Origin of the sequence: Bacillus sp. FSL K6-1000 (assembly GCF_038630785.1) — a bacterium.
In the GTDB taxonomy this organism is placed as follows: Bacteria; Bacillota; Bacilli; order Bacillales; family Bacillaceae; genus Bacillus; species Bacillus safensis.
On record NZ_CP152042.1, the window covers coordinates 1,612,803 to 2,535,548 of the forward strand.

Annotated in this window: 979 protein-coding genes, 2 tRNA genes, 3 other RNA genes, 10 pseudogenes, 5 riboswitches and 6 other annotated features (2 of these 1005 running past the window's edge); of the genes and pseudogenes, 288 read left to right on the plus strand and 706 right to left on the minus strand. The window is 41.2% G+C overall.

Translation table 11 applies throughout. The features are described 5' to 3' along the window. The 5 genes from MHI46_RS08175 to MHI46_RS08195 all read left to right on the plus strand — a co-directional run. Positions 1-342: the 3' portion of a hypothetical protein gene (locus MHI46_RS08175; protein ID WP_059374830.1), read on the plus strand. 252 nt of this gene lie to the left of the window's left edge; the window shows 342 of its 594 coding nt (coding positions 253-594); the start codon falls outside the window, past its left edge; its stop codon occupies positions 340-342. Next, on the plus strand, positions 335-628 hold the full coding sequence (locus MHI46_RS08180; RefSeq protein ID WP_039178612.1) for a transcriptional regulator: 294 nt from the start codon (positions 335-337) through the stop codon (positions 626-628). Before MHI46_RS08175 ends, MHI46_RS08180 begins: the two co-directional genes overlap by 8 nt. A gap of 21 nt (positions 629-649) precedes the next feature. Then, positions 650-1,543 (plus strand): ABC transporter ATP-binding protein, encoded by an 894-nt coding sequence (locus MHI46_RS08185; RefSeq protein WP_260775938.1) that lies wholly within the window; start codon positions 650-652, stop codon positions 1,541-1,543. Positions 1,544-1,757: 214 nt separating this feature from the next. Next, complete coding sequence (locus MHI46_RS08190; RefSeq protein ID WP_251180750.1) at positions 1,758-2,543, plus strand: ABC transporter permease; 786 nt, start codon at positions 1,758-1,760, stop codon at positions 2,541-2,543. A gap of 105 nt (positions 2,544-2,648) precedes the next feature. Next, positions 2,649-3,368, plus strand: a complete 720-nt coding sequence (locus tag MHI46_RS08195; RefSeq protein ID WP_260775939.1) for a pentapeptide repeat-containing protein — start codon at positions 2,649-2,651, stop codon at positions 3,366-3,368. Between the two features lie 231 nt (positions 3,369-3,599). Here MHI46_RS08195 and MHI46_RS08200 read toward each other — a convergent pair whose 3' ends face one another. Further along, the gene (locus MHI46_RS08200; RefSeq protein WP_080701195.1) at positions 3,600-3,725 is read right to left on the minus strand and encodes a plantazolicin family TOMM peptide; all 126 of its coding nucleotides are present in this window, start codon (positions 3,723-3,725) and stop codon (positions 3,600-3,602) included. A 430-nt stretch (positions 3,726-4,155) separates the two neighbouring features. On the opposite strand from MHI46_RS08200, the gene MHI46_RS08205 reads away from it, so the two are divergent. The 56 genes from MHI46_RS08205 to mutL all read left to right on the plus strand — a co-directional run bounded on the left by MHI46_RS08205 (position 4,156) and on the right by mutL (position 69,654). Further along, positions 4,156-4,863 carry a protein involved in maturation gene (locus tag MHI46_RS08205; RefSeq protein ID WP_039178624.1) on the plus strand — a complete coding sequence of 236 codons (708 nt, stop codon included), beginning with the start codon at positions 4,156-4,158 and terminating at the stop codon, positions 4,861-4,863. A gap of 13 nt (positions 4,864-4,876) precedes the next feature. Next, the gene (locus tag MHI46_RS08210; protein WP_260775940.1) at positions 4,877-5,857 is read left to right on the plus strand and encodes a TOMM precursor leader peptide-binding protein; all 981 of its coding nucleotides are present in this window, start codon (positions 4,877-4,879) and stop codon (positions 5,855-5,857) included. Between the two features lie 2 nt (positions 5,858-5,859). Further along, a complete protein-coding gene (locus MHI46_RS08215) occupies positions 5,860-7,206 on the plus strand; it encodes a YcaO-like family protein (RefSeq protein ID WP_260775941.1) in 1,347 nt (448 codons plus the stop codon). 24 nt (positions 7,207-7,230) lie between these two features. Next, positions 7,231-8,040 (plus strand): SagB/ThcOx family dehydrogenase, encoded by an 810-nt coding sequence (locus MHI46_RS08220; protein WP_047202187.1) that lies wholly within the window; start codon positions 7,231-7,233, stop codon positions 8,038-8,040. Positions 8,041-8,044: 4 nt separating this feature from the next. Beyond that, entirely contained in the window at positions 8,045-8,719 is a 675-nt protein-coding gene (locus MHI46_RS08225; RefSeq protein ID WP_260775942.1) for a CPBP family intramembrane glutamic endopeptidase, read from the plus strand. Between the two features lie 25 nt (positions 8,720-8,744). Further along, positions 8,745-9,551, plus strand: a complete 807-nt coding sequence (locus tag MHI46_RS08230) for a class I SAM-dependent methyltransferase (RefSeq protein WP_126681821.1) — start codon at positions 8,745-8,747, stop codon at positions 9,549-9,551. 522 nt (positions 9,552-10,073) lie between these two features. Continuing rightward, positions 10,074-10,547 carry a ribosome maturation factor RimP gene (rimP, locus tag MHI46_RS08235; protein ID WP_003211398.1) on the plus strand — a complete coding sequence of 158 codons (474 nt, stop codon included), beginning with the start codon at positions 10,074-10,076 and terminating at the stop codon, positions 10,545-10,547. Between the two features lie 32 nt (positions 10,548-10,579). Further along, positions 10,580-11,695: a transcription termination factor NusA gene (gene nusA / locus MHI46_RS08240; protein WP_024424140.1), complete on the plus strand. Its 1,116-nt coding sequence runs from the start codon at positions 10,580-10,582 to the stop codon at positions 11,693-11,695. A gap of 15 nt (positions 11,696-11,710) precedes the next feature. Next, the gene (locus MHI46_RS08245) at positions 11,711-11,995 is read left to right on the plus strand and encodes a YlxR family protein (protein WP_024424139.1); all 285 of its coding nucleotides are present in this window, start codon (positions 11,711-11,713) and stop codon (positions 11,993-11,995) included. Beyond that, on the plus strand, positions 11,988-12,290 hold the full coding sequence (locus tag MHI46_RS08250; protein WP_039178647.1) for a YlxQ family RNA-binding protein: 303 nt from the start codon (positions 11,988-11,990) through the stop codon (positions 12,288-12,290). Before MHI46_RS08245 ends, MHI46_RS08250 begins: the two co-directional genes overlap by 8 nt. A 19-nt stretch (positions 12,291-12,309) precedes the next feature. Further along, entirely contained in the window at positions 12,310-14,430 is a 2,121-nt protein-coding gene (gene infB / locus MHI46_RS08255; protein WP_039178650.1) for a translation initiation factor IF-2, read from the plus strand. Beyond that, positions 14,427-14,705 (plus strand): DUF503 domain-containing protein, encoded by a 279-nt coding sequence (locus MHI46_RS08260; RefSeq protein ID WP_024424137.1) that lies wholly within the window; start codon positions 14,427-14,429, stop codon positions 14,703-14,705. Before infB ends, MHI46_RS08260 begins: the two co-directional genes overlap by 4 nt. A gap of 17 nt (positions 14,706-14,722) precedes the next feature. Beyond that, positions 14,723-15,073 (plus strand): 30S ribosome-binding factor RbfA, encoded by a 351-nt coding sequence (gene rbfA / locus MHI46_RS08265; protein ID WP_073979499.1) that lies wholly within the window; start codon positions 14,723-14,725, stop codon positions 15,071-15,073. Positions 15,074-15,141: 68 nt separating this feature from the next. Then, the gene (truB, locus tag MHI46_RS08270) at positions 15,142-16,071 is read left to right on the plus strand and encodes a tRNA pseudouridine(55) synthase TruB (RefSeq protein ID WP_039178656.1); all 930 of its coding nucleotides are present in this window, start codon (positions 15,142-15,144) and stop codon (positions 16,069-16,071) included. Positions 16,072-16,088: 17 nt separating this feature from the next. After that, positions 16,089-17,054: a bifunctional riboflavin kinase/FAD synthetase gene (gene ribF, locus MHI46_RS08275; protein ID WP_144491215.1), complete on the plus strand. Its 966-nt coding sequence runs from the start codon at positions 16,089-16,091 to the stop codon at positions 17,052-17,054. Between the two features lie 140 nt (positions 17,055-17,194). Next, a complete protein-coding gene (rpsO, locus tag MHI46_RS08280; protein WP_008354438.1) occupies positions 17,195-17,464 on the plus strand; it encodes a 30S ribosomal protein S15 in 270 nt (89 codons plus the stop codon). A 181-nt stretch (positions 17,465-17,645) separates the two neighbouring features. Then, complete coding sequence (pnp, locus tag MHI46_RS08285; protein ID WP_024424134.1) at positions 17,646-19,763, plus strand: polyribonucleotide nucleotidyltransferase; 2,118 nt, start codon at positions 17,646-17,648, stop codon at positions 19,761-19,763. Between the two features lie 124 nt (positions 19,764-19,887). Continuing rightward, positions 19,888-20,841, plus strand: coding sequence for a polysaccharide deacetylase family protein (locus MHI46_RS08290; protein WP_039178663.1), 954 nt, complete (start codon positions 19,888-19,890; stop codon positions 20,839-20,841). A gap of 33 nt (positions 20,842-20,874) precedes the next feature. Then, on the plus strand, positions 20,875-22,104 hold the full coding sequence (locus tag MHI46_RS08295) for a pitrilysin family protein (protein WP_099663261.1): 1,230 nt from the start codon (positions 20,875-20,877) through the stop codon (positions 22,102-22,104). Positions 22,105-22,178: 74 nt separating this feature from the next. After that, the gene (locus tag MHI46_RS08300; RefSeq protein WP_342503218.1) at positions 22,179-23,105 is read left to right on the plus strand and encodes an aminoglycoside phosphotransferase family protein; all 927 of its coding nucleotides are present in this window, start codon (positions 22,179-22,181) and stop codon (positions 23,103-23,105) included. 66 nt (positions 23,106-23,171) lie between these two features. Further along, complete coding sequence (locus tag MHI46_RS08305) at positions 23,172-23,444, plus strand: YlmC/YmxH family sporulation protein (protein WP_008344726.1); 273 nt, start codon at positions 23,172-23,174, stop codon at positions 23,442-23,444. Positions 23,445-23,567: 123 nt separating this feature from the next. After that, entirely contained in the window at positions 23,568-24,470 is a 903-nt protein-coding gene (dpaA, locus tag MHI46_RS08310; protein ID WP_039178673.1) for a dipicolinic acid synthetase subunit A, read from the plus strand. Next, a complete protein-coding gene (dpaB, locus tag MHI46_RS08315) occupies positions 24,467-25,060 on the plus strand; it encodes a dipicolinate synthase subunit B (RefSeq protein ID WP_212042645.1) in 594 nt (197 codons plus the stop codon). The genes dpaA and dpaB overlap by 4 nt, the downstream gene beginning before the upstream one ends. 139 nt (positions 25,061-25,199) lie before the next feature. Continuing rightward, positions 25,200-26,219, plus strand: a complete 1,020-nt coding sequence (asd, locus tag MHI46_RS08320; RefSeq protein ID WP_024427010.1) for an aspartate-semialdehyde dehydrogenase — start codon at positions 25,200-25,202, stop codon at positions 26,217-26,219. 92 nt (positions 26,220-26,311) lie between these two features. Then, entirely contained in the window at positions 26,312-27,526 is a 1,215-nt protein-coding gene (gene dapG, locus MHI46_RS08325) for an aspartate kinase (RefSeq protein WP_268474340.1), read from the plus strand. A 30-nt stretch (positions 27,527-27,556) separates the two neighbouring features. Beyond that, positions 27,557-28,423 carry a 4-hydroxy-tetrahydrodipicolinate synthase gene (dapA, locus tag MHI46_RS08330; RefSeq protein WP_039178685.1) on the plus strand — a complete coding sequence of 289 codons (867 nt, stop codon included), beginning with the start codon at positions 27,557-27,559 and terminating at the stop codon, positions 28,421-28,423. A 171-nt stretch (positions 28,424-28,594) separates the two neighbouring features. Continuing rightward, the gene (gene rnjB / locus MHI46_RS08335; protein WP_012010007.1) at positions 28,595-30,262 is read left to right on the plus strand and encodes a ribonuclease J2; all 1,668 of its coding nucleotides are present in this window, start codon (positions 28,595-28,597) and stop codon (positions 30,260-30,262) included. Between the two features lie 120 nt (positions 30,263-30,382). Next, complete coding sequence (locus MHI46_RS08340; protein ID WP_024424124.1) at positions 30,383-31,111, plus strand: ClpP family protease; 729 nt, start codon at positions 30,383-30,385, stop codon at positions 31,109-31,111. Next, complete coding sequence (locus tag MHI46_RS08345) at positions 31,108-31,344, plus strand: YlzJ-like family protein (RefSeq protein WP_008344712.1); 237 nt, start codon at positions 31,108-31,110, stop codon at positions 31,342-31,344. Before MHI46_RS08340 ends, MHI46_RS08345 begins: the two co-directional genes overlap by 4 nt. 110 nt (positions 31,345-31,454) lie before the next feature. Continuing rightward, positions 31,455-33,827: a DNA translocase FtsK gene (locus tag MHI46_RS08350; protein WP_260775944.1), complete on the plus strand. Its 2,373-nt coding sequence runs from the start codon at positions 31,455-31,457 to the stop codon at positions 33,825-33,827. Positions 33,828-33,991: 164 nt separating this feature from the next. Beyond that, positions 33,992-34,717: a GntR family transcriptional regulator gene (locus tag MHI46_RS08355; RefSeq protein WP_039178693.1), complete on the plus strand. Its 726-nt coding sequence runs from the start codon at positions 33,992-33,994 to the stop codon at positions 34,715-34,717. Positions 34,718-34,815: 98 nt separating this feature from the next. Further along, positions 34,816-36,048, plus strand: coding sequence for an MFS transporter (locus MHI46_RS08360; RefSeq protein WP_186366072.1), 1,233 nt, complete (start codon positions 34,816-34,818; stop codon positions 36,046-36,048). A gap of 311 nt (positions 36,049-36,359) precedes the next feature. After that, the gene (locus tag MHI46_RS08365; protein ID WP_260775945.1) at positions 36,360-39,476 is read left to right on the plus strand and encodes an MMPL family transporter; all 3,117 of its coding nucleotides are present in this window, start codon (positions 36,360-36,362) and stop codon (positions 39,474-39,476) included. 145 nt (positions 39,477-39,621) lie between these two features. Next, a complete protein-coding gene (locus tag MHI46_RS08370; protein ID WP_144491237.1) occupies positions 39,622-40,902 on the plus strand; it encodes a pitrilysin family protein in 1,281 nt (426 codons plus the stop codon). Then, positions 40,899-42,191 carry a pitrilysin family protein gene (locus tag MHI46_RS08375; RefSeq protein WP_099663267.1) on the plus strand — a complete coding sequence of 431 codons (1,293 nt, stop codon included), beginning with the start codon at positions 40,899-40,901 and terminating at the stop codon, positions 42,189-42,191. Before MHI46_RS08370 ends, MHI46_RS08375 begins: the two co-directional genes overlap by 4 nt. A gap of 152 nt (positions 42,192-42,343) precedes the next feature. Continuing rightward, a complete protein-coding gene (locus MHI46_RS08380; protein WP_126681843.1) occupies positions 42,344-42,820 on the plus strand; it encodes a MarR family transcriptional regulator in 477 nt (158 codons plus the stop codon). Beyond that, positions 42,798-45,917 carry an MMPL family transporter gene (locus MHI46_RS08385; protein ID WP_260775946.1) on the plus strand — a complete coding sequence of 1,040 codons (3,120 nt, stop codon included), beginning with the start codon at positions 42,798-42,800 and terminating at the stop codon, positions 45,915-45,917. The genes MHI46_RS08380 and MHI46_RS08385 overlap by 23 nt, the downstream gene beginning before the upstream one ends. 31 nt (positions 45,918-45,948) lie before the next feature. After that, entirely contained in the window at positions 45,949-46,677 is a 729-nt protein-coding gene (locus MHI46_RS08390) for an SDR family oxidoreductase (RefSeq protein WP_039178709.1), read from the plus strand. Between the two features lie 73 nt (positions 46,678-46,750). Beyond that, complete coding sequence (locus MHI46_RS08395; RefSeq protein ID WP_024424114.1) at positions 46,751-47,008, plus strand: DUF3243 domain-containing protein; 258 nt, start codon at positions 46,751-46,753, stop codon at positions 47,006-47,008. A gap of 131 nt (positions 47,009-47,139) precedes the next feature. Continuing rightward, entirely contained in the window at positions 47,140-47,931 is a 792-nt protein-coding gene (locus MHI46_RS08400; protein ID WP_003211480.1) for a DUF3388 domain-containing protein, read from the plus strand. A 23-nt stretch (positions 47,932-47,954) separates the two neighbouring features. Next, on the plus strand, positions 47,955-48,854 hold the full coding sequence (locus MHI46_RS08405; protein WP_059376236.1) for a helix-turn-helix domain-containing protein: 900 nt from the start codon (positions 47,955-47,957) through the stop codon (positions 48,852-48,854). 75 nt (positions 48,855-48,929) lie between these two features. After that, on the plus strand, positions 48,930-49,511 hold the full coding sequence (gene pgsA / locus MHI46_RS08410) for a CDP-diacylglycerol--glycerol-3-phosphate 3-phosphatidyltransferase (RefSeq protein ID WP_047202208.1): 582 nt from the start codon (positions 48,930-48,932) through the stop codon (positions 49,509-49,511). Positions 49,512-49,527: 16 nt separating this feature from the next. Continuing rightward, a complete protein-coding gene (locus MHI46_RS08415) occupies positions 49,528-50,778 on the plus strand; it encodes a competence/damage-inducible protein A (RefSeq protein ID WP_064498481.1) in 1,251 nt (416 codons plus the stop codon). Between the two features lie 179 nt (positions 50,779-50,957). Continuing rightward, positions 50,958-52,001: a recombinase RecA gene (gene recA, locus MHI46_RS08420; protein ID WP_039178719.1), complete on the plus strand. Its 1,044-nt coding sequence runs from the start codon at positions 50,958-50,960 to the stop codon at positions 51,999-52,001. 142 nt (positions 52,002-52,143) lie between these two features. Further along, a complete protein-coding gene (locus MHI46_RS08425; protein ID WP_260775947.1) occupies positions 52,144-53,319 on the plus strand; it encodes a serine hydrolase domain-containing protein in 1,176 nt (391 codons plus the stop codon). Positions 53,320-53,552: 233 nt separating this feature from the next. Continuing rightward, on the plus strand, positions 53,553-55,115 hold the full coding sequence (rny, locus tag MHI46_RS08430) for a ribonuclease Y (RefSeq protein WP_003211958.1): 1,563 nt from the start codon (positions 53,553-53,555) through the stop codon (positions 55,113-55,115). Positions 55,116-55,205: 90 nt separating this feature from the next. Then, positions 55,206-56,000, plus strand: a complete 795-nt coding sequence (locus tag MHI46_RS08435; RefSeq protein ID WP_047202212.1) for a TIGR00282 family metallophosphoesterase — start codon at positions 55,206-55,208, stop codon at positions 55,998-56,000. A gap of 202 nt (positions 56,001-56,202) precedes the next feature. Beyond that, positions 56,203-56,463: a stage V sporulation protein SpoVS gene (gene spoVS / locus MHI46_RS08440; protein ID WP_003211281.1), complete on the plus strand. Its 261-nt coding sequence runs from the start codon at positions 56,203-56,205 to the stop codon at positions 56,461-56,463. A 202-nt stretch (positions 56,464-56,665) separates the two neighbouring features. Next, on the plus strand, positions 56,666-59,710 hold the full coding sequence (locus tag MHI46_RS08445) for an efflux RND transporter permease subunit (protein WP_342503219.1): 3,045 nt from the start codon (positions 56,666-56,668) through the stop codon (positions 59,708-59,710). Between the two features lie 175 nt (positions 59,711-59,885). Then, the gene (gene tdh / locus MHI46_RS08450; protein WP_251180760.1) at positions 59,886-60,950 is read left to right on the plus strand and encodes an L-threonine 3-dehydrogenase; all 1,065 of its coding nucleotides are present in this window, start codon (positions 59,886-59,888) and stop codon (positions 60,948-60,950) included. Continuing rightward, on the plus strand, positions 60,947-62,128 hold the full coding sequence (locus MHI46_RS08455; RefSeq protein ID WP_107163707.1) for a glycine C-acetyltransferase: 1,182 nt from the start codon (positions 60,947-60,949) through the stop codon (positions 62,126-62,128). Before tdh ends, MHI46_RS08455 begins: the two co-directional genes overlap by 4 nt. Positions 62,129-62,277: 149 nt before the next feature. Beyond that, complete coding sequence (miaB, locus tag MHI46_RS08460; protein ID WP_034281907.1) at positions 62,278-63,804, plus strand: tRNA (N6-isopentenyl adenosine(37)-C2)-methylthiotransferase MiaB; 1,527 nt, start codon at positions 62,278-62,280, stop codon at positions 63,802-63,804. Position 63,805: 1 nt separating this feature from the next. After that, complete coding sequence (locus MHI46_RS08465; protein WP_008358013.1) at positions 63,806-64,240, plus strand: RicAFT regulatory complex protein RicA family protein; 435 nt, start codon at positions 63,806-63,808, stop codon at positions 64,238-64,240. A gap of 244 nt (positions 64,241-64,484) precedes the next feature. Then, a complete protein-coding gene (gene cotE, locus MHI46_RS08470) occupies positions 64,485-65,030 on the plus strand; it encodes an outer spore coat protein CotE (protein ID WP_039178732.1) in 546 nt (181 codons plus the stop codon). Positions 65,031-65,154: 124 nt separating this feature from the next. Next, positions 65,155-67,731, plus strand: a complete 2,577-nt coding sequence (gene mutS / locus MHI46_RS08475) for a DNA mismatch repair protein MutS (protein WP_342503220.1) — start codon at positions 65,155-65,157, stop codon at positions 67,729-67,731. 21 nt (positions 67,732-67,752) lie between these two features. Then, entirely contained in the window at positions 67,753-69,654 is a 1,902-nt protein-coding gene (mutL, locus tag MHI46_RS08480) for a DNA mismatch repair endonuclease MutL (RefSeq protein WP_260775951.1), read from the plus strand. 232 nt (positions 69,655-69,886) lie between these two features. Here mutL and bslA read toward each other — a convergent pair whose 3' ends face one another. Together bslA and MHI46_RS08490 are read right to left on the minus strand one after the other, a co-directional pair. Then, entirely contained in the window at positions 69,887-70,414 is a 528-nt protein-coding gene (gene bslA, locus MHI46_RS08485; protein WP_342503221.1) for a biofilm surface layer hydrophobin BslA, read from the minus strand. A gap of 123 nt (positions 70,415-70,537) precedes the next feature. After that, positions 70,538-70,942, minus strand: a complete 405-nt coding sequence (locus tag MHI46_RS08490; RefSeq protein ID WP_260775953.1) for a hypothetical protein — start codon at positions 70,940-70,942, stop codon at positions 70,538-70,540. A 68-nt stretch (positions 70,943-71,010) separates the two neighbouring features. On the opposite strand from MHI46_RS08490, the gene MHI46_RS08495 reads away from it, so the two are divergent. From MHI46_RS08495 to MHI46_RS08510, 4 genes are all read left to right on the plus strand, one after another. Further along, positions 71,011-71,268: a hypothetical protein gene (locus tag MHI46_RS08495; RefSeq protein WP_058837650.1), complete on the plus strand. Its 258-nt coding sequence runs from the start codon at positions 71,011-71,013 to the stop codon at positions 71,266-71,268. Between the two features lie 244 nt (positions 71,269-71,512). Next, positions 71,513-71,986: a CarD family transcriptional regulator gene (locus MHI46_RS08500; RefSeq protein WP_039178750.1), complete on the plus strand. Its 474-nt coding sequence runs from the start codon at positions 71,513-71,515 to the stop codon at positions 71,984-71,986. A gap of 309 nt (positions 71,987-72,295) precedes the next feature. After that, on the plus strand, positions 72,296-73,045 hold the full coding sequence (locus tag MHI46_RS08505) for a poly-gamma-glutamate hydrolase family protein (protein ID WP_039178752.1): 750 nt from the start codon (positions 72,296-72,298) through the stop codon (positions 73,043-73,045). Positions 73,046-73,208: 163 nt separating this feature from the next. Continuing rightward, positions 73,209-74,357 (plus strand): Rap family tetratricopeptide repeat protein, encoded by a 1,149-nt coding sequence (locus MHI46_RS08510; RefSeq protein ID WP_034281920.1) that lies wholly within the window; start codon positions 73,209-73,211, stop codon positions 74,355-74,357. A gap of 90 nt (positions 74,358-74,447) precedes the next feature. On the opposite strand, the gene MHI46_RS08515 is transcribed toward MHI46_RS08510, so the two are convergent. Continuing rightward, positions 74,448-75,773: a S8 family peptidase gene (locus MHI46_RS08515; RefSeq protein ID WP_260775954.1), complete on the minus strand. Its 1,326-nt coding sequence runs from the start codon at positions 75,771-75,773 to the stop codon at positions 74,448-74,450. Positions 75,774-76,357: 584 nt separating this feature from the next. Here MHI46_RS08515 and MHI46_RS08520 point away from each other — a divergent pair. Then, positions 76,358-77,092 carry a poly-gamma-glutamate hydrolase family protein gene (locus MHI46_RS08520; RefSeq protein ID WP_039178760.1) on the plus strand — a complete coding sequence of 245 codons (735 nt, stop codon included), beginning with the start codon at positions 76,358-76,360 and terminating at the stop codon, positions 77,090-77,092. Positions 77,093-77,168: 76 nt separating this feature from the next. After that, complete coding sequence (locus MHI46_RS08525) at positions 77,169-77,618, plus strand: OsmC family protein (RefSeq protein WP_059375467.1); 450 nt, start codon at positions 77,169-77,171, stop codon at positions 77,616-77,618. A gap of 46 nt (positions 77,619-77,664) precedes the next feature. On the opposite strand, the gene MHI46_RS08530 is transcribed toward MHI46_RS08525, so the two are convergent. The 3 genes from MHI46_RS08530 to MHI46_RS08540 form a co-directional block, all read right to left on the minus strand. Next, a complete protein-coding gene (locus MHI46_RS08530; protein ID WP_039178767.1) occupies positions 77,665-78,033 on the minus strand; it encodes a multidrug efflux SMR transporter in 369 nt (122 codons plus the stop codon). A 15-nt stretch (positions 78,034-78,048) separates the two neighbouring features. Next, positions 78,049-78,366, minus strand: coding sequence for a multidrug efflux SMR transporter (locus tag MHI46_RS08535; RefSeq protein WP_342503249.1), 318 nt, complete (start codon positions 78,364-78,366; stop codon positions 78,049-78,051). Positions 78,367-78,662: 296 nt separating this feature from the next. Then, the gene (locus MHI46_RS08540) at positions 78,663-78,914 is read right to left on the minus strand and encodes a hypothetical protein (protein WP_041084775.1); all 252 of its coding nucleotides are present in this window, start codon (positions 78,912-78,914) and stop codon (positions 78,663-78,665) included. A gap of 104 nt (positions 78,915-79,018) precedes the next feature. Here MHI46_RS08540 and MHI46_RS08545 point away from each other — a divergent pair, with 104 nt between their 5' ends. The 9 genes from MHI46_RS08545 to MHI46_RS08585 all read left to right on the plus strand — a co-directional run bounded on the left by MHI46_RS08545 (position 79,019) and on the right by MHI46_RS08585 (position 85,883). Further along, positions 79,019-79,420 (plus strand): YmaF family protein, encoded by a 402-nt coding sequence (locus MHI46_RS08545; protein ID WP_034623557.1) that lies wholly within the window; start codon positions 79,019-79,021, stop codon positions 79,418-79,420. 70 nt (positions 79,421-79,490) lie between these two features. Then, the gene (gene miaA / locus MHI46_RS08550; protein ID WP_058837643.1) at positions 79,491-80,447 is read left to right on the plus strand and encodes a tRNA (adenosine(37)-N6)-dimethylallyltransferase MiaA; all 957 of its coding nucleotides are present in this window, start codon (positions 79,491-79,493) and stop codon (positions 80,445-80,447) included. A 25-nt stretch (positions 80,448-80,472) separates the two neighbouring features. Next, positions 80,473-80,694 carry an RNA chaperone Hfq gene (gene hfq / locus MHI46_RS08555; protein ID WP_024424088.1) on the plus strand — a complete coding sequence of 74 codons (222 nt, stop codon included), beginning with the start codon at positions 80,473-80,475 and terminating at the stop codon, positions 80,692-80,694. Positions 80,695-80,853: 159 nt separating this feature from the next. Further along, positions 80,854-81,171 (plus strand): YmzC family protein, encoded by a 318-nt coding sequence (locus MHI46_RS08560; RefSeq protein WP_260775955.1) that lies wholly within the window; start codon positions 80,854-80,856, stop codon positions 81,169-81,171. Positions 81,172-81,250: 79 nt separating this feature from the next. Next, positions 81,251-81,463 (plus strand): hypothetical protein, encoded by a 213-nt coding sequence (locus MHI46_RS08565; protein ID WP_003212415.1) that lies wholly within the window; start codon positions 81,251-81,253, stop codon positions 81,461-81,463. A gap of 265 nt (positions 81,464-81,728) precedes the next feature. Next, on the plus strand, positions 81,729-82,121 hold the full coding sequence (nrdI, locus tag MHI46_RS08570) for a class Ib ribonucleoside-diphosphate reductase assembly flavoprotein NrdI (protein ID WP_008360380.1): 393 nt from the start codon (positions 81,729-81,731) through the stop codon (positions 82,119-82,121). After that, on the plus strand, positions 82,081-84,183 hold the full coding sequence (gene nrdE, locus MHI46_RS08575) for a class 1b ribonucleoside-diphosphate reductase subunit alpha (protein ID WP_058837641.1): 2,103 nt from the start codon (positions 82,081-82,083) through the stop codon (positions 84,181-84,183). The genes nrdI and nrdE overlap by 41 nt, the downstream gene beginning before the upstream one ends. A gap of 17 nt (positions 84,184-84,200) precedes the next feature. Beyond that, positions 84,201-85,181 (plus strand): class 1b ribonucleoside-diphosphate reductase subunit beta, encoded by a 981-nt coding sequence (gene nrdF / locus MHI46_RS08580; protein WP_024424085.1) that lies wholly within the window; start codon positions 84,201-84,203, stop codon positions 85,179-85,181. A gap of 84 nt (positions 85,182-85,265) precedes the next feature. Beyond that, positions 85,266-85,883, plus strand: a complete 618-nt coding sequence (locus tag MHI46_RS08585; protein WP_058837640.1) for a hypothetical protein — start codon at positions 85,266-85,268, stop codon at positions 85,881-85,883. Between the two features lie 67 nt (positions 85,884-85,950). On the opposite strand, the gene MHI46_RS08590 is transcribed toward MHI46_RS08585, so the two are convergent. Beyond that, the gene (locus tag MHI46_RS08590; RefSeq protein WP_039178790.1) at positions 85,951-86,709 is read right to left on the minus strand and encodes an N-acetylmuramoyl-L-alanine amidase; all 759 of its coding nucleotides are present in this window, start codon (positions 86,707-86,709) and stop codon (positions 85,951-85,953) included. 320 nt (positions 86,710-87,029) lie between these two features. Here MHI46_RS08590 and spoVK point away from each other — a divergent pair, with 320 nt between their 5' ends. The 6 genes from spoVK (at position 87,030) to MHI46_RS08620 (ending at position 93,056) form a co-directional block, all read left to right on the plus strand. Beyond that, the gene (gene spoVK, locus MHI46_RS08595; RefSeq protein ID WP_024424083.1) at positions 87,030-87,989 is read left to right on the plus strand and encodes a stage V sporulation protein K; all 960 of its coding nucleotides are present in this window, start codon (positions 87,030-87,032) and stop codon (positions 87,987-87,989) included. A 121-nt stretch (positions 87,990-88,110) separates the two neighbouring features. Then, positions 88,111-89,382, plus strand: a complete 1,272-nt coding sequence (gene hflX / locus MHI46_RS08600) for a GTPase HflX (RefSeq protein ID WP_342503222.1) — start codon at positions 88,111-88,113, stop codon at positions 89,380-89,382. Between the two features lie 6 nt (positions 89,383-89,388). Further along, positions 89,389-90,669 (plus strand): aminotransferase class I/II-fold pyridoxal phosphate-dependent enzyme, encoded by a 1,281-nt coding sequence (locus MHI46_RS08605; RefSeq protein WP_039178796.1) that lies wholly within the window; start codon positions 89,389-89,391, stop codon positions 90,667-90,669. A gap of 89 nt (positions 90,670-90,758) precedes the next feature. After that, a complete protein-coding gene (locus MHI46_RS08610; protein WP_039178801.1) occupies positions 90,759-91,169 on the plus strand; it encodes a MerR family transcriptional regulator in 411 nt (136 codons plus the stop codon). Between the two features lie 60 nt (positions 91,170-91,229). Next, positions 91,230-92,564 carry a type I glutamate--ammonia ligase gene (gene glnA, locus MHI46_RS08615; RefSeq protein ID WP_024427046.1) on the plus strand — a complete coding sequence of 445 codons (1,335 nt, stop codon included), beginning with the start codon at positions 91,230-91,232 and terminating at the stop codon, positions 92,562-92,564. 288 nt (positions 92,565-92,852) lie between these two features. Next, complete coding sequence (locus tag MHI46_RS08620) at positions 92,853-93,056, plus strand: XtrA/YqaO family protein (protein WP_251180768.1); 204 nt, start codon at positions 92,853-92,855, stop codon at positions 93,054-93,056. Positions 93,057-93,231: 175 nt separating this feature from the next. Here MHI46_RS08620 and MHI46_RS08625 read toward each other — a convergent pair whose 3' ends face one another. Continuing rightward, positions 93,232-93,447 (minus strand): hypothetical protein, encoded by a 216-nt coding sequence (locus tag MHI46_RS08625; RefSeq protein WP_242056701.1) that lies wholly within the window; start codon positions 93,445-93,447, stop codon positions 93,232-93,234. Between the two features lie 477 nt (positions 93,448-93,924). Between MHI46_RS08625 and MHI46_RS08630 the strand changes: the two genes are divergently transcribed. From MHI46_RS08630 to MHI46_RS08680, 11 genes and pseudogenes are all read left to right on the plus strand, one after another. Further along, positions 93,925-94,410, plus strand: coding sequence for an SMI1/KNR4 family protein (locus MHI46_RS08630; protein ID WP_251180769.1), 486 nt, complete (start codon positions 93,925-93,927; stop codon positions 94,408-94,410). A 381-nt stretch (positions 94,411-94,791) separates the two neighbouring features. Then, entirely contained in the window at positions 94,792-94,974 is a 183-nt protein-coding gene (locus MHI46_RS08635; RefSeq protein ID WP_251180770.1) for a hypothetical protein, read from the plus strand. Positions 94,975-95,056: 82 nt separating this feature from the next. Then, complete coding sequence (locus MHI46_RS08640) at positions 95,057-95,410, plus strand: structural protein (protein ID WP_260775962.1); 354 nt, start codon at positions 95,057-95,059, stop codon at positions 95,408-95,410. Between the two features lie 751 nt (positions 95,411-96,161). Continuing rightward, positions 96,162-96,530 (plus strand): nuclear transport factor 2 family protein, encoded by a 369-nt coding sequence (locus tag MHI46_RS08645; RefSeq protein ID WP_075611426.1) that lies wholly within the window; start codon positions 96,162-96,164, stop codon positions 96,528-96,530. Between the two features lie 234 nt (positions 96,531-96,764). Further along, positions 96,765-97,502 (plus strand): annotated as a pseudogene (locus MHI46_RS08650) (XkdF-like putative serine protease domain-containing protein); the annotation flags it as partial. Positions 97,503-97,848: 346 nt separating this feature from the next. Next, positions 97,849-98,466, plus strand: coding sequence for a hypothetical protein (locus MHI46_RS08655; RefSeq protein ID WP_142352181.1), 618 nt, complete (start codon positions 97,849-97,851; stop codon positions 98,464-98,466). A 372-nt stretch (positions 98,467-98,838) separates the two neighbouring features. Further along, positions 98,839-99,420 (plus strand): YiiX/YebB-like N1pC/P60 family cysteine hydrolase, encoded by a 582-nt coding sequence (locus MHI46_RS08660; protein ID WP_099663282.1) that lies wholly within the window; start codon positions 98,839-98,841, stop codon positions 99,418-99,420. 305 nt (positions 99,421-99,725) lie between these two features. Further along, positions 99,726-100,835 carry a hypothetical protein gene (locus tag MHI46_RS08665; protein ID WP_260775963.1) on the plus strand — a complete coding sequence of 370 codons (1,110 nt, stop codon included), beginning with the start codon at positions 99,726-99,728 and terminating at the stop codon, positions 100,833-100,835. Continuing rightward, complete coding sequence (locus MHI46_RS08670; protein WP_254966822.1) at positions 100,836-100,970, plus strand: hypothetical protein; 135 nt, start codon at positions 100,836-100,838, stop codon at positions 100,968-100,970. Positions 100,971-101,059: 89 nt separating this feature from the next. After that, on the plus strand, positions 101,060-102,985 hold the full coding sequence (locus tag MHI46_RS08675; RefSeq protein WP_260775964.1) for a T7SS effector LXG polymorphic toxin: 1,926 nt from the start codon (positions 101,060-101,062) through the stop codon (positions 102,983-102,985). Positions 102,986-102,991: 6 nt separating this feature from the next. Beyond that, on the plus strand, positions 102,992-103,468 hold the full coding sequence (locus tag MHI46_RS08680; protein ID WP_260775965.1) for an antitoxin YezG family protein: 477 nt from the start codon (positions 102,992-102,994) through the stop codon (positions 103,466-103,468). A gap of 65 nt (positions 103,469-103,533) precedes the next feature. Here MHI46_RS08680 and MHI46_RS08685 read toward each other — a convergent pair whose 3' ends face one another. After that, positions 103,534-103,995 carry a macro domain-containing protein gene (locus MHI46_RS08685; protein WP_260775966.1) on the minus strand — a complete coding sequence of 154 codons (462 nt, stop codon included), beginning with the start codon at positions 103,993-103,995 and terminating at the stop codon, positions 103,534-103,536. A gap of 228 nt (positions 103,996-104,223) precedes the next feature. Here MHI46_RS08685 and MHI46_RS08690 point away from each other — a divergent pair, with 228 nt between their 5' ends. Next, entirely contained in the window at positions 104,224-104,805 is a 582-nt protein-coding gene (locus tag MHI46_RS08690) for an undecaprenyl-diphosphatase (RefSeq protein WP_260775967.1), read from the plus strand. Between the two features lie 52 nt (positions 104,806-104,857). Here the strand turns inward: MHI46_RS08690 and MHI46_RS08695 are convergent, their stop codons facing one another. Then, positions 104,858-105,229 carry an iron chaperone gene (locus tag MHI46_RS08695; RefSeq protein ID WP_260775968.1) on the minus strand — a complete coding sequence of 124 codons (372 nt, stop codon included), beginning with the start codon at positions 105,227-105,229 and terminating at the stop codon, positions 104,858-104,860. A gap of 406 nt (positions 105,230-105,635) precedes the next feature. On the opposite strand from MHI46_RS08695, the gene MHI46_RS08700 reads away from it, so the two are divergent. The 4 genes from MHI46_RS08700 to MHI46_RS08715 all read left to right on the plus strand — a co-directional run bounded on the left by MHI46_RS08700 (position 105,636) and on the right by MHI46_RS08715 (position 109,162). Continuing rightward, positions 105,636-106,289, plus strand: coding sequence for a CotZ-related putative spore coat protein (locus MHI46_RS08700; protein WP_260775969.1), 654 nt, complete (start codon positions 105,636-105,638; stop codon positions 106,287-106,289). Between the two features lie 74 nt (positions 106,290-106,363). Then, on the plus strand, positions 106,364-106,708 hold the full coding sequence (locus MHI46_RS08705; RefSeq protein WP_047203956.1) for an S-Ena type endospore appendage: 345 nt from the start codon (positions 106,364-106,366) through the stop codon (positions 106,706-106,708). Positions 106,709-106,752: 44 nt separating this feature from the next. Then, a complete protein-coding gene (locus MHI46_RS08710; RefSeq protein WP_313902623.1) occupies positions 106,753-107,808 on the plus strand; it encodes a collagen-like protein in 1,056 nt (351 codons plus the stop codon). Between the two features lie 241 nt (positions 107,809-108,049). Continuing rightward, positions 108,050-109,162 (plus strand): tetratricopeptide repeat protein, encoded by a 1,113-nt coding sequence (locus tag MHI46_RS08715; protein ID WP_039178848.1) that lies wholly within the window; start codon positions 108,050-108,052, stop codon positions 109,160-109,162. Between the two features lie 729 nt (positions 109,163-109,891). On the opposite strand, the gene MHI46_RS08720 is transcribed toward MHI46_RS08715, so the two are convergent. Continuing rightward, positions 109,892-110,587 carry a YoaK family protein gene (locus MHI46_RS08720; protein WP_126681889.1) on the minus strand — a complete coding sequence of 232 codons (696 nt, stop codon included), beginning with the start codon at positions 110,585-110,587 and terminating at the stop codon, positions 109,892-109,894. A gap of 67 nt (positions 110,588-110,654) precedes the next feature. Further along, positions 110,655-112,487, minus strand: a complete 1,833-nt coding sequence (locus tag MHI46_RS08725) for a DNA ligase D (protein WP_260775970.1) — start codon at positions 112,485-112,487, stop codon at positions 110,655-110,657. Positions 112,488-112,602: 115 nt separating this feature from the next. Here MHI46_RS08725 and MHI46_RS08730 point away from each other — a divergent pair, with 115 nt between their 5' ends. Further along, positions 112,603-113,451, plus strand: coding sequence for a Ku protein (locus tag MHI46_RS08730; protein WP_048240214.1), 849 nt, complete (start codon positions 112,603-112,605; stop codon positions 113,449-113,451). Between the two features lie 218 nt (positions 113,452-113,669). Here MHI46_RS08730 and MHI46_RS08735 read toward each other — a convergent pair whose 3' ends face one another. Continuing rightward, on the minus strand, positions 113,670-114,113 hold the full coding sequence (locus MHI46_RS08735; RefSeq protein ID WP_058838212.1) for a DUF2188 domain-containing protein: 444 nt from the start codon (positions 114,111-114,113) through the stop codon (positions 113,670-113,672). Positions 114,114-114,278: 165 nt separating this feature from the next. On the opposite strand from MHI46_RS08735, the gene MHI46_RS08740 reads away from it, so the two are divergent. The 7 genes from MHI46_RS08740 (at position 114,279) to MHI46_RS08770 (ending at position 120,293) form a co-directional block, all read left to right on the plus strand. Next, positions 114,279-114,752, plus strand: coding sequence for a VOC family protein (locus MHI46_RS08740; RefSeq protein WP_052196523.1), 474 nt, complete (start codon positions 114,279-114,281; stop codon positions 114,750-114,752). Between the two features lie 48 nt (positions 114,753-114,800). Then, a complete protein-coding gene (locus MHI46_RS08745) occupies positions 114,801-115,214 on the plus strand; it encodes an Rrf2 family transcriptional regulator (protein WP_342503223.1) in 414 nt (137 codons plus the stop codon). Positions 115,215-115,315: 101 nt separating this feature from the next. After that, positions 115,316-116,167 (plus strand): SDR family oxidoreductase, encoded by an 852-nt coding sequence (locus tag MHI46_RS08750; RefSeq protein ID WP_269773042.1) that lies wholly within the window; start codon positions 115,316-115,318, stop codon positions 116,165-116,167. Between the two features lie 190 nt (positions 116,168-116,357). Continuing rightward, positions 116,358-117,080 (plus strand): (Fe-S)-binding protein, encoded by a 723-nt coding sequence (locus MHI46_RS08755; protein ID WP_058838693.1) that lies wholly within the window; start codon positions 116,358-116,360, stop codon positions 117,078-117,080. Positions 117,081-117,095: 15 nt separating this feature from the next. Next, positions 117,096-118,520 (plus strand): LutB/LldF family L-lactate oxidation iron-sulfur protein, encoded by a 1,425-nt coding sequence (locus MHI46_RS08760; RefSeq protein WP_342503224.1) that lies wholly within the window; start codon positions 117,096-117,098, stop codon positions 118,518-118,520. Next, complete coding sequence (locus tag MHI46_RS08765) at positions 118,517-119,239, plus strand: lactate utilization protein C (protein ID WP_342503225.1); 723 nt, start codon at positions 118,517-118,519, stop codon at positions 119,237-119,239. Before MHI46_RS08760 ends, MHI46_RS08765 begins: the two co-directional genes overlap by 4 nt. 145 nt (positions 119,240-119,384) lie before the next feature. Next, entirely contained in the window at positions 119,385-120,293 is a 909-nt protein-coding gene (locus MHI46_RS08770; protein WP_039178879.1) for a DMT family transporter, read from the plus strand. A gap of 12 nt (positions 120,294-120,305) precedes the next feature. Here MHI46_RS08770 and MHI46_RS08775 read toward each other — a convergent pair whose 3' ends face one another. Continuing rightward, positions 120,306-120,497 (minus strand): TIGR00366 family protein, encoded by a 192-nt coding sequence (locus MHI46_RS08775; protein ID WP_039178883.1) that lies wholly within the window; start codon positions 120,495-120,497, stop codon positions 120,306-120,308. Between the two features lie 110 nt (positions 120,498-120,607). Here MHI46_RS08775 and MHI46_RS08780 point away from each other — a divergent pair, with 110 nt between their 5' ends. From MHI46_RS08780 to MHI46_RS08810, 7 genes are all read left to right on the plus strand, one after another. Further along, positions 120,608-122,824: an RNA ligase gene (locus MHI46_RS08780; RefSeq protein WP_251180781.1), complete on the plus strand. Its 2,217-nt coding sequence runs from the start codon at positions 120,608-120,610 to the stop codon at positions 122,822-122,824. A gap of 64 nt (positions 122,825-122,888) precedes the next feature. Next, positions 122,889-123,599, plus strand: coding sequence for a DUF421 domain-containing protein (locus MHI46_RS08785; protein ID WP_039178889.1), 711 nt, complete (start codon positions 122,889-122,891; stop codon positions 123,597-123,599). 227 nt (positions 123,600-123,826) lie between these two features. After that, on the plus strand, positions 123,827-124,405 hold the full coding sequence (locus tag MHI46_RS08790) for a TetR/AcrR family transcriptional regulator (protein WP_039178892.1): 579 nt from the start codon (positions 123,827-123,829) through the stop codon (positions 124,403-124,405). Positions 124,406-124,426: 21 nt separating this feature from the next. After that, positions 124,427-127,570 (plus strand): bifunctional cytochrome P450/NADPH--P450 reductase, encoded by a 3,144-nt coding sequence (locus MHI46_RS08795; RefSeq protein ID WP_260775973.1) that lies wholly within the window; start codon positions 124,427-124,429, stop codon positions 127,568-127,570. Positions 127,571-127,764: 194 nt separating this feature from the next. Then, positions 127,765-128,673: a trypsin-like serine protease gene (locus tag MHI46_RS08800; RefSeq protein WP_144491261.1), complete on the plus strand. Its 909-nt coding sequence runs from the start codon at positions 127,765-127,767 to the stop codon at positions 128,671-128,673. A 259-nt stretch (positions 128,674-128,932) separates the two neighbouring features. After that, complete coding sequence (locus MHI46_RS08805; RefSeq protein WP_228280000.1) at positions 128,933-129,313, plus strand: NucA/NucB deoxyribonuclease domain-containing protein; 381 nt, start codon at positions 128,933-128,935, stop codon at positions 129,311-129,313. A 147-nt stretch (positions 129,314-129,460) separates the two neighbouring features. Continuing rightward, on the plus strand, positions 129,461-130,309 hold the full coding sequence (locus MHI46_RS08810; RefSeq protein ID WP_039178899.1) for an STAS domain-containing protein: 849 nt from the start codon (positions 129,461-129,463) through the stop codon (positions 130,307-130,309). A 32-nt stretch (positions 130,310-130,341) separates the two neighbouring features. Here MHI46_RS08810 and MHI46_RS08815 read toward each other — a convergent pair whose 3' ends face one another. Beyond that, a complete protein-coding gene (locus MHI46_RS08815; protein WP_039178902.1) occupies positions 130,342-130,884 on the minus strand; it encodes an IseA DL-endopeptidase inhibitor family protein in 543 nt (180 codons plus the stop codon). A gap of 297 nt (positions 130,885-131,181) precedes the next feature. On the opposite strand from MHI46_RS08815, the gene MHI46_RS08820 reads away from it, so the two are divergent. Then, positions 131,182-131,628 carry a hypothetical protein gene (locus tag MHI46_RS08820; RefSeq protein WP_039178904.1) on the plus strand — a complete coding sequence of 149 codons (447 nt, stop codon included), beginning with the start codon at positions 131,182-131,184 and terminating at the stop codon, positions 131,626-131,628. A 45-nt stretch (positions 131,629-131,673) separates the two neighbouring features. On the opposite strand, the gene lexA is transcribed toward MHI46_RS08820, so the two are convergent. Next, positions 131,674-132,294 (minus strand): transcriptional repressor LexA, encoded by a 621-nt coding sequence (lexA, locus tag MHI46_RS08825; protein ID WP_024425129.1) that lies wholly within the window; start codon positions 132,292-132,294, stop codon positions 131,674-131,676. Between the two features lie 158 nt (positions 132,295-132,452). Here lexA and yneA point away from each other — a divergent pair, with 158 nt between their 5' ends. From yneA to MHI46_RS08855, 6 genes are all read left to right on the plus strand, one after another. Continuing rightward, complete coding sequence (yneA, locus tag MHI46_RS08830) at positions 132,453-132,764, plus strand: cell division suppressor protein YneA (RefSeq protein WP_034283425.1); 312 nt, start codon at positions 132,453-132,455, stop codon at positions 132,762-132,764. Between the two features lie 17 nt (positions 132,765-132,781). Then, positions 132,782-133,429, plus strand: a complete 648-nt coding sequence (locus tag MHI46_RS08835; protein ID WP_342503226.1) for a recombinase family protein — start codon at positions 132,782-132,784, stop codon at positions 133,427-133,429. A 69-nt stretch (positions 133,430-133,498) separates the two neighbouring features. Further along, positions 133,499-133,729, plus strand: a complete 231-nt coding sequence (locus tag MHI46_RS08840) for a DUF896 domain-containing protein (protein WP_024425132.1) — start codon at positions 133,499-133,501, stop codon at positions 133,727-133,729. A gap of 186 nt (positions 133,730-133,915) precedes the next feature. Then, a complete protein-coding gene (tkt, locus tag MHI46_RS08845) occupies positions 133,916-135,919 on the plus strand; it encodes a transketolase (protein WP_039178912.1) in 2,004 nt (667 codons plus the stop codon). A 198-nt stretch (positions 135,920-136,117) separates the two neighbouring features. Continuing rightward, positions 136,118-136,564 (plus strand): sporulation inhibitor of replication protein SirA, encoded by a 447-nt coding sequence (sirA, locus tag MHI46_RS08850; protein ID WP_024425134.1) that lies wholly within the window; start codon positions 136,118-136,120, stop codon positions 136,562-136,564. Positions 136,565-136,648: 84 nt separating this feature from the next. Continuing rightward, a complete protein-coding gene (locus MHI46_RS08855; protein ID WP_003212379.1) occupies positions 136,649-136,867 on the plus strand; it encodes a YneF family protein in 219 nt (72 codons plus the stop codon). Positions 136,868-137,129: 262 nt separating this feature from the next. Here the strand turns inward: MHI46_RS08855 and MHI46_RS08860 are convergent, their stop codons facing one another. Then, on the minus strand, positions 137,130-137,297 hold the full coding sequence (locus MHI46_RS08860) for an aspartyl-phosphate phosphatase Spo0E family protein (protein ID WP_008343814.1): 168 nt from the start codon (positions 137,295-137,297) through the stop codon (positions 137,130-137,132). Between the two features lie 215 nt (positions 137,298-137,512). Here MHI46_RS08860 and MHI46_RS08865 point away from each other — a divergent pair, with 215 nt between their 5' ends. Next, positions 137,513-138,220, plus strand: a complete 708-nt coding sequence (locus tag MHI46_RS08865) for a cytochrome c biogenesis protein CcdA (RefSeq protein WP_044335365.1) — start codon at positions 137,513-137,515, stop codon at positions 138,218-138,220. A 94-nt stretch (positions 138,221-138,314) separates the two neighbouring features. After that, positions 138,315-138,797 carry a CcdC protein domain-containing protein gene (locus tag MHI46_RS08870; RefSeq protein WP_024425136.1) on the plus strand — a complete coding sequence of 161 codons (483 nt, stop codon included), beginning with the start codon at positions 138,315-138,317 and terminating at the stop codon, positions 138,795-138,797. Between the two features lie 21 nt (positions 138,798-138,818). On the opposite strand, the gene MHI46_RS08875 is transcribed toward MHI46_RS08870, so the two are convergent. The 4 genes from MHI46_RS08875 to sspO form a co-directional block, all read right to left on the minus strand. After that, positions 138,819-139,247 (minus strand): DUF2621 domain-containing protein, encoded by a 429-nt coding sequence (locus MHI46_RS08875; RefSeq protein ID WP_024427086.1) that lies wholly within the window; start codon positions 139,245-139,247, stop codon positions 138,819-138,821. Positions 139,248-139,509: 262 nt separating this feature from the next. Continuing rightward, the gene (locus MHI46_RS08880; RefSeq protein WP_059375391.1) at positions 139,510-139,911 is read right to left on the minus strand and encodes an Hsp20/alpha crystallin family protein; all 402 of its coding nucleotides are present in this window, start codon (positions 139,909-139,911) and stop codon (positions 139,510-139,512) included. 102 nt (positions 139,912-140,013) lie between these two features. Beyond that, a complete protein-coding gene (locus MHI46_RS08885; protein WP_012010105.1) occupies positions 140,014-140,160 on the minus strand; it encodes a small acid-soluble spore protein P in 147 nt (48 codons plus the stop codon). 16 nt (positions 140,161-140,176) lie between these two features. Further along, the gene (gene sspO / locus MHI46_RS08890; RefSeq protein WP_039178922.1) at positions 140,177-140,323 is read right to left on the minus strand and encodes a small acid-soluble spore protein O; all 147 of its coding nucleotides are present in this window, start codon (positions 140,321-140,323) and stop codon (positions 140,177-140,179) included. A gap of 220 nt (positions 140,324-140,543) precedes the next feature. Between sspO and acnA the strand changes: the two genes are divergently transcribed. The 7 genes from acnA to MHI46_RS08925 all read left to right on the plus strand — a co-directional run bounded on the left by acnA (position 140,544) and on the right by MHI46_RS08925 (position 145,340). Then, the gene (gene acnA / locus MHI46_RS08895; protein ID WP_039178925.1) at positions 140,544-143,273 is read left to right on the plus strand and encodes an aconitate hydratase AcnA; all 2,730 of its coding nucleotides are present in this window, start codon (positions 140,544-140,546) and stop codon (positions 143,271-143,273) included. A gap of 66 nt (positions 143,274-143,339) precedes the next feature. Then, positions 143,340-143,843, plus strand: a complete 504-nt coding sequence (locus tag MHI46_RS08900) for a TlpA disulfide reductase family protein (RefSeq protein ID WP_047203113.1) — start codon at positions 143,340-143,342, stop codon at positions 143,841-143,843. A gap of 74 nt (positions 143,844-143,917) precedes the next feature. Continuing rightward, on the plus strand, positions 143,918-144,043 hold the full coding sequence (locus MHI46_RS08905) for an FbpB family small basic protein (RefSeq protein WP_003211002.1): 126 nt from the start codon (positions 143,918-143,920) through the stop codon (positions 144,041-144,043). A 51-nt stretch (positions 144,044-144,094) separates the two neighbouring features. Further along, on the plus strand, positions 144,095-144,238 hold the full coding sequence (locus MHI46_RS08910) for an acid-soluble spore protein N (protein ID WP_008357830.1): 144 nt from the start codon (positions 144,095-144,097) through the stop codon (positions 144,236-144,238). A 14-nt stretch (positions 144,239-144,252) separates the two neighbouring features. After that, positions 144,253-144,495, plus strand: a complete 243-nt coding sequence (gene tlp / locus MHI46_RS08915) for a small acid-soluble spore protein Tlp (protein ID WP_024427090.1) — start codon at positions 144,253-144,255, stop codon at positions 144,493-144,495. A 107-nt stretch (positions 144,496-144,602) separates the two neighbouring features. Beyond that, positions 144,603-145,025, plus strand: a complete 423-nt coding sequence (locus tag MHI46_RS08920; protein WP_024425143.1) for a thioesterase family protein — start codon at positions 144,603-144,605, stop codon at positions 145,023-145,025. Between the two features lie 3 nt (positions 145,026-145,028). Next, the gene (locus MHI46_RS08925; RefSeq protein ID WP_039178934.1) at positions 145,029-145,340 is read left to right on the plus strand and encodes a hypothetical protein; all 312 of its coding nucleotides are present in this window, start codon (positions 145,029-145,031) and stop codon (positions 145,338-145,340) included. Positions 145,341-145,379: 39 nt separating this feature from the next. On the opposite strand, the gene MHI46_RS08930 is transcribed toward MHI46_RS08925, so the two are convergent. Both MHI46_RS08930 and plsY read right to left on the minus strand, forming a co-directional pair. Next, positions 145,380-145,667: a HesB/YadR/YfhF family protein gene (locus MHI46_RS08930; protein WP_024425145.1), complete on the minus strand. Its 288-nt coding sequence runs from the start codon at positions 145,665-145,667 to the stop codon at positions 145,380-145,382. A 97-nt stretch (positions 145,668-145,764) separates the two neighbouring features. After that, the gene (gene plsY / locus MHI46_RS08935) at positions 145,765-146,346 is read right to left on the minus strand and encodes a glycerol-3-phosphate 1-O-acyltransferase PlsY (RefSeq protein WP_024425146.1); all 582 of its coding nucleotides are present in this window, start codon (positions 146,344-146,346) and stop codon (positions 145,765-145,767) included. Positions 146,347-146,421: 75 nt separating this feature from the next. Here plsY and MHI46_RS08940 point away from each other — a divergent pair, with 75 nt between their 5' ends. The 4 genes from MHI46_RS08940 (at position 146,422) to parC (ending at position 151,740) form a co-directional block, all read left to right on the plus strand. After that, entirely contained in the window at positions 146,422-146,550 is a 129-nt protein-coding gene (locus MHI46_RS08940) for a hypothetical protein (protein ID WP_258954596.1), read from the plus strand. Continuing rightward, positions 146,501-146,914: a CoA-binding protein gene (locus MHI46_RS08945; protein ID WP_260775978.1), complete on the plus strand. Its 414-nt coding sequence runs from the start codon at positions 146,501-146,503 to the stop codon at positions 146,912-146,914. The genes MHI46_RS08940 and MHI46_RS08945 overlap by 50 nt, the downstream gene beginning before the upstream one ends. 417 nt (positions 146,915-147,331) lie before the next feature. After that, positions 147,332-149,299 carry a DNA topoisomerase IV subunit B gene (gene parE / locus MHI46_RS08950; RefSeq protein WP_039178939.1) on the plus strand — a complete coding sequence of 656 codons (1,968 nt, stop codon included), beginning with the start codon at positions 147,332-147,334 and terminating at the stop codon, positions 149,297-149,299. A 2-nt stretch (positions 149,300-149,301) separates the two neighbouring features. Then, positions 149,302-151,740 carry a DNA topoisomerase IV subunit A gene (gene parC / locus MHI46_RS08955; RefSeq protein ID WP_126681904.1) on the plus strand — a complete coding sequence of 813 codons (2,439 nt, stop codon included), beginning with the start codon at positions 149,302-149,304 and terminating at the stop codon, positions 151,738-151,740. A gap of 54 nt (positions 151,741-151,794) precedes the next feature. Here parC and MHI46_RS08960 read toward each other — a convergent pair whose 3' ends face one another. The 4 genes from MHI46_RS08960 to MHI46_RS08975 all read right to left on the minus strand — a co-directional run bounded on the left by MHI46_RS08960 (position 151,795) and on the right by MHI46_RS08975 (position 154,849). Beyond that, entirely contained in the window at positions 151,795-151,920 is a 126-nt protein-coding gene (locus MHI46_RS08960; protein ID WP_254966705.1) for a hypothetical protein, read from the minus strand. Positions 151,921-151,963: 43 nt separating this feature from the next. Further along, positions 151,964-152,299 carry a hypothetical protein gene (locus MHI46_RS08965; protein WP_039178946.1) on the minus strand — a complete coding sequence of 112 codons (336 nt, stop codon included), beginning with the start codon at positions 152,297-152,299 and terminating at the stop codon, positions 151,964-151,966. A gap of 194 nt (positions 152,300-152,493) precedes the next feature. Beyond that, a complete protein-coding gene (locus MHI46_RS08970; protein WP_126681905.1) occupies positions 152,494-153,666 on the minus strand; it encodes an MFS transporter in 1,173 nt (390 codons plus the stop codon). A gap of 601 nt (positions 153,667-154,267) precedes the next feature. Then, the gene (locus tag MHI46_RS08975; RefSeq protein ID WP_039178952.1) at positions 154,268-154,849 is read right to left on the minus strand and encodes an NAD(P)H-dependent oxidoreductase; all 582 of its coding nucleotides are present in this window, start codon (positions 154,847-154,849) and stop codon (positions 154,268-154,270) included. 122 nt (positions 154,850-154,971) lie between these two features. On the opposite strand from MHI46_RS08975, the gene MHI46_RS08980 reads away from it, so the two are divergent. Then, positions 154,972-155,313, plus strand: a complete 342-nt coding sequence (locus MHI46_RS08980; protein ID WP_251180786.1) for a helix-turn-helix domain-containing protein — start codon at positions 154,972-154,974, stop codon at positions 155,311-155,313. Between the two features lie 257 nt (positions 155,314-155,570). Here the strand turns inward: MHI46_RS08980 and MHI46_RS08985 are convergent, their stop codons facing one another. From MHI46_RS08985 to MHI46_RS09005, 5 genes are all read right to left on the minus strand, one after another. Further along, positions 155,571-156,674, minus strand: a complete 1,104-nt coding sequence (locus MHI46_RS08985; protein WP_260775980.1) for a threonine synthase — start codon at positions 156,672-156,674, stop codon at positions 155,571-155,573. A gap of 72 nt (positions 156,675-156,746) precedes the next feature. Continuing rightward, positions 156,747-157,121, minus strand: a complete 375-nt coding sequence (locus MHI46_RS08990; RefSeq protein WP_039178961.1) for a RidA family protein — start codon at positions 157,119-157,121, stop codon at positions 156,747-156,749. Beyond that, the gene (locus MHI46_RS08995) at positions 157,118-157,783 is read right to left on the minus strand and encodes a PAS domain-containing protein (protein ID WP_099663305.1); all 666 of its coding nucleotides are present in this window, start codon (positions 157,781-157,783) and stop codon (positions 157,118-157,120) included. Before MHI46_RS08995 ends, MHI46_RS08990 begins: the two co-directional genes overlap by 4 nt. Positions 157,784-157,922: 139 nt before the next feature. Next, the gene (locus tag MHI46_RS09000) at positions 157,923-158,603 is read right to left on the minus strand and encodes a TetR/AcrR family transcriptional regulator (protein ID WP_059376801.1); all 681 of its coding nucleotides are present in this window, start codon (positions 158,601-158,603) and stop codon (positions 157,923-157,925) included. Positions 158,604-158,645: 42 nt separating this feature from the next. Next, on the minus strand, positions 158,646-159,815 hold the full coding sequence (locus MHI46_RS09005; RefSeq protein ID WP_260775982.1) for an NAD(P)/FAD-dependent oxidoreductase: 1,170 nt from the start codon (positions 159,813-159,815) through the stop codon (positions 158,646-158,648). Positions 159,816-160,024: 209 nt separating this feature from the next. Between MHI46_RS09005 and MHI46_RS09010 the strand changes: the two genes are divergently transcribed. Then, on the plus strand, positions 160,025-160,213 hold the full coding sequence (locus MHI46_RS09010; protein ID WP_039178972.1) for a hypothetical protein: 189 nt from the start codon (positions 160,025-160,027) through the stop codon (positions 160,211-160,213). Positions 160,214-160,285: 72 nt separating this feature from the next. Here MHI46_RS09010 and MHI46_RS09015 read toward each other — a convergent pair whose 3' ends face one another. The 3 genes from MHI46_RS09015 to MHI46_RS09025 form a co-directional block, all read right to left on the minus strand. Next, positions 160,286-160,633 carry a DoxX family protein gene (locus tag MHI46_RS09015; RefSeq protein ID WP_342503227.1) on the minus strand — a complete coding sequence of 116 codons (348 nt, stop codon included), beginning with the start codon at positions 160,631-160,633 and terminating at the stop codon, positions 160,286-160,288. 117 nt (positions 160,634-160,750) lie between these two features. After that, positions 160,751-161,176 (minus strand): MarR family transcriptional regulator, encoded by a 426-nt coding sequence (locus MHI46_RS09020; RefSeq protein WP_041085171.1) that lies wholly within the window; start codon positions 161,174-161,176, stop codon positions 160,751-160,753. Positions 161,177-161,244: 68 nt separating this feature from the next. Beyond that, positions 161,245-161,817 (minus strand): TetR/AcrR family transcriptional regulator, encoded by a 573-nt coding sequence (locus tag MHI46_RS09025; RefSeq protein ID WP_212039907.1) that lies wholly within the window; start codon positions 161,815-161,817, stop codon positions 161,245-161,247. A 182-nt stretch (positions 161,818-161,999) separates the two neighbouring features. On the opposite strand from MHI46_RS09025, the gene MHI46_RS09030 reads away from it, so the two are divergent. Further along, entirely contained in the window at positions 162,000-162,926 is a 927-nt protein-coding gene (locus MHI46_RS09030) for a DsbA family protein (protein ID WP_260775984.1), read from the plus strand. Positions 162,927-162,937: 11 nt separating this feature from the next. Further along, on the plus strand, positions 162,938-163,255 hold the full coding sequence (locus MHI46_RS09035; RefSeq protein ID WP_099663307.1) for a monooxygenase: 318 nt from the start codon (positions 162,938-162,940) through the stop codon (positions 163,253-163,255). Positions 163,256-163,303: 48 nt separating this feature from the next. On the opposite strand, the gene MHI46_RS09040 is transcribed toward MHI46_RS09035, so the two are convergent. Further along, positions 163,304-164,251 (minus strand): carbon-nitrogen hydrolase family protein, encoded by a 948-nt coding sequence (locus tag MHI46_RS09040; protein ID WP_260775986.1) that lies wholly within the window; start codon positions 164,249-164,251, stop codon positions 163,304-163,306. A gap of 99 nt (positions 164,252-164,350) precedes the next feature. Here MHI46_RS09040 and MHI46_RS09045 point away from each other — a divergent pair, with 99 nt between their 5' ends. Continuing rightward, the gene (locus tag MHI46_RS09045; protein ID WP_260775987.1) at positions 164,351-165,247 is read left to right on the plus strand and encodes a LysR family transcriptional regulator; all 897 of its coding nucleotides are present in this window, start codon (positions 164,351-164,353) and stop codon (positions 165,245-165,247) included. Positions 165,248-165,272: 25 nt separating this feature from the next. Here the strand turns inward: MHI46_RS09045 and MHI46_RS09050 are convergent, their stop codons facing one another. Beyond that, complete coding sequence (locus MHI46_RS09050) at positions 165,273-166,418, minus strand: choline esterase (RefSeq protein WP_260775988.1); 1,146 nt, start codon at positions 166,416-166,418, stop codon at positions 165,273-165,275. Between the two features lie 196 nt (positions 166,419-166,614). Here MHI46_RS09050 and MHI46_RS09055 point away from each other — a divergent pair, with 196 nt between their 5' ends. Next, positions 166,615-167,382 (plus strand): pentapeptide repeat-containing protein, encoded by a 768-nt coding sequence (locus MHI46_RS09055; RefSeq protein WP_260775989.1) that lies wholly within the window; start codon positions 166,615-166,617, stop codon positions 167,380-167,382. Positions 167,383-167,523: 141 nt separating this feature from the next. Here the strand turns inward: MHI46_RS09055 and MHI46_RS09060 are convergent, their stop codons facing one another. The 6 genes from MHI46_RS09060 to MHI46_RS09085 form a co-directional block, all read right to left on the minus strand. Beyond that, entirely contained in the window at positions 167,524-167,799 is a 276-nt protein-coding gene (locus MHI46_RS09060) for a YbeF family protein (RefSeq protein ID WP_260775991.1), read from the minus strand. A 216-nt stretch (positions 167,800-168,015) separates the two neighbouring features. Then, positions 168,016-168,936, minus strand: coding sequence for an alpha/beta hydrolase (locus MHI46_RS09065; protein ID WP_260775993.1), 921 nt, complete (start codon positions 168,934-168,936; stop codon positions 168,016-168,018). 28 nt (positions 168,937-168,964) lie between these two features. After that, complete coding sequence (locus MHI46_RS09070; RefSeq protein WP_047203156.1) at positions 168,965-169,366, minus strand: MerR family transcriptional regulator; 402 nt, start codon at positions 169,364-169,366, stop codon at positions 168,965-168,967. A gap of 157 nt (positions 169,367-169,523) precedes the next feature. Beyond that, positions 169,524-170,987 carry a family 1 glycosylhydrolase gene (locus MHI46_RS09075; RefSeq protein ID WP_200885525.1) on the minus strand — a complete coding sequence of 488 codons (1,464 nt, stop codon included), beginning with the start codon at positions 170,985-170,987 and terminating at the stop codon, positions 169,524-169,526. 24 nt (positions 170,988-171,011) lie between these two features. Then, positions 171,012-172,913, minus strand: coding sequence for a beta-glucoside-specific PTS transporter subunit IIABC (locus MHI46_RS09080; protein WP_260775996.1), 1,902 nt, complete (start codon positions 172,911-172,913; stop codon positions 171,012-171,014). 118 nt (positions 172,914-173,031) lie between these two features. Beyond that, a complete protein-coding gene (locus MHI46_RS09085; protein ID WP_099663313.1) occupies positions 173,032-173,874 on the minus strand; it encodes a PRD domain-containing protein in 843 nt (280 codons plus the stop codon). 342 nt (positions 173,875-174,216) lie between these two features. Here MHI46_RS09085 and MHI46_RS09090 point away from each other — a divergent pair, with 342 nt between their 5' ends. Then, complete coding sequence (locus MHI46_RS09090) at positions 174,217-174,525, plus strand: DUF4870 domain-containing protein (RefSeq protein WP_039179010.1); 309 nt, start codon at positions 174,217-174,219, stop codon at positions 174,523-174,525. A 56-nt stretch (positions 174,526-174,581) separates the two neighbouring features. Here MHI46_RS09090 and MHI46_RS09095 read toward each other — a convergent pair whose 3' ends face one another. The 17 genes and pseudogenes from MHI46_RS09095 to MHI46_RS09175 form a co-directional block, all read right to left on the minus strand. Continuing rightward, the gene (locus tag MHI46_RS09095) at positions 174,582-175,985 is read right to left on the minus strand and encodes a HAMP domain-containing sensor histidine kinase (RefSeq protein WP_260775998.1); all 1,404 of its coding nucleotides are present in this window, start codon (positions 175,983-175,985) and stop codon (positions 174,582-174,584) included. 2 nt (positions 175,986-175,987) lie between these two features. Next, entirely contained in the window at positions 175,988-176,695 is a 708-nt protein-coding gene (locus MHI46_RS09100; protein ID WP_047203160.1) for a response regulator transcription factor, read from the minus strand. 140 nt (positions 176,696-176,835) lie between these two features. Continuing rightward, positions 176,836-178,101 carry a glucuronoxylanase gene (locus tag MHI46_RS09105; RefSeq protein ID WP_260776000.1) on the minus strand — a complete coding sequence of 422 codons (1,266 nt, stop codon included), beginning with the start codon at positions 178,099-178,101 and terminating at the stop codon, positions 176,836-176,838. 35 nt (positions 178,102-178,136) lie between these two features. Further along, positions 178,137-179,678, minus strand: a complete 1,542-nt coding sequence (locus MHI46_RS09110; RefSeq protein ID WP_342503228.1) for a glycoside hydrolase family 43 protein — start codon at positions 179,676-179,678, stop codon at positions 178,137-178,139. A 226-nt stretch (positions 179,679-179,904) separates the two neighbouring features. Beyond that, positions 179,905-181,365, minus strand: a complete 1,461-nt coding sequence (locus tag MHI46_RS09115; protein WP_106025097.1) for a CoA-acylating methylmalonate-semialdehyde dehydrogenase — start codon at positions 181,363-181,365, stop codon at positions 179,905-179,907. Positions 181,366-181,679: 314 nt separating this feature from the next. After that, positions 181,680-183,011 carry an alpha-glucosidase/alpha-galactosidase gene (locus tag MHI46_RS09120; protein ID WP_260776003.1) on the minus strand — a complete coding sequence of 444 codons (1,332 nt, stop codon included), beginning with the start codon at positions 183,009-183,011 and terminating at the stop codon, positions 181,680-181,682. A gap of 31 nt (positions 183,012-183,042) precedes the next feature. Continuing rightward, a complete protein-coding gene (locus tag MHI46_RS09125) occupies positions 183,043-183,873 on the minus strand; it encodes a carbohydrate ABC transporter permease (protein WP_039179030.1) in 831 nt (276 codons plus the stop codon). Continuing rightward, a complete protein-coding gene (locus MHI46_RS09130; RefSeq protein ID WP_039183131.1) occupies positions 183,873-184,805 on the minus strand; it encodes a sugar ABC transporter permease in 933 nt (310 codons plus the stop codon). The genes MHI46_RS09125 and MHI46_RS09130 overlap by 1 nt, the downstream gene beginning before the upstream one ends. A gap of 30 nt (positions 184,806-184,835) precedes the next feature. After that, entirely contained in the window at positions 184,836-186,092 is a 1,257-nt protein-coding gene (locus tag MHI46_RS09135; protein ID WP_342503229.1) for an ABC transporter substrate-binding protein, read from the minus strand. A gap of 218 nt (positions 186,093-186,310) precedes the next feature. Further along, a complete protein-coding gene (locus MHI46_RS09140; RefSeq protein ID WP_099663318.1) occupies positions 186,311-187,351 on the minus strand; it encodes a LacI family DNA-binding transcriptional regulator in 1,041 nt (346 codons plus the stop codon). Positions 187,352-187,536: 185 nt separating this feature from the next. Beyond that, the gene (gene alsE, locus MHI46_RS09145) at positions 187,537-188,229 is read right to left on the minus strand and encodes a D-allulose 6-phosphate 3-epimerase (protein ID WP_039179037.1); all 693 of its coding nucleotides are present in this window, start codon (positions 188,227-188,229) and stop codon (positions 187,537-187,539) included. A 17-nt stretch (positions 188,230-188,246) separates the two neighbouring features. Further along, positions 188,247-189,509 (minus strand): PTS ascorbate transporter subunit IIC, encoded by a 1,263-nt coding sequence (locus MHI46_RS09150; RefSeq protein ID WP_144490452.1) that lies wholly within the window; start codon positions 189,507-189,509, stop codon positions 188,247-188,249. Between the two features lie 25 nt (positions 189,510-189,534). Beyond that, the gene (locus tag MHI46_RS09155) at positions 189,535-189,801 is read right to left on the minus strand and encodes a PTS sugar transporter subunit IIB (protein ID WP_047203175.1); all 267 of its coding nucleotides are present in this window, start codon (positions 189,799-189,801) and stop codon (positions 189,535-189,537) included. Between the two features lie 15 nt (positions 189,802-189,816). Then, positions 189,817-191,889, minus strand: a complete 2,073-nt coding sequence (locus tag MHI46_RS09160; protein ID WP_342503250.1) for a BglG family transcription antiterminator — start codon at positions 191,887-191,889, stop codon at positions 189,817-189,819. A gap of 274 nt (positions 191,890-192,163) precedes the next feature. Next, the gene (locus MHI46_RS09165) at positions 192,164-192,604 is read right to left on the minus strand and encodes a hypothetical protein (protein ID WP_064498538.1); all 441 of its coding nucleotides are present in this window, start codon (positions 192,602-192,604) and stop codon (positions 192,164-192,166) included. Positions 192,605-192,632: 28 nt separating this feature from the next. Continuing rightward, positions 192,633-192,794 (minus strand): annotated as a pseudogene (locus MHI46_RS09170) (T7SS effector LXG polymorphic toxin); the annotation flags it as partial. A gap of 111 nt (positions 192,795-192,905) precedes the next feature. Further along, the gene (locus MHI46_RS09175; RefSeq protein WP_059375278.1) at positions 192,906-193,868 is read right to left on the minus strand and encodes an HTH domain-containing protein; all 963 of its coding nucleotides are present in this window, start codon (positions 193,866-193,868) and stop codon (positions 192,906-192,908) included. Positions 193,869-193,972: 104 nt separating this feature from the next. On the opposite strand from MHI46_RS09175, the gene MHI46_RS09180 reads away from it, so the two are divergent. Both MHI46_RS09180 and MHI46_RS09185 read left to right on the plus strand, forming a co-directional pair. Next, positions 193,973-194,452 carry a GyrI-like domain-containing protein gene (locus tag MHI46_RS09180; protein WP_059375282.1) on the plus strand — a complete coding sequence of 160 codons (480 nt, stop codon included), beginning with the start codon at positions 193,973-193,975 and terminating at the stop codon, positions 194,450-194,452. Between the two features lie 21 nt (positions 194,453-194,473). Further along, on the plus strand, positions 194,474-194,938 hold the full coding sequence (locus MHI46_RS09185) for a phage tail protein (protein WP_342503230.1): 465 nt from the start codon (positions 194,474-194,476) through the stop codon (positions 194,936-194,938). A 503-nt stretch (positions 194,939-195,441) separates the two neighbouring features. Here MHI46_RS09185 and MHI46_RS09190 read toward each other — a convergent pair. The 3 genes from MHI46_RS09190 to MHI46_RS09200 all read right to left on the minus strand — a co-directional run bounded on the left by MHI46_RS09190 (position 195,442) and on the right by MHI46_RS09200 (position 198,130). Then, complete coding sequence (locus MHI46_RS09190; protein ID WP_342503231.1) at positions 195,442-195,759, minus strand: hypothetical protein; 318 nt, start codon at positions 195,757-195,759, stop codon at positions 195,442-195,444. Positions 195,760-195,780: 21 nt separating this feature from the next. Further along, a complete protein-coding gene (locus tag MHI46_RS09195) occupies positions 195,781-197,373 on the minus strand; it encodes a T7SS effector LXG polymorphic toxin (protein ID WP_342503251.1) in 1,593 nt (530 codons plus the stop codon). A 337-nt stretch (positions 197,374-197,710) separates the two neighbouring features. Then, positions 197,711-198,130 carry a MarR family transcriptional regulator gene (locus MHI46_RS09200; protein WP_059377412.1) on the minus strand — a complete coding sequence of 140 codons (420 nt, stop codon included), beginning with the start codon at positions 198,128-198,130 and terminating at the stop codon, positions 197,711-197,713. A gap of 170 nt (positions 198,131-198,300) precedes the next feature. Here MHI46_RS09200 and MHI46_RS09205 point away from each other — a divergent pair, with 170 nt between their 5' ends. Then, positions 198,301-199,821, plus strand: coding sequence for an MDR family MFS transporter (locus MHI46_RS09205; protein WP_059377354.1), 1,521 nt, complete (start codon positions 198,301-198,303; stop codon positions 199,819-199,821). A 38-nt stretch (positions 199,822-199,859) separates the two neighbouring features. On the opposite strand, the gene MHI46_RS09210 is transcribed toward MHI46_RS09205, so the two are convergent. From MHI46_RS09210 to MHI46_RS09230, 5 genes are all read right to left on the minus strand, one after another. Then, positions 199,860-200,729, minus strand: coding sequence for a class II fructose-bisphosphate aldolase (locus tag MHI46_RS09210; protein ID WP_047203423.1), 870 nt, complete (start codon positions 200,727-200,729; stop codon positions 199,860-199,862). A gap of 2 nt (positions 200,730-200,731) precedes the next feature. After that, the gene (locus tag MHI46_RS09215) at positions 200,732-201,190 is read right to left on the minus strand and encodes a fructose PTS transporter subunit IIA (RefSeq protein ID WP_039179076.1); all 459 of its coding nucleotides are present in this window, start codon (positions 201,188-201,190) and stop codon (positions 200,732-200,734) included. Positions 201,191-201,205: 15 nt separating this feature from the next. Continuing rightward, the gene (locus MHI46_RS09220) at positions 201,206-202,621 is read right to left on the minus strand and encodes a PTS fructose transporter subunit IIBC (protein WP_039179080.1); all 1,416 of its coding nucleotides are present in this window, start codon (positions 202,619-202,621) and stop codon (positions 201,206-201,208) included. Between the two features lie 12 nt (positions 202,622-202,633). Then, a complete protein-coding gene (gene pfkB, locus MHI46_RS09225; protein ID WP_144464620.1) occupies positions 202,634-203,548 on the minus strand; it encodes a 1-phosphofructokinase in 915 nt (304 codons plus the stop codon). 130 nt (positions 203,549-203,678) lie between these two features. After that, positions 203,679-204,455 (minus strand): MurR/RpiR family transcriptional regulator, encoded by a 777-nt coding sequence (locus MHI46_RS09230; RefSeq protein ID WP_059377363.1) that lies wholly within the window; start codon positions 204,453-204,455, stop codon positions 203,679-203,681. A 159-nt stretch (positions 204,456-204,614) separates the two neighbouring features. Between MHI46_RS09230 and MHI46_RS09235 the strand changes: the two genes are divergently transcribed. Continuing rightward, complete coding sequence (locus MHI46_RS09235; RefSeq protein WP_041085410.1) at positions 204,615-206,021, plus strand: phospholipase D family protein; 1,407 nt, start codon at positions 204,615-204,617, stop codon at positions 206,019-206,021. Between the two features lie 7 nt (positions 206,022-206,028). Here MHI46_RS09235 and MHI46_RS09240 read toward each other — a convergent pair whose 3' ends face one another. From MHI46_RS09240 to MHI46_RS09250, 3 genes are read right to left on the minus strand one after another with little or no spacing between them, the layout of a single operon-like run. Further along, positions 206,029-206,514, minus strand: coding sequence for a DMT family transporter (locus tag MHI46_RS09240; protein WP_041085408.1), 486 nt, complete (start codon positions 206,512-206,514; stop codon positions 206,029-206,031). A 21-nt stretch (positions 206,515-206,535) separates the two neighbouring features. Beyond that, positions 206,536-207,216 (minus strand): cyclic nucleotide-binding domain-containing protein, encoded by a 681-nt coding sequence (locus MHI46_RS09245; RefSeq protein ID WP_041085406.1) that lies wholly within the window; start codon positions 207,214-207,216, stop codon positions 206,536-206,538. A gap of 13 nt (positions 207,217-207,229) precedes the next feature. Continuing rightward, positions 207,230-207,655, minus strand: a complete 426-nt coding sequence (locus MHI46_RS09250) for a DMT family transporter (RefSeq protein WP_041085404.1) — start codon at positions 207,653-207,655, stop codon at positions 207,230-207,232. Positions 207,656-207,867: 212 nt separating this feature from the next. On the opposite strand from MHI46_RS09250, the gene MHI46_RS09255 reads away from it, so the two are divergent. Continuing rightward, positions 207,868-209,295: an aldehyde dehydrogenase family protein gene (locus MHI46_RS09255; protein WP_039179097.1), complete on the plus strand. Its 1,428-nt coding sequence runs from the start codon at positions 207,868-207,870 to the stop codon at positions 209,293-209,295. A 69-nt stretch (positions 209,296-209,364) separates the two neighbouring features. Here MHI46_RS09255 and MHI46_RS09260 read toward each other — a convergent pair whose 3' ends face one another. Further along, positions 209,365-209,763, minus strand: a complete 399-nt coding sequence (locus tag MHI46_RS09260) for a YobA family protein (protein ID WP_260982312.1) — start codon at positions 209,761-209,763, stop codon at positions 209,365-209,367. A 261-nt stretch (positions 209,764-210,024) separates the two neighbouring features. On the opposite strand from MHI46_RS09260, the gene MHI46_RS09265 reads away from it, so the two are divergent. After that, entirely contained in the window at positions 210,025-211,845 is a 1,821-nt protein-coding gene (locus MHI46_RS09265; protein WP_047203414.1) for an assimilatory sulfite reductase (NADPH) flavoprotein subunit, read from the plus strand. Between the two features lie 33 nt (positions 211,846-211,878). Continuing rightward, positions 211,879-213,597 (plus strand): assimilatory sulfite reductase (NADPH) hemoprotein subunit, encoded by a 1,719-nt coding sequence (cysI, locus tag MHI46_RS09270; RefSeq protein WP_059377376.1) that lies wholly within the window; start codon positions 211,879-211,881, stop codon positions 213,595-213,597. Between the two features lie 28 nt (positions 213,598-213,625). On the opposite strand, the gene MHI46_RS09275 is transcribed toward cysI, so the two are convergent. The 10 genes from MHI46_RS09275 to MHI46_RS09320 form a co-directional block, all read right to left on the minus strand. After that, entirely contained in the window at positions 213,626-215,560 is a 1,935-nt protein-coding gene (locus MHI46_RS09275; RefSeq protein ID WP_342503232.1) for an AMP-binding protein, read from the minus strand. Between the two features lie 14 nt (positions 215,561-215,574). Continuing rightward, positions 215,575-217,098: an acyl-CoA carboxylase subunit beta gene (locus MHI46_RS09280; RefSeq protein ID WP_251180819.1), complete on the minus strand. Its 1,524-nt coding sequence runs from the start codon at positions 217,096-217,098 to the stop codon at positions 215,575-215,577. An 18-nt stretch (positions 217,099-217,116) separates the two neighbouring features. Further along, complete coding sequence (locus MHI46_RS09285; protein ID WP_251180820.1) at positions 217,117-217,899, minus strand: enoyl-CoA hydratase; 783 nt, start codon at positions 217,897-217,899, stop codon at positions 217,117-217,119. A 12-nt stretch (positions 217,900-217,911) separates the two neighbouring features. After that, positions 217,912-218,820 (minus strand): hydroxymethylglutaryl-CoA lyase, encoded by a 909-nt coding sequence (locus tag MHI46_RS09290; protein WP_251180821.1) that lies wholly within the window; start codon positions 218,818-218,820, stop codon positions 217,912-217,914. A gap of 11 nt (positions 218,821-218,831) precedes the next feature. Further along, on the minus strand, positions 218,832-219,047 hold the full coding sequence (locus MHI46_RS09295; RefSeq protein WP_039179120.1) for an acetyl-CoA carboxylase biotin carboxyl carrier protein subunit: 216 nt from the start codon (positions 219,045-219,047) through the stop codon (positions 218,832-218,834). After that, on the minus strand, positions 219,044-220,393 hold the full coding sequence (locus MHI46_RS09300; RefSeq protein ID WP_251180822.1) for an acetyl-CoA carboxylase biotin carboxylase subunit: 1,350 nt from the start codon (positions 220,391-220,393) through the stop codon (positions 219,044-219,046). Before MHI46_RS09300 ends, MHI46_RS09295 begins: the two co-directional genes overlap by 4 nt. 8 nt (positions 220,394-220,401) lie before the next feature. Then, positions 220,402-222,036, minus strand: a complete 1,635-nt coding sequence (locus MHI46_RS09305) for an AMP-binding protein (protein ID WP_342503233.1) — start codon at positions 222,034-222,036, stop codon at positions 220,402-220,404. A 45-nt stretch (positions 222,037-222,081) separates the two neighbouring features. Next, the gene (locus MHI46_RS09310; protein ID WP_064498554.1) at positions 222,082-223,224 is read right to left on the minus strand and encodes an acyl-CoA dehydrogenase family protein; all 1,143 of its coding nucleotides are present in this window, start codon (positions 223,222-223,224) and stop codon (positions 222,082-222,084) included. A 144-nt stretch (positions 223,225-223,368) separates the two neighbouring features. Next, complete coding sequence (locus MHI46_RS09315) at positions 223,369-224,910, minus strand: family 10 glycosylhydrolase (RefSeq protein ID WP_039179134.1); 1,542 nt, start codon at positions 224,908-224,910, stop codon at positions 223,369-223,371. Between the two features lie 24 nt (positions 224,911-224,934). Next, positions 224,935-225,741, minus strand: coding sequence for a tyrosine-protein phosphatase (locus MHI46_RS09320; protein ID WP_039179137.1), 807 nt, complete (start codon positions 225,739-225,741; stop codon positions 224,935-224,937). Positions 225,742-225,890: 149 nt separating this feature from the next. Here MHI46_RS09320 and MHI46_RS09325 point away from each other — a divergent pair, with 149 nt between their 5' ends. Further along, a complete protein-coding gene (locus MHI46_RS09325; protein ID WP_039179138.1) occupies positions 225,891-226,655 on the plus strand; it encodes a DeoR/GlpR family DNA-binding transcription regulator in 765 nt (254 codons plus the stop codon). A 15-nt stretch (positions 226,656-226,670) separates the two neighbouring features. On the opposite strand, the gene MHI46_RS09330 is transcribed toward MHI46_RS09325, so the two are convergent. Next, positions 226,671-227,249 (minus strand): hypothetical protein, encoded by a 579-nt coding sequence (locus tag MHI46_RS09330; RefSeq protein WP_039179141.1) that lies wholly within the window; start codon positions 227,247-227,249, stop codon positions 226,671-226,673. Positions 227,250-227,374: 125 nt separating this feature from the next. Here MHI46_RS09330 and MHI46_RS09335 point away from each other — a divergent pair, with 125 nt between their 5' ends. From MHI46_RS09335 to MHI46_RS09360, 6 genes are all read left to right on the plus strand, one after another. After that, on the plus strand, positions 227,375-228,508 hold the full coding sequence (locus MHI46_RS09335; protein WP_039179144.1) for a sugar diacid recognition domain-containing protein: 1,134 nt from the start codon (positions 227,375-227,377) through the stop codon (positions 228,506-228,508). Positions 228,509-228,586: 78 nt separating this feature from the next. After that, positions 228,587-229,996 carry a glycolate oxidase subunit GlcD gene (gene glcD, locus MHI46_RS09340; protein ID WP_039179147.1) on the plus strand — a complete coding sequence of 470 codons (1,410 nt, stop codon included), beginning with the start codon at positions 228,587-228,589 and terminating at the stop codon, positions 229,994-229,996. Beyond that, positions 229,993-231,336: a (Fe-S)-binding protein gene (locus MHI46_RS09345; RefSeq protein WP_039179150.1), complete on the plus strand. Its 1,344-nt coding sequence runs from the start codon at positions 229,993-229,995 to the stop codon at positions 231,334-231,336. Before glcD ends, MHI46_RS09345 begins: the two co-directional genes overlap by 4 nt. A gap of 72 nt (positions 231,337-231,408) precedes the next feature. Then, complete coding sequence (locus tag MHI46_RS09350; protein ID WP_058838611.1) at positions 231,409-232,893, plus strand: spore germination protein; 1,485 nt, start codon at positions 231,409-231,411, stop codon at positions 232,891-232,893. Between the two features lie 12 nt (positions 232,894-232,905). Beyond that, on the plus strand, positions 232,906-234,006 hold the full coding sequence (locus MHI46_RS09355; RefSeq protein ID WP_342503234.1) for a GerAB/ArcD/ProY family transporter: 1,101 nt from the start codon (positions 232,906-232,908) through the stop codon (positions 234,004-234,006). Next, positions 234,003-235,103, plus strand: coding sequence for a Ger(x)C family spore germination protein (locus tag MHI46_RS09360; protein WP_342503235.1), 1,101 nt, complete (start codon positions 234,003-234,005; stop codon positions 235,101-235,103). The genes MHI46_RS09355 and MHI46_RS09360 overlap by 4 nt, the downstream gene beginning before the upstream one ends. Positions 235,104-235,109: 6 nt before the next feature. Here MHI46_RS09360 and MHI46_RS09365 read toward each other — a convergent pair whose 3' ends face one another. Beyond that, entirely contained in the window at positions 235,110-235,745 is a 636-nt protein-coding gene (locus tag MHI46_RS09365) for a hypothetical protein (protein WP_342503236.1), read from the minus strand. 488 nt (positions 235,746-236,233) lie between these two features. After that, positions 236,234-236,464, minus strand: coding sequence for an excisionase family DNA-binding protein (locus MHI46_RS09370; RefSeq protein ID WP_039179160.1), 231 nt, complete (start codon positions 236,462-236,464; stop codon positions 236,234-236,236). Positions 236,465-236,788: 324 nt separating this feature from the next. Here MHI46_RS09370 and MHI46_RS09375 point away from each other — a divergent pair, with 324 nt between their 5' ends. Continuing rightward, on the plus strand, positions 236,789-237,391 hold the full coding sequence (locus MHI46_RS09375) for a DedA family protein (RefSeq protein ID WP_039179163.1): 603 nt from the start codon (positions 236,789-236,791) through the stop codon (positions 237,389-237,391). Positions 237,392-237,429: 38 nt separating this feature from the next. On the opposite strand, the gene MHI46_RS09380 is transcribed toward MHI46_RS09375, so the two are convergent. Then, positions 237,430-238,251 (minus strand): uroporphyrinogen-III synthase, encoded by an 822-nt coding sequence (locus MHI46_RS09380; RefSeq protein ID WP_039179165.1) that lies wholly within the window; start codon positions 238,249-238,251, stop codon positions 237,430-237,432. A 142-nt stretch (positions 238,252-238,393) separates the two neighbouring features. On the opposite strand from MHI46_RS09380, the gene MHI46_RS09385 reads away from it, so the two are divergent. Next, the gene (locus MHI46_RS09385) at positions 238,394-239,014 is read left to right on the plus strand and encodes a GPR1/FUN34/YaaH family transporter (RefSeq protein WP_024425703.1); all 621 of its coding nucleotides are present in this window, start codon (positions 238,394-238,396) and stop codon (positions 239,012-239,014) included. Positions 239,015-239,052: 38 nt separating this feature from the next. On the opposite strand, the gene MHI46_RS09390 is transcribed toward MHI46_RS09385, so the two are convergent. Further along, positions 239,053-240,072, minus strand: a complete 1,020-nt coding sequence (locus tag MHI46_RS09390; RefSeq protein ID WP_047203393.1) for an LLM class flavin-dependent oxidoreductase — start codon at positions 240,070-240,072, stop codon at positions 239,053-239,055. 798 nt (positions 240,073-240,870) lie between these two features. Between MHI46_RS09390 and MHI46_RS09395 the strand changes: the two genes are divergently transcribed. From MHI46_RS09395 to MHI46_RS09425, 7 genes and pseudogenes are all read left to right on the plus strand, one after another. Next, positions 240,871-241,074, plus strand: coding sequence for a hypothetical protein (locus MHI46_RS09395; protein ID WP_342503265.1), 204 nt, complete (start codon positions 240,871-240,873; stop codon positions 241,072-241,074). A gap of 111 nt (positions 241,075-241,185) precedes the next feature. Next, on the plus strand, positions 241,186-241,596 hold the full coding sequence (locus MHI46_RS09400; protein ID WP_342503266.1) for a hypothetical protein: 411 nt from the start codon (positions 241,186-241,188) through the stop codon (positions 241,594-241,596). A 140-nt stretch (positions 241,597-241,736) separates the two neighbouring features. Beyond that, positions 241,737-245,039, plus strand: a pseudogene (locus tag MHI46_RS09405) (hypothetical protein); the annotation flags it as partial. A 33-nt stretch (positions 245,040-245,072) separates the two neighbouring features. Beyond that, positions 245,073-245,546: a hypothetical protein gene (locus MHI46_RS09410; protein ID WP_342503267.1), complete on the plus strand. Its 474-nt coding sequence runs from the start codon at positions 245,073-245,075 to the stop codon at positions 245,544-245,546. A gap of 909 nt (positions 245,547-246,455) precedes the next feature. Beyond that, on the plus strand, positions 246,456-246,929 hold the full coding sequence (locus MHI46_RS09415; RefSeq protein WP_342503267.1) for a hypothetical protein: 474 nt from the start codon (positions 246,456-246,458) through the stop codon (positions 246,927-246,929). A gap of 912 nt (positions 246,930-247,841) precedes the next feature. After that, a complete protein-coding gene (locus tag MHI46_RS09420; RefSeq protein ID WP_342503268.1) occupies positions 247,842-248,306 on the plus strand; it encodes a hypothetical protein in 465 nt (154 codons plus the stop codon). A gap of 761 nt (positions 248,307-249,067) precedes the next feature. Continuing rightward, entirely contained in the window at positions 249,068-249,526 is a 459-nt protein-coding gene (locus tag MHI46_RS09425) for a collagen-like triple helix repeat-containing protein (protein WP_189292450.1), read from the plus strand. A gap of 20 nt (positions 249,527-249,546) precedes the next feature. Here MHI46_RS09425 and MHI46_RS09430 read toward each other — a convergent pair whose 3' ends face one another. The 7 genes from MHI46_RS09430 to gltB form a co-directional block, all read right to left on the minus strand. Continuing rightward, positions 249,547-250,107 (minus strand): CatB-related O-acetyltransferase, encoded by a 561-nt coding sequence (locus MHI46_RS09430; protein WP_251180368.1) that lies wholly within the window; start codon positions 250,105-250,107, stop codon positions 249,547-249,549. A gap of 64 nt (positions 250,108-250,171) precedes the next feature. Further along, positions 250,172-251,539 carry an MATE family efflux transporter gene (locus MHI46_RS09435; RefSeq protein ID WP_342503237.1) on the minus strand — a complete coding sequence of 456 codons (1,368 nt, stop codon included), beginning with the start codon at positions 251,537-251,539 and terminating at the stop codon, positions 250,172-250,174. A 25-nt stretch (positions 251,540-251,564) separates the two neighbouring features. Next, positions 251,565-253,049: a D-alanyl-D-alanine carboxypeptidase/D-alanyl-D-alanine-endopeptidase gene (gene dacB / locus MHI46_RS09440; protein ID WP_342503238.1), complete on the minus strand. Its 1,485-nt coding sequence runs from the start codon at positions 253,047-253,049 to the stop codon at positions 251,565-251,567. 126 nt (positions 253,050-253,175) lie between these two features. Further along, on the minus strand, positions 253,176-254,150 hold the full coding sequence (locus MHI46_RS09445; RefSeq protein ID WP_342503239.1) for a pectinesterase family protein: 975 nt from the start codon (positions 254,148-254,150) through the stop codon (positions 253,176-253,178). A gap of 88 nt (positions 254,151-254,238) precedes the next feature. Next, positions 254,239-254,940 carry a DUF421 domain-containing protein gene (locus tag MHI46_RS09450; RefSeq protein WP_039179181.1) on the minus strand — a complete coding sequence of 234 codons (702 nt, stop codon included), beginning with the start codon at positions 254,938-254,940 and terminating at the stop codon, positions 254,239-254,241. A gap of 176 nt (positions 254,941-255,116) precedes the next feature. Continuing rightward, positions 255,117-256,601 carry a glutamate synthase small subunit gene (gene gltD, locus MHI46_RS09455; RefSeq protein WP_039179183.1) on the minus strand — a complete coding sequence of 495 codons (1,485 nt, stop codon included), beginning with the start codon at positions 256,599-256,601 and terminating at the stop codon, positions 255,117-255,119. Positions 256,602-256,617: 16 nt separating this feature from the next. After that, complete coding sequence (gene gltB / locus MHI46_RS09460; protein WP_260773773.1) at positions 256,618-261,189, minus strand: glutamate synthase large subunit; 4,572 nt, start codon at positions 261,187-261,189, stop codon at positions 256,618-256,620. 152 nt (positions 261,190-261,341) lie between these two features. On the opposite strand from gltB, the gene MHI46_RS09465 reads away from it, so the two are divergent. The 3 genes from MHI46_RS09465 (at position 261,342) to MHI46_RS09475 (ending at position 265,897) form a co-directional block, all read left to right on the plus strand. Further along, positions 261,342-262,244, plus strand: coding sequence for a LysR family transcriptional regulator (locus MHI46_RS09465; RefSeq protein ID WP_034280677.1), 903 nt, complete (start codon positions 261,342-261,344; stop codon positions 262,242-262,244). 94 nt (positions 262,245-262,338) lie between these two features. Further along, complete coding sequence (locus MHI46_RS09470) at positions 262,339-264,075, plus strand: ABC transporter ATP-binding protein (protein WP_058837894.1); 1,737 nt, start codon at positions 262,339-262,341, stop codon at positions 264,073-264,075. Continuing rightward, a complete protein-coding gene (locus tag MHI46_RS09475) occupies positions 264,068-265,897 on the plus strand; it encodes an ABC transporter ATP-binding protein (RefSeq protein WP_260773780.1) in 1,830 nt (609 codons plus the stop codon). Before MHI46_RS09470 ends, MHI46_RS09475 begins: the two co-directional genes overlap by 8 nt. Before the next feature lie 48 nt (positions 265,898-265,945). Here the strand turns inward: MHI46_RS09475 and MHI46_RS09480 are convergent, their stop codons facing one another. Next, positions 265,946-266,773 carry a MerR family transcriptional regulator gene (locus MHI46_RS09480; protein WP_260773782.1) on the minus strand — a complete coding sequence of 276 codons (828 nt, stop codon included), beginning with the start codon at positions 266,771-266,773 and terminating at the stop codon, positions 265,946-265,948. An 87-nt stretch (positions 266,774-266,860) separates the two neighbouring features. On the opposite strand from MHI46_RS09480, the gene MHI46_RS09485 reads away from it, so the two are divergent. Continuing rightward, on the plus strand, positions 266,861-267,424 hold the full coding sequence (locus MHI46_RS09485; RefSeq protein ID WP_260773783.1) for a GNAT family N-acetyltransferase: 564 nt from the start codon (positions 266,861-266,863) through the stop codon (positions 267,422-267,424). 65 nt (positions 267,425-267,489) lie between these two features. Here the strand turns inward: MHI46_RS09485 and MHI46_RS09490 are convergent, their stop codons facing one another. From MHI46_RS09490 to proC (MHI46_RS09505), 4 genes are all read right to left on the minus strand, one after another. Further along, positions 267,490-268,266, minus strand: coding sequence for an MBL fold metallo-hydrolase (locus MHI46_RS09490; protein ID WP_260773785.1), 777 nt, complete (start codon positions 268,264-268,266; stop codon positions 267,490-267,492). A 208-nt stretch (positions 268,267-268,474) separates the two neighbouring features. Then, entirely contained in the window at positions 268,475-269,743 is a 1,269-nt protein-coding gene (locus MHI46_RS09495; protein WP_144464580.1) for a glutamate-5-semialdehyde dehydrogenase, read from the minus strand. Between the two features lie 18 nt (positions 269,744-269,761). After that, positions 269,762-270,880: a glutamate 5-kinase gene (proB, locus tag MHI46_RS09500; protein ID WP_260773788.1), complete on the minus strand. Its 1,119-nt coding sequence runs from the start codon at positions 270,878-270,880 to the stop codon at positions 269,762-269,764. Positions 270,881-270,907: 27 nt separating this feature from the next. After that, complete coding sequence (gene proC / locus MHI46_RS09505) at positions 270,908-271,753, minus strand: pyrroline-5-carboxylate reductase (protein WP_260776092.1); 846 nt, start codon at positions 271,751-271,753, stop codon at positions 270,908-270,910. 422 nt (positions 271,754-272,175) lie between these two features. Here proC (MHI46_RS09505) and MHI46_RS09510 point away from each other — a divergent pair, with 422 nt between their 5' ends. Together MHI46_RS09510 and MHI46_RS09515 are read left to right on the plus strand one after the other, a co-directional pair. After that, on the plus strand, positions 272,176-273,372 hold the full coding sequence (locus MHI46_RS09510) for a cytochrome P450 (RefSeq protein ID WP_342502804.1): 1,197 nt from the start codon (positions 272,176-272,178) through the stop codon (positions 273,370-273,372). Between the two features lie 131 nt (positions 273,373-273,503). After that, positions 273,504-275,546: a molybdopterin oxidoreductase family protein gene (locus tag MHI46_RS09515; protein WP_260773792.1), complete on the plus strand. Its 2,043-nt coding sequence runs from the start codon at positions 273,504-273,506 to the stop codon at positions 275,544-275,546. A 245-nt stretch (positions 275,547-275,791) separates the two neighbouring features. Here the strand turns inward: MHI46_RS09515 and MHI46_RS09520 are convergent, their stop codons facing one another. The 3 genes from MHI46_RS09520 to xylA form a co-directional block, all read right to left on the minus strand. Next, positions 275,792-276,478 carry a glycoside hydrolase family 11 protein gene (locus MHI46_RS09520; RefSeq protein ID WP_025093139.1) on the minus strand — a complete coding sequence of 229 codons (687 nt, stop codon included), beginning with the start codon at positions 276,476-276,478 and terminating at the stop codon, positions 275,792-275,794. An 87-nt stretch (positions 276,479-276,565) separates the two neighbouring features. Continuing rightward, positions 276,566-278,065, minus strand: coding sequence for a xylulokinase (gene xylB, locus MHI46_RS09525; RefSeq protein WP_039179215.1), 1,500 nt, complete (start codon positions 278,063-278,065; stop codon positions 276,566-276,568). 35 nt (positions 278,066-278,100) lie between these two features. Beyond that, positions 278,101-279,438: a xylose isomerase gene (xylA, locus tag MHI46_RS09530; RefSeq protein ID WP_058837903.1), complete on the minus strand. Its 1,338-nt coding sequence runs from the start codon at positions 279,436-279,438 to the stop codon at positions 278,101-278,103. A 210-nt stretch (positions 279,439-279,648) separates the two neighbouring features. On the opposite strand from xylA, the gene MHI46_RS09535 reads away from it, so the two are divergent. After that, on the plus strand, positions 279,649-280,809 hold the full coding sequence (locus MHI46_RS09535) for an ROK family transcriptional regulator (protein ID WP_126681693.1): 1,161 nt from the start codon (positions 279,649-279,651) through the stop codon (positions 280,807-280,809). A 47-nt stretch (positions 280,810-280,856) separates the two neighbouring features. Here MHI46_RS09535 and MHI46_RS09540 read toward each other — a convergent pair whose 3' ends face one another. From MHI46_RS09540 to csaA, 3 genes are all read right to left on the minus strand, one after another. Next, the gene (locus tag MHI46_RS09540) at positions 280,857-282,464 is read right to left on the minus strand and encodes a glycoside hydrolase family 43 protein (RefSeq protein ID WP_064497465.1); all 1,608 of its coding nucleotides are present in this window, start codon (positions 282,462-282,464) and stop codon (positions 280,857-280,859) included. 24 nt (positions 282,465-282,488) lie between these two features. Further along, positions 282,489-283,880, minus strand: a complete 1,392-nt coding sequence (locus MHI46_RS09545; protein ID WP_039179225.1) for an MFS transporter — start codon at positions 283,878-283,880, stop codon at positions 282,489-282,491. Between the two features lie 513 nt (positions 283,881-284,393). Further along, a complete protein-coding gene (gene csaA / locus MHI46_RS09550; RefSeq protein WP_039179228.1) occupies positions 284,394-284,726 on the minus strand; it encodes a chaperone CsaA in 333 nt (110 codons plus the stop codon). Between the two features lie 245 nt (positions 284,727-284,971). On the opposite strand from csaA, the gene MHI46_RS09555 reads away from it, so the two are divergent. Continuing rightward, entirely contained in the window at positions 284,972-285,451 is a 480-nt protein-coding gene (locus MHI46_RS09555) for a hypothetical protein (RefSeq protein WP_039179231.1), read from the plus strand. Here the strand turns inward: MHI46_RS09555 and MHI46_RS09560 are convergent. From MHI46_RS09560 to MHI46_RS09590, 7 genes are all read right to left on the minus strand, one after another. Then, the gene (locus tag MHI46_RS09560) at positions 285,448-287,076 is read right to left on the minus strand and encodes a YndJ family protein (RefSeq protein WP_342502805.1); all 1,629 of its coding nucleotides are present in this window, start codon (positions 287,074-287,076) and stop codon (positions 285,448-285,450) included. The genes MHI46_RS09555 and MHI46_RS09560 overlap by 4 nt on opposite strands. Continuing rightward, on the minus strand, positions 287,066-287,674 hold the full coding sequence (locus MHI46_RS09565; RefSeq protein ID WP_260773803.1) for a DUF4166 domain-containing protein: 609 nt from the start codon (positions 287,672-287,674) through the stop codon (positions 287,066-287,068). The genes MHI46_RS09560 and MHI46_RS09565 overlap by 11 nt, the downstream gene beginning before the upstream one ends. Beyond that, positions 287,637-288,518, minus strand: a complete 882-nt coding sequence (locus tag MHI46_RS09570) for a hypothetical protein (RefSeq protein WP_260773805.1) — start codon at positions 288,516-288,518, stop codon at positions 287,637-287,639. The genes MHI46_RS09565 and MHI46_RS09570 overlap by 38 nt, the downstream gene beginning before the upstream one ends. Positions 288,519-288,652: 134 nt before the next feature. After that, a complete protein-coding gene (locus MHI46_RS09575; RefSeq protein ID WP_251180383.1) occupies positions 288,653-289,225 on the minus strand; it encodes a TetR/AcrR family transcriptional regulator in 573 nt (190 codons plus the stop codon). A gap of 3 nt (positions 289,226-289,228) precedes the next feature. Further along, the gene (locus MHI46_RS09580) at positions 289,229-289,948 is read right to left on the minus strand and encodes an MBL fold metallo-hydrolase (RefSeq protein WP_260773809.1); all 720 of its coding nucleotides are present in this window, start codon (positions 289,946-289,948) and stop codon (positions 289,229-289,231) included. Between the two features lie 36 nt (positions 289,949-289,984). Next, positions 289,985-290,458: a GyrI-like domain-containing protein gene (locus MHI46_RS09585; protein WP_144491448.1), complete on the minus strand. Its 474-nt coding sequence runs from the start codon at positions 290,456-290,458 to the stop codon at positions 289,985-289,987. Positions 290,459-290,512: 54 nt separating this feature from the next. Further along, on the minus strand, positions 290,513-291,445 hold the full coding sequence (locus MHI46_RS09590; protein ID WP_342502806.1) for a YafY family protein: 933 nt from the start codon (positions 291,443-291,445) through the stop codon (positions 290,513-290,515). A 118-nt stretch (positions 291,446-291,563) separates the two neighbouring features. Between MHI46_RS09590 and MHI46_RS09595 the strand changes: the two genes are divergently transcribed. After that, the gene (locus MHI46_RS09595) at positions 291,564-292,088 is read left to right on the plus strand and encodes a mother cell-specific membrane sporulation protein (protein WP_342502807.1); all 525 of its coding nucleotides are present in this window, start codon (positions 291,564-291,566) and stop codon (positions 292,086-292,088) included. 31 nt (positions 292,089-292,119) lie between these two features. On the opposite strand, the gene czrA is transcribed toward MHI46_RS09595, so the two are convergent. Further along, positions 292,120-292,449 (minus strand): Zn(II)-responsive metalloregulatory transcriptional repressor CzrA, encoded by a 330-nt coding sequence (czrA, locus tag MHI46_RS09600; protein ID WP_024422670.1) that lies wholly within the window; start codon positions 292,447-292,449, stop codon positions 292,120-292,122. A 186-nt stretch (positions 292,450-292,635) separates the two neighbouring features. Between czrA and MHI46_RS09605 the strand changes: the two genes are divergently transcribed. Then, positions 292,636-293,961: an APC family permease gene (locus MHI46_RS09605; RefSeq protein ID WP_064497471.1), complete on the plus strand. Its 1,326-nt coding sequence runs from the start codon at positions 292,636-292,638 to the stop codon at positions 293,959-293,961. A 97-nt stretch (positions 293,962-294,058) separates the two neighbouring features. Continuing rightward, positions 294,059-294,721: a lysozyme family protein gene (locus tag MHI46_RS09610; protein WP_039179260.1), complete on the plus strand. Its 663-nt coding sequence runs from the start codon at positions 294,059-294,061 to the stop codon at positions 294,719-294,721. 236 nt (positions 294,722-294,957) lie between these two features. Here MHI46_RS09610 and prpB read toward each other — a convergent pair whose 3' ends face one another. The 4 genes from prpB to MHI46_RS09630 form a co-directional block, all read right to left on the minus strand. Further along, positions 294,958-295,875: a methylisocitrate lyase gene (prpB, locus tag MHI46_RS09615; protein ID WP_039179262.1), complete on the minus strand. Its 918-nt coding sequence runs from the start codon at positions 295,873-295,875 to the stop codon at positions 294,958-294,960. A gap of 12 nt (positions 295,876-295,887) precedes the next feature. Next, positions 295,888-297,324: a bifunctional 2-methylcitrate dehydratase/aconitate hydratase gene (locus tag MHI46_RS09620; RefSeq protein WP_058837916.1), complete on the minus strand. Its 1,437-nt coding sequence runs from the start codon at positions 297,322-297,324 to the stop codon at positions 295,888-295,890. A 2-nt stretch (positions 297,325-297,326) separates the two neighbouring features. Continuing rightward, positions 297,327-298,469, minus strand: coding sequence for a citrate synthase (mmgD, locus tag MHI46_RS09625; protein ID WP_260776093.1), 1,143 nt, complete (start codon positions 298,467-298,469; stop codon positions 297,327-297,329). Positions 298,470-298,637: 168 nt separating this feature from the next. Then, positions 298,638-299,177 (minus strand): DUF420 domain-containing protein, encoded by a 540-nt coding sequence (locus tag MHI46_RS09630; RefSeq protein WP_024422676.1) that lies wholly within the window; start codon positions 299,175-299,177, stop codon positions 298,638-298,640. Positions 299,178-299,375: 198 nt separating this feature from the next. Here MHI46_RS09630 and MHI46_RS09635 point away from each other — a divergent pair, with 198 nt between their 5' ends. Next, the gene (locus tag MHI46_RS09635) at positions 299,376-299,888 is read left to right on the plus strand and encodes a GNAT family N-acetyltransferase (protein ID WP_039183160.1); all 513 of its coding nucleotides are present in this window, start codon (positions 299,376-299,378) and stop codon (positions 299,886-299,888) included. 153 nt (positions 299,889-300,041) lie between these two features. On the opposite strand, the gene MHI46_RS09640 is transcribed toward MHI46_RS09635, so the two are convergent. The 8 genes from MHI46_RS09640 to MHI46_RS09675 all read right to left on the minus strand — a co-directional run bounded on the left by MHI46_RS09640 (position 300,042) and on the right by MHI46_RS09675 (position 305,753). Further along, positions 300,042-300,833, minus strand: a complete 792-nt coding sequence (locus tag MHI46_RS09640; RefSeq protein WP_039179273.1) for a 3D domain-containing protein — start codon at positions 300,831-300,833, stop codon at positions 300,042-300,044. Positions 300,834-301,067: 234 nt separating this feature from the next. Further along, the gene (gene recQ / locus MHI46_RS09645; protein WP_039179275.1) at positions 301,068-302,870 is read right to left on the minus strand and encodes a DNA helicase RecQ; all 1,803 of its coding nucleotides are present in this window, start codon (positions 302,868-302,870) and stop codon (positions 301,068-301,070) included. Positions 302,871-303,003: 133 nt separating this feature from the next. After that, positions 303,004-303,188: non-coding RNA, 6S RNA (gene ssrS, locus MHI46_RS09650), on the minus strand. 132 nt (positions 303,189-303,320) lie between these two features. Continuing rightward, a complete protein-coding gene (locus tag MHI46_RS09655; RefSeq protein WP_047203851.1) occupies positions 303,321-303,821 on the minus strand; it encodes a TraR/DksA C4-type zinc finger protein in 501 nt (166 codons plus the stop codon). Between the two features lie 91 nt (positions 303,822-303,912). Then, positions 303,913-304,560 (minus strand): SDR family oxidoreductase, encoded by a 648-nt coding sequence (locus MHI46_RS09660; RefSeq protein WP_144490250.1) that lies wholly within the window; start codon positions 304,558-304,560, stop codon positions 303,913-303,915. A 175-nt stretch (positions 304,561-304,735) separates the two neighbouring features. Beyond that, positions 304,736-305,074 carry a PH domain-containing protein gene (locus tag MHI46_RS09665; protein WP_024422682.1) on the minus strand — a complete coding sequence of 113 codons (339 nt, stop codon included), beginning with the start codon at positions 305,072-305,074 and terminating at the stop codon, positions 304,736-304,738. A 279-nt stretch (positions 305,075-305,353) separates the two neighbouring features. Beyond that, positions 305,354-305,491, minus strand: coding sequence for a YozQ family protein (locus tag MHI46_RS09670; RefSeq protein ID WP_080967843.1), 138 nt, complete (start codon positions 305,489-305,491; stop codon positions 305,354-305,356). 49 nt (positions 305,492-305,540) lie between these two features. Next, entirely contained in the window at positions 305,541-305,753 is a 213-nt protein-coding gene (locus MHI46_RS09675; protein ID WP_024422683.1) for a DUF6501 family protein, read from the minus strand. A 212-nt stretch (positions 305,754-305,965) separates the two neighbouring features. Here MHI46_RS09675 and MHI46_RS09680 point away from each other — a divergent pair, with 212 nt between their 5' ends. The 4 genes from MHI46_RS09680 to MHI46_RS09695 all read left to right on the plus strand — a co-directional run bounded on the left by MHI46_RS09680 (position 305,966) and on the right by MHI46_RS09695 (position 311,342). Further along, positions 305,966-307,450: an aldehyde dehydrogenase family protein gene (locus MHI46_RS09680; protein WP_039179283.1), complete on the plus strand. Its 1,485-nt coding sequence runs from the start codon at positions 305,966-305,968 to the stop codon at positions 307,448-307,450. Between the two features lie 103 nt (positions 307,451-307,553). Beyond that, positions 307,554-309,428, plus strand: a complete 1,875-nt coding sequence (locus MHI46_RS09685) for a prenyltransferase/squalene oxidase repeat-containing protein (RefSeq protein ID WP_342502808.1) — start codon at positions 307,554-307,556, stop codon at positions 309,426-309,428. Next, complete coding sequence (locus MHI46_RS09690; protein ID WP_126681687.1) at positions 309,421-310,242, plus strand: superoxide dismutase; 822 nt, start codon at positions 309,421-309,423, stop codon at positions 310,240-310,242. Before MHI46_RS09685 ends, MHI46_RS09690 begins: the two co-directional genes overlap by 8 nt. Before the next feature lie 149 nt (positions 310,243-310,391). Next, the gene (locus MHI46_RS09695) at positions 310,392-311,342 is read left to right on the plus strand and encodes a bile acid:sodium symporter family protein (protein WP_251180390.1); all 951 of its coding nucleotides are present in this window, start codon (positions 310,392-310,394) and stop codon (positions 311,340-311,342) included. Positions 311,343-311,376: 34 nt separating this feature from the next. On the opposite strand, the gene odhB is transcribed toward MHI46_RS09695, so the two are convergent. From odhB to cdaS, 7 genes are all read right to left on the minus strand, one after another. Continuing rightward, a complete protein-coding gene (gene odhB / locus MHI46_RS09700; protein ID WP_039179294.1) occupies positions 311,377-312,633 on the minus strand; it encodes a 2-oxoglutarate dehydrogenase complex dihydrolipoyllysine-residue succinyltransferase in 1,257 nt (418 codons plus the stop codon). Between the two features lie 14 nt (positions 312,634-312,647). Beyond that, on the minus strand, positions 312,648-315,482 hold the full coding sequence (sucA, locus tag MHI46_RS09705; RefSeq protein ID WP_039179296.1) for a 2-oxoglutarate dehydrogenase E1 component: 2,835 nt from the start codon (positions 315,480-315,482) through the stop codon (positions 312,648-312,650). 224 nt (positions 315,483-315,706) lie between these two features. After that, positions 315,707-317,623 carry a VWA domain-containing protein gene (locus tag MHI46_RS09710; RefSeq protein ID WP_059375531.1) on the minus strand — a complete coding sequence of 639 codons (1,917 nt, stop codon included), beginning with the start codon at positions 317,621-317,623 and terminating at the stop codon, positions 315,707-315,709. Between the two features lie 11 nt (positions 317,624-317,634). Beyond that, positions 317,635-318,513, minus strand: a complete 879-nt coding sequence (locus tag MHI46_RS09715) for a MoxR family ATPase (RefSeq protein ID WP_024428332.1) — start codon at positions 318,511-318,513, stop codon at positions 317,635-317,637. 89 nt (positions 318,514-318,602) lie between these two features. Beyond that, positions 318,603-319,181, minus strand: a complete 579-nt coding sequence (locus tag MHI46_RS09720; protein WP_260773845.1) for a superoxide dismutase family protein — start codon at positions 319,179-319,181, stop codon at positions 318,603-318,605. A gap of 78 nt (positions 319,182-319,259) precedes the next feature. Next, positions 319,260-320,585, minus strand: coding sequence for a peptidoglycan endopeptidase (locus MHI46_RS09725; protein WP_260773847.1), 1,326 nt, complete (start codon positions 320,583-320,585; stop codon positions 319,260-319,262). A 404-nt stretch (positions 320,586-320,989) separates the two neighbouring features. Continuing rightward, a complete protein-coding gene (cdaS, locus tag MHI46_RS09730; RefSeq protein WP_058838914.1) occupies positions 320,990-321,616 on the minus strand; it encodes a sporulation-specific diadenylate cyclase CdaS in 627 nt (208 codons plus the stop codon). An 82-nt stretch (positions 321,617-321,698) separates the two neighbouring features. Here cdaS and MHI46_RS09735 point away from each other — a divergent pair, with 82 nt between their 5' ends. Together MHI46_RS09735 and MHI46_RS09740 are read left to right on the plus strand one after the other, a co-directional pair. Continuing rightward, positions 321,699-321,824 (plus strand): hypothetical protein, encoded by a 126-nt coding sequence (locus MHI46_RS09735; RefSeq protein ID WP_008359993.1) that lies wholly within the window; start codon positions 321,699-321,701, stop codon positions 321,822-321,824. Between the two features lie 59 nt (positions 321,825-321,883). After that, complete coding sequence (locus MHI46_RS09740; RefSeq protein WP_260776094.1) at positions 321,884-323,245, plus strand: MATE family efflux transporter; 1,362 nt, start codon at positions 321,884-321,886, stop codon at positions 323,243-323,245. Between the two features lie 43 nt (positions 323,246-323,288). Here the strand turns inward: MHI46_RS09740 and bshB2 are convergent, their stop codons facing one another. The 4 genes from bshB2 to rarD form a co-directional block, all read right to left on the minus strand. Next, on the minus strand, positions 323,289-323,954 hold the full coding sequence (bshB2, locus tag MHI46_RS09745) for a bacillithiol biosynthesis deacetylase BshB2 (RefSeq protein WP_260773851.1): 666 nt from the start codon (positions 323,952-323,954) through the stop codon (positions 323,289-323,291). Positions 323,955-323,972: 18 nt separating this feature from the next. After that, positions 323,973-324,323 carry a YojF family protein gene (locus tag MHI46_RS09750; RefSeq protein WP_008359999.1) on the minus strand — a complete coding sequence of 117 codons (351 nt, stop codon included), beginning with the start codon at positions 324,321-324,323 and terminating at the stop codon, positions 323,973-323,975. Then, a complete protein-coding gene (locus MHI46_RS09755) occupies positions 324,320-324,601 on the minus strand; it encodes a hypothetical protein (protein ID WP_024428326.1) in 282 nt (93 codons plus the stop codon). Before MHI46_RS09755 ends, MHI46_RS09750 begins: the two co-directional genes overlap by 4 nt. A 78-nt stretch (positions 324,602-324,679) precedes the next feature. Then, positions 324,680-325,591, minus strand: a complete 912-nt coding sequence (gene rarD / locus MHI46_RS09760; RefSeq protein WP_039179314.1) for an EamA family transporter RarD — start codon at positions 325,589-325,591, stop codon at positions 324,680-324,682. A gap of 86 nt (positions 325,592-325,677) precedes the next feature. On the opposite strand from rarD, the gene MHI46_RS09765 reads away from it, so the two are divergent. Continuing rightward, positions 325,678-326,151, plus strand: a complete 474-nt coding sequence (locus MHI46_RS09765; RefSeq protein WP_039179316.1) for a spore gernimation protein GerT — start codon at positions 325,678-325,680, stop codon at positions 326,149-326,151. A gap of 40 nt (positions 326,152-326,191) precedes the next feature. Here MHI46_RS09765 and MHI46_RS09770 read toward each other — a convergent pair whose 3' ends face one another. Together MHI46_RS09770 and MHI46_RS09775 are read right to left on the minus strand one after the other, a co-directional pair. Further along, a complete protein-coding gene (locus MHI46_RS09770) occupies positions 326,192-326,410 on the minus strand; it encodes a hypothetical protein (protein ID WP_024422697.1) in 219 nt (72 codons plus the stop codon). 75 nt (positions 326,411-326,485) lie between these two features. Then, positions 326,486-326,818 (minus strand): winged helix-turn-helix transcriptional regulator, encoded by a 333-nt coding sequence (locus MHI46_RS09775; RefSeq protein ID WP_024428324.1) that lies wholly within the window; start codon positions 326,816-326,818, stop codon positions 326,486-326,488. Positions 326,819-326,956: 138 nt separating this feature from the next. Here MHI46_RS09775 and MHI46_RS09780 point away from each other — a divergent pair, with 138 nt between their 5' ends. The 3 genes from MHI46_RS09780 to MHI46_RS09790 all read left to right on the plus strand — a co-directional run bounded on the left by MHI46_RS09780 (position 326,957) and on the right by MHI46_RS09790 (position 329,502). Continuing rightward, complete coding sequence (locus MHI46_RS09780) at positions 326,957-327,574, plus strand: nitroreductase family protein (protein ID WP_058838910.1); 618 nt, start codon at positions 326,957-326,959, stop codon at positions 327,572-327,574. Between the two features lie 237 nt (positions 327,575-327,811). After that, the gene (locus MHI46_RS09785) at positions 327,812-328,015 is read left to right on the plus strand and encodes a DUF3311 domain-containing protein (RefSeq protein ID WP_024422700.1); all 204 of its coding nucleotides are present in this window, start codon (positions 327,812-327,814) and stop codon (positions 328,013-328,015) included. After that, positions 328,015-329,502, plus strand: coding sequence for a sodium:solute symporter (locus MHI46_RS09790; RefSeq protein WP_059375541.1), 1,488 nt, complete (start codon positions 328,015-328,017; stop codon positions 329,500-329,502). Before MHI46_RS09785 ends, MHI46_RS09790 begins: the two co-directional genes overlap by 1 nt. A gap of 95 nt (positions 329,503-329,597) precedes the next feature. Here MHI46_RS09790 and MHI46_RS09795 read toward each other — a convergent pair whose 3' ends face one another. Next, positions 329,598-330,512: a class I SAM-dependent methyltransferase gene (locus MHI46_RS09795; protein WP_059375543.1), complete on the minus strand. Its 915-nt coding sequence runs from the start codon at positions 330,510-330,512 to the stop codon at positions 329,598-329,600. Between the two features lie 355 nt (positions 330,513-330,867). Then, a complete protein-coding gene (locus MHI46_RS09800; RefSeq protein WP_260773860.1) occupies positions 330,868-332,253 on the minus strand; it encodes a S41 family peptidase in 1,386 nt (461 codons plus the stop codon). 150 nt (positions 332,254-332,403) lie between these two features. Between MHI46_RS09800 and MHI46_RS09805 the strand changes: the two genes are divergently transcribed. Beyond that, positions 332,404-333,102 carry a class I SAM-dependent methyltransferase gene (locus tag MHI46_RS09805; RefSeq protein WP_039179329.1) on the plus strand — a complete coding sequence of 233 codons (699 nt, stop codon included), beginning with the start codon at positions 332,404-332,406 and terminating at the stop codon, positions 333,100-333,102. Between the two features lie 92 nt (positions 333,103-333,194). Further along, the gene (locus MHI46_RS09810) at positions 333,195-333,446 is read left to right on the plus strand and encodes a hypothetical protein (protein ID WP_024422704.1); all 252 of its coding nucleotides are present in this window, start codon (positions 333,195-333,197) and stop codon (positions 333,444-333,446) included. A gap of 50 nt (positions 333,447-333,496) precedes the next feature. Here MHI46_RS09810 and MHI46_RS09815 read toward each other — a convergent pair whose 3' ends face one another. From MHI46_RS09815 to MHI46_RS09835, 5 genes are all read right to left on the minus strand, one after another. Continuing rightward, positions 333,497-334,327: a M15 family metallopeptidase gene (locus MHI46_RS09815; protein WP_260773864.1), complete on the minus strand. Its 831-nt coding sequence runs from the start codon at positions 334,325-334,327 to the stop codon at positions 333,497-333,499. A 68-nt stretch (positions 334,328-334,395) separates the two neighbouring features. Next, positions 334,396-335,091, minus strand: coding sequence for a purine-nucleoside phosphorylase (gene deoD, locus MHI46_RS09820; RefSeq protein ID WP_012010274.1), 696 nt, complete (start codon positions 335,089-335,091; stop codon positions 334,396-334,398). A gap of 112 nt (positions 335,092-335,203) precedes the next feature. Further along, positions 335,204-335,521: a hypothetical protein gene (locus MHI46_RS09825; RefSeq protein WP_039179333.1), complete on the minus strand. Its 318-nt coding sequence runs from the start codon at positions 335,519-335,521 to the stop codon at positions 335,204-335,206. Positions 335,522-335,575: 54 nt separating this feature from the next. After that, complete coding sequence (locus tag MHI46_RS09830) at positions 335,576-336,184, minus strand: phosphatase PAP2 family protein (protein WP_058838907.1); 609 nt, start codon at positions 336,182-336,184, stop codon at positions 335,576-335,578. A gap of 50 nt (positions 336,185-336,234) precedes the next feature. After that, on the minus strand, positions 336,235-336,405 hold the full coding sequence (locus MHI46_RS09835; RefSeq protein ID WP_064497481.1) for a YozD family protein: 171 nt from the start codon (positions 336,403-336,405) through the stop codon (positions 336,235-336,237). Between the two features lie 119 nt (positions 336,406-336,524). Between MHI46_RS09835 and MHI46_RS09840 the strand changes: the two genes are divergently transcribed. Then, on the plus strand, positions 336,525-336,659 hold the full coding sequence (locus MHI46_RS09840; protein ID WP_255290989.1) for a hypothetical protein: 135 nt from the start codon (positions 336,525-336,527) through the stop codon (positions 336,657-336,659). On the opposite strand, the gene MHI46_RS09845 is transcribed toward MHI46_RS09840, so the two are convergent. The 8 genes from MHI46_RS09845 to cgeC all read right to left on the minus strand — a co-directional run bounded on the left by MHI46_RS09845 (position 336,656) and on the right by cgeC (position 342,741). Then, complete coding sequence (locus MHI46_RS09845; RefSeq protein ID WP_039179337.1) at positions 336,656-337,336, minus strand: hypothetical protein; 681 nt, start codon at positions 337,334-337,336, stop codon at positions 336,656-336,658. The genes MHI46_RS09840 and MHI46_RS09845 overlap by 4 nt on opposite strands. A gap of 144 nt (positions 337,337-337,480) precedes the next feature. Next, positions 337,481-337,705 (minus strand): YozE family protein, encoded by a 225-nt coding sequence (locus MHI46_RS09850; protein ID WP_024422709.1) that lies wholly within the window; start codon positions 337,703-337,705, stop codon positions 337,481-337,483. A gap of 78 nt (positions 337,706-337,783) precedes the next feature. Then, on the minus strand, positions 337,784-338,065 hold the full coding sequence (locus tag MHI46_RS09855; RefSeq protein ID WP_041085745.1) for a YokU family protein: 282 nt from the start codon (positions 338,063-338,065) through the stop codon (positions 337,784-337,786). A 2-nt stretch (positions 338,066-338,067) separates the two neighbouring features. Further along, complete coding sequence (gene ablA, locus MHI46_RS09860) at positions 338,068-339,468, minus strand: lysine 2,3-aminomutase (RefSeq protein WP_047203279.1); 1,401 nt, start codon at positions 339,466-339,468, stop codon at positions 338,068-338,070. Between the two features lie 117 nt (positions 339,469-339,585). Beyond that, complete coding sequence (locus MHI46_RS09865; RefSeq protein ID WP_144464558.1) at positions 339,586-340,962, minus strand: sigma 54-interacting transcriptional regulator; 1,377 nt, start codon at positions 340,960-340,962, stop codon at positions 339,586-339,588. Further along, positions 340,923-341,102 carry a hypothetical protein gene (locus MHI46_RS09870; protein ID WP_039179346.1) on the minus strand — a complete coding sequence of 60 codons (180 nt, stop codon included), beginning with the start codon at positions 341,100-341,102 and terminating at the stop codon, positions 340,923-340,925. Before MHI46_RS09870 ends, MHI46_RS09865 begins: the two co-directional genes overlap by 40 nt. A 5-nt stretch (positions 341,103-341,107) precedes the next feature. Then, complete coding sequence (locus MHI46_RS09875) at positions 341,108-342,403, minus strand: glycosyltransferase family 2 protein (protein WP_144464556.1); 1,296 nt, start codon at positions 342,401-342,403, stop codon at positions 341,108-341,110. A gap of 17 nt (positions 342,404-342,420) precedes the next feature. Beyond that, positions 342,421-342,741, minus strand: coding sequence for a spore maturation protein CgeC (gene cgeC, locus MHI46_RS09880; RefSeq protein ID WP_041085753.1), 321 nt, complete (start codon positions 342,739-342,741; stop codon positions 342,421-342,423). A 207-nt stretch (positions 342,742-342,948) separates the two neighbouring features. Here cgeC and MHI46_RS09885 point away from each other — a divergent pair, with 207 nt between their 5' ends. Both MHI46_RS09885 and MHI46_RS09890 read left to right on the plus strand, forming a co-directional pair. Continuing rightward, positions 342,949-343,350, plus strand: a complete 402-nt coding sequence (locus tag MHI46_RS09885) for a hypothetical protein (RefSeq protein ID WP_039179354.1) — start codon at positions 342,949-342,951, stop codon at positions 343,348-343,350. A gap of 15 nt (positions 343,351-343,365) precedes the next feature. Then, complete coding sequence (locus MHI46_RS09890; RefSeq protein WP_058838904.1) at positions 343,366-344,328, plus strand: DUF3880 domain-containing protein; 963 nt, start codon at positions 343,366-343,368, stop codon at positions 344,326-344,328. Between the two features lie 29 nt (positions 344,329-344,357). Here MHI46_RS09890 and MHI46_RS09895 read toward each other — a convergent pair whose 3' ends face one another. Then, positions 344,358-345,080: an acylneuraminate cytidylyltransferase gene (locus tag MHI46_RS09895; RefSeq protein WP_064497486.1), complete on the minus strand. Its 723-nt coding sequence runs from the start codon at positions 345,078-345,080 to the stop codon at positions 344,358-344,360. A 251-nt stretch (positions 345,081-345,331) separates the two neighbouring features. On the opposite strand from MHI46_RS09895, the gene MHI46_RS09900 reads away from it, so the two are divergent. Beyond that, positions 345,332-346,360, plus strand: a complete 1,029-nt coding sequence (locus tag MHI46_RS09900; RefSeq protein ID WP_260773879.1) for an SDR family NAD(P)-dependent oxidoreductase — start codon at positions 345,332-345,334, stop codon at positions 346,358-346,360. A gap of 51 nt (positions 346,361-346,411) precedes the next feature. Here MHI46_RS09900 and msrB read toward each other — a convergent pair whose 3' ends face one another. Beyond that, positions 346,412-346,843: a peptide-methionine (R)-S-oxide reductase MsrB gene (gene msrB, locus MHI46_RS09905; protein ID WP_024422719.1), complete on the minus strand. Its 432-nt coding sequence runs from the start codon at positions 346,841-346,843 to the stop codon at positions 346,412-346,414. After that, positions 346,843-347,376, minus strand: a complete 534-nt coding sequence (gene msrA, locus MHI46_RS09910) for a peptide-methionine (S)-S-oxide reductase MsrA (RefSeq protein ID WP_024422720.1) — start codon at positions 347,374-347,376, stop codon at positions 346,843-346,845. The genes msrB and msrA overlap by 1 nt, the downstream gene beginning before the upstream one ends. Before the next feature lie 138 nt (positions 347,377-347,514). Here msrA and MHI46_RS09915 point away from each other — a divergent pair, with 138 nt between their 5' ends. The 3 genes from MHI46_RS09915 to MHI46_RS09925 all read left to right on the plus strand — a co-directional run bounded on the left by MHI46_RS09915 (position 347,515) and on the right by MHI46_RS09925 (position 349,046). Then, entirely contained in the window at positions 347,515-347,946 is a 432-nt protein-coding gene (locus MHI46_RS09915) for a MarR family transcriptional regulator (protein ID WP_007500780.1), read from the plus strand. A gap of 54 nt (positions 347,947-348,000) precedes the next feature. After that, the gene (locus MHI46_RS09920) at positions 348,001-348,261 is read left to right on the plus strand and encodes a hypothetical protein (RefSeq protein ID WP_024422721.1); all 261 of its coding nucleotides are present in this window, start codon (positions 348,001-348,003) and stop codon (positions 348,259-348,261) included. A 68-nt stretch (positions 348,262-348,329) separates the two neighbouring features. Next, positions 348,330-349,046: a DUF4397 domain-containing protein gene (locus MHI46_RS09925; RefSeq protein WP_260773887.1), complete on the plus strand. Its 717-nt coding sequence runs from the start codon at positions 348,330-348,332 to the stop codon at positions 349,044-349,046. Positions 349,047-349,078: 32 nt separating this feature from the next. Here MHI46_RS09925 and ypmT read toward each other — a convergent pair whose 3' ends face one another. The 7 genes from ypmT to ilvA form a co-directional block, all read right to left on the minus strand. Beyond that, a complete protein-coding gene (gene ypmT / locus MHI46_RS09930; RefSeq protein ID WP_024422723.1) occupies positions 349,079-349,276 on the minus strand; it encodes a protein YpmT in 198 nt (65 codons plus the stop codon). Between the two features lie 24 nt (positions 349,277-349,300). Continuing rightward, the gene (locus tag MHI46_RS09935; protein ID WP_041085768.1) at positions 349,301-349,867 is read right to left on the minus strand and encodes a YpmS family protein; all 567 of its coding nucleotides are present in this window, start codon (positions 349,865-349,867) and stop codon (positions 349,301-349,303) included. A gap of 10 nt (positions 349,868-349,877) precedes the next feature. Next, the gene (locus MHI46_RS09940) at positions 349,878-350,639 is read right to left on the minus strand and encodes an SGNH/GDSL hydrolase family protein (RefSeq protein WP_058838922.1); all 762 of its coding nucleotides are present in this window, start codon (positions 350,637-350,639) and stop codon (positions 349,878-349,880) included. A 69-nt stretch (positions 350,640-350,708) separates the two neighbouring features. Next, on the minus strand, positions 350,709-351,263 hold the full coding sequence (locus MHI46_RS09945; protein WP_235354817.1) for an SCO family protein: 555 nt from the start codon (positions 351,261-351,263) through the stop codon (positions 350,709-350,711). A gap of 59 nt (positions 351,264-351,322) precedes the next feature. After that, positions 351,323-352,165, minus strand: a complete 843-nt coding sequence (locus MHI46_RS09950; protein WP_024428148.1) for a DegV family protein — start codon at positions 352,163-352,165, stop codon at positions 351,323-351,325. A gap of 187 nt (positions 352,166-352,352) precedes the next feature. Beyond that, a complete protein-coding gene (locus MHI46_RS09955) occupies positions 352,353-352,604 on the minus strand; it encodes a YpmP family protein (RefSeq protein ID WP_024422728.1) in 252 nt (83 codons plus the stop codon). Between the two features lie 36 nt (positions 352,605-352,640). Then, positions 352,641-353,909 carry a threonine ammonia-lyase IlvA gene (ilvA, locus tag MHI46_RS09960; protein WP_025093104.1) on the minus strand — a complete coding sequence of 423 codons (1,269 nt, stop codon included), beginning with the start codon at positions 353,907-353,909 and terminating at the stop codon, positions 352,641-352,643. Positions 353,910-354,090: 181 nt separating this feature from the next. On the opposite strand from ilvA, the gene MHI46_RS09965 reads away from it, so the two are divergent. Both MHI46_RS09965 and MHI46_RS09970 read left to right on the plus strand, forming a co-directional pair. Continuing rightward, positions 354,091-355,059, plus strand: coding sequence for a sigma 54-interacting transcriptional regulator (locus tag MHI46_RS09965; protein WP_260773891.1), 969 nt, complete (start codon positions 354,091-354,093; stop codon positions 355,057-355,059). Positions 355,060-355,073: 14 nt separating this feature from the next. Continuing rightward, positions 355,074-355,712 (plus strand): hemolysin III family protein, encoded by a 639-nt coding sequence (locus tag MHI46_RS09970; RefSeq protein WP_024428144.1) that lies wholly within the window; start codon positions 355,074-355,076, stop codon positions 355,710-355,712. Positions 355,713-355,748: 36 nt separating this feature from the next. Here MHI46_RS09970 and MHI46_RS09975 read toward each other — a convergent pair whose 3' ends face one another. The 12 genes from MHI46_RS09975 to MHI46_RS10030 all read right to left on the minus strand — a co-directional run bounded on the left by MHI46_RS09975 (position 355,749) and on the right by MHI46_RS10030 (position 366,605). Then, the gene (locus MHI46_RS09975) at positions 355,749-356,372 is read right to left on the minus strand and encodes a hypothetical protein (RefSeq protein WP_059377780.1); all 624 of its coding nucleotides are present in this window, start codon (positions 356,370-356,372) and stop codon (positions 355,749-355,751) included. A 19-nt stretch (positions 356,373-356,391) separates the two neighbouring features. After that, positions 356,392-356,877, minus strand: coding sequence for a type 3 dihydrofolate reductase (gene folA / locus MHI46_RS09980; RefSeq protein WP_059377778.1), 486 nt, complete (start codon positions 356,875-356,877; stop codon positions 356,392-356,394). After that, the gene (locus MHI46_RS09985) at positions 356,874-357,668 is read right to left on the minus strand and encodes a thymidylate synthase (RefSeq protein ID WP_041085780.1); all 795 of its coding nucleotides are present in this window, start codon (positions 357,666-357,668) and stop codon (positions 356,874-356,876) included. Before MHI46_RS09985 ends, folA begins: the two co-directional genes overlap by 4 nt. A gap of 103 nt (positions 357,669-357,771) precedes the next feature. Next, on the minus strand, positions 357,772-358,299 hold the full coding sequence (locus tag MHI46_RS09990; RefSeq protein WP_047203262.1) for a phosphatidylglycerophosphatase A: 528 nt from the start codon (positions 358,297-358,299) through the stop codon (positions 357,772-357,774). An 18-nt stretch (positions 358,300-358,317) separates the two neighbouring features. Continuing rightward, positions 358,318-358,935, minus strand: a complete 618-nt coding sequence (locus tag MHI46_RS09995) for a YpjP family protein (protein WP_059377775.1) — start codon at positions 358,933-358,935, stop codon at positions 358,318-358,320. 284 nt (positions 358,936-359,219) lie between these two features. After that, a complete protein-coding gene (locus MHI46_RS10000) occupies positions 359,220-360,008 on the minus strand; it encodes a class I SAM-dependent methyltransferase (RefSeq protein ID WP_260773897.1) in 789 nt (262 codons plus the stop codon). Between the two features lie 66 nt (positions 360,009-360,074). Beyond that, positions 360,075-360,509, minus strand: a complete 435-nt coding sequence (locus MHI46_RS10005; protein WP_039179382.1) for a BrxA/BrxB family bacilliredoxin — start codon at positions 360,507-360,509, stop codon at positions 360,075-360,077. A gap of 81 nt (positions 360,510-360,590) precedes the next feature. Then, positions 360,591-362,267, minus strand: a complete 1,677-nt coding sequence (ilvD, locus tag MHI46_RS10010) for a dihydroxy-acid dehydratase (protein WP_024422739.1) — start codon at positions 362,265-362,267, stop codon at positions 360,591-360,593. 306 nt (positions 362,268-362,573) lie between these two features. After that, positions 362,574-363,710, minus strand: a complete 1,137-nt coding sequence (locus MHI46_RS10015; protein ID WP_047203259.1) for a conserved virulence factor C family protein — start codon at positions 363,708-363,710, stop codon at positions 362,574-362,576. 30 nt (positions 363,711-363,740) lie between these two features. Continuing rightward, a complete protein-coding gene (locus tag MHI46_RS10020) occupies positions 363,741-364,352 on the minus strand; it encodes an HD domain-containing protein (RefSeq protein ID WP_330545232.1) in 612 nt (203 codons plus the stop codon). Positions 364,353-364,365: 13 nt separating this feature from the next. Then, complete coding sequence (locus MHI46_RS10025) at positions 364,366-364,848, minus strand: glutathione peroxidase (protein WP_041085791.1); 483 nt, start codon at positions 364,846-364,848, stop codon at positions 364,366-364,368. Positions 364,849-364,922: 74 nt separating this feature from the next. Then, positions 364,923-366,605, minus strand: a complete 1,683-nt coding sequence (locus tag MHI46_RS10030) for a formate--tetrahydrofolate ligase (protein WP_342502809.1) — start codon at positions 366,603-366,605, stop codon at positions 364,923-364,925. 139 nt (positions 366,606-366,744) lie between these two features. Between MHI46_RS10030 and metA the strand changes: the two genes are divergently transcribed. Together metA and MHI46_RS10040 are read left to right on the plus strand one after the other, a co-directional pair. After that, a complete protein-coding gene (gene metA / locus MHI46_RS10035) occupies positions 366,745-367,653 on the plus strand; it encodes a homoserine O-succinyltransferase (protein ID WP_039179396.1) in 909 nt (302 codons plus the stop codon). Positions 367,654-367,880: 227 nt separating this feature from the next. Beyond that, positions 367,881-369,032: a diglucosyl diacylglycerol synthase gene (locus MHI46_RS10040; RefSeq protein ID WP_024422744.1), complete on the plus strand. Its 1,152-nt coding sequence runs from the start codon at positions 367,881-367,883 to the stop codon at positions 369,030-369,032. A gap of 33 nt (positions 369,033-369,065) precedes the next feature. Here MHI46_RS10040 and MHI46_RS10045 read toward each other — a convergent pair whose 3' ends face one another. Beyond that, on the minus strand, positions 369,066-369,767 hold the full coding sequence (locus tag MHI46_RS10045; protein WP_039179399.1) for an AIM24 family protein: 702 nt from the start codon (positions 369,765-369,767) through the stop codon (positions 369,066-369,068). Positions 369,768-370,030: 263 nt separating this feature from the next. On the opposite strand from MHI46_RS10045, the gene cspD reads away from it, so the two are divergent. Next, positions 370,031-370,231: a cold-shock protein CspD gene (cspD, locus tag MHI46_RS10050; protein WP_024422747.1), complete on the plus strand. Its 201-nt coding sequence runs from the start codon at positions 370,031-370,033 to the stop codon at positions 370,229-370,231. Between the two features lie 51 nt (positions 370,232-370,282). On the opposite strand, the gene MHI46_RS10055 is transcribed toward cspD, so the two are convergent. From MHI46_RS10055 to MHI46_RS10065, 3 genes are all read right to left on the minus strand, one after another. Then, positions 370,283-370,465 carry a hypothetical protein gene (locus MHI46_RS10055; protein ID WP_039179402.1) on the minus strand — a complete coding sequence of 61 codons (183 nt, stop codon included), beginning with the start codon at positions 370,463-370,465 and terminating at the stop codon, positions 370,283-370,285. A gap of 169 nt (positions 370,466-370,634) precedes the next feature. After that, entirely contained in the window at positions 370,635-370,817 is a 183-nt protein-coding gene (locus MHI46_RS10060) for a zinc-finger domain-containing protein (RefSeq protein ID WP_024422748.1), read from the minus strand. A gap of 1 nt (position 370,818) precedes the next feature. Continuing rightward, entirely contained in the window at positions 370,819-371,490 is a 672-nt protein-coding gene (locus MHI46_RS10065) for a ribonuclease H family protein (protein WP_041085800.1), read from the minus strand. A gap of 94 nt (positions 371,491-371,584) precedes the next feature. Here MHI46_RS10065 and MHI46_RS10070 point away from each other — a divergent pair, with 94 nt between their 5' ends. Genes MHI46_RS10070 through MHI46_RS10080 form a run of 3 tightly spaced genes read left to right on the plus strand, consistent with a single transcriptional unit; the run spans position 371,585 to position 372,839 of the window. Next, positions 371,585-372,274 (plus strand): queuosine precursor transporter, encoded by a 690-nt coding sequence (locus tag MHI46_RS10070; RefSeq protein ID WP_041085802.1) that lies wholly within the window; start codon positions 371,585-371,587, stop codon positions 372,272-372,274. A gap of 1 nt (position 372,275) precedes the next feature. After that, positions 372,276-372,671: a reverse transcriptase-like protein gene (locus MHI46_RS10075; RefSeq protein WP_039179411.1), complete on the plus strand. Its 396-nt coding sequence runs from the start codon at positions 372,276-372,278 to the stop codon at positions 372,669-372,671. Positions 372,672-372,713: 42 nt separating this feature from the next. Further along, positions 372,714-372,839: a hypothetical protein gene (locus MHI46_RS10080; RefSeq protein ID WP_003215584.1), complete on the plus strand. Its 126-nt coding sequence runs from the start codon at positions 372,714-372,716 to the stop codon at positions 372,837-372,839. Positions 372,840-373,043: 204 nt separating this feature from the next. Here the strand turns inward: MHI46_RS10080 and MHI46_RS10085 are convergent, their stop codons facing one another. The 8 genes and pseudogenes from MHI46_RS10085 to MHI46_RS10120 form a co-directional block, all read right to left on the minus strand. After that, positions 373,044-373,931, minus strand: a complete 888-nt coding sequence (locus MHI46_RS10085; RefSeq protein ID WP_342502810.1) for a 5'-3' exonuclease — start codon at positions 373,929-373,931, stop codon at positions 373,044-373,046. A 277-nt stretch (positions 373,932-374,208) separates the two neighbouring features. Continuing rightward, complete coding sequence (locus MHI46_RS10090; protein ID WP_126681665.1) at positions 374,209-374,472, minus strand: YpbS family protein; 264 nt, start codon at positions 374,470-374,472, stop codon at positions 374,209-374,211. Between the two features lie 41 nt (positions 374,473-374,513). Then, positions 374,514-378,110, minus strand: coding sequence for a dynamin family protein (locus tag MHI46_RS10095; protein ID WP_342502811.1), 3,597 nt, complete (start codon positions 378,108-378,110; stop codon positions 374,514-374,516). Positions 378,111-378,241: 131 nt separating this feature from the next. After that, complete coding sequence (gene fbpC, locus MHI46_RS10100) at positions 378,242-378,349, minus strand: Fur-regulated basic protein FbpC (protein WP_306299200.1); 108 nt, start codon at positions 378,347-378,349, stop codon at positions 378,242-378,244. 64 nt (positions 378,350-378,413) lie between these two features. Continuing rightward, complete coding sequence (locus tag MHI46_RS10105; RefSeq protein ID WP_034623498.1) at positions 378,414-378,923, minus strand: isoprenylcysteine carboxylmethyltransferase family protein; 510 nt, start codon at positions 378,921-378,923, stop codon at positions 378,414-378,416. After that, positions 378,920-380,020, minus strand: a complete 1,101-nt coding sequence (locus MHI46_RS10110) for a 3-oxoacyl-[acyl-carrier-protein] synthase III C-terminal domain-containing protein (RefSeq protein ID WP_342502812.1) — start codon at positions 380,018-380,020, stop codon at positions 378,920-378,922. Before MHI46_RS10110 ends, MHI46_RS10105 begins: the two co-directional genes overlap by 4 nt. A 327-nt stretch (positions 380,021-380,347) precedes the next feature. Continuing rightward, positions 380,348-380,661, minus strand: a pseudogene (locus tag MHI46_RS10115) (transposase); the annotation flags it as partial. After that, the gene (locus MHI46_RS10120) at positions 380,651-380,812 is read right to left on the minus strand and encodes a hypothetical protein (protein ID WP_186366067.1); all 162 of its coding nucleotides are present in this window, start codon (positions 380,810-380,812) and stop codon (positions 380,651-380,653) included. The pseudogene MHI46_RS10115 and the gene MHI46_RS10120, both read right to left, overlap by 11 nt. Before the next feature lie 295 nt (positions 380,813-381,107). On the opposite strand from MHI46_RS10120, the gene MHI46_RS10125 reads away from it, so the two are divergent. Continuing rightward, the gene (locus tag MHI46_RS10125) at positions 381,108-381,962 is read left to right on the plus strand and encodes a polysaccharide deacetylase family protein (RefSeq protein WP_342502813.1); all 855 of its coding nucleotides are present in this window, start codon (positions 381,108-381,110) and stop codon (positions 381,960-381,962) included. A gap of 180 nt (positions 381,963-382,142) precedes the next feature. Here the strand turns inward: MHI46_RS10125 and pbuX are convergent, their stop codons facing one another. The 12 genes from pbuX to MHI46_RS10185 all read right to left on the minus strand — a co-directional run bounded on the left by pbuX (position 382,143) and on the right by MHI46_RS10185 (position 395,097). Continuing rightward, positions 382,143-383,462, minus strand: a complete 1,320-nt coding sequence (gene pbuX / locus MHI46_RS10130; protein ID WP_059377752.1) for a xanthine permease PbuX — start codon at positions 383,460-383,462, stop codon at positions 382,143-382,145. After that, positions 383,459-384,043 carry a xanthine phosphoribosyltransferase gene (gene xpt, locus MHI46_RS10135; RefSeq protein ID WP_024422759.1) on the minus strand — a complete coding sequence of 195 codons (585 nt, stop codon included), beginning with the start codon at positions 384,041-384,043 and terminating at the stop codon, positions 383,459-383,461. The genes pbuX and xpt overlap by 4 nt, the downstream gene beginning before the upstream one ends. Positions 384,044-384,159: 116 nt before the next feature. Continuing rightward, positions 384,160-384,259, minus strand: a riboswitch (purine riboswitch). Between the two features lie 136 nt (positions 384,260-384,395). Next, positions 384,396-385,901, minus strand: a complete 1,506-nt coding sequence (locus tag MHI46_RS10140) for a carboxypeptidase M32 (protein WP_039179434.1) — start codon at positions 385,899-385,901, stop codon at positions 384,396-384,398. Positions 385,902-386,024: 123 nt separating this feature from the next. Beyond that, positions 386,025-387,962 (minus strand): ATP-dependent DNA helicase, encoded by a 1,938-nt coding sequence (locus MHI46_RS10145; protein WP_341083942.1) that lies wholly within the window; start codon positions 387,960-387,962, stop codon positions 386,025-386,027. 75 nt (positions 387,963-388,037) lie between these two features. Next, entirely contained in the window at positions 388,038-388,235 is a 198-nt protein-coding gene (locus MHI46_RS10150; protein WP_024422762.1) for a hypothetical protein, read from the minus strand. Between the two features lie 105 nt (positions 388,236-388,340). Continuing rightward, complete coding sequence (locus MHI46_RS10155; protein WP_342502814.1) at positions 388,341-389,495, minus strand: class I SAM-dependent RNA methyltransferase; 1,155 nt, start codon at positions 389,493-389,495, stop codon at positions 388,341-388,343. A 108-nt stretch (positions 389,496-389,603) separates the two neighbouring features. Then, positions 389,604-389,990: RNase P RNA component class B (rnpB, locus tag MHI46_RS10160), an RNA gene on the minus strand. Positions 389,991-390,050: 60 nt separating this feature from the next. After that, complete coding sequence (gene gpsB / locus MHI46_RS10165; RefSeq protein WP_012010336.1) at positions 390,051-390,356, minus strand: cell division regulator GpsB; 306 nt, start codon at positions 390,354-390,356, stop codon at positions 390,051-390,053. 75 nt (positions 390,357-390,431) lie between these two features. Then, entirely contained in the window at positions 390,432-390,974 is a 543-nt protein-coding gene (locus MHI46_RS10170; protein ID WP_029706022.1) for a DUF1273 domain-containing protein, read from the minus strand. A gap of 48 nt (positions 390,975-391,022) precedes the next feature. Continuing rightward, entirely contained in the window at positions 391,023-391,262 is a 240-nt protein-coding gene (locus MHI46_RS10175) for a CotD family spore coat protein (RefSeq protein WP_073206049.1), read from the minus strand. A gap of 316 nt (positions 391,263-391,578) precedes the next feature. Continuing rightward, complete coding sequence (locus tag MHI46_RS10180) at positions 391,579-392,826, minus strand: ribonuclease H-like domain-containing protein (protein WP_039179451.1); 1,248 nt, start codon at positions 392,824-392,826, stop codon at positions 391,579-391,581. Between the two features lie 24 nt (positions 392,827-392,850). After that, complete coding sequence (locus tag MHI46_RS10185) at positions 392,851-395,097, minus strand: DEAD/DEAH box helicase (protein WP_039179453.1); 2,247 nt, start codon at positions 395,095-395,097, stop codon at positions 392,851-392,853. Between the two features lie 160 nt (positions 395,098-395,257). Here MHI46_RS10185 and MHI46_RS10190 point away from each other — a divergent pair, with 160 nt between their 5' ends. Further along, a complete protein-coding gene (locus tag MHI46_RS10190) occupies positions 395,258-396,376 on the plus strand; it encodes an NADH-dependent flavin oxidoreductase (protein WP_235354763.1) in 1,119 nt (372 codons plus the stop codon). A 52-nt stretch (positions 396,377-396,428) separates the two neighbouring features. Here the strand turns inward: MHI46_RS10190 and MHI46_RS10195 are convergent, their stop codons facing one another. After that, positions 396,429-396,935, minus strand: coding sequence for a PTS glucose transporter subunit IIA (locus tag MHI46_RS10195; protein ID WP_039183169.1), 507 nt, complete (start codon positions 396,933-396,935; stop codon positions 396,429-396,431). A 169-nt stretch (positions 396,936-397,104) separates the two neighbouring features. On the opposite strand from MHI46_RS10195, the gene MHI46_RS10200 reads away from it, so the two are divergent. Then, the gene (locus tag MHI46_RS10200; protein WP_106025047.1) at positions 397,105-397,524 is read left to right on the plus strand and encodes an Hsp20/alpha crystallin family protein; all 420 of its coding nucleotides are present in this window, start codon (positions 397,105-397,107) and stop codon (positions 397,522-397,524) included. 20 nt (positions 397,525-397,544) lie between these two features. Here the strand turns inward: MHI46_RS10200 and MHI46_RS10205 are convergent, their stop codons facing one another. From MHI46_RS10205 to MHI46_RS10215, 3 genes are all read right to left on the minus strand, one after another. Beyond that, complete coding sequence (locus MHI46_RS10205; protein ID WP_039179462.1) at positions 397,545-397,997, minus strand: YppG family protein; 453 nt, start codon at positions 397,995-397,997, stop codon at positions 397,545-397,547. Positions 397,998-398,105: 108 nt separating this feature from the next. Then, entirely contained in the window at positions 398,106-398,486 is a 381-nt protein-coding gene (locus tag MHI46_RS10210) for a YppE family protein (protein WP_342502815.1), read from the minus strand. A 49-nt stretch (positions 398,487-398,535) separates the two neighbouring features. Beyond that, entirely contained in the window at positions 398,536-398,772 is a 237-nt protein-coding gene (locus MHI46_RS10215; protein WP_039179468.1) for a DUF5446 family protein, read from the minus strand. 194 nt (positions 398,773-398,966) lie between these two features. On the opposite strand from MHI46_RS10215, the gene sspM reads away from it, so the two are divergent. Beyond that, positions 398,967-399,071, plus strand: a complete 105-nt coding sequence (gene sspM, locus MHI46_RS10220) for an acid-soluble spore protein SspM (protein ID WP_039179471.1) — start codon at positions 398,967-398,969, stop codon at positions 399,069-399,071. Between the two features lie 24 nt (positions 399,072-399,095). Here the strand turns inward: sspM and MHI46_RS10225 are convergent, their stop codons facing one another. Continuing rightward, on the minus strand, positions 399,096-400,052 hold the full coding sequence (locus MHI46_RS10225) for a DUF2515 domain-containing protein (protein ID WP_039179474.1): 957 nt from the start codon (positions 400,050-400,052) through the stop codon (positions 399,096-399,098). 46 nt (positions 400,053-400,098) lie between these two features. On the opposite strand from MHI46_RS10225, the gene recU reads away from it, so the two are divergent. Both recU and MHI46_RS10235 read left to right on the plus strand, forming a co-directional pair. Next, complete coding sequence (gene recU, locus MHI46_RS10230; protein ID WP_058837936.1) at positions 400,099-400,734, plus strand: Holliday junction resolvase RecU; 636 nt, start codon at positions 400,099-400,101, stop codon at positions 400,732-400,734. A 19-nt stretch (positions 400,735-400,753) separates the two neighbouring features. Then, positions 400,754-403,471: a PBP1A family penicillin-binding protein gene (locus MHI46_RS10235; protein WP_268465574.1), complete on the plus strand. Its 2,718-nt coding sequence runs from the start codon at positions 400,754-400,756 to the stop codon at positions 403,469-403,471. Between the two features lie 240 nt (positions 403,472-403,711). On the opposite strand, the gene MHI46_RS10240 is transcribed toward MHI46_RS10235, so the two are convergent. From MHI46_RS10240 to MHI46_RS10320, 17 genes are all read right to left on the minus strand, one after another. After that, positions 403,712-404,221, minus strand: coding sequence for a YpoC family protein (locus MHI46_RS10240; RefSeq protein WP_144490268.1), 510 nt, complete (start codon positions 404,219-404,221; stop codon positions 403,712-403,714). Continuing rightward, a complete protein-coding gene (gene nth / locus MHI46_RS10245; protein ID WP_024422776.1) occupies positions 404,218-404,880 on the minus strand; it encodes an endonuclease III in 663 nt (220 codons plus the stop codon). Before nth ends, MHI46_RS10240 begins: the two co-directional genes overlap by 4 nt. A 17-nt stretch (positions 404,881-404,897) precedes the next feature. Further along, positions 404,898-405,602 (minus strand): DnaD domain-containing protein, encoded by a 705-nt coding sequence (locus MHI46_RS10250; protein WP_041085852.1) that lies wholly within the window; start codon positions 405,600-405,602, stop codon positions 404,898-404,900. Positions 405,603-405,701: 99 nt separating this feature from the next. After that, positions 405,702-406,994 carry an asparagine--tRNA ligase gene (gene asnS, locus MHI46_RS10255; RefSeq protein ID WP_126681651.1) on the minus strand — a complete coding sequence of 431 codons (1,293 nt, stop codon included), beginning with the start codon at positions 406,992-406,994 and terminating at the stop codon, positions 405,702-405,704. Between the two features lie 115 nt (positions 406,995-407,109). Next, entirely contained in the window at positions 407,110-407,595 is a 486-nt protein-coding gene (gene tseB / locus MHI46_RS10260; RefSeq protein ID WP_039179489.1) for a cell wall elongation/penicillin-binding protein regulator TseB, read from the minus strand. A 12-nt stretch (positions 407,596-407,607) separates the two neighbouring features. After that, complete coding sequence (locus MHI46_RS10265; RefSeq protein ID WP_064497519.1) at positions 407,608-407,778, minus strand: YpmA family protein; 171 nt, start codon at positions 407,776-407,778, stop codon at positions 407,608-407,610. A gap of 132 nt (positions 407,779-407,910) precedes the next feature. Next, positions 407,911-410,703 (minus strand): ATP-dependent DNA helicase DinG, encoded by a 2,793-nt coding sequence (gene dinG / locus MHI46_RS10270; RefSeq protein WP_260773941.1) that lies wholly within the window; start codon positions 410,701-410,703, stop codon positions 407,911-407,913. 114 nt (positions 410,704-410,817) lie between these two features. Beyond that, complete coding sequence (panD, locus tag MHI46_RS10275; RefSeq protein WP_342502816.1) at positions 410,818-411,201, minus strand: aspartate 1-decarboxylase; 384 nt, start codon at positions 411,199-411,201, stop codon at positions 410,818-410,820. Beyond that, positions 411,194-412,060 carry a pantoate--beta-alanine ligase gene (gene panC / locus MHI46_RS10280; protein WP_039179497.1) on the minus strand — a complete coding sequence of 289 codons (867 nt, stop codon included), beginning with the start codon at positions 412,058-412,060 and terminating at the stop codon, positions 411,194-411,196. Before panC ends, panD begins: the two co-directional genes overlap by 8 nt. After that, positions 412,057-412,896 carry a 3-methyl-2-oxobutanoate hydroxymethyltransferase gene (panB, locus tag MHI46_RS10285; RefSeq protein ID WP_024422781.1) on the minus strand — a complete coding sequence of 280 codons (840 nt, stop codon included), beginning with the start codon at positions 412,894-412,896 and terminating at the stop codon, positions 412,057-412,059. The genes panC and panB overlap by 4 nt, the downstream gene beginning before the upstream one ends. A gap of 197 nt (positions 412,897-413,093) precedes the next feature. Next, positions 413,094-414,077 carry a biotin--[acetyl-CoA-carboxylase] ligase gene (locus MHI46_RS10290; protein WP_342502817.1) on the minus strand — a complete coding sequence of 328 codons (984 nt, stop codon included), beginning with the start codon at positions 414,075-414,077 and terminating at the stop codon, positions 413,094-413,096. Then, positions 414,050-415,252 (minus strand): CCA tRNA nucleotidyltransferase, encoded by a 1,203-nt coding sequence (locus tag MHI46_RS10295; RefSeq protein ID WP_342502818.1) that lies wholly within the window; start codon positions 415,250-415,252, stop codon positions 414,050-414,052. The genes MHI46_RS10290 and MHI46_RS10295 overlap by 28 nt, the downstream gene beginning before the upstream one ends. Next, complete coding sequence (gene bshA, locus MHI46_RS10300; protein ID WP_039179506.1) at positions 415,245-416,390, minus strand: N-acetyl-alpha-D-glucosaminyl L-malate synthase BshA; 1,146 nt, start codon at positions 416,388-416,390, stop codon at positions 415,245-415,247. The genes MHI46_RS10295 and bshA overlap by 8 nt, the downstream gene beginning before the upstream one ends. 2 nt (positions 416,391-416,392) lie before the next feature. Beyond that, positions 416,393-417,097 carry a bacillithiol biosynthesis deacetylase BshB1 gene (gene bshB1 / locus MHI46_RS10305; RefSeq protein ID WP_064497524.1) on the minus strand — a complete coding sequence of 235 codons (705 nt, stop codon included), beginning with the start codon at positions 417,095-417,097 and terminating at the stop codon, positions 416,393-416,395. Next, positions 417,084-417,503 (minus strand): methylglyoxal synthase, encoded by a 420-nt coding sequence (mgsA, locus tag MHI46_RS10310; protein WP_034280445.1) that lies wholly within the window; start codon positions 417,501-417,503, stop codon positions 417,084-417,086. The genes bshB1 and mgsA overlap by 14 nt, the downstream gene beginning before the upstream one ends. Before the next feature lie 17 nt (positions 417,504-417,520). After that, positions 417,521-418,324: a 4-hydroxy-tetrahydrodipicolinate reductase gene (gene dapB, locus MHI46_RS10315; RefSeq protein WP_039179514.1), complete on the minus strand. Its 804-nt coding sequence runs from the start codon at positions 418,322-418,324 to the stop codon at positions 417,521-417,523. Positions 418,325-418,329: 5 nt separating this feature from the next. Next, on the minus strand, positions 418,330-418,665 hold the full coding sequence (locus tag MHI46_RS10320; protein ID WP_024422788.1) for a nucleotide pyrophosphohydrolase: 336 nt from the start codon (positions 418,663-418,665) through the stop codon (positions 418,330-418,332). A gap of 137 nt (positions 418,666-418,802) precedes the next feature. Here MHI46_RS10320 and MHI46_RS10325 point away from each other — a divergent pair, with 137 nt between their 5' ends. Continuing rightward, positions 418,803-419,675: a YitT family protein gene (locus tag MHI46_RS10325; RefSeq protein ID WP_024422789.1), complete on the plus strand. Its 873-nt coding sequence runs from the start codon at positions 418,803-418,805 to the stop codon at positions 419,673-419,675. 30 nt (positions 419,676-419,705) lie between these two features. Here MHI46_RS10325 and ypjB read toward each other — a convergent pair whose 3' ends face one another. The 36 genes from ypjB to MHI46_RS10505 all read right to left on the minus strand — a co-directional run bounded on the left by ypjB (position 419,706) and on the right by MHI46_RS10505 (position 451,388). Then, a complete protein-coding gene (gene ypjB, locus MHI46_RS10330; protein ID WP_034280441.1) occupies positions 419,706-420,509 on the minus strand; it encodes a sporulation protein YpjB in 804 nt (267 codons plus the stop codon). Positions 420,510-420,574: 65 nt separating this feature from the next. Beyond that, positions 420,575-421,168: a DUF1405 domain-containing protein gene (locus MHI46_RS10335; protein ID WP_342502819.1), complete on the minus strand. Its 594-nt coding sequence runs from the start codon at positions 421,166-421,168 to the stop codon at positions 420,575-420,577. Positions 421,169-421,268: 100 nt separating this feature from the next. Continuing rightward, entirely contained in the window at positions 421,269-422,036 is a 768-nt protein-coding gene (locus MHI46_RS10340) for a menaquinol-cytochrome c reductase cytochrome b/c subunit (RefSeq protein WP_039179522.1), read from the minus strand. A gap of 41 nt (positions 422,037-422,077) precedes the next feature. After that, the gene (gene qcrB / locus MHI46_RS10345; RefSeq protein ID WP_003215804.1) at positions 422,078-422,752 is read right to left on the minus strand and encodes a menaquinol-cytochrome c reductase cytochrome b subunit; all 675 of its coding nucleotides are present in this window, start codon (positions 422,750-422,752) and stop codon (positions 422,078-422,080) included. A gap of 2 nt (positions 422,753-422,754) precedes the next feature. Beyond that, positions 422,755-423,261, minus strand: a complete 507-nt coding sequence (locus tag MHI46_RS10350) for a ubiquinol-cytochrome c reductase iron-sulfur subunit (protein WP_007500911.1) — start codon at positions 423,259-423,261, stop codon at positions 422,755-422,757. A 144-nt stretch (positions 423,262-423,405) separates the two neighbouring features. After that, complete coding sequence (locus MHI46_RS10355; RefSeq protein ID WP_058837949.1) at positions 423,406-423,852, minus strand: YpiF family protein; 447 nt, start codon at positions 423,850-423,852, stop codon at positions 423,406-423,408. Between the two features lie 61 nt (positions 423,853-423,913). Next, complete coding sequence (locus MHI46_RS10360) at positions 423,914-424,453, minus strand: ReoY family proteolytic degradation factor (RefSeq protein ID WP_008344562.1); 540 nt, start codon at positions 424,451-424,453, stop codon at positions 423,914-423,916. Positions 424,454-424,528: 75 nt separating this feature from the next. Next, on the minus strand, positions 424,529-425,800 hold the full coding sequence (locus MHI46_RS10365) for a tetratricopeptide repeat protein (RefSeq protein ID WP_039179527.1): 1,272 nt from the start codon (positions 425,798-425,800) through the stop codon (positions 424,529-424,531). Between the two features lie 280 nt (positions 425,801-426,080). Beyond that, the gene (aroA, locus tag MHI46_RS10370) at positions 426,081-427,367 is read right to left on the minus strand and encodes a 3-phosphoshikimate 1-carboxyvinyltransferase (protein WP_251180423.1); all 1,287 of its coding nucleotides are present in this window, start codon (positions 427,365-427,367) and stop codon (positions 426,081-426,083) included. Positions 427,368-427,377: 10 nt separating this feature from the next. Next, positions 427,378-428,493: a prephenate dehydrogenase gene (locus MHI46_RS10375; protein WP_039179536.1), complete on the minus strand. Its 1,116-nt coding sequence runs from the start codon at positions 428,491-428,493 to the stop codon at positions 427,378-427,380. Positions 428,494-428,608: 115 nt separating this feature from the next. After that, on the minus strand, positions 428,609-429,706 hold the full coding sequence (hisC, locus tag MHI46_RS10380; RefSeq protein WP_144490275.1) for a histidinol-phosphate transaminase: 1,098 nt from the start codon (positions 429,704-429,706) through the stop codon (positions 428,609-428,611). An 11-nt stretch (positions 429,707-429,717) separates the two neighbouring features. Continuing rightward, positions 429,718-430,521: a tryptophan synthase subunit alpha gene (trpA, locus tag MHI46_RS10385; RefSeq protein WP_247544545.1), complete on the minus strand. Its 804-nt coding sequence runs from the start codon at positions 430,519-430,521 to the stop codon at positions 429,718-429,720. Beyond that, positions 430,514-431,716, minus strand: coding sequence for a tryptophan synthase subunit beta (gene trpB, locus MHI46_RS10390; RefSeq protein ID WP_251180424.1), 1,203 nt, complete (start codon positions 431,714-431,716; stop codon positions 430,514-430,516). The genes trpA and trpB overlap by 8 nt, the downstream gene beginning before the upstream one ends. Continuing rightward, the gene (locus tag MHI46_RS10395; protein WP_064497531.1) at positions 431,697-432,356 is read right to left on the minus strand and encodes a phosphoribosylanthranilate isomerase; all 660 of its coding nucleotides are present in this window, start codon (positions 432,354-432,356) and stop codon (positions 431,697-431,699) included. The genes trpB and MHI46_RS10395 overlap by 20 nt, the downstream gene beginning before the upstream one ends. A gap of 5 nt (positions 432,357-432,361) precedes the next feature. Then, the gene (trpC, locus tag MHI46_RS10400) at positions 432,362-433,114 is read right to left on the minus strand and encodes an indole-3-glycerol phosphate synthase TrpC (RefSeq protein WP_064497532.1); all 753 of its coding nucleotides are present in this window, start codon (positions 433,112-433,114) and stop codon (positions 432,362-432,364) included. Next, positions 433,107-434,129 carry an anthranilate phosphoribosyltransferase gene (gene trpD, locus MHI46_RS10405; protein ID WP_064497533.1) on the minus strand — a complete coding sequence of 341 codons (1,023 nt, stop codon included), beginning with the start codon at positions 434,127-434,129 and terminating at the stop codon, positions 433,107-433,109. Before trpD ends, trpC begins: the two co-directional genes overlap by 8 nt. Further along, on the minus strand, positions 434,101-435,648 hold the full coding sequence (gene trpE, locus MHI46_RS10410; RefSeq protein ID WP_064497534.1) for an anthranilate synthase component I: 1,548 nt from the start codon (positions 435,646-435,648) through the stop codon (positions 434,101-434,103). Before trpE ends, trpD begins: the two co-directional genes overlap by 29 nt. A gap of 231 nt (positions 435,649-435,879) precedes the next feature. Then, positions 435,880-436,263: a chorismate mutase gene (aroH, locus tag MHI46_RS10415; RefSeq protein WP_024422804.1), complete on the minus strand. Its 384-nt coding sequence runs from the start codon at positions 436,261-436,263 to the stop codon at positions 435,880-435,882. Next, positions 436,260-437,351, minus strand: a complete 1,092-nt coding sequence (gene aroB / locus MHI46_RS10420) for a 3-dehydroquinate synthase (RefSeq protein ID WP_338591472.1) — start codon at positions 437,349-437,351, stop codon at positions 436,260-436,262. Before aroB ends, aroH begins: the two co-directional genes overlap by 4 nt. After that, positions 437,351-438,523 (minus strand): chorismate synthase, encoded by a 1,173-nt coding sequence (gene aroC, locus MHI46_RS10425; protein WP_039179560.1) that lies wholly within the window; start codon positions 438,521-438,523, stop codon positions 437,351-437,353. Before aroC ends, aroB begins: the two co-directional genes overlap by 1 nt. A 74-nt stretch (positions 438,524-438,597) precedes the next feature. Continuing rightward, the gene (locus MHI46_RS10430; protein WP_039179563.1) at positions 438,598-439,377 is read right to left on the minus strand and encodes a protein-glutamate O-methyltransferase CheR; all 780 of its coding nucleotides are present in this window, start codon (positions 439,375-439,377) and stop codon (positions 438,598-438,600) included. A 145-nt stretch (positions 439,378-439,522) separates the two neighbouring features. Further along, complete coding sequence (ndk, locus tag MHI46_RS10435) at positions 439,523-439,969, minus strand: nucleoside-diphosphate kinase (protein ID WP_024422808.1); 447 nt, start codon at positions 439,967-439,969, stop codon at positions 439,523-439,525. 129 nt (positions 439,970-440,098) lie between these two features. Beyond that, positions 440,099-441,061 carry a heptaprenyl diphosphate synthase component II gene (gene hepT, locus MHI46_RS10440; RefSeq protein ID WP_041085904.1) on the minus strand — a complete coding sequence of 321 codons (963 nt, stop codon included), beginning with the start codon at positions 441,059-441,061 and terminating at the stop codon, positions 440,099-440,101. Between the two features lie 24 nt (positions 441,062-441,085). After that, positions 441,086-441,790, minus strand: coding sequence for a demethylmenaquinone methyltransferase (locus MHI46_RS10445; protein ID WP_251180429.1), 705 nt, complete (start codon positions 441,788-441,790; stop codon positions 441,086-441,088). Between the two features lie 3 nt (positions 441,791-441,793). Next, positions 441,794-442,561 carry a heptaprenyl diphosphate synthase component 1 gene (locus MHI46_RS10450; RefSeq protein ID WP_041085908.1) on the minus strand — a complete coding sequence of 256 codons (768 nt, stop codon included), beginning with the start codon at positions 442,559-442,561 and terminating at the stop codon, positions 441,794-441,796. Positions 442,562-442,676: 115 nt separating this feature from the next. After that, the gene (mtrB, locus tag MHI46_RS10455) at positions 442,677-442,907 is read right to left on the minus strand and encodes a trp RNA-binding attenuation protein MtrB (protein ID WP_008344541.1); all 231 of its coding nucleotides are present in this window, start codon (positions 442,905-442,907) and stop codon (positions 442,677-442,679) included. Positions 442,908-442,931: 24 nt separating this feature from the next. Further along, a complete protein-coding gene (gene folE / locus MHI46_RS10460; protein ID WP_003215789.1) occupies positions 442,932-443,501 on the minus strand; it encodes a GTP cyclohydrolase I FolE in 570 nt (189 codons plus the stop codon). Positions 443,502-443,691: 190 nt separating this feature from the next. After that, positions 443,692-443,970 carry a non-specific DNA-binding protein Hbs gene (gene hbs, locus MHI46_RS10465; protein ID WP_003215863.1) on the minus strand — a complete coding sequence of 93 codons (279 nt, stop codon included), beginning with the start codon at positions 443,968-443,970 and terminating at the stop codon, positions 443,692-443,694. 375 nt (positions 443,971-444,345) lie between these two features. Next, complete coding sequence (gene spoIVA / locus MHI46_RS10470; RefSeq protein WP_008344534.1) at positions 444,346-445,824, minus strand: stage IV sporulation protein A; 1,479 nt, start codon at positions 445,822-445,824, stop codon at positions 444,346-444,348. 204 nt (positions 445,825-446,028) lie between these two features. After that, on the minus strand, positions 446,029-446,754 hold the full coding sequence (locus MHI46_RS10475; protein ID WP_106025039.1) for a hypothetical protein: 726 nt from the start codon (positions 446,752-446,754) through the stop codon (positions 446,029-446,031). Between the two features lie 17 nt (positions 446,755-446,771). Beyond that, positions 446,772-446,975 carry a DUF2768 domain-containing protein gene (locus MHI46_RS10480; RefSeq protein ID WP_034280421.1) on the minus strand — a complete coding sequence of 68 codons (204 nt, stop codon included), beginning with the start codon at positions 446,973-446,975 and terminating at the stop codon, positions 446,772-446,774. Positions 446,976-447,241: 266 nt separating this feature from the next. Then, positions 447,242-448,279 carry an NAD(P)H-dependent glycerol-3-phosphate dehydrogenase gene (locus MHI46_RS10485; RefSeq protein WP_251180430.1) on the minus strand — a complete coding sequence of 346 codons (1,038 nt, stop codon included), beginning with the start codon at positions 448,277-448,279 and terminating at the stop codon, positions 447,242-447,244. A gap of 14 nt (positions 448,280-448,293) precedes the next feature. Continuing rightward, the gene (gene der, locus MHI46_RS10490) at positions 448,294-449,604 is read right to left on the minus strand and encodes a ribosome biogenesis GTPase Der (protein ID WP_041085918.1); all 1,311 of its coding nucleotides are present in this window, start codon (positions 449,602-449,604) and stop codon (positions 448,294-448,296) included. 159 nt (positions 449,605-449,763) lie between these two features. Then, positions 449,764-449,958, minus strand: coding sequence for a hypothetical protein (locus tag MHI46_RS10495; RefSeq protein WP_008344527.1), 195 nt, complete (start codon positions 449,956-449,958; stop codon positions 449,764-449,766). 6 nt (positions 449,959-449,964) lie between these two features. Then, complete coding sequence (locus MHI46_RS10500; protein WP_039179575.1) at positions 449,965-450,849, minus strand: YIEGIA family protein; 885 nt, start codon at positions 450,847-450,849, stop codon at positions 449,965-449,967. Beyond that, positions 450,846-451,388, minus strand: coding sequence for a hypothetical protein (locus MHI46_RS10505; RefSeq protein ID WP_172881396.1), 543 nt, complete (start codon positions 451,386-451,388; stop codon positions 450,846-450,848). The genes MHI46_RS10500 and MHI46_RS10505 overlap by 4 nt, the downstream gene beginning before the upstream one ends. A gap of 179 nt (positions 451,389-451,567) precedes the next feature. Here MHI46_RS10505 and MHI46_RS10510 point away from each other — a divergent pair, with 179 nt between their 5' ends. Beyond that, positions 451,568-451,699 (plus strand): YpzI family protein, encoded by a 132-nt coding sequence (locus MHI46_RS10510; RefSeq protein ID WP_064497540.1) that lies wholly within the window; start codon positions 451,568-451,570, stop codon positions 451,697-451,699. 16 nt (positions 451,700-451,715) lie between these two features. Here MHI46_RS10510 and fni read toward each other — a convergent pair whose 3' ends face one another. The 17 genes from fni to MHI46_RS10595 form a co-directional block, all read right to left on the minus strand. Beyond that, positions 451,716-452,771 carry a type 2 isopentenyl-diphosphate Delta-isomerase gene (gene fni, locus MHI46_RS10515; protein ID WP_251180431.1) on the minus strand — a complete coding sequence of 352 codons (1,056 nt, stop codon included), beginning with the start codon at positions 452,769-452,771 and terminating at the stop codon, positions 451,716-451,718. Between the two features lie 14 nt (positions 452,772-452,785). Continuing rightward, entirely contained in the window at positions 452,786-453,937 is a 1,152-nt protein-coding gene (gene rpsA / locus MHI46_RS10520; RefSeq protein ID WP_041085926.1) for a 30S ribosomal protein S1, read from the minus strand. Between the two features lie 223 nt (positions 453,938-454,160). Continuing rightward, positions 454,161-454,838, minus strand: coding sequence for a (d)CMP kinase (gene cmk / locus MHI46_RS10525; protein ID WP_039179588.1), 678 nt, complete (start codon positions 454,836-454,838; stop codon positions 454,161-454,163). A gap of 71 nt (positions 454,839-454,909) precedes the next feature. Continuing rightward, positions 454,910-455,092, minus strand: coding sequence for a DUF5359 family protein (locus tag MHI46_RS10530; protein WP_251180432.1), 183 nt, complete (start codon positions 455,090-455,092; stop codon positions 454,910-454,912). A gap of 63 nt (positions 455,093-455,155) precedes the next feature. After that, positions 455,156-455,803, minus strand: a complete 648-nt coding sequence (locus tag MHI46_RS10535; RefSeq protein ID WP_342502820.1) for a flagellar brake domain-containing protein — start codon at positions 455,801-455,803, stop codon at positions 455,156-455,158. 102 nt (positions 455,804-455,905) lie between these two features. Then, positions 455,906-457,255, minus strand: coding sequence for a germination protein YpeB (gene ypeB / locus MHI46_RS10540; RefSeq protein ID WP_039179595.1), 1,350 nt, complete (start codon positions 457,253-457,255; stop codon positions 455,906-455,908). Positions 457,256-457,271: 16 nt separating this feature from the next. Further along, positions 457,272-458,180 (minus strand): spore cortex-lytic enzyme, encoded by a 909-nt coding sequence (gene sleB / locus MHI46_RS10545; RefSeq protein ID WP_342502821.1) that lies wholly within the window; start codon positions 458,178-458,180, stop codon positions 457,272-457,274. Positions 458,181-458,314: 134 nt separating this feature from the next. Next, the gene (gene prsW / locus MHI46_RS10550; RefSeq protein WP_024422824.1) at positions 458,315-458,971 is read right to left on the minus strand and encodes a glutamic-type intramembrane protease PrsW; all 657 of its coding nucleotides are present in this window, start codon (positions 458,969-458,971) and stop codon (positions 458,315-458,317) included. A gap of 154 nt (positions 458,972-459,125) precedes the next feature. Next, positions 459,126-460,097, minus strand: a complete 972-nt coding sequence (locus MHI46_RS10555; protein ID WP_126681711.1) for a YpdA family putative bacillithiol disulfide reductase — start codon at positions 460,095-460,097, stop codon at positions 459,126-459,128. Between the two features lie 124 nt (positions 460,098-460,221). After that, positions 460,222-461,496 (minus strand): Glu/Leu/Phe/Val dehydrogenase, encoded by a 1,275-nt coding sequence (locus MHI46_RS10560; protein WP_007500982.1) that lies wholly within the window; start codon positions 461,494-461,496, stop codon positions 460,222-460,224. A gap of 196 nt (positions 461,497-461,692) precedes the next feature. Beyond that, complete coding sequence (locus tag MHI46_RS10565; RefSeq protein ID WP_024428080.1) at positions 461,693-462,271, minus strand: genetic competence negative regulator; 579 nt, start codon at positions 462,269-462,271, stop codon at positions 461,693-461,695. Between the two features lie 165 nt (positions 462,272-462,436). Further along, positions 462,437-463,225: a metallophosphoesterase gene (locus tag MHI46_RS10570; RefSeq protein ID WP_151284388.1), complete on the minus strand. Its 789-nt coding sequence runs from the start codon at positions 463,223-463,225 to the stop codon at positions 462,437-462,439. 89 nt (positions 463,226-463,314) lie between these two features. Beyond that, entirely contained in the window at positions 463,315-463,770 is a 456-nt protein-coding gene (locus MHI46_RS10575) for a DUF2663 family protein (protein WP_151284389.1), read from the minus strand. Between the two features lie 64 nt (positions 463,771-463,834). Next, positions 463,835-464,620: a LysM peptidoglycan-binding domain-containing protein gene (locus MHI46_RS10580; protein ID WP_247544539.1), complete on the minus strand. Its 786-nt coding sequence runs from the start codon at positions 464,618-464,620 to the stop codon at positions 463,835-463,837. After that, on the minus strand, positions 464,565-465,206 hold the full coding sequence (locus MHI46_RS10585; protein WP_039179606.1) for a CPBP family intramembrane glutamic endopeptidase: 642 nt from the start codon (positions 465,204-465,206) through the stop codon (positions 464,565-464,567). The genes MHI46_RS10580 and MHI46_RS10585 overlap by 56 nt, the downstream gene beginning before the upstream one ends. Next, entirely contained in the window at positions 465,203-466,711 is a 1,509-nt protein-coding gene (locus tag MHI46_RS10590; protein ID WP_058837968.1) for an ATP-dependent DNA helicase RecQ, read from the minus strand. The genes MHI46_RS10585 and MHI46_RS10590 overlap by 4 nt, the downstream gene beginning before the upstream one ends. Next, positions 466,704-467,756, minus strand: a complete 1,053-nt coding sequence (locus MHI46_RS10595; RefSeq protein WP_064497550.1) for a helix-turn-helix domain-containing protein — start codon at positions 467,754-467,756, stop codon at positions 466,704-466,706. Before MHI46_RS10595 ends, MHI46_RS10590 begins: the two co-directional genes overlap by 8 nt. A gap of 267 nt (positions 467,757-468,023) precedes the next feature. Between MHI46_RS10595 and MHI46_RS10600 the strand changes: the two genes are divergently transcribed. Further along, positions 468,024-468,272: a ferredoxin gene (locus MHI46_RS10600; RefSeq protein ID WP_003215700.1), complete on the plus strand. Its 249-nt coding sequence runs from the start codon at positions 468,024-468,026 to the stop codon at positions 468,270-468,272. Positions 468,273-468,306: 34 nt separating this feature from the next. On the opposite strand, the gene MHI46_RS10605 is transcribed toward MHI46_RS10600, so the two are convergent. Then, positions 468,307-468,888, minus strand: coding sequence for an ECF transporter S component (locus tag MHI46_RS10605; protein ID WP_081258390.1), 582 nt, complete (start codon positions 468,886-468,888; stop codon positions 468,307-468,309). A 144-nt stretch (positions 468,889-469,032) separates the two neighbouring features. Further along, a riboswitch (FMN riboswitch) is annotated at positions 469,033-469,163 on the minus strand. 287 nt (positions 469,164-469,450) lie between these two features. Between MHI46_RS10605 and serA the strand changes: the two genes are divergently transcribed. Further along, positions 469,451-471,025: a phosphoglycerate dehydrogenase gene (serA, locus tag MHI46_RS10610; RefSeq protein WP_064497551.1), complete on the plus strand. Its 1,575-nt coding sequence runs from the start codon at positions 469,451-469,453 to the stop codon at positions 471,023-471,025. Between the two features lie 35 nt (positions 471,026-471,060). Here the strand turns inward: serA and MHI46_RS10615 are convergent, their stop codons facing one another. The 15 genes from MHI46_RS10615 to MHI46_RS10685 form a co-directional block, all read right to left on the minus strand. After that, the gene (locus MHI46_RS10615) at positions 471,061-471,708 is read right to left on the minus strand and encodes a M23 family metallopeptidase (RefSeq protein WP_064497552.1); all 648 of its coding nucleotides are present in this window, start codon (positions 471,706-471,708) and stop codon (positions 471,061-471,063) included. A gap of 104 nt (positions 471,709-471,812) precedes the next feature. Then, positions 471,813-472,922, minus strand: coding sequence for a hypothetical protein (locus MHI46_RS10620; protein ID WP_064497553.1), 1,110 nt, complete (start codon positions 472,920-472,922; stop codon positions 471,813-471,815). Beyond that, on the minus strand, positions 472,834-473,442 hold the full coding sequence (sigX, locus tag MHI46_RS10625; RefSeq protein ID WP_039179611.1) for an RNA polymerase sigma factor SigX: 609 nt from the start codon (positions 473,440-473,442) through the stop codon (positions 472,834-472,836). The genes MHI46_RS10620 and sigX overlap by 89 nt, the downstream gene beginning before the upstream one ends. Before the next feature lie 202 nt (positions 473,443-473,644). Next, positions 473,645-475,426 carry an ATP-binding protein gene (locus MHI46_RS10630; RefSeq protein WP_058837972.1) on the minus strand — a complete coding sequence of 594 codons (1,782 nt, stop codon included), beginning with the start codon at positions 475,424-475,426 and terminating at the stop codon, positions 473,645-473,647. Continuing rightward, positions 475,423-476,145, minus strand: a complete 723-nt coding sequence (locus tag MHI46_RS10635; protein ID WP_003215596.1) for a response regulator transcription factor — start codon at positions 476,143-476,145, stop codon at positions 475,423-475,425. Before MHI46_RS10635 ends, MHI46_RS10630 begins: the two co-directional genes overlap by 4 nt. Positions 476,146-476,231: 86 nt before the next feature. Then, positions 476,232-477,410 carry a c-type cytochrome biogenesis protein CcsB gene (gene ccsB / locus MHI46_RS10640; protein WP_039179613.1) on the minus strand — a complete coding sequence of 393 codons (1,179 nt, stop codon included), beginning with the start codon at positions 477,408-477,410 and terminating at the stop codon, positions 476,232-476,234. Next, the gene (locus tag MHI46_RS10645; protein ID WP_058837973.1) at positions 477,394-479,073 is read right to left on the minus strand and encodes a cytochrome c biogenesis protein ResB; all 1,680 of its coding nucleotides are present in this window, start codon (positions 479,071-479,073) and stop codon (positions 477,394-477,396) included. The genes ccsB and MHI46_RS10645 overlap by 17 nt, the downstream gene beginning before the upstream one ends. Position 479,074: 1 nt before the next feature. Next, on the minus strand, positions 479,075-479,605 hold the full coding sequence (locus tag MHI46_RS10650) for a thiol-disulfide oxidoreductase ResA (RefSeq protein WP_342502822.1): 531 nt from the start codon (positions 479,603-479,605) through the stop codon (positions 479,075-479,077). A 90-nt stretch (positions 479,606-479,695) separates the two neighbouring features. Continuing rightward, a complete protein-coding gene (gene rluB / locus MHI46_RS10655; protein WP_024422842.1) occupies positions 479,696-480,430 on the minus strand; it encodes a 23S rRNA pseudouridine(2605) synthase RluB in 735 nt (244 codons plus the stop codon). Positions 480,431-480,565: 135 nt separating this feature from the next. Further along, on the minus strand, positions 480,566-481,102 hold the full coding sequence (locus MHI46_RS10660) for a spore maturation protein (RefSeq protein ID WP_024422843.1): 537 nt from the start codon (positions 481,100-481,102) through the stop codon (positions 480,566-480,568). 4 nt (positions 481,103-481,106) lie between these two features. Continuing rightward, positions 481,107-481,694: a nucleoside recognition domain-containing protein gene (locus MHI46_RS10665; protein WP_039179626.1), complete on the minus strand. Its 588-nt coding sequence runs from the start codon at positions 481,692-481,694 to the stop codon at positions 481,107-481,109. Further along, positions 481,682-482,833, minus strand: coding sequence for a D-alanyl-D-alanine carboxypeptidase family protein (locus MHI46_RS10670; RefSeq protein ID WP_064497554.1), 1,152 nt, complete (start codon positions 482,831-482,833; stop codon positions 481,682-481,684). Before MHI46_RS10670 ends, MHI46_RS10665 begins: the two co-directional genes overlap by 13 nt. A 113-nt stretch (positions 482,834-482,946) precedes the next feature. After that, positions 482,947-483,426 carry a YpuI family protein gene (locus MHI46_RS10675; protein ID WP_041085975.1) on the minus strand — a complete coding sequence of 160 codons (480 nt, stop codon included), beginning with the start codon at positions 483,424-483,426 and terminating at the stop codon, positions 482,947-482,949. Positions 483,427-483,539: 113 nt separating this feature from the next. Next, entirely contained in the window at positions 483,540-484,133 is a 594-nt protein-coding gene (scpB, locus tag MHI46_RS10680; RefSeq protein WP_024422847.1) for an SMC-Scp complex subunit ScpB, read from the minus strand. Next, on the minus strand, positions 484,123-484,881 hold the full coding sequence (locus MHI46_RS10685) for a segregation/condensation protein A (RefSeq protein WP_024422848.1): 759 nt from the start codon (positions 484,879-484,881) through the stop codon (positions 484,123-484,125). The genes scpB and MHI46_RS10685 overlap by 11 nt, the downstream gene beginning before the upstream one ends. 209 nt (positions 484,882-485,090) lie before the next feature. On the opposite strand from MHI46_RS10685, the gene MHI46_RS10690 reads away from it, so the two are divergent. Next, the gene (locus tag MHI46_RS10690; RefSeq protein ID WP_012010430.1) at positions 485,091-485,183 is read left to right on the plus strand and encodes a YjcZ family sporulation protein; all 93 of its coding nucleotides are present in this window, start codon (positions 485,091-485,093) and stop codon (positions 485,181-485,183) included. 90 nt (positions 485,184-485,273) lie between these two features. Continuing rightward, positions 485,274-485,798 (plus strand): DUF309 domain-containing protein, encoded by a 525-nt coding sequence (locus MHI46_RS10695; protein WP_047204116.1) that lies wholly within the window; start codon positions 485,274-485,276, stop codon positions 485,796-485,798. A gap of 24 nt (positions 485,799-485,822) precedes the next feature. Here the strand turns inward: MHI46_RS10695 and MHI46_RS10700 are convergent, their stop codons facing one another. The 7 genes and pseudogenes from MHI46_RS10700 to MHI46_RS10730 all read right to left on the minus strand — a co-directional run bounded on the left by MHI46_RS10700 (position 485,823) and on the right by MHI46_RS10730 (position 490,153). Then, the gene (locus MHI46_RS10700; RefSeq protein WP_039179637.1) at positions 485,823-486,176 is read right to left on the minus strand and encodes a GNAT family N-acetyltransferase; all 354 of its coding nucleotides are present in this window, start codon (positions 486,174-486,176) and stop codon (positions 485,823-485,825) included. A gap of 113 nt (positions 486,177-486,289) precedes the next feature. Then, entirely contained in the window at positions 486,290-486,754 is a 465-nt protein-coding gene (gene ribE / locus MHI46_RS10705) for a 6,7-dimethyl-8-ribityllumazine synthase (RefSeq protein ID WP_029706184.1), read from the minus strand. A gap of 74 nt (positions 486,755-486,828) precedes the next feature. Further along, positions 486,829-487,407: pseudogene (gene ribB / locus MHI46_RS10710) on the minus strand (3,4-dihydroxy-2-butanone-4-phosphate synthase); the annotation flags it as partial. A gap of 11 nt (positions 487,408-487,418) precedes the next feature. Beyond that, a complete protein-coding gene (ribE, locus tag MHI46_RS10715) occupies positions 487,419-488,069 on the minus strand; it encodes a riboflavin synthase (protein WP_039179642.1) in 651 nt (216 codons plus the stop codon). 252 nt (positions 488,070-488,321) lie between these two features. Then, positions 488,322-488,463, minus strand: a riboswitch (FMN riboswitch). A gap of 106 nt (positions 488,464-488,569) precedes the next feature. Continuing rightward, on the minus strand, positions 488,570-488,914 hold the full coding sequence (locus tag MHI46_RS10720; RefSeq protein ID WP_034623431.1) for a hypothetical protein: 345 nt from the start codon (positions 488,912-488,914) through the stop codon (positions 488,570-488,572). A 230-nt stretch (positions 488,915-489,144) separates the two neighbouring features. Next, positions 489,145-489,381 (minus strand): DUF2164 domain-containing protein, encoded by a 237-nt coding sequence (locus tag MHI46_RS10725; RefSeq protein ID WP_039179646.1) that lies wholly within the window; start codon positions 489,379-489,381, stop codon positions 489,145-489,147. Positions 489,382-489,571: 190 nt separating this feature from the next. Then, a complete protein-coding gene (locus MHI46_RS10730) occupies positions 489,572-490,153 on the minus strand; it encodes a TetR/AcrR family transcriptional regulator (RefSeq protein ID WP_106025038.1) in 582 nt (193 codons plus the stop codon). A gap of 271 nt (positions 490,154-490,424) precedes the next feature. Here MHI46_RS10730 and MHI46_RS10735 point away from each other — a divergent pair, with 271 nt between their 5' ends. Further along, positions 490,425-491,624: an MFS transporter gene (locus MHI46_RS10735; RefSeq protein WP_106025037.1), complete on the plus strand. Its 1,200-nt coding sequence runs from the start codon at positions 490,425-490,427 to the stop codon at positions 491,622-491,624. 28 nt (positions 491,625-491,652) lie between these two features. On the opposite strand, the gene MHI46_RS10740 is transcribed toward MHI46_RS10735, so the two are convergent. Continuing rightward, positions 491,653-492,090, minus strand: a complete 438-nt coding sequence (locus MHI46_RS10740; protein ID WP_008359679.1) for a peptidylprolyl isomerase — start codon at positions 492,088-492,090, stop codon at positions 491,653-491,655. Positions 492,091-492,411: 321 nt separating this feature from the next. On the opposite strand from MHI46_RS10740, the gene MHI46_RS10745 reads away from it, so the two are divergent. Continuing rightward, positions 492,412-493,296 carry a DUF1002 domain-containing protein gene (locus MHI46_RS10745; protein ID WP_024422856.1) on the plus strand — a complete coding sequence of 295 codons (885 nt, stop codon included), beginning with the start codon at positions 492,412-492,414 and terminating at the stop codon, positions 493,294-493,296. 38 nt (positions 493,297-493,334) lie between these two features. Here MHI46_RS10745 and lysA read toward each other — a convergent pair whose 3' ends face one another. The 23 genes from lysA to MHI46_RS10860 form a co-directional block, all read right to left on the minus strand. Then, positions 493,335-494,660, minus strand: coding sequence for a diaminopimelate decarboxylase (gene lysA, locus MHI46_RS10750; protein ID WP_047204119.1), 1,326 nt, complete (start codon positions 494,658-494,660; stop codon positions 493,335-493,337). A gap of 115 nt (positions 494,661-494,775) precedes the next feature. Next, positions 494,776-496,257 (minus strand): spore germination protein, encoded by a 1,482-nt coding sequence (locus MHI46_RS10755; protein WP_099663355.1) that lies wholly within the window; start codon positions 496,255-496,257, stop codon positions 494,776-494,778. Beyond that, the gene (locus MHI46_RS10760; RefSeq protein WP_024422859.1) at positions 496,202-496,810 is read right to left on the minus strand and encodes a stage V sporulation protein AE; all 609 of its coding nucleotides are present in this window, start codon (positions 496,808-496,810) and stop codon (positions 496,202-496,204) included. The genes MHI46_RS10755 and MHI46_RS10760 overlap by 56 nt, the downstream gene beginning before the upstream one ends. Before the next feature lie 6 nt (positions 496,811-496,816). Next, positions 496,817-497,167, minus strand: coding sequence for a stage V sporulation protein AE (gene spoVAE, locus MHI46_RS10765; protein WP_007501045.1), 351 nt, complete (start codon positions 497,165-497,167; stop codon positions 496,817-496,819). Then, a complete protein-coding gene (gene spoVAD / locus MHI46_RS10770; protein WP_228280236.1) occupies positions 497,167-498,183 on the minus strand; it encodes a stage V sporulation protein AD in 1,017 nt (338 codons plus the stop codon). The genes spoVAE and spoVAD overlap by 1 nt, the downstream gene beginning before the upstream one ends. Before the next feature lie 12 nt (positions 498,184-498,195). Further along, positions 498,196-498,648, minus strand: a complete 453-nt coding sequence (gene spoVAC, locus MHI46_RS10775; RefSeq protein WP_039179667.1) for a stage V sporulation protein AC — start codon at positions 498,646-498,648, stop codon at positions 498,196-498,198. Between the two features lie 20 nt (positions 498,649-498,668). Further along, a complete protein-coding gene (locus MHI46_RS10780) occupies positions 498,669-499,085 on the minus strand; it encodes a stage V sporulation protein AB (protein ID WP_039179670.1) in 417 nt (138 codons plus the stop codon). Next, positions 499,075-499,695 (minus strand): stage V sporulation protein AA, encoded by a 621-nt coding sequence (locus MHI46_RS10785; RefSeq protein WP_144464521.1) that lies wholly within the window; start codon positions 499,693-499,695, stop codon positions 499,075-499,077. The genes MHI46_RS10780 and MHI46_RS10785 overlap by 11 nt, the downstream gene beginning before the upstream one ends. A gap of 114 nt (positions 499,696-499,809) precedes the next feature. Further along, complete coding sequence (gene sigF, locus MHI46_RS10790; RefSeq protein ID WP_144464519.1) at positions 499,810-500,577, minus strand: RNA polymerase sporulation sigma factor SigF; 768 nt, start codon at positions 500,575-500,577, stop codon at positions 499,810-499,812. 13 nt (positions 500,578-500,590) lie between these two features. Further along, complete coding sequence (gene spoIIAB / locus MHI46_RS10795) at positions 500,591-501,031, minus strand: anti-sigma F factor (RefSeq protein WP_024422865.1); 441 nt, start codon at positions 501,029-501,031, stop codon at positions 500,591-500,593. Next, on the minus strand, positions 501,028-501,381 hold the full coding sequence (gene spoIIAA, locus MHI46_RS10800; protein ID WP_024422866.1) for an anti-sigma F factor antagonist: 354 nt from the start codon (positions 501,379-501,381) through the stop codon (positions 501,028-501,030). Before spoIIAA ends, spoIIAB begins: the two co-directional genes overlap by 4 nt. A gap of 161 nt (positions 501,382-501,542) precedes the next feature. Beyond that, the gene (locus MHI46_RS10805) at positions 501,543-502,730 is read right to left on the minus strand and encodes a D-alanyl-D-alanine carboxypeptidase family protein (RefSeq protein ID WP_064497558.1); all 1,188 of its coding nucleotides are present in this window, start codon (positions 502,728-502,730) and stop codon (positions 501,543-501,545) included. A 126-nt stretch (positions 502,731-502,856) separates the two neighbouring features. Further along, on the minus strand, positions 502,857-503,669 hold the full coding sequence (locus tag MHI46_RS10810) for a purine-nucleoside phosphorylase (RefSeq protein ID WP_047204125.1): 813 nt from the start codon (positions 503,667-503,669) through the stop codon (positions 502,857-502,859). A gap of 11 nt (positions 503,670-503,680) precedes the next feature. After that, positions 503,681-504,865: a phosphopentomutase gene (gene deoB / locus MHI46_RS10815; RefSeq protein ID WP_064497560.1), complete on the minus strand. Its 1,185-nt coding sequence runs from the start codon at positions 504,863-504,865 to the stop codon at positions 503,681-503,683. A 153-nt stretch (positions 504,866-505,018) separates the two neighbouring features. After that, positions 505,019-505,909: a site-specific tyrosine recombinase XerD gene (gene xerD / locus MHI46_RS10820; RefSeq protein ID WP_039179686.1), complete on the minus strand. Its 891-nt coding sequence runs from the start codon at positions 505,907-505,909 to the stop codon at positions 505,019-505,021. Between the two features lie 6 nt (positions 505,910-505,915). Next, positions 505,916-506,143 carry a YqzK family protein gene (locus tag MHI46_RS10825; RefSeq protein WP_024428058.1) on the minus strand — a complete coding sequence of 76 codons (228 nt, stop codon included), beginning with the start codon at positions 506,141-506,143 and terminating at the stop codon, positions 505,916-505,918. 117 nt (positions 506,144-506,260) lie between these two features. Beyond that, positions 506,261-506,713 (minus strand): ferric iron uptake transcriptional regulator, encoded by a 453-nt coding sequence (gene fur, locus MHI46_RS10830; RefSeq protein ID WP_003215577.1) that lies wholly within the window; start codon positions 506,711-506,713, stop codon positions 506,261-506,263. A 110-nt stretch (positions 506,714-506,823) separates the two neighbouring features. Next, the gene (gene spoIIM / locus MHI46_RS10835; RefSeq protein WP_039179689.1) at positions 506,824-507,468 is read right to left on the minus strand and encodes a stage II sporulation protein M; all 645 of its coding nucleotides are present in this window, start codon (positions 507,466-507,468) and stop codon (positions 506,824-506,826) included. 116 nt (positions 507,469-507,584) lie between these two features. Continuing rightward, a complete protein-coding gene (locus MHI46_RS10840) occupies positions 507,585-508,715 on the minus strand; it encodes a S8 family peptidase (RefSeq protein WP_081258392.1) in 1,131 nt (376 codons plus the stop codon). A gap of 111 nt (positions 508,716-508,826) precedes the next feature. After that, positions 508,827-509,048, minus strand: a complete 222-nt coding sequence (locus tag MHI46_RS10845; RefSeq protein ID WP_039179694.1) for a hypothetical protein — start codon at positions 509,046-509,048, stop codon at positions 508,827-508,829. A 68-nt stretch (positions 509,049-509,116) separates the two neighbouring features. Beyond that, positions 509,117-509,569 (minus strand): GNAT family N-acetyltransferase, encoded by a 453-nt coding sequence (locus MHI46_RS10850; protein ID WP_064497561.1) that lies wholly within the window; start codon positions 509,567-509,569, stop codon positions 509,117-509,119. Further along, a complete protein-coding gene (locus MHI46_RS10855) occupies positions 509,556-510,737 on the minus strand; it encodes a TIGR00375 family protein (protein WP_039179701.1) in 1,182 nt (393 codons plus the stop codon). The genes MHI46_RS10850 and MHI46_RS10855 overlap by 14 nt, the downstream gene beginning before the upstream one ends. Next, entirely contained in the window at positions 510,734-511,291 is a 558-nt protein-coding gene (locus MHI46_RS10860; protein ID WP_039179704.1) for an NUDIX hydrolase, read from the minus strand. Before MHI46_RS10860 ends, MHI46_RS10855 begins: the two co-directional genes overlap by 4 nt. Positions 511,292-511,459: 168 nt before the next feature. Between MHI46_RS10860 and MHI46_RS10865 the strand changes: the two genes are divergently transcribed. Beyond that, positions 511,460-512,380 (plus strand): aldo/keto reductase, encoded by a 921-nt coding sequence (locus tag MHI46_RS10865; protein ID WP_039183182.1) that lies wholly within the window; start codon positions 511,460-511,462, stop codon positions 512,378-512,380. Positions 512,381-512,492: 112 nt separating this feature from the next. On the opposite strand, the gene MHI46_RS10870 is transcribed toward MHI46_RS10865, so the two are convergent. Beyond that, a complete protein-coding gene (locus MHI46_RS10870) occupies positions 512,493-512,897 on the minus strand; it encodes an LCI fold-containing protein (protein ID WP_228280234.1) in 405 nt (134 codons plus the stop codon). A 184-nt stretch (positions 512,898-513,081) separates the two neighbouring features. Then, positions 513,082-513,306: a YqkE family protein gene (locus MHI46_RS10875; protein ID WP_047202235.1), complete on the minus strand. Its 225-nt coding sequence runs from the start codon at positions 513,304-513,306 to the stop codon at positions 513,082-513,084. A gap of 123 nt (positions 513,307-513,429) precedes the next feature. On the opposite strand from MHI46_RS10875, the gene MHI46_RS10880 reads away from it, so the two are divergent. Next, on the plus strand, positions 513,430-514,356 hold the full coding sequence (locus MHI46_RS10880) for an alpha/beta hydrolase (protein WP_106025035.1): 927 nt from the start codon (positions 513,430-513,432) through the stop codon (positions 514,354-514,356). A 26-nt stretch (positions 514,357-514,382) separates the two neighbouring features. On the opposite strand, the gene MHI46_RS10885 is transcribed toward MHI46_RS10880, so the two are convergent. The 5 genes from MHI46_RS10885 to MHI46_RS10905 all read right to left on the minus strand — a co-directional run bounded on the left by MHI46_RS10885 (position 514,383) and on the right by MHI46_RS10905 (position 518,056). Beyond that, positions 514,383-515,645: a tetratricopeptide repeat protein gene (locus MHI46_RS10885; protein ID WP_024428051.1), complete on the minus strand. Its 1,263-nt coding sequence runs from the start codon at positions 515,643-515,645 to the stop codon at positions 514,383-514,385. Positions 515,646-515,947: 302 nt separating this feature from the next. Next, positions 515,948-516,187 carry a YqkC family protein gene (locus MHI46_RS10890; RefSeq protein ID WP_024422884.1) on the minus strand — a complete coding sequence of 80 codons (240 nt, stop codon included), beginning with the start codon at positions 516,185-516,187 and terminating at the stop codon, positions 515,948-515,950. 12 nt (positions 516,188-516,199) lie between these two features. Next, entirely contained in the window at positions 516,200-516,526 is a 327-nt protein-coding gene (locus MHI46_RS10895) for an iron-sulfur cluster biosynthesis family protein (RefSeq protein ID WP_047202238.1), read from the minus strand. Positions 516,527-516,605: 79 nt separating this feature from the next. Then, on the minus strand, positions 516,606-517,580 hold the full coding sequence (locus MHI46_RS10900) for a GNAT family N-acetyltransferase (protein ID WP_106025034.1): 975 nt from the start codon (positions 517,578-517,580) through the stop codon (positions 516,606-516,608). Continuing rightward, a complete protein-coding gene (locus MHI46_RS10905) occupies positions 517,577-518,056 on the minus strand; it encodes a GNAT family N-acetyltransferase (protein ID WP_024428048.1) in 480 nt (159 codons plus the stop codon). Before MHI46_RS10905 ends, MHI46_RS10900 begins: the two co-directional genes overlap by 4 nt. 272 nt (positions 518,057-518,328) lie before the next feature. On the opposite strand from MHI46_RS10905, the gene MHI46_RS10910 reads away from it, so the two are divergent. From MHI46_RS10910 to MHI46_RS10925, 4 genes are all read left to right on the plus strand, one after another. After that, complete coding sequence (locus MHI46_RS10910) at positions 518,329-518,778, plus strand: YfmQ family protein (RefSeq protein WP_047202240.1); 450 nt, start codon at positions 518,329-518,331, stop codon at positions 518,776-518,778. Between the two features lie 152 nt (positions 518,779-518,930). Continuing rightward, positions 518,931-520,163: a DNA polymerase IV gene (locus MHI46_RS10915; RefSeq protein WP_342503252.1), complete on the plus strand. Its 1,233-nt coding sequence runs from the start codon at positions 518,931-518,933 to the stop codon at positions 520,161-520,163. A gap of 15 nt (positions 520,164-520,178) precedes the next feature. After that, on the plus strand, positions 520,179-520,523 hold the full coding sequence (locus MHI46_RS10920) for a YolD-like family protein (protein WP_047202242.1): 345 nt from the start codon (positions 520,179-520,181) through the stop codon (positions 520,521-520,523). Between the two features lie 199 nt (positions 520,524-520,722). Continuing rightward, entirely contained in the window at positions 520,723-521,958 is a 1,236-nt protein-coding gene (locus tag MHI46_RS10925; protein ID WP_039179728.1) for an MFS transporter, read from the plus strand. A 33-nt stretch (positions 521,959-521,991) separates the two neighbouring features. Here MHI46_RS10925 and coaA read toward each other — a convergent pair whose 3' ends face one another. Continuing rightward, positions 521,992-522,951, minus strand: a complete 960-nt coding sequence (gene coaA / locus MHI46_RS10930) for a type I pantothenate kinase (RefSeq protein WP_039179731.1) — start codon at positions 522,949-522,951, stop codon at positions 521,992-521,994. A gap of 188 nt (positions 522,952-523,139) precedes the next feature. On the opposite strand from coaA, the gene MHI46_RS10935 reads away from it, so the two are divergent. After that, complete coding sequence (locus tag MHI46_RS10935; protein ID WP_260774045.1) at positions 523,140-524,468, plus strand: CoA-disulfide reductase; 1,329 nt, start codon at positions 523,140-523,142, stop codon at positions 524,466-524,468. A 61-nt stretch (positions 524,469-524,529) separates the two neighbouring features. On the opposite strand, the gene MHI46_RS10940 is transcribed toward MHI46_RS10935, so the two are convergent. Together MHI46_RS10940 and MHI46_RS10945 are read right to left on the minus strand one after the other, a co-directional pair. Then, positions 524,530-525,306, minus strand: coding sequence for an SDR family oxidoreductase (locus MHI46_RS10940; RefSeq protein ID WP_260774047.1), 777 nt, complete (start codon positions 525,304-525,306; stop codon positions 524,530-524,532). Between the two features lie 12 nt (positions 525,307-525,318). Beyond that, positions 525,319-526,269 (minus strand): MBL fold metallo-hydrolase, encoded by a 951-nt coding sequence (locus tag MHI46_RS10945; protein ID WP_260774049.1) that lies wholly within the window; start codon positions 526,267-526,269, stop codon positions 525,319-525,321. 167 nt (positions 526,270-526,436) lie between these two features. Then, positions 526,437-526,648 (plus strand) — a binding site (T-box leader). 41 nt (positions 526,649-526,689) lie between these two features. Between MHI46_RS10945 and proC (MHI46_RS10950) the strand changes: the two genes are divergently transcribed. Beyond that, positions 526,690-527,517, plus strand: a complete 828-nt coding sequence (proC, locus tag MHI46_RS10950) for a pyrroline-5-carboxylate reductase (RefSeq protein WP_260774051.1) — start codon at positions 526,690-526,692, stop codon at positions 527,515-527,517. A gap of 34 nt (positions 527,518-527,551) precedes the next feature. On the opposite strand, the gene MHI46_RS10955 is transcribed toward proC (MHI46_RS10950), so the two are convergent. Further along, positions 527,552-528,031 carry a DinB family protein gene (locus tag MHI46_RS10955; RefSeq protein ID WP_212043134.1) on the minus strand — a complete coding sequence of 160 codons (480 nt, stop codon included), beginning with the start codon at positions 528,029-528,031 and terminating at the stop codon, positions 527,552-527,554. 129 nt (positions 528,032-528,160) lie between these two features. Then, positions 528,161-529,774, minus strand: coding sequence for a M20/M25/M40 family metallo-hydrolase (locus tag MHI46_RS10960; protein WP_260774055.1), 1,614 nt, complete (start codon positions 529,772-529,774; stop codon positions 528,161-528,163). 140 nt (positions 529,775-529,914) lie between these two features. Here MHI46_RS10960 and namA point away from each other — a divergent pair, with 140 nt between their 5' ends. Together namA and MHI46_RS10970 are read left to right on the plus strand one after the other, a co-directional pair. Next, positions 529,915-530,931, plus strand: coding sequence for an NADPH dehydrogenase NamA (gene namA / locus MHI46_RS10965; protein ID WP_144491432.1), 1,017 nt, complete (start codon positions 529,915-529,917; stop codon positions 530,929-530,931). A gap of 120 nt (positions 530,932-531,051) precedes the next feature. Continuing rightward, positions 531,052-531,816 (plus strand): alpha/beta hydrolase, encoded by a 765-nt coding sequence (locus MHI46_RS10970; RefSeq protein WP_024422899.1) that lies wholly within the window; start codon positions 531,052-531,054, stop codon positions 531,814-531,816. Between the two features lie 46 nt (positions 531,817-531,862). On the opposite strand, the gene MHI46_RS10975 is transcribed toward MHI46_RS10970, so the two are convergent. Together MHI46_RS10975 and rnz are read right to left on the minus strand one after the other, a co-directional pair. Next, entirely contained in the window at positions 531,863-533,170 is a 1,308-nt protein-coding gene (locus MHI46_RS10975; protein ID WP_039179751.1) for an aminotransferase class I/II-fold pyridoxal phosphate-dependent enzyme, read from the minus strand. A gap of 139 nt (positions 533,171-533,309) precedes the next feature. After that, complete coding sequence (gene rnz / locus MHI46_RS10980) at positions 533,310-534,239, minus strand: ribonuclease Z (protein ID WP_260774059.1); 930 nt, start codon at positions 534,237-534,239, stop codon at positions 533,310-533,312. Between the two features lie 221 nt (positions 534,240-534,460). Between rnz and zwf the strand changes: the two genes are divergently transcribed. After that, positions 534,461-535,936: a glucose-6-phosphate dehydrogenase gene (gene zwf, locus MHI46_RS10985; protein ID WP_058838005.1), complete on the plus strand. Its 1,476-nt coding sequence runs from the start codon at positions 534,461-534,463 to the stop codon at positions 535,934-535,936. A 47-nt stretch (positions 535,937-535,983) separates the two neighbouring features. On the opposite strand, the gene MHI46_RS10990 is transcribed toward zwf, so the two are convergent. The 10 genes from MHI46_RS10990 to MHI46_RS11035 form a co-directional block, all read right to left on the minus strand. Then, positions 535,984-536,706, minus strand: a complete 723-nt coding sequence (locus MHI46_RS10990) for a GntR family transcriptional regulator (protein WP_047202254.1) — start codon at positions 536,704-536,706, stop codon at positions 535,984-535,986. A gap of 189 nt (positions 536,707-536,895) precedes the next feature. After that, a complete protein-coding gene (locus tag MHI46_RS10995) occupies positions 536,896-538,302 on the minus strand; it encodes a glycoside hydrolase family 1 protein (RefSeq protein WP_260774063.1) in 1,407 nt (468 codons plus the stop codon). Then, entirely contained in the window at positions 538,286-539,632 is a 1,347-nt protein-coding gene (celB, locus tag MHI46_RS11000) for a PTS cellobiose transporter subunit IIC (RefSeq protein ID WP_041086060.1), read from the minus strand. The genes MHI46_RS10995 and celB overlap by 17 nt, the downstream gene beginning before the upstream one ends. 25 nt (positions 539,633-539,657) lie before the next feature. Then, on the minus strand, positions 539,658-539,990 hold the full coding sequence (locus tag MHI46_RS11005; RefSeq protein ID WP_039179767.1) for a PTS lactose/cellobiose transporter subunit IIA: 333 nt from the start codon (positions 539,988-539,990) through the stop codon (positions 539,658-539,660). A gap of 3 nt (positions 539,991-539,993) precedes the next feature. After that, positions 539,994-540,305, minus strand: coding sequence for a PTS sugar transporter subunit IIB (locus MHI46_RS11010; protein ID WP_041086064.1), 312 nt, complete (start codon positions 540,303-540,305; stop codon positions 539,994-539,996). Positions 540,306-540,441: 136 nt separating this feature from the next. Continuing rightward, positions 540,442-541,227, minus strand: a complete 786-nt coding sequence (locus MHI46_RS11015; protein WP_126681618.1) for an SDR family oxidoreductase — start codon at positions 541,225-541,227, stop codon at positions 540,442-540,444. Between the two features lie 12 nt (positions 541,228-541,239). Continuing rightward, positions 541,240-542,088, minus strand: coding sequence for a GRP family sugar transporter (locus tag MHI46_RS11020; protein ID WP_059374856.1), 849 nt, complete (start codon positions 542,086-542,088; stop codon positions 541,240-541,242). Positions 542,089-542,202: 114 nt separating this feature from the next. Beyond that, entirely contained in the window at positions 542,203-543,612 is a 1,410-nt protein-coding gene (gndA, locus tag MHI46_RS11025; RefSeq protein ID WP_041086071.1) for an NADP-dependent phosphogluconate dehydrogenase, read from the minus strand. Positions 543,613-543,710: 98 nt separating this feature from the next. Then, on the minus strand, positions 543,711-544,955 hold the full coding sequence (locus tag MHI46_RS11030; RefSeq protein WP_260774069.1) for a DNA polymerase IV: 1,245 nt from the start codon (positions 544,953-544,955) through the stop codon (positions 543,711-543,713). 114 nt (positions 544,956-545,069) lie between these two features. Continuing rightward, the gene (locus MHI46_RS11035; protein ID WP_260774071.1) at positions 545,070-546,062 is read right to left on the minus strand and encodes a carbon-nitrogen hydrolase family protein; all 993 of its coding nucleotides are present in this window, start codon (positions 546,060-546,062) and stop codon (positions 545,070-545,072) included. 180 nt (positions 546,063-546,242) lie between these two features. Here MHI46_RS11035 and MHI46_RS11040 point away from each other — a divergent pair, with 180 nt between their 5' ends. Both MHI46_RS11040 and MHI46_RS11045 read left to right on the plus strand, forming a co-directional pair. Next, positions 546,243-546,524: a hypothetical protein gene (locus MHI46_RS11040; protein ID WP_039179781.1), complete on the plus strand. Its 282-nt coding sequence runs from the start codon at positions 546,243-546,245 to the stop codon at positions 546,522-546,524. Positions 546,525-546,552: 28 nt separating this feature from the next. Then, on the plus strand, positions 546,553-547,371 hold the full coding sequence (locus tag MHI46_RS11045; RefSeq protein WP_260774073.1) for a membrane protein insertase YidC: 819 nt from the start codon (positions 546,553-546,555) through the stop codon (positions 547,369-547,371). A 36-nt stretch (positions 547,372-547,407) separates the two neighbouring features. Here the strand turns inward: MHI46_RS11045 and MHI46_RS11050 are convergent, their stop codons facing one another. From MHI46_RS11050 to mce, 4 genes are read right to left on the minus strand one after another with little or no spacing between them, the layout of a single operon-like run. Then, entirely contained in the window at positions 547,408-547,872 is a 465-nt protein-coding gene (locus tag MHI46_RS11050; RefSeq protein WP_039179788.1) for a chemotaxis protein CheW, read from the minus strand. Positions 547,873-547,886: 14 nt separating this feature from the next. Beyond that, on the minus strand, positions 547,887-549,008 hold the full coding sequence (locus tag MHI46_RS11055; RefSeq protein ID WP_111292258.1) for a tripeptidase T: 1,122 nt from the start codon (positions 549,006-549,008) through the stop codon (positions 547,887-547,889). Between the two features lie 16 nt (positions 549,009-549,024). Next, the gene (locus MHI46_RS11060) at positions 549,025-550,488 is read right to left on the minus strand and encodes an acyl-CoA carboxylase subunit beta (RefSeq protein WP_342503253.1); all 1,464 of its coding nucleotides are present in this window, start codon (positions 550,486-550,488) and stop codon (positions 549,025-549,027) included. Beyond that, entirely contained in the window at positions 550,481-550,903 is a 423-nt protein-coding gene (mce, locus tag MHI46_RS11065; protein ID WP_058838013.1) for a methylmalonyl-CoA epimerase, read from the minus strand. The genes MHI46_RS11060 and mce overlap by 8 nt, the downstream gene beginning before the upstream one ends. A 101-nt stretch (positions 550,904-551,004) precedes the next feature. On the opposite strand from mce, the gene prli42 reads away from it, so the two are divergent. Beyond that, positions 551,005-551,097: a stressosome-associated protein Prli42 gene (gene prli42, locus MHI46_RS11070; protein WP_149126490.1), complete on the plus strand. Its 93-nt coding sequence runs from the start codon at positions 551,005-551,007 to the stop codon at positions 551,095-551,097. Positions 551,098-551,135: 38 nt separating this feature from the next. Here the strand turns inward: prli42 and MHI46_RS11075 are convergent, their stop codons facing one another. The 6 genes from MHI46_RS11075 to MHI46_RS11100 all read right to left on the minus strand — a co-directional run bounded on the left by MHI46_RS11075 (position 551,136) and on the right by MHI46_RS11100 (position 555,655). Continuing rightward, positions 551,136-551,645: a L,D-transpeptidase gene (locus tag MHI46_RS11075; RefSeq protein ID WP_041106809.1), complete on the minus strand. Its 510-nt coding sequence runs from the start codon at positions 551,643-551,645 to the stop codon at positions 551,136-551,138. 52 nt (positions 551,646-551,697) lie between these two features. Then, a complete protein-coding gene (locus MHI46_RS11080) occupies positions 551,698-552,651 on the minus strand; it encodes an aromatic acid exporter family protein (RefSeq protein WP_024422917.1) in 954 nt (317 codons plus the stop codon). A 120-nt stretch (positions 552,652-552,771) separates the two neighbouring features. Next, positions 552,772-553,494, minus strand: a complete 723-nt coding sequence (locus tag MHI46_RS11085; RefSeq protein ID WP_034280282.1) for an amino acid ABC transporter ATP-binding protein — start codon at positions 553,492-553,494, stop codon at positions 552,772-552,774. Further along, positions 553,487-554,143 (minus strand): amino acid ABC transporter permease, encoded by a 657-nt coding sequence (locus MHI46_RS11090; protein WP_039179807.1) that lies wholly within the window; start codon positions 554,141-554,143, stop codon positions 553,487-553,489. The genes MHI46_RS11085 and MHI46_RS11090 overlap by 8 nt, the downstream gene beginning before the upstream one ends. Positions 554,144-554,257: 114 nt before the next feature. Further along, positions 554,258-555,022 carry a transporter substrate-binding domain-containing protein gene (locus MHI46_RS11095; RefSeq protein WP_107163384.1) on the minus strand — a complete coding sequence of 255 codons (765 nt, stop codon included), beginning with the start codon at positions 555,020-555,022 and terminating at the stop codon, positions 554,258-554,260. 195 nt (positions 555,023-555,217) lie between these two features. Further along, positions 555,218-555,655, minus strand: a complete 438-nt coding sequence (locus tag MHI46_RS11100; RefSeq protein ID WP_024428021.1) for a BrxA/BrxB family bacilliredoxin — start codon at positions 555,653-555,655, stop codon at positions 555,218-555,220. A gap of 169 nt (positions 555,656-555,824) precedes the next feature. Here MHI46_RS11100 and MHI46_RS11105 point away from each other — a divergent pair, with 169 nt between their 5' ends. Then, on the plus strand, positions 555,825-556,718 hold the full coding sequence (locus MHI46_RS11105; RefSeq protein ID WP_058838015.1) for a YegS/Rv2252/BmrU family lipid kinase: 894 nt from the start codon (positions 555,825-555,827) through the stop codon (positions 556,716-556,718). Between the two features lie 14 nt (positions 556,719-556,732). Here MHI46_RS11105 and MHI46_RS11110 read toward each other — a convergent pair whose 3' ends face one another. The 9 genes from MHI46_RS11110 to MHI46_RS11150 form a co-directional block, all read right to left on the minus strand. Next, positions 556,733-557,026 (minus strand): YesK-like family protein, encoded by a 294-nt coding sequence (locus MHI46_RS11110; protein WP_039179818.1) that lies wholly within the window; start codon positions 557,024-557,026, stop codon positions 556,733-556,735. A 66-nt stretch (positions 557,027-557,092) separates the two neighbouring features. Continuing rightward, entirely contained in the window at positions 557,093-558,349 is a 1,257-nt protein-coding gene (locus tag MHI46_RS11115) for a dihydrolipoamide acetyltransferase family protein (RefSeq protein WP_342502823.1), read from the minus strand. 19 nt (positions 558,350-558,368) lie between these two features. Continuing rightward, a complete protein-coding gene (locus tag MHI46_RS11120; RefSeq protein WP_024422925.1) occupies positions 558,369-559,352 on the minus strand; it encodes an alpha-ketoacid dehydrogenase subunit beta in 984 nt (327 codons plus the stop codon). A 12-nt stretch (positions 559,353-559,364) separates the two neighbouring features. After that, on the minus strand, positions 559,365-560,357 hold the full coding sequence (locus MHI46_RS11125; RefSeq protein WP_039179824.1) for a thiamine pyrophosphate-dependent dehydrogenase E1 component subunit alpha: 993 nt from the start codon (positions 560,355-560,357) through the stop codon (positions 559,365-559,367). A gap of 17 nt (positions 560,358-560,374) precedes the next feature. Then, entirely contained in the window at positions 560,375-561,799 is a 1,425-nt protein-coding gene (gene lpdA, locus MHI46_RS11130) for a dihydrolipoyl dehydrogenase (RefSeq protein ID WP_064497582.1), read from the minus strand. Further along, on the minus strand, positions 561,789-562,916 hold the full coding sequence (gene buk / locus MHI46_RS11135; RefSeq protein WP_099663342.1) for a butyrate kinase: 1,128 nt from the start codon (positions 562,914-562,916) through the stop codon (positions 561,789-561,791). Before buk ends, lpdA begins: the two co-directional genes overlap by 11 nt. A 27-nt stretch (positions 562,917-562,943) precedes the next feature. Beyond that, a complete protein-coding gene (gene bcd, locus MHI46_RS11140) occupies positions 562,944-564,038 on the minus strand; it encodes a branched-chain amino acid dehydrogenase (protein ID WP_003215658.1) in 1,095 nt (364 codons plus the stop codon). 26 nt (positions 564,039-564,064) lie between these two features. Then, on the minus strand, positions 564,065-564,958 hold the full coding sequence (yqiS, locus tag MHI46_RS11145) for a phosphate butyryltransferase (RefSeq protein ID WP_047202267.1): 894 nt from the start codon (positions 564,956-564,958) through the stop codon (positions 564,065-564,067). Between the two features lie 123 nt (positions 564,959-565,081). Next, on the minus strand, positions 565,082-567,154 hold the full coding sequence (locus tag MHI46_RS11150) for a sigma-54-dependent Fis family transcriptional regulator (protein WP_047202268.1): 2,073 nt from the start codon (positions 567,152-567,154) through the stop codon (positions 565,082-565,084). Positions 567,155-567,303: 149 nt separating this feature from the next. Here MHI46_RS11150 and MHI46_RS11155 point away from each other — a divergent pair, with 149 nt between their 5' ends. Then, positions 567,304-567,540: a DUF2627 domain-containing protein gene (locus tag MHI46_RS11155; RefSeq protein ID WP_039179838.1), complete on the plus strand. Its 237-nt coding sequence runs from the start codon at positions 567,304-567,306 to the stop codon at positions 567,538-567,540. Between the two features lie 35 nt (positions 567,541-567,575). On the opposite strand, the gene MHI46_RS11160 is transcribed toward MHI46_RS11155, so the two are convergent. The 29 genes from MHI46_RS11160 to MHI46_RS11300 form a co-directional block, all read right to left on the minus strand. Beyond that, complete coding sequence (locus MHI46_RS11160; RefSeq protein WP_064497583.1) at positions 567,576-568,313, minus strand: glycerophosphodiester phosphodiesterase; 738 nt, start codon at positions 568,311-568,313, stop codon at positions 567,576-567,578. 228 nt (positions 568,314-568,541) lie between these two features. Then, positions 568,542-569,642 (minus strand): Rap family tetratricopeptide repeat protein, encoded by a 1,101-nt coding sequence (locus MHI46_RS11165; protein WP_064497584.1) that lies wholly within the window; start codon positions 569,640-569,642, stop codon positions 568,542-568,544. Between the two features lie 456 nt (positions 569,643-570,098). After that, positions 570,099-570,902: a sporulation transcription factor Spo0A gene (gene spo0A / locus MHI46_RS11170; protein ID WP_024422935.1), complete on the minus strand. Its 804-nt coding sequence runs from the start codon at positions 570,900-570,902 to the stop codon at positions 570,099-570,101. A 285-nt stretch (positions 570,903-571,187) separates the two neighbouring features. Next, the gene (spoIVB, locus tag MHI46_RS11175; RefSeq protein ID WP_039179850.1) at positions 571,188-572,465 is read right to left on the minus strand and encodes a SpoIVB peptidase; all 1,278 of its coding nucleotides are present in this window, start codon (positions 572,463-572,465) and stop codon (positions 571,188-571,190) included. Between the two features lie 198 nt (positions 572,466-572,663). Next, entirely contained in the window at positions 572,664-574,397 is a 1,734-nt protein-coding gene (recN, locus tag MHI46_RS11180) for a DNA repair protein RecN (protein WP_064497585.1), read from the minus strand. A gap of 33 nt (positions 574,398-574,430) precedes the next feature. After that, positions 574,431-574,880, minus strand: coding sequence for a transcriptional regulator ArgR (gene argR, locus MHI46_RS11185; protein WP_024422938.1), 450 nt, complete (start codon positions 574,878-574,880; stop codon positions 574,431-574,433). 369 nt (positions 574,881-575,249) lie between these two features. After that, positions 575,250-576,104 carry a TlyA family RNA methyltransferase gene (locus MHI46_RS11190; RefSeq protein WP_064497586.1) on the minus strand — a complete coding sequence of 285 codons (855 nt, stop codon included), beginning with the start codon at positions 576,102-576,104 and terminating at the stop codon, positions 575,250-575,252. After that, positions 576,101-578,002 carry a 1-deoxy-D-xylulose-5-phosphate synthase gene (dxs, locus tag MHI46_RS11195; RefSeq protein WP_064497587.1) on the minus strand — a complete coding sequence of 634 codons (1,902 nt, stop codon included), beginning with the start codon at positions 578,000-578,002 and terminating at the stop codon, positions 576,101-576,103. Before dxs ends, MHI46_RS11190 begins: the two co-directional genes overlap by 4 nt. Positions 578,003-578,152: 150 nt before the next feature. After that, positions 578,153-579,043: a polyprenyl synthetase family protein gene (locus MHI46_RS11200; protein WP_064497588.1), complete on the minus strand. Its 891-nt coding sequence runs from the start codon at positions 579,041-579,043 to the stop codon at positions 578,153-578,155. Beyond that, on the minus strand, positions 579,033-579,293 hold the full coding sequence (locus MHI46_RS11205) for an exodeoxyribonuclease VII small subunit (RefSeq protein ID WP_003215880.1): 261 nt from the start codon (positions 579,291-579,293) through the stop codon (positions 579,033-579,035). Before MHI46_RS11205 ends, MHI46_RS11200 begins: the two co-directional genes overlap by 11 nt. Beyond that, on the minus strand, positions 579,290-580,636 hold the full coding sequence (xseA, locus tag MHI46_RS11210) for an exodeoxyribonuclease VII large subunit (protein WP_064497589.1): 1,347 nt from the start codon (positions 580,634-580,636) through the stop codon (positions 579,290-579,292). Before xseA ends, MHI46_RS11205 begins: the two co-directional genes overlap by 4 nt. A 70-nt stretch (positions 580,637-580,706) precedes the next feature. Further along, positions 580,707-581,558 (minus strand): bifunctional methylenetetrahydrofolate dehydrogenase/methenyltetrahydrofolate cyclohydrolase FolD, encoded by an 852-nt coding sequence (gene folD, locus MHI46_RS11215; RefSeq protein WP_039179869.1) that lies wholly within the window; start codon positions 581,556-581,558, stop codon positions 580,707-580,709. 11 nt (positions 581,559-581,569) lie between these two features. Next, positions 581,570-581,965 carry a transcription antitermination factor NusB gene (gene nusB, locus MHI46_RS11220; RefSeq protein WP_012010530.1) on the minus strand — a complete coding sequence of 132 codons (396 nt, stop codon included), beginning with the start codon at positions 581,963-581,965 and terminating at the stop codon, positions 581,570-581,572. A gap of 210 nt (positions 581,966-582,175) precedes the next feature. Further along, positions 582,176-582,583 (minus strand): Asp23/Gls24 family envelope stress response protein, encoded by a 408-nt coding sequence (locus MHI46_RS11225; RefSeq protein WP_034280262.1) that lies wholly within the window; start codon positions 582,581-582,583, stop codon positions 582,176-582,178. Positions 582,584-582,608: 25 nt separating this feature from the next. Next, positions 582,609-583,958 (minus strand): acetyl-CoA carboxylase biotin carboxylase subunit, encoded by a 1,350-nt coding sequence (gene accC / locus MHI46_RS11230; RefSeq protein ID WP_039179872.1) that lies wholly within the window; start codon positions 583,956-583,958, stop codon positions 582,609-582,611. An 11-nt stretch (positions 583,959-583,969) separates the two neighbouring features. Further along, the gene (gene accB, locus MHI46_RS11235; RefSeq protein ID WP_039179875.1) at positions 583,970-584,452 is read right to left on the minus strand and encodes an acetyl-CoA carboxylase biotin carboxyl carrier protein; all 483 of its coding nucleotides are present in this window, start codon (positions 584,450-584,452) and stop codon (positions 583,970-583,972) included. 195 nt (positions 584,453-584,647) lie between these two features. After that, entirely contained in the window at positions 584,648-585,280 is a 633-nt protein-coding gene (locus MHI46_RS11240; RefSeq protein ID WP_260776097.1) for a SpoIIIAH-like family protein, read from the minus strand. Continuing rightward, positions 585,280-585,951 (minus strand): stage III sporulation protein AG, encoded by a 672-nt coding sequence (gene spoIIIAG, locus MHI46_RS11245; protein WP_039179881.1) that lies wholly within the window; start codon positions 585,949-585,951, stop codon positions 585,280-585,282. Before spoIIIAG ends, MHI46_RS11240 begins: the two co-directional genes overlap by 1 nt. After that, the gene (gene spoIIIAF / locus MHI46_RS11250; protein WP_041086144.1) at positions 585,944-586,576 is read right to left on the minus strand and encodes a stage III sporulation protein AF; all 633 of its coding nucleotides are present in this window, start codon (positions 586,574-586,576) and stop codon (positions 585,944-585,946) included. Before spoIIIAF ends, spoIIIAG begins: the two co-directional genes overlap by 8 nt. A gap of 14 nt (positions 586,577-586,590) precedes the next feature. Beyond that, entirely contained in the window at positions 586,591-587,784 is a 1,194-nt protein-coding gene (spoIIIAE, locus tag MHI46_RS11255; RefSeq protein WP_260774099.1) for a stage III sporulation protein AE, read from the minus strand. Positions 587,785-587,803: 19 nt separating this feature from the next. Next, positions 587,804-588,217 (minus strand): stage III sporulation protein AD, encoded by a 414-nt coding sequence (gene spoIIIAD / locus MHI46_RS11260; protein ID WP_087978339.1) that lies wholly within the window; start codon positions 588,215-588,217, stop codon positions 587,804-587,806. Continuing rightward, entirely contained in the window at positions 588,214-588,420 is a 207-nt protein-coding gene (gene spoIIIAC, locus MHI46_RS11265; RefSeq protein ID WP_003153142.1) for a stage III sporulation protein AC, read from the minus strand. The genes spoIIIAD and spoIIIAC overlap by 4 nt, the downstream gene beginning before the upstream one ends. Before the next feature lie 19 nt (positions 588,421-588,439). Then, the gene (spoIIIAB, locus tag MHI46_RS11270) at positions 588,440-588,955 is read right to left on the minus strand and encodes a stage III sporulation protein SpoIIIAB (RefSeq protein ID WP_041086146.1); all 516 of its coding nucleotides are present in this window, start codon (positions 588,953-588,955) and stop codon (positions 588,440-588,442) included. Then, complete coding sequence (gene spoIIIAA, locus MHI46_RS11275; protein WP_126681605.1) at positions 588,949-589,872, minus strand: stage III sporulation protein AA; 924 nt, start codon at positions 589,870-589,872, stop codon at positions 588,949-588,951. Before spoIIIAA ends, spoIIIAB begins: the two co-directional genes overlap by 7 nt. Before the next feature lie 67 nt (positions 589,873-589,939). Next, positions 589,940-590,221, minus strand: a complete 282-nt coding sequence (locus MHI46_RS11280) for a YqhV family protein (protein ID WP_024422953.1) — start codon at positions 590,219-590,221, stop codon at positions 589,940-589,942. A gap of 169 nt (positions 590,222-590,390) precedes the next feature. Continuing rightward, positions 590,391-590,948, minus strand: a complete 558-nt coding sequence (gene efp, locus MHI46_RS11285) for an elongation factor P (protein WP_024422954.1) — start codon at positions 590,946-590,948, stop codon at positions 590,391-590,393. 25 nt (positions 590,949-590,973) lie between these two features. Next, positions 590,974-592,038 (minus strand): Xaa-Pro peptidase family protein, encoded by a 1,065-nt coding sequence (locus MHI46_RS11290; protein ID WP_342503254.1) that lies wholly within the window; start codon positions 592,036-592,038, stop codon positions 590,974-590,976. After that, positions 592,032-592,475 carry a type II 3-dehydroquinate dehydratase gene (aroQ, locus tag MHI46_RS11295; protein WP_034280247.1) on the minus strand — a complete coding sequence of 148 codons (444 nt, stop codon included), beginning with the start codon at positions 592,473-592,475 and terminating at the stop codon, positions 592,032-592,034. The genes MHI46_RS11290 and aroQ overlap by 7 nt, the downstream gene beginning before the upstream one ends. A 108-nt stretch (positions 592,476-592,583) precedes the next feature. Then, on the minus strand, positions 592,584-593,111 hold the full coding sequence (locus tag MHI46_RS11300) for a YqhR family membrane protein (protein ID WP_126681603.1): 528 nt from the start codon (positions 593,109-593,111) through the stop codon (positions 592,584-592,586). Between the two features lie 223 nt (positions 593,112-593,334). Between MHI46_RS11300 and MHI46_RS11305 the strand changes: the two genes are divergently transcribed. Together MHI46_RS11305 and MHI46_RS11310 are read left to right on the plus strand one after the other, a co-directional pair. Then, entirely contained in the window at positions 593,335-594,291 is a 957-nt protein-coding gene (locus tag MHI46_RS11305) for a DUF1385 domain-containing protein (RefSeq protein WP_039179902.1), read from the plus strand. Between the two features lie 38 nt (positions 594,292-594,329). Further along, entirely contained in the window at positions 594,330-594,725 is a 396-nt protein-coding gene (locus MHI46_RS11310) for an SA1362 family protein (RefSeq protein WP_039179905.1), read from the plus strand. Here MHI46_RS11310 and MHI46_RS11315 read toward each other — a convergent pair. The 3 genes from MHI46_RS11315 to MHI46_RS11325 all read right to left on the minus strand — a co-directional run bounded on the left by MHI46_RS11315 (position 594,722) and on the right by MHI46_RS11325 (position 597,058). Then, on the minus strand, positions 594,722-595,597 hold the full coding sequence (locus tag MHI46_RS11315; RefSeq protein WP_047202281.1) for a patatin-like phospholipase family protein: 876 nt from the start codon (positions 595,595-595,597) through the stop codon (positions 594,722-594,724). The two genes, MHI46_RS11310 and MHI46_RS11315, sit on opposite strands and share 4 nt — an antisense overlap. A gap of 104 nt (positions 595,598-595,701) precedes the next feature. Next, entirely contained in the window at positions 595,702-596,136 is a 435-nt protein-coding gene (gene mntR, locus MHI46_RS11320; RefSeq protein WP_003215946.1) for a transcriptional regulator MntR, read from the minus strand. 85 nt (positions 596,137-596,221) lie between these two features. Then, positions 596,222-597,058 carry a biotin/lipoate A/B protein ligase family protein gene (locus tag MHI46_RS11325; RefSeq protein ID WP_039179911.1) on the minus strand — a complete coding sequence of 279 codons (837 nt, stop codon included), beginning with the start codon at positions 597,056-597,058 and terminating at the stop codon, positions 596,222-596,224. Positions 597,059-597,277: 219 nt separating this feature from the next. Between MHI46_RS11325 and MHI46_RS11330 the strand changes: the two genes are divergently transcribed. After that, positions 597,278-597,658: a rhodanese-like domain-containing protein gene (locus MHI46_RS11330; RefSeq protein WP_039183198.1), complete on the plus strand. Its 381-nt coding sequence runs from the start codon at positions 597,278-597,280 to the stop codon at positions 597,656-597,658. A gap of 44 nt (positions 597,659-597,702) precedes the next feature. On the opposite strand, the gene gcvPB is transcribed toward MHI46_RS11330, so the two are convergent. From gcvPB to gcvT, 3 genes are read right to left on the minus strand one after another with little or no spacing between them, the layout of a single operon-like run. Beyond that, positions 597,703-599,163, minus strand: coding sequence for an aminomethyl-transferring glycine dehydrogenase subunit GcvPB (gene gcvPB, locus MHI46_RS11335; RefSeq protein WP_039179914.1), 1,461 nt, complete (start codon positions 599,161-599,163; stop codon positions 597,703-597,705). Beyond that, positions 599,156-600,502: an aminomethyl-transferring glycine dehydrogenase subunit GcvPA gene (gene gcvPA, locus MHI46_RS11340; protein WP_064497593.1), complete on the minus strand. Its 1,347-nt coding sequence runs from the start codon at positions 600,500-600,502 to the stop codon at positions 599,156-599,158. The genes gcvPB and gcvPA overlap by 8 nt, the downstream gene beginning before the upstream one ends. A gap of 16 nt (positions 600,503-600,518) precedes the next feature. Then, positions 600,519-601,616, minus strand: coding sequence for a glycine cleavage system aminomethyltransferase GcvT (gcvT, locus tag MHI46_RS11345; protein ID WP_260774197.1), 1,098 nt, complete (start codon positions 601,614-601,616; stop codon positions 600,519-600,521). 197 nt (positions 601,617-601,813) lie between these two features. Next, a riboswitch (glycine riboswitch) is annotated at positions 601,814-601,920 on the minus strand. 248 nt (positions 601,921-602,168) lie between these two features. Between gcvT and MHI46_RS11350 the strand changes: the two genes are divergently transcribed. From MHI46_RS11350 to sinR, 4 genes are all read left to right on the plus strand, one after another. Then, positions 602,169-603,839, plus strand: coding sequence for a DEAD/DEAH box helicase (locus tag MHI46_RS11350; RefSeq protein ID WP_260774199.1), 1,671 nt, complete (start codon positions 602,169-602,171; stop codon positions 603,837-603,839). Between the two features lie 14 nt (positions 603,840-603,853). Beyond that, the gene (locus MHI46_RS11355; RefSeq protein ID WP_260774201.1) at positions 603,854-604,651 is read left to right on the plus strand and encodes a YqhG family protein; all 798 of its coding nucleotides are present in this window, start codon (positions 603,854-603,856) and stop codon (positions 604,649-604,651) included. 182 nt (positions 604,652-604,833) lie between these two features. Continuing rightward, complete coding sequence (locus MHI46_RS11360) at positions 604,834-604,998, plus strand: anti-repressor SinI family protein (RefSeq protein ID WP_073206269.1); 165 nt, start codon at positions 604,834-604,836, stop codon at positions 604,996-604,998. Between the two features lie 33 nt (positions 604,999-605,031). Further along, positions 605,032-605,367 carry a transcriptional regulator SinR gene (sinR, locus tag MHI46_RS11365; RefSeq protein WP_024422969.1) on the plus strand — a complete coding sequence of 112 codons (336 nt, stop codon included), beginning with the start codon at positions 605,032-605,034 and terminating at the stop codon, positions 605,365-605,367. 67 nt (positions 605,368-605,434) lie between these two features. On the opposite strand, the gene MHI46_RS11370 is transcribed toward sinR, so the two are convergent. From MHI46_RS11370 to tapA, 3 genes are read right to left on the minus strand one after another with little or no spacing between them, the layout of a single operon-like run. Further along, positions 605,435-606,235 (minus strand): TasA family protein, encoded by an 801-nt coding sequence (locus MHI46_RS11370; protein WP_039179929.1) that lies wholly within the window; start codon positions 606,233-606,235, stop codon positions 605,435-605,437. A 57-nt stretch (positions 606,236-606,292) separates the two neighbouring features. Beyond that, on the minus strand, positions 606,293-606,865 hold the full coding sequence (locus tag MHI46_RS11375) for a signal peptidase I (RefSeq protein WP_047202287.1): 573 nt from the start codon (positions 606,863-606,865) through the stop codon (positions 606,293-606,295). Positions 606,866-606,916: 51 nt separating this feature from the next. Next, positions 606,917-607,444: an amyloid fiber anchoring/assembly protein TapA gene (gene tapA, locus MHI46_RS11380; RefSeq protein WP_059374880.1), complete on the minus strand. Its 528-nt coding sequence runs from the start codon at positions 607,442-607,444 to the stop codon at positions 606,917-606,919. A gap of 299 nt (positions 607,445-607,743) precedes the next feature. Here tapA and MHI46_RS11385 point away from each other — a divergent pair, with 299 nt between their 5' ends. Beyond that, positions 607,744-608,022 carry a DUF3889 domain-containing protein gene (locus MHI46_RS11385; protein ID WP_231120214.1) on the plus strand — a complete coding sequence of 93 codons (279 nt, stop codon included), beginning with the start codon at positions 607,744-607,746 and terminating at the stop codon, positions 608,020-608,022. A 33-nt stretch (positions 608,023-608,055) separates the two neighbouring features. Here the strand turns inward: MHI46_RS11385 and MHI46_RS11390 are convergent, their stop codons facing one another. From MHI46_RS11390 to MHI46_RS11430, 9 genes are all read right to left on the minus strand, one after another. After that, on the minus strand, positions 608,056-608,250 hold the full coding sequence (locus MHI46_RS11390; protein ID WP_024718846.1) for a YqzE family protein: 195 nt from the start codon (positions 608,248-608,250) through the stop codon (positions 608,056-608,058). A 59-nt stretch (positions 608,251-608,309) separates the two neighbouring features. After that, positions 608,310-608,693: a competence type IV pilus minor pilin ComGG gene (comGG, locus tag MHI46_RS11395; protein ID WP_260774208.1), complete on the minus strand. Its 384-nt coding sequence runs from the start codon at positions 608,691-608,693 to the stop codon at positions 608,310-608,312. Then, complete coding sequence (gene comGF, locus MHI46_RS11400) at positions 608,690-609,220, minus strand: competence type IV pilus minor pilin ComGF (RefSeq protein ID WP_260774210.1); 531 nt, start codon at positions 609,218-609,220, stop codon at positions 608,690-608,692. The genes comGG and comGF overlap by 4 nt, the downstream gene beginning before the upstream one ends. Beyond that, positions 609,129-609,446 (minus strand): competence type IV pilus minor pilin ComGE, encoded by a 318-nt coding sequence (gene comGE / locus MHI46_RS11405; RefSeq protein WP_260774211.1) that lies wholly within the window; start codon positions 609,444-609,446, stop codon positions 609,129-609,131. Before comGE ends, comGF begins: the two co-directional genes overlap by 92 nt. After that, on the minus strand, positions 609,430-609,876 hold the full coding sequence (comGD, locus tag MHI46_RS11410; RefSeq protein ID WP_260774213.1) for a competence type IV pilus minor pilin ComGD: 447 nt from the start codon (positions 609,874-609,876) through the stop codon (positions 609,430-609,432). Before comGD ends, comGE begins: the two co-directional genes overlap by 17 nt. Then, complete coding sequence (gene comGC, locus MHI46_RS11415; RefSeq protein ID WP_024422977.1) at positions 609,869-610,162, minus strand: competence type IV pilus major pilin ComGC; 294 nt, start codon at positions 610,160-610,162, stop codon at positions 609,869-609,871. The genes comGD and comGC overlap by 8 nt, the downstream gene beginning before the upstream one ends. 16 nt (positions 610,163-610,178) lie before the next feature. Then, the gene (gene comGB / locus MHI46_RS11420; RefSeq protein WP_260774217.1) at positions 610,179-611,219 is read right to left on the minus strand and encodes a competence type IV pilus assembly protein ComGB; all 1,041 of its coding nucleotides are present in this window, start codon (positions 611,217-611,219) and stop codon (positions 610,179-610,181) included. Then, a complete protein-coding gene (comGA, locus tag MHI46_RS11425) occupies positions 611,200-612,270 on the minus strand; it encodes a competence type IV pilus ATPase ComGA (RefSeq protein ID WP_260774219.1) in 1,071 nt (356 codons plus the stop codon). The genes comGB and comGA overlap by 20 nt, the downstream gene beginning before the upstream one ends. A 177-nt stretch (positions 612,271-612,447) precedes the next feature. Next, positions 612,448-613,323, minus strand: a complete 876-nt coding sequence (locus tag MHI46_RS11430) for an STAS domain-containing protein (protein WP_047202296.1) — start codon at positions 613,321-613,323, stop codon at positions 612,448-612,450. Positions 613,324-613,421: 98 nt separating this feature from the next. Between MHI46_RS11430 and MHI46_RS11435 the strand changes: the two genes are divergently transcribed. Then, positions 613,422-613,492, plus strand: a tRNA-Gln gene (locus MHI46_RS11435). Positions 613,493-613,547: 55 nt separating this feature from the next. Here MHI46_RS11435 and MHI46_RS11440 read toward each other — a convergent pair. Further along, on the minus strand, positions 613,548-613,928 hold the full coding sequence (locus MHI46_RS11440; RefSeq protein WP_007501232.1) for a Spx/MgsR family RNA polymerase-binding regulatory protein: 381 nt from the start codon (positions 613,926-613,928) through the stop codon (positions 613,548-613,550). Between the two features lie 213 nt (positions 613,929-614,141). On the opposite strand from MHI46_RS11440, the gene MHI46_RS11445 reads away from it, so the two are divergent. Beyond that, positions 614,142-614,384, plus strand: coding sequence for a DUF2626 domain-containing protein (locus MHI46_RS11445; RefSeq protein WP_003217440.1), 243 nt, complete (start codon positions 614,142-614,144; stop codon positions 614,382-614,384). A 38-nt stretch (positions 614,385-614,422) separates the two neighbouring features. On the opposite strand, the gene MHI46_RS11450 is transcribed toward MHI46_RS11445, so the two are convergent. Continuing rightward, the gene (locus tag MHI46_RS11450; RefSeq protein ID WP_064497601.1) at positions 614,423-615,061 is read right to left on the minus strand and encodes an MBL fold metallo-hydrolase; all 639 of its coding nucleotides are present in this window, start codon (positions 615,059-615,061) and stop codon (positions 614,423-614,425) included. A 157-nt stretch (positions 615,062-615,218) separates the two neighbouring features. Between MHI46_RS11450 and MHI46_RS11455 the strand changes: the two genes are divergently transcribed. Further along, positions 615,219-615,392 carry a DUF2759 domain-containing protein gene (locus tag MHI46_RS11455; protein ID WP_003217333.1) on the plus strand — a complete coding sequence of 58 codons (174 nt, stop codon included), beginning with the start codon at positions 615,219-615,221 and terminating at the stop codon, positions 615,390-615,392. 24 nt (positions 615,393-615,416) lie between these two features. On the opposite strand, the gene MHI46_RS11460 is transcribed toward MHI46_RS11455, so the two are convergent. The 11 genes from MHI46_RS11460 to rpmG all read right to left on the minus strand — a co-directional run bounded on the left by MHI46_RS11460 (position 615,417) and on the right by rpmG (position 625,040). Further along, positions 615,417-615,731 carry an MTH1187 family thiamine-binding protein gene (locus MHI46_RS11460; RefSeq protein ID WP_034319597.1) on the minus strand — a complete coding sequence of 105 codons (315 nt, stop codon included), beginning with the start codon at positions 615,729-615,731 and terminating at the stop codon, positions 615,417-615,419. Positions 615,732-615,807: 76 nt separating this feature from the next. Further along, entirely contained in the window at positions 615,808-617,061 is a 1,254-nt protein-coding gene (locus MHI46_RS11465; RefSeq protein WP_260774229.1) for an MFS transporter, read from the minus strand. A gap of 155 nt (positions 617,062-617,216) precedes the next feature. Next, positions 617,217-618,341, minus strand: a complete 1,125-nt coding sequence (locus tag MHI46_RS11470) for a M14 family metallocarboxypeptidase (protein ID WP_064497602.1) — start codon at positions 618,339-618,341, stop codon at positions 617,217-617,219. An 86-nt stretch (positions 618,342-618,427) separates the two neighbouring features. Beyond that, a complete protein-coding gene (locus tag MHI46_RS11475) occupies positions 618,428-620,347 on the minus strand; it encodes an LTA synthase family protein (protein ID WP_064497603.1) in 1,920 nt (639 codons plus the stop codon). A 213-nt stretch (positions 620,348-620,560) separates the two neighbouring features. Beyond that, complete coding sequence (locus MHI46_RS11480; protein WP_064497604.1) at positions 620,561-621,514, minus strand: ROK family glucokinase; 954 nt, start codon at positions 621,512-621,514, stop codon at positions 620,561-620,563. A 13-nt stretch (positions 621,515-621,527) separates the two neighbouring features. Further along, positions 621,528-621,731, minus strand: a complete 204-nt coding sequence (locus MHI46_RS11485) for a YqgQ family protein (protein ID WP_008342322.1) — start codon at positions 621,729-621,731, stop codon at positions 621,528-621,530. Positions 621,732-621,801: 70 nt separating this feature from the next. Then, a complete protein-coding gene (locus MHI46_RS11490) occupies positions 621,802-623,340 on the minus strand; it encodes a rhomboid family intramembrane serine protease (RefSeq protein ID WP_059374625.1) in 1,539 nt (512 codons plus the stop codon). 86 nt (positions 623,341-623,426) lie between these two features. Further along, on the minus strand, positions 623,427-623,600 hold the full coding sequence (locus MHI46_RS11495; protein ID WP_162473402.1) for a hypothetical protein: 174 nt from the start codon (positions 623,598-623,600) through the stop codon (positions 623,427-623,429). Positions 623,601-623,685: 85 nt separating this feature from the next. Then, positions 623,686-624,150: a hypothetical protein gene (locus tag MHI46_RS11500; RefSeq protein WP_099663441.1), complete on the minus strand. Its 465-nt coding sequence runs from the start codon at positions 624,148-624,150 to the stop codon at positions 623,686-623,688. Between the two features lie 131 nt (positions 624,151-624,281). After that, on the minus strand, positions 624,282-624,842 hold the full coding sequence (locus MHI46_RS11505; protein ID WP_260774237.1) for a 5-formyltetrahydrofolate cyclo-ligase: 561 nt from the start codon (positions 624,840-624,842) through the stop codon (positions 624,282-624,284). Between the two features lie 48 nt (positions 624,843-624,890). After that, positions 624,891-625,040, minus strand: coding sequence for a 50S ribosomal protein L33 (gene rpmG / locus MHI46_RS11510; RefSeq protein ID WP_008360061.1), 150 nt, complete (start codon positions 625,038-625,040; stop codon positions 624,891-624,893). Between the two features lie 413 nt (positions 625,041-625,453). Here rpmG and MHI46_RS11515 point away from each other — a divergent pair, with 413 nt between their 5' ends. Both MHI46_RS11515 and MHI46_RS11520 read left to right on the plus strand, forming a co-directional pair. Continuing rightward, on the plus strand, positions 625,454-625,801 hold the full coding sequence (locus MHI46_RS11515) for a hypothetical protein (protein WP_024422989.1): 348 nt from the start codon (positions 625,454-625,456) through the stop codon (positions 625,799-625,801). Continuing rightward, complete coding sequence (locus MHI46_RS11520) at positions 625,798-626,298, plus strand: endolytic transglycosylase MltG (RefSeq protein ID WP_039179985.1); 501 nt, start codon at positions 625,798-625,800, stop codon at positions 626,296-626,298. The genes MHI46_RS11515 and MHI46_RS11520 overlap by 4 nt, the downstream gene beginning before the upstream one ends. A 41-nt stretch (positions 626,299-626,339) precedes the next feature. Here the strand turns inward: MHI46_RS11520 and pstB (MHI46_RS11525) are convergent, their stop codons facing one another. The 9 genes from pstB (MHI46_RS11525) to MHI46_RS11565 all read right to left on the minus strand — a co-directional run bounded on the left by pstB (MHI46_RS11525) (position 626,340) and on the right by MHI46_RS11565 (position 635,938). Next, positions 626,340-627,122, minus strand: coding sequence for a phosphate ABC transporter ATP-binding protein PstB (gene pstB, locus MHI46_RS11525; protein WP_039179987.1), 783 nt, complete (start codon positions 627,120-627,122; stop codon positions 626,340-626,342). Between the two features lie 15 nt (positions 627,123-627,137). Next, positions 627,138-627,941, minus strand: coding sequence for a phosphate ABC transporter ATP-binding protein PstB (pstB, locus tag MHI46_RS11530; protein WP_170825867.1), 804 nt, complete (start codon positions 627,939-627,941; stop codon positions 627,138-627,140). Between the two features lie 32 nt (positions 627,942-627,973). Continuing rightward, positions 627,974-628,858, minus strand: a complete 885-nt coding sequence (pstA, locus tag MHI46_RS11535; protein ID WP_039179988.1) for a phosphate ABC transporter permease PstA — start codon at positions 628,856-628,858, stop codon at positions 627,974-627,976. Then, positions 628,858-629,784 (minus strand): phosphate ABC transporter permease subunit PstC, encoded by a 927-nt coding sequence (pstC, locus tag MHI46_RS11540; RefSeq protein WP_047202305.1) that lies wholly within the window; start codon positions 629,782-629,784, stop codon positions 628,858-628,860. Before pstC ends, pstA begins: the two co-directional genes overlap by 1 nt. A gap of 79 nt (positions 629,785-629,863) precedes the next feature. Further along, positions 629,864-630,781 (minus strand): phosphate ABC transporter substrate-binding protein, encoded by a 918-nt coding sequence (locus MHI46_RS11545; RefSeq protein ID WP_039179996.1) that lies wholly within the window; start codon positions 630,779-630,781, stop codon positions 629,864-629,866. A 214-nt stretch (positions 630,782-630,995) separates the two neighbouring features. Further along, positions 630,996-633,131, minus strand: coding sequence for a penicillin-binding protein 2 (locus MHI46_RS11550; RefSeq protein ID WP_313902599.1), 2,136 nt, complete (start codon positions 633,129-633,131; stop codon positions 630,996-630,998). A 122-nt stretch (positions 633,132-633,253) separates the two neighbouring features. After that, positions 633,254-634,540, minus strand: a complete 1,287-nt coding sequence (locus tag MHI46_RS11555) for an MFS transporter (RefSeq protein ID WP_039179998.1) — start codon at positions 634,538-634,540, stop codon at positions 633,254-633,256. A gap of 121 nt (positions 634,541-634,661) precedes the next feature. Next, positions 634,662-635,270, minus strand: a complete 609-nt coding sequence (sodA, locus tag MHI46_RS11560; RefSeq protein WP_007501264.1) for a superoxide dismutase SodA — start codon at positions 635,268-635,270, stop codon at positions 634,662-634,664. A 182-nt stretch (positions 635,271-635,452) separates the two neighbouring features. Continuing rightward, on the minus strand, positions 635,453-635,938 hold the full coding sequence (locus tag MHI46_RS11565; RefSeq protein WP_039180001.1) for a DUF456 domain-containing protein: 486 nt from the start codon (positions 635,936-635,938) through the stop codon (positions 635,453-635,455). Between the two features lie 145 nt (positions 635,939-636,083). Between MHI46_RS11565 and MHI46_RS11570 the strand changes: the two genes are divergently transcribed. Continuing rightward, complete coding sequence (locus tag MHI46_RS11570; RefSeq protein ID WP_041117993.1) at positions 636,084-636,842, plus strand: DUF1189 domain-containing protein; 759 nt, start codon at positions 636,084-636,086, stop codon at positions 636,840-636,842. Positions 636,843-636,916: 74 nt separating this feature from the next. Here MHI46_RS11570 and MHI46_RS11575 read toward each other — a convergent pair whose 3' ends face one another. After that, positions 636,917-637,462 carry a GNAT family protein gene (locus tag MHI46_RS11575; RefSeq protein WP_260774254.1) on the minus strand — a complete coding sequence of 182 codons (546 nt, stop codon included), beginning with the start codon at positions 637,460-637,462 and terminating at the stop codon, positions 636,917-636,919. A gap of 197 nt (positions 637,463-637,659) precedes the next feature. On the opposite strand from MHI46_RS11575, the gene MHI46_RS11580 reads away from it, so the two are divergent. Together MHI46_RS11580 and ispG are read left to right on the plus strand one after the other, a co-directional pair. After that, positions 637,660-637,962: a hypothetical protein gene (locus tag MHI46_RS11580; RefSeq protein WP_039180007.1), complete on the plus strand. Its 303-nt coding sequence runs from the start codon at positions 637,660-637,662 to the stop codon at positions 637,960-637,962. A gap of 105 nt (positions 637,963-638,067) precedes the next feature. Continuing rightward, entirely contained in the window at positions 638,068-639,183 is a 1,116-nt protein-coding gene (ispG, locus tag MHI46_RS11585; RefSeq protein WP_024423001.1) for a flavodoxin-dependent (E)-4-hydroxy-3-methylbut-2-enyl-diphosphate synthase, read from the plus strand. Positions 639,184-639,226: 43 nt separating this feature from the next. On the opposite strand, the gene MHI46_RS11590 is transcribed toward ispG, so the two are convergent. After that, entirely contained in the window at positions 639,227-639,589 is a 363-nt protein-coding gene (locus MHI46_RS11590) for a cell division protein CrgA (protein ID WP_144491407.1), read from the minus strand. A gap of 139 nt (positions 639,590-639,728) precedes the next feature. On the opposite strand from MHI46_RS11590, the gene MHI46_RS11595 reads away from it, so the two are divergent. Next, complete coding sequence (locus MHI46_RS11595; protein ID WP_247544517.1) at positions 639,729-640,307, plus strand: hypothetical protein; 579 nt, start codon at positions 639,729-639,731, stop codon at positions 640,305-640,307. 19 nt (positions 640,308-640,326) lie between these two features. Here the strand turns inward: MHI46_RS11595 and MHI46_RS11600 are convergent, their stop codons facing one another. From MHI46_RS11600 to MHI46_RS11620, 5 genes are all read right to left on the minus strand, one after another. Then, the gene (locus tag MHI46_RS11600; RefSeq protein ID WP_260774261.1) at positions 640,327-641,244 is read right to left on the minus strand and encodes an ROK family protein; all 918 of its coding nucleotides are present in this window, start codon (positions 641,242-641,244) and stop codon (positions 640,327-640,329) included. A gap of 136 nt (positions 641,245-641,380) precedes the next feature. Next, positions 641,381-641,809 carry a Fur family transcriptional regulator gene (locus MHI46_RS11605; protein ID WP_003217433.1) on the minus strand — a complete coding sequence of 143 codons (429 nt, stop codon included), beginning with the start codon at positions 641,807-641,809 and terminating at the stop codon, positions 641,381-641,383. Next, entirely contained in the window at positions 641,787-642,647 is an 861-nt protein-coding gene (locus MHI46_RS11610; RefSeq protein ID WP_024423005.1) for a metal ABC transporter permease, read from the minus strand. Before MHI46_RS11610 ends, MHI46_RS11605 begins: the two co-directional genes overlap by 23 nt. Beyond that, entirely contained in the window at positions 642,647-643,423 is a 777-nt protein-coding gene (locus MHI46_RS11615) for a metal ABC transporter ATP-binding protein (protein ID WP_260774267.1), read from the minus strand. The genes MHI46_RS11610 and MHI46_RS11615 overlap by 1 nt, the downstream gene beginning before the upstream one ends. 135 nt (positions 643,424-643,558) lie before the next feature. Then, positions 643,559-644,440, minus strand: a complete 882-nt coding sequence (locus MHI46_RS11620) for a YitT family protein (RefSeq protein ID WP_047202313.1) — start codon at positions 644,438-644,440, stop codon at positions 643,559-643,561. Between the two features lie 140 nt (positions 644,441-644,580). On the opposite strand from MHI46_RS11620, the gene MHI46_RS11625 reads away from it, so the two are divergent. After that, positions 644,581-644,835 carry a DUF2624 domain-containing protein gene (locus tag MHI46_RS11625; protein ID WP_024423008.1) on the plus strand — a complete coding sequence of 85 codons (255 nt, stop codon included), beginning with the start codon at positions 644,581-644,583 and terminating at the stop codon, positions 644,833-644,835. A 49-nt stretch (positions 644,836-644,884) separates the two neighbouring features. Here the strand turns inward: MHI46_RS11625 and MHI46_RS11630 are convergent, their stop codons facing one another. Together MHI46_RS11630 and MHI46_RS11635 are read right to left on the minus strand one after the other, a co-directional pair. Next, entirely contained in the window at positions 644,885-645,778 is an 894-nt protein-coding gene (locus MHI46_RS11630) for a deoxyribonuclease IV (protein WP_039180018.1), read from the minus strand. 9 nt (positions 645,779-645,787) lie between these two features. After that, positions 645,788-647,107, minus strand: a complete 1,320-nt coding sequence (locus MHI46_RS11635) for a DEAD/DEAH box helicase (protein ID WP_024423009.1) — start codon at positions 647,105-647,107, stop codon at positions 645,788-645,790. Between the two features lie 155 nt (positions 647,108-647,262). Between MHI46_RS11635 and MHI46_RS11640 the strand changes: the two genes are divergently transcribed. Both MHI46_RS11640 and MHI46_RS11645 read left to right on the plus strand, forming a co-directional pair. Next, complete coding sequence (locus tag MHI46_RS11640; RefSeq protein ID WP_224928895.1) at positions 647,263-647,967, plus strand: YqfQ family protein; 705 nt, start codon at positions 647,263-647,265, stop codon at positions 647,965-647,967. A gap of 157 nt (positions 647,968-648,124) precedes the next feature. Continuing rightward, positions 648,125-649,069 (plus strand): 4-hydroxy-3-methylbut-2-enyl diphosphate reductase, encoded by a 945-nt coding sequence (locus MHI46_RS11645; protein ID WP_024423011.1) that lies wholly within the window; start codon positions 648,125-648,127, stop codon positions 649,067-649,069. Positions 649,070-649,106: 37 nt separating this feature from the next. Here MHI46_RS11645 and MHI46_RS11650 read toward each other — a convergent pair whose 3' ends face one another. The 25 genes from MHI46_RS11650 to rpsU form a co-directional block, all read right to left on the minus strand. Beyond that, positions 649,107-650,228 (minus strand): Nif3-like dinuclear metal center hexameric protein, encoded by a 1,122-nt coding sequence (locus tag MHI46_RS11650; RefSeq protein ID WP_260774275.1) that lies wholly within the window; start codon positions 650,226-650,228, stop codon positions 649,107-649,109. Beyond that, entirely contained in the window at positions 650,221-650,937 is a 717-nt protein-coding gene (locus tag MHI46_RS11655; RefSeq protein WP_073979119.1) for a tRNA (adenine(22)-N(1))-methyltransferase TrmK, read from the minus strand. The genes MHI46_RS11650 and MHI46_RS11655 overlap by 8 nt, the downstream gene beginning before the upstream one ends. 120 nt (positions 650,938-651,057) lie before the next feature. After that, positions 651,058-651,417 carry a cytochrome c550 gene (cccA, locus tag MHI46_RS11660; protein WP_034280134.1) on the minus strand — a complete coding sequence of 120 codons (360 nt, stop codon included), beginning with the start codon at positions 651,415-651,417 and terminating at the stop codon, positions 651,058-651,060. A gap of 301 nt (positions 651,418-651,718) precedes the next feature. Further along, a complete protein-coding gene (rpoD, locus tag MHI46_RS11665) occupies positions 651,719-652,840 on the minus strand; it encodes an RNA polymerase sigma factor RpoD (RefSeq protein WP_008342392.1) in 1,122 nt (373 codons plus the stop codon). A gap of 205 nt (positions 652,841-653,045) precedes the next feature. Beyond that, positions 653,046-654,875 carry a DNA primase gene (gene dnaG, locus MHI46_RS11670; RefSeq protein WP_260774283.1) on the minus strand — a complete coding sequence of 610 codons (1,830 nt, stop codon included), beginning with the start codon at positions 654,873-654,875 and terminating at the stop codon, positions 653,046-653,048. Between the two features lie 33 nt (positions 654,876-654,908). Beyond that, the gene (locus tag MHI46_RS11675) at positions 654,909-655,409 is read right to left on the minus strand and encodes a YaiI/YqxD family protein (RefSeq protein ID WP_260774285.1); all 501 of its coding nucleotides are present in this window, start codon (positions 655,407-655,409) and stop codon (positions 654,909-654,911) included. Between the two features lie 261 nt (positions 655,410-655,670). Beyond that, complete coding sequence (locus MHI46_RS11680; RefSeq protein ID WP_008342399.1) at positions 655,671-656,492, minus strand: pyruvate, water dikinase regulatory protein; 822 nt, start codon at positions 656,490-656,492, stop codon at positions 655,671-655,673. 25 nt (positions 656,493-656,517) lie between these two features. After that, positions 656,518-657,156: a helix-turn-helix transcriptional regulator gene (locus tag MHI46_RS11685; protein ID WP_039180035.1), complete on the minus strand. Its 639-nt coding sequence runs from the start codon at positions 657,154-657,156 to the stop codon at positions 656,518-656,520. 167 nt (positions 657,157-657,323) lie between these two features. Next, the gene (gene glyS / locus MHI46_RS11690) at positions 657,324-659,369 is read right to left on the minus strand and encodes a glycine--tRNA ligase subunit beta (protein WP_260774288.1); all 2,046 of its coding nucleotides are present in this window, start codon (positions 659,367-659,369) and stop codon (positions 657,324-657,326) included. Next, positions 659,362-660,249 carry a glycine--tRNA ligase subunit alpha gene (glyQ, locus tag MHI46_RS11695; protein ID WP_012010611.1) on the minus strand — a complete coding sequence of 296 codons (888 nt, stop codon included), beginning with the start codon at positions 660,247-660,249 and terminating at the stop codon, positions 659,362-659,364. The genes glyS and glyQ overlap by 8 nt, the downstream gene beginning before the upstream one ends. A 329-nt stretch (positions 660,250-660,578) precedes the next feature. Then, complete coding sequence (recO, locus tag MHI46_RS11700) at positions 660,579-661,349, minus strand: DNA repair protein RecO (RefSeq protein ID WP_059374606.1); 771 nt, start codon at positions 661,347-661,349, stop codon at positions 660,579-660,581. 35 nt (positions 661,350-661,384) lie between these two features. After that, the gene (locus MHI46_RS11705) at positions 661,385-661,528 is read right to left on the minus strand and encodes a YqzL family protein (RefSeq protein WP_003217288.1); all 144 of its coding nucleotides are present in this window, start codon (positions 661,526-661,528) and stop codon (positions 661,385-661,387) included. Positions 661,529-661,676: 148 nt separating this feature from the next. Then, complete coding sequence (era, locus tag MHI46_RS11710) at positions 661,677-662,582, minus strand: GTPase Era (protein ID WP_007501305.1); 906 nt, start codon at positions 662,580-662,582, stop codon at positions 661,677-661,679. Continuing rightward, positions 662,575-662,973 carry a cytidine deaminase gene (locus MHI46_RS11715; protein WP_008356263.1) on the minus strand — a complete coding sequence of 133 codons (399 nt, stop codon included), beginning with the start codon at positions 662,971-662,973 and terminating at the stop codon, positions 662,575-662,577. The genes era and MHI46_RS11715 overlap by 8 nt, the downstream gene beginning before the upstream one ends. Positions 662,974-663,086: 113 nt before the next feature. Then, positions 663,087-663,473 (minus strand): diacylglycerol kinase family protein, encoded by a 387-nt coding sequence (locus MHI46_RS11720; RefSeq protein WP_048238914.1) that lies wholly within the window; start codon positions 663,471-663,473, stop codon positions 663,087-663,089. Continuing rightward, entirely contained in the window at positions 663,451-663,930 is a 480-nt protein-coding gene (ybeY, locus tag MHI46_RS11725; RefSeq protein WP_059374604.1) for an rRNA maturation RNase YbeY, read from the minus strand. The genes MHI46_RS11720 and ybeY overlap by 23 nt, the downstream gene beginning before the upstream one ends. Further along, positions 663,931-666,018: an HD family phosphohydrolase gene (locus tag MHI46_RS11730; protein ID WP_186304651.1), complete on the minus strand. Its 2,088-nt coding sequence runs from the start codon at positions 666,016-666,018 to the stop codon at positions 663,931-663,933. It lies immediately after the preceding gene. 138 nt (positions 666,019-666,156) lie between these two features. Then, positions 666,157-667,116 (minus strand): PhoH family protein, encoded by a 960-nt coding sequence (locus tag MHI46_RS11735; protein ID WP_024423023.1) that lies wholly within the window; start codon positions 667,114-667,116, stop codon positions 666,157-666,159. Between the two features lie 3 nt (positions 667,117-667,119). Then, entirely contained in the window at positions 667,120-668,310 is a 1,191-nt protein-coding gene (yqfD, locus tag MHI46_RS11740) for a sporulation protein YqfD (protein ID WP_064497618.1), read from the minus strand. A gap of 18 nt (positions 668,311-668,328) precedes the next feature. After that, the gene (gene yqfC, locus MHI46_RS11745) at positions 668,329-668,610 is read right to left on the minus strand and encodes a sporulation protein YqfC (RefSeq protein ID WP_012010618.1); all 282 of its coding nucleotides are present in this window, start codon (positions 668,608-668,610) and stop codon (positions 668,329-668,331) included. Positions 668,611-668,813: 203 nt separating this feature from the next. After that, positions 668,814-669,311 carry a hypothetical protein gene (locus MHI46_RS11750; protein WP_064497619.1) on the minus strand — a complete coding sequence of 166 codons (498 nt, stop codon included), beginning with the start codon at positions 669,309-669,311 and terminating at the stop codon, positions 668,814-668,816. Positions 669,312-669,342: 31 nt separating this feature from the next. Beyond that, positions 669,343-670,335, minus strand: a complete 993-nt coding sequence (floA, locus tag MHI46_RS11755; protein WP_106025016.1) for a flotillin-like protein FloA — start codon at positions 670,333-670,335, stop codon at positions 669,343-669,345. Positions 670,336-670,362: 27 nt separating this feature from the next. Next, positions 670,363-671,676 (minus strand): nodulation protein NfeD, encoded by a 1,314-nt coding sequence (locus MHI46_RS11760; protein ID WP_058839062.1) that lies wholly within the window; start codon positions 671,674-671,676, stop codon positions 670,363-670,365. Between the two features lie 141 nt (positions 671,677-671,817). Continuing rightward, complete coding sequence (locus MHI46_RS11765; RefSeq protein WP_041086254.1) at positions 671,818-672,267, minus strand: GatB/YqeY domain-containing protein; 450 nt, start codon at positions 672,265-672,267, stop codon at positions 671,818-671,820. 14 nt (positions 672,268-672,281) lie between these two features. Next, entirely contained in the window at positions 672,282-672,455 is a 174-nt protein-coding gene (gene rpsU, locus MHI46_RS11770; RefSeq protein ID WP_003152957.1) for a 30S ribosomal protein S21, read from the minus strand. Positions 672,456-672,637: 182 nt separating this feature from the next. Between rpsU and MHI46_RS11775 the strand changes: the two genes are divergently transcribed. Continuing rightward, a complete protein-coding gene (locus MHI46_RS11775; RefSeq protein WP_041106927.1) occupies positions 672,638-673,567 on the plus strand; it encodes a Na/Pi symporter in 930 nt (309 codons plus the stop codon). A 41-nt stretch (positions 673,568-673,608) separates the two neighbouring features. Here MHI46_RS11775 and mtaB read toward each other — a convergent pair whose 3' ends face one another. From mtaB to gpr, 12 genes are all read right to left on the minus strand, one after another. Then, a complete protein-coding gene (gene mtaB / locus MHI46_RS11780) occupies positions 673,609-674,967 on the minus strand; it encodes a tRNA (N(6)-L-threonylcarbamoyladenosine(37)-C(2))-methylthiotransferase MtaB (RefSeq protein WP_059374596.1) in 1,359 nt (452 codons plus the stop codon). Continuing rightward, the gene (locus MHI46_RS11785; RefSeq protein WP_024427953.1) at positions 674,967-675,737 is read right to left on the minus strand and encodes a 16S rRNA (uracil(1498)-N(3))-methyltransferase; all 771 of its coding nucleotides are present in this window, start codon (positions 675,735-675,737) and stop codon (positions 674,967-674,969) included. Before MHI46_RS11785 ends, mtaB begins: the two co-directional genes overlap by 1 nt. A 23-nt stretch (positions 675,738-675,760) precedes the next feature. Beyond that, a complete protein-coding gene (gene prmA / locus MHI46_RS11790; protein ID WP_024423032.1) occupies positions 675,761-676,696 on the minus strand; it encodes a 50S ribosomal protein L11 methyltransferase in 936 nt (311 codons plus the stop codon). Between the two features lie 22 nt (positions 676,697-676,718). Further along, on the minus strand, positions 676,719-677,852 hold the full coding sequence (gene dnaJ, locus MHI46_RS11795) for a molecular chaperone DnaJ (protein ID WP_024427952.1): 1,134 nt from the start codon (positions 677,850-677,852) through the stop codon (positions 676,719-676,721). Between the two features lie 165 nt (positions 677,853-678,017). Further along, a complete protein-coding gene (gene dnaK, locus MHI46_RS11800) occupies positions 678,018-679,856 on the minus strand; it encodes a molecular chaperone DnaK (protein WP_048238923.1) in 1,839 nt (612 codons plus the stop codon). A gap of 24 nt (positions 679,857-679,880) precedes the next feature. Further along, positions 679,881-680,438: a nucleotide exchange factor GrpE gene (grpE, locus tag MHI46_RS11805; protein ID WP_058839059.1), complete on the minus strand. Its 558-nt coding sequence runs from the start codon at positions 680,436-680,438 to the stop codon at positions 679,881-679,883. Between the two features lie 63 nt (positions 680,439-680,501). After that, complete coding sequence (gene hrcA / locus MHI46_RS11810) at positions 680,502-681,533, minus strand: heat-inducible transcriptional repressor HrcA (protein WP_003217350.1); 1,032 nt, start codon at positions 681,531-681,533, stop codon at positions 680,502-680,504. 81 nt (positions 681,534-681,614) lie between these two features. Then, positions 681,615-682,754 carry a radical SAM family heme chaperone HemW gene (gene hemW, locus MHI46_RS11815; RefSeq protein ID WP_059374594.1) on the minus strand — a complete coding sequence of 380 codons (1,140 nt, stop codon included), beginning with the start codon at positions 682,752-682,754 and terminating at the stop codon, positions 681,615-681,617. A gap of 114 nt (positions 682,755-682,868) precedes the next feature. Beyond that, complete coding sequence (lepA, locus tag MHI46_RS11820; RefSeq protein WP_024423038.1) at positions 682,869-684,707, minus strand: translation elongation factor 4; 1,839 nt, start codon at positions 684,705-684,707, stop codon at positions 682,869-682,871. 141 nt (positions 684,708-684,848) lie between these two features. Next, a complete protein-coding gene (locus tag MHI46_RS11825; RefSeq protein WP_342502824.1) occupies positions 684,849-685,181 on the minus strand; it encodes a YqxA family protein in 333 nt (110 codons plus the stop codon). Between the two features lie 13 nt (positions 685,182-685,194). Further along, positions 685,195-686,403, minus strand: a complete 1,209-nt coding sequence (locus MHI46_RS11830) for a stage II sporulation protein P (protein WP_342502825.1) — start codon at positions 686,401-686,403, stop codon at positions 685,195-685,197. 66 nt (positions 686,404-686,469) lie between these two features. Further along, positions 686,470-687,585: a GPR endopeptidase gene (gene gpr / locus MHI46_RS11835; protein WP_047201920.1), complete on the minus strand. Its 1,116-nt coding sequence runs from the start codon at positions 687,583-687,585 to the stop codon at positions 686,470-686,472. Between the two features lie 198 nt (positions 687,586-687,783). On the opposite strand from gpr, the gene rpsT reads away from it, so the two are divergent. Continuing rightward, the gene (rpsT, locus tag MHI46_RS11840; protein WP_024423042.1) at positions 687,784-688,050 is read left to right on the plus strand and encodes a 30S ribosomal protein S20; all 267 of its coding nucleotides are present in this window, start codon (positions 687,784-687,786) and stop codon (positions 688,048-688,050) included. 134 nt (positions 688,051-688,184) lie between these two features. Here the strand turns inward: rpsT and holA are convergent, their stop codons facing one another. Further along, a complete protein-coding gene (gene holA, locus MHI46_RS11845; protein ID WP_212040033.1) occupies positions 688,185-689,204 on the minus strand; it encodes a DNA polymerase III subunit delta in 1,020 nt (339 codons plus the stop codon). Between the two features lie 237 nt (positions 689,205-689,441). Between holA and MHI46_RS11850 the strand changes: the two genes are divergently transcribed. After that, a complete protein-coding gene (locus MHI46_RS11850) occupies positions 689,442-689,576 on the plus strand; it encodes a YqzM family protein (RefSeq protein WP_012010638.1) in 135 nt (44 codons plus the stop codon). A gap of 39 nt (positions 689,577-689,615) precedes the next feature. Here the strand turns inward: MHI46_RS11850 and MHI46_RS11855 are convergent, their stop codons facing one another. The 3 genes from MHI46_RS11855 to MHI46_RS11865 all read right to left on the minus strand — a co-directional run bounded on the left by MHI46_RS11855 (position 689,616) and on the right by MHI46_RS11865 (position 693,197). After that, positions 689,616-691,940, minus strand: a complete 2,325-nt coding sequence (locus tag MHI46_RS11855; RefSeq protein ID WP_342503255.1) for a DNA internalization-related competence protein ComEC/Rec2 — start codon at positions 691,938-691,940, stop codon at positions 689,616-689,618. After that, positions 691,933-692,502: a ComE operon protein 2 gene (locus tag MHI46_RS11860; protein WP_039180075.1), complete on the minus strand. Its 570-nt coding sequence runs from the start codon at positions 692,500-692,502 to the stop codon at positions 691,933-691,935. Before MHI46_RS11860 ends, MHI46_RS11855 begins: the two co-directional genes overlap by 8 nt. Positions 692,503-692,567: 65 nt before the next feature. After that, positions 692,568-693,197: a helix-hairpin-helix domain-containing protein gene (locus MHI46_RS11865; protein WP_251180494.1), complete on the minus strand. Its 630-nt coding sequence runs from the start codon at positions 693,195-693,197 to the stop codon at positions 692,568-692,570. Positions 693,198-693,287: 90 nt separating this feature from the next. On the opposite strand from MHI46_RS11865, the gene comER reads away from it, so the two are divergent. Beyond that, entirely contained in the window at positions 693,288-694,136 is an 849-nt protein-coding gene (gene comER, locus MHI46_RS11870) for a late competence protein ComER (RefSeq protein ID WP_251180495.1), read from the plus strand. 48 nt (positions 694,137-694,184) lie between these two features. On the opposite strand, the gene MHI46_RS11875 is transcribed toward comER, so the two are convergent. Genes MHI46_RS11875 through MHI46_RS11910 form a run of 8 tightly spaced genes read right to left on the minus strand, consistent with a single transcriptional unit; the run spans position 694,185 to position 699,203 of the window. Beyond that, complete coding sequence (locus MHI46_RS11875) at positions 694,185-694,928, minus strand: class I SAM-dependent methyltransferase (protein ID WP_126681566.1); 744 nt, start codon at positions 694,926-694,928, stop codon at positions 694,185-694,187. Then, positions 694,925-695,281: a ribosome silencing factor gene (gene rsfS, locus MHI46_RS11880; protein WP_003217467.1), complete on the minus strand. Its 357-nt coding sequence runs from the start codon at positions 695,279-695,281 to the stop codon at positions 694,925-694,927. Before rsfS ends, MHI46_RS11875 begins: the two co-directional genes overlap by 4 nt. Positions 695,282-695,294: 13 nt before the next feature. Beyond that, positions 695,295-695,858, minus strand: a complete 564-nt coding sequence (gene yqeK / locus MHI46_RS11885) for a bis(5'-nucleosyl)-tetraphosphatase (symmetrical) YqeK (protein WP_048238932.1) — start codon at positions 695,856-695,858, stop codon at positions 695,295-695,297. Beyond that, positions 695,848-696,417: a nicotinate-nucleotide adenylyltransferase gene (locus tag MHI46_RS11890; protein ID WP_342502826.1), complete on the minus strand. Its 570-nt coding sequence runs from the start codon at positions 696,415-696,417 to the stop codon at positions 695,848-695,850. Before MHI46_RS11890 ends, yqeK begins: the two co-directional genes overlap by 11 nt. A 13-nt stretch (positions 696,418-696,430) precedes the next feature. Next, entirely contained in the window at positions 696,431-696,721 is a 291-nt protein-coding gene (yhbY, locus tag MHI46_RS11895; RefSeq protein WP_342502827.1) for a ribosome assembly RNA-binding protein YhbY, read from the minus strand. Then, complete coding sequence (gene aroE / locus MHI46_RS11900; protein WP_342502828.1) at positions 696,715-697,557, minus strand: shikimate dehydrogenase; 843 nt, start codon at positions 697,555-697,557, stop codon at positions 696,715-696,717. Before aroE ends, yhbY begins: the two co-directional genes overlap by 7 nt. Positions 697,558-697,578: 21 nt before the next feature. Next, the gene (gene yqeH / locus MHI46_RS11905) at positions 697,579-698,679 is read right to left on the minus strand and encodes a ribosome biogenesis GTPase YqeH (protein WP_047201929.1); all 1,101 of its coding nucleotides are present in this window, start codon (positions 698,677-698,679) and stop codon (positions 697,579-697,581) included. 2 nt (positions 698,680-698,681) lie between these two features. After that, positions 698,682-699,203, minus strand: coding sequence for a YqeG family HAD IIIA-type phosphatase (locus MHI46_RS11910; RefSeq protein WP_008356191.1), 522 nt, complete (start codon positions 699,201-699,203; stop codon positions 698,682-698,684). 361 nt (positions 699,204-699,564) lie between these two features. Here MHI46_RS11910 and MHI46_RS11915 point away from each other — a divergent pair, with 361 nt between their 5' ends. Next, a complete protein-coding gene (locus MHI46_RS11915; protein ID WP_003217327.1) occupies positions 699,565-699,705 on the plus strand; it encodes a sporulation histidine kinase inhibitor Sda in 141 nt (46 codons plus the stop codon). A gap of 135 nt (positions 699,706-699,840) precedes the next feature. Here MHI46_RS11915 and MHI46_RS11920 read toward each other — a convergent pair whose 3' ends face one another. From MHI46_RS11920 to MHI46_RS11935, 4 genes are all read right to left on the minus strand, one after another. Next, on the minus strand, positions 699,841-699,990 hold the full coding sequence (locus MHI46_RS11920) for a hypothetical protein (RefSeq protein ID WP_181286113.1): 150 nt from the start codon (positions 699,988-699,990) through the stop codon (positions 699,841-699,843). A gap of 78 nt (positions 699,991-700,068) precedes the next feature. Further along, entirely contained in the window at positions 700,069-700,797 is a 729-nt protein-coding gene (locus MHI46_RS11925) for a GDSL-type esterase/lipase family protein (RefSeq protein WP_342502829.1), read from the minus strand. An 84-nt stretch (positions 700,798-700,881) separates the two neighbouring features. Continuing rightward, entirely contained in the window at positions 700,882-701,622 is a 741-nt protein-coding gene (locus tag MHI46_RS11930; RefSeq protein WP_251180498.1) for a polysaccharide deacetylase family protein, read from the minus strand. A 171-nt stretch (positions 701,623-701,793) separates the two neighbouring features. Next, on the minus strand, positions 701,794-702,915 hold the full coding sequence (locus tag MHI46_RS11935; RefSeq protein WP_342502830.1) for a Rap family tetratricopeptide repeat protein: 1,122 nt from the start codon (positions 702,913-702,915) through the stop codon (positions 701,794-701,796). A 218-nt stretch (positions 702,916-703,133) separates the two neighbouring features. Between MHI46_RS11935 and sigK the strand changes: the two genes are divergently transcribed. Further along, a complete protein-coding gene (gene sigK, locus MHI46_RS11940; protein ID WP_034738387.1) occupies positions 703,134-703,862 on the plus strand; it encodes an RNA polymerase sporulation sigma factor SigK in 729 nt (242 codons plus the stop codon). A 133-nt stretch (positions 703,863-703,995) separates the two neighbouring features. Here sigK and MHI46_RS11945 read toward each other — a convergent pair whose 3' ends face one another. From MHI46_RS11945 to MHI46_RS11980, 8 genes are all read right to left on the minus strand, one after another. After that, positions 703,996-704,511 (minus strand): Imm6 family immunity protein, encoded by a 516-nt coding sequence (locus tag MHI46_RS11945; RefSeq protein WP_106065617.1) that lies wholly within the window; start codon positions 704,509-704,511, stop codon positions 703,996-703,998. Positions 704,512-704,526: 15 nt separating this feature from the next. Beyond that, entirely contained in the window at positions 704,527-706,338 is a 1,812-nt protein-coding gene (locus MHI46_RS11950) for a T7SS effector LXG polymorphic toxin (protein ID WP_342503256.1), read from the minus strand. Between the two features lie 351 nt (positions 706,339-706,689). Further along, complete coding sequence (locus MHI46_RS11955) at positions 706,690-707,106, minus strand: hypothetical protein (protein WP_260774387.1); 417 nt, start codon at positions 707,104-707,106, stop codon at positions 706,690-706,692. Positions 707,107-707,141: 35 nt separating this feature from the next. Further along, positions 707,142-707,567 (minus strand): NUDIX hydrolase, encoded by a 426-nt coding sequence (locus MHI46_RS11960; protein ID WP_260774389.1) that lies wholly within the window; start codon positions 707,565-707,567, stop codon positions 707,142-707,144. Between the two features lie 580 nt (positions 707,568-708,147). Next, a complete protein-coding gene (locus tag MHI46_RS11965) occupies positions 708,148-709,551 on the minus strand; it encodes a polysaccharide deacetylase family protein (RefSeq protein WP_260774390.1) in 1,404 nt (467 codons plus the stop codon). 157 nt (positions 709,552-709,708) lie between these two features. Next, the gene (locus MHI46_RS11970) at positions 709,709-710,263 is read right to left on the minus strand and encodes a hypothetical protein (protein WP_041086306.1); all 555 of its coding nucleotides are present in this window, start codon (positions 710,261-710,263) and stop codon (positions 709,709-709,711) included. Positions 710,264-710,279: 16 nt separating this feature from the next. Next, entirely contained in the window at positions 710,280-710,846 is a 567-nt protein-coding gene (locus tag MHI46_RS11975; RefSeq protein ID WP_260774392.1) for a GNAT family N-acetyltransferase, read from the minus strand. 50 nt (positions 710,847-710,896) lie between these two features. Next, a complete protein-coding gene (locus tag MHI46_RS11980; protein WP_047201941.1) occupies positions 710,897-711,175 on the minus strand; it encodes a CotD family spore coat protein in 279 nt (92 codons plus the stop codon). Positions 711,176-711,425: 250 nt separating this feature from the next. Here MHI46_RS11980 and MHI46_RS11985 point away from each other — a divergent pair, with 250 nt between their 5' ends. Then, on the plus strand, positions 711,426-711,638 hold the full coding sequence (locus MHI46_RS11985; protein ID WP_024427922.1) for a hypothetical protein: 213 nt from the start codon (positions 711,426-711,428) through the stop codon (positions 711,636-711,638). Between the two features lie 41 nt (positions 711,639-711,679). On the opposite strand, the gene MHI46_RS11990 is transcribed toward MHI46_RS11985, so the two are convergent. The 4 genes from MHI46_RS11990 to MHI46_RS12005 form a co-directional block, all read right to left on the minus strand. Continuing rightward, entirely contained in the window at positions 711,680-713,020 is a 1,341-nt protein-coding gene (locus MHI46_RS11990) for a sugar porter family MFS transporter (RefSeq protein ID WP_034280034.1), read from the minus strand. Between the two features lie 84 nt (positions 713,021-713,104). After that, on the minus strand, positions 713,105-714,526 hold the full coding sequence (araA, locus tag MHI46_RS11995) for an L-arabinose isomerase (protein WP_260774395.1): 1,422 nt from the start codon (positions 714,524-714,526) through the stop codon (positions 713,105-713,107). A gap of 17 nt (positions 714,527-714,543) precedes the next feature. Continuing rightward, positions 714,544-715,248: an L-ribulose-5-phosphate 4-epimerase gene (locus tag MHI46_RS12000; protein ID WP_039180113.1), complete on the minus strand. Its 705-nt coding sequence runs from the start codon at positions 715,246-715,248 to the stop codon at positions 714,544-714,546. Next, positions 715,242-716,867: an FGGY-family carbohydrate kinase gene (locus tag MHI46_RS12005; protein ID WP_251180507.1), complete on the minus strand. Its 1,626-nt coding sequence runs from the start codon at positions 716,865-716,867 to the stop codon at positions 715,242-715,244. The genes MHI46_RS12000 and MHI46_RS12005 overlap by 7 nt, the downstream gene beginning before the upstream one ends. A 272-nt stretch (positions 716,868-717,139) precedes the next feature. Here MHI46_RS12005 and MHI46_RS12010 point away from each other — a divergent pair, with 272 nt between their 5' ends. Continuing rightward, positions 717,140-718,228 carry a GntR family transcriptional regulator gene (locus MHI46_RS12010; protein ID WP_144464489.1) on the plus strand — a complete coding sequence of 363 codons (1,089 nt, stop codon included), beginning with the start codon at positions 717,140-717,142 and terminating at the stop codon, positions 718,226-718,228. An 18-nt stretch (positions 718,229-718,246) separates the two neighbouring features. Here MHI46_RS12010 and MHI46_RS12015 read toward each other — a convergent pair whose 3' ends face one another. The 36 genes and pseudogenes from MHI46_RS12015 to MHI46_RS12190 all read right to left on the minus strand — a co-directional run bounded on the left by MHI46_RS12015 (position 718,247) and on the right by MHI46_RS12190 (position 746,207). After that, positions 718,247-719,257: a serine hydrolase gene (locus MHI46_RS12015; protein ID WP_251180508.1), complete on the minus strand. Its 1,011-nt coding sequence runs from the start codon at positions 719,255-719,257 to the stop codon at positions 718,247-718,249. A gap of 6 nt (positions 719,258-719,263) precedes the next feature. Next, a complete protein-coding gene (locus MHI46_RS12020; RefSeq protein ID WP_251180637.1) occupies positions 719,264-719,722 on the minus strand; it encodes a MarR family transcriptional regulator in 459 nt (152 codons plus the stop codon). A gap of 91 nt (positions 719,723-719,813) precedes the next feature. Then, positions 719,814-720,539: a DsbA family oxidoreductase gene (locus tag MHI46_RS12025; protein WP_251180509.1), complete on the minus strand. Its 726-nt coding sequence runs from the start codon at positions 720,537-720,539 to the stop codon at positions 719,814-719,816. 140 nt (positions 720,540-720,679) lie between these two features. Further along, positions 720,680-721,237 carry a 6-phospho-3-hexuloisomerase gene (hxlB, locus tag MHI46_RS12030; RefSeq protein ID WP_058839029.1) on the minus strand — a complete coding sequence of 186 codons (558 nt, stop codon included), beginning with the start codon at positions 721,235-721,237 and terminating at the stop codon, positions 720,680-720,682. Beyond that, the gene (gene hxlA / locus MHI46_RS12035; protein WP_251180510.1) at positions 721,234-721,866 is read right to left on the minus strand and encodes a 3-hexulose-6-phosphate synthase; all 633 of its coding nucleotides are present in this window, start codon (positions 721,864-721,866) and stop codon (positions 721,234-721,236) included. The genes hxlB and hxlA overlap by 4 nt, the downstream gene beginning before the upstream one ends. A gap of 234 nt (positions 721,867-722,100) precedes the next feature. Continuing rightward, positions 722,101-722,439, minus strand: coding sequence for a winged helix-turn-helix transcriptional regulator (locus tag MHI46_RS12040; protein WP_034646559.1), 339 nt, complete (start codon positions 722,437-722,439; stop codon positions 722,101-722,103). 93 nt (positions 722,440-722,532) lie between these two features. After that, the gene (locus tag MHI46_RS12045; RefSeq protein WP_251180511.1) at positions 722,533-723,402 is read right to left on the minus strand and encodes an alpha/beta hydrolase; all 870 of its coding nucleotides are present in this window, start codon (positions 723,400-723,402) and stop codon (positions 722,533-722,535) included. A gap of 55 nt (positions 723,403-723,457) precedes the next feature. After that, the gene (locus MHI46_RS12050) at positions 723,458-723,832 is read right to left on the minus strand and encodes a hypothetical protein (protein WP_251180512.1); all 375 of its coding nucleotides are present in this window, start codon (positions 723,830-723,832) and stop codon (positions 723,458-723,460) included. An 18-nt stretch (positions 723,833-723,850) separates the two neighbouring features. Further along, positions 723,851-724,198: a YxiJ-like family protein gene (locus tag MHI46_RS12055; protein ID WP_251180513.1), complete on the minus strand. Its 348-nt coding sequence runs from the start codon at positions 724,196-724,198 to the stop codon at positions 723,851-723,853. Positions 724,199-724,355: 157 nt separating this feature from the next. Next, positions 724,356-724,805: a phage tail protein gene (locus tag MHI46_RS12060; protein WP_251180514.1), complete on the minus strand. Its 450-nt coding sequence runs from the start codon at positions 724,803-724,805 to the stop codon at positions 724,356-724,358. Between the two features lie 160 nt (positions 724,806-724,965). Beyond that, positions 724,966-725,574: a hypothetical protein gene (locus MHI46_RS12065; protein WP_251180515.1), complete on the minus strand. Its 609-nt coding sequence runs from the start codon at positions 725,572-725,574 to the stop codon at positions 724,966-724,968. Between the two features lie 217 nt (positions 725,575-725,791). Further along, the gene (locus MHI46_RS12070) at positions 725,792-726,247 is read right to left on the minus strand and encodes a hypothetical protein (RefSeq protein WP_260774405.1); all 456 of its coding nucleotides are present in this window, start codon (positions 726,245-726,247) and stop codon (positions 725,792-725,794) included. Between the two features lie 24 nt (positions 726,248-726,271). Next, positions 726,272-726,424, minus strand: coding sequence for a DUF2750 domain-containing protein (locus MHI46_RS12075; protein ID WP_235354819.1), 153 nt, complete (start codon positions 726,422-726,424; stop codon positions 726,272-726,274). Further along, positions 726,417-726,656 carry a DUF2750 domain-containing protein gene (locus MHI46_RS12080; RefSeq protein WP_235354769.1) on the minus strand — a complete coding sequence of 80 codons (240 nt, stop codon included), beginning with the start codon at positions 726,654-726,656 and terminating at the stop codon, positions 726,417-726,419. The genes MHI46_RS12075 and MHI46_RS12080 overlap by 8 nt, the downstream gene beginning before the upstream one ends. A gap of 53 nt (positions 726,657-726,709) precedes the next feature. After that, positions 726,710-727,321 carry a hypothetical protein gene (locus tag MHI46_RS12085; protein WP_251180517.1) on the minus strand — a complete coding sequence of 204 codons (612 nt, stop codon included), beginning with the start codon at positions 727,319-727,321 and terminating at the stop codon, positions 726,710-726,712. A gap of 129 nt (positions 727,322-727,450) precedes the next feature. Further along, positions 727,451-727,648, minus strand: a complete 198-nt coding sequence (locus MHI46_RS12090) for a DNA-binding protein (RefSeq protein WP_313902629.1) — start codon at positions 727,646-727,648, stop codon at positions 727,451-727,453. Between the two features lie 221 nt (positions 727,649-727,869). Then, positions 727,870-728,280, minus strand: coding sequence for a hypothetical protein (locus tag MHI46_RS12095; protein ID WP_039180146.1), 411 nt, complete (start codon positions 728,278-728,280; stop codon positions 727,870-727,872). Between the two features lie 9 nt (positions 728,281-728,289). After that, the gene (locus MHI46_RS12100) at positions 728,290-728,688 is read right to left on the minus strand and encodes a hypothetical protein (protein WP_224928979.1); all 399 of its coding nucleotides are present in this window, start codon (positions 728,686-728,688) and stop codon (positions 728,290-728,292) included. A 31-nt stretch (positions 728,689-728,719) separates the two neighbouring features. Beyond that, positions 728,720-735,757: a DNRLRE domain-containing protein gene (locus MHI46_RS12105; protein WP_342502831.1), complete on the minus strand. Its 7,038-nt coding sequence runs from the start codon at positions 735,755-735,757 to the stop codon at positions 728,720-728,722. 166 nt (positions 735,758-735,923) lie between these two features. Beyond that, positions 735,924-736,241: pseudogene (locus MHI46_RS12110) on the minus strand (penicillin-binding transpeptidase domain-containing protein); the annotation flags it as partial. Beyond that, complete coding sequence (locus tag MHI46_RS12115) at positions 736,232-736,414, minus strand: hypothetical protein (protein WP_039180154.1); 183 nt, start codon at positions 736,412-736,414, stop codon at positions 736,232-736,234. The gene MHI46_RS12115 and the pseudogene MHI46_RS12110, both read right to left, overlap by 10 nt. Before the next feature lie 18 nt (positions 736,415-736,432). After that, entirely contained in the window at positions 736,433-736,780 is a 348-nt protein-coding gene (locus MHI46_RS12120; RefSeq protein WP_039180157.1) for a YxiJ family protein, read from the minus strand. A 57-nt stretch (positions 736,781-736,837) separates the two neighbouring features. Further along, complete coding sequence (locus MHI46_RS12125; protein ID WP_039180160.1) at positions 736,838-737,236, minus strand: hypothetical protein; 399 nt, start codon at positions 737,234-737,236, stop codon at positions 736,838-736,840. Between the two features lie 47 nt (positions 737,237-737,283). Then, complete coding sequence (locus MHI46_RS12130) at positions 737,284-737,760, minus strand: hypothetical protein (RefSeq protein WP_260774416.1); 477 nt, start codon at positions 737,758-737,760, stop codon at positions 737,284-737,286. Between the two features lie 39 nt (positions 737,761-737,799). Beyond that, positions 737,800-738,483: a hypothetical protein gene (locus MHI46_RS12135; RefSeq protein ID WP_039180166.1), complete on the minus strand. Its 684-nt coding sequence runs from the start codon at positions 738,481-738,483 to the stop codon at positions 737,800-737,802. A 23-nt stretch (positions 738,484-738,506) separates the two neighbouring features. Continuing rightward, complete coding sequence (locus MHI46_RS12140; protein ID WP_251180521.1) at positions 738,507-739,115, minus strand: hypothetical protein; 609 nt, start codon at positions 739,113-739,115, stop codon at positions 738,507-738,509. A gap of 56 nt (positions 739,116-739,171) precedes the next feature. Beyond that, a complete protein-coding gene (locus MHI46_RS12145; RefSeq protein WP_039180171.1) occupies positions 739,172-739,801 on the minus strand; it encodes a hypothetical protein in 630 nt (209 codons plus the stop codon). 24 nt (positions 739,802-739,825) lie between these two features. Continuing rightward, positions 739,826-740,209, minus strand: coding sequence for a DUF2750 domain-containing protein (locus MHI46_RS12150; RefSeq protein ID WP_084096414.1), 384 nt, complete (start codon positions 740,207-740,209; stop codon positions 739,826-739,828). Positions 740,210-740,258: 49 nt separating this feature from the next. Continuing rightward, complete coding sequence (locus tag MHI46_RS12155; RefSeq protein WP_039180174.1) at positions 740,259-740,939, minus strand: hypothetical protein; 681 nt, start codon at positions 740,937-740,939, stop codon at positions 740,259-740,261. Positions 740,940-741,005: 66 nt separating this feature from the next. Next, on the minus strand, positions 741,006-741,248 hold the full coding sequence (locus MHI46_RS12160; RefSeq protein WP_251180522.1) for a DNA-binding protein: 243 nt from the start codon (positions 741,246-741,248) through the stop codon (positions 741,006-741,008). A gap of 55 nt (positions 741,249-741,303) precedes the next feature. Further along, positions 741,304-742,062, minus strand: a complete 759-nt coding sequence (locus tag MHI46_RS12165) for a hypothetical protein (RefSeq protein ID WP_039180180.1) — start codon at positions 742,060-742,062, stop codon at positions 741,304-741,306. 66 nt (positions 742,063-742,128) lie between these two features. Then, positions 742,129-742,785, minus strand: a complete 657-nt coding sequence (locus MHI46_RS12170) for a hypothetical protein (protein WP_251180523.1) — start codon at positions 742,783-742,785, stop codon at positions 742,129-742,131. A 156-nt stretch (positions 742,786-742,941) separates the two neighbouring features. Then, positions 742,942-743,400 (minus strand): hypothetical protein, encoded by a 459-nt coding sequence (locus MHI46_RS12175; protein ID WP_251180524.1) that lies wholly within the window; start codon positions 743,398-743,400, stop codon positions 742,942-742,944. An 84-nt stretch (positions 743,401-743,484) separates the two neighbouring features. Beyond that, complete coding sequence (locus MHI46_RS12180) at positions 743,485-744,333, minus strand: hypothetical protein (RefSeq protein ID WP_251180525.1); 849 nt, start codon at positions 744,331-744,333, stop codon at positions 743,485-743,487. 196 nt (positions 744,334-744,529) lie between these two features. Further along, on the minus strand, positions 744,530-744,898 hold the full coding sequence (locus MHI46_RS12185) for a hypothetical protein (RefSeq protein ID WP_251180526.1): 369 nt from the start codon (positions 744,896-744,898) through the stop codon (positions 744,530-744,532). 706 nt (positions 744,899-745,604) lie between these two features. Beyond that, complete coding sequence (locus tag MHI46_RS12190) at positions 745,605-746,207, minus strand: TetR/AcrR family transcriptional regulator (RefSeq protein WP_260774424.1); 603 nt, start codon at positions 746,205-746,207, stop codon at positions 745,605-745,607. Between the two features lie 129 nt (positions 746,208-746,336). Here MHI46_RS12190 and cyoE point away from each other — a divergent pair, with 129 nt between their 5' ends. After that, complete coding sequence (cyoE, locus tag MHI46_RS12195) at positions 746,337-747,242, plus strand: heme o synthase (protein WP_099663475.1); 906 nt, start codon at positions 746,337-746,339, stop codon at positions 747,240-747,242. Between the two features lie 56 nt (positions 747,243-747,298). On the opposite strand, the gene blaBPU is transcribed toward cyoE, so the two are convergent. Continuing rightward, entirely contained in the window at positions 747,299-748,087 is a 789-nt protein-coding gene (gene blaBPU / locus MHI46_RS12200) for a BPU family class D beta-lactamase (protein WP_059374711.1), read from the minus strand. 125 nt (positions 748,088-748,212) lie between these two features. Continuing rightward, entirely contained in the window at positions 748,213-749,376 is a 1,164-nt protein-coding gene (locus MHI46_RS12205; RefSeq protein ID WP_260774427.1) for an acyl-CoA dehydrogenase family protein, read from the minus strand. A gap of 144 nt (positions 749,377-749,520) precedes the next feature. Between MHI46_RS12205 and MHI46_RS12210 the strand changes: the two genes are divergently transcribed. The 4 genes from MHI46_RS12210 to MHI46_RS12225 are packed head-to-tail and all read left to right on the plus strand — an operon-like array spanning position 749,521 to position 752,564. After that, positions 749,521-750,285 (plus strand): amino acid ABC transporter ATP-binding protein, encoded by a 765-nt coding sequence (locus MHI46_RS12210; protein ID WP_059374701.1) that lies wholly within the window; start codon positions 749,521-749,523, stop codon positions 750,283-750,285. Continuing rightward, on the plus strand, positions 750,282-751,142 hold the full coding sequence (locus MHI46_RS12215) for an amino acid ABC transporter substrate-binding protein (protein ID WP_039180202.1): 861 nt from the start codon (positions 750,282-750,284) through the stop codon (positions 751,140-751,142). Before MHI46_RS12210 ends, MHI46_RS12215 begins: the two co-directional genes overlap by 4 nt. Beyond that, positions 751,139-751,837 carry an amino acid ABC transporter permease gene (locus MHI46_RS12220; protein WP_039180205.1) on the plus strand — a complete coding sequence of 233 codons (699 nt, stop codon included), beginning with the start codon at positions 751,139-751,141 and terminating at the stop codon, positions 751,835-751,837. Before MHI46_RS12215 ends, MHI46_RS12220 begins: the two co-directional genes overlap by 4 nt. Before the next feature lie 13 nt (positions 751,838-751,850). Further along, on the plus strand, positions 751,851-752,564 hold the full coding sequence (locus MHI46_RS12225; protein WP_260774430.1) for an amino acid ABC transporter permease: 714 nt from the start codon (positions 751,851-751,853) through the stop codon (positions 752,562-752,564). 35 nt (positions 752,565-752,599) lie between these two features. Here MHI46_RS12225 and MHI46_RS12230 read toward each other — a convergent pair whose 3' ends face one another. From MHI46_RS12230 to MHI46_RS12260, 7 genes are all read right to left on the minus strand, one after another. Then, positions 752,600-753,430, minus strand: a complete 831-nt coding sequence (locus MHI46_RS12230; RefSeq protein WP_099663477.1) for a manganese catalase family protein — start codon at positions 753,428-753,430, stop codon at positions 752,600-752,602. Between the two features lie 126 nt (positions 753,431-753,556). Further along, a complete protein-coding gene (locus MHI46_RS12235) occupies positions 753,557-754,597 on the minus strand; it encodes a 2,3-butanediol dehydrogenase (protein WP_017358082.1) in 1,041 nt (346 codons plus the stop codon). A gap of 70 nt (positions 754,598-754,667) precedes the next feature. Continuing rightward, positions 754,668-755,888 (minus strand): MFS transporter, encoded by a 1,221-nt coding sequence (locus MHI46_RS12240; RefSeq protein ID WP_144494473.1) that lies wholly within the window; start codon positions 755,886-755,888, stop codon positions 754,668-754,670. Between the two features lie 372 nt (positions 755,889-756,260). Next, positions 756,261-757,010, minus strand: coding sequence for an SDR family oxidoreductase (locus MHI46_RS12245; RefSeq protein WP_260776099.1), 750 nt, complete (start codon positions 757,008-757,010; stop codon positions 756,261-756,263). 44 nt (positions 757,011-757,054) lie between these two features. After that, entirely contained in the window at positions 757,055-757,828 is a 774-nt protein-coding gene (locus MHI46_RS12250; protein ID WP_058839018.1) for a class I SAM-dependent methyltransferase, read from the minus strand. Between the two features lie 85 nt (positions 757,829-757,913). Further along, the gene (fdhA, locus tag MHI46_RS12255) at positions 757,914-759,128 is read right to left on the minus strand and encodes a formaldehyde dehydrogenase, glutathione-independent (protein ID WP_024423097.1); all 1,215 of its coding nucleotides are present in this window, start codon (positions 759,126-759,128) and stop codon (positions 757,914-757,916) included. A gap of 413 nt (positions 759,129-759,541) precedes the next feature. Beyond that, complete coding sequence (locus tag MHI46_RS12260) at positions 759,542-760,144, minus strand: class I SAM-dependent methyltransferase (RefSeq protein ID WP_151284473.1); 603 nt, start codon at positions 760,142-760,144, stop codon at positions 759,542-759,544. A gap of 318 nt (positions 760,145-760,462) precedes the next feature. On the opposite strand from MHI46_RS12260, the pseudogene MHI46_RS12265 reads away from it, so the two are divergent. Beyond that, positions 760,463-760,537 (plus strand): annotated as a pseudogene (locus tag MHI46_RS12265) (YjcZ family sporulation protein); the annotation flags it as partial. Positions 760,538-760,580: 43 nt separating this feature from the next. On the opposite strand, the gene MHI46_RS12270 reads toward MHI46_RS12265, so the two are convergent. The 7 genes from MHI46_RS12270 to MHI46_RS12300 all read right to left on the minus strand — a co-directional run bounded on the left by MHI46_RS12270 (position 760,581) and on the right by MHI46_RS12300 (position 765,264). Next, a complete protein-coding gene (locus MHI46_RS12270; protein ID WP_223251019.1) occupies positions 760,581-760,736 on the minus strand; it encodes a hypothetical protein in 156 nt (51 codons plus the stop codon). 166 nt (positions 760,737-760,902) lie between these two features. Continuing rightward, entirely contained in the window at positions 760,903-761,037 is a 135-nt protein-coding gene (locus MHI46_RS12275; RefSeq protein ID WP_064497892.1) for a YrzI family small protein, read from the minus strand. 451 nt (positions 761,038-761,488) lie between these two features. Then, on the minus strand, positions 761,489-761,719 hold the full coding sequence (locus tag MHI46_RS12280) for a YrhC family protein (RefSeq protein WP_034624035.1): 231 nt from the start codon (positions 761,717-761,719) through the stop codon (positions 761,489-761,491). A gap of 72 nt (positions 761,720-761,791) precedes the next feature. Continuing rightward, positions 761,792-762,940 carry a bifunctional cystathionine gamma-lyase/homocysteine desulfhydrase gene (locus tag MHI46_RS12285; protein ID WP_039180222.1) on the minus strand — a complete coding sequence of 383 codons (1,149 nt, stop codon included), beginning with the start codon at positions 762,938-762,940 and terminating at the stop codon, positions 761,792-761,794. A 1-nt stretch (position 762,941) separates the two neighbouring features. After that, on the minus strand, positions 762,942-763,865 hold the full coding sequence (locus MHI46_RS12290) for a cysteine synthase family protein (protein ID WP_106025821.1): 924 nt from the start codon (positions 763,863-763,865) through the stop codon (positions 762,942-762,944). Between the two features lie 46 nt (positions 763,866-763,911). Then, on the minus strand, positions 763,912-764,607 hold the full coding sequence (gene mtnN / locus MHI46_RS12295) for a 5'-methylthioadenosine/S-adenosylhomocysteine nucleosidase (RefSeq protein WP_024423101.1): 696 nt from the start codon (positions 764,605-764,607) through the stop codon (positions 763,912-763,914). Between the two features lie 15 nt (positions 764,608-764,622). After that, a complete protein-coding gene (locus tag MHI46_RS12300; RefSeq protein WP_251180534.1) occupies positions 764,623-765,264 on the minus strand; it encodes a class I SAM-dependent methyltransferase in 642 nt (213 codons plus the stop codon). Between the two features lie 186 nt (positions 765,265-765,450). Here MHI46_RS12300 and MHI46_RS12305 point away from each other — a divergent pair, with 186 nt between their 5' ends. After that, complete coding sequence (locus tag MHI46_RS12305) at positions 765,451-765,654, plus strand: YrzA family protein (RefSeq protein WP_024423103.1); 204 nt, start codon at positions 765,451-765,453, stop codon at positions 765,652-765,654. Between the two features lie 38 nt (positions 765,655-765,692). Here MHI46_RS12305 and MHI46_RS12310 read toward each other — a convergent pair whose 3' ends face one another. From MHI46_RS12310 to greA, 3 genes are all read right to left on the minus strand, one after another. After that, positions 765,693-766,358 carry a YrrS family protein gene (locus tag MHI46_RS12310; RefSeq protein ID WP_058839014.1) on the minus strand — a complete coding sequence of 222 codons (666 nt, stop codon included), beginning with the start codon at positions 766,356-766,358 and terminating at the stop codon, positions 765,693-765,695. Positions 766,359-766,425: 67 nt separating this feature from the next. Then, positions 766,426-768,168 (minus strand): penicillin-binding protein 2, encoded by a 1,743-nt coding sequence (locus MHI46_RS12315; RefSeq protein ID WP_260774449.1) that lies wholly within the window; start codon positions 768,166-768,168, stop codon positions 766,426-766,428. A gap of 50 nt (positions 768,169-768,218) precedes the next feature. After that, complete coding sequence (greA, locus tag MHI46_RS12320; protein ID WP_039180237.1) at positions 768,219-768,692, minus strand: transcription elongation factor GreA; 474 nt, start codon at positions 768,690-768,692, stop codon at positions 768,219-768,221. 624 nt (positions 768,693-769,316) lie between these two features. Between greA and MHI46_RS12325 the strand changes: the two genes are divergently transcribed. Beyond that, positions 769,317-769,664, plus strand: a complete 348-nt coding sequence (locus tag MHI46_RS12325; protein WP_059374687.1) for an Ig-like domain-containing protein — start codon at positions 769,317-769,319, stop codon at positions 769,662-769,664. A 52-nt stretch (positions 769,665-769,716) separates the two neighbouring features. Here MHI46_RS12325 and udk read toward each other — a convergent pair whose 3' ends face one another. From udk to MHI46_RS12390, 13 genes are all read right to left on the minus strand, one after another. Then, complete coding sequence (gene udk, locus MHI46_RS12330; RefSeq protein ID WP_024423106.1) at positions 769,717-770,349, minus strand: uridine kinase; 633 nt, start codon at positions 770,347-770,349, stop codon at positions 769,717-769,719. A gap of 7 nt (positions 770,350-770,356) precedes the next feature. Further along, a complete protein-coding gene (locus MHI46_RS12335) occupies positions 770,357-771,625 on the minus strand; it encodes a U32 family peptidase (RefSeq protein ID WP_024423107.1) in 1,269 nt (422 codons plus the stop codon). A 20-nt stretch (positions 771,626-771,645) separates the two neighbouring features. Beyond that, positions 771,646-772,575: a peptidase U32 family protein gene (locus MHI46_RS12340; RefSeq protein ID WP_260774456.1), complete on the minus strand. Its 930-nt coding sequence runs from the start codon at positions 772,573-772,575 to the stop codon at positions 771,646-771,648. After that, entirely contained in the window at positions 772,572-773,237 is a 666-nt protein-coding gene (locus tag MHI46_RS12345) for an O-methyltransferase (protein WP_039180249.1), read from the minus strand. Before MHI46_RS12345 ends, MHI46_RS12340 begins: the two co-directional genes overlap by 4 nt. 211 nt (positions 773,238-773,448) lie before the next feature. Then, positions 773,449-774,531 carry an endolytic transglycosylase MltG gene (mltG, locus tag MHI46_RS12350; protein WP_039180252.1) on the minus strand — a complete coding sequence of 361 codons (1,083 nt, stop codon included), beginning with the start codon at positions 774,529-774,531 and terminating at the stop codon, positions 773,449-773,451. Between the two features lie 73 nt (positions 774,532-774,604). After that, complete coding sequence (locus MHI46_RS12355) at positions 774,605-775,693, minus strand: acetyl-CoA C-acyltransferase (RefSeq protein ID WP_260774460.1); 1,089 nt, start codon at positions 775,691-775,693, stop codon at positions 774,605-774,607. Further along, positions 775,681-777,147: an acyl-CoA synthetase gene (locus MHI46_RS12360; RefSeq protein WP_342502832.1), complete on the minus strand. Its 1,467-nt coding sequence runs from the start codon at positions 777,145-777,147 to the stop codon at positions 775,681-775,683. The genes MHI46_RS12355 and MHI46_RS12360 overlap by 13 nt, the downstream gene beginning before the upstream one ends. After that, positions 777,144-777,710, minus strand: a complete 567-nt coding sequence (locus MHI46_RS12365; RefSeq protein ID WP_260774465.1) for a biotin transporter BioY — start codon at positions 777,708-777,710, stop codon at positions 777,144-777,146. Before MHI46_RS12365 ends, MHI46_RS12360 begins: the two co-directional genes overlap by 4 nt. A 154-nt stretch (positions 777,711-777,864) precedes the next feature. Continuing rightward, positions 777,865-778,146, minus strand: a complete 282-nt coding sequence (locus MHI46_RS12370; protein WP_024423112.1) for a DUF1292 domain-containing protein — start codon at positions 778,144-778,146, stop codon at positions 777,865-777,867. Between the two features lie 15 nt (positions 778,147-778,161). Beyond that, the gene (gene ruvX / locus MHI46_RS12375; RefSeq protein ID WP_034279935.1) at positions 778,162-778,578 is read right to left on the minus strand and encodes a Holliday junction resolvase RuvX; all 417 of its coding nucleotides are present in this window, start codon (positions 778,576-778,578) and stop codon (positions 778,162-778,164) included. Between the two features lie 3 nt (positions 778,579-778,581). Further along, positions 778,582-778,848, minus strand: coding sequence for an IreB family regulatory phosphoprotein (locus tag MHI46_RS12380; RefSeq protein WP_008358522.1), 267 nt, complete (start codon positions 778,846-778,848; stop codon positions 778,582-778,584). Positions 778,849-778,937: 89 nt separating this feature from the next. Then, positions 778,938-781,574 (minus strand): alanine--tRNA ligase, encoded by a 2,637-nt coding sequence (alaS, locus tag MHI46_RS12385; protein WP_342502833.1) that lies wholly within the window; start codon positions 781,572-781,574, stop codon positions 778,938-778,940. 80 nt (positions 781,575-781,654) lie between these two features. Next, positions 781,655-781,862, minus strand: a binding site (T-box leader). A gap of 44 nt (positions 781,863-781,906) precedes the next feature. Further along, entirely contained in the window at positions 781,907-782,971 is a 1,065-nt protein-coding gene (locus MHI46_RS12390) for an AI-2E family transporter (RefSeq protein WP_058839007.1), read from the minus strand. Positions 782,972-783,201: 230 nt separating this feature from the next. On the opposite strand from MHI46_RS12390, the gene MHI46_RS12395 reads away from it, so the two are divergent. The 4 genes from MHI46_RS12395 (at position 783,202) to MHI46_RS12410 (ending at position 786,150) form a co-directional block, all read left to right on the plus strand. After that, entirely contained in the window at positions 783,202-783,930 is a 729-nt protein-coding gene (locus MHI46_RS12395) for an amino acid ABC transporter ATP-binding protein (protein ID WP_024423116.1), read from the plus strand. A 13-nt stretch (positions 783,931-783,943) separates the two neighbouring features. After that, the gene (locus MHI46_RS12400; protein ID WP_058839006.1) at positions 783,944-784,753 is read left to right on the plus strand and encodes a transporter substrate-binding domain-containing protein; all 810 of its coding nucleotides are present in this window, start codon (positions 783,944-783,946) and stop codon (positions 784,751-784,753) included. Positions 784,754-784,830: 77 nt separating this feature from the next. Then, positions 784,831-785,484, plus strand: a complete 654-nt coding sequence (locus MHI46_RS12405) for an amino acid ABC transporter permease (protein WP_039180271.1) — start codon at positions 784,831-784,833, stop codon at positions 785,482-785,484. A gap of 15 nt (positions 785,485-785,499) precedes the next feature. Next, entirely contained in the window at positions 785,500-786,150 is a 651-nt protein-coding gene (locus MHI46_RS12410; protein WP_039180274.1) for an amino acid ABC transporter permease, read from the plus strand. Positions 786,151-786,230: 80 nt separating this feature from the next. Here MHI46_RS12410 and MHI46_RS12415 read toward each other — a convergent pair whose 3' ends face one another. The 8 genes from MHI46_RS12415 to MHI46_RS12450 all read right to left on the minus strand — a co-directional run bounded on the left by MHI46_RS12415 (position 786,231) and on the right by MHI46_RS12450 (position 793,286). Next, on the minus strand, positions 786,231-786,362 hold the full coding sequence (locus tag MHI46_RS12415) for a YrzQ family protein (RefSeq protein WP_064497881.1): 132 nt from the start codon (positions 786,360-786,362) through the stop codon (positions 786,231-786,233). Positions 786,363-786,382: 20 nt separating this feature from the next. Then, positions 786,383-786,574 (minus strand): hypothetical protein, encoded by a 192-nt coding sequence (locus tag MHI46_RS12420; RefSeq protein ID WP_003216308.1) that lies wholly within the window; start codon positions 786,572-786,574, stop codon positions 786,383-786,385. 13 nt (positions 786,575-786,587) lie between these two features. Then, complete coding sequence (locus tag MHI46_RS12425) at positions 786,588-787,106, minus strand: PRC-barrel domain-containing protein (protein WP_052196552.1); 519 nt, start codon at positions 787,104-787,106, stop codon at positions 786,588-786,590. A gap of 268 nt (positions 787,107-787,374) precedes the next feature. After that, positions 787,375-789,759, minus strand: a complete 2,385-nt coding sequence (locus MHI46_RS12430) for an ATP-dependent RecD-like DNA helicase (RefSeq protein ID WP_024423121.1) — start codon at positions 789,757-789,759, stop codon at positions 787,375-787,377. A gap of 19 nt (positions 789,760-789,778) precedes the next feature. Next, entirely contained in the window at positions 789,779-790,432 is a 654-nt protein-coding gene (locus tag MHI46_RS12435) for a tetratricopeptide repeat protein (protein WP_025092425.1), read from the minus strand. Positions 790,433-790,492: 60 nt separating this feature from the next. After that, positions 790,493-791,611, minus strand: a complete 1,119-nt coding sequence (gene mnmA, locus MHI46_RS12440) for a tRNA 2-thiouridine(34) synthase MnmA (protein WP_039180282.1) — start codon at positions 791,609-791,611, stop codon at positions 790,493-790,495. A 94-nt stretch (positions 791,612-791,705) separates the two neighbouring features. After that, complete coding sequence (locus tag MHI46_RS12445; protein WP_144491367.1) at positions 791,706-792,848, minus strand: cysteine desulfurase family protein; 1,143 nt, start codon at positions 792,846-792,848, stop codon at positions 791,706-791,708. An 18-nt stretch (positions 792,849-792,866) separates the two neighbouring features. Continuing rightward, positions 792,867-793,286: an Rrf2 family transcriptional regulator gene (locus MHI46_RS12450; RefSeq protein ID WP_024423125.1), complete on the minus strand. Its 420-nt coding sequence runs from the start codon at positions 793,284-793,286 to the stop codon at positions 792,867-792,869. Between the two features lie 208 nt (positions 793,287-793,494). On the opposite strand from MHI46_RS12450, the gene MHI46_RS12455 reads away from it, so the two are divergent. After that, positions 793,495-794,760, plus strand: a complete 1,266-nt coding sequence (locus tag MHI46_RS12455) for a replication-associated recombination protein A (protein ID WP_342502834.1) — start codon at positions 793,495-793,497, stop codon at positions 794,758-794,760. A gap of 33 nt (positions 794,761-794,793) precedes the next feature. Here the strand turns inward: MHI46_RS12455 and MHI46_RS12460 are convergent, their stop codons facing one another. The 5 genes from MHI46_RS12460 to MHI46_RS12480 all read right to left on the minus strand — a co-directional run bounded on the left by MHI46_RS12460 (position 794,794) and on the right by MHI46_RS12480 (position 799,521). Beyond that, positions 794,794-795,558, minus strand: coding sequence for a tRNA threonylcarbamoyladenosine dehydratase (locus MHI46_RS12460; RefSeq protein ID WP_039180291.1), 765 nt, complete (start codon positions 795,556-795,558; stop codon positions 794,794-794,796). A 92-nt stretch (positions 795,559-795,650) separates the two neighbouring features. After that, positions 795,651-795,831: non-coding RNA, 6S RNA (gene ssrS / locus MHI46_RS12465), on the minus strand. A gap of 77 nt (positions 795,832-795,908) precedes the next feature. Then, positions 795,909-797,687 (minus strand): aspartate--tRNA ligase, encoded by a 1,779-nt coding sequence (gene aspS, locus MHI46_RS12470; RefSeq protein WP_099663571.1) that lies wholly within the window; start codon positions 797,685-797,687, stop codon positions 795,909-795,911. Positions 797,688-797,705: 18 nt separating this feature from the next. Further along, positions 797,706-798,980 (minus strand): histidine--tRNA ligase, encoded by a 1,275-nt coding sequence (hisS, locus tag MHI46_RS12475; RefSeq protein WP_024423129.1) that lies wholly within the window; start codon positions 798,978-798,980, stop codon positions 797,706-797,708. Positions 798,981-799,053: 73 nt separating this feature from the next. Further along, positions 799,054-799,292: a binding site (T-box leader), on the minus strand. A 58-nt stretch (positions 799,293-799,350) separates the two neighbouring features. Then, a complete protein-coding gene (locus MHI46_RS12480) occupies positions 799,351-799,521 on the minus strand; it encodes a YrzK family protein (protein ID WP_003216250.1) in 171 nt (56 codons plus the stop codon). Between the two features lie 137 nt (positions 799,522-799,658). Between MHI46_RS12480 and MHI46_RS12485 the strand changes: the two genes are divergently transcribed. Next, positions 799,659-801,239: an SH3 domain-containing protein gene (locus MHI46_RS12485; protein ID WP_342502835.1), complete on the plus strand. Its 1,581-nt coding sequence runs from the start codon at positions 799,659-799,661 to the stop codon at positions 801,237-801,239. 98 nt (positions 801,240-801,337) lie between these two features. Here the strand turns inward: MHI46_RS12485 and dtd are convergent, their stop codons facing one another. The 8 genes from dtd to MHI46_RS12525 all read right to left on the minus strand — a co-directional run bounded on the left by dtd (position 801,338) and on the right by MHI46_RS12525 (position 810,762). Then, positions 801,338-801,781, minus strand: coding sequence for a D-aminoacyl-tRNA deacylase (gene dtd, locus MHI46_RS12490; protein WP_059374662.1), 444 nt, complete (start codon positions 801,779-801,781; stop codon positions 801,338-801,340). An 18-nt stretch (positions 801,782-801,799) separates the two neighbouring features. After that, positions 801,800-804,010: a bifunctional (p)ppGpp synthetase/guanosine-3',5'-bis(diphosphate) 3'-pyrophosphohydrolase gene (locus tag MHI46_RS12495; protein WP_024427858.1), complete on the minus strand. Its 2,211-nt coding sequence runs from the start codon at positions 804,008-804,010 to the stop codon at positions 801,800-801,802. A 141-nt stretch (positions 804,011-804,151) separates the two neighbouring features. Next, complete coding sequence (locus tag MHI46_RS12500) at positions 804,152-804,664, minus strand: adenine phosphoribosyltransferase (protein ID WP_024423133.1); 513 nt, start codon at positions 804,662-804,664, stop codon at positions 804,152-804,154. Between the two features lie 23 nt (positions 804,665-804,687). After that, positions 804,688-807,012, minus strand: a complete 2,325-nt coding sequence (gene recJ / locus MHI46_RS12505) for a single-stranded-DNA-specific exonuclease RecJ (RefSeq protein WP_342502836.1) — start codon at positions 807,010-807,012, stop codon at positions 804,688-804,690. A gap of 81 nt (positions 807,013-807,093) precedes the next feature. Next, positions 807,094-807,444: a lipopolysaccharide assembly protein LapA domain-containing protein gene (locus MHI46_RS12510; protein WP_039180309.1), complete on the minus strand. Its 351-nt coding sequence runs from the start codon at positions 807,442-807,444 to the stop codon at positions 807,094-807,096. 101 nt (positions 807,445-807,545) lie between these two features. Further along, the gene (locus MHI46_RS12515) at positions 807,546-808,034 is read right to left on the minus strand and encodes a cation:proton antiporter regulatory subunit (protein WP_058838998.1); all 489 of its coding nucleotides are present in this window, start codon (positions 808,032-808,034) and stop codon (positions 807,546-807,548) included. Between the two features lie 161 nt (positions 808,035-808,195). After that, the gene (gene secDF / locus MHI46_RS12520; RefSeq protein ID WP_039180313.1) at positions 808,196-810,424 is read right to left on the minus strand and encodes a protein translocase subunit SecDF; all 2,229 of its coding nucleotides are present in this window, start codon (positions 810,422-810,424) and stop codon (positions 808,196-808,198) included. Between the two features lie 41 nt (positions 810,425-810,465). Next, entirely contained in the window at positions 810,466-810,762 is a 297-nt protein-coding gene (locus MHI46_RS12525) for a post-transcriptional regulator (protein WP_003216788.1), read from the minus strand. Positions 810,763-810,878: 116 nt separating this feature from the next. On the opposite strand from MHI46_RS12525, the gene spoVB reads away from it, so the two are divergent. Further along, the gene (gene spoVB / locus MHI46_RS12530) at positions 810,879-812,429 is read left to right on the plus strand and encodes a stage V sporulation protein B (RefSeq protein ID WP_047203350.1); all 1,551 of its coding nucleotides are present in this window, start codon (positions 810,879-810,881) and stop codon (positions 812,427-812,429) included. A 1-nt stretch (position 812,430) separates the two neighbouring features. Here the strand turns inward: spoVB and MHI46_RS12535 are convergent, their stop codons facing one another. Next, positions 812,431-813,093 (minus strand): DUF421 domain-containing protein, encoded by a 663-nt coding sequence (locus MHI46_RS12535; protein ID WP_342502837.1) that lies wholly within the window; start codon positions 813,091-813,093, stop codon positions 812,431-812,433. A gap of 151 nt (positions 813,094-813,244) precedes the next feature. On the opposite strand from MHI46_RS12535, the gene MHI46_RS12540 reads away from it, so the two are divergent. Continuing rightward, complete coding sequence (locus MHI46_RS12540) at positions 813,245-813,622, plus strand: TIGR04086 family membrane protein (RefSeq protein ID WP_039180321.1); 378 nt, start codon at positions 813,245-813,247, stop codon at positions 813,620-813,622. 49 nt (positions 813,623-813,671) lie between these two features. On the opposite strand, the gene yajC is transcribed toward MHI46_RS12540, so the two are convergent. The 7 genes from yajC to MHI46_RS12575 form a co-directional block, all read right to left on the minus strand. Beyond that, on the minus strand, positions 813,672-813,938 hold the full coding sequence (gene yajC / locus MHI46_RS12545) for a preprotein translocase subunit YajC (protein ID WP_008360993.1): 267 nt from the start codon (positions 813,936-813,938) through the stop codon (positions 813,672-813,674). Between the two features lie 47 nt (positions 813,939-813,985). Next, the gene (gene tgt, locus MHI46_RS12550) at positions 813,986-815,131 is read right to left on the minus strand and encodes a tRNA guanosine(34) transglycosylase Tgt (RefSeq protein WP_034321314.1); all 1,146 of its coding nucleotides are present in this window, start codon (positions 815,129-815,131) and stop codon (positions 813,986-813,988) included. Between the two features lie 31 nt (positions 815,132-815,162). Beyond that, a complete protein-coding gene (gene queA / locus MHI46_RS12555) occupies positions 815,163-816,191 on the minus strand; it encodes a tRNA preQ1(34) S-adenosylmethionine ribosyltransferase-isomerase QueA (RefSeq protein ID WP_064497874.1) in 1,029 nt (342 codons plus the stop codon). Positions 816,192-816,225: 34 nt separating this feature from the next. Further along, the gene (locus MHI46_RS12560) at positions 816,226-816,426 is read right to left on the minus strand and encodes a DUF2905 domain-containing protein (RefSeq protein WP_012010741.1); all 201 of its coding nucleotides are present in this window, start codon (positions 816,424-816,426) and stop codon (positions 816,226-816,228) included. Further along, the gene (gene ruvB, locus MHI46_RS12565) at positions 816,419-817,423 is read right to left on the minus strand and encodes a Holliday junction branch migration DNA helicase RuvB (protein WP_144464188.1); all 1,005 of its coding nucleotides are present in this window, start codon (positions 817,421-817,423) and stop codon (positions 816,419-816,421) included. The genes MHI46_RS12560 and ruvB overlap by 8 nt, the downstream gene beginning before the upstream one ends. An 11-nt stretch (positions 817,424-817,434) precedes the next feature. Next, positions 817,435-818,040: a Holliday junction branch migration protein RuvA gene (gene ruvA / locus MHI46_RS12570; protein ID WP_144464190.1), complete on the minus strand. Its 606-nt coding sequence runs from the start codon at positions 818,038-818,040 to the stop codon at positions 817,435-817,437. Between the two features lie 148 nt (positions 818,041-818,188). Beyond that, entirely contained in the window at positions 818,189-818,689 is a 501-nt protein-coding gene (locus MHI46_RS12575) for an intercompartmental signaling factor BofC (protein ID WP_073979823.1), read from the minus strand. Between the two features lie 238 nt (positions 818,690-818,927). Here MHI46_RS12575 and MHI46_RS12580 point away from each other — a divergent pair, with 238 nt between their 5' ends. Beyond that, entirely contained in the window at positions 818,928-819,572 is a 645-nt protein-coding gene (locus MHI46_RS12580) for a serine/threonine protein kinase (RefSeq protein ID WP_059375678.1), read from the plus strand. A gap of 34 nt (positions 819,573-819,606) precedes the next feature. On the opposite strand, the gene MHI46_RS12585 is transcribed toward MHI46_RS12580, so the two are convergent. Next, complete coding sequence (locus MHI46_RS12585; protein ID WP_008342761.1) at positions 819,607-819,789, minus strand: hypothetical protein; 183 nt, start codon at positions 819,787-819,789, stop codon at positions 819,607-819,609. Between the two features lie 191 nt (positions 819,790-819,980). Here MHI46_RS12585 and MHI46_RS12590 point away from each other — a divergent pair, with 191 nt between their 5' ends. Continuing rightward, positions 819,981-820,127 (plus strand): hypothetical protein, encoded by a 147-nt coding sequence (locus MHI46_RS12590; RefSeq protein WP_180272418.1) that lies wholly within the window; start codon positions 819,981-819,983, stop codon positions 820,125-820,127. A 34-nt stretch (positions 820,128-820,161) separates the two neighbouring features. Here the strand turns inward: MHI46_RS12590 and thiC are convergent, their stop codons facing one another. Further along, positions 820,162-821,922: a phosphomethylpyrimidine synthase ThiC gene (gene thiC / locus MHI46_RS12595; protein ID WP_260774529.1), complete on the minus strand. Its 1,761-nt coding sequence runs from the start codon at positions 821,920-821,922 to the stop codon at positions 820,162-820,164. A gap of 126 nt (positions 821,923-822,048) precedes the next feature. Continuing rightward, a riboswitch (TPP riboswitch) is annotated at positions 822,049-822,157 on the minus strand. 235 nt (positions 822,158-822,392) lie between these two features. On the opposite strand from thiC, the gene MHI46_RS12600 reads away from it, so the two are divergent. Beyond that, positions 822,393-823,025: a LysE family transporter gene (locus MHI46_RS12600; protein WP_024423148.1), complete on the plus strand. Its 633-nt coding sequence runs from the start codon at positions 822,393-822,395 to the stop codon at positions 823,023-823,025. Between the two features lie 45 nt (positions 823,026-823,070). Here MHI46_RS12600 and MHI46_RS12605 read toward each other — a convergent pair whose 3' ends face one another. From MHI46_RS12605 to nadB, 5 genes are all read right to left on the minus strand, one after another. After that, positions 823,071-823,688, minus strand: coding sequence for a YhcN/YlaJ family sporulation lipoprotein (locus MHI46_RS12605; RefSeq protein ID WP_260774532.1), 618 nt, complete (start codon positions 823,686-823,688; stop codon positions 823,071-823,073). 133 nt (positions 823,689-823,821) lie between these two features. Continuing rightward, positions 823,822-825,072, minus strand: coding sequence for a SafA/ExsA family spore coat assembly protein (gene safA, locus MHI46_RS12610; RefSeq protein ID WP_260774535.1), 1,251 nt, complete (start codon positions 825,070-825,072; stop codon positions 823,822-823,824). Positions 825,073-825,202: 130 nt separating this feature from the next. After that, positions 825,203-826,312, minus strand: a complete 1,110-nt coding sequence (gene nadA, locus MHI46_RS12615) for a quinolinate synthase NadA (RefSeq protein ID WP_039180349.1) — start codon at positions 826,310-826,312, stop codon at positions 825,203-825,205. Continuing rightward, positions 826,299-827,162 carry a carboxylating nicotinate-nucleotide diphosphorylase gene (nadC, locus tag MHI46_RS12620; RefSeq protein WP_212044081.1) on the minus strand — a complete coding sequence of 288 codons (864 nt, stop codon included), beginning with the start codon at positions 827,160-827,162 and terminating at the stop codon, positions 826,299-826,301. The genes nadA and nadC overlap by 14 nt, the downstream gene beginning before the upstream one ends. Next, the gene (nadB, locus tag MHI46_RS12625; protein ID WP_260774539.1) at positions 827,144-828,718 is read right to left on the minus strand and encodes an L-aspartate oxidase; all 1,575 of its coding nucleotides are present in this window, start codon (positions 828,716-828,718) and stop codon (positions 827,144-827,146) included. Before nadB ends, nadC begins: the two co-directional genes overlap by 19 nt. Positions 828,719-828,803: 85 nt before the next feature. On the opposite strand from nadB, the gene MHI46_RS12630 reads away from it, so the two are divergent. Both MHI46_RS12630 and MHI46_RS12635 read left to right on the plus strand, forming a co-directional pair. Continuing rightward, complete coding sequence (locus MHI46_RS12630; protein ID WP_313902601.1) at positions 828,804-829,955, plus strand: IscS subfamily cysteine desulfurase; 1,152 nt, start codon at positions 828,804-828,806, stop codon at positions 829,953-829,955. 3 nt (positions 829,956-829,958) lie between these two features. After that, positions 829,959-830,501 carry a transcription repressor NadR gene (locus MHI46_RS12635; RefSeq protein ID WP_041086449.1) on the plus strand — a complete coding sequence of 181 codons (543 nt, stop codon included), beginning with the start codon at positions 829,959-829,961 and terminating at the stop codon, positions 830,499-830,501. Between the two features lie 24 nt (positions 830,502-830,525). Here the strand turns inward: MHI46_RS12635 and pheA are convergent, their stop codons facing one another. The 20 genes from pheA to MHI46_RS12735 form a co-directional block, all read right to left on the minus strand. Continuing rightward, positions 830,526-831,404 (minus strand): prephenate dehydratase, encoded by an 879-nt coding sequence (gene pheA, locus MHI46_RS12640; protein WP_024423155.1) that lies wholly within the window; start codon positions 831,402-831,404, stop codon positions 830,526-830,528. Between the two features lie 18 nt (positions 831,405-831,422). Then, positions 831,423-831,866 carry an ACT domain-containing protein gene (locus MHI46_RS12645; protein WP_008342790.1) on the minus strand — a complete coding sequence of 148 codons (444 nt, stop codon included), beginning with the start codon at positions 831,864-831,866 and terminating at the stop codon, positions 831,423-831,425. Between the two features lie 55 nt (positions 831,867-831,921). Then, complete coding sequence (obgE, locus tag MHI46_RS12650; protein WP_039180364.1) at positions 831,922-833,208, minus strand: GTPase ObgE; 1,287 nt, start codon at positions 833,206-833,208, stop codon at positions 831,922-831,924. Positions 833,209-833,229: 21 nt separating this feature from the next. After that, positions 833,230-833,727 (minus strand): Spo0B C-terminal domain-containing protein, encoded by a 498-nt coding sequence (locus tag MHI46_RS12655; protein WP_342502838.1) that lies wholly within the window; start codon positions 833,725-833,727, stop codon positions 833,230-833,232. Between the two features lie 354 nt (positions 833,728-834,081). After that, on the minus strand, positions 834,082-834,366 hold the full coding sequence (gene rpmA, locus MHI46_RS12660; protein ID WP_003216586.1) for a 50S ribosomal protein L27: 285 nt from the start codon (positions 834,364-834,366) through the stop codon (positions 834,082-834,084). A 5-nt stretch (positions 834,367-834,371) separates the two neighbouring features. After that, positions 834,372-834,716, minus strand: a complete 345-nt coding sequence (locus tag MHI46_RS12665; protein WP_260774545.1) for a ribosomal-processing cysteine protease Prp — start codon at positions 834,714-834,716, stop codon at positions 834,372-834,374. Positions 834,717-834,730: 14 nt separating this feature from the next. Then, entirely contained in the window at positions 834,731-835,039 is a 309-nt protein-coding gene (rplU, locus tag MHI46_RS12670) for a 50S ribosomal protein L21 (RefSeq protein WP_003216781.1), read from the minus strand. Positions 835,040-835,051: 12 nt separating this feature from the next. Next, positions 835,052-835,124 (minus strand) — a sequence feature (ribosomal protein L21 leader region). Positions 835,125-835,190: 66 nt separating this feature from the next. Continuing rightward, positions 835,191-836,060 (minus strand): M50 family metallopeptidase, encoded by an 870-nt coding sequence (locus tag MHI46_RS12675; RefSeq protein WP_059375696.1) that lies wholly within the window; start codon positions 836,058-836,060, stop codon positions 835,191-835,193. Continuing rightward, entirely contained in the window at positions 836,053-836,844 is a 792-nt protein-coding gene (locus tag MHI46_RS12680) for a M23 family metallopeptidase (RefSeq protein ID WP_039180373.1), read from the minus strand. Before MHI46_RS12680 ends, MHI46_RS12675 begins: the two co-directional genes overlap by 8 nt. Positions 836,845-837,024: 180 nt before the next feature. Next, positions 837,025-837,828: a septum site-determining protein MinD gene (gene minD, locus MHI46_RS12685; RefSeq protein WP_017358134.1), complete on the minus strand. Its 804-nt coding sequence runs from the start codon at positions 837,826-837,828 to the stop codon at positions 837,025-837,027. A 2-nt stretch (positions 837,829-837,830) separates the two neighbouring features. After that, positions 837,831-838,514 (minus strand): septum site-determining protein MinC, encoded by a 684-nt coding sequence (gene minC, locus MHI46_RS12690; protein WP_039180377.1) that lies wholly within the window; start codon positions 838,512-838,514, stop codon positions 837,831-837,833. A gap of 54 nt (positions 838,515-838,568) precedes the next feature. Then, positions 838,569-839,087 (minus strand): rod shape-determining protein MreD, encoded by a 519-nt coding sequence (gene mreD, locus MHI46_RS12695; protein ID WP_039180381.1) that lies wholly within the window; start codon positions 839,085-839,087, stop codon positions 838,569-838,571. Further along, positions 839,084-839,983, minus strand: coding sequence for a rod shape-determining protein MreC (mreC, locus tag MHI46_RS12700; RefSeq protein WP_039180383.1), 900 nt, complete (start codon positions 839,981-839,983; stop codon positions 839,084-839,086). The genes mreD and mreC overlap by 4 nt, the downstream gene beginning before the upstream one ends. Before the next feature lie 27 nt (positions 839,984-840,010). Next, positions 840,011-841,030 carry a rod shape-determining protein gene (locus tag MHI46_RS12705; protein WP_007501538.1) on the minus strand — a complete coding sequence of 340 codons (1,020 nt, stop codon included), beginning with the start codon at positions 841,028-841,030 and terminating at the stop codon, positions 840,011-840,013. A gap of 89 nt (positions 841,031-841,119) precedes the next feature. After that, the gene (radC, locus tag MHI46_RS12710) at positions 841,120-841,794 is read right to left on the minus strand and encodes a DNA repair protein RadC (RefSeq protein ID WP_251180641.1); all 675 of its coding nucleotides are present in this window, start codon (positions 841,792-841,794) and stop codon (positions 841,120-841,122) included. A 47-nt stretch (positions 841,795-841,841) separates the two neighbouring features. Further along, positions 841,842-842,411 carry a Maf family protein gene (locus tag MHI46_RS12715; RefSeq protein ID WP_047203336.1) on the minus strand — a complete coding sequence of 190 codons (570 nt, stop codon included), beginning with the start codon at positions 842,409-842,411 and terminating at the stop codon, positions 841,842-841,844. A 177-nt stretch (positions 842,412-842,588) separates the two neighbouring features. After that, complete coding sequence (locus MHI46_RS12720; RefSeq protein WP_039183241.1) at positions 842,589-843,605, minus strand: SPOR domain-containing protein; 1,017 nt, start codon at positions 843,603-843,605, stop codon at positions 842,589-842,591. A gap of 156 nt (positions 843,606-843,761) precedes the next feature. After that, positions 843,762-844,493 carry a prepilin peptidase gene (locus MHI46_RS12725; RefSeq protein ID WP_342502839.1) on the minus strand — a complete coding sequence of 244 codons (732 nt, stop codon included), beginning with the start codon at positions 844,491-844,493 and terminating at the stop codon, positions 843,762-843,764. Between the two features lie 147 nt (positions 844,494-844,640). Then, positions 844,641-845,945 (minus strand): folylpolyglutamate synthase/dihydrofolate synthase family protein, encoded by a 1,305-nt coding sequence (locus MHI46_RS12730; RefSeq protein ID WP_313902602.1) that lies wholly within the window; start codon positions 845,943-845,945, stop codon positions 844,641-844,643. A 65-nt stretch (positions 845,946-846,010) separates the two neighbouring features. Next, a complete protein-coding gene (locus tag MHI46_RS12735) occupies positions 846,011-848,653 on the minus strand; it encodes a valine--tRNA ligase (protein ID WP_059375704.1) in 2,643 nt (880 codons plus the stop codon). 59 nt (positions 848,654-848,712) lie between these two features. Then, positions 848,713-848,942: a binding site (T-box leader), on the minus strand. 168 nt (positions 848,943-849,110) lie between these two features. Here MHI46_RS12735 and MHI46_RS12740 point away from each other — a divergent pair. After that, complete coding sequence (locus tag MHI46_RS12740; RefSeq protein WP_003216497.1) at positions 849,111-849,299, plus strand: hypothetical protein; 189 nt, start codon at positions 849,111-849,113, stop codon at positions 849,297-849,299. A 51-nt stretch (positions 849,300-849,350) separates the two neighbouring features. Here the strand turns inward: MHI46_RS12740 and ysxE are convergent, their stop codons facing one another. From ysxE to hemA, 8 genes are all read right to left on the minus strand, one after another. Next, positions 849,351-850,382 carry a spore coat protein YsxE gene (gene ysxE, locus MHI46_RS12745; protein ID WP_260774554.1) on the minus strand — a complete coding sequence of 344 codons (1,032 nt, stop codon included), beginning with the start codon at positions 850,380-850,382 and terminating at the stop codon, positions 849,351-849,353. A gap of 37 nt (positions 850,383-850,419) precedes the next feature. Next, on the minus strand, positions 850,420-851,724 hold the full coding sequence (locus MHI46_RS12750) for a LysM peptidoglycan-binding domain-containing protein (RefSeq protein ID WP_260774556.1): 1,305 nt from the start codon (positions 851,722-851,724) through the stop codon (positions 850,420-850,422). Positions 851,725-852,056: 332 nt separating this feature from the next. Continuing rightward, the gene (gene hemL, locus MHI46_RS12755; RefSeq protein WP_059375710.1) at positions 852,057-853,349 is read right to left on the minus strand and encodes a glutamate-1-semialdehyde 2,1-aminomutase; all 1,293 of its coding nucleotides are present in this window, start codon (positions 853,347-853,349) and stop codon (positions 852,057-852,059) included. 27 nt (positions 853,350-853,376) lie between these two features. Continuing rightward, entirely contained in the window at positions 853,377-854,345 is a 969-nt protein-coding gene (gene hemB / locus MHI46_RS12760) for a porphobilinogen synthase (RefSeq protein ID WP_260776101.1), read from the minus strand. Next, entirely contained in the window at positions 854,345-855,136 is a 792-nt protein-coding gene (locus MHI46_RS12765) for a uroporphyrinogen-III synthase (RefSeq protein ID WP_260774559.1), read from the minus strand. The genes hemB and MHI46_RS12765 overlap by 1 nt, the downstream gene beginning before the upstream one ends. Continuing rightward, positions 855,133-856,065: a hydroxymethylbilane synthase gene (hemC, locus tag MHI46_RS12770; protein WP_151284496.1), complete on the minus strand. Its 933-nt coding sequence runs from the start codon at positions 856,063-856,065 to the stop codon at positions 855,133-855,135. The genes MHI46_RS12765 and hemC overlap by 4 nt, the downstream gene beginning before the upstream one ends. 37 nt (positions 856,066-856,102) lie before the next feature. Continuing rightward, entirely contained in the window at positions 856,103-856,933 is an 831-nt protein-coding gene (locus MHI46_RS12775) for a cytochrome c biogenesis protein (protein ID WP_039180413.1), read from the minus strand. 7 nt (positions 856,934-856,940) lie between these two features. Then, positions 856,941-858,308, minus strand: a complete 1,368-nt coding sequence (hemA, locus tag MHI46_RS12780; protein WP_039180415.1) for a glutamyl-tRNA reductase — start codon at positions 858,306-858,308, stop codon at positions 856,941-856,943. Positions 858,309-858,550: 242 nt separating this feature from the next. Between hemA and MHI46_RS12785 the strand changes: the two genes are divergently transcribed. After that, positions 858,551-859,036, plus strand: a complete 486-nt coding sequence (locus tag MHI46_RS12785) for a hypothetical protein (RefSeq protein WP_034279808.1) — start codon at positions 858,551-858,553, stop codon at positions 859,034-859,036. Between the two features lie 209 nt (positions 859,037-859,245). Here MHI46_RS12785 and yihA read toward each other — a convergent pair whose 3' ends face one another. The 14 genes from yihA to ilvE form a co-directional block, all read right to left on the minus strand. Next, complete coding sequence (yihA, locus tag MHI46_RS12790; RefSeq protein WP_024423177.1) at positions 859,246-859,833, minus strand: ribosome biogenesis GTP-binding protein YihA/YsxC; 588 nt, start codon at positions 859,831-859,833, stop codon at positions 859,246-859,248. Next, positions 859,830-862,154, minus strand: coding sequence for an endopeptidase La (gene lon / locus MHI46_RS12795; protein ID WP_060596896.1), 2,325 nt, complete (start codon positions 862,152-862,154; stop codon positions 859,830-859,832). The genes yihA and lon overlap by 4 nt, the downstream gene beginning before the upstream one ends. Positions 862,155-862,325: 171 nt before the next feature. Continuing rightward, positions 862,326-863,987, minus strand: coding sequence for an ATP-dependent protease LonB (gene lonB, locus MHI46_RS12800; protein WP_041086484.1), 1,662 nt, complete (start codon positions 863,985-863,987; stop codon positions 862,326-862,328). A gap of 137 nt (positions 863,988-864,124) precedes the next feature. Then, positions 864,125-865,390, minus strand: coding sequence for an ATP-dependent protease ATP-binding subunit ClpX (gene clpX, locus MHI46_RS12805; RefSeq protein WP_024423180.1), 1,266 nt, complete (start codon positions 865,388-865,390; stop codon positions 864,125-864,127). Between the two features lie 251 nt (positions 865,391-865,641). Further along, positions 865,642-866,916 (minus strand): trigger factor, encoded by a 1,275-nt coding sequence (gene tig, locus MHI46_RS12810; RefSeq protein ID WP_034279803.1) that lies wholly within the window; start codon positions 866,914-866,916, stop codon positions 865,642-865,644. 240 nt (positions 866,917-867,156) lie between these two features. Further along, the gene (gene ddcA / locus MHI46_RS12815) at positions 867,157-868,164 is read right to left on the minus strand and encodes a DNA damage checkpoint antagonist DdcA (protein ID WP_251180557.1); all 1,008 of its coding nucleotides are present in this window, start codon (positions 868,162-868,164) and stop codon (positions 867,157-867,159) included. Positions 868,165-868,289: 125 nt separating this feature from the next. Further along, positions 868,290-868,889, minus strand: coding sequence for a 3-isopropylmalate dehydratase small subunit (gene leuD / locus MHI46_RS12820; RefSeq protein ID WP_047202464.1), 600 nt, complete (start codon positions 868,887-868,889; stop codon positions 868,290-868,292). Between the two features lie 13 nt (positions 868,890-868,902). Further along, complete coding sequence (leuC, locus tag MHI46_RS12825) at positions 868,903-870,318, minus strand: 3-isopropylmalate dehydratase large subunit (RefSeq protein ID WP_039180431.1); 1,416 nt, start codon at positions 870,316-870,318, stop codon at positions 868,903-868,905. A gap of 40 nt (positions 870,319-870,358) precedes the next feature. Then, positions 870,359-871,456 carry a 3-isopropylmalate dehydrogenase gene (leuB, locus tag MHI46_RS12830; protein ID WP_064497856.1) on the minus strand — a complete coding sequence of 366 codons (1,098 nt, stop codon included), beginning with the start codon at positions 871,454-871,456 and terminating at the stop codon, positions 870,359-870,361. A gap of 18 nt (positions 871,457-871,474) precedes the next feature. Then, on the minus strand, positions 871,475-873,028 hold the full coding sequence (locus tag MHI46_RS12835; RefSeq protein ID WP_039180437.1) for a 2-isopropylmalate synthase: 1,554 nt from the start codon (positions 873,026-873,028) through the stop codon (positions 871,475-871,477). Next, on the minus strand, positions 873,015-874,043 hold the full coding sequence (gene ilvC / locus MHI46_RS12840) for a ketol-acid reductoisomerase (RefSeq protein ID WP_024423187.1): 1,029 nt from the start codon (positions 874,041-874,043) through the stop codon (positions 873,015-873,017). The genes MHI46_RS12835 and ilvC overlap by 14 nt, the downstream gene beginning before the upstream one ends. Positions 874,044-874,061: 18 nt before the next feature. Then, complete coding sequence (gene ilvN / locus MHI46_RS12845; RefSeq protein WP_007501584.1) at positions 874,062-874,580, minus strand: acetolactate synthase small subunit; 519 nt, start codon at positions 874,578-874,580, stop codon at positions 874,062-874,064. Further along, positions 874,577-876,301, minus strand: coding sequence for an acetolactate synthase large subunit (gene ilvB / locus MHI46_RS12850; RefSeq protein WP_025092480.1), 1,725 nt, complete (start codon positions 876,299-876,301; stop codon positions 874,577-874,579). Before ilvB ends, ilvN begins: the two co-directional genes overlap by 4 nt. A gap of 122 nt (positions 876,302-876,423) precedes the next feature. Further along, positions 876,424-876,670: a binding site (T-box leader), on the minus strand. A gap of 8 nt (positions 876,671-876,678) precedes the next feature. Beyond that, positions 876,679-877,593 (minus strand): branched-chain-amino-acid transaminase, encoded by a 915-nt coding sequence (gene ilvE / locus MHI46_RS12855; protein WP_039180440.1) that lies wholly within the window; start codon positions 877,591-877,593, stop codon positions 876,679-876,681. 433 nt (positions 877,594-878,026) lie between these two features. On the opposite strand from ilvE, the gene MHI46_RS12860 reads away from it, so the two are divergent. After that, positions 878,027-879,070 (plus strand): lactonase family protein, encoded by a 1,044-nt coding sequence (locus tag MHI46_RS12860; RefSeq protein ID WP_034279790.1) that lies wholly within the window; start codon positions 878,027-878,029, stop codon positions 879,068-879,070. Between the two features lie 33 nt (positions 879,071-879,103). On the opposite strand, the gene MHI46_RS12865 is transcribed toward MHI46_RS12860, so the two are convergent. The 16 genes and pseudogenes from MHI46_RS12865 to MHI46_RS12940 all read right to left on the minus strand — a co-directional run bounded on the left by MHI46_RS12865 (position 879,104) and on the right by MHI46_RS12940 (position 892,023). Next, positions 879,104-879,523: a YkvA family protein gene (locus tag MHI46_RS12865; RefSeq protein ID WP_058838320.1), complete on the minus strand. Its 420-nt coding sequence runs from the start codon at positions 879,521-879,523 to the stop codon at positions 879,104-879,106. Positions 879,524-879,617: 94 nt separating this feature from the next. After that, entirely contained in the window at positions 879,618-880,784 is a 1,167-nt protein-coding gene (dltD, locus tag MHI46_RS12870) for a D-alanyl-lipoteichoic acid biosynthesis protein DltD (RefSeq protein ID WP_039180447.1), read from the minus strand. Further along, positions 880,784-881,020: a D-alanine--poly(phosphoribitol) ligase subunit 2 gene (gene dltC, locus MHI46_RS12875; protein ID WP_024423191.1), complete on the minus strand. Its 237-nt coding sequence runs from the start codon at positions 881,018-881,020 to the stop codon at positions 880,784-880,786. The genes dltD and dltC overlap by 1 nt, the downstream gene beginning before the upstream one ends. A gap of 21 nt (positions 881,021-881,041) precedes the next feature. Beyond that, entirely contained in the window at positions 881,042-882,226 is a 1,185-nt protein-coding gene (dltB, locus tag MHI46_RS12880; protein WP_039180449.1) for a D-alanyl-lipoteichoic acid biosynthesis protein DltB, read from the minus strand. Further along, positions 882,223-883,728, minus strand: coding sequence for a D-alanine--poly(phosphoribitol) ligase subunit DltA (dltA, locus tag MHI46_RS12885; protein ID WP_039180452.1), 1,506 nt, complete (start codon positions 883,726-883,728; stop codon positions 882,223-882,225). The genes dltB and dltA overlap by 4 nt, the downstream gene beginning before the upstream one ends. Before the next feature lie 14 nt (positions 883,729-883,742). Continuing rightward, entirely contained in the window at positions 883,743-883,892 is a 150-nt protein-coding gene (locus MHI46_RS12890) for a teichoic acid D-Ala incorporation-associated protein DltX (RefSeq protein WP_024427820.1), read from the minus strand. Positions 883,893-884,144: 252 nt separating this feature from the next. Continuing rightward, positions 884,145-885,374 carry a kelch repeat-containing protein gene (locus MHI46_RS12895; RefSeq protein ID WP_260774567.1) on the minus strand — a complete coding sequence of 410 codons (1,230 nt, stop codon included), beginning with the start codon at positions 885,372-885,374 and terminating at the stop codon, positions 884,145-884,147. A gap of 213 nt (positions 885,375-885,587) precedes the next feature. Next, positions 885,588-886,133 (minus strand): annotated as a pseudogene (locus MHI46_RS12900) (DUF4241 domain-containing protein). Positions 886,134-886,459: 326 nt separating this feature from the next. Next, the gene (locus MHI46_RS12905) at positions 886,460-886,861 is read right to left on the minus strand and encodes a DUF1878 family protein (RefSeq protein WP_144494540.1); all 402 of its coding nucleotides are present in this window, start codon (positions 886,859-886,861) and stop codon (positions 886,460-886,462) included. A gap of 19 nt (positions 886,862-886,880) precedes the next feature. Continuing rightward, positions 886,881-887,342 carry a hypothetical protein gene (locus tag MHI46_RS12910; RefSeq protein ID WP_075611730.1) on the minus strand — a complete coding sequence of 154 codons (462 nt, stop codon included), beginning with the start codon at positions 887,340-887,342 and terminating at the stop codon, positions 886,881-886,883. A 433-nt stretch (positions 887,343-887,775) separates the two neighbouring features. Next, positions 887,776-888,079: pseudogene (locus tag MHI46_RS12915) on the minus strand (HNH endonuclease). A gap of 354 nt (positions 888,080-888,433) precedes the next feature. Further along, the gene (locus MHI46_RS12920; RefSeq protein ID WP_260774568.1) at positions 888,434-889,042 is read right to left on the minus strand and encodes a hypothetical protein; all 609 of its coding nucleotides are present in this window, start codon (positions 889,040-889,042) and stop codon (positions 888,434-888,436) included. Between the two features lie 41 nt (positions 889,043-889,083). Continuing rightward, positions 889,084-890,253 carry a hypothetical protein gene (locus MHI46_RS12925; protein WP_342502840.1) on the minus strand — a complete coding sequence of 390 codons (1,170 nt, stop codon included), beginning with the start codon at positions 890,251-890,253 and terminating at the stop codon, positions 889,084-889,086. Between the two features lie 211 nt (positions 890,254-890,464). Then, positions 890,465-890,665, minus strand: coding sequence for a hypothetical protein (locus MHI46_RS12930; protein ID WP_251180563.1), 201 nt, complete (start codon positions 890,663-890,665; stop codon positions 890,465-890,467). A gap of 138 nt (positions 890,666-890,803) precedes the next feature. Beyond that, on the minus strand, positions 890,804-891,262 hold the full coding sequence (locus MHI46_RS12935; protein ID WP_251180564.1) for a hypothetical protein: 459 nt from the start codon (positions 891,260-891,262) through the stop codon (positions 890,804-890,806). A gap of 221 nt (positions 891,263-891,483) precedes the next feature. Beyond that, complete coding sequence (locus tag MHI46_RS12940; RefSeq protein WP_251180565.1) at positions 891,484-892,023, minus strand: site-specific integrase; 540 nt, start codon at positions 892,021-892,023, stop codon at positions 891,484-891,486. 179 nt (positions 892,024-892,202) lie between these two features. Between MHI46_RS12940 and MHI46_RS12945 the strand changes: the two genes are divergently transcribed. Beyond that, the gene (locus tag MHI46_RS12945; protein ID WP_260774569.1) at positions 892,203-893,183 is read left to right on the plus strand and encodes an SDR family oxidoreductase; all 981 of its coding nucleotides are present in this window, start codon (positions 892,203-892,205) and stop codon (positions 893,181-893,183) included. 447 nt (positions 893,184-893,630) lie between these two features. Here MHI46_RS12945 and MHI46_RS12950 read toward each other — a convergent pair. The 9 genes and pseudogenes from MHI46_RS12950 to MHI46_RS12990 all read right to left on the minus strand — a co-directional run bounded on the left by MHI46_RS12950 (position 893,631) and on the right by MHI46_RS12990 (position 900,080). After that, a tRNA-Arg gene (locus tag MHI46_RS12950) sits at positions 893,631-893,704 on the minus strand. Positions 893,705-893,824: 120 nt separating this feature from the next. Further along, positions 893,825-894,349 carry a metallophosphoesterase gene (locus tag MHI46_RS12955; protein WP_039180464.1) on the minus strand — a complete coding sequence of 175 codons (525 nt, stop codon included), beginning with the start codon at positions 894,347-894,349 and terminating at the stop codon, positions 893,825-893,827. Positions 894,350-894,364: 15 nt separating this feature from the next. After that, the gene (locus MHI46_RS12960; RefSeq protein WP_162860205.1) at positions 894,365-894,967 is read right to left on the minus strand and encodes an XTP/dITP diphosphatase; all 603 of its coding nucleotides are present in this window, start codon (positions 894,965-894,967) and stop codon (positions 894,365-894,367) included. A 10-nt stretch (positions 894,968-894,977) separates the two neighbouring features. Further along, entirely contained in the window at positions 894,978-895,706 is a 729-nt protein-coding gene (gene rph / locus MHI46_RS12965) for a ribonuclease PH (protein WP_024427165.1), read from the minus strand. Positions 895,707-895,857: 151 nt separating this feature from the next. Beyond that, the gene (locus tag MHI46_RS12970; protein WP_342502841.1) at positions 895,858-896,919 is read right to left on the minus strand and encodes a GerMN domain-containing protein; all 1,062 of its coding nucleotides are present in this window, start codon (positions 896,917-896,919) and stop codon (positions 895,858-895,860) included. Positions 896,920-897,019: 100 nt separating this feature from the next. Next, positions 897,020-897,838 (minus strand): glutamate racemase, encoded by an 819-nt coding sequence (gene racE / locus MHI46_RS12975; protein ID WP_099663515.1) that lies wholly within the window; start codon positions 897,836-897,838, stop codon positions 897,020-897,022. A gap of 7 nt (positions 897,839-897,845) precedes the next feature. Next, entirely contained in the window at positions 897,846-898,286 is a 441-nt protein-coding gene (locus MHI46_RS12980) for a MarR family transcriptional regulator (protein ID WP_024423206.1), read from the minus strand. A 149-nt stretch (positions 898,287-898,435) separates the two neighbouring features. Next, positions 898,436-898,522 (minus strand): annotated as a pseudogene (gene gerE / locus MHI46_RS12985) (spore germination transcription factor GerE); the annotation flags it as partial. A 34-nt stretch (positions 898,523-898,556) separates the two neighbouring features. Then, positions 898,557-900,080, minus strand: a complete 1,524-nt coding sequence (locus tag MHI46_RS12990; RefSeq protein ID WP_342502842.1) for a recombinase family protein — start codon at positions 900,078-900,080, stop codon at positions 898,557-898,559. A 158-nt stretch (positions 900,081-900,238) separates the two neighbouring features. Between MHI46_RS12990 and MHI46_RS12995 the strand changes: the two genes are divergently transcribed. Beyond that, positions 900,239-901,213, plus strand: a complete 975-nt coding sequence (locus MHI46_RS12995) for a hypothetical protein (RefSeq protein WP_342502843.1) — start codon at positions 900,239-900,241, stop codon at positions 901,211-901,213. Positions 901,214-901,284: 71 nt separating this feature from the next. Then, a complete protein-coding gene (locus MHI46_RS13000) occupies positions 901,285-901,476 on the plus strand; it encodes a helix-turn-helix domain-containing protein (protein WP_342502844.1) in 192 nt (63 codons plus the stop codon). 41 nt (positions 901,477-901,517) lie between these two features. Here the strand turns inward: MHI46_RS13000 and MHI46_RS13005 are convergent, their stop codons facing one another. Continuing rightward, positions 901,518-901,823, minus strand: coding sequence for a hypothetical protein (locus MHI46_RS13005; protein WP_342502845.1), 306 nt, complete (start codon positions 901,821-901,823; stop codon positions 901,518-901,520). A gap of 12 nt (positions 901,824-901,835) precedes the next feature. Further along, positions 901,836-903,251 (minus strand): lipase, encoded by a 1,416-nt coding sequence (locus MHI46_RS13010; protein WP_342502846.1) that lies wholly within the window; start codon positions 903,249-903,251, stop codon positions 901,836-901,838. Between the two features lie 49 nt (positions 903,252-903,300). On the opposite strand from MHI46_RS13010, the gene MHI46_RS13015 reads away from it, so the two are divergent. Further along, a complete protein-coding gene (locus MHI46_RS13015; protein WP_342502847.1) occupies positions 903,301-903,666 on the plus strand; it encodes a DUF1433 domain-containing protein in 366 nt (121 codons plus the stop codon). Between the two features lie 56 nt (positions 903,667-903,722). Here the strand turns inward: MHI46_RS13015 and MHI46_RS13020 are convergent, their stop codons facing one another. The 25 genes in view from MHI46_RS13020 to MHI46_RS13140 are tightly spaced (at most 45 nt apart) and all read right to left on the minus strand, a layout consistent with a single transcriptional unit that may run on beyond the window. Further along, positions 903,723-904,532, minus strand: a complete 810-nt coding sequence (locus MHI46_RS13020) for an N-acetylmuramoyl-L-alanine amidase (protein WP_342502848.1) — start codon at positions 904,530-904,532, stop codon at positions 903,723-903,725. A 45-nt stretch (positions 904,533-904,577) separates the two neighbouring features. Next, positions 904,578-904,997, minus strand: a complete 420-nt coding sequence (locus tag MHI46_RS13025) for a phage holin family protein (protein WP_342502849.1) — start codon at positions 904,995-904,997, stop codon at positions 904,578-904,580. A 44-nt stretch (positions 904,998-905,041) separates the two neighbouring features. Beyond that, positions 905,042-905,221: an XkdX family protein gene (locus MHI46_RS13030; RefSeq protein ID WP_342502850.1), complete on the minus strand. Its 180-nt coding sequence runs from the start codon at positions 905,219-905,221 to the stop codon at positions 905,042-905,044. Beyond that, a complete protein-coding gene (locus MHI46_RS13035; protein ID WP_342502851.1) occupies positions 905,218-905,526 on the minus strand; it encodes a hypothetical protein in 309 nt (102 codons plus the stop codon). Before MHI46_RS13035 ends, MHI46_RS13030 begins: the two co-directional genes overlap by 4 nt. Further along, positions 905,523-906,638, minus strand: coding sequence for a BppU family phage baseplate upper protein (locus MHI46_RS13040; protein ID WP_342502852.1), 1,116 nt, complete (start codon positions 906,636-906,638; stop codon positions 905,523-905,525). The genes MHI46_RS13035 and MHI46_RS13040 overlap by 4 nt, the downstream gene beginning before the upstream one ends. Next, positions 906,619-906,807 (minus strand): hypothetical protein, encoded by a 189-nt coding sequence (locus MHI46_RS13045; protein WP_342502853.1) that lies wholly within the window; start codon positions 906,805-906,807, stop codon positions 906,619-906,621. The genes MHI46_RS13040 and MHI46_RS13045 overlap by 20 nt, the downstream gene beginning before the upstream one ends. Positions 906,808-906,813: 6 nt before the next feature. Beyond that, positions 906,814-907,113: a hypothetical protein gene (locus tag MHI46_RS13050; protein ID WP_342502854.1), complete on the minus strand. Its 300-nt coding sequence runs from the start codon at positions 907,111-907,113 to the stop codon at positions 906,814-906,816. A gap of 17 nt (positions 907,114-907,130) precedes the next feature. Then, positions 907,131-909,020: a teichoic acid biosynthesis protein gene (locus MHI46_RS13055; RefSeq protein WP_342502855.1), complete on the minus strand. Its 1,890-nt coding sequence runs from the start codon at positions 909,018-909,020 to the stop codon at positions 907,131-907,133. Positions 909,021-909,058: 38 nt separating this feature from the next. After that, positions 909,059-910,807: a phage tail protein gene (locus MHI46_RS13060; protein WP_342502856.1), complete on the minus strand. Its 1,749-nt coding sequence runs from the start codon at positions 910,805-910,807 to the stop codon at positions 909,059-909,061. A gap of 12 nt (positions 910,808-910,819) precedes the next feature. Then, positions 910,820-911,653 (minus strand): phage tail domain-containing protein, encoded by an 834-nt coding sequence (locus MHI46_RS13065; RefSeq protein ID WP_342502857.1) that lies wholly within the window; start codon positions 911,651-911,653, stop codon positions 910,820-910,822. Beyond that, positions 911,653-915,669, minus strand: coding sequence for a phage tail tape measure protein (locus MHI46_RS13070; protein WP_342502858.1), 4,017 nt, complete (start codon positions 915,667-915,669; stop codon positions 911,653-911,655). Before MHI46_RS13070 ends, MHI46_RS13065 begins: the two co-directional genes overlap by 1 nt. Positions 915,670-915,684: 15 nt before the next feature. After that, positions 915,685-915,879: a hypothetical protein gene (locus MHI46_RS13075; protein ID WP_335356416.1), complete on the minus strand. Its 195-nt coding sequence runs from the start codon at positions 915,877-915,879 to the stop codon at positions 915,685-915,687. 2 nt (positions 915,880-915,881) lie between these two features. Further along, positions 915,882-916,217 carry a hypothetical protein gene (locus MHI46_RS13080; RefSeq protein ID WP_059375584.1) on the minus strand — a complete coding sequence of 112 codons (336 nt, stop codon included), beginning with the start codon at positions 916,215-916,217 and terminating at the stop codon, positions 915,882-915,884. A gap of 38 nt (positions 916,218-916,255) precedes the next feature. After that, positions 916,256-916,882, minus strand: a complete 627-nt coding sequence (locus MHI46_RS13085; protein ID WP_342502859.1) for a major tail protein — start codon at positions 916,880-916,882, stop codon at positions 916,256-916,258. Between the two features lie 11 nt (positions 916,883-916,893). Next, entirely contained in the window at positions 916,894-917,262 is a 369-nt protein-coding gene (locus tag MHI46_RS13090) for a DUF3168 domain-containing protein (RefSeq protein WP_342502860.1), read from the minus strand. Beyond that, positions 917,259-917,642 carry an HK97-gp10 family putative phage morphogenesis protein gene (locus tag MHI46_RS13095; RefSeq protein WP_342502861.1) on the minus strand — a complete coding sequence of 128 codons (384 nt, stop codon included), beginning with the start codon at positions 917,640-917,642 and terminating at the stop codon, positions 917,259-917,261. The genes MHI46_RS13090 and MHI46_RS13095 overlap by 4 nt, the downstream gene beginning before the upstream one ends. Then, positions 917,635-917,982: a phage head closure protein gene (locus MHI46_RS13100; RefSeq protein WP_342502862.1), complete on the minus strand. Its 348-nt coding sequence runs from the start codon at positions 917,980-917,982 to the stop codon at positions 917,635-917,637. The genes MHI46_RS13095 and MHI46_RS13100 overlap by 8 nt, the downstream gene beginning before the upstream one ends. Next, a complete protein-coding gene (locus MHI46_RS13105; protein WP_342502863.1) occupies positions 917,936-918,277 on the minus strand; it encodes a head-tail connector protein in 342 nt (113 codons plus the stop codon). The genes MHI46_RS13100 and MHI46_RS13105 overlap by 47 nt, the downstream gene beginning before the upstream one ends. 14 nt (positions 918,278-918,291) lie before the next feature. Further along, positions 918,292-918,666: a collagen-like protein gene (locus MHI46_RS13110; RefSeq protein ID WP_342502864.1), complete on the minus strand. Its 375-nt coding sequence runs from the start codon at positions 918,664-918,666 to the stop codon at positions 918,292-918,294. 24 nt (positions 918,667-918,690) lie between these two features. Further along, positions 918,691-918,981, minus strand: coding sequence for a hypothetical protein (locus MHI46_RS13115; RefSeq protein WP_342503257.1), 291 nt, complete (start codon positions 918,979-918,981; stop codon positions 918,691-918,693). 2 nt (positions 918,982-918,983) lie between these two features. Then, positions 918,984-920,189, minus strand: coding sequence for a phage major capsid protein (locus MHI46_RS13120; protein ID WP_342502865.1), 1,206 nt, complete (start codon positions 920,187-920,189; stop codon positions 918,984-918,986). Positions 920,190-920,227: 38 nt separating this feature from the next. After that, the gene (locus MHI46_RS13125) at positions 920,228-920,860 is read right to left on the minus strand and encodes an HK97 family phage prohead protease (protein WP_342502866.1); all 633 of its coding nucleotides are present in this window, start codon (positions 920,858-920,860) and stop codon (positions 920,228-920,230) included. Next, a complete protein-coding gene (locus MHI46_RS13130; RefSeq protein WP_342502867.1) occupies positions 920,853-922,094 on the minus strand; it encodes a phage portal protein in 1,242 nt (413 codons plus the stop codon). Before MHI46_RS13130 ends, MHI46_RS13125 begins: the two co-directional genes overlap by 8 nt. A gap of 5 nt (positions 922,095-922,099) precedes the next feature. Continuing rightward, complete coding sequence (locus tag MHI46_RS13135) at positions 922,100-922,282, minus strand: hypothetical protein (protein ID WP_095409137.1); 183 nt, start codon at positions 922,280-922,282, stop codon at positions 922,100-922,102. Positions 922,283-922,293: 11 nt separating this feature from the next. Then, positions 922,294-922,746, minus strand: partial view of a terminase TerL endonuclease subunit gene (locus tag MHI46_RS13140; protein ID WP_342502868.1) — the final stretch only. Its footprint extends 1,260 nt past the window's final position; 453 of the gene's 1,713 nt are visible here — the last part of the coding sequence; its start codon lies off the right edge, out of view; it ends in the stop codon at positions 922,294-922,296.

Consider the following 922,746-nt stretch of genomic DNA (forward strand, 5'->3'; position numbering starts at 1 on the left):
ATACCGATGCCCTTGTTTTTAAGAACTCAATTGCAATACACATGGCTTGGTCTTGGAATTATTTTAGGTATCTTTATTTTTTTAATATGTGTTGGTTTATTACCATATACATTAAATAATTTACCCTTTTATATTGTTTTATTGGTTTCTATCATGTATTTACTCTTAGGTATTGTTTTGGCTAAAGAGATCTTTATTATGGGGTTCTGGTTAAGTGTTTTAGGTGTAACTACATTTTTATTATTTCCTAGTTTAATGAACATTATCTTCGCTTTTATTGGTGGAGGAAGTTTGTTATTAACTGGTGTGATTTTAAAAAGAAAAGGACAAGGAAATGAGTAATGTCAATAGTTTAAATGATTTAATCCATCCAAAAGTTCGGTTAGGTATTATGAGTTTATTAATGATTTATGAAAAATGTGATTTTAGCTTCTTAAAAAGTTCTTTATCTGTAACAGACGGTAATTTGGGCTCGCATTTAAAAAAATTAGAGGAAGCAGGCTACGTGCTAATTACAAAAACCTTTGTGGATAAAAAACCAAAAACAATAGTCAGTATAACGAATTTGGGAGAGCACGCCTACAAAGAATACTTGAGTGTTATTGAAGCCATTTTAAAAAATAAATGAGATGGAAGGAAAGGGTGCCGAATGTTGAAAATAGAAAACGTTAGTAAAAAATACGGAACTTCCCAAGCATTAAATAGTGTTACATTAACGATTCCAGAAGGAGTTTGTTATGGATTAATAGGTCCAAACGGGTCTGGTAAATCAACCTTGATGAAAATTATATCTCATATCATTAAATCATATGAAGGCAAAGTTGAGCATGTTGGTGAGTCTAAAAGTGCGCTCGGCTACATCCCGCAAGACATCAGCTTAGAGGAAAAATTAACAGCTAAAGTAAATATGGAGTTTTTTGGACAAATTTATGGTTTAAAGGGGAAAACATTAGATGAAAGAGTAGAACAAACACTAAAAGATGTAGGATTGTGGGAAAGAGCAAATGATATAGTTGAAAGCTTTTCAGGAGGAATGAAACGTCGTTTGAATATTGGCTGCGCTTTAATGCACGCTCCTCAGTTAATTCTTTTAGATGAACCGACAGTGGGGGTAGATCCTCAATCAAGACGTTATATTTTCGACATCATTAACAAATTGAAGGAAGAGGGAAGAACTATTATCTATGTTAGTCATTATATGGAGGAAATAGAGAGTTTATGTGATTATGTGGCTTTCATTGATAAAGGGAAAATTGTTGAAGAAGGAAAAATAGGTGAGCTTTTGAATCGTTACGCAGAAACATCTGTCTTTTTTGAATCTAAGATTCCTAGTAAAACATTAACTAGTCTCGGGTATGATTTTGTAACCTATCAAGGTGGAGTGTTGGTTAAAACAGCAAAACCATTAGATACATTAGAAGAATTGGCTAAACTAAGTAAAAAGGAATCGCTGGTTCCCCAACAATTATCTTTGTACAGACCGAGACTTGAAGATGTTTTTTTTCAATTAACAGGAACAGATTTACGTGATCAATTACAATAAAAATGTCTTTATGAATGAAAACCACTCTCGTATTCAATTACTTATAAGAGTGACTGATGTAGAAAGAGCATCAAAATCTAAAGAACAGAATTAATTTGTGTGTACCGTAAATTTAAAATCATAAGTAATTAGTCGAAATTTTTTGGCTAATTATAATTCATCACATCTGCAAATGGTAAAATTAATAAAAAATGTGATTATTTAAGAGTGATAGATGAAAGGGAATCAAATTAATATAACGGGAGTGATTTTTATGTGGCCACTAGTCCGCATCGAATCTATAAAACAGGTGAAAGACCGATCATTGTTGTTCTGGACCATTTTATTACCAGTTGCTTCAATTATTCTTTTAATAGAATTATTCACAACAGGTAGTTCTCAAGCGCAAAAAACATTGGTTGCTTCTCAATCAGTGACGGGGATGAGCGTGTTTTTCTCCACATTTGTCATTATTTCAATTGTCATTAGTTTTGTAAAAGATCGTGAGAAAGGGATTGTGGCAAGGCTAGCAAGTACTCCTTTACAGCCGCATGATTTTTTTCTTGGAAAGTGCGTTCCGTTTTTTATCATCATTTTATTTCAAGTTTTGCTGTTAACCATTTTAGGGGTTTATTTATATGGTATTGAAATAACACAATACAGCTCGTATTTCTTAGTAGTGGTTCTATTATCAATGCAAGTGACTTCATGGGGAGTTGCCATCGCCGCATTTGCTAAAACTGAGAATACAGGCTTAGTAATGACAAACATGATTGCTTTAGGGACAGCAGTTGCTTGTGGTTTATGGACTCCATTTGATCAATTACCTAGTTATCTCAAAATAATTGGTATGCTCTTCCCGCAGTATTGGGCACATCAAGGCTTAGTGCAATCTGTATCAACACTACCCGGGGGGGAGAATTTAATCTTAGTAACAGTAGTTCTTATAGGCTATACACTGTTAGGGTTTATTCTTTCGTTGGTTGGCTATAAAAAATATATAAAAAGAGCCAGAGGCTAGGCTCTAAAAATTTCAGTTAAATGTTTTATACCTAAACTTTAAATGTTGATTTTAAGGATTTAGCTAAATTTCAAGTATGCCGGCTGTAAAAAAAGGAGTGAGGCAATGTTAAGTGAAGAGTTAAAACTGTATGTTGAAAGTTGTTTTCGGCCATATAAAAAAGACAAAACATATGAAGAAAAGAAAAAAGAATTATTAGAGCTGCTTGGCAACATTAAATTAAAACTCGAAAATGATGGATTAAAAAAGGAAGAAGTTCAAGATATTCTTATTAAAAAGCTGAAATCAGGCGAAATAAGCATTGATGATCATACATTAGTAATTGATGATCATAACCGCGTTGAGCATGTGAAAAAAATATTTGTTAATGATGATTTAGATTGGTTAACATTTATAAATGTTAAATATAAGTTGTGTGATTTTAAGGGGCTATCGATTGTACAAAAAGTGATGAGTCATTCAGAGTTTAATGGGTGCTATCTGAAAAAAGTGAATTTTAGCGATTCTAAAATTTCCTCAGCAACCTTTGAAAAGAGTGATTTGACTCAATCTCATTTTGAACATTGTGAGATAACGAATTCCTCTTTATATGGCTGTCATTTACCCAACGTTAGTATTGATGAATCATCTTTAATAAATGTTTCATTTGAAAATTGTTATTTTAAAAATATTTCTTTTGAGAATTCTAAATTAATAAATGTGAATTTTAAATCATGTACGATTAAAAAATTAAATTTTATTGGAGTGACAATGGATAAAATGACTTATCATATTTTAGAAGGAGAAGGGGCAAATTTAAGTGGTGTGGAAGTAATCGATATGTAATACAGCAGGGGCTATTGAGAAAATCTCAATAGCCTTTTATTTTTGTTTTATTCACTATCTCTTGCTGCTCCATTAACATGATGTGAGAGTTTAAATGCAGGTTTTCGTTAAGCATAATAAATGTGGAAAATTTCTATTTTCAAATAAAAGATGCCCACACACCTAGCTAAGTCTGCTTCGCTAGGTGGCGAGCGATTTTTTCAATGATATGTCGAAAAAAACTAAAGTTGATTAGAAAGTTGAAGAACTTGAGATGATTGTTGTGCAAGTGCAGCGCGCAGCCATTGGTTCGAATAAATGTTGACCTTCCCCATGTACCTTAGCAGCCAAAGCAGTTGGGATTGTAATTTTAGTCATCTTTAGACCTCCTTATTTAAAATTTATCAACATAGATATGTAGTTGATATATTACATATGATGGTTCATAAGTCTTTATTTGTCAATGGATAAGTTTGAAAGTTTTATGTTTTCTGAAAAGTACGTTGATAAGACCAGGAGAGTGTGGTTTAATATGACTATGGAAAATAATACTATATTTAAAATTTTATGTATTTAAAGGATTTATATGGTCTCAATGTTGTTTTTTGTTTGAAGGGTGGCGTTTATTTGGGATAAATATTTTGGATATTTAGATATTAAGTTAAGTAAATGTGTGGAAATATTGAGATTACTAGTTATAAAGAACTCTAATTGAAGAATGAAATTTCTTTTATAAGTTGATTACCTTAGATTTCAACCTTTTTATTCCATTGGTGAGTCAAGAAAGAGAAAAGAGGGGGGGCTGTTTATGAGTATTCATTATGTCGGGATTAGAGAACCAATAAAAGCCTATTTAGAGAAGATGAAAGTTGAGTATGAAGACTATCCTGTTCAAATAATTGATTTGGGTGGAGCTGTTAGTTATGACAAAGAATACTTTATAAATAATACTGATTTTCAAACGGAAACGATTATTTTATCTAATAGAAGGCATACTGTCGAGGATGAACTAGGTTCTCTTGAAAGTGAATTATTGAAAATCTATCAGAATAGCATACTTTATAGGACATCACCGCTTGATATTAATATAGAACTTTATAGAGGATGGGCAGGTGCTACTGGTAAATTAATAACTGCATTTTCTCCCGAGGGAGTTAATTGGATCAATACAAAAGATGTTGTAAAGGCATGTTTGATCCCTAAACAGGATGTTAGGAATCGCGCTGGAAAGGCATATGATTTAACAGGACCAGAGTTAGTAAGTATGAGTAGGCTGAAGGATATTTTTGAAGAGGATTTAAACATGAAAATTGAATTGTATTGTAAAAGTAAAGAAGAGGTCATATCAATTTTGTCCCAGAACAATATGCCTTTAGACGTATTAGAATGGTTAGCCGAATTTCAAGAAGCTTCTTCTTCAAAACATTTACAGCCATTTACGAACACGCTGGAACAAATAATTGGTCACCCCCCAAATCGGGCACAATTATCTAAAATACAAATTAATTACTCTTAAGGAGGAATAATATATGTTTGTCAAAGACCAAGAAATGACGAGGTATAAATTAGCACCACACATTACGCTAGGTAAACTAGAAGACAGTTTGATTGGTTTAAAAGCGCAAACTATCACCAAAATTGAAGGTGACGGAATTATTGAATTTATTCAAGAAATTTCTGATTATCTTACGGAAGATAATGGGGTTTCAATTAAAGAGCTTAAGGAGAATTTCGAAGTAGAGAGTGATCAATTAAAACATGTCCTCGAATTTTTAGTTGCGAACGGAATGTGTGTTAAGACGGATATGACCTTTGATTTAACTGCGCTTTTGTCTTATGAAAGAGCCGGTGGACAAGTATTGGTTGAAGATATACTAGATCGTTTAAAAACAGGGATTGTTGAAGTTATTACGCGAGATCATAACCCAGTTGCTGCTGAATTCATTCGTTATTTGCAAGAGGCGGGGCTACAAGTAGTGCTTAAAGGAGAATTAAATAAGCAGCCAGATATCAGGGTTGCTATTGGCAACTCTCATTTAGACCCGATTTTTGAAGAAATAAATGATCTGGCATTAGAAGACCACATCCCTTGGTTAAGCATTGTACCATATGATGGACAGACATCTTGGGTAGGTCCATTTTTCTTGCCACATCAATCAGCTTGTTTACATTGCTATAACCTTCGAAAATCAGCAAACTTTTCTGACGAAGTATTACGATCAGACTTAATGAAAATAAAACCTATAAATCCTGAAAAGAAACCGGTTTATCATATGCCGATTAATTTAGTTCAAGTCGGAATTGCAAGTAATTTAATTTTAGAATGGCTCACACTAAAAGATTACGCACCAAGTGCAACACCAGGTGGATTTACAACAATTAATTTAGATGATAAAGGTGTTTCATGTAATCATCATCGTGTTTATCGAGTTCCTAGATGCCCAAAGTGTTCCCCAGCTGCAGATACAGGTTTTCCTCAAGTTTGGTTTCATGGTGAGGTGAATAATTAATTATGGCTAATCAATGGACAACGTTAGAAGAGTCATGGGAAATACTCGACCAATTGGCAGATCCTTATGTTGGGATAGTCCGTAGAGAGTATAGAAAACTCAGAGACGTTGATGATATATGGGGTCATTCATATGGAGCGCATGGTACAGACAGTAATATTTTATTCGGGGTCCCATCGAATTCTTATAATGGGGGAGGATCTGCTAATCCAGCTGCAGCCAGATTAGCAGCAATAGGTGAAACGGTGGAAAGATATAGTGCCGCTTATTTACCTTTAAACTCTGATGTTGTATGTTTTGGTACCCAAAAGGACTTAATCAAAGAAGGCAAATCAGTAATTGGTTTTGATAAGTGGGAGATGTATGCTGTCACTCAATATGAAGATCCGAATTTTCCTCATGATAGATGGAATGAAGATACAAAATTATGGTGGAGAAAAGGTCATATTGCTGAAAATAATGAAGAAGTTTGGACGCCTGCTCAATTAATTCATATTGCAAACTATACTGAGTGGCCAGGAGACCCTAATATTGGTCATGCAACTAGTAATGGACTAGCTTGCGGTATTACATATCAAGAAGCGGCAATCTCAGGTTTATTTGAAACAATTGAAAGAGATGCATTTATGCTTACTTGGTACAATAAGTTAAGTTTACCCAAGATTGATATTAATACTTCCCCTAGATTAAAACATTTCTATGAAAGATATATTAAACCTACTTCTCTTGATTTGCATTTAGTAGACATGAGCATTTTTTCTGGTGTTCCTACTATTTTGGCAGTAATAAGAAATCCTCATACAGATTTAGCTCCATTTGCTATTGGCGCTGCCTCGGCTCATTCAATTGAAAGAGCATGTGAGAAAGCTGCAATAGAGGGAATGTATACAAGAACTTGGGTGAAAACAGAACAACGATTAGGGAACGCCTTAGTGGATGTAGATTATCATCGTGATATTAACAGTTTTGAAGATCATATTAAACTCTATGCGGGAACAGCTATTGTGAAAGAAGCTGATTTTTTAACAGCGAGTGAGAAATTAGTGGACGTTAAAAACTATGCACCGTTTGATGATCGTTCTCCAGACATTTTATGGACTAACCTTGTCAGTCATTTATCAAACCAAGGATATCATGTGGTAACTTTTGATTTAACCAGCCCTGACATAAAAGATGCTGGTGCCTATGTCGTAAAATCAATTATTCCTGGATATAAACCGATTGACGTTCTTTATAGAGGTAGAATGTTGGGCGGAGAACGAATTTTAAAACATTCTTATCATTTAGGTTTAGTAGATAAACCTTTTAAGTTAGAAGAACTGAATCCAATTCCGCATCCATTTCCTTAATATCGTAGAAAGGTGATTAAATATATGAATAGTATTGAAAGACATGCTACTAATTTGGCTGATGTTGTGTATGGAAACGAAGCATTACGGTTTGATGATCCTTCTGAAAATTGGTTTGAGGCAACAAAAATCTATAGAGGCTCAATGGCATGGGACGCACCTGGTGTTGCAGGGCTGCTTCGATCTCAAACTTTGCAAAAGATTGCGACACATGCAAGTAAAAGGTTTGATGATCTACCTTTAATTTCACTACCTAAACCATTAAATACAAATATTTCTTTAGACGATGTCATTAAGGGACGAAGAAGTGCAGATTATTTTAGCGGGGGGAGTGTTTCATTAGAACAACTCTCAACAGTGTTACAGAAAAGTTATGGATTGGTAGAGCGTAAAGAAGGACCTAGACGCCCCATACCATCTGGCGGGGCACTCTATCCTCTAGATCTATTTATTGTAGCCAACAAAGTGGATTCTTTAGACAAAGGTGTTTATCATTTCGATCCGTATAGAAAAGGATTGACTAAAATGGGTGATTACTCTGAAAAAGAATTTGAAAAAATAATGCTACAAGAAGAATCCGTTCAAGATTTTGCATTTGCTGTAGTCATATCAGCTAATTTTTGGCGTTCTCGATTTAAGTATGGACATCGTTCTTATCGCTTCGTTTTTATGGAGGCAGGACATGTCATGCAAAATATGATTTTGCTATCTACTGCACAGAAGATTAATAGTCGACCATTCGGAGGGTTTATCGATGATGAGTTAATGGAACTGATTGGTGGATTTAATGGAGTAGATGATGCCCCAATTTATACATTGATTGCGGGTACTTAAATAGATGATTTCAATGGTAGCAGCTTTAGGGATCCTCATTCACTTTTTGGGTCCCTTAAGCTCAAAAATGGTTATCAAAATCAAGAGAGATAAACCAATATCCGAACGAAAGTTAGTAACATATATCACTCCTCAGAGAAGCTATGATGGATTCACGATTATTGGAGCTTCTATATGCTGTGGAGCATTTTCTCACGAGCTCTTAGCTGAAATTTCTCATAAACAAAATGTGTATGGTATTTTATTCTTCTTTTTATTAGGTATCCTATTACCGTCAGTTATATGGAAATTAAAAAAGAAAGTTGTTGCATTTAGAGGCAGATATGTTGTCAATGTTGATTCAATCTTTTTTCTTCCATTAACTGCTCTATCAGAAGAATTAATTTGGCGGTTCTTTCTTCCGTTATTATTACTAACAAATTTTGTGGAATCTGCAGCGGTATCTTTCTGTATCAGTTCAATAGGATTTATCTTGCTGCATATACCAATAGGCGGTGTTAAGTCTATTGCTTATATGTCGCTTTTTACATTAATCACAGTTATTTCATACTTAACATTCGGTATTTTAGCAGCGATAGCATTTCATATTTCACATAATCTGTTCATTCATTTTTTTCAACCTCGCAAAATAAAGAACTTCAAAACGAAACCTCCCGTATTATCTGAAACTGATTGGTGAGGCTTCAATAAAGGTGGTAAACCCTGTGATAATACAAGAAAAGATGAAAGAGCTTAAAGAAAAAAGAGCTCTGGCTCAGTCATGGTTTTTGGATCCAGAAAAAAGAAAAATAAGTTCAAATTATGATAATCGAGAAACACCATTTACTCGATGTCTATCAGCTGAAACTTTCATTTCTTATTATCAACTAATATTCAAAAAAACACCTGCTTCTATTTTAGATATAGGATGTGGACAAGGGCAAATGCTTGAGTATGTATCTAAGCAATTACCTCTAGCTGATTTGACTGGAATTGATTCATCTGAAGAAGCCATACATTGTGCAAAAAAATTAAATATAAAAGCTAATTTTATTTGTACGGATATCAAAAATTTTTCATCACATGCGAAAAGTTATGATGTGATTTTGATACATCTGTGTTTTGGTCTATTTGAAGATCCTTTAGCATTATTAGAACAGTTACTTCCTTATTTATCAAATGAATCGATTATTTATATAGTTGATTTAAATCGAGATAGTATAGAAAATGGATTGAGTTCAGTTCAGAACAAAGAAGAAGAGCTGTATTTATATGATCAATATCACGCCTCATTGACATTATCTGAGTTCGAGCAGTTACTCACCTATATGACCAAAACTAGAAAGGATATGACGTATAAGATTGGTACTTCTATAATTGGAGGATTTAGCCCATTTAGTATGGAATTTTTATCGTTAATAGGAAATGAAAATTTACAACAAACGTTAAGACAGGTTCCTGGTGCATATAACAGTTCAGCACAGAATGCGCCTTTACTTTTACATGCATGGCTTATTAAACAGTCTGGATAAATAACGCCATATAAACATGGTTTTTTCTTTCGCGTGGAGGTTATCCGTTCACTGCTATACTCTTTTCTTCTATATGAATAACCATTCTGTGTCATACAAAATGTTTTTTCGAAATAGAAATGACTTAGTGTAGATGCTACTTTCTTTCATAGGGAGCTCTGTTCTTCGCTCACTGCTTACAGCTACATTATGACCAGCCCCTTCTGTTCAGAGTGGTTTCCATTCATATATAAAGGAAGAGAGAGGTATTAATCGTAGTGAACATGCTGTAGTAACTGATGAACGAGTACCTATTATAAGGAGGAACTTCATTTGCATAAAAAAATTGGATATGGTATAGTTTTTATGGAAATGCTAACGATTACCGAGACAAGAGTGGGGAAACCCGCTCTTTTGTATTGAACAGGCAATTTTTGTCTCGACATTATTCATCCGTTTTCTGCTCCCCCTGCTCACATAAAGCAGGGTTTTTATGCAGAATGATTGATAAGAGCGTTTATCGAAAGCACAAGGAGGAAGAGAATGAGCAAAAAAGTAGTGGATGTCGTAAGCGAAATGGTGCAGCCAATTTTAGATGGCTTACAGCTTGAACTCGTTGATGTTGAATTTGTCAAAGAGGGTCAAAACTGGTTCCTTCGCGTGTTTATTGACTCTGATAAAGGTGTCGATATCGAAGAGTGTGCCAAAGTGAGCGAAGCCTTGAGCGAAAAGCTTGATGAGGCAGATCCGATTAGCCAAAACTACTTTCTTGAAGTGTCCTCTCCTGGAGCGGAGCGCCCATTAAAGAAAAAAGCTGATTTTGAAAAAGCACTTGGAAAAAATGTTTTCATGAAAACATATGAACCAATTGATGGTGAAAAAGCATTTGAAGGTGAGCTTACAAGCTTTGATGGTGAGATTGCAACAGTGACAGTGAAGATCAAGACAAGAAAGAAAGAGATCAATATTCCATACGAAAAAATAGCTAACGCAAGATTAGCAGTTTCGTTCAATTAACCTTTTCATTGATATAAGGGGGAACCATAAAAATGAGTAGTGAGTTGTTAGATGCCCTGACTGTTCTTGAGAAAGAGAAGGGTATTAGTAAAGAAATTATAATTGAAGCGATAGAAGCTGCACTCATTTCTGCATATAAGCGTAATTTTAATCAAGCACAAAATGTTCGTGTTGATTTAAACCGCGAAACGGGAACGATTCGTGTGTTCGCAAGAAAAGATGTTGTAGATGAAGTGTATGATTCTCGCCTTGAAATCTCTGTAGATGATGCAGCCAATATTAACCCGAATTACATGGTGGGTGACGTCGTTGAGATTGAAGTCACACCAAAAGACTTCGGGCGCATTGCAGCTCAGACAGCGAAACAAGTTGTGACGCAGCGAGTAAGAGAAGCAGAGCGTGGTGTGATCTACACTGAGTTTATCGACCGCGAGGAAGACATTATGACGGGAATCGTTCAGCGAATTGACAGTAAATTCATTTACGTGTCACTTGGCAAAATCGAAGCCCTTCTTCCTGTCAATGAACAAATGCCAAATGAAGAATACAAACCTCATGACCGCATTAAAGTGTTCATTACAAAAGTAGAAAAAACAACAAAAGGACCACAAATTTATGTGTCTAGAACACATCCAGGTCTTTTAAAGCGTTTATTTGAAATTGAAGTACCAGAAATTTATGATGGTACTGTAGAGCTTAAATCGGTTGCTAGAGAAGCTGGAGACCGTTCTAAAATATCTGTTCGTACAGATGATCCTGATGTTGATCCAGTTGGCTCCTGTGTTGGACCAAAAGGCCAGCGTGTACAAGCAATTGTCAATGAGCTAAAAGGCGAAAAAATTGACATTGTCCATTGGTCTAATGACCCGGTTGAATTTGTTGCCAATGCGCTGAGTCCATCAAAAGTACTTGATGTCATTGTGAATGAAGAAGACAAGGCGACAACAGTCATTGTCCCTGATTATCAGCTATCATTAGCGATTGGTAAAAGAGGTCAAAATGCTCGTCTTGCAGCGAAGCTGACCAGCTGGAAAATTGACATTAAAAGCGAAACAGATGCAAGGGAACTCGGTATTTTCCCAAGAACTGAAGACTCTGAATCTCTTTTCTTAGAGGCTGAACCAGTAGCTGAGGAATCTGACGAATAAGAGGTGATATAAAAGGTGAAAAGCCGAAAAAAAATCCCGCTTAGAAAATGCGTCGTGACGGGAGAAATGAAACCAAAGAAAGAACTGATCCGTGTTGTTCGTTCGAAAGAAGGAGAAGTGTCTGTTGACGCTACCGGAAAAATGAACGGACGCGGGGCTTACCTTTCTCTCGATAAAGAAACCATTCTTGCGGCAAAGAACAAACGCAGTTTACAGCAGCAATTTCAGACACAGATTGACGAACACATATTTGAAGAATTACTAGAACTAGCTGAAAAGGTGAAAAAACCTAATGAATGAATCTGAATGGTATCCTTTGCTTGGTCTAGCAAATCGAGCTCGTAAAGTCGTGTCAGGAGAAGATCTGGTGATCAAAGAAATTAGACATGCGCGTGCTAAGCTGGTTCTTCTTGCAGCAGATGCCTCACCTAACACAGAAAAAAAGGTATCTGACAAATGCAAATTTTATAATGTTCCGGTTAGAAAAGTTGAAGACCGTTCCGTTCTCGGACGTTCTATCGGGAAAGAAGCTCGCGTAGTTGTCGCTGTCACTGACCAAGGCTTCGCTAAGAAGCTCATAAGCTTGCTCGATTAATTTATTTGGGGGTGAACGAATGGCTAAAGTGAGAGTATATGAATACGCAAAAGCCATAGATGTTTCAAGTAAAGATATTATAGCAGCGCTTAAGGATATGAACGTGGAAGTGAACAACCACATGGCGACGCTTGAAGACGACACTGTGAAAAAGCTAGACGCTATCTATAAAAAAGCCAAAGCAAAAGAGACAACTAACGAGAAACCCGCAGAACAAAAAAAACAATCATCTAACAAAAACAATGATAGAAAGAAGAATGACGTGCAGAATAATCAATTTAATAAAAACAAAAAAAACAACAACCAAAATAAAAACAAAAATAAACGTGGTGGAAATAACAAACCGCAGCATCAGCAAGCTAGACCTGTGAAGCCTAAAAAAGAGCTTCCTGAAAAAATTGAATTTACAAATTCAATGACCGTCGGCCAGCTGGCTGATGAGCTTGGAAAAGAAACAGCTGAAATCATCAAAAAGCTGATGATGCTTGGTGTTATGGCAACGATCAACCAAGAACTTGACAAAGATACAGTTGAATTAATCGCTTCTGAATATGGTGTTCCAGTAGAGGAAGTCATTATTTTAGAAGAAACTGAACTTGAAAAGTATGAAGTTGAAGATAAAGAAGAAGATATGCAAGTACGCCCTCCAGTTGTAACGATCATGGGACACGTTGACCACGGGAAAACAACTCTTCTTGACAGCATTCGTAAGACAAAAGTCGTCGAAGGCGAAGCAGGTGGAATTACGCAGCATATCGGTGCATACCAAATCGAAGAAAACGGCAAAAAAATTACGTTCCTTGATACACCTGGACACGCAGCATTTACAACGATGCGTGCACGTGGTGCCGAAGTAACCGATACGACAATTCTGGTTGTTGCAGCAGATGATGGTGTCATGCCGCAAACAATTGAAGCGATTAACCATGCGAAAGCGGCAGAAGTGCCAATCATTGTCGCTGTCAATAAAATTGACAAACCAACAGCAAACCCTGACCGCGTGATGCAGGAATTAACTGAGCATGGTCTTGTACCAGAAGCTTGGGGCGGGGAAACGATCTTCGTGCCACTATCTGCAAAAACAGGTGAAGGCATTGACGAATTGATCGAAATGATCCTTCTTGTCAGCGAAGTAGCAGAATTGAAAGCCAACCCAAATCGTGCGGCAAAAGGGACTGTTATCGAGGCTGAGCTTGATAAAGGAAGAGGTTCTGTTGCAACCCTTCTTGTTCAAACAGGTACCCTTCAAGTAGGTGACCCAATCGTTGTCGGAAATACATTTGGCCGTGTACGTGCAATGGTCAATGATATCGGCCGCCGCGTGAAAACAGCAGGACCATCTACACCTGTTGAAATCACTGGTTTAAACGATGTACCGAATGCAGGGGATCAGTTCCTCGTATTCAAAGATGAAAAAACAGCTCGTCAAGTTGGTGAGGCGCGTGCTTCTAAACAGCTGGACGAACAGCGTTCAGACAAAGCAAAATTATCTCTAGACGACCTATTTGAGCAAATCAAACAAGGTGACGTAAAAGATATCAACTTGATCGTGAAAGCAGACGTACAAGGCTCTGCTGAAGCATTAACGGCAGCTCTACAAAAAATTGAAGTCGAAGGCGTAAAAGTGAAAATCATCCATACGGGTGTTGGAGCGATTACAGAATCAGACATCATTTTAGCAAGTGCTTCTAATGCCATCGTAATCGGCTTTAACGTACGCCCTGATGGAAATGCGAAGAGCACAGCTGAAACAGAAAACGTAGATATCCGCTTGCACCGCATTATCTATAAAGTCATCGATGAAATTGAAGCTGCGATGAAAGGGATGCTTGACCCTGAATATGAAGAAAAAGTCATCGGTCAAGTTGAAGTTCGTCAAACGTTTAAAGTATCTAAAATCGGTACAATTGCTGGCGGCTATGTGACTGAAGGAACGATTACAAGAGATAGCGGAATCCGCTTAATCCGTGACGGCGTCGTTATTTTCGAAGGCGAAGTTGACGTATTAAAACGATTTAAAGATGATGTGAAAGAAGTTTCACAAGGCTATGAATGTGGTATTACCATTAAGAAATACAATGATATCCGTGAAGGTGATGTTATGGAATCATTCGTTATGCAAGAAATCGAAAGAAAATGATCGGTTATACCGAATGTGAGTGCATGATCTATGATGCATCCTCACTGAAGGAAAAACGTGCGGTTCTTCAGCGTATATTGACAAGAACGCGTCATAAATTCAATGTAACCATTGCTGAAATGGATTACCAGGATACATGGCAGCGTACATCAATTGGAATCGCCGTGATTTCCTCATCTCGGGTTCAAGTGGAAAAGGAACTTCAGCGTGTATTAAGCTTTATCGATTCTTTTCCAGAAATTGAACGAACGATCACGAAAACTGAGTGGTTTTAATTAGAGGTGATAAGATCATGAGTATGAGAGCAACCCGTGTGGGTGAGCAAATGAAAAAAGAATTGGGCGACATTCTAGGCAGAAAGCTAAAAGATCCAAGAATCGGCTTTTTGACTGTAACCGATGTCGAAGTATCCGGTGATTTGCAAATTGCCAAAGTCTACATTTCTGTTCTTGGCGACGAGAAGAAAAGAGAGGAAACCTTAAAAGGCCTTGCAAAGGCTAAAGGGTACATCCGCTCTGAAATTGGCAATCGAATCAGACTTCGCAAAACACCAGAACTTCATTTTGAATTCGACGAATCCGTAGATTACGGAAACAGAATTGAAAGCCTGATTGCTGAATTAAACACAAAAGATCTAGAATAAGACGTTGAAATAAGGATAGGCGATGATCGTCTGTCCTTTTTCATCGTTTATGAAAGGAGAGAACGCAGATGATAAATGGTGTTCTTTTATTACATAAAGAAAGAGGTATGACCTCCCACGACTGTGTGTTTAAGGTAAGAAAAATTTTGCACACAAAAAAAGTCGGACATACAGGCACCCTCGACCCAGAGGTTTCAGGTGTTCTGCCTATTTGTATCGGAAGAGCAACGAAGATTGTAGAATACTTAACAGATAAATCGAAAACATATGATGCAGAAATCACGATTGGTTTTTCTACAACAACAGAAGACCAAACAGGTGAGATCGTAGAAGAAAAAAAAGTGGAAAAACCGATCTCAGAAAAAGACATTGATGCGGCGCTGAAGCAGTTTGAAGGAACCATTGAACAAATTCCTCCCATGTTTTCTGCTGTGAAAATTGGCGGGAAAAAGCTCTATGAATATGCTAGAGAAGGCATTGAAATTGAGCGGCCGGCCCGTGAAATTACTATTCATCGTATCGAGCGGACTACACCTGTCACATATGAGGATGGCAGCGTGTCATTTAGATTCACCGTACTATGCTCAAAGGGAACATATGTGAGAACATTAGCGGTTGATATCGGGAAGAAACTAGGGTTTCCAGCCCACATGTCACACCTCATTCGCACAGGGTCTGGTGATTTTACACTTGATGAATGTATCACGCTGGATGAGCTGCGAGAGATAAGCGAGGAAGGAACTGTAGATGAGCACCTTGTTCCGATCGAGCGTGCGCTCAATCATTTGCCGAAATGGGAGATAAATGATACATTAGCAAGTAAAGTGGAAAACGGTGCAGTCCTGCCAATGCCTGATGAATTTGCTCATTTCGCAGAGGAGGATCGTGTCGCTGTTTTTGCTCCTTCAGGTCGTTGTCTGGCGATATATATGAAGCACCCGACCAAACCGAACCTGATGAAGCCGGCGAAGATCTTATCTCAGGACAAGCAATCTTAAAGAAAAGGTGACATCTCGTGAAGACTATACATATTTCACACCCACATACATTGAATCAAAAGGATCAAGTCCCATCTGTCATGGCTTTAGGGTACTTTGACGGTGTTCACCTCGGGCATCAAAAAGTCATTGACGAAGCGAAAAGTATTGCGAAAAAAGAAGGATTGGCCTTAGCGGTCATGACCTTTCATCCGCATCCTTCACATGTTTTGCAAAAGGCACGGGAACCAAAAGACTTAATTACACCACTTGAGGACAAAATTGATTTTATCGAACAGCTGGGCGCTGACTATTTATACATCGTACAATTCAGCGAGAGCTTTGCAGCTCTATCTCCTCAAGAGTTTGTGGATCAATATTTGGATGAATTGAATGTGAAGCGCGCAGTAGCGGGGTTTGATTTTACGTTTGGACGTTTTGGTGCAGGCACAATGGAAACGTTTGATGAATATGGAAAAGGCCGTATCACGGCAACCATCGTCCCTAAGCTGTCTAATCAAGACCGAAAAGTCAGCTCCACTCTCATCCGTTCCGCATTAAAAAATGGGGATGTTGAATATGTGAGCGAGCTTTTAGGAAAACCTTATCAGCTTCGCGGCATTGTCATCCATGGAGACAAACGCGGACGGACGATCGGATTTCCGACAGCTAATGTCGGCTTATCTGCTGAATACATTATTCCGCCAACAGGGGTATATGCTGTAAGAGCAGAAGTGAAAGGCAAAGTATATGACGGCGTTTGTAATGTTGGGTATAAACCAACATTTTATGAAAAACGTCCTGATCAGCCTGCCATTGAAGTAAACCTCTTTGATTTCAACGAAGAAATATATGGCCAGCCGATTAAATTACAATGGTTCAAGCGCATTCGCAGTGAACGTAAATTTAACGGAATTCAGGAGCTGACGGCTCAAATTAGTCAAGATAAAGAAGAAGCGATTCAGTTTTTTCAAGATCAACACAAGCAAACAAAAAAAATATAGAAAAACTGCTCTACCATTTGCAAATTTAGCATATTTTTAGTATGATAATTCCTGTAGCTTTAAAACCACTTACTTGGCAGGCCGACTTCACCGACGGTTGCGAGGTAGATGGGGCTAACATGATTTGGAGGTGAAACAGGATGGCAATTACTCAAGAGCGTAAAACGCAATTAATTAATGAGTTCAAAACACACGAATCTGATACTGGATCTCCAGAAGTTCAGATCGCTGTCCTAACAGAATCAATTAACAACTTGAACGAGCATTTACGTACTCATAAGAAAGATCACCACTCACGTCGCGGTCTTTTGAAAATGGTAGGTAGACGTCGTAATCTTCTTACGTATCTACGTAATAAAGACGTAACTCGTTACCGTGAGTTAATTAACAAACTAGGCTTACGTCGATAATCGTAAAAAGCGGGAGGATTCCCGCTTTTTTATCGTATAATCACTAATATTTTATGGTTAAAATGTTGAAAGAATGGCAAAAACCCTTCTACATACAGCTTTCACATTGATATGTGAAAATCATTTTGTTCATAATAAGAACTAACTAAAACTTTACGATAAGAGAGGAGTTTATCTCAGAATGGGACAAGAGAAACATGTCTTCACCATAGACTGGGCTGGACGTCAACTGACAGTTGAAACTGGCCAGCTTGCAAAGCAAGCAAACGGAGCGGTCCTCGTACGCTACGGAGATACGGCTGTGCTTAGCTCAGCAACAGCTTCTAAAGAACCAAAACCACTTGATTTCTTCCCGCTCACTGTGAACTACGAAGAAAGACTATACGCAGTAGGTAAAATTCCTGGCGGCTTCATTAAAAGAGAAGGCCGTCCAAGTGAAAAGGCGATCCTTGCAAGCCGCTTAATTGACAGACCAATTCGTCCGCTGTTTGCAGATGGATTTAGAAACGAAGTACAAGTTATTAGTATCGTCATGAGTGTGGATCAAGATTGCTCATCTGAAATGGCTGCAATGTTTGGCTCATCTTTAGCTTTATGTGTGTCTGACATTCCATTTGAGGGACCAATCGCCGGCGTTACAGTAGGACGAGTGGATGGAAAGCTCATCATTAACCCAAATGTGGAGCAGCTTGAACAAAGTGACATCAATCTTGTGGTTGCTGGAACAAAAGATGCGATCAACATGGTAGAAGCTGGTGCTGATGAAGTACCGGAAGAAACAATGCTTGAAGCGATCATGTACGGTCACCAAGAAATCAAACGCTTAATCGAATTCCAAGAAGAAATTGTGAAGGCAGTCGGTAAAGAAAAAATCGATATTCCTTTATATGAAGTAGATCAAACGTTAGCAGACGAAGTAAAAGCCCTTGCTGAAGCAGACCTGCTGAAAGCGATTCAAGTACATGAGAAGCATGCGCGTGAGGATGCAATCAGTGCTGTGAAAAAAGCTGTAGTCGAAAAGTTTGAAGCAGAAGAACGTGACGAAGCAACGATTAAACAAGCGAAAGATGTATTAAATAAGCTTGTCAAAAACGAAGTTCGCCGTCTGATCACTGAAGAGAAAGTACGTCCAGATGGACGCGGTGTAGATCAAATCCGCCCACTTTCTTCAGAAGTAGGACTCCTGCCAAGAACGCACGGTTCAGGCTTATTTACAAGAGGACAAACACAGGCGCTTAGTATTTGTACATTAGGTGCACTTGGCGATGTGCAAATTCTTGATGGTCTAGGTGTTGAAGAATCAAAACGCTTCATGCATCATTACAATTTCCCGCAGTTCAGTGTTGGTGAGACAGGCCCAATGCGTGGTCCAGGCCGCCGTGAGATCGGACATGGCGCACTAGGTGAACGTGCACTAGAACCGGTGATTCCATCCGAAAAAGATTTCCCTTATACGGTTCGCCTTGTTTCAGAGGTATTAGAATCAAACGGGTCTACATCACAAGCAAGTATTTGCGCAAGCACACTTGCGATGATGGATGCGGGTGTTCCAATTAAAGCACCAGTTGCAGGGATTGCAATGGGACTTGTGAAATCAGGGGAATACTACACAGTGCTGACAGACATTCAAGGAATGGAAGATGCACTTGGAGATATGGACTTTAAAGTTGCAGGTACATCAAAAGGTGTCACAGCACTTCAAATGGACATCAAAATTGATGGTCTATCAAAAGACATCTTAGAAGAGGCTCTTCAACAAGCGAAAAAAGGAAGAATGGAAATCCTAGACAGCATGTTGTCAACGATTCCTGCTTCTAGAGGAGAATTGTCTCGTTATGCACCAAAAATCTTAACGATGACAATCAATCCGGATAAAATTCGCGATGTCATTGGACCAAGCGGTAAACAAATCAATAAAATCATTGAAGATACCGGTGTAAAAATCGATATTGAACAAGATGGTACAATCTTTATTTCTTCTACAGAAGAAGATATGAACCAAAAAGCGAAGAAAATCATTGAAGATCTTGTGAGAGAAGTTGAAGTAGGACAGCTTTACCTAGGTAAAGTCAAACGCATTGAAAAATTCGGTGCCTTCCTTGAAATCTTCAGCGGAAAAGATGGACTTGTTCATATTTCTGAGCTTGCGCTTGAGCGTGTGGGCAAAGTAGAAGATGTTGTGAAACTTGGCGATGAATTACTTGTCAAAGTCACTGAAATCGATAAACAAGGCCGTGTGAACCTTTCTCGGAAAGCTGTTTTACGTGAAGAAAAGGAAAAAGAAGAAAAGCAGTCTTAATGAGATCAAATAAATTGTGTTAGAAGCCAGGTATCCGTGCCAGGCTTCTTTCTTTTCTTGCGCTAACAATAGTTCTAGCTTGTTTCTCCCCATCATAATTTGTGGTAAAGGGGAGGGACAACCATTGAAAAAAACGTTACCATTCATTGTGTTTGTATTTTTACTGCTCGTGTCATATCAAACAATGAAGCAGCCGGCTGCTGTTACATATATTGAATCAATGAAAGAGCATGCCGAGGTAGCATCTGTTTCCAAAGATATTTTATATCAGGAGATCGAATCGAAGTCTTCTGACTATGAAGTAAAGGCGCAAAATGCTAAGATTGATAAAGTGTGGAAAAAGATACCTGGCTTAAATGGACAGACAGTTGATATCGATGCCTCTTATGAAAAAATGAAGAAACAGGGGTCATTCGATGAAAAGCTGCTTGTTTTGAATGAAACAAAACCATCTATTCATTTACATGAACTTGGTGCAGAGCCCATTTATAAAGGCCATCCAGATAAAAAAATGAATGCATTCCTCATCAACGTAGCTTGGGGTGACGAGCATTTAATCAACATGTTAAAGACGCTGGAAAAGCACCAAGTCAAGGCGACTTTTTTCTTAGAAGGCAAATGGGTGAAAAAAAGCACAGAACTTGCTAAAAAAATCGTGGCAGATGGTCATGAAATTGGAAATCATTCATACAATCACCCAGATATGCGCACACTGACAAGAGAACGAGCATTAGAGCAGATAACGAAAACAAATCGCCAAATTGAAGAATCCCTTGGGAAGAAACCAAAATGGTTTGCACCTCCAAGCGGCAGCTTTAAAGAAGAAACAGTTAAGCTTGCCAAACAAGAAGGCATGGAAACCATTATGTGGACAGTAGACACCATCGACTGGCAAAAACCATCACCGGCTATTTTACAAAAGCGGGTGCTTGGGAAAATACACAATGGGGCGATGATATTAATGCATCCAACAGATGCAACGGCGAAAAGTCTTGACGCACTTATCACTCAAATCAAGGAAAGAGGATATGAATTAGGGACGGTTTCTGACCTCCTAAGTGAAAAAAGACATCCGTGATGCGATCTGTTTGTTGAATAGGAGGAGCAAAACTTGGTCAAAACGTATACTTGCCAAAACGGAGTAAGAATTGTACTCGAAAACAATCCCACTGTAAGGTCTGTCGCAATTGGCGTCTGGATTGGAACAGGCTCTAGACATGAGACACCTGAAATTAATGGGATCTCACATTTTTTAGAGCATATGTTCTTTAAAGGGACAAAGACAAGATCTGCACGTGATATCGCAGAATCCTTTGACCGCATCGGTGGTCAAGTGAATGCCTTTACATCAAAAGAATACACTTGTTACTATGCAAAGGTGCTTGATTCACATGCTGACTACGCCCTCGATGTATTAAGCGACATGTTCTTTCACTCTGCTTTTGATGAAGAAGAGCTGAAAAAAGAAAAAAATGTGGTGTACGAAGAAATTAAAATGTATGAGGATACACCTGATGACATCGTTCATGATTTATTAAGCAAAGCCATTTATGGTGAACATTCATTAGGATATCCGATTTTAGGAACAGAGGAAACACTTTCTACCTTTAACGGTGACTCACTTAGAAAATATATGGATGAGTTCTACACGCCGGACCGTGTCGTGATCTCTGTTGCAGGGAACGTAGATGAGACTTTTATTCGTGAGGTTGAAAAGCTATTCGGCTCTTATGAAGGAAAAGGCAAAAAGCAGCCTGTCGAAGCTCCAGCATTTCATTATGACAAGCTCACACGCAAAAAGGAAACGGAACAAGCTCACCTATGCCTGGGCTTTAATGGCCTTCCAGCGGGAGATAAAGGCATCTATGACTTAATCGTCTTAAATAATGTTCTTGGTGGAAGCATGAGCAGCCGATTATTCCAAGATGTAAGAGAGGACAAAGGACTTGCTTATTCCGTCTTTAGCTATCACAGTTCATTTGCAGATAATGGAATGCTGACGATTTATGGCGGAACTGGAGCGAAGCAGTTAAACCTGCTCTCTGAGACCATCTTACAAACATTAGACGTCTTAAAGCGTGAGGGAATCACACAGAAAGAATTAGAGAACTCTAAAGAGCAAATGAAAGGCAACCTTATGCTGAGCCTTGAAAGCACAAACAGCAAAATGAGCCGAAACGGTAAAAACGAACTGCTCCTTGGCAAACATCGGACACTCGATGAAATTATTGACGAAATCAACAGCGTCACATTAGACGGCGTGAATAACTTATCTAAACGCATCTTTACAGAAGATTATGCGCTCTCGCTTATTAGTCCGACGGGTGATCAGCCATCATAATGTAAACAACACGGCAGACTCAAAAAAAGTCTGCCGTTTTTATTGTAGGTAAAGAAGAAAGGGGTTCTGCTTTCATGGAACTTGAAAAACTGAAACAGCTTTCTCCACTTCTGACACAATCTATTTCCTTCCAACGAATGACATCTGGTTTTTCGGGAGATCGTACCTTTTTGGTTACAATATCATCTAGTGAAAAGCTGGTGCTTAAGTTATCGGACATTCAAACGTATTCGCGCTTTAAAAGAAAAGCATCAGTTCAGCGGAAATTTAAAGATCGAGGGATTCTTTGTTCTGAAGTGATTGAGATTGGAATAAGTGCTGAACTAAACTGTACCTATCGTATTTTCTCCTATATTGAAGGCGAGATTGGTAGAAATTCCATCCATCTACTCACGAATGAAGAGCAGTATGAGATCGGGAGGCGGGCAGGTAGAGAGCTAAGTTTGATGCATACATGTCATGCACCTTCTCATGTTCGTCCATGGGATGAGAAGGTCATGGCAAAGCATGAACGGTATGTACATGCTTATCAATCAAGTGGCTTGTCGTTTCCCAATGATCAGTTTGTATTAGATTTTATCAAGTCGCATGCTGATGAGGTAAAAGAGAGACCTAACCAGTTCCAGCATGATGATTTTCATTTAGGGAATATCATCATACAAGGTAATCAGTATGCCGGTGTGATTGATTTCGATCAATCCGACTGGGGAGATCCGGTTCATGATTTTTATAAATTGTCCTTATTTAGTCGAGAAAGCAGCATTCCGTTTTCAGTTGGACAATTGGATGAATACCTAAGTAAGCAGTCCACAAATAATTTTTGGATTCTTTTTTCCATCTATACAGCAATGAGCTGCTTTTCCTCTATTGTCTGGACACTTTCCTATGATCCGGTACATGTAAAAGACATGTTAAACCGAGTGGAGAGAATGCTGACAGATCATAATTACTTTCATCAACTTAAGCCTATTTGGTATACCAACTCGCATCACATAACTTGAAAAGAGCAGGACGGTCTATTTCTGCCTTTTGATGCATATATGATACGGAAGGGAAGTGATGCGATTTTGAGGCTGAGTGAACTGTCAGGAAAAGAGATCGTCGATATTAAAAGAGCGGAGCGGCTTGGCGTGCTTGGACAAACCGACCTTGAAATCAATGAACAGGACGGTCAAATTACAGCACTCATTATACCTTCCGTGAAGTGGTTTGGCTTTCGAAAACAAGGAAATGACATCCGCGTCCCGTGGAATCACATTCAAAAAATAGGATCAGATATGATCATTCTCGATGTGCCTGAAGAACTTCAGCCGCACGGAGAAAAAGAGCACCCATCATAAACGGGTGCTCTTTTTCTTTTCTCTCTCTGATTCGTTCACAGGCTGAATCCTCTCCTCATATGCTGAAAGGGAGATTCAGAAAATATTACAGACTTTTTTAAATAAAGAAGGTGAACGGTCAGTATGTTGAGCGGTTTAACGGTTGCGGTGATCGGGGGAGATGCAAGGCAGCTTGAAATTATTCGCAAGTTGTCACAGCAGCATGCCAAAGTGTTTTTGGTCGGATTTGATCAGCTGGATCATGGATTTATCGGTGCTGAAAAGCTGAAAATGTCTGAACTTCCATTCGAACAAGTAGACAGTATGATCCTGCCAGTATCAGGGGCAACGGATGAAGGCGCTGTTGCTACAGTTTTTTCAAACGAGCAGGTCTTGCTGGAAGCGAAATATTTAGAAAGAACCCCTGCCCATTGTACCTTGTACTCAGGTATTTCAAATACGTACTTAGACAATCTGGCAAAGCAGGTGAACCGGAAGCTTGTGAAGCTGTTTGAGCGAGATGATATTGCCATATATAACTCTATTCCAACAGTTGAAGGGATTATCATGATGGCCATTCAGCAAACGGACTATACGATTCACGGGTCACATGTCGCTGTTCTCGGACTTGGAAGAACAGGACTCACGATTGCCCGCACATTTCGGGCACTAGGGGCAGACGTAAAAGTAGGGGCGGCAGACACAGCACATTTAGCGCGTGCCTTTGAGATGGGGCTTGATCCATTTTCAATGGACCGGTTAAAAGAAGAAGTAACGGATGTTGATATTATCATCAATACCATTCCAAGTCTTGTATTAGATTCATCTGTCATCGTCAGCATGACACCAAAGACACTCATTTTGGATATCGCCTCCCGCCCGGGCGGAACAGACTTTGACTTTGCACAAAAGCACGGAGTGAAGGCACTTCTTGCACCAGGACTCCCAGGGATTGTTGCACCTAAGACAGCAGGACAAATCATTGCAAAAGTGCTTTCCGGGCTTTTATGTGAACTTGCGGAGGAAAAAAGGGGGATGGAATCATGACAACATTAAAAGGGAAAAGAATCGGCTTTGGTTTAACAGGTTCCCACTGTACGTATGAAGCCGTTTTTCCGCAAATCGAAGTACTTGTAAAAGAAGGGGCAGAGGTGCGTCCAGTAGTGTCGTACACGGTGCAGAGCACGAATACGAGATTTGGAGAGGGAGCCGAGTGGATCGAGCGGATTGAGAAGCTGACTGGATTTCAAGCGATTGACTCAATCGTGAAAGCAGAGCCGCTCGGACCTAAGCTGCCGCTTGATTGTATGGTCATTGCTCCTTTAACTGGAAACTCAATGGCGAAATTTGCAAATGCCATGACAGACAGTCCTGTTTTAATGGCTGCTAAAGCGACCATTCGAAATCATCGACCTGTCGTTTTAGGTATCTCAACAAATGATGCGTTAGGCTTAAATGGTACAAATCTGATGAGACTGATGTCGACAAAGAATATTTTCTTTATTCCGTTTGGCCAAGATGATCCATTCAAAAAACCGACCTCTATGGTCGCAAATATGGATCTGCTATCTCAAACAGTAGAAGAGGCACTCCAGCATAGACAAATTCAGCCGATTTTAATTGGACCAAACGAATAATAGATTCACTAGAAAATCATGAAAGATTCAAAAAAGATGCTTCAAGCCTTGCTTTTCTATGGTAAAATAAAATGTAAAAAGTCATAGGATGGCCATCCGAAAGAAAAGAATCATGGATGGGTCGGAAGGAGTTTTACTGATGGGAAGAGGATTGCATGTAGCTGTAGTTGGAGCGACTGGAGCTGTCGGTCAACAAATGTTAAAAACACTAGCTGACAGAGATTTTGAAATGGATACACTTACTCTACTATCCTCAAAACGTTCTGCTGGAACAAAAGTGACATTCAGAGGCCAAGAGTACACTGTTCAGGAAGCAACACCTGAAAGCTTTGAAGGAGTGAATATTGCATTATTCAGTGCTGGAGGAAATGTTTCTAAAGCGCTGGCTCCTGAAGCAGTCAAACGAGGTGCGATTGTTGTTGACAACACTAGTGCTTTTCGTATGGACGAAAACATCCCTCTTGTCGTACCAGAGGTAAACGAAAAAGATTTGCATGATCATCAAGGGATCATTGCAAACCCTAACTGTTCAACGATTCAAATGGTAGCGGCATTAGAACCGCTTCGTCAGGCGTATGGAATGAAAAAAGTCATTGTCTCTACGTATCAAGCAGTATCAGGTGCGGGACATGAAGCCATTGACGAACTATACAGCCAATCACAAGCCATTTTAAATAAAGAAGATGTAACACCAGAAGTTATGCCTTATCAAATTGCATTTAATGCGATTCCGCAAATTGATAAATTCCAAGACAATGGTTATACATTCGAAGAAATGAAAATGATCAACGAAACGAAAAAAATCATGCATATGCCAGAGCTCGAAGTAGCGGCAACATGCGTGAGACTTCCAATTGAAACGGGACATTCAGAATCTGTCTACGTCGAACTAGAATCAAATGATGCAACAGTGGAAGACCTCAAATCAATTCTAAAAGATGCACCAGGAATTACGCTGCAAGATGATCCGTCTCAGCAAATTTATCCAATGCCTGCAGATGCTGTTGGGAAAAACGACGTATTTGTCGGCCGCATTCGGAAAGATTTGGACCGTCCAAACGGGTTCCATATGTGGATTGTATCTGATAACCTGCTTAAAGGTGCTGCTTGGAACTCAGTTCAAATTGCAGAAAGCTTAAAAGCATTAAAATTAGTTTAACATTTAATGGATGTTGAGGACGAACAGAAGAGAGTTAGGCATCTTTCGCCTGCTCTCTTCTGTTACGTCAGAATGAACTTGGAGTGAAAACAGTGAAAATAATTGTCCAAAAATTTGGCGGTACATCTGTCAAAGATGATCAAGGTAGAAAAAGGGCACTTGCACATATCTTATCTGCAAAAGAGAAAGGCTATAAGTCGGTTGTCGTCGTTTCTGCAATGGGACGAAAAGGCGATCCCTATGCGACCGATACGCTGCTTGGTCTGCTTTACGGCAGCGCGCAGCAAATGACAAACCGAGAAAAAGATTTGCTTGTTTCCTGCGGAGAGAATATCTCAGCTGTTGTGTTTTCAAGTATGCTGAATGAAAACGGTCTAAAGGCTGTAGCGATGACTGGAGCTCAGGCGGGCTTTGTAACAGATAAGGAGCATACAAGTGCGAAAATTATTGACATGAAGTGCGAACGTCTGGAGGCAGCACTTTCTGAACATGATGTTGTTGTTGTTGCTGGATTCCAGGGAGCCGCGAAAAATGGAGACGTGACAACAATCGGACGAGGTGGCAGTGATACGTCCGCCGCTGCTTTAGGCGCTGCATTGCAGGCAGACTTTATTGATATTTTTACAGATGTAGAAGGCGTTATGACAGCAGATCCCCGTATTGTTGAAAATGCAAAACCGCTGAGAGTCGTGACATATACGGAAATTTGCAACCTCGCATATCAAGGGGCAAAAGTCATTCACCCGAGAGCTGTCGAAATTGCGATGCAAGCAAAAGTACCAATGAGGGTCCGTTCAACATACTCTGATGATGAGGGCACACTCGTTACATCACACTACTCAGATAAAATGAGCCATGATGTGTACGACCGCCTCATTACGGGTATTGCACATGTCAATGATGTGACGCAAATCAAAGTTCCAGCAAAAGAAGGTCAGTACAGCGTACAAACAGAGGTCTTCAAAGCAATGGCAAACGCACAAATCAGTGTCGACTTCTTCAACATCACACCGAGTGAAATTGTGTATACAGTAACAGGTGCAATGACTGAAAAGGCAACGTCGATCCTAAAAGATCTTGGCTATACGCCAATTGTGACAACAAATTGTGCGAAAGTATCAGCTGTTGGCGCAGGTATTATGGGTGTACCAGGTGTCACATCTAAAATTGTATCGGCTCTATCCGAGCAAAACATTCCGATTTTACAATCAGCTGACAGTCATACGACCATTTGGGTGTTAGTGAACGAAGAAAACATGAGAGCGGCCGTCAATGCCCTGCATGAAGTGTTTGAACTTTCAAGATAAATGTGATTGAATCATGATGAGGTGAAAAAAATGAATTTCGGAAATATCGCAACAGCTATGATTACACCTTTTGATAAAAAGGGCAACATTGATTTCCAAAAGCTATCAATTCTCATTGATTATTTATTAAAAAACGGCAGTGACTCCTTAGTCGTTGCAGGGACAACAGGCGAATCGCCAACTTTATCGAATGAAGAAAAAGTCGCTCTTTTTCAGCAATCGGTCAAATTAGCAAATGGTCGTTGTAAAATCATTGCAGGAACAGGCAGTAATAATACAAATGCGTCTATCAAACTAACGAAAAAAGCAGAAGAAGCGGGCGTTGATGCAGTGATGCTTGTCGTACCTTATTACAACAAGCCATCACAGGAAGGCATGTATGCACACTTTAAAGCCATTGCCGAGTCTACATCTCTTCCTGTCATGCTTTACAATGTACCAGGAAGAACGGTCGCTTCATTAGCACCAGAAACAACGATTAAGCTTGCGCAAATACCTAACATTGTTGCCATCAAAGAAGCTAGCGGCGATCTTGATGCCATGACAAAAATCATTGCTGAGACGCCAGAAGATTTCGATGTATATTCAGGGGACGACAGCTTAACACTTCCGGCTGTATCTGTTGGTGCAAAAGGAGTTGTCTCTGTTGCGTCTCATATCGTAGGGCTTGATATGCAGCAAATGCTGAAAAGCTATGCTTCAGGCCAAACAGCGAATGCAGCATTGATCCATCAAAAGCTGCTTCCAATCATGAAACAGCTTTTCTCAGCGCCAAATCCAACGCCTGTCAAAACAGCTCTTCAGCTGAAAGGACTAGACGTCGGATCTGTTCGTCTTCCGCTTTTGCCTTTGTCAGAAGAAGAGAGACTGGATTTAAGCAGCGTTTTAAACAGCTGATCAAAACAAAAGATTTCGTAAGCGGTCATTCTCAGATGTCCCTGAGTATGACCGTTTTTTATACATAAACACTTTCTTAAAATGTGACTTCATCTTGTTTTCTAAAATTAGATTCAGTTATAATAGCATTAAGCGATGATGGACGGGCTTGAGACTAGGAGGATAAGAATTTTGAAAAAGAAAAATACAGAGAACGTAAGAATTATTGCACTCGGAGGCGTTGGAGAAATCGGAAAAAACCTATATGTCATTGAGATTGACTCTGACATATATGTAGTAGATGCAGGTTTAATGCATCCAGAAAATGAAATGCTGGGCATTGACGTCGTCATTCCTGATATCTCTTACTTAACAGAACGTGCTGATCGGGTGAAAGCAATTTTTCTTACCCACGGACATGATGAAGCAATCGGAGGCGTATTCCATTGCTTGAGCAAATTGTCTGTACCAGTCTACGGAACGAAGCTGACCCTTGCGTTACTTCGAGAAAAATTAAAGCAGTATGGCTTCAATCAAAAAGCTGATTTGCGTGAGGTACATGCAAAATCAGTCATTACTTTTGAAACAACAAAAGTATCATTCTTTAGAACGAATCACAGCATCCCTGATTCAGTTGGGATCAGCTTCAAAACCTCTCTTGGTTCAATCGTATGCACAGGTGATTTTAAATTTGATCAAACCCCAGCGCTTAACCAAGCCTGTGACATCGGAGAGATTGCGAAAATTGGAAACAATGGCGTTTTAGCACTACTTTCAGACAGTGCAAATGCTGAAAAACCAGGCTATACACCTTCTGAGGCGCTCGTCCAAGACGAAATCTCAAATGCGATGTACAATGCTGAAAATCGTGTGATTGTTGCTGTGTCTTCATCTAATATTAACCGCGTGCAGCAGATCATTAATGCAACCAATCAAAATGGCCGTAAGCTTGCCGTTGCAGGGAAGAATATGATGACAACCCTTCAGCTGGCGATCAAGCTTGGTTATGTGACAGCAGATGAAGAATTATTTGTACCCGTTCAAGAAGTGAAGAAAATGGCGAAAAACGATGTGGTCATCCTGACTGCTGGAAGCCACGGAGAGCCGCTTGCTGCTTTAACAAAAATGGCAAAGCAAAATCACAAACAGCTTCATATTGAAAAAGATGACACTGTTGTGATTGCATCTACACCACTTCCTGGACAAGAACTCACATACTCTAAAACAGTGGATTTCCTCACAAGAAGCGGAGCACAAGTCATTTTTGCGCAAAAACGTGTGCATGTATCTGGACATGGCTGCCAAGAAGAGTTAAAGCTGATGTTGAACTTACTAAAACCGAAGTATTTAATTCCGGTGAATGGCGAATATCGTATGCAAAAAGCACATTCTCGTATTGCCGAAGAAGTAGGTATGAAACGCAGCGACATTTTCTTGATTGATAAAGGAGATGTGGTTGAGTTTAGAGGACAGAACGTCAAAATCGGTGAAAAAGTTCACCAAGGGAACATTTTAATCGATGGTCTTGGCGTTGGTGATATCGGAAACATCGTGCTACGCGATAGACGCCTGTTGTCTCAAGACGGCATCTTGATCGTTGTCATTACGCTAGATAAACAAAAGAAACAATTAATTTCTGGACCTGAAATCATCACAAGAGGATTTGTCTATGTAAGAGAATCCGAAGAGCTGATTGTGAAAGCAACAGAAATGGTCAAAGGGATTGTCAAAGAGCAAACGGAAAACTCAATTGTTGAATGGTCCACATTGAAACAATCCATGCGCGATGTACTCAATCAATTCCTATATGAAAAAACAAAACGTAAGCCGATGATCATTCCAATTATTATGGAAGTGTGATGAGAAAAGCCCAAGGAGCATAAGCTCTTTGGGCTTTTTTGATGTAGCGTGAGGAATGCGGATGGAATATGGGCTATTTGTTCATAATAGGAGAAGAGTTTGAGGAAAGGATGGAGACAAATGGACGAAAAGAATGAACAGCAGCCTGAGCGAAAGCCAGAAGAAAAAGACAGCATTATGAGCAAAATACAGCAGCTTGGTGAAACAGCCGTTCCGCAGCTGCCGCAAGATACAAATATCCATTGCCTCACCATTATTGGACAAATTGAAGGCCATATGCAGCTTCCACCACAAAATAAAACAACCAAATACGAACATGTCATTCCACAAATCGTAGCCGTTGAACAAAACCCGAAAATAGAGGGCCTTTTGATCATTTTAAATACAGTAGGGGGAGATGTTGAAGCGGGACTCGCAATTGCAGAAATGCTTGCTTCTTTATCAAAACCAACTGTTTCGATTGTGCTTGGCGGCGGCCACTCGATAGGTGTCCCGATTGCTGTATCGTGTGACTATTCGTATATTGCCGAAACAGCCACGATGACCATTCACCCTGTGCGATTAACAGGTCTTGTCATTGGTGTTCCGCAAACCTTTGAATACTTAGATAAAATGCAGGAAAGAGTTATTAACTTTGTCACAAGCCACTCCAACATTACAGAAGAGAAGTTTAAAGAGCTCATGTTCTCCAAAGGCAATTTGACAAGAGACATCGGAACAAATGTCGTTGGTCATGAGGCAGCGGAATACGGACTCATGAATGAAGTCGGCGGTGTAGGACAAGCGATTAAAAAGTTGAATGAACTTATCGGAGACAGGGCATCTCAAAACGAGGGGCTGATCCAATGATTTTATATACGCCTATGCCATATGAAGCCATTTACGCTGAGGAACAGGGAGAACGTAAACTCCAGCAGGTAAACATTCAAGGTGTCCCAGTGATGGTTGAAATGAAAGAAGATGAAGCAGAAATCGTTCAAGTCATGAGTACCAATCCTATGGATTTTCTCAATCAAGAGCTTGCACCAGGCAAGCGATTGAAGTTACATTTAGGCACCAATCAAACCGACTCATATGAATGATTCTATGCTATAATAAAGGGAAAACTTACAACAAGATGCAGCCAAAACCAGGCTGCTTTCTTTCTGATCTTTCGGTAGGTTATATTTTCTTTCGTAGTTAGGTGATGAGTATGGCTAAAAAGAGAAAACGGAAAACGAGAAAAAAACAAAATAAACAGCTAAAACTGAAATATGAATTAAATGGGTTAGTCTGTATTGCCATAGCGATCATTGCCATTTTACAGCTGGGCGTTGTTGGACAAACCTTTGTACATTTATTCCGATTCTTTGCAGGTGAATGGTTTATTCTCTGCCTTATCGGATTATTTCTTTTTGGTGTGACGATTTTCTGGAAAAAACAAATCCCAGATATTTTGACAAGAAGAAAAGCAGGTCTCTACTGCATCATTGCGAGTATCTTGCTTTTGTCACATGTGAAGCTTTTTCAGCATCTTTCATCTGCTGGCGTCATTGGCTCTCAAAGTGTAATTAGAAATACATTTGAGCTTTTCTTGATGGATATGAAAGGTGAAACAGGGTCACCTGATTTAGGGGGCGGCATGATCGGAGCTGTATTGTTTGCTGCTTCTTATTTCTTATTTGCGCAAGCAGGCTCGCAAATCATGGCAATTGTTCTGATGCTGATTGGAATTGTTCTGATTACAAACCGATCCCTTCAGGAAATGGTGAAAAAAGTGACGATTCCTGTATCACAATTTATGGTGAAGCAGTGGAAGGCGTTTGTTGAAGATATGAAAGGAATCAGGCAGGCGAAAAAGAGCGCGTCCTCTCAGAAAACAGGTGAAAAGAAAAAACGTTCACGCATACAAGAACAGGACGAGGATGATTTGATCTTGATCGAAGAGGAAACGCCATCTTCTGAGAATAGCCAGCCGATTATTTCAAGCTTTGCAGACAGGGATGACATTCTCACCCCGCCCGTTCAAAAGAAGCAGGCTGCAAAAGAGACAGAGCCTCTTCAAGAGTCTGTGCAAAGTGCACCAGTTCAATCCGGTACAGCTGATGAACCTAATGAGGCGCCGCCGATGACATTTACAGAACTTGAAAACAAAGATTACGAATTGCCATCACTTGATATTTTGGCAGAGCCGCAGCATTCAGGTCAGCAAACAGATAAGAAAAATATATATGAAAATGCAAGAAAGCTTGAAAAAACATTTCAAAGCTTTGGTGTGAAAGCAAAAGTCACACAGGTTCATTTAGGTCCAGCTGTGACCAAATATGAAGTATATCCAGATGTTGGCGTGAAGGTCAGCAAAATCGTCAATCTAAGTGATGATTTAGCACTCGCCCTTGCAGCAAAGGACATACGAATTGAGGCGCCGATTCCTGGTAAATCAGCCATCGGGATTGAAGTTCCGAATGCAGAAATCGCTATGGTTTCATTAAAAGAGGTATTAGAATCGAAGCAAAATGACCGTCCAAATGCTAAGCTCCTTATTGGCCTAGGGCGCAATATCTCGGGTGAAGCCGTGCTTGCTGAAATGAACAAAATGCCGCATTTACTTGTAGCAGGTTCGACTGGAAGCGGAAAAAGTGTGTGTATCAATGGCATTATCACAAGTATTCTCATGAGAGCGAAGCCTCATGAAGTGAAAATGATGATGATTGATCCAAAAATGGTTGAATTAAATGTGTATAACGGCATTCCGCACCTTTTGGCACCTGTCGTAACAGACCCTAAGAAAGCTTCTCAAGCACTTAAAAAAGTAGTCAGCGAAATGGAACGCCGCTATGAATTGTTTTCTCATACGGGGACAAGAAATATTGAAGGATACAATGATTACATTAAACGAATGAATCAAACAGAAGATGCCAAACAGCCAGAGCTTCCTTATATTGTTGTCATTGTAGACGAGCTTGCAGATTTAATGATGGTCGCTTCATCTGATGTGGAAGATTCCATTACAAGACTTTCTCAAATGGCTCGTGCTGCGGGAATTCATTTGATTATCGCCACACAAAGACCTTCTGTTGATGTCATTACTGGTGTCATTAAAGCCAATATCCCGTCCCGCATCGCCTTTAGCGTATCCTCCCAAACAGATTCAAGGACGATCCTTGATATGGGGGGCGCAGAAAAGCTGCTGGGCAGAGGGGACATGCTGTTTTTACCTGTCGGTGCAAACAAGCCGGTTCGTGTGCAAGGCGCCTTTTTATCAGATGAAGAAGTGGAACATGTTGTTGATCATGTGATCACACAGCAAAAAGCACAATACCAAGAGGAAATGATTCCAAGCGAAGAAACGCAGGATCAGCTCGCAGCTGTGGAAGATGATCTATATGATGAAGCAGTTGAACTGATTATCGGCATGCAGACAGCTTCTGTCTCTATGCTGCAAAGAAGGTTCCGCATCGGTTATACCCGGGCAGCACGTCTCATTGACGCAATGGAAGAACGAGGCGTTGTAGGCCCATATGAAGGAAGTAAACCAAGAGAGGTTCTTCTCTCAAAAGAACAATATGACGAGCTCTCTTCATAAGTTGAAGAGAGCTTTCCTGAAAAATAGTAAACGATAGTATGATTATGTTAACTGGATGTCAGACTATTTATTTATTTGCAAAAACATGATATAGTTATGTTCAACTTATCTCGGAATAGAGATTTCTCATCTTATCATTTGCATTGATTAGACGGAGGGAAAACATGTCGACCAAAACAGACAATCGCCATTTATATTTGAAAGTGATTGACCGTATTAAAGAAGATATTCAAACAGGTGTATATGCCGAAAAAGAAAAGCTGCCTTCTGAGTTTGAGCTCTCAAAGCTTTTAGGTGTGAGCAGAGCGACACTGCGTGAAGCCCTTCGTATATTAGAAGAAGAAAAGTATTTAATAAGAAGGCATGGTGTGGGGACTTTCGTCAACTCAAGACCACTTTTTTCGACAGGAATAGAACAGCTGACAAGTGTCACGAAAATGATTGAGCAGGTCAATATGACGCCTGGTACCATCTTTTTATCCTCGCAAGAAGGGGAGCCAACAGAGAATGATGTCATTCGTTTTCAGTGTGATGAATCTGATGGGATTTTTTCAATGGAACGCGTTCGAACGGCAGATGGACAGCCAGTTGTTTATTGTTTAGATAAAATTCCAGTCAAACACCTTCCCGCTTCTTTTACACATGAAGAAGAGTCTCTTTTTGAGCTGTTTGGAAGAGAACCGCACAGTGGGATTAAATATGCAGTTGCAGACATTGAACCAATTGGGTACCACGATCAGGTCTCACCGATTCTAGATTGTGACCCTGAAACGGCGTTATTATTACTCAAACAAATGCACTATGATCAGGATGATCAGCCGGTCTTATACTCCCTCAATTATTTTCGAGCGGATAAATTCAGCTTTCATGTCATACGCAAACGATTTTAAAAAGCAGTCGCTTCCATAGGCGGCTGCTTTTTGTTTGCCATACATAATACTCGTCAAACTTGCCACACTAATACGTAACAGTATATAGAATTGGGTGAATGATGTTGGGCGAGAAAACAGTCAGTAAAAAGAATATCATTGCGTTATCATCAGTCCCTCTAATCATGACACTAGGGAACTCGATGTTAATACCTGTATTGCCAGAGATAGAAAAGAAACTCTCGATCACTTCCTTTCAAGTCTCTCTCATTATTACGGTATATTCGGTTGTAGCAATCTTATGTATTCCAATCGCCGGTTATTTATCAGACCGGATTGGGCGGAAAAAGGTACTGCTGCCGTGTCTTTTAATCGCCGGACTTGGAGGGGCTGTGGCAGCAGTCGCCTCAACAATCATGAAAGAACCGTATATGTGGATCCTTCTTGGCAGGGTCCTTCAAGGTGTCGGTTCAGCTGGAGCGGCACCTGTTGTTATGCCATTTATAGGAGATTTGTTTCATGATGATGAAGAGGTCAGTGCGGGACTTGGCGCCATTGAAACCTCTAACACAGCGGGAAAGGTCCTAAGCCCGATTATTGGGGCATTTCTTGCTTCATGGTTTTGGTATGTGCCGTTTTGGTTCATTCCGTTCTTTTCGGCCATCAGCTTTTTCATGGTACTGTTCATGGTAGAGTCGGCAAAAAAAGAGGAGGACCCGCCTTCATTTAAAGAATTTTTAAAATCAACAAAGACGATTTTTAAGCATGAAGGACGCTGGCTTTATGCCATTTTTGCTATTGGCGGTTTTATTATGTTTCTTCTTTTTGGTGTGCTTTTTTACTTATCCGATAATCTAGAGGCGGCTTATCAAATAAAAGGTGTCAAAAAAGGGTTCCTGCTGAGTATTCCGCTCCTTTTTCTATCAATCAGTTCCTTCGTTGCTGGAAAAACGATTGGAAAAGAAAAAGGCAAAATGAGGATCTTTTTAATCGCAGGTATGGCTTTGTTATCACTTTCTTATATTTTTTTATGGTGGAATCACAGCTTTTACGTATTGTTTATCTGTTTAAGCATTGGCGGTGTTGGTATCGGTATTGTGCTGCCTGCACTTGATGCGCTGATTACAGAAGGAATTGAAAAAGAACAATGCGGTACCATTACGTCATTTTATAGCAGTATGCGTTTTATCGGTGTTGCTTTAGGACCTCCGATTTTTGCCTATCTTATGGATAAAGGGGACTCCATTGTTTTTATTCTCTCGACCATTTGCAGTCTCATTTCACTATTTTTGGTCCTCTTTTTCATCCAGCCAGATGAAGAGGATGAGAGTGAACAATTGAAAACAGTTTAAATATAGAAAAAAGACGGCATTTTGCCATCTTTTTTCTTTTTTATAAATTGACATGTAAAATTTTGATAGTTAAACTAATGTATAGTAATATCTTTTAAATTATCCCAAATTGGAGGTGTTCAAAAACATTCATTTTCTGTCTTTCTTTAGGCAGAAATTGAGCTCGCGTGCTGATGATGGAGATGTGTTTCTTCAACACGTAAGGACAATTGAATAGGTCATCCTGCCATTTGAAGGAGACGCAGTCAGCACTTCAGACACGCTCAAATACAGCAAATTGATTGATGAACTAGAAGGAGCTTGAAGCAGCTATGTTGCAAATAATTAAAGCAAGATGGATTGTATTAGTGGTGTGGATGATAACAGCTGTGATTCTGTTTATTACTGCGCCCAATTTAGAGGAATTAACAAGAGAAAAAGGGCAATTAAAGGTTCCGGAGGGGACACCAACAGCTGAGGCACTTCACCTATTGGATAAGCTATCAGATAAGAACGGGAAAAAAGATACAGGTGTGCTTGTATTCTCCGAACAACATCTGTTCCCTGCGAAAGAGCAGGAATTAAAAAAGGCTTTAGCTGCACTCATGACACATGCCCCAGAACTCCACATTGACGGAATTACTTCATATTTTCATGTAGATCCGGACATTCAAAAACAACTTTTATCAAAAGATAAAAGTACACTTCTTGTTCCATTCAAATTCGACCACTACGAAACAAAAGCTGTGAAGATTAAAGAACAAATTGAGGAAGTTTTAAAGCCCTATCATGTCTCATATGAAATAACGGGTCAAAAATTTGTGGATTCAGATGTCATTAAAAGCTCTCAACAAGGTCTGAAGAAAACTGAACTTATCACGATGATTTTTATTTTCTTTATTTTAATTATTGTTTTCAGATCGATATTGGCACCTGTTGTTCCGCTCATTACGATAGGCATTTCTTACGCTGTCAGCCGGTGTATTGTGGCTTTTCTTGTAGAATATACACAATTTCCTCTATCTAATTTTACTCAGATTTTTATGGTAGCCATTATGTTCGGTATCGGAACGGATTATTGCATCCTGCTGTTAAGCCGTTTTAAAGAGGAGATCGGTCAAGGTCGTGATGTCAAAGAGTCGATTATCGTCACGTATCAATGTGCAGGGAAGACAGTATTTTTCAGCGGCTTAGCCGTGTTAGTCGGCTTCTCAAGTATTGGATTTGCTAAATTCCAATTGTATCAATCAGCCGTTAGTGTTGCCGTTGGAGTGGGCGTTCTGCTGATTGCCCTTGTTACCATCGTTCCCTTTTTTATGTCTGTTTTCGGAAAATCTCTATTCTGGCCATCTAAAAGAGAAAACATCCGGCACCCGCAAAGTAAAATGTGGGAATGGGCTGGGCGCTTTTCATTTAGAAGGCCGCTGATCAGCTTAGGTTTAGTCGCTCTTATTACGGTGCCTCCTATTCTGATGTACGACGGCACCCTATCTTATAACAGTTTAAATGAAATTGGGAATAAGTATGAGTCGGTGTCTGCATTTAATAAGATATCAGAGCAATTTGGCTTTGGTGAAGCGCTGCCGCTGAATGTGCTTGTTGAAAGTGACAATAAGCTAGATAATCAAAAAAAGATTGTGATCATTGAAAAACTGACCCGTAAGCTAAATGACATTGACGAAGTCAAAACAGTCCGCAGTGTCACGCGCCCTGTTGGAGACGGACTGAGCCAGCTTTATGTCACCTCTCAAGCGAAAGAGCTGGGAGGAGAACTTGGCAAAGGACATGAAGGAATCGGGAAAATTTCTGATGGCTTGACCGAAACAAATCTGGCTCTTCTCAAACAAAAACCAAAAATTGAAGAATCCGCTCAAGGCATTGACAAGCTGATTGATGGAACGAAAGCAATCAAAAGCGGTATCGGAGAAGTCAGGGAATCCCTAATCTCTTTAGAAGATGGGGTGAGGCGCAGTAAAGATGGCGTCGGTACGATTCGAAGTAAAATCAAAGAAGCGAAAAAAGAATTAGAGCAAGAATATCGCAGCAGTGAAACGATGATTCAAGAGCTAGAGCAAGTGGTGAATACACTGGAACGCCATGCGAAATCGAATCAGCAGCTGATGACAACCATTAAGAAAGTAAAGAAATCTTATGAAAATCTATCATTTGAAGCACTAGAAAATCGTCTTCCAGAAGTAAAAGACATGGAAGAATATAAAGAAATCAAGAAAGTATTCAAAGAAACAAAAGGAATGCTTGATCAAGCAGGGGATCAAATGAGTGTATATGAAGAGGAAGCCTCTCACTTTAAGCAAAAGATCAAGCAGGCAGATCAAGTGATTCAAATCTTATCAAGCAAGCAAAAAGAAGTAAAACGCCAAGTGCAGGCGCTCATGGATGGGCTTGATCAAATTTATGACGGTCTTGACCAAACAAATGAGGGCCAAAAACAATTGATTAAAGAAATGCCTAAAATTGAAGATGGTGCAGATCAGCTGACAGACGGCCAAAAAGCCATCAAAAAAGGATTTGGCCAGCTTTCATCAAAACTTACATTATTAACAGATGGATTAGATGAGAGTATTGAAGGGCTTGAGCAGGTCAAAAGCGGCTTCACCGAGGCTGACGGCTACTTAAAGCAGCTTCAGCAAGCACCAGATGAAGAAATAACGGGTTGGTTTATTCCAGAAGAAGTGCTGAAACGCCAAGAATTTAAGCAAATCTTTCATACGTATATGTCTCCAGATCGTAAATTAACGACTTTTGAAGTCATCCTAAATGTGAATCCATACAGCAATGAAGCGATGAAAGGTGTCGCAAAAATCGAGGAAACCCTTGATCAATATTTACCTGTAAGTGGACTCAAAAATGCCAAATACGGTGTATCTGGTATCTCAAGCTTAAATGTGGACTTAAAAGAAACGTCTGACGGTGACTTTATTCGAACTGTCATCTTCATGTTAATTGGTATTTTTATAATTTTAATTATTTTATTACGGTCAATCGTTATGCCGATATACTTAACACTTTCACTGATTTTAACGTATTTTACATCGATCGGGTTAACAGAATGGATCTTTAAAACATTTTTTGGCTACGATGGTGTCAGCTGGGCTGTCCCATTTTTCAGCTTTGTTATTCTTGTGACACTCGGGATCGATTATTCCATCTTCCTCATGGATCGTTTTAATGAATGGAAGGGAGAGCATGTACAAGCATCGATGATATCAGCGATGAGAAATATGGGTTCTGTCATTATTTCTGCAGTGGCCATTTTGGCAGGTACGTTCGCCGCTATGCTGCCATCGGGAGTATTATCACTTGTTGAAATTGCAACGGTCGTACTCATTGGACTTTTATTATATGCTTTTGTTGTATTGCCGCTCTTTATTCCGGTCATGGTTCGTATTTTCGGTAAATGGAATTGGTGGCCTTTTAGAATGAAATAACAACTGGCGCCTCTGCTATGAGCAGAGGCGTTTTTATTTCCTATCCTTTCCTCTGATTGATATAATGTCTATTAAATGGCTTTTTCACGTATATATCAGCTATGTTCTAATACATAATAAATAGGATGAACAAAGGAGGTTTCTCATGACGTACTTACAAGAGAAGACACTGGACACACCTGGTCTTCATACTCATATTGTCAAAACAGAAAAATTTAAAACCGTGACAATCCTTTTTAAAATGCTTGCACCGTTATCCAAAGATGACGTCACCATGCGTTCTCTTTTCCCGCATGTGCTGTTAAGAGGAACAGAAAAGATGCCGAAAACAGGTGCATTGCGTGCTTATTTTGATGAGCTCTATGGAGCAACCGTTTCGGCAGACATGGCGAAAAAAGGTGAGAATCACATCATTACCTTCCGTCTAGAAATGGCGAATGAAAAATATCTAAAGGATCAAACCCCTTTACTAGAAAAAGGGATTGCCTTACTATCTGACCTATTATTCCACCCGTATGTTGAAGATGGGGTGTTTAGTCAATTATATGTAGATCAAGAAAAACGCACGTTAAAACAGCGAATTCAGGCAGTCTATGATGACAAAATGCGTTATTCAAATTTAAGACTCGTGCAGGAAATGTGTAAAGGTGAACCATATGCACTGCACGTCAATGGTGAAATGGAAGACATCGACGCAATCACCGCTCACTCGCTCTTTGAAGCTTATGAGCATGCGCTTCAATCAAACCAGCTTGATCTTTATGTAGTAGGAGATGTTGACGAACAAGACATCAGCCGAATGGTCTCCCAATACTTTAAAACAAGTGAAAGAGAACCGATCAAACAACAGACTGAATCAGCAAGACCTCAAAATGAACCAAAAGAAGTCATTGATGAAGAGGACGTAAAACAAGGCAAACTGAACATCGGCTTTCGCACACATACAACGATTGCAGATAAAGATTATCCGGCGCTGCATTTGTTTAATGGTATATTCGGCGGTTTCTCGCATTCTAAGCTATTCATCAATGTTCGTGAAAAAGCAAGTCTTGCGTACTACGCTGTTTCTAGACTTGAGAGCTTTAAAGGCTTGATGATGGTCATGTCAGGGATTGAAGTTGGCAACTACCAGCAGGCAGTAGACATCATCAAAGAACAATTTGAAGCGATGCAAAAAGGTGATTTTTCTGATGAAGCAATTGATCAAACAAAAGCAGTCGTCAAAAACCAGCTGCTTGAAACGATCGATACATCTTATGGGACAGCAGAATATTTGTATCAGCATGCCGTTGTGCCAACTGGGGAAACCCTTGATTCCTTTTTGGAAGCATTAGACCGAGTGACAAAAGAGGACATCATCAAAGTGGGTCAGAAAATCGAGTGGGATACGACCTATTTTCTTAAAGGAACGGAGGGTGCTTCATGACAGTGAAAACAATTCAATTCGACCAGCTGCAAGAAACGGTCTATCACGAAAAAATGGAAAGCGGACTTGACGTCTATGTGCTGCCAAAGCAAGGGTTTAACAAAACCTATGCGACCTTTACAACAAAATATGGCTCAGTTGATAATGAATTTGTGCCGCTTGGCAAAGAAGACATGATTCGAGTACCTGACGGAATTGCCCATTTCTTAGAGCATAAGCTGTTTGAAAAAGAAGATGGAGACGTGTTTCATACCTTTAGTAAACAAGGAGCATCCGCAAACGCTTTTACTACGTTTACGAGAACGGCTTATTTATTCTCAAGCACCTCAAATGTCGAACAAAATCTTGAGACACTTATTGATTTTGTTCAGGAGCCTTATTTTACTGAAAAAACAGTCGAAAAAGAAAAGGGTATTATTGGCCAAGAGATTAACATGTATGACGACAATCCGGACTGGCGTTTATTCTTTGGTCTGATTGAAAATTTATATCAAGAACATCCTGTGAGAATAGATATTGCTGGAACAGTAGAGAGCATTGCCCCTATTACAAAAGATCATTTGTATGAATGTTATGAAACGTTCTATCACCCGAGCAATATGCTTCTTTTCGTTGTCGGTCCCGTTGATCCGAAGCAAATTTTAGATCAAGTCAGAGCGAATCAGGCGAAAAAGCCATTTACAGATCAGCCGGAGATCAAACGAAAAGACATCAATGAGCCTGAAGGTGTATACCGGAAAGAATACGAACTACCAATGAACGTACAAGGCTCTAAATGTATGTTCGGGTTGAAAACAAAAAATCCGCATAAAAAAGGAAATCAACTGCTAAAGCATGAGCTTGGGATGAACCTCATTTTAGAGACGCTGTTTGGCAAAAGCTCATTACAATATGAACAGATGTATGAAAAAGGCTTAATTGATGAAACATTCAGCTACGATTATACAGAAGAAGGCGGCTTTGGCTTCACTTCAGTTGGCGGGGATACAAATGATCCTGATCAACTCGCAAAAGTATTAAAAGAAACCCTTCTTCAAGCAAAAAGCCTCATGACAGAGGAGAAAATTGAGCTTGCCCGCAAGAAAAAAATCGGCAGCTTTTTAAAAGCCATGAATTCTCCAGAATACATTGCGAACCAATTTACTCGATATGCATTCTTAGAAATGAGCTTATTTGATGTCGTCACAGTGCTGGAACAAATTCAATTAGCTGATATTCAGCAAATTTTAGATGAAGAAATTGATGAAGAACGGATGTCCGTTTTCAAAGTCGTCCCAAAAACAAAATAAATGTAAAAAGACAAACTCATATCGGCAGAGTTTGTCTTTTTTTATGTTTATTGAAAAAGCCGCTTTATTTGCGAGGATATTCATTGACAATTGTTTTGTTCGTTAGTTAAACTCTTTAATAGTTAAACACTTAAACTAAAAAGGAGCAGCGTATGGAACAAAATAAAATTGCCCAGCTCATCCAGAGGTATACAGATGTCTATCTCATGATGGAGAAAAAAGTATCGAGTATGATCACAGAAAAGCTTGATAAAGAGCTGACGCTTGATCAATATTACTCCCTTCGATACATCAATTTACATCCGGGGTGTACATCAACGGACCTGGCTTATGTATGTAATGTAAACAAAAGTGCTGTAACATCTATGACCAATCGTCTTTTTACGAGAAACTATATTATTCGTGAACATGATCAAGCTGACAGAAGAAATGTTCACCTGTACGTCACACCAGAGGGCAAAGATGTAGTCAGCCGAATGGAAAAGCAGCTTCAAGACCTAGTTCGATCTTATTTTGAAAAGCTTGAAGAAAAAGAAATGGAATCATTTATTCAAACATATGAAAAGATCTATCAAGTGATCATCGAAGAGGAGGCACAAAGTACTAATGAGAGCAATCATAAAGGGTAGATGGCTGATCACGATCCTGTGGGTCGTATTAGCGGCAGTGTTACTCATCACCGCTCCTAATATGGCGCAATTAACAAAAGATAAGGGGCAAATTTCTGTACCAGACGGCTATCCGTCCTCATATGCCAATCAGTTATTAAAGAAAATGTCTGAAAACGGGGATACAGAAAAATCAATCGTCATTGTCTTTCAAGAAAAGAACATTGTGAAAGAAAGAGAAACCTCTTTAAAAAAGGCAATGGACATTTTAGAAAAGGATCAAGATCTCCACATAGAGGACATCACTTCTTACTTTGAAGCCAATAAAGATATTAAAAAACAAATGCTCTCCAAAGATCAAACGACACTTCTTGTTCCAGTTACATATGACTCAAACAAAATCAAAGCATCCGATTTTAAAGAAAGAGTCAATGAAAAGCTGAAAAGCTTAAACCTGAAATTTGAAATGACAGGGCAGCCGTTAATTGATGATGATGTTATCACAAGTTCGCAGGAAGGCTTGAAGAAAACAGAATTCATTACGATTGGGTTTATTCTCGTCGTCCTTGTTCTTGTTTTTAGATCAGCTGTGGCGCCTTTCGTTCCGTTAGTCGCAGTGGCACTGTCTTACTTGGTGAGTCAATCGATCGTGGCTTATTTGGTAAAATATGTAGACTTTCCGCTCTCGACCTTTACTCAGATCTTTATGGTCGCGATCATGTTTGGAATTGGAACGGACTACTGCATACTGCTTCTCAGCCGCTTTAAGGAAGAGATCGCACATGGTAAAGATAAAATTGAGGCGATTCTCATTACGTATAAAACAGCAGGAAAGACCGTCTTATTCAGCGGAATTGCGGTTCTAATCGGTTTTACATGTATTGGTCTGGCGCAATTCCAGCTTTATAAATCAGCTGTTGCAGTAGCAGTCGGGGTTGCTGTGCTCATTGTGGCCCTTCTCACGATTGTACCGTTCTTTATGGCGGTTTTAGGAAAGGTGTTGTTTTGGCCGATTAAAGGCGATATTGCTCACCCGCAGTCAAAAATGTGGGAAACAGCAGGCCGCTTTTCATTTAAGAAACCGCTTTTCAGCTTATTAATCGTAGGAATCATTACACTTCCGCCAATTCTGATGTATAAAGGAACCCTTTCTTATAACAGCTTAGATGAAATTGGTAACAAATACGAATCGGTCAACGCATTCAATACCATTTCTGACAAGTTTGGACCGGGTGAAGCACTTCCGGCAACAGTGGTCGTGAAATCAGCTGATGTTTTAGACAACAATGAAGGGCTGATTGCCATCGAAAAACTCAGCCGTGCAATTGAACAAACAGATGGTGTCAGCAAAGTCAGAAGTGCTACCCGTCCTGTCGGTAAAGGGCTGAGTGATCTGTACGTGAAATCACAAGCCAAGGAACTGAACACAGGGCTTGATAAAAGCAATGAAGGATTGAAAAAAATTCAGGATGCCCTCACAACAATGAGTCAATCCATTGAGGATCAAACGCCGCAAATCAAATCATCAGGAAAAGGGATTAACCAGCTGATTTCTGGTACAGAATCAGTGCAAACAGGCATTCAAAATGTTGAAAAACATTTAAGGGATTTGCAAGACGGAATTGATCAAAACAAAAAAGGTGTAGCAGCCATTAAAGATGAAATCAAAGGTGCGAAAAAGGAATTAACGGCTCAAGTCGCACAAGTGAATCAGCAAGTTTCGCTGTATAAAAGCATTTCCAAAGAATTAAAGGCGGCATTAGCGCAAGTGGATACATCATCATCTGCCGCAGCAGATGTAAAAGCGTTAATCAAACAAGCAAATACACAATTTAGTACACTTGAAAAGCAAATCCCGCAGGTAAAAGAAAATCAATCGTATCAAGCGATCAAAGCTTCGTACAATGAACTTTCTGCGACTTTGCAAGAAGGGGCGAAACAGGCAGACAGCTATGCCAAACAAGCGAAAGAAGCTAGAAAGCAGCTTGAAGCAGCTGATGCCTTTATCGCAAAAGCTTCAGAGCAGCAAAAAGTCTTGACGAGTCAGATCGATGAACTCATTGCTGGCTTAGATGCAGTTGAAACTGGACTGGATCAAACGTCAAAAGGCCAAGGACAATTAGCTGATAATATGCCAAAGCTTGCAAATGGAGCGGGCGACATCATTAATGGTCAAAAGCAAATGAAAGAAAAGATTGGCGGCTTTGGGGATGATCTGACAAAGCTGACAGATGGCCTGAACAAAAGTGTTAATGGACTGGAGAAAATTTCGAGCGGCTTAATGGGTGCAGGTGACTACTTAGATGAACTGAAAAATGCACCAGATCAAGACATGGCCGGCTGGTTTATTCCAAAAGACGTCTTAAAAAATAAAGCGTTCAAGCAAGTATTTGATTCATACATGTCAGATGATCGCAAGATGACAAAAATTGATGTCATTTTAGAAAAAAATCCATATGGAAATGAAGCTCTGTCAACAATAAAACAAGTGGAAGCTTCTGTTGAAAGGGCACTTCCTGAAACAAACCTAAAAGATGCGTCATTTGGCGTTTCAGGTGTATCAAGTATGAACGCTGATCTGAAACAGCTGTCAGATCAAGATTTCAATAAGACAGTGCTTTACATGATGATTGGTATTTTCCTTATTTTGGTTATTTTGTTCCGTTCGCTTGTTATGCCGTTGTACTTGGTAGGTTCACTCATATTGACTTACTTTACAGCAATCGGTATAACAGAATTTATTTTCACCCATTTCTTCGGATATCCAGGCATTAACTGGGCTGTACCATTCTTTGGATTTGTCATATTAATGGCGCTCGGAGTCGATTATTCGATTTTCTTAATGGAGCGATTTAATGAATACAAAACAAAAGACATCCAGTTTGCCATGACCGAATCAATGAAAAATATGGGATCTGTTATTATGTCTGCTGCTGTTATTCTGGCAGGAACATTTGCCGCAATGCTTCCATCAGGTGTACTGTCTCTCTTGCAGATTGCGACACTTGTCCTCACAGGACTTTTATTGTACGCACTCGTTGTGCTACCATTGTTCGTACCTGTAATGGTGAAATTGTTCGGATCAGCCAACTGGTTCCCATTTAAACGAAAAGAATAGGTATCCCATATAGAAAGAAGGAATCAATGTGATGAGTCGTTGGGCGCTGATAACAGGTGCCAGTGGCGGGATTGGGCAGGCAGCAGCCAAAAAGCTTGCCCAAGAAGGCTGCAACCTAATGCTTCATTATCATAAAAATGAACAGGCAGCTATGCGCCTCGCCGCTCATTTGGATGAGGCATATCACATTCAGACGCATGTCGTTCAAGCAGATTTAGCTATAACGGGCGGAGCAGATGAGCTTGTCAGCCGCCTGCCGCTCTGTCCAGATATACTTGTTTTAAATAGCGGCAGGAGCCATGTCGGATTGGTGACAGACACAGAAAAAGATGTATTAGCCAGTATGGTGCAGCTTCATGTCACAAGTCCATATGAGCTTACCCAATCCCTTTTACCTGCCATGATCCAAAAGAAAGCAGGCCATATCATTGCGGTCAGCTCGATATGGGGAGAAACGGGAGCATCGTGTGAAGTGCTGTACAGCATGGTCAAAGGTGCGCAAAATGCGTTTATAAAAGGATTAGCAAAAGAGCTTGCCCCAAGTGGAATTAGAGCAAATGCTGTCTCGCCAGGCGCTGTCAAAACAGACATGATGAGTAGTTTTACGCAGGAAGACATCGCAATGCTGGAAGAAGAAATCCCGCTTGGCCGGCTTGCATCGCCTGAGGAAGTTGCAGATGTCATTTGGTTTCTCGCCTCAAAACAGTCAAGTTATATCACAGGTCAAATTTTATCTGTTAATGGCGGCTGGTACTGTTAAAAAACGTGTATAATTCGTCTCTCCATGACAAAAGCTATGGCTGTAATTCATCTTTTCGAATGGAGGAATCGACATGTCTGTACTTGAGAACTGGGACCATTGGAAAAACTTTTTAGGTGATCGCTTAAATCATGCGCAGGATAAAGGTTTAGAAGATGAGACCATCAATAACCTTGCATATGAAATTGGCGGATATCTAGCTAACGAAGTTGAGGCAAAGAACGAGCAGGAAAGAGTACTTGCTGACCTTTGGAGCGTTGCATCAGAAGATGAGCAGCGTGCCATTGCAAATATGATGGTCAAGCTAGTTGAAAATAATAGCTCGCACTAAACAAAAAGAGAGGTCGTTTGTGCCTCTCTTTTTATTTTAACCGTTTCACAACATTGTGCTTTCTAAAAATGTGAAAATGCTTTATGATAAAGGAAGGTAAAAATTTGCCACAATGAAGGGGGTAATATCATTTGGCAAAGCTCGAATGGTATTTTGAATATGAGATACAGGTAAACCGTCCCGGACTTTTAGGAGACATTTCTTCTCTAATGGGGATGCTTTCAATTAATATTGTGACAATCAATGGTGTTGATGTATCAAGACGCGGAATGCTTTTACGCTGTGACCACACAGATCAAATTAAGCGGCTTGAATCAATTTTAAATACAATGGAAACGATAAAAGTAACGAAATTAAGACAGCCAAAGCTTCGTGACCGCTTAGCTGTTCGTCATGGAAGATACATACAGCGTGATGCGGATGACAAAAAGACGTTCCGTTTTGAAAGAGACGAGCTCGGTCTTCTTGTTGATTTTATGGCTGAACTCTTTAAAAAAGAAGGACATAAATTGATTGGGATTCGCGGTATGCCGCGTGTCGGAAAAACAGAATCAATTGTGGCTTCAAGTGTTTGTGCAAGCAAGAGATGGCTATTTGTATCGTCTACTCTTTTGAAACAGACGATCCGAAGTCAGCTGATCGCAGATGAATACAGCCCAGATAACGTCTTTATTATTGATGGAATTGTGTCGACAAGAAGAGGTTCTGAGAAGCATTTGCAGCTTTTAAGGGAAATTATGAGACTGCCGGCAACAAAGGTGGTCGAGCATCCAGACATCTTTATTCAAAATTCAGAATATACAATGGATGATTTCGACTATATCATTGAATTGCGTAATAGCGCAGACGAAGAGATTACATATGAACACGCTGAAGAACCACAAGTGTTTGATCATTCTGGTTTTTCTGGCTTCGATTTTTAATATGGTAATGGTAGGTGTTTGTTTTGACTGAATTGGGAAAACGGCTCGTTGAGGCCAGAGAGGAAAAAGGGATGTCGCTGGAGGATCTTCAGACGGTTACCAAGATCCAAAAGCGCTATTTGCTAGCAATCGAACAAGGAAACTATGATATTATTCCAGGTAAATTTTACGTCAGAGCGTTTATTAAACAATATGCCGAAGCCGTTGGACTGAATCCTGAACAATTGTTCGAAGAGTTTCGTAAAGATGTTCCAAGCACGTACAATGATGAAGTATCTGATAAATTATCGAATATTAAGCCGCAAAGAGAGCTGCCAAAGCCTGCCTCGAAAGTGCTCGAGCTATTGCCGACAATTTTAATTATTGGAGGCATCATTGTAGTCATCGCCATCATTTATGTGATCGTGCAGGCGGTGAATCATGATAGCGGACAGAAGAATAATCAGGCGGCCCCTCAGCAATCAGAATCTAAATATGAAGTATCTGAGGATTCATCTCTTGCAAAAGATCAAAAGAAAAAAGAAAAAGCTACGTCAGATGATAAAGAAAAATCATCTAAAAAAGATGATTCATCAAAAGACGATGAAACTGTATCTTTAAAGGCGACGAATACAGAAGGCTCGACGACAACGTATGAAGTATCAGGTGCTGACGAAATGGAGTTAACCATTTCTGCTTCGCAAGCTTCATGGCTGCGCGTAAGAGACGAATCTGGAAAAGTGCTGAAGATGGGTGAACTAAAAGATGGCGAATCGTTTAAAACAGACCTTTCTGATCTTTCTCAGGTCGATATCCGTCTAGGCAATGCGTCTGGAATTGATATCAAGGTAAATGACGAGACACTTAAGTACGAATTAGACCCTAAGAACACCATGACACAAAACATTGTGATTGTGAATAAAGGAAAGGAAAAGTCATCTTAAGCAAGTAGATGACTTTTCTTTTGTTCCTACTATTATATATACATAAAAAATTGCATTATTGGAGGATTGGATTTCATGTTTAACTTACCGAATAAAATAACTCTTTCTAGGATCGCCTTGATCCCTGTTTTTATGATCATTATGCTTGCACCGTTTGATTGGGGTGTCGCACGCTTTGGCGACGTCAGCATCGAAGTAACGCACCTTGTTGGAGCGATCCTGTTTATTGTCGCTTCAACAACTGACTGGATTGATGGATACTACGCACGTAAACTTAATTTAGTGACGAACTTTGGTAAATTTTTAGATCCGCTTGCAGATAAATTGCTTGTTTCAGCTGCTTTAATTATACTTGTTCAATACAACCTCACACCGGCATGGATGGCGATTGTGATCATTAGTCGTGAATTTGCTGTAACAGGTCTAAGGCTTGTATTAGCCGGAGGCGGTGAAGTAGTGGCAGCGAATATGCTTGGAAAAGTGAAGACATGGGCGCAAATCATTGCGATTTCAGCACTTTTACTGCATAACCTGCCGTTTGAACTTGTATCATTCCCGTTTGGTGATCTAGCGATGTGGGTAGCGGTGTTCTTCACTGTTGTCTCAGGCTGGGATTACTTTGCGAAAAACTGGGAAGCTTTAAAGAATTCTAATTAAAAAGGACGTGTACGCTTTGAAGTCAGAGAGAAAAGCAGAAATTATTGCAGTCGGTTCCGAACTCTTGCTAGGGCAAATTACGAATACGAATGCACAATTCATCAGCAAACAACTAGCTGAAATTGGTGTGAATGTTTATTACCACACAGCAGTTGGTGACAATCCAGAGCGTTTAAAACAGGCCATTCAGGTGGCGCAGGAAAGATCTAATTTTATTATCTTCTCAGGTGGTCTTGGACCAACCAAAGATGACTTAACAAAAGAAACAATTGCGAGCACGCTTGGTAAAGAGCTTGTACTAAATGAAGAAGCATTTGAATCGATTCAAGACTACTTTCGAAAGACCGGCCGCGATATGTCACCGAACAACCGTAAGCAGGCACTCGTTCTAGAAGGATCAGATGTGCTCGTGAACCGTTTCGGGATGGCTCCAGGTATGTTTGTTCAAGAAGACGATACGTTTTATATGCTTCTTCCTGGACCGCCAAGTGAATTGCACCCGATGTTTGAAAACGAGGCAAAGCCGCTGATTTCTGAGAAACTTGGCTTAAAGGAAAAAATTGTGTCTGTTGTTCTGCGTTTCTTCGGAATCGGTGAATCGCAGCTTGAAACAGATCTAGAAGATTTAATTGATGCTCAAACCAACCCGACGATTGCACCACTCGCATCTGACGGTGAAGTGACGCTAAGGCTGACTGCTAAGCATGAGGATGAAAAAGAAACAGAACGTCTGTTAAAAGAAACAGAGGCGAAAATTTTAGCGCGGGTAGGTGAGTACTTCTACGGATATGGGGATACATCACTTGTCCGCGAAGCGTCCAAAGCCTTGCACGAGCACGGGAAAACAGTAGCAGCAGCAGAAAGTCTGACTGGTGGAATGTTCTCCGAATGGCTGACAGATCTCGAAGGGGCATCATCCATTTTGAACGGAAGTGTGGTTTGTTATACAAACCAAGTAAAGCAGCAGGTACTTGGCTGCCGGGAAGAAACACTGTCTTCTTATGGTGCTGTCAGCAAAGAGTGCGCTTTAGAGCTTGCTGAAGGGGTTAGAAAGCTGACCGGAAGTGATATTGGCATTAGCTTTACGGGTGTAGCAGGACCTGATACCCAAGAGGGTCAGCCTGTTGGAAAAGTGTTCATTGGACTATCGACGAAAGACCAGACGGACGTGTTTGAATGGATGTTTACAGGCAGCCGGTCAGGCATTCGAAAGCGCGCTGTGAAATATGGTCTACATCACTTACTCAACTTATTAAAAGAGAGTTAATTTTGTTTTTTGTTAGGTTTACTCCTTTATAAAAGAGCGTTTTTTTCTAATAGAAAACACTCTTTTCTTAAAAAATCGGCCAAGAAAAAAATCGAATATGTGTTCGTTTTTTTCTTGGCAAATGACGTAAAACAAGGTATAGTATAGATAGTGGAATTGATAAAGGAGGAAACAATAGAATGAGTGATCGTCAAGCAGCCTTAGATATGGCTCTTAAACAAATAGAAAAACAGTTTGGTAAAGGCTCTATTATGAAACTAGGAGAGCAAACAGATACACGTATTTCAACAGTACCTAGTGGTTCGTTAGCACTTGATACTGCGCTTGGAATAGGCGGATATCCCCGAGGCCGTATTATCGAAGTATATGGTCCAGAGAGTTCTGGTAAAACGACAGTAGCCCTTCATGCCATTGCTGAAGTTCAGCAGCAGGGAGGACAAGCTGCATTTATTGATGCAGAGCATGCACTCGATCCAGTTTACGCTCAAAAACTAGGTGTCAACATTGATGAACTGTTACTTTCTCAGCCGGATACAGGAGAGCAAGCACTTGAAATTGCAGAAGCTCTTGTCCGCAGCGGGGCAGTTGATATTGTTGTGATTGACTCTGTAGCTGCTCTTGTACCAAAAGCAGAGATTGAAGGAGACATGGGTGATTCACACGTTGGTCTTCAAGCGCGTTTGATGTCTCAAGCCCTTCGTAAGCTATCAGGTGCTATCAACAAATCAAAAACAATTGCCATCTTTATTAACCAAATTCGTGAAAAAGTTGGGGTCATGTTTGGTAACCCTGAAACAACGCCTGGTGGACGTGCGCTGAAGTTCTATTCATCTGTTCGTTTAGAAGTGCGCCGTGCTGAACAGCTGAAACAAGGCAATGACATTATGGGGAATAAAACGAGAATTAAAGTGGTCAAAAACAAAGTAGCACCGCCATTCCGCATTGCGGAAGTAGACATTATGTACGGTGAAGGGATTTCAAAAGAGGGAGAAATCATCGACCTTGGAAGCGAACTAGATATCGTACAAAAGAGCGGCGCTTGGTATTCTTACCAAGAGGAACGTCTTGGACAAGGCCGTGAAAATGCGAAACAGTTCCTAAAAGAAAATAAAGATATCATGCTGATGATCCAGGAGCAAATTCGCGAACATTACGGCTTGGATACTAACGGAGTAACGCAGCAGGAATCTGAAGAAGCGCTAGAACAATTAGAATTAGAATAAAAATTAAATTAGTATGAAATGATAAAAAAGGCTGAGTGAAAAACTCAGCCTTTTTTATTTTGTAAAAAACTTTCGACAACTTTTTCAGTACTTCATCCGTCTAAAGTGTACAAAATGGAATTTATTTTGGGAGGAAAAAATAATGACAAGCCCGACCCGCAGAAGAAATGCAAAACGTAGCCGGAAACAACCAAGTCAGAAGGGAAAAATTGTGCTTGTTTTTTTAACAGCGATGATTTGCTTTACGATGTGGAATGTGCTTCATCGAACTAGTGAAGAAAAAAACCCGTTTCAAAAAACTGCAGTAGCTTTAGAAAACAGCCAGAAAAAAGAAGTCAAAAGGAAAACCGCCAAAATATCAAAGGAACAAATCAAAACAGTGGACCGCAATCACAAAATCAGCAGTTATTTAAATAAGATCGGTTTCAGCGGAACAGCCATGATTGTTAGAAATGGAGAAATCATAACAAATAAAGGTTTTGGTTATGCAGACCGTAAACGAAAAATTCAAAATAATCCATTAACATCTTTTTATGTTGGTTCGTCTCAAAAAGCACTGATTGCAACCGCTATTTTGCAGCTTGAGGAAAAGGGGAAACTTCAGACAAGTGATCCGGTAAGCGCGTATTTACCTCATTTTCCTAACGGACATACGATTACTTTGAAAAATCTACTTACACATACATCGGGAATAAACGGACATATTGAAGGAAACGGCGCAATTACTCCGGATGATTTAATAAAAGACATAGAACGTCAGGGAATTAATCGTCAGCCGGGCGTATGGGGCTATAAGGATTCTAACTATTCTGTTCTTGCTTATATTGTTGCTGAAGTAAGCGGTGAGTCCTATGAACAATATATAACGAATCATATTTTTAAACCGGCGGGAATGACGCATGCAGGCTTTTACAAAACATATGAAAAAGAACCTTATCCTGCTGTCGGGTATAAGCTGAAAGGCAGCAAAGCGGTTACACCGTATATGCCCGATCTATCTCAGCTGTATGGTGCTGGAGATATTTATATGAGTGCTATAGATATGTACAAATTTGATCAAGCCCTGATAGACGGCAAACTGTATTCGCAGAAGAGCTATAAAAAGATGTTTACGCCAGGAAGCAGCTCCACATACGGTATGGGATTTTATGTTGATCCCGGTAGCTATTCAAACCATGGTGTCGTGCCGGGCTTCAACATTTTAAACAGTTTTAGCAAATCTGGGCAAACCATTGTTGTTTTGTTCTCAAACATTCAAAATAACACTAAACTGGGCCAAGTGAACAATAAAGTATATCAGCTGCTGAATCAAGAATAATTCTGATCAGCTTTTGCAAACGCTAAGATGGCACGCTTGACAAGTATTTCCGACACAATTACAATGGGAATGTATCACTTGTTTTTCTTAACATGATTGATAACTAATTTAAACTTGACAAGGGCAGTGAGGATCTCATTCCCTGTGAAGGCCCTGTATGTTGAGACACAAAACAATGTACATGCCGACACTTTATTTGTAAAACCAAGTTCATAGCAAGAGGAGGTGAAAATATGTCGCCTACGATGTTTACGATCATCTCCATTTTGCTGAGCCTAATCTGTTTAGTTGTTGGCTACTTTGTTCGTAAAACCATTGCAGAAGCAAAAATATCCGGCGCAAGAAACATGGCCGAACAAATTGTTGAGGATGCAAAGCGTGATGCGGAAGCATTGAAGAAAGAAGCGCTCTTGGAAGCGAAAGATGAAATTCATTCGTTTCGTGTAGAGGCGGAGCAAGAAGTTCGTGAAAGACGAAATGAGCTTCAAAGACAAGAAAACCGTTTACTTCAAAAAGAAGAAAATCTTGATCGCAAAGACGAATCTTTAGATAAACGGGAGTCCCTGTTGGAGAAGAGAGATCATTCTCTGAATGAACGACAACAACATATTGAAGAGATGGAAAGCAAAGTGGATGATATGATTCGTTTGCAGAAAGCCGAGTTGGAACGCATTTCAAGTCTAACTCGAGATGAAGCGAAACAAATCATTCTGGATCAAGTTGAAAATGAGCTTTCCCACGACATTGCAGTCATGACGAAAGAATCTGAAAACCGAGCGAAAGAAGAGGCTGACAAAAAGGCGAAAAACATTCTTTCACTTGCGTTACAGCGTTGTGCAGCTGATCATGTGGCTGAAACAACGGTATCTGTAGTCAATCTTCCAAATGATGAGATGAAAGGTCGTATTATCGGACGTGAAGGACGAAATATCCGTACGTTAGAAACGTTAACTGGTATTGACTTGATCATAGATGATACACCTGAAGCTGTTATCCTATCGGGCTTTGATCCGATTAGACGTGAAACAGCGAGGATAGCTCTGGACAAGCTAGTCCAGGATGGCCGCATTCATCCTGCACGAATTGAAGAAATGGTGGAAAAATCACGCCGTGAAGTCGATGATTATATCCGCGAGATGGGTGAGCAAACGACATTCGAAGTCGGAGTTCACGGTCTGCATCCGGATCTTATCAAAATTCTCGGCCGCTTGAAATTCCGTACAAGTTATGGACAAAATGTCCTGAAGCATTCAATTGAGGTTGCACATCTTGCAGGTCTCATGGCTTCAGAGCTTGGAGAAGATGCAAAGCTTGCAAAACGAGCAGGTCTTCTGCATGACATTGGAAAAGCCATTGATCATGAAGTAGAAGGAAGCCACGTAGAAATTGGCGTTGAGCTTGCGACGAAATATAAAGAGCATCCTGTTGTCATCAACAGTATTGCCTCTCACCACGGTGACCAAGAACCGACATCTATTATCGCTGTTCTTGTTGCGGCAGCTGATGCATTATCTGCAGCACGCCCTGGTGCAAGAAGTGAGACGCTTGAAAATTACATTCGGAGACTTGAGAAATTAGAAGATATCTCTGAATCTTATGAAGGTGTTGAAAAATCGTTTGCGATACAGGCTGGACGTGAAGTACGTATTATGGTGAAGCCAGATTCAATTAATGATCTTGAAGCTCACCGTCTAGCAAGGGATATTCGTAAGCGAATTGAGGACGAGCTCGATTACCCTGGTCACATTAAAGTGACAGTCATTCGAGAAACTCGCGCAGTAGAGTATGCAAAATAGAGCGGTGCGCTTAGCGCCGCTTTATTTTTTTGTGTAAATATGCAACACTGATAAGAAGATCAATTTATAAGAGAAAGGGTTCAAAAGCGCATGAAAATATTATTTGTTGGAGATATCGTCGGTTCACCTGGCAGAGACACACTGAAAGAATACTTGCCAAAGCTGAAGAAAAAATATCAGCCGCACTTTACCATTGTCAACGGAGAAAATGCTGCTCACGGGAAAGGCCTGACTGAAAAAATCTATCATGAGCTCCTGCAAGCAGGAGCTGATGTGCTCACAATGGGCAACCATACATGGGATAAAAGAGACATTTTCGATTTCATCGATGATGCAGCCCATATGGTCCGTCCTGCTAACTTCCCAGAAGGCACACCTGGAAAAGGTCTCACGTTTATTAAAAAACAAGGAAAAGAATTGGCTGTCATTAACCTGCAAGGACGTACGTTTTTACCGCCAATTGACTGCCCATTTCAAAAAGTAGATGAATTAATTGCGGAAGCATCCAAACGAACACCGTTTATTTTCATTGATTTTCATGGTGAAGCCACAAGTGAAAAGCAAGCAATGGGCTGGTATACAGACGGCCGTGCATCATGTGTCGTTGGAACGCATACACATGTTCAAACAGCAGATAACCGCGTATTGCCAAAAGGAACTGCGTATATTTCGGATGTTGGGATGACAGGACCTTATGATGGCATTTTAGGTGTTGACCGAGAAACGATTATTAAACGATTCAAAACAAGTCTCCCAGTCCGGTTTGAAATTGCAGAAGGCCGCACGACGTTAAGTGCAGTCATCGTAGAAATTGACGAACAGTCGAAAAAAGCTGTCAAAATTGATCGAATTTTGATAAATGATGACCATATTTTCTTTGAATAAATGTTCACATATTTATTTCAGAAAAATATTAATCAGAAAGAAGGAATATGCGCCCTCTATCGTGAATATAGTAAAAATGGTAGGTAGCCTGCTATTTTTGAAAAACATTTTGGGGATGGATTTTCAAAAAAATAGCATCATCTAACAAAGATTGTTCTAATGAACACTCACTTATCCATTGTAAATTTAAGGGGGAGCAGAAATGGAAATTTTAAAAGTTTCAGCAAAGTCAAATCCGAATTCAGTAGCAGGAGCATTAGCGGGCGTTTTACGTGAACGCGGTGCAGCAGAAATACAAGCAATCGGCGCTGGAGCACTGAATCAGGCGGTTAAGGCTGTCGCCATTGCAAGGGGATTTGTTGCGCCAAGCGGAGTGGATTTGATATGCATTCCAGCCTTTACTGACATTCTGATCGATGGAGAAGAAAGAACAGCCATCAAATTGATTGTTGAGCCACGATAATTCTAATTTTATTATTTTCAACCTGCTTACATCATGTAAGCAGGTTGTTTTTGTTTACCGCTATACATTTCTTATATAACATATTCAGTTCGTGAAATAGATAAAAATGACATATTAGAGCTTGCATTTTTTCACCATGATGATAAATTAAGATTAAGTTGAATTTACTTCATCAAAAATAAATATTTAAGTAGGTGAAATAATGTTTGAAGCTTTTTTGAAAAGAGGAAAGCTTGTTTTTATTTTATTTTTTATCGTTCTCATTGCTGGCGGCTATTTATTCGCGCAGCTTCCTAAACGAGAACTGCCAGAATTCGAGGCGAATCTCGTCACGATTTCTACCGTTTTCCCTGGTGCAGATGCAAAACAGGTGGAAAGAGACGTCACCAATAAGCTGGAATCAGCTTTATCTGATATCAATGGTGTAGAGAAAACGAGCTCGGTTTCTGCCATTGGTTTCTCAAATATTGTGCTTGAAATTGAGGATCAAGCCGACTTTCAAAAGGTGGCAAGTCAAATTAAGAATGAAACGACAAGTGCTGCGTCATCTTTTCCAGACGGAGTGATGGAGCCGGATATAAAGGATGAGTTCGGCAGCGTACCCGTTGGTTCTTATATGATTGTGTCGAGTCAATCATCGGACTTAGCAAAGAGTCAGAAATCGCTGCGTGCATTGAAGGAAAAAGTAGAGGACATCAAAGGGGTAGACAATGTCGTTATCAAAGGCTTCAATGACAAACAAGCGATATTAAACTTAGATTCAAACAAGCTGGAGGGGGAAGGGTTCAATGTAACTGATGTCACAAATGCCATCAATCAGGAATTTGACACATCTCCACTAGGCGATATTCGGTCAGGTAAAGAGAAGGTCAAGCTGTCCATCGATACATATGACCGCTTAGATCAAGTCAAAAAAATTGAGCTTTTCTCAAAAACAAAACGAGAGCCGGTCAAAATTAGTCAGCTTGGCAGCTTAAAAGAAGTAGAAAAAGAGAAAAGTGATATTGTGTCCTATAACGGAAAGCCCGCCTATTCATTTACAGTGAATATTAAACCAGGGCTTGATATTCCTAAAATGTATGACAAAGTCAATGATGTCATTGAGAAAGAAAAGCAGCTGCCAAATGGGGTGGAGTGGGTAGACTACTATTCACAAAAAAGTGAAGTGGATGCCATTTTCAATGATTTAATAAAAGAAGCCATTGTTGCAGTCATCGCGGTCATTATCGTTACTACACTTGGACTCACGATTGGCGGGGCGTTTATCGTTTCACTCGCCATTCCGCTATCCATTACAATTGGAACCATTCCGCTGCCATTTTTACAAGTGGATCTCAATCAAATTTCGATCATCGGCTTTATCATTGCCTTAGGGATACTTGTCGATGATGCGATTGTCGTCAATGATAATATTTTAAGACAAATGAAAAAATACGAAAGTCCGCTTAAAGGAACAATTGCTGGCGTAAAAGAAGTCGCAGGGTCCATTTTGACATCAACACTTGCTGTTGTGTTTGCCTTCCTGCCGCTTCTTTTCCTATCAGGTGCAAACGGTTCATTTATTCGGGCACTACCGTCTGTTCTAGTAACGACTGTGCTTGCGTCCATGGTGATTTCGCTGACACTTGTGCCGGTCTATCAATATACTGTGAACAGGAAAAGAAAGTACAAGAAGAGTGAAAAAGAGCCGGGCTTTCTAGGAAAACCATTAAAAAGGCTGGCGGATTTCTATGCAGACCGTGTGTTGAAAAACATTGTGAAGCGGCCGCTCGTTATTGGACTAAGTGGCTTGCTTGTTGCAACGCTTGCTTTTTTACTTATTTTCGTCACACCATTTGAATTTTTCCCTGCGGCGAATAAGAAAGAAGTGGTCGTCACGGTCACGCTTCCAAGTGAAACTACATTAGACAAAACAAATGAAACACTAAAGAAAATAGAACAAGAAATTAAGCAGCAAAAAGGCATTGAAGAAACGGCGATTTTTGCAGGCGGCGGGGTGCCGAATCTGTTTAATGAAAGTATTTCAAATGCAAGTGACCACACTGGTCAGATTGTTGTAAGAGTAGACAATGATCAGATGACAAGTAAGGCATTGATAGATCGTATGACCGAGCCTTTGCGAGAGAAATTCAAAGAGGCTGATCTCTTTATGAAAACTATTGTTCAAGGACCGCCAACTGGAGCGCCAGTGACAGTAACAGTTGCAGGTGACTCTTTTACAAAGCTCATTGATGTCAAAGAAACGCTAACAAATGAAATGAAAGACAAAGGAGCAAGCTTGATTACGGATGATGTCAATCAGCCGGTGAAAACGATCTCCTTTGAATTAAACCGTGAGCGAATGGCAGAGGATGGGCTCAGTGCTCAATTTGTCAGCAGACAGCTTGGTCTTGTGACAGAAGGGATTCCATTAGGTACTTTTAAACAAGGAACAAATGATATCGATTTAGTGGTGAAACAGGATACAGGTACACATCAAAATGGTTTAAAGCTAAAAGAATTGAAAGTGCCTGTGAAGACAAACGAGGTTGGTATGCCTCAACTTGAGCCGCTTAGCCGATATGTAACAGAAAAAGAAACAGAGCAGTATGAAAGCATTCCACATGAAAATGGAGTTCCAACCATTACGCTAAAGGCATATCCCGGCGCATCAGATTCGTTTAAAGAAGATATGAAAGAAGTCGTTAATCAAGTAGGGAAAAGCGCGGCAGCGAAGGAGTTGACCATTTCACAAGGTGGAGAAAATGAAAATCAGACCCAGTTCTTTATTGAAATTAGTCTCTTATTTGCGGTTGTCCTACTGCTCATTTACGTGACCATCGCATTCCAGTTCAATTCATTGATGCTTCCACTGTTAGTTCTAGGAACGGTTTACTTAGCCGTATCAGGAGCCATTATCGGACTGTTTGTCACACAAACGCCATTCAGCTTTATGGCAACAATGGGAATTGTCTCATTGGCTGGTATTGTCGTTCGAAATGCGGTCGTCTTATTCGAATTTATTGAACAGCGGCGCAAGCAAGGATTTGATCAACAGACAGCCGTCATTGAAGCGGGAAGAGCAAGGATTAGACCGATACTTTTAACAGCATTTACGGCATTAGTTGCATTAATGCCTGTTGCATTAAGTCATGATCCACTCTTTAAGCCGCTGGCCATCTGCATTGTATCAGGTGTCTTTTTCTCAACGATTCTGACATTATTTATTGTGCCAGCGCTATATGTTGCCGTTTCAAAGAAACGCTGACGATGAAAGCAAATCTCCTCTCAACCGGAGATTTGCTTTTTTTTTTAGAAAAATATCTAAAAAAATATGTGGAGTGTTCATTTGTCTTTATCTAGTAGACAGTGGTGTTTACGACTAAAATAAGTCGTGTTAAAATCTGATTGGGAGAAGTTTTTTAACAAAGGGGTTGTACGTCATGTGTGGAACGATGAAAGCAATTGTTAAAAAAGAAAGCGCTTACGGAGCGGTGCTGACGGAGATGCCGATTCCAGAAATCAAAGATCATGAAGTATTGATAAAGGTGAAAGCCACTTCGATATGCGGAACAGACGTGCATATTTATAATTGGGATGACTGGGCTAAGGGGCGAGTCAAAGCGCCCTACATTTTTGGTCATGAATTTACAGGGGAAGTTGTCAAAGTGGGGAAGCAGGTCTCACGAGCAAAAGTATGGGATTTTGTATCGGCTGAGACGCATGTTGTATGTAATCAATGTTATATGTGCTTAACAGGGCAGCAGCATTTGTGCAGTGAAACGAAAATTTTAGGGGTAGACATTGATGGCTGTTTTGCTGAATATGTCAAAATACCTGAACAAAATGTGTGGCATAATCCGGCTCAAATGCCAGTTGAGCTTGCCTCTATACAAGAGCCGCTAGGAAATGCTGTCCATACAGTACTGCACACACCTGTTTCAGGTAAATCTGTGGCGATTTTTGGCTGCGGACCAATCGGCTTAATGGCAATCGCTGTCGCAAAAGCTTCTGGAGCTGTTCAAGTGTTCGCCGTTGATAAAAATGAATACAGGCTCGATCTAGCCCGAAAAATGGGTGCAGATCATATCGTGGATATTGGAAAAGATGATCCAGTCGCGATGATTAAGCAGCTCACGCGGATGGAAGGGGCAGACGTAATGTGTGAGATGTCAGGTCATCCAGCTGCCATTAATCAAGCACTCGAAGCTTGTGCAAATGGAGGAAAAGTCAATATACTAAGCTTGCCAGAACGGCCAGTGACAATTGATATTACGAACCAAATTGTTTTTAGGGGATTAACTGTGCAAGGGATCACGGGGAGAAAAATGTTTGAGACGTGGCGTCAAGTATCTGAGCTGTTAAGAACGAATACCATTGATGTAAAGCCAGTTGTCACTCACACACTGCCATTTGAAGAGTTCGAAAAGGGCTTTGAACTCATGCGGAATGGTACGTGCGGAAAAGTCGTACTGATGATGCCATCATATCAAAGGGGGAAGAAATGATGAAGGAATTCACGTATTTACAAGATGAATTGGAAACAATGAAGCAGCAAGGCACCCACCAAACCTTAAAAGAGATCGACTCAAAACAATCATCCACTGTTACATTAAATGAACAATCTGTTATACAACTCTCCTCAAATAACTACTTAGGTCTCACCTCGCACCCAAGGCTGATGAAAGCAGCAAAAGAGGCGATTGATGAATTCGGAGCGGGTACAGGATCCGTTCGAACCATCGCCGGCACAATGACAATGCATGAACGTCTTGAAAAAAAGCTTGCTGCATTTAAAAAGACAGAGGCAGCCCTTGTGTTCCAATCAGGCTTTACGACCAACCAAGGGGTTTTATCGAGTATCCTGACAAAAGATGATATTGTCATTTCGGATGAACTGAATCATGCCTCAATTATTGATGGAATCCGATTAACCAAAGCAGATAAAAAGGTATACAGTCATTCCAATATGGAAGAGCTGGAGAAGATTTTGAAAAAATCAATGAATTATCGCGTCCGTCTCATCGTAACAGACGGTGTTTTCTCAATGGATGGTGATATCGCGCCACTTCCTGAAATCGTCAGGCTAGCAGAAGCATATGATGCATTTGTCATGGTAGACGATGCGCATGCCTCGGGCGTGCTTGGCGAGAATGGCCGCGGGACAGTCAACCATTTTAAACTCGACGGCAGAGTGCACATTCAGGTCGGGACACTTAGTAAGGCTGTCGGAGTGCTCGGCGGTTACGTAGCTGGTTCAGCGGTTTTGATTGATTATTTAAAACATAAAGCAAGACCGTTTTTATTCAGCACCTCACATCCGCCAGCTGTGACTAGAGCGTGTGAAGAAGCGATTGAAGTGCTGTTAGATGAACCGGAGCGAATCGATACACTTTGGGAGAACGCCGCTTATTTTAAAGAAAAGGTCATCAGCCTTGGATTTGAAGTCGCCCCAACAGAGACACCGATTATCCCAATCATGATTGGAGACGAAGCACTTACTTTTCGTTTCTCAAAAGCTTTAATAGAACGAGGCGTGTTTGCTCAAGGCATCGCCTTCCCAACAGTAGCAAAAGGCAAGGCAAGAATTAGAGCCATCATCACAGCCGAGCACACAAAAGAAGAACTAGACCGGGCACTGACAATCATTGAAGAAGAAGCAAAAAAACTAAACATACTTGATTGAGAGAGCGCAGGCTCTCTTTTTCTTTTTATGAAAAATGGTTATGACTAATAGACAATTTTCATAGAAGAACCGTATATGATTTATTTTCAATTCATCACAAAATAGTCTATACTGTAGGGTGGAACTTGGTTTGAAAGGAGTACAAATTCATGAATGAAGAGCAGAGAAAAGCGAGCGGACAAGTAAGTTCATCGGACAAAAAATCCGAGAAGGACTACAGCAAATATTTTGAAGCTGTGTACATTCCGCCTTCCTTAAAAGATGCAAAAAAACGGGGTAAAGAAGAAGTCGAATACAATCAATTTCAAATTGACGAGCAGTTTCAAGGGTTAGGGAACGGCCGCAAGTTTTATATTCGCACATACGGCTGTCAAATGAATGAGCATGACACAGAAGTGATGGCTGGTATTTTTATGGCGCTAGGCTATGAACCAACAAATTCAACTGAAGATGCAAATGTCATCTTATTAAACACTTGTGCGATTCGTGAGAATGCGGAAAACAAAGTGTTTGGAGAGCTTGGTCATTTAAAAGCATTAAAGCGTGAAAAGCCAGATTTAATTTTAGGTGTCTGCGGATGTATGTCCCAAGAAGAATCTGTCGTGAGCCGTATTTTGAAGAAACATCCATTTGTTGACTTAATCTTCGGCACGCACAACATTCACCGCCTGCCAGAGCTGTTATCTGAATGCTACCTTTCAAAAGAAATGGTGATTGAGGTTTGGTCAAAAGAAGGCGATGTGATTGAGAACCTTCCGAGAGCCCGTCAAGGTAAAATCAAGGGCTGGGTGAATATTATGTACGGCTGTGATAAATTCTGTACATACTGTATCGTGCCTTATACGCGCGGCAAGGAAAGAAGCCGCCGCCCAGATGAAATTATTCAAGAGGTCAGACGTTTAGCAGCAGAAGGATATAAGGAAATTACCCTTCTTGGTCAAAACGTGAATGCATATGGAAAAGATTTTGAAGATATGGAGTATGGGCTTGGCCACCTGATGGATGAGCTGCGAAAAATTGATATTCCACGTATCCGTTTTACAACAAGTCACCCGCGTGATTTTGATGATCACTTAATTGAAGTGCTAGCCAAGGGCGGAAATCTTCTTGATCATATTCATCTGCCAGTACAATCCGGAAGTTCTTCTGTGCTGAAGCTTATGGCGAGAAAATATGACCGTGAGCGCTACCTTGATCTTGTGCGCAAAATCAAAGAAGCTATGCCGAATGCTTCATTAACAACGGACATTATTGTTGGATTCCCAAATGAAACAGATGAGCAGTTTGAAGAAACACTTTCGCTTTATCGCGAGGTTGAGTTTGATGCCGCTTATACATTCATTTATTCCCCAAGAGAAGGAACGCCAGCAGCGAAAATGAAAGACAACGTGCCAATGCGTGTGAAAAAAGAACGTCTGCAGCGCCTAAATGCACTTGTGAATGAAATTTCTGCGAAAAAAATGAAGGAATATGAAGGGCAGATTGTCGAAGTATTAGTAGAGGGTGAAAGTAAAAATAACCCTGAGATCCTAGCCGGATATACAAGTAAAAGCAAGCTTGTGAATTTTAAAGCACCAAAAGAAGCGATTGGCAACATCGTCAAAGTGAAAATCACACAAGCCAAAACTTGGTCTCTTGACGGAGAAATGGTTGGAGAAGCTATCGAGGTGAATTAAAATGACACTTTATTCAAAGAAAGAGATTGTCGAGCGCGCAAGAGAGCTCGCTAAAATGATTTCTGAAACGGAAGAAGTTGATTTCTTCAAAAAAGCAGAAGCGCAAATCAATGAAAATACAAAAATTTCAACGATCATTAATCAAATTAAGGCGCTTCAAAAACAAGCTGTGAACTTAAAGCATTACGGCAAACATGAAGCCTTAAAGCAAGTCGAAGAAAAAATCGATGCCCTGCAAGAAGAACTGGATGACATCCCAGTCATTCAAGAATTCAAAGAATCACAAATGGAAGTCAATTCCCTGCTTCAGCTTGTAGCGCACACAATTTCGAATCAAGTAACAGATGAAATCATTCTTTCAACCGGCGGTGACCTTTTATTAGGAGAAACCGGTTCAAAAGTAAAAAACTCATCACCAAGTTGCTCCATTAAATGAGAAAACCCCGCAGATGCGGGGTTTTTTGTTTTCCTATTGAAATGCACTACCCATTCTCTTCATGCTTCATCAACTCCAAATCTCTCACTCTCCAACTTTTCCAATTTTCAAGGCAAGTTTATGGGCGACCATGCATACACTGAAACAGAAATGAATTTAATTGAACATGAAGTTCAAAATCGTGACACACTAGACGAATGCCCAGCATAAGATAAAACGATCAAGAACAAGGAGGCATGCCGGAATGTCTGAATACAGAGAAATTATTACAAAAGCGGTGGTTGCAAAAGGGAGGAAATTCACCCAAAGCACACACACCATTTCTCCATCGCAAAAACCAACCAGCATCCTAGGTGGTTGGATCATTAATCATAAGTATGATGCTGAAAAGGTCGGTAAAACGGTTGAGATCGAAGGAACATTTGATATTAACGTATGGTACTCTTACGCTGACAACACGAAAACAGAAGTCGTCACAGAGCGTGTGAAGTATGTAGACATCATTAAACTGAGATATAAAGATAAAAATTTTCTTGATGATGAGCACGAAGTGATTGCGAAAGTTTTGCAGCAGCCCAATTGCTTAGAAGTGACCATTTCTCCAAATGGCAATAAAATTATCGTTCAGGCAGAGCGAGAGTTCATTGCTGAGGTAGTCGGTGAAACAAAAATTGTTGTAGAGGTCAATTCAGACTGGAAAGAAAAAGATGATCACGAGTGGGAAGAAGAAGTGGATGAGGAGTTAGAGGATATTCATCCAGAGTTCCTAGCAGGTGATCCAGAAGAGTAAGGAATGACTAGGGCGCATATCCCCCTAGTTTTTTTGTGCCTGTTCTAGGAGAAAAAAGGTGATTTTTTATGCTATAATTGAAGATGGTATGAATTCGAAAGTAATATAGTGAGGGATTAGAAATATGGCAAGTTATACGCCCATGATACAGCAATATTTAAAGATCAAGGCAGATTATCAAGATGCCTTTTTATTTTTTCGCTTAGGCGATTTTTATGAGATGTTTTTTGATGATGCGAAAGAAGCGGCGCAAGAACTAGAAATTACGCTAACAAGCAGAGACGGCGGCACAATTCCAATGTGCGGCGTTCCATATCATTCTGCTTCTGCATACATAGAACAGTTGATTTCAAAAGGCTACAAGGTCGCCATTTGTGAGCAGGTGGAAGACCCTAAAACGGCAAAAGGTGTAGTCAAAAGGGAAGTTGTTCAACTGATTACACCAGGTACCGTTATGGATGGTAAAGGTTTAAGTGAAAACGAGAACAACTTCATTGCGTCTGTTACCAGCTTTCAAAATGGATACGGTCTTGCGCTGTCAGATTTATCAACAGGTGAAAACATGGCGGCTTTCATCGATCGATTAGATGAAGTCGTATCAGAAATTTATTCTGTTGGTGCAAAAGAAATTGTGGTGTCAAAGCAGCTGGATGAGGAAACAATCAAAACCCTTAAAGAACGCTGCCAAGCAACTATTTCATACGAAGATAGTGATGAACTATTAGAGGAAGCTGAACAGCTCGTTTCCCATCTTGACGACAAGTTAAAAACGGCATTTTTAACACTATATGCCTACTTAAGAAGAACGCAAAAAAGAAGCTTGGATCACCTTCAGCAAGTTCAAGTGTTTGAGCTTGAACAAACGATGAAAATTGATCTTTACTCAAAACGAAACCTTGAATTAACAGAAACGATTCGTTCAAAAAGCAAAAAAGGCTCTTTATTATGGCTGTTAGATGAAACAAAAACAGCGATGGGCGGCAGACTGCTCAAGCAATGGATCGACCGGCCGCTCATTCGTCTTTCGCAAATTAACGAGCGCCAGGAAATGGTGCAAATTCTGATGGATCATTTCTTTGAGCGCGAGGATCTGCGCGAACGATTAAAGCAAGTATATGATCTTGAGCGTCTAGCGGGCCGCGTGGCATTTGGCAACGTGAATGCCCGTGATCTCATCCAGCTCAAGGAATCCTTAAAACAAGTACCGGATATTAAACAACTCGTTCAATCATTACCAGAGGAAATGGCAAAATCAAGAGCGAATGAGATTGATCCTTGCGGCGACCTGCTTGATTTATTAGAAGATGCACTATATGAAAATCCGCCTATGACGATAAAAGAAGGTAATTTGATTAAAGATGGCTACAATGCAAAATTAGATGAATACCGTGATGCCAGCCGAAACGGAAAGGACTGGATTGCACGTCTCGAACAGCAGGAAAGAGAATATACCGGCATCCGCTCATTAAAAGTCGGGTTTAATAAAGTGTTTGGTTATTATATCGAAGTGACACGTGCGAATACACATCTGCTGGAGGAAGGGCGCTATGAAAGAAAACAAACGCTTGCCAATGCAGAGCGGTATATCACACCTGAATTAAAAGAAAAAGAAGCACTGATTCTTGAAGCAGAATCAAATATTAACGAATTGGAATATGAACTATTTACAGCTCTCAGGGAGCAAGTAAAAGGCTATATTCCTAGATTACAGCTGCTCGCAAAACAAATGAGTGAGCTGGATGCGCTTCAATGCTTTGCGACTGTTAGTGAAAAGCGCCGTTATATCCGTCCGGAATTCTCAGAGGATGACGTGGATGTCAAAGATGGCCGTCACCCTGTCGTTGAAAAAGTGCTGGATCACCAGGAATATGTACCGAATGACTGCCATATGGGAAAAGGCAGACAAACCTTACTCATCACTGGACCGAATATGTCAGGGAAAAGTACGTATATGAGACAAATGGCTCTCATCTCGATTCTTGCGCAGATTGGCTGCTTTGTGCCTGCGTCAAAGGCGACACTTCCCATCTTCGATCAAATCTTTACCCGTATTGGTGCAGCAGATGATTTGATTTCTGGTCAAAGTACTTTTATGGTAGAGATGCTCGAAGCAAAAAATGCGATGGTGCACGCAACGAAAAACAGCTTGATTTTATTCGATGAAATTGGACGTGGGACAAGCACCTATGATGGAATGGCGCTTGCGCAGGCGATCATTGAATTTGTTCATGATCATATTGGGGCTAAAACCCTATTTTCTACACATTACCATGAGCTGACGATTCTTGAATCTCAATTAAGCGAGCTGAAAAATGTTCATGTGCGAGCTGAAGAGCATGAAGGCACAGTCGTTTTCTTACATCAAATCAAAGAAGGTGCAGCTGATAAAAGCTATGGTATTCATGTAGCGCAGCTAGCTGAATTGCCTGATGCCATCATCAATAGAGCCCAGACCATTTTAACGGAGCTTGAGAGCGGATCACATGACGTGACCCCGAACGTATCTGTAGCACCAAAAGTAGAAAATTCTGAAGAAAAACAGCAGCTATCTTTCTTTGAAGTAGAAGAAAAACCGCAGCCAAAAGCTGTCCTAAAACAGAAAGATCAAGCGGTCATCGATGAATTAAAATCATACAACCTAATGGATATGACGCCGCTTGAAGCTATGACAAAGCTGTATGAATTACAAAAGAAATTATAATGTAAGGTGAGGTGAGCAGAAATGGCAAAGATTATTCAGTTATCCGATGACCTATCCAATAAAATTGCTGCAGGTGAAGTGGTCGAGCGCCCAGCTTCTGTTGTAAAGGAGCTTGTGGAAAATGCGATCGATGCAAAAAGTACAGTGATTGAAATCGATGTAGAAGAAGCAGGTCTTTCTTCTATAAGGATTATTGATAATGGTGTTGGAATCGATGCTGAAGATTGTAAGCTCGCCTTCCAGCGTCATGCAACGAGCAAAATCAAAGACGAAAATGATCTGTTCCGTGTCAGAACCCTTGGATTCAGGGGAGAGGCACTGCCAAGTATTGCATCTGTCTCTCATTTAGAAATGAAAACAAGTACTGGCGAAGGAGCTGGGACACACCTAGCTTTGCAAGGCGGGAAAATCATTTCAGAGAAAAAAACTTCTGGCCGCCGCGGCACTGAGATTGTGGTCACCAATTTATTTTACAATACGCCAGCTCGCCTGAAATATATGAAAACCGTTCATACGGAGCTTGGTAATATATCGGATGTGGTCAACCGAATTGCGCTAGCTCATCCCGAAGTATCGATCCGTTTGCGTCATCAAGGGAAAGTTCTCCTCCAAACGAATGGAAACGGAGATGTGCGTCATGTACTTGCGGCCATTTACGGAACAGCCGTGGCGAAAAAAATGCTGCCGCTCCACGTACAATCACTTGATTTTGAAGTGAAAGGGTATATTTCCTTACCAGAAGTGACGAGGGCATCACGGAATTATATGTCTTCTGTTGTAAACGGCCGATATGTCAAACATTTTCCGCTCGTGAAAGCGATCCATGAAGGATATCACACACTGCTTCCGATTGGTCGTCATCCAATTACATTTATTGAGATGAAGATGGATCCAATTTTAGTAGATGTGAACGTTCATCCTTCGAAGCTTGAAGTGAGACTAAGTAAAGAACAGGAACTTCATGAGCTGATTAAACAAGGAATTAAGGAAGTATTTCATAAGCAGCAGCTCATTCCAAGTGCCTCAGTACCAAAAAAAGCACCAATACCAGCTGTGAAAAATGAGCAACAATCCTTAACCTTTGATGCGAAACAAGGAAACCAAAGCCAACCGGAAACACCGCTAACCTATCAGCCGGAGCCGCACGAGTCGGTCATATACGAGACAAGTTATACCGATGCATATGGGATGCCTAAACAAGAGAAGACAGAAGCATCATCACCAGTATCTTATGAAGAAGTATCATCTGAGCGTATTCATTTAGAGGAATCCGCCGCTTCATTTGAAGATGAAGAGACGGTACTATATGAAGATGTGACAGAGACGATGCCTGAAAACGAACGCGTCCCTGTGATGTATCCAATTGGGCAAATGCACGGCACATATATTTTGGCTCAAAATGAACGAGGACTTTATATCATTGACCAGCATGCAGCTCAAGAGCGAATCAAGTATGAGTATTATCGTGAGAAGGTGGGAGAGATCGAACAGGAAGTGCAAGAAATGCTCGTCCCTTTAACATTTCACTACTCTAAAAACGATATGCTGATCATTGAAGAGCATAAGGATATTCTAGCGAAAGTGGGTGTCTTCTTAGAGCCCTTTGGTTCAGGAAGCTACATCGTTCGTTCGCATCCACAGTGGTTTCCGAAAGGTGAAGAGGCTGAACTGATCGAAGAGATTATAGAGCAAGTGCTTGATGAAAAGCGTGTTGATATCAAGAAACTGAGAGAAGAAGCGGCGATTATGATGAGCTGCAAAGGCTCAATCAAAGCAAATCGTCATTTGCGTCATGATGAAATCAAAGCCTTATTAGATGAACTCCGGACAACGAAGGATCCATTCACCTGTCCGCACGGCCGGCCGATCATTATTCATCACTCCACTTATGAAATGGAGAAAATGTTTAAACGGGTGATGTGATATAAAAAAAGCGCTCTTAACAGAGCGCTCAGCGTGTAGACAAACCCTCGCATTCGTTGTCAGGTCTGCGCTTCGGTGCTCACGAATGTCAAATTCGCTCCGCTCCGATGCTCGTCCTTCCTAGACTGCAAAGGTTTTCTATCACGCTGAAAAAAAGACAAAGGGCTAAAATTAAGATCATTTTAGCCCTTTGTCAACAATCTGAAGCGCTCTTAACAGAGCGCTTTTTTCTTTAGCATCCGCAAGGATCTGGCGGTGTGACCACAACTGGTCGTGTATTAATATCAATCGTATCTTCTGCATAAAATTTGGAACCAATGTTGATTGCTCGATTTTCTGCGCGGAACGTATATGTACCTGCAGCAGGAAGTACTTTATGAGAAAGCTTTAATGTATATTTGGAAATTCCAAGTAAATCCAATCTGAGCGGAATACGAACGGTTTGTCCGTTGTTCAAAATGTAGCTGTCCTTTAATGCTTTACCGTTCAAGATGTCTTTTGTTGTTGCTTGGAAACCCTTTGGCAGTGTGAACTCAACTGCACCAAGACTTAGAACTGAATTTGGGCTGTACGTCAGCTCAATGTCAGAATAAGACCATTCCTGCTTACTAGCTCCTGTAATTTTAGCGTAAAGAGCAGCTGGCTTTACATTGGTTGATGCTTTGCTTTCGGCTCCTTCAGCAGATGCAGAAAGTGGTACTGACAGCGCCATAACCAATGTGAGCATCCCCATCATAAGAATCGTCCATGTTTTTTTCATTTTTTCCTTCCCCCTTGTTGAATATAGGTAAATAATAGATGATTACACCCATTATTTACCTATAATGTTACCATATTACCATATGGTATTAAATGGTATATTATACCCTTATTTTGTCATTCTTTAGTAATAGCGGGGGAATAGCGCATTTGGTTGATTCATTCCGTAAAAATGGCCAGGCATTTGCTGGTTTGTTGGCATCATCATATGCATATCTTGATAACCGTATGGATGGTGCGGCATCATCCCATATCCACCATAATGGCCTAGATGATGGTGACCCTTCATTGGAACATGCTTTGAAAAGTAATCATGCTGATTGGGAAACGTTGAATAGGGTGAATGATGATGTGGATGGTGCGCATTATACATATCTTTTTTGCCGCTATGATAATGGTTTGGCATATTCATATGATCATGCATGTTTGGTGCGATCATATGCTCATGATTGGCTGTATACACATTTTCAAATGTGTGATAGGGATTTTCTTGGTGATAATGATTCATTTGGCTGTTCATATCGTTCATGTATATCTCATCCTTTATGTCAGGTTGCCATATCCTATGAGACAGATTTGCTTCATGAGCCTATCCATATGAAAGAAAAAAACCGGCTTTTCAGCCGGGAAAAGGAAAAGCAGGTAAAGCGTCAAGCCTTAAATTTCGTAGCGATGTCTTCTTCTACGACGCTTTTTACATCTGCTGCAGACACTTTTAGGAAAATAACAGGGATCGTAGCTTCGAGAGGTATCCCAAAAATCGCTCTCAAACCATTTATCTTTTTTATGACAATACTTTTTTTCTTTACATGGATCCTCATGGTGATGATCGTCATGCTTTTTATGACAGTTTGAGTGGGAATGTTTGCACTTGCATTTGCACATTGTCATCCCTCCTAAATGTGACTCAATGCTAGTATATGCAAGAAAGAGTCATGAGGACTGGATGCTCTCACTTCTTTTATAAAAAAGGCTTTTTCTGAAAAAACTCAAATAAAAAGAATTGACTAGTGCTAAATTAACATGATAAAATATAAATTTTTATCCTCTGATGAAATGTGTTATAATGATATTGTGAATACTTTCGGAGGTGGCGGATTTGTTTCAAATAGGTGATAAAATTGTTTATCCAATGCATGGAGCCGGTGTGATTGAAGGAATGGAAGAAAAAGAGATTTTAGGTAAGACGCAGGAATATTTTCTGATTCAAATGCCGAATATGCAGATGATGGTCCCAAAAGGCAGAATCAATCAACTAGGTATACGTCCGGTAGCAGATCAAGCAACGCTGAAAGTTGTGATGAACAATTTTGCAGAAGAAACAAACGACGACACGCTTACTTGGAAGCAAAGATATGATGAAAATCTGAAAAAGCTAAAAACAGGTGCGATCGAAGATGGTGCAGACGTTGTTAAAGATCTGATGAGACGAAATCAGAAGAAAGCATTAAATTCAAGTGAAAAGAAGATGCTTGAAGATGCTAGAGGCATGTTAGTGAGTGAGATTTCACTTGCGCAGGGACTGTCGCAAGATGAAGTGATGACAGCTTTAGAGAATGAATTAAGAATGTAATGATGATATACAGAGACTAGCTGTAAACAGAAGAGGAGACTCCTTTGTTTACAGCTTTTTTGTTTTGAAAAAAAGAGTAATATTGGCATTTTTGTAGGTGGTTTTAACTAATATTGAAATGAGGTCATACGGTTTAGTTTTTATGTGCACAACAAAAATTCAAAGACCTCTGATATACCTAGATGACATTAAAAACAGGTAAGTTTTCCTGATTCATTCAAATGAGCCGGACAACCTTTGAATTTTTTAAGCCATTGATAGTAAAATATTGCGGTAAGATGACACCTAAGAGAAAAAAGGAGCGGTGAAATGAAAAGGTTACTAATATGTGGATTCATCTTTCTTATTCTGTGTACTCTTTTAATGGTGAAATGCACCCATTCTGTTCAAGAAAAAAAAGAGCAAAAGAAGCATTATCAAGAGGTAGAAAAGTATCAAAAAGAGCGAAAACAAGGTGATCAATACGAAAGCTTTAAACAGCTCATACGACATGAAAAAGAAGGGTACGAGATAGAATTTCACGAAAAGGGCGGAAGTGATTTACTCGTATTTTCTCCTCATGGAGGAGAGATTGAACCAGGAACAAGTGAAATTGTAGAAGCCTTTCAAGAAAGCTACTCTACGTATTTGTTCGAAGGTACAAAGCAAGACAATAACCGGGACCTGCATATCACTAGTACTAATTTTGATGAACCCGTTTTGGTTCAAATGATTAAAACGTATCCTTTTTCAATTTCCATCCACGGCTATAAAAGTGATAAAAGACACACGCTCGTTGGAGGCACTAATGAAAAAATGCAAAGAGCGGTTGTGCGAGAACTAAGAGATCGAGGATTTTCCGCAGAAATGGTACAAAAAGGCGAACGGCTTTCTGGTACAGATCCTAAAAATATAAATAATCAAAATGCAAGTGGTGAAAGTGTTCAGCTAGAAATTAGTACAGCGCAAAGAGAAGCTTTTTTTGACAATTTTGATACGAGAAAAGGAAAGAAAAAAGCATTCAGACGTTATATCAATGCGTTAAAAGAAGTACTAAGAGAATTCGACCCGTCTTCGTAAAAAAAGTTTTGATGGGCAAAAGTACTCTATTTAAACTTGGTAAAAAAGATAGGAATATGCGATTTGAGCATAAAATATGTAATAACTTACAATTTGCCTTAAAAACATAAATTATGTAAAATAATAGTTATCAGTTTGATATGATAGAATGGGGCTGAAGTGGATGGCACACAAAATACCATCTTCCGAAGTAGGTGTAAAGATCAATCAATGGTACACGCATATTTGCAAATTTGAAGTTGAACAGGCAAACGGCATGAAGCGCCTTGTTGAAGAAGAAATTCATGATATGGAAGAGGATCAAGATTTACTCCTATATTATTCTCTAATGGATTTTCGCCATCAAATGATGCTTCAGCACTTAGCGCCCGTCCATGCAGGGAGTGAAACGCTTCAAGCAGTGTCCTTTCCTAAAGAAATTGACGATGCAGAAGATGAGATGACAGGCTTACTAGGCTACTATTTTCATTTTTTTCATGGAATGTATGCGTTTATCCAGCGCCGGTATATCGAGGCCATTTCATATTACAAGCATGCGGAACATCAACTGATTTTAGTGACAGATGAGATCGAAAAAGCAGAATTCTACTATAAAATCGCAGAAGTATACTATCATATGAAACAAACTTATTTCTCCATGCACTATGCTAAAAAGGCGAGAGACATCTATAAGAAACATCAGCTTTATGGAAAAAGAAGCATTCAATGTGATTTTGTCATGGCAGGTAATTGGATTGATGTCAATCAGTATCAAAAAGCGCTTCCTTATTTAGAAAAAGCGTTAAAAGTCTGTGAAGCGATGGAACAAAAAGAATGTACATCTTACTTTAAAGCAATGGCTCTTAATAACTTAGGCACTTGTCATTATAGTATGGGAACGTACCATACGGCGACTGTCTTTTTTGAACAAGCCATTTCACTTTATCAGAAAGATCAAGCATCCACGATGATCAAATCGTTGTTTTCACTTGCCCTTACTTGTTTTAAACTCGGAGATATTCAGCGGGCAGGCGAGGCCATATCTACAGGAATGAAAGAGGCTTGTGTATTGGAAGATGAAATATATCAGTTAAAATTCCAATTTTTACAGGCGCTCTATATAGAGAAAGACGGCTGTGAGCAATTGAGGTCGGCCCTTTTTGGTCTGAGAAATAAAAAAATGTTTGCTGATTTAGAGGAATTAGCACTTGATGCGGCTAATTATTATAAGGAACGCGACATGTACAAGGAATCCTCCACTTTTTTTGAGATTGTGATCGAAGCGCGTACGCACATTCAAAAAGGAGATGAGATGTATGAGAACGAAGCATAACATGTCAGCTGCTCAAGTAGATGAAAGACTTCACACTTAAAAATGAGACAAACAACACCCTTTACGCATAAACGTAAAGGGCTTTTTTCTTTATTCTTTGATTGCTTTTTCTGCGTCAATTGCACCTGCTCCATAAGTCATCGGATCATCCCCAGACCACTTGCTTGTATTTTCTTTTAACAGGGTTTTGACTTCATCTGGCGTTAAATCTGGTGAATGCTCTAATAGTAGAGCGCAAATACCAGCACAAATCGGTGTTGCCATCGATGTGCCAGATAACGTTGTATAATCATCGTCTACTCTGCTTGATTTGTCGAGTTTATCCAGAAAGGATCTTGGTGATCTGAGAGAAACGATGTTTACTCCTGGTGCGAGGATATCAGGCTTTGCTTCCCCGTAAACAGTAGGCCCTCTGCTTGAAAATGGTGCCACGATATCGTCACTTGATTCTGGTGTATTCCTGTCATCATAGGCTCCGACCGTAATGACTTTTTGACTGACAGCAGGGCTTGCAATCGTCTGGCTGTTAGGACCAGAGTTCCCGGCAGCGACGCATACAACAATCCCTTGATCCCAAGCCGCGTTGACAGCACGCACCATTGGATCGTCCTGTTCGTCATCATAACGCTGCGCAGCTCCGCCTAGCGACATACTGATAATATGAATCGGATCATCAGGGTGGTCTTCGTTGAACTGCATACACCATTCAACACCTTCTATAATAGTAGAAAGTGATCCAGCCCCTTGTTTATTTAACACTTTCACACCAATCAGATTTGCTTTTGGGGCAGGTCCTTTGTATAAGCCGTCTGAGGCGGATCCATCTCCCGCGACATCTCCCGCGCAGTGTGTACCGTGGCCATTATCATCATAAGGCTTTGTTTTTTGTTTGACTAAATCCACAAAATCACGAATTCTTCCATCTAAATCTTCATGCGGATAAATTCCCGTGTCAATGACAGCGACCGTAATGCCTTCCCCGGTTAAAGTTGTCCCGTTTCGGATGACTTCTTCAGCATGGCTTGCTTGTGTGGCTACGTCCAGTAGCGCATGGACTTTCCGGTCTAAATAAATTTTACGAATATGCTCACCGTTTGCTAATAGCTCCTCTAAAGCAGCAGGCGTTAAATCAGCAGCGCAGCAGTCGATATGTGAAAAATGTCGTTTTATATTTGTTTTTCTGCTTTTTTTCATTAGCTGTTTTGTGCTTTGAATCCCTGCCTCGGCTGCACCTTCCTTAAATTCAATGATCACACGAAGCTTCTTTTTCTTCTTCAGTCTGCCTTCGAAAAAACGATGAAGAAAGCATGGCGTCCATTTAAAAGGTTTATAAAGGTGAAGAACGGTCTCTCTTAAAGGCTGATCTAGTTTACTAGCATGTGTTCTGACCATTTGCACCATAGAAAATCCAAACATGTGATGCCCTCCATTCCAGCTATCCATTCTCGTACACTCTTACGTTATGTGATTGAGAACTGCTTGGTTCGGATTCTTGTCCCTTCTTTTCTTCATATTGGCGGCTTGCTTATGCCTTCCAAAAAAGAAAAGCGCTTACATTTTGTAAAATAATAGAAAAAGGTGGAAATCATGTAGAATCTGCCGATGATAGGTGGGAGAGTTCTTCTAAGAGAACCAGCGAAATAAAGGATTTTGCAGAAAAAGGAGTGGTGTAGACAGGGTCAATGCTCATATAAATGTGATGCGTGACAGATGGAAAAAATCAAATCCTTATCAAAAAAAGCCGAATTAAAGAAAACAGACTGGATAGGACTAGGTCATATTAAACATAACGTCATTTCTTTGTCATACTATTCTAACTCTGTTTTCAAAGAGGAGAGGCGTTTCTGTGTATATAAATGCAATTATCTTATTTTTGAGGAATCTCATGATCTAGAGTGTTATGATCAAACGTGAAGAGAAAATGTGGAAAAAATGATAAGAAATGATGATTCAATATAAATCATAGAAACGGCTTAGAAATCTGTTAAAGGAGAACGGGAATGAAGAAGTTTTTTGCTTTGCTTCTCCTGCTTGCGATCGGATGGGGCGTTTATTATACCATGCAAGCACAGGAACATGATGAGCCAGTGTCATCAGGTGGGGAAGACGAAAGCGGTTCAAATGATATTTATCGAAATTTTAAAGAACTGGAAGAAAACGAATCAACAAGCAGCTACAACATTACAGCCAACCCAGTGCCCGGCAGCCGCCTTCTTGTGATGTCACCTCATGGCGGGAGGATTGAAGGCGGCGTGAGCGAGATTGTCCATTTTTTTGACAACGATTTTTCGACGTATTTATTTGAAGGTCTAAGAGAGAATGCATCAGAACTTCATATTACAAGTACAAACTTTGATGAGCCAATCGGCGTCGCGCAGGCAAAAGCACATGATTACGTGTTAGCAGTGCATGGATACAAAGGCGAGGAAGGAATTGACCATACTCTCGTCGGCGGAACAGATTACGACCGTGCAGAGAAAATTGTGAGCTCATTAGAGCGGAACGGGTTTTCTGCTGAACTAGCTGTCGCACACGCAACCCTGAGCGGGACAAGCAATCATAATATTAATAATCTTACTAAAACAGGGCAAAGTGTGCAGCTTGAGATTAGCAGAAGTCAGCGTGAAGCTTTATTTGACAGTTTCGACTTTCGGAGGCGGTCTAGTACAAAAAACGAGACGTTCTATCGTTATGTCAGGGCAATTCGCACAGTGCTTGATGAAGAATATACATAAGGGCCGTGCACATGTTAAGACAAGCAGGGGAATTCTTGTTACACTATGAACAGTGATAACAAAAGGAGAGACGGATATGACGCGTCATCATTTTCATCTTCAGGCAAGCTGGCCTGGTCTGCGTAACGATGTGGGTACAATCGCATGTGAACAATTAAAAACAAAGATTTCGATTCCAAAGGAAATGGACGGTCCAGGTATTGGAACCAATCCAGATGAGATGCTCTTAGGTGCAGCGGCTACGTGTTATATCATTACACTTGCAGCCATGATGGAGCGGAGTCAATTAGAGAAAGAGGATCTATCGATGAGCTCTGAAGCTGTCGTAGATGTGACAAATGGTGTGTTTACTTATGAGGAAATCATTCATCGACCTGTCATCATCCTCAAAGAGACCGCTTCCGCACATGATATTGAGCTGGCCCGAAAGCTTGCGCATAAAGCCGAAAGCTCATGTATGATTTCAAGAGCTGTTCAGGGTAATGTGAACATTTCCTTAGAAGAAACCATTCAAGCCGGCCGTTAAAACAAAAAAGTCATTTTCTCTTGAAATATGGAGAAAATGACTTTTTTTATGACGTCCATTCGGTTTGATCGAGTTGTGCTTCGGTTTCGTTCTTTTGCTTCTTGGACTGATTTAAGACAATCACGCCGCAGATGACAAGTGCAAGGCCAATGAAGCCTTTCGTGCTGATTGTTTCGTTAAACAGGACAAGTCCTACAAGAGCAGTGAGAGCTGTTCCAACACCAGACCATGTTGCATAGGCAGATGAGAGCTCAATGGTTTTAAGTGCTAAACTGAGGAAAGTAAAGGCGCATCCAAATCCGATCAGTACCCCGATACTCGGCAGCAGCTGCGAAAAGCCTTGAGAAAGCTTCAGCATTGTACTGCCAAAAACCTCCGTTAAAATGGCTCCTGTTAAGTAGAGCATTCCTTTCATGCTCTCTCACATCCTTTATGACATATTTAATAGTACGACCCCTGAGACAAGCATCGCCATCCCAATGACTGCTTTTTGGTTCAAGGTTTCTTTGAAAAAGAGCACGCCAAAAATAGCCGTGAGGACCGTACCAACCCCAGACCATGTTGCATAAGACATGCTAAGCGGAATAATGTTCAGTGTCAATGACAGCATATAAAAAGCAAGTGAATAGCCAGCCACAATGACAGCGCTTGGCTTCCAGCGTGTAAAACCATTAGATAATTTTAACATCGCGGCGCCAATGGCTTCAGAAAAAATGGCCACTGCCAAAAAAAGATATCCGAGGATCATCATCATCCCTCCTCTAATAGGTGTAAAATCCGATGAAGTAAAAGGGTTTTTATCCCCTCTTTTCAGCGGTTCAAGCTGAAATATTTCTGAAAACCAGCATGCTCTGCCATCTGATGAAGGGTGAGCTAGCTTAATCATTAGGTGGGGAGCTGCATCAAAATGGCTCTTTTGTGGTTTTAGACATAAAAAAAACACCTACTTTACTGAACAGTCGGTAAAGTAAATGTTAACCCATGAAAAAAGAATGTGTCAATCGATTCATTTTATGAACGGATGTTTTCACTTAAACGTCATATTTAATACCAAGGGTATGGTCCGTACGGCGGGTAAGGAGGCGGGTAAGGGTATCCATAACCATATCCTGGCGCAAGCAGAGATCCAGCAAGCAAGCCTCCAGCAAAACCACCTAAAAATGGAGGTCCAAAGAATCCAGGTCTCCCAAATCCAAATCCGGGTCTCCCAAACCCAAAACCAGGACGTCCAAATCCGAAACCAAAAGGTCTTCTCATGTCTTCTTGAATAAACGGAGGTGCGTCAAAATAATTCATAATAAAAGGCTCCTTTCTCATAAAATCACTGTAACTGACATCAGTGTATTCCAGTTGCCTACATATGTTTGGGTGAACGCCTAATATAAGGAGGAATGTTAGAAATGGGCCTGTATCCATCTGATTGGGCAAAGTGTCCGCCGCATGCTCATGCGTATAAAGCACGTACGGATGTAACAGAGGGGCATTATCATTTAATAGAAGGTATTTCTCAGCCTGTGAATGGAAGCAGTACCGACCGGCATACTCATTTTTATCGCGGGATCACCTCCTTTGAAAGAGGGCATTTCCACAGGTATTACGGTATCACAGGTCCTGCAATTCCTAGAGTGGATGGAACACATTATCACGAGATCGAGGAAGTCACCTATTCAGCCTATCTCGATTCTGTACCCATCCCATACGGAGGTGTCGTCTATAGTCCAGATGAGAAGCGGCCAACACATAAGCATCGTTTAAAAGGAAAAACATATGAAGTGGTTGGAAATGAACCGCTTGGCTGGTGATGGCCAGGATATAGGAGAGTAAGAAAAGTTATGCTATACTGTAGGCAGTTTTGTAAAAGAGAGTGATGTTATGAATAAAGCGAAGCAGCCAGTAATCGTATTAGTAGGGCCGACGGCTGTCGGCAAAACCAAATTGAGCATTGATATAGCCAAAGCATTTAATGGAGAGATTATCAGCGGGGATTCTATGCAGATTTATAAAGGAATGGACATTGGAACAGCTAAAATCACCCCCGAAGAAATGAATGGCATCCCGCACCATTTAATTGATATTAAACAGCCGGACGAATCCTTTTCGACAGCTGAATTTCAGCAGCTGGTTCGTTCGAAGATCAAAGAGATTGCCGCTAGAGGGAAAACGCCAATGATTGTCGGCGGAACAGGCCTCTATATCCAATCTGTTTTATATGATTACACATTTACGGATGAGAAAAGTGACCCTGTTTTTAGAGAAGAAATGGCGCTGTTTGAACAGCAGCACGGCGCGATTTTGCTGCACGAAAAGCTAAAGGCAGTAGATCCTGATGCGGCAAATGCTATTCATCCGAATAACGTCCGCCGCGTGATCCGGGCGCTGGAAGTGATCCATACAACAGGTCAGAAAATGTCGGAAATGCAAAACGGGCATCAAGAAGTTCCTCTTTATGATACAGCCTTCATTGGGCTGAAAATGGATCGAGAGCTTTTGTACGAGCGCATTCATCAAAGAATTGATATGATGATAGATGAGGGCTTAATTGAAGAAGTGAGAGCACTTTATCAATCAGGCTTGAAGGATTGTCAGTCTGTTCAAGCCATTGGTTATAAAGAGCTGTATGCCTATTTTCAAGGTGACTGCTCACTTGATGAAGCCATCCAGCAATTAAAGCAAAATTCCCGTAGATATGCGAAGCGTCAGTTCACGTGGTTCCGTAATAAAATGGCGGTCACTTGGTTTGATATGACACCGCCTTGCCACTTTTCAGACAAAAAAGAGGAAATTTTCGCATATATAGCAGGAAAGCTTGGACTTAAAGCGAAACTGTAGTTATCAGAATCAAGGAGGACGAAACATGAAACCGATTAATATTCAGGAGCAGTTTTTGAATCAGATCCGCAAAGACAATACATTTGTCACAGTATTCTTACTGAATGGCTTTCAGCTTCGCGGTCAAGTGAAGGGATTTGACAATTTCACGGTGCTGCTTGAAACAGAAGGAAAGCAGCAGCTTATTTATAAACACGCCATTTCTACATTTGCACCTCAAAAGAATGTAAATCTGGAATTAGAATAGGATAGGTTGTATTGAATAGCCCCATGCCTCTGCGAATAAACCGGCCGAACCCGCTACGTTTTTTGTCAGTGCAGAGGGGCTATTTTGTATGCAATGAAACTTTTCTGCCAATTTTCCGTATAATTCCTTATTGGATATTAGAAGGGTGAGGGGATTCATATGGAAAATGCACAGCTTGAATTAAGAAGGATTAGAGTGATCCTCCTTTTGATTGGAATTGTAGTCTTGTTTGGATCGTGCGCTATCTCAAACATTGAAACGAGACAAGAAAGTTGGAATAACCATTCTCATGAAAATGCAGATGGAGTTTTACCATCATCTGCTGCACTAAAAAATAATCACTTTGCTGTTGTGAAAGATGATCAAGTACATGTGTACCGGTTTGATGAAAAAGAGGGAGAACTGACTCTCGTTACAACGAAATACATAGATGAATGGGATGACGAAGAATATGATGATGACCTTGATGAAGAGTAAGCACGTAAATTTACAAATGAATGTGAAGCCGCTACACTATAATCATGCATCAGACATCTAGACAGAAAAGGATGAGTTCATGACACATAAAATTAAAATTAATCATTGGGAACAAACTTGTGAAGACGATTCCTGTTTCGAATATGGAACAAGTGTTTCTGTAAATGGGAAAGAATTAGTGAGAGAAGCTTCAATCGTCTCTGCGCTTGAAGCGGTGCTAAAAGAATTAGGTGTTGAAGTGGAAATTACAGAAGTGTCAGAAGATTTACAGTGCGATGCCTACAAAAAATAAAACAAAAAGTCTAGTCTACTAAGCGATTTTTTTTCGTGTTATGATAGATTTCGGTTTCAGTTGAATAGGGAGTAGAGCAGTCTATTTTTAGATCCTGTTCTGCTCTATTTATTTGAACGTACGAGTTCGGCTATGAAGGTTCGGCCGGGTTGGTTGATTTTTTTCGTTTCGAACATCTATATGTTGTGTTTTGAAAAAACATAGTATACTATATATAGTGAATAGCGAAATGATCAACAATACTAAAAACTAGGTCGTGATGGAATTGATTCAAATCGTATTTGATTCAAAAACAGGAAATGTTCAACGCTTTTTGGACAAGACCCCTTTTACAGACAAACGAAAATTGACTGGAGAAGAGTTTTTGGATACGCCGTTTATTCTCGTCACCTTTACGACAGGATTTGGACAAGTCCCTAGTACCACTCAGTCCTTTTTAGAAAAAAATGCTCACCTTTTACTAGGTGTTGCGGTGAGTGGTAACAAAGTGTGGGGAGATAATTTTGCAAAAAGCGCCGATACGATTTCTAAACAATATCAAGTTCCTATTTTGCACACCTTTGAACTAAGCGGAACAAAAAGGGATGTTGAGTTGTTTACACAGGAGGTAGAAAGAATTGTCACAAAATCAGGTTCCAAAGTGGATACAATTAAATAACGAAATTATGATTCAAAAAGAAGGAAAGTTTCAGTTCGATAAGGACAAAGAAGCTGTACATAGTTATTTCGTAGATTACATTAATCAAAACACGGTCTTTTTTCACAATCTAGAAGAGAAGATTGATTACTTAATAGAAAACGACTACTATGAGGAAGAATTTTTAAGACAATACAGCATGGCAGATATTAAAGAAGTCTTTGAAGCTGCATATGCCAAAAAATTTAGATTCCCATCATTTATGAGTGCATTTAAGTTTTACAATGACTATGCACTGAAAACAAATGATAAAAAGAAAATCCTTGAACGCTATGAAGACCGCATTTCAGTTGTGGCACTTTTCTTTGCGGGTGGGGATAAAGAAAAAGCACTTGAGTTTGTAGAATTGATGATCAATCAAGAGTACCAGCCAAGTACACCAACCTTCTTGAACGCTGGACGTAAAAGACGCGGTGAGCTTGTGAGCTGCTTCTTGCTTGAAGTGAATGACTCACTAAACGATATTTCAAGAGCGATTGATATTTCCATGCAGCTGTCAAAACTAGGCGGCGGCGTCAGTTTGAACCTGTCAAAACTTCGTGCAAAAGGCGAAGCAATCAAAGATGTAGAAAACGCGACAAAAGGTGTCGTCGGCGTGATGAAGCTTCTTGATAATGCATTCAGATATGCAGATCAAATGGGGCAAAGACAAGGATCAGGCAGTGCCTACCTGAATATTTTCCACAGAGATATCAATGATTTCTTAGATACGAAAAAAATCTCTGCAGATGAAGATGTTCGCGTGAAGACTCTGTCCATTGGAGTCGTCATCCCGGATAAATTTATCGAGCTTGCTAGAGAAGATAAAACAGCTTACACTTTCTATCCGCACACAGTCTATAAAGAATATGGACAGCATCTTGATGAGATGGACATGGAAGAAATGTATGACGAGCTTGTAGAAAACCCGAAAGTTAAAAAAGAAAAAGTCAATCCGAGAAAGCTTCTTGAAAAATTGGCTGTTCTACGCTCAGAATCAGGCTATCCATATATCATGTTCCAAGATAATGTAAACAGAGAGCATGCTTTGAACCATATTTCACGAGTGAAATTCTCAAACCTTTGCTCAGAAGTGCTTCAGGCGTCAGAGGTTTCTTCTTACACGGACTATGATCAAGAAGATGAAATCGGTCTTGATATTTCTTGCAACCTTGGTTCATTAAATATCATGAATGTCATGAAAAACAAATCGATCGAAAAAACGGTTAAGCTTGCAACAGACTCACTAACGCTTGTGTCTGAAACAACAGACATTCGCAATGCACCGGCTGTTCGAAAAGCGAACAAAGCGATGAAGTCAATCGGACTTGGTGCGATGAACCTTCATGGGTATTTAGCTCAAAACCAAATTGCCTATGAAAGTGAAGAAGCAAGAGATTTCGCCAATACGTTCTTTATGATGGTGAACTATTATTCAATTAAACGCTCAAGTGAGCTTGCGAAAGAAAAAGGAGAAACATTCCATCGTTATGAAGGCTCTGGCTATGCAACTGGTGAGTACTTCAATAAATACGTGGAAACTGATTTCACACCAAAAACAGAAAAAGCAGCAGCACTATTTGAAGGCATGCACATTCCAACAAAAGAAGACTGGGCAGCACTCAAAGAATTTGTAGCGGAAAATGGCATGTATCACAGCTATCGTTTATGTATTGCACCAACAGGTTCCATTTCTTATGTTCAATCGGCAACAGCCTCTGTGATGCCAATTATGGAACGTATCGAAGAAAGAACATACGGCAACAGCAAAACCTATTACCCAATGCCAGGTCTATCAGCGCAAAACTGGTTCTTCTATAAAGAAGCGTACGATATGGACATGTTTAAAGTGGTCGATATGATCGCAACAATTCAGCAGCACGTCGATCAAGGAATCAGCTTTACACTATTCCTGAAAGATACGATGACAACGCGTGATTTAAACCGCATCGATCTTTATGCACACCATAAAGGCATTAAGACACTTTATTATGCAAGAACGAAGGATACAGGGCAGGAAGGCTGTCTTTCTTGTGTTGTTTGATTAAAGGAGAGTTTAACGTGACAAAAATTTATGATGCAGCCAACTGGTCAAAACACGAAGACGATTTTACACAAATGTTTTACAACCAAAATGTGAAGCAGTTCTGGCTTCCAGAAGAGATTTCCTTAAACGGAGATCTCTTAACATGGAAATATTTAGGTGAAAAAGAGCGAGATACGTACATGAAGGTACTTGCTGGATTGACTTTACTTGATACAGAACAAGGAAATACAGGGATGCCGATTGTGGCTGAACATGTGGACGGCCATCAGCGTAAAGCTGTACTCAACTTTATGGCAATGATGGAAAATGCGGTACATGCGAAATCATACTCCAATATCTTCATGACACTCGCACCAACTGAAACGATCAGTGAAGTGTTTGAATGGGTCAAAAAGAATAAATTCTTGCAAAAGAAAGCAGATATGATTGTCAGTTTATACCGTTCGATTCAAAAGGACGATCCTATTTCTCTCTTTAAAGCAATGGTGGCTTCTGTTTATTTAGAAAGCTTCCTGTTTTATAGTGGTTTTTACTACCCGCTATATTTCTATGGGCAAGGAAAGCTCATGCAAAGCGGTGAAATCATCAACTTAATTTTGCGTGATGAAGCGATTCATGGTGTGTACGTTGGATTATTAGCACAAGAAATTTACAACAAACAAACACCTGATGTGCAAAAAGAGCTGTATGATTTCTCAATTGACCTCTTGAACGAGCTTTATGAAAATGAACTTCATTACACTGAAGATATTTATGACCAAGTCAATTTATCGCATGATGTGAAAAAGTTCATTCGTTACAATGCCAATAAAGCGTTAATGAACCTTGGATTTGCCCCTTATTTTGAAGAAGAAGAGATTAACCCTATTGTATTGAACGGACTCAATACAAAAACAAAGTCGCATGACTTCTTCTCAATGAAAGGGAACGGCTACAAAAAAGCAACAGTTGAGCCGTTAAAAGATGACGACTTCTTCTTTGGAGATGAATCATAAGGAAAGCGTAAAAGTCAAAACGCATCACTCGTTTTGGCTTTTTGCCATTTCTAACAATGTGTTACATACTGGAGGTTACCGAACATGGGAAAAATGGACGAAATCATTTTAGTTGCACCGCGTACGCGCGTGTTCCAAAATGAAACACTTGCGTTTAATGGTGTGAACAGTGAAGAGAAAACAATCAGCACCATTATGAAAGAAATCGAAGAGCACTTCGAGCAGATGCGAAGAGGCGATGCAGAAGAAAATCCTGACTTCAAGCAGCCGATTCCTTATGTTGTGATTAAGCGTGAGGACGAAGTATATGTATACGAAAGACTTCAAGGCGGAGGAGAGACTCGCTTACATCATAAGTTATCTCTTGGCTTTGGGGGGCATATGAATTTCGTTGAAGGGAAAAACTTTGCTGAGATTCTAAAAGAAAATACGGATCGTGAGCTGGACGAAGAACTTTCAATTCAAGAAGAAGACAAACTTGAAATGAAAACCCTTGGATTAATCAATGACGATGACAACAGTGTCGGCCGTGTGCACATTGGACTGTTATCAGCGCTTGAACTATCTCCAGGTGCTCATGTAGAAGTAAAAGAAACAGATCAAATCTCAGGAAAATGGATGAAAACAGCCGATTTGAAAAAGCCTGAATACTTCGATCGTCTTGAAACATGGTCTCAATTTGTCGTCAACATCTTAGCGTAAATAAATACACAACAAACCGGCTCAGCAGAAGACTTGAGCCGGTTTGTTTCGTTACAACAGCTTAAAATTATTGGAAAACGAATGCGTCATGACCGGCCTGCTTCAATCTTGCGACGAGGTCATCTGCATTTTGCTTTGTACGGAAAGCCCCGGCCTGTACTCGGAACATGCCTCCGTCTAATACAACAAATGCGTCAAAGCCTTTGGATTTAAGTGTGGCTGCTAATTCATCTGCATTGGCTTTCACTTTGAAAGCTCCTGCCTGCACTTTATAAAGATTACTTGCTTTTTTTTTCAATTGAAAGGCTTCTTCTAGACCAGTCGCATGAGCGCGAGCGATGCCTTGAAGGAAGGTTGCGTTGCGGAGCTTATTAGCATCAGCTGTCGTATCAATGAAACCATTCTCTGTTAAAATAGCGGGCATAGAAGTTTCTCGAAGAACGTGGAAGTTCGCAGTTTTCTTGCCGCGGTTAGCAAAATCAACTGAGCGGACAATTTCATCATGAAGGGCGTTGCGATACGTGGTGGTCGGTGCTGAAACGCCAGGATACACATAGCTTTCAAACCCTGTGCCCCCGCCAGCATTAATATGAATAGATACGAAATAGTTAGCTCCCCAGCTGTTTGCTGCATTCGTACGCTGGGACAAAGTGACGGATTGGTCAGTTGAACGACTTAAGCGGACAGAAACCCCATCATATTCACTAATCAAAATGTCTCTCAGTAAAAGCGCGATTTGAAGTGTTATATTTTTCTCCAAAAGTCCATTAGCACTAGCTCCAGAATCTGTTCCTCCGTGGCCAGGATCAATAAAAATTTTCACCATCTATTCATCACCTCGTCTTTATTTTATGAGAAAATAGAAGAATTGCCTGTACAAAATGCGGAAATCATTGAGACTCTTTTCTGCATCATTTGTGATCAAAAAGCTACATTTTTCTAAGAAAAAACAAATTGTTGGTTTGTCCGCCCAAACGGGATGAATACAATGGAAATAGCACATCATTTCCTGGGAAACCGCACAAATCCCTACAATATTCGGTATCTCGGGTCATTTTGACAGCAAACTTGGGCTTAAGCGGGCGATTGTCACGATTACAGCTCCACCCGAATAGAATAAAGAGAGAAGAGCGAGAGGTGAATACGTTGGAGCGAGCTGTCACATATAAAAACAACGGCCAAATCAATATTATACTTAACGGACAAAAGCAAGTATTGGTTGATGCAGACTCAGAGGCAGAATACCTAGAAGCCTTGCAGAAAAATGAGGCAAAACACAGCATCTTACGGGAAATAGAGCGTGAAATGAACAGCCTTGTCGGTATGGATGAAATGAAACGAAACATAAAAGAGATTTATGCTTGGATTTTTGTTAATCAAAAACGGCAGGAACAAGGGTTAAAGGTAGGGAAACAAGCGCTTCATATGATGTTCAAAGGGAATCCTGGCACAGGGAAAACCACAGTTGCAAGACTTGTCGGGAAGCTTTTCTTTGAAATGAATGTGCTCTCAAAGGGTCACTTAATCGAAGCAGAACGCGGTGATCTTGTTGGAGAGTACATTGGTCATACAGCGCAAAAAACAAGGGATTTAATTAAAAAATCACTGGGTGGTATTTTGTTCATTGACGAAGCCTATTCTCTTGCACGCGGAGGAGAAAAGGATTTTGGAAAAGAGGCGATTGATACTCTTGTAAAACATATGGAGGACAAACAGCACGAATTCATTCTAATTTTAGCTGGCTACTCCAAGGAAATGGATCATTTTCTTTCTTTAAACCCCGGCCTGCAATCAAGATTTCCAATCAACATCAGCTTTCCTGATTATACAGTCGATCAGCTCATGGATATTGCTAAACGAATGATGGCGGACAGGGAATATGTTTTTACCCAAGAAGCCGAATGGAAGTTGCGGGATTATTTAATGCACATTAAAAGTACCACGAGCCCGGCAAAATTCAGCAATGGCCGGTTTGTGCGAAACACCATTGAAAAGGCCATACGAACCCAGGCGATGAGACTGCTTCTTGTGGATCATTATGATAAAAAAGATTTGCTGACCATTAAAAGTCACGATCTTCAAATGAAAGAGGATACGCCTTCTTGAAATGGCGTATCCTTTTTATAAAGAGTCACTAAAATAAACCATCCGAATAGTGGTATACGTGTGATCTGTTTGGTATGATGGTACTACTGAAAACTTAAGTACAGAAAGGAAACAACTGACGTTGAATGAACATGAAATGACTGAAAAAGCGATCCTTGTCGGCTGTCAATTGCCGCATGTAACGGATGAACGCTTTCAATACTCAATGGAAGAATTAGCTTCCTTAACCAAAACGGCTGGCGGTGAAGCTGTCAGCGTGATGACGCAGAAGAGAAATAGACAAGACAGCGCAACGTATATCGGTAAAGGGAAAGTAGAAGAACTTGAGGTGCTTTGCGAGGAACTCGAATGTGATGTCATTATTTTTAACGACGAGCTTTCTCCAAGCCAGCTAAAAGCTTTGGCGACTGCTTTAGATGTAAAAATTATTGATCGTACGCAATTGATTTTAGATATCTTTGCAAAAAGAGCCCGTACAAGAGAGGGGAAGCTGCAAATAGAGCTTGCCCAGCTTCAGTATGCCCTGCCGAGACTAAGTGGACAAGGGATTAGCCTCTCAAGACAGGGAGGCGGAATTGGCGCAAGAGGTCCAGGTGAAACAAAACTTGAAACAGACAGACGCCATATTCGAAACCGCATTCACGAAATTAACGGGCAGTTATCTGCAGTCAAAGAACATCGAACAAGATACCGGGAACGCCGAAAGAAAAATGGTGTGTTCCAAATTGCGATTGTCGGGTATACGAATGCTGGAAAATCAACTTTGTTTAATCAATTAACAGAAGCAGATAGTCATGAAGAGGATCTGCTGTTTGCGACACTTGACCCAATGACACGTAAGATGACATTAGAATCTGGCTACAGTGTGCTCATTTCGGATACGGTTGGCTTTATCCAAGACCTTCCGACAACACTGATCGCCGCATTTCGTTCAACCCTTGAAGAAGTGAAGGAAGCCGATTATTTGCTTCATGTCATCGACTCTTCTAATGAGGATTATGAAGGGCACGAACGAACGGTTCATGAGCTTTTAGAAGAATTAGAAGCGGACCGTATTCCAATGCTGACTGTTTATAACAAGGAAGATCAAATTAGACCAGATTTCATCCCATCTTCAAAGCATCGCCACATATTAATCAGTGCTAGACGCAAAGAAGATGTAAAAAGGTTAAAAGCGGATATTATGGCTGAGCTGAAAAAAGCCTTTTTAAAGCCATATTATGTGAAGATTCCAGCGTATGAAGGGAAGCTCATCTCCGCATTAAAATCAGAAACGCTTGTGGAATCACTAGAATTTCAAAAAGAAGCAGAAATTTACGACATCACCGGATTTAGTGGTGAGGATCAGACCATTTTAGGTCAAATCAAGAAGTATATGTTGGAAAGGAATTAAATCAAGATGTTTCACACATTAAAACACGGCAGTATTTTAGAAAAAGCAGCAGCAGAAACAGAACAAGAGATTTTACACGTACATCAGCAAATTGATCAAACGAGCGAACAAAATGAGTGGCGGGTGCTTGAAAGCTATCGAAAGCACAAAGTCAGTGACTCTCACTTTAATCCAACAACTGGATATGGCTACGATGATATGGGGAGAGACACGTTAGAAAAGATTTATGCGGATGTCTTCGGAGGAGAAAGCGGCCTTGTCCGTCCGCAGATCATTTCCGGCACACACGCGATTTCCATTGCTTTATTTGGTGTGCTGAGACCTGGCGATGAATTGATCTACATGACGGGAAAACCATACGACACGTTAGAAGAAATTGTCGGGATTCGCGGGAAAGAAGGGACAGGCTCATTAAAAGACTTCCAGATTGACTACAAAGCCATTGATTTGCTTCAAGATGGATCAGTCGATTACGACAAAGTAAAAGAGTCGATTTCTTCTAAAACAAAAGTGATCGGCATTCAACGTTCAAAAGGCTATGCGTCGAGGCCATCCTTTACTATAGAAGAAATTGAGCAAATGATTTCATTTGTGAAAGAGATAAATGAAGAAATCATTGTGTTTGTAGACAACTGTTATGGTGAATTTACTGAATTACAAGAGCCGTGTCATGTCGGAGCTGATCTCATGGCCGGTTCACTTATTAAAAACCCAGGCGGAGGCCTTGCCAAAACAGGCGGCTACATCGTTGGAAAAGAAAAATGGGTCGAAGCTTGCTCTTATCGAATGACATCTCCGGGCATCGGCAGTGAAGCGGGTGCATCGCTGTATGCGCTCCAGGAAATGTATCAAGGCTTTTTCTTGGCGCCGCATGTTGTGGCTCAAAGCTTAAAAGGCGCAGTATTTACGGCTCGCTTTCTTGAGAAGCTCGGATTCCTAACAAACCCAGCATGGAATGCGAAAAGAACGGATTTAATTCAATCTGTCGAATTTGGAGATCCTAAAAAAATGATTGCGTTCTGTCAGGCAATCCAGTATGCATCTCCGATTAACAGTCACGTCACTCCACATGCAAGCTATATGCCGGGCTACGAGGATGATGTCATTATGGCAGCGGGCACATTTGTACAAGGAGCCAGTATCGAATTATCAGCCGATGGTCCGATCAGACCGCCTTATACTGCCTACGTGCAAGGCGGTCTCACGTATGCCCATGTGAAAAATGCGATTTGCAGTGCTGTCGATGCCTTATTGGATCAAGGTTTTATTGAAGTGCCTGCTCAATAAAAAACCATGTTAATATTCCTAACATATTGTTGACACATAATATAACATGACATATAATAAATTTAAGCAAAGAGGAGGAGACAGTTGAGATGAGTGATAACATTCGCCGCTCAATGCCTTTATTCCCAATTGGGATTGTCATGCAGCTAACAGAATTATCTGCAAGACAAATTCGCTATTATGAGGAAAATGGTTTAGTATTTCCAGCAAGAAGTGATGGAAACCGCCGATTATTTTCTTTTCATGATGTTGATAAATTACTAGAAATTAAAAATCTCATCGAACAAGGTGTAAACATGGCAGGAATCAAAAAGCTTTTTGCCAAAGCTGAGGCAGAAAATCCATCGTCTGATAAAAAGACAGAGGAAAAAACCACAGCTAAGCACAACTTGTCAGATGATGAACTCAGGAAGCTACTGAAGAAGGAACTCATTCAGGCTGGACGTTTCCAACAAGGAACGACCTTTAGGCAGGGGGATATGTCAAGGTTCTTCCGTTAACCAATTAGCAAAAGCATTGCTATACACATTTTACCTTTTGTAGGGGAGGAGTTTTACGAAATGGCAAAGTACACAAGAGAAGATATCGTAAAATTAGTAAATGAGGAAAACGTAAAGTACATCCGTCTGCAATTTACAGACATTCTCGGAACAATTAAAAATGTTGAGATTCCTGTGAGCCAGTTAGAAAAAGCTCTCGATAACAAATGTATGTTTGACGGTTCATCTATTGAAGGATTCGTACGTATCGAAGAATCAGACATGTACCTATACCCAGATCTGAACACATTTGTTATTTTCCCTTGGACAGCAGAAAAAGGTAAAGTTGCACGCTTTATTTGTGACATTTATAAGCCAGACGGGACACCATTTGATGGAGACCCGCGTAACAACTTAAAGCGTATCTTAAAGGAAATGGAAGAACTAGGATTTAGTGATTTCAACCTTGGACCTGAGCCAGAATTCTTCTTATTTAAATTAGATGAAAAAGGCGAGCCAACGCTTGAACTAAACGATAAAGGCGGATACTTTGACCTTGCGCCAACAGATCTAGGCGAAAACTGCCGCCGTGATATCGTGCTAGAGCTTGAAGAAATGGGCTTTGAAATTGAAGCATCTCACCACGAAGTAGCACCGGGGCAGCACGAAATTGATTTCAAATATGCAGGCGCGATCCGTTCTTGTGATGACATTCAAACATTCAAACTCGTTGTCAAAACAATTGCCAGAAAGCATGGTCTTCATGCGACATTCATGCCAAAACCATTGTTCGGTGTAAACGGATCTGGTATGCACTGTAACCTATCATTATTCAAAAATGGTAAAAACGCATTCTTTGATGAAAAAGCAGATTTACAATTAAGCGAGACTGCTAGACACTTTATCGCAGGTATCGTCAAGCACGCAACAAGCTTTACAGCAGTCACAAACCCAACGGTTAACTCTTACAAGCGTCTTGTACCTGGCTATGAAGCACCTTGCTATGTGGCATGGAGTGCACAAAACCGCAGCCCATTGATCCGTATCCCGGCATCACGCGGCATCAGCACACGCGTAGAAGTGCGCAGCGTAGACCCATCTGCAAACCCATACCTTGCACTAAGCGTATTACTTGCAGCAGGTCTTGACGGAATCAAAAACAAACTAGAAGCACCAGCACCAATCGATAGAAACATCTATGTCATGGACAAAGAAGAGCGCCTTGAAAACGGCATCTCTGACCTTCCTGCAACACTTGCAGAAGCACTCGAGCTGCTAAAATCAAACGAAGTCATGATCAACGCACTAGGCGATCACCTATTCGAGCACTTCATCGAATCAAAAGAAATCGAATGGGATATGTTCCGCACCCAAGTTCACCCATGGGAACGCGATCAGTATATGTCTCAGTATTAATAATAAAAACCCCTTGGAGCCATTGGCTTCAGGGGGTTTTATTTTTGTGAGTGTTTCTAATATTTCAAAATGAGGAAGCCATCACCCACAATTCACCCACAAAAAAGGCGTCTTTAAAACTTTTCAACGAAGGTCTCAGAAAAAGTATTCAAAACCTTGCTGAAATGATTGGTACGAAGTCCAAGTGGAGCGATATTGTCCGCTATATTTGCAAATACAGAGTGTCTAATTAGGAAAGGAAGAGGAATATCAGATGAAAAACAAATTTACAGAAGGAGACTTGTGCGCATGAATAATTCTTACAAAGTTACAAATTCAACCATCTCCATTAATAACTTTATGACCAAAGGAGAAGTGAAAGTCATTATTCTAGATGGCCATTCCAACCAAGCGTTTTTAGCTGAAGCATCTATTTACGGAAAAAGGGAAATCACTACACGTGACGGCCAATTTACAAAGTTAAATTACTCAAGTTCACACAAAATAAAATAGCAGGAGGCTTCCACCTGCAGGAAACAGTCAAAAATAAGTTAATTGCTAATGATTCTGAAATTATTAAAACAGGCATAGTGATGGCAACTATAAATTTTAAAGTTAGCTAATTAAAAGTGAGATAGGGGTATCTCACTTTTAATACCAACCTTGATATTTGCCTGTCCGAGTACCATCACCCTCTTTTGCATCTTTTAGGAGGAAAGAGACAAATGATAGATTCTTTTTGTGTATTGGCTTTTAGATGAATAGTTTTCAGCTCAACTTGAGGAGTTATAATCTTTTGACTCATGTTGCTGTCTGCATTAGAAGTTGAAGCGAATGCAGGAGATCCAGAAACCAGTAAAGCAAAGGATAATGCGGAACAAGTTATAACTTTCTTTAATCTCATTTAAAACACTCCCTAGTTTATTTTGACATCCTTAATTATCCTATATTTTATAAAAAATTCAAGGGTATTTTTGTAAAATACGAACGATTTTCAGAGTTAGATAGATTATAAGAAAATTTCCATATGAACTTTCAAGGAGTGGTAGGATGAAATCTAAAAACAATTGTGATTACTTCAAGGGATTGATGAGAAATCATAGTGGTAAATCATTACCATCACCAACAAAAGCAAATATGAAATGGTATAAGCCTGAAGATAGAGTAAAGAGAGATAAGGACATCCGAAATAAATATATCAGATGTATATTAGTAAATACGGAGATTCTAAATGGGATTGGTCTGGTTTAGACATTCACCATGTTATTCCTTTAGAATATGGTGGAGATAATAAAATGGGTAATTTATATGCACTCACAAGAACGCTGCATCAACAAGAGGTTTCTACTTGGTGGAGAGGATATAGATAGAAGGTGAAAGATTGGGTAGGATCGTGCAGATATTAGAAAAGCTTAAAAATCAATTAGATGAGAAGAACATCATCAAATTCTCGGTAGACGGTGAAGTCTATGAAAAGTGCTGTACCTTTAATGCCCCAGCCGATCAAGAAAATATAAAACAATTTGAAAAGAAACATCATGCATTGCCTGACGATTTCAAAGAGTTTTTATGTCTACATAATGGCGCAAGAATATTTGAAGACATAGTTTTTGGGAACAAGGTGGGTGGAGGATTACACATTTTCAGTTTAGAAGAAATCGAATCCGAGTTGTCTAATGATTTTTTTGATCAGGTTGATGGAACAGCTATAGCTGCTCTTTTTGAAGGGTGCTACTTGATGATAAATAAGGGAAATTCCAACCTTTATCTATTTGAAGACGGTTTAGAATATAGGCTGCTTGATGTAGATTTTGAAACTTTTCTTCAGAAGTATATTAATTCTGAAGGCGAAGCGTTTTGGGAATAATAGAACCAAAGTGTCCATGTTTATGGGCACTTTTTTTATTTGTATTGCCGAGAAAAAGCCGACAAAAAGGGGGATAAAAAAGGGACCTTTTTTCCTATGTGGATCATCGTATGATAGAGACAAGCAAAACCAACGTGAATATTTTGTCCAGAAGGAAGAACCTGCGGACGCTGATCATTGAGCACTTTAAGTGCCTTGATTGGTGTGCGCTTTTTTTATTGGGAGACGGCCCTTTCCCTTATCAATGCCGTATCGAGGACAGTTTTTCATTTTAATTGATGATTGACTGTACTTGGCATCCTCTCGGAGTGTAGTCATCATTTAAAAATCTATTTAAGCGAATAGCGTAAGGTGGTGCTTATTCGGCAAGGAGCGATTGAAATGAAGATTAGGGATTCTGTTTCTAAAGAGACATTAAATCAATTTAAAAGCATTGCTCCTGGTTCTAATAGAAAGAAGGAGAACGATGCTGATCCCATTACGAATAGGGATTGGGAAGAAATCATGGGAACGAGACGCGAAACGTATCAACGACAAGGCGGCCGGATCCGAAGAAAACGCTGATTTGAAGGGAACAATCGTCTTTTAGGTGTATGGCTGCAGGTGCTTTGGCGAGGGATAGGAGCGCAAAAATATAAAAAGGGAGATGATGAGCAAGGCATCAGGATTAGAAGTGTCGGCGAACCCGACAAAAGCTAATCACAAAATTGGAGAGGATAAGGTCGTACGAATTGCAGTACAAAACCACAATGACTTTAGTGCTGGTCCCAACCTTATTCCACAAAGAAAGGATAATGTAAAGTGGGAGACAATTAAAACAAATTCCCCGAACCCACTTAACCCAGATGAACAACTTTATGATCAATTTGACATCAAAGAGTCATTTGGTAACAAAAAAGGTACTTATCGCTTTAGAGTGGATGTAAAACGTTACGACAAAAAGGGCAATCATGTTGCAACTCTTGGAACATTCTACACTAGCGAATTTTACATTAAATAGAACCAATTCAGTGAACACCTGAAAATTTCCAAATACCTCCCATATATGTTTGGGAGGTGATTTCTTATGAATGAAATTAACGAAACCAACGAATTTACATCATTTGAACAGAGTAAATACATCAGGATTTATTTAAATAATTTGAGAAAAAGATGCATAAAGCAACTATTAATCAACAAACAGCATTTAAAGAGAAAATAAAAAAGCAGTATAATAGAAAAGAGATTCAAATGCTTTTGGGTAGGACTGAAGATATTATAGAGAATAAGAAATCTAATAAGCATTACATTGATGCAACAAATAAACCTAATAATTGACTAGACTTTGCTAGAACGATTGGTATTATTAGCTTGTCGCTCCCTTGAGGAGTGTGGATTGAAAGAAACTATATCTTTAAAGTTAAGAAGAGCCAATGATGTAATTATCATTGGCTCTTTTCTTTTAACGGAATTTAAGTTACCTAAATAAAGGGGTGTGTTCTTTACAAGAGCACCCCTTTTTCGTATAGGCGAGGGGCTTGGCACGCCCCCAAGCTTAAACGAGAGCGCGGCAGCTTCACATGCTCCTTATACATTATAATAGGTGTACTTAGTACACCGCTAATATAACAAGGCTTTAAAGTGCACCAATAAAGCGAATGAGTATAGAATGACATAAATTCCAACCAAGAACTTTTTTTTGTTCATTTTGATATAATAGATTCAAAACACTAGTTAAGAACTGCGCTTAATTAAAAAATAGAGGAGTACTTATGAAAGAAAAAATTATAAAAGAATATTTCTTTATGTGGGTAACTAGAGATTTTACGTTTTTAGATACGTATTTTTCTGATGATATTATCTACCGCGAATGTTATGGAGCAATGTATGTGGGTATAGAGGAAGTCCATTTGTGGATCAAAAAAATGTTACTGAAGCAAGTTGTTTTAGAATGGAAGATAAAAAATATTCATCAAGTAAATGATACCTTATTTTTTGTAGAATGGTTTTTTAAAGCAAAAGAAGAACAACTTTATTCATTTGATGGTATATCAATGATTAGATTTGATGGAAATAAAATCCGATTAATAGAAGAGTATGAAGCTAAACATGAAACTTTTAGACCATGTAAGATTGATTAAAGATGTCCAGAGACAAGAACATATACCAATTGAAGTCGCTATTTTAGCGGCTTTTTATTTTATCGGTACAAGTTCTTGCCCCGATTGCGGGAATGCGAAAAGAACATTTTACTATTGCCAATTAGTCATAAATCTAATCGATAAAAGTTGGGTACTTTGTGTCATTTTGGTAGGGAACTTTGTGTCAATGTACAATGAGCTTCACATTCAGGAGGCTTCATATTCTAACGTGAATTGATAAATGCAAAAATCACACACGTTTCATACGTGGACAAGGCTGCTAATCAAAAGCAGTTCTTTTTTATGAAGTCAGAAAAACAGCCAGACTTTCAAAAAGAGAACAAGGTCATTGCGAAGGTTGATGATGTGCAGCGTCTTGTGTACGGTATTGTATACGAACCAAACGTTGCTGATGCACATGGGGATTACATGACACCGGAGGAGATTGAGAAAGCCGCTCACGGGTTCCTAAAAGATGCACGTGAGATCGACAAGCAACATGATTTCCAAGGCGGTGTCGGGGAAGTCGTTAAATCTTACATTGCTCCTTCCGATTTTGAAATGGGCGGTGAAGTTATCAAGAAAGGATCGTGGGTCCTTGTGACGAAGGCTTCCGATGAAATCTGGAATCAGATTCAAAAGGGCGAGATCACCGGATATTCAATGGCCGGAACAGCGGATATAGGAAAGCAAGAGCGTGAGCCAGCTTCTGATGAGAAGGGGCTTTTTTCTTTGCTTAAAAACTTCTTTTTGAAAAATGAGAAGCCAGCGGAAGAAGTAAAAAAGGCAGGTCGGAAGTTTTCCGCTGCTAACTTAACTGAATTGAAAAATGCAAGAGCCGCTATCGACAATCTGTTGAGTCAAGCGGAAGAGAAGAAGGAAGAAGAAGTGAACAAAGAAGATTTGCAAAAGATGCTAGAGGAAACGATTGCACCGGTCGTAAAACATCTGGATGACCTTGAAAAGGGGGAAGGCGAAGGATAGCCTAATACGCAAAAAAAACAAATTGACGAAGCTGTCGCAAAAGAAATGGCCGCAACTGCAGGGATGTCTAGGTCCAAGAGATGCAAATAATTTGGATCGATGTATCAAATATAGGTTGTAGGAACTTCTCATTCTTGTAAGGAAACAAGTGGTTAAAGATTTCCGATTAAAAAATTGAATTGATTGATAAAGTAAAGTAGTACTACTTCATTATAAGCACAAATACTGGTAGAATTGAGCAAGCAAACCATAAAATACAACTGAGTTAGAGCAGTATAGCCAATATTCGAAAATAATTAAAATATGAGGGAGAAATTTAATGGAGTATGTATTAATGGAACCACCAATTATAATGGAATCCTTTGAAACTTTATCAAAAAAAGAGGCTAAAATTCTCTTCGATTGGTTTGTTAATCAGATACCACTTCGGATTGAAGTTTTGAAAAATGTTACTAATGAAGAGGTGGACTTTAATTTCACTCCCGAATCACTTATAGATATCTATAGTTGGTTTTTATCTCAGATTGAAATTTATGAATTATCAGAAGAAGAGATTGGTAGAGAATTAGAAGAATTAAGGCAATATCCTGATTTTATTTATGAAGATGAAAAAAAGAGCTTATTGGCTAATCCAGTTGAAATTGCAAAAGTGGACTATGCAATAGCAATGGATATCGGGATTTATTATGCAGAAGTTATTAGAAGAAACCATCCTCAAGTAAAGTGGACGTGCTTTACTAAGCCAAAATCTTATGCATACTTAAACAAGCCTATTCTTCATTTCGAAGAAGGCGACAGCATTTATTATGAGCGTGAACCTATAGATTTAATGTTTATTCTGAACCAACGAATTAAAAAAGGAGAAGTAACAGAGCGTACACTTTATGAAATGTATTTTAAAGATGAGAATTTGATATTGGGTGTAGACGAAGATCCTGAAGATGAAGATTAAAAAGAGTAACTTCTGACATGGAAGTTGCTCTTTTCATTTTGTTTTTAGAAACTTGAATAAAGAAAGTATGTCTAAAATAAATACTCAACGAAAATGATTGTTTGCTGATACTCTATAATCATAATACTAGTTGGATTTCAAAAGAATATGGAGATAGCATAAAGAAGATGGGATATTTACAAAATGATTGAGCCCTTATGCGTCTTTTGGTTAATTTAAGAGCTGAAGATCCTTTTCAGTAAATATATTAGAATTGTATTAAATATGAAAATTAGTGAAAAGATACTTATGTAATCCAGAAAAGTATTAATTTTTAATGCCCTTAGAAATTGAGGGATTATTTTTAAATTAGGCAAGGAGGCTGTAATTTAGATGAGTTCGGATAAATTTAAAAGTATAAATACTATAGAATATACCGAATTAAAGAATGATCTGAGGACTGGTGACCTTTTATTATGTTCGGGTGAATATTTGGTAAGTAAGTTAATTAAACAAGTTTCCAATTCACTCTTTAGTCATGTTGGTATTATTCTGAAGTGGAAAGGGCTATTATTAATAATTGAAAGTGTCGAGGACGATGGAGTTAGAATAGTTCCTTTAGAACATTATTTGACTAACTATGAGAATACAAATGAAAGTTATGATGGGAAGCTATATATTGCACGGCACAAACAGTTAAATGAAGATGGTGGTGAAAAACAAAATACCATTATTGTTAAAGGTTTATCTTTATTAAACAAGAATTATGATAAATCTGAAATAGCACAGATAGTTGCTCGAATAGGATTGGGAGTAGGTAAACATAAAGATAATGAGGAGTTTATCTGCTCTGAATTTGTAGATGTATGTTTTAAAGAGGCAGATATTTGTTTTACCTCAGATACAAAAGGTTTTATTTTTCCTGAACACATTGCTGCTGATGAAAATGTTATTCCTATCGCTCGAATAGGTTAATATTTGATTCATAACAAACTGGCCTTCGACATGAGAAAGGCTTGTTTGTTTATGCAATTACCTGTTGATTTTTTTGTGGTAGGCATTAAAATAACATTTTGTGAATTCCACTTTTAGCGTAGCCCTTCTAAAAGAACTCAGAATTCGTTCAGTTGCTTGTCACTTCTAATCAGCGATTCTAAAGTCACTCATTCAATGTATTTGCGGGATACCGAAAATTTCTATTAGGGACAGTTTGTCTTTACATATGTTGTAAATCTAGTGTTAAAATATTATAAGGGATTTGCTTAGAAGGGGGTAAAGGGATGACAGAATTAATTGCCTCTCAGGAGGTAGGAAACATGTTAAACACCTGGAATCTTGCCATACAAAAAGGGGATTTGTCGGCAGCTATTGAAATGCAAGATGACATAGACAAGGCAATCGAGCAAATGGAAGAAAATCAAGATGTTCTTTTGTATTATCAACTTTTAAGCTTTAGACTTAAGCTGAAACTTCAGAATATTAGCAAAAACCTAGATAAACCATTCTTTGAGAGGAATGCACCAGACGAAAAAGAAGAGAAGACAAACAAACTCATGTCCTATTACTTCTATTTCTATAATGGGATCTATCATGACTACTTACAAGATTATGATAAGGCGCTAAGTTATTTCAGAATAGCTGAGAAGAAGTTGGCTTATGTTGATGATGAAATAGAAAAAGCAGAATTTCATTATAAACTAGCTGTTCTATTTTATGATTTGAAAATGACTTTCTTATCTAAATATCATGCTCAAATTGCTTGTGACACATTTAATGCACATGAATCATATATCAATAGACAAATTAACTGTAGAATGCTGCATGCGCTGAACTTAATCGATCAATTTGAATATGAGAAAGCAAGTGAACTTTTTAACGAAGCAGAGAACATGATCCGAAGTATCAATGACAATCATTTAATTATTCATCTCTATTACAGCATGGGTTTTTTGGAAAGCAAAAGAGAGAATGCTGAGAAAGCATCTGCATTTTTTAGACGCACACTGAGTTATGAAGAAATTGAGAAACAAATGTTATTAAAAATGAGATGTTTATATGAACTAGCCAGAATAGAAGTATCAAATCAAAGCAATGAAGTGATTGAATGGGTTGATCTAGGCATTTCTTTGTCGGAACAAGTGAACCATCACATTTTTCAAATTAAATTTAAATTGTTAAAAGAACTATTATATGAAACAAATGAAACTCAACAAGCCAATATCAGTAATTTGTGTGCAGAGCTTGAAGAAAGAAGAGTTTGGGTTGATTTAGAGGAAATCTTGGTTGATGTGGCGAAATATTTAGAGGAAAAAGGCTTGTTGCAACAATCATTGAGTTATTATAAAAGAGCCTTACATGCAAGTCAATTTGTAGGAAAAGGAGTGAATTAAATGAAAAAGTCTTTTTTTATTCCATTATCAATAGCTGTGGTAGCATTAGGTACACTTTTCTTTACAAATGGTTTCATTCAACCTCAACATGATGATGTCCAAACCGTCGCATCAAGAGGGAGCTCTGGAGGATAATTGGTTAAAAAACGATAAAGTGGATTAAAGTGTCAGACTCCTTATGGTATTCTAGTAAAAGAATACGCCATAAAAGGAGTCTTTTTTATATGAAAATATTAGATGCTCCATCTTTACTTTCAGCTGTCGAACAAAGGTCAAAAGTCTATCAGGAGCTTCGAGACGAAATGCAGCATGTGAAAAAAGCATTAAAAAGTGTGTCGGGATTAGGTGATGAATTTACTGGAAAAGGTGCAGACAATATCAAGGCCTTTTATGAAGATCTTGCGCTTTACACAGATACTTATCTTGACTTTATTGATTTGCAAAAAGCGTTTTTAGATGGGGTAAAAGGAAAGCTTGATGATGAATCGTTAGGCGGAAGTACATTTATTGATGAGCACTTTTTAGATGCTCAATTGAAACAAGGCATTCAAAACAATAAGGATATGGTCAAGGAACAAAAAGAAGCCCTATCCACTATTTTTGACGACATCAGTGATCTCATAGAACTGAATGTATTTTCAAGTAAAGAGGTCAATGAGCATTTAGATGATGCGAACAAAAAAAGAAAAGATGCAATTGAGGCTTTACATAAAATAGATCATGAGCTAAAAACAGAATACGCAAAATCAGAAGCGATTGAAAAACACCTCTCAACTTTTTATGCAAAGATGATGGCTGCTACAGGAAAAGGAAAAAATGCGCAGCCCATGTATTACGATGCAAAAGCATTTCATGAGACAGATGTGTACAAGAATCATAATAAAATCGATGCACAGGTGAAAGCATATTTAAAAGTGAAAAAAGAAGAAAAAGAGAAACGAAGAATCAAAGAATTGAAGGAAAAGCTCAACGATCCTTCTTGTTTATCAGAAGAGAAATACTTTGAGATTGTAGACGAAATTGGTTATGAGAATCTTTCTTACGATCAAAAAATGTATTACAGCCAGCTTCTCCAGATCAAAGCGCAGGAAGAAGCCTCAGAGGGGTTCGTTGATGTTGTAAAAGGTGCAGCAGTAGGTCTATATGATGTAGCCAAAGATACAGTAGTTGGCATCTATGATCTTGTGACAGATCCTGGAGGTGCCGTTGAATCGGTCGTAACGGCTGTTTCCCATCCAATTGAAACATCGAAAGCGATTGGAAAGTCGATTTCAGACTCATTCCAAAAAGAAGTCATTGATGGTGATGCATATTCTCGATCACACTGGTTTGCCTATGCGACTGGTTCTCTAGCAGAAATTGTCTTTGGTTCTAAAGGTGCAGGAGCCATTACAAAAACGGGGACAACAGCGGCAAAAACAACGGTGAAGAAAGGCCTTGAACAAGGAGCAAAATCATTAGACAGAGTTTCTATTCCGAATCTATTGCCATACTCACCAAAATTTCAAATGGCTGGCGGCCCGAAGCTGCCGTATAACGTGTTTGACGGAGAAAATCTCAAAAATAAACTCCTCTCTATGGCAAAGCGACTAGACAACAATTCAGGATATGGTATCTCTAAGACAGGCAGACGATTACCAGCACCAAAATCACCACCAACTGTTGTCAGTTACGGAGATCATTATGTGAGATGGAAACGTAAAAAAGTGCTAAAACCAAATGTTGTTTATTCAACAAAGCAAGGCTACACCTACACAACCGATCACTACGGACGTATTGTCAAAGTCGAAGCAAGTGATTTAAAATACGGAGAGGTCAAAAGAAACCAATATGCCCAATCCAATTCAGGAAAGCCTGATCGATTACTGGATGATGACGGAGGTCATTTAATTGCGTCTATTTTTAAAGGATCAGGCGATATTGATAACCTACTTCCAATGAATTCACAGATTAATCGAAGCGGCGGGAAATGGTACACCATGGAGCAACGGTGGTTGAAAGCCTTGAATTCAAATCCACCTAAACAAGTAGCAGTGAGCATTGAACCTATCTATAAGGGAGATTCATTACGACCTGTTAGTTTCTCTGTGGAGTATAAAATTGGAGAACGTTATTCTCAAGTATTTATTAAGAATCAACCTGGAGGTTAAAACCCAATGGAAGAATTAGAAATAAATTATAAAAAAATAGCAGAATCAATTAATGAATTAATACCATGTGATTGGGATAAAGTTTGGATGTATGCAGAAATACTTGATGATTCGGCTGAGATAGTGTTTTATTTTAAAGAACAAAATGGAAATGAATATGTTAATGGACATCAAATTCCTCATAAATATAGTGTAAGTAAGTCAACATACATCCACTTATTATACGAACTTAGTGAAATTTTTGAAGCATTGAAAAAGGCATATATACAAAATGATTTAGGTGCTTGGACAACAGCTACCCTCCAATTAGATTATAAAGGGAAATTCTCTATTGAGTATGGATATGATGATGTTTATTCATTAGGCATAGACAATGTACAAAGAATAGCAGTTTGGGAATATGAAACGTTCGGATTTTTACCCGACGATGAAGAAGATAAAGAAGCCATATTAAATTATATAAAAAATAAAGACGATAACTAACGCAGAATACCTTCCGAATTAAGGAGGGTATTTGTTATATATTTTTCATAAGAAACTCATTTCCATTATCTAAACCGATAAAACGTCACTTCACAATCACCCAGTTCCTCTTCAATCATCTCTTCAACAATCGTCCAATCGCCACCGGCCAAGCCGCAGCCGATCCCGTATGGAATGGCGATGGACGTTTGGTTTTTCTCTTCAGGTGATTGTGTAACTGTATCCTTTAGGTGTTGAAAGCAGCTGCGTAAAGCATCGTAGTCAGTTTGCTTTCTTGTTCTTCCATACCCAGCTTGGGCAAATAGGTTGGCAATTGTTTTTCCATCTTTTGTTCTGATGAGTTGAATGGAGCTTAGCAAGTCATCTCCTTGTTCTGTACATAACTGTTTATAATCTTTGTACACATTCGGATATTTGCTTTTGATCTGTTTCGCTAATCCAGCTCCCATAACTCCTTTACAGTTCACCTGGTGACAAATGATGTCTTCGCTTGCCTCTAATATATTACCGTCTACCGTTTTGATCATATGCAGTAACCCCTTTTTGATAAAATGCAAACTTATGTTCTATTATAACAGTTTTGTTCCTGTGATTTAATAGCCTTTGATGAGTTTTTAGTTAGTACATGATGTTCAAGTGACAGCAAAGTGACAAACCTGTCATATGATTCCATAGTTTATTCGTTCGATCGATGGAGGTAGACATCTCATTTCCATTATCCTTATCGTAAATCAAGTAAAAAGGGATGAAATGAGATGCGGGAATTTAATGAAGATTTATTTAGGTGGGTGAATCAGCTCAGTATTGATTATGGTTCCTTGAATCCGATATTTATTGGACTAGCTGAATATACAGTGCTGCTGGCAGCACTCATGTGTCTGTTTGTATGGTTTCAAAATCGCAGCAGGTACAATAGGGCGATGGTCGTTTCTGCTGGACTGACCTTCATATTGGCAGAGTTACTCGGGAAAATCGCAGGGGTGTTTTATTTCAATCAGCAGCCCTTTGCAGAAATGAGCCACGTCAATCTTTTGATTCAAAAGGAAGTGAATAACTCGTTTCCGAGTGATCATACGATCTTTATTTTTTCGATTTGCCTGATCTTTTGGCTGTTTCATAAACGCCATTTTTATTGGCTGATCATTGCGTGTGCTGTTGGATTTTCAAGGATTTGGGTAGGTGTTCATTATCCATTTGATGTCTTCGCAGGAGCTGCTATAGCGTGTTTAACAGCAGCCGCTGTTGTATATTTGCCTATATTTCAAAAAAGTGTTAATTCCATCTTGTCATGTTATGAGTGGCTTGAACAGAAATTGGTAGGGAAGAGAACAAAATAACATGAAGTAGTAAAATACCCCGATCTGTTAACGGCTGAGATCGGGGTACTGTTTATTTTCGCCAAAACGTTGAACAATCCGCTTTGTCTTCGATATTAAATTCGATGATTTTTTTCAGTAGAGGATAATCAACTGGCAGACTTTCTTTCATGCGGAACATCTTTTTTCCATGATCGTACCCAGCTTGTACAATGTCAGCTGAAAATTGATCAATTCCTTTTCCTTCTGGTGCGACAGAAATGTGATGTTTTGCGACGCTAAATCCAATAATAAATGTGCCGTGATCTGTGAACATAGGCTGATTCCAAGCAATTCTTGGCTCTAATTGAGGGAATGTGTCTTCTACCCATTGTAAGATGTCTTGAGTGTGCTGTTTCAGCTCGGGGTTACCGATGTTGCTGATATATTCTTCAAACACATGCATGATGTTTATCCTCCATTTCCATCGACCTCATAAGCCTCAGACGGGATTCGAACCCGCACTCCTTTCGTAAGCATAGGCTAGGGGCAACACGCTTCCCTACGGAATTTCACCGACAGGAATTTCACCTGTCTCAGCTCTTGTGCTTTTCGGTGCTTCTGAAACCCTTGCCTTGCGACCCGCCAGCTACAATTTGTTTTACGGCGCTCTTCCCTTCTAGAGCTACTGAGGCGTGTAAGTGATTGATCATATTATATAAAGAAACTGGATAAATGAAAAGCTGCGCTGATGACTGGTGCCGATGGTCCTTAGGCAATCGCACAAAATAGTCAAAGGCACATATGATAAAAGACCATATGGATTTGTATACAGCATTGAATTGGGCTGATGGAAAGTGACAAAACTGTTGATGAGTAAACTGAAAGAGATAAACAATCAAAAAAAAAATGATGGCTTTACTCACAAACGTTCATTGAGTTCTCCTTTTTTGCTCATCATGGAAGATGGGGAACCTTTCTACTCATGGGTGTTCTTTGAGAGAAGTATATTTAAGACTTGTTATTTTTCTTTGATTTCCATCAATGAAGAACAGAATTGTGTGGTGTTAGAGCTTCTTGTTCCGTGCTGCATGAGATCGTCGTGCTGTCAGAAAGTCTTGTATCGATCCAGCTCAAAAATCCTTGTCGACCTGTCTTTTTTATGCGGATTGATGAAAGTGAAGCTGCCTGTATATGATGCGCTCATATTAAAGAACATTGAATCTCATCACATCCTTCTTTGTTTTTCAGCATCGTCCAGTTCGGTTGAAATATGGCGTAATGGAACAAAATTACTGAATACAGCAACAGTGGTTTTGCATCATCATGATGATCAAAATGTGCCAGTTTCTATCACCATTCAAACAAAAAAAACATGTCATGACATCTGTGTCCAAAAGGGAGAAAGCCGGGCGGTTACGGTGAAAGATATGATGTTGATTTTAAAGAATCAAGCTACTGAAAACGTGCAAGCGCGATTAGAAATACAATTAAACGTGGTACAAAGGAAGAAAATAAGGCTTTAAGTTTGGGATAATCGCACAATCTTCGTAGATCACTAGATCATAGTCTATCAAGAATAGGTTGAAGGAGGGTTATAATGGCTATTTTAGGCGGGTGTAGTAATGAGCAAACAGGCTTTGTGAATGATGCAGTATGCTTCACGGTCGATTTAGCAGCAGCAGCTGATGCAGTTGTTGTCTGGACAGACGGAACACCATTTGTCATAAACGGGACCATTATGGTGGAAAACAATGGGATCGCAGCTGTAGCACCTACTGTGACATTAGAGGTAAACGGTGCGGCTGTTCCAGATTTCACAGTACCTCCAGGGGAGAGTCAATCCATTACGCTTAATGACCTGAACTCCATTGGGATTGTAGCTACTGGCGGGACCTCGACTGGAAGTATTGTCGTTTCTTTTTCTCTCAATTATCAGTATTAGTGTGTATGTCTTGAAGATTCCACAGATTGAAAGTAGTGAGAGACATGTGCGCCCAACTTAATATGTGTGGAGGTATAACGGGTCCAACCGGAGCAACGGGTCCAACCGGAGCAACAGGCTCAACGGGAGTAACCGGTCCAACGGGAGTAACAGGTCCAACGGGAGCCACCGGCCCAACGGGAGTAACCGGCCCAACGGGAGTAACCGGCCCAACGGGAGCAACGGGTCCAACGGGAGCCACCGGCTCGACGGGAATAACCGGTCCAACGGGAGTAACCGGCCCAACGGGAGCCACCGGCTCAACGGGAGTAACCGGCCCAACGGGAGCAACAGGTCCAACGGGAGCAACCGGCTCAATGGGAGTAACAGGTCCAACTGGAGCAACCGGCTCGACGGGAGTAACAGGTCCAACTGGAGCCACCGGCTCAATGGGAGTAACAGGTCCAACTGGAGCAACCGGCTCGACGGGAGTAACAGGTCCAACTGGAGCCACCGGCTCAACGGGAGCAACGGGTCCAACGGGAGTAACCGGTCCAACCGGAGCCACCGGCTCGACGGGAATAACCGGTCCAACGGGAGTAACAGGCCCAACGGGAGCAACGGGTCCAACGGGAGTAACCGGTCCAACCGGAGCCACCGGCTCGACGGGAGTAACGGGTCCAACGGGAGCAACCGGTCCAACCGGAACAAGTGTAACGGCTAACTCAATGTACGCGTCCAATACGTCGGGAAGTACAGTTCTCGTTGTCTTAGGCGGAACAGCTGTTTCTTTGTCTAATAATCAGACTTTAGATGGTTTTACGGCAAGTGGTGGAAATACGGTATTTACAGTGCCAGTCTCAGGTCGCTATTTCATCACGTATCAAGTGAACACAAGCGTAGCACTGCTTGCTGGAACGAGGATTGTCAACAGCGGATCTGCCATTCCAGGCTCTATTTTATCACCCGCTTTATCGGCATCTACCTACAATGTATCACTTATTACAACGCTTACAGCAGGTAACCAAATTTCTCTCCAAATTTTCGGAGTGATCGCAACAGTTGTCTTACTTGGAGGAGGATCGGTTGGAGCGGCATTAACCATCATACGATTGGAATAAGATCAAAAAGCCCCAAAAAGGGCTTTTTTCATTTTGAGATGTTCTTTTTTAAAAAAAGGCTAAATTTTTAGGCAAATATCATTGACTAGAAGAAAGAAACGCATTTTCATTGGAAACGGTTATTGAAGATTCAAGTGATTCATATTAAAATGATGTCAAATGGACGAATTAGCAATTGCTAATAGAAGTTCCATATTTAGTGAAATCATGTGCTGCAGCTGAAGGTGATTGGGGGTGTAGAATGAGCAAAGTTCCTGTTGCGGAATTGGCATCATTATTAAATGACTGGAACATGGAAATCAAAAAAGATCATGCAGATGAGGCAGAACGGTTATTTGCCAAAGCGAAACAAGCAGTAGAGGAAATTGACGATGCGGATATCCTCATATACTATTCTCTTCTTGAGAAAAGACATCACATTCTTATGTACAATTTAAGAGGGCAAAAGGGCAATGTTTCAACGAAAAGTATAGAGGGTCATTATGGAAAAAAAGAAGATGACCTGTCTAATCGTCTTGCCTATTATTTCGATTTCTATGAGGGTGTGTATGAGCAGCATCAAGGTAATTATGAGGTTGCACTGCAAATGTATCAAAGTGCTGAAAAGCTCTTAGATAAAATTCCAAGTGAGATAGAACGTGCTGATTTCGATTTTAAAGTGGCATGGCTTTACTACCGGCTTAGTCATATCATGCTCTCATTAAGCTATATCCGCAGAGCGCTCCACGTCTATAAGCGGCACAAGCAGTATGAAAGAAGAACAGCCCTTTCATACTCTCTTATAGCAGCGAATCTAACAGAGATCGGCCGGTATGAAGAGGCGCTTGAGAATTATCGTCTGGCAGAAGAAGTTTTGACAAGTGAGCAGGATGATTTTATGCTGGCTCAGCTTCATCACAATGTGGCCATTTTATATTCATTTTGGAACAAACCGAAGGAATCGATACGTCATCTTGAAAAAGCACTGTCCCATCAAGAGTACTATGATTCAGATTTCTTTTTCCATTCTACGTATCTGATCAGCCGGGAACTCTGTGTGATTGGTGAAAAGCAGCGTGCAAGCCAATATATAGAGGCTGCATATGCCAGAATAAAGGATGCTTCGCATGAAGTGTTTCAGCTAAAAATAGGCATCGTACATGATCTTTACTTAACGCATGCGCCACAAAGATTTCAGCAAATTGATGAGAAATTAAGAAAGTTAGAAGAGAAGAATGAATATCATGAAGTAAAAGAGCTATCACAATTTGCAGCAAAATATTGTGAAAAGCAAGCACTTTATGAGCAGTCTGTTTTTTACTTGAACAAAAGTTTAGAAGCGGATTTACATATGAAAAGAATGGGGTTGATTTAAGATGAAAACAGGATTAAAAGTATTATTTGTTGTCGGTTTAGCGGTCGCTGCGACTGTTCTATCGCAAAACGTTGCGGGTTCATTTGAAGTTGCAGAAAAAATCATTGGTGGTTAATACCATGTATCTCTCGCCCTTGTTGATATCGTCAGCAAGGGTTTTTTGTGTTTTAATAGGCTCTTCTTATTAAACGCTGCAAGAACGTTTAATAAGAAGAATTCGCAACAAAGGGGGTGTGCAAATTTATTACCTGCTCCATTATTCTAAATAAACATAGGGCAGAGCAACAAGTTAAAAAGGTCACTTTTCTTTGCTTAATTTAATTTTTTGCAGGACTTTTCATTCAAATTTTATCAAATTGGTCTAATGTACATAGAAGGAAAAGAAAAAGCAGGAGCACCGCCCCTTTTGTCATGCATATGATGAGATAAGGTCTGATTTGAAGGCAGGTGATTGTATGTATCCACGGGTTTATGGTGGTTTTCATGGAGGCGGTTTTAGCGGAGGCGGGGCACATATTGGTCCGGTTGGTTCCCATATCGGCTTTGGCGGGTATTATTTGAGCCCAGGTGTGTTCTCTGGCTTAGGCGGTTTTCCCGGGTACGGGGGATTCGGGACATTTTCTGGATATCCGTATGGTTCTACGTTCATCATGGGGCGCCCTCCTGGATTTTATGTGAGGAGTTATTAGTGTAAGATCACATTAATTGAAATAGCCATCTAAAGAGAGGCTATTTCAATTGGTGAAAGTGCTTCAATCCAGCTGTTATCACAATGATGCCTAGAATGATGATCGGCAGCCAAATGATGATAAACGGATCGTAACGATCTGTGTATGCAGCTAAAGCCGCACCAAGGCAATAGAAGACAATAGAGCCTATTCGCATCAAGCTGACAAGCTGGATAGGAGCTTTTCTTTTTTCCCTGTATGATATGCGCTGAGCTGCATCTTCAAATAGATTAGCGAGTGTACTCGTGAGAACAGTTGTAGAAATGCCAGCAACATTCAATTTACGAGCGGCTGCTGTCTGCATGCCCATGGCCATACTTAAAAGGATGATCAGCATAAAGTAAGCACCTTGTGTATAAGGGAAAATGGTCATGAGAGCAAATAGAAGCAAAATCATCACTTCTATGATAAAAATGCGTGTCACGGCTTTTGGCCAAAACGCTTTCTCATGCTTCCCGCCTACCACAACTGCAAGTAAAACCCCTAAAACGAATCCACTTAGAGCAATGATGGAATGCAGGGCCGTTAGCTGCAAGGAGCTTCCTGCTGCAATGCCAAGCAGCACAATATTACCTGTCATATTGGCTGTAAACACATGCCCTAGGCTTAAATAGCCAATTACATCCACAATTCCTGCGGAAAGACATAAGAAAATCAAAGCTGTATTTCGAAATGAATGTGCGGTCAAAATCGTCATCCCTTTCTTCCTCTCTAATGAATAAGTGTAACGCTTCATGACCGCGGATGTCCATCTGATGAGAAGGTCACATGTGTGCAAGCTGATGTAAGACTTGTCTAAAAGCATCATCGTTCACAAGGTGCCTCATGCGGCGGAACGGATCGCCTTTTTCCTTTAAACGCTCTATGACAGCTGGCATCGTAAAAAGAGTAGGATGAAGCTCATCATGATAGAGTTCGTCCCATTCAAGCGGTGTCGCAACAAGTCCAAGCTCATTTCCTCTCGGGGAATATGGAGCGATAATTGTTTTTCCAGCATCATGCTGAATGTAGTCTAAATACAAGCGATTGCCGCGATTTTTCTTAAGACGTTCCAGAGTAAATAGATCCGGTGCTTGCTCACATAAAAAATGGCATATAAACGCAGTGAATTGTCTTGTTTCTTCGTATGTGAAGGCATTTTTCTTTAAAGGAATATAGACTTGAAGCCCTTTACCTCCGCTTGTTTTAATAAAGGCTGTGAGAAAAAGTCCGTCTAAAAGCGCTTTGATTCGTTTAGCAGCTTCGATGGCTAGATGAAACTCATTTACAGATGGCGGGTCCAGATCAAAGACGATTTCTGTCGGCCGATCGGTATCTCTTGTTTCAAAAGGGATATGAAACTCCATCGCCAGCTGGTTGCCAAGCCAAAGAAGCGTACGAGGATCATTACAGACCGTGTAAGAAATATCATCAACTTCATCTGTCAAAACAAAATCCGGCGCATAATCAGGAGTTGACTTTTGATAAAAGAATTCGTCTCCACTGCCATGCGGATACCGAATTAAAGTAAGACGCCTTTCACGTAAAAAGGGCAAAAGATAGGGAGCCACTTGTCTTAAATAAAGTAAGTAATCTGCCTTGTTCAGTTGAAGGGCCGGGACAATGGGTTTCTCAGGGTGAGTGACATCTATAACAGCAGGGAGTGGATACAGCTGTTTGAGCATTTGCTGAATTGTACATGCTGCTGGATCTGCATCTAGTAAAAAGGAAGAAAAACGCGGCTCTCTTAAAGCCGATCCATCAAAGGATATACACGCAATGCTGGCAACGATAGAAGGAGGGATTTCATATGATGATCCTCCTGTTAACTGGCCCTTTGTCTGGAATAGCGTGCGCAGTGTTTGTTCTTCTTCTTTAGAAAATCCATGCTTGAATTGGACAACCTCGATGAGAGCTGAATCTTGATAAATGGAGCCTTGGAAATAGCCATTTTCTTTGTCAAAACGGGTTACAATGACAGATACATACCGCCAGTTTTTTATTTTCAGCCATTCTTTTGAACGAGTATTGTCATGCCATTTACTCGTCTTTTTTTTCGCTACTAATCCTTCTGCTAAATACATTGTCATCAAGTTTTTCATGTATTCAGAGTCTGGGTCTGAATGAATGACCTGCAGAAGGGAAGGGTGCTCCAGCTGAACTGATGAAGGGAGCTTTGCGTCTTGGAAAACTTGCTGCAGCTGATTTTTTCTCTCCGTCAACGGTAAATCAACGAGAGGTTTCCCTTTACATCGTAATAGATCAAACGCAATGAAATGACATGGAAATCGTTCAGCCTGTCTGTGGATGGCTTCTTTGTTTTTCAACCGGCCTCTTTGCTGAACCTTCGCAAATTCACTTTGCTGTTCACTGAGTAAAAAGACCAATTCTCCGTCAAGTGTCAGTGGTAAAAAGGGAGCAAATTCGTCTCTTAATTGTTCGCACTGATCCATCACTTCAGGAAATTGCTCATTTAGCTGTTTTCCGGTCCTGCTTTCTAAACGAATCTCGTCTTCTTCCCATACAAGAATAGCCCGAAAGCCATCATATTTTAATTCATACACCCAGTCTGCACCGGTAGGAATATCATGTGCAGGTGTTAATCGCATAGGTTTCATTGTGTATGTCACTTCCTTATATCATGTGTTCTTAGAGTGGGATGAAATTTTCAATCACATACATAAGTATGGTGAAAACATTACATAGTAAGGAGAAAAGAACGGAGGAAGCGAGATGCATACAGTATGGAAAGGCGGCATTAGTTTCGGATTGGTCAATATTCCAGTCAAGCTGTTTACCGCTACAGAGAACAAAGACATTAAATTAAGACAGCTGCATAAAGAGTGTCACACGCCCATTAACTACAAGAAAGTATGTGCCAATTGCGGTGAAGAGGTAGCGCCAGAACAAATTGTGAAGGCGTATGAATATGCGAAAAATAAATTTATTGAATTGGACGATGAAGAGCTAGAAAAACTGCGAAAAGAAAATGAAGAAAAAGCCGTTGAAATCATTGATTTTGTAAAGATTGAAGAGATAGATCCAATCTATTATGAAAGAAGTTATTTCTTATCACCGGATACCGGCGGAGCAAAGGCTTATTCATTATTAAGAAAAGCTTTAGAGGAATCGGGGAAAATTGGTGTGGCAAAAATTATGATCCGCTCAAAGGAGCAATTAGCGATCGTTAGGTGCTATGAACATATTTTGCTGATGGAAACCATTCATTTCCCTGACGAAATTAGACAAGTATCAGATGTACCGAATATTCCCCAAGAGGAGAACATTGTCAAGAAAGAGTTAGATACAGCGCTCCTTTTAATCGAGCAGCTGACCACAACATTCGATCCAGCGGCATATCAGGATGAATACAGAGAACAGCTGATGAATTTAATTGGCGATAAAATATCTGGAGAACATACCGTTCAACCAGAAACGACAGGCAAAAAAGATCCTGCATCCAATGTGACTGATTTAATGGCCGCACTACAGGCATCAATCGACCGATCAAAACCAGCCAAAGCGAAAAAAGCAGCGCCTAAGAAAAGAAAAACACCAGCGAAAAAAGAAAAGAATGCATAAAATAAGACCGCTGACAAGCGGTCTTAAATTGTTGACAAAAGACTAAAATGATCTTTATTTTAGCCTTTTGTTTTCCTTCAGCGTGATAGAAAACCTTTGCAGTCTAGGAAGAAACGAGTACCGGAGCGGAGCGAATTTAACATTCGTGAGCACCGGCACGCAGGACTGACACCAAATGCGAGGGTTTGTCTACACGCTAAGACCGCTGACGAGCGGTCTTATTGCGGCTTTAACACGTCCTGAATCGTCCCATCTTTTCGGTGAATGACAACGGATGTTCCTTTATTAGCTGAAATCTCCTTTGCCCGGTCAATTGCTTCTTGTTTTGTTTCTTTGACCTCACTTGCTCGTTTCGCTTTCTCTGTTTGAATCGCCCAGCCTTCCGTGTGCTTCACTACATGCTGCGCATGATCCATGAGCTCTGGTCTTGCGGAGCTGCTGCCCTCAGAAGGTTTGACAGAACCATGAGATGAGAAATTTTCTACCTCTTTCTCCGTTGCGTTCTTTTTCCACTCTTTCGCTTGACTGATTGCAATGGGAATGGCTCTATTTTCCTCATAGCCTTCCTGTATCATTTTATTGGCAATCTCAAGCGCTTTTTTTCGAATGACGTTGTCTAATGATTGAAATGAAGCTGGATAATCGTTCATCGTCCAAGGCATATGAACCGCTCCTTTCTGTTATTTTATTTGAACACCTTCCCCCATCTGCAATGGGTCAAACATACAATGTCTCTCAAACTAATGTTAGGGATAAAATACATCGTTTTGCTGAGGCAGAATATCATCAACTCCTGCAGAATAGAAGGTAGAAAAGGAGTGATTTTGATGATGATGAAAGGTTTATATGAAGCACATTTACCTGTGAGTGACTTGAAGGCATCTATTGCGTTTTATGAAAAGTTGGAATTGACACTTGCTCATGAAAATGAACGAGTTGCTTTTTTATGGATTGAGAAAGGAAAGAGCTGGCTTGGCCTGTGGAAAGTAGATATGAACCATTTTCCATACCATCCCTCGACTCGGCACGTTGCCTTTCAAATTACAACGTCTAGTATCGAACAGATCAAGACTTGGCTGATTGAAAGAGGCATCAGCATTCACCCAATGTTTGGTTTTTCAGAAGAAAAGCAGCCTTTAGTTCTCGATAATCCGCCGCAATTTCATGCAGCGATCTATTTTCTTGACCCAGATGAGAATCTGCTTGAATGCATTGCTCCACTTGAACTTGATACAGGAGAAGACTACGATATCATGACGTATGAGGATTGGGAACGAAAGAAAAATCCGTTTATTGATTGACAAAATCACTTATTGTAACTATATTGATTACAACGGTGGTGAAAGATTGTGAAACAAATTAGCAGCAGGTATCCGATTGCTGTTCATATTGTGTCATTTATTGCAGGTATTCCAAAAGAGTGTACTAGTGATTTTATTGCAGAGAGCGTGAATTCAAATCCAGCCATTGTTCGAAAAATGATGGCAATGCTCAAACGAGCGGGTCTCATTGAGAATCGCCGCGGAGTAGGCGGTGCTTATTTAAAAAGAGCAGCTGAAGATATTACGCTGTTAGATGTGTATCGTGCTGTGGATGTAAGCGAGGATGAAGAATTGTTTAACTTTCATCAGCCCGTCATCGCATGCCCGATTGGTCAAGCGATGGACACGAGACTTCGGCATGAACTAAAAGAAGCACAAGCTGCACTTGAGAATTACCTAAAGCAAGTGACAATTCAGCAATTATTAACAGAGGCGGAATAAAAAAGCTCGTACATGGGAGCTTTTTTTACACCTTTGTTGTAACCATTTCGATTATAACGAATGCACATCACCGTTGAACGAAAAATGAGGAGGTCAAACAAATGAAATTATTAGTAACAGGTGCAACAGGACAACTTGGATCGCTCGTCGTCAAGCATTTGCTCACAAAAGTACCGGCTGAACAAATTGCAGTCAGTGTTCGAAATCCGCAAAAAGCAGCACATTTGAAGGATGCTGGGGTGGATGTACGCCGTGGAGATTTTACTCAGCCAGACACCCTGACATCAGCGTTTGAGGGCATTGACCGTCTGTTGATCATTTCAACGGCGGATGGAGACCGCGTGCAGCAGCATAAAGCGGCAATCGAAGCGGCGAAAGCAGCAAATGTGAGTTTTATTGCTTATACAAGTGTTGTCAATGCAAGAGAGAGTCAGCTTGTCCTTGCAAACGACCATGCCAAAACAGAAGAAGCCATTTTGGCCTCTGGCATTCCTCATGTATTTTTAAGAAACAACTGGTATGTTGAAAACGAAAAAGATACGATTCTGGCGTCAGTCAGCGGCGCACCATTTTTAAGCCCTATTGGCGAAGGAAAGGTTGGCTGGGCAACAAGAAATGACTACGCAGAAGCGGCAGCAAATGCGTTAACACTTCCAGTACATGATCAGGAGATATATGAACTGTCAGGACCTCTTCGGACGCATAGTGAACTTGCACAAATTGTCAGCAAGGTGAGCGGAAAAGAAATCAAAGTAGAAAAAATAGATGTAGATACATTTGGAGAATTTTTAGCTTCAAATGGTGTACCAAAAGAAGCAGTGCCATTTGTCAAAGCCATTCAAAGCGGCATTCGCGATGGTGCATTAGCTGTCGAAAGCCAAGATTTCGAAACATTACTAGGCCGGCCGTTAACACCTATTGAAGAGAGAATTCGTGAATTGATTTCAAAATAAACATCAAAAAACGCCCTATGAAAAGGGTGTTTTTTCATTTAGTCACACAGGCCATAAGTACAAATTTTTGACAAATCACTTCGTTGAAATTTCAGAAATTTGGGATTAAAATGAAATTAAGGCCTGTTATTTAATCATCAGATAATCAGAATGATGAATCAAAATGCAGCAATAGAAAGGAAGTTCGCCGATGAAAGTCCATTTATTCGTTACTTGTTTAGTCGACACGATGCAGCCAAATGTAGGAAAGGCGACAGTGGAAGTATTGGAAAGACTCGGTGTTGAAGTGGAATTTCCAGAAGCACAAGTGTGCTGCGGACAGCCAGCCTTTAACAGCGGCTATACAAAGGAGACAATCAAAGCAGCGAAAAACATGATCAAAGCCTTTGAGTCAGCTGAATATGTTGTGACACCATCAGGTTCGTGTAAGGCGATGTTTTTAGAATATCCTCATCTTTTAAAAGAAGACCGAGTGTGGTCGGCCAAAGCTGAGGCACTTGCCGCAAAAACATATGAATTAACAGAGTTTATTGTTGATATATTACACGTGACAGATGTAGGGGCAAGCCTGAAAGGGAACGCAGCCTATCACACCTCCTGTCATATGACGAGACTGCTGCGTATTAAGGAGGCGCCTTTTACGCTGTTGTCAAATGTCAAAGATTTGACGATGAGACCATTGCCCCGCGCAGAAAATTGCTGCGGATTTGGAGGAACCTTTTCAGTGAAAATGACCCCTATTTCTGAGCAGATGGTTGACGAAAAAGTACAAAGCATAGAGGAGACAGGCGCTGATTATATCATTGGTGCTGACTGCGGCTGCCTGCTGAATATTGGCGGGAGGCTGAACCGTCTTGATAAACCCATCCAAGTGATGCACATCGCAGAAGTATTAAACAGCCGCGGACTTTAAGAGGAGGAACAGCACATGAGTATGAAAATTGGAGAAAAGGCCTTTAAAGAACGGATCGGGAAAGGTTTAGAAGACGCTGTCATGAGAGGTGCTGTCTCCTCAGCACAGGAACGTCTGTATAAAAGGCGGCTGACTGCAAGTGAGGAGCTTGGCAATTGGGAAAAGTGGCGTGAGCTTGGTGAGGAAATCCGGCAGCATACGCTGACGCATCTTGATGACTACTTATATCAATTAAGTGAAAGTGTAAGTGCACGAGGAGGCCATGTCTTTTTTGCAAAAACAAAGGAAGAGGCATCAGCATATATTCAAGAGGTGGCACAGAAAAAAGCAGCCAAAAAGGTCGTCAAATCAAAATCAATGGTCACAGAAGAAATCGAGATGAATCAAGCGCTTGAAGAGGTCGGCTGTGAGGTGGTAGAAAGCGATCTTGGTGAATATATTCTGCAAGTGGATGACCATGAACCGCCTTCACATATTGTGGCACCTGCTCTTCATATGACGAAAGAGCAAATACGGGAAGTATTTCATGAGAAGCTAGGGTATGAGATGTCAGAAACACCTGAAGATATGACGAGTTTTGTAAGAGCCATCTTACGTGAAAAATTCCTAGAAGCTGATATTGGTGTGACCGGCTGTAATTTTGCAGTGGCCAACACAGGGTCCATTTGCCTTGTAACAAATGAAGGGAATGCAGATCTTGTCACGGCTATACCGAAGACGCATATTGCCGTTATGGGAATGGAGCGGCTTGTTCCAACGATGGAGGAACTGGATGTCCTTGTGGGTCTTTTGTGCAGAAGCGCAGTCGGCCAGAAATTAACTAGTTATATTTCTGTAGTGGGACCAAAAGGAGAAGGTGAAGTGGATGGACCAGAAGAATTTCACTTGGTCATTGTGGACAATGGGCGGTCAAATATATTAGGAACGGCCTTTCAGTCTGTTCTCCAATGTATCCGGTGCGCAGCCTGCATCAATGTATGCCCTGTTTACCGGCATGTTGGCGGACATTCGTACGGTTCGATTTATCCAGGGCCAATCGGAGCTGTTCTTTCACCGCTTCTTGGCGGCTATGATGACTACAAGGAGCTCCCCTTTGCATCAAGTCTGTGCGCAGCCTGCACGGATGCTTGTCCAGTGAAAATTCCACTTCATGAGTTATTGATTAAACATAGACAGGTGATCGTAGAAAAAGAGGGCAGAGCGCCTAAAGCTGAAATGCTGGCGATGAAAATGTTTGGCATGGGGGCAGCGTCTCCCGGGATGTATCAATTTGGAACAAAAGCAGCCCCTGCATTGATGAATCGTATGGCGACAAATGGACAAATTTCAAAAGGAATAGGTCCTTTAAAGAATTGGACAGATATTCGTGACCTGCCAGCTCCAAGTAAAGAAAGATTCAGGGATTGGTTTAAGAAGAGACAAAAGGAGGAGCAGCGATGAAGGGGACCATTTCTCACCGAGAGTCGTTTTTATCTCATATCCAGCATCAATTAGGCAAAAACTCTTCCCCATCTGCCTCTATTCAACGGCCGGCATGGAAGCATCAAGTCCAGTGGGATACAAACGGAAGTTTGTCTAAAGATGAATTAGTCGAGCAATTGAAAAAGCAATGTCAGCAAATTCATACAAGAGTAGTCGAAACAACACCGGAGAAAGCGCCCTCGGTATTACGATTGTTGATGACAGAATATGGTGAGGGTGCTGTGATGACATCGTGTGATCATCGCTTTGAACAATATGGTTTCAGCCCTATGTTTGACAGCTTGCAACGAGATGGGATTTCCATCGCCTGCTGGAATACAGATCTATCAAGAGAAGAAAACATAAGGCAGGCAGAACAAGCGAAATATGCAGTTGTGTTCAGTGATTATACCCTTGCAGAATCAGGTACAGTTGTCCTTTCATCCCATCAAGGTCAAGGGAGAGCGCTGCATTTTTTGCCAATGATGTATATCGTGTGTATAGAGAAAAGCTCGATTATTCCGCGAATGATTCAGGCTGTTTCGGCTCTTAATCGCTCAGTAGAAGAGGGGGAGCAGGCGAAAGGTGCCATCCATTTCATATCAGGTCCAAGTAATTCTGCCGATATTGAAATGAATTTAGTGGTAGCGGTCCATGGTCCAGTTCAGGCCATTTATCTGTTAATAGATGATGAATGAAGGCTTTCGTAATGAAAGCTTTTTTTCATCCAACAAGTTGACGCCAGTTTTAAAAAATCATCTTGCCACTAGGTGAATGGACATAGTAAGATGACGACATATAAGATGAACTGCTCATCTACTGCTGATGTAAAGGAAGCTGCTAATGGAAATCAAGACAACTGCTCAAACGAAATCAATTGCATTGCCACTTGTGATTTCGATTATTGCTATTTCGTTTTCTGCAATCATTGTGAAATGGTCAAATGCACCTGCTGCTATTTTAAGTATGTATCGAATGATCTTTGCGGCGGCTTTCATGCTGCCATTTATCCTGCCAAGAAAAAAAGAATTTCTCTCAATAAAACGCAGAGACTGGTTTTTCTTATGTATGTCAGGCTTCTTTTTAGGCCTCCATTTTGTGCTGTGGTTTGGCTCACTGAAGCTGACGACAGTGGCAAGCTCTACCATTATTATCGCTCTACAACCGATGGTGTCCTTATTAGGCGGATTCCTCATTTTCCGTGAACGAACGACGATGTCTGCTCTATTGACGATGTGTGCAGCGATTGTTGGTGCCCTCATGATAGGCTGGGGAGATATTGGTCATAGCAAGGAAGCCATCTTAGGAGATATTTTATCCTTTTTGAGTGTGATCGCTGTTGTTTGTTACTTGTTAATAGGTCAACAGGCTGTAAGAAAAATATCTCATTGGATTTATAGTTTTTGTGTATTTGGTTTTGCTGGTCTTTTTTTAATTTTATTCAATCTGCTTCAGCAAACCCCTTTTATAGGTTATCCGGCTAAAGAGTGGGGAATCTTTTTATTGCTCGCTATCATTCCCACTATGTCTCATGTCATTAATAATTGGCTTTTAACTTATGTTAATGCGACAACTATTTCAATGAGTATACTAGGAGAGCCTGTTGGGGCAACGATCCTTGCTGTATGGCTGCTTGGAGAGAAAGTCACGCTGCTCCAAATGCTTGGCGGTCTGCTTGTTCTTTTAGGTGTCTTTTTCTTTTTGATGCAGCAGCGTCAAGGAATCGTGATGAAAACAAAAAAATCCGGTTAACGCCCGGATTTTTTACTCTTTTAGATCGTTTTTTTCAATCACTTTGTTTAATCTTGCCTCGATTTTTTTCAATTCCATCCGTTTTCTTCTAATCATTCGAAATGCGAGGACAATGATTGTCACAATAAAGGCAATGAATAGAAGAGAGAACACTTGAAATAGAAGATCTCCCATGTTGAATGCCATATTCTCTCCATTAAACATACGTAAAACCTCCTTTTCTATCTATATATTACCATAATCAATAAAAGATTGAGATTTATCCATAATTTATCTATAATAGGTAAAATATCACTCATTAAAGGAGAACCAATATGAGAACTTTAGTCCTTTTACGAGGTCTCCCAGGCGTAGGTAAATCAACATGGATCAAAGAACAAGGCTTAGAGCCTTACACTTTATCAGCGGATCAAATCCGGCTGTTAACCCAGCCGCCGCAGCTATCAGTCAATGGGAAACTAGACATTTCAAGCAAGCATGACCACAAAGTTTGGTCTTTATTATTCGATCTACTCACAGCCCGTATGGAGCGCGGAGACTTTACTGTGATTGATGCGACACATATTTCAAGCAAATCAATTTCTCAATATAAGTCTTTAGCAACATCGTATCGTTATAGGGTGTATGTCGTCGATTTCACGCAGGTGCCCCTTGAGACCGCTCTTTTACAAAATCGCTCACGTGAATCTCACAAAGTGGTGCGTGAATCTGTTTTGTATCAAATGAACGAGCGGTTAAAAACAGAAAAGGTCCCGTCATGGGTGACTGTTTTGAAGCCGGAGGAATATCCGCAAGTGATGACCTATCAGCCTCGATCCTTTGATCAATATGAGGCCATTCATGTTTTCGGGGATATTCACGGTTGTTACACCGCACTTACCACTTATTTGCAAGGAGATATCAAAGAAAACGAACTTTATATCTTTGCAGGTGACCTTCTTGATAGAGGAATAGAAAACAAAGAAGTATTAGAATGGATGCTTGCCCATAGAGAATGCCGGAATGTCATCGTCATTGAAGGCAATCATGATCAGCATTTATACCGGTTTGCACATGGTGAAAAAGTCAGGAGCAATATGTTTAACAGGCATACTGCGCCTGAACTTGAAGCAGCAGATTTTGATTTAAAAGAAGTACGAAAGTTTGTTAGAACCTTTCATCAGCTTACTTATTTTACGTACCATAATCAGACATTTCTTGTTACCCACGGGGGGCTTGCTCATTTGCCAGAAGAGCTTCTGCATGTCTCAACACAGCAGCTCATTCACGGCGTAGGAGAATATTCAGATGACATTGATCACTTGTTTGTTCAAAACACGGCTGGGCTGGATGTCATCCAAATTCACGGTCATCGCAATTTATACAGACTGCCAATTCACGCAGCGGAAAGATCTTATAACCTAGAAGGTCAGGTTGAATTTGGGGGGCAGCTGCGGGTGTTGAAAATCACGGCTGAAGGGATTAAGACTCATGAAATTGACAATCCAGTCTACAGAGCTTCTGAGAAAAAACAATCAGCTGCTGTTCAGCCAGATATTTCACTGGATGATTTTTTAGCCCATTTAGATCAGCATGAATATGTACAGGAATTAAAGCTTCCGCACCATATTTCATCTTTTAATTTTACGAAAAAGGCTTTTAGTGAGCGGCAGTGGGATGATGTGAATGTGAAGGCAAGAGGTTTGTTTGTCAACATGGTTTCTAAGCAGATTGTTTCTAGAAGCTACAATAAATTTTTTAACATTGATGAGCGTCCAGAGACAAGAATGCAGCATTTAGTGAACCATCTACAATTCCCTGTCACCGTATATGATAAAGCAAATGGATACTTAGGAACTGTTGGGTATAACGAAATGGAAGATGAATTGGTGTTTACGTCCAAATCGTATACATCACATGTGAAACAAAATCAGCATGCTTCCTGGGTCGAAGAGCTATTTTATAAGACCTTCGATGACGTGCAAGCTGACTACATCAAATCATACGTCCGTGACCAGCATGTATCTCTGGTGTTTGAAGTCATTTTGCCAGAAAAAGATCCGCATATTATCACATATGAACAAGATCAACTCATTTTACTCGATATAGTGAAGCGGCAGTTAAGCTACGAAAAAGCACCATTCGCTGAAGTGAAAAGATTAAGAAAGCAGCTGGGAATATCCAGCAAGCAGGAAGTGGCTGTTTTCCATGATTGGACGTCTTTTTATAAATGGTATCAAGCGGTCTCTCATGATGACACAATTGAAGAAGAGGGATATGTCATTGAGGACGCTCGCGGCTTTATGACCAAACTCAAGCTCCCTTATTATCAATTCTGGAAGCAGATGCGCGGGATCAAGCAGCGCGTTGCAGAGAAGCGTTCCTCGCAAAAATATATGCATGCTTTGCAAACAGCGGAGCAAGCTAAGTTCTATACGTGGCTTCTTGAGCAAGAAGCAGATCATGTGAGGAATAGCTCAATTATTGAACTACGATCACAATTTGAACATAGCAGTACTGCCCAATTGAATAATGATGAAATAAATGCATAGTCTAACAAAGAGTCTTTTCTAAGGAAAAGGCTTTTTTTGATGCAAATGAAAGGTGGACACTTGCATGTCTGAACATATTGAAGTGATTCTTCGGACAATGTTTGCTTTTGCGATTTTATTTGGAGGAGCACGTCTTTTAGGGAAACAAACCATTGCGCAAATGAATATTTTTGATTTTATAGCAGCCATCAGCTTAGGTTCAATTGCTGCAAACCTGGCGTTTAATACAACGCTGCCGCTACAGCACACAACGATTTCCTTTGTGTCACTTGTCATGATTATTTATGTGATTTCCCTGATTGCATTAAGAAGCCGGAAGATGAGAGGGCTGATGGCTGGTAAACCAACTCTTGTCATACAAAATGGGAAAATTCTTGAAGGAAATATGAAGGGAATGAGATATACCCTTGATTATTTAAATCAGCAGCTGAGAGAAAAAGACATCTTTGACATTAGTGAAGTTGAATTTGCCATGATTGAAACAGATGGGCATATGTCAGTGAAAAAATACCCTTCGTTTGAAAATGTCACACGGAAGGACCTTCAATTATTCATGAAGGCAGAGCGTTACATGCCGATTGAAGTCATCATGGACGGGAAACTCATCCAAAAAAACATACATGAAAATCATTTAACAGAGCAATGGATAGAAGAAGAGCTTAAAAAAAGGCAGCTGTCCTTAAAGGACATTGTGTATGCTGTCCGTTCAAGTAATGGAAGCTTATATATTGATACATATGACGACCACATTCAGTCACCAATCGATCAGGAATGAATGTGTAGTGCTGATGACACCTGCATGACACACATTTGACAATCTTTATAAGTCCTTTGGATGTCATCTGACTAGGTATCATTTCTCAATTATTATTATTTTCAGAAAATGTGGTGACGGAGTAAAATAAGTGTGTTTAAGTATAAATAGATGAAATTGAAATATTAATATAATATACCGTTTGCGGAATGAACGTTCATTCCTATATTTCAAAAGGAGGGGATGAAATGCCAGCAGTGACTGATAAACAAGAACAGATCATGAAAGCTTCGCTGGAACTATTTATAGAACGAGGCTTTGATGGCACCACAATGCCGATGATTTCAAAAAGAGCAAACGTCGGAGCGGGCACCATTTACCGTTATTTCGACAGCAAGGAGGCACTCGTCAATATTTTGTACCAGCGCAGCCTCTCAGCATTTATCGAAAAAATGAACACAAACAGTCCAGATCCAAAGGTAAGTATTCGGGCGTACTTTAAGCATGTATTTTATTGCTTGGTTTTGTTTACAAAGGAGAATCCAAGCGGGCTGTATTTTTTAGAGATTGATAAACGGTCCCATTACTTAGACGAAACGAGCAAAGAGAAAATGCAGCATTTGTTACATGAGCTGTTCCTTATCTTTGAAGAAGGGAAAAAGGATGGAATTCATCCAAACCTCTCTGGCAGAACCATTTTATCGATTGTATTTGGTGCTTTTGTGCAGCTGCATAAACAAATTCTTGCAGAAGAAATAGAGCCAACAATTGAATTTTTAGAGGAGATTGAGCAATGTTTATGGCGCGCCATCAGCGTTGCATCATAAAGAGATAAAGGGAGTGGGCATATGAAGCAAACATCAATCATTCCAAAACCAAAAACATACGGACCTTTTAAAAATATTCCCCATATAAAAAAGGGGGAGCTTTCTCAAACCTTTTGGCGGCTGGCAGATGAATTAGGACCGATTTTTCAGTTTGAATTTTCAAATGCAACAAGTATTTTTGTTTCCAGCCATGAGCTTGTCAAAGAAGTATTTGATGAGAGCCGTTTTGATAAATTTATTGGGACTAGTCTCAGTAAAGTAAGAGCCTTTGCAGGAGATGGGTTATTTACGAGCTGGACAGAAGAACCGAACTGGAGAAAGGCTCATCAAATCTTGATGCCAGCATTCAGCCAGCAGGCCATGAAGGGCTATCATGAGATGATGCTCGATATTGCGACACAGGTTGTACAAAAATGGCAAAGAACAGGCCGCGATGAAGAAATTGAAGTAGCTGAGGATATGACAAAGCTGACTTTAGATACGATCGGCCTTTGCGGTTTTGATTTTCGCTTTAACAGCTTTTATAAAGAAAACCAGCATCCATTTATAGAGAGCATGCTGAAAGGCTTAAATGAAGCAATGGAGCAGTCGAGCCGATTGCCGATTGCCGATAAACTCATGATCAAAAGACGAAAAGAATTTGATCAGCATGTCGATTTTATGAAGCGATTAGTAGATGACATTATACAGGAACGAAGAAAACAAGATAAAACAGGCGATGATTTACTGTCACTTATGCTGCATGCAGAGGACCCTGAAACAGGTGAACGTTTATCTGATGAAAATATCCGTTATCAAATCATCACCTTCTTAATTGCAGGGCACGAAACAACAAGCGGACTGCTATCCTTTGCGATTTATTTCTTATTAAAGAATCCAGAGAAATTAAAGAAAGCTGTCCAAGAAGCAGATGAGGTGCTGCAAGGCGGATTGCCGACATTTAAACAAGTGCAAAAGCTAAGCTACACTCGTATGGTGTTAAATGAAGCCCTTCGCCTCTGGCCTACGGCGCCTACATTCTCTCTTTATGCGAAAGAGGACACAGTAATCGGGGGAAAATATCCGATTCACAAGAATCAAAGTGTCTCTGTTCTGCTCCCTAAATTACACCGTGATCCAGCGGTATGGGGCGAGGATGCTGAAGAATTTAAACCAGAGCGGTTTACGCATCCTGAGAAAATCCCGCAGCATGCTTACAAGCCTTTTGGGAATGGACAGCGTGCATGTATCGGTATGCAGTTTGCCCTGCATGAAGCTACGATGGTTCTCGCGATGGTTCTGCATAATTTAGAGTTAATTGATCACACATCTTATGAGCTTGATTTAAAAGAATCTCTGACGATTAAACCAAACGATTTCAAAATCAAGGTGCGGCCAAGGAAGCAACAATTCTTTATGGCACCACCGAAAGAAGAACCGAAGAAAAGCAACCAATCTAGTGAGTCAAAAGTGCCGAGTCACGGTACACCGCTGCTAGTTTTGTACGGATCGAATCTTGGCACAGCAAAGCAAATAGCGAACGAATTGGCGGAAGACGGGAAAGCAAAAGGATTCGATGTGACCACTGCGCCGCTTGATGAATATACACGCCAATTGCCAGATACAGGCGCTGTCCTCATCGTGACCGCTTCATACAACGGATATCCGCCTGACAATGCGAAGCAATTTGTGGATTGGCTGGCGCAGGATGAGGAGCAGGATTTATCAAACGTGACATTTGCGGTCTTTGGATGCGGAGATCGAAACTGGGCGAGCACGTACCAGCGGATCCCCCGTCTGATTGATGAGGCCCTTGAAAGAAAAGGTGCCAAACGTGTAGCTGATTTAGGAGAAGGTGATGCAGGTGGTGATATGGATGAGGATAAAGAAATTTTCCAGAAAACTGTCTTTGAACAGCTTGCAAAAGAATTTAAGCTCACCTTCCAAGAAAAGGGGAAGGAAAAACCAAACCTATCAGTTGCTTATACGAATGAGCTAGTGGAGCGTCCTGTAGCCAAAATATATGATGCCTTTTCAGCTGTTGTATTGAAAAATGAAGAATTACAATCAGAAAAAAGCACGAGGCAGACAAGACATATTGAACTGAAATTGCCAGCTGGAAAAGCATACAAAGAAGGAGATCATATTGGGATTGTACCGAAAAATAGTGATGCACTCGTTGAGCGTGTGACCCGCCGCTTTAAACTAAATCCAGAGCAGCATATCAAGCTTTCATCTGAGAAAGAGGCAAGTCATTTACCATTAGAACAGCCGATTCCAATCAAAGAATTACTCGCCTCACATGTTGAGCTTCAAGAGCCTGCGACACGTACACAGCTAAGAGAGCTCGCAGCACATACGGTATGTCCGCCTCACCGCGTGGAGCTTGAACAAATGGCTGGAGAAGCATATCAAGAAGCCATTTTAAAGAAACGAGTAACCATGCTGGATTTATTAGATCAATATGAAGCGTGCGAGCTGCCGTTTGTACACTTTTTGGCGCTTTTACCAGGTTTGAAACCGCGTTATTATTCGATCTCTAGCTCGCCTAAGGTAGATGAAGAAAAAGTCAGTATCACAGTAGCAGTTGTAAAAGATAAAGCGTGGAGCGGTAGAGGAGAATATGCCGGAGTTGCCTCAACCTATTTATGTGGTCTAAAAGAAGGAGAAGAAGTAGCCTGCTTCCTGCATGAAGCGCAAGATGGATTCCAGCTGCCTCTTTCATCAGAAGTGCCGATGATCATGATTGGACCAGGTACAGGAATTGCTCCATTTAGAGGATTTGTTCAGGCAAGAGAAGTGTGGCAGAAGGAAGGGAAGCAGCTAGGCGAAGCCCACTTATATTTTGGCTGCCGTCACCCTGAGGAAGATGATCTATATTTTGATGAAATGCAGCTTGCCGCGCAAAACGGAGTTATCCATATCCATCGTGCTTATTCTCGTTACGATGAGCAAAAAGTATATGTCCAGCATTTGTTGAAAGAAGAAGGCGGCATGCTCATCGAATTGCTTGATCAAGGTGCCTACCTTTACGTGTGCGGAGACGGAAAAGTCATGGCCCCAGATGTAGAGGCTACACTAATCGATCTCTATCAAAACGAGAAACAATGCTCGAAGGAAACAGCTGAAAATTGGCTGACAGCCCTTGCAAATGACAATAGATATGTAAAAGATGTGTGGAGCTGACAAAGAGGAAAGACCGCCAATTAGGCGGTTTTTTTCTGTTCACATAGAAAGAGATCGATAGAATGAAGGTTGGGAAGTTACAAAACACCTAATTTAAATATGAAATATTTTGTAAAAAATAAGAATATTCTCTCATTTACTCCAATATGAAACAATCGTATGATTTTTGATATAGGACATAAAGGAGGAATATGATGAAAAAGGTGAAAATGTTACTCCCTTCTCTTCTCGTTTTTGGTGCTTTAAGTGTGCCTAGTTTTGCCCATGCCGCATCGGATTCAGTACTAACGTCTGATTATGACATGGTGACTTCTGATGGAAAAGTGATTTCTTCAAGTGATTTCCACAATGATACGAAAGCCCCCTCATCCTTTGACAAAGTGGATGATCTTTCTTCTACTGTTGGCGAAAAAGTAAAACCACTATCAAAATATTTAAAAGATTTTCAAACAAAAGTCGTCATTGGAGACGATGGTAGAACCAAAGTAGCAAATACAAGAATAGCACCATACAATTCGATTGCTTATATTACATTTGGCGGCTCCAGCTGTACAGGGACACTCATTGCTCCTAATAAAATTTTGACAAACGGACACTGCGTGTACAATACGGCATCGAGAAGCTATAGTGAAAAAGGAACCGTATATCCAGGTATGAATGATAGTACTGCGGTGAACGGTTCGGCAAAAATGACTGAGTTCTATGTGCCAAGCGGGTATATTAATACTGGTGCAAGTCAATATGACTTTGCCGTAATCAAAACCGATACGAATATTGGCAATACGGTCGGCTACCGATCCATCCGCCAGGTGACAAACTTGACTGGGACAACCATTAAAATCTCAGGATATCCTGGTGATAAAATGAGATCGACTGGCAAGGTGTCACAATGGGAGATGTCAGGTCCTGTGACGAGAGAAGATACGAATCTAGCATACTATACGATTGATACATTCAGCGGAAATTCAGGTTCTGCGATGCTAGATCAGAACCAGCAAATCGTTGGAGTTCATAACGCTGGGTATTCAAACGGAACGATGAATGGCGGTCCAAAAGCGACAGCTGCCTTTGTTGAGTTTATAAACTATGCGAAAGCGCAATAAAAAATAGAGCTTGTTTCCTTCATAGGGGACAAGCTTTTTTGTATGAATTCATTTAATAGAGGATTCATTTTTTTAACCTGTGGATTTGAGATTGAGAGCTACATCAATTTTTTCACATGTCATTCGCGAACCACTCATACATTAAAATGTCACATTTCCTTTAAGTCAAAATCATGCTTGAGATGGATGAGGAGGTCACGCGCTTTTGAAGATGAAAAGAGGCTGGATCGCTGCTGTCGCTTTATGTTTTGTGATATGGATGGGCATGTTGTTAGGTGGATTTGGAGAGAAGCAGGCAGCAAAAGGGGCTGATCGATATGATCATGTCGTTCAATTTCCAAAGGAAAGGTACCCTGAAACAGGCAGTCATATTCAAGAAGCCATTCGAAAAGGGCATTCAGATGTGTGTACCATTGACAGGAATGGAGCAGATGCCCGCAGGCAAGAATCATTAAAAGGGATTCCGACAAAACCTGGATTTGACCGGGATGAATGGCCGATGGCGGTTTGTCTTGAGGGAGGAAAAGGCGCAAGCGTTCAATATGTCAGTCCATCTGATAATAGGGGAGCAGGCTCATGGGTCGGGCACCAAATCAGCGGATTTCCTGATGGGAAAAGAATATTATTCATTGTGAAATAAATCTGAGGAAAAGGCACCCCTCGAGCGGGTGCCTTTTTTGTTTATGGCAGAGCGTATCCGAGCTGGCAGGGAAAAAAGATTCAGTGGTACAATCAATCTATAAGGTACAAAGACTGACAAGAAGAAAATGTGAAGGGACATTTGCTTATGGATAAGAACCGTGCATTATACGATTTTTTTATGCAGCATGCAGAGAAGCTGACTGAAACATGGTATGAATCAATTGAGGACGATGATCCAGAATCGATATATCGTTCAACAGATTCCAGCATCATTGCAGAGCTAAAACGGCAAAATCAAGATTATTACCAGCACTTTATACGAGCTATTATTGAAGACAAGACATATTTACATACTGAATTTAAAAAATGGTCTGAGGATTTAGCCAGTGATCCGAAGCATTTAAATACACCATTAGATTATGTCGTAAGAGAATACATGTCTAATCAAAGAGTCGTTCTGCATTACTTAAAAGAATTTATTAAACAGCGTCAAGGTGACATTGATATTGACCGCATTTTTTATTGGTATGATTTGATTTCCGAAGCGTTTAATATATCAATCCATGTGTTTATCCAGCAATATGTGAAAAATACAACGAAGAAGCTTGTGGCTCAAAGAGATATGATTTATGAATTGAGTTCACCGGTGATTGTTTTAAAAAGCCAGATTGCGTTGTTGCCTTTAGTAGGTGATATTGACACAGCGAGAGCAAAGATTATTTTAGAAAATACGCTAAAACAGTGCTCGCAAAAAGGGGTTCAGCATTTATGTATTGATCTATCTGGTGTTGTCATTATTGATACAATGGTGGCTCATCAAATCTTTGATCTTGTCACATCACTTCGGTTAATTGGAGTAGAGACGACCATTTCAGGAATTAGACCAGAAATTGCTCAAACAGCAGTACAGCTCGGGCTTCCTTTTAATGAATTTCGCACGGCATCATCACTTGCTCACGCGCTGGACCGCATGACTGAATTTTCTCCAATATAAAAACCAGGCCGATGAGAGGCCTGGTTTTTTATTTAGATGACAGCGTCAATTTGTGTGACTTTCCAATCTTTTTGTACTTTTTCGTACGTAACAGTTCGTTTTACTTTGCGTCCATCAAGTGTTGGGACAGTAAATTCATATGTGCGGACTGTTTGTTTCTTAGAAACAAGTTTAGGTGTGGCTTTTTCCCAATTGAGCATGTTATCTCCGTCACCGACTGGAACAGCCATTTTGCCTTTATGAACAATAAACTGATAATCTTTTAAACCATGTTTGATGGCATCTTGAGTGAACACTTGAGATAGGTAGCTGTTTAATTTTTTCTTTGTATCAAATGTTTTAGAAAGATAGTTGTATGTCATATCTTTATAGGTAAATGATTTTAATTTGTAATTAGAATGTTCTTTAATTTTGTAGCCTGACATTGCACTCCAAAAGTGTTCTCTTGCATCAAGGGCAATATGTAACGCTTCTTTATTTGTCAAAGCGGCTGATTTCTTGGAAGCGGCCAATGTTGTAGTTTGTAATGAGATCATAAGCATAATAGCAGTTAATAAAACAAATAATTTTTTCAAGGCAATTGCCTCCTTTTCTCAATGAAAACTTCTTATGTTACAAATGTTACAATAATTACAGTGATATTACAAGTATTAAATCTAAATGTTTTTTTATTTCTTTTGTTTCTAATTATATAACGTTTGAGGGAGACAAAAAGTTTTCATTTTTTTTTATTTTTCTTCTTAATGATTATTTAACCGTTCTAAAGAAGAACGAAACGTCTTTTGGAAAAATTTCTATTTAGACGTTTAACACACTTTTTTATTTATGACATATACTGTCGTGATGAATGTCTAAAGAAAGTGGTGTTTATTATGTATCATCCGTATGAAGGTGTGTGGAATGGGTACTCATATGATAGGCAGATGCAAGGATTTCCATCTGTTGGTATTCCTCAAGGTGGAGGGTTTCCTGGGTTTCCGATCGGAGGAGGTACTTGGCCAGGGCAAGGTTCAGGCGGACAATCTGCACCGCCGGCACCGCCGCAGCATATCATTTCGCAGTATCAGCAAGCACTCTCGCAGCCACAGAGTATGCAGTCGCTTATATCTGGGCACGGTGTTGGCGGAGGTCATCAAACTGTACAATTTGCAGCGGGATGTAATAGAAGATGGACAATTGTGTTTTTGAGAAACGGTCAAGTATTTTTAATGTTCGTTCTTTCCTCACAGCCTTTTGGCCGAACAACTGGTTTTATATGGCCGAACTTTACATTTGGTTCCTTCCCAAGTTCAAGTATTCTTGCCTATTCTTGTGCATAAAAAAAAGCCGGTTCTCATCAGCAGCTGATGAAATACCGGCTTTTTTTAATGAATATTTCGAAATACGCCAATCACTTTACCTAGTATACTCACATTCTGTAAAATAATCGGTTCCATTGATGGGTTCTCTGGCTGTAATCTAAAGTGTGTATCTTCTTTATAAAAGCGTTTCACTGTCGCTTCATCTTCCTCTGTCATGGCGACCACAATATCACCATTGTTAGCGGTGCTTTGCTGACGCACAATGACATAGTCCTTGTCCAAAATACCTGCATCAATCATACTTTCTCCCATAATTTCAAGCATAAACACTTGTTCATCTGGTGCTGCAAAAGTCTCTGGAAGAGGGAAGTATTCTTCTACATTTTCAACAGCGGTGATAGGAAGGCCGGCCGTTACTTTTCCGATGACTGGAACGTTCATTACTGCGCTCTTTGGAATATTCATTTCCTCTTCATCTAGTACTTCGATCGCTCTAGGTTTTGTCGGGTCTCTTCTAATTAAGCCCTTTGTTTCTAGTCTAGCTAAATGTCCATGGACCGTTGAACTAGATGCTAGACCGACAGCTTCTCCAATTTCACGGACGGATGGGGGATAACCCTTGCTTTTTACTTCATCTTTGATGAATTTCAGGATATCGAGTTGTCTTTTTGATAGCTTCGTCATCTTTTGCACCTCAAAACGTCAATTTTAAAGAAATTATAGCATGTTTTTCCTAACAGTACAAACATAGGTTCGAAAAAACGTTTGACAGAAACGTTTGTTCGTATTTATAATGAGTGACAGAAAGAGCGAACACATATTCTATTAGGAGAGATGACATTATGAGGTTAAAAGAATCTATTATTTTTATTGGGGTATTCTCATTCATCGTTGGCATATTTCTCTCACTTATTGCAGTCACAAGCCATAATGATACAAATCAGTATGTTAAAATAGAGGTTCAATCAGGTGATACTCTTTGGGGGTTAGCTGATCAAGTAAACGATAGCAAATCAATCGACAAAAATGCATTTATTGATTGGGTTACCGAACACAATGATCTTGCTTCAACTGAAATCCAGCCTGGCGACATTCTTGTTATACCCGTCAAAAAAGAGCATCCAGTCGTATATCAGCTTGCAACAGTACAGTAGAAAGGTCGATTTTAGACATGAACGCAATCATTTATGCGAGAGTAAGCACTGTCAAAGAAGAGCAGGAAACCTCGTTGAAAAGACAAGAAGAAGAACTGCTGGCGTTAGCTGCCATGCACACGATGAATGTGGTCAAAGTCATCAAAGAAAAAGCAAGTGGATATGATTTAGATCGTGAAGGTGTGTTTGAAATGCTTGCTGCACTGAAGGAAGAGTCAATCGATGCCGTTTTGATCCAGGATGAAACTCGTCTTGGAAGAGGACAAGCAAAAATTGCACTTCTTCATTGTTTATTTAAAGAGAACGTAAAGGTATACAGCGTGTTTCATAGAGGAGAGCTTGAGCTTTCAGAAGCAGATGAAATGGTCATTGAGATTGTAGGAGTCGTCGAAGAATACCAACGGAAAATTCATAACCTGAAAATCAAGCGGGGAATGAAAAGGGCAGTTGAGCGCGGATATCAGCCTGAACTGAATTTAAGGCAGCAGGACCATGCACCTGGCCGTGAGCGTATTGAAGTGCCGATTTCAGAAATTGTTCGATTAAGAAAAAACAATATGACATTCGCCGAAATTGCCGCAACTCTTCAGGCATTAGGTTTTGACATTTCAAAAGCAACGGTGCATAGAAGGTATCAAGAATATGAAAAAGACCTTACCACCTAAAGCGTGATTTGTTGTCAAAATGATTGATATTTAGTAGTATGTAGAGAAAATGCTTTAAAGGAGTTTGTCATGATTTCTAAAGAACAGCTTGCAAGAATAAATGAGCTTTCAAAAAAGTCGAAAGAGACCGGTTTATCAGACGCTGAAAAAACAGAACAAAAGCAGTTGAGAGAAGAGTATTTGAAAGCTTTTCGTTCTTCTATGAAAAATACACTTAAAACTGTCAAGATCGTTGATCCTGAAGGAAACGATGTCACACCAGAAAAATTAAAAAGAGAAAAAGATCAGAACCTTCATTAAGCTGTGATTTCTTGAATTTTGAAAAGATGGGAAGATTATTCTCGTCTTTTTTCATATTTGCATAACTTTTTAGGTGATCGATAAACTAAATGTGACAAAATCCTTCTTTTTCAGCGTGAAATAGTTGTGAAAAAAGGACAGTAGATTTATGATAATGGTGTACACAAGATACGGAAGGGGATTTATATGGAAACGATTGAATTGAAATCTATTGCAACAATACGTACTCTCTCCATAGACGCAATTGAAAAAGCGAATTCCGGTCACCCAGGAATGCCGATGGGTGCTGCACCAATGGCGTACGCTTTATGGACGAATCACTTAAACGTAAGTCCGCAAAATCCAAATTGGTTTAACAGAGACCGCTTTGTTTTATCTGCGGGACATGGTTCTATGCTTCTATACAGCATGCTTCATTTAAGCGGATACAATCTGAGCATCGATGATCTAAAACAATTCCGCCAATGGGGAAGCAAAACACCTGGACATCCTGAATTTGGACACACAGAAGGCGTAGATGCCACAACAGGTCCTTTAGGCCAGGGTATTGCTATGGCAGTAGGGATGGCACTTGCAGAAAGACATCTTGCGGAAACGTATAACAAAGACAACTTTCAGGTTGTAGATCACTATACATACAGCATTTGCGGAGATGGAGACTTAATGGAGGGGATTTCCTCTGAGGCTGCTTCACTTGCTGGTCATTTAGGCTTAGGCCGTTTAATCGTTCTTTACGATTCAAATGACATTTCTTTAGATGGCGACTTAGATCGTTCATTCTCTGAAAATGTGAAGAATCGTTTTGAAGCGATGAACTGGGAAGTTCTTTACGTGAAAGACGGCAACAACATCGAAGAAGTAACAGCTGCTATTGAAAAGGCGAAACAAAGCACAGACAGACCTACTTTAATCGAAGTGAAAACAACAATCGGTTTCGGTTCGCCAAACCGTGCGGGAACGTCTGGTGTGCATGGTGCACCTCTTGGCAGCGAGGAAGCTAAGCTGACGAAGGATGCTTACTCTTGGACGTTTGAAGAAGATTTCCATGTACCTTCTGAAGTGTACGATCATTTCAAAGAAGCTGTCAAAGACGCTGGTCAGAAAAAAGAAGCAGCTTGGAATGAGCTGTTTGCGCAATACGAAAAAGAATATCCAGAGCTGGCAGCACAGCTGAAGCTTGCGATTGAAGGAAAGCTTCCTGAAAATTGGGACCAAGAGGTTCCTGTTTATGAAGCAGGTTCAAGCCTTGCCTCCCGCGCTTCTTCAGGCGAAGTGTTAAATGGCATTGCAAAGCAAGTACCTTTCTTTATTGGCGGGTCTGCTGACCTTGCAGGATCAAACAAAACAACGATTAAAAACACGGATGATTTCGGAAAAAATAATTATGCCGGCAAAAACATTTGGTTCGGTGTGAGAGAATTTGCAATGGGTGCGGCGCTCAACGGTATGGCACTTCACGGCGGTCTTCGTGTATTCGGCGGAACGTTCTTTGTTTTCTCAGATTACTTAAGACCAGCGATTCGTCTTGCTGCCTTAATGGGACTTCCAGTCACATACGTCTTTACTCATGATAGTATCGCTGTTGGTGAAGATGGTCCAACACATGAACCGGTTGAACAGCTTGCTTCACTGCGTGCGATGCCTAACCTTTCCGTTATTCGCCCAGCAGATGGAAATGAAACAGCTGCAGCGTGGAAACTAGCTGTATCTTCAACGGATAAACCGACTGCACTAGTTCTTACTCGTCAAAACCTTCCAACGATTGACCAGGCACCAGAGAAGGCATATGAGGGAGTAGAAAAGGGTGGATACGTTGTGGTTGAAGCAGCTGATGCACAGCCAGAAGCACTTCTACTCGCTTCAGGATCTGAGGTTGGTTTAGCCATTGAAGCGCAAAAGGCACTTGAAAAAGAGGGTATCCGCGCATCTGTTGTCAGCCTTCCTGCATGGGATCGCTTCGATCAGCAGTCAGATGAATACAAAGAATCCGTTCTTCCTAAAGCAGTACGTGCACGTATTGCGATTGAAATGGGTGCTTCACTTGGCTGGGAGCGTTACACTGGCCTTGACGGTGACGTGATTGCAATTGATAAATTTGGCGCTTCTGCACCAGGTGAAACCATTATCGAGAAATATGGATTTACTGTCAGCAATGTAGTCAGCCGTGTGAAAGCGAAGCTGAATAAATAAACGAACTCCAAGCATCATGCTTTTTTGCTATCTGTTTGCAGAGCTTTTTCATCCGCTCTGCAAACTTTTTTCTTTTTTCTTGTTTTTTTGACAAAACTAGTTTCTTCTCGCTTCATATATAGACAATTCTTTCTTTCACATTTTTGTATAATACAAGCAATAAACGAGATTGACGAAATGTGAAAGGAAGGGATAGACATGGAACGCCATTATTATATTTATTGGATTGAGGATGAATTTGCACATCACTATTTTGGCAGGGAATCTATTTTGTTTCATTTGTTTGAGTCGTTACACTGGACGAATCGCACTGACGATGAGTTAGTTATGCTTGTGAAGCAAGTGGATTATGTGACGAAACGAATCCCTGCTTTTCATATGCACCAGCGTCTCATGAATAACTTAACGAACATTCACTACACACAAATAGGCTCGATTTACAGCGCTTCCTTACCAGATGGAAAAGGAACCGCAGCATTTATTATTAAAGACCGGTATATTCAAATGTCTGCGACTGGCAGTTATGAGGCAGAAGCGGTGTTTTTTGAAGTGCTGAGAAAAATCAGCCCTTGTTTTCTTGCGATGGACTTTAGTTCAAAGAAGCACGGGTGGCTTAATCCAGTAAAAGTGAGGAATTTTGTTTAAAAAAATAAAATTGAACGTGAAATGTTGTATAATAGCCTTTTGTTTAGTACACTTTATACGAGACAACATGAAGGAGGAAGAATTATGGATTTATGGGTTGTCATCCTTGTAGGCGTTGTTGCACTGCTTGCAGGAGTTGCACTCGGATTCTTTATTGCTCGTAAGTATATGATGAGCTATTTGAAAAAGAATCCACCGATTAATGAACAAATGCTTCGAATGATGATGATGCAAATGGGCATGAAACCGTCCCAGAAGAAAATCAATCAAATGATGAAAGCCATGAACAACCAAGCGAAATAATACGTACGATATTATGATCATAGATGGAACATGGTTATAAAGAATGGACAAGCGTTGTCCTTTCTTTATTCAATTCACCTTCATCAGACGCTTAAAACCACTGTACTTGCATGAATGAAGCAGGGAAGGTGGTTTTTATTATGGCGTCAAACAGCATGTAAAAAAACAAAAAACCCCTATGACAGAGGTTTTCGTTTCTTTTATGGTCACACATATCAACTGTTCTACAATGGTGCGGCATGTTTGATATCATGAAGTATAATTAGTTGGCTGAGTTTGAGTGTAAGTGTCGTTGATATTGTAAGAGGAGATGATCTAGCTGCTGGCTATGTTCGATGGTCACTGTTGATGTCATCCCATTATGCAAGACAACTTTCATCAGCTCTTCTCTTTTTTCTTCGATTTGAGTTAATAATGATGTTTTTACCAAAGTCATGTTCCTTTCATGCAAATCTTGATAAAAAGAATCGATTCTATTATATCCATTTTAAGGTTTATTTTCAAATTTAAAGGATTCATTATCTTGATGTCAAATTAAATTATATAAGGTTTTAAGAGAATAGACCATCTTTATTGAGGTGATGTAAAAAAAATGAAATGATTTTGTCATCTCTTATTGTATATTTGTAAGAAGGGGGTGTTCTTTTGACAGATTTGAATTACTTTTTAGCATTTGGAGCAGGATTTCTTTCTTTTATTTCACCGTGCTGTCTTCCGCTTTATCCAGCGTTTTTATCGTATATTACGGGCGTTAGTATAGATGAAGTGAAATCCGAGAAGGTGATGCTGAGAAGGAGAAGTCTGCTTCATACATTATTCTTTTTAGTTGGTTTCTCTATTATATTTATTGCGATTGGGTTTGGGACATCGTTTGTCGGGAAGTTTTTTAATGATTATCATCAAGCGATTCGTCAAATTGGAGCCATCCTTATTATTTTCTTTGGTTTTATGACTCTTGGTGTATTCAAGCCCTCTTTCCTCATGGGTGAAAAGAGAATACAGTTCAAAAATCGTCCTGCTGGTTTTTTTGGATCCATTCTCATCGGAATGGGCTTTGCCGCTGGATGGACACCTTGTACTGGCCCTATTTTATCCGCTGTCATCACACTGGCGAGTAACAATCCTGAGTCGGCTGTCATGTATATGATTGCGTATATATTTGGATTTGCCGTCCCGTTTTTTATTCTCTCCTTTTTCATTACGAAAATGGGGTGGATCAAAAAGCGTCAGCAGCTTATCATGCGAATTGGCGGAATCATTATGATTGTGGTAGGGATTTTGCTGTTCTTTGATCTTCTGACATGGATTATCATCATGTTCTCATCATTGTTTGGCGGCTTTACAGGCTTTTGAAATCGTTTTCTACAGTCGCGGCGAATGGTTTTTTTTCGTCAATTGGAGTATATTATACATAGGCTGACCTTAAAGAATAAAGGAATGATTTGATATGATGATCTTGATCTCTTCTATAATTGCGGTATGTATGGCGGTGGCCGTCATGTTTATTCGCATTAAGTCATCTGCAAAACCTGCAACGGCAAAAAAAATTATTTTACCTCCTATTTTCATGAGCACTGGCGCACTGATGTTCTTTGTTCCAATGTTTCGGGTAACTGGAGCTGAATTTCTAGAAGCGATCACAGTGGGGATGTTTTTCTCTATATTTTTAATTAAAACTTCGAAGTTTGAAATTAGAGGCAATGACATTTACTTAAAGCGGTCAAAAGCATTTGTGTTCATTCTCATTGGACTTCTTGTCCTTCGTATCGGGATGAAGACCATCCTAAGTTCTTCTATTGATTATGGTTCATTAAGTGGGATGTTTTGGATTCTTGCCTTTGGAATGATCGTGCCTTGGCGGGTTGCCATGTATTTGTCGTTTAGAAAGCTGTCTAAACAATTAGATCCGCAGCAGATTCAAATGAATTAAACCTCCTTTTAATAAAGGAGGTTATTTTAATAACGATTCATATGGCGAGTGATCAATGTTTTTTTCTTGAAGGCGCTTCAATAAAAACTTATGATCCCGCTTTGGTGTAGCCATAATGTAGCCGCGAATGATTAAGTCTAAATTAATGCTGGCAGCCTGTTCTTTTAATGCCAACTCACCAATTTTACCTGCAATTTTTTCTTTGGCAACATCTCTAAACAGCTCTGGAACAGGTAATACGAGTTCATTTAACAGCTGTTTGTCCTCATCCCGCCATAGGTGAAGGCTCTTTTGAATATATTCATCCTGCCAATCAAGCTCTGATTTCCCATCTTCCTTTGGCAATCGTTTTAAAAATTTGCGAAACATAAAAAAGCCACCGATTGCGAGTAATCCGATCATCACTGTACCCCAAAATAAAATGAACCACAAAAACCAGCCGCTTAACATGTTCTCACTCCTTATACCCCTTATCTCTCTATTTTATATTACATGAAGAGAGGATAGAAGAAAATAACAAAAATGTATGTCTATTATCTCTATAAACGCCCTTTTTCATTGATAGCCGCCCATTTACTAGAATGACCCAATCCGATTAGTAGAAAAAGAATACATTATTGTATAGCGACTCTACTATTTGGCCATGGTGGTTCGCAAAAGGTATTGACTTGAAACGAACGGGAAGAGAGCCCACCTATATGAAGGTGGGCTCTTAATGTTTGAAGTGCGGGATTTGAAAGGAAAATGCACCGCTTGGATGGTCGGAACATTTTTTAATTTTTATCGATATGATTTGGTTTTCATAATCTGTTGCAATGTCTTTGTCGTTTAAATAAAAAGGGAGCATCACGCTTTTTTCAACTGGCTGTTCGCCTTCACCTTTTGGCTTTTGTACTGTGTAAGTCAACGTCAGCTCATGTCCAGCGAAGGTCAGCTTTACATCAGTGATCGATAAAGTGGAGACATCGATTTCGATAATATAATCACGGCTTGTTTCATAAAGATCAATTGGGAGGTGTTCATCATACCAGGCAAATGGATCATCCATTAAAACATTGAGCCAATCATCTATTTCAAGAAAATCAGAGGAATTCGATTGCTTTTCATTCTCCATAAACACTCCTCCATCACATCTCATAATAAATCATATGATGAAAATGGAAATGTGTGAAAGACCTAAAACATCCCGTGTGGTCACGGGATGAGAGGGGAATGATTACATATCATGATGAGAATTGTGCTTTTGTCTTGTATGGTTGCGGTTTTTCACTTTTTTACTGCCTGATAACGGCTCAGGCTGACCGCTTTGATGCTCCTTAGGAGAGTTTTGACGGATGTCTTTCCCTGTGTTTTTATTCGTCATGATGTTTGGCTCCTTTTTATTGATTCTTTTTGCGTTTTTTATTGTTTTGTCTTTGTTCTTCTGTTAAAACGAGTTGATCATCTTCCGTATAGCCTGCGCCATTACCTTGGCTTTTGGCTGCGTTCATGCCGTCAATGACATGATTTGCTTTGCGTTTTGTCATGTTCTTTCACCTCATTTATAGTATGAACCCGATGCGCTTCGTTTATGAAGAGTAATCATTTCCTAATGATAAGTTAAACTTATTGAATTTAATAAAAGCATTGTTATTTACTTATGTATGAATTTGTTTTAAGATGAAATTGTGAGAAAATTGTGGTGAAATACGACGATTTTTCTGAGAATTGAAATTGATCTTGATCATCAAAAGGGGGATTTTGGACATGTCGAAACAGCAGCAAGTCGCTAAACAAGACGCTTTTCAATCTAGAAAAACGTTTTCGACAAATGGGAAAACGTATCACTATTATTCGTTAGAAGCACTAGAGAAACAAGGAATCGGAAATGTTTCTAAGCTGCCTTATTCCATTAAGGTACTTTTAGAATCAGTGCTTCGCCAAGTAGACGGTAGAGTGATCAAGAAGGAACACGTTGAGAACTTGGCAAAATGGGGAACTGCCGAGGTAAAAGAAATTGATGTTCCATTTAAACCTTCTCGTGTTATTTTACAAGACTTCACGGGTGTACCAGCCGTCGTTGACCTTGCTTCTTTAAGAAAAGCAATGGCAGATGTGGGCGGGGATCCGGATAAAATTAACCCTGAAATTCCAGTTGACCTTGTTATTGACCACTCAGTACAAGTTGATAAAGCTGGAACTGAAGATGCATTAAACATTAACATGGATTTAGAATTCGAACGTAACGCAGAGCGTTATAACTTCCTTAGCTGGGCAAAGAAAGCGTTTAACAACTACCAAGCTGTTCCGCCTGCAACAGGAATTGTTCACCAAGTGAACTTAGAGTATCTTGCAAGTGTTGTTCATGCAATTGAAGAAGATGGCGAGATCATCACTTACCCAGATACATTAGTTGGAACTGACTCTCATACAACGATGATTAACGGTATCGGTGTACTTGGATGGGGCGTTGGCGGTATCGAAGCGGAAGCTGGTATGCTTGGTCAGCCTTCATACTTCCCAGTACCAGAAGTTATTGGTGCTAAATTAGTTGGAGAGCTTCCAAACGGAACGACTGCAACTGACCTTGCATTAAAAGTCACACAAGTCCTACGTGAAAAAGGCGTAGTAAACAAGTTCGTTGAGTTCTTCGGACCGGGTGTTGCTCAATTGCCATTAGCAGATCGTGCAACAATTGCGAACATGGCGCCAGAATACGGTGCTACTTGTGGATTCTTCCCAGTAGATGAAGAAGCACTTGCTTACCTTCGCCTTACTGGACGCGATGAAGAGCAAATTAATATCGTTGAAGAATATTCTCGTGCAAATGGCTTATTCTATACGCCAGATGCAGAAGAACCAATTTTTACTGATGTTGTGGAAATTGATCTTTCTAAAATTGAGTCAAACTTATCTGGTCCTAAACGTCCACAAGATTTGATTCCACTTTCTCAAATGAAAGAGACGTTCCATAAACACATCGAAAGCCCAGCTGGTAACCAAGGGTTTGGCTTAGATAAATCAGAGCTAGATAAACAAATCGAATTTGATCTTGCAAACGGTGAAAAAGCTGTGATGAAGACAGGTGCGATTGCGATTGCAGCGATTACGAGCTGTACGAATACATCGAACCCATACGTGTTAATCGGAGCAGGTCTTGTTGCGAAGAAAGCAAGTGAGCTCGGTATGAAAGTGCCAAACTACGTGAAAACGTCACTAGCGCCGGGTTCTAAAGTTGTAACAGGATACCTTGTGAATTCAGGACTTCTTCCATATTTAAGAGACCTCGGATTTAACATTGTTGGATATGGCTGTACAACTTGTATCGGAAACTCAGGACCGCTTGAGAAAGAAATTGAAGATGCTGTCTCTGAAAATGATCTGCTGATCACTTCTGTTTTATCAGGTAACCGTAACTTTGAAGGTCGTATCCATCCGCTTGTGAAAGGAAACTACCTTGCATCTCCACCATTAGTTGTGGCTTATGCACTTGCAGGTACGGTGAATATTGATTTAACAAAAGATCCTATCGGTGTCGATAAAAATGGTGAAAACGTTTATTTCAATGACATTTGGCCATCAATGGACGAAATCAACAGCGTCGTTAAAAGCACTGTCACACCTGAGCTATTCCGTTCAGAGTATGAAACTGTTTTTGACAACAATGACCGCTGGAATGAAATTAAAACGACGGATGATGCATTGTACAAATGGGATGAAAATTCCACATACATTGATAACCCGCCATTCTTTGAAAACCTATCAGTTGAACCTGGTAAAGTTGAACCGCTTAAAGGCTTGCGCGTAGTTGCGAAGTTCGGTGACTCTGTCACAACTGACCATATTTCTCCTGCTGGAGCGATTGGTAAGGACACACCGGCGGGCAAATACTTGCAAGAAAGAGGCGTGTCGCCTAGAGACTTTAACTCATATGGATCTCGCCGTGGTAACCACCATGTCATGATGAGAGGTACTTTTGCAAACATCCGTATTAAGAACCAAATTGCACCGGGAACAGAAGGCGGCTATACAACTTACTGGCCAACTGGTGAAGTGACATCCATTTATGATGCATGCATGCGCTATAAAGAAGATGGAACAGGTCTAGCGATCTTAGCAGGTAAAGACTACGGAATGGGTTCTTCACGTGACTGGGCTGCAAAAGGAACAAACCTTCTTGGAATTAAATTTGTTCTAGCTGAAAGCTTTGAGCGTATCCACAGAAGTAACCTTGTCTTCATGGGCGTACTTCCTTTGCAGTTTAAAGACGGAGAAAGTGCAGAAACTCATGGTCTAACAGGAACAGAAACATTTGAAGTTCATGTTGACGAAACAGTTCGTCCGCGTGATCTCGTTACTGTGAAAGCAATTGACACAGATGGTAACGAGAAAACATTTGAAGTGGTCGTTCGCTTTGACAGTGAAGTTGAAATTGACTACTATCGTCATGGCGGTATCCTTCAAATGGTACTTCGCGAAAAATTGGCAAGCAACTAATACAGCAAAGAAGAGAAGGCGATTCAACAGCTTTCTCTTCTTTTTTAAAATAGTGGAGGATCAATCATGTGGAAAAAAGGAATGGCAAGCGCTGTTTTACTTGTGTTGATTGGTTTACTTGCATGGAATTTATTTGGGCCAAAAGAGCCCGCAATCGGTCTTGAAAAAGGGGATCAAGCCCCTGATTTCGAACTAAAAACCCTTGATGGCAAAACCGCCTCGTTATCTGATTACCGAGGGAAAAAGGTGCTCGTCAATTTCTGGGCGACATGGTGTAAGCCGTGCAGGACAGAAATGCCGGATCTAGACGCAATTAGGAGCGAAAATGACCAAGTTGAAGTACTAGCGGTGAATTTGACAACCACTGAAAAGAGTGTAGATCATGTGGCAGCATTCACAAAAGAATTAAAGCTGAGCTTTCCTGTTTTATTGGACCAAAAAGGCATTCAAGCAAGATATCAGGTACTTTCATACCCAACGACCTACATATTAGATGAAAAAGGACGCATCATGTCTGTGAAGCATCAAATGCTGACAAAAAAAGAAATTGAAAAAGAGCTGGATCTATAATGATTCAGCTTTTTTTGCTTATTTTCCAAATGTTTTGGCGAAAATGTAATCATACATATATGGAGGTGAGTGGAATGAGAAGAAGAAAACGACGCACATTTGAAGAGCTTGTGCTTGAAAATAAAAAAGAATTATTAAGCAATGAGGAATTTTTAAACCAGCTCGAAGAAAAGTTGGAAGAACGATTTAGACAAAAATAAGTCATGAATTATCCGTTTTCGTTCATCCTAAAGGAGAGGGAGGGATGAATAATGGGTAGAGAGCATGATAAACAAGCGCAGTTTACACCAGACCATTTAGGGACAAAACCTGTAGCATACAAACGGAATAAAGGTAAAAAGATGCATAATAAATCAAATGAACAGCCAGATGTGATACAGACAAAGGGCGAATAAGGAGGGGAATCATCATGAATAACGAGTCATATCAATCCAATCCAGATGATCGATCTGATAATGTTGAAAAGCTGCAAGATATGATCGAGAACACACTTGACAATATCGATGAATCTGAAGCAGCGATGTCCGTTTCGACTGAGACAGAAAAGCAAATGATCAAACAAAAAAACGAAAACCGCAAAATGAGTATTGACGCGATGCGTTCTGAGATAAAGGACGAAGAAGCAGCAAGAAAGAATGGCTATACTGAATAAACCAGGGATTCCTGGTTTATTTTATTGCCTCTTTTTAGAAGAACCATTTGGAATGTGGTAAAATGGCAGAGACAGACCTTAGGTTTTGATAGGAGAGCGATGAAAACGTGTATGTATCCAAAAAAGAAATAGAAGTCCGTTATGCAGAAACAGATCAAATGGGCATCGTATATCATGCCAATTATTTAATCTGGATGGAAGTCGGCAGAACAGCATTGATTAAAGAATTAGGGTTTTCCTATGCGCAGCTAGAAGCAGACGGTGCTCTTGCACCTGTTATAGACTTGCAGGTTCAATATAAAAAACCATTGCTGTATGGTGAAACAGCAACCGTTCATACATGGATTGAAGAATATAATGGTGTCAAAACGGTGTATGGCTATGAAATTCAAAAACCTGATGGACAAACAGCGATTACAGGGACAACCTCACATATTTGTGTAGATAAAGACACCTTTAGACCTATTCAATTTAGAAAAGCCTTTCCTGCTTGGCATAAAGTATATGAACAGTCGAAGAAGCAGGTTTAATTTATGGCTTTTGGTATTAAACGAAGCGATTTAAACGCTTGGAAAACAGCTGTCCAGGAAGGAAAAGTTGCTTTTTTAACACACTACTGGCTCGATGACCGTTTTCCAAATGCCAATACCGTCACAAAAGCAGCCTGTCAGGATATGAAGCGTTTAGTTGAGTGGGGAGAAAGACATGGACTAAAAAAAGAATGGATTCATGACCGCGAAGGGTTTCCTCATTTTGACTTAATCGGTGAGCCGCAAAAAAGAATTCTGCAAAAGGAACGGTCTTTAGGAAACATTCAAGAGTATGGGCTGTATATTGAAGTGTAAAACAAAAAAGATACCCGAGGGATGAGGTATCTTTTTTGTTTATTCATAATGAAATTCTGGTTCTTTCACGGACTCGTTATAATCAATATGCAGATCATGGTTGTCAAAGTACCAAATATCACTTTCCTCAATAAAGAAAGTAATACCTTCTATTTCAGCAGTTGCGCCGGCATTTTGAGGTTCATCTTTTGCGACGCCGAGAGAAAAGCCTTTTTGAACATTACTGCACCCGCCATATCTCACAAAAAAGCGAACTTGATCACCTTTTTCTAAATCTAATTCATCCTTGTACCAATTGAGTGCATCTTCTTTTATTGTTAATTTCAATGTGATCGCCCCTTTTTGAAGTCATGCTGTTTTTAAAATGCAGGATGCAAAAACAGCTTTTCTTTACTTTTACCACATATTTAAATGGATGAAACGGCTAGAGCCATTTGATTTTCGGTTCAGTTTTGTTGAGAATTCGTTTGAGGTTGGCGATGTGTCTGTAAATCACAAAGCCAGCAAGAACGGCAACAACAATGATTAAGAATAGGTCTTTGGTGAATATGCTGTAAATGAATGTATAGATCCCGGTCAGCATAGATGATAGTGAAACATATTTACTAATGTATAAAAATAAGAAAAAAGCAGCGATCATCGTGATAAATAGGAATGGGGCGTAAAATAGCAGCACACCGCCTGATGTAGCGACTGCCTTTCCCCCTTTAAATTTTGCAAAGACAGGAAAGCTGTGACCGATAACAGCAGCAACTCCTGCTAATAAGGGATGGATGTCCAGCTGCATGAAAAACGGTAAAGCTGAAGCAAGCGTCCCTTTTAGGATATCAGCAGTAATCACAATAGACCCTGCTTTTACGCCAAGTGTACGAAATGCATTCGTCGCACCTAGGTTTCCGCTGCCATGTTCACGGATATCGATACCCTTTGCAGCTTTCCCGACAATGAGACCGGATGGAATACTGCCGAGAAGATAAGCCAAAATAAACATCAAAGCAATTAACATCTGCATAACTCCTTTATATTCTCCCTCTTGTCTTACATTTTAACATGATCTTGTGAAAAACATGGGGAACTTTTTTTGAAAAAATCGAAAGCAGATGGATTCGGCTTTGTTTTTAAGCAGAAATTCGCTAAAATAGAGGAAAAGGAGTGTCTTGATGAACAATCCTACGAAAGAAGAAATCGGCCGTATATTAAAGAGCAGTAAACGAATTGCTGTTGTTGGATTATCAGATCAGCCGCACCGGACGTCTTATATGGTGTCTAAAGCGATGCAGGATGCCGGGTATGAGATTATCCCAGTGAATCCAACGATCGATGAAGCACTCGGTGTGAAAGCAGTCGCTTCTTTAAAAGACATAAAAGAGCCTGTTGATATCGTCAATGTCTTTAGACGTTCAGAGTTTTTGCCAGAGGTGGCAGAAGAGTTTCTCCAAATAGACGCACCTGTTTTTTGGGCGCAGCAAGGCATATATCACGATGAAACGAAAAGGCTGATTGAGGAAAATGGCAAGGTCGCCATCATGGATTTATGTATCAAGGTGGCTCATGCGTTGACAAAAACTCATTAATTCGTCAAAAATCCTTGGTTTTTCAAGGATTTTTGCTTTTTTGTTGCAGAAATATATTTGCGATTCTAGAAGAAAGCGATAAAATAAGGCGACAGGGACATATCGGCGGCCTTGCATATCGAGAAAAAGAGCGATAAGATAAATATAGAACATTTGTTCTGTTTTGCTAAAACCATCATATGATTGCATTTGGCTTATGAAACAGTCTTGTTTATAATGGACTTCTAGTTCTGATTGCAGAATGTAGAATGATTCTCATAGCTGTGCAAAAGAGCATGTATTGGTCAATCCCACATGCATGGTGATGATGCAGCTTATTAAAGTGGACAGTAATGAGCAGCATGATCATCATTAAAATCTAGAGAGATCATTTGATGATTAGCCGGTTATGTTTGTTAGTGAAAGGGGATTAAGCATTTGGTTAAAAAGCAGCAAGTAGATTATAACGATGATTCTATTCAGGTGCTAGAGGGGCTTGAAGCGGTCCGTAAACGTCCAGGGATGTATATTGGATCTACGGATTCCCGCGGTCTTCATCACCTTGTCTATGAGATTGTAGACAACTCTGTCGATGAAGTGCTCGCTGGCCATGGAGATCATATCATTGTCAAAATACATAAAGATAACAGCATTTCCGTCCAAGATAAAGGGCGAGGAATGCCTACTGGTATGCATAAGCTTGGAAAACCGACACCTGAGATCATTTTAACGGTCCTGCACGCAGGCGGAAAATTTGGTCAAGGTGGATATAAAACAAGTGGTGGACTTCATGGAGTTGGGGCATCGGTTGTGAACGCGCTGTCAGAATGGCTTACTGTCACAATTGAACGGGACGGATTTATTTATCACCAGCGCTTTGAAAACGGCGGTAAACCTGTCACATCACTTGAAAAAGTCGGAAAATCGAAAAAAACGGGAACACTGATTCATTTTAAGCCGGACCCAACCATGTTCAGTGTTACGACCTATAATTTCGATACATTATCAGAGCGTTTAAGAGAATCTGCCTTTTTATTAAAAGGGTTAAAAATAGAGCTGATCGATGAACGGCATGATGTACAAGAAACGTTTTATTATGAGACAGGCATTGAAGCCTTTGTTGCTTATCTAAATGAAGAAAAAGATGTTCTAAGTGAAGTCGTCTCATTTGAAGGAGAGCATCAGTCCATTGAAGTAGATTTTGCTTTTCAATTTAACGATGGCTACTCGGAGAATATCCTTTCCTTCGTCAATAACGTCAGAACAAAAGATGGTGGAACACATGAGTCTGGTGCCAAAACGGCCATGACGAGAGCCTTTAACGAATATGCACGCAAAGTGGCCCTTTTAAAAGAAAAAGACAAAAATTTAGAAGGTACTGATATTCGCGAAGGACTGTCTGCTATTATTTCTGTCAGAATTCCTGAAGAGCTGCTTCAATTTGAAGGGCAGACAAAAGGAAAGCTTGGGACAAGTGAGGCTCGTTCAGCTGTTGATGCTGTTATTTCTGAAAAACTTGCGTATTTCCTTGAAGAAAACCGGGAAACAGCCACTCTTCTTGTGAAAAAGGCGATTAAAGCGCAGCAGGCAAGAGAAGCTGCTAGAAAAGCCCGTGAAGAAGCGAGAAGCGGCAAGAAACGTAAAAAATCTGAAGCAACGCTGAGCGGAAAATTAACACCAGCCCAATCTAGAAACCCAGCAAGAAACGAACTATATCTAGTAGAGGGTGACTCAGCGGGCGGGTCAGCTAAACAGGGACGTGACCGTAAATTCCAAGCGGTTCTGCCGCTGCGCGGAAAGGTCATCAATACTGAAAAAGCAAAGCTTGCTGATATTTTCAAAAACGAAGAAATCAACACCATTATTCATGCAATTGGTGGAGGCGTCGGTGTCGATTTTAATGTAGAAGACATCAATTATGACAAAATCGTCATCATGACAGATGCGGATACGGATGGAGCGCATATTCAAGTGCTTCTCTTAACATTCTTCTATCGTTATATGAAGCCGCTGATTGAGCATGGCAAAGTGTTTATTGCACTTCCGCCTTTATATAAAGTCAGCAAAGGCTCAGGGAAAAAAGAAATCATTGAGTATGCATGGTCTGATGAAGAAATGGATGACGTACTGAAGAAAGTTGGAAAAGGGTACACGATTCAGCGCTACAAAGGGTTAGGTGAAATGAATGCCGACCAGCTATGGGAAACGACAATGAATCCAGAATCGAGAACACTTGTCAGGGTCAAAATTGATGATGCTGCACGTGTGGAGCGCCGCGTCACAACTTTAATGGGTGACAAAGTTGAACCACGCCGTAAATGGATTGAAAAGAATGTCGCGTTTGGACTTGATGAGGAAAGCAACATTCTTGAAAATGAAAACTTGTCGCTAGCTGAGGAGGTTTAAACATGGCACAACAAGAACGATTTCATGATTTACCATTAGAAGAAGTAATCGGCGACCGCTTTGGCCGCTATAGTAAATATATTATCCAAGACCGGGCGCTTCCAGATGCACGTGATGGTCTAAAACCCGTACAACGAAGAATTTTATATGCGATGTACGCAGAAGGAAATACGCAGGATAAAAACTTCCGTAAAGCCGCTAAAACAGTCGGTAACGTGATTGGTAACTATCACCCGCACGGAGACTCATCTGTTTATGAAGCGATGGTAAGAATGAGTCAGGAATGGAAAGTACGAAATGTGCTGATTGAAATGCACGGAAATAACGGGAGTATTGATGGAGATCCGCCTGCTGCCATGCGTTATACGGAAGCAAGGCTGTCTGCCATTGCTTCAGAGCTTTTAAAGGACCTAGACAAGGAAACGGTCGAATTTGTTGCGAACTTTGATGATACAAGCAAAGAGCCAGTTGTATTACCAGCGATGTTCCCAAACCTTCTCGTGAATGGATCAACAGGGATTTCAGCTGGTTATGCGACAGATATCCCGCCGCATCATCTTGGAGAGGTCATTGATGGTGTCATTAAGCGAATTGAACAGCCGTATTGTACGGTTGAGGATTTAATGACAGTCATCAAAGGGCCGGATTTCCCAACGGGCGGTATCATTCAAGGTGTAGACGGTATTAAGAAAGCGTATGAAACAGGAAAAGGGAAGATCATGATTCGCGGAAAAGCGGAGATTGAAACCATCCGCGGCGGACGCCAGCAAATCGTGATCACAGAAATTCCTTACGAAGTGAATAAAGCCAACCTTGTCAAAAAGATGGACGAGTTCCGAATTGAGAGAAAAGTAGAAGGTATTTCAGAGGTCCGAGATGAAACAGACCGTACTGGGCTTCGAATCGTAGTAGAGCTGAAAAAAGAAGCAGATGCAAATGGTGTACTGAATTTCTTATATAAAAACTCAGATCTGCAAATCCCGTATAACTTTAATATGGTAGCGATACATAATCGAAGACCGACCTTAATGACGCTCACAACTGTACTAGATGCGTATATTGCCCATCAAAAGGAAGTGGTGACGAACCGCTCAGCGTACGAGCTTCGAAAAGCGAAGGAACGCCACCATATTGTCGACGGCTTAATTAAGGCACTTTCTATCTTAGATGAAGTCATTGCCACAATCCGCTCCTCTAATGATAAGCGAGATGCCAAGAACAACTTGATGGCGAAATATGATTTTACAGAAGCACAATCAGAAGCGATTGTTTCACTCCAGTTATATCGTTTAACGAATACAGATATTACGCAATTAAGAGACGAAGCAAGAGAGCTTGATGTGCGCATCGCAGAGCTTGAAGACATTTTAGCGAACGAGAAAAAGCTGCTGAAGGTCATTACAAACAGCCTGAAAAAGCTCAAAAAGACATATGCTGATGAGAGAAGATCCGTCATTGAGGAAAAAATCGAAGAAATTAAGATTAACCTTGAAGTGATGATCGCATCAGAGGATGTTTACGTGACAGTCACGAAAGATGGTTACATTAAACGAACAAGCCAGCGCTCTTATGCTGCCTCTAACGGTAAAGACTTTGGCATGAAAGATACTGACCGTTTGATTCATCAGTTTGAAATGAATACAACGGATGTTCTTCTGCTGTTTACGAATAAAGGAAGCTACATTTATTGTCCTGTTCACCAGCTGCCAGATATACGCTGGAAAGACATGGGGCAGCATATTACGAATATCATTTCGATTGATCGCGAGGAATCAATCCAAAAAGCCATTCCAATAAAAGAATTTGATGAAACGTCATATCTTTTATTCTTTACGAAAGGTGGAATGGTGAAGAAAACAGAGCTTCTTCAATATAAAGCGCAGCGTTATTCGAAACCGCTTGTCGCCTTGAATCTAAAAGGTGACGATGAACTCGTTGATGTTCATGTCACAACAGGACAGCAGGAATTGTTTATTGCAACGAAAAATGGTTACGGTTTATGGTTTGATGAAGAAGAAGTAAGTGTTGTTGGACCGAGAGCGGCAGGTGTCAAAGGAATCAACTTGAAGGAAGGGGACGAGGTAGTCTCTGGCCAGATCATTGATCCGAAGAACGATGTCCTTGTGCTCACAACACAAAGAGGGGCTGTAAAGCGAATGAACCTCTCTGAATTTGATAAAACATCAAGAGCGAAACGCGGAGTTCTTATGCTGAGAGAGTTAAAGAAAAACCCACACCGTATTGTGGCTGTGATCGCTGCAGCGCTGCACGATACACTTGAGATAGATACCGAAAAAGGCACAACGATTCCACTAGATATTTCTACTTTAAGAGCGAATGACCGCTATAGCAATGGGTCATTTATTGTAGATGAGGAAGAGCAGGGAGAAGTGACTCATGTCCTTCTGACTCCTGAACGTGCACCAGATGACAATAAATAAGCAAACGAAAACCCCCTGCGATTGGCAGGGGGTTTCTTTTTATATACAGGTCAATTAGCTCTCGTGGTTGCCAAACATGCTTGTAATGGCGTGCACTACTTCAATTCCTTGGTAAACGAAAAGAGAAAGTGAAGTGACAGAGAATAGACCTAGAATGAAAATTCTTAAGAAAAATAACATCGTGTAAAACCTCCCAATTTTTGTTTTGATTTAGATGGTTGGGTTAAACACGAGCTTGTCGGAAATAAGAAGATTGATAGAAAACTGCAAGTAAATGCTTCTTTTTCCGGTCAAATCGATCAGTATGAGTGATGCGCGCAAATCCAGCTGTCATACTGCCAATAATCAGCAGTGCTGTAAATGCGGCAAATACTGCGCTCACATGTTTTTGTTTCTTTTCATCGCCCATTGTCTGGACGATTTTCATTTCATGTGATTCTTGATCGGCAACCACCTTCGCATGATGGTATACCTGAACGGAATGAGGCATTGAGAACAAATGAAAACTTGCAAGTGCTATACATAAAACACCTAATTTTAATAGCATATTTTTTTTCATTTTTCTCACCCCTTCCTGGTTATTTTCATGATCTTACCACGTTTTCAGTTATTTGAAAAGTCTTATTTTTTTACTTTCCCTCTTTAAAAAAACGATAAACATCAGGACATCTATAGGACTGTTTCACTTCATGAAAGGTTTCAATTTTATTTTTTAAATTTAAAAAAAGTGCCATGATCAAGGATCAGACACGTTTAGTGAGCTTGTAATGAATGTGGTTTTGCTACAGCTTTAGTAAAGATTCCTGCAATACATATGGCAAATAGAACAAAGATAAAGGCATGAAGCAGTCCAACTTGATTAGCAAGCAGCCCTAAAATAGGAGGGCCGGAAAGGGAGGCTGTGTAACCAGATAAGGTCACAATACTGACGCGTTTGACAGCGTACCGGCTATCATCGCCAGCTGCAGAAATGGTCAGCGGAAAGCCTAAAGATGCGCCAAGTCCCCATAAAAAGATCGATATCATACATACAACAAGTGAAATCTTTAAAATGACTAAGAATAGTCCGGCAGCTGCTGATAAAATGGCCACTCTTAGCAATAACACTCTGCCAAAGCGATCAATCAATCGTCCGCTGATCAGTCTGCCGCTAATCATGCCGCACAAAAACAAAGCATAGATGACCGTACTCATGGAATGTGAAACTTGATAGCCATCCACCATTGCAAGTGGAATCCAATCATTGGCCGAGCCTTCGACAAACGCAAGACATAAGGCAATCATCGCAAGAGATATCGTACGTTTGTTCAGCCATGCTGTTTGAGCAGGCTCAACTGTATCTGACTGCTTCTCATGCTGATCTTTTCCTGTCCCATGCGGGATAAACCGTGTACAAATCAATATGCTGAGGAAGAATAGAAGGGCAATAACGAGAAGGTGTATCAATACAGAAACCCCTAGATGGATAAAAAGAATACCAGCACCTGCTCCAATTAACGTCCCAATGCTAAAGGAAGCGTGCAATATAGGCAGAATGGTTTTCTTGATGCTGTACTCAATCTCTGTTCCTTCTAAGTTCATCGCTACATTACACATGCCAGAGCCTGCTCCAAAAAGAAAAAGACCAGAAGTGACGACAAAGATAGAAGAGAGCGTTGAACCAATGGCAAGAGTAGTGAATCCAAGGAACATCAAAAAAGCACTGATCACAATCGCCACTCGGCCGCCTTTTTTGCGGACGAATACATTTGAAAGAACAAGCCCAACAATTGAACCAACAGATAAACCGAGTAAAATAAGTCCCATTGTTCCTGTGTTTGCTTGTAATAAATCTCTAACTTCCGGTGTCCGCGAAAACCATGTAGAAATGGAGATTCCAGACATCGTAAAGATCACAATAATTGCTTTATACCACTTTAATTCCATCTAATCCCTCACATTTAAAGATATATATGTTATTGAACAAATCTACTCGATTATAAAGGAGACTTGCTGATTCGTAAATAACAGGAGGGAGGAACGTAATGAAAAAATGTTAGTCAAAAGAAATTTCTATTGGTGAGAGGTGAAATTGATGGATACACAATGATTAATGAGCATTTTTCAAGTGTAATGTTGGACTAGATGTTTTGACATATTAGAACGAAAAAAGCATTGATTTGGTAAACACACAATCGAACATCAACTGGAGCTATAATGATCGTTTGATAGCAAAGCTCATAGCATCTGGCGCTGTTTGACAAAAACGTTGCAACGAATTGGTTATGGTTGTGAAATCCCGCGAATATCATCAAAGCATTTAGATGAATCAATTTAAAATTGATTTTTTTCTTTTTTGTCTCAATAAGATAAGTATACTTAGTTTTGAGACGAAGGAAATTCGTTTGTTGTTTAACTTCCTAGAATATATATTATGTAAACTAAGAAATGAGAATACATATTTAATTTTTCACAACCTCTACCACCTTCTCAATAAATTAGATTGGTCGTAAAGGTTGTGCCTTTCCTTATTGGCTGCAACAGTAAATTAAATACTTTGGGATATTTCGTTTAAAAATATTTTTCTCTTTTCATCTGTTGTTAAGTTAACTCTTGAAAAATGAATCCATTGGGTGTCTTCATTTTTAAGTCCCAAGTCAGCAAGAGTTCTGTTAATAAAAACGCTTTGAATCGCATTCCCACCTTCAGATTCTATATAATCCTTATCTGTTGTAGATGTTGAGATCACAGTTGTTTTTTTAATATTTGTCAATAAACCTTTTAAAGCCCCAGTGTTTTTATCTTCTAAGAATGCGAAACCTCTTAACATGACTTTATCAATAAATCCTTTTAAAATTGCAGGTAAATCCCACCACCAGACAGGAAATATAAATATTAATTCAGTTGCCTGACTTAATTTCTTTTGATAATCCTTAACTAATTGATAAGGTGTTTCGCCTTTAATAAAATACTTCAATTCTTCAGCTGAAAAAACGGGATTAAACCCATCTTTATATAAATCGATCACTTGAAATAGTTCTCTCTTTGTTTCTAGATTTTCTGTAATGGAAGTCAAAATGGCATGATTATAGCTTCCGTCCCAAGGATGTGCATAGACAATCGTTTTCATTATTCATTCACCCTTTTTTGTTATTTTCATCATATTTTGATGTACATTCATTTTATTGTATGCTATAACGTACTACAAGTACGGTAATTAAAGTGCGATACTAACCTAAAGGAGAGTGTGAAATGACGAAAGAATCCTTTACAGCTACTGTTGACCTAAAAGAAACTGGATTTGGGTACACTTTATCTTTAATTGGTGGGAAATATAAGATGACGGTACTGTATGCTTTATATGCAAACAATGGTCCTATTCGCTATAATCAGTTAAAACGAATGCTTGGGACTATCTCTTTTAAAACATTAACCAATACACTAAAAGAACTTGAAGCGGATCAATTAATTAATCGTAAAGAATATCCTCAAGTGCCTCCAAAAGTAGAATATAGTTTATCGGAAAAGGGATTATCACTGATGCCTGTATTAGATGCAATTTGCTATTGGGGAGAAGAACAAATGAAAAAATAGTTAGAAGTTGAGTGAAATTGTAATTTTGGGCAACAGAGATTGTGCATTCAGGCAAGAAAAAGAGCATCTCTCTTGAGATACTCTTAGAATGATAATGAAACAGCTATTTTTCGACGAAATCTGTATCATCTAAATTCATACCAATACAAGCTGCTAACTTTCTTCTAAAATCATGGAAGTCACTGTATGACCAATGTGCTTCGCAATGAGTAAAATCCCATGAAGCATTCCTCCGCTTTCAAGTTGTATTCTACGGGTTATTTTGACTTAATCCCTGCCCCGCAAAGAGGTATGACGATGGTTTCTTTTGATTCCTTTTTATATTTGAAGTAGCCGGCAAAATTGACTGCAGATGTCACTTCTACATAAAATCCTTTCTCACTTAGTTTAGAGCGTGCATTCAATATCTCATTTTCTTCAATATCTATAAATGTACCATTGGTATCTTGTACAGCTTGTAGAATTTGTTTGGAGCGCGCCGGGGCAGCAATGGCTATCCCTTCTGCTAAGGTTCCTGTATTCGTAACAGGCGATGCTGATTCCTCCTCGTTTTGATAAGCTTTCACAAGAGGTGCACAGTTTTTCGCTTGTATGGCAATGATTTTCGGTGTTTTATGAATCAAACCATTTTCAAATAACTCTTTAAAGCCATAATACGCTCCTAGAAGGAGAGTGCCGTTTCCAACCGGAATGATTACAGCATCTGGAGCTCCTTTTATTTGTTCATAGATTTCATATGCGTATGTTTTTGTTCCCTCAAAAAAATAAGGATGATATACATGGCTTGCATAAAAAACGTTTTCGTCGTCTACTGCTTTTTGGGCTGCAGCAGCAATGTCCTCGCGTGTACCACGAATTTCTTTAATCGTTGCTCCATGGGCTTTTATTTGAGCGACCTTTTTAGGTGAAGTTTCATCGCTTAAATAGATGTCACATGCAATCTCGCAACGAGCTGCATAAGCGGCAATCGCTGTTCCTGCATTCCCGCTGCTATCCGCAATGACTTTTGATACCCCTAATTCCTTTGCCTTTGTCATTAAAACAGCAGCTCCTCGATCTTTAAAGGAGAGTGTAGGCATCATATAATCAACTTTTACATAAGTATTTGGCTCATTCGGATCTAAAAGGATTAACGGAGTTTGACCTTCACCCATTGTTACAGATTCCCAAGTCTTAGAACCCTTTGAAAAGGGCATGGTTTCAACATAACGCCATAATGAGTTTGGATAGTGATCCCAAGCCGCCATATCTATTTTAGGGGTATCTTTCACCAGGTTTAATACGCCGTTACAATCACATTTCCATAGGGTTGTTGTCATCTCATATACTTTCCCACAATCGTTACAAATCAATTGATTCATCGATCATCATCCGCTTCGAATAATTTTTTATACGAAATATACTTTTTTATATATCATAGGCAAAAAAATATTCTAAATATAAGAAATAGCATCAATTTCAATTTTGAAACCGAAATGTAATTCATTCGTTGGTACAACAGTACGTGCTGGTTGGTGTTCACCGAAAAATTCAGTGTAAACCGCATCTACCTTGTCCCATAGTTCAATATCAGAAATGTATAATGTCATACGCAAAATTTTTTCTTTTTTACTTCCAGCCGCTTCTACAATCATCTCGACATTTTTAAGCGCTTGTAATGTCTCTTCTTCAATGGGACCGAATTCTTTTTCTCTCGTTTCAGGATTGATGGCAAATTGTCCTGAAACATAGACCGTGTTTTGATGAACGGTTGCGAATGCATAGTGTCCGTTGGCTTTTAGATTCCCTACCTCAAAGATGCTTTTCATTTCGTTTCCCCTTCATTCGATTTATGTTTGATCTCATCCAAATAGCTATAGACGGTGACTTTAGAAATACCTAACATAGATGCGACCTTCTCAACTGAACCTTTCATTAAAAAAATTCCCTTTTCATCCATAAACCTTATTAATTCAATTTTTTCATGGCGTTTCATGACTGGGTGAACACTGTTTTCAATGATCTGTTGAATCAATTGATCTACGATTTCTTCCACATTTTCAAGATCATCATTTGTTGTTGTTTCATTCTCTTGAACTTCAACTTTTGTAGAAAGAAAAGTATCCATAAATTGCTGCATTTGATTCAATGCTTCAACATCAAAATTGATACAGAATGCACCAATTACCTTTTGCTCGGAATCACGAATTAATGAAGTCGAAGAACGAATGGTACGGTTGTCTTCGGTTTTAAATGTATACCCAGCGAGATAATCTTCTTTAAAATCTTCTGATTGTAAAACAGTCTTTACCAAATGATCAAATGATTGACCGATTTTTCTTCCCGTGACATGATGATTGACTGTAAACATGACTGATGCTTGAGGGTTCGTTAAATCATGAATCACTACTTCACAATTTGGTCCAAACATTTTTGCAGTAGATTTTGCTAAAGGAATATAGCTCTGTAATAAATTCTTTATATGTTCCATGCCTAAGCACCTCATTTGTTTATTCCACTAGATTATATAATTTTTTATATGCAAAAACAATATATAGATTTTTTTATATGTTTTGAAAAAGTGGAGAAAATATAAAAAAGCAGCCATTGACTGCTTTTTTTGCTCCTTTCTAATTGATTTTTTGCTGGATTCCAGACAAAATGACGTCAATTCCCCACCTGAACCGTTCTAGTGATACGGTATCACCTGCAAACATTTCTTCTTTCAGGCTATTGATGAAAGGAAACCGCGTTTTGTCTGCATCATGAAATGTTTTTTTTGTATCTGAAATTTGCGAAGAGCCTTGTTTCTTCCAAGAGACCTTTTCGTATGCTACGGAAGATACGTATAACAGTAACAGGTCTACTCCCCATGCAGCGGATGTAGATTTGATTCCGCCTTCATGCAGTGCAGCGAGAAGATGTTCGGTCAACTGTAAAAAGTTCGTTCCTTGCGGGATGGTGGAAAGAGAAATTTCAGCAAGACCTGGCTTTTCGTATAGAAGCAGGAAATAAGTATGCAATATGTCAAATAGCTGTTCTTTCCATGTGCCACCCGCTGAATTTGGGTAAACCATTTGGCCGAGACCATAATCCAATACGTAAGCACTTAGTTCTTGAAAATTGTTCACGTAGACATACAAGGATGCAGGTCCTGTATCTAATGCTTTAGCCACTTTACGCATACTCATGCCCTCTAACCCTTGCTCCTTAAGAAGATCAAAGGCAGTTTTCACAATGAGTTCACGGCTTAAGGGCTCTTTAGCGGGCTGAGACCGACGACTGATAATACGACGATTTGAATTGTTCATACTCTCTTTATAACATGTCAAAGTCAAATAGTAAATTGAGCATCAATCACCGTTTTCTTGAAAAGAATTCATCATATCTGCAAGCTTGACCGCAGCGTTTTTTGAAAAACACAGTTTTAAACTTTTCTCTGATTCATGAGCTTTCTCCGATGAATATTCGTACATCATGTCTTCGTATTCTTCTATAGCCTTTTCGATATGATGAGGATTTCGGACAATCGCAAGTGCGAGTTCCATTGCATCAAACATCGCCATGTTTACGCCCTCCCCTGCGAATGGTGACATGACATGAGCTGCATCACCGATAAGCGTTACTGCTTTATGGCGGTTCCATTTAAAACCGACAGGAAGCGTATAAATCCGTCTTGGAATGATGGCATCTTCTGCATAACGAATATAATTTTTCAGCTGATCGTCCCAATCACTAAATAACTCTAATAATTGTTCTTTTGCTTCTTTCGCTTGATGAAAAGGAATACCACAAGCCTCAATCCAGTTACGTTCTACCATAAGGCTTGCATACACTTTTATTCGTCCATCCCCGTTTAACTGACCAATCAGTCCTTTGTGGTCTGCTAAAGCAAACATCTTCCCGCGTTTATTAAATGCAGCTAAATCAGGGTGATTCACCTCTACGTTGAGGATATTCAGTTCCAGCATCGTGAGTCCGGCGTATTCAATATCAATATCTGTTAACAGAGGACGCACACGAGAAAAAGCACCATCTGCTCCAATTAAAAGATCAACTGTCTCGACAACTCCGTTTTCAAAATGAAGCTCCGTCATGCCGTTTTCTAGTGAAACGCAACTTTCTAGTTTATAACCATATTTGATGTTCTCAGCATTAATTTGATCTAACAGCAGTTCGCACAAAACACCACGGTCAATTTCTGGGCGGGTCCCTTTTTGATCTGGTTCCGTTTCTTCATCTAAATAAATTTTTCCTGACTTATCAAGTAAGCGGAAATCTTCTCCTTCATAGCGGGCGTTCTTTTGAAATTCCTCATAAATTCCCGCTTCTTTTAAAGCTTTTTGGCCTGTTTCTTCGTGAATATCCAGTGAGCCCCCTCTTTCAAGACTCTTGTCATGCACCTCTCGTTCATAGATGGTCGTTTGTATACCGTAATTTTGCAGTATTAAGGCGAGCGTTAGCCCCCCAGGTCCTCCTCCAATGATAGCGATTTGCTTTTGATCCTTAGATAATGCCGTCATCGTATGCATCTCCTCTTCTTTATGAAAATCGTTTAAAGCCACATCTCATTTATATTATAACGAACACCGTTCGTTAAGAACAGTGTTCGTTTAAAAAGTTTATTTTACGAGTGCTTTAATGAAAAGAAAGCAATCCCCCGTCACCATATGATACACTCCAAATATGATTCTTTTCGATTGTTTTCATTCTGAGTGTAAGAGGTGTTTCTATGAATAAATTATTAGCAATGTTGATATTAGGATTGAGCTTTAGTGGTGCCGCTCTCATTCTTTCTGTCCCTTTGTTATTCAAGTCCAAACTAGAACAATCTGAGCTCGTGTTTGCTGCTGGATCAGCGGGCGCTTTTGCAGTATTTGCTGTCTCATGCTTAGTTCTTCGAAAACAATTCAATCGCTAAAAAACCTAAACATCATCCACCATTAGAATAGTGGAGATTTGTTTAGGTTTTGTGACTTACCTTGATATGAACTTAAAGAATGTGGTACAAGCTGATCCCAATACTGAGAGCGAATAACACAAGTGCCGGGATTGCTTTTTTAAAGGGATCTTTGGCCAATACGATCAGAGTAAATGCAGCTGCCAGCATCGTGCCTCCTAACAATAAGCCTGATAATATTGCGATTGTTGGCATCCATATGCCGATCATCATTCCAGCTGCGCCTATGAGCTCAAAGGCTCCGGTTAAAACATTAAAAAAAGCAGGTAAACCAAATCGTTTGAACTCTTCTGCCATTTTCCCTGATATAATTTTCGATCCTGTTACAAAAAAGAAAGCGGCCAATATCATTTGCAGAATAAGTATGAAAATCGTGATCACATCTTCCTAAGTAATTTGACTGAAACACTCAAGTCCAAATGGACAAAATTTCAGCTGATACAATTTATATGTCATAGCATATATCGGACATAAACAGTTCGTTACAGATTAGACATTTCAAGATTCATAGTGTGAATGAAATAATTTGTTTAAAAGTAATTTTAATTGTTGAATCTCTTCATCGTTTAATTGCTTTGTCACCGTTTGATGTGCATCCATGACGACAGGAAGAATGGCCTTTTTGACCTCGTCCCCTTTTTCTGTTAAAAGCAGATGATGTGAGCGCCGGTCTTGTTCATTATAGATCTTTTTGACAAGCCCTTTTCGTTCCATAGACTGGATCATTCTGACGACAGTGGTTTGATTTTTATCAATTCCTTCTGCCAATTCTTTTTGAGTAGTTCCCTTTTCACTACTCAGAATACTTATAATACTCCATTGTTCAGGAGTGACCCCGTAAGGCTTTAACCTGTTCGTAAAATAATTGGTCATTTTGAGATCTGTACGATGAACGAGATAGCCTATTAAATCTTGTAAATCCATGTAAACACCCTCTATGAAATTTATATGCTATAGCATTTATATTAGTGAAGCCTTTGAAAATTGTCAAATCATCCATCTGCTTGTTTAAAATCAATCCCTGACAAGATATATGGCACTGCTGATTTGATAAACTCCTCTGAGGATAAGTGCGAACTATTTTTTCTCCACTCAACAGAAGCTCCGTGAATTCCCCAACTTAAAAAAACAGCTGTGACTTTTAGAATTTGCTTTTCCACATTTGTATATTGATTGATTAACAATTGATAAAAAATAATTTCAAGCTGCTCCCTCACAATAGGAGCAAGTTCAGTTTCATATTCTACTTGGCAGCGGTTATGCAGAGATTGTTGGAAATTCGTTAGTGCTTTAAAAATATTGATAATCGAATCTTCATCTAGTTTACGATGATTGAAATTTATACTTTCTAAATTAATCGATAATACTTCTGATAGTGTTTTATCCAGCAAATCGTATTTATCCTCAAAATGATAATAAAACGTCGCGCGGTTGATCATGGCTTCTGCCGTGACATCTTTGATCGTAATATCCTTAAATTCCTTTTTCGATGAAAGTTTAATAAATGACTCCATGATTAACTTACGCGTTCTTAGGACCCGAGGGTCTGTCTTTGGCTGTGGCATCTTATCCCCCCTCCTTTTTCAACACATCTATCAATCTGTTGGATAAACAACAAATTGAAGAAATTATTGGTGTTGGTCTCACTCATTGTGTCTTAAGATTTAATTGTAAAGTAAATCATTGCTTGATTCAAACAAACTAATAGGCAATAGCGTTCCTACAAAATTTGAGGAGGAAAATGAAATTGAAAAACAATGAGATGTTTTGTGATATAGAAACAGGTGTATGTGGTGTAGGTGAAGAAGAGGATATTCAGGTCATTGATTTTCAGCAACCTAAAAAAACAATAACGCTCTATTATGTAACAGATCCGATTTGTTCGCATTGCTGGGCAATTGAACCTGTGCTGCGTCGATTTAAAGAGCAATATGGACATTATTTTCATTTCCAGACTGTGTTGGGTGGACTGTTAGAGAAATGGCATGGCGGTCCAATTGATCCTGCAAACGGAATTTACAAACCTGCTGATGTGGCTGGTCACTGGAGAGAGGTTGGAGAACATTCCCGCATGCCAATTGATGGGTCCTTAATGATTGACAATCCTGTTCAATCTTCCTACCCGCCCTCTCGCGTGTTCAAAGTGATTCAAAAACATCATGATGATGCACTAGCCTATACTTTTTTACGCCGTGCGAGAGAAGCGCTATTTGCATTCAATCAAAATATATCGGATATCACGGTGTTAATTGACATCGTCAACGATCTTGGACTTAACGGAGATGTGATTGTCCATGAAGCGGAGCTGCCAAGCGGCCAGGATTTATTAAATCAAGATTTTACGCTAGTTCGAGATCTTGGTGCTAGAGGTTTCCCAACGATTATCTTCGTCAACGAAGAAAATAAAGGAGTCAAAATCACGGGTGGCCGCTCATTTGAAGTCTATGTTGAAGGATTAAAGCAAGCTTTAAACACTGAAGAACTTGAACCGAAAAAACGCCCAGCTGTTTCTACCCTGCTCGAAAAAGAAAAACTTCTATTTTCTAAAGAAATTGAAGTGATGTACGATGTTGACCAATCAGATGTACGGTCTTTTATGAAGAAAGAACTTCCGCAGCAGCAGTATCAAATGAAAGAAGTGCTGGGGGAACTGTATTTTACAACTTCAACATAAGGAGAATGACGATGGCACATTTATTACAGGTGGATTTTAAGATGAAAGGCCCTTTCGGCGATGAAATGGCAAAAGAGTTTGCTGATTTAGCGAAAAGTATAAATGAGGAAGACGGATTCATATGGAAAATATGGACGGAGAATCCGGAGAAGAATGAGGCTGGCGGAATCTACTTATTCGAAACAAAAGAAGCAGCTGAAAACTATCTTGAGATGCATTCTAAAAGAATCACTAGCTTTGGAATAACAGACATCAACGCTAAAATCTTTAACATAAATGCTCCTCTTACTCATATCACAAAAGGTCCATTAAAAACTCATCAAGGTTGACACACGAAAAAAAGAGCGGCTGATGGCTGCTCTTTTTTTCGTGTGATTTCATCGATTCATCCACTTTACATTTTCTTTTTTCTCTTCATTGACGACGAGTTGGAAGATATCAGGTCTTGAATAATGCCCGACTACATCGAAGTCGAATTGACTAGAAGAAATATCACGCAAATCAAGATCTGCCAGCAGTATCTCTTCCTGACCATAGACAGGTTCTTTTATATATTCGCCTAAAGGACCGACGATTGCACTCCCCCCTCGGCACATCTCATCAGGAGAAGATGCTAATTCATCATAGCAGGCTAAATCTTTAGGATACATCTCTTTATTCACATATTGATTACAAGATAGAACGAAGCATCGGCCTTCTGCGGCAATATGGCGAATCGTAGATTGCCATAGTTCCCTGGAATCTGCCGTAGGGGCTATATAGATTTGGACGCCTTTTGCATACATCGCTGCTCTAGCTAATGGCATATAGTTTTCCCAGCAAATTAAAGCGCCTATTTTACCGTACGGTGTATCGAAAACCGGCAGTGTGCTGCCATCCCCCTCTCCCCATATGAGTCGCTCGGAACCTGTCGGCTTTAGTTTACGGTGCTTTCCAAGTAAGGTTCCATCTGGTCCGAAAAACAATACGGAACAATATAAAGTCCCGCGACTTGATTCATCATCTCTTTCAATGACACCGATGACGAGGTAGACACCAGCTTTGCGGGCTGCTTCTCCTAATCTGTCAGTCGTTCTACTTGGAACTGGAACTGAATTTTCTAAGTAACGAAGCCAGTCCTTTCTTCCTTCTGGAGAACGGCTTCCTACTGTGGCGCCAAAAGCTAGTCCTCTTGGATAAGCTGGTATAAAAGCTTCAGGAAACACAACAATATTGGCTCCTTTTTCTCTGGCCTCAAGTGTTAACGAAATGGCTTTTTCAGTACTTGCTTCTTTATCCATAATGACAGAAGCAGCTTGAACAACAGCAACTTTACATGTAGACATCTTAACCCCTCCTTAATCAAAGTGTAAAAATAAACGTTTATCATGTACAATATATCATCATCATAATAAGTATGCCTTATTGGAATAATGGAGGGTAAAATGAACATACGGGACTTTGAAATATTTAAAACGATTGCGGATTGTGGAAGTTTTTCAAGAGCAAGTGAAAAGCTTTTTATCGCCCAGCCTTCCCTCTCTAAAACCATTCAAAAATTAGAGAAAAAACTGGGTGTCATCCTTTTCGATCGGTCAAATCGAATTTTCAGGTTAACGGATGAAGGAGAGCTTGTATATGAAAAAGCGATCGCGGTACTGCAGCAAATGAATGAATTGCAAATGGAGCTGGGTGATACCGACACGCATATTCGCGGCCATTTAAAGATCGGTCTGCCGCAAATAATTGGTACCTTTTTCTTTTCGAAAGTGGCAAAAGCTTTTACTCAAAAGCATCCAGATGTGACGCTCGAAATGATTGAGGAGGGCGGCTTACATGTAGAAAAACTCGTTGAGAAAGGCGAAGTAGATGCGGCCTTTATTGTCATACCTGCCCAAAGTCATGAATTAGAAGAACAACTCATTTTTGAAGCGCCGTTTGTGGCTTGTTTACCAAAAAATCACGCTTTAAAAGATGAACAACAGCTCTCGCTTGAACAGCTTAAAGAGGATAAATGGATATTGTTTGATTCTTCATTTGCGTTAAGTCAAGTGATTTTAGAAAGCTGCCGTAAGGAACATTTTGTTCCCGATGTCGCTTACAGCACAACACAATGGGATTTGCTTTTGACATTAGTTCGTGATGAATTAGGAGTTGCGATTATTCCAAGTCCTTTAACGGACATGTATAAAGAGGACATTTGTGTAAAACCAATTAGTAGTCAATATATTCCATGGAAAATTGGCATTGTCGTGAAGAAAGGTCGATATAAAACACGTGCTTTGAAGGCTTTTTTAAAAATCGTCACGGATATATACCATGTAGAAACAAAAAAAGCCTAATTCTCAAGGCTTTTTTTGTTTTAGATCACTTTCTGCTCGTTTTCTTAATCAAGTCCACGCCATCGTATGATAAACTTTCCACATGTGCAGGCTTTTGCAGAATGTAATGATCAAAAAAGATCCTTGTATAGTCTGTGATAAGATTCCGCATCTCCATCGCATCCCGCTTTCCTCTCAGTTCTTCGTTTACACCGGTAAACACGATGTCGCAATAATCTAAATGCGCAGCATGCTCAACAGAGAAATAATAGGTTTCCATGCTATTGTTTGCGCCAATGATCGCATTCATATGATAGTTAGGCTCAGAAAAAAGCAGCATAAAGGGTTTTTTCAGGTCGCTGTCAAGAAGACCAAATGCACCGCTATCGAGGCCGATCCCGCAGGCAAATCGGTCGTCATCCCTGCAAACAATCGCTGTCGTAGGCCCTCCGTAAGAATGTCCAATTATGCCCATGCCGGCGTCAAGCTGCAATCTGCCATTGAAGATGGAATTGAGTTCTCCGGTGTCTAGTTTGTAAAGATAATCAGCTGCATACCTTACATCCTCTGCCTGTAATTTGCTATATTTCGTTAACGGATGAAGTATTGGCAGTGTAAGGACGTTACGGCATGTCTCAATGGCAGTTTCATCGTCAGGCCGCATCGTCATCTGACCAGCCAGCGCCATCATCTCTGGATCTTCAGAAAACGCTATAACGACATCTGAAAAATCCTTTGATACATTAAACAACCGCCCATCTTTACGCTTATACATCGTGCTGTTTTGATGACCGATACTGACGACAACATACCCCATGCTTGCAAGGTCTGTACAGATCACAGTTCCCCATTCTAGAGAGCCGCCCCCGCCGCAAACATAAAATAACACTGGATAGCGTTCTTCCTTCCCGGAAAGAGCGAGGTCGTCGTAACAATGCGTTTGGATATCGATAGAGAAAAAATCCTTTTCCTTCATATACTCAGTGACAAGCGGCTGGTCATGCAGCATTTCGTATACTTCAGGAAACATGTACGTCGATGGGGTCTTCCCTTCATTGCTATCAGACGGATAGTATACAAATGCGGTCAGTTCTCTTTTTGAGTGATCAGATGCCGTGTACTCAAAATCCATCTGTGTGCGTCCGGCAGTATAGCCACCGATTGGTTCTGGGAATGCGTCATATCTTTTCATTCTTTTGTCCCCCTTATGATTTAAAGTGAGTGTGAAAGACACATTGCAAGATAAGCGCTCTCAAAATGATGACCGCTCTCTTTATGTTTCGAGCTTTATGATATAATAACTTGTCAATGCCAGCCGTTGAGTGAAACAGAAATGAACTTTTGGAAGGTATTCATCCTGGTAAAAGATTAAAAGATAGGTGATCACAATGAGAAGGCTTGAGTCTGGTATGTCAGTAGACAATGAAATATTTTCTGATATTGTCAGGTATGAACACGAAACGATAAGCGGATCGACGATTAGCAACTCGAATGTTCATTCACCTATATTTTGGAGCTGTCAGCTGCGTCATCTTGTATTTAATACGTGTGATCTGACGAATGCGAGATTTTTTGCAGGTAGTACGATTGAGCATTGTACTTTTATTCGTTCTGATTTGCGCTCTGTTGGGATTGCTAAAGGCGAGGCTGTTTTTACGAATTGCGAATTTTCCTCCTGTGATATGAGAGGAATGACATTGGAGAATGCTGTGTTTATCAACTGTACATTTTATCAATGTAGGTTTAATGACCGCATTTTACAAGCAGCGAATATTGTTCATTGTACCTTTACCGGTAAGCTAGTGGATATAACGTTTGAGGGAAATGGTAAACAAAAGCTGATCACCAACTTTGAAAACTGCATTCTTGACGGTGTTCGCTTTACAGGCTGTGACCTGTCGCAATGTTATCCGCCAGCTTCCAAAAACCATCTATATGTTGAAAAGGTCTCCGCGCGTGTCAAACAGGCATTGCTGAAGATAAATCATGACCCTCACCTTTCTGACGAGGATCGGAAAGTACTGGTACGCAGCCTGCGCAAGCTTGAGCATATGGAACAATATATTTTTAACACGGCGCATATGGAGAAAATACATGGGGCTGATTTTGTGGAGCGATTTTTCAGTTATCTGGAATGTAACAAAGAGAACGCTTGATACGTACCTCTTCCTGCTAAGTCTAGGTCGTACATCAACTTCGAGTATATTTGAGTGGCATCAGTTCTCCGATTTTCACTTTGACTAGCTCGCCATTTATTTCTATATGGAAAAAGCTGATTTTTGTGAATAGCTTTTTCGTTATGCTCTTTTATAGCGGCCATACATATAGCGAATGATTTTCGTGATGACAGAGGTACACATGCATAAAAAGGTCATCAACACGACCCAATACATATTTGACATGTCAAACCCAGTATAGGCAAATATGAAAATAGTGGAGACGGCAAATGTGATGATAAGAACGATATAAACTCGCTTAAAGATGCAGTAGCCAACAATCCCCCAAATCAAAGATAACAAAGGCAATGTAAATAAGATCAGCGCCATAGGATGAAGAAAGAAAACACTCATCATGTCACTCTCCTTTATGAACCGGTGAAGAACCGAATATGTATCATATTAATAGGAAATCCGCGCGTTGTAAACAAAAATTGGAATTTAAGGAATTTTTAATCTGAAGTGAATTGACAATCTAAATGTATTTCATGTTGAATGGAAAAAGACTGCTTTCAATAAGCAGCCTATTTTTTCGAATATTTAAGTCAGAGCATTTTGATGTGTGAAAAAGACCTAACTATTTATCACCTGAATGATTTTTTCCTGAGCATCTTGTGCCTCAGGGATTGGCATGACGACAAACACATGCAGCATTTCTGGATAAACAAAGGTTTTCATGTCAATTCCTTGTTCTGTTAGCTTTTCATCAAGCTTTAGTGCATCTGGATATAAAATATCATGTGTTCCAATAAAATGAGTGATCTTCCCAAGACCATGAAAGTCCCCATGAATTGGACTGATTAATGGGTCAGTTATCTTTTTATCTGCTGCCCACATTTTTGTAATGACATCTATTCCTTCAGGCGCTAAAATGGGATCTTTAAGGGCATATTCAGATATAAGAGGATTGCTTAAACTCATATCAACACATGCAGATAATAAAATAATATCCTTCGGCTGCGGCAGACTTTCCATCTTTAAGAGATGCGCCAGGCCAAGTGAGATATTTCCGCCCGCTGAATCTCCCATAATTGTTAATTGATCGGTACTCTCAACCGTTTTTAGTATTTCTTTATATAGATTTAAGATTTTCGGATAGGTATCTTGGTAGCTATAATGAGGTAATTTAGGATATATAGGAGCGACCACTTTGGCATTAAGGGATTGAGCCATTTTATCCATGTACCACCAATGGAAATTAAGAGGCTGGTTTACCCAAGCACCACCATGTATATAGAGAATCACCTTTTGCTTTTGCGACATTTGGTCATTCAATGTGAAAACCTGCATTCCTTCGAAAATTTGCTCCTTTATTTCACTCACTAGTTTCACATCATCTCCGATTGCATAAGTCTTCATATTTTCTATTTGAGATAGAAAGTTTTTGGTTTTTTCGACACTAGCAAAACTCTCTTTATTACTTTGGGACGTGATTAATGTTTCAAATTGAATACTTTCTTCAGAACGTTCTCCGTTATAAATTTCGACACTCATTTTATTTCTCTCCTTTAAGCAGATATGTTTATTCGTCATCCTGATTCATCACACGAAATGATTTGAGATACACTTGTACTTCTTTCTCGGGAGTCTTTAATAAGTTAGATAAAAGGTCTTGAATGAGGCGCAGGCTTTTAATTTTCTTTTCAATTTCTTCATGTTTATGTTTTACGATTCTTTTTAAAGTATCAAGTTCTATATCTTGACTCAGCATTTCCAATATTTCTTTTATTTCCTTTAGTGAATAACCCAATGATTTGGCATCTTTGATCAATTGAATTTTCACAATATAATCTTCTGTGTATAGTCTATAACCGTTCGAACGGCGTCTCGGGACAGGTAAAATGTTGTGTTCTTCATAGTAACGAATTGCGGCAGGGCTTATTCCAGTTTGTTTGGCAAGTTCACCTCTAGTCATCAACTCCATTGTTACTCCTTTTTTGTGATTTTGTCTTACTATAATTACATTATAAAGGTTGAACTATACTTCAAGGTCAAGAGATGTTTTCGTGAAAAATAAAACACCATCGCATGCAGCCGGTTAAGGCGTCCTGAGATGGTGTTTTTCATCATTCAATCTGCTTTTATAGGTCTTCTCCATTTGATGCAATTACATTTTTGTACCAGAAAAATGAATCTTTACGGTAACGATTCAGTGTACCATTTCCTAGGTCGTCTTGATCCACATAGATCAAACCATAGCGTTTAGTCATTTGAGATGTTCCGCAGCTGATTAAGTCAATACAGCCCCAAGGTGTGTATCCCATTAAGTCAACACCTTCTTTTACTGCTTCTTTCATCTGTTCAATATGTTTTTTCAAATAATCAATTCGATAATCATCGTGAATTTTTCCATCTTGTGTCAATGTATCTCTTGCGCCAAGTCCATTTTCACAAACAAATAAAGGCTTTTGGTATCTGTCATACAGTTTAATTAATGAAATGCGCAGACCCATTGGATCGATCGGCCAATCCCATTGTGATAATTCCAAGTGTTCATTTTTAATCGGGCTGTCAAACGTACCCGCTAGCTCAGCGGCATCTTCACGCGCTTCTGCTACGTGTGACATATAGTAGCTGATTGCAACAAAGTCAACAGTGCCCTCTTTCAAAATTTGTTCATCCTGCTCTTTAATATCCAGCTTGATTTGATTATCAGCAAAATATTTCACCATGTATGTTGGATATTCGCCTCTAGCTTGAACATCAGGATAGAACATATTCAATTGATTCGATTTGACTGCCTGCAGCTGATCCTCTGGTTTTGTTGTTTTTGCATAGGCTTCGATTTGGTTAATCATACAGCCAATTTGGACATCTGGAATGATTTCCTTCGCTGCCTTCACTGTTAATGCACTTGCCACAAATTGATGGTGAGATGCTTGGTAAGCAGCCTGTAATTTATGGTCTACTAAATCCTCTAAAATGCCAGCACCTGTATAAAGACTATTGAGGTTCATATTCATTTCATTAAATGTAATCCAATATTTCACTTTGTTTTTATATCTTTCTAAAATCGCCCGTGCGTATTTTTCGAACAATGGGACAAGCTCTCTACTCATCCATCCATTATATTTCTCTGTTAAAGTAATCGGCATTTCATAATGAGACATCGTTACTAGCGGTTCAATTCCATATTTCGCACATTCATCAAATACTTTATCGTAAAAAGCCAATCCTTCTCCATTCGGCTTGTCCTCTAAACCTGTTGGAAAGATTCTTGCCCATGAGATGGACAAACGAAAGACTTTAAATCCCATTTCTGCAAACAGTGCGATGTCTTCCTCATAACGATGATAAAAATCAATTCCGCGTCTTTTTGGGAAATCAAATGCATCAGGATTTTCCTTGTATTTGTTTAGTTCAGCTGAACTAACATCGAATGTAAAGTTGTTTACTTTTCCTTGTGCATAGGGATCTTTATATGCCGCGTAGTCTGAAGTTGACAGCCCTTTCCCGCCTTCTAAATATGCGCCCTCTATTTGATTAGCAGCTGTTGCGCCACCCCATAGAAAATTATCTGAAAAACCTTTTTTTAATTCTTTCATTTCAATCATCCCTTCTATTTATGATTAATGAATGAGCATTAAGAGTTTATTTTCTCCTGCGTTGACATAAGAGTCACCTGTATGGATCACATCCAGGTACTTCGAGGAATTAGTGACGATAATAGGTGTCACGACATTTAATTCTTTTGATTGAATTCCTTCTATATCAAATGATAATAAATGATCCCCGATGTTGATTTCATCTCCTTCTTCCACCAATACCTCAAAGAATTGACCATTTAGGCTGACGGTATCAATCCCTACATGTATTAATAATTCAATCCCATCATCTGAAACCAAACCTATTGCATGTTTAGTAGGTGTAACGGTCACTACTTTTCCGGAAAACGGTGCTTGTACCACCCCCTTATCAGGCATAATCGCTACTCCCTTGCCCATCATTTCGCTTGAGAAAACGGCATCATTGACTTCAGATAACGGAACGACCTGACCAGTTATAGGTGCTTGTACTTCATAAGGATTTACTTGTCTGGCAGCTTGTTGATTGACTGCATGCTCTGGATCTTTAGATGACTTTCCTTGTTTTAGCGGCTGACCTTCCACTTTTGTGGCAGGTTCTTTGAAACCAAGGAACATAGTGACAAGCAGTGAGACCAAAAAGCTCAGCGCTATTCCAATTAAAGCGAGCTGGAAATTGTTTGTGCCTTTCATAATGTAGGTTGGCAGAGATGTAATACCTGGAATTGAAAATGCTGTCGTTTTGACTGAAAATAAACCATAAAAACATCCGCCAACTGCGCCGCCAATTAATGAAGCATAGAAAGGCTTTTTCAATCTCAGTGTGACTCCATAAATGGCTGGTTCTGTGATACCAAAGAAACTCGGAAGCAATGTTGATAATGCCAAAGACCTTGTTTCTACTCGTTTTGTGCGAATGATGACTCCTAAAACGGCGCCTGCTTGTGCCATATTGGCAATAAAGTTCATCGGAAGCAGCATGACATCGTATCCAACTTTTTCAAAGCTGGCAAACGTACTTGGGAAGAATGCGTAATGCATTCCAGTTAGCACAATTAAAGGCATGAGGCCTCCCATTAATAAACCTGCAATCGGTCCAGCAAAATGGAATAAAGAAGTGAAGAAGATCTCTAAATACTGACCGAAAACGTTTCCCATAGGCGCTATGAAAGCTAGTGTAAGAGGCGCTGTGATCATTAAGCTCAGTACCGGTGTAAATACGATGCTTAAGGATTTTGGAATGACTTTCGTTATCCACTTATCGATAAAGCTAAGTAGCAGTACTCCTAAAATAATCGGTAAAACGGAAGAAGTATAATTATTTAATGGAATACTCAATCCTAAAAAACTAAGTGGATCTGCCCCTTTTGCTGCCCCTTCCACCATCGTGGGATACAATAAAATCCCAGCGAGTGCCATCGCGAGAGATTCTCGCGTTTTAAATTTCTTCGCTGCAGAATAAGCAATGAGGAAAGGTAAAAAGTAAAAGACAGCATTTGAAAAGATTTGTAGTACAGCATAGGTAGAGCTTTTTTCCGTCAGCCAGCCTAAACTAACGAACAAAGCCATGATCCCTTTAATCAATCCACTACCAACAATCGCCGGCAAAATCGGTGTGAAAATTCCGCTAATGACATCGAATACGACTTCGATTGGATTCATCTTTGACGTATGTTTAGCAGGAGAAGAATCATTGCTGCTGTCACCAATCAGATGGTCTATTTCCTCATAGACTTCTGCAACTTTTGCTCCAATAATGACTTGGAATTGTCCGCTTTGGAATTGCGCTCCGAGCACTCCATCTACTGTTTTCAGTTCATCTACTTTTACCTGTTTTTCATCGTTGATATTAAATCTCAGCCTCGTAATACAATGCCAGCTTTGAGATATATTGCCTGTTCCGCCGATTAATTTGATAATTTCTTGCGCCAATTCTTTGTTGTTCATGTCTTCACCCCTTCATTTTCACAAAAAAAACCTAAACAAAATCCACCATTAGAAAGACCATTCTTCTAAATGGAGATTTGTTTAGGTTAATGCTTTTTCATAACACGCCTAAAAGAAATCATGTATTCTGTTGATGTTTCTTTGTGATTCTTTCAATATGAATGACTAGAAAAACAAGTTCGTCTTCTGTGACATTCCAATTAAATTCACGCTTTAACATTTCTTTAATAATCAAACCGCATGCATAGCTCTTCATATAACGATCCTGAATTAATTCTTTTAATGAATCATCCATCTGCTGAGGCGGTTGATTTGTTTCTTGTCTGACAATAAAATATCTCAAATGAGTGATAAACCTCGAATAATCTATCGATGATTTATCTAATACCATCTCGAAAATGTTTTGAATAATCTTAACGATTTCCTTCGTGAGATGGGTCATTTTAATCGTATCTCCCATAGACTGACCATCTATTTGAGCGTTTACAAAATGAAGGGCAATGAGTGAAGCTTCTGTATCTTCAAAGGTAATCCCCATCATTTTTTGAATAATTTTAAGTGCTTTTTTCCCAATTTGATATTCTTGAAAATATAGATGTGGAATTTCCCATACGATAGGGTTTTCATATACCATTTTTTCTTGATGCCTTTGAATAGAAAAGGTAAGATGATCAGATAGCGAAAACAGCATGCTGGAACCTAATTTTTTATTCAACATCTCTTCGCCCATATGAATGATTTTTTCAGTTAATAAAAGAATATCAGTTGGGATAGCGGCAAGTTGAGATTCTAATGGAGACGTCTGATCAGAATAAAATGTCTTACTGACAGCGCTCTCATCAAGAGTATCACCTTTTTTCTTCTTAAAGCCTATTCCTGTACCAAAAACAACTACTTCATTTTGCGTGTCTGTTAGAGCTAATACGATATTATTGTTTAAAACTTTAACGACGGTGAACATCTTCATCCCACCTTACCTAAAACTGCTAAAAAAAGCATAAAAAAACACCAAAATCTCAGCAAACAACGTACAAATGTACAACATGTTTACCTGACTTGGTGGTGCCTGATGATATCAGTAACACTCCTGCATCGGTTACGACTTTATTGTAAACACAGGATAAACCAAAGTCAACTATTTTTTCGGTAAGGTAGATTTAAATACCTATATTATAGTATGTCGTTTATAAATTATTTTAAAAGGTAAATAAGTTTAAGGTTGCTGTAAGGTTCGGATTAATACAGGTTAAGGTTCAGGTAGTACAATGGGTTTGTAGTGAATAAATCATAGAGGTGAAACGTTTTGAGAGAAAATAAAATCTTGTCTTCATTATGTTACTTTAGTATCTTTTTTGCACCATTTTTGTTCCCAATTATCGTCTATTTCTTAGGTCAGGACGACGTGAAATATCATGCGAAAAAATCATTATGGACGCATATTATTCCTTATTTGATTTTTGGTATTGGCATCCTTGGTTCAGGTTTACTTGGTATGAAAGATATCAGCCATGCGGGGCCTTTCTTAATTGCGACATATGCAGTAACATTCCTTGTTGCTATCTACTTCTTCATTTGGAACATTGTGAAAGGCATCAAAGTGTTTTCAGAATAAATAATAGATGAAAAAACGGTTCTGTTGTTGATCAGAACCGTTTTTTTTGTATGTTTTCATGCTGGTAGTTGGATGTCAATTGTTGTTCCTTTTCCTACACTGCTACGGATCGTGATATCCCCGCCGTGCTTGACGATAATATCCTTTGCAATAGCCATCCCAAGACCAGAGCCTGCATGCGAAACTCCTGTATTCGTCCCTCTGTAATAGCGTTCAAACACTTTTTCCAGCTCTGCCTCTTCTATTCCTCTGCCGTTGTCTTGAATCGTAATATGGGTTCTTTCTTTTTGTTCAAGCTGTACAATAATCGTCACATCAGGATCATTGTGAACGAGGGCATTTAAAATCAGATTGGTGACCGCTCTTCGAATGAGGATTTTATCAATATTCAGCATGAGCTTGTCTTCATTCGTTTGAAGCTCAATCGTCTGATCGGCATATCTTGAATCGTTTAAAATATCAATTAACGTTTCCCGCAACAGTGACACAATGTTGACCAGCTCTTTATTTAGCATGACGCCGTTATTTTTCAGCCTTGTTGTTAAATTCAGATCCTCCATGACATCTTTGATATACAATGATTTATTCTCAATGATGCCCGTGTAATGTCTAATGTCCTGGTTTGAAAGAGGATACTTTGGGTCTTTCATGATTTCTGCATAGCCTTGAATAGAAGCTAGCGGCGTTTTAATATCATGAGAAATATGGCTGATCCATTCTTCCCGCATTTGCTCTAGTTTGTCTTTTTCTTTTTTGCTTGAAGCGAGCTGCTCTGATAAGTGATTGACATTATAGAAGACATCTTTATAAATTCCTTTAGCAGGCAGATTTGTCGTGTAATCGCCGTTTGCCAGCCGCTGGATGCTATGAATGGCACGGGCGAGCGGTTTTGTGAGCTGCCGGCTGAATAAGTAACCAATGAGTAACGCTATGATGGCATCTATTGATAATAAAATCATCGTCCCGATATTGAATCTTGTTACTAAGTCCTTCGTGTCAAACGAGAATAGGTACTTTCCGATGGAAGGGTCTTTAAATCCGATAAAGTAGCTGTATTCTTTGCCCTTTACTTTTTTTCCGCCAGCATAAATGGTCGATAATAATTGCTTATCTTTATATTTATGTAAGTTCACGATTTCTATCGGTGTATATTTGTTCTTTAATCCTTTAGGTGCCAGCGCATGATACACGTTTTGGCCATTTTCGTCTAAAATTTGAATCCATGCATTCTGTTGTTTTAAGGCTTTCTGCCCTTCTTTGTTTACGGAAATTCCTTGATCAGAAAAAGAGACGTATTGTTCAAATGATCTTGTGAAGGTTTCGGGCGTATTTTCCTCGTTATGCTGGCTGTTTGCCTGAAGTACGAGCCAAATCATAAATCCGAATAAGTTGATAAAGACCGTGATAATGGTCACGATAATGACAGAGACCATATACCTGCCTGTTAATCGCCATTTCATCTTTACGCATCCTTTACAACAAATTTATAACCAAGCCCTTTGACGGTGACGAGAAACTCTGGTGTTGACGGGGAATCCTCTATTTTTTCCCGTAGTCTTCGGATGTGAACCATCACCGTATTGTCAGAACCGAAGAAGTCTTCCCCCCAAACGGTTTGATAAAGCGTTTCTTTACTGATGACGCGGTTCGGATGCTGCAAGAAGTAGGTCATCAGCAGAAGCTCTTTCGGCGTGAGCTCAATGACCGCTCCATTTTTAGTCAGTTCTGCTTGCTGCTCGTTTAACTCAAACGGCCCTTTTTTGATCACGGGATCGGCTTGAGTTGACTGCAAGTATGAGATCCTTCTCAGCTGCGCTTTCACCCGGTAGGCGACTTCCTTTGGACTGAATGGTTTTGTAATGTAGTCATCTCCGCCGATGGCAAGTCCTACAATTTTGTCGGATTCTTCTCCCTTTGCTGATAAAAAGATAATCGGAACATGGGAGGTCTCTCTGATTTGTCTGCAAATATCATAGCCTTCACCGTCTGGCAGCATAATATCAAGTATGACAAGATCGGGTTGTTCTTGATGAAATTTTGCAAGCCCATCACGGGCAGTTGATGCAGTGATGACGCGATCAATGCCTTCCCTTGTTAATACAGTGTTAATTAATTCCAAGATTTCTTTTTCGTCATCGATCATTAATACTTTGCTTTGAAGCTTTGGCATACATTGATCACTCTCCTGAAGTCATTGCCATTATTATACCCAATGTAAGTACATAGTGAAAAAATCAACTTCCTATTTGCATAAAAAAAGCCAATTTTCTTTTGAAATGAGAAAATTGGCTTTTGGTGATTCAATTCATTCTAGCGTTTGACCACAAATGTTGTCACACTTTGAGCCGGGAGATGAGCCCAAAATTGATTACCTGATATATTTAAGTCTGTACCAGGCTGAAGGTTGCTGTTGCTGCTTGTGATCCATCTTGACGCTTGTGAAGCAGTTCCGTTTTGCATCACAAAGTGCTGATTGACTCCTGTATTGTTTTTGTTAATCGCGACAATGACGACCTGATTGTTTCCTTTATAGGCTGATACGAAAACATTTGGTTCAGGACTTTTCGTTGCATCAATTCTGATGTATCCTGGGCGTACAAACTTGGAGAAATGCGCCATGTTGTAACCGCGTTTACTGATCAGGCCATCTTCCTTCATAGGGCCGTAGGATCTGCGGATGTACCACCAAACATATGCCTGAAAGTCCCCTTCTACCATCGAATGGTGAATATGCTCTGAAACCCCTAATGCCTCAGGCCAGCGGTCCGCTGAATTGTTATCGCTATTCGGGTAGTAGACCTCTGTCATCCAAAGCTCCTTTCCCCCGCCCTTTTGTTTGAAAAGTGGATACGGAAGCTGGCTGATTTGGGTTCCGTACAAATGGGCTCCGAGAATGTCCAGGTTTCCAAGCGCCTGCGGATCGTTTAGGATAGGATCTGATATATTTTTAAGGTATTGAAAGGATTCTGGCGCGATCACGCGGGCATTAATGGAGCCAGCATTTTCTCTCATGAAACGCAGGATTTCCTGAGGAGTCCACCATGTCCATTCGTGTGCATAATCGGGCTCATTTTGTACAGATATAGCATAGAGATTGACGCCATTATTTTTCATATACGTCACAAAATCGTTCAGATGCTGAGCATATGCGGCGTATTGATTGTATCTGAGCCGCTTTGCAGATGTACCATTCCGGTTGAATGTCTCTACCATATTGCTTGGAGGATTCCAAGGTGAAGCGATCACCAAAGCTCCATGCTCTATTGCTCTTTTGGCAGTTGCGACCTCTCTGTGCCAATTATTTCTGTTCTCATCTACAAAAATTCTTAGAATGGAAAATCCTAATTGATTCTGCCCATTGCCAAAGGCGGTTTCCCTTTGAGGTGCGGTCAAATCACCAATCCAAGCCGGATGGTTCATTCCGCCAAAGCCGCGAATCACTTGTCTTTCCGCATTGATATTAATATTGGCATCTGCTGCTGAAACCTCAGTCACGCCAGGTCCGATGAACATGACAGACAGCATGGTGAAGCAGATCAATAAAGTGCAGATTGGTTTTTTGATCATTGACATCAAATTCTTCCACTCTCCTATCATCTTGTCTTTCTTCGTTACCTTTGAGTAAACTGCCAGGAATCAAATTGAAATAGGTTTGCACCTGTTCCAGTAAAAACAAAAAATACGTTGTGTACGCCTGCTGCTCCGTTTACTGCCGTTTCTACTTCTCGCCAGTTATTTGCTCCCCCTGTGGAAGGGACATTCAGTGTTCCGACGAGTCTGCCGTCAGGACTTCCGAGGCGTACTTCTATCTTCCCACCTGCATTTGACGCTACATTCGCTTTAAATGTTCTCGCGCCGTTTGATCCGAAATCGACGTTACTGGCAGCCACCCAATCTCCGTTTTGAATGTTTGTGACATGCTGGTTATTGACCGGTCCGCCTGGAGCTGAAGATGCCTCTGTCAAAATGCGTCCATTCCATGCGAATGTTTCAGCTTCTACACGCTGATAAGGATTCAGGTTGGAAAGCTGTTTAACCCCTTCAAAATTGGCTGCGACTTCTCGAAGAGAACCGTCAGCATTATGCACAAGTTTATTAATATGCGGAGATCTGTAGCCTTTTCCTGATCCGTATAAAGCAGAGCTGACCGTTTGGGTATGATACACGACATACCACTCGTTTTTAAAATTGAACACAGCATGATGGTTATTACCGCCTCCCCCGAAAAATGCACCCGGATTTTTCAGGAAGTGCCCTCTATACGTAAAGGGACCCATCGGACTTGAGCTCGTCATATAACCGATCTCACCAGGTGGTTTATCTGCTGGGTGGGAGCCGCCAAAGTTGATGCAATAGGAATAGTAATAGGTTCCGTTATACTTATGCATCCCCGAATCTTCAAACATAAAAGGAGCATCAATGGTTGATGCGCTGCCTACCACACTTGTCATATCAGGTCCTAGTTTTAGAACTCTTGCTGTTTTAGGATTCGCCCATTGTCCCTGCGTTGGATTAGAACCGCCTGGAACACCTCCGCCGGCATATAGATAACCAGTGCCGTCATCATCTACAAAAACGGCAGGATCAAAAAGCCATACAACTCCAGCCATCCCTGGTGTATTTGGCGTGACGAGTGCTTTTCCGATAGGATCTGTCCATGGACCGACGGGGGAGTCTGCTGTCAGAACGCCAATCCCTCCGCCGCTGTTCGCGAAATAAAGGAAAAATTTATCCTTCCCATTGATTTTTTTCACCGCTGCTGATGGAGCCCAGGAAGCACCTGCCCATTTGGCAATTCCTTTGCCGCCATTTGCTCCATTTGCCCCAGCTACTGGAATCGCGCCATGATCTGTCCAGTTCACCATATCTGCTGAAGAGATGACGAAGACCCTATTCAAATTGGCAAAAGAATTATCCTTAATCGTTCCGTTGCTGTGATATTCATAGTCATCACTCGACATATAAATGTACACTCTTCCGTTATAGGTGAGCGCAAATGGATCAGCGCCCAAGTGGTGGTCTATGAGCGGGTTGGCATTTCCTACACGTTTTGCAATTGTTGTGCTTGCCGCACTCGCATCATATACCGGTAAAAAGCTCAGTACCAAAGCAAGAATCAATAAACCAACGCCGCACTTCATCCTCGTCCTCATCGTTTCATTTCCTCCTGTTTTCATCTTCCTAATATTGGGGTTTAGGCCCAATTTCAAAATATGTTGATAGGTACTGATGAAGAATGAATATAAAGAATGATTTCTAGTGTAAATCCTTGCTGGAATAACGTTGAAAACCCTTACTTTTTGACTAGAAGACAACAAAAAAATGCAGTCTCCCATGCTGGGGCTGCATTTTTTCTTCTTATGATTCATTGCATATAGCTTACATATAACGAGCGGTGACCATTTTCTTTCTTGTGTAAAACTCCACTCCGTCTGTTCCATTGGCATGCAAGTCTCCGTAGAAAGAATCCTTCCAGCCGGAAAACGGGAAGAATGCCATTGGTGCGGGTACACCGATGTTTACACCGAGCATGCCCGCTTCGATGTTTTCGCGAAATTCTCTTATGCTTGATGCGCTGTCCGTATACAGGCAGGCACCATTCGCAAATTTTGATTGATTGGACAGGTCGATGGCTTCTGCTAATGAAGAAACACGGACAATTGATAAGACTGGGGCGAAAATCTCGTCCTGCCAAATTTTCATTTGATTTGTGACATGATCAAAGATCGTCGGTCCGACGAAATACCCTTCTCCATTTGTTTCGTGGTCTTGCCGGCCATCACGAATGAGGCTTGCTCCTTCTTCAATCCCTGACTGGATGTATTGAAGTGTTCGTTCTTTATGTTCCTTTCGAATGACTGGCCCAAGAAAGACCTCTTCATTAATTCCGTTTCCAATGACGAGCTCGTTTGATTCATCCACTAATTTTTGAATCAACTCATCAGCCACTTCTTCTTCCACTGCGACAACGGCTGCAGCCATGCAGCGCTCTCCCGCTGATCCAAAGGCAGCCCCGATGATTTGTTTTGTTGACGCATCTAAATCAGCATCTTTGAGGACAATGGAGTGATTCTTTGCGCCTGCAAGTGCTTGGACACGTTTGCCATGCTCCGTTCCTTTTTTATAGACATATTCAGCGACTGGCTGAGAGCCGACAAATGATATGGCTTTGACCTTTTGATGTTCAAGCAGGCCGTTGACAACATCGTGAGCTCCATTGACGATGTTGAGAACACCTTTTGGAAGACCCGCTTCTTCAAACAGCTCAGCTAACCGTGCCGCAAGAATAGGAGTTCGTTCTGAAGGTTTTAAAACAAATGTATTTCCGCAGGCAATGGCAAGTGGGAACATCCAGCATGGAACCATCATTGGAAAGTTAAATGGCGTAATGCCGCCGATGACGCCAATTGGATAGCGGTACATGCCTGATTCAAGTCCAGTCGCAATATCTGGAAGCTGTTTTCCCATCATTAACGTCGGTGCGCCCGCAGCAAATTCCACACATTCAATCCCGCGCTGCACTTCTCCTTTTGCCTCTGTTACACTTTTTCCATTTTCAATCGTTACGAGTTCAGCCAGCTCATCCCAGTTCTCAACGAGTAACTGTTGGTATTTAAATAAAATGCGTGCACGCCGGGGAACAGCAGTTTTAGACCAAGTAGTAAACGCTTCCTGTGCTGCTTGTACCGCACGTTCAACATCTGTTTTTGTTGAAAGCGGCACTTCCGCGATGATTTCGCCAGTAGCAGGGTTATACACTGCCTCTGTTTGACTTGTTTCTGCCTCAATCCATTGTCCGCCAATATAATTTTTCAACGTTTGTACATCTGTTTTGGTCATGTTCCCTCTCTCCTCTTTGTTAAAGAATGTCATGCTTAAAGGGTGTGTATGTATCGTCATTGTCTCATCTAACGGGCATTCATCTGTATACACTCTTTGTCAAATCAAACGGCAGTTTTGGTTTACGTTGTGATCATCTGGTTTGTTTGTGACATATGACACGAGAATGCCAAAAATTCATGATGTTTTTTTGGTTAACTGTTGGTTAACTTTAGAAAAATCATAATATGAAAATGGCCCTCAGTCAATCCTCTTTTTGCTTCATAAGAAAAACCTGATGCGCTGTGCATCAGGTAGAGGCTGGTTCATTGATATTATTTGGTTGATGCGGCATATTGATTTGGTTCTATATAATTTGGCAGCATCTCTCCATGTGCTTCAATGAGTTCATCACATAATTTGATGGTGTCATCGATTGATAGTTCAGCGCTTGTGTGTGGATCAAGTAAAGCAGCTTGATAAATGTGTTCTTTTTTACCGCTGATTGCTGCTTCAATGGTCATCAGCTGTGAGCTGATATTCGTTCGATTGAGTCCAGCCAATTGTTCAGGTATTTCTCCGACATAGCATGGCATGATGCCGCTTCGATCTGCGACACATGGTACTTCTACACAGGCTTTTTCAGGCAGGTTGTCAATGAGCCCGCCAGTGTTTAGAACATTTCCGCCAAATTTAAAGGGAACGTTCGTTTCGATCGCTTCAATGATACGTGAACCATATTCTTTAGAGCGGGTATGTGTGATCTGTGTGTTTCCTACAAGGTCATGCTTCATTGTATTCCAATTGTTGATTTGTTCCTCGCAGCGTCTCGGGTATTCATCAAGCGGAATGTTAAACTGACCGATTAGTTCAGGGTACCGTGATTTAATGAAATATGGATGGTATTCGGCATTGTGTTCTGAGGATTCTGTGACATAGTAGCCGAATTTATCCATTAGTTCAAAACGAACCATATCATGATGCCGCGATTGCTGCTTTTCTTTTGCTCGTCTTTTGATTTCTGGATACAAGTCTTTACCATCCCGTTTTACCTCTAATAACCATGCCATATGGTTAATGCCGGCGATTTTTTCTTCAATGCCTTCATGTTTCATTTCAAGAGATTCAAATAGGTCCTTTGTACACACTTGCACACTATGACAGAGACCAACTGTTTGAACCTGAGTATAGCGCAGCATTGCACCTGTCAATGTGGCCATAGGGTTTGTGTAATTTAACAATAAAGCACTTGGGCAAACCTCTTCCATATCCTTTGCAAAGTCAAGCATGACAGGAATGGTTCGAAGGGAACGGAAGATGCCACCGATCCCTACCGTATCTGCAATCGTTTGTCTTAATCCATATTTTTTAGGTATTTCAAAATCAATGATTGTACTTGGCCTATAGCCTCCAACTTGGATGGCATTGATGACATATTTCGCATCCTGTAAGGCTTCTTTCCGGTTTTGATAGGACTGGATGGTCACATTTGCACCGTAATTTGCTTTTAAATGCCGTAGCATCGTTTCTGATTCTTTCAGCCGGTTGTGGTCGATATCATATAATGCGAATTCAAAGCCTGCAAGGGCGGGAACAAACAGACAATCTCCTAATATATTTTTAGCAAACACGGTACTCCCTGCACCGATAAATGTAATTTTAGACATAGACGACTCTCCTTTTTACATCCATATTGGGCTAGCCTTTGATAGACCCTTGTGAAAGCCCTGCGATAAAATATTTTTGTAAAAGTAAAAACATCGTAACCATTGGCAGCATCGCAATGAGGGCAGCTGCACCAACGAGCTGAAGCTGATGCTGATTTTGACCAAAAAAATGGGATAAGGCGACCGTGAGTGTATGCATCTCTTTATCTTGCAAAAAGAAGATAGCAAATTGATAGTCGTTCCAAATATACACGCAGGCAATGATTAATACAGAAGCGGTAATGGGCTTTAGAAGCGGAAAAACGACAGTGAAAAAAACTCTGAGTGTCCCTGCTCCATCAATACGGGCAGCTTCTTCAAGCTCCTTTGGAATGGTCGACCGGATAAAGCCCGCGTATAAGAAAATCGTCAGCGGCAAAAAAGCAGCCACATTATTTAAAATAGCAATTTGATAGGTGTTCATCATCCCGATTTGAACGACCATTTTATAGAGAGGGACAAGGGCTGTGAGCGGCGGAATGACCATAATGGCAATAAATAAAACATAGACTGCTTTATTTAGCTTGGTGTTCCTTCTTGCGAGCGGATAGGCTGCAAGAGATCCAAATATAATGAGCAATACAGCGGAGCTGAACGTAATGATCACTGTATTCAAAAAGGACTGGCCAAGCTGAGCCTCTGTCCATGCTGTGCGGAAGTTTTCAAGGTGCAGCGCTTTCGGAAACAGCCATTTTGAACTAAAATCTCCTATCCCCTTTAATGAAGTCGTCACCAAAATATAAAATGGAATGAGGTGTAGCAATGTAATCAATAGTGCGAGGAAGGAGTACCATCTTTTCTTGCGTTTATAGGCGTTATCCATCACACCTCGGTCTCCTTTCGTTTGAAATAAATCAGCGCTGCGACACTAATGATAAGGATGATGACCGCCATGAACACCCCTTGCGTCGCTGCATAGCCTGCATCCTGACGTTTGAAATACAGATCATACATAAAGGTCGACATGGATTGCGAGGAATCTCCAGGTCCGCCGCCCGTGAGTGCCACAATGACATCAAAGAGCTTGAGCCCGCCAATGACATTCAGCACAACATTAATGGTGATCGACGGCATAAGCAGCGGCAATGTAATCCGCCTGAATTGTTGAAAGCTCGATGCGCCGTCTAATTGTGCCGCTTCGTAATAATCCTTAGGGATACTTTGAAGTCCTGCTAAATAAATGATCATCGCAATCCCGACGAATTGATAGGTGTTGACAAGCACAATGATCCATGTGTTGAATTGCGGGTTGCCGAGCGCATTTATTTGATCAAATCCAAAAAGCGTCACCACATCATTTAAGGCACCGCCTTGGTAAGCAAACACAAAATACCAAATATAGCCCATCGCAATTGGGCTGATCATGACAGGTAAATAGATGACCGTTCTTGTGATGGCTTTCATCTTTAAGCTTTGATTTAATAAGAGCGCATATCCAAGTCCGATGATATTTTGTAAAATGGTGCTCCCAATTCCGTAGAGAAGCGTGTTTTTGACAACAAGCCATGTCGCTTGATCCTGAAGCAGCCGCTCATATTGCTCAAGACCAATCCATTGATAAGTTTGTGAGAAACCGTTCCAATTCGTAAAAGAAAGCTGAATGCCGTTCAAAAAAGGATAAATGATAAAGGTACTGACGACGAGAACAGCTGGCATGTACATCCACCAAAGTGATGAATTCTGGCGTTTTTGTATCTTTTGTTTTGGTAAAGAGGTGAATGCGGCTGGCTGCTTTGCTTTTGTGATGTCATTCATTGGCTTCACTCCTGTTTCAGCATCCATCGGCTATTGTTTTTTCAGACGTTTATACTCCTCTTCCATTTTCTTTGACAACTGTTCTGGTGTGATCGAGCCTGCTAATAATTCTTGACCCGTTGTTGCCATGACCGCCCACATTCCGCTTGGTAAGTATTTTCGATCGAAATACGGTTCAATCTTCACCTGTTCGTATTGATCGTAAAATGTAGAGTAATAGTTTTTCGCTTTCACTTGTTTTAGAGCTGTTTCAGAGGATGTGCCCTCTGCGATTTTTTTGGCGTTTTCAGGCTTTGCTAAAAAATCGATGAATTGCTTTGCTTCTTTTAGATGCTTAGAATCCTTCCAAGCAGCGACAGTAAACCGTTCTCCGCCAATCCAGCTTTGTTTATCTCCTTCATGAATGGCTGGAACAGGCATCGTGCCTACTTTGATCGATGGATTCAGCTCTGTTGCTTCAGGTCCTAACGATCCTCCGACAAAGGTGAAGGCGATTTTGTTTTGTGCCATGAGTTCCGGTGCTTGAGAGAGTTTCGCTGTCAAGACATCCTTGTTTAGAAGGTCTTGCTCCTTCAGAGCTTTCATGAATTGTGCAAGCGGTATATAAAGAGACCAATCAAACGATCCGTTTTCAAGTTCCTTTCCGTATTGATGCTTTTGATCGGTGATTAATAAAGGCGTCGCCAGTTCATCAAAGACTTGGGCAATATTTGAGTTATCTCCTCCTGGTATCCAGAGCGGCACAACATCTCCTTTGCTTTTTTCTTTCACTGTCAGCAAAGCCGATTTTAGTTCATCAAGTGTTTTTGGGATTTCGATGCCATATTCCTTTAATAGATTGGCATTAAAGCTAAGCCCGTCTTTTGCTTGATTCAGCGGATAGGCGTACACTTTACCATCTTGGTCCTTTAAAATCTGGTCGAGTGAAGGATCAAGATGTTTGACCCAATCCATCTCTTTTAAATCAGCCACATACTCGCTATAGCGCAGTTTGGCCCAACCATGTGTATCAAAAAGGTCTGGCATATCGTTTGCCCCCATTTTGACGCGGATCATATCTTCATAGCTGTTGCCTGGGAAATTGGCATCGATTCGAATGTGTTGATGCTCCTTTTCAAACTCACGAATCACTTCTTCAAACGCTTTTCTTTCCCCGCTGTTGCTCATCGTTGAAAATAGCGTCAAGGTGACCTTTCCATTTGCTTTAGAAGAGCCGTTATTGCCGCAAGCAGACAAAATAATGGTCAAGAAAATGGCTGCAATCAGCAGCATGATTTTTTTATTCATGGTTTCCTCCTTTTGATCACTGAAAATTCAGACGATAATCGGTAGAATTCATGCAGTTGCGGAAACAAAAGAAGTCCATTATACTGGAATTCTATTCTTTTCAAAGAGATAAGAGAGCATACCGGCAGGCTGCCTTGTTCTTAGCATGATCTGGCCATCATGCTAAGCAGCTTGTTTTCTGCTTTTTTGTCTCTTTTTTATTTGCTGAAATTGATGGTTCACCCCCTTTCATGGATGAGACATGTACTGCCTCGCTCGATGAGTGTTGTTGGCACGACGACTTTTAGAGGAAGTTTTCTTCCGTTTATTCTCTCAAGCAAAAGCTTCAGACCGACTTCCCCCATTTCTTCTGTATATACTTTGACAGTCGTAAGCGGCGGGCTTGAAAATGATGCGGCTTCAATGTCATTAAATCCAACAATGGATACATCTGAAGGAACGTGTAGACCGGCTTCATGGAGAGCGCGCATTGCCCCGATTGCCATAGAGTCACTTCCAATGAAAAAGGCCTGCGGCAGTTTTCCTTTTTTGATAGCTTGCTGCATAAGCGAATAGCCTTCTTGCATGGAATATTCACCAATGTGGATGTCTTCCATATGAAGAGCGCCCGCTTCCTGCATTCTTTTCATAAACGTCGTTTGTCTTTCGTCCTCAATCACAGCGTTGCCTTCGAAATAATGCTCCCGCTCTTTCCCGCCAATATAGCCTAGATGTGTATAGCCTAGTGATTGCAGATGACGAATGGCGCGATCTGCCGCTCTGACAAAGTCCACATGTACACAATCATACAAATCTTCATCTGCATAATGATTGATAAAAACAATGTGTTCCATTCGATTTGTCATTTTTTCAACCGTATCGGGGCTGATTCGTCCAATGACGATCAAGCCGTCAATATCCTTTAGCATCGCCCCTTTATCCATGCTTCTTAGGCGAAAGGTATGGAGAGTGGACAGTCCTTGTTTGGCATATTCTTTTTCAATTCCTTTTCGAATCGATGAAAAAAAGGGATCATTTAATTCTTCGTCAATGGATTGAGCGACAACGATACCGATGACTGGGGATTCAGATGGGCTTTTTTCTTCTGCTTGATCGGCTTTTCTTGCTCTCACTGGGGTATAGTTTAACTTCTTAGCAATGTCGAGGATGTTTTGTCTCGTTGCGTGTGAAACGGCAAGTGTTTGATCGCCATTTAACACACGGGATACAGTGGAAACGGACACTTTTGCATCATGAGCAATATCTTTGAGTGTGGTCATAGGCAAACTCCTCATCGTTATTTGACTAAATATTTACTAAAGATATTTGAAGGATAACATATTAATAAAGCGCTTTCAATTATAGATTTGCGATTTTTATTTTGTTTTTGGGTAAGTTTTGGCGAGTAAATATTGTTTTAGTAAAATTTGAGTAAAAAAGAGGATGGGTTTCATCCTCTCTTTTACTAGCGCGATTCGATTGAAGCTGTTTCTTTTGAAAATATTTGCTTCATTGTTTCCCAAGCAGTGTCGAGTTGTTTATGAAGTCCAAATAAACCTGAGGTGCCGATGATGTAGATCTCATTTCCAGCCTCAGCAAGCAGCCGGAACGTGCTCTCATTACAAGAGCCGTCTACTTCAATTGAAAACGAGTATCCTCCGTGTTTTTTGATATCTTTCACCTGTTTAATTTTCTGAAGCATTTCTTTAATAAATGGCTGTCCGGCAAAGCCTGGATCGATCGTCATGATCGTCACTCGGTCTATTAAATGAATAAAGGACTCTAATGCTGCAACTGGTGTGACGGGGTTTAAAACAAAGCCAACCTCACATTTTCTTTGGTGAATATGCCGTATGATTCGAAAGGCATCTTTCTGCACGACTTCTGGGTGTAAACAAATCATCGTTGCGCCTGCATCAATACATGCATCGATTAAAAATTCCTGGGGGTGTTCAGCCATTAGATGAACATCAATCGGTAAATTTGTCAGTTTCCGAAGCTGTTCAATGAAAAAGGGTGATAACGTCAAATTCTTCACATAATGCCCATCCATCACATCGACATGGTACCGGTCTGCTCTCGTGTTGAGAAGATGAATTTGTTCACGGAAGTGCGTGAGATCCATGCACATCAATGAAGGTGAAAAAGTGGCTGTCAATCTCAGTCTCCTCCTTTTTACAGCTGAAATAAAAACTTGATCAATCCAATTAAGATTCCGATGATACCAAAGTCTGTATCTCCAAACGTTGTCCCTTCAAAGCCGAGGGTTCCGAGCACAGGTAATAAACAAGCAGGTAAAAAGGAAAGAAGCAACCCATTTACAAAGGACCCAGCGACAGCACCTCCTACCCCTCCTGTTGCATTGCCATACACTCCTGCTGTAGCACCGCAAAAAAAGTGCGGGACAAGACCAGGGACAATGACAGTTAAACCAAACAAAGGTAAAAGAAAAATGGATACGATGCCTCCTGCAAAGCTGCATAAAAAACCAATAATGACCGCATTTGGCGCAAATGGAAAAACGGTTGGCGCATCAAGTGCCGGCTTTGCTCCCTTCACGAATCGATCGGCAATCCCCTTGAAAGCAGGCACGATCTCGCCAATGGCCATCCGTACCCCTGCTAAAATAATGTACACACCAGCAGCAAACGTAATCGCCTGAATGAGAATGAAGACAGCGAAGTTCGTGCCCCCGCTAATTTGTTCTATAAAAGGAATTCCTGCAAACGGTGCAATCGCAAAGAACAGCAAAGCCATCGTAATCGAAATGGCAACAGATGTATCTCTTAGAAAACCGAGTGATTTAGGCACTTGAATGGTTTCCGTTGATTTTTCAGGAGAACCAACCCATTTGCCGATCATTCCCGCAGTAAAATAACCGAAAGTACTGAAGTGTCCGAGCGCGAGATCATTGCTTCCGGTGACTTTCCTCGTAAACGGCTGAAGGATTGCGGGTGCAATGACCATAGCTGCCCCTAATATCATTGAGCCAGTGGAGATGAGCAGCCACCCGTGCATACCGGCTGTCGAAAGAACGACGGCGAGCATAGCCGCCATATACAACGTGTGATGCCCAGTCAAAAAGACGTATTTAAAGGGTGTGAATCTTGCAAGTAACAAATTGACCAGCATGCCAAAAATCATAATGAGTGCTGTCTGTGTACCGAATTCCTTTTGAGCAATGGCGGCCATAGCATCTGTATTTGGCACAACCCCTTGAATGTGAAAGGCTGCTTCAAACATCTTTCGAAAAACCCCGAGTGAATCAGAGACGACTGTAGCGCCCGCCCCTAATATTAAAAAGCCCATGGTTGTTTTCAAGGTGCCTGACACAGTATCTGCGGCTGATTTTTTCTGCAAAAGTAAACCGGCTAGAGCAAATAAACCGATGAGAATGGCAGGTGTGCCCAATATATCGTTCATGATCAGTTCTATCATGATGTGAATCCCCCTTTTTCATGACTTAAATGTGTTGACGAAGGACGTCCTTAATGGCTTTCTGGTCTAACAAATTATTTAAGCCAGCCACATTTCTTGTGCCGTCATTCAGCTGGTCAATAATATCAGCTGCGCCGATATAAAGATCTGCTTGTTCATTTTTACTTGTACTGAGATCGGTATGATCCACTTCAGCTATAAGACCTAATTCTTCTAATGCTTTTTTGACATTCATTTCTACAATAAAGCTGCTTCCTAACCCGTTTCCACATACAACTAGAATTTTTTTCATTCTCTTTTTCCCCCTTTATACTTGTGAAAATTGATCAATTAATTCTTGAACCGATGCTAAATCTTCTGCTTCAATCAATTGTTTCGTCCGTTTCTCTTCACTTAACAGCATGGTCAGCTGTTTGAGTGCTTTCAAGTGGCTCATGCTGTCCATAGCGGCTAACACAATGACAAGCCGCACCTGCTTTTTGCCATCCTTTGAAAACGAAATGGGCTGTTTGAATGACATGAGTGTCATGCTCAATTTGTTCACGCCATCCTCGGGCCTTGCATGTGGAATGGCCACTTGTGGTGCAATCACAATATAAGGACCATTTTGATGAACAGACTGAATCATGGCTTCTACATAACTTGTTTCAATGGCATTTTGGTCAAGTAAAGGCTGCGCCGCTTTTGTAATCGCCTCTTGCCATGTGTCTGCTGTTTGGTGGAGCTTGATGGTTTGTTCTGTTAATAAATCGTTTAACACTGGGTTCCACCCTTTCTGATAGGATAGATATGTGGGATGAAGCAGCTCCTGAATGTCACGAAGCAGTGCTTGTTTATTTTGTACGATGGTATGCTGTTGAATGATGTTGAATAAAGCGTTTACATGCTGCTCGTCAACCATCGTTTCTAAGCCTTTCCCGTATTGAAGTAATGTTTTTTTCTCATAGGCAGTTAAAATAGGATGAACGAGATGAACTGGTTTTCCTTTAAACGTAATAGGTGTTGTGGACACAACGAAATCTGCATTAACGGCTGCTAATTCTTCATATGCACGCTTTGATAACAGCCCGCGTACTTCGATGTAGCCGATTAATTCGAGGAGCTGAGTTTTCAGCATGTTACTTGTGCCGATTCCTTCTCCGCAGACAATGTATACAGAACGCTTAACAATTGATGAAATTCCTTCTCTTCTCATCCAGCTGCCAAAATGCATGGTGAGATATGCAACTTCATGGTCACTCAACTTGGAACAGGCCGCCTTTTCTAAATGGCAGGCAACTTTTTGAGTGATTTCAAATACTTCTGGCTGTGCTTTTTTTATAGAATCCGTCAGTTCGTTGATTATACCAATGTGATAGATGAGCCTGTAATAGGCTGGAATTAAATGCATGGTTAAGTTTTGCTCCAATGCTTTTGGTTCTTGAAAGGAAATACAAGCATATCGCTGAAAGTCAAATATCATTTGTCTAGCGATGGTGCGAATGAGATGTTCTTCTGGTTTTTTAATTGATGGAAGTTTTTGTTTTTTGGCACTGAGCCAAAGGGTGCTAAGAAAATAGATCTCATCATCATGAACAAAGAGACTGGCCTCTTTTTGAATCTGCGCCATGAAACGAATAGCCGCCAAGCATTCCTCTGTTTCCTGCAATGTTCGCTTTTCTTCGTTTGAAATGTGTACAGCATACCCTAGCTTCATCCGCTTGAAGTAGAAAAAGAGATCCAAAGAGAGCTGATCCAGCATCTCATCTGCAAATTCAAGCTTAAGTTCTTGTTCTGACTGCTGGAGGAGATGGTGTACCCGTTTGGACGAAATAGGTCCCTTTAACCAAAACGACGGAAACGTTTTTTCGTTTTTTATCATTGTGCGAATGAAATGTATATAAGGTTTGAGTGCCAATCGAATGGCCCTTTCGTCTCCTAAAATCACATAGCCGCTTGCTGCCTGATAGCGGAGTGTGATCTCCTGCTTTGAAAGCGCCTCTTTTAGCTGTTTCATATCCTCGAGCAATGTATTTCGGCTCACCTTTGTCATCTTTATGAAATCATCAATTCTTAGGCAATGCTCGCTGCATGCTATGGATAAAAGCAAGATGGCCCTTCGTTCCTTTTTACATGGTTCATAATCGTGACCAACAAGAATGGTATCAGCTTTTTGAATAATGATTTCTTTTTCCAGAGGATTTAAATAATAGCCAAGTTGACCTTTTCGCTGCACACCACTAAGCTGATGAGTTTCCAGCCAGCTGTTCATTCGTTTGATTTCAGCGTAAACGGTTCGAGTCGAGACTTTCATCCGATTCTGTAAATCTTCTATTGATAGATAAGATGTCGTGTGAAGCAGCATAGATAGTAAAGTCGTGCCCCTTTTGGTTAAGTACAGTTGGAATTCCTCCTTTCTTCTCTTTGCTTATAAGTCTAATCAACTCACATGCATCAAAGAAGTCCAAATGTCTTCAGCACGTGCTGTGCAGCGATTGTGTGTTCTTTTCATAAGAAAAACACACAATTTGAGTGTGCTTTCAGGCAAAGAGTCCTTTGTCTTTTTTTAAGTGTTTGAGGACCAATAAACACAAAAAACCTTGAATGATATAAAGCCATTCAAGGTTTTTTCACTTCTTATCATCTTTTATTTTTCCTATACGTGACGTTTAAAATTATTTTTTGTTTAAACTAAATCCGAAATCCAAATCGTTTTCAAATGAAATACAAATACACCAATCACCTTTTAATGATATAAAGTAGTGGTGCTGTGGGATATTTAAAAAATAGATTAGTAGCTCTTCTAAATGTTTTAATTCAAACTGATACCCAAACTCTGTAAGGTTATCCCCTATGTAAATTACTTGTAAGTGATTATCTAAATATTTGCCTTTTAATTCAGTTATAAATAGAAGAGCATCAGGAAGTAACGATTCATTATTTGAGCTCTTACTATAATGTTTATTGGTTTGTAACCAATCTATTTTTGAACCAGCAAAATCAAATTTTTGTTCTATTAAATCTAAATAAATTTCGGGATTTTTATGTACTTTGACACTTTTAAGAAGGTCTTTTAATTCCAAATCCTTTATTAGTTCTTCATCATAAGAAATCAATAAAATTAACCCCTTTATCTAAAATGTATTTAACTGCCTTCTTGTCAAAATTCATAGGAATCGCTGTTCCATCATTTGTCGCATTCATCATTTCGGCTTACAATGCCATTGTAGTTTGCTGCTCTGTCTCTAACAAAGAATATTCACCTTTTAAATTTTGATCGAGTTCTATTAAATCTTTAACCGTTTCTTCCGCAGCTGAGATCTACAGAAGATGGAAGTAAGATTGGTGGTTCATTGAGATTTGATTCGAAATACGACTCAGCTTCATGTATCTAATATGAGGTCTAACCAGCATTGATTATGGACAATATAGGAGTAGTCTCTCTTGTAAACTTTCCAAGATTTCTACAGGCATTTCCCGGACCTTGATATCATCGCCTAGGAAAAATAGCCAATTTGTTATTTCGGTTATTTCTTCTGAATGATTAACATTGATAAAAGTTTTTAAAATGGCTGTAGTTTGGTAAGGATTCGTATAAGAAATTGACATTTTGAAAGGATGGTATTTTTTGAACTGTGCAATTGCCTTTGGACCAAGTTCAAGGACAAGGTTGATTACTTCCTCCTGCTTACTTAGTTTTTCTAAAATCTTTTTCCTGCTTAATCTATTTTTTGTAGAGCATGGTTTTACATCTGTGAGATTGTCGACAGGCAGAATCCGTTTCTTCTCTTCCTTTACATCAAAGCATTCAATCAACCACAGGCTTTTTTCACGATAAAGGTTCAAAAGGTAAATAGGATAGGACTTGATCACTTTCTCCTCTCTCATGGTAATCAGTAAATATCGATCCAAAATAAGCAATTGGATTAATTTTTCTAACATGGGGTGAGGGAGATCGGACAAATCAAGCAGATCAGGATTATTCGGGTTGGCCCCTTCAAATAGCATGAGGCGATTTAACAGAACAAGGTCATCTTGCTGGGTTTCAGAGATGAGTCCTAGTAATTTTTCAGCTAAAGACTGGCGACTCTTTAAATAAGGGAGTTGTTGGTTTCTCGTGGCCATAAAGGCAATAAAAAGAGCTTTAATCTCATTATCGGTAAAACGGACAGTTGGCAGGACAGAATTGTTCATTACAAAATATCCTCCGTCCCTTCCTACTTCTGCGACAAGTGGCATCCCCATAGCTTCAATTTCTCTGATGTCTCTAATTGCTGTCGAACGAGAGATATGAAATTCTCTCATGATTTCAGTAATTGTAAAGTTGGAGCGGTTGTTAATATACCGCATGATGGTATTAATCCGTTCAACTTTTTTCATCTGGTCCTCCTAAACAGTATCATTTTTTGACATGGTTTAAGCCTATTATATATTTATCAAGTGAAAAAAACATTTGATCAATTCACCAAAAGGAAGTGTTGAATATGGCAGAGTATATACTAGAAGAAAAAGACAGCTTTCACGTGTTAGGTATTGGAACTGAACTTAAGAGTCATTACACAGACTATGCGGGCATAACGAAGGAAAAAGCAGACTTTTGGCAAGCAGTCAACCAAGAAGGTAAGCTTGACAGCTTAAAAGCCATTGCCACAAATGACTATATTTTTATCGTAAACGAATCGGTAAATAACAAGCTGATGCATTATGTAGGGGTTATGACAGAGGAATCGTTACCAGAAGCGGACAGAGTAATTCAATTTCCTAAAGGGGAATATCTAATCGTTAAAGGGGAAGCTAAAACCGCTGATGAATTGCATCAAACGCTTACTGGTATTGCATTTGGTCAAGTCTTGCCTGAAGCAAAGAATTTTGCCTATGTTGGTGGACCAAATGCAGTGGTAGAAATGGGACAGCGAAACGACTTATTACTTGGTGAGATGTGGATTCCTGTTGTACGGAAATAACAAGGATATGGAGGGATAGAAATGGCTTATATCGTTGATTTTAAACATGTGTCTACGATTGGTTTAGAGTCTTCACCTGTAGCAGAAGCACTTGCTGGCTTACGAGCGAATGAGGCTCGTTACTTTATGAACAAATATAAGCATGAATTTACAGTATTACCTGCCAGCGATAGTCAGGAGACCCTTGATTATGTAAACCGAGTGTTAAAAGAAGAACGTGAACTAGAGTTTGCAGCCAAACCTTTAGAAACGGCAAGTTTTCAAGTGGAAAATATCAAATGGACCTACGTCTTTTATGAGGATGGTCTTGCAATTAACGTCCTGTATACAGTGGATGACCCGAAAAAACGTGCTGTTGGTTTTAAGCTTTCTGAAGGGATGGAAGTACTAAAGGAATTAGAAGGAAAATTTAAATTTGCTAGGCAGAAGTCTAAACTAGCTGGAACGATTCGTGGGTCATTCTTTAAAATTAAAGGGGAATATTGAGTTGAGAAACCCTTTCTTCACTCGAATTTGTGAAACTAATTGAACAAATAAATTAAAATAATTTCCACCTTCTAAACAGAGCAGCATTCTCTATGCATTATTAGAGGATGTTTTTCTGTTTATTGTACCAACCTTATTTTCTTATGAAGAAGTTCGCCGTCAAAGCGATTAGTCTGCTATTTCACTGTTTAACATCTATACTTTTTTCAGATCTATATTCAAAGAAAATGAGGTGAAGTATCCCTCATTAAAAAACACTCACCATAAAAGCTGTGAGTGCCTAGTTTTGCTTGTCTCTATCATACGATGACCCACTCAGGAAAAAAGATCCCCATTTTATCGGTATGAAGGCCAATAAACACAAAAACCTTGAAAGGCATATAGCCAGTCAAGGTATGATAACAATAACATTATATTTAGAAGTATCAACTACTTCACCTACTGATTTATCTGAGAGAATATCATATTTGTTTTATATTTCTTTCTAATACAATAAGGCTATTTTAAAGTAACTCCACTCCAACTTGTTTATAAAATTTAACTTTTAGCCTCTCTTCTTCGCCCACGTTCATTACCATAGCTTTGTCATCTTTTTTTATACTTGTTACATTATTAAAATCACCTGAAAATACTATAGAATCATTAAATGTAATACTTAGACTACTCGTTTGCTTATATACATCTAAAGTTAAAATCACCTTGAAATTTTGGTCATCTTTGTAAGTATAAATTAATTCTCCATCATCTATATTGCCTGTTATACTCACCGGCTCACTTTGAAAAAGTTCTAATAGATCATATTCATCATACTTGATAAACATTCGTATTCATCCTTTTATTAATTATTTTGGTATAACTGTGATAACATCGCCTGCTTCATTTATAATTACTTTGACATCCCGAGTTTCATGAACAAACGTTCCACTTCTATTACCAGGTATCTTTTTCGTATTCATTATAGCGTCTTCAATAACTGAAGGTGGAATATTTCTTGGATCAACATATTTTTTGATGAAATCACTAAATTCTTTTGTTTGTGGTTTAAATCCTAATTCTTCAGCTTTTTTAATTGCTCTACTTGTTAAAGTAGCTTTTACTTCAGGAGTATCAGGTGCCATTCTTTCCAAAGCATGGTGAGAATACATTCTTCCATTTATTTTCCCTCCGCCTTTTGACATATTCCAACCAATTTCACCCGTACCCTTAACCCCCATTTTACCATGAAACCCTTTCGCTCCAAACGGCAAAAGCATTCCAAGCGCCGCATTCATACTCGCTTCCTGCTGTTCTTTCGAGACCTTATTTCCAAACATATCGCGGCCTGTGATTGCTTCGCTGAAGCCGTTGGTCGCGGTGAGACCATATAAACCTTTTTGAGATGTTTTCAGGGCGTCAAAGGATTTTTGTGATGTCTTGTAGATGTCGACTGCTCTGACTGCGGCTGATGTGGCTTGGGTGGTTTTATAGACAGCCTTTCCGCCTTTGAAAATGCGTCCTGCCCAGCCAACGATTGGGATGTAACCGGCTGCTGCCATGCCTCCTGCCGCGACTCGCTGACCTGCGGTGAGTTCCTCGCCTGTGATCGGATCAACACCTGTTGCGGCACGTTTTGCATCGTTCACACCTGTCAGTTCATTGACGATATTTCCACCGTAATCGAGCGCTTTTTCATACCAAGGACGGTTGGCGAGGGCTTCTTGTTCTTTTGCGATCTCTCGGGCTTCTTCTTGTTCTTTTTTGATTTTCAGATATTCAGAAGTTTGCTTTTCAATATCGCTTTTTGCCTTGTAGATTTCGCTATTGTGATACGCTTTCTTGTCAAAATTCATAGGCGAAATCGCTTTTCCATCATTTGTCGCATTCATCATTTCAGCGTACAATGCCATTGTAGCTTGCTGCTCTGTCTCTGACAAAGCATATTCATCTTTTAAATTTTGATCAAGCTCTCTTAAATCTTTGACTGTCTTTTTTCGTTCATCTTCCGCATCTTCTATTTTTTCATCAAAGGTTTGACTATCAAATACTTCTAGAGAAATGAGATCATCAATGTCTTGAAAAATCGTTTTGAGTGCCTTTTTTTGATCCTTTACAATGCTTTTGGCATTCTTGATGCCCATATGTACTGCGTTGTCTAAAAAGTGTTCCTCTACAAAGGTATCGCCGCCAAAGCTCGTATCATCAAGTGTCCCAGAAACACCTTCATGAAAGGCTTTTTGCTTATCAATGAAGCTGATAAACATGTCTACATTTCCGGAGAGCTCTTTATAAAAGCTTTTAATGTTATCGGCACCTTTCCCAGTAAAATCATCACCGAGGTTAGCAACACCTTGTAATGCCTTTTTTAAATCTACCATTTGTTCACGGAGTTCCTGATAGTGTTTTGCCCTTGTGTCCATGGCACTTGTTAGTGCTTTTGCATCAAGTATCTTGCCCAGAAGAATTCACTCCCTCCCATTCTTTGACAAGGCCAATTTTACCAATACAAAGTTTATCATTAAATAGGCATTAAGATACAAAAACAATACTGATTATGTAAATGAACATTGTTTCAATTGAAAAGCAAACTATAGAATTCATTAGCTCCACTTTTGTCATAACAATTATAATGTAGTTTTTAGAACAATCTTTTAAATAGAACATTTTTTTGAGCTACTCCATTATAAAAAAGAGTTATAGAGCACTTTTATGGTAAGGAAGATGTCACTAGTCGAGGCAATCCCTACATGAATTAGGAATGCACTTAGAAAAAGCACACCCGCATTAGTGTATTTTTTACGATTTAGACTTAAGCAATTGAAGTTCTTGCTCCATGATATCTGCTGCTTCAGTTATAAATTGAATAATTAAGTCTAATTCTTCTGGTTTGTATTCATTTGTGAGTTCCTTCGTTGATGTTGATAAGGATCGAAAGAGTTCTTTCACCTGTGATTTCCCTGCCGTTAATGGAACGATGATAACTCTTCGTTTGTCTTTTGGGTCCTTTGCTCTTTTGGCGTAGCCCGCTTTTTCAAGCCGGTCAATGAGAGCTGTGACTGCACCAGAGCTAAGACCTGTTTTTTCACTTAGTTCTCCTGCTGTAAGGGGGCCGAGTTCATTTAATAAATCAGCTGATTTGAGATCTGTTGGAAAAAGGCCTAGTGATTGGGCGGCCGCTTGGTGGAATAAAACGGTTCGTGTGGCGAGGCGCCTCATTGTATGGATGATCTGGGTTGCTCTGTCTTCAGCCTCGTTCTTTATTGACAACTTGTTCTCCTCCCTTTAAAATCAATTTATCTTGATCATCAAGATAAATGTTCTCTTACTTTATGGTTAAGTTGATCATAGCAAAAATAATGAGAGAACGTAAGCAGGAGGTAAATGAAATGAATCATGTGGATAAAGGCAAGGCATCCACTCGCTTTGTTGTCATCGGTTTGCTGTTAGGGATTTTTATGGCAGCGATGGACAATACCATTGTTGCAACAGCGATGGGAAGTATCGTAGCAGATTTGGGCAGTTTTGATAAATTTGCTTGGGTGACGGCTTCTTATATGGTGGCAGTAATGGCTGGAATGCCGATTTACGGAAAGCTTTCTGATATGTATGGTCGAAAGCGTTTTTTTCTGTTTGGACTTATTTTCTTTTTAATTGGATCAGCGCTGTGCGGTATCGCACAAACGATGGATCAGCTCATTATTTACCGAGCCATTCAAGGGCTTGGAGGCGGTGCACTTCTTCCGATCGCATTTACGATTATCTTTGACATCTTCCCCCCTGAAAAGCGCGGAAAAATGTCTGGTATGTTTGGCGCAGTCTTTGGTTTATCAAGTGTACTCGGACCGCTCTTAGGTGCTATTATTACGGATTCGATCGGCTGGCATTGGGTTTTTTATATTAACGTGCCAATCGGTATTGTCAGTGTCTTCTTGATCGCCAGATACTATCAGGAATCGCTTGAACATCGTAAGCAGAAAATCGACTGGTCAGGTGCTATTACGCTTGTCGTTGCGGTTGTCAGCTTAATGTTCGCCCTTGAGCTTGGCGGTAAATCTTATGCTTGGGATTCGGTGCAAATCCTCACACTTTTTGCTGTGTTTCTTGTGTTCGGTACGATCTTCTTTATTGTTGAGCGTAAAGCTGAGGAACCGATTATCTCATTTTGGATGTTTAAAAATCGATTATTTGCGACATCTCAAATTTTGGCGTTTTTATATGGTGGGACATTCATTATTCTTGCTGTCTTTATTCCTATTTTCGTGCAGGCGGTGTACGGTGAATCTGCGACAAGTGCAGGGTTTATTTTAACACCGATGATGATTGGATCAGTCATTGGCAGTATGATTGGCGGAACGATGCAGACGAAAGTGCCTTTCAGACGTCTTATGACCATCTCTGTCATTTCATTTTTCGCTGGGATGCTGTTGCTTGCCAATATGTCACCAGATACAGCAAGACTGTGGCTCACACTCTTTATGATGATATCAGGCTTTGGGGTAGGGTTCAGCTTCTCCCTTCTGCCGTCAGCTTCAATGAATGATCTTGAGCCGCGCTACCGAGGCAGTGCAAACTCGACCAATTCTTTTATGAGATCACTTGGGATGACACTCGGTGTCACGATTTTCGGGACAATTCAAACCAATGTGCTGACAAATCGTTTAGCTGATGCCTTTAGTGGAATGAAAGGAGCCCCTTCTCAAATAGGCGATCCACAGGCTATTTTCCAAGAAGGTGCCCGCTCACAAATTCCGACTGATATTTTAAATAAAGTCATCGATGCAATGTCACAAAGTATTACGTATGTATTTTTGCTTGCTTTATTCCCGATTGCACTTGCGGCGATTACAGTCATATTTATGGGAAATGCACGAGTACGTACATCAAATGAAATGAAAGAAAACGAATAATGTAAAAAAGCAGAGCAATTGCAGCTCTGCTTTTTTTCTTATTGATATAGCGGATGGGCTTTGCCCTCACTGCCAACGATTCGTATTTTCGATTGGACCATGTCTTTTGCTGCTTGTTTTGCTTTTTGTAAATACATACGCGGATCTAAGCTTTCAGGTTCATTTGAGAAATGATCACGTATGGCCTCGGAGTATGCATTTTTCAATTCAGTTGAGACATTCACCTTTGCCATACCAAGTGCAACGCATCGCTTCACATCCTCATCCGGTACAGCAGAACCACCGTGGAGAACAAGTGGTACATCGACCAGGTCCGCAATTTGTTCAATGCGGGCAAAGTCTATATCCGGCACCCCTTTATAAATGCCATGGGCAGTACCAATCGCAGGTGCTAAAGTGGGCACCCCAGTTTCTTCTACAAATTGGCGGCATTCTGATGGAACGGCTTTTTCAGCATCCTTTTCATCAACGACGATATCATCTTCGACACCACCTACCTTGCCTAATTCTGCTTCAACGTTCACCCCTACTTTTAATGCGAGGTCCACAACTTCTTTTGTACGGCGAACATTTTCTTCATATGAGTGCATAGATGCATCGATCATAACGGATGTATATCCGGCCCTGATACAGGTGAGAATCACATCAAAGTCTGTGCAATGATCGAGGTGAAGACCAATTGGGATTTGATATTGATCAGCCGCCGCCTTCACTGTATCTGCAATCGCTTTTGCTCCAAGAGATTGAACCGTTCCAACCGTTGTTTGCAATATCACAGGTGACTTTAATTCTGCTGCCGTTTCGAGTACCCAATAGATACTGTCAAAGGAGTGTACATTGAATGCCACAATTCCGTATTTTTCTTTTTTCGCAGCCTCAAGCATTGGTGTTGTTGAAAGTAAAGGCATGATCAAACATCCTCTCTCGTTAAAATATCCGTTTCTAATACAGCCAGCATGTCTTCATTTGTTCTTGTTTCCAGCAGTTTTTGACGTTTCGTTTCATCCATTAAGCCTCGTGAAAGGGCAGAAAGAGCCTTTAAATGAGTCGTACCTGCTTCACTTTTAGGAATCAATAAGGATAAGAAGAAAAAGCAAGGCTTCCCATCAAAAGCGTCCCATTCAATGCCTGTTTCCGTGCGGACGATCACAAGTGCTGGTTTCGTGATGGCTTCTGTTTGTGTATGCGGAATGGCAAATCCATCTTGAAAACCGGTTGTACTCAGAGCTTCTCTTTCCGCTAAGCCTTTTTTGACTTCCTCTGGTGAGGTGCAAATACCTGCTTTGTAGGCAATGTCAGCAATGGCTGCGAACACGCCAGCCTGTGAAGAAGCTGTTTCGTGAAGATTCATATAGATATGTTCCATTATTTCTCTTCCTCCCTCTTAAACTGCGGGTTTGTCTATTTTTTTACGGTAAAGTCCGTATAGAATCGCACCTACAATTGATCCGATTAGTATGGAAAGCACCCATTGGAATGCACCTGTGACAACTGGAAGGACAAGGAATCCACCATGCGGAGCTGGAACCTGTACGCCAAACAAATATGTCAATATAGCAGAGATGGCGGAACCAAACATGATAATTGGCAGGACAACGACTGGGTTTTTTGCCGCAAATGGGATGGCTCCTTCTGTAATATGTGTCGCCCCCAGAATATAGTTGATTGCCCCAGCATTTCGTTCTTGTGGCGTGAAATGTTTTCGGAAAATGGTTGTAGCAATCGCAATGATAAGTGGTGGTGTGATACATGCTGCAGACACACCTGCCATAAAGTAAAGGTTGCCTTGTGCAAGTAAAGCCGTTCCTGTAACATAGGCTGCTTTGTTAAATGGTCCGCCCATATCAAATCCACACATTGCTCCCACAATTAAGCCTAAAAGCAGCGGATTTGTGGATTGTACAGATGAGAGAAAATCCATTAAGGAATTATTTAACCCTGTGATGGGAACCAATAGCGGGGTCATGACAGCCCCAATTAAGAAAATACCGATGACAGGATAGATGAAGATCGATTTTAATCCATCAAGCGATGCTGGTAATTTTTGAAGCAAGAATTGAAGCAATAAAATGATATATCCTGCTGCAAAACCTGCGATAATACCGCCTAAGAATCCAGCACCTCCATCATTTGCAAGGAGCCCTCCTATAAAACCGACGACCATCCCTGGGCGTCTTGCGATCGAATCAGCGATAAATGCTGCTAAAATTGGTACCATTAAGCTGAAGCCAAGTCCGCCAATGCTTTTCAAATAGGCGGCAAACGGATGATACGTTTCGTGCTGAGGATCAGCAGAGTAGATTCCGAATAGGAAGGAAATAGCTATTAAGACCCCGCCTCCAACAACAAATGGCAGCATGTGTGATACACCGTTCATTAAGTGCTTATAAATAGTGTGTATCCATTTATTTGCCGACTTTTGTTGAGAGGATGAAGGAGCAGATGGTTTCTCTGTTCCAGAAGCTCTTCCTTTCACTTGATGAACGGGAGCATCTCCATTGATAATGCTCTGAATCAGCTCAGTCGGCGTGCGAATGCCTTTGGCTACAGGCACTTCAATCAGTGGCTTGCCGTGAAAACGGTCTGTATGCACATCTTTGTCGGCTGCCACAATGACTCCATCTGCTTCCATAATGTCTTGATCAGTTAAAGCGTTTTCAATTCCTACTTGACCATGCGTTTCGACTTTGATGTCGACCCCTAGTTGCTCAGCAGCGATTTTTAATGCTTCAGCTGCCATAAATGTGTGTGCAATGCCTGTTGGACAGCCGGTTGCAGCGACAATTTTTTTACGGCTCATGTGTATTCCCCCTTATATTTTCTGTATGTGTACTTGCTCAATCAATGAATCAATGTCATGTAAATCACTTAAGCCTTTCGAAAATGCGGTAGAGGCTCCTGTTGCAATGCCGTATCGTAAGCATTCTTCAGGTGAATGTCCTTCAAGCTGTTTACTAAGAAAAGCTGCAAGCATCGCATCTCCAGAGCAAGCTGTATTTACTACAATGCCTGTCGGTGCGTTTCCTTTTAAGACGGCGTTTTTCGTAATGAACAAAGCCCCTTCTCCCCCGCGGGAAATAAGCACTTGCTCTGCACCCATCTCAATAAGCTTTTCTCCTGATTGAATGAGTTCTTTTTCTGACAGAGGATGTGTTTTGCCGAAAAAAGCAGCAATTTCTTCTTCATTTGGTTTTAATAAATACGGCTTGTATTGAAGCGTCTCAAGAACCGCTGCAGAGCTTGTGTCTAAAATGAACTTGACCTTCTGTTGATGGCAAATAGCTGCTACTTCTGAAAAAATGCTGGCAGGAACGCCCTTTGGCAAACTGCCTGACATGATAAGGATGCCCCCCTGCGGGATAGCTGCAATTTTCTCACGAAAGGCGTGAAGCGCTTTTTCTTCAATCGCAGGGCCCTGGTTCACGAGCTTGTATTCTTCTGTCGTATTGATAAAAACATTAATGCGTGTAATTCCTTCTACCGAGATAAAATCGGTCTGAATGGAAAGATCCTTTAAGGATTGTTCAATATAAGAGCCTGAAAATCCAGCGATAAATCCTAATGCGGTGCTGGTGAAGCCATATTTCTTTAGCATAATCGACACGTTCACGCCTTTTCCATTCGGCTGATAATCTTCATCTTCCGTACGATTGACTGCATTTGCCCGCATTTCTTTTAATGCAATATATAGGTCAATAGCAGGATTTAAGGTGCAGGTATAAATCAATTGGTTTCACCTTCTTTCTTTTCTCTAAAGAAAGTATCTCATACGATTCAGTGAAAATGTTTTCAGAATGTGTAAAGGTTTTCATGAGAAAAAGCCTTCCAGATCAAAGTCTCGAAGGCTTTCTTATTTGTTATTTCATTCGGATCACATAGGCATCGAGTAAAATGCGGGCAATGACATGGAGAGATAGGCGGGATCTGACTTCATAATCTGGGAAGAAAGATTGTTCCCCTTTATATCCGACTAGTGTCATATCTGATATTTTGCTTAATGTAGAATCTATTCTTGTCGTGACTGTAATAGTTGTCACTTGCTTCATGCTGAGATTTTGACACGCTTCAACGAGCTCAGACGTTTCGCCATTTAATGAAACAAAGATGGCAAGCTCACTTTTTTCAATGTCTCGCGATTTCAGCCGAATGATATTCGGATCGTCGTGTACTTCACATGTTTTCCCGATGAGCTGTAATTTGATGGTCATCTCTTTGGCGATCATTTCTGAGAAGCCTCTGCCGAAAATATAAATTTTGTCTGCATTATGTATTTTTTGAACGGCATCTTCAATTTGTCCAATACTTTGCAGCTGGATCGTCTTTAAAACCTCTTCTTCATTTTTCCGAATCGCTAGTTTGATGTCTTCATCAATATTCTTGAGCTGGTCGCTTGCATCTGTCATTTTCTTTTCTTGTTTCAATCGATATTTAAAGGACGTATAGCCATTATAACCAATTTTTTTCATCAGTCTGACAATTGTGGCTGTTGATACATTGGCTCTTTCGCTTAAAGTGACAATGGATAAGGTGGAGATATCCTCTAAATGCTGGTGAATATAATTGAGTAAATAACGTTCTGTTTCACTTAACGTTTGATATACATCGCTTGGGATGTTAAATAATGATTCGTTCAATTCGATTCCCCCCTACTCATTTCATACTATAATTAAATGCCCAATAAAAACAAGATGATTCTTTTGTCATGTATTTAGGTGAAAGGCGAAAATGAGTGAAATTTTATTTTTGACATAAACTAAGGAAAAGTTGTGTCTATGTGAAAGGAGCTGATCCGTATGCTTCATCTTTTGTTTTATCTGATCCTTCTCTATGTCGTTTATGTCTTTTTGACCGCATTTGTTTTGTTTTATTTACCGATCCAAAAAACGTGCAAAGAACATTGTATCTATAAAGCCTCTTCCATCTCAGGAGACGATCAGGGCACAAATCAAGTGATGCTTCTTGACGATGGATTTGAGTCTGGCCAGGCCAGAATTCAAATGATTCGTGAGGCGAAGAAAATGATTCGCCTTAGTTATTATTCCATTCAAAAGGGAAAAACAGCCGAATGGGTACTAGGTGCTTTAATTGAAGCAGCTGATCGAGGGGTAAAGGTTCAGCTGCTTTTAGACGGCATCTGCCACAGTTTGCGTGGACCGCTGAAGCATTTACAGTATGCCGTGGCTAATCACCCGAACATGGCCATTCGTTTTTATGAGCCCTTTCGGTTATTTAAGCCATGGACGTGGCATAACCGCCTTCATGATAAGCTGCTGCTGGCAGATGGCCGAGTGGCTGTGATGGGCGGAAGAAATATAGGTGATAAATACTTTGCAGATCAGCCTCCGAAAGATTTTGCATTTGACCGCGATGTGCTGCTTTATAACGACAAAAAAGGAAAAGTATTAGATGAAATGGAGCAATACTTCGTTTATTTATGGAATCATGACTTTACGAAAAGAACAAATGCTGTGTTCTCCAAACAAAAAGCAAAAAAAGGCTTAAAACTAAGAAAGAAATTGCTTAGATCCTATTGGGAGGCAGTGCGTACGAAAGAACCTTTTGTGATGTCGTCCTTTAATTGGGCAGCAGACGGCACTTCAGTGAAACAGATTGCATTTTTTACAAATCCTGTGGAGCGCTTCAATAAGCGTCCTCTTGTGCTCAAAAAACTAAACGATCTTGCTCACCGAGCAAAGCGTTCTGTGCTCATACAGACGCCTTATATTATCCCGACACGACCCATGAAAGACGGCCTCACTCCATTAGCTAGCGAGATTCAAACGACAGTTGTCACGAATTCCCTTACAGCGACGCCAAATCCGTTAGCTTTTGCAGGATATTTAAGCACGAAAAAGGAACTGATGAAAACAGGTGTTCATTTATATGAATATGAAGGTCCATATTCTATTCACGCGAAATCAATGGTGATTGATGATTATTTAAGTATCATCGGGACATATAATTTAGATGCGAGGTCTAGTTTTTTAAATACAGAGTCGATTTTGGTCATTGATAGTGCCCCGTTTGCGCTATCACTTACTCAGGCAATCGAACGTAAAATGGCCTATAGTATTCTCGTCGCAAAGGACAAAGCAGCCTATAAAGCGGGGGCCTATGGGCAGAAAAAAAAGCCTTTGATGAAAAGGCTCCTTTTAAATGGTTTATCCGCGATAACCGTTTTATGGCGGCGGTTGATCTAAAGGGCAGCTACTCTTGTGGCAGCCCTTTTTCTTCTGATTGCTCTTCTTCTACTGCCTCCAATTTTGTCAATTTAAACACCAAGATCCCTGCAATAATCACAATGACACCTAATAGTTTTGCGGGAGAAAATTCCACTTTCTCTAACCCAAGCCAGCCAAGCGAATCGAACAAAAGCGCGGAACCTAGCTGTGAGATCAGGACAATTGAGATTCCATAAGTCGGACCAAGGCGTTTGATGCTTTGAACGAGACAGATGACTACCCCTACTCCAATGGCTCCGCTAATCCAGTACCACGCTTCCATATGTCTTAATTGAAACATGCCGGTTCCTTCTAGCAAAAGACCCATCAAAAGTGAAGCAATAAAGCCCATACCTAGAACGAGAGTTGTCGTTGACCAAGAGCCTGTCTGCTCATTGACCTTACTGTTAAAAATGGTTTGTAAGCTGACGAGTGCGCCAGCCGTGATGGCTAATCCTATTCCTATGATCATGTCTGAATCCCTTCATTTCTTCTATTCATAAATGTTGTGCTCTGCTATTTCTAAGAGCCCTTTCCGGTCAAGAATCGTAATCTCGCCTCTTTGCCTCTCTATCAGCCCTTTTTCACAGAATTGCTGAATCACCCGGTTAATATGACGGTAGCTTGTACCAATTAAGCTCGCCGCATCAGTAAGACGAAGTGCGTTCACGTTATTATCGCCTGTTAATACGGACAATAAGTAGCTCGCAAGCCTGACCTCTACAGGATATAAAAGGTGGAAGCTCAAATCGTTTGATTTCGTATAAAATTTGTTTGTGATGCCCTTTAGTAAAAAGGTTAAAACGCGGGGGTCATCCTTCGCATGGCGCATGAGCGCTTGATGAGAAATCCTTAGCATATGTACTTCTGTGACAGCCTCCACTGTATTGACCATATCTGTCTGCTGAACGTATTCAATATCTCCAATGGCTTCAAGAGGATGTTTAAAACAAAGAATAAAGGTCTTTCCTTCCTTTGTGGTGGTGAAAATCTTTAATTTTCCTTTTACTAACAAGTACAAGTGCTCCCTCTGATCTCCCTTTGAACAAATCAGCTCACCTTGCTCATAGCGCCATAAGCTGACATGTGATATGAGTTTCTGATGAAAGACGTTTTCTAATTGATATGCCTTGAGATAAGAGGAAAATAGACATTCATCATGAAGCTCTTCCATCTGACTCCCTCCTTTATAGCTTTAAAATGATTACACCCGCGATCATCAATAGAATTCCTGCATAATGCGGCCATTTCATTTTCTTCTTCTGTACACCAAACCATCCTTTTGCATCGATTGCAAAGGTGAATGCAAGCTGAGCAATGAGTAAAGCAGCGATGGTCAGTGTGACACCAATCATTTGAATTGCAGTGACTTCATTAAAAATAATAATGGCTGCAAATGCGCCGCCTACTAAATAAAGCGGCTGCACCTTTCGATATTCTCGAACGTGTCCGTCACGTACGATCAGTAAAATAATAAGTGCGATCATAAAGCCGGTCAGCTGCGTGATAGTTGCCGCCTGCCATGTCCCGATATCCTGGCTGATTCTTGCGTTTGCTACGCCTTGCAGTGTAATACAAGCGCCTCCTAATAAAGCGAAAATAACACCTTTCATTCGTTCAAATGCTCCTTCTTTTTTCAGTCTAGTTCCATTAAATGATAGATGCCCTGATGTTGAAAAGGACATATGTCCCACTTTGCGTATTATATCAGAAACTTTTTCTTTTACAGTTTCATCGTTTTAGATTTTTCACAGTGGGTACAGTTTTATATCACCTGAAAACAGAATATTGAATGGAATCACATATAAAAAGGAGACATGTCAGAATGAGAAATCAAGAGAAACATTTTATTAACGGAGAATGGATCGCATCAACAGGAAACGAAACGACGGAAGTCATCAATCCTGCTACAGAGGAAGTCATTGGCACCATTAGTTTAGGTACAAAAGAAGATTTAGATAAGGCAGTCAAAGCTGCTCGTGCCGCCTTCCCTTCTTTCTCAAAAACATCTCGAAATGAACGCGTAAAGATGCTTGAAAACATTGTGCGCGGCTACGAAAAACGTAAGGATGAACTGATAGAAGTCATGACACAAGAGCTCGGTGCACCGCTGAAAGTATCAGAAGAGGTTCATTACAAAATGGGACATGAACATTTTTCTAAAGCAGCGGAAGCACTTAAATCTTATACATTTACTGAGGACCGCGGCGGGCATACCATTATAAAAGAAGCGATTGGTGTCAGCGGATTGATTACACCTTGGAATTTCCCAACGAATCAAACATCACTTAAAATCGCAGGTGCCATTGCAGCAGGTTCACCAGTCGTCTTAAAGCCTGCGGAAATTACACCTTTTGCCGCAATGATTCTTGCAGACATCATTAATGAAGCAGGCGTACCAAAAGGAGTCTTCAACCTAGTTAACGGAACTGGTGACGTCATTGGTGACGGCATTAGCTCACACCCTGATATTGACTTTGTTTCATTTACTGGATCAGGTGCTGTCGGCTCTAAAATAATGGAGAACGCTGCAGACAATATTAAGAAAGTGGCTCTTGAGCTCGGCGGTAAATCCCCTCTTATCGTCTTAGATGATGCAGATGTGGATGAGGCAGCCGAAACAGCCGTTCATCATATTGCGATGAATACAGGTCAAGTATGTTCCGCAGCTACACGTGTGCTGATTCCTGAATCAATGAAAGACGCATTTGAAAAAGCGCTGCTGAATGCCCTGCCGAAGTTTACAGTTGGTGATCCGCGAGAAGATCACGCCACTGGCCCGCTTGTCTCCAAAAAGCAGTGGGATACCGTGCAGTCTTATATTGAAAAAGGAATTCAAGAAGGTGCCAATCTGCTTGCTGGGGGAACTGGGAAGCCGGACGGACTAGACAAAGGATATTTTGCCAAGCATACTATTTTCACAAATGTGAAAAATGATATGACCATTGCGCAAGAGGAAATATTCGGACCCGTCATGAGTGTGATCACATATCAAGACCTGGATCATGCCCTTGAGATTGCCAATGATACAGTGTACGGTCTTGCTGGATATGTGGTTGGAAAAGATGAAAAAACATTAAAATATGTAGCTGAACATATTCGTGCCGGTCAAATTACCATTAACAATGCCGAAACAGATTACTTTGCCCCGTTTGGCGGCTTTAAGCAATCTGGTATCGGAAGAGAATGGGGAGACTTCGGAATCGAGGAATATTTAGAAGTGAAAGCTGTGATGGGACTTCCAACAGCATAATTTGAAAAAGGAGAAAAACCTTAGGGTTTTTCTCCTTTTTCATGATAGAAAGAATCTGCCCCTGCTCCCCTACTTATCCATCATGATGTGATATTTTTTGACCGTTGCTTTAGGAGGAGCCGATTCTTGTAACTCATCGAACCAAACCTCAATCGTTTGACCCTGTGACAGCTTTTTAGAATCTACTTTCGTTAAGTCGATTATGATGAGATCGTCTTTATACTTATCAATAAATAGTTGTGTATTCAATGAATCATCGCTTTTTAGAGGCGTTCTATTATTTATAAGAAGTAAATTTGTTTCCCCTTTACTTAGCAGTACGCCTTTTTTTGAAAAAGATGCTGTTGTTTTATTCTTATTGTATGAATCCTTTATATTGCCCTTTGGAGAATTGCACGCTGCTAATAAAATGAGAACAATCAAGAAGACAAGCCGAAAACATTTTCTGTTTTTAAATTTTAGCTGCATCAATTTTCATACACCCCTTTTCAATTCCTTACGATTGCTTCTTCATTCAAAACGGCCCCATTTTTCTTAAGGTGCTTTATACAGATAAGCGATTCATCTTCAAGTTCCTTCACCTTGCAAAGGTATTAGAAATCTTAATCATGACAATCAATATTATATATTTTACTTAATGGCAAACTTTCGGTAAAGTTCAAATTGAACCTATATATATAATTCCTATCGAATTAATCTATGTTTATATTCCTTGTGAGGTGGATATCGTTGCAACTTCATGTATTGAACAGTCCGTTTAGTCAGCAGCAGGCAGAACTGCTTAATCAGCTGCTTCCGACTTTAACAGATCAGCAAAAAATTTGGCTTACCGGTTATTTATCAGCACAGGCAGCTTTAACCGGATTAGAAAATACTGCCCAAACCCCTTCTCCTTCTGCTGCAGCACCAGCGCAGCCTGTCAGCAAAGATGTGACCGTGCTTTATGGCTCGCAAACAGGCAATTCTGAAGGGTTAGCAAAAAAGACAGCGCAGCATCTTGAAGAGAAAGGTTTTCAAGTTACGCTCTCTTCTATGTCAGATTTTAAACCAAATAGTCTGAAAAAAATAAACAATTTACTGATCATTGTCAGCACACATGGTGAGGGAGATCCGCCTGATAATGCCCTTTCTTTCCATGAATATGTTCACGGCAGACGTGCACCAAAGCTTGATCATTTAAGCTTTTCTGTCCTTTCACTTGGTGACAGCTCTTACGAATTCTTCTGTCAAACTGGTAAAGAATTTGATGAGCGTTTAAAAGAGCTTGGCGGAACGCGTCTTTTCGATCGAGTGGACTGTGACCTTGATTATGATGAGCCGTTTTCTGAATGGCTTCAAGGGGTGGCATCTTCACTTAGTGAAGGCGGAGCCGCAGCAACCCAGCAGGAATCAGCAGGAGTAAACACTCAAACCGCTGCATCTGAATACTCAAGAACAAATCCTTTTTATGCTGAAGTGCTTGAAAATATCAACCTAAATGGCCGCGGCTCTAACAAAGAAACCCGTCATTTGGAGCTTTCTCTTGAAGGATCAGGACTTGTTTATGAGCCAGGTGACAGCCTTGGTATTTATCCAACAAATGATCCTGCGCTTGTTGATGAACTGATCACAACATGCGGATGGAATGCAGAGGAAACCGTCACCGTTCATAAAAACGGCGGCACGCTTCCTTTAAAAGAAGCACTCACCTCTCATTTTGAGATTACCGTATTAACAAAACCTCTTCTTCAAAAGATGGCGTCCTTTACAAAAAGCGAAGCCTTGCAGGCCCTTTTAGAAGAAGGAAGCGAAGAAAAATTAAAAGCGTATATAGCAGGAAGAGATTTAGTAGATGCTGCTCGTGATTTCGGTCCTTTTGAAGGAACAGCGGCAGACTTCGCTGCGATTTTAAGAAAAATTCCTGCACGCCTTTATTCCATTGCAAGCAGCCTTAAAGCAAATGAAGAAGAAGTTCATTTGACGATCGGTGCTGTGAGATATGATGCTCACGGAAGAGAACGTCAAGGTGTCTGCTCAATCTTATGTGCGGAGCGCTTAGAGCCAGGTGATAAGCTACCTGTTTATATCCAGCACAATCAAAACTTTAAGCTTCCTGAAAACCATGATGCACCGATCATTATGGTGGGACCAGGCACAGGTATCGCCCCTTTCCGTTCATTTATGCAGGAGCGTGAGGAAGTTGGTGCAGATGGAAAGTCATGGTTGTTCTTCGGTGATCAGCACTTTGTGACGGATTTCTTATATCAAACCGAATGGCAAAAGTGGTTAAAAGATGGTGTGTTAACGAAAATGGATGTGGCTTTTTCAAGAGATTCAGAGGAAAAAGTATATGTCCAGCACCAAATGAAGAAACAAAGTAAAGAATTATTCGAATGGCTGGAACAAGGTGCCTATGTATATGTCTGCGGAGATGAAAAACATATGGCGCATGATGTTCATGATACCCTTCTATCAATCATCCAAGAAGAAGGTGCGATGAGCAAAGAGAAAGCAGAAAGCTATCTAGCCAACTTGCAGCAGCAAAAACGCTATCAGCGTGACGTATATTGATTGAATGCTTGAGAGAAAGGAGCTTTTACTTACATGGTGAAGACAGCATTAACAGCGCCGGATGGACCTCCGAGCGACGTAGAGGAAATCAAAGAAAAAAGTGATTATTTACGGGGTACATTAAAAGAAGTGATGCTTGATCCGATTTCAGCGGGTATTCCTGATGATGATAACCGCCTGATGAAGCATCATGGCAGTTATTTACAGGATGATCGTGACCTGAGAAATGAACGGCAAAAACAAAAGCTTGAGCCTGCCTATCAATTTATGCTGCGCGTCCGCCTGCCTGGCGGAATTGCTACATCCAAGCAGTGGCTTGTCATGGATGAGCTTGCTCATAAATATGGAAACGGTACGTTAAAGCTGACAACTCGTGAAACCTTTCAGCTTCACGGTATTTTAAAATGGAACATGAAAAAGACCATTCAAGACATCCACTCTACTATGCTTGATACAATCGCTGCTTGCGGCGATGTGAACCGTAATGTCATGTGTACGTCAAATCCCTATCAATCAGAAGTACACCATGACGTATACGAGCTCGCCAAAAAATTAAGTGATGACCTGCTTCCGCAAACAAGAGCATATCATGAAATTTGGCTTGATGAGGAAAAAGTAGCGGCTACGCCTGATACAGAGGTTGAGCCGATGTATGGTCCGCTTTATCTGCCAAGAAAATTCAAGATTGGTGTGGCGGTCCCTCCTGCTAACGATATAGATGTCTTTTCGCAGGATTTAGGCTTCATTGCGATTATTGAAAATGATCAATTAGTCGGCTTTAATGTCGCGATTGGCGGCGGAATGGGCATGACGCATGGTGATACAGCGACCTATCCTCAGCTTGCAAAAGTGATTGGCTTTTGTACACCGGAACAAGTTGTAGAGATTGCCAAACAAGTGATCACTATTCAACGTGACTACGGAAACCGTTCGGTGAGAAAAAATGCCCGCTTTAAATATACAGTGGACCGTCTCGGTCTTGAGAATGTAAAAGAAGAGCTTGAACGCCGCCTAGGGTTTACCCTTTTAGACGCAAGAGATTACCACTTTGATCATAACGGTGACCGCTATGGCTGGGTAAAAGGCATCAATGGCAGATGGCATTATACGATGTTTGTAGAAGGCGGCCGCATCACGGATTACGATGACTACCCGCTGATGACAGGCATCCGTGAAATCGCAAAGATTCATACAGGTGACTTCCGCTTAACAGCGAATCAAAATTTAATGATTGGAAATGTCACAACGCATAAAAAGAAACAAATCGAGCAGCTCATTCAGGAGTTCGGTTTATCAGCTGGCCAGCAGCACTCGGCACTGCGCCGCAGTTCAATGGCTTGTGTTTCTCTTCCAACATGTGGTTTAGCGATGGCAGAAGCAGAACGCTACCTCCCGCGCTTAATTGACAAAATTGAAGAGATTGTCGAAGAAAACGGCTTAAGTGATAAAGAAATCACGATTCGTATGACTGGATGTCCAAATGGATGCGCCCGTCATGCACTAGGTGAAATTGGCTTTATCGGGAAATCACCTGGCAAATACAATATGTATCTAGGCGCTGCTTTCGATGGCAGCAGATTAAGTAAACTGTACCGAGAAAATGTTGGAGAAGAAGACATTTTAAACGAGCTTGGCTCTCTTCTCCCCCGCTATGCAAAAGAACGTGAAGAGGATGAACATTTCGGTGATTTTGTGATTCGGGCAGGAATTGTAAAAGCAACAACAGATGGCACGAATTTTCATGTGCAATAAAAAAGACAGGGATCTCTCCTGTCTTTTTTTATATACTTTGTTTCCTTTTCAAGTATTCGCAAATGCATTTGTACACATTCGGATTATCTAAAGAAGATAGATCTGGTGAAGGCTGCTGCTCATACGCGCCTTTTAATAAACGCCGGACGATTTTTCCGTTTCTTGTTTTCGGTAAAGCTGAAATGAGATGAATTTCCTTTGGAGTGAGCGCTTTCCCCGCATATGAACCAACATGAGTTTTAAGCTCTGAAATGAGTGCTGCTTCTTCGAAAGACTGTAATCTGGCTACGACGAAACAAACAAGTGCTTCTCCCTTCACCTCATCCTTGACTCCAATCACAGCAGCCTCATGTACGGCTGGATGCCCGACAAGAATGGATTCAATTTCAGCTGGACCGACACGTTTTCCTGCTGTATTAATGACATCATCCGATCTGCCCGTGATATGGAAGGCGCCATCCTCTGATTGCATCACCCAATCACCGTGTGTCCACACCCCATTAAATCGTTTGAAATATGTGTCTTCATATCGCTCTGGATCTTTCCAAAATCCACATGTCATACCGACCCATGGCTTTTTCACAACAAGCTCCCCTACCTCATTCATCACGCTCTCTCCTGCCTCATTAAACACATCTGCCGCCATTCCTAAGATTGCCGCATTAAAAAGGATCGGTTTGATTGGACGAAGCAGCGTACTTCCTACAATACCGCCAGAAACCTCTGTTCCCCCTGAGTAATTTAAGATCGGAATGTGCTTTTGACCAATTGTGTCAAAAAGCCATTGCCATGGTGCTTCATTCCACGGTTCACCTGTAGAAATGATGGCTTTGACATGCGGTAGCTCAATGTCTGCAAGGTTTTGCTGCATTGCAGATCGAACAAAAGTAGGTGAAAGTCCAAAATGGGTGACTTTTTGCTCGTGGATGAATGACCAAAGGTGCTGTTCATCTGGATAATCGGGGGCGCCGTCATATAAAACAATTGCAGCTCCATTGATCAAGCCGCCAAAGACGAGAAATGGCCCCATCATCCATCCCATGTCTGTGAGCCAAAACAAGCGGTCTCCTTTTGCAACGTCCATACAAAGACCAGCATCAAAAGCTGCTTTTACAGGAAAACCTGCGTGTGTATGGACAGCCCCTTTAGGTGTACCGGTTGTTCCAGACGTGTATAAGATCATAAGAGGATCTTCATTTGAAAGATAAGTCGTTTCACTTAGTGGTTCTTCTTTTAACAAATCGTTTAGCTTCATATCCTCTTTATATCCAGTATGAGAGGAAGCGTGTACAATAACTGTTTTGACGGTCTTGGTTTTGTCGATTGCTTCTGCCGCACATTCCCGCATGTTGATCGTTTTTCCCCGGCGCGTCACGGTTGAGCCTGTGACGACAATGCTTGCCCCCGATGCACGAATACGTACGGCAAGAGGCTCGCTTCCATAGCCAGAAAAAACTGGGCTAAAGATGACCCCAATCTTTGCAAAGGCAAGCATGACGGCAGCCGTTTCCGGAAGCATCGGCATATAAATGACCGCCACATCCCCTTTTTGAATTCCCTTCTTCAAAAAACCAGCAGCGAGACGATTGACCTTTTCCTGAAGTTCGAGAAACGTCCATCTTCTTTCTTCTCCCGCTTCATTTCTCCAAATCACGGCTGGTTGATGCTGGGTTTCTTCATCTTCTGCCCATTTGTCAACAGCCGTTTCGACCACGTTGAGCCGGCCGCCTTTAAACCAATTGGGCCACATGAATGAATCTTGGCCTAAAACGGCTTCATACGGCTCCTTCCACACGGTGCCGACCGCCTTTTCAGCTTCTCTCCAAAACCAATCGGTACGCTCGATACTAGCTTGATAGAACGCATCGTAAGTAGAAAAACCAAGTGAATGCATCCATTTGTAAAGACGTGTTTGTTTCATCATCTGCTCTTCGGGAATCCACGCTGTTTTTTGGTTCATCATGAGGCCGCCCCCCTTTAGACCGGATAAACCGGGTGTTTTCGTCTTGTAAATGTCATCTCTTTTGAGGTATAGGCTTGTAATCTATGACAAAGCTCATCTCGCAAATGGTCAAATGGGATGACACCATCGACAATCATTTCTGAGGCAAGCTCATATATATTCATATCTTCCTGGTATTCCTTGCGTTTCTCTTGTATAAATGCCGCCCTCTCTTCTACAGGCAGTTCAGCAATTTTATTCGCATAGACAGCATTTACAGCGGCTTCTGGCCCCATGACAGCAATTTGTGCTGATGGAAGTGCGAGACAGCAGTCCGGTTCAAAGGCTGGTCCTGCCATTGCATATAAACCTGCACCATATGCTTTACGAACAATGACGGATATTTTCGGAACGGTTGCCTCTGACATGGCGGAGATCATTTTCGCCCCATGCCTAATAATGCCTGCTTGTTCCACTTTTGTTCCGATCATAAACCCCGGTATATCCGCAAGAAAAAGGAGTGGAATATGAAAGGCGTCACATAGCTGAATAAACTTGGCGGCTTTGTCAGCCGAGTCATGGAATAATACGCCGCCTTTTACCCTAGGCTGGTTGGCAATAAGACCAACAGGCTGACCATTCATACGGCCAAATCCTGTGATCAGCTCTGCGGCAAATAGCTTTTTGATTTCAAAAAATGATCCTTCATCAATGAGTAAATCAATAAGCTGATACATATCAAAAGGGGTATTCTGCCCTTTAGGGATGAGATCTTGAATGGTAATCTCTGATGGTTTAGGTGCTTTTGCGGCTGTTCGTTTTGGTTTTTCTGTATAATTGGCAGGCATGTAAGTTAAATAGGTGCGAGCGATTTGAATGGCTTCTTCTTCTGTTTTTGCTAAAATATCGCCGCATCCAGAAATGCTGCAATGCATTTTCGCCCCGCCCATTTCTTCAAGTGATACTTTCTCTCCAATCACCATTTCGGCCATTCGCGGTGAGCCTAAATACATTGAGGCATTCCCTTCGACCATGACGACGATGTCACAAAAAGCAGGAATGTAAGCACCTCCGGCTGCAGAAGGACCAAACAGTAAACAAATTTGCGGAATACGTCCAGACAGCTTTACCTGGTTATAAAAAATGCGGCCTGCACCTCTTCTGCCTGGAAACATGGCGATTTGATCGGTGATTCTAGCACCTGCAGAGTCGACTAAATACAGCATCGGACAGTTGAGTTTTTCGGCTGTTTCTTGGATTCTAATGATTTTTTCTACCGTTTTGACGCCCCATGATCCTGCTTTGACGGTAGAATCATTTGCCATGACGCAAACCGTCTGCCCATTCATCCGCCCCGTCCCTGTGACTACACCATCTGCTGGTAAATGTGCATCTTGACACTCGGCAAACATGGCATCCTCAATGAAAGAATCCTCATCCAATAACAACTGAAGGCGGTCACGGACGAACAATTTTCCTTTTTCTTTGTTTTTTTGATGGTATCGCTCGGCCCCGCCTTTCAGAATCTGCTGTTTTTTGAGTTCATAATCTTCAATCATACCCATTCCCCTTTCTTGCTACCTGCCTCTGTATTGAGGCGTGCGTTTTTCTTGGAAGGCTTGAAGACCTTCCGTTCGATCTTCTGTATCAATGAGCCGTAGATAGGCTTCGTATTCCTTCGTTAGACCTGTATGCAAATCGTGATCAAGGCTTGAATGAATCGCTTGCTTCGCTTCTTTTAAGGCAAGCGGACCATTTTTGATGATTTGTTTTGCAAGAGAGGTAGCATCGTTCATAAGAGAATCTGCTACAGAAATATGCTCAATCAGCCCGATTTGAATGGCTTCTTCTGCTTGTAATGATGCGCCTGTGAAAATAAGTTCTTTTGCTTTACCGAGTCCAATGAGGCGCGGAAGCCGCTGCGTCCCTCCGGCTCCTGGTATGATAGCTAGTCCTGTTTCGGGCAGGCCGAGTCTGGCTCCGGCTTGTGCAATGCGGAGATCACAAGCGAGCGCGAGCTCAAGTCCTCCACCAAGTGCGTGTCCGTTCATCACTGCAATGACAGGTACAGGAATGGATTCAATCTCCATAAAGGTTTGCTGAATTGAACGAACAGCTCCTCTTGCTTCTGCTTCTGTCATCAATCGTCGTTCTTTTAAATCTGCTCCAGCGCAAAAGACTTTTGAACCGGCTCCTGTAATGAGCAGACAGCGGATGCTTTCATCGTGTTTGATTTCTTGAATGAGTTGATTGATCTCCTCGAGCATTGTAGAGGATAGGGAATTCGCTTGTTCTGGCCTGTTTAAGGTCATGATGCCGATCTGTTCATCTTGTATTGAAAAATGGACCAATGATGTCATGTTATTCATCCTTTATGAAGTAGTCTGAGAGTGAAAAGCGCGTAAACAGTGACTAGGCAGGGTTCGATCTACTTTTGCTTCAATCCATTCTGCCGCTTGAATTAATGCAGGAAGGTGAATATTTGTCTCAATTCCTAGTTTTTGAAGCATATGCACCACATCTTCTGTCGCCACATTTCCGCTGGAGCCAGGTGCATAGGGACATCCGCCAAGCCCCCCGCTGGAGGAGTCAAATATCGTGATTCCGGCTTTTAATGCCGTATAAATATTGGCAAGAGCCATCCCCTTCGTATCATGAAAATGGAGAGCGATTTTATCAGCAGGAAAACGTTCAAGTAAAATGTCTAAGCGCCTTTCTACTTGTAGCGGATGGGCTTCACCGATGGTGTCACCGAGAGATATTTCATCAATGCCATAAGAAAGCAAAATATCCGTTAACCGCAGGACTTGATCCATTGGCACTTGTTTTTCATACGGGCAGCCAAACACGGTGGAAATATACGCGCGTGTCCTTTTTCCTGCTGCTTTTAAATCAGCTGTCATTTGTTTGATGACAGGAAGTGTTTCGTGGATGGATTGATTCATATTTTTCTTGTTATGTGTTTCACTCGAAGAGATAAACATAGCGCCTGTGTCAAGATTGGCTTCAAAAAAATGAGCTAAGCCTTTTTCATTGGGAATGAGTGCTGCATAGGTGATGTCGTCTTTTTGGTTTAAGGATTGGGTGAGTTCTTTGGCATCTTTTAAGGCTGGAACCCATTTAGGATGAACAAATGATGTGACTTCAATATAAGGGAGCTGGGCTGCTGTGAGCAGATCTATCCACGTTCGCTTCTCGCTTGTGTCCAGCCAGACTGATTCATTTTGCAGTCCGTCCCGCGGGCCGACCTCCCTGATAAGGACACTCTTTGGTAACGCCATCTGGCTCCCTCCTATTCTGTCAGTTCTAAAAGAACCTCTCCTTCATCCACAAACTCTCCCTCTGCCTTATGCACTTTGCGGATGATCCCGGCCTCTTCAGCAACGATCGGAATTTCCATTTTCATTGATTCTAAGATGGCAACCTCCTGTCCTTTTTGCACTTCATCGCCTTGTTTCACAAGAAGCTTCCACAAGTTTCCGGCCATTTGAATCGTGACAGTTTTCATGAACGGTTTTCCTCCCTTTTTTTCATGAGAAAATCGGTTGTGATGCTGCCTTGTAAGAAAGCAGAAGATCCGGCCATTTCCCTTAAAAGCGGTAAGTTGGTTTTGATCCCTTCTATTTCATATGCTTGTAATGCCCCTTTTAATCGTTCTATTGCAAGTTTTCGTGTATCACCGTAAACGATCATTTTCGCAATCATTGGATCGTAAAAAGGGGTTATAATGCTTCCCTTTGTCACACTTGACTCATGACGGATATACGGAGCTTCAGGCGTAGAAAACTGAGTGATCGTTCCTGGTGAAGGATAAAAGGTGACGGGATCTTCCGCATAAATTCTAACCTCGATGGCATGCCCGATTTGATGAATATCCTCCTGATTAAAGGAAAGCGGCTCACATGCAGCGATTTTCAGCTGCTCCTCAACAAGGTCAATACCTGTAATTTCTTCTGTGACAGGGTGCTCTACTTGTAATCTTGTGTTCATTTCTAGGAAATAAAATTGTTGATGCTGATCGACTAAGCATTCAATTGTCCCTGCATTTTCATACCCAATTGCTTTGGCTGCTTTGACGGCCATCTCCCCCATCTGACGTCTCACCGGTTCATCGAGACAGGCGGCTGGTGCTTCTTCAATGATTTTTTGATGTCTTCTTTGGAGTGAACAGTCGCGCTCAAATAAGTGAACCCCATGGCCGAAGGAATCAAAGAGAACTTGAATTTCAATGTGCCGCGCGTTTTCAATGACCTTTTCCATATACAGCGTCCCATCGTTGAAAAAGCTTTGTGCTCTTTTTTGATTCCCTTCAAAAACCCTGTACAGCTCATCGTCATTTTGCACGAGCTGCATACCAATTCCTCCGCCCCCGCTTGATGCCTTGAGCATGATCGGATAACCGAGTGACTGCGCTTGACTCACTCCTTCTTCTGCATCATGCAGCGGAGCTGAAACGCCTGGTACAATGGGGATCCCTGCTTGAGCCATCGTTTTTCTTGCTTCAATTTTATTCCCCATTCGCTGAATGACTTGTGCGGATGGCCCAATAAAGGCAATACCTTCGCTGCGACAGCGTTCTGCAAAGGCCGCATTTTCTGATAAGAGGCCATATCCTGGGTGAATAGCATCTGTATTTGTCTGCTTGGCTACCCTAATGATGGCTTCCATGTTTAAATAGCTTTCAGATACTTTCGCGCCTCCAATCAGATAGGCGCTGTCTGCTTCTTGCACATGAAGGGCATGCTGATCTGCTTCTGAATAAACGGCAACGGTGTGGATCCCGAGCCTTTTACATGTTCGAATAATTCGCCTAGCAATTTCGCCTCGATTGGCAATCAGTACTTTTTGAAACATCGCTGCCTTCACTCCTTTATTAGATCAAGCGCCTGTTTTTTCAGACGAAATTTTTGAATCTTCCCTGATGCGGTCATCGGATACTCGTCAGTGATGAAAAAATATTTAGGAATTTTGTAGCGCGCCATTTGCGACTGACAATAGCTGGTGAGTGTCTCAATCGTCACCGTTCTGCCTTGCTTAAGCCGAAGGAATGCGGCGGCTTCTTCTCCATACGTCTCGTCAGGTATACCAACAACCTGTGCATCAAGAATGTCCGGATGAGTATAAAGAACGTCCTCAATCTCTTTTGGGTATACATTCTCCCCGCCTCTAATGATCATATCTTTCAGCCGTCCTGTGATTTTCACATAGCCGTCCTCATCCATCTCTGCTAAATCTCCCGTATGAAGCCAGCCGTCCTCATCAATCACTTCATTTGTGGCTTCTTCATTTTTATAGTAGCCTTTCATCACATGATAGCCTCTTGTACACAGCTCGCCTTGTTCTCCTCTTGGTACTTCCTCCGGCGTGCCTGGAACGGTGATTTTCACTTCGATGTGAGGAAGCGCCCGGCCGACGGTTTGAACCCGTCTTTCAAATGAATCATCCGTTCTTGTTTGGGTAATGACAGGAGAGCTTTCAGTCTGTCCGTAGGCAATCGTGAGCTCCTTCAGTCCCATTTGTTCAATGACGGCTTTCATCACATGGGATGGGCAAAGAGATCCTGCCATAATGCCCGTTCGTAATGTGGACAGATCGTATTGGTGAAAATTCGGATGGTCAAGCTCTGCAATGAACATTGTCGGGACGCCGTGAAGTACGGTGCACTTCTCTTTTTCCACGGTTTGAAGGACTCGCTTTGGGTGGAAGGATTCAACCGGAATAATCGTTCCTCCTTTTGTGAGGCAAGCAAGCACGCCAAGAACGGATCCAAAGCAATGAAAGAAAGGAACGGGGATACACATTCGATCCTTTTGGGTGAGCTTCATACAATCTGCGATTTGGCTGGCATTGCAGACGATGTTTGTATGGCTGAGCATGACTCCTTTTGGATAGCCGGTTGTGCCTGAAGTATATTGCATATTAATGACGTCATCTGGCGCAAGCTCATCCATTCGTTTCTCCCACTCGTGATCCTCAGTTCTTTTAGCAGCAGCTTGAATACTGTTCCAGCTGTGCATGCCTTTTGGCGTGTGCTCGCCAATATAGACGACACTTTTTAAATAAGGAAAAGATGAGGAGGTGATCTCGCCTTGATGAGCATTTTGAAGCTCTGGTATGAGTTCTTCCAGCATTTTGACATAGGATGTCTCTTTAAAGCCGTCCACGATAAACAGCATGCAGCTATCAGAATGCTTGAGTAAATAGGCGAGTTCCTGTGCTTGAAAATTCGTATTTACGGTGACAAGAACGGCTCCGATCGACGCGCAGGCAAATTGCAGCATGAGCCATTCAGGTACATTGGGCGCCATGATGGCGATATGATCCCCTTTTTGAACCCCTAATGCCATAAGACCTTTCCCTGTTTCCTTGACTTCTCGATAAAACGCTTCATATGAATAACGTAATGAACGTTCTGGATACACAATGGCTTCATGTGCTGGATGCTGCTCCCTTTTCTCTTTTAAAAGGGAGCCGATTGTCTGTGGATGAATCGACATGATGGCTTTCCTCCTCCATTGATAGTAAGCGTTTTCATTATCGGATTACGCTAACAGTTGTCTTGCGATGACTAGACGCTGAATTTCAGAGGTCCCTTCTCCAATTTCCATGAGCTTTGCATCTCTCACTAGCCGTTCTACACCACATTCTTTCATATAGCCTGTTCCTCCGTGAATTTGGACAGCATCAAGGCTTGCTTTTGTCGCCATTTCAGAAGCGAAAAGTTTGGCATAAGCAGCTTCTTTTGTAAACGGCTTGCCGTGATCTTTCAGCCAAGCGGCTTTCCAAACCATTTGTCTCGCGAGTTCTATTTGCATCGCCATATCTGCCAGCTTAAACTGAATGGCTTGGAAGGAAGAAAGGGTTTGCCCAAATTGCTTTCTTTCCTTTGCATGCGAGAGCGAAGCATCGAGTGCAGCTTGTGCAATGCCAACTGATAACGCAGCAATTGAAATACGTCCTCCGTCTAATGTATATAAAAATTGCTTAAAGCCTTTCGCTGGGTCTCCTAAAATATTCTGGGCTGGTACACGTACACCGTCTAAAATGATTTCTGCTGTATCTGACCCACGCACGCCCATTTTGTCATATGGATTTGTAATGGACAGCCCTTTTTGCCCTTTCTCCACAATGAAGGCGGAGATGATCGGGCGGCCGTGTTCATCATGATCCGTGACAGCGGTGACAATAATGGTTCTGGCAAAATTGGCGTTTGTGATCCAGCACTTCTCCCCGTTGATGACATATTCTTGTCCGTCTTTGACTGCTTTTGTTTTCGTCCCTTTTGCATCTGATCCTGCGTTTGGTTCTGTTAAACCGAAGGAACCAAGTGCTGTCCCAGAAGCCAGCGGGACAAGGTGGTCCATCTTTTGGTCCTCTGTACCGAAGTAATAAAGCGGGCTTGCGCCTAAGGATACGGCTGCGGCATAGCTAAGACCTGTACTGGCACACTGTTTTCCTATTTCTTCTACAGCGAGTGCATACGATATCGTATCTCCTCCTGAGCCTCCGTATTTCTCTGGAAAGGGGATGCCCATAAAGCCGAGCTCCCCCATTTTTTGAAACGTTTTGGCTGGGAATACGGCCTGTTCATCAATCGTTTGAGCGTGTGGTGCAATTTCTGCTTTGGCAAAATCTTTGACCATCTGGCGGATCATTTGTTGTTCTTTCGTTAATTCAAAATCCATCTTGCTTCCCCCTTTGTCTCTTTTCTATCATATTTATTAATCAAGCAGCTGCTTCATGCCAAGCTTGATTGAATTCAGAAAATTAAAACAAGAATAATAGAAAAAAAGCATGAACGAAGAAAATCCTCATTCATGCTTTTTTCGTTATTTTACTATTTTTGTAGAAGGCTTGCTTTCGTGATGAAGACGATTAAGAGCCGTAATCTTATAAGTATCAATCGTCTTTTGATTGATTGGTAGGTCTTTAATCGTTGTGATGGCGCCTTTTTCTTTTCTAACTGTTTGCACCAATTCATATGTTCCTTTATTTGTCAATCGATAGACTGCATAATAGGATACGGTAGAATGTGGATCATTTTTGATTTGCAAAGCCGCACCATCCGCTGTCTTTTTCACAGATTGAATGATTGGTTTTTTAGGCGCTTTCTGATGAAGCCAAGGCATTTCTGGAATGAGAGCTGGTTTGCGGTATGACTCTTCTATCAATCGATCCTTTACATTCAAAGGGTTGCGATTGAGATCCTTTAAGCTGAAATGCATGCTTCCCTGCACGAGCTGTGACTGCCTGTTCAGCTCAATCTGCCTAAAATATTCTTCCGGGTCAGACCAAGCAGGATCACTGTTTTGATTAATTTTATATGCCGCCTGACCAATATACAGGTGAACCGGCTCCCCTTTCACCTCATTTGACCACCATTTCGTCAGCACGTCATAAGCGGCAGCTTGAAAACCGATGCTCCAGTAAATTTGCGGAGTGACATAATCAATATCGTGCTGCTGAATCCACTCTCTTGTATCAGCATACAAATCATCGTAGTTGGTCATTCCTGCAGTGGTGTTTGAACCAGTCGGGTCATCTTTTATGTTGCGCCATACCCCGAATGGACTAATACCAAATTTCACATACGGCTTTTCTTTCTTAATGGTGTCATTGATCTGTTTCACCAGCTGATTCACATTATCTCTTCGCCAATCTTCTATATGTGTAAAAGCTTTTTTTCCATATGTTTCATATGTTTCTTGATCTGGAAACGGCACACCGGCTATTTTATTTGGGTAAAAATAATCATCCATATGCACTGCATCAATATCGTAGTTTTTCACAACCTCTTCTATGCCGAGGGCAATGAAGTCCTGAGCCTCAGGGATGCCAGGGTTGTAATATAGCTGATTACCGTAGGCAATGGTCCATTCAGGATGTTGTCTTGCAGGGTGATCAGCTGATAAACGGCTGAGATCAGTATGATTCATCGTGATTCGGTAAGGATTAAACCAAGCATGAAATTCAAGGCCGCGTTTATGAGCTTCTTCTATCATAAACTCAAGCGGATCATACCCAGGATCTTTCCCTTGCGTTCCAGTCAAATACTCTGACCACGGCCCGTATGCTGAAGGATAAAAAGCATCTGCTGTTGGTTTAATTTGCATAATGACGGCATTCATATTCATCGCTTTGATCTCGTCTAACAAACGAATGAACTCTTTTTTCTGCTCTGCTACGGGCAGCCCCTTCTTTGAGGGCCAATCTAAGTTATAAACCGATGCAATCCATACCGCGCGCATTTCTCTTGTGCTCTCAAGCTTCCCTTTTGGCACTGGACGAGCTGCTAGACTGCTAGAAGGAATCAATAAGAATACAAACATTAACATCAGTGTTAGAACTGTCATACTGATCTTTTTCAGCATGTTTTGCATCACCTCATATTCAGTTTATTCCGCTTTTTGTGATGGAATGCCAGCAGATGGTGTAAGCAGAATGTTTTTCATTTGATTGAGCTGAGCTTCAGGGACTTTGCAGGCTTCAATTAAATACCGCTCTGCACTCCCGTATGTCTCCAGCATTTCGTGCAGCACATCTTCAAGATAATCTTGCTGCACACCGACAAGCGGCTGAATTTGTTCTTTTGATACCCGGTATAAACTCATCCATCGGACAAATCGTTCCTGCCTTCTGACAAGCATTTGCACGCCTTCATTGGACCGCATGTATTCACTTAAAACGACAGTCAGCGGTACACCTGCTGTTAACTGAATCAGGGCAGATAAAAAACCTGTACGGTCCTTGCCACTCGTGCAGTGAAGCATCAGCGGATAATGGCTTTGATCTGAAAGCAGTGTGAACAGCTGCCGAATCTCTTCTTTACGCTCGGTGAGCATGCTTTGATATAAATCTTTCATGATCGGTGTAAATGAGAGAGACTTCCCTTCTGTTACCAGCATACGAAACATGGTCCATTTACTCGGCATCTTACTGTCAGGCTGCATCGGAATATGGACGATTTTGTCGTGTTCCTTGATCTTTGGTGGATGTGATTTACGTTCTGAGGTTGTACGGAGGTCGCAAACAGTTTGAATCCCGAGTGTTGAGAATATCTCGATGTCTTGTTTCGTCAATCGAGATAAGTCTGCGGATCGATAAATCATTCCCTCTTTGATCACCATCCCCTCTGTTGTTTGAAGTCCCCCTACTTCTCTAAAATTCGCAAGCTTTGAAAATGGGTTGTTTGATTGATTCATAGAAGTGAAAGTCCTTTCTGGTTTCGTTCTTTTTTCTATCATACGCTTTTATATCAAAGGAGAAAAGAGAATCAATTGACCTAATCCATGTAAGAGAATTTATTGGTATAATGGAAAAAGGACATTCGGATTGATTGGAGATATGAAGCATGATAAAAACAAAACGGATTCAGCAAATTAAAGAGTATGTGTTTGACCGGGAATCTGCTTCACTTGATGAGCTTGTGGCGCATTTTGGTGTCTCAAAAAACACGATACGCCGAGATGTACAGGCATTGGTCGAGTCTGGCGTGCTCAAAAAAGTGTATGGCGGAGTGGCTGTGAACCACTCAACGTTAGTGGTGTATAAAGAGCGAAAGATCCGTCAGCTCAGTAAAAAGCAATTGATCGGTCAGACGGCTGCTGCTTTTGTGGAAAACGGGGATATGATTTTTATTGATTCTGGTACGACAACGCTTGAGATGCTCCCCTATTTGACAGAGAAACAGGTGACCATTGTGACCAATAATGTGGATTTCATTACACAAGCGATGCCTTATGAAAATCTCACCATCTTTTCTACTGGCGGGATGCTTGAAAGGAAAACAAATTCTTTCGTAGGCTATCAAAGTGTAGAGCGCTTAAAAGCTTACAATGTGAATAAAGCCTTTATCGCGTCAACTGGTTTATCCATTGATCACGGCGTCACGAATTCGTCCCCGCTTGAAACCGATATTAAAAAGACGCTCGTTCAAAAAAGTGCCAAAACGTTTTTATTAGTGGATGATAGCAAATTCGATCATTACGCCTTGACCACGTTTTGTGATTTGCACGAAATTGATGTCGTCGTGACCAATCAGGAGCCAAATGAACATTATCTTCAATATGGAAAAGAGCATGATGTGCGGTTTGTCACGCCTTCATCAAATGAATAGATCAAAAAAAACGGCTCAGGAATTTGAGCCGTTTTTTGATTCATTGATTTCAAGCTGCATGACCATACGGAATAAAAATCGGTACACAGCCGAGATAACGTCAATGAAAGCCATATCTTCGTGGATGTCCTCAAGCTCAAGAAGCTGTAAATTCACATCAAATAAGCCATCTTGTCCATTAAATTGAAGCTGAGCACCATTTAATGGCGATAGCAAGTCCTTTAAAATATTCGTGTCTTTCTTAGGACGTTTGAAACCGAATAACACGGTATACGTTTGAAACACTTCGTCCCATTCAATGGCCAAGCCATCAACTTTCACGACATCAAACCACTTTGATTCGATATAAATAAATTCTTTTTGATGTTTTTTCACATATGTAAGCGGCGTGTTTAGAAATGAGGCGTCTTCTGTTTGAATCATGTCCTCAGATTCCTTGTCTACACGCTCTATATATACATCGCCAAAGCGCGCTTCTTCTTTTATTCTCGCCCCTTCTAAAGGCCAATTGCGGCTCGCCGCTTCATCATATTCGAAGTCTGTCAGCGCTTGTCCTTCTTTCAGTAAATCTTGTAAGCGATTTTGCAGTGACATGGCTATGTCTCCTTTCTTCTCCTTCATGTGCGTTTATTATTTTAGCATAACTCAGGAAAAGAAAGATATGTCCTAGCATATGATGGTATGATAGTGTCAAAAGAAACATCTCGGAGGGGTACATTTTGCTCACAATGACACTGGCAGAAAAGATCGTAGACGAAGTGAAAAAGGTGCTGACTGAGGAGATCATCATCGCACAAACGAACGGCACCATCATTGCAGCAACAGATCCAGCGCGCATTGGACAATTTCATGAAGGAGCTTATCTGACATCTTTTGAAGGACAGAAACGAATTCTCACAAAGGATGACCAGCACCACATGAAAGGCGTCAAAGCTGGCATCAATCTGCCTATTTATTTTAAGCAGGAGGTCATCGGAGTCATTGGGATGACAGGAGATCCTGTACATGTGTCTCCTTTTGGCGAAATATTAAGAAAAATGACCGAGCTGCTCATTCATGAACATGAATTTTTTCAAGAAACCGAAACGGATGAACGTCAGCTCGAAGCGTTTGTATTCGACTGGCTCCATCTGCCAGAGACAGCGATTGATCTCGCTGAAAAAGCATCGCGGCTTCAGCTTGATATCAACAAGGAGCGTGCGGTTGTCCTGATCGATTGTCAGGATGAATCGTTTATGAAACAAAATCAATACAAAGAATTAAAGGAAGCGCTGAATCTCACTAGTCAGGAGATCATCGTCCGCTGGGGGCATGCCCGCTTTTTGCTTATGCTGCAAACAACAGCAGATGATCGTAAAACACTGCAGCAGCGCCTATTTCACATCCATGCCTCCCTTACGGCGCAGAGTACGCCAGGGGTTTTGATTGGGGCGGGAAAACCAGCAGCTGCTCATTTGATGAAGCAATCCTTTCAACAAGCCTTTCGTGCATTAAAAATGGCACATGCTGATACGCCGATTGTATTTGATGAAGATTTAACGCTTGAACTTTTTATGGAGGAAGTGAGTCAGGAAACAAAGGAAGTGTTTCTTGATCGAACGATCGCCCCTCTTCTCCCCTATCCTGAATTAGTGAAAACATTGCGGGTACTCATGACATCAGATTGCTCATTAAAATATACCGCAGAAGCAATGCATGTTCATATCAATACACTACATTACAGGCTAAAACGAATCCAAGATTTAACGACACTTGATCCAAAGCGCATGCAAGATGCAATGCTTTTTTATTTAGCCTTCATGCTTTTAGATCATGATCCAAAAAAACGAAGCGAACAGCCCGATATTTTGTAGAATCGTCCATAGGCATGAGGCGATTCTTTTTTTATACTGAAAGAAACGATACGTCTAATCAGTAGGAGTTGAATGCGCATGTTAAATTCTGAATTTTTAAATCAATTGAAAAAGATTGTTGGTGCGCCTTACGTACAGGACAGTAAAGCCGATCGGCTTGCCTACTCTTATGATGCAACACCAAATTTTCAGCAGATGCCAGATGTCATCGTAAGCCCGCATACGGCTGAGGAAATCCAGCAGATTGTCCGGCTCTGCGCCTCATATCATATACCGATCGTGCCAAGAGGATCAGGAACGAACCTTTGTGCAGGTACATGTCCCACACAAGGCGGACTTGTGCTGCTGTTTACAAGAATGAACCAATTAATAGAAATAGATGAAGAAAACCTGACAGCAACGGTGCAGCCTGGTTTGATCACACAGGAACTCATTCGCCAAGTAGAGGCAAAAGGGCTCTTCTATCCACCTGATCCAAGCTCTATGAAAATCTCTACATTAGGCGGAAATATTAATGAAAATTCAGGTGGTCTCCGGGGCTTAAAATATGGCGTGACAAGAGATTATGTACTTGGACTTGAAGTGGTTCTGCCAAACGGTGACATTATGAAAACAGGCGGCAAACTTGCAAAGGACGTGGCCGGGTATGATATGACCCGTTTGTTCGTAGGTTCAGAAGGAACACTCGGGATTGTCACTGAAGCCACGCTGAAGCTTTTGCCGCTTCCAGAAACAAAACAAACGATGCTTTGCTTATATGAAAGCCTAGAGGAAGCAGCCGCTTCAGTGTCGGCGATTATTGCAGAGCGTATCATCCCCGCCACATTAGAATTTATGGATCAGCCGACCCTGGAAGTCGTTGAAGACTTTGCAAAAATCGGTTTGCCGACGGACGTTCAAGCGGTGCTGTTAATCGAACAGGACGGCCATCCTGAGGCGGTTTCCCGTGATATGCAGAGCATCGCAAAAGTGTGTAAGCAGCACGGTGCAAAAGAAGTGAATATCGCTCATTCTGAAGAAGAAGCAAATGCACTTTTAACAGCGAGACGATCCGCTTTATCTGCTCTCGCCCGGTTAAGCCCAACGACCATTTTAGAAGATGCCACAGTCCCTCGGTCTGAAATTGCCAGCATGGTGCGGGCAATCGAAGATATTGCGAAGGAGTACAAAGTGAAAATCTGCACATTCGGTCATGCAGGTGATGGCAATTTGCACCCTACTTGTGCAGCAGATGCAAGAAATGAAGAAGAAATGAAACGGGTGGAGGAAGCCTTTCAGGCCATTTTTGAAAAAGCCGTCTCACTTGGCGGCACCATTACGGGTGAACATGGTGTGGGTCTTATGAAAGCCCCTTACTTGGAACTAAAGGTCAAAAAAGAAGGCATTGCAGCAATGAAAGCGATCAAACAAGCGCTAGACCCAGAAAATATGATGAACCCTGATAAAGTGTTTGGTAAAGCCGCAAGAAAGCGGGTGGTGGTCTCATGAGTTCCTCTAAACAAACAGAGATTCAGCAATCATTTCAGCAGCAAATGGACGAAAAAGAGCTGCTCAATTGCATGCGCTGCGGCTTCTGCCTTCCTTCCTGCCCTACTTATATTGAATCTGGGCAACAAGAAACACACTCTCCCCGCGGCCGAATTGCTTTAATGAAGGCGGTGAGAGACGGCGTCATTGAGCCAGATGAAGATGTCGAGCATTCACTGAATCTTTGTCTTGGCTGCCGTGCATGTGAACCGGTCTGCCCTTCCGGCGTTAAATATGGCCGGTTACTTGAGGATGCAAGAGACATCATTCAGCAGCACAAAAAACAATCAATCCCTGTCAAACTTGTGAGACGTGCAGTATTCAAAGGACTCTTTCCTTCACAGAGCCGAATGCGGCAAGCGGCAGGACTACTTCGATTTTATCAAACATCTGGTCTGCAAACAGCCGCCCGTAAAACTGGCATGCTGAAGGTGCTTCCACCGCACTTACGACTGATGGAACAGGCGCTTCCAAAAGTGCCTCGTCAACAGAAAAACCGTGTGACGGAATACAAAGCCGCTGGCCCAGCAAGTAAGCGTGTCGCCTTTTTTACTGGCTGTTTAATGGACACCGTTTTTTCCAGCACAAACGAAGCGACCATCCAGCTTTTGCAGCTGGCAGGCTGTGACGTTATCGTGCCTCCTATTCAGACGTGCTGCGGAGCGCTTCATGGTCATAGCGGAGAAAAAGAGCAAGCGAAACAGCTAGCAAAGCGGAATATTGAAGCATTTGAAAAGATAGATGCAGATGCCATAGTCATGAATGCGGGCGGTTGTGGTGCTTTTTTAAGTGATTACGATCATTTGCTTCACGATGATCCGGACTTTCAAAAACGAAGTGAAATCTTCTCAAAGAAAATCACCGATATATCAGACATTTTAGTGGAGCTGGAATTTCACCGCCGCATGCCGCTTGCTTTGCCAGAGCAGGTCATCACCTATCAAGATTCCTGTCATTTGCGGAACGGAATGGGTGTACAGCATGCGCCAAGGGTGCTGATGAAGGCCATTCAAGGCATATCATTTAAAGAAATGAAGGATTCGGGCCGGTGCTGCGGCTCAGCTGGCATTTACAACATCTTGCAGCCAAAGATGTCGATGCAAATTTTAGATCATAAAATGACAGAAGCAAGGGAAACAAAGGCTGTTGCCATCGTTACGTCTAATCCAGGCTGTCAGCTGCAAATGGCAGCAGGCATCAAACGCGCGGAGCACTCGCCGACCATGCGTGCCGTCCATCTAGCTGATTTATTATTAGAAGCCGTTCAATATGGAAAAAAAGCGTCCAGCCCATCAAGCTGAACGCTTTTTTCATGCATATCTTTAGACAATCGGTTAGATAATAGAGCCAAATCGCCGAAGGAGCTGGTCCAAATGCTGAAGAAAAACAAACAACAAAAGGACCCGAATTCAGTATTTGAAGCATTGTCACGTTCTGCTGATTTTACAAATGAGCTGTCTCGAAATGGAGATTTTCTGTATAAGATTTCCTTTTTTCGATCTTTAATTAATGGACATCTTCTACATGAACAAATTCTCCCCTCTCTCAAACAAATGCACCTGACACCTACTCTTGAAGAGCTGAAAGAACAAATTCCCATTGAGCAGGCTGTCATCACGAACGATCTTCAAAAAGTGGAAGAAGCCCTTCACCGGGGCAGCATTGCCATTAGACTAGAGACAGATTGGGGCAAAACGCTTCTTTTGCCGATTGAAGAAAAGAAAGGCAGACAAGTTGGTCCGCCTGAGATTGAATTTGGCATTATCAGTGCACAGGAAGCATTTGTGGAGGTTTTAGATACCAATTTAAATTTGGTCAGGCGGCGGCTGCCGACGCCTAACCTGAAAGTTGAGGAAAAGACGGTTGGTACGCTCTCTCAAACAAAAGTAGCCGTGTTATATATTGAAGAAATCGCTAACCCAGAAAACATCGAAACGGTTCTTCAGCGAATTGAGGACGTTGATTATGATCAGATTTTAGATGCGAATTACCTCGCTCAAATGCTTTATGATGTGTCCAATACGATTTTTCCGTTGTTTTTGAATACAGAAAGACCCGACCGTGTGTCTTCAGGTTTATCAGAAGGGAAAATTGCCATATTAGTGGATGGCTCGCCTCATGTCTTGCTTGCCCCAACTATTTTACTTGAGTATTTTTCCACTATGGAAGACTACAATATGTCGTGGATTGCGGCTTCTTGCTTTAGGCTGTTACGCATATTTGCCGTGATATTTTCCATTTTTGCGACACCTTTATATGTCGCCGTTTTAACCTTTCATTATGAGCTGATCCCAAAGGATTTATTAGAAACCATTGTATCCTCGCGCTATCTTGTTCCATTTCCTCCGATCATTGAGGCACTATTTTTAGAGACTTCGATTGAATTACTAAGAGAAGCAGGGTCAAGGCTCCCAGCTAAAGTCGGGCAGACGCTCGGGATTGTTGGAGGGATTGTCATTGGACAGGCGGCTGTAGCAGCAGGCTTAACGAGCAATATTTTACTCATTATTGTTGCCCTGTCTGCTCTCGCCTCATTTGTCACGCCTATTTACAAAATGGGCAGTACCATTCGGCTGCTGAGATTCCCTTTTTTACTCGCAGCACAGGTTTGGGGCGCATTAGGCATTGCTGTGATGGGATCTTTTCTGCTCACCCATTTAATGAAATTAACTTCAATTGGCCGCCCATATTTAGAGCCTATTTTTCCAATGCGCCTTGCTGATTTAAAGGGCAGTCTGATTCGTCCTCAGCTCCGTTTTTTGAACAAAAGGCCGGAAAATTTACGACCGCAAAATGAAACCATCCATCGCTCTAAGCCAAAGCAAGGCCGCAAGGGGAAAAATGATTTTTATGAATAAGGAAGTGAAGGCATGAGTTCTTCTTCTGTCAAAGAGAAATTTCAAGTATCTCCTTATTTTGTGTTTTTTCTCGTCAATGCCAATCAAGTCGGTGTCAGCATTTTAAACTTTCAAACAAACCTTGTTCGTTCTATCAATAATGATGGATGGATCGCTATTTTGATTTCTGGCATGAGCGTCAATGTGATGATCTTTCTCATGTACTTGATGTTTAAAAAGGCACCTTCGGATGAATTTGGTGATATCACGCAATATGTATTTGGCAAATGGATTGGGCAATTATTCAACATTCTTTATATCTTATATTTTGCTTCTTTGTCGCTGACCGTTCTTATCCATTACATGGATGTGATCCATGTATGGCTGTTTAAAGAAATCACTGGTCTTTTGTTTGCATCTGTACTGCTGCTGCTTGAGTATTACATTCATACTGGGGGCTTTAGAACCATTGCTGGCTGGGCATTTTTTAGCATTGTACTGACGTATTGGATGACGTTTATTTGTTTTTATGCCATGAAATATAGTCACATTCGTTTCATGTTCCCAATGTTTGATCATACATTTTCGCAAATGCTTGTGGGAGTCAAAGATGCATCCTTATCCATGTTTGGTTTTGGCACGCTGCTTGTCTATTATCCCTTTATTAAACAAGCTCAGACATCTCAAAAATTTGCTCACATGGGGGTATTATTTACGACATGCTTAAACTTGCTCACTTTTCTCGTCTCTATAGCGTATTACTCAAGTGCTCAGCTCAAATTAACAAAATGGCCGACGCTAACGTTAACGAGCATTGTGAAGCTTCCGTTTATCCAGCGCTTTGAATTTATTGAAGTGTCTCTTTGGCTGCTTCTGATCATTCCTAATATCACGATTCCATTATGGGCAGCGAGCCGAATGGCAAAAAAAATGCTTCATACGAGCCAGCGCGTCACGTTCATCGGGCTCAGCATCCTCATTCTGATCATGTTTTCGTTTTTTGCCAGTGCAACTTCTTTTGAAACCTTTAATCAATGGGTGGAATTTAGTGGATTCATTCTGATCTATGGATTGATTGTCTGTATGGTCATTGGACTGATGCTGAAAAAAAGGAGGGGGAAAAAACGAGCATGAAACGTTATATACTTACGGGCCTCATGTTGTGTAGTCTTTTGTTAACCAGCTGTGCAGAGCCCCGCCTTTTAGATGAATTAAATATCTCTCAGGCGGCAGGATTTGATTTATTGGAAGATGGAGAAATGAAGGGCTTCTTTGTCTTCCCTGTCTTTAAAAGTCAAGAACAAGGAAGTTATCAAATATTAAGTGCAAGGTCAAACACCATTAGCAATATTCAATTTCTTGTATCAGAAAAATCGCCTTTTCCAGTCGTCATGGGCCAGGTGCTCGTTATTTTAGTCAGTGAAAAGTTAGCAAAAGAAGTCGGCATGATTGATTTAATGAATTATATTTATCGTGATCCTATCATTGGTTCACGCCAAGTGTTTGCAATTGTAGGCGGAGAAGTGGAAGAGTTATTATACACAAAAATGAATCAAACGAACTTAAATATAGGTGTATATCTCTCTGATCTGCTCACCCAAAATATGCGAAATGGCAATGAACCTGTCACCAATCAGCATATTTTTATGAATCAGATGCTGGCAAAAGGGGTCGATGCATACCTCCCTTACATCAAGAAAACAAACGGTGGCATCAAGATCACAGGAGTCGCTCTGTTTGATCATGAAAAAATGGTCAGTCATATACCTGGAAAAGACACGTTCACATTTAAAGCTATGATTGAAAATCATAAAAATGGCATCTATGAGTTTCAATTGGCAGATCAAGCAAAGACCCATGTCGTCATTGAAAATATCAAATCTCATGTGTCTTACCGAATCAAACCAACGAAAAACCTAACAAAGAAGCCTCATATCATGATTGATATCAAGCTGAAAGGCGAATTAAAAGAATTCATGAAGTCCAAAAAAATTGATAAACCTTCTATATTGGACCATGTTGAAAAAGAAGTAGAAAAACGTGTCGCTCAGCAAGGACAAGACCTTGTTCAATCCTTTAAAAAGCAAAACATAGATCCTCTTGGGCTGGGCCTTAGGTATAGATCAAAAGACAAAGCAGTGACACCAGAAAAATGGAAGAACATTTATCCTGATGCAGATGTACAAGTTAAATGCCACATGAAAATTGTTCAAACGGGAGTCAGCCAATAAAAAGGCTTATTCAAATATGTCTTGTTTGTTCTCCAAGATTTTGGACACTTTCATTTTCACTCGTGGAACATGATCTTTTTGATAATATTCATTTAAAATCTTTTCTACTTCATTTTTATCAGTTTTAAGGATTTTAGGTGAATATTGTTCCACTAGAGCCGGTCTATTCCCTTTTGCACAGGTTGCCATTGTATCTAGTGCAATTAAGCTGAAAGGTCTTCCTTTGTTTAGCCAAGATTTCATTCTCTCCCAGGTTGGGTAGCTCACGGCTGCCAGCCTTCCCCACTGATCGTGAAAATGGGTGCAATTTGACTCCATCCAATCCAATATTTTATTAGAACGGAAACGGTGCAGGCAAATAAAAGCCTCTAACGGCAATTCTTTTTCACTGACAGATTTCAATTTATCTAGAGTACGTTGTAATCCCTCATCTACTGGCAAACTGCTGGCGGCTGCCCACGAAAGCGGATAAAGAAATTCTTCATCAGCTTGATCCAAAAGTTCCCTCACCCACCCAGCAGCAGAGGTACCTAACACATCAGCCGTAATTTCTAACATGCGCGATTTCACTTCGACATGATGTGTTTGATCAAACCTACTTTGAACAGCATCCAAGATTCTTTGCTGATCGTGCTGTTTCAAAGCAACGATGACATCATCCTCAAGAAACCATCTAGTGATTGAAAAGTCTAATAAAGACACAAAATCACGCCTAACCGCTTGTAATGTTGGTGCTTTTTCACTTTTGGTGATGACAACATCCTCCTCTAATTGGAAAGCCTGTCCGTCCTCTCCATAAAAATCATCGTGCAGTAAAAATTGTTTAGAAGAATGGAGAACAGCTAGGTTTTACCATTCAATAGGCCGTAATGAATAGGTAAGTAGTCTTTCGTGGCATTGACGGCATAATTCATAAGGCTGTTTCGGTTCATCAGACGCTTCTAAAATGTCCAATTCATTTTTTTGACAGGCTTCACATAAAGTAGTTGTCCCCAAAAATTCCACTTCCTTTTCCTGCAAATGAATGATCATTCTGCTTTTATCATTCGAGAAAGCATGAGGTGAAATAGAGATTAATCTTTCTATCATCCGCGGCCATTGAACCATGTTGATTCAATTGAAAAGATATTCTAATCTTCATCCTTTACATCGGGGTCTTCCGGAATCGGTTCATTTAAGATCTCTTGGACGAGCTCTTTATATTGTTCGAGCTGCTTTAAATGCGTTTGAAACTGCCCTTGATAAATAAGATAAGATTCCCCGTCAAATACGTAACGGATCTTTTTTTGCTGGATCAATTTTTCAATATACGCTTCTGATACTTCCAAGTATTCAGCTGTTTCTGCGATTGTTAAATACATGCTTGTGCACCACCCGTTCGTTTCATCTATCAAATTATATCATGATCTGCTGAAAAAACGGATGCAGCCTATTCTCTTTTCTGGTGACCATTCTTCATATAGCAAGTAGATCGTCTAGATGCCGGCAAATATGGTATGATAAAATCTGCTAGATGAGAGCTTGCCAACATAGACTTGGTGAAAAAGCCCGGTTCAGTGGTGTCTTTATGAGCCGCAAGCCATGCTGGCATATATAGAAAGCATACTCATGAGAAAAGCAAAACAAGCATAGGCTCTTATAAGGATGCTTGAAGAAAATTCGTATTTAAAGGCAGAGTGAAATGAATGGGAACCTTTTTTAATGAAATTTTAACCTGGCTGACAAGCCTTGGTTATGTAGGTGTAGCACTAGGGCTGATGATTGAAATCATTCCGAGTGAAATTGTACTTGCCTATGGCGGATATATGGTGTCAACAGGCACAATCGGTTTTGTTGGAGCTGTTATTGCCGGCGTCATCGGTGGTACGCTCGCCCAGTGTTTTATTTACTGGATCGGTCTGTACGGCGGAAGACCTTTTTTAACAAAGTATGGAAAGTATTTATTCATCCATGAACATCATATCGCGACTGCAGAGCGCTGGTTTGACCGGTATGGAACCGGTGTAGTGTTTACCGCGCGCTTTATCCCTGTTGTGCGCCATGCCATCTCGATTCCAGCAGGTATTGCCAAGATGCCTTTTTTGAAATTTGTTTTCTTGACAGGATTAGCTGCCATCCCTTGGTCTATTTTATTTATCTATCTTGGCATGCAGCTTGGGACAAAATGGGATCATATTCAAAGTGTTGCTCATACTTATACAACCCCTATTATGGTCATTGCTATTGTCCTGATTGTTCTCTATTTTGTACTCAAAAAAATTCGGACGAATCGAAAACGGACAATTTAACAAAAACGCCTTTCACTGATCTGGTGAAAGGCGTTTTTTTAGGAGTGTGCTGATTGTTTTTTCATATATTGTGATAATTCTATAATCATTGCACCCATTCTCTCAAGTGAAGGGGCAAGAATTCGGTCTATTCCTTCTTCTTTTAAAGCTTCAGCAGTGACTTTTCCAACAGCTACTGCCAGAACGTCCTGCTCGAATAATGCTTGCAATTCTTCTTTTCTGCCCCATTCTGCGGCCAGTTTGAAAAAGGCGTGAACCTGGACAGCGGTTGTAAAACAGACGGCATGAACTTGTCCATCTTTCATTTCTTGCAGAAGCGTTTCAGCAGCCTCTGGTTCAGGTGGTGTGTGCTGATATGGTAAAAGCGGCAAAACATCTGCCCCCTTGTCATGTAAAAACTGAATGAGAGCTGGTGCATTTTCACCATGAAGCTGAACCATTACACGTTTGCCTTGAAACTCCTTGTCTTCAAGTTTTGAAATTAAGTCACGAACCGTACCGTCTTCATCAGAGACCTCCGGGTGAATCCCGCGTTTTTTCAGCGCAGCAAAGGTTTTGTACCCTCTTGAAGCAATATGGGCATTTGATAGAATGTTCATAAATTCATTACCAAGCTGCAGCTCTTCGGCACTCTCAATTAATGTGTCTGTACCGATGCCTGTTGTTAAGATGACCCAGTCTGCCCCTTGTTTCACAAAGGTCTCTATGCCTGGCTTTAATTCTTCTTTTGCTAAAAATACGGTTCCTTGAAGAGAGCGAATAACGGCTTGTCCTCCTTGTTTTTCGACAAGTGTACGCATTTCTTCTGTTTTTCTCGTTCCACAAATGGCAATCGTTTTCCCAGATAAGCCTTTACTCATATTATCCCTCTTTTTCTATCACATTTGATATGTATTAAATATAGATTTATTTGGAAGACGATGCAAGTGTCTACTAAAAAAGAGCTTGACGTTTCTATCGAATTCGAGTATCTTTTGTAAGTGCAAATTGTAGGAGGTCATTATGGAAAAACAGAATGTTCAAGCAATTCGATTATCAATTGCAGACCCAACACCACTTGGTTTGTTTGGTTTAGCAATGGTGACGCTCGTTGCGTCCTCACAAAAACTAGGAATCACAGATGGCACTTCCCTTATTTTACCTTGGGCTATCTTCCTTGGAGGAATCGCGCAGCTGATCGCGTCCATACAAGATTCAAAGCATCATAATATTTTTGGAGCCACTGCTTTTGGCGCATTCGGTCTTTTCTGGATGGGCGTTGGAACGACTTGGCTCATTCAAGCCGGCGTTTTTGGGAAAACGCTTGCGGGAGCAGCAGATCCAAAACAGCTAGGCTTTGCGTTTATTGGTTATTTGATTTTCAGCTTGTTTATGACGATTGGTGCAATGGAAACACATAAAGTGTTATTTTTGATTTTCGTCTTTATTGATTTCTTATTCATTGGTCTTTCCCTTAGCACTTTTGGTGTGATGTACGATGTCACTCATACCATGGCTGGTATTGCAGAATTGATCATTTCCCTGCTTTCATTTTATGGTTCTGCAGCTGTTGTCCTTAATACACATTTTGGCCGTATTGTTCTGCCAATTGGACAACCATTTCGCATTTTTACAAAAGCATAAATAAAAAAGAACTGCTCTGTGCAGTTCTTTTTTTATGTTTAATTTTCTTGTGCCTCTTGAAAGATCTCTCCGATAATTTCATACGAACGCATTCTTTCTTGATGGTCAAACATATCCGAATTAATCATCACTTCATCAGCTTGAGTAGCTTCAATAAAGGCTTCTAATTCTGTTTTCACCTTTTCTTTATCCCCAATGATAGTCGAGCTTAATTGTTCATCCACCATCGCCTTTTCATATGGACTCCAAAGACCGTCCATGCTGTCGACAGGCGCTTTCAGTTTTCCTGGTGTATTGCGAATGAGACTTAAAAACCGCTGATAATGAGAGGTTGCCAAATATTCAGCACGCTCAGTTTGATCTGCAGCAAAAACCGTCACACCAACCATGGCATAAGGCTCTTTTAACACATCAGAAGGTCTAAATGACTGTCTGTACAATTCTAACGCAGGAATTGTATTTTTAGGTGAGAAATGTGCTGCAAAGGCAAATGGCAGTCCAAGTTCTCCTGCAAGTCTGGCGCTAAAACCACTTGAACCAAGGAGCCAAATTGGAATGTCTAGCCCTTCTCCTGGAACAGCTCTTACATGTTTTTTAACCTGACCGGTCGGCTTGAAATATTGCATCAGTTCTTCAAGCTGCTCAGGGAAATCTTCTCCGTTATGAAGATTACGTCTAAGCGCTCTTGCTGTTAACTGATCCGTCCCTGGTGCTCGGCCAAGACCTAAATCAATTCTCCCCGGATACAATGTCTCAAGTGTGCCAAATTGTTCGGCTATGACAAGTGAAGAGTGATTTGGCAGCATAATCCCACCAGATCCTACTCGAATTTTTTCTGTTCCTCCCGCAATATATCCAATTAAAACGGACGTTGCAGAGCTCGCAACCCCTTCCATGTTATGGTGTTCTGCCAGCCAGTATCTATGATAGCCCCACTTCTCCGCCTTTTTTGCTAAATCCATGCTACGATCAAAAGATTCTTTAATGGTGCCTCCTTCTGTCACAGAGGATAAATTTAAAACGGAATAGGCTTTGCCCTGTAAAACTGATTGACTCATAAATGATGTCCCCATTTCTGTCAAATATCATACTATTTTATACTTTCAACACCATAACATAAATCCATGAAAGATTTAAATAATTTGATTCGATGATTTTCGAAATGATGATTTTTTAGGTTTTACTTCCAATTTAAAAATTTGCACATAGAATGAAATATCAATTCTAGGAGATGGGCAATTTGTACAATCAATTCGAACACAAATGTCCCTTTTGCGGTAAATACCATGAACAGCCTCATTACAAAAGATCACGTCATGACCGTCCTCGAAAAAGAGACTGTCCATTCATTAAACAAGAATATATAAAACAAAATATATCTCAAGGGGATCACCCCTGCCACATTGCAAAAGGAATAAAGCAATCAAAACCAAATCAAAGAGCTGGACCAAGAGGCCCGGCAGGCCCAGCAGGTCCCCCCGGACCAACCGGACCTACTGGACCAGCTGGCGGGTTAACCGGCGCTATTCCTTTTAATCCCTCACAATCACAAGATTACGATGCAGGGCAAGTGGTCACGTTTGATGGCAGTACTTACATTGCCAATGTTGACGCTCCATCAGGAATACCTGGACTTTCCCCCGACTATACCCTTTTGGCTGCTTCTGGAGAAACTGGGCCTACGGGTCCTACTGGGATCGGATTAAGTGGTGTTGAATCCTATGATCCTGTAACGGCACCAACATATTCAGTAGGGCAAGTGGTCACTTATGGTGGGGGTACTTATCTTGTGAATTCTTCACCACCTTCAGGTACGCCAGATACGTCGCCAGATTACACACTTTTAGCAGCACCAGGTGAAACTGGACCTGCAGGTGCTACGGGTATTACTGGAGATACTGGTTCTACCGGGGCTACAGGTAGCACTGGACCAACGGGTCCTACTGGCGTCACAGGTAGCACTGGAGATACCGGCGCTACGGGTGCCACTGGTATTACCGGTGCTACTGGAGCTACTGGCGCTACGGGTGTCACTGGAGATACTGGTCCTACTGGCGTAACGGGTAGCACTGGAGTTACTGGCTCTACCGGCGCAACGGGTGTCACTGGAGATACTGGTCCTACTGGCGTAACGGGTATCACTGGATCAACCGGTCCTACTGGCGCTACGGGTGTCACTGGAGATACCGGCCCTACTGGCGCTACGGGTATTACCGGAGCCACTGGTCCTACCGGCGCTACGGGTGTCACTGGAGCCACTGGTCCTACCGGCGCTACTGGTATTACTGGTCCTACCGGTGCGACGGGTAGCACTGGAGTTACTGGCTCTACCGGGGCAACGGGTGTCACTGGAGTTACTGGCCCTACTGGCGCTACGGGTATTACCGGAGCCACTGGTCCTACCGGCGCTACGGGTGTCACTGGAGCCACTGGTCCTACCGGCGCTACTGGTATTACTGGTCCTACCGGTGCGACGGGTAGCACTGGAGTTACTGGCTCTACCGGGGCAACGGGTGTCACTGGAGTTACTGGTCCTACTGGCGCTACGGGTATCACCGGAGCTACTGGTTCTACTGGCGTAACGGGTAGCACTGGAGTTACTGGCTCTACCGGCGCAACGGGTATCACCGGAGCTACTGGTTCTACTGGCGCAACGGGCAGCACCGGAGATACTGGTCCTACTGGCGCTACGGGTGTCACTGGAGATACTGGCGCTACGGGTATTACTGGAGATACTGGTTCTACCGGTGCTACGGGTGTCACTGGAGATACCGGACCTACTGGCGCTACGGGTATTACTGGAGATACTGGACCTACTGGCGCTACGGGCAGCACCGGAGATACTGGTCCTACTGGCGCTACGGGTAGCACTGGAGATACCGGACCTACTGGCGCTACGGGTGCCACTGGTATTACCGGTGCTACTGGAGATACGGGCGCAACGGGTAGCACCGGATCCACTGGACTTACAGGGGCAACTGGTATTACTGGACCAACGGGTCCTACTGGTATCACAGGAATCACCGGAGATACTGGTCCTACCGGCGTCACAGGTAGCACTGGAGATACCGGACCTACCGGTGCGACGGGTATTACCGGAGCCACTGGACCTACCGGTGCAACTGGTATTACTGGAGCTACTGGTTCTACCGGAGCTACGGGTGTCACTGGACCTACCGGTCCTACCGGGGCAACGGGCATCACTGGAGCTACTGGTCCTACTGGCGCTACGGGTAGCACTGGAGATACCGGACCTACTGGCGTCACAGGTAGCACTGGAGATACCGGACCTACCGGCGCCACGGGTATCACCGGAGCTACTGGTCCTACTGGCGTAACGGGTAGCACTGGAGATACTGGTTCTACTGGTGCGACGGGTATTACCGGAGCCACTGGACCTACCGGGGCCACTGGTATTACTGGAGCTACTGGTTCTACCGGTGCTACGGGTGTCACTGGAGATACCGGAACTACTGGCGCTACGGGTAGCACTGGAGATACTGGTCCTACTGGCGCTACGGGCAGCACCGGACCTACTGGTCCTACTGGCGCTACGGGTAGCACTGGAGATACCGGACCTACTGGCGCTACGGGTGCCACTGGAGATACTGGACCTACCGGGGCAACTGGCATTACTGGAGATACCGGACCTACCGGTGCTACGGGTGTCACTGGAGATACTGGCGCTACGGGTATTACTGGAGCTACTGGTTCTACCGGTGCTACGGGTGTCACTGGAGATACCGGAACTACTGGCGCTACGGGTATTACTGGAGATACTGGACCTACTGGCGCAACGGGCATCACCGGAGATACTGGACCTACTGGCGTAACGGGTATTACCGGAGATACTGGTTCTACCGGTACGACGGGTGTCACTGGACCTACTGGCGTAACGGGTATTACCGGAGATACTGGTTCTACCGGTACGACGGGTGTCACTGGAGTTACCGGACCTACTGGCGCTACGGGTGCCACTGGTATTACCGGTGCTACTGGAGATACGGGCGCAACGGGTAGCACCGGAGCCACTGGACTTACAGGGGCAACTGGTATTACTGGACCAACGGGTCCTACTGGTGTCACAGGCATCACCGGAGCTACTGGTCCTACTGGCGTTACGGGTGCCACTGGAGATACTGGTGCTACGGGTGTCACTGGAGATACCGGAACTACCGGGGCAACGGGCAGCACTGGAGCTACTGGTCCTACTGGCGCTACGGGTAGCACTGGAGATACCGGACCTACTGGCGTTACGGGTGCCACTGGAGATACTGGACCTACCGGGGCCACTGGCATTACTGGAGATACCGGACCTACTGGCGCTACGGGTGCCACTGGAGATACTGGACCTACCGGGGCAACTGGCATTACTGGAGATACCGGACCTACCGGTGCTACGGGTGTCACTGGAGATACTGGCGCTACGGGTATTACTGGAGCTACTGGTTCTACCGGTGCTACGGGTGTCACTGGAGATACCGGAACTACTGGCGCTACGGGTATTACTGGAGATACTGGACCTACTGGCGCAACGGGCATCACCGGAGATACTGGACCTACTGGCGTAACGGGTATTACCGGAGATACTGGTTCTACCGGTACGACGGGTGTCACTGGACCTACCGGTCCTACCGGGGCAACGGGCATCACCGGAGCTACTGGTTCTACCGGTACGACGGGTGTCACTGGAGTTACCGGACCTACTGGCGCTACGGGTGCCACTGGTATTACCGGTGCTACTGGAGATACGGGCGCAACGGGTAGCACCGGAGCCACTGGACTTACAGGGGCAACTGGTATTACTGGACCAACGGGTCCTACTGGTGTCACAGGCATCACCGGAGCTACTGGTCCTACTGGCGTTACGGGTGCCACTGGAGATACTGGTGCTACGGGTGTCACTGGAGATACCGGAACTACCGGGGCAACGGGCAGCACTGGAGCTACTGGTCCTACTGGCGCTACGGGTAGCACTGGAGATACCGGACCTACTGGCGTTACGGGTGCCACTGGAGATACTGGACCTACCGGGGCCACTGGCATTACTGGAGATACCGGACCTACTGGCGCTACGGGTAGCACTGGAGATACTGGTTCTACTGGCGCTACGGGTAGCACCGGGGCAACTGGTATTACTGGACCAACGGGTCCTACTGGTATCACAGGCAGCACCGGAGATACTGGGCCTACCGGCGTCACAGGTAGCACTGGAGATACCGGACCTACCGGTGCAACGGGCAGCACTGGAGCTACTGGTCCTACTGGCGCTACGGGTAGCACTGGAGATACTGGTCCTACTGGCGCTACGGGTAGCACTGGAGATACTGGACCTACCGGGGCCACTGGCATTACTGGAGATACCGGACCTACTGGCGCTACGGGTGCCACTGGTATTACCGGTGCTACTGGAGATACGGGCGCCACGGGTAGCACCGGAGCCACTGGACTTACAGGGGCAACTGGTATTACTGGACCAACGGGTCCTACTGGTGTCACAGGCATCACCGGAGATACTGGGCCTACCGGTGCTACGGGTGTCACTGGAAATACCGGAACTACCGGGGCAACGGGCATCACCGGAGATACTGGTCCTACTGGCGTAACGGGTATTACCGGAGCTACTGGTTCTACCGGTACGACGGGTGTCACTGGAGTTACTGGCTCTACCGGAGATACTGGTCCTACCGGTGCTACGGGTGTCACTGGAGATACCGGAGATACTGGGCCTACCGGCGTCACAGGTAGCACTGGAGATACCGGACCTACCGGTGCTACGGGTGCACTGGAGATACCGGTCCTACTGGTGCGACGGGTATTACCGGAGCCACTGGTCCTACCGGGGCAACTGGTATTACTGGACCAACGGGTCCTACCGGCGCAACGGGTAGCACTGGAGCTACTGGTCCTACTGGCGCTACAGGTGTCACTGGAGATACTGGGCCTACTGGCGTCACAGGTAGCACTGGAGATACCGGACCTACCGGCGCCACGGGTATCACCGGAGCTACTGGTCCTACTGGCGTAACGGGTAGCACTGGAGATACTGGTTCTACTGGTGCGACGGGTATTACCGGAGCCACTGGACCTACCGGGGCCACTGGTATTACTGGAGCTACTGGTTCTACCGGTGCTACGGGTGTCACTGGAGATACCGGAACTACTGGCGCTACGGGTAGCACTGGAGATACTGGTCCTACTGGCGCTACGGGCAGCACCGGACCTACTGGTCCTACTGGCGCTACGGGTAGCACTGGAGATACCGGACCTACTGGCGCTACGGGTGCCACTGGAGATACTGGACCTACCGGGGCAACTGGCATTACTGGAGATACCGGACCTACCGGTGCTACGGGTGTCACTGGAGATACCGGAACTACTGGCGCTACGGGTATTACTGGAGATACTGGTTCTACCGGTGCTACGGGTGTCACTGGAGATACCGGAACTACTGGCGCTACGGGTATTACTGGAGATACTGGACCTACTGGCGCAACGGGCATCACCGGAGATACTGGACCTACTGGCGTAACGGGTATCACTGGAGTTACTGGCTCTACCGGAGCTACTGGACCTACCGGTGCTACGGGTGTCACTGGAGATACCGGACCTACTGGCGTAACGGGTATTACCGGAGCTACTGGTTCTACCGGTACGACGGGTGTCACTGGAGTTACTGGCTCTACCGGAGCTACTGGTCCTACCGGTGCTACGGGTGTCACTGGAGATACCGGAACTACCGGGGCAACGGGCAGCACTGGAGCTACTGGTCCTACTGGCGCTAGTAGCACTGGAGATACCGGACCTACTGGCGTTACGGGTGCCACTGGAGATACTGGACCTACCGGGGCCACTGGCATTACTGGAGATACCGGACCTACTGGCGTTACGGGTGCCACTGGAGATACTGGACCTACCGGGGCCACTGGCATTACTGGAGATACCGGACCTACTGGCGCTACGGGTGCCACTGGTATTACCGGTGCTACTGGAGATACGGGCGCCACGGGTAGCACCGGAGCCACTGGACTTACAGGGGCAACTGGTATTACTGGACCAACGGGTCCTACTGGTATCACAGGCAGCACCGGAGATACTGGGCCTACCGGCGTCACAGGTAGCACTGGAGATACCGGACCTACCGGTGCTACGGGTAGCACTGGAGATACCGGTCCTACTGGTGCGACGGGTATTACCGGAGCCACTGGTCCTACCGGGGCAACTGGTATTACTGGACCAACGGGTCCTACCGGCGCAACGGGTAGCACTGGAGATACTGGTCCTACTGGTCCTACTGGCGCTACAGGTGTCACTGGAGATACTGGGCCTACTGGCGTCACAGGTAGCACTGGAGATACCGGACCTACCGGCGCCACGGGTATCACCGGAGCTACTGGTCCTACTGGCGTAACGGGTAGCACTGGAGATACTGGTTCTACTGGTGCGACGGGTATTACCGGAGCCACTGGACCTACCGGGGCCACTGGTATTACTGGAGCTACTGGTTCTACCGGTGCTACGGGTGTCACTGGAGATACCGGAACTACTGGCGCTACGGGTAGCACTGGAGATACTGGTCCTACTGGCGCTACGGGCAGCACCGGACCTACTGGTCCTACTGGCGCTACGGGTAGCACTGGAGATACCGGACCTACTGGCGCTACGGGTGCCACTGGAGATACTGGACCTACCGGGGCAACTGGCATTACTGGAGATACCGGACCTACCGGTGCTACGGGTGTCACTGGAGATACCGGAACTACTGGCGCTACGGGTATTACTGGAGATACTGGTTCTACCGGTGCTACGGGTGTCACTGGAGATACCGGAACTACTGGCGCTACGGGTATTACTGGAGATACTGGACCTACTGGCGCAACGGGCATCACCGGAGATACTGGACCTACTGGCGTAACGGGTATCACTGGAGTTACTGGCTCTACCGGAGCTACTGGACCTACCGGTGCTACGGGTGTCACTGGAGATACCGGACCTACTGGCGTAACGGGTATTACCGGAGCTACTGGTTCTACCGGTACGACGGGTGTCACTGGAGTTACTGGCTCTACCGGAGCTACTGGTCCTACCGGTGCTACGGGTGTCACTGGAGATACCGGAACTACCGGGGCAACGGGCAGCACTGGAGCTACTGGTCCTACTGGCGCTACGGGTAGCACTGGAGATACCGGACCTACTGGCGTTACGGGTGCCACTGGAGATACTGGACCTACCGGGGCCACTGGCATTACTGGAGATACCGGACCTACTGGCGTTACGGGTGCCACTGGAGATACTGGACCTACCGGGGCCACTGGCATTACTGGAGATACCGGACCTACTGGCGCTACGGGTGCCACTGGTATTACCGGTGCTACTGGAGATACGGGCGCCACGGGTAGCACCGGAGCCACTGGACTTACAGGGGCAACTGGTATTACTGGACCAACGGGTCCTACTGGTATCACAGGCAGCACCGGAGATACTGGGCCTACCGGCGTCACAGGTAGCACTGGAGATACCGGACCTACCGGTGCTACGGGTAGCACTGGAGATACCGGTCCTACTGGTGCGACGGGTATTACCGGAGCCACTGGTCCTACCGGGGCAACTGGTATTACTGGACCAACGGGTCCTACCGGCGCAACGGGTAGCACTGGAGATACTGGTCCTACTGGTCCTACTGGCGCTACAGGTGTCACTGGAGATACTGGGCCTACTGGCGTCACAGGTAGCACTGGAGATACCGGACCTACCGGCGCCACGGGTATCACCGGAGCTACTGGTCCTACTGGCGTAACGGGTAGCACTGGAGATACTGGTTCTACTGGTGCGACGGGTATTACCGGAGCCACTGGACCTACCGGGGCCACTGGTATTACTGGAGCTACTGGTTCTACCGGTGCTACGGGTGTCACTGGAGATACCGGAACTACTGGCGCTACGGGTAGCACTGGAGATACTGGTCCTACTGGCGCTACGGGCAGCACCGGACCTACTGGTCCTACTGGCGCTACGGGTAGCACTGGAGATACCGGACCTACTGGCGCTACGGGTGCCACTGGAGATACTGGACCTACCGGGGCAACTGGCATTACTGGAGATACCGGACCTACCGGTGCTACGGGTGTCACTGGAGATACTGGCGCTACGGGTATTACTGGAGATACTGGTTCTACCGGTGCTACGGGTGTCACTGGAGATACCGGACCTACTGGCGCTACGGGTATTACTGGAGATACTGGACCTACTGGCGCAACGGGCATCACCGGAGCTACTGGACCTACTGGCGTAACGGGTATCACTGGAGTTACTGGCTCTACCGGAGCTACTGGACCTACCGGTGCTACGGGTGTCACTGGAGATACTGGTCCTACTGGCGCTACAGGTGTCACTGGAGCTACTGGTCCTACTGGCGTCACAGGTAGCACTGGAGATACCGGACCTACCGGGACGACGGGTGTCACTGGAAATACCGGACCTACCGGGGCAACGGGCAGCACTGGAGCTACCGGCGCCACAGGCATTACAGGTGCAACTGGTTCTACCGGCGCTACGGGTATTACTGGGGCTACCGGACCTACCGGTGCCACTGGTATTACCGGTGCTACTGGAGATACGGGCGCAACGGGCATCACCGGAGCTACTGGTATTACTGGTATTACTGGAGTTACTGGACCTACTGGTGCCACTGGTATTACTGGGGCTACTGGTCCTACCGGCGCTACGGGTATTACTGGGGCTACCGGACCTACCGGTGCCACTGGTATTACTGGGGCTACTGGTCCTACCGGGGCAACGGGCAGCACCGGAGCTACCGGCGCCACAGGCATTACAGGTGCAACTGGTTCTACCGGCGCAACGGGTATTACTGGGGCTACCGGACCTACCGGTGCCACTGGTATTACTGGAGTTACTGGACCTACTGGTATTACTGGAGTTACTGGACCTACTGGTGCCACTGGTATTACTGGGACTACTGGTCCTACCGGTGCCACAGGTATCACTGGAGCTACCGGCGCCACAGGCATTACAGGTGCAACTGGTCCTACTGGCGTGACAGGTGTTACTGGTGTCACTGGGGCTACTGGAACAGGTGGTTTTACAGATACTGCACTTTATGCTGCTAATAGTTCTGGACCTACCATTGTTACTGTAGCCGGTGGAACGAATATTCCTCTGCCAAACTTTCAAAACATTACTGGTTTTACGGCAAACGGCACAAGTACTGTTTTTACCGTTCTGCAAACTGGTAAATATTATATTACGTATCAAGTCAACACCACTACAGCTCTTTTGATTAGTACACGTTTGCTTTTAAATGGAGCAACTACTATTTCTGGTTCTGTTCAATCACCTGTTATCTCAACTTCATTTATCAACAACACTGTTATTGTTAATTTAACAGCTGGAAGCACCATTTCACTGCAGTTTTTTGGGGCAGTTGTCACAGCTATTTTAGTTGGCGGGGGCGGTGCTGCAGGAGCAGCCTTGACCATTATACGGCTAAGCTAAACGAAAAAAGAAAGGCTTTTTCAGCCTTTCTTTTTTATGTCTTCTATTACATTTATACACTGTTCAATATCATCAGATTGCAAAAGGTGAAAAACAGATTGGATGATTGAAAACTCTAAATTCCACCATTCTAATAACTGCAGTTTTTCGATTAATTCGGATGAAAATCGATATTTCATGAGCTGCTGGGGATTTCCTGCGGCTATTGCATATGGAGGCACATCTTTTGTGATCACACTATTTGCTCCTATCACAGCCCCGTTGCCTATACATACTCCGGACATAATCGTCGCACCATATCCAATCCATACGTCATGTCCAATATGAACATCCCCCTTCGATTTTGGGTGTCCTTTAATATGTGCAGCTTCTTTGAAAATTTGATTAAATGGATACGTTGTGACCCAATCTGTACGGTGTTCCCCGCCTAGAAAAATTTTCACTTCGTTTGCGATGGAACAAAACTTCCCAATATGTAATGTCGTTCCTTCCCCCCATGTCAGCACTTGGAAATCTGGTCCGGCATAAGAAAAGTCACCGATATTGTACGAGCTTAGTTCACTTCTTTGATTCAAAAACATAGAAGATCCGGCCTCCTTAAAAGTGATAGATCTTCGTATGTATATGCTACTTTACGCCTTCACATTATGATTGAACAAGCGCTACAATTTGTTTTTTCTTCCATACGAGCTGATAGTAGCTGTATTGGAGGAGTAAGTTCACAAAGAACGCAGCAGGGTAGCCAATCCATATTCCCTTAATGCCGAGGGATGTATAATGGGATAGAACATAAGCGACTGGTACTTCTACAAGCCAAATGGAACAAATACTAAAAATTGTTGGCCAAAGAACTGTCCCGCTCGCTCTCATTGTGGCTGCAACAATTTGGGCCGTTCCAAAAATGAGATAGCTCCATAGTGTAATGACGACCAAACTATAGGCAATGTCTATCGTCTTAGGATCTGTTAAAAAGATAGATAAAATCTGCGGTGCAAAAATATAAACGAAAATAACGATACATCCGCCTATGGCGAAGTTAAGTCCTAACCCAATTTTAATGACATCTTTCAGTCGATTCATATTCCCTGCACCAATGAATTGTGCTGCAAAGATTGAGACCGCAATGCCAAGACTCACTGCCGGCATCTGCACATAACTCACGACTTGATTGACAACACCATAGGCAGCTGTCGCCTGTGATCCATAATCGTTGACGAAAGAAATAACGGCAATTTCTGATAAAGAAATAAGGATCATATTAATGCTTGATGGGATACTGAGCTTTAATAACGTTTTTAATAGATCCCCTTTCATCAATAAATGCTTTCTCACCGATGCATCAATACGAAGTGGATGTTTTGTCTTATATAAGTAGATATGTAGAATGATAAACGTCACAATTGTTGAAATCACTGAAGCATACGCAGCGCCATATAAGCCGAACGCCGGTAGTCCCAGCCAGCCAAATAATAAAATGGGCAGCATCAGAATATTCGTTGCCGTACTAATCATTAAGAAATAAAAAGGTGTTTTCGAATCCCCTGTTCCCCGCAAGAATGTTGTATAAACAAAATAAAGAAATAAGATCGGCATTGAGATGAATAAAATTCTGGCGTAAGCCGCACTTTCCTCCACGATATTAGCAGGTGTTCCCATGAGGTTTAAGATGTCTGTTGCGAAAAAACCTCCAATGATCGCTAAAGAGACGCCAATCAAAAAAGTGAATGAAAGCGTTGTGCCAATGATTTCTTTTAATTTCTGTTCATTTTTTGCTCCATACGCCTGTCCAATAAGGATCGAGCTTCCCGATCCAATTCCAATGGAAAAAGAAACGAGCAAAAAGAAAAGCGGAAAGAATGCAGAAATGGCAGCTACTGCATCCTCTCCAATCCATCTTCCGACAAGAACAATGGACACTAACTGTCCGATCGATTGCAAAATATTGCTTAGCAAAAGCGGGATGAGAAAAATGGACATGGTTTTTACTAAAGATTGATTGTTATCTAACGTCATGGTGGTTCTCCTTCTCTCTCTAAATCTAAAGATTCTCAGCTAATATGCTGACAATACGGTCTTCTATCTCTTTCCCTTTTTCGTCATCAACAAGGTGATTTAACAAGATGGAAAAAGCGAGCGTTTTTCCGCCCTGCGTGTCAATATATCCAGATAGTGTGCTGACCGTTGTTAACAACCCTGTTTTTGCACGTACTTTTTCTAGTGTAGCTGGTTCTTTCAATCTGTTCCTTAACGTGCCCCCCACCATTCGTTCACTCGCCCCTGCTAAAGGGAGCGCATGTTCATAGGTTTTAAACCATTTTTCCTTTTGAATGTTTGTCAAAAATAAAGTGAACTGGTTAGCAGAGACAAGGTTAATAGGTGATATCCCCGATCCGTCACGCAAAACTGCAAGCGAAGGATCGATGCCAAACGCAGGAAGCCGTTCATTCATGACGTCCAGCCCAGCTTCAAAGCTCCCTTTGTTCTTCACTTTTTTGCCTAGTTCCTTTAGCAAAATTTCTGCATGTGTATTGTTGCTTAATTTCATCATAGGAACGAGCAGCTCTGATAATGGCATCGATGTATGGGAGGCGATTTTTTTGGCTTTTTTAGGAACTTGTTTTGCTTTCAGTGGTCCTTTTACTTGAATGCCTTCCGCCTTTAACGCTCGTTTCATTAAGTCTAAAGCATAGGCGGCCGGATCCCATAAAGCGACCCATTGTTTAGATGAGCTTGCTTTAACCGGAATGGTCCCAGTTAACGTAATCTTGTTGGTTCCGTGAGAACGCTTAAAAGAGATTTTCTTTTTTCCGCCTTCAGGAACTGTTTTCACTTGATTGATGACTTGAGCGACATCCGTCTTCGGGATCATCTCATATGCGGCTTTCTGTCCTGCTTTTTTTCCTGGTTTTACTTCGAGAATTACGGTCCCTGCATCATAATCTTGATTCGGTGAAGCCGTGAGAGCAGAAATTTGTGCCCCGTAATATTGATCCTCATCACTCCAAGGCAGATCAATGGAGTATCTCGTGTCATCAAACCAAGTGTCATCTGCCGCAAGCTGTCCGCGAATGGTATGTATTCCGGCCCTTTTGACTTGTTTGGCAAGTGCTGCAAAATCCTTCTCTAATAAAGTCGGATCGCCGGTGCCGCGAAGATAAAGGCTGCCATGTAACGTTTTCTTTTGAATGGAACCATCCATCCAGATGTCTGTAGGGAATGTGTGTGTTTCTCCAAGTATATCAAGTGCGATGGCTGATGTGAGCAGTTTCATATTAGAAGCAGGAGTAAGACGAATATCGGCTTGATGTTCATAAAGAAGAGAGTTGTCAGAAGTATCGCGGACGCTGATGCCAGAGATCGCGCCCTCTAAATCAGGTGCTGTTCGTATGAGTTCGTCTAAAGCGGTCATCCAAGCCAGTGAATCGTCACGAGCTGTGAGCTGTTCATCTTTCGCTGAAAAAGGAAGAAATAAAATCGACAGGATACATATTTGTAAAAACATGAGCTGTGAAAAACGCTTCACGTAATCCCTCCTTATTGTAGCCGCCAAATTTAGAAGAATATGTTCATTATACACAAAAGAACGTTTGTTCTCAAAGGTTTTTTAAACAGAAAAGTCAGCTTTCTTTGACGAAAACTGACAAGCCCTTTACCTGTTTTCTGGATTCCAACCATCGGCTCCGCCAAGAACTGCTTGAACCGTGATCTGACTTGCTTCGTTATTGGTTAAAATAGTTGACCATTTTACGCGGTTTGCTGGACTGCTCCCTGCTCCTGTCGATCCAAATTCTTTATACCTGGCCGTTCTTTCGTTGTCACGGTTATCCCAGTTATGCCATCCCTCTGCTTTTATATGGTCATCCATTTTTGTATGGAGGAATGTCACAGCCGAATAAGGTCTCCACGGACGTCCTAAATAAACCGATTGCGCAACTGCCGTTCCCTTTTTCAACGTAGAATCTATGAATACGTAGCCGTACCTTTGTGCTTCTGTTGTGGATGCTGCAGTAATATACCCATTTCCAAGGCTTTTTATTTCAGCTCTTTTAAACACAGCCGTGGCTGATCCAAAAATAAAATCGACCGTGCCCTCGATATAGCAGTTTTCATAATATTGCCGCCCTGTGCCTGTTGCATAAAGTGTATCTTGATAGCCTAACACACGTATTTGTTTGAACACAGCGCGGTCTCCAGACACATACAGCGCCACCGCCTGACCAGCATGTCTTCCAGCTGTATTTTGGAAGGTAATATTTTCTGCATAAAAATCGTTTGCACGAATCATTGTGCTTGAGCTATTGGTTGTACTCCCAGTGCTTGCATTGGTGTCATCATACGTAAGGATCGTCTTGTGCTGGTTTTCACCGATAAAAGATACGTGTGGTTTATTTTGCGGAAGCAAAATTTTTTCTCTATATACGCCATTTTTAATATAGATCGTTGTCCGCTGTTGATTGTTTGCTGGAATCGCATCAATGGCAGACTGAACGGTGCGGTATGCCCCGCTTCCCTTTTGATCAACGACAAGGACGCGGTTATGCCCTGCTTCTGCTGCTTGAAGTGAAGCTGGGTCAAAAAGAAATAAAGACAAGACCATGACAATCCATACGTTTCTACATTTCATCACATATCTCCTCCTCATTTTGTGAACGTTTTCATCAAACATTCTTTTTGATCCTATTCCATACACGCGCAAAAAAACACCCACGTTTTTATGTTGTGGATGTTTTTTTAGATTTTTCATATTGCATTGCATAAATTCCTTCATTTTCAATCCATTCACAAAAGAGAACGTCTCGATAAGAGGAAATATGCTGCTTTTTTAATTGATCACTCAGCCAGGATTCATCAAAGCCAGCTTCTTGTAAATCATCTTTTAAAATTTCGCCGTCAATAATAAACGTTCTAGGCAATTTGACTTCTTTTCCCTTCACGTTCACATCTTCTGCTGTGGCTGGTGCGTATTTCATTTTTGGAAGAACACTGACAGATCCGTCAGTTTCCAGTATGGCATATTCAATTTCATTCAGGGCAAAATGGCCTTTTGCGCGAACCAGTGTCTGCAGCTGATTGATATCAAGCATATTCCTCTTCAACCGGTTGTAGTGAATTTTCCCCTTATCAATCACAAGCGTAGGTCTTCCTTCTAAAAACGCACGAATGGACTTAAAGCGCTGTGAAAGCCATTCAACTGTATAAATGAGAACGCCCCATACCGCAACAGCAAATAAAATGTGCTGAATCTTGACTTCTGGGTCAAAAATGGCGTTTCCGACCATTTCGCCTAAAATAAGTGCAGAAATGAAATCAAACGGTGTGATTTGTGCAAATTGTGTTTTTCCTAATAATTTTGTAATTAAAAATAAAGCAAAAAATCCAATGAAGAGTTCAGTCAAAATATTAACGAACGGCACAAAAGTTCCTTCCTTTCTTACTGCATTTATAACAGCATATACATGAAAGGAGGGATCTAAACGTGTTCGTCATTTCCATCAATGCATCATTCTTCATCTCTATCTCCAATACATAAAAAGCCATGACCACACTTCGGTCATGGCTTTTCTTTATATTGTAACACCCTTTGTTTGACCTATTTTGGCAGAACCGAACTCCCCATTAAATAACGGTCTACCTCGTGCGCCACTTGTCTGCCTTCATTAATTGCCCAGACAATCAAGCTTTGCCCGCGTCTTGCATCTCCCGCTGCAAATACGCCTTCTACATTTGTTGTATATTCCCCATACTTTGCGTCAATGCGATTGTTTTTGCTGTCCACGCCAAAGTGTTTCACAAGCGGCTGTTCAGTTCCCTCAAAACCAATTGCAATAAAGACGAGCTGAGCAGGCCATACCTTCTCTGTCCCTGGAATCTCATGAAATTCAAACTTCCCTTGTTCGTTTTTCACCTTTTCCATTTGAATGGTATGAAGCTCTTTTAATTTCCCATTTTTATCTGCCACAATTTTTGTGGTTTGAATTGAATATTGACGCGGATCTTCTCCGAATTTTGCTTGTGCTTCTTCATAAGCATAATCCAGTGAGAAGACATAAGGCTGTTCTGGCCACATGTTATCCCCTACACGTGTATCTGGAAGCTTTGGATGCTTCCCGAATTGAACAACACTTTTTGCTTTTTGGCGAAGTGCAGTTGCGACGCAGTCAGCGCCTGTATCTCCTCCGCCAATCACAATCACATCTTTCCCTTTTGCGTCAATAAAGTTTTTGTCTTTGAATCCTGAATCAAGCATGCTTTTCGTTGCGAGTGTTAAATAATCCATTGCAAGGTGAATCCCTTTTGCTTCCCTGCCTTCAATTAACAGGTCACGCTGCTTTTGTGCACCTGTACAAAGGATAACCGCATCAAACTGCTCTTTCAGTTCGTCGGCAGTGATATCCACGCCGATTTCTGTGTTTGTCACAAAGTCAATGCCTTCTTGTCTTAGCAATTTGACTCTTCGCTCGACCACTTCTTTGTCGAGCTTCATATTTGGAATCCCGTAAGTCAGCAGTCCGCCAAGGCGGTCAGAACGCTCGAACACTGTAACAGCGTGGCCTGCTTGGTTTAATTGATCAGCACTTGCAAGTCCTGCTGGTCCTGAGCCGACAATGGCAATTTTCTTCCCTGTACGGCTTGAAGGGATTCTTGGCGTGATCCATCCATTTTCAAAACCTTTATCAATGATCGTGCGTTCGATATTTTTAATCGAAACAGCTGGATCATTAATAGCGACTGTACATGAACCTTCACAAGGCGCAGGACATACTCTCCCAGTAAACTCAGGGAAATTATTTGTTTTTTGCAGTCTTTCGAGCGCTTCTTTCCATCTTCCGCGATAGACCAGGTCATTCCACTCTGGAATTAAATTGTAGATCGGGCAGCCAGACACGCCGCCCCTGATCTCCATACCAATTTGACAAAACGGTGTTCCGCAATCCATACATCTAGCGCCCTGTTTCTTCAATACGTCATCTGTATAAGGAGCTGAATATTCTTTCCAGTCATTTTGACGAGTGAGAGGGTCACGTTCATTTGGCTTTTCTCTTTTATATTCCATAAAACCTGTTGCTTTGCCCATTGTCCTCTCCCCTTTCTTAATGAGCGAGGGCTGCTTTTTGCCCGTTTGCCGTTTCTTGATTTTTCGGTTTTGTATTTGCTTCAAAGGCAAACATCACCGCTTCTTCATGACTGAGGCCCGCTTGTTTTTGTTCTTCAATGCTTTGAAGCATCATTTTGTAATTTCTCGGAATGACTTTGATAAATTGATCCTTTTCTTGCTCCCAGTTTTCAAGAAGTGCTGCTGCTTTTGAGCTGTTTGTATAATCAAGGTGTTCCTTGATCATTTGCTTCACTTCTTGTTCTTCTTCATGATCTGTGAGCTTTTCAAACATGATCATTTCCATGTTGCACATTCTTTTGAACTGTTTGGCATCCGATGTATGGATGTAAGCCACACCACCAGACATACCTGCACCAAAGTTTTTCCCAACGTCTCCTAAAATGACGACACGTCCGCCAGTCATGTATTCACAGCCGTGATCTCCGATTCCTTCAACAACCACATGTACACCTGAATTACGAACAGCAAATCGTTCACCAGCACGTCCGTTAATATAAGCTTTTCCGCTAGTTGCACCGTAAAATGCGACGTTTCCTACAATGACGTTTTCATGTCCATTTTGTAGAAAATGATCAGACGTTTTAACAGCAATTTTGCCTCCTGAGAGTCCTTTGCCGATATAGTCATTTGAATCACCTGTTAAATAGAGAGACATACCCTTTGGCACAAATGCGCCAAAGCTTTGTCCAGCTGAACCAGTGAATCTTAGTGTGATCGTATCCTCTGGCAAGCCCTCTTCCCCGTAGCGCTTAGATACTTCACTGCCAGTGATGGTTCCGGCCACACGGTTGATATTGCGAATGTTCAATGATAGATCAACTGGTGTTTGATGATTCAGCGCTTCTTGTACATAAGGAAGGATTTCATTCATATCCAGCGATTCATCAATTTTATGATTTTGCGGTGTTCTGAATGTCCGCGCTCCTTCTGGCTGATAAAGCAGTGTTTCAAGGTTTAGCTGCCCTGCTTTCCAGTGAGCTTTTGCTCGTTCACTGACCGCTAAGACGTCCGTGCGACCAATTAATTCATCCATTGATGTAAAGCCGAGTTCAGCTAAGATTTCTCTTACTTCTTCTGCAATAAACATCATGAAGTTCACAATGTGATCAGGGTTACCCATGAATTTTTTGCGAAGCTCTGGATTTTGTGTGGCAACACCGACCGGGCAAGTATCTAAATGACATGCTCTCATCATTACGCAGCCCAGCACGACAAGTGGAGCTGTCGCAAAGCCATACTCTTCTGCTCCTAAAATCGCAGCCATGACAACATCGCGGCCAGTCATTAACTTTCCGTCCGTTTCAAGAACAACTCTCTCACGAAGACCGTTTAGCACAAGGGTTTGATGCGCCTCTGCCAATCCAAGCTCCCATGGAAGTCCTGTGTGTTTAATACTCGTTTTCGGTGAAGCTCCTGTACCGCCGTCATAGCCGCTAATGACAATGACGTCTGCAGTTCCTTTTGCTACACCTGCTGCGATCGTGCCAACGCCTGCTTTAGATACAAGCTTGACACTGATGCGTGCATCACGGTTTGCGTTTTTCAAATCATGAATCAGCTGTGCCAAATCCTCGATGGAATAAATATCATGATGCGGCGGTGGTGAAATTAATCCGACACCTGGCGTAGAACCACGTACATCGGCCACCCAAGGATACACTTTATTTCCTGGAAGCTGTCCGCCTTCTCCCGGCTTTGCCCCTTGCGCCATTTTAATTTGCAATTCATCTGCATTGACTAAGTAATGACTTTTCACACCAAATCGGCCAGAAGCGATTTGTTTAATGGCGCTTCTGCGATCATCACCGTGTTCATCTACTGTAAAGCGGGCAGGATCTTCTCCGCCTTCTCCGCTGTTACTTTTACCGCCAATTCGATTCATCGCAATCGCAAGTGCCTCATGCGCTTCTTTACTTAAAGATCCAAATGACATGGCACCTGTCTTAAAGCGGCGCACGATGGATTCAGCAGATTCAACCTCTTCCAGACGAACCGGCTTTTGTTTTGGCTGAAATGCAAACAAATTTCTGAGGAAGCCGATTCTTTCTTCATCCGCTGCCTTTGTATATTGTTTAAATAGGTCGTAATCTTCATTACGGCATGCCCACTGGAGCGTATGGATCGTTTTTGGATTAAAGGCATGGTGCTCTCCATTTTTTCTCCACTGGAATTCACTGCCTGATTCAAGTGTCTGGTCAGTTGCTGCTTGGTACCCTGCTTCATGACGAAGTTTTGCCTCATGAGCAATGGTGTCAAGATCAATCCCGCCAAGCTGAGAAGCTGTTCCTGTGAAATACTCTTGAATGACGTCTTCACTAATCCCGACTGCTTCAAAGATTTGCGCGCCTCTATAGCTTTGCACAGTGGAAATCCCCACTTTGGACATGACTTTGACGACACCTTCTGTCACGCTTTTACCAAACTTTGTAACAGCTTCATCAAAGCTGATCGAAATCGCTTCGTCTGCAATCAGCTGTTTGTACGTTTCATAGACAAGGTAAGGATGGATCGCATCTGCCCCATAGCCAATCAGTGCGGCAAAATGATGAACCTCTCTCACCTCTCCAGATTCAACGATCAGACTGACCTTTGTCCGCAGACCTTGACGCACAAGGTGCTGATGAAGTGCACTTAGCGCAAGAATTGGTGGAATCGGTACTTTTTGTTCTGTCATTTCACGATCTGAAAGGATTAATAAAGAGACACCTTCTCTAATCGCTTTTTCCGCCTCTTCAAACATCGCATCCAGCCCGCGCTTTAAATCATCGGTGAAAAGTGTATGAATTGTTTTGCTTTTAAAGGCATTATGAACAATCGTTTTCAAGCCGTTAAATTGGCCGCTCGTTAAGACCGGAGTATAAAGTTTAATTCTTCGGCATGAATATTCATTCGGATGTAAAATATCGCCTTCGGCACCTAACCAAGTCATGGTTGATGTCACGAGCTGCTCACGAATGGCATCAATCGGCGGGTTCGTGACTTGTGCGAACAACTGCTTAAAATAAGAAAACAGAGACTGCGCACGATCTGATAACACAGCAAGCGGTGTGTCACTTCCCATTGAACCAATTGGGTCCTTTCCTTCCTCTAGTAAAGGAATTAAATACTTTTGAATGTCTTCGTACGTATAATGGAACGCACGCTGACGCGTCAACAAATCATCCATTATACTAGAATTTTCTGAATTTTCTTCCGAGCGATTGACGTGGACCATTTCTTCATCGAGCCATTTTTGATAAGGAAGTTCATTCGCAATGGTCGATTTCACTTCTTCGTCAGAAATAATTCGTCCTTCTTCTAAATCAATGAGCAGCATTTTGCCAGGCTCAAGACGATCTTTATACTTCACATCTTCTTCATTTGTGTCAATCACGCCGACCTCAGAAGAGAAAATGATATGATCATCATTCGTGACATAGTATCTAGCCGGTCTTAATCCGTTTCGGTCTAAGATGGCCCCGATTTGTTTACCGTCCGTAAAGGAAATCGCTGTTGGTCCATCCCATGGCTCCATGAGAGAACTATGGTATTCATAAAATGCCCGTTTCTCTTTCGACATGTGCGTGTTTTCCGTCCAAGGCTCAGGAATCAGCATCATCGCTGTATGAGCAGGTGTACGGCCTGCAAGCACAAAGAATTCAAAGGCATTGTCTAAAATGGATGAATCACTTCCGTCTGCATTCAGCACTGGCAAAATTTTGTCTAAATCGTCTCCGAAGGCTTCAGATACGAATTGTTGTTCTCTTGCTCTCATCCAATTGATGTTTCCTCTTAATGTGTTGATTTCTCCGTTGTGAATTAAGTAACGGTTTGGATGGGCTCTTTCCCATGTAGGAAATGTATTTGTACTAAATCTTGAATGAACAAGTGAAAATGCAGAAACAAATGTTTCATCCTGTAGATCAAGATAAAAAGCATCGACTTGATCTGATGTTAAAAGCCCCTTATATACGATGGTTTGACTCGACAGGCTGACAAAGTAAAATTGTTTTTCCTCTTTTGTTCCCCAGTTCTCAGCCTGTTTACGGATGACATATAATTTTCTTTCAAATGACAAACGATCTGTGATGTTGTCGTTTGCTCCGATAAAGACCTGCCTCACAACCGGACAGCTCTTCGCTGCGACAGTACCAATTTTCCCAGCATCGACAGGAACCGTTCTCCAGCCAATTAATGTTTGGCCTTCCTGTTTAATGAACCCGTTGATTTTCTGTTCGATGGCTTGACGCGTTTTTTCGTCATCATCTTTTGAAAAGAAGACCATTCCTACCCCGTAACGGCCCTTTTCTGGAAGTGCAAATTCTTTGCAGTTCTTTCTAAAGAAAGCGTCTGGCAGCTGTACCATTAAACCGGCACCATCACCTGTATACGGATCACTGCCTTGCCCGCCGCGGTGATCAAGCTGGCACAGCATTTGTAATCCCTTTTTGACGATGCTATGTGTCGCCTCCCCTTTTAAATGGGCGTACAGTCCGATTCCACATGCATCATGTTCAAATTCAGGACGGTAGAGACCTTGTGGTTGTGGTAGTTGATTATAAGTCATCGTTTCTCTCCCCCGTTTAAAAGATCCGTTTTTCACAGTAATAAAATCTCACAAACTCTGTAACTTATTTTAAGTTTTCAAATTGATATAAACAATATATAATTTAGATCAAAACAATCTCTTTTTGAGATAGATGGGTGTGAAGTGCAAAAATGGAGCTTCGTCAGTTACGTTATTTTGTAGAAGTCGCAGACCGTGAACACGTGTCAGAAGCGGCTGAAAACTTACATGTTGCCCAATCTGCCATCAGCCGGCAGATTGCGAATTTAGAAGAAGAACTTGGAGTGGCCTTATTCGAACGAGAAGGACGAAATATCAAATTAACGAAGATCGGCAGACAATTTTTAGATCATGTCAGAACTGCACTCAAAGCCATTGATTACGCAAAAGAGCAAATTGATGAATACTTAGATCCGCACAAAGGGACGGTGAATATTGGCTTTCCTACAAGTCTAGCAAGCCAAGTGCTCCCTTCTGTCATCTCCGCTTTTAAGCAGGAATATCCTGAGGTCGATTTTTTACTTCGTCAAGGATCCTATAAGTTTCTCATTGAAGCCGTTAAAAATCGTGATATCGATCTTGCCTTTTTAGGACCTGTACCGACAAACGATTCTCAAATAGAAGGAAATATTTTGTTTTCTGAAAGCATTTATGCCCTTTTACCGGTTAGCCACCCCTTTAGCGGACAAAGGAGCATTCATTTAAGTGATTTAAGAAAGGATCATTTCGTGTTATTTCCTGAAGGGTATGTGCTGAGACAAATTGCGGTTGATGCTTGCAAGCAGGCAGGCTATGAGCCTACCATTTCATCTGAAGGAGAAGATTTGGATGCCATAAAAGGTCTCGTATCGGCAGGTATGGGCGTTACCTTATTACCCGAAAGTGCCTTTTATGAAACAACACCGCGATTTACAGTGAAAATTCCGATCGATTTTCCTCAAGTGAGAAGAACGGTTGGCATTATTGCATCTAAAACGCGAGAAATGTCTCCTTCTGCCCATGATTTTTATGTGTTTGTGAAGGATTTCTTTTCTAAAATTGAACAATATAAATAATTCACTAAAACAAGACATTTCATTTGTAGAAATAATCCCTCTTTGTATATGATGGGTTACAGAACAAAAGACTATATGGAAGAAAGGTATTTGTATGAAATCAATTTTATCATTTTTAAAGCCGTATCGGCTGTCCGTTGTGTCCATTGTTATTCTCACCTTTTTAAGCAGTATGCTCCAGCTGTATTTACCGACGTTAACAGCAGATATCGTTGATGTCGGAATCGTCCAGGGAGATATTGCTTACATATGGAAGGTTGGCGGTTGGATGGTGGCTTGTTCTTTACTCGCCATTTTGCTCACCATTTGGAAGTCTTACTTGTCATCAAAGACAGCACTAGGCTTCGGCCGTGATATGAGAAGACAGCTGTTTGTACATGTCGAACAATTTTCATTAGAGGAATTTCAAAAGATCGGCACGTCTTCCTTTATTACAAGATCAACAAATGATGTGAAACAAGTCCAAGATGTGACGATCATGATTTTACAAATGATGACGCGGGCTCCGCTTATGCTTGTGGGAGGAATCATTTTGGCTGTTTCCAGGGATGCTGTCCTGTCTCTTATCTTTTTAGCAGCCCTCCCCCTTCTTGGCGGATTTATTTATTTGGTGTCAAGAAAAGCCATTCCGCTATTTGGCCAGCTTCAGAAAAAAACAGACCGGCTGAATTTAATTATGCGAGAATCTCTTTCAGGCATCCGGGTCATTCGTGCATTTAACCGTGTGGATGATGAAAAGGAGCGATTCCAAGAAGCTAACACCTCCTATAAGGATACTGGCCTTAGAGTCAACCGATTAATGGCTTACTTGTTTCCATTTATGCTGATCATCATGAACTTCACGAATATCGGTATTGTCTGGCTCGGGGCAAACCGAATTGATGCCGGAGAAATGGAAGTTGGGAATCTCATTGCCTTCATTCAATATGCGATGATGATTTTAATGGCACTGATTATGCTGTCGATGAGCTTTATTATGGTTCCAAGAGCACAAGCATCAGCTAAACGTATGAATGAAGTGTTAAACATGGAACCAAAGATTAAAGACAAAGAAGTGTCTATGACTGAGCTTCACGAGCCCGCGCAATCCATTCGCTTTGAGGATGTGTCATTTTATTACTCAAATGCAGAGAAACCGGCCGTTCAAAACATCACGTTTGAAGCCAAAACTGGCGAAACAACAGCCATTATCGGAAGTACGGGTTCTGGGAAAACTACCCTTCTCCAGCTGATGACGCGCTTTTATGAAGTGACAGAAGGCCGGATTACACTAGATGGTGTAGACATTAGAGAGCTGCCACAGGAGAAACTGAGAAACCAGATGGGCTATGTCTCGCAAAAAGCTGTTTTATTCAGCGGAACCATTGCCGAGAATGTGCGCTTTGGCAATCAGGATGCAAGCGATGAAGACGTCTGGCAGGCGCTGCGAACTGCGCAGGCCGAGGAATTTGTTTTGCAAAAAGATGGCGGAATTGATGCAGAAATTGATCAGGGTGGTTCAAATCTATCGGGCGGCCAAAAGCAGCGGCTTTCCATTGCAAGGGCGCTAGTGCGAAAACCATCATTCTATTTGTTTGACGATAGCTTTTCAGCACTTGATTACAAAACAGATGCAAAGCTGCGGGCATCATTAGAAGCAGAAAAAGCACATGCAGCCCTCATCATTGTCGCTCAACGAATCAGCACAGTGAAGCATAGTGATAAAATCATTGTACTTGATGAAGGGAAAATCGCAGGTATCGGAACACACGAACAATTAATAAAGGATAATCTTGTGTACCAAGAAATTGTCGCATCACAGGAAGGTCAGGAGGTGAGCGAGGATGAGTAAGAAAATGTCTTCCGGCATGGGCCATAAAGGCGCCCACCCTAAAGGGCCAGCCGCAAAACCGAAGGAATTTAAGAAAACACTGCTTCGGTTGACAGGCTATTTAAAACCAAGAAAATTTCAGCTGATCATCGTCTTTATTGCAGCAATTGGTTCAACTGTCTTTAATGTCATTAGTCCAAAGCTGCTTGGGGATGCCACCTCTTCCCTATTTGACAGCTTTACGAATGGAACAGCTGTTCAATTTGATGTCATTTCACGAATACTTTTGCTGCTTGTCGTCCTGTACGTCGTTGCTTCTCTCTTTTCATTCGTTCAGCAATATGTCATGGCCGGTGTCTCTCAACAGACCATTGCTGAATTACGCCAGGAAGCAAATGACAAGCTCACACGTCTCCCCCTTCGTTATTTTGATAAAACAACCCACGGGGACACACTAAGCCGTGTGATGAATGATATCGATAATATTAATACATCGCTTCAGCAGGCGCTCACCCAAGTGATTACATCTGTTATTACAGTCATTGGAATTGTCGTGATGATGCTCTTCATCAGTCCGCTGCTTACGCTGCTTGTTTGTTTGACGCTGCCACTCAGCCTGTTTGCGATTCGCGGCATTACGTCATTTTCACAAAAGCATTTTAAAGCGCAGCAAAAAGAGCTTGGGACGATCAATGGACATATTAATGAGATGTTCACAGGTCATCAGACAGTTCGTGCGTATGGCTACGAAAAGAAAGCGATCGATACATTTGATCAATTAAACGAAAAGCTATATGAATCCTCAAGGAAAGCGCAGTTCATTTCTGGTTTAATGATGCCAATGATGACCTTTATCGGGAACCTTGGCTATGTGGCAGTCAGTGTAGCCGGCGGGATTCTTGTCATTAACGGGAATATTCGTGTCGGGGATGTGCAAGCGTTTATCCAATACACACAGCAAATGTCTCAGCCGCTTGTGCAAGCATCAAGCGTCGCAAACTTAGTTCAATCAGCGATCGCTTCTGCTGAAAGGGTCTTTGAAATCCTTGATGAGGAAGAAGAAAGTACCGAAGAAGATGCGGCAATTGATCTTGCATCACTCTCAGGTGCTGTGAGCTTTGAACAAGTTCAATTCGGATATGAAAAAGATCATCCGATTATTAAAGATTTGAATTTAGATGTGCAAGAAGGACAGACTGTTGCCATTGTCGGACCAACGGGCGCAGGAAAAACAACAATCATCAATCTTTTAATGCGTTTTTACGAATTAGATCAAGGCTCCATACGCATTGGCGGTGTCAAAACAACTGATCTCAGCCGTCAGCAAGTACGAGAATTATTTGCGATGGTTCTTCAGGATACGTGGCTCTTTGAAGGAACGATTTACGACAACATTGCCTACGGCAGACAGGACGTTTCCAAAGAGGATGTCATCAAAGCCGCCAAACATGCCTATGCGGATGATTTCATCCGTACACTTCCAGATGGATATGACACACTCTTAACAGAAGATGCCGGCAACCTGTCACAAGGTCAGCGCCAGCTGCTAACCATCGCCCGTGCTATTTTATCTGATCCAAAGATCTTGATATTAGATGAAGCAACAAGCAGTGTGGATACACGGACAGAGATGCATATTCAAAAAGCAATGAATGAATTGATGAAAGGCAGAACGAGCTTCGTGATTGCACACAGACTTTCAACGATCAAGGATGCAGACCTCATTTTAGTTATGAAGGATGGAAGCATCATTGAAAAAGGATCGCACAGCGAACTTTTAAAACAAAAAGGCTTCTATGCAGATTTATATATGAGTCAATTTGCCGAAAATCAAGTTGGTTAACATCAAAAAGAGGGTAAACACGCATGTCACATGCTGTCTACCCTCTTTTCAATTGTTATCTGCTCGCTTCTTCACTTTTACACTGAGCTTCGTTATATACTCTGCTTCATCTTTAGACATGAGCGAATGAAGTAAATACTCCTCAAATACATCTCCATCCAGCAACATGCCCTCTTTCTCGATTTCATCTAATAAATGCGAATAAGCAGATTCAATCTCTTCAAATGTTCCTTGGTCATACATCACCGCATAGAGCCCGCCAGGTTTTTTCACTGCCCTCGGTCCATCCATTCGGCAGAACAGCTGATCTGACTGATGATAGTGGCGCTTACGAAACTGTTCTTTTTTTAAGACAGAACCATTTGCCGCAGCCCCTTTTATGCCAACTTCCTTTAAAAATTCCCCTACAATACGCGATATTTCTTCTACAGGTGTATTTAAGTCGATCGGGTTTGATGCACTTAGTATAACTGGTTCATCTGGCAGCTCTTGAAACAGGACCTCCCCTATTTTCACAGTTGATAATTCATGCGTTGTCTCGATCACCCGCATAAGAAAAGCTTGGATATCTTGCAGTTTTTCAATCTCTTGTTTGACCTTTTCTACTTGGTCGGCCGCCAGGCTTTGCAGTCTCTCGCGAGAAGGTTCTGTGAAATATTGTTTTAACTCTTTGATCGGAAATTGAACAGCCCGCAACGATTGAATCGCAATAAAATGGTCAAATTGCTCAAGTGTATAGTAACGGTAGCCATTTTCATGAACACCAGCCGGCTTAAATAAATCGATTTTATCATAATACAGAAGCGTATCTTTTTTTATATCAAATAGCTTGGCAAACTCTCCAGTGAAAAACGTTTTTTGCACATCATTGATCATGATGAAGGCTCCTCTCTTGACTATGGAGTAACTCCATCCTTTATCATAACATGCAGAAACACCATTACGCAGGGAAAGGATAAGAAAATGAACAAAATAACTCAACATGAAGTGACATTAGCACATGCAAATAAAGAAGATTTCCCTTCTATGAAAAAAGAGCTTCAGAAAGCTTTTACAGCTGGCGTGATCGACGCATTTGGAGATGCAGAGGATGGTCCGATTCCTCCAGATGAAGTGATTGATGAGTCTTTTCATTCCAATGACCACATTGTTTATCATATTATGCTAAATGGTGAAAAGGCAGGCGGCGTTGTTATCAAAATCAACCAAGAGACACATCACAACTCGGTTGATTTGCTATACATCACATCATCCTCTCACGGCCGCGCCATTGGTCAGGCAGCATGGAAAGCCATCGAGGCGCAATATCCAGAAACAATTGTATGGGAGGTTGTGACCCCATATTTTGAAAAACGCAACATTCATTTCTATGTCAACAAGTGCGGCTTTCAAATAGTTGAATTTTATCACTTACACCATCCAGACCCAAACGCACCTCGTGAAGCAGATCGAGGCAATGGCCCTTTAGCACCTGAGGAATTTGAATTTTTTAAATTTGAAAAGGTGATGAAACCAATAACAAAATAATTGAGATCCTTTCAATCACAAAAGTCGATCCTTCTACTATTTTAAGATCGACTTTGTGATTTTTATTAATCTAGCGTTATTTTAAAACCGTCATATGCAAACATCATATCCTCAGGTAAGTATTCACCTCGTTGAATGATGTCTATGTCATGTGATAAGTGTGTTAAGATCATTTTTTTCGGTTGTAACTTTTGTTTCAATTCCATTGCTTCATTCACATCATAAACCGACCTTTTATTGGGCGGCTGATTTTCTTTCCAAAAAGAAGTCCCGAATATTAATGAATCAAGGTGGTAGAAAGGCAACCATTGCTCATCAGTTACTTGAAAGGAATCAGATAAATAGGCCCATTTATATCCATTAATTTTTTGAACTAAAATTCCATAAGACGAACCGTTATGACCGTGATTTACTTTATGAAAAGAAATTTTATTGCCATCACTTACCCATTTCGTTGTTTCTACAAAAGTTAGCCCTTTTCTATTGTTTAAGTAAGGAAATCGCTCCTTTAACTGATTAATTACATCTGGAGGACTCACTATTTGAACTTGTTGATTATGCCAGAAGCATAAATCTGCAAAATCTCCTAAACCACCAATATGATCGTTATGAGAATGAGTTATAAACACAACTGAAGGAATTGTTCTATTATTATAAGTTTGAAACTGGATCTTGAAATCGGGTGAAATATCGATAAGATAGCTCTTGTTGCCTAAATAAAATTCACAACTCGGCCTAGTTCGTTGATTGTCTGGTAAGCCCGATTTACAAACTGGACACTTGCATAACAATCTAGGTACCCCTTGAGCATCGCTTGTTCCATAAAATATAAGTGAATCCATCTCATTTCTCCTTTTATAACTCAGCTAAATTTTTCATTTATTCTTTAACGAAACCTACTATTCTCCATAGTTAATCAACATTTGTAATCAGACTACCAATTATAGTTTTAAAAGTAAATATATAGATTGTGATTTAAATTTTCACTCATTCGTATAAATTCACTAAAAAACACTACCTCATAAAAAGGTAGTGTTTCTTGAATCTTTTCTAGCTTCTAATCTGACCGTCGCCACATAGAAGCAGCTTAGTTGTCGTGAGTGCAGGAAGTCCCATTGGCCCTCTTGCGTGGAGTTTTTGAGTCGAGATGCCGATTTCAGCTCCATAGCCAAGTGCGCCGCCGTCTGTAAAGCGAGTCGATGCGTTATGATAAACAGCCGCCGCATCGACTTCGTTTAGAAACGTGAGTGCATGTTTTTCATCTTCTGTCACGATGGCTTCTGAATGCTTTGTGCCGTACTGATCGATATGGCTGATCGCTTCCTCGATTGAATCGACTACCTTCACTGCAAGATCAAGACTTAAATACTCATCTGTCCAATCCACTTCCCCAGCAGGAACCGCATCTGAAAAGTAAGACTCTGCTGCCTGATCGCCATGTACAGTGACACGGTGCTCCTGCAAAGCTTCATTTAATGAGACTGCATTTTCTTTCAGCCAATCGCGATGAATAATCAGCGTCTCAAGTGCATTACATACAGCCGGACGATTCGTTTTCGCATTGATCACAATCTCAATAGCTTTTTTCACATTCGCGGTTTGATCAATAAAGATATGGCAGTTTCCTGTCCCTGTTTCAAGCACTGGAATAGTGGATTCCTCCACCACTGTTTTGATTAAGGAAGCTCCGCCTCGCGGAATTAACACATCGATCCATTCTTTTAGTTGAAACATCGCCTGAACCGATGAACGGTCTGTTTGTTCAATCAATTGCACCGCATCACGAGGAATTGTTGTTTGATCCAATGCTTCATGAATCACACTGACAATGGCTTTGTTGGAAGAAATAGCGGAGGAACCGCCTTTTAAAATCACTGAGTTGCCTGCCTTTAAGGCAAGGCCTGCTGCATCGACAGTGACGTTCGGTCTCGCTTCATAGATCATCCCGATCACGCCGAGCGGTACTCTTCGGCTTTTCACATGTAAGCCGTTATCAAGAGTCCATTCATCCAATATTTCTCCAACAGGATCTGTTAATCTCGTCACGAGCCGCAAACTTTCAGCAAACTCATGAATTCTTTCTTCATTTAACATTAACCGATCTAAGAGTGCCTCTGAGAAGCCCTTTTCTTTCCCAGCATTTAAATCCTTTTGATTCTCCTGTAAAATGAAGCGGCTTTTTTGCTCTAACGCTTCTGCCATTTTAAGCAGCGCGTCATTCTTTTCCTCTGTCTGAAGTAAACTTAGTTTTTTTGAAACGTGCTTTGCTTTTTTCGCTTTTTCTTTGACCGATGTGACAACTTCAGCTGTCAGTGTCATGGAATTCCTCCCTTTTGGTTAACAAACTGGAATCGATAAATCTAAATGACAAACAAATGCTTCAAGATCGACGACATGAACGATTTCATCTTGTAACAAGTCACTCTTACGTGCGAGTTCATCTGACGCATAATTCACAATACCAAGCCCTATTTCTCTTCCATCTTGATCTAAAATACGGACGACATCGCCTTTTTTAAATGAACCTTTCACACTGACAATCCCATCAGAATCAAGACTTCCCTCTCGGTGCATGAGAAATTCCTGTGTTTTCTCTTGAACCACGATCTCACCTTTTGGTCCAGAATGAAAGGCAATCCACTGCTTCTTATAGTTCAGCGGCGCTACATTTTCGTCAGCGGTAAAATAAGTCCCGTCCTCTGTCCCATTGATCGCTTTGTCTAAAATGTGGGGCGTATCTGCTTTTCCTAAAAAGCCATTGATACCTGCGGCCATTGATATTTTAAAAGCATCGAGCTTTGATTTCATTCCGCCTGTACCTACGCTGCTGCCTGCGTCTCCAGCAGCTGCTTCGATGTCTTCTGTAATGTCAGTGACTTCAAGAATTCTCTTCGCATTTGGATTTGTATGAGGATTATCTTCATACAAGCCATCAATATCAGATAAAATGGCAAGGAAATCCGAATCAATTAAGCCAGCTACTTTTGCAGACAATGTATCGTTGTCTCCAAACTTCAACCGATTGATCGTCACTGTATCATTTTCGTTAATAATTGGGATGATGCCTCGATCTAATAACACATTCATTGTGTTGCGCACATTTTGATAGCGCGTTTCATCAGAAAAATCACTTCTTGTGATTAAGAGCTGTGAGGCAATATAACCGTGTGATAAAAATAAAGTAGAATATGATTCCATTAAAAGCCCTTGCCCAATTGAGGCAGATGCCTGCTTTTCCGGCAGTGTTTTCGGTCTATCGATAAATCCTAGTTTTCGGTAACCAGCTGCAACCGCACCAGATGAAACCAAAATGACTTCGTGTCCTTCATCTTTCAGTTTCACAATTTGATTGACGAGGTTTTCTAGTTTTTTCAAACTAATCTCACCTTGAAAGCTAGTAAGAGAGCTGCTTCCGATTTTCACAACAATTCGTTTTCTCTCTTTATCTGCGTACACCTTATCACTCCTGTATCTGAACTCTATTTATATAGATACTTTTTGTTTTTGCTGATTGCTTATCTCTTTTGATCGATTGGCAGCATGTTTGACAGCCTGCTTGATCGCTTCTCCTCCGCCAAAATCATCTAATGCATTCAGTCCAGCAGCAGTTGTTCCATTTGGTGACGTAATTTTCTCTCTTAGGACTGAAGGATTTTCCTCTGTTTCTTGGAGCATTTTTGCCGCACCGAGGAGTGTCTGCGCGCCAATTTGGCGAGACAATTCCTTTGATAAACCTGCCTCTTCTCCTGCTTCTTCGATTCTTTCCATTAAGAAATAAAAGTAGGCGGGCCCGCTTCCAGCAATTCCAGTGAAGATATCCATTTGCTCTTCCTGAATGGTATAGACTTCGCCCATTTCAGATAAAAGAGCCTGGCTTATGCTCATATGATCGTTTTTCACGTAACGTCCAGCAGATAAAGCAGTCGCTGATGCGCCGATCGTACTTGAGGTATTTGGCATGACCCTTATAACAGGCTGACCTTCGTGCAGCATGTCTTCAATATACGATAGCTTAACACCTGCAAGGACAGACATGATAAGCTGATCTGGCTGAATACGAGATTTTAATGATTCCAGTGCTGCTTCAGCATCCTTTGGCTTCATGGCCAGGATCAACATATCCATTTCTTCAAAAGGAAATGAATCCATTGCGGCTGTTTGAATTCCGTATTGTTTCGTTAGTTCATTCAATCGAAGTTGATTTTGTCTGTTTGTTGCGTAGATTTGGCCTAGCGGCATCTGTCCTGATCGCACAATCCCTGCAATCATTCCTTCCGCCATAGAGCCTGCTCCAATGAAAGCAACTTTCTTTTGATCAATGATATTGATCCTCTCCCTTGTTCGCTTTTTGTTCGCGTTTTTCGCACGTTAGTAATCGTAACATGATGAGAAATCGTGTCAAGAAAGAGCCAGCGCTTTTCAAAAGTCCCGAATGCATGGCGGACAGCTTGCTGTAAGTATGTTAGCCGTGTTTTTCAAATTCAGCGATTTAGATCAAAAGAACTATGATCATTTGAATCATAGGACCCTTTCGTTCGACTGAATTCCCCATTTTATTTTTGGTTTCGGTGACTTCAATTCTATTTTTTAGAAAGCGTTCTCATTTTAATCACTTTCTATTTTCCTATTTGGTGAATGTGCTTGAATCTTTCGATTAGACTATTGACATATTTTAGAAAACATGTCCGTTGAAATGATATTTTACTGGTGATACCGTGAAAGAGAAATCATGTGAAAAAGGAGCGTTCATAATGAAAGTGAAAGAAAACTATATCAATGTGATTCCAATGAAAGAAATCCGTTCTACCGATGACCTTCTTTTCCCATTCCCTATTTACAATGAGCTGCGTGCAGAAAGTGATATTAGATATGATGAGACAAGAAAGTGCTGGGATCTCTTTCGATATGCCGATATCCAGTCTGTTTTAAAGCAGCCTAAAGTGTTCTCTTCACAGCGGGGAAGAAGCACGTCTAAAACAAGTATTTTAACGATGGATCCTCCAAAACATACAAAGATGAGAGCGCTCGTGAATAAAGCATTCACCCCAAAAGCGATCAAGCAATTAGAAGATAAGATCAAAGACCTGACACATCATCTATTAAATCAAGTCAAGGATCAACGTACGTTTGATATCGTGCAATATTTAGCAGCTCCCCTGCCAGTGATGATCATCGCTGAGCTTCTCGGTGCAGAGGTACAGGACAGAGAGCTGATTAAAAAACATTCTGATGCCCTTGTGGCAGGTGCTAAGGATGAATCAAAAGAAGCCATTCAGGCTGTTGTAGATATGCAAAAACGCGCTGAAGAGGAGCTGTCCGTTTATTTTGCTCAATTGATCAAAAAACGAAAAGAAACGCCTGCGGATGACTTGATCTCGCTTCTCATTCAAGCGGAAATCGATGGAGAGCGTTTAACGGAGAATGAACTGCTTGGCTTTTGTATTCTATTACTTGTTGCAGGCAATGAGACAACGACCAATTTAATAACCAATGCCGTACGACTGCTGACAGAGCAGCCGCATCTCGCTGAATCCGTTCGACAGGATCCCTCTCTTATTCCTCAATTAACTGAGGAAACATTGCGGTATTATCCGCCTGTTCAAGCCATTGGCCGAATCGCCGCAGAGGATGTTGAAATTGCTGGCGCACGCATTGAAAAGGGAGACTACCTCATCGGCTGGGTTGCTTCAGCAAATCGGGATGAACAGAAGTTTGAAGATCCAGATACGTTCCGGCTTGATCGGAAATCAAATCCGCATATGAGCTTTGGGTTTGGCATTCATTTCTGTCTCGGTGCACCGCTTGCCCGGCTTGAAAGCAACATTGCGCTTGACGTTTTACTCCATACGTTTCAAGACATCACCTGCGCTGCAGATCAGCTAAAACCTATTCAAAGCACGTTTGTGTTTGGTGTGAAAGAATTTCCTGTACAAGTCACCCGTTTTTAAAAGTCCCTTTTTCAGGGGCTTTTTTTCATTTTCTTCAATTCATCATCTCTTTCTTACCTTCCACCTCCGAACATGCTAAAATAAAGTCCATACAAAGCGATAACGGAATGCAGAAAGGAAGCCGAAAACTCATGACCGATTATACAGCGATGAAAGACGGAATATTCAAATCAGTTTGTTCGTTAGATTGCCCGGATCAGTGCGGTCTTTTAATACATAAAGAAAATGGAAAGATCGTGAAAGTGCAGGGAGATCCGGACCACCCTGTCACACAAGGAAACATATGTAACAAAGTGCGTAATGTCACAGCCCGTTTATACGATGAAAAAAGACTGACCACTCCTTTAAAACGTGTTGGCCAAAAAGGCGAAGCACAGTTTGCGCCGATTACGTGGGAAGAAGCCATTGAAACCATTCGTCAAAAATGGACAAAGCTGATCAAAGAAAAAGGGCCAGAAAGCATTCTGCCTTACAGCTTCTATGGGAACATGGGCAATCTCAACGCAGAAGGAATGGACCGCCGCTTTTTTTATCGTCTTGGTTCAAGTCAGTTAGACCGGACGATCTGTCAGTCAGCGGGAACGACTGGCTATAAATATACAATGGGTGCAAGCATTGGGACAGACCCTGAAGACACCATTCATACGAAACTATTTATCTTTTGGGGCATCAATGCCGTATCGACCAATATGCACCAAATCACCTTGGCACAAAAAGCGCGAAAGCAAGGAGCTAAGATTGTCGTGATTGATGTTCACAAGAACCAAACCGGCCGGATGGCAGATTGGTTCATTCCGCTTCGACCTGGTACTGACAGTGCGCTTGCCCTTGGCATCATGCATGTCCTTTTTAAAGAGGAACGTACAGATGAAGCCTTTTTAGAGACTTACACGGTCGGCCATAATGAGCTGCGCGAGCATGTGAAGCAGTATGATCCAGACACAGTTGAGCGAATCACGGGTGTCCCTAAGGATGACATCATGACACTAGCTAGAATGTACGCTGAGACATCACCATCTCTCATTCGCATTGGGAATGGTTTGCAGCACCATGATAATGGCGGGATGAGTATTAGAACGATTTCCTGCCTCCCTGCCCTGACTGGTCAATGGCTGCACAAGGGCGGCGGCGCGATGAAATCAAACTCTTCTTTTCTTAGCTATAATGAAACAGCTCTTCAGCGGCCGGATTTATTAAAAGAACGCACACCTAGATCATTTAATATGAACCAGCTGGGAAGTGTGCTGACAAGCGCAGAGCCTTCCGTTGATTCTCTCTTTATCTACTCGTGCAACCCAGCAGTTGTAACACCTGAAGCGAATAAAGTCAGAGAAGGTTTGCTGAGAGAGGACTTATTTACAGTGGTTCATGATTTATTTCTAACAGAAACAGCGGCGTATGCAGACATTGTCCTGCCGGCGACATCTGCCTTTGAAAATGAGGATTTCTATACATCATATTGGCATCATTATATTCAAATTCAGGAGCCAGTGATAGAACGCTACGGAGAAAGCAAATCCAATACTGAAGTATTCCGCCTGCTAGCTCATGCGATGGGTTTTGAAGATCAAGCCTTCCGAGAGACAGATGCTGAGCTCATGGAACAAGCTCTTCATCATCCAGAAAATCCGCATTATGAGGACATTTCATACGAAGCATTAAAAGAAAAGAAATGGATCAAAGCAAAGCGTGGAACTTTCGAGGAATTAAAGCTTCAAACCCCAAGCGGGAAAATTGAGCTTTATTCTGAACAAATGAAAAAAGACGGGTATCCAGCACTTCCAACCTATGTGCCCCTTTATCAGGAAAGCGATTATCCGCTTACCTTTATACCGGGACCGAACCATAATTTTTTGAATTCCACCTTCTCACTTCATGAAAAGCATCAAAAGCTTGAGAAATTTCCGAAGCTTCACATGAATGAACAGGATGCAAAGGAAAGAAAAATTGAAGATGGTGACATGGTCCGTGTGCTGAACGATCGAGGAGAATGTGAGCTTGTCGTGTCAGTCGGTCAAAATGTTTTATCTGGTGTTGTGGTCAGTCAAGGATTATGGGCAGATCAAAAAGGGAAAAAACATTTAGTGAATGGGTTAACACCTGATCGATTGGCAGATATGGGCGGCGGCGCGACGTTCTTTTCTGGAAGAGTGGAAGTTGAAAAATTATCATAGAAAAAGTAAAAGCCAGCAAAAAACTGCTGGCTTTCAGATTGTTGACAAAGGGCTAAAATAATCTTGATTTTAGCCCTTTGTCTTCTTTTCAGCGTGATAGAAAACCTTTGAAGTCTAGGAAGCTCGAGCACTGGAGCGGAGCGAATTTGACATTCGTGAGCACCAGCGCGCAGAGCTGACAACGAATGCGAGGGTTTGTCTACACGCTGAAAGCCAGCAAAAAATGCTGGCTTTTTGATCTGCTTTTATCGTCCAATAAACAGCTGGTTGGTCATCACATTCGCACTTCCGCTGCTTTGGTAGCCTTCTACAGTAAATGCCGTTTCGTACATTTTACCCATTGGCATGCCTAAGCTTTCCCATTTATTAAAATGCGCACTGACGGAGACCGTTCCGCTTGTACGTTTTGTTTGACGTACACTCCAATATTGCTTAAAGGTCGCGATCCCGATAATGGAAGGCTGATTGACGCGAGTCGTTTCATAAATGTCATATGTGCCTCCATCGGCATAAAATGATCCTTTATACGCTCCTGTTGGACGATATGTGCCCCATGAATCAACAATGTAGTATTCTGCTAATGGAGATTGTGTCCAGCCATAGACACATAAATAGGAATTCCCGCCTGGGTTAAAGTTTGCGTTGTAGTTGATGGAGATGTTGCCAAGCTGATGATGAGTTTTAGTGGAATCAAACTTCTTCCCTTTTCGAAATAAGGCATTTCCGATACTGTTCCAGCCTGCAGTAAATGCCCCGCCGTTATTGAGTGTCATTGAGGTGTTTCCATAATCCTTCCATAATTCATAATCGTATCCGCTATGTGTACCCATTTCATTATTATAAATCGTTTTCGCATCAGCTGGCACAGCCGTCAGTGTCAATACAAATCCAATACACACCACAAACAATAGCCTCAATCTTTTCAAATTCATTTTCCATCCCTCTCCTTTTTTCATTCGTATTGTTCTGTCATCCCTCAGATGAAAAACCCATCACCTCCTTTCATGAAGCTCATTCTGCTAGATGGAACGATACGGTTTTAACCCGGCATGGATGTCTTTTGTTTGTGTATAAATCCTTTGATACAAATGAAATAGATCAGCATATACTTCCGCATGCTGCTGCTCTGGCTCATAAACAGCAGCTTGATGGATCAATTGATTAGCACATGCTTCAAGTGACGGATACCACCCGCAGCCAACCGCAGCAAGCATGGCTGCACCTAATGCAGGCCCTTGTTCATTGTCTAACTGGATGACGTCAGCCTGAAAAATGTCTGCTTGCATTTGAAGCCATGTCCGGCTTCTTGCACCGCCGCCAATGGACACAATAGAATCTATGTTTTTTCCTGCCTGCCGGAATAATGCGATAGATTCATTCAGCGAAAAGGTAATTCCTTCTAACACAGCCCTGACAACATGTGCCCTTTCATGACTGCTGTCTAATCCAATCAAGCTGCCGCGAATGATCGAATCCGCATGAGGTGTTCTTTCCCCAACTAAATAGGGAGTAAAAAGCAATCCTTTCGCTCCTGGCGCAACATGAGCCGCACCTTCTAAAAGTGATTGGAACGATTCCTCAGGTGCCAGTAAGTGTTTTGCCCAGTTAAGACTATATCCCGCTGAAAGGGTGACGCCCATTGTGTAAAAAGCGTCTTTTTTTGCATGATGAAACAAATGCAAATTCCCCTGAAGTTCCCTTTCATGATCTTCTTCGTAGGAAAGAATGACACCCGATGTGCCGATGCTGCATAACGTGCGGTCAGAGGATAAGATACCAGCACCAATTGCTCCGCAAGCATTATCTGCCCCGCCGGCAAAAACCTTCACGCCTTCTTTCATCCCAACATCACGTGCAATGTGCGGCAAAAGTGTACCAACCTCCGCCTCTGATGTGACAAGCGGCGGGCAAATATGAGGAGAAATGTCAAATGCCTGACAAATCTCCTCACTCCACGTCTGTTCACCGATATTTAACAGCAAAGTGCCCGCCGCATCAGAATAATCAATATGGACAGCGCCTGTTAAACGAAATCTGACATAATCTTTTGGGAGTAAAAACATGTCGATTTGTTGATCAATATGTGGTTCATGTTCCTTTACCCATAGTAATTTAGGCAGTGTGAATCCTTCTAACGCCTGGTTTTTTGTGATCTTTTGCAGCCGGTCCCCCAGCTTTTTTGTCATGTGTTCACATTGTGCTGTCGTTCGTGTATCATTCCATAAAATTGCAGGGCGGAGCACTTCGCGAGATTCATTTAATAGAACCAACCCATGCATCTGTCCGGAAAAGCTGATGCCTTCGACTTGCCTTGAATGAACAGGTTGCTTTGCCATCAGTTCTTTCATCACAGCTATTGTCTGCTCTACCCAATCTTCAGGATGCTGCTCACAATATCCCGGTTTCTCTTGAATGAGGCGGTACGGCTTAGAGGCTTCGCAGCACACCTTTCCGCTCTCATCGACTAATATCGCTTTGACCCCGCTCGTTCCAAGGTCAATTCCCATCACATATTTCATGTTTTCACTCCTTCAAAACAGGTCCGCCCATTCAATTAATCTTCTAACAAGTATTGATTTAAACGGGCCTTCAGCTGTTCCTCTCTTCCCGATTCGTTTCTGATCAAAGGATGTTTCAGCGCATATTCTTCTAATGTATGAAAGTTTGCCTTCCCTTCTGAAATGTCACGTCCAATTCCTTCAGAAAAGCTGCGATACCGGTGCTTTATCACATCTTCAAACACACGATCTTCTATGAGTCTATGAGCGACCCGCAGTCCCTTTGCGAATGCATCCATTCCGGCAATATGGGCATATAAAATATCTTCAAGTTCAAAGGAAGCTCTTCTCACTTTTGCATCAAAGTTGAGACCGCCAGCCCCTAGCCCGCCATTTTGCAAAATTTCATACATGGCAAGAGTTGTGGCATACAGATCGGTTGGAAATTCATCTGTATCCCACCCAAGAAGCGAATTCCCTTGGTTCGCATCAACAGAACCGAGCAGCCCATGAATTCTTGCGACACGCAATTCGTGCTCAAACGTATGGCCAGCGAGTGTCGCATGATTGGCTTCGATATTTAATTTAAAATGAGAATCTAATCCGTATTGCTTTAAAAAAGCGATGGATGTCGCTGCATCTGTGTCGTATTGATGAGTTGTCGGCTCCTTTGGCTTTGGTTCAATTAAAAATTGACCTGTGTACCCAATTTCTTTTGCATAATCAACAGCCATATGCAAGAAGGCCGCCATGTGATCAAGCTCTCTTTTCATATCTGTATTAAGCAGCGTATCGTACCCTTCTCGTCCACCCCAGAAAACATAATTTTCTGCACCGAGTTCTTTGGCGGTTTCGATGCCTTTTTTAACCTGTGCGGCCGCATAGGCAAAGACATCTGCATGACAAGATGTCGCAGCACCGTGTACAAATCTAGGGTGCTTGAACATATTGGCCGTGTTCCACAGCAGCTTTACTCCGCTTTGCTGCATGTATTCTTTCATTCTTTCTAAAATGATGTCTAATTGTTGATTGGTCTCTTGAAGCGTCTCTCCCTCTGGCGCGATATCGCGGTCATGGAATGAAAAATACGGTACATCTAGTAGGTCAAAAAGCTGAAAAGCGACTTCCAATCTAGCTTTTGCTAAATCCATTCCGCTATAGGAGTCCCATGCTCTCTGCATCGTGCCAGTTCCAAACATGTCAGTTCCATCAGCGGTTAATGTATGCCAATAAGCGACTGAAAAACGCAGGTGGTCTTTCATCGTTTTTCCGCCAATCACTTCGCTTGGATTATAGTATTGAAAGGCGAGTGGATTTTTTGATTGTTTTCCTTCATATTGAATTTTGCTGATTCCTTCTAAGCTGTATAACGTTTTCATATTTGATTTAGCCATTCTTCATTCCTCCTGAGTACACTTTGTAAGTTGATTCAACAAACTAATGATCAATGTATGAGAAAATCTCTTTGAATTTTCCATATTTTTTAGTTTTTTAGAAATATTTTCGTTATAATAAAGTTAAAATCATCTTTTTTATCGAATACATACGGAAAAAAGCAGCTCTTCTCAACTTAATCTAAAGACGAAACAAATGGAGTGGATAACGTGGATATCGCTGATCAGAACTTTGTAAAAAAAATAAATCAAAAACTATTATTAAAAGAAATTCTCCAGCATGCGCCCATTTCGCGAGCAAAATTATCTGAACGCACTGGATTAAATAAATCGACTGTTTCTTCTCAAGTAAGTACGTTAATGAAGGAACATCTTGTCTATGAGATCGGCCAAGGTGAGTCTAGCGGCGGGAGAAGACCGGTTTTACTGATGTTTAATAAACGTGCTGGCTGCTCCATCGGGATTGATGTTGGTGTTGATTATGTCAATGGCATATTAACAGACCTTGAAGGGTCCATTCTTTACGAAGAGCAGATCAAGCTCCCACCGAGCTCTCCTGATGTAACGATACGTAAATTAATTGAATTAATACAGCAGCTCATCACACAAATGCCCTCTTCCCCATACGGGCTCATTGGCATTGGTCTATGCATACATGGGTTAGTGAATGCAGATGAACAAATCGTGTTTACGCCTCATTCCAAATGGAAAAATGTTGATCTGAAAAAGCCGCTCCAAGACACATTCCAAGTGCCGATCTTCATTGAAAATGAAGCAAATGCCGGTGCATATGGTGAAAAAATCTTTGGTGCCGCTAAACACTATGACCATTTGATTTATGCAAGCATCGGCACTGGCATAGGGATCGGAATCATTATCAATCATCACTTATACAGAGGAGCTTTCGGCTTTTCTGGTGAAATGGGACATATGACGATTGATTTTAATGGACCAACATGCAGCTGCGGGAACCGTGGGTGCTGGGAATTGTATGCATCTGAGAAAGCCTTGTTTCAGTCTCTTCAAACAGATGGTCAGCCCATCTCCCATCAAGACCTGGAACAGCTGGCCAAGTTAAATGATATGAGAACGCTCAATGCTCTGCGCAACTTTGGTTTTTACCTTGGCGTCGGTCTCACAAACGTCCTTCATACCTTTAACCCGCAAGCCATTATTTTACGAAACAAAGTGATCGAATCACATCAAACGGTTCTACATGTGATTGGGGAGGAGGTATCCTCGCGAATGGATACGCAATTCAGCTCACAGATAGAGCTGCTCCCCTCATCATTAGGACACAATGCACCAGTATTGGGGATGACATCTCTTGTCATAGAAGCTTTCCTGCAAGATGCCACCCTCACAACATGATCTATTTATTTTCCAATAAAGACAGCCCGTAGCGCGTTGTCTTTTTTTTATTCATCTGTTTCCTCATAGCGAAAATAGTGAAAATCAGCAGGCAGACGCTCGCCGCTCGTATCTTGACACTGCATACCGACAAATGCTCCTGTAAAAAATCCCCCACCTCTAATGAAATCATCGGATAAATGGATGGATTCAAGCGGCACATCAATTTCCTTCCACTCTTTTTGATCAAAAGAATAAGAATATTTATATGTCTCTTTCTGAACGGTCACTTTTAAATAGACATAAGTGACCTCGTCTGGAATGATGATTTTATGTGTCAATGGCTGAGAAAAGGCAAGGTTTTCACAGACAGATAGCTCAAGCGTGCGCCCAAGTTCCTCATCATATGTCACCTGGAGTGCTGTCCAGTTTTCCGTATTATAATAATTCACAAGACCAGCAGCTTGCTGAAAGTTTTCTGGGAAGAACGAAACAGCTGTCTCTGCTTCAAAATAAAAGCTTTGCCAGCGCCTTGCAACAAAAGCTTGGGTAAACTTAGACGTTAAAGATTCGTGACCGAATAACCTTAAATGCTGAGGTTTCTCCGTTAACGAACCAATCTGATCGGTAAACGGAATTCTTAATGTTTGGAAGTGTCTATTTAGTGTTGATTCTTTAAATTCATCGACTGTATGGTAGGTTGGTGCAAAAACCTTTTCTTCGATCTTTGGCGCTTCAACCTCAAGCGTCCCCTCTTTTCCGCCTACAACATAAGGCCAACCATCCTTCCATTCGAGCTTTTGTATGGCTGTTTCTCTTCCTAAAGGGCACCATCCTCTCTGTTGAAAAATAGATTCCTTGCTTGATTGAATCGGGCGGCCAGTGAGATGAGCGAGATACCATTCATTTGTATGCGTTTGAACGATTGAAGCATGCCCGCATTTTTGAAGCGGATGTTCAGGCGCATGGAAAGCACTTAAAATCGGGTTATCAGGATGAACCTCATAAGGCCCTTCAATATGCGGGGACCGGGCGATCGTTGCCGCATGCTCATACCTGGTACCTCCTTCTGCCGTTAATAAATAGTAGTAGTCACCGATATGATACAGATGCGGCGCTTCTGTCAGTTTAATCGGTGTGCCTTTAAAAATGACCTTCCTTTGACCGATGAGCTTCTTTTCAGCCACACTATATTCCTGCAAGGCAATACCTGCAAAGGAATGGTGCTTTTCCCTATGATCCCACAGCATATTTAAGACGTATTTCTTCCCGCTTTGATCATGGAATAAAGATGGATCAAACCCAGAGCTGTTGAGCCGGATCGGTTCACTCCAATCGCCGTCCACTTCGCTTGCCGTGACCAAATAATTATGACCGTCTTTAAATGGACCATCCACTACTTTGATATCTGAATAAATAAGCCAAAACTGCCCATCCGCATAGCTTAAACACGGTGCCCATACTCCACCAGAATCAGGATTTCCCTTCATATCCAGCTGCGAGGTTTTTTGCAAAGGACGCGCAGCAAGACGCCAATGGACGAGATCCTTTGAATGATAAATTTGCACCCCTGGAAACCACTCAAATGTAGAGACGGCCATATAATAATCTTCTCCGACACGACAAATACTTGGGTCGGGGTTAAACCCTTTGAGCACTGGATTGGTAATCTTCATTGAACTTCCTCCTCTTTCAGAGACCTACATTTTAAAATCGTCCATATGATCGATATATACCTTGTCTCTGTTCTCAAGCTCCCGTACGACTTTTTTATGTTTTTCTTCATCTAGGTTATAAAAATTAATATCCACCATCGCTAAAATCAGTAAGCATACAGGAATCACCGTTGTCGTGATTAAAATGCCAAGTAATGCTTCTGGTGTTTGCACTTGATTCGCAATATAGCCAAAGCGATCGAGTACAAGCCCTGGCACAATCCCGCCTAATGCCATTCCAAATTTAAAGAAGAATCCGATGATGGCATAGATGAGTCCACCCATCCTTTTCCCTGTTTTATATTCGCCATATTCAACGGTTTCAGGAATGAGCGCCCACATATATGCACCGGCTGTAATACTTCCTGCAGCTGCAACTAGCCTGAAAATAAGTATTAAAGTGATTTGACTCGGCGGTATCACAAGTAATGCAAGAAGACCTACGATATTCAGCAATAATGAATAATTCAGCAGCTTTTTCTTTCCTAACAGCTTGTGCAGTTTTGGAATAAACGGCAGCACCATTAAAGCAGGCAGACTCCCAATGAGTCCGTACCATTTCACTAAATCTTCTCTGCCGAGGTTATACGTCACATAATAGATCCCAACAGAGTTGCTGATCGAGTTCACGCCAAAAATAATAATAAAGAAAATGCTCAATACAACAAGCGGACGATTCACACGTAACTGGACAAAGATATCACTGAACTTAATTTTTTCCTCCGGCTTTTGAAGCGTGACACGTTCATTCGTGCTTTTAAAACAGAAAATAAGTAATGCACCGCCAAGAACGCCGAGAAAAGCCATTGTCATCTGCCAGCCGAGGGCTGTATTTCCTGTTTTATCACTCAAAAAAGTCGCAAGAAAAGGAACAAAAAAAGCAACAACTAGACCTCCGAGATTAGCAAAAAGCATACGAACAGACGTAATACTGACAACCTCTTGGTTATTTCTTGTCATTGCGGATGTTAAAGCACCATAAGGAACATTGATGAATGTGTATGTAAGCGATAAACCAACATACGTGATGTAGGCATAAACGAGTTTACCCATTTCAGAAAGATCAGGTGTTGTAAAGCAAAGGATGGCGAGTACCACAAAAGGAAACGCACCGAATAACAAGTAAGGTCTGAACCTGCCAAAACGGCTGTTCGTTCGATCCACCAATGCACCAATAAACGGATCTGCAAGCGCATCAATGGCCCGAACAACTAAAAACATCGTCCCTGCTGCTGCCGCTGATAAACCATACACATCTGTATAAAAAAATAATAGATACGTAGAGACAGTTGCATAAATTAAGTTACATGCGAAATCTCCTGAAGCATATCCCACTTTTTCAGACATACGAATCTTTTTTAAATTCTCACTTACCATGAGCTTTCTCCCTTCTTCTCTTAGCCTCTTCTAATGAACAGATGATGGAGGGCAGCAGCAGTCAATACAATGAATATAAAGCGCTTTCAATTTGTTGTAAAAATGAAGCTGAACATCTAACCCTTTCAGCTTAGCCCACATACGTAGCAAATGATTTGAATGACAGAATCATCCCCTTCAATAGTCGGATCATCACTTAGAACTCATCTTAGTTTATCGACTAAACAAACTAAGATGAGTTCATTTTATAAAATCTGATCTGACTTTTCAATATTTTTTGAAAAAATAATCCAAATAATTGATTTCTTGTCATTTTTCTGCTGAAATGACGTGAAAAACTGAAGTGAATCATTTAATGGTTGCATTTCAGCTCATCCCATGCTATATTTATCAAGCGATGAGCTGAATTGTGTAAGTCGGGTAACATGTCTCCTTGAGACACACACGAATGTGGCGTGTGGTTATTCCGCCTCAATACGCAAAAGACATCTTCTCAGGAAGATGTCTTTTTTCTTATCCTATTTTTGTCCCATTTTCTACAGGCTCATCTGTTGCTAGTAATACTACGTCTTCTTTTGACGGCATGCCCCCTAATACAAGCACTTCTGACTTGAACCCTGCAATTCTTCTTGGCGGAAAATTGACGACTGCTACGATTTGCCTGCCAATGATATTCTCAGCTGTATACCGTTTTGTCAGCTGAGCACTGGATTGTTTTAGACCAATCTCTTCACCAAAATCAATCTTGAGTTTTAATGCAGGTACTCTTGCCTCTGCAAAGAATTCTGCTTCGATAATCGTCCCAACACGAATATCTAACGCTAAAAACTGTTCAATATCTGCCATCTGATTCTCTCCTCTTCATTCAAGGGTAAGTTCATTTACTAGAGTCATCGATTGTTTTTTCATTGTAGCACATTCATTTCGTAAAAAAAGTGAGTCAAAAAGCCGATTCACCGCAAAATCCACCCTTTAGTTTACATAATGTTTTTATTGTCTTGTATTAAATGTTTGCATCCTGAAAATGAATTCAGTAAAATGGCAAATAATCCTACTGCTTCCTCCCAAATATATTGGGGAGGGGTTAACACTTGTTTACATTATCGGATATGTGGACATTTTGCTGGTCGTTTTTCGTCATTCTTCCTATCGTTGCCATCTTGCATCAGGTTGGCCATATTATGGTCGCGTGGATGTTTGGCGCAAAGGTTTCTTTTGCTCTTGGCAGAGGCAAAAAAGTATTGAAAATAGGCGTTGTTGAAATTAGACGTATCTATTTTCTAGATGCATTTTGCCATTATGAAGAAATGAGGAAAAATAACCGATTCTCGCACATTCTTGTCTACCTAGGCGGATCATTATGCAACCTGCTCAGTGTTCTCATCCTGAATACAATGATCGCCAATGATATCCTGCCAGAACATCAATTTTTCTATCAATTTGCTTACTTCTCTGTCTACTATGTATTTTTTGCACTGCTGCCAGTCCAGTATGCAGATCATCATCCGAGTGATGGGCAAGCGATTGTGAACATCATACGGCACGGTGAACCATGTGACATCATTGACTAACAGGATGGCTTCCGGCTGTCAATTTGATAATGAATCGTTAAAAAGGGAATACCGAATAGCTTCATTTGATGAACTGCTGTGAGACTTTTATCTGTCTCCGGCTTCATATGAAAGCTTTCTTCCATTGGCAGTTTCATGGTGATAAAAGGCGTATGCAAATACAATCCTTCGTCACCGGTACTGCCTTTTGGACATGCACTTTTTAAGAGAAAGTCTTCCTTTTCATTAAAAGGTTTTAAAATGGCGGTCATCTGAGAATATGGAAGCGGCAGCGCAATATTCATATAGCCCGCAGCTGCATCGTGATGATGAGCATAAAGTGCAAAAAAGACCTGCTCCCCTTTTTCGTTGTGACGAATCCACGCCCTGACTTTCTTTCGCTCTTCTTTAGGATGTTGAAATGTAGTCAGACGTCCCTTCATTTCATATGGGATACGAGATGTTCCTAAATAGAGCTGCCCTATTTTCTTAAACATGGGCTGAAGTAAAAAAACAAACGGCCTCACCCACCAATGAAAACAGACTGCTGCTTTTAACGTAAATGCCGTCGGATTTTCATAAAACCTTCGAATCACAGGTGATACCCTTTCAGCTGAAAACGTCGTTCCATTTAAATCATCAAGTGAATCGACTAAACCGAGCTTCTCGCGATCATGCATTCTTTCCTTTTGGAAAGAAATCTTATGAAAACGGCCATGCACGCTTGATATCGGAAAGTTCTTCTGCTTCAATTGATCCTTTGGCCCTTCGACCAGCCATCCAATCAGACCTGGTAAAATCACAAAAAAGGCATTGATACTGCCATGAAACCAAATCATCTGATCAATGCTGATATAGGTCACGCGCATGAGCATGCCAGCGGAATAAAGAAGAGATAGCACGATCGTCGCCATTAAGACGCAGCTAGAAAACACAACCAGCCTTTTTGCCACAGTCGATCGAAACCTTGTTTTCATACAAAGAATGCCGTACAAATAGAGTGCAATGACATATAGCATAACGCTGAACGTATCAAATAGACGTGAGAAGCTAATCCCAACAGCAATCATCACAGGCGACAGCAAAATCACCCAGCCTGCCCCTTTGTATAAAGCTGTCTCTTTTTCTCTCTGTCTCCCTAATAATCCATAGAAAAGCGGGATAAAAAAAGCAGAGTAATGAAAATGAATAGCAGTCAAAAGCACGATGATTGGTGAAAAGGTCATCACCTGTATATCTGCTGTATACAGCCAAAACCATAGCCCGCCTAAAGCGAGATACATCCATGCACCATCGATCATCAATTCATGAAGCGGAACGGTTCCCCTTTTCAGCAAACGAGAAAGGCCATATAACGCCAAAATGATCGTATACAAAAACCATCCCGATGCAAACAAAGCAGAATGATAGATAAATGCAGCCGTTGCACAAAGAGCAGCTAGTGGAAAGGCTTTCATTAAAATGCCGAGCAGTACTCCCGGCTTTTTCTCACTCTCTTCCTTCGCAAAAAAAGCTAACACTGCAGGAAGGAAAAACAGAATCGCTATCAGTACAAAAAACTCTGCTATCGGACCTGTCATCAAACGGGTGGCGATAAAACAACACATGAAGAGAAGGCTTGATATCAAGTGCCATTTATTCATCATGAGACTCCGCCCCTTCAGTAAACCGGCCTTTATATGTAAAAAGAGTGCCAAACAGTCGATTTTTCACATGCACATGAATGGTATACTCACCCGAGTGCTCCTCGTAGCCTTCTGTGACATCTGACACACCATAAAGCCATGAAGGGAGCGGCCATTCACGTCCTAATAACAGCAGCCTCTGCTTACCGGATTGAATGTGGAGAAAACCATGCTTTGTTACTGTAAAATGAAGCTCTGACATAAGAAGTCTAGGCTTTCCAAAATAGTCTAGTACTTTATGACTCTTCTGATCAATGATCATATCTGCATCAAAGTGCCGTTTCTTTTTTGGGAAATAAAACGTACGGAACCAGTGCATGCCTTCCTCTCCCTTATTTGTCATAAAGGGTTTATTCACAATTCGGAAGGGAATGTTTTTTCCTCTCTCAGGGAAAAAACAGCGAAAGTGTGGACCAATTTTGAAGAAAAATCGAATGAGCCTCGTTCCGCCGCCTATTTCCTCCATGGTACCTTCAGCAGTAAACGCACGGTTGTATCTCTCTTTTAATTTTGGATGCAGCTTATCGTACTCCTTTACTAGATGACGATGAACGACCATGTCTACCTCCCCTTTTCCGTTTGATCGAAAATACATCTATACAATCTTTTAAATTAATCATCCCTCCAATGGATAGGATCAAAAATGCACTCATCACAAGCGGCTCATGAAGTGTCGATTGTGGGGATAGAATCCCGATACAAAGCATCATCAGAAGAAACACGCTTTGAAGAATGAACAGATATTTCTTTGATAGTTTAGGTATCAGCCACGATACGCCTATCAGGGCATAAAATAACCGAAACCCTGTACTATGATCAAAAGCAGAATGTGAAAATGGGAGGACCGCTTGGCATAGCCAGACGATAGCAAACAGCAAACAAATTCCATAATGGGCAAGGGTTCTCTCCAGTAACAACCGAGGATGCGTTCCCCTTTCAAGCCACGTCTTTAGTGCGCCAAAACTAAAGGCTGTCATAAACCCAATCATCGGGCGAAAAAGAAATCGATCTGCCCACGCCCATCCTTTTCCTTCTTTCGTTTCGTAATCAAATTGAGTTTGAAACACAATTTGATCGTTCATTTTCACATATTTCCAATAGCCGCCGCCTTCTTTGATAAAAGACAACGGGTGTGACGATTTAAATTTCAGCGAGGATGCCCGTTCATTCCGTTCATCCATCATTCTAGTTCGATATGCTCCTGTCCCTGTGACACTTACACCAAATCCAAGATGCTTTTCATACAAAAAGGTTTGGGGCTGTTCATCTTGAGGTTCATTTAATGAAATGGTTGAAAAGCGCAAATCCCACTGTTCATGAAGCTTTGGATTTTGCGTATATTCCCATACTTTCTCTAAAGGTGCATGAATGGTTGTTTCCACATAAACAGGCTTTCTTTTCATCTGCCTCTACTCCTCTATGTGAATTATTTCACATAATAAGCATACCATGTTTCACAAAACTGTCAAATCTTTATTCATTTTTTCTTAAAAAATTTTGCCATTTATGATATCGGTTCGCTGCAAAAAAAGACCTGTCAAATAGACAGATCTTCTTTTTGCAATACTCCTGTGATGTAGAGCCGAACCGCATAGCTCACACTTTCTTCAAGCTGTTCTTTTCGTTGAAATCCCTTTTTATTAGAAATATCACCGAAGCCGTGCAGTAAGCTTCTCAGTCCTCTGACAACATGCGTCATTTCCTCTTCCTTTACACCAAAGCGTGACATAATGGATTGAACAAACTGAACAAGGCGCTCTGCTGCAAGTCGTACTTCTTTTTCGTTCATATGTAAAAAGGCAGCTTCATAAAGACCGGGGTGTTCTCGGACAAATTGCACATATTGTCTGGCAAAGGCTAAAACAGCTGCTTCTTTTTCCAGCCCCTCTGTGACTTGCATCCCTTCCTCACAAAGCATGGACAGCCCCCTTACTGCGAGTGCTGCCTGAATCTCATGAAGGCCGGATACGTGATTGTAAAGAGAAGGCGGTCTGATGTTCAGCCTTTTAGACAATGTAGCAATGGTCAAAGCGGAAAAGCCCTCTTCATCAACAAATGCTGCCGCTGTATCCATAATTTTTTCTTGTGTAATTCCCATTCTTGGAGACACGGTTTACTGCCCTCCTTTTTTTAGCTGGTGCTGCCTTTTACGGACGGCAGCTTGAAGCTTTTCATGAGGTTCAATCATAAGGTCACCATGTCCGGCAGCAAGACAGGATAAGCGCAGCGCTAGTAATTTTTCAGCGCTTTTTAGTGCGGTTTCTGCATCCCATGTGGCAAATGCCGGGAACGGAAAGCTCCACCGAAACTCACCAGTTACCGATAAGCCGCCTTTTGTCACAAGTGCATCACCTGCAATGACAACTCCTGACTTTTCATCGTATAAAGAAATGCTGCCAGGTGTATGGCCAGGTGTTGCAATCACTTTGAAGGGCCCAATCTCATCTCCTTCTTCGACAAGCACATCTGGTTTTGTATGAATATTTTTCATAAAACTGCCTTTGATTTTTTGCTGGGGTTCACCAGGCAGCAAGGAAAAGTCACCTTCAAAAAGGCGGGCATCACGTTTTGATAAATAGACGACTGCCTCGGGAAAAGCCTTTTTCACCTCATCTAATGCACCGATATGATCCATATGGCTATGAGTGAGAATAATCTTATGAATTGGTTTGTTCTTTTTACGGGCAAATTCGATGATCGAGTTCGCCACCATTTTTAAAGCAGCATCAATTAAAATGAGTCCTTCCTTTTCCTCAAATACATAGCAATTTACCGGAAATAATCGCGGCATCAATGTAAGCTGGTGCAGACGGTCAAAAGTTGTTAATCTCATGATTGCCCTCCTAAAACTAATATCGTTAGTTTTATATTAACTAATGGCATTAGTTTTAGCAAACATTTTTTCATCAACCGCAATATAAATATCAATTTGCGCTTCTTTTGGATCAATAGATCTTTCATCATACCATTCAAAATCACCTGTATAAGTGCGGTATTGTCGCTGATCCCACGTCCAAATCTTGTGCCATGCTTCAAGCACAACCTCTTCAATCGGTCCCTTTCTCGTTTGAAATCTTGCGTAGGTGGACGCAGGAATCTCTATGACATGATCTCGCTGATGGTCCGCAAATTGCCCAGCCGTAAATAAATAAGAGCCATGTTCATCTTTCTCATAATCTGAATAAAGCCCTATGACTGGGGCTTGTCCCCCATGAAGCTGCTGCGCAAAAAATTCCTGCCAAAGCGGCGCAATCTTCCGCTCTTTTGTTTGCTCTATTTCGTTTGTAGTTCGAACAGACAACCCTTTGATCCATTGTTTTTCTAATGTCACGATATCGTACATACATTCTCATCTCCTTTTCTCCCATCATATAAAAAGAAACCTGACAACTGTGTGTCAAGTTTCTAATCTCTTCATAAATTGTTTTAATTTAAGATCAAACGCTTCCTTGATGTGCTGAGGTGAAAGAATGTCGACGTCCGGTCCTAAATGGAATAGGAAACTGGGCAGCCAATCATCTTGCGGCACGGTCAATGCTGCCAAATAGGTTCCATCTGAACTGACGATCAATTCGTTCTCATCCATCCATTCCTTCACTTTGCCAACTGATGCTTCCGTTAACCTGAGCGTGAGCGTTGTGACTGAAGGTTCTTCATGCCAAGAGTCATTCCAAGGCTTCTCTTCATTTTTGATTCTTTTCGGCCTGAAATATGCTGAAATGGTGATGAGGTCTGTCATTCTTGTCAGCTTGAACAGACGAAAAGCTTTTTTCACACAACAGAACGCATACAAATACCAATGCCTTCCTTTTAAGACAAGCGTATAAGGCTCCACTTTCCGTGGAAGTGTTTCACCTTTTGCATTGCGATAAGTGAACTGGATGAATTGATGCGCGGAGGCAGCGGTATGGATCAGCTGCAGCTTCTTCTCAGCCTGGCTGTCTTTCCCCCATGAGCTTAAATCAATAAAGACATGGTGCTGTTTCTCACTTTCATGAGTTTGTCGCGGAATAAGAGATTTGATTTTTTTCAGTACATGTTCACTTTCTTTAAAGGAATATGCACTCGTCATGCTTTCAAGAGCTGTTAAAATAAGTTCAATGTCATCATCGGTAAATAATTTTTTCTCTAAACGATAGTCATCAACAAGTGAAATGCCTCCGCCTGCTCCTTGTGTTGTCACAACAGGAATCCCGGCTTGATTGATGGTCTCAATATCGCGATAAATCGTCCTCACACTCACTTCATGAAGTTCAGCAAGGTCTTTCGCTTGGACTTGCTTCTTGCTAATAAGCAGCATCACAATAGACAAAATACGATCGATTTTCATGCCTTTTCCTCTTTTTCATAAATGTAGGTTTTGATTTGATAAAAAAAGAAAGAATGGTAAAGATAAGGAACAGCCAGCATTCGTTTACATCCCTGCACATGCAGGAGGAGGTTGCATCATGACACATCACGTGTGGCAGTTATTCATAATTGGAGGCATTATGCTGATCTGCATCATCTTTCGAATGAATCGTATGAGACGCTTTCAGCTTGTGCGCCCAATCAGTCTTTTGATGAGAATGTATGTATTTGGACTCACTGCTCTTATTCTCTTATTAGAAGGCTGGCAAAATCACAGCATTTTCATCTATGCCGCTATTGGTATGCTCTTTGGAAGCAGTCTGGCCGTTCATGCCTATGAGACGATCCGGATAAAAGAAGAAAATGGCCGTCTTTATGTGAAAACGAGTAAATGGATTGAAAGCTTCATTTTATGCTTATTTTTATCTAGACTTAGTTTTAAGCTGGGTGAGCTGACAAACCATTCGCTCACAAAGATTGGTGTCGTTGAACTGTATCAGCATATTGTGAGTGATGATGCCATGACCATGCTCAGCTTTTTTCTGTTAGCTGCTTACTATGTCGTTTTTTCTTATCAAATGATGAAAGCAGGTAAACGATCAGCACATATGCATCATGCGTAAAAACCTTCCTATATGAGTAGGAAGGTTTTTATTAGTCATGCTGCGCATGGTGAATCATTTGTTCAAGTACTTCCATCACATGCTGATCTTCAGGGCTGTAAAAAATCGATGTCCCTGCTCGTCTAGATTTCACGAGACGAAGGTTTTTTAAAAAACGGAGCTGATGAGAAACAGTTGATTGCATGAGATTCAGCGTTTCCGCGATATCATTGACCGAGTATTCACCTTGAGACAGCAGGTGCAGAATGCGAATACGTGTCGGATCAGATAAGGCTTTAAACGTTTGGGAGACAAGAAATAAACTTTCTTCATCCAGCTCCATCCGTTCCTGTTCTTGATTTGTATTCAGTTCTTCCTTCATTTCGCTTCACCTTTCTTGTTAGTCAAATCACGACTTATTCTATGTATCATCATATACTAAAACGTGCGGCGTGCAAAGCGGGCACACTTTAGAAAAAAGATTTATTCAAATAGCATTGACACTTGGTAGCATTCTTTTTAAAATGAGCATTATTTATTCATTTTTTTAGAGGAGCTGATAGGCAAATTGACGGAAGAGCCAAGACTAAAACGCAGCCTGACTGTCTTTCCACTTGTTGTGATCGGGCTTGCTTATATGGATCCACTTGTCGTATTTGATTCATACGGCATTGTTGCTCAGCTGACGAAAGGACACGTAGCTGCAGCTTATATATTTACGCTGCTTGCATTACTATTGACAGCGCTTAGCTATGGGAATATGGTGAAGGCTTTTCCAAAAGCAGGATCTGCTTATACATATGCGCAAAAAAGTATTCATCCTCATGTCGGCTTCCTTGTGGGCTGGACACTTTTACTGGATTATTTATTTCTGCCTATGGTGAATTTTGCGATCGGAAGTGCTTATTTAACCGCAGCCTTTCCTGATGTACCTCATTACATTTGGATCATCATACTTGCTATCGCCATAACGACTGTCAATGTAATCGGTATTCGGCTTACAGCCAACATTACGGCGCTATTTGTGACGTTTCAGGTCATTGTCGCCGTCACCTTTGTTGGGTTTGTTATTTATGGGCTCACGCAAAACGCAGGCAGTGGAGAGTTATTGTCAGCCCGGCCTTTTTATTCAGCGAGCTTAGATCCAGCGCTTATTTTTTCAGGAGCGACCATTTTATGTTTCTCCTTTCTAGGATTTGATGCCATTTCGACGATGTCTGAGGAAACCATTAAACCAAAAAAGACGATTCCGCTTGCCATTTTCTTAACAGTTGCGATTGGAGGCGTACTGTTTACGTTGACGTCTTATTTTTTGCAGCAGGTGTTTCCAAATTTTCAGCAATTCAAACATCCTGATGCAGCCTCACTTGAAATTGCAGAATTCGTGGGCGGCGCATTTCTCCACTCGTTCTTTTTAGCTGGCACAATGGTCGCTGTCATTTCTTCCTCCTTATCGTCACATGCGAGTGCAGCAAGGCTTTTATATGCAATGGGAAGAGATCAATCGTTACCGAAGCGTTTCTTCGGGTATATTCATCCGACATTAAAAACCCCTGTTTTTAATATTTTATTAATCGGGGCTTTCTCCTTAACCGCAGTCGTTGGCGAACTTGAAGTCATTTATTCCTTTATCAGCTTCGGCGCGTTAATTGGATTTACCTTTGTGAATTTGTCTGTTTTTGCGTACTTTTTCGTCAGACAAAAACAAAGAGGTGTTCTGAATACATTGAGATATGCAGTGATCCCTCTATGCGGGACGGCGTTTTGTATTTGGCTGTTAACGAGCATCAGTACAAATGCATTAATCATTGGCATGATTTGGCTGATGATCGGTTTTATTTATTTCTGCTTCAGGCTGAAAACAAGGTCTGAATTTACGTTTGGATATGATTGATTATAAGGTTTTCACTTGGTATCCTGCTTAGGATATGTCATAATAAAAAGGCTGTACTTCCCTTTTAAAAGCGGGGCAAAACAGGGGTGAACTGACCTTGAAAAAGAAAAAAACAGGATGTTTTGCCATTTCAGGCTGTTTCACGATTTTTCTCTTTGTTTTCGTATTAGCAGCCATTGCCATCTCCTTTAATCAAAAGGAGTTAAAAAAGCTGCCGATTGATACGGAATCAATTGTTTTGTCGAGATTGGATGATTACAAACCGCTTGTAGAAACAGAGTTAAGAGATCAAGATTTAGATCAGTATACCGCGTTAATCCTCGGTATGATGTATCAAGAATCAAAAGGCAGAGGCGGAGATCCAATGCAGTCCTCTGAATCTCTTGGTTTGAAACGAAATGAAATCAATGACCCTCAGAAAAGCATTAAACAAGGAGTCCATCATTTTTCGACTATGTACAAGCATGGGAAGAAAAAAGGCGTTGATTTGGAAACCATTATTCAAAGCTATAACATGGGAATCGGCTATATTGATTTTGTTGCAAAAAACGGGGGAAAACATTCCGAGAAATTGGCAAAGCAATACTCCAAAAAGCAAGTGAAACGAAACCCCAAGGTCTATACGTGCGGCGGCAACAAAGATAACTTCCGCTATCCGTATTGCTACGGTGATTTCACTTACGCTGAAAAAGTAAAAGAAAAAACGAAAACAGTTGAAGAAAAGATGAAATTGGCTTCATCATCCACACCATCATCGTAAAAAAAAGCACTTCCGTCAAGGAAGTGTTTCAAATTGTTGACAAAGGGCTAAAATGATCTTGATTTTAGCCCTTTGTCTTCTTTTCAGCGTGATAGAAAACCTTTGCAGCTCTAGGAAGGACGAGTACCGGAGCGGAGCGAATTGTACATTCGTGAGCACCGGCACGCAGACCTGACACCGAATGCGAGGGTTTGTCTACATGCTGAAGCACTTCCGTCAAGGAAGTGCTTTTCATTTTATTGCTGCTCTTTCCCAATTTCCGGCAGGATCGTTTTTGCTAAATGCTGATCCATTTCCTCATATTCATCATAATGAATCGTCTCATACAGCTCTTTTCTCGTTTGCATATCCCCAAGTATCCCCTGCTGCGTTCCCTTTTCCATGATTTCTGTAAATAAACGCTCATACGCTTTTGCAGCGACTCTGAGTGATGACACAGGGTAAATGACCATTTGAAAGCCAAACATTGAAAATTCGTCTGCATGATAATAAGGCGTCTTGCCAAACTCCGTCATATTGGCAAGGAGCGGCCCTTTAATATTGTTTGACGCATGCGTGAAGTCCTCTGCTGTGATGAGTGCCTCAGGGAAAATAGCGTCAGCTCCTGCTTCTACGTAAAGATTGGCCCGGCGGATGACATCCTCCATTCCATTTACTGACTTTGCATCGGTTCTCGCAATCACCAAAAGCGTTGGTGCCGCTTGTTTAATGGCTTTGATTTTTGCGACCATTTCTTCTACTGGAACGAGTGATTTCCCGTTTAAATGCCCGCATTTTTTCGGCATTTGCTGATCTTCAATTTGAACAGCTGCCACCTTGCTTTCAACCATTTCTTTTGCCGCTCTTGCTGCATTTAAAACACCGCCATAGCCTGTGTCCATATCCACCAAAAGCGGCAGCTGGGAAGCTCGAATTATCTCCTTCGCTTTTTCAGCCATTTCTGTTGAATGGATCATGCCGAGATCAGGCAGTCCTTTGCTGGCGCAAAAAGCGGCACCTGATAAATAGAGCCCTTGAAAGCCCATTTTTTTTGCATAGAGCGCAGACATTCCATCGTGAACGCCTGGAATTTGAAATAAAGCCGATTTGTTCATTTGTTCTTTAAAGGCTGCGGCTAAATCAGCCTGACTTCTTTCTTCATTCACGATCCACACGCTAGCTCCCCCTTATATGACGAATAGGTCCATAAATGCTGGTACTGTTGTTGTTTTTAATTGATTTGGATTTTGGCAGAGTGACACAATTTGATCTACTTGTTTTTGTGGAAATCTTGTCTTTAAATGATAGAGCCATTTCTTTTCAAGCAGCGGAATGCCTTCCTGTCTTCTTCTGCGATGACCAAGCGGGTATTCAATTTCAATTCGGTCTGTCATCGTCCCGTCTTTAAAGAAAATTTGTACACAGTTTGCAATTGATCTCTTTTTCGGATCTAAATAATCCTCTGTATAACGCTTATCCTCTTTCACAACCATTTGATCACGCAGACGATCAATGGCCGGATTTTGCGCCGTTTCTTCTTCATAATGGTCAGCTGTTAGCTCACCATAAATCAGTCCAATGGCTGTAATATACTGCAAGCAATGATCACGGTCTGCCGGATTATAAAGCGGCCCTTTCTTATCAATAATCCGAATTGCTGACTCATGTGTCGTAATCTCTACCCGATCAATTTCATCTAAACGATCTTTTACCGCGTCATGCAGCATCACAGCCGCCTCAGCAGCAGTCTGCGCATGGAACTCAGCAGGATAAGCAATTTTGAAAAGAACATTTTCTATGACGTATGATCCAAGAGGCTGGGCGAGCGTAAGCGGTTTTCCTTTCATAAGAACATCTTCAAAGCCCCACTTCTCTGCACTAAGCGGCGTTTGATAGCCCATTTCCCCTTTTCGTGTCATCATTGCCAGTCTCACTCCGCGGCTTGTTGCATCCCCTGCTGCCCATGATTTCCTCGATCCTGTGTTTGGGGCGTGGCGATATGTTCTAAGCGGGGAATTATCAACAAACGCTTGTGATAACACATGCTGGACTTCTTCCTTTGTTCCGCCAAGCATTGCACATACAACTGCACTTGTTGCCACTTTGACAAATAACACATGGTCCAATCCATTTCGATTCAGACAATTTTCTAAAGCGAGCACACCTTGAATTTCATGTGCCTTGACGATTGCATGCAGTACGTCATTCATCGTTAGCGGCTCTTCTCCGTTTGCAAGACGATTTCTGCTAATATAATCACTTACAGCTAATATTCCGCCTAAGTTATCTGACGGATGGCCCCACTCCTGTGCAAGCCATGTGTCATTATAATCTAACCAGCGAATCATACAGCCAATATTAAAAGCCGCTTGAACAGGATCTAGCACAAACGAAGTGCCGGGAACTCTTGCTCCGTTAGGTACAACTGTTCCAGGTACGATGGGACCAAGGTGCTTCGTACATTCTGGAAAATTGAGTGCCAGCATACCGCACCCGAGCGTGTCTATGAGCACATAACGCGCGGTTTCAATGGCCTCTTTGCTCGTAATTTCTCCGTCTACTGCATAGGCAGCAATTTCTTCTAATAGCTGATCTGTTTGATTGGCGACTGCTGTTTTGTTCATATTCATTCCCCCGTTTTTCCATCATCATTTGAAACCTTTAATCCTCTTGGCCCTAAATACCGGACTCTTGGTCTAAAAATGCGGTTATGCAAATGTTGTTCAATAACGTGGGCTGCTAATCCACTAGCTCTTGCAGCAAAGAAAATGGGTGTATAAAGTGAAATAGGAATTCCAAGCACGTAATAAATAGGAGCGGCGTAATAATCAAGATTCGGATAGAGGTTTTTCTGCTCTTTCATGTATGCCTCTCCTGCTACACACATGTCATATAGCGTTGTATCTCCCTTTGATTCAGTAAGCGTTTTCAATGAACGTTTTAAAAGAGCGGCGCGCGGGTCCATTTTTCTCATGTATACTCTGTGGCCAAAACCCATCATTTTTTCTTTTGCGGCTAATTTTCGTTCAATGAGCGCAAGAAATCCTTCCGTTGTTTTTCCTTCAAGAAGCATGTGCATGACAGCTTCATTTGCTCCTCCGTGGAGGTCACCTTTTAATGAAGAGATCGCTCCAGTAAAAGCACCATACATGTCAGAATGCGTGGATGCAATGACTCTAGCCGCAAACGTTGAATTCGGCAGCTCATGTTCACTATATAATGTAAGTGTTTGGTCAAAAGCGATGATTTCGTCTTCGGTCGGGGTGCGTCCAGTTAGCATGGATAAAAAGTTTTCAGTGTAGGATTTGGTCTGATCTGGAGAAATAGCGGCGTCTTTTGTGAGAATATAATAGCTTCCAGCAACAATGGCCGGCAGCTGGCCTAGTAATCGAACTGCACGCTTCACTTGGCACGCTTCTGATCGATCATGTAGTGCATCATCGTACCCTGCAAGAGCAGATAAGCACGTTCTCATCGCATCCATAGGGTGAGTGGTTTTTGGCAGCTTCGTTAAAATGGTTTGAATGGTTGGATGTAAGTTCGTTTGTGAGGATATATCTTGCTGAAATTGGTGATATTCCATCGTATCTGGTAATCTTCCATAAATAAGCAGATAGGCTGTTTCTAAATATGTCTTGTTTTGTGCTAGCTCAATGAGGTCGTACCCGCGAATCACAATTTCCTCTTGCTCCACATCTAAATATGATATGGACGTTTCGCTTGCCACAATGTCTTCAAGCCCCGGTTTATACTGCAATTGTTCAGTCATCATATAACCCCCGTTTCGTCCAATTGTTGATCTCCAAACGAGCAAACGGCCAGAAATGATGTGAATCTATAGATGGGAAGATACCGTGCAAGTCGGATATCCAATTTCCATTCTATCCAAAGCACTTCATCTTGTAAATAAAAGAACGTATGTCCAGTTGGACATACGTTAGCTGTAGTATGGAGAAATCATGATATAGACAATGACGCCAGTGAGACTAACATAGAGCCAAAGCGGCATCGTCCAGCGGGCAATTTTACGGTGACGCTCAACCTGCATCTGTGCGCCTCTAAATAGTGTAATCAATGCAAGCGGTACAATAATTGCTGAAAGCACAATATGTGTAATCAAAATAAAGAAGTAAATTGGACGGATGATCCCTTCTCCTCCGAAGTGTGTATCAGCTGCCATTGAATGATATGTCACATAGGAAATTAAAAAGACAAGTGTTGTTGAAAATGCAGCAAAGATAAATCGTCTATGTGCTTTAATGTTCTTTTGTTTAATCATAATGAGTGCTGAAAGTAAGAAGATAAACGTAAAGCTGTTCATCACGGCATTCAGTAAAGGAAGAAATGTAATGTCCAGATGACTAAATTTATCTGTTTTTGGCATTAAAAATAATAAAGCGATTAATCCGTTTATGGCAATTGTTAAAATGACAACAATGCCGGTGAAATTTTTCGGTTTTTGATTCTGTTCGTTCATGTTTGAAAACCTCTCTTTATTAGTTCCGACTAAGAGTATGTTATTTAACTTTCTCTATAAAGTCAATGAATTCGCTGTCTTCGTCGAATTTTAGACAAACTTGCCGATTACTGGCGTTCTAACGGCTTGAAAGATCCATCCACTTCCTTTAGAATTGGAATTTATGTGGTTTTTATGATTTCTTATATGAAAGGAGTAATGGACTTGTCAATCTTACAGGAAACAACCAAAGATGTGAAGACGTTAGAGCAAGAATTACAGCAATTGCAGTTTCAAATGTATCGAATGCAAGAAAATATGAAAGATATTTCGAAAAAAGCAAAGATCATTGGCATTGATCAGGCAAAAGAAGACGAATGGATGATTGTCTCTGCCATTGAAAGTGCGGATACATGCAAAATCATGCTCAGCGATTGTGAAAAAGCTTTTCGCGGACAATCTGATTTTTCCTTAATCGCGGAATATCCTGAAGAAGGAAAGATTCACATTGCTGATATTAAAGGCCCTCCCGATAATGGATACGGCTCAATCTGCATGAAGCATTTAAAAGAAATCGCAAGAGAGCAGAACATTCCAGTCATCACAGGTGACCTCGTCAAAAGAGATTGGAATCACGTGGACCGCTTGATTCACTTTTATGAAAAGCACCAATTTGATGTCCAAATTAATTGGGAAGAACAAAGCGGGGAAATTTATTGGGTGGACAGCTAACGCCAAAAAACCAGCGTGTGTGATAGAATATACGCTGGTTTTTGTCGAAAATGCAAATTTTTCTGAAAAATATGTGTTTTTTTGACCAAAAAAAGGGTACAATAAAAGCATCAGGCCGCCACCTGATGCTTTCTTCCAAAAAACAATAGATTACTAGTTAAGCACTTTCACTTTGACTGATTTTACGCCCCAATTTTTCGCTTGGGATTTGCTTGGTACATGTACATCAATTTTGTTACCTTTAATTGCGCCGCCAGTATCTGCTGCGGTAGCTTCACCGTAGCCTTCAACATAAACCTTACTTCCTAATGGAATGACATTAGGATCTACTGCAATGACTTTCGCATTTGGGTTTTTGTTTAAGTTTACCCCTGTTGCAGTGATACCTGAGATGCCACCATCATTTGCTGTATAAGCCGTAGCCGTTACAGTCAATTCTTTTTGTACACTTTGACTAGCAGAAGATGATTCTGCTTTAGCTGTTTCCTTTTTAGGAGCAGCTTTTTGTGTTGTTTGCTCTTTTTGGACAGGCTCCTGTTTTTGTACAGGCTCTGAGCTTACCGGAGCTGAGCTTTGACCAGCAACACTTAGTGTTGAACCAGTCACAATTATATCTGAGTTTAAGTTATTCCAAGACTTAATATCGCTAATTGACACATTGAATTTTTGAGCGATTTTCCAGAGGCTGTCCCCCTTCTGGACTTTATACTGCTCCTGAGTTTTCTCTTTTGAAGAGATTGTCAATTTATCACCTACATAAATCATGTCTGTAGATAAATTGTTCCAACCCTTTAGGTCCTTTAGAGACACATCATTTTTTTGAGAGATTCCCCAAAGTGTATCACCTTTCTTCACAGTGATTTCCTTTGCAGAAGCTTGCTGTGCTCCAAATGCTGTTGTTGAGATTGCTGCAACAGCAACCAAGGACATAATAGTCTTCTTCATAAAGTAAATCCTCCCTTGTTAGCTTTTTATGGCGGCTAACGAGTGCTATCGTAACATATGTAAATGTCAATTCAATAACAAAACGATATGTTTTAGATTACAGTTCCTTTACATGAAACATCTCTCTCCATTGGTAAATCAGACCACAAAACAGCTCAATTACCCGCCATATCAAGGTTTTGAAAGGATCAGAAACCTCCTATTGAAAACGTGTCCAAACGCAGCGAAAAAAATTTATTTTTCTTCTTCAACCTCTTTATTTTTCTCTTTTTCTATAAATAAACGGATTTCTTCTAGAAAAACATCCCCGTATTTCTCTCTTTTTTGAGCGCCTATTCCCTTAATATGGAGTAGTTCTTCTTCTGTTTTAGGCTGAACAGCTGACATTTCCTTCAAGGTTTGATCAGAAAATACAACAAATGGCGGAACGCCCTGCTCTCTTGCCAGCTTCATTCTCACCGCTCTTAGCTGCTCAAATAATGCATCGTTTTCTTGAATCGCCTCTCTTTTAACTGCCTGCTTTTTATACACCGCCTCTTGTCCGACTAACACTTTCTTTCCTTTATGTGTCACTTTTAATGTTGGATAAGCCCCTTCAGACATGTGCAAATACTCTTCTGTAATTAGGAATTCGATGAAATCACTGATTTGCTGGGCTGATTGCTGCTTCATTAAAGCGTATGTAGGAAGACGGTCGAAACCAAGATCAAGCACTTTTTTATTTTTAGAGCCTGCCAGTACTTGAGCAATCATCATTTTTCCAAATCGCTCGTTCATTCTAACCGTACACGATAAAACCATTTGCGCTTCTCGAGTGACCTCTTCACGCTCTCTTTCATCAAGGCAATTGCTGCATTTTTGGCAAGGAGTACTTGTTGATTGATCAAAGTAGTCCATCACAAATTGCTGCAAACATTGCTCAGTATGACAGTAATCCACCATTTGTCTTAGTTTAAGCAGTTCATGCTGATAGCGCACTTCATCTTCTGTTGACTGTTCAATGAGGAAGCGCTGCATTCGTACGCCCTGCGGCGAAAACAGTAAAATACATTCACTTTCAAGACCGTCTCTACCTGCGCGCCCAGCTTCTTGATAGTAGCTTTCAATATCCCTTGGAATTTGATGATGAATGACAAAACGGACATTTGATTTATTAATTCCCATGCCAAATGCAGATGTAGCGACCATGACCTGGATGTCATCATTTAAAAACAGGTTTTGCTGCTCTTCTCTCACATCGTCATCTAACCCGCCATGATAAATGCCAGCTTTGATCTTTTGTTTCTTTAGCCGATTGTAAATGTTTTCAGCTTCTTTTCTTGTAGCTGTATAGATAATGCCGGACTCAAGCTTGTTTTTCTTCATATAATGTGTGATAAAGCGGTCACTATTTTCTCCTTTGACCACCTGAAAAGACAAATTCTCTCTAGCAAACCCAGTAAAAATGGTTTCTTCTTCGTTCATGCCAAGCTGTTCACATATATCTCGGTGGACCTTTTTCGTGGCTGTAGCCGTTAGTGCGACTATCACTGGCCTTTTTGTCAATTTATCTAAGCATTCTTGAATAAAGCGATAGCTTGGCCTAAAATCATGTCCCCACTCAGATATACAGTGCGCTTCATCAATTGCGATTAAAGGGATCGTTAACCGATCAAGTAGCTGAAAAAAACGTTCATTTTGTAAACGTTCAGGTGTGATATAAAGCAGCTGATATTCCCCATCTGCACATTTTTTCAGCCTTTTATTCATTTCAGCTGCAGAAAGTGTGCTGTTTAAAAAGGACGATCGTATGCCCATCTCATTTAGCGCATCGACTTGATCTTTCATTAAAGAAATTAGCGGGGATACAACGATCGTTGTTCCTTCCATCATCAGGGCAGGAATCTGGTAACAAACCGATTTCCCACCGCCTGTCGGCATAATACAGACGGTATCCTTCTGTTTGTTTACAATCGATTCAATGGCTTGTTTCTGTCCCTGCCTAAAGGTGTCAAAGCCAAAGTATTGTTTCAGGAGTGCTTCTGCTTGTTCTAACATCCAATTCCCTCTCCGTCTTTTGTTTTGTCTATTTTAACATACATTCCTTCTTCATCCGGCGGTCTGTGCAATTTCGTTTTTTCACAAAATAAAAAGCCATTTTCCGAAATGGAAAATGGCTTGAATCATCCTAGGAAAAGCTGCGGATGCCGTAATCTAAGTAAGAAAGTTTTAAACCACCACTCCTCAAAGTGGGTGTTTGCAGAAACGTTCCTGTCTTCCTCTCTAGGAGGCATGACATTCCGGCTTCAATATAAAACTCCCTATTACAGCTTAAAGGTTAAAACTTAATTAACATTACGCGCATCGCAGCCTTTAAACTATACTACACGAAAGTTAATTAAATTTCAAGAGATCTTTTTTCTTTGAAATACTCATTTATACAAGATTTTTGTCCACGAGTACATATGGAAACATTATTCTGAAAAAATTTAACCTTCTCATATATTGCTATTTTTCTTCCTCCACATCAACATCCTGCTCTTCCTCGAGTCTTTCATACGTATCTGAATGCATTTGATCCATTGTTTCTCTATTCGTTAAATCACGCATTTGATCGGAGAATGAACGGTCAAACTCGTTTGGATCTTGAGTTGTTTCCTCATTTTTCTTTGCACCAATTGAAAAGCGTGTATATGGAACTGCTTTTAAACGCTCATATGGGATCTCTTTTCCTGTTTTCTCACAAATCCCATATGTTCCGTCTTCCATTCGTTTCAGTGCTGCATCGATTTCACCTTCAAGTTGATCATCGACTTGATCGAGCGTTTGTTCTGTCATGCGGTCTAAATAGATGCTCCCATGATCAGCGATATGATTCCCAACACCATTTGATATCTCACTCGATTCAACGAGCATCGATTCTTCTTTCTTTTTTGATCCCTTCACATCTTCTTTTAGTTGAATCAATCTTTCGTATAAATCAGCTTGTTGTTCTTTCGTTAAGCCCACGGTCAATCACTCCTTTCTCATTACCTTCCCGCTGGAAGGGAAAAGAAAACATCAAAAAAGCCGCCGCCTATTTGGCAGCAGCTTTTTTCTCTTACAGATGGCGAAGTGCTTCTTCGATTGGTTTATCGCCTTTAATCAAGTCAAAGGACTTATTTTTCACATTCGATTCTGTTAAGCTCTCCACAAGAACAATGGCTACGTCCTCTCTTGAAATCTCGATGTTCTGATCATCTGGAATATGCTCGGCAGCTTTAATCTTTCCTGTCTTCTCCTTATGCAGCAGGGCGCCCGGGCGGACAATCGTATAGGAAAGACCAGACTGTTTTAAGTGTTCATCAGCTTTTCTTTTCGCTTCATAATAAGTTTCCATACTTCCTTGCCCTTTTCCCTGGTTCGGGTCATCGGCATTATAGGAACTGAGCATAACAAAATGCTGGATGTTTTCTTTTTTCGCTGTATCAACGAGGCGTTTTGCCCCTTCTTGATCGACCGCAATGGTCTTATCCGCACCTGTTTTTGAGCCTGAACCAGCTGCAAAGATGACAGCGTCTGCTTGTTTCACAGCATCTGTCACATCTTTTTCAAGATCACCGATGACAGGTGCTGCACCAAGTTCTTTTAGCGCATCTGCTTGTTTTTCATCTCGAATGAGAGCAAGCGGCTCATGTCCTTTTTCTTTTAAATAACGAACGACAAGTCTTCCTGTATGTCCATTTGCTCCTGCAACTAACACTTTCATAGTTCATTCTCCTTTCTGTATCTGTTTCATCTTTAACCTTTTTTGCTATCATTCAAACACTTAAGCAGAAAAAAGCCCCTCCCATCAGATGGGAAAGGCTCAGAAATGTGCGATCTATGAAAATAAGAACGAAGAATGAGAAAAGTGCATATGATCTATGTAATCGCAAGATTGATCAGCAAAGATGTTTTGTCAAAATGGCTTGCACATCACTCAAATCAGTCTCTTTGGAAAAGTCGAGTTCAAATACTTTTGAGCTTGTGACAAGCAGCATACCTGTGTCCTGATCAAACACGCCAGCTTCTTGAATGGCAAAACTTTCAATTGATCGATACGGCAAGGAGACCCTGACTTTCTTCTTAGAAAATACGCGGTTATCGCCAAAGATCAGTCGTTTATTTGTAAAGCAAATTTGGTCGTGACGCAGTCTGTAAACAGCCTCAATTCTTTCCCCTTCAATCAATAAGGATTCGAATTTCTTATCATTTTGTTTACTGACAGAAAAAATACCCACGTAAACCCCCTCTTCCTGCATCAAATTCCTTTATGACAAAACGGCCACACGGCTCTGTGGGTACGTTTTATTCTCACTTATAGAATACGCTATAAATGATCGTTATTCCATTACGAATAGATTAAATTTCATTTAACTTTTTCTTTTTGATCCGATGCTCTTTCCTCTATTTATTTAGACTGTTAAAGCAGGAAAAAAGTTTCAGTTCTTTTCGAGAAAAAATGCTGAATCATTCCAATAAAAAAACAGTGATTATGCCAAATCACTGTTTTTAAATGCCTATTCGTCTTTTGGTGTATCAATCGTTCCCTCGGCATACACATCGGAAATCTGTTCAAGCGTAATCGCCATATCAGCATCTTCGTGTTCATGCCATGCATTTTGATTTTGCTGCTCGTCATTTTGCTGCTTTTTCATCATCATCACCCTTTACTGTTTTTCTTAGTATGAGTGATGACCCTCAAAATCATTCAGCCGAAATATCTTCGAAATACTCCTTGTAATACCCGCCTACTTTACCCGTATTATCAACGACAAACAGGAATTCCTCTGTTTCATTTTTCACTTCATATGTGCTTCCAACCGTTAATGCCCGGTCGACCATATATTTTTTCGCATTTGTATGTACACATTTTACTTGTTTTAACGTTTGAGCTGTTTGCCAGTTTTGATGGATCATGATTTAAAAACTCCTTTTTTCATCTATACATTTATTGTAGCCAAATTTTCGCGAAATGCAATGAGTGTTATGGATTGCTTTCAAACATGTCGTGTAATATGATAATTGTATACGTTTACATTTTTGTGCGTATACTGTTTCGTTGCATGTCCGCTTTTCTCACCTAGAACTCGCAGAAAACAATCCATATCTTTAAGGAGGTTTGTTTATTTATGAGCTCTACAACACTTCAAATTAGTTCAAAACTCGAATCTTTTCTCCAAGGGACGAAAAAACTCTACATTAACGGTCAGTTTGTCACAAGTCACGATAATAAAACCTTTGCTACTCCTAACCCAGCCACAGGCGAAACCCTTATTGATGTATATGAAGCAGGTGAAAAAGATATTGATGAGGCAGTAAAAGCTGCAAAAAAAGCCTTTCATGGTCCTTGGCGCTCAATGTCTGCCGCTGAACGCGCCCGCCTCATGTTCAAGCTTGCTGATTTAATGGAAGAAAATCAAGAAGAGCTTGCACAGCTTGAAACTTTAGATAATGGAAAACCGATTAATGAAACAACAAATGCAGATATCCCCCTCGCTATTGAGCACATGCGCTATTATGCAGGCTGGACGACAAAAATGAATGGACAAACCATTCCTGTCAGTCAAGGATATTTTAATTATACCCGCCATGAGCCGGTTGGCGTTGTAGGACAAATCATCCCATGGAACTTCCCGCTGCTCATGGCCATGTGGAAAATGGGTGCCGCACTTGCAACAGGATGCACCATCGTTTTAAAGCCAGCCGAACAAACTCCACTCTCTGCTCTTTATTTAGCAGAATTAGTGGACAAAGCCGGCTTCCCAGAAGGCGTGATTAACATCGTTCCTGGATTTGGCGAAACAGCCGGAAATGCCTTAACTGAACATCCTGATGTGAACAAGCTTGCCTTCACAGGGTCAACAAGCGTTGGAAAATTAATTATGGAGAAAGCGGCTAAAACCATTAAGAGGGTCACATTAGAGCTTGGCGGAAAATCACCGAATATTATTTTACCTGATGCTGATTTAAAGAAAGCCATTCCAGGTGCTTTAAATGGCGTCATGTTTAACCAAGGTCAAGTATGCTGCGCGGGCTCCAGAGTCTTTGTTCACCGGAGCCAATATGATGAAGTGGTCGATCAAATGGCCAAATATGCAGGATCCCTCAAACAAGGCGCTGGTCTTCATCAAGATACACAAATTGGACCTCTTGTAAGTAAAGAACAGCACGAACGCGTATTAGGCTATATTGAAAAAGGTAAATCCGAAGGGGCAACAGCCGTTGTCGGTGGCGATTGCCCTTATGAGGCTGGCTATTTCGTCTCCCCTACTATTTTTAAAGATGTAGAAGATGAAATGACCATTGCCAAAGAAGAAATTTTCGGACCTGTTTTATCTGCAATTCCTTACGATTCCATTGATGAAGTGGTCGAACGGGCCAACCAGTCTGAATATGGATTAGCAGCAGGACTTTGGACAGAAAACTTAAAGCATGCCCACGATATTGCTGCACGTCTTGAAGCAGGAACAATTTGGGTCAACTGCTATAATGTCTTTGATGCCGCCTCCCCGTTTGGAGGATATAAGCAATCAGGTCTTGGCAGAGAAATGGGGTCATATGCCCTTAACAACTATACAGAAGTTAAAAGTGTATGGATTAATCTCCAAGACTAATGACGCCAAGAAAGCCGGTGACCCTGTCATCGGCTTTTTTTGTGTTTGCATGTGACAGGCCGGCTCCTGAATATAGTATGAAAGGAAAGGAGCATGGCCGCATATGCAAGATTTTCAATTGAAAGTAAACGAATTTATCGAAGAATTGCACATACAAATGCAGCGAAGACAAAGAGAAGATGGCGCCTTTGTTTTCTGCTTTGAAGGTCCTATGATGACAAATGCTTTTTTGATTATGCTGTTAAAGGCTGTCGGTGATTCAGATCAGGCGTTGGTTCATCAATTAGCAGAAGCGATACGCGAAAAACAAAATGAGGATGGGTCTTTTTCTTTGTATCATGATCAAACGGGACATGTAACTGCCACTGTGCAGGGCTATTGCGGAATGCTCGTATCAGGCAGGTTTCAACAAGATGAGCCTCATATGGAAAAAGCAGCGCAATATATACGTTCAAAAGGCGGATTAAAGAACGTTCACTTTATGACAAAGTGGATGCTCGCCGTCAACGGCATGCACCCTTGGCCGTATTTCTATGCACCACTTTCCTTTTTACTCATCCCTACATACTTTCCGCTGCACTTTTATCATCTTAGTGCATATGCAAGAATTCACTTTGTACCAATGATGATCGCACTCAACAAACGATATACCTCTCATGAGACATTTCCAAGTTTGGCACACCTTGATGCAAACATGTCTAAGAATCCATTTGACTGGTTTATGGCAAGAGAAGAACGTTCCGCTCAACACTTTCTGACTTACATGCGGTCGTATACAGCACTCGACAGCCGGCTGGACTTTTTCGGATATGAAGCAGCAAAGCGATATATGTTTGATCGCCTTGAAAAAGATGGCATGCTGTACAGCTATTTAAGTGCCAGTATTTTTATGGTCTATGCACTTATGAGTCTTGGGTACTCCCCGGGACATCATCTCATTTTAAAAGCAGTCAAAGGCATGAAAAAGCTAGTCACTGTCTGTCAGGGCAGAATGTATGCAGAAAATTCCACATCCACAGTTTGGGATACAGCGCTTGTCAGTTATGCTTCTCAAAAAGCTGGCAAAAAACAAGAAGACCCAGTCATCACTAAGTCTTTCTCATACTTGCTGAACCGGCAGCAAATGAAGAAAGCAGATTGGGCGATTCATAACCGTCATGCTGCCCCGGGAGGCTTTGGTTTTTCAGATATCAACACAAATAACCCTGATTGTGATGATACGCAAATTGTCTTAAAAGCCATTCCGCGAACATACGCACCAGTTCAATGGAAACGAGGATTTCATTGGCTTCTTTCCATGCAAAACCGTGACGGCGGATTCTCTGCTTTTGAAAAAAATCAAGATCACTTCCTGCTTCGACATCTGCCGCTTGAATCTGCGGAGGATGCAGCGATCGATCCATCGACTCCCGATATTACAGGCCGGGTGCTTCATCTCATTGGTCTTGAAGAGAAAAACATGTCACCACCCGTTCACAGGCAAAAAGATCAATGTGTCAAGTGGCTCCTAGATCATCAAGAGAAAAATGGATCATGGTTTGGCAGATGGGGTGTTTGCTATATTTATGGAACGTGGGCAGCATTAACAGGACTAAAAGCGGCCGGCATCCCCTCCACCCATCCTGCTGTTCAAAAAGCGTGCCAATTTTTAAAGCAGATTCAACGAGAAGATGGCAGCTTCGGAGAATCGTGTAAAAGTGCAGAGGTAAAAACGTATGTCCCCCTCCCGTTTGGCACAGTGGTTCAGACGGCTTGGGCAGCAGAGGCACTTTTACAATATGAGAAGCCAGATGACAAAGCGATTTTAAAAGCCATCTCATTTTTGATCCATCATCAGCACACGAGTGAAGCCTTGCACTATCCAGTGGGCATTGGCCTGCCAAAGCAATTTTACATCACCTATCATAGCTACCCATTTGTCTTTCCCATGATGACTTGTTCTACATTTTTAGATGAAATGAGGCGTAAGAATGAATAAGGAACAGTATCGAATGCAGCTCAAAGAGTGGCTTAGCTCCATTCAACCCGCGATTCAAGATGACAACATCCGTCAAAAAGTAGACCATTTATGGTTTTCAATGGATGATGAACATTCCAGTGAACAAGAGTGGTACGAACTGGCAGAACGTATTTCTGAGGACATGAAACCACAAGAAGACATGCGAGAGGTAGCAGCGGGAAATCATAAGCTACCTCCTCTCCCTTACCGGTATGATGCACTAGAACCGTTTATTTCAAAAGAAATTATGTATTTGCATCACCAGAAGCATCATCAATCATATGTTGATGGTTTGAACCAAGCTGAGCTTGCATTAAAAAATGCAAGAAGAACCAATGATTTTAAAATGATCAAGCATTGGGAAAGAGAGCTTGCCTTCAATGGTGCGGGGCACTATTTACATTGTATTTTTTGGTTTTCCATGAGTCCTTCAGGAAAACGAAAGCCCACTGGACAAATGCTTCGTCTCATTGAACAATCATTTGACAGCTATGACGCATTTAAATCTCAATTTTCAGCAGCGGCCAAACAAGTAGAGGGTGTCGGCTGGGCCATTCTCGTTTGGGCGCCCAGATCCCAGCGATTAGAGATTTTACAAGCAGAACGCCATCAATTTTTGTCACAATGGGACGTAATCCCTCTTTTAGCCCTTGATGTATGGGAGCACGCCTACTATCTTCAATATCTGAATGAAAAACCGAAATACGTAGATCGTTGGTGGAATGTAGTTGACTGGCGTGAGCCAGAAGCAAGGCTTAAGCAAGCACAGCAAGTGAAGTGGACCCCTTTTTAAGACGATGCTCCATATAGGCTCATGCTTATATGGGGTGTTTTTAGTTTACATAATTAAATTATTAACACCTTTATAAAGAACGGGTTGTTTTTTCAGAAAATTCGTTTAAAATAGGAAAGATATGTGAGGAAAGTGAGATGAAGCAATGAATGAACATTCTTTTAACCATTAGTCAATTTGCAGGAAGAACCTTCGCAATCTGGGTCATTATCTTTGCATGTCTTGGATTTGCTTTTCCTGACGTATTTTCTCAGATTGGACCGTATATCCCTTTTTTACTAGGAATCATTATGTTTGGGATGGGGCTTACGTTATCAGGTGAAGATTTTAAGGAGCTTTTTCGTAAACCTCTTTATGTGCTAATCGGTGTTTTGGCGCAGTACACACTCATGCCGCTTATCGCCTTTTTATTAGCTTACGGATTACGGCTGCCATCTGAAATTGCAGTAGGCGTTATTCTTGTGGGCTGCTGCCCAGGCGGTACTGCATCCAATGTCATGACCTTTTTGGCAAAAGGCAATATGGCATTATCCGTAGCGGTCACAACTATATCGACCCTTCTTGCTCCCTTTTTAACGCCTCTTTTTATTTTTATCTTTGCAAGATCATGGTTGCCTGTATCACCGGAGGCATTATTTTTGTCGATTGTCCAAGTTGTGCTTATTCCTATTATCTTAGGGGTTATTGTTAAGGTGTTTTTCAAAAAACAAGTAAACTATGCGGTTCAAGCATTGCCGCTTGTATCTGTTGCTGGAATTGTGGTGATCATTGCAGCGGTTGTCAGTGCAAATAAAGAGCAGATTCTTCAATCTGGTTTGCTGATATTAGCCGTTGTCATTTTACATAATGGGCTCGGTCTTTTATTTGGTTACCTGATCGCAAAATGGTGCAAAATGGATATTTCTTCTCAAAGAGCGATTTCGATTGAAGTAGGCATGCAAAACTCCGGGCTTGGTGCAGCCCTTGCAACAGCACATTTCTCACCGCTCGCAGCCGTACCAAGTGCGATTTTTAGTGTGTGGCATAACTTATCTGGTTCCTGGCTTGCGACGTATTGGTCAAAACGAGGACAACCTGACAGTGAAAAGAAAAAAAGCTAGCACCTGTTAAGGTGCTAGCTTTTATAATGGAAGATTATCCTTCAAGCAATAGCTGCTCAGGATCTTCAAGCAGGTTTTTAATCGTAACAAGGAATCCAACTGCTTCTTTACCATCGACAATACGGTGGTCGTAAGAAAGAGCTAAATACATCATCGGACGGTTCTCAAAACGTTCTTCATCAATCGCCACCGGACGAAGCTGAATTTTATGCATTCCTAAAATTCCAACTTGCGGGCTGTTTAAAATCGGTGTTGAAAGCAGAGAACCAAATGTTCCGCCGTTTGTGATCGTAAATGATCCACCTTGTAACTCACTAAGAGCCAACTTGTTATCTCTTGCTTTTTTCGCAAGATGACCAATTTCTTTTTCAATCCCTGCAAATGACAATCTGTCTGCATCACGGACAACTGGTACGACAAGACCTTCGTTTGCAGCAACAGCGATGCCGATGTCATAGAATTTCTTCAAGACAAGCTCATCACCTTGAATTTCTGCGTTAAGCAGCGGATATTTCTTCAGTGCTGCTACAACTGCTTTTGTAAAGAAGGACATGAAGCCAAGCTTGACATCATTTTGTTCTAGGAAGGCATCTTTACGACGCTTTCTTAAATCCATCACAGCTGTCATATCGACTTCATTAAATGTCGTCAGCATCGCAGCCGTTTGTTGAACTTCAACTAAACGTTTTGCAATTGTTTGTCTGCGGCGTGACATTCTTTCACGTTCAACTGGCTTTCCTGGTTGTTCAGTTTGCACCGCCGCATTTGCTTTTGGCGCGGCTTTCGGTGCACTTGCAGGTGCTTCATTCTTTTGATAAGAAGCGACATCCTGCTTTCGTACCCTGCCCAGCGGATCTACGGTTGGAATCTCAGATAAGTCTAATCCCTTCTCTCTCGCTAGTTTTCTAGCTGCAGGAGAAGCGATGGTTCTGCCATTACCAGCTTTCGGCTCTTCTTTCACTGCTTCTTCTTTTTGAGCAGCTGCCGGTTCTTCTTTCGAAGCTGGTGCAGAAGCTTGCTCAGGTGCTGGAGCTGCGGACTCGCTTCCGCCAGCTTCACCTGCTGCAATCGTTCCGATGACCTCTCCAACTTGTACAGTGTCACCAGAATCTTTGAGCACTTCTTTTAATACACCAGATTCTTCAGCAGTCAGTTCGACATTGACTTTATCTGTTTCAAGTTCCAGCAGGTACTCCCCCTGCTCCACATAATCGCCCGGCTGCTTTAGCCATTGAGCAATCGTTCCTTCCGAGATTGATTCCGCTAATTCAGGTACTTTAATTTCCGCCATTTTTCATTTCCCCCTTAGTTTTTGCGAGTCAAGCTATCAGATACAATTCGTTCTTGTTCTTTTTTATGCACAGTTGGATCACCCTCAGCCGTACTTGAACGTCTTCTTCGGCCGATGTAACGTACTTTTACTTTTTCAGGCGCAATTTCACGTAAATATGGCTCAATGTATCCCCAAGCTCCCATATTTTGCGGTTCTTCTTGCACCCATACGATTTCTTCTAAGTTTGTCAGCTTTGTTAGAATTCCTTTAATATCTTTGGCTGGGAACGGATACAGCTGTTCCACTCTTGCAACGTGAAGCCAATCTTTCGGCTCTTCCATTTGAGTAAAACGATCACTAATATCAATGGATACCTTCCCGCTAGATAGCACGAGACGCGATACTTTTTCGTGATCATGTACAAGACCTGGCTGTTCAAGAACTGGACGGAACTGTCCATCCGTTAATTCTTGGACTTCAGACAATGTGTTCGGGTTACGAAGCAGACTCTTCGGTGTCATAATGACAAGCGGACGAATCTCTTCACGAAGCAGCATTTTCGCCTGTCTTCTAAGAATATGGAAATATTGCGCTGCACTTGTCAGATTCGCAACTGTCCAGTTATTCTCAGCAGCTGATTGCAGGAAGCGCTCTGTTCTTCCACTTGAATGCTCAGGACCTTGTCCTTCATATCCATGCGGCAGCAGCATCACTAAACCTGATTTTTGTCCCCATTTTGCACGGCCAGCTGAGATAAATTGATCGAAATACACTTGAGCCGCATTTGCGAAGTCTCCGAATTGAGCTTCCCAAATCACTAACGTTTCAGGAGAATAAACATTATAACCATATTCAAATCCGATGACTGAGCCTTCTGACAGTGGACTGTTATGAACAGTAAACGATGCATTTGCATCACTCAGTTCATGAAGAGCAATAAATTCATCACCCGTTTGACTGTCGTGAAGAACAAGGTTTCTTTGAGCGAAAGTACCACGCTCTGAATCCTGTCCGGTCATTCGAATTGGCGTACCGTCTTTTAATATAGATGCAAATGCGAGTGCTTCCCCAAGTGACCATTCTACTTTACGGTCATCTGTAAACACTTTTGCACGTTTTTCAAGGATCCTTTTCAGCTTACCAAATACTTGGAAATCATTCGGCCAGCTGATCAATTCTTCATTCAGCTTTCGCAATACATCAAATTCTACTGATGTATCCACTGCTGGGAAGCCGTTTGATACAGGCTCTGGCAGTTCGATTTCTTGAATCGTATGCTCTTTCTTTGAAGGCACCTTTTTATAGGCTTCTTCTATTTTTGCCGTCACAGCCTGCTCGATTTCTTCACGCTGCTCTTTTGTCAAAAGACCTTCTGAGACAAGTTTATCTGCAAAGATATTCTTGACCGTTTTGTGCTTTCTGACCGCATCGTACAGCATTGGCTGAGTTGTAGAAGGCTCATCCATTTCGTTATGACCGTATCTGCGGTAGCCGATCAAGTCAATAAGGAAATCCTTCTTGAAACGTTTGCGGTATTCTACAGCTAGCTGAACAGCCGCTAAACACGCTTCTGGATCATCTGCATTGACGTGAACAATAGGAATCTCAAACCCTTTTGCAAGGTCACTTGCATATTTCGTCGAACGAGATTCATTGCTTTCCGTTGTAAACCCGATCATATTGTTGGCAATAATATGGATGGTTCCGCCCACTTGATAGCCTACAAGTTGACTTAAATTTAATGTTTCTGCCACAATTCCTTCTCCAGGGAATGCTGCATCCCCATGAATTAAGATGGCTAACGCTTTTTCAACGTCTTGAACTGGATAGCCTTTTTGAGTACGTGATTCCTGAGCAGCACGCGTGCTTCCTTCAATGATTGGATCAATGAACTCCAAGTGACTTGGGTTATTAGCAAGCGTGACTCTCGCACTCTTTGTATCTTCGTCTTTGATTTGACGGTCAGCTCCAAGATGGTACTTAACATCCCCTGTCCATCCATAGCTGATGCCGATAGAGCCTTCTGATGGAACAAGCTCTTTATTTGGCGCATGCTGGAATTCTGAGAAAATGATCTCATATGGCTTCCCTAACACATGTGCTAATACATTTAAACGGCCTCTGTGTGCCATTCCAATGTTAATATTTGAAGTCCCTTGTGTAACGGACTCTGAAATAATTTCATCAAGTACTGGGACAAGTGCGTCTAAACCTTCTATAGAAAAGCGCTTTTGCCCAACAAATGTTTTATGAAGAAACTGCTCGAACTGCTCAACTTCTGTTAATCTCTTGAATACAGAAACTAGTTTATCTGATGGTTTTTTCTTAAATAGTTCACCAGACTCGATTGATTTTGAGAGCCAGTTTCGCTCTTCGAAGTCATGTACGTGATCAAACTCAAATGAAATGGTACGCTTATACGTATTTCTCAAATGGTTAATGGCTTCTATGCCGTTTGAAATGTGTTTTGGTGCATCCGGACTAATAATAGATATCGGAATATTCTTGACATCTTCTTCTGTTAAACCGTACTCCTTTAAAGGAAACAGTTCTTGTAATTCCTTTTCTTTGCGAAGAGGATTGACGGAAGCATTTAAATGGCCATACGTTCTGATGTCTTCTGCCAGTTTAACGACTGATGCTATCTTTTGGATTTGTTCAGAAGTAACTACGCTATTTTCTTTTTTCCCAATTTCCTCCTTCATTTCACTCGGTGGTGCACCAAGTTCATCAAATATGCCTCTTAGATCTTCATCAACACTAGTAGGATCCTGGACATACTGATCGTAGAGCTCGAGCACATAGCCGAGGTTCGGACCATGAAATTCTTCCCAACTCAACGGTTGTTTCACATCATTTTGAAACATTTTGAACACTACCCCCAACTTTGATCATCAAGTGATTGAACACTATCTCGATATAACTTCCAGAACACAATGACCAAATTTATGTAATAAAACGCTTCCAATAATATTCTACCACTGTTTTGGATTACTTTCTACATTCTTTGTTCAATTAAAGATAAAAAATTCACAGAAAAACAAAAAATTTAAATCATTCCGAAAAATAATTTAAAGAAAGGGGCAAAACCTTATGCCCCAATGCTTTTATGCAGCAGTTTCTTCAGTAGTGGATATAAAACATCTGGCAATGTATCGACATCTGGTACAAAAATGCTGAACTTGCCATACATATCTTGAATGGTTTTCATCTGTGCTTCTTCTATCGGCGAATTGGATAAAAACACATTGATCACTTCAATGCCCTTTTTCCTCGCTTCAAGAACTGCTTCATGCGTATCGACAATCCCATTTTGTTCGTAGCTGAACGCAGCTGGCTCTCCGTCTGAAAAGACAATCAGAAACTTTTGCTCTTCTCTTCGCTTTAAAATCATCTTTGTCATTTGACGAATCGCATAACCATCCCGGTTATCCTCTTCTGGCTCAAGAGACATAATAGAAGGCCCTGCATCAAATAAAGAATCTTTGAACGACACGACTGTGTTGAAGTAGTTTGGCTGACTTGTTTCTGTTGCGTCGTTTGTATCTTCCCAAAACCCAACAATTTGATGTGGGACTTGTACGGATTTTAACGCTTCATGAAATAGAACAATGCCTTTTTTCGTCTCGTCCATCTTGTCAAACATGCTCGCTGAACAGTCTACTAATAAGGTGAAAACAGCATCAATCTGAGAAGACGGTGCTTGTTTTTTATAGAAAAGACGCGGATTAGACTCTGTAAAGTAGCGAATCAGCTTTTTGCTGAGACGTCCCGCATGAAGGTCCGTTTTAGGCCAAGATTTTTTATGTTCAAGAGTTTTTTGGATCATTTGTTTTAAGCGTTTTTGGTAAGGCTCAATTTCCTTCGCATGCTGCTTGTATACATTGATTTGTTCTGGCATAGGCGGATCTGGTGAAATCATGACTGGAAACGCATATTTGTTCTCTTTTCCATTTTCATGACCGTCTGCTCCGCTTTCTTCACCTTCAGCCTCTTCCAGCGCCTCAAGCTTTGAATAATCTTTTCGGTGTGTTTGCTTTGCAGAGCCTTGTACAGTTCCGAGTGCCTGATCTCCGTCATCGCCTTCTCTTGCTGCATCCTTACCAAGATCACTTTTACCGCCATGCTCTAAATCAAATTGAAGGAAGCTTTTTGATGGCGCTTCGGTTTCTCGATGCCATACTTCCATGTACTCTTGGTGAATGTCTTCATCGCCTTCTTTTTCCCGGTCGACTTTGATGTCCTCACTTAATTTAGGTTTTCTTTTTAAGTCATGGAACAGTGGTTCTTTTGCCGCTTGTTCATAGTCCAATTCAGGGAAGAAAAAGTACGTATTCAGCATGTCCTTTTCAAGCAGCTCATCAAAGCCTTCCATCAATTCTTTGACAATAGCTGCAATGTCTGCTGTTGAACCCGCATCATACACACGTTCAAGACTTGACTCAATAAACGGAATCATCGGATTGATCTGCTCATGAAGAGGCGGAATCTCTTCGAGCGGAGAATCAGCTGTCAGCTTCACATAAATCGCACAAAAGAGTGCATCCGTTAAAATGCTTCGTTCCTGGTTAATCGTTAATTGTGTCTTAAAGTGACGCCGGTACAGCTCTCTTCTTCGTTTAAATACCTTTTTTGTTCCTGGGCGGCCATGTTTAATCCGCTCTTCAATCCGGATATCTTCAAACAGCATAAACAATTGTTTACATATATCAGGAATGGATAATGTATGCGCATAGCGAACGATCTCCTGAAATACAGTAAGATCACTATAAACGGTCCCTACTGCACGAAGGAACACATCACTTTTCAGCCCTGCTAGCATATCTTCTTGTTTACGATCATCCCAAAAATGACTGATAAAAATTTTCTTTTCAAACGGTTCATAGTAGGACTGCACACCGTATTCAAGCTCGACATCATCACTTTTTGCTAACGTTTTAGCTAAATCCGTTAATTCCATAAATAGAAATGAATCGATTCTGCTGTCATTAAATTTGATAAATTTCACAAGTCAGAACCTCACTCGAATAATGTTTGGGCGATATTTCTTACCGCTGCTTTTTCCCGGTCATCTTCCAGTTTTTCAACAATCCCTCGTTCAACGGCACGAAGCGGCGGGATGTATTGCGCAAGATCACAAGTATCTAGGAGCGCGCGGATGGATGCTGCTTCTTCACTCACCTGTCCGTTATGAGCTTGTGTAATAAGGTCTGATGAGAGCTGAACGAATTGATCAATTAACCGCTCATCCTTTAAAACAGATTGAGATTGCAGCACATCTTTCAGGATACCGCCGCCGATATATGGAACGTCAATGACAACAAATCGGTTTTTTAACGCTTCATTTAGAGGCACTGTGCCTACATACCCTTCATTGATTGCCGCAATGACGCCAAAGCCTTCTTCTGCTCGAACAACCTCACCTGTAAATGGGTTTGTCATCATTTTTCTGTAGTCGAGTACACCATTTAAAATAGGCAGTGTTTCTGGCTTTGCCATGTTGATTTCATCAATATATAAAAGATGGCCTTTTTTCATTGCTTTTGTCACAGGTCCTTCAATGAATTCAATCGAAGCCACCTGACCATCATTGTGAATGGTTTTATAGCCAATCAAGCTTTCAGCATCAAGATCAACCGAGCAGTTCACACTGTGCATCGGCTGCTGAAAGAAAGCGGATAATGTTTCTGCTAGTTTTGTTTTACCTGAGCCGGTCGGCCCCTTTAAAAGAACGTTTTTTCCTAGTGCTAATGCAATCATGGCATCTTGAATGATAGAAGTATCCTGTGATTCATAGCCGCCTGTTCCAATAAGTGGACGAAATTCTTCTTCCAGCACTTTTGCTTTTGCTTCAATCATTGCTTGAATTTCTTCTGGGAGTGATTGTTCGTTAAACATGTATGATTAATTCCTCTCTTCGATCATTTTCCTCACCAAGTATACTAAAAAAACCTTTATGCACTCAATACATAAAGGTTAGACTTCTGTTATTTCACCATTTCTTTTGTGATCGCTCCGCAAGCGATGCGTTTCCCTGAGTTTCCAGAAGGGTTACTTAAATAATCATCTGCTTCTGCATGAATGATAAAGCTTCGCCCATTTTGATCGATTAATTGATTTGGGCCTCCCTTTAATGTCACATCTGGTACGTTCACGACAACATCAATTTGTCCATCTGCCCCTACCTCTAAATTAGGCATATCTCCAGCATGATGCCCTTTTGGATTGTCAAAACCATGCTCTCTATGGGTTGGATTAAAGTGAGCTCCTGCCGTTTCAAAATCTGGCGTTTCACATATTCCTGTTTCATGAATATGAAAACCGTGAGGACCTGGCGGCAGCCCTTTCGCTTTCACATGCAAATCAAGCCCATTTTCTGAGGATTCTCTGATTTCAATGCTTCCTATTTTTTGCCCGCTTTCGTTTATGAGTGACGTTGTGACTGGTGATTGTTTAGGTGCGGCAACTTCGCTTGTTTCTTCTGTCATTTCTTTTTTCGGCGGTGCATGACATGCTGACGCAGTAAAGACCAAACATATCATGATCATCCACACTGACTTTTTCATTTATGACTGCCCCCTTTTGTTATCAGTATGGACAATCACAGCAGCGGGCAAACAAAAAAAGCCGAAAATCGGCTTTTTTTAGAAGAAACGTTTTGCACCTAAGTAGGCTTTTTTCCAATATGGGTTGCTTAGGTTCGAGATCCCTACTCCATTGTCACTTGCATGAAGGAAATCTCCCCCGCCAAGGTATAGTCCCATATGAGAAGGGCCCGCTTTATACGTTGTAAAATAAACAAAATCTCCAACTTGTGGTGTGCTAACAGAAGTCATCATATTCCAGTAGCCTGCTGTGCTTAGTCTGGATACAGATGAAACTTTGTTAATGAGATAGTAAACAAAGCCGCTGCAGTCAAATCCTGCTGGAGTATTACCACCCCATCTGTAAGGAACGCCTGTCAGCTTTTTCCCCTCTTGGATCATTGTCGTGATCTTTGCGTTCATTGGTACATCGTTTTTGTTATTGTTGACCGGAGTTGTTGAACCGTTAGACGTAGAACCGTTCGATCCAGTTGAGCCGGAAGCTGCACCATTAATTTTTAATACTTGTCCAATTCTAAGCACATCACTTTTCAAGCTGTTGGCTGTGCGGATGGATTGAACCTGTACTTTGAATTGATTCGCAATTTTCCATAACGAATCGCCTGATTTTACAGTATAAGATGTTGTTTTCCCGCTAGAAGACTGGTTACTGTTTGAATTGCTTGGTTTAGTAGGTTTTGACTGACTTGGTTTTGATGCAGCCGTCCCTTTTACTTTCAATACTTGATTCGGATAAATCATATCAGATTTTAATCCGTTCAATGTTTTGATTTCACCAATCGACATATTTAGCGAATTCGCAATTTTCCAAAGAGAATCCCCTAATTTAACCTTGTATGTACTTGAAGACGATGAACTATTTGAGTTCGTAGTCTTATTGCTTGAGCTGGAATTTGAAGATGAGTTTGAATTTGATGACTGGCTTCCGCTCGTCTTCGTGCTGCCAGATACCTTTAGCTTTTGACCAGGACGAATCAAGTCGCTGTTTAAGCTGTTTAGGCTTTTTAAGCTCGCAACTGACATTTTATGATTTTTTGCAATCAGCCATAAAGAATCTCCAAGCTTTACAGTGTAGCTGGAAGTCGTTGAAGCACTTGATTTCTTCGTTGCTTTTGATCCTGTTGATGAACTGGATTTCTTGCTTTTTCCGCCAGGAATTTTCAAGCTTTGTCCTGCGAAAATCATTGTCGTTTTTAATTGATTAAGAGATTGAAGCTCCGAAATACTTGTATTGTACTGTTCGGCAATCTTCCAAAGTGAGTCACCGCTTTTCACCTTGATCGTCTGTGCTTCTGCCGGTGCAGCAAACACAGCTGAGCCAGCGATCGCTGAAACTGTGAGGCCGGTTACTACTTTTTTCTTCATAAAGAAATCTCCGCCTTTCGTAATTTGGTTCATTAAGACTTATGTACTAGTTTCGAGTTTAGCATTTAATGGTTCTGCTTCTCTTGCACTATTTTATCTTTATTTCTATTATATTACTCGACATGAAGACGTTGGGCAATAACAAATAGGCTAAAGCAGCCAACTCAAAATGCTAAAAAACAAAGCCATATCGTTTCTATCGGCTGTTTGTTTTATTTATAAACATTTTTTAAGGAATTTTTAAGTTGACGTTTAGAAATTTGTCAAAACAAGCACGCTGCTAGTTTCATAGTTCTATTCTACATGACAAATTTTTCTGTATCAAATGACTTTTTGCTTAATTAGCTATTTTTTCTCCACAAATAAAAAAGCATCCTTCCGAATGAAGAATGCAGCGTTCGTTTTTATTTTCTTATTTCCGGATCTTTTACGGTAAGCGGATAAAGCACGCCTTCTTTCGCAAACGACATTTTTCCCGTTTCTTCTGATACGACAAGAACAAGTGCATCGGTCATACCAGAGAGTCCGATCGCTGCCCTGTGCCTTGTGCCGAGCGACGGGCTCACTTTTTTTGATGTAAGCGGCAGCACATTTGCAGCAGAAACAAGTGTATTTTCTTTGACTAAAAGAGCCCCATCATGAAGTGGATTTCCCGGGTAAAAAATGCTTTCTATTAAGGAAGCACTAATTTTCGCATGGAGGTTTGTCCCTTTTTGAATAAAATCCTCAACCTCATCCCTTCTTTGGATCACAATGAGTGCACCATGCTTTTGTTTTGATAAATGCTCAATGGCTAAAGAAAATTGAGCAAATCCTGGTGTGAATTCTTCCATATACGCTTGCAAATAAAACGACGAAGCCTCTGCATGCATTTCATTAAACTGATCATGCAATGATTCGAGATCACAAAGTAAGCACTGCTCTGTTTCATCAAGAGAATCAATGATGTCACTTGCATCCTTCTTAATGTTCATCAAGTGTGTTCTCATTCCTGCTTTAAATATGACTTCTTCGTTCGTCCGGTGGATCATCTGACCTTTTCCCTCCTTCTTTCGCTTGTTGTTATAAAATAGCAAATTGTGCACATTCTATTTGTATGGAGGTGAGCTTAATATGACCATTCAGAAAATCATCCAATATGCTTGCAGCATTTTAGGTGTTGTCAGTCTTTCTTTTATTTATGCCCAAATGTTTAAAAAAACGAAGCCATCTAAGAAAAATAATCCGACGGAGAATTGATTTTTTTACATAGCATGATATAATTCCTCTCGTTATTTCTGTTCAGAGAGGAACTTATGATGAGAGAAACGAATAGCATTCGAGCAAAGCTGACACTATTTTTAACCATTTTGATTCCGATTTTAATCACCCAAGCAGGTCTTTCACTTATTACATTTTTAGATACGGTGATGTCTGGAAAAGTAAGTGCAGAAGACCTTGCGGGGGTTGCGATCGGTTCTAGTATTTGGACACCTGTTTATACAGGACTTGCCGGTATTTTAATGGCCGTTACTCCGATTGTGGCTCAGCTGATGGGGGCTGGGCATAAAGAAGATGTTCCCCGGGCTGTCTTTCAGGCGATCTATTTGTCCTTTCTTTTAAGTATCGCTGTGATTGTCATTGGTACGATCAGCGTCCCTTATATACTCGGAGGACTTGGACTCGAGCAATCTGTAGAGGATATTGCTCAGCATTTTCTCAGCTTTCTTGCGTTTGGCATCATCCCGCTGTTTGGTTATTCGGTGCTAAGGTCATTTATTGATGCATTAGGGAAAACACGTGTGACGATGTTCATCACGCTCACAGCACTTCCTATTAACTTTGTTTTAAATTACGTATTGATTTTTGGGAATTTTGGCTTTCCAAAGCTTGGTGGTGCGGGTGCCGGCCTTGCATCTGCAATGACGTATTGGGCGATTTTCATCATGAGTATTTGTATTGTCATTAAAGCAGAGCCATTCGCCTCATTTCGTTTGTTTCAAAAACTGCCTCGAATGAATATCTCCCGTATAGGCCAAATACTGAAAATTGGCCTTCCTATCGGGTTTGCGATCTTTTTTGAAACGAGTATCTTTGCAGCAGTGACGCTTTTAATGGGTCACTTTGATACCATTACAATCGCCAGTCACCAAGCGGCAATGAACTTTGCTTCTATTCTTTATATTTTACCGCTTAGTATCTCAATGGCGTTAACGATCGTTGTTGGGTTTGAAGCGGGGGCTAAGAGATATAAAGACGCGCAAAGCTATAGCTATATCGGCATTGGTACGGCGGTATTATTCTCATTATGTACGGCCGCACTTATTTTGTTATTCAGACCAGAGATCGCTGGTTTATATACAGCTGAATCAGCTGTTTTACAAATGACACAGCACTTTTTGATTTACGCGATCTTCTTCCAGCTGTCAGATGCGATTGCTGCACCCATTCAAGGGGCTCTGCGCGGCTATAAAGACGTGAATTATACGCTGATTGCTGCTTTTGTCTCTTACTGGGTCATCGGTCTTCCTGCCGGTTATCTCATTGGCACATATACCTCCTTTGGTGCGTTTGGTTATTGGATTGGGCTGATTGCCGGGCTTGCCGCAGGTGCCATCGTCCTCTTTATCCGTCTCAGATTGATTCAAAAACGTCAACTTCGATATGTATCGAACCACTAAATACAACAAAAAAGCAGCTGATCTATGTCAGCTGCTTTTGCGTTTAATCATTCCATTGATACGTCCAGAAAATTTCTTCATCAAACCATTTTTGGACGACAGGTTCTTTGTTTTTCAGTTTTTGTTCAAGTTCTCTCAGCATGCCTTCTGTTTGCGTTCTATGCGCTCTCAGTGCATTTAATTTGATATCTGCAACATCTGTAATATCAATAACAATATCCGCATTTCCAAGCACTTCTTCTCTATTTTTCGTAATGGCCATGCAGTATGTGACAGGGCGGTCTTCTTTTTTCTTGCGGTATAGAGCGCGAATCACAGCTTCGCCTGTCGCATCATGATCAGGGTGTACACCGTGTCCTGGATAAAACGTCACAATGAGTGTCGGTTTGACTTCATCAATGATGGATTCCATCACATCTGCCAAATACTCGTCGTCTTCAAATTCCAATGTTTTATCACGCAAGCCAAGCATACGTAAGTCTGTGATATCCATTTCTTTGCAGGCATTGATTAATTCATGTTTTCTTAATTCCGGAAGTGTTTCACGGTTAGCATATGTTGGGCTTCCCATATTTCTGCCCATTTCCCCAAGTGTCCCGCATGCATATGTGACGGGAATTCCGCGTTTTCTGCTTTGTGCAATGAGACCTGCAACCCCAAAGGATTCATCATCGGGGTGAGGCAGCATCACTAGTACATGTTCGTTCATGACTCGTCACCCTTTCTTCTACACCTGAAATGGTGTTTCACTAATTTGTAATGAGATCGCTAGTTTCCCGTCTGGCAAGTGCCCAGCTAAAAGCAGGCGGCCTTGGTCATCAAACACATAATCGGTTAATCCTTCTGCGTAAATCCAGCCATCTTCTGTTTTCATTCCAACACGGTATGGACCTTGTCCTTTTATTTTCGCCTGTGAATAGACGACTTTCGCGTTGCGGATATATGCCACAACCGTCATATTTTGTTCGTTTACATGAGCTGAATAAGAACCAGTTGTCGTTTCAAGATGAACGAAGACTGGACGATTTAAAAACGATTCAAGATGTGCTGTGACATCTTCCGTTTGAATTGGTTTCATGAGTGGTTCCTTCCTTCATTTTGAATTAATTCTCGCAGCTTTTTTGTATGTAAGCTGATCAGCTGCAGCTGATGATCATGCTTAAGCTCACTTTCTAAAATTCTCTCCACAGCAAGCACATACTTTTGGTGTAATGATTTCCTCGCCCTCGGATGAGTTCGTGCATCAAGTAAATCATCACATATGGCCTCGTGTAAAGAAGACATATCATCAACATCAAGCTGACGATTTTTCCATAAAGATTGATAGGCGGCTGCAAGCTCATGAGCTGACGACATATGATCACCTCTACAGTTTTGGTAACAACTTATTATGACATGATCCGCCTGCAAAAAAAAGCAAACTGCTCGTTTGACTTAATGAGAATTCGCTGTTTTTTTCATGCGTAATTGAGAGGTGGTAAACAGTAAAATCGCCACCCAAATACAAAGAAACGTCACAATTTTAGCTGCGGATAAGTGTTCGTGATAGACAAACAGCCCTAAAAACAGCGTAATTGTCGGTGCAATGTATTGCAAAATGCCCACTTGATAAAGAGGAATTCTTTTTGCGCCTTCTGAGAATAAAAGAAGCGGCACGGCTGTAAAAACACCTGCAAAAAATAGAAGTCCGAGCGATCCGAAGCTGTTAGGATTCATAGTCACAACAGGTTCTTTTAAGAAAAATAATAAGTACACTAGTGCAGCCGGTGCGAGAAGCAGCGTTTCAATCGTCAAACCAATCGCGCTCGTGAAGCTCATCCTTTTTTTAATCAGACCATAAAAACCGAAGCTAAAGGCTAATAAGAAAGCAACGACAGGAAATGACCCGTATTGAACTGTTGAAAGGATCACCCCAAATGCGGCAATGAGGATGGCAATGGTTTGTAATTTATTAAGTCGTTCTTTTAAGAAAATAATCCCTAATAGAACGGATACAAGCGGATTAATATAGTACCCTAAACTTGCTTCTAGCATAAGACCATGATTGACTGCCCAAATATATACATACCAGTTGACCGAAATTAAAATAGCAGATAAAAGTAATGAAAAAAATGCTTTACCATCCAGTATGAGACCCTTTACTGTCTGCATCGCTGGGCGGACTTGTTTTAAATACAAAAGAATACCGCACATAAACACAAATGACCATACAATTCTGTGCGCTAAAATTTCGCCTGACGAAATATGTTCCATCAGCTTCCAATATAACGGGAATAAACCCCAGAGTGTAAAAGATGCTGCCGTGTAGAGAACACCTTTTGAATGCTGTTCGTTCAATGTAACCATCCCTTTCTAAATCTAACGTATATTATAGCACGCACGCTGGCGAATGGGCATATACTAATTCAGGGCATTTAGAAAGGATGATTCGCATGTTCGACTGGAACCGATTATTCCCTTTTCAAAAGCAGTTCTCAAAAGAAGCCTTAAAGAATTCAGATCCTAAAGACGTTGAGCAGTATGTCAATCAAGTCATGGAAAGTGTATTCGGCTCCAATTATCCTGCTCAGTTCCCATTTCAGGACCCCCTATCTCAAAATCAAAAAACAAGAGAAACTGACGTTCAAAAAGAAAAAGAGCCAGAAGTCGAAGTGTTCGAGACGACTGATCATGTGTTTGTCAAAATTGAACTTGCTCGTCCGAACACAGAAAAAGTCAAAATCAAACATACAGCCAATCTGCTGTTTATTGATCATTTTCCTGAAGAAGGGGCGCAGAAAAAAGTCGTCCTCCCTGCTGCTGTGAAGCGAAAAGGAACGAAGGCGTCGTATCAAGACGGTATATTGGAAATTATGTTTTTAAAGCATGATGATCCAGGAATTTCTGAAATTGATATTCCATTATAAAAAGCCTGCTTTGGAATGGAAGCAGGCTTACTCTTTTTTCTTAATAATATGGTGGATATCCGCCGCCATAAGGTGGTGGAGCAGGCGGTGGTGGCGGGGGGTAATATGGACGGGGATAATTAAAAATCGCACTTCCTAGAAATCCGCCAAGCAGTCCGCCGACCAAAGGAGCGCCAAAACCAAAAAACAAAGGGACTCTGGATTCATATGGCGGAATGCCAGGGGCGCCGCCTCGAAAATACGGAGTATGAGGGTACATGCATTTCTCCTCCTTTGTCATGTGCCTAACATCAGCATATTCATCAAGAGTCAAAATGTTTGGGCAAACCTGAAACTAGGCTTGCTCCTTTTTGCCGTGAGAGTCTGTATACTCCCCTGCCCACCGAGATACCTCATGAAACACATCATGTAACGCATTCCCTTTTTCAGTTAAGCTGTAAATGACTTTGACAGGCGTCTCAGGCAGGACAGTCCGCTCTATAATTCCTTCTTGCTCGAGCTCTTTTAAACGCTCTGCAAGCATTTTTTGACTGATAGATGGAATCGTGTCTGTGAGGTCTTTAAAACGCTTTGGACCATCAAGCAATACATGTATAATAAGCCCATTCCACCTTTTGCCTAGGAGTAAAAAAGCTTGCTGAATGTGTGGACATAATTGGAATTCCATAAATTTCAGCCTTTCTTTTCATGATTGTTTGACAAACTAACGGTGTACAATTTAAAATATCTCTAGTTACAATAAGTAAGTTTCTCACTTTTTAGTTATTGTACCATACTATTTGCAAAAACGGGAGGAAATATCCATATGGCGACCGATCAAAAAACGATTGACATCTTAAAACAAAGAGCTTCAGTAAAAGAGTATGATACTACTCATGAAATGACAAAAGAAGAGTTAACAGAGCTTCTTGAAATCACAACAAAAGCACCATCTGCTTGGAACCTTCAACATTGGCACTTCACTGTTTTCCATAGTGCTGAAGCAAAAGCGAAGTTACTTCCAATCGCGTACAACCAAAAGCAAATATCACAAGCATCAGCTGTTATTGCAGTTTTAGGTGACCTTGAAGCTAACCAAAATGGCGAAAAAATCTACAGTGAGCTGGCTGAACAAGGCTTTATTACTGAAGACATTAAAGAAACATTGATGACTCAAATCAATGGCGCATATCAAAGCGAGCAATATGCACGAGAAGCAGCCTATTCAAATGCTTCATTAGCTGCTATGCAATTAATGATTGCGGCAAAAGCAATGGGCTATGATACGTGTGCAATGGGTGGCTTCAGTAAAGAAGCATACATCAAAGAATTCAATGTAAGCGGCCGCTACGACCCGGTGATGCTGATTTCTGTTGGTAAAGCAGCAAAAGAAGCTCATAAAAGCAATCGTTTCGACATCGAAGAAGTATCTGATTTCCTTTAAAAATTGGCAAGGTCTCAGCTTTTATGCTGAGGCTTTTTTATTTGCTTTAAATATTATTTTTACATACTTTCTTTCCCCTTCTCCCTCTTTACATCTTCACTTTTTCTCCTTTTTAAGAATGAAAGCGTTATATTAGTATGATATTCACCAAAATGATTGTTTTTTCTGAAAATGGTCTTGTGATCTAATCTGACAACTGCTATTATTATGAAATTACAAAATATTCAGGAGGAAATCATGAACAAAAAATTGATGCTGGCACTACTTATCGCGATTCCATTCATTGGACAGCTCGCATTACTGCCATTTGCGAATCGCATTCATCCATTTGTCATCGGCCTGCCCTTTTTCCACTTCTGGCTCTTACTATGGATTGTACTCACACCAATTTGCACATTTATCATTTATAAGATGCAACATTCAAATGGAGGAACTGACTAATGCAAGGAAATTTAACAGCTTTATTGATTACTGCAAGTATTATTTTCATCGTCGTGGTCATCGGTTTTGCCGCTGGTCGTGACAAATCATCAAGACAGTCAGTAGAAGAATGGTCTGTCGGCGGGAGAAAATTTGGCGGACTGCTTGTCTGGTTTCTCGTTGGCGCAGACTTATATACAGCTTATACCTTTTTAGGGCTTACAAGTACAGCTTATACAGCTGGAAGCGTCGCTTTTTTCGCTATTCCCTATTCAGTCCTAGCTTATTTTATTGCTTATTTCTTTTTACCGAAACTATGGACGGTAGCGAAAAGTCACAACCTTACAACACTTGCCGATTATGCACGTGAGCGGTTTGACAGCAAGCTGTTATCTAGTTTGATTGCGATTGTTGGGGTACTTATGCTGATTCCTTATATTTGTCTTCAGCTGAGCGGGATTCAAGATACGTTAACTGTCGCTGGAACTAATTATATTAATGTCAATGCAGTTGTTATCATTTCATTTATTTTAGTCGCACTTTATACATTTTTCAGTGGTATTAAAGGTCCTACATATACAGCCATTATTAAGGATATTCTCGTTTGGGTGATCATGCTGTTCATGGTGGTTTCACTGCCAATTATTCATTTTAACGGCTGGACACCGATGATGAACACGTTAGCCAAAGAAGCGCCTCAGCTTCTCACGATCCCTGAAGGCGGTCCTAAAGGCATTTTATGGTTCATTACTGCTTCAGGCGTTTCTGCCCTTGCTTTGTTTATGTGGGCACACGCGGCAACTGGGGTTTTTACAGCCAAAAGCGCAGATGCCATCCGTAAAAACAGCATGTTTTTGCCTCTTTATAATATTGTATTGATTTTGGTCATCTTCCTTGGATTTATTGCCTTTTTAGTCTTACCAGAAGATACAAATCCAAGATTTGCTCTTCTTCATTTAATTCAAACATCATATGGCGGCGTGATGCAGGGGCTCGCTTATTCAACGATTGCACTGGCTTCCCTCATTCCATGCTCCATCATGGCTATTGGCGCATCGAATTTATTTGCCAATAATTTATACCGTGACTTAATTCATCCGAATGTGTCACCTAAAAGATTGACCATCATTACACGTTCGATGGTATTTATCGTCATCGGGCTCGCTCTTTTATTCGGGATGCTGTTCCCAACTGCACTTGTCACACTTCAGCTCATTGGTGTTTCAGGAATGGTCCAAATCTTCCCAGCCATTGCCATCAGCTTGTTCTGGAAAAAACAATCGAGAGAAGCAACGATTGCTGGGTTAGTCATTGGAATCATCGTCACCTTTACAGCGAATATCTCACAAGTCACGTTCGGCCTTTATGAAGGTTTTCTTGGTTTACTAGCAAACGTCGTAGTCATCTTGATTTTAAATCCATTCTTCCAAAAGAAGGTCACGTCCAATTCTGTCATGAATGAACTATTTGAAAAGGATAATGAAAAAACAGAAGCGATCACAAGATAAGAAAAAGCAGTCCCCTGATGAGGACTGCTTTCATCTTGTAGACAAAGTCTACAAGATTTTTTGTATAACACAATTCCAATGTACATGCTGGAGTTTTATTTTTTTACGGCATGAATGTAATGAATGGTCTCAAAAGCTGATAGGTAATCTTCTCTATTGTTAAAATACAGTTTATTAATTTTTTCAGGTGATAAATGTTCATAAATGAGTAAATCTGATTTCTCTAACACCTTTTCGATTTCAAAGTACGAAAAACATGATTTCATCGGTTCTCCGCCTATTGAAGCCATTTTCACCATATTTTCAACTCTATTAGAGGTTCCTTTTTCTTCGAATAGTTTTTCATCTGCATAATCAAAAACGATTGAACTTCCTGATGGAACCTTGGTGAATAAATAATTTATTAAGCTTGAAACTTCCTCTTTCGTTAAATAGTAAGAAACCCCTAGAAGACTAAAGAACGTCTTTTTGTTATCAAATCCTTGACCTATTAGGTTTTGATAGGACAAATTTTTGGTGAAGTCCATAGAAACAAAATGAAGATTACTTGGGATTTTTAAGTTAGCCTCGTCCAATCTTTGCTTTTTAAATTCCTGTGTAGTAGGATGATCAATTTCAAATATTTCTAAGCTGTTTTCCAATTCTGAATGTCGGAAGCTAAAAGTATCTAATCCAGCGCCAAGTATGACATATTGTCTTAATCCTAACGCTACCTCATGAAGCATTACTTTTTCGCAATACGCAGCACGTGATAAGGTTATTGGAGACAGCTGGACTTGTGTAATCCATTTTAATATTTCTTCTGTATTTCCCTCGAATTTTTGTGCGATATCTTTGTTGAAGAAATGTATGCCTTGAACCATATTTTCTTTGATGTCATTGAATTCTTTTTCAGAAATTAATTCTTTAGCTATATAATCATTAAAGATTTTAGGAGTATCAAATTGACTATGATAGGATCTAGCAAAAGCCGATATTAACGAAGTGACACTGGGCTCATCTTTCTTCATACAAACACACTCCTTTATTTTAGAACAAAAAAATAGGATTCTCCTGGCCAGGAGAATCCTATTATATATTCTAAAAATAAGAAAGTAAATTATAGCATAATCACATTTTTTGTCAAGTTTAAAACAGTCTTTTTCCATACAAATAGTAACACCTAACAGCGTTACATGGATCAAAAATGAAAGTATGCTTACTTTCATTGCCATGAATTTTAAAAGGAAGCAAACTAGACATGGAAAGACCCGTGTTCAGCATAAAACTCTATATGTTTTTATCAAAAAACCCCACTTCACTTAAAATAAAGGTTGGGTTTTTCTACAATCTTAAAGCAGTCCCCTGATGAGGACTGCTTTTTCTTTATTTCATTTCTTTTTTCAAGACTTCAATGGCTTTTTTCATTTGTGTATCGTTGTTCTTTAACTTATCTTGGATCTTTGTCATCAGAACGGTCGTTGTATCTCCTGTCAGAATACCGTCTGCCTTTAAATCGTTGTCTGTTTGGAAGCTTTTGACGATAGACTGGAATGCTTGATCGTATTCACCGTTTGCTTTTGCTTTGTAGCCGAGCGCTTGGAACATTTTTTGAGCCGCTTTGACTTCATCTCCATTGTCATTTAGCTCATACGTTTTTTTCGGGCTTAAGTACGGCAGCTTTGCATAACTTGGAAGAGCTGCTTTGACCTGTGGTTCAATTCCTTTTTTGTGAATCCAAGAACCGTCTGGAGTCAGCCATTTTGCAATGGTTAACTTGACACTAGAACCGTCATTATAGTTTTGCGCATTTTGGACAGTTCCTTTGCCGAACGTCTTTTCACCCACAATTTGAATGCCTGAAGATTGGTGCAGAGCCGCCGCCATGATTTCAGCAGCGCTGGCTGAGCCGCCATTTACAAGAACAACTGCCGGCTGATGGACTTTGCGTTCTTTTTCAGCCTTGTACACTTGTTTCTTCCCTTTTTCTTCAACCTGCATAATGACTTTCCCTTTATCGATAAAGTCATTGCTCATTTCAATGGCTTCTGTCATAATGCCGCCTGGATTATCTCTTAGGTCAATGACAAAACCTTTTGCCCCTTTTTTCTCAAGGTCATCAATCGCTTTATCCAGCTCTTTCGATGTAGTTTCAGCAAAGGACGTAATTTGGATTTCTCCTATTTTGTCTTTTGTGAGTTTTGCATACACTGTTTCAAGCGGAATCGTGTCTCTTGTGATGGTCACATCTACATTGCCCACTCCTTGACGGTTGAGATGCAACTGGACATCCGTTCCTTTTTTTCCTCTGATGAGAGAGACTGCTTTATTGACCGACATTCCTTTGGTGCTTTTTCCATCCACTTTTAAAATATGATCATGAGGTTTCAAACCAGCTTTTTCAGCAGGAGAGCCTTTAATCGGCGCGACAATTAAAATTTGTCCATCCTTCTCTTCTACTTGTGCACCAATTCCTTCAAATGATGAAGAAATGGTGTTGTTAAATCCTTCGGCTTCCTCCTGATCCATATATGTAGAGTATGGATCATCAAGTGATGCAATCATTCCTTGGATCGCACCATCTACTAGTTTTTGATCATCCGTTTTTTCGTAATACTCATCCTTTACCTTCGTATACGCAGCCATGAGTTTACTAAACTTCTCGTCTCCAGAGACGCTGACAGCACCTTGTTTTGTGATCACAAATGTAATCGCAGAGGACAGTGCAGCAGTCACCAGAATGGCTACCACGAACTTCATTTGTTTTTTCAAAAAAACACCACCTTTATCTCCTTTCATTATTATCAAGGACGATGCTTCATCCGTCAACCAAAGGATCAACTTCTACTTGAAAAGATAAGCCATTTGCTCCTTTATTGCATAATCTTTAGAGAGGAACAGGATAAGGAAAGAAGGGATGATATGAGTGATTATGTAGAAATGCTTGCCTATTTTGGCGTATCAGGTGCCCATCCTGGCGGAATTGAGTTAACAAAAACGATGATTGAGCATATAAAACTGCCGCCTCATGCACGTATACTGGATGCCGGATGCGGTACAGGACAGACGGCCGCCTACTTAGGAAATATAGGTTATCAGGTGGAGGCCATTGATACGCATCCATTGATGATTGAAAAGGCGAACCTGCGATTCAAGCGGGAAGAACTGCCAACCCGCGCCTTAGAGGCATCCATTGAGCAGCTGCCCTTTCCAGATCAAGCGTTCTCTCTACTCATCAGTGAATCTGTTTTAAGCTTTACCAAGCTGCCTGTTGCACTTGCTGAGATCAAACGGGTCCTTGCTCCTGGCAGTCAATTGATTGCAAATGAAGCTGTGTTAAAAGCCCCTCTTACACGTGAAGAGATGGCCGTTGTTCGAGATTTTTACGGCTTTCACTCGCTCTTGTCGCTTGAAGAATGGAAGGAGCAGTTAACAGCAGCAGGCTTCCGTGACATTCAGATTCTCTCATTCGATGAACATATGGTGCAGGAGGAACCAACAGAAATGGAATTATCTGAACACATACCGCCTTCTCTTTACGAGACGCTGCAAACACACTACGATCTCATTCAAGCACACCGCAAGCAGCTAAGTCACATTCTATTTGAATGCACTGTATAAAATGAGCGAATCCCCTATATGTTTTGTCCAAACTCTATGAGGTCTCTCGCATAGGATAAGAGTGAAAAGAGTTTGTCATAAGGAGGAAAAACATGGAGCGCTACTACAAGCTTTGTCAGCAGCACATGGGGAAAGTCGCTAGAATCACTGATCGTAATGGCAGAGTACATGTCGGACGCATTGAGCGTGTGACAAACCGCAAAGTTTATATTCGTCCAGTCGGCGGGTCTCGCGGGGGCTTTGGCTTTGGCTATTGGGGCGGATATTATGGCTGGGGTGCAGCGTATGGCATCGGACTCGGGTTCATTACCGGCTTCGCACTAGCAGGATTGTTCTTTTTTTAAAAGAAGAATAAGAGAAGGCCTCCCGAATAACTGGGAGGCCTTTTACTTGTTTAGATTTTCTTTACTTTGTTCATGTATTCTTCAAATGTTAAATCGTGATCATGCATCGCTTTAGCAGCTTCTTTTCCCACATAGCGCAAATGCCACGGCTCATATTCATATTTCGTAATGTCTTCTTTTCCTTTTGGATAACGGATGATAAAGCCATATTTATAGGCGTTTTTAGCCACCCATTTGCCATCTGGTGTTTCACCAAATTTTTCAGAGATCTCAAAGCCGGCACTTTTTGAGGAAATGTCCATGGCAAGACCTGTTTGATGTTCACTTTCGCCTGGTAAAGCGACTGCTTCTTGTGCTTTTTCTTTGCCTTTTAATTTGACCTCACTATCAAAAATGACTTTTTGACGGTCATAGGAGCGATAGCCAGATACTGCAGCAAGCTCGAAGTTTTCCTTTTTTGCACCTTTGAATAACTTCTCAAGCGCTTGCGCTGCTTCTTTGCGGATATACCGCTTTTCAATATCTTCCGAAAAAGAGAATTCTACTTTTGGCACAACGAGATCAGAAGGTTTATAGGTTCCTGGTAATGCATATTCTTTGTTAACAAGTGCTAGCACATTTTCAGGATTTTGAATGGTTTTCAGACCGCTCACAACCTTGATGTCATTGAAATATTCACTCTTTAACGTCAGCTCTTGATTCGATGAATCTGCCGTATCGTTTGAGTTGTGCTGGGGAGATGAACTTGCTGCGTTTTTTTGTTCGTTTGTTTTGTTTGATTCAGATGTACCGCTTTTTTGATCCAGCAACTGGCAGCCTGATAATGCGGCTGTCAAACCAAGAATCGATGCGATTGAGAGTATTTTGTAGCTTTTCTTCATGACATACCTTCCTTTTGCTCTTCTAAAAAAATAAAGATGCGCTACGTAGTAGCACACCCTTTATACTATTATAAAACGGAGTCTAGCGCAATTAAGATCATTTCATCAAACGTTGTTTGACGCTCTTCAGCCGTTGTTTCTTCTCCTGTTAGAACATGATCACTCACTGTCAAAATGGATAACGCTTTTCGATCAAATTTTGCTGCAAGAGAATAAAGAGCGGTTGTCTCCATTTCGATCGCTAGGATACCATATTGAGCCATGAGCTCAAGTGGTTTTTCATTGTAAAATTGGTCTGCTGTAAATACATTTCCGACACGTACAGCGACATTTTTTGCTTCCGCTGTGTCATATGCTTTCTTAAGCAGGCCAAAATCGGCGCATGGCGCATAATCAATCGGCCCAAATGCCACACGGTTCATTTGTGAATCTGTTGATGATGTCTGCGCTAAAATGACGTCACGTACATTGACATCCCTTTTGATAGCTCCGCAAGATCCAACGCGGATTAAGTTTTGAACATCATAGCTTTGAATGAGTTCATTCACATAAATCGAAATAGATGGTACGCCCATCCCAGTGCCCTGTACAGAAACACGTTTTCCTTTATAGGTTCCAGTATAGCCATACATTCCGCGCACTTCGTTATAGCACTCAACATCTTCTAAATATGTATCTGCAATATATTTCGCACGAAGCGGATCGCCTGGTAGCAATACCGTTTCTGCAATTTGTCCTTTTTCTGCTCCAATATGTACACTCATTTTTTAGCCTCCACTTACGTTTACTATGTATTTTATCCTATTTATTATAAACGATAGAGCTTAAAAAAGAAAATACCAGCTGGATCTCAAGCTGGCATCATTCATCATCTATTTAGCCTATCGTCATTAGTCGTTCACTGCGTTTCCATCCTGCCGGAGAGAGCTGATAATAGCACTTCCCCTTTTTCCTATCATCAATCACAACAATATCGCCAGTTGTGATAAACCGCGCATTGTAATCATTAGGGACTGTATCATGTACATTAAATGTCGAGAATGCTTTTTCCAGTACATCAAGGTGTGTTCTGCCGCCAATCTTTGTCCGGTACACAGGCTGATGCCCACTTGCAGCGCCATATTCAGGTGTTTGATAAATGGTTAAGTGAAATGCTGAAGGTTTCTTTTGAAAAAATCTCAACGTCAATTGCATTCAAATCCCTCCCCTTTTATATAAAATTGGCTGGGATCTGTCAATTTCCTTCTTCTATTTTTGTCGAATGACAGGCAATCTTTCGTCAATCTTTTTACAAATGAGAAATAAAGCGAGTCCTATCGCAAAGCCTCCAGCGACATCTGTCAAATAATGCACGCCAATATACATCCGGCTGATGCCGATGACTAGGACGCCCAGTCCTGTGATCAAATAGACGATTTTCTGTCGTTCTTTCAGCCATGGAATCATCTCAACTAATAGATAAGCCATAAAAGGATAGATGGTGGCTGCATTCATCGAATGTCCACTCGGAAAGCTGTAATACGTTTCACCTACAAGGTGATCAAAGGCCGGACGCTCTCTAGCAAACAGCCCCTTTAATTCATGATTGATTGTTTTTTCTGTGAGATATAATAGAAAAAGCATCATGATAGAGTAGTAGCGCTTATACATAAACAATACCACACTAAAAATGAGCATGATTGGAACGAGCAGCGCGCTGATGCCAAGGTCCGTCAAAGCCAGCATGACATCATTTAAAAAAGGGAGTCTGATGCTTTCAAACCATAAGATGATCTGGTTGTCCAAATCTTGAAAAGCCCCAGATACCATGAGCGCAGCAATGGCGCCAAATAAAATGAAAAGAAATAGGATGTACACGCGAAGGATTCCCCTCCCTCTCTCTTCAGAATCTCTTCAAAGTATAGTGCCTACCACGCCTCTTCTTCAACTATCATTGCTTTTTTCAGCATATATTCAAATGTAATGTCAGCCAGCTCAAATGTTTCAAGCTCAGCAGGTATGTACCCTCTTTTGATCAGCTCCATGTAGAAGAACTCCGCAATTTCCTCTGTATCAATCACCAAATCTGCTTCTTTCATTGCATTCCGCCTCCTTTTTTATGATGTATGAACGCCGGCTGTTTTTTATTACAGTTTGTCATAATGGCTCATTCCATACATATAAATGCAGTAAACAAAAAGAAAAGGGGCTTGAAAGAATGAAATGGTTAAGCATATTAGATGGAGAAACATTTGATCAGGTGATGGGCCGTATCTTGAGGGGATGGTTTTATGTGATTGCATTTTTCTGTGTGCCTTATTTTTTATTCGTTTTAGGACAAGTCTTTCTTTAACCAAAATGTTCGTGTAAACTTTCCAAAATAAAATCCATCATATCCTTATATTCTGGATCTTTGAAAAATTCGTAGAGAATTTTATAATCGTTATAAATATCAAGAAGCTCATCCACTATAGATACAGCGAGAAATTCAAGTGAAGCTTCGCTTTCTTGTTTCTCTTCTAGCTGCAATAGAGCCGTTTGAACCATATCTTCTTCTAACTCTTTTGAGGTTTCTCCGACGTAATGCACAAAAAGAAGCTGATGAACAAACTGATCCATCTCATATTTCCTTAGGACAAGCGTTAAATCCTCCTCTTCTGTTTCCAGCCACTCTCCGTCTTTCAGCCTCGTAAGTTCGTAAATGACATCTTCCCAGCCATCTTCAAGGTAGCGCCAAATTTCGGTCCGATGACCGATGATTTTAAATAGCTCTTTTCCGTAATCTTTTACATATACAACATCGCCAATGAGGAACTCATATTCAATGTCCAGCTTTTCTGTATCGACAATCACCCCGCTATACTCATCGTAAAGCTGAAGTGATGTTTCAAAATAAAGCACCTCATTATGATTGACCTCATATAAATAGTGCTGGTCAATTTGATGGACTTTTGTAATCGTTCCGACTGTGCCGTACATGACAACGACGACAATATCCCCTACTTGATATTTTGGTGCTTTCGCCTTCATTCTGTCTCCCCCTTGCCCGACTTTTGGTCTTAACGTATCGTATGCCGGCGCAAGGAATTCTGCATGGGCAACCACACCATGCAAAACGCCATTTTATTTCTTATAAAAAAACCGCTTCTCCCATATGGAACAAGCGGTTGTGTGTTATTTTTTTTTGACTTCTACTTCGTATTGCTCAAACGCTTCGTCAAATGTTGTCATTGAGCTTAAATAATCACCATTTAATTCTAAATAAGCACACAGCTCATGATAATCAGTGGAAGCTTTAGGAAAGCTGTGATCCTCATACGCAGCATTTGCAAAATGGCTGATTTCATCTTTCGGTTTTGGATGTCTAAACTTCATTAAATAATGGTAAAACGACTTCACCTGTTTTCCCTCCGCGACACTCTATTTTGTTGTTATATTATACAGCAATTTGATGACTTGTATAGGCGGAGGTACAACTTATGAAGAAAAGTCAAAGTAATTTCGCTTTAATAACCGCTCCATGCTCATTAATTCTTCATAGGAGATTTTTTCTGGAAGTTTTGTCTGGTCCACTAAAATTAATTGATCTTCAATCTCTTTGACCGTCTCATCCTTTTGATAGGTCATACCGCAGTGCGTGCAGGAGATGGACGGCGTTTCGATGATTTCAATTGATTGTGTGCCCGTGATCAGTTCCCAATAGACTGTTGTCTGCTTAGCATTTGCTTTGTTTTCCTCACACCAATCACATGTCAGCAAGGCTATTTCTCCTCCTTCACGGTTTGTTCTTTTTTGAGCTGCGCTTGATATTTCTTCTCTTTTAATTCATCCCGTTTTTCACGTTTGTTTTTGAGTGTGTCATGCTCAGGATTTGTCTCATATGCTTCTCTACGTTTCATTCGATTTAAATTCTCAGGCGTAAACGATCTTGCTTCATCCTCAAATAGTGCGGTAATACCAATTGCTGGTTCTTGTTTTTCTTCATAAATTTCATTGAAATACGCATCTGCCTGGCCTGCGACGTAATGCTCTGGTTCTGGATAAGAGGTGATGACACCTTCAAAGTTACGAAGGACGACTTTATCAGGGCTTTGCGATAATAAATAATTTGGCTGTAAGGCAATTTTCCCTCCGCCTCCTGGCGCATCTACCACAAAGCTTGGCACTGCATAACCACTTGTATGTCCTCTTAAGCCTTCAATGATTTCAAGCCCTTTTGATACCGGCGTTCTAAAGTGGCCAATGCCCTCAGATAAATCACATTGATAAATATAATATGGTCTGACCCGAATCTTCACAAGGTCGTGCATCAGCTTCTTCATAATCGGCACACTGTCGTTAATACCTGCAAGGATGACGGCCTGATTCCCTACAGGGACACCGGCATTCACAAGACGTTCGCACGCTTCCTTTGCTTCTTTTGTAATTTCAATACTTGTGTTGAAGTGAGTATTCAGCCAAACTGGGTGATATTTTTTCAATATCTCGCACAGCTCATCTGTTATACGCTGCGGAAAGACAACCGGCGCGCGGGTTCCAATCCGAATGATCTCAACGTGCGGAATGTCTCGCAAGTTTTTCAAAATGTATTCAAGCACTTGATCATTGATTAACAGTCCATCTCCGCCAGAAATTAACACGTCCCGCACCTCAGGTGTTTCTCTAATATATCCAATGGCAGCATCTAATTGCTTTTTCGGCACACCCATACCAATCTGACCGGAAAAACGTCTTCTCGTACAATAGCGGCAGTACATCGAGCACTGATTTGTCACAAGAAACAACACGCGATCTGGGTACCGGTGTGTGAGCCCCGGGACAGGTGAGTCCTCATCTTCATGCAGCGGGTCTTCCAGATCATATTTTGTTTTATGAAGCTCTTCTGCAATTGGCACAGATTGCATACGTATTGGACATCTTGGATCGTCTGGATTCATCAGTGAGGCATAGTAGGGTGTAATGTTGAGTGGAATGGTTTTGGTGGAAATCTTCACCCCTTCTCGTTCCTCTTCTGTTAAGTTTACGATTTTTTCTAAATCCTCAAGCGTTTTCACGGTATGCGTCAGCTGCCAAATCCAGTCGTTCCACTTTTCCTCAGGTACATCCTTCCAAAGCTCAATGTCCTTCCAGTGACGCGCCGGTTCATACAATTTCTGATTCATATCCATTCCCCCTATCAGCATTCACTTTATACTATGCAAGTTATGTGCCAACATGGGAAAATGCCCCTATTCTTTACAAAAGGAGCTTTACCCGTCATATTCAATTGGATGCTGTGCCTAGATTTCGGCATCTGCATATTTCTTCAGTTTATATTGCAGCGTTTGTCGAGGGATTTTTAAGGCGGCGGCGGTTTTTTTAATATTCCCATTATGCTGATGTAAAGCTTCTTGAATCAATGTTTGTTCAAATGAAGACACTTGATTTTTTAAGGAGGATTCAGATGTTTCCCTTTCCAGTTTTTGCTCACGTAAATGAGCCGGAAGGTATAGAGGGGTGATCTCTTCCGCTTCCTTTGGCATCATCAACACGGCATGCTCTATCGTATGTTTTAATTCTCTAACATTCCCAGGCCAGTGGTGCGCCATAAACAATCGTTCCGTTTCTTCAGAAAGGCGTGTGACTTTTTTTGAAAACTGCTGATGATAGGTTTGAATGAAGTGGCGGGATAGCAGCGTGATATCTTGCTTTCTCTCACGAAGCGGCGGAATATGAAAAGATGACACATGCAGTCTATAAAATAAATCTTCTCTTAAAATTTGCTTTTTCACTGCTTCGAATGGGTCCATATTGAGCGCAGTAATGAGCCGAACATCCACTTGAATGGACTTTGCATCACCGATGCGGCGGACAACGCCATCCTCTAACACACGTAATAATTTCGTCTGAAGCGTGAGCGGCATCGCTTGCAGCTCATCAAGAAAAAGCGTGCCCCCATCAGCCAATTCGAAAAGTCCCTTGCGATCAATTGCACCCGTATAGCTCCCTTTGACAGATCCAAACAATAGACTTTCAAGTAATGTTTCTGGGAGCGCTGCGCAGTTTTGCGGAATAAACACTTGGTTTTTTCGGTCAGATTCATGGACAATGGCTTGAACAAGCACTTCTTTTCCTGTCCCAGTTTCTCCGTAGACAACAACTGATGACGGATAAGCAGCTGCTTTTTTTGCCCTTTCAAGCATTTCTTTTAAAAGCGGATCATTTGTTAAAAATGAAGCAAAATCATGCATTTGTTCTACCCCAGCCACGTCATATGTTCGCTTTTTTTGATCTAAACGATTGGAAAGGGCTGACAGCTTGGATACATCTTTTGCGACTTCGACCGCACCTATTAACTCGTTATCTTCAATAATAGGCAATGTCGTGTTCACTGTTTCAATTTTTTCTCCGTTTTTATTCAAATAGGTTTGCAGCGAATGATAAATGGGCTTTCCTGTTCTCAACACATGCATAAGCGTACTTGTTTTTTCAGTTAAAGAGGGATACACATCAAGGATGTACTTGCCAATCACCTCTTCTTTTTGTAAACAGTCAAACTTAGCGGCATTATGATTGTAAAAAATCGTCATCCCTTGATCATCTACAACGTGAATGGCTTCATCGATGGCTTCTAAAATTAATTCAAACCAATCTGCTCTTTCGACAACTTTCCCCATTCTTTCCCCCTCACTTTCAGTGCCAAAAAACCGGCATCAATTGCCGAGTTTTCAGCGGCTTGATCATTTCTAAATGGTTCCCTGTCTTTTTCATGTTTCGCTTTTTCCTTTCTACTTCCTGCAAAAATTTTAAAAAGCACCCCTCTTATGAGGAGTGCTTTCGCCCGGATGTCTGATAAAGAGACATATCGAATTCTTGCAGCGATTCCCTATACAGCGGAACAATCGACTTTCCTTCCTGAAATAACGTAAATTGGGACGGGTACAGCTTAATCGGCTGATGATAAAAAGCAAACCGCTTCACTACCTCAGGATCAATACGGCAAAAGGCATGATGCACAAGTAAATAAACATCTTGTTTCCATTTAAACAGCCGCCTGTTTGGCGGACTGAATACAGGAGAAACTTTGATGATATCGCCATCCTCAAATGCCTGAAGCTGGTCATTTGAAATCGTATAGATCTCCTTTGGGTGAAACTGAAAATATTGCACGTCACGTTTTGAAGCAAACCTTCTTTTTTTCTGTTTTTCAATATAAAAGAACGTTTTCCCCTGATCTGCGGTGACGACTGTATAATTGGGTACTGCCAGCTTCTCTTTTATTTCATATTTCATCTCACATAATAGCGGAACACGGATCGCACGCCTGTTCTTTTCATTGATCCAGCGCTTTTCAATTGCATGAAGTTTCCCGTCTGCGATTTGATAATAATCCCCTTCTTTTTCAATGATCGTTCCGTCAATTAAATCATACGGCATACTCGAAAACTGATGATGAAAGGAATGGGGCGTTTTATACGTTGTATCCAGTACAGCTTTTAATGGAAAAAACGAAGCGAAATGATTCAGCCTCATCCAAAAAACAGAATCTGCATGATGCCAGTGCTTTGGCTCATCATCCCAATATTGTCCGTATTTTTCATGAATCAGTGGAAGCAAGCGGCTTCTGTGCATGACCGAACAATGGTCCACTTGAAAGGACGCATGCTCTAGGATTTGATTTGCTTCTCGAACAAAACTCATCGTTTCCACTAAATGCTGATTCACATGCACAACCCGCTGCGAGGAATACACAATATCTATATGAGGCTTCGACCGAAAAACATCCACCATTTTAAGCAAACGATCTTTATGGTACACGGTATCATCGGTTAAATAACAAATGAGCTCACCTGTTATACGGGTTAATGCTTCATTAATAAGCGTCGCATATCGTGCGGTTAACAGCCGTTTTGCCGGATGAACTGTGTGCGAATATAGCTGAATGCGTCCATCACTCAAATAGGGCTGGATCTTTTGAATGGTGCCCTGTTCTGAGCCATCATCCATAATCAAAAGCTCCCAATGCGGATACGTTTGTTCTACCATACTCTTTAACACACGATCAATGAAATCTGGTTTATTGTAGCTTGTTAAAATCACCGATACTTTCATGATCATTATCCTTTTTGATTAGTTTAAAATGCCCCCCAGCTGACAATGTTCACAAAAGGAACACTCACTCTTAGCTGATTTGTCGCGTTTTTAAAGACCGCGACCGTATCAAACAATTGCACGACAACCACGTTTTGAAGTACATCTCCATTGACCAAATGAACACGCGGCACTGGAATGCCAAGCTCAAGCCATGGACGAAGTAATTCTTTGATGTCTGACACATTCTCTTCCTCACTTTCTTCTAAAAGGCGAAGAAGAAGTAAAATCAAGATGACTTCAAGCACTCCTTCCGACTCTAGTAATTCTTCGTTCCAACCATCTAATAATTGTTCAAATTCCATTCATAATCCCTCTCTCTTCACATTTAATCTTTACTAGAGTATGAGCGCCACTTCATTTAGCCTCAGCATTTGAAAACATTTTTAAAAATGTGTGAAGTGATTAATTGAAAAAAAGAATCAGGAATCAGCGTTCTGCTTATGCCAAAAAAAATGAACGGCATATACATAGGGGTGAGTTTGAATTGATGAAGAAAGGATGGGGAAAAAATGAGCGAAAAGCGTGCTGAATTAAAAAAAGAACTATTGAAAGTGTTTTTCAAACCAATTACTCATGCATTAACAGCTAATCTCGAAGAAGGAGGAGTTCAAGTGGAAGAGAAATTGAACGATTTATTAAGTGAAGTGGCAGCTGAGGCATCACCTTCAGATTCTGCTACAACACTCGATGTATCTCAGCCAGCAAGATGGATCTTTGCAAGACTCGCACCAGGAACAGTCATTAGTATTGTCACTGACTCAGGAGATTTAATTGGGCCAGTTCAATTTGTATCATTCGATGCTTCAACAGGTGTTGTATTTGTTACACAAGAAAGCTCTGTCACACCTACCGGCTCAGCAACGACTCTTTTAGATGTAGATAAAGTTGAAAGTGTTACATTCACATCTTAATGTGAGAGGGTCATCATGAAGCTTCTTTATATCAGTTCTGGCTACGGCGGAATCTATCACATGTTTGATCAATGGGTAGAAGAAAGCTTCATTGATTCCCCCTTTTCATGTGTAAAGATTGATAGAGAATCTCTACCCACTAACATGCACAAAATCCGGACATTTTCTCCGGATTTTGTTTTGATGATGATCGGTGATCATGTTCCGAAAGATGTACTTCATCAATTCAAACAAGAAAAAATCCCGATCGTTCTGTGGATGACAGAAGATCCCTTTTATGCAGATGTATCAGCTGCTTGCGCACGTGATGCTCAGCTTATCTTAACGATTGATGAAGGGATTTTGCCATTTTACAAACAATTAGGCGCCGAAAATACACACTACTTTCCCATTCCGACAAATACACGTGTTTTTCAGAAAAATGAATCGCCAGATGAGATGTGCACGTTTGACATTGCACTCATTGGCTACCCTTATCCCAACCGCATTAAGGCCATCGATACACTCTTAAAGCAAAACAAATGGCGTATTCTCGTTGCAGGTAAGGAATGGCACCGTCACTTAAATAAATCACGCAGACATTATCGTGATTTCACCCTTATAACGAATTGGCTGAGTCCTCAGCAAATGGCGGACATCTATCAGCAGACAGCGATTGTCCTGAATCCGCATAGGCCGTCTCAATTTGTATATAACAAAAATAAAGCCATGATTCAAAATATGAGCCTCAATAACAGAGCATTTGACATTGCTGCAACTGGAAGTTTTCAATTGACGGATCTACATCCGCCGCCTACTTTTTCAAGCTTTGCTTTTTACAAAGATGAGGACGATTTGATCAAACAGGTGGATTACTATGGGTCAAATGCAGGTGAAAGAAAGGCGGCCGCACTGAACAACTACGAGCAAGCCGTTCGCTGGAATACATTTGATACGATGCCGCAAAGGCTTTATGAAATCGTAAAAAGCGCCCTATAACTGGGCGCTTTTTCTTGTTGAAGGTCAGCTTATGCATGATCTTCTGCATCTCGGCGAGCCAATAAGACGTGCTCTGCCTTTTTCCGGTCCGCCTCCTGTTTCACCACAAGCGACCGCGTGTGATCCATCATATATGCTCCGACAGATCCTTCTAAAAAGGAATGAATGCATTCTTTGACATAATGAGCATGAAAAGCATATACCGCACCATTTAGCCGGCCATACGTATATGGCTGCTCATGTTTTGGCATGAAAAAGTAATGATTGTCCTTATATAAAGTAGCTTCATTGTTTTCATGCAGTGTCCAAGTTTCATTTGGGTTTTCTAACGCCTCTGTAAAAGATGCGGTGCAGTCATATCCCCCCTCCACTAAAAGCTGCAAGCACTTCTCGATATCTGCCGGCTGTCTTAGAGGAGACGATGGCTGCAGAAATAGCACAATATCAAAGGTTTTCCCCTCCCGCTCTAAATAAGCAAGCGCATGCTTCACAGCTAACAGCGACGGCGTTTGTTCTGTTACATGTGTACTTGGCAGTTCAATCACATTTGCTCCGTAGTGAGATGAAATGATTTGCGTATTGACATCCTCTGAGGAGACGATGACTTCATCTAACTCAATCATTTGCAAAAGCGGCTGAATGGTCCAATAGATAAGCGGCCGCTCTGCCAATATGCGTATATGTTCATCATGCTGGCCGTCGGTACTTCTAAATGCAGGTATCATGGCTAAAATACGATTTCCCCTATACATGTCTTCTCTTCTCCCCTCGCGCACAGCTCCCTTACAATTTTCTTCTCTGACCGAGCTGATCGCAGTACTGAAGTATTCAGGTCTCTCGTTTTTCTAGTTAATCTCTTATCTCTCCATATTCTATTAAGACGGCAAGCATATGGTTATAATTTGTTCACCTAATTTATACACGAAGTGGTTCTTTTCCTCAAACGAATGCCGCTCTTTCACATATGATGCAAAGTAGAGAAATGAGAGTTGGGGGATTAGATATGTCCAATCAGATAGAAACGACTTTGAAGACCTTTTTTCGTGACAAGACGATATTAGTTACAGGCGGTACAGGATCCATCGGCCGGCAAATCGTGAATAAATTAACAAGCTGCTCTCCAAAAAAGGTAATCGTCTTCAGTAAAGATGACAGCAAACAATACATGATGAAAAATGAGTACGCAGATCATCCAGAGGTCGTATTCGCTTTAGGAGATGTCCGGGATGCAAGCCGCGTGAGACAGCTCGTCAAAGGTGTAGATATCATTTTTCATGCAGCGGCCTTAAAACAAGTACCCACTTGTGAAGATAATCCGTTCGAAGCCGTTCAAACGAATATCATCGGCGGGCAGCACGTCATTGAAGCCGCCCTCGAACATGAAGTGAGTCATGTTGTCAACATTTCAACTGACAAAGCAGTTTCTCCGACTAATGCCATGGGTGCAACAAAATTGATTTCAGAAAAATTATTTTTCCAAGCAAACGAAAGTATTCCGAATCAAAAAACCAAGTTTTGCTCTGTACGCTTTGGCAATGTGCTTGGATCTAGAGGTTCCGTCATTCCGATCATGCTCCAGCAGCTATTAAATGAAAAAACTTTAACCGTGACTGATCCTCATATGACACGTTTTTTTATGTCCATTGAAGAAGCTGTTTCCCTCACACTTCAAGCAGCAATCATGATGAAAGGCGGCGAAACTTTCATTCTCAAGATGGAGTCCTTACAGCTTGCCGATCTCTTAAAAGCATTTCATGAATATGCCGCCCAAATCAATGCTAAATCTCCAGATGTACTTGTAGTCGGAAAAAGACCTGGCGAAAAGCTTCACGAGGAGCTCACATTCCCGCACGAAGCAGATGCACTCTTTGAACATGAACAATTTTATGCCATTTTACCGAGACCACATTTGTACCCTGCCTTTCAAAAAGTCGACTTAACGAATTACACATCAAAAGAAGCACCGCTCATTACAAAAGAAAAGCTGTTCCACATCATCGAACAATTACATCATACACACCATAAAAAATAAAAAATCGTCACACGGAAGCAAATGCTTTCCATGTGACGATTTTTAAATGGATCAATCAAATAGATGTTTCAAATCCCCGTAGCCTTCTTTTTCAAGATCATCCTTTGGGATAAACTTCAAAGCGGCTGAGTTAATACAATACCGAAGACCGTTTGGCCCTGGTCCATCAGGAAAAACATGGCCAAGATGAGAATCAGCTGTTTTGCTGCGAACCTCTGTCCGCACCATTCCATGACTCGTATCAACCTTCTCTGCTACTTCTTCCTCTTCAAGCGGTTTTGTAAAACTTGGCCAGCCGCAGTGGGCATCAAACTTATCTAAAGAAGAAAACAGCGGCTTTCCTGAAATGATATCCACATAAATACCTTCTTCTTTATGATCCCAAAATTCATTTTGAAATGGCGGCTCTGTGCCATTATTTTGCGTGACTTCATACTGCATGCGGTTTAATTCTTTTATACGCTTTTCTTTTTCATTTGCCATTATTTATCACTCCAATGGGACTCAATAAAACCGGCTCTGCCCGAACCGACATGATATCGTTCGTAGTGCATTTTGTTTTTCTTATAATAGTGCTGATGATATTCCTCTGCTGGATAAAAAGGACCTGCATCTAAAATTTCTGTCACGATTGGCTTTTTGAAAATCCCACTTTGGCTCAGCTGCTCTTTCGATGCTTCTGCTAGCTTTCGCTGCTCGTCATGATGAACATAAATACCAGTACGGTAAGATTCTCCTCTATCACCAAATTGCCCGCCATCGTCTGTTGGGTCTATTTGCTGCCAATAAAGTTCTAGCAGCTTCTCATACGGGAACACGTCAGGATCAAACGTAATTTGAACCGCTTCTCTATGTCCCGTTGTATTTGTACATACTTCCTCATAGGTCGGATTCACTGTATGTCCGCCAGTATACCCTGATTCAACTTTGATAATGCCCGGCTGTTCATCAAAAGGTTTAACCATACACCAGAAGCAGCCTCCTGCAAATGTGGCTAATTCTTGTTTTTCAGACATATTAGTGCCCCCTTCATTTAAAAAATGGTATCATCATATTATAACATGATAAAAAATAATGAAAATGATACGACTTGTATACCTAAAATAAAAGAAAGCATTCTGTCGTATCTTTAAAATATAATGGGGGTTTAATGATTGGAACAAAGAAAACAAATGATGTACGAAATGGACACTTTACTGAGAACCGTATTTAAGCAGATCCGTTATGAAATTAACAGCCTGCTCGAAAACGAATTATCTCGGAATGAATTTCTTATTTTAAATCTGCTCCGTGAGCAAGGTGCAAAAAAAGTAACGGAATTCGCTTCCATTCTTGGAGTGTCAGCAAGTCATATAACCGCTGTGACTGACACACTCGTAGAAAAAGGCTGGATCACCCGTATCCGTTCAAAAGAGGACCGCCGCATTATCAAAATCCACTTAACCGATAAGGGTAAGGAAATTACTGAGCATTTTGAGAAAAAGAAAACAGAATACTTTATGGAGCGATTTGAGTCATTTGATGACGAAGAACTCAAAACGATGATCAAATTATTCAAAAAGCTGGATAAAAGTCAAAAGGATTAAGCATAGATTTTAGCGCTTAGGACATGCTACGGATAAAAAGAGGTGGAATGAACCATGACAAGTCCTTATCTTTGTCCAAACTGTAAAACAAACAGAACGCGCTTTAATCTCATTGAGCAGCTTTCAGAACCTGTCAAGCTAGATCCAGCGACAGGAGCAGTTGTTGAAAGATACGAAGGAGAGCAGCTGTCTCCTTTTCACTTGAGCTATCAAGGTCCTCAAATGAAAGTCCAGTGCGGCGTTTGCGGTTTAATTGAGGATGAAAAAACGTTCATTAAACTAGCTGAATATCATCAATATTCTTCTCCTTCTTAAATGCCGGCCTGACGGAATACGTCAGGCTTTTTTCTTTGCTTCTTTTGCCTATACAGATCGTCTTTTTCATGCATACGCTACAAAAAACACCATTGTATGAGAAAGAAGGGATTGATGACATGCAGCAGCTCTTTTATCATGACTTTCCATATCGGCCATTCACTGCCGCCTATGAGCATCTTCAAAGCAGCCCTTCATCAAAAGCCTTTATTCGATTATTTCACGCTGCACCAGATCTCAGTGAGCTCGCTGTTTATGTGAACCAGAAGCAGCTGATGAAAACAATGCCTTACAGCCATTTGACCGCTTATATGGAGTGGGATGAGGGAATGTATGAAATAGAAGTGTTCAAACTGGCTACAAATGAAAAAATTCTTCATTCTCGCATTCAATTTAAGAGTGGCGAGGTCTACACACTCTGTATCACAGGTGCTCGTGCAGGCTTTGCACTGCTGACTGAGCAGCAGACTACTTTGATCAAACAAGAAGACCTGTCAGCACTTACATTTGTACAGCTGTCTCCGGACCTTCCTTCTATAGATATATATGAACGAGACCAAGGGATCATATCGAAAGAGCTTGATTATGTAAACAGTACCCACATTCATCATTTCTCCCCGAATAAATATCATTTTGAATTGAAAGCCGCCGGCACTCAAAGTGTACTGCTTGATATCCCCAAAGTTCATTTGCAAACAAAGCGCGCATACCTGATTCTGCTTCATGGATTTGCTAACGGAGAGCCAGAACTTATGGCGAAGGTCGTCTTGTCTCGGCAACTATAAAAAAGAGCCTTTCCTAAAATGGAAAAGGCTCCTTACGAGACATCTTCAGCTTTTTCTTGCTTTTGAAAATCAAAAGCAAGAATCATCGTGCCTAGAAATAATGCACAGTAGGCAATATTTAAGTAAAACTGATCGATATTTTCTGCTTTTAAAGCATTGGCAGCTGTTATGCCAAAGTACGCAGCAAATAAAAACGACAGTAAACTAAAATATTGATAAACTCGCTTCATGATTTCACTCCTGACTCACACGTTCTATTGCTTTGGATGATAATATGAGAATTCAATTTCATCGTTCTGTAGATCAATTTTGTTCGCTTTGACATACATATCATTCGTCAGCGGCATTTCTGAAAGGCGCACTTCAACCGTTTTTTGATCCGGTTTTACATGAACGAATTCTGGCAGCTCATAGAACTGACCCATGTAGCTTAAAACAAAACTAATTGGAATGCTCAATTGTCCAATTGAAAAGTCATCCACTTTCAAAAGCACATCACCATTATCTTCAACAGTTGGCGTAAATGAGACGTTAGCATCAATCGTTGAAGAGAAAGCTTTAATTGCGCCTGTTACTTTCACATCTTGATCGATCGCTACATGAAAGTCTGGCATATCATTTGATCCTTGATTTTTCAAATAATCATTCACAAAGCTGGTGAGCGATTCTTTTGAGCTGGATATATTAAAAGCATATTCGCTTTTCACTTCTTTGGTTGAAGCGGATTGACCGCCTGGCAGCAGCATTAAAATACCGCAGGCAATCACAATCAATAGATTGATTGCAAGTAAAATAAAAAATAAGCTTTTCCATTTTTTCATCTATTTCACCCTATTCCTTCGGCAGTCCTTCTTTTTTCACTTCGGAGAATAAACGATTTGCCATAAGAGAGTACCCCTTTTGGTTTGGGTGGAAATCATCATCTGCCAGTAATTTTTCATCAGAACCTTCTTCAAATAAATCTGCTACATTGATCATATCCGCATTGCCGTCTTTTTTGAGTTCCTTTTTGGCAGCGGCATTCCAGTCTTTGACGACTTCATCAATATCTCGCAGCTCAGACAAACTGAACTTAAAAGGATTGTACATGCTGACATACATAATTTTCGCATGGCCATTCTGTTCTCTCAGTTGAGCAAGAATGGTTTTAAAGCGCTCCTCAAAAGGACCCTGCTCTTTTTTAAAAGGAGCAAACGTCAAATTAAGCACATTTTGACGGACAACATGCATGAGATCATTCCCGCCGATTGTAAAGAAAATATAATCAGCGTCTTTCAGTCCGTCCTGCACCTTTTTTTCTTTTAATCTTTTTAACAAATCTACTGTTCTACTGCCTTTAATGGCATAGTTTTTTAATGTGACAGATTGCACGCCGTCCACCGCTTCTATCTTGTCACGGGTCATGCCTGCATAGCCTTTTTTATCTTGATCTCCGATTCCTTCTGTTAAGGAATCTCCAACCGCTGCGATGGTAATATGTTCTTTTACGTTTTGTGTGTCTTCTAGTTTATCCTTTATGCCAGCCTCTTGCGCAGAACATGCAGAAAGAACAAATGCTAGAGACATCACAATCAAAATCAAACGAGCCTTCAAACGATGATGTCCCTCCTTTTTCTGATTAAAAAAGTGTATCATGTTTTCGCCCATTTGAACATCCTTATGCTAGCTTCGGTTCAGCGTTTTGATGTCCTTGATGATGTCATCATAAGGTGTGTTTTGCACGCCATCATAATTTTTCATCACTTTCCCTTCTTGATTAACAAGGAAAAACAGGGACTGATGAATCACTTGGTCTTCATCTTCAGGTTTTTTGACAATGGTCTTAAAGCTTTTCATTGCGAATTTTTCGATTTCTGACTGTGAATATCCCGTGAGAAAATCCCAATTTTTAAAGGACAATGGATAGGCTTTTGCAAATTCTTTTAGCTTTTTCGGTGAATCGACCTCTGGGTCCACACTAAAGGAAATGATATGCGCATCCAATTTTTCTTCTTTTAACCGTTTTTGCAGCTCTGTCATATGAGCGGTCATCGGCGGACAGATCGTTTCACAGCTTGTGAAAATAAAATCTGCTACCCATACTTTCCCCTTCAAATCTTCCAATGACACCTTTTGACCATCTTGGTTTTCAAACTCAAACGGCTCTATTTGATAATTTAACGCATCTTTGATTTGTCCATTTGAACATGAGACTAAAAGAAGCACGCTTATGATCATAAGCGCACCAAGTGAGGCTCCCCTTTTTCTATCCATGATATGTCCATCCCCTTTTTCCATCAATCGGTATAAAAAGTAAAGCCTATTGCGCCCTTTCCGGTATGACACGAAATAATCGGTGTTGTGTAGGCGATGTCAATCAGTGCTTCAGGTGTATGATCAAGCAGCGCTTTTTTTAGCTTTTCAGCGAGTTCTAATGCATCTGCATGTGCGATCCCAATGGCTTGAACTGTTTTTCCCTTCACCGCCTGTACATACTGTTTTGTCAGATGACGGACAAGCGCAGAATAGCTTCTCACATTCGCTTCTGGCGTATATACCCCGTCTGTTAAGCTCGCAATTGGTTTGATGTGAAGTAGGGAGCCGATCAGCGCCTTTCCTCTTCCAATTCTGCCGCCTTTGACGAGATTTTCTAATGTATCGATTGTGACATATAGCTTTGTTTGAAGACGGATTTTATCTAATTCTGTGATAATGTCTTCACGGCTTGCACCCTTTTTGGCTAGTTCTGCTGCTTTGATGACTTGAAATCCTAATCCATAGGAAATAAAATTCGAATCAATCACCGTGATGTTTCCATCTACCATTTTCGAAGCGCTTTCAGCAGTTTGAACAGTACCACTCATCCCACCAGTTAAATGGATACTGATCACTTCACTTCCATCTGCCGTCAGCTTTTCATATAATTCGACGAATTGACCGATCGCAGGTTGAGACGTTTTCGGCAGTTCCTCAGCGGCCTCCATTTTTTCAATAAATTCATCTGGCTGTATATTCACTCGGTCAATATAATCAACTCCAGAAATGGAGATATTGAGCGGAATCACGTGAATGGAAAGATCATTGATTTTCTCTTGCGGAAGGTCCACAGTTGAATCTGTTACAATTTTAATTTGTTTCACTATCGTCTCATCCTTGCTGTCTTAGTCTTTACTTATGATATTACCTTATTTCCTGCACACTTGAAAACAACTGACCTAACGTTTTTGAAATTGTCACAATTTCTTCTTGTCACGAAAAAAATCCTTGCCAAACTGAGCGGCAGCCATTTCAAAATGGCTGCTTCCCCCTTTTGACAAAGATTCCTGCTTACGCATTGTGTTTCAGTGTAGGCTCCTGATAGATCTGTTCATATGTGCTCCACTTGACGTTACGTTTCACATCCTCTCTGAAAGAGTACACAGCTCTCTTTCCTTTAGATACATAGACTTTTTTCAAGAAAGCTTCAAGTCTAAAGGTGAGCATGAAACGATACGTCTCATCCCCCTTTAGAACAGGGACTTCTGTTACCTTGATCTGAGCTCCATCCATCCGTCTAAAACATATTGTTTTGAGCAGCACAAACGATCAATCCTCTTTTCCAATTATCTGTTAAGCCTAAATAAATAGGTGGAATAAATCTTGATCTTTATTCACTTCAACATAGTGGAAGCCTTTTTTATCCATCCGTTCAATCAGCGCGGCATAGTCATCTCTTTCTTTCAATTCGATGCCAACAAGCGCAGGGCCTTTGCTTCGGTTATTCTTTTTCGTATATTCAAAGCGTGAGATATCGTCATTTGGTCCTAACACTTCATCTAAAAATTCTCGAAGTGCTCCTGCTCTTTGCGGGAAATTGACAATAAAGTAATGTTGAAGCCCTTCATAGATCATTGAGCGTTCTTTGATTTCCTGCATTCTGCCGATGTCATTATTTCCTCCACTGACAATGCAGACAACATTTTTGCCTTTAATCTCCTCGCGATGGGCATCTAATGCTGCGATCGGCAATGCGCCTGCCGGTTCTGCTACAATCGCACATTGATTATACAGCTCCAAAATTGTTGTACATACTTTCCCTTCTGGTACTAGACTGATTTTATCGACAACAGACTGAAGCGATGTAAACGTCTTTTCGCCAATCCGCTGAACCGCTGCTCCGTCTACAAACTTATCAATCGAATCAAGTGTCACAACCTCGCCCTTCTCATGTGACGCATGCAGTGAAGCTGCGCCAAGCGGTTCGACTGCAATGATTTCGGTTTCTGGTGAGATATTTTTGATATATGTACCAACACCAGATAACAGACCTCCACCTCCGACACTTGCAAATAAAAAGTGAGGCTCCACTTCGATATCGTTTAATATTTCGACAGCAGTCGTTCCTTGTCCTGCCATCACATCCAAATCATCAAACGGATGGATAAATTCGCGCTTTTCTTCATCTCCGCATTTTACGGCTTCATGATACGAATCATCAAACGTATCTCCGGTTAAAATAATTTCAACATATTCTTTTCCGAACAGCTCCACTTGGGATACTTTTTGCCTTGGCGTCGTAGCAGGCATAAAGATTTTCCCGTGGATGCCTAAATATTTACAAGAATAGGCAACACCCTGTGCGTGATTTCCAGCACTTGCACAGACAATGCCATTTTCTAGTTTATCTTTTGGAAGCTGGCTCATTTTATTAAAAGCGCCTCTTAATTTAAAGGAACGAACTACTTGAAGATCCTCTCTTTTTAAGTAGACATTACATTCATATCGTTCAGAAAGTCGCTCATTTTTTTGAAGTGGTGTATGAATGACTACATCCTTCAAATTTTGATGGGCTTTTAAGATGTCTTTCACTTGAATTAGCGTATTTTCTTTGAGCAACGGTTTCATGTACAAGATCCTTTCTCTTTAACCTTATTTAATTTGTCATTATAACATGAATATTCAAAAAATAAACCAATAGATCACGGATCCATCATAAATTTTATAAAATTTCTCGTTTTCCTGTACATTTGTTTTAATTGGGTGTTACAATTGAACCAATTAGAACCACAAAGAAAGGAACCACCTCATGGCCACACAATCGTTCACGTCTATATATGGAGATCATCAAGACATCAAGCATGCCATTCATCTGGCAAAACAATTTTCGAAAAACGAACAACCAGTCTTAATAACAGGAGGCACCGGCACAGGCAAAACACTATTTGCCCAAGAAATGGCGAACGCATCTATTCCACACGCAGCACTGACACAAATGTATTGCCCCATCTTGAATGAAGAAATCTTACAGAAAGCCTTCACAGAAAAAAACAATCAAATTCTTTATTTAGATGAGGTCGCCGCATTAAGTATTCCTATGCAGCACAAGGTCATTCACTTTCTAGAAACCTCACCTGCAACAAAAGTAATCGCTTCTTCGTCTTTATCAATAGAGGCACTCAGGGTTTCTTCTACCTTTTTACCCGAGCTGTTTTATCGTTTGAATGTTCTTCATTTGGCCCTTCCGGCTTTAGCTGAACGAAAAACAGACATTCCTGTGTTAACAAATGCTTTCTTTCAAGAGCTGGACATGGCTCCTGACATTGATCCAAGTGTTTGGGAAGCCTTGCAGCAGTATCCATTTGAAGGAAATGTGCAAGAGCTCAAAAATATCGTTCATTACGCTGCGTCCATACTCGAGGGCCACACGGTATTTTTACATCATTTACCTCCCTTTGTGTTAGCACCTCTTCCCTCAGCCGTGAAAGGTAAAAAGGAAGAACACCAGCTCACACTAATGGAAAAACAAGAGTTTGTTTTCTTGCTGGAAGCCATTAAATCTCTCAATGAAAAAGGAGAAGCGGCCAGCAGACGCATCCTGTCTGAACTAAGCAAGCAAGGAGACATTCCGCTCACCCCTCAGCAGGTGAGAAACCGCTTAGATGATCTTGAGAAAAAAGCATACGTGACGAAAGGAAAAGGCAGGGCCGGAACGAAGATTACACTTGAAGGTCTTTCATTCCTGAAGTCACTTGATGGTTATATACCGGTTCAATAAAAGGAGGACATCCATTGTTTACTGTAAAAGAAGAAATTGCAAACGCCATTACACATGGCATTGGTGTTATTTTATCCATACCAGCTATTGTGTTTCTCGTCTTATTCGCTGTTCAATACGGCACAGTCACAGATATTATCAGCTTTTCGATATTTGGCGCATCCATGCTTCTGCTCTATTTAAGTTCAACCCTGCTTCATAGCATTCGGCACAAAAAAACAAAAGATATTTTTGAAATCCTCGACCACTCGGCTATTTATGTATTGATTGCTGGTACATATACACCCTTTTTACTTGGACCACTAAAAGGTGCACTCGGCTATACGCTCCTTGCGATTGTATGGGCGCTTGCTGCTGGTGGGATTGTCTTTAAAATCTTTTTCGTCAAACGCTTTATAATCGTATCTACCCTCGTCTATTTATTAATGGGCTGGATGATTATCATTGCCATCAAACCGCTTTATATCCAATTAACAGGTGCAGGATTTGGACTCTTACTGTTAGGCGGCATATTATATTCAGTCGGAACCATCTTTTATATTTGGCGGAAAATCCCCTATCACCATGCGATTTGGCACAGTTTTGTTCTCGGCGGCAGTGCATCGATGTTCTTCTGTATTTTATTCTATTGCGTAAACATTCCTGCTGCATGAAAAAAACCAGCATCCACTATTCGGATGCTGGTTTTTCTATGCACGCTTTTGTGCGTAATCACTGATCATGACAGGAGCTTTAATATGAATATCGACATTAACAGGACGCATTCTCTTCACGAACTTCCCCATTAAAAGACGATCCGTTCCGCTCGTTTCAATCGGTACAAGCGGACAATCGAATTCTTCAGCAAGCGCCTCTGCAATATGACGATACTCTTCTGAAAGCAGTAGACTCTGCCCAGACATGATTCTTTCCTTTGCTTCTTCTAATAAAACCTCATCCGTTTGATTCTGGTGAATGACCGCCATTTTTTTCAACCATTGTTTTAAAATCGGATACCGAAAGAGCTTCGGCTTTGCCATAAAAGCAACTGGCTGCTCAAGGTGGCCGATCAATAATGTCGTCGTGACTGGATTCAGCTCTTTTGTGACATAAATAACCGGGCAGTCTGGCAGCTTCTTTTGCTGATGAATGGTCATGACTGATCCTGATTGATCAATACATCCCCGGGCAAACCTTTTTGCATGCTCATGAATGAGATGCATTCGTTTCGTATAGGAAATGCGTGGATCCGTTAATTCATGATCGTACAAATGCCTCATACTTTTTAAAAAGGATACAACAACATAAATCGTTAAAAACCAATAACGAAACAACCGTACTCCTCCTACTCACTTATCCTTTTTTGTCATAGACGACAAATTCATAATTGTAGGGGTTCTTTTCGTCACGATGGCCTTTTTCGCGTGATACAATCGTCCATTCGTCTTCATTGTAATACGGGAAATAACGGTCTCCTTCAAACGCATGGTGAATGTGCGTGATATAGAGACGATTCGCATATGGCATCATCTCTTCATACAGCTTAGACCCGCCAATAATAAATAGCTCTGTCTCGCTTTCCGCAATTGCCAAAACGTCAGCAATTGAATGAACAACCTCGCATCCTTCTGCTTTAAAAGAAGAACTTGTGGTCAGCACAATGTTTCGGCGGTTAGGCAGCGCTCGTCCAATCGATTCAAAGGTTTTTCTGCCCATGACAATCGTATGTCCGCCTGTGACTTTTTTAAAATACGCTAAATCTGCGGGTAAATGCCAAGGCATTTGATTATCTTGACCAATGACTCTGTCTTCTCCTGTCGCCACAATCATGGAAATCATACACTGACTTCTCCTTTAATATGCGGATGCGGATCATAGTTCTCAAGCACAAAATCATCAAACGTAAAATCAAAAATGCTCTTTACATCCCTTGTGATGCGAAGCTTAGGAAGCGTGCGTTCCTCGCGCTCCAGCTGCATTTTCACCTGCGGAAGATGATTTTGGTAAATATGAGCATCTCCAAGTGTATGAATAAACTCGCCTGGCTCAAGATTTGTGACTTTAGCAATCATCATCGTTAGGAGAGCATATGAAGCGATATTAAACGGCACGCCTAAAAAGATATCTGCCGATCTTTGATATAGCTGGCAGGAAAGCTTCCCGTTTGATACGTAAAATTGAAACAGACAATGACAAGGAGGCAGCGCCATTTGATCAATTTCCCCCGGGTTCCAAGCACTGACGATCAGTCGTCTTGAATTCGGATTGTGCTCAATATCATGAATCAGCTTTGTGATCTGATCCACGGTCTCGCCGTCTCCACTTGCCCATGATCTCCACTGCGCTCCGTACACACGGCCCAGCTCTCCATTTTCATCTGCCCATTCGTTCCAAATCCGGACACCATTTTCTTGAAGATATTTGACATTTGTATCACCTTTTAAAAACCAAAGCAACTCATGAATGATTGATTTCAGGTGTAATTTCTTTGTTGTTAAAAGAGGAAATCCTTCCTGTAAATCAAATCTCATCTGGTAACCGAACGTGCTGATTGTACCTGTACCCGTTCTGTCACCTTTTTCATCCCCGTGCTGTAATACATGACGGCATAACTCTTTGTATTGTTTCATTTTTTTCATCCTTTATTTATGTTCTTGTTGTAGTTTACCTTATTTCTGCTTTTGTTGAAACCAAAAAAACATGCCTGCATGATGAGCAGACATGTTTTTCTTTTTATACTTGATTCACTCGTTCCTGCTCTTCATCTTTAATATCTTGGTGTGAGTGAGCAATGCGGCTTGCAGCTGCTGCGGCAAGTGCAGCGACTAGGTCATCAAGGAAAGTATGCACTTCACCTGGACGGCCCTCATCTAATTCACGAATAATACCAAATTTCTCTTTATCTAAATAACCGAAGTTGGTCAAACCGATTGATCCATATACATTGACAATGGAAAGCGGAATAATCTCATCAATTCCATATAGCGGCTCATCTGTTTCAACTAAGTGCTGTAAAGGTTCTGGCAAAAGCTTTTGTTCTGCCAGCTGGTCAAGGGCAAGTCCTGTTAAAACCGCATGGACAATTTCTCTTTTATTCAGCACTTTTTCAACATTTTCAATACAGACACTAAGTGGAAGGTTTGGATGATATTTTTCTTGGAGCTTCAGCACAATGTGTGCGATATCTTCAATTTTCACTCCGCGGTCGTTTAACATTTGTTTTGTAATCTGCACCATTTCGTTCATTGTATATTTTTTCAATTGGCATGACATCTCCTTCTAGTGGCTCATCCAGCTCGGCGGGGTGTTTTTATCCCAGTAAATATTACCGAGTTCATGATGCGTCTGGAATCCATCTTCTGCTGTATGGTAATGAAAGTTAAACCAATATCCGCTGTGAGGCGGCTGATCTCTTCTGACATGGAAACGGAGCAAATCTTCTCCGGTCTTGCGGTTGTAAATGTGGAAGATTTTTTCGCCATTTCCGCTTGAAGGCTGATCAGTTAAAACAACATCTTGAAATTTTTCGTCATCTTTGAAATTTGTTAAATAGTCGGTTAACACTTGTTCAATCTTCGGCTGAATCTCTTCTCTGTACTCGTCCTCAATGACAGGTGTGATTTTACGGCCAAATTTGAGAAAGGATTGATTTTCTGCATTTGACAGCACCTCTTGCTTATATTGCTCAAAGGGATCTGTCTGCTCTTTGCTTTCCTCTTGCGTTAGTTCCCAGCTGCGCATTTCATCTGATGTATCATAAACAGCTGTATAAGGCGTTTTATCAGATGAAGAAAGTTCAGAAGGCTTGTCTGTCATCAAAGCCGACGGAGGAGAGACTAAGCCAAAAGTTGCAATCGTAAAGAGCACAACAAGCGTTTTTCTCATCCACATCTTCATGATATCTAATTCCTTCCATAAGTTATCATACTGCTATTCTAGCATATAATGAATTTTCAGTCATTCAATTTGGCCATCGATTTGAGACTTTCTTTTTCATAATAAAACGTTTACAATGGTAGCAAAGGCGACTAAAATTTGGGAGGAATGGGTATGCTTGAAGGGTTTTTCATTACGGCTTCCTTGCTGACGTTATTTTATTTTGTCTATATGGAGATTACAGATTAAAAGCCCTGAATAAGGGCTTTTTTAGATGATTGACAAGGAATTCAAAGTATTGTCTATTAGTGAGGGCTTTTTTCTTTCTCAATATATCCATAATGAAATTGAGCTGTTTTTCGTTTTAAAATGTGAAATTGATAGGAATCTGCTAGAAATCGGGTGCTTTTCCAATGATCTTTTAAAACTACCCTTTTTCTCGCCACTCTCAGTGCTTCTTGGACGGCTATTTCGTTGTCAAAGTGGTGCTCTGCTGCATGACGTAGCGGAGCGATACTTGCAGATTCTTGAATTGTCTCCTCAAACATCGGATCAAAATAGACGACATCAAATGAACCATCAGAGAGCTTCTTTAGCTGCTCGATACTGTCTCCACTTACAACAGATATCCGTTTCATCGCTTCATCTGCTTCTCTTAACCCTGTCTCCCATGTGTTTAGTCCTTCTCGCACTAGCAATGCTGTCATGGGATTCTTTTCGATACCAACGACCCTTCCCTTCGTACCTACTCGCATGCTTGCTGTAATGGCATCTGATCCTAAGCCAAGCGTACAATCTAAAAAGGAATCGCCAGGCTGAAGATGCGTGGCTTCGATTAAAGGATCCTTTTCTCCACGCATGAGCCGCTTCACCCTGAACATTGCTGAGCTTGGATGAAAGAAAAACTTTTCACCATTTGGCTGATACCATTCGAATCTTTCTTTCCCCACTACAAGGACGTCTCCTCGTTTTATCGCAAGCTGCTTGACAGATTGTTTGCGCCTCTCTACATACTCGCCATGTAAATCCTCTGCAAGTGCCTTTGCTGTTTCAATCGTTTGTTCATTTGCTCTAAAGCTTGTTGTGATAAGCATGCGGTTCCTCCATCATGATCAAGAAAAAATGCCCTGATTTGATCACAGGACATTTCAACATGTGTATTAGCAATGTTTTTCGAATGCAGATAAGACGTTGTTCATGATGTCTTCCATTTCATGACCTTCAATTTCGTCACGTGGAATAAAATGAACAAGTTCATTTCCTTTTAAAAGTGCCATAGATGGAGACGATGGCTCTTCGCCTGTGAAGTATTCTCTCATTTTTGCCGTTGCTTCCCTGTCCTGGCCAGCAAAAACTGTGACAATTCGATCTGGTGTTTTTTCTGCCTTCATCACAGCTTGAGTAGCAGCTGGACGTGCTAATCCGGCAGCGCACCCGCATACAGAATTGACAACCACAAATGTCGTTCCTTCTCTTTCTTGCATCGTTTGTTCTACTTCTTCTTCCGTTGTTAGTTCTTGAAATCCTGCACTTGTCAGCTCTTGACGCATCGGTACAACGAGCTGCCGCATGTATTCTTCATATGCCATTGACATAAAAAAGCCCCCTCTATAATCCTTATGTTGTGAATAAAGGATACTATAGAGAGAGCCAATTTTCAAATGTTCGATATCAGATTAAATTTTCATGATTCCGCCTGTATTGGCTGATGTCACAAGTTTTGAATATCTAGCAAGATAACCTGTTTTTACTTTTGGCTCAAAGCCTTTCCAGTTTGCTTTTCTTCTTTCCCATTCTTCCTCTGGAACATCTACGCTTAAAATGCGCTGCTCGATATCGACAACGACATGGTCACCATTTTCAACAAAGGCAAGCGGGCCGCCCTCAGCTGCCTCTGGTGAGACGTGTCCAATAGACAATCCGCGAGAAGCGCCGGAAAAACGTCCGTCTGTAATTAAAGCAACCTTTGGTCCAAGTCCCATGCCGACGATTTGTGAAGTAGGTGCAAGCATTTCAGGCATGCCAGGTCCGCCTTTAGGTCCTTCGTAGCGAATGATGACAACATGTCCTGCTTCTACTTTTCTATTAATGATGCCTTCAAGGGCTTCTTCCTGGGATTCAAATACGATCGCAGGTCCCTCATGGCGTGTGATCCCGTCTTGTACCCCGCCTGTTTTAATGATGGCTCCATCTGGCGCAAGGTTTCCAAATAAAACGGCTAAGCCGCCTTTTTCAGTAAATGGCTTATCAATTGGATAAATGACGTTATAATCTTTTACCTCATGTCCCGCAATGTTCTCGCCAAGCGTTTTCGCAGTGACGGTCATTGTATCTAAATGAAGAGCTCCTTCTTTTTTAGACAATTCATTTAGTGCGGCTGTAACGCCGCCTGCTTCATGTAAATCCTCAATATAAACATCTGAAGCTGGAGCAAGTTTCGATAAATGAGGCACACGTTCTGCTACTTCATTGATACGTTCAAGTGAATATTCAACACCTGCTTCATTCGCAATCGCCAATGTGTGAAGAACGGTATTGGTTGAACCACCAAGTGCCATATCTAATGCAAATGCATTATCAATTGCTTTTTCAGTGACAATATCCCGTGGTTTAATATCTTTTTTGATTAGCTCCATGAGTTGTTTTGCAGACTTCTTCGCAAATTCTCTTCGCTCTGGTGATGTCGCCAAAATTGTTCCATTTCCAGGAAGAGCAATCCCGAGTGCTTCTGCCAAACAGTTCATTGAGTTAGCCGTAAACATACCTGAACAAGATCCGCAGGTTGGACAGCCAAACTGTTCTAATTCATTTAATTCCTCTTCATTGATTTTACCTGACTGGTATGCACCAACACCTTCAAAAACAGAAGAAAGAGAGATTTTTCTGCCATCACTTGTTCTACCCGCTTCCATCGGTCCGCCGCTCACAAAAACAGTCGGGATATTCACGCGCATCGCTGCCATCATCATTCCTGGTGTGATTTTATCGCAGTTAGGAATACAAACCATTCCATCAAACCAATGAGCAGATACAACGGTTTCTACAGAGTCAGCAATGATTTCACGGCTTGGCAATGAATATCTCATCCCGATATGACCCATGGCAATTCCATCATCGACGCCAATCGTATTGAATTCAAATGGAACGCCGCCAGCTTCACGAATGGCTTCTTTCACAATCTTCCCGAATTCCTGAAGATGGACATGTCCTGGGACAATATCAATATAGGAATTACATACGGCAATAAATGGCTTGCCGAAATCCTCATCCTTTACCCCCGCTGCTCTTAGTAAGCTTCGGTGAGGTGCTCTGTCGATTCCTTGTTTAATCATATTACTGCGTAGTTCTGCCATCTGTTTAAAAAGCCTCCTATACTACAAGTCTTGTTGACTGCATGATTTTGAGTTGATTTTATTTTACAAATTTTCTGTTTATTTAGCCACCTATGAATGACTGATGACTAACATGGCTGCTGAAGCAAGCGCTCAGCAAGGTTCGTGTCATAAAATCTGACCTCCAATATTCTATATTGGTACTACTATATAGAGTTTTTTCGCATATTTCAACAATATTCAAAATAATTTTTCTAAAAAAATTTTTCTGTCTATCTTTTTTAGAAAAACAAGCTGCTTTTCATTGGCAGCTTGTTCATTTTTTCATCATTCTGATGCATTCTTTCTACTTTCTGTCATTTGCTTCCACACAGAGCCTTTCGCTTCTTCTCCATGCTCAATGCGTTCAATCGCCATTTTGACTTGAAGACTGACTTCAAACTCAGGGTCTTGCTCTGCTTCTTTTAATGCTTCAAGTGCCGTTTCGTCCCCTTCTTCATAAAGGAACATCGCTGCGCGCCAGCGGACGAGCTTACTCGGGTCCTTTAATGCTGCGATCATGGCTTCTATAGCGCTAGGGTCACCAAGGTCAGAAATACAGTCGCCAGCCGTTCTGCGGACCGTCACTGTTTTGTCCTCGAGCCCCTTATATAAAATAGGCAGAATGGCAGGATCTTCAATCATGCCAGCATTCACAACGGCTTGTCTGCGAATAGACGTTTTTGGATCCTCCATTGCTTTCATTAAAACAGGTATATCCTTTTGCTCTGGCTGCATTTGCTCTAAATGGGCAAAACGTTTTTTCCAATCTTCCTCTTGTAGCATGTCTTCTGTTACATCATATGCTTTTCGGTTCACCTGTCTATCTACAGCTTCCTGCCCTTCTTTAACTGCCTCTGTTAATCGGGCTAAACGCTCATCATCATAGGCTGCTTGCAGCTCCTCTGTGACTTCCTGACCGATATCAGCAAATTCCCCAAAACGAACGCCATGTTCTTTCCACACACGTTCAAACACGACATTGTCTGAGCTGCTTCTAAGCTTTAAAATGGCTGCTTGAAAACGTTCAGGCATGCCAAACCGCTCTTCTCTTTCACCGTCTGACAGTTTGACCTGCATCGGAATCCCATTAAACATTTGGACAAATACTTTCACTTCACCAAATGTGTCATCGCCTGACTGCGAACCTTCCTGAAGGCCTTCTGTTTCTTGTCCAAATGCTTCTCTGACCTGCTGTAAAATACCCTGCCAGTCAAACTTTGCATTTCGCTCGACCGCTAAGAAATCTGCGACATGATAAACCCCTTTTACACCTTCAATGCTTAAAATACGCTTGATCATTTCTGGGGCTTCGTCTTTTTGATCCTTTTTGTAGTTGTTGCTTTTACCGCCGGCAAGTGCTTCTGTCAAAATAACCTTCATGGTATTCGGACTTGGCGTCGGTTCTATGGCTGTTATTTTCATTGATATATCCTCCTTACACACATAAAGACCCTACTCATCTGTAAGGCCGCATTCTTCTTTCCATTTCTTGATAAATAAACTCATCAATTCATGCCGCTCATCAGCAAGCTGCTTCCCTGCACGAGTGTTCATCAAGTCTTTTAATTTGAGCAGTTTTTCTTCCATATGCTTTAGCACAGAGCCCTGCTGCGTGTCCTTTGTATAATGGGGCTCACCTGTTGCGCCAGCATACGTAAACACTCTAGCGATACCGCTTGCTCCTATCGCATCCAGCCTATCCGCATCTTGAACAATAGTCCCTTCTAACGTCATCGGCCTAAACTGCTTATGCCGGTGACGAAAAGACATCGTTGTAATGATGTCCATGATGTAGCGGATATCCCTCGTATCCAATTCCCACAAAAGGAGCTGGTGCTCAAGCTGCTCCTTAGTGACTTTCCATTCACTTGACAGCTTTTCATCAATGACATCATGTACAATTGCCGCCATTTCGATGATAAAGAAAGAGCCGCCTTCCTGATGTGCAATACGGACGGCAAGCTGGCGCACACGAGCAACATGAGCCGCATCGTGTCCAGTTGGTTCATCCTTCAGCCTGTCTGAAACAAAGGAGGCAGCTGCCTCCAATTGTTTTCGCTGCATGACTGTCAGCATCTTATTTGTCCAACAGAGCGATGATTGAGCTTTCTAATTCTTTTGGTGGCGTTTTTGGAGAGAAGCGTTCAGTGACTTCTCCGTTTTGGTCAACGATAAATTTTGTGAAATTCCATTTCACTGTTTTTGTCCCAAGCACACCTTTCGCTTCACTTGTTAAATGCTTGAACAGCGGGTGCGCCTCTTCGCCATTAACATCTACTTTCGCAAACATAGGGAAGGTCACTCCATAATTCAAAGAACAGAATTCTTGAATGGCTTCTTCTCCTTCTGGCTCTTGGTTCATAAATTGGTTACACGGAAATCCTAAAATTTCAAGGCCCTTTTCATGATATTGATCATATAGCTCTTGTAATTGTTTAAACTGAGGAGTCAGTCCACATTTGCTTGCTGTGTTTACAATAATGAGCACTTTTCCTTTGTAATCTGCCATCGATTTTTCCTGACCGTTAATGGTCTTGACCTGAATATCATAAATTGACATCTCATAGCCTCCTAGGATTCACTTTTTCCTATCGTAACATGCTTCTTTTAGAAAATCGCTTTTTATGCTCCCGTTTAAAAGAGTCCTGTCACACTGCCGTCTTCTAATAAATCCATTTCGAGAGCCGCAGGTTTTTTAGGTAATCCAGGCATTGTCAAAATGCTTCCGGTTAAGGCCACAATAAATCCTGCTCCTACAGATGGCTTTAACTCGCGAATCGTAATGGTAAAGCCTTTAGGTCTGCCGATTAAAGCTGGATCATCCGAAAGAGAATATTGTGTTTTTGCCATACAAACCGGCAAATGAGCCCAGCCGTTTTCCTCAATGGCAGCCAGCTGCTTTCTTGCTTTGGATGTGAGCGTGACCCCATCTGCCCCGTAAACCACTTTGGCCACTTTAGATAACTTTTCTTCGATGGAATCGTTCTCTTCATACAAATAGGTAAAGTTGTTCTTTTTCTTTTCAATGAGTTCCGCTAGTTCCTCTGCAAGAGCTGTCCCGCCTTCGCCTCCTTCTTCCCATACATTCACGGCTTTAACTGGATGGCCATGTTTGCCGCACCAATCTTCTATCGCTTGAATCTCTTCTTTTGTATCCGTAATAAAACGGTTTACCGCGACAATATATGGAAGACCAAAAGCTTGCACGGTTTCAATATGCTTTTCTAAATTATGTATACCTTCTAATACGGCGTGTGCATTCTCTTCTTTGAGTTCGGTTTTCTTCATTCCGCCATGCATCTTTAATGCTCTCACTGTCGCCACAATGACAACTGCACCAGGTTTGAAATCACCAGCTCTTGTTTTAATGTGAAGGAACTTTTCTGCTCCAAGATCTGCTCCAAATCCAGCTTCTGTTACGACATAATCAGCTAATTTTGCTGCCATTTTGGTTGCAATTAAACTATTGCATCCATGTGCAATATTGGCAAAAGGACCGCCATGGACAAGTGCTGGGGTTCCTTCAATCGTTTGAACCAGGTTCGGCTTGAGTGCGTCTTTTAAAAGTAACGTCAGGACACCTTCATATCCAAGTGCTCCCACTGTGACTGGCTCGCCTTCTTGATTATAGGCAACAACAATAGAAGAAAGACGTTTTTTTAAGTCAGATAAGTCTTCTGCTAAACAGAGGATCGCCATCATTTCGGAAGCAACTGTAATGTCAAATCCGTCTTCTCTAGGATACCCATTTAACTGACCGCCAAGTCCGACAACGACTTGTCTTAATGCACGATCGTTTAAATCAAGCACCCGCTTCCATACAATGCGGCGCGTGTCGATGCCGAGTTCATTTCCGTGATGGATATGGTTATCAATAAAAGCAGATAAGGCGTTATGTGCAGATGTAATGGCATGAAAATCTCCTGTGAAATGAAGATTGATTTCTTCCATTGGCAGCACCTGTGAATATCCTCCGCCCGCTGCCCCGCCTTTAATCCCCATTGTAGGACCTAATGATGGCTCACGCATCGCAATGATCGCTTTTTTGCCAATTTTTTCGAAGGCTTGACCAAGGCCGACTGTTACCGTGGATTTCCCCTCACCTGCTGGCGTTGGGTTGATGGAAGTGACAAGAATCACGTGTCCTTCTTTTTGTTCCTTTAAACGGTCAAAAATAGTCAAAGATATTTTCGCTTTTGTGAAACCATAGCATTCTAATTCTTCGTCATGTAGTTGCAGCTTTGCTGCGATGTCTTGAATTGGTCTTAGCTTAACCTTTTGGGCAATGTCAATATCTGATAAATGCTTTGTGATCATAACAAAACGGCCTCCTTTTTTTACAGAAACAGCATTCTTTTTTGCTCTATTTTTCATTGTAACATAATTGAAACATTGAAATATCGCCAGAAAGTTCCTATAATGAAGTGAAATTAGCTTTGGTTCAGGGGGTGGCGAGTTGCCTATTAACATACCAGTTCATCTGCCGGCAAAACAAATACTAGAGAGCGAAAATATTTTCGTCATGGATGAGACAAGGGCATTCAAGCAAGATATCCGTCCTTTGAATATCGTGATCTTAAATTTAATGCCAAAAAAAATACAAACTGAAACGCAGCTGCTGAGAATGCTCGGAAATTCTCCTTTACAAGTGTACTTTACGTTTTTGATTCCAAGTACACATACACCGAAGAATACGTCGAGAGAGCATCTAGATGAATTTTATACGACCTTTGAATCGATTCGCCATAAAAAATTTGATGGAATGATCATCACTGGCGCACCAATTGAGCACTTACCTTTTGAAGAAGTTTCTTATTGGAAAGAGCTGCAGGACATTTTGGACTGGAGTAAAACCAATGTGACATCTACCCTTCATATTTGCTGGGGTGCACAGGCAGGTTTATATCACCATTACGGGATTGAAAAAATCAAGCTTCCCGAGAAAAAATTTGGCGTATTTGAGCATATTGTGAAAGAGAAAAAAGAAAGATTAGTCAGAGGTTTTGATGAAGTATACTATGTCCCACATTCTAGGCATACAGATATTAATACAGAACAATTAAAAAACACGCCGAATTTGAAAGTCTTGAGTATGTCTGAAGAAGCAGGTGTTTGTTTAATTGTTTCAGATGATGATAAACAAGTATTTTTAACTGGACACCCTGAGTATGATACAGATACATTGATGCAGGAATATGAAAGAGATTTGTTGAAAGATGATACAGTCCAAAAACCTGTCCACTATTTTATAGAAGATGGTGACACATTAATCCCAGTAAATCGCTGGAAAGCCCATGCAACCTTGTTGTTTATGAATTGGCTTAATTATTATGTTTATCAAGAAACACCATACGTTTGGGAATAAAATAGACTGTGGTCTGATGATAAATCGTCAAAATGTGTTAAAATACAAATGGCTCTGTCTTCCATTATCAATTGAATCTGTTTGTTTTTTAAAATTAGTTTAATTCTTTCGTAACGAATGATATGCTCTAACTGTTTATATGTTATCTTTATGTATATGTAGACCTATGAGATTAATAGTTTCGTACGAAGTTTTGTTGTTGTTGATTACATTTGAGGTGAATATTCTTGAATACCAATAAAAAAATATTAATCTTGACCGCAAATTATGGAAATGGACATATGCAGGTAGCAAAAACACTGTATGATGAATGCAAATCCCAAGGATTTGAACATGTTGTAGTTTCTAATTTGTATCAAGAATCGAATCCCATTGTGTCAGAAGTGACTCAATATTTATACTTGAAGAGCTTTTCCATTGGGAAACAATTTTATCGCTTGTTTTATTACGGTGTTGATAAAATTTACAATAAACGCAAATTTAACATTTATTTAAAGATGGGAAATAAGCGTCTCGATGAATTAATTCAGTTACACAATCCAGATATCATCATTATTACATTCCCGATGATTGTTGTACCAGAATATCGAAACAAAACAGGTAAAGTGATTCCGACTTTTAATGTCATGACCGATTTTTGTCTCCATAAGATTTGGGTACATGAAAACATCGACCGATACTATGTTGCAACCGATTATGTGAAACAAAAATTAGTGGAAATCGGCACACATCCAAGCGATGTCAAAGTGACAGGTATTCCTATTAGACCACAGTTTGAAGCCGACGTGCCAAAATCGATGATCTATAAAAAATATGGATTATCATCCGACAAAAAAGTACTTCTTATCATGGCCGGTGCTCACGGTGTACTAAAAAATGTGAAGGAATTATGTGAGGCGCTGCTTCTCGACAGTGAAGTACAAATTGTTGTTGTATGCGGAAAGAACGCCGCACTGAAACAATCGCTTAGCGTTCTTGAGCAGGCACACCCAGATCAATTGAAGGCGCTTGGATATGTGGAACAAATTGATGAATTGTTCAGAGTAACAGATTGTATGATTACAAAACCAGGCGGCATTACTTTAACAGAAGCAACTGCAATCGGTGTCCCAGTCATTCTTTACAAGCCTGTCCCTGGCCAAGAAAAAGAAAATGCTCTTTTCTTTGAGGATTATGGCGCTGCTATTGTCATTAACAGACATGAAGACATTTTAGAATCTGTGACCAACTTGCTGCAGGACGAAGAAAAATTAGAAACAATGAAACAAAACATGAAAAAACTGCACTTAAAACAATCTTCTCAAACCATTTTGGAAGATATCGTCGAGCAGTCAGATCTCATCATGAATAACAAAACATATGCTCGCGCATTATCATAAAAAGGTGTCCGTCAATGACGGACACCTTTTTCTTTACCCTTGATTTCCATTTGTTGTGTATACTTCTTCAAACGGCTGAACGACAACAAAGCCGCTTCCAGTAAACTTCATTTGAATAGACTCTCCGCTTCCCCTGCCAATAAAGGTTTTAAAGGAAACATCTGTCACAAATTCAGTTTTTAAATCACCTGACCACGCAACAGTCGCATTCGGATCTGTATAAACAGAGTCACCCGGCTGAACAATGAGCGTCAGCGGCTCATAATGACTTGTGATTGCTACTAAGCCCGGCCCTTCTAATTTGACATTAAATAATCCGCCTGCAAGCATGCCTGATACCTTTTTCATCAATTTGATATCCCAGCGGACAGACGGTTCAAATGCGAGCAGATCGTTTCCATTCACAAAAATAGATTCCCCTTGGGCCAAACGGAGAATTGAGATTTTTTTGCCTTGATCTGCCACATATAATTTCCCATCACCTGTCGCCTTCATTAGTGAGGTGCCTTCTCCCGAGAGCATTTTTTTGAACATCTTTGAGACGCCGTGCTCAAAAACACCCTCACGTTCAAATTTGATTTTCCCTCGATAGGAAACCATGGAACCTGTTTTTGCCCAAATGGTGTCAGTTAAATTAATTTCTAAAAGCCTTGATGTTTCAAGTTCGAAGACCCCTTCTCCCTTATCTTCTTGCTGCGTATTCTGAATAAATTCTTCAAGTGTATAACGATTCATGATTGCACCTCTTTCTGTATTTTTTTTATATACGGACAAGCTGCACGTTAGGTTCCGAAAAGGACGTTTTATTTTTCATTGTTATTCACCAAAAAAACAAAAAAATCAAACATTCTGCTCAAAATTTGGCTCGCCTGCTTGACGCGTTACTTTTGATGGTGTATAGTGGAACCATCATTTAACAACTGTAAAGTCGTTAGGTGATGAAAATTTTTTTTAGTATGCCCAAAAGGTGTGCTACAGTACTAGGAGGAAAAAGCAATATGCAAAACGGTAAAGTAAAATGGTTCAATAATGAAAAAGGTTTCGGCTTCATTGAAGTTGAAGGCGGAGACGATGTATTCGTTCACTTCACAGCTATCGAAGGTGACGGCTACAAGTCTTTAGAAGAAGGACAAGAAGTTTCTTTTGAAATCGTTGAAGGTAATCGTGGACCTCAAGCTGCAAACGTAACAAAACTTTAATCAACTAAATCAATGATGAAACGACAAAATAAAGAGAGGCATATGCCTCTCTTATTTGATTTTCAGCTGAATTTCAATGGCTAAAATATTTTGCTTCAGTCGTTGTTCAATTTCAGAAATATCTTTTTCGAGAAAAGGTCTTCCCTTCTTTGCTACATCTACTAGCTGCTCTAGATCGCTGTATACCTCTTGAAATGTTCGATGTAATACCGTTTCGAAATCCTTATTATTCATGCCGGCCTTCCCCTTTTCCTCTATTATCCGTCACTTAGTCAAAAAGTAACTCAACCAAAACTTTCTATAGTTATATCGGCTCATTTTTCAGAATATGTTCTTTTTTAACACATTCTATTCGTTTTTTTTCACGAGCGGATGTTTGAGTAAGGAAAACCGGGGCAGCCGCTTACTTTTTAAGCAGCGTCTGTCCGTATTCTTTTATTTTCTCTCCGACTGTGCATTGCTGAATACAAAAGGAGTGGGCGTATTTTTTGCCATATTCTTTTCGAAAGTGCTTCTTAATCAAGCAATCTGAACAATACGTGTCTTGGAGATCCGTCAATTCTTGTACTGCTGTTTTTTTATCCACATTATTCAGCTCCGTCTGCTTCTAATTTCAATTTACTTTCAATTGGGACGTCTGCAAGTATCTGCCTTGCAAGCTGATCCGCTTCTGCATTTTGTTTACGATCGATGACTTCATATGTTGGCGTAAGCCTCAGCTCCTTTAAAGCCGCTTCAATCCGGTCGAGCCATTTGTTATGTATATCATCATAACAAGGCCATTCTCCTTTTAATTGATTCATGACAACAAGTGAATCGCCTCTAATCGTGACAGAATTTCTGCTTGCCCCAAGGTCTTTCAAAGCTTTTACTGCTTCAAATAAAGCTGCATACTCCGCTTCATTATTGGTGATTCCTTGGAAGGGCTGATTTTTTCTCAAACGATAAGCATCTTCTCCGAGCTTATAGTAGACGACAACCCCAAGGCCAGAGTCGCCTGTTTCTTTGTGAAAACTTGCATCAAAATAGACCTGAAGCTGATCAGGTTCAAGCTTTAGTTCTTCATTTAGCTTTTCAAGTTCTTTAATAGACCACATCGCCCCTTTTTCATCTTCAAATGATAGGAGTGACTGTGGTTCTTTTTTATCGATATGTTTTGCTAAAAGCAAGGCCTCTTTTAGCTCCATCCAATCTTCTTGGAAAAAAGCAATGGACCCAATCGATTTCACTTTCATTGTATAGTGCGCTCTTAATTTCATTGATCACATCGCCTTCCCGTGCTTTTAAGGTAAACGTTCGTTATGCTATAATCAAAAAGTTACATTTTACAATGAGAAAGGAAGTTCATGTCACTTGTTTAATGAAGGTATTTGGATCTTATTTGCGATCATTAATTTTATCATTGTTCTTCTATTTTATAAAGGATTTGGCAAGATGGGCCTTTTCGTCTGGATTGGCTTTGCGACGGTTGCTGCAAATTTACAAGTGGTCAAAACCGTTGAATTGTTTGGCTTAACGGCAACACTTGGAAACATTTTATATGGCAGTGTGTTCTTTGCAACGGACGTATTGAATGAAAAATATGGACAAAATGAAGCGAGGAAAGCTGTCTGGATTGGCTTTGCCACCCTTTTAACGCTAACCGTTGTCATGCAGGAGGCTTTGCTTTTCCATCCCGCTCCATCTGACATTTCTCAAACATCGCTCGAAACGATATTTGGCTTTATGCCAAGGGTCGCACTTGGCAGTCTTGCTGCTTATATCATCAGTCAAATGTTAGATGTTTATGTATATTCGTTTATTCGCCGGATATTTCCTTCCGATGGTGCGCTCTGGGTGCGCAACGCTGGAAGTACGATGATCAGCCAGCTGCTTGATACACTGATCTTCACAACCATTGCCTTTCTTGGCACCTATCCATTTCATGTATGGATCGAAATCTTCATCACGACTTATGTGATTAAATTTATCGTCGCCGCAATTGGGACACCATATGCGTATGCAGCGAAAAGAATGGTTCCGCTTGATGAAAGGGTGAAATAAATTGCCAGCTGAAATATACATTGATGGTGCTAGCGCAGGAAATCCAGGTCCTTCTGGCATCGGCATTTTCATTAAATATGATGGAAAGGCTGAATCTTTTTCGATTCCTCTCGGATCAATGAGCAATCACGAAGCAGAATTTTCCGCTCTCATTGAAGGGATGAAAATCTGCGTAGAAAAAGGACTGCGTTCCGTTTCATTTCGAACAGATTCACAGGTAGTTGACCGTGCGGCCAATGCAGGATTTGCTAAAAATCCAGCCTTTCAGCCTTTTATAAAAGAGATGATCGAGCTTCAACGGCAGTTTGATTTATTTTTCATTAAGTGGATTCCAAGCAAGGAAAATCAAGTAGCTGATCAGCTCGCTAGAAAAGCGATTCACCTTTCTAAAGGATGAATCGCTTTTTTTCGGTTATGCTAATGTATGAGGTGATACTGATTGGATAAAGAGAATAAAGGTCGTGTCACAAATGGGACAACCCCACAAGGTGATGCGCAAACAAAAGATAAGCAGCCACTATCTCAGCTCGAAAATAGAGCGAAGAAAAGTAATACAAAAAGATGACCTTAGAGATCAGCTTAGCTGATCTCTAACAAAGGGCTAAAATGATTTTTATTTTAGCCCTTTGTCTTCTTTTCAGCGTGATAGAAAACCTTTGCAGCCCTAGGAAGGGCGAGTACCGGAGCGGAGCGAATTTGACATCCGTGAGCACCGGAGCGCAGACCTGACAACGAATGCGAGGGTTTGTCTATACGCTGAGAGATCGGCTTAGCTGATCTCTATTTTACTTAATCGATTCACCATCGGTTCAATTCCTTTGATTTGATGGTATCGCAGCATGGCAGCAGCCCGTTCTTGATTGATGTTCATCTTCGTCTCATCAATTGGACAGCTCAGCGGGACATCACATTTGATCTCTGCCAATAGACGGGAGAGCTTCAAATCTTCTAATCCTGCTTGCATTTTCTTTTGCTGTGCGGCCGTTAGTTCATGAACATTTTCTAATAATCCATCAATGGTTTGATATGTTTGAATAAATTTTAATGCTGTTTTTTCTCCGATTCCTTTGACGCCTGGGTAATTGTCACTTGAATCCCCCATAAGTGCTTTCATATCGATCAGCGCCTTTGGAGTGATGCCCATTTCCTCTTCAAATAAGGCTTTTGTATAATGTTTATAGTTCCCGATCCCTTTTTGCATCAAAGCAACAGTCACTTGTTCATTCAATATCTGCAGCAAATCTCTGTCGCCAGTTAGAACCGTCACACGTGCTTCATTCTGATAGACTGCTGCCAGCGTACCGATACAATCATCTGCCTCAAAGCCTTTTAAACCAATGTTTACAATTCCTAGTTCTTCTGTCGCTTCTTTTGCTAAATCGAATTGCGGAATGAGCTCGACAGGCGCCTCTCCTCGATTTGCTTTATAATCTTGAAACAATTCATTTCGGTATGTTTGGCTTCCCATATCCCAGCAGCACACAATATGAGTTGGCTCAAATGTCTGAACAGCGGTTAATAAATGCTTCAAATAGCCATTTACTCCATTCGTCGGGACGCCGTGATCATTTATCATAAAATTGCGATGGACAGCCGTTGCATAGAACGATCTGAACAGAAGCGCCATGCCATCAACAAGCAGTACGTGTTTATTCATTCTTATAAACTCCCTTTTTCAAAACAATACTCCTATTCTATCACAGAACATAGAATTCGACATAAAAAAGGCGCCCTCTTCTTTTGGAAAAGAAGTGGCACCTTTGGATTATTTTTGACCGTATTGCATTTTTTTCGATTCTGCTTCTGCGTAGGACAGCATCTCTTTTTGTTTCGGGTTACGCTCATCCTGCTTTTTTGCATGCTGCTTTTTTTCCATCATCATTCCCCTTTCTCGGTTCACTTGTTAAGATGACCAAAAAAGAGAAAGTTACTCTTTACTTCTGTTTTCTTTCGACATACTCCCTGACCATATCACTCGTGACATGCTTACGCAGCGGAACAATACCGCCTCGTGCAAGCTCATTCATCTTTGAAGTAATCGCATTGATATCGTCAGTTGTAAATGGTTCGTTTTGCTCACACTTGAAAACAGCAGTCTCTATTGCCTGCTCTCTTTTCTGCTCAAGCGCAAGAAACGACTTGATATGAGCATTCTGTTTTTGTGAATGTGCGGAAATCTCTTCGTGTACGCTCGTCATTTTTTATCAACTGCTTTCTTTTTTATATAGTCTATCATGAATCAAATGGTTTTCAACTGGTTCTTCCATTCATTTGTCTGCTTGTATACTTGTTCTATCATCGCCTGCTCTTTCGCATCTGTCGTCAAGCTCATGATAAATGTTTGTTTCTGTTCATTCAGCTGCTTGAGCGCTTCTGTTTCATATTTTTCAGTAAAGGTCTTCACCATCATATCGTATCTGCTCTGTAATTCTTCTTTTTCTTTATCTGCCCATTTCGTCGTTAATTGGAAAAGGACATCTCGAATCGCTTCAATAAACGCTGCCTTCCCGTTCTGTTCAAAGAAAGCTTTCGCTGATTTTTGCTTCTTTAAGAGCGGCTCAAACGGCGTCAGGTCCGCTTCCACTTCAATTTGTTTCAGCTCTGCATTTTTCTCATCTGGAGGCGACAGCCGGAGAGAAAAGTAAGGATCTTCTGCACATGCAGCCTGCAATCCTTTCTCCCACTCCTCTTTGAAATATTGAGTGATAAACGATTCCATTCGAATATCAAGCGCCTTAAGCTCCTGTACAAATTCAAATTCATAATCCTTTAGCGCCTGTTCAAGCGCTTTTTTCAGCTCCTGCCTGAAGTCCCCTTGAGATATTCCAGGATAAAAGGCTGTCTTTAACAGATCATTTGCATAAAGTGACAAGCGCTGAACAATGTGGTAAAGCTGTTCGTGCAAGTCCTTTTTCACACTTTCTGTCACTAGCTTAGATCGTTTAATATGGCTCATTTGATCAACGATCACTTCATAGGATGTGTCTATCTTTTTCTTTTCTGCTTGCTTTTCATCTTCTGACTGATGCAGCGTCTCATGCAGCTTGTCGACTGTTCTACATAATGTACTCGCTTCAAAATACAGCAGCTCAATCGCATCTTTCGTTAATTCTTCCTCAATAAAATAGTCGAGCTGTGTTCTTAGCTGTGCATACTGGTTATAAGGCGACTGACCCTTTCCTTCGATCTCTTCCTTACTGGATACATGATGAAGGTTTGGATGCCGGATACCTTCTTTTGTGAGCTCATTTTTCACATAGTCAAAGACAGTTTCAAGCTCTGTTTGATCCTTTGCGAGGTCAGCTGCATTGATAATAAAAAACATTTTATCCATGCTAAATGAATCTTTTACAAGCCCGAGTTTACGTAAAAATGAACGGTCTGCTTTTGAGAAAGAATGCTGGTAGTAAGTTAAATAAAGAAGGGCATCAGCATCCTTCATATATTGAAAGGCAATCTCTGTATGACGTTTATTCATACTGCTGGCGCCTGGTGTATCAACAATCGTCAGTCCTTTATCTGTTAAAGGTGTACTTAAATACACCGTCACTTCCTTCACCACACAAGAAACAGCCTCTTCTGCCACATATGGCTTCAATTCTTGCAGGGTGACATTGTGCGGCGTTTGTTTTTGAATGGAATCACGGAACTTTTCATGAGCGTTTAAAAAATGTTCAACAATGATGCGGTGATCCTGTTCAAGCTCTCTTTTTTTCAGCGTTCGTTCGAGTTTGGCTTGAAACGTATCTCCCTTTTCTTCTGTTATAGAAAAACCGAGAATTTGATCGAGCTCTTCTAATATTTCCTGCTCGGTTTTGAACACCACTTTCACACTTTCATGCGGATGGTCTTCTGTCGGCCGCGTCAACTTATTGATCGTGGCCGTCGTTGGTGTAGGAGATGATGGCAGCACCTTTCTCCCAACTAGGGCATTGGCAAACGACGATTTCCCTGAACTAAAAGCACCGAATAAGGCGAGTGTAAATTCCTTCGCTTGAAGCCGCTTTGTTCGTTGTTCAAAGGACTTTCTTTGAGACTGAAGCGCGTTTAATGGCATTAACATTTGAGAAAGCTGCTCAAACTGGTCAATCGACTGCGCTGTCGTAATATGCTGTGATTGACGCATTTGATCAAGCTCTGTCTGCTGCTGATTTTCTTTCTCGCTTTCTTCCGCATGAGTGGACGTATGATTCTGATTTAGCTCGTCATGCTGCATCCGATGTTTTTTCACATAAAACCAATCATCTGTGATCTGCTCATTTGTTCCGTTTTGCCATATATCCCATACATGCTCAATATCTCTTCTGATTTGATCATTTTTTTCCATGCTTTGCTCGAGCGCTTGGAGCTCCTGTGCTGCCTGGGCCCACTTATCTTGTTGCTTTCCCTTTTCATTCATGAGCTGGGTTTTCAGCGTCTCGGTCATTTGTTCAATCAATGGTATTGCTTTCTGTTTGGCCTGTCTTTTCAGTGCTTCACCAGCATCTTTTGCATATTGCAAAACGTATTCATTTGAAAATGTCGCACCATGATGGATGACGTTTTCAAGCAGTGATTCTTCCACAGGTGTTTCAAATGCCATCACTTGATTTAATAGCTCTTCACCAAGCTGATGTTTCTTGACTTCTTTTTTGAGCAGCTCAGCAATATGCCAGTCCACTTCAGCTTTCATTCTTGCTTTGACATCTGCTAAGAAATCGTTCGCCCGCTTTTCTTTTTCCTGCTCAGTTTTATTTTTAGCGAACAGCAGTCCTACCTTAAAGCCAGGTGCTTTCGATTCAATATAGTCACTTGCAAGCTCTCTCATTTTAAATGGGGTTAGGTTTGCATTTTTTAAAATATTCTCGACTTCAAAAGACACTTCGTCTTCTAACTGTTTTGCTCCATTTTCAATAAAGCTGCTTTTCGCTTCAAGTTCCTTGACTTCTCTTCTTTTTTCTTGAAGCAGTGAATCAAGATCCTCTTCTTGCAGCTCTTCTTTTAATGAGTCAATATGTTCTTTTAAAACATTCTCTATTTTCTGCTCGGTATAGGCGCGAAGTGATGCTTTCGGCAATGTTTGTAATTCTTGCAGTTTCTCGATTAAACGAATCATTTCGTTTCTTGGATGCGTCTCATCGGTTACAGATGTAAAGTATAAATGTTCTTCTTCAATGCCCTCTTTAAGAAGCATATCAACTACTTGATTTTTGTAGTCTTCAAACGCTGTCTCATGCTCATCATGTCGATCGACTTGATTTACGATGAAATAAAGATTTGGCAATTTCTCTTTAATGGAGCGAATGAAACGAATGTTTTCTTCCGAATGAACATGGTTGTAGTGCACGACATAAAAAAGAGCATCTGCTTGATGTAGAATAGACGCGGCAGATAAGAAATGGGTATGATCCGTTGAATCAATTCCAGGCGTATCAATCAGTGCCACCTTTTCTTCCAATCCTCTATAGTCCCCGCTAATTTCCACCATTTCAATCTGTTCCCCGTCCTTACAAAAACGCTGAACTGCTTCTTTATCATAAGAACCGCTCATTTTTGCAAAACGGCCATCTGAGGTGTGAAGCTTTACTTCACTCTCCCCTTTCCTCACGACGACCAAGTTTGCACTTGTTGGAATCGGACTCGTTGGCAGGATGTGATCATGAAGCAGATGATTCACAAGTGATGACTTTCCAGCTGAATAGTGGCCGGTAAATGCGATATACACTTCTTCTTCTGCTTCCTTTTTGATAATCGATGCAAGTTTGGCTGCGCGTTCATGATCATCCCTTTTGAGAAGGCTTTGATATAAAGCACCTGTAGTTTGAACGAGCGAATCTCGAATAGACAAGTCTTCCATGACGATAAACCCCTTTGTTTTTAGAAAAGTCAGTTATGTATGTGATACCATTTTACACAAAATCAAGAGATTTTTCTTCTGATCTGAGGAAATAAAAAAAATCTGCTGCCCGATCAGCCGCAATTGACTAATCAGGAAGCAGATTTTTTAGAAACACCTTTTAATACGAAGCCAATTAATAGGCTGTATACACAGACCGTACCGAGTAAGAAAACCATTGTCATGTGATCACCGTCCATCCTTCGTGATTGAGAATGCTTATCATTAATGAAAGTGTATCACAATTGATAATGATTTTCAATATTAATTTAACAAATACTGATTGAGCGCTTTCTCTTCTGTTTGAATTCTCACAGCCATCATCCATGCATTTAAACATGTGAACAAAATAGCGGTAAAATAGGCATTAAATAAAAGCGGGATCAGCATAAGCTCAATCGCCACCACGACATAGTTAGGATGCTTTAACCAGCGATAAGGTCCTTTTTTTACCATCATCGCATTTGGTACAACTAAAATCTTTGTATTCCAATACGTTCCAAGAGAGCATAATGCCCAATATCGAATAACCTGTGTAGCCAGCAGGAAAACGAGCAACACAAGAAAATAGCGCGACGGCGGCCTGTTTAACCCCCATACCTCAACCATGAGTGAGAGAAAAAAGCCCGCATGCATAGCGACCATATAAGGATAATGACTTGCACCAAATTCAATGGCACCGATCGCTTTCACTTTCTTTTCATTTCTTTTAGCCACAAGCATTTCAATAAGACGCTGACACACGAAGAAACCAATGACGAGCCAAATAATCATGATATGACCTCCTCCCATTTCATGAGCAGCAGCTCTGATGAAAATCCCGGACCAAGCGCTCCGCATAGACCCATATCTCCCGCTTCAGCGGATTGATGTTCAAGATAATGCTTGATCACATACAAAACTGTGGCAGAGGACATATTTCCGTGTTGTCTGAGTACTTCTTTTGATGAAAAAAGCTGATCTTCTTGTAAGGATAGACTTTTAATATAGGCATCGATCACTTTTTTCCCTCCAGGATGGGCAAGAAAAACCGATAGTTCTTCTACAGAATACCCTTGCTGCTCTAAAAATTGATCGACTTGCTCTTTTAACCAGCCGGAAATAATGGAAGGAATGTCACGGGAGAAAATGACCTGAAAGCCGTCACTTGTAAATTCCCAGCCCATCACATCCTCAGACTCTTTCATTGTGACAGATTGTGTACCAATCACTTTAGGGACTGTTTTTAGATGGGTGTATTCTGATACACCTTTTTCTCCAGTTAAGAGTACCGCTGCTGTCCCGTCTCCGAACAAAGATGTACCGATTAAATTGCTTTTTGATTGATCTTGCGGCTGAAAGGTTAAACTGCACAGTTCGCAGGCGACAACCAGTACCTTCGCTTCTGGAAATGCCCTTATGTATTCGTAAGCCCGGGTCAACCCCGCCGCTCCGCCCCCGCATCCTAAGCCCCAGATCGGCACTCGTTTCGTATAAGGCGAAAAAGGGAGAACGTTCATCAGTTTTGCATCAAGGCTTGGTGTCGAAAGTCCGGTGCTTGAAATAAAAAACAATGCATCGATTTCTTCAAACGGAATCGGTTTTTTCAGGAATGCCTTCTCATGAAGACAGTGTATGACCGCTTCTTTTGCATGAGCCAATGCTTTTTCCAAATAGAGGTTGTTTTTCTCCTCAAAAGAGTGGTGCGTCTGATACCATTCAATTGGCTGCACAAACTGTCTGCTCTCGATTTCTCCATTTTGAAAAGCTCTGAGCAGCCGGTCGATATCTTTAAACGATCGTTTAAATTGGGATCTAGCAAAATCAGCCGCCTTTTTCTGATCCACATGATGTTGTGGCAGACTCGTTCCAACAGAAAGAATGTACGCCATCGGCTTCACCTCTTTTTTCGATTAATATCCCCTATCGAAAAAAGGATATACATGCCAAAACGTCACAATTCAGTCAAAATATTTTCCTTCGTCTAACTTTTTGTCTTGACGACAATTGATAAATATTGGATAATATAGGTGAAAACATGATGTAGTTTTCCTCCTTCACAGGTTCGTTCAAAGCCAAGCGAACCTGCTTTTTTTATGCAAAAAAACACTTCTATAGAGAAGTGTTTAGACCGTAGAACCCCCCCTTTTACTTTAAATAAAAGTGGGGTTTTCACTATCATTATAAAGGGTTTACGCTGGACATAGTGTTTTCCATGTCTAGTTAGCTAATTTTTTAAGATTCATGGCAGCGAGAGTAAGCATCGCTTGCATTGAAATTTTTTTAGTACACGAAGTTTCGCCCAACGCATACTATGCTTTTCTTTTGCATCCGCAAAGACGCGTTCTTTATTTCTCTCCGCTTTGCATAGTTGCTTTTATTTATTTCAGTGAGTCTTAGGTAGTTTGCTTCATCTAGTCTTGCCAAATATGCGATGAATTTGCTTGGTATGATTTTGACTTTGTGTACAGTTATCTAGAAAAGAACTAGTTTTACAAACCTCTGAACCGGACACATATTGTTTAAATCCTTCGTTGTACGGTAAGAGAGAATTTGCCGATATCTTCTTTATTTTGTAGTGGTACGAGCTTTTCTCTATGTTTTTTGAGATTAATCGCCTCTGTCTCCACTTTCCACATAAGCACCCTTTTTTCAATGAAATCGTCATTATACAACACTTTCATAAGGAATCTCCCTTTCGCTTCGAATTAATGGTCACATCTGCTGCTATCTTAGCGTATAAATATTAACGTTTCGATCATTATTCAGAATGATTTTATTTAAACATGAATGGATCACCTTTTTTTGCTGATCAACACAAAGTAACAACCATAAATTTCTAATTCATTTGAATTTTCTATATAAAAAGGATTTTTTCCACTATATACATAATCAATATGTGTACCAAGAAAAACAGTGAAAAAAGAAAGAATCTACAACATGGTTCGGCTCAAAATTTAATTGACTGGAGTGATTGTAATGAAAAAGGTTTCCAAAAAAAAGACACCCTACAACATGATACTTCTCTCAAAGGTAATTGGTTTAGTGCTTCTTACACTGTTTCTCTTTTTTATCTGGGATATGTCTAAACCCCATTTGCAGGCGACAAATGGGCAAGCAAAAAATGTTGCCAGCAGTGACTTCCGTGACACAAGCATCAGTCTGAAAGCAAAAAATCAGTCTACAAGAACATTGGATACACATTTTAAGACCAATCCAAACCAACAGGCAACGAATAAAACAGTCTTTTTAACATTTGATGATGGTCCTTCTGCTACATCAAATCAGCTGTTAAATGTATTAAAAGCACATCACGTGAAGGCAACGTTCTTCATGCTTGGACCGCAAATCCAAGCACACCAATCAACTGTGAAAAGACTTTATCAAGAAGGACATCAATTAGGTCTTCATGGCATGACGCATGATATAAACCTCTTTTATCAGAACAGCGAGTCTCCCGCAAATGAAATGAGAGAAGCTCAGCGTATTCTTGCCTCTGTTACAGGTGTCTACAGCCGTCTTGTAAGAACCCCCTATGGCAGTGTTCCAAATTTAACATATCATCAAAAAGTACGTTTAAACCAAAATGGCTTTATTTACTGGGACTGGACGATTGATAGCCTTGACTGGAGATATAAAAACTCACAATATGTTCCAGAGGTATTGAATCAATTGCAAATGTTTGAGAAAAATAAACCATGGGAACCAAAAGTTATATTAATGCATGATCAACCCTCTACCACAAACTATTTAGATAGCCTGATTATACAGCTAAAAGCAAGGGGCTATACATTTGCAGTCATTAACGAAACAATGCCGCCGGTACAGCATTAATAGTGCTAATCACAAAAAGCCCGTATCCAAAAGATGCGGGCTTTCAGCTTGTAGACAAACCCTCACACGCTCCTTCCTAGGATCAAAGGTTTTTTATCAAGCTAAAAAGAAGACAAAGAGCTAAAAAAAGGTCATTTTAGCTCTTTGTCCATAATCTGAATCCCTCTCCAAGAGAGGTGTTTACATAACAGATTGCTTAGGTTCTTCTACCAGGTCATGCTCGGCTTCTTTTTTAAAAGGAATCATGTGATAAATAATATGAAGCAAAATAGCGGTAAAGCTTCCAGCCACAATACCGTTACTTGTTAATAATTTAATCGAGTCTGGCAGATGCTCAAACATTTGCGGCACGACGGTAACACCTAAGCCGATTCCCACGGAGCAAGCAACGATTAGCAAGTTCTCCTGCTTTGCAAAATCTACGCGCGAGAGCATTTTAATACCGTATGCAATGACCATACCAAACATGGCAACCATTGCACCGCCAAGAACCGATTTTGGAATAATCGTCGTAAAGGCAGCGATTTTAGGAAAAAGACCAAATAACATGAGTAATGCCCCTGTTACGACAATGACTTGGTTTTTCTTGACTCCAGTTAGCTGGATCAACCCAACGTTTTGTGAGTAGGCTGTGTACGGAAAAGCATTGAAGATTCCACCTAATAACACAGCAATCCCCTCTGCCCGATAGCCTTTAGCCAAATCTTTTTCTTTTAATGAACGGTTTGTTAAATCACCTAGTGCGAAATAAACGCCTGTTGATTCAACTAGTGACACAATCGCAACTAACGTCATGGTCATGATCGGTGCAAATTCAAAGGTCGGCATCCCAAAATAAAATGGCTCAATCATGCGGAAAACCTGGGCGTTTGCCACCTCAGCTGTTTCCACTTTTCCCATAAACGCAGCAACTGCTGTCCCAAGGAGAATACCAATTAAAATGGCGATCGCCTTCATAAACCCTTTCGTGAATCGATAGAGCAGTACAATGATAAACAGTACAAGGAAAGCGAGCCCTAGATTTTCAAAAGAACCATAGTCCGCACTTCCTTCTCCTCCTGCCATATTGTTCATCGCTACAGGAATGAGGGTGATCCCAATAATGGTGACGACAGAGCCTGTGACAACAGGCGGGAAAAATTTCACAAGCTTCCCAAAGAAAAAAGAAAGAAGAATGACAATACAGCCAGAAGCGATAATACTGCCATAAATAGACGAAATTCCATACTTAGAGCCAATCGCAATCATGGGCGAAACCGCAGTAAATGTACAGCCTAATACAACAGGCAGACCTATTCCAAAGAAGCGGTTTTTCCATACTTGAAGCAATGTAGCAGCCCCGCACATGAAAATATCCGCAGAGATGAGGTAAGTCAGCTGTGAAGGCGTGAGCCCAAGTGCATCTCCAACAATGAGCGGTACAAGAACAGCACCTGCATACATTGCCAGTACATGCTGAATGCCCAGCGAGAGCGTTTTGACTTTTTTAGCGGTACTCATGATTGTACCTCCCGTACAAACGTGACTTTCCCTTCCTCAAGTGATTCAATACGTGCGAGGGACTCGACGCGGTAGCCCATTTGCACAAGCGCATTTCTTCCAGGCTGGAATGATTTTTCAATGACAATGCCAAATCCGGCTACTTTCGCCTTTGCCTGCTTTGCAATCGCTGCAAGTCCTTTCGCAGCTTCACCATTTGCTAAAAAATCATCAATGATTAACACACAATCGTTTTCACTCAGATGCGTATTTGAGACAGCAATCGTGCTTTCTACTTTTTTCGTAAAAGAGTACACACTGGCTGTTAACAGGTTATCCGTTAATGTGAGTGATTGACGTTTTCTTGCAAACACAACAGGGACTTGAAGAGCAAGCCCAGCCATCACAGCAGGTGCGATGCCTGAAGATTCGATTGTGATGATTTTTGTAATGCCATCATGCTTAAATAATCTAGCAAACTCTTGCCCAATCTCATGCATTAACACAGGATCAATTTGATGATTTAAAAAAGCATCTACCTTTAACACTTGATTTGACAGAACGATTCCTTCGTTCTCAATTTTTTGACGTAACAATTCCATCATTTTTCCCCCTAGCATATTGGCAAACATTCGATTTTTTGCATAAAAAAAGCATTGCTGTCCATGAGGAGCAAGCAATGCGAAAACGATCAACGGATCTTCAGCTCAAACAAGAGCTGTTTCATTTGCTCACTCATAGTCGGACCGTATCGGTGTCCGGTAGAAACTTGCGTGCCATCATCACGCGATTATATGAGTGTTATAGTGTTCAAATTATAACAAGATTTCAGACGCTTGGAAAGCACTTTTCTAGAAAAATACCGAACTTAAATAATAGATCAGAACAAAATGTTCGTTTTTAGAATATTCAAGCATCAAAAAAGCACCCTTCTCATGAAAGGGTGCCCTTCTTTTATGATAAATACAGTTTCGTATATTTATCCGTTAAGTAGTCGATTAAATATTGAACATTTAATTCTTCACCTGTTGCATCTTGAATGATTTCAGATGGCTTTTTCCGTTTTCCATGCTGATGAACATGTTCCGTCAGCCATTCTTTTATCGGTGCAAAAGACCCATTTTGAATTAGCTCATCAAAATTTGGTAAGTCTTTAATCATTTGTTGTTTTAATTGCGCCGCATACATATAACCAAGGGCATATGAAGGGAAATAGCCAAAACTTCCATCAGACCAGTGAACATCCTGCAAGATACCGAGTGCATCATTAGGAGGCGTAATGCCAAGATACGCTTGATATTTTTCATTCCAAAGTGCAGGTAGATCTTCAACTGCTACTTCTTCATTGAAAATCGCTTTCTCAATTTCATAGCGGATGATAATGTGAAGCGGATACGTCAGTTCATCGGCTTCAATTCGAATGTAAGTCGGCTTCGATTCATTCACTGCATGCACAAAGTCTTCTAAAGAAACATCTTTAAATTGCTCAGGAGATGCTTCTTGCAGCTTTTGATAATACGTTTTCCAGAAATCTTCGTGTCTGCCGATAAAGTTCTCAAAGAAAAGAGACTGTGATTCATGGATACCCATTGAAGTGCCATCACATAAAAGCGTTCCGCTCAGTGCTTCATCAATGTTTTGCTCATAAATCGCATGACCACATTCATGAATCGTGCCAAAGATCGCCATTCGAAAATCATGCTCATCATAACGGGTCGTCACACGCACGTCACCTCTGCTTAATGTCACTGCAAATGGATGGACGGTTGTATCAAGGCGGCCTGCGTCAAAGTCATATCCCAATTCTTTTAAGAAAAAGAGGCTCAATTCCTTTTGTTTATCAATCGGAAAGCTTTTCGATAAAAATGAAGTATCCGGCTTATTTGGTGAAGCTTCGATTTTTTTCACAAGAGGAACAATAGCGTCACGAAGTGCACCAAATTTTTGATCAAGCTGTTCAACCGTCATATCTGGCTCATAGTTATTGAGCAGCACATCATAAGGCGTTTTTTTCACGCCCCAATATTGGATGAAACGCTTGTTAAAGTCAATAAGCTGTTTTAAGTATGGTGCAAAGAGTGAAAAGTCTGATTTCTCCCTTGCTTCTACCCAAACATGCTCTGCTTTTGATTGCAAAATCGAGTATTCTTTAAATTCTTCTTTCGGAATTTTGCTGTTTTCATCATACTCTTTTTGTGATAATTCGAGCGCCTTTTGTGTATCTTTTGACAGCTCATTTCGATGTTTGTTTAATTCGTGAAGAAGATCTCTCATTTCGTCAGAAGTCTTCATATTAAAAATGTCACTTGATAATTGACCGATCGTTTCCGCTCTAAAATCCGCACTTTTTTTAGGCGCTTGTGTTCTAGAGTCCCAATAAAGTAAATGGAGCGCCTCTGTATAATGGGCGATTTTCCCTAGTAATTGATAAAACGCTTTCTCAGTTGCTTCAAGACTCATGCGTTTGTTCCCCCAATCAATAATATGTATGTACGTTTCAAGGCTACTTCAATGAATGTTCTTTTGTCAATGAAAAAGGAGGATACACAGCGGTATCCTCCTCATTTACAAGTTTTCAGCTAATTAAGATGTGATGATGGGCTTTACCGGCAGGACGGATTCAATTTTACTTTGAAGCGCCGTATCTTCCTTACGATCAAAATATATATGAATGCTTCCTGCGTCTTGGCTTGTCCGGATCAGTCTTCCAATCCCTTGGCGTAAGCGAAGCAGCATATACGGAAGGTCAACTTCAGCATGTGCATCCTTTGCTTCATTTCGTTTCGCTTCAAATACCGGATCATGCGGCGGATAAGGAAGTCCCCAGATGATCACATTCGTTAATGATTCACCTGGAATATCAAGCCCTTCCCACAGATGAACAGAGCATAACACAGACGTCTCATCAGCTTGGAACTTTTGAACAATTGTGCTGATTTCCTCGTCTCCCTCAAAATATACGTCAAACGGCAGTGATTCATTTGCTGCTTCAAGCTGTTTTCTAAAGAAATGGAGTTCATCAAATGAAGGGAAGAGAATCAGAGATCGTCCTCCATTTTCTTTCAGCTGAGTGATCACTTGCTGTGCTTTTGCCTCTTGCTCAGCGATCTGCTGAATTCCATGGAAATAAATCTTCATTTGTTCATCGTAATCATACGGCGAAGCGACACTCATTGATAAGTAATCGTTAATCCCAAGACTTTCAGCTAAATAATCAAAGGATTGATTCTCAGACAATGTAGCGGAAGAGAAAATATATGGTCTTTTTTGCGAGAAAACTTTTTCGCCAAGTACCTCTGCAACCGTCTTCGGCATCACAACAAATGTTGTATCTAATTCCTGTTTTTCCAGCCAGCTAATGGCATTTTTTTGATAAAGCGATAGAGAATACGCCATTTGTTCAATGTATTCTTCCACAACAGATAATTCATATTGATCGATCGTATACATTTCAGATTCAAACACGAGCGCTTCTCCGATTTTTTCAAGCAAGTCACACAATTCGCTTGCAGAACGCTTCACCTCATCGACACGCCCAATTTCAAGCCGGTGCGAGCCTTTGACTTCTTTGGCATGTGTTTTTAAGAGATAAAAGAACTCATCGTTTGTTGCAAGTGCATCTTCAACAAGCTCTGCAAATTCTTCGCGTATGTCGTTTTGCAAAAGACGCTCCAAAAATGTTTCAAGCGTTGATTGCTTCACTCGGTACGTTAACGCTTTTTGAGCGGCAAACTCGAGAAGATGTCCTTCATCAAATACGACGGAGCTATGCTCAGGAAGCAGCGGAAGCTGTCCCTCACGTTTTCGGGATTCCTTCGTCCACACATGCTCCATGTAAAAATCATGTGAACAGATGATGAGATCTGTCGCTTTTCGGTAATGATCTCTTGATAAATTCAGACCGCAGCGATGACGCATATCGCACGTCAGGCAGTCCTGAAACGAGTCATAGCCAATTCGTGACCATTCATCATTTGATAACTCTGGATACTCTTTTCGATCGCCATACGGATAAAAGGTTTGCATACCGTGTGATTCATGAACAAATGAAGGCAGTGATTCATAAATATCGAGCCACTTTTCATCATCTTCACGCTGCATCGTTTTCTCTAGCTTCTTTAAGCATAAATATTGATCATGCGATTTACTTAATCTCGCATCTATTTGAATATCAAGGTGATTGGCAATTTTATAGATATCACCTTCTTGTTTAACGAGCTGTTCAATTAACGTTTCGTCTGCACATGCAATAATCGCAGGCTTCCCTGTATACCTTGCATATGTGACGGCAAATAATAGATAGACGATGGTTTTGCCTGTGCCTACCCCAGCTTCGGCAAACATCACACTTTTTTCTTTAAAGGCTCTTTCTAGCTGAAAAGCCATGAATATTTGTTCATCTCGAAGATCAAAGCCCTTTTCTGGCAAAATGTCATAAAACACATCACCAATCCAGTTGCCCAGTTCTTCGTAAAAATTGTGTTCTTTTGATAATGAAAAAGGCAAACGAGATGCTGTCACCTGCTTCAACCCCCAACTTTTGAATCATTCAGACATTCAATAGTACCATTTACGCTGGGGAAAAACAATCTTTTTTTATGAGCGCAGGCGATGTTGATAGCTTTCCTTCATTAAAAATGCATGCTCAGAACGTTCTATGTATGCCTGAGCCAGTGCCAAATCTTCGATGGCTGCCGTAAGCTGAGCAGATTGTCCACCTTCATGCCCTTCTATTTCTTGAGCAGTCGAAGCGAGTGCTTTTTGGATTAACTGAATTTGATCATAATGAATCATGAAGACACCTCTTTTTTTAAAATCAAGTTCAGTTTATTCCGTCTCGCTTAGAGTTATACCTTTTCAGCACAAAAAAGCCGCACCTTCTTTCGGTGCGGCCATTTATTACGATTCGGTTGTTTGCTTTCTAGGCGGGCGTTTTCCCCAATATTGATAATAGTCTGTTTTGATAAAACCGTTAAACAGCTTTCTCTTTTTCGTCGCTTTTCTTCCGAAGCATTCTTCGAATTTTTCGTGTGACGTTAAGATGTAAATGGACCAGGTATCTAGGTTCTTAAATGCTTCACCCATTCCTTGATACATTTTTTCAACTGCTGGTTTATCACTCAGTCGTTCACCGTAAGGAGGGTTTCCGACAATCACACCATACTCGTCTTTTGTTTGAAAGTCTTTTACTTGCATTTGTTTAAACTCAATCAGTTCACTTAGTCCTGCTTCTTCTGCATTCATTTTTGCAATGTCTACCATACGATGGTCGATATCACTTGCAATAATGCGGAGCGGCTGGTCATAGTTTGCTTTTTCTTCTACTTCTACACGCGCTTTGTTCCATACGTCTTCGCCGATCCATTCCCATGATTCAGACGCAAAATCCCGGTTGAATCCCGGGGCAATGTTTTGTCCTATCATCGCTGCTTCAATGGCGATTGTTCCTGATCCGCAGAAAGGATCAACAAACGGACGGTCAGGTGTCCAGTTCGTTAATAGGACGAGCGCAGCTGCAAGCGTTTCTTTAATAGGTGCTCCGCCTTGATCCATGCGGTATCCACGTTTATGAAGACCTACACCAGATGTATCAAGAGTAAGCACAGCTTTATCTTTTAAAAGAGCGATCTCGATTTTATATTCAGGTCCCGTCTCTTCAAGCCATTCAGACTGAATGTTGTAGGAGGATTTCAGCTTTTGCGCGATGGCTTTTTTGACGATGCGCTGGCAGTCCGGCACACTGGCAAGCTGAGATTTCACAGATTTCCCGATGACAGGAAACGTACTATTTCTCGGTAAAAAAGCGGCCCAGTCAATCGCTTTCGTCCGTTCAAAAAGCTCATCAAATGTTTTTGCCGAAAATTCAGCAACTTGTACCTTGATCCGGTCTGCTGTACGCAGCCAAAGGTTTGCACGGCAAATCGCAAGAGCATCCCCCTTGAAAATCACTTTTCCATTGTCGACTGTGCACTCATAGCCAAGGTCTCTTACTTCTTTTGCAACAATTGCTTCAATCCCCATTGGAGCTGTTGCGATGAGTGTATAGGTTTTCATTAATTTATCACCTGTTTTCTCGTCCTTTTATGTATTCAAGATAAAAGCTCTCCATATGTTGAAATAGGAGAGCTTTGTTTCATCATGTTTATTATAACGGATATAACGTTCTGTAAGCCATGTTTTGTTCCATCGTACTGCAAACGGCAAATGCCTCGTACTCAGGTGGTAATCATCTATCTACAGAATTCTCTGTCCTTCTCTCCGTTTGGTTCCTTTGAGAAAGTTCCCCTACCAAGTTTGGGTTTCTCGCTCGAGGGGTTTACCGCGTTCCACTCTCACCATTTCTAGTGAGACTTCGTCACTGTGGCACTTTCAAGGATACTTTGCCATATCCTAAAGAGGACGTAGGCATTTTTCCTGCCGTCAGCCTTTCCCAGGCTGCCCTGGCTTATTTTTTCGCCAGGCACGAACACTACGGGCATCTCAGCACCGTGCGAGCATGGACTTTCCTCTGCAATGCCCTAAATAGCATTACAGCGATTACCCGAACGTTAATCAATAAGCGTTATTATAAACGACAATGACATCTGACACAAGCTTTTTCAGCAAGACTCAATCATAAAGTTTGCTGCCAAAAACGTGTTTCTCAAGGTTCGATAGTCTTTTTAAAATATCAAAGTTTGTTGTATTAGACTGTGCAGGCTGTCTTTTCCCTTGTTCAACAGCTTCTTCAAGCTGTTTTGACAAGTGGAGGTTTTCTTGTTGAAGTTTTTCGATTTCTTGGTTGAATGTCTCATAGTCTTTAATGACCATATCTAAAAATTTATCGACTTCTTCTTGTTTGTACCCTCTGACACCTGTTTTAAATTCTTTTTCTAAAATTTCTTTCGCAGAAAGCTTTACTTTATCAGCAAGCATCTTTTTCACCTCATATCGTGAATTCATAGTATATTTTTTCAGAAATACGTGACGTTGTCAAATTTTCTCTTGCTTTTAATCAAAAAACGGATCTTCCGCCTCAACCTGCGCTCTTAGATCATCCATTGTGATGTACATAATGGGGTAATCGGTATAGGCTTCTGCTTCTCTAATCATATACTTCGGCGATCCCTCATGCTCGGGATCATATAAGACGAGAAGTCCATCTGTTTTTTCAATAAAAAAGCGGTTCTTTTGTTTAAATTGTGCCGGACTTTCATACGGTCTATGCGTGACACTTTCTACAAAATCGGCCTGTGCAAGAATTCCTTCATACAATTCTTTGTTTTGCTCATTCCAGCGCTCTTCCTGTTCATAAAATGGCGTAATGACTGCAAGTTTTAACGCTGGATATTCCTCCTGAAGCTCAAACACCACTTCGGCTGTCCAGATTTCTGCGCCAAGCTGGCCTGATATGAGCACCCATTCCAGACCTTCTTCGATAAGGGCTGTCAGCCTTTTTTGAAGCTCCGCTTTTATGTATTGAAGTGCAGGCTCGTCTTGCTTGAATATCCCAAGCTCAAACGGCTTGTACCCTGTGACAGCAATAATTTTCATTTCTTCACCTGCTTTTAAAAAATGGGACTTATAAAAGTCCCATTCACTTTATCTGTTACAGCAAGGTCCACCGCAATTAAAGTGTTGATGTGTTGTCGGGTCCACCTGAGAAAACGTATGCGGGAAGTAGTGAACATGTTTGAAATTATGGTGGTGAACATTTGTCACATGCTGCGGGTGGATATGCGGCACAATTGTTGTTGACTCGCTGTGTGTACAGCAATGATTCGTCGGATGAACAATTGGCTGTGTAACATTCGGATGGCAATGATGATGATGATGGTACATGTAGCATTCCCCTCTCCTTTATTTTCTTACATTAACAATGTATGAATCAAGAGGTGTACATGTACTAATGCATTAACCTATTTTAAAAGTTGGCAAGAAAAATATCTTTATAGTTCGAAAACACAAAAGCGACCAAAATGACCACAAGAAAAAACAAGTAGAAAAGACCCTTATACATGCTATACGCTCCTCATTCAATATCTAACGTTATTTTACAGGATTCGCGGCCTTTCTACAATAAAAGTGCTAAACATTTTTTATTTTCGGCCGAGAGCCGAACGTTGTCATTTTTTGCGCTTTCCCGGGTAATAATATTTCATTGCCCAGCTTTTCTCAATAGCCGTTTTTTTCGTTTCTCAAGCTCTTCCGTGTCTCGCTCGCTTAACGACGAGAAAGATAATAAAGATTCGGTGATGGAAAGAGCTGACCTTGCATCTTTTTGGCGATGCTCTTTACACTTCGCAAGCTCTATACCTGCTTTTAATGCTAAATGGACATCACTTGATTCAAATAATGTTTCCCAAATTCGAACTGCTTCATCCCACTCGTTTAGCCGTTTATATTGTAAGGAGAGATCATAAGCCGCCTGATTGGCATGTTCAAAATCAGCACCTGTTAATTCCCGCAAATGCTTCGTAGCTTCCTGTACATCTCGATGCGCAAGATGCCACCTAGCCAGCGCGTATTTCTCATCGTGCTCCTTTACCGCATCCATAGATAGGATTTTTTTGGATAGATGGATGTAGAGGCTGATTAACGAAAGGACGTCTAATTCATTATGAGTCAAAATCCCTTCGATGAGCTTCGGATTTTGTTCCTTTAAAAAATGAAAATAGATCATCGGTGCCAAAAAACCTGGTGTGTCGCCTTCCCGGTGAACGTGCAGCTCTTCTTTTTCAACCACAGACAGCGCCATTCGTTCATATTTATGCTTCCACAATCGTCTTGAACCATGCAGAAGATCAAAGTGGCCAAACTCTGGAAGCGCAGGGATTTGATCTCGCAACAAAGTATGTCTCGTTTTCACTTGCGGCCAATCGAATGATTTTCCATTATATGTAACAAGCGATTCTACGTTCACTTCATCGAGAAAGCTTTTATAAAGAGCCGCTTCATTTCCCGGATTTGTGAGCAGGTGCTGTTTCACCACTACTTTGTCAGCAAAAACCCGCGCATGTCCAAGCAAGAAAATCATATTTCCCGTCCCGCCAGATAATCCTGTTGTTTCTGTATCAAAGAAAAACAGTTCATGCGGTTTGTAACCTTTAGCAGATAGTGAATGCTGGATGCCGCTTTTGTTCCAAGCCTCGATGATCTTTGGCAGTTCCGCAAACGAATAGAGTCCATGCTTGTCATCTAATGAATAGGTGACTTCTCGAATGAGACAAAAGGAATCCTCAAAGTGATATGGAGCTGCACCCAGTTGCTCCCATTCCTTTAAAAATGGGATGTTATCAGCCGTCACAGGTTGGGGCTTTCCTTCCACTGCTTTTTGCCGTTTTTCGTTTGGCTGGTTGTGCGATAAGTGCTTCTTCATTCTATTTAATTTCCCTTTTAATGACATGAGTAGCTCTCTTCCTCCTTCCCCTTAAAATCCAGACATCAATTCAACAATGCTGCTTTTTCCGCTCACCTCTTTCATTTCCATGCCAATGCAGGATGGACAGCCGTTCTCACAGCGGCAACGCTCTATCAGCTGAATGGCTGCACCGGCTATTTCATCGAAACGAGCTTGGACCTCTTTGCTTAAGCCGATTCCGCCAGGGTAGTGGTCATATAAAAAGACTGTCGGTTTACCGGTATGTGCCGCTTTAATTTGTGAAACAACATGAATATCTGAGCGGTCACACATCACAAAGGCTGGTACAATGTGCTGAAGAACATTTGCGATGCCAAGCAGCAGCTGTTCAAGTGTTTTCTCTTCAAATCTCCGCTCTGCTTCATGTAATTCAAACCAGGCCGCACTCGTATGAATTTCTTCTTCAGGCAAGTGAATTGGACCAGAGCCGATATTTTCACCAGTGCTGAGCCGAATTTTTTTAAAAATTGTCGGCATTGCGTTGACAGTGACATCACCGTAGTGAACAGATACCGCTTCTTTCTCTGTTGTCTGATCGATTTCAAGCACCTTGAGCTGAACAGCTAAATTAGCATCTGTATAGTATTCTACATCCACTTGTTTCACATAAGCCTTCAGATGCTCGTAATCTAGCTTTTCTACTTGATACTGAACCCCTTCATGTAAATAAATCGCTTCATCATGCAGCAGTGTCATCGCACTGAATCGATCCATCTCTCCAATAATTCGGACATTCGCTACATCTGATTGATCCACAATCACTACATTTTCCTGGCTTGCAGACCGCAGGCTGATGCCATGTGCTGGGAACGATTGATCTGACCAATAATACCGGTTCCCGCTAAAATGAAGAACTCCTTCTTCATGTAAGTATTGCAAAATATCTTCTACTTCCATGTCGCCAAACTGTTCATCCGTCCGAAATGGCAGCTCGTAGGAAGCACATTTTAGATGATCCACTAAAATAATGAGATTTTCAGGATTGATTCTGGCTGCTTCAGGCGGTCTATTAAAGAAATATTCAGGGTGTCTGACAATATATTGATCAAGGGGTGAGGAGCTTGCCACCATGATAATAAGCGCCTCCTCATGACGCCTTCCAGCACGTCCTGCCTGCTGCCATGTACTCGCTACACTGCCAGGATACCCCGTCATAATGCATACCTTTAACTGACCTATATCTACCCCTAATTCTAGGGCGTTCGTGCTGACGACACCTAAAATGTCTCCTTCTCTTAATCCCTTTTCAATCACGCGCCGCTCTTTTGGCAAATAGCCTCCGCGATACCCGCGAATCGATTTTGGACCGATTTCTTTTTTCACAAGCTCTTGAATGTGACTTAAAATCACTTCTACTCGTACTCTGCTTCTAGCAAAAACGATCGTTTGAATTTTTTCTTTTAAAAATGTTTTAGCCAACTGGTTGACGACAGTGGCAGCGCTTTGTCTAATATTTAATGGTTTATTCACCACTGGCGGGTTATAAAACACAAAATTCTTTTTACCGCTAGGCGCTCCGTTTCGTTCAATAAGATGTACTTTGCTCCCTGTGAGCTGCTGCGCCAGCTCTTTTGGATTCGCAATCGTTGCTGAAGTGCAAATAAACACCGGATCACTTCCGTAAAATGCACAAATTCTCTTTAGCCTGCGTATCACATTGGCCACATGACTGCCAAACACACCTCGATATGTATGAAGCTCATCAATGACAATATACTTCAAATTCTCAAACAAGCTGACCCATTTCGTATGATGAGGCAAAATGGCTGAATGCAGCATATCTGGGTTTGTGATGACAATATGTCCTGCTTGTCTCACTCGCTGCCGAATGGCTGGTGAGGTGTCACCGTCATATGTTTCACTATGAATCGGAACATCCATCTCGTGGATGATCTCGTTAAGTTCACTCTTTTGATCCTGCGCGAGCGCTTTTGTTGGGAATAAATAAAGAGAGCGGTTTGTCTGGTCTTCTGCAATCGACTGAAGAACAGGCAGATTGTAGCAAAGCGTTTTACCTGAAGCTGTTGGTGTAACAGTCACTACATGCTCACCATCCATTACTCGTTCAAAGGCTTCTTTTTGATGAATATACAGTTCTTTCACGCCTCTTTTTTCAAGCGCCTTTTTTAGCCTGTCGTCCACTCTTTCAGGAACGGGAGAGGTCTGTGCAGGCTTTGCTTCAATTTCATGCCAATGCTCTACCTGTTCGTCTTTCTTTAATTCTTCTATCAGTTCGTTCATTGTTTTCTTTTTCATATTGCGTCCACCTCTCATTCTAGTGTACCGAATATTTGTTTGCATGACTAGGCGGCAATTTTTTGATGCTGGAGTTATGAGCAAATACTTTGAACTGTTGTAACAGTATCTATTACACTTCTATAGTGAAATGATTTTATCAAGGAAGAAGATGATCAGAGTGAAAAACGAATTTAAGCCTTTATTTGAACCATTTACGTTTCCTGGAGGCGCCTCTATTGATGGTAGGTTAGTGGTTGCTCCAATGACACACTTTGGTTCTCATGACGATGGCACCATTTCAAAAGACGAAATTGATTTCATTACAGCTAGATCAAGTGAAATGGGTATGGTGATTACAGCATGTGCGAACGTGACTCCAGATGGGAAGGCATTTGAAGGACAGCCTTCTATCGCAAGAGATGAAGATATCCCAGGCCTGAAAAAACTGGCTTCAGCAATCCAGGCAAAAGGAACAAAAGCCATTATCCAAATCCATCACGGCGGCTCTCAGGCTCTCCCTCATTTAGTTCCAAACGGTGATGTGGTTGCGCCAAGTGATGTGTTCAAAGATGGAAAACAAATTGCACGCGCTTTAAAAGAAGAGGAAATTACTCATATTATCGACTCCTTTAAAGAAGCGGCAAGACGAGCGATTCAAGCAGGGTTTGACGGCGTGGAAATTCACGGAGCAAACGGTTATTTATTACAGCAATTTTACTCACCACATAGCAATCAACGTACAGACCAATGGGGAGGAAATGAAGAAAAACGTCTAGCTTTCCCTATTGCTGTTGTAGATGCAGTCAAAGAGGCCATCAAAGAACATGCGGCTAAACCGTTTATCTTTGGATACCGGTTATCTCCTGAAGAACCTGAAACACCTGGTTTAACAATGACAGAGACGTTTACATTAGTGGATGTTCTCAAAACAAAAAACCTCGATTATTTGCATATCTCTTTAATGGAGATTGGCTCTAAAGCAAGACGAGGCGCAGATTCTAATAAAACACGTATGGAACTGCTAAAAGAACGCTGCGGCGATACTCTTCCGCTTATTGGAGTAGGCAGCGTCATTACAGCTGAAGATGCTCTCCATGCTTACAATCAAGGGATTCCTCTGATTGCTGTCGCTCGAGAGCTGATCGTCGACCCAGATTGGGCTAAAAAGATTAAAGAAGGCAGAGAACAAGAGATTGAAACCGTCATTAAACGCAGCCAAAAAGACAAGTATCTCATCCCAGAAGGATTGTGGTCTGTCATGGAAGCGAGTCAAGGCTGGGTTCCAATGGAGGATTAATATCCTCAATAAAAAACTACCCTATTAACGGGTAGTTTTTTCTATTCATAAATTATTTCATTTTCACGGTAAAGAGCTTGGACATCTGCTTTTCTACAGAGCCTTTTGGTTCTTTATCAAGTCGTTCGACCAAGTCACCATTCATAATCACAATCGGTGTCACTGTACTTGATGCTTTCTCTTCAATCAGTTCTAAATCACACGTAATGAGAGGGTCACCGATTTTCACTTTATCCCCTTCTTTAATGTGCGCTTCAAATCCTTCACCATTTAACCCAACTGTTTCAAGTCCGATATGAATCAGAAGCTCAAGCCCCGAGAGTGTTCGAATGCCAATTGCATGTTTTGTATGGAAGAGCTGAATGATTTCACCCTCTACTGGTGACACAATCGTCCCACTTTTTGGTTTTACTGCTACGCCGTCTCCCATCATCTTTTGAGAAAAGACGGGATCTGGTACATCAGTCATATCCATTAACTCTCCATCAACTGGAGAATAAATGACTTCTTCCTTTACATCATCTTGGTTTTTTCCGAAACCGAATAATTTTTTCAGCAATGTCAATTTGCTCCCTTCAAGCTTTGCTTCCTAAATCTATTTAGTGTAAGAAACTTTACGCCTATACACCTTGCTTCATTCAACACTATTTAATCATAATTTTTTCCTCTCATCAATTGATAACCGCCTGAGCCCTTTCTGCATAGGCTGTAGATGAGAGGTGATTCGAATGAAACAAGATAACGAAAACAAACATGAATTGCTGGCAAATGAAGATATCCTATATGAAGCGATTGAACAATTTTTTGCATCCTCCCCGTTTCACGAGATATTAAATAGTGCGGAGGCACTCATGACCACATCGCAATCACTTGCATCAATAACGACTGATGTGACAGAGGATGAACAGAATGTGTATATCGAGATTCAATTTCCAGACCATTTTGTCGAAGGAGACATTGCGCTAGAAGTAAAAGCTCAATATTTACACTTATCAGTGCAGGAAAAAATTAAAACGGATACGACTTCCTCGTATTCAAGCTTTACAAAAACCATTTTAATGCCGGCAAAAATAGATGAAACGAAAATGAAAAGTGTGTGGAAAGATCAATCGCTTCGTGTATCTGCACCAAAGCAAACAACCCAATAGATCGATCTATTGGGTTTTAACTATGCTTTAAAAATGCTTGTAAATCCTTTCGCCAATGAGCCTACTTGATTCATTGTACTCATCATTTGGCCAGCTGTATCAAACATTTTGTTAAAATCGTATTGCCCATTCGTCTTTTTGAATTGCGACAGCACACTTTTAAACTGAGAAGGCTGCTGTTTTTGCGGTCTTGGCAAAGGATAAGGGTTCATAGGCTGCTGCATGGGCATCATGCCTGGCGGCTGCATTTGGGGTGGATTCATCGCTTCAGGCGGCTGCATAGGCGGCACATTTTCTTGGTATCCATAAGGCGGCTGATAAACAGTAGATGGTGCCTGGTTCATTCCACCTTGATATGGCGGCATGAAATAGTCTGGAGGCTGCGGAGGCTGCTGCTGCATCTCTGAATACGGAAAAGGCCTTTGCTTGAATTGATTGAATTCATAAGGCTGCTGGTTTGAATAAGGGAACATCTATCTCGCTCCTCTCGCTCTCAACACATATTGATGTCACTCATATATTATGATCAAAAGCAGAAGATGTGCCTAAAGAAGTCATAAGAAAAACGCAGCATTATGTCTTTAGCTGCGCTGTTTGATTTCTTCTATTAAAAGGTTCAGTGTGTAAACCACTGACTCAACTAAATTTTTTACACGGGGTGCATGCTGTTTGCCAAAATAAGATTGCAGGACAACCTCTTTACCATTTTCTTTTACGGCTTCAAGCTGTTCTTGGTGTAAATATCTAGGTTTGACCTGTTGAACAAAGGAGATAGCTGCGGTGAGCCACTCTTCCATTTTCTGATCAAATGTATCAACGGCTGGCTGAATATCCGTATAAAAATCATACAATGGGTACTCCTCTTCAGCCTTTCCCTTTTGGTACTGCTCATACGCTTTTTCGATCCATATTCTCAAGTTTTGTGTATGTTCAAGTAATGTTTGATTATCCAAAGTGTTCACCTCTATGAACCATCCTATCAAACGTTTACCTATTGCTCAAATAGAAAAGCTATCCGGCGTGATATGCCGGTCTTGCCGCCAGTTTATACTCGGCTGCATGAAGCTTCACTTCACAGTCCTTTACTTCTGATTCAAGCCGGTCAATGATTTGTTCTTGCTCTTCTATTGCTGCACGTTTTGTCTGATTCACAGCAAGAGACAGCTCTGCTTCCACCGCATCAATTTTTCGCTCGATTTCCTCTAACAACTGCATAATGGATTCTTTTGATACAAATTCGCTCATCATCAGATTCCTCCTTTATCGTCTCTCGTTACATTCTCTTTTCTTTCTCACCCTCCTTCACACATGACAAAACTAGAAGCAAATCGCCAATCTAAGTGTAGATAAGCGCTATTTCTTCCTTTTCGACAGATGCTTGTCCTTCTTTGTATGATTGCGTCCGATTGTGTAAATTCTAAGGACAAAAGGAGGTAGATTTCATGAAAAAGAAGCCAGCACCAAAAGAGCAAAATCCAAAAGGGAAAGAAAACAGTACAGATCAGCTTGATAAAAAGCTCGGCGGTCCTAATCGTCCATCTACGTAAAAAAAAGCAGGCACCCCCTGCTTTTTATTTATGCAAAAAATAGTGCTCTAATGAGAAAAGAAAACGAAGCTGTCTTTTTTTATGAAAATACCAGTCCGTCAGCTCAATCTGCTTTGGCAGCGGCTCTGCCTCAAATAAAGATGGACTCAATTTCTTTTGAAACCAATCTTCCCTTTGATCGTCTAATGAATGTGTCATCACGGGATAAACCGTCCGAAGAAAAGGTGTTGACCTTCTAGCGATCCCTAAAAACGGCTCAAAATCAAACCGAGACCCAGTATGCGGAACGGTATGCAAAAAATGATAAAAATCCGAAAACAAATCGGCTCGAAATAATAGTTTCGCTAGTTTTTTACCTAATGTAATGCGTTCCTTTACATTGGAAAACTTCCGTATGGTTAAGCCGTACAAATGCCCGTCCACCGTTGGAAAAACAACGGTTTGGAAATGTCCCCACTCGCTGAAAAGATATTGAATCGAGTGAAAAACATTCTTTTTCAGAAGAGGATTTTGTATAATAGGAGATTGTATAGTATATTGTTCATTTATGATGAGTGCATAAAGCAGACGCTCTGTGTCACGCTTTAGCCAAAAATGTTCCCACTCAGCGCTCATAAAACGAGACACGGAGAAATAAGGCAGCAGATGAAACAAAGGTTGACTGCATCTCTTAGACCATTCATACAAAAGAAGCTGAGGATAAGCATCCGAAAAGATCAGCCAATTCGCTCTTTCATATGCTGTGAAAAAAAGATGCCCCTGCTGATCCGTTAAACCTGGATGGAAGAGTTCGCCCTTTAAATCTGTCATGGACCACCCTGCATTTCTTGAGACAAAGGAAGCGAGCAGCGACCATTTCATCTCTGGATGCCGGTCATAAAACCGCTTGTAAGCATTTGTCCTCGTCAGGTTGTCTTTATTTTTTGCTTTCGTTTCACGCAAAATTTGCTGAGTGATGATGTGCTCTTCTTGGGACAACATGGTGATCTCTCCAATACAAAATGCATTAAAAGGAGGCTGAAACTTGATGATTCGGTATCCAAACGGAAAATCGTATCAGCCCATTCAACAAATTGGGACAAAAAAAAGAATCAGCGGCGAATCCTCTTATAGTAACCGCGGGATGACGCTTGAGGCTGATTTAAATGAAACGAACCAATACTATTTGGTCAACGGGATCGCAGTCATTCATAAAAAGCCTACCCCAGTTCAAATTGTGAATGTGGATTATCCAAAAAGAAGTGCTGCTGTCATTAAAGAAGCCTATTTTAAACAATCCTCCACAACAGACTATAACGGGGTGTACAAAGGCCGCTATATCGATTTTGAAGCAAAGGAAACCAAAAGCACTACCTCGTTTCCGCTCAAAAATTTCCACGACCATCAAATTGAGCATATGAAACAGGTTGAAAAACAAGGCGGCATTTGTTTCGTTATTATATCCGCTTTTGGCTCCGTTTATTATTTGCCCGCTTCAGATCTCTTTTTCTTCTGGGAGCGGCAGAAGCAAAACGGCCGTAAATCCATTAGCAAAGACGAATTAATGGAAGCTGGCCACATAATGACACTTGGATATTCGCCAAGAATTGATTATATTAAAGTAGTGGAGACACTTCATTTTTCGGATGAAAGCAAGCAGCAATTACGTTCGAAAAAGGTTTAACACGAAAGGTTGAGATGTGATGTCTGATCAATTTACAAGTCGTGAGCAGCGACGTAAAGCAAGTCAAGAAAAGAATAAGAAGCAAAAGAACAAAAAAGGCAAAAAGAAAGCAGGTCTATTTAAAAAAATATTTTTATCTTTACTCGTGATCGGTCTACTTTGTTTAGTTGCCGGAATCACAACTTTTGCCGTTTTTGCATCAAGCGCTCCTTCTATTGATGATAGTAAGCTTAAAACACCATACTCTTCAAAACTTTATGATAAAGACAAGAAAGTGTTTGCAGAAGTTGGTGCAGAAAAAAGAACGTATGTCTCGATAAAAGATATACCCGATGTGGTAAAAGACGCATTTATTGCGACTGAAGATGCGCGTTTTTATAAGCACCACGGAATTGACCCAATTCGTATTGGCGGTGCCCTTGTCGCAAACGTTGAGGACGGCTTTGGAGCTGAAGGCGGAAGTACAATTACACAGCAGGTTGTGAAAAACACCCTTTTAAGCAAGCAAAAGACGTTAAAACGGAAAGTACAGGAAATATGGCTCTCGATTCAACTTGAGCAAAAATACTCTAAAGATGAAATTTTAGAAATGTATTTAAACCGTATTTTCTTCTCTCCTTATGCTTATGGTGTGGGGAAAGCAGCTGAACAATTTTTTGGAGTGACAGATTTAAATAAACTAACCGTTGCACAGGCAGCCACACTTGCAGGTATGCCACAAAGTCCTACTGTCTATAATCCAGTTAAAAATCCCGAGGCAGCGGAAAAACGCCGAAATATCGTTTTAAGCCTTATGAAAAAACAAGGCTACATTTCAGAAAAAGACTATGACGTTGCAAAAGCAACCCCTATCAGCAAGACCGTCGTTCCTGCTGATAAATATAAGAGCCAAAACTCTAGTAAGTACTCTGCCTACATTGAAGAAGTGATGGAAGAAGTACAGAAAAAAGCCAAAGTGGATCCGTCAACTGATGGATTAAAAATCTATACATCACTTGATCGAAAAGCACAGGATCACCTAGATGATATCATCAATGGAGATTCAGTTGGTTTTACGAAAGGTATGCAGGCGGGTGTCACCCTGCTTGATACGAAAAATGGTGAAATACGTGCCATTGGCGGTGGACGTGATGTACCAGCCGGCGGCTTTAACTATGCGACAGATGCAAAACGCCAGCCAGGGTCCACAATTAAACCGATCTTAGATTACGGCCCAGTCATTGAAAACAAAAAATGGTCAACATATCAGCAAATCGATGATGCACCATATACGTACTCAGATGGGACACCAATTAACAACTTTGATAGAAGACATTTAGGGAAAATGTCGATGAGAAGTGCTTTGGCACAATCACGTAACATCCCTGCACTCAAAGCATTCCAAGAAGCTGGTTCAGCGAATGCCGCGCAATTTGCGAATAATTTAGGCATGGACTTACCTTCTGATATTCCAGAATCTTATTCAATTGGTGGATTTGAAGATGGTGTGTCTTCATTAAAAATGGCAGGTGCATTTAGTGCGTTCGGCAATAACGGATACTATAATGAACCGCACGCTGTCACATCTGTTGAATTTAATGACGGGACAAAACTTGACCTTACGCCGGACTCGAAAGCAGCGATGAGTGATTACACAGCATTTATGATCACAGACATGCTGAAAACTGCTGTCCAATCTGGAACTGGTACACTTGCACAAGTACCGAACGTTCAAGTAGCTGGTAAAACCGGTACAACGAACTTCAGACAAGATGATATTAATAAATACAATATCCCTTCTGGCGGTGCGAAAGATTCTTGGTTTGTCGGTTATACGCCGCAATATACAGCAGCCGTATGGACTGGAATCGGTAATTCAAAAGATGCAGACGGTAAAATGTGGCTGACTGAATACGAGCAGCGTGTTGCCAAAATCGTCTTCCAGCGATTAATTTCTCAAATTGATGATGGAAGCGGCTCATTTGAAAAACCAGACAGTGTCGTCGAAGCTACGGTTGAAAAAGGTTCAGATCCAGCAAAATTAGCCGGACCGAATACACCAAGTGACAAAAAGACAACAGAATACTTTGTTAAAGGAACAGTTCCAACAAAAGTGTCTGACACTTATGAGAAAAAAGAAGCCGATAAGCCTTCTGACTTAAAAGCGGTGTATGATGAAGAGAAAAAATCCATCACACTGACTTGGGGCTATTCTGACGACGCTGATGCTACATTTAATGTCAAGCAAGCGGTTGATAATGGCGGCTATAAAGAGATTCAAAACAGCTCTGCTAAAGAAGCGGTCATCTCTGATGTGAAGCCTGGCTCCACATATAAATTCCAAGTGACAGCCACTGTAGAGGATGTCACAAGTAAAGCGGCTTCTACCTTCCTCACCATTAAGGATGACGCTGATGAAGAAGAAAAAGCGGATGATGAGAATAAAGAAGAAGAAGAACCGCAGCAGCCTGACGACGAGCAGACAGACCAAACAGACGATAACAAAAATCAGCAGCCCCCTGGCACTGATGAACAAAAGCCTGATGACAAAAAAGATCAAGATAAGGATAAGGATAAAGACCAAGGCAAAAATACCGAAAACGGAAATAATGGTTCTTCAGATGATGGCTCAGACAGTACAAATGGGAACAGCAACTCACAAACTGATCATAAAGATAAAAAGAAAGATGATGCGAAAGCCAACTCTCAAAGTTCCAATTCGCCATCAAATTCTACTTCTCGTAAAGAAGATGAATAATGAAAAAGCACTTGCCTTCTTGGCAAGTGCTTTAAGATTGTTGACAAAGGGCTAAAATGATCTTGATTTTAGCCCTTTGTCTTCTTTTCAGCGTGATAGAAAACCTTTGCAGTCTAGGAAGGACAAGCACTGGAGCGGAGCGAATTTGACATTCGTGAGCACCGGAGCGCAGACCTGACAAAGAATGCGAGGGTTTGTCTACACGCTTGAAAGCACTTGCCTCCTTGGCAAGTGCTTTTTTTAACGCTGCTGTCTGATTTTCTTAAGTGCTTCATATTTTCCATACTGCTTTTTTAATTCCGTGTATAGCTCGTCCAATTGAATAAAGCAGTGATATTGAGTAGGTTTTAACAAAATGAACTCTAAACGTTCCGTCCAATTAATCGGAACAACAGGAAATGTCTCTTGCTTGATAAGTTCCCATTCAAAGGTTTGGACACTCTCCCCTTTGATCCAGTAAAACATCGCAATCATACTGACGATTCCTTGCAGCATATCATCTTCATCACAGCGAGATTTCCTTGTTTGGAAACGAGGAAGCATTTTTTCTTTTAATTCGTTCCACAGTTCGAACATGACAGGAACAAATTCTTCTGTTTCCTGCCATGGAAGCTCGTCTGTTAAAGGTTCCGAAGATAGATCATATGCGAGCGGGTTGGCTCTCAGTATATCTACTCGATCACCTTTAAACGCTACCTTTTTCTCTTTTAGCTTTTCGACATATGAGGTGAAAACAGCTGCCCCGCTCATGCGAGCTTCACCAGTCCTTTTTTCAGCCTCTTCTGCCCTTCCCTGCACATATCAAGAAGCGGACACGATTCGCACTGCGGCCGCTGCGCCTTACAATGATATCTCCCAAAAAAGATCAGGCGGTGATGCGTCACAGACCAATCTTCTTTTGGCACCTTTTTCATCAAGGTTTGCTCTACTTCAAGCACAGAATCCTTCCAGCGGCAGATGCCTAGACGCTTGCTGACTCGTTCTACATGTGTATCTACTGCTATTGCCGGTACTCCAAAAGCGACTGAAACGACGACATTTGCTGTTTTCCGGCCAACCCCAGGAAGCTTGACAAGCTCATCCCTGTCCTTTGGTACTTCACCGCCATATTCTTCAATCAGCATTTTGCTCAACTTTTGAATGTTTTTAGCCTTATTTCGATAAAGACCAATCGAGCGAATATCTTGCTGCAGTTCTTCAAGCGGTACACTTAAATAGTCTTCTGGTGTTTTATATTTTTGAAATAACGTTTTGGTGACTTTGTTTACAAGCACGTCTGTACACTGAGCGGAGAGCGCAACAGCAATCACAAGCTCAAATGGATTGGCATGAACAAGCTCACACTCCGCCTCTGGAAACATATCTCCTATAATATCTAAACACTCATTGATTTGTTTTTTTGATAACATGCCTTCTCCTTTATTGGTTATTGTTCCAGCCAATTATAAAAAGGAACTTGTCGTTTATAAGTACCCGTCTCTTCTTTTGAAGGTGGCGTTTTCTGCTGAGAACGGAAATGCTGGCTATGCTCTTTTGCTTCTTCCGCTGTTTTCAGCCCTTTCTTTTTCCACTCAAATAAAATTCGATCAATATAACGGAAATTTAATTTCCCTGATAAAACGGCTTCTCTTAGCGCTAGCCGAATCATTTCAGCATCATGATGGTCTTGATCCATCCAGATCGAAAGTGTTTCTCCTTCAAGAGGAGACAGCGGTCTGCCGAATTCATCTTCAAATAAAGCATATAAAGATTTTTCTGCCTGCACATGTTGTTTTTGAGCTTCTTTCGCCTGTTTTGTTTCTAAAAAGTCATACAGCACGCCCCATAAAGGTTCTACTGAGTAACGGTCATGCTGAATACCAGACCTGTCTTCAAATGGCTGAATTGAGATAAATCCTTTTTGAATCAGATGCTGCACCATATACGCGCACTCTTCCGCTGATATGGTCATTCCATGAGAAAGCTCTTCAAATGTTTGAAAGAAAACACCTTGTTCTTCATTCATTTTAATCTTGAGCATGACCATCATCTGTGATTCATTCAGTCCTAACTGCTCATAATGAGCAATCAGCAAATTAGGCAAACTTGTCGCCCCCATTTGCTGCATATTTATAAATTGCTGCCTATTCATCGGATACACCTCTTCATTTTAAGTATATCACGTTTTATTTCACGTGCCTCCCTAAAAAGACGTTTGAAAAAGCCTCCATTTGTTGGAGGCTTTCACGTCTTAAGGGTATAAACGGTTTAATAATCTTGGGAAAGGAATGGTTTCACGCACATGCGGCGCTCCACTAATCCAAGCAACTGTACGTTCAAGTCCAAGACCAAAACCTGAATGCGGTACAGAACCGTATTGTCTTAATTCTGTATACCATTTGTAAGTTTCCTGATCAAGCCCATGTTCTTTCAATCTTGCTTCAAGAAGCTCTAAATCATGAACACGCTCAGAACCGCCAATAATCTCTCCGTAGCCTTCTGGTGCAATCAAGTCTGCACAAAGGACAACATCTTCACGATCTGGTGCTGGCTGCATATAGAACGGTTTTAATGATGTTGGGTAATGAGTGATAAACACTGGTTTATCATAGCTTTCGGCAATCGCTGTTTCGTGAGGCGCTCCGAAATCATCTCCCCATTCGATATCATCATAGCCTTTTTCCTGCAAGAATTTAATCGCTTCATCGTAAGTGATGCGCGGGAATGGTGCTTTGATGTTTTCTAATTTCGCTGTATCACGACCTAGTGTATGCAGCTCCACTTTACAGTTTTCAAGTACACTTTGAACAACATGAGACACATAATTTTCTTGATACTCAAGGTTTTCATTGAATTCGACAAAAGCCATCTCAGGCTCGATCATCCAAAACTCAATTAAATGACGTTTTGTTTTAGATTTTTCTGCTCTAAATGTTGGGCCAAATGAGAATACTTTTCCGAGTGCCATTGCTGCAGCTTCCATGTAAAGCTGACCACTTTGAGAAAGGTACGCATCTTCATCAAAATATTTCGTAGCAAACAGTTCCGTTGTGCCCTCAGGTGCACTTCCAGTTAAAATTGGCGGATCTACTTTCACGAAACCTTCTTGATGGAAGTATTCATATGTAGCACGAATAATTTCGTTACGGATTTTCATAATGGCATGCTGTTTTTTAGAACGAAGCCATAAATGACGGTGATCCATTAAGAATTCTGTTCCATGCTCTTTCGGTGTAATTGGGTAATCTGTCGCTTCATGAATCACTTCAATGGATTTCACTTGTAATTCAAAACCTAGTGGTGAACGCTCATCTTTTGTCACTTGACCTGTCACATAGACAGATGTTTCTTGTGTGACTGATTTCGCAAGCTTAAAGACTTCCTCTTCCACTTCTGCTTTTACTACGACTCCTTGAATAAAGCCTGTCCCGTCACGCAACTGCAAAAATGCAATTTTTCCGCTTGAACGTTTATTGGCAATCCATGCGCCGATGGTTACTTCTTGATCGACGTGTTTGAACACTTGATTAATCGTTGTTTTCAACATAATTCCCTCCAAAGCCAGAAAGAAACTCACCTATTTGTCAGGTGTGAATCTTTTTTCATACATTTTATTATAACCGTTCTAAATCAGCATGGTCAACGCAAGACAGGAGAAACTACGGTGTTAAATTTTTTTCCACACGTCCTGTCGAAAAGTCGACATAGCTGAAGCTATATTGATTGTTCTCATTTAAGTACGTCACTTCCCAAAGGAGTACGTCACCTTCTCTCGCTAATTTGACTTCTTTTAGCTTAGAGACCGTGTTCTCCTTTTGAACGGCTTGTACTGCTTGATTCGAGGTAATGCCTTCTTTTGCTTTTTTTGCGATCACTTTTTCTTTTTTGCTGGCAGGAACCCAAACGTAGGTCGTTTCATTCTGTTTGTTTTTCCCTTCAACAATAAATTGCTTTTCTTTCCCGACAAAGGTTTCCACTTGCTCCACTTGTACGATGTTTGCTTGTTCTTTTGCTCGTTCGATCGCTGCTTCATGCCCTTGTTCTCTTTGTCCCATGGCAATTTGATAAATCCACGTAAAGCTGATGATGCCAATGAGCAGAACGAGAGCCACTACAGATGAAATAATCCAGACTATTTTTTTCATGTCAAGCTTCCCCTATGTGCGATATATCGTAAATACCGCTTGATTTTGGTCTTCTTGATCTAATGCTAATCCAAACATGAGATCTTCTCTTTTAAGCGTTCTGTTCAATACATCAACGATTTTGTACAGGTCTTCTGAATGCTTAATTTGAACAGTTGAAAGTACCTCTATTTTACTTTCCACTTCTAATTCCTCCTCGGTACGTAAATATTGTTAGTCATACTTTTCTGCACGGGAACCGATACTATTTTTACAACGGAACACAAAAAACCGTTACGATAAATTAACTCCAAACCCACACCAGCTAAAGGCCGCTTATGACAGCGGCTTTTCGTTGTGAAGGTTTTCTATATACGCCTCAAGTGACTCTTTTGACATCTCGTGAACTGGCGCATGAGGGAGTGATTCTAAAAATAGTTTTCCATATGAAGCGGTTTTCACTCGGCGGTCTAAAATCAGCAATGTGCCAATGTCTTTTTCAGAGCGCAGCAAGCGTCCAGCTCCTTGCTTAAAGGTTAACACAGCTTCTGGTAAAGCGACGGCTTTAAATGGATTCTTCCCTTGTTTTTTAGCTGCATCACATTTTGCTTCAATGAGCGGAGAATCAGGCGGCCGGAACGGAAGACGTGCCATGATGACTGTAGTCAGCTCTGAGCCTGGAAAATCAACACCTTCCCAAAAGCTACCCGTACCAAGTAAAATAGCTTGTTTTGCTAATTTGAACATTTTCGTTAATTTTACGGGGCTTCCGCCTGTCAGACCTTGAGCAAAAAGGGCGGACTGCATCCCTTCTGTTTTTAGCTCTTCATAGACTGCTTTTAACATCTCATGTGAATTAAACAAAACCAATATTTTTGCATGCTGCTGCTTTTCCATAATCTTAATATATTGCGCAGCTTGCTTTACATAATCTCGTTCATCACGATTTGTAATCGGCGGCATGTCTGCCGGAACAATGACCTTGAGCTGTTTTTCAAGTTCGAAAGGTGAATCAATTTGCACAAGATGAGGGTAAAAATCTTGCAGGCCAAACCGTTCCAAGCAATAATCAAAGCGGTGATTGATCGTAAGCGTCCCTGATGTAAGGACGACACTCTTTTTGTTCATAAAGAAACGATCAGCCAAAAGCTCCCCAGTATCTAACGGCTGTGCATGCATAAAGACAGCGTTTTTGGCGCCCTTTGCATCAATTTCAATCCAAACCGTTTCATCGTTTTTCGGTTCAAAGATAAACCGGTAAAGCGTACTGCAAAAAGTATGCATAAACGACATGACTTGGTCGTATTCCTCTGCTTCAAAGGCAAAGTGTTCTATCAGCTGTTCACTTTTTTGAAGAAGCTCATTTTTTTGCTGTTCATACAGCTTCTCACAAGCAATTAACAAGGAACAAAGTTTACTTGCCGTTTCTTTAATCCGTTTCCACTGAGCATGCTTTGAATGATGACGTACTCTATGAATGAGACGATTGATGTCGGCTTTTGGTTTTGTCCTTTTCACAAATGAATGAACGGTGCTAAAGAAAGCATCACTTTCCATTTGAAGCTGATTCAGATACTCATCCATTTCAATAAATGTGCCCGTCTGTAACCCTGCATGATGAAATCTCTTTTTCAGTTTCTTTAACAGTCCGCCTTGCAAGGAGCCAAGCTGCGTTAATTTCGCATGAAGCTGGATATAAGACGCACTATCCCCTAGTGTTTCATTGGCTGTTTTCTCAAATTGATGGGCTTCGTCTATCACATATACGTCAGCATGCTGAAAGATAGACGATGCCTCCGTTTGTGATAAAAGCAGACGATGATTCGTTAAAATTAAATCAGCTGTTTTTGCTCTTTTTTTGGCGCGCTCATAAAAGCAATACTCTTTAAAACGGCGCTTTTTTGATGTAAACGGCATATGTACACAGGAAATGCGGTCTTTTATATTGGCGGCTCCTGACGGTAAATTCAGTTCAGATAAATCACCTGTTTCCGTTACAAGGAGCCACATTAAAATTTGCGCCTTCGTTAAGACCACATCATAGTTATCATCTTCCTCATGAAGCACATGCTCAAACTTATCTAAACAAATATAATGCGCGCGGCCTTTAAAGACACAGGCAGCAGGCTCAAACGGGAGCAGTTGATTCAACATCGGCACATCGCGCTGAAACATTTGCTGCTGCAACAGGATGGAATAAGTACTAATAATGACAGGTTTTCCTGATTTCCTCGCTTCTAGAGCGGCTGGGATGAGGTAAGCGAGCGTTTTCCCAATACCTGGTGCCGCTTCAATTAATGCATAGGCTCGTTCATGAAACACGTCTCTCACTTTATTCATCATCGTAAGCTGGCCTTCTCTTACTTCATAGCCTTCTACCGTTTGCGGCAGCTTCTTTTTAATTTCCTCAAACAGCTGTTCATCATCTTCACCTACTGAATGTGTCGCCCTACTGATAGGATTGGGGACATCTTTTACAGAAAAAGAGCCGACTTCCACCAAAGAATCTTCCAGGCTGGCATGACTCGTTTCAAGCTGCTTAATTAAGAGTCCTATATCACTTAGGAGATAAGGGGATAATCTGCGCAGCTGCTTCAGCACATTTTGCGGTGTATGTTTTAATTGATGTAATAAAGTTAAAAATAACATGGCAGTAACTTCCGCATCACTATCCGCCCTATGCGGGTGGTCATGTGGAAGCATGAGCTCTTCACTTAATTCAGTGAGCTTATAACCTTCAAGCTCAGGATAAAGAATTCTAGAAATCTCAACTGTATCAATTGCTAGCACATCCAGCTCATTTTTCCCGCATGCTTTTAGTTCATCATTTAAAAAATTCAAATCAAAATGAACATTGTGCGCAACAAAATAAGCACCCTGTATGAGATCATACACCTCTTGGGCAATGTCCTCAAAAAACACTGCATCGTCAACCATGTGCTGCTGAATGCCTGTCAGCTGTTCAATAAATCCAGGGATTGCTTTTCCCGGGTTCACATATTTTGAATACCGTTCGACAATTTGTCCATTTTCAATGACCACCGCAGCTATTTGAATGATTTTATCACCTTTTTTAGGTGAATTCCCGGTGGTTTCAATATCAACGACAACAAACCTTTGATCGGTCATAAAATGGACACCTCAATTCCTCGTTTCACCCTGAAGTGAAACACGCTCTGGACAAAATAGATGAAACAGAACAGCTTCTCTTCCTGAAACTGTTCTGTTTCTACGGAACTTGCGTTATAAAATCGTTCTAGCAGGCTCTTGCCCAATCATTTGTTCAATTTGATTTTGTTTATTTAACACGACCACTTTTGGTGTATGTGTCTTTTCTTCTTCTTCTGACAGCATCCCATAAGCGATAATAATGACTTCATCCCCTGGCTGAACCAATCTCGCCGCCGCCCCATTTAGACAAATGACACCGCTCTTTCTTTCGCCAGGAATAATATATGTTTCAAGTCTCGCGCCATTATGATTATTGACAATTTGTACTTTCTCATTTGCCATCATACCTGCCGCATCAAGTAAATCTTCGTCAATTGTAATACTTCCTACATAATGTAAGTTTGCTTCTGTTACCGTCGCTTTATGAAGCTTAGATGTCATAAAGGTTCTATACATGTTTTTCACCGCTTTCAGGAACATGGAAAATCACATTATCAATCAGTCTTGCCCGTGAAAATTTCACCGCAATCGCCATAATGACTTGACCTGCTAACTGTTCAAGCGGCTCAAGTTCTGGATATGAGTAGATCTCAATATAATCAATTTCCCCGCTCGTCTGAACAAGTTCCTCTTCAATCAGCTGATACACACGGCTGACATCACGTTCACCTTTTTCAACAGCTGACCGTCCTTTTGTTAATGCGCGGTATAAAGCAGGTGCTTCTTGTCTTTCTTTTTCTGACAAGTACACATTCCTTGAGCTTTTCGCTAAACCGTCTTCTTCTCTGACTGTTGGTACAGATACAAGGTGAAGATCAAAGAAGAAATCCTTGATCATCGCATCGATCACAGCGACTTGCTGTGCATCCTTTAGACCAAAGTAGACATTTGTTGGTGACACAAGATGAAACAGCTTTGTAAGCACAGTGACAACGCCGTCAAAATGTCCTGGACGTTTTTTTCCGCATAAGACATCCGTCCGCTTTTGAACCGTCATCGTAATAGATGGTTCATTTTGGTACATTTCTTTCACATCAGGTGTAAATAAAATGTCCACTCCTGCTGCTTCTGCAAGACGCTGGTCTCTTTCTATATCCCTTGGATAGGATTCAAAGTCTTCATTTGGTCCAAATTGCAAAGGATTGACAAAAATACTCATTACGACAATGTCATTTTGTCCTCTTGCTTCCCTCGCAAGCGTCAGATGTCCTTCATGAAGAAAGCCCATCGTTGGAACAAAACCGATGGAATGCTGCTTATCTTGATGCTGCTTGATTAATTCTTTTAGCTCGTGAATATGGGTGACAACGTTCATTTTTTGATTCCCCCATATAAGCCATCAAGGACTTCTTCTTTGATATGAAACGTGTGCATGTCCTCTGGAAATGTGCGTGCTTTTACTTCTTTTGTATATTGAATGAGCGCTTCTTCTAAAACAGTATCAATTTGCGCGTATTGTTTCACAAACTTAGGTGTTCTAGACACCCCGTATCCTACCACATCATGGTAAACAAGAACTTGTCCGTCTGCCTCAGCTCCTGCACCAATTCCGATCACAGGAATCTTCAGCATGTCGGTAATTCGTTTTGTCAGTTCGCCAGGTACGCATTCCAGCACAAGTGCGATTGCACCAGCTTCCTCACATTTCAAGCTGTCTTCAATCAATTTTTGAGCACTTTCGTGGTCTTTTCCTTGCACCTTATACCCGCCAAGTACACCAACAGATTGAGGTGTGAGGCCTAAATGACTGACGACAGGAATGCCGCCTCTTGTTAGAGCTTGAATGGATTCAAATACTCCATCTCCGCCTTCTAGCTTTAAGGCATCGGCACCGCTTTCTTGCATGATGCGTGCTGCATTTTTCATTGTTTCTTCTAACGAATAATGGTAAGACATAAATGGCATATCAGTCACAACAAATGTGTCTTTTGCGCCTCTTTTCACTGCTTTTGTGTGATGGATCATATCATCCATCGTGACTTGAACTGTGGAATCTAATCCAAGTACAACCATCCCAAGTGAATCACCAACTAAGATCATGTCGACTTCCGCTTTTTCCGCTTGCTTTGCAGCTGGATAGTCGTATGCGGTCAGCATCACAATAGGTTCATTTTGTTCTTTCATTTTGAAAAAATCTAGCTTTGTCTTCATTTGTTCCTCCTCATTCTGGAGAGGAGATGGCTTGCCTCACATCACATGCGTTAATTTCTCATGTGCGGCGAATCATCCCTCTGTCCAAGTCCCTTAGGATCAAGGCAGAAATTTATCAAATTTTTCTTCCTAACAGGTACAGTTCTTTGCAGATACTGCCCACACGAAGTATATCAAAAATGTGCCGGGTGTTCCACTCAAGTTGACTTGATCTCAATGTCAGCGGAGTAGATTTTTTGGATACCGTCCTCCGTTTCAAGCAATAAAACACCTTCTTCATTGATTCCAAGCGCCTTCCCCGTATATTGCCCATTGACGGTGCGGGCAACAATATGTTGACCGATCGTCATCGCTAACGATTCCCATAGTTGTTTAATTGGTGCAAATCCTTGCTTCATATAATCATCATATCTTTTTTCAAAGGTGGACATGATCTGTTGTATGAGTGCAGCCCGATCCACTTTTTCATTCAGTTCCATTCGCAGACTTGTGGCGACATCCTTTAGTTCAGCTGGGAAGTCATCAGCTGTTTGGTTCACATTTATGCCCGGTCCAATAATGACCGCATGAACCTGGTCAGCTTCTGCTTTTAATTCAGTCAGAATGCCAACGACCTTTTTTCCATTCAACAAAATATCGTTTGGCCATTTAATTGATGGAGTGAGTCCTGTTTGCTTCGCAATCGCTTCTGCGATGGCTACTGATGCCAAAAGCGTCATTTGCGGCGCTTTATATAGCGGGATCTCAGGCCGGAGAATGAGACTCATCCAAATGCCTGTCCCATTGGGTGAATGCCACGTTCTTTGAAGGCGGCCTTTTCCGTCTGTCTGGTGATCGCTGACAACGATCGTGCCGTGGGGCGCACCTTCATTTACAAGATCATGGGCAATCAGCTGAGTTGAAGCGACTTCTTTCTGAAAGTAAATATGCCTGCCGAAGCTCTCTGTTTCAAGACCAAACAGAATTTCGTCCTCACTAATTTTGTCCGGTTTACGAAGCAGACGGTATCCTTTTCTTCTGACCGCTTCTACCTCATACCCCTCTTTTCGCAAGTCTTCCATATGCTTCCATACAGCCGTTCGGGAGCAGCCAAGCTCATCACAAATTTGCTGACTTGAGACAAATTCCTGGCTGGATGCTGTAAATAGTTCAATTAATCGTTTTCTAATTGCGGATCGCATTCTTTAAGCCACTCCTCTATGGCTTCTTTTCGGTTTTCTAAACGGTTTTGCAAAACAGCTTTTTTCACAAAATGAAGCTCTTCTGCAATCCATTTCCCAGACGTCTTTTGCCGAAAGGCCATTAAATCTTTTCCTGAAACAGCGAGGTCTTGGAGCTTTTTAATCGGCAGTGCATCATAAGAACGCTTCGCTGCCTCCAGCTCATCAAAGAAAATGCGGCGTTCATGTTTTAGCTGCGTGATCTTCAAACTAGATAAGAGCACGTGTTCACCAGCTTCAAACATGTTTTCCGCATCCCAGTCACAATCAACGTATTTACTAATAGCTATTGCGTCTTTTAAAAGCTTCGTTGACAGCTTCCATTCTTTTAAGAAGACCGCAGCCTCCGCTTCATCTAGGCCAAGCAAATGGATACAAGCCCCCCATACTTCTTCTAGTCCATCCAGTAAGTAATATGGAAAGGATTGAAAGGATTCGTGAAGACGATCCTCTTTGAGACCTGGTAATTCTTCATATAACCTAGTTGAGATAAGCACTTGAATGGCCTGCTCACAATGACGGCCTTTTAAAAGCTTCTCCATTTCAATCTTTTTGCGCTCAACCGATATGTTGGCAAGCAGATGCTTATCTTTTTTCATAGCTTTAGCCGTCTCATCAGCGAGCTCAAAGCCAAGCTGGCTTAAAAAACGGACAGCTCTCATCATACGAAGCGCATCTTCTTGAAAGCGGCACGCAGGATCTCCGACGGTTTGAATTCGTTTCCGCTTAATATCCTGTTTACCACCTACATGATCAATGATTTCCCCGTTTATATCCATAGCCATCGCATTAATCGTTAAATCTCTTCTTAAAAGATCTTCCTTAAGCGACGTAATAAACGCCACTTCTTTCGGTCTGCGAAAATCTTCATATTCTGATTCCGTTCGAAATGTCGTGACCTCATAGCTGACACCCTCATGTAACACAATGACAGTGCCATGCTCCTTACCGACATCTACTGTTTTTTCAAATAAGGACTCAACCTTATCAGGTGTTGCATCTGTCGCAATATCGATATCGCCGATTTCCCGTCCTAATAGAACATCTCTCACCGCTCCACCGACAAAGTAAGCCTGATGCCCATGTTCGTGCAGTGTATGTAATATAGGGATCGCATGTGTGAATGGTTCATTCATCTTCAACATCACCTTCGATCAATTCTAGGTAAAGCTTTTCATATTCACTCACAATCTTTTCAGAGGAGAAATGAGCCTGAACACTAGACTGAGCTGCCGCTGACACTTTTTCATGAAGCGCTTCGTCTTTTAGCAGAGACACTGCGTGCTTTGCTGCTCCGTCTATATCGCCGAGCGGGACAAGAAACCCTGTTTCTCCATGTGTAATGACCTCTGGAATACCTCCGACATCCGTTCCGATACAAGGGACACCGCACGCCATTGCTTCAAGAAGCACAAGCCCAAAGCTCTCCTTCTCTGAAAGAAGCAGCTTCAAATCACTTATTGAATAAAGCTCCTCAACCTTCTCTTGCTTGCCTAAAAACAACACGCGGTCTGTCAGTCCCAGTTTTTTCACAAGTTCGCATACGACCGATTTTTCAGGACCATCACCAATGAGCAGTAGCTTTGCCTGCACCTGTTCAGAAATCTTTTGAAACACATGAATCACATCATGCACCCGTTTCACTTTTCGAAAGTTTGATACATGGATGATAACTTTTTCGTTCGGTAAAAGACCATAATGTGTCTTTAGCAAATCGTGATCTTCACGCAAATACACCCGTTCATCAACAAAATTATGAATCGTATCAATCTTTTTATCTGGTTTGATGAGATCGTACGTCTGCGCAGCTAATGAATGCGACACCGCCGTCACACGATCCGATGATTCGATGGCGAACCGAATGACTTCCTTTAATGATGGATCATAGCCTAAAACCGTAATATCCGTTCCATGAAGCGTCGTAACGACTTTCACAGAGTGTCCAGTCATTTGTTTGGCTAGAAACGCACAGACAGCGTGCGGGACCGCATAATGCGCGTGAATAATATCAAGCTTTTCTCGTTTTGCGACTTCTGCCAATTTACTTGCCAGCGCAAGGTCATAAGGCGGATATTGAAAGACAGCATATTGATTCACATCCACCTCATGAAAATAAATATTCGGATACACTTTATTAAGCCTAAACGGAATGCTAGAGGTAATGAAATGAACATCGTGCCCTTTTTCAGCTAAACGTTTTCCAAGCTCCGTGGCTATAATGCCCGATCCGCCAACACTTGGATAACATGTAATTCCGACCTTCAGTTTTTTCATAATTACCCCCCAAGTAAGTCATCGTCCATCAAAAGTGGTTTCTTTGTGATAAACCCTTCTGCATAAGCTTTGTTGACTTCTCTTCCATACATAGACTCTCTCATTTTGACAAAATCAATATAACCGTTCACAAGAGGTGTTTCTACTGAATTTGCCGATTTAACAAATTGACTTTTATACGCATGCAAGCTATCAATTTTTTGGTGCATTTCCTCAGAAATATCGATCACAAAATCTGGACGATGGTGCCCATTAATCATGTAATAATACATTTGGCTTATTTTATGCGCTGGCTGCTTGTATGAATCTTCAAATTTATGTATACCTGCAGAAAAAGCGGCCTCTTCTACAAGTGAGCCCGCATGGCCATGATCTGGATGCCGATCTTGGTGGTGCGGAGCGAAAATCAGTTTCGGTTTGTATGTTCGAATCACGCCCGCAATTTCCTTCATCGCTTCGTCATTTAGATACAGCCCTCTATCTGGCAGTGTGAGCTGGATTCTCGCTCTGACACCTAAAATAGCGGCGGCGGCTTTTGCTTCTTCTTTGCGGCTCTCTACCGTTCCATTTGAAGATAATTCGGCTTGGGTCAAGTCGCAAATCCCGACGCGCGCCCCTTTTTTTACGTATTTTGCAATCGTTCCGCCCATTCCGATCTCTACATCATCGCTATGGGCACCGAATGCAAGGATATCAAGTCGTTTCATTTGTTCCTCCGTTTTTTGCTACATCTCGAAAATCAAACGTACCTTTATTTAAATTCCTGACTAAAATTTCAGCGGTTCCCATATTGGTTGCTAATGGAATGGTATACACATCGCAAAGCCGGATGAGTGCAGATACATCCGGTTCATGCGGCTGCGCAGTTAGTGGGTCTCTAAAAAAGAGCACAAGATCCATTGCATTATCAGCAATTAAAGCACCGATCTGCTGATCTCCCCCAAGTGGTCCTGACTGGAAACGATGAATGGGAAGCCCCGTCGCTTCTTTCACTCTCAAACCTGTTGTCCCTGTTGCGTAAAGTGTATGATCTGCCAAAATATCACGGTACGCGGTGGCAAACTGTATCATGTCACTTTTTTTCTTATCGTGAGCGATTAAAGCAATGTTCATCAGGAATCCACTCCTTATTAGTCGATGATATTTTCTAAACCATAGACGAGCTGATCAATGTGCATGACCTGTTCCACTGAAAGTTTCACGCCTGACATAAAGGATGCACGGTTATAAGAATCATGACGAATGGTGAGCGTCTGTCCGTCCATTCCAAACAGCACTTCTTGATGTGCAATCATACCAGGAAGTCTCACGCTGTGAAGACGGATACCATCATAATCTGCTCCTCGTGCCCCTTCGATCAATTCTTTCTCTTCTGGATGTCCCTGCTTTTTGCTTTCTCTTACTTCTGCAATCATTTCAGCCGTTTTTAAGCCCGTACCGCTTGGGGCATCTAGTTTTTTATCATGGTGAAGCTCAATGATTTCAACGTCAGGAAAATAATTCGCGGCCATTTTGGCAAATTTCATCATTAAGACTGCACCGACAGCAAAGTTTGGCGCAATAATACAGCCTATGCCCTTTTCTTCTGTTAATTGCTGAAGCTCTTTTAGGTCATCTTCTGAAAATCCAGTTGTGCCTACGACTGGACGCACGCCATGTTCAAGTGCTTTTTTTGTATGTACTTTCCCGATTTCTGGTGTCGTCAGATCAATTAATACATCTGGTGCTGTTTCTGAAAGACACACATCAATATCCGTATAAATTGGCGCATGAGAGGTCGTATGGATCACATCAGATAATTTTTTTCCTTCATGCACGTGATCAAGTGCGGCCACCAGCTGAAAATGGCCTGTTTCTTCCGCCAGCTTCACAGCTTCTATCCCCATTCTTCCTCTTGCTCCAGCGATTACTACTTTGATGGTTTCGTTCGTCATCGTCTCTACTTCCCTTCTTTTTTCGTCCAGCGGTCTTTATCTCTTGTGTTGAATTTATGCATCACACGGTCATGTGCTTCTTCTAGTGAAATATCAAGTGAATTAGCGAGGCATGTTAACACAAACAATACATCGCCTATTTCTTCTTCCATACTTTTTTCTGTTTCCGTTGTTTTTTTCGGCTTTTCTCCATAGTAATGGTTAACCTCTCTTGCCAGCTCTCCCAATTCTTCTGTCAGACGGGCCATCATGGCAAGCGGGCTGAAATAGCCTTCTTTAAATTGTCCTATGTAATCATCTACTTCTTGCTGCACGTGACGCAGCGTTTTTTCTTTCGTCATGAAGCTCATCCTCCTATCCATCTCTTACATGTTAGCGAAATCATAAATATTTGACAAATGTTTAAGACTCAGTTTGCTTGTTTCTCTCCCATACCATATAATATTATCGCTGTCTAAGCAAAAAAAGGAGTGATCTCTTGCTAAAAGAAATTCGTCTTAAAAATATCGTATTTATTTTAATAGGATCTGCGATTTTTTCTTTCGGTCTTGTTCATTTTAATATGCAGAACAATTTGGCGGAAGGCGGATTTACAGGTATTACACTGCTTTTATATTTTCTATTTCACATTGACCCATCTATTTCAAACCTTGTCTTAAACATTCCGATCTTTTTTATTGGCTGGAAAATGCTCGGCAGAACGATGTTTACTTATACAATTGTAGGCACAGTCAGTCTTTCTGTCTTTCTTGCCATCTTCCAGCGCTTTCAAATACATATGCCTCTCCAGCACGATTTAGCCTTAGCCGCCCTCTTTGCAGGTGTGTTTATCGGAACAGGCCTCGGGATCATCTTTAAATTCGGCGGTACAACAGGCGGTGTAGACATCATTGCAAGGCTGATCAACAAGCATTATCAGGTGGCCATGGGACGAACAATGTTCATCTTCGACGCATGCGTCATTACCATTTCTCTTACCTACTTAAACTATAAAGAAGCGATGTATACACTTGTCGCAGTATTTGTTGCTGCGAAGGTCATTGACTTCATGCAAGAAGGCGCTTACGCTGCCAAAGGCGCCATGATTATCTCTGAAAAAGATGACATCATTCAAAAGAAAATCACGGATGAAATGGAGCGCGGTGTCACCATCTTAAAAGGGGTCGGTTCCTATACGAAGCAGGAGCGCAACGTCCTTTATTGCGTCGTTCCGAAAAACGAGCTTGTCCACCTCAAAAGCGTCGTAACCTCAGTCGATCCTCATGCGTTCGTATCAGTCAGTGACGTGCATGATGTACTCGGTGAAGGCTTTACATTAGATGAACACAAAAAGCCGCTCAATCCACATTAAAAAAGAAGCACCAGTTTTGGGCTTCTTTTTTTATGATTTAGGATAATCAGCCTGACGTTTTTGCTTCTTTTCTTTTTCAGCACGATATTTCCGAAATCCAACATACGTTAACGTTAGTAAAATGATACTCCCAGTTGTTAAGATGACCCATAAAAGGGATGGATCAGCTTCATCTTCATCGACGTGAGCAAACACACTCGATAAATCCTCTTCCAGCTTCGTGAGACGTTCAAGCTTTGTCCCACTTGATGCTTTTAAAAATTCACCTTGCTCAATCACTTCCATATGCTGCTTAATCGTCTGGAGCTTTTCAGGCGAAATATCAATGGTTAAGCTCGGATAGATCATATCGTATAAAGAAACCAGCTCATTCCAAGTTTCATAAAATGTCGTCGATTCTGGATCTTTCACTTCTTTTTTCAAAGTAGGAAAAGACCCCATAATGGGCTTCTCGAGCGAACCCCAAAGAGGCTCAGAATCCGACTGGATCGCATCAAGCAGCATTCTAAATTGAGAAGCATAACGAAGCTTTTCGCGCTCATTCAATTCTTCCTGCGGCAGCCCTTTTATCATATCTTGATAGCCAAGTGTAATTTGCCGAATCTGCGTATTCGTCAAAGTTCCACGCCAATTCTCAGCTTTAAATGTCTTTTCAACATACAATGCGACTTGTAATGCCTCATCATATTTAGCTTGTCTCGTTAATTGAAAGATGGAATCTGATAGTTCCGTTAATTCTTGCAGCGTGTTAGCAGCTGTTTCCTCACCTTTGGCAACAGCAGGATGTAATACGAGAAAAAATAATAGAATCATCGCGATTGGCTTTCGTTTCATGCAAGTCCCTCCTAGCCCTTCTCCTTACAGCGTATGAAGAAAAGGACAAGGTTAGACCAACATTGTTAAGAAAGTTCCAGCTTGACCGATTTTTTCGATAGAACGAGATAATACGAAACAAGAAGAACCGCGATACTTAACCAAAACGTCGCATAACCGATCTCGTTTGAATAGGCAGACAGCATAGAATAACGCGGCATCATACCAAATACATAATCAATCACATCGTTATGTAAAATCCAAATTCCCGCTACCACGAGATGACGCATTTGGAAACGATAATACGGCGCAAACAATACAGCCTGAACCGCCATCGCAAAGTGAGACCCAATCAGCATGTAGCCTTCCCACGGAAAATCATCAACAGATAAAAGCACAAAGATATTCATTCCTACCGCCCATAGCCCATATTTAATCAAGGTCACAAGAGCAAGTGCTTCAAAATAAGGAGCATTTCGTTTCATCAAAAACGCAAGTAATACAAATAAAAAGAAAAAGCTGGCCGTTGGACTGTCTGGTACAAAAGCTAAAAAGACAGCCGGCGTCTCTACGAGCTGCGGAATATACCAATAGTATCCGTACACAGTGCCAAGGAAATTGATCATAAGCACCAGCACAAGCAGGTAGCGCGTCGCTAGCAAATATTGAATCCATCTCATATGTCTCTTCACTCACGATCTGTTAAAATCAGAAAAAAGCTGACAGCGCCAGCTTTTTCTCTTTTGAGTATATCCTTGTACTTGCATTTAAACAACTGAATTATTTTGATTTGACCTCAGATAAATATTTAGAGAGCTTCTCGAGTTCTTCATCACTGCCTTTAAAGACACCCTTAGGCATGTTGCCTTTTCCTTCTACAGCGATTTTAGCGATCTCCTCAGGCGAAAGACCGTTGTCAACAAGTGACGGTCCGGCTGCTCCGCCCTGCATGTTATCCCCGTGACAGGAGATACATGTCTGCTCTTGATAAATTTTATACTCTTCAGCTGAAGTATCAATCTCTGCTTCTTTCTTAATCTCACCTTGTTTTGCCGCTGCTTCCCAATCATGGGTTGCAACAGACTCCCACGTTAAATATGTTGCTGCGCCGACTGCAAGGATCATCATCCCGACTGCAATTGGTCTTCTATACGGTCTGCGTTCTGGACCTGAATCAAGAAATGGTGCGAGCAAAAGTGCACCAAACGCGATTCCAGGCATAATCATCGCGCCAACGACAGTGAAGCTACCTGCAGCAAATTCATATTTTAATAACTGGTACAAAAATAGGAAATACCAGTCTGGCAGCGGAATATAGCCAGTATCTGTCGGATCAGCCATCCGCTCAAGCGGAGGCGCATGAACAACAGTTAGGACAAGAAATCCAATTAAAAAAACGGCACCTACAAGCCATTCCTTTAAAAGAAAGTTCGGCCAAAAGGCTTCTGTTTTTCCCGGATATTCGGAATAGTCTTTAGGTATGTTAGGTTTTCTTTCTGCCGGTATTCTGGAATCTCCGACAAACTTCATCCCTTTTCCCCTATGCAAAGTCATCCCCTCCTCATTGAACATTCATCAAACGCAACATTTTATAGCGGTCCAGAAATTCCTTGCTTACGAATCATAATAAAGTGGGCAGCCATCAGCCCAAATAATGCCGCTGGCAAGAAAAAGACGTGGATAGCGAAGAATCTCGTCAGCGTTTGTGCCCCTACAATGTCAGGATGACCTGCAAGCAGCGTTTTGATCTCTTTACCAATGAAAGGTGTTGCTTCTGCTATTTGAAGACCAACCTTCGTCGCAAACAGCGCCTTCATATCCCATGGTAAAAGATAACCTGTAAAACCAAGTCCAAGCATCACAAAGAAAATGAGCACACCAACAATCCAGTTCAGCTCTCTAGGCTTTTTATACGCCCCTTGGAAAAAGACCCTTAGCGTATGTAAAAACATCATCACAATGACTAAACTCGCACCCCAGTGGTGCATCCCTCTGACAATCTGGCCAAATGCCACTTCATTTTGCAAATAATAGACAGATTCCCAGGCATTTTTAATATCCGGCACGTAATACATCGTTAAAAACATGCCCGACAGGACTTGAATGACTGTCACAAAAAACGTTAAACCGCCAAAACAGTACACAAAAGCGGAGAAATGATGTGCTGGATTGACGTGCTCTGGCACCTCGTGATCCGCAATATCTCTCCATATCGGTGTAATGTCTAGCCGCTCATCTACCCAATCGTAAATCTTGTTAAGCATCGTTACCCTTCCCCTTTCGGCACAGCTTTTCCAAGATAGAGGTATCCGTCCTTCACTTGCTGCTTATAATGGTCAAGCGGTGCAAGCGGTGGAGTTCCGGGTACGTTTGTACCATCCTTGTCGTACAGCCCATAATGGCACGGGCAGAAAAATTTGTTTGGATTTTTCGGATCACTGTTCCAGTTCACTGTACATCCTAAATGTTTACAGATTGGCGATAAAGCGACAATTTCATCCCCTTCTTTGTACACCCATGCTGACCTAGATTCCTTTGACTCATACCATGCATCTACTTGATCAATTTTAAAGTCAAAGCGCTTCGGTTCCTTTGTCAGTTCATCTACACTGACAACTTGAACCATATCCTGATCCTCTGTTCCTTTTAGCACAGGGTCAAGCGCAAAGCGAACCATAGGCATGAGCATTCCAGCGGCCATAAATCCCCCCACGCCGGTCAACGTGTAATTCAAAAATTGACGCCTGGACACTCCATGTCTCTTCTCGCTCATTTTTTTCTCCCCCCCTCAGGTCGTCAGCTACTTTATAACTGAATTAGAAAAAATTTCATAAAACTAGGACACCCTCATAATATATCAATCTATTCACAAGGTCAACATCCTAAAAAGCTATGTACAATGCAAATGTAAGGGTTTTTATGAAGGGTTCCATTTTTGTAACAAAAAGTTCAAAATTTGTTCTACACTGTCTTGAATGACTTTTTGCTTTAATTCAACCTTCAAATGCTCCAGCGGAACCGGCTTGAGCAAAAATAGCGATTCGCTGATCTCAGCATGCTCTTTCCACTGGTGATCAGATGTGATCAGTGCGACATGCTGAAAATGATCTTTGAGCGACTGCTTCATTGTGAGTATGTCTTCTTGTTTCCGGTCACTCACTTCTAAATATGTATGTGGTGGAAAAAGAAAAACCCGCCCTTTTAATTGTCTTTCAAGTTCCTCTGCTACAAGAATAGTAAACTCTCCTAAAGACACGGTTTGTTTCATTTGATCTGCGTTAATCCCAACTAATGGAATGATAGCGGTATCAATGTAAGATTTAGATTGCAAAAAGCGATCCGCGTCCTCTGCTTGAAACTTCATCAATTTCCCCTCTTTCATGACATAAGCCCTGCCTGTATAGGGCAAGGCTTATTCGTTCAGTTTATGACAATAGGCTTAATTCTTTTGCCAGCTTATTAAATGTTTCTTGATCATGACGGTCAAGTGCTTCATCTATCTCTTTCATGAGCCGTTCTTTTTGGAAAGTTGCGATTGAGTGCTCAAGCACTTTCTCAGCAAGATCCTTATCTTTTTCATTCTCATAAAGATCCTTTGGAATATGGGGATTTGTTTCAAGAACAGCTGCATATTCCGGCGAACGATAAGCAGAACGGAAATTCAATTGAATAAACAAGTCCTGCTGTTTATTCAAACGAATATCATGAAATGATTTTTCAGCATCTGTCGTCATGATGTTTTCTTTATAAAATCTAAAGGGAACTTCATCCACACAGTGTGTTGACATGATGATTCCCCTTGGGCAAAATTCTGCTTGCTCTACAAAATGAACCTTTTCCATCAAAGAGTCGTGACTCATTAAATAATTTAATATCCAAACACACTCTCTTCGCTTTAGCTGATAATGGTTTAAGAACCACCGGATAAATTCCTTCTTTTCATTGACAGAAACAGGGGTCTGCATGTTATTCCCTCCTCTATCGTAAATTAAATTGCTATACATGAATTATTCAACAAACCAGTTCTTCATTCCTGCAAACTATAAGGAAATTTCGTCTTCAATTCTTAAAATCGTTTCTTCAATTTCTTCATTTGTGCCATCTTTCTCTAGAACTTTGCGTAATAACGGCAGTGCTTCTTTTTGTCTGCCCTCTTCTAAAAGGAACGAAGCGTATTCATATAAAAAGTCACGTTCCTCATCAAAATCAGGCAGGGCAAGCTTGAAATACTCGGCAGCTTCTTTGTATTCTTCTCGCCCGACAGAAGCAGATGCAGCATACCAATTCCATTTTGGATCATCTTCCCCAAAGCTTTTAACCTCTTTAATAACATCTAGAATTTCATCAAACAGCTCTTCATTTAAATAGATCGCCAGCAATGTTTGAACTGCTTCAATATAACCCGGATCGAGAGCAAGTGCTTCTTGAAGCAGTTTTTTCGCATCTTCTGAATCCCCATTTTTCAAATCAATCTTGGCACCATATAAATATAATTCTTTGTTATACTCATCAACTTTAATACCCTCTTTTACTACCTCTAAAGCCTCGTGATATAGTCCTTCTTCCTCATAACTTTTCGCTAAAGGCATATAAAGTGACGAATAGGATGGATCAATATCTTTCAGTTCTGTAAGCTGCTGAATGGCTGTTTTTGTTCTGCCAGCCCTCATCGCTGTAAATCCGTAGCCAAAAAGAGTGTTCGGGTCTGCTTGATCTTTTACTGCCTTTTCGTACCATTCAAGTGCATCCTCAAATTCTCCAGCTGTACTGAGTGATTCAGCAAGCCGCTGATACACATTGACCCCGCCAACCTCATGCTGTTGATCTGCCACTTTGTAGAAAAAATCAGCCGCTTTCTTTGAAAGACCTTGAGAAAAATACAACTCACCTAATGCAAAATCGATGATAGCTTCATTCGGAAGTAGTTCTTTCGCTTTTAAAAGCTTTTGTTCACTGACTTCAAATAGTCCTTGCATTTGATACAAATCTGCCATTAACAATAAACTCTCTGGGTACGCATCATCATCTTCAGGAATCGTTTCTAATACTGCAATCGCCTTCTCTTCTTCATCAGAGTCAATCAGCAGCTCTGCATAAAAACACGTTAAACCTGTTTCCTCTGGATATAAATCATGTAAATCACTGATGAGATTCCGTGCTTTATCGATATCTCCCCAATCATAATATAATTGAGCCGCTTGCGCCTTTTCTTCATCATGCAAATGCTTCTCTGCTTGAGCAAGTGTTTGGAGTCCTTTTTCAGTCTCACCCGCCTCAACTAATTTTATGGCTTCTTGTAATGAACTATTCAAATCAAACCGTTCCTTTCTGTTTCCAAAAACCTAAACTATTGTTACTTCATATCATAATCGACAGGTGCACATCCAGCAAATATGTTGCTCTTTTAAAATGAACCCATTTTTGTGTTTTAAAGACTGTTTTTCATTTCATCCTATACGAAACTGATGATTTGTAAACTGCAGACACTATTTTTATCGGACAAAATGTTTTTTTTCAAGGTTTCACCTTGAGACAAGCTATGCTATATTTCTGACAAATATGCAGAAGGAAAGAAAAAGCCTGAGGACATCCTCAGACTGTTTTCGTTAAATATTCAATGTGTTCAAAGAAATTTGGGTATGAGACACGAACAGCTTCCGTATCTTCAATCTCAATTGCTTGCTTTGTCACACATGCGGCAATTCCCAGCATCATACCGATACGGTGATCTCCGTAGCTTGAAACGACTGCGCCGCCTTGAAGCTTAGTTTTACCATGAATCTTCATACCATCATCTGTTGCTTCAATATCAGCACCGAGTTTTTTAAGTTCTGATACGACTGTATCAATTCGATTGGTTTCTTTTACTTTTAACTCAGCGGCATCTTTAATGATTGTTGTTCCTTCTGCTTGGGTCGCAAGAAGCGCAATAATCGGAATTTCATCGATGAGTCTTGAAATCATGTCACCAGAAATTTCAATCCCTTTTAATGATGAAGTAGAAATGGTTAAATCACCGTACGGTTCTCCGCCTTTGGCATCTACTTCATTGATCTCAAGATTTGCCCCCATAAGTTTCAGTACATCAATAATACCTGTTCTTGTTTTGTTTAGCCCGACTTTTTTTAAGACAATCTGGCTATTCGGAACGATTGATCCAGCTACAAGGAAAAATGCAGCTGAAGAGATGTCCCCAGGAACAAATATATCTGTTGCTGTTAATGTTTGGCCGCCTTCAATGGAAACACTTTGTTTATCTTCATCTAGTTTTACACCAAACATTGAGAGCATTCTTTCTGTATGATCTCTTGATTTATGTGGTTCAATTAATGTCGTTGTGCCCTCTGCTTGCAGCCCAGCTAAAAGGACAGCGGACTTAATTTGTGCACTTGCCACTGGAGATTCATAAGTTATGCCTTTTAAATGACCGCCACGTATAGATAGTGGTGTATACTCGCCATTTGCTCTGCCGTCTATTTTGGCTCCTAGTTGTTTAAGCGGACCCGTCACACGTTTCATTGGTCTTTTGGCAATACTCTCATCACCAATTAGTGTACTGTGGAACTCACAACCAGCTAATATTCCCATCATTAATCGAATGGTTGTACCAGAGTTGCCAACATCGAGAATGTCAGACGGCTCCTTGAGCTCTTTCAGTCCCTTACCATGAATGACAACATCTGTCCCTTTTTGTTCAATTTCAACGCCCATCTTTCTAAAGCAATCAATCGTACTTAAACAATCAGCTCCAGGAAGAAAGTTTTTCACTACTGTGGTTCCATCAGCAATTGCACCAAACATCACTGATCTATGTGAAATAGATTTATCACCTGGGATATGAATTTCTCCATTCATAGGAGCATTTTTATGAATTTTCATGTTTGTCACCTCAGTCAGCATAAAATGTATCGTAATTCGCTCTATTTTTTATACAGATTTCTGCACGCTTGCGGTCGTCATCTGTTTGAAAACTAATGCGTAAAATCCCATTAATGTCTTCCCGCGTCTCAATAATACGGATATTTGTAATACTAATGTTTTCACTTGCTAGATGCCCTGTAATCTCCGAAATGACCCCAGGGTGATCCGGAACATCGACATACAGATCATAAAAAGCAGGAATAGCTCCTTTTTTCCTTAGAGGAAGTCCATCGCGATATTCCTTTGCATCTTGAAAATAAGAGAACAATCCTTCAGCATCTTCTTGCTGTACGAAGGTCTCAATGCGATTAATCTCTTTTTTCCATTCATGAAAACGGTCTAAAATCTTGTGTTTATTGTGCAGCAGGATATCCCGCCACATTGCAGGATTACTTGAAGCAATTCGTGTGATATCACGAAAGCCTCCAGCAGCAAACCGTTTAACAAGTGGGAATTGTTCTTCAAAATGATGCGCTTGATGCACAAGACTGGCTGCAACAATATGAGGAAAATGGCTAATGACACTTGTCACAGCATCATGTTCTTCTGGTGTCATCTCGATGAAATGAGCATTTGTCCCCTTTAACAAATCCATCAACCGATCAACAGCTTGACGGTTTGTTTCCTTTGCAGGCGTTAAAATGTAGAACGCATTTTCAAATAAAAAGTCTTTTGCTGCAATAACACCTGACTTATGAGAGCCTGCCATTGGATGGCCACCAATAAATTGGTAATGCTCAGGCAGCGCTTTTTCAGCAAAATGGACGACCTTTTGCTTTGTGCTGCCGACATCAGTGATTGTGAGCTCTCTTTCAATTCCAGAGTCTGCAATATCACTAAGCATCTTTACTGTTTGCTGGACAGGTGTTGCCAAAATAATGGTCGAAGATTCTTCTAAACCCGCTAGAAACGAATCAGCTGTTGCATCAATAATTCCCAGCTTTGTTGCAGCAACCATTTGCTCTTTGGAAACATCAAATCCTACAATTTTTTTATGAGGATACTCTTTTTTAATCGAGAGTGCAATGGACCCACCGATTAAACCGAGTCCAGCGATTAATATTGTTTCGTTTGCATCGTTCATATTCATCACCTGATTTTTCGCGAAAATTAAACAACCTATTTCAACAGCTTATATGTATAGGAGGTTGGTACAATGAAAGCCATATCCTGCATTAGGATATGACTTTATGGTTATGCTACGCACGAATGCCTTGCAGTAAATCGGCAAGTGTACTTAGAATTTCTTCATTTTGCTCTTTTGTTCCGACGGTAATACGTAAAGAAGTCGGAAAACCAAGTGCTTTACCGGAACGAACAATGTAACCTTTTTTCAATAATGCATTGAACAATTCATCTGCATCTCGTTTAAAATCAATCAGCACAAAGTTTGTTTGAGATGGATAGATATATAGTCCAAAACGGTCAGCGAAATCTTGGTATTGCTTGAGACCTGCTTCATTTTTCTGTCTGCATGATTGAATGAAGTCTTGGTCTTTTATCGCTGCACGCGCAGCTGCCTGAGCGATACGGCTAGTATTAAACGGCTCTCTCGCTGGTTCAATGGCAGTAATCAGCTCTTCTGATGCAATCCCGTAGCCTACTCGAAGTGCTGCAAGTCCATACGCTTTAGAAAACGTTCGAAGTACAATGACATTTTGATAGGATTGTAATAAAGATAAACTGTCTGGAAAATCTTCTGCACGAACGTATTCAACATACGCTTCATCTAGTACAACAAGCACGTGAGCCGGCACTTCGTCTAAAAACGCCACAAGCTCAGATTCTGACAAATGATTTCCCGTCGGGTTATTTGGATTACATACCCAGACAACCTTCGTGTTTTCATTGATCGCATCCAGCATGCCCTTCAGATCGTGAGCTCCTCCGTCTAAAAGAGGCACTTCTCGAATTTCAGCATGTTCAATCACTGCATTGTGACGGTATTGCGGAAAAGATGGAGATGGGATGACGGTATTTGTATGTTGATCAAGGAATGCTCTTGCAATAATTTGCACAAGTTCATCTGAGCCATTCCCGAAAATTAATTGTTTTTCACTTACTTGAAGAAATTCAGCCAGCTCCGTTCTTAAACTTGCGCTGTATCCATCTGGATAAATCGCTAAATGTTCGAGCTCGGCCTGTATCGCCTCTCTTGCATGTACGGAACATCCAAAAGGGTTTTCATTTGAAGCCAATTTCACAATTTTGTCTAATTGATATTCTTTTTTGACCTCTTCAATTGGTTTCCCAGGTTGATACGGTTTAAGCTGTTTTAATTGATCTTTGATTTGCAAAATGTTTCACCTCATTTGAATGAATAGAGGGGACTAAATGTTTTTGCATATGTTTCAAATTCTCTTAAAGCCTCTTGACGTGTATCACTTTCTAGCAATTGTTCTTGAAGCTCTTCAATTTTTTTCACAAGTGCACTGCCGACAACGACGCCGTCACTCAGTTTATTCATTGAGTCTACCTGCTCTCTTGTTGAGATGCCAAAACCGACCGCAACCGGTATGTGACTCAGCTGTTTCACTTGTTGAATAAAATCTGTAATTGACGCGTCAAAGGATTGTCTGACACCTGTTACACCAAGAGATGAAACACAATACACAAAACCTTCTGCCTGCTCTACAATGTTTACTAATCGTTCCTTGCTTGTTGGTGCAACGAGTGAAATATATGAAATGTCATGTGTTTGACAGTTCTTTTGCAGCTCGCTGCTCTCTTCAAACGGCAAGTCGGGTGTTAGGAGTCCCGAAATATGATTTTTGCGCAGTAAAGCGAAAAAGTATTCTGTGTCTAATTGTAACACAGGATTATAATACGTAAATAGAATTACAGGAATTTTTACACCGTTTTTTTTCATCTTCCCTGCTAATTCTATCGCTTTTACGATATTCATGCCATGATTTAGAGCTCTTTTGGAGGCTCTTTGAATGACAGGACCGTCCGCTAGTGGATCGGAATAAGGAACACCGAGTTCAATCGCATGTGCACCGGCTGCTTGAAGGGAGATAGCTAAATCAATCGTGATATCTTCTGACGGATCTCCTGCTGTGATAAATGGGATGAATAATTTTTCTCCTTGCTCTAATTGAAATCTAATCATTTTGTTTTCCCTCACTTTCAAGCACGTTCATTAATGTATGCACATCCTTATCGCCTCTTCCTGACAGGCAGACAAGGACGATTTCATCTTCATTCATCGTCTTGCTTACCTCAAACGCCTTAGCTAGCGCATGTGCAGATTCAATTGCTGGAAGTATTCCTTCTTTTTCAGTCAGCAGTTTTAGGGCATCTAGTGCTTCTTCATCTGTCGCACTCACATATTGAACCCGTCCGCTCGCATGTAAATAGGCGTGCTCTGGTCCAATTCCTGGATAATCTAAACCAGCGGAAATCGAATATGGTTCAATAATCTGGCCAAATTCGTCTTGGATTAAATAGGTCAAAGACCCGTGGATCACACCTTTGGTTCCTTTCGTGATGGTTGCAGCATGGAGCGGCGTATCGATTCCTTTTCCAGCTGCCTCTACACCAATGATATCTACCTCTTCATCTAAAAATGCCCGGTACATTCCAATGGCATTACTTCCGCCGCCAACACAAGCAATCACTTTATGAGGAAGTCTTCCTTCTTTTTCAATCAGCTGCTCTTTTGCTTCATCACCAATCATGCGCTGGAACTCGCTGACAATTTGAGGATACGGATGAGGGCCTACAACGGAGCCGATCATATAAAAATGATCACTGCAGTGCTGAACCCAATAGCGAATGGCTTCGTTTGTTGCATCTTTTAATGTACCATTTCCGCTTGTGACAGGTATGACTTCAGCGCCAAGCAGTTTCATTCGGAAGACATTGAGTGATTGTCTTTCCACATCTTCTTTTCCCATAAAGACCGTGCAGGATAACCCGAACTTTGCGGCCACCGTTGCAGCAGCTACTCCGTGCTGACCTGCGCCTGTTTCCGCGATGATGTTTGATTTCCCCATTTTTTTCGCAAGCAGGGCCTGCCCAAGCGCATTGTTAATTTTATGAGCACCTGTGTGGTTTAAATCTTCTCTTTTTAAATAGATCTTTGCGCCGCCGAGGTATGCTGATATTTGGTCAGCATATGTAAGCGCAGTTGGTCTGCCTGAATAGTTTTGAAGTAGTGATACATATTCTGCTTGAAAAGCAGGATCTTTTTTTAATTCACGAAATGCCTGTTCGATTTCTGCAAGTGGCTGCATGAGCGTTTCTGGGACAAATTTCCCTCCGAATTCTCCGTATCTGCCAATTTCATTTGGATATTCGTACATCATTTAACATCCTTTCTTCGAGCGCTTCGATCTTAGCGCTGCTTTTTTTTCCGTTTTCTTCTATTCCGCTTGAAAGATCGATCGCTTCTGGACCATAGGCGAGCAGATCTGCTATCGTTTCTGGTGTGATGCCGCCTGCAATTACGCAAGTCTTCCCCAGCCGTTTTGCATGTTTAACGTATAGAGGCACTGCCTCCCAAGCAAAAGCTGTTCCAGAGCCGCCTCTCATCCCTTTTACTTTTGCATCAATAAGGAAGCCATCGACAACAGGCGCAAATGACGTCATTTTTTCAAGCGTTCTTGTTACATCGGGCTCGTGATGGAACACTTTCCAAACGACAGCCCCTGTTTGTTGTTTGATTTCTTTTGCGTCATCCTGCGTTTCATCTCCATGAAGCTGTACGATATCTAAAGGTATCTGTTTTGTGATCTCGCGCACTTTTTGAATCTTTTCATTTACAAATACACCGGCAATCTTTTTCTTACACTTTGTTTGGGTGAGCCATTGTTTCACTTGATCTGGCTGGACTTGTCTTTTACTTGGAGCAAAAATAAATCCGATGGCATCTGCGTGAGATTGCGCAATACATTCCACATCTTCTTGTGATACTGCCCCGCAATATTTTACATAAGGCTTCATCCTGTTTATTCTCCAAACAATGTCTGAACGGCTTTTTCTTGTGATTGTTCTCTCATTAATGATTCTCCTACAAGGACTGCACCCGCTCCATGATTCTTCACAAAGGTTAGATCATCAAATGTTTGAATCCCGCTCTCACTCACTAGTAAGACCTCTTTTGGAACGAGGGGGGCAATCTCTTTTGTTTGTTCAACTGTTGTTGTAAATGTATTTAAATTCCGGTTGTTCACTCCAATGATTTCAGGAGTGAACAACTTTAAAATATTTTCCAGTGTATCTGCTGCATGTACTTCGACAAGGACATCAAGTCCATTCTCTTTCGCTTCAGCATAGAGCTCGTGCAGCTTTTGCGGCTCAAGTACTTCTCCAATTAATAAAATGGCATCTGCTCCTATACGTCTTGACTCTTCTACCTGTATGGAGTCAATGATGAAATCTTTTCTTAAAATTGGACGATCTACGTGTTTTTTAATGAGGGATAAGTATTCATTTTTTCCTTGAAAGAATGGTTCATCCGTTAAAACAGATAAGCAATCAGCGTTGGATTTTTCGTAAGCTTTTGCTGTTTGTAAAGGATCAAAATTTGGTTGAATAATTCCTTTGGAAGGAGACGCCTTTTTCACCTCAGCAATTAGACCAATTGAGCGATGAGGATTCATGAGTGCTTCTTTAAATGATCGACTTTCAAAGTGTTCATCCACTGGTAACTGCAATGTTTGGACATGTTCTTTTTTGCGGGCAATGATTTGATTAAGCATAGATCTCTTCCTCTCTCGTTTTTTGTTTTAAACGAGCCAATTGTTCTTTGGCTGCGCCGTTTTTAATCGTTTCAATCGCTTTTAATGTTCCTGCCATGAGGCTTTCTGACTTCCCTGCGACATATAAAGCCGCTCCAGCATTCAGGGCTGTAATATGAAGCGGCGCCCCTACTGTTTGATGATTCAATATATTCTGAATCAATTTAGCACTCTCTTCCGGTGATTGGACCTGAATATCTGATAAATATCCTTTTTGCAGCCCAAAGTCTTCTGGATTGAGTGTATATTCTGTCATGACATCTTTTTTGAGTTCAATCACATATGAATTTGCTGTAATCGTTAATTCATCCAGCCCATCTTCTCCGCAAACAAACAGCACATGTTCTGGCTCTAATGGCGCAAGGGCTTTTGCCATTAATTTTGCCTTTTCCTTTGAGTAGACGCCGATGATTTGCTTTTTGGCTTGCATTGGGTGGCAAAGCGGGCCTAATAGATTAAATACCGTCCGGAAGCCGAGCTGCTTGCGGACTGTGGCTACTTGTTTCATAGATGAATGATACAATGGTGCAAATAAAAAGCCCATGTTTTTCTCTTGTATTTGTCTTCTTGTTTCTTCCGGTGTGGATTGAATGTGAATCCCAAGACACTCTAGTACATCGGCACTCCCGCTTTTAGAAGAAACTGATCGATTTCCGTGTTTGGCGATTTTGGCTCCAGCAGCGGAAGCGACAATCGCAGCGGCAGTTGATATATTAAAGGTTGAGAGTCCATCGCCTCCCGTGCCGCAAGTATCAACAACATCAAGCGATCGTTCCATTGGTGCTGCATTTTGCCGCATGGCTTTCACGAAGCCAGTCATTTCTTCAGCGGTTTCTCCTCTATGCGCTAAAATGGAAAGACTTGCAGCGACTTCAGCATCTGTTAAAAAGCCGCTCATCATATCATGCATGAGTTTATTTGCTTCATTTTCTGATAGAAAGCCTCCATTAACAAGAGCTGATAGTCGGTGATTCATCCTGCACACTCTCCTTTTCTGAGAAAATATGTTCCGCAAGCTGAATGGCTTTCAGAAGTGCCCCTGCCTTGTTACAAGTCTCTTCCCACTCGTTTTCTGGGACAGAATCAGCCACAATGCCGGCGCCTGCTTGTATAGAAGCGGTCTGATTTTTGACGCTCATCGTACGAATGGTAATACAGGAGTCGATATTGCCGTCGAATCCAATATAAGCAATACAACCGCCATACGTTTCCCTTGGCTCAGGCTCCATTTCATTTAATAATTGCATCGCTCTTATTTTCGGGGCACCTGTTAATGTGCCTGCTGGGAAAGCGGACATGAGCGCATCGACTGGATGTGTATCCCGCTTTAGCTTTCCTGTCACAATGGAGATAATGTGCATGACATGTGAAAAATTCACTACTTTTGTAAAGGTCGGTACGGACACACTGCCGTATTCTGCCACACGGCCTACATCATTTCTGGCAAGATCCACTAACATGTAATGCTCCGCTTTTTCCTTTTCATCTTCAAGTAGCTCTTTTGCTAGCTCAGCATCCTCTTCTCTTGTTCTTCCTCTTTTTCTTGTGCCTGCAATAGGATGGATTTCTAGATGCCCGTTTTTGGCATGGATTAATCGTTCTGGCGAGCTGCCGACTAAATCACGATCTTTTAATTTCATAAAATACATATATGGAGATGGATTCACAATCCGAAGCACGCGGTATAACTCAAATGAACTCACTGATACAGGGATATCAAATCGCTGCGAGAGGACACCTTGGAAAATGTCACCCGCTCGAATGTATTCTTTGATTTTTTCTACGTCCTTTAAAAATTGCGCTTTTTCATAGGTTGACGTCACATGTTCAAAAGATGGCGGCTCGTTCATATTCCCTGTTAAAATCAGTTCTTTCATATCAGTCTTTGAATGGAGCTTGTGAATCATCTGTTCAAGCTGTTTTTGATTTTCTTTGTAAGCGCGTATTTTTTCGTCTTCTGCTTCATGTCCGGTTAGCTGGGTGTACTGGATAAAATGAACATGATTCGTTTCATGATCAAAGGCGATCATCGTTTGGCAGACAAATAATGTGCAATTATCTGCCAGCGATGCGTTTCGATGAGGCCTGACAGAAGGTTCAATGTTTGGAATCAGATCGTAGCTTAAGTACCCAACAGCCCCGCCTGTAAATGGGATATCAATATTTGGCGCTTTGATTTGATATTGCTCTTTCATCCAATCCAGCAGTTCTTTCAGCTCTTGCTTTTGCATGACTTCCTGCCCCGAAGCGTCACGTGCAATGTATTTGTTTTGGTCATCATGTAAGGTTAAAAACGGATGCAATCCAATGAAAGAATATCTCGACCAGCTGGAAGACTCATCTTTGCTTTCTAGCAAATACACAATATCTTGTTTGAGTTTTTCAACAATTTGAATCGGTGAGAGCGTATCGACTGTAATGGTTTCAACAATTGGGATCGTTTTGTAGGACTCACTGTCCTTTAAAAATTGGGTCAAGTTTGATTGGGAATTCATAAGCACACTCCTTAAATGGGATTAAGGAGAATGAGGGGACATATAGAGGCTTTGTATGAGTATACGAAATAAGCCTAAAAGAGGGTTTCTCTTTTAGGCAGTATGATTAAATAGAAGTATCGTATCTCTGCTCAACTCTACTCATCTCAACTACCCTAGTCTCATTCTCATCTTCTCTAAGCTTGCAATGCCGTTTACACCTGTGTGTAAACTTCGGCTGTTCATATCGTATTATAATTCCTTGTTTTTTGTCAACTGTAAATCAGGGCGAAGCGTCACAGCTTCTTCCAAGTACACATGCTGTATGTCTTCCTGCTTTGTATCTGTCTGGACAGTCATTAAGACACGAATACATTGCTTTAAACCGCCATCAATGTCTAGTTCCTGCATGCAAGTAACCGGTACATATGTCCATCCTTCAAACTGACGAAGTGCTTTTGCCGGAAAAACGGAGTGAATATCTTGTGTAGCTGAAATCAAGATCTGCACGACACGTTCTGGATCTACTTGGTTTCTTGAAATAATCGCTTCTAACAGCTGTTTCGTTTTGTTTAACACTTCAGTTTCTGTATCTTCTATCACAGTTGTAGCCCCACGTATCCCGCGAAACATCATAGACATCCCTCCTCCCGTTTCCATTCTTCGAGCCAGTAGTGCAGCTCATCTTTTGTGAAAGACTGTAAAGTGACGTCTCCAATATGTTTTAATAAAACAAATTGAACACTGCCCCCTCTTGCTTTTTTATCACCAATCATCCGGTCAACAAATGTTTTCGTTGAAATATCTGGTGTGACTTGTACAGGGAATCCAAGCTCTTGCATCCACTCTTTTAGTTCCAAACGATTAAGGCTGAGCCCCAGCTGCTTTTCGCTCACATACAGCGCAAACTGCATTCCGATTGCAATGGCATCTCCATGCGTGATGACGCCGTATCCGTATTCTGCTTCGATGGCATGCCCAAGTGTATGGCCTAAATTCAAAAATGCACGCACGCCTTGTTCTTTTTCATCTTCTTGAACAATTGACGCTTTGACTTGAATGCCTTGATACAGCATATGTGCCAGCTCACTCTTTGATAAATCCGACAAAGAACGAATGGACATTAGTTCTGATAAAAAGTCTTCACTAGAAATCAATGCATGTTTGATGACTTCTGCAAAGCCTGATCTTCGTTCAATTTGAGATAAAGTCTCAAGCATACTAGTATCATAGATCACAGCTTTTGGCTGATGAAACGCACCGATTAAATTTTTACCGAGCGGATGGTTGATCCCTGTTTTCCCGCCAACTGCACTGTCATGTGCCAGCAGCGTCGTCGGAACTTGGATAAAGTCAATGCCCCTCATATAAGTGGCAGCAGCAAATCCAGCCAAATCTCCAATCACACCGCCTCCCAGCGCAATAATGCAGGAGGAACGATCAAGCTGAAATTGAATGGCTTTCGTATGAATATGCTCAAATTCGGCAAAGGATTTTGACTGCTCTCCGCTTGGCACAACCACTTTGTTCACAGGCCACTTCTCTTGAAGTAAGCGAACCATCTCATCACCATAAATGGCATCAACAGCTGTATCTGTGACGATTAAGAGCTTCGTATAGGAATGCCCAGTGGAAGTTATCAAGTCGACGATATTGCGTTTAATCCCATCACCGATAAATACAGGATAAGTGGCTGAAGACGTCTTAACTTCCAGTGTTTTCATTAAAATTCCCTCTGAAGCTGGCGCATTTTTTCAACATTTTCTTTAATGCGGTCGATTTGGTCAAGGCCAAACTGCTCCACAACTGCATTGGCAATTTCCCATGCCACAACTGCTTCTGCAACAACACTTGCGGCAGGAACAGCGCAGCTGTCAGAACGTTCAATACTTGCTGAGAAAGGTTCTTTTGTTTCAATGTCAACGCTTTGAAGCGGCTTATAAAGCGTTGGGATTGGTTTCATAACCCCTCTTACGACAATTGGCATTCCAGTTGACATTCCGCCTTCAAGACCACCTAGGCGGTTTGTTTTTCTCGTATAGCCCTTTTCTTCATCCCAGATGATTTCATCATGGACCTCACTGCCATTTTTAGAGGCTGCCTCGAAGCCAATACCGAATTCAACCCCTTTAAAAGCGTTGATACTAAGTACAGCGCCTGCAAGCTTGCTGTCCAATTTACGGTCGTAATGAACATAGCTGCCAACCCCAACCGGCATTCCTTCAACGATGACTTCAACAATTCCGCCAATTGAATCGCCGTTTTTCTTCGCTTCATCAATTGCATCCATCATTTGCTGACCTGCTTCACTGTCATAGCAGCGAACAGGTGATTCTTCTGTTACCTTTTGCAAATCTTCAATAGACTCGTATGCTGTATGAGCTGCTTTCACTCCGCCAATTTCAAGAACGTGGCCAGCTACTTTAATCCCTAGATGCGCCAAGATTTGTTTGGCAACTGCGCCTGCTGCTACGCGAACAGTTGTCTCGCGGGCTGATGAGCGCTCTAATACGTTTCTCATATCACGATGTCCGTATTTAATCGCACCATTTAAATCCGCATGTCCTGGTCTTGGACGAGAGATTTGACGCTTCATTTCACTTTCTTCTTCTTCTGTGATCGGCTCTGCCCCCATCACCTTTGTCCAGTGCTTCCAGTCGTTATTTTCAACAACAAGAGCGATTGGCGAACCTAATGTTCTCCCGTGGCGAACGCCACTTAACACTTTTGCCTGATCTTTTTCGATCTGCATTCTTCTTCCTCGGCCATGACCTTTTTGTCTTCTAGCCAATTCATAATTGATGTCATCCTGCTCTATGTAAAGTCCTGCTGGAACTCCTTCAATAATTGTGGTCAATTGTGGACCATGTGATTCACCTGCTGTTAAGTACCTCATTGACTTAATCTCCCTTCATCGCATTAACGCTTTTAAGTAAAAATATAATAACACACTTACTACTAAAAAGTCAGCTACATACCCTTCTTTTGATAAAAGAAAGTATCAGCAGATGTCAGTCCAAACTTTTCTGGGTGAAAAATTTGCTCTGTTGAACCAACAAATAATACGCCATTTTGTTTTAAACTACTGCTCATTTTCAAGTAAATTTCTTCTTTCGCCTCTTCAGTAAAATAAATCAGTACATTTCGGCAAACGATAAGGTCAAGCTGTTTTTCATATGGATCAGCTAAAAGGTTGTGCTTCTTAAATTGAATATGCTTTCGAACCTCATTTTTCACAGTGTAAAATGAGGAATCTTCTTTTGTGAAATACTTTTGCTTGATATGATCTGGTACCTCTTGCAGAGAGCGTTCATGATATCTGCCTTTTTGAGCTGACTGCAGAACTTTATCATCAATGTCAGTTGCAATAATTTGAAAATCTTTCACAAGAGGATGGCTTGACAGCAGCATGGAGAGTGTATATGGCTCTTCTCCAGTCGAACATGCTGCGCTCCAAATCTTTAAAGTGCCGCCATTTTTCGAAAGCAGCGGCAGGATTTTTTGATCAAGTACTTCCCAGCGCTGATAGTTTCGGTAAAATTCTGACACATTAATTGTCATGCGGTCCATCGTCTCATCTAATAGTGCTCTGTCCTTTTCAAGCGCGGCCGCGAATGCTTCGAAATCTTTAAATCCTTTTTTATCATAAAGTGATGTTAATCTTCGTTTCATTTGTGCTTCTTTATATAAATTCAGATCAACCCCGGTTAGTTTTTTCCATTTTCCAACAAATACTTGATATGGATCCATCAATGTCCTCTCCTGTCTCATCTATCTTTGTCCTAGTATAGCTGTTTTTATCGAAAATTTGTATCTTCTCATACGAAATTTCGTGTAGAAAGTTCAATATAAAAAAAGCCAAAGTGCTCATTGAATGAACACCTTGGCTTGAACCTTAATAAATCCAGCTTGAGATGGTTTGATCCCAGCTTGTGAGTTCTTCTTGTTTGAAGAATAAGTTAATTTCTCTTTCAGCACTTTCTGGTGAGTCTGACCCATGAATAATGTTTTTCCCAACAGTCAATCCATAGTCTCCTCTTATTGTGCCTGGAAGCGCTTCCTTTGGATTTGTTTTGCCGATAATTTGTCTTGTTACGTCTACAACCTGTTCGCCTTGCCATACCATTGCAAATACAGGTCCTGACGTAATAAAGTCAACCAATTCCCCGAAAAATGGTTTTTCTTTATGCTCTCCGTAATGTGTTTCTGCTACTTCCTTTGGTATACTCATTAGTTTTGCACCAACAAGCTGAAGCCCCTTTTTTTCGAATCTTGACACAATGTCACCGATTAATTGTCTTTCCACACCATCAGGTTTGACCATAAGAAATGTTTTGTCCATATACGTTTTCCACCCCGTCGTTATGTATGTATAGGCTTACATTGTTACAAAGTGATCGTATCATTTTTTTTTATAATAATCAATTTTTGACAAAAAATTTCACAAAAAAACCAATCAACGTAACGTTGATTAGAATTTTCGTTTCCCAATATATTTTGCAATGGAGGCGAGTGACGTTCTCGCTCGTCCTCGAGGAAGTTTGTCGAGCTGTTCAAAAGCTTTTTTCAAATACATTTCACTCACTCGAATCGAGCGGTCGATCGCATCTGTTTGTTTGAGGCTTTCAATGACAGGCTTCAGCTGCTTCTCCGTCGTTTCACTATTGATCAGCTTCAATTGACCTTCTAGTGTCGGATTTTTCAGTGCATATAAAACTGGGAGTGTGACATTTCCTTGTAAAAGGTCTCCTCCAACAGGCTTGCCCAGCTCTTCTTCTGTTGATGTGAAATCAAGGACATCATCAATGATCTGATAAGACATGCCGACATAGTATCCAAACCAATAGAGGGCTTTATGTGTTTTTTCATCTGTACCTGCTGCAATAGCGCCTAATTGACAGCTGCCAGCAATAAGCAAGGCTGTTTTTCGTTTGATTCTTCTTAAATATGTACGCAGGTTCTGTTCCATATTGTATTTATCTTTCACTTGCTCTATTTCACCAAGACAGAGCTCAACGACCATTTTTGACAAAATTTCATGTGCCATTGGGTGATTGATTTTTGTCATGTATTCAAGTGATCTCGCAAACATATAATCCCCTGTGTACATGGCAATTCTGTTATCCCATTTTGCCTTTATCGTTGGTTTACCTCTTCTCAGCTCTGCATCATCAATCACATCATCGTGAACGAGTGATGCCATATGAATCAGCTCGAGGGCAACGGCAACATATTTTATTTTATTAATGTCATAGTCACCAAACATGCCTGAAAGGAGAACAAAAACGGGGCGGATTCGTTTTCCGCCCGCTTGCAGCAAATGAAGACCTGCTTCACTTAATAATGCATAATCAGAGCGAACTGTTTGTTCAAGCTCTTTTTCAATTATATCGATATCATGATTTAAAAAAGAGATCATTGCTTTTAGTTTCATTATCTTCACCCAAATATCGTTTATTCAAAGCTTTTTTCCGATATGTGTTGCTGCTACACCGCCTGTAAATGGATGATACGAGACATCAGACAACCCGGCCTCTTCAAACAGAGCCGCCAGCTCTTTCATGCCAGGGAATGTTTTGGCTGATTCTTGAAGCCATGAATACTCCTGATAGCTTTTGGCAAACAGTTTACCAAAGAGCGGCATAATGTATTTGAAGTAGATGTAGTAGCCCTGCTTAAAGCCGATCATCTCAGGCTGTGATGTCTCAAGACAAACAACCATTCCTCCGGGCCTCACTACTCTTGTCATTTCCTTTAGCACCGTTAAATAATCAGGTACGTTTCGAAGACCAAAACCGATGGTGACATAATCAAATGAGTTGTCCTCAAAAGGGAGCTCCATCGCATTGCCGTGAAGTAATTCAATCTGTCTGTAGCCCCCAGTCTTCACCTTCGTTTCTCCAACACTCAGCATGTTTTTACTGAAATCAAGGCCTTTGACCTCGCCTTTTTCTCCAACAGCATCTGCAAGCGCAATTGTCCAATCGGCTGTCCCGCAGCATACATCTAATGCTTTAGAGCCTTTTTGCACATTCATGAGCTTCATTGTTTTATCACGCCATTTTTTATGCTGTTTAAAGCTGATGACAGAGTTCATTTGATCATAGTTTTTATAAATTTTTTCAAATACACCGTGTACTCGCTGTTCTTTTGATTGCTGCATGACTTACCCTTCTTCCACTTTCTGATGGTACGCAGGCTCATTTTTCATATGATCCAAGCGATTTAATAGCTCTTTTTGAACGACCGGAGATGAAACAAGATGCTCCTTGATCGGCCGTTTGGCCTTTTCATAGCCTTCATTCTCGAAGTTGTCAAAACATGAATAGGCGTCCGTATAACTATCGTTCAAAAAAAGTTTTAAATGTTTGTCATTTTCTGCTTGTTTCATGAAACGTTTATAAACAAGAAAACGACTTGCAATCTCATTCCAATGCGTTAATTGAAAATGCTCAGAAATCCTTTGGAAAAGCGCAGATTCAACTGTAGCTACACTTTTGTAAAAGTGCGCTGCATCTTGTATGGACCGGTCATACAGTCTAATTTTATGTTCATTGATCTCTTTGATCGCCGTAGCGAGCGTGCGGATCATATAAATGTCTTTCATGTCAGAGAGAAGAGAATAATAGAGACCGCTGAAATAGTCTCCTGCCAGGATGGTCAGCTGACGATTTTTGAATTCGTCTTGCTTGATGGCTGCAGCAGTTGTGACTTCGTCATGGGTATCAAGGGCAATTTGCACAAGCATCGCCGTTAAAATATAATTTTCTTTTTTCTCTGCATCAATTTGAGCTTCATCAAACATTGCATGAAAAAGAAGGAGCTTATCTTCATCGATGAGTGGCGCGCGTAAATGCTTCGCCAAATAAGGATGAGAAAGCTTTTTATTTAATTTTATATTTAGATTAGATAAAATTCCGTAGATGTCTTGCAAAGATATCACCCTTGTCCCAAAAATTACAGTTTCATATGTAGACCTGCACATTGTATAGAGATTTATTATACCATATCAGCTCTCACTTTTATGCTATCAAGTGCATACAAGTTCTTTATTTCTTTGCTTCGCTTTGAATTTCACCGAAGCTTGTTTGAATGACAGCATCGCCTCTTACTTTGATCGCTGACGTATGCTCAGTAAATTGTGCAATGATCACTTCACCTTTATCGAGCTTCTCGGAATGGTGAAATCTTGTATCAGAGCCTCTTGTTAGGCCGATGACGTTTACACCATTATCAATGGCTTTAATTACCACAAAATCAGATGCTTTATTTTCACTCATTTTGTTCACCGTCCATCTATTGAATTAGTCGTTTTTAATAAAGGAAAGCACTTCTGCTCTTGCGGCTGCATCATTTGCAAATGTGCCGCGTACTGCTGAGGTCACTGTTTTAGCGCCTGGCTTTTTCACTCCGCGCATCGTCATACACATATGCTCTGCTTCAACGACAATCATCACGCCATGCGGATTAAGTGTTTCCACCATACTATCTGCAATAGTTGATGTAATGCGTTCCTGAAGCTGCGGGCGTTTTGCCACGGCTTCGACAGCTCTTGCCAGCTTGCTAAGTCCCGTTACTTTTCCGCCGCGCGGAATATAAGCAACGTGGGCTTTCCCGTAGAAAGGCACGAGGTGGTGTTCACACATTGAATGGAAAGCAATATCTTTTACAAGGACGAGTTCTTCGTGGTCTTCGCCAAAAATGGTTTTAAAATGTTCTTTTGGATCTTCATTTAATCCTGAAAACACTTCTTCATACATTTTTGCGACTCGTTTTGGGGTATCGAGAAGTCCTTCACGATCTGGATCTTCTCCGATTGCTTTTAATATATCGCGTACTGCGTGTTCGATTAATTCTTTATTTATTTCACTCATGTATTATATCCTCCAAAGGCGATTACATTTCATTCAGATTCTAGCACACTTCAGATCCTAAAAGCAAAGGAGAGCGTTCTAAACGAACCTTTTGATTCAAAAGGAAAAGCCCCTTATGAAAGGGGCTTTTCTAGACCAGTGTGAAACTGTATATGTATAACTCCTTCAACAGGATCATTACACATAACGATTATTTACCTGCCACCGCGTCTTTAAGTGCTTTACCTGGTTTGAAAGCAGGTACTTTGCTTGCAGGGATTTCGATCTCTGCACCAGTTTGTGGGTTACGTCCTTTACGAGCTGAACGCTCACGTACTTCAAAGTTACCAAAACCAATAAGTTGGATTTTGTCACCATTTTTAAGTGCATCTAAAATTGTATCAAAAACAGAATCAACTGCTTTTGTCGCGTCTTTTTTAGATAACTCGCTTGCTTCAGCAACCGCGTTAATAAGTTCTGTCTTGTTCATGCCTTTCACCTCCTCCCAAAAATATGCATTCAATAGATTGTTATCATTTCTTCACAATTCATCTTCTTTCTATACCCTTTTTTAGAAAAAAAGAGCGTCCTAGAAAGCGTTATACATGGCTTTTCATTAGAAAACATCTCTTTGAAGGAATGTTTGTCCAACAAAGTGAAGATTTTCTGTAAGTAGATTAACACATATGAAATACCATATCAAGCATTTTAAAGGGTAGAATCCTTATTCGTCAAGGATTAAGGGCACTTTTGCGAACGAATATTCCTAATTTCAACCTGAATCTGACTAATCTTTATACAATTGTCTTTTTATGACTCATTCAATAAGCAAAAAAAGACCCCTATCAATGAGAGGTCTCACTTGCTATAAAATAATCGCAATCAAACCGCCTGAACCTTCGTTGATGATTCTTTCAAGTGTTTCCTTCAGCTTATATCTTGCGTTTTCCGGCATGAGAGACAGCTTTGCTTGAATGCCTTCTCTGACAAGGGAGCTGAGGGAGCGGCCAAATATATCTGAATTCCAGATCGAAAGCGGATCATCTTCAAAGTCTTGCATTAAGTAGCGGACAAGCTCTTCACTTTGTTTTTCTGTTCCGATAATCGGTGCAAATTCGCTCTCTACATCTACTTTGATCATGTGAATAGATGGCGCTACCGCTTTTAACCTTACGCCGAATCTTGATCCCTGCCTAATGATTTCTGGCTCATCTAAACTCATATCTGACAACGCTGGCGCTGCAATCCCATAACCAGTCTGCTTCACCATTTTTAATGCGTCTGATACTTGATCATATTCTGTCTTAGCATGAGCAAAATCTTGCATGAGCTCAAGCAGATGGTCTTTCCCTCTAATTTCTACACCAACGACTTCTTTTAAAATATGATCATATAGATCATCTGGCGCATATAGGTCAATCTCCGCAATCCCCTGACCCATTTCAATTCCTGCTAACCCCGCTCTTTCAATAAAATCAAATTCACTGAATTGACCAACGACACGGTCGACATCTCTTAATCTTTTAATATCCTTTACGGTTTCCTTCACTGAATCCTGATAGCTCTCTCTCAGCCAGTGATCTTCTTTCAGCACCATCACCCAGCTTGGCAGGTTCACATTCACCTCTAGAACTGGGAATTCATATAATGCTTCACGAAGTACACTGAGTACGTCTTGCTCTCTCATACTTTCTACGCTCATGGCGAGTACTGGAATATCATACTTTTGGCTAAGTTCCTGCCGGAGCGCTTCTGTTTCAGGATGATATGGCCTCACTGAGTTGATAACCATAATAAATGGCTTTCCAACCTCTTTGAGTTCATCAATCACACGTTCTTCAGATTCAATATAATCATGTCTTGGGATTTCTCCAATGGAACCATCTGTTGTAATCACTACACCTATTGTTGAATGCTCTTGAATGACCTTGCGTGTACCAATTTCCGCTGCTTCATGAAACGGGATTGGCTCTTCATACCACGGCGTATTAATCATTCTTGGGCCATTTTCATCTTCATACCCGCGCGCACCAGGGACAGTGTATCCCACACAATCGACAAGCCTGATGTTGACATCAAGACCGTCACTCACGTGAATAGATGCTGCTTGATTCGGTACAAATTTTGGCTCTGTGGTCATAATGGTTTTTCCTGCTGCGCTTTGCGGCAATTCATCCTGTGCTCTTGCACGATCTGCCTCATTATTGATATTCGGGAGCACCACGAGCTCCATAAACTTTTTAATAAACGTAGATTTCCCTGTACGAACAGCGCCAACGACTCCTAAATATATATCGCCTCCTGTTCGTTCAGCGATATCCTTGAAAATATCGACTTTTTCCAAGTGATCCCCTCCCGGACTTGCTATCCTCGTTTTCAAATTAAATACTCTATTCTTCAATCAAACTGTGCTTGAAAGGTGTCTGGACAATATATGTGTATGACGTTGTCCTATTTGAATATGACACCTTTTTGTTTTGAGAGTATGTTTAGCCATAAAAAAACCTTTCTCCTCATTTATATGCAGAGGAAAAAGGTTCATTCTTGTTTATGACGTCTTTTTTTCTAAAAAGGCAGGCTCACCTTTTTTGTTGATGGTATATGGGACAGAAAACGCGGGTACAAACGGAGTTTCCTGCCAATATACATCTTGAATGTTTTCACCTGGTTTCAGCTTTTGCTTCGTATTCTTCAAAATATGAGCAAAATCACTGCGATAGTCCACATAGATGTCACCGTTTGATGAAATCAGTAATGGGAGGGAATTCCCTGTCACAGGACTCATGACCGCAGGCGGCGATTTTAATCCTAATTTTTTTTCATTTAACGTATATAAATTGGCTGATACGACTTTGCCGTATGGCGGATATGTATGTTCATCTTGATACATCTTGATCCTAAGACGTAATTCATTGATGGTTTGCGTCATTTTGACATCAAGCAGTTTCACAGTTGGTTTCTTTTCGACGTCTGTGAGGACATAAATATATTCGCCCCCGCCTTCATAAGATGTAGACGGTACATCGTGTAAATATCTTGGTGACAAGCGCTTAAAGTCGATGACATATTTCTGATAAACCGGCGTGTCTGCTTCTTTCGTTTCTATAGGCAGAAGACCATTTGTTGCTTTTTGAAATTCCTCAATCGCTGTCTGGACACTTTGCAGCTGCTCTTCGTATGGCACCCGGTTCTCAGCTTTGCGATTTTCTGGATACAGACATCCTGTTAATAACATAAGTGCTAACAGCGTGACACTGACTTTTGCTTTGATCATCACATTCTTCCTTTTCTTTATTCATTGACCGGCCCGCTAAAGACAACTAAAAACACAATGATACCTGATATCAGCATCAAGCTGTATGCGACGGTTGAGGCCGTTATTTTAAGAAATTTGCTTTTCAGCTTAAACCTGCTGAAATAAATGGTTACTACGGCTAAAAACATGAGCCCCATTGAACCAAGCGCAAACCACATCTTGATTAAAGCAAAACTCATCGTGCCTGTCCCCCTTTAAAACGAACGAATTGTAAGCGTTTATATTTCATTTTAAACCAAAAATAAGGTAAATATCAATCATTTTTCCAATCATTCAGAAAAAAGCGCATAAAAAAACTGAAGCAAAGAGGGGGACTCTGCTTCAGTCATTGGATCGACTATTTTCCTCATTCTGTAGAGGCAAAGCTCTATTCAAACTTCATTGCTATGTTATGCAAGTCTTCCCCTTCTTGCATCCTCTACATGCCTAAGTTCAGTCTTTCCATTTATTTTGTTTGGTTTTCAAACATGTTCACAAGGTCTTCCATCTCATGTGTTTTCACACGTGCCATTAAAGATTCTACAGCATCATCAACCTTTTTCCCTTCAAACAGGACGCCGTAAAGAGCCTCTGTAATCGGCATGCTGACCTTGTATTCTTTAGAAAGCTGATAAGCGCCTTTTGTTGTGCGGACGCCTTCGACAACCATCCCCATTTTTTCAAGCACTTCTTCGAGCTTATATCCTTTACCGAGTAAATTCCCGCAGCGCCAGTTACGCGAATGAACACTTGTACATGTCACGATCAAATCGCCAACACCTGTTAATCCGGCAAATGTAAGGGGATTCCCTCCCATTTTTGTGCCAAGACGTGCGATTTCAGCAAGTCCCCTAGTGATAAGCGCCGCTTTTGCATTGTCACCATATCCAAGTCCGTCTGTGATACCAGCCGCAAGAGCAATGATATTTTTCAATGCGCCGCCAATTTCTACCCCAATCACATCAGGGTTGGTGTACACTCTAAAATGATTGTTCATGAACAAATCTTGAACAAATTGAGCTGCTTCAATATTTTCTGATGAGACAGTAACAGTTGTCGGATGACGCAGACCTACTTCTTCTGCATGACTTGGCCCTGATAGGACAACGACAGCTTCTCTTTTCTCAGATGGAACTTCTTGTTCAATCATTTGAGAAATTCTAAGAAGTGTATCTGGTTCGATTCCCTTACTGACATGCACAAACGGCACCTTCGATGAAATCAGCTCATTTGCTTGCTTCAATACCTCACGAATGGCCTTTGTTGGCACAGCGACAATAATCGCCTCTGTCCCCTCTAAAGCCTGCTTCATATCGGTTGTCGCCTGAATAGACGCTGGCAGTTCGACATTTGGCAAGTAATCATGATTTTCATGTTTCTCATTGATTTGATCAATGAGCTCTTGTCTATGTCCCCACATGTGTACATCATGATGATTATCAGCTAATACAAGCGCAAGAGCTGTTCCCCAGCTGCCTGCTCCCAGTACGGAAACTTTCTTCATCCTGCTCACCCTTTTTATTTTCTCGCTCTCGCAAATATTTTAATCGGTGTTCCTTCAAAACCAAATGCATCTCGAATGCGGTTTTCTAGGAAACGCTCATAAGAAAAGTGCATAAGCTCTGGATCATTTACAAACACAACGAAGGACGGAGGCTTAATGGCCACCTGTGTTGCATAGTAAATTTTGAGGCGCTGTCCGTTATGGGTCGGTGTTGGATTCATCGCCACCGCATCCATGATGATATCATTTAAAATATTGGTTTGAACGCGCATTGCATGGTTTTCGCTCGCTGTGATAATCGACGGCATTAATGTATGAATTCTCTTTTTCGTAAGAGCAGACATAAACAAGACAGGTGCATAATCAAGGAATTGAAAATGCTCACGGATGTTTTGCTCAAATTCCTTCATCGTACGCTCATCTTTTTCAACAGCATCCCATTTGTTCACAATGATGACAACCGCTTTACCAGCTTCGTGTGCATAGCCCGCAATTCGTTTATCCTGCTCAATAATGCCTTCCTCGCCGTCAAGTACAACAGCGACAACATCAGAGCGATCAATGGCTTTTAATGCACGAAGCACACTGTATTTCTCTGTTGTTTCATATACTTTCCCTTTTTTCCTCATACCTGCTGTATCAACAATGACAAAGTCACGCTGATTGTACGTAAACATCGTATCGACAGCATCTCTTGTTGTACCAGCGATGTTGCTGACAATGACGCGGTCTTCTCCCAGCATGGCATTCACTAATGAAGATTTCCCTACATTCGGGCGGCCAATTAAGCAGAACTGAACAACTTCTTCATCATATTGCGTATCCGGTAAATTCTTAAAATGTTCTGCAACTGCATCAAGCAGATCACCAAGACCTAATCCGTGCGTTCCAGAAATCGGAAACGGCTCGCCAAATCCGAGCGCATAAAAGTCATACACGTCGCTTCTCATTTCAGGGTTGTCCAGTTTATTGACAGCAAGTACGACTGGCTTTTTCGTGCGATATAAAATTTTTGCGACTTCTTCATCCGCAGATGTCACGCCATCTCGGCCATTCACCATAAAGATAATGACATCCGCTTCGTCCATTGCGATTTCTGCCTGATGGCGAATTTGCGCCAAGAATGGCTCATCTCCAATATCAATTCCACCAGTATCTATTAAATTAAAGTCATAATTTAACCATTCAGCAGAGCTATAGATTCGATCTCTTGTTACACCAGGTGTGTCTTCTACAATCGATATTCTTTCGCCTGCGATTCGATTAAAAATTGTAGATTTTCCAACGTTGGGCCTTCCAACAATGGCTACGACAGGTTTACCCATAGTACCCTTCCTTTCAATCCAGCCGCGATTCAATATGTTCATCATCATGTTTCAACCGGGATTTAAAATTTTCATTCAGTTTTATGAAATAAACCCTTCAAACATGAAGGGTTCAACTTATATATTATATCAATTTTTAATCAGACCACAATGAATAACTTAAAAATGTTTGACAATCAAGTAAAGATCTTCTCCAATGCCGTGTGCAATTCCATCTAAAATGGCCTCTAAATTCATGGCATACATGTCGAGTTCTTCTTTATTTTCACAGAAAAAAACGGCTGTTCCGCCAATGACCCGCTCTTTATTTGTTGTCGCCACAGCCAATATAAATTGTTCAATGGTGTTCGCCATGCCCTATTACCTCACTTTCTTTTTAATGAAATCTGTCGGCATTCGAATGGCATTTTCTAAAATAGGCACCTCTTCTAATACACGGACAGCCAAATCTTCACGATACCATTGCGGTAAAATGAACACGCCAAGTGTGCCGTTATTCAGATCACGTTTTGCGAGCGGACAGAGCGATGGTTCCCCAGAATCGCGATACACGCCAAGCACGTTCGATAAATCAAATAAAATGGCTTGCCGCTGTCCAAGGTTGGCAATCGTTGTAGCAGAGTTGAAATTTTTCGGCGTCAAAATAAAGCCCATCCCATGCTCTAAAATGAGCTTTTGCTTTTCAGGTAGCCCGATATTCATAATGTATATATCATTCACATAAAGCCCTGCCCCATCAAAGCGAAGTTCCCCTTTTTGAATATTGACGATATCCTTTAATTGACTGCCTGACATTAATAGCTTTGCCATGAAAAAACAAAGAATACCGACCACTGTTCCAACAACAAGCGAGAAGAAAATACAGGCTGTCGTTGTAATAAGTGCAGTGAGAATCGCAATATAATTTCGACTTTCAAAGGCAATGGCAATGCCTTCTATATATGTACTGCCTCGTGAGACAAGCTCGTACGAATCCATTTGGGTTAACGTATTTCTTTCCATATTTCTGACATCGCGAAATTGCGTGGCTGCCAAAGTGAGAAAGGTAATCGCCGTAAATTCCTCCTGAATCAGTGCAGGCATAATGATCGCACCTAATCCTGACGCAATAAAACCAAGCGCAATGTGAATCACTTGTCCATGAATATACGTAGGGTATTGCCGGTAATCGGTTCTTAGCATGTAAAGTCTGGCCGCCATCCCAAAGATGACACCAATAATCACAGGAAACGTATAGTCTGTCATGTTGATTTTGCAGCCCCTTTTACTGATTTTCTTGATGAACGGGCGTTGAAGAGCTTTTCAAGCTGATCGACACCTAATAGGAAGACCGCTCCTTGCACAACGAAGGAAAGAAAAGAGAGATCCCCTATGACAATTGATGATGTAAGGCGGTGAATCGTCAGCGCATAAAGGGCTTCGCCGAGACATACTGACATCATCCATAGGGTGATTCTTTCCGTTAACGGCTGTCCATATGTCATACACATTAAGATCAGCAAGGCAAATACGACCCAATCCACCTTTATTATCGTGAACCAAACAGGGTCATATAATGCAAACATCATAAAAAAGGCATACGCGCTCACCATTGAGCCCAACTGCATGATCCTCATGAATCGATAACCAGGCCTGAATATGACGAAAGCGGCACATGCATATAAAAAAGTCATCAAGAATCCCGCATTCATGCTCATATCTAAAACGGATATCATGAAATGACTGGATATAATATGGACAAGTACACAGATGCCTAGCACGCTGCGCCACAAACTTTTTTCCATGATAAATGTCACCATAATCCAAACGAACCATATAGACCAATAATAGTACAAAGCCTCCAACGCCTCATCACCTCAATTACATTATGGGAAAATCTCCAATTTTTAAACATGCGGATCGTTACCGGCTCTGTATGAAATAAACAAGAGGTGACACCCTAATGATTGAGGAGGGATGAGTGATGGGAAAAGATAGACAGGAAAAGCGTTTAAAGGCGTCAAAAAGAGTGGAATCTGACCGTGATCAATCCATTCATCATAAAGGTGCAACAGCATTAGAAGGTCCAGAAAGCGCTCGAAAAAGAAATCAATAAAAAAAGGCATGTGATATCACATGCCTCTCTTACTATAGTACGTTGTGTCAACGCCTCTTTCTTTGAGCCAATGACTTGTTTCCCCTGAGATCACAACTGGAGCTTGTCTCAGTTCTTCAATCGTCTTCACGCCAAGCACTGTCATCATCATCTTGATATCTTCTTGAAGATCCATGATATCTGCGATGAGGCCGCTTTCTCCTCCACTGGTCAATGATTTTAAGAAAAATCCAGCAAGACCAGCAGCAGATGCGCCAAGAGCTAATGATTTGGTTACATCAAGAGCATCTTGGATACCTCCGGAGGCTAAAATCGTTTGATTCTGAAAGGCTGTATGTACTTCAGCAAGACTCGCTGCAGTTGGAATCCCCCATTGATCAAAATAGCGAAGTGCTTTTTGGCGGCGGAGATTTTCAATCTTAGAAAAGTTCGTCCCACCAAATCCGCCTACATCAACGGCTGCAACCCCAGCATGGAATAACTTTCTTGCCGTCTCCTTGCTCATGCCAAATCCGACTTCCTTCACGACAACAGGCACACCAACAGATTGAGCGATAGCTGCAATCCGCTCAAGCGCCCCCCTGAAATCGCGATCCCCTTCAGGCATGACAATCTCTTGGATGACATTCAGGTGAATCTGGAGCATATTTGCCTCAAGCATGTTGACTGCTTCTTGAGCTTGCTTAATCGTCGCTTCACTGCCTAAATTCGCAAATACAATTCCATCCGGATTGACTTTACGAACGATTTCATATGTTCGTCTTTCTTCTTTATCTTTCAGTGCAGCCATTTGTGATCCAACTGCTACTGGGATATTGGTCTCCTTCGCTGCGATCGATAAAGAGCGGTTGATCTCATAGGTAGATTCTCCGCCCCCGCCAGTCATTGCATTGATAAAAATTGGCGAACCGAAAGTCAGTCCGCCAATTGTCGTATGTGTATCAATTTGTGATGTTGCAAGATCTGGTAAACTGGCGTGAACGAAGGAAACATCTTCTAAACCTGTTGCTGCATGCTGGCCAGTGGACAACGCATGCTCAATATGCTGTTTCTTTCTTTCTGCTCGCGTCAATTTTGATCACCAAATTATTTTAGTTTATTGAGTTTATCGCCGATCAGGTCACCAAGCTGGAATCCGCTTGTGTTTTCTTCTTTCGCCTGATATTGACGATAATCCTCTTCGATTTGTTTTTCAGGATTTTCTTCTAAATCACGAATGCTTAGTGAGATGCGCTCTTCGTCTTCATTCACATCAAGCACTTTCACTTTGACAGTCTGCCCTTCTTCAAGGACTTCTTGCGGCGTGCCGATATGTTTATGAGAGATTTGGGAAATATGCACAAGCCCTTCTACACCTGGCAGAATTTCAACAAATGCACCAAAGCTCACAAGACGTTGAACAGTTCCTTCAAGCACATCACCTTGTTTTACCTTTTCACCAATTTGGCTCCAAGGTCCTGGTAATGTTTCTTTAATAGAAAGTGAGATACGTTCGTTATCACGATCAACAGCAAGTACTTTGACCTGGACTTCCTGTCCTTCTTCTACTACGTCAGATGGCTTTTCAACATGCGCATGGGATAGTTGAGAAATGTGAACTAATCCATCAATGCCGCCAATGTCAACAAATGCACCAAAATCAGTAAGCCTCTGCACTTTACCATCAATCACACTGCCTACTTCAAGCTTTTGCAGGAAGTCTTGCTTTTTGTCTAACTGCTCTTGCTCAACGACTGCACGGTGCGAGAGAATCACGCGATTTTTTTCGCGGTCAAGTTCTACCACGACAAGTGAGAGTGTTTTCCCTTTGTAATCTGTGAAGTCTTCTACATAGTGTGCTTCTACAAGAGATGCAGGAATAAATCCGCGCACACCAATGTCAACGACAAGACCACCTTTTACAACGTCTTTTACTTCAGCTTCAAATACTTCTTTTGTTTCAAACTTTTTCTCTAGGTCTTCCCAAGCGCGGTCTGCATCAACAGCACGTTTAGATAAAATCAAAGCATCGTCTTCGACCTTTGTTACTTTAAGCTCTAACTCGTCGCCATCTTTCACGACATCTGATGCTTTTTCAACGTGAAGACTTGATAATTCACTGATTGGGATGATACCAGGTTGTTTCACATTGACGATATCTACATTGACATGCTTGTCCTCAACTTTAGAAACAATCCCTTTCACTACATCTCCAACCTCTGGTACCTGAACATCGATTTGATTCATTTCCTCTGTCATTTCGATAACCTCCTTGGTCCAAACCTACACAGCTTAGTTAAAACGACTGGGCGAATATGTGTCTTAAGCATGATGAATGCCAGCCGAATATGTATTATAGAAACATTCAAATCAATATAATTGCTTGAATGATCAATAAAAATAGTATTAGTATAAACTTCTAATAAAAGACCTTGTTTGTCAAGAGATAAACCTCTAACTTATTAAAGTTTTCTAAAATTTCTTACTGTTTCTCTACGCGGTCTGCTGCATCTAAAATTTTCCCTGCCACCTCTTGAATAGAAAGGGAGGTTGTGTCAATTTCAATGGCGTCATCCGCTTTCTTTAAAGGTGAAACTTCGCGCTCAGAATCAAGCTTGTCACGTCTTGCAATCTCTTCAATCAGCTGATCGTAATTGACATCGTAGCCTTTTTTCTGATTCTCTTCAAAGCGGCGTTTTGCTCTTTCTTCTACTGATGCAAGCAAGAAAATTTTCACTTCGGCATCCGGAAGTACGTGAGTGCCTATGTCTCTTCCATCCATAACGACACCGCCTCGTTTGCCAAGCTCTTGCTGCCTACGGACCATTTCTTCCCGAACAGCTCTGTGCTTTGCAACAACCGATACTTGGTTGCTTACGCGGTCTGTACGAATATCCTCTGTGACATCCGTATTGTTTAGATGGACTTTTTGACCCTCGCCTGTTGTTACTAGTTCAATGACTGTTTTTTTCAGTAATGAATCAAGTGCCTGTTCATCTTCAAGGTCTACACCTTGATTAAGTGCCGCAAGTGTAATTGCGCGGTACATGGCACCTGTATCAATATAAATATATGATTTTTTGGCTGCGACAATTTTTGCCACAGTGCTTTTGCCTGCTGCTGCAGGACCATCAATTGCAATAGATAATTTCTTTTTCATAATACCTCTCCTTGATTGAATCTCCCTTATGAATTGTAACACGATCACCGCTCAAACGGGGGAATTTTCTATCAATCCTTCTGCTTAAACGTCTCAATCCATTCTTCGATGCTCATGTTATTCACACCCTCATACTGCACGACTTTTGACAAAAAAAGTTCTCCTTTCGTCAAATGAAGTGTGATCTGAACAGTTAGCAATAAAATAAGCTGAATGAGCACCACTTTCAATAACCATCTTTCCATTGTCTTCATACAAAAAGCCTCCACGCTAGATTCTTTCCTCTCTAGTATGGAAGCTTTTTACACCCTTTATTCTTATGCTTTTTTCACACGTGTTAAAAGCTGCTGCTGGAAGCAGTATTTCATAATGTGCTGCTGGTGGTCATTTGTGATCTCTGAAAACTCCATGATCGCTCTTGTTTTGCCAGACTGTTCATCTTGATATACTCGATTCATCTCTGCAACCGCTTTAATTTTTACAGGCTCTTTTAAGGGAAGTTCAAACTCTGTGGCCACTTCTCCATAATCTTTCAATGACACGCCCTCAGGAACAGCAATCGCCACGCTGCCAGCACTTATATTCACAATAAACGTGTCAAAGGGCTCTTCATCCGTTTGCATGATGGTGGCTTTGATCATCGTATCCACTCTCAAATATTCTCTTCGCTGAAGCCGGATCATTTTTTCTTTTGGCGGAATGGAAATAACAATCATCGGAATATCTTCTTTTCTTTTTCCGATGACTTCGCTTGTACATTTGTATGGAATTTGATTTTCGTCAAAAAAGAAGACGGTGATTTCTGTTTGCTGGTTTAAGTAGATGGTGCGGCCCGTTTCTTTATCTGCTGGATAATTAATGCAAATTTCATCGTTATTATTTTCCAAAACCTTCGATTTTGCTGTTTTCACTTCTTTGTTCTCATTGACATATTCAATTGTGATTGCATCCCCTATTTGTAACATTCCTCATCACTCTTTTCATCTGTGAAATCGTATCCTCTCCTATATTAAACCATGTCTAAAACAAAAGGAAAAGACTTATTAGCCTTTTCCTCGCTTCCTTTTCTATAGGTCTTTATATATAGGTTCTGCGTTTTTCAGTTTATCTACACGTTCTTCTTTTCCAGTATCTGCATTAATGAACATGCGGTACGTATCGTTTTTTATCGTTCCTAGGAACTCATAGCATAGAACTTCCTCTGACATATCATTTTGCACAATCGCCAAATGAGTATCTTCGATCTTTACATGCTGATTCAATGTTTTCTGTGCTTCTTTTTGAGAGATTTTCGGTGCTTTGATGTCTCGAGTTTTATGATTCGTTAAGTAGTCCTTCGCTGAAAACCCAACAACCTCGCCATCATCTAATGCGACTTTCATGCGTATACTATCAGGATAAAGCAATACATTTTTTTGAAGAGGCACATAGGTAAATACACCGATATTATCAAATTGTGCACTTTCATCTAAATGGAACGATTCTGTGTCAAATCCGTGCTTCTTTAAAAAGCTGAGTGCTTTTTCTGATGCAGCATTCAAACTGATTTTTTGTTTTTTCACGTCACGATTCTGAAGAAGGTAGACTGGGTGCCCTCCTTTTTCAGTTAAGTCTAAGTAAAAGTTAGCATGGCTGTCTGGATCAGACATCGATAAGCTATACACGTCACGATTGGTTTTGCTGCCGCTTTTTCTCACTTTAAAATGTTGATTATGGTCAGGTGTGAATTGCTGTGCAATGCGGATCGCTTCTTTTTTTGAAATCTTATCGCCTTTTAGATGATTGTAGCCTTGTGTTTCTTTTTCTGTCGACACATTTGTAGGCCCAAGATCGACATCTGCAAACGCATCTGCATTTCTCTCGACTGTTTTCAGCCCGTCAATGATGGTGTTGTCGTTCTTTCGATCGCCATCAGCCAGCGCCATTTCAACATCCATCCATTTTAAGTTTTTATTAAGGACGAGGTGCTGCACTTGTCTAAGTTCGTTTTGGATATCTGATGCTTGATTATAAAGGGCTGTAATGGTTTTGTGTGTATCTTTATTTAATGGTTCGTCTGATAAAGTTTTGACTGATGATTTGTAGCTAAAGTCTCCGACATTCGCCAGAAATTCTTCCGTTTTATTAAAAGGCATCAATGTGAGCGGGAGCTGGCTGACATTGTTATGCGCTTCTGATGACATTCTCCATACATCTGCAAGTGCTGGTGAGATGGATGTTTGGCTGTTCATCGCAAGTGTTGCGCCCAGTTTGTCATGCAGCTGATCCACCTGATACGTTAAATCGTGGAAGGCTCTTTGGTAGTTGTTCTCAGCATGAAGCAGCACGGCGTCTTTTTCTTGATGTTCTTTATAGCCCCAGTAACCTGTTGAGATGACAGCAATTCCTAAAATAGCAATCAATATTCCTCTGATCATTTATTTACACCTCTTTTTATTCGCAGAATATATGTTTCCCGATTCGTTTAATTTGTGGTCTTCCCCAAATCCATGGACTTGTTGCTGTATCAGGATTAAAGTAATAAATGGCGCTCTCAGATGGGTCCCAGCCATTGATTGCATCAAATACAGCCTTTTTTGCCGTTTCATCTGGCGTCATATAAAATTGCCCATCTGCTACAGCGGTAAACGCAAGCGGTTCAAAAATGACCCCTGCGATCGTATTTGGAAAGGTCGGATTGTTCAAACGGTTTAAGATGACGGCCGCGATGGCCACCTGTCCTTCATATGGCTCACCTCTTGCTTCACTGTAAACAGCTTGCGACAAGAGCTGAATGTCATTACTAGAAAAACCACCAGGCATGTTGGCTGCTGTTTGTTTCGGTGTTTGATTTCCCTGCTGGCTGCCTGACTGATTGCCAGACTTCGCAGATGATCCACTTTGACTTTTTTGATTTTCGTTTGTACCTTGAGCTGTCTTCTTTTGCGAGCTTCTTTTCGGAGCCTTTGTTTGCTGATCAAGAGGCTTTCCGCCATAATGGGTAAACTGGTTCCCTTGCTGCAGCTGCTTTTGAACAAATTCTTTGTAGTATTTCGTCTTTTGAACTAATAAGCTTTTTGTTTTCTCGCCTACAAGTCCATCGACCTTCTTGATGCCAAATTGGCTTTGAAAGTTACGAACGGCCCAGTACGTCCCCCAGCCATAGACGCCATCAATTTTGCCATTGTAAAAACCATTGTATTGGAGACGCGCTTGCAGTTCGACTACATCTTCTCCTGTTGCGCCCCGCTGGATGACTTGGCTGGTGAAGGCTTCACTTTTACTCTCTGTCAAAAGTGAAGACGCAAGAAGAACGATTGAGAAGATAAGAACGATTTGTTTTATGAAACGAGCTTTATCCATATTTGATCCTCCTGTACTTTTGATGTTTGAATATATGTTTCTTCCGATCCCTATTTTTATACATTCAACACAGGAGAGAATTGGATGGAAAAGACAAAAAAACGCCCTATCAACAAATAGGACGTTTTCAAAAATTAAATTTGTACCATTTTTACCGCACGGGCTTTTTTTGCTTTCCTTAAACCAAACCACCATAAAAAAATCATGAACGGCACCATGATATATCCCCAGTTTTTCATCCCTAATAGAATGAAATCATACAGGCCGTGAAACAGCACAGGGAGCGTTAAAGAAAGGATCAGCCATTTGCGTTGCTCTTTTTTATCAGAGAAGCGGGCTTTTCCGATATAAAATCCCATCACAACACCAAATAATGCGTGACTTGATACAGGTAATAAAGCACGGGTAAATGCATATTCGACCCCATGACCGACTAAGTAAAGAATATTTTCAAGTGTTGCAAAACCAAGTGAGACACTCGTTCCATACACAATCCCGTCATAGTGTTCGTCAAACTGGGCATGCGCATAAACGCTGACCATTAAAATAAACCATTTTAATGATTCCTCTAAAAAGCCCGACGTCACAAATGAAATCAAGATAGGGTTTGTTGCGATATTTTCCTCTTGAAGGACATATTGAATAAACATGGTTGGAAACACAAGTATGACACCTAGCATAAAAGATCTGATGACCATATGAACCGGCTCATTGTCGTACTGATCTTTCAAATAAAAATAACTTAAAAGTGCGATGCCGGGAGCTAAACCTGCTGAGATGATTGCGATCATAACCAGACCTCTTTCCCTACATTATCCTTCATTATCGTACCATGATTTACCCTTTTTTTATATGACTCGGGCCCATTTTTCTAAAAATAAATTTCTATATAATCCCAATTTATAAAAAAAGAACTGAACCCCTTTGAAGGATCCAGTTCTTTTTTTATCCGTTGATTCTTTTGTTGATTTCTTCTGCAATGAGTCCGCCATGAAATCTTCCATTTTCGATGAAAATTTCATTCGCATTATTTCCAGCAGCAATGACTCCTGCAATGAAAATACCTTCAACATTCGTTTCCATCGTTTGTTCATCAAATGCTGGACGGCCTGATTCTTGATCTATCGTGACACCCATTTTTTCTAAGAAAGAATGATCTGGATGATAGCCAGTCATGGCAAATACATAGTCACTTTTCACTCGATCCGTTTGATTTTGCTGGTTTGTAAAGATCACATCTTCTTCTGTGATTTCTTTCACCTGCGCGCCAAACTCCATTCGAATCGTTCCATTACGGACAAGCGCTTCAAACTCTGGTAAAATCCAAGGTTTGATGCTGGATGAATATTCAGTTCCTCTATAAAGCACAGTGACTCTGCTTCCGCATTTCACAAGTTCTAGTGCAGCATCCACGCTGGAGTTCTTCCCGCCGATCACCGTCACATCTTTATCAAAATATGGGTGCCCTTCTTTAAAATAGTGATACACGTGGGGAAGGTCTTCTCCTTTGACGTTCATATAATTTGGATGATCATAATACCCAGTCGCAATGACGACGTAATCACATGAATAATCGTCTTTTGATGTATTCACCGTAAAACGGCCATCTTGTTTCTTCACGGCGTTTACTTTTTCAAAAGCATGTACACGCAGTTTTTTTCGTCTGACGACCTCTCGGTAATAGGAAAGTGCCTGAATACGAACGGGCTTACGATTCTCAGTAATAAAAGCGACATCACCGATTTCAAGCTTTTCACTTGTACTAAAAAAGGTTTGATGTGTTGGGTAATGATAAATACTGTTCACGACATTCCCCTTTTCAATCACAAGTGCATCAATCCCAATTTGCTTGAATGCGATGGCAGCTGATAGTCCGCATGGGCCGCCTCCTATTATGATCGCTTTTTCTTGTTTCATTTGTTCCACTCCTGTCATTTCACTGCAATAACAATTGCTGGGCTGTTTGATTCTTTGTTCCATTCCATAAAAAAATCTCCTATTTAAGGATAGGAGATTTTAAGGCGCGATGCAAATCAGCCGCTTAAATCCAGCCTCTGAATCGAGAAGCTTCAGCCATTTTACGTACACCGACCATATATGCAGCAAGACGCATATCAATCCGGCGGTTTTGCGCCATTTCATAAATATTATTAAATGATTTCACCATCATATCTTCTAAACGAGTTTCAACTTCTTCTTCAGTCCAGTAGAACCCTTGGTTATTCTGAACCCATTCAAAGTAAGAAACAGTTACACCACCCGCACTCGCAAGTACGTCTGGGACAAGTAGTACACCACGATCTGAAAGAATTTTGGTTCCTTCCAGTGTCGTTGGACCATTTGCTGCTTCAACGACAATTTTGGCTTTAATGTTTGCCGCATTATCTTCTGTGATTTGGTTTTCAATGGCTGCAGGTACTAGGATATCACAATCTAGCTCAAGCAGCTCTTGGTTTGTAATTGTATCGTTAAATAATTTAGTGACGGTTCCAAAGCTGTCACGTCGGTCAAGCAAGTAGTCAATATCTAGACCATCTTCATCGTATAATCCGCCGTACGCATCTGAAATCCCTACGATTTTCGCTCCAGCATCATACATGAATTTAGCTAAGTAGCTTCCTGCATTTCCGAATCCCTGTACGACAACACGAGCCCCGTTAATGTCAATTCCTTTTTTCTTCGCCGCTTCTTTGATGCAGATCGTCACACCTTTTGCTGTTGCAGTATCACGTCCGTGTGATCCTCCAAGAACAATTGGTTTTCCTGTAATAAATCCTGGCGAGTTAAACTCATCAATTCTAGAATATTCATCCATCATCCATGCCATAATTTGAGAGTTCGTAAACACGTCTGGTGCTGGAACATCTTTTGTTGGTCCAACAATTTGACTGATGGCACGAACATAGCCACGGCTAAGTTTTTCAAGCTCTCTGAATGACATTTCTCTTGGATCACAGATAATACCGCCTTTTCCTCCGCCATAAGGAAGATCCACAATTCCACATTTTAAACTCATCCAAATTGAAAGCGCTTTTACTTCTTTTTCCGTAACGTTCGGGTGGAAACGAATTCCACCTTTTGTTGGACCGACAGCATCATTGTGCTGTGCGCGGTAACCAGTGAAGATTTTCACAGATCCATCATCCATACGTACTGGAATTTTGACCGTTAATAGACGAATTGGCTCCTTCAGCAATTCATACACTTCCTGCGGATACCCTAATTTGTCTAGCGCTTTATGTATGACGGTTTGAGTTGACTTTAAAACATCTAGCTTATCTTCTGCGTTATGAGCGGCGTTTTGATCGGCTGCCATTAAAATAAACCCCCTAGAAATCTTTCATGATCTACTGCTCCCTTTCAAGCAATAGTATACACCTTCGTACTGGTAAAGCAAAGGTAAAAAGCGTTTTTTATCAAAATAAAATATCAGCGTTTATAAATATAAAAAAGGATATAAAAAAATACTGTTGTTTCATCACAACAGTATTAAATATAATAGAAAAAAGTGATTAAAAATACATTTGAATCGTTTTCACAGCATCTTCTTGCATGATCACTTTTCCATACTCTTTTAGCCGGTGAATGGTGAGTGTCGTAGGTGAACCAAACTCTGCTAAAATCGAAATGACTGTATCAGCAGATAGTTCTCCAACATCATCTAGGCTGAGATAATATTGACCTTCATAATGGTAAACTGTACCCCCTAAAAGTCCAATACGACTTAAACTATGGGACAGTTGAATCACATCTTCAAACGAGGCAAATTGATAGAGCACATGCTTGCTCTCGTCGAGCTTGACTTGCATCTCAATGTAATCTTCATCAAACTCATCATCAGCATCTTCCTGCTGACTCTTTGTGACAATGACGACCATCCCCTGCGCCTGAAGAGAAAATACTTCAACAGCAATCGGTCCATTCGCTTCAAAACCGAGCTCCTGATTCGCCTCGTTCATCATGTCTTTAAACAGCTGATGGACTTTGAACGAATCTTTCCAAAGGTCTTCTTTCGTAAGACCTCGGTCTGTCAGGTCATCTAGTGTGAGAAAAATTTTGATTTTATTATAATTCAGACGCTCCAGTCGCATAACGTTCCCTCCTGCCTCTTCTAAACACACATCATACTGTAGTATATGAGATGATGAGTCATAGGTTCTTAATTTTGTATTCAGTTTACACTGTGTCAAGACGGAAGACAAGCATGAAGCTATGCTTACGGTGACTTTTATGGAAAATATTGAGGGTGCCGCAAGTTAACGCGTTTTTAGAGGCATTAAATAGATCAGATGGGTTTCTGGTTCTGCTCCGAGACGCAAGGGAATTTTTGTTGTACCGTAGCCATTACTAATGAGAAAGAACGCACCTTTGACCTGGCCTGTTCTTCCTTTTTCATACGGTCCAAATTTCCCAATTCGGATCTGTCCCCCATGCGTATGACCGCTCAGGACAAGATCGATTCCCTCTTCTTCACTCATCAAATGATGTACATCTGGATTGTGCGATAAGAGAATATTGACATCTTCTTTCACAAACTCTGGCCGTATCGCTTCATAATCTGCTTTTTCAAGCCGAATATCATCAATTCCTCCGATTTTAATTCGCTGGCCTTCGAAATTCCATACAGCCGTTTCATTTTGCAAAGTCGTGACATCGTATGCATGAAAAATCTCTTTCAACCTTTGCTGGTGCAGCTCATGATCATTATTTCCCCAAACAAAATAAACCGGCGCAATTTTTGATAAACGTTTCACATTTTCTTCAATCCTTGCGTAGGGCACACCTTTTTCTGCTAAATCTCCGCCAATCATAATCACATCTGGCTCTTCCTGTCTGATTTCCGCTAATAAAGTGTCACTGATGAGACGTCTGTGTGTATCAGAAATAAAGAAAATGACAGCAGGCCGGTCTGATTGAAGTGCTTCTATTGTAAAGTAATGCTTTTTGATGTTGTTTTGTTTTGCCGTTTTCACCATTTTTGCCGTTACACACACACCTGTTGTAACAGCCGCAATGGCGGCAGTAAATCCGATGGCATATTTCATCACAAATGGCTCCCTTACATATCTTTCTCTTTCATAAGACGCTTGAATGAAAAAAGACGTTTCAACTGTTAAACGTCTTTTTTTCTCATTTATTTACTTTCATAATAGAGATTAATGTCATATTGCTTCTGCATATAGTGAAAAACCGTCTCGCGCTCTTTCCACTGATTTGATTGCGACCATAAGTCTGTGCTCTTTTGTATAATTTCACATCGAAGCCGATGATATTCATCTTCAGCCTTTTCTTCTTTTTTCTTATAGTAATAAGAGGCATAAAAAGCAAAGACCTCAGCCATGATCCAAAACAGAAAAACTTCATGACCAAGCAGTGTGGCAATCATCGCTTCTGGCTGAAGCGAGCCGCCTCCCGCATTTGCCGTGATCACAAAATAAAACAAAAGAATGGCCAGCGATAGAAGGGCTGTCCATTGCCACCTTTTGCACTGCTTGGCAAAACCCTCATATTTATGCTTTCTTTTGATCAATGTTTCCATCATCTTCTGTGTTGGCTGATCCATATATCGGCTGATTGCGTGCAATGTCATCACATACACCCTGTCCCTTTTTTCTACATATGTATGTGCGTGCTTCTTCATTCATGTCAGATGATTAGTTTTCTAGTGGAATATTCAGCACTTGACCACTGTACACGCTGTTACCTTTCAAATGATTATAGGCTCTAATTTTCTCTTCACCCGAACGGTTTTTGTAATACTTCATTGAAATTCGATACAGGTTTTCCTCTGGACCAACAGTGTGCTGCACGACACGAACTGGCTTTTCTTCCTGCTTCTTTTTCTCTTCAGCTTCTTTTCGTTTTTTCTCTTCCTGTTGCTTTTGCAGGGCTAGCTGCTGCTGTTCACGCTTTTTGGCAGCTTCAGCTCGCTCCCGCTCTTTTTCTTTCGCTGCTTGTTCACGCTCTTCTTTCTCTTTAGCAGCTTTTTCTTTTTTCTTCTGTTCAGCTTTTTCTTTCGATCGCTGTTTTTCTTCATCTTTCTTTTGCTTCTCATCATCAGACGCATCTGCTTTATCAGCGCTTGAGTCATTTTTCGTTTCGGCAAGTGCTGACGGGACTGGGTCTGTGTCAGCACTTGATGTAGAATCAATATTATATACATCTTGATTATTATTATGGTTAATTTCCTTTGACGTGTAGTAGATCAAAAGGAAGAACACCGTGACGACGATAATAGGAAAGATAATAGCCAGTGTTGTAAACAATGGATTGCGAACCTTTTTCGTGCGCTGCTTTTTATATTCATGAAAATCTTCTCGTGTAGGAAAGTGAGAGTCATCTGAAGGCTGTACTTCTTCTTCAAAAATCTTCTCAACCTCATCGTCATGGATGTTTGTCAGCTGCTCCTTCTTTCTCTTCATTCTCGACATTTCTTCCATGTTCATCCCTCCCCCTATATTTCAAACGAATTTGACAAGCAAAGACTAAGTCAATGACAAAATGGGTCATGACAGGAACAAATAAATTCCCCGTCCACTCGTATAAAAGTCCTAAAAAAATACTAATGGAAACCACAAGGATAAACAAGAGTATTTTTGATAAGTAGCGAAAGTGAAGGAGCGCAAACACGATACTAGCAATCTCCAATCCAAATTGCTGCTGGACGATCCCTCGGAATAGAATTTCCTCTGAAAAGGCGATGAGCAGTGTTAACCAAACAATATGCGGGATGCTGCGGTTTTTGAACATTTTTTCATTTAATCCGCCATCATCATACATATGAGCAGGAAACACCTTCATGACAATTGCATCAACAATGATTACAAGCACAGCGCCGCCAATTCCATAAGTCAGTATCCGCACATCATGGATCTCCCACAGGGATGTGAAATCTGTCCAATGATCGAACATAAATATCCCTAGTAAAAAAGAAATAACCAGCATCAGCAGCTGCGTAAAATACAGCTGTTCTACGACTTGTCGATCGGTTAATTTTTCAATGATTCGGCGATGTTGTTCGATCAATGCTGCGCCTCTTTTGTCAGATGAAACATACGATCCAGCACGGTCTTCCAGTGTTTCATTTCATTCAGCTCCAATGGTTGTTCTTTTTTTTCATAATGAGACAGGTCAAGTCCGCAAGAAGAGCAGCAATTGCCAGAGGATGCGGCCTCCGTTTGATCAAGCTGTTCGTAAAAGTATGATAACAGAGATTGTCTAAAGCAGCTATGATCTGTGATCCGCTCCTTAAATTGCCACACTTTTCTCAGTTTTTCTGTTTGTCTGTCCTGCAATTTCTCTTTCAGTTTCATCAGGAGCACACGCGGCTGTTCAGACTGATACATCCTGTAATAGTGGATCAGCATTCTTGCCCGTGTCTCCTGAAGCCCTGATTCCATCAATTGTTCACGTAATTTTTTTTCATCATTTGTCTGCGTTTGTGTCAGTCTAGCTAAGAAAAAATCAATTTCTGGATCATCAAAGCCCTCGGCTTGTATTAAATGCTGTTGAATGTCCGCATCCTCTTCTGTATATAAAAGAATGCTCACACTGTTTTTCCCGTCCCGTCCTGCTCTTCCAATTTCCTGCATAAATGCTTCAATTGACTGCGGCGGGCTCATATGAATAACAAATCGTATATCTGCTTTATCAATTCCCATTCCAAAAGCACTTGTACAACAAATGAGATCAAGCTGTCCGCTGATAAATTGCTGCTGAATCAGCATGCGGTCTCCTGCATCCATTCCGCCATGGTAATACTCTACACGCTGATGGGTTTTTTGTTTCATAAAAAGCGCCATATCTTCTGTCATTTGCCGGGTCGGGCAATAAATCAGACCGGGGCCTTGCAGGAATTCCACAAGCTCAATAGCCCGTTTTTCTTTTGCTTCTTTCGTTTCGTGCGCTTCTTTAACTAAAGCGATGTTTGGCCGGTTGACAGAATGAATATGAAAATCCGGATGCTGCAATCTTAACGTTTGCACGGTATCTTTAAGTGTTTGTTTTGTTGCAGTTGCCGTCAGTGCTAAGGCGACAGGATGACCTAACGCTTCTCTCCATTCTCCCAGCTTGGAATATTCCGGACGGAAATCATGCCCCCATTCGGATATACAATGGGCTTCATCGACGACGAACAAACCAATATGCATCGATTTGAGCTGTTCTAGCAGTACCTCTGACATTAATGCCTCAGGGGCGACGAATAAAAACTTATATGATGGCAAATGCCGAATGATATGTCGTCTCTCCTGAAAAGACAATGTGCTATTCAGTGCCGCCACTCGTTTTTCTCCGCGCATTTTCATTCGTTCGACTTGATCCTCCATAAGCGATAACAGCGGCGAAATAATGAGAACTAATCCATCTGACATATAGCCGGGAATTTGATAGCAGATGGATTTCCCGCCGCCAGTAGGCAGCATGGCAACCGTATCCTTTTGATTCAGTACACTTTGAATAATGTCCTCTTGACCTGTTTTAAATGAGTCGTAACCAAAATATCGCATGAGCGTCTGATGAAGCTTATCCATTTGCTTTCACCATCCTTGTCAGAGCCAATCGTATTTGAAAATAAGTAAATGAATGTTCGAGTTTTTCTTTAATCAGCTTCATTTTATTTGTTTGAAGCTCTCTGGCTACTGCATGAATGGCCTGCTGCGCTTCTTCGCTCACATACGGCTCTATTGAGAAGTTCGGTTCATGTATGGAAAGCTCGACAATATGGTCTTCGATCGTTGCCTTTTTTAATGAACGAATATGAGCAATCTGATCAATATCAAAGCCTTTTTGCACAAGTTCGAGCGTTTTGTGAGTAGAGGTTGTTAGCACGCGTTTGAATTCAAGGTCACCTACGAGCTTTTGCATGAGCTGCGTCTCACCTTTTTGGGCAGCATGAATAAAATAATGGAGGACATTCCAAAAAAGCAGGTACACATACCACACATCTTCTTTTAGCCACTCTGCCATTTGCTGATACGTACGCCCGATTCTTTCATTTGACGTCAATGAATAAACAAAAATCAGCGCCTCTTGATCACTTATACGGCTAAGGAGTGTTTCTAGTTCATGATGCAGCTCTTCTGAAAGTTTATTCTTCTCGTGATGCTGTTTTAAGAAGGATTTCGTCCAGCTTTGTACGGATACATCTCTTTGTATTGGGACATATTGATACGATCCAGCCATATGGTGAGAAAGCACTTGTACAAGTAAGGAGAGCCTCATCCATAGCACCTTTGCTTTATCATGATATTTTGCACCATGAAAATAAACGGGCATCGGTTTTTCTAAAAAATACTGGTTTAGCATACGCTGTCCTGCATCTGTAACAGTGAATGTCTCCCCCGTTTTTTTGATGTATTGCTCTTCGTCAAGTTTTATAGTAGAGCGATTCAGCTGCTCCCTCGTAAACCCCGGGTAACAGCCGAAGTACTTTGAAAGCTGAAATAAACTTGCATCCTGTATGGTTTGTGATGATTTTTTTCCTTTAAAAAGATGGTAGACAGCACTTATGGAGCGTTCGCCGTTCAATTTATATACGCTGTCCATTAACATGACATCCAAATAATGAAGAGTCATTCGCCAAAGCACCTGTCTTCCTGACAAAATTCGAATATTTTCTCCCTTTATTTTAACAGATTTCATAGAAGAAGAAATGTTTAAACTCAATTTGTGGGGGAAAGTTATGAACAAACCCTTATGTGATAAGCATTCTCAATCACTTTACAGTTGAAATGTGAAATTAAAATCATTACAATAAGGTTTGAGGAAATTGTTTTTTATCGGTGAAACTAAAAAGGTTAGACCATTTGTTCCATCGAACAATCTGGGAGGTATTTTTTTAACATGGCAAAATATACAATTGTAGACAAAGACACATGTATTGCTTGCGGCGCATGCGGTGCAGCTGCTCCAGACATTTATGATTATGATGATGAAGGCATTGCATTTGTTACGCTTGATGACAACCAAGGAACTGTAGAAGTTCCAGAAGTACTTGAAGAAGATATGCTTGATGCATTTGAAGGATGTCCAACGGATTCAATCAAAGTTGCGGACGAATCTTTCGAGGGTGACCCACTTAAGCATGAATAGTATAAAAGCCCCTTATGCAGGGGCTTTTTTTATATTAACTATTTTGAAGTCGGCGTTTATTTTCAAACCATGGACGCATTTTCACAAAAATGAGGCTGAACACGATGGTAAGGATGATGCCTTTAATAAAGTTAAATGGTAAGATCCCTGCTGTAATGGTCGTCTTGAGCGCATGATCGGATAGTTCTGGCGCGTTTAAGAACCATGTGTAAGCTGGCAGGAATAAGAAGTAATTTAAAATGCTCATCATCACAGTCATAAGCAATGTACCCGCGATCATAGACCATGCCATCCCTTTTGCTGATTTTATTTTTTTGAACATAAAGGCGACTGGCAAGATAAATAATGTGCCTGCAATGAAGTTCGCGACTTGCCCAACTGGAACGCCGGACATACTGCCTTGAATGAGGTAATGCAGTACATTTTTTAATGCCTCAACAGCAATACCTGCACCCGGTCCATAAATTAAAATTGCAATAATCGCCGGGATATCACTGAAATCAATTTTCAAATACGCTGGAAGACCCGGGAAAGGGAAATCCAATAAAATTAATACAAACGAAATACTGCTGAGCATACTGGTAACGACTAAACGCTTTACTTTACTTTGATTCAATATTCTCTCTCCTTTTCGATCAAATCTTTCGAAAAGAGGATTGTTCCATTTTAGCCACAAAAAAACCGCCCTTGAAAACAGGAGCGGGGAAATTGGGCTAGACAAATAAACGTGTAAACATCAATGTTTTCAACGTTTATGAACCTCCATCTTCTCCCATCCAGACTATACTGTCGGCTTCGGAATCACACCGAATCCTGCCAAAAAGGCTCGCGGGCTTAGAGACTATGCTCATCACCGCCGGTAGGGAATTACACCCTGCCCCGAAGATTGATCATTATTCAATTCGACATCATTATATATGATATATGAGCATTTGTACAGATAAAAATCCTGAGCAAATTCATCAGTTTTAAGAAATCGTAAAAAACACAAAAATTCTAATGACAAATGCGCAAAAATTGGTTATCTTTTGTTTAAAGGTGTTCATTCTTTATAAAGACACAAAGAAATGTTCGTGTTTTCTTTTTTACTTTACTGCTTTAATTTGATTGACACAGTGAAAAGGAATATGGTAAATTATCAGATATTTATGACGTTTATTTTAGGAGGAAATCTTACGATGTTTCGAGTATTAGTCTCAGATAAGATGAGCAATGATGGTCTTCTACCACTTTTAGAATCAGATTTTGTTGAAATTGTCCAAAAAAATGTAGCAGACGCAGAAGATGAATTACACACGTTTGATGCCTTACTTGTCAGAAGTGCCACGAAAGTAACGAAAGAGCTTTATGAAAAAATGACTTCATTAAAAATTGTCGGCCGTGCCGGTGTGGGAGTAGACAATATTGACATTGATGAAGCAACCAAGCATGGCGTCATTGTGATCAATGCACCAAACGGTAATACGATCTCGACAGCTGAGCATACGTTCGCCATGATTTCATCACTTATGCGTCATATTCCGCAAGCCAATATTTCTGTCAAATCAAAAGAATGGAACAGAGGTGCATATGTTGGTGCTGAGCTTTACGGAAAATCTCTTGGGATTGTCGGCTTAGGCAGAATCGGAAGTGAAATCGCCCAGCGTGCAAGAGCGTTTGGCATGACAGTCAACGTGTTTGACCCATTTCTCACAAAGGAACGTGCAGAAAAAATTGGCGTCAATGCGAAACCACTCGATGAAGTACTCGAAGTATCAGATATCATTACTGTACATACGCCATTAACAAAAGAAACAAGAGGACTTCTCAATAAAGAAACGATTGCAAAAACGAAAAAAGGAGTTCGCCTTGTAAACTGTGCACGCGGCGGCATTATTGACGAAGCTGACCTTCTTGAGGCACTTGAAAGCGGCCATGTCGCAGGAGCTGCACTCGATGTATTCGAGGTAGAACCTCCAACTGATAATCCGCTTGTGGATCATCCACACGTCATTGCAACTCCGCATCTTGGTGCCTCTACAAAAGAAGCACAATTAAATGTAGCAGCGCAAGTATCTGAAGAAGTCCTTCAATTTGCCAAAGGTCTTCCTGTCATGTCATCTATTAATCTACCAGCGATGACAAAAGACGAATTCAAAAAGATTCAGCCTTATCATCAGTTTGCAGGAAAACTTGGACGTCTTGTCTCTCAATCAATGAGAGAACCGGTAAAAGAAGTAGGCATTTCTTATGAAGGCTCTATTTCAAAACTCGAAACATCCTTTATCACAAAAAGTCTCCTCTCAGGCTTTTTAAAAGAGCGCGTTGATTCGACTGTGAATGAAGTAAATGCTGGAATGGTCGCAAAAGAACGCGGCATTAGCTTTAGTGAGAAAATTTCTTCCAGCGAATCTGGCTACGAAAACAGTATTTCTATTGAAGTCAAAGGTGACCTTTCAACCTTTACTCTAAAAGCGACTTACATCCCGCATCTAGGGGAACGCGTTGTTTCTATTAATGGATTTAATATTGATTTTTATCCAGATGGACACCTTGTCTACATCCAGCATACAGATGCACCTGGTGTGATTGGAAAGGTTGGACAGATTTTAGGCGACCACGATGTCAACATCGCAACAATGCAGGTAGGACGTAAAGAAAAAGGCGGCGAAGCCATTATGATGCTTTCTTTTGATAAGCATCTAGAGGATGAAATTGTGAAAAAATTAACGGAAGTACAGGATATTCTTTCTGTCCGCCTGATTGACCTTTAAAAAACAGTGATAAACCTCATGCAAAAGCATGGGGTTTATTTTTTTGAAACCATTAAACGGTCTCCTGTTCGAATGAGGTGAGTGGTCAGCTCATTGATCTTTTTCAATTGTTCCACAGTCATTTCATGCGCCTTTGCTATTGACCAAAGAGTGTCCCCTTTTTGAATGACATATGTATTTGTTTCATGTCCATTTACATGAAGAGCTGGCTCTTTGAAACGTTCCTCTGCAATCATTTTGAGCGGATCTATCGCATCCTCTTTGCTGACTGACCAATTGCCACGATGTACCTCAAAATGCAAATGAGTGCCTCTAGAGGCTCCTGTGTTGCCAATGATGCCAATTGGCTCTCCTGCTTGTACTTGGTCACCCTTTTTCACAAAACGCTCGTGTAAATGAGCATAGACGGTTTCGTACCCGTTTGGATGCTGAATAAACACAACCTCTCCATATGTAGCCGATACATACGAACGCGTAACCACACCTTCACTTGCAGCAAAAATGGATTCTCCTTCTGGCGCAGCTATATCTAATCCCTTATGCGAGCCGCCCCTTGTCCCAAACAAGTCAGTGACTTCTCCTTTCACTGGCTCCACCCATTCGTTTGTCTGCTGCGCATGGGCAAATGGTGCTAAGATGAAGAACAAAAAACAGCTTGCACCTATGAAGCAATACCTTTTCATCAGTGACTCCCCTTCTTTGAGGTTCTTTTCATGACAGCTTAGTATACAGCAAGAAGGCCATTTTATATACATTAAAAAAGAACGCAATGACTTACTTGCGTCCTTTAACGATCTTTGATGACAACTGGATTCGGCAGAGCCGGTACCTCTATTGGTTCGTTTAATTCATAAGGTCCTACTTGATCTGTTCCTGCATATTGGATGGTGACATCTGTAAAACCAAAATCTTTCGCTGTGAGCAGCAGACCTTCAATGAGTAGAATATGATCAATTGAGTCCGATAATTTTGCTGATGCTCCAAACGTGATGGTCACATGCTTACCTTTTGATGTCACTTCTTTAATGGATTCTTCTTTAATTAATGGTTCGAGCCCAGAATCACTCGACCGTTTCATGGCCTCTACCGCCTCTTCATAAGAAGAATAATGCGTTTTTGAGGGCACCAAAAAAGTCCCGCTCTTATTTTCTAATACGTAATAAGCTTGCTTTGTTTGTTTATCAATCGATACCCTGCCGATGCTTCCACTTGCCCCTAATTGAAGCTGAGAGCCTTTGACAGATTTGACTTCCACTTGCTTATACCTGCTCCATTTCAGCGTTTCTTTTACCATATCTTTAAACCGATTGGCTTCCTTTATCGTATCAAGGGACAAATCATTTTTTAACTGAAAGACAAGTGTATTCCCTTTTTCACGAAGGTCCACCATCTCAAGATAAGATTGAAGCGGCTTTGTCATTTCAGGCAACTGCACCTGTTCATATGTGTTCATTATTTCCTGCAAATGGTCATGTTCATTCTCTTTTTCAATACTAATGGGAACCACTTGAGATGTTGATTCATCTATGTATGCAACCGTCATATATTTTTGCTTGTCTTCATGAGAAACAACGTGCGCGGTACCATTTGCCTGTTTCACCGGCTCTAATGTGGCATTCGCCTGTCCTTTGTCAGCACTTGAGTCCATTTTCATCTGTTGATGCTGTTCTTGAGCTGCCGGCTGAAATAAATGAGGAGAAATTAAAAACGCCATAAATAAAACCACAACGGTTGCCACCGCTGGACCGATCCATCTGACACTTTTCTTTTTCTTCCCGCTTGCCATCAGCATCTGCTGGTATATCTGCTTAGATGAACGGTTGTCCTCCACTTTTGGAAGCTGACTTAGTAACACCTTGATTCGTTCTTCGCTCCAATCGGACCTGTTCGTTTTCATTCACTAGCTCCTCCTTCAAAAGCTCCATATGTTTTCGGAGCACTTTCAGGCCTCGGTGCTGCGTTGTTTTGACTTTGCTTTCCGAGAACTTTAGCGCCTTTGCCGTCTCCATGATTGAGTAGCCCTGGATAAACCTTAAAATGATGACAGCTCTTTGATCAATCGTACAGTGATCAAGTGCGGCATAAATTTCTTTTGTATTTTCATCCTGTACAGCTAGTTCGTCTGGGAGCAAGTCTGGATCTTTTACATCCTGCTTATCCCAATCAAACGTGCCGAGCACCCGTTGTCTAATGGTTTGCTGTTTGCGAAACCAGTCAATCGCCACATGCCTTGCAATTGAAAACAGCCATGTTTTCTCGCTGCTTCTTCCTTCAAAAGTTTTATATGAGTGAAGTACCCGAATGTAAACCTCCTGCACGAGATCCTCTGCCTGATTTTTATCTTTAACCATATAAAATAAAAACTGGTACAAATCTTGATGGTACGAATCATATATTTTTTGAAAGGTTTCATGCATAGGAAACCCCTCCGTTCACTTATTTTTGTCGAGTGACTCTTATAAAACGTTACATTACAACTTTATGACAAATATATTACAAGTTCGACAGTTTGGAAAGGGCTTTTTGTTTAACTTCTCCTTAAAAATTTCAAAATAGAAAAAACACTTCATTTTCTTTCGAAAAGAAGTGTTTCTCATGTAACAAGATTCTTCGTCAAGATTAGACGAGTTCCTGCTTTTTTCTCGGAATATAGAAGGTGAAGTGTGTACCTGCACCCGTTTTGCTGTGAGCATGTATAGAGCCTTGATGCGCTTCGACGATATTCTTCACAATCGCAAGGCCAAGCCCAGTACCAGAACGTCCTCTTGTTCTTGCTTTATCAGCTTTATAGAAGCGCTCGAAAATAAAGGGCAGATCCTCTTCTGGAATTCCGCTTCCCGAATCTTTCACATCCATTTTCAGCCCGTTTTCCACCGATTGAACCGAAAAGTGAACCTCTCCGCCCTCTGGTGTATGACGAATGGCATTATCAATGAGATTCGTAAACACTTGCTCAATCTTATCTGGATCGAATACAAAGTACGGTTCATCCACTTGAATATTATACGTAAGATCGATTTGTTTTTCTTTCGCAATCCCTAGAAACTTGCGGTAGATCTTCTCAGTCAGCTCTTCCGTATCTGTTGATTCAAGATTCAGTGTAATATGACCTGCTTCCATTCTCGCTAGATCTAGAAGATCATTTACAAGTCGTCCCATTCGAAGTGATTCATCGTAGATAATTTGCGCAATCTCTTTCTTTTCCTCTTCTGATCCTGCAATATCATCTACAATCGCCTCACTGTACCCTTGCAGCATGGCGATTGGTGTACGAAGTTCATGACTGACATTGGCAATGAAGTCTTTTCTCAGCTTATCAAGTCTTCGTTCCTCCGTCATATCACGAAGGACCGCAACTGCTCCTCTGACATCCTGCTGATTATAAAGTGGAGACATGAGAAGAACCCACGTACGCCCTTGCAGCGTAACTTCGATCATTTGCTCTTTTTCTGTGCTGACAGCTGTATGAAATAGCTCGCGCGCTTCTGGCGGCAGTTCATCTCCATCTTTGATCTTCATATTTTGCTCATAATACCACGCCTGCAAAAATCGTTCTGCAGGAGGATTTGTCATCAAGATCGTTCCATCAATATTGATCGTGATGACGCCATCAGCCATACTGCTTAAAATATTAGACAAATGTTCTTTTTCTTGATTTAAGGCGGTGATATGGAATTTAAGCTGCTTCCCCATTTGATTAAAGGCGATCGCCAGTTCTCCAATCTCATCTTGCGTTAAAATAGGAATCTTTGTATCAAATTTCCCCTTCGCCAAATCTTGTGCACCCTCTCTCATCTTTCTAAGAGGATAGGTGACACGTGTTGACAAGAAGAAAGCGAATATAGTGGTCAGTACAATCGCAATTCCAGCGGCTAAGAAGATGTATCGCGTCGTATGTTTCGTTGTTTGTTCTACAGCGAGGAGTGACTGAGAAAGAAAGACCATGCCTTTTTTTCCGTTCGCCTCATATGGAACACCGACTACAATTCGTTCATCTTTTTGATTGCCTGCATCAGGTTCTGCACGTTTACTGATTTTTTTACGATCTTTCAGTGCTTGGTTTAAATCGCTGTCCGCTTCAATTTGTTTCTTTGTAATCGCAGGAAGCTTCCCGCCTTTTTCAGACGAATACCACTCTAGCCCGTCCTCTTGGATGATCGCAATACTCGTCAATTTGTCAGCGAGTTCTGATGTTATCGATCTTGCAAGCGATTGATCCTCATGGCTTTCTAAAATGACCGCTACTTTGTTCGCCATTTGTGTTAAATCAGATTTTGCTTCTTCTACATGATAATTCTCAATGAACTCTAAAAGAAGCACAGTTAAAATAGATAAAACGATCAGGACGAGGAAAAGAATGGTTAACCATAGCTTTCCTACAACACTTTTCCACAGTTTCATTCAGCGCCGACCTCAAATTTGTATCCGACACCCCATACAGTTACGATTTTTTTCGCTGCTTCTGGTGACACTTTATTCAGTTTTTCACGAAGTCGTTTGACATGGGTATCGACTGTTCGTAAGTCTCCAAAGAACTCATATTGCCATACTTCTTTTAACAGTTTTTCTCTGTCATAAACCTTATCCGGTGTTTTTGCAAGGAAATATAAAAGCTCATATTCCTTCGGCGTGAGGCTGACTTCTTTGCCATCAGCCGTCACCCTATGGGCATCATGGTCAATAGAAAGATGAGAAAACACAAGAACATCTTTTGTTGTTGTCCCAGTATTAAGATAAGACGTTTGAGACGATCTTCTGAGCAATGCCTTCACACGTAAAACAACTTCACGCGGGCTGAAAGGTTTGACGATATAGTCATCCGTTCCTGCCTCAAATCCTTGAACGCGGTTGGCCTCTTCTCCTTTTGCCGTCAGCATAATGATTGGAGTCGCTTTTTTGTCTCGAATTTGATTACACACTTCGATTCCATCTGTACCAGGCATCATTAAATCGAGCAAAATGAGGTCGTAATCGGTTTGAAGCCCTTTTTGAATCGCCTCATCACCATTTTCCGCTTCATCGATTTCATAATTTTCACGTTCTAAATACATTTTTAAAAGGCGGCGAATTCTTGCCTCATCATCTACGACTAATATTTTCGTTTGAGTTGTGTGTTCCATTAGACAGTCCTCCTGCTTTCTCCGTTGTTACATTCATTTTAACAAAAAGCCGAATTGAATCATAAAAGTTGGCCTTTTCCTTGTAATTATGCGTAGGAATGAAGCCCCGCAATGACAAGATTGACAAAGATGAGATTAAACATAATAATGGCGAAGCCGATCACAGCAAGCCAAGCGGACTTTTCACCATGCCACCCTCGCGACAAGCGAAGATGAAGATAGGCTGCATAAAAGAGAAACGTAATCAATGCCCATACTTCCTTCGGGTCCCAGCCCCAAAACCTAGTCCATGCAATTTGCGCCCAGATCATGGCAAAGATCAGCCCGCCTAATGCAAATACAGGGAAACCAATCGAAACAGCCCGATACCCAATTTCATCGACTAAATCTAGGTTCACCTGTTTCACTAGCGGTTGAAGCAGTGCGCTCAGTCGTTTTCGAATGATCAATCGAATGAGTCCGTATATAATCAGCCCTACGCTAAATGACCATAACACTGTATTGACCTTTCTGCCTGAAAAAACAGGCGGCAGCTCAACAAACGGCTCCAAACGATCTTCCGTCACAAGCTCCCCTTTATGAGGTCCGACAAGAGCTGGCAGCTCATAGACCATCACACTTTTTTCTTTATTTTTATCGATCCAATTAAATGTCGCTTCATATCCTGTCATTCTAAAGATAGACGTGACAGCGATAAATGCAAGTGTCACCACAATCATAAACATGACAAGCTCTAAACCAAACGTCTTCTTTCCTGGCTTTGTTTGATCCACATGCTTTAATAGAAAGATGACACCTGCCACAAAGCTGATGGCTAAAATGGCTTGACCAAGTGCTGCTGTTGTCACGTGAATATAAAGCCAATTACTTTGAAGTGAAGGAATCAGCGGTGAAATATCTGATGGGAACATACTTGCATAGGCAATAATCAATAAAGCGATTGGAAGTGTGAATAAACCAAGTACAGACACTTGATACACAAAATATAAAATGATGAATGCAAGCACCAGCATCATGCCAAAAGCCGTAGTGAATTCAAACAAATTACTGACTGGTGCATGACCAGATGCAATCCATCTTGAAATAAAATAGCCCAACTGGCTCAAAAAACCGATGATAGTAAGCGTAATGCCAATGAGTGCCGCCTTATTCCTGCGCGGTCCATCTTCTTTCTTTTTTCCTTTAATGGCACCACCAAAAAAAGGAACTGCCGCTAAATAAAATAGAAAAGCTGCAAATAACAGATTTTCACTGACTGCCGCCATCTAATCCTTCCCCCTTGCTTTTGCTGATACTTGTTGTATCAGGCAGCTCTTTTTGATCAACTGGCTGTTTGATGCCACTGCCGCTCAGTAACACGTTAAGATCGGACTTTAAGCCGAACCAGTTTTTGTTTGTATGTCCTGCCACCAATACTTTTCCATCCTTTGCCGACAGCCAGATTCTTCTATGCTGCCAATACATCCCCTGCACGACACCAATCATGAAAATGATTCCGCCTACAATAAGCACCCCTAGTGTTAAATCTTTTCTAACAGTTAACCCTGTGACGTTTTTCGTTTCAACCCGATCAAACTTCATTTTATATAGATTGTTATCAGAACCCTCTACTGTCTCTTGAATGGCGACAAAGCTTTTTTCACCTTTAGGTTTTTCAGGAGAAATCATTTCAAACACAAAAGCAGGATTATTGGGATTCCTTGTTTTCGTACTTGGTGTTCCATCATCGTCAAAATAAAAATCAGGCAGATAGCTCATCACTTTGACTTTGTAACCGCTACCAAGATCATATTCCGACTTAGGCTCCAGCAGATTAATCTTCACTGTACCGAAAGATTTTTCTGTATCTTTACGAATCAGCTGAAAGACCATTTGATCGAGTTCATTTTGTTTAAAATCCACTTGATACAATGAGAAATTGTCAAACTTGAGCGGTTCATTCACTTTGATATCGTGTTCTGTGACCTGCTTCAGCTTGGGCTTTTCACCAAATACAACTTCTCCTTCACGTTTGTATAAGATGGCATCCGTTTTATAGCTTTTCACCACTTGACCGTCGCCAGCTTTTTCAATGGCATTCTCAAACACTTCTTTTTCATTTCCAGTTTCATAACGATCAATTGAAAACGCATTATTTTTCAAGAAATATTGACCATCCGTACCTGGAATCGGTGCAGTTTCACCTTCTCTGACCCACAGCGTTTCGTCTACGTACATGCCCGGGACGAACCGGAGCATTGATCCAATGAGAAAGATGATTAATCCAATGTGATTGACGTAAGGTCCCCAGCGTGAAAAACGTCCTTTTTCGGCTAAAATATACCCATTTTCTTCTCGCACGCGGTAACGCTTTTGTTTCATTGCTCTAATGATGCCTTCATATGTATGCTGATCTAATGTTTTGCCTGTCTCGCTGAACAGACGCTGTCTTCTCATAAAGCCTTCTTTTTTGATAACCCCTTGGTTTTTGAGTGCTCGATAAAGAGGAATAACGCGGTCGAGACTGCAAATGACAAGAGAGATTCCGATTGATGCGACAAGAGCTAAAAACCACCAAGAATTATAAAGATCATGGAATCCAAGTGTATAATACAGCTTGCCAAACGATCCATATTGCTCTTCATAATACGTGGAAGCAGATGCACCCGGCGGAATAAATCGCTCCTGCGGAAAAATCGTTCCAAGCGAAGAAGCGAGCAGTGTAATGACAATCAGCCATACACCCACTTTAACGGAAGAAAAAAAGTTCCATACTTTATCAACAATCGTTTTGTTGTATGTTTGCGAGCGTCTTGCACTGCCGTCATATCTCATATCAAGCAGCTTCGAAGAGTTTTTCTCTTTAGCCGCAATGGGATTCCCGCATGATTCACATAGAACAGTACCGATTGGATTAATATGTCCACACTCGCACTTTACCTCTTTCATTCTATGACCCCTTTGGTTTAATCAAATTCATATATTCATAGACATTACGTTCTGTCATCGTTCCCTTTATGACTTTGATTACCTTGCCTTCAGGATTAATTAAAAATGTGGTTGGTAGCGGCGTAATATCATATGCCTCTGTCACTTGACGATCTTTGTCCATGGCAACAGGAAAATTCACGCCATAGAATTCCATAAAATTTTTCACGGCAATCTTAGATTCCGCAACATTGACTGCAACAATTTCCACACCGCGATCCTTGAACACTTCATATTGATTCGCCATATAAGGAAATTCTTGTTTACACGGACCGCACCATGTACCCCAAAAATTAAGAAAGACACCTTTGCCTTTTAAATCCTTTAATTCAATCCGATCCCCATCCACAGATTGAAGGACAAAGTTTGGCGCAATAGATCCTTCTTTGACTCGATCCTGTTTGGCAAATACTGAGTTATACATTGTATAACATAGTGCAGCAAGCATCACGAGGAGAATGCCCGTCCGTATGAAAAACCGTCTTTTTTTCATCTGAAGTACCCCTTCCCCATAGACATTCAGGTAAATTATAGCATTCTCCTTCTTTTGATGCTTCTTCATTTTTTGAAGTTTATGTGAAAATTAAAAAGCGCTTTTCCCATGATCGGCAATTGCTCTCAGGCGCTTTACTTCATGCGGAGACAATTCTCTGCGGTCTCCTGGTCTCATACCTTCAATATGAAGGAACGAATATTGCTCCCTTTTTAGCTTTAACACATCATGGCCGATCGCTTCAAACATACGGCGTACTTGTCTGTTTCTGCCTTCATGAATGGTTAATTGGACAATACAAGTTTGCTTTCGTTTATCAATAGAAAGCATTTTCGCACGAGCAGGTGCTGTTTTTTTATGATCTAACATGATCCCTTTTTCTAGCTTTCTAAGCAGTTCCTTTGACGGAATGCCTTTTAGCTTCGCTGCATACGTTTTATCAATTTCGTATTTCGGGTGCATGAGCTTATGGGCAAATTCCCCATCATTTGTAATCAAAATCAAACCGCTCGTATCATAATCTAACCGGCCGATTGGATAAAGGCGCTGCGGGACATCATCAAAGAAGTCTGTGACGACCTTACGTCCTTTATCATCCTCGGCAGCAGAAATGACGCCGCGCGGTTTATAAAGCATAAAGTAAACCGGTTCTTCTCTTTCAAGCTTTAAGCCATTGACTTCAATTTTATCTGAAGAGCCCACCTTCACTCCGAGCTCTGTCACTGTTTGACCATTAACGGTAACTCGTCCTTCTTTAATTAATTCTTCAGCCTTTCGTCTTGAAGCGACGCCGGCATGTGCAATTACTTTCTGTAAACGTTCCATTTGTCTTTCACCTCATGTACTATCTTACTTGCTTGACCTAAAACAAACAAGCATTCGTGGAAAAATAAGCGTTTCGTCTGTCTAATTTCAGCTAAAAAGCGATTTTCCATCCATGAAATACAAAAAAGCGCCTGATTAGGCGCCGCTAAATAACAAACTGACGATAATCACAGATGCAATGACACCAATGAGATCTGCTAACAAACCTACTTTTAGCGCATCTCCCATTTTTTTAATACCGACTGCTCCAAAATAAACCGTCAAAATGTAAAGGGTGGTGTCTGTTGACCCTTGCATGACTGCCGCGAGCTGGCCAATAAAAGAATCTGGACCATACGTCGCTATCAAGTCTGATGTCATTCCAAGTGCAGCCGTTCCTGATATCGGGCGAATAAACGCAAGCGGAACGACTTCTGGAGGGAAACCAATCGCTGTAAAGACTGGTTTTAAAAGTCCCATAACAAAATCAAGCGCACCTGACGCACGGAATATCGTAATAGCTACAAGCATGCCGACTAAATAGGGAATGATGGAAAAGGCAATTTGAATGCCCTCTTTTCCTCCCTCCACAAATGTTTCATAGGTTGGTACCTTTTTAATGGTTCCAGCAATCAAAATCCCTGCGATGATCAGTGGAATCAAAGCAAGTGACAGCCAATTAATAAATGCCACAAGATCACCCCCGCCTGCTTCTGCGATAGTGGAAATAACGATCGATGAGAATTGCTCCGATTCCTGAAATGAGTGTTGCTAAAATGGTTGGTCCTACAATGTCTGTTGGCTGATCTGCCCCATAGGTCATTCTTATAGCAATGACGGTTGTTGGCACAAGTGTGATAGAGGATGTGTTGACCGCTAGAAATGTAATCATAGAACGGCTTGCCTCATTTTTTCCGCCATTTAATGCTTTCATCTGCTCCATCGCCTTAATCCCAAGTGGTGTAGCGGCATTCCCAAGACCAAAGAAATTTGCCATGAGATTGGACAAAATATACCCCATTGCAGGATGATTAGGCGGAATATCCGGGAATAGCTTTGAAATAAAGGGCCGGCACATTTTACTAAAGAAATTTAACAGCCCTGCCTCTTCGGCAATCTTCATGAGCCCGAGCCAAAAAACGAGGACACTAATCAGACCAATTGAAATAGTAACCGCTTCTTTTGAGCCCTTAAATACAGCCTCATTCACTTCATGCATCGTTCCATTAAACATCGCATAGACAAGACCGATGACAGTGAGAAATACCCAAATTAGATTGACCATGAAGATCCGCCTATAGATGTCTGAAAGACAGACTTAAACATTTCTTGAAAGCTTTTCTGAGGCATGCGGTTTCGTTTATTTTCATAAAAAATCGGTAATTGCTCGATCACCTGTCCATCTATTAAAATCGTCATTTTCCCTACAACATCTGGGATGGCTTCGGCGTTTTTTTTCCATTTCTTTTTAGGGGTGAGCATTTCTGTTTCAATTTTGACAAGTTTTTTCTCATCTTCATTTAAAAAATAGTCCACATCACGCTTGATAAACGCTTTTTTTTCGTAAAAGGTCCCTTTTAACGAAGCCAGTCTTCCTTTTTCAGCAAGCACATACGTTTTGTAGTGATCAAATGCATATTCAAACATAGAGATATGATCCTTCCAGTCGTCCGGCGCATTAATCGTCACAGCGATCAGCTCAGCATCCCCTTTTGCAGCGGTGGAGACGAGTGTACGTTTTGCAAGTTTTGTATATCCTGTTTTCCCTCCAGTTGAATATTCGTATAAACCGGTGAGCAGCTTGTTTTTATTTTTCCAATAGCCTTCCATTGTTTTCGCTTTATAGAAAGTCGTACCAGCAATTTTTTGATATTGTTTATGTTTCATCGCGTATTTTGTTAGGATCGCCATGTCATAGGCTGATGAATAATGATTTTTATGATCATCGAGTCCGTGCGGATTTTGAAAATTCGTATTCTCCATTCCTAGTTCAGCCGCCTTTTGATTCATCATAAAAATAAAGCCTTCTAAGCTGCCGCCAACATGCTCTGCAATGGCAACAGCTGCATCATTTCCAGAACGCAGCATGAGCCCGTATGTCAAATCTTCTAAGCTCACCTTCTGCCCTTCCTTTAAATAAATGGATGAGCCCTCCGCTTGAATCGCACGTTTTGATACTTTGACGGTATCTTTCATTTTTCCTGATTCAATGGCTAATACAGCCGTCATGATTTTTGTAATACTGGCGATTCTTCTTTTTTCGTGCTCGTCCTTTCCAAATAGGACTCTGCCTGACTGTCCATCTATTAAAATGGCACTTCTTGCACTCACTGATAACGAAATGTCTGCTTTGGCATGTGAGGAAAAAGGCAGTAAGAGTGTAAATAGAAGAAGGACTGCTGTTCCAATTTTTAAATAGGGCATGTTCATTCACGTCCTTGTCCGTTTTGTACAAGTGTATGCTCAGCTGAAAAAGTTATGATGCCTCGTCCATAAAAAAAAGCGCCTCTACATGTAGAGGCGCTTCTTCGAATTACTTATACCATTTTCACTTGTTGATGAGAAGTCGTATATTCCAGCTCTTCTCTCATCGCTAAAAAGTCTTTTTCTAATGAAGAAAATAATTGTTTCATATCAGCGGATACTTCATGGTGAAAAACAATGCTGCTTTTTCCTGTATAGGCCGAACGGCTGTCTTCATACCATGTATCTTTTTTCGGCGTGAAAAATTCTTCAATACATTGATGATAAATACGGTGAAGCATCTGCTGTGCGGCTTGCTGCGGAAATGTCTGCTGCTGCCCCATTTTCCTGCAAACTGCTGCTGCATCCTCGCTGTACACTGCAAGCTTCCGTAATGTACTCAATATGTCACAATAATAGGCTTCCGCTTCGGGGTTTAATCGTTTCAAGCTTGATAAGGTGGCTTCGTTCAGAAAACCATTCATTTCAATTGCAACCTTTGATAAAAAGACGCCTGCTTGATCAACTTGAGCCTTTACATTCATATGTGCCATTTGTTTCGTGTTTACCTTCCCCTCATGGCTTTGTCACCATTTTATCTGTCATCAAAAGATTTTAGACCTAAAATCTTTTTTATATTTTATCATACATTTTTCCTTCGTTTGAACTATTTTATATCTTCAAATGTTTGATTGAAGTTTTCAAAAAATAGATCAGCTTCTTCTTGCACACCATCTGCTTCCACATTCTCTGGAAGCGGTGGTAATTCATCTAACGCTTTTAAGCCAAATTGCTCTAAAAAGGTCGGGGTTGTCCCATAAAGAATTGCTCGTCCCGGCCCATCGGCACGTCCTACTTCACAGAGCAATGCTTTGGCTACTAAGCTATGAAGCACACGCTCTGATTTGACGCCTCTAATCTCCTCTACCTCACTGCGTGTAATCGGCTGTTTATAAGAAACAATGGCAAGCACCTCAAGCGCTGCCTGCGATAAACCTTTGGATGGTGTCTCGACTAATTTTTTTAAATACATACTGTATTCTTTTTTCGTCAGCAGCATATATGAATCTGCATATTCAATGAGCTCAATCCCTCGTTCTTGTTTTTGATATTCTTCCTTTACGGAAGACATAATGTCGAGTAATACCGACTCATCTACTTCAAGAACAGACATGAGCTGTTTTCTTGTTAAGCCTTCGTCACCTGCTGCATACAGCAGCGCTTCTAAGATGGCTTTCCAATTCACGATATCAAGCGTCATGAATCGTTTCACTCCCTATGATATAAATGTCTTCAAAGTTCCCTTCCTGCTCTAACATGATTTGATGACTTTTCATCAATTCGAGAACAGCAAGAAACGTCACGACAAGGTGTTCCTTTTGATCATGTTGAAATAGAGTCATGAAATTGGTCCGCTTTTTTGTTTTTCTTAAATGGTTCATAATCTCATTCATTTTGTCTTCAATCGGGATTTCTTGTCTTGTAATCTTTGATGGTGCTGGTTTCGTTATTTTCTTTCGGTTTAATACCTTTTGGAACGCACCTAACATATCATACACCGTTACGTGTAAATTTGTGTCCTTCGCTTCTGATTCTTTTGCAAATTCGCTTAAATCACTCGGTGGTTTTGTAAAGGCATTTTGCCTTTCTTCTTCGCGTTCCTTTAGTTCTTGCGCTGCATTTTTATACTTGCGGTATTCAATCAATTTGCCAATCAGCTCTTCTCGAGGATCCTCTTCCTCTTCGAGCAGGTCTTCATCAAACAGCTCTTCCTCTTGTTTCGGAAGAAGCATTCTGCTTTTAATACTCAGGAGGGTTGCAGCCATGACCAAATATTCACTCGCAACATCGAGCTCAAGCTCCCTCATCGTGTGGACATATAATAAATACTGCTCCGTAATTTTAGCGACGGGAATATCATAAATATCAATTTCCAACCGGTTAATTAAATGTAAAAGCAAGTCCAAAGGACCCTCGAACGAATCTATTTTCACCTGATATTCCAGCATCTTTTTCTCACCATTTCTACTGTCTTCTAAGTACCGTTTCACCGGCTAACCTTTAGTATAAGACAGGATAAAGCTCTCGTCCAATATAATTTCGGCCATGATGCCTTGGGCAAATCAAGAAAAACAGTGGATCCGCCCATACCAATAAGGGCATTTATACATAGAATACCATTGTAATCAGAACTGATGAAAAAGGAGGCCGTATCATTATGGGAGATGGCTATAACTTTGGCGGAGGATTCGCGCTTATTGTCGTGCTTTTCATCTTGCTGATCATCGTTGGCGCGGCTTGGGTTTATTAAAGAAACAGAGCGTCCTTTTCACTAAAGGGACGCTCTTTCTTCTTTTCTTTTCAATATGTTAGACTGAAAGTGGAAAAGGAGATGACCGCTGTGTATCCTGAAGCGTACGTGGCTTTTTTACACGAATTTCATACAACAAGAGATTATTTTGAGTGTCATGAAATTCTAGAGGAATATTGGAAGGAAGATCCCCCAGAGCAGCGCAAAGAATATTGGGTCGGGCTCATTCAGCTCGCGGTTGCCTTGTATCATCAAAGACGGGGAAATGGAAAAGGAGCAAAACGGCTCATTTCTAACAGTCTTCATTTGTTAGAAGCAAACCGTTCAGTATTATCGAATCTCGGTCTGGATGATGAGGCATTTCTGATGCTTCTGAGAACGCTGAAAAAGAAAATGGATGAAGATATGCCTTATGAAAGTGTGATGCTGCCGATCAAAGATGAAGCACTTCTTTCTTTATGCCAAGAAATGGCCCAAAAAGAAGGACTGCTTTTTGGACAGGAAAGCAACTTATCCCATACATTTTTAATCGAAAAACATAGACTCCGTGACCGGACAGATGTATTGCTGGAGCGAAAAAAGCAGATTGAACGTAAAAAAAGCAGAGGACTGTAGCCTCTGCTTTTACATGTGTGATATTTAATTTGATTCGCTGTGACACTTATGAAAGAAGCCTTGCGTTAATTCATTTGGAATGAGTGTTTTGGTTTTAAATATGTCTTCCACGGCTAAAACCATTTCCTTGCCGATTCCTTGATCACGATGGGATGGATTCACACTAATATGTTCGATTTGTACTTGGTCGTCTGTTTTCAACACACCAATAGCACCTACAATATCCTCGCCATCTTTCCATAGGAACAGCTGCCGATCTTCATCCATTTCATATGACTTCATCGTCTGCTGAAGCTGTTTGACGTCTTTCTCACCCGGCATAAAGGACAGGAGTCCCATGGCAATTTTTTCAAAAGACCTCTTGTAACGAATTAACATATATACCCCTCAATATTCAAATTATCCTAATTTCCAGCAAATGTCTTATGATTCATTTGCTCATCACACATTATAAACATTTTTATACCGTTTTTAAACTCTTTTTCACTAAATTAAGAGAACGTTCGATTGAGATTCGCCATTTCAATAGCAGCTGCAGCCGATTCGCTGCCTTTATTTCCAGCTTTTGTACCAGCTCTTTCAATGGCTTGTTCAATCGATTCTGTTGTCAGTACACCAAAGATAATCGGTACCCCTGTTGACATTGCACTTTGAGCAATTCCTTTAGCAGCTTCATTACAAACGTAATCATAGTGAGTCGTTGCGCCTCTGATCACGGTTCCAAGTGTGATGACTGCATCATATTTTTTGGTTTCAGCTAATTTTTTTGCCATGTACGGGATTTCAAAAGCGCCTGGTACCCACACAACATCGATATCATCACCATTTGCTCCGTGTCTAAGCAATGTATCTTCTGCTCCATCTAGCAGTTTACTTGTAATAAAATCATTGAATCTCGCTACAACGATTGCAAATTTTAGTCCTTCTGCTACTACATGCCCTTGTATTGTATTCATATGTTGATCATCCTTTTTTGTGATTTTTATTTTGTTTCGATAGTCGCTGTTCGATTATTGTTTAAATATGTCTGTAATGCTTCTATTGTCAGCATCTTTAAATCATGCTGTTTTTGAATCTCCTTTAGTTCAGGGACGCGAGCCATTGATCCATCTGCATTCATAATTTCACATATGACACCCGCCGGCTCTGAGCCTGCTAGTTTAGCAAGATCAACCGCTGCCTCTGTATGACCTGGTCTTTCTAGTACGCCGCCTTCTTTTGCAATAAGCGGAAAAACATGGCCTGGACGGGCAAATTCGTCTGGTTTTGCGTCTTTATTTAACATGGCCAGCATGGTCGTGGAGCGCTCAAAAGCACTGATACCAGTCGTCGTTGTCACATGGTCGATGCTTACTGTAAATGCTGTATGGTGTGCATCTGTATTATGTTCAACCATTGGATGCAGATTCAGGTGTTTGGCGATCGACGCATCGACTGGCGTACAAATGAGGCCTCTTCCATGTAAAGCCATGAAGTTAATCACTTCAGGTGTGGCATGCTCAGCAAGTGCCACAAAGTCTCCTTCATTTTCTCTGTCTTCATCATCCACTACGATAATGATTTCTCCTTGTTTAAGGGCATTTATTGCCTCATCAACAGAATGATACATACAATCGCCTCCTAGAATCCGTGCTCTTTTAGAAATGATGGGGTCAATCGAGATGGCTGTTTATCGCCTTGCTCTTTTGTTAAAAAACGATAAATGTATTTACCGATCATGTCACACTCTATATTCACAATATCCCCCATAGATTTAGTCGGGAAAATAGTTCCTTCAAGCGTATGAGGAATAATAGAGACTGTGACTTGTGAATCTCGCAAATCGAAAATGGTCAAGCTGACACCATCTATTGCGATCGAACCCTTTTGGGTGAGCATATCTGTGAGGGTCTTGTCCATCTTTAAATCATAGTAAATGGCATTACTCTTCTTTTCTATTCGGGTAATGACTGCCGTTCCATCAACATGGCCTGAGACAAAATGGCCGCCAAATCGTCCATTTGAGGACATGGCTCGCTCTAAATTCACTGGACTGCCTTTTGTCAGCTGATCCAGTGATGTCGATTTGACCGTCTCTGGCATCACATCTGCGGCGAACTGTCCTTTTGTGAAGCTTGTGACTGTCAGACATACTCCATTAATGGCGATACTGTCTCCGAGGTGAACATCTTCCAGCACACGGCTGCATGTAATGACAATTTCCATGGCATCTGCTGACTTTTTACTTAATGACTGAACGGTGCCAACTTCTTCAATAATCCCCGTAAACATGTGATCCTCCCTTTCGTTTCATTTGTATTTCTCACTTTTTAAAAAAGCGATGTTAGGGACATGTGATCGATTGAGCACCTTCGTCGCTTTTTATGGTCCATACAAGGTAGATGAGGGATCACCTAATAAACACTGCATGTGTGTATTAACACCAAAAACATACAGAAAGCCCCGGAAAAAATTCCGGGGCTGTGGTTTTTTTGCATCAGAAATAAGACTATGATCAACAAATATTTTTCGTTCATAGCTTTCTTTATCCTTCTCCCATCCAGACTTTCACTGTCGGCTTCAGCTTTTCACTGAATCAACCGTTAATAAATTAACGGGTCACGGGCTGTAAAGCATTTGCTTTATTACCGTCGGTCGGGATTTTCACCCTGCCCCGAAGGATACAATCGATATTTAGCTGTCCTTAGGGGCTATTATAGCGATCCTTGTTGTCAAATGCAACAATCAAGATTTCTTCAAAAAAAAAGTCTCCTTATAGGAAAGGAGACATGTTAATTTACGACTTTTACTACTTTTATCAGTCCATCTATTCTTTTTTCATTACTAAAGTAGGCTTTAATACGATCGCCTTTTTTCAGATCGGCCACATCATCTTCAAATTTCTTACCATTAAAAATGATTTTGGTGCCATTCTTTGCTTGACCGTAATATTCATCTCCATCAATTTTCGTAATGGTATATTCATAGATAGTGTAATCTTTATCATTATTTGTTAAGCTCTCGCCAATGGCTGTTGGCACATCTTCAATTTTCATGCCATTCATGTATAAATAACCTGCGCCTAAACAAAGCAGTAAAACAAATAAGATTGCCATTTTTAATTTAATTTTCCCCATATTTAGAACCTCCATCATCTGCACTTCGCCTATTTGTATGTTTTATTCCTTCTTTTATTGAAATAAAACCAAAAAAGCTGATTTTCATTAATGGTTACTTATATAACGATTCAGATGGCCCTTTGGTTCCACCTCTTAATCATTACATATGATACGAATATGCGTTCTTTATTAAGGGGGTCTTTTTCTTATTTATAAGTTCGTCCCACACGATACTGCAGGCTTTTCGATTATATTCTTTTTTCGAGTGCGAATAAGTCTTCCTCTAACAATTGTGACCGCTGAACAGCGATGCTGCGGCTGTCGCGAACCCCTTGATTATAATAGTAACTTCCAAGGTTTTTTGTGATAAATTCTAGTATATTAATGGCTGCTAATTCACCAATCTCTTCTTCTCGTTCTTCGGCAAAGTAACGCTGAATGGCCATCATCATTTGATTTTTTTCTTCTTTAGTGAGTGGTTTCAAAGTCTCCCCTTCTTTCTATTTTCTTCATTTGCAGCTGGATGTGCTTGCATTTCACAAATACGAATGTTTGTTCTCTTATCATATCATAAAAAAAGATTCTGTGCATGAATGCCCTAAAAGAAAAAGCGTATTTTGATGTAATGGATCAAAATACGCTTTTTCTCAGAAGATGTCATAGGTGTTATCCATTTTATTTTAAAATGGATAGGATCGTCGCTACAGAATGATCTACAAATGAACGCTCTGGACGTGACTTCATGAGGACGGTAAGCCCGATGAAAGAAACGACCAGTGTCTGTGCTAAGGCTTTAGCATTTAAGCCGCTTTCGAGCTCACCTGAGCGAATACCTTGCACGATCTTTTCTTCAAAAATAACCGAAAGATACATTTGATGCTCTCTTGTCAGAATTTCAAATTTCTCTTCGTGTGGAGCAAGCTCCACTATTGTATTAATGCAAAAACAGCCTTTACTTGGGCCATCTCCATATTCCTCTTCCACTACATCTGTCAATAATAGATGAAATGCTTCCTTTACAGATCGATTGTTTTGAAGTTTTGTTCGAATACGGGCTGCATGCTGCTTTGTATATGTGCGTAATGCAGCCTCAAATAATTCCTCTTTATCTCCAAAGGCTGCGTATAAACTTGGCCGCTGTATTCCCATTTTTGCAGTCAAATCGCTTAACGTTGTAGCTCTATATCCCTTTTCCCAAAAAAGCATCATTGCATCATTCAACGCTTTTTCCTCATCAAACTCACGCTGTCGAACCATCATCAATTCCTCTTTTCAACAATGAAATCCTTTCACGATAACAATTGTCTATTTCTTTATTTATCAGGATATCATTTTCTTTTCATTACTAATCAGTACATTATGATTGTATTTTTTTCAGGTGAAATTGTCAAACTGTCTTTCTGCTTTCAAGATTAACATAGAATAAACTCTTGACTTTAAAACATTTTGCTGGTTATCCTTAACAGGAATCATTTTGTACCGATTAGTATATTATTCTTTTTAGTATAAAAAAGAGGGGATGCAATGAATGGTTAAAGATAAAATGACTCACTATATGGCACTACTTTTTGCAACAGCCTGCGGGATGGCTGTTGCAAACATATACTTCGCACAACCGTTACTAGATTCACTGGCAGCCGAGTTCGATATCACGTATTCATCCATCGGTATTGTCATTACGATTACTCAGCTTTGTTATGCGGCGGGGCTGCTACTGATCGTACCACTTGGTGATCTGTTGAATCGACGCCGGCTCATCATTGGTCAGATGCTTTTATCTGTGCTTGCCCTCATTCTAGTCGGCATCGCTCCTATCGTCACCGTCCTATTTATAGGATTAGCATTGGTCGGACTGCTCGCTGTAGTCACTCAGGTACTCGTTGCGTTTGCAGCAAGTTGGGCTGCTCCAGAAGAGCGCGGCCGTATCGTCGGCTTGGTGCAAAGTGGAATCGTCATCGGTATTCTTCTCGCCCGAACCTTTGCTGGTGTATTAACCGATTTTGCTGGCTGGAGGTCTGTATATCTTGTTTCTGCCGTCATCATGCTGATCCTAACTGGCGTATTGTTCCGAGTGCTCCCGCGTGATGACAGCAAAAGAGAGTCATTATCTTATGCTCATCTGCTTCGTTCAATGTTTGTATTGTTCATACAAGAACGAATCCTGCGCATCCGCGGGATTCTAGCTCTTCTGATTTTTATCGTCTTTGGTACGTTATGGACTTCACTCGTGCTGCCTCTCAGTACTGCGCCACACTCTCTTTCACATACTGCTATTGGCGCATTTGGTCTTGCTGGAGCAGCCGGAGCATTAGGGGCTGCTCGGGCTGGCAGCCTTGCTGATCGAGGTTTTGGACAGTTCACAAGCGGTATAGCCCTTGTCCTATTATTCATTTCATGGTTTTTCATCAGTTTGACTGAACATTCACTTATTGCCTTAGTCATTGGCATTATCATTCTTGACCTATCTGTGCAGGCAGTACACGTAACGAATCAGACTATGATTTTCACAGTGCGGCCTGAGGCGAGAAGCCGGCTTACGGCTGCTTACATGATTTTTTACTCCATCGGCAGTGCGACCGGTTCAATTGTTTCAACCAGCATATACGCAGCCTATGGCTGGAGCGGAGTATGTCTTTTTGGTGCCTCTATCAGCGCCACAGCCATTTTGTATTGGATCATCACCTACCGCTTAACAAAACAAATAACTGTAAAATCAGATACAAAATAAAAAACACCGCGTTTAGCGGTGTTTTAGATTAAGCATCTACAACTTCAACTTTTTCCATGCCTTGGCCTTGCTCCATATCAAGTACAGCCTCGATACCAGATGTTACCTTGCCAAAAACAGTGTGAACACCGTTTAAGTGCGGCTGCGGGTCATGTACGATAAAGAATTGGCTGCCGCCTGTGTCTTTACCAGCATGTGCCATTGATAATGAACCTCTTTCGTGCTGATGTGGATTTCCTTCTGTTTCACATTTAATTGTGTAACCAGGACCACCCGTTCCATTGCCGTTTGGGTCCCCGCCTTGGCTGACGAAGCCTGGAATCACGCGGTGGAACTTCAATCCATCGTAGAAGCCTTCATTCGCTAATTTTTCAAAGTTTGCTACTGTACCTGGAGCAGCCTCTGGGTAAAGTTCAAACTCAATTTTCTTTCCATTCGTTAATTGTATGTATCCTTTTTTTGCCATTTTTCACATTCTCCTTTCAGGTTAAACAACGCTCATTATAGCACATTTTCGGTGATGTTAAACATCCCCTGCTCTTCGATTGTCATTTACCTCTTAACTGATGATTGATAAAATAGGATTGCTTGATTCTTTTTTCCTCATAAAATGATATGTGACGAAATGACATGTCTTCATTTATTGGAAAAGGAACACATCTTAAAAAGAAAATTGAAACGTCGAGTCAATTTGTTACGTCTATATGATGGAGTGCATTTCTGTACGTGTACTCAAAAGCTGAGTTTCTCTTGAAAGAGGAACGCTTTCGACTTGAAGGAGGTCAACATGTTTAAAAAAATGATGCTTGGTATGATGGCAGCGCTCCTTTTCCTAATTGGTGCGCCAAAAGTCAGCTTAGCGGATGCAGCTGTCGGCGATGTCATCGTCACACTCGGGCAAGACTTAACACCAGCTGATCGACAAAAGGTGCTTGACGAGTTGAATCCACCTGAAAATGCGACAAAAATTGAAGTAACCAATAAAGAAGAGCACGAATATTTAGGAAAGTATATCCCTCGTTCTTCTATCGGGACGAGAGCATTATCATCTTCATCGATCACCATTGAGAAATCAGGTACTGGTCTGACTGTGGATACACACAACATCAAGACCATTACAGATGAGATGTATTTAAATGCTTTAATGACAGCAGGTGTCAAGGATGCCAAGGTTGTCGTCACTGCTCCATTTGAAGTATCTGGTACAGCCGCACTGACGGGCTTACTTAAAGCGTATGAGGTGTCAAGCGACAAAGCCATTCCAGAAGATGTGAAGCAGGTGGCAAATGAAGAGCTTGTGACTACTTCTAAATTGGGTGACTCTATCGGGAAAGACAACGCTTCTGCCCTTATTGCAAAAATCAAAGATGACATTGCAAAAAACGGTGTCCCTAAAACCACCAAAGAAGTAGAAGAAAAAGTCGATCAGGCGGCTTCTGATTTGAACTTAAATCTGACGCAGGATCAAAAAGATCAGCTTGTCTCGCTATTTGATAAAATGAAAAACATCAATATCGATTGGAATCAAGTAGGATCTCAAATTGATAAAGCAAAAGACAAGATTACAAAATTCATAGAATCAGATGAAGGGAAAAACCTTCTTCAAAAGATTTGGGATTTCTTTGTCTCCATCTGGAACGCGATCGTCTCTGTATTCACTGGAGGAAAATAATCCATGAAAAAAAGCTGCCTGTACCCCAGGCAGCTTTTTTAATTAGATGATTTCACTTTTGATTGATACGGTAAATCAAGTTTGACAATGTCCTCATAGGTTTCACGCTCAACCACAAGCTGCGCTTCCCCGTCCTCTACAAACACAACCGCTGGGCGCGGGATGCGGTTATAGTTGTTTGACATACTATAGCCGTAAGCTCCGGTACAAAAGACAGCCAATAAATCCCCTTGTGATAACTCTGGCAGATCGATATCCCAAATGAGCATATCTCCGCTTTCACAGCATTTACCGGCAATTGAAACGGTTTGATCATGCGTTTGACTCATTTTATTGGCACTTGCCGCTTCATATTTCGCTTGATATAAAGCCGGACGAATGTTGTCACTCATTCCGCCATCTACCGCAACATAATCGCGGATGCCAGGTACGTGTTTTGATGATCCGATCGTATAAAGAGTCGTCCCTGCATCTCCAACAAGAGAACGGCCTGGTTCTATCCAAATCTCCGGCATATCGAACTCATAGCGGGCCACGTTCTCTTTCACAGCTTGGATTATTTTCTCGACATATTCTGTCGCAGGAAGTGGTTCATCCTCTTCTGTATAACGAATCCCAAAGCCGCCGCCTAAGTTTAACACTGTAGAAATAAAACCAAATGATTCTCTCCATTCATCCAGCTTCATAAAGATTTTATCTGCTGCAAGGACAAAACCAGCCGTATCAAAAATTTGTGAACCGATATGACAATGGACACCTAAAAGCTCGATCACTTCTGAACCAAGCACTTGTTTCACCGCTTCATCTGCTTGTCCATTGTGAAGATCAAAGCCAAATTTTGAATCCTCTTGACCTGTCGTAATGTAATCATGCGTATGCGCTTCGACACCAGGCGTGATGCGGAGCAATACCTTCACTTTTTTTGACAGCTCTTGACCAAGCTGTTCAATGAGCTTCATTTCATAGAAATTATCCACAACTATACAGCCGATCCCATGCTCTAAAGCCATTTTTAATTCTTCTCTGCTTTTATTATTGCCATGGAAATGAATTTTTTCTACTGGGAACCCAGCGCAAATGGCTGTGTGAAGCTCACCGCCTGAGACAACATCAAGAGATAATCCTTCTTCTTTAGCAAGCTGAAACATGGCAATGGAAGAAAATGCTTTACTCGCGTATGCTACCTGCGCTGTTAATTCTTCCTCTATAAATGCTTTTTGAAAGCTTTTTGCGCGCTCCCGTATTAAAGCCACATCATATACATAAAGTGGTGTCCCATACGTTTCAGCTAAAGAAACGGCATCAACACCACCAATTTCTAAATGACCGAGTTCATTTTGTCTGCAAGTGCCGTGTAAATACAATGTCATTCCCTCTTTCTCCGCTTCGGCTGAAAAAAGGCAGCTACGTGAGCTGCCTTGTGCCTTGTCTCAAAGTTAAAAATACAATATCACAATCTTCAGCCACTTTCAATGAGCCTTAAGAATTTGGCGGAATTTTTGATCTGTTTTGAGGGTGAACGATGCTCGGTCTTACTTTTGAGCCAGGAACAGACGTCCGAATCAGCACTTGCCACAAAGCCTTCCCATTAAAAGGGAGGAACGGCCACATATAAGGCGTCTGCAATGAACGAATGGAAGTTAAATAAATGAGTAACAACGTAAAACCAATGATGAGTCCATTCAGCTTGAAGATCGCCACTAGTGCTAGGATGATGAGCCTGACAATCTTATTGGCGACACTCAGCTCATAGCTTGGCGTTGTAAAGGTACCGATCGCCGCCAGTGAAACGTATAAGATGACCTCTGGTGTAAACAAACCGACATCAATAGCGATTTGTCCAATTAAAACAGCCGCGATCAGTCCCATGGCGGTCGACAATGCGGTTGGCGTATGAATTGCTGCCATTCTTAAAAATTCCACCCCGAAATCAGCAAGGAACACTTGGAGAATCACAGGGATATGAGAAGGTTTGTTAAACCCAATATAGCTTAAATTGTCAGGCAGAAGATTTGGTTCAAGGATAAAAAGAAACCAAATCGGCAAAAGAAAGGTAGAACATAAAATGCCTAAAAAGCGTACCCATCTTAGGAATGTACCAACGGCAGGAGCCTGGCGGTATTCTTCTGCATGCTGAACGTGGTGAAAAATAGTGGTTGGTGTAATGATGACACTAGGGGATGTATCCGTAATGATGATGACATGCCCTTCTAATATGTGGTTAGCGGCGACATCTGGACGCTCGGTATAACGCACTAGCGGAAAGGGATTATATCCTTGCTTAATAATAAATTCTTCAATCGTTTTATCAGACATCGTCAGCCCATCGACCTTAATTCCTGATACTTCTTTTTCTATAATATCTACAAGATCTGGGTCTGCAATATCTTCAATATAGCAAACACAAACATCGGCTTTGGAACGTTCGCCTACTTTGAGCATTTTGTATCGCAGCTTTTCATCCCGCACTCTTCTTCGAATAAGCGCTGTATTTACAATAATGTTTTCAACAAAACCGTCTCTTGCTCCCCTGACAACCTTTTCTGTATCCGGCTCCTCAGGCATTCTGCCAGGATAACTTCTAACATCAATGATAAAGGCGTAGTTTTCACCTTCTACAACAACTGCTACAAGCCCGGACAGCACTTGATCCACCGCTTCATCCAGCGTTTCTACCTTGGAGACCTGCTGATTGACAAGGCGGTTCTCGACTACATGTGCAAGATCATCTGATTCTGGTTCGTTGTCATTGATTTCGATTAGTTCTTTTAATAAGTAGATGACATACTGTGTATCACACAATCCGTTTACATAGTAAAGCTGGATTTCCTGATCGTGTATATAAATTTTCCGAACACCAAGGTCAAAGCTGAGACCCATTCCGACATTTTCTTTGAAGTAATCTTCATTTTTCTTCGGGTCTCGGTACACGTTTACCTTGTCTTTCTTCATGGAAGCCACTCCTTTCTAATATTAATTCCACTGCTTTCATCGTGATTGGAGATCCCTTGCTCAGATCATCTTTCCGTCCCATCTTGCCAATATCTCCAATCCCGACAACTAATGGGAGATTGAGGGAGTCAAGACAATACACTGTATCCCCGCTCATTTTATGGGGCTCCATTTCGGGAAGACCGTGTTTGTCGACACCGTATTCTGTCAGTTCACCTTCCCGGTCAATGGAGACATGGACCTTTGTCCATTCGGCTTGGTGCGTCTTAGATGCAACTGCAATCGCGCCAATGACTTCGATTTCAGGGTGGCGTGCTACATGTTTCATCGCCGTCTCGCCTGTTCCTTCACCGGTCAGTCCAGAATCATCAAACATCACAAAGACTGGATCATACGGTGTTTTTAAAATCATCTGAACAAGTTCAGGTCCTGTCCGTTTGCTTGGATTTCCTTTTGAGCTGGAAATACATCGTCCGCCGACGTTTTTAGCGGCGAGCTCAATGGTTTTGGCAGCATATATATCTCCGTCTGTCACTAAAATGACTTTCCGTCTTTGCCCCATATTCGGTTATCCTTTCGGTTTAAAGATCAGTGCGATAATAAATGAGAATAAAATCGCAGCTGATATTCCAGCCGAGGTTAATTCAAAAATACCGATACCGATGCCGATGAATCCATGTACATCTGCCTGGTGCATTGCCCCATGAAGCAAGCTATGACCAAAGCTGACGATTGGTACGGTTGCGCCCGCACCTGCAAATTCAATAAATTTATCATAAATACCGAATCCGTCTAAAATGGTACCTGCCACAACAAAAGTAGTCATGACATGTGCCGGCGTGAGTTTGAGTACATCTAGCAAAAGCTGGCCAATGACACAAATAAGTCCGCCTGCCACAAAAGCGATAAGATAATCCATTAGCTCTCTCCTCCTGCACGCTCAAATACAACACCGTGCGCAATGGTCGGAATGGTCTCTTTTTGCTGAACCATCATTGGGCTGAGTAGCGCCCCGGTTGCGACAACGAGTACTCTTTGCAGATTCCCTGCTTTCATTTCTTGAAAAATATGACTAAATGTCACAACAGCTGAACAAGCACAGCCGCTGCCTCCAGCGAATACGTTTTGATCGGGTGTATAGATGATTAAACCGCAATCATCGTGCTTTCGCCCAAGCTGGATACCTTCTTCTTTCAGGAGATCCTTTAAGATCGGTGAACCAATGCCTGATAAATCTCCAGTTAAAATCAAATCGTAATCATCTACTGTTCTTCCTAAGTCTTCTAAATGCTGCTTGATGGTGTCTGCCGCGGCCGGTGCCATGGCCGATCCCATATCAAATGGATCTGTAATGCCAAGATCCATGACCCTGCCTACCGTTGCACTTGTAATTTGAATTTGTGAGGGCTCTTGGCTGATAATAACGGCTCCGCTCCCTGTTACGGTACTTGTTGCTGTATCTGGCTTTTGTCCGCCGTATTCGGTCGGGTTTCGAAATTGGCGTTCTGCGGTCGCATTGTGACTGCTTGTTGCTGCGATGGCTCTATTTGCAAAGCCACCATCAATGAGTGCTGACGCAATGGCGACCGATTCCATTGAGGTCGAGCATGCTCCAAATAAGCAGAGAAACGGGATCTTCAGCTCTCTTGCCACATAGTTTGCTGTGACGTTCTGGTTGAGTAAATCTCCAGCTAGCAACAGATCAATATCGCTTTTTTGCAAATTTGCTTTCGATAAAGCGGTTGATATCGCATCATCCATGAGCTTCCTTTCAGCCATTTCCCAGTTCTTTTGATCACAGTGCATTTCATCGTATGTTTTATCAATTAAATGTCCAATTGGACCTTCTTTTTCCTTAGGTCCTGCAGCAGTTCCTTCTGCATTGACATAAAGCTTGTACTCAAATACCCAAGATTGTTTACCTGTTAGTTTCACCTTTCATTCCTCCTACGAAAACATCTTTTCGAAGATGTATCGAATGATCCCTACGATATATGCCGAGACGACACCGAACACAATGACGTTCCCAGCGAGCTTAAACATATTTGTGGCAACACCTAAAACAAGCCCTTCACTTTTATGCTCAAGGGCAGCACTTGTCATACTGTTAGCAAAGCCTGTTACCGGTACGGCCGATCCCGCTCCAGCAAACTGGCCGATTCTATCGTAAATACCGATACCCGTTAATAGAGAAGAAATTAAAATGAGGGTTGCCACTGTCGGGTTCCCTGCTGTCTTTTCATTAAAATCAAAAAAGTGGATATAGAAATTTTGCAGCCCCTCACCTATTAGACAGATTAAGCCGCCAACTAAAAACGCCTTGATGCAGTTGAGGACATAAGGAGGTTTGGGCTGATATGTTTTCACCTTAGATGGATAGTTTTCTTTTAAACTCGACACGTGTTGTTCCCTCCAATTTCTTAAATATAAATAAGCCAATGAAATAGTGAACCAAATATCTTTCCTAAGACGATGGCCATGAGCAGCAAAACAATTTTCCCGTCCATTCCAATTCTTTTCGTTAATATAGGAAGTACATTTAATACTTCAGTAAGTGCAGCTGCAAGCATGCCGACAAAGATGCCTGATAAAAGACCGACCGGCAGCGCCAGCCATTTGGTTAAATGCAGATGTATTTGACTTAAGGTGGCCCAGCCGCCAACAACCGCCCCGCTAATGACTGCCGCCTCGTACCCTTGTATGAAGCGCTGCGTTTTGGTTAATTGCATTAAGCGGGGAATGATGCCAAGCACTGTAAGAAATGCCACAAATCCTGCTCCGACTGTTAAACCGCCGCCAAGTCCAACGAGTACGACAAAAAGCCATTTACCGATCATGGATATCCTTCAATGTTTCTTTATTTTCATTGAGTGCGACATAATGATCGAGATCGAGCTGATATTTAAACATTTCCACTTCGAGCGGACTTGGTTCTTCATTTAAACGCTTTTTAAATACATGATTGAAAAACAAAATCATGCCAAAGCCGAGTCCAAAACTATATGGAATTTGTAATAAATACGGATGCTCAACCGTTTTCCCTGTGATCATTTCATATAGGCGGATATGAACGAGCCGCATACTGACATCCTCGTGGAAATTCATAATGGCAAGCGCCGCTCCGACAAATAATAGAAGCCATACAAACACAAATAAAACGGGAGAAAGCTGGCGTTTGCCTGTATCAATTTCAACAATGGCCTCAGAGCCGCCAACGGTTTGAATGTCGATATCCGGCCACGTTTTTTTGATCGTTTTGACGACATGCATGATATCAAGAACGGCGATGTGACGATCCTTTTTGCTGACATGATACACCGGCATTTTGCTAAGCTTTTGCACAGCAAACTCATCACCAGTGATTTGGGCGACATCCTCTAAATAAATGAGCTGATCTATTCCGGTCTTGATTCGATGGCGCAGCCGAATAAAGATTTGTCCGTCCATCCAAGTCACTTCCTATACGAGGGGTTAAAAATAGTATGTGGTGAAAAATGGTTCTCATACTGATAGAACTTGATTTACCGGTAATTACCACACAAAAAAAGCCAGCCGAATTGGCTAGCTGTCTTTTTGATCCATTTGCATTTGGATTTGCTTTAAAATTTTCTTTTCAAGCCGTGAGACTTGCACCTGTGAAATGCCAAGTCTTACTGCAACCTCAGATTGTGTCTGGTCTTTATAATACCTTAAATACACAATGAGTTTTTCCCTTTCTTCTAATTCCTTGATCGCTTCTTTCAGAGCAATTTTGTCAAACCATCTTTCTTCAGAATGATCGGCAATTTGATCAAGCAATGTTATCGGATCCCCATCATTTTCATACACCGTTTCATGAATGGATGATGGGGAGCGGACCGCTTCTTGGGCGAGGACGACATCCTCTGGTGTGATATCAAGGTATTCGGCAATTTCTTGAACGGTCGGCATTCTTCCATGAGACTTAGACAACTCATCCCTTGCCCGCCGGATTTTATTTCCAAGTTCCTTTAATGACCGGCTGACTTTGACCGTACCATCATCCCGAATGAATCGCTGAATTTCCCCGATGATCATTGGGACGGCGTAAGTTGAAAACTTTACATCATATGACAAATCAAATTTATCCACAGATTTCAGCAGTCCAATACAGCCAATCTGAAACAGATCATCTGGTTCATATCCCCTATTTAAAAAGCGCTGAACAACGGACCAAACAAGACGCATGTTTTTTTCTACGAGGAGGTCTCTTGCTTGCTGATCACCGTCTTGGCTTTTTTTGATGAGCTCTTTGACTTCATCATTTGACAGCTGGGCTTTTTTAGCTTGCTTTTTTACCTCCACATCCATATGAGCAGCTCCTTTAATTACAAAGCGCTTTGCTTTTTGATAGATGCTTTGTTAAACGGATGGTCGTGCCCATTTCTGGAGATGAGTCCACCATGACATCATCCATAAAATTCTCCATGATGGTAAAGCCCATTCCAGAGCGCTCTAAGTCTGGTTTTGTTGTAAAAAGCGGCTGTCTTGCTTCCTCAAGATCGGTAATACCCATGCCTTCGTCACGGATGGTGAGGTAGACGACATGGTCATCTAATGTGACATGGATATGCACCTTGCCATCTGGATTCCCATCATAGCCATGGATGATGGAGTTTGTCACTGCCTCGGATACGACGGTCTTGATTTCTGTTAATTCATCTAAAGTCGGATCAAGCTGAGCGATAAACGCCGCGACTGTCACCCTCGCAAACGATTCATTTTGGCTTAATGCCGAAAAAGTCAGATTCATTTCATTTCTCATGACGCCACCCCCAATGTTTGCAAAGCCGTTTGCTCTGAAGGCTCCATACGAATGATTTTAAACAAACCAGACATATCAAATAACCGATTCACTGCTGGCGAGATGGCACAGACGACCATTTCTCCGCCAAGCTGCTTAATCTCTTTATATCTTCCTAAAATCACTCCGAGTCCAGAGCTGTCCATAAACGATAAATCAGCCAGATTCAGCACAATGTGGCGAATGTCCTCTGTTTCCAAATAATTCGTCACCTTTTGTCTCAATGTTTCTGCGGAGTGATGATCGAGCTCTCCTGTTAACCGAATGCAAAGTACGCTCTCTTTTACTTGAAAATCAATACCAAGGCTCATCTTTTTATTCCTCCTTGCTCTATTTCGGATAAAGAGTGTTTCTCTTTTATAAGAAGTAAATCCTTCACCATGACAAAACTAGTGACCATTCGTCACATTTAGATGTTCTTTTCTTTTTCCTCATAGCAAAAAGACTGCCCATTCCAGCAGTCTTTCTCCTTTTATTTCCATTTCACAAAATCAGCCATTGCTCGTTTGAAGAAAGTCCAAATGCCTGCCTTTTCCATTCCTTCTTTTGCTTCTACAGGACTTTCATGCAGCACTTTTCCATCTTTTTTCAAGACGATCGTACCAAGTTCCGTTCCTTTTGAAAATGGAGCCTTGACATCATGAGACAATTTGATTTCTTTTTTGATCTGATCCACATTTTCGCCTTTTTTCGTTAGAAGGGAGATCGGTTCAGAAGTAACGAGCTGAATATTTTTCTTTTTCCCTTTGCTCACTTTGACCTCCGCCACATCTTGCCCTCGTTTGTAAAGCGGATGAGTCGTATATTGACTAAATGCGTAGTCCAGCATTTTGACTACCTGAGCGTTTCTGTCTTTCGGGGTGCTTGCGCCGAAAACAACCGCAATGACGCGCATGTTACCTTTTTTAGCAGATGCAGTTAAACAGTATTTCGCTTCACCTGTAAAACCGGTTTTCACCCCATCGACACCTGGATAAAATTTAATCAGACGGTTTGTGTTTACAAGCCAGAATTTTTTATCTGTGTTTTGTCGTAGATAGTCTTCGTAGACACCTGTGAATTTTGTGATTTGTTCATATTTCAACAGCTCTTTTGCCATTATTGCCATATCGTGAGCTGTGCTGTAGTGGTCTTTTTCAGGGAGCCCTGTTGGGTTTTGAAAGACTGTTGAGGTGAGGCCAAGCTCTTTCGCCCTTTTGTTCATCTGCTCTACGAACTGTTCTTCAGATCCTGCAATATGCTCTGCCATGGCAACTGAAGCATCATTTCCTGACGCAATCGCAATACCTTTCAGCATTTCTTTCACGGTCATTTCTTCTCCTGGTTCAAGGAAGATTTGCGACCCTCCCATGGACGCTGCATAGTCGCTCGTTCTGACCTTGTCTGTCATTTTCAGTTTACCGTGATCTATAGCTTCCATGATGAGAAGCATCGTCATGATTTTGGTCATACTTGCGGGTGCAAGCTTTTCATCGCTGTTTTTGTTGTAAAGCACCTTTCCCGTGTCACGTTCTATTAAGATCGCTGATTTGGCTTCGTGTGCCAATTCTGATGTTTGTTTTTCTCCTGGTTTTTCAATCTTTTCTTTTGCTGTCGCAGATGGTGAAACCATTGAGATAAGGATCATTAAAATAAACAATGCACATATATGACGTTTCAAGTGGCAGACCTCCATTATCGTAATCCTTTCTATTTTTTCCTCATACAGGCTGTTTTATTCAGAGATCGTATGATTGCAAATAAAAAAAGCCTTCTGCTTGGGTAGCAGAAGGCTTCTGGACACATGCTATGAAAGTTGTTTGACAATGTCTTTTACTAAATCAAGAAAACTTGCTTTCACTTTTTCCGTTACTTCGATCACTTCATCATGTGACAGCGGCTGATCCAAAATACCAGATGCCGCATTGGAAATGCATGAAATGCCAAGTACTTTGATTCCTGCATGACGCGCAACAATGACTTCTGGAACAGTCGACATTCCTACCGCATCTGCTCCAAGCGTTCTAAGGAAACGAACTTCAGCAGGTGTTTCATATGAAGGGCCTGTCATCCCTGCATAAACCCCTTGCTGTACAGATATACCTAAACGCTGGGCTGTTTCTGCTGCAAGTGCCAGCAATTCTTTATCGTACGGTGCAGACATATCAGGGAAACGAACGCCTTGACTGTCATTTGGGCCAATTAATGGATTGGTTCCCATCATATTGATATGATCTGTGATCAGCATGAGGTCTCCTGGACGGAATGAAGTATTCACTCCGCCGGCTGCATTTGTGACAATGCATGTTTCAATACCAATTTCTTTCATCACACGGACAGGAAACGTCACTTGCTTCATATCATACCCTTCATAGAAATGAAAACGTCCTTGCATCGCGCAAACGACAGTGCCTTTCAGCGTTCCGATCACGAGCTGCCCTGCATGTCCCTCTACTGTTGAAACAGGGAATCCGGGAATATCTTCATATTTTATTTTGATTGGATTTTCAATCTCATCTGCTAAAATGCCAAGCCCTGATCCTAAAATCAATCCAACTGTTGGTACATATGTCGATGCTTGTTTAATATATGCCGCCGCTTCTGAAAACTGTGCTCCCACGAGATTTCCCCCTATTTGAGTTTAGATAAAAAGCTTGTTCCGTATTTTGGCATCGCTATCTTGAAATTATCGGCAACGGTTGCCCCAAGATCAGCAAATGTTTTTGCTGTTGGCAGTTCATTTGCTTCCTGATGCTTTTTGCTGTAAGCAATGAGCGGAACGTATTCTCTTGTATGATCTGTTCCGTGATGAACCGGGTCATTTCCATGATCTGCTGTGATCACAAGAAGATCATCCTCTTTCAACAGGTCAAACACTTCAGGAAGACGTGCGTCAAATTCCTCTAATGCTTTTCCATAACCCTCTGGATCTCTTCTATGTCCGTAAAGAGCGTCAAAATCAACAAGGTTCAAAAAGCTGAGTCCTGTAAAGTCTGTTTTAAGTGTATCGACCAGCTTGTCCATTCCATCCATGTTCGATTTTGTTCTAAGAGATGATGTGATTCCTTCGCCGTCATAAATATCAGAGATTTTTCCGATCGCAATGACATCGAGCCCATCATCTTTGAGTTCATTCATAACTGTACGGTCAAATGGTTTTAACGCATAATCATGACGGTTTGGTGTTCTAACAAAAGCATCAGGCTCTCCGACAAACGGACGAGCGATAATCCGTCCAACCATATATTTTTCATCTAATGTGAGTTCACGGGCAATTTCACAAATACGGTAAAGCTCATCTAATGGCACAACTTCTTCGTGCGCAGCAATTTGCAGCACAGAATCCGCAGATGTATAAACGATTAAATCGCCTGTTTTCATGTGCTCTTCGCCAAGCTCATCTAAAATTTCCGTACCAGACGCAGGTTTATTTCCAATAATACCTCGGCCAGTTTTTTCTTTTAATTCATTTAATAGTTCATCTGGGAATCCGTCTGGAAAGACTTTGAACGGTGTGTCTATGTAAAGACCCATGATTTCCCAATGCCCTGTCATTGTGTCTTTACCATTTGATGCTTCTTGCATTTTTCCATAATACGCAAGCGGTTTTTCATCCGCTGGAATTCCTTTGATTTCTTTAATATGACTCAGCCCAAGCTTCGCCATATTCGGCATATGAAGCCCGTTCATTTTTTCAGCAATATGTCCAAGTGTATCTGCACCTACATCATTAAAATCAGCAGCATCTGGTGCTTCCCCAATCCCTACTGAATCCATTACGACGAGGAAAATGCGTTTATACTGATAATCAGGCATTAAAAAGCGCCTCCTTCAATATTCTTGTCTTTTGACCTTACAAACAGTAAGAGGTCAGACATCTCAAGTATAAACCGTTTACAAGCCAGTTGACAACCATAAACGGTGTAAAGATGAAAAAGCATGACACCCGTTCATCGTGTCATGCTTTACTTATGCCCTTGGATGGAATTTGTGATACACATCTTTCAGTCTTGTTTTCGTCACATGTGTATAAATTTGTGTTGTTGAGATATCGGCATGTCCGAGCATCTCCTGTACAGCTCTTAAGTCCGCACCGTTTTCAAGCAGGTGTGTAGCAAATGAATGTCTGAGCGTATGAGGCGTCAGCTCCTTTTGAATCCCTGCTTCAATGGCTCGTTTCTTTAAGTTCTTCCAGAAGCCCTGGCGCGACATTTTTTTCCCGTGATGATTGAGAAACAGGGCATCGGACGGCTGTTTTTTTAACAGCTTGCTTCTTCCCTTTTCGATATATTCTTCAATTGCGCTTGCGGCAGCTTCACCGATTGGCACAATTCGCTCTTTTCTTCCTTTTCCAAAACAGCGGATAAAGCCCATTGTGAGGTGCACATCTGCAAGGGTCAGATCCAGCATTTCACTGACGCGAATGCCTGTTGCATATAAGAGCTCAAGCATTGCTTTGTCTCGGTAGTCAAAGGGAGTGTGCTGATTTGGTGTATCAAGCAGTTTTTCGACCTCCCCTAATGATAGAACTTTCGGTAATGTCCGCTCTGTTTTTTGCGTTTCAATGTTCCATGACGGGTCATCCGTTGTCACTTTTTCCCGAAGCAGAAATTGATGAAAGGAACGGATCGATGATAGATGCCGTACAGACGTTTTACTCGATTTCCCTTCCTCTTTTAACTGCTTTAAATAATGAATGATATGCAGGCGCGTGACATCGCTAATATCCGTCAGCTGTTCATGTGTCATTAAAAAAGACAAGTAGTTCTGCAAATCTCTTTTATAAGAAACAATGGTATTTTCAGAGAGTCCTCTCTCTACGGTCATAAAATGAATAAAGTCGGATAATTGATCGTTCAATGATTTCTACTCCCCGTTTTGATAAAAATAAATCAATCGGTCTTGCCAATTGTCTTGATTCGGCTGATCCATTTCCATCACTTTAATTGCTGCACCCTCTGGTTTATCATAACGATGGTAGCTTTCATATTCTGAATTTATCCATATCATAGCATAATAGAACAGGACGGTAAAACCTGTGAACAAGATAAATACTTTGATCACTTCACCTGTTGTTTTGAGCCATTTTCGCATGATCTTCAAGTCCTTTCTCACCTTCTCATTACTTCAGCATATGCCAGGTAGGACAAGGAATATACAGCGAAAATGCAAAAAACCTCTTCATCTTAAATGAAAAGGTTCCAATTCGGATTATTTGCCGGATTCATCATCATGACACCGGTGGCAAATACCATGGAATGTCAATCTATGATCCTTAATTTTAAATTTCCAGTCACGTTCAATAATCTCTTCTACATCTTCTAATAAATCATCTTCTATCTCATCGACTGTTCCGCATTCCATGCAGACAAGATGGTGATGGAAGTGAGCGGCTCCTTCTTTGCGAAGATCATATCGCGAAACGCCGTCTCCAAAGTTAATTTTATCAACAACTTTCAGTTCAGTGAGCAATTCTAACGTCCGATAAACAGTAGCAAGACCAATTTCAGGAGACTTCTCTTTTACGAGGAGGTATACATCTTCTGCACTTAAATGGTCTTCTTCATTCTCAAGCAGTACTCTTACTGTGGCTTCACGCTGTGGCGTGAGCTTGTAGCTGGAAGAATGAAGCTGTTTCTTAATTCGATCAATCCTATTTTCCATTGACTTTCCCTCCTACGCCACATTACTTGATCATTATATCAAATGATGTGCTGAGAGCCAACTATAATCATTTTAAATTGATAAATAAATTGATTATTAATTAATAACAATTATAAAAGAATGCCTGCCAGCTTTTTCATGAGCATGAATGATATGTACGATTCAAAAAAAGATGAAAGTGCAGCAAGCGCTAAAATCATCAGCAGAACCGATGCATACCGGCCAAACCACTGGACGGGTGCTTGACTGATGGTTTTTTTCATGAAGAGCTGTCCAATGAGACGGATGGAAAACGCAATCGCACAGGTGCCAATCACTAAATAGGCTGGAATAAGCAGAATGTTTTGCGGAAGCACCGATACAAACGAGAGAAAAAATCCACTCAGCCCCATTTGATTCACGAGAAAACCAACAGTAAATCCAACAACAATTCCTTTTAAAAAGATCATGAGAAAGATGAGCGGCAGACCAATGATGGATATTCCCAGTATCCACATAAGGCCTAAATATTTCATATGATGCAGGAAGCTTTGTAAAAACATTTCTTTTGATTCTGCTGCTTTCTCATTCGTCAGCTGACCAAAAAATTGATTTAAATAATAGAATAAATCCTCTTTCTGGCTAAATGTCATGCTATTGACAATGATGGCACCGAAGATCACACCCATTAAAAAGAGTACAGAGACAAATAAATAAATCGAGAGATGATCTTTTACGTGCTGAAGAAGATGCTCCTTCCAAGACTTTTTCCGCATGTGTCTTCCTCCCAAATCGTAAGGTTACTAGATTCTATGAGAGAGATTACGAAACATGACAGTTTTATTGAAAGAAAAAAGAGAAAGCAGCCTGCTCACTGCTTTCTCTTTTTCATTTATCGTGCGGCTTTTTGTACGTTCACAAGCCCGGCACCGTAATAAAAAGGTTCTCCAAGTTTTGTCGCCGTTTTTGACAGTCTCTCACGCACTTCATCGTTTGTCAGATTCGGATGTTTTGATAGAATGACAGCCGCAGCGCCCGTTACATGCGGTGATGCCATTGACGTTCCGCTCATGTAGCCATATTCGTTATGAGGAATGGTGCTCAGCGTTGAAACGCCTGGTGCTGAGACTTCCAGTTCTTCGCCAACAGATGAATCAAAAGCTCTTTGCTTTTTTTGGTCAACAGAGGCAACAGCCATCACGGAGCTGTATTTAGCCGGATAGTCAATCGTATTGAGAGATCCATAACTTCCTTCATTCCCTGCAGAAGCCACAATGAGAATCCCTTTTTCATACGCTCGATCTACCGCTTCTTTCAGCGCCTCAGATTCACTTGCTCCCCCCATACTAATATTGATGACATCCATGTCATTCTCAATGGCCCATTCAATCCCTTTTATGATCCAGCTATAGTAGCCGTCACCATTTTCATCTGCCACCTTAACAGCATAGATAGAGGCTTTTGGCGCAACACCAACGACACCTACCTTATTATCTAAAGCGGCAATTGTCCCTGCCACATGCGTGCCATGTTTATGCGGATCTACAAGCGGATCGGACTCTGTCGGTACAAAGCTCACCCCGCCGGTGACATGTAAATCCTCATGTTTGCCGTCGATCCCGCTGTCAAGAACTGCTACTTTGACATTCTGTCCAGCGTATCCTTGTTTATGTACCTTTTGTGCTTTGATGCTTTTGATGCCATATGGAACAGTTTGACTGCTTGTTTTTGCTTTTTGGTCTTCCTCAATGAAAGTTACTTCTTTTGCTTCATTCAGTTTCTTTTTCGATGTCTCATTCAACGACACTTTCATCATATCTATTTGCTCTATGGATTCTTTCACATGCCCGCCAGCTTCTTCTACAAGCTGTTTTTGTATTTTGTCTTGAACGGAAGAAGAAAAGCCGATCATGTACTCTTTTTTTGCTTGCTCCTTTGCAGAAATATCTGACGCGCCAAACATGACCGATGCCACAAGCACACTTGCCATACAAAGCCCTGCTCCAAATGACTTGACGTTCACGATACTCACTCTCCCTTTCGTTTCTTTTTGTCATTTAACTACATTTTTAGACAAAAAGAAACGACCGTTTGTCCTATTTTTTAAAATTTTTCCATTTATTTGATCTAGTTGTCACAAAAAAGCAAAATAAAAATGCTTATGATCCTCTTGATAGTGATCATAAGCATTTCGTCCTTTATGTTTTTTCATCATGTGCTGCAAGACTTCTTGTTTTGTTTTTGTCTTCCTTTCGTGTGTGCTAAAATGCGGCATGTTTCCTCTCGACAGTTCTGGATTTCGGCTGTGCTGCCTTTGGATATGCTCTCGTTTTTTCTTTGCTTTGCTTTTTCCCATTTGGCAAAACCCCTTTCGTTGACGTTATGATACACGATGTTACATAAAAAAGATAGACGTAAATACGTCTATCTTTCTGTTTTTATCATATCAAGATGCGGAATCCCATCTTCATCATAAACATCTGAGACGACCTTGAAACCAAATGATTCGTAAAATGACTTCAGGTAGGCTTGCGCCTGTATTTTGACACTTGTTTCACCTAGTTCATTAAGCTTTTCCAAAGCCTTGATGAGCAGCATCTTTCCATACCCTTTTTTCCGGCCGGCCTGCGTCACAAGAACACGGCCGATGGACGCCTCTTTGTACACGATCCCGTTTTGAAAAATTCGGCAATAAGCCACAATGGTACCATTCTCTTTTGCGATGAGATGAATTGCTTCTTGATCCCTGTGATCAATTTCAGGGTAAGGACATGTTTGTTCTACAACAAACACGTTAACTCTTTCCATAAGAATCAAGTAAAGATCCTCTTTTGACAATTGTTCAAACGTTTGACATGTCCATTTAATGTGACTCATGATTGATATCCACCTTACCGTACACTCCGCCTCCACCAGCGATTAGTCCGACTTCGCCCTTTCTTGCTTTGATGATGTAGCCCGCTGTCTTTTCTGGCAAAACGGCTTTTAGTTCTTGTTCTGTTGCTTGATGCAGAATATTCATCTCTGTGTGAAACACGGCTTTTAGCTTCTCCAGCGTTTTAGGTCCAACACCCGGAATAAACTGAAGCGGGAGCTGATGAACATAAGGAGGTCTCATTCTTTTTTCACTTTCTTGGTCAGCAAGCTCTTTTAAACGCTCACTTACTCCTTTTGTCATCCGGGTATGTCCGCATTCGTGGCACTCTTCCTGATCTGATGCGTGAGGTCTTACCCCGCATTTCTCGCAGGTCGTATGATAATACTTCCCAAGCCGCGGAGCAAGTCCATAATTTCCTGTGACAGCTCTGCCATCTTTTTCTTCAAGGGCTAGCTTGAATTCGGCAAAAGAGGCATGATCCATTTTGATTTTTGTATATTCTCGCGCGATTTTCCCTAAAGAATGGGCATCTGAATTCGTTAAAAAGGGATACCGGTTCAGCTCACTCAGCTGGGACGCCATTGACGTATCACAGCTAAGACCAAGCTCAACAGCATCAATAAGGTCAGGATCAAATACTTCCGTTAAAGAAGTGCTGACCCCTTTGCCGTATAGACTTTTATGCGGCGTAAAAATATGAGCAGGAATAAACAATCCTCCTAGCTCTTTTACTTTGTGCTGAAGTGTTTTCCCATCAACATAGAGGCGCTGTGAGCTCAAATGGACATTTTTCATATGAAGCGAAAGCCATGCGGAGAACTCAGACATTTTGTGTAGTGTGGGCATAAATGCCAGCACATGAATCGGACCTTTTGAATGGTCATCATTGATCTCTAATTCACTGCCTAAAAGCAGCACTGTCGGTCCAAATGATAGACCGCCGTCATTTAGTTCCGTGTACCGGCCTTCCTCTACACCCTCTATTAACTCTTCTAAGACTTCTGGAGATTGTGCATCTATCACACCAATCATCCCCATCCCTTTACTTTCTGCTGCTTCAATGAGAATTTGGTCAATTGTCAATGACCTTGCACCTGTAATTTTGACAGCTCTGCCTGTTCTTGTTCTGCCAATATGAATATGGATGTCTGCAAAAAATTCCTTCATTTTGTTGACTCAAGTACCTCTTGCAGTTGTAAGTATTGAATGGCATAGGCTGTTTTTGCATCGTAAATATGCTGATCTTCAATGAGGTGCAAGGCTTCTTCTAATGAAACTTCCATTACTTCGACAAATTCATCTTCATCCAGCTCTCTTTTTTCTTCAAGCGGAACTAGCTGATCTGCTAGATAAATGTGAACAATTTCATCTGCAAAACCAGGTGATGTATAAAAGGCCGTCAGCTTTTGAAGCTGCTGAGTTGTATATCCTGTTTCTTCTTCTAATTCTCTTAATGCTGTATGTGCCGGCTCTTCCCCTTTTTCTAGTTTTCCAGCCGGAATTTCAACGATGGCTCTCTCTAATGCTTTACGGTATTGTTTGACCAAGATGATTTTATTTTCGTCTGTACGTGCAATGACAGCTACTGCACCAGGATGTTTAATGATTTCGCGTTTGCCTTGTTTTCCGTTAGGCAATTCTACATCTTCAAGTACCAAATCAATGATTTTTCCGTTGTATAATTCTTTCGACGATAATGTTTTTTCTTCAAAGTCCTTCAATTTTGTCAGCTCCTCGTTCTACTTTCACTTTTTACTTCATTTATTTTAACATAGATGATTTAAGAGAAGCGAAAAGCGAAACGCTTGCTTCAATGCGCCATTTGAAATCACCTAGCTTGAATTCCTGATTTTTTTCACTTAATGTGAAAGGATAGGAGTGTGATGGAATTGAAAAAAAGACGTATTGGCACCTCAGATCTTTTAGTGAGCGAGGCGGCACTAGGATGCATGTCTCTTGGGACTGATAAAGAAAAAGCGCTCTCTTTATTAGATGAGGCCATTGATCTCGGAATTAACTATTTGGATACAGCCGATTTATATGATTTTGGGACAAATGAGGAAATTGTTGGGGAAGCCATCAAAAATAGACGGCAAGATTTGATTTTGGCGACAAAAGGCGGCAACCGCTTTGAAAAAGGCAAACCAGGCTGGGACTGGGACCCTTCAAAGGCGTACATAAAGGAAGCAGTAAAACAAAGCCTCAAGCGGCTTCAAACAGATTATATTGATTTATATCAATTGCATGGAGGCACGATTGATGACCCCATTGATGAAACGATTGAGGCTTTTGAAGAATTAGTAGAGGAAGGCGTTATTCGCTATTATGGCATTTCATCTATCCGCCCAAATGTCATTAAAGAATATGCCAAAAAGTCCAATATCGTAAGCGTGATGATGCAATATAGCTTACTCGACCGCCGCCCGGAAGAATGGTTCTCTCTTCTTGAAGAACAAAGCATTAGCGTCGTCGCAAGAGGTCCTTTAGCGAAAGGATTATTAACTGAAAAACCACTTTCTCAAGCAAGTGCAGCGATTCAAAAAAACGGCTATCTTCAATATTCATTTGAAGAGCTTCAGCAGATCATTCCTTCTTTAAAGAAAGTCGCTTATGACCTATCACTCACTGAACTGTCCATTCAGTATATACTGAAACATTCTGCGGTCAGTTCCGTTGTATTTGGCGCGAGCTCGGTGGATCAGTTAAAAGAAAACATAGCAGCAGCAAATGCACGTTCTTTAAGTGACCAAGAAGTCAAAGCAGTAACTTACTATACAAAACCGTTTGTGTATGAAGCGCACCGATCCTAATAAGAAAAAATCACATCATTTGATCTCGTCAGAATGTAGAAAAACTCATGTTTTTCTACATTTTTTATGTTTTCTCTATATAAAATAAGGAGGGGCTAAAAGCCCCGTTGTCTTATCTTGCACTTTCGTAATATGCATAATTTCCAGATTTGCCTTTAAAATAATATGTAATACCTAATTGGTTGAAACTATTTGCAAAAACGCCATTATTTGAATGCATACATATTCTATTAGGTTTTACTTCAAAAGAAGCATCAGCGCAACCTACAATTGACGTAGCCTTTGTACTCACATCCGCATTCGTTAACTCATTTGTTGCAAGAGTTTGTCCAGAAACAGGTAAAAGCAATCCTAAAGATAAAGCGACTCCAGCCATTGTTTTTCTCAATTTCACGTGAATCATCTCCATTACCAAATTTTGTAACACATATTCATTATAAGAAGAACGATCCTCCACCAAAAGGGTCTCAATGACCATATTTTCAATAAAAAGGAATTTAAATAAATCAATACTCACCTTTTTACTTCTGTTTCAAACATAAGTTATGGGATTTCGTTTCGTTTGACTGTAAAAAACATACTGTCACGATTCTAAAATGAAGTGATGTGAAGGAGGCAAAAATGCTTTTCTCTTTATGGACTCTGTGGATCTATCTCAAGGATGATGACATAAAAAAAGAAAGCATCATTGCTCCCTTTTTTTAGCTTTTATACTTTCTCCAGTCTAAATGGCTTTCATCTAGCAACTCTGAAAAGCTTTTGTTTTTTTCTTTTTCTTTCTGCTGCCGAAGGAGGTCTTGTCGTTTTTGTTCTTCTCTTTTTTCTGTTTCGACGGCGAGGTTCTGTTTCATTTGAAGAAGCTGCTGTTTGACATCGTCCTTTATGCCGTCCTTTAATTTCGCTTGATCCTGATTGGTCTTTTTCATTGTGCCTCTCTCCTTTTGACTTAGTGTATCATCCGTTTTATTTTCTGAGCAAGAGGAACGCCAATCTACCAACATGTGGTATGATCGTCATAGAAAAAACTCCGGAAAGGAAGAATCGGCTAGATGAAGAAATGGATTGCTATATTTGCCTTCATATTATGTCCACTCGCTGTCATCGGCATTTTTTTCACCAATAAAATGATGTATATTCGAAAATTAACGGATGAAGAGCTCATCAAACGAGAATCAGATGGAGGCCATTATCATCACGAGGAATTTCAACAGCTTAAGAAAGAGAAAGTGTGTATTCCTTCAGCATTTGGTTATAATCTACATGGCTATTTTGTGCCGCATCCTCATACAACACGCACAATCGTACTTTGCCACGGTGTGACAGTCAGTTTGATTAATTCCGTTAAGTATATGAAATTATTCCAAAAGCTCGGATGGAATGTACTGCTTTATGATCATAGAAGACACGGGATGAGCGGCGGGAAAACCACGAGTTATGGATATTATGAAAAAGAAGATCTAGCAAAGATCGTAAAGTGGCTCAGACAAAAACTCGGAGAAAGTGCCATCATTGGGATACACGGAGAATCAATGGGTGCAGTCACGACCTTGTTATATGCTGCGAAGCCGGAAGCAACCGCCAATTTTTACATAGCAGACTGCCCTTTTGCTTCTTTTGAGGACCAGCTTCTGTATCGATTAAAAACAGATTTTCGCCTTTCAGGGCAATGGATTCTTCCACTAAGTGATCAAGTGTTAAAATGGCGGGACGGATACCGCATCCGGCAAGTTTCCCCTCTTGATGTGATCGATCATGTGAAAGAACCTGTACTTTTTATTCATAGCCGCCATGACGACTATATCCCCTGTGAGCAAAGTCAGCAGTTATATGCACGAAAAAAGGGTGACAAACAGTTGTTTATTGCGCCACATGGTGCGCATGCAATGTCTTTTAGCGAAAATAAGGAAGCTTATGAGCAAGAAATTCAAGCATTTCTTCAAAGATTTGAATTGAATGAAAATAAAAGAGGAGAATGAACAGCAGTTCGTCCCCTCTTTTTGAGCTAACTTATGCGATAGTCACCACTGTTGTATGGTGTCTGCCCGCAAGCTCCATATGGCTCTCTTCCGATTGCTGCTGACTCATGACCGATAATCCTGCAGTTGCTGCCAATAAAAGAACTATCAAACTCGTTTTCATATAAATGACCCCCATTTTGAATTTTTGATATGGCTTGAATTTTCCTTTCGTAAAACCGGGTAGATACTTCAAACAGTCCAAGCTCATTGTAATAATGAGCCGCATCAAGTGCCAATTCCTCAATATCTGGGTATAAGCGCTTGTCCTCGAGCAGGTCTAATGTATCGTCTATGATTGTTATGTCTGCATCAACGTACAATGCTTTTAAGAACTGAAATTTGCAGATGTAAATTTCATCTTCTAATTCACAGGCCTTCATAATACCTTGTTGATAGAGGGTTAACGACTCTTCTATTTGTTTTTGTTTAAACAGGATTTGTGTCAGCATAAATAGTGGGTCTAGAGAGCGATTAAGATGGGTTAAATTCTCCTTTTCAAACACTTCAATAGAGTCTTTCAGATAACGGCTTGCTTCCGCAAGATCGTTCATTTGATAATAACAGTTACCTAAGTTGAAAAGGGCCGAACCTATGACTCGAGGGTTTCCAATTGAGCGTGCTCGCTTTAGAGCATTTTTAAAGTAGGGCAATGCATGTTCATAGCATTTCAAATCATCATAGTTTGCACCAATGACAAATTCACAGTGGATGATTCTCAGCGTGTACGTTCTGTAGGCAGAATACGTATCTAACGCTTGCAAGGCATAGTGCATCGAAAAGTGGGTTTGTTTCATGTGGTAGTAAATTTCTGCTAATTTAAAGTAAAATTCTGCTCTTTCTATATCATCTGATATGAGATTGAGCTTTTTTTCTGCTGAGCGGTAATAAGCAATGGCACTTAAGTAGTTTCTCTGTTCAAATTCAAACATTCCTGTGAAAAAATGAACATAGTATTCAAGCATATCCGTTAATTTCGTTTGTGAATGTTCGATCGTTTCTAGCAAATTCTTAATCTCTTCATCATTCGAGGCTTTCTTTGCCGGTTCAAAATATTCAAGCATTACCTTGTGGCGAAAATCCATCAGCTGGTAAAACAATAACAAGTTTTGATCCTGCTCCATTTCGAGGATTTCCTGCTCGATCTCCGCCTTCAGCTTCTCTGCTTTCATCACATGAAATCCGCAAATCTGCCTATACCATTCGTTTATTTTGATTCCAACCTGAGGCGATGACAGCTTGAGCTTCAATTCACTTTAGCACCTCCCTTCTCATATACGATACATGTTGTATTCTATCACATTTCCTCGAATGGAAGAAATATGAAATGTCATTTTTCGCAAAGTTTTCGGTATCCCGCAATAAACGCTGCAAATGCCTATTTTTCGGCATTTACAGCCATTATTTTTTCTATTTCCAGCTTGCTCATTTTGTCGAATTGTTTGTTGAAAAACTGCTTTTTTTGCTTCAAAAGATCATTTTTCAGATTAGACAACCGTGCCGTTTGATGAGATGATGAACGCACGAAAAAAACCCTTTCGAAAAAGGGCTTTTATAATACATCTGTTACTTGGTCCATATTCTCTTTGATCCAATTAACAGCTAATTCGAGCGTTGGAAATTCTTCCGTTTCAAATGTGACTTCATCTTGAAGAAGCCAAACGTCCTTTTTCACCGAATCCATTCCACCTATTGACCAGTGCAAAAGGCTATAGGGATGATTGTTATTTAAAAACGACACCCATGTTTTATTTTGTGCCGTATTTTGTATCACTTTTAGCTTTTGATCCACTACATTTCCACCTTACTTTACAAGTATACCCATTCTCGGGCTGAGTATTTGTTGAGGACTTTTCAACATGAGTGTGTTGGCTTTTTCATTAAAATCAATCGTCATTTCCTCGTCAAAAAAGACCTTTTGTGCTGTGTGTATGTACAGCTTAAAGAGCTGATTATGCTTGAGCTCTTCCCATTCGCCTGTTCTTTCACCTGTGAGCCAAATCATTGGGACACCGCTTACCGCACAGCCGCACCCATCTGAATCATATCGAAGGAGCAGTTCTTTTGTTTCATGCGCTGCTTGTTGTTTTGTAAGGAACGCTGCTGCTGGTTCTGTTATATGAATATACATGCCGAACATCCTTTTTTCGTTGATTGTTACATTGTAACATATCAGTCATTAATTAAACATGTTCACGTCCTGCCAGCTCTTATGTCTGATCATTTTTCTTTAACTGCTCTGACCAATTGTACGCCTCTTGTTCAATTTCTTTAATGAGCCCATCTTTTCCTTTCATATAACTTGCCATATCTTCAGGATATGCTTTTGCCAATTGACGCTTTTTATCGGCATAGGCTTTGGCACGATCAGGTGCAGCCTTTAAATAATCTCGGAACACCAAATGCCTTTTTACATCATCATGTCCAGCTTCATAGGCGTGAACGTGATGTGTTCGATTCAAGCCGCCTTTTCTAAAAAAACGTCTTCCCTTGAGTCCATTTTCTCCGAGCGGTTCATATCCAAGCTGACGAAACAGGTGGTTACATTCATCTAAGCGACTGATATGCTTCACCTCTAGCAATATATCAATAATTGGCTTAGCCGCCATTCCTATGACTGACGTACTGCCAATATGGTGGCCATATATCCAGTTGTCGCCAACTATCTTTTTCAGCTTGTCATGCTCATCTTGAAATTGTTTTGGCCAGCTCGCTTGGTATTCAATCACTTCCACTTTTCGAAGCATCAAACGTTCCATCTTTGTTAACATCAGATTGTTTTCCACCTGCAAACGATCCTTCTGTTTAAACCCTAGTTTTTCATAAAGCTTGATTGCTGGTATATTTGCTTCCGCTGTTGTGAGCTCAATTGTTTTTTGATGCTGGATGATGGATTGCAGGAGCTCTGTCCCGATTCCTTGATTGACATGATGTGGATGCACAGCTAACCGGCTGAGGATGATCCGATCGTCATGCAGTTCATATGAAGCGATCCCTAACAAATGCCCCTCTTTTTCAAATCCTATGAAAATCTCATTTGTTTCTATTATGTCTTTAACCGTTTCTTTTAAGGGCGGTAAATCTTGATAGCCAATTTGCTCTGCCTCCCGCTGATATGCAGCCAATTGGATATGTAACAGCTCTTTTGCTTGTTCTTTATTTTTTTGATTCAGTCTAATGATCATGCTTTCGCCTCCAGCTTTTTCACAAACAGCACCCTGTCTTCATGAATGCCGTCGTAATCTGAAAAAACTGAAATGCCATCGACCGTTTTATCTCCCTTTTCTATCTGAAAACCGAGCTTTGTATGGTAAGCAATTGAGACTTTATTGACAGGAGCTGTGATGGCCTTAATCGTTGTTCTTCCTTCCTTTTCAGCCGCTTCATAAAACGCTTGATAGAGAATTTTGCCAATCTTCAATTTTCGGTGGTCTGGATGTACCCCCACAAAGTGAATATACGCTTCATCTGAATGCGATTGCGATAAAAAACCGACTAAAAAGCCGATCAGTTCACCTTTTTCAACAACGACAAAACTTGTTTGCTGAAAATGTTCGAAAAATAGCTTTGGCAATTTTGCGCGCAAATCTCTGCCTCCCCACCAGCTTTGAATGACGGATGTGACCGCATAAAAATCTGACGGCTTCACTTGACGTATCATGATGGCCTCGCCCCTTTTCATTTTTAGCTGTACCGTTTCACAAAAAATCAACTGTTTCAATAGTCTACCTGTCTGATCAATTGTTTGTAAAGGTGATGTATCAGCCTTTTTTCCTTCAGCTTTGTTGGTTCTTCGTCTTTTCGCGGTCATCTCCTTTTAAATCTTCACACTTATTTCAAAAAGTTCACTTTTTATGCGAAAGATCCATTCTTTTGTTATGTTAAAATTGTTCATATAAGAAATGGAACAAAAGTTTATTGGAGATGATGATATTGGTTTGGATTGTTACTTCACTTGTTGTGTTTAGTCTTTTAAAGCTGCTTGTCACTTCGCTGCCTTCTGGTGTTGTTGAACGCCTTTTTAGTCGTTATGCGGTGCATGCAAAAGTAACAAGTGATCAAACAACGATGACGTTTCAAGGACGTCCACTCGATGATCAGCAAACATCTGAAATTATTCAACATTTTAATGATGCGATCTTTATTGAACGCTATTATATTTATCCTGGTGACGAAGAACGTTTTCTTCATCCGCAGGAAGGACCAGCGCCGCTTACCATGCAAACAAAGCTTGGCAAGCATGATGTGACCCTTTATCTGTATCATTACGATGACCACGTGGATGTGGTGCGGCAGTTTACTCATAAGCCTAAGAAAAAGCTAACGGCCTATCGTTTGCGTTCTGAGCCGCTCCAAGCATCCAATAACTTGGCACATGCTTAAAATGGCTCATTTTACACAGATGAGACGAAGTGGAGACACTTCGTCTTTTTTGTATGGATTTACACTCTTCTCTTTGAATGATTTACCAGTATCAATTTCACCTTCTGGCGGTTAAAATATATACAGAACATACGTTCTAAGAGGTGAAAATGATGAATGAACGAGCCATTCTGCTTGTGGATATGCAGTCATTTTATGCGTCGGTCGAAAAAGTGGAGGCTCCCCATTTGAAGGATGTGCCGCTCATCGTCTCAGGAGATCCTGAGCGGCGGAGCGGGGTCGTACTTGCGGCCTGCCCGCTCGCTAAAAAACGGGGCGTACAAAATGCATCAAGATTATGGGAAGCACAGGAGAAATGCCCTGAAGCCGTCGTCGTACGTCCACGTATGCAGCGCTACCTTGATGTTTCTGTCATGATGACAGAACTGCTTGAACAATACACAGATCTTGTCGAACCCTATTCAATTGATGAACAGTTTCTCGATATTACGGGGAGTGTGACACTACTCGGTTCACCCCGCGAGATCGCCCAAAATATACAAACGACCATTATGAACCAAACAGGCATTTACGCACGTGTTGGCATTGGTCCTAATAAAGTGCTCGCTAAAATGGCCTGTGACCATTTTGCTAAAAAAAACACATCTGGCATCTATGAGCTTCGTGCAGACCGGGTGGCGGCTGATTTATGGCCGCTTCCGGTTGGAAAACTATTTGGCGTCGGTAAACGAATGGAGCACCATTTAAGACGAATGGGCATCAGTACCATTGGGACACTTGCTACTTATCCGTTAGACCGGCTAAAAAAGCGCTGGGGAATCAACGGGGAGCTTCTGCAGCGAACTGCTTTAGGACACGACCCTTCCCCGGTCACTCTTCACACACATGATCAGCAAAAAGCGGTTGGGCATCATATGACCCTTCCCCATGATTATGCGTCCTTTGAGGACATCAAAGTCGCCATTCTTGAATTGAGTGAAGAAGTGGCAAGACGTGCGCGCTTCAAGCATTATGTTGGGCAAACGGTGTCTGTTGGCGTAAGAGGCGCTGATTTTTCTCATCCGACTGGATTTCATAGACAAATCAAGCTCCATTCACCCACACAGTACGGGACAGATATTGCAGACGCAGCCATTCAGCTATGCCAGCAGCACTGGGACGGCCAGCCCATTCGCAGTGTAGGTATTACTCTCTCGCAGCTGCAGCCTGACAGCCAATATCAGCTGAGTTTATTTGATCACCATTTAAAAAAAGACAGACTCAGCAAAGTATTTGATGCCATCCATATGAAGTATGGACCTGCTGCACTCTTGCACGCTTCGTCACTAACAAGCGCAGGGCAGGCGTATCACCGCGCCGAAAAAATTGGTGGACATTACAAATAACGGAGGCGAACATCCATGAATCCCAATAAATTAACACCTGGATACAACATCATGTGGGAATCAAGCCGAATGATGCTCCCAGAGCACCGCGAACAGCTGCTTGCTCAAAAACGGAAGAAAAAAGAATACACGCCTCCTCCGCTGAGCACTGATCAGCTAGAGGAAATGAATTTTTTGATCACACAGTCGATTACAGAGGATCAAGCGATTTGCGTGACATATGCTGCAGCAGGTATGAAACAGCAGTTTTGGGGCTGGGTGAAAGCCATTCATTATGAAACGCAGCGCATAAAAATCGTCAATGATGAAGATGTTCTCCACCTGTCCTTGCAGCAAATTGCCGCGATTGATCTTGATTAAATGGTCTTTAAGTGATCGTACGAATCGGCAGATCTAAAAGACATAGAAGCATCGGCAGAAAAAACATGCTCTCCAAATTTGCGGGCTATTCGGAGCTCCTCTGTCATATGGCGGATGTCTCCTCCATCAAATTGTGTATTTAATTTGCACAATTTTTCATGTATGATTGGAACATCTTAACACTCAGGGGAGAAACAGCATGAAAAATAATTTACGTACTTTACATCCACTTAGTTGGACGATCATCATCGGCACCATATTCGGCCGAATGGCGACGTCCATGAGCATTCCTTTTTTGGCCGTTTATTTGACACAAGTCAAAGGGGCTTCAGCTTCTTCAGCTGGGTTAATCATTGCCGTCAGCTCCCTTATTGGAATCGTTGCGAGTTTTTACGGCGGCTATGTTTCTGACCGAATCGGCAGAAAAAAAGTCATGCTTCTATCCATCTTCGGCTGGTCATTTGTCTTTGTTGGCTTTGCGTTTGCAGATGCCATTTGGGTCTTCTTCCTCATGAATGCTTTAAATGGACTGTGCCGGGCACTGTTTGAACCGACGTCTAAGGCACTCTTATCTGATGTCACCCCATCAAGTATTCGGTTATTTGTTTTTAATTTACGGTATACGGCCATTAATATTGGTGTAATCTTCGGCCCGCTGCTTGGCTTATATCTCGGGTCATCGAAAACAACGTTTCCATTTCTTGTCGCTGCCTTTATTTATTTGTTATACGGATTAACACTGGCCTGGCAATTTCAGAAACATCCAGTTGCTGCTCCAGAAAGCACAAAACAAATCAGCGTCAAAAAAGCCCTTTCCATTATTCAAAAAGATACGGTCTTTAGCATCATCCTCATCGGCGTTACCTTATGTTCGTTCGGGTATTCGCATTTAAGCTCAACACTGCCTCAATACTTATCAGCGTCACCTATGATTGAGGATGGTCCTAAACTGTTTGGATATCTTTTGTCTTTAAATGCAGTGGTTGTCATTGTCGTACAATACCCGCTCATCATGATTGCGAAGCGCTACTCCACCATTTTGTCGCTGACCACTGGGAATATTCTTCTTGCCGGCAGTTTGTTTGCCATTGCTTTTTCACAGAGTCTCGGCATGCTTGCTTTCATCATTGTCGTGTTTACGATTGGCGAGGTTCTGCTGTTTGCGATGATGGATCTTTTTGTAGACAATATTGCAAAGCCTGAAGTGAAGGGATCTTACTTTGGTGCGATGGGATTTTCTCAGCTCGGCAGCGTCATCGGACCATTTGTCGGCGGACTGTGCATTGACTATTTTGGCGCAGCCCATCCCCTCTCCATTTTTACGGTCTTATCGATGATCACCATTGCAGGCGTTCCATTCTTACTCATAGGATATTACCGTTTAAAAAAGCGATCGGCGGCGGCCGTAGCTGTTAAAGTAAGTGGAGATCATTAAAAAAACCGCTCTCTCGTTTGAGCGGTTTTTTCTTTATACCCGGCGGATGGCGATCTCTTCCACCTTGTGCTGATCACCTTTTTTCAAAATGAGATCAGCTCGATATTTTGTCGGCAAAATATTTTGATATAAATTAGGCCGATTCACGGTATTCCAAATCGTGCTTGCCATCTGATCTGCCTCTTCATCCGTCAAATCTTTATATTGATGAAAGAAGGATTCAGGGTCTTGGAAGGCTGTTTCTCTTAGCAAACGAAACCGTTCTTTATACCATAATTGAATTTGCGTTTCAGCGGCGTCTACATAAATCGAAAAATCAAAGAAATCTGATACAAACACACGCGGTTCATCCTTCAGATCATCCAGCGCTGGTGATTGGAGCACATTGATTCCTTCAATAATGACAATATCTGCATCCTCTACTGTTTCATACACCCCTTCAAGCCGATCATAGGTCAGATGCGAATATACCGGGGCATGCACAGTTTGTTTACCTGATTTTAATTCATTTAAAAAAGACAGCAGAGCTTTGACATCGTAGCTTTCTGGAAATCCCTTCTTTTCCATCAGCCCTCGATCCTTTAATTCTTTTTGAGGATATAAAAAGCCATCTGTTGTCACAAGACTTACCTTCAGCCCATCTCCAAGCCTCGATAAAAGAGTTTCAATGATACGAGCCGTTGTGCTTTTCCCGACAGCTACACTTCCAGCAATCCCAATTAAAAAGGGAATTTTGGCATGATGCGGGTAGTTTAAAAAGGCATTCACATGCTGGTTTTTTTGTTTTTCTGCAAAGACATGTAATGTCAGAAAACGAATAAGCGGTATGTAAATATCTCGAACTTCTTCAAGCGATAAATAGTCATTTAATCCTTGCAGCGCTCTCGCTTCCTCTTCTGAAACAGATACCGGCATATATTCTCCAAGAGCGGCCCAGGCCTCTCTCGTATGGCGCGTGTATAGCGTATTAAAATCTAGTCGCGTGTCACTCAAAGTCTTTCCCACCAATCTTCACTAAACTCGTAACCCAAAAAGACGATAATCCGATTGTAGCTTAAAATGAAGGCGCTGTCTTTATTTTTCAGCGAAAGTTTGCTTGTTTTGCGAAAAAAAGCATTAAAAAAAGGAATATGAGGGTAAATAAGAGTATTCAGTACGATAGATAGAAGGGAGCACACCAAATGAAATATGTGATGATTGGCGGAGATGCAGCTGGAATGAGCTGCGCGATGCAAATATATAGAGAGGATCCAAATGCACACATTGTTGCTTTTGAGAAAGGAGAGATTTTCTCATATGGACAGTGTGGACTCCCCTACTTGATCGGCGGTCTCATTGATCATCACAGAAAGCTGATCGCACGCAGTGCTGAAACTTTTCGTGAGAAATATGGAATTGACGCCAGATCCTTACACGAAGTGACCTCCATTGACCCAGAGCAAAAAACAGTGTCGGGTCATCATACAAAAACAAAAGAACCTTTTACAGAAAGCTATGACCGTCTTTTAATTGCAACAGGAGCAAGCCCTGTCACACTGGATTTAGACACTCAGCCATTAGAAGGCGTACACGTATTAAAAACCATCCCGCATGCGATGTCCATTTTGAACCATTTAAAAAAGGACATCACACATGTCACCATCATTGGCGGTGGATATATCGGCCTTGAAATGGCTGAAAATTTAAAAGCGCTCGGAAAAAACGTACATATCATTCAGCGGGGAGCAGCACTCGGCCCAGGCTTTGACTCCGATATGGCAAAATACCTTAAAGAAGAGGCTGACGCCAAGGGCATTCACGTATCGCTTGGAGAAACAGTGCAGCAATTAGAAGGCAAGTCACATGTCACAGCTGTTATCACAGACAAACAAACCATTCAAACAGATATGGTCATCATGGCCATCGGTGTCACTCCGCAAACCTCCTTTTTACATCATACCGGTATCAAGCGTCTTCAAAATGGCGCTATTGCAGTAAATCAATACATGCAAACCAATATAAAAGACATTTATGCTGCTGGTGATTGCGCGGCGACCTATCACCGCATCAAAAAATCACTGGATTATATTCCGCTTGGCACAACTGCGAATAAACAAGGGAGAATCGCAGGCTTTCATATGACAGGAACAAACCGGGCGTTTCAAGGCGTGACTGGAACAGCCATCATGAAATTTATGGACGTGACAGCGGGAAGAACAGGCTTATCAGAAAAAGAAGCAAAAGCAGCGGACATTCCTTTCTCCGTGATCACCATTGATAGTACAGATCACGCGAAGTATTACCCAGAAGCGCAGAAAATGAAAGTGAAACTAATCTACAGAAGCGATGACCATACCTTGCTTGGTGCCCAAATCATCGGCAGAAACGGTGTAGATAAACGGATCGATATCGTGGCGGCTGCCCTTTACCAAGAGCTGACCATAACAGATCTTGAAGATTTAGATATTAGCTATGCACCGCCCTTTAACAGTGTATGGGACCCGCTTCAGCAAGCGGCAAGACGGATATAGAAAGTGGCGCAATGAAGCCTGATCAAAAAAAGAAACCAGTTCAAAACCGGTTTCTTTTTTGTTACTTTTTCATCAACGCTTTGCGTGCTGCTTTTTCAAATAAAAATGGGAATATCTGATACAATTTGCTGCCAGCGTTCATCCACCCGGGCAGATTAATCTCTCTCTTTTTCGTCATCATGGCAGATACGACTTTGCCTGCCACCTTGTCCGCACTCAGCATCATAAAGTCAACGTTCTTCACATATTCACCGCTGCGGTCAGCGATGGTAAAGAAATCTGTTGCAATCGGTCCTGGATTGACTGTTGTTACGTGAATGCCTGAGTCTGCCAGCTCCATTCTAAGGCTGTTTGAAAATCCAAGAACGGCATGCTTTGATGCGGAATAAATGGCTGATTTGGGCGTCGCAACCTTTCCTGCCTGGGATGCGATATTGATAATATGTCCCTGCCCTCTTTGCTTCATCTCAGGGATGACCTTTTTCGTGCAAGCGATTAAGCCAAACACATTGACCTCAAACATCGACACCATTTCTTCGATGGACGCATCTTCGACGAGATCGAATACACCAAAGCCGGCATTGTTGACCAAAATATCGACCGGCCCCACTTCTTCATACGCGCGATCAATGTCATCGAGCTGGCTGACATCAAGCTGGGCGATGTGACACACCCCGCCAGCGCTCATAATTTTTTCTTTCACATCTGTAAGCTTTTCTGTTCGTCTTGCTGAAATAATGATTTCTGCGCCTTCTTCTGCTGCCAAGTACGCCATTTTTTCACCAATGCCCCCAGATGCGCCTGTAATCCAAATTCTTTTTCCTGTCAATCGCCCCATACGTTTCACTCCTTAGTTTGCCCTGTAATAGACGATTCCGTCTTTTTCTACTTCTTCAATTTGCCCAGCCGCTAAGAGCACATCAAGCTGACCGACTGTCTCTGACATCGTTAAAAATAAGGCCTCTTCATATAGCACTGGAAATAGCTTACGGCAAAGATGAAAGGCCGTCATTTCTTTTTGTTTGAGCAGCTGATACATTGTGTTTGCCCGTTTTTCTTGTTTCTTAAATCTTTCTTCGATCAATTCATGGTGAGCCGTGATGAGCTGACCGTGTCCTGGATAAATCGTCTTGATTGGCAGACGCAATAACCGATTGAGTGATGTTTTATATTGAAGCAGTGATTTTTGACGTTCCTCACCTTCATCCGGTGCTTCCATTAACGGATTTGAGGAAATGGTCGTCAAAAGCAGGTCGCCGCCAATAAAATTCCCCGTTCTTTCGTCTAGAAAGGAAAGGTGAGACTGTGCGTGTCCGGGTGTTTCCATTACAAAGAAGTGTTCATGCCCGCTTAAACGATCACCTTCTTTTATGACCTCATCCACATGTGAAGTACAAGAATATGTATAAGATTGCTTCACCATTTTTTCACACTCATTTTGTCGAAGCGGCACACCTAACTGCTGAAAAAAAGGAACCATAAAGTCCACTTGGCGCTGCTTAAACACTGGATCCTGACTAATATACGGCTCATTTAGCTGGTGCCCGATCACACGGACATGAGGTTTCATCAAATTCAATAGACCGACATGATCTGCATGATGATGGGTCAGCACCACTTGATCAATATCGTCTATCGATAAACGATGTTCCTTTAGTTGGGTGACAAAGGCATACTCTGCCTCTTCTGTCATCGGCCCGCAATCTACTAAGGTTACGGCCTCTCCTTTTAATACATATGCATGGACATCCCCAACGGCAAACGGCGTCGGGATGGATAATTGAATGATGTCTTCTTTCACTTTTATATGTCATCTCCTGCTTTTTGACTCATGATTGTGGGACTCAGTCTTCTTACTTCATTGTATCTTGCAAAAGGCAGACTGTCATGCGGTTTAGATGGGCAATTTTTTTAACTGCCCCTATTGACATAAACTTGTCCATCGTTGCATAATGAACAACAAATATATGATGCGCGATGACAAGGATTAGTAAGCAAAATAATGATGCAAGAGAGTGAGGTCCGCCGGCTGTAAGACTTCACCATCCTCTTATTTGCTGAACCTGCCCTTTGAGCTGTTAGGCAAACCTAAACGTTTCCCGCGTTAAGGGACTAGAGCTGAGTATGCATGTTTGCATGCTAATTGAGGGTGGTACCGCGAAAAACCTTTCGTCCTTTTCAGGCGAGAGGTTTTTTTATTTTCTACAAGGAGGAGCAGCTTATGAGTAAAATTGGATTTATCGGTGCAGGCTCGATGGCAGAGTCTATGATCAAAGGTTTATTAAAAAGCGGCATGATGTCGAATGAAGATATCATTGTCACAAACAAAACGAATGAAAAACGATTAGAGGAATTACAGGCCCGATATGGGGTCAAAACGGATTTCGCTCGGTCCTTTATTTATAAAGAAGCAGATATTCTCGTATTTGCCTTAAAACCGAGGGATGCAGAAAGCGGAATTTCTGAAGTCCAGCCTCATTTACATGGACAGCTGATCATTTCGATTTTAGCGGGTATTTCCATTGAAACGATTCAACACTACGCTGGCGGCAAGAGTGCAGTCGTTCGTGCGATGCCAAATACATCAGCGGCAATTCAGCAGTCAGCAACAGGTATTGCCGTAAGTCGTGAAGTTACTGAAAAGCAAAAGAAAAAGGCCGTCGAACTGTTTGAAACAATCGGGCACGTCACCGTATTAGATGAATCACAGTTAAATGCGGTGACAGCCATCGCAGGCAGCGGCCCTGCCTTCATTTATCATTTGATAGAAGGAATGGAGCGAGGTGCTTCGGAACTTGGAATGGACCAAGCAACTGCGAAATTACTCATTTGCCAAATGATTGCAGGCGCCGCCAATATGCTTCAAGACAGCGGAAAAGAACCTGCCGAACTGCGCAAAGAAATCACAAGTGAAGGCGGAACAACAGAAGCCGGCCTGAACACACTGGCTACCTATCAATTTGAAGAGGCCGTTGTCGATTGTGTCAAAACAGCCACTAAACGCGCAGCAGAATTAAACGAAATGTTTTCAGCAAGCACGTATAAATGAATTTGAAAGCACCTGTTTTGATGCGGGTGCTTTTTCACTGCCTCATTGACATGATGGCTTTGATTTGATCCAGATGATGTTGTTCATGTAAAGCGATGGTTTCAGCTAATATTTGAACGGTCATCAGTCCTTCTTCCGGATGCAGGCCTGATTGTTCCCATATATCTTTTTCTAATAGCCTAAGCGTGTTGTATCTTCTCTCTTTCATCCGTTTGATCAATGCTTTGATCTCCTCTGCGTTATACCATTCATACGCTCTTTCTTTCACATACATTTCAGGATCATACGATTGAAAGGGCGTTTGATCATCTGATATCGCCTGCTCTATCCGCTCTGACCAGACTTCTTCTGTGTCATACAAATGACCGGCGAGCTGCTTGATTGACCATTTCCCCTCCCCTAAAGATTGATCCAGTGTGTTATCATCACAAGCCTCCACTAGCTTCTCAAGTTCACGCATACTTTCCTGAAGCGATGTGATGATGTCTGTTTTTGTTAATATCCCAGTTTCCATTTAATGTTCTTACCCCCTACAAATAATTGTAAGTCTTCATCAATATCATACTCTATTTATCTAAGTGGAAAGATCGTTTATTTAAAAATAGAAGCCCTATCATCAAGATAGAGCTCTTCACACATCTACTTACTTTTTCTCTAATAAAGCATGAATCGTTGATTCTAGTAATTCTGGCAAAATGCCAAAAGAGAACGGGACGTGCAGCCGCTCTGTCCATTTGTGCGGGTCCTTTCCTAATGGACCCACGTTGATGACTGGAACGTAAAGGGCTTCCTTTTCTCCTTGCGGTAAAGAATAGCCTTTTTGGTAAAGCGGCATATTGGTCGTGTAATGACCTACCTCCTGCTTTTCGAGCTGTAAGTAACTTAAATCAGACAATCCCGGGAAATATTTCACTTCCTCTACTTCAAGTCCGTACACCTCTTTTGCCTCTTCTTGAATCTTCTTGAATGTCTTCTGAATATGCGGATCTTCTGTTGAGGAGACAGAAGGGTAAAATGGCGGACTATAAAATAGAACAATCAGCGGTCCTTCTTCCTTACAAAGCGTCGTCAGCTCCGAGACAATTTTCGTTGAAAAATCACGATCTCCAAGCTCACCCCGGTTGGCAAAGGCATAGTTGACAATGCGCTCAACCTCCTGTTCACCAGAGCGTTCTGCGGCCTTTTGATACAGCTCGTGATACGTGAGTACCGTAACCCGAGTGTCAATTGGTGTAAAGTGTTTGAAGCGCTGAAAGTCAGCAGTTTTCTGCTGAAGATTGGCCTCGATTTGGTCTGCTGCTTGTTTCGCAGTATCATAGAGAAGGCCGTGCAGTTCTTCACTTGAACGTTTCATCATGAGCACATTAAATAAAGATACGGCTGTGTGAGGTGTTTGAACGGAATAGGCTTCTTTCAAGTCCTTTTGCATTAAGTTCGTTGGGGGCGGCGTTACTTCACCATCTACTTCCTCACAATAATCACTATTGAGCTCTAACAGCCTGTTTAGTTCAGATACCATAAAATTCGCATTTAAGCCTGAGAATGGCTCTCCTACATGCGTTTCAATCCCTTTACAGAAAAATCCGGCTAATACCTTTCCTATACTGCCTGTATACATATAATGATGTTCATCCCCTGGATACTTTTCAAACATGGGCTCACTGTTTAAACACGCGGTATAGTCAAGGTCATGCTTTTCTTTAAGCTCCTTTAGTTTCGGGACAGCCTCAAGCATTCCTTGTGAATTCACTTCTTCATCAGGAACTGTGACAAGCAGGACATTTCCATCAAATGTTTCTGTCATCGCTCTTTCCAGCATAGAAAGCTGCACGGTGAGCCCTGCTTTCATATCCATGGCCCCTCTCCCAAACAGCCAGTCGCCTGAAGCAAGGTCCTCTCTTGCCCTCTTTGGAAGAAGCGCATTTTTTTGCGAAAAGGATGCCATTAACTCTTCAGGCTTGCATGCCATGTTTTGAAATTCGCCGTAATCTTCTGTATCAACTACATCAAAGTGACTAAGAAGCAGCACGGTACGCCGCAGCGTACTGCGCTTCACAAGTGCCGTTAAATAATACCGGCCATCTTTCATCGGATGCAAAGCCAAATGATCAGGGTTCTGCTCAAAATAAGGCCGTTCCCTTAGCAAATAATATAAGTATTCCGCTAACGCGACTTCTCCTGTTGTACCTGATATGCTTTCATATTGCATAAGAGCTGTCAGGAGCTCCTTTAGTTCACTCTCTGTTTGCCATTTCATCCGTTCTCCCCCTTTGATGTCTCTATCTCTCCATTATACAAAAACGTGTATAAAAGCTATATTCTTTGAGCACCTTTTATGACGAAAGTTTGAATGGCTGTTATAATCGGCTATACAATTCCATGAGGAGGCGAAGGTATTTGGAAACAAAACTCTTTTCACCTTGGACATTAAAAGGTGTTACACTGAAAAACCGCATCGTGATGTCCCCGATGTGTATGTATTCATCTTATGACCGTGATGGGAAATTACAGCCTTTCCACTTCACACATTATATTTCCCGTGCACAAGGTCAGGCTGGCCTCATTATGGTGGAAGCAAGTGCTGTATCTCCTGAGGGAAGAATTAGTGATCAAGACCTCGGTATTTGGAGCGATGAGCACATTGAAGGTTTCGCTTCATTAAACGAACAAATCAAAGCATACGGAACGAAGACAGCCATCCAGCTAGCCCATGCAGGACGTAAAGCTGAACTTGATGGGGACATCCTTGCACCATCAAGCATTCCATTTGATGAAACATCTAAAACCCCTGTCGAGATGTCTGTTGATCAAATCAAAGATACCGTTCAGGCGTTTCAGGATGCAGCTGTACGGGCAAAAAAAGCGGGCTTTGACATCATTGAAATTCATGGTGCACATGGCTATTTAATCAATGAATTTCTTTCACCGCTTGCGAACCACCGATCAGACGACTATGGCGGTTCACCAGAAAACCGCTATCGTTTCTTAAGAGAAGTCGTAGACGCAGTCAACGCCGTATGGGACGGACCTTTATTTGTCCGTGTGTCGGCTTCTGATTACACAACAAAAGGACTTGATATTGCAGATTATATTGGGATTGCCACTTGGCTCAAAGAGCAAGGTGTCGACTTAATTGATGTCAGCTCAGGTGCTGTCGTACAGGCGAAAATCAACACATTCCCCGGCTACCAAGTAACATTCGCAGAGAAAATAAAAGAAGGGGCCGGCATTCAAACAGCTGCTGTCGGTCTGATCACATCTGGTGTACAGGCAGAGGAGATTTTACAAAATCAGCGTGCGGATTTGATCTTTATTGGCAGAGAATTTTTACGGGATCCATACTTCCCGAAAACAGCTGCTCAAGAGCTCCGTACATCCATCGAAAGCCCGCGTCAATATGATCGCGCTTGGTAAAAGCTCTTAGGAAAAAAGGTGTCTATTTTTCGAAATAGGCATCTTTTTTGTTTTTAAGAGAAACATATCTGCCTTTTGTGCCGTCTTTTAGCTAAAGAACCACTTAGAGGAGATGGAAGAATGAATTCGGCAATGATTGAAAAAATGTATCATATAGATGGACACCATTTTTATACAAAACATCGTCAAGGCAAAAGGCAAGCCACGATTATCTTTGAAGCTGGCTACGGCATTTCTAGTGATACGTGGTCGAATATGGCCCGTGATATTGACCCAGAGCTTGGGGTTTTCTTATACGACCGTTTAGGAAATGGAAAGAGCAGTGAGAGCGGTGAAGGAAGAACCTTGCATGACCTCGCTGATGATTTAGATGCGCTGCTGAAAGAAGCCAATATTCAGCCGCCATTTCTCATCGTCGCTCACTCATTCGGCTCTCTTGTCAGCCGGCTATGGGCAAGCCGAAGAGGAGATGATGTCATCGGCATGGTGCTGCTAGACCCAGCAAGTGAGGAACAAGAGCAGGTGATCCTGCCGCTTTTATCAAAGGAAGAACGCACTTCATATATGGCGCAATTTACAGCAGAATGTACGCATGAGGACTTTCAGCAAATGTTAAGCACAATCAAAGAGGAGCAAACCCATTATGGGATGATGCCGCTTCTTGTCATTTCATCAGGTAAGAGCCGATTGTTTCATCCAGCGCATGAAGCTTGGCTCAGACTTCATAAACGCATGCTGTCTTTGTCATCCCAAAGCGGATGGATTCAAGCGCAGAACAGCTCGCACTATATTCATCATGATGAACCGCATATTGTACAGCTTGCCATCTATGATGTATGGTGCGCAGCCAAACAACCTGTCTCCTATTATCAAACTGCTAATTAAAACGAAAAACTCCTTGACCCATTATGAGTCAAGGAGTTTCTTTTATTTATGCCGTTGGAGCAGATTGACTTTTTTCTGAAAGCAGCTTTTCAATGCTGACAAGCTGAACACATAATGTAAAGATGTCAATCGCTTGCTCTAGTTCTTCAAGAGCCGGGAATGTTGGTGCAATGCGAATGTTACGATCAAGCGGATCTTTTCCATATGGATATGTTGCACCTGCACCTGTCATTGTGACACCTGCTTCTTTAGCTTTTTGCACAACCGCTTTTGCACAATGATCAAGTGTATTTAAACTAATGAAATATCCGCCATTTGGCTTGTGCCATTCAGCGATATCTTTTCCGCCAAGTTTTTCGTCAAGAATGGAAAGAACGAGGTCAAATTTTGGCTTAATGATCGCTGCATGCTTTTTCATATGTTCCTTCAAACCTTCTGGATTCTGGAAGAAACGAAGATGTCTTAGTTGATTGATTTTGTCAGGTCCGATCGTTTGAATCGATAATTGCTTTTGAGTAAAGCTCACATTGTCCGGGCTAGATGCCATCAGTGCAACACCTGAGCCTGGGAATGTAATTTTAGACGTAGACGCAAACATAAACACACGGTTCGGGTATCCTGCCTCTTCAACTGCTTGAAAAATATCTTTTAACGTATCAGGTGTATCCGTTAGATGGTGGACTGCATATGCATCATCCCAAAAAATGCGGAAGTCGTCTGCTTTTGTTTTCATTGAAGCTAGGCGGTCAACGACTTCATCTGAATACGTAATGCCGTCTGGATTGCTATATTTTGGTACACACCAAATGCCTTTAATCGCTTCATCTTCTGCGACCAATTTTTCTACCTGATCCATATCAGGTCCATCAGCCTTCATATCGACCGTGATCATCTCTATGTTAAATAGCTCACAAATGGCAAAATGACGGTCATACCCTGGGCTTGGTGCAAGGAATTTTACCTTTGGCAGCTCTCCCCAAGGTGTTTTGCTGTCACATACGCCGTGAGTCATCGCACGTGCAATGGTATCATGCATCATATTCAGGCTTGAGTTACCGCCGATGATGATTTGTTCAGGCTTTAAATTAAGTACATCTGCAAAAAATTTCTTCGTTTCAGGAAGGCCTGTCAAGCCGCCATAGTTTCGCACATCTGTGCCATCTTCAGCTGTCATTGCATCCTTTGATGTCACAACATCGAGCATGCCCATAGACAAATCGAGCTGTTTTGGTGAAGGCTTCCCTCTAGACATGTCTAAGTGCAAGTTTTTACTTTTGTAAGTTTCATACTCATTTTGTAGTGCCACATATAGGTCATTCAATTCTGCTTCACTTAATGCTGTAAAACCGCTCATCTTTGATTGTGCCTCCCGTATTCTTCATAGTTTAATTCGTCATTTGTTTTTTCTTCACCATTTTACCACTACCTGAAAAAGAGCGTCATCATAAATATCAAAAAAATCACACAACTTTTTTTGACGATTCATCCAATTTTTACAGGGTGCGTTCAATGGGGAAAGAAGAGAAATCATGTGCAGCTTCTGTCAGCGGGAATATATCGCGGGCTTCTTTCAACAGTTGTTTCAGTGCCTCTTCTCCTTGGTAACGTGCACTTATATGGGTCAAAATGAGCCTTTTTGCGCCTGCTTCCTGTGCTGTTTTCGCTGCTTGTTCTGTTGTGCTGTGATAATAATTGTAGGCTAAATCTGCATCTTCTTTACCGAATGTTGCTTCATGGACTAACACATCCGCATTTTTGGCAAGCCTTGTTATATTCTCGCACAAACGGGTATCTCCTGAAAATGCAACGATTCTCCCTTTTTTAGGGGGTTCCAAATAATCGGTTCCATCGATGGTTCTTCCATCTTCGAGTGTCACGGTTTCCCCATTTTTCAACTTCTGATACAAAGGTCCAGGTTTTACACCGATTTCTTTTAGGTCTTCGGCTTTTAATGAACCAGGCAGATCTTTTTCCACAACCCGGTAGCCGAAAGCCGGAATCCCGTGAGAGACTCTTCTTGCTTCTACTTGAAAGGTATCATCTTCAAATACGATCCCTTCTTCTATTTCTATGATATGCAGCGGATATGTCAAATGCGTTTGCGAGGCTGAAAGTGCTGCGTTTACAAAGGCCTTGATGCCCTTTGGTCCATAGATCGTCAATTCATCCTCCCCGCCTTGAAAGGATCTGCTGCCAAGAAGTCCCGGAAGGCCATATACATGATCTCCGTGCATATGTGTGATAAATATTTTCTCGATCTTTCTCGGTTTAATCGTTGTATGTAAGATTTGGTGCTGTGTTGCTTCTCCGCAATCAAAAAGCCACACTGCATTTCGTTCTTCTAAAAGCTTTAGCGCTGTGCAAGTGACGTTTCTTGTTTTTGCAGGAATGCCTGCACCTGTTCCTAAAAAGAGCAGTTCCATTACTTTTCCTCCTAAAGCCGGTATACAATATCTTCATTCATATAGAATACATGAAGACAAGGTAAATGTGAATTCAGCGGAATTTTTGAAAAAAGTGAAACGAGAGCAGAAAAAGTCGAATCAAATGTTTGCTTTACGAACAATGAACCTTTAAAATAAAGAAAATGTACATACATTCTCGGTTTTTACAACAATGCTACGAATAAAGTGAGGTACTTCTCGTGAATACAGAAACTAATAACCCTAAAGCAGTCATTGTCATTTTTGGCGCAACAGGAGACCTTGCCAAACGCAAGCTCTACCCTTCTATACATAGACTTTATCATAGCGGAAAGCTCGGTGATCAATTCGCTGTTGTTGGAGTTGGACGCCGTCCGTGGTCTCATGAGGACCTCAGATCTGTGGTAAAGGAATCTGTTTCTTCTGATGATGCAGAAGCGAAAACAGAAGAGTTCATTTCACATTTCTATTATCACGATTTTGACGTATCAAGCCCTGCTTCCTATCAATCACTTAACACGCTTCTAACAGGCCTTGAAGATACGTACAGTATTCCAAATAACCGCATGTTCTATTTAGCTATGGCACCTGAATTCTTCGGAACGATTGCGAAGTTCCTAAAGAGTGAGGGCGTATCAGAAACAACCGGCTGGTCACGACTTGTCATTGAAAAGCCATTTGGGCATGATCTGCCAAGTGCGAAAACATTAAATGAAGAAATTCGTGATGCGTTCACAGAAGATCAAATTTATCGTATTGACCACTATCTTGGTAAACAAATGGTTCAAAACATTGAGGTTATCCGTTTTGCGAATGCCATCTTTGAACCGCTTTGGACAAACCGCTATATCTCAAACATTCAAATAACATCCAGTGAATCATTGGGGGTTGAAGACAGGGCTCGATATTACGAAAATTCTGGTGCACTAAGAGATATGGTCCAAAACCATATGCTTCAAATGGTTGCCCTTTTAGCAATGGAGCCGCCAATTAAACTGAATACAGAGGAAATCCGCAGCGAAAAACGGAAAGTTTTGCGCGCTCTTCGTCCTTTCTCTAAAGATGAGGTCGATCAATTCTTTGTCCGCGGACAGTATGATACGGGTACGATTGATGGCAGCGTGGTTCCTTCTTATTTGGAAGAACAAAATGTTGACCCGAACTCAAACACAGAAACATTTGTTGCTGGGAAATTGCTGATTGATAACTTTAGATGGGCCGGGGTGCCATTTTACATTCGTACAGGAAAACGGTTAGAAAAGAAATCTACTCAAATCGTGGTTCAATTTAAAGACATTCCAATGAACCTGTACTATGGTAACGGAAATGCTATGCATCCAAACCTACTTGTCATTCATATTCAGCCAGATGAAGGCATCACCCTTCACCTGAATGCTCGCAAGCTGGATGGCGGCACGTATGCGAAACCGATTAAACTCGACTACCAGACAAACTATAACGACATCATGAATACACCAGAAGCATATGAAAAACTGATTCATGACTGCTTACTAGGCGATGCAACAAACTTTGCTCACTGGGATGAAGTGGCACTTTCTTGGAACTTCGTTGATCCGATTTCTGAGAAATGGGCAGAAAACAAAACATTAAAACCAAACTATCCTGCTGGTTCTATGGGACCGAAAGAAGCTGATGAGCTTCTAGAAAAAGATGGATATCATTGGTGGAACATATAAAATCAAATGAAAAAAGAGCAGTCTCCCTTGGGGGTTCTGCTCTTTTTTTAACGTCCTGTTTTCGTGATTTCAACCGTTGAAAAGTCAAATTTATCATAGCGATGATGGCTAAATGAATATTCAAATGGCTGCCCTGCGTTTAAATAAGCAACCTGCTCGACTTCAAGCACAGGATCTGTTGGGTCACACCCTAAATACTGCTGATCCAGCTGATCTGATTTAGCCGCTCTAATTTTCTTGTGCGCTCCTGCTATTTTTAAATGAAGCTGATTTGAAATGTAGCCATAGATAGAACCCAGTAGAACCTTTTCATCTATGCCCTTAATGAGATTGACAGGCATAAACGTTTTTTCTAATACATAAGGCTCTTCATCCACAAGACGGAGCCGGATGATATCATAAACAGGTGTGGTTGAGTCAATAGATAGATGGGCTGCCACCTCTTCGCTTGGAAAATGGACATCAAAGTGAATGATTTGAGTCGTGACGTTTTTATCCGCCATGACTTTTGTAAACCCTTTATTTTCATGGCCTGATACATTGATGGCCCCTTGATTGAGCGCTGCCTTCACAATAAATGTACCGTGGCCTCTTTTTCTAAAGAGCAGACCTTCTGCAACGAGAAGATCAAGCGCACGCTTCATCGTCATTCTGCTGCATTGAAATTCAGCGGCAAGCGAGTTTTCATCTGGAATGGGTTGATCTTCTGGATAATATGCTGTTCCTATTCGTTTTCTGATTTCTTCTGAAATGAGTTCGTACTTCTTCATCTCACACCACCAACTGACTTGTTTTTTCATAGCGCCTTATTTCAAGAAGGAATATGGCGTTTTTTAGCCTTCTTCTCATTCTACACTAAGGGATGTGAGCTTAAAAGGTGCCAGCCATTTTTGTTTCATCCACTTACCGTCACATAAGAAAAATACTTGCCCTTTTCAAGGAAAGAGCAAGTATTTTGATTAAAAACCGTTATTCTTTGAAACTGATTGAAACCAGTATCCACTCTTCTTAATCGTTCGTTTCCCGTCTTTTTGAAGATCAACTGAGACAAATCCATAACGATTTTTATATGCATTCGACCAGGACCAGTTGTCCATAAATGTCCACAGATGATAACCTTTCACATTGCTTCCTTCTTGAATGGCTTGATGCACCCATTTGAGGTGCTCAGATATAAAGTCAATACGGTAATCGTCATGAATCATTCCTTCTTCATCCTTAAACCGCTCTTCTCCTTCGACACCCATACCATTTTCAGAAATAAAGCATTCGATATTATCATAGTCTGTCTGGACTTTTTTCAATATATCGTAAATGCCCTTTTCATAGATTTCCCAGCCTCGATACACATTCATTTTTCTTCCCGGCATTTCAAAAGAATCAAAATAATGGTTCGGCATAAATGGTGCTTGAGGATGCGGCATATGCTCTTTCGCTTTCACTCTTCTTGGCTGATAGTAGTTGATGCCAAGAAGATCAATCGTATTCTCTTGAATCAGCTCAAGATCCCCTTCTTCCATACTTGGCATAAAGCCTTCTTTCTTTAAGACTTCTACTAGTTTTTCCGGGAAATGTCCTTTCACCGCAGGATCTAAGAAGGAGCGGTTAAAGAAAGCATCGGCCATCTCTGCTGCTTCTACATCGCGCGGATTCTGACTTCGCGGATACGAAGGGGTCAGGTTTAAGATGATGCCAATCTTACCGTCTTGCTGCATCTCTTTATAAGCCGCAATCGCCTTCGCATTTGATAACAGTTCATGAAAACCGACCTGCACAGCCTTTTGGAAATCGACTTCGTTTGGATAATGAAAGCTATACATATATCCGCCTTCTACAGGGACAATCGGTTCGTTATGGGTAAACCATTTTTTCACCCGGTCACCAAATAATTGGAAGCATAATGTCGCATAGCTGACATAATCGTCGACCACCTGTCTGTTCACCCAGCCGCCTTTCTCCTGCAGCGCCATTGGCATATCGAAATGGTATAGGTTCACAAATGGCTCGATATCATGTGCAATCAATTCATTGATCACATCATTATAAAAGGACACCGCTTCTTCATTGACGGCACCTGTTCCTTCAGGTAAAAGGCGTGACCATGAAATCGACAGCCGAAATGAATTGTGGCCAATTTCTTTCATTAGACGGATATCTTCTTTATATTTTCGATAAAATTGAGATGTCATGTTCGGCCCTACACCATCAAAAAAACGAGTCGGCTCTTGTTCAAACCAATGATCCCAAATGTTCGGTCCCTTTCCATCACCAGGGACGCTCCCTTCAGTTTGCGTCGCAGAAGCAGAAGATCCCCACCAGAAACCTTCTGGAAATGTATATGATTGCTTGTTAGTTTCCATCGACATGTATTGAGTCTCCTTCACCTTTGATGTTTGCTGTCTTCGTATTTTCTGTTGTCGTTATTTTTTCATTTTTCACATTCATCCGGTCAATAAATTTCAGGAACGGGAACCAAATGACAAACACAATCATCAGGTTAAACAACTGAAGCAGACCGCCAGCTAGTGAATTTGTCGCCATCATTCCGCTAATAAAGATCGGAACTGTCCACGGGATATTCACGCCTGTAGGCGGCGGTACAATGCCTGATGCCATCGCAAAATAAGTAATACATGTAATGACCATTGGCGCCAAAATCCACGGAATCAGAATAAGCGGATTCATAACAATTGGTAAACCGAAGATAATCGGTTCATTGACGTTAAATAATCCTGGCCCTAAGCCGAGCTTGGCTACTTGTTTTAATTGCTTACTTTTCAGGAAAATTAAAATGGTAAACACAACAGCAAGCGTCATACCGGTTCCACCCATTCCAACCGTATAGATTTCAATAAACTGCTTGCTGATGATATTAGGAACCTCACCTGTTTTTGTATAGCTCTCTAGGTTTTGAATGGATAATGTATTCCAAATCGGATCCATGACAGAGTTGATAATAATTTGACCGTGAAGCCCAAAGAACCAAAGAATTTGTATAAAGAAAACAGCGATCAACGTCGGAATGATACCGCTTCCAAGACCGACAAGCGGCGCCTGAATTGCATGATAAATCAGATCATGCATATTTGTTTTGAAGCCTTGAGTAATGATGATGTTAATTAATAAAAAGGTTGTAAGTGTCAAAGTAGCCGGGATCAGTGCAGCAAAAGACTTGGAAACAGCTGGCGGAACCCCTTGCGGCATATTGATCACAAATTTCTTCTGTACAAAATAACGATAAATTTCAGCAGATAAAAAGCCTGTGATCATTCCTAAGAACATCCCCTTAGCACCTAAACGATCGACTGGGATAACGCCTGCAATCGTTGCACCGCCTTCTTGTTCTAGTAAAAACGGAGTTAGAAGCAAGAAAGAGGCTAAAGCAATCACGCCGCCAAAGACAGCTTCTACATCATAGCTTTTTGATAAATAATAGCCAATCCCAAATACAACAAACACACTCATAATGCTGATGGTCGCACTCGGTGCGATATTCAGTGCAGACTGGACGCCTTCCAGTACGGTTTTACTCATGATTTTATCTAAAAATGGCAAATTCATCAGCACAACCATAATGGAACCAAAGATGGTGAGCGGGAACGCAAGCATAAAGGCATCCCTTAATACGCCTAAATAGCGGTTGTTGTTCAATCTCCCAGCAATCGGAACCAAAATGGCACTTATTTTATCAAACATTGGTTTCCCCCCTTGTTTACACTCTTTATTGTTTCAGCGATTGGAATATCGGCAGGAGCTCTCCCACAAGCTCCTTGATGGTAATGGTCGACATTAAGTGATCTTCGGCGTGCATGAGTAGTAAGGAAAAGGATGTTGTTTCTCCTCCTGCCTCTTTCTGTACGAGTTGAAAATGGATGTCATGTGCATGCCTTAAATCTTCTTCCGCTTCTTTCATGAGACCAAAAGCCTTTTCTTCTAGACCTTCTCGATATTGTTTCAGAGCCTCGAGCAATTTGCTGCGTGCATTCCCGCTGTGTAAGATCAATTGAAAGCTGACTTGTTCCTCCGTGAGCCCTTCGAGTGTTTTCTTTTCCATCCTTTAAGATTCCCCCATCAGTGTAAGTGCCTGTTCATACGCTTTTTGTCCATCGGCAAGCCCGTATGCCTGCATATCAATGACTTCTACCTCAATCCCGTATTTTTTTGCTTCTTTTTGAAGGTCTCCTTTTAAAAAGCTCATTTGCGGTCCGATTAACACAACATCCGCATTCGCCATTTCTTTTCTTGCTTGATCTTGCCCAACTGCCCAAATTTCTGCTTCGTCCCCAATTGAATCGGCATGTGCTTTCATCTTTGTCACTAGTAAACTCGTAGACATTCCTGAACTGCATGCTAATAAAATACGTTTCATTTCTCTCACCCCATTGTTGTAATAAAAGCGCTTCCAATTAATATTATATATTTTTATTTTTAAATGTCTAGACATTTAATTTTATTTGTCTGTATTTAATATAAAAAAAGAGCGTATTGTACGCTCTTTTTTTATATTATCCTTTTCCTGCCTGAAAACCTGGATACTTTGTCATGCCGCCGTCTACATATAACGTTAGGCCCGTAACATAGCTTGCTTCTTTTGATGCCAGCCAGACAGCGCATGCTGCCACTTCTTCCGGCTTTCCAATATAGCCGATTGGAATCAGCTCAATTACGCCTTTTTTCAAGGCCGGATCATCGAATTTCTCCGCATTAATCGGGGTATCAATGGCGCCTGGTGCAATACTGTTTACACGGATTTTTTTAGGGGCATATTCAAGCGCCAATGTTTCTGTCAAAAGCTTGGCGCCTCCTTTACTAGCTGCATAATGGACAAAATGAGGCCAAGGAATTTGCTGATGAACCGACGACATATTAATGATCGAGCCTTCTATCCCATGATCCGTCATATACTTTAGTGCATCACGGCATCCTAGAAACATACCTGTTAAATTGGTAGACATCACTTTGTTCCAATTATCCAGCGTCATTTCGGTGGAAGGCACTTCATTTTCAATGCCTGCATTATTGATCATCACATCAAGACTGCCGAATGTATCAACAGCTTTATTAATCATTGCCTGCATATCCTCTTCCTTTGATACATCTCCCTTGATTTTCACAGCCTGTCCGCCATGTTTTTGAATATCTGCAATGGTGTCATCCGGATTTTCTTTGTCAGAAAAGTAATTGATCACCACATTGGCTTTTTCTTGTCCAAATCGGCGTGCCATCGCTTGGCCAATTCCTGTACCTGCGCCTGTAATCAGAACTGTTTTTCCTTCTAAATCTGGATACATTCGTGTTACCTCCTATTTTGTAAAGCCTAGCAGCACACCGCCTGCAATAATCATCAAGCAGCCTGCAATGACAAAGCTTGTTCTAGATGCTTTCTCTTTTAATAAGTAAATGCCACCTAGTGTTGAGATGACAATCCCTGTTTGTGACATTGAAAAGCTTACGGCTACGCCAATTAATGGAATGGCCAAAAGCAGTCCAAGATTTCCTGTTGACCAAATAAGACCGGCAATGATATTTCTAAACGTATATTTACTAAATGGATCCTGCTTTAAACTAATCGCTAAGGATGAAAGCAGCATGCCGACAGATTGCGGGACGAGTGCAGACCAGCCATCAATATCAAACCATCTTAAAATGACAACATATCCGACGTAGCCGACGGTGGATATGAGTAGAATAATGATCCCTTTTTTAAAATTGCCTCTGCCATTCTCGCCGCCATTCTTTTTTTGACCGAGCGATGTCATGACAACACCTGCAATGATCAGTAAAATGGCGCAGGAACCAATGAGTATGACCGTCATTGTCTGCCATTCTTTGAAGACCATGACGCCAAATAGGGTCGTGCTCACAAGCTGCATGCCCGTTGATAAAGGAACCGCTTTAGACACGCCGAGAAAAGCGACACTTGAAAGCTGATTCATTTGTCCAATACTCCAAAAGATGCCTGAAATGACGGAAACCGCAAATATAAGCGGTGTCAGCTCTGGCATTTTGATGAAAAAAGCTACAATCGAAAATAAAAACGCGCCGAGCGTAATGCCGAGAGTTTGCTGATACGCATTTCCGCCTAGTTTGACACTGATGAGAACAATACTTCCCCAAAATATCGCTGGGAGAAGTGCATATAAGATGCCCACTTCTATCCCTACTTTCTTGTCTTTTTTACATAGCATCCCTCTTTTTCTCATTTTTAGCCGAAAAGATGCAAACAAAAAAACCTTACCAAAGGTAAGGTTTTTCAGTCGTTCTGTTTATTTCATCCATTCAGTATGGAATACGCCTTCTTTATCTGTGCGCTCATACGTATGTGCACCGAAATAGTCACGCTGTGCTTGAATTAAATTCGCTGGAAGGACAGCTGTGCGATAGCTATCAAAGTAAGCAAGTGCACTTGAGAATGAAGGAACAGGAACTCCTTGTTCCACTGCAAGTGAAATGACTTTACGAAGTGATGATTGATAGTTTTGAGCAATATCCTTAAAGTATGGATCAAGCAATAAGTTTTTCAGTTCAGGATTACGGTCATATGCTTCTTTAATTTGTTGTAAGAAGGCTGCACGAATGATACATCCACCACGGAAGATCATCGCAATTTCACCGTATTTTAAATCCCAGTTATATTCATCAGACGCTGCTTTCATTTGCGCAAAGCCTTGTGCGTAAGAACAGATTTTACTCATGAATAGGGCTTTTCTAACCGCTTCGATCAGCTCTTGTTTATTCTCAGCTGATTGCGCAGGCTCAGGACCTTGGATCAATTGACTTGCTTCCACACGCTCATCTTTCATAGCTGAAATGTAGCGCGCAAAAACAGACTCAGTAATGATTGGAAGCGGGACACCTAGATCAAGTGAACTTTTGCTTGTCCATTTTCCAGTTCCTTTTTGACCAGCTTTATCTAAGATCACATCCACAAGCGGCTGGTTTGTTTCTTCATCCACCTTTGTGAAAATGTCAGCTGTAATTTCGATTAAATAGCTGTCAAGCTCGCCTTTATTCCACTCTGAGAATACTTCATGAAGCTCCCCTGCTGACAATCCAGCAACATGCTTCAAGATAAAGTATGATTCAGAGATCAATTGCATATCTCCGTACTCGATACCGTTATGAACCATTTTGACATAATGTCCTGCTCCATCTGGGCCGATATACGTTGTACAAGGCTCGCCATCTACTTTCGCAGAGATCGCTTCTAAAATTGGTTTCACTAGCTCATGTGCTTCTTTTTGACCGCCTGGCATGATGGAAGGACCTTTTAGCGCGCCTTCTTCACCGCCGGAAACACCTGTACCAATAAAGTGAATGCCACTTTCTGCAAGCTCTTGATTACGTCTTTGTGTATCCTTGTAATATGTATTTCCACCATCAATTAAAATGTCACCTTTCTCTAGGTGAGGAAGTAATGATTGAATGGTTGCATCTGTTGCTGCACCAGCTTTTACCATTAAAAGAATTTTACGCGGTGTTTCAAGCGACTGAACAAATTCTTCGATGCTGTATGTGCCAACAACGTTTTTTCCTTCTGCTTCTTGAAGAAACTCTTCTGTTTTGCTGCTAGATCTGTTATAAACGGATACGGAGAAGCCGCGGCTTTCAATATTGAGGGCAAGGTTTTTCCCCATAACGGCTAGTCCAACCACACCGATTTGTTGTTTTGACATAATTCTGACGTCCCTTCTAACACACTATATTGATTACTGCTGAAATGATGTACCCTTTGAAATTACCACAACATCACCTCTTTTATCAAGTTTTCAGGCTAGTCATTTCCTCTTTCGTCCTGAAAAAAATCTTTATTAAAACTTGTCCCGCTTGTTTTACTCTCTTTTTCCTTAATGGTGATCCCTCTTTGCACCAATGGTTTTCCATATTTTTCTTCCAGTCCATCTAAAATGGTTTGGAGGGGCTCTTCTTTTGCATCTTCTGTATATGAAAATAAATCAAGCTGTTTAACAGCTGCTTTTCGTTCTACAAGGTCTGTCCCCGTCACACCTAAGAGCCTTACTGGCTGGTCATTCCAATGTTTCAGGAATAACTGTTTTGCCGCTTCAAATATGTCTTCCTTTCGATCCGTTGGATTTGTGAGCATGATACTTCGCGTGATATTTTTCCAGCTTGCATACCGAATCATGATGAGCAGCCGATTCGCCATCACTTCTTTTCTCCTTAACCTTGCACTCACAGATTGTGACAGCTTATCAATTAGCGTGACAAGTTCATCTGAATCATCCGAATCATGAGGCAGAGTGGATGAATTGCCGACGGATTTAAATTCGTATATTCTTTCTGGGTCCACGATGCCGTCATGTTCACCATTCGCCTTTTGCTTTAATCTCGGTCCATTAATACCAAGCAATTCTTTTAGCGTATACTCATTCGCTTTCGCTAAGTCTTCTATAGTATGAATTCCGATGGTTTTCAATTTATCTGCCGTTTTTTGTCCAACCCCGTGCATGTCACCAGCAGGGAGCGGCCAAAGCATGTTCGGAACATCTCGTTTACGCAATATGGTGATGCCCATTGGCTTTTTCCAATTAGACGCCATTTTCGCTAAAAATTTATTCGGTGCAATGCCGATACTTGAAGGAAGCATCAGCTCCTCTACTAGCCTTGTTTGAATATCATGAGCCGTTTTTACCGCATGCTCGGCATATGGCGTATGCGTTAAATCAATGTAGCCCTCATCAATCGATACAGGTTCGACTAAATCGCTGTATTCTCTAAGTATTGTAAACATCTCTTGTGAGGAGCTGCGGTACCGGTCAAAGTTCGGTGTGCGGACAATGAGTCCCGGACATAGCCGCTTCGCCTCCCACAAGGGCATCGGGGGCTTCACACCTAATGCTCTCGCCTCGTAGCTGCACGTCACAACAATCCCTTTACGCTCTTTTGCATTTCCGCTGATGGCTAAAGGTTTCCCTCGCAAAGAAGGATCATACGCCATTTCTACATTGGCATAAAAAGCATTCATGTCTATATGAAAAATAATATTTGACATTGGCATAACCCCATTTTCTTGTCTACCTGAATTTTGATCAGCTATTTTTGATTATACATTGATTTATTTCATCTTTCCTCAAAAAAACCTTCTCTAAAAAAGAGAAGGTTTCCCGTTCATTTACACTTTTTCTTCAAGTATACCATGTTGATATTGAATGTCCTCATATGTGAATACTTCATTTTTTTGAGGATATAATTGTTTCACAACCGGAGTAGGCTGTTGATTAAAATTCATACTCAAACTTTGATTGGAGTAGTGTCCAGCCGGATCAATATAATACTTGTAATCAATGACTCTTTCTACATCAATGTCAGCGTAAGCAATTCCCTCTGTTTCAGCTGGAACCATATCACTGATCGGCTCCCCATCCGGCCCGTAAATGCACGTATGTCCGCTCTTAAATGTTTCAAAGTAATCTCTTTGCTCCTGCGTTAAACAAATCATCTCTTTCATTTCTTCCGTATATATAGATGATGTCATCAGCACAAATGTCTGTGTCGCGATGGCATAATATCTGCTTGATATTTCATCATCAAAATAACCTGGCCAAGAGGCTACATGTACCTGCTCATTTTGGGCATTCATCGCCATAAGATCTAGCGGGACTTGATGCTCCCAGCACATCAATCCGCCAAGGTTTCCAATTTCAGTTTGAAACACTGGCATCATACTGCCACTTCCATCCCCCCAAATGAGTCTTTCTGCTACAGAAGCTCTCATTTTCCGATGTTTTCCTATTAAATCTCCATTTGGATTAAACCAAAGCTGAGCTAAATAGAGAGAGCCGCCATCTTTTTCACTGCATGATATACAAACGTACGTTTCATTTCTTTTTGCTGCTTCACTGATTTTTTGAATGGCTAAGCTAGGGATTTCAACTGCATTTTTATATAATTCATGATAGAACTTTCTTGTATATTCTGGATGACCAATAAAAGCAAACCAAGGGTAACCAGGTAAAAATGCTTCTGGGAATGCCACAAGCTTTGCACCATTTGAAGCTGCCTCGTCAATCAGGTCGCATGATTTCTCAACGGTTTCTTCCAAATTTAAGTAGACCGGTGCTGCTTGTACCGCAGCTGCTCGAAACTTTGGGTAAATACTTGTCATATTCAAAACCTCCATTTCTTTTCATCCCCCTCATTATAGGATAGGAAATATGAAGTTTGGATGACATTTACTATTTTATACATAATAAGGAATTTTATTTAATGGAGAAAACACGCGGTTCTGTTAGACATTTAACCATGTGTATAGTACACTGTGAGTAATGAAATGGATGTGATAATCATGATTATTGATACATTCAATGAAGTCTTTTTCCTTGTTGAATTCTTTACGATTATTCTTCCAGCGCTGACGGCCATCGGCATTGCGTTTTTATTAAAAGACTGCCGTATGAACGAACACCTTGGTGGGCATCGTTTGGAAGAGTTGGACGCATCTTGCTTGAATCGAACAGACTTTCTGTTTATCATATATGATCGCATTACAACTTGGATTAGTAAAGTCATTCGAATGAAAAGATCATCTAATGATGATGAAGACCATTCGCTTCCTCTCGCTAATTAAATTTTTTTAATCATGAGGAGGAAACGAATTGAAACGTTTATTGACTGTTTTTACGACTTTATGTTTGATGATGATTGCGTCACCTGCATTTGCAGCGAGTACGCAAACGAATACGAGCTCTGATGGGTTTTTCCATCATTATTTTGTTCAGCCTTTTTCTGAGCTGATCATTTGGCTTGCGAACTTCTTTCATGATGATTATGGTTTATCGATTATGTTCGTCACCTTGATTGTCCGCCTGCTGATTTTCCCGCTTTTTGCGAATCAATTTAAGAAGCAAAGAGTCATGCAGGAAAAAATGGCACTGGTGAAGCCTCAGATTGACCAAATACAAAACAAATTGAAGAAAACGAAAGAACCTGAAAAACAAAAAGAACTGCAAATGGAAATGATGAAAGTATATAAAGAGAACAATGTGAACCCGCTTGCCATGGGCTGTCTGCCGATGCTGATACAAATTCCAATTGTTCTTGGCTTTTACTCAGCAATCCGCTCAACACCTGAGATCGCAACTCATACGTTCTTATGGTTTAATTTAGGACAAACCGATTTATTGGTGGCGATTTTTGCAGGGGCTATGTATTTCTTACAATTTTATGTCACGCAAAAATATGCGAAGCAATCAGGCACCCAGACAGAGGCTGCGCTGAAGCAGGCGAAAGTAATGGGCATGATTTTCCCAATCATGATGCTGTTTCTTTCAATTAATGCACCCGCTGCTCTTCCTTTATACTGGATGACAAGCGGACTACTACTCACGATTCAAACGATTATTTTAAATGTCATGTACCAAAAATCAAAAACGAAAGCTGCGGCTAACGAACAAGCCAAACCAGCTGCTGAATAAAAATAAACCCCTTATCTCACGATAAGGGGCTTTTCATTATGCCAATTCTTCTTTCAACCGGTCTGGCAATTGATCGAGGTCCTCAATTTTCCCAAGGAACTTATTTGGGTCCACTTGTAAAATCATTTTGTTTTCTCTCTCCACAACGCCGAAGAAATATTCAGAGGCCTTCGTGTTCATATGAAATGGCTTGATCTCGCTTTGCTCGATATCGATAATATCTTTTGCATCTGAGACAAGACAGCCAATCATTTGATCGTTTACTTCAAATAGCAGTACCTTTGACTGCTCGTTTACATCAAGAGGCTTTCCGTGAAGCATCACACCTGTGTCACTGACAGGAATGACCTCTCCTCTTAATGACATCAGCCCTTTAATTTCTTTTGGAAGGTTCGATACTTCTTGTAAGTAAGGGACCTTTTCAATCGAACGAATATGCTCTACACTGATGCCAAACTCCTCTTGCCCCACCTGAAAAATAATAATCTTTTGCGCGCTCACAGAGTCTCCTGCCTTTACGATGGATTTGTCGTTTCTTCGATAATGGCGAGAACCATTTCAGCTGTTTTGACTAATTCTTCAATCGGCATTTTCTCATTTTTCGTATGAATATCTTCATATCCAACAGCTAGGTTGACAGTTGGGACGCCGTTGCCTGCAATGACGTTTGCATCACTGCCTCCGCCGCTCGTCTGCAGTTCTGAAGGACGACCAATTTTTGCTGCCGCTTTTTTCGCCACTTCTACGACTTGATCGCCGTGTGAGAATTTGAAGCCTGGATACATGATGTCAATTTGTACATCGGCACTTCCGCCCATTTCTTTAGCGGTTTTTTCAAAGGCTTCTTTCATCTTCGCTACTTGAGCTTCCATTTTTGCTGGTTCTAAAGAGCGTGCTTCCGCCAAAATATCGACTTGATCGCACACAATATTCGTCTGTGTTCCGCCTTCAAAACGGCCGATATTCGCCGTTGTTTCTTCATCAATCCGGCCAAGAGGCATGCTGGCAATTGCTTTTGATGCAATGGTAATCGCAGACACACCTTTTTCAGGCGCGACACCTGCGTGAGCTGTTTTTCCATAAATCGTTGCACGTACTTTTGCCTGTGTTGGTGCAGCGACGATAATCGTACCAACCTTGCCATCTGAATCAAGGGCATAGCCGTATTTCGCTGTCATCAAATTCGGATCTAACGCTTTTGCTCCAACAAGTCCTGATTCCTCACCTGCTGTGATCACAAATTCAATCGTCCCGTGCGGTAAATTTTTCTCTTTCAACACGCGGACCGCTTCAAACATAGCAGCAAGTCCTGTTTTATCGTCAGCTCCAAGAATCGTTGTTCCATCTGTTTTCACATAGCCGTCCTCAATGACTGGTTTTACGCCATTTCCCGGTACCACTGTATCCATATGAGAAGTGAAATAAATCGTATCTGCCTCTTGATTTCCTTCTAATGTGCAGACAAGGTTGCCTGCGCCGTGGCCTGTTACCGCTTTTGAATCGTCTTCAACCACTTTTAGACCAAGCTGCGAGAATTTTTCTTTTAGGACTTCAACAATTTTCTCTTCGTGTTTTGTTTCTGAATCAATCTGAACTAATTCTAAAAATTCGTCTAGTAAGCGTTTTTCATTGATCATGATGATGCTCCTCCTCTTATAGCGGCATGTTGCCATGCTTTTTTAACGGTCTATCTTCTTCCTTACTGCGCAGTACATCAAATGAGCGGATCAATCGCTCTCTCGTTTCAGCCGGCATGAAAATATCGTCTATCAGACCTGCCTGAGCCGCTTTCCATACACTTGGTTTGTTCATAGACTCGCGCGAAGCAGGATGAACGATTTCGTCTGCGAACGTTTTCCCCATGACATCAATTTCGGCCTCTGGCCATGCATAAACAAAGTCAGCGCCTAAGCCCTTGCTATTCATCGCGACATAAGCACCGCCAAACGCCTTTCTTAAAATCACAGTAATTTTGGGAACGGTTGCTTCAGCATACGCATATAAAAGCTTTGCACCGTGGCGGATAATTCCTGCATGCTCAGCTTTCTCCCCTGGTAAAAAACCAGGAACGTCCACAAGGGTTAAGATCGGAATATGAAACGCATCACAAAATCGAATAAACCTGGCCGCTTTATCGGCAGCGTCAAGATCAAGGCTGCCTGCCAGCACCTTTGGCTGATTGGCAACAACACCAATGGAGGCTCCTTGTAATCTGGCAAAACCTGTGACAATATTTTTTGAGAAACAAGGCTGCGTTTCAAAGAATGAGTCTGGATCGGTTATCGCTGTCACCACTTGTTTGACATCATAGGTGCGTGATGGATTCTTTGGCAGAATTCTGCCTGGATCGGCGGAATCGTGCTTTCGTGCCCCAGCGCGTGTGACAGATTGTTGTTTCGTTTGTATGTACGTTAAAAGAGTTCGAACCGCTTTTAACACGTCCATCTCATCTTTCCCAGTATAGTGCACATTCCCGCTTGTCTGATGCTGAACACTTGCACCGCCAAGACGGTCAGGACAGACCGTTTCTCCTGTTGCTTTTTCTATTACCTTCGGACCAGTTAAAAACATATGAGCTGTTTGCTCTGTCATGAAGACAAAATCAGTCAATGCAGGAGAATAGACTGCACCTCCAGCACATGAACCTAAAATAACAGATATTTGCGGGATTCGACCAGAGTACAGCACATTCCGTTTAAAGATCTGTCCGTATCCTTCTAATGATACCACACCCTCTTGAATTCTCGCACCACCTGAGTCTTTTAGACCGATGACCGGCATCTGATTTTTAGCTGCCAGGTCCATTAAAGAGGCTATTTTTTTCGCATGCATTTCGCCTAAAGAGCCTCCGTATACTGTTGCATCTTGTGCATAAACACATACTGGTTTTCCATGAATGAGTCCCGTTCCAATGACGACACCGTCACCAACATGCTCTGAGAGCTCGCCTGTTGCAAATGACTGAATTTCCATCAAGCTGCCCTCGTCAAGAAGTTCATGAAGCCGCTCTCGAACCGTCAGCTTTCCTTTGTTCTTGTGAGCCGCTGCTCGTTTTTCGCCGCCGCCCATTAACGCTTTCTTCCGCCATTCAGACAAGTCATTGAACGATTCATTCATCACTATGTTTCTCTCCTTTCAAGGACTCGCACAATTCAAATAACACACCTGACGTTTCTTTAGGTGAAATAAATGCAATTTGCTTTCCGCTGGCGCCCAACTGTGCTGTTTTTTGGAGAAGCTGCACGCCAAGGTGATCGAGACGGCTAAGATCAGCCTGAATGTCACCCGACTTTAGCGCAATATGATGAAGCCCCTCTCCTCTTTTTGTTAAGAAATTATGTAGTTTACTGCGGGCTGAGATTGGCTCAATTAATTCAATGTGCAGATCATCAAGTGAAGCGAAGGACGCTTTAATCTCCTGCTCAGGAATCTCTTGTATGTCTGAAAAATGCCAATTAAATAGCTGATGAAGCTTTTGAGATGTTTCTTTAATAGAAAAGACGGCAATGGCAATATGATCGATTTGTGTCATCCGTTCACTTCCTTTGCTGATCACTTGTCGCATATGAAAAAACCAGATAAAATAAAGACAACTGCGCTTGTCGCAAAAATCTTCGGTTATAGGGGTGCGATATGTCTCAAAAATTCATGAAATTTATGGTATTGCTTATGATTAGCCTGCTGTTAGTTTCTTCACTTTTAGCAGGAGCAGCAGCCTTTTTATAAGGATTGAATAAGAGCAGACAAGCAGGTGATTCGGGATATCAACGAATGGCCTGTTTGTCTTTGGCAAGCGTTTCAAAGGAAGCACTTGATTTTGTAATCCATACCTTTGTTCCAATCGGAAGCTGATCAAACAGCAGCTCTACATCTTGATTATGAAGTCTCACACAGCCTGCCGTGATAAATTTCCCAATCGAAGTTTCATCACTTGTTCCATGAATTCCATAGGTTCTGCCATCTGTTCCTCGTGCATCAAATCCAATCCATCTTCGTCCAAGAGGATTATTCTTCGCACCGCCTTCAATATTTTTTCTTCTGTAATAGGGATCTTTCGCTTTGATCATAATGGTAAATTCACCTTCTGGCGTTAAATCTGCTGTTTTTCCTGTAGAGGCAGGATATACTTTTTGAATTTTCCCTTGATCAATAAAGGCAAGTTCATTTGTTTGTTTATTAATAATGACAAATGGGTCACCTGGCAGCGGGTTTTGTCCAAGCGGCCAGATAGGTGAAAGGGACATGGTCAGTACGGTATAAAATAAAAGACGCATAGGCTCCTCCTTTTTCATTAGATTGACCAATGAAGGAGGAACTCATGCGTCTCTATTCTTTCATCCCTTTAAAATAGCTTTTCAGTACTAAATATTGTTCCATTTCACCGAGGAAATGAAAGAGTGCCGCTCTTGCCTCAAATTCTTCTCGTGTTTGCGGGAGCGGAAGTGCGTCGAACTCTTCTTTCATATCAATGAGACGTCTTAAAAACTTATGCGCTGTGTTCCCCGGGTGAATATGTTCGCGTAAGTCTCTAATGTATTCTGCAATGATTTGTCCATGCTCCGTTGTGACGGAAATCGACGTAATTTTGGGCAGCACACGCTCAATGATTTCAAATTGCTTTTGTCTCATGTTGAAATAATGATAGTACAGGTTTTCGTGTCTTAATACATGGTTTTCAACATCGCGATACGCGAGAGCTTTTGCTTCTTTAATCAATTGATGTGTCTCTGGTATTTCTTTTCCTGTCCAGTCTTGTTTCCCTGTCATTAAGTATTGCTCAATTTCCTCAAAGATTTTAGCAAAGTTGGCTTCAATCTGTTCGCTGTAGCGTTTGAGCTTTTTATCAACACTAGGCATATAGAGGTTCATAATCAGCGCTACCCCAACACCAATAGTAATCAGCAGCAGTTCATTCCAAATGAGATGCAGGGTAATTCCGCCAGACATGTATAAATGGAGGATGATGACTGAACTTGTGACAATCCCTTCTTTAATTCGAAGCAGAACCGTTGTTGGAATAAAGACAAGCAGCATCAAACCGATCACAAAAGGATGATACCCGATCAGATCGAAAAATAAATAAGAAAATAAAATAGCAAGACTGCATGCTGCAAAGCGGGCTCCCGATGCTAAGAGGGATCTTTTCTTTGTCACCTGAATACACAGGATCGTAATAATCCCGGCAGCTGAATAATTTTGCAAGCCAAGCAATTGTGCAATATAAATAGCGATCGCTGTTCCTAATGCTGTTTTCAGCGTTCGGTAGCCGATTTTAAACATGATGTGATTCACTCTTTTCTGTCTTGTTTCCATTCACTTTTGTGAAATGATGAACTTTTTTTACTTTCCCCATTATAATCAAAAAAAGAAGGAGATGTTAAGTCTCCTTCCCTTTTTTCTTTATAATATTTTTTGTAAGAAGTCTTGCGCACGCTGTGAAGATGGTGATTCAAAAAATTGTACAGGGTTTGCATCCTCTACAATTTTCCCGTCATCCATAAAGATCACACGGTCAGCCACTTCTTTTGCAAAGCCCATTTCATGTGTGACGATGACGAGTGTCATTCCAGATTGAGCCAGCTCTTTCATGACCTCTAATACTTCCTTGACCATTTCTGGATCTAGGGCAGACGTTGGTTCGTCAAACAGCATAATGTCTGGTGTCATTGCAAGCGCACGTGCAATCGCCACACGCTGCTTTTGACCGCCGGACAAACGGTTCGGGAAATCATCTTTTTTCTCTAAAAGCCCTACCTTTTTGAGCAGATCTTCAGCTTGCTTGATGCTGTCTTCCTTCGATTGATTCTTCACATTCATTGGCGCATACGTGATATTTTCCAGCACGGTTTTATGCGGGAACAGATGGAAATGCTGAAATACCATTCCGATGTTCTCACGCACTTTTAGTGCATTCGTTTTTGGATTGGTGATTTCGGTGTCCTTAATTGTTATTACACCGGAAGTCGGCTTTTCAAGTAAGTTGATGCAGCGGAGGAAGGTCGATTTTCCTGAACCAGATGGTCCAATAACCGCAACAACTTCCCCTTCTTTAATGGTCGTGTCGATCCCCTTTAAAACTTCGTTTTTACCAAAAGATTTTGTAAGTTTCTCTATTTTAATCATTTGATTTTAACTTCCTTTCCACCGATTTGCCGACAAAGGTGAGAACAAGCACGATGACATAATAGATAAGACCCGCAAAAATAAGCGGTTCAAGATAATTATACGTGACGGCCCCAGCTTGATAGGCTCGTCTCATGACATCACCCAGTCCAATGACTGTTACAATCGCTGATTCTTTTGTCAGTGTAATCGTTTCATTCACAAGTGCAGGTGAAATATTTTTAAACGCCTGCGGAAGCAATAAGTCCTTCATCATTTTAGCATAAGGGATGCCTAAAGCAACGGCCGCTTCTTTTTGACCTTTATCAATGGCATTAATACCCGCACGAATAATTTCAGATACGTATGCTGCCGAGTTGAGTGAAAATGCCGCTACAGCAGCCCAGTATTGATCGATTTGGAACCCAAGAAGCTGAGGTAGACCAAAATAAATAATGAGCAATTGAAGCACAAGCGGTGTGCCTCGGAAAATTGACGTATAAAAGTCTGCAATCCAAATGAGCGGTTTAAACACACTAATTTTACAAAGCGTTAATAAAATTCCTAAGATAAATCCAAGGAAAAGGGATACTACTACAATAGAAAGTGTGACCTTAAGCCCTTCTAGAATAAAGGGCATCTGAGGTATTACATCTTTAAAATCAAACATGACATTCTCCTTTTTTTTGCCTTCATACAAAACAGGAAAAAAGTTCAACACGAGTTGAACTTTTCAGCGCTTTTCTACTTGATTTTCTTGAATGACGCTGATCCTTTTCCTGACTTACTTTTCATCAGCAAACCATTTTTTAATTAATTTATCAAGTTCACCATTATCTTTCATTTCATTTAATGATTTATTAAACTTCGCTGTTAAGTCGCTATTTTTCTTGAATGCAATGGCTGAACCTTCGTTTGAGCTGTTCAATCCAAATGCTTGGAAGTCTTTTTCCTTTTTCAAGTAACCAGCAGCTACTTTATCTTCAATAATTGCTGCATCAAAACGGCCTGCTTTGATCTCTTGAATGATATCAGAAATTTTATTACGGTCTTCAACTGTAAGGTTATATTTCTTTTGCAAACCATTTGCTTCATCTTGTTGAATAGAACCTAATTGAACGCCGACTGTTTTATCTTTTAAATCTTTCTCTACTTTAATACCGCTAGATTTCTTTGATACAACCAAGTTTTTAGCATTGTAATAAACATCAGAGAAATCCACTTGCTTTTTACGTTTTTCTGTAGGTGTCATTCCTGCAAGGACAATATCAGCTTTGTTTGTTTTGAGGGCTGATACAAGGCTAGCAAAGTCCATATCTTGAATTTCTAGCTTGTAGCCGTTCTTTTTCGCTAGTGCTGTTGCAAGATCTACATCAAAACCGACAATTTTATCTCCGTCTTTTGATTCAAATGGCGGATAATCTGCTGATGTCGCCATCACGAGTGTCTTGTCATCTCCTGATGCGTTTGAATTATTAGAAGAAGTTCCGCATGCTGCGAGTGCAGCTGCAAGACCAGCTGTCATAAGTAATAATAACCACTTTTTCATATGATGATGCCTCCCAGTATTTAAAATCATGTATTGATTTGAATATTTATTCACTATAATGTATTTTAAACACTTTCTTTTTAAGATGCAATAGTATTTTGCTAAAATTATTTTGATTCTATTGTCTTATAAAACAAAAAGCAGACCGATCTAAAGACCGGACTGCTTTATATTTATTCATTCAAAAGTCATATGTTAGATTTCTTCGCAATGCTCATCAAAAGCGGCTTGTAGTTTTGACACGACTTCCATTGGCTCATGCCCTTCAATTTCATGACGCTCGACCATTTTGATGATTTTTCCATCTTTTAATAAGGCAAAGGATGGTGAAGATGGTGGGAAGCCTTCAAAGTATTCACGAGCTCTTGCTGTTGCCTCTTTGTCCTGCCCAGCAAACACTGTCAGCAATTGATCTGGACGCTTATCGTAATGAACAGAATAGCCGGCAGCTGGTCTTGCAATACCGCCTGCACAGCCGCATACTGAATTCACCATGACAAGTGCCGTTCCTTTTTTAGTCAGTGCTTCGTCTACTTCTTCAGCTGACGTGAGCTCAGTGTAGCCTGCCTGCTTAATTTCTTCTCTCGCTTGTTTTACAATATCATTCATAAATAAATTAAAATCAATATTCATGTCCGTCCACTCCTTTAGCGTACCATAACCATTTTAACTCCATCATAACAAGGAAAACGCCTGCGGGCAAATGTGTTGTCTTATCCATCGCCTCTTTTTCCGAACATCGTTTATGAGCTGTCAAATTGGGGAAAAGTGATGATAAAGAGATGAAAGGGAGAACTGCGTGATGGCACAATTCAAAAAAGCGATGCTCATTTATAATGGAAATGCTGGACAAAAAAACATGGAAAAAACACTCGGTCAAACAGTGCCTCTTCTTTCTCTACATATTGATGAACTCATTCTTAAACCAACAAAGCAGCCAAATGATGCTTATAATTTCTGCCGTCATATTGATGAGACGGTGGAATTGCTCATCATATTAGGCGGAGATGGTACCGTGCATGAATGTATGAACGGTATTGGCGGCTTAGAAAAAAGGCCCGCTGTAGCGATATTACCAGGCGGGACATGCAATGATTTTTCTAGAACGCTTGGTATTCCTCAACAGATGCAAAAAGCCGCTCAAATGATTGTAGACGGCAAAGAGAAAAAGGTCGACTTAATCAAAGCAGAGGATCGATACGTATTAAACTTTTGGGGAATTGGGCTGATCGCAGACACGTCCAACAACATTAACGACAAGGAAAAAGCCGTACTCGGTAAAATCAGCTACTTCACAAGTGCCCTGCGCACACTTCAGCAAACAGATCCTTTTCACGTACGGATTGAGACCGAGGAGGAAAGCTGGGAAGAGGAAGCAGTCATCGTTCTTGTCATGAATGGACATTTTATCGGTACAAATAAAATTGATTTGCCTAATGCATCCATTGATGATGGAAAAGCTGAAATCTTAATTTGTAGAAATACGAGTTTCTCTGCTTTAAAAGAAATCTTCTCAATGAACCGGGAAGAGCTGGAGGATTTCACCGGCGATCTGTCTCTCATTCAAGCGTCCAGTATTCGTATCCACACAAAAGAGGAAATGGATGCTGATACGGATGGTGAGGTTTATATGAAGGCTCCCTCTTCTTTAGAAGTGTTAAAGCAGCATTTGACCTTTATTGTTCCAGCAGAATAAAAAAATGCCCGACATCATTTTGATTCGGGCTTTTTTTTGATATAGCGTCTGTATAAATATTCAAGTGCATATCCGAGCAGTGTCCCGGCGAGAAGTGATATTCCTAAAAAGCTATTGGCTGCTCCTTTGAAGCCACCGACAATCAGCAGACAGTACACGATTTGAATGATTGAAACGATCGATATGATAAGCAGTAATCGTTCAGGATGATTGCGTGATTTAGAAATGTACCGCAGAAAAGCGAAGGCAATCGCTGTGATAAACATGAGACCAATCGTTAGAAAAGCAAAAAAATCTAGTCCAGACATATCATCGCTCCTTTCTCCTAGATGTGGAAATCCCCCTCTCATGACGGGAGGGGGAAAATGATTGTTTTAATAAACAGATGTTTGCTCGTCGATGCCTTCAAGGATTTGTTTAATTCGCTGAAGGAATCTGCCGCATACAAGACCGTCTAGTACTCTGTGATCTAATGAAAGACAAAGATTGACCATGTCTCTTGCCGCAATCATTCCGTTTACTATCATTGGACGCTTCACGATCGATTCTACTTGTAAAATCGCCGCTTGCGGATAATTAATGATTCCCATAGATTGTACTGAACCAAATGATCCCGTGTTGTTGACAGTGAATGTACCGCCTTCCATATCATTTTGCTTGAGCGTTCCTTGTCTCACCTTAGACGCCAGCTCATGAATTTCTTTGGCGATGCCCTTAATGGTCTTTTCATCCGCATCCTTAATGACTGGAACAAAAAGCGCGTCATCTGTAGCGACAGCAATCGAAACATTGATCGCTTTCTTCTGCACAATTTTATCTCCGGCCCACATACTGTTCATTTCAGGGAATTCCTTTAAGGCCTGAGCCACAGCTTTGACAAAGAACGCAAAGAACGTCAAGTTAAAGCCTTCTTTTGCTTTAAACTGATCCTTCAGCTGATTTCTTCTTGTCACTAGATTTGTCACATCGACTTCCATCATCGTCCATGCATGCGGAATTTCATGTTTGCTTCTCAGCATATTGGCCGCAATTGCCTGCCGGATCGGCGTGACTGGCAGCTCAACATCACCAGGCATGGAAGGGATGGCAGGAGCCGCTTTTGCGTGAGATGGCTGCGCAGGCTCCGGTTGAACAGCACGTTCATTGACAGGTGCTGTCTTCTCTTTAACGCCGCCGTTTTCAATGAGCTGCAGCAAATCTTTTCTAGTAATTCGGCCGCCTGCTCCCGTACCTTGAACAGCTGCTAAATCAATGCTATGCTCATCTGCTAAACGAAGAACGGCTGGAGAGTAACGTTTCTTTTGACTTTGATTCTCATTTGTTTGATCTGCTTCAGGCGCTTTGCTTTGCTCAGGTGCTGCTTCTTCTTTCTCGCTCTGCTGCTCGCTTCCTTCAACTTCAATTTCACAGAACACTTCTCCTACTTGCAGCGTTTCGCCTTCCTCAGCCGATAGCTTTGTAATCGTTCCTGTAAAAGAAGACGGGACTTCTGCGTTCACTTTATCCGTCATGACTTCCGCAATCGGATCGTATTTATTCACATGATCGCCAGGTGAAACGAGCCATTTGCTAATGGTTCCTTCTGTTACACTTTCACCTAGCTGAGGCATTTTCATTTGTTCAATTGCCACTTTGAAACCCTCCTCTTTCTTAAAACGCCGCTAGCTCTCTCATTTCAGCTTCTACCTTATCCGGGTTGACCATGAAGAATTTCTCCATTGTCGGCGCATAAGGCATTGCCGGAATATCTGGTCCTGCCAGGCGTTTGATTGGTGCGTCTAAATCAAATAAGCAATGCTCCGAAATGATTGCCGCAACCTCACTCATGATGCTGCCTTCTTTTGTATCTTCCGTTAACAGGAGCACTTTACCTGTTTTAGAAGCCGCTTCTATAATCGCTTCCTGATCAAGCGGGTACACTGTTCTCAAATCGAGAATATGAGCGGAAATACCGTCTTTTGCAAGGCGGTCTGCTGCTTGCAGCGCAAAATGCACACAAAGGCCATATGTAATGACCGTGATATCATCGCCTTCACGTTTCACATCTGCTTTTCCAATCGGAAGAGTGTAATCCTCTTCAGGCACTTCTCCCTTAATAAGGCGGTATGCACGTTTATGTTCAAAGAACAATACAGGATCTGGATCACGCACTGCAGCCTTTAAAAGACCTTTGACATCATAAGGTGTAGAAGGCATCACAATCTTCAAACCAGGCTGGTTAGCAAAAATCGCTTCGACCGATTGTGAATGATAAAGTGCCCCGTGCACTCCGCCTCCGTATGGTGCGCGGATGACCATTGGACAGCTCCAATCATTATTTGATCGGTATCTAATTTTTGCAGCCTCTGAAATGATTTGGTTGATTGCAGGCATAATGAAATCCGCAAATTGCATTTCTGCTATTGGGCGCATTCCATACATCGCTGCCCCAATACCTACACCAGCAATGGCTGATTCTGCAAGAGGTGTATCCATGACGCGCGCTTCTCCAAATTGCTCGTAAAGACCCGCTGTCGCTTTAAATACGCCGCCTTTTTTCCCGACATCCTCTCCGAGCACAAACACTTTCGGATCTCGTTCCATTTCTTCTTTCATCGCCAGTGTAATGGCGTCTATATATGACATAACAGGCATTTTTCTTCCCCCTTACTCCGCATACACGTAACGAAGTGCGCTTTCTGCCTCAGCATAAGCTGCGTTTTCCGCTTCATCAGTGGCTTCGTTTACGATTTGCATGATTTCTTTTGTCATCTCTTCTTTCATTTCAGAAGTCATGACGTTTCCTTCGATTAAATACGTTTCATATTGGATGAGCGGATCTTTCTTTCTTGCTTCGAGCACTTCTTCTTTTTCTCGATAGCTTGAGTCATCGTCATCACTTGAATGCGCAGTTAAACGGTAAGAGATTGTTTCAATCAATGTCGGGCCTTCGCCTCTAGCCGCACGGTCTCTCGCTTCTTTGACAGCGGCATATACTTCAAGCGGATCATTTCCATCTACAGTTACGCCAGGCATCCCATATCCAATCGCACGATCTGAAATGCGTTCACAGGCCACTTGTTTGTCATATGGCACGGAAATCGCGTACTTATTGTTTTCACACATGAAAATAACAGGCAGTTTATGCACAGCAGCGAAGTTAGCGCCTTCGTGAAAATCTCCTTGGTTTGATGAGCCTTCACCGAACGTGACAAAGCTGACAAAGTTTTTCTGCTCTAATCGTCCAGCAAGGGCAATTCCCACCGCGTGAGGAACCTGCGTTGTTACAGGTGAAGATCCGGTCACAATTCGATTTGCTTTTTGTCCAAAATGCCCCGGCATTTGTCTTCCGCCTGAGTTTGGATCGTCTTGTTTTGCGAAACCAGACATCATTAAATCTTTTGCTGTCATCCCAAAAGCAAGGACAACCCCCATATCACGATAGTAAGGTAAGACGTAATCTTCTTCTCTATTAAGGGCAAATGCAGCACCGACTTGCTGCGCTTCCTGCCCTTGACAAGAAATGACGAATGGAATTTTACCTGAACGGTTTAATAGCCACATCCGTTCATCGATTTTTCTTGCTAGAAGCATTGTTCTATATATATCAATTGCTTGTTCATCTGATAATCCTAATTCCTGATGACGCATGTTACTCATCATGTTTCCCTCCTTGATTAAAAATGGATCGCCTTCCCGTCAACAGCTAGGGCTGCCTCGCCAATCGCCTCTGATAAGGTCGGATGCGGGTGTATCGTCTGCCCCACTTCCCACGGGGTTGCATCAAGTACTTTGGCTAATCCAGCTTCAGATATCATATCTGTTACATGAGGACCAATCATATGAATTCCTAAAATATCATCTGTCTTTTGATCGGCAATGATTTTGACGAATCCATCAGACTCCCCGTACACAAGCGCTTTTCCAATCGCCATAAATGGGAATTTCCCTATTTTGACTTCAAAGCCCTGCTCTTTTGCCGCCTGTTCAGTGAGTCCAACACTAGCGGTTTCTGGGTGAGAGTAAACACATTTAGATACGAGCGTTTCATCGAGCGGCTTTGGATCTTTCCCAGCCATATGTTCAACAGCAATCATACCTTCGTGGGAAGCGACATGTGCCAGCTGAAGCCCGCCAATGACATCTCCTATTGCGTAAATATGCGATTCTTTCGTTTGATAATGTTCATTCACGACAATGCCTTGTTTTTCGGTTTGGATGTCCGTGTTTTCAAGACCTATGCCTTCGATATTAGGTACTCTGCCGACTGAAAGAAGGAGTTTTTCCGCTTCGAACGTCTGAATGTCTCCATCCTTTTCCGCTTGAATTGTCACGAGATTTCCCTGCTTTTCTACGCTATCTGGCAGTACCTTCGCATTTGTCACAAAGGTGATGCCTTTTTTAGATAATAGTTTTTCCATTTCTTTAGAAATGTCATGATCTTCTGTTGGTAAAATACGGTCTGCAAACTCAATCACAGTGACGTTCACACCAAAATCATTGAGCATAGACGCCCACTCGATTCCGATCACTCCGCCTCCGACAATTAGCATCGACTGCGGAAGCTCTGGCAGTTCAAGTGCATCATCTGATGTGAGGATGTGTGTTCCATCTGCTTCAAGCCCTGGCAGCACCCGCGGTCTTGAGCCTGTTGCGATGATGACCTGCTTTGGAATAAGCATTTCATTTTCCTCTCCATTTGCCATTTCTACGGAGATCGTTCCTGGCATTGGCGAAAAGATAGATGGGCCAAGAATACGGCCGATCCCTTCATATACATCAATTTTCCCTTGTTTCATTAAGTGTTTCACGCCGCCTGCTAGCTTTTCGACAATCTCAGTTTTTCTTTTTTGCACACTCGCAAATTGCAAGGCAATGCCGCCTGCCTCAACACCAAAATCAGCTGCGCGTTTGACGGTTTGATATACTTCTGCACTTCTGAGCAGCGCTTTAGACGGAATGCAGCCTTTATGAAGACATGTTCCGCCGAGCTTTTCTTTTTCTACAACTGCTGTTTTCAATCCAAGCTGTGAGGCACGGATGGCTGCTACATAGCCGCCTGTGCCTCCACCAAGAATGACGAGGTCATATTCAGTTGCCATGACTTGTCACTCCTTTCTTTTCCTGTTGATCATTTGGGTATTCTTTCGGTGATTCTTCTTCTTTTAAAATACGAAGCGCACCTTCCGCTAACGATTGCAGCTCATTTTCACCTGGATACACGACAACATCTGAAATCCAGTCAATATAGCCGCGAATACTTGATGTAATTTGTTTGCTGTACGCAAGTCCGCCTGTTAATACAATGACGTCAACTGCTCCTTTTAAAACAGCGCTAGCCGCACCAATTTCCTTGGCAATCTGATAGCACATTGCTTCATAAATGAGCGCCGCACGCTCATCACCTGCTTCAATCATGCGTTCCACTTTTACAGCGTCTGTCGTGCCGAGATAGCCCGCTAGCCCGCCTTCACCAATAATGCGTTTGAGCATTTCCTCTTGGGTATACTCACCCGAAAAACAAAGATTTACAAGATCACCTGTCGGCAAGGTTCCTGCACGCTCAGGACTGAAAGGACCTTCGCCATGCAGACCGTTATTCACATCGATGACTTTCCCTTTTTCATGAACACCAATGGTGATGCCGCCGCCCATATGAGTAATAATCATGTTTAAATCTTCGTAACTTTTTCCAAAAGAAGCCGCTGTTTTTCTTGCGACCGCTTTTTGATTTAATGCATGAAAGATGCTTTTTCTTTCGATCGTTGGCAGCCCTGAAATACGAGCAATTGGCTTTAGTTCATCCACCACAACTGGATCGACAATAAAAGCTGGGATATTCAGGCCAAGTGCGATTTCTCTCGCGATGATTCCGCCGAGATTAGATGCATGCTGGCCCGCATATCCTTCTTTTAGATCTTTCACCATTTGCTCATTGACTTCATATGTGCCTCCTTCAATCGGACGAAGGAGACCGCCACGCGCGCACACTGCATCAAACTTTGAGATATTCATCCCCTGTTCATGCAGTGTTTTCAAAATGGTTTCTTTGCGGAAAGAAAATTGATCAATGATATGAGGAAACGACTTTAATTCCTCATCTGTATGTCTAAGTGTCGTTTCAAAAATAGAACGTTCATTATGAAACACACCAATTTTTGTTGAAGTAGAGCCAGGATTAATCGTGAGAATACGCCATTCTTTTGTCAGCAAAAACAAAACCTCCGTTTCAACTCATTCTTCCAATTAGCGACGACTTAAAATATGTTGACCATTTTGCAAGAATTGACTTCTTGATTTGCGCATTCTTTCAATTCGCTCTTCAGCCAATCGGTCTGCCGCTTTATAAGTTGGAATGGCATCACGGTTTGAAATTTCAATCACACGTTCAATATTTTGATAAATGCCTTCGACTTTTTTCATCGCACGATCTGCATTATAGCCATAAAGCTCATCAGCCACGTTAATCACACCGCCTGCATTAATCACATAGTCAGGAGCATATACAATCCCCATTTCATGGATAAGGTCTCCGTGATGCGTTTCTCTTAGCTGGTTATTTGCAGCACCTGCAATCACTTTTGCTTTTAACTTAGGAATGGTTACATCGTTAATGGTTGCACCAAGTGCGCACGGTGCATAAATATCACATGCTTGATCATAAATATCGTCAGGATCGACTGCTTTTGCGCCGAAGTCTTCAACAGCTCGCTTGACAGAGTCTTTGTTGATATCTGTGACAATAAGCTGTGCGCCTTCTTCGTGCAGATGTTTACACAGATTGTAGGCCACATTTCCAACACCTTGGACAGCAATTGTTTTTCCTTCTAATGAATCTGTACCGAAAGCAGCTTTGGCAGCGGCTTTCATCCCTTTATATACACCGTAAGCAGTGACTGGAGACGGATTTCCGGATGAACCAAATGCAGGAGAGATCCCTGTGACAAAATCGGTTTCTTCATGAATGAGGTCCATGTCTTCTACCGTTGTACCGACATCTTCCGCTGTAATATAGCGGCCATTCAGCCCTTGAATGTAACGTCCAAAGGCACGGAACATTTCTTCGTTTTTGTCTTTTCTCGGGTCACCGATGATCACTGTTTTTCCGCCGCCAAGATTAAGTCCTGCTGCCGCGTTTTTATAAGTCATTCCTCTTGCTAGACGCAGTGCATCCTCAATAGCTGCTTCTTCGTTTTCATACGTCCACATTCTCGTTCCGCCTAGTGCAGGTCCAAGTGTTGTATCATGAATCGCAATAATCGCTTTTAAGCCAGACTGCTCATCCTGACAAAATACAAGCTGCTCATAATCGTATCGTTCCATATATTTAAAAAGTTCCATTGTGTTATTCCTCCTATTACTTCCGCTTAATTTGATGTACAGATGGCAAGCGCAATTGAATAAAGCTTACTTTCAGCTGAATCAGACCGGCTTGTTAAAGCAATCGGCGCCTTGGCTCCTGCCACCACAGCTCCCACCTTCGCATGTGCAAAGTAGATGAGAGATTTATAAAGAATGTTTCCTGCCTCAATTGTTGGCACAAGCAAAATATCTGCATGGCCGGCTACATCACTCGTAATATTTTTATGAGAAGCTGCCGTTTGAGAGATGGCATTATCTAAAGCAAGAGGCCCATCAATCAGGCATCCAGAAATTTGCCCCCGCCGATTCATTTGCGCAAGACTTGCCGCAGTTAAAGTTGAATCCATTGCCGGATTCACGACCTCGACCGCAGAAAGCACTGCAACCTTTGGCATGTCGTTTCCGACAGCTTGTGCTACTTGAACAGAATTGATCGTAATCTCTTTCAGCATATTTAAATCGGGCGCGATGTTCATCGCAGAATCTGTGACATAAATAAAGCGGTCAAAGCCCGGTACTTCAAATGCTGCGACATGTGATAAGACACTTGCTGTCCTGAGCCCATATTCTTTATTCAGTACCGCTTTTAAAAGAACGGCTGTCGGGACATGCCCCTTCATCAAAATATCTGCATGCTTCTCGCTCACTGCCTGCACGGCTATTTTGGCAGATTCTTCGGGAGAATCTGAATGAATAATATCTATCCAGTCCTCATCGATTTCATGCTGTTTCACTAGCTCCTTCAGGTTGCGTTTGTTCCCAACCAGGAGAAAGCGAGCGACCTTTCGCTTAATTGCCATCTTGATGGCATGAAGCACTTCTTCGTCTTCTGCATGAGCCACAGCCGCCGTTTTATTCTGCAGCTGGGCGGCTTTCATAATCAGATCGTCAAGCTTCATATATGCCCACCTTTCCTTGTGCTCGGTTCATGTTTTATATGCAAGTTCCGTGCCAGTTTGAAATGCAGTAAAATGAGGCAGTTCGCATGACATTCGTGCAATCTTTTGCAGTTTACATGCATTTTATTGCATGCTATCTTTTGCAAGTTGATATTTATCCATTTTATAGTAAAGGTTCCGTATGCTGATCCCTAACGTTTTCGCTGTTTTCGTGCGATTGAATTGATGCTTTTCAAGGGTTTGTTTAATTAGCTGCGCTTCAAATGCCTCAACAGCATCCGAAAGCGTCTCTCCCTCAAATTGACTGACAGCCAGTTCCTGCTGCTCTTTTTCTTCCTGATCTTCAGACTCCATGAAAGAAATATGCCCCTCATCAATCCATTCTTCTTGCGGGTTTAAAAAGATCATGGCTCGTCCAAGTACATTTTCAAGCTCTCTTACGTTTCCAGGCCACTTATATGATCGCAGTCTATGAAGCGCCTGTTCTGTTAACCCGCGCACGTTCCGTCCATAGTCTAAATTGATCTTTTGGATGAGACGTTTGCTTAACGAATCAATATCCTCAAGGCGCTGCCTTAGCGGCGGGATAGAGATCGGGTATCTGTTCATGCGATAATATAAGTCCTCTCTGAACTTTCCTTCCGCCATCGCTTTTTCAATATTGACATTTGTCGCCGTGATCACACGAACATCGACTGGTATGGCCTTTGTTCCGCCTACTCTTACAATTTCTTTCTCCTGCATGACGCGCAGTAGCTTCGCCTGTGTACTTGGCGTCATCTCACCAATTTCATCTAAGAAAATGCTGCCTTGATTCGCCTCTTCAAACAGTCCTTTTTTCCCGCCGCGCCTTGCACCAGAAAACGCTCCTTCTTCATAGCCAAAAAGCTCTGACTCTAAAAGGGTCTCAGATAAGGCTGCACAGTTGACCCGTACAAAGCGATTATATTTCCGGTCACTTTCATTGTGAATGGCGTGCGCAAACAGCTCTTTTCCAGTACCTGATTCTCCCCGGAGTAAAATAGTGGCTGGCGTTTTTGCGCCCAGCTTTGCCTGCTCAAGTGCCACAAGCATTTGCTCACTTTCTCCAATGATGTCTTCAAATGTGTACTTTGCTTCAAGTGTCCGGATAAGCTGCCTTGCTTTATTTAGTTCATTCGTAAGTGATTGTATTTCTGATACGTCATGAATGACGCCGACACTGCCTTTTAAGATGCCATCAACGATAACCGGCGCTACGTTGACGATCACATCTTTTTTATTCGGCCCGACTTTCATTCTGACGCCTCGAACCGGTCTTCTTGTTTCAAGTACCTTCAAATGCATGCTTTCTCCTTCAGAAATATCTGCACCTGCAGGTTTCCCCACAACTTCTTTATCTGTTAATCCAGTCATTTTCGTATAAGCTCGGTTGATCAAAATCCCTTTTCCCTGCTCATCAACAACCGAAATGGCTTCATCTGACGATTGAATGATCGCCTCCAGCATGGTTCGCACTTCTTTAAGGTTCGTTACTTCCTCCGCAAGCTCAACGGCATCTGTAATATCTTTAAAGATGGATAAAGCACCTAGCATTCTCCCCGCGTCATCAATAATTGGCAAACGCGTTGTGACAATTTGTATTTGTTGGTTCAGAAATTGTTTTTGATTAAATTCTGGCTCTCTCGATCTTAAAATGTCGGGAAGTTTTGTGTTTGGGATCACTTCTCGTATGTCGCGGCCAATCGCATCTTTTTGCGAACATCCAACCATTTTGGCCGCTGATCGATTAAACAGGACGACTTCTTCGTCCATGTTTATAAAAATCATCCCATCGTTCGTTGCATTAAAAATGCGGTCATGCTTATAGGTTTGTTCCTTTAATATTTGAATTAGCTGTTGTTTTTCTGACATTAATTCTGATATGACGTAAGCCATTGAACTTGGAACAATGACAGCATGCTCCGGCTTTTCTTCCATCAGCTCTTTCAGCACTGCTGAACTGCCCGTTGTTTCAATGATGATATCAATGTCATCTTTTATGTATTCTTTCCAATCCGTTGTCGTATCAATTCCATTCTTTTTCGCTTCTGCCATCCCCGGTGCCTCAAGATCAAGGTCGGCGATCGCAATGATTTGAATCATATTTGTTTTCAGCAATGTTTCTAGCAATGCTGATCCACCCTGTCCCGCACCGACAATCAAGACTCTCTGCATCCCGTTACCCCTTTATATGAAAAAATTTGCACACCATATTTTTCCGTTGCAAAAAATTGCACAACTCTTATATTACCACGTTTTCCTTTCTTGACAAAATATTTTTTGAATTAGACAATGGAAGTAAATGACGTTTAAGGGGACATTTGATGGGGAGAATACTTGCACTAGTGATTATTTTAATACCTGGCGCGCTTGCTGCACTTGGGATTAAGCTGCTGCGTGACACTGTTTTCGGCATCATCATTGCACCATTTCCATTTTTATGGCTGCAAGGAATTGCAGGGTTGTTATTTTTAGGGGGAGGGCTTTATGTAGTGGCTGGCTTTATTTTATATAGAGACCGTAAACGAAATAAAGTGACTGCTCGCTTTAAGCAGAGATAAAACGTGAAAAAAGACCCGCTGATGATAGCAGGTCTTTATTTCATTTCTTCTCTTATTTTCACGGCCCGGTCAGGAAAATCAGTGAAAATGCCATCGACACCTAGGGAAAACATGTTTTTCATTTGCTTTTCACTGTTTACTGTAAACGGCCTGATTACTTGCTGAGATGCATGGAGAGCTGACACAACCTCTTTGGTCACGCCTGCACCCTTAATATTTGGATGATAGCCTCTTGCTGGTACTGTTTTTATATACATCTCCGGCTGATGAATCACATCCATTGTGAGTACAGCAAGTTCAACATGCGGCATTAGTTTGTGAAAAAGAGCTAAACTGCCGTGATGAAACGATGAAACAAGTACACGGTCTTCTATTTGAAAATGCTCGATTTGCTTTTTTACTTTCTCCTCGATACCTGGATATCGATAAATGGAGTTTTTCAGTTCAATATTAATGATCAATGATGATTGCTGCGTCACTAGCTCTAATACTTCCTCTAAAAGAGGAATGGATACAGCACCGGTTTGTTCATAAAAAGAATGACTCGCATCTCCTGCTTTTAATTCTTCATATGTATGGTCTTTCACTAAACCTTTCATATTCGTGGTTCTGTTCAGTTTCTCATCGTGAATGACAGCAAGTCTGCCGTCTTTCGTCAGCTGAACATCCAGCTCAATTCCGTCAGCTCCCGAATGGAGTGCATGCTCGAAGGCTATCATGGTGTTTTCAGGATAAATGCCTTTAAAGCCTCTGTGTGCAAAAATTTTCGTCATAGGTCACCTCTAAATATGATGCTTCCTTTCATTATGACGTGTCTTTTTTCGTTTTTCCAGTTTAGAGCACATAAAAAAAACCTCTTCTGATTCGCATGAAGAGGTTGACAGATAAATTCGATCACGTAATCGCTCTGATGGCTTGCTCTGTCGTCTCTGCGTCAAGAGCAAAAAGGGAAGAAACAACTGCGACTGCTGTAACAACGGTTACACCTAACAACAACTTTTTCATAAGATAACCTCCACTTTCTTTTGAAGTATTTGTGCATCGAATTTCTTTTCAAGAAAACGAATGGCATTTTGATAATCATTTCGTTCCTTGAAGTATTTCGATATTTGTTCAGACAAATCCTCAAGCTCCACATATAATCTATTTTTTTCTATGTAGTCTAATTTTTCAGAGAATACGTCTGCTGCCCCACTATTCTCGCACATCAAATCCAAAATTTCAAATTTTACTATATATTCATTATTTTGGATATCACAACTATACAGAATACCCTCTTTAATATATTCCCTCGCCTCTTGATCTCCTAGATGCACTAAGGCGTTTGCCAGAACATATAAAGATTGGATGTAATAATGACTATTGTCACGGTGAATTTGAATGCCCATTCCTTTTTTTGCATAATGTGCGCTTTTTTCATAATCATGCTTTGCATAATAAAGAACAGCTAAATTGTGATAGCATTTCCCAATCAGCACTTCATTGTTAATGCGCTTACTTTTCTCAAGTGCTTCTTGATACTTTTCCTCTGCTTCACCGAATTGGAACAAATCAATACAATTACTTGCATGTAAAATCAAGCTGTCAATTGCTTGCGCTGTATACTCTTCATGCGCTTTAAATGTATCGATGGCTTTTTTAATATGATTAATGGATATGAAGTTTTGTTTCAGTTCGTAATAAATTGAAGCAACTTTATGGTGAAAAGTTCCTACTTCAAGGTCTTCATTCACACGTTTTAGCCGCTGTTCTGCAATTTTGTAAAAACTAATGGCTTCATCATACTTTTTCACATATGCAGCATATTGGCCTTTGTAAAAGTAAAAATAAAAATTAATAATGTCATCTGCCTTCTCATCGAGCGTTCCGACACTTTTCATAATTTGATTGGCTTTTTCAATATTTCCAAGTAACATTTCATGTCTGCCGTCAACAAGCTGATAATAAAGGAGAACTTCACGGTCTTCATCTGTATTTTTTAGCAAATTCTGAATTTTCTCTTTATAGACAGCAGATTTTTCTAAGTCATTCTGAGAAATGACCCTCGTCCACTTGCTAATTTCGTTCGCTACCTCAGCAGAGTGGATTTTCAGCTTTCCCATAACCTCACCCTCTTCTTTTCATTATTATAGCATAGTAAAAGAATGTGAAAATTATTAAATTCGACAATGGGAATATTCAGTTCAAATGGCACAATCTCTAAGAAGCCAGTGACTTTAAAACGCCAATCAATCAGGTCAATAGAAATAGAACTTTCGATCTCGTTTGCTTTAATTACCATTTCCATAAGACCTTTTCCTCTCATCCTTTTTCTTACGAATGAGCGTTTTCTTCTTCTATTTTGAAGACTTCATGATCGATTAGCGCAGCTGATTACCACTACTTTATGTCTTTTTTATTTTTTTCATGCTTTATTTTTCATTTTATTCTGAAAATAAAGCAGCCCGTTTGTCCAATTTAAACATTAAGATGATTTTATCAACCTAACCAAATTTTTACAACATGTTTCAAAATAAAAAAACGTCTCAATGAAGAAACGTTTTTTCATGAAAAATAAACTAGCTAGCTCTATGCTCTAATCGCAAACGATCAGCTACCATGGCAATAAATTCTGAATTGGTTGGTTTCGCTTTTGACATGCTGACAGTATAACCAAAGAGTGAGGAAATGGAATCAATGTTCCCTCTGCTCCAAGCAACTTCAATGGCATGACGAATCGCCCGTTCCACCCTGCTGGCGGTCGTGTTAAATTTCTTTGCAATGTCTGGGTACAACACTTTAGTAATGCTTCCGAGAAGCTCAATGTCATTGTACACCATAGAAATCGCTTCTCTTAAGTATAAATACCCTTTAATATGAGCGGGCACGCCAATCTCATGAATAATGGTCGTAATGCTCGCATCTAAGTTTTTACGTTTCGGTTCAGGTTTGTTGCGAAGAACACTGTTTTGGATTGATGAAGAGCGATGGGTAACTTGTGTGCCGTTTCCACTGACTTGACGAATATGACCTACTAGGTTTTCCATATCAAATGGCTTTAAAATGAAATAAGATGCGCCCAAATCAACTGCTTTTTTCGTGACATCTTCTTGTCCAAAGGCCGTTAGCATAATCACACTTGGCTGTTTTGTCATTTCATTGTTTTCACGGAGGCGTTCTAGTACAGCAAGACCGTCTAAATGAGGCATAATAATATCTAAGAGGAGAACGTCGGGCTCTTTATCTTTAAATAATGTCAGGCATTCCTGACCATTATACGCCACGCCAAGTACTTCCATATCTTCCTGTCCCTCAATGTACTCTGTCAAAAGGCCAACAAGCTCTCGATTGTCATCAGCTACACACACTTTAATTTTCTCCACGTTCTTTCCTCCCCAATGTCGATTCCTTTAGTCTTTTGCATTTCTCTTCTGAGTGTTCAATTCGACAAAACCATGCTATCCCCTTTAAAAAACTTTAATTTTCCGAATAATAGAGCATTATCTAGCTTTTTCTATGTTTTTCTTAAAGAATCGACGATTATTGCAATTTGACAACATGCTTTTTTCCATTTTGTCGAAAAATCTCTTTTTCCTTATTTTATAACATGATGGAAGAGAAAGAAAGGGTAGAAAAAAACTGCCGGAAGATTCGCGGCAGTTAAATGATCAGCTTGCTTTTTTGTTTTTTTGATAAAGGTCGATTCCTGCTTCTGACAGCATCCATTCAATGTGTACGCCGTACCCGCTAGTCGGATCATTGACGAATACGTGTGTGACAGCTCCAATGACTTTGCCATTTTGAATGATGGGGCTTCCGCTCATTCCTTGGACGATTCCGCCCGTTTTGCTTAAGAGCCGCTCATCTGTTACCTTTAATACCATTCCTTTAGTTGCTGGGAATTTCTGCGGTGTTGTGCTGACGATTTTAATATCAAACTTCTCCACTTTATCATGATCCACAACGGTTAAAATTTCTGCTGGGCCTTCTTTTACTTCATTTGATAAAGCGACTGGAAGTGGTTTATCTGCTACATGATTTTCAAGCTTTTCGGTTAACGTACCAAAGATACCAAAAGGGCTGTTGCGGGAGATATCTCCTATTGTTTTTCTTTCAGAAGAGAATCTCGCCAATTTTTCTCCAGGATTGCCTCCTGTACCTTTTTCAATCGATGTCACGGTTGATCTGACAATTTCACCATTGTCGACAACAATTGGTTTTTTTGTATCCATGTCAGAAATCACATGCCCAAGGGCACCATATTTTTTAGATGAAGGTTCAAAAAAGGTCATCGTGCCGATTCCTGCTGCAGAATCACGAATGTAAAGACCAATTCGATAGATGCCTTCACTTGCATCTTTTGCGGGTGTTAATGTTGTTTGAAAGGTTTTATGATCTCTCTTTATGAGCAAACGAAGCGTTTCACCCGTTTTCCCTGCTTTCTGAATAAATGGGGTGAGGTCATTCATTTTCTCCATTTTTTGACCATTGATTTCAATGATCATATCCCCTGATTGAATGCCTGCGGCTTCACCTGGTGATTTTTTGCCGTCTGCTGTTGTGATTTGATGAAAACCTACAACGAGAACTCCTACAGAGTGGAGCTTGACGCCAATGGATTGTCCTCCAGGAACGACTTTTAATTCAGGGAGAACATCAACTTTTGTTTTCTTAATAGGAAATCCTTTAAAATCATAAACAATTTCGGCTTTTCCCGCCTTTTGTCCTGTAATATCCAGCTGATTCTCTTTCTCTGAAAGGCTAAAGGCTGGCGAAGAAGCATTGGCTGACGCTTCAATCGATGTGTCAATTGAGTGCTTCTGTTTTTCAAATACAGCAACATTTGTTGGAATGCTGATGTATTCCTTCACTATGCTCATAAACCCTGTACTTATTAAAGAAACAAGGAGAATCACACCAATGGCTTTTCTCATCTTTTCGGGCATTCATTTTTCACTCTCCTCGCTCCTTACCCACACCAGAACACTCATGTTTTGGCTACATCTTTACTTTTGCCTTCTTCGAGAGGATTTATAACCGGCAGCTTTAGAAAATGATTGGATAAATTGATAAAAGAAAAAGACGATTTTATGGGTATATACGCCGTCTTTTACACAACATAAAAAAGGCAGCTGATGATTCAGCTACCCTGTTGTTTTGACATCATTTGCTTGGTGCAATAGTTCTTTTGCGTGCTGTTTTGTCAGCTCTGTGACTTCCACACCGGCAATCATCCGGCCAATTTCACTCACTTTTTCTTCATGACTTAATGGTTTGACACTTGTCAGTGTTCTGCCCGCTTTCGAGCGTTTCGAAATAAAGAGATGTGTGTCAGCCATTGCGGCTACTTGAGGCAGATGTGTAATGCAGAGCACTTGTGATCCAGACGCTACTTTGTAAATTTTTTCTGCAATGGCTTGTGCGACTCTGCCGCTGACGCCTGTATCAACTTCATCGAAGATAATGGATGTGACGTCTTGTTTGGCTGAGAAAATACTCTTCACAGCGAGCATGACACGTGAAATTTCTCCACCTGAGGCTACTTTCGATAAAGATTTCATCGGTTCGCCTGTATTTGTAGAAATGACAAATTGTGCTTGGTCGATTCCATTTTTCCCGAGCTGGACAGGTTTTCCGTCTAATAGCGGACAATCGGTGCTGCCAAAAGGCGCATATCGAATAGAAAAAGCTGTGTCAAATGATGACTTCTCCATATACAAATCCTTGAGCTCCGTTTGGATTTGCTTCGCTAGCTTTTTGGCCCATTTTTTACGCAGCTCCGAAACGTTAAGTGCTTCCAGCAGGGCATCACGGCTCATCGCATCCAGTCTATTCTTGAGCGTCTGCAGATGGCTGTCTCGATTTTGAATTTGATCGATTTCTTCTTCAATCTTCGCCGCATACTCCAAAATTTCCTCAACGGTTGTGCCGTATTTTCGTTTTAACTGCTTCATTTCATTCAGCCTGGATTCAATAAAATCAAGACGAGCCGGATCGAATTCTAACTGATCCAGCATGCTTCGCATTTGGAAAGTTGAATCCTCTAATAAGTAGTAGGAATTCGATACTTGTTCAGATAGCTTTTTCAAATCATCATTGATCTCAGACACTTGCTCAAGCTCGCTTGAGGACATGCCAACCCAATCTAGTCCTCCTTGCTCATTACGCAAAGCGTTATACGCGTTTTGAAGTGAGGAATAGATTTTTTCGTAGTTGCTGATTTGATGACGCTCTTCCTGAAGCCGCTCATCTTCTCCCGGCTCTAACTGCGCTGCCTCAATCTCCTCTAGCTGAAATTGCAGTAAATCTAAGCGGTGCACCATTTCCTGCTCATTCTCGGACAGCTGCCTGAGCTTTTGAGCCGTCTTCATATATTGATCATATGCTTCTTGATACTGCAAGAGAGCTGGTGCAATTTCTTCTGCTCCAAATTGATCGAGCAAATGCAGATGATTTTCATCTTCCATAAGCAGCTGGTTATCGTGCTGACCATGTATATCAAGCAAAAGCCGTCCTACTTCACGTAAAAGTGAGATGGTGACAAGCTTTCCATTAATCCGGCAAATGCTTTTCCCGCTGTTGTTAATATCACGGCGGAGGATCATCATTTCATCTGATGCGTCAATTCCCTGCTCTTCGCATAGAGCAAATACAGGATGATCGGCTGGTACAAGAAAAAGCCCTTCCAGCTCTGCTTTTTTTTCACCGTAGCGGACAAATTCAGAGGACCCTCTTCCTCCCACGAGAAGTGAGACAGCATCAATCATGATGGATTTTCCGGCACCTGTTTCCCCTGTTAGGACCGTGAGTCCTTTTTCAAATGAAACCGTTAACTCTTCAATGATTGCAAAGTTTTTAATGGTTAGTTCTGCTAACACTCATTTGACACCTCTTTTAGTAAACCTGATTCTTTATAGAAGCTCTAAAATTTTGCTCGAAACTGTCTCTGTATCATCTGGAGTGCGGCAAATGATTAAAATGGTATCATCTCCGCAAATCGTTCCCATAATTTCTTCCCAATCTAAATTATCCATTAAAGCACCGATCGCCTGAGCATTACCCGGCATTGTTTTCAGAACAATTAAATGACTGGCAGCATCCATTTTGATAAATGCATCCATTAGGGATCGTTTCAGCTTTGACAGCGGGTTAAACCGCTGATCCGCAGGAAGACTGTATTTATATGTTCCATTATTCGTCGGAACTTTCACTAAATGTAATTCTTTAATATCTCTAGAAACGGTCGCTTGTGTGATGTTATATCCATCGGCTTTCAAAATATCGACCAATTCATCTTGTGTTTCGATCTCTTGGCTTGCAATGATTTCTCTAATTTTAATATGCCTTTGACCTTTATTCATATTTGACCCCCCTATGCGTTTCATTCTCAGTTTGTCTTTATGTTCTATGTTATATGATGCACACTTCAAAAAACAAGCATTACGTGAGATCCAGCCGATTCTCGTCTTTTGACCATGTAAAAAGGAATAATAGCGAGCTATTATTCCTTTCAGCGTGTAGACAAACCCTCGCATTCGGTGTCAGTCCTGCGCGCTGGTGCTCACGAATGTCAAATTCGCTCCGCTCCATTGCTCGAACTTCCTAGACTTCAAAGGTTTTCTATCACGCTGAAAAGAAGACAAAGGGCTAAAATAAAGATCATTTTAACCCTTTGTCAACAATCTGAAAAGGAATAATAGCGAGCTATTATTCCTTTTGTATCAATCATCTCATGTGTCAGCCGGCTCAGGGCTGTTTTTCTTTTCTTTCAATACAGAATGGGCTTCCTTCACGACTTTCTCAAGTTCTGAAACTGGAAGCGCCGTATTCTCCTCTTGATCAGGATGAAGCACTAAATGAAGCAGAAATTCAATATTTCCGTCTCCACCAGTGATAGGCGAAAACGAAACATCCTTTACATCATAGCCTTCTTTAGCAGCAAATTGATTCATTTCTTCTAGTACACCGAGGTGGACAGACGGCTCGCGCACGATGCCTTTTTTCCCAACAAGCTCTCTGCCCGCTTCAAATTGAGGCTTGACGAGTGCAATACAGTCACCACCCGGAACAAGAATATGCTTTAAAGCTGGCAGAATGAGTTTAAGTGAAATAAAAGATACATCAATTGAAGCCACTTCTGGCAATCCTTCAGTAAAATCAGCTGGGACGGAATGGCGGAAATTGGTGCGCTCCATGACGATCACCCTGTCATCCTGCCTTAATTTCCACGCAAGCTGATTGTAGCCAACGTCTACAGCATATGATTTGACCGCTCCATTTTGAAGAGCACAATCCGTAAATCCGCCTGTTGATGAGCCAATATCAATTAGCAATTTCCCTTCAACTGTCAGGTCAAATTCTTTGAGCGCTTTTTCGAGCTTTAACCCGCCGCGGCTTACGTATTTGAGAGGATTCCCCTTCACTGTGAGCGGAGTATCACGAGCAATTTTCTCTCCTGGTTTATCCAAACGGTTTTCATTTGAGTAAACGATTCCTGCCATGATGGCACGCTTTGCTTTCTCTCTTGTTTCCATTAGTCCTTGTTCGACTAATAAAACGTCAAGTCGTTCTTTCTTTGATGTCATGATCCAATTCCTTTTCTTGGTGCTGCGGGAAGCAGGCTACGTAAAGTCTCAGCAGCCTGTGCTTTCGTCAGACCAATTTCTTCAAGCAGGGCATCAACACTTCCATGCTCAATAAATTGATCTGGGATACCCATCCGTTCTACTTTGATATGTGATGCTTTCTTGTCGTGTACATATTCTAATACACTGCTTCCAAATCCGCCTTGGAGCACAGCTTCTTCAATCGTTAAAATCGGAATCCCTTCAGAAAGAATGTCATTTAACATTGCTTCATCAAGCGGCTTAATAAATCGAGCGTTGACGACACGAATTGATTTTCCTTCTTTTTGAAGTTCCTCAGCTGCTTGCAGTGCCATTTTAATCGTCGTACCGAATGTTAAGATGACGGCATCCTTCCCTGGACGAAGAACCTCCCAAGACCCAATCGGAATGGTTTTCAGCTGTTCATCCATTTTCACGCCAAGCCCATTTCCACGCGGGAAACGCATGGCAATAGGACCGTCATCATACTGAATGGCTGTATTGACCATATGCTGACCTTCATTTTCATCCTTCGGCATCATGAGCACCATATTCGGCATATGACGCATGAAGGCAATATCAAACACACCTTGATGCGTTTCTCCATCTGCACCGACAAGACCCGCACGGTCAATCCCGATAAATACATTGAGGTTCTGGCGGCAAATATCATGCAGCACTTGATCATAGGCTCTTTGCAGGAACGTTGAATAAATCGCTAAAAATGGCTTCATATCCTGCGTCGCAAGCCCAGCTGCCATTGTGGCTGCATGCTGCTCAGCAATTCCTACATCAAACATTCGCTCTGGAAATTCCTTTGCAAAGCCTTCAAGTTTTGAGCCAACAGGCATCGCAGGCGTGATGGCCACAATTCGCTCATCTTTACGCGCAAGCTTTCTGACTGTTTCACTGACAAGACCACTCCATGACGGGGCAGCTGCTGCTGGTTTTACAAAGTCACCTGTATCAATTTTGTATGGACCTGTACCATGCCAAGTCCCAATTTTATCGGATTCTGCCGGCTGATAGCCTTTTCCTTTTTTCGTGATGACATGCAGCAGGACAGGACCTTTTGTTTTCTTTGCATATTCAAGGTTTTCAAAAAGATCTTCATAAGAATGTCCATCGACAGGACCTAAGTAAGTGAATCCCATTTCCTCAAAGAACATGCCAGACACAAGTAAATACTTGAGGCTGTCTTTAATACGCTCTGCTGTGGCAGCAAGCTTTCCGCCTACAGCTGGGATCCGCTTGAATAAATATTCGAGCTCGTCCTTTACCCATTGGTATTTGCCTGCTGTGCGCAGTCTGCCAAGCATTGTGTGAATCGCACCGACGTTTGGTGCAATACTCATTTCATTATCGTTTAAGATGACGATCATATCTTTCTTTTCATCACCGATATGATTCAGTGCTTCCAGCGCCATACCTCCGGTTAATGCACCATCTCCGATAATTGGCAGGATATATTCATCTGTTCCTTTAATATCACGCGCCGCCGCCATACCCATCGCGCCAGATAATGACGTTGAGCTGTGGCCTGTTTCCCAAACATCATGCTCGCTTTCGTTTCGTTTAGGAAATCCGCAAAGTCCTTTATATTGACGAAGTGTATCAAACTCCGCCCCTCTCCCAGTTAACAGCTTGTGAACATAAGACTGATGTCCAACATCCCAAAGGAATTTGTCTTTCGGGCTGTCAAATACTTTGTGAAGGGCAACCGTAAGTTCAACGACACCCAGATTTGGACCGATATGCCCGCCAGAGTTAGCCAAGGACTCAATTAAAAACATGCGAATTTCAGCACTAAGCTCCTCTAATTCTGCTATTGACATTCCTTTTAGAAACGTTGGATTTTTTATTGATAAAAGATCCAATCAGGATCAACTCGCTTTCAACAAAATTTCTATCTACATATATAATGCCTTATTCCTATGAAAACCAAGCGGGAATAAGAGTTGTCTCATCATGATAAACTGTTTACAGTTTACCACAATTGCTCGAAGACCCTCAAATCTAGGCTGTTTTTAATGATCTCTTGAGGCGATCAGATCACATAACTCATGCAGCAATTGCTGCTCTAATTCAAGATTTGAGACAATTTCTTTTGCACGTGTGATGTGCTCGTGCAGTTTTTCTTTTGCTCCTGAAAGCGTTAATAAAGAAGGATATGTCGACTTTTCATTCGCTGTATCAGAGCCGACCCGTTTTCCTATTTTTTCTTCGCTTCCTTCGAGATCTAAAATGTCATCACGGATTTGAAAAGCAATACCGATATGATAGCTGAATTCTCTTAGTTTTTCGATATCGTCATCTGATGCACCTGCCAGCATGGCACCTGCTGTGACGCTGAATGTGAGAAGCTTTCCTGTTTTCCGGGCGTGAATGGATTCTAGTTCTGCAAGCGGGACTTGTTTTTGCTCTGCTTCCATGTCATCAAATTGACCGCCAACCATTCCTAGCGCACCTGCTGACTTCACAAGTTCATCTACGATTTTGAGTTTTTGGTCAGGAGAGACACTGCTAGATAGCTGAGATGTAATCAGACGGAAGCTTTCTGTTAAAAGAGCATCGCCAGCGAGAACCGCTGTTGCTTCCCCGTATACTTTATGGTTGGTCGGCTTTCCTCTGCGAAGGTCATCATCGTCCATGCAAGGAAGGTCGTCGTGTATCAATGAATACGTATGAATCATCTCTACAGCACAGCCAACCGGTATGCCATCTTCTTCTTTTTTGCCGTAGGCATGTAATAAAGCAAGAACGAGAACAGGACGAAGTCTTTTCCCTCCAGCTTTAAGAGAGTAAAGCATCGAAGATTTGAGGTCTTCTGGAATCTTCAATTCCTGAACATATGTAAATAAATAATCTTCAATGGCCTGTTTTCGTGTTGTTAAAAAATCCTGCAAATTACTTGTCACCAGCATCCGCCTCCTTCACTGAGAAAGGAGCCAGCTCACCGTCCTCTTTTAAAATGAAATCCATCTGCTTTTCAACGTGCTGTAATTTTTCATGACAAAGCTTTGAAAGTGTCATGCCTTCTTGGAAATAATGAATGGCTTGCTCAAGTGGTACATCTCCTTCTTCGAGCTTCCCAACGATCTCCTCAAGACCTTTCATCGCTTCTTCAAATGTCATTTGTTCTTCTTTTTGTTTATTTGATTCTGTCATGATGATTGCCCCTCCTTCTCAATAACCTCACAAATCAGACGTCCATCCTTCATAGTAATAGCCAGCTGATCCTTCGTATCGACTTGGTTCACACTTTTAATCAGTTCATCGTCTTTATAGGCTAAACTGTAGCCTCTTTCCATCACTTGAAGTGGATTTAATGCATTTAGTTTACCAAGAACAGATTGGAACTGCGAATGAATTGTTTTCATTTGCACATTCATGCTGCGGATGAGCTGTTCTGTTTCATTGGCATGGCGTTTTTTCGCTTGAAGCAGCTGCTCTTTTGGATGAAGCGGCTTCAACCTGTATGTCTGGCGGTCTAGTTGACTGCGTTTTTGTTCAATTTGTCTCGTCAGCTGTTTTTGAAAACGGTCAAATACCAAATCGAATTGCTGCTCTTTTTGCTCCTGCAACCGTTTTGGAAAACGGAAAGCATAAGAGGATTGCAGCGCCACAAGACGGTCTTTCGCTTGTGATGTTCGATTCTTCACGGCCCTTGTCAGCCGAATGTCGATGGATTTGATTCGTTCTATTAAATCGGCTGTGCTTGGAACAGCGAGCTCGGCTGCTCCTGTTGGTGTGGGTGCTCTCATGTCTGCAGTAAAATCACTGATTGTAAAGTCCGTTTCGTGCCCTACTGCAGAAATGATTGGAATGTCTGATGCGAAGATTGCTCTTGCGACAGCTTCTTCATTAAAGGCCCAAAGTTCTTCGATCGAACCGCCTCCTCTTCCGACAATCAAGACATCACAGAGCTGTTTTTCATTTGCTTCCTTGATCCTCTCTACGATTGAACGAGTGGCATTTTCACCTTGGACAAGCGCCGGAAGCACAATGATTTTCGCCTGCTGATAGCGCCGGTTAATCGTTGTAATGACATCCCGGACAGCCGCTCCTGTTGGGGATGTAACGACACCAACAACCTCTGGATATTCAGGAATTGGTTTTTTATAGCGCGCATCAAATAAGCCTTCACTTGCCAGCTTTTTCTTCAGCTCTTCATAAGCGAGATGAAGAGCACCAACACCATCAGGCTGCATTTCTTTTGCATATAATTGATAGTTGCCGCTTGGTTCATATACTTGAATCCCGCCGCGTACAAACACTTTCATTCCGCTTTTTGGTGAAAAAGGCAGCTTTGCTGCGGAACGCTGGAACATGACAGCTTGCATGCGTGCGTTTTCGTCTTTTAAGGTGAAGTACACATGACCTCTTGAATGAATCTTCACATTGGATAACTCACCTTTGATCCAAATATCTTCTAAATGCGGATCAACATCAAATTTTCTTTTTATGTATTTTGTAAGGGCTGTGACCGTCACAAAGGCTTTTTCACTCATGACGTATTCCTCCTCTTCAAAAACGCACATTCATCCACCGGCATCATGCAGGTGGATGAATGGATAAAGCTTATGCTAATGTACGTTTTGCTGATTTAACCGTATTGTGTGCAAGCATCGTAATCGTCATTGGACCGACTCCGCCAGGGACTGGTGTGATGTAAGAAGCTTTTTCTTTTGCTCCTTCAAAATCAACATCCCCAACAAGCTTCCCAGTATCCAAACGATTGACTCCTACATCGATGACAATTGCGCCTTCTTTGATTTGGTCAGCTTTAATAAAGTTTGCTCGACCGACGGCAACAACTAAAATGTCCGCTTTTAACGTGTGTTCTGAAATATTTGCCGTTCTTGAATGGCAGTAAGTAACCGTTGCGTTTTCATTTAACAGCAATTGTCCAACTGGTTTGCCGACAATATTGCTGCGCCCCACAACAACCACTTCTTTTCCAGAAAGATCGACACCCGTTTTATTCAATAATTCAACAATACCTGCTGGTGTACAAGGAAGGAATGTATCTTCCCCAAGCAGCATTTTCCCGATATTTAAAGGATGGAAACCATCTACATCTTTCTCAGGTGAAATACGTTCAATAACGGCTTTTTCAGAAATGTGTTTAGGCAGTGGAAGTTGAACAAGAATCCCGTGGAATTGATCGTTCGCATTGTACTGATCAATCAGCTGAAGCAATTCTTCTTCTGTTAAAGAAGCATCTAAATGATCAAGCTGGAAATGCATGCCCATTGCTTCTGCTGCTTTTTTCTTCCCGCGTACGTAAGAAAGTGAAGCCGGATCATCACCGATTAGAATAACGGCAAGACCAGGTGTGACTCCTTTTTGTTTTAGCTCTTCTACTTCTTTTGCTAATTGTTCACGCTTTTCTTTTGCTGTTTCTTTCCCATCGATGATTGTTGCTGTCATGTCGAATCCTCCTATTGCTGCTTTAGGTCGTTTTTAATGTTCGAAAGTACACCATTTACAAATTTCGGTGCTTTATCATCGCCGAATAATTTGGCAAGTTCAATCGCTTCATTCATTGAGACACTAACTGGGATGTCTTCTTGATACACCATCTCGTACACAGACAGCCTTAAAATGGCTCTGTCTACGTTTGCAATACGATCGAGTTTCCAATTCACTAGATGCTGTGAGATCATGTCATCAAGCTTGTCCTTTTGTTCAAGCACACCGAAAACCAGTTCCTCGAAAAAAGGATCTGATTCTTGTTCATCCAGCGCATGTGTAATGGCCTCTTTCGGATCAATATTGCTCACATCAATTTGAAATAATGTTTGTAACGCCTTTTCTCTTGCAGTTCTTCTTTTCATTATTTACTCCTTTAACCACTTTATCCGCTTGTCGTTAAGCCATACAGAGATCATAACATATTTTGACCGTGGTCGCACCAAGATCCATGCGAGCTGTGACGAAAAACGAATCAATCAACACGTGACGTTATCAATATTCGGAAATTACCCAAAAATGGGCTTTAAAAAACCAAAGAGGCAATGCCTCCTTGGTTTCACTTGAACCCTTCTTTACATTTCTTGATCTACTTCAGCCTCAGGTGCTTTTGTATCAAATTGAATGCCAACGACATGAATGTTAATTTCATTAATCGTTAAGGCAGTCATGTTTAAAAGGGTTTGACGGATATTTTCTTGTACAGCAGTGGATACCTTTGGAATGGATAGGCCAAATTCAACCACACAATACACATCGATTGTGATGCCTTCATCAGAGACATCTACTTTTACACCTTTACGGTGATTTTTTTTACCAAAGCGTTCTGCTACATCAGCAGCGAAATTGCCGCGCATTTCGGCAATGCCTTCGACTTCTGAAGCGGCGATCCCAGCAATGACTTCAATCACTTCTGGTGCAATTTGCACTTTTCCCAATTGATCTTCATCAAGGTTCATTTCAAGCAAATTGTTTTCTGACACGATCATTCACCTCCGAAAGCTGTGATTATTTCATGATTTGGTATGTTTCTAAAAACTTCGTATTAAAATTACCACTCACAAATGTTTCATGCTCGAGCAATCTAAGGTGGAATGGAATCGTTGTGTAGACTCCTTCAATGACGAATTCTTGAAGCGCACGTTTCATTTTCGCAATCGCTTCTTCTCTCGTCTTACCATATGTGATCACTTTTGCAATCATGCTGTCATAATATGGCGGAATCACATAGCCCGGATAAGCGGCAGAATCAACACGTACTCCTAAACCGCCTGGCGGAAGATACATTTTAATTTCACCAGCTGAAGGCATGAAGTTTTTCTCTGGGTTCTCTGCATTGATACGGCATTCGATCGCCCAGCCTTCATATACGACATCCTCTTGTGTAAGAGAAAGCTTCTCACCTGATGCAACCTTGATCTGTTCTTTGATCAAGTCTACACCTGTGACCATTTCTGTCACAGGATGCTCTACTTGAATACGAGTATTCATTTCCATGAAGTAGAACTTCTCTTCATTATAATCATAAATGAATTCGACTGTTCCAGCACCTGTATATTCAACAGCTTCTGCTGCTTTTACGGCTGCTTCACCCATTTGCTCACGGATGTCTGCATTCAGTGCTGGTGATGGCGTTTCTTCAAGAAGCTTTTGCATTCTTCTTTGGATCGAGCAGTCACGCTCTCCTAAATGAATCGTATTGCCATGCTGATCTGCAAGCACTTGGATTTCCACATGTCTAAAGTCTTCAATGAACTTTTCTAAATAGACACCAGGGTTCCCAAAGTTTTGCGCCGCTTCCTGCTGCGTGATGGTGACTCCGTTAATAAGCTCTTCTTCTGTACGAGCCACACGGATTCCTTTACCGCCTCCGCCTGCAGTTGCTTTAATAATGACAGGATACCCAATACTAGCTGCTGTTGAAACAGCATCATCAAGATCTTTTACAATTCCTTGAGAACCAGGAACGATCGGGACGCCTGCACTCTTCATTGTTTCTCGCGCGACATCTTTCGTTCCCATTTTGGAAATCGCTGACGCGGTTGGTCCAACAAAGATCACATTACATTCCTCGCAAAGCTCTGCAAAGTCTGCATTTTCTGCTAAAAACCCGTATCCTGGATGGATCGCATCTGTTCCTGTTAATTTTGCTACGCTGACGATATTCGTGACATTTAAATAACTATCTTTAGAAGCAGTTGGTCCGATGCAATATGCTTCATCAGCCATTTGTACATGCAGCGCATCGCGATCCGCTTCAGAAAATACCGCAACAGTTTCAATTCCAAGCTCTTTACAAGCGCGGATAATTCTAACTGCGATTTCTCCTCTGTTTGCAATTAATAGCTTTTTAATCATGATCGTACTCCTTACTCTGCTTTCACTAGAAAGAGGGGTTGTCCGAATTCTACAAGCTGACCGTTTTCAGCTAATACTTCGACGATTTCACCTTTTACTTCTGCTTCGATTTCATTAAACAGTTTCATCGCTTCAACGATACATACAACTGAATTTTCCTTCACCTTAGAACCTGTTGTCACGTATGGATCTGCTTCTGGTGAAGAGGAAGCATAAAATGTGCCAACCATTGGGGATGTGATTTTATGCAGATTTTCAGACGCAGTTGCCTCTTGTGCAGGGGCTTCAGTCTGAGCTGGAGCTTGTGCTGTAGGAGCTTGTTGAGCCGGAGCTGCTTGGACAGGAGCCACTGGTGCTTGTGCCGCAACTTGCTGAACGACTTCTTTATTTTTCTTCAGTTTGATTTTCGCACCTTCGTTTTCGTACGTAAATTCGTCGATTGTAGAGTCGTCAATTAATTTAATCAGTTCATGAATTTCTTCAATTTTTAACATGGATTTGCACCCCTATGTATGGATTTATCTTTTAATTATAGGCTAGTACTAAAAGTACGTACTATACACATCTTACAGGAGGATTTCAATGAATTCAACTACTATTGTGGCGAAGCGCCTCGCGAAAGCACCTTGGAAGGGGCGTCAAGCCGCATCAAAAAACGCCCTTTTCGGCAAAGGGCGCCAGTTCATTTTTTATTGATTAGTGGGCTCAAAAGTGACAGCTACGTTATCAAGATCTCTCATTTCTTTTGTGACCATATCAATAATATCGGCCGCTTGAGACTTTGATTTTTTATCAGAACGAACCGTGATGCTCACTTTATCTCCTTCAGCACTTACGAGCGCATCTTTATAGCCTTTTGTTTTGATCAAGGTCTCAAGCTGACGCTCAGTTCCTTCTGCCTCACTAAGTGCTGTCATTTGATCGTATGCTTCACTTTTTTCTTGCGCTGTTGCATCGTCACTAGAGACGATTTCGTTGTATTCTTCGCGCTGCTTGCTTCGTTTATCTTCAAGCTCTAGTCTGTATGTTGTAAAAAGCTCATCGTCTGTCTGCTCTGACACAGCCTTTCCTTCTTCACCGCTTGTTTCGATACCCTCTTGTTTGCCGTTTGTTTCTTTGTCAGTGGATTTCTTATCAGCGCCTTTTTCCATTCCTTTGTCCGTTCCTTTTTCTGTTTCAACCTTTTTCTCTTCAGTCCCTTTTGATTTCGTATCTTCTACTGTCACTGCATTTTCACCCTGTGGAGACATGATATAGTACACACTTAATACGACAACTAAACTTAGCATCGTTAATAGCCAAACCGTTTGTTTTTTTAACATCATTCCGAATCCTCCTTGATTTTTTTAGGGGCAACAGCCACTCTATGGCTCGGTACATCAAGCACTCGTGTAACCGCTTCAATGATGGTTTTCTTTATTTGAACGTTGTCTACTCCTTGAGCAACAACGAGGACACCTCGAATTTCTGGCTTTTTCGTTTGAACAACGACTGGTGTTTCTTCATTCCCATTTTTGATGATGACGACTTCTTCTTCTTTTGTTTGATCAGTGACACTTCGTACACCGCCTTCTTTATCTGTTTCCTCGGTCGTTGTACTTTTATTAGATTTGTTTTTTTCAAACACTTTTAAAGACGTTGCATCTACATTGACCACAATGGATACATCCTCAACGCCGATGATGGTCTCTAAAATTTCTTTCAGCTGGTTTTCGTATTCTTGCTCCACGTCCTCAATTGAATTCTTTGGTTTACCTGAGGATGCCGGTTTGAATACTTCCTGCTCTTCTGAGGATGTTTTTTTAGCAGCAGGAACCGCAGCTTGTTGTTTGCTTGATGGCGGTGACAAGATCTGACTGACTAACATGAAAGATACGCCGATAATGAATACAAGCAGCAAGTAATGGTGCTTCGTTAATTTGGGTTTCCCTTCACCTTTTTCAGGCGGCTGGAAGAATGATTTCAGCTTTTGTTTCCAGTCCTTGTTATTCATGATCTGCTGCGTCACCTCCCTCAATGTTCAGCGCGATGTGCTCAGGACTCGTATTCCAAACATCAGCCAGCGTCTCTTTCACCCTCGTGATCTCTTTGCTAGAAGATTCAGCGCTTTCCTCCTTTTGCCTGGAGAGATCAATGTCCACCTTTGCCACCGTTTCTACAGCATCACCTGTGAGCGGGGAAAGAACTGCTTTGATGCGAAATTGATCCGCCTCCATATTCTGATCCAGATGCTCCTCATCAGCCAGCACTTCTACGTGTTTCATTTCATAGCTCTCCTTCTCCAGTGGCTCCTTTGCGCTTTTTTCTAGTTGGACAGCCATTTGCTTTAAAATATATGCACGCTGAGAGGCTTGTATTTCTTTTTTTTCTAAATTCATCTGATTTTTTATTTCTTCTGACTGCGCTTCTTCCTTCCCTTTCATCAATTCTGAAAAAATTTGGTCAGGATCTGCTCGAAATAAAGCAAAAATCGGATTGAGCATTACGACGATGAGCAGCAGACTGACGACCATTTTTGCATACTTTTGCATGCTCGAATTGGGAAGCAGAAGATCAATGACAATCGCAAATAAGATAAAGAGAATAATACTTGTGATCCATTCCGTGAGAAAGCTCAAAAGGTGTCCCCTCCTTACTTCATCATCATGGTCAGGTTACCCGCAGTGATGATGACGGTAATGCTTAAAAAGAACATGAGCGACACAACTGCAAGTGCGGCAAATATATACAGCACACTTTTTGAAATGACATCAAGACAGCTGATGATGGGTCCGCCCCCTAACGGCTGAAGGATCGCGGCCGCAAGCTTATATATAAGGGCTAACGAAAGTACTTTAATCGCCGGGAAGGCGGCAATTGAAATCAAAATGGCGACCCCAACTAGTCCAACTGTATTTTTAAGTAAAACAGAGGCGCTGATCACGGTATCCGTCGCATCTGTAAACATTCTGCCTAGGACAGGGATGAAGTTTCCGGTAATGAATTTGGCTGTACGAAGAGCGATTCCATCAGTAACCGCCGCAGATGCCCCCTGAACGGAAATGACGCCGAGAAAAACGGTCAAAAAAACGGCAAGCCCGCCAATTGCCACATTTCTTAATAGCTGCGCAAGCTGGGTGACCTTGTATTGTTCGGTCAGCGTACTGACAATGCTCAATATCGCTGATAAAAAGATGAGCGGAAGAACGACATATTGAATGAAAACACCGCTCGTGTTCATTAAAAATAAAATAACAGGATGAAAGAATCCGGCTGAGACAAGCCCGCCTGATGAAGCAATAAGCGCTAGTAAAAGAGGAATAAGAGCAAGAATAAAACTGGTCATCGTTTGAATGGCTTCTGTGGCATAGGAAATCGCCACATGAAAGCTGTTGAGTGCAATAATAATCAGTACCATATAAACAAGAGCATATGCGACTTTGCTGACAGTGCTTTGTTCAAAAGCATTTTGCAAAAGCTGCAAAAGCGAACAAAAGATGGTGAGTAAAATGAGAGTACCTAGGAGCTTTCCGTTTGCAATGACCTCGTGAAATAGATAATGTACAAAGGCTTTCAGCCATGTTTGGGGAGACAGCTCTTTATCGCCGTCAATCATTTCCTTCACTGTGCCCTTTTGGCTTTCTGGCAAAAAGCCGCCATACTCGTCCAAAATGGTTTCCCAAAAGTCACTGATGGACTGAAGCTCAAGTGCATCAGCCTGTCCATTCGCCACTTCCTGTGCTGCTGGCTGTTCATTAGATAAAGGTTCTTTTTCTTCTGCACCTGCATTCGGAGCAATCAGCCAAAAGAAAAGCATTAATCCCATTGCAGCGGTCACCCGTTTCATTATCATCACCTCTTTTCATTTACGTCATGGACGGGATCATCCCTAAGATCGTCTCAATGATAACTGTTAAAATCGGGACTGCCATAACCAAGATGAGAATCTTTCCGCCTAGCTCTATTTTTGATGCAATGGCGCCTTGCCCAGCATCTTTCGTCAGCTGAGCGCCAAATTCCGCAATATAGGCAATGCCGATGATTTTCAATATGGTTTCAACATACTTCATATTGACGCCGGCACTTGCTGCAATTTTTTCAATCATTGAGATAATGGCATAGATTTGATCAATTAAATAAAGGAAAATCACACATCCAGTAAAAACGACAAGCATAAAGGCGAAGGTTGGCTTCTGTTCTTTGACGATTAATGCTAAAAAAGTAGCGATTAAACCAAGTCCAACAATTTGTATGATTTCGATTTGTAAGCCCTCCCCTATCCTTGAAATAGAAATACGGCTTTAATCTTTTTAAACAAATCGTCTACAATGGTTGCCACCATAAACAAAATGTAGATAAACCCAAGCAGCGTCACCCACTGAGCGTACTCTTTCTTCCCCATTTGGTCTAAAATCGTATGGAGAAAGGCCACGACGATGCCTACTCCGGCAATTTGAAAAATGACGTTTACATCAACGCCCATGCTCTCGACTCCCTTCCTCTCACATCAATAAAAGAATCAGTAACAATCCGCTTAAAAATCCAAGGCTTCTGACCATTTTTTCATTTTTCGCTTGGGCGATTTCTGCTTCTTTCTCCTCTGATTCCAAATGGCCTAAAGCAAGCTTGATGTACTTTTGCTGAGAAGTGACATCATGCTGGCCAAGAGTTTCCCCAAAGTGCTTCAGCGCCTCATATTCGCCTTTTTTCAATACAGTCTTTTTCCAAACATCTTCAAGACTTTCGTTCCATGCATGACGTGCAGAAAAAGTCCCCACTTTCAGCTTTTCTGAAAATTGTTCAAACAGCTGATTCACAGGAGGACCTACCTGCGCTGCAATTTGCTCTGCAGCCCGCGCTAAAGGGGTTTGGCCATACATAATTTCAGCTTCAAGAGACTGGAGAGCAAAGCGCAGCTGCCGAATTTGTTTAGGTCTGTCGCTGTATCGTTTGGCAAACTCGAATCCTCCCCAAGTCGTGGCCGCGACAATGAAAATAGCGCCAATGAGCTTTAACATACGTCCACTCCCCGCCTCCATTTCATCTCTTGGCCGTCCCCGCCGTACATCCGCCCGATCGTACCTGGTCCATTGTTTCGATTTAATTCAACATATCGTTCAAACACACGAAGCTCCCATAACGGCTTAAATGAAGGACGTTTATATACATCTTCAAGTGAATAGCCATGAGCTGAGACGATGATGTTGACTCCGGCATGAATCGCTTCTAAAAGTGCCTCGACATCCTCGCTTTTTCCGATTTCATCGACAATCATGACCTCTGGGCTCATTGACCGAATCATCATCATCAATCCTTCAGCCTTTGGACACGCATCGAGTACATCAACCCGGTGGCCAAAATGGTGCTGCGGCACCCCTCTTATACAACCGGCAATTTCAGAACGCTCATCAATAATGCCTGTTTTTCTAGGAGGAATTGTCTTTGTGCCTGTACTAGCAAGACGTGCTATATCCCGGAGCAATGTGGTTTTCCCCGTTTGCGGGGGACCGATGATGAGTGTATTGTGCCAGTGTTCTTCATATAAATAAGGAAGAAAGGGAAGCGCAATCCCGATTTTTTCTTTTGCAATGCGGATATTAAATGAAGAGATATCTCTTAGCCCTTTGACAAATCCGTTTTCAACGATCACCTTTCCTGCAAGTCCTACCCGGTGTCCGCCAGATATGGTGATATAGCCCTGTTTTAGCTCTTCCTCAAGTGTATACATGCTGTAATTGCTCAGCCTGCCTAATAGCTGAGACGCATCTTCCCAGGTTGTGTGATAAGAAAGAAAACGTGGTTTTCCTCCTTGCATCAGTTCAATAGGACGATCCGTGCGAATGCGGATTTCTTCTATTTGCGCCCATTCTGCCTCTTTCAGCAGTCTGAGTTCTTGTCCAATCGAGTGCGGGAGAATATCCAACAAACTCCGCAACGAAATTCCCCTCCTTTTTTTCTTCTCTAAAATGTATGATGTGAGCCGTTAATTATGCCAAGCCGTTTCACTTATAGATCCCAACAAGAATAAACACGACACCAATGAAAATGAACACGAGCTTTGCATAGGATAGCTGCCCTGCAATTTGATAGATTCCAATCGTCATCGTGATAATAAAAATGAGTGGCCCGATGATCGCCAATATACTATTGATGACCACCGCTTTCCGTACATCATTTGTGATTAAAATGAGGATGGCTGCCGTCAGTTCAATGGCAGCGGATAAGAACCTCATGCCTGCCATTGCAGCGACCGACGGGTGTAGACCTGGGAGAAATTGTTTCATATAGAACCTCCAGCTTTTTTTACACTATATGCTTGACCAGCTGGAAGTAGTCTTGTTTTTCAGGAAGGAAGAGAGATGAATGAGAGAATTGAGAGAGGGCCAGTCTTGAGGAGTCATTTTTCAATAAAAAAAGACTGTAAACACGAGGTTTACAGCCTTTTTTCGTTCATTACGCTCTTGAAACGTATGAGCCGTCTGATGTATTAATCACTAGTTTATCTCCTTGGTTCACAAAGAAAGGAACGTTGACGATTAAACCAGTTTCAGTTTTTGCAGGTTTTGAACCGCCTGATGTTGTGTCACCTTTAATACCAGGCTCTGTTTCTACTACTTCTAGTTCTACTGTGTTTGGAAGTTCTACTCCAAGTGTTTCAGCACCGTACATCACGATTTGAACAGACATATTTTCAAGCAAATATTTCAGCTCATCTTTAATTTGTGCTTCACTTAGTTCAAGCTGCTCATAAGAACTTGTATCCATGAAGACATGCTGATCGCCATTAGCATACAAGTATTGCATTGTTTTTGTTTCGATTTGAGCTTTCGCTACTTTTTCGCCTGCGCGGAATGTTTTTTCTTGAATGGCACCAGTACGCAGGTTACGCAGTTTCGAACGAACAAACGCTGCGCCTTTCCCTGGTTTTACGTGCTGGAAATCCACTACTCGCCAAATACCGCCGTCCACTTCAATTGTCAGGCCAGTACGAAAATCGTTTACTGAAATCATTTTGTCATCCTCCTACATTTCACCATCATAATATGATAAGTTCTTTCGGTGAGTGGGTCAATCGTTTATTGCCGTCAGCTGTCAGGACAATATCATCCTCAATTCTCACGCCGCCGACATCTGGCAAGTAAATCCCCGGCTCAACTGTGACGACCATTCCCTCTTCTAAGACGACCTCTGATCGTGAGGAAAGGCCTGGCGCTTCATGTACTTCCATACCTAGCCCGTGCCCGGTTGAATGCCCGAAGTATTGACCATAGCCGTACTTTTCAATGATGTCTCGTGTGATGCGATCAGCTTCTTTTCCTGTTAAGCCTGGCTTGATTCTATCCACACCAGCGTTTTCTGCTTCTAATACGATATGATAAATTTCCTTTAGCTTGTCGCTTGGTGTTCCGACAGCAATCGTTCTTGTCATATCAGAACAATAGCCTTTATAGTAAGCACCGAAATCGAGTGTCACTAAATCACCAGATTCAATTACCTTTTCACTCGCTCTTCCGTGCGGCAGGCTTGAACGAACACCAGAAGCAACAATCATATCGAATGAAGATCCTTCAGCACCTTCTTTTCTCATGAAAAATTCAAGCTCGTTCATGACAGCAATTTCCGTCAGGCCCGGCTTGATGTAAGTGAGAATATGATCAAAGGCGTGATCTGCAATCTTCGCAGCTTCCTCTAATATCTTAATCTCTTCACTAGACTTAATCAAGCGCAACTTTTCAACTGATTCAGAGACTGGAACAAGCTCTATATCACCTGCTTTGGCTGCGTACTGCTGATATGTGGCAAATGTCATATGGTTTTGTTCAAACCCAAGGTGTTTTACTCCAAATTCCTTCGCCGTTTGGGCAGCCGTTTCCACAATGTTTCCTTTGTGTTCAATGATGTCATAACCTTTGACTTGGTCCTTCGCTTGCTCTGTATAGCGGAAGTCCGTGATAAAAGCTGCCCGGTCCTTTGAAACAACTGCAAGGCCAGCAGATCCGGTAAAGCTGGTCATGTACTGTAAATTAAAGCTGCTCGTAATGACAAGGCCATCGATCTCTAATTCACTTAAAAGTGTTCTTAGTTTTTCAAGTTTCATGATACTGCTCCCCCTTCACTGACTAAATAACGAATCGCCAATTTATACCCTTCTAAGCCAAGCCCAACGATTTGCCCTTGGCATACTGGAGCAAGTACAGAATGATGGCGGAATTCCTCTCTCTTATGAACATTTGAGATATGTACTTCAATGACAGATAAAGAAATACTTGCAATGGCATCTCTCAGCGCATAGCTGTAGTGGGTAAATGCACCCGGGTTAAACACGACTCCATCGTACTGATCTTCTGCTTCGTGGAGCGCATCAATCAAATCCCCTTCGTGATTCGATTGAAAGAACGTTAATTGAATGTTTGCTCGTTCTGCAAACTGGAACAAATCTGTCTCTAAATCTGTCAGCGTCTTACTTCCATAAACAGCAGGCTCTCTTTTGCCAAGCCTATTTAAATTGGGTCCATTCAGTACAAGAAAATGAGGCATATGACCACTCCTTCACCCTAATTCAATCTATATTGAGATCTGTTTCTTTTTCCTTAGAAACCTTTCGTTTCCAAAAATATTTTATCATATGAATAGGTGATTTACACTTTATTCTGTCTTTTTCCCGAGTGCCCTCGCAAGCTTTTGACTCGTCAATTCATTATATTCAAACGAAATGCTGTACCCGACAAACATGCCATATAAAATATATAGGCAAAATGTCGTTACAATGGTGCTTTGCTGCAAGTCTTGTACTTGCTTTACATCTGGGAAAATGGGATTAAATACGTAAAAAACGAGCAGCCATAAAAGCCCGCCATAAACCAGACCCATCCAAAAGCCTTTGATCCTTTTTAAAAGCCCATAATAAATAAAGGCGGCTCCAATCGATAAAATTCCTAACAGCATAATACTTATAAAAGTACCAAGTCCTCCCTTTTTCCACTCTCCAAGCACAAATGGCTGAAGCAGCATGTTAGGACTCACCTCTGAAAAATGGAACACATAGGTCAGAAACCCGATAAAGCCCCAAAAAACACCGCCTACAAAGCCTGTAGCAGCTGCTCTTGCCACAAGTGATGTCGTTTGCACGGACTGATTTTTTTCTTCTTGGTTTTTCTTTTCATCACGTTTCATTTGTGAACACCTCCAGCAAGTAGTATGTCCAAAATGTCATGAAAAAAAAGGATTTCCATGCGTGAGTGTAAAATTTTTAAAACAGGGTATACTGGCTAAAAAGAGGTAGATAGAATTCTAGTAGATAATCGACCTGGGCGCTAGTGATTTCCCCTCATTTCCTGTACAATAAAGGTATAAGGAAATGCATGTAAATTACAGGAAACAGGCAGGTTGATGAAATATGTCCAATCAAACAAAACCTCCAGCTTATGGAGGGCAGGCAGTTGTCGAAGGTGTCATGTTCGGAGGTAAGAAGAACTATGTGACAGCGATTCGGCGAAAGGACCAGTCCATTGAGTTTTTGAAGCTTCCCCGGACCTCCAATAAACGAACCGCCTTTCTCAAGAAAATCCCCTTTGTCAGGGGTGTTGCTGCACTTGTTGAAGCAAGCGCAAACGGCAGTAAGCACTTAAACTTCTCCAGTGAGCGATATGACTTAGATCCTTCTGAAGATCATACTCTTGAAAAAGAACAAAAAGGCTCGAAATTATCCATGATTTTCGGCATTGCTGTGATCGGAGTTCTCTCTCTTCTCTTTAGTAAATTTGTCTTTACCCTGGTACCTGTCTTTTTAGCAGAGCTTGTGCGTCCCATCTTTTCAGGGAATTTCGCACAAATCGCAGTGGAAACATTCTTTAAATTGGTCCTTTTATTAGGCTATATTTACTTTATTTCCATGACCCCTTTAATTAAAAGAGTATTTCAATATCATGGGGCAGAACATAAAGTCATAAACTGCTATGAACAGAACCTTGACATCACAGTGGAAAATGTCCAAAAGCAATCCCGTCTACATTATCGATGCGGCAGCAGCTTTATTTTATTCACTGTCATTGTTGGAATGTTCGTCTATTTACTCGTACCGACAGATCCTTTATGGGTGAGAGTTCTGAACCGCTTGGCGCTCATTCCGGTTGTTCTGGGCATTTCATTTGAAGTGCTTCAGCTCACGAACAAACTCCGAGAAGTGCCTGTACTTAAAGTGCTTGGCTATCCTGGCCTTTGGCTGCAATTGCTTACAACAAAAGAACCTTCTGACGATCAAGTCGAGGTAGCCATTGCAAGTTTTAATGAACTTCTTCGTTTAGAGGAAGCATCTCTAAAACAAGCGTCAGATTCTGCTCATCAAGTGATCTAACTTATAAATCCGGTAAATTCCTTCGGAGGTGGACAGTTATGAATCGCCGAGTACATCCTGCTTTTACCATTATTTTCGCTTTAGGTGTTTTGGGATTTGTGTACTTACTCACAACGAACCCAGGCAGACTTTTTACAATGCTGCTGTCTGTTGTGATCATTGGAGCGGCCCTATTTTTCCTATTTAGATGGCTGATGAATCGAAGAACTGGAACAGAAGGCAATCTTTATCGCAAAGCAGTCAAACAATCAAAACGTCGCTACCAGCAGCCTAAACCAAAAACGAAAAGCCAGATGAAAAATCGGGTCACTCATTTGCGAAGCGTGCCGACTGACCACAAGTCTAAGCCCGTCCTTCTCAAAAAGAAAAGCCAAACACATTTGACTGTGATTGAAGGCAAGAAAAACAAAAAGAAGAATCGCGCCTTATTTTAAAATGTCCAGCTTTTTAAAAATTGCTCGGCCTTCTGTCTGCCTAGATCGACGAGCGCCTTTTTCTTTTCTGTCATGAGTTGAAAATCAGTGGCAATGACGTGTTCTACAGGAATAAAAATAATATGACGTTCGTGTTTTGTGGCGATATGTCTTTCGTCATGAGCACCACGCATCGTTTCAAAAAGAGCGCCAAACAGTTCAAACGCATTGCGGATGGAGTGTTGTGGGCGTTCTTTTTCGTTTGGCGTTAATGTGACACCGACGAATGGTCTTTTTTTCTCTTCAGCAAACAGCCAAATTGGAAAATTGCTAAGCACTCCTCCATCTACAATGGTACAAATGCCTTTTGAAGACTTCAGTTTGACAGGTTCGAAAAAATAAGGCAGGCTGCAGCTCATTCGAATGGCCCTTGCCACGGAAAACCGCTCTGGATTTAGGCCATATGAAGGAAGGTCGTCTGGCAGTACGAGGATTTTTCCATTCGTTAAATCGGACGCAACAATTTTCAGCGAATCTTTTTTGAGGTCTCCAAACACGGTGACCCCTTTTCGTTTTAGCACATCAGTCAGCCATTTTTCCAGCCGGTCTCCTTTATAAAGACCAAGACGCCAGTAAATGGATACCCACCTAAGCATTTTAAACGGGATGAATTGACATCTTCTATCAAGCAATTGATGCTCATCCATTTCATCTAAAAGCTCCCGAATTTCCTGGCTTGTAAAACCTGCTGCGATGAGTGAAGCAATGATTGCTCCAGCACTTGTACCAGCAAGACGGACAAATTGAAATCCTCTCGCTTCAAGCGCTTCATAGGCACCAGCAAGCGCTGCCCCCTTAATGCCTCCACCTGAGAACACACCATCTATCTTCATCAAGGAGCCCCCTTTGATTTCACGCTAATAATAGTGTAGGAGCATTTGCTTTCAATTAGAACTTTAATCAAAAAGGACACCCATGCTAAGGGTGTCCTTTTTGATTAAGATTCTTGATTTGTTTGTTCGTTTTTCTTTTGAATCGCTTTCAGCTGAACAGATCGCTCATCGTTTTCTTCAAAAAATTGAACGAGATCGCCGATGCGGTCAATGCTATTCCAGCTGAGATGATGTTCAATGCCTTCTACATCATCATAAATTTTCTCTTCATCTACACCAATGATTCTTAAAAATTGCTCCAGCAGTTCATGTCTGTATACGAGACGTTTTCCAATTTTTTTGCCTTTCGGGGTTAAAATTAGACCACGATACTTCTCATAAATGAGGTATTCATCTTTATCTAGCTTCTGAACCATTTTTGTTACAGAGGAGGGATGGACAGCGAGTGCTTCTGCAATATCAGAGACTCTGGCATATCCTTTTTCTTCTATCAGCATATAAATTTGTTCAATGTAATCTTCCATACTAGGTGTAGTCATAAAACCCCTCCATAATGCACCTTTACTTAATAATCAACCCAATTCTACACCATCGTTCATTAAAAAACAAGGAGTGTCCATCGTCTTAACGCTTGTAATTCCAATCATCTGAGGCATATTTCGTTTTGGCGAGATGATGGACAAACGCTAATTCTTCATCTGTCAGCTCATAAGGTTCAAGCTCAATATTTAATCCTTTTTCAAATCCTCTTTTAAACGCAACACGCGCATCGTCTATCGTACAAGTTCGGTCTGAGATTTCATTGATGGCAACCGCTTTGTTTTTAAAGCTTCGCTGCATCCGCTCTCTTACTCGGTCGTTAGGATAAAGGAACAAATCGAATAATTTATCCTCATCAAGGTCAATTAAAATAGATCCATGCTGGAGGATGACACCTTTTTGTCTCGTCTGAGCACTGCCCGCTACCTTTCTGCCTTCTACAACAAGCTCGTACCAAGAAGGGGCATCAAAGCATACAGAAGATCTTGGGTTCTTTAAGCTTTCCTTTTCTTTATCTGTACGAGGAATGGCAAAATACGCATCGAGTCCCAGCTCTTTAAAGCCTTCTAAAATGCCTTCTGAAATGACACGGTACGCCTCTGTCACCGTTGCTGGCATTTCTGGATGTTCCTCTGACACAATCACGCTGTAGGTCAGCTCCTGGTCATGTAGTACTCCTCGTCCTCCGGTTGGTCTGCGGACAAATCCAAGACCATAGCGCTTGACAGCTTCTAGGTTGATTTCTTTTTCAACGTTCTGAAAATACCCAACAGATAATGTCGCCGGATCCCATCCATAAAAGCGGATAACAGGCGGAATGAGCTTCTCACTATGCCAATAAAGCAAGGCTTCGTCCATTGCCATGTTAAAGGCAGGGTCTTGGTTTCCTGAATCAATGAAACACCATTTCTCTTTTTGCATATAAAATCCCTTCTCTTTTACGTAGTCAATGTTAGATGATGGTGGTGACCACCGGTTTTCTCTCTTCATCAGTCTATCAAATAGGAACGGAATTGAAAATAATTCTTACCATTTATGATGACAAGTTTCTTATGCTTTACTATAATAGTATTTGTCTAAAACGTACCATCAGACAGGCTACTGTGCTGATGCTCAAGAAGGAGTCGAGTTGTATTGTCAATGTTCAACTATATCGTCCTCTCACTTTGTGGACTTTTTGTTCTTTATTCCATCGGCAGCTACATTTATCAGCAGCGCATTATGAAAACGCTGACGGAAGCAGAATTTATTAAAGGTTACCGCAAAGCCCAGCTCATTGATGTGAGAGAGCCAAATGAGTTTGAAGGCGGACATATTTTAGGGGCAAGAAATATCCCTCTTTCCCAACTAAAGCAGCGCAAAAATGAAATACGTCCTGACAAGCCTGTTTATCTCTATTGTCAAAATAATTTCAGAAGTGGAAAAGCAGCCCAAACTTTACGTAAAAATGGCTGCCGTGAGATTTATAATTTAAAAGGCGGCTTTAAAAAATGGGGCGGCCGCATTAAAACGAAGAACTAACAAAAAAGACTCTGGGAGCATGATTCCCCCTGAGTCTTTTTTCTTTATTTTCTTTCAAAAACGAGAACGGGATTCCGAGCGGCCTTTGTTTCGTCCATACGTTTCACGACGGTTGTATGCGGCGCTTCCTGCACCACTTCAGGATTCTCTTCTGCTTCTTTCGCAATTTGAATCATTGCTTCGATGAATGCATCAAGTGTTTCTTTTGATTCTGTTTCGGTCGGTTCAATCATGATACATTCCTCTACATTGAGCGGGAAGTAGATCGTTGGCGGATGGTAGCCGAAATCAAGTAATCGTTTGGCAATATCCAGTGTCCGCACACCTAATTTTTTCTGACGTTTACCTGAAAGGACAAATTCATGCTTACAGTGACGATCAAACGGCAAATCATAATGAGCGCTTAAGCGGCGCATCATATAGTTCGCATTTAACACGGCATTATCGGTTACAGCCTTTAAGCCGTCTGGCCCCATAGAGCGGATGTACGCATAGGCTCTGACGTTAATGCCAAAGTTGCCATAGAATGGCTTCACGCGCCCGATTGATTCCGGACGGTCATATTCAAAGTAAAAACGACCTTCCTTCTTTACAAGCACCGGCTTTGGCAAATACGGAATTAAATCTTTTTTAACGCCAACTGGACCTGAACCAGGACCTCCGCCTCCGTGTGGGCCTGTAAAGGTTTTATGAAGATTTAAGTGGACAACATCAAATCCCATATCCCCTGGTCTTGCTCTACTTAAAACCGCATTCAAGTTGGCTCCGTCATAATAAAGTTTACCACCTGCTCCGTGAACGATTTCAGCCATTTCTAAAATATTTTCTTCAAAGAGGCCAAGTGTATTCGGGTTTGTAAGCATTAAAGCAGCTGTTTCTTCATTAACAACGCGGCGTAAATCTTCTAGATCAACAAGCCCGTTTTCATCAGATGCGACAGTAATGGTTTCAAATCCAGCGACTGTCGCAGATGCCGGGTTCGTTCCATGAGCAGAATCAGGCACAATGACTTTTGTACGCTGATGATCTCCTCTTGCTTCATGGTACGCACGGATCATCATGAGTCCCGTCCACTCGCCATGTGCTCCTGCCGCAGGCTGTAATGTCACAGCGTCCATCCCCGTAATTTCTTCAAGATGTTCACCTAGATCGTATAGTAATTCTAATGCACCTTGTACAGTGTCTGCCTCTTGTAGTGGATGGACCTGCGAGAAACCTGCAAGGCGTGCAACCTTTTCATTAATCTTTGGATTATATTTCATCGTACAAGAGCCAAGAGGATAAAATCCGGAATCGACCCCATGATTGCGTCTTGATAATGCTGTATAATGACGCATAATATCAAGCTCAGATACTTCAGGAAGCTCAGCATCCTCATCACGGATGTACGTCTTATCAAATAAAGACGGGATCTCCTGTTCAGGTACATCTAAATCAGGCAGGCTGTACCCAATTCTTCCTTCTTTAGATAATTCAAAAATAAGCGGCTGATCTTGTTTATTCATGGCGATCCCCCAATTCCTTGATAAACGTATCAATTTCTTCTTTTGTTCTCAGCTCTGTCACGGCTACAAGCATGTGCTGCTGAAGCTCTGGGTAGTCTAGCCCTAAGTCGTAGCCGCCGATGATTCCTTTTTCAAGCAATCGTTTATTGGCTTCTTTCACAGGCTCCTGTAACTTGATCACAAATTCATTAAAATGAGCCCCTTCTACATCCGCCTGCAGTCCATATTTTTCTGCCTGCGTCTTGGCATAATGGGCTTTTTGCACGTTTTGATAGGCGATGTCTTTTATGCCTGTTTTCCCTAGTGCCGTCATGGCAACAGAAGCAGCTAACGCATTTAATGCTTGGTTCGAGCAAATATTTGACGTCGCTTTATCTCTTCGAATGTGCTGCTCACGCGCTTGAAGAGTCAGGACAAATCCACGAACACCATTTTCATCTTCTGTCTGCCCGACTAATCGACCTGGCACTTTTCTCATCAACTTTTTCATCACAGCAAAATATCCGCAGTGAGGTCCGCCAAATGCAGCTGGGATACCGAACGGCTGCGCATCACCAACGACAATGTCTGCCCCAAGTTTTCCAGGCGGCGTCAATAGCCCGAGTGCGAGGGGATTGCTAGAGACAATGAACAGGCTTTTTCCTTTGTGTGCAAGGGGTTCAATGTCTTTTAACGGCTCGACGACACCAAAAAAGTTTGGATATTGCACGAGAACTGCTGCTGTATCATCGCAGACGGCCTTTTCCAGTGCAGCTAAATCTGTCTGCCCTTTTTTCGCAGGCACTTCAACAACTTCAATGTTTTGTCCTTTGGCGTATGTTTTCAGCACCGCTCTTGATTCAGGGTGAACCGTTTCAGAAACCACCACTTTTTTCTTCTTTGTGTGTCCCGCAGCAAGCATTGCCGCTTCAGCTAGTGCCGTCCCGCCATCATACATCGAGGAGTTGGCTAGATCCATACCAGTCAGCTCAGCAATCATTGTTTGAAATTCAAAGATCGCTTGCAATTCACCTTGCGAAATCTCCGGCTGATAAGGTGTATACGCTGTATAAAATTCAGAGCGTGAGATAACATGATCGACAATGACAGGCTGGTAATGATCATATACACCAGCACCAAGAAACGATGCATAGGAAACTGTATCCTTATTCTTTGCAGCTAGCCGGGATAATTCCCTGACAAGCGCTGTTTCAGATGCGGCTTCTTTGATGTTGTATGCTCCTTTGAATCTCACCTTCTCTGGGATATCTGAAAAAAGCTCATCAATCGACTGAACGCCGATGACATCCAGCATTTCTTTTTGATCTTGCTCTGTTTGCGGCAAATACCTGTGCTTCATCCTCTATTCCCCCTCGTTATTTGGCTCTTTTATAAAATGGTGTTGCGACGATTTTGGCTTTTAGACGTTTTTTGCGAACTTGTACTTCCACCTCTGCCCCAATCTCCGCTTCTGAGGTTTCGATCAAAGCAAGCCCGACATTTTTCTTTAATGTTGGGGATTGAGTGCCCGTTGTGACAAACCCAACCTGCTTTTCTCCTGAAAAGACTGGATAATCTGTACGCGGAATCCCTTTTTCAATCATTTCAATGCCGACAAGCTTTCGCTTCAGTCCCTCTTCTTTTTGTTTTTTAAGTGCTGCTTTTCCGATAAAATCAGCTTCTTTATCCGTTTTGACAGCAAAACCAATTCCGCCTTCTAATGGAGAAATATCCTTTGTCAGCTCCTGGCCATAAAGCGGAAGCCTTGCTTCAAATCTCAAGGTATCACGTGCACCGAGTCCGCACGGTATTAATCCTTTTGGCTGCCCCGCTTCTAATAAAGCGGACCAAAGGTGGACCGCATCTTCTGACTGGCAGTAGATTTCAAAGCCATCTTCCCCTGTGTAACCTGTTCTAGAAACGAGCACTTCTTTATTTGCGACCTCAGCTTTTGATAAAAACGTAAAAGGTTTAAGCGATGTCACCTCTTCATCCGCCACCTCTTTGATGATGTCAGCTGCAAGAGGTCCTTGAAGCGCTAGCAAGGCGGTTTGATCAGATATATTTTTGATCAATACGTCATCCTTCTCTTGGTGCTTCAAAAGCCAATCCACGTCTTTATCGATATTTGATGCATTGATGACAAGTAAATAGTGGTTCTTTTCTTTTTGGTAGACGAGCAGGTCATCTACCGTTCCGCCATCTTCATAACACATGGCTGTATATAGTGCCTTACCGTCTGTCAGCTTAGACACATCATTGGTTAATAACCTTTGTAAAAAAGGAAGGGCATCTTGACCTTTGACGTCCACCTCACCCATGTGAGACACATCAAAAAGCCCTGCTTTTGTTCGAACAGCTTCATGTTCTTCTTTAATGGAAGAAAATTGGACAGGTAATTCCCAGCCCCCGAAGTCAATGGTTTTTGCGCCAAACGTTTCATACGCATGAAAAAGCGGTGTTCGTTTCAACATCAATCGTTTCCCCCTTTTTTTTAGTGCAAATGCAAGCTGAATTTTCAGAAAAAAATCACAGCAAAAAAGGACAGAGCGCTCCCTTTTATCAAAAAGAGGTCTCTGTCCTTGCACCTGAAAGTTTACAGCACAACATCATTGTGCGTTTTCCCCTTTGGTGGTTTGCTAAAACGATCAGCAAACACTCTCCAGAGTTGCGTCCGGTAAGAGTACTTTTGCCTGAGAGATTCACTGAATCATTCAGCTTGCTCCTTCGGCGCCTGCCAGTGCAAAATAACCGCCAAGTCTCTCCCCATACCATCATCCGCTCATATTTTTCACATTTATTGGACATACTATCAAAATGGGTGACTTATTTTCTAGATCACTTATCAACATCCTACCATTAGAAATGGATGGAGAGCAACAGAAAAATCATTAACATTTTCAAAATAACCTTTCGATATCGTTCGCTTTTATTCATATATCTAGTCTTTTAGAGACCTCTTTAAAAATGAAGCGTTTAAAAACAGAACAATTTATCAGATCCTACTAGAAAGGCAGGCGACCACATTGAATATTCAAACGATTTTTGATCAGGAATGGGCAAATGAATTTCAGCAGCGGCTTTCATCAGACGGCCCCTGGGCGAACTGGGATATGTATCGATTAGCGACGCAGGTTCAAAAAGTCACAGCCATTGATTCATTCGAGGGGCTGCAAGCTCCTGCGCACCTGCCTGCATTCACACCTTTACAGCACCAGCTCGAAGTAGCCAGAAGAGTCGTAGAAGAAATGAATGGGAAAGCCATTCTAGCAGATGAAGTGGGACTGGGTAAAACCGTAGAAGCAGGACTCATTATCAAAGAATACATGATTCGTGGACTTGCCAAAAAAATTCTTATTCTTGTCCCCGCCTCCCTTGTATCTCAGTGGGTACAGGAGCTGCGGACGAAATTTTATATTGATGCTGTTGAACAAAAAAAGAGCTATGTGTGGGAGCAGTGCGACGTTGTCGTTTCTTCCATTGACACAGCCAAAAGACAGCCGCATCGAGACACGATTTTATCGATTGCCTACGATATGGTCATTATCGATGAAGCACACAAACTGAAAAACAATAAAACGAAAAACTATGAATTTGTGAGAAACCTGAATAAGAAGTTCTGTCTACTGCTGACAGCGACACCTATTCAAAACCGGATCGGAGAAATATTTAATCTCGTTTCCCTTCTGAAGCCGGGCCACCTAGGAAATGAACATCAATTTAAAGATATCTTTGCCAAAAAGGACTTGCAGCTTGAAGACCATGACCGATTAAAACAGCTCGTCAATAAAGTGATGATTCGAAACCGAAGACAAGACACAGGCATCGAGTGGACAAAACGGCATGTCAAAACGATTTCCATTGATTTTTCTCCGACAGAACAAGCATTGTATGATGAAATCTGCAAGCTGAAAGAGAATCCGTCTTATACAAAGCATATGTTTTCCATTATGACCTTGGAACGAGAATGCTGTTCAAGCCGTGAGGCAGTTTATATGACGATTAAAAAAATGCAGGAAGAAGAAAAGCATATTCTCGGCTCTTCTGCTATAGCGCAAATCATGGAGAAAATCAATCAAGTGGAGCAAAACTCAAAGGCGCTTGAAGTAGTCAAACTCATTCAACAGTTAAATGAAAAGGTCATTATTTTCACCGAATACCGCGCGACACAAATTTATTTACAATGGTTTCTACAGCAAAATGGCATTAGCTCCGTGCCATTTCGGGGCGGCTTTAAGCGGGGTAAAAAAGATTGGATGAAAGATTTATTTAGAGAACGGGCGCAAGTGTTAATTGCTACAGAAGCTGGCGGTGAAGGGATCAACCTTCAGTTTTGTAACCAAATCATCAACTACGACCTCCCGTGGAACCCGATGCGTTTAGAACAGAGAATCGGACGTATCCACCGCCTTGGTCAAGAACGAGATGTCCACATTTACAATATGGCAACGAACGGAACAGTTGAAGAGCATATTTTAAAGCTTTTATATGAAAAAATTCAGCTGTTCGAAAACGTCATAGGCGATTTAGATGATATTTTAACGAGAATTGATATTGATGATGTCGAAACAGAGTTGCATCAAATTCTCTTCCAGCATGAATCCGATGGAGACATGAAAAAGAAATTAACCCAGTTTGCTTCTTACTTAACTGAAGCACAAACACCACTTTTAGAAAAGAGACAGCAGGGCTCATAAAGGAGAGTTGATCAATGGAGCAGCATGACATTCACACCTTTCTTCTCCGTTTTTTCAAGGCGAATCAATGCAGCATATTAGAAGAAAGTGCAGGACATATGACCGTACAGCTGACAATCGAAATGGATAAATTGATTATGAACCGTCCTTTTTATTGGCACTGGCTTGAAAAAACTGGCGGTGTACCTGAACCGCGGCAATTGACTTTCATCACAGATCAAAAAAAAGCGGGTGATACGGTCAGCGGTGAATTCATCCATTTCGGCTCCCCCCGGTTATTTCAAATATTTGAGGCGGTCAAACAACAGGGCCGTTTTATCCGGCTTTATGAACGAGTCAGCCCGCTCACGAACAATCAGATCGCACTTGAGCCATGGCTTGGTCTCAATGTAAAAATTTCTTACCTTGCAGACCGGAAGAAGGATAAGCTTTTATCATTAGGACTCCATCTTATACGCGGAGAAGTCATTGAACAATTTCAAGAAAAGCTGGAAGCTCGCGAGCTGTCGTCTCAAATTCCCGATTATTGTTTTACGATGAGTACAATGATTAAGCCAGAAAGCGGAATCAAACGGCTCTACAGCCTTATGGAACGTTATGCCCTTGAGGAACCGGACGACTGGGCAGTGCGAGCTGTTCAAAAATGGAAAGAAGACTCCGAACTTTTAAACCAATTTTATGAAGGGACTTCAGACACATCTGTAGAATATAAAATAGAAAGGCAAGCACTCAAAACTTTATACGAACCAAAAATCAGTCTTACGATTGAAAATGGCGGACTTTTTTACTTACAGCAAAAAAGAGGAGGTTGACCCATAGTCCCCTCCCCTTTTATGTGACTTACAATTTTCGATCAGTCTAAAGCTAAGTTTGTCTGTTTGTATTGGGCGGAAACATGACGCAAGCAAACTATGAGGTCTTACCACCTATGTCTTTCCATTTCATGCGTTAAGTGCCTGAAATACATGATTCAGTATTTTAGGAGGGTATTTGTATGGAAAAGAAAACGAACAAATTAGACAGTGAATGGGTTCAATTATTACGTGAAGCTCGCAAGGCAGGACTAACAGTTGAAGAAGTCCGTCATTTCCTCAAATCAAATGAAAAGTCCTCTGAGTCTCCCCCTCTGGTAAGAAGTCATTCTATCAAACCTTTCTGAATGTGCTATAATATCGAAAGGAAGGTGATGACATTGATTGGCCAGCGTATTAAACAATACCGCAATGAAAAAGGCTACTCACTATCAGAACTGGCCGAAAAGGCTGGGGTAGCGAAGTCTTATTTAAGCTCAATAGAAAGAAACTTGCAAACAAACCCCTCCATTCAATTTCTTGAAAAAGTCTCCGCTGTTCTGGACGTCTCGGTTCATACACTTTTAAACGAAAAAGATGAAACCGAATACGATGGTCAATTAGATAGTGAATGGGAAAAACTAGTTCGAGATGCAATGACATCAGGGGTTTCGAAAAAGCAATTTCGTGAATTTTTAGATTATCAAATCTGGAGAAAAAAGCAAGAAGAGGAGTAAAGCGCACGTTTTAGCGCATACTCCTCCAATTGCTATGCAGATCTTGATATCAGCCTAAAGACTGGCTTTATTTTTTATCTTCGCTGTGTGCTTTTTCGTTTTCTTTCACGTAGCCTTTTTCATCCGTATGCTTTTTTGGATTGATCGTTAAACCATTCCACTGAGTCGCTTCGAAGGAAAGATCAATTTGAATCGCATCGCCTTGGTATTTATTTTGGATATAGTGACCAGCTTTATCCTTCGTCTGGTCATTGATAAATTCAATGGTCATTTCCACTTTATCGTAATCAAACGGATTCTTTGGAATGCCGTCATACTCTGGAGCCACTGTTCCATCAACAGTTGCTACATTAATTTTCCCACTTTCATGTAAAAACTTCTCATCGACGGCATGACGAAGCTTTTCAAATGCGGTCTGATCCTGTTTTGACGTTAATTGATGCAAGTCAAGCAGGTTTGCATGGTCTAAAATAATGTTTTTCGGATAACCATTTCCACCTTCGGCTCCAACCGTCAGAACACTCACCTGAAACTGACTGAGAAATTCTTCAGCTGTATTCTTACCGCCATTCTTCGCGGAAGATCCATCTGTAAACTGGCTATAATCAAGACTCATCAGCACTTGGTTTATCGCTAGTGATCCCTTATTATCAAAATGAAATTCTTTCTTGATCCGATCACCAGGTTTTAAGTTCGAAAGGTTGATGGCGCCGGAGTTCTCTTTAGCAGATAAATCCAGCTCTCCTGTCGAGTAGACCGCATTTGCCTTTTCAAAATCATTAAACGCCGCCCATGTTCCCCCGCCGATTAATGCAAGACCTAAAGCCCCTGATAATACACCTAAACGAATTGATTTCTTCATTGCCATGAATAATAAACCCCCTAATATTTTGTTTTATTGAAACCTGATTAGGTTACAAACGATTTAAGCTTGTTCCTCTGACATATGTACATCAGCCGTGTGTCTACGGTGTTTCGCTGCGCCCACAAAATGAATGGTTGAATAAACAAGCAGCATGACACCCGGTATAATAAGGAGCAAAGCAGTTCCAGCTGATGTCCCTGCATACGAAAGAAGCTTTCCTGCATAAGGAATGTTCACTCCCATATACTGCGCAGTCACCTGATCCGCTTTTACCAGCGTGCCGTCCTGATACATATTATTGTCACCCTTCGTCTCAAACGCTTTATTTGCATCCTTTCCCTTCACCCCAACAATTCGGTGGGTCACAAAGGACTGATCCTGCTTTGTTTGGAACGTAATAATATCTCCTTTTTTGAGCGTCTCAGGTGAGGCGACCTGCTTTACAACAATCAGTGACCCAGCTGAAAATTCTGGTTCCATCGAACCTGATAATACTTGCTTCAATTGATAACCGAAAATCTGAGGTTCTCCTCCTGTTGTTCTTGATGACAACACGACAATAATTGAGGCTATCATCACCGTGAACACCACCACATAAAGAATACTCCCAGACATCTTCATCCATTTTTTCATGATCCCTTCTCCCCTTCGCCTATCATTTCTCGATTTAAAAGACAGCTCCATTTAGGACGCCTTTTCTTGACACTTTGAGAGCACCATCTGTTTAGACCAAAAGTACGCCTGATCAGATGCGCCAAATCCTTTAGGATAAAAGATTTTAAATGCATAGATTCCATTTGTTTTTGCTTTATCTGTCGTGACAGTCGCTGTTTCTTGCGACAATAGGGACTTTATGGAGCCCTTTTCAAGAATATGACCATCTTGTAATGGCTCCTGACCATTTCCCACTTTATGTAATTCCCACTTCCATTCAGAGTACGCAATAGGCTGTCCACTATTTTTTAGTGTCATGCTCAGCCTTTGAGGTGCGCAGACTGTTCCTTCGATCATCGTTTGATCGACAAGCTCCAATTGACTTCGATCCCATTTTTTAGGCTGACAATGCTGATCTGTCTGTTCAAAGTTTTCACATGTTTTCATTACAAAATTTTTGTGCTCGACATCGTTAAAAGAGGCATTCGTGGGTGTCATGAGGAAAGATGTCAACATCAAACAAATGGCACAAAAAAGGACAAAGAGCGACTGTTTCATTAATCCCTTCAACTCCTTGAACGATTGTTCTTTAAAAAGAACGATTATATACAGTATAAGGAAATACCTATAAAACCCAAAACGTCAAATTAGTTCATTTTGTTCTTAAACAAGAACCATTGCGAGAAAATTCTTCCATTTTCTCATTCTTTCGCCATATTCAATATTTTTTTGTGTGACATTTGTACTTCTTAAAACTTACATAAAAATGTAGGATTTGGTCAGGATATGAAGAGGTGAGGTGATGTTAAGTGAAATATGGAAAAATCATAATCATGCTCAGTTTACTGCTGAGTCCTATGATGCTAGACGTCAAACCTGTGGATGCGAGAGGTTTGACTGCCGCCGCAGACCAATGGGAAACGCGAGCAGTCAAAGAAGCCAAAAAAAGATACCCGCTAACGCAAGTCTTATTTAAACAAAAAGTATGGGACCGCCACCGCGATAAGGAATCTGTAAAACAGTATCATATTACGTTAAAAGACCATACAAAGGAATTTGGGGTGTTTGTCACCATTTCCTATAATCCTTACTCAAATAAGGTGAATAAAGTGATTGTTGTGGAGGAATACAACTAAAATGGCATAAAAAAACCGCCTGCTGGCGGCTTTTTACTTTCGTCGATGTCGCTGACGTTTTTTAAGCATCATGGAGAAGCCAAACGGCAGAACCCCAAATAATCGCTGTGAAAACGGCGGTTTCGTTTCCATTTTTTCTTGTTTGTGTTCCTTCCGTTCGTCTCGTGGTGTATTCATATATTTAATGATTTCCTGCGTCATATATTTTACATAGTCATTTGTTTTCAAGCACATTCACCTCTTCTTCCTTCAAGTGTTACCAGAAAGAGGATGATTTTATACACTGGCTAATCAGGGTTTGCCCATCTCATGATTTCACCGGTCTTCCAATCCAGCATCAGCTCCCGCTCATCGGATAAGCCATCCTTTGTTTTCACCCTCACCAAAGCGAGGACACGTTTTTTCTGTTGATCGCATTTCATCTGCTTCAGTGTCACATGGCCTTCTTCTGTATCAATATAGATCTTCTGCTTTTCACAAATGCGTTTTACTGAGCTGGCAGCTTCACTCACACCCACCCTAAAAAGATGCTGTTTTTTATAAAAAGAAATCGTGAGCTCTTCACTTCTCAGCTCTTTTTGAAAGCCCATCGTTATCGCTCCTAGGATCAAGAGAAAAAATAGGATCACAGCAAGCACATGCGGATAGATAAACCCTTCCTCTCTTTTCACGATTTAGGAACCACCCCTTTATATGTGAAAAAAACGGCTTCATGAACCTTACCAGATCCATCTGTGACTTTCAGGATGGCTCTATGCTGACTCGTTCTCACCTGAAATTGTTTCACCTTGTGCAATAAAGGAAGATGTCCAGCTTGATCCGTACGTTTTCGAAGCATCTCTTGATATGGCTCAATCGTTACCACTCGCCCTTGATCAGATACATACTCTAACGCATTACCTCCTTGCACCGATCGAACTGCCGTTGCACGGCTTAATTCCTCATCTAATTGCAGGACAGTTTGTTTCCACTCCATTTGTGAAAATCGGTTAATCTCTTCAAAAGGAAGGGCTTTCTCAGCTGTTGAAAAGATCAGTACACAGCCAAAAGAGAGGAACAAAAATAGCTGCAATTGCCACAAAGCCTGGACAAGGGTAAAACCTTGTTCACCGTTCCGCAACCTGGTGAAAGCATATGGTCTGCTTTTTTTGCAATTTGTATGATACACATCCCTTCTCTTTACTCCAATTGAATACATATGTGTTGTCGCCTCGCTTCTTTTTGACAGACGATTTTTTACCTTCTATGAACGCTTCATTCATCTGTTCATGCAAGATTTGGTAAGCATCGAGTTTGGCTCTTACTTCCTTTTTCCCCATCATGATTTTTTCATAGGCCGGCATAATCACAACGGATGCAAATAGGAAGATATGACAAGCAAACAGCGTTTCAATCGTACTAAACCCTCTATTGCTTTTGAACATGGATTCGCCCGCTTCCTAAATAAATCGTGAGTTTATACGTTTGACTGCCAAATTCGACAATGAGAGATCCACCGCTGCTTGGATGTCCGTTTTCATTAAAATAGATACCTTGCGAGAATGTAGAAGTCTTGATGCTGCCCTTTTTATGCTGATAAGAAGCAATGACTTCGTTACTCTTTTGATCTATTACCTTATAAGATACATGCGGCGGTTGGATCTCAACATGCACACGTGTTTTTTTGATAAATGCAGTATATGATGCCAATTGAAGATCTTGTTTCATGAGGTTTACTTGTCTTTTGGCTTCAGTGCTTACTATTAAATTTGGGATTTTCATTCCTATGATCGACAATAGAATCGATAGAACTAGTAAGATCATTAGCTGCTCTATGAGGGTAAAACCCTTCTCATGTAAAAGTAATTTATTCATGCTTCACGTTGCCGTTTTGAATGACAATCGCTTTTCCATTAGGACAGGTTAATCCCTTTTTAACATAACCTTCTTTTTCTAACTCAGCTAAAGATGGCGTCTTCCCATCATGCTCCAATTCATACGCCATCACTTGTGTGCTGACCATTGATTTGAGCCCTTCACAGCCCTTTGCTTGAATTGCTTGGTGATGACGTGTGATATTCGGTATGGTAATGAGTAAAAGAATGGATATCACGAGCATGACAATTAACATTTCTAACAGGGTAAACCCTTTATCATTCATGTCTTTGTCCTCCTTCTTACACTTGCTCCATTAGTTGATACATTGGTAAAAGAATAGATAAATACACGATGAGTATAAGAAGTGCCGTCACACCATAGATCACCGGCTGCAGCCAAGACATCCATTTTTCAATTTTCAGCTCTGCATTCTCTAATAGAAATTGGCTGTACGTGTACATTTCTCTTGCTAGCATCCCGCTTGCTTCACCATGTTTGATGATGGCTGCAAAATGTTTTTCGAAAAAAGGACTCACGCTTACTTGATGTGCCATGCTTTCTCCTTTTCTTAACTCATCCATCATTTGTTCACCTATTTCTTGAAGAAAAGGTAAGTAGCTTTGCTGTTTAAAAGCTTGCAAACCCTCGTACATCGATAATCCAGCCTGAAGCAGTCCGCTTAGCTGAAGAGAAAAAAGGTATGTATGCATCAGCTGCATCCCTTTATATAAAAAAGGCAGCTTACTCATCACCCTCAATTTCTCAAGCGTCGACTTTTTCCTAAAAAACAAAGCATAATAGCCGGTAAGACAAATACACAGACAACTGGTGATGAGCAGAAAAGCATGAAGGAATTGAAACATTCCAAACATTCCTTGAATCAGCCAAGACATGCGGGTATCCATCGATGAGTACAAAACAGAAAATTGAGGAATGATCATATTCTGAACGAGTATCAGCACGACCAAAACCGTGAAGATGAGGAAGAGCGGGTAACGCAACATGCGTTTAAACGTGTCTAACTGCTTGACTTTTTTCTCTAAAAAACGGGCGCTTTGTTCTAAAGCACGGGCTAGACTGCCATGCTTCTCAGAAAAACATAGTATGGCGATGACTTCCCGCTGAAAATGGAGTCGCTCGAGCACCACATAAAAAGGCTCGCCTTCGTGCAGCCACTGAATACCTAGTTTTAATTGCTGCCGCTGTTGTTTTGATAACTGGATATTCACCATCACTAATGCCTCAATCAATGTATATCCAGCCTGAATTAATTGAGCCAGTTTTGATAGGCATTCAGCTTGGTCCTTTTTAGACCATACTTTAGAGGCTCGCTTCTTCATAAACCCAGCGATGGTAAGTGTTTTTTGATAAATAGCCGAGTGCCACTCCTTTACGAATTAATCTTTGCAGTGTTTCATATGACGAGTGAGCATATTCTCCTTTAGCCTCCTTGATACACTCACCAAGCTCTTTTCCGAACAGCAGTTCAAATACATTTGTTCGTCTGATCGGTCGATTTAATTTACAGTAAAGCTGACATATTTCTCCGCAAAAAGGACAGGTGAGCTCGATTAATCGCTGCGCAGCAATCGCAACCATCGTTTGCTCAAGTTCATTCATCGTGACACCAAATTCAAGCATACGATAAAGGGCTCCTTTTGCATTTTTTGCATGGAGCGTACTCAATACTAAATGGCCTGTCAGTGCTGCTCTAATCGCCGTTCTGGCCGTTTCAGCATCTCTTATTTCTCCTAGCACAATCATATCTGGATCATGTCTTAAAATAGCGCGTAATCCTGCGGCATATGTGATGCCGGCTTTTTCATTTACTTGAACCTGTAACACTTCTTCATTTCTTGTTTCCACAGGATCTTCAAGCGTAATAATATTTCGGTTGAAATTCTTTTTTGCAAACTGGATCAGTGAATAGAGGGTTGTTGTTTTCCCCGAATTGGTTGGACCGGTAAATAAAATAAGCCCATGCGAATGCTTCAAAAATGACAATAACCTGGCTGAAGCTTTCGGAAATAGTGACAGGTGTTTTATTTTCGGAACATGATCCTGCGGCAATATTCTAATCACTAAACTCTCATCATTTACAGTTGGTAAGGTAGACATTCGAATAAACACCTGGCCGCTTCTTAGCACCACAGCTAATGACCCATTTTGCGGTCTCCTTTTTTCCCCGATATCCATAGAAGATAAAAATTTAAAATGAGCAATGAGCCGCTCGCCGGTTTTTTTATCAATGGTTCGCTGCTGGATTAAATCTGAGTCTACGCGGAAAGATACCAACGCTTCCTTTTCTTTTGGGACAATGTGCACATCAGATGCTCTCATGCGGCATGCTTCTTCTAGCAGCTCTTGCCTTAAATATTCAATCCCATACAAGTGGATCACTCCTTTCATTGATCACATTGTAGAATGGAGGAACCTGAATGACAAAAGAGCATTTTATGATTTTCATGACTAATAAAGCATGAAAACCCTCAACTCAAGATGCATCACATCATTTTTTAGAAAAGAGCATATAAAAAAACCTGACTTTTACAAGTGCAGGTTTCTTCGTCATGATGTGGCTTCTTGCTGCTGCTCTTCAAAAATGCGAAATCCTCTTTTTTCTAAAGCTTTTGCAAGGCTGTGTTCTGTATTTACTTTTGAGAAATCAATGCCGAGTTTCACTACAGTTTGAGCGATCTCTGGGCGAATGCCTGATATAATCGTCTCAATTCCTAATAGCTTCGCACTATCGACCACTTTAAACAGCTGATAAGCAACCATCGTATCAACAACGGGAACGCCAGATATATCAATAAATAAGTGCGTTAGGCGCAGTCTTGAAGCCTGTTCTAGCACGGATTCCAAAATGATTTTAGCCCGGTACGTATCGATTTCTCCGATCAATGGCAAAATCCCGATTTCCTTTGATACTGGAATAACAGGGGCACTCAGTTCTTGAATCATCTCTCTTTGTGCATTCAGCTGACTGAGTGTCACGCGGTCATACTCTTCTGATAAACGCTCAATCATATCATCAAATGTGGCGTGAAAGTGCTGATTCCATTGACACACATCTTGCAGCGTCACTTCAAGCTCTGTTTCTTGGGTGAATGTCTCAATTCTCGAACAGAAAATGTGGCGGAAAATCTTAAATTGTCCAATGATCTCATATAACGGCACCTCGTGCACTGCTCGATCACGAGCAATATCAACAGACCACTTTTTCAAATGGTTTTCTACTTTGTCTGACAGTGTCACAAGTGTTGCTGCAATGGTTTGAATAAACGCTGTGTTCTGTTCCTTCAGCTTCTTTTCCGTTTCCTCTGAAGCATGTTTAGAATATAATGAGCCTTCTTCTGTTCTTGTCTTTAGCCATTCTTCGGTCATGACAGGGGCTTCTTTTAGGATAAATTCGTATAATTGCTTTGATTTTTCATTTCTCATTTATTTCTTTCGCTCCTTTTGCACTTAAAACTCGTGACATACAATTTTTATGTATAAATGACCGTAGATGGTGAACAATATCATTACACGTTTGATATTGGGCTATAGCCAAGTGGTAAGGCAATGGACTTTGACTCCGTGATCGTTGGTTCGAACCCAGCTAGCCCAGTTCAGCACAAAAACGAAGACGGCTGAAGCATGTTTCAGCTGATCTTCGTTTTTTATTAGGAAACTGATTGATGAATCGCTTTCTTTTTTGATATTTTCATGAGTTCTCCTGGATTATAACCAACTACTAATTTATTTCCATCAATGATGATTGGTCTTCGAAGCAGTTTTGGTTTTTCAATGAGAAGCTGCAAAACCTCGTTTACTTTTAAGTCATTAATATTTAAATTTAAGCTTTTAAAAGCTTGACTTCTTGTGGCTAAAATTTCATCCATTCCTTCTGTTGTTAAAGAAAGAATCTTTTTTAATTCATCTAGAGTTGGCGTTTCTCTGAAAAGGTGACGCTCTTTAAAATCAATTTGATTCGCCTTTAACCAATGTTTTGTTTTGCGGCAAGACGTGCAGCTTGGGTATGAATAAAAAGTAATGTCACTCATTAGTCTTCCTCCTTAGGTCGTTAACCTTTTCTCTTATGGAGTAAGTACCCTCATGTTTTTCAGCATAAACACTTTTTCATCATTTTTTCAAAAAAATTTTTTCTACATTCAAAATAAATTGTTCACACGTTGTCAAAAATGTAAATGTTTACATAACAAGTGGTGATCAGCTATAATATGAATCAAAGGGGTTTTTTAAGGGGAGGGAAAGAAATGAATCGCATGTTCCGCGTGCTTGGCTTTTGGACGGGTATTTTTGCTGTCATGTTCTATTTAGGACATATGAAAGATGCATCGCTGCTGTTCTTCGGTCAAACCGTTCTTTTTGTATTTTTATCCTACTTGAATTTATCCGAAAGAATGTATATTTACATTTTCGGAGCGTACTTGACGATTTTCTTTGCCGGATTTACATATTATTCGATTTTCATCATGGTTCCCGGTACCGGACATTAATTGAAAAAAGCATCTCTTCTAAAGAGATGCTTTTTCATTTAAAGAGAAAAACCATTAATAAACGGATTTTGCTCCTGCTCTGTTAGCACAGTCGTTTCCCCGCCATGCCCGCTTAAAACAAGAGTTGATTCTGGCAATGACAATAATTTATGATGGATTGATTGAAGCAGCACTTCCTGACTGCCGCCTACTAAATCTGTTCTCCCGATGCCGCCTTCAAATAGCGTGTCACCAGAAATAACAAAGCCCTCTTCCGCCGAATAGTAAGACACACTGCCAGGTGAATGCCCAGGGGTATGGAACATTTCTAATGTAAACGACCCAATTTGAAGCGTTCCTTCTGTCGTAATCAATTTTTCAGCTTCTTTGACCGTAATTCCATTTCCAATCAATCGAGCTGAACCGTTTAATTCAGCGTTCGTGAGCCATTCTTTTTCATTTTCGTGTACATACAGCGGCACTCCCCACTCATCGCGTACCTCATCTGCCGCACCAATATGATCAAAATGAGCATGTGTCAATAAAACAGCAAGCGGTTTGAGCTGTTTTTCTTTTACATAGGAAATTAGCTTTTGCGCCTCACCGCCTGGATCAAAAATTAAGCATTCTCCCTGCTCGTTTTTCCAAATATATGCGTTCGCTTGTACATAGCCTAGTGGCATTCTTCTCCAATTCATTTTCATCACCTACTTTATTCATTCTTTTTTATTATGAAGGCTATTCAATAAAAATTCAAACAATCGTCAACTGGAATCTACTCGACAAGCTTTATGAAAACGGTTAAAATGAAAAGAAAGGAAATCAAGGGGATTGATGACAAAGGGGGACTTTCACATGATGCTCGTCATTATTTTTGGTCTAGTCACGATTTTAGCTGCGCTCGGTATCTATCGCTCACTAAAAAAAGTGAACGTACTTGCCATCGCTTTTGCTGGCGCTACATTTTTGGTTTTTGGATGGTTCACTGTCATGACCATCATCTATAGCGGTTATCCAACTGCACATTAAAAGCCTGCATATAGCAGGCTTTTTTTATTGATTTAAATGCTTATTCACGCTTTCTAATTTGCTTGTAAGCGTTGTGGTTTGATCCCGCCTGTCATCGATGCGAATATTGGTCGCTACTCGGTGCAATCCCTTTTCAAAAGGGGCTTCATGAATGCGCTGAATGACCTCAAATAAAATGGATAATTCGCCTTCAATTAACGTATTCATCGGTGTTAATTGATATTTGATTTTCCCTTCTTGTTGAAAGCCTTCTAAAATTCTTTGTACATCTGCTACGTAAGCACTGACACTTGGTGTTTCAGTGCCTATCGGAATGATGGTGACGTCTGCTATAGCCATCGTTTTTCCCCTTTCAATCAAATTCTCATGTTTTCTCGTCCTCATTGTAACCTATCTTCAATCAATCATGCCATGCTCACGTTGCGTTTACGGCAGGTTTGTCTCGTTCTATCGTCAAATCCGCCCTCTCTACCTTTCCGATCTTTGTAAACAAAAGCAGGCATATACCTGAAACAGCTTCAATGATGCCGCCAGCCGCAATGACATACCCAGACCCAAACAGTGTTGCCATATAACCGCCAATGAGGGCGCCTAAAGGAATCATCAAGAAGGAAATCATGTTGATAATCGCGTACACTTGCGGCTGATCCTCTGCCTTTACTGACAATTGAATCATCGTATGTTCGGGTACGTTAACTGCACTAATGGCTGCTCCTAAAGCAAAAGCTGATATAAACACAAGTGGTAACAATGCGTTCATACCTGTGATGAAGAAGGCGATTCCATCAACAATCCCAGCACCTATAAAGAGCAATCCATACCGATTCACTTTTATCTTTGTTAAAACATACCCCATCAAAAAGGCGCCTAGTGCGGTTGTGACTTTGATGAATGAATAGACGACCGGTCCACTATGTAAGTCTTCAGTTAAATAAATAACAGACAATGCTTCCCATGGTGCCGCAGCAAAGTTTGAGCAGACACAAAAAATGGCTAACGGAAACAAAATATGATGGCTTCTAACAAGTGAAAAACCTCGAATTAATCTTTTGCCATAAGATAATCCTTTTTTGGCTTTATCGATGATGGCTTCTGTTTGATATGAAATCATGAACACCAATAAAGCGGACAAAAGATAAAGAGGAATGATCACAAGCATTGTATAGCCTACGCCTACAAATGCAATCATGACACCACAAATCGTTACCGTCACAAGTCTTACGACATGACTTGCTGATTGGATGGTTGCATTCGCCTTTTGTATGAGGTCCTCATGGACAAGCTTTGGAATAATCGATACAGATGCCGGTTCGTAGGAGCCTCCCGTCGCCGAATGAAGCAGCATGCAGCCAATGATGAGGACTAATGGTGTGAAACCATAAAAGTAACTAACCACGATCACAAGAATAATCGCTCCTCGTGTTAAATCAGCAAAGCACATCCAAAATTTCAATTGATGCGGCTTCATCATAGGCGTAATAAATGGTCCAACAATCGCTTGAGGGACAAAGCTGACCGCAATAAAAAAAGCTGTCCCTATTGCTCCTTTCCCTCCTAGTACCAAAAGCCACAAGATGGTGTTGAAAGATAAACTATCCGCTGTAATTTTGCACATTTTAGAAACAAATAGATAAGTAAAATTTCTTTTCCACAGGCTTTGAGCACTCAATAGTCGACATCTCCCTAAATCATATCCTTTTTTTTACATCCATATCTTTCACAATAGCTTACAAGAAAGCCTTCGTCAATTACTTCAACATTGTTTTTATTGACCATAAGCAATTGATTGTTGCTCCAATATGAAAAAGCACCAGACAGGTGCTTTTAACACTTACACGCTTCCCATAAAAGCCGCTTTGTTTTTTCATAAATCGAATCAAATTGATCCATGGAAAGAGGATTTTTCCCTAGACCAAGCTCAACTGTATAGCCCTCATTATGAAATTGATAAATAAACCAATCGCGATAGCCTGCATAGCTGTCGAGATATTGGATCGGTTTGTAGCCGCTCACTTGTTCGAATCGTTTGACCATTTCTTTTGAGATGGCTGGCTCATGGCCAAGAAAACCCCAATAAATCTCTTCTCCTTGTGTATGAAGGGCAATCAGCCGGTCAAATCGTTTTCGCAGCGCAAGATTTGCCATCGCTTTCGCTTCTGGTTCTGTTAATGGCTCGCGCCCAGGATAATCCCGGTAGGACGGTGCCTTCGACTGATGACGATAGTACTCGATCTCCCAATAAGCAGGGAATTGATTGTTTAAATCCACCCCTCGAATATTTGCTTTCCATTCCCGGTAATCGGAATATCCACCGTTTAGCAGTGTGAATTCTTCACGATGAAGACCTAGTGACTCCGGTCCATTACGAACCAAATCCACTCCATCTGGATTGACCATTGGCACGATGGATAAAGCGGTGGTCTGCAGAATATGAACCGCTTCATAATGTCTTGCCTGAACCGGGTCAGACGCTGCTAAGCAAAGCGATTTCAACCATTTTAATAAAACAGACGTCGTGATCCATTCATTTGCATGAAATGTGGCATTGAGATGAATAGAATGTAAATGCTGAACAGGCTCTGTTCGGATTTCATAAATAGGTGTATCAAGCACTGAATGACCAATGACGCTGATATGAAGAAAAGGAAATACGGCTTTCAAGCGGCTCAGCTCTTCTTCTAATTGAGCGCTATCATATTCAAATGTTCCATTGATCCAATCATCGGATTGCTGCAGTCTATAAGGCGCAATAAATCTCTGCACATCACCGATGGAATCAAATTCATGGACTCCTTCTGGAAGTCTATATCCCGGTAAAAGAAGGTCATCAGTGCTTGTTTGATTAGATAAATGAAAAGCAGCTTTGCCAATACCAAGCTGCTTTGCCACAGCATCCCTCTCCGCTTCATCCAGCTGCCATTCAATTTTTCCAAACGACGTTGTCTTCATTTACATCCCTCCTCTCATATTATATGAGCCGTCAGGCAAAAAAAGAAAACCTCTGCTTCTAAAAATAGCAGAGGTTTTTTCATCTATTAGGACGCCTTTTTCAGCTCCGTTTCACCTTCTTTTTTGGATGGTGAATGGTCCGGGCTGTTTCGATCATAAAATCTAAGGAGATCTCCGTAGATGATTTGATCAGAGAATTGAAGCTCCTGCTTCGCCTTCTCTTCATAAGACTGACACACATTTTTATCATCTGCTGGCTCGCCTGTCTCTTTATTGTAGCAAACACCATCTGTAAAAATGCTGTCCTTCGTAATAAAGCTTCCATCACGGAGTACTGTAAAGTCATTCGTATCTTTCGATAAAAGGTCATGACCAAATTGAATTTGTTTACTTGTATCAATGCCTAGAAGATTGAGTACAGTTGGACGGATATCGACCTGACCACCTACCGTATCAATTTCTTTTGGATGTTGATCCGTTACCCCTGGAATGTGTACAACAAATGGGACTTTTTGAAGCTGTACTTCTTCAAATGGCGTAATCTCTTTATTTAAAAATTGTCCCATGGCTTCGTTATGGTTTTCAGAAATTCCGTAGTGATCCCCATATAAAACAAAAATGGAGTTATCGTATAACCCAGCTTCCTTCATCTTTTTAAAGAAAAGCTTAAGGGCTTCATCTTGATAACGCACTGTAGGGAAGTACTTGTTCAGCGTTTTACTCTTTGAATCATATTCATCAATGAGCTTATCTTCTTCATCTAAATCAAAAGGGAAATGGTTCGTTAATGTAATCAATCTCGTATAGAAAGGCTGCGGGATCGATTTCATTAATTCAGCGGACTGCTCAAAGAACGGACCATCTTTCAGTCCCCAGCCAACTGAGTTTTCTTCATTCACATCAAATGATTTAATATCAAAGAACTTGTCGTAGCCAAAGCTATCGTAGATAAGATCACGGTTCCAGAAGCTTTTGTTATTCGCATGAATAACAGAAGAGTGGTAGCCCTCATCCTTTAACAGCTCAGGTGTCGCTGTAAACTCATTACTTGGATTTGTGAAGAACACAGCCCCTCTTCCAAGTGGATAAAGAGAATTATCTACAATAAACTCTGAGTCAGATGTTTTCCCTTGACCTGTTTGGTGATAAAAATTAGTAAAGTTATAGCTTTTCTTGATCAATTTGTTTAAAAACGGAGTAATTTCTTTCCCGTTTAATTTTTCATTGATCACGAAACTCTGTGTAGATTCAAGTGATACAAGAATGACATTTCGTCCTTTTGCTTGACCAAATGTTTTTTCATTACGGTCTGTTTGATTTGCGCTTACATAGTTTTCAATTTCAGTTAAGCTATTGCTGTCAGCAAGGGCTCGTTGGGCGGACTGCTTCGATTGCAATACCCCGTCATAAATATGAAAGTTATATAAGCTGATATTTTTCACCAGCATCTCACGGTCAAATGAGCGAGTAAGCAGTTCTGGTCTTTCTGTTTCAGCTAAACCAAGGTTAAAGAAAAATGTAGCTGCCACAAATAAGTAATATGCTGCTCGTTCTTTTCGTGAAACTGTGACATCTGTTCTAAAGGAAGGCTGTTTTTTATAGAGCCAAATTAAAATGATGATATCAACGAACATCAGTAAATCGACTGGTTCAATTAAAGAGGTAATACTTGACCCGAGGTCACCCATATTGTTTGTTTGAAATAGGACGGGGATGGTTAGAAAGTCACTATAGAATCGATAAAACACAATGTTGGCTAACAAAATGAATGTCAGGATAAAGCTTGTCACGATGATATATCGATTTCGATTTTTCTCTTTGAAAAATAAACCGATACCGAAGATAAACAAGAGAAAGCTAAGCGGATTAATAAACAGGATAAACTCCTGCATGAAATTTTCAATTTTAATATTGAAGCTAGATTTATAGATAACATAGGTTTTGACCCACATCAGCAATGTCGCAATCAGTAAAAATGAAATCGCCTTTAATCTTTTCTTTCGCATTGTAACCTCCTTATGCTAAGCGCGCACCCAGGCTCAGGATATACCCTAATTATTGGTGCTTCTAGAAAAATAACTAAAGTATATCTTATCCTGTATATGATGGAAAATCAATGTCTTTTTCCTCATGACAAACTTATGAATATGCTAAACATTCAATTTCATGCCTATCTATCGCTTTTTTTAATAAAAATGACATCATTATGACTTTTTTGTTCAAGACAGCCATTTGGTTTTTGCCATCCATGCACCGCCGATGACACCCGCATCGTTTCCGAGAGATGCAATCACCACTTCGACATCGTCTGCGCAAGGCGGGAACGCATGTTGTTTCACAACGCGTTCTACTTTACTGCGAAGAAGCTCACCTGCTTTTGAAACACCGCCGCCAATCACAATTTTCGTTGGGTTTAAAGCACTAGCAAGATTCGCAAGGACAAGTCCAAGATGTGTCGTCACTTCTTCTACGACACGCATTGCAAGGTCATCTCCGTTTTCTGCCGCTTCAAATACATTCTTTGCTGATAGCGAAGCGAGCTTGCCAAGTGAAGATGTATGCTGCTCGGTTTCTAATTTACCCTTTGCAAGCCGGACGATGCCAGTTGCAGATGCGATCGTTTCAATACAGCCTGTTCTTCCGCAGTTACAAGGTGCTCCTTGAAATGGAACGGCACAAATATGGCCAATTTCTCCGCCAGCTCCTGTCTCCCCTTGAACAACTTCACCGTTGACGATGATGCCGCCGCCAACCCCCGTTCCAAGTGTGACCATCAGGATATTTTTTGCGCCATCTCCTGCACCCTTCCACATTTCACCGAGTGCAGCAATATTCGCATCATTTTCAATGACAGATGGAAGTCCTGTCTCTGCCTCTAGGTGATCTTTCAACGGATAGTTTGTCCAGCCCAGATTCGTTGTTTTATAGACGATTCCAGATACTTTATCTACAGGTCCAGGTGCACCCATTCCGATCCCAATAAGTGCTGATTTCGGCATACTGATCTCAACCAGTTTATGGTCAATTGATTTGGCAATATCGACTGTGATCGTCTGCCCGGATTTATCCGTAGGAATCTCCCACTTATGCTGAATTTCACCATATAGATTAATGAACGCAAGCTTAATTGTCGTACCGCCAAGATCAATACCTACAAACCAATCCCCTGTCATATGCCCTCCACCTTCACATTGTTTTTCGATTTAGTTTGGCTAACTCCATTTGAAGAATCGTCATTGCGTTTGACCATTCAGTCCGGTCAATGATGCCCGATGTATACATTTCCTTCAATTCGTCTGCCATAAATTCTAATTCTACTTCACGATCTCCGAAATACACATAATTTCCAAATCTCATAAGCAGCTGCTGTACATCATATAACGTTTTCATTGTTTCCACCATTTCTTCTCATCAACAGATAGGATAAGCGTATTCATAAATGCGCTTTCAGTCAAGTCATTCAACGTGTTTGACTATTTTCGATATATTGTTTCAGCTTTAAAAATTGATCATTTTGAGGATCTTGTTTTAATGCTTTCGCTAATAGATCATCTGCTTTCGCTGTCTCTCCTTTTTCTACGAATAACAACGATAAATGATACAGTTTATTTGGATCATCTGGATCTTTTTCAAGCGACTTTTGTAAAAATTGAATAGCCTTATCAAGTTGGCCCTGCTGCGCTTCCGATAGTGCATAAATATGAAGTGCCTCAGCTGATGCATCTTTTTCGTGTACATATTCCTCTAGTCGTTCACTTGCTTCGCTATACTTTTTCTCATCAAATAAACTCGCTGCCTCACTTGTTGCCGCTGCTTCCTTTTGATTATCTGAATGAAACCCTGTATACAATCCAAAACCACCAATCAAGAGCAAAGCAGCAGTCGCAAGAAGCATTTTGACAGGCTGCGTCTGTTTAGGAAGACGGACAGCTAATGCAGCGAAAAAGCCGCCAACCAGACCGCCAAGATGCCCTGCGTTATCAATACCTGATACAGTGAAGCCTATTCCTAGGTTAATGAGAATAATGACAATAATATTTGTCCCCATCGTCCGAAAGAAAAGCTTTCGGTTTGAGATAGCTAAATATAACAGTGCCCCTAAACAGCCAAAAATCGCGCCTGATGCTCCGGCTGCAATTGCCGTATTAAACACAAAGCTCGCTATGGAGCCAAAAATGCCAGAAATCAAATAGATGAGCAAAAATCTTCCTGACCCATAAATTCTCTCAACAGCCGCTCCAACTGACCAAAGAGCAAAAGTATTAAAGAGTAAGTGCGTCAAGCCAATATGTAAAAACATTGGTGTTATCAGGCGCCACCATTCACCCTCTAAAATCAGCACATTATTTTTAGCACCAAATGCAGTTAAAGTTGCCGTATTGGTACTTCCGCCAGATAGCTCAAGTAAAAGAAACATCACCACTTGGACAGCGATCAGCAAGTAGGTGAAAATGGGTCTGCCATTTTGAAACACGGCCCGTTCTCGTTCACGCTGTTTTTCCTGATCATCAAATGCCTGGAGCACGTTCCTTTTAAGCTGCATTGCATCCTCAGCTGTGTCTCTCTTCGCTTCTTCTACATCAACTGCAAGAGATGTATTCAGCCATTTTTGCAGTTCGTTTATATCGTTTTGAAGCGTGTCTGCATTGAGTAACACAGGAGTAACTGTCACCTTATTCTCTTTTTGCAGCTCACCGTTTAAGTCTTCCCAATCATCTACTGGAACATCAGTTGTAAATTGCAGCTGCAAGAGATGAAGCGATCGTTTACGCATAGCTTCTCTCAGCTGATTGATCCGATATGTTTGCTCCTCGATATCTCGAACGATCTCCTGTCTGAAATTCACATCTTTTCTATACAGACGAATGAGATCATAGCCTGAGTTTCGTGGTGCTTCAAAAAATATTTCATCTTCTGGGTACGGACTTTGAATCATCTCGTATCCTTTTTGTCTTAGTTCATCAACAACTCGCCAAAATAGACTATCTATGACATTCATACATTCGCGCTCCATTTTTTACATTATTATAGCAAGAATCGTTCTGATCCGCATTTCAAAACAAAAAAATCCCGGCATTTGCGGGATTAGAATGCTTGGCGAATAAATTTCGTCCGAAAATATGGGATTTTCATCAACCATTTAATCAAAAAGTGACGTACTTGATTTTGGCCTAAAATCAAATTCATGAGCCGATAACGATTTTGCACGAGAACGAATGCAAACAGTGTGAACACAATGCTCCAAATCATTTTATTCATCATATTCCCTCCTATGTTCGTATCGTGGCTTAAATAGGATTTGTTTATGCATGAACCAACATTTTTATCGCCTAAAACCAGGCCTTCACAATCTAATCCCTTGTTCTTTTGATTGAATATAATAAACCTCTCCGCACTCTGATTGATCATAAGAAACGTCAAATTGATGAAGGTCGATTAAATCCTTGAAAGTATGAGGCAGCTTACAATACCGCTCTAACCCCTCCACCTTGTGCGGGAAGTAACTGTCGTATGGATTTGGTGTATGAACATATACAGCGTCTAAACCAGGGTCATGCTCGTGAATACAAATCCAAGTTTGGTATGGCTTTTCAAAGCCTTCAAGCTGTTTTAGCAGCCTATGATATAAAGCGATATGAGCTTTAATATGCTCTCTTCTTATTTTTAAGCTATTTTCCCCGACTCCAAAAAAATCAAGGTGCGTATGCGAAAAAGAGAACCACGAATCGTGGTCGAGCGTTAATTGATAAGTATTCACTTCCTCCCACATATTACGGAAGTATCTTTTCTTTCCACGGAATTTTTTCAAAACATATCCCCCCGTCAGCTAAAATGCTTTTTAATGAAGAATGTTGATCGCTATCGTTCATGTGACTTTTGATCACACACAAGACCTTCGCTCAACACAAAAAGCCCGTTCATACGTATAAGCAGCGGACTTTATTTTGGATATATGGTACCTTTCTCACTGACCATGATGGAGACCGGGATGTCGTGCGTTTCAGCCGGAATTTGCTCGGTTTGCTGTACAGTCAAACAAAGGGCAAGGGTTTCACCGTGATAATCAGCTAAGTAGCGGTCATAATAGCCGCCCCCATATCCGATACGGTAGCCTTGTCGATCAAAGCACACCCCAGGCACAATGATCAAATCGATTGATTTTTTAGATGCAGCGGCCGACGCCATAGGGTCGGGCTCCAATAGCCCAAAGTAGCGGGATATCATCTTCGTTTCTGGTGTATATTCATAAAACGTCATCTCTTTTGTTTCCGGAAAACAGGTGGGTACACATACTGTTTTCCCCTCCTGCCATGCTTTTTCAATGAGAGGCATTGTTGGTACCTCTTTTCCTCTAGACATGGTGAGGGCAATCGTATTTGCTTGTTTCCATGCTGGCAGCTGAAACAAGTGCTCATGAAGTAAAGCGGTGCTTCGCTCGAATTCCTCAGCACTCATCTGTTCCAGCTTGGCTAATGTTTGAAGGCGGAGTTCCTTTTTCACACAGATCATCTCCCATCATAAAAAAACAGCAGGAAAATTCCCTGCTGCTTACTTTGTTTCACGATGTAAAGTTTGTTTTTTATCACGTGAGCAATACTTTTTGAATTCAACGCGATCTGGATTGTTTCGCTTATTCTTTTTAGTAATATAGTTACGCTCACCGCATTCAGTGCAAGCTAGAGTAATATTTACGCGCATGTTTTTCCCTCCAAACTAAAATCAATTCACATTCAGACCTAACTATAATACCACTTCTAGCTTAGGAATGCTAGAATGTTTTTTCACCAATTTCAATTTCAGTGCAATCCGCCTGCGTTCTGATCTATATCGTATGATCATTTCATGAAAAATGGCCTGCTCCCCTATAAAACGTCAATCTTTGTCGTACTGTATACATGAGAAACCCTCTTTTATTTTGACAGCGAGCAAGATTTTCATACTCGTTTTTCATATAAAAAGAAAAAAGATGAAAAAAAGGTGATTTTTTCAGCAATTCCTTTTGAAACTAGCTTTTTTATGGTATAAAAAAGAAGGGTCGAAAACTGTCTGAAACAATCATGAAAGCCTTTTATGGTTTTCAGCATTAAAATACGAATAAAAGGTGATGAAACATGGAAATTGCAATTATCGGATTGCTTGTTGTCAGTATCGTACTGATCGCATTCTCATATTTTCAAAGAGAGCCGATTAAAGAAGTCGAGCAGGAACTTGAAACACTTCAACTATCTGCAATGCAAGAAATCTATAAACTGAAAAAGAAAATGAAGGTTCTTGAAGAAGAATTGCTTGAAACAAACATCGTCGTCCGCAAACATTCAGAAATTGATCCATCTATCGCAAGACAAATCATTTCAAAGCATCAAAATGGCATGTCTCCTGAGGCCATTGCGCGCGCTGAGCATGTATCTGTAGATGAAGTCAACATGATCATTAAAGACAACGAGAAGGTGCTTGTATGACGAAAAAAAGCATCCAAACGTTTGCGGCAGGTATGATTCTTGCAACTGGTGTTCTGGCAATCGTTTTTTTCCTCACTGGAAAAGATGAAGCGACGGCTGATACGACCACAAAAGAAACGCTCGCAGCGAAAGTAACAGACACTGACGTGAAAAACTATTTAGACTCTAAAAAAGAAGTCTCCGTCAGCCGTGAAACATATCAGCAGCTTCTTGATTATAAAGAAAAAGCACTGAAAGCAAATGAAGACGGCGATTCTAAAAATGATAAACAAACATCAGACAAGCCTAAAGGCAAATCGGTCAAATTCGTTATTAAAAACGGGATGAGCACAAGTGATGTTTCAGACATGCTTGAAAAGGACGGAATCATCAACTCGTCTAAAGATTTTAATGATTACGTGATTGACGCCGGCTACCATAAAGAAATTCGTGCAGGCAAGTTCAATCTAAAAACAGGGATGACGTTCAAACAAATCGTCAAAGCCTTAACAAAATAACAACAAAAACCCCTGGCGGCGCTGACCTCCAGGGGTTTTTATTATCCAAATCGACCAGATATATAATCATTTGTTCTTTGATCATTTGGCTCAGAGAACATCACATTCGTATCATTGATCTCAACAAGCTCCCCCATTAAGAAGAAGGCTGTTCTATCTGATACCCTGGCCGCTTGCTGCATGTTATGCGTCACAATGGCAATCGTGTATTTCTCTTTTAATTTCATAATCAGTTCTTCAATCTTTAATGTGGAGACAGGATCAAGCGCTGATGTTGGTTCATCCATTAATAAAATATCTGGGCTTGTGGCAATAGCTCTTGCGATACAAAGACGCTGCTGCTGACCGCCGGAAAGACCTAATGCAGGCGCACTTAAGCGATCTTTCACTTCATCCCAAAGGGCAACATCACGAAGCGCTTTTTCAGCGATTTCTTTCAATTGCTGCTTGCTCTTCACCCCGTGAATTCTTGGCCCGTAGACGACATTATCAAAGATAGATTGAGGGAATGGATTCCCTTTTTGAAAGACCATGCCGACGTTTTTACGCAGTTCCACGAGATCGACGCGGCCTTTTAAAATATTGTCACCGTTATACATCATATCCCCGGTGATTTTCACACCTGGCACTGTTTTGACCATGAGATTTAAGGTCTTGATAAACGTTGACTTTCCGCAGCCGGACGGACCGATAATTGCTGTGACTTCATGCTCTCTTATGTCTAAATCAATATGCTTGAGTGCGTGATGCTGTCCGTACCAAAGGTTCATATCATTCACACGAAACACTTCTTTTTTGGCTGTTTCAGTTGCTACTGCATTCATTAAAATTCACCCGCCTTATCCAAATCGACCATTGATATAGTCTTCTGTTTTTTGCTGCGCAGGACGTGTAAAGATACGTTCAGTGGCATCATATTCTACTAGATCACCGTTTAGGAAAAAGGCCGTATGATCAGATACACGTAACGCTTGCTGCATGTTGTGAGTCACAATGACGATCGAATAATCATTTTTCAATTCTGATAATAACTCTTCAATTTTTGCATTTGAGATCGGGTCTAGGGCGGAAGCAGGTTCATCTAATAAAAGAACGCTAGGCTTCATCGCAAGTGTACGTGCAATACAAAGGCGCTGCTGCTGACCGCCGGATAATGACAAAGCTGAGCGGTGCAGACGATCTTTGACCTCATCCCAAAGCGCCGCTTTTGTTAAGCTTTCCTCTACCGCATCATCAAGCACTGATTTTCTTTTTTCTCCCGCATACTTTAATGCATGGGTAATGTTATTGTAGATCGATTTAGGAAATGGGTTTGGCTTTTGGAAAACCATGCCGATTTCTCTTCTTAAATTGACCACATTAATGCGGTCATCCAAAATATTGAGCCCTTCGTACATGATCGCCCCTTCACTTCTCGCACCTGGGATCAAGTCGTTCATGCGGTTAATGCTGCGTAAAAAGGTTGATTTCCCGCAGCCAGATGGGCCGATTAATGCGGTAATTGCGTTCTTCTCAATTTCAAATGAAATGTGATTGACCGCTCTTTTTTCCCCATAATAAATGCTTAAATCCTGCACCTGTAAAATCTGTTCTGCTTGAAGTGGAGCCTTTTTTGCTGCAATCTCTTTTTTTTCTGCTAGCATTTGAACCATATCCCCTTCACACCTTTCTCACATTATTTTGACGTAAGCTTCTTATGAATAAATGAACCAAGCCATCTAGCTGCTAAGTTGAATACTAAAACTGAAAGCACAAGTACGGCTGATGCACCATTTGCAATGGCCTCTGCATCTGGAATGATTCCTTGTGTATTGACGTTCCATATATGAACGGCTAATGTTTCTGCCGGTCTAAAAATATTCAGCGGTGACGTATCAGAAAATGGACTCCAGTTTGTAAAATCTAGACGCGGTGTGGTGAGACCTGCTGTGAAAAGAAGCGCTGCTGCCTCCCCGAAAACTCTTCCTGATGCTAAAATCGCACCGGTAATAATAGAAGGAATCGCACCTGGAATCAGGACCGTCTTCACTGTATGCCATTTCGTCACACCAAGCGCTAGTGATGCTTCCTTTTGATCCTTCGGTACAGAGCGAAGCGCGTCTTCTGTCACCCTGACCATCACTGGCAGGTTAAACACCGTGAGCGCAAGAGCTCCTCCGATGATTGTATAGCCCCAGCCTGTTAAATTGACAAACATGAGTAAACCAAACATACCAATGACAATGGAAGGAAGTGAAGACAGCACTTCAATACATGTGCGAATAAAATCAGTGACTTTGTTTTGAGGCGCATATTCAGCCATGTACACTCCGCCGCCGACACCAAGTGGTACTGTGATCAGCATTGTAATAAACAAAATGTAAAACGAGTTAAACAGCTGATCCCTAATGCCGCCGCCAGAGCCAATTGCACTTGAGCGGGTTGTCAAAAAGTCAAAGTTTAATTCTTTTGCCCCGTTGAAAATGATATAAGAAAACAAACCAACTAGGATCGCCGTAATAATGGCGGCACATAATCCAAAAACAATCGTGGCAAAACGATCAGTCATTTTGCTATTCATTAAATCTTCCTCCTAGACGACAAGTATCTGATAATGAGTATGAACATAAACGATACAACTAGAAGGACAAGCCCCATTGACCAAAGTGTATTGTTTTCAACACTTCCATACGTTGTGTGACCCATGTTTAACGTAATAATGGTTGTTAATGTACCAGCTGTATCCATAATGCTCTCTGGTAAATTACGTGTGTTTCCAATGACCATTTGAACGGCAAGGGCTTCTCCAAATGCTCTCGCCATCCCAAGAACGACCGCTGTCATTAATGTTGGAAGAGCTGCTGGTACAAGCACACGTCTAATCGTTTGCCACCTTGTTGCGCCAAGTGCATACGATCCCTCACGCAAGCTTTTTGGAAGGGAAGCCATTGCGTCAGTTGCAATGGATGTAACGGTTGGCAGAATCATAATGGACAGGACAATTGTTCCTGCTAATACGCTATGCCCTGAACCGCTTGATTTGAAATGTCCGATAAACGGCACCAATACTGTAAGACCTATGAATCCGTAAACAACGGATGGAATCCCTACAAGCAATTCAATGACTGGCTGGAGAATTTTCCGGCCCCATGCAGGTGCAATTTCTGTCATAAAGATCGCTCCTGCGATGCCTAGCGGCGCTGCAATAAGTGCCGATAGAAGCGTGACGGCGATCGATCCAAAGATAAATGGAAATGCACCGTACTCCGGGTTTTCTGCTGTTGGGTTCCAATTGATACTGGTTAAGAACTCAATTGGGCTTACACCATTTACGATGAAAGATTGTAAACCCTTAATGCCAAGGAAGATGGTGATGGCGATGGATACTGCAATCATTAAGAATGCGCAGAATCTCACCAAAATACTTCCTCTTACTTCATCCATTTGCCTATTTTTCTTCGAGCTGATCAGCCGATCGCTCGCTTCTGTATGTTCTATCTGCTTCATCTTTTTCTACACTCCTATGAATGTCATAAAAGGAAAAGTGAAATGCTCCACTTTTCCTTCATCAGCAATTCAAGACCTCTTACTTATCTGATTGTTTGCCTGCTGCGTCTCTTTCTACTTTCATATTAGAGACTGAGATGTAGCCTTGGTCTTTAACGATTTCTTTTTGTACTTCGTCACTCATAAGGTAATCTAAGAATTGTTTTGCTAGACCTTCCGGCTCACCTTTTGTATAAGAGTGCTCGTATGCCCAAATTGTATATTTACCGCTTTCTACATTGCTTTCTTCTGGTTTCACACCATCAATGCTAAGCGGTGTAATTTTGTCATCTGTTAAATAAGAGAATGCTAGGTATCCAATTGCACCTGGTGTTTCTGCAATCAGTTTTTTCACTGTGTTTGAAGAATCTTCTGTGATTCCTTCTGCAGGTGTTGCACCATCAAGTGCATATTTCACAAATGTTGCACGAGTTCCTGAAGAATCAGGTCTGTTGACAAGCGTGATTTTTTGGTCTTTCCCGCCAAGCTCTTTCCAGTTTTTGATTTTACCAGTGAAGATTTTTTTCAATTCGTCCTTTGTGATGTCTTTGACACCCACTTCAGGGTTTACAGCTGCGGCCATTCCAACAACTGCTACTTTGTGGTCTTTTAAAGCTTTTGCGTCGACTCCGTCTTTCTCTTCAGCGAATACATCTGAGTTACCAATTTGTACAGATCCTTCTGAAACTTGAGAAAGTCCTGTTCCTGAACCGCCGGCTTGTACTTGAATATCGGCTTTTGGATGTTTATCCATGAATTTTTCTGCTGCCGCAAGAACTAAAGGCTGCATCGCAGATGATCCTGAGATGGTAATGGAACCTGATGCCTCATCTTTGTTTGAAGCATTTCCTTTACTGTCTTTTGAATCTCCGCTTGAGCTGCTGTTTCCGCATGCTGTGACGAATGCTAACAATGCGATAGTAAGGAAAGTAAGCAGCCATAATTTGTTCTTTTTCATTTCAAGAATACCCCCTGAATAATTTGTCCTACGAGTAATACATTAAAGGTTCTTTATTAATTTCGTTTAAATGGAATGTTAAGGTTTTGTAAATGTCGAAGTTTTGTAGAGAAATTGCGGCGTTTTTTATGAATTTTGTCAATTTATATCGGAATTTTTGAAGAAAACGTAAAAAAACGCCCACAAAAAGTGAGCGTTTTTACCTATGAAAGGTCTAGTTATTTGTTTCTGCTTCATTTTCAATTTTGTTTTTGTTTTTCGCCTGTGTATCATTGCTTTCCTGTTTTGATTTCAGTTCAAAGTACTTGTCTAATACTTGTTCCCCAATATCATTTGTAATTGGATAGCGCTGGTTGTAGTCTTGATACACCCATGGCACGACAACGGAAATGGCCACTTCAGGATTATCAGCAGGCGCGTATGCTACAAGAGTTGTGTTATACGTCGGTGTACCGCGCTTGCTTTTAATTGGACCGTCATAAAATGATTGAGCGGTTCCTGTTTTGCCAGCTGGATTATACTTTTTGTTGCCAAAGTTTGAATAAGCTGTCCCTCTTGGGTTCTGCATGACAAGCTTGAAGCCTTGCTGGACACGCTTGATTTGATCACTTGTCATGTCTAGCTTATTCAATACATCCGGTTTAACGGATTCTGTCACAGCTCCAATGCCGCGCTGCGGATCTGGCTCTCTCACTTCTTTGACAAGCTGCGGACGTAAACGATATCCCCCATTTGCAATGGTTGAAACGTATTGCGCCATTTGCAGCGGTGTAAACGTATCATACTGTCCTATCGCATAGTCAAGTAATAGACCCGATTGTGTAGACGTTCCTCTGTAGCCCGTTGCCTCGTTTGGCAGGTCAATACCAGTTTTGACGCCAAGGCCAAATTTACTGAAATTGTAGCGGAACGTATCAAATGCTTTCGGATCAATTGGGAGCGGCTGATTCTTACGATATTCGCTTTTCCCAATAGCGATCGCTGTTTTGAACATATACACGTTTGATGAACGCTCTAGTGCTGTTAAATCATTAATGAGTCCCATATTTTGATAGGATTTCTTTGGCGGTGACTGGGCGATATAGAGAGGTTCATCATATTGGGTACTTCCAATATGAATAGCGCCTGTTTTATATCCGGTCAGTACCGTTGCCCCTTTTACAGCTGATCCCATCGCATATGAGGATGTCATCGTTCCTAATGAGTAATCATCGAACTTGTATTTTCCGTTTTTGTTTGAAATCTGCTTACCTGCAACAGAGAGAACCTCTCCATTTCTCGGGTCCATCATAACAACAAATGCGCGATCAAGAAGCTCAGTTCCCCCTCTTTGTTTCGCACTTCTCAAGTTCTTTTCAATAATTTTTTCAACCGCTTTTTGTAGCTGAATGTCAATTGTCAGCACAAGGTCTTTCCCGCTTTTACCTTCTGTTAACACTTTAGAGCTTGTGACATTGCCCTGTTTATCAGTTGTACTCTGTTCTTTTTCCTTTTGGCCCTGCAGGACATCTTCATATTGATATTCAAGATAGCTTTTTCCTACACGGTCATTTCGGCTGTAGCCGAGTGATAGATAATGCTCAAGAAGTGACTGCGGAAGACCTTCATCACTCGAAGACACACTGCCAAGCATACTGCGGAGCAGTCCTTTATACGGATAGCTGCGTGACCAGTCTGTCGTTACATCAACACCTGGCAGCTCGTCCAAATGCTCAGAGACGTAAGCAATTTCGCTCGGCTTTACATCTTCATTTTTAATAAATTGAGGCGTCAGTGCATAGCCTCCATCCATCTGCCTTTTAATGGCAAGCACTTGTAAATCTTTTTTCGTCAGTTGATTTAATTCCTTGTCTGTGATGCGTTTTAGCTGAAGCTCATATAGTTTATCATCAGAGACCTTATCGTCATCCTTTAATTCTGATTCCTTTTGAACAAGCTTTTTCGCTTCATTTGGATGCGTTAAGATCCAGAAATCTTTTTTGTCACGATCTGTGATTTTTTTCGTACTCACATGAATCATATCCGCTAATTTTGATGCCACTTTGAGCCGCTCTTCTTGTGAAGTCGTCGAGGTTCTCGTATATGTAATGGCATTTAGCGCTTTATTGCTGACAATCGTATTGTAGTTTCGGTCGTAAATTTTTCCACGCGGAGCAGATGAGCTGACATTCACATCTTCTTGTTTCTCTGCCTGCTTTTTATAATCTTCTCCATTGACAATTTGCACAAACCCGAGTCTAACGACAACACCGGTAAAAATAATAAACGCAGCTAAAAATAATAAATTCAGCCGGATCGGAAGTGTTTTGCGCCCTTCCTTCGCGTCTTTTTTGTTTTTCTTGTTTCTCATCACATCACCTTTTCTATCAAGAAAGAAATGGCACCCCTTTTTGTGTTTAAAAGGTGCCATCATCATTTTAGCGGTTTTTCTATGATTTATCTAGAAATTTGATGTTCCATTGGTAAGAAATTTTACCTTTCTCCCTTAATAAGGTTCGTGTGAGAAACTGGCTTTTGACCGTCAGCCTCTTTCATATCAGCTGTTTTTTCTTTTAAATGAATATCTTTTACAAAATAATAAATGAGGGTATGTCCCGCCCCGAGCACAACAAGAGATGCTGGGATTCCGAGCTCATCACCTAGTAAGGTGACAGACAGCAGGAACAAAATAATCGAACTAATACGGCCGGCATTTAAAAATAGCTCTCTGACCACAATATATTCAATTCTGGCCTTTCTGGCATACCTTGCATGGCCGATGACATCATATGTTAAGGATACATAAGGAACAAGCAGGAGCGGATATCCTATTGCAATCGCTACCGCATACATGAGAAGTGAAACATAGGACAAGTGGAAGACGATTAAAAACAGGGCACCGTATAAAATCAGACCGCCAAGCATAATCGCCTTCTTCCGCCACTTTTTCTTAATCAAACGCGTAGCGAAGAAATAAGCAAAAAACGCAACACCTGAATTCACTAAACCAAACGTCCCGAGAGCAAGCTCACTGTTTGTTGCAATAAACACGAAGACACTGATTAAGAAGACAAAGACCCCTTCACGAAGCCCTTGAAAAAAGTGAGCTGATGTAATCCTACGCCAATTCTCGTCTGCATGGCGTTCTTTCCAAATTTGTTTGATGATAAATTTGCCTTTTGACTGTCTTCTTTTGAGGAAAAAGCTCATCACAACCGCTAATGAAAACAAAAAAAGCGATAACGTGAAAATGACTGTGTAGCCTGTATCATCCGTTAACTGAGAAATGACAATCCCCGCAATGAGAGGACCAATCATGCCGGCAGTTGAGGAAAGCACCCCGAGAAACCCATTAAAGAAGTCTCTTGTTTCAGGCTCGGTGATCTCAAAGGTGAGTACGTTAAAAGCAAGCCAGTAAAAACCATAGCCGATCCCAAGGACACTTCCCAATAAAACAAGCCGTGCGGCCGCTTGTTCTCCTGCCATTAAAACAATCAAATAAAAAGCGGCTAAAAAGATGACACCGAACCGAAGGACAAACGCCCGGTCTATTTTTTTAGCGAGCCGGCCAGCGAATAAAAACGTAATGGGCTGAAGCACCACAATGGCCAAGTTATAAATCGCAAGATCCGTGAATTTCCCAGACTGTTTCCATAAGTACACATTTACAAACGTATTTGAAAGCGCAATGGCAAGTGCGTATAACCCGCCAATCGTGAGGAGGAGCAATAAATCTCTTGTAACATCCATGTCCCCGAACATTTTCTTTAATCTGCTCATACAATTCATTCTCCTTTTCTACACAATAGTCTGTCTCATCAAAAGGCAGATATGTAAAAAAAGGAGGGAAAATATAAAAAGACCTGCTTCTCTTGAAAGCAGGTCTTTTAGAATCAAATCATTATTTTGCTTCGCTGTAAAGGCGAGCTACTTCATCCCAGTTCACAACATTCCAGAATGCTGAAATGTAATCAGGACGACGGTTTTGGTAGTTTAGGTAGTAAGCATGCTCCCAAACGTCTAGTCCTAGAATTGGCGTTTTTCCTTCAGTTAAAGGAGAATCTTGGTTTGGCGTGCTTGTGATTTCAAGTTTTCCGTTGTTCACAACAAGCCATGCCCAACCAGAACCAAAGCGTCCTGCAGCTGCTGCAGCGAAATCAGATTTGAATTTTTCAAATCCGCCTAATTCTTTTTCGATTGCATCTGCAAGTTCACCAGTTGGTGCGCCGCCACCGTTTGGTGAAAGAAGCGTCCAGAATAATGAGTGGTTTGCATGTCCTCCGCCATTGTTACGTACAGCTGTACGAATGTTTTCAGGCACTGAGTTTAAGTTAGCCACTAGCTCTTCAATTGATTGATCTTCAAGAGCTGATACACCTTCGATTGCTTTGTTTAAGTTTGTTACATATGTGTTGTGGTGTTTTGTGTGGTGAATCGTCATTGTTTCCTTGTCGATATGTGGTTCTAATGCATCGTAAGCATATGGTAATTCTGGAAGTTTAAAAGCCATGGTTAATTTCCTCCTTAAAATGTATGTACTGAAATGCTTCCTTTGTAAGTCAGCAATTCACCCTACTCAAAGAGTATCAAAAGAAACAGCTTGTTTCAACGTTATTGCTCATGTTCTGAAACATTTCAGTGTTTATTTTGTATTTAGCCCTTTAGATAAAGTTTTAAACACCCTTTTTCAACTTAGCGAAGGACATAAAATAAAAAGATGCCCAGCATCAACGCTTGAATCAATCCTTTTGCAAAAACACCTGATACAAATCCAATTAATGAGCCTAATCCGACTTTCACACTCGTCTTCAAATCTTTTTGATGAACAAGGAGCTCTGCAATGACACTCCCGAGAAATGGACCAATAATAATTCCTGCAATGGGGATCACAAAAGGACCAGCTAATAACCCAATGGTGCTTCCCCAAATAGCTGCCTTGCTGCCGCCAAAGCGCTTGACCCCAATAAGGTTTGAGACATAATCGGCCGCAAATAATACCGCGGTAAACATCGCTTGAATGAGCCAGAACGTCAGTGTAAGCGGCTCGAAGCTAAAGAAGAAACCATATAGAATAAATCCGAGTACCATAAAGACCACACTCGGGATAATTGGATAAACCAGTCCAACAAACGCAATGATAAATGCACAGCCAATCAGTATCCAATACAGCACGTCCAAGACCCTGCCGCCTCCTTTTTATATGCTGTATACATTATGCCTCATTCCTTCTATCTTAACCAGTGATGAGGGCCATACTTGTACTTGATGGATAGACATTGATACAATATGAGAAATAGAAAAGAATGTAGGAAGTGAATGGGTATTGAACGTATTTAATCTATTGTTAAAAGGAATTTATTCACCAAAAGATATTGCCAAAGCAAGATTTACAGGAATCGGTAAAGCGATTTTATTCATTTTTATCCTCTCAATTATCGCAGCAGTTCCGCAGGGATATCATATGAGCCAAGAGATCTCGAATGCGATGTCAGGATTTCAGCACGTGATCAAAAAAGATTTACCCGACTTTTCAATTGAAAAAGGAAAGCTTCAAGCGGATCAAAGTGCACCAATAGAAAAAGAAGAAAACGGCATTACGATCATCTTTGATCCTGCTGAAAAAATAAAAGCAAGTGAACTTGAATCAAAGCAAACAGCCATTGCTTTATTAAAGGAAAAAGCAGTGATTGCGATTGATGGGCAAATGACAGATATTCCATACCAGCTCCTTGGCGGAACGCTGACAAAAGACGAACTTGCTCGCGTCACAAATCAGAACCAAGCGATTATTATCCCTGTCATCTGTGTACTGCTATATTTATCAACTGCGGCTCTCATGTTTATTAGCGCAACATTCCTTGCGATGCTTGGTACATTTATTAAACGAATGCAGCAAAAAGAGCTGTCTTTCCAAATGCTTTGGAAGCTCTCCGCTTATTCACTCACATTAACAACGGTCTTTTTCGCGATCATGAGTGCATTAAACACGCCTGTTGCAAACTCATTTTTATTAAATTGGGTCATTAACTTTATCTTTTTATATCTTGTTGTAAAAGAAATACCTGCCAAAAAAAGCAAATGATCCATCCAACAAGGATTTGTCTATACAATGAAAGCTCCCCCGTCTCGGAGGAGCTTTTTATGTATGTTCATACGCTAGGACTCATCTGGATGGATGATCGCAAATAAATAATGATCCTCCCACACTCCGTTAATCTTTACTTTTTTACGATTTAGTCCTTCATTTTCAAAACCTGTCTTTTCAAGCACACGAATGGAACCCTTGTTACTCGGCTTTACTCCAGCCTCAATCCGGTGGAGATTCAACTCAGAAAAGGCATAGTCAATGATTAAACGAATGGCTTCTGTCATATATCCTTTTCCGCCCTGCCTTTGATCGAGTACATACCCGAGCCAAGCTCCTTCTATCGGACCTCTTACGACAGAACTTAATGAAATCGTCCCAATTAAGACACCTGTTTCATTTAAGAAAATACCATGCATGTATGATTCATCTTGTTCACTTCTTTGTCTACTCCGCTGAATTCGTTCAATTTGACGAGGTAACGTGAAGAAATCATTTTTGATCAAAGGTGTAAATTCCTGAAAATATGAGCGATTCTCAAGCTCTAATGTTAACAGTGATTCTGCATCATTTTCTGTTAGTGTTCTCACATATATATGCTGACTAACTTTCTTCATTAAATCTCCCCCTTTCTTATTTTATCATAATCGTCATATGAGATTGCTCTCCTATTTACACCAACGACCCAAGCAGTTTTATTACAAGACATACTAGAACTAACTAGAACCATCCTTTCCAGCTTTTCTCCTCTTTTTGGTTCTATCATTTCAGGACATGCATAGACTGAAGTAAACTCTTAAAAGCGGTGAGTAAAATGCGGCGAATTCTTTTTTTACTAATCAGTTTATTTGTCCTCTTTATTATCTTTTTTGATTTAAAAAATGGAACCATTCCTGTTGAGGAAAACCCAGCCGTTCCAGCAAGTGCCCTTCAAACAGCTGAGAAAAAGACATATAAGAACGTTACGGTAAAACAAGGTGAAACGGTCCTCTCCATCGTACATACAAGCAAGCCACTTGATGATGTCATTAAAGATTTCGAGGAGCTGAATCAAGGTGTGAAAGCGAACGAAATCAGAGCAGGCAGTACATATAAGTTTCCTGTCTATAAGAGATAAAACGTTAATTCCTTGTCATTCATACGAAGAGACTGTTACAATATGAACTGTAAAACACGACGTACACGGCAAAGAATTGCTTGTACACTAAGGAGCGATTGACAAGTGAGTGAAGTCACACATCGTACTAAAACGCGTCCCGTCAAAGTGGGACCTTTAACTATAGGTGGAAATAATGAGGTTGTCATTCAAAGTATGGCAACAACCAAAACACATGATGTCGAAGCGACAGTCGCTGAAATTAAACGTTTAGAAGAGGCAGGCTGTCAAATCGTGCGTGTCGCATGTCCAGATGAGCGTGCAGCAAATGCAATTGCGGACATTAAAAAACAAATTAACATCCCGCTTGTTGTGGATATTCATTTTGACTACAAGCTTGCACTGAAAGCGATTGAAGCAGGCGCAGACAAAATCCGAATCAATCCAGGAAACATTGGAAGAAGAGAAAAAGTTGAAGCTGTTGTCAAAGCAGCAAAAGAAAAAGGCATTCCAATTCGTATTGGGGTAAACGCTGGTTCATTAGAGAAAAAGATTCTTGATAAATACGGCTACCCAACTGCAGATGGTATGGTCGAAAGTGCACTGCATCACATTAAAATTCTAGAAGACCTAGACTTTCATGACATCATCGTCAGTATGAAAGCATCTGATGTAAACCTTGCAATTGAGGCATACGAAAAAGCGGCTAAAGCCTTTGATTATCCTCTTCATCTTGGGATTACAGAATCAGGTACGTTATTTGCAGGTACAGTCAAAAGTGCAGCTGGACTTGGCGCTATTTTGAATATGGGGATTGGGAATACACTCCGTATCTCATTAAGTGCTGACCCAGTTGAAGAAGTAAAAGTAGCACGTGAATTGTTGAAATCATTTGGTCTTGCATCAAATGCAGCAACACTAATCTCCTGCCCAACTTGTGGACGAATTGAAATTGACCTTATCAGCATTGCAAATGAAGTCGAAGAATATATTTCTAAAATCAAAGCTCCGATTAAAGTAGCAGTCCTCGGCTGTGCTGTAAATGGTCCAGGTGAAGCGCGTGAAGCAGATATCGGCATCGCAGGCGCTAGAGGCGAAGGATTATTGTTCCGTAAAGGTGAAATTGTTCGTAAAGTACCGGAAGAAACAATGGTCGAAGAACTGAAAAAAGAAATCGATAAAATCGCTGAAGAACATTATGCGAAAATGGAAGCTGAAAAAGAAAAACAAGCGAATGCATAACAAAAAACGCCTGACGTCATTGTCAGGCGTTTTTCTGTTCTTGTTAAAAGAACGGGGTGATAAATATGCCTAGGATGACGGAAACAATTCCGATCCCAATTGACCACGCGCCAAGCGCATGTGCTCCTTTTCTTCGTGCAATATAACCAACGACGATGGCCGCTACCCCTAATAGCACCGGCAAGACAAATAATGAGATAATCGCAATCGCGAGTGCTGTATAGCCTATCCCTTTACTGCCTGAATCGTCACCTGCTTGGTCACGTCCTCGTCTATCTTCTCGATCTCTTGAAGCTTGATATGGCTCTGCAATTTCAGCAGCTGTTTCCTCTAAATAGCCATCATCATTACTAAAGTGTGTGTCGATTTCACGATCATTTCTTCTGAAATCCTCGTCTCTTCCCATGATCAATTCCCCCTTTTGGTTAATAGAAAGGAGCTTTTTTAGTATGAGCAAAAATGTCTGTTTCATGTTTGCTAAAACTTGCTGGAATTGTGAAATGATTATGTTACACTTTAAGAGTATAAAAATGAGGAGTGTGGGCATGTTACGTTTAGGAATTGATATTGATGGTACAGTGACGGCACAGGACACCTTTGTTCCCTATTTAAACGAGTCGTTCCAATGTGCCATGACACTAGATGATATGACAGAATATGATTTGACGAAGCTTTTAAAGATTTCTCAAGAAGAGTTTTGGGGCTGGATGAATGAGCATGAGCCTCTTATTTATAAACAGGCAAAGCCTGCTGAGGGTGCTAAAGAAATCCTCGACCAAATGAAGCAGCAGCACAAATTGATTTATATTACAGCAAGAAGGCAGCAGCATTCAGATATCACCTACAAGTGGTTTCAAGAACATGACGTGCATTATGATGACATTGAGCTGGTTGGCGGTCATCATAAGCTGGAAGCCGTTCAAAAGCACAAGATTGATGTATTTTTTGAAGACCATCACGGCAATGCCACAATGATTGCAAAAGAGGCAGACATCCCGGTTATACTTTTTAACTCCCCTTATAACCAGATGCCAATTGACGACAGAATTATTCGCGTAAACAACTGGCAGGAAGCGTCTCAATGGATCAAACAATATGAACAGCGTCTGCAAGCTGCTTATTAAGGTAGAAAAGCCGATACATTTAATGTATCGGCTTTTTCGATGGAGCAAGCTGACCTTCTTTCATGAGGAAATGGTACAGCGCTCCCTTCATGCCTGCCTGATTCAAGTAATAACACGTTTCCAGCTTCACCTGAATGTTCTTCCACGCAGGCAGTGTATGTAGGTGTTTCTCAATACTTGATAGTAAATCTGGTCTTGCGCTCACGCCGCCGCCAATGAGAATTTTTTCTGGATTGAGGACGGTTGCTACATTGTAAATGCCAATGGCGATTCGCTTGTACCACTGATCCACCAGGTTTTCAATGGACGGATCGTGCTTCGCCTTTTCAAAAATGTCTTGGCCGTCTATTTGTGTACTTTGCGGAATTCCTTGCTTTTCTTTATAGCTGCGAATGAGTCCAGCCGTTGAAGCGCTGCTGTTGAGTGTTGTAAATTGTCCATTGTCTGTTTCTGTCAGCATCATGCCAAATTCACCGCCGCGAAAGGAAGCCCCGCGCACAAGCTGACCACCAGCGAAAATACCACCGCCAACACCTGTGCCAAGCGTCATACAAATAAAGCTGTCACACTCTTTCGCATGGCCGCTATATTTTTCTGCGAGAGCTGCACAGTTCGCATCATTTTCCACTTCTACACGAAGAGATGTTTTCTCTTCTAATAGTGTTTTTACATTTTGACCATTTAAGGCGATGATCGCGCCTGCAAATTCTGTAAAACCTGATTCACTGTCCACAAAGCCTGGAAGACTGATGGCGATACCCCTGACATCCTGCTTCCTTTGATATTCCCTGACCACACCCGCCATTGCTTCTAAAAACAGTTCAAGCTGCCGGCAGTTCGTCTGATAGTCACCGCTAGTGATTAGCTTTCCATCCTGATCCATTAATCCATGTTTCGTTCTCGTCCCGCCTACATCAAACACGACGTAATATGACACTTTTGACCCCTCCCTTTACTCCAAAAGACTCAAATTGCACGTTGTATTACCTTGATCTCATTTTAATGAAACAGCCACCCTTTGTAAAACGTTTTCAAATGACAAAACAAAAAAGCCAGCTTCATGGCTGGCTTTTTCACGAGTGAACTTCCTTCGGTTCGCAGGAAGGACACGTTCCGTATATTTCAAATTTATGTCCACTAATATGATAATCCTCTAAATCGGCGTCAAGCTTGTCCATAGGACAGGCATCGATTTCTTTTGTTTTCCCACATGTAAGACAAATAAAGTGATGGTGATGATGGGAAAATGAACATTTGAAACGGAATAGTTTCTCCCCTGACAATTCCGTTGTTTCCAATATTCCAAGGTCTTCATATAGTGACAAGTTTCGATAAATTGTATCAAAGCTAAGACCCGGGTAATCTTCACTTAGTGCCGTCAGCACATTTTTAGCAGTCAAGTATTTATCAGAATCAGAAAACAATTGAAGCATATCTTCACGTTTGCTTGTATATTTGTAGCCTTTTTCCTTTAATAAATCAAGCGCTTCTTGTACGTTCATGTTGATTCCCCCTTCTGAATTTCCCAATACTAATACACCCGATTAAAATCAAAATAGACAGCATCACAATGGTTCCGCCTGGCGCTAAATCAAGATAATAGCTTAAAATCAAGCCGGCTAATACCGACAATTCACCAAACAAGATCGAAAGGAAAATCGCCTGTTTAAATCCTTTGGCAATGCGGATACTTGCCGCAACAGGAAGCGTCATGAGCGCCGACACAAGCAGTGTACCGACGATACGCATCGATGCCGCAATGACAAGTGCGACGACTAAAATAAAAATAAAATGAATCCATTTTGCTGAAATACCAGAAGCCTTTGCATGCTCTTCATCAAAAGAAAGCAAAAACAATTCTTTATATAAAAGCACAACAACTAACACAACAACGAGTGAGATCCCTACAATGATCCAAAGATCGAGTCTTGAAACAGCACTGACACTTCCGAATAAATAACTAAACAAATCTGTATTAAAGCCATTCGCTAGTGAGATGAAGATGACGGAGATCCCAATACCCCCAGATAAAATAATGGGAATGGCAAGTTCCTGATAATGTTTATACACGGAGCGCAGGCGTTCAATAAACAATGAACCTGCAACAGAAAAAGCCATCCCTAAGTACAGCGGGCTTACCCCTGTCAAAAGGCCAAACTTTTTATCAAGAAATAGACTTGCGGCAATACCGGCAAGTGATACGTGGCTGAGGGCATCTGCAATAAGCGAGAGCCTTCTGACGACAATAAATACACCAAGTAAGGGCGCAATAAAACCAATCAGTAACCCTGCGATAAATGCATTTTGTAAAAATTCATAATGAAAAAATGGAAATAGCATTATTCATGTCCCCCATGATGGTGATGGTCGTGATGAATCACTTGAATGTCATGCCCGTAAAATTGGGATAGCGCCTGATCATCCATTGAATCAAACGCTTCTGCATCCCCGTGGAAATGCAGTGTCTGATTTAAACAAGCCACATGGGTGACTTTATCGGAAACGGTGCCAACGTCGTGTGTGACGAGAATTAAAGACATTCCTTTTTCTTTGTTCAATGTTTCGAGCAGCTGATAAAAGCCTTCTACTGTCCGCTGGTCTACCCCAACTGTGGGCTCATCCAAAATGAGCAGCTTTGGCTGACTGACAAGCGCACGGGCAATAAATGCGCGCTGCTGCTGACCACCAGATAGCTCCCCGATGTTTTGATGCTTTAAATCTTGTATACCAACTGAGCGAATGGCATCTTCCACTTGCCATTTATCCTGCTTGCTCATTCGTTTAAATAAACCAATTTTCGCAGTCAGTCCGCTTGCAACGACCTCGTATACAGAAGCAGGGAAACCCGTATTGAAGCTATTCGCCTTTTGAGAAACAAATCCAATTTGATCCCAGTCTCTAAATTTTGAAACAGGCGTGCCAAATAGCTTTAATTCACCTTGCTGCGGTTTAATGAGCCCAAGCAGGCATTTTAATAAGGTTGTTTTACCAGAACCATTCGGTCCAACAACTGCTAGAAAGTTCCCTTCCTCTACTGTTAAATGAATGTGATCAATGACATTTCGCTGTCCATATGAGTACGAAATGTCCTTCATTTCAATAATTGGCTTTGCCATGAATCTTTCCACCTTTAATCAATATAAAAAGAATGATTACGATTTATACAACAAAAAGAAAATGGCTTTTGCCATTTTCTCTGTCCATACATACATTTTATTATATAAAAGAAAGATAAAAAAGTAAAATAAAAGCTAATGAATGGCTGTTTTGAACTTACCGCCTTTTGTTTCATGCGTATCCATAATCGTGATAAATGCTTGGTCATCAATTTCAAATACGATGGATTTCAGCTTTGTAATTTCAAGCCTTGTGACAACGGCGTAGATGACATCTTTTTCTTCATCTGTATAGCCGCCTTTTCCTCTCAGCTTTGTCGTTCCCCTGCCGAGTCGATGCAGAATCGCATCTGAAATTTCATCATAATAATCTGATACGATAATGACAGCTTTTGTTTCATCAAGCCCTTGAATGACAGCATCAATTGTTTTCATTGCCAAATAATATGTCATGACAGAATACATAGCCTGCTCTGGTCCGAAAACAAAGCCCGCCCAAATAAAAATGAACACATTGACGATCATAACAAACTCACCGACGGAGAAAGGGATTTTTTTCGTCAAAAGAATTCCTAAAATCTCTGTTCCATCCATTGAGCCTCCATTACGGATGACAAGTCCAACACCAAATCCAAGTAATAGCCCGCCAAATACAGTGGCTAAGATCGGCTGTGTTGTAAATGCCTCCACATGATGAAGTGAAGATTCGATCACGGCTAAGCTGACAATCCCAATCACAGTGGAAACCAGAAAGGTTTTCCCAATATGCTTGTATCCTGATATCATAAATGGAATATTTAAAATGACAACAATCGTCGCAAAATTTATAAACGGGTTATCTGTAAAGAGATAATCCAAAATAAGCGAAATGCCGATGATGCCCCCATCAATAATATTGTTTGGCACTAAAAATAATTCAATGCTTACTGCTGCACATGCAGCCCCTACTAGAATCAGAAAAATTCTCAAAATAAAATGAGGCACTGATTCCTTTCTATGCTGTTTACTATTTGCCATACGTTCTCCCTTCTACACATGTTAAATTTTCAATGAACATTTTATTCACTTTACTATTTTATCATTTCACAGAATAAAATAAAATTTTTTGCACATTTTCCGTTTTCGCCCATACATTGTTACAGAGGGGAGGAATGGAATTGATTTTAATCCAAAAAATTGTCCTGCAGCGGCTCAATCAGATCACAGCAAATGATCTGTTAAGGTATGCGAAACAGTATGGCGTCAGTTTAACGTCACATCAAGCAGCTGAGGTTGCCAAACTCATGAACGGGAAAAATATCAATATTTTTAATGATTCAGAGCGTAACCGGCTTCTTAAGCAAGTGGAAGCGATTACTTCTAAACAGACAGCACAGACTGTGAATGATTTGTTTAACCAGTTTACAAGTTAAGCAAAAAAGGGCCGCATTTAGCGGCACCTCAACATGTTTATATCCTTTTTTATTGACCTGTAATTTTATCTAGTAAGCCTTCATCAAATTGCTTTTCTTTCAGCATCGCAATTTCGAATTTGTAAGGTGGTTTTTTGTTCTTTTTATCTTCACCTACATAAGGCGTTTCTAGAATTTTTGGCACATCTTGAAGCTGCGGATGATGCACAATATAGTTCAGTGCATCGAAACCAATTTCACCAAAACCGATATTTTCATGTCGGTCTTTTCTTGCGCCTTGTACGTTTTTACTGTCATTAATATGAAGAACTTTGATTCGGTCAATACCGACGATTCGGTCAAATTCTTCTAATACACCATCAAAGTCACTCACAATCGGGTAACCAGCATCGTGCGTGTGACACGTATCAAAGCAGACAGAAAGAGCTTCGTTATGTGTCACGCCGTCGATAATTTGGGCAAGCTCTTCAAAGCTTCTTCCACACTCTGATCCTTTTCCTGCCATTGTTTCAAGTGCGATTTGAACCTCTTGACCTTTCACAATGACTTCGTTTAAGCCTTCAATGATTTTTTGAATCCCTGCTTCTGCCCCTGCTCCAACATGCGCACCTGGGTGAAGAACAATTTGTCTTGCACCTAGCGCTTCCGTACGCTCGATCTCAGAGCGCAGGAAGTCTACGCCAAGCTCAAATGTCGCGGGATTCACTGTGTTTCCAATATTGATAATATACGGAGCATGGACGACGATATCTGTCATGCCGTGCTCTTTCATATGCGCTTGTCCAGCTTCAATATTGAGGTCTTCGATTTTTTTGCGGCGCGTATTTTGCGGTGCACCTGTATAAATCATAAACGTATTCGAACCATAAGAGGCAGCTTCTTCACTCGCTGCAAGAAGCATATGTTTTCCGCTCATGGATACATGTGAACCAATCTTTAACAATGTTTCCCCCTACTTTCCATTACGCTTTGACTTTCTACGTTCCTGTCTTTTGATTTTATCCATCTCACGTGTCATTTTCTTTTTATATCCAGGTTTGACGGCTTTCGGTTTTCTCACAAGACGTTTTGCTTTTTCTTCAATTTCATTTGGTGCTTTTTTACGTCTTTGACGCTTCAGACGGTCATCTGCATCTCGCCATTCGCCATGAACAATGGTTTTGTTTTCAAACACAACGCCCATTTTCTCAATTTGAATGAGTGCATCCTCATCAGCCAGCTCATAAATGGTCATGGCAATGCCAGATGAACCAGCACGAGCTGTTCTTCCAACGCGGTGCACATAAAAATCAAGATCAGATGGTAGCTCATAGTTAATCACGTGGCTGACGCCTTTAATGTCAATTCCGCGAGCTGCAAGATCAGATGCCACAATATAAGTGAACTCCAAATCTTCAATTTGTTTCATGACTTTTTTACGTTCGCGTGGCGTTAATCCGCCATGAAGCACACCGATTTTCATTCCTTTTTCTTGTAGGAACGATGCGATTTCATCAACAGTTGTTTTTGTATTGGCAAAAATAATCCCTAAATATGGCTGTACATTCGTCACCATTTCATGGAGCAATTTTAATTTATCACGCTGTTTAGACGGAACTAAAATATGCTGAATGTTTTCAGCTGTAATCCGTCTTGGTTCAACATGCGCATACTTTGGATTGTCCATATATTTTTTCAGGAAAGGCTTTAGTTTTTCTGGGATGGTTGCAGAGAACACAAGCATTTGCAACTGTTCTGGCATTTGTGCACCGATACGGTCCACATCTTCTAAAAATCCCATATCAAGCATTAAATCCGCTTCATCAATGACAAGGGAGGTCGCTTTGTAAACATTCAGCGCCTGCTCATGAATGAGATCAGCAATACGTCCAGGTGTGCCGACCACCAAATGCGGCTGATTTTTTAGCTTTTGAATTGATTTCTGCTTGTCCGTTCCGCCAATGTAAAGCTTTGCTTTGATCTCTTCTTCTGGGGAAGCATTCTTTAAAATCGTTTGAGCTTCTTTGAAAATTTGATTGGCTAATTCTCTTGTAGGTGCAGTAATCACGACTTGTACCTGCTCTTTGCTTGGATCAATTGAATGAATCAGCGGCAATAAGTACGCATGAGTTTTTCCTGTTCCTGTTTGTGACTGGCCAATCACGCTTTCTCCTTTTAAAACAGCAGGGATGATTCTTTTTTGAATATCAGTCGGCTCATAAAAGCCTAGTTCATGAATAGCATCTATAATAAAAGGCTTTAATTCATATGTCGTAAATTTTGTTTCTTTCATGTTTTCACTCCTTAAGGCAATGCCTTTTTGCTCATCTCCTCATTATAGCTGATTTTCAGTAAAAAAACCATGTCCGCTTTTCCTACAGGAAACCAATTGATGCTTCCTTGCATAACCTATGAAGAGAAAGAGAATGCAGTAAGGGAGGTACAAGTATGTTAGGGCAAAGGCCTATGGGCGATTTTCAGCCGCGCCGCCCCTCACGCCGGCACCTTGGAAATGGCGGACAGCCCCGAATGTTTCAAAGAGGGCAGCAGCCTCCTATCCAACAGCCTTTTCAAGGGCAAGGCAATCCATTTCAGCAAATGATGCCTCGCTCCCCGTCTGTACAGGGAGGCGGTTTACCCGGGATGGGCGGAATTCCAGGAGGTGAGAGCCGTGCACTAGGCGGCGGAGCAGGAATTAAAGGCATGCTCTCTAAATTTCTTCCTGGTGCAGGAGGAGCTGGAGTCTCTGGAGGTGGTGCGGGATTACAAGGAATCCAGAGCTTCACGAATCCTGCGACTCTCTCAAGCATGTTAGGAAATGTTCAAAAAGTGCTCGGGATGGCGCAGCAATTTACGCCAATGATTCAGCAATACGGTCCTTTAGTGAGAAACTTACCTGCAATGATTAAACTGTACAGCCAGCTTGGCAGTGCGGACGATGATGAAGCAAATGCAAATGATGATGATGCAGAATCAACGGAGACCAGCGCGGAAACAGAAGTGCCCGAGGAAGAAGCACAAACTGATGAAATAGAAGAAAATGTTGAACCCGAAGACATCCTTGTCAAAAAAGCAGCACCACACACATCACCTGCTCCTGAAGCAAAACCGAAAAAAAGATCTGGCAGCTCTGTTCCAAAACTATATGTCTAGTGATCTTTTAACGGCGAAGTGTTCACTGCGTATAACAATCTTTGATATATACGCTTACTTTGGCTATAATGGAAGCAAGAGAATGATAAAAAGCCGTTTTTTACGGCTTTTTATATTGTTCTTCTCTAGCAGCACTTCCCTACAGGAGGACGAATAAATGAATGTAATTAAAATATCGCCGCGTGGCTATTGCTATGGCGTTGTGGATGCAATGGTCATTGCTAAAAATGCCGCACTTGATAAGAACTTGCCACGCCCAATTTATATATTAGGTATGATTGTGCACAACAAACATGTCACTGATGCCTTCGAGGAAGATGGAATCTACACACTGGACGGACCAAACCGCTTAGACATTTTAAAGCAGGTAGAAAGCGGAACAGTCATTTTCACGGCTCACGGCGTTTCTCCTGAGGTTCGTCAAATCGCAGAAGAAAAAGGCCTTGTCGCCATTGATGCGACCTGTCCTGATGTCACGAAAACCCACGAACTCATTTCAGAGAAAACAGCCGATGGCTATGACATTATTTATATTGGAAAAAAAGGGCATCCTGAGCCAGAAGGAGCTGTCGGAGTAGCCCCTGACAAGGTACATCTTGTCGAAACAGAAGCCGATATTGAGGCGCTCGATCTAACATCAGAAAAACTGCTCATCACGAACCAAACGACGATGTCTCAATGGGATGTCCACGATCTGATGGAGCTGATTAAAGAGAAATACCCTCACGTCGAGTATCATCAAGAAATTTGCCTTGCGACACAGGTGCGTCAAGAAGCTGTCTCGCAGCAAGCTGGTCAAGCCGATTTAACCATTGTTGTCGGCGATCCAAAAAGTAATAACTCCAACCGTCTCGCACAAGTGTCAATGGAGATAGCCGGAACGCAGGCTTACCGTATTGGCGATTTAAGTGAACTCAAGCTGGAATGGCTGCAGGGCGTCAAAACCGTTGCTGTTACTGCTGGTGCTTCAACACCAACACCTATTACAAAGGAAGTCATTCGTTTCTTAGAAAACTATGAACCGGATGATGAAACGACTTGGAAGATTGAACGAACGGTTCCTCTTTCTAAAATTTTACCTCGCGTCAAAACAAAGAAATAAGAAAACGTCAGAGCATATCCGCTCTGACGTTTTTTGTTTACATAAATTGAAATGGGTTTGTGTTTGATTCAGAAACAAAGAGCTGTACGTCATACTTTTTATCTGCACATAGCGATTGAAGCTTCGCCTTTACGCCCTCTTTCATAATCTTTTCAGCATAATGCCCTGGGTCCACTACGTTCAGCCCAAGCATCATGGCATCATGCGCAACATGGAAATAAAGGTCTCCTGTCACATACACATCTGCACCCATTCTTTTCGCTTGATGGATGTATTTATTTCCGTCTCCGCCAAGCACCGCCACTTTTTTCACTACAGCGTCTTGATCTCCTACAAAACGAGCACCATGCACATCTAGCTTCGTTTTCACAAATTGTGTGAAATCTCTAAGTGTCATAGGCTCATTTAGCTCTCCAATACGGCCAAGGCCTTTTTGAATAGGAGGAAGATCTGTCGTGTGTACACTATAGGCGACTTCTTCATAAGGATGTGCTTTGATCATGTCGCGAATCACTTGTTTTTCTATACTTGCTGGGAAAATGGTTTCAATCCGCACTTCTTTCACAAATTCTAATTGACCCGACTCCCCAATAAACGGCTTAGCTTCTTCTGATGGCAAAAAGCTGCCTGTCCCTTCATTTGAAAACGCACAATGGCTGTAGTTGCCGATATGTCCTGCGCCCGCATTTCCTAAAGCTGTCCGGATGGCCTCTTCAAACTCTTCAGGGACATACAAAGCAAGCTGTTTGATTGGATCCTCGTATGTCGGCACTAACACACTTGTGTCCTCAAGCTCTAAAGCCTCAGCAAGCAAGTCATTGACTCCGCCATCAGCTACGTCTAAATTCGTATGTGCCACATATACCGCAATATCATGTTTGATGCATTTTTCAATGATCCGTCCAGCCGGCTGATCTGTCGCTACATTTTTTAATGGACGAAAAATCGGCGGATGGTGAGCAATAATGAGATCCACTTTTCGCTCGATCGCCTCATCTACTACATTCTCTAATACATCTAGGGTGATCATCACATTACTTACTTTTTTATTCAATGTTCCAATCTGGAGACCAATTTTATCACCTTCCATGGCATATGCCTTTGGTGAAAATTGTTCAAACAATTGGATGATTTCATGCCCGTTTACTGTTTTAGCCAACAGTCAAAACCTCCTTTAGCGTCTTTATTTTCGCATTCAGCTCTTCAAGGCGCTCTTTGTTTTCTTCTGTCCGTGCTGCCTGCTGAATTTGACTTTCTATCTTCTCCATATGCTGAAGCTCTTGCATCCACTTGCGCTGGAAGACGTCATTTTGCTCTTTCGCAAGAAACGGACCAACCAGCATGCCTGCTTCAAGTGACATTCCTTCATAAGCTTTATCTTTATCGCCTTTTTCTGCGATGATGATTTCGTATATTTTGCCGTCCTCTTCTAAAATGACTTCATCCATCAATTCATACCCCTCTTGATAAAGCCATAAACGAATATGGTGGGCATGGATATTTGGCTGAAGAATGAGCCGCTCATGGCCTGCGAGCTTATGCCTTCCATCATTTAGAATGCTTGCGATGAGTGCCCCGCCCATACCTGCAATCGTCACTGCATTCACTTCGCCTTTTTCAATGACTTCAAGGCCATTTCCTTTTCTGACCGATATCTGTTCATCTAATTCAAGTCTATGTACTTGCTGCTGCGCCGATTGGAGCGGTCCATCGGTAATCTCACCAGCAATGGCTTTCACTGCTTTTTGATGCAGGATCGCATAGCATGGCAAATAGGCATGGTCTGAGCCGATATCAGCGAAGACTGCCTCATCTGGTAAAAAGTCTGCGACTTTTTTTAATCGTTTGGATAAATTCATTTCATTCATACGTATCACTACTTTTCTTTAATGTTCATACTTGTCTATCTTATATAAATTATGGACTTTTTAAAAGTCGTTTTCAAATGAAAAAAGCTCTTCTTTTGAAAAAGAGCTTTTTGTGTAAGATTATTTAATTTTAGACACCCATTCCGCCATTTCATCGAGCTTTTCATTCGGAATCAGCCCGCCTGGCATCCCGTTGCCGCCTTCTTGAATTTTCTTCTTGATGTCAGCCACTTCAAGCTTGTCTCCAACACCTTTTAAAGCAGGACCTGCGCCGCCTTCATAGTTTTCCCCGTGACAGCTTAGACAGTTCTGTTTATACAATTCTTCCGGCGTCGCATTTGCTGTCTCTTCTTGCTTTTGCTCCTTGCCCCCTGAGGCAATTTTTTCTTCATCTTTCAGCCCCTTCATTGATAAGAAAAAAGTGAGTCCAATACCTAAAATGGCAATCAATAAAAATGGTATAAGTGGATTCCGTTTCATTTCTTTCATCCTCCCCTTTGTGAAAACCCCTTTGAGACTATGCAAACAATTCTAATTCTACTTTAATTTTACAAAAAGTAAACGAATTATGATACAAAACTTTGGTCAAGTTCACAGATTAGACAAAAATGATTCAAGATGAGAAATGAAGCCTTCAGCACATTTAGATGTATTTTTTATACATCTTTTCTCTAAGAACGTTGCAAATTCATTTGTTATTCAGTAAAATATAATCAGATTGAAAAAAGCGTTTTCATTTTTGATAAGAAAGAACGGATCTCTTTCAAGATCCGTCCGGTTTCTACTCTAAGAAGTCTTTTAATCGTTTACTTCTGCTTGGGTGTCTTAATTTACGAAGAGCTTTCGCTTCAATTTGTCGGATACGCTCTCTTGTTACGCCGAACACCTTACCAACCTCTTCTAACGTGCGTGTTCTTCCGTCGTCTAGTCCGAAACGTAGTCTCAGCACATTTTCTTCACGGTCCGTCAGCGTGTCTAATACATCCTCAAGCTGCTCTTTTAAGAGTTCGTACGCAGCATGGTCAGATGGAGATGTCGCCTCTTGGTCTTCGATAAAATCACCAAGATGCGAGTCATCTTCTTCACCAATAGGTGTTTCTAAAGATACAGGCTCTTGCGCAATTTTAAGAATCTCTCTTACCTTTTCTGGAGTTAAATCCATGTCTTCAGCAATTTCTTCAGGCGTTGGTTCTCTGCCTAGGTCTTGCAGAAGCTGTCTTTGAACACGGATCAATTTATTAATGGTTTCCACCATATGAACCGGGATCCGGATTGTTCTCGCCTGATCGGCAATCGCACGTGTGATCGCCTGTCTAATCCACCAAGTCGCATATGTTGAGAATTTATATCCTTTGCGGTAATCAAATTTCTCAACCGCCTTCATCAGACCCATGTTTCCTTCTTGAATCAAGTCAAGGAACAGCATACCACGACCGACATAGCGTTTCGCAATGCTGACAACGAGACGAAGGTTCGCTTCCGCTAATCTTCTTTTTGATTCCTCATCGCCCTCTTCGATCTTTTGAGCATACGTAATTTCTTCTTTAGCAGATAACAAATTGACGCGTCCGATTTCTTTTAAGTACATACGAACAGGGTCATTGATTTTGACACCTGGTGGTACGCTTAAATCATTCAGGTCAAATTCTTCTTCCGCTTTAGCCAGCTGCTGAACATTTGGGTCTTCTGTCTCTTCGTTTTCACTAATGAGCTCTACACCCTGTTCGCCTAAGTATTCATAGTATTCATCCATTTGGTCTGATTCAATTTCAAAGCTAGACATACGCTCTGCAATTTCTTCGTATGTTAAAACGCCCCGTTTTTTACCCGTTTCAGTGAGCTTATCTCTCACCTGTTCAAAGGTTAATTCAGTTTCGGTTTCGTGGGCTTGTTTATCAGCCATTATGGATCCCTCCTTCCAAAGCTTGCAACGAATTCTAAAGTAACTTGCGATTTGCTTCCGCCCTGCTTTTCTCTCTCTGTCAAACAGAAAACGAAGCAAATAGGAATAAAATAAATAATGATGAAGGCAAGATGCTTGCGGTCTTATGCTCCTCCCGTAAAGGATTCATTGCCAGCCGTAAGTCCTGTCATTAATAATAGACGTATTACTTCAGCGAACGGGTTAACTGAATAATTTCTTGTCCAAGTGTTGCCGCTTTGAAGAAATCTTTTTGCCTCTCCGCTTCTGCACGTTCTAGTTCTTTTTCCTTTATCATTGACAAATTCCGATGATTCAACACTTTTTTTACATAATCACTTAATTCAGCTTCACTTAGTTCGTCTCCGACTTGAATCATCAATATATCCGTCAGCAGCTGATTCATGACATCATCTTCTATCCGGTTCATCAGATGCTGCGGCGTTGGTTCTTTGCCTTCTTCATACAAGGCATAAATGTACGTTGCCAGCGCCCTGTGCGAATCTATATTAAATTCAATCCCGATTCTGTCAAGTACTTTGCGGATCACGTCATCGCTTTTTAACATATGAGCAAGCAGCATTCGCTCTGCATTTTCATATGCCGGCCGCAGACGCTTTCTTCTTACTTGTGTTGACAGATGTGCACGCCGTTTTTCAAGCCCGTTTTCTTCCTGCGTGCTTTTGGTTTCTTGCCGCTGCTGCTTTTCAAACAGCTCCAGTTGTTCTTTTAATGAATCAAGTGAGATCGAAAACTCCCCAGCAAGCTGTTTCATGTAAATCTCTTGCTCCAAAGAGCCGTTTAACCGGCTGATTTCTCGGAGAACCTGCTTCATATAAGTAAGACGGTCTCCTTCGTCTGATAAGTTTTTTCCTCTTCGGAAAAAATTCATCTTAAACGTCATTAATGTCACACTTGCATCTATGATGTCATTCCTAAATTTCTCGCCGCCATATTTACGAATGTAATCATCTGGATCAAGTCCATCTGGTATCATGGCAACGCGAACTTTACATCCTCTTTTTCCAAGCAAATCTGATGCTTTCATGGTCGCTTCGTATCCGGCCGTATCAGAGTCATAGCAAAGGATGATCTCTTCTACGTTCCGCCTGAGAAGCTTTACGTGCTCTTCTGTAAGAGACGTACCCATTGTTGCAACACTTTCACCGACACCTGATGTAACAGCTGAGATGACGTCTGCAAACCCTTCAAAAAGAACTGCCCGTTCGCGTTTGCGAATATGCATACGTGCGTCATGAAAGTGATAAAGCAGCTTACTTTTATGAAAAAGCGGCGTTTCAGGACTATTCATATATTTAGGCTGCTGATCACCAAGCGATCTTCCGGAAAAAGCGATGACCGTTCCATGATGATCATGAATGGGAAACATGACACGATCTCTAAAGCGGTCAAAAAAGCCTGTGCCGTTTTCACGTTGAATCAAAAGACCAGCCTTCTCCATCATCACAGGATCAAATCCTCGTTTTTCTAAAAACTTGGTCACGAAATCCCAAGAATCAAGAGCATACCCGATCTCAAACTTGGCAATTGTTTCATCCGTAAAGCCTCTGGACCGTAAATAATCGAGTGCGTTTTGACCTTCCTTTGTATTTACCAGCAAATGGTGGTAAAATTTCTTAAGAAGCTCATGGGCCTCAATCATTTTATGATCTGCTGTGTCCTCTTGCTGAGAGGAACTCATCTGAGCATTCGCCACCTGATCAGGCAGATCAATATGGTACTTATCAGCCACATGTGAAACGGCTTCAATAAATGAGTAGCCTTCCATTTGTCTGAGGAACGAAAACACATTGCCTCCTGCGCCACAGCCAAAACAATGGAAGATTTGCTTATCTGCTGAAACAGAGAATGAAGGAGTATTTTCACCATGGAATGGACAAAGACCGAAGTAATTTCGACCTTGCTTTCTAAGCTGTACGTATTCTCCAATCACTTCGACAATGTCTGCGTTTTTTTGGATCTGCTCCAAAAGTTCATCTGGTATACGTTTGCTCATCCTAATAACACTCCGTCGTACATTATTCGCCTTTTAATTTAAAAATCCTTCATGATTCGACAGGATTTTTTGTAGTTGCGCCATAAATCGCTTCTTATCCTCTTCTAAAAGCTTTTTGGGACCTTTTCCGTATACACCTTTTCTTCGCTGTTTGCTGGAAACATGCCTGCGTTCCAAATCAAAATCAATTGTTTCGTTTGTGTACATTCGTCCTCTTTCAGACAGAACAATGACCTGTCTCGGAAGCAGTAAGGAGGCAAGACCAATGTCTTGGGTGACGACAATATCATGTGCGGCAGCTGAGTTGGCAATGACTAAGTCCGCTGCTTCCTTATGTGTATCTACAAACCGCCAATCTTCAAGTGAAGATCTTTTGGTTTGAAAATGCTCATATGAAGCAATGAATGTCACTGGTACTTGAAATTGAGATGCGACAGAAAGGATTTCGTCTTTTACAGGACAAGCATCTGCATCGACATAAATCGTCCTCTCTTTTTTACGTTCATTCAGGTGACTAATTCTCCATCCCTCCACCTTATTCCTGCTTTAGAGAAGCAAAAAGACCATACTTTTCCCCCATAAAGCAATCAACAGTAAAACTCATTTTGTCGAAAAGTTATGTTCAGAATCACTTGACTTCTGCCAATATTAGTTTATTCGTTCTTGACTTAACTTAAACCTAAAATCAATCATTTTATCACAATTTTTTATTATAATACAAATGCAGCAAATATGCTATTGTTTTTGTTTACCCGTTTCCCACCATAGGAAAAACCCAGGAGGAGCATCCTGAGTTTATTCGGAACCTCTTTTGGTCAGCATTTGATGGATGACATTTGCCGTTTCCTCAACTGCTTTATTCGATACATCAACGACTTGACAGTTAATACGGTCAACCACTTTTTCAAAATACTCTAGTTCCTCTTTAATCCGCTCAATGTTCGCATAAATAGCGCGATCATTTAAACCAAGAGATTTTAAACGCTCTTTGCGAATATGATTTAGTTTGTCTGGACTAATTTTCAAACCGATACATTTCTTCGGATCAACTGAAAATAACTCTTCTGGCGGATCAACTTCAGGTACAATTGGTACGTTCGCTACCTTCAGCCGTTTATGCGCCAAATATTGAGATAATGGTGTCTTGGACGTGCGTGATACACCAATGAGCACAATATCAGCCTTTAGAATACCTCTTGGGTCTCTGCCGTCATCGTATTTCACAGCGAACTCGATGGCTTCTACCTTTTTAAAATAGTCCTCATCTAATTGACGTACACGACCCGGCTCATGTTTCGCTTCATTTCCGTATGCCGTCTCCATTTTATCAATGAGTGGACCGATGATGTCATAATAAACGACACCGTTTGCTTCTGCTTCCTCGATTAAGAATTGGCGCATTTCTGGCACAACAAGAGTAAAGCAGACGATCCCATTATCTGCTTTCGCCAGTGAAATGACTTCTTTAATCGTACCAACATCTTCTACATACGGGATTCTTCTAATATTTGAATGGTCTGATGAGCCGCCATCAAATTGGCTAAGTGCCGCTTTGACCACGAGCTCTGCCGTTTCTCCTACTGAATCTGATACCACAAAAATTACGCGATTACTCATAACATCCCCTCGCAGTCTTCTGTCATTAGATTATTTCGTTCTCCGATAAGCTGACAAGTATTTTCGTCATGTTTGTTTTCGTAATTCTTCCGACCACTTCAAAGCCTTTTTCCGTATCTTTTATCACAGGAAGTGCATCTATTTGCTTTTCAATCAAGTGCTTCGCCACATCCATAATGAAATCTTCTTTGCGGCAAACGGTGATGTTCGGCATTCTTGTCATAATAATATGGACAGGGATAGATGGAAGCTCCTGTTTCCCTATACTTGCGCGAAGGAGGTCTTTTCTTGATAACACGCCTGTTAAAATAGAGTGATCGTCCACAACGAATAATGTGCCCACATCCTCTAAAAACATCGTACAAATCGCATCATAAACCGAAACATTCTCATGTATCACCACTGGAATGGATTGAAAGTCTTTCACTTGAAGTTTTTTCAGCTTATCTGCGAGAAGCTGCGTGCCTGTTTTTCCTGTGAAAAAGTAGCCGACCCTTGGTCTTGCTTCTAAAAAGCCTGACATTGTTAAAATGGCTAAATCCGGTCTGAGGGTCGCCCTTGTTAAGTTCAGCCGATCGGCGATATGCTCTCCAGTGATCGGACCATTCTCTTTGACAATCTGTAAAATCTGCTCTTGCCGTTTATTTAACTCGATTGTACTCACCACCTTTAAATAGAGAGAGCGAAATCTTTATTTTATGTATATCATTTTCATAACTCATCATATTATAGCGCATCTTTGTCCGAATGAAACAAAAATCCACTCAAAAACCGTGAATTAAATGAGTAAAAAACGATTGCCCTTCGGAAAAGGCAACCGTTCTTAGGTATTTATTTTACAATTAAATTGTTCATATTCGCAAATGATTGAATCACTTTGGCTAGTTTGACCATCTGTGCCAACCGATTTCGCTTCAGTTTTTCATCATCCGCATGAACCATTGTGTGATCGAAATAATGAACGATCGGTGTTTTTAACGTATCCAGTGCCTCAAGTGCCAAGCTGTATTGTCCTGCTGCTACATGTTCCTTGACAGCTTTCTCTACTTGCTGATACGCCTCAAACAGCTTTTGCTCATGTTCATTTTCAAACAGTTCAGGCTGAATCTCTGTGTCTTCGCCTTTTTTACTGATTGAAATGACGCGTCCCAATGCTTCAGCCGTTTCTTTGAAGCTTTCTTGTTTTACACTCTCTTCAAGAACAGCTGCTTTTTTGACGACTGCATATGGCTCAATATTTTCAACATCAAGCACTGCATCAACAACATCATGGCGGATATGCTCTGCTTGAAGAACATATTTTAAACGATGCGTTAAAAATTCAATTAGAGCAGCTTCATGTTCTGTCTTTACTTGAGCAAGTGCTAACAGCTCTTTAAATGAAATATTCCAATGACGGTCGAGCAGGATTTGAACGATACCACTCGCTTGTCTTCTAAGTCCATAAGGATCTTGAGAACCTGTAGGGATCACATCGATTGAGAAGAATGAACAAATAGAGTCGAGCTTATCTGCTACTGCCACAATTGCACCAATCAAAGTAGACGGCGCCTCATCACCAGCAAAGCGCGGCATATAATGCTCGTTAATGCTTCTTGCCACTTCTTCATGTTCACCAAGAGCTCTTGCATATTTCTCACCCATGATTCCTTGTAATTCAGGGAATTCATAGACCATTTGAGTCACAAGGTCAAACTTCGAAATACTTGCTGCTCTAGCCACGCGTTTTGTTGTTTCGTCATCTGCTCCGACATGCGCCGCTAGACGGGTTGCAATGTCTGTCACTCTCTTCAGCTTGTCGCCGATTGTTCCAAGTTTCTCATGGAATACCACTTTATCAAGCTTTTTAATATTGTCTTCAATCACTAGTTTTTCGTCTTCTTTATAGAAGAATGCAGCATCTGATAAACGTGCGCGAAGTACTTTTTCGTTCCCTCTTGCGACATTTTCCAGCGCCTCACTGTTTCCATTTCTGACTGTAATAAAATGCGGCAATAATTCTCCTTGCTCATTTTTCACAGGGAAGTAGCGTTGATGCTCTTTCATTGTTGTCACCAATACTTCTTCCGGCAATGCAAGAAACTCCTCTTCAAAGGAACCAGACAGCACAGTTGGATATTCTACAAGATCGTTCACTTCTTCTAGAAGTTCAGGATCAACAGGAATGACCCAGCCTTTTTCTGAAGATAGCGCATTTAGCTGTTCAGTAATTAATTGTTTTCTTTTATCTGAGTCTGCAATCACAAATTGATCGCGCAAAGTTTGTTCATAAGAAGCAGGTGAGTCAATGCTGGCTGTCGTACCAAGGAAACGATGTCCTCTTGTTTCACGGCCGCTTTTCACCCCAGCAATTTCAACAGGTACAATCTCTTGTCCAAATAAACAAACAATCCATTTAATCGGACGGATATAGCGCAAATCTTCGCTTCCCCATCTCATGTTCTTTGGAAAGCTTAATGAAGCAGCGATCTCACCTAACGCTGGGAGAAGGTCTTTGACTTGCTTCCCTTCTTGAAACTTTTGGACATGGACATAATCCACTCCTTTGATCTCTTTGAAATAGAGATCATCTGTTGAAGCACCTTGGCCCCGGGCGAAGCCTTCAGCAGCTTTTGTCCAATTGCCTTCAGCATCTTGGGCAATCTTTTTAGCTGGGCCTTTTGCTTCTTCTTTGATGTCTTCTTGTTTTTCTGCGACACCTTTCACAAGTACAGCAAGACGTCTTGGTGAGTTGAATAAAGCAGTCTCTTCGAATGAAATATTTTGCGTTTCAAACCATGCTTTTACTTTCTCACCTAGCTGTTTTGTGCTCTCTGGCATGAAACGAGCCGGCATCTCTTCTAAGCCGATTTCAAGTAATACATCTTGTTTATTCATGAGAAGCCGCCTCCTCTTTTAGCATAGGGAATCCCAATTTTTCGCGTTCTTCATAATAGGTTTTGGCTACTTTTCTTGCTAACTGACGCACTCTTCCGATATAACCAGTTCGCTCAGTCACAGAAATAGCGCCCTTTGCATCGAGCAGGTTAAATGTATGAGAGCATTTGAGGACATAATCGTATGCCGGGTGAACAAGTCCTTTGTCCATTTGACTGTGTGCTTCTTTCTCATAGGTTGTAAATAGCTCGAACAGCATGTCAGTATTAGATGTTTCAAATGTATAAACAGAGTGCTCATATTCAGCCATTAAGAATAAATCTCTGACCGTAAATCCGTCTGTCCATTCAAGATCGAAAACATTTTCTTTGTCCTGGATGTAAGAAGCAAGACGTTCAATACCGTATGTGATTTCAACAGAAACGGGCTTACATTCTAAGCCGCCGACTTGTTGGAAATACGTGAATTGCGTAATTTCCATCCCATCAAGCCATACTTCCCAGCCAAGTCCTGCACAGCCAAGAGATGGATTTTCCCAGTTATCTTCTACAAAACGAATGTCATGTTTCAGCGGGTCAATGCCAAGTGCTTTCAATGATTCAAGATATAGTTCTTGAATATTGTCAGGTGATGGCTTAATGATCACTTGAAATTGATGATGCTGATACAATCTATTTGGGTTTTCTCCATATCTGCCATCAGCTGGGCGTCTTGAAGGCTCTACATATGCTACCTTCCAAGGCTCTGGGCCGATGCTTCTGAGGAACGTGTATGGACTCATCGTTCCGGCACCTTTTTCTGTGTCATACGCCTGCATTAATACGCAGCCTTCATTTGACCAATGCTTTTGCAGCGTCAAAATCATGTCTTGAATATTCAATGATCGCACCTCCATCTTTTCTACACCAACCGCTATGTATGGCGGGTGGGATTAGAACCTTGTAAAAGAACACAAAAACTCCCGTCTCTATGCTCGCAAGGTTCTTTGCAAACATAGGGACGAGAGTTTTTCCCGCGGTTCCACCCTATTTGCTGGTGTCGTAGCATCCAGCCGCTTTGTTTTACGTTGCTCAAGAATGCCTTTCGTTACGCCTCCATCCTTAGCTCACACCGCCCTAAGGTCGCTTTTATGGATTTTACGTAAGTACTTCTTTCTATCAATGCAACATATTTTATCTTAGATGATCTTACAAAAAGTCATGGGAGATGTCAACTTTTGTTTTCGTCACCCATTAGCTTTTTCATGGATTCCATCTGATTCATGAATTTTTTTGATTTTAAATAGAGGCCGGAATATTCGTCATAGTAGTGATCAAGCACTTGACGAATTTCTTGTTTCGTCTGAGGCTTCACATCAACCTGACCAAGCCTTGATAAATCAAAATAATGAAACAAACGTAGCAGCCTTGCAGCTGCGGGGGATAAGGGCAGTCTATATGGATCTTTCGAAAAACAATTTTGGCAAATGAAGCCGTTATCTCTTATCGAGAAATGGAACTGCCCTTCTTTTTGACCACAGTGAACACATTGATCAAGTTCAGGTTTCATCCCCATCACTGATAACATTTTAACCTCTACGATAAATAAAATAATATCAGCATCTGTGCCTTCGTTGAGATGACGCAGAGATTGAAGCAGAAGCTCAAACAAATAAGGGTTTGGCTTTTTTTCTTCTGTCCCTTTATCAATCAATTCCGTCATATATGCGGCATATGCGGTCAGAAATAAGTCTTCCCGAATGGCCCGCATACTTTCAATCATTTCGCCTTGCTGGAGCGTTCCAAGTCCTGTTGATGATTGGATAAGAAAGGTGCCGTATAAAAACGGCTGGCTTATGGCTGACAGGCGGCTGTTTGATTTTTTTGCGCCTCTTGCCATTACGCCAATTTTTCCATGTTCTCTAGTGAGCAGCGTGACAATTTTGTTTGTTTCGCCATAATCTGTTGTTCTAAGGACGATTCCTTCACTTTTAATGAGCATTTGTCTACACTCCGAGCGCTGGAGGGGGTCAAGAATTATAAGATTGGAAAATCAAATCGTGCTATTTCTTCTTCAAGTACATCGGGTCTTTCCAGGTTCTCCTTTTCTAACTCTTTGAAAAGCAGATACGTGTCAACGCTTCCTGTTTGTGAAAATACGTTCCATGTAAAATTCAACATAAAAACCCCACCTTTCTTTATTAGAAGCAGCAACGCTACATCCAACATATTAATTTTATCTTGACCAGGCTACCTCCATTTCATGATAAACAATTTTTACTAATCGAACCGCACCATTGTCAGATTTGCTGACAAATGCAGCGATTTTTTAATATTCGTCTTCTCTAAATCCGAAGTCACGAAGGTGAGTGGATTTATTACGCCAGTCCTTCTGAACTTTGACCCAAAGCTCTAAATACACTTTTGAGCCTAGAAGTGCTTCAATATCTCTGCGCGCTTTTTGTCCCACTTCTTTTAACAAGCTGCCTCGTTTACCAATGACGATCCCTTTTTGCGAATCACGTTCTACGACAATGGTTGCCGCGACATGGATCTTGCCATTTTCATCTGGCTTAATCGATTCAATCGCAACCGCAATACTGTGCGGAATCTCTTCTCTCGTTAAATGCAGCACTTTTTCACGAATTAATTCAGAAATAATAAACCGTTCTGGATGATCTGTTACTTGATCTGCCGGATAAAATTGAGGGCCCTCTGGAAGATAACCTTCAATCTGCTGAAGAAGCGTGTCGATATTGTTTCCTTCAAGAGCTGAAATTGGCACAATTTCCTTGAATGGATAACGTGTACGGTATTCATCAATTAAAAGAAACAGTTCATCTGGATGAATTTGGTCAATTTTATTCACGACAAGGAACACCGGTGTAGATGTTTGCTTTAGTCGTTCAATGATGAATTCATCACCTTTGCCATAGCCTTCCTGTGCGTTGATCATAAATAAGATCAGGTCGACTTCCTTCAGTGTATTTTGAGCCACCCTCATCATAAAATCACCAAGCTTATGCTTAGGTTTATGAATCCCCGGTGTATCGATAAAGATCGTTTGTGATGTGTTCGTTGTCAGGACACCTTGCACTTTGTTTCGCGTCGTTTGGGGCTTATCGCTCATGATGGCGATCTTTTGTCCAATAACACGATTAAGAAAGGTTGATTTCCCTACATTTGGTCTTCCAATAATTGATACAAATCCTGATTTGAAGCTTTCGTTAGTCATTTAAATCCTCCGGTGAAAATGCTCCTGGCAATAGTTCGTTTACTGTTGTTTCGTATATATGTCCTTTTAAGTTCGTTAGAATCACTGGCATATCAGGTGCACATAGCTCTGAAATGACCTGTCTGCATGCGCCGCACGGCGAAACAGGCCGGTCTGTATCAGCCACCACTGCTAACATTTGAAAAGATGTAATGCCTTCTGAATAGGCTTTAAAAAGTGCTGTTCTTTCCGCACAATTACACATACCATATGCTGCATTTTCAATGTTGCAGCCACCATACACTTTTCCATCATTCGACAGTAATGCTGCACCGACTTTGAATTTAGAATAGGGTACATATGCAAAATCTCTTGCTTTGATTGCTTCTGAAATCAACTCTTGTTTGTTCATTCCTAGTTCCCACTTTCAGAAGAAATGGTACCACTGTCACATTTATATTTTACATAATTCACGTGACATTTTCACGCCCATTTCTAAAAATGTTAATAAATAGTAATATTGTTCTATTGCATGATCTTCGGTAAGAAGATGATCAATCCAATCATAACCGAAATCGCGGCGTAAACGCAAACAGCGCCTGCCGCAGCGTCCTTCGCTCTCTCTGCAAGCGGGTGCCTTTCTTCTGTCATCAGATCCACTGTATGTTCAATGGCTGTATTGACAAGTTCAAGCGCAAACATCCCCCCGCATAGAAGAAGAACGATCAGCCATTCAAATGGTTCAATGCGGAACCAAAAGCCGCAGATCACCACGATGATGGCTGCGACTGTGTGAAATCGAAAATTCCGTTCATTTAAGAAAGTTCGCCATATTCCTCTAAATGCATAGTAAAAACTCCGAAAAAAACGGGCGAGCGGCCTTCTTTTCTTACGATGATCTCGAAAGGCCATAATCATCCAAGATTTTTGTCTGTTTGGCGAACATTTCTTTTTCATCTTCCTCTGTCATATGATCAAACCCGAGCAAATGGAGGAAGCCATGAATCGTTAAGAATCCAAGCTCTCTCATAAAGGAATGTCCATATTCCTCCGCCTGCTCTTTCGTTCGATCCACACTAATGATAATGTCACCAAGTACAGGCGGGATATCATCCGCTCCAATGATTTCAATCTCCCCTTCTCCTTCTTCTTCAAGTGCAAAGGAGATCACATCCGTTGGTGCGTCTTTTCCGCGGTATTCTTTATTGATTTGATGAATTTCTTCATTCGAAACGATCGTCACTGATACTTCCGCTTGATCCTTGACCTCAAGTTCGTCTGCAGCAAACTGAAGAAGCTTTTCCACTTCTTCAAGCTGCTCTTTTGATACTTGTCCTGTTTCATCTATTAAATCGATTAACAATGTCATTTACTTCACCTTCTGCTTCGGGGCATCTGGATATTCAATCCGAGAATGGAAAATCCCCTTTAATGTTGTACAAATCGTTTGGCTAATAATATTTAATTCTTTAAATGTCAGGTCACATTCACTAAATTGCCCGTCCTGCATTTTATCTGAAATAATGCCTTTGACAAGCTTTTCAATCCGCTCTGGATTTGGATTATGCATGGAACGAACCGCCGCTTCAACGCTATCAGCCACAGAAATAATCGCTGCTTCTTTTGATTGCGGCTTTGGACCAGGATAACGGAATTCTTCTTCTGTCACCTGATCATCACGCTCTTTTGCCTTATAGTAAAAGAACTTTAAAAGAGACTTTCCGTGATGCTGTTCTGCAATGTCGACAAGCTCTTCAGGAAACTTCTTTTCTCTCAGCATATCAGCGCCATCTGTCGTATGGGCAATAATAATATTTTTACTCAGCTGAGGAGAAAGCTTGTCATGCGGATTATCAATGTTCATTTGGTTTTCGATAAAGTATTGCGGTCTTTTCGTTTTTCCAATGTCATGATAATAAGCGCCGACCCTTGCTAAAAGACCGTTTGCACCGACTGCTTCACATGCAGCATCCGCTAAATTCGCCACCATGACACTATGATGATATGTACCTGGTGTCTCGGTTAAAATCTTTTTGAGGAGCGGATGATTTGGGTTAGATAATTCAATCAGCTTCATTGTGGAAAGAATGCCAAACATGCTCTCAAAAACAGGCATTAACCCAATGACCAAGATAGATGATGCAAACCCTGACACTATCGCCATTATGAGGTTCACACCGATTTCAAGCCCTGATGGTGAAGAGTTTTGGATCAGTGTAATGGATAAAACCACAAGTACATTCACCAAGGCCACCAAAAGCCCAGCCTGCAATATTTTTGATCTTGCATTATGTTTTCTTAAAAATAAAATACCCGCCATCCCGCTCATCAGATAATAGGCGCAGATCACATAGTTAAAGACGCCGGTTACTCCTTGATTAAACATCATACTGCCGCAAAGAGCAAATACAAGACCGGAGAAGATTGCTAACCGCTCATTAATGAGCAGTTTGATCAGCATCGTGCCAAGTGCCACTGGCACAACATAGCCTATCGTTGTATATTTCGTTTCCTGGAAGAGACTGAACACTTCCATGATCATTAAAATAATCGTAAAAATAAGCGAATAGAGCAGTAATGACTTATTCTTATGGACAAGCGACTTTTTTCTCGATTCAAGGGAATGAATAATCGCTGCTAAGAACAGGCCAATTAATATGAAAAGACCACTTACAGGCTTAAATAAATTTGAGCTGTTTAATAGACCCGTGAGTTCTAATTTGCGATAAACTTCCCGGTCGATGAGCTCTCCTTCTTCAACTAAGATTTGCCCTTGCTTAATTTGCACTGGCTGAATATTGTCAGCCGCTTCCTGTCTTTTCTTCTCTGTTGCCACTGGGTCAAATACATAGTTTGGGATGATCGCAAATTCACCGATTTCTTTCGCTGCATTTAAGTATTTTGATGGAATCGAATTATTTTCAAGCTCTGTTTTGACTTGTTTTTTCTCATCTTGTAGTTTCGCTGCTGTGATTTCTTTACTCATCAGTGAATTCACCACTGTGATGATGGAATCTTTAGTAAATGAGAGATTCTCATCACTTGCCTGAAGCAGTGCTTTGATGGATTGATCCGAAACAGCTTCCTGCATATCTGTTGTGAGCTTTTCTTTGACACGCTTGACCATTTCTTGATCTGATGGCGCTTTCTCTTTATCATCAGCTGCTTTCTTCTCTTCTTTAATGGCTTCAAAGAGGGATGAGATGAGGTCTACACGATTATCAGAATACGCTTTTTTGAGCGTATATTGATCTTCCACTTGATCTGTTGCTTCTTGTTTCTTTTCTTCTGTCGCTTCTTGATCATCAACGGTTGACGGAGAATAGATGGTCTGTTCGCTCACAGAAAATAAATCTAAGTCGAGCGATTCAGGCTTTACATGGAAGAAGAGGACCACGAATAAAATGGCTGCTAAAGCAGCGTACAGCAAAACATTTAAATAACGTGAGCGCTCCATTTTCTGAGGTTCTTTTTTAGACAGCAGTCTTTTGCGCTTACTGCCTTTTTGATTCTTTCTCAAGGAAAGTACCTCCTTTTTTACTTTAAACCACGATCGAAACAAAATGACCCGATGAAGACGATCGGGTCACTCAGTTCATTTTTGCTTTTCGTATGCGCCAATGATCTTCGCCACAAGCGGGTGTCTGACCACATCTGTCTGGTCTAATTCAATAAATGAGATGCCCTTGATCTCTGCAAGCATGTCCTTTGCAGCCGCAAGACCTGATTGCATGCCCTTTGGCAGATCAATCTGTGTAATATCTCCTGTAATGACCATTTTAGAACCAAACCCAAGTCTCGTCAAAAACATTTTCATTTGGGCAGGTGTTGTATTCTGCGCTTCATCTAAAATAACAAATGCATCATCAAGCGTCCGGCCTCTCATATAGGCAAGGGGTGCTATTTCAATCACGCCGCGCTCGATTAAACGTTCCGTATGATCACTGCCAAGCACATCATGCAAGGCATCATATAGTGGTCTTAAATAAGGATCTACTTTTTCCTTTAGATCGCCTGGTAAAAAGCCAAGACTCTCTCCTGCTTCAACAGCTGGTCTTGTCAGGATAATCCGTTTCACATGTCCATTTTTCAATGAATGTACCGCATTGACGACTGCCAAATACGTCTTTCCTGTACCAGCTGGTCCAATTCCAAAGACCAGGTCATCTTTTTTCATCGCCGCAGCATATTCCCGCTGGCCGATTGTTTTCACCCTGATCGACTTTCCTTTGGCATTTTTCGTAATTTCATCTTCATACATATTCTCAAAATAATTCAGCTTGTTTTTTTGCGCCATTTTAATGGCATAGACGACATCCCGTTCAGATATCTCGATTCCTTTACGGATGAGATGTAAAAGAGATGTGATCAAACGGCTTACTGTATCTCTTGATGCTTCCTCACCAGAAACATACACTTTTTCTCCACGCGTAATAATGGAGACGTTCAGCTCGTTTTCCATTAGTTTCAGATAAGCATCTTGATTGCCAAATAAAGCAATCGCTTCGTTTGGACTATCCAATTTTTGTTGAATCTCAAGTAAATGTTCTGTCATTCTCTAGTCTCCCTGAACAATAGGTGTTGGTTGAACAATATCTTCTATTACTTGGTAAAGGATGATTAACTTAACTTTACCATTCCCTGTTGTCTCGTGCAAAACTTTTTCACTTTTCACCTCTCCTGTTTGACCTAGCTTCTCTTCTAATTCTTTTTTACCCATTTTAATCCCTGCTTGAACCGCTTCTTTATTTGTGTATTCTCGATTTATTTTCTCACTTTCACGTGTGATTTCCTTTTCATAAGAGAATGGGAGCTGCATGTTTAAGAAATGAAGCGGATGAACTTCTGTTTCTGTTTTTGGCTGCTTAAAATCATCCTTTTTAAAAGAAAAGCCCCAAAATGGCAGTGAGCCTCCAAATGCGGAGAGCTTGTGCTTTGTCTTCATTTTACCCGTAAAGACGTCAAAAGATGTTCGAAGAGGGACAGAAACTTCAGAACGATACCACGTTTCACCATAGATTTTCGCTTTGGCTCCTACCGTTTTCTGCTGATCTTCGCTGCCAATGAGTCCAGAGACAAGCATCTGTCCTTTCTTTACATGTTCATCAACCGCGGCGAGCGGCTCCCCTTTTTCTACATACATTCTCGTGATGACAGCCTTTTTCTTGGCGACGATATGCTGAGGACTCGTGTATTTCTCTTTTTCTGGTTCATTTTTTTCCACAACTTTCATTTGAAAGGTTGTGCCGTTTAGTTCAACGCCGACCCATGTGATACTTTGAATATTGGTTGTCAGGGATTTTTGAATTTTTTCAGGTGTTCCCATTAGAAACTGAAAACGTCCTTTTTGCACCCCAATGTCGTCTAAATGCTTTCTCATTTGATGTTCAGTTTCTGGATTGGCTCCTTTAATATCAATTTTCCATACCATGTTTGAAAGCGCCAATATCGTCACTAGAAAGCATACAATCCCAAGGGTAAATCCGATATTCTTCCTTGACCAAAGAAGTAGAAACGGAAAACCCTTTTTTTGATGAAATGAACATGTCACGTCATGATGTCTGCGTACTTTTCTGAAGGCATGTACATCTGATAGGCGAATAAATAAGCGCACGCTGTCTTGACGGCGGCTCACTTGTAACATTGTGATCCCCTGCCTCGTGCACTCATTGATGAGCCGCTCAATGCCATTTCCTTTGATCTCCACTTCCACTCTGCCAATAAAATAGCCGAACCATTTATTCTTCACGCTTCTCCCCTCCGTCAGTTAAGAATCAATATAACGGACCTCATCGATTTTCCCTTCCAATAAAATCTCTTCTGGCAAAATCGTTTTAATCACAAAATCTTTCCCTGAAATAATGCATTGTCCCTGTTTGAGCATCAGCCTTACCTCTTGATCACTGAAAAGCAAAAGCCCTTTATGGTTCTCTATGTAAATGTGGAGTCTGCCAACCATTGTAATACGGGGAAGATCCATCATCACGTCTGGAGGGATTTCAAGTGTTCTTGTCAGCCATGCTTTAAGTCGATTTTTTCTTTTTCCCATTCAATAAGAACCCCTTCCCACCTCATGTGTATGATTTCAAACTGAAAGATGGTGAGACTGATGAGAAAGCCTCTATATCATCCTATTCCTCAGGGGTTCATATCATGCTAATGAATCCCGTAAAACAGCCGTTTCAGCATTTTCTTTATGAAAAATCGTTATCAGACAAAAAAAGCCCCCTTTTTTGAAGGGGACTTTCTTCTTTATCTTTTATATGGCCGTTTCATCGTTCTGTGCGGCTTTTTCGCGCGCGGCTCTCCAAATACTTCTCCAAGGATCATTCCTTGAACAATTGTATCTTGGTTCAGCTTCTCAATGATTTTTGGCCTCACTTCAGCAGATGCAGCCTTTGGCCTTGTCAGCTCTCTTTCAAGCGATTGAAACTCTTTGTTCAACTCGTTTTTTCTTTCTTCCATTTCGGCAAGTGTAGCCGTATAGCGATCTTGTAAGGACTGAGAAGTTTTTTTCTTCATCCCGCCATGATCATGTACATCACCGAAATCGTCCAGCTGATCCGTCACGACTGGATCTGGACTTGTTTGCTTTGTTTGTTTTTGGGCCACCGGCTTACGCTGAGGAGCGGGCTTCTTTTGCTGATTCTTCTCTTCGTTCTCCTCTTGTTTGCCGATTTTCCCAAAGACGGCAGAGATGATACCGATGATAATCGCAATTAGTAGCGGATTTTCAAATAGAATGTCCAATGGGCTCCCTCCTTAAAGCGTGAGAGGATGCTTATTTGTTTTCATTATCAGATGGACCTTTTGTCATTTTACCAAATGAATCTCTCATATCCGTATCAGCATCGATATTTTTAATGTTCATGTAGTCCATGACACCAATATTGCCTTCACGTAATGCTTCAGCCATTGCAAGTGGTACTTCAGCCTCTGCTTCTACTACTTTCGCGCGCATTTCTTCAACTTTCGCACGCATCTCTTGCTCTTGTGCAACAGCCATTGCGCGGCGTTCTTCTGCTTTCGCCTGTGCAATGTTTTTGTCTGCTTCTGCTTGGTCTGTTTGCAGAATCGCCCCGATGTTTTTACCGATATCCACATCTGCGATATCAATCGAGAGAATTTCAAATGCAGTACCTGAATCTAATCCTTTACCAAGAACCGTTTGAGAAATCATATCAGGATTCTCAAGAACCTTTTTATGATTATCTGATGAACCGATTGTCGAGACAATCCCTTCACCTACACGGGCAATAATTGTTTCTTCCCCTGCACCACCGACAAGACGGTCGATGTTTGCACGAACTGTAATACGTGCTTTTGCTTTGACTTCAATCCCGTCCATCGCAACACCAGAGATAAATGGTGTTTCAATGACTTTAGGGTTTACACTCATTTGAACTGCTTCTAGTACATCACGGCCTGCTAGGTCGATGGCTGCACAGCGGGCAAAGTTCAATTCGATATTCGCGCGTTGAGCTGCAATTAATGCGTTCACAACTCGGTCCACGTTACCACCTGCAAGATAGTGGCTCTCCAGCTGGTTAATCGTCACATCAAGACCTGCTTTATGTGCTTTGATGAGCGGGTTGACCACTCGGTTTGGAATGACTCGGCGCAGTCTCATTCCTACAAGTGTAAAAATGCTCACTTTTACGCCAGCCGCTAGGGCAGAAATCCACAGCATCACCGGTACAAAGGTGAAAAAGATCGAAAGAACAATCAAACTTGCTGCGATAATCACAAATAATAGTAAAGTAGATGGATCCATTTTATTCCTCCTCTAAAATCAGTATATCTATACTTTCCTCACGACAATGCGTGAGCCTTCCGCTTTCACAATTTTTACTTGTTCATCCTTATCGATAAATGCACCTTCTGACACAACATCAATACGCTCATCTCCGAATACGATCGTACCAGATGGACGAAGTGCAGTTGCTGTCACTGCGATTTGTCCAACAAGATCTTCTCTTGTTTCATTTGAGACATAACCGCTTTCCTTATTGGTTGAATCGGTTAAAATGAACTTTTTAAAAAATTTCATACGTTTCCCCAACACCTTTGTCAATAAAATAACTGCTATGATTGAAACAGCAGTGGCAATCAAGATGGAAATCGCCATTTCTGTAAAGCTTCCAGCTGCTAAAAATAAGCTGACAACGACACAGATCAGTCCAATGACACCTACGATTCCCCCTGGCAAAAACAATTCCAGAATGATGAGTGCAATCCCTGCTAAAAACAGAAACAACGTCTCATATCCTGCAAAACCTGCCACGAGATGACCATAAAAGAATAGAAGAAGCGCTGTCACTCCCATGGTGCCTGGTACCCCAAAGCCAGGAGAATAGAGCTCAACAATTAACCCTAAACTTGCAATGGATAAAAGGATCGGAATGACAATTGGGTGCGTAAGAAAACGCGCAACCTTTTCAGCAAAGCTCACTTCATCGTATTGAACAGAAGCGTCTGTTAATTTCAGCTTCTGAAGCAAGTCATCCATATTTTTTGCTTCACCTTCTGCATACCCGAATTGAAGCGCCCGGTCTGTGTTAAAGGTGAGCAATTCCCCTTTTGGTGCACCGGCTTCTTTTGCGTCTATATCTACATCCGCCATGGCAAGAGCATACTTTGGATCACGCCCCTGCTTTTCGGCAGCATCACTCATTTCAGCAAGCCATAGAGATTCAGATTTTTGATCGGCAGCATTGCCTTCTCCATCAATGATCGCAGCAGCCCCCATTTTTCCATTCGGGGTCATATAAATTTGATCCGCATTTAGCGCGATGAAGGCCCCGGCTGAAAGCGCTCTATGATTGACAAACGCTGTCACTGGGATATCGGAAGCACGAATGGTATCTGCGATCTCAAGCGCTGCATCGACTGCACCACCCGGTGTATTGATGTCGAGAATAATATGCTTCGCCCGTTCCGCCTTTGCCTGCTCAAACGATCGTTCAATGAATTTAGAAAGTCCTTTTTCTACTGTATCTTCAATTGGGATAACATGAACTTTCTGATCTGCTGATTTCGCGGTCAATTGAACCCCTAATAACAAGCATATTATAAAACAACTGAAGAGAGCAATAGAAATTTTTATTTTTTTCATCTATTTGGTGATCCCTCCTCTCTTTCTTCCATTTTACTGTTCCTTTACATACGTTACAAATGTATCATAGGTTTCATTTTTATATGACAGAATCATGAAGGCATAAAAAAAGTACCCTTCTAACAATAGAAGGATACTTTTTTATTGAGACAGCTGCTCGCTGACAAGTCTGTTAATGACAGCTCCATCAGCTTTACCTTTTACTTTTGGCATAATAGCGCTCATGACTTTACCCATGTCAGCCTTTGAGGAAGCACCTGTTTCAGCAATCGTTTCTTTCACGATCGTTTGCAGTTCTTCTTCAGAAAGCTGTTCAGGTAAATAAACGTCTAAAATGTCAATCTCTTTTTGAACTTTATCTACTAAATCTAAGCGATTAGCTTTCGAAAATTCATGGAGGGAGTCTTTACGTTGCTTAATCTCGCGGGAAAGGACGGTTAGTTCCTCATCGCCGGTCAAACTGTCTTTCTTAAGCTTAATTGCTTCATTTTGCAGCGAAGCCTTTACCATACGAATGACAACAAGCTTGTCTTTCTCACGGTTTTTCATCATAAGCTTCATATCAGAATTTAATTGCTCAAGAAGACTCATAAAATCCACCCTCTTTAGAATTTACGTTTTCTAGCAGCTTCAGACTTTTTCTTGCGCTTTACGCTAGGCTTTTCATAAAATTCACGCTTTCTTGCTTCTTGCAATGTTCCAGTTTTGGATACACTGCGTTTAAAGCGACGAAGAGCATCTTCAAGCGATTCGTTTTTTCTAACGACCGTTTTTGACATTCTCTTTCCCTCCCTCCGAATACACCAATCGACTGCATTAAAAAAAGATATACATGCAAAACATGTACCTAGACATTATAATATAAGCCTTGTGTGAGGTCAACTAAGTGATTTGGAAATATATTTTCGTCATGAGCAGGTAGACAAGTCCATATATTCATTGGTAAGAGGAGGACTTTTCTATGATGGCGATCATTTATTTTTGTGCACTTATTTTCATTTTTTTATGGTCAATGGGTTTGCTGAGAAAAGGATTAATGGCGCTTGCGTCGTCTCGTATTGAGAAATCACTTCTTCTCTTTACAGATCACCCGGTCAAAGCATTCTTGGTCAGCATTGTGTTTACAGGGGTTCTACAAAGCAGTTCGGCATTTATGGTCATCGTCATCGGCTTTGTCAGTACAGGCATTCTCTCTTTTAAAAAATCAATCCCTATGATTCTTGGAACCAATATTGGCTCCACGTTTACGACAGAATTTATCGCTATTAAAATGGACGTGTTCATGTGGGTTTTGATCATAGCCGGTCTTGTATGCATCCTTTTTGGCAGGACATCTTTTAGACATGCAGGAAAAAGTTTATTTGGGCTCGGGATGATCTTTTTTTGCATACAAGGCTTTTCGAAAATTGCAGGGATGATGACAAGCCAGCCTGAGACATTGCGTTTTCTTGAAATGATGCAGCATTCAGACTGGACAGCGCTGCTTTCGGGTACCATTTTCACAGCGATTGTTCATTCGAGCTCCGTCTGTATCGGCATTTTAATGGGATTTATGAACGAAGGAACTGTGGCACTTCAGGAAGGCATCAGCTTTGTGTTAGGTTCCAATATTGGGACATGTATTACGGCTGTGATGGCTGCGATATCTGGCGGCTACGCAGCGCGTCAAACGGCTTATGCACACGTCGTGTTTAATGTACTGGGGGTTCTTTTATGCCTCCCGTTTCTCGCCCTGATCACAGAGGTTGTCGCCCTTCTCGCAAGCTCACCCGCCCAGCAGATTGCGCATTTCAGTCTGCTGTTTAATGTGGCAAGCTCTCTCCTCTTCTTCCCGTTCATACGCCCTTTTCACGCATTAATCTTGTGTCTCATGCCGAATCAGTCAAAATAAAAGAAACCGGCTTGCCTTTTTGGCTGCCGGTTTTTTATCTATTATGAGGTCATTCTCACTTTGTCTGGCTTCACATCATCGCTGATGCGAACGAATTGTCCTTCGTTATAAGGATAACCCGCTTTCGTAATTTTCACTTTGACCAGACGGCCGATCATGTCCTCTGTTCCTTCAAAAACAACCTTCATATAGTTATCGGTATAACCAACATAAAGATTGTGGTTTCCTTCTTGTTCTTTGAAGGATTCTTCCGGAATAATTTCTAGCACATCACCTTCATATGCAGATGCATACTCTTTCGCAAGCTGGTCAGAAAGAGCGATCAAACGGTGAACACGTTCGTTTTTCACATTTTCATCCACTTGATCTTCCATTCTTGCAGCCGGCGTACCTGTACGTTTGCTGTAAGGGAAGACGTGCAGCTCAGAGAATTGATGGTCTTTGACAAAATTGTACGTTTCCAAGAACTCTTCTTCTGTTTCCCCAGGGAATCCTACGATTACATCAGAGGTGACAGCAAGTCCTGGCAATGCTTTTTTCAGCTTTGTTAAACGCTCTGCAAAGAATTCCATCGTATATTTACGGCGCATTCTTTTTAGCACAGTATTTGAGCCAGATTGAAGCGGGATGTGTAAGTGTCTGACAATTTTATCTGACTGATCAAGCACTTCAATCACTTCATCTGTAATTTGACTAGCTTCAATAGATGAAATACGGATTCGTTTTAAGCCAATAACACGTTCATCTAATGCTCTCAGAAGCTTCGCAAAGTTATAATCCTTTAAGTCTTCTCCGTATCCGCCTGTGTGAATACCTGTAAGCACAATTTCTTTATAGCCTGCATCAACAAGCTGCTGCGCTTGATTGATGACTTCTTCTGGATCGCGAGAACGAAGAAGTCCGCGTGCCCAAGGAATAATGCAGAATGTACAGAAGTTGTTACAGCCTTCTTGGATTTTTAATGAAGCGCGCGTTCTGTCTGTAAAGGCAGGAACATCAAGTTCTTCAAACACACGTGCTTTCATGATATTGCCTACCCCGTTGATCGGCTGTCTTTCTCTGCGGTATTCTTCTATATAACCTAGTAATTTATGTCTGTCCTGTGTTCCAACCACAATATCAACACCAGGAATCGCCATGATTTCTGCTGGAGATGTTTGCGCATAGCAGCCAGTTACACAAATGACACCATCCGGGTTATGACGAATGGCTCTTCTAATGACTTGGCGGCTTTTCTTATCGCCTGTATTCGTGACCGTACATGTATTAATGACATATACGTCTGCTTTTGATTCATACTCTTTTCTTTCATAGCCAGCTTCTTTAAACAGCTGCCAGATCGCCTCTGTTTCATAGTGGTTGACCTTACAGCCAAGTGTATGGAACGCTACTGTTCCCATCATGATTCACCTCTTAATAACTCTGTTTGATAAGATATAGCGGAAAGCGCGTATAAAGGAGCGGTTTCCGTTCTTAAAATGCGTGGTCCGAGCCCGCAAATGACTGCACCAAGCGTTTCAAGCTCTTCAATCTCCTTTTCTGCCAAACCGCCTTCAGGGCCAAAAACCACTAGCAAGGTTTGTCCGCCTTTCATCTGTTGAAGCACAGTTTGAAAACGGCTTTGCTCTCCTTCTTTCGATGATTCTTCGTATGCAACGACACATTTATCGAATTCACCAGCTAATTGCGTCAGCTCTTTAAACGTTGATACTGAATAAACACGCGGAATGATATTCCGGTAGGACTGCTCTGCTGCTTCTTTCGCGATTTTCTCCCAGCGCTCTCGTTTTTTATGTGACTTTTTTTGGTCTAGCTTTGTAATAGAACGAGCCGCTTGAAATGGGATAAAAGCACTTGCGCCAAGCTCTGTGCCTTTTTGGATAATGAGCTCAAGCTTATCTCCTTTTGGAAGACCGCTTGCGATCGTCACCCGAATCGGAAGTTCTCTGTCCTGATTTGTCCAGCTTTCAAGGTGACAAATCACTTCTTCCTTTGTTATTGTATCAATTTTACTGAGCGCTTCAAAGCCGTCTGTTGTTAAACAAAGGATTTCCTGCCCTGCTTTCATCCGCATGACATTGGAAAGATGATGTACATCTTCACCTTTTATAACGATTGCTCCCTTTAACGTCACTTCTTCTTTCGTGAGGTCGATAAAATATCGTTGCATACGTGTCCTGACACCTACTCGCTTTATTTTTTCGCTATAATGCTGACCCAATCTTCCATTGACAGCACTTCAACAATATCAAAACCTGCTTCTTCTAATGCTGTTTTGACTTGTAATTTCTTTTGTCCAATGATGCCTGATGTAATGAAATAGCCATCTTTCTTCAATAGGTCATAGGCTTGATCTGTAAAGCGCAAAATTACTTCTGCCAGAATGTTGGCGACAATCACATCACGCTCACCTGAAATCCCATCAAGCAAGTTGTTTTGTTTGACCGTCACTTGGTCACTTACACCATTTAGTTCGATGTTTTGCTTCGCACTTTCTACCGCAACGGTGTCGAGATCAAAGGCTTGAATGTCTTTTGCACCAAGCATCGCTGCTGCCACACTTAAAATCCCAGAGCCTGTTCCAACATCAATCACCGTATCGTTTTCCTTTACATAGCGCTCAAGCGCCTGAATACAAAGGACGGTTGTGGGATGCGTACCTGTTCCAAATGCCATTCCAGGGTCCATTTCAATAATCAGTTCATCAGAATGAACCGGTGTATATTCTTCCCACGTTGGAACGATGGTGAATTTTTCAGAAATTTTCACAGGATGATAGTATTTCTTCCATGCGGTGGCCCATTCTTCTTCATTTACTTCACAAATTGACAGTGTATTGCGTCCAAGGTCAATATCGTATAGAAGAAGATTGTTGATGGCTTCTTTGATCTCATCTACCGTTTCCATCAAAAAGCTGTTCATTGGAAGATAGGCTTTGACAATGACACCTTCATCCGGATAGTCATTCGGATCGAGCTGGTAGATCTCACCGTATACATTTTCACGTTCCTTGACTAAATCAAGCGGGTCCTCAATCACGACACCACTTGCACCTGCTTCATGCAAAATATTGGTGATCGGTTCCACCGCTTCATTTGTTGTATGGACGCTAATTTCTGACCACTTCAATACTACCAACTCCTTATCCGTCTTACTCGCCTTTAAATGCGCGTTTTACCTTATCGAAAAAGCTCATTTCTTGTTCGTCCGGTTTATTTCCGCTCACTTCAGCAAATTTTCTAATGATATCTTTTTGATTGTCTGTTAAATTTGTCGGTGTGACGACACGTACAACGATATGCTGATCGCCTTGGCCGTAGCCGCGTACATTTTTCACACCTTTTCCTTTAAGTCTAAACTTCGTACCAGTTTGAGTGCCAGCAGGAACTTTTAATTTTACTTTTCCGTGTAATGTTGGCACTTCAATTTCGTCACCTAATGCAGCTTGGGCAAAGGTGAGCGGCATCTCGCAGTAAATGTCATCTCCATCACGTTCGAAGAATTCATGCGCACGCACATGGAATACAACGAATAGATCGCCTGGAGGTCCTCCATTTACACCTGGTTCACCTTGACCAGATACTCTGAGCTGCTGACCATCATCAACACCTGCAGGGATTGTCACGTTAATTTTCTTACGCTTACGCACTTTGCCAGATCCGCCGCATGTTGAACATTTATGATCAATTTGTTTCCCTGTTCCGCTACAGTAGTTACATACTCTGCGGTTGACCACTTTACCAAATGGAGTTGACTGTTCAACATTTAATTGACCAGAACCTCCGCAATGTGAACAAGTTTTCGCCTGCGTACCAGGCTTTGCACCTGATCCATGACATGTTTCACAAGATTCTTCACGAGGGATTTCAATCGTTGCTTCTTTTCCAAATGCCGCTTCTTCGAATGAAAGCGTCATTGTATATTGCAGGTCCGCTCCTTGGCGTGGTGCATTTGGATCTCTTCTTCTCGCTCCGCCGCCAAAAATACTAGAGAAGATGTCATCAAAGCCGCCGAAGCCGCCAAAGTCTCCTCCTCCACCAAAACCGCCACCGCCAAAGCCTTGGTTTGGATCGGTATGACCGAACTGGTCATAATGCGAACGTTTTTGATCATCAGAAAGGGTTTCATAGGCTTCTTTTACTTCTTTGAATTTCTCATCTGAGCCAGCTTCTTTATTAATATCAGGGTGATACTTTTTTGAAAGCTTGCGGTATGCCTTTTTGATTTCGTCCTTTGAGGCGCTCTTACTTACGCCAAGCACTTCATAGTAATCACGCTTACTCATCTCTTCACACTCCCGATTTTCTCACATAAATACGATTGTATCATTTTGATTTAACTTTTTTCAATTCCTTTCATCGTTGAAAAGAAAAAAAGTCAAAGCCAAGAGATCCTGACTTTGACTTTCTGACGAGTACGTTTCAGCAGCCTTTTTCAAAAGTAAAGGTGATTATTTTTTCTCTTGATCGTCGTTTACTTCTTCGTATTCTGCATCCACTACATTGTCATCTGCTTTTTGAGCACCTTCAGCGCCTTCTTGCTGAGCTTGTGCTTGTTTTGCAGCTTCTTCATAGAGCTTTGTCGTTAATTCTTGAACGATTGTTTGCAGCTCATCTTTTTTCGCTTTGATGTCTTCAAACTCGCCTTTTTCGATCGCAGCTTTTAGTGCATCTTTCGCGTCGTTTGCTTTTTTCACTTGCTCTTCATCGATTTTGCCTTCTAGATCTTTTAATGTTTTTTCAGTTGTAAACACTAATTGATCTGCTTCGTTGCGCACTTCGATTTCTTCTTTTTTCTTCGCATCTGCTTCAGCATTTTCTTCTGCTTCTTTAACCATTTTTTCGATCTCATCATCAGAAAGACCTGAAGAAGATTTGATTGTGATGTTTTGCTCTTTGCCTGTACCCATATCTTTCGCACGTACGTTGACAATACCGTTTTTATCGATATCAAATGATACTTCAATTTGTGGTACGCCGCGTGGTGCTGGCGGGATATCAGTCAATTGGAAGCGGCCTAATGTTTTGTTATCTGCAGCCATTGGGCGCTCACCTTGCAAGACATGGATATCTACAGCTGTTTGGTTGTCAGCAGCCGTTGAGAATACTTGAGATTTACTTGTTGGAATTGTTGTATTACGTTCAATCAGCTTCGTGAATACGCCGCCCATTGTTTCAATTCCTAAAGAAAGTGGTGTTACGTCAAGAAGAACAACGTCTTTGACATCTCCTGTGATGACTCCGCCTTGGATCGCTGCACCAAGTGCAACTACTTCATCAGGGTTTACACCTTTATGAGGCTCTTTGCCTGTTTCTTTTTTGATTGCTTCTTGGACTGCAGGAATACGAGTTGATCCACCAACAAGGATGACTTTATCAATCTCGCTAGCAGATAAACCAGCATCTTTCAGTGATTGACGTACAGGTGTCATTGTACGCTCTACAAGATCTGCAGAAAGCTCTTCGAATTTAGCACGCGTTAACGTTAATTCAAGGTGAAGAGGTCCTGCTTCTCCAGCTGTGATAAATGGCAGTGAAATTTGTGTAGAAGATACACCTGAAAGATCTTTTTTCGCTTTTTCAGCCGCATCTTTTAAACGCTGAAGCGCCATTTTATCTTTAGAAAGATCAATGCCATTTTCTTTTTTGAATTCAGCCACTAGGTGATCAATGATGACTTGGTCAAAATCGTCTCCACCTAGACGGTTGTCCCCAGCAGTTGAGCGCACTTCAAAGACGCCGTCTCCAAGTTCAAGAACTGACACGTCAAATGTACCGCCGCCAAGGTCGTATACAAGGATCGTTTGATCTTCATCTGTTTTATCTAAACCATACGCAAGTGCAGCTGCTGTTGGTTCGTTGATGATACGTTCCACTTCAAGACCGGCAATTTTACCAGCATCTTTTGTTGCTTGACGTTCTGCATCGTTGAAGTAAGCAGGAACAGTGATAACTGCTTTTGTTACTTCTTCGCCAAGATAGCCTTCAGCGTAAGATTTAAGGTGTTGAAGAATGATTGCAGAGATTTCCTGCGGTGTATAGTTCTTGCCTTCAACTTCTACTTTATAATCTGTACCCATATGTCTTTTAACAGACATGATCGTGTTTGGGTTTGTAATTGATTGACGTTTTGCTACTTCACCCACTTGGCGCTCTCCGTTTTTAAAAGCGACAACAGATGGTGTTGTACGTGCTCCTTCAGCGTTTGCAATGACTTTTGGCTCGCCGCCTTCAAGTACTGCAACACATGAGTTTGTTGTTCCTAAGTCAATCCCAATGATTTTACTCATATTCGATGACCTCCCATTATGTAGTTATTGATTTACTTTTACCATTGATGGACGAATAACTCGATCTTTGAGTTTATAGCCCTTTTGCAATTCTTCTACAACGATATTTGAATCATAGTTTTCATCTTCAACTTGCATGACGGCTTGATGAAGGTTTGGATCGAACTCTTTGCCGACAGCTTCAATTGGTTCAACGCCTTCATTTTTCAACGCTTCTACCAGCTGGCGGTAAACCATTTGCATTCCTTCTAACAAACTTTTCGTCTGCTCATTGTCTGGATCAATTCCAAGCGCTCTTTCAAAGTTATCAAGAGCTGGGAGAAGATCACTGACAACATGTTGAGAACGATATTTTTGCACGGTCTCCACTTCAGTTCGAGCACGGCGTTTATAGTTTTCAAAATCCGCTTGAACACGCAGAATTTTGTTTTCTTTTTCATCTAGAAGCTGCTGCAATTCATCGATTTTTTCTTGGAAGGCAGACTGTTCATCATGTGTTACTTCCTCATTATCTGCTTGAACTGCTTCTTCTTGTGCTTCAACCTCTGCTTCTTGCTCAGGTGTCTGTTTTTCTTCTGACATTGTGTTCACCTCCCTCAAAAGATTCAAAAATACGAAGGGGCTGTGCCCCTATCTTTTATCACCCTACTCATCATACAAATTGGAAAGTGCGTTTGACAAGTCTTTTGATACATGATGCAAGAGACTGACAACCCTGCCATAATCCATACGGGTTGGACCGATGACAGCAATGGAGCCGAGTGATTTTTGATCAATCGAATAAGTGGCTGTGATTAAGCTGCAGTTCTCCATCGCTTCCAAATTGTTTTCTGAACCGATTTTGATGGTGATTCCTTGCTGATTTGGATGAAACAGCTGCATGACATCATTCTTTTGCTCAATAAGCATCATGAGTGAACGAATGCGGTCAATGTCATGAAACTCCGGCTGATTCAACATATTAATCTTCCCGCCAAAGAAAAGTTTTGATTCATTTTGAGTCGATGTAAATGTATTGCCGAGCGCATCTAAAATATGATCATAATCTTTTAAATGCGTGCGAAGAAGCATCACAACTTCTTTATACATTCTGTCCTTCAGCTGATCCATCGGGACTCCGGCTAGGCGGCTGTTTAAAATATTCATCAGCTTCTCAATATCGGAGACATCGAGATGCTCAGAGAAGGTAATGGTTTTGTTTTCAACATGTCCGCTGTCTGTAATCATGATTGCCACTGCTTTGTTCGGCTGAACAGGGACAAGCTGAATTTGCTTTAATCGATTTTCACTTAGCTTTGGACCAAGCACAATCGATGTATAGTTTGTGAGATCTGATAAAATTTCCGCCGATTTTTGAACTGTTTTTTCCAGCTCAAAAATTTTCTCCTGAAAGGCCGATTGGATGAGCACAAGCTCTTTAGACGACAGTTTTCGCGGAGAGAGCAAATGATCTACATAATAACGATATCCTTTTTCGGAAGGAATTCTTCCTGATGAAGAATGGGTCTTTTCAATAAAACCAAGTTCCTCCAAATCAGCCATTTCGTTTCTAATCGTCGCAGAGCTGAATGTAATGTCTTCTTTTTTAGAAAGAGTCCTTGATCCAACTGGCTGCGCCGAACGAATAAAGTCATTAATGATGACTTGCAGAATCAAAAGCTGACGATTTGTTAACATCATCATCACCCCTGTTAGCACTCTCTTTCAACGAGTGCTAATTGTATAAACAAAATTACCAAACTCAAATTAAAATGTCAATTATAACTCACCGAGAAACGCTTGAAATACTTCATTCCCTAACAATTTTCCTTTTCTTGTTAAACGGATCCCAATGTCATCTTTTACAATGAGGCCTTTTTCTTCTAATTCTTCAAGAACAGTGGGAAAAAGTGCTTCTGGTGCAGTACCATATTTTGCTTGGAAATCAGCACTTTTCACTCCTTCGATCTTTCGAAGACCTAAAAACATTTCTTCTTCTATTTGCTCTGCTTTTGTGACCTCATGTGTTTCCTTATACGGGAACCCTGTTTGGTCAATCAGCTCCAAATAATGTTTCACCGGCCCTGCATTCACATTTCGGACGCCATCTACATACCCGTGTGCGCCTGCACCAAAACCGAAGTAATCTTCATTGCTCCAATAGGTCAGGTTATGCTGGCTTTCAAAGCCAGGTTTAGCGTAATTGCTAATTTCGTACTGCTTTAATCCATGGCGCTCCATTTCATCCATCACAAGCTCATACATTTCAGCCTCACGTTCTTGCGGCGGTAAATGAAGTTTTCCCTTTTGCATTAAGTTGTAAAAAACGGTTTTCGGCTCGACGATGAGTGAGTAAACCGAATAATGCTCTGCACCCAGCGAGAAAGCCGTCTCAAGTGAATTCATCACATGATGCTTTTCTTGATGCGGCAAGCCAAACATGAGATCGAGGCTAATATTGTCAAATCCAACCGCTCGAGCTCGCTCAAAGGACGTAAGGACATCCTTTTTTTGATGAACTCGTCCGATTTTTTTGAGCAAATCGTCTTCAAAGGTTTGAACACCAAAACTCAGCCGATTGACACCGGCTTCTTTTAACACATGCAGCTTCTCGAGTGATAATTCATCTGGGTTCGCTTCCACTGCAAATTCAATCAGGTTTTTTGTCGGCTTTAATACACGGTGAATGCTGTTCATGAGCTTGTCTAGCTGGCTGACAGTCAGTGATGTCGGGGTTCCCCCGCCAATAAAAATCGTCTTGAGTTCCTGCTCGCCCTTTTGTTCGATCGTATGCTGCATCTCTTTTTCAAGAGCCGCTAAGTATTCATCGACTGGCTGCGTTTTAATGAAAAATTTATTGAAATCACAATAGTGGCAAATGTGCTCACAAAATGGAATGTGAATGTATGCTGCTTTCATTTGATGACACCTTCTTTACAGGTAAAGAGCCGCAGTTTATCGCTGCGGCGCCTTTGTTTGTTATCGACTATAAACGTCAAGGCGAACATTGTAAAGCAAGCAGCCTTGAGGATGTTATTTTTTCGGTGTGCTGTCATCCATCTTCAGCACGGCCATAAATGCTTCTTGCGGGACTTCAACAGAGCCCACTTGCTTCATGCGCTTTTTCCCTTCTTTTTGCTTCTCAAGAAGCTTTCTTTTCCGGGAAATGTCTCCACCATAACATTTGGCAAGTACGTTTTTACGCATCGCTTTAATGGTGGAACGAGCAACGATTTTTTGACCGATTGCTGCTTGAACTGGCACTTCAAAGTGCTGGCGTGGAATCAGTTCTTTTAGCTTTTCTACAATGATCTTGCCTCGTTCATATGCATAATCGCGGTGAACAATAAAGGAAAGGGCATCGATTTTTTCGCCATTCAGCATGATATCCATCTTCACCAGCGTCGATGGACGATAGCCAATCAGCTCATAATCAAAGGACGCGTAGCCTTTTGTGTTAGACTTTAGCTGATCAAAGAATTCGTATACGATCTCTGCCAAAGGAATTTCGTACACAATGCTCACACGGTTCGCATCAAGATACTGCATATCGATGAAATTTCCGCGCTTTCCTTGGCAAAGCTCCATCACAGAGCCTACATAATCGTTCGGCACCATCATTGTTGCTTTTACATATGGTTCTTCAATTCGCTCAATCTTTTGCGGATCAGGCAGATTGGACGGGTTATCTACGACGATTTTTTCTCCATCTGTCATATATACATCATAAATAACACTTGGCGCTGTCGTAATCAGATCAATTTTAAATTCACGTTCAATCCGTTCTTGGATGATTTCCATATGAAGCATTCCAAGGAATCCGCAGCGGAAACCGAAGCCAAGTGCTTGGGATGTCTCTGCCTCATATTGAAGTGAAGAATCATTTAATTCAAGCTTTTCTAACGCTTCACGTAAGTCGTTGTATTTCGCTGTATCAATCGGATAAAGTCCGCAGTATACCATTGGGTTTAGCTTTCTGTATCCTGGCAGCGCTTCTTTCGCAGGGTTTTCCGCACTTGTGATCGTATCCCCTACTCGTGTATCACCGACATTTTTAATCGCAGCTGTTAAGTAGCCAACATCTCCAACGGTGAGTTCATCTGTTGGCATGGCTTTTGGTGTGAAAACGCCGACTTCAAGAACTTCAAATTCTTTCCCCGTCGCCATCATTTTAATTTTCTGACCAGGTCTGACGGTTCCTTCAACAATTCGTATGTACGCAATAACGCCGCGATACGCATCGTAAAGAGAATCAAAAATAAGCGCTTGAAGTGGTGCTTCTGGATCTCCAGCAGGTGCCGGCACCTTTTCAACGATTTGTTCTAAAATATCCTCGATTCCAATACCCGCCTTAGCAGAGGTGAGAACAGCTTCAGACGCATCCAACCCGATGACATCTTCAATTTCTTCTCTTACACGCTCAGGCTCTGCACTCGGCAGATCGATTTTATTGATAATCGGAAGAATTTCTAAGTTGTTATCAAGAGCTAAATAAACGTTCGCAAGTGTCTGTGCTTCAATTCCTTGTGCTGCATCTACTACGAGAATCGCACCCTCACAGGCAGCTAGGCTTCGAGATACCTCATAGGTGAAGTCGACATGCCCTGGTGTATCAATCAGGTGCATGATATATTCTTCTCCATCCTTCGCCTTATACTTCAGCTGGACAGAGTTTAATTTAATCGTTATGCCGCGTTCACGCTCTAAATCCATGGAATCAAGTAATTGTTCTTTCATTTCCCGTTGAGTAATCGCCGCTGTTTTTTCCAAAATACGGTCCGCCAATGTGGATTTCCCATGGTCAATATGGGCGATAATGGAGAAATTTCGAATTCTTGATTGCCGTTCTAATCGTTTTTCTTTATCTGTCACAATCTATCACTCCTACTATAAAACGCGGGTTGCGCTAGGTTAGATTATATCAATAGGGCTGTAAAGATTCAATCGAAATCAAGAAAAGCCGCTTATCGGTCAGCGGCTTTGATTAAAAGGGTGATATCTCATGAAATTCGTTTATTTCCCATTCACCCAATCATAAAGAGAACGGGCTGCATGTGTCATACCATCAGACAGGGCTTTTCCTGCTTTGGAAAAGGCATTAAAGCCTTCTATTTCCTCCAGCTGCTTTTGTTTTTCGGCAAGATCCTTTTCTGTAACAGCCGTTCCTAAGATAGAAGCTTCCTTTTCTTCATCTTCGTTCATGTGAATGGAGAAAGCTCCTTTTAATTGCGGATCATGGTAGCCCTTCATTTGCAGCATGCCATTATTCGCTTGCTGCATTCCTAAAAAGACACTAAACAGCAAGACCAATCCTAAAATAATGGTTTTCCCAATAAATGAGCCCATACCCGTCACCACCTTAAGAGCGTTTTTTCTCACCCGTTGCTTTGCCATCCACCTTTTCCGCGTCCCAGAAAATGTTGCTGAATACATCAGCTGCCGCATTGGATGCATTTCTTAATTCTTCCATATTATTATCCACTCCGCCAAATTCTAAAAGAAGGGCTTTGTCGGATAAATCTTGATTATAGATTCCATTATCGCCAATTTCTCCTTTGGCAAACACACCGACACTAAGCCCTTTATATTTTTTCTCCATCAAATGGTGGAACTCTGTCGCTAGCTTTAAGTTTTTCTCATAGCTTTGATTCTTCTTCCCTACAACAAACGCAATTCTCGCATATTTCTTCCCTTTGATTTCGACAGTCGTATCTTTCTTTCTTCTTGAGTCCCGGTGAATATCAATTAAATAATCGAGGTCATCATTTTTCGCTAAGGCTTCTTTCACGACCAATCTTGATTCATTATAAGACTGCGGATACTTTAATCCTTTTTTCACCAGTCTTTTTTCAATTTCCGTTTTGTCGACTGTATTGCCGATTCCTTGCTGATCAAGTGCCTTTCCAAACATGTCGCCGACAAGGGTAACATTCACTTTTGAGTGCCGTGCATTATTTGGGTTTGTTTCTCCTTTTAAAAATGGTAAATATGATTCCGTATTATGTGTGTGATAAATGTACACAGCTTTTCGTTTTCCTGTTGACCGGTCCGGTTCTTTGGCAGGCTTTTTCGGCCCATCTTCATCAAGCTTGTCCAGTTCAGCTAAATTTGCTTCTTTTTCATCTTGGATCACTTCACTCGGAGGCGGCGATTCCATTGGCATGTTGGTATAGTCTGTGCCTTCACCCGCTAAGATGATTTTTGTATCAAAATGTTCAAAGCCTGGAAGTTCTCTTCCTAGAAAACTGCGCGGGTCTTCTAAATTAATACTGGTTGCAAGCTTCAGTGACAGCCCAGAAAAATGAAATCCTTTTTGATCTTCTGGAACTGCTGAGGCGAAATATTGGTTTTCCATGCCCATTAAAGTGGCAAAAAATGCGCCAGAGAGCTCATCTGCTACACCATATAACGAGGCTTGCGGCCTCAGCTCAGGTTTTAAAGATGTTAAAGCCCCTGACATCACAAACACCACAACAAGAGCGGCAATAAATAAGAAAATACTTTTGACTACTTTCGTTCCATTAATCGCAACGACCAACTGTCGAGGACGGCGGGGTCTTTTTTTCATGATTTACTCCCTCCAGCACGCTTTCTAGTAATTACACTATGAGCGAGCTAGAGAAAGTAGAACCGATTAATGATTATATGAACCCTTGTTATCTTGAGTGATTTTTTGATGAAGCGCTGTGTTTAATCCGTTGGCAAGTACGTTTGCCATATCATCAATGAATGTATCGACTTCTTTAGGCGTGACCATTAAATTTTGCCCGAGCGGCGCAAGTACTTCATGGATCAGCTGCCTTTTCTCTTCTTCTGGAAGGGTTCCTACGATGCCTAAGAATGATTGACGTGTTTCCTCATCTGGCAAGTCTTCTTCGTTGAGCACTTTTTTCTTCCCGAATGTCAAACCAGCCGGCACAAGAGAGCGGGATGGTCTATCATCTTTTAGTTCTCTACCAAAATGCTTTAAGACATAATCAATTGTGTCACTAGCAATCGTTACTGCATCCACAACTGTCGGAACGCCAATTGCAATTACTGGAATGCCCAATGTTTCTTTGCTTAATTCTTTTCGCTTATTCCCTACACCAGAACCGGGATGGATACCTGTATCAGAAATTTGAATGGTTGTATTCACTCGTTCCACCGCACGAGCAGCAAGGGCGTCGACAGCAATGACAAAATCAGGCTTAGACCGCTCAATCACACCTTGGATAATGTCACTTGTTTCAATACCGGTCAGTCCCATCACACCTGGCGACAAAGATGAAACTGGGCGATAGCCTTCCTGAACATTTTCCGGCTGTAATTCAAAGAGATGACGGGTCACAAGCAGGTTTTCGACTGTGAGAGGCCCTAGTGCATCTGGTGTGACATTCCAGTTTCCCAGCCCTACAACAAGGCAGCTCGCATCTGCCTGAATGCCTCTGTCTTTTAAAAACTGAGCAAAATGACGGGCAAAGACTTGGACGACTTTTTCTTGCATCTCAGAGTCTTTCTCCCGAATGCCTTGCGCTTCAAACGTCAAGTATGTCCCTGCCTTTTTGCCGGTCAGCTCCTCCCCTTCTTTCGTGATTTCTACAGTACGGATGCGGATGCCTTGCTCATCTTTTTCTTTTTCGACGATCCCTTGGATCCCGTCCTTTTTGACGACATTCGGATCGTTCTCTTGTTCTAGTATCTCTTTTGTTTCAACAGCCAGGTCTGTCCGGATTTGATAAACGCTTAAATCAAGTTTTTGTTTCTCCATAAAAAGACTCCTTCCACCAAGTAATTAACAGTAGTCTTTCCATCTCTTGAAAGAAACATTCGAGCACGTCATCAATGAAAAATACTTTACATTTATATTGCATTCTAAAGGTGTGTTTGATAGAATACAATTTGTTCTATTGTGAAGATTTAACCTTAAGACAATTGTGTTTAGGTTGTATCTTAGGAGGTGAAACACATGCCAAATATTAAATCAGCGATCAAACGTACAAAAACGAATAACGAACGCCGTGCACATAACGTAACAATCAAGTCTGCGATGCGTACTGCGATTAAACAAGTTGAAGTTTCTGTAGCTAACAACGATGCTGAGCAAGCAAAAGCTGCTCTTGCTTCTGCTGCAAAACGCATTGACAAAGCCGTTAAAACTGGTCTTGTACACAAAAACGCAGCTGCGCGTTACAAATCAAGACTTGCTAAACAAGTAAACGGACTTTCTGCATAATGCTTGCAACGCCTCAGTAATGAGGCACCTGTTTAACTGTACGTCCGTCCTGACCGGCCGAGCCTTAAGGACAGACTGGCAATTATACATCTAAACAAAAACGACCCTCTTTTTAGAAGGTCGTTTTTTTATGTTCAAGCGCCTAACAATCGAAGCAGGAACAATTCTAACAGCAGCTGCTTGTCCTTTTTACCCGTTTTCATTTCATAATCAATTGTTGAAAGCTCTTTGACGATCTGCTTAAGCTCTTCTTCTGAAAACAGTTTTGCCTGATCCATGGCAAGTTTGACTCGGAATGGGTGGACTTTTAGATTTGAAGCAATTTGTTTTTGTCCATATCCTTGCTGAGCGAAATACTTCGTCTGCAAAATCAATCGAAATTGAGTTGAAATGAGTGCTAATATTTTAATGGGTTCCTCATTTTGCTTCAAGAGGTCATAAAACATCTGCATGGCCTCAGAGCGGCGTCTGTTTACGATTTGATTAATCAGCTCGAAAATATTTTGCTCCAAGCTTCTTGCAACGAGCTGATTGACATCTGCTAACTCAATTTCTTCCCGCTCTCCAATATATGTACTTAGCTTCCGAACCTCTTGGAATAGAGAAGATAGACTTCCGCCGCATAACATCACAAGCTGTTCAGCCGCTTCAGATGTAATCATCTTTCCTTCTGTCTTCACCAGTGTAATGGTGAAATCAGTTGTTTCTTTTGGGTTTAATTCTTTCGCCTCAACAACAGCAGCTTTCTTTTTTAGCAATTTGGTGATTTTTTTACGCTCATCCAGCTTTTCATATGGTGCTAATAACACGAGAATGGTATAGGGCGCAGGCTTTTCTAAATAAGCTTCTAATACAGAAAGCTCATGCTCGATCTTTTCCTTTTTCTTCTCAGCTGTAAGAAAATAAGGATTCTTGATCACGACGAGACGTCTTTCTCCCATAAACGGAAATGTTTCTGCATCGGTCACAGCCTGTTCAAGCGGCACCTCTTCCATATCGAAGATGGAGTAATTAAAATCTTTCGTTTCCTCGTCTACTACAGCTTGTCTCAATTTAGCGGCGGTTTCTTGCAGTAAATATGTTTCTTTCCCATATAAGCAATAAACGGGATGGATATCCCCTCGTTTTAAATTGTTCCATACATCAAAGACCATCAATTGAATCCCTCTCTTTCACTTCCTCCTCTATCCTAAAGTGTGCGAAGACATTAGTAAAGAGGAAGCTGAAAGTGCCGCCTCCTCATTTATAGTAAACGTCCGGCGCAAGCTCCCGGGTCAGCCTGCTGTCAGACGATATTCACAAAATGAACATGAAAATGGAAAACGGTTACTTTACCTTCTAGCAATTCCAAATGAGTTCAAGTATACTAAAATTAGCCAGGAGGGATGAAAATGAATGAATTTGAAAAAAATGTTCAAAGCAAGCGGAATGATGTGACCGACTCAGCCGTTGGTTTTATCGTCACATTCGGATTTTTCGCCTCAATGTTTATTTTGGCAACCATTATACACCTCGTTGGATCTTAACTTCATGAAGGTTACATGACTGCCTTTTTGGCAGTTTTTTTATTGAGTTTGTAAGATATCATATGGAGGGTGAGTGTAAAACGTTCCTTCCTCATCGAGAAATTCATACGTCACACTCCCGTCGGTATCTGTACGATACACCTTCATTTGCTGGTCCTTTAATTTCTTCAAAACTTCCTGATGTGGATGCTGATAACGATTGCGTTCACCTGCTGAAATGAGTGCATGTGAGGGCTTGAGATGCTGAAGCCATTCTTCGCTTGTTGACCCTTTACTCCCGTGATGTCCAACCTTTAAGATATCTGCCCGCAGATGAGGAAAGGCTTCTATAATGTCTCGCTCCCCTTCTTGTTCAAGATCTCCAGTGAGCATAAACCGCTTCCCGCCTAGAGTAAATGTCAAAACGAGCGAATCATTATTCTTAGTTGTCACTCGATCACACGACGGATGAAGAACCTCAAATATTTGCTCTCCAATCTGAAGCCGATCTCCTCTCTCTAATTCATCAATCATGATCCCTTGATCAGCTGCTTCTTTTAACAGCTCCGCATCCTCTGGACTCCGGGCAAAGCCTTTTGGTATAGCCAGCCGCTTTACTTTATTTCGCTTGATTAAACGAACCGCTTCTCCCATATGGTCTTGATCCGCATGCGTCAGAATAAGGACATCAAGTTTCGCTATACCTTTAGAATGTAAAAACGGGATCAGCGTTTGATCACCGATCGTAGACACTTTTCGTCTTTTTTTCCACGGTTCTTCTTCAAAAGAAAGCCTGCCTCCCGTGTCCACAAGCAGGTGCCCCTTTCGATAGGGCAGCTGAATAAACAAACTATCCCCCTGTCCTACATCCAGCATCGTCACTTCCCCTTTTTCGAAAAAATTCGGGGTGAAATAGTGAACACTCAAGATACCAATGAGAAAAAGGAGCGGCACAGCATAGGACTTCACAGACGTTTTGCACTCCATCACAACTAACAGAACAATTAAGGCACTCACCTCAAGAACAATATGCCACCAAGTTGACTTCATAAAAATCAAGTTGAATCCATCAAAATCAGCCATATAGGCTGACAATTGATGACTAAGCTGGATCACCGAATCAAGAAGTTGAAACAATGTTTGTCCAAGCGGAAGATAAATGATCGTCAAAAGAAAAAAGAGTAAGGATAGCGGCATGACGATCGTCGTATAAAAAGGAACAAATATCATGTTCAAAGGAACGCTCAGTAAAGAGAATTGATGAAAATGATATAAAAGAACAGGGAGCGAAGCTAGCTGTGCAATAAAGGAAATCAGGAATAATTGCATGACAGAACTTTTTGCTTTCGATAAAATCCTCGTCGATAACAAAATAAAAAACGTCACCACGAAGGAAAGCTGAAATCCGATATCAAATAAATAAAGAGGATGAATCGCTAACAAGAGTAAAAACGTTGCACTTAATACCACAGCAGAAGGCTGTTTCACTTTTGGCAGACTAGTCATCACTAAATAAATTCCTGCCATGAGACAAGCTCTTAAAACAGATGGTGCAGCGCCTGTCAAACAAGCATAAACAGGAAGAAAGCATAATAGAAGAATACGTGCTGTCTCTCTTGTCACACCCACGCGAAGGAGACACCAAAATATACAGGCAAGAAGCGTTTGCACATGCAGTCCTGAAATCGCTAGTAAATGAATAATCCCGAGCATTTGATAATCTCTTAATGTGTCTGGTTCTATCAACTCACGATCGCCAAAAATAAGTGCCTGTACAATGCCAACAGAGTGTCTTGGCACATGGTCCTCTAAAAATGTCAAACCCTTTTGCCTCATCGCTTGAAGATAGTAGGAAGAACCGCCTTTTTTTGTACAGTTTTTGATCGACTGTGGCAGAAAAATAGCGCCAATGCCTTTTGTTTTTAAAAATTGATCGTATTGAAACCCATTAGGAATGGTGGCGTGTTTTGCTGGGCGAACATCACCTGTCATGTGACAGCTCATACCAGGTTCTATCTCTTTTAATGCCTCTTTTTCACGCTCTGTTTGAATTGTATAAAAAGTGGTTAGTCGTTCATGGTCTGTCGATACAGTCGCTGAAAAACGATTGCCATCTGTTTTCGGAATGCTTTCAATCACAACGGAACCAGATAGGAATTTTTCTTGTACGGGCAGCTCCGTTTCAAGAGACTCATGAACCATAAAAATGAGTATATAGACAGCCCCGCATAGGCTGACCATTAAAAAAAGCTGGGGCATTTTTTTCAGTAGGCTGAGAAGTAATATGATGAGAAGAAAGAGAAGGAAATATATATGAAGATGATATGCAGCCAGAGCAATTCCAACAGCTGCTGAAATTGCCCCAAACGGCAAATATTTAAACATAGGAAGTAAATAATTGATTCGCCTTCTCATGCATATCGCGAATTTCTGTTTCGCTAAGTCCTGATTCACTCAGCTTCCCAATTAAATCTGCAACAAAGGCCAATTTTTCTTGATTTTTTAAGTCGATGATCATTTCATCTAATTCAACTTGCTCTGTTTGAACACCCGCCTGCTCGAATAAATCAACGGCATATGGATGATTTTTATAATCCTTTGCATAGTACACTGTCCGTATGCCCGCTTGAATGATGGCTTTACAGCACTGTAAACATGGAAAATGTGTGACATATATTTCAGCATCAGCTGTAGGTGCACCAAATTTGGCACATTGCAAAATAGCATTCATTTCCGCATGGATGGTGCGAACACAGTGATGATCAATGACATAGCATCCTACATCCGCACAATGAACATCACCGGCAATGGAGCCATTGTACCCCCCTGCAATGATGCGCTTGTCCCTTACGATGGTCGCCCCAACAGCTAACCGCTCACAGGTGCTTCGTAAAGCAAGCAAATGGCTTTGTGCCATAAAATATTGATTCCATGAAATTCTTTCCACGAGCTGATCCCTCCAGAATGATGGTTGATATTAAGTGTACATGCCTTTCTTCTATACCGTCAATTCTACTTCACGGTCAATTGACTTTTCAGCCGTTCAATCGTCTTTTCCCCAAAACCTGAAATGTTCCGCAAGTCTTCAATTTGTTGAAAAGCTCCGTGTTCCTCTCTATACGTAATAATAGCTTCGGCTTTAGCTGGTCCTATGCCGTTAATGGTTTGCAATTCGGCTGCATTGGCCTGATTGACATTTACACCCTCACTCTTTTCAACGTCCGTTGATGCGTCAGCTGATGCTGTTTGCGTCTCTCTTTCCGCTTCCCCCTGCTTCCGAACATAAATCATCATACTATCCTCTAATTTTGCTGCTTGGTTGATTTCAATCGAGTCTGCTTTGCTAGTAAAGCCTCCTGCCCTTCGAATTGCTTCTTCTACCCGAGCATCAGATTGAAACGTATAAACACCTGGCTTTCTTACAGCTCCTTTGACTTCTACAAAAATCGTCGATGGCTCTTTTTCTGTCTTTTCTTGTTTGTCTTCTAATGTGACTTGTATGTCTTTATTCCCCTTCAATACATTTGGTTCTCTGCTGCCCTCCCCTTTTCCAGTGAAAAAGAAGAAACTGATGATCATCACAACCATGAGCCCAGCTGCAATATAAAGACTGTATTTTTTTAATGATATGAGTCGTTTCACTTACTCACGCTTCTTTCAATCATATTTTTCTACTGCTCGACATACTGTTTAGAAGATAACAGATCCTATGCGTCTAAGGAGGGAGAACGTTTGAATATAGGGTTAATCGGTACAGGAAACATGGGTACCATACTTACTGAGGCATTTATTGAATCAAAGGCAGTCAATCCCTCATCGATCACCATTACAAACCGAACCATTGAAAAAGCGTTCAATATAAAAAAGAACTATCCAGAGCTTGAAGTAACGAAACAGCTTTCAGGGGCTGTCACGAATAAAGATTTCATTTTTGTTTGTGTCAAACCACTTGATATTTATCCACTTTTAAAAGAGCTGAGTCCTCTTTTAACGGAGCAGCAAACCATTGTCATCATTACAAGTCCGGTTCATCCTGAACAGCTTCAGGATATCGTTCCTTGTCAAACAGCCAGGCTGATTCCAAGCATTACAAACCGCGCTTTATCAGGCGCATCACTTTTAACTTTTGGTTCATCATGCAATGCCGTGACGAAAACAGCGTTAAGACAGTTAGCTTCGTGCATTTCAACACCAATCGAGATCCATCATTCGATTACAAGAGCGGCTTCCGATATTGTCAGCTGCGGTCCTGCTTTTATCAGTTTTCTCGTTCAGAAGATGATTGAAGCGGCCGTAGAAGAAACGGATATTTCTAAAGAAGAAGCCACCACCTTAGCAGAAGATATGCTGGTTGGACTTGGCCGTTTGATTGAAAAAAGAGTCTATACCCTTCCGACACTGCAAGACAAAGTATGTGTGAAAGGCGGGGTCACTGGTGAAGGCATTAAAGCACTTGAAGCAGGTGTGCAAGATATGTTTCACCGCCTCTTTCAAAACACCCATGAAAAATTCGATGAAGATCTTGAAGCAGTTGCGCATCAATATCCACCAAGTGTGTTCACTGATGATCGCAGAAATTAATCATCTTTGCAACTTGCTAAAAAAGGGTTTTAAAAAACCATCGTTCTATTAAACGATGGTTTTTGGTTTCTTAGCTGAGATGAAATATCTTTCGGCAAATTCACCGGGGGCTTCATTTGTAAAATCAGCGGTCACTTCTATTTGTTCAAAACCAGCGGACTTAAGGAACGCTGCATATGTTTCAAATGGAAATGTGCGCTGTTCATGCGTCTCATCATAACGCTGATACATGTCTCCATCTTTTACAAAAAAGCTTAAATCATGAATGACCGAATACATGTCATCCCCTTTATCGCTCTGCCAAATATAGCTAATCTCTTCATCTTGATCTGCAAAAGTCGATCCCGGGAATACCTCTTCCATTTTATAAGGCGTATGAACATCAAAAAGTAAAACCCCATCTTCCTCTAAAAGCTGAAACATGTTTTTAAAGGTTTTTTTGACGTCATTTTCGTTTTTTAAGTAATTCAAGGAATCACAGCAAATAACTGCTGCCTGGAAGGCTTGCTCAAAGCCCGTAACCTCTCTCATATCTTGATGTAGAAATTGAATCGACTGCTTTTTCGCCTGGGCTTTTTGCTGCGCGAAGGCCAGCATTTCTTCACTGAGGTCAATTCCTGTGACCTTGTGGCCCTTTTCAGCTAACCGAAGAGAAATCTCTCCAGTTCCACAGCCTACATCGATGATGGCAGCATTCGGCTTCATATACTGCTGGATCCATTGAACCCATTCATCATAAGGTGCATGTGTCATGAGCTCGTCATACACACCTGCAAACCCTTGATAAATCATGAGTTAATGCCAAGTGAAAGCGTTTCTCTCGGCGCATCTCCCCAAAGCTTTTCTAGATTGTAATATCCTCTTTCTTCTTTGTGGAACACATGGGCAATGACATCTCCTAGGTCAATCAATACCCATCTTGCTTCATCAAAGCCTTCCATCTTCTTTACTTCAATTCCACTTTCCTCTGCAAGATGTTTTACTTCTCTTGCAATGGCTTGCACTTGTTTATCAGAATTCCCGTGACAAATGAGAAAATAATCTGCAACAAGTGAGATTCCTTGCATATTAAGGGCAATAATATCCTCAGCCCGTTTATCATCGCATGCTCCTGCTGCGACGTTTAAAATTGATGATGAATCCATCCAAAATTCCTCCTTAGTTGTTCTTATGCACAAGCGAGTTGTAAGTAGCAAGCGTATCTGGAAAGACTGGCTGATTCTTTTTCATTAGAAAACTGATGGTGTTTTTTAATGATTGGATCAGTGCACGATCTAGATCATGTTCTGCTAACTCCCTTACTTCTTCGACACCAGGGAAATGTCGTCCTGGTTCTATATAATCTGCGACATAAATGACTTTTTCAAGTAAAGTCATGTCTGGTCTGCCGGAAGTATGAAATTCAATGGCTGTTAACACATCGTGATCATCAATTCCAGCTTCTTTTTTGACCAAATAGGCACCAACCGGGGCGTGCCAAAGCTCGGGCGAATATTCAAGCAATAAAGGGTTCATCTTCTCTTGCTCGATAATCCCCTTCATTTCTTCCTTTGGTCTAAATTTCGCATAATCATGAAAAATAGCGGCGATCTCTGCTTTTTTCACATCAGCACCGAACCGTTCCGCTAATGAAATGGCTGTTTCCATGACTCCAAGTGTATGTGTATATCTATGCTCTGTTAACTGCTCTTTGACACAGTTCAATGCTTCTTCACGATTCATATAAATGATGCTCCTTTATATAACGCTCAACAGCTTTCGGAATCAAATAATCAACAGGTTTCCCCTGCTCTATTCGCTGCCTAATCAATGTCGATGATACATCAAAAGCTGGAACATCTGCAAATAAAAGAGGATATGCCGTACTTCCAACGTAACCCGGTCTTTTCATCCCAATAAAGGTGATCATTTGAAGCAAATCGTCGATCCGATGCCATTTTGGCAAATACTCGACCATGTCCGCTCCTATCATAAAAAAGAACTGATCTTCTGGATGACGCTTCTTTAGCAAATCGACTGTATCTACCGTATAAGACGGACCCTCCCGCTCCATTTCAATGAGCTCGAGCTGAAAATACGGATTTGACTGAATCGCCGCCTCCACCATGTTTATCCGGTGATGACTATCTGCTCGTTTCCTTCCTGCTTTATGAGGAGGCATATGGTTTGGAATAAACCAAATTTCATCAAGCCCAACTTGAATCTGCACCTCACTTGCCATCAGCAAATGCCCATTATGGGGAGGATCAAACGTACCGCCGAACAACCCTATTTTTTTCATATCGCATCCACCTTTACGGCAGCTTAATTTGTTTATTTTCCTTAGATTCTTTGTAAAGGACAATCACATTTCCGATCGTTTGAACGAGTTCAGCCTTTGCACCTTTTACAAGTGCTTTCGCAACTTCTGCTTTGTCCTCATCGCAATTTTGCAATACGCTGACCTTTAATAGTTCTCTTGCTTCAAGCGCCTCGGAAATTTGCTTGACCATATTGTCATTCACCCCGCCTTTTCCAACTTGAAAAATAGGTGATAAATGATGTGCTTGTGCACGTAAAAAACGTTTTTGCTTACCTTTTAACATGGTGTTCCTCCTAATTTCTCTATGACAATTGACTTCATTTTTCCGGCGTCAGGCGTAATGCCTGTCCACAGTTCAAAGGCTCTTACTGCTTGTCCAACAAACATGCCAACCCCATCTACTGTTTTCAAGCCTAATCCTGCTGCTTCACTTAGCAGTTTTGTTTCTATTGGATTATACACAATATCACAAACGACCGCTGTTTTTTTTGCGTTCGCTAAAGAAATCGGGGTTTCTTCAACATTCGGATACATGCCGATCGAGGTCGTATGGATGATGACATCATATTCCCCAAGACGCTCTTCTGCTGTATTTAATGTGATTGCATGAGATGTGATTTTCCCCTCTGCACTTTCAATTAAAGCTTCAGCTTTTTCAATGGTGCGGTTCGTAATATCAAAGCTCTTCGGTGTATACTGAGCAATTGTCGTATAAATCGCTCTTGCCGCTCCGCCAGCACCAATCAAGAGAAATGACAGCTCTGATAACGGCTGATCCAAGGCCTCAAGCAATGAATGAAGAAAGCCTTCTCCATCTGTATTGTACCCAACGAGCTGATCTCCTTCGAGCCGCACCGTATTGACGGCACCAAGGCGTTCAGCTGTCACATCAATTTTGTCGAGGTACTTCATGATTTCTACCTTGTGCGGAACAGTGACATTAATGCCGCTGATCCCTAACGCTTTCATGCCGCTAATCGCATCTTTCAGGTCATCATTTTCTACTTGAAAGCCATGATAATGTCCATCAATTCCAGCATCCTTTAGTGCAGCATTATGAATATCCGGAGACATTGAGTGGCCAACAGGGTTACCGATTACTCCGTATAAAGGTTTCAAGGTCTCTCCCCCTTTGAACATTTAAATTAACGAACGTCTCATAAACACATGTACGCCTTTTGGCGCATAAACTTTGATTTGCTTGTCCGCATCATTTGCAGTGACCCAGCCTAAACCTGAAAAGACGATGTCCATTTTTGGCTGATCAATGGTAAAGGTATGCGGAACGAGCGGCGGGAAATCTTCTATTCCCTCTTTTGATGGCGGTGACAGCAGTTCTCCTGCATGTTTTTCATATAAATCATCTGCGTTCTCCAGCTTTGTACGGTGAATGTTCAGCTCATTTGGCATATAGCAGACAAATGACGTTCTGCCGCCTTTTACGTAATCAAATCGAGCCAGTCCGCCAAAATAAAGCGTTTGTGCTTCATTTAATTGGAACGTTCTCGGTTTCAATTCTTTTTTCGGCGTTAAAATCTTCAAGTCATTTTTGCTGACATAGTGTGCCATTTGATGGCGGTTGATGATGCCCGGCGTATCGAATAAAGCAGACCCGTCATCAAGCGGAATTTCAATCGCATCAAGTGTAGTACCTGGATATTGGGAGGTAGTAATGACATTCTCTTCTCCAGATACTTCTTTGATGATTCGATTGATAAATGTTGATTTCCCAACATTCGTACAGCCGACAACATAGACATTTCTTCCCTCGCGGTAATGATCAATCGCTTCCATCACCTCAGGTACGCCCTGGCCTCTGCTTGCACTAATTAAGAAAACATCAATAGGGTTTAATCCGTTTTCCTTTGCTTCCCGTTTCATCCAATGAATCAGACGATCTTTTTTCACGGATTTCGGTAAAATATCCACTTTGTTACCGACAAGTAAAATCGGATTACCACCGACAATACGGCTCAGTCCATTGATCCAGCTTCCGTTAAAGTCAAAAATATCAACGACCTTCACAATGAGAGAATCTGTCTCTCCAATGCTGTGCAATATATTTAAAAAGTCGTCTTCTGTTAAAGAAACATCTTGAATTTCATTGTAGTTCTTTAACCTAAAACAGCGCTGACAGATCACATCTTCTTTCAATAGAGATGCTGCCGGCGCATATCCTAATTGATCTTTATCTTCCGTCTGAATGGCTACACCGCAGCCAATACAAACAACCTTTTCCATTATTACTCTTCCTCCCACTGAATGTGGCCCTTACGCTTTAAGGCTCCTAAAATTCTGCGTTCAATCTGCCTGTTAAACTTTGTGAAAAATCCGTCCGAGGCAGCAACAGGAACGACCAAAATCGTATGGAAGCCATGACGATTCCCGCCAAGAACATCTGTCATGAGCTGATCCCCAATGACAACCACATCTTCTTTTTTCAATTGCATATCAGCGACTGCCTTATTAAAGGCTCTTCCCATAGGCTTTCTCGCTTTATAGATAAACGGGATATGAACCGGTTCAGAAAAAAGCTTGACCCTTTTTTCATTATTGTTCGATACAATCGTCACTTGTATCCCGTGATCTTTCATTTCTTGAAACCACTCAATTAAGCGCGGTGTCGCACTTGGACGGTCCCATTCTACTAGTGTGTTATCTAGATCAGTAATAATTCCTTTTACATTTCGTTCTTTTAATTTTTGCGGTGAAATGTGGAAAATACTTTTCACAAATTCATCCGGTAAGAAATACTTCTTTAGCACAATTTGCACCCTTTCTTCCATTGGTTTTCAGCGATTGTGTCGAATCAAATCACAATTTGTCTGTCTATCGAATACAATGAAAAAGTTTTCGACATATGATGAGGCCCTTCAACAGGTGTGGATAATTTTACACACATTATCCACCTATATTTCATCACGCTTTCATTCAATTATAAACACTCTACCCACAAGTTATCCACTTAACCATGTGGATAACAGAACGATTGTTCTTGTTTCCCATTCATGGTAGATTAAAGGTACTTCAAAGACAGTCGATCAACCTATGATGATATGTCTTTTCCTCAAATTTTATGCCAACTTTTTCAGGGGAGGTGTTTTTCCCATCATATGGGTTTCTAGTATGAAAAAGCTGTCAGATGATTTACTTATAGAATCGTATTATAAAGCAAATGAAATGAACTTAAATCGCGACTTCATTGAATTAATTGAGACAGAAATGAAAAGACGTTCGCTCGGGCATATGCTCTCTGTTTCCTCTTAATTCCATATCACAGGAACCATGCCTCCCGAGCACTCTCCTTTTTTAAACTCAGGTGACTGATATTATATCACTTGCGCTATAGGCTTACTACTATTTTCCGTAAAAAACACCCCTTCTGATAAAAGAAGAGGTGTCTTAATTGTAAGGCTGTTCATTCCAAAACCATAACCCTCCGCCTACGACTAAAATGACCACAAGGAACACAACAAGAAAAGCGTAACCGATTCCTGCTCCTTGTGCTGGATAAGGCGAACACGCAGGGTAAGGATAAGGACATCCCCACATATCAGTTACCTCCTTCTAGGAAGATATACTGTTAGACTATGCTGGATGGATGGTCTTGTTTAGGCAGATGGCCATCATTTAAAAATGTTTGATGACATCACGCTCTTTGATTTCGTTATAAATAATTCTCGCACCTTTTGGTGTCATATGATTGCCAGAAGGGTCGATCAAGCCTGACTGAATCAGGGCATGATCACTATCTTCACCAGCTTCTCGGATGAAAGCTTTCCAGTTGTCGACAAGCGGCACCTGCTCATCCTTCGCTACTTCTCTCGTGATGTCATTATAAGAGTTTTGCCAAGCTCTTGCCCCGCCTCTTCCGGCAAAATAAGATGACTTATATCTAGAGTAATAATACAAGCCCTTTTTCCCGCCTTCTACAACAGGCACACAGGTCATGAGAATCGGGGTAATGCCTTCTTTTCTACTTTCAGAAATGAAGTAGGATAAATTTTCTTTAAACCTTTTTTTCGTCACTCGGGGATGTTTCCCGTCTAAAATCGCCGCATCATTCGTACCGAACATGATGAGGACGTAAGTTGGTTTCTGCTTTAAAATATCCTGCTCAAAACGAAGCTTCGCATCTTCAGTCGTCTGCCCGCCAATGCCTGCATTCTTCACTTGAATTTGGCCGCGCTCGACGTTTTTCATGAGATTCACCCATTTTTCAGATGTTGGATAATCTCGAAAGTCCCAGTTCGATCCTCTCGTATTGCTGTCACCAAATGCAATGACGCTTTCTTGTACTGGCTTTGAGCACCCAGCAGCAACACATAATAGGATAAGTAGGAAAACATACTTCTTCACAACATTCACCTCCAAAAGCCCTCTTCATATAGTAAACGACAAGACTTTTGGTTTCAATGAATGACTGTTTTTGACGAATGATTACTATTGCAGTTGAACTGGCATATATGCTTTGTCATGGTGCAGCAGCTCACTTACTTTTACAAATTCATAGCCTCTCTTCTTTAATTCAGGAATCACCTGCTTTAATGCTTCTACCGTTTGCTTGCGATTTCCGCCGCCATCATGTAAAAGGATGATATCGCCGCCTTGAATATGATCAATAATTCGGCTTGCAATTTTATGTGCGCCTGGTCTTGACCAGTCCTTCGGATCTTGCGTAAAGGACCACATGACCACATCGTACCCTTGCTTTGACAGAATGCGGAATGATTTCATTGTTAAGCGTCCACCAGGAGGGCGAAATAATAAGGGACCGCCAGGCTGGAGTGAAGCGATATGAGCCGCTGATTCTTTTAATTCCCGCTTGATCTCCTTTGACGACAACAGGTCAAAATACGTATGATTCATCGTATGATTGCCGAGTTCATTCCCTTCGTCCACAATCCGTTCTGCGATCATTGGATATGCATGGATTCGGCTCCCTATCACAAAAAAGCTCGCATTCACTTGTTGCTCCTTCAGCACATCCAATATTTGATTTGTATACACTGGGTGAGGTCCATCATCAAAGGTGATTGCAATCTTTTTCCGTTCCGCTCTCATGTCCCAAAAGGCACGTCCCGTTTTTTCAAGATCGACTCGTTTTAATGTACGTGCCTCTACTTTATTAGGAACAAAAGCACATAGCAGCCATATACACATTAAGATATGCAGCCCTTTCATTCGACCGCCTCCTCCACCGAACATCATTACCAATTAAATTGCCCGCTTTCTCATCAATTCATGCAAACCTAATGAGGATATCGACATCTTTTTCACATAAAAAAAGCCGGCCATACTGGCCCGCTCTTTGTGTTTCACGTTTGGTTTCTCTCTTCAACTGTCGAACGTTGCTTAGAATTCATACAGACACTCTCCTTCTTGGATTTGATTTTGAGCCCATAATAATTTCTGATAATACTGGTTGGACTTTTTGTATTGTTGAGAGGCTTCTAAGGCTGTCGCAATTTCTAGTGAGATATCCTCTATATAAGAGTATAGGCTAATTTTTTCCAAATAATCAATGGTTTTTTGCAGTTGGTCTTCATTGATTTCCTGAACATATAAAGCATCCAGATACTCAAACATATGACAGAACAGCTGGTCTTCATGCTTCTTTGCAGCCAATTTCCCAGCTTCTAATATGCGCAGGGCATCCGCCTGTTCATTCTGTCTAAAAAGCAGCTTCGCCAGCGTATAGAGCGTATGTGGAAGCGTTGGGAGCAGCTCTTTGCGAGCAAGATCAGCGGATTCCGTTAAATATCGTTCCGCTTCCTCTCTATAGCCAAGCTCGCCATAACATTTCCCTAAATTATAGAGCGCTGAACTGTATATGCGCGGGTGATCAATTTGAGATGCGAGCTGTTTTGCCTTTTTTAAATGAGGCAGTGCCCGGTCTTTTCGTTTTAAATCTTGATAATTTCCTGAAATGACAAAGAGACATTGAATGATGCGAATGGTATACGCATCATGCTGATCGTATATTTCCAGCGCCTTTAAAATATGGTGCATGGAGACATGTGTTTGTTTCATGATATAGTAGGCTTCTGCCACTTTAAAATGAAACTCTGCCTGCTCAATATCATCAAATACCATGGACAGCTGCTTTTCTGCGACTCGATAATATTTGACGGCTTCTAAATATTCTTTTTGACTAAATTCATGCATGCCACGAAAAAATGCATGGTAATAATGCAGCATATCAGATAACTCATGATTGGAATTTTCGATTTTATCGACTAGATTAGATACTGAGAAAGGTTGGTATTTTGAAGGGTGTATATAGTCAAGCATGATTTGGTGCCGAAAACACATGAGCTGATAATAAATCAGTAAATGCTGGTCCTCTTCCATCTGTTCAATTTCCGCTTCAACTTCCGCTTTCAAGATTTCCGCATCTGGAACACTGAACTGCCGTATCATTCGATACCATTCATTAATTTTCATACCTACATGTGAAGATAGAACCTTCCCCATGTTCCGAAATGACCCCTTCCTTTTCGGTCTAATATTACATATTTTAGCACGCTTCTTGACCGCCAAGCACCGAAAAGAAACCGCAAACATAAAAAAGAGACGCACAGAAGCACGATTTTTTTGAAAAAGATGATTTTTTCATCGTACAGACACAGACAATCCCTCCTTCACATACATTTGAGGATATAGGCAGCAGCCTAAACATGGTGGAGGTGAAAATCGTGGCAGGAGTATTTACAGCGATGGGATTGATGGTCAAAGAATTGGTGTTTTTAGTGTCCTATGTCAAAAACAATGCCTTTCCACAGCCCCTTTCGGGAGATGATGAAAAAAAATACTTAGCCCTCATGGCACAGGGCGATGAACACGCAAGAAACATGCTGATTGAACATAACCTTCGGCTCGTCGCCCATATTGTAAAGAAATTTGAAAATACCGGGGAAGACGCTGAAGACCTCATCTCCATCGGGACGATCGGACTCATTAAAGCCATCGAAAGCTATTCCTCTGGAAAAGGAACAAAGCTTGCAACGTATGCAGCGCGGTGTATTGAAAATGAAATTCTCATGCATTTACGCGCGCTCAAAAAAACGAAAAAAGACGTCTCCTTGCATGATCCCATCGGTCAGGATAAAGAAGGCAACGAAATTTCATTAATCGATGTCTTAAAATCCGAAAATGAAGATGTGATCGATACCATTCAGCTCAACATGGAGCTTGAAAAAGTAAAGGAGTATATCGACATTCTCGACGGCCGAGAAAAAGAAGTGATCGTCGGCCGGTTCGGCCTTGATTTAAAGAAAGAAAAAACGCAGCGGGAAATAGCTAAAGAGCTTGGGATATCGCGGAGCTATGTGTCACGTATTGAAAAGCGGGCGCTGATGAAGATGTTTCATGAGTTTTACCGGGCGGAGAAGGAGAAACGGAAGCGGGAGAAGGGGAAGTAAAAATGAATTTTCCTAACTTCTAACAAAAACAGACCTTATTAGGTCTGTTTTTTATTTCGCCAATAAGCTACTGTCTCTCTGCATTTCTTTTGATAATAGCTGCCCTTTATTCATATCGCCCAATTAATCTAATTTAAATGACTGCGATGTCCTCTTTGTTAATTAAATATATTTTGTTATGATCGTGATCTTTGCTAGGATAATGATCAATTAAATATTTTCTCAAGGTATTTAATTCAGCCCTATCAATCTTTTTTGATTCAATTGCATTTTCCCACATTACAATTAATGTTTCATCGTCTATTACCTCTAGCACTTGAGGAACAAATTTTTTATTTTCTCGTCTATACGCTTGATACGCTGTGTAAGAAACTGCATCTAATACTGAATACCAGCCATATTGTTTTTGTTCATCTTTTTCTTTAGTAGCGAACTCAGCTACATCCATATAATCTTCACTATCTATATAATTACATAAATCTTCTGCACTTAACTCTTTGCCAGAAAGCCATTTCCAACAATCATCTAAAGCTTTTTCTCCTATGTGGTAACCATCATCTTCTTTATCTATGAATGTATACATTTTTTCAGCTATTGCTAATCCTAGAGCAACTTTAGCCTCTTCACTAAGGTCATTTATAAAATCCATTCTATAGCCTCTTTCCTATTTTTTCATTTTAACTACATTTTCTGTAACACCATTTTTAACATCAAAAGATAAAGTATCTCTTGGATGTGGGACACTTGGATCTCGTTCTGTTGTTACTTTTATTTTCAATTCAGGATATTGATCTGTCAGTTGCTTGAATATTCCTCTTTCCTCACTTGGAACTCGATCAAACAAACCTTTTGTACATTTATTACAAACTCCATTTGGATTAGATTGATGGATATTTAGTATACCTTTTATCTCTTCTGGTTTAAGTCCTGCCTTTTTAACTGCGTCCTCAAATTCTGCGATTACGCCTTCTTCTGCATGATCCATAAATTGAGCGTGCCCTCTAACTGATCTTTTATATGGTGCCTTAATTTTCCGATCAGGATAAACTTCATCTAATGAAGGAAGACCTCCTTCTTTCCTAACTTTTGGCGACCCACCTTCGAACACGCTACGTTCCAAACCTTTGACATCTGTTTTTCCTACAGCAACAGTTTGAGTTTCTGGAACATTCCACTTCTTCCGCAAACGATCTAAATCAGTCTTTCCTACGCTTGCTTGATTAAGGTGGTTGCTTTTCTGATTAATTCCCATTCTGCCATTAAACCCTTTCGCCCCAAACGGCAAAAGCATTCCAAGCGCCGCATTCATACTCGCTTCCTGCTGTTCTTTCGAGACTTTATTTCCAAACATATCGCGACCTGTGATTGCTTCGCTGAAGCCGTTGGTGGCGGTGAGGCCATATAAACCTTTTTGAGATGTTTTCAGGGCGTCAAAGGATTTTTGTGATGTCTTGTAGATGTCGACTGCTCTGACTGCGGCCGATGTGGCTTGGGTGGTTTTATAGACAGCCTTTCCGCCTTTAAAAATGCGTCCTGCCCAGCCAACGATTGGGATGTAACCGGCTGCTGCCATGCCTCCTGCCGCGACTCGCTGACCTGCGGTGAGTTCCTCGCCTGTGATCGGATCAACACCTGTTGCGGCACGTTTTGCATCGTTCACACCAGTCAGTTCATTGACGATATTTCCACCGTAATCGAGCGCTTTTTCATACCAAGGACGGTTGGCGAGGGCTTCTTGTTCCTTCGCAATCTTTCGGGCTTCTTCTTGTTCTTTTTTGATTTTCAGATATTCAGAAGTTTGCTTTTCAATATCGCTTTTTGCCTTGTAGATTTCGCTATTTTGATACGCTTTCTTGTCAAAATTCATAGGCGAAATCGCTTTTCCGTCATTTGTCGCATTCATCATTTCAGCGTACAATGCCATTGTAGCTTGCTGCTCTGTCTCTGACAAAGCATATTCATCTTTTAAATTTTGATCAAGCTCTCTTAAATCTTTGACTGTCTTTTTTCGTTCATCTTCCGCATCTTCTATTTTCTCATCAAAGGTTTGACTATCAAATACTTCTAGAGAAATGAGATCATCAATGTCTTGAAAAATCGTCTTGAGTGCCTTTTTTTGATCCTTTACAATGCTTTTGGCATTTTTGATGCCCATATGTACTGAGTTATCTAAAAAGTGTTCTTCTACAAAGGTATCGCCGCCAAAGCTCGTATCATCAAGTGTCCCAGAAACACCTTCATGAAAGGCTTTTTGCTTATCAATGAAGCTGATAAACATGTCTACATTTCCGGCGAGCTCTTTGTAGAAGCTTTTAATGTTATCGGCACCTTTCCCAGTAAAATCATCACCAAGATTGGCAACATCTTGTAATGCCTGTTTTAAATCTACCATTTGTTCGCGGAGTTCCTGATAGTGTTTTGCCCTTGTGTCCATGGCACTTGTTAGTGCTTTTGCATCAAGTATCTTCCCCAGCAGAATTCACTCCTTCCTATTCATTGACAAGGTCAATTTTACCAACACAAAGTTTGTCATTAAATAGGAATAAAGATACAAAAACAGCACTCAAATGATTTAGAGTTCTCGAAACTTTAAACCTGTAGTAAAGGGTACTCCTCAATATTAGCCCTACTTCGTCCCTCTTCTCATATTCCGTTGAAAACGTTAACCCGTAACTTTTCTGATCAAAAAACAATAGCCATCTGCCTGTTTCTAAACTCTTAACACACCTTCATAATCAAAACCTTGTTCAACATATCCTACATGTAAATGCATACTCTCATCTAAACTATGTATTCTTTCATTTGTACACACTTTCCCCTTACTCCCCTAACTTTTCACATTATACTGAAAATGAATATTCCTCAACTCAACCCAATCAACAAAGTCAGGTACCTTTTTTGTCGTTAAAAAATGTTGAATGATTTGATACGCCTGATTGCGGTCGACATAGCTGCACGATGGCACATACAATGGTGATCCAGCGACCAAATGCTCGATCGTTTGGATCTTTTCTACCTTTTGAAAAGGGACTAAAAAATCTGGATATCTGATGATAAAGAATCCATACGGTTCAGTATAAAAGAAAACTAGACTTTCGCATTCCCAATCTTCCTCTAACTCAATGGAAGATTCCCCGTTTCCTTGTTCCCAATACTCTTCACCCTTCTGAAAGAAGATCCTTTTCATGAATTCTTCTTCCGGATTTTCTACTGGAGCTCCTGTGGGACCGTAGTATAAAAACATCAATATCGCTCCTTCATGCCTATATCAATTTAGATTTAACCGATTGTTCTATTTCCCTCAAGATCATAAAAGGCTTGTGTTTGTTGGTTTAATTTTAGCATGTGAAATAGCTTTGGGTTTAGCTTTTGAAAGGTTTGAGTGCTGACCCATTTTACTTCTTCAATATCATGATCCGGATCTAGAATGTTCATCTCTCCCCCGATCATTTCCGCAAAGAACGTAATGATCAGCGCATGATGCTTTTTATCTTGAAAGAATGCTTCACGAACCGAATGAAGTTCATTTACTTTGACAACATACCCTGTCTCTTCTTTCACTTCACGGATGACAGCCTGCTGCAGGTGTTCACCTTTTTCCACAGCACCGCCCGGAAGTTCCCAATATCCCTTTACATTCTTGACCGTTAATAGATTTTCTTCCTCGTCATAAATAATAGCTGAAACCACGTCTACTCGTTTCAAATGAATCCCCCTTAACATTCCATTCACACCAATAGTCGAATAGGTGGCATGAACTGTTCATTTTATACACTCTTATTGTACTGTATCCTTCATACCGATTGGAGGTCATTGCTTGTAGATGGTCATCATGTTACTTATTGTCCTCATACGATTTACGGGGAATTTCGTTTCTCTTTTGAGACAAATTAAAGCACCAAACGGGAAAATCATCAAACTGTTAGAACATAAAAAAAATAAAACCTCACGCAACTAGCAGGAGGTTTTTTTCCATAGGAGGAATCTTACCGCTTTTCCTCAAACAACATATATCTAATTCGCCGAATATAATGGAGCGCAATATGACCGAGGCATAAAATGAGCCCAATCATCGAAAGAATATAGATGGGCAGCATCAAACCAGGTACATAGTTTATAACAAATCCCAAACTAAACGCTGTCAGCATATATATGCTGATCAACCTCATCAACACCATTTGAAGCCCTCCCTTTCTATAATCACTTTAACATATTTTCCCTTTATCTTCATAATATGCTTTAAAAAAGATGCGAATCCATTAAGACTCGCATCTTTTTAACGTATTCAATTCACCTTTTTCGCCCGGGCTTCCTTCCACTGCTCAAGCTCCGATACTGTTAGTAACTGATATCCTTGTTTGGTCAATTCCTTGATGATCGTGACAGCTGCGTTGGCAGAGGTGTCATAGATGTCGTGCATTAACACGGTTTCTCCGCTAGACGCATGTGAAAGAATGTAGTTTGCGACGTATTGGCTGTTGCGATATTTCCAGTCTTCAGGATCAACGTCCCAAAGCGTGACTTTCATGTTGACAGCTTCGTTGATCTGCCCGTTTGTTCCACCATATGGCGGTCTAAAGTGAGTCGGTGTGAATCCGCTAGCTTTTTCAATAATTTGCTGCGTATCTTCTACTTGTTTGATGGCTTGTTTTAATGGCAGTCTTGTGAGTAAAGGGTGGTTATAGGAATGATTTCCGATTTCATTTCCACCTTTTCTGATTTCACCTAGCATATCAGGATAATATTGAACCCTGCTGCCTAATACAAAAAATGTCGCGTGTCCTTTGTTTTCTTTTAAAGCTGTTAAGATTTTTGAAGTCGTTGATGGATTTGGTCCATCATCAAATGTAAGGGCAATGGCTTTTTGATGTGGGTTAAATATTCGCTGTTTAGGCAGTTTTACAATCTTTCTTTTTGCGATCGGTTCTTTTTTCTCGTTTTTGTTCTTTTCTTTATTGATGTATTCTGGCTTTAACATTCCTTTAAGCAGTGTTTTCTTAATCGCCAGCACTTGAGGGCCTTTCTTGTCTGGTGCAATTTGCCCCGCTGGGAAGTAGAATTCAATAAAACGATCTTTGATGGCAAAATACCGATAATGCTCTGCCTCAGGAGATGTTCCTTGTTTAAGCAAATGCTCGTTTTCAGCAAGAGAGCGATCTTTTTTTAACTCCTCAAATGTCATTTGAGACAGTTTTTTCAGACTTTCTTTCTTTGATAAAAATAGATCATCTATCGATAAAAAATGCTGTTTCTTGAAATCAAAATTGAATATCTTCGTTTCATGTGCGCCTTTTACTCCGCCTTTCAATTCATATGTATTGAATTTGATTGCAGCAGTTTGTTTGGCATAATGAGTAATCTCGTAATCTATGTTTAATTCGTATCGATGATCTTCATCGACATCACTTGCTTCACTAAATGATGTTTTGAATTTATCGAGCGCTGTTTCTGCAAATCTTTTCATCTCTTGATCTAGCTTTTTATGATGAAACACAGGATAGTTCACAGCATATCTTAAGTATCTCCCGTCATTCACGAGGGTCACAATTTCAACTTCTTTATAGCTCGCATCTGGTGCTACCTTCTTCTTCTCTGTCCCGCTTGCCTGCTGATTATGATAAAACGCGGCGATTCCGATGATCATCGCAAGTCCGCATAGGACGAGACTGACTTTCCATTTAATTGACACAAAAATTCTCCTCTCGTGATGCCGTCATGCCTGAATGACGTGTGTTTGTAGGATAGACTTTGCATGCCCCCTTTTTAGTTTGCAAATCACACATTTGTCACATTTTCGACACATTTTTAGAGAGGAATAAAAAAGGACTGATTTCTCAGTCCTTTGATTATTTTTGCATATATAGTTGAAATAATTTCGTTTCTTCATCAATGGAACGCGCTCGATCAAATGCCGCTCTGACCGTCTTTGTATTGTTCATGAGCTCGTACATCATGGTCAGCACAAAGATAAAAGCTGCATTCCCATCTATGTAATCGTCCGGCGCCGAATAAGATGTAGCTCCTGCCTCTAAAAAAGCATCTGCTAGATTTTTCTCTCCTAGTGTGCAGCCTGTAGAGATAACATGAACTCCTTCTAAGGAAGCATACCGCTTGATTTCATCCGCTCCAAAAGCAGTATCCCTAGGCTCTTCATCTTCGTATACATCTTCCCCTAATTCAGGCATGATAAATGCTCCTTCTTCACCATGAAACGATAAAAGAAGGTAATCTATTTCTCCTCTATTTCTACCAGATAACACATGAATCAGGTCATTTGGCCTTCCGATCCAATGCATATCGACTTTCGCGCCGAAGTTTTCAAGTGCTGCACGCAGTGCAAAAGATTCCAACTCACTATTGGGTCCTGCTGCTAACGTAATGCGCATGGCCTGTTGATTCACTTCTATCTCCTCCAGTCTATGATAAAAATAAAACCATTTTTTCCTCATCTGCATATGTATCAGCCCATTTTAACGCTTTTTCTTCGACAGCGTACGACTCAAATCCAACGGAGCGATAGAGGCGCTTTGCTGAATGATTAGTTGTCACCACTGATAAATACACTTGCTCGATGTCCTGCTGTTCTTGCGCGAAGGAAAGAGCTTTCGTCATCAAGGTCTTGCCTGCTCCCATTCCGCGGGCATCAGCTGTTACATACATCGCAGTCAGATTCGCTCGGTGCTTTAACTTCTGCAAGGTTTCTTGGATGAGCGTGACTGCCCCCACAAGCTGCCCTTGATGAAAAGCGCCGAATGTCCACATAGATTGCGCCGAAGCAAAACGCGCTTTATATTTGTCCTTTGTATTGAATTGCTCTTCCTCATAGCTCATTGCAAAACCCTCTGGATTTAATTGCAGTGCTTCTAGTCTGAGTGCTGTATATTCTTCAGCATCATCTGTTGTTAACAATCGAATATTCAGAAAATCACCTCCAAAAGAATGATGGATACTTCCAATTTTATCTTGAAAAGAACTTTGGATCAAAATTTTATTCCTGAATATAAAAAGGCATCCTATAAAAGGATGCCCCTTCACTACCACTTACAGCGCTTCACCGGACGGCAGCAAGGGTTTTTGATATCACTGCCGCAATCGTATTCTTCTACAATATACTCGTTGTGAGTCGATTCAGTGACCGGATAGTAGTTTTCTATTCTTTTAATGTTTTTATTGACGTTTTTAATATGCGTTGGATGAATTTTTCTGATCGTTTGTTCATTCGTTCTTGTGTTGACAATTTGACGTGTGGGGAAAACAACCGTTTCTTCTCGGCGAGGCCCAAAGAAGAAATCATCTAATCGATTTCGGCTCATCTTAACACCCCTTCAAGTTGTCTTTCACTTACACTCTATCGTATGTAAGAGGCACCTTTCGTGATTAGATACATGTCTATTTTTAAAGAAATCCACTTTCTATCTAGTTTTCTTTTTATTTACAAAAGGACAATTTTAACATATTATACAAATGATATATTGAGAAGATAGGACATCCATGAAAACAACACATAAGCTCTTTTTATTCACTGTATTTTTTCTACTCATCATCAAATAAGAGGTGAACGATATGATTAACACGACACAGCCATTCGAACGAAACAAGCTAGACATTGCACTAGAACTAACTCAATTACATCTGAATCAATATCAAACCAATCATCCTGATCAGCTGAGTGAAATTTACGCGAAATATTACGCGCTGCTTGAAGTGCTGGATTTGTCATCCTATGATCAATTAATTGATTTACTGCCAAATGAGCTCAAACAGACGCTTGAGTAAAAAAACCATCTATCCCGTGTGGGTAGATGGTTTTCTTAAATTTATACACGTGCAGCCATATCGGTTTCGATTTGCTCTAAGCTTCTTCCCTTTGTCTCGACTAGCACAAATCGGGTGAATAATAGTCCGATTAAGCAGATGACGCCAAATGAGGAGAAAATAACCCCAAAGCTGAATTGATCTGCCAGGATAGGGAAAACGAGTCCAACTGCTAACGATCCGGTCCAGTTAAAGGCAGAAGAGATACCTGCTCCGATGCCTCTGACAGATAGCGGGAAGATTTCGCCAATGATGATCCAAGTGATCGGTGCCCACGAGAAGGCATAGCACAAAATAAAGCAGCAAAGTGAAATCAATGTCACCCAGTTTAAAATTCCTTCACTGACGCCAAGTGCACCTAATGCGGCTGGTGCAAAGAAAGAAAGAGCCATGCCCGATCCCCCTACAGTGAGAATCGTTCGGCGGTCGAAGCGGTCAACAAATTGTAAAAAGATCACGGTCGTGACGACAAAAATGACACCGACAATGACTGTAAAACCTGCGGCGACCTGCGGCGCAAGGCCTACATTCCGAGCGATACTCGTTGCATAATAGACAATGGAGTTCGCGCCTTGAATTTGTTGAAGGGTCGCCATTCCAACCCCAATGAAAAGAGCCATTCTGAATTTCTTTTGAAACAATTCACGAATACCCGAGCGTTCTTCTTTGGCGACTTCTAAGATTTCCTGCATTTCTGATTCGATTTCTTCACGAGAAGAACGAAGTGATCCTAATACCTCTCGTGCTTTATGAGCCATTCCGTGTTTAATCAAATATCTCGGAGATTCAGGAAGCTTCAGCATGCCAATATAAAGCACGATCGCAAATAAAGCAGCACTTCCCAGCATCCAGCGCCAGCTGTCTGGGATGGGTTCAAACACAAACGCGACAATATAGCTGAGCAAGAGTCCAGTTACAATCATGAGCTGATTGAGTCCAGATAATTTCCCGCGGATTTTAGCAGGAGCGATTTCAGACATGTAAGCCGGAACCAATGATGAGGCTGTTCCTACTGCTGTCCCTAAAAAGATACGAGCGATGGTGAGTGAAATCTCTTCAGGTGCGACAGCTGATCCGATAGCCCCGACAAAAAAGATAACGGATGAGACCAAAATGAGTTTTCTGCGGCCAAATTTATCCCCTAAGAGACCGCTTAAGATGGAGCCAATGATGGCCCCGCCCATTAATGAAGAGACAACAATTCCAAGCCATAATGGGCTGAGCTGAAATTCTTCCTGAATATGTCCTTCCGCCCCTGCAATAATACCAATATCATACCCAAATAAGATGCCTGCAAAGGACCCGAAAAAGAAGATAAATTTGCTTGACACTTTTTTCTCCAAGTGGATGACCCCCTCACTTAATTAACCGCTTACATTTCTCCCTGTGCTTCCACTGTAAACAGTAGAAGATCTTTCACCCTTCTTCTATAAAACCACATATTCTGCATTGACAAGCTTTGCAAATTGAACAATTTGATCAACCGTTAAATTGAGAGACACGACTGTATGATGGCCTCCCCCTTGCTTAATCCATGCTTTGACGCCATCCTGAAAATTCGGTTTGATTTTCCACAATACACGCGCAACTGGTAAATGAGGTGCCGCTTCCTCCGGTTTAAAGGCTTCGACTTCTTGTATCAGCCATTTAAAATGTGTTCCAAAATCAGCTATGGAGACAACGACACCTTCGCCTGCTTTTCCATCAAATACAAGACGTGCTGGATCTTCCCGGTTTCCAATCCCAAGTGGAGACACGACAATGAAAGGTTTTGTATGGGCGAGCGCTGGATCTACTTCCAGCATATGAGATTGCAGCACTGCTTCCTGCCCAGAGGTCATTTCATATGTGTAGTCCTCCATAAAGCCAGTAGATTGATGATGGCTCATCACCTTTAATAAGCGGGATAGTGCAGCCGTTTTCCAATCGCCTTCCCCAGCAAAGCCGTATCCCTTTGCCATCAGCCGCTGTACCGCAAGTCCAGGCAGCTGCTTCATCCCATGTAAATCTTCAAAGTTTGTTGTAAAGGCATGATAGCCGCCTTCATCTAAGAAACGTTTGATGGCGATTTCATATCGTGCCTGCACCTTGACACTTTTTTCCCATTCTTCAACTGAATACGTTCCATAATTCACATCATATTGCGTTAAATACTCAGCAAATAATGCATCTACCTCTTCTTCCTCTACTGCATTTACATATTCGACGAGGTCGCCTATTCCAAAGTAATCAACGGTCCATCCTAATTGAATCTGCGCTTCGATTTTATCGCCTTCTGTCACGGCCACATGCCGCATGTTGTCACCAAACCGAGCTACTTTGATGTGAAAGCTCTCATGATAGGCAGCCGCAACGTCCATCCAATCAGCAATTTGCTGCTGCACATCCGGCTTTGACCAATGACCGGTTACAATTTGGTTTTGTTTATTTAAACGTGCATTGATATAGCCATATTCTCTATCTCCATGTGCTGATTGATGGAGATTCATATAATCCATGTCGATTGTGTCCCACGGAATCTTTTCATAATATTGTGTGACAAGATGCAAAAGAGGTTTTTGCAAAAGATTGGTCCCGCGTATCCACATTTTCGCTGGTGAAAATGTATGCATCCACGTCATCACACCAATGACTTCATCGCGATAATTGACCTCTTTCATAAGTTTTGTGATTTGATCGGAGCTGACAGCCAGCTCCTGCAAGATCACGGGATAAGGAAGTAAACCGCTTTCATTTAAGGCATCTGTCATCTTTTGTGCATTTGCTTTTACTTTCTGCAGTGCTTCATCACCATATAGATGCTGTGACCCAACGATAAACCAAAATTCTTTTTTCTGACTTGTTAACATAGATATCCCTCTTTTCTTTATCTTGAAGGTTTTTGTCCGTAATACGCATGCTTTCCATGTTTTCTTAAGTAATGTTTATCTAAAATTCGCTGCGGCAATGGCTCCGCAAATTCGTTCAATTGCTTGGCAAAAAGGTTCATTTTGGCAACTTCATCTAAAATCACACTGTTTGTGACCGCACTTTTTGCATCCTTCCCCCATGTAAACGGACCATGACCTTGAAGCAATACACCGGGTACTGCCATGACATCTAGGTTTCTTTTCTCAAACGTTTCGATGATCAGCCGGCCGGTCTCTACCTCATAACCGCGATTGACTTCTTCTTCTGTCAGAAAACGAGCGCACGGAACAGCGCCGTAAAATGTATCGGCATGTGTTGTGCCCATTGCTGGTAAATCAAGACCTGCCTGCGCCCAAACGGTTGCCCACATAGAATGGCTATGCGAAATGCCCCCTATTTCCTCAAAGTGTTTGTAAAGAACTGCATGTGTAGCTGTATCTGACGAAGGACTGAATTCTCCTTCCACCACTTCACCGTCAAAGTTCACCACGACCATATCTTTTGCTGATAGCTGGTCATACGCTATGCCGCTCGGCTTAATCACAAACAAACCACTGTCACGATCACATGCACTGACATTGCCCCATGTAAATTTCACAAGTCCGTATTTTGGCAAATCTAAATTTGCTTGATACACTTCTTCTTTTAAGCGATCTAGCATACCGTCGTCACTCCTTTCTTTGGCATCAGATGCGCTACTGCCGCTTCTTCAATCGGAAGCCCCTTTTGATAGCGCTTTAAAAATTCGTCAAAGCCTTTGACATCGAGTGGATCGGGCTCCATGGGCTCTTCTGATGTATGGGCAAATACCCGGTGGGTAAGAAATTCAGCCAATGTTTGCTGATGATGATGGACCATATATGAAGCAAGGACCGCCATCCCAAACGCACCACCTTCTCCCGCTGTTGAAACGACTGATACAGGTGTATTCAGCGCTGCGGCAACCATTTTTTGTCCAACGAGCGGTGTTTTAAATAATCCCCCATGTCCTAGTAAGCGGTCAATCACTACATGCTCCTGTTCCTTTAACCGGTCCATGCCTATTTTCATAGCACCAAAAGCGGAGAACAAATGGGTGCGCATGAAATTAGCGAGGTTAAAGCGGCTTTCAGGAGACCTGACAAAAAGAGGTCTTCCTTCTGGCAGTCTCGTAATATTTTCACCAGAGTAATAGCCATAGCTTAAGAGTCCGCCGCCATCTCGATCTGCTTCTAAAGCTTGCTGCAATAGGGATTCGTATAACCTTTCTGACTCCACTTGCATGCCTAGTGCTTCAAATGCCTCTCTGAATATATTCATCCAAGCGTTTAGGTCACTTGTACAGTTATTCGCATGAACCATGGCAACTGGCAGTCCATCCGGCGTCGTGACAAGATCCACTTCTGGATAGACACCTTTTAGATCCTGCTCTAGCACAATCATGGCAAAAACAGATGTCCCAACAGAAATATTCCCAGTCCGTCTTTCTACACTGTTTGTCGCCACCATTCCCGTTCCAGCGTCACCTTCCGGCGGGCAAAATGGAATGCCTGGCTGCAAATGTTTTCCTTGATCCAAAATGGCTGCCCCTGCTGCCGTTAACACGCCTGCCTCTTCGCCTGCTAAATAGACACGCGGCAGAAGGTGGCGAAGCTTCCACGGATAGCCTTTTTCTGCAATCAATGCTTCAAATTGCTGGAGCATTTCTTCATTGTAGTCCTTCGTTTCGTCATCAATTGGAAACATCCCTGACGCATCTCCAATACCAATGGCCTGCTTTCCGGTTAACAGCCAGTGAATATATCCAGACAAAGTGGTCATATATTCTAATCGGGATAGATGTTTTTCCTCTTGTAAAACCGCTTGATACAAATGAGCAATACTCCATCTTTCTGGAATATGAAATTGAAATACATCTGTCAGCTTTTGACTCGCCTCGATGGTCGTTGCATTTCGCCATGTTCGGAACGGAACGAGAACCTCTCCTGTATGATCACATGCCACATAACCATGCATCATCGCTGATACCCCGATTGAGCCAATGGTTTGAATGGTCACACCATACTTTTGCTCAGCCTGTTCTTTCATCTCTAGATAGGCCACTTGCAGACCTGTAATGATATCAATTAAGTTGTACGTCCAAATTCCATCCTGGAGAAAACTTTCCCATTCATATGCACCTTGTGCAATTGGCTGAAATTCCTCATCTATTAAAATCGCTTTAATTCGTGTTGAACCAAATTCAATGCCTAAAGATGTCCGTCCTTCTTTCAAGGCTTTGGCCGTCTCTTTATGATTCAATCTACGTTCACCCCCATTTTGATAGCGGTTTCAATTTTGTTTTTCTAGATTCATTGATTCTCTGGTACAATCACAATATAATATTTGTACGTACATATGTCAATAATAAATATAGTTGTACATACACAATGTGACAAAAACCTGCATTTTTTCTGGAGGGGTTATGACAGAAAAGGAAAGCGCCTGTTTTTGATTCGACAACCATGTTAAAATATGTCCATACAATTTCTTCTCAATCCGAGTAGATGATCAACTGAGAAAGAAGTGAAATGATGAAAAAGAAGTACCAGATCATTATTGATGATATAAAAAGCAAAATACTCACAGGGGATTATCGGATCGGGGAGCGCATTCCAACCGAATCAAGCCTGCAAGACATGTATCAAGTAAGCAGACATACAGTTCGAAAAGCCATTTTGGAATTGTCCAGCGAAGGATTTTTGCGCAGCGAAAAAGGTTCAGGCACATTTGTGACCAATCAATATCAAACAAAACCTGCGGGACATGCACATATGAAAACGATTGGGGTCATTACAACATACATATCCGATTACATTTTCCCTTCTATCATTCGAGGCATTGAAAGCCGATTAAACGAAGAGAACTATTCCTTGTTACTGGCAAGCACAAATAACGATGTTGAGCAGGAGAAAAAAGCACTGGAAATGATGCTGTCTTTTGGGGTGGACGGACTTATTGTCGAGCCGACGAAAAGCAATTTATATAATCCAAACATTTCGTACTACTTATCCTTTAAAGAACAGGATGTACCGCTCATTATGATCAATGCCTATTATGAGCAGCTAGAGGTTCCTTTTCTCTGTTTAGATGATGTGAAGTCCAGCTATTTAGCCACAAAAGAGCTGATCACCTCGGGCCATCAGCAAATTGGACTTATTTCAAAAACAGATGATTTACAGGGGAAATATCGGATGAAGGGCTATATTCAAGCGCTAGGTGAAGCGAAGCTTAATTTCCTGCCTGAGCATGTGCTCTTTTTCGATACAGAATCTAAGCAGCATTTGGGGGAGCAAATTCACACATTTCTGATGGCGCACAGACATGAATTGACCGCCCTTGTTTGCTATAACGATGAGGTGAGTTTAGAAGTAGCCAATGTATGCAGCGAAATCGGGCTGTCCATTCCAGATGATCTCTCGATTATTGGACAGGATAATTCGTATATTGCCCAGAAAAATGCCCATGTGAAGCTGACAACACTGACCCATCCACAGGAGCAAATGGGCCGTGATGCAGCAGACTGGATGATTAAAAAAGTACAAGGGAAAAAGAATCTCCCTGATCAAACGTTTTACGAGCCTGAATTGGTTCCAGGTGAAACGATCAAACGAATAAAATGAGCCCTTGCCGCAGGTGGCTCATTTTATTTTAGATTCCAGCATATCCATCAGATCATACGCTATACGATCGGGAGAGTCTTGCGTGATTCGATTACGGTAGTTGGATAAAACGACCACGCCTGCTTTTGAATGCGGGCGAAAGCCAATAAAACTGGAGAATCCCGACGTCGCCCCATTATGGCAAATAAGTCCTGTGTCATCGATGACCCAGCCGAGTCCCATTGACATGTTCCTGCCCATATCCCCTCTTGGTTCATGCGTGATTTTCCAAAAAGAATCCGCATCTGCGTGTAGATGGGCCGAGAGAAATGACAATAAATCTGTGATGGTCGAGCGAATAGCGCCAGCTCCTTGATAGTCAAGCATATGAAGCGGCGGAACCTCTTTACCATTTTCTCGATGACCTAAGATCATCTTTGATTTTATATCATCCTTGATAGTAATAAAGGTACTTGATAGATGAAGCTCATCCACGATATATTCCATCAATAGCTGTTCATATGTTTTGTGACGAGACCAGCCCATGATTAAACCAAGCAGCCCGATACCCACATTGGAATAACGAGATGGAAAGCTTTTTGGCTGATTCCACTTTTTCGAGTTTAACAGTTTCATTAATTCATCGAGTGAATATTGACAGAACATATCTCTTCTCACTTTAGGAAGGAAGCATAGCTGCAAATCTCTAAGAAGACGATGCGGAGGAAGTCCAGACGTATGGGTTGCCAGCTGCTCTATTTGAATGGGATGATTCTTTCGAATATGAGGACAATACAGTGAAATCGAATCATCGAGTTTCATCTGCCCTTTTTGCAACATGCTTGACAATATACTTGTCGTAAAGACTTTTGAAATCGAGCCAATCTCAAAAATGACATCCTCTGGCTCCACTCGCTTTTGTATAGGGTGATCCCCGAAATGAAAGACATGTGTTTCCCCTTGATGAATCAATCCGATCACAAGCAGTGCGTCCTTCTTTTTCTCTATATAAGAGGAAGCGATTCTCTGTACTTCTTGTTTGAGCGTCATTCATTCTCATCCTTTCTCTTCGTTTTGATGTGGGATCAATTGATCGAGCTTTTCATAAATCGATGTCAATGTGGAGATCTCATCGAGGGATAATGCTGAATAATATTTTTCAATAATCGCAAGCTCTACCTTTCTCATATTCTCGAGGTACGTTATGGCCTTCTCAGAAAGTTCAACATGCAATTCCCTCCGATTATGCGGGTTAATGCTGCGGCAAATCCATTCTTTTTTTTCAAGCGTGTTTAACAATTGACTCACTGCACTTTGAGTGATACCTAATTGCTGGGCAATTTGAATAGGAGAACTTCCCCCTTTCTGTTCAATAAAATTCAGTACAATATGCTGCTTATCGGTTAACTCATCTACAAATAATTCTTCAAACTCTAATCGGAGCTTTTGATGGATGCGAGCTTCGATATTGTTTAGCTCTTGGATCATAGCTGTTTTGGATATCAATTTTATCACCTTCATAATTAAGATACCTTAAGTATAAAGCAACCTTTATATTAAAACAAGAAAAAATCCCCATCTTTTAGAAAGATAGGGAACTTGCCTATTACGCCTCTTCTTTAGGAGTAGGCACCGCACATACGCCATCTGCACATGCCGCTTCAAACGCATTGTCAGCAGCTTTCTCTGCTTGAGCTGCTTCCTCTTTCCAAGCTGTTTCAAGTGCACGCAGGAACGTATCTGCTGGCTGGGCACCTGCAACTGAATACTTGTCATTGATCAAGAAAAATGGAACAGCATTGATACCAAGCTGTCTCGCTTCTTGTTCGTCTTTTCGGACATGATCGGCAAATGCTTCGCCGCCCAAAACTCGCTGTACTTCCTTCTCATCAAGGCCTGCTTTTTCTGCAATGTCTAAAAGGGTTTGACGGTCCCCAACATGCTTTCCATCTGTAAAATACGCTTGAAACAGCTCTCCCATGACGAAATCGCCTTTCCCCATTTGACCAGCATATTGTGCCAATCGATGAGCATCAAAGGTGTTTGTCAACACGAGCGGATCAAATTGAAAATCGATTCCTTTCTCTTTGCCGGCCTGCTTCACCTGCTCATTCATCGCCATTGCCTGGCTGCGGCTCATTCCATATTTTTTGACGAGCATATCATGGACATCATAATCGATCTGAGTAGGTGCATGTGGATCAAGCTCGAAGCTTTTAAACTCGATTTCTACCTGTTCCTTCTCTGGGAATTGTTCAAGCGCTGTTTCCAGCTGTTTTTTTCCTATATAACAAAAAGGACAGGCAATATCTGACCAGATTTGTACTTTCATCTTCATCTTCCTTCCGTGTTTACGCTTTTTCTTCAACGATGTAACAATTATAGTTACATCAAATAGAAGATGTCAAGATTCTGATCTTGATTGAAATGAAAAAGCCTCTCCTTTTAAGAAAGGAAAGGCTTTGAAAATATCTATTCTAAATTTGCATGGTGACCGTACATTGTATGTGTGTCGAGCTCTTTTATTTCCATTAACCTTAAAATGACCGCATCGTATGTCAGAAGAAGCGATTGCTCAAATAGTGAGCCCATTGGCTGAATGGTATGATGGTTTCCTTCCTGTTGATCCTTCGGTGCACCTGACAATAAGATGACTTCATCCGATAGATCAGCTAAAGGTGACTCAGCAGAAAGCGTGAACGCTGCCACTTTTCCACCAATTGCTTTTGCTTTTTTTGCAAGGACGAGTAAAGACTCTGTACGGCCAGATCCGCTCCCCACAATCAAAAGATCCTCTTCTGTAAAAGAAGGCGTATTCGTTTCACCAATTACATATGCCTTGACGCCAATATGCGTAAGTCTCATCGCAAACGATTTTCCCATCAAGCCAGATCTGCCTGCACCTGTCACAAAGACTTTTTGTGCAGATAAAATACTTGTAACCAGGCGCTCTGCTTGTTCGTCTTGAATGGCAGACGAATGATCAGAAAGCTCATTTAAAATGGCTTTCACATAGTCGCTGGTCTTCATGATTGTGCGATCAGCTGCTTCATTTGTGCAGCCACTTCTGCTTTATTGTCCTGGCTTGCGATACCGCCGCCGACAATGATTAAATCAGGGTTTAATTTCACGACTTCAGGTAACGTATCAAGCTTAATTCCACCTGCAATCGCTGTTTTCGCCTGCTTGACAACTTCTTTAATCGTCATAAGATCAGCAAATGAATTTTGACCAACTGCTTGCAGGTCATAGCCTGTATGCACACAAATATAATCGACTCCAAGCGCATCCAGCTCTTTTGCACGGCCTGCGATATCTTTGATGCCAATCATATCAACTAAAATTTGTTTTCCTCTTGCTTTCGCTTCTTTCACCGCTCCTTGAATAGACATATCTTCTGCCGCTGCAAGAATGGTGACAATATCTGCTCCAGCTTCAGATGCCTGCTGCACTTCATAGCCGGCAGCATCCATAATTTTTAGATCAGCGAGTACACGTAAATTCGGAAAAGCCTGCTTGACTTCTCTTACAGCACGAAGCCCTTCGTTAATCACAACAGGTGTCCCAATTTCGACCACATCAATGGATGCTTCTACTTCTTTGATCAGCTCAATTGCCTCTGGTATATTCACTAAATCTAATGCTAATTGTAATTTCATAACTTTCACTCCCGTTTTTCATCTCATCTTCAAGAGCTCCGCGGATGATGCATCTTGAACGATGAAATGAGTATAACAACAGGAATGACGCAATGTAAGTACGCACTTTTTTTTTACATACTATACTTTTCCGCATATGGTTACAAAAAAGATACTGTCTTTTGGGCAGTATCTCAGGGTAAAGACAAAGGGCTAAAATAAAGTTATTTTAGCCCTTTGCCTACAATCGTCTTTCTATTTATCATCTTTTAAGAAATTGCTGTCGAGATATTGTTTTCCCCAATCATACATCGCCTCTAAAATCGGCATTAAGCTTTCTCCTAGTTCTGTGAGAGAATACTCAACCTTTGGCGGGACGACAGGATAAACCTCCCGGTGCACAATGTGATCTTCCTCTAATTCTCTTAGCTGATTGACAAGCATTCTTTGCGTAATCCCAGGCATTAACGACTTTAACTCACCAAAACGTTTTGTCCCTTCTCTGCCAAGGTGCCATAAAATCAGCATTTTCCACTTACCGCCGATAATATTCAGCGTCAGCTCCTTTTCGCAGTTGAACACTTTATTTTCCATTCGTGATGACAACGACATACACTCCTTTAATAACAAACCAATTAGGTTTTATCATAACTGCAACAAAATGGATTGCCTAGCATATGGTCTTCGTTATTGATTTTGTTTTTTAACAAAAGCCATCACAGCCTCCGTCATTTTTTGTGCTTCTTTTGGCGCCCTGTCTGATCCAAACCATTTGTTCAAGTCACTGTGGCTCAGCGTATGCACCCGAAAAACAAACCTAGAGCCTTTGTCATGATTCAGTTTTCCAGCAAATCTGTACACCTCAGGATTTTCCCAGCCCGTGACCAAATAGACAGGTGGTAAATTCTTTTGATTCATATAAGTGACAGGTGATGCCTTTGTCCAGTTCTTCTCTTGTTTGCCAAAGACTTTTTTGTACGATGGGATGGCTTGTATAAATTGATTGATGTTTAACGGCCCGTCAAGAACCACAATGGAATTGATCGTTGTTGGCGACAGCCCCACACGTTTTAAGTAAGTCGAATCTGTGGCAACCAATGCCGTCAAATGACCGCCCGCTGAGTGACCCATGACATTGATTTTTGATGAATCAATTTGATATTCATCCGCATGATCCTTCACCCATTTAATGGCGTTTGCCGTATCATCTGCCATCTGCTCATAGTTGGCATTAGGGTGAAGCCTGTAATTCATCGAAACAAACACATATCCTTGACCTGTAAAATAATCAGCTTTAGAAGCGACTCTATTCTTATCGCCGCCTGTCCAGCCGCCGCCATGGAGATAGATCATGACTGGATGCTTCTTCTTTTTATCTTCATCTTTGCCCTTCGGCATATACATATCGAGTGTTTGCTGTTTATTTTGTGTGTCTGCATAATGGATGTTTGTCGTCGGTTTAGGCTGGTTGAAACGGAACACAAAGAATGCGCATACCAATAAGCCAGAGATGACAACCGCAAATAAGAGCCATTTCAAGATTCGATTCAATGTCATTGCACCTTTCTATGTTGGGATGGGGAAGCATATTTAGGCATATGTTGGTAGACTATCATGATTCATTTGATACGACTTGTATGACCTGAACCGTTTCACAATAAAAAGAAAAATACTGTTCTTCATAATCTTCGACAAAGTAATTCAAATATTCCCAGCCTCTATCCAAAAGTTGAATGTTCAAAAAAAGATAGGAATCGTTTGTTAACTCCAAATCTTTGATTTGAACAGAAGAGACATTGGTGAATTTCAGATGAATGTCTGCTTTATGGGTCGCAGATTCGTATGGGATATGTAGATGAATACAGTTGATCAAGTCGTAATGTTCATTATACTCTTTAAAGTAGTGAAATTCATTGATTTGCTTTAGATGGTTGATATCGAAATCAGGGATTTGCTTCTGGATTTTTTCATCTAAAAACCATGTCATCGTTTGTCCTCCAAGAGGTTATTGTATAAGTGCAATGATTTGTTTCCTTGTTTCTTCATGGTATTGAACGTAGGAATGCAAAAAAGGATACGATTCAAGGATATGTTGAAACGATTTGATTTGAGGGTATTGCTCTTCAAATGACTGACGCAGCACGTTTAACTGTTTTTTCGGTATTCGTTTATGATCAACCACATAACTCAAGCTCCCTGCAACAAGTGAAAAAAATAAATAAAAATCACCTGAGGGCATACCAGTTTTTTCTTCAAAAGAGACGATATCATCTGGATAAGAGGTATCTAATAAGTATTGATAACGTTGTTTTAAATCATCGAATAAGCCTTGTTTATCACGGCTGATTTTCATGGGTCTTTCTCCATTCTCTCATTGTTTTTAACATCTTATCTAGATAATCGATCCATTTTTCTACACTACTAAACATCAATTCTATCTCCTAACGTATTCTCCTATTTTTTCAATATGAACTCTATTTTTATCATGTCACGGAGTTTGTAAATATTCTTCAAATGAGAATAAAGTCCGCTTTTTTTCGAAATTCGCTTAAGATTTTCTGATCTCCTGTAAAAATAACATCTGTCGAATCAAAGAAACCGATTTCGAACACAGCTTGAGGAATAACGGGTGTATAATTTACATCCCAATATTTTTCATTTTCATCAATTTGAGGTATTGAGTTGATATTCAAATGATGTACATGACGAGGCAATGCGGTCAAAACAGCGAATATAAATGAATAAGAATAGTCATTTAAGAATTTTTTGAAATGTTCACCCTTTAGAAATAAAAAATCCATATAATCTGGCATCACTTCTGAATGGGATTGATTTTTACGATCATGAAGCATTGTGAGTGTCACATCGCTTATGACCCAGTTGTAGTCTTCTACGTTTAAATTCACTTTCTTAACTAATTCATTTGCTTCGAATAAATCTTCTGCTAATACGATTCTCATATACTTGCTCCATTTCATAAAATTTAAATCCCATTAGGCAAACTAAAAATATTCTACAGTATCGAAGTCTGTCCATAATTTCCAATCAGTGTTCGTGTTTACATTTAAAATCAATAAATCTAATCTTCAAATACATAGAACATGTAGATATATGTAAAATTTATTTTCTAGTTTTATAATTTCGAATAAGTTCTTTTTTAAAATCATCAGGAAGTCTTTGATTCGGAAATACAACTGAAATCCAACCTAATACAACCTCATCTAGAGTTCTCCACGTTTTTAACGTTTGGCTATTCATCTGTTCTAATTGATGAATCGCTAATACTCCTATCTCATAACCTCTTTCGCCATAAATGATCCATTTCGCAGAAGGGGAAACCCATATCACACGTGAAGCAATATCCATTATGCTATCATTTACACTCTCTATCGGATAATCCGTTAAGAGATCCAGGTAACCACTTGGTGTAAGGTTTAACGGGATTTTCACCCAAGGATAATAACCAAAACTATGATAATAATCATCCATCGTCTTCTTCTCATCTAATACTGCCATTAGTATATATTCATCTCTATGGTTCAAAGCTAAATCTTTTAGTGTCTCCCAGCTATCGTCTGATAATAACCAATGAAATTCTTCGAATAAGTAATAAGGTGTTTTTGTTTTCAACACTTGATCAGGGAATGTCTTTGTCCTGTGAATGAGCATATGAATAAATGATTGAACATGTTCAAATTCTTTTGGATCGGATATAAACAAATGTTTCACTTTATGCTCCTTTTATATCTTTGGGTGAATCATCAGTCATCATTTCACCGCTTGTAACATGACGCATAATGAGATAGCATTTGATTGAGATAGTCATCAAATGTTTTTTGATCCTTCAATATTAGTTCTAGCCAATTTGCTAAATCAGGGTGGTTCAGTGGCTTCCACTCTTCTTTTAATAACCTATTTTTCACAGAATCTTTTGTTGACACCGTACCTATGATACAAATTTCCATATCTCTATCTCCCCAAATCGCCCACTGTAAAGAATGAGATAACCAGACACTATGTTCGAATTCGTGATTATATCATCCGCTATGTAACCTTTTGGGTGCGTCCATAGTGCATTTACATAATCCTCATCTGAAATGTTCACACTCGTTTTCAGCCAATTATAATAACCAAATTCCTTCAAATAGTATTCGGTTGGATCTGGTTGAAGGACTGCAGTCAAAAATTCTCTATCTTGTGTAACATTTGATAACTCTTTTATTGTTGGTAAAATATCATCACTCAATGCCCAATCAAACTCTTGAAACAAAAAACAATCAAAATTCTTACGGAAAACTTGTTGTGGCAGCATTTTATTTTGGTCAAACACATTGTCCACTAAATTCTGATAGGATTTGAATTCTTCTTCTGAACGAATAAATAAGTCTTCAAGCTGTTTCAAACAAATGCCTCCACTCGTGTCAATCTAGTAGTTTTTTAATTCTTCCTCTATATCTTTCTTTAATGTTTGAATTTCAATTGAAACCGAATCTTTTCGATTATAGAAAATGGACGGATTGATTCCATCTGCTATCATGCCCGGAAGCCACTCTTCTATAAAATCGTCTAAATCAATCATTTCTGGCACTGTTTTTTTCCCATGGATCGATTGCGCTATAAGCGGCATGATTCTCTGTCGGCCAAAAATGAAGCTGCGGCACACCATGTTCATCCTCTGACATCACCCATCCATTCTCATTTCTTAATGACCAAACCTCTTCAAAATCAACAATCTTTTTGATGAAATAGGCATAACGCTTTTTCGCAGATAACTGGATGGTGGTTTCTAATTCTTTCGGGTGCATGGTCATTGCGTCACTCCTTATCTATTTATTTACTGTAGAGCGCGACATGATTTTAGAGATTACTTATTGAATACGACGACCCCATATGGATTGTAAAACAAATCATCTTCAGGATAAAAATCGTATTCAATCAGATCTAACTTTATTTGCTGACCTTCATCATAGATAATCTTTTCTTTTAAAGTTTCTCTTTTTTCTTGAATAGATTTGTTTATCCAATTTAAAAAGTGCCGCTCTATTTCATCAGCATGAAACCCTTCAAACATCATTTCAGGCTCTCCAAATTGTTGAAAACCACTGGTGACATACACAACATCACTTTCTTGCACAATAGAAGTCATATATTGATAAGTGTTGAATTTTTCCATTAAACTTAACCATGACTCCTTCATAAAAGATCGACCAGATGATTCAACTTTTATCGCCGTGCCATCAATCTTTAGTAAATCCTTAGTACATTGTACAAGAGCGTTTATTTCTTCTAAGGATTCAGTCATCCCAATGATACATGTTTGATGCTTATCTATTTGTTTAAGTTTTTCTGCATTGAATTGTTCTTTTGGAAGGAAAGTCTCGCTTAATTGATCAATATGATCAACTACTTCAAGGTCGTAATAAGTTCCAGTTAGTTTTTGTATAATTCGATGATTAACATATATATAATCATTCAATTCTTAGAGTTCTTTTAAATGATGTGACCAAAATCCTGGAATTGCGATAACTGTTTCAGGCATAAAATTTACTCCTTTTATTTAAATTAAGGCTAAGCCATAAGAATATAACAAGATGTTCTATAGGAACTATTTGTATTTTTCTAACCAGTCATTCAAATCATCTACAGAATGTAAGTAAGAATAATGTAAGTAAGAATTAGGTGAATCTTTCAAATCAATTCCACTCAAAAGAACCAACATATCCCAAACTTGATCATCGTCTATTTCTGGATCGTCTGAAGAAACGTAATTTTCAGCCCAATCAGAAACTTGTTCTCTGGTGATCGTCCCCTATAAGACACGGAGTAAGACAAATATTAATAAAGCTGTTATAAATCATCAATTCCGACTTATTTTTTCTGTTTATGAATAAAAAAAGAATATTTAATATGAAATACCATATTAAATATTCTTTAGGGAGAATAGCCGTTATTACTTAGAATCTTTTACAATACAACTCTCTATATACACAAACAAAAAATTCAACAAATTGATAAACTTCTTGCCTAGTTAGCAATATTTTTATAACTAGATATGAAGTGTTCTAGCTGATTCTTTAAGTCTATTATTTTGAATTGGTCTAAGTTTAATTCAAAATCAAGTGTTTCTTCAAAATCAACTTCATTATATTCAAGTTTAATTAAAGTTTGTTTAGTGCTTCTTTCAATTATAACTTTAAGTTTTCCGTCTAATGAACTTGATACATTTTTCTTATTAACATGTAAAAGACTTTTATGCCAACTGTTGAAGAAACGAAGATTTAATTCAATTTCTTCAAAGCGAATGTAAATATTTTTTTTAGATAATAATAATTGACTTACAAAATGATAACCATTATCAAATTCATCTGACTGTTTGGCTCTCAGTATCTTAAATTCTATTTTGTCATCATTATTTATAAAACTAAAACTCTCCATACAATCCTCCTAAAATACAGAGATAAATTCTATTATGTCATTATGCAATGATTTCAGCAAAAAATGATCTATTTTCTGCTCAAGATAAATAGTACATTGCGGATTTTCAGAATCTTTACTGATAATTATAGAAAAAGTATAATCATCTACTTTTTCTATAATTAGTTCAACTTGTTTTGTAAAATCTCTCAAACAGCACTCTTTTAAATGACCGTTAAGTATACTTTTTACATCAGCCAAAAATTCATTCAATAACTTCTTATTAAAATTAAGTTTGTAAAGAAGAATTTTTTTATTTAAGGATGAGTAATCAAATCGACATGTAAATATCTCATTTTCACCCTCAATATATTCATCTAATTCAAGTGAAATCTGGCAAATGGTATTGTTTAAAGAAAAAACTTTCATGTGTATGCTCCTTATTAAGGTTACCGGAAATCTAACGTTTCTTTTTCTTCTTAATATCTTCATAATGGAAATGTCGAATCTTTTTTGATTTCGAATTATATACAACCTTGAGTTTGCGTTTTTTTCCATTTTTATACATAGTCGTCCAATATGCGCTATAACCTTTTGCTCCATCATATCTCTTTTTACCTGTTACTATAGCAGTAGCTAAATAATACCTTGGTACAGATCTGGATGGATCTTCAGCATGTTCAGCAGCTGTCGAATCGTATTTTAAAATTTTTGCTAACTTATTTATTCTTTTACTATCCTTTTTTATTTTTTTGCTTTTCTTAGATTTCTTAGATTTCTTAGATTTCTTAAAGCCTTTAGATATTTTTTTTATACCTTTTAACTTTCCACCACCTAAAAATCCTGATGCGGCTGCAACCGTTACACCCTTCCAATCTTTTCCTGATTTATAAGCTTTGTATCCGTCATATGCCGCAAATCCTGCATTGACAACAAACCATACCCAATGACCGTCTGGGTCTACATTCATGACTGGGTTGTTATTTCCATAGGTATATCCGTTTTGATCTAGTGAATCTCCATCGCTTCCTGGGTCTGGATCTAGTGACAAAAATACGCCGTTTCTCGGTTCATAGTAGCGGGCGATTAAATAGTAAAGTCCTGTTTCTTCATCGAAGCGGTAACCAGCATAGCGATATGGGTTTCCTTTTACTTCTTCATCTTCTTTTATTTTAGTTGGAACGCCCCATGTATCGTATTCGTACTCGGCAACGATTTTTCCTGCACTATTTGTGATGGCTATGACATCACCGTGTGCATTGTAGTGGTAGAAATATTTTTTCGCGTTTTGTGTGAATGCAAGGAGTTGTCCACTCTCACCGTATGTGTATGCTTTTGTGACTTCGTTGTCCCCATCTGTTTCGTATAAAACATTTAGGCTGTCGCCGTCATAAAAGTAATTGGTGACTTTCCCATTCACTGTTTTTTGAATTCTGTATCCACGCTCATCATATTTGTAATTGACAAATGGCTTGTCTTCCCCTTTTTTCGTGATGGCCGTAATATTATCTTCTGCATCCCATTCATAAAGGAATTGTCCATCAGACGTTCTATTGCCATTTTTATCATAAGTCAATGTCTCATCATTTACCTTTGTCAGCTGGTTCATGATGTTGAATGATGCGCTAATTGTTTTCTTGGCGCCATTTTTTTCAATCGTTACAGTTTTTCTGTTCCCAAATCCATCATACGTGTACTCAATGACCGTTCCTTCTGGATGAGTTTCTTTGATCAATTGATTTAATTTTCCATACTCGTAACCAATCTTGCCAACGCTGCCTTGATCAACTATTATTTTGTTTTCATTTTGATCATATTCGTAAGCTTCTTTTAAGATCGTAGCCCCTTGGCTTGTTCCAATATGCAAATTGTTGATTAAATTTCGCTCATCATAAGCAAAACTAGCACCACTGCCGTTACCTGTAATAAAGGACTGAACATTTCCATTTTCATCATAATCAAACGAATACGTAGAACTCGAATCCTTCATCTGCGTCATTTGATCAAGCTTATTGTAACTGAATTGGTTCGTCCCTTTTTGATTTCCATGTGTCCATTCAAAGGATTTCAGTTTATCTGAATCGGTTGGATACGTCCAAGTTTGACTACTGCCTCGCTCCGTTAACTTTGTAATACGGTTTTGTTGGTCAAACGTTCTGTTTTTGGTTGTGTTTTGTTCTTTGTTGACAACCGTTGTTTCGTTTCCGTTTTTATCATAGCTAAAGTTATATTTTTCTGTCCCATTGTATGACTTGGATTTTACTCGGTCTGTTCCATCATACGTGAGAGACACTTCATGTCCATTTGCAGAAATGGTTTTGATTAGGTTGCTATTCGCATCATATTCACTTTTCAACACATTCCCTAATGGATCAATGGTTTTTGTCAATTTGCCCATCAGGTCGTATTCAAACTGATACGTCTGATCTGACTCTGCACGAATGGTTTTCGACTGTTCATTTCCCTCTTTATCGTAGGTTCTCACAATGGATGTCCCGTTAGATAAAGTGATTTTCTTCAGCTGATCAGCCTGGTCATATTCGAATGTTGTTTTCTCGCCTTTCTCATCGGTCTCAGAAAGTTTTTTGCCCATTTCGTCGTAGGCAGATTGTGATGAGTAACCAAGCTCATCCTCTTCTTTAACAGCATAATTCCCTTTCTCGTCGTAAGTGGTTTTCGTTAACAGACTTCCTTCTACTAGACGGATATCGTCAAACCAAACCGTTCCAGTCGCGCTTTTTTGGAAAACAATCTGAACGTCGACTTTTTTCAATGGTTTTGTTTTTGGTATGACAACTGCTGCTCGGTTCCACTCCTGTGTACCGGTTGGGAATTTCGCATTAAACGTTCCTGTTGTGCCATCTGTATACGTAACGGACGCTTGAAGAGAGTAGTCATTTTCACTTGAGGCTTTGACATTTTCAGCCTTAGACATCCCAGTCAATGTGACATACACAGATTGATCATTTGCACTTTGTTCAATCGGGACAGATTGTTTATAGATGACATTTGCTTGAGTTGAAGAAGTTCTTGTCATTTTTAACGAAACGTCATCGTTAAAGCCTTCTTCATTATCTAATGAACCACCTGTTCCGCTCCAGCTTGTTGTTTTATCCGTAAAGGAATTATTTTTGACTGGATTATAACTTGATGAAACTTCGCCTTTTTCCAGCTGAATCTCATCGAACCAGGCTTTTCCTTTTCCAGCCTTATCTCGATGATCCACTTCCATATAGATAACAGCTTTGCCTGCATGAGATGGCGTCGTAAACGAAACTTGGCGTTTTGTCCAATCGTTTTTGCCTGATAATGTGCTGTAGCCGTTGCTGATCCATTGAATTCGTTTATTGTTTGTATCTCTTAAATCAATGTTAAAAAATGCTCTTGCTTTCGTTAGTTCTGTCTTTATTTTCCCACTCAGTGTATACGTCGTATTTGGCTCTAGTATTACTTCTTGTGTAGCCGAAGAATAGCCAAGTTCTGTTCCTTCAGTTGTCGATTGTGAACTGACCTCTAATACTCGGCCGCCAGATAACGGACCACTTTTTCCAGCTGTTTGCGCTAATTTCCCGTCATCCTTAGATGCTGTAAGCTTCCAGCCAGTTAGCGTATCTTCAAAACTGCCATTTTTTAATATACTCGCACCTGCAGCAAGTTCTTTACTCGTTTGTACCAAATTCCCGTAAGAATCATAAATACTTGCTGAAGACATATTTCCACTTTGATCTGTCTCAGATACAGCATCTAATCCATCGTAGGCGATATCTGTAATATCTCCTTCTGTATCTTTCACTTTAGTGACATCATTGTTTTTGTTATACTCGTAGGTTTCTGTGCCATAAGCATCTTTCGCCTGAATGACGTTGCCATTTTTGTCATACGAATAGCTTTCTGTAGCTTTTCCTTTCTCTACATCATTTGGGTCAGTTTCTTCTACGATTTGGTTGCCTTCATATTTCGTTTTAGTGGTAATTTTAAGCCCTTCCGCATCATCTACAACTTGAATTGGATTGGCTGCTTCGTTATACGTATACTGTATTTTCCGCCCGTTTGGCTGCGTCAGCATGAGTGTCTTTTTAGACATATCATATGCATACTCAAATGTTTCTTTTTTTGCATTGGTTGCCTTGACTAAACGATGATTTTCATATAGATATTCTGTAAAAACAGGCTGATCTTGTGTGCTGTTTTGAGAGAATTGTTTAATCAATCTGCCTTCTTTATCGTATTCATATGAGATACTTGTTCCATCTGAATCTATGACTTTCGTTAGTAAACCTGCATCATACTCATATGAAAGCTTTTTCCCTTTTGGTCCTTGAACCGAAATGATATGACCATCTTCATCATAATCCATTGTTATTTTTCGGCCAGATGCATCTTCCATTGAAGTGAGCTGATTGTTTTCATTATATTTATATGTCGTTGTATTTTTATGTCCATCTACAACCTTGGTGATTTTCCCACCGTTTTTACTAAAGTGCGCAAAGGTTTGATCCTTCGTTTTTAACATGTATTCATCTTTTGATTCCGTTAATTCAAGAAAAATACCTGTTGGTGGTTGATACGTGCCATCTGCTTTTTTTGTAAAAACATGGGTTGTAGCATCCTCATCAAGATAGATAGCACCTTCTTTTGTTGGCGTGATACTCGTTTCTACATCTGCGTACCATCCTTGACCAAACAGGTGGTCAGCTGCATCTAAACTGTTGTACGTTTGACCAATTCCAAGCCCCGGTCCTCTTCCATCAATCGACATTTCTTCTTCACTGACAATCACATTCCCAGTTGCACCATTAAGCTGACCGTCTGGTATATCAATAATCGACCAGTAATCCTCTGTTCCAAGGAATTCGGCCCCTTCATGGAATGCCGGGTTAAAGGCTGGTGTTGGGATGGTTTCTCCATTTGCATCGTAAGCGGAAAGGGTAAAGGAGTAGTTCTTGCGTCCTTTATAATTTCCATTCGCATTTTCATATACAGGTGATGGGTCTAGCGCTAATTCCCCGCCTTTACCATCTGTATGAAGCACATATTTCCCACTTTTAACTTCAGTAGGAGTCGGCCAAATATTCTTGTTTTGTGTTGTCCAATGATCGACATCACCCACATCAAATGATTGATATGCCTTACCATTATAGATGTTAATTTTATACCCTTTTGCATTTTTCACTTTGTCCCAATGTAAATTGATATAACCTGTTTGGCTTTCTTTTGTATTGGTATAAGCATATCCAGATAAAGCTTTTGGTCTAGATAGATCAGGTAAAGTTGGTCCGGCTGGCGGTGAAGCAATAGCTTCTCCATCTTTATTGTAGGCAATCACTCTGAAGGAATAATGTTTTTGAGCCGCATCTCCTCCAGCATTTTTATAAGTCGCACCAGGATGAATTGGAAGCTCCGCCCCTTTACCATCTTGGAGGTGCAATGCATATTTACCTGCTTTGATCTCAGCAGCTGTCGGCCATACTTTTTTCCCTTTAGTTGACCATGATGTTTGATTCCCAAGATCCAATGTCTCATAGCTTTTCCCATTAAACATTTGTATTTTATAACCAGTTGCACCGGAAACTGAAGTCCAAGAAAGATCAAAGTAACCTGTTGCGTTATTATTATTGAAACCTTTTGTACTAGGTGCTTTCGCTCTAGCAACATTCGGCACGACAGGCTTTACCTTTGCTGACATTGCGCCTTCACCTTGGTCGAAGATCGCACTTACAGCTACCCAATAATTTTTACTTGTCGCATACTTACCGCCTGAGTTTTTGTAAACTGGAGAAGGATCCACTGCTAATTCAGTGCCACCTTTTCCGTCTAAATGAAGTTTATATTTTTTTGCTGCTATCTCGCTCGCTGTTGGCCATATATTCTTTCCTTTTGTACTCCATGATGCCACATTTCCAACTGAAATGGCTTCATATTCTTTTCCGTTGTATAGCCACACTTTGTAACCTTTTGCGCCAGCTACCTTTTTCCAACTTAAATTGAAGTAGCCTGTCCCATTTCCATTACTAAAACCTTTTACAGTTGGTGCATTTGCCTGTGGAATGGTATACGTTACTTCAATGACTGGTTTATTAGTAGAGTTTGTTGATGATATTATTTTTTTCCAATGGTCTTGTCCATTTCCATTTGCATGTAATTTAAAGCCATAGTTAGCTGTTCCACTATTCCAAGCTTTGATGGTTGATGTCACATCATAGCTCGCCCATTGTCCTTTATAAACATTGGCTTTACCGATGTTTTTAGAACTTGGTTTATTGTTCCATGTTAGCTTTGTATGATCATAGTTGGCATTCACTGTATCCAGCCAAAGACCAGTTGCTTTCGTCCCGTAATATGAATGAGCAACATACGTTTTGAGCGTCGCTTTTGTTACATTCATATTTTGAATCGGTTTGAATGAATTAAACTTCATGAAGGCGTAGTTTGTACCAGTTGTTTTATCATAATAACCGGTTTTCAGTACATAACTTTTCAGATTAGCATCCCATTTTTGCGTAGAGGATGAATAGTTTGTTGTTGGGTATTTACTCATGATGAATGTGTCTGCTGACACAGATAAAGAAGTCGATGGATCGATAGACACAGGATAAACTCGTTCAGGATCCTTAAGCCATTTCTCATCAGCAGTCACACGAAGTAAATAGCCATCGTCTTCTTTTTCTAGTTTAAAGCTCACATCTTCTGAGCGAGCCACTTCACCTGACTTTTCATCTAAATTAGAATCCGTCATAAACGGTTTTGGTACTTGAAAAATGGTCCGTTTTTTCTGATCATAAAATGTAATAGAACCATCTTCCTCAATTTCCCCAGTTAGATCTGTTTTTATTTTAAATGTAAAAGAATTGTAGCCATCATATCGGTTGAGTACAATATCTTCTTTGATGTTTTCATTAAATGTAAATGATCGTAAATCTATATTTGGAAATACCTCTTCATATGTAAGCTCATTTGTATTCTCTTTAAATTGTGCTGAGGTATCCTTGGAATTGATTTCTGATTTGTTTTTACCTGAAGCTTTTAAAATTGAAAATTCAATTTGATGCTTCTTGTGTTCAAATGTAGCATATAGTCCTTGCTTCATTTGCTTTTGAAAAGTTGATTCTAATCTCGCATTTTCTGTCTCTATTTCTTTTTGCGAGATCGTCTTTAATTCAGGAGAGATGTCCTCCCACTCAGCGTCTGATGCTTCTTTTATATGAATAGGGTCAGGATATACCTCTTGTGTAAATACACCCTCTCCTTCATAAAAAAGCTTGCTGTTTTCTGTTCTTTCTGAAAGAACTTCTCCGTCTTTTCCAATTTCGTCTTCGTCAATCCCTGCCATTTCAAGGGCTTTTGAATCATCTAATTTTTCTAAGCGATTATGACTTGATTTTGTATTTGCGTCATGTTCTTCTGCAAAAATATCAGAAGGAAACATTGATAAAAGCATCACAAAGGCTAATAGTGCTGCGATATTCCTTTTCCATTTTACTTTTCTTTTTAGATTCATATTAATCTCCTTATCATATATTTGTAACATTTGTAACATTACGCCATATATAATAATATATTTGAAATGAAACTTCAATATATTTCTATAAATATATCATCCTTTCAAACTAACCCATATATCATCAACTTATCAATATATCTCCTTTTTCATATAAAAAAGCACCCTACACGGATGCTTCAATCAAATGATATTTTTTCAAAATACGATAGGTAATTTCTTTTGCTTCTAGTCCGGTGCCTTCGATATTTGTGGCGAAGATGTAGGTTTTGTTTTCATGTTTGATGAAACCTACGTACCAGCCGATGCCTGAGCCGGAGCATGTTTTTCCGTATAGGGTGGCATGTTTCTCTTCTTCTTGTACCATCATTCGTTTGACTGTTCTCATGTTCTTTAGGTCAAATGGAAGAGTCTCTTCATATAGCTGTTTGAGAAAACGAACTTGTTCGAGAGGAGAAATTCGCAAGGTACTGCTTAACCAAAAATGTCTGCTTTATGGGTTGCAGATTCGTATGGGATGTGTAGATGAATACAGTTGATCAAGTCGTAATGTTCATTATACTCTTTAAAGTAGTGAAATTCATTGATTTGCTTTAGATGGTTGATATTGAAATCAGGGATTTGTTTCTGGACTTTTTCATCTAAAAACCATGTCATCGTTTGTCCTCCAAGAGGTTATTGTATAAGTGCAATGATTTGTTTCCTTGTTTCTTCATGGTATTGAACATAGGAATGCAATAAAGGATATGACTCAAGGATCTGTTGATACGATTTGATTTGGGGATATTGCTCTTCAAATGACTGACGCAGCACGTTTAACTGTTTTTTCGGTATTCGTTTATGATCGACCACATAACTTAAGCTGCCTGCAACAAGTGAAAAAAACATATAAAAATCATCTGAGTACATACCAGTTTCTTCTTCAAAAAAGATGATTTCATCTGGATAAGCAGAATCTAATAAGTATTGATAACGTTGTTTTACATCATCGAATAAATCTTGTTTATCACGGCTGATTTTCATGGATTTCCCCATTCTCTTATTGTTTTTAATTCTTATTTAGGCGCTAATGAGATCTACCTATACACTGCAAATAAATTCTTGTGAATCAAAACATACGTTTTTCGATTCTATTGCGAGTAACATCCCATTGATGTTAAATAGAAAATTTGCATTTGAATCAAATTCTTCAAGAAGTACATTTTTAAGGTTCCCTATCCCTTGAGGATGGTAGCTGCATTCGAAAATTTGCCAATTCATCTCTTCTTGTATCAATTCTTCAAATCTATCATTACCTTCACCCCCATTATAATAAAAACTCGCCACATTCATAAATCGCAATTCATGTTGAGTAACTTTATTTAATTCTGATACTTTTACGCTCAGTATTAATTCTTTATGAAACAAATCAAATGTGACTCCAAGTACATTACAACCACCATCTAGATAATCGATCCATTTTTGTACACTATTAAACATCTCATTCACTCTCCTATTTTTTCAGGATGAACTCTATTCTTATCATGTCACAGAGTTTGTAAATATTCTTCAAATGAAATAAAGTCCGCTTTTTTTCGAAATTCGCTTAAGATATTTTGATCTCCCGTAAAAATAACATCTGTCGAATCAAAAAAACCGATTTCAAACACTGCTTGAGGGATAACGAGTGTATAATTCACATTCCAATATCGTTCATTATCTTCAATTTGAGGTATTGAACTGATATTCAAATGATCTACATGACGAGGCAATGCGGTCAAAACAGCGAAAATAAAAGAATAAGAATAGTCATGTAAGAATTTTTTAAAATGTTCACCCTTCAGAAATAAAAAATCCGTATAATCCGGCATGACTTCTGAATGAAATTGATTATTCCGATCATGAAGCATTGTGAGTGTCACATCGCTTATGACCCAGTTATACTCTTCTACGTTTAAATTGATTTTCTTTATTAATTCATTTACTTCGAATAAATCTTTTTCTTTTGCTAATACGATTCTCATTACTTGCTCCACCTCATCAATTTAAAACATCAGACGAAACTAAAAATATTCTACAGTATCAAAATCAGACCATAATTTCCAGTCAGTGTTCGTGTTTACATTGACAATGAATGTTGGATCTTGATAGATCAAACTCTTAGCAATCGATTGAAAAAAAGAAGATTGACTAGGTAGTTGACCATCCGTTTCTGGATGAAACCATGATTCAGTTGTATAAAGCGGTTTATCATATACATGCTGAACGATGTCAAATTGTTCTTGATCTGTCATCCATAATCTATCCAGTAAATCTCGGTGTTTAGCTATTTCTCTTAACAAAGTAATCCATTCATTTTCTTCTGTTACATTAGCTTGGCATGACTCTGGTATTTGAATATTAAAATAGTCTCCATTTAATTTAATTCGTAAAGGATGCTTTGTGAACCCAGGTTCTATCTCACCTTCATCTATTATTTCATGATGATGATCCACGAAATCAAAAAGCTCATCCAATAAAAAATTGATTGATCCATTCTTCAACTCATGACCAATAGCAAAAAAATCAATAGCCGGTCCTACCTTCGATAAACCGAATAATTGAATCGTGATCAGCCAATTTTCCTCTCTAATAAATAGAGCAAGCTTCCCTTTGGCAAAATCAAAGTTCCCATTATCTAATAGAGGAAACTCTTTATTTAGGAAAGACTCATCTAGTATAGATAACACATTGTCTATTTGATTCATGTCTTCCTCCTTATGAAGTTATTTCATTCTACGTTTGTATAATTCCGAATCAGTTCTTTTCTAAAATCATCAGGAAGTTTTTGATTCGGAAATACAACTGAAATCCAATCTAATACAATCTCATCTAAAGTTCTCCACGTTTTTAACAATTGTTTATTCATTTGTTCTAATTGATGAACTGCTAGTACTCCTATCTCATAACTTCTTTCGCCATAAATGATCCATTTCGCAGAAGGGGAAACCCATATCACACGTGAAGCAATATCCATTATGCTATCATTTACACTCTCTATCGGATAATCCGTTAAGAGATCGAGGTAATCACTTGGTGTGAGGTTTAACGGGATTTTCACCCAAGGATAATAACCAAAATCATGATAATAATCATCCATACTCTTCTGCTCATCTAATACAGCCATGAGTATATAGTCATCATGATGATTCAAAGCTAAACCTTTTAACATTTCCCAGCTATCATCTGATAACAACCAATGGAATTCTTCGAATAAATAATGAGGGGGGTTCGTTTGCAACACTTGATAAGGGAATGTTTTTCTCCTGTGAACGAGCGAATGAACAAACGATAAAACATGTTCAAATTCTTTTGGATCGGATATAAACAAATGTTTCACTTTACGCTCCTTTCATATCTTCGGGTAAGTCTATCATCAGTCATTGATACTCCATTTCAACGCTTGTAACATGACGCATAATGAGAAAGCATTTGAGTGTAATAGTCATTGAATGTTTTTTGATCCTTCAATAATCCTTCAAACCAATTTGCTAAAACAGGGTGATCCATTGGTTTCCACCCTTCTTTTAATAACCTATTTTTCACAGAATCTTTTGTTGATACCATTCCTATGATACAAATTTCCATATCTCTATCTGCCCAAATCGCCCACTGCAAAGAATGCGATAACCAGACCACTATGTACGAATTCGTTATGATATCATCTGCTATAGACTCTTTTGGATGCGTCCATAGTGCATTTACATAATCCTCACTTGAAATGTTTACATTCGCTTTCAGCCAATTATAATAACCAAATTCCTTCAAATAATATTTGGTTGGATCTGGTTGAAGGACTGCAGTCAAAAATTCTCTATCTTGTGTAACAGTAGATAACTCTTTTATGGTTGGTAAAATATCATCACTCAATGCCCAATCAAACTCTTGAAACAAAAAACAATCAAATGTCTTACGGAAGACTTGTTGTGGCAGCTCTTTATTTGTGTCAAACACATGATCTACTAAATTCTGATACAATTCGAATTCTTTTTCTGAACGAATAAATAAGTCTTCAAGCCGTTTCAAATAACTACCTCCACTCTTGTTGAACTAGTAGTTTTTTAATTCTTCCTCTATATCTTTTTTTAATGTATGAATTTCAATTGAAACCGAATCATTTCGATTATAGAAAATCGACGGATTGATTCCATCTGCTATCATTCCGGGTAGCCACTCTTCTATCAAATCATCTAAATCAATCATTCCTGGCACTGATTTTTCCCATTGGTCGATCGCACAATAAGCGGCATGATCCTCTGTCGGCCAAAAATGAAGCTGTGGTACACCATATTCATCCTCTGACATCACCCATCCCTTCTCGTTTCTTAATGACCATACTTCTTCAAAATCAACAATCTTTTTAATGAAGTAGTCATAACGCTTTTTCGCAGGTAATTGGACGGTGGTTTCTAATTCTTTCGGATGCATGGACATCGCGTCACTCCTTATCTATTGATCTACTGTAACGGCTTGATTTTAGACATTACTTATTGAAGACGACGACTCCATATGGATTGTAAAACAAATCATCTTCGGGATAAAAATCGTATTCAATAAGATCTAACTTTATCTGCTGACCTTCATCATAGATAACCTTTTCTTTTAAAGCTTCTCTTTTTTCTTGAATAGATTTGTTTATCCAGTTTAAAAAGTACCGCTCTATTTCATCAGCATGAAACCCTTCAAACATCATTTCCGGCTCTCCAAATTGTTGAAAACCACTTGTCACATATATAACATCACTTTCTTGAACAATAGAAGTCATATATTGATAAGGATTGAACTCTTCTATTAAACTTTGCCATGTCTTCTTCATAAAAGAACGACCTGATGATTCAACTTTTATCGCCATGCCATCAATCTTTAGTAAATCCGTAGTAACTTGCACAAGCGCGTTTATTTCTTCTAAGGATTCAGTCATCCCAATGATATACAAGCATGTTTGATGCGTATCTATTTGTTTAAGTTCTTCTGAATTGAATTGTTCATTTGGAAGGAAAGTCTCGCTTAATTGATCAATATGATCCACTACTTCAAGTTCGTAATCAGTTCCAGTTCGTTTATGTATGATTCGATGATTAACATATATATAATCATTCAATTCTTCGAGTTCTTTTAAATGATGTGACCAAAATCCTGGAATTGCGATAACTGTTTCAGGCATAAAATTTACTCCTTTTATTTAAATTAAGGCAAAGCCATAAGAATATAACAAGATGATCTATAGGAACTATTTGTATTTTTCTAACCAGTCATTCAAATCATCTACAGAATGTAAGTAAGAATTAGGTGAATCTTTCAAATCAATTCCACTCAAAAGAACCAACATATCCCAAACTTGATCATCGTCTATTTCTGGATCGTCTGCAGAAACGTAAACTTCAACCCAATCAGAAATTTGTTCTCTGGTCATCGTCCCCTCTAAGACTTTTCGTATTTTATTTAAACAGTCTAGCATTTTGGGTTCGTCCATTAATTACATCCTTTATATGTAATTTTTCCAAAATTCACTTCACGCTGTAAGCTGCCTATATTTCATATTTGATAATATCCTCCATTGACATACCTTTAAAATATAAAGAAAGAATGCTTATAATAGTGTATTCACCAAGTATACCAATCGGGTTAAATATCATTTTAGCCGTTTTTGGGTCAGCAACCTCTAAGTCCATAACAGGTGCAATGGAACCTTCTTTTCCCTCGCTTACGTAATAATTTTCATCTCTATATGTCACGAATTTCAGATTTTGAAGATCATCTTCTTTTATAAAATCTTGATTTATTTTTGTGATGACTTTCCATAAACCATTTAAAAAGCCTGTCAGGCCTGTATTTGCAACAAATAGCCCCTTCTCTTTTTTTATCAATTGTTTTAACTCACTTTTTTCTATTCTGTCATCAACAAATAAATCATAGTATTGGATTAAAATATCATCATATTGATTTTTCCCCTCACCCGAAATGATCAAAGCATAGCTCAATTTTCCAACTTCTTCTAACGGGAGTTCAATAATAGCTCCCGGTTCTACTTTACTTAAAGTTTTTGCTTTTTTAGTTGCTATTTTAATGTCCGTTACTTCTTTCTCATTTAAATCATCAAAATAGTGACTGCCTCCGTTATTTAAGACCGTCATGATTGTCAAAAGCATCTCATCAATCGTTGGCTTTCTTTCCAAATGTTCCTCAGTCATTTCATAAAATTGTTCAATCGCTTCTTCAAAAATATCTAATCCGTCATCACCGATGATGATGTTCTTTTTCTTATGTTCTTCTTCCCAAAAACCCATAGAAAAACATCCCCCTTTTTGCGTTCTAGATTTTCACAAGTGTTATGTTATTCTCATTTGGCTTTATCACGATAATCGTATACTTGTATAAACAGTTTTATGTGTACGTTTGAATAGTGCCGCTTCATGATCCGTTAGCCATTTGAGCTCTCGCATGTGGTATGAAACTTCTTCTAAATAAGTATCGGTTTCAGCAATTAATTTTTTATCTAAAATATTTCTTTTATTGTCTTCAACTACAAGATAAAGAGTAAACTGCTTTAAATCTAATTTGATAAGTGGGTAAGCTTTCTTTTTTTTATCGGGACTTAGTTTTGTTTTCCCTTTAATCTCCGCTTTATATTCCTTCTCTTTCATTTTCTTAAATGTCGCTTTGACTAACTGACTGTCCCAATTTTTCAGTTCACACAGATAGAGCATCGCTTTTTCCAAAGTATCTGCTAAGATCTTTTTCTTATTTGTTGCATTTCCAAATTCACTGTAACAAAAGGGTACTTCTAGCTCATACGTATTTTTTAAAAATAACATGTTAGGTTCTTCTTTTGAGGTACTAATTAATTTGTAGTCTTTAAAAGAGCCACAAATCAAAACAATGGCCTCACAACCTTTCGTTTGTAATCTCTTTTCTAATTCGTATAAAAACATTTCAGTCATACAAAGGGATTGGCTAGCTAAAATTCCATGATCATCATCTGACATTAATTGTATATTTTTCAAATGCACTCTTTATAAGCCTCCTAATAAGATTTTATTCAGCATGGCTTTGAATGGTTTGCTCATTCTTTTTCCTTTACTTGCTTTCTTTACTGCAAATGCTCTACCTTATCTTGTTCCTATCTTAGCACCATTTCTCTCCCTTTTAGACCGGTTAAAAAAATCCTAACTGCTTAGGGTTTGAAGAATTTCTGTTGCTTCTTTATACAATTCATCAATTAATGGTATAATCATTCCCCGCAAATCTGATTCATTTTCAAAATCTATTAAATATCCTTTTTTGCTCACGAGATTATTCGATACACAAATCCAAATATCGAGATGGTCTATACAGTAACCTTGATCACCTTCTTCACCATCATGAAACTCTTCGCCATTTAGATAATCTACTGAAAAATATATTGATGAATTATATCCTGCTGTAAAACAATCTGAGACTTGAATTTCTCTCCCTCTAGATTTTTTTCCATATACGAATCGTCCAAATTCAGCATTGATCGTTAAACCTAAATCTTTAAATTTTGCTTGTTTTTCTTTTACTAGATTCAGTGCGATATTTGTTATTTCTTTTTCAATATCTGCGATAGATTCTTTGGTCATCGTGTTTAATTTAACTTTCTTCAACTTTTCCTCCAGTATAAAACCCTTCCTATTCTTAGAGAGGGTTATTTAAACTAATACTAAAAGTAATTCATGACATTATTACTACTACATTAGTTTACTTTTATACAGCTTATTTTCTACAAAGATATAAAGATATCCTTCAACTACTTTGTAAGTAGAATCACACTGTGAGGGATCAATCCCATCTAAAAATAATTTCATTATAAACGTTTTATCGTCAACTATTTTAAAAGCATACTGTTTATGTTCCATATTATTAAATAACAAGATTTGACTCTCAGAAACATATAGTTGGTCACAGTACCTGTATTCTTTTCTATCTAGGTGGTACATTTTCTTTTTTTGACATGACTGATTATCAGGGTTTAAATCGTAAGAAAAAGTTGAAATAACAATTGTTTGCTCTTCTTCATAGCTAGTGTATAGTTCTGAACCTAGAGTTTGTATTGAAGAGCATTCATACATTATCCCTTTAAACTCTTCCTCAAATAACACTTCTCCTATAATTAAGTTCATACAGTAAATTCCTTTACCCTTAGGGTTTAATTCATCAAATATCCCCTCTTCTGAGATACCAATCCATAATAATCCGTTTTCATCCAGATGAAATGTATTAACACTTAGTAAAAAAGAACATATTTCTACCATATTATTTTGTTTTAAATCTAAAAAATTTATTTTACATATATCATCTTGTTCAAACACAATGACAATGGTATCGTTTATTTCTTGTATTAAATAAATATAGCTATCAGAATCAAGTTCATTTAATGATTTATTCATTATAATACTATGATCGTTGACTACTTGAAGTATTAGTTGATCATCAATAAGAAATACCATATATATTTTCTCATCTCTTCCAACATTAAAATAAATTAGATCTTCTTTTGGAAAATCAATTACTTTCTCTGTAGTTATTTCACTTATCAATCATCTCAACTCCTAATATGGAAAGCTTGTTCTTAGAGTACCATCTTTTTGGACTACCACTCTAACTCTATTTGTTTTTTCCTTTCCCATTGACATCAACATGTTTTTTATAGGTTTTCTCATAAACTGTTGATCTTGGTTTATTCCCAGCTCCAGGCTTTCCAGTCCTCAAGGTTAGTTGCACAGTACTAATACTTCACACTTTTAAGACACTAAGAACTATATAATCTTCACAATAGAATTTAAAGGTCTGTTCTTCGAAATCTTCAACTAAATAGTTTAATCTTTCCCAACCTTTGTTAAGTTTTGATATATTAAAACTTAATATCGACTCTTCATGAAAGTCTAAATCTTTTATTTCAATAGATTTAACATTTATAAACTTAAGATGTATTTCAAAATTTTCTTTTGAATTTTTATACGGTATATTTAATTCGATTGACTTTATTCTTTCATAGGCTTCATTATAATCTTTGTAATAACGAAATTCGTTTAATTGCATTAAATGGATTACATTAAAATCTCTTATATATTTTTGAATTTTACTATCTAAATACCAATCCATTTCATTCACCTCCAAAAATGATATGTTTTTTCCTTACCTCTATGTCCATAGTAACTTTTATAATTCATAAAGATGTGGTTTTGAATGGTCTTTTGGCATTCCATGATCAGAGTGATCGACTCGATATTTCTTACGGCCGAACTTATCATATATTACAGTTGATTTCTCCTTTATACCATTCTTAATACCCAATTCTCTTCGCAATCAGTAGTTTTCTTGTTTAAGTATGAATATCGTTTGTTTACATCCAAATGTATTGTTGATTCAAATACTATCTTATTACAGAATGGCTAAAAATCAGTTTTCCCTTATACACAAATCCATATATCGAGATACGGATTTTAAAACAAATCATCTTCTGGATATAAAAAATCGTATTCAATAATATCTAACTTTATCTGCTGACCTTCATCTTAGATAACCTTTTCTTTTACAGCTTCTCTTTTTTCTTGAGTTGAACTCTTCCATTAAACTTTGACTCTTCTTCATAACAGATTGACCAGATGATTCAACTTCAATTTCAGTAATTCCGTAGTGAATTGTACAGGAGCCTTTACTTCAGTGTACCTAGAAATTAGGTGAATCCTTCAAATCAATCCCACTCAAAAGAACCAATATATCCTAAAATCGATCATCGTCTACTGAAACGTAAATTTCAGTCCAATCAGATTTCTCCTCCATATTAAAATCTGAAGAACCTTCATTTTTATTTAAAGGAAATTATTTTTTTTAGAGATTTTTCTAATAAATCAATTGGAATATGGTCATGACTAATATAGTGAAATATTGCTATACCATTTTCCAATGAGAGAATTGTCCATGCCATTTCTTCAGGTGAAAGAGTACATGTAAGATTCTCTTTTTCTATTAAATTCTCAATGGATTGAGAGATTTGTTTTACCGATTGTAGGATCATATTTGACCACTGACACCTTACTTCCTCATTTCTCATTGAATACAAAAGAAATTCCATATTTAGCAGGCTCCACGTCCGATTTTCTTCACAATTTTGAATAGACTGTTGATTCATTTTTTCTGGAAAGTGTAAAAGAGAAGGCTGTTCTGCTAATAAAGCATTGATTTTTTTAACATGTAATTGCATTTGTTGTTCCAATAGAGCCAGAAAGATCTCTTCCTTTGAATGGAAATGCGCATAAAAGGCCCCTTTGCTAAATCCCGCATATTCTGCCAATTTATCAATGGAGACCCCATGAAAACCATACTTGGCGAAATTCTCAACTGCAGAATTTATGAGTAATTTCCGTGTTTCATCTTTCCTTTCATTTTGCGTTTTTCTTTGTCTAATCATTCCTTTACCTCCTTATCTTGACAATCATACCATATAGAATTAATATACCAATTAGTATATTAATTCTATATGGTATATATCTTGATGTACAGCATAAACAATTAATCGCTATGGAAAAGGAGCAAAACAATGCGAAAGATGGGGAAAAAAATTCACAAAACGAAAAGGGACATAATCGCTCAAACAGTTAAATCAGGAATTATTACATCAAATTTAATCCCAATGTGTGCTGGCTTAACCTTGGCATTATACACTTATCAAATTGACATCCTTCATAAATCTATTGAGATACTATTTGCATTTACAGGTTCAATTTTATTAATTGGTGCTGCTGGAGCTTTAAACAATTTGTATGATAGGGACATAGATTCCGTGATGAATAGAACAAAAAACAGACCTACTGTAACAGGAGAAGTCAATCTTAAAAAAGTTCTATGGCTTAGTATCTTAATGTCTATTTTAGGATTGATTTTTTTAGCATTTACAACCTATCTAGCAGCTATTATAGGATTGATTGGTTTACTTTTTTATATTTTCCCTTATACAATGTGGAGTAAAAGAAAAACCGTTTACAACACAGAAATTGGTAGTATTTCTGGGGCAATGCCGCCTCTCATTGGTTGGACGGCTATTTCAACAGACATCTCACACCCAGCTATTCTGGGATTATTTTTCATTACAATTATTTGGCAGATGCCGCATTTTTACTCAATAGCTATTCGAAAGCAAAATGAATACAAGGCAGCAAACATTCCCATGTTACCTGTTGTAAAAGGAATGAAAAGAACATACTTGCAAACCAATCTTTATATCTTAGCAATAACCTTAAGCAGTTTTCTTTTCCGTTCTTTAAGCATAGGGCTTGTGCTTATGTCTTTTTTTCTAGGTTTTATATGGATTTGTTTAAGTATTTTAGGTTACAAGCGAATGAATTCAGAGAAGTGGGCATCATTTATGTTTGTCTATTCACTAATTTATATGACAACTCTTTATTCAACGGTCATTATCTATACTCTTACTCGGCAGATTTTTTGATTTATTCAAACCTTAGTTATGTAGATGACCATAAAAAAGTTCATATAAAAAGCACCCTAAACGGATGCTTCAATCAAATGATATTTTTTCAAAATACGATAGGTAATTTCTTTTGCTTCTAGTCCGGTGCCTTCGATATTTGTGGCGAAGATGTAGGTTTTGTTTTCATGTTTGATGAAGCCTACGTACCAGCCGATGCCTGAGCCGGAGCCTGTTTTTCCGTATAGGGTGGCATGTTTCTCTTCTTCTTGTATCATCATTCGTTTGACCGTTCTCATGACAGATAGGTCAAATGGGAGACTTTCTTCATATAAATGTTTAATGAAATGGACTTGTTCTATTGGAGAAATGCGCAACGAACTGCTTAGCCAAAATTGATCGATTCCGCCAGATATGTCTTCATTGCCATAGTGACTGGCTTTCACCCAATGGCTCATGCGTTCTTCCCCGATGTCACGCGCCATGGCTTGATAGTACCAGACGACTGAATCTCTCATGCCAGAGCCCAGTGTATGATCCTTATTCCAGTTATCAATTTCTCTTTTTACTCCGTCCCAATATTTGATGTCATATTCATCTCTCACCACGCCGGTTTGGAGTCCGATGAGGGCATTTGCCACTTTAAATGTTGATTGTGGGGCAAAGCGCTGATTCGCTCTTTTTTTGTTATACACCCATGGAGATTTTTCTTTTACTTCTTGTATCACAAATGTGCCTTCCCTGTCTTTCAAGAATTCATCTACTGACCATGCTGGTGATGTTCCCTCACTTGATGACGGCTGACCGATACAAAGTGCCATCAGCATAATGGAAGAAACCAACCATTTCATATGCTTTTTCTTCAAAAAAATCGCTCCTTTTCCCATGATTTGTATCGATTGTAGCATGCCTGAGCGATGAGACATAAGGTACGCTTGTCCTCTTTTCTGCCAAATAAAAAAAGCCGGTTTCATCCGGCTTTCTGATCATATTAGCTTTCTTTTTTCTCTTCAATGGCCTGCTTCGCGATTTTTGAAATCGTCATATCATCCATTGGCGGGTTATGGAGCCCAGCACGAATATCTCGATAGTAACGCTGCAGCGGACAGCCAAGACTCAAACTTTTTGCACCGACTAAACGCATGGCTTTATCAACCACCTGCAGACTATGATTGACGACTGTATGCTTCACTGCACCGAATTCATTGATTAACAGCTCTCTTTTCTCAGGCTGCTCATACAATGTTGTCGTTGAATAGATGACGTGGCGTGCTTGCTTTAGTAGTAAATCAATTTCGCCAATCAATGTTTGGACATTTGGCAGGTCACTAATCGTTCCGCTAATACTGTTCGGTGAATGAGTGATGGCATACTGAACTGCATAATCTCTTGCCGCTTGCGCAATCCCTAAATAGCAGGAAGGAATATGTGCGATCCAAGGGTTTAATGTACCGCCTCGAGGTCCTTTTTGCACTTCAACAAGCATGTCATCTAAGACCACAACTTGATCTAAGATTAAATCATGGCTTTCTGTTCCTCTCATGCCGACAACATCCCATGTTTCTTCTATAGAAACACCTTCTGTATCACGGTGAATTAAGAAGAATCCCATCGCTTCTTTTTCTTCAATCCATACGCCGACTAAAAAGTATGTGAGAGCTGGTGACATCGTTGTGAAAATTTTACGTCCATTGATCACCCAGCGATCACCTGATTTAATTGCTGTTGTTCCAGGCTTGCCGCCTCTTGTTGGGCTGCCGGTCTGCGCCTCACTCACAGCGCGGTTGACAAGGGCGCCCTTCTTCACTTCTTCCGCAAAGAATTGCAGCTGTTTCTCATTCCATAGTTTCTTTTCATAAATTTCACCTACAACTCCTTGGTGCCAGCCGATCGATAAGGCAGTTGCTCCGTCCATGCTCCCAAGCGTTTCTTGAAATAGAACCATATCTGTTACAGATTGACCTCCGCCTCCATATTCAGTGGGAAGAGACAGGGTTGTATATCCCATGTTTACTAATGATTCGATATTCTTTTTAGGAAAATAAGCGCCTTCATCATGTTTTTTTGCGTTTTGTTCGATCGTTTCACGAAGAGATTCCAGCTGATTGAGCCATGTTTTTTGAAAATCGGTATCGACAAATAATGCTTTAGACAAAATGTATCCAACTCCTCTGTTTCTCACAATCTATGATATCTCATTTTTCCAATTGGAATGAATAAAACACACTTTACTTATAGGATTTAATGTGTTAAATTTTATCAATATTAAGTACATCTGTCAAAGGAACGTGATGCTTTTATGATCTCAGCTACTAATCTACATAAATCTTATGGGCAGACCCATGTGTTAAAAGGCATTGATTTTTCCGTACAAGAAGGTGAAGTGGTCGCAATTATTGGACCGAGCGGATCAGGAAAAACAACACTTCTCCGCAGTTTAAACAGCCTCGACATTCCAGACAAAGGAAAGCTGACTGTTGGAGAAGCCACGATTCAATTTGAACGATATCATAAAAAAGATCTTTTAAAACTAAGGCAGCAATCTTCCATGGTATTTCAGCATTATCACTTGTTTCAAAATAAACGGGCACTTGAAAATATTACAGAGGGATTGATTGTGTCTCAAAACATGTCTAAGAAAGAAGCAGAAAAGGTTGGAGAGCAATTTTTAACGCGGATTGGACTGCTTCATAAAAAGGATGCATTTCCGAGTGAACTATCTGGCGGGCAGCAGCAGCGGATTGGAATTGCCCGCGCTCTTGCGATGAATCCTGCGGTGCTTCTGTTTGATGAACCAACGTCCGCACTGGACCCAGAGATGGTTGGAGAAATCCTTGAAATGATCAAGGATATTGCAAGCCAAGGGATGACGATGGTCATTGTGACGCATGAAATTTCCTTTGCAAAGGACGTAGCGGATACGGTGATCTTTATGGCAGATGGGGAAATTGTTGAAAAAGGCTCACCAGAAGATGTTCTGATGAAGCCTCAGCATGAACGAACGAAACAATTTTTATCCAGAATTCATCGCGGAATGTGGCAAGGATCTGAGGAAGACATATGAAGCAAAAGACAGCATTCATGACATCTGGTGTCCTTCTGTTTCTCCTCTCTTTGATTGGCTGCAGCAGTGTAAAAACAACAACAGATGATGGGAAACAAATTGTGAAAGTCGCACTGAGTGCAGAGGTCAATCCACCCTTTTTAGCGACAAATGACCGAAACGAACCGATTGGCTATAACATTGATTATTTAAATGAAGTGGAAAAAAGACTTCCGCACATCCATTTTGATTACATCTTTGGCGAGGAAGAATCCAATCTTATTGGTGTTGGCGCTGGGAAGTTTGAAATGGCGGCTAATTGGTTTTTCAGTAACCCTGAACGCGAAAAGCGGTTTCTTTATCCTAAGGTTCCGTACGGCTATTCGATGACAGGTTTAATTGTGAATGAATCAAACCAGGATATTCAATCGCTTGACGATATGACATCTAAAAAGCTGGCTCCTGTAAGTCCTAGCGGCGGATTGCGTTCCATATTAAATCAATATAATGAAGAACATGATCCAGATATTCCGCTGACAACCATTGAGAGCCCTTCAAATGAACTCAACTTAAAGCGCGTTGAAAGCGGAAGGTCCGATGCGGCCTTTATGAATATTTCGACCTTTGATACCATTCAAAAGCATCTGAACCTGAAGGTCAAAGTGGGCGGGATCGTGTCAAAGGAGCCGATCTATCTTGTCTTACAGCCAAGTCAAAAACAGCTTGCAGCAGATTTGGACCGGGTTACACAAGAGATGATTGATGATGGAACATTGCCTAAGCTTGCGAAAAAGTGGTTTGGGGTTGATTTCTTTCAAGATATTGACTACATCTCAGAGCAAGGCTATCAATATGAAGAAAGGAAGGAAGCGTCATGACGTTTACAGCTGGAGATTGGCTGCGGATCTTTTTACAGGTGCTTGAACGCCTGCCACTCACTTTTCTCATTATTGTAGTGTCATTGTTTTTTGCCATCTTGATAGGGCTTTTATTTGCATGCATTCGTATTAAGCAAATCCCAGTGCTGAAGCAATTGGCTGTTGTCTATTTATCTTTTACACGAAGTACGCCATTAATTGTTCAGTTATTCTTAATTTATTTTGGACTGCCTCAGCTTTTACTTGTGGCAGGAATTCAAATCAACCATTGGGATCGTGTGTTATTTGTGATGATGACGTTCTCTTTACATACGGGTGCTTATTTATCTGAAGTTTTTCGCAGTGCGTATTCATCAGTTGGAAAAGATCAACTGGAAGCCGCCTACATTGTTGGGATGACAGATACACAGGCCTTGATCAGGATCATTATCCCGCAGGCCTTTCTCATTGCCCTACCAAACCTCGGAAATTACACCATTGATCTTGTGAAAGACACGGCGATTGCCTTTACGATCGGGCTCATCGATATTATGGGACAGGTGAAGATCATCTTAGGAAATAACTATGGAATCGGCATGTTTGAAGTGTATGTAATCATTGCGATTGTGTACTGGCTCATTTGTATGAGCATTGAACTAGTCACCATGCTGCTTGAAAAGAAATTTGTAAAAGGCCGCACCAGCCTGTCACGTTAAGGAGGCGATTTAGATGCAAACCATTGATATTCCATTTGCGATTGACCAAGTACCTCATATTCTAAAAGGCGTTCCTTTCACCTTATTAATTGCACTAGTTTCTATGGCTGTGAGTCTTGTGATCGGATATGTTTTTGCTTTTATTCGTCTCTTTCGCATCCCTGTACTCAGGCAGCTGGTCACGCTCTACGTCTCCTTTTTTAGAGGTACGCCTCTAATTGTTCAACTGTTTGCTTTCTTTTATGGGCTTCCTTTTGTTCTAACTAGCATGAGCGGCACATTCGGGCTGACCTTTCACCCGGACATGGTCTCCCCATTAGCTGTTGCCCTCATTACCTTCAGCCTGCATTCAGCCGCCCATTTAACAGAGGTGGTCCGAAGTGCACTTCTGGCAGTAGACAAAGGGCAGCTGGAAGCGGCAAAAATTGTAGGCATGACCACAAGGCAGGCGATGCTTCGCATTATTTTGCCGCAGGCTTTTGTTGTGGCCTTACCGAACCTTGGCAATCAGCTCGTTCAGCTATTAAAAGCGACATCTCTTTCGTTTACAATTGGGGTACTCGAAATCATGGGTATTTCCCGGATCATTGCAAATGACGGCTATCAGTTTTTAGAAACTTATCTCGTCTCTGCTTTGATCTATTGGCTGCTGAGCATTTTCTTTGAATTAGCTTTTGCATTATTAGAGAAACGTGTCAGCGTGTACGGCAGAACTCTCGGACGTTAAAAAGTCGATCAGGCACAAAAACCTGATCGACTTTTTTATTCACCCTTTTTTGGTGTGTTAAACAGTTCTTTTGGTGCGGGTTTGAGCTTTGGTGCTGAGCCGAATACGACAGGTGCAGAAATATATCTGAACTCTCCTTTTCCATCCATGCTGCGGCCATGTGCCCATCTGCCTTCCTTGCTTTCTTCCCCTCTTGAGAAGTTAAACAAATCATAGGAAACCTGCTGTTTTTCTAATGAACGAGGGAAAGTAGTTGGTACGACGACATCCCCTTCCCGCTCTTCTAATTCCTTAATTGCCGCAAGCCACATATTTTGATGATATGTATCACGAGCAATGAGGAAGGAAAGCATATCTTTGACGCCGCGGTCATCTGTCATCTCGTAAAGCCTTGTGACCTGAAGTCTCCCCTGTGATTCTGCATTTAAATTGGCTCTGAAATCCGCCATTAAATTTCCGCTTGCAATGATATACTTGGCATTCCACGGATACCCTTGACTATCCGCTGCCATCGCCCCTAAACCGGCAACAATTGCATGCTGCGGATTCATTCCGCCCATAACAGCCGCAAGTGCTGGATCACTTTGATACGCTTGTTCCTGCTCTTTTACCGGTGCTTTATCAAGTAGACGTGCGATCATTGTCGCCAGCATTTCGACATGACCAATTTCCTCTGTCCCAACATCAAATAATAAATCCCTATATTTTTGGTCTGCTCGGCAATTAAACCCTTGAAATAAATATTGCATCATCACACTGATTTCACCATATTGACCGCCTAATACTTCTTGCAGCTTTTTCGCGTAAAGCGGATCTGGCTTTGAGGGCTTTGCTTCATATTGCAATTCTTTGATGTGATAAAACATGATGTCATCTCCCTTATCATGAAACATCTTTTCAATTATCACTATTCAACCGCAGCTCTCTTTATGAAAATGATCTGATCACATAAAAAAAGAGAATGGCTTATGCCATTCCCTTTGTCATCTTACTTATTCAGCACTGACTAAAATTTTCACTTGATCTTTTTCATTGATTAAAGCATGGAAGCCATCCTCGATCACATCGTCCAGCTTGATTTTTTTCGTGACGAGTGTGTCTGCAGAGAAATAGCCTTTTCTCATTAAGTTTAATACAGATGGGAATACGTCTCTGTAGCCGATAATTCCTTTCACTGTACGTTCTTTAATGACAATATCGTTCGGCATAATTTCCGCGCCTTTTTCCCAAATGCTTACAATGACGGTTTCACCTGAAATTCTAGTTGATTGGATTGCTTGCTTCAATACAACAGGTACACCTGTCACTTCAAAAGAAACATCGACGCCACCGTTTGTACGGCGTGCGATTTCTTGAACAACATCTTCATATTGAGAAGGATCTACAATGATCGCTCCAAGCTCTTTTGCTTTCTCTTGGCGTTCTTTTGATAATTCAACTGCATAAATATCAGTAGCACCAGCTGCTTTTAATGCTTCAATGACAAGTAAACCAATTGGCCCGCAGCCAAACACAGCCGCTGTATCCCCAGCTTGTACTTTACTAGAACGTACCGCATATAAAGCAACTGCAGAAGGCTCAACAAGCGCGCCTTGCTCATAGGAGATTTCGTCTGGTAATAAATGAAGTAATTCTTCATCAACTGATACATATTCAGAGAATCCACCGCCGCCTCCGGCAAGTCCTAAAAAGCCCATGTTTTCATCTAAGTTATAAGCACCTTGATGCCCGTGAGTTGCAAAAATAGGTTCTACAACCACTCGATCGCCTACTTTGTAATTGCTCACGCCTTCTCCTACTTCAACAACTTCCCCAGAGAACTCGTGTCCCAATGTAATTGGTGCTTTTTCTTTTGTAAGTGGATGAGGTTCATTCACAGGAATGAAGATCGGTCCGCCTAAATATTCATGTAAATCACTACCACAAATGCCGCACCATTTTACTTTCAGTTTCACTTTACCTGGAGCAACTGTTGGTTCGTCAATTTCCTCTAGTCGAATGTCCTTTTGATCGTGCCAGCGTAGTGCTTTCATTTGTAAGACTCCTTTTCTCATCAATTTAATTAACTTACTTAAATAATGATAACATAATTTTTTTAATTTTCTAAGTAGGATGCACTATTTTTTTGACAGTCAATGGACGAAAGATGACAAAACATAGCAATAGACAGATAAGAAGCATACATATACACCCAATGATGACGGACATTCTGATTGATAAAACATGAGCGAGCCCGCCGAATATTCCTGTCATGGCTATTGTCAAAATGGCTTCAATGAAAGCATAAAAGCTGGCTATCCTTCCCATCACCTCTACTGGGATATTTGTTTGATAGAACGTCATAAAACCTGTATTCGCAAAAGCTAAAAAGAAGGCTAATATAAAAAAACCACCGGCTGCTACAAATAGTGTGCTGGAAAATGCATATATAAGATAGCCAAACGCCACAAACAAACTGCCGACTCCAAGCATCAGCGAAACTGACAGCCTTTCGACAATGACCGAATTAAGACTTGCCCCTGCAATGATGCCTGCTCCAGCCACACTAACAAGAAGGCCATATTGGGTATCAGTCAGCATCAGTACTTCTTTTGCAAAGGCTGTTTCAAGTGAGTCAATGGCCGTAGGAAGGACCGATATCGCCGCACTAAATAATAAATATACCGCCATGATCTGGCGTGACGTCAGACTAAATCGCAGAACCAGCTTGGCATCCTCTTTTAACATTGAAAGGGAAAACCCCTTTTGGCCAGCATCTGTTTTGAGCAAATTCGGTAAACACATCGTTAACAGAGCAGATATCAAAAGGCAGAACGCATTTACATAAATTGAAAGAACAGGCGTCCCGATGAGAAAAAGCAGACCTGCTGCTGCGGGTCCAAGTAAAAATCCACCGGATTGTAATAAAGAGCGAATGGCATTAAACCGTTTTCGGTTATCGGCCGGGATGAGTCCTGTCATATACACCATCGACGCTGGATGAAACATCGCTTGTGCCATCTGTATGAAAAACACCATGACATACAGGATGAGCAGATGTCCTGAAAATAAGGCAAAAGGGATGCATGCAATGAGCAAAGCACGGGTAATATCTAAACTGATCATCACATTCCGCTGATTCAGCCTGTCAATCAAACTGCCAGACCAGCTATTGGTCAAAAGAGAAGCTGCCGGTCTTAGCAAATAAACTGCTGTTACAGCAAGAACAGAGCCCGTTTCTTGAAAAATAAGCAGATGGAGGGCAATCATATAAATCCATTCTCCTATGTTTGCGATCCCGATGGCTCCAAGCAAAATACTCATATCCCGCCAATGTTTTTTCATCATTGTCCCCCCTATTTGTCATAAAAAAAATCCCGCCCCCAAGACATTTCTGTCTTGAGGACGGGATTTACTCCGCGTTGCCACCTCAGTTCATTCATCTGTTGCCAGATGAACCTTAGCGGGTGATCATTCACCCTTCTCTGTAACGGGAGAAATTCGCTGCACTACCATCCGAGAGAATCCGGTGCAGAGCTAAGAGGCTTGGTTCCATCATGCTCCCCAGCTCCTTCTCAGCTTCACGGAGTTCTCTGTGTGGGGCAGCTATGATGTACTCTTCTCTATTGGCGCTGTGTCTTTTTTTCATCACGATCTTCAGCTGAATTGTTACATATTGTACTGCCGCTTGATCAAAGCGTCAATGTTTTTTTCATGTTAATCCGCATAAATCATTTTTCTAGTCATGCCACCATCAACAACCAAATCTGTGCCGGTCACAAATTGATTGTCTTCATCTGTTAAATAAAAACAAGCTTTCACAATATCCTTTGGCGTGCCGACTCGATTGGAAAGATGCTGATGATGGTCAATTTCTCGAAGACTTTTCTCATCCTTCGTTTCAATCCACCCAGGGGAAATGCTATTCACCGTAATGTGATCCTGACTAAAAGAAACCGCCAAGGCATGAGTAAGCGCTGAAATCCCGCCTTTTGATGCAGCATAAGCTTCCGTATGAGGCTCTGACATGGTCGCACGGGTAGATGAAATGTTCACAATGGAACCGCCTTTTGGATTCTCTTTCATATAACGCGCTGCTTCTCTAGCACATAAGAAAGTCCCTCTTACGTTTGTATGCAGGACATGATCCCACTCATCGACTGTTAACTCATAAGGCGATGCTGTGCACATGACGCCTGCATTATTGATGAGAATATCAATCGTTTTGCAGCGCTCCGCTGCAAACGACATTAAGCGCTGGATATCCTTCTCTTGTTTCACATCCGTTTTGATGAAATAAACTTCATAGGACTCTTTTCTCAGCTGCTCCTCCAAACGCTCCCCCTTCTCTTCATCTATATCCGCAAACACCACACGCGCCCCTTCTTTTGCATAGCCGCAGGCGATCGCTTCACCAATTCCATTGGCTGCGCCTGTGATGATGACGGTTTTTCCTTTAAAATTCAGCATTTGATTGATTCCTTTCTATAACTGGTTTGAATGATTTACTTTTACCCTTTCCTGAAAAGAGCAATCCAGTCATCTACCTCTATTGATTCTATTTGATCCTCTGTCATTTTCAATCTATAATATTGCTTTATTTTCTCGTTAGCATCTAACAAGTATTCTGTAACAATCTCTTCTTCCTTTAAATTTTTCGTTGTTCGCTTGACCCATTCTTGAAAAGGGTAACGTTTTTTTCGTTCCATTGATTTTACTTCTTTTATTCCTTCTGTTAAAAACAATTCCCGCCATTGTTCTGTCGATAGACAGGAGACATGACTTGGGTCTCTCAATCGTTCTAGCTCATTGATAAATAGTGCAAGCTCTTCATCATTTGGCGAAACATTATCAATAAAGAAAAACAGACCATTTGACTTTAATACACGAGATGCCTCTTTGGCAAACTGTTCAGGGTGCGGGAAATGGTGTGCTGCAATTCGGCATGTGACCATATCAAATGTGCCATCTAAAAAAGGAAGGCTTTCTGCATCCGCTACTACATAAAAAATTTGTGGATACGCTTTTAAATGAAGTGATGTATGAGAAAGCATTTCTTTCGTTAAATCCGTCGCAAACACTTGTTTCACATATGGAGCCAGTGTTTTTGCGGTATGCCCGCCACCAGTTGCTATATCAAGAACGACCCAGCTTTCTTCTGGAGCTGCCCATTCAACAATGAGATCTAGGTCTGCTCCCTTTGCATGAGTTTGACTCGTCACATACTTTTCTGCATTTCTCCCAAATTGTTCTATAACTCTTCTTTTGGCTTGATCTGTATTCATCTGATTCCTCCCCTTTGAAATAGATTGGGTTTTCCACAATAAAGAGCCGTCCCATTTTATTGAGCGGCTCCTTTCATGTTAAAAATTATCGAGAAAGCATCCCGTGCGGATCAATGACAAATTTCTTCGCCACACCCGAATCAAAGTCACTATATCCTTTAGGAGCTTGATCAAGGTCAATGACGGTCGCATTGACGGCTTTGGCGATCTGTGCTCTTCCGCTTAAAATGGATTTCATTAGACTGCGATGATATTGCATAACAGGGGTTTGACCTGTCACAAAGGTATGAGCTTTCGCCCAGCCAAGTCCAATTCGCACTTTCAGAGAACCGACTTTTGCATCGGCATCCACTGCTCCTGGATCTTCTGTGACGTAAAGCCCTGGAATTCCAAGCTTGCCGCCAACTTTGGTAATATCCATAATTGTATTTAAAACGGTCGCTGGTGCTTCTCCCTGATCTCCATGACCCGAAGCTTCAAAGCCGACACAATCGACAGCACAATCGACTTCTGGCTCCCCTAAAATATTCGTAATTTGTTCGCCGATTCGATCATGTTTTCGTAAATTGATCGTCTCACAGCCGAAGCTTCTTGCCTGCTCCAGTCTTTGCTCATTCAGATCTCCAACAATCACAGCAGATGCGCCAAGAAGCTGAGCCGAATGGGCTGCTGCAAGACCTACTGGGCCAGCACCCGCAATATATACGGTCGAACCAGGCTTTACTCCTGCCGTATAAGCACCATGAAAACCTGTCGGGAAAATATCGGAAAGCATCGTGAGATCAAGGATTTTTTCCATCGCTTGATCTTTGTCTGGAAATTTGAGCAGCTGAAAATCTGCATATGGAACCATGACATACTCGGATTGACCGCCAACCCATCCGCCCATATCTACATATCCATAGGCAGAGCCTGGACGGTCCGGGTTTACATTTAAGCACACATGGGTTTTTTGTTCCTTACACATGACACAGCGTCCGCATGCAATATTAAACGGAACGGACACGAGATCTCCTTTTTGAATAAATTCCACATCTCGCCCAACTTCAACGACTTCACCTGTAATTTCATGACCAAGGACAAGTCCTTCAGGTGCAGTCGTACGCCCTCTTACCATGTGCTGATCACTTCCGCAAATATTCGTCGTCACTACTTTTAAAATGACGCCATGCTCACATTTGCGCCCCACATTGGCTTTAGGTACACCCGGGCCATCTTTTAAGACCAAATCAGGGTATCCAATATCCTCAACTGCTACTTTTCCTGCTCCTTTATAAACGACACCTTTGTTTCCCGACATGATTTCATTCCTCCCTTTTGTTTAAAAATGAAGTCTCTACAATTTTCTCTATTTCTTAAGCAATTTCCTTCTTCAAACCGCACATTATGTGAAAAAGAAGGGGATACATGTCTACGTGAGAAAGAAAAATGTGTCTTCCAGTGAAATAAAAAAGAAAATATTGAAAAAAAAGCTAAACTTTTGCAGAACGGTGTCGATATAAGAAATAAGCCAGACAGGTATCCTTAATCGACAAACAAATTCCTTATATATACTATCATTCCTTACACACCTGGCTGGCGCCTACCTTACATACAAAAGGCTCTTCTGATGAAGAGCCTTTATTTATTTTTACATTTGATTGCAGACAAAGAGGCTCCTCTGACGAAGAGCCTCTTTTTGAGTGCTTGTTCATTACCTGGGAAATATTTTCATCATTTTAAAGCTTTGATACAGATGTATGTATCATAGTGATAAACCGAGACTTCTCTAAAGTGATATGCTGAAAACAGACGGCTGATCTCTTGTTCACTGTACGATGAAAAAGATGTTGACCGTTTTTGTTCCTTTATCAGATCCTGCTTTTGAAAAGATAAAAATACTTCACCATCCACTTGAAGGACGCGGTACACTTCCTTCATAACTTGCTCAATATCCTTCAAGTAATAGATCGTCTGCACCGTAAATAATTTATTGAATGATCTGTCTTCAAAAGGTAATTGCTCAGCCTTGCCAAGCGTAATAACGGCTTTGTCCTGTTCCGCAAGCTTCTTATGTTTTCTTTTTGCATATTTAATCATATGACGAGAGGCATCCACTCCATATACTTTTCCGCGGTCAAGTTTTTCTGCTACCTTTGATAAGGTAATGCCTCTTCCAGTCCCAATTTCTAAAATTCGGTCATTTTCTTGTATATTTAAGAGTTGAAGCGTCCATTCATTGATATTATGATGATTTTTTTCCATATAGCGGGCAACCCATTTTGAGAACAAGCCTTTTGGTTCTCTCATTTGTTTTCCAATCCAGCTTTGAATCAATGTTAACACCTGCTTTTCACCAGTAAATATAACTATTTACAAATTTTCTTACTTTTCATATCGGCTCTCACCTAACAAAAATTAAGACCTAGTCCTAATTTATTTGTCCTTTATAAGACGCTCCTTTTCAGAAAATGTTTCGCAGAAAGTGAAAATTTTTTGACCTGAATAGGCGTTTTCATTATTTGTGCTCAGATTGATTTCGTTTTCTGCATGAGCTGCATAATTTATAAATGTATCTTGATAAGATAAAGGTGGTGCTAGATTATGGGCTTTGGCGGTTATTCTGGAGGCTACTGCGGTGGCTACGGTGGCGGTTTTGCAGGCGGATTCGCATTGCTTGTTGTACTGTTCATTTTGTTGATCATCATTGGTGCAAGCTGGATTTGCTAACGTAAAAGGAGCAGGAAACCATGACGTTTCCTGCTCCTTTTCTTTAATACCAATAAGTCCGGTATTGATACATATAACGTCTGAGCATTTCCTCTTGCTCTCTTTGCATGCGGTATGGATTGCCATACCCGTGCTTTAAGGAATGCGGAATAGATGCATATCCGTGCCCCACAGACGGAAATCTCATATATGGTGACATCGACATTTATTGATCACCTCACAATCTCCTTTTACGGTTATCATATGTGCAGGTGATCAATGTGGAGCGTGTCTAAACCTGGTCCTTCTCCCTCGTATAACAATCAAGCATGGCAAGCATCATAAACATGTTAATCTCCTCCTTTTCACTTTTTTCATTTCCTGTTTTAGTTCATATACTTTAGTTGTTTCTGTTTCATTTCTTCATAAAATGTTTCGACTTCTTGTTCGTAAAGAACAGTTTCAATATCCTTGTATTTACGTTTGATCGTCAATGTAATAAAAAATAAATGGATTGTCATATACGCTCACCTCCCTTCAGTTCGCAGCACGCGAAATAGCCCGCAGATCTTCTTTATCAGTTGACCTGCGGGCACACAAAAATACAGCTCAAAAGACAGTGTCTTCCAACCTGCAATGGATGATACGTGTGAAATCCTCGTTTACTACTTAAACAGTTATAAAGCGTGCACCGTATAAGGCAAAGGAAGAACACGAACTCTTCCACAGGCTGATGACATGATGAAATTGTTGGTTGAATTGATCACAAGTAGATACGAATAACATATTCTTCAGCCTCCTTTACGTTTTTTTAATTACTTTGTAAGTATATCCAGCAAGCACCATTTTGTAAACCTGTTTTTAGTAATATAGATGATTTTTGTGTTTTTGACTAAATTTCTACAGTTATTCTTGTCCGATTGTCCAATACAATGAAAAAAGCCCCCTCAGGCACATGAGGAGACTTTCGAATTAATCTTCATCTAATTCTTGCAGTTTCTTTTGAAAGAAAATCGCACGTTTAACACAAATAAAAGCGGCTAATAAGAAAACACAATCTATTCCCATCATCAGCATTTTTGGAGATGCTTCGATGTGCTGGTTCGGTAAGATCGTACCAATATATAAAAAGGTGCTGACAGCAAGCAAAATAAAAGCGTACTGCTTGTAATCTGTCACTAAATCACTCCACTTTTTCTTCACTTGTTTCACCTTCCAGTTATCAATGTCTATTCATAGCTTAACATAGTGAGAGAAAGCGAGGAGCATGTAAATCTATCCATTCGCCAGCGCGCTAAGTCCTTGCTTGATATCATGTAGTAAATCATCAACATCTTCAATCCCAACGGAAATACGAATTAAACCATCTGTGATGCCAAGCTCCTCCCTGCGGTCTTTTGGAATGGACGCATGGGTCATCCGGGCAGGGACAGAAATTAAGCTTTCTACCGCTCCAAGGCTTTCTGCGATCGTAAACAGCTTTAGCTGGCTCAAAAATACATCAACATGTTCTTCTTTTCCAATATCAAAAGAGATCATTCCGCCGAAGCCAGATGCTTGCGTTTTCGCAAGTTCATGGCCAGGATGAGTACCGAGACCTGGATAATAAACACGTGTGACAGCTGGATGTTGCTTTAAAAACTCAGCGATTTTCTGTGCATTTTGTTGATGTGCTTCCATTCTTAGCCCAAGTGTTTTCATCCCTCTCATGAGAAGCCATGAATCCTGCGGTCCAAGAATTCCGCCTGTCGAGTTTTGAACAAAGTGCAGCTCTTCTCCAAGCTCTTTCGTCGCTGTGACGACAAGCCCGCCTACAACATCACTATGACCGCCTAAATATTTAGTCGCACTGTGCAGAACAATGTCCGCGCCATATTCAATCGGCTTTTGGAAATACGGTGTGAAAAATGTATTATCAACAATCATCAAGATGTTGGCTTCCTTTGTCAATTCGCCGATCGCTTTTAGATCCGTCATTTTGAGTAAAGGATTGGTTGGTGATTCAATGTAAACGGCTTTTGTTTCAGGTAAAATGGCTTTTTTCACCGCTTCAGGATCACTTGTGTCAACAAAGGTTGCAGTAATGCCAATTCGGTTTAGCACCTTTGTGATGACGCGGTAGGTTCCGCCGTACACGTCATCTGTCAGGACAATATGATCCCCGCTGTTAAACAGCATCATCACCGCCGTAATGGCTGCCATTCCTGAACCAAATGCGTAACCGTTTGCTCCTCCTTCAAGATCACGAATGACTGTTTCCAGTGCGGTTCTTGTTGGATTTGCTGTTCTGGAGTATTCATACCCCGTATGTTCGCCTGCTTTTGGCTGCTTATACGTGCTCACTTGGTAAATAGGTACAGACACGGCGCCTGTTCTTTCATCACCCGTTGTTCCGCTGTGAATCATCATTGTTTTTGGTTTCATTCTATTTTCCTCCCTCATAAATTCCTTTACTTAAATATCGCTCACTGCTGTCAGGAAAAATGGTGACAATGACTGTCCCAGGTGCTGCTTTCTTTGCTTCCTCTAAAGCGGCAAATAAAGCGGCACCAGAAGAGCTGCCGATGAGAACACCTTCTTTTTCAGCTGCTTCTTTCACCATTCGAAACGCATCATCATCACTGACAGTGTAAATCTCATCGAATAAAGCCTGCTCCATATAATCTGGGATAAATTCAAGACCAATTCCTTCCGTTCTATGCGGGCCCGGATCCCCACCATTTAAAATTGACCCTTCAGGCTCCACAACCACTGTTTTTATCGCCTGATGCTGCTCTTTTAAATAGGCGGCACAACCTTGAAAAGTCCCGCCAGATCCTGCTCCTGCGACGAATACATCGATATTTCCTTTTAAGTCGGACCATAATTCCGGACCGAGCGTTCTGTAGTAAGTCAATGGATTTACTTGGTTTTTAAATTGTAAAACACAATAGGCATTGTCAAGGCTTGCCTCTAGTTCAAGGGCTCGATCAATCGCACCCTTCATGCCTTCATTTCTTGGCGTATGAATAATCTCTGCACCGAGCGCCTTCATCACCTGTTGTTTTTCTTGACTAAAATGTTCTGGTACACAAAAAATGGTCTGCAATTGATGCTTTCTTGCACTTAGAGCAAGCCCAATTCCTGTGTTTCCAGCAGTTGCTTCAATAATCGTTCCGCCTGGACGCAGTTTGCCAGATGCTAATGCTTCTCTGATGAGCATATCACCTAAACGATCTTTAATACTTCCACCTGGATTCATCATCTCAAGCTTTGCATACACCTCAACGCCTTCTGGGACGCCAATCCCTGACAGCTTTAAAAGCGGTGTGCGGCCAATTAATTCGGTAATATCCTTTATGACAGCCATATAATTCCCTTCCTTTGCATGGAAAAGAAGGGGGAAACCCCTTCTTTTATTGTGTTTGCTTTATCATACGCAAGACAAGGTCGGTTGAGTGAATCGCTGCTTGCTCAAGGAATTGATCAAAGGAGATATTGGATTCTTTCCCTGCAATATCTGATAGCGCACGAACGACAACAAATGGCGTACCAAAGAGCTGACAGACCTGTGCAACAGCTGCAGCTTCCATTTCCACCGCATATAGCTCTGGAAACTTCTCTCTTACAAACGCTACACGATCCGGATCATTCATAAATGAATCTCCTGTTGCAATCGTTCCTTTTGCCACTTGAATATGATCGATCTCTAAAGCAGATTCCTCTGCAAGCTTCACAAGCTTTTCATCCGCAATGAAAGCAGCTGGAAGTCCCGGCACTTGTCCATATTCGTAATCAAAGATGGTCACATCTACATCATGATGTCTCACATCAGTAGAGATGACAATATCACCTACATTTAATGAGTGATGGAAACCGCCAGCAGATCCTGTATTGATCACATAATCTGGCTGAAAGCGGTCAAGCAGTAATGTTGTGCTGACCGCTGCATTTACTTTTCCAATCCCTGATTTTAATAAAATCACTTCTTTATCTTCATAAACACCTGTTGTAAATTCACACCCAGCGATGTTTTCTTGTGTAGCATTCTTTAGTTGATCTCTTAAAATCGTCACTTCTTCTTCCATTGCACCTATAACTGCGATTTTCAAAACAAAAACATCCTTTCATTCCCTTTTCTTCGCTTCTACGATCCAAACAAAATCATTCATTTGATGAAAGGATGTGCTAAAACCTTCTTCTTCAAAGATTTGCTTTAGCACATCAATGGATGGATAATATTCCGTTTCTAAATCTTCTGCAAGCTGATCGAACCCTGCAGCTCTCGCTTTGTCGATTTCAGCTTGATGTGCTGCTTGATTTTGAAACATTGTATCAGCAAAGACTATTTTACCATCTGAGTGAAGGATGTTGCTATAGGTGTGAATGGCTTGTTTTTTTTCTTCATCCGTTAAATGGTGGAATGCATATGAGCTGACGATCGTATCCGGCTCAAAAGGCGTCGCTGGAAATGATAAAAAATCCCCATCATGAAGTATATTTGGTATTCCTTTTTGAAGAGCTGCTTTCTTCATGGCATCTGATGGTTCAACACCAAACACGTTTTTATCAGCTGCAAGCAGGAGCGCTGTTAGATTCCCCGTACCGCTTCCAAACTCAAGAACATATTGGCCTGAACGGCGGGTAATTTCTTTTAAAATAGCCGGATACCGGCGAAACACTTCTTTATACTGCTCGTCATGACCACTCACCGTGTCGTCATAAGAGTCAGCCCAATGATCAAATAAAGAAAGAAATTCACGTCCCATTTTCTTTCCCTCCACTTTATCTTTTTATTCCTATGCGTATAGTATGTTTTATTCCGTCGAACAGTTCCTATCCTACCACAACTTCTGTTTCTTTCCTACTAAAAAATACTGGGAGAGGTAGAAAAATATTTGCCCTTCTGAGGGAGAGAGATTAAGATGAATGAAGAGTATAGAGAGGTGAATCAAATGGATTTTCAGCTGGATTTTTTAAAGGATAAAATTGAATTTTTTGAAGCAACATCTTTAAAAGAACTTGAACAAAAGATCCAAAAACAAATTGAACATAATCAGGCGATTCTGCTGACCGTTCATTCTGTCAGTCATCAAACGACTGTGATCGATGAGCGGATTTTGTATACAGCAGTTGTTCATTTTAAAGCGAATGTTTAAACAAAAAAGATAGCATATCTGCTATCTTTTTTTCATGTTTATCTTAATTTTTCAACCTTCACAGGTTTCCAGCCTTTTTCATCTACCCACGTAATTTCCACGCGGTAGCGTTCACCTGTTGATTTATCACGGATGGTTCCTTTTGCATCTTGAGGACCTCCGTTATTTCCTAACCAAAGAACGGTCATTTGATCTTCTGAAATCCCTGTCGCATAAGACATCGCTTTGATCATTTCTTTCCAGTCTGTTGAGCTCGAATCATAGGTTGCTGTATGTGAACCGGATTGCTCTGTTCCTACAGGCTCCCAGTCATCGTTTTCGTATGTTTTGTCGACGTCACTTGTTTTGCCGCCGTCTGTTTCTTTGGCGTCTTTTAACGCATCTTTATTAGGTTTTTCTTCATCATCTGTCTTCTTCGTATCGTCGTCTTGATCAGATGAATCATCTTTTTTTGCATCTGAATCATCGGATGTGTCTTTCTTTGGATCTTTCACATCTTCTTCTGAGTTTTGTTTATTTTCACTTGTTGCAGGTGCCGTTTTTGATGGTGCATCCGCTACATCTGTATCTTTCGGCTTATTAAAAATTAACAAACTCGATGCGACAACCAAAATAAGCACCACAACGATACCAATTAATATGTTAAGCACCATATTTGCCTTTCTGCGCTTATCACGATGTTCAAATCGAGAATTTCTACTCAAAATCTCTGCACTCCTTTGCCTCTGTTCCCTAAGTCGTTACTATTCTAACATGTCATGAAGGGATGTTCTATGTCTGTTTCTTTTCAATTTCATTGACCTTTTTTACAATATCATAAAACGCATCATTTGTCTTAGCCCGGCCACTTGTCTCGTCAAGGTGAACAACGACAAGGGCGTATTTTGGTTTTTCTACCGGAAAGTATCCAGCAAACCACTTATGATAAAGCGGATTCCCCTTTTTGTCTTGACCGCCGGTTTGGGCAGTACCTGATTTCCCCGCTACATCGTATGGCAAATCTTGAAACCTTCTTCCGGTTCCCTTGTCAGAGGTCACCACCTGTCTTAAGAATTTTTGCAGCTTTTGAGCTGTATAGCGGTCTATGCTGCTCCCTTCAGGCCGTTTGTTTTGAAAGGACAGCATCGTTGTTCCGTTTTGATACAGCACTTTTTCTGCGATTTTCACTTCTTTTCGTTCTCCTCCTCTTGCGATCGTAGCCATCATATTCGCGATTTGCAGAGGAGTCGTTTTGACATTTTTTTGTCCTATTGCGGTTTGTGCAATGGCTTTTTTGACATGCTTGTCTCTTTTATCTCCCCACACACTGCCTGTTTCTTCACGATCAAACTGTTTGAAGTGCTGCTTATGATAGACATCCCCTTCCCAGCCAGCTCGATCTAAGAGTCCAAGCTTTGCAGCCGTCTTTTCGATGATTTGATCATCTGCTTGAATGAGCCTTTCAGCAAGTGTCGCAAAGGTATAATTGCAGCTCTCTGAGAAACTGTCCGTCAGATTTAGCACTTCCTGTTTTCCTTCAGGCTCTCCATATAAATTCTTTCGACAGTCATACATGGTTTGTGGCTGGTCAAGGTTTTTTTCGATTGCTGCGGCAAGCACAGCCGTTTTAAAGACAGAGCCTGGTGCAATCGCTGTCAGCATGTAATTTCTTGCCTCGTGCCGGTTTTTGCTTGTGACATTTGGGGTACTCGCCATCGCCAGCACACTGCTTTTTTCAATGTCAAGCAGAACAGCACCGCCTTTTTCAACGCCTTGTTCTTTGAGCACCTTTTCCATTTCAGCCTGCATGTCTTCATCTATTGTTGTCTGTACCTGAAGTGGATAAAAGGAATGAGCTTCTGCTGTATATTTGACGTCCATACCGAACAAAGGGTTTCCCCTTCCGTCCACATGATATAACAATTTTGTGTCTTGCTCGGGTAATAGAAATTCGTCAAAGGTGCTTTCCAGCCCAAATGTGCCGATTTCAGTACGAATGGAAAGCTCTTTTTTGTCAGGATACCGCTTTCTCAATAGTTCTGGATTCTCGCTTGTGAAACCTAATGTGTGGAGGGCAAGTCTTTTTTTGTCCTTCTCTTTCATATATACGCCGTACACACCTGAATATTTCATATCATTGATGTCTTTCAGCTTTTTTTTCGAAATGTCATCTTTTAAAATGAGCGGTTTTTTCGTTTCTGTTAACTGTTTTTTGAGTTCATTCTCTTCCATCTCAAGAATTGAGGCAGTTTGCTGTAAGCGCGGAAGATCATATTGCAGGAAAGGAAATAAGATAACCGCGGGCTGTTCTTTTGTAAGAAGTGCTTGGCCGTTTCGATCTAAAAACTCACCGCGCCCGTCTGAAATGACGACTTCTTCTGTTCGCTGTTTGACACTTTCTTGTATTAAATTGATATCAAGCTTTGAAAACGATTCTGTGAAGAACAGCTGAATTTCTGCCAGTCTCATCAGAAGACCGAGAAATAGCATAAAAATAATCACACCTGTCCATTGAATTCTTCTTTTTTTGCGCATAAAAACACCTCGTCCCTATTGTGGACGAGGTGTTTACGTGATAAACGTGATTATGAAATTTTTACAATTTTGACAAACATTTCTCCGCCAGGTGTTTGAACGGTTACTTTGTCGTCTACTTGTTTACCTAAAAGGCTTTTTGCAATCGGTGAATCGTTTGAAATCTTGCCTTCAAACGGATCAGCTTCTGCACTTCCCACAATTGTGTAAGACTCTTCTTCGCCGTCTGGTAATTCAACGAATGTCACCGTTTTACCAAGTGAAACAACATTTGAATTTCCTTCATCTTCGATAATTTTGGCATTACGAATCATATTATCAAGCGTTGTAATACGGCCTTCTACAAACGCCTGCTCTTCTTTAGCAGAATCATATTCCGAGTTTTCAGAGAGGTCTCCAAAACTTCTAGCGATTTTAATACGCTCTACAACCTCTTTACGTTTAACCGTTTTCAAATGTTCAAGTTCTTCTTCTAATTTACGCTTTCCTTCTTCTGTCATTGGAAATACTTTCTCTTGTGCCATGAATCATTCACTCCTTCTATTAATCCTCATCATACAAACTTTCTGCACGTGAGTGACGACTGAAATATACAAGAATGAGGACATGTTCAGGCCCTCATTCCTTCTGTCCCATATTCGTAAAAGTCCATCTTACATGGCGTCCCTTTTAGATGCAACTATTATGCCTTTTATTAGACAGGACCACTCCGCAGCGGTCTAAAATCGCACAAACTGTGGAAAGGCACAGGAAGCTCCTGTACCTCGTTCGGCCATTTCGATCATATGTAGAAGAATAGCTTACCCATTCTCCATCTTCCAATACATAATATGGTCAGTGTACGATATGTCTATGCTATATTATTACAAAATTGCGTTTTGATCAAGAATTGTTTGAAAATTTGTGATGATTTGTTTGTCGTTTTTTTAATATACTTTTTCAACTTCATTCTTTCGCTATGTGGTAGTGATTTCTCCATCTCTTCTTTTCTTCATTGTTTTCTTATCATATCAAACCCTCAAGATTTTTTCCGAGAATGCTGCTTTCATAAAAGTTCACATATTATTAACAAATATTAACAAGGAAATATTTGGTTTTTGTTGAATTCTATCAATGCAAGACCAAATATATGCTAGGGAGTGTTTTAAATGAACATGAAGAAAACAATTGTTTCTGTTCTATCCATCTCTACCTTATCTTTTTCACTAATGGGCATGGCTTCAGCCAAAGAAACAGCGGATTTCACAGTCAATCACAGTTCTTCTGGATTTCAAACTTTAGATGTGATTTCGATTCAAGATTACAGTTTACCTTTAAGAGTTGGTGAGCGGTACTCGGTCTATGATTCTGCAGCTACACGTTATTGGACAGATAACCAGAGTGTAGCTTCTGTTAGCTCTAGTGGACTAGTGACCGCTCATTCAACTGGTAAAGCCACGATCACTCTTTATAAAGGATCGTCTATCTTAGGACAAGTTTTCGTGACTGTTTATTAATATGATGCTGAAAAGACCTTTACACTGTAAAGGTCTTTTTCTTCTCTACCTATTACTCTGCACGGTTTTGAAGAATGGTTTGAATTTTTGTGACCATTAAGTCTATCGCCACATGGTTTTGGCCGCCTTCTGGGATGATGATATCGGCGTATCGTTTTGTTGGTTCAATGAATTGATTATGCATCGGTCTGACAACAGATACATATTGTTCGATCACAGAGTCGATCGACCGGCCTCTTTCCTTCGTATCGCGTAAAATGCGGCGGATGATGCGAAGGTCTGCATCTGTATCGACATACAGTTTAATATCCATTAAGTCTCTCAAACGTTCATCTTCGAGCGCAAAGATACCTTCAACGATAATGACATCCTTCGGCTCAACATGAACAGTCTCTTCTGAACGTGTGTTCAGTTTAAAATCATATATTGGTTTTTCAATGGATTCGTACCTTAAGAGCTGTTCCAAATGCTCAAACATCAGGTCATTGTCGAATGCAAGCGGATGATCATAGTTCGTGAGCAGGCGCTCTTCAAATGGCATATGACTTTGATTTTTGTAATATAAATCTTGCTGAAGCATGAGGATGGAATGTCCTTTAAATTTTTCATAAATCGAATTGGTGACGCTCGTTTTACCTGAACCCGAGCCGCCAGCAATACCAATGACAACTGGTTTACTCCTCATGTGGCTGTTATTTCCCCTTTCTCATCATGTTGCTAGGGTATACTTTTTGATCAAGCTTGAATTTGACGATTTGCAGCGGATGACGAGCGGCATCTAGTTCATTTCCTTTTTCATCCCAAATCGTCTCAATTTTGCATGTGAAATTCTCAATTTCTGGTCCGAAGAATTCGACTTCGTCGCCTTGCTTAAAGAAGTTACGCTGCTGCAATGTCACGATTTGTTCTTTTTCATCATAATGAAGAACAAGACCTGCGAAATCAAATGTCGTTTTCTTTCCATGGATGCCAAACATTTGTTCATCGGTTCCTGGTACGCCTTCAAAAAAGGCTGGTGCTGTGTCACGGTTTGCACATTTATCTAATTCATCTAACCATTCCTGCTGAATGACAAAATTGTCTGGATCAGCACAATACGCATCAATGACTTTACGATACACACTGACAACAGTGGCAACATAATGAATGGATTTCATCCGTCCTTCGATTTTTAAGCTGTCAATTCCCATTTCGATCATTTGAGGAATGGATTCAACAAGCTTCAAATCTTTTGGACTCATCGCAAATGGTGCATCTTCTTCACCAAATAATGGTGCTTCCTCAGAACCTTCTAGTTTATAAAGATCATAATCCCAGCGGCAGGACTGGCAGCAGCCTCCGCGGTTAGAATCTCTTGCCGTCATATGGTTACTGAGCACGCAGCGGCCAGAGTATGCGATACACATCGCACCATGAATAAAAGTTTCAATTTCAATATCGACTTTTTCCTTCATTTCTCTAATTTCTAGCGCACTTGTTTCACGTGCAAGCACCACACGCTCAAGCCCTTCTTCCTTCCAAAATTGAACAGCTTTCCAATTTGAAAGAGATTGCTGTGTGCTTAAATGGACTTCAAGCTTTGGTGCAACACGTTTACATGTTTCAATGATCAGTGGATCAGCTACGATAATGCCTGCAACTCCAGCGCCTTCAATCCCTTGAAGGTATTCCTCCAGCCCGTCCATGTTTTCATTGTGGGCGAAGATATTCGTTGTCACATAAATGCGTGCGCCATATTTGTTTGCAAATGCGACGCCCTCTGCCATTTCTTCAATTGAAAAGTTATCTGCATTAGAGCGAAGCCCGAATTCTTTCCCGCCAATAAAAACAGCGTCAGCTCCATAATGTACAGCAATTTTCAGCTTTTCCAAGTTTCCTGCGGGTGCAAGCAGTTCTGGTTTTTTTGTAATGACACGTTTCCCATCAATCATTTCAGAAATACCATCTTTCAATAATGCCATTTCCTCTGCCTCCTCTTATATTAATAAACCGTTTCTTTAAAGAAGAATCCTGTATCAATCGAACGATTCACTGGCTGAATCTCTTCAATTCGCTTCACCCAGTCCTCTTTCTGATCTTCATACGCGTCTTTGTCAGTCGTTAGTAAATCAATTGCTTTTCTATAAAGTGATGTCACCTCTGTCATATAAGAAAGTGACTTTAAAATTCCGTCAATTTTAAATGAGTCAATGCCTGCGTCAACAAACTCTTCTAATTCGTCAATCATACACACATCATTTGGACTCATAATATGTGTCCCGTTTGCATCCTCGAAAATAGGGTATTTGTTTTGACGCTCTTGGTCATGCAGGAATAGCCCTTCCTCCATATGTCTGCCTACGACATCCATTTGTTTGCCCTGGTATTCAAAGTAGTTGCCGATGAGCGTACGTTTTGATTGAAACATACATGTCATGCCATGGACTTGAATTTCAATCTCCACTTCAGCATTTTCTTTGATGTCGATCACACTGTCCATATTCAGCTCTTTTGCAAGAACAGCACGTGATGCGCCTTTTCTACCCCAGTAGTTACAAGTGTAATAGTTTGTCCCAGTCGTTTCTGTACTCCAGTGAAGATTCAGGTTCACTCCTGTTTCTTTTGCCGCCATAATTACGGCTGGGTCTCCAAAGACGACACCGTCCACGTTTAATGAATCGAGAAAAGTTAAATAATCTCCAAGCAGCTGCACGCGGTCATTATGAAAAATTGCATTCATCGCCACATACACTTTTTTGTGATGGGCATGTGCAAGCTCAACCGTTTGTTTCACATCTTCTCTTGAAAACTCACCCGCAAGACGAATACCGTATGTTTGTTCGCCTATTATGAATGCATCAGCTCCTGCCTCAATTAATGGCATGACGTCTGACACGCTGCTTGGCGTTACAAGCAATTCTGGTTTCTTCATGATTGGTCACCTCTTTTTGTACTAATGGCGATCCCGTCTCCAACTGGAATAATGCACGTTTGGAAATCAGGGTTTGACATGAGCCATTGATTGTATCGATCAATTTTTCCAATTAATTGTTTTTTTCGTTTATCTTCAATTTCTTCTTCATAATTCGTTGCCACTAAGCCTTTGAATAATACATTGTCTGTAATAATCATTCCGTCATGAGCAAGCATCGGTTCAAACAATTCAAAAAAACGCTTGTACTGCCCTTTTGCAGCATCAATAAAAATCACATCATAGGGCGCCATCGTTTGGACCGTTTTAGCCGATTCCATCGCATCACCAAAAAACACGTGTATTCTTTCTTTTAACTTTAATTCCTCAATGTTCCGTGTCGCTTCTTCATAGCGCTTTGCATTTCGCTCAATCGTATAAATCTCAGCATCTGGCAGAGCTGTTGCCATTCGAATGGCGGAATAGCCAATCGCTGTCCCAACCTCAAGAATTTTCTTCGGCTTTTTCATCGAAAGAAGCTGCAGTAAAAGCTCGATGCTCACCTTTTCCATAATTGGCACATGATGCTCTTTTGCATATATCTCTAATTGAGCGATCGCATCAGGACTTGGGTGAATTAAATGTTCAATATAATCATTTATTCGATCATCTTCGATAGTCATTATCTGTCTAGCTCCTTCATGACCTGAAAAAGAAGAGTCCTGCCTATTGCAGCTCTCTTTCTCGTCAATCTTTCGTTCATCTAAGTAAAAACAACCCGATATATTTTACCACAAAGAAGTGGTAATTGCGAACCTATAAAATGGATATTCCAACGAAAAAAACTGCAGGCAATCTCGTATTGTCTACAGTCTTTTTCGATTCACTTGTACGTTAATTGCTGCCTGTGATGTATTTCGCTTTTGCTTTATTATGCTCATTTAACGTTTTCGTAAATACGACTTCTCCATTTTTCTTCGCAAGGAAGTAAACGTAATCTGTTTTCTCTGGATGCAGTGCGGCTTTCCAAGAGGATTCACCAGCATTTGCAATAGGTCCAGGCGGCAGCCCTTTGTTGTTATACGTGTTATAAGGAGATTTCACTTTTAGGTCTTTGTAATACACGCGGGATTTATGCTCACCAAGTGCATAAAGAACGGTTGGATCAGTTTGAAGCGGCATGTCCTTTTTCAACCGGTTATAGAATACACTTGAGATTTTTGCCCGATCTGTCTTTTCTGTTGCTTCCATTTCAATGAGTGATGCCATCGTTAACACATCATGTATGGACATGTTTCTCTTTTTCATGTCTTTTTCATACGTTTTCACGTATTGATCTGTTTGTTTAATCATCGTTTCAATGATCGTTTCAAGTGATTCATCCTCACGATAAAATGGATACGTAGCAGGGAATAAGTAACCCTCTAACGGATGTTTCACCTGTTTCCCATTCACTTGTGATGTCACAGTTTTCGGATATTTTTTCATTAGTGTTTGAATAAAAGCAGGATCATCCAGCTTTGCTTCAACTTCCTTCGCTGAAAAATTCGTCTGATTTGCAATAATGGCTGCAATATCAGATAGCTGTCTTCCCTCTGGAATCACAAGCTGAAAGGCGTAATCAGTCCCGCCAGATGTCAGCTTTTTGATCAGCGTGTCTGCGTCCATTGTTTGTTTCAAATGAAAATAACCCGCTTTAAAGCCGGACGCATTTTTGTATTTTGCATAATACGTGAAAATCGTGTCATTCGAAATGAGCCCATTTTCTTTTAAAATGCCCGCAATTTCGCGCACAGATGTCCCATTTGGAATATGAATATTAATCGTTTGTTTACTTTTTTGATCGACCGGTCCAAGTGCTGATTTAACATATAAAAAGCCTGATAATGCTGCAATGATGATGACAGCAAGGACAGATAACAGGACGATCCCCATTTTTCTTTTGAAGAATGGTCGTTTCTTTTGTTCTGAAAACATGCATGGCCCTCCTCACATCTAGCTTTTATAGTACATGATTCGACGGAGTTCGGCAATTCCTTGCTCATGCATGTCATGACAAAACTTGCCACAAAACGGCTAAACCAACACCGCCACCGCTTCCAATAGCAGCCATGACATAGCTTCCATTCGGTAAGGTGTGCGCTTCATAAAATAATCTCACCATCATAGCAGCTCCTGACGCGCTGTATGGATGCCCAAGGCATAGTGCACCGCCTCTTCTATTGATCCGGTCATATGGTATCCCCAGCGTGCGGGCAATAAGTGCTGCTTTCAGCGCAAATGCTTCATTGATTTCAAAAAGCGCCACTTCCTCTGCCTTGATGTTCTCTTGATGTAAAAGTTTCTTGATCGCATCAATCGGTGAAGCAGCTGGAAAATGAGGATGTATCGCTGTCACAGCACTTCCGGCATACCGCAGCATCGCCTTACATCCACTTGCTTCCGCTAACGATCTTTCCATCACAGCGACAGCAGCTGCTCCGTCTGCTTCCTTACAGCTATTGGCGGTGGTCACAGTTCCTTTCCCCGGCAAAAATACAGGTTTTGCCCGCTTGATCAGCTTTGTCATCGGTCTTATTTTAGCAGCTGCTTGATCTATACTCAGCCCGTCAACCGAAACGATTTCATCTGCATATGTACCATGTTTGAAGGCGGCTAAACTTCTTTCCCAGCTTAAAAGGGCATAGTCATCTTGTTCTTTTCTTGTAACAGAAAATGCCGACGCGGTCAGCTCTGCTGCTTCTCCCATATGCGGATCTCCTATCCACTCCGGTGAAAAGCGGGCTCTTTCTTTCATTGGTGATCTGGAAATGCTCTCAGTCCCGCCAGCGATATACATCGCGCCCTCCCCCGATTGAACCATGATGCAAGCTGTTCGGATCGCTTCAAGACCAGAGGCACATTGCCTGTCAATCGTCATACCGGGAACGTGCAAAGGAAGCCCTGCTTCTAATGAGGACAGACGGGCCATATTTCCACCGCCTCCGACGACATTGCCTAATATGACGTCATCCGGTGTCATGTCCTGAGACAAATGCCGAATAAGGGGAGCGGCTAATTGCTCTGGGCGATAATTTTTCAACATCCCATTTTTGTCACCGAAGGGTGTTCGTTTTGCTTGTACGATCACCGCTTGCATGACAATTGCTCCTCCGCCCACCTTTTCATGCTCACGCGGGCAATTTTCCCGCCGGATGTTTCCATCATTTGATCAATCACAAGCCATTTTTTTGGTACCTTGTAGGCCGCAAGCTTTTCTTTAACAGCTTGTTGAACCACCTTTATTTGCTGCACTTGCTCCAGTATGGCAACAGGGATTTCACCCCAATATGGGTCAGGAACGCCCACCACAATCGACCGCTTCACCTCTGGCTGTTCATTTAGCACACGCTCAATTTCCTCTGGGAAAATATTCAGACCTCCATAGACGATCATGCCATTCTCACGACCGCTCATATACAGATAACCGTCTTCATCCAGCCATCCCATATCGTAAACTGTCAGCCACTCCTGCGGCGGTTTCTCCTCATGTAAGTAACCTGAAAAAGTCATTGGGCTCTTTACATAAATCCTCCCTGTTTCATTTGGCTGACAGACAGATTGATCGGGCCGCCTTACTTCAACTTGAATGGAGGAAAAAGGCCGTCCAACAGAAGAAGGTTTTTGCAGAAAGTCATTTGAAGACAAATAAGAGACAAAACTTAACTCTGATGTGCCATAAAAATCAAAAAAAGTGATATGTGGATAGTTGGAGACGAGCTGTTCTTTTGACGAGATGCTCCAATCTGCTCCCGATGACATGACAAGAAGCGGATTGTCTCCTTTAAAAGCATCGATTTGCAGTAACGTTTCTGTCATTGTTGGGACAGTATACATCACGGTGATATCACCTGTCTCTAAGGCTTGCTTCGCTTTTCCTGGCACAAATTTTTCTAAAAGCGTCACTGTGCCGCCAAAGTATAATGTACTGATAGCACCATATAAAAAGTGAGAGGATAAGAGTGTACCTAATATAAGAGCATGATCTTGATGAGTGATTCCAAATGAAGCGGCGGTCATTCGAAAGCTCTCGATCCATGACTGCTGACGCCTAATAAAGGCTTTTGGTGAGCCTGTTGAACCTGACGTAAATCCCATATAAAAGACTGGGTCCTTCTCGGTATCGCAGGTGTTATAAGGACTGTTGTCTGTGAGAAGGCTGATTCTATCCTTCCATTCAGATAAAGAAAGAATCGGCATGTCCACGCTTCCCTGTTCAAATCTTTTCATCAATCGATCCTCTATAATGGCGAGATCCGCCTCACTTAACAAGAGCTTTTCTACACATTCTTCATGACTCCATCTCGGATCAAGCGGAACGGCTGTCCACCCTGCACAAACAGCGCCCGCAAATATTTGAAGAAAAGAAGCACCATTTGATAATAAAAAAGCGATTCTTTTTTGCTGATGAGCCGTTCCTTGTAACCACTGTGCCGCTCTCTGCACACGTTCATACCAATCTTCATATGTAATGCTTTCTTGCTCATCTATGATGGCAATCTGATCTCGTTTCATTTCTGCATGTACTGCATAGCTATCCGTTATTCTGTTCAAACTGCACGCCTCCCTTTATGCAGATCCCTTTTTCGATATGACATGGCCTGTATGATTTTGACCGTAAAGAAAGCGCACATTCCCGCTTTGATGAGATCACCTGGAAGATAAATCAGACTAAGAAAAGCGGCCTGTGACACCTTAATATGCATCATCATGGCTTGAAAAGGAATACCGCACATATACAAAATCACAATACTGCAAACCGCATAGATCACAAAAAGACGCAGTGCGGTTACTTTTTTCAGCCGGTTCACCCATAAGCTGATCATGAAGGCAGCAACAGGATAAGCAAGAAGAAAACCACCGCTTGGACCAAAAAAGACCCCTATCCCGCCTCTCCCACCTGACAAAAGAGGTGCGCCTGCTGCCACAACCAAAAGAAAAAGACATAAACTGATCAATGCTTGTTTTGGCTTTAACAGCCCCCCAGCAAGCAAAAGACCTGCGGTTTGCAATGTAATCGGTACAGGTGTAAATGTCAGTAAAATCGGCGGGATCAAGCCTAACATCCCGATGACTGCTGTCATTAACGCTATTTGCATCATATCTTGAATTCTCAATCTTCATGCCCCTCACTCAATTTATTGTTAAAAATAGAGTAAAAGGTACAGTTCATTATGTCAACATGAAATAAATCTAAGTTAACATAATGATCGTAAAAAAAGACCTGTGAAGAAAGATCAAGAAGATCTGTTCACAGGCCTTTTATTCGTTCTATTCTTCGTCTTCTTGATCTAAGAACGTGTTTAACGTTTCTTCAATCATGTCCCACTCTTCATCAGTTTCAATCGGCTCTAGCTCGCCATCTTCACCGTCTTCGTTCGGTGTGAAGCTTGATGCATGAATTTCAATTTCCTCATTGTCTTGCTCAGAAATTGGGTAGTAAAGAACATAAGATTTGTTAAAATGGTCGCTTTCAAAAGTAAATAGTACTTCGCAAAGCTGTTCATTTCCATTATCATCAACGATTGTAATTTGCTTTTCTCCGTGTTCCATTTGATTCACCTCATTTTAATTTAAGCTGTCTAAATATCCTTGCAGGATCATGACAGCCGCCATTTTATCAATGACTTTTTTACGCTTTTGTCTGCTCACATCTGCAGAGATGAGCATTTTTTCCGCTGCCATTGTTGACAGACGCTCGTCCCAAAGCACAACAGGAACATTGTACGTGTTTTCTAGCACTTTCGCAAATGATTGGCTGGCTTCGCCTCTAGGACCGACCGTGCCGTTCATATTTTTTGGAAAGCCAAGTACAATTTTATCCGCTCCATATTCTGCAACAATCTCAGACAGGCGGCTGAGACCAAAGTCTCCGCCTGCTTCATCAATTTTAATTGTTTCAATCCCTTGCGCTGTCCATCCCATTTCATCACTGATCGCAACACCAAGGGTTTTCGTGCCTAAATCTAAGCCTAAAATTCTCATGTTTTACGCCTCTTTATGTGTCTCTAAGTACGATTTAACCAATTCCTCAATTAATTCGTCTCGTTCTAGTTTACGAATTAGGTTGCGTGCATCCTGATGTCTTGGAATATAAGCAGGGTCGCCTGACAGCAAGTATCCGACAATTTGATTGATCGGGTTGTATCCTTTTTCTTGGAGTGCGTCATGAACTGTAATGAGCACTTCATTCACATTGGTTTCAGCTGAATCATCAGAGAAGTTAAACTTCATTGTCTTATCAAATGAACTCACTGCTTCTTGCACCTCTCTTCCAACATTCTACTAGCAAGCTTTTTTCTAACCGCTCATCTAATACCATTATTCTACACTACATCGCCTGATTATAAAACGGATTTGACAGATTCTTCGACAGATGCCAGTGCTTCTTCAAGTTTTTCTGGTTGTTTTCCGCCTGCTTGTGCCATATCTGGACGTCCGCCTCCGCCTCCGCCGCAGATTTCAGCTGCCTGCTTCACAAGCTTCCCTGCATGCAGACCTTTTTCGATCACGTCTTTTGTCACTCCTGCTGAAATGTTTACTTTTCCGTTTTGAACGGCTCCCAGGACGATGACAGCTGATCCTAATTTAGCTTTCAAGTCATCAACCATTGTTCTTAAATGATTCATGTCTTTGGCGTTTACTTTTTGTGTTAAGACGTTCACTCCGCCAATTTCAGTCACTTTCTCTAAAATAGAGCCTGCTTCTGCTTGGCTTAATTTCGCAAGAAGAGATTCGTTTTCTCTTTGAACCTCTTTTAAATCCGCCTGTAATGAAGCGATTCGTTTTGGAACGTCCTTCGTATTTGACTTCAGCTCATTTGCTGCCTGTTCTAAAATCGCCAGCTGGTCATTTAATTCTTCATAGGCACCTTGACCAGTCACAGCTTCAATACGGCGTGTTCCAGCACCAATACCCGACTCAGACGCAATTTTAAACAAACCGATTTCCGCAGTGTTTTGCACGTGACAGCCGCCGCATAGCTCGATGCTGTAATCGCCGACTTGGACTACGCGGACAATATCGCCATACTTTTCGCCAAACAGCGCCATTGCGCCCATTTCTTTTGCTTCAGCAATTGGCTTCAGGTCAATCGCAACCGAAATGCCTTCCCAAATCTTTTCGTTCACGATTTTTTCAATTTGAGACAATTCTTCTTTCGTCACTTGTCCAAAGTGAGAGAAATCAAAACGAAGTCTGTTTTCATTCACCAATGACCCTGCTTGGTTCACGTGGCTGCCTAATACATCTTTTAGCGCCTGATGCAGAAGGTGTGTCGCTGTATGGTTTTTCACAATACCTTTTCGAAGAGCTGATTCCACTTCTGCAGTGACTTCGAGACCTTTTTGAGCCGTACCGCTTACGACGACTCCTTCATGGACATGCTGACCGTTTGGCGCTTTTTTCACATCTTTGATCTCAATGATGACTTCTGCACTTTTTAGTGTCCCTTTATCCGCTACTTGTCCGCCGCTTTCCGCATAAAATGGAGTTTCATCTAACAAGATTTGCACCGTGTCTCCTTCATGTGCTTCCGAGACAATTTCACCATTTTGAAGCAATTCAATGATACGGGCATCTGCTGTTAGATTTTCATAGCCAACGAAGGTGCTTTCTACTTTAATATCGCCTAGAGCGCCCCCTTGAACCTGCATACTGCCGACATCTTGTCTCGCATTTCTTGCTCGTTCACGCTGCTTCTCCATTTCCGCTTGGAAGCCTTCTCGATCAACTGTCATGTTCTCATCTTCTGCGTATTCTTCTGTTAGCTCGACAGGGAATCCATACGTATCATACAGCTTAAATACATCTTCACCTGAAATTTTTGAGCTGCCTTTGTCTCTTTCTTTTTTGATCACTTCTGACAAAATGGCTAACCCTTCGTTCAGTGTTTCGTGGAAACGTTCTTCTTCGTTTTTGATGACTTTCGCAATAAATTCTTCTTTTGCTTGTACATCTGGGTAGAAGTCTTTCATGATTTCAGCAACAACTGGCACTAAATCATACATAAACGGACGGTGGATATGGATCGTTTTTGCATAACGCACAGCACGGCGCAGCAAACGTCTTAATACATATCCGCGGCCTTCATTGGAAGGAAGCGCTCCGTCACTTACAGCAAAGGCAACTGTCCGGATGTGGTCAGCAATCACTTTGAATGCTGTATCCTTTTCCTTTGTTTCGCCATAGCTTTCTCCAGAGATCGTTTCGACTGCGCGAATAATTGGCATGAATAGGTCTGTATCGAAGTTCGTCGGCACATTTTGAATGACAGATACCATTCGTTCAAGACCCATCCCTGTATCAATGTTTTTCTTCGGCAGTGGTGTATATGTACCATCTGGATTATGGTTGAATTCAGAGAACACAAGGTTCCATACTTCTAAATAACGCTCGTTTTCCCCGCCTGGATATAATTCTGGATCGTTCATATCGTGACCGTATGATTCACCGCGGTCATAGAAAATTTCTGTATTTGGTCCGCTTGGGCCCTCGCCAATATCCCAGAAGTTGCCTTCAAGACGGATAATACGTTCTTCAGGCACACCAATTTTATCTCTCCAAAGGATATACGCTTCTTCGTCCTCTGGGTGGACTGTCACAGATAACAAATTCGGATCAAAGCCAATCCACTCGTCACTTGTGAGGAATTCCCACGCCCATTCAATGGCCTCTTCTTTAAAATAGTCACCAATAGAGAAGTTGCCAAGCATTTCAAAAAACGTGTGATGGCGTGCTGTCTTCCCTACATTTTCAATATCATTTGTACGAATCGATTTTTGCGCGTTGCAAATACGCGGATTTTCAGGTACGACGCGACCATCAAAGTATTTCTTTAATGTTGCTACACCACTGTTGATCCATAAAAGTGTCGGATCGTCATGCGGTACAAGAGACGCACTCGGTTCTACAGCATGTCCTTTTTCTTTAAAGAAGTCTAAAAACATTTGACGTACTTGAGCTGAAGTTAAAGTTTTCATTCAAAAATCCTCCCTTATCATTCATCAATCTCCACACAAACGAAAAAACATCCCGCCCTATGCAAGCACAAAACGACTTACACAGGGACGAGATGTTCTCGCGGTACCACCCTGATTATAGACAAATTCGTCTATCACCTTCACATCCGATAACGCCGGAAGAGAGCGGCAGTGTTTATCTGCACTCGGGACTAGCTTCCGTTAAAGGTCTGATAAGGCTTTTCTCAGCAAATAAAGCCTCTCTCTGCAACAGCTTTTTAACGTACTCGGGTCCGTCATTGAATTTCAATATGTATGAATCGAAATTATTATAGACAACTCGGCTCGTCTTGTCAATGAACGCTTCGTCTCATCAGGATATATTGCACAATGATCACCCTGATAATTGCAGCTGCTGGTACGGCTAAAATCATCCCAATTAAGCCAAACAGCTCTCCTCCTGCAAGCAAGACAAGCATAATGACTACAGGATGCATATGAAGACTTCGCCCTACAATGATTGGGCTGAGGACATTGCTCTCTAAAAATTGCAGCACCGCTACTGTGATCAGTACAATGATGACCGATTTCACCGAGATGGTAAACGCAATAAAGATGGCAGGAACTGCGCCAATAATCGGTCCAAAATAAGGAATCACGTTCGTTGCCCCTATCAGCATCCCAAGAACAAGCGGATACGGGATATGAAAAAGCCAGAGCACAATGGCTGCTGCACCCCCGATTAAAGAACAAACAAGCAGCTGTCCTCGAATATAATCACCAAGCGATTCATCCACTGCTTTGACAAAAGCTTTTCCCCTCTTTCTAAATGATGGCGGCGTTAAATACCATGCCGCCCGCTTCATCGTGTTCATATCCTTCACCATATAAAAAACAAGAAAAGGAATGAGTGCTGCGACTAATGCGTAATCAAATAAAACCTTACAGCTAAGAATCATCCGCTCAGCACTATTGGCTGCATATGTCTCCGATTGAACAATGAAGCGGTCCAAGCGGTCGTGAAGTCCGTCAGGCCAGTGACTCGTATGACGATGAATATGTGATAAAGCGCCATTATAAGTTTCGGCGAGGACAGGAATTTGTTCTGACAGCTCATTTAACTGTGCGATCATCACAGGCGCTCCTTTATAAACCGCAAACCCAATCCCGCCAAAAAACAGGACATAGATGAGTAAGAGACTGACTGTTCTCGGCAGCCCTCGTGCATGCAGTCTTTCCACAATCGGATAAAGCAGATAAGAAATAAAAATGGCAATGAGAAGCGGAATGAGAACCGCCTTCAGCAATAAAAAAACAGGCATCCATAACTCGTCGAGCTGCAGTAAAATGAGCAAGGATGCAAGGACAAGCAGGATCCCTGCAGCATATATCAGAAATTGGATCGGACGTTTCTTCACCTTTTTCACCTCTTTTCTTATTGTTTAACCATCTTCTGCAATTATCCACGTAAATAAAATTTGTCCTAACTTTGTTAAAAATGAATACACATGAAACATACAGCTCCATCCAAAGTCACTATTTGCTGTAAAATCTCGTCAGAAAATATTCCATCATTTACTTCTTTTTACACAAGTTGTGCTAGAATCCACTTTAGCTTTAGCCAATGAAACACAAGAGGAGGTTCTTCATGATCACATTCGAAGAAGTCAACAAGCATTATGGCCAGTTCCATGTACTTAAGGACATTAACCTACATATTCAAAAAGGGGAGGTTGTTGTGATCATCGGTCCTTCAGGATCTGGTAAAAGTACGATGCTCAGGTGTATCAATCGTCTTGAAAGCATTGATGCGGGAAAAGTTCTCGTCAACCAAGTGTCTGTTCAGCATCCGAAGACCAACATCAATCTTGTCAGGCAAAATATCGGAATGGTCTTTCAGCATTTCCACCTCTATCCGCATAAGACGGTGCTTGAAAACATTATGCTTGCGCCGATGAAGGTCAAAAAAGTGAGCAAGGAAGAAGCAAAGGAAACAGCTGAATTTTATTTAAATAAAGTCGGCATTCCTGAAAAAGCAGACACCTACCCTTCACGACTCTCAGGCGGACAGCAGCAGCGCGTTGCCATTGCAAGAGGGCTTGCGATGAAACCAGAGGTGATGCTTTTTGACGAACCGACATCTGCACTTGATCCAGAGATGATCGGCGAGGTATTAGATGTGATGAAGCAGCTGGCCCGTGAAGGCATGACCATGGTTGTTGTCACGCATGAGATGGGCTTTGCCCGTGAAGTGGCCGACCGCATTGTCTTTATTGATGAGGGCAGAATTCTTGAAGAATCAACACCGGCTGCATTTTATGAAAAACCGCAAGAGAAACGTGCTCAATTATTTTTAAGCCGTATTTTAAATCACTAGGGGGAATGGTTTAATGAAAAAAATGAAACGTTTTGGCATGCTGCTCTTTATGACTTGCTGCATCGCCGCTTTAGCTGCTTGTGGATCTACAGAAAAAGGCTCAACTGATGCAAAACAAGGAAGCTCATTAGAAGCCATTAAGAAAGACAAAAAAATCATTTTCGGTGTAAAAAATGACACACGGCTATTCGGTCTAAAAAATCCGAGCAGCGGGGATATTGAAGGATTTGATATTGATATTGCAAAAGCCATCACAAAGGAAATACTCGGCGATGAAGGAAAAGCAGAATTTAAGGAAGTGACATCTAAAACAAGAATTCCTTTGCTTCAAAAAGGGGATATCCATGCGATTGTAGCCACCATGACAATTACAGAAGAGCGTAAAAAAGAAGTCAATTTCTCAGATGTTTACTTTGAAGCAGGACAATCACTACTTGTGAAAAAAGGAAGCGACATTCAATCCATTGATGATCTTAAAAAAGGAACGAAGGTGCTGGCCGTGAAAGGATCTACTTCTTCTCAAAATATCCGTGAGAAAGCACCTGAAGTATCCGTATTAGAATTTGAGAACTATCAAGAGGCTTTTACAGCTTTAAAATCAAATCAAGGGCAAGTGCTGACAACTGATAATGCGATCTTATTTGGTATGGCAGATGAAGATTCAAATTATGAAGTGGTCGGCGGCACCTTTACAGATGAGCCTTATGGCATTGCTGTGAAAAAAGGGGATCAAGAATTAACTGATGCGATCAATAAAGCCTTAAAAACGTTAAAAGACAATGGTGAGTATGACAAAATTCTTAAAAAATGGATCAAAGAATAACATTTGATTGGTTAACATCAATGCCTCAGGTGAGCCGCTCAATGGCTCCCCTGTTGATCAGGAAGGAAGTGAACTGATTGCTGCGGTTTTCCATTCTCACTGAAAATTTTCATCTTTATTTAGAAGGCTTTAAATATACCATTGGTGCAAGTGTCATTGCTCTGATTGGAAGCTTTTTGATCGGTACACTCATTGCCATTATGAGAATTGCGCCATTTAGGCCGCTCAACTGGTTCGGAACGGCTTATGTGGAATTTATTCGGAATATTCCGTTATTATTGATCACCTTTGTTTTCTTCTTTGGTTTACCCGTACTAGGTATTGTAGCAGATGGGTTTACTGCTGGGACGATTGCTCTTGCCATTTATACGTCTGCCTTTATTGCTGAAGCCATTCGTGCAGGGATACAAGCTGTACCGCTTGGACAAATGGAAGCAGCCCGCGCTTCAGGTCTGTCATATGGCGGGACGATGCGGTATATCATTTTGCCTCAGGCGATTAAAATCGTCATTCCCCCTCTTGGGAATCAATTTATTAACCTTGTCAAAAACTCCTCGATTTTAGGTGTCATTGCAGGGTTTGATCTCATGTATCAAGGTGACCTTATTGCATCTAGAACATTTGTGACGTTTGATGTCTACATCTTTGTTGCCATGTTCTATCTGCTATTAACCATTCCGCTTAGTCTAGGCGTTGGTTATTTAGAAAGAAGATTAGCAAGAAGCCACTAGAGAGGAGGAATTATCTTGGATTTTATAGGTGCCTACCAGCCTGATCATCTCGCCTTTTTACTTGAAGGATTTGCTGTCACCTTAAAAGTGGCTTTTATCTCCATCATTTTGAGTTTTATCATTGGATTAGTCGTCGGCACATTGCGGTTCGCTCAAATTCCGGTTTTATCAAAAGTGCTTGCGGTTATTGTAGAAACCATACGGAACCTGCCACTTTTACTGATCATCTTTTTCACGTATTTTGCATTACCTGAAATCGGCATCAAGCTAAGCATCACAGCCTCTGCCATTGCGGCTTTAACCGTGTTTGAATCCGCGATGCTGTCAGAAATTATTCGAAGCGGCCTTAAATCAATTGATAAGGGTCAGATCGAAGCAGCCAGGTCTTCTGGTTTAACCTATATTCAAACATTAAAAATGATTATTATGCCGCAGGCCCTGCGCAGAATGGTGCCGCCAATTGTCAGTCAATTCATATCTCTTTTAAAAGATACGTCGCTTGCCGTTGTCATTGCGCTTCCAGAATTATTACATCACGCTCAAATATTAAACGGTCAAAGCCAATCCTATTTACTGCCGATTTTCCTATTGGCAGCTATGATGTATTTTGTCGTCAATTTCAGCTTATCCATTCTTGCAAGACGATTAGAATACAGGCAAGCGTAACAGCTCAAGTTATTGACAACTCTGGGCCCCGGTCTGAAAAAAACAAAGGGCTAAAATGAAGATCATTTTAGCCCTTTTGTTTACATCATTCTCATAACACGTTTTTTTAGCTTTTTCATATCCCGCTTTGATGGCATATCATATCGGCTTGCAAAGTGATATGCAAGTGCACCTGCACCAAGCGTTAATAGTGAAGAAGTCATTTTGCCCATTCGAAATTCCCCCTTAACACTTATAGTTGAATTGAACGTTCATCGTCACTAAACAGATCATCTAAGCTGCTTAGTGTCCCGTCTTCCTCCACTTGGTGTGTCGATATTTTGCCTTTTGACAGCGTCAATTCAATAAAACAGCCCCAGCAATAATATTGATTGACCCCAATTTTTCCGATGTCTTTACATTTGCAATTTGGGCAAATGAGCATAATCAGCACCTCTTTACGTTCGGTTTAGAACCAGTGCTTCCTTTTGAACGTTCATCAAGGTTCCGGCAGCCTGCAGCTGTTTCCGAATCCCTGATAGCTCTGTAAAGAAGCCGTCCGAGAGTTCATATGCTACGATTGTGCCCGAATTTGTACAAAAGTATACATCTTCCAAAATGCCTAAATTTTCACCATCAGGCGACTGCATCATTTTCTTTTTTAATTTCGAAAATAACAAGAATGGAGCAGAGGAATCCATGCCTACTCCCTCCTGGCAGCTCACATATAAACCTTTGTCTGTCAGCTGATCAAATCCAGAGAATGGAATGAGTGCACAGTCTTTCTTTTTCCCCTCTAACACATATCCTCCGCAGCTGCCTCCGGCTAAAAAGCAAATATCTTTTATGGAACCAAGCGATTGGGACAGCTCATCTGAATAGATCGTCATTCCTTCAAGTTCTCGGCATGTTCTCAAAATGTGCTCAACCACCTTTTGCGGAACAGTCTTATCGTGTGCGTTTGCTTCATGACTCATACGAAGAAATGGCTTCCATGAACGGAATGGAAGAAGTTCTTTCCGCGCTAAAAGGCTTCCGTATGGAAGCCTCAGATTGTTGACAAAGGGCTAAAATGATCTTGATTTTAGCCCTTTGTCTTCTTTTCAGCGTGATAGAAAACCTTTGCAGCCCTAGGAAGGACGAGCATCGGAGCGGAGCGAATTTGACATTCGTGAGCACCGGAGCGCAGGATTGACAACGAATGCGAGGGTTTGTCTACACGCTAAGGCTTCCATATGGAAGCCTCTACTCATGCATAAAATCAAACGGAGTGATTCCCTCCATGCCAATATTTGCGTCATGTACGCTAAACGGAAGCTCTTTTTGGAGCGCTTCAAGTTCTGCATCCATGATTTGTTCGGTTTGCACAAGCCGCATCGTTAAGGACGTTTGTCTGAGGGAATCCTCATTGTTTTTCACGCCCCACTCCAGTGCTGATTCCTCGCCGCACAGTATTAAAAACTTTTTACTTCGTGTTATAGCTGTGTACAGCAGATTACGCCGAAGCATTCGGTAATAGCTCCTCACAACTGGCAGCACAACAATCGGAAATTCACTGCCTTGTGATTTGTGGATGGAGCAGCAATAGGCATGTGTAAATTGATGAAAATCCTTTTTCGTAAAGGTGATTTCATTTCCATCAAAGGAGATCACGGCCATGTCTTCTTTTTCTGTATTTTCTTTTGCATAAAAAATCGAGACAATTTCGCCGATATCGCCGTTAAAAATATTGTTCTCCGGCTGATTCACAAGCTGAAGCACTTTATCACCTGTTCGGTACACCACATCACCAAACGGGATTTCTCTGCCTTTTGGTTTTTTAGGATTCAAAATGTGCTGCAGCATTTTGTTGAGCTCATTGATGCCTGCTTTTCCTTTATACATTGGTGCGAGTACTTGAATGTCCTTTGCCGAAAACCCTTTTTGAGCAGCATTGCTGACGACTTTCTCAATGACTTCTTTCATTTGATCAGCTGAACATTGAATGAAGGACCGATCCTTTGAGCGTGCAGTAATATCCTTTGGCAGCACACCATTTTTCATATCATGGGCAAGTTCAACAATAGTTGAGCCGTCTGCCTGCCGGTAAATATCTGTCAGAGTAACAGCCGGCACAGCTTTTGAGGCAAGCAAATCCCGTAAAACTTGACCTGGTCCTACAGACGGAAGCTGATGTTCATCCCCTACCATAATGACTTGGATATGATCAGGAATCGCTTTAAACAAATGATTTGCCAGCCAAATATCCAGCATACTAGATTCATCAATGATGACAAGCTTTCCTTCAATCGGCTGTTCCTCATCATGTGAGAAGCCTTCTGATCCGTTCCAGCCTAATAGCCGATGAATGGTGACAGCTGGAAGCCCTGTTGATTCTGTCATCCGTTTAGCTGCCCGGCCAGTTGGTGCCGCAAGTACAAATGGGAAGGATTCATCCTTTTTATAATCACTCGGATCAAGAGATACACCGTGAAGATCACTGTAAAGCTCAACAATTCCTTTAATGACCGTCGTCTTCCCTGTACCAGGTCCACCTGTTAAAAGCAGCATCGGGGACATGAGTGCCTTTTGAATCGCTTCCTTTTGAGTCGGTGCATACTGGACGCCTAACCGCTCCTCCAGCTCACCAAGTGCAAGCAGGAATTCTGATTCAGGAAATTGATCCGCGTATTCTGTTTGGGAGACGATTTTTTGAATGCGTTTGGCAACACTTTGCTCCGCGTAAAATAAGGATGGATGATAGCAGCGGTCATCTTCAATGATCATTTCTTTTCCTTCGCCAAGTGCAATGATCTGATTGGCAACATCCATTTCAGTCACTTTGTAATCATTGCCTGTTTGGTTGAGCAACTTGCGGGTTTCGACGATCAAATCTTTCGTTTGTATGTACGTATGACCGTCCTGTAGACTGGCTGTCTCCACTGTATATAGCAAGGCTGCGCGAATCCGCTCTGGATCATTACCTGAGATGCCTGTTCTAGCGCCGAGCTCATCCGCCTTAATAAATCCGATCCCCTCAACATCCTTAACAAGCTGATACGGATTTTCCTCGATCTTTTGCAGCGTTTCACTCTCGTACACTTGGTAAATCTTCATGCTGAGCTGCGGACCAAAGCCATATTGATTCAGGCTGATCATGATTTGTTCCAGTCCTTGATGTTCCTGAAGCGCTGCGGCCAGCTTATCCGCCTTCTTTTTGGATAAGCGCGGTACATCGTACAAAACAGCTGGGTCACGCATAATTTTATGAAGCGTCTGATTGCCAAGCTGTCCCACAATTTCTTCCGCCGTCTTTTTTCCTATCCCCTCAAATAAATCACTTGAGAGATAATGTATGATTCCTTGCTTCGTTGTCGGTACTTCCTTTTGAAAATGAGTGGCCTGAAACTGTTCACCAAATTTCGGATGGCTTGTGACTTTGCCATAAAAGGTGTAGGTTTCCTCCTCATGAAGTGCGGGGAAGTAGCCTGTGACAGATGCTGTTTTTTCCTCTAAGTTTTCCGATGTTTCAATGACTTTCACCTTTAACACCGAGTATAAATTACTTTCATTATGGAAAATAACGGCTTGAATGGTCCCCTTTAAAAACGGTTCGTCCTCAAGCTTCATTTGATCTGGATGTTCCTGCACAGGTCTTCCCTCCTTCCATCTATTCTGCTTCTTGAATCAGCTTTTGCGCATGTAGTGCAAGCATATGGTCAGGCTGCACGTCAATGGCTTTACCCAGCATCTCAAGCGCTTCGTCTTTTTTCTCTAAGTACGCATACGCAACCCCTAAATTATAAAAGGCGTCTGCATGCTGCGGATCACGCGTGATGACTTCAGTAAAAGTTGTCACCGCTTCTTCCAGCATGTGTTCATTGGCTAAGCACATGCCAAATTGGAATCTAGCTTCATTATCTTCTTCGTTTAGTTCAACGGCACGCTGAAGATACGGCATCGCAAGCTTTGGCTGCTCTAATTTGATGAGCGTCTGCCCAAGCATATAAAACAAATCACTATTTTCCATGCCCGCTTTTAGTGCTTGTTCAAAATAATCTTTCGCTTTCATAAAGTCTTCTTTTAATGTATACACATTTCCTGCCCCGTAATAGGCTGCGGCAGCAGTGTGATCAAGTTCAATTGCTTTTTGAAAAAAGTTTAAAGCACGTTCAAATTCATTGATACTTGAAAGTAAGTTCGCAAAGTTAATATATGGAACCGGATCCTTCGGGCTTTCTTCGATCGCTTTTGTAAAAGCTTCAGCTGCTTTTTCGATATTCCCTTGATTCAAGGCTTCTATGCCGATTTCGTTATGATTCATTCGCTCTCTCATCCTTTCATTAAAAAACCTCAACAGCGACGTTGAGGTTTTGAAAACATGCTACACATACGACAGCTTTTGACCATCTTTGAAGACATCGTCAATTGTACCGCCGCCAAGACATTCGTCACCATCATAAAAAACAACCGCTTGTCCCGGGGTAACAGCACGAACAGGTTCATCAAAGATCACCATCGCTTCTTGCTCACCTGTCATTTTGACCTTCACATGGTGATCTTCTTGACGGTATCTGAATTTTGCTGTGCACGTTAATTCACCGTTTTCCCCGACAATATGAGGACGAGTCCAGCTGATATTAACAGCTGAAATGCTTTCAGAGTATAAAAGTGGATTGTGGAAGCCTTGTTCAACAAACAAGATGTTTTTCTCCAAGTCTTTCCCAACGACAAACCAAGGATCACCACTACCGCCAATGCCAAGTCCTTGGCGCTGACCGATCGTGTAATACATCAGTCCATCGTGTTCCCCTTTTACTTCTCCGTCCATTGTCTGCATCACACCAGGCTGTGCAGGCAAATATTGACTGAGGAACGTTTTAAAGTTTCTTTCTCCAATAAAGCAGATACCTGTTGAATCTTTTTTCGTTGCTGTTGCGAGCTCTGCTTCTTTTGCCAATTCACGAACCCTTTTTTTCTCTAAATCACCGATTGGGAACATGACTTTATCAAGTTGTTCCTGTGTCAGCTGATTTAAGAAATACGTTTGGTCTTTGTTTGCATCAAGACCTCGCAGCATTTTGACTTCATCACCAGTTCTATCAACACGGGCATAGTGTCCTGTTGCCAAATAATCCGCACCAAGTGACAATGCATGCTCAAGGAATGCCTTGAACTTAATTTCTTTGTTACACATGACATCTGGGTTTGGCGTTCTGCCCGCTTTATATTCATCAAGGAAATATTGAAACACTTTGTCCCAATATTGCTTCTCGAAATTTACTGCATAATATGGGATTCCAATTTGGTTACACACGCGGATGACATCCTCATAGTCTTCCGTTGCTGTGCAAACACCATTTTCATCAGTGTCATCCCAGTTTTTCATAAATATGCCGATGACATCATAGCCTTGCTCCTTTAGCATAAGAGCGGCAACTGATGAATCGACTCCTCCGGACATACCGACCACAACTCTTGTATCTTCTGGTCTTTTTGTCATCTTCATCAACTCCAATTTCAATGAAACAACATACGCGTTTCGTTCTTCAGGTGCTTCGCTGTTTCATTTTTCACACACGAACAAAAGGAAGCATTTATTTGGCTAGGCGTTTGACAACAGCTGCTATCTTACGTGCCGCCTGCTTCACATGATCCTCTTCATTCCCAAGACCGAAGCTTATTCTGACTGAGGATGTCAGCTCTTTTGCTTCTTCGCCATACATGGCGCTTAACACGTGCGAAGGAAGGACAGATCCAGCCGTACATGCCGATCCGCTTGAAACAGCAATTCCTTCCATATCTAAATTCACAAGCAGCGATTCAATGGAGACGCCCGGGAAATGAACATTTAAAATGTGCGGCAATGTCTCTTTCGGATGTCCATTGATAGAGAAATTAAGAGATTCCTCTTCGAATACTTGCAGCATAGTTTCTTTGAGCTTACCATAATGCATCGATTTTTCTCTTCTATTTTGCTTCGTTAATTGAACAGCTTCTGCAAGTCCAACAATTCCTGCCACATTTTCAGTGCCAGCACGGCGCTTTCTTTCTTGTTCCCCTCCGAATATTTGCGGAGAAAGTTTCACGCCTTCGTTTACATATAAAAAGCCTGTTCCCATCGGACCGTTCAGCTTATGGCCAGAAGCAGATAAAAGATCAATATGGAGATCTGCTACATCAATAGGCACTGTGCCAAACGCCTGTACTGCGTCTGTATGAAAATGAGCAGTGTGATCATGTAGAAGTTCGCCAATGGCTTTGATTGGCTGAATCACACCTGTTTCATTATTGCCGTACATGACGGTCACAAGAATCGTATCATCTCTCAATGCTTGTTTTAATTGATCAAGATGAATCAATCCCGTTTCGTCCACATCTAAATACGTCACTTCAAATCCTAGCTTCTCTAGGCGTTCACATGTATGCAGCACCGCATGATGCTCTGTTTTCACTGTGATGATATGTTTTCCTTCATGCTGTCTTGCCATGGCAACACCTGTGATCGCCAGGTTGTCCGCCTCGGTTCCACCGCTTGTGAGGATGATCTCCTGTGGTTTACAGTGTAATTCTCTTGCAATGACTTCTCTTGCTTCATCGAGCCACTTTCTTGCCTCGCGCCCATATGAATGAATACTAGAGGGATTGCCAAATATCTCTGTAAAGTACGGCATCATCTTGTCCACAATACGCTGATCCATCGGCGTTGTGGCTGCATGATCTAAATAGATTCGTTCCATTTCCGGTACACCTCTGATCTAAATATAGAACATATACGAGTCTTGATCCCCGTCATCTGTGTAGCTTGCCAAGTCTTCAAGAGTTGTATTGTCTAGTACGTCTTTTACTGCATCACGAATACGAATCCATAGTTCACGCTTTGCTGGTTCTTCGTTTTCGATGACTTCAACAGGACTAATTGGTCCTTCTAATACACGAATAATATCACCTGCTGTGATCTCGTTTGGTTCATGTGCAAGAACATAGCCGCCATACGCACCGCGGATACTTTTTACAAGACGGGCATTGCGGAGTGGTGATACAAGCTGCTCTAAATAATGCTCAGACAAATCATTGTTTTGAGCGATTGATTTTAATGATGTAGGGCCTTCGCCATGTTTTTTGGCTAATTCGATCATGATCGTCAGACCATATCTGCCTTTAGTTGATATTTTCAAGTTAAACACCTCTGCGTTTTCTATTCTATGTCATCAATTATTTTTCTGATTTCATATACGCTGATATATAGACCAAAAGCAATTATATCATACTTTCAGCCAACTTTCATTTACGGGTACTGAGCATAATAGAAGGACGCATCCCTTTTCTATTTGAAGAAATTTCGGTACTCTATACAAACAAGACATTGCTTTAGGAGAGATAATTATGAAACCTTTAGCGTACCGGATGCGCCCAAGTCATATTGAAGACATTATTGGGCAGGAGCATCTTGTTGGAGAAGGTCAAATTATTAGACGAATGGTCGAGGCAAAGCATTTATCCTCGATGATTTTATACGGACCGCCGGGTATCGGCAAAACATCGATTGCGACCGCAATTGCTGGCAGTACAAGCATTGCTTTTCGTACATTAAATGCGGTCATTCATAACAAAAAGGATATGGAAGCTGTCGCCGCTGAAGCGAAAATGAGCGGACAGGTGATCCTTATTTTAGACGAAGTCCACCGGCTTGATAAAGGAAAGCAGGATTTTCTCCTTCCTTATTTAGAAAATGGCATGATCATTTTAATTGGCGCAACGACGGCTAATCCCTATCATGCGATCAATCCCGCCATCCGAAGCCGGACACAAATATTCGAGCTGAAGCCGCTTGAAACAGAGCAAATCAAAGCTGCGTTAACAAGAGCCTTACAGGATGAGCATCGCGGGCTTGGCGGTTATGAGGTGACCGTGGACGATGAAGCGATGAATCATTTTGCCAATGGATGCGGAGGAGACGTGCGTTCTGCTTTAAATGCACTAGAACTCGCTGTCTTATCGACAAAACCTGATGAGACCGGGCATATCAAAATTACTCTTGCCGCAGCAGAAGAATGCTTACAAAAAAAGAGCTTCTCACATGACAAGAATGGTGATGCTCATTATGATGTCCTCTCGGCTTTTCAAAAATCCATTAGAGGATCTGATACAGATGCTGCGCTGCATTACCTTGCCAGATTGATCGAAGCAGGAGACCTTGAAAGCATTTCAAGAAGATTACTCGTGATGGCTTACGAGGACATTGGCTTAGCCAGTCCGCAGGCAGGCCCCCGCGTGTTAAGCGCAGTACAAACAGCAGAAAGAGTCGGTTTCCCAGAAGCACGGATTCCGCTGGCGAACGCAGTCATTGAACTGTGTCTTTCTCCTAAGTCCAATTCGGCATATAAGGCGATTGATGCGGCACTTGGTGACATTCGTACAGGGAAAATTGGTGAAGTTCCAGTCCATTTAAAGGATGCACACTACAAAGGCGCCACATCACTCGGAAGAGGTGTCGATTACTTATACCCACATGATTACGAGAACGGCTGGGTGAAGCAGCAATATTTACCTGATCCGCTGAAAAACAAGCAATACTATGTACCGAAGCAAACCGGAAAATTTGAAGGTGCATTGAAACAGGTCTATGAAAATTTAAAACGCCAAAAATAAAAAAAGCCCCCTGCATATTAGCAGGCGGGCTGTTTATTTATCCTTCACACGTGTAATCGGAATATCCTTTAAAAGCTTCATAATGACATGACCACCCATGATCAGTCCGGCAACAGACGGAACGAACGCATTGGATGATGGCGGCATTTGCGCCTTGCGAATCTTCGCTTCATCATTTCCAACTTCTTTTCTGACATCTTCGCGAATGACAATCGGACTTTCGTCAGAGAAAATGACTTCAATTCCTTTACGAATCCCTTCCTTACGCAGACGTGTTCTCACGACTTTTGCAATAGGATCGGTATGTGTTTTTGAAATATCATCGATTTTGAAGCGTGTCGGATCTGTTTTATTCGCAGCTCCCATACTTGAAATGATGTTCACACCGCGGTTCAGACACTCTTTCATTAAATGAATTTTATAGTGAATGGTATCTGAGGCATCAATGACATAATCAAGCGGATACTCAAAAAATTGCTCGTATGTTTCCTCTGTATAAAACATCTTAAGCGCAACAACTTCACATTCTGGATTAATATCAGCGATTCTCGCCTGCATTAAGTCAACCTTTGGCTGGCCAACTGTTGATAGCAATGCTGGAAGCTGACGGTTTACATTTGTAATATCAATATCATCTTTATCAACAAGAACAATACGGCCAACGCCGGAACGAGCGAGCGCCTCTACTGCGAATGAACCAACGCCGCCCACACCAAGCACTGCAACTGTACTGTTTTTTAGTATATTTAAGCCTTCCTTGCCAATGGCAAGCTCGTTTCTTGAAAACTGATGTAACAAGTGCCTCACTCCACCTTTATTTAAAATGAATCGAAAGAATCATATCATATTCAGACTTCTCCGTCATCCTTCTCTAAAAGAAAAAAACACAAAAAAGTCCCGATGACGCCGCCAGCATTTCCTTCGTTTTGAACCCCGCACCATGCAGGTGGGTGCTTTCTTCCTGACTTTATAAGTCCTCTAATGAGGCATTTATGCAGAAAGGAAAGGCAAGCTCCCGTATAAAAAAATGTTCGGTCAAAACTAGGTAACCACCGTACGTATCAGGACTTTATTTATTGATTGATGAAAGCATATCATAGGCATATTTCTTTTTCAAGCGTTTACATACCTATAAACATGCGCCTATTTTACTGTTTTACTTTTGTTTTAATCGCTAAACTCAGCTCATCAAGCTGCGCCTCGCTCACATGGCCAGGGGCATCTGTGAGAACGCAGCTCGCACTTGCCGTTTTCGGGAATGCAATCGTATCCCTTAAGTTAGAGCGGCCTGCAAGCAGCATCACTAAACGATCAAGCCCAAGCGCGATTCCGCCATGCGGAGGAACACCATGCTCAAACGCATCCAGAAGGAAGCCGAATTGTTCGTAGGCCTCTTCTTTTGAAAAACCAAGTAAGCCAAACATTTTTTCTTGAATGTCCTTTTCAAAAATACGAATAGAACCTCCGCCAAGCTCGTAGCCATTCAGCACAAGATCGTAAGCCTGTGCCTTCATGTCTTCTGGGCTTGTTTCAATTAATTCAAGATCATCGCGAACTGGCATTGTGAATGGATGATGGGCAGCATAGAAGCGGCCTTCTTCTTCATCCTTTTCAAGCAGCGGCCAATCGACAACCCATAAGAAATTGAATACAGACTCATCGATCAGTTCAAGCTCTTTACCAAGTTTTAAACGAAGTGCACCAAGTGCATCATGAACAACAGACGTCTTATCTGCGACAAAGAGTAACAGGTCGCCTTCTTCAACTTGCAGCTGTTCTTTTAATTCAGCTTGCTTTGCATCATCAAAGAATTTAGCGATCGGACCTTTTAATTCAGTCCCTTCTGCTTTTAGCCAAGCTAGACCTTTTGCACCGTAGTTCGCTGCAAATGCACCAAGTGCATCAATGTCTTTTCTTGAATAGTTCGATGCAGCCCCTTTTACATTGATGGCTTTCACAGCTCCACCATTTTTCACAGCGCCACTAAACACTTTGAAATCGGAGTCTTTTACCGTATCTGAAATGTTAACCAGCTTCATCTCAAAACGTGTATCCGGTTTATCAGAGCCATAGGAATTCATGGCTTCATCGTATGTCATACGAGGTAATGGCAATGTAAGGTCTACACCTTTGACATCTTTCATTACCTTCGCCATCATCTCTTCAGCAAGCGTCATGATGTCCTCTTGACTCATAAAGGACATTTCAATATCGACTTGTGTGAATTCCGGCTGACGGTCAGCACGCAAGTCTTCATCTCTAAAACAGCGGGCAATTTGATAATAACGGTCCATGCCAGAAACCATCAGCAATTGTTTAAATAATTGCGGAGATTGAGGCAGTGCATAAAATTCTCCCTCGTGTACACGGCTTGGAACAAGATAGTCACGCGCACCTTCTGGGGTACTTTTCGTTAAAATTGGTGTTTCAATGTCTAGAAAGCCGTTGTCGTCTAAGAAATGGCGGAATGCTTTTGTGACTTCATGTCGCATTTTCATTGTTTCAAACATTGCAGGGCGGCGAAGATCCAGGTAACGATATTTTAAACGAACATCTTCTGATACCTCGTCTGCTTGATCTGAAATCACAAATGGAGGAGTCTTCGCTTCATTTAAAACGGTGACCGTTTCGACTTGAATTTCAATTTTGCCCGTTTTTAAATTTGGGTTGATCGTTGCTTCTTCTCTTGCGACAACCGTTCCTTTAATATCAAGGACATATTCGTTACGAATTGATTCTGCTGTCTCAAGCGCCTCTTTTGATAAGTCTGGATTGAAGACAACTTGTACAATCCCTGAACGGTCACGCAAATCAATAAAGATTAAACCGCCTAGGTCACGCCTTTTTTGAACCCATCCTTTTAATACAACTGACTGACCGATTTGGTCTTCTGTTACTTCTCCACAATAAAAAGTTCTACCAAACACGAACATTCCACTCCTTCTTTACGCTTTCTGGTGGGCCTTCAACATTTGAATCAGCTCATCAAGCTTCACTTCAATTTGTTCACCCGTAGTTGTATCTTTCACATTCACAATTTGCTGTGCAAGTTCATCTTCACCAAGAACTGCAATAAATTTGGCTTTTAAACGATCAGCTGCTTTAAATTGTCCTTTTAGTTTCTTCCCTGTATAGTCCATTTCACTTGAGATACCTTCTTTTCTCAGACGGTTTAATAATGAAACAGAATAATCCTTCGCTTCATCTCCGAGAGCAGCAATGTATAAATCAATACCATCTTGCAGAGGAAGCTCAATTCCTTCAGCATCGATCGCTGATAGGAAACGCTCAATACTCATCGCAAATCCGATCCCTGGTGATTCAGGACCGCCAATTCCTTCAACGAGTCCATCATAACGGCCGCCGCCGGCTAATGTTGTAATCGCACCAAAGCCTTCTGCATTACTCATGATCTCAAATGCTGTGTGATTGTAGTAATCAAGACCGCGCACTAAATTTGGATCGACGACATACTCAATGCCTATATCTGATAAGTATTGTTTGACCTTTTCAAAATACGTCCGTGATTCTTCATTTAAGTAATCTTGAATGGATGGAGCCGTTGTCATCAGTTCATGATCACGATCCTTTTTACAATCAAGAATGCGCAGCGGATTTTGATGTAAACGAGTTTGACAGTCGTGACAGAATTCCTCAATTCTTGGCTCAAAGTGCTTGACCAGTGCTGTGCGGTAGTCTGCACGGCTCTCTTTGTCACCAAGGCTGTTAATGACGAGTTTTAAGTTAGAAAGGCCTGCTTTCTCATACACACTCATCGCAAGTGAAATGACCTCTGCATCAATGGCAGGATCTTTGGAACCAATCGCTTCGATTCCAAATTGATAAAATTGACGATATCTTCCTGTTTGCGGACGTTCATAGCGGAACATTGGTCCGATGTAATACAGCTTAGTTGGCTGAGCCGGCTGTGCAAACAATTTATTTTCAACATAAGAACGGACGGTTGAAGCTGTTCCCTCTGGACGGAGTGTGATGCTACGTCCTTTTTTATCTTCAAATGTGTACATCTCTTTTTGAACGATATCAGTTGATTCGCCTACTCCCCGTGCAAACAGCTCTGTATGCTCAAAAATCGGTGTGCGGATTTCTTTGTATTGAAAGGCTGCACATGTATCTCTCGCAATTTGTTCAACATACTGCCAGCGTTCTGACTCTCCAGGTAAAATATCCTGTGTGCCTCTTGGAATATTAAAGCTCATTTTTCGTCCTCCTACGACCATCATTCATTTTTTATGTGGACATATAAAAAACCCCCGCCTCTACTATGTGTATAGTAGGGACGAGAGTTATACCCGTGGTGCCACCCTAGTTGGAACATGATCAAGCATGTTCCCGCTCAAATCCTTAACGCAGATTCACGTTCTCCGCCTATTGACTCATTTTTCGAGCGTTCAGCAGGAAACCTACAGAGTGTTCTTTCGTGATAAATGCCATGCGGATTCGCTTTCAGCCTAAGGCGATTCCTCTCTGCTCACGCAATTTACCCTACTATTCTCTATCATCAGTTCCACATTTTAAATTTTCAAGTGTGTTGATTTATATTATAATAAGGTCGGTGCTGCCACTCTGTCAACCCTTGCCGTGCCTCTTTTTCTTTTCCAGCTCTTCTTTTGACGTACATCCGTATTCAGATGCGGTTTCTTCAAGGAAGCCTGGCTGATCCATTTCGTCATGCTGCCAGCGGTCGATATCACGATGTCCATTATATTGCACTCGTCCTAATTTTCTGCTTAATCTCATGTTTGTACATCCTTTTATCACATTTTTATTTAGTATAAACAGATTGATTCATTTTTATTAGGGAAACTGCAAGGAATTCATCCACTACATAACGAATTAACATTCATCGGTTTTACAAGGGAGGGGAAAACACCGTTTTGAATCTGAAAAAACACAATCAAATGATGATGCTGCTTACTTGTTTTGTTCTCATCGCGAGTTCTTTGCCTATGACACATGCTACAGCACAAACAGATCAAGCTGTGGTCGCAACAGATGAAATCAATGTGAGGACGGGCCCTGGTTTAAGCTATGGAATCGCAGCTGTTGTAAAACGCGGCGAAAGTTATCCTATTCTCACTGAACAAGGAGAATGGGTGCAGATCCAATTATCAAACGGACAAAAAGGCTGGGTCGTCTCATGGCTGATCACCACATCATCCGGCGCTCAAAAAACAGAGAAACCAAAGGCGCAAAGTCAAAGCACGGCTGGAGGCAGTACCATTACATCGACAGCTTCCGACCTTCGCATCCGGACAGGCCCTGGGACTTCCTATCAAGTGATTGGTACTTTCCCGCAAGGCGCTTCCGCTAAAAAGCTCGAGACAAGCGGCGAATGGACGAAAATTTCTTATAAACAAGCAGAAGGCTGGGTTCACTCTGATTATATTTCAGGGGGGCAGAAAACTTCTCAATCAAGCTCCGGTGGGTCTTCTCGCTCTAACCAGACAGGCACAGTTGGCGTATCGAGCTTGAATGTGAGGCAATCCGCGGCACCAAATGCACAAGTCATCGCTTCACTTGCCCGCAACACACAGATCACCATTTTGCGAGAGCAGAACGGCTGGTATGAAATTGAGGGGAAAGGCGTAAAAGGCTGGGTTGCAAGCTATTACATTGTCACAGGCAAAGGAGCAGGCTCTGCACCTGAAAAGAGTTCATCCTCTTCGGCTTCTGAGCAAAAAGCGTACATTGTCTATGACGGCACCAACATTCGAAAAAGCGCTTCTACCTCTGCTGGGATTGCAGAAAGAGCAACAAAAGGAGCTGCCTATCACATTGTTCGGACGCAAGGTGACTGGTACGAGGTGACACTATCAAACGGCGGGACTGGCTATGTAGCGAGCTGGGTCGTTCAAACGAAGAAAAATAGCAGCGAAGCGCCAAGACCTCAGCAGGATTCATCGTCTGGGACTGGTTCTTTAAAAGGAAAAACGATTGTTCTTGACCCTGGTCATGGCGGAAAAGACAGCGGCACAATTGGCGCAGACGGTGCTTTTGAAAAGAACATCACCATCAAAACCGCCAATTTACTAGCAGGCAAATTAAGAGCTTCTGGTGCAAATGTATATTTAACTAGAAGTGACGATACATTTATCAGCCTTCAATCGAGGGTGGCGACATCTCATTACCGAAATGCAGATGCATTTATTAGTCTTCATTATGATAGTTTTATGGACCAAAGTGTTAGAGGAAGTACTGCGTATTATTATCACGCAGCAAAAGATCAGCAATTAGCGTCAAGCGTTCATTCCGAAGTCGCAAAACGCTCTCAAATCCCTGATAAGGGTGTCAAATTCGGAGATTACTTTGTTTTAAGAGAAAACAAACGCCCTTCCCTTTTATATGAACTCGGGTATTTAAGCAATCCTCAGGAGGAAGCGATCATTTATAGCGCCTCTTACCAAGAACGAGTCACAGAAGGAATGACTGAAGGATTAAAACAATATTTCCGTTAAAAAGAAAGAGGCCTCTGCGCCTCTTTTTTTGTTTGACCACAAAAGAAAAAGACTCTAAACAAACTCCCGCATGAGTTCATCTACAGTCTAAAGAGAATCTATTCTTTGCTGTCCATCAAGATCGTGACTGGTCCTGAATTGGTCAATGACACGTCCATCATCGCACCAAAACGGCCAGTTTCAACATGGATGCCTTTTTCTCTAAGGGTTTTATTGAAACATTCGTAAAGCGAATTGGCTGCATCCGGCTTGGCGGCTTTCATAAAATTCGGCCGTCTGCCCTTTCTCGTATCACCATAAAGGGTAAATTGCGACACAGACAGAACGCTTCCTTTTATGTCCAATAATGAACGATTCATTTTCCCATTTTCATCTTCAAAAATACGTAAATGTGCAAGTTTTTCAGCTAAGTAAAGCACATCTTCTTCTGTATCTTCGTGTGTGACACCAACAAGCACCATATATCCATCGCTGATGGCACCTGTGATCTCTTCTTCTACCTTCACAGACGCATTTGTCACACGCTGCACAACAAGCCTCATAGACGATATACTTCCTTTCTAATTCATGAATCGGCGAACAGAGTAAATGTCTTTGATTTGTTTAATGCGCTCGACTACTTTGTGCAAATGATTAATATTTTGGATAAAGATCGCCATATGGATCGTCGCCACTTTGTTACGATCAGACTTCCCAGAAACAGAGGAGATGTTCGTTTTGGTTTCATTAACTGCTTGAAGCACCTCATTGAGTAAGCCGCGTCGATCATATCCTAATATTTCAATTTCCACATTGTATTCTTTACGGTTTTGAGCAGGCTGCTCATGCTCCCACTCGACCGGAATTAACCGCTCCTGTGCTTCTCCTGTCTTCACGTTCGGACAGTCCTCACGGTGAACAGATACGCCTCGGCCCTTCGTAATAAAGCCGACAATGCTATCGCCAGGAACAGGGTTACAGCACTTAGATAAGCGGACAAGCAGGTTATCAATCCCTTTGACCCTTACGCCAGCTTCCCGTTTTTTCCCGTGATACGTCTTTGGTTCCACCGTCACTTCTTGAACGGTTTTCTCTTGCTCTTCTTGATCTCTTTGTTTTCTTTCTTTTTCCGTTAAACGATTGGCGACTTGTAGTGCAGTAATGCCGTTATATCCAACAGCTGCATACATGTCCTCTTCGTTTGAAAAATTAAATTTGTCAGCCACTTTTTGCAGGTTTTCAGCGGTCAGAATGTCTTTGACATCAAACTCAAGGTTTTTGATTTCTTTTTCTACGAGCTCTCGGCCTTTTTCGACATTTTCTTCACGGCGCTGTTTTTTGAAAAACTGTCTGATCTTGTGCTTCGCTTGGGAGGTTTGGGCAAGCTTGACCCAATCCTGACTTGGCCCATAGCTGTGCTTTGATGTCAGAATTTCAATAATGTCACCTGTTTTTAGTTTGTGATCGAGTGTGACCATTTTGCCATTGACCTTGGCACCGATCGTTTTATTCCCAATTTCCGAGTGAATTCGGTAAGAGAAATCAATCGGAACTGAGCCCGACGGCAGTTCAATGACGTCTCCTTTTGGTGTAAACACAAACACCATATCAGAGAAGAGATCGATTTTTAACGATTCCATAAATTCTTCTGCATCTGTGGATTCGTTTTGGAATTCAAGAATTTCTCTAAACCAAGAAAGCTTCTTTTGGAAGACCGCTTCTTCCGTTGATTCTGCTGACTCTTTGCCTTCTTTATATGCCCAGTGTGCCGCAATCCCATATTCTGCAATTTCATGCATTTCCACTGTACGGATCTGAACTTCAAGCGGATCACCTTTTGGCCCAATCACCGTTGTATGAAGAGATTGGTACATGTTCGGCTTTGGCATCGCAATATAATCCTTAAATCTGCCTGGCATCGGTTTCCAGCATGTATGGATAATACCGAGCACCGCATAACAGTCTTTAATGCTGTCGACCAAAATACGAACGGCAAGCAGATCATAAATTTCATTAAACTGCTTATTTTGCAAGACCATTTTGCGATAAATGCTATAAATATGTTTTGGTCTTCCGGAAAATTCAGCCTTGATGTTCACCTCAGACACGCGGTCTTTCACTTCATTGACAACCTCGTCCAAGTATTCCTCACGTTCCGCTCGTTTACGCTTCATCAGATTCACAATTCGGTAATATTGTTGCGGATTTAAATAGCGGAGTGCCGTATCTTCAAGCTCCCACTTAATCTTTGAAATCCCTAATCTGTGCGCAAGCGGTGCAAAGATTTCAAGCGTTTCATTTGAAATTCTCCGCTGCTTTTCCTGCGGAAGATGTTTGAGCGTTCTCATGTTATGAAGACGGTCTGCCAGCTTAATCAAGATCACGCGGATATCCTGCGCCATTGCAACAAACATTTTTCGATGGTTTTCGGCCTGCTGTTCTTCTTGTGATTTATATTTAATCTTCCCGAGCTTTGTGACACCATCAACAAGCATTGCTACTTCTTCGTTAAAATGCTCTTTTAAATCCTGTAATGTCACATCTGTATCCTCAACTACATCGTGCAGGAAACCGCCTGCAATGGTTGATGGATCCATTTCAAGGTCAACAAGAATGCCCGCCACTTGAATTGGATGGATAATATAGGGCTCACCAGATTTCCGGTATTGCTCCTTGTGTGCATTTTCAGCATATTCATATGCTCGCTCTATAAATTGAATATGTTCAGCGGACAGGTATTCTCTTGCCTTGTCAATGACCTGCTGCGCCGTTAAAACTTGTTCGTTCGCCATGGAATCACCTTTTTAAATGAAAACTGTATTGTAGTTTATTATCAAGAAAAATTCGATAGATGTAAAGAGAAGAAGTCCGCTAAAAGATTTTTGATAGGAAAAAAGCACCCTTCTCACTGAGTGCTTTTACGAAAAACTCCATTAGTATTGCATTAACGTCATGATGTCGTAGCCGTCAAGCTTCTTTCTGCCGTCCAGATACGTCAGCTCAATCAAAAATGCAATCCCTGCCACAACGCCGCCTAATTCCTCTACAAGCTTGATGGACGCTTCAATTGTTCCACCAGTTGCCAGTAAGTCATCTGTAATCAGGACACGCTGACCAGGACGAATCGCATCTTTATGAATCGTTAATACATCTTTACCATATTCCAAGCCGTAATCGACTTTAATGACTTCACGAGGAAGCTTTCCTTCTTTACGAACCGGTGCAAAACCTACACCAAGTGCGTATGCTACAGGGCAGCCAATAATGAATCCACGCGCTTCAGGTCCAACAATGAGATCAATGTCTCTTTCCTTCGCGTATTCAACGATCTGATCCGTTGCATAACGGTACACTTCGCCTTTATCCATTAAGGTTGTAATATCTTTAAATTGTACACCTTCCTTTGGGTAGTCAGGTACAACTGTCACATATTGTTTTAAATCCATCTTTTCCTTTTCCTCCTCGTACGTCAAAGCACAGGTGAGACTTCGCTCATCATGCTATTCAGCCATTCCTTCAGCTCTTTAGCTGAGGAATATGTTAGTGTTTGATCGAGTTCCATCAATCGTTGTTTTGCTGTATAGGACGCTGATGCCGTTAAATCTTTTTTAGGGGCATCAAGTACTATTGACAGCACACCATTCTCTATTTTAACAAAACCGAGTTCAAAAAACACCTTTGTCATAAAAATGATTGTATCTTTTGTCCAGCCTCTATGTTTGGCAAGCTCCATTCCTTGTTCTTTGATAGGAAAACTTCCCCGTTTAAACAAGAACCCATAAAACCATTTGAATTGATCACGGCTTGGGAAAGAGGACATAAAATGATCTTCTTCTCTTTGAAAAACCGTATAAATTCTGGCAGGCTTCTGATTTTCTAAAAGCTGCTTCAGCAATTGCTCATCTGCGGGAACATCCGCAAAGACCACATACTTTCCGTGTACATCAAACGTTGATACATTTTCTGCATGAACATGATGAATGGGGATATCGACGTTCTGTTTTGTTGCTTCCTCAAAACAGACAATCAAAGATTTTTCTGAATCAAGCGTCGAAACTTTCTTCTCCCAATCCTTTTTCCCGCGCAGATCAAACAGCTGCCATTCATCAACTCGTGCATCTTTTAGCATTAGCTGGGGCTTTTTCCGGTTATTCCATTCATTGACGGACATTTCTCCAATCACGGAAATGCGGCTTCCTGGAACAATTTCTTCTTTTAATTTCCCTTGGTGAAAGCCGACACAGTCAAGCAGCTTGTCTTCGTCTTTCAGAGACATTTTAATATGGTTGTGATTTGCCCCAATTGTTCGGATATCTTCAAGCTTCGCATCTTCAATCATAATGAACGGTTTTGGGTTTGACATACCAAATGGTGACAGCATCCCCGCTTCTTCAATCGCTTGAACCGTCAATTCGTCTACCTTGCACACGGCATCGACCCGCTGAATGGGAATAAAATCTTCTTCCGTCAATGTTTCATTGGCATATTGATTTAATCTTTCCCTTAGTAAAGCGACATCATCCGCTCGAAGTGTCATCCCTGCTGCCATCGGATGCCCGCCGAAATGCGGCAGGATGTCACGGCATTTGCTTAGATGGAAGAATAGATCGAAGCCAGGAATGCTCCGGGCTGATCCTTTTGCCATTTGCGTTTCTTCATCTATTCCAAGCACAATCGCCGGACGAGAAAAAGTATCCGTCAATTTAGAGGCAACAATTCCGACAACACCCGGATTCCAGCCAGCTTTCGCTACAACGATCGCAGACTGGTCATCGCCTGCCTCTTCCACCATTTGAATGGCTTCTTCTGTGATCGTACTGACAATCTTTTGTCGTTCTTTATTCAGTTCCTGTACAAAACGAGCGAGCTCTTCTGCTTCATCCTTATCGTCAGTCATAAGAAGGTGAACAGCTGGATCTGCCTGTTCAATTCGTCCTACAGCATTCAGCCTTGGCGCAATTTGAAAGCCGACCGTTTCCTCGTTCGCTTCTTCTAAAGTGGCTCCCGCTTCTTTCAATAACGCTTTCAGCCCCGGTCTATTCGACTGACGAAGCTGCATAAGCCCTTTTTTGGCGAGCCATCTATTCTCATCATGAAGCGGTACAAGATCCGCGATTGTCCCGATTGCTGCAAGATCTAACAGCTGAACTGGCAACTCCCCAAGAAGTGCATGCGCCACTTTAAACGCTACACCTACACCAGCAAGTTCTTTAAAGGGATACTCACAGCCTGGCTGTTTAGGATGGACAATGGCAAGTGCCTCAGGCAGCTCCTCACTTGGTTCATGGTGATCTGTAATGATCAGGTCTAGCCCTATTTCTTTTGCAATACGTGCTTCATTTACAGCAGCAATGCCTGTATCAACCGTGATGACAAGCGATGCTCCTTGCTCCTTGATATATCGAAAAGCCTGTTCATTAGGCCCATAGCCTTCTTTAAACCGATCTGGAATATAAAAGTCTACTATCGCAGACCGCTCTTTTAATGTATGTAAAAGTACAGACGTACTTGTCACACCATCTGCATCATAGTCTCCGAAGATCACAATCGATTCCTGCTCTTCGATCGCTTTGTTGATGCGCTCTACTGCTTCTTTCATTCCTTTTAATAAGAATGGATCATGAAATTCGGCTTTTTGATCAAATAAAAAAGACCTCGCCTCTTCTACTTCTTCAAGTCCTCTTTTTACGAGAAGCGATGCAGTCAGCGCTGAAATATTCAGATTTTCAGAGAGTGATTTCACTTTTTCTTCGCTTGGATGTTCATATTCCCAGCGCATTTTGGATAATAACATAAATTCACCCCTCAACCACACTATTATACTAGAGTGGCCTGAGGGGTTTCAATTTTTATTTTATGAAATTGTGCTGGAAGATTATTTTTCCTTCCGGTCAAATGATGCTGGCTGTTCTTTTAAAGGCGTAACATGCGATTTTTTTTGAAGATCTTTGTCTGCCTTTTTCGTCGAAGCAGCAGGTGCAGCGGCTGCACGCTCAGCTTTTAATGCCTTTAGTTCACGTTTCAGTTTCACAATTTGGAAGATCCCTGCAAATGCCACAATCAGTCCGCCCATTAAAACAGAACCGATAATGACGAGGATCAGCGGCCATTCAGCCGTTCCAAATAAGTAGTCTACCTCGACAGGCCGTACATTAATCACGGCAAATACTGAGACAATTAATACGAAAATAAATGCGAGTATGATGGTCCATTGTTGTTTGTTCATCTACAAATCCCCCAAGCTTTTTCTTTTATTCTTCCCTTTTCACTGCCTTTTTTAAACACAGAAAGAAAGCAGCGGAAGAAAACCTATCAGCATGGGCTTCATCAGCTGCTGAGTTTTTCTTTAATCAGGTTCTTTAATTCTTTTCTTTCTCCAGAAATAACAAGGGTATCCCCTTCTTCGATGATGGTATCTGGTCCTGGATTTAAAATCTTCTCGTGTGATTTTCTCATAATGGCGATGACTGTTACTTGATAGTTTTGGCGGACATTGAGTTCACCGATGCTTCTCTGAACAGCTGGTGCATTCTTCTCAATTTTAAACCATTCAATCACTAGATCATCAATGGCTACCTCTACGGTTTCAAGCGCTTTCGGCTTATAGACCATGCCGCCTAAAATAGCCGCAATTTGTCTTGCTTCTTCATCGTTTAGCAGGATACCAGAAATCGTTTCTTCGTGGTCGTCCTCCTGAAAATGATACATTTCTCTTCTGCCGTCATTATGTGTAATGATGGCAAGTTTCTCATTATTTCTTGTGATCATTTCGGCTTTATGACCGATACCTGGCAGTTCAGTTTCCCGAACCTTCATCACAGCCCCTCCAATGAATAAAGCAAAATGCCTTAAACAGACACCCGCTTTCTATACTGATCTAAACGTAAGTCATTATAGCAAAAGACCATTTTAAGATCAATGAAACCCGAAATGTTTTTTCAATAGAAAAAGACTGCCGAGAAGGCAGTCTTTCCAGATTAAATATCTTGATCTGTATCTATCTTAGCTGGTTTTTTCAGCTCGCGGCCTTTCCACATCAGCCAAATTTGTGCCGCGATATAAAGGGATGAATACACCCCTGTTAATAAGCCGACAAGTAAGGCGATGGAGAAGTTTGTAATCGACGCTGATCCGAAGATAAGCAGTGCGACAACAACGACAAGTACAGTCAGCACCGTGTTGACAGATCGCGTAAAGGTTTGCTGTAAGCTTAAGTTCACAATGTACGATAGATCTTCAATGGTTTTCGGTTTACGTTTCTTCATTTGCTCACGAACCCTGTCGAAGGTAACGATCGTATCGTTGATCGAGTACCCAATGACCGTGAGGATCGCGGCAATGAAGGTGACATCCACCTCTAGGCGCGTAATACTAAAGAAGGCCACGATAAAGAACGCATCATATAGCAGCGAAATAATTGCCGCAATCGCCATCTTATACTCAAATCGGACGGATACATATAAAATGATCCCGATGGAGGCAATGATGACGGCATATAGCGCATTACGGGCAAGTTCTTTTCCGACAGTCGGAGACACTGTACTTACGTTTGGCTCCGTTCCGTATTTATCTTTGAAGTAATCTTTCACTTCAGCAATCTTTTCTTTGTTCGGCACACCGACAAATCTCGCTGCTGCCTGATTCTCTTTTTGACCCGATAACACGACACTGTCTGTCTCAAGGTCAAGCTTTTTAAAGTCTTGCTCGACTTGTTCAGTTGACAGCTTGTGATCACTTTGAATATCAATTCTAGTTCCACTTGTAAAGTCGATTCCCGCATTCAGCTTGAAGATGGAAAGAACGATGATTCCCGCAATGGTGATAGTAGCTGAGAAAATCATAAATCCTTTACGTTTGCTGACGAAATCCCACTTATCAAATGGTGTTTTTGGCTCGGTGGTTTCTGTTGTTTCATGAATGTTCATAATGTCTTTTTGACGAACACCAAACCAGCCTTTTCTCCGGTCAAGATAGCGGCTTTCAACAAGAAGACCGAGAAGGAATCTTGATAGGAAAACAGCTGTGATAAAGCTTGTTAAAATCGAGAGGATGAGCATTGTTGCAAATCCTTTTACAGAGCTTGTCCCGAAGAAGAACAGCACTCCGCCGGCAATAATACTTGTTAAGTTAGCATCAAAGATAGTCGCAAATGATCTGCGGTTCCCTGATCTGAAAGCAGAACGGACTGATTTGCCGAGCTTCAGCTCTTCCTTAATCCGCTCATAAGTAATAATGTTGGCATCGACAGCCATCCCTACCCCTAAAATGAGTGCGGCAATTCCAGGCAGTGTCATAACCGCGCCCATCCAGTCAAACACTTGCAGCGTAATGTAGATATAAGCTGAAAGTGTGATGACAGCTATTAGGCCAGGTAATCGGTAATAAAACAGCATGAATAAGAAGATAAATGCGATTCCTACTATTCCTGCAAACACTGTTTCGTTCAGTGCTTGTTCACCAAACTGTGCACTCACAGATGTGGAATATTTTTCTGTTAATTTCACTGGCAATGCCCCGGCATTTAAAATACTCGCAAGGTCTTTTGCCTCTTGGACAGTAAACTTTCCTTCTATTTGTACGTCACTGCTGTTAATCTCTTGATTCACATTTGGTGCAGATACATACTTGTGGTTTGATTTTGAGACTTCTTTTTTGAAGGAATCTCCTTTGTGGTAATCAAGCCAAATGACAAGCTGATTATTTGGTGCCATCGCTGCTACTTTTCTTGTGACGTCACCAAATTTTTTCGCATCCTTTAGTTTAACCGTCACAATTGGCTCATTCGTTTGACTGAATGTTTGTTTTGCACTGTTTTCGACTAGGTCAGCCCCGTTTAGGAGTTCTTTATCATTCGTATCTCTGAAGGATAGCTGTGCTTCAGTGGAAAGAATCTCCCTTGCTCTGTTTTGATCTTTTACACCCGCAAGCTGCACGCGGATACGGTTGTTGCCTTCAATCGAAATGTTCGGCTCACTTACACCAAGCACGTTTGCTCTTCGGTTAAGAGCCTCCACTGTACTAACGAGAACACTATTTGTGATCTTGTCCTCTTTTTTCACTGGATGTACATCATACAGGACTTCAAATCCACCCTGTAAATCCAGCCCTAGCGTCATATCTTTCGCAACAGGCTTTGTTAGTAAGCCCACGCCAGTTCCGATTAACAGAACCACTAAGAAAAACGCAAGAATGCGCCCTTTTTTCATTATGTATTTCCTCCTTAAACACCTGAATCCATTAAGATGGCTTATTTTAACAGTTCATCAAGCATATTCTTGCCATCTTCACTGTCCAAAAAAGCAGACGTTTTAAACGACTGAACGGTTGCATAGTTCATAAATTCGCCTATTTTCACAGATAAGATATCTGCAACCATTTCATGAATCGGATACTCTTGTTTTTTCTTCCACTTCTTATTCTCTAAGTATGACCATAATTCCTCTAAATCTACATCTTTATAGCCCAAAACGATGAATTCTTCAAGCTTACTGAACAGAAAAGGCTTTAAATGGTCTTTGTAAATAGCAGCTGGATGTTGTGTCATTGCGTAGCTCCCCCTTTTCAGTTTTTTATCGAGAGACTTGTCATGCTTGGACGATATACACGCATATCTTATTGTATATGATTCTATGTCGTTTGAGAAGGCAGGTGATCTGTGATTTGACGAAGCAAACGTTTTTAAAGGGGACCATTATTTTAATTTTAGCAGGTTTTATCACGAGAATATTGGGTTTTGTCAATCGAATTGTCATTGCGAGGTTCATTGGCGAAGAAGGGGTCGGGCTTTATATGATGGCTGCACCTACCTTTTTTCTCGCCGTGACGCTCACGCAATTCGGACTGCCTGTCGCCATTAGTAAGCTTGTCGCAGAAGCAGAAGCCCGGGGTGACAAACAGAAAACAAAACGTATTCTGGTCATGTCTCTTGCGATAACAGGAACACTCAGCCTGATTTTCACGCCGCTCTTCTTATGGTTTGCGCCCATCATGGCAGAAAATATGCTGACAGACCCTAGAACGGTCTATCCACTGCTTGCCATTACACCCGTCGTACCAGTCATCGCCATTTCCAGTGTGTTAAGAGGCTATTTCCAAGGCAGACAGCAAATGAGTCCGCTAGCGATGTCTCAAGTTCTGGAACAGGTCGCAAGAATTTCATTAGTCGCGGTATGTACAACGGCTTTCCTTCCTTACGGGATTGAATTTGCGGCAGCAGGTGCGATGGTGTCATCTGTGATTGGAGAGATGATTTCACTTGCTTACTTACTGATCGCCTTTCGCTATAAAAAGACCATTCGTATTCGAAAACGATTTTTTAAGGCGATTCATGACGGGAAGGACACATTTAAGCAGCTGATGAGCATTGCCCTGCCAACAACAGGCAGCCGTTTTATCGGGAATATTTCGTGGTTTTTAGAGCCGATTGTTGTCGCGCAAAGTCTTGCCATTGCTGGATATGCGGCTGTTGAGGCGACAAGGCAGTACGGGGAGTTGACCGGGCTTGCTCTGACCCTTTTGACACTGCCTAGTTTTATTACGTATTCACTCTCCACTGCATTAGTTCCGGCGATCAGTGAAGGCATGGAGCAGAATAAACGTAAAACGGTCGAATACCGGCTGAAGCAGGCGATGCGCCTTTGTTTACTCAGCGGAGGCATTTCATGTATTATTCTTTTCGTTTACGCAGAAGATTTAACGCTCTTTATGTATGGTTCGTCGCATGCGGCTATTTATGTGAAATTCATGGCGCCATTTTTCCTTCTATATTATTTTCAGGGGCCCCTTCAAGCCGTGCTTCAAGCACTCAATTTAGCTGGTGCGGCGATGACCAACAGCCTGATCGGAGCAATTGTGAAAACAGGGATGATTTTTGTTCTTGCTTCACAGCCTGGCTTTGGCATCATGGGCGCAGCACTTGCGATCTTAATCGGCATCATCCTTGTCACACTGCTCCATGCGGCAACTGTTGGAAAGGTGCTGCCTATTCATTTACCACTAAAGGAATATGGACTATGCGTCCTTGTGATTATCGGTACGGGGGCTGTCAGCCTTTGGCTGAAATCTCAAGTAAACGGACTCTTTTCTGCTCCTATTGAACTTGTAACACTCATCTTTGTTACGTGCATGCTGTATGTCATTCTATTAATCTGCCTAGGACTAGTGAAACGAGAAGAGCTGCGACGCATTCCGTTCATTGGGAAGCTGTTTTAGCTCATCTCTTTTTGATCACTTCATCTTTCAAATCAATATAAAATGTTTTTTGATTAAAGCTGCAGTAAGAGATTTGCTCGATATCATGGTAACCTCTTTCAGCAAGCTCATCTTTCAACCACTGTTCATTTTGATTGATTTGCTTAAGGTGATCATGCTGCACTACACCGTCCGCAACAAGTGGAAGCTCAAGCGCTGCATGTTTGAGCTTGTTTTCTTTTTCGACGACGGCGAGTTTTCCAGACGGCTCTAAAATAGCGTAAGAGACATCCTGAATACTGTCGATGTTATTTTCTCTTAATTGAATGAGCAGGTCATCAAAATTGTATCGCTGTTTTCTCATCGCACCCTCGTCTATTTTGCCATTGATGATGAGCAAGACCGGTTTGCCGTCAAGAAAGCGCCGGACGCCTTGGAATTTCAATGAGAGATAGGCAAGTGTGATTTGAATGAAGGTTAACAGCAGGATTGGCCATACCGTATGTAACATGTGATCCTCTACTTCTTCTATGGCAAGAACCGCAATTTCTGCAATCATCATAAAAATGACTAGATCTAAAATACTCAGCTCGCCAATTTCCCTTTTGCCCATTAAGCGAAAGATAAACCAAATTAGAAAATATAAAATGATGGTTCTCATGGAAATGATCAAGATGTCCTGCATGTGATGTAAACCCTCCTTCTCCAACATAGCTTGTGTCAAAACACTTTATTTATGTAGAAAAGAAACGTCTGAAACATGTCTATTTTTTCTCCACTCTGAATACATTTTAGTAAAAGACAAGCTTCGGTCAATTGGAGAGGAGACAAATCACATGCAAGAAACAAAACATATTGGAAAAGGCATTTTATCCGGATTAATTGCCATTTTTGTCGTGATGGTTGTCACAAGTTTACTTGTGTCGCTCATGCTTACATTCACAAGTATGCAGGAATCATCATTTAAATGGATGATTATGATTTTGTCCTTTGTTGCCCTGTTATTAGGAGGCATCATTTCTGGCGGGAAAGCAAAGGAGCGCGGCTGGCTAATTGGTGCGATCACATCTATCATTTTTTCTCTCACTGTATTTTTATTTCAATATTTGGGGTTTGGAAAAACGTTTTCACCAGAGCAGTTCATCTATCATGGGGCATTTTTAGGCATTTGTATGCTGGGGGGAATGATTGGCGTCAATCTTCGAGGTAAATAAAAAAAGAGCGGTTCATATCGCTCTTTTTTTATTGCTATGTATCGGAGGGTTAGCCTTTGTCAGCTAATTCTCTAATAGCACGGCGATCGAAAGTTAAACGGTTGTTTTCGCTTGTTTTGATGACCACTTTTGATTCATCAATTGAGTCGATTTCACCGTGTAAACCACCGATTGTGACGATTTTATCGCCTTTTGATAAAGATTGCTGCATCTGACGCACAGCTTTCTGTTGCTTTTGCTGTGGACGGATTAACAAGAAGTAAAGCACAGCAAACATGACAACAATCATAATGATTGAACCCATACCACCATCCATTCTATTTCACCCCTTTCTAAAGCATTGTAAAGCCTTTCGTTTATGCGTTAAAAGTTTTTCGCATTCGGTTTGTTAAAGCCATAACGCTCAAAAAACTCTTCTTTAAAATCACCTAAACGATCCTCACGGATAGCTTCTCTCACTTGCTCCATTAATTTTAACAGAAAATGAAGATTATGATAAGTTGTTAATCGAATTCCGAACGTTTCATTTGTTCGGATGAGATGTCTAATATAGGCGCGTGTATAGTTTTTACATGTATAGCAGTCACAGTTCTCATCGATTGGTCTAAAGTCACGCTCATATTTTGCATTTTTCACAACAAGACGGCCTTCACTTGTCATTAAGGTACCGTTTCTTGCAATTCGCGTAGGCAGTACGCAGTCAAACATATCTACACCGCGAATGGCGCCGTCAATTAAGGAATCTGGCGAGCCGACACCCATTAAGTACCTTGGTTTGTCTGCCGGTAAAAATGGTGTAGTGAACTCAAGTACACGATTCATCACATCTTTTGGTTCCCCTACAGATAAGCCTCCGATGGCGTAGCCTGGGAAATCAAGTGAAACAAGGTCTTTTGCACTTTGTTTTCGAAGCTCTTCGTATTCTCCGCCTTGGACAATTCCAAACAGCCCTTGATCCTCTGGACGCTGGTGCGCTGTTAGACAGCGCTCTGCCCATCTGCTTGTCCGCTCCACAGAACGTTTCATGTAATCGTACTCTGCAGGATATGGCGGGCATTCATCAAATGCCATCATAATATCAGAACCAAGCGCATTTTGGATCTCCATGGCTTTTTCAGGAGATAGGAACAGCTTGTCTCCGTTTAAATGATTACGGAAGTGAACGCCTTCTTCTTCAATTTTTCTAAATTCACTCAATGAGAAAACTTGGAATCCGCCTGAATCAGTTAGAATGGCTCGATCCCAGTTCATAAATTTGTGCAGACCGCCTGCTTCTTTTACGATATCGTGGCCTGGACGGAGCCATAAGTGGTACGTATTGCTTAAGATGATGCCTGCATCCATTGCCTTTAATTCTTCAGGCGCCATTGTTTTGACTGTAGCCAGTGTACCTACTGGCATAAATACAGGTGTTTCAAAAGAGCCGTGCGGTGTATGAACGCGGCCAAGACGTGCACCTGTTTGTTTGCATGATTTAATGAACTCATAACGTATCGGTAATTGCGACAAAAATGAGCCCTCCTGTCTTTGTTGTATGATGTTATTGAATCAGCATGGCATCGCCAAAGCTGAAGAATCGGTATTCCTCTTTCACAGCCTCATTGTACGCTTTTAGTACGTGCTCTCGTCCAGCTAATGCGCTGACAAGCATAATTAACGAGGATTTTGGCAGATGGAAATTTGTGATCATGCCATCAATTGCCTTGAATGTGTAGCCAGGGTAAATAAAGATCGACGTCCAGCCGCTTGAGGCTTTGAACTCACCATCGTGTGCGCTTGCAATGGTTTCAAGCGTTCTTGTTGACGTTGTGCCGACTGAAATAATCCGTCCGCCTTCTTTGCGAACGCGATTGAGCTCATCAGCTGTTTCTTCATTCATTTCATAAAACTCTGCATGCATTTCGTGTTCTTCAATACGTTCTGCACTTACCGGACGAAACGTGCCAAGCCCCACGTGCAGCGTAATAAAAGCAATGTGAACACCTTTCGCTTTCAGCGCATCCAGCAGCTCGGTTGTAAAATGGAGACCGGCCGTTGGGGCAGCAGCGGAACCAACCTCTTTTGAATAAACGGTTTGATAGCGTTCACGGTCGTCAAGCTGCTCTTTAATATATGGAGGCAGCGGCATTTCACCAAGGGATTCAAGCACTTCATAAAAAATGCCTGTATATTGAAACTCGACTTTTCTTCCACCATGTTCCATTTCCTCTGTACATACCGCTTTGAGCCGTCCATCACCAAAAGTGATAACCGTCCCTTTTTTCACCCGTTTCGCTGGTTTTACAAGTGTTTCCCAGTTGTCTCCTTCTTCTTGCTTCAAGAGAAGCAGCTCAACTTTGGCACCTGTATCCTCTTTCATCCCAAACAATCGTGCAGGCAAAACGCGAGTATTGTTTAGAACGAGACAATCACCTTTTTGAAAATAATCGATGATTTGTGAGAATGTATCATGTGTAATCGCACCCGTTTGTTTGTTTAAGACCATCAGTCTTGATGCATCTCTTTTTTCAAGCGGCACTTGGGCAATCAATCTTTCTGGTAAATCAAAATCAAATAGTTCTAGCTTCATTTCCTTCACCTATTCTGTAGTTAACTAGTTAACGTTATTTCATCCGTCCAAAGATATTCAGTAATATGGTTAGTACGATGCTAATGACAATGCATGTAATGACAGGAAAAAAGAACGTTACATTTCCTTTTTTTACAAAAATATCACCTGGAAGCTTACCAACCAATTGAAACACTAATCCTGCGGCAAAAAGGACACCACCTAAAATCATTAATATTTTAGGGAATTCAGTCACGAATCGGAACCTCCATTTGAAAATGTTCATACGCTTCTCTTGTGACGACCCGCCCTCTTGGTGTTCTTTGCAGGAAACCAATTTGCAGCAAGTACGGTTCGTACACATCTTCAATCGTATGTGATTCTTCTCCAATTGTCGCTGAGATCGTATCAAGCCCAACAGGACCGCCTCTAAATTTTTCAATCATACTTAAAAGTAGCTTATGGTCTATATGATCGAGGCCAAGCCTATCGACTTGAAGACGCTCAAGGGCATCTTCCGCAATGTCCTGCGTAATAGCAAGATTCCCAAGCACCTGCGCAAAATCTCTTACTCTTCTGAGCAGACGATTGGCAACCCTCGGTGTTCCCCGGGAACGTCTCGCAATCTCCTCGGCAGAGCGAATATCGATCCCAATTTCAAACAGCTCGGCTGTTCTTGCCACAATGTGAGCCAAATCTCTTTGCTCATAGTATTCCAATCTTGCATGTACCCCAAACCTATCTCGAAGCGGCGCAGTTAACAGCCCGACACGGGTCGTTGCACCTACAAGCGTAAATGGCGGTAAATCAAGCCGTACAGAGCGTGCTGTATCTCCTTTTCCAATGACAATATCTAAACAAAAATCCTCCATTGCTGGGTACAGCACTTCCTCAATTGAGCGCTGCAAGCGGTGAATTTCATCAATAAACAATACATCGCCTGGCTCAAGAGATGTTAAGATGGCCGCCAAATCACCAGGACGCTCAATGGCTGGTCCTGACGTTGTACGCAGCTGAACATTCATTTCATTGGCAATGATCGACGCAAGTGTTGTTTTCCCAAGTCCAGGAGGTCCATATAAAAGGACGTGATCAAGCGTTTCCTGCCTCATGCGGGCAGCTTCAATAAAAACGCTGAGATTATCCTTTACTTTTTGCTGACCGATATATTGGCTAAGTGTCTGTGGCCGCAGACTTTGCTCAATGGCTGATTCATGGTTGTCTGCTTCAGTTGAGACGAGCCGTTCATCCATGAGACATCACCCTATTTCAACATTTTTTGTAAAGCTTTTTTCACATATTGATCGGTTGTAAGATTCTTTTCTTCTTTTAAAAATGGAAGAACCTTTTTAATTTCACGATCACCGTATCCAAGGACACTCAAGGCTTCAAGCGCTTCATCTAATGCAGTTTGCTGCGTTTCAACCTGAATGTGGTCCTCGTGATTAAATAAGTTGCCAATCATTTCTGGTACCACATCTGCAAGTTTTCCTTTTAGATCCAAAATGATTTGACGTGCTGTTTTTTTGCCCACACCTGGGAATTTAATCAGGAACGCTTCATCTTCACGTTCTATCGCTGAAATGACAGCGCCAGGATCACCGGAAGCAAGAATAGCGAGAGCGCCCTTTGGCCCTATTCCTGTGACATTTAACAGTTTTGTAAACAGCGCTTTTTCTTCTCGTGTTTGAAAACCGTATAACGAAAATGCGTCTTCCTTTATGTAATGATACGTATAAATCGTTTCTTGTTTATTTACTCGATAGATAAACGGGTTTGGGGTATAGACTTGATATCCCACTCCGCCGTTTTCAATGACAACATATTGCGGGCACACATAATCAATGGTCCCTTTTACAAACTCTATCACCGTTTTCACCTCTTTGACTGTTCTTCATTGTAACATAAATCGAAGAGAAAACCGCAATAAAAGTTAACATACGTTCGCTCAGTACATTTTTATCATGAAACCACGAAAAACAGCTTGCGGTCTTCACACCAGCAAGCTGTTACATGCTTTAAAACGATATTTCATTTCGGTAAGGCTTCATGACTTCAAGCACATGCTCAAATTCATCCTTTGTTCGAAAAGGAATACCTTGCTCAAGCTGTTTTTCCACATGACTTTCTAAACGGGACGTATCAATTTGAAAAAAGAGATGAATAGGCTCCGCCCAGCCGTCAGGCCTTCCATGAAACGTAGAAATCACACCGTCCTCTGATAATCCGATATATCCATTTGCTTTACTTAATGGAGAGATATCATCAATTTGCTTTCTAAAAAGGGCAAAATCCTCTTTTTGTTCTACCAGCGTCCAGCCTTTATACTGCGCCCAGAATGTGTCTTTGTCTTCTAATGATGCCCGGTGTCTTTCAATACTCACATCGCCGTCTAAATAGACTTTTTCAAGCTGGACGGTGATAGAGTTTGACTGCTTTTGCAAGTGTTCTTTCCCTTCCATATCCGCAGCGAAAAAAAGCACACTTGTCATGATAAGTCCTGTAACGAAACATTTCATCTTCACTTTCACTATTTACACCTCTTTAGAACATGAGATCGATGCATGACATATGTAGTTTGACCCATTTTTCTAAACATTAACCAAATCGATGATTCAAATGTATGGTAAGAGTCTTTCGTTGTATCCTTCATTCGTAAATGTTATGTTTTATACAATCCATTGCTTTATCGAGTGACACGTTTTTTCATCATTCGTTTTTCAGCCGCATAAACTGAAACCAAAGAAGGTGAAGTCAATGTCAGATGTCAAAAGATTAGCCGAATCGATTCAGTATCATGAAGAGAAACGTTTTCATAAGCTTGCCTATAAACCAGCAGAGCTTGAACTGTGCGGCAAAGGAAGAAGTGCCTATGTCTTTTTATACAAAAAAGACGGCAAGAAAATGGCACTAAAAGTCTTTTTCCCTTCTTATCAGCATATTGCCCGCAAAGAGGCTGCCATTTACGAAAAACTTTCTGGTTCGTCTTACTACCCTGAGATTTATGAGTCTGGGGATCAGTATATTTTAATGGAATATATTAAAGGCTACACATTCTATGAATGCCTTACAAAAGGAATTCCTATTAAAAAACAAATGATCAATCAAGTCGATGATGCGCTGGAGGAAGCGCGCGAGAAAGGATTGAATCCTTCTGATATCCATCTGCGCAATCTGATCTTAACTAAAGAAGGACGGATCAGAGTCATTGACGTTGCCAGATTCACGCAAACGAAAGCATGTCATCAATGGGATGATTTAAAAGCTGCTTATGCTTATTACCAAAAACCTTTTTTCCCTAAAAAAGCACCGCGTCTGTGGCTAGAAGTGATTGCTTATTTGTATAAAAAGAACTGGCTGTCCCGCGGGCAGCTTAATAATCGGAATGATTTTTCTGCATAACGAAAGCCGCTCTCTTTTGAGCGGCTTTTTGCTGTTATTCTGTTTCTACATGGATACTATTGACGTTTAATAGATTAATGATTTCATTATTCAGCTTAAACCAATGATTGGCTTCTTCAATTTTTTTATACACATCATAGGTAGCTGGACGTTTGAGCTCGAAATCAAGCACTTCCCCATTGTTCATATGAAATGTTACCTTAAATACTTTCATCATAAGATCACCTTCCACTCTTCTTGTTCGCTGGTCAAATAGATCAGCTCTTTTCATTCATTCTCTATTCAACTCGTTTCCCCTCCTTCTTTCCATTCAAACCCAAGAAGTTTAAATTTTGTTTAAATTCACACAACATATCTATCTCTCATATCTGCAAAGAAGTATATTAGTTAAAAAGGAGGCTGCCCTTGATGAAGCAGAAAGAGAAACGAACATCTCCAGAAAGAAAAACAGTCTTTTTTCATTTAACAGATGCTCTCATTCCAAGTGTGGACATGATGGCATATGCAGCAAAGGCATTTTTTCACCTTTTAAGAAAAGCCTTTTCAGCGGTTTGATCAAACCCCGCACAGCATCGTGCGAGGTTCTTTTTTATGGCTGATAAATTTGACTTCCTTGGCTCACAAACTCCTTCGCCTTCTTTTCCATCTCTCTTTTCACTTCTTCAGATTGATTACGGATATCATGAGAAATTTTCATACTGCAAAACTTGGGTCCGCACATCGAGCAAAAGTGAGCGGTTTTAGCGCCTTCGGCAGGCAATGTTTCATCATGGAACGCCAAGGCTCTTTCTGGATCAAGTGACAGGTTGAATTGGTCCCGCCACCTAAATTCAAACCTCGCTTTCGATAAAGCATCATCGCGCTTTTGAGCCGCAGGATGTCCTTTTGCTAGATCAGCGGCATGTGCCGCAATTTTATAGGCGATCACGCCTTCTCTCACATCTTCTTTGTTCGGCAGACCTAAATGCTCTTTTGGCGTTACATAGCATAGCATTGCTGTACCGTACCAGCCGATCATGGCCGCACCGATCGCGGATGTAATATGATCATACCCCGGCGCGATATCTGTTGTAAGAGGCCCTAACGTATAAAATGGTGCTTCCTTGCAAATGTCCATTTGCTTGTCCACATTCTCTTTGATTTTATCCATTGGGACATGTCCGGGTCCTTCAATCATCACCTGCACATCGTGTTTCCAAGCAATCTCTGTTAACTCACCTAACGTTTCCAGCTCTGCAAACTGCGCCTCATCATTGGCATCAGCAATCGAGCCTGGTCTAAGTCCATCTCCAAGTGAAAAGGCGATATCATATTTTTTCATAATTTCACAAATGTCTTCGAAGTGAGTGTAGAGGAAATTCTCTTGATGATGAGCAAGACACCATCTTGCCATAATTGCACCGCCTCTTGAAACAATTCCAGTCACCCGATCGACAGTGAGCGGAATATATCTTAACAGCACGCCAGCATGAATCGTGAAATAGTCTACACCTTGCTCCGCTTGTTCAATTAATGTGTCCCTGTACACATCCCACGTCAAATCTTCTGCGACTCCATTCACTTTTTCAAGGGCCTGATAAATAGGAACGGTTCCTACTGGGACTGGGCAATTCCGAATGATCCATTCTCTCGTTGTATGAATATCCTTTCCAGTAGACAGATCCATCATTGTATCTGCCCCCCATCTGATCGCCCATGTCATTTTTTCAACCTCTTCATCAATGGATGATGTGACAGCTGAATTGCCAATATTCGCATTGATTTTGACATGAAAATTCCTTCCGATAATCATTGGTTCACTTTCTGGATGGTTAATATTCGAAGGAATGACGGCTCTTCCGCTCGCCACTTCCTCTCTAACGAACTCAGGGCTTAGCTCTTCTCTTATTGCGATAAACTCCATTTCAGGCGTAATGATACCTTTTTTGGCATAATGCATTTGCGTCACACATGCACCTTGTTTCGCGCGGAGCGGCTTATGATGAAAATCAGTTTGGACAGAATGGATGGACTCCTTCTCCCTTGAACGGTATCCATTATCCTCCGGTCTTACATGACGCCCTTCATAGCTTTCTGTATCTCCTCTTTCTTCAATCCATGTTGCCCTAAGACGCTTTAACCCCTTTGTGACGTCAATATGAACGTTCTCATCGGTGTACGGTCCACTCGTATCGTATACACGGACGGGTTCATTTTTTATGTCGCCCGCCTCTGTCACAGTATGTGAGAGCGTAATCTCTCTTTTTGGCACTAAGATATCGGGTCTTGATCCTTTCTCATACACCTTATGGCTGCCGTCAAAGCTGGATAACAATGATTGGTTGGATGGGACACTTTTCTTTTCTTTCATTTGCTGTTCTCTCCTTTTCTTCTTGTCACCGGACAGGATGGAATCAGCACCAGCAAAAAACCAGGCTCTATTTAAAGAACCTGGTTTCGTCGTCAGAAATAAACATGCATATCATTGATATGATACATGCATCATCTTTAACTTCCCCACGCTGGTACGAGCCAGATCAGGTCCAAAGGGTTAAGAAGTTTAAGCTTCTCTCTCAGCCCATTTACGGGCACCCCTAGTCACTTTTATTGATTTCCACATCAGTGTAGCATAGAGACATCATGAAGAAAAGAAGATTTAGGAAAATAGTTCCTTTCCCCTACAAGCGTTATAGATCATGTTGATATACAGTCTTCTATACATCATCTATCTCTCTCATTTCAATCAAATCTGAAATAATCATTGATCCTTTTCTCCTATTATGTATAATTAATCTAAACGGAGAATTTTTATACAATTTATTTAAAGGAAGTTCTAGTCGATTGCAAACATTTCTCACATTTATCGTCGTAGGATTCTCAATTGCTCTGCCTGTTGGAGCAATCACGGTTGAAATGACAAAACAGGGACTGAAAAACGGATTTTTTCATGGTTTAACTGTCGGAGCAGGCGGTATGACCATAGACTTATTACTCATCTTGGCTTTATATGCTGGATTTGCTCAGTTTTTATCTTTGCCGTTTGTTCAAATCCCGCTCTGGCTGATCGGAGCTGTATTTTTAATGATTCTCGCATACGATTCCATTAAAAATGCGGATCAAGATATCCATTTAGCAGGAGAAAAGGTCAATAAATCATTCGCGAAAACATATCGAAACGGCTTGCTTGTGGCGGTATCTCCTGGAAATCTTGTGTTCTGGGTTTCTGTTTTTGGTGCTGTACTTGCAGATGCTTATACAAAAACAGATTCATCTGAATTTATGCTGGCTGCCGGCGGTATTTTGGCAGGGATTCTCCTTCATGACATTGGTCTACTCACCCTTGTATCCTTAACAAGAAAAGTGATGAATCGGACGATGATCAAGTGGACATCCATTATTGCTGGTATTTTATTATTAGGGTTTGGCTGTTATTTCTTTTACGAATTTTATATAGGCATCAAGGTTTATTTTTAAGAAAAGGCTAAAGTTCGTGATGAACTTTAGCCTTTTTGTGTCAAACTATCGGGTCATGCCTGTTTGTCCTGTTTCAAATTGCGTTCTTCTCATATCTCTAAAGCGTGTGAATGCACCTTCATCTTTCATGACTTGGACTGCTCTTCCATCCGCATAACGAGTCACTGCTTCTTCTACTTGTGATACGCCTTCTGACGTCAGGCGGCCATCTGATTTAATGGCAATATACACATTCTCATCCGTCACCATGACTTGAGAGTCTGCCACGTGATTCATTTTATTGACGCGGTTGGCAATTTTTCTTGAACGCTGGATGTTCTCTTGTTTATCGTAGCCTGAGAACGACATTTGGTTATGATAGTTCATATCTCCATGACTGTAGCGTCCATCTCCACCTGCAAGAGGCATTCGATCATCGGCTTGAGGACGGGTGCGATAATCAACATTCGTTGTATTCCCACCGCTCATCCCTTCCATGAGTTCAGAAACTGGTCCTTGATGATCTTGGTTATTGTCATCTGCACGGTTATTCGAATGATATCCGACCGGCTGACCTGATTGATTATGCCTTGTATCTACACCTGCATTGTCATTTGTACCACATGCTGTTAACCCAATAGGAAGAAGCACTAATGCGATTGTTTTTTGCCATTTTTGTCTCAAACGAAAAACCCCCTGTACAAATTCAATCTCATGAGCGCGAAACAGGCTCTGTTTTAGCATGTACAGTTAGGAAGAAAATCAAGCTGTCAGTTATAAACAAAAAAAGGAACGATTGAGATCGTTCCTTCTGTCATTAATCCTCTTCTTCCTCCTCCGGCCTTGCAAATACGGATTGGCCTGGATATGGCTGCATATAAGGCTGAGCAGGATAAGCACCCATTTGGCCATAAGGAACAGGATTCGGATAATGTCCTGGCCAAGGCTGATGATGCTTCATTCCATCATCACATCCGCAGTCTTCCTTGCCGTATGCTGCATTTGAGACGTTTGGATAAAAGCCTTGATTTGCATTGGCATTTGCATTGGCGTTTGAATGCATATGGTGATGCCAGTGATGTCCGTCGTTTGCATGGTGCTCATGATTTTCCCCGTAGTAAGCAGGCGCTTGATACGCAGGATAATATGGGTGAGCCGGGTATGGATATGGCATCATATGATGGTGATAATATGGATGGATAGGATAACATAGGCCTGATCCCGGTAAAATTGGTGATGCCGGCACCATTTGCTGCGGATATGGATACATCGCCGGCATGTAATGACCATGACCATAACCAAAATAAGGATCATATGGTTCATGATGATGGTGCTGGTGATGATGCTCGTTATTTTCAGCCACTCCTCCTACCGCTACCCCTCCCACATTTGGCATTTGCGGGAAGTTAGGAAGGTTTGGGTAATTGCCATGCTCCATGTCTTTTCCCTCCTCTTTTTGATGCGGAATATGAATAAACGGGTCATATCCCTTTGCCACTTCATCTTTTAGATGACCTTTATTTTCATGGTGAAAATGGTCTTTGTTATCTTTATGGTCTTTATTCTCATGATGGAAATGACCCTTGTTATCTTTATGGTCTTTATTCTCATGATGAAAATGATCCTTGTGATCTTTTTTCTCGTGAACGTGATCTTTTTTCTCATAATGATCTTTTTTGGGAGGAGGCGTGAATGGCTGGTAGAGATTGGTCTGATAATAGTTCACATCGACTTGCGGAAAAACTGGCTGCTCGATCTTTGGCACTGGCGGTACATAAGGTACCGGTTCATTTGGCTTTTCTTTCGGTTTTGTATCTTGCACTTGCACGACATCTTTTGGCTTTTCTTTCACATACGGATGTTCTTTCGTTTTTGGCATTTCTTTTGCTTTGTGATGATCTGTTTTCACAGGAACACCACTAGATGGAATTTTAATCTTCATACCCGGCATGATCAAATCAGGATTACTGAGCTGAGAATTTAGTTTTTTCAATTCTTGAAAGTCGACTCCGTATTTCTTTGAAATTTTCCAAAGGGAGTCTCCTTTTTGCACAATATGAATTTTCAACGTTTTCCCCTCCTATGCAAAACGTGAACGTAACGGTTATGTCAGAAGTACAATATGTTTCAACATAAATTTATGCCTATTTACAAGCCGATATGATAAAAACTTGTTTTCTGATAGGAGGGGCAGATCATTATTTAATGGCGAGCATTTTCTCGAGTGCAAGCAAAGCGTCTTTCGTGATGTCTTCATTGACCTGTATCAACCCGACCGGCTGACCCTTTTCAATGCTTTCAAGAGACCATAGCAAATGAGGCAGATCAATCCGGTTCATCGTCAAGCATGGACACATATCTGGGTTAAGGGATTCAATTTGTTTATCTGGGTGCTGCGCTATGATCCGTTTGACTAAATTCATCTCTGTTCCAATCGCCCACTTGCTGCCTGCTGGCGCCTGTTTGATCGTATCAATAATAAATTTCGTTGAACCTGCTAGGTCAGAAGCCCTTACGACCTCATGCGTGCATTCAGGATGGACAAGAATTTGAATGTCACGGTCTTTTTTTCTCATTTCTTCTATATTCCGAACGGTAAATTTCTCATGTACGGAGCAATGGCCCTTCCATAAAATCATCTTGATCCGGGAAAGCGGCTGATCGGTGATGAGCTTTTCTTCTATCTGATCCCAGACAGCCATTTCTTCTAGCGGAATACCTAAATCAAAAGCCGTATTACGCCCTAGGTGCTGATCAGGGAGAAACAGAATCCGCTCTTTTTGCGTCATCGCCCACTCGAGTACTTTTTTAGCATTTGATGAAGTAACAGTCGCCCCGCCATGCTTGCCGACAAATGCTTTAATATCTGCTGTTGAATTGACATACGTAAGCGGAAGTATTGTATCTCCAAACAGATCAGTGAGCTGCTCCCATGCTCTGTCTGTTTGTTTCATGTTTGCCATATCTGCCATGGAACAGCCTGCCCTCATATCTGGCAATACGACGCTTTGATTCTTGTTTGACAGCATATCTGCCGTTTCTGCCATAAAGTGAACACCGCAGAACACAATGTATTCAGCCTCGTGATTGTCAGCAGCTATTTGTGCCAGCTGCAATGAATCTCCTGTTGCATCTGCAAATTCGATGACCTCATCCTTTTGATAATGATGGCCCGGTATAAAAAGCTTTGATCCAAAAGCCCGCTTGATTTCTAACACTCGCTGCTTCATTTCATCATCAGAGCGGTGTTTATATTCATCTGGCATCATGGCTGCATGTTGATTGGCTAATACATTAAGCATGGACATAAGTTGTTCCCCCTTTATGACAAAATTCCATATTCATACTAAAATCAAATGCTGGAGCAGAATGTGTGAGAAAACCAAGTGAAATCAAGTCGACTCCTGTCCCCCTGTAGCTTGGCAATGTCTCTAGCGTAATGCCCCCTGAAGCCTCTGTCAGAATGGACTCTGGCGTCATTTGTTTAAAACGTTTTACTTCGTCCGGAGAGCAGTTATCAAACATGATGACATCCGCTTTTGCATCAATGGCTTCCATTAGCTGCGTTTCTGATTCAATTTCCACTTCAATTTTCACCATATGACCAGCATATGCTCTTGCTTTTTCTACCGCTTCACGAATAGAGCCGCATGCGGCAATATGATTATCTTTAATCATGACCCCATCTGATAAGCCAAAGCGATGATTCTTTCCACCGCCTGTCTTCACTGCGTATTTCTCTAACATACGCAAGCCGGGTGTCGTTTTTCTCGTATCACAAATCGTAATAGACGGGTCACCTAATCGCTGCACCGCCTCATGCGTTAAGGTGGCGATACCTGTCATTCGCTGCAATAGATTTAAAATGACCCGTTCTCCTTTTAATAAGTCGTTGACTGGGCCCTTTATTTTCGCCAGTACAGCGCCTGATTGAATCCAATCACCTTCTTGAAAAAACAGCTCAGTTTGAATCTGTTCATTCAACAGGCGGTACCCTATATCAATCAGCTGTGATCCTGCCAATACACCAGATTGTTTCGCAATGATAAGAGCTGTTCCTTTCTTGTCTCCAAAGATGGCATCAGCTGATACATCTCCAAAGCCAATATCCTCTGTAAAAAAATGAGTGAGCATTTGTTTTAACTGTAAACGTTCCATTTGGCACCGATCCTTTCATTTTTCATGATATGAATATGACCTTTTTCATGAACAATCTGCCTGCCCTGCCACAACGCATCGCTTCGCTCTGGATAATCCATTCGATAATGTCCTCCTCTGCTTTCTGTACGGAGTAATGCAGATTTAGCAAGGCAAACCGCTAATGCCCATTGATTGCTTAATTCGATCTGTTCATTTGTGATATCCTTCACATTAATTTGCTGAAAAGTGACTTGCTGTAACGTATGAAGCAAAGTCTGCAAGCCCTTTTCATCTCTCACAATGGCTGCAAATGTAGTCATCCATTGTCTCAGCTGATCCTTTGAAATCATTGGAACCATCCATATTTCTTGAATAGAAAAAGGTGGACTTGTTTCTTTCTGTTTAGGCAGCTGTTCAATTCTTTGTGCCGCTTTGCTGCCTAACACGAGACCTTCCAGAAGAGAATTACTCGCCAATCGATTCGCACCGTGTAAGCCAGTACAGGCCGCTTCTCCAATGGCAAATAGCGCTGGAACAGTCGTTTCTCCATATTCATTGACACTGATACCGCCCATTAAAAAGTGCATACCCGGGGAAATTGGCAGCCTGCCGCTCGCCATATTGACACCTGCACGCTGACACATCGCATCTATCGCTGGAAAACGGGCTGAAAAATGCGGAATATCATGGATGTTAAGATACAATTGATGGCCTAATTGCTGCTCATGAAAAATAGCTCTAGCGACCACATCTCTAGGTGCTAAATCAGCTTGTGGGTGAATACCTTTCATGATCCGCCTGCCTGTTTCATCTTCTAAATAAGCTCCCTCTCCCCGTACTGCCTCTGAAATGAGACCAACTGCTTTTCCATCGATTGTCAAAAGAGTTGGATGGAATTGAACAAATTCTAGATCCACTAATTGCGCACCTGCTCGATAGGCCATCATCAGTCCGTCTCCTGTGACAGAAGGATCATTTGTGTTTGTCTCATATAGGGAGCCGCAGCCGCCTGTTGATAAAACAACGGCATCTGCGGTCATTGTTTGTACGTGTCCTGTCTCGTCTTTCCAGACAACACCCTTGCATGTCCCTTCATGAAGCAATAGATCAATGACATGATGATATTCATATAAATGAATATGTGAGCCGAGCTGACTTTTCAGATACTGTACAAGGGTTTTCCCTGTTTGATCTCCTCCTGCATGCAAGATGCGATGAGTGGTGTGTGCCCCCTCTTTGCCTAATTGCGGCTCTCCCGCTTCATCTTGATCAAATGGACATCCATCTGCTACGAGCTGCTGCACAAGATGTTTTCCAAGTCTCACGATTTCTTGTACGGTTCTTTCATCATTGTGGTCACAGCCAGCATCTAGTGTATCTTGCACATGCTGCTCAGCTGAATCATGTGCTGAAAAGGCAGCAGCAATTCCACCTTGTGCCAGCATGGAATTACTAGATGAAAATTGTTTTTTTGTCATCATGATGACCTGGCAGTTTTTCGAGATATTTCTTGCAAAGGAAAGCGCTGCAATGCCTGATCCCACCACAATAACTTTTTTGATTGATGACACCATTGCCCCTCCTGTCATTTACACCTGTCTTGACACATATCATTACACAACACTAAAATAAATACAAGAAAAAATTTTCACACGGGAGATGGATAGGTTGGTTTATTTAGATTACGCAGCTTCTACACCTGTTTCAGAAGAAGCACTGCATGTTTTTGAGCAGCTGAGTAAAAATTTCTACGGAAATGCAAGCAGTCTTCATGATGCTGGGGGAAAAGCAAATGACATATTGACTTACAGCAGACAATCACTCGCTGCCATGATCGAGGGTGAACCAGATGGGATCTACTTTACAAGCGGTGGAACTGAATCCAATCTCCTTGCGATTCAATCGATCATCAATGGACTACCAGCACATAAACAGCATGTCATCACAACTTCAGTCGAGCACCCTTCGGTTCATCATGCAGTTAGCAGCTTAGAGCGTCTTGGCGTAAAAGTCACGATCATTGAACCGAATCAGGATGGAATCATAACAGAGAACATTCTCAAAAAAGCATTATTGCCTGAAACAGGACTCGTATCTATTCAGCATGCTAATTCAGAAACAGGGATTATCCAGCCGCTTGCTGAGTTAGCACCTCTTTTAAAAGAAAGGAACATTCTTTTTCATACAGATGCTGTGCAAACATTTGGAAAGATACGTGTGTCCATCAAAGAACTTGGAGTCGATGCCGTGTCCATCTCAAGTCATAAAGTGTATGCTCCTAAAGGCGCTGGTGCCGTTTATATGGGCGCTCATGTTCCTTGGAAACCTTTATATACAGGAGCAGTTCAGGAAAATGGCTTACGTCCAGGGACAGTGAATGTTCCGTGTATCGGTGCTTTTGCTGCTGCAAGTGAACAAGTAATGCTTAGGCTGGATGAACAGCAAAAATTAGATGAACAGCTGCGTGATTATTTTCTTCAGCAGTTAAAAATCAGACAGCTGCCAGTTCGTACACTTCAGGACAATGACAATCGCCGTACGCTGCCTCATATTATTGGTTGTTTTTTTGAAGGGTTTGAAGGACAATATGTAATGTTAGCATGTAACCGGCATGGGATTTGTCTATCAACTGGAAGCGCATGTGCTTCTGGTTATCACCATCCTTCCCCTGCTGTGAAGGCATTGCGTGTATCAGATCGTGATGCCCTTCAATTTATTCGACTATCATTTGGATGGCAGTCATCAAAAGATGACATCGATCAGCTTTTGCATACATTTGAGCATTTGCAAAAGGAGAAGAAGGGAGCTTAGGACGTGGAGCAAGAGAGGAAACTCATTGGCGAAGAAAGAAGAACCGCCATTTTAGAGTGGCTGAAAGAAACAGACACACCGCTTACTGGAAGCTTTTTAGCTAAAAAAGCGGCTGTCTCTCGACAAGTAATTGTACAAGATATTTCATTATTAAAAGCAAAAAATGAACCCATTATTGCCACAAGCCAAGGCTATGTGTATATGGCAGCGCAGCATGCGCCAGAAAGAGAAATTGAACAAATCATCGCCTGTAAGCATGATCCTGCTCGCACAGAAGAGGAACTGACCTTGATTGTAGACTTTGGAGTGACGGTGAAAGATGTGATCATTGAGCACCCTGTTTATGGTGAACTAACGGCCTCCATTCGCGTCAGCACACGGAAACAAGTCGCTGATTTTGTCCATCATATTTCTAACACCGGCGCGTCCTACTTGTCAGAACTAACAGACGGCGTACATTTGCATACTCTCACTTCTTACAGCCAAAAGCAGCTTGACCAAGCCATTCAAGCGCTGGATGATGCTGGGTTTTTAATAAAAGACTAAAAAAATAGTGTCCGGTATGGGACACTATTTTTCATTCGTTAATTCATATGTTTGATAGCTGCCGAGCAGCTTGACCTCACAGCCAATCGCTTCTAATTCTTGAATCGCACCAGGGACTAGGACATCATCCATTTCTTTTTCGATATCAATAATAAATAAATAATGTCCAAGACCTGTTTTTGTCGGACGAGATTCAATTTTTGACAAGTTAAGATTCCGCCAAGAAAAAGCAGACAGCACGCGGTGCAATGCACCTGATTGGTCATCCTTAGGCAGACTGACCACAATGGTCGTTTTTGGCTTTGATGAGAAACCAGAATTCATTGGGAACGATGCGTTAGGATCTTTATGTAAAATCACAAAGCGTGTATGGTTGTGCGGATAATCATGAATGTCTTTTTTCGCAATCGTCAAACCATACGTTTTTGCGGCAATTTCATTGGCAATAGCCCCGACAGCTTCATCTGGATGCTCACTGATGTATTTTGCTGCATAGCCTGTTGATTCCACTGGCCGGTGAGGAATATGAGGGTACTGTTTTTTCAGAAATTGATGACACTGGGCAATCGCGTGAGGATGTGATTGAATGACATCTAACGTCTCCCAGCTCTCCGCTCTTGATGGGTGGACAAGCAAATGCTGCCGTATCGGTGCTGTCATCTCCCCCACAATGGACAACGCTTCTTCATGAATTAAATAATCAATCGTTAAGTTCACAGATCCTTCGAGTGCATTTTCAAGTGGAACGACCGCCAAATCGACTTCGCCCTTTGACACAGCATCCATACATTGCGGAATCGTTGCATAGGCACGCTGCACTGCATCTTTTGGAAAACAAGAGCATACGGCCAAATGAGTAAATGTTGCCTCTGGTCCAAAATAACCTACAGTTAATTGCTTCATCTGCTATGATCTCTCCTTTTACGCCCCAGAACCTAGAATTTCGACTTTTTCGACAAATTCGAGCTTTCTTAATTGATTCATGACGGTGTTAATATCATCTGCCATACCTGCCGTACTAATCGATAGGGTGACATTCGCTCTTCCTTGCAGCGGAATCGTTTGGTGAATGGATAACACATTACAGCCAGAGTCAGCCACAATTTGAAGCAGCCTTGACAGAGCCCCAGACCGGTCCTCAAGGTGGAAAAACAATGTGATGATCTGCTCTTTCACCATTGTATAAAATGGAAAAACAGCATCTCGGTATTTATAAAAAGCACTGCGGCTTAAATCCGCTTTTTGAACAGCATCGGCAACTGAATCCGCTTTTTTGCGATCGAGAAGCTTTTTGACTTCAAGCGTTTTTCGCATCGCATCTGGAAGTACATCCTCTCTTACTAAATAGAACGTTTCTTCTTTCACCTGTTTTCTCCCCTTTTAAAAACGGGAGAGCCCATGGTCTGGACCCTCCTGTTGATCAATCAATAAATTCGAATTCAAATTCAAGCAGACGAATGATGTCGCCATCTTTTGCACCGCGCTCACGCAAGGCATCATCGACACCCATACCGCGCAGCTGTCGAGAGAATCGTTTAACGGATTCATCTCTTGAGAAGTCTGTCATCTTAAAGAGACGCTCAAGTGCTTTACCCGTTAAGACAAATGTGCCATCAGGATCTCTAGAGATCTCAAATGGTGCATCGCCCTCATCAAATCTGTACATCACGCGGTTATCCGACAGCTCCTCTTCATTATAAAGCGGGAATTCCGGTGTTGTTTCAAGCTGATTGGCGATTTCAAATAAGAGCTCACGAAGCCCTTCTCTTGTGATCGCACTAATCGGGAACACTTTATAGTCATCCGTTAATTTTTCTTTAAATGCGGCTAGATTGTCAGCTGCATCTGGCATGTCCATTTTGTTCGCAACAATGATTTGCGGACGCTCTGTCAATCTCATATTGTACTGCTCAAGCTCTTCATTAATCGTCACGTAGTCTTCATATGGGTCACGCCCTTCAAGTCCAGACATATCAATGACATGGACAATGACACGTGTACGCTCAATATGACGTAAAAATTGATGACCTAAGCCAACGCCTTCGTGCGCTCCTTCAATCAGTCCTGGCAGATCCGCCATAACAAAGCTTCGGTTATCGTCTGTTTCAACAACTCCGAGGTTCGGCACAAGCGTTGTAAAATGATAATCCGCAATTTTTGGTTTCGCAGAAGAGACAATTGAAAGCAGCGTTGACTTCCCGACACTTGGGAAACCAACAAGTCCAACATCTGCAAGTACTTTTAATTCTAAGATGACGTCACGTTCTTTACCTGGCTCACCGTTTTCAGACAGCTGTGGTGCAGGGTTTGCTGGTGTTGCGAAGCGTGAATTTCCACGTCCGCCACGTCCGCCTTTGGCAATCACAGCCCGCTGCCCATGCTCTGTCAAGTCAGCTAGTACTTGTTCCGTCTCTGCATCTGTCACAACCGTACCCGGCGGAACTTTGACAATCATTTCTTCCGCATTTCGGCCATGCTGGTTTTTACTCATTCCATGCTCGCCGCGGTCAGCCTTGAAATGACGCTTATAACGAAAGTCCATTAACGTTCTAAGTCCTTCGTCTACTTCAAATACAACATCTGCACCATTTCCGCCGTCGCCGCCTGCTGGGCCGCCCTTTGGTACATATTTTTCACGACGGAACGCCACCATACCGTTTCCGCCGTCACCGCCTTTAACATACACTTTAACCTGATCTACAAACATAACTTCCTCCGTTTCTCTGCATCACATATCTCGTTCTTGCCTCAAACAAAGCTCAATCATGGACTCATGAGGCGTCACATGAAATTGCGTTATACTCATACATGGATAGTTTGCGTCATGAAACGCATTTAACGCATCCAAACTTGTTAATTTTCCTTTGAAATCAAAATATAAGATCACATCATTTTCTTCATGATCTGTTTGGAACGTGACCGTTAAATGATTTTCAGTTTTTTGGCAAACTGATTGATCGAATATCGAAAACAACTCCTGTGATACCGTTAGCAGCTGCGATTCATATGCTGATAAGTCTCGGGTTTCACCAAGCACTTCATATTCTAAGGTGATAAAATGCGACTCCCAATTAAATGTTAGAAAGTAATAGGCCAATTGGGGAATTTTTAAATTTGAGAGTTTGGATTCATGCTGTGCTTCAATGACCATTTCTTCTATAATTTCAAACACGCGGTCATATTTTTCTAATGTCAAGTTGCCTTTGATCAGCTGTAATTTATTCATCCAGTCGTGTCTTGAACGACTGAGCAGATAGATCAATTCATTTGTTAAATGCAACGTGAGTTAATTTTTCATTTTCTTTACTTGGTATCTCTTCCATTATCGCACTCCCAATCGTTTGGTCTCTCTTTTAGGAGTCTTATCATCAATATGTCTCCCTGAATTATAACAGAGAAGACAGCATAGAAAAACACTAGTTATGTGAGGAAAGGTTGTTTTTTCTGATCGTATAGGAGAAAATGAGGCAAAGTCAGCAAACGTTCTTTGATATTTATGGAGTGCATCTTCTTTTATCATCTTCGGTACTGCTTGTAAAAAGTGAAAAAAACTCCAGTCAATGACCGGAGTTTTTAGCAATTATTGTGCCGCAGGATATACGCTCACTTTTTTACGGTCACGACCGAAACGTTCGAATTTAACCGTTCCGTCGATTTTAGCGAAAAGAGTGTCGTCGCCTCCGCGTCCAACGTTTTCACCTGGATAGATTTTCGTTCCACGTTGACGATAAAGGATAGAACCACCAGTTACGAATTGACCATCAGCACGTTTAGCGCCTAAACGTTTAGACTCAGAGTCACGTCCGTTCTTTGTAGAACCTACCCCTTTTTTAGATGCGAAAAATTGAAGATCTAATCTAAGCATGAAGTTCACCTCCTATTTTTTGTTGATATTCTCACATAATCGTGATAATCTCGTTCAATTGTCTCTAAGGAAACGACCATGCCTTCTAAAAGCAGCTGGGCTTTTTCAAAGGATACTGGATCTGTATCAGCCGGCAGTTCAAAAGAGAAGTAGCCGCCTTCTTCACCAATATCAAGCAGTGGGTCCAATCCTGTCAGTGCAATAATTGAATTGACTGAGCCGAAAACAACAGCAGATACACCTGCACAAACGAGATCCTGACCTTTTTCAGCAAACTCGGCATGTCCAGTCATCTGAAAAGACGTAATGCTTTCATCTGCTGATGACCGAGTAATGGTTGCTTTGATCATATCACTCACACGCCTTAAGCGTTGATTTTTTCGATAACAACTTTAGTGTAAGGTTGACGATGACCTTGTTTCTTGTGGTTGTTTTTCTTCGGTTTGTACTTGAACACAGTAATTTTCTTACCGCGACCTTGTTTTTCAACTTTAGCCGTTACTGTTGCTCCAGCAACTGAAGGGTTACCCACTTTGACAGTGTCTCCGCCGACAAACAATACGTTTTCGAAAGTTACTGTTTCACCTGCTTCAGCAGCTAGTTTTTCAACATAAACAGTTTGACCTTCTTCAACTTTTACTTGTTTACCACCAGTTTCGATAATTGCGTACATCTCTGCACCTCCTAATAAACTCAGACTCGCCGAATACAGGGGGCCATAGGCTCTTTACACCTGCTCCGCGCGGTTGTAGCACGGGTGCTACATATCCATAACATTAAAAAATATATCAAACTAGACGCAGAATGTCAATGTATTTTCACCATTAGTACGGTAAAAGAAGCTCTTCCATTGAGGAGGTCGTTCTGCGATCTGAAAAATACGCATGGAGCAGTTCATTTTCATCAAGCTGACTCATCTTCACGCCATCTCTTTCAATAATAATCGGATGCTTGCAGCCCTTTTGAAATCGTGCCATCACTTCGTAAACTTTTTCCTCTGCACTTGCTCTCAGCGGAATCAGTTTTTCTACCTTTTGCTCTTTTTTACCGTAATACCGTTCTAGTAAAAAACGAACCCTGACGTAATGCCTCTGCCTGTGCTCCATCACGAGTGAATAAGCTAAAAAAGTGAGCAGCACCCAGCCATTGAATTGCAGCGGTGCAAACAAAAGTAATCCTGCTGTCAATAGACCGAAAAAGACAAGTGAGCCTTTTATGGCTAGAGCATGTGCACGTTGGAAAGGGTAAAAAATAGATAAGAGCAAAAAGAATAATTTTCCGCCATCAAGCGGCCAAATGGGCAAAAGATTGACAAGAAAAATCGCCATATTATAAAAGGTAAACATCGTAAAGACGTCATGCGAGATAAGAGAAGCCTCCATGAACAGCCACGCCATGAGCTGGAGCGGTACATGCTGAAGCGGCCCGCACAAAATGACCGCCAGCTCCTCTTTTAGCGGACGGTTTCCATGTTCCTCTACTTCAACCGTTCCGCCAAATGGCAGTAAAAAAATCCGCCGAATGCGCCAATGATAATAGCAGGCAGCCGCTGCATGTCCAAGTTCATGGACACAGACGATCACAAGCAGGCAAAGCAGCGGCTTAATTTGACCTGACAGAATCGCAAACGCCATCACAATCCACAGCAGCGGATGGATGTGAATTTTCGTCAGCATGAGCAGCCATCTATTCAAAGGTCATCACCTGAATAGGATCGATAAATTGTTCATTTTGTTTAATGGCAAAGTAATACGTGCCCTTCCCTTGATCATCAAGCGAAATCTGGCCAATTTTTTCACCTTTATCAACAAAATCGTATAAGGCCACATCGGCTTTCTTTAATTGACCGTACCAGCTATAGCTGTTATCTGCATGCTGCACCACCACGGTAAGCCCTGTATCGCTTTTCTTTTTCACCTCGACCACATAGCCTTCCTTCATACTATCAATGGCTTCAGCGGATGTTTCAACTTTGACCCCTGCTCCATTTTGCGTAAAGGATTCCTGCACTTTACCAGAGGCAGGCACAGCTAGTTCTTGATTCGCTTGTACGTCCTTTTGGCCCTCTTTTTTCTCTGTTAAAAATGCCAGCGGATGTCCGACTGTTTTTTCAATCCAGCGGTTGGCAGCAGCAAATTGAAAATCTTGCTCAAAGGTCTGAGTAATCACCGGCTTCAGCTGCTGAAACGGACCTGCCTGACCTTTAAACGAAATGGCAGCAATCAACACAAGGGACGCTGATAATAAGCATTTAAGCACAAAGGTATTCGGGTTAAATAAGGGATGACGATATTTCTTTGGCTGATGAGACGCCGGTTCATAGGAGGTCGAGCCAGAATGCTTTTCTTCCTCTGTCAGCATAACCCATGGCGGGATATCCTCTTTTTTCTTGAAAGCCGTCTTCTTAGGAGGAGCAGCTGGCTGCATCGTTTTGCGGCGCTGCGCGATTTTCTTTCGGTACTCGTCCACTCTTTTCATGAGATCACCCTTTACATACAAACAGTTTGTACATTTTATGTGACAACCTCATCTGATATGCAACAAAAAGACCGATTCTAAATCGAATCGGTCTCAGCGTGTAGACAAACCCTAGCATTCGTTGTCAGGTCTGCGCTCCAGTGCTCGTCCTTACTAGACTGTAAAGGTTTTCTATCGCGATTATGCTCTTACACCAAAAAATGCTTTCAGCTTTGCAAACATTCCCTTGTTTTCTTCTTCAAAGGATTGAAGCGGAACAGATTCGCCTAGTACGCGGCGGGCAATATTGCGATAGGCAATCGATACTTTGTTTTTAGCATCCATAACAATCGGTTCACCATTGTTTGAAGCCTTAATCACATCATCATCATCTGCTACGATGCCAAGTAGATCAATCGATAAGTGATGTACCACTTCATCTACATCCATTGAATCGCCATTTTTCGCCATGTGTGTACGAATACGGTTGACAATCAAACGAGGCGGTTCGATATCTTCTTGTTCTAACAAACCGATGATTCGGTCCGCATCTCTCACAGCTGAGATTTCAGGTGTCGTCACGACAATGGCCTTGTCTGCACCTGATACAGCATTTTTAAAGCCTTGCTCAATTCCAGCAGGGCAGTCAATGACAACATAATCAAAGTCTTGTTTCAATGATTGAATTAATTCTTTGATCTGTTCTGGCTCTACAGCCGTTTTATCACTTGTTTGAGCAGCAGGTAAAAGATACAAAAGATCCTCGAAACGCTTATCTTTTACAAGCGCTTGGTGAATTTTGCATCTTCCTTCTACTACATCAACTAGATCATAAATAATGCGGTTTTCAAGCCCCATCACGACATCCAGATTCCGAAGGCCGATGTCGGTATCAACTAGACACACTTTTTTCCCTTGAATTGCTAGTGCTGTGCCTAAGTTTGCAGATGTTGTTGTTTTGCCAACGCCGCCTTTTCCTGAGGTAATCACAATAGCCTCGCCCAATTTCACATTCCTCCCTCAAGCCTTGTCAGATTAGGTCTTATATGAGCCAATTGCTGCAGGCGTTCAATGATCATATTGCCATCTATATCTAAATAAGCACATTCCATTTCATTTCCATCTTCTTTTTGGTCTGGTGCACGGTTAAAAACTTGTGCGATGCGAAGCTGTGTTGGAATCATATGAGATGCCGCAATAACAGCCTGTTTGTTGCCATTACATCCAGCATGCGCCACACCTTTTAATGCGCCAAGCACAAAAATATTTCCTCCTGCGCGAATCGTTCCGCCAGGATTGACATCTCCTATTAATAAAAGATCTCCTTCGACATACAGCACCTGTCCAGAGCGTACAATTTTTGCTACAGAAGTAATTTCAGCCTCTGCTTTTAATCGTCTCGCCTCTTCAGTTGACATGACGTCACTTTCAATGGAGTGGATCACGAGATGTTCATTTTCAGACACCGCTTCAGTCAAACGCGTCTCCTGATCCTCCGTTAAATAACGAAAACCAAGCTTGATATGCACATTGACCTTATGTCCTTCTCTTCCATCTGTATATTGCTCAAGTAAAAGAACCTCTCGCAAGCCAGAAAGAAGATCATCAAACGAACAGTCATCATTTAACTGTAATGTTAATCCGTTTTTTGTACCTTTTATCGTCACATATTGCTGTTTTTGAGTTTTCAAGATGCTCACCTCAACAACATACTCATTTCGCCTTAATTGGACAAACTCCTGCTTTTATTCGTCGATCAGTCCTTGTTTCACATTGATGAAAAAGAGCCTAAGCGGCACAACAAGTATGAGAGACGCAGCAGTATTTAAAAGAATCGTAGGAATAAAGCGTTCGATGACATACGTATTAAACGGCATAATCCCTGGTTGAATTGTCGCTTGAACGCCGTATACATAAAACTCCATGACGGAAACAGCAATAATCGACAGAAAGACGACGACTAACATATTCGTTTGCAGAACTTTAAAGGCTTTTGCTAGCAAATAGCAAAGCGCCCCAAAGCCAAACATATGAACACCAAGTATGCCTGTATATGAAATATCATATAAAAGTCCAAAGATAAATCCGTAAATCACACCATATTTTTGATTCACAAAAGCAGTCATAAATACAAGTGCAAGTAAAATGAAATGAGGAGCTAAAATTTGATTCTCTGAAACAAATGGGAGCTTCACTAAATCGACAAAAATGCTGTCAAATACGAAGATAAACAACATGACGAAAGCAAGAAGGACACGTTTCACGAGCCTTCCTCCTTCGTCAATTCAGATGCATCTGCTGTACTTGTGCTGCGATTCACCACAATCACACGGTCTAAATTGTTGAGTTCAGCCGCTGGTTCTACGTAAATGATCTTTGTCAGGCCGTAATGGTCTGGCTCGATTTCACTCACCTTACCAATCGTCAAGCCTTGCGGGAATACGCCCCCTGCTCCAGATGTTTCAACAAGATCTCCTTTTTTGACATCCCCATCTGCATCGGATTTTAGAATATTCATAGTCAGCATTTTTTTCTTGCTGTCATAACCGTTAATGATTCCATTGAGTTCTTCTTTGCCCTTTTTCGCAAAAATTTTCGTTGAAATTCTATTATTTTGGTCAGTAGAGCTTAGCAACCTTACAGTTGAAGTAAAATTGTTGAGCTTATCACTTTCAATCTTCCCAATTAATGCGCCACTCTCATTTGTGACCGCCATATCTTTGTCAACGCCTTGTTTTTTCCCTTTATCAATCATCACAAAGCTATCCCAAAGAGATGGGTTTCTTGCGATAACAGTTGATAGAATTGGCGTGTAGTCACGAACAGAGTTCACATAGCCAAGCTGTTTGCGTAGCTTTTTGTTCTCATCTTCTAGTTCTTGAAGTTTCGCCTCATATTGGGTTTGTCCATCAAGTTTTTTTCGAAGACGCTCGTTTTCATCATATGTGTTCTTTAAATCTTGTACGTTCCCATAAATACCGGCAATAAATTGTGATGGTTTATGAAAGACACCTTGAAAAAAGCCTGTCGTATCCCCCACTAATTTTTCCGGCCATGAAGCACCTCTGCCGCTTTTCACTGAAAAACCAATCATGGCCACCAGTACGATGACACAGACAAGGAGCAACATTAATCTTTTATTCATAAAAAACTGCGGCATGTCTTACACCTCTTTAATTACGCCCGATTATCGATTATCTTTTGATTTTCCTTTGAACAAATGAATATGTTCTAGTGCTTTCCCTGTTCCGATCGCCACACAGTCAAGCGGATCTTCAGCAATAATGACTGGCATTTTCGTTTCATCGCTAATGACTTTGTCAAGATTACGCAGTAATGCACCGCCTCCTGTTAAAACAATTCCGCGGTCCATAATATCTGCTGCCAGCTCAGGCGGGGTTTTTTCAAGCGTCATTTTTACTGCATCGACAATTGTTTCCACCGTATCGCGAAGCGCTTTTGCAATCTCTTCTGCCGTAATAGAGATTGTTTTTGGCAGGCCTGTTAAAAGGTCACGTCCACGAATGTCCATCTCATCATGTACATCAGGCTGCGCAGAACCGATTTCCATTTTAATCGCTTCTGACGTACGATCACCAATCATCAGGTTATACGTTTTACGGATGTAGCTGCTGATCGCATCATCCATTTCATCACCTGCAACACGGATTGATTGTGATGTCACAATGCCGCCAAGAGAAATAATCGCTACTTCTGTTGTACCGCCGCCAATATCCACAACCATACTTCCTGTTGGCTCCCATACAGGCAGGTTAGCACCGATTGCCGCAGCAAATGGTTCTTCAATCGGATATGCGTCACGTGCACCAGCTTGTCTCGTTGCATCAATAACTGCACGCTCTTCTACAGCTGTAATGCCAGATGGCACACATACCATGACGTAAGGTTTACGAGCAAAAAGCCCTTTGCCTTTTAATGCTTGATTAATGTAATATTTCATCATTGTTGCTGTCGTCTCGTAATCTGCAATGACTCCGTCTTTCATTGGGCGTAGTGCCACAACATTACCAGGTGTACGGCCAATCATATTTCTAGCATCATTTCCGACCGCCACTATAGACTTCGTATCAGTTTCCAAAGCTACGACCGAAGGTTCTCTCACAACTATGCCTTTTCCTTTAATAAAAACAAGCGTATTCGCTGTTCCAAGATCTATTCCAAGGTCTTTTGTACCAATTCCAAACATATGTATGTATCTTCCTTTCTTAAACCAAAATTCCCTTAGGGAAAAACTCATAAACTCTATTATATCGTAAAACATTGAAAAAAAAAGTGTTACAAATACCCTTTTTCCTTCAAACTCACAAATTTTTGATCACCTATGACAAGATGATCAAGCAGCTGTATTCCAATCAGCTTTCCACATTCAAATAGTCTCTGTGTGACTTCAATATCTTCCCTGCTGGGCGTCGGATCTCCAGATGGATGGTTGTGCACACAAATAAATGAAGCAGCGGACCGTTTAAAGGCTTCTTTGAAAATTTCACGCGGGTGAACGATGGATGAGTTCAGACTTCCAATAAACACGGTATGTTTATGAAGAACTTGATTTTTTGTGTTGAGATAAAGACAAACGAAATTTTCCTGTTGTAAAAACCTCATATCTTCCATCACAAAGTTTGCCCCATCCTCTGGTGTGCGGATTACATAGCGGTTGTCCGTCGTTTGATGGTGTAATCTAGTGCCGAGTTCTAAAGCAGCTAAAAGAGAGACCGCCTTCGCCTTTCCAACTCCTCGAATCTTCGACATTTCTTCAATTGAGGCTTCTCTTATAGTGCGAAGACCGCCAAATGTTTGCAGAAGTCTTGCGGAAATTTGAAGAACTGATTCCTTTTTTGTGCCTGTCCTTAAAAGAATCGCAACAAGTTCATGGTTTGACAGACTGCCGGAACCATATTTGATCAATCGTTCTCTCGGCTTTTCATCTTGAGGAAAATGCTTTAGCAACATAGGGAAATCGTTCATGATGCCCACTCCTTTTAGATTCCTTCCTGTCATCAAAAAGGGGTGATTCCAAATGTTTCGAGCACTCTAACTGTTTTGGCAATAGGGAGACCTACAACGGAAAAATAATCACCATCTATTTTTTGAACAAACAGTGCGCCTTTTCCTTGAATGCCATAGCTTCCCGCTTTATCAAGCGGTTCTCCCGTTTCGATATAGCGGTCTATTTCATTTTGCGTAAGTGTCCAAAACGTTACTTCTGTCTGTTCATAAAATGTTTCTTTTCTATTCTCTGACTGAATCGTGACACCCGTCAAGACTTGATGTGTCTTTCCTGACAATAATTGAAGCATTGAGGCCGCTTCTTCCTTGTCTTTTGGTTTCCCAAGACATTTGCCGTCAATTGCAACAATCGTATCTGCACCAATAATCACAGCTTCGGGATATAATCTTTGAATATCACTTGCTTTTTGTTCTGCCAACCATTGGACGTTCTCTGCAGGAGAAAAGTTTCGATTTATTTCTTCTTTTAATTGACTTGCTTGAATGTCATAAGAAAACCCTGCTAGATCAAGCAATTCTTTTCTTCTAGGGGATTGAGATGCGAGAATCAATCGGTTCATGTTTGTTCATCCTTTCAGGGTTTAGCCTAAGAAGTAAGATACCCATTCATCCTATCAAATGTACATCTTACCGACAATTTACGAAAATTCATTTTTCATGTTCCTTCATCATTATGTTGGATGAAAAAGAAAAAAACTAGTCATTTTTTGACTAGTTTGGTTTCTTAAAATATGATTTTACGTATTTAATTGATCAAGCAGTGCCTGCTGAGATTTCCACCCGTTTTCAGCAGTAGGTTCATTTAACAGCTGCACCGCTTTCAGCAAACTGCTTTTAGCTGGTGCGTCCGTTGTTTTGGCACTTTCAAGCTCAGAGATCAGCTGCGTAACGTCCTTTTGATCCACATCGTCTCCTGCAATGACCTTAGAGGATAATACAGATGCCTTTTCTATTAAACTAGTCAGCTCATCCGGTACTTGAAATGAGAGCTCCTTGCCTCCCCATGCCTCAAAGTGCTGATCAATCAGCTTCTTCCCAACAGCACTTGTCATGCCCTGTTCTGTCGCAAGCCCAGCAATGACATAATAGCCATCATCCATTGAGATCTTTTTCCCCGCATACCCTGCTTCTTTTAAACTGCCAACTAATTCATCTGCTCCTTTTTCAGAGGAAAACTTTCCAGCCTGTACGACATAGGTTGAAAAATGGCCAGAGGCGCTTTTTTCATCTTTATTCTCTTTTGATTCATCAGCAGTATCTGCTGGCGGCGCATCCCCGCCCGCTTTCATTGATGATTGATTTCCGGACGCTGAAACGCTGATATCTCCCCCTGATGGATTCTGAGTACCATCTTGACTTAAGCTAAGTGCAAACACACCAAGGCCTGTCCCAAGAACCACTGCAAACACAATCGTTGTCATCACTCTCTTAAACGGGCCGCGGTTTTTACCGAACTTCTGATCAAAGGAGCCTTTTTTCTTTTGATAAGGTGTGACGACCTTTGGATCAGAATGATAAATATGATCAGCTGCGTCATCCCACTGGAAGTCTTCTTCTTTCGGTTTAGCCGGTTCTTCCTCAGATGCAGCTGTCTCCTGTTCTGACTGCCTTTTTTCCTCCCAATTCGAAAACGTCACTTGATCATCCTCTTGCTGTTTTGGCGGCTGGTGGTCATCTTCATGAAGCATTTCTTCTTTGCCATTAATATTGACTTTTAACCCTTGTTTTTTTGCCTGCCTTTTTTTCACTGTCATTCCCCGCTTTCTGACATTGTTTGTAAGAAAGACCTTTTTGTCCAATGAATCAGCGCGAATGTACCCGTCCTTCTTTCTGTTTCACACTTTAACATAGCGGAAAAAAAAAAGAACAAGACTTTTGTCGGCAGGGAAAAAAAGTGTTCGCCAATTTTTTCAACCGATCGACCCTGCGAATGGGAGCATGACATGAGCTCCATAGAGATACAGCCAAAAAGAAAAAGAGATCGCAGGAACAAAGGGAAATGGTTCATCTAATCGAAAAGAAAAAACCTTCGCATAGACGATTCCAGCGATACACGAGAGGAAAAGAATGAGAAGGAATGGCTTGAAGCCAAAGCAAAACGCAAGAACACTGAACAGCTTCATATCAGCACCGCCCATGCTATTTGGCTTGAAACGTTCTAAACTATAAAACATGAGAAAGCAAAAAAGAAGCGAAGCCGCTCCTTCCCACCAAATAAGAAGTGGTTCAAGCGTGCGGTATATGACGAAAAGAGGGAAAAAGAAGAGAAACAGCTCGTTTGGCACCCTCATATAAAGGAGATCGCTCACGACAGCAATCACAAATAAACTACAAAGAATCACAAGAAAAAGACCTTCAAACGAAATACCAGCGATTCTATACATGAGCAAAAAAAGACTGCCTGACAGCAGCTCAACCAGTGGATATAGCAATGACAGCCGAGTGCCGCAATGTTTACAAGTTCCCCTCAATAACGCATACGAAACGAGCGGGATCATCTCGTGCAGGGAAAGCGGCTGTTTACACACTGTGCAGTGAGAACGAGGAAAGAGAATAGACCGCTTAAGTGGCAGCCTTTCACCAACTAGATGAAAGAACGACCCCATGGTGACGCCTGCAAGAAACACAAAAATGCCTATCATATATCGCGGCTCCTTCCGAGAATAAGATAGACCGGATTTTATCACGATCGTATTCATTGAGCACATAGCGAAAATATGATTTTACTTTCCATCTGCATATCAAAAGAAAAAAACACAAATGGCATTAAAGCCATTTGCGTTTTTGTGTTACCCGATCATACGATTTCGTATATCTGAAATAAAATAAAGAGAGCCTGTCACAATGATCACCGCTGACGGATCATCACTTTTTTTCTGAATGAACTCAAGCACTGTACGAGGGTCATCATCATAAGACTTTGCGTCTAATTGACTGCATACATAAAGCATTTCAGCTGATTCGGCTCTTGGAAAATCAAATGAAACAAAATGGATGGAAGAACTGACAGCTTCAAGCTTTTGAATCATTTGCTTGTACGGCTTATCTTTTAAAGCACTAAAACATATATGCACCTGTTTACTAGAAAAATGAGCTTGTACAGTTTCAATTAAACGGTCGATCCCTTCTTCATTATGAGCGCCGTCTAAATACACTGGAGGATGATCTTTGACTTTTTCAAATCTCCCAGCCCAAGCTGCCTGCCGAATGCCCTCATATATTTGCTCTTCTGTCACACTAATATAGCCTTCTTGCTCCAGCCATTCAATGAGTAAAACAGCAAGGGAAGCATTTTGCCTTTGATGCGTTCCGATTAATCCTGTTTCAAGCTGCGGATACTGCTTTTTTGATGTGCGTAACGTGAAACGTTCACCTGTTTCTGTCGGCTGCTGCTCATCAAATCTACAAGTATCATGTAAGGAAATACATTCCGCATTCTTTTCTTTTGCTGTGTTTTGAATGACAGCAAGAGCTTCAGGCTGGTGAACTGCCGTGATCATTGGAATACCCTCTTTGATAATGCCCGCTTTTTCAGCTGCAATCTGTTCAAGTGTGTCACCTAAAATGGCCATATGATCATGACCAATCGACGTAATCGCTGTTAAAATAGGCACAGCAATATTTGTAGAATCAAGTCTTCCCCCAAGCCCTGTTTCCAAGAGGACAAAGTCTACTTGGTGCACATGGGCAAAATAAGCAAATGCACATGCTGTAATGATTTCAAATTCTGTTGCTGCGCCAAGCTCTGTTTGATCTAATTCGTCAACAAAAGGCTTGATTTGATTCACCAAACTCAACCATTCTTCATCTTCTATAGGCACTCCATTCACGCTGATTCTTTCATTGAACGTTAGTATAAACGGAGAGGTGAAAGTTCCGACCGAATAGCCGGCTGCCTGCAAAACAGAACGCGTAAACGCAATGGTTGATCCTTTACCATTTGTACCTGCAACATGTACTGTTTTTATACTTTGTTCCGGATTTCCTAGTCTGTTCATCAGCCATTTCATTCGTTCAAGACCCGGTTTTACGCCAAAGGCCAGTCTGCTGTGAATCCAATCAATGGCTTCATGATAGGTTGTAAACAATGTCATCTCTCATTTCATACGAAATTTTCAAAAAAGACGACTCCCTTTCATTAGGAGCCGTCTTTTCAACCTTATGCTTTCAGCTCTTCAATACGCTTTTGAACAGCTTCGCGTTTTGCGACATAATCACGTTCTTTCGCACGCTCTTCTTCTACGACACTTTCAGGCGCTTTTTTCATAAAGCCTTCGTTGCCAAGCTTTTTCTGTACTCGTTCCACTTCTTTTGTCAGCTTATCAAGCTCTTTTTGCAGACGAGCAATTTCTTCATCTAAGTTGATTAAGCCTTCAAGCGGCAGAATGAGTTCTGCTCCAGAAATAACAGCCGTCATCGCTTTATCACTAGCTGGGATATCTGTGCCAATTTCAAGAACACTTGGGTTCGTGAAGCGCTCAATATATGAACGGTTTTTCTCTAAGCGTTCCTGCACATCAGATGTAGAGGCTTTAATGTAAAGTTCAACTTGTTTGCTCATTGGCGTGTTCACTTCACTGCGAATGTTACGAACAGAGCGGATGAGTTCCACAAGCAGCTTCATATCAGCAGAAGCTTGTTCGTTGGAAAGCTCCGGCTTCACTTCAGGCCATGCCGCAACAGTAATGGACTCACCTTCATGCGGGAGATGCTGCCAGATTTCTTCTGTTAAGAACGGCATAAACGGATGTAGAAGTCTCATCGTTTGATCTAATACATACGCAAGGATCGAACGAGTCGTTTTCTTCGCTGCTTCGTCTTCTCCATAAAGCGGAAGCTTCGCCATTTCAATGTACCAATCACAGAAATCATCCCAAATGAAGTTGTATAAATGTCTGCCCACTTCACCGAATTCATACTTGTCAGCAAGCTGTGTGACACTTTCAATTGTTTCATTTAAGCGTGTTAAAATCCATTGGTCAGCAACTGATTTTTCTCCTGTTAAATCAAGCTCATCATACGTTAAACCATCCATATTCATTAAAGCAAAACGGGATGCGTTCCAAATTTTGTTCGCAAAGTTCCAAGTGGATTCAACCTTTTCAAAACTAAAACGAAGATCCTGACCTGGTGAGCTTCCAGTCGCTAAGAAATATCTTAATGAATCCGCACCGTACTTGTCGATGACCTCCATTGGATCAATTCCGTTGCCGAGCGACTTACTCATTTTACGCCCTTGTTCATCGCGGATAAGCCCATGAATAAGGACATCTTTGAACGGTTTTTCTCCTGTGAATTCAAGACCTTGGAAGATCATGCGGGATACCCAGAAGAAAATAATGTCATAGCCAGTTACAAGCAGATTGGTTGGATAGTAGCGCTTGAAGTCTTCACTGTCTGCATCCGGCCAGCCCATTGTAGAAAACGGCCAAAGTGCTGAACTGAACCATGTATCAAGTACATCGTTATCCTGTTCCCAGTTCTCAATATCTTCTGGAGCTTCAAGTCCAACGTATACTTCTTTCGTTTCTTTATGATACCAAGCCGGAATACGGTGTCCCCACCATAGCTGACGAGAAATACACCAGTCACGGATATTTTCCATCCAATGTAAATATGTCTTTTCAAATCGGTCTGGAACAAATTGAACTTGGTCGTCACCTTTTTGCAGATGAATGGCTTCGTCTGCCAGCGGCTGCATTTTCACAAACCATTGTGTTGATAAATACGGTTCAACGACAGCTCCACTTCGCTCACTATGACCAACTGAATGCATGTGTTCCTCAATTTTGAACAAAATGCCTTCTTCTTGTAAATCCTTCACAAGCTGTTTGCGGCATTCGAAGCGGTCCATCCCTTTGTATTGCAGGGCATTATCATTCATTGTGCCATCTTCATTCATGACAAGAATACGCTCTAGCCCGTGGCGGTTTCCAAGCTCAAAGTCATTCGGATCATGAGCAGGTGTAATTTTCACAGCACCTGAACCAAACTCCATATCAACATAGTCATCACCGACGATTGGGATCTCACGGCCTGTAATTGGTAAAACCACTGTTTTTCCAATCAAATGCTGATAACGCTCGTCATCAGGGTGTACGGCTACGGCTGTATCTCCCAGCATTGTTTCAGGTCTTGTTGTCGCAATTTCAATTGAACCCGTGCCATCTGAAAGCGGATATCTCAAGTGATAAAACGCACCTTGAACATCCTTATAAATCACTTCAATATCAGAAAGTGCCGTTTTCGTTGCTGGATCCCAGTTAATGATGTACTCTCCGCGATAAATAAGCCCTTTTTCGTACAATTGAACAAACACTTGGCGAACGGCTTTATTCAGACCTTCATCTAAAGTAAAACGTTCACGGGAGTAATCGAGACCAAGACCCATTTTCGCCCACTGGCTGCGAATAAAATCTGCATATTCTTCTTTCCATTTCCACGTTTCTTCCACAAATTTCTCCCGGCCAAGGTCATACCGGCTTACGCCTTCTTCGCGAAGCTTTGCCTCGACTTTTGCTTGAGTCGCAATACCGGCATGGTCCATACCTGGAAGCCAAAGAACGTCATAGCCCTGCATCCGTTTCATACGTGTCACGATGTCTTGGAGTGTAGAATCCCATGCATGCCCAAGGTGCAGTTTTCCTGTCACGTTTGGTGGAGGAATGACGACTGTATATGGATCTTTCGTTTTGTCATTTTGTGCTTCGAAGAATTTCCCTTCAAGCCAGTACGTATAGCGGTCTTTTTCAATCGCATTAGGATCGTACTTTGTTGGCATTTCTTGATTATTTGTTCCCATTTGTGTAACCTCCACATTTTTTCGGCTGATGAAACATAAAAAAAGCCTTTCCATCCTTATAAAAGGACGAAAAAGCTTTTTCGCGGTACCACCTTTTTTCACGAGACACATACACGTGTCCCATACACTCTAAAGGATAACGGGGTTCTCCCGAATTTCTCTACTTGTTCATTCAAGAAATTAAGCTCACAGGCGACCTTCCAAACAAGTACATCCTAGGAAACCTCTCAGCTCTTGGCTTCCCTCTCTTTAGGGTCTTGCTCGTACTCTTCCTGATCCACGCTTACGATATATCACGTTCATCAGCACATACTCATCTTTTATTAATATTACTAAATGCCTTTTGTTTTCGTCAATCATCTTTTCCGCTTTTCTTCTTCTTTATACAAATTGGGCAGGCACCCTTCGCCCTTTTGCCCATATGATAATAACAAAATGAAGAAGGAGGGCGTTTGATTTGAAGAAGATCAATCCTTACACACTCCCCCCCTGGCTGAGACAAATTCGGGCAGTTGCCTCCCAAGTCGTTCTCCCGATTGCTATATTTCAAGGATTTCGTACGATCATTTTCCCTACAACATTTGACGTCCTCATTCTAGGTATTCTTATTTTTCTCGCCTGTGCCTTTCATCTTGATTGGTTTTAAAAACTCATGCTTATGTACCTGCCCATATAAAGCCAACGCAGCATAACCTCGTCATTCCGCTGATGACGAGGCACTTTGTTCTTCTTCAAGCCGTCTAGCCTGCTCAATCTCATGAATCTTCATGACGGTCGGCTCAGAATTTTTCATCTGCCAATACGCTCTTAACAGCTGCTGACAGCTTTCCATTTCATCCTGCCCGCCTGCTTCATAGGCTTTTACTGTATCAAACAGCCCTTGCGGATAAGCAAGGTAGCTTAGGAACAAATGCAGTTCTTCCTCCCGAAGAGGGTTTCCTTTTTGATACGTATAAAACAACGAAGTGCATTCAGGACAAGACGTGGGATAGGTTTTGAATGTCCGAAAGTAATAGGTCAGAAGATCATAGATGGGGGCGGCTTTTTTAGACCGCTCGAAATTGGTGAAATGTCCTGTTCCTACATCATTATACAAAAAATGATGGATCGATAGCTGTCCATGATTTAGCACAACACGCGTTGTCTCTTTGTCTTTCATTTCTTCATGCCAATCTTCTAAACGCTCAAGCGCAAATTCGCTGGCAGACATCGCCTCTGAAAAATACATAGCAGCGGCCAGCTCAAATGGCGACATATACCACGTTTGTTCTGCCCGCTCTATGAATCGTTCATACATGTCTTTCTCTGTTTCCCATTTGGTCTTGATTTGGGTGTAATGCGCTTCTATCTCTTGCTCTGTGATATCCATCAAGACTTCAGTCCGCTTATGAAGTCTTGCAATCTCTTGAAATAAATATTCGTGCTTATCGTCCTGCTCTTCTCTCTTTTCATTCGTCAGCCACGGCATAAGATAGTATGCATACTGGCTTTCCCGATGACTTGAGAAAAAGGAACCGCTCTTCGTCCGATAAATCGGCACAAAGGAGCGATATCCCTTTGATTCTAGTTCAAGCATTTGTTCAGTAAATTGCATATGCCGGTTGGCTTTTACTCGCTTCAAGGCAAATACACCCTGCTTTGTATATACCTTGATGACAACAGGACTGACAGGTTCAATATATTCAGCCTCAAGTCCATATTCGTATAAGACAGATTGGATTTCATCCACGTTCACTCACCACATTTTCTCGGTCAGTCATCGCTTGCTATGCGTTGCTTTTTTGATATTCAGGAATATAAAGAATCTGCCCTTCCTCAAGCTCCGCATCAATCGATAATGAGTTTGTGCGAAGAAGCTGCTGCACATTCAATTGATATCTCTCACAAATACGATCGACCGTATCTTCTTGCTGAACTATACATATTTTCATGCGAGAAAAATCTTCCTCCTCCTGCTTAGCGAACAGCTTTGTTAAATAAAGAGAGTTCTCACTGCCAGACGTTTCTCTCACGTCTTCTTCAAGCTCCTCTTCTTCTTGAGCTGACTCATATATTTTAGGTGCTTCCCGTTCATATAACCGCCCGAGCTGATATTCGTCATCCTGCTCCTCTTGCTCAGATTCCACTTGATAAGCAGGTGCTTCAAATGCCGGATACGACTGTACCATTTCTTCCTGCTCTTCTGCAGCTTCCGGATCTTTTCTCACTTCCACTTCAAAGAATGTATCCTCCCGCTCCTCTTCTTCTAAAAGCTTAGGTGGTTCAAAAAATGGCGGTTCCTGCACGTGAGCTTCAGGGATGGATCGATAGCCAAGTGCCATAGCTTCTTCTTGGTTATTCGGCTGTTCCGGCTCTTCTTGTTCTTCTGATTCTTCCGGTTCTTCGGACACTTCCTCTACTTCCCTGTTCACCAGTTCTATCTCAATTTCTTCTTCCTCTTCTTCTTGATCTTCCTGTTCTTCTTGCTCAGCACGTGTGTCATGTTGGAAAACAGGCTGCTTCTCATCATCCTCATGTTCTTCGCCTTGCAGCTCTTTTTGTTCTTCTTGTTCCGGCTGCAACTGATAATCGTAAGCCATATCGCCATAATCCTCTTCAGGACGATGGACAAATTCATACGGCTCCTCTACAGGCGCTTGAGACGTTTCCTCGTCTAACAAGCCCTCAATGGCTAAATCAGCCTGAATGGTAAGCAAACGATTCTCTGTCAGCTGGTAATCAAACGCATCAATAAACACAAACACATCATTTAAATGACTAATTTTGTTCTTCGGAATGGTGATATCGACTGGAAATTGATGCAGAAGCTCCGCTGTTCCGTCTTCTCTTACCTTTACCTCATCTGCTTCCCTGTATGTTGGAAAGGAACTCAATTCACCCAATAGCTCCTCTTGATTTATGTTGTATTCTCCTGTTAGCTCGAGTGAACCTCTAATGGAAACATAATCATTCACTTCTTGAACGAGAATGTCAGGGTCGAGAGAAATTGACAGCAGCTCACTGACTTCCTGTCCGCTTTTGAAATAAATGGATTCTTCTACCGAAAACTGTAATCGATTGTTTTGAGACAAGTCGGTGTCCTCCTTTCATCTAATCCTTAAAAAATAAAATTAGATGTCAATACAGTTGTATGTGGGAGGAAGTGAAAATATGATTGGTTTTCTCCAACGCAAAAAGCCGATATGTCTCCATATCGGCTCAGCGTGTAGACAAACCCTCGCATTCGTTGTCAGTGCTGCGCTCCGGTGCTCACGAATGTCAAATTCGCTCCGCTCCGCTGCTCGTCTTTCCTAGACTGCAAAGGTTTTCTATCACGCTGAAAAAAGACAAAGGGCTAAAATCAAGATCATTTTAGCCTTTGTCAACAATCTGAAGCCGATATGTCTCCATATCGGCTTTTGTTTTATCGACGTAGTTTTTGAAATACCTTTTCCACTGTCTCAATCGTATATTCGATGTCTTCATCTGTATGAGCTGTTGACAGGAATAGTCCTTCAAATTGAGAAGGCGGGAGGAAGATACCGTGATCGGCCATTTCCTTGTAAAATTCAGCGAATAAAGCAAGATCAGCTGTTTTCGCTTTGTCATAATTGATCACTTCTTCATTTGTAAAGAAGAATCCGATCATGGAACCTGCACGGTTAAACGTTAATGGAATTCCGTATGCTTTTGCTGCTTTCGAAATACCTTCTTCTAAACGGTCACCTTTTCGTTTAAACTCTTCATAAGACTCAGGTGTCAGCTGTTTTAGAGTTTCTAAGCCTGCTGTCATCGCAAGAGGGTTACCAGATAACGTTCCTGCTTGATAAATTGGACCACTTGGCGCAATTTGTCTCATAATATCCGCTCTTCCGCCATAAGCACCGACCGGAAGACCGCCTCCAATGACTTTACCAAGACACGTCAGATCAGGTGTGATGCCAAAATAACCTTGCGCGCAGTGATAATCCACACGGAAGCCTGTCATGACCTCATCAAAAATGAGTAATGATTCATATTGTTCCGTAATGTCTCTCAGCCCTTGCAAGAAACCTTCTTGCGGAGGGACAACCCCCATATTTCCTGCGACCGGCTCTACAATGACACCAGCGATATCGTCGCCAAATTCTTGAAAAGCAACTTGAATGCTTTCTAAATCATTGTACGGCACTGTGATCGTGTTGCTTGCAGTCCCTTCAGGAACACCAGGACTATCCGGGAGTCCAAGCGTTGCCACTCCAGAACCTGCTTTAATGAGCAAAGAATCACCGTGGCCATGATAGCAACCTTCAAATTTCACAATTTTATTTCTGCCTGTAAAACCGCGAGCTAGACGAAGTGCACTCATCGTCGCCTCTGTACCAGAGCTGACCATGCGAATAACTTCGATGGAAGGGACCCGCTCTGATACAAGTTTAGCTAATTCATTTTCAACTAACGTAGAAGCACCGAAGCTTGTCCCATTTTCCGCTACTCGCTGAATGCTTTCAACGACACGATCATTCGTATGTCCTAAAATCAGCGGTCCCCATGATAAGACATAATCGATGTATTCATTTCCATCAATATCATAGATCTTGGCACCTTTGCCTCGTTCCATAAAAATCGGGTCTGTGTTGACTGATTTAAATGCACGTACAGGGCTGTTGACACCACCAGGCATTAAATGCTGTGCTTCTTCAAATGCTTGTTTTGATTTTTCATAGCTACGTCCCATTTCAATGTCCTCCTGTCTATCCGTTCTTTATTCCGAGAGCCATTTTGCTGCATCTTTTGCATGATACGTAATGATGAGTTCTGCTCCTGCACGTTTCATGCTTGTCAGCATTTCCAAAACAAGCTCTTTTTCAGAAATCCAGCCATTTTGAGCAGCGGCTTTCACCATTGCATACTCTCCGCTCACATTGTAAGCAACAACAGGGAGTGTAAATTCATTTTTCACATCACGCATAATGTCTAAGTAAGAAAGAGATGGTTTGACAATCAAGAAGTCAGCTCCCTCTTCTACATCAGATTGCGCTTCTCTTAGAGCCTCTAAACGGTTTGCAGGGTCCATTTGATATGTTTTACGATCTCCAAACTGCGGTGTACTATGTGCTGCATCACGGAACGGACCGTAAAAAGCACTTGCATATTTCACGGCATAAGACATGACTGGTACATGAATAAAGCCTGCTTCATCAAGTGCCTCACGAATGGCAACAACAAATCCGTCCATCATATTTGAAGGCGCGATGATATCTGCACCTGCACGCGCTTGGCTGACAGCCGTTTTCGCTAATAGCTGAAGAGATTCATCATTTAAAATTTCTCCATCTTCAACGATTCCGCAATGTCCGTGATCTGTATATTGGCATAAGCAAGTGTCTGCAATGACCACGAGCTCTGGGAAATGCTTTTTGATCTCAAGCGTTGCTCTTTGAACAATGCCGTGATCGTGATACGCCTCACTGCCTACATGATCTTTATGATCTGGCACACCAAATACAATGATCGATTTGATGCCAAGATCAACAAGCACTTGGACTTCTTCTTTCACAAGATCTACAGAAATATGATACACACCTGGCATTGAAGAGACTTCTTTTCGGACATTTTCTCCCTCTACAAAAAAGATCGGATAAATGAAATCAGATGGTCTTAAAAAAGTTTCTCTGACTAATTCTCTCATTCCTGCGCTTGTCCGCAATCTGCGGTGTCTGTTAAATTTCATCAATGGTTCAACTTCCTTTCAGATAAACGGCACATCAAATCAAGCATTCCGTCTATCGTATAAGTATCTGGGGTTTCAGAAGAAATCCCGTATTGAAGCAGTGCCTCTTTTGTCAGAGGACCGATCGTCACAAAACAGGTGTCAGATGCGGCCAGCTTCGCTGCATCTGCTTCCATCACATGCATAAAAGAATGAACAGTAGATGAGCTCGTAAATGTAATAAAATCAAATGATTGCTTCGTCATTGCCGTTTTAAGAGCAGCAATTCCTTCCTCATCCTTGACTGTTTCATATAAAATCCATTCTTTTACCTCTATGCCGAGCGGAACGAGGGTCTCTTTCACCACATCTCGTGATAGATGCCCTTTTGCTACAAACACACGATCTCCTGGGCGTACATGGTCAAGTAATGCATCTGCCAGTTCTTCCGCTATAAATCGTTCTGGCACAACATCCACCTTCAAGCCGTGCTGCTCAAGATAGGCAGAGGTTTTCTCTCCTACAGCAGCCACTTTTAAATGGGATAAGCTCTTTTGGAAATGATGGTCTTTTATGTAGTTCAGAAAAAAAGACGCACCATTCACACTCGTGAAAACAAGCCATTGGCTATTTTCTAAGTCCTTTAAAAAGTCCTGCGCTTTTTCTTTTGTGAGCGTAGGCTCAAACCGAATAAGAGAGGTTAAAACCGCATGGCCGTTCAGCGCTTCAATCTTTTGCTGAAACACGCCCGCTTGACGTTCATTTCGAGTGACAAGCACCGTCTGTCCGTGAAGCGATTTGCCTATGCTCATTGAGACAGATCCTTTTTCACCTTGTCGATCAAATCCTTTGCTCCCTTATCGGCCATCTGCTTCGCACACGCTGTCCCAATTGCTTCAGGGTCAGTGCCTGTGACGGTTTCTCGAATAATTGTGTGCCCATCAGCAGATGCAACAAGACCTGTTAGTTCAATTTCATTATGCTCATTCATCGTTGCATAGCCGGCGATCGGCACCTGACAGCTTCCATCCATTTGTTTGAGGAAGGCTCTTTCTGCGAGGACCGTTTTCTTCGTATATTCATTCGTAAATTGGGCGAGAAGCTGCAACAGCTCTTCATCATCCCCGCGGCACTCAATCGATAGCGCGCCTTGTCCAACGGCTGGAAGGCACGTCTCAGGAGATAAAAATTCCGACACAACCTCTTTGCTCCATCCCATTCTGGACAGACCGGCAGCAGCTAGAATAATGGCATCATACTCTTCATTTTTCAGCTTTTCCAATCTCGTATCAATGTTTCCTCGAATCCATTTAATCTCAAGATCTGGTCTTTCCTGAAGAAGCTGTGCGCTGCGCCGTAAGCTGCTCGTTCCCACAATTGCACCCTTAGGCAGTTCGCTGAGACTCAGATGATTCTTCGAAATAAGTGCATCCCGCACATCTTCACGCTCAGGAATACAGCCAATCACTAAACCTTCCGGAAGAGCTGCCGGCATATCCTTCATGCTGTGCACCGCCATATCGATGTCATGATTCAGCATCGCCTGCTCAATCTCTTTAACAAACAGTCCTTTTCCGCCAACCTTAGATAAGGTCACATCTAAAATTTGATCACCCTTTGTCACAATTTCTTTTATTTCAAAAGAATAAGAAGGGTTTAGTTCAGACAGCTTTTGAATGACCCATTTTGTTTGTGTAATTGCCAGCTTACTTCGTCTAGAACCTACTTTAATTGTACGCAATACGTCTTCCTCCCGACAATGCCTTTAAGACTCATCATTATTGAAACCAATGAAAGGTTGATAAGCTACCAAGCAGAAAATAATTGATCATCAGCACAAGGAATGAAGCGACATTCCAAAATGCCACGATTTTGCCCTGCATATTTCTCACCAATCTGATATATAAGTAAAAGCCATATAAAAACAGCATAATAAACGAACCAAGCACCTTTGCATCTGTCCAGTACAACGTATCATACGAGATATATGCCCAAATGATGCCAAGAATTAAACTAAGCAAAAGCATTGGCACACCAATAATGTTTAATACGTATGCCATATGATCCAGCTTTGATAAGTCTTCAATTCTCAAAAGCCATTTTCCCCATTTTTTCTTTTTCAGCAAACGATATTGAAAGAGATAAAGCAGTGAAAATGCAAATGAAAGTGAAAAGGCACCGTAGGATAAAATCGCCATCGTAATATGAATCACGAGCAGTTCACTCGTCAGCTTCCCCGTTAGTTCTGCTGAATGGAGGTCAGATGGTGTAAAGGTGTGAATCGCCATCATGGAAAAACCGATCACATTTGTAAAAAAGACAATAAATTCAACGCGCAATATTTTTGTGAGCACAAGAGAAAGTGTCACAAGCACCCACGTATAAAAATATAACCCCTCTGCTACATTCAACACAGGGAATCGGTCTGTTTCCATCATAATATAGAACATGTAGACTGTTTGCAGCAGCCAGACAATAGAAAGCAACCAGAAAGCCATTTTTCCAGCCTTCCGGTTGTGTTGAAGAAAATCTATGAAATAGAACAAGACACTTAGTGCATAGATTAAGATCGTTGCTTCATTGAGTCTCGCTACAATGGATTCCATCATCGCTTAATCACTCACTGGCAACTGTAGCAAAGCCTTGTGCCATATTTGGTTTGAACAGCTGAAATGCCCCTTGCTCCACCTGTACAGGTTCGACCTTTTGCTCTTCATCTTCAACCTGTAAATCAAAGATTTCTTTAAAGAGTAAAAGTTTTTCCTCTGCATTTGGCTCCGCGGCAATTTCTTTTGCCTTTAAGATAGGATCTTTCAGCATTTGGTTGATGATGCTTTTCGTATGTTTATTTAACAGCTTCATTTCACGGTTTGTGAGGTTTGGAAGCTTCCGCTCAATACTCTGCATCGTATCGGCTTGAATTGTGAGTGCCTTTTCTCTAAGTGCAGAAATGACTGGAACAACACCTAACGTATTCAGCCATTGCTTAAATTCTACAATTTCTGCTTCAATCAGGAGCTCAACCTGCTCAGCCACTGCACGGCGCTCTTTTAAGTTAGCAGCCACGATGCCTTCAAGGTCATCAATGTCATACAAAAAAGCACCTTCTACTTCAGAAATGGCTGGATCTAAATCACGGGGCACAGCAATATCTACCATAAATAGAGGTCTGCCCTTCCGCTTTTTATTCGCACTTTCGACCATTTCTTTTGTAATGACAAATTGTTTCGCACCCGTTGAGCTGATTAAAATGTCCGCTTCGGATAATGTCTTTTCTAATTGGTTTAAGCTCTTAGGCTCTCCTGAAAAACGACCGGCCAATTCCTTTGCCTTCTCAAATGTTCGGTTGATAACCGTTACTTGGCCAATTCCTTGTCCTTGGAGGTTTTGAGCCGCCAGTTCGCCCATTTTGCCCGCGCCAAGAATCAGGACATGCTTATCAGAAAGACGTCCAAAGATTTTTTTAGCAAGCTCAACCGCTGCATAGCTGACAGACACCGCATTAGACGCAATATCCGTTTCCGCATGAGAGCGTTTTGCAACAGTGACCGCCTGTTTAAATAAATAATTAAAAACGGTACCAATGGTCTTCTCCTCTTGAGCTACTTTAAAGCTGGAGCGTACTTGACCGAGTATTTGCGTTTCACCAATCACCATGGAATCAAGTCCACAGGCCACACGGAATAAATGCTCAACCGCTCCATCGTTTTCATAGAACTTCAAATACGGAGAGACATCTTCTTTTTCTAAACCGAACCAATCGGCTAAAAATCTTTTTATATAAAACCGTCCAGTATGAAGCTGATCTACTACTGCGTAGATCTCTGTTCGATTACATGTTGAGATGACGATATTCTCTAGAATGCTTTTTTCTTCTTTAAGCTTGGACATCGCTGTTCCGAGCTCACTCGGTTCAAAGCTCAGCTGTTCCCGTATCTCAACAGGGGCTGTTTTATAATCTAAACCCACAACAAGAATATGCATAACTTCAGCTTGCACCCCCAACGCCCTGTCTAATTTATAATAATTACAATATAGAATTTATTATTTATAATGATTATAACATATATTCATTTTTAACTGGATAAAAATTGTGAACAGATTTCAAAAATGTTGTGATATAGTAGAAAAATGTTCGACACCGTTTATGCCATATCATCACTTCAAGCAATTTACCAGATTTGGCGCGTGCGGACAAATGATCTGCTTAAAAGAAGGTGACATCTTTGAAGAAAAAATCCATTTTGCTGCCGCTTACTTTACTGGCTGTAGCGCTATATGCCATTCTCTCGGGAGGTCAATTTGACATTTGGAAGGATCAAGAGAAATGGTATACACTTGTACTGCTTTTTGGCCTCGCTTTTTTATATCAAGGAAAAAAGGAGCAAGAAAGCGCTCATGTGTTTATCGGTATGCTTATGACAGGCCTTTCGCTACACTTTATTCTTCAGCCTAAATTGGACCACTGGCCAGACACATTTACGATGATTGTATTCATCGTAGGACTTGCACTCTTTGTGAAATCATCTCAGAAAAAAGAATATCGTATTGAAAGTGTTGTGCTGATCGCACTCGGTCTGTTCCTTTATTTCTTTCAGCAAATTACAAAACAGCTAAGTTCCCTTTCGATTCCTACTTCTGGCTTTGAATTGTACTGGCCTTATGTACTGATTGCTGTCAGTCTCCTCTTATTATTTTTAAAAAGGAAATAACTTATACAATAAAAAAGCATCTGCTCATCGCAGATGCCTTCAGCGAGAAGACAAACCCTCGCATTCGGTGTCAGTCCTGCGTGCTGGTGCTCACGAATATCAAATTCGCTCCGCGCCAGTACTCGTCCTTTCTAGACTTCAAGGGTTTTCATCTCACGCTGAAAAGAAAACTAATGTAAAAAAGCATCTGCTCATCGCAGATGCTTTTTTTAGCCGTTTACCTTCGCAAGGATCGCATTCCAGGCTTCATCTTTTCCCTTTTTTGTTTCAGAAGAGAACAAGATGAGTTCATCTGAAGGGTCAATGTCGAGCGTCTGTTTGACGACTTTCGCATGTTTTTCCCATTTGCCTTTTGGAATTTTATCCGCTTTTGTTGCGATGACGATCACTGGAACTCCGTAATATTTAAGGAATTCATACATGTTCACATCATCTACTGATGGCTTATGGCGCAGATCCACAATTTGGACGACTGCTTTTAATTCTTCACGCATTGTAATATACGTTTCGATCATTCTACCCCAGGCTTCGCGCTCTGTTTTTGATACTTTGGCAAAGCCGTAGCCCGGAACGTCCACAAAATGGAGCATATCATTAATAATGTAGAAATTAAGCGTCTGGGTCTTACCTGGTTTAGAAGACGTACGCGCTAAATTTTTACGATTAATCAATGAGTTGATGAACGAGGACTTTCCAACATTTGATCGTCCAGCAAGCGCGATTTCAGGCAGTCCGCCGCTCGGGTACTGCTCTGGTTTCACCGCACTAATGACGATATCTGATTTTGTTACTTTCATCTTCCCTCTCCTACCAACGCTTTCTCAAGCACCTCATCTAAATGTGAGACCGGAATAAAGGTTAGTCCTTCTCTCACACTTTCAGGAATATCATCAATATCCTTCTCATTGTCCTTTGGAAGAATAATGGTTTTCAATCCTGCACGATGTGCGCCTAATGCTTTTTCTTTTAGTCCGCCAATCGGAAGCACTCTTCCTCTTAACGTTATCTCTCCTGTCATACCAACCTCTTTTGACACAGGACGTCCTGTGAGTGCTGATACAAGAGCCGTCGCAATGGTGATACCAGCTGATGGCCCGTCCTTTGGAACCGCACCCTCTGGAACATGGATATGAATATCGTGCTTTTCATTAAAATTAGGATCAATGTTCAGTTCATCTGCTTTGGAACGAATATAACTGAATGCCGCCTGTGCAGATTCTCTCATGACATCACCAAGCTTACCTGTTAACAAGAGCTTGCCTTTACCAGGCGAGAGTGATACCTCAATTGATAGGGTGTCTCCGCCAACTGTCGTATACGCAAGTCCTGTAACAACCCCCACTTGGTCTGTTGTTTCAGCCTGACCATAACGGTAAAGTCTTTTTCCAAGGAATTCAGATAAGTTCTTTTCCGTCACTGTGATGCGTTTTCGGTCTTCAGCCACAATCGCTCTTGCCGCTTTTCGGCAAATGGCCGCAAGCTGACGCTCTAACCCGCGAACTCCTGCTTCTCTTGTGTAATAGCGAATTGTATCATAAATCGCTGCTTCGCGAAGCTGCAAGTTCCCTTTCTTTAATCCGTGCTCCTTTAGCTGCTTCGGCAAAAGATGATCTTTCACAATCTCTGCTTTTTCAACCTCTGTATACCCTGCAATCGTGATAATCTCCATTCTATCACGAAGTGGACCTGGAATGGTTGCTAAATTGTTGGCAGTGGCAATAAATAACACCTGAGATAAATCAAATGTCTCTTCAATATAGTGATCGCTAAAGTTGTGATTTTGCTCAGGGTCCAGCACTTCAAGCATCGCAGAAGACGGATCACCTCTAAAATCAGAGGACATCTTATCGATTTCATCTAAAAGAAACACCGGATTCATTGTGCCTGCCTTACTCATCCCGCGAATGATACGGCCCGGCATCGCCCCTACATACGTTCTTCTATGTCCACGAATCTCAGATTCATCACGCACACCGCCAAGAGAGATACGGATAAACTTTCGGTCAAGTGATTTAGCAATCGATTTGGCAAGTGACGTTTTCCCTACCCCAGGAGGTCCTGCTAAGCAAAGAATCGGTCCTTTTAATGAATTGGTCAGCTTCTGTACAGCAAGGTATTCAAGCACACGTTCTTTGACTTTTTCCAGCCCATGATGCTCATCATCTAAAATTTCACTTGCAAGCTTTAAATCTAGACGATCTTCTGTATAGATGCCCCATGGAAGATTGATCAGCCAATCAATATAATTTCGAATGACAGAGCTCTCCGCAGAGCTTGAAGGAATTTTTTCATAACGGTTCAATTCTTTTAGCGCCGTTTCACGAACAGAATCCGGCATGCTGGACTCTTCGATTTTAGACATTAATGAACTGACTTCGCCTGTTTTCCCTTCCTTGTCTCCAAGCTCCTTTTGAATGGCTTTCATTTGTTCACGCAAATAATATTCTTTTTGCGTTCGTTCCATTGAACGTTTGACGCGCTGGCCAATTTTCTTTTCAATTTCCAGCACTTCTTTTTCATTGTGGATTAAGCTGATGACACGATTCAGACGTTTTTTGACATCCACTGTTTCCAGTACTTCTTGTTTGTCTTTTAATTTGAGCGGCAAGTGAGAAGCGACGATATCTGCCATTCTCCCTGGTTCCTCAATATCCGTCACCGTTGCATATGTTTCAGCTGAGATTTTTTTTGAAATTTTTATGTACTGATCAAAGTGATCTAACAAAGTACGCATGAGTGCTTCTGCTTCTGCGTCCTTTAAATCTTCTTCTGCCAATTCTTTAATATCGACGGACGTATAGTCCTCAAGCTCCACATATGATTCGATCTGCGCTCGATTTAAGCCCTCTACGAGTACACGAATCGTTCCATTCGGCAGCTTCAGCATTTGTTTAATTTTTGTGTAGGTGCCGACTTTGAAAATTTCCTCTTCACCTGGTTCATCTATTGAAATTTCCCGCTGTGTTGCTAGAAAAATCATATGATCGTTCATCATCGCCTGTTCTAATGCTTGAACAGACTTCTCGCGTCCAACGTCCAAATGCAAGACCATTGTTGGATAAACAAGCAAGCCTCGCAATGGGAGGAGCGGAACATTCTTTTTGATTTCATCTGCCATGTTGATTGACACCTCCGTCACTAGTATGAATCATTATAATATACCTGTTTCAGTCTTGTACAATGTAAAAGACTTGAGAAATGATGATCTTACCGTAGTATACCCTTTCTTTTTATCTTGAAAAAGAAAAAAAGATCTATTTCACTAAAAAATCCCCATATGTGATGGGGATTAAACAGATTTTCTTTTCATTTCCTCTTCTAGTCCATCTTTCTTCTCGTCTGGCGGGTTGACCAAACACTGATCCAGCACCTCTTGGAAGTGCTTCACAGGCACAATGGTGACGCCTTCAATCTCTTTTAAGATCGACTGCTGGTTGTCATAAGGAATAATCACGGTTGTGGCACCAGCTTGTTTCGCCGCCTTAATCTTCGGTATCACACCGCCGATCGGCTTCACCTGACCCTGCAATCCGATTTCACCTGTCATTGCTGTCAGATGATCAATCGGGATTTGATGAATGGCAGAGAAAATCGCCGCCGCCATGGCAATCCCAGCAGACGGTCCATCAATCGGGGCACCGCCTGGGAAATTAATATGGATGTCATATTCATTTGTCCGTATGCCTAAGTTTCTCAGCACTGTTAATACATTTTCAACAGACCCTTTGGCCATACTTTTTCGTCTAATGGATTTAGACTGACTGCCAATGCTTTCTTCTTCTGCAATGCCTGTAATGTTGATACTGCCTTTTTCAAGCGCCTTACATATATTCACTTCAATCTCAAGCAGGGCACCGCTGTTTGGTCCGTAGACAGCCAGACCATTCACTACCCCGACTTTTGGCTTTTCCGGTACTTTTTGTTCATATCTTGGTGTCAGCTGACTTGAATGAATGACCCACTCGACATCTTCGATCGTGATGTCTTTTCGGTTTTCTGTGACGGCCATTCCAGCGGCGATCTGCACCATATTGACTGCTTCACGGCCATTTTTCACATAGGAGGTTAACAGGTTCAGCCCTTCATCACTTAATTCCTTTTGGATTTTTTGGACAGCCTTAGCAGCAACAATTTTCAGTTCATGCTGGTCAAGATCCTTAAAGAAAATTTCCAAACACCTTGAGCGAATGGCTGGTGGAATTTCTTCAGGTGTTCTTGTCGTAGCACCAATCAACCGGAAATCAGCCGGAAGCCCATTCTGAAAAATATCGTGGATGTGATTCGGAATTTGGGTGTTTTCCTCACTGTAGTAGGCACTGTCTAAAAATACTTTCCGATCTTCAAGGACTTTCAGCATTTTGTTCATTTGGATCGGATGCAGTTCGCCAATTTCATCAATAAACAGAACCCCGCCATGAGCATGCGTAACGGCTCCTTGTTTTGGCTGCGGAATGCCTGCCTGTCCCATCGCTCCCGCCCCTTGGTAAATCGGGTCATGCACGGAACCAATGAGTGGGTCTGCGATGCCCCGTTCATCGAATCTTGCGGTTGTGGCATCGAGCTCCACAAATACCGCATCTTTCTTAAACGGTGAATCAGCATGACGCTTCGCTTCTTCCATGACAAGACGGGCAGCTGCTGTTTTTCCAACTCCCGGTGGGCCGTAGACAATGACATGCTGAGGATTTGGTCCGCAAAGCGCTGCTTTTAGAGCACGAATGCCGTCTTCCTGCCCTACAATATCTTGAAACCCCTTTGGCCGGACTCTCTCTGATAAAGGCTCACTCAGCTTGATTGAGCGCATCTTTCTGAGTGCTTCCATTTCTTTCTTTGATTCTTTGTCTATCGTCACCTTTTGTGTGCGCTGATTTCGCAGTAAGTTCCAAAAGTACAGCCCGATGACGATACCAAAGAACAGCTGTATAAATAATACGATTCCTGTCCAGCTCAATCGGTGCTCCCTCCTTCATCTATCGTATGTATTGGTTTCTGTCTGCTAGTATTTCCTAGAGCTGGACGGAATAAACACATCTTCCACGATAAATAAAAAACTCCTGAATCAAAATGATTCAGGAGTGAGACTTCTCTTTATGCAGATGTTTTTGTATCTTTGTTGACGACTGTGCCATCTTTTAACACAAGACGCGGCGGCTCACCATCAGCAACCGTTGCACCAGTGATGACACATTTTTCAATATCATCACGAGATGGAAGGTCAAACATCACATCAAGCATGATGCCTTCAATGATCGAGCGAAGACCACGAGCTCCTGTTTTACGCTCAATTGCTTTTTTCGCAATTTCGCTAAGAGCATCTTCTTCAAATTCAAGCTCTACATCGTCAAGCTCAAGCATTTTTGTATATTGCTTAACGAGCGCATTTTTAGGCTTCGTCAAGATTTCTACAAGTGCTTTTTCATCTAACGGCTCTAGGCTTGCAATAACCGGTAGACGACCGATGAATTCTGGAATTAAACCGAAGCGAAGCAAGTCTTCTGGCAGTACTTTTGATAGAAGAACTTCTTTTTCAAGATCTTCGACTTTATTTTCCGCACCGAATCCAATTACTTTTTGACCTAAGCGGCGTTTGATGATTTGCTCAATGCCGTCAAAAGCTCCACCACAAATAAAGAGGATATTTGTTGTATCGATTTGAATGAATTCTTGATGAGGATGCTTACGTCCACCTTGAGGCGGTACACTAGCAACTGTTCCTTCAAGAATTTTCAAAAGGGCTTGCTGGACACCTTCCCCAGATACATCTCGAGTGATAGAAGGGTTTTCTGATTTTCTTGCTACTTTATCGATCTCATCGATGTAGATAATGCCTTTTTCCGCTTTTTCTACATCATAATCCGCTGCCTGGATCAGCTTTAGTAAAATATTCTCTACGTCTTCACCAACATAACCTGCTTCAGTTAATGATGTTGCATCTGCAATCGCAAATGGGACATTTAAAATACGAGCAAGTGTTTGAGCAAGTAATGTTTTACCGCTTCCTGTTGGTCCAATCATAGAAATATTACTTTTCGAAAGCTCAACATCATCAATCTTGCTGTTGGAATTGATCCGTTTGTAATGGTTATAAACCGCTACAGCTAAGGATTTTTTCGCATTGTCTTGTCCGATGACATATTCATCAAGAATCTCCCGAATTTCATGAGGCTTCGGAACATCCTTGAATTCAACTTCTTCCTCTGTGCCGAGCTCTTCTTCAACTATTTCCGTGCAAAGCTCGATACATTCATCACATATATATACGCCAGGTCCTGCGACCAGTTTACGCACTTGATCTTGCGTTTTTCCGCAAAACGAGCATTTTAATTGACCTTTTTCCTCGTTGAATTTAAACATTCTTTCACCCCTTATTCTTCTTCACTTGCCTGTAGCTAACAGTCAGCTACCTTTCTGGGTCCAGTATGTATGCATTTTACCATACTTTCCTAAAAGACGGTAACGATGTGTTTCTAACACTGCACATTGAGATATGTATGACAGAAAGATGCGACTTACACTATCGTTTCCAAAAGAAGCGATGATAAGTCAAAAATTGTACAAAACAAGGCACGAGTCACTCGCGCCCTGTTTTATTATTATGCACCATATTAACGGTTTTCTACAAGAAAATCAATTGCTTTACGAACTTTTAGATCTTCTTTCATTGCTTCAGTAGATCCGATCGCTTGTTTGATATTTTCAATTGGCATGTTGTATGCTTCAGCCATTTTTGAAAGTTCTTCTTCCACTTCTTCGTCAGACACTTGTAAGTTTTCTGCAGCAGCAATTGCTTCAAGTGTTAGGTTAGATTTTACGCGTTTAGCAGCGTCTTCTTTCATTTGCTCTTTAAGCGCATCTTCATCTTGTCCAGAGAATTGGAAGTAAAGCTCAAGGTTCATTCCTTGCATTTGAAGACGTTGTTCGAATTCTTTCATCATGCGGTCTAGCTCTGTGTCAACCATCGCTTGTGGGATGTCAACTTCCGCATTTTCAGAAGCTTTCGCAACTAGCTCTTCACGAAGTTTTCCTTCTGCTTCGTTTTCTTTTGCTTCTTCAAGACGTTTCTTCGTTTTTTCAGTTAACTCAGCAAGTGTTTCTACTTCTTCATCGACATCTTTAGCGAACTCATCGTCAAGTGCTGGAAGTTCTTTTGCTTTGATTTCATGAATTTTCACTTTGAATACAGCTGGTTTACCTGCAAGGTCTTCAGCATGGTATTCTTCTGGGAATGTAACTTCTACGTCTTTTTCAGCGCCAGCTTCAAGACCAACTAATTGCTCTTCGAAACCAGGGATGAATGAACCAGAACCTACTTCAAGAGAGTAGTTCTCAGCTTTTCCGCCTTCGAATGCTTCTCCATCAACGAATCCTTCGAAATCAAGAACAACTGTATCGCCGTTTTCGATTGCGCCTTCTTCTTTGACAACAAGCTCAGCTTGACGGTTTTGCATGCCTTTAAGCTCTTCTTGTACATCTTCATCAGTAACAGCTGTGTCGTCTTTTTCTACGTTAAGACCTTTGTAGTCACCAAGTTTTACTTCAGGCTTCACAGTTACTTTTGCAGTGAAGATTAAGCTTTCGCCTTTTTCGATTTTCTCAACATCGATTTCAGGGCGGTCAACTGGTTCGATACCAGCTTCGTCGATTGCTTTTGGATATTCAACTGGAAGAAGAATATCTAATGCATCTTGATAAAGAGATTCTACACCAAAACGCTGCTCGAAAAGACCACGTGGTACTTTCCCTTTACGGAATCCAGGGATTGATACTTGCTTAACCACTTTCTTAAATGCATCATCAAGTGCTTTGTTAAATGTTTCAGCGTCAACTTCTACAGTTAGAACGCCTTCGTTACCTTCTTGTTTTTCCCATTTTACTGACATGTGTGTTTCCCTCCAAAAATCTATTCAGATTGTGCGTTGCTCCATTCTAAAGCATCATAAAGACTTCGTCCAATCAAAAACCACGCACTCCGCTAAGAAGCTTGCATTATGTATACAACATTTGACTTGATTATACATATCGTCTTTCAACCGTTGGAATCTGACAACTGCACTATATATGCACAAATACAACCATTATATTATAACATAACAAGTCCGTCTTTCAACTAAATCGACAAATTACAAATAAGAAATTTCTTCAATATCTTTCAGCATTGTGCAAGCTTCTCTCAGCTCTCGTTCGTTAAATTCATACAATAGATGCAATTCTTCGAGTTCAATCTCGATCCCATGCATTTCATAGCCGACTTTATGAAGTGCCGCTGCCCAAAGACTCGGATCTGTGTACTTAGGAAGAAATGGATACAGCACAAATAAGTGCCGGCGCCATAGCTCTTCCACGCCTTGGTAAAGGGTTGGGTTCTCATTGCCGAGCGTGTCATCGAGCATACGAAGGACTTGCTGAAGAAGCGGCATCTGCTCTGGCTTTACAGCCTCAGAAGGAATAAGTGTCAAAGAATCACCGAATTTTGTCACATGAACCGGCTTTGCCACATCATGATCTGCCAGAAGCTGCAGGATCATTGATTTGACCAAAGGGTTCCCATCGGGATTTTGTAAGATTGTATTTAATAGACCCATGTGCGGTGTGATATTCCGGTCTTTCAATGAATGGATGAACTGGACCTGTTCTTCAGGCCGCTTCAGCATGTCATCTATATTGACCTCACTTCCGGCTTCCTCATCTTCATCTAAATTCTCTTCAGGTGATTCAATCATTTTTCTGCTAAATTCGAGCAGCTTGTAAAAATGCTCCGCGCTTTCTGCCGGAAGATGGTTTTCCTCGAGCACAGCCTCAATCGTCTGTTTGACTTCTTCATATTCTTTCAGCTGAATTAAGATCGTCATATACACTTGGAGCACAGTGAAATAGTGGCCATATCCTTCATGCAGCATTTTTTCACAAACACGCTTTGCATCCTGCAGCTCACCCAGCTCCAGAAAACAAATTGCCATTCCGAGGTGAATATCGGATTCTTCATCGTCATCATACGATTTTGCTTCTGAAAACAAGTGAAGCGCCTCTTGATACTGTTTATCTTTTAATGCTGCCATTCCTTTTTCAATCAGTCTTTCTTTCAGACCAGGAAACAAAATGACATTATCTTTCTTCTTGTCATGCTTCATGCTTACGTTCCTTTCGGGCGCATATTTTTTATCAGTTTACCAACGAAGATTAGTAAACACAAGTAACGAGAGGTTTTCATGCAAAAAAGAAGCCGTCACACCTCGGGCGGACAGCTTCTCGTTGCTTAAGCGCGCAGCCAGTTGCTACGCTTTTCTTCAAATGCTTGAATGTCATCTTCTAGTAGTAATGTTAATGAAATCTCATCATAACCATTTAGGAGCATTTCTCTCCAGTGAGGGTCGACTTGAAAAGGGGTGATATTCCCTTCGTGATCTTCTATCTGCTGTTTTTCAAGATCAACCGTCATCTCATACCCTTTGTTCTCATATGATGCTGCGAAGGTTTTCCACACATCATAATCAAGGCGAATCGGAAGCATTCCATTTTTAAAGCAGTTTTGATGAAATATATCTGCGAATGATGGTGCAATGACAATTTTAAAGCCATAATCATCAAGCGCCCAAGGAGCATGTTCCCTAGATGATCCGCAGCCAAAGTTTTCTCCTGCGATCAAAATGGATGCTCCTTCATAGATCGGCTGATTCAGTTCGAAATCTGGATTTGGGCTGCCATCGGCTAAATAACGCCAGTCGAAAAAGGCAAAGCGGCCATATCCTGTTCGTTCGATTCTTTTTAAAAATTGCTTCGGAATAATTTGATCTGTATCTACATTGATACGGTTAAGCACAGCGGCTTTCCCTTTATGAGTGACTAAAGGCTCCATCTATGACAACTCCTTACACGACTGTTTTCTCTTGATTAAACTTCCTGACATCGACAAATCGGCCATGTATCGCAGCCATTGCAGCCATTGCCGGGCTGACAAGATGCGTTCTCGCACCCTTCCCTTGACGCCCTTCAAAGTTACGGTTTGATGTGGACGCGCAGCGTTCGCCCTCCGGTACCACATCGTTATTCATACTAAGGCACATACTGCAGCCTGATTCTCTCCATTCAAATCCTGCTTCAAGGAAGATTTCATGAAGACCTTCTTTTTCTGCTTGCAATTTGACACTTTGAGAGCCAGGCACCACAATCGCTCTGACATGATCTGCTACTTTTTGTCCTTCAATCATAGAAGCGGCTTGGCGTAAATCAGTCATTCTTGAGTTCGTACATGAGCCGATAAAGACATGCTCAATCGTAATATCTTCTATACGCTGATGCGGATGGACTCCCATGTATTCGTAAGCACGAATCGCTTCTTTTTGATCATCTTCTTGTGCAAAGTCCTCAGGTCCTGGAATTGATGCATCCACAGGCAGTACCATTCCTGGGTTAATTCCCCACGTAACCATTGGTGAAATCTTATTTCCATCTAACACAATGGTTTTATCGTAGGTTGCACCTGGATCTGTTCTAAGTTCTTCCCATTCTTTAATAGCTGCTTCGAAATCTTCGCCCTGCGGTGCATATTTGCGGCCGCGGCAATATTCGAAGGTGACTTCATCAGGTGCAATCAATCCTGCTCTCGCGCCTGCTTCAATCGACATATTACAAACAGTCATCCGCTCATCCATCGTCATGTTTCTGAATACTTCCCCAGTGTATTCAATGACATAACCTGAACCGAACTTCACGCCGTGTGCACCAATGACGGCTAAAATGACATCTTTGGCGGTTACCCCTTTTTGAAGCTTTCCGTCTACTCTAATTTCTAGCGTTTTCGGACGCTGCTGCCAAAGTGTCTGTGTAGAAAGTACATGTTCAACCTCACTTGTACCGATCCCAAAGGCAAGTGCACCAAACGCGCCGTGAGTTGATGTATGACTATCTCCACAAACGATTGTTTTCCCCGGAAGTGTCAATCCAAGCTCCGGTCCAACGACATGGACGATCCCCTGGTCAACACTGTGGAGATCAGCAAGACGAACGCCAAATTCCGCACAGTTGCGCTCTAAGGCACTCACTTGCTTTTTAGCAATCTCATCTTTAATCACAAATCGATTCACAGTTGGGATGTTGTGATCCATCGTCGCAAACGTGTTTTGAGGTCTTCTTACCTTGCGCCCTTTTTGTCTTAATCCTTCAAATGCTTGAGGTGATGTCACTTCATGCACCAAGTGCAGATCAATATATAAAAGGTCTGGTTTCCCCTCGCCGCTTTTGACTATATGCTGATCCCATATTTTTTCGATGATTGTTCGAGGCATAACCCTTTTCCTCCCTCTATCTAATTCCACAAGATTCTATTTATACAATGGTTTGCACGCGCTGCTTGAGTGCGTCTACAACCGCATTAGTGATTTCTTCAGTCGTTTGATATGTTCCCTCTTTTGCTGCTAAATCTTTTGTTCGTTTGCCAGAGGCAAGAACAGCTTCCACAGCGTCTTCTATTGCAGCCGCTTCTTCTTCTAATGCAAAGGATGTTCTAAGCAAGCTTGCTGCTGATAAAATGGTTGCCAGAGGGTTTGCAACGTTTTGCCCCGCAATATCGGGTGCTGAACCATGAATTGGCTCATATAAATGAAGGCCTGTGCTTGATAAACTAGCAGATGGCAGCATGCCGAGTGATCCAGTAATCATCGAAGCTTCGTCACTTAAAATGTCGCCGAACATATTCTCAGTCACAATGACATCAAATTGAGCGGGCTTGTAAATCAGCTGCATGGCTGCATTGTCGACTAGCATATGCTCAAATTCAACTTCTGGATATTGAGAAGCAACTTCCTCTACTGCTTCACGCCATAGTTTACTAGAAGCAAGAACATTCGCTTTATCCACAGACGTCACTTTTTTCCGTCTCGTTAAGGCCATATCGAACGCTTCTTTTAATACGCGGACAATTTCTTCCTTTGTATAAAGGAGCGTATCAACGGCAGCTTCTTTTCCTTCATCATCTGTATAGCGTTCGCTTGGTTCACCAAAATAGAGGCCGCCTGTTAATTCACGAACGATGACGAAATCGACTCCGTTAATGTGATCCTGTTTTAACGGAGATGCCTCGCTTAAGCTATCGAACACCTTTACAGGGCGGATGTTAGCAAATAAGTCCAGCTGTTTACGAATGGCGAGCAAGCCTTTTTCCGGACGAAGCTCTGGCGGGTTTTGATCCCACTTTGGTCCGCCGACTGCTCCTAATAAAATCGCATCAGCGCTTTTGCATACATCTACTGTTTCCTTTGGAAGCGGGTTGTTTTTTTCATCTATTGCGATACCGCCAATGAGCGCAGTTTCAAATTCGAATTCGTGCTGAAATTGAGCCGCTGTCTCTTGAAGGACAGCGACTGCAGATGTCACGACTTCCGGTCCGATTCCATCGCCGGGCAAAAGTGCAATTTTCTTTTTCATGAGAACCTTCCTCCTTTCCTATGAGATCGCGTGATGTTTCTCAATTTCAATTAGATTTGATTTGAAGATTAAATGTCTGTTCACTGCATTGACGTAAGCTTTCGCCGATGCTTCAAGCACATCTTGCGCTACACCACGTCCTGCTGTTTCTTTTCCTTCTATTGAAACAGTGACATATACTTCTGCTAGTGCATCTCTGCCTTTTCCATTTGATTGAATGCGGTAGTCCAGCAAATGAATTCTTTCTTCCATACAGCGCTCAAGCGTGTTGTACACAGCTTCTACACTGCCTGCACCTGTAGCTGCTTCTTGAATGACTGCCTGTGTTTCTTGGTTTTTCAGAGAAACTGTTGCTGTTGGCATTTGTTCTGTTCCATAATGCACTTGCAGACTTTCAAATTCGTAGCCAATTTTTCGATCTGCTACTTTTTCTTCTAATATAATAGAGATCAAATCATCATCTGTAATTTCTTTCTTCTTCTCTGTCAAGTTCTTGAAAGTCTCAAAGAATTTATTGATTTCGTCTTCCGTTAGTTTAAAGCCTAGTGTTTTCATGCGGTCTTTAAACGCGTGTCTTCCGGAGTGTTTTCCAAGGACAAGCACATCTGTTGTCACACCGACAAGCTCTGGAGAAATAATTTCATAGGTTGTTTTTTCTTTGAGGAAACCATCTTGGTGAATACCTGATTCATGTGCAAAAGCGTTGTTTCCAACGACTGCTTTATTACGCGGCACAATCATTCCTGAGTATTTGCTCACTACATCACTTGTACGCTTAATTTCATTCAATTGAATCGTTGATTCGACCTGGTAAAAGTCTTTTCGAATATGAAGAGCTACTGCAATTTCTTCTAACGCGGCATTTCCAGCGCGCTCGCCAATTCCGTTGACAGCCGTTTCAATTTGATCTGCTCCATTTTCAATGGCAGCAAGTGAGTTTGCCACAGCCATTCCTAGATCATCGTGACAGTGAGCGGACAAGTTAACGCGGTCGATATTTGGAACGTGTTCCTTCATATATTTAAAGATATTCCCGTACTCTTTTGGCGCTAGGTATCCAACTGTATCTGGCAAGTTAATGACACTCGCCCCAGCGTCAATGACCTTTTCTACAATTTCTGCCAAGAAAGCAAGATCTGTACGGCACGCATCTTCTGCTGACCATTGGACAACTGGAAAACGTTCTTTCGCATATTTCACCATTGCGACAGCCTGTTCTACGACTTCTTCACGTGTTTTCTTTAGTTTATGCTTCAGGTGAATGTCAGAAGTAGCAATAAAGACATGAAGCCTTGGCTCCACTCCATCTTTTAATGCTTCCCATGCAGCATCAATGTCACCTTTCACACATCGTGCAAGACCAGCAACAGAACAGTTTTTAATCGTTCTTGCTATTTCTTGTACGCCTAAGAAATCCCCTCGGGATGAAGCGGGAAAACCCGCTTCAATGATATTAACCCCAAGGCGCTCAAGCTGCTTTGCAATAATTAGCTTTTCTTGTGCATTTAAGTTCACTCCTGGTGATTGCTCTCCATCTCGAAGTGTTGTGTCAAAAAAATTAATTTTCCGCACCGACGCTCACCGCTTCCTTTTTCTTTCCTTGTTTAACGAAAGGCATCATTTCACGAAGCTTTCTACCAACGATTTCAATTTGGTGCTCATTTTCATTTGCATTGATTGCATTGAAACGTGGACGATTCACTTGGTTTTCAACGATCCATTCTTTTGCAAAAGTTCCGTTTTGGATATCAGTCAAAACAGCTTTCATCGATTCTTTTACTTTTGCATCCACAACGCGTGGTCCTGATACGAAGTCACCCCATTGTGCTGTATCAGAGATTGAATATCTCATGCCTTCTAATCCTTCTTCATACATAAGGTCAACGATTAATTTCAGTTCATGCAGACACTCGAAGTATGCAAGCTCTGGCTGATAACCAGCTTCTGTTAACGTTTCGAAACCTGCTTTCACTAGTGAAGTAAGACCTCCACAAAGAACTGCCTGCTCACCGAAAAGATCCGTTTCTGTTTCTTCTTTAAATGTTGTTTCAAGAACGCCCGCTCTTGCTCCGCCAATCGCTTTTGCATAAGCAAGTGCTTTGTCTTTCGCTTGACCAGATACATCTTGATAGATAGCAAATAGGGCAGGTACACCAGCGCCTTGCTCATACGTTCTTCTCACAAGATGTCCTGGACCTTTTGGAGCTACAAGATACACATCTACGTCACTTGGAGGAACAATTTGATGGAAGTGAACGTTAAATCCGTGTGCGAATACAAGTGAGTTTCCAGCTTCTAATTGATCTTTGATTTCTTCATCATATACTTTCTTTTGCTGCTCATCTGGAAGTAGTACCATGACGACGTCTGCTTGTGCTGCTGCTTCTTTTACTGTGAATACTTGATGACCGTCTTCTTGTGCTTTTGTATAAGATCCGCCTTTTCTCACGCCGACGATGACATCTACGCCGCTTTCTTTTAAGTTCAATGCATGTGCATGACCTTGTGATCCGTAACCAATGATAGCTACCTTTTGACCATTTAATACGTTTTCTTGAATATCACCGTTATAATATACTTTTACCATTTGACTCTCTCCTTTTGTTTAGACAATTGAAATTGTTTTATTTGTTTGCGGCTTTTGCTGATTATCTCTCGCAAAGGCCGTGGTGCCAGTTCTGGCGACTTCTTTAATGCCGTATGGCTTAAGTAATTCAATGAGTGCTTCAATTTTTGAAGACTCACCTGTCACCTGAATGACGACACTCTCTCTGCTCACATCTACAATAGAAGCTCTAAAAGGTTCAATGACCCCCGTGATCTCCATTCTAGATGCTGGTGCAGATACGACTTTTATCAAAGCCAGCTCTCGCTGAACGATTGATTGGTTTGTAATGTCTGTTACTTTCAGAACATCGATTTGTTTGTTCAACTGTTTTGTCAGCTGTTCGATGTCTTTCTCTTGGTCTACATGGACGACGAACGTGATGCGTGATACATCTTGAATCTCAGAATGGCCGACCGTAATGCTTTCAATGTTGTAGTGTCTTTTAGTAAAGAGGCCTGTGATTCTGTTCAGTACGCCTGATCGATTTAATACAGTCAACACAATAATTCTTTTCAAGGTTTCACCCCCACCATCTCATGAAGTCCTTTCCCCGGTGCTACCATCGGGAATACTTTTTCATCTCTCGCTACATTGACATCGATGAAAACAGGCTCTCTAGAGGTTAAGGCTTCTTCGAGTTTTTCTTTCGCCTCTTCGTCTGATGAGATTCTGATCCCTTTAATGCCATAAGCTTCAGATAATTTTACGAAGTCTGGCTGCTCTGAAAATTTAGAGTGTGAGTAGCGTTCTTCGTAGAAAATTTCTTGCCATTGTCTTACCATTCCAAGGCTGTGATTATTGAGTACAATCACTTTGACTGGAAGGTTCAGCTCACGGATAACGGCAAGTTCTTGCAGGGTCATTTGGAAACCTCCGTCTCCTAAAATTGCTACAACGGTTGCCTCTTGATCAGCTAGCTGAGCGCCAATGGCTGCTGGTAATCCGAAGCCCATTGTGCCAAGTCCTCCAGATGTGACCCACTTATCTGCATTTTCAAATGGATAGAACTGTGCCGCCCACATTTGATGCTGTCCGACATCAGTTGCGACAATGGCTTCACCTTTTGTGAATTGATGAATGTATTCAATCAGCTTTTGAGGTTTAAAACCTTCAGCTTCGTTTTCAACGTACCAGAGTGGATATTCTTCCTTCCACTGATCTAATTGATTTTTCCATTCGTCTGATTCCCCTTGCTTCCCGTCTTGCTTGATCAGCTCTTCAAGAACGAGCTTACTGTCTCCAACAACCGGGATATGGGTATGAATGTTCTTGCCAATTTCCGCTGGGTCGATGTCAATATGAGCGACCTTCGCATGTTTTGCAAAATGATTGAGGTTGCCTGTTACCCTGTCATCAAATCTTGCTCCGATTGAAATGAGCAGGTCACATTGATGAAGAGCCATGTTCGCTGCATATGTGCCATGCATACCTGCCATCCCTAGGAAAAGAGGGTGCTTTGCCGGGAATCCGCCAAGTCCAAGCAATGTATGAGCGACTGGGATTTGCTGCTGCTCTACATACTGTCTTAATTCTTCAGATGCTTTGCCATGAAGAACGCCGGCTCCTGCTAGAATGACTGGTTTTTTCGCTCTGCTGACAGCTTCTACTAATTTGCGAATTTGCAAATAGTTCGGCTCTACTTTTGGCTGATAACCAGGTAAATCAATTGGCTGGTCATATTCAAAGGTTCCTTCAATGCCTGCGACATCTTTTGGAATATCAATCAAGACTGGGCCAGGTCTGCCTGTTGTTGCGATATGGAATGCCTCTTTAATAACACCAGGTAACTCCTCTGGATTTCTTACCTGGTAGCTGTGCTTTGTAATTGGCATTGTGATGCCGAGCACATCTGCTTCTTGGAAAGCATCCGATCCAATGACTGACGTTGCCACCTGCCCTGTGAATACAACTAAGGGAAGTGAATCAATCATCGCATCTGCAATTCCTGTCACAAGATTTGTCGCTCCAGGCCCTGATGTTGCAATGACAACACCTGGTTTACCAGATACTCTTGCGTATCCTTCTGCTGCGTGAATCGCTCCCTGCTCATGTCTTGGCAGGACATGAAATAAACCAGAATCGTAAATTTTATCGTAGATTGGCAAAACTGCTCCGCCTGGATAGCCGAAAATGACTTCTACTTTTTCTCTTTTGAGTGCTTCAATTAACATGAGTGCACCGTTCATCGTTTGTGGCGCTTTTGATTTTTCCGTCTCCATTTGTACATTTGTCCCCATTTGATTTCCTCCTCTTTGTCTTGCTTCAGTCAAGTCCTTTCACCCTTTTCCATTCAAGATAGAGATATGAGACCATATAAAAAAGCCTTCTCACCCCACAATGACACTACTTTTCACTAGGTCAAAGGGGCGAAAAAGCTTTGTTTTTCGCGGTACCACCCTTGTTCACGGCAAACCTTGCTGCCGTCTCATGGACATCTTTCGTCCATTTTGGTAACGAGTGAGCAATGTCACTCGGCCTGCCCTACTATCATTTCAAGCAGACACTCAGAGGTGAGTTCACTTTAGAAAGTAACACCGGTTTCCAGCTAGCACCGGCTCTCTGTAGATACTGACTCTAAAGCTACTAGTCCTCTTCAACGTTTATCGATATCTATTTAACTTGCATGAATGTTTTCATCTGTAAAAACAACTTTTTCTCCTTCTTCAACTACCCGCTTACGGAATTGTTCAAGAAGTTTGTTTGTGTGGAACCCAGGTTTCCCTTCACCGATTGTACGGCCGTCAACTTTGACAACGGCGATGACTTCGGCTGCGGTTCCTGTTAGAAATACTTCTTCTGCAGTATACACATCATGTCTTGTGAAAGGTTCTTCTTTCACTTCGTAGCCTAAGTCTTCCGCAATTTCCATGATGGCATTTCTTGTGATGCCTTCAAGTGCGCCGATATAACCTGGCGGTGTATAAAGCTTGCCTTTTTTATAAATAAACACGTTGTCTGCAGAACCTTCCGCCACGTACCCTTGATCGTTCAGCATCAGCGCTTCACTCACACCGGCCATATGGGCTTCGATTCGGACAAGAATGTTATTCAAATAATTTAATGATTTCACTTTTGGGCTAAGGACATCTGGACGATTTCGTCTTGTTGGAACCGTCACAATGTCAATACCCGTTTCATATAGGTGCTTTGGAAAAATGGCCAGCGGCTCTACAATGATCACTGTGTTGGCTCTCCCGCAGTTGTTAGGATCTAATCCAAGATCACCCGCTCCTCTTGAGACGACAAGGCGGATATAGGCATCCTTTAGGCCGTTCCTTTCAACTGTATGAATCATTTTTTCCGTGAGTTCCTCAAGTGAATATGGAATGTTCAGCATAATGGATCTGGCGGAATCATACAGGCGGTCTAAATGTTCTTTCATTCGAAAGATATTTCCGTTATACACGCGAATCCCTTCGAAAACACCGTCGCCATATAAAAAGCCATGATCGTAAACTGAAATTTTCGCATCCTCTTTTTTCACGAGTTCATCGTTTAAAAAGATCCATTGTTCCTTTTGGTCTTCCATTTTCAGTGAGCACCCTCTCTTTCAAACAAAAAGTAGTTGAATTTTCAGACACTTTATTTTGAAGTGTCAATCGCTTGCACTGCGTGTTTGTTTAGCTTTTGTTGAACCCATCTTACGCCGCTTTCCATACAGTGTCAACAGCATTTTTAAAATTATTAGACAATTTAGACTAATCAAAATTAAATGTATACGCTTACACCTTTGCTAGACAAGGAATGAAAAAACTTAAAATTTTTTGTATTTTTTCTTCAATTTATTTACTTTACATGAACGCTTTTCTTTTGAGAAAACTTTTGTGATATTTTTTCACATAATTTTTGATGAATATTGTGAGATTTCAATGACTTTGTTTTTTCTTTTGGTATGCCTTTCTAAAGCGTTTTCCTATGAATTTATGATAGAATGAGAGCATCTAATAGAAGGAGGGCAATACATGGCTAACATCAGAGGTTATATCGGTACGTATACAAAGGGAGACAGTAAAGGCGTTTATACGTTTACATTAAATACGGACAAGCAGCAGATTGAGCAAGTAGAAGTCGCTGCTGAGCTTGAAAATCCTACATATTTAACCGTGTCAGAGGATCAAAAGTTTGTTTATGCTGTTGTGAAAAAAGGATCACAGGGCGGCCTTGCTGCGTATCAAATTGATTCAACAACAGGCAGACTTCACTTCATCAACCAAGAGCTTGCCGATGGAGCTTCTCCTTGTCACGTCAGCGTGGACAGTCAAACGAAAACGGCGTATACAGCAAACTATCATAAAGGGACAGCAGAGATGTATGAGATCGATGCTGAAAATGGCTCAGTGATCCGCACGCTCTCACAGGCGCAGCATGAAGGAACTGGCCCTAACGAAGATCGTCAGGAAAAGCCACACACCCACTTTATGGGTCTCACGCCAGATGAACAATTTGCTGTGGCTGTTGACCTTGGAACAGATGGAATTTATACGTATAAGAAAGAAGACGGCAAACTTGAGCTTGCTCATACATTTGAAACAAAGCCAGGCAGCGGACCTCGTCATATCACATTCCACCCAACGAAACCTGTGGCATATGTTATGACAGAGCTAAGCTCAGAGGTCATTGTGCTTCGTTACTTTGAAGATGGTCATTTTGAAGAGATTCAAACAATCGCGACCATTCCAAGCGATTTTACAGAGAACAATCAAGGCAGTGCTATTCATGTCTCTTCAGACGGCCAATTTGTTTATGCAGGAAATCGCGGTCATGACAGCATTGCGATTTTTAAAGCAGACGATGACGGCCAATTAAGCCTAGTCGAGATTGCTTCTTCTGAAGGAAACTGGCCTAGAGATTTTGTGCTTGATCCAACAGAAGAATTCCTCGTCGGTTCAAACCAAGAATCTAGCAATCTCGTGTTATACAAACGCGACAAAGAAACAGGACGACTCACTGTATTACAATCAGACATTACCGTCCCTCATCCAGTTTGCGTGAAATTTTTAGGATAAAAGAAAAAAGCCTCCAATAACGGAGGCTTTTCTTTATGCAGACGGCATACCGCCATCCTCAAGCTTTTGATCAATCAAAGACGTATCGGTTTTTTCGCCGAACCATTTTGACAGCCTGTCTTTTGCTTTTCCTTTCACATCATCATCAATGTACATTGCTACTTGAAATAGAGCAAATGTAATGGCGCCTAAATCATCTGTATAGCCGACACCAATCAATGTATCAGGAATGAGGTCAAGCGGAAGGATAAAGTAGCCGAGTGCTCCAATAATCAAGGTCTTTGCTTTGACAGGCACTTCGGGTTTTTGCAATGTATAGTAAAGTAATAGCACAGCATAGACTAGAGAGACACCAGCTTTTTGTGCCGTCTTTTTTAGCTTTTCCCAAAAGGCATGATCATTAAAATGCTTCTTCGAACGCTTTAATAGTTCTTTTTTCTCAGAACGATTCATCATATCGCCTCCATCTACAGCATAGCCCTTTTCCCTCAGTTATACAAGATATCCGCTGATTCGACAAACAAAAAGCAGCAGAAAGCTGCTCTTTCTACTGCTCTTTGTAAAACTTTTCAATTGCTTTATCGATGTAAACCCATCCTTTATAAGACACATGAATCGTATCTTTAAAGAAATATGGATCGTACTCATGCTTAGTCAAATCTGCGACTTCATACCCATTATCTCGAATTTGACGATTGATTTTTTCATAATAACCTGTACGGCCTTCTTTCGGAAAACCAGTGTAATCATACCACTTTCCGTTGACAGGAATCGTTACAAACAAAGGCTTTGCCCCTGCCTGTTTTAAAATATCCAGCATGATTTGAAAATCTTTATATTCTGGTGATTCGGCATAAGAATGACCTTCACGGGAATCCTTCATCTTCTTCATGATCGGTTTCAGTTTGCGGTCAAACAGTTTTTGATTAATATAAAACGGGTTGTCCCCTGCTCTTTCCGCACCAAAAATGCTCGCTTCTTTTTCAAGCTCAGCCCATGTTTTTCCTTTGACTGAAGGAGATGGTTGAAGCTTGCGCTCATGCCCCGATCCAATCGTATAGTACATGTCTTTCTTTTGAAGCATGCCATAATACATTTTCGCAATAGGAGAAATCGCGCCATAAGCGAACTTGTTTCCAGATAGCTCTGCTTTAAAAAGCTCTGTAATCACCATGTCGTTTTTGACTGCTTTAAACTTCATGATTCTTTTAATCAGCTCTTTTTTCACAGTTGGATCAATTTCTTTATTATAGGCTAGATTCAGCGCCTGAAGCGCTGAATAGTTAGGTGCAAAGTGATTCTCGTCAGATCCCCATTTCACAAACCACTGCGGGGACACGATAAATACAAGCTTCTTCCCTTTTAATTCATCCATATGCGCTGCAAAGTTCATCGCATGAATTAATGATTGCGATCCACCTTTTCCAATTAGATAAGGTGTGAACCCTTGAGGATTCTCATGAAAGAAATTCGAAGGGTGATATGGATCAAAACGTGATAGTTCAGAAGATCCATAGATCGGCAAATAAGTTGGATCTTTTAGCATTTCATCTTGTAAATAAAGCCCTTGAAACATCCCTGGATCTAATTCTGTGGCTGACTTTTGTAATTTGTCTTTTGGGATCAGGTGTGAGAGCCATGCATTTGGTACAAGAAGAACACCAATGAATAGAACAGCCGCTAAAATAAGCGGCCCAAAAAAACGCTTTTTCATTACTTCATCTCTGCCAGCTGCTCAGCAATATGATTCGGCGTATCCCACACATCACGATCGAATTCTGTAATCGGAACAGTGATTCCGAGTTGACTTTCAATTGCCATAAGCAGTTCTACTGTACCAAATGAATCAAGAAGACCTTCTTCAAAAATCGCAATCTCTGGATTTTCTTTCACAACGTCATCCTGACAAACCTCTGCAATAATACCGTATACTTGATTTTTAAATTCCATAATTTTCTACTCCCTTAATGATTAATGATGAAATGGTTTTCCTGAAAAAATATAAAATCCGAAACAAATCACATGGAATGTAATAATGATAGACACAACCATTGTGACCTTATTATCCGGCCACCACTTGTGCTTTTTATTCCATTTCTCAAATAAATTGTAACCGGACATGACAACTGCATGATATAGTCCGTAAATAATATATTGAAGGGCAAGACCATGCCAAGCACCCATCAATAGAAAGAGGACAAAGTACCCGATATTTGATACAGCCATACGGTTCTTGATCCACTTCTTTTTGGTCATAAAGAACACAAATCTCATAAACACGTAGTCTCTGAACCAGAAGGACAGGGACATGTGCCAGCGATTCCAGAAGTCTTTAATATTGCGGCTGATAAACGGTTTATTAAAGTTCTCTGGCGATTTAATGCCCATAATATAACTCACACCTACAGCAAATGCTGTATATCCAGCAAAGTCAAAGAACAAATACATGCTGTAAGCATACATATACGTTAACTGCTGAACAAAGTGACTGCTGCTAATGTGATGAATATTCATCAGAATATACGTGTGAATCAGATAACCAATAATGAACTTATATAAGAAGCCAATGAAAATTTTATGAATACCGGAATACAGAAGATCACTGTATGCTTCCTTTTCAGGCGGTGTATCCATATCTTTTTCAAATCGGCGGTAACGGTCAATCGGACCTGATGAAATCGTCGGGAAAAAGACAATGAAATAGACCAAACGATGAATCGGAATTTTCTTCTTAATCAAGCCGTCTCTTGTCTCGATAATTAACTGAACACCTTTAAATGTTAAGTACGAGATCCCCAAAAAGCTCAACCAGTTAATTGGCGCCGGTTGGTGCGGGTGATGAGTTAAAAAGAACGGTAATACCTTTGACAGCACAAGCGGCAAAATTGATGCCACCACTGCTGCATAGAAAACGGATGCCTGATTCGCCTTTAACCGGTATGCAAGGTACAGGCGAATGATTAAGACTTGCCACACCGTGAACAAGAAGAGCAGCAGTGCGCCATGTGCATCCTTTGAGAAAATAAGCGCGAGTGCCACAACCGTTGCAAACATGTTGTAGCCCTGCATTCTTTTGCCGCGAAGACCAAGAATGATCGTCGGCAAAAGAAGAATACCAATTAGAATGAAGAAAAAGAATGAACTAAACGGAATCATAGAAGAACCTCTTTCGCGATTCTCTTACGGTCAACCTTCCCGTTTGGCGTCATGTAAAGCTGCTCAAGATAGACAAACTTTCTTGGAATCATGTACGCTGGCAGTGAATCCGCCATTTCTTTCTTAATCGCACTTGTCAGCTGATACTCTTTTTCAAATGAATGAGCTGCTGGAACAATCGCTGCAATCAAGTACTCGACATGACCGTTTGGCTGGAATGGCACAATCACACAAGCATTGACATAGGTTGTCTCGCTTACATGATATTCAATTTCTTCAAGCTCCATCCGGTATCCATGAAGCTTAATTTGATAGTCGAGACGACCGTGGCACGTAATTAATCCATCCTGCGCCACACCTGCGTCACCTGTGCGGTAAGCAGGGCGTCCTTCGTATTCAAAGAACACTTTATCCGTTAAGGCTTGTTCACCTAAGTAGCCTCTCGTGACGCTTGGCCCCACGATGACAATTTCGCCTTTCTCACCATCAGAAAGTGTCTTGCCTTCTTCATCTAAAATGACGATATCTGTATCAGGTTTGGCATAGCCGACTGGTAAAGAATCGTGCTGATCAAGAATCTCCTGCGTGACTTCAATCGATGTGATCGCAACAGTTGCTTCAGTTGGACCATACGTATTAAAGACCTGCGCCTTTGGAAAACGCTCCAGAAGTGCACTTGCTACAGCTACAGGAAGCGCCTCACCGCAGAACAAGAAAACTTTCAGCTCTGGTAAAAGCTCTCCTGTAAAGGAAGGGTCCATTAAGCACATTTGCACAAAGGATGGTGTTGATGTCCACACTTCAACGTCAGATTGACCAAGTGCTGCAAACATATCCTTTGGCTTATTGACAAGATCTTTTACTAAACAGTAAAGCGTGCCGCCTGATTGAAGCGCTGGATAGAGATCCATCACTGATAAGTCAAAAGAAAATGGTGCTTGATTTAAGAATGTGCGTCCCTCACCAATTGGGAAGTCGCGGCACATCCACTCTGTAAAGCTTTCTAAATTATTGGCTGTTACCTGAACGCCTTTCGGTTTTCCGGTACTGCCAGACGTATAAATAATGTAGAAAACATCATCTTGTTGAACCCACTGCGTGGATGGCGGTGCTTCTTTTTCAAGTGCTAAAAGCGATGCCGCACTTTTCACTTCAATGTGCTCTTCTACATCTAATACATTCTGCTCATTTGCACATATCAATAGACTGGCTTTTGAGCTTTCAATGATTGAGACGATGCGCTCAACAGGTATTGAGATATCGACCGGAATATAAGGTCTGCCTGATTTCACACTGCCTAAGAAAGAAATCAGCATCTCTGGCTCCATATGACCGTAGACAATGACAGGTTCACTGCCAGCTGCGACCGCATCGATCGCACCAGCCATTTGGTCTGATAAATGCCAAAGCTCATCATATGTGATCGACGCCTGTTGAGAAACAAATGCTGGCTGTGTTGGTTTCGTTTGCTGGTATTCATGAATCGTGTGTAATAGTTTCATAGTTTAATCTCCAATTAAAAATCGTTGTAAATGAATGATCCCGTATTTGCTGTGTGGAATCCGTAAATAAAGAACAATAATAGCAAAATAAGTAAGTAAAAGCTTGTATATCCTATCCATTTTACAGACTTATTTTCTGATAGCTTCTTGAATAGCATATTGATAACCTCTTTTCTTTTGACACTTATAGAGACGCATGGATCATCAAAAGAGTTTCATATCAAACCATAAAATTTTTAAGAATTGCTAAAAAAATGTCGAACCTTGGAATGTCTCTTTTGAGCAAAGCTGTCTTATTGTAACAAAGATTTAATACATTTGAAATAAAATCCGAGCTTAAATTTGCCTTAAAATTGCTGAAAGCTGTCGAGCTAACTCAAAAGCCACCTAGTTTGATTAGATGGCTTTGATTTCAATTACTTCTTATATTTATTGACTTCGAACATGAGAATGTTTTTAAACACTACATAATCCTTTTTACTTTCAAATGGACCTTTGTTATTGTCATGCTCGTCAATTTCATAAAAACCTGGTCCTTCTCCTGCATCACGTTTTTTGTACCAGGATAGGAAGGCGTTGACTTCTTTCATTGAAAGGTCATACTCTTTCTGTAAGCCATTGACCATTGTGATGATGAGTAGTGCATCGCCGTCTTCATTTGTTGCATCGTCTTTAGGAGGTGTTGTTGGTTCTGTGTCTTTGTCACCAGGTGGTTCGGTTTCAGTGTTGTTTGGAAATTGCAGGTCTTTTAAAGATAAAGAGATGACAGATTTGTAGTTTTGATCTGCAATCTCTGTATAATTCAGATTATAATCTCGACCGCCAATAACGTATAAAGTATCGTCAATAATGACAGATGAAGCACCTATACGAGGATTGTGATAAGGTACATCTACACCTATAATTTCTTCTTTATTAGCATCATAAATATTTAATTTTCTAGTTGAAGAGGCAGGAAATACCATATTCCCTTTATAAGTAACGCCAGTTAAATAACCTGAAAGATTTCTTTTCTTAAATGACCAAACTCCTTTGTTTGTGTCATACTCAAAAACTTGGCGATTATCGTTCTGTCCAATTATATAAAACTTCTCTTTTAAAACTAAACCTGTCGCACCCTCTGCTTTTACATTTAGAGGAGCTTCTTCTTTCCATGTTTGACTGGTTAAATCATAACTAAAAAATTCTTTACCGCCTAGTACATAAATTTTATTTCCAATAACACCCGCTTGAACGTTATATGAGCCTTTTGATTTGCTAACAAAGGGAATATCAGGTAGTGTTTCCCATTCATCTTTTTTTGTATCATACACTTCGAACTTATTATAAGTAAAACCCGTATGTTTTCCAGCAAGGACATATATTTTTGAACCTACTACTACTGATGCTGCTCCTCCTCTTCCAGTAGGTATATCTTTCTTTTTAGTCCATTTGTTTACAGATGGATCATATTCTAACGTTTCTTTGTCGGCATTAAACCCACCAATTACATAAATTTTCCCATCTACAGCATTAGCTACAGCTCCCACTCTTGCTGTTGGCAAATCAGCTAATTGATTCCATTCATCCTTAGCTGCATGTACCATTTGAACTGACTGCGTGAATGAAAGGATTACTAGTAACATCATGACGATCCATTTTTTCAAAAATAACACTCCCTTTTCATTATCTTACTTCTTCATTATCGGAGCGTTTTTTTATTTTTATAGAATCATTGAATTTTTTAAAGAGAAATTAATAGAAAAAAGCATCGGAAAAGTGACTTACTATAGAGTCGCTTAAAATAATAGGTTTAATCAAAAAATGCCTAAGTCTATAATCAAAGAACAATAAAAACCCATGATTTCATGGGTTTCTCGTCATTTCATGATAAGAAAATCCGTCACAAGGTAAGCAGGTTTCCCTTTTTGATCTAGCCCCCAAAAGCTTGGATACATCCCGTCACTGATGACTGTTGTAAACATGGCAATGTCCACCTTGTCATGAAAACGGGTGACGAGCCAGTCCCATGTGTGCTTGTAGTTTTGTTCAAGCGCTTCTGCAAATTCCTCATAAAGATAGAAATCATTGTCCTCTTTATATCGTTTATCCTCATAAGCTTATAAATATATTGCTGCTTCCGCATCCATGAAACAACCCATTCCCGTATTCACACCGTAGCCGAATAACTCGTCTTCTTTCAACTGATTGAGTTCCTGCCCTGCTCTTGTGGCAAGCTCCCATTCTATTGCTTGCTCGTTTGTAAACTTGATCATTGCATAGGCGACGCGTTCGTCACCGCTTTCTAATCGTTTTACTACAAGTAAAATGGAATATTTCCCTAGAGTAACTTTCCTCGTAAAAGATTGATCACCTTCTGAATCAAAAGGATCACAGGCAACGATATGCCCGCTCGTGATCTCGATATGGCCTAGCTGTTTAGCAAATTATTGATCACCTTCAGGGCTGCTTGTTGTTTCTCCATTTTCATATAATAGGTGTTTTGGTTTGATATTATAAAAGAGATCATTCCTTTCATTGTTTTTCTGATTACCTTCTACTATACACTTTAGTTTTTTTAATTGAGGAAGAAGAATATTTAAAAAAGAGATATGATTCCCTTTTTAAGAGAGCTGTCGTTTTTATAAACGGCAGTTTGTGAAGCTTTAAAAGTTCCATAAAACAAAAATCCCTCAAATTCTCTCCAGCTTTTCAGTAAAAAAGCCCCTTCATCAAGCGAAGGGGCTGGCAATTAATTATTTTTCAATAAGAACTCACATACAGTTGGCTGAATATGCTGTCTTTGAAGGCTCATTAATAAGTATTTGGTTTCGATATCAGAAGAAAATATTTTCTCCTTATAATGATCAAATTCTTGTCTTGTTGGCACTTCATTTTTCAACGCTTCTTCAACAGAAATCCCAACCGCTTTCAATTTTTCATTTGTGGATGCTTTCTTGATTTCTAGAGACTCTTCTTCTCCATTTAAACGATTAGAGAAAATCCCCAAAATTTCAACGACAGCATCTACTTGCTCTTTCCTTAAATTATGATCCAAAGCAAACATGAAAAATGGATGGTCATCTCCGTCAATGATTGTCTTAAGTAAATAATTTTGATACTTGAGGAGTTCTATCTCTCTTTCTAAATTCATCGTGTCACTCCTTTGTTAATTATGCAATAATGAACATAATTGCCCAAGCAATTGTTCTTGCAGAAGATGCTGGTATCCCCAATTCAAAGATCAGGAAATCAATTAATCTTGCTTCAATACTGTTTGTAACACTGTCAAGAAAATCGGCAATTTGTTTGGAGTACTTTTTAACGTAATCTGCATTTTTCTTACTCAAAATTTCCAGAAGGTCTCCTAGAAGTTTGCCGCCATTCCTTAATGCATAGACTAAAGCGTCTTTTTTCAAACCTTTTGTACTTAGTGTAGGATCATTTACTACAGTATTATTAATTTTATTCGTTAATTCGTTTTGAACTGTAGCGTTTTGTAGAACGGTACTCTGCAATTCAACTTTAACTAGATTTTTTTCTTTTTTGTTCTCTGCTGCATACGTAGAAACTGGGGCTACAATTGAAAATAAAGTAGTCAATGCTAGTGTTCCTGCAATAATTTGTTTTTTCATTTAAAATTCTCCTTAAAAGCAGATGCATCCGCAAGAGTTTATTGGCCTATAAAGAACATTAACAAATACAGGAATTTTTTTATACACTTTTTCTTATTTTTGAATAAAATTGGTATTTAAATCCTTATTTATTTAACAAAAAATAATCTTTATGTCTCTTTTTGTTAAATTTAATAATCTATTATTCTTACTACTTTTTATCTCTCTCATAAGGTTTTATGTGTGATCAACAACCGGTTTCATTTCGTTTACCTTGTAACATACAAGAAAGGTGCTAAAATCGATCATGTTAAATCAACAAAAAGTCCTTCCATTATGGAAGTACTTTTTGTTACACATCAGTATATTTTAGATGTAGCTGTGATATATGTCTGTTATTACTTATATTTTTGATACATTAACTTTCATGGATTTATTTTATCTGCTCTTTGTTTCAATAACTATTACACATGCTTTCAAGATTATTTAAATCTAATCGTTTGTTCCAATCCTGTTTTAGCTCCACTATGTGATGAACCATGACAGCAGGGACGACACAATCTTGTTTTAAACGGCTTTGACAAAGGTAATTGTCTCGCATTAGAACAAGTTGTCTTGTCTGTTTGTTTATCTTGAACATGATTGTTGTAATACTTCGATTCCTGCTGCTTACCATCAGCATGAGTAGGACAATAACCATCGCTTGTTAACTCTCTGCACCCTCGCACCTTACACTCCCTCAACGGTTTAGGTGGCATTGGATTCACCAGCTCTCCTCTCATCTATCATCGCAAACAAAACAAAGGCATGTAGATGCCCCACTTTCTGTACAGCATTAAACTCCCTGTACTCCCGTTGATATGATGCTAGATAGGATCGAGCTGCTTCATAGGTCAGAATCTGGCTGACATGTAGGAGACTGTATATAGCTTGCCTATCCCTCACACCATAAGACCCAAGCATCCCTAACCCCCTGATGATCTCCCCATCCGCCCATTTGCATCCCCTTTTATTAAGGGCTTGCGTGTCCAATTGCTGTGTTAATAATTAATTCCCTGAGTGAGTTGTCCACGTTGTGTCCCTCCCCAAAATAAAAAGCACCCCGAAGGATGCTACATCTTTATTTTCTTATTATGTATCTTGTCTAAAAAACTACCTTGAAAATAATTTAAGTTTGCCGAGTAGTATTTGAAACTTGATACCGCAATAAACACTATTACAAGTTGGATAACTAACATAATCATTACTGGTATCACTATAAACCCGACAGCTAAACAATGACTTACCAACACAGTACCCAAAGCATGAATTGTCGATAGCAGATACCTATACCTTTCAACGATATAGTTTCTTTTATCTTCTTTAAGTTTTAATAAACTTTCGTGCCATAAAACTTCAAAATAAAAATAATCGTTCATATTGTTATCTTTCCAATTTGCAGGTTCGGGAAAATCCTCCACCTGCTTAATTGCATTATCAAAAATCCTATTTTTATTAAATATCCAATTCGCTACAAAGTATAAATGATGAATTATATAACCCACTACCACTCCAAATATACTTAAAGAAATGAAAACTCCTATTAATTTTCCAAACTCATTTAAATTTATGTGGGCTGATATATATGCATAATCAGTGATTGCAAAGTAGGTCCCAATCCAAAAAATTAACATCCATCCAGGTATGCCCCATCTTATTAAATACTTTGTTTCAAAGCTCACTCTATCAATCTCCAATCTTACCAACAAACAAGTAATCAAATCTATCTAAAAAGTTTTTCAAATAAAGAAAATTTACTTTTTTTAACTTTGTTTTTTTTGCTGTTTTCTTCGCTAGATTGTTCCAAAATGACTTCCTCTAACAACCCTCTATAAATACGAAATTTAAACGATTTCTTCCGTCTTCTTTCTGTGTTATGATACCATCCAAACCATAAGACGGCTTGCATCAATAAAAGAATCAAAAATACTGAAAATAAAGGCACCTTAGGTTCTCTTATCATTAAATTTGTTCCACAGGTCATTACCGTAAAAATTATAGAATAAAGGATTGGAGTAAACTTAGAATCTTCTTTTAAAATATCTAAATTATAATCTAAAATTTTTATAAGCTGTTCTATTTGAACTCTTGTGAGTTTGACCGCTTTAATTCTTTGTTTGAAATCTATATGATCCTGAAAATTTGCCCGTTTTTCATAAGGACATCCAAAACTTTCAAGATATTCTAGCACATTATCTATTTGATAAAACTTTTTTTGCTCTTTTACCTTTTTTTTGCATTTCAAGAATTTAAGGATCACTTTAGTAACTCCTTCTGATGTTTGACTAGGATAATTTAGTATTTTTTTTGCTGATTCTGAATTTATGTCTTTCGAAACATCCCTGTAAATAAATTCTATATTTACTTTTTTACCTCCTGCCTCTTTATTAATTCTTTTCCATTCTGCTTTTAAGATCACTTGTTGAACATACTCAAACTGTTTAAATGTATCAAAAAATTCATACTTAGTAGGTGTAGAAGTAAGTTGTTCAATACATATTTCCATACGTTCAAATAAAATTTGATGTGGTTTCTCTCTAGGATTTAATAATAATTGGATATAACTTTGGGTCTTTTGCATAGTAGCAACTATTTCACTAAATTCATCAGATTTGTATATTTCATTTGCAGGGATTTTAGTTTTCAAACGCATTATCTGATAAATACAACCATTAAATTCAGCAAATGCATTTCTCAACCTATTAAGCCATTCTGCTCTCTCTTTAGTTATTGTGCTGATAATCATACTTTTTCGATTATTCTTAGAAGAGTTTTTAATAGAAAGATACACACCGAGTAAAGCTATTAACGAAGCCGAAATTAGAGCAAAAGGCTCTGGGTACTCAACAAAAAATTCAGTTATGAAATTCCATAAACCACTAATGATAAACAAATTGTTCCCCTCCTAAAATATATTTCGGAGTTTAAACAATTTTATTTAATCGCATGCAAATTTTGTCGAACGAAAAGCGACCTCCACAGTGGAAGCCGCTTTCAAATTATCACCTAATACCATCATAACCGTTCTCAGACAAAATGCTTTGCCAAGATCGTGCCAAAAGTGTGCCATTATCATGCCATAAAATAAGCAGCTAACAAAATGCTTATTTCATTTTTTTCACACTAACATCAGTGACATTATTTAATTGAATAAGATAATCTACTTCCAAATATTTATCAAAATGCTCAAACCAACCTCTATCAGAAGTAATATCGCTTAAAAGTTTTTCTTTGCTCTCAGCTTTCACTGTTAGAGTTCTTGTGTTTTCTTTATCAAAAGTAAAAACAACTCGGAATTTTTTCAATATAGTTCACTCCCTATCTTTAAACCGAGAAATGTGGTGAATTGTATTCTATTTACTAACTTTATCGAAAAAAGGGAGCGCTCTCAGAAGCCACTCCTCTCAAAAACTGAAGACATAAAGCTATGCACAATGTTTAATTCACTTAAAATTGTTCAACTGTTCTGTAAGTATAGAGATATCATTTTCTGTCTTTTCAAGAATGACAGACTGCATTTCTAACAAAAAATTTATGCCATTCATGGCATTTTCAAATTGTCCTTCTAGTATTAAGTGGCTCCATGAAGAAGGTTCTGAATCCATATAGGACTCTCCTGGTTTCATTAATGTTACTTTTTTGAAACCAGGATCATAAACAAAAACACGATTTGTATCACTCTCTATTCCTAATACAGGTCCAAGAGATGTATTAAAAGTAAAGTTAGGATGTGCAAATTTTAATTGACTAGTTTTATACCAATTAATTATTTCTTCAAACTCTTTAATTTTACTCTTAAGTTTTTTTAATTGTTTTTTTCTCAACTCTTTTATAGATTCAATATTAGTATCTACTTTTTCTCTTACATCTTCTAGTTCTGATAATAACTTTTTTGTATCCATTTAACCATCCTCTCATTAGATTAAATTCATAATACCACATTTATCCACACAATCCACCAATTAACCATATCTATTATTGTGTCTAACTCAGGGAATCGTTGAATCCTTTGTCCCTCTTGCTTTTCAGCCAATTCTTTAAAATGAGTTGGACATTTTCTCATTATGGTTAGTTGATGAAAAAGAGCGCAAAAAAGACCCACCTGCCATTTAAACAGATGAGCCTATAAGCCAAAGTCGTCCATTGTTCTATCCATTGTGTCCTGTGTGATCCCGATATATCTCAATGTAATATCTGGACTTGAGTGGTTGAATATTTCTTGCAGCAAGGCTACGTCCTTGAATTTCTTATAATGCCAGTAGCCGAACGTTTTTCGTAGCGTATGAGTTCCTATACTATCAAGCCCCACATACTCCGCTGCCTCTCTCAATATATTGTATGCACTGCTGCGGCTGATAGGTTTGTTTAGCCCCTCCCTGCTTCTAAATACATACTCTTGATCATCATGATCTTTAATATATTGATCTAGTGCTTTCCGAAGCGTCTTGTTTATCTTGATTCTTTTTTCTTTGCCTGTCTTCTTCTCCCTCAAAGACACATATTGTTTCTTAACGTCTTTGACACGTAATTGAAGAAGATCAGATATTCTCAAGCCTAAATTGATTTTGGCCACAAAAAGCAGCAGGTTTCGTTTGTTCCGCTCTTTAAGATATTTTTTAATGTAGTGATCTAGGATTAAGGAAAAGAGTGTGATAGTTGACATAATACGTTATATTACTTATTTTCGAACGCGTTCAAATATCTAGAAATACCAACCTACTCATGAAAGCTTACTGAAACCCTTCAAATAACTCCTTCACAAGTTTATTCATTATTAATACTTGGATTAGCAGTAAACAACATAGATATTAAAAGGGAATAAGTACATTTGGAGGGAATTCAATGACACAAGAATCTGATGAGCGTAAGTTGCAACAAATCAAACAAATGCAACAGATGTTTTTAGAGAAAATGAAAACTCAGCCTTATCCCATGTACCCTAATTACGGAAAAATCACACGCTATGAAGAAATCCCAATTAATTTACCTGAACAACGTCAACTACGTCATCCTGGTGTAGAAGGTTTAATGGTACCACTTCCAATTATTGAAAATACAAATTACAAAGGGAGTGGTAAGTTAGCGGGAAAAGTTGCTCTTATTACAGGAGGGGATAGTGGTATTGGTGCAGCCGTAGCCATTGCCTTCGCAAAGGAAAGTGCTGATGTTGCGATTGCATACTTAGATGAACACGAAGATGCTAATAGAACAAAAGCAAGAATCGAAGAACTCGGGCAACGTTGTTTATTGATGCCAGGAGACTTGCGAGATAAAAGGCAATGTATCACCATTGTAGAGAAAACAGTAAAAACCTTCGGGCATCTAGATGTTCTATGTAACCACGTTGGTATCCAATTTCAACAACCAAGCCTTCTTGACATTACAGACGAACAATTCGATGACACCTTTAAAGTCAACATATATTCACATTTTTACACAACCAGAGCAGCGCTTCCTTACTTAAAACCAGGCAGTTCTATTATCGGTACTTCTTCAGTCGTAACGTATGTAGGTGAGCAACAAATGATTGATTATACAGCAACAAAAGGTGCAATTGTTGGGTGGACACGTGCTTTGGCTAAAAATGTTGTAAAACAAGGAATTCGTGTAAACGCCGTTGCTCCAGGTCGAATCTGGACGCCACTCATTGCAGCGAGCTTCTCGTCAGACCAAGTGGCTGTATATGGAGCGTTTAACCCAATGGAACGAGTTGCCCATCCATTTGAACTCGCACCAACATTTGTTTATCTAGCTTCTGATGATTCACGTTTTGTTACAGGTCAAGTGCTGCATGTTGACGGCGGGGAATCCACCCATTCCTAATATAAGGAGGTCATTAGATTGAGATATGAATTTAATCCAGAAGTAGAGTTATTACTTGTGAATCATTCAATGAAAAAAGTTACTATGGTTTATATGGAGCATTCATGGCCAATGTCTGAAATTGGACGTAGACCGCCTTATTATTGCTACCCAAATTATGAACTGAATTATCCAATCATTTAAATAAAGCGCAGTTATTCAGGAACGTTTAGGGCATACAAAAATGGATACAACTATGTCAATTTACGCTCATGTCATTGAAGAAGCTGATCAGAAATCAACCACTCATTTTGATAGCTTCTTTGATACAAAAACAGGGAACGGAAATCCTTAAAAATAAATCCGCTCCCAAAACCCTGTTTTGGAGCGAGTTACGAACTTAAGTTCCAAAGAACAAAAAGCCTGAAACCCTTTATTAATAAAGGGTTTCAGGCTTTTAACTTAGTACGTCCCAGGAGAGATTCGAACTCCCGACCGACGGCTTAGAAGGCCGTTGCTCTATCCTGCTGAGCTACTGGGACATGTTGTTATGTAGTGTGCTGTGGTGTATTACCTCAGCGACAAGATTTATTATATTACTATTGTTCTTTAAAGTCAACGGTTTTTCGAAAGTTTTTTCATAAGGGGCAAATGCTGCACCCTTATGAAATACCTTCCAATGTGACAGTGTTTTCGAGGTCTTGTATGACCTGACCTTCGTCCGTGAAAAACTGTACGTTTGCTTCGCTTCCATCTAGTGTCAGTATAGCATAGCTGCGCTCTTTTCGCACTCTTGGCAGGTGTACGCTGCCTGGGTTAATGAGGAGTTTTCCTCTTAGCAGTTCACTGCCCGGAATGTGCGAGTGACCAAAGCAGATAATGTCTGCGCCTAGCTCTTCTGCACGGTAGTAGACTTGAAGTAAGGATTGTTTGATGCCATGCAGATGTCCGTGAGTGAGAAATAGTTTTCCGCCTCCATCAAGTGGGAGCAGGAGCTCTTCTTCAAAATCGCCCATAAAGTCACAATTTCCTTTGACGACTTTGTATCCTTCGAGTGCTGGGTGGTTCGTTTCGAGTTCTGAATCTCCGCAGTGGATCATCATGTCGACTTCAGCCTCATGCCGTTTGGCAATGGTTTGAAGTTCGTCTGTGAGTCCATGACTGTCACTAATAATGAGTATCTTCATGGCTTCATTCCCCCCTTATTCATTTGCGTCTAGCAGTGATGAAAGCTTTTGAAGCGCGACCGCTCGATGGCTGATCTTGTTTTTCTCCTCTGGTGATAACTCGGCCATCGTCTGGTCTTTGTCTTTGACGATGAAAATTGGGTCGTATCCGAAGCCATTTTCGCCGATTGGTTTTTCTGCAATGAAGCCTTCTACTGATCCTTCTACCGTTTTTGTTTCTTTTCCCGGTATGCTGACAGCAAGGGCACATCTGAATCTGGCTGTGCGGTCTTCTTTTTCAATGCCTTGAAGTTCGCTCAGCACTTTTTCCACATTCTCCGCATCATCTTTATGCTCACCTGCGTATCTCGCTGAATACACGCCAGGTTTCCCGCCTAGATAATCAATCGACAGACCGGAATCGTCTGCAATGACCATTTCACCTGCTTTGGCTTGAATAGCCTCCGCTTTGATGATGGCATTTTCTTCGAAGGTTTGTCCTGTTTCTTCAATCTCTTCAGTAAAGCCAATGTCTGCTAGTGTTTTGACCGTGAATCCTTTTGGCTCAAGAATGGCTTTGAATTCTTTCGCTTTGCCCGCATTGTGCGTTGCAATGATGGCTGTTTTCATCCTGATCAAACCCTTCTCTTTATTCGATGACTTCTCCTGTTACTGCTTTTTGCTTTTCGATTAATTCTTTGATGCCCTTTTCGGCTAAATCAAGCAGTCCATTTAGCTGTTCTCTTGAGAATGTCGCTTCTTCACCTGTTCCTTGAAGTTCAACAAAGCGTCCAGCGCCTGTCATGATGACATTCATATCTACTTCAGCAGAAGAATCTTCTTCATAGTTTAAATCTAACAGAAGACCTTGCTGAGAATCAATTCCGACGGATATTGCCGCTAAATAATCAGTAATCGGGTTTTCTTTGATGACTCCTTCAGCTCGCAGCTTTTGAATCGCGAGTGTCATGGCAACAAAAGCACCTGTGATGGACGCTGTGCGTGTGCCGCCGTCTGCTTGAATGACATCACAATCAATCCAAATCGTGCGTTCGCCAAGCTTTTCTAAGTCAACGACTGCGCGGAGTGCTCGTCCAATTAAACGCTGGATCTCCATCGTACGTCCTGTGACTTTTCCTTTAGATGATTCTCTTATCGTTCTTTGTGCAGTTGCTCTTGGTAGCATGCTATATTCTGCTGTAATCCAGCCTTTTCCTTCTCCTCTTAAAAAAGGAGGTACGCGGTCTTCGATCGATGCGTTACAAATCACCTTCGTATTTCCCGCTGAGATTAAGACAGAGCCTTCTGGGTGCGTGATGTAGCCTGCCTCTATTTCAATTTTTCTCAATTCGTCATATTGTCTTTCATCTAATCTCATGTTTTACCTCCGTTACGATATACATTCCGCGCGTATGCCAGCGGGGTTCTCCTACTAACTTTGACAACCTCGGCTTGTTCTAACCGCTCGGAATAAAAAAGAGGCAGCGAATATGCATGCCTCTTTTTCTCCATTATATCAATGTGTGACGTTAAAAACTACCTGTATTCACTTGTTCTGGTCGTGAAACCGGCTTTGTGAGCTCTGCTCCTTTTTCGTTCACAAGCTCAGCCTTGCCGTTGACCTTAACAGATACGCTTTTGACGTCCGGCAGCTCGGTTAATGTGAGCACAATGCTATTAAGAACTTTTTGTGAAATCACCTTTTTCTTTTCATCTGCACTGCCAAAAATAGATTCGTTGAAATCAAGTGTCACATGTCCATCTTTTACTTTTGGTACATCATTCAGCTTCACATCTTGATCAAAGTCTGTAAGCAAATGGCTTTTTTTGCTTGGTCCAGAGACGAGCTCATCAATTGCTGCTGTAATCGGATCATCCTCGTCTTTTGGTGCTCTTGTGGTGACCGGAACGTAGTAGGTCTGTTCATCAGATTCAGCTAAATAGTAGACAGTAACAGGCTTTGTTGAAGTCATATCAGCGGCAGCCTCGTGCTGGATATTAATACCGTCTTCTCTGCTTAAATCATCTGAGATGGGTGTACCGTTCACAGGCATTTCTTTTAGTTCATGTCCATTCATCTTCAATTTGACTTTGGCTATGGAATCAAACTGTGTTAACGTCCAAGTAACAGATTGCAGGATTCGCTGTTCGTCTTCTTTTTTATAGTTTTTAAATTCATTTGAAAAATCCACAATCGCCGTTCCATCTTTAATATCGACAGATACGCTCGTGTCCGCAGGCAACACTGCTCTGAATCCATTCGGCATTAAGTTAGAAATAGGTCCCCCGTCCACGAGATATTCAAGGGTTTGTTTGGCACTTCCTTCATTTTTCGGCAGCGGAATGGATTGAGATACGACATACCCGTTTTTATCAATTAAATATAATTCTCTCATCACCGTATCTGCCTGCTTCTCTTCTTTTTCTTCTTTGGCTGTTTGTTTATCTTCTTTATTTTCTTTCACATATGTGACGTTTTGTGGTGGATCAATCTCTGTTTTCGCTTGGTCTGTTTGAAACAATCCGCATCCTGACAAAAGCATGGCTGACGCGATACACGTAACAGCTGCTGTAGATCCTTTTTTCAGCATACTTCACCCTCCTCTAGTAGTTTGTACTACTATGTATACGAGCTCCCCCCGAGGATTAGACCCTTTTCATAAAAAAATAACCCGCTTCAAGTAGAAGGGGTTATTGCTGATAGATGTGTTCAAGTGACACGGTTTCGACCTTTCCTGGCAGGTAGCCAAACCAGTCACGAGCGATGTTTTGGAAATTTTGCTGTTGTCCTGTTGTGTAAAATGTATGGACAGGTGCTTCTTTAGAGGTATTTAACAGCCCTTTATATGAGAGAATCGTACTCGCTTCTCTCGCTGTCTCATCCCCTGATGAAATGATGTTTACTTCACTGCCCATAAAGCGCTGAATCGGCTCTTTTAAAATCGGATAGTGTGTGCAGCCCAGAATAAGTGTATCAATCCCTGTTTCTTTCATTGGTTCAAGGGAGTCTTTCACCACTGCCTCTGCTGTCTGATCTAAAAAAGTACCGCTTTCCACAAATGGGACAAGGAGCGGACACGCCAGACTTTGAACCGTTAGACCTGCTTTTAGTGACAGCAGCGCTTCTTTGTATGCCTCGCTTTTGATTGTATTGACGGTGCCAATAACGCCAATGTGCTGATTGTTTGTCACCTTGATCGCTGTACGGGCGCCGGGCTGAATGACACCAATGACCGGAATATCAAGCGTTGCTTTGATTTCGTCCAGTGCAATCGCCGTTGCTGTGTTGCACGCTATGACGAGCATTTTAATATGGTGGTGTTTTAATAAGTAGTGCGCCATTTCCCAAGTATATTGAAGAACTTCTTCTTCTTTACGAGGGCCATATGGACATCGTTTTGTATCGCCTACATAAATGATGTTTTCTTTTGGCAGTTGTCTCATGATTTCCTTTGCAACGGTTAAACCGCCGACGCCGGAATCAATGACGCCGATTGGTTGATCCAACAAAATCGCCTCATTTTCTTTTCATTTGCTGCTGTAGTTTCGTTAAGGATTGGTTGAAAACGATGGCTTCTTCTTCTGAGAAAGCCCCTAGAAGTTCACTGACGTATTCTTGGCGTTTAGCAATCACTTCTTGAATGATCCTCTCGCCTTCAGGCAATAAATGAATGCGAACCACGCGGCGATCAGATGGATCTTTCACCCGTTCGACAAGTTCACTTTTTTCCATTCTATCAATTAAATCAGTGGTTGTGCTGCAAGCCAAATACATCTTTTGTGACAGCTCACCTATTGTCATATCTCCGAATTCATAAAGCCACTGAAGCCCGATGAATTGTGGAGGTGTAATCGTATATTGATTCAGGATTTCTCTGCCTTTTTGCTTAATAATTGCAGCAATGTGGCGCAATGATTTTTCAATCTCTGCAACATGGCCAGACTCATTCGTTTCCATTTTATTGATACCTCACTATAGCATCTCACTTTGATTAAAACGTACATGTCTATTTTCCTCGTTTTTCAAAGAAAATGCAAGAAGAGACTCATGGAAACCATATAGAAATAACCGGTTCCTTCCCGATATGGAAGGAAAACCGGCTGACTTTAGAGCTCTAGCTCACCCATACGCAGAAGCTCGACTACGGCCTGTGAACGGCCTTTAACTCCTAGCTTTTGCATGGCATTTGTTATGCATACCTTTTACAAATGAGTATAACTTACAGGATCATTTAAATCTATAATGAAAATTCATTTTTCCGTTTGGGTGGATAACAATATGATCAATGAGCTTATCGAACACATGCTTTAAATCTTTCTCTTTGTCTTCAAGCTCTCGAAGAACCGCTTGCATTTCCATCATTGAACTTTTCTCATCATGGACCTGCTGTAAGGAAAATAAACTCTGTTCAAGTTTAATTATATTAGATTGAATTTCATTGCGCTTTGTTTGGAACTCGGCTTTTGAAATAATCTGATCTTCTAAGTAAAGTTCCAGCAATCTTTTATTCTGTGTTTCTAAAGATTTCAACTCTACTTTAACAGACTTCATTTGTTTTTCTTTTTGTTCAATTGCATTTTTTCTGTAATCATGTGATATATCCTTGGAGAATTCGATTAGATTTTCAATGACTAAGTCCCTGACCTCTTCATAAGTAATTGGAACATGGTTAACACAACCTTCTTGACCAGCTCTTCTGTAATTACTGCATTTAACGTATTTCCAATACGTTTTTTCACCATTTTGTTTGGCTCTGCTTGTTTGGATAATCACCATATTAGAACCACATTTACCACAAATAAGTAATTGTCTCAACTCATTCCACGGTGTGAATTTAGTTTTTTTATTGACAGTCAGTTTATTATTTGCTTTTTCCCAATCCTCTCTTGAGACAATCGGCGGGCAAAAGTCTTCGTAAACGGTCCATTTTTCGGGTGGATTCCGAATGAATTTTTTTCGACCATCAACTTTTATTGTAGTATGCCTATTAGCTATATGCACACCGCAATAGATAGGGTTTCTTAAAATGGTTTGAACTGTTGTGAGCTGCCAATTACTACGTTTTTTTGGAGGTGGTATTTCACCTAGCTTACATTTTTCTTGCAAAGCGTATGTAACCCTTTTATGGCCCAAGCCCTCGTTATTATAAAGGTGAAAAATTAATCTAATAACTTGAGCTTCATTTTCGTTAATTACAAGGTGTTTACCCTCTTTCATATAACCGTAGGGCACTCGACCAGAATGTTCACCCCGCCTTGCTTTTGCTGCAAGTACACCACTTATATTGACTGACATAGACTTAGGTAACTGCTCCGCAAACAGAGCAGACATTTCAAATTTCATGGACGCTTTACTCTCGTAAAGGGAGTCATAGTCCTCTTCAAGAGTCACTACTCGAACCCCATTAGAAACCAAAATTTCTCTGATATATAAAGCGTCTTTCAGATCCCGAGCAAGACGTGTGATAGATTTAAAAATCACCATCTTTATTTCTTTCTTTTCCGCCAATGAAAAAATGTATTTCATGGCTGCCCTATCTTCAAGGACGGTTCCGCTGATACCATCATCTAACAAAACAGAACGGTCATCCCATTCATAGTTGTGTTGCTCGATCCAATATCGACAAACGTCAATTTGGTTTTCCTTAGAACTTATTTGCTCGTCGCGGTCTGTCGAAACCCTTGTATAGACTTTATAAGGGTAATCGTCATATTTGATGATTTCTTCAACTGATTCTTTGCGGAAATGCATATAACACACCCCAATTGTGAATTGTTCTTACTAAATTATAACATCCCGACCATCAATTCCGTAATATTCTTAATTTGGAAAAAACATTATTTTATCCTCTTTTTAATTCAATAATATGATAGACTTATTTGGAAAATATTTGTTTTGGAGGGTCTATATTGAATCTTATTAAAACTTTTCTCCTTTTAATTTTATGTACCTTATTCATAACTGCTTGTGGAAAAGCAGAAAACACATCCACAAGTAACTCCAGTAAAAAAGAAGAAAGCATTGAAACTAAAAAAAAATTAAACGTAAAGATCACTTTGGATAAAGAAATCACAAACAATAAAATTATTATCCTTAGCGGGAAAAGCAACTTACCTAAAGATACGAAACTAAGGATTCGTCTTGAACAAAAAAATTCCCATAAAAACTCAATAGTTAATACAGCTGTTCAAAAGGATGGATCTTTCGAGTATAAATTCTTTAATGAAGATGACACAGTATTTGATGATGGGAAATATTTTATATATGTTGAAACATTACCGGTTCTTGAACAAGCTGAATTTATTCAAGAAATTTTTGGAGATAATGGATCTAACCTCACTGGACCACAGATTAGCGGTGACTCAGAACTAAAAGCAACTGCTGAAATAGATTTAAAAATAAACAATTCTGAAGTTATAACTGAGGAGGAAACTTTGCCTAAAGATAAAGATGCAGAGGAAGAGAAAAATGAAGTTTATACCTCAGAAGAAGTTGAAGATAACAGTGAAGAAGATGAGTTAGATATGTTAAAAGATGATGCGGAAATAGAAATCGAAACAATTATCGAAGAGAACTATAAAACCACATCGATTGAAAAAATTGAAATTAACGAAGATATGGGTTCGAGTGAGAAGAATAAGTTGATTGCTCTTGTTTACTTGTCTTTTGATGCATTGAACACAAGTAAGACAGCTTATAACATGGTTGAAATGTATAGTGATGACTTAGCTGCAAACATTGGCAAAGATAGTGATACAGTCAATCAGATAGCTGTATTTTGGAAAGTTCCTTATATAGATGAAGATGAAACAGTGGCTAAATTCTCGTATGAACGTTCAGGAAAACAAATGAAAATTACCGATAAAGTATCTTCTTTAAAATGACCCTTCAAGTTGAAGGGTTTTTTATTAACATTTATAATCGAACGTACATTCTTATTGTAGGAGGATACGCCATGACGGATCTTGAAAGGAAGTTATACAGAATCATCTATAACATGAGCAGATTCAGAAAGAACCCCTCGATGGATGACCTTAAAAGGAAAACTGGTAAGGATGAGCCGACAATTCGTAAGGCTGTTAAAAACCTTATCACAAGAAAAGATTTAGAATGGGATAACGAGAAGAGGGAATGGAGGTTTAAATAAAAAAAAGACCTCCATCGCATCGTTGCGAAGAGGTTATGCAACTATTTAGTCTTTATACTTCTTAGAAAGGCACTTCTGTTCTGTGTTGCATTTGTTAGCATAGTTGCATTTTCATTGAGCCTTTGCACCAATGCATCCTTTGCTTTCCCTTCAAAAGATGAAAGTAATGCAACATACACTTCAGCTATCGCCTGTTGTTCTGAAGAAAAGTTCGATGCGTTTTTTATGTCTTTTCTTAGATTCTGACAATGGGTTTTTAAACTTGAACCCACAATGTTTTTTAATTCCTCATTCTGTTGTAATCGCCTGTAAAACTCATCTGCATCCATATTAACTCCATATAGCATGTTAAATCCTCCTTACAACCGTAACCATCTTGCTAATTCATTATCCTTATCTTTCAGATCCTCCGCCATTTTAACTATAAACTCACTAATATCCTCTAAATCTCTAATCAAATAATGGAGAGAAGCCTCAGTTTCATAGTGTTCTTCTGAGTCATAAAATTCTGCCCCATCTTTCACATAAGGCGCGTGATACAATACTGCTTTATCAACATCGCTTGGATCTAGATCCTTGAATTCTCCCAATCTCTTTCCGCAAATAGATTTCACGTCATAAACCATTTTGCTGTGATCATGAGGGAATTGTTCAATTGCTTGTTTTTTTGTTTTTAAGTCTTCGATAGCTGCCTGTAATCGATGAGCTAATTCTTTTGCATATTTAGCATCCACTTTGATGGTTTGTCCATTCATACCTGAAAAAGATGAGAACGATTCGATATTCTGGTTATAAACACCTTTGCTTCCATCCACACTTTTGATATTACCATTCTTATCAAATGTAAAGTTCGAATCATTTAAACTATGAGTATCGGGATTTTTTGCGAATGCTTGTCCATAGAAGGAAGTAATCAAATTTCCTAAAACCCCTGGAACACCAAGCGGTGACTTAAACCGATCTATACGATCTCTTCGTGATTGACTGGGGTCTTTCGTATAAAGTGTCGTTCCGTTGTGTCGATCATATTCTAATAACCAACCTGAACCCACCATATCATCGGGATTAATGATGGCTTTATGATACAAATCAAATTCGCCGTTTCTGATTTTCTTCTGTGTTTCTTCATCATGCAGCTTAACAATAGAAGGGTTGTTAAAGGCTACACTGTATACATTATTGTTTACACCAGCGTATTCCGCATCTGCCCCTCCAAGTGAATGACCCGTTGTCGAAATCACTGTATTCTTTCCAGCATACTTCTTTACTTCATTGGCTACGAGCTGATCACCTTGATCAAATTGAGATGTCTTAGTGACAATTTTGTATCCTCCACTTTTCATCAACATGGCTTGTTCCATACTACCGTTATACTTGGTAATCGCTTTAGCGTTTTCAGACGCCTCTTTTTTCATGATGTATTTGACTTTCTTTTTCGGGTCTTCACCCATTACCACGTTGCCACCATCTGCACTTATCACGTCAGCTTTGATCTGTTCCTGATTTGTTCCTTGAAAACCTATGACAACATTCTCAGGTTCTTTTGGTTTAACCCATTTACCTTCTTTTTTCTTGGCTTGGACAAATACGTAAACATCTAGCCCTGTGTCTGGGTCTTTTTTTATTTTGTCTATAATATATTGTTTTCCTGAATTAATCTTTACGGGTATGTTTTTTGAGAAATGTTTCTTCAAATACTCATCTCTATATGTTAGTTGACTAATACTATAATAATCTTGGTCAGATAAGTTAGGGATCTTGGCCTTCTTGCTCATGTACATTGACACACTCCTCATGTAAAATAAGCACTGAAAGGATGGTCTTATGAAAAAATACATTATTATCCTGTTGTCAGCAATCATCATTATAACACTTGGAGGAATATACATGAAACACCAATATGATGAAAAGCAAGAAAAAATTATGACCGCAGAACTAGAATTATTTGAAAAAGCTAAAAAACGAATGACTAATTACATAAACGCTAACTATGAAGGAATAGATAAAATTGAGTTCTCCGAAAAATATGAAATAGACCCAATGGGTGGTATTAATGCAGAGGGATATTTGAACGGTAACAAAGAAAAAGGGTTTTGGGGAATTTATGACAAGTCAAATGACACTATAACATCGTCTTATGTTGATGCTAAAGAAAAGCCAGAATGCGAAGATAAAGTATGTGAGTATTAAAAAGAGGATAAATCATAAAATAAACCAAGCCCCTCCAATAAGGAAGGGCTTTTCATTTACTTTTGTTTTACCTGAACGTATTTCGTAGCAGCTGTGATATAAAGACCTGATTTAAGCTTATACATTTTTGATCCGTTGACTGTAACGGTCTTATCAATCGTAAATGCTTCACCAGGTTTCACCTTTTTGTGCTTTGCTGACCAATTCGGCTTATCATAGACCCATAGCCATCCATCAGCATTCGGCTTCACCACGGCCATTTTAATACCTTTTGGTGATGGTTTATTAGTTGGTTTTGTCTTATTTGAAGAGGATACCTTTTTTAAACCGATGGCCGCCGCGATACCTTCTGCGTGTCCCTCAGCCAAAGCATCAAGGAATGACTCCTGTTTCAGCAGCACAGCATCTTTTTCCCGATCAATAAAAAGGTTCTCTGTCAAAATTGCTGGCATTTTTGTTTCTCTTAACACGGCCAGATTTTTAGACTTTTTCCCTCGGTCAGATGTTTTTGCTTTAATTTTTCTATAGATCGCATCATGTACGATCTTTTGCTGCTTTCCAGTACTAGATGCTGCAGATAGTTTATCAAAACGAAACGTCTCGAAACCCGTTCCTCCGCCAGCGTTGATGTGGATAGACACAAAATAATCAGCACCCCAATTATTTGCTAGTCTTGCTCTTTGGGACAGATCAATATAAACATCAGTTGATCTTGTGAGCTTAACTGTTGCCCCGTATACCTTTTCAAGAATCGCTTTTGTTTTCTTTACAATCTTTAATACAAGATCCTTCTCTTTCAACCCGTTTGCTACTGCGCCCGGATCGTGCCCACCGTGTCCAGGATCAAGCATAATTTTCTTTGTCATATTCAATCTCCCCAATCATTTTTTTATATAGAAAAAAGCCGCCGATTACTCAGCAGCTTTCTTTTCCTCTTCTTCTTTTTGACTGTCGTTTTCGATCACATGAAGCCGGTCTGTGATGGAAGCCGGAATTTTAACGCCGATCTGTGCAAGGTTTTCCACGATGGAAAGCCCTTCGTTTGCAATATAAAAAAGCACTGTCCCAAATGTCAGCACTCCATTTAAACCCATGATCTGATCAATGATGTTAGCCACAATCACAACAACGAAGCTGAGCATTTTCCGCACGTAACCGAACCATGCCGTACGGCTGCGTAGCTTCCCGATCTTCCATGCTTTAATGATTCCAGTTAAAACGTCGATGACACTCAACAGCAAAAGCAAGTCCAGAAATTTCACTCCGCCAAATAGATATGTTCTTGCAAGATCCAAAGTTTCAAAGTTAATAAACACTATCGTTTCCTCCATTTCTTTTGTCACCTCCTTTAAGAAGGCAAAATAAAAAGCACCTGTTAAGATGCTGTAGAACCTAAATCCACTGAGACAGCAGCATTTTCAAACTTTAATCCTGTTATCTCTTCAAATTCTTTTTTTGTAATGACTCTTAAAGAAACATACTCCCGCATTATTTCGGGCGTATACACACCCCAATCCCAAAACACTTTAATGTCGGCCGCCGTTGGATAAATCATGATGCCCCGCCTCTCTGTATCTGTGATACCTGCAATGTAAGGAGAGCGACATGTTTTTTTAGCAGCGCTATATCATCTGGTGGCGGTGGGTCAGTTTGAAAACTATCAATGTACTCTTTGGTTGCTGATTCAAACCATTCTTCTTTTTTGGGGTCGAATCTAGGCTTGTATAAAGACGGATTATCAGGAGGTGCGATTGTTGTACAATTTTCAGGAATAATATAATCACCTTTCTCGTCCGTCTCCGTCAAAATGACCGATGCAACTAGATCGAATTTTTCGTCATACCTATACACTAATATCATGGTGAACCTCCTTCATCTAATGGAATTATGCAATCGTCAAAATAATAACCTGTTACAGCATTTTCATTTTTTGCGACAATTCCGGTCAGCGTGAATTCACCGTCACTGTTTAGGAATAACTTACTAAATCCAGTTGACCCTGATACGGAGGCCGATGCCACTGCTCCTTTTTGCGGCGGTTTGGGTGCACCTTCAGGCAGCACCCCGATTACGACTTCTCTTGTTGCGGTTATATGCCCTCGCAATAATAACGAACCGCCAAATTGAGCAAATTGGAAAGGACGTGCCCCCGTAGAAGCTCCGTTTTTTAACGTTACATTTATCCATGTTAAATTGTCGTAATGAGCAATTGCAGATTTAAGCGCTTCGTCAGCCTTGTTTTGTGCGCCTTCCGGCGTCTCTTTAGCGTCCCATGAAGATGTTTGTTGCGGCGTGACGTGAATATCAGCGTCTAGCGCATGATTGTCCGTATAGGTTTTGGCTTCGCTTAAAGCGACATTCGCCTTACTTTGCGCTCCTTTTTTCGTTTCAATTGCGTCTATATCGTCAAGTTTTTCTTTCATCCTGTTTAGCTGCTCTTTTAGTTCTTTGATGAACTGATCAATGTTTTCTTTCATTTCATCATTATGCTTATTTATATCTGCTTCGAGTTCTGCTGCCTTGCGTTCAATCTGACTTTTCAACGATTGAAAATCGTCAATGTAATACTCTGCAGCTGGGACTATATTTTCATCTATTAAATTCTTTTTTATATCAAAATTGAATTCATGTACGGACAGGGATTGTCCATTTTTATAGAAGAGATTTAACGATGCTTGCACTCTTCCGTATATCTTGATTTCTTCCTTGTTTAAGATGTATTCGGCTACCCCTTCCACTTTGTCAAGAAGTGTGATGTTTCTAATATGCTTAGATCCATCAGAAAACAATAGAACTAACTTACATTCTACCGCAGATAAAGGAAGAGGCTCACCATCTTTACGCATCTTAAAGATTAATCTAGCTGTGCCTATATCTTGAGTAGAAAACACAATTTTAGAATCGTAAACGCTTTGATCATAAGCGTTTACGATAAATGGTAATACACCATTTTTAAAAATCTGATTGCTCAAATAGTGCCGCCTCCTTCTTTAACTCGATCTGCCTGAGTTTCTTAATTTCTTCCTTTTCTTCTTCTGTTATCTTACCTTGATCGACTGCCATAGAAAGAAGCTCTTCCTTGCCGTCCCAATATCCTGATAGATAACACGTCTTGATAGCATTATAAAAAGGGCTGTTCATTATGAATCACCCCCTTACCATAGTTTCTAAAATATCTGCTACCGCACGAAGGGCCTTAGTGCCGTCGCTCTCGTCATTTGTATCAATTATCTTAATAGACTCTAGATACTCATCCGTTGCACTTTCTACCCACTCGTTTCCCGTCCATCTTGCATGGACAAGATCTCCCGGGCTAACTTCCGTTGCATTTTCGGGTACTATTTTCGTGATATTTCCGTCGTCGTCTTCAATGTAGATGATTTCCACAGGACAAACATAAATATTGTTCTCGTCATATTGATAAGCCCATATTTGTTCGTATTCCATTTCACAGCCTCCTACTCCTAACCTAGTTTGATCACAACGTCCATGTACGTTGATGTAGCATTTGCCGTATTGTTTGCCATCAGCCCGTACGCTCTTATATTGCCATTCGATTGCACCGATATTTTCCTTTCCCCAGTCGTTCCGGCAACCTGACACGATGTAAATACATTTTTAGTAGGACGTGCCCCCTTTGGCAGCACCGCAAATACGATACCGTCTTTTCGAGGTATCGTTACGCTACCTCGAAGGTGTAAAAAGCCGCCCTGTACTGCAAATTGCAAACGATTATTAGCATCGGGATTTTTAGCACCATTTTTAGGCGGCAAGTCCGCCCAAGGAAGCTTTCCGCCAGTTGTGATCTCAGCCCACTCTCCCGCCACATCCCCCGATACAACTCTAGTGAATACCTTGACGGTCCGCCCCGTGGAATTACGTGTAAGAGTTTGTATAACTGCGCCAGTAGAATCAGACGGCGCAATTGATAACCACCAACCGGCGTTACCCTTGTCAGGATGATCTTCAAGCGTTTTTGTTTCCGACGTTTTCATATAATACAGACCGGGCTTTTTATAATCTTTTAACGACTTTAAGCCGTCCGGTAGCCATTTTGCAGCACCGTTATTTTGAGATAGCGCATAGCCTTGACGTTCAGATGACAGATCGTTCGCAAATTTACCCGAATTTTCTTTCGAATGATAGGCATACACCTTCGCCTGCCGCTTTCCGACAGCTCCGGTGACGACGCCAGCAAATAAAGATTTTTTACCCGTCTTCGGGTCCTTATATAAAAAGACGGATTCAGGCTCACGAAAATCATCTTCGTAACGGCCGTCGTATCCACGACCGAAATCACATGTGATTCTTTTTTTAAGCAGCCCATCTCTAAAACTAAACAAAGCAATCTCGGCCGGGTAATTTACGCTGTTAGTGTCGCCTGTGTACCAATATAAGTCATATCCATCAATCGTAAACCCTTGTAAATAATGTAGATCGTTAGGTACGGTTACCTCGCCCAGCACTTTATTTACGCAGTTTTTTACATCACTTAATTTCCTGAGTTCTACTACACTAGTGTCATCCGGGAGGTGCATTCGGAATGATATTAACCCATTTTGTTGGTCAATAACGGGTATCGTATAAAGATCATTAAATTTATTGTAGCGCTCAATCATTCCGTTATCTCTTGTTAAAGTGACCCCTGCTTCATATGGAAATCGCACAAGTTCATTACCAACTACAGCACCGGAATTGACTTTATTATAGTTGGACCAAATATATACCTTTCCGTTTTCTCTCTCGATTCCGATTGTCGTGCCATGTCCTCCATCCGCAATGAGCATACTGTCTAGCATAACCCCGTTTTTATTTAAACGGGTTACAGTAAAGCTCTCTCGACCACTGCCCGCGGTTCCATAGGATACTTGCGTTGCATATATATCGCCCGTCGCCTCGTCAATTACAAAACACTGTAGCACAGTCGGATCTTTAAGATTGAGGTGTGTGTGATAAACAGGAGAAACGGTAGTATAATCAAACATCGTTTCTTTCTCGATAATTTGATTAAGCGCATCTAATTTGGATTCACTTCCGTTCAACCGATCGTGTAGAGTCGGGTAAATAATACCACGATAGTCTACACGGGCGTCCACGACTTCTTTTACGTCATTACCATCGTGATTCAATACGAGATTATTAATACGAGATTGAATAGTATCTATATGACTTCCTACATCATAAAGTCCGTGTTTAATTTGACTTGACGTGTGAGCACTACCACTGTTCTTATGAGACTGTAATTCAGTTGCGTTTTTATTAAGCTCATTCTCAACCGTTTGCATGTCGCCGCGTAACTGTGACTCATAGACTGAATTTCTTGTGGTATCATAATCCTTTTTAAGCCGGATCAATTTATTCACTCCTTTCAATTTCAAAAGAAAAAACGCTCTTAATTGAGCGTTCTCATTAATTGATCTATATATCTTTTTTGCTGCTTAATCTGCCGCGCCTGGCTTACTTGATAATCCTGAATGTCTTTTCGGAAGTTTGCGAAAGTCATTTTAGGGCTGTCATACGGGTTGAGGGGATTATAAGTGACTGACACTAGCCTTACATCGTCCTCAAAAGTGATGCCGTTTGCTGTATCAGCAATGACATGGATCGTGTCACCTTTCCAAAAATCCTCTTCTATACCCTGCAATGCTGGCTCATAGATATACTGATACTCAGCCTCAACTACCACGTCAGGATACGGGTTTACGTGCTTTTTCAAAGCAGATACCATGTTGCTTGCTTTTTTTACTGTGTCGTCTCTTATCGGCTCACCCCAGCGCGGCTTACCCTCGATCAAAAATTTATCTTCATCAGGATGGATGTAGAGTAATGGCTCAAATTCGTATTCGGGCTCTTTCTCCTTTTCATCCTCCGTTTTTGTATCGGTTGACTTTGTGTCACTTTTCTTAGGTTTCTTTTCTGCACCGTAACCCCATGCACGCGTTGATGTGTTTTGATCATTAATCTTCATCTTAAATCCTGGCATATTGTATCGGCTGTCAAGTGTGAAGTCTACTACCTTACCCATTTTTAAATGTACATAGATGACGTAGTTATTTACATCAAGCTCTATTTCGTAATCTTCAACAATCTGATCCATTAATTCAATGCGAAACTTTTCACCGAAGCCGTCCTGCTCTACCTCGTCAAACTCCGATAATTTTGCTTTTAGAACATATTGAAAAGGGGTACCGGCTAGGGCAATGTCTAAAGCTTCATTAATTTTCAGTTTCTTTGAAATCTTTTCTTCTACCCTGTCATTTACCAGCAAGACGGTATACACATGATTGGCCGTTATCTTTTTCTGTGACACGTTTTTTCTACTTTGATCAAGTCCAATATCCGTAATGTAATATTTTTGATGATTGTAATCTTTTTCATCCAAGTACAATATGTTCCCTGGAACAAGTAAATCAAATTCAGTTCCGTTATCCTCAGTTCGCATTAACGTAAAAGTAAAACTCTTTTTACCTGTTGTGTCGTCTTGCAGTTCTAGCACTGCGCCTACGATTTCAACAAGTTCTTTGCCGTCCTTGGTTGAGACATGTAGCTGCCTAAAATCAATGTCAGAAGGTAACCCGTCGTTTAGCTCTACGTCCTTTCCCTGATACTCTTTGCTCGGATAAGACGGTTTTGTTGGTGTTTCAGGTTCACTTGGGCCATCATCCACACCTTCCACCGTATCGTATTGCGTAAGTTTATAGGTGAAGATGATACTATTCAATTTCGTTGCGTAGATTGGATCGGTTGCATATCCGGCTTTCACAAGTGCTGCTGTCGCCTTGGTATAATCTTTTTCGCCTATTACAGCCTTATAAATGTTTGGATCCCAGCTTACCCCTTTTAGATAGAGCTTTGCTAAGTCTTGTACGGATTCGTACCATGAAGGATACTTTCTGAAAGGGGCTTTGACTCTCGTTGCTTTACCCTTTTTATCATATTCAGTGGTCCACATGAGGACTGATTGACCGTTGAATGATCCTTTTATTCCGAATAGATTTTTACCCTTTTGAGCTAGGTCGCTTTTTCCCCATCCGCTTTCCAGGCAAGACTGCGCGATAATAAGAGAAGCTAAAATATTGTATTTCTTATAAATCCTCTGCGCGTCTTTTGCTATCTCTTTTATAAAATCTTTTGCAGCCATGACAACCCCCTTTTACGGAAAATAAAATCTTGTATCGAATACAATCTCAAAATCATTTGTATTCTGAATCTCAAACTCATTCATGCCTTTATCTAAAGACGGTAGCCTACCGGATGTTTTCAACCTTTTACTACCCACTATGGTATACTGTTTCAGGTTTCTGACCTGTTGTGACTTTTTCAATTCGGCTTCTATTTTCAATCTTTCATTGTTCGTGTGATTGATAATCGTTATGTTTTTTCCCTTTGCGTTTAGCAGCACGTTGTAATCATGCTGCAGTGGGTTAATAGGTAAGCCAGGATTGAAAACACTAAACCGTTTTTTGTTTTTGAATCGGTACTGCAGATCGTCGCGCCTTTGAATTCCCATTCCTGAAAACCATCTTTCATTAGAAAAGTTCTGCGCGCTTAAAGACGTGCCCTTTGACTCTGCCAGCCCTGTGATATTGTTAAAATCCACTTGGAAGGATACCTGGTTTTTTTGCTTGTCTTTGGGTATTTGAAACCCTCCGTCACACGTAACCGCAAAACGCCTCCCAGGAAGCAGATCACATGAGATGTAATACCAGAAGGGCTGAACAACGAGATCATAAAACTCATGCCTGTACTGATAAAAGTTTGCCGCTATTTTAGCATCAAGCAATATTTCAACCTTGATAGACCTTTCTTTGTACACTATGTCGCGCGGATGCTGCGTCGGTACAAGTCCGTTAAACCTGGTCAACTGTACAAGCTCCCTATCAGTGCTCGGCGCGTCAGGTGCAAAGCTCAACAATTTAAAATAGGGTAGTAACCCCGACAAAGGTTGCTCCCCCATTCCGTCTCTGAAATCAAAATACAGATCCATTATCTTTTCAGCCCTCCTTTATAAGCATTCTGTTCGTACTTTTGAGCGCTCTTTTTATCCAGTATGGATGTGTCACCTTGTTCAAAAACGATGTCTGCTAAATGCTGACCGCCAATAATGACAGGCGCAGGATGGATTCTGATTGTTTGCCCTGCAGCACTTACGTTTTCATTGTTTGTCTGTAGATTATTTGATAGAAGACTAATAAGAGCATCTAGCTTCTGATTTAGAATAGGTGTATCAATTTCATTTTTCACAGTCAGTTCGGCGCGCATTGTGTTTATTTCATCTGCGGCTCCCTGGATGTTAAAAGCCATTCTATTAATTTCAGACTTGAAGGACGTCATAGCACCTTGCGCCATTGCTGCTGTGCTCTTTTTCACGTCCTGCGCTTTTTCTCCAAGACCAATGATAAACCCATCGCCAAAGTTCACACCTTCTGCAATGGTCTTCTTTGCAGGTGATTTTGATTGTATGGAATCTTTCAGCGAACGTATTGCAACTTTACCGATGGCCCATGCAGCTTTCCATATCGTACCGCCTGTGCCTCCCATGCTACGAATACCGTTAGCAAATCCTTTAGAAAAATCAGCCCCTGTGCTAGTTGTTTTCACACTTGATAAGCCTTGTTTTCCTGATTTTGCGACGGTACTACCTGAATTACTTGCGTTTCCGGCTTGACTACGAATGCCCGACGCGAATTGATTCCCTGCTTTTTGTCCGCCTCCGCCATCGGTTGTTTTGGCAAGTTGGGCTGTTGCTGACGCACTAACGGATGATGCTGCAGACGTATTGGCGCCCTTTGTGCTTGTTATTCCCGCACTATGACTTTTCCCTTTTGTCTCTCCTGCTTGAGTAGCTTGAGTGGTATTTTTGTTTAGGTTTGATAACGCTGTTTGGTTTACGCTGCTTGCTGCCGTGCTTGTGATGCCACTTGTTGAACTTATTCCCGCGCTAAATGATTGGCCCTTTTGAGAGCCGGATGTTTTAGCCTCTGTATTGCCTTCATTTAGCTTTTGTTTTAGTGCTTGCTGCAGCACTGATCCGCTGTTAGATACGTTAACTTTTGACGAATTAATACCTTCACTAAACGATTGACCTTTTTCTTGTCCTGCAATTCTAGGGATGCCGTTTTCTTCTCGCAATTTTTGATCCAGTGTTTGTTTAAGGATCGATCCACTTGCTAACGTGTTAGGCGTGGCAGCTGTTAAGCCATCTGCGAATTCATCGCCCATTTTCTTTCCTGATTCACGGGCAGATGTTGCGCGGTTGAATTCGTTTTCTATCTTTTCAATCGCTTCATTTGCTTTGCTCGCTGACTCTTCTGTAGAACGGCCCAATCCCTCGTTAAACTCTATAAGCGCTTGTTTCGTTTTTTCTAATGCTTCTTCTTTGCTGTCTCCAAGTTTTTGTAAGAATGCTACTTGTTTTTCGGCCCATCGTTCTTGGTACTTTGCTTCACTTTCTTCCATTTCAACAAAGATCCCCATTGAATTACTGGAATACTCTTTTTGCTTTTCAAGGGCTTTTCCTGTTTCCAAGTCCAGCAGTTTCCCGTCTTGAGCCATTTGATCAAATAACGCTTTTGAATTGTTTTTATACGCTTCTAGGTTCTTAGCAAGATCCCTTTGGTAATCGGCATTCGTTTTCGCTTTTAACGCTTTGTATCTTTCAGCATTTTTTGCATCTTTTACAATAGCTTCATCCAAGACTTTAATTCTATAGTCTCGGTCTTCTTTCGCTGCTTTCTGACCTTCTTTGTATAGCTCTGTGATTTGATCATTGTAGCTTTTTGCGTTTTTAAAAGAGAGCTTGTTTTGACTCTCGGAAACCCTCTGTTGAATAGCCAATGCGTCTTTTTGATTGGCCGCAAACTTACTCGTTGCCTGTTGAAAGAATGAAATAATGCCATCAAATTGTTTCTTTTGTGAAGCATTCATATTTGATGATAATAAACCTGTTTCATCCTTCAATTTTTCAAGTTGGCGCATTTTCTCTCGTGCTTTTTGAACATCCTTGTCAATGTTACCAACTAATTGATCTGTCCAATCTTCTCCGATTTTCTTTGTCTCTTTTTCCTGGTCTTCAAATAGTCCTTTGAGAACTGCAATTGCATCAGTCTTAAATCCTTCTAACTCCTTAATAAGAGATGTGGACATTTTTTGATAAGTAGACAATAGATTGCTTGCCATCTTCTCGGCTTCTTTTCCTGAAACCTGTGTCAGTTGGAACAATTGCGACGTAGCTTTTTCGCGTAGGTTCACATATGAACCGGCTGCCTTTTGTGTTGCTTTAGAAACGCCCTCACCATATAGAAGAGCCGATTCTTTTGCTTCTTCTTGGCGTTTCTTTTGATTTTTCAGCTGCTCATTGTAAGCATACGTCGCAACGGCAATGCCTCCTAGTAAAGCCGTTCCACCAACTATGGCAAGCCCCACCGGACCCGTAAATGCTAAGAGCGCACCGATACCCATCGTCAGCGTTGCGACTGCTGTTGTGGCGCCTAAAACACCCGTAGCAAACAACGCAGTTTTAGCAATCGTTTGAGCTGTGGCAGAATCCATTTTGTTAAACATGGAAACGATGTCTGCTCCTTTTTCAGCTAGACTGCCCAGAGCAGGAAGTAAACTTTCAGTGAGCTTGATTTTCGCTCCTTCCACAGCTGATTGAAAAGCGATGATACTACCTCGCGCATTATCAAGCATTGTGTCAGCCATTTTTTTAGCTGCTCCATCTGATTCTTTTAGCGCCTTCGTATTATCCTTCAATGCCTTGCTGCCTTTTTGTAAGAGAACGGCCCAATGTTTATATGATTCAGCTCCGACAATGGTTTTTAAGGTTGCGGCTTGCTGTTCCTTCGTCATGCCCTTCATGCCCTTTTCCATTTCTGCAACAACTTCCGGCATACTCTTCATGTCTCCCGCTGCATCAAAGAAAGCAAACCCTAATCTATCAATTTCTTTTTGGGCCTTTCTAGCTGGCGTTGCCAGCCTGATCAAAGACGTACCAAAGGCTTGTCCTGCGATTGAACCTTGCAAACCTGCATCACCAAACGCCATGACTGCGGCCGCTGATTCTTCGAGTCCCCAGCCTAATGAATTGGCGTTAGGTGCAAGGAACTTCATGGCCTCTCCCATCTGTTCAACGTTGGTGTTTGCGTTAGCTGCACCGTATGCGATTACGTCCGATGCGTGACCAGCTTCCGATGCTTTCATGGCAAAAGCCTGCATCATATTAGAAGAAATGTCGGCTGCGGCGGCTAAATCCAGTTGACCTGCAGCTGCTAAATTCAGCATACCTGGCATAGCTGCATAAATATCATTCGCTTTAAATCCGGCCATTGCCAGGAAGCTTTGTGCGTCTGCTGCTTGGCTGGCGGTGAAAACAGTTGTTGCTCCCAGCTCTTTTGCCTGGTTTTTCAGCTTTTCGACTTCTGCAGCTGTTCCCCCTGAAATAGCTTTAACTTTGCTCATTTGTGTTTCAAATGACATACCAACTTCTACGGCATCTTTCAGTGGGAGGGCCAAGCCAGCAAAAGCAACACCTGTAGTCATCGCTACCGAAGCACCTGTACTTCTCATTCGGTTGCCAACTGTATTCATTCTTTGGCCCATCTTATAAAGCGATGAGGAAGTTCGTTTTATCTCAGCTTCCATCTTCTGAATTTTGTTGGTCGTTTGTGTTAACGCGTTTTGCGTTTTATTCATTTCAGCTGTTGCATAGTTTAACCGACGGGCAAGATTTTGTGTCTCTCGTGCGTCTTTTCCTTTCTTATCGGCTGAATCTGCATACGCTCTTTCTAGTGCTTTGACCTTCATTTTATGCTGATCTAATTGCTGTGAAAGGGTTCTGACTTTCGCCTGCGACGTTTTCAGTTCACTGCCCCACACACCAACGGCAGTCCTATTTTTCTCAAACTCGGACTTTATGTTTTTCATTTGAACTGCAATTGCTTTCATTTCCCCGTTAAATTGGGACGAATTAGAATACAGCTTTACTTTAATGTCTTTGCTCAATCCCTCACCACCTTTTTACAGTCCAGGTATCTGATCAATGTACAAAGGCTTATCCGATGCTGCAGCGTTGTTACTTGGCTTTTCCTTGCTCACTTCTTTGCGCCGCCCGAGTCGCTTCAAGTGATACACAATATCCATTTCATCTATTTGGTTCTGTGAAAAGCCAATGTCCTCTAATGCGTTATACATATCAAGGACAGCATCGGACAAACTTACTCCCCCGGCTCTGCTTCCTCTGCGGTTTCCGGATTCAGGATCTTGCTCGCTTCAACGATATTTCCGATGACATAGTTTGCAGTTGCGTAGATTGTTCTATATAAAAGTCTTGAATCAATGCCTTTTTCAAATTCTTCTGCAGTGAATTTGTTTCCGAACACTTCACAGATAAACTCTGATTGTTTACTTGTATAAATCCTTTCAGGATCATTCGATTCAAGGTCTTCTGTTATTTCTGCCGCAGTCCTAAATAAAACACCCGTGATAAAGTTAGGTGTGGAAAATTTCTTTTTCTTACCGTTTAAATGCAAGGTGATTGTCAATGCTTCCATGCTATTGCCTCCCGATTACAAAATAAAAAAGAGCGTTATTAAACGCCCTTTCCGATGTCTACTGAACTTGTGGAATCCTCTGTATCTTTTCCCGTTGAAAACGACGCACCGTCATATACAACTTGTTTAAACCATTCATTCGGGTCAAAGCCTTCGTCGAACTCAGCTTGTGCCTTCCAACGGTTTTTCCCCTTCTTATTTTGTAAAGTCATAAAGCCTGCCTTGAATTTTGCGGTTTCAGGATCTGCTTTACCCTCTGTGGTTTTATTTTCGTTAGCCATCAGTTCAGGAAGTCCCTTTAAGAACCAGTAAAACCTATGGCCGCCTGTGGATGTTTTCGCCCTAAAGCCGAAAGCCAAGAAAATAGCCTTGTCATCAGAACTGGCAAAAGAAATCCCATTCTCGACCTTGTGTCCGAAAATCTTGTTTTGCACCTCAATAGGTAAATCTGCTAGTTCAGCCTCAAGGTCAATGTCTCCCATGTTGTTAAATGAATCAAAGACGCCGTTATCAGCCCAAAATTTAGACTGCTCTGATTTTGGATCGACTTTAACGTTTACGGCTCCTGGCAGTCTTTCAGGCTTTGCATATTCAAGTCCTTTATCGTCGTCTTGAATCAGCTCAGCATAATGAAACATGTCTAATCCGTAGATTGTTTTCCCCATCTGTTTTCCTCCTAGAAAAATGTTTTAACGTACCTCATGCCCTTGTGAAAGATTTTTGTATCTGTTTCGTAAAGATCCACTGAATCGTACCTGCCATATCCTAAATCTTTCATCAGTTTGTCTATCAGTTTTGCTATTTCTGTTTCATGCGTTCGCGTGTCTGCTTTTGAAAATATACTTAGCTGAAAACGAACTTCACTAGCAGCTGCTTGGTTGTCTCTGTATTCCTGGTCCCTATCTGTAATCTCTGAAAATACAACCCTGGGGAATGCGCCCACATCATCGGCCACAAGATTATGAAAACCTCCTGTGACAAGCTGCTTTAACTCTTTGTTTTTTATTAACGCTGCACTCAATTCTTTTTTCGCATCAAAGCTCATTTAATAGGCGCCGTGATAATTCTTTCCATGATCTTCACAGCTTGTCCCTCCCCTTCAATTGCGCTTTTTTCAATAAATGGATGCGGCGGCATTTTAGACGTGCCCCACTCTAAAAATCGCCCTCTGTAAGCGACTTTTCTATTCGGCCCAACGGTTACAAACAATTCACCATCTTTGGCTTCTCTTGCAGCTGAAACGGTGATGTTATCGACCATGTGAGGCTGTTTTTTTGAACTCTTATTCACGATACGTTTTTGGTGCTCTGCTATTACTTCTCCGCCAGCTTTAAGGGCAATCTTTTCGGCTTTTTCGACGTCGTCACCTATCTTGTTGAAAAATCTCGTTAAATCATCAAATCCATCAATATCCATATCAGCCATTTATGCCAACCTCATTGCATGTGACTTCAAGTCGCTTCTTTTTGTTTTCTGTGTCGTTATAATCCATGACATCAAAAGTGCGATAGATTGGCTCTCCTGTCTCATCTGTTCCCGTTTGGTGAAGGATTCGCATGTCTTGTTTAACGTCTTCTCGGTACCTAATTGTGATTTTCTTCGGGGACTTGACCCCTAACGCACCGGCCACAAGCGTGTCTGACTTTGAGCCGGAAAACCCTTCAATTGAACCCCATGTCTCAAAAACATTTTCATAGGATTCATTCCAATTCAGCTCATCATCCTGCACCCTTTTCTTTACTTGGAAGATTAACCTCCGATTCAATTTGCTTATCTTCTTCATTTCCTTTCACATCCACATATCGAAGTTGAGTCAGCAAAGCTTGAACGGTAAAAGGGATGTTTGAGCCGGAAACACCTGACTCATACATCCCCCTGTTTTCGTACCAATGCTCAACTAACATCCCTACTACAAGTTCAAATTGAGCGTTACCTTCTGTATAACGCCCTATACCATTTTTGATATATCCCTTTGCTGCAGTAATTAAGGATTTAAGCAAGGCGTCATCTTGGTCGGTATCAACCTTTAAATATTCATCTTTCAGCATTTTTAAATCCATAGAAGACCGCCTACTTATTCAGTATTTTCTTTACCCTCAAGCCCATCAACTCGCGTCTGTAAATCTGTAATCATTTTTTGTACTTCTGAATTGATGTTGTCCCATTTAACGCTACCTTTACCGATTGTCCGTGAGTTCACAGATCCATCGCCTAAATGATCGTTCTTAATGGCTCCCGTTTCAATTACTGCAGGATCTCCCTTGTCGCCTTTCGGACCTTGAGGACCAGTATCACCTTTTGGTCCTTTTTCACCTTGCATCCCTTGAATGTAAAGAGGATTTTCTTCGCTGTTTCCTTTTACATAAACAGCCGTGATAGGTTTACCGTCAGCGTCCGCCTCTGCAGATGTTAATACTCCATTACTTTCATTCAGAAAATCTTTTGCCATGTTAGATCAATTCCTTTCCAATGTTTATTCTTTGCTCAGTTTGCTTTTCAGCTCTTTTATTTCGTCTTCCATTCCCTTGAGTCTAGTTTCAATAGACGAATTAAGATGCTCCGGCATGACGCTTCCCGTCCCGATGTTTACCGAACGAACCGCTTTTTCGGCCAGCATTTCATGTGTCACGCTTCCTGGTGCAGCTGATCCGGCGCCTCCTACACTCACTTCCTCGCCGTCTTTGACTATCTTTCCTCCTGCAAACTCTAATACACCACCAATGACAGTTCTATCCCCGCCATCAGTGGTGTAATTTTTCGTCACTCTCAAGACTCTTTCACCTCTTCTTCTTTTATTGATAGTTGGCCGTAAACTACGGCATCTTCGTCCCACTTTCGGACGTCTTCTCGTTCAATTGCACGTACTTTTGTTGTGTTCGTTTCAAATGATCCTGCTGCAAGGTTCGTATAGTCGATAGACTGTTGCTGACGATCAAATAAGACAACGGCCTCTTTTAAATCTCCAACGATTACAGGAGCTTTCCCTGCTTTTGTTTTCAAGACCTTGTTTGAGATCACCACCATTTGGCGACCATACAGCATTTTGTTTGTCGGTTCGGAAGGAATATCCTTGAGTAGATATTTACCGTCCGCATCTTTCAGCTGATCCAGATAGTTAAACCCATCTTGGTTTGTCATGATGATCGCACCAGCTGAAATGGCGGTATCTAGCGTAACGTTTAAAGTCTTTTTAATGTCATCCAAGCCCTTAAATTCAACCTTTTTCAAATCATCAAGGATTTTCAGAATAAGTGCATTTCTTGTTGCGGTTGATTTTTTAACGAACCACTTCGCAACATATGTCATGATCGCTTGATCTGTATCCTGCAGCAATGTATTCGAAAGTGGTAAAAGCCCTGCATAGTCAGTGATGGTATATGATAGTTTTGTAAACTTAGGCTGGTCTGTTTCTGGAATGTTCCCCATTTCCTCTATGTCTTGGAATGGTGTCATGTCTCCGTTTTTTTCAAGCATACGACTACCTGAACGGGTTGCTACCGGCTCAACCGTGACATATTGCTCAAGTTGATGTAATTGCTCCCGCTTTAACTCTTTAATAGTTCTTGAAATATCTTCAGGGATCAAGATTCCGCCATCTTCTTCATTTTTTCCTGACATCGCTCTGAATTCAGGATTTTCTAGGAATTCACGTTCTTCATGTGTTAAGGATTTACCTCGAAGAGACTTCATGAACAACTTGGTAAATTTCTTTTGACGTTCTTCCTTATCCCCTTCTGCTCCTTTTCGTCCCTCCGGATTACGTTCTAGCTCCGGCACAAAATTTTCACCGCCAGGTAAATCCGGCACGTTCAGTGATCTTCCTTCTACCATCAATTCAATTTGATTCTTAAGCTCTTTCACTTCATCGAGAAGCTGGCGCGCCTCCTCTGTTTTTCCTTCTGCAAGTGCTTTGTCTGCATCTTCTTTCTTTTGTGTAAACTGCTGACGCAGTTCAATTTCTTTTTTTGTCATCTTTATTTTTTCCTCCTCATAGAACCCAAAAAAAAGCCTTACTCTGGAAGATCAAGGCTTAAAAGTTCCAATTCAATTTTTAAAACTTCATCGGTTGGTGCGCTTCGTTGTTCTTTTATTTCTTCTACTTTCTCTAAGCTGCGGGCACCTACTACAGCTTCGGTATCGCTATATGCAGGTGTCGTTACAAGAGATATGTCATAAACGCGGTGAATTCTGTTTATTCTTCGTTCGTATATGTCTTCATCTTCATTTATGCGCCACTCGTCAGGTTCTTCGCCGTTGTAATCCAACGAAAAGGCAAAAGAACATTGATTAATAACGCCGCTGCGTATATTCTCCATGAGATCGCGCGCATATGACGTGTCTGACGGCTTAAATCTGAATTTAAGACCTATGCCATCTATTTCTAGTTCAAGCCGTCCTGAATCACCTGAAACGGTGTTTCGTGCCAGAGGAAAGTCTTCGCGATGATTGAACAGTGCAACGACGTTTGATAGATCGGTAGATTCTAAAGCGTTCCTGCTTATGATTTCCTTGAACCACCCCAAACGCTCGGACCATTTTTCAAATTTCAAAGCATAGCCTTCCACATATTCGGCTTGTCCTTCACCTTCGGAACGTATCTCTATTGGCGTCGTGAGTAGCCTCACTTCTTTTTCTTTACTCATTCTTGCTGTCACCTCCCTTCATGGCTGAACCAGCTTTAAGCCGCTGGTATTCTTCCATAAAGTCAAGGGATACATAGTTTAGACTTGCAAGATATTTGTCTCCATGCTCAATTGGATTTCTTTCGAGTAAGTCGCGAACCTCATTTTTATTTAATATGCCTGATTCGATCATAAATTTGAAATACTCGGCTTGTGTCTTACTATCGCCGCGCAACTCACTATCAACATTGAATTTTACATAATGACCCGCTTTTTGATCATTGTCAGTAAACAGCTTAATATTTAATTCTTGTTCAAAATTCACGATCCACGGTTGCAATGTGTTTTTTACGTATTCCAGGGATTGATGCTCAATGTTTGAAAATGTGGCTTTATCAAGCTCATTGAGTTTATGCAACGGAACTTTATAAATCATGGCAATTTGAGCTTTATTGAATTTCATAGATTCTACAAACTGCGCTTCTTGCAACGGCATGGCAATAGATTGATATTCTAGTCCATTGTCAATAATGGCTATGTTTTCACCTTGGTTGACCCGTTTCCATTCTTTCCTTACGTTTTCCTTGGGCTTCTCATCCAAGAAAGAAGGTACTTTTAGAATGCCTCGCGGCGTAGCTTCGTTTTTATATAATTTTGCGTTATACTTTGTGGCAGCTGCTTGAGCGCCTATATGCTCTCTCACTACCCCGATAGGCGACTTACCGTGTATGCCGTCCGTAGATAACCCTTTAAAGTGTAACAATTGGTGTTCGTATAGTTCCATCATTCTTCCGTTAACAGTGGTTTGATACCAAATCATTCCTGTTTCGGGATGAATGTATGCGTTTGTCGCATCTGGTCGCAACGGGTAAAGATTTTCAGGGTAACCATGCGCCCCAAATTTAATCATCGAATAGGCATTTCCCCAAGTCAATGCATGCGTCATCATCAGCTTTTTCCACACATAAGCTGTCATGTACGGGTTTGGTCTTGCGTAGATCATATAGGCTGATGGATGATTAGGGTTTCTGTTGACTCCTTGACTCTCTTTTTTAAATGTGTGTATCGGTAGCTTTGCGATGTCATCAGACAGTACGTTGACACAGGCAAAAATGTCCGGCTGCACAAGTGAATTACTTTCACTTACCCTTTCACCGCTTGCCGTTTCTCGTCCTCCGAATAGATTGATCAGCTGACTAAAACCGTCTAATGTTGTTGAGCCGGATCGTTTTTCAAAAAACTTGTCTATAAACATTTATTTCACCTCTCTTTCTGCCGCGCATGACTTGACAGCAAGTAGGCATAAAACATAAAAAATACACCCGTCAGAAATAGACCGATGTTTGTATTTACCCGATACGCTGCCAGCAGAATAAAGGTGCACCCTCCAATAAACAGTAAATCGTTTAGTATTAATTTCAGAAGTACAATAAATTTTTTCACACTCTCACATCCTAAAAACTGAAATTTCCTGAAAAGTGATCGTTTAAGTTAACACTTGCGCCCATATTGTGATACATGGCCCTGGCAAAAGCATTCATAACCGCTGCAGCCGGATCTATTCTTTGCGGTGATTTCGCTTTATCTAGCATTATATTCTCTTGGGCATCTTGTTTGATAATGGCGTTATTATACGCAAAAGTTAGCAATGGATCGTCAGCATGTATGACCTTGCCCTCGTATACTTTTTGTCTGTAATCCTTTGTAGGTAAAGAAAGATGTTGGATCCTTTGCGGAAGCTCCGTCATGTTAAATCCTTTGCTCTCAAGTCTCTGTGCCAGATGTAGTGCATTCCATTTGTCATATGCAATCTCCTTGACTCTCAATTTGTTGACGTGAGCAAATTCAATAATCCATCTTTCAACAAATTGATAATCAACCGCTTCCCCTGGTGTGAATGTCATCCA

Excerpts from the sequence above, each read along its gene's own strand:
- tig (WP_034279803.1), bottom strand. The coding sequence starts at position 866,916 with ATGTCAGTAAAATGGGAAAAACAAGAAGGTAACGAAGGCGTTCTAACT.
- MHI46_RS10590 (WP_058837968.1), bottom strand. The coding sequence starts at position 466,711 with ATGGATAAGCTTCATCAGACGCTCATGCGATATTTTGGTTACGACTCA.
- trpA (WP_247544545.1), bottom strand. The coding sequence starts at position 430,521 with ATGATTAGATTTCAATTAGAGCAAGGAGAAAAATTATTCATCCCATTT.
- mntR (WP_003215946.1), bottom strand. The coding sequence starts at position 596,136 with ATGACTACACCTAGTATGGAAGATTACATTGAACAAATTTATATGCTG.
- MHI46_RS10970 (WP_024422899.1), top strand. The coding sequence starts at position 531,052 with ATGAATTCGGCAATGATTGAAAAAATGTATCATATAGATGGACACCAT.
- ypeB (WP_039179595.1), bottom strand. The coding sequence starts at position 457,255 with ATGATCAGAGGAATATTGATTGCTATTTTAGGAATTGCTGTCATCTCA.
- trpD (WP_064497533.1), bottom strand. The coding sequence starts at position 434,129 with ATGAATCACCGACTATCAGCTCTTGTTAATGGAGGCTTTCTATCAGAA.
- MHI46_RS11330 (WP_039183198.1), top strand. The coding sequence starts at position 597,278 with ATGTTCAACTATATCGTCCTCTCACTTTGTGGACTTTTTGTTCTTTAT.
- MHI46_RS09565 (WP_260773803.1), bottom strand. The coding sequence starts at position 287,674 with ATGGTCGTTCATCGTCATCTAGTAAAGGAGTACGATAAGCTGCATCCA.
- MHI46_RS09630 (WP_024422676.1), bottom strand. The coding sequence starts at position 299,177 with ATGAACGAACAGAATCAAAAACCGAAAAATTTCACCGGCATTGTTGTC.
- MHI46_RS12720 (WP_039183241.1), bottom strand. The coding sequence starts at position 843,605 with ATGACAGTGAAAAAAAGGCAGGCAAAAAAACAAGGGTTAAAAGTCAAT.
- bshB2 (WP_260773851.1), bottom strand. The coding sequence starts at position 323,954 with ATGAACGAACATGTACTAGTGATGCTGCCTCACCCCGATGATGAATCC.
- yqfC (WP_012010618.1), bottom strand. The coding sequence starts at position 668,610 with ATGGGAAAAAGAAAAAATCGACTTAAAGCATGGCTGACAAGAACACTT.
- MHI46_RS10510 (WP_064497540.1), top strand. The coding sequence starts at position 451,568 with ATGGGAAAAGATAGACAGGAAAAGCGTTTAAAGGCGTCAAAAAGAGTG.
- MHI46_RS08250 (WP_039178647.1), top strand. The coding sequence starts at position 11,988 with ATGAATGAATCTGAATGGTATCCTTTGCTTGGTCTAGCAAATCGAGCT.
- pheA (WP_024423155.1), bottom strand. The coding sequence starts at position 831,404 with ATGAAGCAATTAACTGTAGGTTATTTTGGACCAGAGGCAACATTTACT.
- MHI46_RS09350 (WP_058838611.1), top strand. The coding sequence starts at position 231,409 with ATGCTGAAGAAAAACAAACAACAAAAGGACCCGAATTCAGTATTTGAA.
- MHI46_RS09080 (WP_260775996.1), bottom strand. The coding sequence starts at position 172,913 with ATGAACAACAAAGAATTGGCGCAAGAAATTATCAAATTAATCGGCGGA.
- MHI46_RS09190 (WP_342503231.1), bottom strand. The coding sequence starts at position 195,759 with ATGTTTATCAAGTATGATGAATATGATCTATTAGAACTTTTTCAAAGT.
- MHI46_RS08625 (WP_242056701.1), bottom strand. The coding sequence starts at position 93,447 with ATGAGATTAAAGAAAGTTATAACTTGTTCCGCATTATCCTTTGCTTTA.
- MHI46_RS08495 (WP_058837650.1), top strand. The coding sequence starts at position 71,011 with ATGAAAGAAAAAAACCGGCTTTTCAGCCGGGAAAAGGAAAAGCAGGTA.
- MHI46_RS10375 (WP_039179536.1), bottom strand. The coding sequence starts at position 428,493 with ATGAACGATGCAAACGAAACAATATTAATCGCTGGACTCGGTTTAATC.
- proC (WP_260774051.1), top strand. The coding sequence starts at position 526,690 with ATGAGTAAAATTGGATTTATCGGTGCAGGCTCGATGGCAGAGTCTATG.
- MHI46_RS09620 (WP_058837916.1), bottom strand. The coding sequence starts at position 297,324 with ATGAACAAAACAGCAGTCGCCAATCAAACAGATCAGCTATTAGAAGAA.
- yneA (WP_034283425.1), top strand. The coding sequence starts at position 132,453 with ATGAGGTTAAAAGAATCTATTATTTTTATTGGGGTATTCTCATTCATC.
- MHI46_RS10690 (WP_012010430.1), top strand. The coding sequence starts at position 485,091 with ATGGGAGATGGCTATAACTTTGGCGGAGGATTCGCGCTTATTGTCGTG.
- MHI46_RS11370 (WP_039179929.1), bottom strand. The coding sequence starts at position 606,235 with ATGGCAATGAAGAAATCAATTCGTTTAGGTGTATTATCAGGGGCTTTA.
- MHI46_RS08525 (WP_059375467.1), top strand. The coding sequence starts at position 77,169 with ATGACGCGTCATCATTTTCATCTTCAGGCAAGCTGGCCTGGTCTGCGT.
- MHI46_RS11190 (WP_064497586.1), bottom strand. The coding sequence starts at position 576,104 with ATGACATCAAAGAAAGAACGACTTGACGTTTTATTAGTCGAACAAGGA.
- MHI46_RS08730 (WP_048240214.1), top strand. The coding sequence starts at position 112,603 with ATGCATACAGTATGGAAAGGCGGCATTAGTTTCGGATTGGTCAATATT.
- MHI46_RS12540 (WP_039180321.1), top strand. The coding sequence starts at position 813,245 with ATGCAAGAAACAAAACATATTGGAAAAGGCATTTTATCCGGATTAATT.
- MHI46_RS10975 (WP_039179751.1), bottom strand. The coding sequence starts at position 533,170 with ATGAGCGGTTTTACAGCATTAAGTGAAGCAGAATTGAATGACCTATAT.
- spoIIIAE (WP_260774099.1), bottom strand. The coding sequence starts at position 587,784 with ATGAAACGGGTGACCGCTGCAATGGGATTAATGCTTTTCTTTTGGCTG.
- MHI46_RS08590 (WP_039178790.1), bottom strand. The coding sequence starts at position 86,709 with ATGGTGAAAATTTTTATTGATCCTGGCCACGGAGGAACAGATTCTGGA.
- MHI46_RS12285 (WP_039180222.1), bottom strand. The coding sequence starts at position 762,940 with ATGAAACCAAAAACAATGATGATTCACAGCGGAACAACGGGTGATGAA.
- MHI46_RS08870 (WP_024425136.1), top strand. The coding sequence starts at position 138,315 with ATGATGATCTTGATCTCTTCTATAATTGCGGTATGTATGGCGGTGGCC.
- comGD (WP_260774213.1), bottom strand. The coding sequence starts at position 609,876 with ATGAATAAATTACTTTTACATGAGAAGGGTTTTACCCTCATAGAGCAG.
- ilvA (WP_025093104.1), bottom strand. The coding sequence starts at position 353,909 with ATGAAACCGTTGCTCAAAGAAAATACGCTAATTCAAGTGAAAGACATC.
- MHI46_RS11515 (WP_024422989.1), top strand. The coding sequence starts at position 625,454 with ATGGAAATTGCAATTATCGGATTGCTTGTTGTCAGTATCGTACTGATC.
- MHI46_RS08720 (WP_126681889.1), bottom strand. The coding sequence starts at position 110,587 with ATGACGATTTTGACCGCACATTCATTTCGAAATACAGCTTTGATTTTC.
- MHI46_RS12725 (WP_342502839.1), bottom strand. The coding sequence starts at position 844,493 with ATGATAGGCATTTTTGTGTTTCTTGCAGGCGTCACCATGGGGTCGTTC.
- MHI46_RS10855 (WP_039179701.1), bottom strand. The coding sequence starts at position 510,737 with ATGAAGGAATTTTTTGCAGACATCCATATTCATATTGGCAGAACAAGA.
- MHI46_RS08985 (WP_260775980.1), bottom strand. The coding sequence starts at position 156,674 with ATGAATCAATTGATTTGTAACGATTGTGGGAAAGTATATGAGATGACA.
- MHI46_RS13095 (WP_342502861.1), bottom strand. The coding sequence starts at position 917,642 with ATGGCTGATATGGATATTGATGGATTTGATGATTTAACGAGATTTTTC.
- MHI46_RS10105 (WP_034623498.1), bottom strand. The coding sequence starts at position 378,923 with ATGATTATTTGGCTCGTCATTGGTTTCTTCGTGTGTCAGCGTCTTATT.
- MHI46_RS09835 (WP_064497481.1), bottom strand. The coding sequence starts at position 336,405 with ATGAAAGAAGCAGATTTGGTGATTGATACAGAGGAAATTGCGGAGTTC.
- MHI46_RS12060 (WP_251180514.1), bottom strand. The coding sequence starts at position 724,805 with ATGAGAATCGTATTAGCAGAAGATTTATTCGAAGCAAATGAATTAGTT.
- mltG (WP_039180252.1), bottom strand. The coding sequence starts at position 774,531 with ATGTTTTCAGAACAAAAGAAACGACCATTCTTCAAAAGAAAAATGGGG.
- MHI46_RS09140 (WP_099663318.1), bottom strand. The coding sequence starts at position 187,351 with ATGACCACACTCAAAGATATTGCTCATGATGCAAAAGTGTCCGTTTCC.
- hbs (WP_003215863.1), bottom strand. The coding sequence starts at position 443,970 with ATGAACAAGACAGAACTTATTAACGCGGTTGCTGAAGCAAGCGAGTTA.
- MHI46_RS09485 (WP_260773783.1), top strand. The coding sequence starts at position 266,861 with ATGAACAAAATAACTCAACATGAAGTGACATTAGCACATGCAAATAAA.
- MHI46_RS08540 (WP_041084775.1), bottom strand. The coding sequence starts at position 78,914 with ATGAATTATTTTGACGCACCTCCGTTTATTCAAGAAGACATGAGAAGA.
- MHI46_RS11935 (WP_342502830.1), bottom strand. The coding sequence starts at position 702,915 with ATGGGGAAGGTTCTATCTTCACATGTAGGTATGAAAATTAATGAATGG.
- MHI46_RS11120 (WP_024422925.1), bottom strand. The coding sequence starts at position 559,352 with ATGCCTGTTATGTCATATATAGACGCCATTACACTGGCGATGAAAGAA.
- MHI46_RS10500 (WP_039179575.1), bottom strand. The coding sequence starts at position 450,849 with ATGACAGACTATACGTTTCCTGTGATTATTGGTGTCATCTTTGGGATG.
- yqeK (WP_048238932.1), bottom strand. The coding sequence starts at position 695,858 with ATGAATCGTGAAGAAGCATTGAACTGTGTCAAAGAGCAGTTAACAGAG.
- scpB (WP_024422847.1), bottom strand. The coding sequence starts at position 484,133 with ATGACGCTTGATATCGTGAATTGGAAAGCCATCTTAGAAGCGCTGCTG.
- MHI46_RS11450 (WP_064497601.1), bottom strand. The coding sequence starts at position 615,061 with ATGAATTGGAGAAGAATGCCACTAGGCTATGTACAAGCGAACGCATAT.
- MHI46_RS12415 (WP_064497881.1), bottom strand. The coding sequence starts at position 786,362 with ATGGGCAAAATGACTTCTTCACTATTAACGCTTGGTGCAGGTGCACTT.
- MHI46_RS12095 (WP_039180146.1), bottom strand. The coding sequence starts at position 728,280 with ATGGAGAGTTTTAGTTTTATAAATAATGATGACAAAATAGAATTTAAG.
- MHI46_RS08385 (WP_260775946.1), top strand. The coding sequence starts at position 42,798 with ATGAGAGCAATCATAAAGGGTAGATGGCTGATCACGATCCTGTGGGTC.
- rbfA (WP_073979499.1), top strand. The coding sequence starts at position 14,723 with ATGAGTATGAGAGCAACCCGTGTGGGTGAGCAAATGAAAAAAGAATTG.
- hemA (WP_039180415.1), bottom strand. The coding sequence starts at position 858,308 with ATGCATATTCTTGTTGTGGGTTTAGATTATAAAACAGCCCCTGTTGAG.
- MHI46_RS11980 (WP_047201941.1), bottom strand. The coding sequence starts at position 711,175 with ATGAGCCGAAATCGATTAGATGATTTCTTCTTTGGGCCTCGCCGAGAA.
- MHI46_RS10350 (WP_007500911.1), bottom strand. The coding sequence starts at position 423,261 with ATGAGCGAGAAGAGACATGGAGTGTCCAGGCGTCAATTTTTGAATTAC.
- MHI46_RS10445 (WP_251180429.1), bottom strand. The coding sequence starts at position 441,790 with ATGCAGCAATCAAAAGAACAGCGAGTACACGGTGTATTTGAAAAAATT.
- MHI46_RS09725 (WP_260773847.1), bottom strand. The coding sequence starts at position 320,585 with ATGAAGAAAAAAGTAGTAACCGGCCTCACAGTTTCAGCGATCGCTGGC.
- mce (WP_058838013.1), bottom strand. The coding sequence starts at position 550,903 with ATGACACAAATCGATCATATTGCCATTGCCGTCTTTTCTATTAAAGAA.
- MHI46_RS09260 (WP_260982312.1), bottom strand. The coding sequence starts at position 209,763 with ATGCAGCTAAAATTTAAAAACAGAAAATGTTTTCGGCTTGTCTTCTTG.
- MHI46_RS09635 (WP_039183160.1), top strand. The coding sequence starts at position 299,376 with ATGGACTTGTCAATCTTACAGGAAACAACCAAAGATGTGAAGACGTTA.
- gcvPA (WP_064497593.1), bottom strand. The coding sequence starts at position 600,502 with ATGAAGCACAGGTATTTGCCGCAAACAGAGCAAGATCAAAAAGAAATG.
- czrA (WP_024422670.1), bottom strand. The coding sequence starts at position 292,449 with ATGAAGGAAGAACTGAATACAAATCAAGAACAGGAACGGATGGAGCTG.
- MHI46_RS11460 (WP_034319597.1), bottom strand. The coding sequence starts at position 615,731 with ATGGCTATAGCAGACGTCACCATCATTCCGATAGGCACTGAAACACCA.
- MHI46_RS09790 (WP_059375541.1), top strand. The coding sequence starts at position 328,015 with ATGCAAGGAAATTTAACAGCTTTATTGATTACTGCAAGTATTATTTTC.
- MHI46_RS10845 (WP_039179694.1), bottom strand. The coding sequence starts at position 509,048 with ATGGGAAAAAGCAAAGCAAAGAAAAAACGAGAGCATATCCAAAGGCAG.
- MHI46_RS08530 (WP_039178767.1), bottom strand. The coding sequence starts at position 78,033 with ATGAAAGGAATGCTCTACTTAACAGGAGCCATTTTAACGGAGGTTTTT.
- MHI46_RS08995 (WP_099663305.1), bottom strand. The coding sequence starts at position 157,783 with ATGGAACATATAAAGAATTTATTACAGAGCTATATTCCTTTAGCAAAA.
- MHI46_RS12680 (WP_039180373.1), bottom strand. The coding sequence starts at position 836,844 with ATGAAAAGAGTGGACGAGTACCGAAAGAAAATCGCGCAGCGCCGCAAA.
- MHI46_RS11920 (WP_181286113.1), bottom strand. The coding sequence starts at position 699,990 with ATGTGGGGATGTCCTTATCCTTACCCTGCGTGTTCGCCTTATCCAGCA.
- MHI46_RS09965 (WP_260773891.1), top strand. The coding sequence starts at position 354,091 with ATGGCCACACAATCGTTCACGTCTATATATGGAGATCATCAAGACATC.
- MHI46_RS10940 (WP_260774047.1), bottom strand. The coding sequence starts at position 525,306 with ATGGGGCGATTGACAGGAAAAAGAATTTGGATTACAGGCGCATCTGGG.
- MHI46_RS09285 (WP_251180820.1), bottom strand. The coding sequence starts at position 217,899 with ATGACATCATTGGTCCATTTTTCAATACAAGATGAACAGATCGGCATC.
- MHI46_RS10065 (WP_041085800.1), bottom strand. The coding sequence starts at position 371,490 with ATGAAATTAAGAGCGCACTATACAATGAAAGTGAAATCGATTGGGTCC.
- MHI46_RS11060 (WP_342503253.1), bottom strand. The coding sequence starts at position 550,488 with ATGAATGAATCGTTCAATGACTTGTCTGAATGGCGGAAGAAAGCGTTA.
- MHI46_RS08435 (WP_047202212.1), top strand. The coding sequence starts at position 55,206 with ATGAAAATATTATTTGTTGGAGATATCGTCGGTTCACCTGGCAGAGAC.
- MHI46_RS10000 (WP_260773897.1), bottom strand. The coding sequence starts at position 360,008 with ATGCTTATCACAACAAGCTTTAGAGCAAATGAACAAACGATTGAAACA.
- folE (WP_003215789.1), bottom strand. The coding sequence starts at position 443,501 with ATGAGTGAAATAAATAAAGAATTAATCGAACACGCAGTACGCGATATA.
- MHI46_RS11455 (WP_003217333.1), top strand. The coding sequence starts at position 615,219 with ATGATGCTCGTCATTATTTTTGGTCTAGTCACGATTTTAGCTGCGCTC.
- MHI46_RS10595 (WP_064497550.1), bottom strand. The coding sequence starts at position 467,756 with ATGACTCTTCATTATTTGGATGTCATGTTAATGGACAGCGTATATAAA.
- MHI46_RS12590 (WP_180272418.1), top strand. The coding sequence starts at position 819,981 with ATGAAGCAGAAAGAGAAACGAACATCTCCAGAAAGAAAAACAGTCTTT.
- rpmG (WP_008360061.1), bottom strand. The coding sequence starts at position 625,040 with ATGCGCGTAAATATTACTCTAGCTTGCACTGAATGCGGTGAGCGTAAC.
- xylB (WP_039179215.1), bottom strand. The coding sequence starts at position 278,065 with ATGAAATATGTGATGGGAATTGACCTTGGAACGAGCGGGGTCAAAGCG.
- MHI46_RS08980 (WP_251180786.1), top strand. The coding sequence starts at position 154,972 with ATGACGAAAGAATCCTTTACAGCTACTGTTGACCTAAAAGAAACTGGA.
- MHI46_RS10175 (WP_073206049.1), bottom strand. The coding sequence starts at position 391,262 with ATGTACCATCATCATCATCATTGCCATCCGAATGTTACACAGCCAATT.
- MHI46_RS12500 (WP_024423133.1), bottom strand. The coding sequence starts at position 804,664 with ATGGATTTAAAACAATATGTGACAGTTGTACCTGACTACCCAAAGGAA.
- dtd (WP_059374662.1), bottom strand. The coding sequence starts at position 801,781 with ATGAGGCTTGTTGTGCAGCGTGTGACAAATGCGTCTGTGAAGGTAGAA.
- sodA (WP_007501264.1), bottom strand. The coding sequence starts at position 635,270 with ATGGCTTTTAAACTTCCAGAATTACCATATGCTTACGATGCATTAGAA.
- MHI46_RS08925 (WP_039178934.1), top strand. The coding sequence starts at position 145,029 with ATGGCTTTTGGTATTAAACGAAGCGATTTAAACGCTTGGAAAACAGCT.
- MHI46_RS11150 (WP_047202268.1), bottom strand. The coding sequence starts at position 567,154 with ATGCAGAGAGTCTTGATTGTCGGTGCGGGACAGGGTGGATCAGCATTG.
- MHI46_RS09590 (WP_342502806.1), bottom strand. The coding sequence starts at position 291,445 with ATGAAAATCGATCGTATTTTGTCTATTGTGATGCTGCTTATTAGCAAG.
- queA (WP_064497874.1), bottom strand. The coding sequence starts at position 816,191 with ATGAAGCTAGAACTATTTGATTTTGATTTACCAGAAAGATTGATTGCC.
- MHI46_RS10360 (WP_008344562.1), bottom strand. The coding sequence starts at position 424,453 with ATGCAGACCCCTGTTTCTGTCAATGAAAAGAAGGAATTTATCCGGTGG.
- MHI46_RS08805 (WP_228280000.1), top strand. The coding sequence starts at position 128,933 with ATGGGCATGTTGTTAGGTGGATTTGGAGAGAAGCAGGCAGCAAAAGGG.
- sspO (WP_039178922.1), bottom strand. The coding sequence starts at position 140,323 with ATGACAAAACGCAAAGCAAATCATGTCATTGACGGCATGAACGCAGCC.
- MHI46_RS09065 (WP_260775993.1), bottom strand. The coding sequence starts at position 168,936 with ATGAGTGTCGAAATTTATAACGGAGAACGTTCTGAAGAAAGTATTCAA.
- MHI46_RS11480 (WP_064497604.1), bottom strand. The coding sequence starts at position 621,514 with ATGACAGGGGATTGGTTTGTAGGTATTGATCTTGGCGGTACGACAATT.
- bcd (WP_003215658.1), bottom strand. The coding sequence starts at position 564,038 with ATGGAACTTTTTAAATATATGGAACGATACGATTATGAGCAGCTTGTA.
- cyoE (WP_099663475.1), top strand. The coding sequence starts at position 746,337 with ATGCGAAAGATGGGGAAAAAAATTCACAAAACGAAAAGGGACATAATC.
- MHI46_RS10030 (WP_342502809.1), bottom strand. The coding sequence starts at position 366,605 with ATGATCACAAAGCATTTATCAGATATTGACATTGCCCAAAAGGTTAAG.
- MHI46_RS08375 (WP_099663267.1), top strand. The coding sequence starts at position 40,899 with ATGACAGTGAAAACAATTCAATTCGACCAGCTGCAAGAAACGGTCTAT.
- leuC (WP_039180431.1), bottom strand. The coding sequence starts at position 870,318 with ATGCCTCGAACAATCATCGAAAAAATATGGGATCAGCATATAGTCAAA.
- MHI46_RS10920 (WP_047202242.1), top strand. The coding sequence starts at position 520,179 with ATGAATCCCAATAAATTAACACCTGGATACAACATCATGTGGGAATCA.
- tseB (WP_039179489.1), bottom strand. The coding sequence starts at position 407,595 with ATGAAAAAAATAGTCTGGATTATTTCATCTGTAGTGGCTCTCGTTCTG.
- MHI46_RS09000 (WP_059376801.1), bottom strand. The coding sequence starts at position 158,603 with ATGAACAATTCAAATCGTCGTATTATCAGTCGTCGGTCTCAGCCCGCT.
- MHI46_RS12115 (WP_039180154.1), bottom strand. The coding sequence starts at position 736,414 with ATGACATGGTTTTTAGATGAAAAAGTCCAGAAACAAATCCCTGATTTC.
- MHI46_RS09310 (WP_064498554.1), bottom strand. The coding sequence starts at position 223,224 with ATGGATTTTGAATTAACGAAAGAACAACAAATGATCCGCCAGATGGTC.
- MHI46_RS08260 (WP_024424137.1), top strand. The coding sequence starts at position 14,427 with ATGATCGGTTATACCGAATGTGAGTGCATGATCTATGATGCATCCTCA.
- MHI46_RS11010 (WP_041086064.1), bottom strand. The coding sequence starts at position 540,305 with ATGAAACGTATTTTATTAGCATGCAGTTCAGGAATGTCTACGAGTTTA.
- dltD (WP_039180447.1), bottom strand. The coding sequence starts at position 880,784 with ATGAAAAAGCGTTTTTTTGGGCCGCTTATTTTAGCGGCTGTTCTATTC.
- MHI46_RS08205 (WP_039178624.1), top strand. The coding sequence starts at position 4,156 with ATGAGTATTCATTATGTCGGGATTAGAGAACCAATAAAAGCCTATTTA.
- xseA (WP_064497589.1), bottom strand. The coding sequence starts at position 580,636 with ATGAGTGAAAAAGCCTTTGTGACGGTCACAGCCCTTACAAAATACATA.
- MHI46_RS10430 (WP_039179563.1), bottom strand. The coding sequence starts at position 439,377 with ATGGATCCATATCAAGTATTTGTTGGAAAATGGAAAAAACTAACCGGG.
- MHI46_RS12025 (WP_251180509.1), bottom strand. The coding sequence starts at position 720,539 with ATGAAAGTACAAATCTGGTCAGATATTGCCTGTCCTTTTTGTTATATA.
- yqeH (WP_047201929.1), bottom strand. The coding sequence starts at position 698,679 with ATGGAAAAGGTTGTTTGTATTGGCTGCGGTGTAGCCATTCAGACGGAA.
- ribE (WP_029706184.1), bottom strand. The coding sequence starts at position 486,754 with ATGAATACAATACAAGGGCATGTAGTAGCAGAAGGACTAAAATTTGCA.
- MHI46_RS11005 (WP_039179767.1), bottom strand. The coding sequence starts at position 539,990 with ATGGAAAAGAAAACACTCGAAGGGCTCACGGAGGAACAAGTCAGCTTT.
- MHI46_RS09295 (WP_039179120.1), bottom strand. The coding sequence starts at position 219,047 with ATGAAAACTGTCACGATTCAAATGGCCGGAAACTTGTGGAAGCTTCTT.
- MHI46_RS10785 (WP_144464521.1), bottom strand. The coding sequence starts at position 499,695 with ATGGACGGACAAATCTTTATTCGGCTGCGCCATCGAATCAAGACCGGA.
- MHI46_RS08905 (WP_003211002.1), top strand. The coding sequence starts at position 143,918 with ATGAGAAGAAGAAAACGACGCACATTTGAAGAGCTTGTGCTTGAAAAT.
- MHI46_RS10615 (WP_064497552.1), bottom strand. The coding sequence starts at position 471,708 with ATGAAAAGGTATTGCTTCATAGGTGCAAGCTGTTTTTTGTTCTTCATC.
- MHI46_RS09740 (WP_260776094.1), top strand. The coding sequence starts at position 321,884 with ATGAGAGAAACGAATAGCATTCGAGCAAAGCTGACACTATTTTTAACC.
- MHI46_RS08340 (WP_024424124.1), top strand. The coding sequence starts at position 30,383 with ATGGACGAAAAGAATGAACAGCAGCCTGAGCGAAAGCCAGAAGAAAAA.
- MHI46_RS10215 (WP_039179468.1), bottom strand. The coding sequence starts at position 398,772 with ATGATGAGCGAATTTGTATCAAAAGAATCCATTATGCAGTTGTTAGAG.
- MHI46_RS11055 (WP_111292258.1), bottom strand. The coding sequence starts at position 549,008 with ATGATCAATGAAAAACGCTTACTAGACGAATTTTTAGAATTAGTTCAG.
- MHI46_RS10955 (WP_212043134.1), bottom strand. The coding sequence starts at position 528,031 with ATGGAAACTGGGATATTAACAAAAACAGACATCATCACATCGCTTCAG.
- MHI46_RS09510 (WP_342502804.1), top strand. The coding sequence starts at position 272,176 with ATGAAAGTGAAAGAAAACTATATCAATGTGATTCCAATGAAAGAAATC.
- MHI46_RS12395 (WP_024423116.1), top strand. The coding sequence starts at position 783,202 with ATGATCACATTCGAAGAAGTCAACAAGCATTATGGCCAGTTCCATGTA.
- MHI46_RS12290 (WP_106025821.1), bottom strand. The coding sequence starts at position 763,865 with ATGGCTGTCATAAAGGATATTACCGAATTAATTGGCCGCACACCGCTT.
- MHI46_RS10355 (WP_058837949.1), bottom strand. The coding sequence starts at position 423,852 with ATGAAGTTTCAAGCAGAGGACGCGGATCGCTTTTTGCAATCTAAATCT.
- MHI46_RS10335 (WP_342502819.1), bottom strand. The coding sequence starts at position 421,168 with ATGAGATGGATTCAATATTTGCTAGCGACGCGCTACCTGCTTGTGCTG.
- MHI46_RS12575 (WP_073979823.1), bottom strand. The coding sequence starts at position 818,689 with ATGAAATGTTTCGTTACAGGACTTATCATGACAAGTGTGCTTTTTTTC.
- MHI46_RS09465 (WP_034280677.1), top strand. The coding sequence starts at position 261,342 with ATGGAGCTTCGTCAGTTACGTTATTTTGTAGAAGTCGCAGACCGTGAA.
- MHI46_RS11110 (WP_039179818.1), bottom strand. The coding sequence starts at position 557,026 with ATGTCTGGACTAGATTTTTTTGCTTTTCTAACGATTGGTCTCATGTTT.
- MHI46_RS10225 (WP_039179474.1), bottom strand. The coding sequence starts at position 400,052 with ATGTTGTCCCAAGAAGAGCACATCATCACTCAGCAAATTTTGCGTGAA.
- cmk (WP_039179588.1), bottom strand. The coding sequence starts at position 454,838 with ATGAAAAAGAAATTATCTATTGCAATTGATGGTCCTGCAGCAGCAGGC.
- MHI46_RS11360 (WP_073206269.1), top strand. The coding sequence starts at position 604,834 with ATGGAAAAGAAAACGAACAAATTAGACAGTGAATGGGTTCAATTATTA.
- aroQ (WP_034280247.1), bottom strand. The coding sequence starts at position 592,475 with ATGCCTCATTTTCTTGTACTGAATGGACCCAATTTAAATAGGCTTGGC.
- MHI46_RS09370 (WP_039179160.1), bottom strand. The coding sequence starts at position 236,464 with ATGTATTTAACAATCGCAGAAACAGCTGAATACTTGGAAGTATCAGAA.
- tlp (WP_024427090.1), top strand. The coding sequence starts at position 144,253 with ATGAATAACGAGTCATATCAATCCAATCCAGATGATCGATCTGATAAT.
- MHI46_RS08760 (WP_342503224.1), top strand. The coding sequence starts at position 117,096 with ATGAGTATGAAAATTGGAGAAAAGGCCTTTAAAGAACGGATCGGGAAA.
- MHI46_RS13090 (WP_342502860.1), bottom strand. The coding sequence starts at position 917,262 with ATGAGCTTTGATGCGAAAAAAGAATTGAGTGCAGCGTTAATAAAAAAC.
- MHI46_RS09355 (WP_342503234.1), top strand. The coding sequence starts at position 232,906 with ATGAGTTCTTCTTCTGTCAAAGAGAAATTTCAAGTATCTCCTTATTTT.
- MHI46_RS09110 (WP_342503228.1), bottom strand. The coding sequence starts at position 179,678 with ATGAGGACGAGGATGAAGTGCGGCGTTGGTTTATTGATTCTTGCTTTG.
- spoIIIAB (WP_041086146.1), bottom strand. The coding sequence starts at position 588,955 with ATGTTAAAGCTCATTGGCGCTATTTTCATTGTCGCGGCCACGACTTGG.
- glyS (WP_260774288.1), bottom strand. The coding sequence starts at position 659,369 with ATGAATAAACAAGATGTATTACTTGAAATCGGCTTAGAAGAGATGCCG.
- mutL (WP_260775951.1), top strand. The coding sequence starts at position 67,753 with ATGGCAAAGATTATTCAGTTATCCGATGACCTATCCAATAAAATTGCT.
- aroC (WP_039179560.1), bottom strand. The coding sequence starts at position 438,523 with ATGAGGTACTTAACAGCAGGTGAATCACATGGTCCACAATTGACCACA.
- thiC (WP_260774529.1), bottom strand. The coding sequence starts at position 821,922 with ATGAAAGAAAAGAAAAGTGTCCCATCCAACCAATCATTGTTATCCAGC.
- MHI46_RS09515 (WP_260773792.1), top strand. The coding sequence starts at position 273,504 with ATGACCGATTATACAGCGATGAAAGACGGAATATTCAAATCAGTTTGT.
- MHI46_RS09325 (WP_039179138.1), top strand. The coding sequence starts at position 225,891 with ATGATAAAAACAAAACGGATTCAGCAAATTAAAGAGTATGTGTTTGAC.
- ilvC (WP_024423187.1), bottom strand. The coding sequence starts at position 874,043 with ATGGTAAAAGTATATTATAACGGTGATATTCAAGAAAACGTATTAAAT.
- MHI46_RS13080 (WP_059375584.1), bottom strand. The coding sequence starts at position 916,217 with ATGGAAGCATTGACAATCACCTTGCATTTAAACGGTAAGAAAAAGAAA.
- MHI46_RS09775 (WP_024428324.1), bottom strand. The coding sequence starts at position 326,818 with ATGGAATTCCAATTATGTCCACACATTCAGCAAGCTTTTTTACTCCTA.
- MHI46_RS09125 (WP_039179030.1), bottom strand. The coding sequence starts at position 183,873 with ATGGATAACGCCTATAAACGCAAGAAAAGATGGTACTCCTTCCTCGCA.
- MHI46_RS08635 (WP_251180770.1), top strand. The coding sequence starts at position 94,792 with ATGAAGATTAGGGATTCTGTTTCTAAAGAGACATTAAATCAATTTAAA.
- MHI46_RS12945 (WP_260774569.1), top strand. The coding sequence starts at position 892,203 with ATGACACAAGAATCTGATGAGCGTAAGTTGCAACAAATCAAACAAATG.
- MHI46_RS12735 (WP_059375704.1), bottom strand. The coding sequence starts at position 848,653 with ATGGGAACAAATAATCAAGAAATGCCAACAAAGTACGATCCTAATGCG.
- MHI46_RS11095 (WP_107163384.1), bottom strand. The coding sequence starts at position 555,022 with ATGAAAAAGTGGTTATTATTACTTATGACAGCTGGTCTTGCAGCTGCA.
- pnp (WP_024424134.1), top strand. The coding sequence starts at position 17,646 with ATGGGACAAGAGAAACATGTCTTCACCATAGACTGGGCTGGACGTCAA.
- MHI46_RS08750 (WP_269773042.1), top strand. The coding sequence starts at position 115,316 with ATGAAATTATTAGTAACAGGTGCAACAGGACAACTTGGATCGCTCGTC.
- MHI46_RS08345 (WP_008344712.1), top strand. The coding sequence starts at position 31,108 with ATGATTTTATATACGCCTATGCCATATGAAGCCATTTACGCTGAGGAA.
- MHI46_RS11550 (WP_313902599.1), bottom strand. The coding sequence starts at position 633,131 with ATGAGAAACAAGAAAAACAAAAAAGACGCGAAGGAAGGGCGCAAAACA.
- clpX (WP_024423180.1), bottom strand. The coding sequence starts at position 865,390 with ATGTTTAAATTCAACGAGGAAAAAGGTCAATTAAAATGCTCGTTTTGC.
- MHI46_RS12105 (WP_342502831.1), bottom strand. The coding sequence starts at position 735,757 with ATGAATCTAAAAAGAAAAGTAAAATGGAAAAGGAATATCGCAGCACTA.
- spoIIM (WP_039179689.1), bottom strand. The coding sequence starts at position 507,468 with ATGCGGAAAAAGTCTTGGAAGGAGCATCTTCTTCAGCACGTAAAAGAT.
- sigF (WP_144464519.1), bottom strand. The coding sequence starts at position 500,577 with ATGGATGTGGAGGTAAAAAAGCAAGCTAAAAAAGCCCAGCTGTCAAAT.
- MHI46_RS11620 (WP_047202313.1), bottom strand. The coding sequence starts at position 644,440 with ATGGCAAATAGTAAACAGCATAGAAAGGAATCAGTGCCTCATTTTATT.
- MHI46_RS08445 (WP_342503219.1), top strand. The coding sequence starts at position 56,666 with ATGTTTGAAGCTTTTTTGAAAAGAGGAAAGCTTGTTTTTATTTTATTT.
- parC (WP_126681904.1), top strand. The coding sequence starts at position 149,302 with ATGGCACAACAAGAACGATTTCATGATTTACCATTAGAAGAAGTAATC.
- MHI46_RS09935 (WP_041085768.1), bottom strand. The coding sequence starts at position 349,867 with ATGAAAAAATGGAAAAGCTTATTTTTTATTTTACTTGCAATCAATCTA.
- MHI46_RS08680 (WP_260775965.1), top strand. The coding sequence starts at position 102,992 with ATGGAAGAATTAGAAATAAATTATAAAAAAATAGCAGAATCAATTAAT.
- MHI46_RS12325 (WP_059374687.1), top strand. The coding sequence starts at position 769,317 with ATGAACATGAAGAAAACAATTGTTTCTGTTCTATCCATCTCTACCTTA.
- serA (WP_064497551.1), top strand. The coding sequence starts at position 469,451 with ATGTTTCGAGTATTAGTCTCAGATAAGATGAGCAATGATGGTCTTCTA.
- MHI46_RS10565 (WP_024428080.1), bottom strand. The coding sequence starts at position 462,271 with ATGCGACTGGAGCGTCTGAATTATAATAAAATCAAAATTTTTCTCACA.
- secDF (WP_039180313.1), bottom strand. The coding sequence starts at position 810,424 with ATGAAAAAAGGGCGCATTCTTGCGTTTTTCTTAGTGGTTCTGTTAATC.
- MHI46_RS11080 (WP_024422917.1), bottom strand. The coding sequence starts at position 552,651 with ATGTTTAAAATCGGCTACCGAACGCTGAAAACAGCATTAGGAACAGCG.
- MHI46_RS08725 (WP_260775970.1), bottom strand. The coding sequence starts at position 112,487 with ATGAAACCTATGCGATTAACACCTGCACATGATATTCCTACCGGTGCA.
- MHI46_RS09780 (WP_058838910.1), top strand. The coding sequence starts at position 326,957 with ATGGCGACCGATCAAAAAACGATTGACATCTTAAAACAAAGAGCTTCA.
- leuD (WP_047202464.1), bottom strand. The coding sequence starts at position 868,889 with ATGGAGCCTTTAGTCACTCATAAAGGGAAAGCCGCTGTGCTTAACCGT.
- MHI46_RS12080 (WP_235354769.1), bottom strand. The coding sequence starts at position 726,656 with ATGACCATGCACCCGAAAGAATTAGAAACCACCATCCAGTTATCTGCG.
- MHI46_RS12210 (WP_059374701.1), top strand. The coding sequence starts at position 749,521 with ATGATCTCAGCTACTAATCTACATAAATCTTATGGGCAGACCCATGTG.
- cgeC (WP_041085753.1), bottom strand. The coding sequence starts at position 342,741 with ATGGAATTTGAACAATTATTAGATGGTTGGAACGAAGAATTACTAGAG.
- MHI46_RS12435 (WP_025092425.1), bottom strand. The coding sequence starts at position 790,432 with ATGAATCATAACGAAATCGGCATAGAAGCCTTGAATCAAGGGAATATC.
- MHI46_RS11830 (WP_342502825.1), bottom strand. The coding sequence starts at position 686,403 with ATGAAAAAAAGACCCCGCCGTCCTCGACAGTTGGTCGTTGCGATTAAT.
- MHI46_RS10025 (WP_041085791.1), bottom strand. The coding sequence starts at position 364,848 with ATGTCAATTTATGATATTCAGGTCAAGACCATTAACGGTCAGGAAAAA.
- MHI46_RS11105 (WP_058838015.1), top strand. The coding sequence starts at position 555,825 with ATGGCACAATTCAAAAAAGCGATGCTCATTTATAATGGAAATGCTGGA.
- MHI46_RS12120 (WP_039180157.1), bottom strand. The coding sequence starts at position 736,780 with ATGAAAATCAGCCGTGATAAACAAGATTTATTCGATGATGTAAAACAA.
- MHI46_RS12355 (WP_260774460.1), bottom strand. The coding sequence starts at position 775,693 with ATGCAAGCGGTGATCGTACAAGCAAAACGAACACCCTTCGGTGACAAA.
- MHI46_RS09755 (WP_024428326.1), bottom strand. The coding sequence starts at position 324,601 with ATGTCGTCAGCTCATGAGCTTGCAGCCGCCTATCAATCTTTATGGAAA.
- yihA (WP_024423177.1), bottom strand. The coding sequence starts at position 859,833 with ATGAAAGTAACAAAATCAGATATCGTCATTAGTGCGGTGAAACCAGAG.
- ddcA (WP_251180557.1), bottom strand. The coding sequence starts at position 868,164 with ATGAAGCATGACAAGAAGAAAGATAATGTCATTTTGTTTCCTGGTCTG.
- MHI46_RS10250 (WP_041085852.1), bottom strand. The coding sequence starts at position 405,602 with ATGAATAGGCAGCAATTTATAAATATGCAGCAAATGGGGGCGACAAGT.
- MHI46_RS09320 (WP_039179137.1), bottom strand. The coding sequence starts at position 225,741 with ATGAATCAATCAAACAACCCATTTTCAAAGCTTGCGAATTTTAGAGAA.
- MHI46_RS09240 (WP_041085408.1), bottom strand. The coding sequence starts at position 206,514 with ATGATCATAGGAATAGGATTAGCCATCACGGCTGGCGCACTCGTCAGC.
- ilvE (WP_039180440.1), bottom strand. The coding sequence starts at position 877,593 with ATGGAAGACCAAAAGGAACAATGGATCTTTTTAAACGATGAACTCGTG.
- MHI46_RS09035 (WP_099663307.1), top strand. The coding sequence starts at position 162,938 with ATGGCACATTTATTACAGGTGGATTTTAAGATGAAAGGCCCTTTCGGC.
- sirA (WP_024425134.1), top strand. The coding sequence starts at position 136,118 with ATGGAACGCCATTATTATATTTATTGGATTGAGGATGAATTTGCACAT.
- MHI46_RS09490 (WP_260773785.1), bottom strand. The coding sequence starts at position 268,266 with ATGGATTCACTTATATTTTATGGAACAAGCGATGCTCAAGGGGTACCT.
- rpsT (WP_024423042.1), top strand. The coding sequence starts at position 687,784 with ATGCCAAATATTAAATCAGCGATCAAACGTACAAAAACGAATAACGAA.
- sigX (WP_039179611.1), bottom strand. The coding sequence starts at position 473,442 with ATGCATGAAACCTTTCAAAAAATATATGATTCGTACCATCAAGATTTG.
- MHI46_RS10850 (WP_064497561.1), bottom strand. The coding sequence starts at position 509,569 with ATGAGTCACATTAAATGGACATGTCAAACGTTTGAACAATTGTCAAAA.
- MHI46_RS11615 (WP_260774267.1), bottom strand. The coding sequence starts at position 643,423 with ATGGCAAAGCCAATTATTGAAATGAAGGACATTTCGTACTCATATGGA.
- MHI46_RS08225 (WP_260775942.1), top strand. The coding sequence starts at position 8,045 with ATGATTTCAATGGTAGCAGCTTTAGGGATCCTCATTCACTTTTTGGGT.
- MHI46_RS09435 (WP_342503237.1), bottom strand. The coding sequence starts at position 251,539 with ATGACGTTAGATAACAATCAATCTTTAGTAAAAACCATGTCCATTTTT.
- MHI46_RS09360 (WP_342503235.1), top strand. The coding sequence starts at position 234,003 with ATGAAACGTTATATACTTACGGGCCTCATGTTGTGTAGTCTTTTGTTA.
- MHI46_RS09685 (WP_342502808.1), top strand. The coding sequence starts at position 307,554 with ATGCAAGATTTTCAATTGAAAGTAAACGAATTTATCGAAGAATTGCAC.
- MHI46_RS09470 (WP_058837894.1), top strand. The coding sequence starts at position 262,339 with ATGAAATCAATTTTATCATTTTTAAAGCCGTATCGGCTGTCCGTTGTG.
- prli42 (WP_149126490.1), top strand. The coding sequence starts at position 551,005 with ATGTCTCAAAAATTCATGAAATTTATGGTATTGCTTATGATTAGCCTG.
- MHI46_RS09715 (WP_024428332.1), bottom strand. The coding sequence starts at position 318,513 with ATGTTTAACGAACAATCACTCCCAGAAGAAATTCAAGCAATGATTGAA.
- MHI46_RS09390 (WP_047203393.1), bottom strand. The coding sequence starts at position 240,072 with ATGAGTCAATCAGTTTTACAGGGCAAAGCCTATTCCGTTTTAAATTTA.
- MHI46_RS12525 (WP_003216788.1), bottom strand. The coding sequence starts at position 810,762 with ATGACACAACATCCAGCTGCTATTTACAAAGACCATTTAAAGCCTTTT.
- MHI46_RS12000 (WP_039180113.1), bottom strand. The coding sequence starts at position 715,248 with ATGCTAGATCGCTTAAAAGAAGAAGTGTATCAAGCAAATTTAGATTTG.
- MHI46_RS08740 (WP_052196523.1), top strand. The coding sequence starts at position 114,279 with ATGATGATGAAAGGTTTATATGAAGCACATTTACCTGTGAGTGACTTG.
- MHI46_RS10700 (WP_039179637.1), bottom strand. The coding sequence starts at position 486,176 with ATGTTAATTCGTTACAAGAGGTCTTTTGAAAAAATTGCCATGGGACTC.
- MHI46_RS13045 (WP_342502853.1), bottom strand. The coding sequence starts at position 906,807 with ATGAACAGCCCTTTTTATAATGCTATCAAGACGTGTTATCTATCAGGA.
- rph (WP_024427165.1), bottom strand. The coding sequence starts at position 895,706 with ATGAGATTAGATGAAAGACAATATGACGAATTGAGAAAAATTGAAATA.
- MHI46_RS08620 (WP_251180768.1), top strand. The coding sequence starts at position 92,853 with ATGAATAATTCTTACAAAGTTACAAATTCAACCATCTCCATTAATAAC.
- MHI46_RS13020 (WP_342502848.1), bottom strand. The coding sequence starts at position 904,532 with ATGACAAAGAAAATTATGCTTGATCCTGGACACGGTGGGCACGATCCG.
- nadB (WP_260774539.1), bottom strand. The coding sequence starts at position 828,718 with ATGGTGTCATCAATCAAAAAAGTTATTGTGGTGGGATCAGGCATTGCA.
- MHI46_RS12125 (WP_039180160.1), bottom strand. The coding sequence starts at position 737,236 with ATGTTTAATAGTGTACAAAAATGGATCGATTATCTAGATGGTGGTTGT.
- MHI46_RS09330 (WP_039179141.1), bottom strand. The coding sequence starts at position 227,249 with ATGTCACTGCAAAATCGCTTACAAGATTTACTGAAAGAAGGACAAGCG.
- MHI46_RS09085 (WP_099663313.1), bottom strand. The coding sequence starts at position 173,874 with ATGTTCACCGTCGTTAAAGTTTTAAACAATAATATCGTATTAGCTCTA.
- tkt (WP_039178912.1), top strand. The coding sequence starts at position 133,916 with ATGGAAACGATTGAATTGAAATCTATTGCAACAATACGTACTCTCTCC.
- ccsB (WP_039179613.1), bottom strand. The coding sequence starts at position 477,410 with ATGGCGGCAGTCAGTGAAAATCTGTTATTTGCAGCTTTTCTATTTTAT.
- MHI46_RS08780 (WP_251180781.1), top strand. The coding sequence starts at position 120,608 with ATGAGAACTTTAGTCCTTTTACGAGGTCTCCCAGGCGTAGGTAAATCA.
- MHI46_RS08390 (WP_039178709.1), top strand. The coding sequence starts at position 45,949 with ATGAGTCGTTGGGCGCTGATAACAGGTGCCAGTGGCGGGATTGGGCAG.
- MHI46_RS08380 (WP_126681843.1), top strand. The coding sequence starts at position 42,344 with ATGGAACAAAATAAAATTGCCCAGCTCATCCAGAGGTATACAGATGTC.
- MHI46_RS08370 (WP_144491237.1), top strand. The coding sequence starts at position 39,622 with ATGACGTACTTACAAGAGAAGACACTGGACACACCTGGTCTTCATACT.
- MHI46_RS09770 (WP_024422697.1), bottom strand. The coding sequence starts at position 326,410 with ATGTACCCTCATACTCCGTATTTTCGAGGCGGCGCCCCTGGCATTCCG.
- MHI46_RS11375 (WP_047202287.1), bottom strand. The coding sequence starts at position 606,865 with ATGAAAAAATGGATGAAGATGTCTGGGAGTATTCTTTATGTGGTGGTG.
- plsY (WP_024425146.1), bottom strand. The coding sequence starts at position 146,346 with ATGTTAATTGCTTTGATGTTTATTTTGGCTTATCTTCTCGGCAGTATT.
- MHI46_RS08185 (WP_260775938.1), top strand. The coding sequence starts at position 650 with ATGTTGAAAATAGAAAACGTTAGTAAAAAATACGGAACTTCCCAAGCA.
- MHI46_RS12185 (WP_251180526.1), bottom strand. The coding sequence starts at position 744,898 with ATGGATTGGTATTTAGATAGTAAAATTCAAAAATATATAAGAGATTTT.
- MHI46_RS11575 (WP_260774254.1), bottom strand. The coding sequence starts at position 637,462 with ATGAAGAAAGTTAGTCAGCATATATATGTGAGAACACTAACAGAAAAT.
- ndk (WP_024422808.1), bottom strand. The coding sequence starts at position 439,969 with ATGGACAAAACATTTCTTATGGTCAAACCTGATGGTGTGGAAAGACAA.
- MHI46_RS12305 (WP_024423103.1), top strand. The coding sequence starts at position 765,451 with ATGGATTTTCAGCTGGATTTTTTAAAGGATAAAATTGAATTTTTTGAA.
- glnA (WP_024427046.1), top strand. The coding sequence starts at position 91,230 with ATGGCAAAGTACACAAGAGAAGATATCGTAAAATTAGTAAATGAGGAA.
- MHI46_RS11100 (WP_024428021.1), bottom strand. The coding sequence starts at position 555,655 with ATGAATATTGATTTTAATTTATTTATGAATGATATTGTAAAACAAGCG.
- cccA (WP_034280134.1), bottom strand. The coding sequence starts at position 651,417 with ATGAAACGGAATCCACTTATACCATTTTTATTGATTGCCATTTTAGGT.
- MHI46_RS08190 (WP_251180750.1), top strand. The coding sequence starts at position 1,758 with ATGAAAGGGAATCAAATTAATATAACGGGAGTGATTTTTATGTGGCCA.
- MHI46_RS10915 (WP_342503252.1), top strand. The coding sequence starts at position 518,931 with ATGAATGAACGAGCCATTCTGCTTGTGGATATGCAGTCATTTTATGCG.
- dapB (WP_039179514.1), bottom strand. The coding sequence starts at position 418,324 with ATGACGAACGAAACCATCAAAGTAGTAATCGCTGGAGCAAGAGGAAGA.
- MHI46_RS12910 (WP_075611730.1), bottom strand. The coding sequence starts at position 887,342 with ATGAAAAAACAAATTATTGCAGGAACACTAGCATTGACTACTTTATTT.
- fdhA (WP_024423097.1), bottom strand. The coding sequence starts at position 759,128 with ATGTCGGGAAACAAAGGTGTCGTTTATAAAGGAGCAGGAAAAGTAGCA.
- MHI46_RS13085 (WP_342502859.1), bottom strand. The coding sequence starts at position 916,882 with ATGGGGAAAACAATCTACGGATTAGACATGTTTCATTATGCTGAGCTG.
- MHI46_RS09300 (WP_251180822.1), bottom strand. The coding sequence starts at position 220,393 with ATGTTTCAAAAAGTACTGATTGCCAATCGAGGCGAAATTGCTAGGCGA.
- MHI46_RS10875 (WP_047202235.1), bottom strand. The coding sequence starts at position 513,306 with ATGAAAAAGACCAATCAGGATCAAGCGAAATTAAAGGACGGCATAAAG.
- qcrB (WP_003215804.1), bottom strand. The coding sequence starts at position 422,752 with ATGCTTAACAAGATTTACGATTGGGTAGATGAGCGGCTAGACATTACA.
- MHI46_RS09865 (WP_144464558.1), bottom strand. The coding sequence starts at position 340,962 with ATGGGGAAAGTTGTCGAAAGAGCAGATTGGTTTGAATTAATTTTAGAA.
- MHI46_RS12905 (WP_144494540.1), bottom strand. The coding sequence starts at position 886,861 with ATGAATTTAGAAAGAGAGATAGAACTCCTCAAGTATCAAAATTATTTA.
- MHI46_RS09900 (WP_260773879.1), top strand. The coding sequence starts at position 345,332 with ATGTCCAATCAGATAGAAACGACTTTGAAGACCTTTTTTCGTGACAAG.
- recJ (WP_342502836.1), bottom strand. The coding sequence starts at position 807,012 with ATGTTATTATCCAAAATGCGCTGGGAATATGAACATCCAAGCGAAGAA.
- MHI46_RS12420 (WP_003216308.1), bottom strand. The coding sequence starts at position 786,574 with ATGCTCATTTGCCCAAATTGCAAATGTAAAGACATCGGAAAAATTGGG.
- MHI46_RS12220 (WP_039180205.1), top strand. The coding sequence starts at position 751,139 with ATGACGTTTACAGCTGGAGATTGGCTGCGGATCTTTTTACAGGTGCTT.
- MHI46_RS09275 (WP_342503232.1), bottom strand. The coding sequence starts at position 215,560 with ATGATGAACCAAAAAACAGCGTGGATTCCCGAAGAGCAGATGATGAAA.
- MHI46_RS08975 (WP_039178952.1), bottom strand. The coding sequence starts at position 154,849 with ATGAAAACGATTGTCTATGCACATCCTTGGGACGGAAGCTATAATCAT.
- radC (WP_251180641.1), bottom strand. The coding sequence starts at position 841,794 with ATGTTGCTAAAGCATTTTCCTCAAGATGAAAAGCCGAGAGAACGATTG.
- MHI46_RS09765 (WP_039179316.1), top strand. The coding sequence starts at position 325,678 with ATGTTCGACTGGAACCGATTATTCCCTTTTCAAAAGCAGTTCTCAAAA.
- rimP (WP_003211398.1), top strand. The coding sequence starts at position 10,074 with ATGAGCAAAAAAGTAGTGGATGTCGTAAGCGAAATGGTGCAGCCAATT.
- MHI46_RS10320 (WP_024422788.1), bottom strand. The coding sequence starts at position 418,665 with ATGACGAAAGAAAAAACGCTGCGTCACGTGCAGCAAGAAGTAGATGAT.
- spoIIIAC (WP_003153142.1), bottom strand. The coding sequence starts at position 588,420 with ATGGGCGTTGATGTAAACGTCATTTTTCAAATTGCCGGAGTAGGCATC.
- MHI46_RS08770 (WP_039178879.1), top strand. The coding sequence starts at position 119,385 with ATGGAAATCAAGACAACTGCTCAAACGAAATCAATTGCATTGCCACTT.
- MHI46_RS12215 (WP_039180202.1), top strand. The coding sequence starts at position 750,282 with ATGAAGCAAAAGACAGCATTCATGACATCTGGTGTCCTTCTGTTTCTC.
- lpdA (WP_064497582.1), bottom strand. The coding sequence starts at position 561,799 with ATGGCAACTGAATATGACCTCGTCATTCTTGGTGGAGGCACAGGCGGC.
- MHI46_RS10085 (WP_342502810.1), bottom strand. The coding sequence starts at position 373,931 with ATGAATAAACACGTACTGCTTGTTGATGGCATGGCGCTTCTGTTCAGA.
- MHI46_RS09595 (WP_342502807.1), top strand. The coding sequence starts at position 291,564 with ATGACACATCACGTGTGGCAGTTATTCATAATTGGAGGCATTATGCTG.
- MHI46_RS08510 (WP_034281920.1), top strand. The coding sequence starts at position 73,209 with ATGGCACACAAAATACCATCTTCCGAAGTAGGTGTAAAGATCAATCAA.
- MHI46_RS09180 (WP_059375282.1), top strand. The coding sequence starts at position 193,973 with ATGGCAGAGTATATACTAGAAGAAAAAGACAGCTTTCACGTGTTAGGT.
- miaA (WP_058837643.1), top strand. The coding sequence starts at position 79,491 with ATGAATAAAGCGAAGCAGCCAGTAATCGTATTAGTAGGGCCGACGGCT.
- MHI46_RS10205 (WP_039179462.1), bottom strand. The coding sequence starts at position 397,997 with ATGTTCCCTTATTCAAACCAGCAGCCTTATGAATTCAATCAATTCAAG.
- MHI46_RS08455 (WP_107163707.1), top strand. The coding sequence starts at position 60,947 with ATGATGAAGGAATTCACGTATTTACAAGATGAATTGGAAACAATGAAG.
- MHI46_RS12940 (WP_251180565.1), bottom strand. The coding sequence starts at position 892,023 with ATGTCAACTATCACACTCTTTTCCTTAATCCTAGATCACTACATTAAA.
- MHI46_RS10045 (WP_039179399.1), bottom strand. The coding sequence starts at position 369,767 with ATGAATCGTTATACACTTGAAGAATTTATTCAGAATACGCAGCAAGAA.
- pstB (WP_170825867.1), bottom strand. The coding sequence starts at position 627,941 with ATGCTAGCAGAAAAAAAAGAGATTGCAGCAAAAAAGGCTCCACTTCAA.
- MHI46_RS09445 (WP_342503239.1), bottom strand. The coding sequence starts at position 254,150 with ATGAAATGTAGAAACGTATGGATTGTCATGGTCTTGTCTTTATTTCTT.
- MHI46_RS10780 (WP_039179670.1), bottom strand. The coding sequence starts at position 499,085 with ATGATCGGTAAATGGCTTTTTGTCGTACTCGTTGGACTTGGCGGCGGT.
- comGF (WP_260774210.1), bottom strand. The coding sequence starts at position 609,220 with ATGTATTCAATTGGAGTAAAGAGAAGGGATGTGTATCATACAAATTGC.
- MHI46_RS09175 (WP_059375278.1), bottom strand. The coding sequence starts at position 193,868 with ATGAAAAAAGTTGAACGGATTAATACCATCATGCGGTATATTAACAAC.
- MHI46_RS08560 (WP_260775955.1), top strand. The coding sequence starts at position 80,854 with ATGGAAAATGCACAGCTTGAATTAAGAAGGATTAGAGTGATCCTCCTT.
- tapA (WP_059374880.1), bottom strand. The coding sequence starts at position 607,444 with ATGAAACAGTCGCTCTTTGTCCTTTTTTGTGCCATTTGTTTGATGTTG.
- MHI46_RS12535 (WP_342502837.1), bottom strand. The coding sequence starts at position 813,093 with ATGCAGGACATCTTGATCATTTCCATGAGAACCATCATTTTATATTTT.
- pstA (WP_039179988.1), bottom strand. The coding sequence starts at position 628,858 with ATGAATAGCAAAATGACTGATCGTTTTGCCACGATTGTTTTTGGATTA.
- MHI46_RS09680 (WP_039179283.1), top strand. The coding sequence starts at position 305,966 with ATGAGCTCTACAACACTTCAAATTAGTTCAAAACTCGAATCTTTTCTC.
- MHI46_RS09255 (WP_039179097.1), top strand. The coding sequence starts at position 207,868 with ATGAGAAATCAAGAGAAACATTTTATTAACGGAGAATGGATCGCATCA.
- rpsU (WP_003152957.1), bottom strand. The coding sequence starts at position 672,455 with ATGTCAAAAACGGTCGTTAGAAAAAACGAATCGCTTGAAGATGCTCTT.
- MHI46_RS09115 (WP_106025097.1), bottom strand. The coding sequence starts at position 181,365 with ATGACCAAAACAGATGTACAAACGTTGAAAAATTATATTGGCGGACAA.
- MHI46_RS08585 (WP_058837640.1), top strand. The coding sequence starts at position 85,266 with ATGGGAAAAATGGACGAAATCATTTTAGTTGCACCGCGTACGCGCGTG.
- MHI46_RS11125 (WP_039179824.1), bottom strand. The coding sequence starts at position 560,357 with ATGAGTAACATGCGTCATCAGGAATTAGGATTATCAGATGAACAAGCA.
- MHI46_RS12235 (WP_017358082.1), bottom strand. The coding sequence starts at position 754,597 with ATGAAAGCACTACGCTGGCACGATCAAAAGGACATTCGACTAGAGGAA.
- MHI46_RS08395 (WP_024424114.1), top strand. The coding sequence starts at position 46,751 with ATGTCTGTACTTGAGAACTGGGACCATTGGAAAAACTTTTTAGGTGAT.
- MHI46_RS11165 (WP_064497584.1), bottom strand. The coding sequence starts at position 569,642 with ATGGGAAAGCTGAAAATCCACTCTGCTGAGGTAGCGAACGAAATTAGC.
- MHI46_RS10995 (WP_260774063.1), bottom strand. The coding sequence starts at position 538,302 with ATGTCGATGGAAACTAACAAGCAATCATATACATTTCCAGAAGGTTTC.
- MHI46_RS08835 (WP_342503226.1), top strand. The coding sequence starts at position 132,782 with ATGAACGCAATCATTTATGCGAGAGTAAGCACTGTCAAAGAAGAGCAG.
- MHI46_RS08220 (WP_047202187.1), top strand. The coding sequence starts at position 7,231 with ATGAATAGTATTGAAAGACATGCTACTAATTTGGCTGATGTTGTGTAT.
- hxlA (WP_251180510.1), bottom strand. The coding sequence starts at position 721,866 with ATGAAATTACAATTAGCATTAGATTTAGTGAATATACCAGAGGCAATT.
- MHI46_RS10580 (WP_247544539.1), bottom strand. The coding sequence starts at position 464,620 with ATGGAAGAAATGTCGAGAATGAAGAGAAAGAAGGAGCAGCTGACAAAC.
- MHI46_RS08660 (WP_099663282.1), top strand. The coding sequence starts at position 98,839 with ATGAGTTCGGATAAATTTAAAAGTATAAATACTATAGAATATACCGAA.
- pstC (WP_047202305.1), bottom strand. The coding sequence starts at position 629,784 with ATGAAGCAGATAGAACATACAGAAGCGAGCGATCGGCTGATCAGCTCG.
- MHI46_RS11445 (WP_003217440.1), top strand. The coding sequence starts at position 614,142 with ATGAATCGCATGTTCCGCGTGCTTGGCTTTTGGACGGGTATTTTTGCT.
- MHI46_RS08900 (WP_047203113.1), top strand. The coding sequence starts at position 143,340 with ATGTGGAAAAAAGGAATGGCAAGCGCTGTTTTACTTGTGTTGATTGGT.
- MHI46_RS11915 (WP_003217327.1), top strand. The coding sequence starts at position 699,565 with ATGAAAAAGCTGTCAGATGATTTACTTATAGAATCGTATTATAAAGCA.
- MHI46_RS12275 (WP_064497892.1), bottom strand. The coding sequence starts at position 761,037 with ATGACAATCCATTTATTTTTTATTACATTGACGATCAAACGTAAATAC.
- MHI46_RS09585 (WP_144491448.1), bottom strand. The coding sequence starts at position 290,458 with ATGTACGATATCGTGACATTAGAAAAACAATGGATCAAAGGGTTGTCT.
- MHI46_RS12425 (WP_052196552.1), bottom strand. The coding sequence starts at position 787,106 with ATGAGTCATGAAGCAAACGCACACGATAAGACTGTTCCGCAAAAGGTG.
- recQ (WP_039179275.1), bottom strand. The coding sequence starts at position 302,870 with ATGTTAGAACAAGCAGAAGCACTCCTGAAACAATACTTTGGCTTTGAC.
- MHI46_RS12585 (WP_008342761.1), bottom strand. The coding sequence starts at position 819,789 with ATGATGAAAGTATTTAAGGTAACATTTCATATGAACAATGGGGAAGTG.
- ruvB (WP_144464188.1), bottom strand. The coding sequence starts at position 817,423 with ATGGATGAACGGCTCGTCTCAACTGAAGCAGACAACCATGAATCAGCC.
- dltA (WP_039180452.1), bottom strand. The coding sequence starts at position 883,728 with ATGAAACTATTACACACGATTCATGAATACCAGCAAACGAAACCAACA.
- MHI46_RS09660 (WP_144490250.1), bottom strand. The coding sequence starts at position 304,560 with ATGAAAGTGTTAGTTGCAGGAGCAAATGGACATACAGGAAGACTTGTC.
- MHI46_RS08505 (WP_039178752.1), top strand. The coding sequence starts at position 72,296 with ATGAAAAGGTTACTAATATGTGGATTCATCTTTCTTATTCTGTGTACT.
- MHI46_RS13125 (WP_342502866.1), bottom strand. The coding sequence starts at position 920,860 with ATGAGTAAAGAAAAAGAAGTGAGGCTACTCACGACGCCAATAGAGATA.
- MHI46_RS10735 (WP_106025037.1), top strand. The coding sequence starts at position 490,425 with ATGGTTAAAGATAAAATGACTCACTATATGGCACTACTTTTTGCAACA.
- MHI46_RS11355 (WP_260774201.1), top strand. The coding sequence starts at position 603,854 with ATGGAGCAGCATGACATTCACACCTTTCTTCTCCGTTTTTTCAAGGCG.
- MHI46_RS12055 (WP_251180513.1), bottom strand. The coding sequence starts at position 724,198 with ATGAAAATCAGCCGTGATAAACAAGGCTTATTCGATGATTTAAAACAA.
- MHI46_RS11680 (WP_008342399.1), bottom strand. The coding sequence starts at position 656,492 with ATGAGTAATCGCGTAATTTTTGTGGTATCAGATTCAGTAGGAGAAACG.
- MHI46_RS10095 (WP_342502811.1), bottom strand. The coding sequence starts at position 378,110 with ATGGAAGACTTGTCTATTCGAGATTCGCTCGTTCAAACTACAGGTGCT.
- MHI46_RS08210 (WP_260775940.1), top strand. The coding sequence starts at position 4,877 with ATGTTTGTCAAAGACCAAGAAATGACGAGGTATAAATTAGCACCACAC.
- MHI46_RS13050 (WP_342502854.1), bottom strand. The coding sequence starts at position 907,113 with ATGGAATACGAACAAATATGGGCTTATCAATATGACGAGAACAATATT.
- MHI46_RS08960 (WP_254966705.1), bottom strand. The coding sequence starts at position 151,920 with ATGTTATTTTTCTTAAGAATTTTCATTCTAGGTCTATTCTCTGTCACT.
- MHI46_RS10155 (WP_342502814.1), bottom strand. The coding sequence starts at position 389,495 with ATGAAAACCTATACACTCATCGCAACAGCTCCAATGGGGATTGAAGCA.
- MHI46_RS12155 (WP_039180174.1), bottom strand. The coding sequence starts at position 740,939 with ATGCCTGAAACAGTTATCGCAATTCCAGGATTTTGGTCACATCATTTA.
- MHI46_RS13060 (WP_342502856.1), bottom strand. The coding sequence starts at position 910,807 with ATGGCTGCAAAAGATTTTATAAAAGAGATAGCAAAAGACGCGCAGAGG.
- MHI46_RS10475 (WP_106025039.1), bottom strand. The coding sequence starts at position 446,754 with ATGATCAAAGCAAAAGTCAGTGTCACGCTGTTAGCACTTATGTTATTA.
- pgsA (WP_047202208.1), top strand. The coding sequence starts at position 48,930 with ATGTTTAACTTACCGAATAAAATAACTCTTTCTAGGATCGCCTTGATC.
- rpsO (WP_008354438.1), top strand. The coding sequence starts at position 17,195 with ATGGCAATTACTCAAGAGCGTAAAACGCAATTAATTAATGAGTTCAAA.
- MHI46_RS09220 (WP_039179080.1), bottom strand. The coding sequence starts at position 202,621 with ATGAGCCGTAAAAAAATTGTCGCTGCAACCGGCTGTCCAACAGGCATT.
- MHI46_RS09245 (WP_041085406.1), bottom strand. The coding sequence starts at position 207,216 with ATGGAAGAGCTTCATGATGAATGTCTATTTTCCTCTTATCTCAAGGCA.
- MHI46_RS08795 (WP_260775973.1), top strand. The coding sequence starts at position 124,427 with ATGAAGCAAACATCAATCATTCCAAAACCAAAAACATACGGACCTTTT.
- MHI46_RS10180 (WP_039179451.1), bottom strand. The coding sequence starts at position 392,826 with ATGTCATTAAAAGGGAAATTAAATAGAATGAAGAAGCACTTATCGCAC.
- MHI46_RS11655 (WP_073979119.1), bottom strand. The coding sequence starts at position 650,937 with ATGAATGAAATGAATTTATCCAAACGATTAAAAAAAGTCGCAGACTTT.
- MHI46_RS08690 (WP_260775967.1), top strand. The coding sequence starts at position 104,224 with ATGCGGGAATTTAATGAAGATTTATTTAGGTGGGTGAATCAGCTCAGT.
- aroA (WP_251180423.1), bottom strand. The coding sequence starts at position 427,367 with ATGAAAATTCATAAAAATGCTCCTATGAATGGAGAAATTCATATCCCA.
- spoIIAB (WP_024422865.1), bottom strand. The coding sequence starts at position 501,031 with ATGAGAAATGAAATGAATCTGACTTTTTCGGCATTAAGCCAAAATGAA.
- MHI46_RS09810 (WP_024422704.1), top strand. The coding sequence starts at position 333,195 with ATGGAGCGCTACTACAAGCTTTGTCAGCAGCACATGGGGAAAGTCGCT.
- MHI46_RS09570 (WP_260773805.1), bottom strand. The coding sequence starts at position 288,518 with ATGAAAAGAAAGCCTGTTTATGTGGAAACAACCATTCATGCACCTTTA.
- MHI46_RS11205 (WP_003215880.1), bottom strand. The coding sequence starts at position 579,293 with ATGACAGAATCAAATAAACAAAAAGAAGAACAAATGACATTTGAAGAA.
- nadC (WP_212044081.1), bottom strand. The coding sequence starts at position 827,162 with ATGGAACGTTTACAGTTAAAACAAATGCTCACTCATTTTTTTACAGAG.
- MHI46_RS09945 (WP_235354817.1), bottom strand. The coding sequence starts at position 351,263 with ATGATCATAAGCGTGCTTCTTTTAGTCTCATGTTCAAATGGACAAATC.
- MHI46_RS11035 (WP_260774071.1), bottom strand. The coding sequence starts at position 546,062 with ATGACAAGTATTTACCCAAAGTTTCGAGCAGCTGCGGTACAAGCAGCA.
- MHI46_RS11310 (WP_039179905.1), top strand. The coding sequence starts at position 594,330 with ATGAATCGCCGAGTACATCCTGCTTTTACCATTATTTTCGCTTTAGGT.
- MHI46_RS08735 (WP_058838212.1), bottom strand. The coding sequence starts at position 114,113 with ATGCCTTGGACGATGAACGATTATCCAGCTTCATTTCAATCATTAGAC.
- spoIIIAG (WP_039179881.1), bottom strand. The coding sequence starts at position 585,951 with ATGAATAACAAGGACTGGAAACAAAAGCTGAAATCATTCTTCCAGCCG.
- MHI46_RS13110 (WP_342502864.1), bottom strand. The coding sequence starts at position 918,666 with ATGGCAAAAGATTTTCTGAATGAAAGTAATGGAGTATTAACATCTGCA.
- MHI46_RS09875 (WP_144464556.1), bottom strand. The coding sequence starts at position 342,403 with ATGATCATGAAAGTATCGGTGATTTTAACAAGCTACAATAAACCAGAT.
- MHI46_RS08885 (WP_012010105.1), bottom strand. The coding sequence starts at position 140,160 with ATGACGAATAAAAACACAGGGAAAGACATCCGTCAAAACTCTCCTAAG.
- rnz (WP_260774059.1), bottom strand. The coding sequence starts at position 534,239 with ATGGAACTGCTCTTTTTAGGAACAGGTGCAGGCATTCCTGCAAAAACA.
- gcvT (WP_260774197.1), bottom strand. The coding sequence starts at position 601,616 with ATGTTGAAACGAACACCGCTTTTTCATGCGTATGAAACGTTTGGCGCA.
- rny (WP_003211958.1), top strand. The coding sequence starts at position 53,553 with ATGTCGCCTACGATGTTTACGATCATCTCCATTTTGCTGAGCCTAATC.
- MHI46_RS09060 (WP_260775991.1), bottom strand. The coding sequence starts at position 167,799 with ATGATGAGTGTTTTCTTTCTTCATCCTATGGCGCTGATCTTATTTACA.
- csaA (WP_039179228.1), bottom strand. The coding sequence starts at position 284,726 with ATGGCAGATATTGAACAGTTTTTAGCGTTAGATATTCGTGTTGGGACG.
- MHI46_RS10505 (WP_172881396.1), bottom strand. The coding sequence starts at position 451,388 with ATGGAAAAAAGTTTGTGGCGCAGCGTGCTAGGCATCTGTGTACTTGTC.
- MHI46_RS10740 (WP_008359679.1), bottom strand. The coding sequence starts at position 492,090 with ATGGCAAAAAAAGGATACATACAATTAACGAATGGAAAGAAAATTGAG.
- rluB (WP_024422842.1), bottom strand. The coding sequence starts at position 480,430 with ATGGAACGTTTACAGAAAGTAATTGCACATGCCGGCGTCGCTTCAAGA.
- MHI46_RS09040 (WP_260775986.1), bottom strand. The coding sequence starts at position 164,251 with ATGTCTACATGTAAAGTTGCTGTTGTTCAAGCTGCTTCTGTCATTATG.
- mgsA (WP_034280445.1), bottom strand. The coding sequence starts at position 417,503 with ATGAACATTGCTTTAATCGCTCACGATAAGAAAAAAAGTGACATGATA.
- dltC (WP_024423191.1), bottom strand. The coding sequence starts at position 881,020 with ATGGAATTTAAAAATCAAGTATACGGTATTATTGCAGAGGTTTGTCAG.
- MHI46_RS09305 (WP_342503233.1), bottom strand. The coding sequence starts at position 222,036 with ATGTCGATTCATCCACAGACAATCGGCTCCCTTTTAAAAGAGAAAAGG.
- folD (WP_039179869.1), bottom strand. The coding sequence starts at position 581,558 with ATGACAGCAACAATCATCGATGGGAAAGAAACAGCAAAAGAAAAGCGT.
- ablA (WP_047203279.1), bottom strand. The coding sequence starts at position 339,468 with ATGAATCAGAAATTGTATGAACCGGCGCGTCACTGGAAGGACATTGAG.
- MHI46_RS11720 (WP_048238914.1), bottom strand. The coding sequence starts at position 663,473 with ATGGCCTTTCGAGATCATCGTAAGAAAAGAAGGCCGCTCGCCCGTTTT.
- MHI46_RS12495 (WP_024427858.1), bottom strand. The coding sequence starts at position 804,010 with ATGGCGAACGAACAAGTTTTAACGGCGCAGCAGGTCATTGACAAGGCA.
- MHI46_RS09375 (WP_039179163.1), top strand. The coding sequence starts at position 236,789 with ATGGGAACCTTTTTTAATGAAATTTTAACCTGGCTGACAAGCCTTGGT.
- MHI46_RS09280 (WP_251180819.1), bottom strand. The coding sequence starts at position 217,098 with ATGATTGAAGATTATGAACTCAAAAAACAGCAGATTCTGAAAGGCGGG.
- MHI46_RS10900 (WP_106025034.1), bottom strand. The coding sequence starts at position 517,580 with ATGATCATTAGACTGAATCAAAAAAATAAAGAACAAGCAAAAGAGCTG.
- MHI46_RS08490 (WP_260775953.1), bottom strand. The coding sequence starts at position 70,942 with ATGAACGATATGAACAGCCAAATGAATCATTATCACCAAGAAAATCCC.
- MHI46_RS11595 (WP_247544517.1), top strand. The coding sequence starts at position 639,729 with ATGTTACGTTTAGGAATTGATATTGATGGTACAGTGACGGCACAGGAC.
- MHI46_RS09430 (WP_251180368.1), bottom strand. The coding sequence starts at position 250,107 with ATGTTTTTGAATCAAAGAAGTGAACTAAGCTCGTACAATATCGGTGAC.
- MHI46_RS09020 (WP_041085171.1), bottom strand. The coding sequence starts at position 161,176 with ATGGATTTACAAGATTTAATAGGCTATCTCGTTCATCGTACAGATCTC.
- MHI46_RS11555 (WP_039179998.1), bottom strand. The coding sequence starts at position 634,540 with ATGAGCAGATTAAAGAAAATGTTCGGGGACATGGATGTTACAAGAGAT.
- MHI46_RS09985 (WP_041085780.1), bottom strand. The coding sequence starts at position 357,668 with ATGAAACAATACAAAGAGTTATGCCGTCATGTATTACAGCACGGGGAT.
- MHI46_RS08195 (WP_260775939.1), top strand. The coding sequence starts at position 2,649 with ATGTTAAGTGAAGAGTTAAAACTGTATGTTGAAAGTTGTTTTCGGCCA.
- greA (WP_039180237.1), bottom strand. The coding sequence starts at position 768,692 with ATGGCACAAGAGAAAGTATTTCCAATGACAGAAGAAGGAAAGCGTAAA.
- gpsB (WP_012010336.1), bottom strand. The coding sequence starts at position 390,356 with ATGCTTGCTGATAAAGTAAAGCTTTCTGCGAAAGAAATTTTAGAAAAA.
- MHI46_RS09200 (WP_059377412.1), bottom strand. The coding sequence starts at position 198,130 with ATGAGGCGCCTCGCCACACGAACCGTTTTATTCCACCAAGCGGCCGCC.
- MHI46_RS08810 (WP_039178899.1), top strand. The coding sequence starts at position 129,461 with ATGGATAAGAACCGTGCATTATACGATTTTTTTATGCAGCATGCAGAG.
- ilvD (WP_024422739.1), bottom strand. The coding sequence starts at position 362,267 with ATGGCAGAACTACGCAGTAATATGATTAAACAAGGAATCGACAGAGCA.
- gpr (WP_047201920.1), bottom strand. The coding sequence starts at position 687,585 with ATGGAGAAACAAAAACTTGATTTAAGCGTTTATCAAATCCGGACAGAC.
- MHI46_RS09890 (WP_058838904.1), top strand. The coding sequence starts at position 343,366 with ATGAAGCTTCTTTATATCAGTTCTGGCTACGGCGGAATCTATCACATG.
- MHI46_RS08200 (WP_080701195.1), bottom strand. The coding sequence starts at position 3,725 with ATGACTAAAATTACAATCCCAACTGCTTTGGCTGCTAAGGTACATGGG.
- MHI46_RS10055 (WP_039179402.1), bottom strand. The coding sequence starts at position 370,465 with ATGAATAATAAGGATTTCGAAACGGTATTACATCGAACATTTCAAGAG.
- MHI46_RS11085 (WP_034280282.1), bottom strand. The coding sequence starts at position 553,494 with ATGATTAAAATAGAGAAACTTACAAAATCTTTTGGTAAAAACGAAGTT.
- MHI46_RS12860 (WP_034279790.1), top strand. The coding sequence starts at position 878,027 with ATGGCTAACATCAGAGGTTATATCGGTACGTATACAAAGGGAGACAGT.
- MHI46_RS09495 (WP_144464580.1), bottom strand. The coding sequence starts at position 269,743 with ATGACACTGACAGCTGAAGTTGTCACATCGGTCAAAGAAAAAGCGAAA.
- hepT (WP_041085904.1), bottom strand. The coding sequence starts at position 441,061 with ATGAAACTAAAAGCAATGATCTCTTTTTTAAATCATGATATCGATATA.
- MHI46_RS09825 (WP_039179333.1), bottom strand. The coding sequence starts at position 335,521 with ATGCAATTGACGTTGAGATTTTTTCAAAAGAAACCTTCAGCATTTCAC.
- MHI46_RS11475 (WP_064497603.1), bottom strand. The coding sequence starts at position 620,347 with ATGCGAAAGAAAAGATTAAAGGCGATTTCATTTTTACTGATTGCGACA.
- MHI46_RS11580 (WP_039180007.1), top strand. The coding sequence starts at position 637,660 with ATGCGGCGAATTCTTTTTTTACTAATCAGTTTATTTGTCCTCTTTATT.
- sleB (WP_342502821.1), bottom strand. The coding sequence starts at position 458,180 with ATGGATAAAGCTCGTTTCATAAAACAAATCGTTCTTATCTTCTCAATC.
- lon (WP_060596896.1), bottom strand. The coding sequence starts at position 862,154 with ATGGCAGATGAAATCAAAAAGAATGTTCCGCTCCTCCCATTGCGAGGC.
- yajC (WP_008360993.1), bottom strand. The coding sequence starts at position 813,938 with ATGGATGGTGGTATGGGTTCAATCATTATGATTGTTGTCATGTTTGCT.
- MHI46_RS09010 (WP_039178972.1), top strand. The coding sequence starts at position 160,025 with ATGAATAAATTATTAGCAATGTTGATATTAGGATTGAGCTTTAGTGGT.
- MHI46_RS11490 (WP_059374625.1), bottom strand. The coding sequence starts at position 623,340 with ATGAATGTCATAGATAGTCTATTTTGGCGAGTTGTTGATGAACTAAGA.
- MHI46_RS08535 (WP_342503249.1), bottom strand. The coding sequence starts at position 78,366 with ATGATCCTCGGATATCTTTTTTTGGCAGTGGCCATTTTTTCTGAAGCC.
- MHI46_RS08360 (WP_186366072.1), top strand. The coding sequence starts at position 34,816 with ATGATGTTGGGCGAGAAAACAGTCAGTAAAAAGAATATCATTGCGTTA.
- MHI46_RS11765 (WP_041086254.1), bottom strand. The coding sequence starts at position 672,267 with ATGAGTCTTCTTGAGCAATTAAATTCTGATATGAAGCTTATGATGAAA.
- MHI46_RS12730 (WP_313902602.1), bottom strand. The coding sequence starts at position 845,945 with ATGACATTGTTTACAACCTATCATGAAGCCATTGATTGGATTCACAGC.
- leuB (WP_064497856.1), bottom strand. The coding sequence starts at position 871,456 with ATGAAAAAGAAAATTGCACTTTTGCCCGGCGATGGAATCGGACCGGAA.
- MHI46_RS11300 (WP_126681603.1), bottom strand. The coding sequence starts at position 593,111 with ATGAAACGTGATGAAAAGAAAAACCAAGAAGAAAAAAATCAGTCCGTG.
- MHI46_RS10290 (WP_342502817.1), bottom strand. The coding sequence starts at position 414,077 with ATGCGATCCGCAATTAGAAAACGATTAATTGAACTATTTACAGCATCC.
- MHI46_RS08350 (WP_260775944.1), top strand. The coding sequence starts at position 31,455 with ATGGCTAAAAAGAGAAAACGGAAAACGAGAAAAAAACAAAATAAACAG.
- MHI46_RS12655 (WP_342502838.1), bottom strand. The coding sequence starts at position 833,727 with ATGAATAAATTACAGCTGATCAAAGGCAACTTGACATTAGAAAAATAT.
- MHI46_RS12165 (WP_039180180.1), bottom strand. The coding sequence starts at position 742,062 with ATGGGTTTTTGGGAAGAAGAACATAAGAAAAAGAACATCATCATCGGT.
- MHI46_RS10620 (WP_064497553.1), bottom strand. The coding sequence starts at position 472,922 with ATGAAAACGAACAGGTCCGATTGGAGCGAAGAACGAATCAAGGTGTTA.
- MHI46_RS08965 (WP_039178946.1), bottom strand. The coding sequence starts at position 152,299 with ATGAAAAAAAATATGCTATTAAAATTAGGTGTTTTATGTATAGCACTT.
- MHI46_RS08605 (WP_039178796.1), top strand. The coding sequence starts at position 89,389 with ATGTTTCACACATTAAAACACGGCAGTATTTTAGAAAAAGCAGCAGCA.
- trpB (WP_251180424.1), bottom strand. The coding sequence starts at position 431,716 with ATGTACGAATATCCAAATGAAATTGGCAGATACGGAGAATTCGGAGGG.
- MHI46_RS11825 (WP_342502824.1), bottom strand. The coding sequence starts at position 685,181 with ATGGGCTCATTTATTGGGAAAACCATTATTTTAGGATTGGTCTTGCTG.
- MHI46_RS12150 (WP_084096414.1), bottom strand. The coding sequence starts at position 740,209 with ATGTCCATGCATCCGAAAGAATTAGAAACCACCGTCCAATTACCTGCG.
- MHI46_RS08775 (WP_039178883.1), bottom strand. The coding sequence starts at position 120,497 with ATGTTTAATGGAGAGAATATGGCATTCAACATGGGAGATCTTCTATTT.
- MHI46_RS11470 (WP_064497602.1), bottom strand. The coding sequence starts at position 618,341 with ATGAAGACAACGTCGTTTGGAAAAATTGAATGGCAGCTGGATGAAGCG.
- MHI46_RS08675 (WP_260775964.1), top strand. The coding sequence starts at position 101,060 with ATGAAAATATTAGATGCTCCATCTTTACTTTCAGCTGTCGAACAAAGG.
- MHI46_RS11520 (WP_039179985.1), top strand. The coding sequence starts at position 625,798 with ATGACGAAAAAAAGCATCCAAACGTTTGCGGCAGGTATGATTCTTGCA.
- MHI46_RS10200 (WP_106025047.1), top strand. The coding sequence starts at position 397,105 with ATGAAACAAGATAACGAAAACAAACATGAATTGCTGGCAAATGAAGAT.
- dltB (WP_039180449.1), bottom strand. The coding sequence starts at position 882,226 with ATGATTCCGTTTAGTTCATTCTTTTTCTTCATTCTAATTGGTATTCTT.
- MHI46_RS13015 (WP_342502847.1), top strand. The coding sequence starts at position 903,301 with ATGAAAAAATACATTATTATCCTGTTGTCAGCAATCATCATTATAACA.
- trpC (WP_064497532.1), bottom strand. The coding sequence starts at position 433,114 with ATGCTTAATCAAATCATTGCCCGCAAAAAAGAACATGTCCAAACATTG.
- MHI46_RS08970 (WP_126681905.1), bottom strand. The coding sequence starts at position 153,666 with ATGGAATTAAAGTGGTATAAAGCAATTATTGTGATCTTTACGATGTCT.
- MHI46_RS12300 (WP_251180534.1), bottom strand. The coding sequence starts at position 765,264 with ATGGGACGTGAATTTCTTTCTTTATTTGATCATTGGGCTGACTCTTAT.
- MHI46_RS08665 (WP_260775963.1), top strand. The coding sequence starts at position 99,726 with ATGACAGAATTAATTGCCTCTCAGGAGGTAGGAAACATGTTAAACACC.
- MHI46_RS09995 (WP_059377775.1), bottom strand. The coding sequence starts at position 358,935 with ATGAAGATGTGGATGAGAAAAACGCTTGTTGTGCTCTTTACGATTGCA.
- MHI46_RS10485 (WP_251180430.1), bottom strand. The coding sequence starts at position 448,279 with ATGAAGAAAGTTTCCGTACTGGGAGCAGGCAGCTGGGGAACAGCTCTT.
- MHI46_RS09185 (WP_342503230.1), top strand. The coding sequence starts at position 194,474 with ATGGCTTATATCGTTGATTTTAAACATGTGTCTACGATTGGTTTAGAG.
- MHI46_RS11635 (WP_024423009.1), bottom strand. The coding sequence starts at position 647,107 with ATGAAAGAAACAAAATTTACGACATATGAATTAAAGCCTTTTATTATA.
- prsW (WP_024422824.1), bottom strand. The coding sequence starts at position 458,971 with ATGATCGCAATCATCTCAGCAGGTTTAGCTCCCGGCATCGCACTTTTA.
- deoB (WP_064497560.1), bottom strand. The coding sequence starts at position 504,865 with ATGCCTGATTATCAGTATAAACGCATTTTCCTCGTCGTAATGGATTCA.
- MHI46_RS13025 (WP_342502849.1), bottom strand. The coding sequence starts at position 904,997 with ATGGAGGAAACGATAGTGTTTATTAACTTTGAAACTTTGGATCTTGCA.
- rplU (WP_003216781.1), bottom strand. The coding sequence starts at position 835,039 with ATGTACGCAATTATCGAAACTGGTGGTAAACAAGTAAAAGTTGAAGAA.
- folA (WP_059377778.1), bottom strand. The coding sequence starts at position 356,877 with ATGATTTCCATGATTGTGGCGACAGGAGAAGACAGAGTCATTGGTCAA.
- MHI46_RS12370 (WP_024423112.1), bottom strand. The coding sequence starts at position 778,146 with ATGGAACACGGAGAAAAGCAAATTACAATCGTTGATGATAATGGAAAT.
- MHI46_RS09560 (WP_342502805.1), bottom strand. The coding sequence starts at position 287,076 with ATGATGAATAAATGGCACTTGATATCAAGCCTTCTCTTCATGTGTTGT.
- MHI46_RS11705 (WP_003217288.1), bottom strand. The coding sequence starts at position 661,528 with ATGTTGAATTTTACATGGAACGTATTTTCACAAACAGGAAGCGTTGAC.
- hemL (WP_059375710.1), bottom strand. The coding sequence starts at position 853,349 with ATGGGACGTAGCTATGAAAAATCAAAACAAGCATTTGAAGAAGCACAG.
- MHI46_RS09750 (WP_008359999.1), bottom strand. The coding sequence starts at position 324,323 with ATGAAACCAATTCAAACGGAAGATGTCACAGCACATCTTGAATCGTTT.
- nth (WP_024422776.1), bottom strand. The coding sequence starts at position 404,880 with ATGTTATCAAAAAAACAAATCAATGAGTGTTTAGATATTATAGGAGAT.
- panB (WP_024422781.1), bottom strand. The coding sequence starts at position 412,896 with ATGAAGACAAAGCTAGATTTTTTCAAAATGAAAGAACAAAATGAACCT.
- comGC (WP_024422977.1), bottom strand. The coding sequence starts at position 610,162 with ATGAATGATAAAGGGTTTACCCTGTTAGAAATGTTAATTGTCATGCTC.
- MHI46_RS12775 (WP_039180413.1), bottom strand. The coding sequence starts at position 856,933 with ATGATGGAATCCATTGTAGCGAGACTCAATGAAGCAACGATCTTAATC.
- MHI46_RS11850 (WP_012010638.1), top strand. The coding sequence starts at position 689,442 with ATGAATGAATTTGAAAAAAATGTTCAAAGCAAGCGGAATGATGTGACC.
- alaS (WP_342502833.1), bottom strand. The coding sequence starts at position 781,574 with ATGAAAACTTTAACTTCAGCTCAAGTACGTCAAATGTTTTTAGACTTC.
- MHI46_RS09845 (WP_039179337.1), bottom strand. The coding sequence starts at position 337,336 with ATGAAGGCGAAAGCACCAAAATATCAAGTAGGGGATATTGTCGTCGTT.
- hfq (WP_024424088.1), top strand. The coding sequence starts at position 80,473 with ATGAAACCGATTAATATTCAGGAGCAGTTTTTGAATCAGATCCGCAAA.
- accC (WP_039179872.1), bottom strand. The coding sequence starts at position 583,958 with ATGATTAAAAAGCTATTAATTGCAAACAGAGGAGAAATCGCAGTTAGA.
- MHI46_RS10645 (WP_058837973.1), bottom strand. The coding sequence starts at position 479,073 with ATGAAAGAGGTAAAGTGCGAGTGTGGACATATTAATCCAATCGGTACT.
- MHI46_RS08790 (WP_039178892.1), top strand. The coding sequence starts at position 123,827 with ATGCCAGCAGTGACTGATAAACAAGAACAGATCATGAAAGCTTCGCTG.
- mnmA (WP_039180282.1), bottom strand. The coding sequence starts at position 791,611 with ATGACAAAAAGACCAGAAGATACAAGAGTTGTGGTCGGTATGTCCGGA.
- MHI46_RS08565 (WP_003212415.1), top strand. The coding sequence starts at position 81,251 with ATGACACATAAAATTAAAATTAATCATTGGGAACAAACTTGTGAAGAC.
- ybeY (WP_059374604.1), bottom strand. The coding sequence starts at position 663,930 with ATGACATTGTTAATCGATTTAATAGATGAAACAGGACAAGTATCAAAA.
- MHI46_RS08700 (WP_260775969.1), top strand. The coding sequence starts at position 105,636 with ATGAGTAAACTGAAAGAGATAAACAATCAAAAAAAAAATGATGGCTTT.
- udk (WP_024423106.1), bottom strand. The coding sequence starts at position 770,349 with ATGAGGAGTAAACCAGTTGTCATTGGTATTGCTGGCGGCTCGGGTTCA.
- MHI46_RS10745 (WP_024422856.1), top strand. The coding sequence starts at position 492,412 with ATGTTTAAAAAAATGATGCTTGGTATGATGGCAGCGCTCCTTTTCCTA.
- MHI46_RS12230 (WP_099663477.1), bottom strand. The coding sequence starts at position 753,430 with ATGTTTTATCACATCAAAGAATTGCAATATGAAGCAAAGCCCTCAAAG.
- MHI46_RS08545 (WP_034623557.1), top strand. The coding sequence starts at position 79,019 with ATGGGCCTGTATCCATCTGATTGGGCAAAGTGTCCGCCGCATGCTCAT.
- comGE (WP_260774211.1), bottom strand. The coding sequence starts at position 609,446 with ATGTTCAAAAGCAATAGAGGGTTTAGTACGATTGAAACGCTGTTTGCT.
- MHI46_RS12010 (WP_144464489.1), top strand. The coding sequence starts at position 717,140 with ATGAAAAAGAAGTACCAGATCATTATTGATGATATAAAAAGCAAAATA.
- MHI46_RS11610 (WP_024423005.1), bottom strand. The coding sequence starts at position 642,647 with ATGCTATTTCCATTTTTTCATTATGAATTTTTACAAAATGCATTTATC.
- MHI46_RS09025 (WP_212039907.1), bottom strand. The coding sequence starts at position 161,817 with ATGCCACAGCCAAAGACAGACCCTCGGGTCCTAAGAACGCGTAAGTTA.
- MHI46_RS08515 (WP_260775954.1), bottom strand. The coding sequence starts at position 75,773 with ATGTTTGGATTTTCTATGGTGCAAATGGTCAGAACACATGCTAGTAAA.
- MHI46_RS09885 (WP_039179354.1), top strand. The coding sequence starts at position 342,949 with ATGAGCGAAAAGCGTGCTGAATTAAAAAAAGAACTATTGAAAGTGTTT.
- ilvB (WP_025092480.1), bottom strand. The coding sequence starts at position 876,301 with ATGGGGACAAATGTACAAATGGAGACGGAAAAATCAAAAGCGCCACAA.
- MHI46_RS11985 (WP_024427922.1), top strand. The coding sequence starts at position 711,426 with ATGATTAACACGACACAGCCATTCGAACGAAACAAGCTAGACATTGCA.
- MHI46_RS08755 (WP_058838693.1), top strand. The coding sequence starts at position 116,358 with ATGAAAGTCCATTTATTCGTTACTTGTTTAGTCGACACGATGCAGCCA.
- MHI46_RS10575 (WP_151284389.1), bottom strand. The coding sequence starts at position 463,770 with ATGACATTGCACGCAATCAGCCGATATATGGATCAGCCAACACAGAAG.
- MHI46_RS11890 (WP_342502826.1), bottom strand. The coding sequence starts at position 696,417 with ATGAAAAAAATAGGGTTGTTCGGCGGTACGTTTGATCCTCCCCATAAT.
- dnaG (WP_260774283.1), bottom strand. The coding sequence starts at position 654,875 with ATGAGCAAACGTATACCAGATGAACTTTTGGAGCAGATCCAAAAAAAC.
- MHI46_RS08520 (WP_039178760.1), top strand. The coding sequence starts at position 76,358 with ATGAAGAAGTTTTTTGCTTTGCTTCTCCTGCTTGCGATCGGATGGGGC.
- MHI46_RS12335 (WP_024423107.1), bottom strand. The coding sequence starts at position 771,625 with ATGGCATTATTGAAAGATGGTATTTCTGAAATGATTGATGGGAAACGT.
- hxlB (WP_058839029.1), bottom strand. The coding sequence starts at position 721,237 with ATGAAGACCAGCGACTATGTGAAAGCCATTTTAAATGAGCTTTCTGAT.
- lexA (WP_024425129.1), bottom strand. The coding sequence starts at position 132,294 with ATGACGAAGCTATCAAAAAGACAACTCGATATCCTGAAATTCATCAAA.
- spoIIAA (WP_024422866.1), bottom strand. The coding sequence starts at position 501,381 with ATGAGCCTTGGTATTGATTTTCAAGTAAAAGAGAGCGTACTTTGCATT.
- MHI46_RS08855 (WP_003212379.1), top strand. The coding sequence starts at position 136,649 with ATGGATTTATGGGTTGTCATCCTTGTAGGCGTTGTTGCACTGCTTGCA.
- mmgD (WP_260776093.1), bottom strand. The coding sequence starts at position 298,469 with ATGACTGAACAATTGCAGTATAAACCGGGGCTTGAAGACATTGTGGCA.
- MHI46_RS13065 (WP_342502857.1), bottom strand. The coding sequence starts at position 911,653 with ATGGATCTGTATTTTGATTTCAGAGACGGAATGGGGGAGCAACCTTTG.
- MHI46_RS11430 (WP_047202296.1), bottom strand. The coding sequence starts at position 613,323 with ATGAGAAATGAAAAATCAAAGCAATTATACGAATTTATCCTAAAAGAA.
- sspM (WP_039179471.1), top strand. The coding sequence starts at position 398,967 with ATGAAAAAGAAGCCAGCACCAAAAGAGCAAAATCCAAAAGGGAAAGAA.
- rarD (WP_039179314.1), bottom strand. The coding sequence starts at position 325,591 with ATGGTTACATTGAACGAACAGCATTCAAAAGGTGTTCTCTACACGGCA.
- gcvPB (WP_039179914.1), bottom strand. The coding sequence starts at position 599,163 with ATGAATAAACAAGATCAGCCGCTTATTTTTGAATTATCTAAAGAAGGA.
- MHI46_RS08945 (WP_260775978.1), top strand. The coding sequence starts at position 146,501 with ATGAACAATCCTACGAAAGAAGAAATCGGCCGTATATTAAAGAGCAGT.
- MHI46_RS13030 (WP_342502850.1), bottom strand. The coding sequence starts at position 905,221 with ATGATTTATCCAACGGCGGCCGACATTAAAGTGTTTTGGGATTGGGGT.
- MHI46_RS12040 (WP_034646559.1), bottom strand. The coding sequence starts at position 722,439 with ATGGAAAATAAAGTGTTCAACTGCGAAAAGGAGCTGACGCTGAATATT.
- MHI46_RS10760 (WP_024422859.1), bottom strand. The coding sequence starts at position 496,810 with ATGGGGCAAAGACGGAAAGTCATTTTAGTGACAGACGGAGATATATAT.
- MHI46_RS11730 (WP_186304651.1), bottom strand. The coding sequence starts at position 666,018 with ATGGAGCGCTCACGTTATTTAAATGTTTTGCTGTACGCTGCTTTAGCA.
- MHI46_RS08685 (WP_260775966.1), bottom strand. The coding sequence starts at position 103,995 with ATGATCAAAACGGTAGACGGTAATATATTAGAGGCAAGCGAAGACATC.
- MHI46_RS09130 (WP_039183131.1), bottom strand. The coding sequence starts at position 184,805 with ATGAATGACATCACAAAAGCAAAGCAGCCAGCCGCATTCACCTCTTTA.
- MHI46_RS09795 (WP_059375543.1), bottom strand. The coding sequence starts at position 330,512 with ATGAAGAAAGATGAGCCCAGTGTCACTTCGTTAATATCGGCTTTTGCT.
- MHI46_RS11030 (WP_260774069.1), bottom strand. The coding sequence starts at position 544,955 with ATGCCAATGTCAAATATTATTTTTCATATAGACATGAATGCTTTTTAT.
- MHI46_RS11930 (WP_251180498.1), bottom strand. The coding sequence starts at position 701,622 with ATGAAAGGGCTGCATATCTTAATGTGTATATGGCTGCTATGTGCTTTT.
- msrA (WP_024422720.1), bottom strand. The coding sequence starts at position 347,376 with ATGTCTGAAAAACAAGAATTAGCCACATTTGCAGGAGGCTGCTTCTGG.
- MHI46_RS09345 (WP_039179150.1), top strand. The coding sequence starts at position 229,993 with ATGAGTTCCTCTAAACAAACAGAGATTCAGCAATCATTTCAGCAGCAA.
- grpE (WP_058839059.1), bottom strand. The coding sequence starts at position 680,438 with ATGTCAGAAGAAAAACAGACACCTGAGCAAGAAGCAGAGGTTGAAGCA.
- nusB (WP_012010530.1), bottom strand. The coding sequence starts at position 581,965 with ATGAAAAGAAGAACTGCAAGAGAAAAGGCGTTACAAACATTATTTCAA.
- bshA (WP_039179506.1), bottom strand. The coding sequence starts at position 416,390 with ATGAAAAAACTGAAGGTCGGAATTACATGTTATCCAAGTGTTGGCGGA.
- recU (WP_058837936.1), top strand. The coding sequence starts at position 400,099 with ATGATTCGGTATCCAAACGGAAAATCGTATCAGCCCATTCAACAAATT.
- yhbY (WP_342502827.1), bottom strand. The coding sequence starts at position 696,721 with ATGTTAAAAGGTAAGCAAAAACGTTTTTTACGTGCACAAGCACATCAT.
- MHI46_RS12135 (WP_039180166.1), bottom strand. The coding sequence starts at position 738,483 with ATGAATCAAATAGACAATGTGTTATCTATACTAGATGAGTCTTTCCTA.
- MHI46_RS10925 (WP_039179728.1), top strand. The coding sequence starts at position 520,723 with ATGAAAAATAATTTACGTACTTTACATCCACTTAGTTGGACGATCATC.
- MHI46_RS09690 (WP_126681687.1), top strand. The coding sequence starts at position 309,421 with ATGAATAAGGAACAGTATCGAATGCAGCTCAAAGAGTGGCTTAGCTCC.
- MHI46_RS08640 (WP_260775962.1), top strand. The coding sequence starts at position 95,057 with ATGATGAGCAAGGCATCAGGATTAGAAGTGTCGGCGAACCCGACAAAA.
- MHI46_RS10730 (WP_106025038.1), bottom strand. The coding sequence starts at position 490,153 with ATGGTTCGACAGCGTGAGTTTGATGAGGAAAAAGCGTTGAATGATGCA.
- MHI46_RS09785 (WP_024422700.1), top strand. The coding sequence starts at position 327,812 with ATGAACAAAAAATTGATGCTGGCACTACTTATCGCGATTCCATTCATT.
- MHI46_RS11315 (WP_047202281.1), bottom strand. The coding sequence starts at position 595,597 with ATGAAGATAGATGGTGTGTTCTCAGGTGGAGGCATTAAGGGGGCAGCG.
- MHI46_RS12130 (WP_260774416.1), bottom strand. The coding sequence starts at position 737,760 with ATGAGAATCGTATTAGCAAAAGAAAAAGATTTATTCGAAGTAAATGAA.
- spoVS (WP_003211281.1), top strand. The coding sequence starts at position 56,203 with ATGGAAATTTTAAAAGTTTCAGCAAAGTCAAATCCGAATTCAGTAGCA.
- MHI46_RS08300 (WP_342503218.1), top strand. The coding sequence starts at position 22,179 with ATGGAACTTGAAAAACTGAAACAGCTTTCTCCACTTCTGACACAATCT.
- fbpC (WP_306299200.1), bottom strand. The coding sequence starts at position 378,349 with ATGGACGGTGATCACATGACAATGGTTTTCTTACTCGGTACGGTCTGT.
- MHI46_RS09235 (WP_041085410.1), top strand. The coding sequence starts at position 204,615 with ATGCTTCATCTTTTGTTTTATCTGATCCTTCTCTATGTCGTTTATGTC.
- MHI46_RS09150 (WP_144490452.1), bottom strand. The coding sequence starts at position 189,509 with ATGATAGAACTGATCATGAACGATATATTGGGCACACCTGCCATTCTC.
- MHI46_RS10670 (WP_064497554.1), bottom strand. The coding sequence starts at position 482,833 with ATGCCCTATTTAAAAATTGGAACAGCAGTCCTTCTTCTATTTACACTC.
- MHI46_RS12075 (WP_235354819.1), bottom strand. The coding sequence starts at position 726,424 with ATGATTGATTTAGACGATTTTATAGAAGAGTGGCTTCCGGGCATGATA.
- cspD (WP_024422747.1), top strand. The coding sequence starts at position 370,031 with ATGCAAAACGGTAAAGTAAAATGGTTCAATAATGAAAAAGGTTTCGGC.
- MHI46_RS08645 (WP_075611426.1), top strand. The coding sequence starts at position 96,162 with ATGAAAGAAAAAATTATAAAAGAATATTTCTTTATGTGGGTAACTAGA.
- MHI46_RS09805 (WP_039179329.1), top strand. The coding sequence starts at position 332,404 with ATGAGTGATTATGTAGAAATGCTTGCCTATTTTGGCGTATCAGGTGCC.
- MHI46_RS12045 (WP_251180511.1), bottom strand. The coding sequence starts at position 723,402 with ATGACATTGAATCGAATCTTGAAATGGCTCTTATTTGCGGTTGTCATC.
- MHI46_RS08655 (WP_142352181.1), top strand. The coding sequence starts at position 97,849 with ATGGAACCACCAATTATAATGGAATCCTTTGAAACTTTATCAAAAAAA.
- MHI46_RS10170 (WP_029706022.1), bottom strand. The coding sequence starts at position 390,974 with ATGAAAATTATTGCTGTCACAGGGTACAAGCCGTTTGAGCTTGGGATA.
- MHI46_RS10185 (WP_039179453.1), bottom strand. The coding sequence starts at position 395,097 with ATGAAAAAGAAAACAATGAACGAACTGATAGAAGAATTAAAGAAAGAC.
- MHI46_RS09075 (WP_200885525.1), bottom strand. The coding sequence starts at position 170,987 with ATGAAAGAATTAAAAAAAGGTTTTTCAGATAATTTTCTATGGGGTGGC.
- MHI46_RS10005 (WP_039179382.1), bottom strand. The coding sequence starts at position 360,509 with ATGTCAATGGCATATGAAGAATACATGCGGCAGCTCGTTGTACCGATG.
- pstB (WP_039179987.1), bottom strand. The coding sequence starts at position 627,122 with ATGAATGCAGTAGCAACTGAAACAGCCAAAAAAGAAGTGTTTCGTGTG.
- dnaJ (WP_024427952.1), bottom strand. The coding sequence starts at position 677,852 with ATGAGTAAGCGTGATTACTATGAAGTGCTTGGCGTAAGTAAGAGCGCC.
- MHI46_RS11875 (WP_126681566.1), bottom strand. The coding sequence starts at position 694,928 with ATGATTTATCAAGGGTTTGCAGGTGTGTATGACGAGCTCATGACACAT.
- bslA (WP_342503221.1), bottom strand. The coding sequence starts at position 70,414 with ATGAAAAAAACATGGACGATTCTTATGATGGGGATGCTCACATTGGTT.
- MHI46_RS10125 (WP_342502813.1), top strand. The coding sequence starts at position 381,108 with ATGAAAAAGGTTTCCAAAAAAAAGACACCCTACAACATGATACTTCTC.
- MHI46_RS11760 (WP_058839062.1), bottom strand. The coding sequence starts at position 671,676 with ATGAAAAAAATAAAAATTTCTATTGCTCTCTTCAGTTGTTTTATAATA.
- MHI46_RS12935 (WP_251180564.1), bottom strand. The coding sequence starts at position 891,262 with ATGGATACAAAAAAGTTATTATCAGAACTAGAAGATGTAAGAGAAAAA.
- panC (WP_039179497.1), bottom strand. The coding sequence starts at position 412,060 with ATGAACGTTGTCACCCATATTCACGAGCTAAAAGAATTAATCAAGCAG.
- MHI46_RS12160 (WP_251180522.1), bottom strand. The coding sequence starts at position 741,248 with ATGGACGAACCCAAAATGCTAGACTGTTTAAATAAAATACGAAAAGTC.
- hrcA (WP_003217350.1), bottom strand. The coding sequence starts at position 681,533 with ATGTTAACAAATCGTCAGCTTTTGATTCTGCAAGTCATCATTAATGAC.
- MHI46_RS10020 (WP_330545232.1), bottom strand. The coding sequence starts at position 364,352 with ATGCAGCGAAAACAATTGGAGGCAGCTGCCTCCTTTGTTTCAGACAGG.
- MHI46_RS09045 (WP_260775987.1), top strand. The coding sequence starts at position 164,351 with ATGAACATACGGGACTTTGAAATATTTAAAACGATTGCGGATTGTGGA.
- MHI46_RS10530 (WP_251180432.1), bottom strand. The coding sequence starts at position 455,092 with ATGAAGACAATGGAAAGATGGTTATTGAAAGTGGTGCTCATTCAGCTT.
- MHI46_RS09205 (WP_059377354.1), top strand. The coding sequence starts at position 198,301 with ATGAATCATGTGGATAAAGGCAAGGCATCCACTCGCTTTGTTGTCATC.
- ruvX (WP_034279935.1), bottom strand. The coding sequence starts at position 778,578 with ATGAGAATTTTAGGCTTAGATTTAGGCACGAAAACCCTTGGTGTTGCG.
- der (WP_041085918.1), bottom strand. The coding sequence starts at position 449,604 with ATGGGTAAACCTGTCGTAGCCATTGTTGGAAGGCCCAACGTTGGAAAA.
- MHI46_RS08990 (WP_039178961.1), bottom strand. The coding sequence starts at position 157,121 with ATGAAAAGCATCTTTGAGGTAGGGAATCTAAAAGCCAACGGACACTAT.
- MHI46_RS11325 (WP_039179911.1), bottom strand. The coding sequence starts at position 597,058 with ATGCAAAAAGAGAAATGGTGTTTCATTGATTCAGGAAACCAAGACCCT.
- MHI46_RS12050 (WP_251180512.1), bottom strand. The coding sequence starts at position 723,832 with ATGACATGGTTTTTAGATGAAAAAATCCAGAAGCAAATCCCTGATTTC.
- MHI46_RS10235 (WP_268465574.1), top strand. The coding sequence starts at position 400,754 with ATGTCTGATCAATTTACAAGTCGTGAGCAGCGACGTAAAGCAAGTCAA.
- MHI46_RS12630 (WP_313902601.1), top strand. The coding sequence starts at position 828,804 with ATGGATAGGTTGGTTTATTTAGATTACGCAGCTTCTACACCTGTTTCA.
- rpmA (WP_003216586.1), bottom strand. The coding sequence starts at position 834,366 with ATGCTTAGATTAGATCTTCAATTTTTCGCATCTAAAAAAGGGGTAGGT.
- MHI46_RS12345 (WP_039180249.1), bottom strand. The coding sequence starts at position 773,237 with ATGACTATCGAAGATGATCGAATAAATGATTATATTGAACATTTAATT.
- MHI46_RS09290 (WP_251180821.1), bottom strand. The coding sequence starts at position 218,820 with ATGGCGTTACCAAAGAGTGTCCTTATCAGGGAGGTCGGCCCGCGGGAC.
- MHI46_RS08715 (WP_039178848.1), top strand. The coding sequence starts at position 108,050 with ATGAGCAAAGTTCCTGTTGCGGAATTGGCATCATTATTAAATGACTGG.
- MHI46_RS09580 (WP_260773809.1), bottom strand. The coding sequence starts at position 289,948 with ATGAGATTAACAACTTTTGACCGTCTGCACCAGCTTACATTGATGCCG.
- MHI46_RS12990 (WP_342502842.1), bottom strand. The coding sequence starts at position 900,080 with ATGCATTTCCGCAAAGAATCAGTTGAAGAAATCATCAAATATGACGAT.
- MHI46_RS09155 (WP_047203175.1), bottom strand. The coding sequence starts at position 189,801 with ATGAAAAAAATTCTAGTTGTATGTGGAAACGGGTTAGGAAGCAGCTTT.
- MHI46_RS10240 (WP_144490268.1), bottom strand. The coding sequence starts at position 404,221 with ATGAGCGGGGCAGCTGTTTTCACCTCATATGTCGAAAAGCTAAAAGAG.
- MHI46_RS11485 (WP_008342322.1), bottom strand. The coding sequence starts at position 621,731 with ATGAAAACGTTATATGATGTACAGCAGCTGCTTATGAGATTTGGAAAT.
- msrB (WP_024422719.1), bottom strand. The coding sequence starts at position 346,843 with ATGGCAAATGAAAAAGAAAAGCGTATAAAAGAATTAAACCGCATGCAG.
- MHI46_RS08365 (WP_260775945.1), top strand. The coding sequence starts at position 36,360 with ATGTTGCAAATAATTAAAGCAAGATGGATTGTATTAGTGGTGTGGATG.
- MHI46_RS12980 (WP_024423206.1), bottom strand. The coding sequence starts at position 898,286 with ATGGAAACGAATGAGTCTGGCCATGTTGCAGAGATTGAAAAATCATTG.
- tdh (WP_251180760.1), top strand. The coding sequence starts at position 59,886 with ATGTGTGGAACGATGAAAGCAATTGTTAAAAAAGAAAGCGCTTACGGA.
- dnaK (WP_048238923.1), bottom strand. The coding sequence starts at position 679,856 with ATGAGTAAAATCATTGGGATTGACTTAGGAACAACAAACTCATGTGTT.
- MHI46_RS11305 (WP_039179902.1), top strand. The coding sequence starts at position 593,335 with ATGTCCAATCAAACAAAACCTCCAGCTTATGGAGGGCAGGCAGTTGTC.
- MHI46_RS11040 (WP_039179781.1), top strand. The coding sequence starts at position 546,243 with ATGATTATTGATACATTCAATGAAGTCTTTTTCCTTGTTGAATTCTTT.
- MHI46_RS09925 (WP_260773887.1), top strand. The coding sequence starts at position 348,330 with ATGCATACGCTACAAAAAACACCATTGTATGAGAAAGAAGGGATTGAT.
- MHI46_RS10990 (WP_047202254.1), bottom strand. The coding sequence starts at position 536,706 with ATGAAGAAGTACGAACTCATTTCAGAAGAAATCAGAAAACGAATAGGA.
- MHI46_RS10015 (WP_047203259.1), bottom strand. The coding sequence starts at position 363,710 with ATGAAAATAACAGCCATAGAACCGACGCCAAGTCCGAATACCATGAAG.
- hemB (WP_260776101.1), bottom strand. The coding sequence starts at position 854,345 with ATGAAATTTAACAGACACCGCAGATTGCGGACAAGCGCAGGAATGAGA.
- MHI46_RS10535 (WP_342502820.1), bottom strand. The coding sequence starts at position 455,803 with ATGTTACAAATAGGGGATGCAATCACAATTGAATATGTCAATGAGAAC.
- MHI46_RS10110 (WP_342502812.1), bottom strand. The coding sequence starts at position 380,020 with ATGGCGTACATTCTTTCTGTTGGAACGAGTCTGCCACAACATCATGTG.
- MHI46_RS08880 (WP_059375391.1), bottom strand. The coding sequence starts at position 139,911 with ATGGAGAATGAAAAGCAATCGAATTCCTCTGATTTTCTTGAAATAGAT.
- MHI46_RS10495 (WP_008344527.1), bottom strand. The coding sequence starts at position 449,958 with ATGGCGAACACCATTGAACAATTTATATTGGCTGTGGCGACAACAAAT.
- MHI46_RS10295 (WP_342502818.1), bottom strand. The coding sequence starts at position 415,252 with ATGAATGAACCATTCACACATGCGATCCCTATATTACATACACTGCAC.
- MHI46_RS11645 (WP_024423011.1), top strand. The coding sequence starts at position 648,125 with ATGAATGTAATTAAAATATCGCCGCGTGGCTATTGCTATGGCGTTGTG.
- MHI46_RS12665 (WP_260774545.1), bottom strand. The coding sequence starts at position 834,716 with ATGATCAAAGCAACCATTACTCGGTCATCAGCAGATGAAAGCATTACG.
- MHI46_RS12510 (WP_039180309.1), bottom strand. The coding sequence starts at position 807,444 with ATGAACAAACAACAATGGACCATCATACTCGCATTTATTTTCGTATTA.
- MHI46_RS09840 (WP_255290989.1), top strand. The coding sequence starts at position 336,525 with ATGAAATGGTTAAGCATATTAGATGGAGAAACATTTGATCAGGTGATG.
- MHI46_RS10675 (WP_041085975.1), bottom strand. The coding sequence starts at position 483,426 with ATGGCACATATGAATGTAAAGGCTCAAGTTGATCAAGCAGGCGTCTTT.
- MHI46_RS08840 (WP_024425132.1), top strand. The coding sequence starts at position 133,499 with ATGATTTCTAAAGAACAGCTTGCAAGAATAAATGAGCTTTCAAAAAAG.
- MHI46_RS12970 (WP_342502841.1), bottom strand. The coding sequence starts at position 896,919 with ATGCTGAAAAAAGGATCTACAGCAGCTGTTACGTGTATCGCGTCAGCC.
- MHI46_RS12240 (WP_144494473.1), bottom strand. The coding sequence starts at position 755,888 with ATGAAAAAACATTGGCGGGATATGAGTATTTTGCTTGGAGCCATCGGG.
- MHI46_RS12705 (WP_007501538.1), bottom strand. The coding sequence starts at position 841,030 with ATGTTTGGAATTGGTACAAAAGACCTTGGAATAGATCTTGGAACAGCG.
- cotE (WP_039178732.1), top strand. The coding sequence starts at position 64,485 with ATGTCTGAATACAGAGAAATTATTACAAAAGCGGTGGTTGCAAAAGGG.
- MHI46_RS08610 (WP_039178801.1), top strand. The coding sequence starts at position 90,759 with ATGAGTGATAACATTCGCCGCTCAATGCCTTTATTCCCAATTGGGATT.
- efp (WP_024422954.1), bottom strand. The coding sequence starts at position 590,948 with ATGATTTCAGTAAACGATTTTCGTACTGGCCTGACAATTGAAGTGGAC.
- panD (WP_342502816.1), bottom strand. The coding sequence starts at position 411,201 with ATGTATAGAACCTTTATGACATCTAAGCTTCATAAAGCGACGGTAACA.
- ypmT (WP_024422723.1), bottom strand. The coding sequence starts at position 349,276 with ATGAAGCGAGTTTATCAATATTTTAGTTTACTGTCGTTTTTATTTGCT.
- MHI46_RS09695 (WP_251180390.1), top strand. The coding sequence starts at position 310,392 with ATGAACATTCTTTTAACCATTAGTCAATTTGCAGGAAGAACCTTCGCA.
- gndA (WP_041086071.1), bottom strand. The coding sequence starts at position 543,612 with ATGTCAAAACAACAAATCGGTGTGGTTGGACTAGCCGTTATGGGGAAA.
- MHI46_RS09735 (WP_008359993.1), top strand. The coding sequence starts at position 321,699 with ATGACCATTCAGAAAATCATCCAATATGCTTGCAGCATTTTAGGTGTT.
- MHI46_RS08910 (WP_008357830.1), top strand. The coding sequence starts at position 144,095 with ATGGGTAGAGAGCATGATAAACAAGCGCAGTTTACACCAGACCATTTA.
- MHI46_RS08820 (WP_039178904.1), top strand. The coding sequence starts at position 131,182 with ATGTATCATCCGTATGAAGGTGTGTGGAATGGGTACTCATATGATAGG.
- MHI46_RS10935 (WP_260774045.1), top strand. The coding sequence starts at position 523,140 with ATGAAATATGTGATGATTGGCGGAGATGCAGCTGGAATGAGCTGCGCG.
- MHI46_RS11160 (WP_064497583.1), bottom strand. The coding sequence starts at position 568,313 with ATGACGAAAATTTTTGCACACAGAGGCTTTAAAGGCATTTATCCTGAA.
- MHI46_RS10480 (WP_034280421.1), bottom strand. The coding sequence starts at position 446,975 with ATGAGTTTTGCTTTAATCAAGATGTGGTTTGCGCTTGGTTCAATGGGG.
- MHI46_RS09815 (WP_260773864.1), bottom strand. The coding sequence starts at position 334,327 with ATGAAGAAAAGCTACAAAATACTCTCAATCGCATCGATTCTTGGTTTG.
- MHI46_RS09675 (WP_024422683.1), bottom strand. The coding sequence starts at position 305,753 with ATGATCCATCAAAACTGGCAAACAGCTCAAACGTTAAAACAAGTAAAA.
- MHI46_RS10720 (WP_034623431.1), bottom strand. The coding sequence starts at position 488,914 with ATGGGGAAAATTAAATTAAAAATGGCAATCTTATTTGTTTTACTGCTT.
- MHI46_RS11590 (WP_144491407.1), bottom strand. The coding sequence starts at position 639,589 with ATGGGAAGAGACGAGGATTTCAGAAGAAATGATCGTGAAATCGACACA.
- asd (WP_024427010.1), top strand. The coding sequence starts at position 25,200 with ATGGGAAGAGGATTGCATGTAGCTGTAGTTGGAGCGACTGGAGCTGTC.
- recA (WP_039178719.1), top strand. The coding sequence starts at position 50,958 with ATGAGTGATCGTCAAGCAGCCTTAGATATGGCTCTTAAACAAATAGAA.
- MHI46_RS08355 (WP_039178693.1), top strand. The coding sequence starts at position 33,992 with ATGTCGACCAAAACAGACAATCGCCATTTATATTTGAAAGTGATTGAC.
- hisS (WP_024423129.1), bottom strand. The coding sequence starts at position 798,980 with ATGAGCTTTAATATTCCAAGAGGCACACAGGATATTTTACCTGGAGAG.
- MHI46_RS10140 (WP_039179434.1), bottom strand. The coding sequence starts at position 385,901 with ATGAGTCTTGAAGCAACTGAGAAAGCGTTTTATCAATTACTAGGGAAA.
- MHI46_RS12015 (WP_251180508.1), bottom strand. The coding sequence starts at position 719,257 with ATGACGCTCAAACAAGAAGTACAGAGAATCGCTTCCTCTTATATAGAG.
- MHI46_RS11440 (WP_007501232.1), bottom strand. The coding sequence starts at position 613,928 with ATGAGTGACATTACTTTTTATTCATACCCAAGCTGCACGTCTTGCCGC.
- accB (WP_039179875.1), bottom strand. The coding sequence starts at position 584,452 with ATGTTAAAAATTGAAGAAATTCATGAACTGATTAAATTAATTGACGAC.
- MHI46_RS09005 (WP_260775982.1), bottom strand. The coding sequence starts at position 159,815 with ATGACGGCATTATCTAAGGATCAAAAGCAAATCGCTATCATTGGAGGA.
- aroB (WP_338591472.1), bottom strand. The coding sequence starts at position 437,351 with ATGAAAACACTGGAAGTTAAGACGTCTTCAGCCACTTATCCTGTATTT.
- MHI46_RS12865 (WP_058838320.1), bottom strand. The coding sequence starts at position 879,523 with ATGAATCGTTCTGAGAAAAAAGAACTATTAAAGCGTTCGAAGAAGCAT.
- pbuX (WP_059377752.1), bottom strand. The coding sequence starts at position 383,462 with ATGAGTACCGCTAAAAAAGTCAAAACGCTCTCGCTGGGCATTCAGCAT.
- comGB (WP_260774217.1), bottom strand. The coding sequence starts at position 611,219 with ATGAAGAAGCGAGCCTCTAAAGTATGGTCTAAAAAGGACCAAGCTGAA.
- MHI46_RS09120 (WP_260776003.1), bottom strand. The coding sequence starts at position 183,011 with ATGTCTAAAATTACATTTATCGGTGCAGGGAGTACCGTGTTTGCTAAA.
- MHI46_RS10560 (WP_007500982.1), bottom strand. The coding sequence starts at position 461,496 with ATGGCAGCCGATCAAAACGCCGCTCATAACGCAGAAGATAAGCTAGAT.
- MHI46_RS10880 (WP_106025035.1), top strand. The coding sequence starts at position 513,430 with ATGAAGAAATGGATTGCTATATTTGCCTTCATATTATGTCCACTCGCT.
- dinG (WP_260773941.1), bottom strand. The coding sequence starts at position 410,703 with ATGACCGATCAAAGGTTTGTTGTCGTTGATATTGAAACCACCGGGAAT.
- glcD (WP_039179147.1), top strand. The coding sequence starts at position 228,587 with ATGTTAAATTCTGAATTTTTAAATCAATTGAAAAAGATTGTTGGTGCG.
- acnA (WP_039178925.1), top strand. The coding sequence starts at position 140,544 with ATGTCGAAACAGCAGCAAGTCGCTAAACAAGACGCTTTTCAATCTAGA.
- era (WP_007501305.1), bottom strand. The coding sequence starts at position 662,582 with ATGACTAACGAAAGCTTCAAATCAGGATTTGTATCAATTATTGGAAGA.
- truB (WP_039178656.1), top strand. The coding sequence starts at position 15,142 with ATGATAAATGGTGTTCTTTTATTACATAAAGAAAGAGGTATGACCTCC.
- yqiS (WP_047202267.1), bottom strand. The coding sequence starts at position 564,958 with ATGAAGCTTGACGATCTGATTATGAAAGCCGCCCAGCTGCAGAATAAA.
- nusA (WP_024424140.1), top strand. The coding sequence starts at position 10,580 with ATGAGTAGTGAGTTGTTAGATGCCCTGACTGTTCTTGAGAAAGAGAAG.
- MHI46_RS11545 (WP_039179996.1), bottom strand. The coding sequence starts at position 630,781 with ATGAAAAAGAACAAATTATGGCTGCTTACTTTCCTTACTATCGCATTG.
- MHI46_RS10665 (WP_039179626.1), bottom strand. The coding sequence starts at position 481,694 with ATGGTCAATCTAATTTGGGTATTTCTCACTGTCATCGGTCTTGTCTAT.
- MHI46_RS09055 (WP_260775989.1), top strand. The coding sequence starts at position 166,615 with ATGAGAAGGCTTGAGTCTGGTATGTCAGTAGACAATGAAATATTTTCT.
- bshB1 (WP_064497524.1), bottom strand. The coding sequence starts at position 417,097 with ATGAAACGACTTGATATCCTTGCATTCGGTGCCCATAGCGATGATGTA.
- MHI46_RS12955 (WP_039180464.1), bottom strand. The coding sequence starts at position 894,349 with ATGAAGATACTCATTATTAGTGACAGTCATGGACTCACAGACGAACTT.
- MHI46_RS09640 (WP_039179273.1), bottom strand. The coding sequence starts at position 300,833 with ATGAAGAAGACTATTATGTCCTTGGTTGCTGTTGCAGCAATCTCAACA.
- MHI46_RS13010 (WP_342502846.1), bottom strand. The coding sequence starts at position 903,251 with ATGAGCAAGAAGGCCAAGATCCCTAACTTATCTGACCAAGATTATTAT.
- MHI46_RS08695 (WP_260775968.1), bottom strand. The coding sequence starts at position 105,229 with ATGCATGTGTTTGAAGAATATATCAGCAACATCGGTAACCCCGAGCTG.
- MHI46_RS10150 (WP_024422762.1), bottom strand. The coding sequence starts at position 388,235 with ATGATTCATTATGATCAAATTCAGTTAATCCAAAAAGCACTCGCTTCG.
- MHI46_RS10635 (WP_003215596.1), bottom strand. The coding sequence starts at position 476,145 with ATGGAACACACAACTCAAACGAAAATATTAGTCGTAGATGATGAGGCA.
- MHI46_RS12515 (WP_058838998.1), bottom strand. The coding sequence starts at position 808,034 with ATGAAGGTTCGGGAAACTGAACTGCCAGGTATCGGTCATAAAGCCGAA.
- MHI46_RS13120 (WP_342502865.1), bottom strand. The coding sequence starts at position 920,189 with ATGACAAAAAAAGAAATTGAACTGCGTCAGCAGTTTACACAAAAGAAA.
- MHI46_RS11775 (WP_041106927.1), top strand. The coding sequence starts at position 672,638 with ATGATGGCGATCATTTATTTTTGTGCACTTATTTTCATTTTTTTATGG.
- MHI46_RS10630 (WP_058837972.1), bottom strand. The coding sequence starts at position 475,426 with ATGAAACTGTGGAAAAGTGTTGTAGGAAAGCTATGGTTAACCATTCTT.
- MHI46_RS10825 (WP_024428058.1), bottom strand. The coding sequence starts at position 506,143 with ATGCGAAAATGGCTCAAAACAACAGGTGAAGTGATCAAAGTATTTATC.
- MHI46_RS09920 (WP_024422721.1), top strand. The coding sequence starts at position 348,001 with ATGACAAGTCCTTATCTTTGTCCAAACTGTAAAACAAACAGAACGCGC.
- MHI46_RS09480 (WP_260773782.1), bottom strand. The coding sequence starts at position 266,773 with ATGATCAATGATGTGCAAAAAACGTTTTTCACTGGAGAGTTTGCCAAG.
- dapA (WP_039178685.1), top strand. The coding sequence starts at position 27,557 with ATGAATTTCGGAAATATCGCAACAGCTATGATTACACCTTTTGATAAA.
- trpE (WP_064497534.1), bottom strand. The coding sequence starts at position 435,648 with ATGAATTCCCAATCAAACTTGACCCAATTTTTAAAGGACAGTGAGTCC.
- MHI46_RS12100 (WP_224928979.1), bottom strand. The coding sequence starts at position 728,688 with ATGAAAGTTTTTTCTTTAAACAATACCATTTGCCAGATTTCACTTGAA.
- MHI46_RS11735 (WP_024423023.1), bottom strand. The coding sequence starts at position 667,116 with ATGACAGAACATTTACTTGAGATTCAACAAAAATTGGATAGTCCAAAC.
- MHI46_RS09050 (WP_260775988.1), bottom strand. The coding sequence starts at position 166,418 with ATGAAAAGATATGACGCATTCCCAGAACCAATCGGTGGCTATACTGCC.
- MHI46_RS12580 (WP_059375678.1), top strand. The coding sequence starts at position 818,928 with ATGTCAGATGTCAAAAGATTAGCCGAATCGATTCAGTATCATGAAGAG.
- MHI46_RS09895 (WP_064497486.1), bottom strand. The coding sequence starts at position 345,080 with ATGTATAGGGGAAATCGTATTTTAGCCATGATACCTGCATTTAGAAGT.
- MHI46_RS08710 (WP_313902623.1), top strand. The coding sequence starts at position 106,753 with ATGTGCGCCCAACTTAATATGTGTGGAGGTATAACGGGTCCAACCGGA.
- MHI46_RS12400 (WP_058839006.1), top strand. The coding sequence starts at position 783,944 with ATGAAAAAAATGAAACGTTTTGGCATGCTGCTCTTTATGACTTGCTGC.
- aroH (WP_024422804.1), bottom strand. The coding sequence starts at position 436,263 with ATGATGTTTCGCGGGATACGTGGGGCTACAACTGTGATAGAAGATACA.
- miaB (WP_034281907.1), top strand. The coding sequence starts at position 62,278 with ATGAATGAAGAGCAGAGAAAAGCGAGCGGACAAGTAAGTTCATCGGAC.
- MHI46_RS10120 (WP_186366067.1), bottom strand. The coding sequence starts at position 380,812 with ATGAAAGTGTTGTATAATGACGATTTCATTGAAAAAAGGGTGCTTATG.
- MHI46_RS12250 (WP_058839018.1), bottom strand. The coding sequence starts at position 757,828 with ATGAATACAGATCAAGCCAAAAGAAGAGTTATAGAACAATTTGGGAGA.
- MHI46_RS11955 (WP_260774387.1), bottom strand. The coding sequence starts at position 707,106 with ATGTTTTTATACTACGGTCCCACAGGAGCTCCAGTAGAAAATCCGGAA.
- MHI46_RS09670 (WP_080967843.1), bottom strand. The coding sequence starts at position 305,491 with ATGAAAAAGCAGCAAAATGACGAGCAGCAAAATCAAAATGCATGGCAT.
- dpaB (WP_212042645.1), top strand. The coding sequence starts at position 24,467 with ATGACAACATTAAAAGGGAAAAGAATCGGCTTTGGTTTAACAGGTTCC.
- MHI46_RS13005 (WP_342502845.1), bottom strand. The coding sequence starts at position 901,823 with ATGCTATATGGAGTTAATATGGATGCAGATGAGTTTTACAGGCGATTA.
- MHI46_RS11715 (WP_008356263.1), bottom strand. The coding sequence starts at position 662,973 with ATGAACAAACAAGAGTTGATTTCAGAAGCAATCAAAGCAAGAGATTTT.
- MHI46_RS09135 (WP_342503229.1), bottom strand. The coding sequence starts at position 186,092 with ATGAATAAAAAAATCATGCTGCTGATTGCAGCCATTTTCTTGACCATT.
- rpsA (WP_041085926.1), bottom strand. The coding sequence starts at position 453,937 with ATGACAGAGGAAATGAATCAAATCGATGTTCAGGTACCAGAGGTTGGA.
- MHI46_RS10555 (WP_126681711.1), bottom strand. The coding sequence starts at position 460,097 with ATGAAACAAGAAAAAGCGATCATAATAGGAGGCGGCCCATGCGGACTA.
- MHI46_RS08875 (WP_024427086.1), bottom strand. The coding sequence starts at position 139,247 with ATGTTAAGCGGCTGGTTTTTGTGGTTCATTTTATTTTGGGGTACAGTG.
- MHI46_RS11640 (WP_224928895.1), top strand. The coding sequence starts at position 647,263 with ATGTTAGGGCAAAGGCCTATGGGCGATTTTCAGCCGCGCCGCCCCTCA.
- argR (WP_024422938.1), bottom strand. The coding sequence starts at position 574,880 with ATGAATAAAGGTCAAAGGCATATTAAAATTAGAGAAATCATTGCAAGC.
- MHI46_RS08670 (WP_254966822.1), top strand. The coding sequence starts at position 100,836 with ATGAAAAAGTCTTTTTTTATTCCATTATCAATAGCTGTGGTAGCATTA.
- MHI46_RS09095 (WP_260775998.1), bottom strand. The coding sequence starts at position 175,985 with ATGAAATGGCGATTAACAGGCAGGTATATGGTCTCTGTCATTATCGTG.
- MHI46_RS11015 (WP_126681618.1), bottom strand. The coding sequence starts at position 541,227 with ATGTATCCAGATTTAGAAGGAAAAACAGTTCTGATTACAGGCGCAGGT.
- MHI46_RS12315 (WP_260774449.1), bottom strand. The coding sequence starts at position 768,168 with ATGCGCAAAAAAAGAAGAATTCAATGGACAGGTGTGATTATTTTTATG.
- celB (WP_041086060.1), bottom strand. The coding sequence starts at position 539,632 with ATGTTTGATAAAATAAGTGCCATTTTGGTTCCGATTGCTGGGAGATTG.
- recO (WP_059374606.1), bottom strand. The coding sequence starts at position 661,349 with ATGCTCATTAAAAGTGAAGGAATCGTCCTTAGAACAACAGATTATGGC.
- MHI46_RS08180 (WP_039178612.1), top strand. The coding sequence starts at position 335 with ATGAGTAATGTCAATAGTTTAAATGATTTAATCCATCCAAAAGTTCGG.
- rsfS (WP_003217467.1), bottom strand. The coding sequence starts at position 695,281 with ATGGATTCATCATCAATTTTAAACGTCGCAGCAGGAGCATGCGATGAT.
- MHI46_RS08215 (WP_260775941.1), top strand. The coding sequence starts at position 5,860 with ATGGCTAATCAATGGACAACGTTAGAAGAGTCATGGGAAATACTCGAC.
- MHI46_RS09100 (WP_047203160.1), bottom strand. The coding sequence starts at position 176,695 with ATGCCAAAGCTTCAAAGCAAAGTATTAATGATCGATGACGAAAAAGAA.
- MHI46_RS11945 (WP_106065617.1), bottom strand. The coding sequence starts at position 704,511 with ATGGATTTTATAAATGACCTTAGTGAAGAGGCTAAAGTTGCTCTAGGA.
- MHI46_RS12715 (WP_047203336.1), bottom strand. The coding sequence starts at position 842,411 with ATGAACCGATTGATTCTCGCATCTCAATCCCCTAGAAGAAAAGAATTG.
- MHI46_RS08465 (WP_008358013.1), top strand. The coding sequence starts at position 63,806 with ATGACACTTTATTCAAAGAAAGAGATTGTCGAGCGCGCAAGAGAGCTC.
- cdaS (WP_058838914.1), bottom strand. The coding sequence starts at position 321,616 with ATGATCCACCGGACGAACGAAGAAGTCATATTTAAAGCAGGAATGAGA.
- nadA (WP_039180349.1), bottom strand. The coding sequence starts at position 826,312 with ATGTCCATGCTTAATGTATTAGCCAATCAACATGCAGCCATGATGCCA.
- MHI46_RS12270 (WP_223251019.1), bottom strand. The coding sequence starts at position 760,736 with ATGTCACCATATATGAGATTTCCGTCTGTGGGGCACGGATATGCATCT.
- MHI46_RS10650 (WP_342502822.1), bottom strand. The coding sequence starts at position 479,605 with ATGAAAAAAAGACGGTTTTTCATACGGACGGGCATTCTCCTCGTGATG.
- MHI46_RS08800 (WP_144491261.1), top strand. The coding sequence starts at position 127,765 with ATGAAAAAGGTGAAAATGTTACTCCCTTCTCTTCTCGTTTTTGGTGCT.
- xylA (WP_058837903.1), bottom strand. The coding sequence starts at position 279,438 with ATGGCTAAATCAAATATGAAAACGTTATACAGCTTAGAAGGAATCAGC.
- MHI46_RS10905 (WP_024428048.1), bottom strand. The coding sequence starts at position 518,056 with ATGATACGTCAAGTGAAGCCGTCAGATTTTTATGCGGTCACATCCGTC.
- MHI46_RS09475 (WP_260773780.1), top strand. The coding sequence starts at position 264,068 with ATGAGTAAGAAAATGTCTTCCGGCATGGGCCATAAAGGCGCCCACCCT.
- MHI46_RS08705 (WP_047203956.1), top strand. The coding sequence starts at position 106,364 with ATGGCTATTTTAGGCGGGTGTAGTAATGAGCAAACAGGCTTTGTGAAT.
- mreC (WP_039180383.1), bottom strand. The coding sequence starts at position 839,983 with ATGCCGCAGTTTTTTATGAATAAAAGATTAATGTTGCTCCTTGTCTGT.
- MHI46_RS08765 (WP_342503225.1), top strand. The coding sequence starts at position 118,517 with ATGAAGGGGACCATTTCTCACCGAGAGTCGTTTTTATCTCATATCCAG.
- MHI46_RS13035 (WP_342502851.1), bottom strand. The coding sequence starts at position 905,526 with ATGATATTAGTGTATAGGTATGACGAAAAATTCGATCTAGTTGCATCG.
- xpt (WP_024422759.1), bottom strand. The coding sequence starts at position 384,043 with ATGGAATTGTTACGTCAAAAAATTGAGAACGAAGGAATCGTTCTGTCA.
- MHI46_RS11280 (WP_024422953.1), bottom strand. The coding sequence starts at position 590,221 with ATGAAACAATTTCTCCCAGGTCTACACCCGTCGGTCGCTGCAATGGCA.
- deoD (WP_012010274.1), bottom strand. The coding sequence starts at position 335,091 with ATGAGTGTACATATTGGAGCAGAAAAAGGACAAATTGCAGAAACGGTA.
- MHI46_RS09070 (WP_047203156.1), bottom strand. The coding sequence starts at position 169,366 with ATGGAGTTGATGACTAGAGGTGAACTTGCCAAACAAACTGGAATAAGC.
- MHI46_RS11605 (WP_003217433.1), bottom strand. The coding sequence starts at position 641,809 with ATGAACGTACAAGAAGCGCTTGATTTATTAAAGGAAAAAGGCTACAAA.
- cysI (WP_059377376.1), top strand. The coding sequence starts at position 211,879 with ATGGTGAAGACAGCATTAACAGCGCCGGATGGACCTCCGAGCGACGTA.
- MHI46_RS11240 (WP_260776097.1), bottom strand. The coding sequence starts at position 585,280 with ATGTTAAAAAAACAAACGGTTTGGCTATTAACGATGCTAAGTTTAGTT.
- MHI46_RS10895 (WP_047202238.1), bottom strand. The coding sequence starts at position 516,526 with ATGTATATTCATATAACAGAACCAGCAGCAGCGTTCCTTACAAAACAA.
- obgE (WP_039180364.1), bottom strand. The coding sequence starts at position 833,208 with ATGTTTGTAGATCAGGTTAAAGTGTATGTTAAAGGCGGTGACGGCGGA.
- MHI46_RS11075 (WP_041106809.1), bottom strand. The coding sequence starts at position 551,645 with ATGCGTCTTTTATTTTATACCGTACTGACCATGTCCCTTTCACCTATC.
- ribE (WP_039179642.1), bottom strand. The coding sequence starts at position 488,069 with ATGTTTACGGGGATTATTGAAGAAGTTGGCACCGTTCAGTCATTAAGT.
- MHI46_RS09385 (WP_024425703.1), top strand. The coding sequence starts at position 238,394 with ATGGAAAAACAGAATGTTCAAGCAATTCGATTATCAATTGCAGACCCA.
- spoVAE (WP_007501045.1), bottom strand. The coding sequence starts at position 497,167 with ATGGATTATCTTATCGCTTTTGTGGCAGGCGGACTTATTTGTGTCATT.
- MHI46_RS08425 (WP_260775947.1), top strand. The coding sequence starts at position 52,144 with ATGACAAGCCCGACCCGCAGAAGAAATGCAAAACGTAGCCGGAAACAA.
- mtaB (WP_059374596.1), bottom strand. The coding sequence starts at position 674,967 with ATGGGAACAGTAGCGTTCCATACACTTGGCTGTAAGGTCAACCACTAT.
- mutS (WP_342503220.1), top strand. The coding sequence starts at position 65,155 with ATGGCAAGTTATACGCCCATGATACAGCAATATTTAAAGATCAAGGCA.
- odhB (WP_039179294.1), bottom strand. The coding sequence starts at position 312,633 with ATGGCGGAAATTAAAGTACCTGAATTAGCGGAATCAATCTCGGAAGGA.
- MHI46_RS09210 (WP_047203423.1), bottom strand. The coding sequence starts at position 200,729 with ATGCCTTTACTTTCAACAACACCAATGCTTGAGGCTGCGAAAAAAGAA.
- MHI46_RS11855 (WP_342503255.1), bottom strand. The coding sequence starts at position 691,940 with ATGTTTAAATATTTGCCGTTTGGGGCAATTTCAGCAGCTGTTGGAATT.
- MHI46_RS08785 (WP_039178889.1), top strand. The coding sequence starts at position 122,889 with ATGTCTGAACATATTGAAGTGATTCTTCGGACAATGTTTGCTTTTGCG.
- MHI46_RS11785 (WP_024427953.1), bottom strand. The coding sequence starts at position 675,737 with ATGCAACGATATTTTATCGACCTCACGAAAGAAGAAGTGACGTTAAAG.
- MHI46_RS09250 (WP_041085404.1), bottom strand. The coding sequence starts at position 207,655 with ATGAAAGGTGTTATTTTCGCTTTATTAGGAGGCGCTTGTATTACACTG.
- araA (WP_260774395.1), bottom strand. The coding sequence starts at position 714,526 with ATGTTAACAAGTCAGAAAAAAGAATTTTGGTTTATCGTTGGGTCACAG.
- MHI46_RS10395 (WP_064497531.1), bottom strand. The coding sequence starts at position 432,356 with ATGAAGCCTTATGTAAAATATTGCGGGGCAGTATCACAAGAAGATGTG.
- spoIVB (WP_039179850.1), bottom strand. The coding sequence starts at position 572,465 with ATGCCCGAAAAGATGAGAAAAGCCATTGGTGTGATTCTCCTTGTTTCT.
- infB (WP_039178650.1), top strand. The coding sequence starts at position 12,310 with ATGGCTAAAGTGAGAGTATATGAATACGCAAAAGCCATAGATGTTTCA.
- MHI46_RS13000 (WP_342502844.1), top strand. The coding sequence starts at position 901,285 with ATGACGGATCTTGAAAGGAAGTTATACAGAATCATCTATAACATGAGC.
- MHI46_RS10600 (WP_003215700.1), top strand. The coding sequence starts at position 468,024 with ATGGCAAAATATACAATTGTAGACAAAGACACATGTATTGCTTGCGGC.
- MHI46_RS09380 (WP_039179165.1), bottom strand. The coding sequence starts at position 238,251 with ATGAGTAAAGGCTTATCTGGGAAAACGATTGCCATTTGTGGAACGAGA.
- MHI46_RS09540 (WP_064497465.1), bottom strand. The coding sequence starts at position 282,464 with ATGAAGATTACCAATCCAGTGCTCAAAGGGTTTAACCCCGACCCAAGT.
- MHI46_RS11495 (WP_162473402.1), bottom strand. The coding sequence starts at position 623,600 with ATGAATAAAATGATTTGGAGCATTGTGTTCACACTGTTTGCATTCGTT.
- MHI46_RS10570 (WP_151284388.1), bottom strand. The coding sequence starts at position 463,225 with ATGAAATATGCCATCGGATTTACTGCCGCCATTGCGGCTGTTACAACA.
- MHI46_RS12455 (WP_342502834.1), top strand. The coding sequence starts at position 793,495 with ATGAAACCTTTAGCGTACCGGATGCGCCCAAGTCATATTGAAGACATT.
- MHI46_RS11090 (WP_039179807.1), bottom strand. The coding sequence starts at position 554,143 with ATGTTTGATTTTAAAGATGTAATACCTCAGATGCCCTTTATTCTAGAA.
- MHI46_RS12340 (WP_260774456.1), bottom strand. The coding sequence starts at position 772,575 with ATGAAGAAACCAGAATTGCTTGTAACGCCAAGCAGCGTGTCAGACGTC.
- MHI46_RS10685 (WP_024422848.1), bottom strand. The coding sequence starts at position 484,881 with ATGCTGGAATATCAGGTGAAAATAGATTCGTTCGAGGGTCCTTTGGAC.
- ypjB (WP_034280441.1), bottom strand. The coding sequence starts at position 420,509 with ATGAAACGAAAGCCAATCGCGATGATTCTATTATTTTTTCTCGTATTA.
- MHI46_RS13130 (WP_342502867.1), bottom strand. The coding sequence starts at position 922,094 with ATGTTTATAGACAAGTTTTTTGAAAAACGATCCGGCTCAACAACATTA.
- MHI46_RS12445 (WP_144491367.1), bottom strand. The coding sequence starts at position 792,848 with ATGGAACGAATCTATTTAGATCATGCAGCCACAACGCCGATGGATCAG.
- sucA (WP_039179296.1), bottom strand. The coding sequence starts at position 315,482 with ATGTTTCAAAATGATGTGAAACAACCGTTGAGTTGGGAAGAATTTCAT.
- MHI46_RS09545 (WP_039179225.1), bottom strand. The coding sequence starts at position 283,880 with ATGGTAAGTGAGAATTTAAAAAAGATTCGTATGTCTGAAAAAGTGGGA.
- mtrB (WP_008344541.1), bottom strand. The coding sequence starts at position 442,907 with ATGAGTGAAAATAAAGCATCTGATTTTGTGGTAATTAAAGCCATTGAT.
- MHI46_RS09720 (WP_260773845.1), bottom strand. The coding sequence starts at position 319,181 with ATGAAAAAGTCAGTGTGGATGATCATGATATGTTTGGTCTTTACTGCG.
- MHI46_RS12225 (WP_260774430.1), top strand. The coding sequence starts at position 751,851 with ATGCAAACCATTGATATTCCATTTGCGATTGACCAAGTACCTCATATT.
- MHI46_RS09520 (WP_025093139.1), bottom strand. The coding sequence starts at position 276,478 with ATGAATTTGAAAAGATTGAGGCTATTGTTTGTGGTGTGTATTGGATTT.
- MHI46_RS10090 (WP_126681665.1), bottom strand. The coding sequence starts at position 374,472 with ATGACGAGCGTACACGAAGAGATTTCCGCACATTCACAAAAACAGAAT.
- fur (WP_003215577.1), bottom strand. The coding sequence starts at position 506,713 with ATGGAAAATAGGATTGATCGAATTAAGAAACAGCTTCATTCTTCCAGC.
- MHI46_RS09315 (WP_039179134.1), bottom strand. The coding sequence starts at position 224,910 with ATGCTGAAAAAGATCAGTATGACAGTTCTAACACTGATGTTAATGTTT.
- rpoD (WP_008342392.1), bottom strand. The coding sequence starts at position 652,840 with ATGGCTGATAAACAAGCCCACGAAACCGAAACTGAATTAACCTTTGAA.
- gltB (WP_260773773.1), bottom strand. The coding sequence starts at position 261,189 with ATGACTTATAATCAACTACCACAACCACAAGGTCTCTACCGTCCTGAA.
- MHI46_RS11385 (WP_231120214.1), top strand. The coding sequence starts at position 607,744 with ATGATGCTAGACGTCAAACCTGTGGATGCGAGAGGTTTGACTGCCGCC.
- MHI46_RS12190 (WP_260774424.1), bottom strand. The coding sequence starts at position 746,207 with ATGATTAGACAAAGAAAAACGCAAAATGAAAGGAAAGATGAAACACGG.
- hemW (WP_059374594.1), bottom strand. The coding sequence starts at position 682,754 with ATGAAAGCAGCATACATTCACATTCCATTTTGTGAGCACATTTGCCAC.
- holA (WP_212040033.1), bottom strand. The coding sequence starts at position 689,204 with ATGGTCTTTGATGTATGGAACAATTTAAAACGAGGGGATATCCATCCC.
- dpaA (WP_039178673.1), top strand. The coding sequence starts at position 23,568 with ATGTTGAGCGGTTTAACGGTTGCGGTGATCGGGGGAGATGCAAGGCAG.
- MHI46_RS13105 (WP_342502863.1), bottom strand. The coding sequence starts at position 918,277 with ATGGATTTAAAAATGCTGAAAGATGAATATTTAAAGGTTGATACCGAC.
- MHI46_RS12480 (WP_003216250.1), bottom strand. The coding sequence starts at position 799,521 with ATGAGATTAAGCAGAAAATTAGGACGAGTGCAATATAATGGACATCGT.
- MHI46_RS11155 (WP_039179838.1), top strand. The coding sequence starts at position 567,304 with ATGGGGAGAATACTTGCACTAGTGATTATTTTAATACCTGGCGCGCTT.
- gltD (WP_039179183.1), bottom strand. The coding sequence starts at position 256,601 with ATGGGCAAAGCAACAGGTTTTATGGAATATAAAAGAGAAAAGCCAAAT.
- MHI46_RS10960 (WP_260774055.1), bottom strand. The coding sequence starts at position 529,774 with ATGAAATGGCAAACAGAGAGTGAACTAAAGGAGCTCCTGACAGCTCTT.
- MHI46_RS12765 (WP_260774559.1), bottom strand. The coding sequence starts at position 855,136 with ATGAGCATAGGCAAATCGCTTCACGGACAGACGGTGCTTGTCACTCGA.
- floA (WP_106025016.1), bottom strand. The coding sequence starts at position 670,335 with ATGGATCCATCTACTTTACTATTATTTGTGATTATCGCAGCAAGTTTG.